The sequence below is a fragment of the Buttiauxella sp. AC142 genome (assembly GCF_979253435.1).
Window position 1 is genome coordinate 2,183,338 of the sequence record NZ_CEEDCH010000001.1, and the last position, 922,746, is coordinate 3,106,083.

864 protein-coding genes, 17 tRNA genes, 3 other RNA genes, 12 pseudogenes, 3 riboswitches and 2 other annotated features (2 of these 901 cut by a window edge) are annotated in these 922,746 nt (G+C 50.3%); of the genes and pseudogenes, 330 read left to right on the top strand and 566 right to left on the bottom strand.

Annotated features, from left to right (window positions below):
* The 3 genes in view from AC0IWZ_RS10005 to nfrB are tightly spaced (each overlapping or abutting the next) and all read right to left on the bottom strand, a layout consistent with a single transcriptional unit that may run on beyond the window.
* On the bottom strand, positions 1-701 hold the 5' portion of the coding sequence (locus AC0IWZ_RS10005) for a DUF4434 domain-containing protein (protein ID WP_471677423.1). The gene continues 166 nt to the left of window position 1, outside the view; only the first 701 of its 867 coding nucleotides appear in the window; its start codon is at positions 699-701; its stop codon lies off the left edge, out of view.
* Positions 701-3,238 (bottom strand): NfrA family protein, encoded by a 2,538-nt coding sequence (locus AC0IWZ_RS10010; protein WP_471677422.1) that lies wholly within the window; start codon positions 3,236-3,238, stop codon positions 701-703. The genes AC0IWZ_RS10005 and AC0IWZ_RS10010 overlap by 1 nt, the downstream gene beginning before the upstream one ends.
* Positions 3,235-5,460, bottom strand: a complete 2,226-nt coding sequence (gene nfrB, locus AC0IWZ_RS10015) for a cyclic di-3',5'-guanylate-activated glycosyltransferase NfrB (RefSeq protein ID WP_471677421.1) — start codon at positions 5,458-5,460, stop codon at positions 3,235-3,237. Before nfrB ends, AC0IWZ_RS10010 begins: the two co-directional genes overlap by 4 nt.
* A 326-nt stretch (positions 5,461-5,786) precedes the next feature.
* On the opposite strand from nfrB, the gene AC0IWZ_RS10020 reads away from it, so the two are divergent.
* Positions 5,787-6,116 carry an SMR family transporter gene (locus AC0IWZ_RS10020; RefSeq protein ID WP_115628531.1) on the top strand — a complete coding sequence of 110 codons (330 nt, stop codon included), beginning with the start codon at positions 5,787-5,789 and terminating at the stop codon, positions 6,114-6,116.
* A gap of 198 nt (positions 6,117-6,314) precedes the next feature.
* Positions 6,315-6,560 carry a DUF2554 family protein gene (locus AC0IWZ_RS10025; RefSeq protein WP_471677420.1) on the top strand — a complete coding sequence of 82 codons (246 nt, stop codon included), beginning with the start codon at positions 6,315-6,317 and terminating at the stop codon, positions 6,558-6,560.
* A gap of 14 nt (positions 6,561-6,574) precedes the next feature.
* On the opposite strand, the gene AC0IWZ_RS10030 is transcribed toward AC0IWZ_RS10025, so the two are convergent.
* The gene (locus AC0IWZ_RS10030; RefSeq protein ID WP_471677419.1) at positions 6,575-7,318 is read right to left on the bottom strand and encodes an SDR family oxidoreductase; all 744 of its coding nucleotides are present in this window, start codon (positions 7,316-7,318) and stop codon (positions 6,575-6,577) included.
* Positions 7,319-7,441: 123 nt separating this feature from the next.
* Between AC0IWZ_RS10030 and AC0IWZ_RS10035 the strand changes: the two genes are divergently transcribed.
* On the top strand, positions 7,442-7,792 hold the full coding sequence (locus AC0IWZ_RS10035) for a winged helix-turn-helix transcriptional regulator (RefSeq protein WP_471677418.1): 351 nt from the start codon (positions 7,442-7,444) through the stop codon (positions 7,790-7,792).
* Positions 7,793-7,844: 52 nt separating this feature from the next.
* Here AC0IWZ_RS10035 and AC0IWZ_RS10040 read toward each other — a convergent pair whose 3' ends face one another.
* Positions 7,845-8,963, bottom strand: a complete 1,119-nt coding sequence (locus AC0IWZ_RS10040; protein WP_034495521.1) for an S-(hydroxymethyl)glutathione dehydrogenase/class III alcohol dehydrogenase — start codon at positions 8,961-8,963, stop codon at positions 7,845-7,847.
* Between the two features lie 48 nt (positions 8,964-9,011).
* A complete protein-coding gene (locus AC0IWZ_RS10045; RefSeq protein ID WP_034495523.1) occupies positions 9,012-9,287 on the bottom strand; it encodes a metal/formaldehyde-sensitive transcriptional repressor in 276 nt (91 codons plus the stop codon).
* Between the two features lie 220 nt (positions 9,288-9,507).
* Between AC0IWZ_RS10045 and cho the strand changes: the two genes are divergently transcribed.
* Entirely contained in the window at positions 9,508-10,335 is an 828-nt protein-coding gene (gene cho, locus AC0IWZ_RS10050; RefSeq protein ID WP_259267069.1) for an excinuclease Cho, read from the top strand.
* Positions 10,336-10,343: 8 nt separating this feature from the next.
* On the opposite strand, the gene AC0IWZ_RS10055 is transcribed toward cho, so the two are convergent.
* A complete protein-coding gene (locus AC0IWZ_RS10055; protein ID WP_471677417.1) occupies positions 10,344-10,892 on the bottom strand; it encodes a helix-turn-helix domain-containing protein in 549 nt (182 codons plus the stop codon).
* A 100-nt stretch (positions 10,893-10,992) separates the two neighbouring features.
* On the opposite strand from AC0IWZ_RS10055, the gene AC0IWZ_RS10060 reads away from it, so the two are divergent.
* Positions 10,993-11,655 carry an AzlC family ABC transporter permease gene (locus AC0IWZ_RS10060; RefSeq protein ID WP_471677416.1) on the top strand — a complete coding sequence of 221 codons (663 nt, stop codon included), beginning with the start codon at positions 10,993-10,995 and terminating at the stop codon, positions 11,653-11,655.
* The gene (locus tag AC0IWZ_RS10065) at positions 11,655-11,978 is read left to right on the top strand and encodes an AzlD domain-containing protein (protein ID WP_471677415.1); all 324 of its coding nucleotides are present in this window, start codon (positions 11,655-11,657) and stop codon (positions 11,976-11,978) included. The genes AC0IWZ_RS10060 and AC0IWZ_RS10065 overlap by 1 nt, the downstream gene beginning before the upstream one ends.
* A gap of 2 nt (positions 11,979-11,980) precedes the next feature.
* On the opposite strand, the gene cybB is transcribed toward AC0IWZ_RS10065, so the two are convergent.
* A complete protein-coding gene (gene cybB, locus AC0IWZ_RS10070; protein WP_034495529.1) occupies positions 11,981-12,511 on the bottom strand; it encodes a cytochrome b561 in 531 nt (176 codons plus the stop codon).
* A 191-nt stretch (positions 12,512-12,702) separates the two neighbouring features.
* On the opposite strand from cybB, the gene gap reads away from it, so the two are divergent.
* On the top strand, positions 12,703-13,704 hold the full coding sequence (gene gap / locus AC0IWZ_RS10075) for a type I glyceraldehyde-3-phosphate dehydrogenase (protein WP_172894146.1): 1,002 nt from the start codon (positions 12,703-12,705) through the stop codon (positions 13,702-13,704).
* Between the two features lie 46 nt (positions 13,705-13,750).
* Here the strand turns inward: gap and dbpA are convergent, their stop codons facing one another.
* Complete coding sequence (gene dbpA, locus AC0IWZ_RS10080; RefSeq protein ID WP_034495531.1) at positions 13,751-15,124, bottom strand: ATP-dependent RNA helicase DbpA; 1,374 nt, start codon at positions 15,122-15,124, stop codon at positions 13,751-13,753.
* Between the two features lie 330 nt (positions 15,125-15,454).
* Here dbpA and AC0IWZ_RS10085 point away from each other — a divergent pair, with 330 nt between their 5' ends.
* The 3 genes from AC0IWZ_RS10085 (at position 15,455) to ttcA (ending at position 17,675) form a co-directional block, all read left to right on the top strand.
* Positions 15,455-15,745, top strand: a complete 291-nt coding sequence (locus AC0IWZ_RS10085; protein ID WP_034495534.1) for a Bor family protein — start codon at positions 15,455-15,457, stop codon at positions 15,743-15,745.
* A gap of 237 nt (positions 15,746-15,982) precedes the next feature.
* On the top strand, positions 15,983-16,351 hold the full coding sequence (locus AC0IWZ_RS10090) for a hypothetical protein (protein WP_232062578.1): 369 nt from the start codon (positions 15,983-15,985) through the stop codon (positions 16,349-16,351).
* 388 nt (positions 16,352-16,739) lie between these two features.
* Positions 16,740-17,675 (top strand): tRNA 2-thiocytidine(32) synthetase TtcA, encoded by a 936-nt coding sequence (ttcA, locus tag AC0IWZ_RS10095; protein WP_034495539.1) that lies wholly within the window; start codon positions 16,740-16,742, stop codon positions 17,673-17,675.
* A 37-nt stretch (positions 17,676-17,712) separates the two neighbouring features.
* On the opposite strand, the gene ynaL is transcribed toward ttcA, so the two are convergent.
* Positions 17,713-17,865 carry a proline-rich small protein YnaL gene (ynaL, locus tag AC0IWZ_RS10100; protein WP_156104874.1) on the bottom strand — a complete coding sequence of 51 codons (153 nt, stop codon included), beginning with the start codon at positions 17,863-17,865 and terminating at the stop codon, positions 17,713-17,715.
* A gap of 267 nt (positions 17,866-18,132) precedes the next feature.
* A complete protein-coding gene (gene zntB, locus AC0IWZ_RS10105; RefSeq protein WP_259267066.1) occupies positions 18,133-19,116 on the bottom strand; it encodes a zinc transporter ZntB in 984 nt (327 codons plus the stop codon).
* 217 nt (positions 19,117-19,333) lie between these two features.
* Between zntB and AC0IWZ_RS10110 the strand changes: the two genes are divergently transcribed.
* Positions 19,334-20,428: a GGDEF domain-containing protein gene (locus AC0IWZ_RS10110; RefSeq protein WP_471679066.1), complete on the top strand. Its 1,095-nt coding sequence runs from the start codon at positions 19,334-19,336 to the stop codon at positions 20,426-20,428.
* Positions 20,429-20,435: 7 nt separating this feature from the next.
* Positions 20,436-20,534, top strand: a complete 99-nt coding sequence (locus AC0IWZ_RS10115; protein ID WP_034495548.1) for a YoaK family small membrane protein — start codon at positions 20,436-20,438, stop codon at positions 20,532-20,534.
* A gap of 52 nt (positions 20,535-20,586) precedes the next feature.
* Here AC0IWZ_RS10115 and AC0IWZ_RS10120 read toward each other — a convergent pair whose 3' ends face one another.
* Entirely contained in the window at positions 20,587-22,206 is a 1,620-nt protein-coding gene (locus AC0IWZ_RS10120; protein ID WP_471677414.1) for a peptide ABC transporter substrate-binding protein, read from the bottom strand.
* 255 nt (positions 22,207-22,461) lie between these two features.
* On the opposite strand from AC0IWZ_RS10120, the gene mpaA reads away from it, so the two are divergent.
* The gene (gene mpaA / locus AC0IWZ_RS10125) at positions 22,462-23,169 is read left to right on the top strand and encodes a murein tripeptide amidase MpaA (RefSeq protein ID WP_410372861.1); all 708 of its coding nucleotides are present in this window, start codon (positions 22,462-22,464) and stop codon (positions 23,167-23,169) included.
* A 5-nt stretch (positions 23,170-23,174) separates the two neighbouring features.
* On the opposite strand, the gene ycjG is transcribed toward mpaA, so the two are convergent.
* Positions 23,175-24,140, bottom strand: a complete 966-nt coding sequence (gene ycjG, locus AC0IWZ_RS10130) for an L-Ala-D/L-Glu epimerase (protein WP_410372862.1) — start codon at positions 24,138-24,140, stop codon at positions 23,175-23,177.
* A 149-nt stretch (positions 24,141-24,289) separates the two neighbouring features.
* Between ycjG and tpx the strand changes: the two genes are divergently transcribed.
* Positions 24,290-24,796, top strand: coding sequence for a thiol peroxidase (gene tpx, locus AC0IWZ_RS10135; RefSeq protein ID WP_034495560.1), 507 nt, complete (start codon positions 24,290-24,292; stop codon positions 24,794-24,796).
* A 34-nt stretch (positions 24,797-24,830) separates the two neighbouring features.
* On the opposite strand, the gene tyrR is transcribed toward tpx, so the two are convergent.
* The 3 genes from tyrR to AC0IWZ_RS10150 all read right to left on the bottom strand — a co-directional run bounded on the left by tyrR (position 24,831) and on the right by AC0IWZ_RS10150 (position 29,010).
* Positions 24,831-26,393, bottom strand: a complete 1,563-nt coding sequence (tyrR, locus tag AC0IWZ_RS10140) for a transcriptional regulator TyrR (RefSeq protein ID WP_034495563.1) — start codon at positions 26,391-26,393, stop codon at positions 24,831-24,833.
* 158 nt (positions 26,394-26,551) lie between these two features.
* Positions 26,552-27,616, bottom strand: a complete 1,065-nt coding sequence (locus AC0IWZ_RS10145) for a TIGR01620 family protein (protein ID WP_471680498.1) — start codon at positions 27,614-27,616, stop codon at positions 26,552-26,554.
* Positions 27,613-29,010: a YcjX family GTP-binding protein gene (locus tag AC0IWZ_RS10150; RefSeq protein WP_471677412.1), complete on the bottom strand. Its 1,398-nt coding sequence runs from the start codon at positions 29,008-29,010 to the stop codon at positions 27,613-27,615. Before AC0IWZ_RS10150 ends, AC0IWZ_RS10145 begins: the two co-directional genes overlap by 4 nt.
* Before the next feature lie 181 nt (positions 29,011-29,191).
* On the opposite strand from AC0IWZ_RS10150, the gene AC0IWZ_RS10155 reads away from it, so the two are divergent.
* Positions 29,192-30,202 carry a LacI family DNA-binding transcriptional regulator gene (locus AC0IWZ_RS10155; RefSeq protein WP_471677411.1) on the top strand — a complete coding sequence of 337 codons (1,011 nt, stop codon included), beginning with the start codon at positions 29,192-29,194 and terminating at the stop codon, positions 30,200-30,202.
* A gap of 80 nt (positions 30,203-30,282) precedes the next feature.
* On the opposite strand, the gene AC0IWZ_RS10160 is transcribed toward AC0IWZ_RS10155, so the two are convergent.
* From AC0IWZ_RS10160 to pspA, 15 genes are all read right to left on the bottom strand, one after another.
* Entirely contained in the window at positions 30,283-31,194 is a 912-nt protein-coding gene (locus tag AC0IWZ_RS10160) for an OmpG family monomeric porin (RefSeq protein WP_471677410.1), read from the bottom strand.
* A gap of 68 nt (positions 31,195-31,262) precedes the next feature.
* Positions 31,263-32,342 carry an ABC transporter ATP-binding protein gene (locus AC0IWZ_RS10165; RefSeq protein WP_471677409.1) on the bottom strand — a complete coding sequence of 360 codons (1,080 nt, stop codon included), beginning with the start codon at positions 32,340-32,342 and terminating at the stop codon, positions 31,263-31,265.
* Positions 32,343-32,357: 15 nt separating this feature from the next.
* On the bottom strand, positions 32,358-33,035 hold the full coding sequence (gene pgmB / locus AC0IWZ_RS10170) for a beta-phosphoglucomutase (protein ID WP_471677408.1): 678 nt from the start codon (positions 33,033-33,035) through the stop codon (positions 32,358-32,360).
* Positions 33,032-35,314: a glycoside hydrolase family 65 protein gene (locus AC0IWZ_RS10175; protein WP_471677407.1), complete on the bottom strand. Its 2,283-nt coding sequence runs from the start codon at positions 35,312-35,314 to the stop codon at positions 33,032-33,034. The genes pgmB and AC0IWZ_RS10175 overlap by 4 nt, the downstream gene beginning before the upstream one ends.
* On the bottom strand, positions 35,311-36,351 hold the full coding sequence (locus tag AC0IWZ_RS10180; RefSeq protein WP_471677406.1) for a Gfo/Idh/MocA family protein: 1,041 nt from the start codon (positions 36,349-36,351) through the stop codon (positions 35,311-35,313). Before AC0IWZ_RS10180 ends, AC0IWZ_RS10175 begins: the two co-directional genes overlap by 4 nt.
* A gap of 13 nt (positions 36,352-36,364) precedes the next feature.
* Entirely contained in the window at positions 36,365-37,153 is a 789-nt protein-coding gene (locus tag AC0IWZ_RS10185) for a sugar phosphate isomerase/epimerase family protein (protein WP_471677405.1), read from the bottom strand.
* A gap of 18 nt (positions 37,154-37,171) precedes the next feature.
* Positions 37,172-38,221 carry a zinc-dependent alcohol dehydrogenase gene (locus AC0IWZ_RS10190; RefSeq protein WP_034495589.1) on the bottom strand — a complete coding sequence of 350 codons (1,050 nt, stop codon included), beginning with the start codon at positions 38,219-38,221 and terminating at the stop codon, positions 37,172-37,174.
* Between the two features lie 32 nt (positions 38,222-38,253).
* Positions 38,254-39,099: a carbohydrate ABC transporter permease gene (locus AC0IWZ_RS10195; protein WP_034495592.1), complete on the bottom strand. Its 846-nt coding sequence runs from the start codon at positions 39,097-39,099 to the stop codon at positions 38,254-38,256.
* Positions 39,096-39,968, bottom strand: coding sequence for a carbohydrate ABC transporter permease (locus AC0IWZ_RS10200; RefSeq protein ID WP_471677404.1), 873 nt, complete (start codon positions 39,966-39,968; stop codon positions 39,096-39,098). Before AC0IWZ_RS10200 ends, AC0IWZ_RS10195 begins: the two co-directional genes overlap by 4 nt.
* Positions 39,969-39,986: 18 nt before the next feature.
* Positions 39,987-41,279 carry an ABC transporter substrate-binding protein gene (locus AC0IWZ_RS10205; RefSeq protein ID WP_471677403.1) on the bottom strand — a complete coding sequence of 431 codons (1,293 nt, stop codon included), beginning with the start codon at positions 41,277-41,279 and terminating at the stop codon, positions 39,987-39,989.
* A 15-nt stretch (positions 41,280-41,294) separates the two neighbouring features.
* Positions 41,295-42,980, bottom strand: a complete 1,686-nt coding sequence (locus AC0IWZ_RS10210; protein ID WP_471677402.1) for a sugar phosphorylase — start codon at positions 42,978-42,980, stop codon at positions 41,295-41,297.
* A 190-nt stretch (positions 42,981-43,170) separates the two neighbouring features.
* Positions 43,171-43,434, bottom strand: coding sequence for a phage shock protein PspD (gene pspD / locus AC0IWZ_RS10215; RefSeq protein WP_471677401.1), 264 nt, complete (start codon positions 43,432-43,434; stop codon positions 43,171-43,173).
* A 57-nt stretch (positions 43,435-43,491) separates the two neighbouring features.
* Positions 43,492-43,851, bottom strand: coding sequence for an envelope stress response membrane protein PspC (gene pspC / locus AC0IWZ_RS10220; RefSeq protein WP_034495602.1), 360 nt, complete (start codon positions 43,849-43,851; stop codon positions 43,492-43,494).
* A complete protein-coding gene (pspB, locus tag AC0IWZ_RS10225) occupies positions 43,851-44,078 on the bottom strand; it encodes an envelope stress response membrane protein PspB (protein WP_034495605.1) in 228 nt (75 codons plus the stop codon). Before pspB ends, pspC begins: the two co-directional genes overlap by 1 nt.
* A 60-nt stretch (positions 44,079-44,138) precedes the next feature.
* On the bottom strand, positions 44,139-44,810 hold the full coding sequence (gene pspA, locus AC0IWZ_RS10230; RefSeq protein ID WP_115628474.1) for a phage shock protein PspA: 672 nt from the start codon (positions 44,808-44,810) through the stop codon (positions 44,139-44,141).
* Positions 44,811-44,968: 158 nt separating this feature from the next.
* Between pspA and pspF the strand changes: the two genes are divergently transcribed.
* The 6 genes from pspF (at position 44,969) to sapF (ending at position 51,422) form a co-directional block, all read left to right on the top strand.
* Complete coding sequence (gene pspF / locus AC0IWZ_RS10235) at positions 44,969-45,967, top strand: phage shock protein operon transcriptional activator (protein WP_410372872.1); 999 nt, start codon at positions 44,969-44,971, stop codon at positions 45,965-45,967.
* 177 nt (positions 45,968-46,144) lie between these two features.
* Complete coding sequence (sapA, locus tag AC0IWZ_RS10240; RefSeq protein WP_034495613.1) at positions 46,145-47,785, top strand: ABC transporter substrate-binding protein SapA; 1,641 nt, start codon at positions 46,145-46,147, stop codon at positions 47,783-47,785.
* Positions 47,782-48,747 (top strand): putrescine export ABC transporter permease SapB, encoded by a 966-nt coding sequence (gene sapB, locus AC0IWZ_RS10245; protein ID WP_034495615.1) that lies wholly within the window; start codon positions 47,782-47,784, stop codon positions 48,745-48,747. The genes sapA and sapB overlap by 4 nt, the downstream gene beginning before the upstream one ends.
* Positions 48,734-49,624: a putrescine export ABC transporter permease SapC gene (gene sapC, locus AC0IWZ_RS10250; RefSeq protein ID WP_471677400.1), complete on the top strand. Its 891-nt coding sequence runs from the start codon at positions 48,734-48,736 to the stop codon at positions 49,622-49,624. Before sapB ends, sapC begins: the two co-directional genes overlap by 14 nt.
* Entirely contained in the window at positions 49,624-50,616 is a 993-nt protein-coding gene (gene sapD, locus AC0IWZ_RS10255; RefSeq protein ID WP_034495620.1) for a putrescine export ABC transporter ATP-binding protein SapD, read from the top strand. Before sapC ends, sapD begins: the two co-directional genes overlap by 1 nt.
* Complete coding sequence (gene sapF / locus AC0IWZ_RS10260; protein WP_034495623.1) at positions 50,616-51,422, top strand: putrescine export ABC transporter ATP-binding protein SapF; 807 nt, start codon at positions 50,616-50,618, stop codon at positions 51,420-51,422. Before sapD ends, sapF begins: the two co-directional genes overlap by 1 nt.
* A gap of 55 nt (positions 51,423-51,477) precedes the next feature.
* On the opposite strand, the gene AC0IWZ_RS10265 is transcribed toward sapF, so the two are convergent.
* Entirely contained in the window at positions 51,478-51,885 is a 408-nt protein-coding gene (locus AC0IWZ_RS10265) for an SRPBCC domain-containing protein (protein WP_471677399.1), read from the bottom strand.
* Positions 51,886-52,144: 259 nt separating this feature from the next.
* On the opposite strand from AC0IWZ_RS10265, the gene fabI reads away from it, so the two are divergent.
* The 4 genes from fabI (at position 52,145) to pdeR (ending at position 58,610) form a co-directional block, all read left to right on the top strand.
* Entirely contained in the window at positions 52,145-52,936 is a 792-nt protein-coding gene (gene fabI, locus AC0IWZ_RS10270; protein ID WP_034495629.1) for an enoyl-ACP reductase FabI, read from the top strand.
* Between the two features lie 190 nt (positions 52,937-53,126).
* Positions 53,127-54,290, top strand: a complete 1,164-nt coding sequence (locus AC0IWZ_RS10275; protein WP_471677398.1) for a CMD domain-containing protein — start codon at positions 53,127-53,129, stop codon at positions 54,288-54,290.
* A 95-nt stretch (positions 54,291-54,385) separates the two neighbouring features.
* Entirely contained in the window at positions 54,386-56,320 is a 1,935-nt protein-coding gene (locus AC0IWZ_RS10280) for an exoribonuclease II (RefSeq protein ID WP_471677397.1), read from the top strand.
* A gap of 298 nt (positions 56,321-56,618) precedes the next feature.
* Positions 56,619-58,610 (top strand): cyclic di-GMP phosphodiesterase, encoded by a 1,992-nt coding sequence (gene pdeR / locus AC0IWZ_RS10285; RefSeq protein ID WP_471677396.1) that lies wholly within the window; start codon positions 56,619-56,621, stop codon positions 58,608-58,610.
* A gap of 24 nt (positions 58,611-58,634) precedes the next feature.
* Here the strand turns inward: pdeR and AC0IWZ_RS10290 are convergent, their stop codons facing one another.
* Positions 58,635-59,009 (bottom strand): carboxymuconolactone decarboxylase family protein, encoded by a 375-nt coding sequence (locus AC0IWZ_RS10290; protein WP_034495641.1) that lies wholly within the window; start codon positions 59,007-59,009, stop codon positions 58,635-58,637.
* A gap of 87 nt (positions 59,010-59,096) precedes the next feature.
* Between AC0IWZ_RS10290 and AC0IWZ_RS10295 the strand changes: the two genes are divergently transcribed.
* Positions 59,097-59,996, top strand: a complete 900-nt coding sequence (locus tag AC0IWZ_RS10295) for a LysR family transcriptional regulator (RefSeq protein WP_034495644.1) — start codon at positions 59,097-59,099, stop codon at positions 59,994-59,996.
* Between the two features lie 108 nt (positions 59,997-60,104).
* On the opposite strand, the gene AC0IWZ_RS10300 is transcribed toward AC0IWZ_RS10295, so the two are convergent.
* Complete coding sequence (locus tag AC0IWZ_RS10300) at positions 60,105-60,974, bottom strand: crotonase/enoyl-CoA hydratase family protein (protein WP_034495646.1); 870 nt, start codon at positions 60,972-60,974, stop codon at positions 60,105-60,107.
* A 219-nt stretch (positions 60,975-61,193) separates the two neighbouring features.
* Here AC0IWZ_RS10300 and yciZ point away from each other — a divergent pair, with 219 nt between their 5' ends.
* Positions 61,194-61,376 carry a protein YciZ/DeoL gene (gene yciZ / locus AC0IWZ_RS10305; RefSeq protein ID WP_471677395.1) on the top strand — a complete coding sequence of 61 codons (183 nt, stop codon included), beginning with the start codon at positions 61,194-61,196 and terminating at the stop codon, positions 61,374-61,376.
* Between the two features lie 48 nt (positions 61,377-61,424).
* Here the strand turns inward: yciZ and fsa are convergent, their stop codons facing one another.
* Positions 61,425-62,087 carry a fructose-6-phosphate aldolase gene (gene fsa, locus AC0IWZ_RS10310; protein WP_172894079.1) on the bottom strand — a complete coding sequence of 221 codons (663 nt, stop codon included), beginning with the start codon at positions 62,085-62,087 and terminating at the stop codon, positions 61,425-61,427.
* Between the two features lie 132 nt (positions 62,088-62,219).
* Here fsa and AC0IWZ_RS10315 point away from each other — a divergent pair, with 132 nt between their 5' ends.
* From AC0IWZ_RS10315 to osmB, 4 genes are all read left to right on the top strand, one after another.
* Positions 62,220-63,119: a glycyl-radical enzyme activating protein gene (locus AC0IWZ_RS10315; protein ID WP_471677394.1), complete on the top strand. Its 900-nt coding sequence runs from the start codon at positions 62,220-62,222 to the stop codon at positions 63,117-63,119.
* A gap of 4 nt (positions 63,120-63,123) precedes the next feature.
* On the top strand, positions 63,124-65,556 hold the full coding sequence (locus AC0IWZ_RS10320; protein WP_471677393.1) for a formate C-acetyltransferase/glycerol dehydratase family glycyl radical enzyme: 2,433 nt from the start codon (positions 63,124-63,126) through the stop codon (positions 65,554-65,556).
* 42 nt (positions 65,557-65,598) lie between these two features.
* Positions 65,599-66,357, top strand: coding sequence for a DNA-binding transcriptional regulator YciT (gene yciT, locus AC0IWZ_RS10325; RefSeq protein ID WP_034495654.1), 759 nt, complete (start codon positions 65,599-65,601; stop codon positions 66,355-66,357).
* Positions 66,358-66,623: 266 nt separating this feature from the next.
* The gene (osmB, locus tag AC0IWZ_RS10330) at positions 66,624-66,842 is read left to right on the top strand and encodes an osmotically-inducible lipoprotein OsmB (RefSeq protein WP_034495655.1); all 219 of its coding nucleotides are present in this window, start codon (positions 66,624-66,626) and stop codon (positions 66,840-66,842) included.
* A gap of 133 nt (positions 66,843-66,975) precedes the next feature.
* Here osmB and yciH read toward each other — a convergent pair whose 3' ends face one another.
* From yciH to pgpB, 5 genes are all read right to left on the bottom strand, one after another.
* Entirely contained in the window at positions 66,976-67,302 is a 327-nt protein-coding gene (yciH, locus tag AC0IWZ_RS10335) for a stress response translation initiation inhibitor YciH (RefSeq protein ID WP_034495657.1), read from the bottom strand.
* Positions 67,302-68,039 (bottom strand): orotidine-5'-phosphate decarboxylase, encoded by a 738-nt coding sequence (gene pyrF / locus AC0IWZ_RS10340; RefSeq protein ID WP_410372880.1) that lies wholly within the window; start codon positions 68,037-68,039, stop codon positions 67,302-67,304. Before pyrF ends, yciH begins: the two co-directional genes overlap by 1 nt.
* 205 nt (positions 68,040-68,244) lie before the next feature.
* Positions 68,245-69,414 (bottom strand): lipopolysaccharide assembly protein LapB, encoded by a 1,170-nt coding sequence (lapB, locus tag AC0IWZ_RS10345; protein ID WP_034495658.1) that lies wholly within the window; start codon positions 69,412-69,414, stop codon positions 68,245-68,247.
* 6 nt (positions 69,415-69,420) lie between these two features.
* The gene (locus AC0IWZ_RS10350; RefSeq protein ID WP_115628451.1) at positions 69,421-69,726 is read right to left on the bottom strand and encodes a LapA family protein; all 306 of its coding nucleotides are present in this window, start codon (positions 69,724-69,726) and stop codon (positions 69,421-69,423) included.
* A 140-nt stretch (positions 69,727-69,866) separates the two neighbouring features.
* The gene (pgpB, locus tag AC0IWZ_RS10355; protein ID WP_034495661.1) at positions 69,867-70,631 is read right to left on the bottom strand and encodes a phosphatidylglycerophosphatase B; all 765 of its coding nucleotides are present in this window, start codon (positions 70,629-70,631) and stop codon (positions 69,867-69,869) included.
* 223 nt (positions 70,632-70,854) lie between these two features.
* Here pgpB and ribA point away from each other — a divergent pair, with 223 nt between their 5' ends.
* A complete protein-coding gene (gene ribA, locus AC0IWZ_RS10360) occupies positions 70,855-71,448 on the top strand; it encodes a GTP cyclohydrolase II (protein ID WP_034495662.1) in 594 nt (197 codons plus the stop codon).
* A gap of 35 nt (positions 71,449-71,483) precedes the next feature.
* Here the strand turns inward: ribA and acnA are convergent, their stop codons facing one another.
* From acnA to topA, 6 genes are all read right to left on the bottom strand, one after another.
* Entirely contained in the window at positions 71,484-74,159 is a 2,676-nt protein-coding gene (acnA, locus tag AC0IWZ_RS10365; RefSeq protein ID WP_471677392.1) for an aconitate hydratase AcnA, read from the bottom strand.
* Between the two features lie 183 nt (positions 74,160-74,342).
* Complete coding sequence (ymiC, locus tag AC0IWZ_RS10370) at positions 74,343-74,441, bottom strand: small membrane protein YmiC (RefSeq protein WP_273693565.1); 99 nt, start codon at positions 74,439-74,441, stop codon at positions 74,343-74,345.
* 161 nt (positions 74,442-74,602) lie between these two features.
* On the bottom strand, positions 74,603-74,773 hold the full coding sequence (locus AC0IWZ_RS10375) for a hypothetical protein (protein WP_471677391.1): 171 nt from the start codon (positions 74,771-74,773) through the stop codon (positions 74,603-74,605).
* A 2-nt stretch (positions 74,774-74,775) separates the two neighbouring features.
* Positions 74,776-74,937, bottom strand: coding sequence for a YmiA family putative membrane protein (locus AC0IWZ_RS10380; protein WP_115628448.1), 162 nt, complete (start codon positions 74,935-74,937; stop codon positions 74,776-74,778).
* A 316-nt stretch (positions 74,938-75,253) separates the two neighbouring features.
* On the bottom strand, positions 75,254-76,228 hold the full coding sequence (gene cysB / locus AC0IWZ_RS10385) for an HTH-type transcriptional regulator CysB (RefSeq protein ID WP_034495664.1): 975 nt from the start codon (positions 76,226-76,228) through the stop codon (positions 75,254-75,256).
* A gap of 192 nt (positions 76,229-76,420) precedes the next feature.
* Positions 76,421-79,018 (bottom strand): type I DNA topoisomerase, encoded by a 2,598-nt coding sequence (gene topA, locus AC0IWZ_RS10390; RefSeq protein ID WP_034495665.1) that lies wholly within the window; start codon positions 79,016-79,018, stop codon positions 76,421-76,423.
* Between the two features lie 401 nt (positions 79,019-79,419).
* Between topA and AC0IWZ_RS10395 the strand changes: the two genes are divergently transcribed.
* Positions 79,420-79,671, top strand: coding sequence for a YciN family protein (locus tag AC0IWZ_RS10395; RefSeq protein ID WP_034495667.1), 252 nt, complete (start codon positions 79,420-79,422; stop codon positions 79,669-79,671).
* 51 nt (positions 79,672-79,722) lie between these two features.
* Here AC0IWZ_RS10395 and sohB read toward each other — a convergent pair whose 3' ends face one another.
* Positions 79,723-80,772, bottom strand: coding sequence for a protease SohB (gene sohB, locus AC0IWZ_RS10400; protein ID WP_034495668.1), 1,050 nt, complete (start codon positions 80,770-80,772; stop codon positions 79,723-79,725).
* 271 nt (positions 80,773-81,043) lie between these two features.
* Between sohB and AC0IWZ_RS10405 the strand changes: the two genes are divergently transcribed.
* Both AC0IWZ_RS10405 and cobO read left to right on the top strand, forming a co-directional pair.
* Positions 81,044-81,805: a YciK family oxidoreductase gene (locus AC0IWZ_RS10405; protein WP_034495669.1), complete on the top strand. Its 762-nt coding sequence runs from the start codon at positions 81,044-81,046 to the stop codon at positions 81,803-81,805.
* The gene (cobO, locus tag AC0IWZ_RS10410; protein WP_034495671.1) at positions 81,802-82,392 is read left to right on the top strand and encodes a cob(I)yrinic acid a,c-diamide adenosyltransferase; all 591 of its coding nucleotides are present in this window, start codon (positions 81,802-81,804) and stop codon (positions 82,390-82,392) included. Before AC0IWZ_RS10405 ends, cobO begins: the two co-directional genes overlap by 4 nt.
* Positions 82,393-82,427: 35 nt before the next feature.
* Here the strand turns inward: cobO and rluB are convergent, their stop codons facing one another.
* The 3 genes from rluB to rnm all read right to left on the bottom strand — a co-directional run bounded on the left by rluB (position 82,428) and on the right by rnm (position 84,924).
* Positions 82,428-83,309 (bottom strand): 23S rRNA pseudouridine(2605) synthase RluB, encoded by an 882-nt coding sequence (gene rluB / locus AC0IWZ_RS10415; RefSeq protein WP_034495672.1) that lies wholly within the window; start codon positions 83,307-83,309, stop codon positions 82,428-82,430.
* A gap of 95 nt (positions 83,310-83,404) precedes the next feature.
* A complete protein-coding gene (locus AC0IWZ_RS10420) occupies positions 83,405-84,025 on the bottom strand; it encodes an L-threonylcarbamoyladenylate synthase (RefSeq protein ID WP_034495673.1) in 621 nt (206 codons plus the stop codon).
* Positions 84,022-84,924, bottom strand: a complete 903-nt coding sequence (gene rnm, locus AC0IWZ_RS10425) for an RNase RNM (RefSeq protein ID WP_471679065.1) — start codon at positions 84,922-84,924, stop codon at positions 84,022-84,024. The genes AC0IWZ_RS10420 and rnm overlap by 4 nt, the downstream gene beginning before the upstream one ends.
* 138 nt (positions 84,925-85,062) lie before the next feature.
* Positions 85,063-85,158, top strand: a sequence feature (Trp leader region).
* A gap of 22 nt (positions 85,159-85,180) precedes the next feature.
* Here rnm and AC0IWZ_RS10430 point away from each other — a divergent pair.
* The 6 genes from AC0IWZ_RS10430 (at position 85,181) to AC0IWZ_RS10455 (ending at position 92,287) form a co-directional block, all read left to right on the top strand.
* Entirely contained in the window at positions 85,181-86,743 is a 1,563-nt protein-coding gene (locus AC0IWZ_RS10430; protein ID WP_471677390.1) for an anthranilate synthase component 1, read from the top strand.
* Complete coding sequence (trpD, locus tag AC0IWZ_RS10435) at positions 86,743-88,338, top strand: bifunctional anthranilate synthase glutamate amidotransferase component TrpG/anthranilate phosphoribosyltransferase TrpD (protein ID WP_471677389.1); 1,596 nt, start codon at positions 86,743-86,745, stop codon at positions 88,336-88,338. Before AC0IWZ_RS10430 ends, trpD begins: the two co-directional genes overlap by 1 nt.
* A gap of 3 nt (positions 88,339-88,341) precedes the next feature.
* Positions 88,342-89,703 carry a bifunctional indole-3-glycerol-phosphate synthase TrpC/phosphoribosylanthranilate isomerase TrpF gene (trpCF, locus tag AC0IWZ_RS10440; RefSeq protein WP_410372887.1) on the top strand — a complete coding sequence of 454 codons (1,362 nt, stop codon included), beginning with the start codon at positions 88,342-88,344 and terminating at the stop codon, positions 89,701-89,703.
* A gap of 7 nt (positions 89,704-89,710) precedes the next feature.
* Complete coding sequence (gene trpB / locus AC0IWZ_RS10445; RefSeq protein ID WP_034495717.1) at positions 89,711-90,904, top strand: tryptophan synthase subunit beta; 1,194 nt, start codon at positions 89,711-89,713, stop codon at positions 90,902-90,904.
* Positions 90,904-91,713 carry a tryptophan synthase subunit alpha gene (gene trpA / locus AC0IWZ_RS10450; protein ID WP_034495679.1) on the top strand — a complete coding sequence of 270 codons (810 nt, stop codon included), beginning with the start codon at positions 90,904-90,906 and terminating at the stop codon, positions 91,711-91,713. The genes trpB and trpA overlap by 1 nt, the downstream gene beginning before the upstream one ends.
* A 172-nt stretch (positions 91,714-91,885) precedes the next feature.
* On the top strand, positions 91,886-92,287 hold the full coding sequence (locus AC0IWZ_RS10455) for an Exc2 family lipoprotein (RefSeq protein WP_471677388.1): 402 nt from the start codon (positions 91,886-91,888) through the stop codon (positions 92,285-92,287).
* A gap of 99 nt (positions 92,288-92,386) precedes the next feature.
* Here the strand turns inward: AC0IWZ_RS10455 and ompW are convergent, their stop codons facing one another.
* Positions 92,387-93,019, bottom strand: a complete 633-nt coding sequence (gene ompW, locus AC0IWZ_RS10460) for an outer membrane protein OmpW (RefSeq protein ID WP_471677387.1) — start codon at positions 93,017-93,019, stop codon at positions 92,387-92,389.
* A 275-nt stretch (positions 93,020-93,294) separates the two neighbouring features.
* On the opposite strand from ompW, the gene AC0IWZ_RS10465 reads away from it, so the two are divergent.
* Together AC0IWZ_RS10465 and AC0IWZ_RS10470 are read left to right on the top strand one after the other, a co-directional pair.
* On the top strand, positions 93,295-94,038 hold the full coding sequence (locus AC0IWZ_RS10465; RefSeq protein ID WP_115628437.1) for a YciC family protein: 744 nt from the start codon (positions 93,295-93,297) through the stop codon (positions 94,036-94,038).
* Positions 94,039-94,096: 58 nt separating this feature from the next.
* Positions 94,097-94,633: a septation protein A gene (locus AC0IWZ_RS10470; protein ID WP_410372890.1), complete on the top strand. Its 537-nt coding sequence runs from the start codon at positions 94,097-94,099 to the stop codon at positions 94,631-94,633.
* Between the two features lie 60 nt (positions 94,634-94,693).
* Here the strand turns inward: AC0IWZ_RS10470 and AC0IWZ_RS10475 are convergent, their stop codons facing one another.
* Entirely contained in the window at positions 94,694-95,122 is a 429-nt protein-coding gene (locus AC0IWZ_RS10475; protein ID WP_410372891.1) for an outer membrane lipoprotein, read from the bottom strand.
* A gap of 147 nt (positions 95,123-95,269) precedes the next feature.
* Here AC0IWZ_RS10475 and yciA point away from each other — a divergent pair, with 147 nt between their 5' ends.
* Positions 95,270-95,662: an acyl-CoA thioester hydrolase YciA gene (yciA, locus tag AC0IWZ_RS10480; protein ID WP_115628435.1), complete on the top strand. Its 393-nt coding sequence runs from the start codon at positions 95,270-95,272 to the stop codon at positions 95,660-95,662.
* 50 nt (positions 95,663-95,712) lie between these two features.
* Here the strand turns inward: yciA and AC0IWZ_RS10485 are convergent, their stop codons facing one another.
* The 6 genes from AC0IWZ_RS10485 to AC0IWZ_RS10510 all read right to left on the bottom strand — a co-directional run bounded on the left by AC0IWZ_RS10485 (position 95,713) and on the right by AC0IWZ_RS10510 (position 101,753).
* Positions 95,713-96,339: a helix-turn-helix transcriptional regulator gene (locus AC0IWZ_RS10485; protein ID WP_471677386.1), complete on the bottom strand. Its 627-nt coding sequence runs from the start codon at positions 96,337-96,339 to the stop codon at positions 95,713-95,715.
* Between the two features lie 41 nt (positions 96,340-96,380).
* Positions 96,381-96,902, bottom strand: coding sequence for a fimbrial protein (locus AC0IWZ_RS10490; RefSeq protein ID WP_471677385.1), 522 nt, complete (start codon positions 96,900-96,902; stop codon positions 96,381-96,383).
* A 14-nt stretch (positions 96,903-96,916) separates the two neighbouring features.
* Positions 96,917-97,858 (bottom strand): fimbrial protein, encoded by a 942-nt coding sequence (locus tag AC0IWZ_RS10495; RefSeq protein ID WP_471677384.1) that lies wholly within the window; start codon positions 97,856-97,858, stop codon positions 96,917-96,919.
* 10 nt (positions 97,859-97,868) lie between these two features.
* The gene (locus tag AC0IWZ_RS10500; protein WP_471677383.1) at positions 97,869-100,403 is read right to left on the bottom strand and encodes a fimbria/pilus outer membrane usher protein; all 2,535 of its coding nucleotides are present in this window, start codon (positions 100,401-100,403) and stop codon (positions 97,869-97,871) included.
* Positions 100,404-100,484: 81 nt separating this feature from the next.
* Positions 100,485-101,162 carry a fimbrial biogenesis chaperone gene (locus AC0IWZ_RS10505; RefSeq protein ID WP_471677382.1) on the bottom strand — a complete coding sequence of 226 codons (678 nt, stop codon included), beginning with the start codon at positions 101,160-101,162 and terminating at the stop codon, positions 100,485-100,487.
* 60 nt (positions 101,163-101,222) lie between these two features.
* A complete protein-coding gene (locus AC0IWZ_RS10510) occupies positions 101,223-101,753 on the bottom strand; it encodes a fimbrial protein (RefSeq protein WP_471677381.1) in 531 nt (176 codons plus the stop codon).
* A 406-nt stretch (positions 101,754-102,159) separates the two neighbouring features.
* On the opposite strand from AC0IWZ_RS10510, the gene AC0IWZ_RS10515 reads away from it, so the two are divergent.
* Positions 102,160-102,825, top strand: a complete 666-nt coding sequence (locus AC0IWZ_RS10515; protein WP_410372898.1) for a winged helix-turn-helix transcriptional regulator — start codon at positions 102,160-102,162, stop codon at positions 102,823-102,825.
* 131 nt (positions 102,826-102,956) lie between these two features.
* Positions 102,957-103,598 carry a helix-turn-helix domain-containing protein gene (locus AC0IWZ_RS10520; protein ID WP_410372899.1) on the top strand — a complete coding sequence of 214 codons (642 nt, stop codon included), beginning with the start codon at positions 102,957-102,959 and terminating at the stop codon, positions 103,596-103,598.
* A gap of 7 nt (positions 103,599-103,605) precedes the next feature.
* Here the strand turns inward: AC0IWZ_RS10520 and dcp are convergent, their stop codons facing one another.
* The 5 genes from dcp to guaD all read right to left on the bottom strand — a co-directional run bounded on the left by dcp (position 103,606) and on the right by guaD (position 111,656).
* Positions 103,606-105,651, bottom strand: a complete 2,046-nt coding sequence (gene dcp, locus AC0IWZ_RS10525; protein ID WP_471677380.1) for a peptidyl-dipeptidase Dcp — start codon at positions 105,649-105,651, stop codon at positions 103,606-103,608.
* A gap of 138 nt (positions 105,652-105,789) precedes the next feature.
* Positions 105,790-106,560 (bottom strand): xanthine dehydrogenase accessory protein XdhC, encoded by a 771-nt coding sequence (gene xdhC / locus AC0IWZ_RS10530; RefSeq protein WP_410372901.1) that lies wholly within the window; start codon positions 106,558-106,560, stop codon positions 105,790-105,792.
* Complete coding sequence (xdhB, locus tag AC0IWZ_RS10535; RefSeq protein WP_471679064.1) at positions 106,557-108,842, bottom strand: xanthine dehydrogenase molybdopterin binding subunit; 2,286 nt, start codon at positions 108,840-108,842, stop codon at positions 106,557-106,559. The genes xdhC and xdhB overlap by 4 nt, the downstream gene beginning before the upstream one ends.
* A 49-nt stretch (positions 108,843-108,891) precedes the next feature.
* Positions 108,892-110,328: a xanthine dehydrogenase small subunit gene (gene xdhA / locus AC0IWZ_RS10540; RefSeq protein ID WP_471677379.1), complete on the bottom strand. Its 1,437-nt coding sequence runs from the start codon at positions 110,326-110,328 to the stop codon at positions 108,892-108,894.
* Entirely contained in the window at positions 110,325-111,656 is a 1,332-nt protein-coding gene (gene guaD / locus AC0IWZ_RS10545; protein WP_471677378.1) for a guanine deaminase, read from the bottom strand. Before guaD ends, xdhA begins: the two co-directional genes overlap by 4 nt.
* Positions 111,657-112,012: 356 nt before the next feature.
* On the opposite strand from guaD, the gene ydfG reads away from it, so the two are divergent.
* Both ydfG and AC0IWZ_RS10555 read left to right on the top strand, forming a co-directional pair.
* On the top strand, positions 112,013-112,762 hold the full coding sequence (gene ydfG, locus AC0IWZ_RS10550; protein WP_034495742.1) for a bifunctional NADP-dependent 3-hydroxy acid dehydrogenase/3-hydroxypropionate dehydrogenase YdfG: 750 nt from the start codon (positions 112,013-112,015) through the stop codon (positions 112,760-112,762).
* Positions 112,763-112,854: 92 nt separating this feature from the next.
* Positions 112,855-113,541, top strand: coding sequence for a GntR family transcriptional regulator (locus AC0IWZ_RS10555; RefSeq protein ID WP_034495743.1), 687 nt, complete (start codon positions 112,855-112,857; stop codon positions 113,539-113,541).
* 132 nt (positions 113,542-113,673) lie between these two features.
* Here the strand turns inward: AC0IWZ_RS10555 and AC0IWZ_RS10560 are convergent, their stop codons facing one another.
* From AC0IWZ_RS10560 to AC0IWZ_RS10580, 5 genes are all read right to left on the bottom strand, one after another.
* A complete protein-coding gene (locus tag AC0IWZ_RS10560) occupies positions 113,674-115,125 on the bottom strand; it encodes a mannitol dehydrogenase family protein (protein ID WP_471677377.1) in 1,452 nt (483 codons plus the stop codon).
* 157 nt (positions 115,126-115,282) lie between these two features.
* Entirely contained in the window at positions 115,283-116,827 is a 1,545-nt protein-coding gene (locus AC0IWZ_RS10565) for an MFS transporter (RefSeq protein ID WP_471677376.1), read from the bottom strand.
* A gap of 27 nt (positions 116,828-116,854) precedes the next feature.
* A complete protein-coding gene (gene uxaC / locus AC0IWZ_RS10570) occupies positions 116,855-118,261 on the bottom strand; it encodes a glucuronate isomerase (RefSeq protein ID WP_471677375.1) in 1,407 nt (468 codons plus the stop codon).
* 54 nt (positions 118,262-118,315) lie between these two features.
* Positions 118,316-119,530 carry a starvation-sensing protein RspA gene (rspA, locus tag AC0IWZ_RS10575; protein ID WP_471680499.1) on the bottom strand — a complete coding sequence of 405 codons (1,215 nt, stop codon included), beginning with the start codon at positions 119,528-119,530 and terminating at the stop codon, positions 118,316-118,318.
* 191 nt (positions 119,531-119,721) lie between these two features.
* Positions 119,722-120,048 (bottom strand): YnfA family protein, encoded by a 327-nt coding sequence (locus tag AC0IWZ_RS10580; RefSeq protein WP_115631825.1) that lies wholly within the window; start codon positions 120,046-120,048, stop codon positions 119,722-119,724.
* A 103-nt stretch (positions 120,049-120,151) separates the two neighbouring features.
* Between AC0IWZ_RS10580 and AC0IWZ_RS10585 the strand changes: the two genes are divergently transcribed.
* Together AC0IWZ_RS10585 and speG are read left to right on the top strand one after the other, a co-directional pair.
* Positions 120,152-120,499 (top strand): DUF1283 family protein, encoded by a 348-nt coding sequence (locus AC0IWZ_RS10585; protein ID WP_034495751.1) that lies wholly within the window; start codon positions 120,152-120,154, stop codon positions 120,497-120,499.
* A 62-nt stretch (positions 120,500-120,561) separates the two neighbouring features.
* Positions 120,562-121,119, top strand: a complete 558-nt coding sequence (gene speG / locus AC0IWZ_RS10590; protein WP_034495752.1) for a spermidine N1-acetyltransferase — start codon at positions 120,562-120,564, stop codon at positions 121,117-121,119.
* 51 nt (positions 121,120-121,170) lie between these two features.
* Here the strand turns inward: speG and AC0IWZ_RS10595 are convergent, their stop codons facing one another.
* The gene (locus AC0IWZ_RS10595; RefSeq protein WP_471677374.1) at positions 121,171-122,211 is read right to left on the bottom strand and encodes an oxidoreductase; all 1,041 of its coding nucleotides are present in this window, start codon (positions 122,209-122,211) and stop codon (positions 121,171-121,173) included.
* A gap of 280 nt (positions 122,212-122,491) precedes the next feature.
* Here AC0IWZ_RS10595 and ydgT point away from each other — a divergent pair, with 280 nt between their 5' ends.
* The 11 genes from ydgT (at position 122,492) to gstA (ending at position 132,296) form a co-directional block, all read left to right on the top strand.
* Positions 122,492-122,707 carry a transcription modulator YdgT gene (ydgT, locus tag AC0IWZ_RS10600; protein WP_034495755.1) on the top strand — a complete coding sequence of 72 codons (216 nt, stop codon included), beginning with the start codon at positions 122,492-122,494 and terminating at the stop codon, positions 122,705-122,707.
* 94 nt (positions 122,708-122,801) lie between these two features.
* Entirely contained in the window at positions 122,802-123,254 is a 453-nt protein-coding gene (locus AC0IWZ_RS10605) for a DUF2569 domain-containing protein (protein WP_471677373.1), read from the top strand.
* An 89-nt stretch (positions 123,255-123,343) separates the two neighbouring features.
* Positions 123,344-123,925, top strand: a complete 582-nt coding sequence (gene rsxA / locus AC0IWZ_RS10610) for an electron transport complex subunit RsxA (protein ID WP_034455395.1) — start codon at positions 123,344-123,346, stop codon at positions 123,923-123,925.
* Positions 123,925-124,503 (top strand): electron transport complex subunit RsxB, encoded by a 579-nt coding sequence (gene rsxB, locus AC0IWZ_RS10615; protein ID WP_471677372.1) that lies wholly within the window; start codon positions 123,925-123,927, stop codon positions 124,501-124,503. The genes rsxA and rsxB overlap by 1 nt, the downstream gene beginning before the upstream one ends.
* Positions 124,496-126,457: an electron transport complex subunit RsxC gene (gene rsxC, locus AC0IWZ_RS10620; protein ID WP_471677371.1), complete on the top strand. Its 1,962-nt coding sequence runs from the start codon at positions 124,496-124,498 to the stop codon at positions 126,455-126,457. Before rsxB ends, rsxC begins: the two co-directional genes overlap by 8 nt.
* The gene (gene rsxD, locus AC0IWZ_RS10625) at positions 126,458-127,507 is read left to right on the top strand and encodes an electron transport complex subunit RsxD (protein ID WP_471677370.1); all 1,050 of its coding nucleotides are present in this window, start codon (positions 126,458-126,460) and stop codon (positions 127,505-127,507) included.
* 9 nt (positions 127,508-127,516) lie between these two features.
* Positions 127,517-128,143, top strand: a complete 627-nt coding sequence (gene rsxG, locus AC0IWZ_RS10630; RefSeq protein WP_034495762.1) for an electron transport complex subunit RsxG — start codon at positions 127,517-127,519, stop codon at positions 128,141-128,143.
* Positions 128,140-128,826, top strand: coding sequence for an electron transport complex subunit E (locus AC0IWZ_RS10635; protein ID WP_410372910.1), 687 nt, complete (start codon positions 128,140-128,142; stop codon positions 128,824-128,826). The genes rsxG and AC0IWZ_RS10635 overlap by 4 nt, the downstream gene beginning before the upstream one ends.
* Positions 128,826-129,461, top strand: a complete 636-nt coding sequence (nth, locus tag AC0IWZ_RS10640) for an endonuclease III (protein ID WP_034495764.1) — start codon at positions 128,826-128,828, stop codon at positions 129,459-129,461. The genes AC0IWZ_RS10635 and nth overlap by 1 nt, the downstream gene beginning before the upstream one ends.
* Before the next feature lie 617 nt (positions 129,462-130,078).
* On the top strand, positions 130,079-131,584 hold the full coding sequence (gene dtpA, locus AC0IWZ_RS10645; RefSeq protein ID WP_034495765.1) for a dipeptide/tripeptide permease DtpA: 1,506 nt from the start codon (positions 130,079-130,081) through the stop codon (positions 131,582-131,584).
* 109 nt (positions 131,585-131,693) lie between these two features.
* Positions 131,694-132,296 (top strand): glutathione transferase GstA, encoded by a 603-nt coding sequence (gene gstA, locus AC0IWZ_RS10650; protein WP_410372912.1) that lies wholly within the window; start codon positions 131,694-131,696, stop codon positions 132,294-132,296.
* A 43-nt stretch (positions 132,297-132,339) separates the two neighbouring features.
* Here the strand turns inward: gstA and pdxY are convergent, their stop codons facing one another.
* From pdxY to anmK, 5 genes are all read right to left on the bottom strand, one after another.
* A complete protein-coding gene (pdxY, locus tag AC0IWZ_RS10655) occupies positions 132,340-133,200 on the bottom strand; it encodes a pyridoxal kinase PdxY (protein ID WP_471677369.1) in 861 nt (286 codons plus the stop codon).
* Between the two features lie 78 nt (positions 133,201-133,278).
* Entirely contained in the window at positions 133,279-134,553 is a 1,275-nt protein-coding gene (gene tyrS / locus AC0IWZ_RS10660; RefSeq protein WP_172894029.1) for a tyrosine--tRNA ligase, read from the bottom strand.
* A 142-nt stretch (positions 134,554-134,695) separates the two neighbouring features.
* Complete coding sequence (gene pdxH / locus AC0IWZ_RS10665; RefSeq protein WP_034495771.1) at positions 134,696-135,352, bottom strand: pyridoxamine 5'-phosphate oxidase; 657 nt, start codon at positions 135,350-135,352, stop codon at positions 134,696-134,698.
* A gap of 57 nt (positions 135,353-135,409) precedes the next feature.
* The gene (gene mliC, locus AC0IWZ_RS10670; RefSeq protein WP_471677368.1) at positions 135,410-135,733 is read right to left on the bottom strand and encodes a C-type lysozyme inhibitor; all 324 of its coding nucleotides are present in this window, start codon (positions 135,731-135,733) and stop codon (positions 135,410-135,412) included.
* A gap of 111 nt (positions 135,734-135,844) precedes the next feature.
* Positions 135,845-136,966 (bottom strand): anhydro-N-acetylmuramic acid kinase, encoded by a 1,122-nt coding sequence (gene anmK / locus AC0IWZ_RS10675; protein ID WP_034495774.1) that lies wholly within the window; start codon positions 136,964-136,966, stop codon positions 135,845-135,847.
* 264 nt (positions 136,967-137,230) lie between these two features.
* On the opposite strand from anmK, the gene slyB reads away from it, so the two are divergent.
* Positions 137,231-137,698 (top strand): outer membrane lipoprotein SlyB, encoded by a 468-nt coding sequence (gene slyB, locus AC0IWZ_RS10680; protein ID WP_034495775.1) that lies wholly within the window; start codon positions 137,231-137,233, stop codon positions 137,696-137,698.
* A 57-nt stretch (positions 137,699-137,755) separates the two neighbouring features.
* On the opposite strand, the gene slyA is transcribed toward slyB, so the two are convergent.
* Positions 137,756-138,190, bottom strand: a complete 435-nt coding sequence (gene slyA, locus AC0IWZ_RS10685; RefSeq protein ID WP_115631824.1) for a transcriptional regulator SlyA — start codon at positions 138,188-138,190, stop codon at positions 137,756-137,758.
* A 181-nt stretch (positions 138,191-138,371) separates the two neighbouring features.
* Between slyA and AC0IWZ_RS10690 the strand changes: the two genes are divergently transcribed.
* Genes AC0IWZ_RS10690 through AC0IWZ_RS10700 form a run of 3 tightly spaced genes read left to right on the top strand, consistent with a single transcriptional unit; the run spans position 138,372 to position 141,499 of the window.
* Positions 138,372-138,608, top strand: coding sequence for a DUF1656 domain-containing protein (locus AC0IWZ_RS10690; RefSeq protein ID WP_034495778.1), 237 nt, complete (start codon positions 138,372-138,374; stop codon positions 138,606-138,608).
* Between the two features lie 3 nt (positions 138,609-138,611).
* On the top strand, positions 138,612-139,469 hold the full coding sequence (locus AC0IWZ_RS10695) for an efflux RND transporter periplasmic adaptor subunit (RefSeq protein WP_471677367.1): 858 nt from the start codon (positions 138,612-138,614) through the stop codon (positions 139,467-139,469).
* Between the two features lie 8 nt (positions 139,470-139,477).
* Positions 139,478-141,499 (top strand): FUSC family protein, encoded by a 2,022-nt coding sequence (locus AC0IWZ_RS10700; protein WP_471677366.1) that lies wholly within the window; start codon positions 139,478-139,480, stop codon positions 141,497-141,499.
* A 2-nt stretch (positions 141,500-141,501) separates the two neighbouring features.
* On the opposite strand, the gene sodC is transcribed toward AC0IWZ_RS10700, so the two are convergent.
* The 3 genes from sodC to AC0IWZ_RS10715 form a co-directional block, all read right to left on the bottom strand.
* Positions 141,502-142,023, bottom strand: a complete 522-nt coding sequence (gene sodC / locus AC0IWZ_RS10705; protein ID WP_410372916.1) for a superoxide dismutase [Cu-Zn] SodC — start codon at positions 142,021-142,023, stop codon at positions 141,502-141,504.
* An 82-nt stretch (positions 142,024-142,105) separates the two neighbouring features.
* Entirely contained in the window at positions 142,106-143,002 is an 897-nt protein-coding gene (locus tag AC0IWZ_RS10710; protein ID WP_471677365.1) for an aldo/keto reductase, read from the bottom strand.
* Positions 143,003-143,059: 57 nt separating this feature from the next.
* Entirely contained in the window at positions 143,060-143,299 is a 240-nt protein-coding gene (locus AC0IWZ_RS10715; RefSeq protein WP_034495784.1) for a DUF1289 domain-containing protein, read from the bottom strand.
* Between the two features lie 135 nt (positions 143,300-143,434).
* On the opposite strand from AC0IWZ_RS10715, the gene AC0IWZ_RS10720 reads away from it, so the two are divergent.
* The 5 genes from AC0IWZ_RS10720 to rnt all read left to right on the top strand — a co-directional run bounded on the left by AC0IWZ_RS10720 (position 143,435) and on the right by rnt (position 147,058).
* Complete coding sequence (locus AC0IWZ_RS10720) at positions 143,435-144,007, top strand: phosphoethanolamine transferase domain-containing protein (protein WP_471677364.1); 573 nt, start codon at positions 143,435-143,437, stop codon at positions 144,005-144,007.
* A gap of 41 nt (positions 144,008-144,048) precedes the next feature.
* Positions 144,049-144,648, top strand: a complete 600-nt coding sequence (locus AC0IWZ_RS10725) for a TetR/AcrR family transcriptional regulator (RefSeq protein WP_471677363.1) — start codon at positions 144,049-144,051, stop codon at positions 144,646-144,648.
* Between the two features lie 68 nt (positions 144,649-144,716).
* On the top strand, positions 144,717-145,814 hold the full coding sequence (nemA, locus tag AC0IWZ_RS10730) for an alkene reductase (protein ID WP_172894022.1): 1,098 nt from the start codon (positions 144,717-144,719) through the stop codon (positions 145,812-145,814).
* 87 nt (positions 145,815-145,901) lie between these two features.
* On the top strand, positions 145,902-146,309 hold the full coding sequence (gene gloA, locus AC0IWZ_RS10735) for a lactoylglutathione lyase (RefSeq protein ID WP_115628383.1): 408 nt from the start codon (positions 145,902-145,904) through the stop codon (positions 146,307-146,309).
* 95 nt (positions 146,310-146,404) lie between these two features.
* A complete protein-coding gene (gene rnt / locus AC0IWZ_RS10740; protein WP_471677362.1) occupies positions 146,405-147,058 on the top strand; it encodes a ribonuclease T in 654 nt (217 codons plus the stop codon).
* 62 nt (positions 147,059-147,120) lie between these two features.
* Here the strand turns inward: rnt and AC0IWZ_RS10745 are convergent, their stop codons facing one another.
* Complete coding sequence (locus tag AC0IWZ_RS10745) at positions 147,121-147,465, bottom strand: Grx4 family monothiol glutaredoxin (RefSeq protein WP_115628382.1); 345 nt, start codon at positions 147,463-147,465, stop codon at positions 147,121-147,123.
* 362 nt (positions 147,466-147,827) lie between these two features.
* Between AC0IWZ_RS10745 and AC0IWZ_RS10750 the strand changes: the two genes are divergently transcribed.
* Together AC0IWZ_RS10750 and sodB are read left to right on the top strand one after the other, a co-directional pair.
* Entirely contained in the window at positions 147,828-148,679 is an 852-nt protein-coding gene (locus AC0IWZ_RS10750) for a C40 family peptidase (protein ID WP_471677361.1), read from the top strand.
* Between the two features lie 177 nt (positions 148,680-148,856).
* Positions 148,857-149,438 (top strand): superoxide dismutase [Fe], encoded by a 582-nt coding sequence (sodB, locus tag AC0IWZ_RS10755; protein ID WP_034495792.1) that lies wholly within the window; start codon positions 148,857-148,859, stop codon positions 149,436-149,438.
* A gap of 39 nt (positions 149,439-149,477) precedes the next feature.
* Here the strand turns inward: sodB and cydH are convergent, their stop codons facing one another.
* Positions 149,478-149,567 (bottom strand): cytochrome bd-I oxidase subunit CydH, encoded by a 90-nt coding sequence (gene cydH, locus AC0IWZ_RS10760; RefSeq protein ID WP_034495793.1) that lies wholly within the window; start codon positions 149,565-149,567, stop codon positions 149,478-149,480.
* A 296-nt stretch (positions 149,568-149,863) separates the two neighbouring features.
* Here cydH and purR point away from each other — a divergent pair, with 296 nt between their 5' ends.
* Positions 149,864-150,889, top strand: a complete 1,026-nt coding sequence (purR, locus tag AC0IWZ_RS10765; RefSeq protein WP_471677360.1) for an HTH-type transcriptional repressor PurR — start codon at positions 149,864-149,866, stop codon at positions 150,887-150,889.
* 76 nt (positions 150,890-150,965) lie between these two features.
* Here the strand turns inward: purR and punR are convergent, their stop codons facing one another.
* Complete coding sequence (gene punR / locus AC0IWZ_RS10770) at positions 150,966-151,898, bottom strand: DNA-binding transcriptional activator PunR (RefSeq protein WP_034496269.1); 933 nt, start codon at positions 151,896-151,898, stop codon at positions 150,966-150,968.
* Between the two features lie 115 nt (positions 151,899-152,013).
* On the opposite strand from punR, the gene punC reads away from it, so the two are divergent.
* The 5 genes from punC to AC0IWZ_RS10795 all read left to right on the top strand — a co-directional run bounded on the left by punC (position 152,014) and on the right by AC0IWZ_RS10795 (position 158,595).
* The gene (gene punC, locus AC0IWZ_RS10775; protein ID WP_034495795.1) at positions 152,014-153,207 is read left to right on the top strand and encodes a purine nucleoside transporter PunC; all 1,194 of its coding nucleotides are present in this window, start codon (positions 152,014-152,016) and stop codon (positions 153,205-153,207) included.
* A 286-nt stretch (positions 153,208-153,493) separates the two neighbouring features.
* Positions 153,494-154,642, top strand: a complete 1,149-nt coding sequence (gene cfa, locus AC0IWZ_RS10780) for a cyclopropane fatty acyl phospholipid synthase (protein ID WP_471677359.1) — start codon at positions 153,494-153,496, stop codon at positions 154,640-154,642.
* A gap of 207 nt (positions 154,643-154,849) precedes the next feature.
* A complete protein-coding gene (locus tag AC0IWZ_RS10785) occupies positions 154,850-156,169 on the top strand; it encodes a PTS sugar transporter subunit IIC (protein ID WP_034495798.1) in 1,320 nt (439 codons plus the stop codon).
* 54 nt (positions 156,170-156,223) lie between these two features.
* The gene (locus tag AC0IWZ_RS10790) at positions 156,224-157,615 is read left to right on the top strand and encodes a glycoside hydrolase family 1 protein (protein WP_471677358.1); all 1,392 of its coding nucleotides are present in this window, start codon (positions 156,224-156,226) and stop codon (positions 157,613-157,615) included.
* 56 nt (positions 157,616-157,671) lie between these two features.
* Complete coding sequence (locus AC0IWZ_RS10795; RefSeq protein ID WP_034495800.1) at positions 157,672-158,595, top strand: LacI family DNA-binding transcriptional regulator; 924 nt, start codon at positions 157,672-157,674, stop codon at positions 158,593-158,595.
* Positions 158,596-158,639: 44 nt separating this feature from the next.
* Here the strand turns inward: AC0IWZ_RS10795 and AC0IWZ_RS10800 are convergent, their stop codons facing one another.
* Complete coding sequence (locus tag AC0IWZ_RS10800) at positions 158,640-159,281, bottom strand: riboflavin synthase (RefSeq protein ID WP_034495801.1); 642 nt, start codon at positions 159,279-159,281, stop codon at positions 158,640-158,642.
* Positions 159,282-159,508: 227 nt separating this feature from the next.
* Between AC0IWZ_RS10800 and mdtK the strand changes: the two genes are divergently transcribed.
* The 4 genes from mdtK to AC0IWZ_RS10820 all read left to right on the top strand — a co-directional run bounded on the left by mdtK (position 159,509) and on the right by AC0IWZ_RS10820 (position 162,392).
* A complete protein-coding gene (mdtK, locus tag AC0IWZ_RS10805) occupies positions 159,509-160,882 on the top strand; it encodes an MdtK family multidrug efflux MATE transporter (RefSeq protein WP_471677357.1) in 1,374 nt (457 codons plus the stop codon).
* 153 nt (positions 160,883-161,035) lie between these two features.
* Positions 161,036-161,112, top strand: a tRNA-Val gene (locus AC0IWZ_RS10810).
* A gap of 41 nt (positions 161,113-161,153) precedes the next feature.
* Positions 161,154-161,230: transfer RNA gene (locus tag AC0IWZ_RS10815), tRNA-Val, on the top strand.
* 535 nt (positions 161,231-161,765) lie between these two features.
* On the top strand, positions 161,766-162,392 hold the full coding sequence (locus AC0IWZ_RS10820) for a helix-turn-helix domain-containing protein (protein WP_410372925.1): 627 nt from the start codon (positions 161,766-161,768) through the stop codon (positions 162,390-162,392).
* Positions 162,393-162,461: 69 nt separating this feature from the next.
* Here the strand turns inward: AC0IWZ_RS10820 and AC0IWZ_RS10825 are convergent, their stop codons facing one another.
* The 6 genes from AC0IWZ_RS10825 to AC0IWZ_RS10850 all read right to left on the bottom strand — a co-directional run bounded on the left by AC0IWZ_RS10825 (position 162,462) and on the right by AC0IWZ_RS10850 (position 168,753).
* Positions 162,462-163,112 carry a LuxR C-terminal-related transcriptional regulator gene (locus AC0IWZ_RS10825; protein ID WP_471677356.1) on the bottom strand — a complete coding sequence of 217 codons (651 nt, stop codon included), beginning with the start codon at positions 163,110-163,112 and terminating at the stop codon, positions 162,462-162,464.
* A 204-nt stretch (positions 163,113-163,316) separates the two neighbouring features.
* Positions 163,317-163,820, bottom strand: a complete 504-nt coding sequence (locus AC0IWZ_RS10830; RefSeq protein WP_410372927.1) for a fimbrial protein — start codon at positions 163,818-163,820, stop codon at positions 163,317-163,319.
* Between the two features lie 18 nt (positions 163,821-163,838).
* The gene (locus AC0IWZ_RS10835) at positions 163,839-164,789 is read right to left on the bottom strand and encodes a fimbrial protein (RefSeq protein ID WP_410372928.1); all 951 of its coding nucleotides are present in this window, start codon (positions 164,787-164,789) and stop codon (positions 163,839-163,841) included.
* Positions 164,790-164,927: 138 nt separating this feature from the next.
* Positions 164,928-167,450, bottom strand: a complete 2,523-nt coding sequence (locus tag AC0IWZ_RS10840) for a fimbria/pilus outer membrane usher protein (protein ID WP_471677355.1) — start codon at positions 167,448-167,450, stop codon at positions 164,928-164,930.
* Between the two features lie 37 nt (positions 167,451-167,487).
* A complete protein-coding gene (locus AC0IWZ_RS10845; RefSeq protein WP_471677354.1) occupies positions 167,488-168,165 on the bottom strand; it encodes a fimbrial biogenesis chaperone in 678 nt (225 codons plus the stop codon).
* Between the two features lie 57 nt (positions 168,166-168,222).
* Positions 168,223-168,753 carry a fimbrial protein gene (locus AC0IWZ_RS10850; protein WP_471677353.1) on the bottom strand — a complete coding sequence of 177 codons (531 nt, stop codon included), beginning with the start codon at positions 168,751-168,753 and terminating at the stop codon, positions 168,223-168,225.
* Between the two features lie 532 nt (positions 168,754-169,285).
* Between AC0IWZ_RS10850 and AC0IWZ_RS10855 the strand changes: the two genes are divergently transcribed.
* Positions 169,286-169,951, top strand: coding sequence for a helix-turn-helix domain-containing protein (locus tag AC0IWZ_RS10855; protein ID WP_410372932.1), 666 nt, complete (start codon positions 169,286-169,288; stop codon positions 169,949-169,951).
* Between the two features lie 109 nt (positions 169,952-170,060).
* Positions 170,061-170,702: a helix-turn-helix domain-containing protein gene (locus AC0IWZ_RS10860; RefSeq protein ID WP_115628365.1), complete on the top strand. Its 642-nt coding sequence runs from the start codon at positions 170,061-170,063 to the stop codon at positions 170,700-170,702.
* 271 nt (positions 170,703-170,973) lie between these two features.
* On the opposite strand, the gene AC0IWZ_RS10865 is transcribed toward AC0IWZ_RS10860, so the two are convergent.
* The gene (locus AC0IWZ_RS10865; RefSeq protein ID WP_471677352.1) at positions 170,974-172,938 is read right to left on the bottom strand and encodes a PhoX family protein; all 1,965 of its coding nucleotides are present in this window, start codon (positions 172,936-172,938) and stop codon (positions 170,974-170,976) included.
* Positions 172,939-173,040: 102 nt separating this feature from the next.
* Positions 173,041-173,952 carry a LysR family transcriptional regulator gene (locus AC0IWZ_RS10870; protein WP_410372934.1) on the bottom strand — a complete coding sequence of 304 codons (912 nt, stop codon included), beginning with the start codon at positions 173,950-173,952 and terminating at the stop codon, positions 173,041-173,043.
* Between the two features lie 102 nt (positions 173,953-174,054).
* Here AC0IWZ_RS10870 and AC0IWZ_RS10875 point away from each other — a divergent pair, with 102 nt between their 5' ends.
* Positions 174,055-175,161 (top strand): alkene reductase, encoded by a 1,107-nt coding sequence (locus AC0IWZ_RS10875; RefSeq protein ID WP_410372935.1) that lies wholly within the window; start codon positions 174,055-174,057, stop codon positions 175,159-175,161.
* Between the two features lie 65 nt (positions 175,162-175,226).
* Here AC0IWZ_RS10875 and AC0IWZ_RS10880 read toward each other — a convergent pair whose 3' ends face one another.
* On the bottom strand, positions 175,227-175,964 hold the full coding sequence (locus AC0IWZ_RS10880; RefSeq protein ID WP_034495809.1) for a MerR family transcriptional regulator: 738 nt from the start codon (positions 175,962-175,964) through the stop codon (positions 175,227-175,229).
* Positions 175,965-176,056: 92 nt separating this feature from the next.
* Positions 176,057-177,292, bottom strand: coding sequence for a diguanylate phosphodiesterase (locus AC0IWZ_RS10885; protein WP_410372936.1), 1,236 nt, complete (start codon positions 177,290-177,292; stop codon positions 176,057-176,059).
* Positions 177,293-177,637: 345 nt separating this feature from the next.
* On the opposite strand from AC0IWZ_RS10885, the gene ycgZ reads away from it, so the two are divergent.
* The 3 genes from ycgZ to AC0IWZ_RS10900 all read left to right on the top strand — a co-directional run bounded on the left by ycgZ (position 177,638) and on the right by AC0IWZ_RS10900 (position 178,690).
* Complete coding sequence (gene ycgZ, locus AC0IWZ_RS10890) at positions 177,638-177,877, top strand: regulatory protein YcgZ (RefSeq protein WP_034495812.1); 240 nt, start codon at positions 177,638-177,640, stop codon at positions 177,875-177,877.
* Between the two features lie 171 nt (positions 177,878-178,048).
* The gene (locus tag AC0IWZ_RS10895; RefSeq protein WP_034495813.1) at positions 178,049-178,372 is read left to right on the top strand and encodes a hypothetical protein; all 324 of its coding nucleotides are present in this window, start codon (positions 178,049-178,051) and stop codon (positions 178,370-178,372) included.
* Positions 178,373-178,411: 39 nt separating this feature from the next.
* The gene (locus AC0IWZ_RS10900; protein ID WP_471680500.1) at positions 178,412-178,690 is read left to right on the top strand and encodes a biofilm development regulator YmgB/AriR family protein; all 279 of its coding nucleotides are present in this window, start codon (positions 178,412-178,414) and stop codon (positions 178,688-178,690) included.
* A gap of 582 nt (positions 178,691-179,272) precedes the next feature.
* Here AC0IWZ_RS10900 and arsH read toward each other — a convergent pair.
* Positions 179,273-179,977, bottom strand: coding sequence for an arsenical resistance protein ArsH (gene arsH, locus AC0IWZ_RS10905; protein WP_471677351.1), 705 nt, complete (start codon positions 179,975-179,977; stop codon positions 179,273-179,275).
* 86 nt (positions 179,978-180,063) lie between these two features.
* On the opposite strand from arsH, the gene AC0IWZ_RS10910 reads away from it, so the two are divergent.
* From AC0IWZ_RS10910 to AC0IWZ_RS10925, 4 genes and pseudogenes are all read left to right on the top strand, one after another.
* Entirely contained in the window at positions 180,064-180,384 is a 321-nt protein-coding gene (locus AC0IWZ_RS10910) for a metalloregulator ArsR/SmtB family transcription factor (protein ID WP_034495816.1), read from the top strand.
* 46 nt (positions 180,385-180,430) lie between these two features.
* Positions 180,431-181,720: an arsenic transporter gene (locus AC0IWZ_RS10915; protein WP_471677350.1), complete on the top strand. Its 1,290-nt coding sequence runs from the start codon at positions 180,431-180,433 to the stop codon at positions 181,718-181,720.
* A 12-nt stretch (positions 181,721-181,732) separates the two neighbouring features.
* Positions 181,733-182,086: pseudogene (gene arsC / locus AC0IWZ_RS10920) on the top strand (arsenate reductase (glutaredoxin)); the annotation flags it as partial.
* 300 nt (positions 182,087-182,386) lie between these two features.
* A complete protein-coding gene (locus AC0IWZ_RS10925) occupies positions 182,387-183,940 on the top strand; it encodes a peptide MFS transporter (protein ID WP_471677349.1) in 1,554 nt (517 codons plus the stop codon).
* 123 nt (positions 183,941-184,063) lie between these two features.
* On the opposite strand, the gene arnF is transcribed toward AC0IWZ_RS10925, so the two are convergent.
* Genes arnF through arnB form a run of 7 tightly spaced genes read right to left on the bottom strand, consistent with a single transcriptional unit; the run spans position 184,064 to position 191,427 of the window.
* Positions 184,064-184,447, bottom strand: a complete 384-nt coding sequence (gene arnF / locus AC0IWZ_RS10930) for a 4-amino-4-deoxy-L-arabinose-phosphoundecaprenol flippase subunit ArnF (RefSeq protein ID WP_471679063.1) — start codon at positions 184,445-184,447, stop codon at positions 184,064-184,066.
* A complete protein-coding gene (gene arnE, locus AC0IWZ_RS10935) occupies positions 184,444-184,767 on the bottom strand; it encodes a 4-amino-4-deoxy-L-arabinose-phosphoundecaprenol flippase subunit ArnE (protein WP_034495821.1) in 324 nt (107 codons plus the stop codon). Before arnE ends, arnF begins: the two co-directional genes overlap by 4 nt.
* The gene (arnT, locus tag AC0IWZ_RS10940; protein WP_471677348.1) at positions 184,764-186,425 is read right to left on the bottom strand and encodes a lipid IV(A) 4-amino-4-deoxy-L-arabinosyltransferase; all 1,662 of its coding nucleotides are present in this window, start codon (positions 186,423-186,425) and stop codon (positions 184,764-184,766) included. The genes arnE and arnT overlap by 4 nt, the downstream gene beginning before the upstream one ends.
* Positions 186,425-187,327, bottom strand: a complete 903-nt coding sequence (gene arnD / locus AC0IWZ_RS10945; protein WP_471677347.1) for a 4-deoxy-4-formamido-L-arabinose-phosphoundecaprenol deformylase — start codon at positions 187,325-187,327, stop codon at positions 186,425-186,427. The genes arnT and arnD overlap by 1 nt, the downstream gene beginning before the upstream one ends.
* Positions 187,324-189,306, bottom strand: coding sequence for a bifunctional UDP-4-amino-4-deoxy-L-arabinose formyltransferase/UDP-glucuronic acid oxidase ArnA (arnA, locus tag AC0IWZ_RS10950; RefSeq protein ID WP_034495827.1), 1,983 nt, complete (start codon positions 189,304-189,306; stop codon positions 187,324-187,326). Before arnA ends, arnD begins: the two co-directional genes overlap by 4 nt.
* Entirely contained in the window at positions 189,303-190,286 is a 984-nt protein-coding gene (gene arnC / locus AC0IWZ_RS10955) for an undecaprenyl-phosphate 4-deoxy-4-formamido-L-arabinose transferase (RefSeq protein WP_471677346.1), read from the bottom strand. Before arnC ends, arnA begins: the two co-directional genes overlap by 4 nt.
* Position 190,287: 1 nt before the next feature.
* Complete coding sequence (gene arnB, locus AC0IWZ_RS10960; RefSeq protein ID WP_471677345.1) at positions 190,288-191,427, bottom strand: UDP-4-amino-4-deoxy-L-arabinose aminotransferase; 1,140 nt, start codon at positions 191,425-191,427, stop codon at positions 190,288-190,290.
* 320 nt (positions 191,428-191,747) lie between these two features.
* Between arnB and AC0IWZ_RS10965 the strand changes: the two genes are divergently transcribed.
* Positions 191,748-193,367: a phosphoethanolamine transferase gene (locus tag AC0IWZ_RS10965; RefSeq protein WP_471677344.1), complete on the top strand. Its 1,620-nt coding sequence runs from the start codon at positions 191,748-191,750 to the stop codon at positions 193,365-193,367.
* Between the two features lie 71 nt (positions 193,368-193,438).
* Positions 193,439-194,347, top strand: a complete 909-nt coding sequence (locus AC0IWZ_RS10970; protein WP_471677343.1) for a DMT family transporter — start codon at positions 193,439-193,441, stop codon at positions 194,345-194,347.
* A 69-nt stretch (positions 194,348-194,416) separates the two neighbouring features.
* Here AC0IWZ_RS10970 and AC0IWZ_RS10975 read toward each other — a convergent pair whose 3' ends face one another.
* The 4 genes from AC0IWZ_RS10975 to AC0IWZ_RS10990 form a co-directional block, all read right to left on the bottom strand.
* Positions 194,417-195,325 carry an SDR family oxidoreductase gene (locus AC0IWZ_RS10975; RefSeq protein WP_034495836.1) on the bottom strand — a complete coding sequence of 303 codons (909 nt, stop codon included), beginning with the start codon at positions 195,323-195,325 and terminating at the stop codon, positions 194,417-194,419.
* 129 nt (positions 195,326-195,454) lie between these two features.
* Positions 195,455-197,656 carry a TonB-dependent receptor gene (locus tag AC0IWZ_RS10980; RefSeq protein WP_471677342.1) on the bottom strand — a complete coding sequence of 734 codons (2,202 nt, stop codon included), beginning with the start codon at positions 197,654-197,656 and terminating at the stop codon, positions 195,455-195,457.
* A gap of 57 nt (positions 197,657-197,713) precedes the next feature.
* Positions 197,714-198,787, bottom strand: coding sequence for a YncE family protein (locus AC0IWZ_RS10985; protein WP_471677341.1), 1,074 nt, complete (start codon positions 198,785-198,787; stop codon positions 197,714-197,716).
* A 132-nt stretch (positions 198,788-198,919) separates the two neighbouring features.
* Positions 198,920-199,861 (bottom strand): LysR family transcriptional regulator, encoded by a 942-nt coding sequence (locus AC0IWZ_RS10990; RefSeq protein WP_471679062.1) that lies wholly within the window; start codon positions 199,859-199,861, stop codon positions 198,920-198,922.
* Positions 199,862-199,966: 105 nt separating this feature from the next.
* Here AC0IWZ_RS10990 and AC0IWZ_RS10995 point away from each other — a divergent pair, with 105 nt between their 5' ends.
* From AC0IWZ_RS10995 to AC0IWZ_RS11015, 5 genes are all read left to right on the top strand, one after another.
* Positions 199,967-201,175 carry an MFS transporter gene (locus AC0IWZ_RS10995; protein ID WP_471677340.1) on the top strand — a complete coding sequence of 403 codons (1,209 nt, stop codon included), beginning with the start codon at positions 199,967-199,969 and terminating at the stop codon, positions 201,173-201,175.
* Between the two features lie 97 nt (positions 201,176-201,272).
* Positions 201,273-201,974, top strand: a complete 702-nt coding sequence (gene paoA, locus AC0IWZ_RS11000; protein ID WP_471677339.1) for an aldehyde dehydrogenase iron-sulfur subunit PaoA — start codon at positions 201,273-201,275, stop codon at positions 201,972-201,974.
* The gene (locus AC0IWZ_RS11005; protein ID WP_471677338.1) at positions 201,971-202,921 is read left to right on the top strand and encodes an FAD binding domain-containing protein; all 951 of its coding nucleotides are present in this window, start codon (positions 201,971-201,973) and stop codon (positions 202,919-202,921) included. Before paoA ends, AC0IWZ_RS11005 begins: the two co-directional genes overlap by 4 nt.
* 4 nt (positions 202,922-202,925) lie before the next feature.
* Positions 202,926-205,124 (top strand): aldehyde oxidoreductase molybdenum-binding subunit PaoC, encoded by a 2,199-nt coding sequence (gene paoC / locus AC0IWZ_RS11010; RefSeq protein ID WP_471677337.1) that lies wholly within the window; start codon positions 202,926-202,928, stop codon positions 205,122-205,124.
* Positions 205,125-205,217: 93 nt separating this feature from the next.
* Entirely contained in the window at positions 205,218-205,466 is a 249-nt protein-coding gene (locus tag AC0IWZ_RS11015; RefSeq protein ID WP_034495843.1) for a DUF883 family protein, read from the top strand.
* Between the two features lie 107 nt (positions 205,467-205,573).
* Here AC0IWZ_RS11015 and AC0IWZ_RS11020 read toward each other — a convergent pair whose 3' ends face one another.
* Positions 205,574-206,434, bottom strand: a complete 861-nt coding sequence (locus AC0IWZ_RS11020; protein WP_471677336.1) for a LysR family transcriptional regulator — start codon at positions 206,432-206,434, stop codon at positions 205,574-205,576.
* Between the two features lie 20 nt (positions 206,435-206,454).
* The gene (locus AC0IWZ_RS11025) at positions 206,455-207,372 is read right to left on the bottom strand and encodes a LysR family transcriptional regulator (RefSeq protein ID WP_034495846.1); all 918 of its coding nucleotides are present in this window, start codon (positions 207,370-207,372) and stop codon (positions 206,455-206,457) included.
* A 456-nt stretch (positions 207,373-207,828) separates the two neighbouring features.
* Here AC0IWZ_RS11025 and AC0IWZ_RS11030 point away from each other — a divergent pair, with 456 nt between their 5' ends.
* The 8 genes from AC0IWZ_RS11030 to AC0IWZ_RS11065 all read left to right on the top strand — a co-directional run bounded on the left by AC0IWZ_RS11030 (position 207,829) and on the right by AC0IWZ_RS11065 (position 215,890).
* Positions 207,829-208,722, top strand: coding sequence for a LysR family transcriptional regulator (locus AC0IWZ_RS11030; protein ID WP_034496279.1), 894 nt, complete (start codon positions 207,829-207,831; stop codon positions 208,720-208,722).
* 448 nt (positions 208,723-209,170) lie between these two features.
* Entirely contained in the window at positions 209,171-209,707 is a 537-nt protein-coding gene (locus AC0IWZ_RS11035) for a fimbrial protein (RefSeq protein ID WP_034495847.1), read from the top strand.
* 44 nt (positions 209,708-209,751) lie between these two features.
* Positions 209,752-210,456: a fimbrial biogenesis chaperone gene (locus tag AC0IWZ_RS11040; protein ID WP_471677335.1), complete on the top strand. Its 705-nt coding sequence runs from the start codon at positions 209,752-209,754 to the stop codon at positions 210,454-210,456.
* A 49-nt stretch (positions 210,457-210,505) separates the two neighbouring features.
* On the top strand, positions 210,506-213,091 hold the full coding sequence (locus AC0IWZ_RS11045) for a fimbrial biogenesis usher protein (RefSeq protein WP_471677334.1): 2,586 nt from the start codon (positions 210,506-210,508) through the stop codon (positions 213,089-213,091).
* Complete coding sequence (locus tag AC0IWZ_RS11050) at positions 213,088-214,119, top strand: fimbrial protein (RefSeq protein ID WP_471677333.1); 1,032 nt, start codon at positions 213,088-213,090, stop codon at positions 214,117-214,119. Before AC0IWZ_RS11045 ends, AC0IWZ_RS11050 begins: the two co-directional genes overlap by 4 nt.
* 9 nt (positions 214,120-214,128) lie before the next feature.
* Positions 214,129-214,665, top strand: coding sequence for a fimbrial protein (locus tag AC0IWZ_RS11055; RefSeq protein ID WP_410372959.1), 537 nt, complete (start codon positions 214,129-214,131; stop codon positions 214,663-214,665).
* Between the two features lie 9 nt (positions 214,666-214,674).
* Positions 214,675-215,196 (top strand): fimbrial protein, encoded by a 522-nt coding sequence (locus AC0IWZ_RS11060; protein WP_410372960.1) that lies wholly within the window; start codon positions 214,675-214,677, stop codon positions 215,194-215,196.
* Positions 215,189-215,890: a fimbria/pilus periplasmic chaperone gene (locus AC0IWZ_RS11065; protein WP_410372961.1), complete on the top strand. Its 702-nt coding sequence runs from the start codon at positions 215,189-215,191 to the stop codon at positions 215,888-215,890. The genes AC0IWZ_RS11060 and AC0IWZ_RS11065 overlap by 8 nt, the downstream gene beginning before the upstream one ends.
* Positions 215,891-216,036: 146 nt before the next feature.
* On the opposite strand, the gene AC0IWZ_RS11070 is transcribed toward AC0IWZ_RS11065, so the two are convergent.
* From AC0IWZ_RS11070 to AC0IWZ_RS11085, 4 genes are read right to left on the bottom strand one after another with little or no spacing between them, the layout of a single operon-like run.
* Positions 216,037-217,215 (bottom strand): c-type cytochrome, encoded by a 1,179-nt coding sequence (locus AC0IWZ_RS11070; protein WP_471677332.1) that lies wholly within the window; start codon positions 217,213-217,215, stop codon positions 216,037-216,039.
* A 6-nt stretch (positions 217,216-217,221) separates the two neighbouring features.
* A complete protein-coding gene (locus AC0IWZ_RS11075) occupies positions 217,222-219,114 on the bottom strand; it encodes an NAD(P)/FAD-dependent oxidoreductase (RefSeq protein WP_471677331.1) in 1,893 nt (630 codons plus the stop codon).
* An 8-nt stretch (positions 219,115-219,122) separates the two neighbouring features.
* A complete protein-coding gene (locus AC0IWZ_RS11080) occupies positions 219,123-219,599 on the bottom strand; it encodes an ester cyclase (protein WP_034495856.1) in 477 nt (158 codons plus the stop codon).
* Between the two features lie 12 nt (positions 219,600-219,611).
* The gene (locus tag AC0IWZ_RS11085) at positions 219,612-221,039 is read right to left on the bottom strand and encodes a gamma-aminobutyraldehyde dehydrogenase (RefSeq protein ID WP_471677330.1); all 1,428 of its coding nucleotides are present in this window, start codon (positions 221,037-221,039) and stop codon (positions 219,612-219,614) included.
* Positions 221,040-221,282: 243 nt separating this feature from the next.
* On the opposite strand from AC0IWZ_RS11085, the gene AC0IWZ_RS11090 reads away from it, so the two are divergent.
* The gene (locus AC0IWZ_RS11090) at positions 221,283-222,008 is read left to right on the top strand and encodes a FadR/GntR family transcriptional regulator (protein WP_034495859.1); all 726 of its coding nucleotides are present in this window, start codon (positions 221,283-221,285) and stop codon (positions 222,006-222,008) included.
* Between the two features lie 142 nt (positions 222,009-222,150).
* Complete coding sequence (locus tag AC0IWZ_RS11095; protein WP_471677329.1) at positions 222,151-222,843, top strand: cache domain-containing protein; 693 nt, start codon at positions 222,151-222,153, stop codon at positions 222,841-222,843.
* Positions 222,844-222,871: 28 nt separating this feature from the next.
* Here AC0IWZ_RS11095 and AC0IWZ_RS11100 read toward each other — a convergent pair whose 3' ends face one another.
* The 3 genes from AC0IWZ_RS11100 to puuE all read right to left on the bottom strand — a co-directional run bounded on the left by AC0IWZ_RS11100 (position 222,872) and on the right by puuE (position 227,300).
* Positions 222,872-224,350 carry an APC family permease gene (locus tag AC0IWZ_RS11100; protein WP_471677328.1) on the bottom strand — a complete coding sequence of 493 codons (1,479 nt, stop codon included), beginning with the start codon at positions 224,348-224,350 and terminating at the stop codon, positions 222,872-222,874.
* Positions 224,351-224,574: 224 nt separating this feature from the next.
* The gene (locus AC0IWZ_RS11105) at positions 224,575-226,023 is read right to left on the bottom strand and encodes an NAD-dependent succinate-semialdehyde dehydrogenase (protein ID WP_471679061.1); all 1,449 of its coding nucleotides are present in this window, start codon (positions 226,021-226,023) and stop codon (positions 224,575-224,577) included.
* 11 nt (positions 226,024-226,034) lie between these two features.
* On the bottom strand, positions 226,035-227,300 hold the full coding sequence (gene puuE / locus AC0IWZ_RS11110) for a 4-aminobutyrate transaminase (RefSeq protein WP_471677327.1): 1,266 nt from the start codon (positions 227,298-227,300) through the stop codon (positions 226,035-226,037).
* 110 nt (positions 227,301-227,410) lie between these two features.
* Between puuE and pdxR the strand changes: the two genes are divergently transcribed.
* The 5 genes from pdxR (at position 227,411) to AC0IWZ_RS11135 (ending at position 232,580) form a co-directional block, all read left to right on the top strand.
* A complete protein-coding gene (gene pdxR / locus AC0IWZ_RS11115) occupies positions 227,411-228,886 on the top strand; it encodes a MocR-like pyridoxine biosynthesis transcription factor PdxR (RefSeq protein WP_471677326.1) in 1,476 nt (491 codons plus the stop codon).
* 305 nt (positions 228,887-229,191) lie between these two features.
* On the top strand, positions 229,192-229,833 hold the full coding sequence (locus AC0IWZ_RS11120) for a helix-turn-helix domain-containing protein (RefSeq protein ID WP_034495865.1): 642 nt from the start codon (positions 229,192-229,194) through the stop codon (positions 229,831-229,833).
* Between the two features lie 109 nt (positions 229,834-229,942).
* Positions 229,943-230,701: a helix-turn-helix domain-containing protein gene (locus tag AC0IWZ_RS11125; RefSeq protein ID WP_471677325.1), complete on the top strand. Its 759-nt coding sequence runs from the start codon at positions 229,943-229,945 to the stop codon at positions 230,699-230,701.
* A gap of 36 nt (positions 230,702-230,737) precedes the next feature.
* The gene (gene zinT, locus AC0IWZ_RS11130) at positions 230,738-231,385 is read left to right on the top strand and encodes a metal-binding protein ZinT (RefSeq protein WP_034495868.1); all 648 of its coding nucleotides are present in this window, start codon (positions 230,738-230,740) and stop codon (positions 231,383-231,385) included.
* A gap of 277 nt (positions 231,386-231,662) precedes the next feature.
* Positions 231,663-232,580, top strand: coding sequence for a dihydrodipicolinate synthase family protein (locus AC0IWZ_RS11135; protein WP_471677324.1), 918 nt, complete (start codon positions 231,663-231,665; stop codon positions 232,578-232,580).
* On the opposite strand, the gene AC0IWZ_RS11140 is transcribed toward AC0IWZ_RS11135, so the two are convergent.
* A complete protein-coding gene (locus tag AC0IWZ_RS11140) occupies positions 232,577-233,302 on the bottom strand; it encodes an exonuclease domain-containing protein (protein WP_471677323.1) in 726 nt (241 codons plus the stop codon). The two genes, AC0IWZ_RS11135 and AC0IWZ_RS11140, sit on opposite strands and share 4 nt — an antisense overlap.
* Positions 233,303-233,304: 2 nt before the next feature.
* A complete protein-coding gene (locus tag AC0IWZ_RS11145; protein ID WP_471677322.1) occupies positions 233,305-235,176 on the bottom strand; it encodes a putative nucleotidyltransferase substrate binding domain-containing protein in 1,872 nt (623 codons plus the stop codon).
* Between the two features lie 287 nt (positions 235,177-235,463).
* Here AC0IWZ_RS11145 and AC0IWZ_RS11150 point away from each other — a divergent pair, with 287 nt between their 5' ends.
* Genes AC0IWZ_RS11150 through AC0IWZ_RS11160 form a run of 3 tightly spaced genes read left to right on the top strand, consistent with a single transcriptional unit; the run spans position 235,464 to position 238,395 of the window.
* Positions 235,464-235,958: an SH3 domain-containing protein gene (locus AC0IWZ_RS11150; protein WP_410372974.1), complete on the top strand. Its 495-nt coding sequence runs from the start codon at positions 235,464-235,466 to the stop codon at positions 235,956-235,958.
* Between the two features lie 57 nt (positions 235,959-236,015).
* Positions 236,016-236,966, top strand: a complete 951-nt coding sequence (locus tag AC0IWZ_RS11155; protein ID WP_034495874.1) for a hypothetical protein — start codon at positions 236,016-236,018, stop codon at positions 236,964-236,966.
* Between the two features lie 40 nt (positions 236,967-237,006).
* Positions 237,007-238,395: a serine/threonine protein kinase gene (locus tag AC0IWZ_RS11160; RefSeq protein WP_471677321.1), complete on the top strand. Its 1,389-nt coding sequence runs from the start codon at positions 237,007-237,009 to the stop codon at positions 238,393-238,395.
* Here the strand turns inward: AC0IWZ_RS11160 and AC0IWZ_RS11165 are convergent.
* From AC0IWZ_RS11165 to AC0IWZ_RS11185, 5 genes are all read right to left on the bottom strand, one after another.
* Positions 238,379-239,497 carry an anaerobic sulfatase maturase gene (locus AC0IWZ_RS11165; protein WP_471677320.1) on the bottom strand — a complete coding sequence of 373 codons (1,119 nt, stop codon included), beginning with the start codon at positions 239,495-239,497 and terminating at the stop codon, positions 238,379-238,381. The genes AC0IWZ_RS11160 and AC0IWZ_RS11165 overlap by 17 nt on opposite strands.
* 17 nt (positions 239,498-239,514) lie before the next feature.
* Positions 239,515-239,874, bottom strand: a complete 360-nt coding sequence (locus AC0IWZ_RS11170) for a DUF202 domain-containing protein (protein WP_471677319.1) — start codon at positions 239,872-239,874, stop codon at positions 239,515-239,517.
* Entirely contained in the window at positions 239,864-240,211 is a 348-nt protein-coding gene (locus tag AC0IWZ_RS11175) for a YidH family protein (protein ID WP_471677318.1), read from the bottom strand. The genes AC0IWZ_RS11170 and AC0IWZ_RS11175 overlap by 11 nt, the downstream gene beginning before the upstream one ends.
* A gap of 67 nt (positions 240,212-240,278) precedes the next feature.
* Entirely contained in the window at positions 240,279-241,778 is a 1,500-nt protein-coding gene (locus AC0IWZ_RS11180) for a sulfatase-like hydrolase/transferase (protein ID WP_471677317.1), read from the bottom strand.
* Positions 241,778-243,490: a solute:sodium symporter family transporter gene (locus AC0IWZ_RS11185; RefSeq protein ID WP_471677316.1), complete on the bottom strand. Its 1,713-nt coding sequence runs from the start codon at positions 243,488-243,490 to the stop codon at positions 241,778-241,780. The genes AC0IWZ_RS11180 and AC0IWZ_RS11185 overlap by 1 nt, the downstream gene beginning before the upstream one ends.
* A gap of 165 nt (positions 243,491-243,655) precedes the next feature.
* Between AC0IWZ_RS11185 and AC0IWZ_RS11190 the strand changes: the two genes are divergently transcribed.
* Positions 243,656-244,513 (top strand): helix-turn-helix transcriptional regulator, encoded by an 858-nt coding sequence (locus tag AC0IWZ_RS11190; protein WP_471677315.1) that lies wholly within the window; start codon positions 243,656-243,658, stop codon positions 244,511-244,513.
* A gap of 170 nt (positions 244,514-244,683) precedes the next feature.
* On the top strand, positions 244,684-246,396 hold the full coding sequence (locus AC0IWZ_RS11195; RefSeq protein WP_471677314.1) for an alpha,alpha-trehalase: 1,713 nt from the start codon (positions 244,684-244,686) through the stop codon (positions 246,394-246,396).
* Between the two features lie 569 nt (positions 246,397-246,965).
* Here AC0IWZ_RS11195 and AC0IWZ_RS11200 read toward each other — a convergent pair.
* Positions 246,966-248,323 (bottom strand): IS3 family transposase gene (locus tag AC0IWZ_RS11200; RefSeq protein ID WP_471677313.1). Its coding sequence is split into 2 segments (ribosomal slippage): positions 246,966-247,873 and positions 247,873-248,323, totalling 1,359 coding nucleotides; the frame shifts between segments, so codons are not numbered across the junction.
* A gap of 337 nt (positions 248,324-248,660) precedes the next feature.
* Here AC0IWZ_RS11200 and AC0IWZ_RS11205 point away from each other — a divergent pair.
* Positions 248,661-250,838, top strand: a complete 2,178-nt coding sequence (locus AC0IWZ_RS11205) for a TonB-dependent siderophore receptor (RefSeq protein WP_471677312.1) — start codon at positions 248,661-248,663, stop codon at positions 250,836-250,838.
* A gap of 99 nt (positions 250,839-250,937) precedes the next feature.
* On the opposite strand, the gene AC0IWZ_RS11210 is transcribed toward AC0IWZ_RS11205, so the two are convergent.
* From AC0IWZ_RS11210 to ebgR, 4 genes are all read right to left on the bottom strand, one after another.
* A complete protein-coding gene (locus AC0IWZ_RS11210; protein ID WP_471677311.1) occupies positions 250,938-252,428 on the bottom strand; it encodes an amino acid permease in 1,491 nt (496 codons plus the stop codon).
* A gap of 93 nt (positions 252,429-252,521) precedes the next feature.
* Positions 252,522-252,974 (bottom strand): beta-galactosidase subunit beta, encoded by a 453-nt coding sequence (locus AC0IWZ_RS11215; RefSeq protein ID WP_471677310.1) that lies wholly within the window; start codon positions 252,972-252,974, stop codon positions 252,522-252,524.
* Between the two features lie 13 nt (positions 252,975-252,987).
* Positions 252,988-256,014, bottom strand: a complete 3,027-nt coding sequence (gene ebgA, locus AC0IWZ_RS11220; protein ID WP_471677309.1) for a beta-galactosidase subunit alpha — start codon at positions 256,012-256,014, stop codon at positions 252,988-252,990.
* A gap of 150 nt (positions 256,015-256,164) precedes the next feature.
* On the bottom strand, positions 256,165-257,151 hold the full coding sequence (ebgR, locus tag AC0IWZ_RS11225; protein WP_471677308.1) for a transcriptional regulator EbgR: 987 nt from the start codon (positions 257,149-257,151) through the stop codon (positions 256,165-256,167).
* Between the two features lie 333 nt (positions 257,152-257,484).
* On the opposite strand from ebgR, the gene ygjJ reads away from it, so the two are divergent.
* Together ygjJ and ygjK are read left to right on the top strand one after the other, a co-directional pair.
* Positions 257,485-258,552, top strand: a complete 1,068-nt coding sequence (ygjJ, locus tag AC0IWZ_RS11230; RefSeq protein ID WP_471677307.1) for a protein YgjJ — start codon at positions 257,485-257,487, stop codon at positions 258,550-258,552.
* 9 nt (positions 258,553-258,561) lie between these two features.
* Complete coding sequence (gene ygjK / locus AC0IWZ_RS11235) at positions 258,562-260,934, top strand: alpha-glucosidase (RefSeq protein WP_471680501.1); 2,373 nt, start codon at positions 258,562-258,564, stop codon at positions 260,932-260,934.
* 174 nt (positions 260,935-261,108) lie between these two features.
* On the opposite strand, the gene AC0IWZ_RS11240 is transcribed toward ygjK, so the two are convergent.
* Complete coding sequence (locus tag AC0IWZ_RS11240) at positions 261,109-261,360, bottom strand: GlsB/YeaQ/YmgE family stress response membrane protein (RefSeq protein ID WP_034495894.1); 252 nt, start codon at positions 261,358-261,360, stop codon at positions 261,109-261,111.
* Between the two features lie 231 nt (positions 261,361-261,591).
* Here AC0IWZ_RS11240 and ycgR point away from each other — a divergent pair, with 231 nt between their 5' ends.
* On the top strand, positions 261,592-262,323 hold the full coding sequence (gene ycgR, locus AC0IWZ_RS11245) for a flagellar brake protein YcgR (RefSeq protein WP_034496295.1): 732 nt from the start codon (positions 261,592-261,594) through the stop codon (positions 262,321-262,323).
* Here the strand turns inward: ycgR and emtA are convergent, their stop codons facing one another.
* On the bottom strand, positions 262,324-262,932 hold the full coding sequence (gene emtA / locus AC0IWZ_RS11250) for a membrane-bound lytic murein transglycosylase EmtA (protein WP_410372991.1): 609 nt from the start codon (positions 262,930-262,932) through the stop codon (positions 262,324-262,326).
* A 97-nt stretch (positions 262,933-263,029) separates the two neighbouring features.
* Here emtA and ldcA point away from each other — a divergent pair, with 97 nt between their 5' ends.
* Positions 263,030-263,941 carry a muramoyltetrapeptide carboxypeptidase gene (ldcA, locus tag AC0IWZ_RS11255; RefSeq protein WP_034495897.1) on the top strand — a complete coding sequence of 304 codons (912 nt, stop codon included), beginning with the start codon at positions 263,030-263,032 and terminating at the stop codon, positions 263,939-263,941.
* Between the two features lie 100 nt (positions 263,942-264,041).
* Positions 264,042-265,706, top strand: a pseudogene (locus tag AC0IWZ_RS11260) (potassium/proton antiporter); the annotation flags it as partial.
* Here the strand turns inward: AC0IWZ_RS11260 and AC0IWZ_RS11265 are convergent.
* The 3 genes from AC0IWZ_RS11265 to AC0IWZ_RS11275 are packed head-to-tail and all read right to left on the bottom strand — an operon-like array spanning position 265,647 to position 268,231.
* On the bottom strand, positions 265,647-265,805 hold the full coding sequence (locus AC0IWZ_RS11265) for a hypothetical protein (protein WP_425591300.1): 159 nt from the start codon (positions 265,803-265,805) through the stop codon (positions 265,647-265,649). The pseudogene AC0IWZ_RS11260 and the gene AC0IWZ_RS11265 overlap by 60 nt on opposite strands.
* A 32-nt stretch (positions 265,806-265,837) precedes the next feature.
* A complete protein-coding gene (gene dadX / locus AC0IWZ_RS11270; protein ID WP_471677305.1) occupies positions 265,838-266,911 on the bottom strand; it encodes a catabolic alanine racemase DadX in 1,074 nt (357 codons plus the stop codon).
* Positions 266,912-266,932: 21 nt separating this feature from the next.
* Positions 266,933-268,231 carry a D-amino acid dehydrogenase gene (locus AC0IWZ_RS11275; RefSeq protein WP_471677304.1) on the bottom strand — a complete coding sequence of 433 codons (1,299 nt, stop codon included), beginning with the start codon at positions 268,229-268,231 and terminating at the stop codon, positions 266,933-266,935.
* Positions 268,232-268,557: 326 nt separating this feature from the next.
* Here AC0IWZ_RS11275 and AC0IWZ_RS11280 point away from each other — a divergent pair, with 326 nt between their 5' ends.
* Positions 268,558-270,093, top strand: a complete 1,536-nt coding sequence (locus tag AC0IWZ_RS11280; RefSeq protein WP_471677303.1) for a SpoVR family protein — start codon at positions 268,558-268,560, stop codon at positions 270,091-270,093.
* A 64-nt stretch (positions 270,094-270,157) separates the two neighbouring features.
* On the opposite strand, the gene fadR is transcribed toward AC0IWZ_RS11280, so the two are convergent.
* Complete coding sequence (gene fadR, locus AC0IWZ_RS11285; protein WP_034495902.1) at positions 270,158-270,877, bottom strand: fatty acid metabolism transcriptional regulator FadR; 720 nt, start codon at positions 270,875-270,877, stop codon at positions 270,158-270,160.
* A 298-nt stretch (positions 270,878-271,175) separates the two neighbouring features.
* On the opposite strand from fadR, the gene nhaB reads away from it, so the two are divergent.
* Entirely contained in the window at positions 271,176-272,741 is a 1,566-nt protein-coding gene (gene nhaB, locus AC0IWZ_RS11290; RefSeq protein ID WP_471679059.1) for a Na(+)/H(+) antiporter NhaB, read from the top strand.
* A 143-nt stretch (positions 272,742-272,884) separates the two neighbouring features.
* On the top strand, positions 272,885-273,415 hold the full coding sequence (gene dsbB, locus AC0IWZ_RS11295) for a disulfide bond formation protein DsbB (protein ID WP_034495903.1): 531 nt from the start codon (positions 272,885-272,887) through the stop codon (positions 273,413-273,415).
* Positions 273,416-273,463: 48 nt separating this feature from the next.
* Here dsbB and AC0IWZ_RS11300 read toward each other — a convergent pair whose 3' ends face one another.
* The 7 genes from AC0IWZ_RS11300 to AC0IWZ_RS11330 all read right to left on the bottom strand — a co-directional run bounded on the left by AC0IWZ_RS11300 (position 273,464) and on the right by AC0IWZ_RS11330 (position 278,607).
* Complete coding sequence (locus AC0IWZ_RS11300; protein ID WP_115628293.1) at positions 273,464-273,700, bottom strand: putative hemolysin; 237 nt, start codon at positions 273,698-273,700, stop codon at positions 273,464-273,466.
* 71 nt (positions 273,701-273,771) lie between these two features.
* Positions 273,772-273,948: a cold shock small protein YmcF gene (gene ymcF, locus AC0IWZ_RS11305; RefSeq protein ID WP_404979380.1), complete on the bottom strand. Its 177-nt coding sequence runs from the start codon at positions 273,946-273,948 to the stop codon at positions 273,772-273,774.
* Between the two features lie 144 nt (positions 273,949-274,092).
* Positions 274,093-275,616, bottom strand: a complete 1,524-nt coding sequence (locus AC0IWZ_RS11310) for a sensor domain-containing diguanylate cyclase (protein WP_471680502.1) — start codon at positions 275,614-275,616, stop codon at positions 274,093-274,095.
* Between the two features lie 298 nt (positions 275,617-275,914).
* The gene (locus tag AC0IWZ_RS11315) at positions 275,915-276,361 is read right to left on the bottom strand and encodes a YcgN family cysteine cluster protein (RefSeq protein WP_034495906.1); all 447 of its coding nucleotides are present in this window, start codon (positions 276,359-276,361) and stop codon (positions 275,915-275,917) included.
* 90 nt (positions 276,362-276,451) lie between these two features.
* On the bottom strand, positions 276,452-277,111 hold the full coding sequence (locus tag AC0IWZ_RS11320) for a fumarylacetoacetate hydrolase family protein (protein ID WP_034495908.1): 660 nt from the start codon (positions 277,109-277,111) through the stop codon (positions 276,452-276,454).
* Between the two features lie 78 nt (positions 277,112-277,189).
* Positions 277,190-278,257: a lytic murein transglycosylase gene (locus tag AC0IWZ_RS11325; RefSeq protein WP_034495909.1), complete on the bottom strand. Its 1,068-nt coding sequence runs from the start codon at positions 278,255-278,257 to the stop codon at positions 277,190-277,192.
* Positions 278,258-278,331: 74 nt separating this feature from the next.
* Entirely contained in the window at positions 278,332-278,607 is a 276-nt protein-coding gene (locus AC0IWZ_RS11330) for a YcgL domain-containing protein (RefSeq protein ID WP_034495911.1), read from the bottom strand.
* Positions 278,608-278,733: 126 nt separating this feature from the next.
* On the opposite strand from AC0IWZ_RS11330, the gene minC reads away from it, so the two are divergent.
* From minC to minE, 3 genes are read left to right on the top strand one after another with little or no spacing between them, the layout of a single operon-like run.
* Positions 278,734-279,441: a septum site-determining protein MinC gene (gene minC, locus AC0IWZ_RS11335; RefSeq protein WP_172893926.1), complete on the top strand. Its 708-nt coding sequence runs from the start codon at positions 278,734-278,736 to the stop codon at positions 279,439-279,441.
* Positions 279,442-279,465: 24 nt separating this feature from the next.
* Positions 279,466-280,278 (top strand): septum site-determining protein MinD, encoded by an 813-nt coding sequence (minD, locus tag AC0IWZ_RS11340; protein ID WP_034495914.1) that lies wholly within the window; start codon positions 279,466-279,468, stop codon positions 280,276-280,278.
* A 3-nt stretch (positions 280,279-280,281) separates the two neighbouring features.
* The gene (gene minE / locus AC0IWZ_RS11345; RefSeq protein ID WP_034455225.1) at positions 280,282-280,560 is read left to right on the top strand and encodes a cell division topological specificity factor MinE; all 279 of its coding nucleotides are present in this window, start codon (positions 280,282-280,284) and stop codon (positions 280,558-280,560) included.
* 160 nt (positions 280,561-280,720) lie between these two features.
* Here the strand turns inward: minE and rnd are convergent, their stop codons facing one another.
* From rnd to AC0IWZ_RS11370, 5 genes are all read right to left on the bottom strand, one after another.
* Positions 280,721-281,842: a ribonuclease D gene (rnd, locus tag AC0IWZ_RS11350; RefSeq protein ID WP_471677301.1), complete on the bottom strand. Its 1,122-nt coding sequence runs from the start codon at positions 281,840-281,842 to the stop codon at positions 280,721-280,723.
* A gap of 70 nt (positions 281,843-281,912) precedes the next feature.
* Positions 281,913-283,598, bottom strand: a complete 1,686-nt coding sequence (gene fadD / locus AC0IWZ_RS11355; protein WP_156104878.1) for a long-chain-fatty-acid--CoA ligase FadD — start codon at positions 283,596-283,598, stop codon at positions 281,913-281,915.
* A gap of 203 nt (positions 283,599-283,801) precedes the next feature.
* Positions 283,802-284,404 (bottom strand): Slp family lipoprotein, encoded by a 603-nt coding sequence (locus AC0IWZ_RS11360; RefSeq protein WP_471677300.1) that lies wholly within the window; start codon positions 284,402-284,404, stop codon positions 283,802-283,804.
* Positions 284,405-284,448: 44 nt separating this feature from the next.
* Complete coding sequence (tsaB, locus tag AC0IWZ_RS11365; RefSeq protein WP_034495921.1) at positions 284,449-285,144, bottom strand: tRNA (adenosine(37)-N6)-threonylcarbamoyltransferase complex dimerization subunit type 1 TsaB; 696 nt, start codon at positions 285,142-285,144, stop codon at positions 284,449-284,451.
* A gap of 70 nt (positions 285,145-285,214) precedes the next feature.
* A complete protein-coding gene (locus tag AC0IWZ_RS11370) occupies positions 285,215-287,125 on the bottom strand; it encodes an ATP-dependent DNA helicase (RefSeq protein WP_471677299.1) in 1,911 nt (636 codons plus the stop codon).
* Between the two features lie 128 nt (positions 287,126-287,253).
* Here AC0IWZ_RS11370 and AC0IWZ_RS11375 point away from each other — a divergent pair, with 128 nt between their 5' ends.
* The gene (locus AC0IWZ_RS11375; protein WP_471677298.1) at positions 287,254-287,598 is read left to right on the top strand and encodes a RidA family protein; all 345 of its coding nucleotides are present in this window, start codon (positions 287,254-287,256) and stop codon (positions 287,596-287,598) included.
* Positions 287,599-287,714: 116 nt separating this feature from the next.
* Here AC0IWZ_RS11375 and AC0IWZ_RS11380 read toward each other — a convergent pair.
* Positions 287,715-287,888, bottom strand: a pseudogene (locus AC0IWZ_RS11380) (YoaH family protein); the annotation flags it as partial.
* A 109-nt stretch (positions 287,889-287,997) separates the two neighbouring features.
* Here AC0IWZ_RS11380 and pabB point away from each other — a divergent pair.
* The 3 genes from pabB to sdaA all read left to right on the top strand — a co-directional run bounded on the left by pabB (position 287,998) and on the right by sdaA (position 291,583).
* Complete coding sequence (gene pabB, locus AC0IWZ_RS11385; RefSeq protein WP_471677297.1) at positions 287,998-289,359, top strand: aminodeoxychorismate synthase component 1; 1,362 nt, start codon at positions 287,998-288,000, stop codon at positions 289,357-289,359.
* 4 nt (positions 289,360-289,363) lie between these two features.
* Positions 289,364-289,942, top strand: a complete 579-nt coding sequence (locus tag AC0IWZ_RS11390) for a CoA pyrophosphatase (protein ID WP_172893918.1) — start codon at positions 289,364-289,366, stop codon at positions 289,940-289,942.
* A gap of 276 nt (positions 289,943-290,218) precedes the next feature.
* Positions 290,219-291,583, top strand: coding sequence for an L-serine ammonia-lyase (gene sdaA, locus AC0IWZ_RS11395; RefSeq protein ID WP_471677296.1), 1,365 nt, complete (start codon positions 290,219-290,221; stop codon positions 291,581-291,583).
* Positions 291,584-291,639: 56 nt separating this feature from the next.
* On the opposite strand, the gene AC0IWZ_RS11400 is transcribed toward sdaA, so the two are convergent.
* A complete protein-coding gene (locus AC0IWZ_RS11400) occupies positions 291,640-292,548 on the bottom strand; it encodes a LysR substrate-binding domain-containing protein (protein WP_115628279.1) in 909 nt (302 codons plus the stop codon).
* A gap of 148 nt (positions 292,549-292,696) precedes the next feature.
* Here AC0IWZ_RS11400 and AC0IWZ_RS11405 point away from each other — a divergent pair, with 148 nt between their 5' ends.
* From AC0IWZ_RS11405 to AC0IWZ_RS11415, 3 genes are all read left to right on the top strand, one after another.
* The gene (locus tag AC0IWZ_RS11405) at positions 292,697-293,887 is read left to right on the top strand and encodes an MFS transporter (protein WP_471677295.1); all 1,191 of its coding nucleotides are present in this window, start codon (positions 292,697-292,699) and stop codon (positions 293,885-293,887) included.
* A gap of 10 nt (positions 293,888-293,897) precedes the next feature.
* The gene (locus AC0IWZ_RS11410; protein WP_471677294.1) at positions 293,898-295,076 is read left to right on the top strand and encodes an amidohydrolase; all 1,179 of its coding nucleotides are present in this window, start codon (positions 293,898-293,900) and stop codon (positions 295,074-295,076) included.
* Between the two features lie 140 nt (positions 295,077-295,216).
* Entirely contained in the window at positions 295,217-296,815 is a 1,599-nt protein-coding gene (locus tag AC0IWZ_RS11415) for an EAL domain-containing protein (RefSeq protein ID WP_471677293.1), read from the top strand.
* A 1-nt stretch (position 296,816) separates the two neighbouring features.
* On the opposite strand, the gene yoaE is transcribed toward AC0IWZ_RS11415, so the two are convergent.
* Entirely contained in the window at positions 296,817-298,382 is a 1,566-nt protein-coding gene (gene yoaE, locus AC0IWZ_RS11420; RefSeq protein WP_471677292.1) for a CNNM family cation transport protein YoaE, read from the bottom strand.
* Between the two features lie 476 nt (positions 298,383-298,858).
* On the opposite strand from yoaE, the gene manX reads away from it, so the two are divergent.
* The 5 genes from manX to mntP all read left to right on the top strand — a co-directional run bounded on the left by manX (position 298,859) and on the right by mntP (position 303,067).
* The gene (gene manX, locus AC0IWZ_RS11425) at positions 298,859-299,827 is read left to right on the top strand and encodes a PTS mannose transporter subunit IIAB (protein WP_034495940.1); all 969 of its coding nucleotides are present in this window, start codon (positions 298,859-298,861) and stop codon (positions 299,825-299,827) included.
* A gap of 74 nt (positions 299,828-299,901) precedes the next feature.
* A complete protein-coding gene (locus AC0IWZ_RS11430) occupies positions 299,902-300,702 on the top strand; it encodes a PTS mannose/fructose/sorbose transporter subunit IIC (protein WP_034455198.1) in 801 nt (266 codons plus the stop codon).
* Positions 300,703-300,714: 12 nt separating this feature from the next.
* Positions 300,715-301,569: a PTS mannose transporter subunit IID gene (locus AC0IWZ_RS11435; protein WP_034495941.1), complete on the top strand. Its 855-nt coding sequence runs from the start codon at positions 300,715-300,717 to the stop codon at positions 301,567-301,569.
* A 58-nt stretch (positions 301,570-301,627) separates the two neighbouring features.
* Positions 301,628-302,086 (top strand): DUF986 family protein, encoded by a 459-nt coding sequence (locus tag AC0IWZ_RS11440; RefSeq protein ID WP_034495942.1) that lies wholly within the window; start codon positions 301,628-301,630, stop codon positions 302,084-302,086.
* A gap of 198 nt (positions 302,087-302,284) precedes the next feature.
* Positions 302,285-302,492: riboswitch (yybP-ykoY riboswitch) on the top strand.
* Positions 302,493-302,494: 2 nt separating this feature from the next.
* The gene (gene mntP / locus AC0IWZ_RS11445; protein WP_115628271.1) at positions 302,495-303,067 is read left to right on the top strand and encodes a manganese efflux pump MntP; all 573 of its coding nucleotides are present in this window, start codon (positions 302,495-302,497) and stop codon (positions 303,065-303,067) included.
* Here mntP and rlmA read toward each other — a convergent pair.
* The 6 genes from rlmA to mgrB all read right to left on the bottom strand — a co-directional run bounded on the left by rlmA (position 303,046) and on the right by mgrB (position 307,516).
* Entirely contained in the window at positions 303,046-303,870 is an 825-nt protein-coding gene (gene rlmA, locus AC0IWZ_RS11450) for a 23S rRNA (guanine(745)-N(1))-methyltransferase (RefSeq protein WP_471677291.1), read from the bottom strand. The two genes, mntP and rlmA, sit on opposite strands and share 22 nt — an antisense overlap.
* Before the next feature lie 63 nt (positions 303,871-303,933).
* Positions 303,934-305,679, bottom strand: coding sequence for a peptidoglycan glycosyltransferase FtsI (gene ftsI / locus AC0IWZ_RS11455; RefSeq protein WP_471677290.1), 1,746 nt, complete (start codon positions 305,677-305,679; stop codon positions 303,934-303,936).
* Positions 305,680-305,912: 233 nt separating this feature from the next.
* Complete coding sequence (gene cspE, locus AC0IWZ_RS11460) at positions 305,913-306,122, bottom strand: transcription antiterminator/RNA stability regulator CspE (RefSeq protein ID WP_001062678.1); 210 nt, start codon at positions 306,120-306,122, stop codon at positions 305,913-305,915.
* A 13-nt stretch (positions 306,123-306,135) separates the two neighbouring features.
* Positions 306,136-306,279 carry a DUF2627 domain-containing protein gene (locus tag AC0IWZ_RS11465; protein ID WP_072011169.1) on the bottom strand — a complete coding sequence of 48 codons (144 nt, stop codon included), beginning with the start codon at positions 306,277-306,279 and terminating at the stop codon, positions 306,136-306,138.
* A 732-nt stretch (positions 306,280-307,011) separates the two neighbouring features.
* Positions 307,012-307,299, bottom strand: a complete 288-nt coding sequence (locus AC0IWZ_RS11470) for a YebO family protein (protein WP_034495949.1) — start codon at positions 307,297-307,299, stop codon at positions 307,012-307,014.
* Positions 307,300-307,372: 73 nt separating this feature from the next.
* Positions 307,373-307,516, bottom strand: a complete 144-nt coding sequence (gene mgrB / locus AC0IWZ_RS11475; protein ID WP_034495950.1) for a PhoP/PhoQ regulatory lipoprotein MgrB — start codon at positions 307,514-307,516, stop codon at positions 307,373-307,375.
* Positions 307,517-307,675: 159 nt separating this feature from the next.
* Between mgrB and AC0IWZ_RS11480 the strand changes: the two genes are divergently transcribed.
* Positions 307,676-307,918, top strand: coding sequence for a YobH family protein (locus AC0IWZ_RS11480; protein WP_172893908.1), 243 nt, complete (start codon positions 307,676-307,678; stop codon positions 307,916-307,918).
* A 47-nt stretch (positions 307,919-307,965) separates the two neighbouring features.
* Here the strand turns inward: AC0IWZ_RS11480 and kdgR are convergent, their stop codons facing one another.
* Positions 307,966-308,757 carry a DNA-binding transcriptional regulator KdgR gene (kdgR, locus tag AC0IWZ_RS11485; RefSeq protein WP_034495954.1) on the bottom strand — a complete coding sequence of 264 codons (792 nt, stop codon included), beginning with the start codon at positions 308,755-308,757 and terminating at the stop codon, positions 307,966-307,968.
* A gap of 177 nt (positions 308,758-308,934) precedes the next feature.
* Between kdgR and AC0IWZ_RS11490 the strand changes: the two genes are divergently transcribed.
* A complete protein-coding gene (locus AC0IWZ_RS11490; protein WP_471677289.1) occupies positions 308,935-310,305 on the top strand; it encodes an MFS transporter in 1,371 nt (456 codons plus the stop codon).
* 52 nt (positions 310,306-310,357) lie between these two features.
* On the opposite strand, the gene htpX is transcribed toward AC0IWZ_RS11490, so the two are convergent.
* The 4 genes from htpX to AC0IWZ_RS11510 form a co-directional block, all read right to left on the bottom strand.
* Positions 310,358-311,239, bottom strand: a complete 882-nt coding sequence (gene htpX, locus AC0IWZ_RS11495) for a protease HtpX (protein WP_034496301.1) — start codon at positions 311,237-311,239, stop codon at positions 310,358-310,360.
* Between the two features lie 191 nt (positions 311,240-311,430).
* Positions 311,431-313,479: a carboxy terminal-processing peptidase gene (gene prc / locus AC0IWZ_RS11500; RefSeq protein ID WP_471677288.1), complete on the bottom strand. Its 2,049-nt coding sequence runs from the start codon at positions 313,477-313,479 to the stop codon at positions 311,431-311,433.
* Between the two features lie 20 nt (positions 313,480-313,499).
* Positions 313,500-314,180 carry an RNA chaperone ProQ gene (proQ, locus tag AC0IWZ_RS11505; RefSeq protein WP_034495962.1) on the bottom strand — a complete coding sequence of 227 codons (681 nt, stop codon included), beginning with the start codon at positions 314,178-314,180 and terminating at the stop codon, positions 313,500-313,502.
* A 104-nt stretch (positions 314,181-314,284) separates the two neighbouring features.
* Entirely contained in the window at positions 314,285-314,773 is a 489-nt protein-coding gene (locus tag AC0IWZ_RS11510) for a GAF domain-containing protein (RefSeq protein ID WP_034495964.1), read from the bottom strand.
* Between the two features lie 171 nt (positions 314,774-314,944).
* Here AC0IWZ_RS11510 and yebS point away from each other — a divergent pair, with 171 nt between their 5' ends.
* The 5 genes from yebS to AC0IWZ_RS11535 all read left to right on the top strand — a co-directional run bounded on the left by yebS (position 314,945) and on the right by AC0IWZ_RS11535 (position 320,960).
* Positions 314,945-316,189 (top strand): membrane integrity lipid transport subunit YebS, encoded by a 1,245-nt coding sequence (gene yebS, locus AC0IWZ_RS11515; protein ID WP_410373010.1) that lies wholly within the window; start codon positions 314,945-314,947, stop codon positions 316,187-316,189.
* The gene (locus tag AC0IWZ_RS11520) at positions 316,158-318,794 is read left to right on the top strand and encodes a PqiB family protein (protein ID WP_471677287.1); all 2,637 of its coding nucleotides are present in this window, start codon (positions 316,158-316,160) and stop codon (positions 318,792-318,794) included. Before yebS ends, AC0IWZ_RS11520 begins: the two co-directional genes overlap by 32 nt.
* A gap of 72 nt (positions 318,795-318,866) precedes the next feature.
* Positions 318,867-320,309, top strand: a complete 1,443-nt coding sequence (rsmF, locus tag AC0IWZ_RS11525; RefSeq protein WP_410373011.1) for a 16S rRNA (cytosine(1407)-C(5))-methyltransferase RsmF — start codon at positions 318,867-318,869, stop codon at positions 320,307-320,309.
* A 113-nt stretch (positions 320,310-320,422) separates the two neighbouring features.
* Positions 320,423-320,662 (top strand): YebV family protein, encoded by a 240-nt coding sequence (locus AC0IWZ_RS11530; protein WP_034495973.1) that lies wholly within the window; start codon positions 320,423-320,425, stop codon positions 320,660-320,662.
* A gap of 106 nt (positions 320,663-320,768) precedes the next feature.
* Positions 320,769-320,960, top strand: coding sequence for a YdfD/YebW family protein (locus AC0IWZ_RS11535; RefSeq protein WP_034495974.1), 192 nt, complete (start codon positions 320,769-320,771; stop codon positions 320,958-320,960).
* A 32-nt stretch (positions 320,961-320,992) separates the two neighbouring features.
* On the opposite strand, the gene AC0IWZ_RS11540 is transcribed toward AC0IWZ_RS11535, so the two are convergent.
* The 3 genes from AC0IWZ_RS11540 to AC0IWZ_RS11550 all read right to left on the bottom strand — a co-directional run bounded on the left by AC0IWZ_RS11540 (position 320,993) and on the right by AC0IWZ_RS11550 (position 324,039).
* Entirely contained in the window at positions 320,993-321,637 is a 645-nt protein-coding gene (locus tag AC0IWZ_RS11540; protein WP_471677286.1) for a metallophosphoesterase, read from the bottom strand.
* 55 nt (positions 321,638-321,692) lie between these two features.
* Complete coding sequence (locus AC0IWZ_RS11545; RefSeq protein ID WP_471677285.1) at positions 321,693-322,220, bottom strand: GNAT family N-acetyltransferase; 528 nt, start codon at positions 322,218-322,220, stop codon at positions 321,693-321,695.
* A gap of 328 nt (positions 322,221-322,548) precedes the next feature.
* On the bottom strand, positions 322,549-324,039 hold the full coding sequence (locus AC0IWZ_RS11550; RefSeq protein WP_034495978.1) for a SulP family inorganic anion transporter: 1,491 nt from the start codon (positions 324,037-324,039) through the stop codon (positions 322,549-322,551).
* Between the two features lie 313 nt (positions 324,040-324,352).
* Here AC0IWZ_RS11550 and AC0IWZ_RS11555 point away from each other — a divergent pair, with 313 nt between their 5' ends.
* On the top strand, positions 324,353-325,267 hold the full coding sequence (locus tag AC0IWZ_RS11555; RefSeq protein WP_471677284.1) for a transporter substrate-binding domain-containing protein: 915 nt from the start codon (positions 324,353-324,355) through the stop codon (positions 325,265-325,267).
* A gap of 524 nt (positions 325,268-325,791) precedes the next feature.
* Here AC0IWZ_RS11555 and AC0IWZ_RS11560 read toward each other — a convergent pair.
* Genes AC0IWZ_RS11560 through yobA form a run of 3 tightly spaced genes read right to left on the bottom strand, consistent with a single transcriptional unit; the run spans position 325,792 to position 327,412 of the window.
* The gene (locus AC0IWZ_RS11560) at positions 325,792-326,133 is read right to left on the bottom strand and encodes a YebY family protein (protein ID WP_471679058.1); all 342 of its coding nucleotides are present in this window, start codon (positions 326,131-326,133) and stop codon (positions 325,792-325,794) included.
* A gap of 26 nt (positions 326,134-326,159) precedes the next feature.
* Positions 326,160-327,032: a copper homeostasis membrane protein CopD gene (gene copD, locus AC0IWZ_RS11565; RefSeq protein WP_471677283.1), complete on the bottom strand. Its 873-nt coding sequence runs from the start codon at positions 327,030-327,032 to the stop codon at positions 326,160-326,162.
* Between the two features lie 5 nt (positions 327,033-327,037).
* Positions 327,038-327,412: a CopC domain-containing protein YobA gene (gene yobA / locus AC0IWZ_RS11570; protein WP_471677282.1), complete on the bottom strand. Its 375-nt coding sequence runs from the start codon at positions 327,410-327,412 to the stop codon at positions 327,038-327,040.
* Between the two features lie 158 nt (positions 327,413-327,570).
* Here yobA and AC0IWZ_RS11575 point away from each other — a divergent pair, with 158 nt between their 5' ends.
* The 3 genes from AC0IWZ_RS11575 (at position 327,571) to exoX (ending at position 329,366) form a co-directional block, all read left to right on the top strand.
* Entirely contained in the window at positions 327,571-327,801 is a 231-nt protein-coding gene (locus AC0IWZ_RS11575) for a DNA polymerase III subunit theta (RefSeq protein ID WP_034495983.1), read from the top strand.
* A gap of 132 nt (positions 327,802-327,933) precedes the next feature.
* Positions 327,934-328,665: a carbon-nitrogen hydrolase family protein gene (locus tag AC0IWZ_RS11580; RefSeq protein WP_471677281.1), complete on the top strand. Its 732-nt coding sequence runs from the start codon at positions 327,934-327,936 to the stop codon at positions 328,663-328,665.
* A 38-nt stretch (positions 328,666-328,703) separates the two neighbouring features.
* Positions 328,704-329,366: an exodeoxyribonuclease X gene (gene exoX, locus AC0IWZ_RS11585; protein ID WP_034495986.1), complete on the top strand. Its 663-nt coding sequence runs from the start codon at positions 328,704-328,706 to the stop codon at positions 329,364-329,366.
* 6 nt (positions 329,367-329,372) lie between these two features.
* On the opposite strand, the gene ptrB is transcribed toward exoX, so the two are convergent.
* From ptrB to AC0IWZ_RS11600, 3 genes are all read right to left on the bottom strand, one after another.
* Complete coding sequence (gene ptrB / locus AC0IWZ_RS11590) at positions 329,373-331,421, bottom strand: oligopeptidase B (protein ID WP_471677280.1); 2,049 nt, start codon at positions 331,419-331,421, stop codon at positions 329,373-329,375.
* A 92-nt stretch (positions 331,422-331,513) separates the two neighbouring features.
* Positions 331,514-332,212, bottom strand: coding sequence for a tellurite resistance TerB family protein (locus AC0IWZ_RS11595; protein WP_471677279.1), 699 nt, complete (start codon positions 332,210-332,212; stop codon positions 331,514-331,516).
* 117 nt (positions 332,213-332,329) lie between these two features.
* The gene (locus AC0IWZ_RS11600; protein WP_034495991.1) at positions 332,330-332,680 is read right to left on the bottom strand and encodes a YebG family protein; all 351 of its coding nucleotides are present in this window, start codon (positions 332,678-332,680) and stop codon (positions 332,330-332,332) included.
* A 139-nt stretch (positions 332,681-332,819) separates the two neighbouring features.
* On the opposite strand from AC0IWZ_RS11600, the gene purT reads away from it, so the two are divergent.
* The gene (purT, locus tag AC0IWZ_RS11605) at positions 332,820-333,998 is read left to right on the top strand and encodes a formate-dependent phosphoribosylglycinamide formyltransferase (protein WP_471677278.1); all 1,179 of its coding nucleotides are present in this window, start codon (positions 332,820-332,822) and stop codon (positions 333,996-333,998) included.
* Positions 333,999-334,152: 154 nt separating this feature from the next.
* On the opposite strand, the gene AC0IWZ_RS11610 is transcribed toward purT, so the two are convergent.
* The 3 genes from AC0IWZ_RS11610 to zwf all read right to left on the bottom strand — a co-directional run bounded on the left by AC0IWZ_RS11610 (position 334,153) and on the right by zwf (position 338,520).
* Entirely contained in the window at positions 334,153-334,791 is a 639-nt protein-coding gene (locus AC0IWZ_RS11610; RefSeq protein WP_034455128.1) for a bifunctional 4-hydroxy-2-oxoglutarate aldolase/2-dehydro-3-deoxy-phosphogluconate aldolase, read from the bottom strand.
* 62 nt (positions 334,792-334,853) lie between these two features.
* A complete protein-coding gene (gene edd, locus AC0IWZ_RS11615; protein ID WP_471677277.1) occupies positions 334,854-336,665 on the bottom strand; it encodes a phosphogluconate dehydratase in 1,812 nt (603 codons plus the stop codon).
* A 379-nt stretch (positions 336,666-337,044) separates the two neighbouring features.
* Positions 337,045-338,520 (bottom strand): glucose-6-phosphate dehydrogenase, encoded by a 1,476-nt coding sequence (zwf, locus tag AC0IWZ_RS11620; RefSeq protein ID WP_471677276.1) that lies wholly within the window; start codon positions 338,518-338,520, stop codon positions 337,045-337,047.
* Between the two features lie 355 nt (positions 338,521-338,875).
* Between zwf and AC0IWZ_RS11625 the strand changes: the two genes are divergently transcribed.
* On the top strand, positions 338,876-339,745 hold the full coding sequence (locus AC0IWZ_RS11625) for a MurR/RpiR family transcriptional regulator (protein ID WP_034495998.1): 870 nt from the start codon (positions 338,876-338,878) through the stop codon (positions 339,743-339,745).
* Between the two features lie 130 nt (positions 339,746-339,875).
* Positions 339,876-341,318: a pyruvate kinase gene (pyk, locus tag AC0IWZ_RS11630; RefSeq protein ID WP_034496000.1), complete on the top strand. Its 1,443-nt coding sequence runs from the start codon at positions 339,876-339,878 to the stop codon at positions 341,316-341,318.
* Positions 341,319-341,376: 58 nt separating this feature from the next.
* On the opposite strand, the gene lpxM is transcribed toward pyk, so the two are convergent.
* From lpxM to znuA, 3 genes are all read right to left on the bottom strand, one after another.
* Entirely contained in the window at positions 341,377-342,351 is a 975-nt protein-coding gene (lpxM, locus tag AC0IWZ_RS11635) for a lauroyl-Kdo(2)-lipid IV(A) myristoyltransferase (protein WP_471677275.1), read from the bottom strand.
* Positions 342,352-342,474: 123 nt separating this feature from the next.
* The gene (mepM, locus tag AC0IWZ_RS11640) at positions 342,475-343,797 is read right to left on the bottom strand and encodes a murein DD-endopeptidase MepM (protein WP_072011171.1); all 1,323 of its coding nucleotides are present in this window, start codon (positions 343,795-343,797) and stop codon (positions 342,475-342,477) included.
* A 15-nt stretch (positions 343,798-343,812) separates the two neighbouring features.
* The gene (znuA, locus tag AC0IWZ_RS11645; protein WP_034496307.1) at positions 343,813-344,757 is read right to left on the bottom strand and encodes a zinc ABC transporter substrate-binding protein ZnuA; all 945 of its coding nucleotides are present in this window, start codon (positions 344,755-344,757) and stop codon (positions 343,813-343,815) included.
* A 79-nt stretch (positions 344,758-344,836) separates the two neighbouring features.
* Between znuA and znuC the strand changes: the two genes are divergently transcribed.
* Positions 344,837-345,592, top strand: a complete 756-nt coding sequence (znuC, locus tag AC0IWZ_RS11650; RefSeq protein WP_410373024.1) for a zinc ABC transporter ATP-binding protein ZnuC — start codon at positions 344,837-344,839, stop codon at positions 345,590-345,592.
* Positions 345,589-346,374, top strand: a complete 786-nt coding sequence (gene znuB / locus AC0IWZ_RS11655) for a zinc ABC transporter permease subunit ZnuB (protein ID WP_034496005.1) — start codon at positions 345,589-345,591, stop codon at positions 346,372-346,374. Before znuC ends, znuB begins: the two co-directional genes overlap by 4 nt.
* A 48-nt stretch (positions 346,375-346,422) precedes the next feature.
* Here the strand turns inward: znuB and ruvB are convergent, their stop codons facing one another.
* The 6 genes from ruvB to aspS all read right to left on the bottom strand — a co-directional run bounded on the left by ruvB (position 346,423) and on the right by aspS (position 351,652).
* Entirely contained in the window at positions 346,423-347,433 is a 1,011-nt protein-coding gene (gene ruvB / locus AC0IWZ_RS11660; RefSeq protein ID WP_034496006.1) for a Holliday junction branch migration DNA helicase RuvB, read from the bottom strand.
* A 21-nt stretch (positions 347,434-347,454) separates the two neighbouring features.
* Positions 347,455-348,066 (bottom strand): Holliday junction branch migration protein RuvA, encoded by a 612-nt coding sequence (gene ruvA, locus AC0IWZ_RS11665; protein WP_034496009.1) that lies wholly within the window; start codon positions 348,064-348,066, stop codon positions 347,455-347,457.
* A gap of 79 nt (positions 348,067-348,145) precedes the next feature.
* Positions 348,146-348,667 carry a crossover junction endodeoxyribonuclease RuvC gene (gene ruvC / locus AC0IWZ_RS11670; RefSeq protein WP_034496011.1) on the bottom strand — a complete coding sequence of 174 codons (522 nt, stop codon included), beginning with the start codon at positions 348,665-348,667 and terminating at the stop codon, positions 348,146-348,148.
* Positions 348,667-349,410, bottom strand: a complete 744-nt coding sequence (locus AC0IWZ_RS11675; RefSeq protein WP_034496310.1) for a YebC/PmpR family DNA-binding transcriptional regulator — start codon at positions 349,408-349,410, stop codon at positions 348,667-348,669. Before AC0IWZ_RS11675 ends, ruvC begins: the two co-directional genes overlap by 1 nt.
* A 19-nt stretch (positions 349,411-349,429) precedes the next feature.
* The gene (nudB, locus tag AC0IWZ_RS11680; RefSeq protein ID WP_034496013.1) at positions 349,430-349,879 is read right to left on the bottom strand and encodes a dihydroneopterin triphosphate diphosphatase; all 450 of its coding nucleotides are present in this window, start codon (positions 349,877-349,879) and stop codon (positions 349,430-349,432) included.
* Positions 349,880-351,652 (bottom strand): aspartate--tRNA ligase, encoded by a 1,773-nt coding sequence (aspS, locus tag AC0IWZ_RS11685; RefSeq protein ID WP_471677274.1) that lies wholly within the window; start codon positions 351,650-351,652, stop codon positions 349,880-349,882.
* Positions 351,653-351,900: 248 nt separating this feature from the next.
* Between aspS and AC0IWZ_RS11690 the strand changes: the two genes are divergently transcribed.
* The 6 genes and pseudogenes from AC0IWZ_RS11690 to AC0IWZ_RS11715 all read left to right on the top strand — a co-directional run bounded on the left by AC0IWZ_RS11690 (position 351,901) and on the right by AC0IWZ_RS11715 (position 355,743).
* On the top strand, positions 351,901-352,467 hold the full coding sequence (locus tag AC0IWZ_RS11690) for a hydrolase (protein WP_471677273.1): 567 nt from the start codon (positions 351,901-351,903) through the stop codon (positions 352,465-352,467).
* Positions 352,464-352,559, top strand: a pseudogene (locus AC0IWZ_RS11695) (hypothetical protein); the annotation flags it as partial. The gene AC0IWZ_RS11690 and the pseudogene AC0IWZ_RS11695, both read left to right, overlap by 4 nt.
* Positions 352,560-352,820: 261 nt before the next feature.
* A complete protein-coding gene (locus AC0IWZ_RS11700; RefSeq protein WP_471677272.1) occupies positions 352,821-353,060 on the top strand; it encodes a DinI-like family protein in 240 nt (79 codons plus the stop codon).
* Between the two features lie 369 nt (positions 353,061-353,429).
* Positions 353,430-353,723 (top strand): hypothetical protein, encoded by a 294-nt coding sequence (locus AC0IWZ_RS11705; RefSeq protein WP_471677271.1) that lies wholly within the window; start codon positions 353,430-353,432, stop codon positions 353,721-353,723.
* 2 nt (positions 353,724-353,725) lie between these two features.
* On the top strand, positions 353,726-354,298 hold the full coding sequence (locus AC0IWZ_RS11710; RefSeq protein WP_471677270.1) for a hypothetical protein: 573 nt from the start codon (positions 353,726-353,728) through the stop codon (positions 354,296-354,298).
* 854 nt (positions 354,299-355,152) lie between these two features.
* On the top strand, positions 355,153-355,743 hold the full coding sequence (locus AC0IWZ_RS11715; RefSeq protein WP_471677269.1) for a serine acetyltransferase: 591 nt from the start codon (positions 355,153-355,155) through the stop codon (positions 355,741-355,743).
* Between the two features lie 101 nt (positions 355,744-355,844).
* Here AC0IWZ_RS11715 and AC0IWZ_RS11720 read toward each other — a convergent pair whose 3' ends face one another.
* Genes AC0IWZ_RS11720 through AC0IWZ_RS11730 form a run of 3 tightly spaced genes read right to left on the bottom strand, consistent with a single transcriptional unit; the run spans position 355,845 to position 358,357 of the window.
* Complete coding sequence (locus AC0IWZ_RS11720) at positions 355,845-357,104, bottom strand: prophage tail fiber N-terminal domain-containing protein (protein WP_471677268.1); 1,260 nt, start codon at positions 357,102-357,104, stop codon at positions 355,845-355,847.
* Positions 357,104-358,147: a late control protein gene (locus AC0IWZ_RS11725; RefSeq protein WP_471677267.1), complete on the bottom strand. Its 1,044-nt coding sequence runs from the start codon at positions 358,145-358,147 to the stop codon at positions 357,104-357,106. The genes AC0IWZ_RS11720 and AC0IWZ_RS11725 overlap by 1 nt, the downstream gene beginning before the upstream one ends.
* 3 nt (positions 358,148-358,150) lie before the next feature.
* Positions 358,151-358,357 (bottom strand): tail protein X, encoded by a 207-nt coding sequence (locus tag AC0IWZ_RS11730; protein WP_471677266.1) that lies wholly within the window; start codon positions 358,355-358,357, stop codon positions 358,151-358,153.
* A 27-nt stretch (positions 358,358-358,384) separates the two neighbouring features.
* On the opposite strand from AC0IWZ_RS11730, the gene AC0IWZ_RS11735 reads away from it, so the two are divergent.
* Positions 358,385-358,711: a superinfection immunity protein gene (locus AC0IWZ_RS11735; RefSeq protein WP_471677265.1), complete on the top strand. Its 327-nt coding sequence runs from the start codon at positions 358,385-358,387 to the stop codon at positions 358,709-358,711.
* A 56-nt stretch (positions 358,712-358,767) separates the two neighbouring features.
* On the opposite strand, the gene AC0IWZ_RS11740 is transcribed toward AC0IWZ_RS11735, so the two are convergent.
* From AC0IWZ_RS11740 to AC0IWZ_RS11900, 33 genes are all read right to left on the bottom strand, one after another.
* Complete coding sequence (locus tag AC0IWZ_RS11740) at positions 358,768-360,456, bottom strand: hypothetical protein (RefSeq protein WP_471677264.1); 1,689 nt, start codon at positions 360,454-360,456, stop codon at positions 358,768-358,770.
* Between the two features lie 115 nt (positions 360,457-360,571).
* A complete protein-coding gene (locus tag AC0IWZ_RS11745) occupies positions 360,572-360,859 on the bottom strand; it encodes a phage tail assembly protein (protein WP_471677263.1) in 288 nt (95 codons plus the stop codon).
* Between the two features lie 72 nt (positions 360,860-360,931).
* Positions 360,932-361,444, bottom strand: coding sequence for a phage major tail tube protein (locus tag AC0IWZ_RS11750; RefSeq protein ID WP_471677262.1), 513 nt, complete (start codon positions 361,442-361,444; stop codon positions 360,932-360,934).
* Between the two features lie 12 nt (positions 361,445-361,456).
* The gene (locus tag AC0IWZ_RS11755) at positions 361,457-362,959 is read right to left on the bottom strand and encodes a phage tail sheath family protein (RefSeq protein ID WP_471677261.1); all 1,503 of its coding nucleotides are present in this window, start codon (positions 362,957-362,959) and stop codon (positions 361,457-361,459) included.
* 42 nt (positions 362,960-363,001) lie between these two features.
* Entirely contained in the window at positions 363,002-363,439 is a 438-nt protein-coding gene (locus AC0IWZ_RS11760) for a tail fiber assembly protein (RefSeq protein ID WP_115628060.1), read from the bottom strand.
* Positions 363,440-363,443: 4 nt separating this feature from the next.
* Positions 363,444-364,781, bottom strand: a complete 1,338-nt coding sequence (locus AC0IWZ_RS11765) for a phage tail protein (protein ID WP_471677260.1) — start codon at positions 364,779-364,781, stop codon at positions 363,444-363,446.
* The gene (locus tag AC0IWZ_RS11770; protein WP_471677259.1) at positions 364,778-365,314 is read right to left on the bottom strand and encodes a phage tail protein I; all 537 of its coding nucleotides are present in this window, start codon (positions 365,312-365,314) and stop codon (positions 364,778-364,780) included. The genes AC0IWZ_RS11765 and AC0IWZ_RS11770 overlap by 4 nt, the downstream gene beginning before the upstream one ends.
* Positions 365,311-366,231 (bottom strand): baseplate assembly protein, encoded by a 921-nt coding sequence (locus tag AC0IWZ_RS11775; protein ID WP_471677258.1) that lies wholly within the window; start codon positions 366,229-366,231, stop codon positions 365,311-365,313. The genes AC0IWZ_RS11770 and AC0IWZ_RS11775 overlap by 4 nt, the downstream gene beginning before the upstream one ends.
* Positions 366,228-366,554 carry a GPW/gp25 family protein gene (locus tag AC0IWZ_RS11780; protein WP_471677257.1) on the bottom strand — a complete coding sequence of 109 codons (327 nt, stop codon included), beginning with the start codon at positions 366,552-366,554 and terminating at the stop codon, positions 366,228-366,230. The genes AC0IWZ_RS11775 and AC0IWZ_RS11780 overlap by 4 nt, the downstream gene beginning before the upstream one ends.
* Positions 366,555-366,595: 41 nt before the next feature.
* Entirely contained in the window at positions 366,596-367,276 is a 681-nt protein-coding gene (locus AC0IWZ_RS11785; protein ID WP_471677256.1) for a phage baseplate assembly protein V, read from the bottom strand.
* Positions 367,266-367,889 (bottom strand): phage tail protein, encoded by a 624-nt coding sequence (locus tag AC0IWZ_RS11790; RefSeq protein ID WP_471677255.1) that lies wholly within the window; start codon positions 367,887-367,889, stop codon positions 367,266-367,268. Before AC0IWZ_RS11790 ends, AC0IWZ_RS11785 begins: the two co-directional genes overlap by 11 nt.
* Positions 367,886-368,392 (bottom strand): phage major tail tube protein, encoded by a 507-nt coding sequence (locus AC0IWZ_RS11795; protein WP_115628053.1) that lies wholly within the window; start codon positions 368,390-368,392, stop codon positions 367,886-367,888. The genes AC0IWZ_RS11790 and AC0IWZ_RS11795 overlap by 4 nt, the downstream gene beginning before the upstream one ends.
* A complete protein-coding gene (locus AC0IWZ_RS11800) occupies positions 368,392-368,958 on the bottom strand; it encodes a hypothetical protein (RefSeq protein WP_115628052.1) in 567 nt (188 codons plus the stop codon). Before AC0IWZ_RS11800 ends, AC0IWZ_RS11795 begins: the two co-directional genes overlap by 1 nt.
* A complete protein-coding gene (locus AC0IWZ_RS11805) occupies positions 368,955-369,590 on the bottom strand; it encodes a hypothetical protein (RefSeq protein WP_115628051.1) in 636 nt (211 codons plus the stop codon). Before AC0IWZ_RS11805 ends, AC0IWZ_RS11800 begins: the two co-directional genes overlap by 4 nt.
* Positions 369,587-369,940 (bottom strand): head-tail joining protein, encoded by a 354-nt coding sequence (locus tag AC0IWZ_RS11810; protein ID WP_172588665.1) that lies wholly within the window; start codon positions 369,938-369,940, stop codon positions 369,587-369,589. Before AC0IWZ_RS11810 ends, AC0IWZ_RS11805 begins: the two co-directional genes overlap by 4 nt.
* A gap of 1 nt (position 369,941) precedes the next feature.
* Positions 369,942-370,292, bottom strand: coding sequence for a DUF2190 family protein (locus AC0IWZ_RS11815; protein WP_115628049.1), 351 nt, complete (start codon positions 370,290-370,292; stop codon positions 369,942-369,944).
* A gap of 36 nt (positions 370,293-370,328) precedes the next feature.
* Positions 370,329-372,362 (bottom strand): ClpP-like prohead protease/major capsid protein fusion protein, encoded by a 2,034-nt coding sequence (locus AC0IWZ_RS11820; protein ID WP_256682652.1) that lies wholly within the window; start codon positions 372,360-372,362, stop codon positions 370,329-370,331.
* Positions 372,298-373,836 carry a phage portal protein gene (locus AC0IWZ_RS11825; RefSeq protein WP_471677254.1) on the bottom strand — a complete coding sequence of 513 codons (1,539 nt, stop codon included), beginning with the start codon at positions 373,834-373,836 and terminating at the stop codon, positions 372,298-372,300. Before AC0IWZ_RS11825 ends, AC0IWZ_RS11820 begins: the two co-directional genes overlap by 65 nt.
* The gene (locus tag AC0IWZ_RS11830) at positions 373,833-374,048 is read right to left on the bottom strand and encodes a hypothetical protein (RefSeq protein ID WP_115628046.1); all 216 of its coding nucleotides are present in this window, start codon (positions 374,046-374,048) and stop codon (positions 373,833-373,835) included. Before AC0IWZ_RS11830 ends, AC0IWZ_RS11825 begins: the two co-directional genes overlap by 4 nt.
* Positions 374,045-376,135 carry a phage terminase large subunit family protein gene (locus AC0IWZ_RS11835; protein ID WP_115628045.1) on the bottom strand — a complete coding sequence of 697 codons (2,091 nt, stop codon included), beginning with the start codon at positions 376,133-376,135 and terminating at the stop codon, positions 374,045-374,047. The genes AC0IWZ_RS11830 and AC0IWZ_RS11835 overlap by 4 nt, the downstream gene beginning before the upstream one ends.
* Positions 376,135-376,638: a DUF1441 family protein gene (locus AC0IWZ_RS11840; protein WP_115628044.1), complete on the bottom strand. Its 504-nt coding sequence runs from the start codon at positions 376,636-376,638 to the stop codon at positions 376,135-376,137. Before AC0IWZ_RS11840 ends, AC0IWZ_RS11835 begins: the two co-directional genes overlap by 1 nt.
* 331 nt (positions 376,639-376,969) lie before the next feature.
* Complete coding sequence (locus tag AC0IWZ_RS11845; RefSeq protein ID WP_471677253.1) at positions 376,970-377,257, bottom strand: hypothetical protein; 288 nt, start codon at positions 377,255-377,257, stop codon at positions 376,970-376,972.
* Between the two features lie 36 nt (positions 377,258-377,293).
* Complete coding sequence (locus AC0IWZ_RS11850) at positions 377,294-377,767, bottom strand: glycoside hydrolase family protein (protein WP_471677252.1); 474 nt, start codon at positions 377,765-377,767, stop codon at positions 377,294-377,296.
* Positions 377,751-378,101, bottom strand: a complete 351-nt coding sequence (locus tag AC0IWZ_RS11855) for a phage holin family protein (protein WP_471677251.1) — start codon at positions 378,099-378,101, stop codon at positions 377,751-377,753. Before AC0IWZ_RS11855 ends, AC0IWZ_RS11850 begins: the two co-directional genes overlap by 17 nt.
* Positions 378,102-378,508: 407 nt before the next feature.
* Positions 378,509-379,558 carry a DNA-methyltransferase gene (locus AC0IWZ_RS11860; RefSeq protein ID WP_471677250.1) on the bottom strand — a complete coding sequence of 350 codons (1,050 nt, stop codon included), beginning with the start codon at positions 379,556-379,558 and terminating at the stop codon, positions 378,509-378,511.
* Between the two features lie 149 nt (positions 379,559-379,707).
* Positions 379,708-379,899, bottom strand: coding sequence for a TrmB family transcriptional regulator (locus AC0IWZ_RS11865; RefSeq protein ID WP_471679057.1), 192 nt, complete (start codon positions 379,897-379,899; stop codon positions 379,708-379,710).
* Between the two features lie 432 nt (positions 379,900-380,331).
* Positions 380,332-380,405: transfer RNA gene (locus AC0IWZ_RS11870), tRNA-Thr, on the bottom strand.
* A 4-nt stretch (positions 380,406-380,409) separates the two neighbouring features.
* Positions 380,410-380,486, bottom strand: a tRNA-Ile gene (locus AC0IWZ_RS11875).
* A 211-nt stretch (positions 380,487-380,697) separates the two neighbouring features.
* Entirely contained in the window at positions 380,698-381,480 is a 783-nt protein-coding gene (locus AC0IWZ_RS11880; RefSeq protein WP_471677249.1) for an antitermination protein, read from the bottom strand.
* Positions 381,477-381,794 (bottom strand): hypothetical protein, encoded by a 318-nt coding sequence (locus AC0IWZ_RS11885; protein ID WP_471677248.1) that lies wholly within the window; start codon positions 381,792-381,794, stop codon positions 381,477-381,479. Before AC0IWZ_RS11885 ends, AC0IWZ_RS11880 begins: the two co-directional genes overlap by 4 nt.
* Before the next feature lie 2 nt (positions 381,795-381,796).
* Positions 381,797-383,671, bottom strand: coding sequence for a toprim domain-containing protein (locus AC0IWZ_RS11890; protein ID WP_471677247.1), 1,875 nt, complete (start codon positions 383,669-383,671; stop codon positions 381,797-381,799).
* A 103-nt stretch (positions 383,672-383,774) separates the two neighbouring features.
* Complete coding sequence (locus tag AC0IWZ_RS11895; RefSeq protein ID WP_471677246.1) at positions 383,775-384,746, bottom strand: hypothetical protein; 972 nt, start codon at positions 384,744-384,746, stop codon at positions 383,775-383,777.
* 14 nt (positions 384,747-384,760) lie between these two features.
* The gene (locus tag AC0IWZ_RS11900) at positions 384,761-385,009 is read right to left on the bottom strand and encodes a Cro/Cl family transcriptional regulator (RefSeq protein WP_471677245.1); all 249 of its coding nucleotides are present in this window, start codon (positions 385,007-385,009) and stop codon (positions 384,761-384,763) included.
* A gap of 107 nt (positions 385,010-385,116) precedes the next feature.
* On the opposite strand from AC0IWZ_RS11900, the gene AC0IWZ_RS11905 reads away from it, so the two are divergent.
* From AC0IWZ_RS11905 to cmoB, 16 genes are all read left to right on the top strand, one after another.
* Entirely contained in the window at positions 385,117-385,791 is a 675-nt protein-coding gene (locus AC0IWZ_RS11905) for a LexA family protein (protein WP_471679056.1), read from the top strand.
* 212 nt (positions 385,792-386,003) lie between these two features.
* On the top strand, positions 386,004-386,348 hold the full coding sequence (locus AC0IWZ_RS11910; RefSeq protein ID WP_471677244.1) for a hypothetical protein: 345 nt from the start codon (positions 386,004-386,006) through the stop codon (positions 386,346-386,348).
* Between the two features lie 62 nt (positions 386,349-386,410).
* Positions 386,411-386,788 (top strand): S24 family peptidase, encoded by a 378-nt coding sequence (locus tag AC0IWZ_RS11915; protein ID WP_471677243.1) that lies wholly within the window; start codon positions 386,411-386,413, stop codon positions 386,786-386,788.
* A 119-nt stretch (positions 386,789-386,907) separates the two neighbouring features.
* The gene (locus AC0IWZ_RS11920; RefSeq protein ID WP_471680503.1) at positions 386,908-387,264 is read left to right on the top strand and encodes a hypothetical protein; all 357 of its coding nucleotides are present in this window, start codon (positions 386,908-386,910) and stop codon (positions 387,262-387,264) included.
* Positions 387,264-387,485, top strand: a complete 222-nt coding sequence (locus tag AC0IWZ_RS11925; protein ID WP_471677241.1) for a ParE family toxin-like protein — start codon at positions 387,264-387,266, stop codon at positions 387,483-387,485. The genes AC0IWZ_RS11920 and AC0IWZ_RS11925 overlap by 1 nt, the downstream gene beginning before the upstream one ends.
* The gene (locus AC0IWZ_RS11930; protein WP_471677240.1) at positions 387,482-387,868 is read left to right on the top strand and encodes a hypothetical protein; all 387 of its coding nucleotides are present in this window, start codon (positions 387,482-387,484) and stop codon (positions 387,866-387,868) included. Before AC0IWZ_RS11925 ends, AC0IWZ_RS11930 begins: the two co-directional genes overlap by 4 nt.
* Positions 387,869-387,877: 9 nt before the next feature.
* On the top strand, positions 387,878-388,738 hold the full coding sequence (locus tag AC0IWZ_RS11935; protein ID WP_471677239.1) for an ORF6N domain-containing protein: 861 nt from the start codon (positions 387,878-387,880) through the stop codon (positions 388,736-388,738).
* Positions 388,738-389,313 (top strand): hypothetical protein, encoded by a 576-nt coding sequence (locus AC0IWZ_RS11940; protein ID WP_471677238.1) that lies wholly within the window; start codon positions 388,738-388,740, stop codon positions 389,311-389,313. The genes AC0IWZ_RS11935 and AC0IWZ_RS11940 overlap by 1 nt, the downstream gene beginning before the upstream one ends.
* Positions 389,303-389,527, top strand: coding sequence for a hypothetical protein (locus tag AC0IWZ_RS11945; RefSeq protein ID WP_471677237.1), 225 nt, complete (start codon positions 389,303-389,305; stop codon positions 389,525-389,527). Before AC0IWZ_RS11940 ends, AC0IWZ_RS11945 begins: the two co-directional genes overlap by 11 nt.
* Positions 389,524-389,928: a hypothetical protein gene (locus tag AC0IWZ_RS11950; RefSeq protein ID WP_471677236.1), complete on the top strand. Its 405-nt coding sequence runs from the start codon at positions 389,524-389,526 to the stop codon at positions 389,926-389,928. Before AC0IWZ_RS11945 ends, AC0IWZ_RS11950 begins: the two co-directional genes overlap by 4 nt.
* A gap of 236 nt (positions 389,929-390,164) precedes the next feature.
* Positions 390,165-390,401: an excisionase family protein gene (locus AC0IWZ_RS11955; RefSeq protein WP_471677235.1), complete on the top strand. Its 237-nt coding sequence runs from the start codon at positions 390,165-390,167 to the stop codon at positions 390,399-390,401.
* 55 nt (positions 390,402-390,456) lie between these two features.
* Complete coding sequence (locus tag AC0IWZ_RS11960; protein WP_471677234.1) at positions 390,457-391,770, top strand: tyrosine-type recombinase/integrase; 1,314 nt, start codon at positions 390,457-390,459, stop codon at positions 391,768-391,770.
* The gene (locus tag AC0IWZ_RS11965; protein ID WP_471679055.1) at positions 391,749-392,522 is read left to right on the top strand and encodes a DUF72 domain-containing protein; all 774 of its coding nucleotides are present in this window, start codon (positions 391,749-391,751) and stop codon (positions 392,520-392,522) included. The genes AC0IWZ_RS11960 and AC0IWZ_RS11965 overlap by 22 nt, the downstream gene beginning before the upstream one ends.
* A 69-nt stretch (positions 392,523-392,591) precedes the next feature.
* Positions 392,592-392,987, top strand: a complete 396-nt coding sequence (locus tag AC0IWZ_RS11970; protein WP_034496020.1) for an MAPEG family protein — start codon at positions 392,592-392,594, stop codon at positions 392,985-392,987.
* 47 nt (positions 392,988-393,034) lie between these two features.
* Positions 393,035-393,778, top strand: coding sequence for a carboxy-S-adenosyl-L-methionine synthase CmoA (gene cmoA / locus AC0IWZ_RS11975; RefSeq protein WP_034496021.1), 744 nt, complete (start codon positions 393,035-393,037; stop codon positions 393,776-393,778).
* Positions 393,775-394,746: a tRNA 5-methoxyuridine(34)/uridine 5-oxyacetic acid(34) synthase CmoB gene (cmoB, locus tag AC0IWZ_RS11980; RefSeq protein ID WP_034496023.1), complete on the top strand. Its 972-nt coding sequence runs from the start codon at positions 393,775-393,777 to the stop codon at positions 394,744-394,746. Before cmoA ends, cmoB begins: the two co-directional genes overlap by 4 nt.
* 31 nt (positions 394,747-394,777) lie before the next feature.
* Here cmoB and fumD read toward each other — a convergent pair whose 3' ends face one another.
* Together fumD and cutC are read right to left on the bottom strand one after the other, a co-directional pair.
* Positions 394,778-394,990 (bottom strand): fumarate hydratase FumD, encoded by a 213-nt coding sequence (fumD, locus tag AC0IWZ_RS11985; protein WP_172893881.1) that lies wholly within the window; start codon positions 394,988-394,990, stop codon positions 394,778-394,780.
* A 171-nt stretch (positions 394,991-395,161) separates the two neighbouring features.
* The gene (cutC, locus tag AC0IWZ_RS11990; protein WP_471677233.1) at positions 395,162-395,902 is read right to left on the bottom strand and encodes a copper homeostasis protein CutC; all 741 of its coding nucleotides are present in this window, start codon (positions 395,900-395,902) and stop codon (positions 395,162-395,164) included.
* Between the two features lie 91 nt (positions 395,903-395,993).
* Here cutC and AC0IWZ_RS11995 point away from each other — a divergent pair, with 91 nt between their 5' ends.
* Positions 395,994-397,136, top strand: coding sequence for a MalY/PatB family protein (locus tag AC0IWZ_RS11995; RefSeq protein WP_471679053.1), 1,143 nt, complete (start codon positions 395,994-395,996; stop codon positions 397,134-397,136).
* Here the strand turns inward: AC0IWZ_RS11995 and AC0IWZ_RS12000 are convergent.
* On the bottom strand, positions 397,125-397,691 hold the full coding sequence (locus tag AC0IWZ_RS12000; protein ID WP_471677232.1) for a VOC family protein: 567 nt from the start codon (positions 397,689-397,691) through the stop codon (positions 397,125-397,127). The two genes, AC0IWZ_RS11995 and AC0IWZ_RS12000, sit on opposite strands and share 12 nt — an antisense overlap.
* Before the next feature lie 248 nt (positions 397,692-397,939).
* Here AC0IWZ_RS12000 and argS point away from each other — a divergent pair, with 248 nt between their 5' ends.
* Complete coding sequence (argS, locus tag AC0IWZ_RS12005; RefSeq protein ID WP_471677231.1) at positions 397,940-399,673, top strand: arginine--tRNA ligase; 1,734 nt, start codon at positions 397,940-397,942, stop codon at positions 399,671-399,673.
* A gap of 57 nt (positions 399,674-399,730) precedes the next feature.
* Here argS and lpxA read toward each other — a convergent pair whose 3' ends face one another.
* From lpxA to AC0IWZ_RS12090, 17 genes are all read right to left on the bottom strand, one after another.
* Positions 399,731-400,522 carry an acyl-ACP--UDP-N-acetylglucosamine O-acyltransferase gene (gene lpxA, locus AC0IWZ_RS12010; protein WP_471677230.1) on the bottom strand — a complete coding sequence of 264 codons (792 nt, stop codon included), beginning with the start codon at positions 400,520-400,522 and terminating at the stop codon, positions 399,731-399,733.
* 148 nt (positions 400,523-400,670) lie between these two features.
* The gene (gene bglB, locus AC0IWZ_RS12015) at positions 400,671-401,810 is read right to left on the bottom strand and encodes a beta-galactosidase BglB (RefSeq protein WP_471677229.1); all 1,140 of its coding nucleotides are present in this window, start codon (positions 401,808-401,810) and stop codon (positions 400,671-400,673) included.
* On the bottom strand, positions 401,810-403,399 hold the full coding sequence (locus AC0IWZ_RS12020; RefSeq protein ID WP_259266896.1) for an MFS transporter: 1,590 nt from the start codon (positions 403,397-403,399) through the stop codon (positions 401,810-401,812). The genes bglB and AC0IWZ_RS12020 overlap by 1 nt, the downstream gene beginning before the upstream one ends.
* A gap of 269 nt (positions 403,400-403,668) precedes the next feature.
* Positions 403,669-404,061 (bottom strand): flagellar protein FlhE, encoded by a 393-nt coding sequence (flhE, locus tag AC0IWZ_RS12025; RefSeq protein ID WP_410373149.1) that lies wholly within the window; start codon positions 404,059-404,061, stop codon positions 403,669-403,671.
* Complete coding sequence (gene flhA / locus AC0IWZ_RS12030; protein WP_115628136.1) at positions 404,061-406,142, bottom strand: flagellar biosynthesis protein FlhA; 2,082 nt, start codon at positions 406,140-406,142, stop codon at positions 404,061-404,063. Before flhA ends, flhE begins: the two co-directional genes overlap by 1 nt.
* The gene (flhB, locus tag AC0IWZ_RS12035; RefSeq protein WP_034496053.1) at positions 406,135-407,286 is read right to left on the bottom strand and encodes a flagellar biosynthesis protein FlhB; all 1,152 of its coding nucleotides are present in this window, start codon (positions 407,284-407,286) and stop codon (positions 406,135-406,137) included. Before flhB ends, flhA begins: the two co-directional genes overlap by 8 nt.
* 166 nt (positions 407,287-407,452) lie before the next feature.
* Complete coding sequence (cheZ, locus tag AC0IWZ_RS12040; RefSeq protein WP_034496055.1) at positions 407,453-408,097, bottom strand: protein phosphatase CheZ; 645 nt, start codon at positions 408,095-408,097, stop codon at positions 407,453-407,455.
* Between the two features lie 10 nt (positions 408,098-408,107).
* On the bottom strand, positions 408,108-408,497 hold the full coding sequence (cheY, locus tag AC0IWZ_RS12045; protein ID WP_034496057.1) for a chemotaxis response regulator CheY: 390 nt from the start codon (positions 408,495-408,497) through the stop codon (positions 408,108-408,110).
* Between the two features lie 17 nt (positions 408,498-408,514).
* Positions 408,515-409,564: a protein-glutamate methylesterase/protein-glutamine glutaminase gene (locus AC0IWZ_RS12050; RefSeq protein ID WP_115628126.1), complete on the bottom strand. Its 1,050-nt coding sequence runs from the start codon at positions 409,562-409,564 to the stop codon at positions 408,515-408,517.
* The gene (cheR, locus tag AC0IWZ_RS12055) at positions 409,561-410,427 is read right to left on the bottom strand and encodes a protein-glutamate O-methyltransferase CheR (RefSeq protein ID WP_034496061.1); all 867 of its coding nucleotides are present in this window, start codon (positions 410,425-410,427) and stop codon (positions 409,561-409,563) included. The genes AC0IWZ_RS12050 and cheR overlap by 4 nt, the downstream gene beginning before the upstream one ends.
* Before the next feature lie 19 nt (positions 410,428-410,446).
* The gene (locus tag AC0IWZ_RS12060) at positions 410,447-412,051 is read right to left on the bottom strand and encodes a methyl-accepting chemotaxis protein (protein ID WP_034496063.1); all 1,605 of its coding nucleotides are present in this window, start codon (positions 412,049-412,051) and stop codon (positions 410,447-410,449) included.
* Positions 412,052-412,093: 42 nt separating this feature from the next.
* Positions 412,094-413,767: a methyl-accepting chemotaxis protein II gene (gene tar / locus AC0IWZ_RS12065; RefSeq protein WP_034496065.1), complete on the bottom strand. Its 1,674-nt coding sequence runs from the start codon at positions 413,765-413,767 to the stop codon at positions 412,094-412,096.
* A gap of 177 nt (positions 413,768-413,944) precedes the next feature.
* Complete coding sequence (locus AC0IWZ_RS12070; RefSeq protein WP_471677227.1) at positions 413,945-414,916, bottom strand: Csu type fimbrial protein; 972 nt, start codon at positions 414,914-414,916, stop codon at positions 413,945-413,947.
* Positions 414,913-417,273 (bottom strand): fimbria/pilus outer membrane usher protein, encoded by a 2,361-nt coding sequence (locus AC0IWZ_RS12075; RefSeq protein ID WP_471677225.1) that lies wholly within the window; start codon positions 417,271-417,273, stop codon positions 414,913-414,915. Before AC0IWZ_RS12075 ends, AC0IWZ_RS12070 begins: the two co-directional genes overlap by 4 nt.
* An 11-nt stretch (positions 417,274-417,284) precedes the next feature.
* On the bottom strand, positions 417,285-418,037 hold the full coding sequence (locus tag AC0IWZ_RS12080; RefSeq protein WP_471677223.1) for a fimbrial biogenesis chaperone: 753 nt from the start codon (positions 418,035-418,037) through the stop codon (positions 417,285-417,287).
* A 15-nt stretch (positions 418,038-418,052) separates the two neighbouring features.
* Complete coding sequence (locus AC0IWZ_RS12085; RefSeq protein WP_051873700.1) at positions 418,053-418,526, bottom strand: Csu type fimbrial protein; 474 nt, start codon at positions 418,524-418,526, stop codon at positions 418,053-418,055.
* Positions 418,527-418,611: 85 nt separating this feature from the next.
* Positions 418,612-419,160, bottom strand: coding sequence for a Csu type fimbrial protein (locus tag AC0IWZ_RS12090; RefSeq protein ID WP_232062593.1), 549 nt, complete (start codon positions 419,158-419,160; stop codon positions 418,612-418,614).
* Between the two features lie 427 nt (positions 419,161-419,587).
* On the opposite strand from AC0IWZ_RS12090, the gene AC0IWZ_RS12095 reads away from it, so the two are divergent.
* Positions 419,588-420,850, top strand: coding sequence for a dicarboxylate/amino acid:cation symporter (locus AC0IWZ_RS12095; RefSeq protein ID WP_115628120.1), 1,263 nt, complete (start codon positions 419,588-419,590; stop codon positions 420,848-420,850).
* A gap of 49 nt (positions 420,851-420,899) precedes the next feature.
* Here AC0IWZ_RS12095 and AC0IWZ_RS12100 read toward each other — a convergent pair whose 3' ends face one another.
* The 7 genes from AC0IWZ_RS12100 to flhD form a co-directional block, all read right to left on the bottom strand.
* Positions 420,900-422,192, bottom strand: a complete 1,293-nt coding sequence (locus tag AC0IWZ_RS12100; protein WP_471677221.1) for a Fic family protein — start codon at positions 422,190-422,192, stop codon at positions 420,900-420,902.
* A 143-nt stretch (positions 422,193-422,335) separates the two neighbouring features.
* On the bottom strand, positions 422,336-422,836 hold the full coding sequence (gene cheW / locus AC0IWZ_RS12105; RefSeq protein ID WP_034496076.1) for a chemotaxis protein CheW: 501 nt from the start codon (positions 422,834-422,836) through the stop codon (positions 422,336-422,338).
* Positions 422,837-422,863: 27 nt separating this feature from the next.
* Positions 422,864-424,852, bottom strand: coding sequence for a chemotaxis protein CheA (cheA, locus tag AC0IWZ_RS12110; RefSeq protein WP_471679052.1), 1,989 nt, complete (start codon positions 424,850-424,852; stop codon positions 422,864-422,866).
* 10 nt (positions 424,853-424,862) lie between these two features.
* On the bottom strand, positions 424,863-425,792 hold the full coding sequence (gene motB / locus AC0IWZ_RS12115; protein ID WP_410373042.1) for a flagellar motor protein MotB: 930 nt from the start codon (positions 425,790-425,792) through the stop codon (positions 424,863-424,865).
* Positions 425,789-426,685, bottom strand: a complete 897-nt coding sequence (gene motA / locus AC0IWZ_RS12120) for a flagellar motor stator protein MotA (protein ID WP_115628116.1) — start codon at positions 426,683-426,685, stop codon at positions 425,789-425,791. Before motA ends, motB begins: the two co-directional genes overlap by 4 nt.
* 127 nt (positions 426,686-426,812) lie before the next feature.
* A complete protein-coding gene (flhC, locus tag AC0IWZ_RS12125) occupies positions 426,813-427,391 on the bottom strand; it encodes a flagellar transcriptional regulator FlhC (RefSeq protein ID WP_115628115.1) in 579 nt (192 codons plus the stop codon).
* Between the two features lie 4 nt (positions 427,392-427,395).
* Positions 427,396-427,746 carry a flagellar transcriptional regulator FlhD gene (flhD, locus tag AC0IWZ_RS12130; RefSeq protein WP_034496082.1) on the bottom strand — a complete coding sequence of 117 codons (351 nt, stop codon included), beginning with the start codon at positions 427,744-427,746 and terminating at the stop codon, positions 427,396-427,398.
* An 806-nt stretch (positions 427,747-428,552) separates the two neighbouring features.
* On the opposite strand from flhD, the gene uspC reads away from it, so the two are divergent.
* Entirely contained in the window at positions 428,553-428,975 is a 423-nt protein-coding gene (gene uspC, locus AC0IWZ_RS12135) for a universal stress protein UspC (RefSeq protein ID WP_471677220.1), read from the top strand.
* Between the two features lie 129 nt (positions 428,976-429,104).
* On the opposite strand, the gene otsA is transcribed toward uspC, so the two are convergent.
* The 6 genes from otsA to AC0IWZ_RS12165 form a co-directional block, all read right to left on the bottom strand.
* Positions 429,105-430,529: an alpha,alpha-trehalose-phosphate synthase gene (otsA, locus tag AC0IWZ_RS12140; RefSeq protein ID WP_034496085.1), complete on the bottom strand. Its 1,425-nt coding sequence runs from the start codon at positions 430,527-430,529 to the stop codon at positions 429,105-429,107.
* Positions 430,504-431,307, bottom strand: coding sequence for a trehalose-phosphatase (otsB, locus tag AC0IWZ_RS12145; RefSeq protein WP_471677218.1), 804 nt, complete (start codon positions 431,305-431,307; stop codon positions 430,504-430,506). The genes otsA and otsB overlap by 26 nt, the downstream gene beginning before the upstream one ends.
* A gap of 164 nt (positions 431,308-431,471) precedes the next feature.
* Positions 431,472-432,506 (bottom strand): L-arabinose ABC transporter permease AraH, encoded by a 1,035-nt coding sequence (araH, locus tag AC0IWZ_RS12150; RefSeq protein WP_259266888.1) that lies wholly within the window; start codon positions 432,504-432,506, stop codon positions 431,472-431,474.
* A 14-nt stretch (positions 432,507-432,520) separates the two neighbouring features.
* Entirely contained in the window at positions 432,521-434,035 is a 1,515-nt protein-coding gene (araG, locus tag AC0IWZ_RS12155) for an L-arabinose ABC transporter ATP-binding protein AraG (protein WP_471677216.1), read from the bottom strand.
* Between the two features lie 95 nt (positions 434,036-434,130).
* Positions 434,131-435,120, bottom strand: a complete 990-nt coding sequence (locus AC0IWZ_RS12160; RefSeq protein ID WP_034496091.1) for an arabinose ABC transporter substrate-binding protein — start codon at positions 435,118-435,120, stop codon at positions 434,131-434,133.
* 995 nt (positions 435,121-436,115) lie between these two features.
* A complete protein-coding gene (locus AC0IWZ_RS12165) occupies positions 436,116-436,634 on the bottom strand; it encodes a DUF2778 domain-containing protein (RefSeq protein ID WP_471677214.1) in 519 nt (172 codons plus the stop codon).
* Positions 436,635-436,990: 356 nt separating this feature from the next.
* Between AC0IWZ_RS12165 and AC0IWZ_RS12170 the strand changes: the two genes are divergently transcribed.
* A complete protein-coding gene (locus tag AC0IWZ_RS12170; RefSeq protein ID WP_471677212.1) occupies positions 436,991-437,470 on the top strand; it encodes an Hcp family type VI secretion system effector in 480 nt (159 codons plus the stop codon).
* A 93-nt stretch (positions 437,471-437,563) separates the two neighbouring features.
* Here AC0IWZ_RS12170 and AC0IWZ_RS12175 read toward each other — a convergent pair whose 3' ends face one another.
* Genes AC0IWZ_RS12175 through AC0IWZ_RS12190 form a run of 4 tightly spaced genes read right to left on the bottom strand, consistent with a single transcriptional unit; the run spans position 437,564 to position 442,499 of the window.
* Positions 437,564-438,121 carry a DJ-1 family glyoxalase III gene (locus AC0IWZ_RS12175; protein ID WP_471677210.1) on the bottom strand — a complete coding sequence of 186 codons (558 nt, stop codon included), beginning with the start codon at positions 438,119-438,121 and terminating at the stop codon, positions 437,564-437,566.
* A gap of 45 nt (positions 438,122-438,166) precedes the next feature.
* A complete protein-coding gene (locus tag AC0IWZ_RS12180; RefSeq protein WP_471677208.1) occupies positions 438,167-439,372 on the bottom strand; it encodes a glycoside hydrolase family 88 protein in 1,206 nt (401 codons plus the stop codon).
* Between the two features lie 14 nt (positions 439,373-439,386).
* Positions 439,387-440,667, bottom strand: a complete 1,281-nt coding sequence (locus tag AC0IWZ_RS12185) for an oligosaccharide MFS transporter (protein WP_034496102.1) — start codon at positions 440,665-440,667, stop codon at positions 439,387-439,389.
* A complete protein-coding gene (locus AC0IWZ_RS12190) occupies positions 440,664-442,499 on the bottom strand; it encodes a DUF2264 domain-containing protein (RefSeq protein WP_471677206.1) in 1,836 nt (611 codons plus the stop codon). Before AC0IWZ_RS12190 ends, AC0IWZ_RS12185 begins: the two co-directional genes overlap by 4 nt.
* Before the next feature lie 228 nt (positions 442,500-442,727).
* Between AC0IWZ_RS12190 and AC0IWZ_RS12195 the strand changes: the two genes are divergently transcribed.
* Positions 442,728-443,597, top strand: a complete 870-nt coding sequence (locus AC0IWZ_RS12195) for an AraC family transcriptional regulator (RefSeq protein ID WP_471677205.1) — start codon at positions 442,728-442,730, stop codon at positions 443,595-443,597.
* 258 nt (positions 443,598-443,855) lie between these two features.
* Positions 443,856-444,359 carry a non-heme ferritin-like protein gene (locus AC0IWZ_RS12200; protein WP_034496110.1) on the top strand — a complete coding sequence of 168 codons (504 nt, stop codon included), beginning with the start codon at positions 443,856-443,858 and terminating at the stop codon, positions 444,357-444,359.
* 44 nt (positions 444,360-444,403) lie between these two features.
* Here the strand turns inward: AC0IWZ_RS12200 and AC0IWZ_RS12205 are convergent, their stop codons facing one another.
* The 5 genes from AC0IWZ_RS12205 to AC0IWZ_RS12225 form a co-directional block, all read right to left on the bottom strand.
* Positions 444,404-445,540 carry an alginate lyase family protein gene (locus tag AC0IWZ_RS12205; protein WP_172893847.1) on the bottom strand — a complete coding sequence of 379 codons (1,137 nt, stop codon included), beginning with the start codon at positions 445,538-445,540 and terminating at the stop codon, positions 444,404-444,406.
* Positions 445,541-445,553: 13 nt separating this feature from the next.
* Positions 445,554-446,642 carry an ABC transporter ATP-binding protein gene (locus AC0IWZ_RS12210; RefSeq protein ID WP_034496114.1) on the bottom strand — a complete coding sequence of 363 codons (1,089 nt, stop codon included), beginning with the start codon at positions 446,640-446,642 and terminating at the stop codon, positions 445,554-445,556.
* A 10-nt stretch (positions 446,643-446,652) separates the two neighbouring features.
* Complete coding sequence (locus AC0IWZ_RS12215) at positions 446,653-447,492, bottom strand: carbohydrate ABC transporter permease (protein ID WP_115628098.1); 840 nt, start codon at positions 447,490-447,492, stop codon at positions 446,653-446,655.
* A gap of 10 nt (positions 447,493-447,502) precedes the next feature.
* A complete protein-coding gene (locus AC0IWZ_RS12220) occupies positions 447,503-448,381 on the bottom strand; it encodes a carbohydrate ABC transporter permease (RefSeq protein ID WP_034496117.1) in 879 nt (292 codons plus the stop codon).
* 113 nt (positions 448,382-448,494) lie between these two features.
* Positions 448,495-449,790, bottom strand: coding sequence for an ABC transporter substrate-binding protein (locus AC0IWZ_RS12225; protein WP_471677204.1), 1,296 nt, complete (start codon positions 449,788-449,790; stop codon positions 448,495-448,497).
* A 496-nt stretch (positions 449,791-450,286) separates the two neighbouring features.
* On the opposite strand from AC0IWZ_RS12225, the gene AC0IWZ_RS12230 reads away from it, so the two are divergent.
* The 3 genes from AC0IWZ_RS12230 (at position 450,287) to AC0IWZ_RS12240 (ending at position 455,053) form a co-directional block, all read left to right on the top strand.
* Positions 450,287-451,525: an alginate lyase family protein gene (locus AC0IWZ_RS12230; protein ID WP_471677202.1), complete on the top strand. Its 1,239-nt coding sequence runs from the start codon at positions 450,287-450,289 to the stop codon at positions 451,523-451,525.
* Between the two features lie 20 nt (positions 451,526-451,545).
* Positions 451,546-453,564: a heparinase II/III domain-containing protein gene (locus tag AC0IWZ_RS12235; protein ID WP_471677201.1), complete on the top strand. Its 2,019-nt coding sequence runs from the start codon at positions 451,546-451,548 to the stop codon at positions 453,562-453,564.
* 145 nt (positions 453,565-453,709) lie between these two features.
* On the top strand, positions 453,710-455,053 hold the full coding sequence (locus tag AC0IWZ_RS12240) for an anaerobic C4-dicarboxylate transporter (RefSeq protein ID WP_471677200.1): 1,344 nt from the start codon (positions 453,710-453,712) through the stop codon (positions 455,051-455,053).
* 58 nt (positions 455,054-455,111) lie between these two features.
* On the opposite strand, the gene AC0IWZ_RS12245 is transcribed toward AC0IWZ_RS12240, so the two are convergent.
* The 7 genes from AC0IWZ_RS12245 to azuC form a co-directional block, all read right to left on the bottom strand.
* Positions 455,112-455,363: a DUF2766 family protein gene (locus tag AC0IWZ_RS12245; RefSeq protein ID WP_034496127.1), complete on the bottom strand. Its 252-nt coding sequence runs from the start codon at positions 455,361-455,363 to the stop codon at positions 455,112-455,114.
* Positions 455,364-455,433: 70 nt separating this feature from the next.
* Entirely contained in the window at positions 455,434-456,411 is a 978-nt protein-coding gene (locus AC0IWZ_RS12250; protein WP_471677199.1) for an ABC transporter ATP-binding protein, read from the bottom strand.
* Entirely contained in the window at positions 456,398-457,381 is a 984-nt protein-coding gene (locus AC0IWZ_RS12255; RefSeq protein ID WP_410373060.1) for an ABC transporter ATP-binding protein, read from the bottom strand. The genes AC0IWZ_RS12250 and AC0IWZ_RS12255 overlap by 14 nt, the downstream gene beginning before the upstream one ends.
* Positions 457,374-458,219 (bottom strand): ABC transporter permease, encoded by an 846-nt coding sequence (locus AC0IWZ_RS12260; protein WP_115628091.1) that lies wholly within the window; start codon positions 458,217-458,219, stop codon positions 457,374-457,376. The genes AC0IWZ_RS12255 and AC0IWZ_RS12260 overlap by 8 nt, the downstream gene beginning before the upstream one ends.
* Before the next feature lie 4 nt (positions 458,220-458,223).
* Positions 458,224-459,177 (bottom strand): ABC transporter permease, encoded by a 954-nt coding sequence (locus AC0IWZ_RS12265; protein ID WP_471677198.1) that lies wholly within the window; start codon positions 459,175-459,177, stop codon positions 458,224-458,226.
* 159 nt (positions 459,178-459,336) lie between these two features.
* Positions 459,337-460,929, bottom strand: a complete 1,593-nt coding sequence (locus AC0IWZ_RS12270; protein ID WP_471677197.1) for an ABC transporter substrate-binding protein — start codon at positions 460,927-460,929, stop codon at positions 459,337-459,339.
* Between the two features lie 201 nt (positions 460,930-461,130).
* Complete coding sequence (gene azuC / locus AC0IWZ_RS12275) at positions 461,131-461,214, bottom strand: stress response protein AzuC (protein ID WP_115628089.1); 84 nt, start codon at positions 461,212-461,214, stop codon at positions 461,131-461,133.
* Between the two features lie 216 nt (positions 461,215-461,430).
* Between azuC and AC0IWZ_RS12280 the strand changes: the two genes are divergently transcribed.
* Positions 461,431-462,849: an MFS transporter gene (locus AC0IWZ_RS12280; RefSeq protein ID WP_471677196.1), complete on the top strand. Its 1,419-nt coding sequence runs from the start codon at positions 461,431-461,433 to the stop codon at positions 462,847-462,849.
* Positions 462,850-462,907: 58 nt separating this feature from the next.
* Here the strand turns inward: AC0IWZ_RS12280 and AC0IWZ_RS12285 are convergent, their stop codons facing one another.
* Both AC0IWZ_RS12285 and AC0IWZ_RS12290 read right to left on the bottom strand, forming a co-directional pair.
* Positions 462,908-463,546, bottom strand: coding sequence for an RpiB/LacA/LacB family sugar-phosphate isomerase (locus AC0IWZ_RS12285; RefSeq protein ID WP_034496146.1), 639 nt, complete (start codon positions 463,544-463,546; stop codon positions 462,908-462,910).
* A gap of 161 nt (positions 463,547-463,707) precedes the next feature.
* The gene (locus tag AC0IWZ_RS12290) at positions 463,708-464,862 is read right to left on the bottom strand and encodes a methyl-accepting chemotaxis protein (protein WP_471677195.1); all 1,155 of its coding nucleotides are present in this window, start codon (positions 464,860-464,862) and stop codon (positions 463,708-463,710) included.
* Between the two features lie 338 nt (positions 464,863-465,200).
* Between AC0IWZ_RS12290 and yecR the strand changes: the two genes are divergently transcribed.
* The 4 genes from yecR (at position 465,201) to galE (AC0IWZ_RS12310) (ending at position 468,525) form a co-directional block, all read left to right on the top strand.
* Positions 465,201-465,545, top strand: coding sequence for a YecR family lipoprotein (gene yecR / locus AC0IWZ_RS12295; protein WP_034496151.1), 345 nt, complete (start codon positions 465,201-465,203; stop codon positions 465,543-465,545).
* A gap of 201 nt (positions 465,546-465,746) precedes the next feature.
* Positions 465,747-466,247, top strand: coding sequence for a non-heme ferritin (gene ftnA, locus AC0IWZ_RS12300; protein ID WP_034496153.1), 501 nt, complete (start codon positions 465,747-465,749; stop codon positions 466,245-466,247).
* Between the two features lie 249 nt (positions 466,248-466,496).
* A complete protein-coding gene (locus AC0IWZ_RS12305) occupies positions 466,497-467,420 on the top strand; it encodes a glucosamine inositolphosphorylceramide transferase family protein (RefSeq protein WP_471677194.1) in 924 nt (307 codons plus the stop codon).
* A gap of 88 nt (positions 467,421-467,508) precedes the next feature.
* Entirely contained in the window at positions 467,509-468,525 is a 1,017-nt protein-coding gene (galE, locus tag AC0IWZ_RS12310; RefSeq protein ID WP_471677193.1) for a UDP-glucose 4-epimerase GalE, read from the top strand.
* A gap of 56 nt (positions 468,526-468,581) precedes the next feature.
* Here the strand turns inward: galE (AC0IWZ_RS12310) and AC0IWZ_RS12315 are convergent, their stop codons facing one another.
* From AC0IWZ_RS12315 to uvrY, 20 genes are all read right to left on the bottom strand, one after another.
* Positions 468,582-469,976, bottom strand: a complete 1,395-nt coding sequence (locus AC0IWZ_RS12315) for a DUF4832 domain-containing protein (protein WP_471677192.1) — start codon at positions 469,974-469,976, stop codon at positions 468,582-468,584.
* 31 nt (positions 469,977-470,007) lie between these two features.
* The gene (locus tag AC0IWZ_RS12320) at positions 470,008-470,415 is read right to left on the bottom strand and encodes a hypothetical protein (protein ID WP_034496166.1); all 408 of its coding nucleotides are present in this window, start codon (positions 470,413-470,415) and stop codon (positions 470,008-470,010) included.
* 2 nt (positions 470,416-470,417) lie between these two features.
* A complete protein-coding gene (locus tag AC0IWZ_RS12325) occupies positions 470,418-471,530 on the bottom strand; it encodes a glycosyltransferase family 4 protein (protein ID WP_471677191.1) in 1,113 nt (370 codons plus the stop codon).
* A 1-nt stretch (position 471,531) separates the two neighbouring features.
* Positions 471,532-472,743, bottom strand: a complete 1,212-nt coding sequence (locus AC0IWZ_RS12330) for a glycosyltransferase family 4 protein (RefSeq protein WP_471677190.1) — start codon at positions 472,741-472,743, stop codon at positions 471,532-471,534.
* A gap of 9 nt (positions 472,744-472,752) precedes the next feature.
* Complete coding sequence (locus tag AC0IWZ_RS12335; RefSeq protein WP_471677189.1) at positions 472,753-473,742, bottom strand: glycosyltransferase family 2 protein; 990 nt, start codon at positions 473,740-473,742, stop codon at positions 472,753-472,755.
* Between the two features lies 1 nt (position 473,743).
* Positions 473,744-475,117, bottom strand: a complete 1,374-nt coding sequence (locus AC0IWZ_RS12340) for a capsular biosynthesis protein (RefSeq protein WP_471677188.1) — start codon at positions 475,115-475,117, stop codon at positions 473,744-473,746.
* A complete protein-coding gene (locus tag AC0IWZ_RS12345; RefSeq protein ID WP_034496176.1) occupies positions 475,114-476,325 on the bottom strand; it encodes a lipopolysaccharide biosynthesis protein in 1,212 nt (403 codons plus the stop codon). The genes AC0IWZ_RS12340 and AC0IWZ_RS12345 overlap by 4 nt, the downstream gene beginning before the upstream one ends.
* Positions 476,322-478,460: a GumC family protein gene (locus tag AC0IWZ_RS12350; RefSeq protein ID WP_471677187.1), complete on the bottom strand. Its 2,139-nt coding sequence runs from the start codon at positions 478,458-478,460 to the stop codon at positions 476,322-476,324. The genes AC0IWZ_RS12345 and AC0IWZ_RS12350 overlap by 4 nt, the downstream gene beginning before the upstream one ends.
* 2 nt (positions 478,461-478,462) lie before the next feature.
* Complete coding sequence (locus tag AC0IWZ_RS12355) at positions 478,463-479,020, bottom strand: polysaccharide biosynthesis/export family protein (RefSeq protein ID WP_471677186.1); 558 nt, start codon at positions 479,018-479,020, stop codon at positions 478,463-478,465.
* A 1-nt stretch (position 479,021) separates the two neighbouring features.
* Positions 479,022-480,308 carry an outer membrane beta-barrel protein gene (locus AC0IWZ_RS12360; RefSeq protein ID WP_471677185.1) on the bottom strand — a complete coding sequence of 429 codons (1,287 nt, stop codon included), beginning with the start codon at positions 480,306-480,308 and terminating at the stop codon, positions 479,022-479,024.
* Positions 480,298-481,713, bottom strand: coding sequence for an undecaprenyl-phosphate glucose phosphotransferase (locus AC0IWZ_RS12365; protein ID WP_471677184.1), 1,416 nt, complete (start codon positions 481,711-481,713; stop codon positions 480,298-480,300). Before AC0IWZ_RS12365 ends, AC0IWZ_RS12360 begins: the two co-directional genes overlap by 11 nt.
* A gap of 322 nt (positions 481,714-482,035) precedes the next feature.
* Positions 482,036-482,620 (bottom strand): UPF0149 family protein, encoded by a 585-nt coding sequence (locus AC0IWZ_RS12370; RefSeq protein ID WP_471677183.1) that lies wholly within the window; start codon positions 482,618-482,620, stop codon positions 482,036-482,038.
* Between the two features lie 163 nt (positions 482,621-482,783).
* On the bottom strand, positions 482,784-484,226 hold the full coding sequence (gene murP / locus AC0IWZ_RS12375) for a PTS N-acetylmuramic acid transporter subunit IIBC (protein WP_471677182.1): 1,443 nt from the start codon (positions 484,224-484,226) through the stop codon (positions 482,784-482,786).
* Positions 484,226-485,137: an N-acetylmuramic acid 6-phosphate etherase gene (gene murQ / locus AC0IWZ_RS12380; RefSeq protein WP_259266860.1), complete on the bottom strand. Its 912-nt coding sequence runs from the start codon at positions 485,135-485,137 to the stop codon at positions 484,226-484,228. The genes murP and murQ overlap by 1 nt, the downstream gene beginning before the upstream one ends.
* Positions 485,138-485,453: 316 nt before the next feature.
* Positions 485,454-485,540, bottom strand: a tRNA-Leu gene (locus AC0IWZ_RS12385).
* A 12-nt stretch (positions 485,541-485,552) separates the two neighbouring features.
* Positions 485,553-485,626 (bottom strand) — tRNA-Cys (locus AC0IWZ_RS12390).
* Positions 485,627-485,675: 49 nt separating this feature from the next.
* A tRNA-Gly gene (locus AC0IWZ_RS12395) sits at positions 485,676-485,751 on the bottom strand.
* 158 nt (positions 485,752-485,909) lie between these two features.
* A complete protein-coding gene (pgsA, locus tag AC0IWZ_RS12400; RefSeq protein WP_034496190.1) occupies positions 485,910-486,458 on the bottom strand; it encodes a CDP-diacylglycerol--glycerol-3-phosphate 3-phosphatidyltransferase in 549 nt (182 codons plus the stop codon).
* 57 nt (positions 486,459-486,515) lie between these two features.
* Positions 486,516-488,348 carry an excinuclease ABC subunit UvrC gene (uvrC, locus tag AC0IWZ_RS12405; protein ID WP_034496192.1) on the bottom strand — a complete coding sequence of 611 codons (1,833 nt, stop codon included), beginning with the start codon at positions 488,346-488,348 and terminating at the stop codon, positions 486,516-486,518.
* The gene (gene uvrY, locus AC0IWZ_RS12410) at positions 488,341-489,000 is read right to left on the bottom strand and encodes a UvrY/SirA/GacA family response regulator transcription factor (RefSeq protein ID WP_034496195.1); all 660 of its coding nucleotides are present in this window, start codon (positions 488,998-489,000) and stop codon (positions 488,341-488,343) included. Before uvrY ends, uvrC begins: the two co-directional genes overlap by 8 nt.
* A 421-nt stretch (positions 489,001-489,421) precedes the next feature.
* On the opposite strand from uvrY, the gene AC0IWZ_RS12415 reads away from it, so the two are divergent.
* Positions 489,422-489,646: a DUF2594 family protein gene (locus tag AC0IWZ_RS12415; protein ID WP_034496197.1), complete on the top strand. Its 225-nt coding sequence runs from the start codon at positions 489,422-489,424 to the stop codon at positions 489,644-489,646.
* Positions 489,647-489,719: 73 nt separating this feature from the next.
* Here the strand turns inward: AC0IWZ_RS12415 and sdiA are convergent, their stop codons facing one another.
* The 12 genes from sdiA to AC0IWZ_RS12475 all read right to left on the bottom strand — a co-directional run bounded on the left by sdiA (position 489,720) and on the right by AC0IWZ_RS12475 (position 502,930).
* Positions 489,720-490,442, bottom strand: a complete 723-nt coding sequence (sdiA, locus tag AC0IWZ_RS12420; protein WP_034496200.1) for a transcriptional regulator SdiA — start codon at positions 490,440-490,442, stop codon at positions 489,720-489,722.
* A 116-nt stretch (positions 490,443-490,558) separates the two neighbouring features.
* Positions 490,559-491,311, bottom strand: a complete 753-nt coding sequence (tcyN, locus tag AC0IWZ_RS12425) for an L-cystine ABC transporter ATP-binding protein TcyN (protein WP_034496202.1) — start codon at positions 491,309-491,311, stop codon at positions 490,559-490,561.
* Positions 491,308-491,976, bottom strand: coding sequence for a cystine ABC transporter permease (tcyL, locus tag AC0IWZ_RS12430; protein ID WP_034496204.1), 669 nt, complete (start codon positions 491,974-491,976; stop codon positions 491,308-491,310). Before tcyL ends, tcyN begins: the two co-directional genes overlap by 4 nt.
* A gap of 22 nt (positions 491,977-491,998) precedes the next feature.
* On the bottom strand, positions 491,999-492,985 hold the full coding sequence (gene dcyD, locus AC0IWZ_RS12435; protein ID WP_471677181.1) for a D-cysteine desulfhydrase: 987 nt from the start codon (positions 492,983-492,985) through the stop codon (positions 491,999-492,001).
* Between the two features lie 124 nt (positions 492,986-493,109).
* Positions 493,110-493,910: a cystine ABC transporter substrate-binding protein gene (gene tcyJ / locus AC0IWZ_RS12440; RefSeq protein WP_410373076.1), complete on the bottom strand. Its 801-nt coding sequence runs from the start codon at positions 493,908-493,910 to the stop codon at positions 493,110-493,112.
* 85 nt (positions 493,911-493,995) lie between these two features.
* Complete coding sequence (gene fliZ / locus AC0IWZ_RS12445; protein ID WP_471677180.1) at positions 493,996-494,547, bottom strand: flagella biosynthesis regulatory protein FliZ; 552 nt, start codon at positions 494,545-494,547, stop codon at positions 493,996-493,998.
* 37 nt (positions 494,548-494,584) lie between these two features.
* Positions 494,585-495,304, bottom strand: coding sequence for an RNA polymerase sigma factor FliA (locus tag AC0IWZ_RS12450; protein WP_471677179.1), 720 nt, complete (start codon positions 495,302-495,304; stop codon positions 494,585-494,587).
* 307 nt (positions 495,305-495,611) lie between these two features.
* On the bottom strand, positions 495,612-496,046 hold the full coding sequence (locus AC0IWZ_RS12455; RefSeq protein WP_471677178.1) for a MaoC family dehydratase: 435 nt from the start codon (positions 496,044-496,046) through the stop codon (positions 495,612-495,614).
* 1 nt (position 496,047) lies between these two features.
* Entirely contained in the window at positions 496,048-496,722 is a 675-nt protein-coding gene (locus AC0IWZ_RS12460) for a NeuD/PglB/VioB family sugar acetyltransferase (protein ID WP_410373079.1), read from the bottom strand.
* Positions 496,719-497,879, bottom strand: coding sequence for a DegT/DnrJ/EryC1/StrS family aminotransferase (locus AC0IWZ_RS12465; RefSeq protein WP_410373080.1), 1,161 nt, complete (start codon positions 497,877-497,879; stop codon positions 496,719-496,721). The genes AC0IWZ_RS12460 and AC0IWZ_RS12465 overlap by 4 nt, the downstream gene beginning before the upstream one ends.
* 146 nt (positions 497,880-498,025) lie before the next feature.
* On the bottom strand, positions 498,026-501,478 hold the full coding sequence (locus AC0IWZ_RS12470; RefSeq protein ID WP_471679493.1) for an O-linked N-acetylglucosamine transferase family protein: 3,453 nt from the start codon (positions 501,476-501,478) through the stop codon (positions 498,026-498,028).
* Between the two features lie 171 nt (positions 501,479-501,649).
* Positions 501,650-502,930: a FliC/FljB family flagellin gene (locus AC0IWZ_RS12475; protein ID WP_471677175.1), complete on the bottom strand. Its 1,281-nt coding sequence runs from the start codon at positions 502,928-502,930 to the stop codon at positions 501,650-501,652.
* A gap of 245 nt (positions 502,931-503,175) precedes the next feature.
* Between AC0IWZ_RS12475 and fliD the strand changes: the two genes are divergently transcribed.
* From fliD to amyA, 4 genes are all read left to right on the top strand, one after another.
* Positions 503,176-504,576, top strand: coding sequence for a flagellar filament capping protein FliD (gene fliD, locus AC0IWZ_RS12480; protein ID WP_410373083.1), 1,401 nt, complete (start codon positions 503,176-503,178; stop codon positions 504,574-504,576).
* Positions 504,577-504,591: 15 nt separating this feature from the next.
* The gene (gene fliS, locus AC0IWZ_RS12485; RefSeq protein ID WP_034496222.1) at positions 504,592-504,999 is read left to right on the top strand and encodes a flagellar export chaperone FliS; all 408 of its coding nucleotides are present in this window, start codon (positions 504,592-504,594) and stop codon (positions 504,997-504,999) included.
* Entirely contained in the window at positions 504,999-505,361 is a 363-nt protein-coding gene (fliT, locus tag AC0IWZ_RS12490) for a flagella biosynthesis regulatory protein FliT (protein WP_034496224.1), read from the top strand. The genes fliS and fliT overlap by 1 nt, the downstream gene beginning before the upstream one ends.
* 102 nt (positions 505,362-505,463) lie before the next feature.
* Positions 505,464-506,951, top strand: a complete 1,488-nt coding sequence (amyA, locus tag AC0IWZ_RS12495; RefSeq protein ID WP_471677174.1) for an alpha-amylase — start codon at positions 505,464-505,466, stop codon at positions 506,949-506,951.
* Between the two features lie 47 nt (positions 506,952-506,998).
* Here the strand turns inward: amyA and yedD are convergent, their stop codons facing one another.
* Together yedD and fliE are read right to left on the bottom strand one after the other, a co-directional pair.
* Positions 506,999-507,412, bottom strand: a complete 414-nt coding sequence (yedD, locus tag AC0IWZ_RS12500) for a lipoprotein YedD (RefSeq protein ID WP_471677173.1) — start codon at positions 507,410-507,412, stop codon at positions 506,999-507,001.
* Between the two features lie 250 nt (positions 507,413-507,662).
* Positions 507,663-507,974: a flagellar hook-basal body complex protein FliE gene (gene fliE, locus AC0IWZ_RS12505; protein WP_034496249.1), complete on the bottom strand. Its 312-nt coding sequence runs from the start codon at positions 507,972-507,974 to the stop codon at positions 507,663-507,665.
* Between the two features lie 230 nt (positions 507,975-508,204).
* On the opposite strand from fliE, the gene fliF reads away from it, so the two are divergent.
* The 4 genes from fliF to fliI are packed head-to-tail and all read left to right on the top strand — an operon-like array spanning position 508,205 to position 512,925.
* Positions 508,205-509,884 carry a flagellar basal-body MS-ring/collar protein FliF gene (gene fliF / locus AC0IWZ_RS12510; protein ID WP_471677172.1) on the top strand — a complete coding sequence of 560 codons (1,680 nt, stop codon included), beginning with the start codon at positions 508,205-508,207 and terminating at the stop codon, positions 509,882-509,884.
* Positions 509,881-510,873 (top strand): flagellar motor switch protein FliG, encoded by a 993-nt coding sequence (gene fliG, locus AC0IWZ_RS12515; RefSeq protein ID WP_172893808.1) that lies wholly within the window; start codon positions 509,881-509,883, stop codon positions 510,871-510,873. The genes fliF and fliG overlap by 4 nt, the downstream gene beginning before the upstream one ends.
* Positions 510,866-511,567, top strand: a complete 702-nt coding sequence (gene fliH / locus AC0IWZ_RS12520) for a flagellar assembly protein FliH (RefSeq protein WP_410373087.1) — start codon at positions 510,866-510,868, stop codon at positions 511,565-511,567. The genes fliG and fliH overlap by 8 nt, the downstream gene beginning before the upstream one ends.
* Positions 511,567-512,925 (top strand): flagellar protein export ATPase FliI, encoded by a 1,359-nt coding sequence (gene fliI / locus AC0IWZ_RS12525; protein ID WP_471677171.1) that lies wholly within the window; start codon positions 511,567-511,569, stop codon positions 512,923-512,925. Before fliH ends, fliI begins: the two co-directional genes overlap by 1 nt.
* A 42-nt stretch (positions 512,926-512,967) precedes the next feature.
* Here fliI and AC0IWZ_RS12530 read toward each other — a convergent pair whose 3' ends face one another.
* The 3 genes from AC0IWZ_RS12530 to AC0IWZ_RS12540 are packed head-to-tail and all read right to left on the bottom strand — an operon-like array spanning position 512,968 to position 514,493.
* A complete protein-coding gene (locus tag AC0IWZ_RS12530) occupies positions 512,968-513,294 on the bottom strand; it encodes a DUF2645 family protein (protein ID WP_156104881.1) in 327 nt (108 codons plus the stop codon).
* Between the two features lies 1 nt (position 513,295).
* A complete protein-coding gene (locus AC0IWZ_RS12535; RefSeq protein WP_471679050.1) occupies positions 513,296-514,012 on the bottom strand; it encodes a hypothetical protein in 717 nt (238 codons plus the stop codon).
* Position 514,013: 1 nt separating this feature from the next.
* Positions 514,014-514,493: an Hcp family type VI secretion system effector gene (locus AC0IWZ_RS12540; protein ID WP_471677170.1), complete on the bottom strand. Its 480-nt coding sequence runs from the start codon at positions 514,491-514,493 to the stop codon at positions 514,014-514,016.
* A gap of 247 nt (positions 514,494-514,740) precedes the next feature.
* On the opposite strand from AC0IWZ_RS12540, the gene fliJ reads away from it, so the two are divergent.
* The 10 genes from fliJ (at position 514,741) to rcsA (ending at position 521,581) form a co-directional block, all read left to right on the top strand.
* Positions 514,741-515,184: a flagellar export protein FliJ gene (fliJ, locus tag AC0IWZ_RS12545; protein WP_034496348.1), complete on the top strand. Its 444-nt coding sequence runs from the start codon at positions 514,741-514,743 to the stop codon at positions 515,182-515,184.
* Between the two features lie 14 nt (positions 515,185-515,198).
* Positions 515,199-516,398 carry a flagellar hook-length control protein FliK gene (locus AC0IWZ_RS12550; RefSeq protein ID WP_471679049.1) on the top strand — a complete coding sequence of 400 codons (1,200 nt, stop codon included), beginning with the start codon at positions 515,199-515,201 and terminating at the stop codon, positions 516,396-516,398.
* Positions 516,399-516,647: 249 nt separating this feature from the next.
* Complete coding sequence (fliL, locus tag AC0IWZ_RS12555) at positions 516,648-517,115, top strand: flagellar basal body-associated protein FliL (RefSeq protein WP_034496350.1); 468 nt, start codon at positions 516,648-516,650, stop codon at positions 517,113-517,115.
* A gap of 4 nt (positions 517,116-517,119) precedes the next feature.
* The gene (gene fliM / locus AC0IWZ_RS12560; protein WP_034496352.1) at positions 517,120-518,124 is read left to right on the top strand and encodes a flagellar motor switch protein FliM; all 1,005 of its coding nucleotides are present in this window, start codon (positions 517,120-517,122) and stop codon (positions 518,122-518,124) included.
* Positions 518,121-518,534 (top strand): flagellar motor switch protein FliN, encoded by a 414-nt coding sequence (fliN, locus tag AC0IWZ_RS12565; protein ID WP_034496354.1) that lies wholly within the window; start codon positions 518,121-518,123, stop codon positions 518,532-518,534. The genes fliM and fliN overlap by 4 nt, the downstream gene beginning before the upstream one ends.
* A 4-nt stretch (positions 518,535-518,538) precedes the next feature.
* The gene (gene fliO / locus AC0IWZ_RS12570; protein WP_471677169.1) at positions 518,539-518,943 is read left to right on the top strand and encodes a flagellar biosynthetic protein FliO; all 405 of its coding nucleotides are present in this window, start codon (positions 518,539-518,541) and stop codon (positions 518,941-518,943) included.
* Positions 518,943-519,680, top strand: coding sequence for a flagellar type III secretion system pore protein FliP (gene fliP, locus AC0IWZ_RS12575; RefSeq protein WP_471677168.1), 738 nt, complete (start codon positions 518,943-518,945; stop codon positions 519,678-519,680). The genes fliO and fliP overlap by 1 nt, the downstream gene beginning before the upstream one ends.
* A 10-nt stretch (positions 519,681-519,690) precedes the next feature.
* Positions 519,691-519,960: a flagellar biosynthesis protein FliQ gene (gene fliQ, locus AC0IWZ_RS12580; RefSeq protein WP_034458225.1), complete on the top strand. Its 270-nt coding sequence runs from the start codon at positions 519,691-519,693 to the stop codon at positions 519,958-519,960.
* Positions 519,957-520,742 carry a flagellar biosynthetic protein FliR gene (fliR, locus tag AC0IWZ_RS12585; protein ID WP_471677166.1) on the top strand — a complete coding sequence of 262 codons (786 nt, stop codon included), beginning with the start codon at positions 519,957-519,959 and terminating at the stop codon, positions 520,740-520,742. Before fliQ ends, fliR begins: the two co-directional genes overlap by 4 nt.
* Before the next feature lie 215 nt (positions 520,743-520,957).
* Positions 520,958-521,581 carry a transcriptional regulator RcsA gene (gene rcsA / locus AC0IWZ_RS12590; protein WP_034496363.1) on the top strand — a complete coding sequence of 208 codons (624 nt, stop codon included), beginning with the start codon at positions 520,958-520,960 and terminating at the stop codon, positions 521,579-521,581.
* 59 nt (positions 521,582-521,640) lie between these two features.
* On the opposite strand, the gene dsrB is transcribed toward rcsA, so the two are convergent.
* Positions 521,641-521,829 carry a protein DsrB gene (gene dsrB / locus AC0IWZ_RS12595; RefSeq protein WP_034496365.1) on the bottom strand — a complete coding sequence of 63 codons (189 nt, stop codon included), beginning with the start codon at positions 521,827-521,829 and terminating at the stop codon, positions 521,641-521,643.
* 143 nt (positions 521,830-521,972) lie between these two features.
* Between dsrB and yodD the strand changes: the two genes are divergently transcribed.
* On the top strand, positions 521,973-522,188 hold the full coding sequence (yodD, locus tag AC0IWZ_RS12600; protein WP_034496366.1) for a YodD family peroxide/acid resistance protein: 216 nt from the start codon (positions 521,973-521,975) through the stop codon (positions 522,186-522,188).
* A 325-nt stretch (positions 522,189-522,513) separates the two neighbouring features.
* Positions 522,514-523,329, top strand: coding sequence for a mannosyl-3-phosphoglycerate phosphatase-related protein (locus AC0IWZ_RS12605; RefSeq protein ID WP_471677165.1), 816 nt, complete (start codon positions 522,514-522,516; stop codon positions 523,327-523,329).
* A gap of 9 nt (positions 523,330-523,338) precedes the next feature.
* On the opposite strand, the gene dgcQ is transcribed toward AC0IWZ_RS12605, so the two are convergent.
* The 3 genes from dgcQ to AC0IWZ_RS12620 form a co-directional block, all read right to left on the bottom strand.
* Complete coding sequence (gene dgcQ, locus AC0IWZ_RS12610; RefSeq protein ID WP_034496370.1) at positions 523,339-525,018, bottom strand: cellulose biosynthesis regulator diguanylate cyclase DgcQ; 1,680 nt, start codon at positions 525,016-525,018, stop codon at positions 523,339-523,341.
* 213 nt (positions 525,019-525,231) lie between these two features.
* Positions 525,232-525,411, bottom strand: a complete 180-nt coding sequence (locus AC0IWZ_RS12615) for a YodC family protein (RefSeq protein ID WP_034496372.1) — start codon at positions 525,409-525,411, stop codon at positions 525,232-525,234.
* 91 nt (positions 525,412-525,502) lie between these two features.
* Positions 525,503-526,417: a DUF808 domain-containing protein gene (locus tag AC0IWZ_RS12620; RefSeq protein WP_034496373.1), complete on the bottom strand. Its 915-nt coding sequence runs from the start codon at positions 526,415-526,417 to the stop codon at positions 525,503-525,505.
* A 175-nt stretch (positions 526,418-526,592) separates the two neighbouring features.
* On the opposite strand from AC0IWZ_RS12620, the gene yedA reads away from it, so the two are divergent.
* Entirely contained in the window at positions 526,593-527,510 is a 918-nt protein-coding gene (gene yedA / locus AC0IWZ_RS12625; protein WP_471677164.1) for a drug/metabolite exporter YedA, read from the top strand.
* Here yedA and AC0IWZ_RS12630 read toward each other — a convergent pair whose 3' ends face one another.
* On the bottom strand, positions 527,511-528,011 hold the full coding sequence (locus AC0IWZ_RS12630) for a very short patch repair endonuclease (RefSeq protein ID WP_410373093.1): 501 nt from the start codon (positions 528,009-528,011) through the stop codon (positions 527,511-527,513).
* Positions 528,012-528,308: 297 nt separating this feature from the next.
* Here AC0IWZ_RS12630 and AC0IWZ_RS12635 point away from each other — a divergent pair, with 297 nt between their 5' ends.
* Positions 528,309-528,827, top strand: a complete 519-nt coding sequence (locus AC0IWZ_RS12635) for a hypothetical protein (RefSeq protein WP_471677163.1) — start codon at positions 528,309-528,311, stop codon at positions 528,825-528,827.
* 59 nt (positions 528,828-528,886) lie between these two features.
* On the opposite strand, the gene AC0IWZ_RS12640 is transcribed toward AC0IWZ_RS12635, so the two are convergent.
* From AC0IWZ_RS12640 to drpB, 3 genes are all read right to left on the bottom strand, one after another.
* Positions 528,887-530,296 (bottom strand): DNA cytosine methyltransferase, encoded by a 1,410-nt coding sequence (locus tag AC0IWZ_RS12640; protein ID WP_034496387.1) that lies wholly within the window; start codon positions 530,294-530,296, stop codon positions 528,887-528,889.
* Positions 530,297-530,408: 112 nt separating this feature from the next.
* Positions 530,409-531,113 carry a phosphohydrolase gene (locus tag AC0IWZ_RS12645; RefSeq protein ID WP_471677162.1) on the bottom strand — a complete coding sequence of 235 codons (705 nt, stop codon included), beginning with the start codon at positions 531,111-531,113 and terminating at the stop codon, positions 530,409-530,411.
* Between the two features lie 103 nt (positions 531,114-531,216).
* The gene (gene drpB, locus AC0IWZ_RS12650; RefSeq protein ID WP_034496388.1) at positions 531,217-531,453 is read right to left on the bottom strand and encodes a cell division protein DrpB; all 237 of its coding nucleotides are present in this window, start codon (positions 531,451-531,453) and stop codon (positions 531,217-531,219) included.
* Between the two features lie 578 nt (positions 531,454-532,031).
* On the opposite strand from drpB, the gene ompC reads away from it, so the two are divergent.
* From ompC to AC0IWZ_RS12665, 3 genes are all read left to right on the top strand, one after another.
* Positions 532,032-533,174 carry a porin OmpC gene (ompC, locus tag AC0IWZ_RS12655; RefSeq protein ID WP_471677161.1) on the top strand — a complete coding sequence of 381 codons (1,143 nt, stop codon included), beginning with the start codon at positions 532,032-532,034 and terminating at the stop codon, positions 533,172-533,174.
* Between the two features lie 340 nt (positions 533,175-533,514).
* The gene (mtfA, locus tag AC0IWZ_RS12660; RefSeq protein ID WP_034496384.1) at positions 533,515-534,312 is read left to right on the top strand and encodes a DgsA anti-repressor MtfA; all 798 of its coding nucleotides are present in this window, start codon (positions 533,515-533,517) and stop codon (positions 534,310-534,312) included.
* Positions 534,313-534,412: 100 nt separating this feature from the next.
* Positions 534,413-534,488, top strand: a tRNA-Asn gene (locus AC0IWZ_RS12665).
* Positions 534,489-534,533: 45 nt separating this feature from the next.
* Here AC0IWZ_RS12665 and ldtA read toward each other — a convergent pair.
* The 7 genes from ldtA to AC0IWZ_RS12700 all read right to left on the bottom strand — a co-directional run bounded on the left by ldtA (position 534,534) and on the right by AC0IWZ_RS12700 (position 541,101).
* Entirely contained in the window at positions 534,534-535,448 is a 915-nt protein-coding gene (ldtA, locus tag AC0IWZ_RS12670) for a L,D-transpeptidase (protein WP_471677159.1), read from the bottom strand.
* Positions 535,449-535,509: 61 nt separating this feature from the next.
* Positions 535,510-536,454, bottom strand: a complete 945-nt coding sequence (gene cbl, locus AC0IWZ_RS12675; RefSeq protein WP_410373097.1) for an HTH-type transcriptional regulator Cbl — start codon at positions 536,452-536,454, stop codon at positions 535,510-535,512.
* A gap of 105 nt (positions 536,455-536,559) precedes the next feature.
* On the bottom strand, positions 536,560-537,477 hold the full coding sequence (nac, locus tag AC0IWZ_RS12680) for a nitrogen assimilation transcriptional regulator NAC (RefSeq protein ID WP_471677158.1): 918 nt from the start codon (positions 537,475-537,477) through the stop codon (positions 536,560-536,562).
* A gap of 221 nt (positions 537,478-537,698) precedes the next feature.
* Positions 537,699-538,202 (bottom strand): protein disulfide oxidoreductase, encoded by a 504-nt coding sequence (locus AC0IWZ_RS12685; RefSeq protein ID WP_471677157.1) that lies wholly within the window; start codon positions 538,200-538,202, stop codon positions 537,699-537,701.
* Positions 538,192-538,803, bottom strand: coding sequence for a DsbA family protein (locus tag AC0IWZ_RS12690; protein WP_471677156.1), 612 nt, complete (start codon positions 538,801-538,803; stop codon positions 538,192-538,194). The genes AC0IWZ_RS12685 and AC0IWZ_RS12690 overlap by 11 nt, the downstream gene beginning before the upstream one ends.
* Entirely contained in the window at positions 538,803-540,686 is a 1,884-nt protein-coding gene (locus AC0IWZ_RS12695) for a protein-disulfide reductase DsbD family protein (protein ID WP_471677155.1), read from the bottom strand. Before AC0IWZ_RS12695 ends, AC0IWZ_RS12690 begins: the two co-directional genes overlap by 1 nt.
* Before the next feature lie 49 nt (positions 540,687-540,735).
* Positions 540,736-541,101 carry a copper resistance protein gene (locus tag AC0IWZ_RS12700; RefSeq protein WP_471677154.1) on the bottom strand — a complete coding sequence of 122 codons (366 nt, stop codon included), beginning with the start codon at positions 541,099-541,101 and terminating at the stop codon, positions 540,736-540,738.
* Between the two features lie 189 nt (positions 541,102-541,290).
* On the opposite strand from AC0IWZ_RS12700, the gene AC0IWZ_RS12705 reads away from it, so the two are divergent.
* From AC0IWZ_RS12705 to AC0IWZ_RS12740, 8 genes are all read left to right on the top strand, one after another.
* Positions 541,291-541,366: transfer RNA gene (locus tag AC0IWZ_RS12705), tRNA-Asn, on the top strand.
* Positions 541,367-541,649: 283 nt separating this feature from the next.
* Positions 541,650-542,627 carry a DUF1852 domain-containing protein gene (locus AC0IWZ_RS12710; RefSeq protein ID WP_471677153.1) on the top strand — a complete coding sequence of 326 codons (978 nt, stop codon included), beginning with the start codon at positions 541,650-541,652 and terminating at the stop codon, positions 542,625-542,627.
* 26 nt (positions 542,628-542,653) lie between these two features.
* The gene (locus tag AC0IWZ_RS12715) at positions 542,654-543,682 is read left to right on the top strand and encodes a methionine synthase (RefSeq protein WP_471677152.1); all 1,029 of its coding nucleotides are present in this window, start codon (positions 542,654-542,656) and stop codon (positions 543,680-543,682) included.
* 164 nt (positions 543,683-543,846) lie between these two features.
* Complete coding sequence (gene ydfZ / locus AC0IWZ_RS12720) at positions 543,847-544,050, top strand: putative selenium delivery protein YdfZ (protein WP_034496451.1); 204 nt, start codon at positions 543,847-543,849, stop codon at positions 544,048-544,050.
* Positions 544,051-544,293: 243 nt separating this feature from the next.
* Entirely contained in the window at positions 544,294-545,259 is a 966-nt protein-coding gene (locus AC0IWZ_RS12725) for a threonine/serine dehydratase (RefSeq protein WP_471677151.1), read from the top strand.
* Entirely contained in the window at positions 545,256-546,200 is a 945-nt protein-coding gene (locus AC0IWZ_RS12730) for an NAD(P)-binding domain-containing protein (protein ID WP_471677150.1), read from the top strand. Before AC0IWZ_RS12725 ends, AC0IWZ_RS12730 begins: the two co-directional genes overlap by 4 nt.
* Before the next feature lie 29 nt (positions 546,201-546,229).
* Positions 546,230-546,856 carry a helix-turn-helix transcriptional regulator gene (locus tag AC0IWZ_RS12735; RefSeq protein ID WP_246864876.1) on the top strand — a complete coding sequence of 209 codons (627 nt, stop codon included), beginning with the start codon at positions 546,230-546,232 and terminating at the stop codon, positions 546,854-546,856.
* Positions 546,857-546,945: 89 nt separating this feature from the next.
* Positions 546,946-547,329 (top strand): VOC family protein, encoded by a 384-nt coding sequence (locus AC0IWZ_RS12740; RefSeq protein WP_471677149.1) that lies wholly within the window; start codon positions 546,946-546,948, stop codon positions 547,327-547,329.
* A 66-nt stretch (positions 547,330-547,395) separates the two neighbouring features.
* On the opposite strand, the gene AC0IWZ_RS12745 is transcribed toward AC0IWZ_RS12740, so the two are convergent.
* Together AC0IWZ_RS12745 and AC0IWZ_RS12750 are read right to left on the bottom strand one after the other, a co-directional pair.
* Entirely contained in the window at positions 547,396-548,556 is a 1,161-nt protein-coding gene (locus tag AC0IWZ_RS12745; RefSeq protein WP_471677148.1) for an IS30 family transposase, read from the bottom strand.
* A gap of 161 nt (positions 548,557-548,717) precedes the next feature.
* A complete protein-coding gene (locus tag AC0IWZ_RS12750; RefSeq protein WP_471677147.1) occupies positions 548,718-549,506 on the bottom strand; it encodes a phosphotransferase family protein in 789 nt (262 codons plus the stop codon).
* A 228-nt stretch (positions 549,507-549,734) separates the two neighbouring features.
* Between AC0IWZ_RS12750 and AC0IWZ_RS12755 the strand changes: the two genes are divergently transcribed.
* The 6 genes from AC0IWZ_RS12755 (at position 549,735) to AC0IWZ_RS12780 (ending at position 556,917) form a co-directional block, all read left to right on the top strand.
* On the top strand, positions 549,735-551,195 hold the full coding sequence (locus AC0IWZ_RS12755; protein ID WP_034496411.1) for an AMP nucleosidase: 1,461 nt from the start codon (positions 549,735-549,737) through the stop codon (positions 551,193-551,195).
* 12 nt (positions 551,196-551,207) lie between these two features.
* Entirely contained in the window at positions 551,208-552,986 is a 1,779-nt protein-coding gene (locus AC0IWZ_RS12760) for an aminopeptidase P family protein (RefSeq protein ID WP_471677146.1), read from the top strand.
* 198 nt (positions 552,987-553,184) lie between these two features.
* Positions 553,185-553,260 (top strand) — tRNA-Asn (locus AC0IWZ_RS12765).
* 240 nt (positions 553,261-553,500) lie between these two features.
* Positions 553,501-554,538, top strand: coding sequence for an extracellular solute-binding protein (locus AC0IWZ_RS12770; RefSeq protein ID WP_034496415.1), 1,038 nt, complete (start codon positions 553,501-553,503; stop codon positions 554,536-554,538).
* Positions 554,522-556,210, top strand: a complete 1,689-nt coding sequence (locus AC0IWZ_RS12775) for an ABC transporter permease (protein ID WP_471677145.1) — start codon at positions 554,522-554,524, stop codon at positions 556,208-556,210. Before AC0IWZ_RS12770 ends, AC0IWZ_RS12775 begins: the two co-directional genes overlap by 17 nt.
* An 11-nt stretch (positions 556,211-556,221) precedes the next feature.
* Positions 556,222-556,917 (top strand): ABC transporter ATP-binding protein, encoded by a 696-nt coding sequence (locus AC0IWZ_RS12780; protein ID WP_471677144.1) that lies wholly within the window; start codon positions 556,222-556,224, stop codon positions 556,915-556,917.
* A gap of 8 nt (positions 556,918-556,925) precedes the next feature.
* Here the strand turns inward: AC0IWZ_RS12780 and AC0IWZ_RS12785 are convergent, their stop codons facing one another.
* Entirely contained in the window at positions 556,926-557,303 is a 378-nt protein-coding gene (locus AC0IWZ_RS12785) for a DUF4440 domain-containing protein (RefSeq protein ID WP_471677143.1), read from the bottom strand.
* Complete coding sequence (locus AC0IWZ_RS12790) at positions 557,300-558,682, bottom strand: MFS transporter (protein ID WP_471677142.1); 1,383 nt, start codon at positions 558,680-558,682, stop codon at positions 557,300-557,302. The genes AC0IWZ_RS12785 and AC0IWZ_RS12790 overlap by 4 nt, the downstream gene beginning before the upstream one ends.
* A gap of 107 nt (positions 558,683-558,789) precedes the next feature.
* On the opposite strand from AC0IWZ_RS12790, the gene AC0IWZ_RS12795 reads away from it, so the two are divergent.
* Complete coding sequence (locus tag AC0IWZ_RS12795; protein ID WP_471677141.1) at positions 558,790-559,689, top strand: LysR family transcriptional regulator; 900 nt, start codon at positions 558,790-558,792, stop codon at positions 559,687-559,689.
* A 71-nt stretch (positions 559,690-559,760) separates the two neighbouring features.
* Here the strand turns inward: AC0IWZ_RS12795 and AC0IWZ_RS12800 are convergent, their stop codons facing one another.
* Genes AC0IWZ_RS12800 through AC0IWZ_RS12810 form a run of 3 tightly spaced genes read right to left on the bottom strand, consistent with a single transcriptional unit; the run spans position 559,761 to position 561,754 of the window.
* On the bottom strand, positions 559,761-560,063 hold the full coding sequence (locus AC0IWZ_RS12800) for a putative quinol monooxygenase (RefSeq protein ID WP_410373121.1): 303 nt from the start codon (positions 560,061-560,063) through the stop codon (positions 559,761-559,763).
* Between the two features lie 2 nt (positions 560,064-560,065).
* Entirely contained in the window at positions 560,066-560,719 is a 654-nt protein-coding gene (nfsB, locus tag AC0IWZ_RS12805) for an oxygen-insensitive NAD(P)H nitroreductase (RefSeq protein ID WP_471677140.1), read from the bottom strand.
* A 27-nt stretch (positions 560,720-560,746) separates the two neighbouring features.
* Positions 560,747-561,754 carry a zinc-binding alcohol dehydrogenase family protein gene (locus tag AC0IWZ_RS12810; RefSeq protein ID WP_471677139.1) on the bottom strand — a complete coding sequence of 336 codons (1,008 nt, stop codon included), beginning with the start codon at positions 561,752-561,754 and terminating at the stop codon, positions 560,747-560,749.
* 111 nt (positions 561,755-561,865) lie between these two features.
* Here AC0IWZ_RS12810 and AC0IWZ_RS12815 point away from each other — a divergent pair, with 111 nt between their 5' ends.
* A complete protein-coding gene (locus AC0IWZ_RS12815; RefSeq protein WP_034496427.1) occupies positions 561,866-562,774 on the top strand; it encodes a LysR family transcriptional regulator in 909 nt (302 codons plus the stop codon).
* A gap of 83 nt (positions 562,775-562,857) precedes the next feature.
* On the opposite strand, the gene AC0IWZ_RS12820 is transcribed toward AC0IWZ_RS12815, so the two are convergent.
* The 7 genes from AC0IWZ_RS12820 to AC0IWZ_RS12850 form a co-directional block, all read right to left on the bottom strand.
* Positions 562,858-564,375, bottom strand: coding sequence for an AbgT family transporter (locus AC0IWZ_RS12820; protein ID WP_034496429.1), 1,518 nt, complete (start codon positions 564,373-564,375; stop codon positions 562,858-562,860).
* Between the two features lie 298 nt (positions 564,376-564,673).
* Positions 564,674-566,113 (bottom strand): EmmdR/YeeO family multidrug/toxin efflux MATE transporter, encoded by a 1,440-nt coding sequence (locus AC0IWZ_RS12825; protein ID WP_034496430.1) that lies wholly within the window; start codon positions 566,111-566,113, stop codon positions 564,674-564,676.
* Between the two features lie 172 nt (positions 566,114-566,285).
* Positions 566,286-567,005, bottom strand: coding sequence for an ABC transporter ATP-binding protein (locus tag AC0IWZ_RS12830; RefSeq protein WP_034496432.1), 720 nt, complete (start codon positions 567,003-567,005; stop codon positions 566,286-566,288).
* Positions 567,002-567,877, bottom strand: a complete 876-nt coding sequence (locus AC0IWZ_RS12835) for an ABC transporter ATP-binding protein (RefSeq protein ID WP_034496433.1) — start codon at positions 567,875-567,877, stop codon at positions 567,002-567,004. Before AC0IWZ_RS12835 ends, AC0IWZ_RS12830 begins: the two co-directional genes overlap by 4 nt.
* Positions 567,874-569,166 (bottom strand): high-affinity branched-chain amino acid ABC transporter permease LivM, encoded by a 1,293-nt coding sequence (gene livM, locus AC0IWZ_RS12840; protein WP_410373125.1) that lies wholly within the window; start codon positions 569,164-569,166, stop codon positions 567,874-567,876. The genes AC0IWZ_RS12835 and livM overlap by 4 nt, the downstream gene beginning before the upstream one ends.
* An 11-nt stretch (positions 569,167-569,177) precedes the next feature.
* Positions 569,178-570,092: an ABC transporter permease subunit gene (locus AC0IWZ_RS12845; RefSeq protein ID WP_034496437.1), complete on the bottom strand. Its 915-nt coding sequence runs from the start codon at positions 570,090-570,092 to the stop codon at positions 569,178-569,180.
* Between the two features lie 169 nt (positions 570,093-570,261).
* Positions 570,262-571,383 carry a branched-chain amino acid ABC transporter substrate-binding protein gene (locus AC0IWZ_RS12850; protein ID WP_034496440.1) on the bottom strand — a complete coding sequence of 374 codons (1,122 nt, stop codon included), beginning with the start codon at positions 571,381-571,383 and terminating at the stop codon, positions 570,262-570,264.
* 530 nt (positions 571,384-571,913) lie between these two features.
* Between AC0IWZ_RS12850 and AC0IWZ_RS12855 the strand changes: the two genes are divergently transcribed.
* The 3 genes from AC0IWZ_RS12855 (at position 571,914) to AC0IWZ_RS12865 (ending at position 574,025) form a co-directional block, all read left to right on the top strand.
* Positions 571,914-571,989 (top strand) — tRNA-Asn (locus AC0IWZ_RS12855).
* 137 nt (positions 571,990-572,126) lie between these two features.
* A complete protein-coding gene (locus AC0IWZ_RS12860) occupies positions 572,127-572,825 on the top strand; it encodes an RluA family pseudouridine synthase (RefSeq protein ID WP_471677138.1) in 699 nt (232 codons plus the stop codon).
* A 414-nt stretch (positions 572,826-573,239) separates the two neighbouring features.
* The gene (locus AC0IWZ_RS12865; protein WP_034496442.1) at positions 573,240-574,025 is read left to right on the top strand and encodes a hypothetical protein; all 786 of its coding nucleotides are present in this window, start codon (positions 573,240-573,242) and stop codon (positions 574,023-574,025) included.
* Between the two features lie 99 nt (positions 574,026-574,124).
* On the opposite strand, the gene AC0IWZ_RS12870 is transcribed toward AC0IWZ_RS12865, so the two are convergent.
* The gene (locus tag AC0IWZ_RS12870) at positions 574,125-574,607 is read right to left on the bottom strand and encodes a glutathione peroxidase (protein ID WP_471677137.1); all 483 of its coding nucleotides are present in this window, start codon (positions 574,605-574,607) and stop codon (positions 574,125-574,127) included.
* 309 nt (positions 574,608-574,916) lie between these two features.
* On the opposite strand from AC0IWZ_RS12870, the gene catA reads away from it, so the two are divergent.
* Positions 574,917-575,594, top strand: coding sequence for a type A chloramphenicol O-acetyltransferase (gene catA, locus AC0IWZ_RS12875; RefSeq protein ID WP_471677136.1), 678 nt, complete (start codon positions 574,917-574,919; stop codon positions 575,592-575,594).
* A 27-nt stretch (positions 575,595-575,621) separates the two neighbouring features.
* Here the strand turns inward: catA and AC0IWZ_RS12880 are convergent, their stop codons facing one another.
* On the bottom strand, positions 575,622-577,550 hold the full coding sequence (locus AC0IWZ_RS12880; RefSeq protein ID WP_034496444.1) for a putative bifunctional diguanylate cyclase/phosphodiesterase: 1,929 nt from the start codon (positions 577,548-577,550) through the stop codon (positions 575,622-575,624).
* Positions 577,551-577,567: 17 nt separating this feature from the next.
* Positions 577,568-578,062, bottom strand: coding sequence for a putative pterin-binding protein (locus tag AC0IWZ_RS12885; protein ID WP_034496445.1), 495 nt, complete (start codon positions 578,060-578,062; stop codon positions 577,568-577,570).
* Positions 578,063-579,434: 1,372 nt separating this feature from the next.
* On the opposite strand from AC0IWZ_RS12885, the gene AC0IWZ_RS12890 reads away from it, so the two are divergent.
* The gene (locus tag AC0IWZ_RS12890) at positions 579,435-579,839 is read left to right on the top strand and encodes a tautomerase family protein (protein WP_034496446.1); all 405 of its coding nucleotides are present in this window, start codon (positions 579,435-579,437) and stop codon (positions 579,837-579,839) included.
* A gap of 130 nt (positions 579,840-579,969) precedes the next feature.
* Here the strand turns inward: AC0IWZ_RS12890 and AC0IWZ_RS12895 are convergent, their stop codons facing one another.
* Positions 579,970-580,758, bottom strand: a complete 789-nt coding sequence (locus AC0IWZ_RS12895) for a helix-turn-helix transcriptional regulator (RefSeq protein ID WP_471677135.1) — start codon at positions 580,756-580,758, stop codon at positions 579,970-579,972.
* A 67-nt stretch (positions 580,759-580,825) separates the two neighbouring features.
* Between AC0IWZ_RS12895 and AC0IWZ_RS12900 the strand changes: the two genes are divergently transcribed.
* Both AC0IWZ_RS12900 and AC0IWZ_RS12905 read left to right on the top strand, forming a co-directional pair.
* Positions 580,826-581,554 (top strand): class I SAM-dependent methyltransferase, encoded by a 729-nt coding sequence (locus AC0IWZ_RS12900; RefSeq protein WP_471677134.1) that lies wholly within the window; start codon positions 580,826-580,828, stop codon positions 581,552-581,554.
* A gap of 142 nt (positions 581,555-581,696) precedes the next feature.
* Entirely contained in the window at positions 581,697-582,152 is a 456-nt protein-coding gene (locus AC0IWZ_RS12905; RefSeq protein ID WP_034496448.1) for a GNAT family N-acetyltransferase, read from the top strand.
* A gap of 322 nt (positions 582,153-582,474) precedes the next feature.
* On the opposite strand, the gene AC0IWZ_RS12910 is transcribed toward AC0IWZ_RS12905, so the two are convergent.
* The 7 genes and pseudogenes from AC0IWZ_RS12910 to AC0IWZ_RS12940 all read right to left on the bottom strand — a co-directional run bounded on the left by AC0IWZ_RS12910 (position 582,475) and on the right by AC0IWZ_RS12940 (position 587,455).
* Entirely contained in the window at positions 582,475-583,794 is a 1,320-nt protein-coding gene (locus tag AC0IWZ_RS12910) for an amidase family protein (protein ID WP_410373134.1), read from the bottom strand.
* A gap of 514 nt (positions 583,795-584,308) precedes the next feature.
* Positions 584,309-584,692 (bottom strand): NAD(P)-binding domain-containing protein, encoded by a 384-nt coding sequence (locus AC0IWZ_RS12915; protein ID WP_410373135.1) that lies wholly within the window; start codon positions 584,690-584,692, stop codon positions 584,309-584,311.
* 106 nt (positions 584,693-584,798) lie between these two features.
* The gene (locus AC0IWZ_RS12920) at positions 584,799-585,599 is read right to left on the bottom strand and encodes an NADPH-dependent F420 reductase (protein ID WP_471677132.1); all 801 of its coding nucleotides are present in this window, start codon (positions 585,597-585,599) and stop codon (positions 584,799-584,801) included.
* Positions 585,571-586,005 carry a MarR family winged helix-turn-helix transcriptional regulator gene (locus tag AC0IWZ_RS12925; protein ID WP_410373137.1) on the bottom strand — a complete coding sequence of 145 codons (435 nt, stop codon included), beginning with the start codon at positions 586,003-586,005 and terminating at the stop codon, positions 585,571-585,573. Before AC0IWZ_RS12925 ends, AC0IWZ_RS12920 begins: the two co-directional genes overlap by 29 nt.
* A 329-nt stretch (positions 586,006-586,334) precedes the next feature.
* Positions 586,335-586,674: pseudogene (locus AC0IWZ_RS12930) on the bottom strand (helix-turn-helix domain-containing protein).
* Between the two features lie 119 nt (positions 586,675-586,793).
* On the bottom strand, positions 586,794-587,096 hold the full coding sequence (locus AC0IWZ_RS12935; RefSeq protein WP_034496461.1) for a helix-turn-helix domain-containing protein: 303 nt from the start codon (positions 587,094-587,096) through the stop codon (positions 586,794-586,796).
* A gap of 5 nt (positions 587,097-587,101) precedes the next feature.
* Complete coding sequence (locus AC0IWZ_RS12940) at positions 587,102-587,455, bottom strand: type II toxin-antitoxin system RelE/ParE family toxin (protein ID WP_034496462.1); 354 nt, start codon at positions 587,453-587,455, stop codon at positions 587,102-587,104.
* A 249-nt stretch (positions 587,456-587,704) separates the two neighbouring features.
* Between AC0IWZ_RS12940 and cueP the strand changes: the two genes are divergently transcribed.
* Positions 587,705-588,247, top strand: a complete 543-nt coding sequence (gene cueP, locus AC0IWZ_RS12945) for a copper-binding periplasmic metallochaperone CueP (protein WP_034496463.1) — start codon at positions 587,705-587,707, stop codon at positions 588,245-588,247.
* Between the two features lie 57 nt (positions 588,248-588,304).
* Here cueP and AC0IWZ_RS12950 read toward each other — a convergent pair whose 3' ends face one another.
* The 4 genes from AC0IWZ_RS12950 to AC0IWZ_RS12965 are packed head-to-tail and all read right to left on the bottom strand — an operon-like array spanning position 588,305 to position 591,348.
* Complete coding sequence (locus AC0IWZ_RS12950) at positions 588,305-588,805, bottom strand: nucleoside deaminase (RefSeq protein ID WP_034496464.1); 501 nt, start codon at positions 588,803-588,805, stop codon at positions 588,305-588,307.
* Positions 588,806-588,817: 12 nt separating this feature from the next.
* Positions 588,818-589,576 carry an ABC transporter permease gene (locus tag AC0IWZ_RS12955; protein ID WP_172893763.1) on the bottom strand — a complete coding sequence of 253 codons (759 nt, stop codon included), beginning with the start codon at positions 589,574-589,576 and terminating at the stop codon, positions 588,818-588,820.
* Complete coding sequence (locus tag AC0IWZ_RS12960; protein ID WP_034496468.1) at positions 589,573-590,352, bottom strand: ABC transporter ATP-binding protein; 780 nt, start codon at positions 590,350-590,352, stop codon at positions 589,573-589,575. Before AC0IWZ_RS12960 ends, AC0IWZ_RS12955 begins: the two co-directional genes overlap by 4 nt.
* A gap of 9 nt (positions 590,353-590,361) precedes the next feature.
* The gene (locus AC0IWZ_RS12965) at positions 590,362-591,348 is read right to left on the bottom strand and encodes an ABC transporter substrate-binding protein (RefSeq protein ID WP_471677131.1); all 987 of its coding nucleotides are present in this window, start codon (positions 591,346-591,348) and stop codon (positions 590,362-590,364) included.
* 239 nt (positions 591,349-591,587) lie between these two features.
* Here AC0IWZ_RS12965 and acuI point away from each other — a divergent pair, with 239 nt between their 5' ends.
* Complete coding sequence (acuI, locus tag AC0IWZ_RS12970; RefSeq protein WP_471677130.1) at positions 591,588-592,562, top strand: acrylyl-CoA reductase (NADPH); 975 nt, start codon at positions 591,588-591,590, stop codon at positions 592,560-592,562.
* 550 nt (positions 592,563-593,112) lie between these two features.
* On the opposite strand, the gene cobT is transcribed toward acuI, so the two are convergent.
* The 20 genes from cobT to AC0IWZ_RS13070 form a co-directional block, all read right to left on the bottom strand.
* Complete coding sequence (gene cobT, locus AC0IWZ_RS12975; protein WP_471677129.1) at positions 593,113-594,165, bottom strand: nicotinate-nucleotide--dimethylbenzimidazole phosphoribosyltransferase; 1,053 nt, start codon at positions 594,163-594,165, stop codon at positions 593,113-593,115.
* A 91-nt stretch (positions 594,166-594,256) separates the two neighbouring features.
* A complete protein-coding gene (gene cobS, locus AC0IWZ_RS12980; protein WP_471679048.1) occupies positions 594,257-595,000 on the bottom strand; it encodes an adenosylcobinamide-GDP ribazoletransferase in 744 nt (247 codons plus the stop codon).
* The gene (gene cobU, locus AC0IWZ_RS12985) at positions 595,000-595,542 is read right to left on the bottom strand and encodes a bifunctional adenosylcobinamide kinase/adenosylcobinamide-phosphate guanylyltransferase (protein WP_471677128.1); all 543 of its coding nucleotides are present in this window, start codon (positions 595,540-595,542) and stop codon (positions 595,000-595,002) included. Before cobU ends, cobS begins: the two co-directional genes overlap by 1 nt.
* The gene (locus AC0IWZ_RS12990) at positions 595,539-597,074 is read right to left on the bottom strand and encodes a cobyric acid synthase (protein ID WP_471677127.1); all 1,536 of its coding nucleotides are present in this window, start codon (positions 597,072-597,074) and stop codon (positions 595,539-595,541) included. The genes cobU and AC0IWZ_RS12990 overlap by 4 nt, the downstream gene beginning before the upstream one ends.
* Positions 597,074-597,880, bottom strand: coding sequence for an ATP-binding cassette domain-containing protein (locus tag AC0IWZ_RS12995; protein WP_471679047.1), 807 nt, complete (start codon positions 597,878-597,880; stop codon positions 597,074-597,076). The genes AC0IWZ_RS12990 and AC0IWZ_RS12995 overlap by 1 nt, the downstream gene beginning before the upstream one ends.
* Positions 597,881-597,891: 11 nt before the next feature.
* Entirely contained in the window at positions 597,892-598,569 is a 678-nt protein-coding gene (locus AC0IWZ_RS13000; RefSeq protein ID WP_471677126.1) for an energy-coupling factor ABC transporter transmembrane protein, read from the bottom strand.
* Complete coding sequence (locus AC0IWZ_RS13005) at positions 598,556-598,837, bottom strand: energy-coupling factor ABC transporter substrate-binding protein (protein WP_034496484.1); 282 nt, start codon at positions 598,835-598,837, stop codon at positions 598,556-598,558. The genes AC0IWZ_RS13000 and AC0IWZ_RS13005 overlap by 14 nt, the downstream gene beginning before the upstream one ends.
* Before the next feature lies 1 nt (position 598,838).
* On the bottom strand, positions 598,839-599,570 hold the full coding sequence (gene cbiM / locus AC0IWZ_RS13010) for a cobalt ECF transporter S component CbiM (protein ID WP_471677125.1): 732 nt from the start codon (positions 599,568-599,570) through the stop codon (positions 598,839-598,841).
* A gap of 141 nt (positions 599,571-599,711) precedes the next feature.
* Complete coding sequence (locus AC0IWZ_RS13015; RefSeq protein WP_471677124.1) at positions 599,712-600,419, bottom strand: cobalt-factor II C(20)-methyltransferase; 708 nt, start codon at positions 600,417-600,419, stop codon at positions 599,712-599,714.
* Entirely contained in the window at positions 600,416-601,210 is a 795-nt protein-coding gene (gene cbiK / locus AC0IWZ_RS13020; protein WP_034496489.1) for a sirohydrochlorin cobaltochelatase, read from the bottom strand. Before cbiK ends, AC0IWZ_RS13015 begins: the two co-directional genes overlap by 4 nt.
* Entirely contained in the window at positions 601,210-601,998 is a 789-nt protein-coding gene (locus tag AC0IWZ_RS13025) for a cobalt-precorrin-6A reductase (protein ID WP_471679046.1), read from the bottom strand. The genes cbiK and AC0IWZ_RS13025 overlap by 1 nt, the downstream gene beginning before the upstream one ends.
* A gap of 50 nt (positions 601,999-602,048) precedes the next feature.
* Positions 602,049-602,774 carry a precorrin-3B C(17)-methyltransferase gene (locus tag AC0IWZ_RS13030; RefSeq protein WP_471677123.1) on the bottom strand — a complete coding sequence of 242 codons (726 nt, stop codon included), beginning with the start codon at positions 602,772-602,774 and terminating at the stop codon, positions 602,049-602,051.
* Entirely contained in the window at positions 602,768-603,829 is a 1,062-nt protein-coding gene (cbiG, locus tag AC0IWZ_RS13035; RefSeq protein WP_471677122.1) for a cobalt-precorrin 5A hydrolase, read from the bottom strand. The genes AC0IWZ_RS13030 and cbiG overlap by 7 nt, the downstream gene beginning before the upstream one ends.
* Complete coding sequence (locus tag AC0IWZ_RS13040; protein WP_410374125.1) at positions 603,810-604,583, bottom strand: cobalt-precorrin-4 methyltransferase; 774 nt, start codon at positions 604,581-604,583, stop codon at positions 603,810-603,812. Before AC0IWZ_RS13040 ends, cbiG begins: the two co-directional genes overlap by 20 nt.
* On the bottom strand, positions 604,576-605,145 hold the full coding sequence (locus tag AC0IWZ_RS13045; protein WP_471677121.1) for a decarboxylating cobalt-precorrin-6B (C(15))-methyltransferase: 570 nt from the start codon (positions 605,143-605,145) through the stop codon (positions 604,576-604,578). Before AC0IWZ_RS13045 ends, AC0IWZ_RS13040 begins: the two co-directional genes overlap by 8 nt.
* Positions 605,135-605,737: a cobalt-precorrin-7 (C(5))-methyltransferase gene (locus AC0IWZ_RS13050; protein ID WP_471677120.1), complete on the bottom strand. Its 603-nt coding sequence runs from the start codon at positions 605,735-605,737 to the stop codon at positions 605,135-605,137. The genes AC0IWZ_RS13045 and AC0IWZ_RS13050 overlap by 11 nt, the downstream gene beginning before the upstream one ends.
* Positions 605,731-606,879 (bottom strand): cobalt-precorrin-5B (C(1))-methyltransferase CbiD, encoded by a 1,149-nt coding sequence (gene cbiD, locus AC0IWZ_RS13055; RefSeq protein WP_471677119.1) that lies wholly within the window; start codon positions 606,877-606,879, stop codon positions 605,731-605,733. Before cbiD ends, AC0IWZ_RS13050 begins: the two co-directional genes overlap by 7 nt.
* Complete coding sequence (locus AC0IWZ_RS13060; protein ID WP_034496506.1) at positions 606,876-607,508, bottom strand: cobalt-precorrin-8 methylmutase; 633 nt, start codon at positions 607,506-607,508, stop codon at positions 606,876-606,878. Before AC0IWZ_RS13060 ends, cbiD begins: the two co-directional genes overlap by 4 nt.
* Before the next feature lie 9 nt (positions 607,509-607,517).
* Positions 607,518-608,477: an adenosylcobinamide-phosphate synthase CbiB gene (cbiB, locus tag AC0IWZ_RS13065; protein WP_471677118.1), complete on the bottom strand. Its 960-nt coding sequence runs from the start codon at positions 608,475-608,477 to the stop codon at positions 607,518-607,520.
* Complete coding sequence (locus AC0IWZ_RS13070) at positions 608,474-609,856, bottom strand: cobyrinate a,c-diamide synthase (RefSeq protein ID WP_471677117.1); 1,383 nt, start codon at positions 609,854-609,856, stop codon at positions 608,474-608,476. Before AC0IWZ_RS13070 ends, cbiB begins: the two co-directional genes overlap by 4 nt.
* 99 nt (positions 609,857-609,955) lie before the next feature.
* A riboswitch (cobalamin riboswitch) is annotated at positions 609,956-610,135 on the bottom strand.
* Positions 610,136-610,315: 180 nt separating this feature from the next.
* On the opposite strand from AC0IWZ_RS13070, the gene AC0IWZ_RS13075 reads away from it, so the two are divergent.
* A complete protein-coding gene (locus tag AC0IWZ_RS13075; RefSeq protein ID WP_471679045.1) occupies positions 610,316-611,176 on the top strand; it encodes a GHMP family kinase ATP-binding protein in 861 nt (286 codons plus the stop codon).
* Positions 611,177-611,309: 133 nt separating this feature from the next.
* Here the strand turns inward: AC0IWZ_RS13075 and AC0IWZ_RS13080 are convergent, their stop codons facing one another.
* The 4 genes from AC0IWZ_RS13080 to dacD all read right to left on the bottom strand — a co-directional run bounded on the left by AC0IWZ_RS13080 (position 611,310) and on the right by dacD (position 614,960).
* Positions 611,310-611,630, bottom strand: a complete 321-nt coding sequence (locus tag AC0IWZ_RS13080) for a DUF496 family protein (protein ID WP_034496514.1) — start codon at positions 611,628-611,630, stop codon at positions 611,310-611,312.
* Positions 611,631-611,854: 224 nt separating this feature from the next.
* Positions 611,855-612,913 carry an FUSC family protein gene (locus AC0IWZ_RS13085; RefSeq protein ID WP_034496515.1) on the bottom strand — a complete coding sequence of 353 codons (1,059 nt, stop codon included), beginning with the start codon at positions 612,911-612,913 and terminating at the stop codon, positions 611,855-611,857.
* 221 nt (positions 612,914-613,134) lie between these two features.
* The gene (gene sbmC / locus AC0IWZ_RS13090) at positions 613,135-613,599 is read right to left on the bottom strand and encodes a DNA gyrase inhibitor SbmC (RefSeq protein WP_034496516.1); all 465 of its coding nucleotides are present in this window, start codon (positions 613,597-613,599) and stop codon (positions 613,135-613,137) included.
* Between the two features lie 194 nt (positions 613,600-613,793).
* Entirely contained in the window at positions 613,794-614,960 is a 1,167-nt protein-coding gene (dacD, locus tag AC0IWZ_RS13095; protein ID WP_115627912.1) for a serine-type D-Ala-D-Ala carboxypeptidase DacD, read from the bottom strand.
* Between the two features lie 265 nt (positions 614,961-615,225).
* On the opposite strand from dacD, the gene sbcB reads away from it, so the two are divergent.
* Positions 615,226-616,653 carry an exodeoxyribonuclease I gene (sbcB, locus tag AC0IWZ_RS13100; RefSeq protein ID WP_034496518.1) on the top strand — a complete coding sequence of 476 codons (1,428 nt, stop codon included), beginning with the start codon at positions 615,226-615,228 and terminating at the stop codon, positions 616,651-616,653.
* A gap of 46 nt (positions 616,654-616,699) precedes the next feature.
* Here sbcB and AC0IWZ_RS13105 read toward each other — a convergent pair whose 3' ends face one another.
* From AC0IWZ_RS13105 to AC0IWZ_RS13125, 5 genes are all read right to left on the bottom strand, one after another.
* Entirely contained in the window at positions 616,700-618,064 is a 1,365-nt protein-coding gene (locus AC0IWZ_RS13105) for an APC family permease (RefSeq protein ID WP_034496566.1), read from the bottom strand.
* Positions 618,054-618,116, bottom strand: a complete 63-nt coding sequence (gene yoeI, locus AC0IWZ_RS13110; RefSeq protein WP_115631794.1) for a membrane protein YoeI — start codon at positions 618,114-618,116, stop codon at positions 618,054-618,056. Before yoeI ends, AC0IWZ_RS13105 begins: the two co-directional genes overlap by 11 nt.
* 153 nt (positions 618,117-618,269) lie before the next feature.
* Positions 618,270-619,568 (bottom strand): 4-aminobutyrate--2-oxoglutarate transaminase, encoded by a 1,299-nt coding sequence (gene gabT / locus AC0IWZ_RS13115; RefSeq protein ID WP_115627910.1) that lies wholly within the window; start codon positions 619,566-619,568, stop codon positions 618,270-618,272.
* 125 nt (positions 619,569-619,693) lie between these two features.
* A complete protein-coding gene (locus AC0IWZ_RS13120; RefSeq protein WP_034496523.1) occupies positions 619,694-620,620 on the bottom strand; it encodes a LysR substrate-binding domain-containing protein in 927 nt (308 codons plus the stop codon).
* Between the two features lie 38 nt (positions 620,621-620,658).
* On the bottom strand, positions 620,659-621,486 hold the full coding sequence (locus AC0IWZ_RS13125) for an SDR family oxidoreductase (protein WP_471677116.1): 828 nt from the start codon (positions 621,484-621,486) through the stop codon (positions 620,659-620,661).
* Between the two features lie 197 nt (positions 621,487-621,683).
* On the opposite strand from AC0IWZ_RS13125, the gene hisL reads away from it, so the two are divergent.
* The 9 genes from hisL to hisIE all read left to right on the top strand — a co-directional run bounded on the left by hisL (position 621,684) and on the right by hisIE (position 628,918).
* A complete protein-coding gene (hisL, locus tag AC0IWZ_RS13130) occupies positions 621,684-621,734 on the top strand; it encodes a his operon leader peptide (protein WP_197969191.1) in 51 nt (16 codons plus the stop codon).
* Positions 621,710-621,832, top strand: a sequence feature (His leader region). It overlaps the preceding gene by 25 nt.
* A gap of 35 nt (positions 621,833-621,867) precedes the next feature.
* A complete protein-coding gene (gene hisG, locus AC0IWZ_RS13135) occupies positions 621,868-622,767 on the top strand; it encodes an ATP phosphoribosyltransferase (RefSeq protein WP_115627908.1) in 900 nt (299 codons plus the stop codon).
* Positions 622,768-622,771: 4 nt separating this feature from the next.
* Positions 622,772-624,079, top strand: a complete 1,308-nt coding sequence (hisD, locus tag AC0IWZ_RS13140) for a histidinol dehydrogenase (protein WP_471677115.1) — start codon at positions 622,772-622,774, stop codon at positions 624,077-624,079.
* A complete protein-coding gene (hisC, locus tag AC0IWZ_RS13145; RefSeq protein WP_471677114.1) occupies positions 624,076-625,158 on the top strand; it encodes a histidinol-phosphate transaminase in 1,083 nt (360 codons plus the stop codon). The genes hisD and hisC overlap by 4 nt, the downstream gene beginning before the upstream one ends.
* Complete coding sequence (gene hisB / locus AC0IWZ_RS13150) at positions 625,155-626,222, top strand: bifunctional histidinol-phosphatase/imidazoleglycerol-phosphate dehydratase HisB (protein ID WP_471677113.1); 1,068 nt, start codon at positions 625,155-625,157, stop codon at positions 626,220-626,222. Before hisC ends, hisB begins: the two co-directional genes overlap by 4 nt.
* Positions 626,222-626,812, top strand: coding sequence for an imidazole glycerol phosphate synthase subunit HisH (gene hisH / locus AC0IWZ_RS13155; RefSeq protein ID WP_471677112.1), 591 nt, complete (start codon positions 626,222-626,224; stop codon positions 626,810-626,812). Before hisB ends, hisH begins: the two co-directional genes overlap by 1 nt.
* 5 nt (positions 626,813-626,817) lie before the next feature.
* Positions 626,818-627,555 carry a 1-(5-phosphoribosyl)-5-[(5-phosphoribosylamino)methylideneamino]imidazole-4-carboxamide isomerase gene (gene hisA / locus AC0IWZ_RS13160; protein WP_471677111.1) on the top strand — a complete coding sequence of 246 codons (738 nt, stop codon included), beginning with the start codon at positions 626,818-626,820 and terminating at the stop codon, positions 627,553-627,555.
* Positions 627,537-628,313, top strand: coding sequence for an imidazole glycerol phosphate synthase subunit HisF (gene hisF / locus AC0IWZ_RS13165; protein ID WP_034496545.1), 777 nt, complete (start codon positions 627,537-627,539; stop codon positions 628,311-628,313). Before hisA ends, hisF begins: the two co-directional genes overlap by 19 nt.
* On the top strand, positions 628,307-628,918 hold the full coding sequence (gene hisIE, locus AC0IWZ_RS13170) for a bifunctional phosphoribosyl-AMP cyclohydrolase/phosphoribosyl-ATP diphosphatase HisIE (protein WP_471677110.1): 612 nt from the start codon (positions 628,307-628,309) through the stop codon (positions 628,916-628,918). The genes hisF and hisIE overlap by 7 nt, the downstream gene beginning before the upstream one ends.
* A 58-nt stretch (positions 628,919-628,976) precedes the next feature.
* On the opposite strand, the gene wzzB is transcribed toward hisIE, so the two are convergent.
* From wzzB to AC0IWZ_RS13355, 37 genes are all read right to left on the bottom strand, one after another.
* Positions 628,977-629,963: an LPS O-antigen chain length determinant protein WzzB gene (gene wzzB, locus AC0IWZ_RS13175; protein WP_471677109.1), complete on the bottom strand. Its 987-nt coding sequence runs from the start codon at positions 629,961-629,963 to the stop codon at positions 628,977-628,979.
* A 465-nt stretch (positions 629,964-630,428) separates the two neighbouring features.
* Positions 630,429-631,841 carry an NADP-dependent phosphogluconate dehydrogenase gene (gene gndA / locus AC0IWZ_RS13180; protein ID WP_034496554.1) on the bottom strand — a complete coding sequence of 471 codons (1,413 nt, stop codon included), beginning with the start codon at positions 631,839-631,841 and terminating at the stop codon, positions 630,429-630,431.
* Between the two features lie 151 nt (positions 631,842-631,992).
* On the bottom strand, positions 631,993-633,543 hold the full coding sequence (locus AC0IWZ_RS13185) for an LTA synthase family protein (protein WP_471677108.1): 1,551 nt from the start codon (positions 633,541-633,543) through the stop codon (positions 631,993-631,995).
* Positions 633,544-633,832: 289 nt separating this feature from the next.
* Positions 633,833-635,203 carry a colanic acid biosynthesis phosphomannomutase CpsG gene (cpsG, locus tag AC0IWZ_RS13190; protein WP_471677107.1) on the bottom strand — a complete coding sequence of 457 codons (1,371 nt, stop codon included), beginning with the start codon at positions 635,201-635,203 and terminating at the stop codon, positions 633,833-633,835.
* Between the two features lie 51 nt (positions 635,204-635,254).
* Positions 635,255-636,688 carry a mannose-1-phosphate guanyltransferase gene (cpsB, locus tag AC0IWZ_RS13195; protein WP_471677106.1) on the bottom strand — a complete coding sequence of 478 codons (1,434 nt, stop codon included), beginning with the start codon at positions 636,686-636,688 and terminating at the stop codon, positions 635,255-635,257.
* A 2-nt stretch (positions 636,689-636,690) separates the two neighbouring features.
* The gene (locus tag AC0IWZ_RS13200) at positions 636,691-637,797 is read right to left on the bottom strand and encodes a glycosyltransferase (RefSeq protein ID WP_471677105.1); all 1,107 of its coding nucleotides are present in this window, start codon (positions 637,795-637,797) and stop codon (positions 636,691-636,693) included.
* Positions 637,798-637,996: 199 nt separating this feature from the next.
* A complete protein-coding gene (locus tag AC0IWZ_RS13205) occupies positions 637,997-638,755 on the bottom strand; it encodes a glycosyltransferase family 2 protein (protein ID WP_471677104.1) in 759 nt (252 codons plus the stop codon).
* A 23-nt stretch (positions 638,756-638,778) separates the two neighbouring features.
* Positions 638,779-639,816 (bottom strand): EpsG family protein, encoded by a 1,038-nt coding sequence (locus AC0IWZ_RS13210; RefSeq protein ID WP_471677103.1) that lies wholly within the window; start codon positions 639,814-639,816, stop codon positions 638,779-638,781.
* A gap of 90 nt (positions 639,817-639,906) precedes the next feature.
* Positions 639,907-640,824 (bottom strand): glycosyltransferase family 2 protein, encoded by a 918-nt coding sequence (locus tag AC0IWZ_RS13215; RefSeq protein WP_471677102.1) that lies wholly within the window; start codon positions 640,822-640,824, stop codon positions 639,907-639,909.
* 130 nt (positions 640,825-640,954) lie between these two features.
* Positions 640,955-642,022 (bottom strand): glycosyltransferase family protein, encoded by a 1,068-nt coding sequence (locus tag AC0IWZ_RS13220; RefSeq protein ID WP_471677101.1) that lies wholly within the window; start codon positions 642,020-642,022, stop codon positions 640,955-640,957.
* 137 nt (positions 642,023-642,159) lie between these two features.
* Positions 642,160-643,284, bottom strand: a complete 1,125-nt coding sequence (gene wecB / locus AC0IWZ_RS13225) for a non-hydrolyzing UDP-N-acetylglucosamine 2-epimerase (protein WP_471677100.1) — start codon at positions 643,282-643,284, stop codon at positions 642,160-642,162.
* Positions 643,285-643,288: 4 nt separating this feature from the next.
* Positions 643,289-644,545: an oligosaccharide flippase family protein gene (locus AC0IWZ_RS13230; RefSeq protein WP_471677099.1), complete on the bottom strand. Its 1,257-nt coding sequence runs from the start codon at positions 644,543-644,545 to the stop codon at positions 643,289-643,291.
* Between the two features lie 55 nt (positions 644,546-644,600).
* Positions 644,601-645,131 (bottom strand): dTDP-4-dehydrorhamnose 3,5-epimerase, encoded by a 531-nt coding sequence (rfbC, locus tag AC0IWZ_RS13235; RefSeq protein ID WP_471677098.1) that lies wholly within the window; start codon positions 645,129-645,131, stop codon positions 644,601-644,603.
* Positions 645,132-645,133: 2 nt separating this feature from the next.
* Positions 645,134-646,012, bottom strand: a complete 879-nt coding sequence (gene rfbA, locus AC0IWZ_RS13240; protein ID WP_471677097.1) for a glucose-1-phosphate thymidylyltransferase RfbA — start codon at positions 646,010-646,012, stop codon at positions 645,134-645,136.
* A gap of 55 nt (positions 646,013-646,067) precedes the next feature.
* Positions 646,068-646,967: a dTDP-4-dehydrorhamnose reductase gene (gene rfbD / locus AC0IWZ_RS13245; protein WP_471677096.1), complete on the bottom strand. Its 900-nt coding sequence runs from the start codon at positions 646,965-646,967 to the stop codon at positions 646,068-646,070.
* Positions 646,964-648,049, bottom strand: coding sequence for a dTDP-glucose 4,6-dehydratase (gene rfbB / locus AC0IWZ_RS13250; protein WP_471677095.1), 1,086 nt, complete (start codon positions 648,047-648,049; stop codon positions 646,964-646,966). Before rfbB ends, rfbD begins: the two co-directional genes overlap by 4 nt.
* Before the next feature lie 343 nt (positions 648,050-648,392).
* Positions 648,393-649,289 (bottom strand): UTP--glucose-1-phosphate uridylyltransferase GalF, encoded by an 897-nt coding sequence (galF, locus tag AC0IWZ_RS13255; RefSeq protein WP_471677094.1) that lies wholly within the window; start codon positions 649,287-649,289, stop codon positions 648,393-648,395.
* A gap of 176 nt (positions 649,290-649,465) precedes the next feature.
* Complete coding sequence (gene wcaM, locus AC0IWZ_RS13260; protein WP_471677093.1) at positions 649,466-650,893, bottom strand: colanic acid biosynthesis protein WcaM; 1,428 nt, start codon at positions 650,891-650,893, stop codon at positions 649,466-649,468.
* Positions 650,894-650,899: 6 nt separating this feature from the next.
* The gene (gene wcaL, locus AC0IWZ_RS13265) at positions 650,900-652,120 is read right to left on the bottom strand and encodes a colanic acid biosynthesis glycosyltransferase WcaL (protein WP_471677092.1); all 1,221 of its coding nucleotides are present in this window, start codon (positions 652,118-652,120) and stop codon (positions 650,900-650,902) included.
* On the bottom strand, positions 652,117-653,397 hold the full coding sequence (gene wcaK, locus AC0IWZ_RS13270) for a colanic acid biosynthesis pyruvyl transferase WcaK (RefSeq protein ID WP_471677091.1): 1,281 nt from the start codon (positions 653,395-653,397) through the stop codon (positions 652,117-652,119). The genes wcaL and wcaK overlap by 4 nt, the downstream gene beginning before the upstream one ends.
* Complete coding sequence (locus AC0IWZ_RS13275; RefSeq protein ID WP_034496607.1) at positions 653,394-654,869, bottom strand: MOP flippase family protein; 1,476 nt, start codon at positions 654,867-654,869, stop codon at positions 653,394-653,396. Before AC0IWZ_RS13275 ends, wcaK begins: the two co-directional genes overlap by 4 nt.
* A 53-nt stretch (positions 654,870-654,922) precedes the next feature.
* Positions 654,923-656,317, bottom strand: coding sequence for an undecaprenyl-phosphate glucose phosphotransferase (gene wcaJ / locus AC0IWZ_RS13280; protein ID WP_410374090.1), 1,395 nt, complete (start codon positions 656,315-656,317; stop codon positions 654,923-654,925).
* Positions 656,318-656,440: 123 nt separating this feature from the next.
* Positions 656,441-657,811, bottom strand: coding sequence for a colanic acid biosynthesis phosphomannomutase CpsG (gene cpsG, locus AC0IWZ_RS13285; protein WP_471677089.1), 1,371 nt, complete (start codon positions 657,809-657,811; stop codon positions 656,441-656,443).
* Positions 657,812-657,884: 73 nt separating this feature from the next.
* Positions 657,885-659,330: a mannose-1-phosphate guanyltransferase gene (gene cpsB / locus AC0IWZ_RS13290; protein WP_471677088.1), complete on the bottom strand. Its 1,446-nt coding sequence runs from the start codon at positions 659,328-659,330 to the stop codon at positions 657,885-657,887.
* 17 nt (positions 659,331-659,347) lie between these two features.
* Entirely contained in the window at positions 659,348-660,568 is a 1,221-nt protein-coding gene (gene wcaI / locus AC0IWZ_RS13295; protein ID WP_471677087.1) for a colanic acid biosynthesis fucosyltransferase WcaI, read from the bottom strand.
* The gene (locus AC0IWZ_RS13300; protein ID WP_172893711.1) at positions 660,565-661,044 is read right to left on the bottom strand and encodes a GDP-mannose mannosyl hydrolase; all 480 of its coding nucleotides are present in this window, start codon (positions 661,042-661,044) and stop codon (positions 660,565-660,567) included. The genes wcaI and AC0IWZ_RS13300 overlap by 4 nt, the downstream gene beginning before the upstream one ends.
* Positions 661,045-661,046: 2 nt before the next feature.
* The gene (gene fcl, locus AC0IWZ_RS13305; protein WP_471677086.1) at positions 661,047-662,012 is read right to left on the bottom strand and encodes a GDP-L-fucose synthase; all 966 of its coding nucleotides are present in this window, start codon (positions 662,010-662,012) and stop codon (positions 661,047-661,049) included.
* A 2-nt stretch (positions 662,013-662,014) separates the two neighbouring features.
* The gene (gene gmd / locus AC0IWZ_RS13310) at positions 662,015-663,136 is read right to left on the bottom strand and encodes a GDP-mannose 4,6-dehydratase (protein WP_034496631.1); all 1,122 of its coding nucleotides are present in this window, start codon (positions 663,134-663,136) and stop codon (positions 662,015-662,017) included.
* 110 nt (positions 663,137-663,246) lie between these two features.
* Positions 663,247-663,798 carry a colanic acid biosynthesis acetyltransferase WcaF gene (gene wcaF, locus AC0IWZ_RS13315; protein ID WP_471677085.1) on the bottom strand — a complete coding sequence of 184 codons (552 nt, stop codon included), beginning with the start codon at positions 663,796-663,798 and terminating at the stop codon, positions 663,247-663,249.
* 53 nt (positions 663,799-663,851) lie between these two features.
* Positions 663,852-664,604 (bottom strand): colanic acid biosynthesis glycosyltransferase WcaE, encoded by a 753-nt coding sequence (gene wcaE / locus AC0IWZ_RS13320; RefSeq protein WP_172893709.1) that lies wholly within the window; start codon positions 664,602-664,604, stop codon positions 663,852-663,854.
* A gap of 11 nt (positions 664,605-664,615) precedes the next feature.
* The gene (gene wcaD, locus AC0IWZ_RS13325) at positions 664,616-665,836 is read right to left on the bottom strand and encodes a colanic acid polymerase WcaD (protein WP_115627871.1); all 1,221 of its coding nucleotides are present in this window, start codon (positions 665,834-665,836) and stop codon (positions 664,616-664,618) included.
* Positions 665,811-667,028, bottom strand: coding sequence for a colanic acid biosynthesis glycosyltransferase WcaC (gene wcaC, locus AC0IWZ_RS13330; RefSeq protein WP_471677084.1), 1,218 nt, complete (start codon positions 667,026-667,028; stop codon positions 665,811-665,813). Before wcaC ends, wcaD begins: the two co-directional genes overlap by 26 nt.
* Complete coding sequence (wcaB, locus tag AC0IWZ_RS13335; protein WP_471677083.1) at positions 667,025-667,510, bottom strand: colanic acid biosynthesis acetyltransferase WcaB; 486 nt, start codon at positions 667,508-667,510, stop codon at positions 667,025-667,027. Before wcaB ends, wcaC begins: the two co-directional genes overlap by 4 nt.
* Positions 667,511-667,512: 2 nt before the next feature.
* Entirely contained in the window at positions 667,513-668,349 is an 837-nt protein-coding gene (wcaA, locus tag AC0IWZ_RS13340; RefSeq protein WP_034496648.1) for a colanic acid biosynthesis glycosyltransferase WcaA, read from the bottom strand.
* Between the two features lie 117 nt (positions 668,350-668,466).
* Positions 668,467-670,635 (bottom strand): tyrosine-protein kinase Wzc, encoded by a 2,169-nt coding sequence (gene wzc / locus AC0IWZ_RS13345; RefSeq protein WP_410374084.1) that lies wholly within the window; start codon positions 670,633-670,635, stop codon positions 668,467-668,469.
* A 2-nt stretch (positions 670,636-670,637) separates the two neighbouring features.
* A complete protein-coding gene (wzb, locus tag AC0IWZ_RS13350; RefSeq protein ID WP_034496653.1) occupies positions 670,638-671,081 on the bottom strand; it encodes a low molecular weight protein-tyrosine-phosphatase Wzb in 444 nt (147 codons plus the stop codon).
* 6 nt (positions 671,082-671,087) lie between these two features.
* Positions 671,088-672,221 (bottom strand): polysaccharide export protein, encoded by a 1,134-nt coding sequence (locus AC0IWZ_RS13355; RefSeq protein ID WP_034496656.1) that lies wholly within the window; start codon positions 672,219-672,221, stop codon positions 671,088-671,090.
* Between the two features lie 734 nt (positions 672,222-672,955).
* On the opposite strand from AC0IWZ_RS13355, the gene AC0IWZ_RS13360 reads away from it, so the two are divergent.
* A complete protein-coding gene (locus tag AC0IWZ_RS13360; protein WP_471677082.1) occupies positions 672,956-674,536 on the top strand; it encodes a TerC family protein in 1,581 nt (526 codons plus the stop codon).
* 139 nt (positions 674,537-674,675) lie between these two features.
* Here AC0IWZ_RS13360 and asmA read toward each other — a convergent pair whose 3' ends face one another.
* The 3 genes from asmA to udk all read right to left on the bottom strand — a co-directional run bounded on the left by asmA (position 674,676) and on the right by udk (position 677,912).
* Positions 674,676-676,520, bottom strand: a complete 1,845-nt coding sequence (asmA, locus tag AC0IWZ_RS13365; protein ID WP_471677081.1) for an outer membrane assembly protein AsmA — start codon at positions 676,518-676,520, stop codon at positions 674,676-674,678.
* A gap of 23 nt (positions 676,521-676,543) precedes the next feature.
* Positions 676,544-677,125, bottom strand: coding sequence for a dCTP deaminase (gene dcd, locus AC0IWZ_RS13370; RefSeq protein WP_034496664.1), 582 nt, complete (start codon positions 677,123-677,125; stop codon positions 676,544-676,546).
* A gap of 145 nt (positions 677,126-677,270) precedes the next feature.
* Complete coding sequence (gene udk, locus AC0IWZ_RS13375) at positions 677,271-677,912, bottom strand: uridine kinase (protein WP_034496665.1); 642 nt, start codon at positions 677,910-677,912, stop codon at positions 677,271-677,273.
* Positions 677,913-678,254: 342 nt separating this feature from the next.
* Here udk and AC0IWZ_RS13380 point away from each other — a divergent pair, with 342 nt between their 5' ends.
* A complete protein-coding gene (locus AC0IWZ_RS13380) occupies positions 678,255-681,590 on the top strand; it encodes a diguanylate cyclase (protein WP_471677080.1) in 3,336 nt (1,111 codons plus the stop codon).
* Here AC0IWZ_RS13380 and alkA read toward each other — a convergent pair.
* A complete protein-coding gene (gene alkA, locus AC0IWZ_RS13385; protein WP_471677079.1) occupies positions 681,583-682,428 on the bottom strand; it encodes a DNA-3-methyladenine glycosylase 2 in 846 nt (281 codons plus the stop codon). The two genes, AC0IWZ_RS13380 and alkA, sit on opposite strands and share 8 nt — an antisense overlap.
* Positions 682,429-682,561: 133 nt before the next feature.
* On the opposite strand from alkA, the gene yegD reads away from it, so the two are divergent.
* On the top strand, positions 682,562-683,920 hold the full coding sequence (yegD, locus tag AC0IWZ_RS13390; protein ID WP_034496673.1) for a molecular chaperone: 1,359 nt from the start codon (positions 682,562-682,564) through the stop codon (positions 683,918-683,920).
* A 30-nt stretch (positions 683,921-683,950) separates the two neighbouring features.
* On the opposite strand, the gene AC0IWZ_RS13395 is transcribed toward yegD, so the two are convergent.
* Both AC0IWZ_RS13395 and AC0IWZ_RS13400 read right to left on the bottom strand, forming a co-directional pair.
* Complete coding sequence (locus tag AC0IWZ_RS13395) at positions 683,951-684,247, bottom strand: helix-turn-helix domain-containing protein (protein ID WP_034496675.1); 297 nt, start codon at positions 684,245-684,247, stop codon at positions 683,951-683,953.
* Entirely contained in the window at positions 684,244-684,423 is a 180-nt protein-coding gene (locus tag AC0IWZ_RS13400) for a hypothetical protein (protein ID WP_471677078.1), read from the bottom strand. The genes AC0IWZ_RS13395 and AC0IWZ_RS13400 overlap by 4 nt, the downstream gene beginning before the upstream one ends.
* Before the next feature lie 234 nt (positions 684,424-684,657).
* On the opposite strand from AC0IWZ_RS13400, the gene AC0IWZ_RS13405 reads away from it, so the two are divergent.
* From AC0IWZ_RS13405 to yegS, 8 genes are all read left to right on the top strand, one after another.
* A complete protein-coding gene (locus AC0IWZ_RS13405; RefSeq protein ID WP_471679044.1) occupies positions 684,658-685,905 on the top strand; it encodes an MdtA/MuxA family multidrug efflux RND transporter periplasmic adaptor subunit in 1,248 nt (415 codons plus the stop codon).
* Positions 685,905-689,030, top strand: a complete 3,126-nt coding sequence (locus AC0IWZ_RS13410; protein WP_471677077.1) for an MdtB/MuxB family multidrug efflux RND transporter permease subunit — start codon at positions 685,905-685,907, stop codon at positions 689,028-689,030. Before AC0IWZ_RS13405 ends, AC0IWZ_RS13410 begins: the two co-directional genes overlap by 1 nt.
* Complete coding sequence (gene mdtC, locus AC0IWZ_RS13415) at positions 689,027-692,107, top strand: multidrug efflux RND transporter permease subunit MdtC (protein WP_471677076.1); 3,081 nt, start codon at positions 689,027-689,029, stop codon at positions 692,105-692,107. The genes AC0IWZ_RS13410 and mdtC overlap by 4 nt, the downstream gene beginning before the upstream one ends.
* Positions 692,108-693,523, top strand: a complete 1,416-nt coding sequence (gene mdtD / locus AC0IWZ_RS13420; RefSeq protein WP_471677075.1) for a multidrug transporter subunit MdtD — start codon at positions 692,108-692,110, stop codon at positions 693,521-693,523.
* On the top strand, positions 693,520-694,914 hold the full coding sequence (baeS, locus tag AC0IWZ_RS13425; protein WP_115627858.1) for an envelope stress sensor histidine kinase BaeS: 1,395 nt from the start codon (positions 693,520-693,522) through the stop codon (positions 694,912-694,914). Before mdtD ends, baeS begins: the two co-directional genes overlap by 4 nt.
* Positions 694,911-695,633: an envelope stress response regulator BaeR gene (gene baeR / locus AC0IWZ_RS13430; protein ID WP_034496689.1), complete on the top strand. Its 723-nt coding sequence runs from the start codon at positions 694,911-694,913 to the stop codon at positions 695,631-695,633. Before baeS ends, baeR begins: the two co-directional genes overlap by 4 nt.
* A 122-nt stretch (positions 695,634-695,755) precedes the next feature.
* Positions 695,756-697,117 carry a prephenate-dependent tRNA uridine(34) hydroxylase TrhP gene (gene trhP, locus AC0IWZ_RS13435; RefSeq protein ID WP_034496690.1) on the top strand — a complete coding sequence of 454 codons (1,362 nt, stop codon included), beginning with the start codon at positions 695,756-695,758 and terminating at the stop codon, positions 697,115-697,117.
* Between the two features lie 295 nt (positions 697,118-697,412).
* Positions 697,413-698,312: a lipid kinase YegS gene (yegS, locus tag AC0IWZ_RS13440; protein WP_034496790.1), complete on the top strand. Its 900-nt coding sequence runs from the start codon at positions 697,413-697,415 to the stop codon at positions 698,310-698,312.
* A gap of 4 nt (positions 698,313-698,316) precedes the next feature.
* Here the strand turns inward: yegS and AC0IWZ_RS13445 are convergent, their stop codons facing one another.
* The 14 genes from AC0IWZ_RS13445 to fbaB form a co-directional block, all read right to left on the bottom strand.
* On the bottom strand, positions 698,317-698,787 hold the full coding sequence (locus AC0IWZ_RS13445; protein WP_471677074.1) for a hypothetical protein: 471 nt from the start codon (positions 698,785-698,787) through the stop codon (positions 698,317-698,319).
* Entirely contained in the window at positions 698,777-699,565 is a 789-nt protein-coding gene (locus AC0IWZ_RS13450) for a winged helix-turn-helix domain-containing protein (protein WP_471677073.1), read from the bottom strand. The genes AC0IWZ_RS13445 and AC0IWZ_RS13450 overlap by 11 nt, the downstream gene beginning before the upstream one ends.
* 51 nt (positions 699,566-699,616) lie before the next feature.
* Positions 699,617-700,318 carry a fimbrial biogenesis chaperone gene (locus tag AC0IWZ_RS13455; RefSeq protein WP_471677072.1) on the bottom strand — a complete coding sequence of 234 codons (702 nt, stop codon included), beginning with the start codon at positions 700,316-700,318 and terminating at the stop codon, positions 699,617-699,619.
* Positions 700,290-701,636, bottom strand: coding sequence for a fimbrial protein (locus tag AC0IWZ_RS13460; RefSeq protein ID WP_471677071.1), 1,347 nt, complete (start codon positions 701,634-701,636; stop codon positions 700,290-700,292). Before AC0IWZ_RS13460 ends, AC0IWZ_RS13455 begins: the two co-directional genes overlap by 29 nt.
* A 12-nt stretch (positions 701,637-701,648) precedes the next feature.
* Positions 701,649-704,168, bottom strand: a complete 2,520-nt coding sequence (locus tag AC0IWZ_RS13465) for a fimbria/pilus outer membrane usher protein (protein WP_471677070.1) — start codon at positions 704,166-704,168, stop codon at positions 701,649-701,651.
* 23 nt (positions 704,169-704,191) lie between these two features.
* Positions 704,192-704,896 carry a fimbrial biogenesis chaperone gene (locus AC0IWZ_RS13470; RefSeq protein ID WP_471677069.1) on the bottom strand — a complete coding sequence of 235 codons (705 nt, stop codon included), beginning with the start codon at positions 704,894-704,896 and terminating at the stop codon, positions 704,192-704,194.
* 25 nt (positions 704,897-704,921) lie between these two features.
* Positions 704,922-705,458 (bottom strand): fimbrial protein, encoded by a 537-nt coding sequence (locus tag AC0IWZ_RS13475; protein WP_034496797.1) that lies wholly within the window; start codon positions 705,456-705,458, stop codon positions 704,922-704,924.
* A gap of 385 nt (positions 705,459-705,843) precedes the next feature.
* Positions 705,844-706,617 (bottom strand): ABC transporter ATP-binding protein, encoded by a 774-nt coding sequence (locus AC0IWZ_RS13480; RefSeq protein ID WP_034496816.1) that lies wholly within the window; start codon positions 706,615-706,617, stop codon positions 705,844-705,846.
* Between the two features lie 19 nt (positions 706,618-706,636).
* Positions 706,637-707,503: an ABC transporter ATP-binding protein gene (locus AC0IWZ_RS13485; protein ID WP_471677068.1), complete on the bottom strand. Its 867-nt coding sequence runs from the start codon at positions 707,501-707,503 to the stop codon at positions 706,637-706,639.
* Positions 707,475-708,380, bottom strand: coding sequence for an ABC transporter permease (locus AC0IWZ_RS13490; RefSeq protein WP_034496802.1), 906 nt, complete (start codon positions 708,378-708,380; stop codon positions 707,475-707,477). The genes AC0IWZ_RS13485 and AC0IWZ_RS13490 overlap by 29 nt, the downstream gene beginning before the upstream one ends.
* Complete coding sequence (locus AC0IWZ_RS13495) at positions 708,377-709,414, bottom strand: ABC transporter permease (RefSeq protein WP_410374070.1); 1,038 nt, start codon at positions 709,412-709,414, stop codon at positions 708,377-708,379. Before AC0IWZ_RS13495 ends, AC0IWZ_RS13490 begins: the two co-directional genes overlap by 4 nt.
* Positions 709,411-711,045 carry an ABC transporter substrate-binding protein gene (locus AC0IWZ_RS13500; RefSeq protein WP_471677067.1) on the bottom strand — a complete coding sequence of 545 codons (1,635 nt, stop codon included), beginning with the start codon at positions 711,043-711,045 and terminating at the stop codon, positions 709,411-709,413. The genes AC0IWZ_RS13495 and AC0IWZ_RS13500 overlap by 4 nt, the downstream gene beginning before the upstream one ends.
* Positions 711,046-711,116: 71 nt before the next feature.
* Positions 711,117-712,271 (bottom strand): mandelate racemase family protein, encoded by a 1,155-nt coding sequence (locus AC0IWZ_RS13505; protein ID WP_034496832.1) that lies wholly within the window; start codon positions 712,269-712,271, stop codon positions 711,117-711,119.
* A gap of 290 nt (positions 712,272-712,561) precedes the next feature.
* Positions 712,562-713,614: a class I fructose-bisphosphate aldolase gene (gene fbaB, locus AC0IWZ_RS13510; protein WP_034496834.1), complete on the bottom strand. Its 1,053-nt coding sequence runs from the start codon at positions 713,612-713,614 to the stop codon at positions 712,562-712,564.
* A 272-nt stretch (positions 713,615-713,886) separates the two neighbouring features.
* Between fbaB and AC0IWZ_RS13515 the strand changes: the two genes are divergently transcribed.
* The 3 genes from AC0IWZ_RS13515 to AC0IWZ_RS13525 are packed head-to-tail and all read left to right on the top strand — an operon-like array spanning position 713,887 to position 717,129.
* Positions 713,887-715,164: a nucleoside permease gene (locus AC0IWZ_RS13515; protein ID WP_471677066.1), complete on the top strand. Its 1,278-nt coding sequence runs from the start codon at positions 713,887-713,889 to the stop codon at positions 715,162-715,164.
* Positions 715,164-716,180, top strand: coding sequence for an ADP-ribosylglycohydrolase family protein (locus tag AC0IWZ_RS13520; RefSeq protein WP_471677065.1), 1,017 nt, complete (start codon positions 715,164-715,166; stop codon positions 716,178-716,180). Before AC0IWZ_RS13515 ends, AC0IWZ_RS13520 begins: the two co-directional genes overlap by 1 nt.
* On the top strand, positions 716,167-717,129 hold the full coding sequence (locus AC0IWZ_RS13525; protein WP_471677064.1) for a PfkB family carbohydrate kinase: 963 nt from the start codon (positions 716,167-716,169) through the stop codon (positions 717,127-717,129). Before AC0IWZ_RS13520 ends, AC0IWZ_RS13525 begins: the two co-directional genes overlap by 14 nt.
* 111 nt (positions 717,130-717,240) lie before the next feature.
* Here AC0IWZ_RS13525 and AC0IWZ_RS13530 read toward each other — a convergent pair whose 3' ends face one another.
* From AC0IWZ_RS13530 to AC0IWZ_RS13775, 50 genes and pseudogenes are all read right to left on the bottom strand, one after another.
* Positions 717,241-717,987 (bottom strand): GntR family transcriptional regulator, encoded by a 747-nt coding sequence (locus AC0IWZ_RS13530; protein WP_471677063.1) that lies wholly within the window; start codon positions 717,985-717,987, stop codon positions 717,241-717,243.
* Positions 717,988-718,057: 70 nt separating this feature from the next.
* Positions 718,058-718,867: a bifunctional hydroxymethylpyrimidine kinase/phosphomethylpyrimidine kinase gene (gene thiD / locus AC0IWZ_RS13535; RefSeq protein ID WP_471677062.1), complete on the bottom strand. Its 810-nt coding sequence runs from the start codon at positions 718,865-718,867 to the stop codon at positions 718,058-718,060.
* Positions 718,864-719,652, bottom strand: a complete 789-nt coding sequence (gene thiM / locus AC0IWZ_RS13540) for a hydroxyethylthiazole kinase (RefSeq protein WP_471677061.1) — start codon at positions 719,650-719,652, stop codon at positions 718,864-718,866. The genes thiD and thiM overlap by 4 nt, the downstream gene beginning before the upstream one ends.
* Positions 719,653-719,688: 36 nt before the next feature.
* A riboswitch (TPP riboswitch) is annotated at positions 719,689-719,785 on the bottom strand.
* A gap of 169 nt (positions 719,786-719,954) precedes the next feature.
* On the bottom strand, positions 719,955-721,316 hold the full coding sequence (locus AC0IWZ_RS13545; protein WP_471677060.1) for a VasL domain-containing protein: 1,362 nt from the start codon (positions 721,314-721,316) through the stop codon (positions 719,955-719,957).
* Between the two features lie 34 nt (positions 721,317-721,350).
* Complete coding sequence (gene tssE, locus AC0IWZ_RS13550) at positions 721,351-721,800, bottom strand: type VI secretion system baseplate subunit TssE (protein WP_115631965.1); 450 nt, start codon at positions 721,798-721,800, stop codon at positions 721,351-721,353.
* Entirely contained in the window at positions 721,793-722,176 is a 384-nt protein-coding gene (locus AC0IWZ_RS13555; RefSeq protein WP_471677059.1) for a hypothetical protein, read from the bottom strand. The genes tssE (AC0IWZ_RS13550) and AC0IWZ_RS13555 overlap by 8 nt, the downstream gene beginning before the upstream one ends.
* 24 nt (positions 722,177-722,200) lie before the next feature.
* Positions 722,201-722,260 (bottom strand): annotated as a pseudogene (locus AC0IWZ_RS13560) (bacteriocin immunity protein); the annotation flags it as partial.
* 22 nt (positions 722,261-722,282) lie between these two features.
* Positions 722,283-722,999, bottom strand: coding sequence for an Imm52 family immunity protein (locus AC0IWZ_RS13565; RefSeq protein ID WP_471677058.1), 717 nt, complete (start codon positions 722,997-722,999; stop codon positions 722,283-722,285).
* Positions 722,996-723,748: a Tox-REase-5 domain-containing protein gene (locus AC0IWZ_RS13570; protein WP_471677057.1), complete on the bottom strand. Its 753-nt coding sequence runs from the start codon at positions 723,746-723,748 to the stop codon at positions 722,996-722,998. The genes AC0IWZ_RS13565 and AC0IWZ_RS13570 overlap by 4 nt, the downstream gene beginning before the upstream one ends.
* Complete coding sequence (locus tag AC0IWZ_RS13575) at positions 723,748-724,092, bottom strand: hypothetical protein (RefSeq protein WP_151995269.1); 345 nt, start codon at positions 724,090-724,092, stop codon at positions 723,748-723,750. The genes AC0IWZ_RS13570 and AC0IWZ_RS13575 overlap by 1 nt, the downstream gene beginning before the upstream one ends.
* Positions 724,086-724,589 carry a DUF4123 domain-containing protein gene (locus AC0IWZ_RS13580; protein WP_471677056.1) on the bottom strand — a complete coding sequence of 168 codons (504 nt, stop codon included), beginning with the start codon at positions 724,587-724,589 and terminating at the stop codon, positions 724,086-724,088. The genes AC0IWZ_RS13575 and AC0IWZ_RS13580 overlap by 7 nt, the downstream gene beginning before the upstream one ends.
* On the bottom strand, positions 724,586-726,907 hold the full coding sequence (locus AC0IWZ_RS13585; protein ID WP_471677055.1) for a type VI secretion system Vgr family protein: 2,322 nt from the start codon (positions 726,905-726,907) through the stop codon (positions 724,586-724,588). Before AC0IWZ_RS13585 ends, AC0IWZ_RS13580 begins: the two co-directional genes overlap by 4 nt.
* Before the next feature lie 4 nt (positions 726,908-726,911).
* Positions 726,912-727,325: pseudogene (gene tssJ, locus AC0IWZ_RS13590) on the bottom strand (type VI secretion system lipoprotein TssJ); the annotation flags it as partial.
* A 30-nt stretch (positions 727,326-727,355) separates the two neighbouring features.
* Complete coding sequence (gene tssE / locus AC0IWZ_RS13595) at positions 727,356-727,805, bottom strand: type VI secretion system baseplate subunit TssE (RefSeq protein ID WP_471677054.1); 450 nt, start codon at positions 727,803-727,805, stop codon at positions 727,356-727,358.
* Positions 727,806-727,827: 22 nt separating this feature from the next.
* Positions 727,828-728,367, bottom strand: a complete 540-nt coding sequence (locus tag AC0IWZ_RS13600) for a hypothetical protein (protein WP_471677053.1) — start codon at positions 728,365-728,367, stop codon at positions 727,828-727,830.
* Positions 728,368-728,374: 7 nt separating this feature from the next.
* Positions 728,375-728,677, bottom strand: a complete 303-nt coding sequence (locus tag AC0IWZ_RS13605) for a bacteriocin immunity protein (protein WP_471677052.1) — start codon at positions 728,675-728,677, stop codon at positions 728,375-728,377.
* 21 nt (positions 728,678-728,698) lie between these two features.
* Positions 728,699-728,950: a DUF7683 domain-containing protein gene (locus AC0IWZ_RS13610; protein ID WP_471677050.1), complete on the bottom strand. Its 252-nt coding sequence runs from the start codon at positions 728,948-728,950 to the stop codon at positions 728,699-728,701.
* On the bottom strand, positions 728,950-730,143 hold the full coding sequence (locus AC0IWZ_RS13615) for an S-type pyocin domain-containing protein (RefSeq protein ID WP_471679518.1): 1,194 nt from the start codon (positions 730,141-730,143) through the stop codon (positions 728,950-728,952). Before AC0IWZ_RS13615 ends, AC0IWZ_RS13610 begins: the two co-directional genes overlap by 1 nt.
* Before the next feature lie 30 nt (positions 730,144-730,173).
* Positions 730,174-732,405, bottom strand: a pseudogene (locus AC0IWZ_RS13620) (type VI secretion system Vgr family protein); the annotation flags it as partial.
* A gap of 4 nt (positions 732,406-732,409) precedes the next feature.
* Complete coding sequence (gene tssJ / locus AC0IWZ_RS13625; RefSeq protein ID WP_471677049.1) at positions 732,410-732,934, bottom strand: type VI secretion system lipoprotein TssJ; 525 nt, start codon at positions 732,932-732,934, stop codon at positions 732,410-732,412.
* A gap of 44 nt (positions 732,935-732,978) precedes the next feature.
* Positions 732,979-734,061 carry a type VI secretion system baseplate subunit TssG gene (gene tssG, locus AC0IWZ_RS13630; protein ID WP_471677048.1) on the bottom strand — a complete coding sequence of 361 codons (1,083 nt, stop codon included), beginning with the start codon at positions 734,059-734,061 and terminating at the stop codon, positions 732,979-732,981.
* The gene (tssF, locus tag AC0IWZ_RS13635) at positions 734,025-735,794 is read right to left on the bottom strand and encodes a type VI secretion system baseplate subunit TssF (protein WP_471677047.1); all 1,770 of its coding nucleotides are present in this window, start codon (positions 735,792-735,794) and stop codon (positions 734,025-734,027) included. Before tssF ends, tssG begins: the two co-directional genes overlap by 37 nt.
* 156 nt (positions 735,795-735,950) lie before the next feature.
* Positions 735,951-737,558 carry a type VI secretion system protein TssA gene (gene tssA, locus AC0IWZ_RS13640; RefSeq protein ID WP_471677046.1) on the bottom strand — a complete coding sequence of 536 codons (1,608 nt, stop codon included), beginning with the start codon at positions 737,556-737,558 and terminating at the stop codon, positions 735,951-735,953.
* Positions 737,555-738,574 carry an AcrVA2 family anti-CRISPR protein gene (locus AC0IWZ_RS13645; protein WP_471677044.1) on the bottom strand — a complete coding sequence of 340 codons (1,020 nt, stop codon included), beginning with the start codon at positions 738,572-738,574 and terminating at the stop codon, positions 737,555-737,557. Before AC0IWZ_RS13645 ends, tssA begins: the two co-directional genes overlap by 4 nt.
* 2 nt (positions 738,575-738,576) lie before the next feature.
* Positions 738,577-741,948: an ImcF-related family protein gene (locus AC0IWZ_RS13650; RefSeq protein WP_471677043.1), complete on the bottom strand. Its 3,372-nt coding sequence runs from the start codon at positions 741,946-741,948 to the stop codon at positions 738,577-738,579.
* Positions 741,941-743,149, bottom strand: coding sequence for a hypothetical protein (locus AC0IWZ_RS13655; RefSeq protein ID WP_471677042.1), 1,209 nt, complete (start codon positions 743,147-743,149; stop codon positions 741,941-741,943). Before AC0IWZ_RS13655 ends, AC0IWZ_RS13650 begins: the two co-directional genes overlap by 8 nt.
* Positions 743,150-743,151: 2 nt before the next feature.
* The gene (locus AC0IWZ_RS13660; protein WP_471677041.1) at positions 743,152-743,415 is read right to left on the bottom strand and encodes a PAAR domain-containing protein; all 264 of its coding nucleotides are present in this window, start codon (positions 743,413-743,415) and stop codon (positions 743,152-743,154) included.
* A 75-nt stretch (positions 743,416-743,490) separates the two neighbouring features.
* Positions 743,491-743,892, bottom strand: a complete 402-nt coding sequence (locus AC0IWZ_RS13665) for a lysozyme inhibitor LprI family protein (protein WP_471677040.1) — start codon at positions 743,890-743,892, stop codon at positions 743,491-743,493.
* Between the two features lie 62 nt (positions 743,893-743,954).
* Positions 743,955-744,383, bottom strand: coding sequence for a hypothetical protein (locus AC0IWZ_RS13670; RefSeq protein WP_471677039.1), 429 nt, complete (start codon positions 744,381-744,383; stop codon positions 743,955-743,957).
* A 73-nt stretch (positions 744,384-744,456) separates the two neighbouring features.
* Complete coding sequence (locus AC0IWZ_RS13675) at positions 744,457-745,077, bottom strand: hypothetical protein (RefSeq protein ID WP_471677038.1); 621 nt, start codon at positions 745,075-745,077, stop codon at positions 744,457-744,459.
* A 119-nt stretch (positions 745,078-745,196) separates the two neighbouring features.
* Positions 745,197-745,634 carry a hypothetical protein gene (locus AC0IWZ_RS13680; protein ID WP_471677037.1) on the bottom strand — a complete coding sequence of 146 codons (438 nt, stop codon included), beginning with the start codon at positions 745,632-745,634 and terminating at the stop codon, positions 745,197-745,199.
* Positions 745,635-745,926: 292 nt separating this feature from the next.
* Entirely contained in the window at positions 745,927-746,370 is a 444-nt protein-coding gene (locus AC0IWZ_RS13685; protein ID WP_471677035.1) for a hypothetical protein, read from the bottom strand.
* Between the two features lie 93 nt (positions 746,371-746,463).
* Entirely contained in the window at positions 746,464-747,060 is a 597-nt protein-coding gene (locus AC0IWZ_RS13690) for a hypothetical protein (protein WP_471677034.1), read from the bottom strand.
* Positions 747,047-749,887, bottom strand: a complete 2,841-nt coding sequence (locus tag AC0IWZ_RS13695; protein ID WP_471677033.1) for a hypothetical protein — start codon at positions 749,885-749,887, stop codon at positions 747,047-747,049. The genes AC0IWZ_RS13690 and AC0IWZ_RS13695 overlap by 14 nt, the downstream gene beginning before the upstream one ends.
* Positions 749,888-750,358 (bottom strand): DUF3828 domain-containing protein, encoded by a 471-nt coding sequence (locus AC0IWZ_RS13700; protein ID WP_471677032.1) that lies wholly within the window; start codon positions 750,356-750,358, stop codon positions 749,888-749,890.
* Positions 750,359-750,439: 81 nt separating this feature from the next.
* Complete coding sequence (locus AC0IWZ_RS13705) at positions 750,440-750,925, bottom strand: DUF3828 domain-containing protein (protein WP_471677031.1); 486 nt, start codon at positions 750,923-750,925, stop codon at positions 750,440-750,442.
* A gap of 63 nt (positions 750,926-750,988) precedes the next feature.
* A pseudogene (locus tag AC0IWZ_RS13710) lies at positions 750,989-751,408 on the bottom strand (DUF2345 domain-containing protein); the annotation flags it as partial.
* The gene (locus tag AC0IWZ_RS13715; protein ID WP_471677030.1) at positions 751,375-751,527 is read right to left on the bottom strand and encodes a hypothetical protein; all 153 of its coding nucleotides are present in this window, start codon (positions 751,525-751,527) and stop codon (positions 751,375-751,377) included. The pseudogene AC0IWZ_RS13710 and the gene AC0IWZ_RS13715, both read right to left, overlap by 34 nt.
* A gap of 152 nt (positions 751,528-751,679) precedes the next feature.
* Positions 751,680-752,156 carry a hypothetical protein gene (locus tag AC0IWZ_RS13720; protein WP_471677029.1) on the bottom strand — a complete coding sequence of 159 codons (477 nt, stop codon included), beginning with the start codon at positions 752,154-752,156 and terminating at the stop codon, positions 751,680-751,682.
* A complete protein-coding gene (locus AC0IWZ_RS13725) occupies positions 752,153-754,801 on the bottom strand; it encodes a glycoside hydrolase family 19 protein (RefSeq protein ID WP_471677028.1) in 2,649 nt (882 codons plus the stop codon). Before AC0IWZ_RS13725 ends, AC0IWZ_RS13720 begins: the two co-directional genes overlap by 4 nt.
* Before the next feature lie 15 nt (positions 754,802-754,816).
* A complete protein-coding gene (locus AC0IWZ_RS13730) occupies positions 754,817-757,174 on the bottom strand; it encodes a type VI secretion system Vgr family protein (RefSeq protein ID WP_471677027.1) in 2,358 nt (785 codons plus the stop codon).
* A 158-nt stretch (positions 757,175-757,332) separates the two neighbouring features.
* Positions 757,333-758,154, bottom strand: coding sequence for a lysozyme inhibitor LprI family protein (locus tag AC0IWZ_RS13735; RefSeq protein ID WP_471677026.1), 822 nt, complete (start codon positions 758,152-758,154; stop codon positions 757,333-757,335).
* Between the two features lie 42 nt (positions 758,155-758,196).
* Positions 758,197-760,848, bottom strand: coding sequence for a type VI secretion system ATPase TssH (gene tssH / locus AC0IWZ_RS13740; protein ID WP_471677025.1), 2,652 nt, complete (start codon positions 760,846-760,848; stop codon positions 758,197-758,199).
* Between the two features lie 179 nt (positions 760,849-761,027).
* Positions 761,028-761,519 carry a type VI secretion system effector Hcp gene (gene hcp, locus AC0IWZ_RS13745; protein ID WP_471677024.1) on the bottom strand — a complete coding sequence of 164 codons (492 nt, stop codon included), beginning with the start codon at positions 761,517-761,519 and terminating at the stop codon, positions 761,028-761,030.
* Between the two features lie 3 nt (positions 761,520-761,522).
* Entirely contained in the window at positions 761,523-763,208 is a 1,686-nt protein-coding gene (locus AC0IWZ_RS13750) for an OmpA family protein (RefSeq protein WP_471677023.1), read from the bottom strand.
* Entirely contained in the window at positions 763,208-763,897 is a 690-nt protein-coding gene (gene tssL / locus AC0IWZ_RS13755) for a type VI secretion system protein TssL, short form (protein WP_471677022.1), read from the bottom strand. The genes AC0IWZ_RS13750 and tssL overlap by 1 nt, the downstream gene beginning before the upstream one ends.
* Positions 763,894-765,243: a type VI secretion system baseplate subunit TssK gene (gene tssK, locus AC0IWZ_RS13760; RefSeq protein WP_471677021.1), complete on the bottom strand. Its 1,350-nt coding sequence runs from the start codon at positions 765,241-765,243 to the stop codon at positions 763,894-763,896. Before tssK ends, tssL begins: the two co-directional genes overlap by 4 nt.
* Positions 765,244-765,256: 13 nt before the next feature.
* Positions 765,257-766,807: a type VI secretion system contractile sheath large subunit gene (tssC, locus tag AC0IWZ_RS13765; RefSeq protein WP_471677020.1), complete on the bottom strand. Its 1,551-nt coding sequence runs from the start codon at positions 766,805-766,807 to the stop codon at positions 765,257-765,259.
* 35 nt (positions 766,808-766,842) lie between these two features.
* Positions 766,843-767,337 carry a type VI secretion system contractile sheath small subunit gene (gene tssB, locus AC0IWZ_RS13770; RefSeq protein ID WP_115631987.1) on the bottom strand — a complete coding sequence of 165 codons (495 nt, stop codon included), beginning with the start codon at positions 767,335-767,337 and terminating at the stop codon, positions 766,843-766,845.
* Positions 767,338-768,064: 727 nt separating this feature from the next.
* Positions 768,065-769,252 (bottom strand): hypothetical protein, encoded by a 1,188-nt coding sequence (locus AC0IWZ_RS13775; RefSeq protein WP_471677019.1) that lies wholly within the window; start codon positions 769,250-769,252, stop codon positions 768,065-768,067.
* A gap of 209 nt (positions 769,253-769,461) precedes the next feature.
* Here AC0IWZ_RS13775 and AC0IWZ_RS13780 point away from each other — a divergent pair.
* Positions 769,462-770,639, top strand: a pseudogene (locus AC0IWZ_RS13780) (IS3 family transposase).
* Between the two features lie 8 nt (positions 770,640-770,647).
* Here AC0IWZ_RS13780 and AC0IWZ_RS13785 read toward each other — a convergent pair.
* Positions 770,648-770,740 (bottom strand): annotated as a pseudogene (locus tag AC0IWZ_RS13785) (DNA cytosine methyltransferase); the annotation flags it as partial.
* Positions 770,741-771,022: 282 nt separating this feature from the next.
* Here AC0IWZ_RS13785 and AC0IWZ_RS13790 point away from each other — a divergent pair.
* Positions 771,023-771,736 (top strand): hypothetical protein, encoded by a 714-nt coding sequence (locus AC0IWZ_RS13790; protein ID WP_471677018.1) that lies wholly within the window; start codon positions 771,023-771,025, stop codon positions 771,734-771,736.
* A 281-nt stretch (positions 771,737-772,017) separates the two neighbouring features.
* Here the strand turns inward: AC0IWZ_RS13790 and AC0IWZ_RS13795 are convergent, their stop codons facing one another.
* The gene (locus tag AC0IWZ_RS13795; RefSeq protein WP_034496848.1) at positions 772,018-772,569 is read right to left on the bottom strand and encodes a GNAT family N-acetyltransferase; all 552 of its coding nucleotides are present in this window, start codon (positions 772,567-772,569) and stop codon (positions 772,018-772,020) included.
* 410 nt (positions 772,570-772,979) lie between these two features.
* Here AC0IWZ_RS13795 and AC0IWZ_RS13800 point away from each other — a divergent pair, with 410 nt between their 5' ends.
* From AC0IWZ_RS13800 to fimZ, 4 genes are all read left to right on the top strand, one after another.
* Positions 772,980-775,163: a sensor domain-containing phosphodiesterase gene (locus AC0IWZ_RS13800; protein WP_471677017.1), complete on the top strand. Its 2,184-nt coding sequence runs from the start codon at positions 772,980-772,982 to the stop codon at positions 775,161-775,163.
* A 140-nt stretch (positions 775,164-775,303) separates the two neighbouring features.
* Positions 775,304-775,909, top strand: coding sequence for a fimbria biosynthesis transcriptional regulator FimW (locus tag AC0IWZ_RS13805; protein ID WP_471677016.1), 606 nt, complete (start codon positions 775,304-775,306; stop codon positions 775,907-775,909).
* A gap of 325 nt (positions 775,910-776,234) precedes the next feature.
* Entirely contained in the window at positions 776,235-776,897 is a 663-nt protein-coding gene (locus AC0IWZ_RS13810; RefSeq protein ID WP_034496856.1) for a helix-turn-helix transcriptional regulator, read from the top strand.
* A gap of 592 nt (positions 776,898-777,489) precedes the next feature.
* Positions 777,490-778,122: a fimbria biosynthesis transcriptional regulator FimZ gene (gene fimZ / locus AC0IWZ_RS13815; RefSeq protein ID WP_471677015.1), complete on the top strand. Its 633-nt coding sequence runs from the start codon at positions 777,490-777,492 to the stop codon at positions 778,120-778,122.
* Between the two features lie 86 nt (positions 778,123-778,208).
* Here fimZ and sfmF read toward each other — a convergent pair whose 3' ends face one another.
* From sfmF to fimA, 6 genes are all read right to left on the bottom strand, one after another.
* Complete coding sequence (gene sfmF / locus AC0IWZ_RS13820) at positions 778,209-778,742, bottom strand: fimbria assembly protein (protein WP_471677014.1); 534 nt, start codon at positions 778,740-778,742, stop codon at positions 778,209-778,211.
* The gene (gene fimH / locus AC0IWZ_RS13825; protein WP_410374058.1) at positions 778,735-779,739 is read right to left on the bottom strand and encodes a type 1 fimbria D-mannose specific adhesin FimH; all 1,005 of its coding nucleotides are present in this window, start codon (positions 779,737-779,739) and stop codon (positions 778,735-778,737) included. Before fimH ends, sfmF begins: the two co-directional genes overlap by 8 nt.
* 28 nt (positions 779,740-779,767) lie before the next feature.
* Positions 779,768-782,335, bottom strand: a complete 2,568-nt coding sequence (locus tag AC0IWZ_RS13830; protein WP_471677013.1) for a fimbrial biogenesis usher protein — start codon at positions 782,333-782,335, stop codon at positions 779,768-779,770.
* A 34-nt stretch (positions 782,336-782,369) separates the two neighbouring features.
* Positions 782,370-783,065 carry a type 1 fimbria chaperone FimC gene (fimC, locus tag AC0IWZ_RS13835; RefSeq protein WP_471677012.1) on the bottom strand — a complete coding sequence of 232 codons (696 nt, stop codon included), beginning with the start codon at positions 783,063-783,065 and terminating at the stop codon, positions 782,370-782,372.
* A gap of 41 nt (positions 783,066-783,106) precedes the next feature.
* Entirely contained in the window at positions 783,107-783,652 is a 546-nt protein-coding gene (gene fimI / locus AC0IWZ_RS13840; RefSeq protein WP_471677011.1) for a type 1 fimbrial protein subunit FimI, read from the bottom strand.
* A 70-nt stretch (positions 783,653-783,722) separates the two neighbouring features.
* Complete coding sequence (gene fimA, locus AC0IWZ_RS13845; RefSeq protein WP_034496905.1) at positions 783,723-784,274, bottom strand: type 1 fimbrial major subunit FimA; 552 nt, start codon at positions 784,272-784,274, stop codon at positions 783,723-783,725.
* 378 nt (positions 784,275-784,652) lie between these two features.
* Between fimA and AC0IWZ_RS13850 the strand changes: the two genes are divergently transcribed.
* On the top strand, positions 784,653-787,073 hold the full coding sequence (locus AC0IWZ_RS13850) for a DUF3772 domain-containing protein (protein ID WP_471679043.1): 2,421 nt from the start codon (positions 784,653-784,655) through the stop codon (positions 787,071-787,073).
* A gap of 201 nt (positions 787,074-787,274) precedes the next feature.
* Positions 787,275-787,655 (top strand): hypothetical protein, encoded by a 381-nt coding sequence (locus tag AC0IWZ_RS13855; protein WP_072011182.1) that lies wholly within the window; start codon positions 787,275-787,277, stop codon positions 787,653-787,655.
* A gap of 54 nt (positions 787,656-787,709) precedes the next feature.
* On the opposite strand, the gene AC0IWZ_RS13860 is transcribed toward AC0IWZ_RS13855, so the two are convergent.
* The 6 genes from AC0IWZ_RS13860 to AC0IWZ_RS13885 all read right to left on the bottom strand — a co-directional run bounded on the left by AC0IWZ_RS13860 (position 787,710) and on the right by AC0IWZ_RS13885 (position 795,633).
* Positions 787,710-788,093 carry a putative T6SS immunity periplasmic lipoprotein gene (locus AC0IWZ_RS13860; RefSeq protein ID WP_034496880.1) on the bottom strand — a complete coding sequence of 128 codons (384 nt, stop codon included), beginning with the start codon at positions 788,091-788,093 and terminating at the stop codon, positions 787,710-787,712.
* The gene (locus AC0IWZ_RS13865) at positions 788,090-788,251 is read right to left on the bottom strand and encodes a hypothetical protein (protein ID WP_156104888.1); all 162 of its coding nucleotides are present in this window, start codon (positions 788,249-788,251) and stop codon (positions 788,090-788,092) included. Before AC0IWZ_RS13865 ends, AC0IWZ_RS13860 begins: the two co-directional genes overlap by 4 nt.
* A 247-nt stretch (positions 788,252-788,498) precedes the next feature.
* Positions 788,499-790,298, bottom strand: a complete 1,800-nt coding sequence (locus AC0IWZ_RS13870) for a carbon starvation CstA family protein (RefSeq protein ID WP_471677010.1) — start codon at positions 790,296-790,298, stop codon at positions 788,499-788,501.
* A gap of 756 nt (positions 790,299-791,054) precedes the next feature.
* Positions 791,055-792,296 carry a cytochrome c gene (locus AC0IWZ_RS13875; protein WP_471677009.1) on the bottom strand — a complete coding sequence of 414 codons (1,242 nt, stop codon included), beginning with the start codon at positions 792,294-792,296 and terminating at the stop codon, positions 791,055-791,057.
* Positions 792,293-792,847: a (2Fe-2S)-binding protein gene (locus AC0IWZ_RS13880; protein ID WP_172893645.1), complete on the bottom strand. Its 555-nt coding sequence runs from the start codon at positions 792,845-792,847 to the stop codon at positions 792,293-792,295. Before AC0IWZ_RS13880 ends, AC0IWZ_RS13875 begins: the two co-directional genes overlap by 4 nt.
* Entirely contained in the window at positions 792,844-795,633 is a 2,790-nt protein-coding gene (locus AC0IWZ_RS13885) for a xanthine dehydrogenase family protein molybdopterin-binding subunit (protein ID WP_471677008.1), read from the bottom strand. Before AC0IWZ_RS13885 ends, AC0IWZ_RS13880 begins: the two co-directional genes overlap by 4 nt.
* Before the next feature lie 208 nt (positions 795,634-795,841).
* Between AC0IWZ_RS13885 and AC0IWZ_RS13890 the strand changes: the two genes are divergently transcribed.
* Both AC0IWZ_RS13890 and AC0IWZ_RS13895 read left to right on the top strand, forming a co-directional pair.
* Positions 795,842-796,432, top strand: coding sequence for a nucleotidyltransferase family protein (locus AC0IWZ_RS13890; RefSeq protein WP_471677007.1), 591 nt, complete (start codon positions 795,842-795,844; stop codon positions 796,430-796,432).
* On the top strand, positions 796,419-797,387 hold the full coding sequence (locus AC0IWZ_RS13895; RefSeq protein ID WP_471677005.1) for an XdhC family protein: 969 nt from the start codon (positions 796,419-796,421) through the stop codon (positions 797,385-797,387). The genes AC0IWZ_RS13890 and AC0IWZ_RS13895 overlap by 14 nt, the downstream gene beginning before the upstream one ends.
* A 59-nt stretch (positions 797,388-797,446) precedes the next feature.
* On the opposite strand, the gene AC0IWZ_RS13900 is transcribed toward AC0IWZ_RS13895, so the two are convergent.
* The 4 genes from AC0IWZ_RS13900 to apbC all read right to left on the bottom strand — a co-directional run bounded on the left by AC0IWZ_RS13900 (position 797,447) and on the right by apbC (position 801,743).
* On the bottom strand, positions 797,447-797,917 hold the full coding sequence (locus AC0IWZ_RS13900; protein ID WP_034496898.1) for a YehS family protein: 471 nt from the start codon (positions 797,915-797,917) through the stop codon (positions 797,447-797,449).
* 88 nt (positions 797,918-798,005) lie between these two features.
* Complete coding sequence (gene btsR / locus AC0IWZ_RS13905) at positions 798,006-798,734, bottom strand: two-component system response regulator BtsR (RefSeq protein ID WP_034496901.1); 729 nt, start codon at positions 798,732-798,734, stop codon at positions 798,006-798,008.
* The gene (locus AC0IWZ_RS13910; protein ID WP_034496903.1) at positions 798,728-800,416 is read right to left on the bottom strand and encodes a sensor histidine kinase; all 1,689 of its coding nucleotides are present in this window, start codon (positions 800,414-800,416) and stop codon (positions 798,728-798,730) included. Before AC0IWZ_RS13910 ends, btsR begins: the two co-directional genes overlap by 7 nt.
* A 214-nt stretch (positions 800,417-800,630) precedes the next feature.
* Complete coding sequence (gene apbC / locus AC0IWZ_RS13915; RefSeq protein WP_034496916.1) at positions 800,631-801,743, bottom strand: iron-sulfur cluster carrier protein ApbC; 1,113 nt, start codon at positions 801,741-801,743, stop codon at positions 800,631-800,633.
* Between the two features lie 163 nt (positions 801,744-801,906).
* On the opposite strand from apbC, the gene metG reads away from it, so the two are divergent.
* The gene (gene metG, locus AC0IWZ_RS13920; protein WP_034496917.1) at positions 801,907-803,940 is read left to right on the top strand and encodes a methionine--tRNA ligase; all 2,034 of its coding nucleotides are present in this window, start codon (positions 801,907-801,909) and stop codon (positions 803,938-803,940) included.
* A 107-nt stretch (positions 803,941-804,047) separates the two neighbouring features.
* Here metG and AC0IWZ_RS13925 read toward each other — a convergent pair whose 3' ends face one another.
* On the bottom strand, positions 804,048-805,268 hold the full coding sequence (locus tag AC0IWZ_RS13925) for an MdfA family multidrug efflux MFS transporter (RefSeq protein WP_471677004.1): 1,221 nt from the start codon (positions 805,266-805,268) through the stop codon (positions 804,048-804,050).
* A gap of 200 nt (positions 805,269-805,468) precedes the next feature.
* Between AC0IWZ_RS13925 and ybjG the strand changes: the two genes are divergently transcribed.
* A complete protein-coding gene (ybjG, locus tag AC0IWZ_RS13930; RefSeq protein ID WP_034496923.1) occupies positions 805,469-806,077 on the top strand; it encodes an undecaprenyl-diphosphate phosphatase in 609 nt (202 codons plus the stop codon).
* A gap of 90 nt (positions 806,078-806,167) precedes the next feature.
* Positions 806,168-806,932: a DNA-binding transcriptional repressor DeoR gene (gene deoR / locus AC0IWZ_RS13935; protein ID WP_410373354.1), complete on the top strand. Its 765-nt coding sequence runs from the start codon at positions 806,168-806,170 to the stop codon at positions 806,930-806,932.
* 135 nt (positions 806,933-807,067) lie between these two features.
* Here the strand turns inward: deoR and dacC are convergent, their stop codons facing one another.
* Positions 807,068-808,270: a serine-type D-Ala-D-Ala carboxypeptidase gene (gene dacC / locus AC0IWZ_RS13940; RefSeq protein ID WP_034496931.1), complete on the bottom strand. Its 1,203-nt coding sequence runs from the start codon at positions 808,268-808,270 to the stop codon at positions 807,068-807,070.
* 248 nt (positions 808,271-808,518) lie between these two features.
* On the opposite strand from dacC, the gene AC0IWZ_RS13945 reads away from it, so the two are divergent.
* Positions 808,519-809,145, top strand: coding sequence for a glutathione S-transferase family protein (locus AC0IWZ_RS13945; RefSeq protein ID WP_034496934.1), 627 nt, complete (start codon positions 808,519-808,521; stop codon positions 809,143-809,145).
* A gap of 109 nt (positions 809,146-809,254) precedes the next feature.
* Here AC0IWZ_RS13945 and AC0IWZ_RS13950 read toward each other — a convergent pair whose 3' ends face one another.
* The 8 genes from AC0IWZ_RS13950 to vgrG form a co-directional block, all read right to left on the bottom strand.
* Positions 809,255-810,391: a PQQ-dependent sugar dehydrogenase gene (locus AC0IWZ_RS13950; RefSeq protein ID WP_471677003.1), complete on the bottom strand. Its 1,137-nt coding sequence runs from the start codon at positions 810,389-810,391 to the stop codon at positions 809,255-809,257.
* Between the two features lie 103 nt (positions 810,392-810,494).
* Positions 810,495-810,878, bottom strand: a complete 384-nt coding sequence (locus AC0IWZ_RS13955) for a biofilm formation regulator BssR (RefSeq protein ID WP_034496936.1) — start codon at positions 810,876-810,878, stop codon at positions 810,495-810,497.
* A gap of 141 nt (positions 810,879-811,019) precedes the next feature.
* Positions 811,020-812,252 (bottom strand): serine hydrolase domain-containing protein, encoded by a 1,233-nt coding sequence (locus AC0IWZ_RS13960; protein WP_471677002.1) that lies wholly within the window; start codon positions 812,250-812,252, stop codon positions 811,020-811,022.
* Positions 812,253-812,254: 2 nt separating this feature from the next.
* Positions 812,255-812,560 (bottom strand): hypothetical protein, encoded by a 306-nt coding sequence (locus AC0IWZ_RS13965; protein WP_034496942.1) that lies wholly within the window; start codon positions 812,558-812,560, stop codon positions 812,255-812,257.
* A gap of 370 nt (positions 812,561-812,930) precedes the next feature.
* Positions 812,931-813,125 (bottom strand): CPCC family cysteine-rich protein, encoded by a 195-nt coding sequence (locus AC0IWZ_RS13970; RefSeq protein ID WP_471677001.1) that lies wholly within the window; start codon positions 813,123-813,125, stop codon positions 812,931-812,933.
* A 106-nt stretch (positions 813,126-813,231) separates the two neighbouring features.
* Positions 813,232-813,549, bottom strand: a complete 318-nt coding sequence (locus AC0IWZ_RS13975) for a hypothetical protein (protein WP_471677000.1) — start codon at positions 813,547-813,549, stop codon at positions 813,232-813,234.
* 184 nt (positions 813,550-813,733) lie between these two features.
* Entirely contained in the window at positions 813,734-814,012 is a 279-nt protein-coding gene (locus AC0IWZ_RS13980; RefSeq protein ID WP_471676999.1) for a bacteriocin immunity protein, read from the bottom strand.
* A complete protein-coding gene (vgrG, locus tag AC0IWZ_RS13985; RefSeq protein WP_471679497.1) occupies positions 814,009-817,581 on the bottom strand; it encodes a type VI secretion system tip protein VgrG in 3,573 nt (1,190 codons plus the stop codon). The genes AC0IWZ_RS13980 and vgrG overlap by 4 nt, the downstream gene beginning before the upstream one ends.
* Before the next feature lie 339 nt (positions 817,582-817,920).
* On the opposite strand from vgrG, the gene rimO reads away from it, so the two are divergent.
* Positions 817,921-819,234: a 30S ribosomal protein S12 methylthiotransferase RimO gene (gene rimO / locus AC0IWZ_RS13990; protein WP_034496944.1), complete on the top strand. Its 1,314-nt coding sequence runs from the start codon at positions 817,921-817,923 to the stop codon at positions 819,232-819,234.
* A gap of 96 nt (positions 819,235-819,330) precedes the next feature.
* Here the strand turns inward: rimO and gsiD are convergent, their stop codons facing one another.
* From gsiD to iaaA, 5 genes are all read right to left on the bottom strand, one after another.
* Positions 819,331-820,242: a glutathione ABC transporter permease GsiD gene (gsiD, locus tag AC0IWZ_RS13995; RefSeq protein ID WP_034496948.1), complete on the bottom strand. Its 912-nt coding sequence runs from the start codon at positions 820,240-820,242 to the stop codon at positions 819,331-819,333.
* Between the two features lie 2 nt (positions 820,243-820,244).
* A complete protein-coding gene (gene gsiC, locus AC0IWZ_RS14000) occupies positions 820,245-821,165 on the bottom strand; it encodes a glutathione ABC transporter permease GsiC (protein WP_410373361.1) in 921 nt (306 codons plus the stop codon).
* 125 nt (positions 821,166-821,290) lie between these two features.
* The gene (gene gsiB, locus AC0IWZ_RS14005) at positions 821,291-822,832 is read right to left on the bottom strand and encodes a glutathione ABC transporter substrate-binding protein GsiB (RefSeq protein WP_471676997.1); all 1,542 of its coding nucleotides are present in this window, start codon (positions 822,830-822,832) and stop codon (positions 821,291-821,293) included.
* A 39-nt stretch (positions 822,833-822,871) separates the two neighbouring features.
* Entirely contained in the window at positions 822,872-824,719 is a 1,848-nt protein-coding gene (gene gsiA, locus AC0IWZ_RS14010; protein ID WP_471676996.1) for a glutathione ABC transporter ATP-binding protein GsiA, read from the bottom strand.
* Complete coding sequence (gene iaaA, locus AC0IWZ_RS14015; RefSeq protein WP_471676995.1) at positions 824,719-825,672, bottom strand: beta-aspartyl-peptidase; 954 nt, start codon at positions 825,670-825,672, stop codon at positions 824,719-824,721. The genes gsiA and iaaA overlap by 1 nt, the downstream gene beginning before the upstream one ends.
* A gap of 266 nt (positions 825,673-825,938) precedes the next feature.
* On the opposite strand from iaaA, the gene moeA reads away from it, so the two are divergent.
* Positions 825,939-827,171, top strand: a complete 1,233-nt coding sequence (moeA, locus tag AC0IWZ_RS14020) for a molybdopterin molybdotransferase MoeA (RefSeq protein WP_471676994.1) — start codon at positions 825,939-825,941, stop codon at positions 827,169-827,171.
* 2 nt (positions 827,172-827,173) lie between these two features.
* Positions 827,174-827,935, top strand: a complete 762-nt coding sequence (gene moeB, locus AC0IWZ_RS14025; RefSeq protein ID WP_034496964.1) for a molybdopterin-synthase adenylyltransferase MoeB — start codon at positions 827,174-827,176, stop codon at positions 827,933-827,935.
* Here the strand turns inward: moeB and AC0IWZ_RS14030 are convergent.
* Positions 827,923-828,996 (bottom strand): LacI family DNA-binding transcriptional regulator, encoded by a 1,074-nt coding sequence (locus AC0IWZ_RS14030; protein ID WP_471676993.1) that lies wholly within the window; start codon positions 828,994-828,996, stop codon positions 827,923-827,925. The two genes, moeB and AC0IWZ_RS14030, sit on opposite strands and share 13 nt — an antisense overlap.
* Positions 828,997-829,291: 295 nt before the next feature.
* Here AC0IWZ_RS14030 and AC0IWZ_RS14035 point away from each other — a divergent pair, with 295 nt between their 5' ends.
* Both AC0IWZ_RS14035 and AC0IWZ_RS14040 read left to right on the top strand, forming a co-directional pair.
* Positions 829,292-830,593, top strand: a complete 1,302-nt coding sequence (locus AC0IWZ_RS14035) for an MFS transporter (RefSeq protein ID WP_471676991.1) — start codon at positions 829,292-829,294, stop codon at positions 830,591-830,593.
* A 15-nt stretch (positions 830,594-830,608) separates the two neighbouring features.
* The gene (locus AC0IWZ_RS14040; RefSeq protein WP_471676990.1) at positions 830,609-832,972 is read left to right on the top strand and encodes a glycoside hydrolase family 31 protein; all 2,364 of its coding nucleotides are present in this window, start codon (positions 830,609-830,611) and stop codon (positions 832,970-832,972) included.
* A gap of 103 nt (positions 832,973-833,075) precedes the next feature.
* On the opposite strand, the gene AC0IWZ_RS14045 is transcribed toward AC0IWZ_RS14040, so the two are convergent.
* The gene (locus AC0IWZ_RS14045; RefSeq protein WP_172893626.1) at positions 833,076-834,671 is read right to left on the bottom strand and encodes an ABC-F family ATPase; all 1,596 of its coding nucleotides are present in this window, start codon (positions 834,669-834,671) and stop codon (positions 833,076-833,078) included.
* Positions 834,672-834,899: 228 nt separating this feature from the next.
* On the opposite strand from AC0IWZ_RS14045, the gene ldtB reads away from it, so the two are divergent.
* The 5 genes from ldtB (at position 834,900) to sanA (ending at position 838,977) form a co-directional block, all read left to right on the top strand.
* Positions 834,900-835,820, top strand: a complete 921-nt coding sequence (gene ldtB / locus AC0IWZ_RS14050) for a L,D-transpeptidase (RefSeq protein ID WP_034496980.1) — start codon at positions 834,900-834,902, stop codon at positions 835,818-835,820.
* A gap of 197 nt (positions 835,821-836,017) precedes the next feature.
* On the top strand, positions 836,018-836,419 hold the full coding sequence (locus AC0IWZ_RS14055; protein WP_034496982.1) for a CidA/LrgA family protein: 402 nt from the start codon (positions 836,018-836,020) through the stop codon (positions 836,417-836,419).
* Positions 836,416-837,111: a CidB/LrgB family autolysis modulator gene (locus tag AC0IWZ_RS14060; protein WP_034496984.1), complete on the top strand. Its 696-nt coding sequence runs from the start codon at positions 836,416-836,418 to the stop codon at positions 837,109-837,111. The genes AC0IWZ_RS14055 and AC0IWZ_RS14060 overlap by 4 nt, the downstream gene beginning before the upstream one ends.
* 130 nt (positions 837,112-837,241) lie before the next feature.
* Positions 837,242-838,126: a cytidine deaminase gene (gene cdd / locus AC0IWZ_RS14065; RefSeq protein WP_471676989.1), complete on the top strand. Its 885-nt coding sequence runs from the start codon at positions 837,242-837,244 to the stop codon at positions 838,124-838,126.
* A 131-nt stretch (positions 838,127-838,257) separates the two neighbouring features.
* Entirely contained in the window at positions 838,258-838,977 is a 720-nt protein-coding gene (sanA, locus tag AC0IWZ_RS14070; RefSeq protein WP_034496990.1) for an outer membrane permeability protein SanA, read from the top strand.
* 57 nt (positions 838,978-839,034) lie between these two features.
* On the opposite strand, the gene mglC is transcribed toward sanA, so the two are convergent.
* The 7 genes from mglC to AC0IWZ_RS14105 form a co-directional block, all read right to left on the bottom strand.
* Positions 839,035-840,045, bottom strand: a complete 1,011-nt coding sequence (mglC, locus tag AC0IWZ_RS14075) for a galactose/methyl galactoside ABC transporter permease MglC (protein ID WP_034496992.1) — start codon at positions 840,043-840,045, stop codon at positions 839,035-839,037.
* 20 nt (positions 840,046-840,065) lie between these two features.
* Positions 840,066-841,586 carry a galactose/methyl galactoside ABC transporter ATP-binding protein MglA gene (mglA, locus tag AC0IWZ_RS14080; protein WP_034496994.1) on the bottom strand — a complete coding sequence of 507 codons (1,521 nt, stop codon included), beginning with the start codon at positions 841,584-841,586 and terminating at the stop codon, positions 840,066-840,068.
* A 92-nt stretch (positions 841,587-841,678) separates the two neighbouring features.
* A complete protein-coding gene (mglB, locus tag AC0IWZ_RS14085) occupies positions 841,679-842,677 on the bottom strand; it encodes a galactose/glucose ABC transporter substrate-binding protein MglB (RefSeq protein WP_034496996.1) in 999 nt (332 codons plus the stop codon).
* A gap of 289 nt (positions 842,678-842,966) precedes the next feature.
* Positions 842,967-843,989 (bottom strand): HTH-type transcriptional regulator GalS, encoded by a 1,023-nt coding sequence (gene galS / locus AC0IWZ_RS14090; RefSeq protein ID WP_471676988.1) that lies wholly within the window; start codon positions 843,987-843,989, stop codon positions 842,967-842,969.
* A gap of 156 nt (positions 843,990-844,145) precedes the next feature.
* Positions 844,146-845,303, bottom strand: coding sequence for a DUF418 domain-containing protein YeiB (gene yeiB, locus AC0IWZ_RS14095; protein WP_471676987.1), 1,158 nt, complete (start codon positions 845,301-845,303; stop codon positions 844,146-844,148).
* A gap of 20 nt (positions 845,304-845,323) precedes the next feature.
* Positions 845,324-845,989 carry a GTP cyclohydrolase I FolE gene (gene folE / locus AC0IWZ_RS14100; protein WP_034497002.1) on the bottom strand — a complete coding sequence of 222 codons (666 nt, stop codon included), beginning with the start codon at positions 845,987-845,989 and terminating at the stop codon, positions 845,324-845,326.
* A gap of 116 nt (positions 845,990-846,105) precedes the next feature.
* A complete protein-coding gene (locus AC0IWZ_RS14105) occupies positions 846,106-847,230 on the bottom strand; it encodes a YbfB/YjiJ family MFS transporter (RefSeq protein WP_034497115.1) in 1,125 nt (374 codons plus the stop codon).
* Positions 847,231-847,336: 106 nt separating this feature from the next.
* Between AC0IWZ_RS14105 and fghA the strand changes: the two genes are divergently transcribed.
* Positions 847,337-848,167 carry an S-formylglutathione hydrolase gene (gene fghA, locus AC0IWZ_RS14110; RefSeq protein WP_034497005.1) on the top strand — a complete coding sequence of 277 codons (831 nt, stop codon included), beginning with the start codon at positions 847,337-847,339 and terminating at the stop codon, positions 848,165-848,167.
* A 94-nt stretch (positions 848,168-848,261) separates the two neighbouring features.
* Here the strand turns inward: fghA and cirA are convergent, their stop codons facing one another.
* The 5 genes from cirA to yieE form a co-directional block, all read right to left on the bottom strand.
* On the bottom strand, positions 848,262-850,232 hold the full coding sequence (gene cirA / locus AC0IWZ_RS14115; protein ID WP_410373373.1) for a catecholate siderophore receptor CirA: 1,971 nt from the start codon (positions 850,230-850,232) through the stop codon (positions 848,262-848,264).
* 286 nt (positions 850,233-850,518) lie between these two features.
* The gene (locus AC0IWZ_RS14120) at positions 850,519-851,994 is read right to left on the bottom strand and encodes an amino acid permease (RefSeq protein ID WP_410373374.1); all 1,476 of its coding nucleotides are present in this window, start codon (positions 851,992-851,994) and stop codon (positions 850,519-850,521) included.
* Between the two features lie 199 nt (positions 851,995-852,193).
* A complete protein-coding gene (locus AC0IWZ_RS14125; RefSeq protein WP_471676986.1) occupies positions 852,194-853,303 on the bottom strand; it encodes an SDR family oxidoreductase in 1,110 nt (369 codons plus the stop codon).
* Between the two features lie 125 nt (positions 853,304-853,428).
* Complete coding sequence (locus AC0IWZ_RS14130; RefSeq protein WP_034497014.1) at positions 853,429-853,719, bottom strand: Bor family protein; 291 nt, start codon at positions 853,717-853,719, stop codon at positions 853,429-853,431.
* Positions 853,720-853,997: 278 nt separating this feature from the next.
* Entirely contained in the window at positions 853,998-854,864 is an 867-nt protein-coding gene (gene yieE / locus AC0IWZ_RS14135) for a DNA-binding transcriptional regulator YeiE (protein ID WP_259266719.1), read from the bottom strand.
* A gap of 229 nt (positions 854,865-855,093) precedes the next feature.
* Here yieE and AC0IWZ_RS14140 point away from each other — a divergent pair, with 229 nt between their 5' ends.
* The gene (locus tag AC0IWZ_RS14140) at positions 855,094-856,143 is read left to right on the top strand and encodes a YeiH family protein (RefSeq protein ID WP_034497019.1); all 1,050 of its coding nucleotides are present in this window, start codon (positions 855,094-855,096) and stop codon (positions 856,141-856,143) included.
* A gap of 66 nt (positions 856,144-856,209) precedes the next feature.
* On the top strand, positions 856,210-857,067 hold the full coding sequence (gene nfo, locus AC0IWZ_RS14145) for a deoxyribonuclease IV (protein ID WP_259267249.1): 858 nt from the start codon (positions 856,210-856,212) through the stop codon (positions 857,065-857,067).
* An 89-nt stretch (positions 857,068-857,156) separates the two neighbouring features.
* Here nfo and fruA read toward each other — a convergent pair whose 3' ends face one another.
* Genes fruA through fruB form a run of 3 tightly spaced genes read right to left on the bottom strand, consistent with a single transcriptional unit; the run spans position 857,157 to position 860,933 of the window.
* Positions 857,157-858,848, bottom strand: a complete 1,692-nt coding sequence (gene fruA, locus AC0IWZ_RS14150) for a PTS fructose transporter subunit IIBC (protein ID WP_172893614.1) — start codon at positions 858,846-858,848, stop codon at positions 857,157-857,159.
* Between the two features lie 16 nt (positions 858,849-858,864).
* Entirely contained in the window at positions 858,865-859,803 is a 939-nt protein-coding gene (gene fruK, locus AC0IWZ_RS14155; protein WP_034497025.1) for a 1-phosphofructokinase, read from the bottom strand.
* A complete protein-coding gene (gene fruB / locus AC0IWZ_RS14160) occupies positions 859,800-860,933 on the bottom strand; it encodes a fused PTS fructose transporter subunit IIA/HPr protein (protein ID WP_471676985.1) in 1,134 nt (377 codons plus the stop codon). Before fruB ends, fruK begins: the two co-directional genes overlap by 4 nt.
* A 370-nt stretch (positions 860,934-861,303) precedes the next feature.
* On the opposite strand from fruB, the gene setB reads away from it, so the two are divergent.
* Positions 861,304-862,485 (top strand): sugar efflux transporter SetB, encoded by a 1,182-nt coding sequence (gene setB, locus AC0IWZ_RS14165; protein WP_034497031.1) that lies wholly within the window; start codon positions 861,304-861,306, stop codon positions 862,483-862,485.
* Here setB and AC0IWZ_RS14170 read toward each other — a convergent pair.
* Entirely contained in the window at positions 862,482-862,736 is a 255-nt protein-coding gene (locus AC0IWZ_RS14170) for a YkgJ family cysteine cluster protein (RefSeq protein WP_115631783.1), read from the bottom strand. The genes setB and AC0IWZ_RS14170 overlap by 4 nt on opposite strands.
* 157 nt (positions 862,737-862,893) lie before the next feature.
* On the opposite strand from AC0IWZ_RS14170, the gene yeiP reads away from it, so the two are divergent.
* Positions 862,894-863,466 carry an elongation factor P-like protein YeiP gene (gene yeiP, locus AC0IWZ_RS14175; protein ID WP_034497033.1) on the top strand — a complete coding sequence of 191 codons (573 nt, stop codon included), beginning with the start codon at positions 862,894-862,896 and terminating at the stop codon, positions 863,464-863,466.
* Positions 863,467-863,532: 66 nt separating this feature from the next.
* On the opposite strand, the gene AC0IWZ_RS14180 is transcribed toward yeiP, so the two are convergent.
* Positions 863,533-864,006 (bottom strand): Lrp/AsnC family transcriptional regulator, encoded by a 474-nt coding sequence (locus tag AC0IWZ_RS14180; RefSeq protein WP_034497035.1) that lies wholly within the window; start codon positions 864,004-864,006, stop codon positions 863,533-863,535.
* A 164-nt stretch (positions 864,007-864,170) separates the two neighbouring features.
* Here AC0IWZ_RS14180 and AC0IWZ_RS14185 point away from each other — a divergent pair, with 164 nt between their 5' ends.
* On the top strand, positions 864,171-864,593 hold the full coding sequence (locus AC0IWZ_RS14185) for a DUF2000 domain-containing protein (protein ID WP_471676984.1): 423 nt from the start codon (positions 864,171-864,173) through the stop codon (positions 864,591-864,593).
* Between the two features lie 61 nt (positions 864,594-864,654).
* On the opposite strand, the gene uxuA is transcribed toward AC0IWZ_RS14185, so the two are convergent.
* A complete protein-coding gene (gene uxuA, locus AC0IWZ_RS14190) occupies positions 864,655-865,848 on the bottom strand; it encodes a mannonate dehydratase (protein WP_471676983.1) in 1,194 nt (397 codons plus the stop codon).
* A 210-nt stretch (positions 865,849-866,058) separates the two neighbouring features.
* On the opposite strand from uxuA, the gene AC0IWZ_RS14195 reads away from it, so the two are divergent.
* From AC0IWZ_RS14195 to yejF, 9 genes and pseudogenes are all read left to right on the top strand, one after another.
* Positions 866,059-867,522, top strand: a complete 1,464-nt coding sequence (locus tag AC0IWZ_RS14195; RefSeq protein WP_471676982.1) for a mannitol dehydrogenase family protein — start codon at positions 866,059-866,061, stop codon at positions 867,520-867,522.
* 112 nt (positions 867,523-867,634) lie between these two features.
* Positions 867,635-868,615: a CobW family GTP-binding protein gene (locus AC0IWZ_RS14200; RefSeq protein ID WP_410373378.1), complete on the top strand. Its 981-nt coding sequence runs from the start codon at positions 867,635-867,637 to the stop codon at positions 868,613-868,615.
* 40 nt (positions 868,616-868,655) lie between these two features.
* On the top strand, positions 868,656-869,354 hold the full coding sequence (locus AC0IWZ_RS14205; RefSeq protein WP_034497044.1) for a phosphatase PAP2 family protein: 699 nt from the start codon (positions 868,656-868,658) through the stop codon (positions 869,352-869,354).
* Positions 869,355-869,784: 430 nt separating this feature from the next.
* The gene (gene mepS, locus AC0IWZ_RS14210; protein ID WP_471676981.1) at positions 869,785-870,351 is read left to right on the top strand and encodes a bifunctional murein DD-endopeptidase/murein LD-carboxypeptidase; all 567 of its coding nucleotides are present in this window, start codon (positions 869,785-869,787) and stop codon (positions 870,349-870,351) included.
* Positions 870,352-870,604: 253 nt separating this feature from the next.
* Positions 870,605-872,200 carry a cyclic di-GMP phosphodiesterase gene (locus tag AC0IWZ_RS14215; protein ID WP_471676980.1) on the top strand — a complete coding sequence of 532 codons (1,596 nt, stop codon included), beginning with the start codon at positions 870,605-870,607 and terminating at the stop codon, positions 872,198-872,200.
* A gap of 89 nt (positions 872,201-872,289) precedes the next feature.
* Complete coding sequence (locus tag AC0IWZ_RS14220) at positions 872,290-874,098, top strand: extracellular solute-binding protein (protein WP_471676979.1); 1,809 nt, start codon at positions 872,290-872,292, stop codon at positions 874,096-874,098.
* An 8-nt stretch (positions 874,099-874,106) separates the two neighbouring features.
* Positions 874,107-875,204 carry a microcin C ABC transporter permease YejB gene (locus tag AC0IWZ_RS14225; RefSeq protein WP_471676978.1) on the top strand — a complete coding sequence of 366 codons (1,098 nt, stop codon included), beginning with the start codon at positions 874,107-874,109 and terminating at the stop codon, positions 875,202-875,204.
* Positions 875,201-876,225: pseudogene (locus tag AC0IWZ_RS14230) on the top strand (microcin C ABC transporter permease). Before AC0IWZ_RS14225 ends, AC0IWZ_RS14230 begins: the two are co-directional and overlap by 4 nt.
* Position 876,226: 1 nt before the next feature.
* Positions 876,227-877,816: a microcin C ABC transporter ATP-binding protein YejF gene (gene yejF / locus AC0IWZ_RS14235; RefSeq protein WP_471676977.1), complete on the top strand. Its 1,590-nt coding sequence runs from the start codon at positions 876,227-876,229 to the stop codon at positions 877,814-877,816.
* Between the two features lie 12 nt (positions 877,817-877,828).
* On the opposite strand, the gene AC0IWZ_RS14240 is transcribed toward yejF, so the two are convergent.
* The 3 genes from AC0IWZ_RS14240 to rsuA form a co-directional block, all read right to left on the bottom strand.
* Entirely contained in the window at positions 877,829-878,176 is a 348-nt protein-coding gene (locus tag AC0IWZ_RS14240) for a YejG family protein (RefSeq protein ID WP_034497123.1), read from the bottom strand.
* 346 nt (positions 878,177-878,522) lie between these two features.
* Positions 878,523-879,719, bottom strand: coding sequence for a Bcr/CflA family multidrug efflux MFS transporter (locus tag AC0IWZ_RS14245; protein WP_115627766.1), 1,197 nt, complete (start codon positions 879,717-879,719; stop codon positions 878,523-878,525).
* A gap of 15 nt (positions 879,720-879,734) precedes the next feature.
* Positions 879,735-880,442, bottom strand: a complete 708-nt coding sequence (rsuA, locus tag AC0IWZ_RS14250) for a 16S rRNA pseudouridine(516) synthase RsuA (RefSeq protein WP_034497065.1) — start codon at positions 880,440-880,442, stop codon at positions 879,735-879,737.
* A 186-nt stretch (positions 880,443-880,628) separates the two neighbouring features.
* Here rsuA and radD point away from each other — a divergent pair, with 186 nt between their 5' ends.
* Positions 880,629-882,389: a DNA repair helicase RadD gene (radD, locus tag AC0IWZ_RS14255; protein ID WP_471676976.1), complete on the top strand. Its 1,761-nt coding sequence runs from the start codon at positions 880,629-880,631 to the stop codon at positions 882,387-882,389.
* A 126-nt stretch (positions 882,390-882,515) separates the two neighbouring features.
* Complete coding sequence (gene rplY, locus AC0IWZ_RS14260; RefSeq protein WP_034497069.1) at positions 882,516-882,800, top strand: 50S ribosomal protein L25; 285 nt, start codon at positions 882,516-882,518, stop codon at positions 882,798-882,800.
* Between the two features lie 49 nt (positions 882,801-882,849).
* Here rplY and yejK read toward each other — a convergent pair whose 3' ends face one another.
* A complete protein-coding gene (gene yejK, locus AC0IWZ_RS14265; protein WP_115627764.1) occupies positions 882,850-883,857 on the bottom strand; it encodes a nucleoid-associated protein YejK in 1,008 nt (335 codons plus the stop codon).
* A 138-nt stretch (positions 883,858-883,995) separates the two neighbouring features.
* Here yejK and AC0IWZ_RS14270 point away from each other — a divergent pair, with 138 nt between their 5' ends.
* The 4 genes from AC0IWZ_RS14270 to AC0IWZ_RS14285 all read left to right on the top strand — a co-directional run bounded on the left by AC0IWZ_RS14270 (position 883,996) and on the right by AC0IWZ_RS14285 (position 888,787).
* Positions 883,996-884,223: a YejL family protein gene (locus tag AC0IWZ_RS14270; protein ID WP_034458713.1), complete on the top strand. Its 228-nt coding sequence runs from the start codon at positions 883,996-883,998 to the stop codon at positions 884,221-884,223.
* 19 nt (positions 884,224-884,242) lie between these two features.
* Positions 884,243-886,006 (top strand): LPS biosynthesis-modulating metalloenzyme YejM, encoded by a 1,764-nt coding sequence (gene yejM, locus AC0IWZ_RS14275; RefSeq protein ID WP_471676975.1) that lies wholly within the window; start codon positions 884,243-884,245, stop codon positions 886,004-886,006.
* A 77-nt stretch (positions 886,007-886,083) separates the two neighbouring features.
* A tRNA-Pro gene (locus AC0IWZ_RS14280) sits at positions 886,084-886,160 on the top strand.
* A gap of 518 nt (positions 886,161-886,678) precedes the next feature.
* Positions 886,679-888,787 carry an EAL domain-containing protein gene (locus AC0IWZ_RS14285; protein WP_034497076.1) on the top strand — a complete coding sequence of 703 codons (2,109 nt, stop codon included), beginning with the start codon at positions 886,679-886,681 and terminating at the stop codon, positions 888,785-888,787.
* Here the strand turns inward: AC0IWZ_RS14285 and AC0IWZ_RS14290 are convergent.
* Together AC0IWZ_RS14290 and umuD are read right to left on the bottom strand one after the other, a co-directional pair.
* A complete protein-coding gene (locus AC0IWZ_RS14290; protein WP_471676974.1) occupies positions 888,752-890,032 on the bottom strand; it encodes a Y-family DNA polymerase in 1,281 nt (426 codons plus the stop codon). The two genes, AC0IWZ_RS14285 and AC0IWZ_RS14290, sit on opposite strands and share 36 nt — an antisense overlap.
* 2 nt (positions 890,033-890,034) lie before the next feature.
* Positions 890,035-890,418 carry a translesion error-prone DNA polymerase V autoproteolytic subunit gene (gene umuD / locus AC0IWZ_RS14295; protein ID WP_471679042.1) on the bottom strand — a complete coding sequence of 128 codons (384 nt, stop codon included), beginning with the start codon at positions 890,416-890,418 and terminating at the stop codon, positions 890,035-890,037.
* Between the two features lie 216 nt (positions 890,419-890,634).
* Here umuD and AC0IWZ_RS14300 point away from each other — a divergent pair, with 216 nt between their 5' ends.
* Positions 890,635-891,915: a DUF445 domain-containing protein gene (locus tag AC0IWZ_RS14300; protein WP_410373386.1), complete on the top strand. Its 1,281-nt coding sequence runs from the start codon at positions 890,635-890,637 to the stop codon at positions 891,913-891,915.
* Positions 891,916-891,961: 46 nt separating this feature from the next.
* Here the strand turns inward: AC0IWZ_RS14300 and AC0IWZ_RS14305 are convergent, their stop codons facing one another.
* Positions 891,962-892,111, bottom strand: coding sequence for an AcrZ family multidrug efflux pump-associated protein (locus tag AC0IWZ_RS14305; RefSeq protein WP_034497082.1), 150 nt, complete (start codon positions 892,109-892,111; stop codon positions 891,962-891,964).
* A 128-nt stretch (positions 892,112-892,239) separates the two neighbouring features.
* On the opposite strand from AC0IWZ_RS14305, the gene modE reads away from it, so the two are divergent.
* The 7 genes from modE to gpmA all read left to right on the top strand — a co-directional run bounded on the left by modE (position 892,240) and on the right by gpmA (position 900,022).
* Positions 892,240-893,031 (top strand): molybdenum-dependent transcriptional regulator, encoded by a 792-nt coding sequence (gene modE, locus AC0IWZ_RS14310; protein WP_034497085.1) that lies wholly within the window; start codon positions 892,240-892,242, stop codon positions 893,029-893,031.
* 76 nt (positions 893,032-893,107) lie between these two features.
* Positions 893,108-894,589, top strand: coding sequence for a molybdate ABC transporter ATP-binding protein ModF (gene modF / locus AC0IWZ_RS14315; protein WP_471676973.1), 1,482 nt, complete (start codon positions 893,108-893,110; stop codon positions 894,587-894,589).
* Between the two features lie 212 nt (positions 894,590-894,801).
* Complete coding sequence (gene galE, locus AC0IWZ_RS14320) at positions 894,802-895,818, top strand: UDP-glucose 4-epimerase GalE (RefSeq protein WP_034497090.1); 1,017 nt, start codon at positions 894,802-894,804, stop codon at positions 895,816-895,818.
* Positions 895,819-895,827: 9 nt separating this feature from the next.
* Entirely contained in the window at positions 895,828-896,874 is a 1,047-nt protein-coding gene (galT, locus tag AC0IWZ_RS14325; RefSeq protein WP_471676972.1) for a galactose-1-phosphate uridylyltransferase, read from the top strand.
* A gap of 3 nt (positions 896,875-896,877) precedes the next feature.
* Positions 896,878-898,026 carry a galactokinase gene (gene galK / locus AC0IWZ_RS14330; protein WP_471676971.1) on the top strand — a complete coding sequence of 383 codons (1,149 nt, stop codon included), beginning with the start codon at positions 896,878-896,880 and terminating at the stop codon, positions 898,024-898,026.
* A complete protein-coding gene (gene galM / locus AC0IWZ_RS14335; protein ID WP_259266702.1) occupies positions 898,020-899,060 on the top strand; it encodes a galactose-1-epimerase in 1,041 nt (346 codons plus the stop codon). The genes galK and galM overlap by 7 nt, the downstream gene beginning before the upstream one ends.
* Positions 899,061-899,269: 209 nt before the next feature.
* Positions 899,270-900,022 (top strand): 2,3-diphosphoglycerate-dependent phosphoglycerate mutase, encoded by a 753-nt coding sequence (gpmA, locus tag AC0IWZ_RS14340; protein ID WP_034497101.1) that lies wholly within the window; start codon positions 899,270-899,272, stop codon positions 900,020-900,022.
* Positions 900,023-900,087: 65 nt separating this feature from the next.
* Here the strand turns inward: gpmA and aroG are convergent, their stop codons facing one another.
* On the bottom strand, positions 900,088-901,140 hold the full coding sequence (gene aroG, locus AC0IWZ_RS14345; RefSeq protein ID WP_471676970.1) for a 3-deoxy-7-phosphoheptulonate synthase AroG: 1,053 nt from the start codon (positions 901,138-901,140) through the stop codon (positions 900,088-900,090).
* 320 nt (positions 901,141-901,460) lie between these two features.
* Between aroG and AC0IWZ_RS14350 the strand changes: the two genes are divergently transcribed.
* Entirely contained in the window at positions 901,461-901,838 is a 378-nt protein-coding gene (locus AC0IWZ_RS14350; RefSeq protein ID WP_034497105.1) for a YbgS-like family protein, read from the top strand.
* Between the two features lie 123 nt (positions 901,839-901,961).
* A complete protein-coding gene (gene zitB, locus AC0IWZ_RS14355) occupies positions 901,962-902,894 on the top strand; it encodes a CDF family zinc transporter ZitB (protein ID WP_034497106.1) in 933 nt (310 codons plus the stop codon).
* Here zitB and pnuC read toward each other — a convergent pair whose 3' ends face one another.
* The 23 genes from pnuC to mngA all read right to left on the bottom strand — a co-directional run bounded on the left by pnuC (position 902,895) and on the right by mngA (position 920,149).
* Complete coding sequence (gene pnuC, locus AC0IWZ_RS14360; RefSeq protein ID WP_471676969.1) at positions 902,895-903,611, bottom strand: nicotinamide riboside transporter PnuC; 717 nt, start codon at positions 903,609-903,611, stop codon at positions 902,895-902,897.
* Positions 903,612-903,634: 23 nt separating this feature from the next.
* Entirely contained in the window at positions 903,635-904,696 is a 1,062-nt protein-coding gene (gene nadA / locus AC0IWZ_RS14365) for a quinolinate synthase NadA (protein ID WP_471676968.1), read from the bottom strand.
* Between the two features lie 185 nt (positions 904,697-904,881).
* A tRNA-Lys gene (locus tag AC0IWZ_RS14370) sits at positions 904,882-904,957 on the bottom strand.
* Positions 904,958-904,960: 3 nt separating this feature from the next.
* Positions 904,961-905,036 (bottom strand) — tRNA-Val (locus tag AC0IWZ_RS14375).
* Positions 905,037-905,060: 24 nt separating this feature from the next.
* A non-coding RNA gene (locus AC0IWZ_RS14380) (RtT sRNA) lies at positions 905,061-905,186 on the bottom strand.
* A 14-nt stretch (positions 905,187-905,200) separates the two neighbouring features.
* Positions 905,201-905,276 (bottom strand) — tRNA-Lys (locus AC0IWZ_RS14385).
* Between the two features lie 44 nt (positions 905,277-905,320).
* Positions 905,321-905,446: non-coding RNA, RtT sRNA (locus tag AC0IWZ_RS14390), on the bottom strand.
* A 15-nt stretch (positions 905,447-905,461) separates the two neighbouring features.
* A tRNA-Lys gene (locus tag AC0IWZ_RS14395) sits at positions 905,462-905,537 on the bottom strand.
* 44 nt (positions 905,538-905,581) lie between these two features.
* Positions 905,582-905,708, bottom strand: a non-coding RNA gene (locus AC0IWZ_RS14400) — RtT sRNA.
* 15 nt (positions 905,709-905,723) lie between these two features.
* Positions 905,724-905,799 (bottom strand) — tRNA-Lys (locus AC0IWZ_RS14405).
* Between the two features lie 164 nt (positions 905,800-905,963).
* A complete protein-coding gene (cpoB, locus tag AC0IWZ_RS14410; RefSeq protein ID WP_471676967.1) occupies positions 905,964-906,755 on the bottom strand; it encodes a cell division protein CpoB in 792 nt (263 codons plus the stop codon).
* A gap of 9 nt (positions 906,756-906,764) precedes the next feature.
* Positions 906,765-907,286, bottom strand: a complete 522-nt coding sequence (gene pal, locus AC0IWZ_RS14415) for a peptidoglycan-associated lipoprotein Pal (protein ID WP_034497134.1) — start codon at positions 907,284-907,286, stop codon at positions 906,765-906,767.
* Positions 907,287-907,312: 26 nt separating this feature from the next.
* Complete coding sequence (gene tolB / locus AC0IWZ_RS14420; RefSeq protein WP_034497136.1) at positions 907,313-908,605, bottom strand: Tol-Pal system beta propeller repeat protein TolB; 1,293 nt, start codon at positions 908,603-908,605, stop codon at positions 907,313-907,315.
* Between the two features lie 128 nt (positions 908,606-908,733).
* Positions 908,734-909,999 (bottom strand): cell envelope integrity protein TolA, encoded by a 1,266-nt coding sequence (gene tolA / locus AC0IWZ_RS14425; protein ID WP_471676966.1) that lies wholly within the window; start codon positions 909,997-909,999, stop codon positions 908,734-908,736.
* Between the two features lie 28 nt (positions 910,000-910,027).
* Complete coding sequence (tolR, locus tag AC0IWZ_RS14430; protein WP_064559844.1) at positions 910,028-910,459, bottom strand: colicin uptake protein TolR; 432 nt, start codon at positions 910,457-910,459, stop codon at positions 910,028-910,030.
* Positions 910,460-910,469: 10 nt separating this feature from the next.
* On the bottom strand, positions 910,470-911,156 hold the full coding sequence (gene tolQ, locus AC0IWZ_RS14435; RefSeq protein WP_072009447.1) for a Tol-Pal system protein TolQ: 687 nt from the start codon (positions 911,154-911,156) through the stop codon (positions 910,470-910,472).
* Positions 911,153-911,557 carry a tol-pal system-associated acyl-CoA thioesterase gene (gene ybgC, locus AC0IWZ_RS14440; RefSeq protein WP_034497145.1) on the bottom strand — a complete coding sequence of 135 codons (405 nt, stop codon included), beginning with the start codon at positions 911,555-911,557 and terminating at the stop codon, positions 911,153-911,155. The genes tolQ and ybgC overlap by 4 nt, the downstream gene beginning before the upstream one ends.
* A gap of 147 nt (positions 911,558-911,704) precedes the next feature.
* Complete coding sequence (ybgE, locus tag AC0IWZ_RS14445) at positions 911,705-911,998, bottom strand: cyd operon protein YbgE (protein WP_034497148.1); 294 nt, start codon at positions 911,996-911,998, stop codon at positions 911,705-911,707.
* Positions 911,998-912,111 (bottom strand): cytochrome bd-I oxidase subunit CydX, encoded by a 114-nt coding sequence (gene cydX / locus AC0IWZ_RS14450; protein ID WP_064512614.1) that lies wholly within the window; start codon positions 912,109-912,111, stop codon positions 911,998-912,000. Before cydX ends, ybgE begins: the two co-directional genes overlap by 1 nt.
* A 14-nt stretch (positions 912,112-912,125) precedes the next feature.
* On the bottom strand, positions 912,126-913,265 hold the full coding sequence (gene cydB / locus AC0IWZ_RS14455; RefSeq protein WP_034497152.1) for a cytochrome d ubiquinol oxidase subunit II: 1,140 nt from the start codon (positions 913,263-913,265) through the stop codon (positions 912,126-912,128).
* A gap of 15 nt (positions 913,266-913,280) precedes the next feature.
* Positions 913,281-914,849, bottom strand: coding sequence for a cytochrome ubiquinol oxidase subunit I (cydA, locus tag AC0IWZ_RS14460; protein ID WP_471676965.1), 1,569 nt, complete (start codon positions 914,847-914,849; stop codon positions 913,281-913,283).
* Positions 914,850-915,561: 712 nt separating this feature from the next.
* Positions 915,562-918,204 (bottom strand): mannosylglycerate hydrolase, encoded by a 2,643-nt coding sequence (mngB, locus tag AC0IWZ_RS14465; protein WP_471676964.1) that lies wholly within the window; start codon positions 918,202-918,204, stop codon positions 915,562-915,564.
* A 25-nt stretch (positions 918,205-918,229) separates the two neighbouring features.
* Entirely contained in the window at positions 918,230-920,149 is a 1,920-nt protein-coding gene (gene mngA / locus AC0IWZ_RS14470) for a PTS 2-O-a-mannosyl-D-glycerate transporter subunit IIABC (RefSeq protein ID WP_471679041.1), read from the bottom strand.
* Positions 920,150-920,333: 184 nt separating this feature from the next.
* Here mngA and AC0IWZ_RS14475 point away from each other — a divergent pair, with 184 nt between their 5' ends.
* Positions 920,334-921,050 (top strand): GntR family transcriptional regulator, encoded by a 717-nt coding sequence (locus AC0IWZ_RS14475; protein ID WP_471676963.1) that lies wholly within the window; start codon positions 920,334-920,336, stop codon positions 921,048-921,050.
* Between the two features lie 274 nt (positions 921,051-921,324).
* Positions 921,325-922,746, top strand: the 5' portion of a protein-coding gene (locus tag AC0IWZ_RS14480) for a type VI secretion system Vgr family protein (protein ID WP_471676962.1). Its footprint extends 696 nt past the window's final position; the window shows 1,422 of its 2,118 coding nt (coding positions 1-1,422); its start codon is at positions 921,325-921,327; its stop codon lies off the right edge, out of view.

Below are 922,746 nucleotides of genomic sequence, written 5' to 3' on the forward strand. Positions count from 1 at the left end.
ACCTTCCCGGCTGACGGCGCTTTCAGGTAAAGCGAGCGTTCGGCTTCATTCAGCATCTGCGTTCCTGCCCCATCTTGCACCCACACTTTTACGCCGCTCAGACTGAGTGTCGTCACCCATTTGCTGTAGGAATCAGGCGTCATATTTCCAGCAAAAAAGCTGCTTACCGCAACCGGTTTATCCGCAACTGCCGCCAAAGACAGCCGGGTTTTGTTCAGCCAGTCTTGTGCCGCTTGCTGCATTTGGGGTTCACGCCAACGCCGGTCATCGAGTTCGCTACTGATGTACCAGCCTGCAATCGCATTTTTGCCCAGCACTTCTACCCAACGTTTCGCCACCGATACGTCATCGGCACGTAAAAGGTTGAGATAGTTTTCCAGTGCCGGAAGCGGCTGCTGTTGGCGTTCGAAAAACTGCCCGTCCGCCGCGAGGCCGATGACCAGTTTCAGACCACTTGCGGTCGTGAGTTGCGCTTTATGCTCAAGCCAGGCGCGAGAATCTCCTTCGCGGAACGCATCGTCATAGCGCGTCCACTGCAACACTAAGGTGTCGATTCCCTGCCCTTTTAGTTTGTTTAACACGCTTTGCCATTGGGCGTCAGAAACCGTGGTATCACGCAACTGGGGTTGATACATCACCGCATTCATTGCATTTGCCAGCGGTGTGACGAGCAACAGCGTAGTTAACAGGATTTTCTTCATTACCAGCGTGCTCCTAACGTCAGGAAAAGACTGTTTTTGGAATCAGTGTCGCGATTGTGACCTGAGAACGCACGTTGATATTCCAGGCCCATGCTGACTTTGTGCGGGAAGGCACTGTAATGCGATTCACCAAACCAGGTATTCAGCCGCACCCCTACGCCGCCAAGGGTGTTATCACGATATGGCGTGTCGGTGCTGGCGTTGTACTGCGCGTGCCAGTAAGGCTCGAGCGTTTGTTTGTGGTTGATTTTCTGGTGCCAGCTCATGCGGTAATCCGCGGTGTAGATCTGATAATCTGCTTTAACGAAATGCGCCGCATCCAGATACAGATTTTGCGCCATCCAGCCATTGCCGGTGGGATGCCAGTCATCGCTGAATTTCCCGCCGTTAAAGAATGAAGCGCTGGCCCGTAACATCAGATCCGCTTCGCCATGGTGGTGGTCGAGCGGGATTTGCTGCTCGGCGGCCAGATAAATGACCTGGTCGCGCAGCGGTTTCCAGCGCACACCAATTCCAAGCATTGGCTCATCCACCGGCACAAAGTTATTGTTTTTGCTGCCTGCAAACACCCGGCTGTAAACAGAGAGCTGGTCGCCGTCGAGTATTTTGTTCTTACCGATGCGGTATTCCGCCTCAAATTGCTGGTAGCTGCGATAGCTTTTATTTTGCTGAACACCGTTATTACTGCCGCCGCTGTTTAGCGAGTCGGGCGTTAAACCAAATGAGCCGTCGTAGCTAAACGTCCAGCGGCGTTGGCTATCCTCGTGAATACGGCGGAAGGCAAAACGGTCTTCTTGCTGTTTGTCGCTCAGGGATTGCTGTGGCGTAAGGGTGTTATCTATGTCGTCCACCACGCGCTCGCTGTACTGCTTCGTCTTTGGTTTATCGTCGAGGTGTTCATTGAGAAACACCAGTTGACGCAGAATTTCTGGTGAGTCTGGCTGTGCCTTACGCGCTTTTTCCAGTGCGTCACGGGCTTCTTGATGTTTGCCTTGTGCGGCCAGGGCAAATCCACGGGAGGCGTCGTCGGGCTCTGCCGCACTAGCCTGTGGAGCGACGACCCCGTGCGCTTGCGCCAGCGGGTAATCTTCCGCGCTGTAGGCCAGATATCCCACCTGGCGCTGATAATATGGCGACGAGTCTCGCGCGGCGGCCTGCTGGGCGGCGTATAACGCAAGGCCTGGTTGCCACGGATAACACTGCGCCAGATGCGACCAGCTTTCGGCGTCATACTGCGGCGACAAATCGCCCAATAAATCACGCACAATGGTGCAATCTTCTTTGCCCTGGAACAGGCGCGCCTGCGCCATACGTTGCGCAGGTGTCGGCAAGGGTTTTGCCAGCCGGGCTTTGTTTTCGGCGTTCATCCATTCCGGGTGCGCCGCAAGCTGATAGCTTAAGGTGCCCAGTTCCTGGGCTGTTAATCCGCGCGTCTGGTTGATTTGATTGAGCAACCGCAGGCTGGATGGCGTATCTTTCTGCGCCAGACTTAACGCCAGGCGCTGATCGAGCACCTGGCTTTCAGGAAAGGTGTTGAGCAGTTGGTTCGCACCTTGCCAGTCGCCTTGTTGAATGCGAATAGGCACCAGGGTGGATAACACGTACTTTTTGTTTTCCGCGTACTTCACCGGCCAGTTAGCGACGGCATTGCCGGGTTGCTGGCTGTAAGTTGCCAGCAATCGCATCCAGTTGTGCTCTTCCGCGGGTGTCGAAAACTCCGGCTTACGGTTAGCCAAATAGCGGCGCAGCGGCCCCAGCGCCTGGCGTTCAGCCAGCGATTGCGCATACGCAAGCTGCATACCTGCCGTGTTCATCACGCCCTGACTTTGCAAGTCCAGAATCCGCTGGTCGCGCTGCATATGCAGCAAGATGGCGAACCACTGCTGATACTGCGAGTCAGTGAGCGTGGCCACGCCATCAAGCAGCGCAAAACCCTGATCCGCAGCGCTCCACTGTTGCTGGAATATCGCCCGCTGCGTGTAGTTGTCCGCCAGGACTAAACCTTCTTTGGTGTGGCGGAATTTCGCATCCGTTAGCTGCGCACGCGCAATGTCTAACTGGTTGAGCTTGATAGCATAATTGCCCACCTCACTGTGGCAACGCACCGTTGGCGTGACATCGCATTGCTTTTGTAGCGCCACCAACTGTTCTGTGGTGTGAATGTCTGGAGCCGGAACGGGAATGGCCTCCAGCGCACGCTGTAAGTCAGCATTTTGCGGGTGTTTTTTGAGTTCACTTTCCAGCAACGCTTGCGCTTTATCATTGTGACCAAAATGGCGATACGCTTCGGCGAGCCACAATGTCAGACGTAAACTTTCCGGTGCCATCTGGTGTGCATGTTCAAAACTGCGCAACGCCCGGGTTTCATCATTGGCTTTTAGGGCTTTCTGCGCCCGCTCGATGTGCGGATACACCTTGAAGTAGCGGTAATCGCTAAGGCCAAGATCCTGGCGAGATCCTTCTTGTGCCGCCATGGCTGGAGAAGCGAGTAACACACCACAAATCAGCGCCGTCAGCGGGTTTAAACGGATATTCATAACGCTTCCCCCGCCAGACGAGCCTGTTGCAATTCGCTAATACCGACACTTTGCAGCAGTGCGCTCATGCTCGGTTGCAGTTGCTGCTGTTGCTCAAGTGACTGGTCAACAATGTGCTGGCTAACCACCCCTTCCTGCACCAGATATTCGCCAAACATCACCTCGCTACGTTCATAGCGCAGCAGCACCGCGCGAAGCACCGCTTCATTCAGATGCGATTCGTTGGTCAGCACTTCGGCGAACATCAGTTGCCCGGAGACATATTTGTCCCAAAGCTCGTCAGCCTGCTCCTGAGTGAGAAGCTGTTCGCGCACCGCACCGTCCAGCAGTCGTTTTTCTTTGAGGGTTTTATCGTCACCGAACCAGTAGCGCAGGCCAACCACCACCTGCCCGCGCGGCACAATCACATAACGCACCGGGCGACCAATTTTGCGTGCCAGCGCGCCAAGCGAAACGGGATCGATGGTGTTTTCAGAAGCCAAAATCATGGTTTCGCCTTCCAGGCGAATCGGGAGCACCGCATGATGGTGCGCGACCTTCGCCGCAATACTTTGCACCAGCGACTGCTCCAGACTCAGCGGGTCAATCGACTCCATCGGAACTTCAGCCTGTTTGGCAAGCGCCACCGCCAGTTGCTTCGCGGTAATCAGCCCCTGATGCACCATGCTGCCGCCCAGTTTCAGGCCATGAACGCGTGTTTGTAATGCCTCTTCGAGTTGTGCCTGGGTAATCACACCGGAGTCGACAAGAATATAACCCAGCGGTTGGGACGAACGCTGTTCGCTAACAGTCGGGAAATCATGCGTGGTTTTATCCCACGCCACACGGCGCGGATCGCCATGTTGAATGACCTGTTTTATCGCCCGCCAGTTCGCCATGAAGTTAATCAGATTGCCCCAAAACAAACGCGGCAACACCAGCGTGCCCTGCGCCAGGCCGTAATAAGCCGTGACGAAAATCATGCGCTGAATGATGCGGTTAGCCATCAGGAAGAAATTAATCCATAGCAATGTCGTCAGCCACGCTCCGCCGACAAAAATAGACAGGAACTGCCAGGCACCTTCGACGCTGCGCTGATAAATCATGATGGCGACGAGCTGTAACATCACCAGCATCGCGGCAAAGCTCAGGAAGTTGGCAATCGCCCCTTTGCGGTCGCGCCACAGGAAATAGTTAAGGACAGGGCTGGTGCTCCAGCGGTGAGTTTTAAAGCCCTGGAAAACAATGCCGATAATCCAGCGCGATTTTTGTCGCACGGCGGTGGCAAAGGTGTCCGGGAAATATTCACGCACGCAGATAACATTGGCGGTGCGGGCGCGCTGTAAAAAGGGTTTGGAGGAGCGGTCGTTTTCGTCAACCACCGGGAAACGGCAGAAAATCTCTTCCATGCCTTTTTGACGCAAACGGAAACCGATGTCGTAGTCTTCGGTCAAACTTTGCACGTCAAACGCAATACCATCCCCATCGGCCAATAATGCAAGCACGGCGCGACGGCTAAAACAGGTGCCTACGCCCGCGCTGGGAACCTGCCCTGCCAACGCTTCGCGCACTGGAACATCTTTGCCGTGGAGTTCTGAAAACTCATCGAGATAACTGAGGCTGGTGAAGTGTGTCCATTTGCGTTCAAACGGATAAACCGGGATCTGAATTAAGTCTTTGCGATCGACCAGATAGTTGAACAGACGCAACTCGAGCGGAGAGATAACGTCTTCCGCGTCGTGGAGGATAAAGCCGGAGAAGTTAAACCGCGCGCTGCGCTCGAACTGCAAAATGGCATCAAGAATGTTGTTCAGACAATCGGCTTTGCTGGTGGGCCCTGGACGGGCGCAGACAACTTTATGAACGTTCGGAAAACGCGCGCAAACTTCGTCGACATCGCGTTGTGTATCCGGGTCGTTAGGATAAGTGCCGACAAAAATATGATAGTTCTCGTAGTCCAGCGAACTGGCGGCAAGGCTCGCCATGTTACCAATAACGCCGGTTTCATTCCAGGCGGGAACCATAATTGCCAACGCCTTTTCTTGCGGCTCATAAAGGGCTTTATAGTCCAGACGATCGTTGCTGCGGTATACCGTGATCGCGCGCCATACGCGGCGAACCCAATAGACGATATCAATAAATAAGTCATCAATTCCGCTGATTAACATCAGAATTGCCAGAGTAATAGCGATGACTTTCAAACCGTATAAATACGTCGAAAAGTAATCAACAAACCAGTCCATTCTTTACCCCAAAGGTCATGTGAAACCCAGTGCTGTCATCCACAGGAGGTCTGACGAATACACATTAGGGCCTCATATGTTACCGGTATCATAATGTAAGAATTTAAATACATAAAGAATATAAAACTAATATTTCGCTTATTTACAATCACAGAAATTGTATCATTAACAACAAAGCCAGTGTTTTCAACTGACATTTACAATTGTTACAGGACGTTTAGCACTCGTGATTTTAATGAGAATTATTGATGACTATGCGCCGCAATTATTGCCAGAAATCACTTTGATCTTTACATTGGCGGCCTGAACTCGAGGGAGAAACTGACATGACGTATATCTGGCTAATTGTGGCGATTGTCGCTGAAGTCATCGCGACGACTTCGCTAAAACTTTCTGAAGGCTTTACTCGTTTATGGCCAAGCGTTATCACGATTGTCTTTTATGGCGTGGCGTTTTATTGCCTGTCGGTAACGATGCGCACTATTCCGACTGGAGTGATTTATGCGATTTGGTCCGGGGCAGGAATTGTATTAATTGGGGCGGTGGGCTGGATATTTTTGGGGCAGAAACTCGACTGGCCAGCGATTGCGGGAATGGCGCTGATCATTATTGGCGTGTTAGTTATCAATCTTTTTTCAAAATCTGTCGCTCACTAATCCCCTCTTTTTACCGTCGATGCTCCCGGCAAAACGCGAGAGCATCGCATATCAATTATTAACCAGCCGTAAACCAAATCTTAACTATTGTGCCTTTTACATAACTGACAATTCTTTTGCTAAATTTCTAAAAGTTGAATAGTCACCAGTCGCAATTATCTATACATTTAGCCCGTCACGTTAATGAGGTGGGTTGGAATGGTTAAGCAATTGAGGTCAAAACTGGGGATGATTTTGCTGTTGGTCGGCGCGGCATTGTTTTCCGGCCAGACGACAGCGCAAACGCATGGACACCTGTACCTGGTGGTGAAAAGTGCCGATATGCTGTTGCGCCACCAGGCGGACAGCGATGAATTGCGCCAGGCAGCTGAAGATTCCGCCGCCGATTTCCGTGAATTTTATTATCACGTCAGCGAGCGGCGGCCTGGTATGCATCAACTGTAATTCGTTTTTCGCCGCTATAAGTTCTTCACGCCGCCATCAATGAGCAATTCGCTACCGACCATAAATGCCGACTCATCGGAGGCGAGAAAGACTGCGGCTTTGGCCAGTTCAAGAACCGTCCCTAAACGCCCAACCGGCACCAGCGCACGAATTTCATCACGTAGCGCCTCCTCAGAAGCACCGTTGCCTAATTTCCCCAATGCGGGTGTTTCCGTAGGGCCAGGACTTAATCCGTTGACCCGAATGCCGAGCGGATGCAGTTCGCCGGAAAGCGTGCGCGCAAGAGAAAGGATCGCCGCTTTACTGGCGGCATAAACGCTACTTTGCGCCAGGCCAATATGTGCACTCACCGAGCCGCAAACAATCACCGAGGACGGATTTGCCAGCAGCGGCAAGAGCGCCTGAATCAAAAAGAAAGGGCCTTTGAGATTGGTGTTCATCAGCGAGTCATAAGCCCGCTCGTCCCACTCCTGCAACGCACGATGCGTAACATCACCCGCGTTGATATATAGCACGTCGAGGCGCGGCCAGAGTTGTGAAACCTTCTCGGCCAGCAAACGTTGTTGAGCAATATCTCCTGCGTCACTGTGAAGAGTATGCACATTGCCCAACGCGGCTGTCGCCGCCGATATTCCCGCCTGGCTACGTCCGGTAATGGCAACGGTTGCGCCCTCGGCAATAAACTGCCGTGCAGTTTCAAGACCAATACCGCTGGTGCCACCCGTTATTAATGCGTATTTACCTTCAAGTCTGCCCATTTTCGTTACCTCGCGATTAACTGGTAACGGCATTATTTACGCTATAGTATCCTTTGGATAGTAGGCACCATTTGGATACTAAGGCACGCAATGGGATGCAATGACGCACCACAAGGGAAACTCATGAATAATAATTTTTCGACCTTGCCAGAAGCGGGCCAAAGCTGCCCGATGGTGAGTTTTGTGAATCTGATTTCCGGCAAATGGGCGATTCCCATTCTTTATCGCCTGATGGTGATTGATGCACCCGTTCGCTTTAGTGATTTGCAGCGCACGGTTCATCCCATTACGCAAAAAGAGCTGACGCGCCAGCTACGGCAATTCGAATCCAGAAAGCTGCTGACCCGGCAAGTGTTCGCCGAAGTGCCGCCGCGAGTGGAATATCAGATTACAGAGTTAGGAAAGTCATTGCGCCCGACGCTGGATTCTTTAGCACACTGGATGAGAGAAAATGGCGGGGAACTGGAGGGGTAAAAACCCTTACCGACTCGCTTTGCGGCGAAATCAGTAAGGGCCAGATGAGGGTTTATTTGTCGCCGAAATGAATCACAGTACGAATAGATTTCCCTTCGTGCATCAGGTCGAACGCCTCGTTGATTTGCTCAAGCGGCATACGGTGCGTGATAAACGGGTCGAGATTGATTCTGCCCGCCATCGCATCTTCTACCATACCCGGCAACTGCGTGCGCCCTTTGACGCCACCGAACGCTGAACCACGCCACACACGGCCTGTGACCAACTGGAATGGACGGGTTTTGATTTCCTGACCCGCACCCGCAACGCCAATGATGACGCTTTCGCCCCAGCCTTTGTGGCAGCATTCCAGCGCGGAACGCATAACATTCACGTTGCCAATACATTCAAAGCTGAAATCTACGCCGCCGTCGGTCAACTCGACAATCACGTCCTGAATAGGTTTTTCGTGATCTTTCGGGTTGATGCAGTCGGTCGCGCCCATTTCGGTCGCCAGTTTGAATTTCTCAGGATTAGTGTCGATAGCCAGAATACGTCCGGCTTTTGCCTGCACCGCGCCCTGAATAACCGCCAGACCTATGCCGCCCAGACCAAAGACGGCAACGGTATCGCCCTCTTTCACTTTTGCCGTGTTGTGCACCGCACCGATACCGGTGGTGACGCCGCAACCCAGCAGGCAAACTTTATCTAACGGGGCCTGCTCGTTGACTTTTGCCAGTGAAATTTCAGCAACCACAGTGTATTCGCTGAAGGTACTGGTGCCCATATAGTGATAAATCGGCTCGCCGTTGTAGGAGAAACGCGTAGTGCCGTCTGGCATTAAGCCTTTGCCCTGCGTAGCACGAACGGCCTGGCAAAGGTTAGTTTTGCCAGACTTGCAGAATTTACACTCGCGACATTCTGCGGTGTACAACGGAATGACATGGTCACCGGGTTTCAGGCTGGTGACGCCCTCGCCCACTTCAACCACAATCCCGCCGCCTTCGTGGCCTAATACCGCCGGGAATACGCCTTCAGGATCGTCGCCAGATAAAGTAAACGCATCGGTATGGCACACGCCGGTATGGGTAATTTTCACTAGCACTTCGCCTTTTTGTGGCGGCGCTACGTCAATTTCAACGATTTCAAGCGGTTTGCCTGGGCCAAATGCAACTGCAGCACGTGATTTCATATTCTTCTTCCGTCGTCAGGTGAGAGTGAATGTTGTTTTAGATAAGCGCTATTTTAGATAAGAGCGAATTAAATGGCCGACTTCTGCCATGCGCAGCGCACGCTGATCCTCGGAGGTTTCCCCCGCGACCAGTTCATCTTTAAGATGGATTTCCATCATTTCGGCCATCAGGCCATTCGCGGCCCCGCGTACGGCGGCGATTTGTTGCAAGATAGCGATACATGGCTCGCCGCTATCCAGCGCGCGCTCCAGCGCTTCTGTCTGGCCACGAATACGCCGCACGCGAGTCAGAATGCGTTTTTTGTCTTCAGGTGAATGGGGCATTTTGACCTCCTGATACTATAGGGGGGTATGGTACATTGTTTTATCGCGTTTCGCTAACAATCTGCTTATCTGCTAATAAAACCATAGACGACGCGGGTGTCCAGTGTTGCAAGTCCACAAAATGAGCATTACGATAACCTGGTTAAAACTCATGCAAAGACTGCGATATTGCAAGTGGATGCGCTATTTCCCGCTGTGAAGAGAATTATCTGACTCAAGCATGACCCTACAGTATCAATATCCTGAGCATCTCCGGCATACCCTTGAAACACTTCCGTCGCGTCCCGGCGTGTATATTTTTTATGGTTCGGATCAAACCTTCCCGCTCTATATCGGGAAGAGTATCAACATCCGCAGCCGTGTTCTGGCACATTTCAGAACGCAATCGGAAGCGAAATTGCTGCATATGACCACTGACATTGGTTTTCATGAAACCATCGGTGAAATTGGTGCCCTGCTGCTTGAATCGCAACTGATAAAAAACCAAAGCCCATTGTTTAATAAGAGATTACGGGTAGCTCGTAAACTGTGTTCCCTGCGCATTACCGAGAAAACCACGCAATTTGTTTTCAGCAACGAAACTGATTTCACGCATGCACCAGATTTGTTTGGCCTGTTTAAAACCCGGCATGCGGCTATCGATCAGATTAGAGAGTTAGCGGATCAGGAAAGGCTTTGCTATGGCGCACTGGGGCTGGAAAAATTAACAGCGGGTAGAGCGTGCTTTCGTTTCTCATTGAAGAAATGCGCAGGCGCATGTTGCGGGCAAGAGACGCTGGAAAACCATCAGCAACGACTCAGAGATTCGCTTGAGTCGTTACGAGTTCGCAGTTGGCCTTATCCCGGGCGCATCGCAATAGAAGAGAAATCAGGCGCGCTCACTGAATACCATATCCTGAATAACTGGTTATATCTGGGGACGGCTCAGTCTCTGGAATCAGGAAAATCAATGATCACGCCCACAACACATTTTGACCGCGACAGTTACAAGATCCTCTGCCGTTACGTATTTGGGCAAGACGGCCTGAATATTGTTGAACTGGATTGAGCGATTTTTTAGTTTTGCTCGGAAACCATCACCGCCATGGTATCGGCTTCCAGCGCCTTAAATAAATGTTCCTCATCAGCGGGATAACAAATGTAATCCCCCGCCTCAAGCTGATGCGCGTTGTCCAGTGTGCCGACCAGCGCTTTGCCTTGCGTGATAATAATATGTTCAACTGACCCTGCTGGATGCGGATGCGAACGCCGCTCTTCGCCCGGTTGCGCCATTAAAAGATACACATCGCGCCGTGCACCTGGTGGGCATGTCGCCAGCAAAATCGCCTGGTAATCTGCACGCTCAGACACTACTTTCGTCCCTTCCCCTTTACGAATAACCTGCGTGGTGTTTCCCTGCGGCTCCAGCAGTTTTGCGAAAGGAATATTGAGCGCGACGCACAGCGCCCATAAGGTTTCCAGGCTAGGATTTCCGTTACCCGCTTCCAGTTGTGACAGCGTGGATTTTGCAATATTTGCCCGCCTTGCCACTTCGGCGAGTGACAAATTAGCGCTTTCGCGCTCACGTACCAGACTCTTTGCAATGATGTCGATTGGTTGTGACATTTTCGCCCCTTCGTTCATTAAAACGAACGAATCGTTCGCTTGATCAATTCATTATGTTTGTTCATTATATTGTACATTACGTTCGTTATGAGATGACATCATGTTCTCCACACATTTTGCAGCTGTGTCCCGAGAGTCTAAAAAAGCGATATTTTTGGTCTGCCTCGCCGTAGGTGTGGTGGGCGTTTCCTATGGTTCACTATCCATCGCCTACGGCTTCCCGCTCTGGTTGCCGGTGCTCTCTTCGATTGTGGTGCTGGCCGGCGCGTCTGAATTTATGTTTGTCGCCATTATTGCCAGCGGAGGTAGTCCGATTGCCGCCGCCATAGCCGGTTTACTGGTGAATGCTCGCCATTTCCCATTCGGCATTGCTGTGCGTGACTTAGTCGGCACTCGCCTGTCGAGCTTCATCGGTTGCCACATCATGAATGATGAAAGCGTGGTGTTTGGTTTATCGCAGAAAACGCCCGAGGCGCGTAAGGCGGCATATTGGTTATGCGGGATTGGCGTGGCGCTCTTCTGGCCGCTTGGAACGCTGCTGGGCAGTGCGGTGGGTAAACTGTTACCCGCACCGGAAACCATCGGTCTGGATGCGGTATTCCCAACCATTTTATTGGCGTTAGTGATCCCAGCCTTTAAAAACCGCACTACCGCACTGCGTTCTTTAACCGGAGCCACTATTTCGCTGCTTGCCGTTCCCTTCACGCCAGTGGGGATGCCGGTTTTGTTGTCGCTGCTGGGTGTCTTTGCTAGGAAAAAATAATGACTGAAACGATGAAAATTTTAGCGGGCCTCGCGCTGCTTTCCGGCGGCACTTATTTAATGCGCCTGGCGGGGGCGAAATTAGGCAATCGATTAGTATTCTCTGAAACGGCGAAATCACTGCTTTCGGATGCGGCGACGGTACTGCTTTTTTCGGTCGCCATCGCCACTACTTTTTACGAGAACGATCACTTTTCTGGCATAGCCCGCGTTACGGGCGTGGCGATTGCCGCGTTTCTTGCCTGGCGCAAAGTCCCACTTATTACAGTGATCATTATTTCAGCGGCAATCACGGCTACTTTGCGCCAGTTCGGCGTGGCCTGAGATCACTCTTTTTTGCCAGGCATCATGCGAAGTAGCGTGTTGTCTTTCCAGACGTAATGATGAAACAACGCGGCGAAAGCATGAATGCCAATCACGAAGTAGCCGATGTTGGCGAGCAGTTCGTGGTAACTTTTGATGTTGAATTCCATGTCTTCATCCGGCTCAACGGCGTGTGGCATCGGGATCCCCAACACCGACCAGTCGCTGCCTTTGAAGTACACCGTCATGAATCCCAGAATCGGTAACACGATAAACATCAGATAGATAATCGTATGCACCAGGTGCGACATCCCGGTAATCGCGGGGTGTGGCTTGGGCGTGATGGCGGGAGCGCGATACTTAATTCGCACCAGCAGGCGCGAAATCATCAAAATAAAGACGCTGATCCCGCAGGTTACATGGGTCGCGTTAAAAATGGGCCGATACGAACGCGGCGCAAAACCTTTCAGTTCCATGGCGCAATAAGCCCCCACTATCAATAAAAATACCAGCCAATGAAGTGTTATCTGTAACGAGGTGTATTTGCTGCGCATTAAGGTGTCCTGCATAGTCACAATGATTTTTTCCAGGATAACGGCAAATACTTAGAAAATCATTAACATCTGGTTAATTACCGCAACATTTCCTCGCCGGGTATGGGTTTGCGGCTCCTTCATTTATGCGCTATCACTAGAGTTGATTAAGAATTCAGCTACTTTCCATGATTAAAAGTGAGGTCCGCGTCATGAAAAAGATCGGTATCAATGGCTTTGGTCGTATTGGTCGCCTGGTGTTACGCCGTGTTCTTGAAACCAAAAGTGAAGTTGAAATTGTTGCTATCAACGATCTCACCTCGCCTGAAGTGCTGGCTTATTTGTTAAAACACGACTCCAGTTACCGCAATTTCAACGGCTCGGTGGATTACACCGACGATGCGTTAATTGTGAACGGCAAGAAAATTGCGGTGTATGCCGAGAAAGACGCCAAAAACATTCCCTGGGGAAAAGTCGGCGTTGAGATAGTTATCGAATGCACCGGTTTCTATACCTCCGAAGAAAAAGCCAGCGCACATCTGGATGCCGGAGCGAAGAAAGTGCTGATCTCCGCCCCTGCTGGCAACATGAAAACCATCGTCTTTAACGTCAACTGCAATACGATTACCCCGGAAGATAAAATTCTTTCCGTCGCTTCCTGCACCACCAATTGCCTCGCGCCAATGGCAAAAGCGCTGCACGACAACTTTGGGATTAAAGTCGGCACCATGACCACTATTCATGCTTACACCGGCACGCAATCGCTGGTAGATGGCCCACGAGGTAAAGATCTGCGCGCTTCGCGTGCGGCAGCGCAAAATATCATTCCGCATACAACCGGCGCGGCAAAAGCCATTGGTCTGGTGATCCCTGAACTTCAGGGCAAACTCAAAGGCCACGCGCAACGTGTGCCAACGCTGACCGGTTCGGTCACTGAATTAGTGTCGATTCTTGATAAGAAGGTAACGGTCGAGGAGATTAATGCGGCGCTGAAAAAAGCGACCGACGGCAACGAATCGTTTGGCTACACCGACGAGGAAATTGTGTCGTCCGATATTGTCGGCACGAATTTTGGTTCGGTGTTTGATGCTACGCAGACGGAAGTGACTGAAGTGGGTGATTTGCAACTGGTTAAAACCGTGGCCTGGTACGATAACGAGTACGGTTTCGTCACGCAGTTGGTGCGGGTACTGGATGCGGTCGCGAAGGAATAGAATTAACCGCTCCCCGCATAAAACTGCAGGGAGCGGTGTTAAAAACTTACTTCAGCAAACGCACTTTAACCGATTTGCCTTTAATTTTACCGCTCTGCAATTGCTTCCACGCATGACGCGCTACAGACTCACGGATCGCGACATAAACGTGCATCGGGTGGACATCAATTTTGCCGATATCTGCGCCATCCAGCCCCAAATCACCGGTCAACGCACCGAGAATATCACCCGGACGCATTTTCGCTTTTTTGCCGCCGTCGATGCACAACGTCGCCATAGTCGCTTCCAGCGGTTTGATGCTTCCGGCCGTAGGCGCGGGCTGCCAGCTCAGAGACAAGTTCAACATCTCAGCTAACACGCTGGCACGCTGGGCTTCTTCCGGCGCACATAGGCTAATTGCCAGGCCACTTTCGCCAGCACGAGCGGTACGACCAATGCGGTGAACGTGAACTTCCGGGTCCCAGGAGAGTTCGTAGTTAATCACCATTTCCAGTGCTTTGATGTCCAGGCCACGCGCTGCAACATCCGTTGCGACCAGCACGCGACTACTGCCGTTGGCAAAACGCACCAGCGTTTGATCGCGATCGCGCTGTTCCATGTCGCCATGCAGCGCCAGCACGCTTTGGTTGCTTTCGGTTAGCGCATCACAAACGGCCTGGCAATCTTTCTTGGTGTTACAGAAGACGACGCAAGACGCAGGTTGATGCTTGCTGAGAAGTTTCTGCAACAGGCTAATTTTGCCACTGCGGGAGATTTCATAGAACTGCTGCTCTACAGAAGGCAATTCATCTACGGAATCAATTTCGATGGTTTCTGGCGAACGCTGCACGCGGGAGCTGATTGATGCAATAGCCGTCGGCCAGGTAGCAGAGAAAAGCAGGGTCTGGCGATCTTGCGGCGCATGGCTAATCACTTCGTCAATGGCGTCAGCAAATCCCATATCCAGCATGCGGTCTGCTTCGTCCAGCACCAGCGTTTGCAAGGCATCGAGCTTGACGGTCTCTTTTTTCAGGTGATCCAGCAAACGGCCTGGCGTTGCGACAATCACATGCGGAGCATGTTGCAGCGAATCGCGCTGAGCGCCAAACGGCTGACCGCCACAAAGCGTGAGCACTTTAATATTCGGCATGTAGCGCGCAAGGCGGCGTAATTCTTTTGCCACCTGATCAGCCAGTTCACGAGTCGGGCACAACACCAGCGACTGAGTAATAAACTGACTGGCATCAATGTGTTGCAGTAAACCCAGGCCAAATGCAGCGGTTTTACCACTGCCGGTTTTCGCCTGTGCGCGGACATCTTTCCCAGCCAGAATCGCGGGTAATGCAGCCGCCTGAACAGGCGTCATGGTGTGATAACCAAGTTCGGTGAGGTTGGCGAGTTGTTCTGCAGGCAGAACGTTTAGGGTAGAAAAAGATGTCACAGTTATACTCTCAATTAATGGGCTGTCAGACAGCGTCTGGCGCGCATATTAGCAGATTCGTCGCTGTAACGCGGCAGTTTCCAGCAAATTAGCACTGCCATTTCAAGCCGCACGCTGCGATAAGAGCTGATTTGCCCTGGTTGTCATTACTCCAGTATTAAATCTTTCAATTGATCGATAAAGGTTAATCCAAATCGTCTAATTTGATGCGATATAAACAAACCCAAAACAATGCCGAGATAATTCTCATACGAATAACTGGTCGGATTTCTTATTAATAATTACAATGCGATTCTGCGCGCGGTTACTACAAATAAAAAAGGGATTGTTATGAAAAAGTTAATGATAGCAGCTGTTGCTTCTCTGGTTTTATCTGGCTGCGCGCAGCAAACATTCACTATTAATAAAGAAATTGCTGAGAAACCACAGCAAACCACGACACATCACTTCTTTGTAAGCGGTATTGGCCAAACCAAAACTGTTGATGCGGCGGCGGTATGTGGCGGTGCGGATAAAGTGGTGCGTACAGAAGTTCAGCAGACGTTTGCTGACGGTTTCCTCGGCTTTATCACGTTTGGTATTTACACCCCACGTGATGCACGCGTTTATTGCTCTAAGTAAGTTAAATAGCCAGTGTTATGCACTGGCTTTAAATAATTTAATTTACTAAATTCTTACTCAAGTTAAACCCTCCCCGAATTAATACCCGCCTGCGAATATATCCCTCCTCGGTTTTGAGTTCCACGAACCTTCAATTTCATTAGATAAATCATCTAAACAATATGAATTGCGCAAATTTAAATTCTATGGCGATTCATGTTACCCTCCTGTTACCTACATTAGATGACAAGGTGTCTCATGAAATTTGTTCTTTTATTAAGCCTTTTAGGCCTCGTTCATTCTTCTGTATTTGCCGCCACAGCAACCCGACTATCATGCTCAATGCGTGAAAATATGGTGATTTCGCGTTTTGCTTACAGTCTCACGACGATGAAATGGGACGAACACTTTCAGGTTGCCTCCGGAGTCAGACAGAACAAAACCCAGAATGATGTCCCTTTCCGCGTCACACGGTTTCAAAATGGAGATGACCTGGTGTTCTTCCCGGGGAAACAGACCTACTTCATGTTTTATTCCGGCAATCCTGAGCCAGATCGTTGCGTCGTGCTGAGCACAAGTACCTATGAGATTACGCAGTTGCCGCGCTATGAAAAACCAGATGCATAACGGGATTGTGTGAAGCAAAGAGTGTCGCTAAAAGTGATTTTGTTTTGGTCCGCCACCGGAGCCTCGAACCCCGTACTACAACACTGAGGTTGCCGCTCTTCCCGATGAGCTAGTGGCGGTTTTTAACGCATGCCTGACCCTTCATTTCATAATCACATGAAGATTATAAAGATTGGCCGGCGGCGCATAATACATAAGTGAAATTATCCATGCAATAAATAAGGTTTTAATAGGGCAAACTTATTTTAATCTCTTTAAAACCACGCCATTGAGAAACGCTTTTTACTTCATTTCGTGCTGACTTTCGTCGCCGCAATCCGTACCATACACGCCATGTAGCATGGCTATGCCCCTGCGGTGCCCCTTTTCGAGTTAGAGCGTCAACTAAATGCAAGATAAACAAGAAGTTACTAAAAAAGAACAATACAACCTGAACAAATTACAGAAACGTCTGCGTCGTAACGTGGGCGAAGCTATCGCTGATTACAACATGATTGTAGAAGGCGATCGCATTATGGTTTGCCTGTCCGGTGGCAAAGACAGCTACACCATGCTGGAAATTCTGCGTAATTTGCAGCAGAGCGCGCCGATCAATTTCAGCCTGGTGGCAGTTAACCTCGACCAGAAGCAACCCGGTTTCCCTGAGCACATTCTGCCTGCGTACCTGGAAAGCATTGGTGTTGAGTACAAAATTGTCGAAGAAAACACTTACGGCATCGTAAAAGACAAGATTCCAGAAGGGAAAACCACCTGTTCGCTCTGCTCTCGTTTGCGCCGTGGCATTCTCTATCGCACCGCAACCGAGTTAGGGGCAACGAAAATTGCCCTTGGCCACCATCGCGATGACATTCTTCAGACGATGTTCCTGAATATGTTCTACGGCGGCAAAATGAAAGGCATGCCACCAAAACTGATGAGCGATGACGGCAAGCACATTGTGATTCGCCCGCTGGCCTACTGCCGCGAGAAAGACATTGAGCGTTTCGCCATCGCGCGTGAATACCCGATTATTCCGTGCAACCTGTGTGGTTCACAGCCAAACCTCCAGCGCCAGGTGATTGGCGAGATGCTGCGCGACTGGGATAAACGTTATCCTGGCCGTATCGAAACCATGTTCAGCGCGATGCAAAATGTGGTGCCTTCGCATATGTGCGATACCACGCTGTTTGATTTCAAAGGCCTGAAGCACGGTGCGGAAGTTGTAGACGGTGGCGATTTAGCGTTCGACCGCGAAGAGTTGCCTATGCAGCCTGTTGGCTGGCAGCCAGAAGACGAAGACAGTGATTCCCCTGTGCAACGCCTCGATATCCTCGAAATAAAATAGTCACATCATCCCTCTCCGGCAACGGAGAGGGAAACCTTCACATGTGCGGCGGCGGGTCGATAATCGGTTTTGGATCGGGATCAAGCGGCGGGTCGGGTATCGGCTGCGGCCTGGGAATTGGATCGGGCACAGGCGTGGGTTCGCTCGGGAATGTCGGGTCGCTCATGAATAAGCTTCGATAAAAAGTCATTATGGCCTCCAGTTTTGTACCTTCCCTTTAAGCATAGACAACAAATCGCAGACAAAAAAAAGCCGACTAATAGTCGGCTCGTACGAATCAATTGTGCTATGCAGTAATTCTAAAAAAGGAAGTAAGACAATATGGAGCGCAACGCCCATCGCTTGACGTTGCATTCACCTGCGAGAGAGATAGTGCCTTGAACCGTCGTTCCAGTTATTGACCTGGCTCAATTATCGCAGTCTTTTTTAGTAAGCGCTTTGTTAAAAATGTTAAATTTTACAGCCATTTACTGCGATGTAACCACCAGGCAACACCACCAATAAGAACCACCAACATGATGCAAAACAGGCTAAAACCAAAATGCCAGCCGCCGCCCGGAATGCCGCCTAAATTCACACCAAATAGCCCCGTCAAAAACGTGCTTGGCAAGAATACCATCGCCATTAATGACATGGTATAGGTGCGACGCCCCATCGCTTCTTGCATCACCTGGGCGATTTCATCTGCCATCACAGCTGTACGCGCAATACAGGCGTCGATTTCATCAAGCCCGCGCCCTAACCTGTCGGAAATATCCTGCATCCGACGACGGTGATCATCGGTCATCCACGGCAGTCGCTCACTCGAAAGACGTGCGTAGACATCCCGCTGCGGCGCCATATAACGGCGCATCACAATCAGCTGTTTACGCAGTAAAGCCAGAAAACCTCGTGGAGGGATTTGTTGATCGAGCAAGTTATCTTCGAGATCGATAATTTTGTCATGCAACTGTTCAATAAACTCGCTGGCATGGTCAGTCAGCGCGTCGCATACATCCACCAGCCAACCGCCGGTATCGACCGGTCCTGCGCCCTCTTTGAGGTCATTCACCACGTCATCGAGCGCCAGTACCCGGCGCTGACGCGTTGAGACAATAAGCCGTTCGTCGATGTATAACCGCATTGCGACGAGTTGGTCGGGGCGTTCATCAGTACTACCGTTGATACAGCGCAACGTGATGAGCGTCCCTTCGCCAATGCGCGTCACACGCGGGCGCAAACTTTCGCCGGCCAGCGCATCGCGGGCATAATTGGGCAGTAAAGGTGTGGTCGCCAGCCAGTTTGCGCTATCGGAATGGGTATAATTTAAATGCAGCCAACCAGGATGTGCAGCATCGATAGTGTCATTATCTTCGATGGTTTTGACGCCGCCATTGCCATCGAGTTGCCAGGCTAATACGGCGTCCGGCACTTTTAAATCGTGCCCTTTAATGGTTTCCAAAGCATTTCTCCACGTATTGCCACATTTCTGTTGTCAGTCTAGCCGTCTTCTTTTGTTATGTAACTCGGAAAAATAGGCAAACTTCCTGAATTTGCTCAATAAAAAATGTTACATTTCTGTTGTTTTTCAGATACAGCAATGCCACCAGGGCATACGGAGATGATGTTTGCTAGACGTACGCAGAACTTACACCAATTTAGATTTTCGCCTAAAGGTCATGCGGCAACGCGCAATCACAATCAGTGGTGTCTGGTTTTTGTGGATTAACTTATTGTTCTGCTTATTTATTTTAGGCCGACACTACTTTTCGCCGATAAAACAAATCGCCAGCATCACCCAATCATATCCCGTGCTAGAACTGCTTATGGGGTTGATACTCGCCATCTCGTCGTCGGTGATTTTCCTTTTGCGAATGGCCCCCGATCAACACGCCGAGTGGCTGAGTAAATGCCTGCACGGGGCATTACTGTGCATCAGCGCCCTTTGGGTGTGTTGTTTTTACATCTTCATTGCCAGCGGCGATTCGCGGATTGTGTTCCCCTTCGCCGCGTTGCTGATTTTCACCGCGCTGATTTCACTCTATTTTGATACCCGCGTTTTACTGAGTTTCACCCTGCCCATTTGGGTGGTGATTCTGATTTGTAATTTTGTTTATCCTTCCGACCTCACGGTGCTTAATGCGCTGTTGTATATCCTGCTGGCTGGCTTGTTTGAGTCGGGCCGCCGGATTTTGTGCGGTTGGTTTATTCTGGCCGTCCGCCGTGAGCATGAAAACAGAGATTTGATAACACAGTTACAAACGCTGGCTAACCGCGATCCGTTAACCGGGATTGCCAATCGACGGGTGTTCCATCTGTTGCTGGATAAAGCGCTGCAACGTGAGGAACAATGCAACTCGCCGCTGTCAGTGATTATGTTAGACGTCGATCACTTCAAAAAATATAACGACCATTACGGTCATCAGGCCGGTGATGAATGCCTGATAAAAGTCGCTAAATGCCTTGAAGATGCAGTTCGTTCGACACAAGATGTTGCGGCGCGGTTTGGAGGCGAGGAGTTTATTATGCTGCTTCCTGATACCCCTGCGCAGCAGGCGATTGAGGTGGCAGAACGCATCCAACAGAACTTAAAAGCACTGGCGATTCCCCATGCCGGGTCGCTTGTATTACCCTTCGTCACAATGAGTCTCGGTATCGCAATTTGGGAGCCGGGCATGTCTGCTACGCGACTGATTGCGCAAGCTGATGCGGCGCTGTATCAGGCCAAAGAACAAGGCCGGAACCAGTGGCAACTTTTCCATACTGAAGAATGAGAAGAAAATGAAAATTGGCGTTTTGTTCCCAATAGCCATCATCGTGGCCGCAATCGTGTTTATCACCTGGTTTATTGTCGGGGGTTACGCCACTTCTGTTTCGTGATGAAACAAAAAAGGCCCTGATGCAAGTCAGGGCCTTTAAGATCTAAGTTTAATTAATGCGCCACGATATACATGGTACGGCTGTAAGCAACATCTTCAGGGTTATTAATCGGATACCCTTTCAGCCATGGCTTGATTAAGCGACCATTGGTGTACTGGTAAATCGGTGCGATCGGGGCTTTTTCCTGGAGGATTTTTTCCGCCTGATTGTAATCTTTATTACGCGCGGCATCAGTTGTTTCCTGGCTTGCCTGCTCCAGAACTTTGTCATATTCCGGGGAGTTGAAGCGCGAAATATTACCGCTGTGCGTTGAAGTTAACAGCGACAGGAACGTCGAAGGCTCGTTGTAATCCCCCACCCACGAAGCACGAATTACATCGAAGTTACCGGTGTTGCGGCTATCAATGTACGTTTTCCATTCCTGGTTTTGTAGCTTCACATCCACACCAAGATTTTTCTTCCACATTGATGCCACCGCAATCGCAATCTTCTGATGGTTTTCAGACGTGTTATACAGCAGCGTTAATTTAAGCGGTTTGTTCGGGCCATAACCTGCCGCTTGCAGCAGTGTTTTAGCCTGAGCGTTGGCTTCTTCCTGGCTCATTTGCTCAAATGGTGAAGGCTCTGGCGTAAAGCCCGCCGTCACATCTGGCGTAAAGCGCCATGCCGGTTTCTCACCCGTACCCAATACCTTTTCAGCCATGATATGACGATCAATCGACATGCTCAGGGCAAGACGCACGCGCGCGTCAGCCGTCGGGCCTTTCTGGGTGTTAAAGGCGTAATAATAGGTGCCCAACTGTGGCGGGGTATAAACTTGCCCCGGAATATCTTTCAATAATTTTTGATAGAGGTTTTTCGGGAATGACTCAGTGATATCAATGTCTCCCGCCAGATAACGCTTGGTGGCCGAAGATTCCTGGTTGATAGGAATGAATGTCACCTCGGTGATGACCGTTTTGCTGTTATCCCAGTAATTTTTATTCTGCACCGCCACCAGTTTTTCATTCACGATGCGATCTTTCAGCGCATACGCCCCGTTGCCAACCAGGTTGCCAGGTTTGGTCCAGTCATTGCCGAATTTCTCAACCACTGCTTTTGGCACCGGATAGAGCGAAAAGTTAGCGGTCAGATTCGGGAAGTATGGTACGGGCTTATCGAGATTAATGCGCAGCGTTCTATCATCAACCGCCGTCACGCCCAGTTTATCCGCAGGCATTTTGCCATCAATAATGGCTTGCGCATTGTTGATGCCAGCAAGGGCGGCAAACCAGGCAAATAGTGAGGTGTTTTTCGGATCAACCAAACGCTGCCAGCTATAAACGAAATCTTGTGCGGTAACCGGTGAGCCATCAGACCAGCGCGCGTTGTCGCGCAGGGTAAATGTCCAGGTACGGTTGTCATTACTTTGCCATTTGGTGGCGACACCGGGTTCGAGCTGCCCTTTTTCGTTCTGGTTAACCAGGCCTTCAAACAAATCACGGATCACCTGAATTTCTGGCAACCCAACGGCTTTGGCGGGATCAAGAGAAGCCGGTTCATCTTTAATATGACGAACCAGAGTTTGGTCAGCCGCGAGTTTAGTACCAGCAGGGACATCCGCCGCCCAGGCATTAGAAAAGAGGCTGGCAATGGCTAATGCACAACAAGTAGTCAAAAAACGCTTTTTCATGTTTTACCCTTATGAATAATTTTGTTTGGGCCAGCACTACGCTCACGCCAGTGACAGACAAACAATGTAACGCAATCAACTGTTTTGCCAATAACAAAAATAAATAACGTGACGAAAATCGCCTCCCGGAGGGGTTTTTGTGAATATCGGCGCAAAGGATGAACTGGTCTGACAGGAGATTGTTTCAGATGAGTTTTTTTTAAATCACTGCTATTACTATCAGCATTAAAAATCTGAGTCGATTTAAGGAATGCTATGTCAGCCCACCGCCCTCGTTCACAACGCGGTCATTTGCCGAAAGGCTCCGAGCGTTATGGCAAATCTGTGTTTGGTGCGCCGCTTATCTGGTTCCCGGCCGCACCGAGTGAACAACGCAGCGGCTTAATCATTGCAGGCACGCATGGCGATGAAAATGCGGCCATGGTCACGTTGTCTTGCGCACTGCGCACCCTGGAACCCGAACACCGCCGTCATCACGTTGTGCTGGCGGTGAATCCTGACGGTTGCCAACTGGGTTTACGCGCTAATGCCAACGGTGTGGATTTAAATCGTAATTTCCCGGCGGCAAACTGGAAATCTGGCGAAACCGTTTATCGCTGGAACAGCAGTGCCGATGCACGCGACGTGGTGTTATCGACCGGTAACAAGCCCGGTTCTGAGCCAGAAACTGCTGCGTTATGTCAGCTGATTCATACGTTACAACCTGCATGGATTGTCTCTTTCCACGATCCGCTAGGCTGTATTGAAGATCCCGACAACTCCCCGCTTGGCGCATGGCTTGCGAAAGAGTTTGCGTTGCCGTTAGTGACCAGTGTGGGCTATGAAACTCCAGGGTCATTTGGCAGTTGGTGTGCCGATTTAGGCCTACCTTGTATTACCGCAGAATTCCCGCCCATCTCGGCTGACGAAGCGAGTGAGCGGTATCTGGATGCCATGATGGGCTTACTGCACTGGCAAAAATAAAATTCTTACGGATAAAGTTTCCCGGTTTCAAAGTGCAAACCGGGCTCAACGTCTACCGCAAGCCAGGTTGGGCCATCGAGATCGGCGAAACGGACTTTCGCCGCCAGCGGTAAAGCGGCGGCGATAGCTCTCGACGTACACAACATACAGCCCAACATCACATCAAATCCTGCTTCGCGAGCGGCCTGCGTTAAGGCCAACGCTTCGGTCAAACCACCGGTTTTATCCAGTTTCACGTTCACCATTTCGTAGCGCCCTTTCAGCCCGGCAAGGCTTTCACGAGTATGGCAACTCTCATCCGCGCAAATAGGCAATGGATGGATGAAATTCGCCAGCGCACTGTCCTGCCCGGCAGGCAGCGGCTGTTCAAGCATCGCCACATTCAGATCGGCCAGTAACTGGCAACGCGCCGCCAGGCCGTCACTTTTCCAGGCTTCGTTAGCATCAACGATAATCACTGCCTCTGGCACGGCGGCACGAATCGCCACCATGCGCTCGGTAATGAGTCGGTCGTCAATTTTAACCTTTAACAGACGCGCGCCTTTATCCCACAGCAGTTTCGCGGCGGCCGCCATTTGTTCAGGTTCGGCAATACCGACAGTTTGTGCCGTGGTCACCAGTTCCGGGAGTTCGACCCCAGCAATATGAGAAAGCGTCCGTTGTTTGCGTCGGGCTTCTAAATCCCACAATGCGCTATCAATGGCATTACGCGCAGCGCCCGCCGTGAGTGCATCTTGCAGTTGCGCACGCGTCATTCCTTTTTCCAACTGGGGAATCACCGTGGTGATTTGCGCCAGCACCGATTCCACACTCTCGCCATAGCGCGGATACGGGGTGCACTCACCCACCGCTTTAATGCCGTCTTCTTCCAATTCGACCACAACAACTACCGCTTCGCTGCGTGTACCACGTGAAATCACAAACGGTGTATGGAGGGGCCACGCTTCCTGGTAAACCTTGACTGTTCTCATTATTTTTTGCCTGTCGTCGTTGTTTTTATCGTTGCCAGAGTATAGCCAGAGAACACTTTTACTTGCAGTATCAGTTTTTTATATTCAGATGATGAATACTGACATACACTGTCGGCGGCGTTAATTATATGTAAAAAGGAAAATCAAACATGTCACAAATCGTTCATTTCCAGGGCAACCCTGTAGCGGTTGCAGGTCAGATCCCACAAGCTGGCAACAAAGCTGAAGCTTTCTCACTGGTAGCTAAAGATCTGTCTGACGTTACTCTGAGCCAGTTCGATGGAAAACGTAAAGTCCTGAACATTTTCCCAAGCATTGATACCGGCGTTTGTGCGGCTTCCGTGCGCAAATTCAACCAACTGGCGACAGAAATGGATAACACCGTTGTACTGTGTGTTTCCGCTGACCTGCCATTTGCACAATCTCGCTTCTGCGGCGCAGAAGGCCTGAGCAATGTTGTCACACTGTCTACTCTGCGTAACCCAGAGTTCCAGCAAGCGTACGGTGTTGGTATTTCTGAAGGCGCACTGAAAGGCCTGACGGCTCGTGCCGTAGTGGTTCTTAATGAGAAAGACGAAGTGGTATTCAGCGAGTTAGTGAACGAAATCACTAATGAGCCAGATTATGCCGCAGCACTGGAAGCTCTGAAGGCTTAAGTGTGAATGCCCCCGTGAACCGGGGGCATAATGATTACTCTTCTGTTTTACGCTGGCTCAGGCCGTATTCACGTAATTTGTTCGCAATCGCGGTGTGCGAAACGCCCAAACGTTTAGCCAACTTACGCGTACTTGGATAAGTACGATAAAGCTGTGTGAGCACCGAACGCTCAAAGCGGCTGGTAATATCATCCAGCGACCCTTCCATTGCTTCTTCCCCAACCACTAAACTCGCCGTATCAAAATCTGGCAGCAAAATGTCTTGCGGACGTAACTCGTACCCTTCCAGTTGGGTTAATGCGCGGTAGATAGCATTCTTTAACTGACGCACGTTGCCCGGCCAACCATAACGCGTTAACACGTTGCTTAAATCATTCGCCAGTTTCGGACGCGGAACGCCTTGCTCATCGGCAAAACGGGCCACAAACAGCTCGGTCAGCGGCATGATATCTTGCGGGCGGTCACGCAACGGCGGCAAATTTAGCGTGAGGACGTTCAGGCGATAATAGAGATCTTCACGGAATTCGCCTTTTTGCACCATTTCAATCAGGTTCTTTTGCGTCGCACAGATTACGCGCACATCAACATGAACTTCATGCTCCTCGCCCACGCGACGGAATGTCCCGTCGTTGAGGAAACGCAGCAGTTTTGTCTGCATACGCGGCGACATTTCGCCGATCTCATCCAGCAAAACTGAGCCACCGTTGGCCTGCTCGAAGAAGCCCTTTTTACCTTCGACAGCATTGGCGTATGCGCCTGGTGCATGGCCAAACAATTCGCTTTCAACCACGTCATCCGGCATCGAGCCGCAGTTGAGTGCCAGATACGGTTTCTGCGCTCGTGGGCTGCCAAGATGGCAAGCATGAGCCAGCAAATCTTTACCAGTTCCGGTATCACCCACAATCAGCAGCGGTGCATTCAGCAATGCCAGTTTATGTGCCTGATCAACCACATGGCGCATTTTCGGGCTGACCGCGACAATCTGGCTAAACGCGCCAACATCGGTATTAGAGAGGTTCTGGAGCTGGCGGCCCATGCGGACCGTTGAACGCAGCATCACCACCGCGCCGACTAACGTCGCGCCTTCGTTTTCGCTATCAAGATGAACCGGCGTGATTTCCATCAGGAAATTCTGCCCGTTAATCACCACGTGTTCGGTATGAGATTCCGTCGGCGCACTTTCCAGCCAACGCATAAAGTTAAAACCGTTCACCAGGCTCGCGGCGTTATGGTTACGCAACTTGTCTTCGTTTTGGCCGAACAGTGCACAGCTCGCCGGATTCGCCAGCTCCACTTTGCTTTTCATATCCAGCGACAGCACTGGTTCAGGCAGCGCTTCAAGCAAGGCGCTTAACGCACGATGTTCGCGCTCGGACGGCATCCACGGCACGGTACGCACGTCCGTCACTCCCGGGATGCGACGAATTTCAGCCATCAGACTGCTGAATGTATCGAAGTCGAGAGTAGAGAAATTCAGGTAGATTCGCCCAATGGGATCAATTTCGATACCGCGCAAATCAATACTGCGCAGCACCAGTAAATCAAGTAATTCACGGGTAAGACCAAGACGGTCCTGGCAAAAAACTTCCAGACGCATGGATGTGTCCTTCAATTGCAATAAGCTGAGTCATTGGGTGAAGTGATGATACTCCAGATAACGAATGGTCAGAAGAGATGTGTGAAGAAAAGTTGACAGATAAGTCGCTGAATAGGAGCAATGCCGTAAAGCAAAATGCTCACGGCACTGTTTGTGAGTTACTCGACAGGGCGGGTTTTGCTTTTACTCATTGTCTCTTTGAGCTGAACCAGCAACTGCTTACGGAAATCACCTAAACGCGGTTTATCATTCTCAATCCACGGTAATGGGCGGCAAAGTTCCATTGCTTTAATCCCTAAACGCGCAGTCAGTAAACCGGCTCCAATTCCTTGCGCCGCACGTGTTGAAAGCCTTGCGGCGAGGTCCTGGCCTATCCAGTCCATCCCCACTTCGCGCACCAGTTCGCTGGCCCCGGCAAAGGCTATATTCAGCAAAACCAGGCGGAACAGGCGAATCCGGCTGTAGTAGCCCAACTCAATGCCATACACCGTGGCAATACGGTTAATCAGACGCAAATTTCGCCAGGCAATAAATGCCATATCCACCATAGCCAATGGGCTGACGGCAATCATCAGCGTGGATTCAGCGGCAGAACGGCTGATCTCCCGACGCGCCTGGTTATCCAGCACCGGCTGAACTAATCGGGCATACAGCTCCACCACTTCGCGGTCGTTTTGTGTTTCGTGAATCGCGGCGTACCAGCGTTGCAACGCCGGATGACCCTGATCCAGCCCGGCCTGACGAGCCAGCTTTTCACAGAAGGATTTCCCCTTACCCATGCCGTGGCTGTGCATTAATTCACGGGCTTCATCTCGTTCTTCTGCACGCTGGCGCAAGCGCCATAAACGCCGCCACTCTGTTGCCACAGAACCGACCCCGGCGGCAATAATCAGCCCGCCAGCAATGCCACCGCCGAGGGCAATCCAGTCCTGCGTAACATAAGCGTTGTGCGTCCATTGGATGCCCTGCGCCACGACGCTTATCCCAAACAGCCCCAGACCAACCTGCACCATGCGCCGCCACAGGCTACGTTTCGGGCGCAACGCCGCTTCAATGACGGCTTCCGCCTGTCCATTGTCTTCAACGTCGTCTAAGGTACTGAGCACAGGCGTAAATTTTTCGGCCTCCGGCTCGCTAAAAGCGTGCGGCGCTTTGTAGGTATCTGCTTTTTCCACATCCAGCGGTTGTGCAAAATCAATACGCGGTTTTAATGGTTCGTTCATCGCAATTTATCCCCGATTAAAAACTCCAGCGCCGCATCCATGCGAATGTGCGGCATCGGCCTGTCCACATCCATCACCTGTGGGCGGAACTGTTCAAACTGAAAACCCTGTTTTTCCCAGAATGCGCTGCCCGGTAAACGCGCAGGCACTTCGCCGGGATAAACCGTTAACGGCTCGCCATCACTTAAACGATTGCCGCGTAACGCCGGGATTTGTTCTCCGCGCACATCGACCAGACCGCTTTGCGTCGCCTGCACCGAAGCAAGGCCCATGCAATCCATGTCGATACCTTCGAACGCGGCATTTTGCCAGGCGTCCTGCACCAGTTGTTGAAGCAGCGCGACCATGTTGGCGTGTTGGTCGACGGTGACATGATCGGCCTTGGTGGCGGCAAATAACAGCTTGTCGATAACCGGTGAAAACAGGCGGCGGAACAGCGTGCGCTGGCCGTAATGGAAACTTTGCATCAGTTGCGTGAGCGCCAGACGCATGTCGTTAAATGCTTGCGGGCCGCTGTTGAGCGGTTGCAGGCAATCCACCAGCACAATCTGGCGGTCAAATTTAAGGAAATGGTTCTTATAAAACCCTTTAACCACTTTGTCGCAGTAGTAATCAAAGCGCGTGCGCAGCATACCGATGTTGGTAGTTTTATCAGCCTGAGCAAGTTTTGACTCGCCGATGGCGTCCACAACCGGCCACGGGAAGAATTGCAGCGCGGGGGCTCCCGCCATATCACCGGGCAGCACAAAACGCCCCGGCTGGATAAAGTGCAAACCTTCACGCTTGCAACGCAGCAGGTAATCCGTCCAGGCTTCAGATATTTCTGCCAGTCGGTTTTCATCGGCAGGCGCGAGCGGGTCTAACCCTTCACACAATGTACGCCACTGTGCTGACCACTCGCCGCGATCGCCCGTCAGTAAACTGGTCATCTGACGCGACCAGGTGAGGTAATTTTGCACCAGCATCGGCAAGTCCAGCAGCCACTCACCAGGGTAATCAACAATTTCCAGGTACAACGTTGAGGTGTCTTTAAAGTGACGCAGCAGCGAATCGTTAGAGCGATAACGAAGCGCCAGGCGCATTTCGCTCACCCCACGCGTCGGCGTCGGCCAACTCGGCGGGGAGCCATAAAGCTGCGCCAGACCTTCATCATAGGTAAAACGCTGAATGCCTAAATCGCGCTGCGGCACACGCTTGACGCCCAGCAGACGCTCTTCGCGCACTGCGTTAAGTAACGGCAAACGTGCACCGTTATGCACGCTCAATAATTGATTCACCATCGCGGTGATAAAAGCCGTCTTACCACTGCGGCTTAAACCCGTTACGGCAAGGCGTAAATGCCGGTCTACGCCCCGGTTCATCAGGGCATTCAGTTCATTCTTGATTCTGTTCATATGCGTCCTGGCAGCACCCATCTGTGACTTTAATGAGAAAGGTTATGGGGGTAAATGGTGATAAATCAAAGGACATAGAATCATTTTACACCTATTTACACTGACGCATCGCCAATAGACAGCCCGTTACGTGTTCAGTAATATGCGTTATCTTTTGGCGCAGAACAGGACCGGTTCAGTCATGTCGCCCACCATTTATGATATTGCCCGCTTGGCGAATGTTTCCAAATCCACCGTATCGCGCGTGCTCAATAAGCAAACCAATATTTCACCGGAAGCGCTCGAACGTGTTTTAAAAGCGATTGAAGAGTTAAATTATCAGCCGAATAAATTAGCCCGAGGGCTAACGTCTTCTGGCTTTGATGCGATTATGGTGATCTCCACGCGCTCAACCAAAACCACGGCGGGAAATCCCTTTTTCTCTGAAGTGTTGCACGCAATTACCGCTCGCGCAGAACTGGAAGGTTTTGACGTCATTTTGCAAACATCCAAAAATAGTAAAGAAGATCTGCAAAAGTGCGTCAGTAAAATCAAACAGAAAATGATTAAGGGCATAATTATGCTCAGCTCACCGACCGATGAATCATTTTTTGAAGAGTTAGATCAGTACGCTATTCCGGTGGTTGTCATTGGTAAAGTCGACGGTGAATTCAAGCACGTATGTTCAGTCGATACCGATAATTACCACGACAGTATCGCGCTGACACAAACACTGCTCAATAAAGGGCATCGTAATATTGCCTGTCTGCACGCCCCGCTCGATTATCATGTTTCGGTCGACCGCCTTGCTGGCTTTAAAGATTGCCTGCGTCAGCAAGATATTAACCTGCCTGATGAATGGATCGTCGATGGTGGATATACCAATGAAACGGCACTTGAGGCAGCGCAAAAATTATTAAGCGGGGAGAATATCCCGAAAGCCATATTTGCCACAGATAGCCTGAAGCTAATGAGCATTTACCGTATCGCACAAGAAAAAGGAATCAAAATACCCGAGCAATTATCTGTTGTGGGTTATAGCAATGATATGCTCAGTTTTTTACTTTCCCCACCGCCAGGTGGAATCGAAGTGCCGACACTTGAATTAGGTACCGCAGGCAGTGCCTTGTTGTTTGATAAAATAACAGGGAAAGCAGCACCGGGCAGAACAATCATTCCGACAACAATATCTTTGACAGACTCTATTGCTTGATCTAAATAAGGCGGGTGAATTAGGTTTACCATGCTAGCGCAATTGGCGGGATTGCGCCCGCCAGTTGAATTGCATATAACTCAGAATGCGTAATTCACACCAATGCCTGCGTAATGGAACTTATCGTTCTCACCTTCGTCATGGTTTTCCCACTCGTAGGCATATTCCAGCGTCATTGACAGGCCGTTCTGGAAATCGTAAGCATAGAGCAGACCCAGGCGGTTATAGTCGTGGTCTTCGCGATAAATATCTTCAGACCAGTCCCAGTTTGTCCAGCGATCCAGCCCCAGTCGCGTATAAGGCGTTAAGGTGGTATTCCCTAAAGCAATCGGCAGGTAAGCGCGGATTTCCTGCGTTGAGAACTCACCGTTATTTTTATCGCTTTCGGTGTTAAATCCACGTTCCAAATAATAGTTAGTGCGCACAGAAACGGTTTCATTGATTTTCCAGGTAAATCCAGTTTCCGTTTCAATGCGGCTATCAGAGTACCCGGTTTGGTCAAGATCGTTATCAAAACGATAGTAGGCTAACCAACCGCTAAAGCTCCAGTCATTGTTGATATTCACATTCCAGTCAGGCTGGAATTTATAACGTTGGGTATTAGCTGTTCCATTATTAGATCCGTCATCATTTTTAAAGTGATAACCATAATTACGAAGGCCACCGGTGAAACCCAATGACCATGCATCATTATCAACAATCTGATAGCGAATATCTAATTCAGGACGATTAAAATAAGTGCCACGCGTAAAATTACTATAGTCAGCAGAACCTTCCTGATACATCGTCATCGAGATGGTCCACGCCCCGTAGCTGGCATTGAAATAGACCGATGGCTCATAAAGCCCGTCTTTATCGTCAGCCTGCCCTTCCACGTTTTCTATTTCGTACATGGCACCAATATTGTAATGCCATGCATCAACTTCTGCGGAATGAACATAGAGAGGCCCGGCACAGGCAATAAGCGCTGCGCATTGTATAATTTTTTTCATTTGATTTCCTTGTCAAAAACAACTATGAAGCCGGGAGTAACTTCCCGGCAGGGTACGGTATTAATTATTTAGTTAATGGTGCATTCGGTTTCAGCGTCAAAAAAATGACTTTTATTCATGTCAAAGGTGATTTTTATATTTTGCGCCGCCCGATAATCAACATCTGAATTGGCTCGTAGCGTTAATTCATGCCCGCCCACTGTGGCATATAACATAAATTCAGCTCCGGTGAGTTCGGCAACCGTAATATGTGCATCAATCCCCTCTTCTTTTGGTGATGGCAAAATATCTTCCGGCCGAATCCCCAATATCACTGGTTTATGCTGGTAGTCCGCGAGCTTTAATGCCGCATATTTATCTTCGGGTATCGCCAGTTTCAGCGTTTCGGTAACAAAATGGCCGTTATCCAACGTACCGCGAATGAAATTCATGGATGGCGAACCAATAAAACCGGCAACAAACATATTAGCGGGATGGTTATAAACGGTTTTAGGCGCCCCGACCTGCTGAATAATTCCGTCTTTCATAATCACGATACGCGTCGCCATAGTCATGGCTTCGGTTTGATCATGAGTGACGTAAATCATGGTGGTGTTGAGTTTTTGATGCAGCTTGCTGATTTCTGCACGCATTTGTACGCGCAACCTGGCATCCAGATTCGACAGCGGTTCGTCCATCAGGAACACGCCCGCTTCGCGCACAATGGAGCGCCCCAACGCGACACGCTGGCGTTGCCCGCCGGAAAGAGCCGCCGGTTTGCGATCCAGATAGGTTTTCAACCCCAGAATTGAAGCTGCCCACTGCACGCGTTCATCAATTATTTTGGCATCCAGTTTCTGCATTTTCAGGCCAAATGCCATGTTGTCGTAAACCGACATATGCGGGTATAGCGCGTAGTTTTGGAACACCATGGCGATACCGCGCGATTTTGCAGGAACATCGTTCATGCATACGCCGTCAATCAGCAGTTCGCCGCCGCTAATCTCCTCAAGCCCGGCAATCATGCGTAAAGTTGTGGATTTTCCGCAGCCAGAGGGGCCCACAAAGACGATAAATTCTTTGTCTTCGATTTCGAGGGTGAAATCTTTCACCACATGAACATGGTTATTATAAATTTTCTGAATGTGCTGCAACGAGAGTTGTGCCATCACGTGTTCCTTTTCTCACACAGCGTTCACGCTATGTTGGGTTAGCCAGAATGTTTGCAGAAGCGGCCAGTTCAGTTGCGCGGTATCTGGCAGCAATAAATCAGCGTTTAAGAGCTGCACTCCAATTCCTACCGAAAGCATACCGCTGGCGTTAATCGACTCGATTCCTGCCTGGGCATCCTCGATACCGATACAGTTAGCGGGTGCAACACTCAGCCCCGCACAGGCGGCGATGAATATTTCGGGATCGGGCTTTGAGCGCTGAATTCGGCTGGCATCAGCACAGAAATCAAATTGCTCGACTAAACCGAGCGCCTCAAGAATGCGTGGGGCATTTAACGAAACCGACGCCAGGCCAACGCGCACATCCTGCCGATGAAGTTCTTCGAGCAATGCCGCAATGCCAGGCAATACTGAACCGGGGTTCAATTGCTGAAGGGAGGCGACGTAGAAAGCATTTTTGCGCTCCGCCAGGCGATGTTTATCCTGCGCGCTATAGCGATGTTCTGCCCCGCCGCTACGCAAGATTCTCTCCAGAGAACCCATACGACTGATGCCTTTAAGCTGCTCGTTTATCTGCTCGTCAATCGCAATACCTATCTCATGAGCGATACGCTGCCAGGCCAAAAAATGCAGATGCGCGGTATCGGTCACCACGCCATCTAAATCAAAGATTACCGCCAGAGGTTTCATTGTTTCGTCCCTTTTGTGGTACCGCTCCCATTAACGGGCGCAAAAAACTCAGCCAGTAAAAAAGTTTGTGTACCAACAAATGAGACGTGCTTTCCACCCAGCCAAAGCGTTAGCGGTGTATTTTGTGCGCCAGAAATTGTGACGTGCTGGTGAGTTAACATCAGATGAATTTGTGTTCCTTGCCAGAAAAACGGCAGCGCGACAGATTGCCACTGCGCGGGCATTCGTGGGTTTAGGTGAAGTTCGCCCTGTTCGACGGTTAACCCAACAAACCCCTGTACCGCGCCCAGCCAGATTGCGCCCGTGGCGGCAGCATGAATGCCGTCGTCACAGCTATGTGGATCGTCGCCGAGGTCAATAAGGCCCGCCTGCTGCCAGAATTCGTAAGCTTGATTGACTCGGTGACAACGAGCGGCAATCACACCGTGAATTGCTTTGCTCAGTGACGAGTCGTGAATCGTCCTTGGTTCGTAGTACCCAAGATTCGCCTCCAACTGTTCAGCCGTAAAACGCCACGGCAACATGTAAGTGAGCATCACCACATCAGCCTGTTTGAGGATTTGCATCTCGTTGACTTCAGCGCGTGAATAATCGAGCAAAATCGCCTGCGTGCCCTGCTGCTGTTTGTAACGAGTGAGATCGATAGTCGGTTTACTAAAGAAGGTATCGTCTTGAGCAATCAGGTTCTGCTCATTGGCAGGTGGCAGCCAAAGGCGTTCCAGAAAATCATCCGCGGCACTGACAAATGCAGAGTCCTGAATGCCGAATTGCTGCACATAGTGCCTTGCCCGCTCTACGTTATGGAATGCCAGATAATTGGTGTACGCGTTGTTATCAACATGCTCGGTGTATTCATCCGGGCCGATAACATCGTGCAGTTCCAGCCTTCCGTTCACATTCACCGCCCGGCTTATCCAGAATCGTGCAGTTTCCAGAAGCAGGGTCACTCCGCGTTCGCGCATGAAAACTTCGTCGGCAGTTACCTGATAATACGCATCAACAGCCCAGGCAATATCAGCGACAAGATGGTGTTCCGCCAGCGCGGAAGCAACCTTCTGGCGCAAACCCGTGCGGATATTAATTGCGGCAAACTCAGGGGTTTCCTCTTCACCCGTCCACGCGCTTTCCCACGGGAATAGCGCACCCTGCCAGCCGTTTTCCCGTGCTTTTTTCTGCCCACCACGCAAGTTATGCCAACGGTAACTCAGTAACTGGCGGGCAATATGTGGCTGAGTCATTAAATGAAATGGCAGCAGGAAAACTTCAGTATCCCAGAAAACATGGCCTTTATAGCCCTCACCCGTCAGTCCTTTCGCGGCAATGCTACAGCGCTCGTTGTGAACGGGCGTCATGGCGTAAAGATGGTACAACGCGAAATCCAGCGCGATTTGATCTTCTTCATTCACGCTCTCGAGCTTCACGCGACTACGCTGCCAGTAACCATTCCAGACCTGAGCTGACTGCGCAAGAAGCTGTTCGTACCCGCACTCAACGCATTGCATCAGGTTTTGCAGTGCGAATTCCGCGCAGGTTTCAGCGCGATAGTTTTCATCAAGCGAGCTGGCAATCCAGCTAGTTTTCACCAGGCTGAAAGCTTCACCCTGGGCGACAAGGCCGCTACAGTGCTGTGTCAGACGGCGGTTTTTCGCATAAAAACTGCTGTGACTTTCAGATGGTAGCGCGCAATAACTGCTGATAATCACTTCGTTGCTACCATCGAGCGTGCGATAGCAGCCTTGCAAGTAACGCTGTTCAAAAACGCGAACGCTGGTTTCATCCAGGTGTTGACGGCCAGAGTTGGTTTGCGTGGCGTCGATTCCAGTGCTGATTGTGACTGTAGCTTCGCTATCCTGCGGTGTAATGGCGATGCGTGAACAAACCAGCGAGTGCTGCGCGGCAGATAAAAACCGCTGGCATTCGATTCGATAACGCTTGCCGTTTGGGGCCAGCCACAGCACGTTGCGGCGCAGCTCTCCGGTGGCAAAATCCAGCTCGCGCTGGTATTCCACGACTTGACCTGCCAACAGCGTGAAAATTTCACCATCCAGTTCGATGCGCATCTGCAGGACGTCTGGCAAGTTCACCAGTTCCGTCGTTTCAAGTGGCGAACTGCGATGGTAAAAGCCCGCCAGATACATGCCGCGAGTCTGATCGGTATACGCTTCTTCATGGCAGGCGCGTAGGCCAAGATAGCCGTTACCCGCCGTCATTAAAGTGGCAAATTTATTCAGCGTATGGGGGCTAAATTGCAGCTCCTGAAGCCTTGTGAGAGTGCTCATAACTCTATGCTCTCTCCTGATTCTGCCGCGCGATAAATAGCCGCAACCAGTTGCTGAATAAGGTAGCCCTGCTCTGCATCAGCGATGCTGACCGGTGCGCCAAGCACATGATCAACAAAGGCACGCATACTTTTGAAGTGGCGTTCAGTGTCTGCACTTTCACGTTGTGACAACGTCACTAATTTACCCGCTTCATCCTGATAGATATGTGCCGGGAACAGCGTTGCACCTGCATTCACGCCGCAGAACTCGACGTTCATCACCGAAACCGGTTCTATATTCAGTGCGAACGAGGTTTCCAGTCGCAAGATACCCCCGTTGCGGAACTCAACAGTGGCAAACAGCGCGTCTTCAACGGTGTAGGATTTCGGGTCCCACTCGCCAAATTGCCCGCTATGTTTGAGCGTGCCGAGTTTCTGGAATGAATGAGCATAAACGCGCTTCACCGCCGGGAATCCCAGCACGTACATGGCCGCATCAAGCATATGAATGCCGATATCAATTAACGGCCCGCCGCCCTGCAACTCTTTGTTGGTAAACACGCCCCAGCCGGGCACACCACAACGGCGCAGCGCTTTTGCGGTGGTGACATAAATTTCACCCAGCGTCCCGGCGACCACTTGTTCTCGTAAAAACTGCGTGTCGCTGGCAAAACGGTGGTGGAAATCGTAAGCCAGCACTTTCCCGGCTTTACGCGCGGCATCACGCATTTCAGCGGCCTCTTCCGGTGTCATCGCTGGTGGTTTTTCACACATCACATGGCAGCCGTTTTCCAGCGCCTGCATAACATGCTGATGGTGGAAACGGTTTGGTGTACACACACTAATGATATCCGGCTGGCACTGGCGATACATTTCATCCGCATCTGCGAATGCATGTGCAATCCCCAGTCGATTTGCCAGGGACTGCGCTCGCTCGATATTGCTGTCGACGACAGCCACCAGTTCCAGTTCGCTTCGGGTCAGGTAATACGACGCATGTACGGTTTCTGCGACCTGGCCGCCACCGATAATCGCCACCCTGAGTTTTCGACTCATCTCACGTTGCCTCTTAGCAGGTACGCAAAAATTGCAGCGATTGCTGATATGCCGCTGCCGGATCTTCCGCACGAATGCGGCCTTCGTAGACGATGTATCCGTCATAGCCATCAGCGCGAAGCTGTTCGAAGTGTTTTTTGAAATCAATGCTGCCGCTTCCCGGCTGGTAGCGGTGATTGTCTGCAATATGTACGTGGCCCAACAAATCGCGGTTTTTATGGAACGCCTGGCTGATATCGTCTTCTTCAATATTCATGTGATAGAAGTCGCCGATGATTTGCGTATGTTTTAGTTGGTTTTCTTCGATATATGAGCGCGCATCCGCCAGGGTATTGATCATATGATCCTGATAACGGTTGAGCGGTTCGAGGTACACCTTTGTGCCGGTACGCGCGGCAACTTCATCCAGATAACGCAGAGAATCACTCACGGCTTTACGGTCACCCGCCTGACTGCGCGGTGAGTTCATCGGCGGCAAACGATAGGTAAACATGCCCCACGCCGCAGGAACCACAATCCCCTTGCCGCCCACTTCTGCCAACGCTTCCAGAATGCGGGCGATCTGTTGCAGTCCGTTAAGGCGACGTTCTTCAATAAAATCGCCAATCCAGCCATCGTAGCCGCCACAAGCCGTGGTCACGGGTAGACCGGTTTCAGCAATTGCGGCTTTGACCGCCTGAACGTTTTCCACCAATAGCTTGCCGTCGATTTCAAAGCCGTCGAAGCCCATGGCTTTAATATATTTAAACTTTTCCAGAATATCTGGCGGGAAAAACGCCTGATTTTGAGTACCGATTTTCATGATTTAAGTCCTTTTAAATTAAAATAAAACGCCCATTTTGATGCTCAGGTCAGGGTGTTGATCGACGTACTTCATGTAGCTTTCCGCGCTGTCGTGGAAGGTGACGACCGGGTCAATCAGGTCTTCGCAATTGAGATAACCGTTCATCAGCAGTTCCCAGCAAGTTTCTTCGATACGTTTGCGATCCCAGCGCGGATAGTCCGGGTTTGGCTCGCTACTTCCGCGTGAGAAGACGATTTTTGCGTTGTTGAAATGCGCTTCGCGTCCGAGGTTGAAATCGTGGAAAGGTTTGGCGAAAGCGACGTAAGAGATGGTGCCGCCGTAGGCGATGCCGCGCAGAGCACCTTGCAGCGCCTGGTCATTACCGCTGGTTTCGATAATCACGTCAGCGCCAAGCTTGTTGGTGATTTTCTTGATTTCGAGTCCGACGTCGGTACCTATCGGGTTCAGGCAGAAATCTGCGCCGTGGCGGGTGGCGATTTCGCAGCGATGGGCAATAGGATCAACACCAATCACCACCGATGCACCCGCTTTCTTCGCCAACTGGACAGCAATCTGACCAATGGCGCCGAGGCCCACCACCACGACAAAATCCCCTACGCGCACATTACCGTCACGCACGCCGCTCATGGCGAACTGTGCCGGGTCGTAGCACACGGCATTTTTCCAGCTCGAACCGGCAGGCATTTTGCGCAATTTATAGTTGTTTACAGCATTCGCAATGACCGTTTCCTGCAATGGGCCATAAGTACAAACCTGGTCGCCGATTTGGTAGTCGGTGACATCAGAACCACGTTCTATGACCTCACCCACCACCATATTGCCGAGCTGAAATTTACCAAATTCTATGCCGCGAGCCGCCCCTTCAGCACGTGGGACAAACAGGTTCCACTCGCTGTTGAATTCCTCATCAATGAACGGGCTGGCGCCGCGGAAATCCACTACTTCGGTGCCGTGTTTTGGTGCGCCAAACGCGACTTTAATTTTGACTTCATGCGCCTGTACCGGGCGATCTTCATACTCGACTAACTGGGCTACGCGCGGTGCGCTTGCGATTAACTTCTTCATTGCTCAACTCCGATATTTAAATTATTGGGTGGTTAACCTTTTACGCCGCCTGCAGTCAGGCCGCTTTTGATAAACCGTTCCGATAACGCATACATCACCACCACCGGTAATGCGGTCACTAATGAGGCGGCCATCATTCTTCCCCACACATAATCAGGCGTACTGAACAGCGTGCTCAGGCCAACTGGCAATGTGAAGTTTTCAGAACTGGAGAGGAAAATAGAGGCAAACAGATAGTCGTTCCACGCCACCATAAAGCAGTAGACAAATACGGAAACCAGGCCGGATATCGCCAACGGCACCGTGATGTAAAAGATGATTTGCAGGCGGTTTAAGCCGTCCATCATTGCCGCTTCTTCAATTTCGTCCGGGATGGTGTCGAAGTAACTTTTCAACATAAACACGGCAGTCGGCAGCGTTTGCGTCACCATGGTGATGATCAACGCCAGTTCGGTGTCATAAATTCCCAGGGCGGTGATGATTTTAAATAGCGGCACCACCAGCAAAATTCCCGAAAACATATACACCGCATAGAAACTGGCATTGATGGTCATGCGCCCTTTAAAGCGCAGTTTGGAAAGTGCATACGCACCAAGAATGCCAATCAGCACCGCAATGGCGGAGGACGTTAACGAAACCACCAGACTGTTTTTGAAATAGGTCAAAAACGGGAAAATGAGCGGATTAAAAATGTCGATGTAATGCTGCAGCGTCCACGCCTGCGGGAAGATAGTCGGATGCAGGGAAATCGCTTCCTGCGAGCTTTTGAACGACGTCATCAACATGACAAAGAACGGGAACAGTGTGACCAGCAGGAACAGAGCCAGCCCGATGTAAAAGCCTACACGCCCGAGCAGTTTGCGGTTATTAGCAGTCATTTAAGATTTACCCGTTTTCTGGTCAGCAAGATGACGGCGAAGATGATGACGAACAACACCACAGAAATTGCAGCCGCCTTACCTAAGTCATTAAAGGCAAAGGCCGTTTTGTAGAGATAGACGCCCAGAATGTTTACTTTGGTGGTTAACAACCAGACATCGGCGAACATATAGAACATCCAGATGGTGCGCAGCGTGACCACGGTTGCCAGCACCGGCATAATCGCGGGCAGCGTAACGATTTTGAATTTCTGCCAGCCGTTAGCACCGTCCATTTCTGCTGCTTCATACAGCGATTTGTCGATAGTCTGCAAAATGGCAAGAAATGAGATAAAGGCATACGGGAAGTAGCGCCAGATGGCGAACAGCACCACCAGGAAGAAACTGCTACCGGGGTTATCGAACCACAGTGGCGCTTCGTTAAACAGGTGAAGCATGTCCACACCGAGGTAGTTCACAATGCCGTAGCCGCTGTTGAACATATATTTCCAGGCGAACACCAACGAAATAGACGGTGTGACGTAGGAAAGAATCACCAGCGAACGCGCCGTTTTGCGCAGACGAAATTCACGGTTGAAAAACAGCGCCACGCCAAGTCCCAGACCGGTGCTGCCGAGCACCACCAGTGCGGTGTACCAGAACGTGGTCCATAACGAGTGCCAGAAAGCGGAATCCGTCAGGATATTGATGTAGTTTTCTAATCCGATAAACCGGGCATTAATGTTCGGATTCAACGGTAAACGCAGAAAGCTTATTTCGATGTTCGACAGCATCGGCCAGGCGACCAGGCCACCCAGCAACAGCAAGCTGGGTGCGAGAAGCATCATGGCGAATGGCATGTCAGAGCGGCCAGAAAACCACTTCTTCATAATGACTTATCCTGTGGATCAGTGTTGTTTCATTAATTCAACGATGCGCTGCTGGCTTTTATCCAACGCTTGCGCCGTGGCCTGCTCGCCCACCGTCACCTGGTTCACCATCTCACTTAAAATGGCCGAACCGGTGATATCCCCCATGCGGGTAAAGTTCTTCTCACCCACCGAACCAAAGACCTGCACGTTAGCGAACTGCGCAATCAACTCATACGGGAGGGAACCAAAGGCTTTGATCACCTCGTTATTTTTGTAGCTATCGGTTTCGACCACCGCTTTGGTGACAGGCAGCGCCGCACCCGGTGACATCAATACCCAATCGGCAGAGTTCTGTGCTTTTTCCATGAAGGAGACGAATTTCTCGGCCGCTTCCGTCTCTTCTTTGCTTTGGCCTGAAGTGATGGTCAGAGAAGTGAGCATGCCGTACACCGCGGGTGATTTTTCCGTTGGCACGACAAAGCCCAAATCCTGCGGCGAGCCGTCTTTATAGAACGCAGGCAGGATGTAGGTGGAGTAGACGGCCATAGGCGCGGTGCCATTCATAAAGGCATCTTTAATTTCCATGACATCGTTGGAACCCGGCATGGTGTATTGCGCCAGATCCCGGTAGTAATTGAGTGATGCGAGCATTTCCGGGGAGTTAACCGTGACTTTCCCCGCAGCATCAAAGACGTTCGCCCCGTTGGAGAGCGCAAACTGTGAGAAGGTTTGTTCGGTCATCACGCTTTCAGCGGTAGGTAGCGCAATGCCATATTTTTTATTCGCCGTGTTGGTCATGCTGCGTGCGGCATTAAGCAATTCGGTCCAGTTTTTTGGCTCCGCGATTCCCGCTTTCGCCAGGGCAGATTTGCGATACCAGACACCACCTAACCACGCGCTAATTGGCACGCCAGTAAACGCCGCGGCATCTTCGGTGCGTACCACGCGCAGCACACCGTCATAGAAACTGTTTTCCCCGACACCTGCGATGACCATTTTCACCGCGTCCCTGTCAATAAGCTGTTCTTTATCCATGACTTTGGCGTAATCATGGCTCACTTCAATCACTTCCGGTAACGCCCCGGAGCGCGCAAGCGTGATGACCTTGGTGTTGTAAGCGTCTTCTTCAACCGGAACTTGCTTGACGATGATTTGTGGGTTTTCCTGGCTGAAACGCTCGATCAATTTGCTGATAACGGCCTGGCGTTCCTGCTCAACCGACGAATGCATAAATTCTATCGTGACCTGTTGAGGATCATCTTGTTTACATCCTGAGAGCAAAGCAGCGGCTATTAGTGCTGACAACAGCACCGTTTTAGACGTTTTCATGGTTATTTCCTTATATTAATAACTAAGCCATAACACCTGATAAGGTTGCATGTTGTAAGATTGCTTTCCGTTAATTTTTAGCCCGGTGATTAAGTCTTCGAAATTATTGTCCGGTAGCATGAAGGGCTGCGACACATGGCTTAAATTAAATAAGGCCAGGACGTTATCACCTTTATTTGAATGCCGTTTAATCACAAGCAAATTGTCATTAATACATTGCGTATTAAAAGAGCTGCCAGGATGAAATGCCGCCTGTTTTTTGCGAACATTAATCAGGTGCGATAATTTTTTATAGACCTGCTCACGCAATTCGTTTTCACCTGATAATTGGTTTTCAATTTCATGCAGTTCATATTTCTGGCGATTTATAGCCCGGTTGTAGCCCTGGCGTTCAACACCTGCATAATCGTTACGTGAACCAAGAATACTTTGAATGTATATTGCCGGGACGCCGGGGAATGCCAGCAAAATAGCATGTGCCAGGATAAATCTGGCCAGACGATCTTCGTCACTGCTATCTCGTCGATTTAACGCATCCATATACGTCACATTAACTTCATACGGACTACGTGTACCATCCGGATTATTCTTCCAGTTAACTAATGCGCCTTGCTCCTGCAGTTCGTTGACCAGGTGCAGAATATCTTCTTCAGGCAGAATTCCGCGTAACGGATTGAGGCCGATACCGTCGTGAGAAGCAAGGAAGTTAAACCAGGTGGTATTGTTGTTTTCTGCGGTTTCTAAAGACGCAGCCCATTGGCTTAACACCCTCGCAGAACCACTGTGTATAGCATGCAGAACCAACGGCGGCAGCGGGAATTGATACACCATATGCGCTTCGTCGTGACCGTTACCGAGGTAGGAAATATTGTCCTTGTGCGGAACGTTGGTTTCGGTAATCAGCACGGTGCCTGGTGCGACTTCATCAACAATAGCGCGGAAAAGTTTAACGAGTTGATGTGTTTTTTCCAGGTGAATACAACAGGTACCGGGTGTTTTCCACATATATCCCACCGCATCGAGGCGAATATAATCTGCCCCTGCGTTTAGGTAATGCAGCAAGACATCAACCATTGCCAGCAGTACTTGCGGATTGGCAAAGTTGAGGTCGATTTGGTCGTCGCTGAAAGTGGTCCAGATATGTTGTTTTGTGCCATCTGCCAGAATAAAGGGTGACAAGAGTGGCAATGCGCGAGGGCGTGTTACGGCTGACAAGTCAGATTCTGGATCCACTGATATAAAGAAATTCTTAAATTCAGGATTCCCTTCCAGATATTGCTGGAACCAACTGCTTTTCGCTGAAATATGATTGCACACAAAATCAAACATGAGCCTTGTTGATTTATTTAATTTTGCAATATCGTCCCAGTCGCCACATACAGGGTCAACCTGATGATAATCAATCACTGAAAAACCATCATCTGATGACCATGGATAAAATGGCAGCAGGTGTATATGTGAAAAACTCTTACTTAGCCATTGATTATAAAAGTCGCCCAATGTTTTTAAGGTTTTATCATTCAGATGATGAAATTGATCGGCATAGGTAATGAGCACCACATCACTTTCGTCCCAACCTTGCTTGCGGGTTTTCATCCTGACATGCTTGCCCTGCTCTACCCGTGAAATAAAAGTATCTGTAACTGATTTATTTAACGTGTTGTCATAAATTGATGACAGCAATTCTTTAATTTTCTGCATTTTTAGTTTTCTCATGGGAGCGGTACCACGAGAAGCGAGACTACTCCCGGTTTATTTTTCTGTCAACGCAGTGGGAAATGAAGATTAATATTTGTGAGGTAACGCAAATTAAAATGAAACGGCGGAGAATGGAAAGAGAGAGATGGGAATGTTCCGCTCAAAAACGAGCGGAACAGGCTGGTATGGAGTGTTACTTCACTGATGGGCTGTTGTAACGCGCTGAAACTTTGCGCAAAACTTTTGCCATCATGGGTTCAAGAATCAGTGCCAGCAGCATTTTCAGCGGGCGACGCGCTACCGATTTAACTGCCCAACCCGCGACGCTTGCAGGGCCATAACGTAGCGCCGTCAGCAACACTAATTTGCCAACGATTTTCAGGCCTGGCTTCGCTTTGTTCGCAGCCGTCTGGAATTTGGACATGTTATCTCCGGTGTAACGGTTAAGAATTTGCATGAGATCTGTTCGCCCTCACCCCGACCCTCTCCCCCAGGAGAGGGAGACAGTCTGAGGTTAAAGCTGGCGGAAGCGACTACGCAATGTGAAGGTATCAGAGGTGATGTAGCGCTCCATGGAGCGTAAACGCTGTTCACCGGCTGCTAATTCGGCATCTACTTCGTCCAGCAAATCACGGCTGGTCGGTTGTGGTGTTCCCTGCTCCGCACCCGCAGGCATGGGATCAAGGATAAAAGTCAGTGCGATGTAGGCGACCATAACAAAGAAAAACAGGCCAAAAATCATCGCTAAAACGGTAATCATTCGAACCAGTTTTACTGGCACATCAAGGTATTGCGCAATACCCGCACACACACCTTTCACCATGCCTTTTTCTGGAATGCGCCATAATTTACGACCGGAAATTGAATTCACCATTATTTGTCTCTCCAGTTCGGATGTTCTGCATCAAGAATCTGCTCCAGCGACTGAATGCGTTCACGCATACGGCGTGCCTCATCAGTCAATTGTGCCAAACGCTGTTGTTCGCCCTGGGATAACTGCCCACCATTTGCAGCGCGGTTGTTGTAGTGCAACCACAGCCAGATCGGGGCGACGAACAACACAAAAATCGTTAATGGAATGGCAAGAAAAAGCGCGCTCATGTGTACTCCTTTTACAAGTCAGGCAACGGCAGCATGATACCCATGCCGCCGTGTAATTAATTACCCACGATCCTGGTTGTTCATTTTAGCTTTCAGTGCAGCCAGTTGTTCGCTGATTTCATCATCTGCTTTCAGTTCAGCAAACTCTGTGTCGAGGCTTTTTTGCTTGCCAAAGCCGTGGCTTTCCGCTTCTGATTCCATCTGGTCGATGCGACGTTCAAACGATTCAAAACGCGCCATCGCTTCGTCGATTTTGCCGCTATCAAGCTGGCGACGAACATCACGTGAAGACGAAGCAGCCTGGTGACGCAGGGTCAGTGCCTGCTGGCGCGCGCGGGTTTCGCTGAGTTTATTCTCAAGCTCACCAATTTCTTTTTTCATGCGCGCCAGGGTTTCATCGACATGCGCCATTTCATCTTCCAGGGTGGCAATCATGTCAGTCATTTTTTGTTTTTCGATCAGTGCCGCACGCGCAAGATCTTCTTTATCTTTACGCAGCGCCAGTTCAGCTTTGTCCTGCCATTCGGCTTGCTGTGCGGTCGCTTGCTCTACACGACGAGAAAGCTGTTTCTTTTCTGCCAGCGCACGAGCCGAGGTGGAACGCACTTCAACCAGAGTGTCTTCCATTTCCTGAATCATCAGGCGCACCAACTTCTGTGGATCTTCTGCTTTCTCAAGCAGTGAGTTGATGTTGGCATTCACGATGTCGGCAAAACGAGAAAAAATACCCATAATTCAATCCTCTTTAGTCATTATTTCAGGTGCCCGGCACCTTGCTCGACAAAAATATTGCAATGGGTGTGCCAACTTTCTATTGCGTTGATTTTAAACGAAATGATTAAATTTGACTCATTACGCATAACGTTTATAGTGGTGATATTCACTAACTATTGGTTAATTTAATCATGGCAGATAGTAAAGATAACCTGATTGGCGAAGCGAACAGCTTTCTTGAAGTGCTGGAACAAGTCTCGCGGCTGGCACCACTTGAGAAACCCGTGTTGGTGATTGGTGAGCGCGGCACTGGCAAGGAATTGATTGCTAACCGTTTGCATTTTCTTTCACGTCGTTGGCAAGGGCCGTTTATCTCCCTGAACTGTGCGGCACTTAACGATAACCTGCTTGATTCAGAACTTTTCGGTCATGAAGCCGGGGCGTTTACCGGGGCGCAAAAACGCCATCCAGGCCGCTTTGAGCGGGCTGACGGCGGAACGCTTTTCCTTGATGAACTCGCCACCGCACCGATGATGGTGCAGGAAAAGCTGCTGCGTGTGGTGGAATATGGCGAGCTTGAGCGTGTGGGCGGCAGCCAGCCTTTGCAGGTCAATGTGCGCCTGGTGTGTGCGACAAACGCCGATCTGCCCCAACTGGCTGAAGAAGGCAAATTCCGTGCTGATCTCCTCGACCGCCTGGCTTTTGATGTCGTGAAACTGCCGCCGCTACGCGAGCGCCAGCCGGATATCATGTTAATGGCGGAGCATTTTGCGATCACCATGTGCCGCGAACTTGGCCTTCCCTTCTTCCCGGGCTTTACCGAAGAGGCGCAGTTAACCCTGCTGGATTACGCCTGGCCGGGAAATATCCGTGAGTTAAAAAACGTGGTGGAGCGTTCGGTTTATCGCCATGGTTCCAGTGACGAGCCGGTAGATGAAGTGATTCTCGACCCGTTTGCCCGAAAACCTGCGCCATTAAAGCAACAACAGGGAGAATTACCCCTGAGTCTGCCGATGGACCTTCGTGCCTGGCAAAACGAACAAGAAAAAATCCTGGTAGAACAAAGCCTGAAACAGGCGAAATATAACCAGCGTAAAGCGGCTGAATTGCTTGGGTTGACGTACCATCAATTGCGCGCATTGCTTAAAAAACATCAGATAGTTCAGGCCGAATAAACGTCCTTTGCGTTAACTTCAGAGTTGGGCAAATGCGGTAAACGCCGCAAAAAACAGCATTCCCCTGCTTTTTTTGCCGGCATTGTTGATAAAAAAAGCAAAATAGCCTGACATATTTTGGGAAGCCCTCCAGAGTGCGATACACTTTGGCTATCACCCGAGAAAACTCAAAAACTTATGCGCGGAATTGTATCCTCCCTGTTACTGGCGGTTAGCTGCCTGAGTGGCGCGGCATTTGCTGCCCCACCTGTTGAAAAGCCAGCAGATATCCGTAGCAGCGGATTTGTTTATTGTGTCAGCGGCCAGGTCAATACCTTTAATCCGCAAATGGCCAGCGGCGGCTTGATTGTCGACACCCTCGCCGCACAGTTGTATGACCGCTTACTGGATGTTGATCCCTACACCTATCGCCTGGTGCCTGAACTGGCTGAAAGCTGGGAAGTGCTGGATAACGGTGCCACTTACCGCTTCCATTTACGCTCAAATGTGCAATTCCAGACCACTCCGTGGTTTAAACCCACACGCGCATTGAATGCCGACGATGTGGTGTTCAGCTTCCAACGTGTTTTTGACCGCAAACACCCGTGGCATAACGTTAACGGCGGCAACTATCCCTATTTTGATAGTCTCCAGTTCCCGGACTCCGTGAAAAGTGTGCGTAAACTGGACAATAACACTGTCGAATTTCGTCTCGAAAAACCTGACGCCTCATTCCTGTGGCACATGGCAACGCACTATGCGTCCGTCATGTCAGCGGAATATGCCGCACAGCTGACTAAAGCCGATCGCCAGGAGTTGATGGACCGTCAGCCAGTAGGTACCGGGCCATTCCAGATTAGCGAGTATCGTGCCGGGCAGTACATTCGCCTGGCTCGCCACCAGAAATTCTGGCGCGGCGTGCCATTAATGCCGCAGGTCGTTCTGGACCTGGGGTCAGGCGGGACGGGCAGATTGTCTAAATTGCTGACGGGGGAATGTGATGTCTTGGCGTATCCTGCGGCCAGTCAGTTAACGATTTTGCGTGATGACCCGCGTCTACGGCTGACTTTGCGCCCAGGGATGAACATCGCGTATCTGGCGTTTAACACTAATAAAGCCCCGCTAAATAACCCGGCAGTGCGCCATGCGCTGGCGCTGGCTATCAATAACCAACGTCTGATGCAGTCGATTTATTACGGGACAGCCGAAACAGCCGCTTCTATTTTGCCCCGCGCTTCCTGGGCGTATGACAGTGATTCTAAAATTACCGAATACAATCCAGAAAAAGCCCGCCAGCAACTCAAAGCTCTCGGTCTGAATAACCTGGAATTACGCCTCTGGGTGCCGACCAGCTCTCAGGCGTGGAACCCAAGCCCGCTAAAAACGGCAGAGTTGATTCAGGCTGATATGGCGCAGATTGGGGTGAAGGTGATTATTGTGCCGGTCGAAGGTCGCTTCCAGGAAGCGCGTTTGATGGACATGAACCATGATTTGACGCTCGCCGGTTGGGCAACAGACAGTAACGATCCGGACAGTTTCTTCCGCCCGATGCTGAGCTGCGCCGCCATTCGTTCCCAGACCAACTATGCTCGCTGGTGTGATCCTAAGTTTGATCAAGTGCTACAGAAGGCACTGGCCTCTCAGCAACTGGCGTCACGCATTGAGGCTTATCGCGAAGCGCAGGATATTCTGGCAGCAGAATTGCCCGTGCTGCCACTGGCGTCATCGCTGCGTTTGCAAGCCTACCGCTATGACATTAAAGGCCTGGTGCTGAGTCCGTTTGGTAACGCATCGTTTGCGGGGGTTTCCCGTGAGAATGTTGAGGTGAAAAAACCATGATTATTTACACCTTGCGCCGCCTGCTATTGCTGCTGGTTACGCTGTTTTTTCTGACCTTTATTGGTTTTAGCCTCAACTACTTTACTCCCCACGCTCCGCTGCAGGGTGCATCGCTGTGGAACGCCTGGGTGTTCTGGTTTGAAAGTATCCTGCACTGGGATTTCGGCGTGTCCAGCATTAACGGCCAGTCGATAAACGAACAGTTACGCATGGTCTTCCCGGCCACTATGGAACTTTGCCTGCTGGCGTTTGGCCTCGCGCTACTGGTGGGTATTCCGGTAGGAATGTTGGCCGGAATCATGCGCAATAAATGGCAGGATAAACTGATCAGCGCCCTCGCTCTGTTAGGCTTCTCGATTCCGGTGTTCTGGTTTGCGCTCCTGCTGACGATGTTCTTCTCGTTAACGTTAGGTTGGCTACCGGTTTCCGGGCGTTTTGATTTGCTCTATGAAGTGAAGTCTGAGACAGGTTTTGCCCTGGTTGATGCCTGGCTGTCTGACTCGCCTTACCGCGAAGAGATGATCATGAGCGCCATTCGCCACATGATCTTGCCCGTGGTCGCACTGGCTGTCGCCCCGACCACCGAAGTGGTGCGTTTGATGCGTCTGAGCACCATTGAAGTGTTTGACCAAAACTATATAAAAGCAGCGGCAACGCGGGGTTTGTCACGCCTGACGATTTTGCATCGTCATGTCTTGCACAACGCCCTGCCGCCGGTCATTCCACGCCTCGGCCTGCAATTTTCAACCATGCTGACACTGGCAATGATCACCGAAGTGGTGTTCAGCTGGCCGGGTCTTGGACGCTGGCTTATCAACGCTATTCGCCAACAGGACTATACGGCCATTTCCGCAGGGGTCATGGTCATCGGTTCGTTGGTGATTATTGTGAACGTTATCTCCGATATTTTGGGTGCTATGGCAAACCCACTGACACATAAGGAATGGTATGCCTTACGATAGCGTCTATCGCGAGAAGCGACCGCCGAGCACGCTACGCCTGACATGGCGCAAGTTTTACGGCGACACCACGGCAATGATTGGCCTGTATGGTTGCGGGGCTTTGGTGCTGTTATGTGTATTTGGTGGCGTCTTTGCGCCGTATGGCATCGACCAGCAATTCCTCGGCTATCAATTGTTACCGCCTTCCTGGTCACGCTATGGCGATGTGTCGTTTTTCCTCGGCACCGATGATCTGGGCCGCGACGTTTTAAGCCGCTTATTAAATGGCGCCGCTCCTACCGTTGGTGGTGCGTTTGTGGTGACAATGGCTGCGGCCGTGTTCGGGATTATTCTCGGCGTTTTTGCGGGTTCAACACATGGCTTACGTTCTGCGGTGCTGAACCATATTCTCGACACGCTGCTGTCGATCCCTTCCCTGTTGCTGGCGATTATCGTGGTCGCGTTTGTCGGTCCGCACCTGGTTCACGCTATGTTTGCGGTGTGGCTGGCACTTTTGCCCCGCATGGTGCGCTCGGTTTACAGCGCGGTGCATGACGAACTGGAAAAGGATTATGTGGTTGCCGCCCGTCTGGATGGCGCATCGACGTTAAATATTCTTTGGTTTGCCGTGATGCCCAATACCGCCGCGATTCTGGTGACTGAAATTACCCGCGCGCTGTCGATGGCGATTCTTGATATTGCGGCCTTAGGTTTCCTGGATTTAGGCGCACAGCTCCCGTCCCCGGAATGGGGTTCCATGTTGGGTGACGCGCTGGAGCTGATTTATGTCGCTCCGTGGACGGTTATGCTGCCAGGAGTGGCTATCATGATCAGTGTGCTGCTGGTCAACCTGCTGGGCGATGGTTTACGCCGCGCAATCAATGCGGGGGTGCAATAATGCCATTACTTGATATTCGAAATCTGACCATCGAATTTATGACATCCGAAGGTTGGGTTAAAGCGGTAGACCGCGTCAGTATGACCCTGAACGAAGGGGAAATCCGCGGTTTAGTCGGCGAGTCTGGTTCAGGAAAAAGCCTGATTGCCAAAGCCATTTGCGGTGTCACCAAAGATAACTGGCGCGTCACCGCCGACCGTATGCGGTTTGACGACATCGACCTGCTACGCTTGAGTGGCCGCGAGCGTCGACGCCTGGTCGGCCATAACGTTTCGATGATTTTCCAGGAGCCGCAATCGTGTCTGGATCCTTCAGAGCGAGTGGGCCGCCAACTTACGCAGAATATTCCCGGCTGGACGTATAAAGGCCGCTGGTGGAAACGGTTTGGCTGGCGTAAACGCCGGGCGATAGAGCTGCTTCACCGTGTCGGGATTAAAGATCACAAAGATGCGATGCGCAGTTATCCGTACGAACTGACCGACGGCGAATGCCAGAAAGTGATGATTGCCATTGCGCTGGCGAATCAGCCACGTTTGTTGATTGCCGATGAGCCGACAAACGCCATGGAACCGACGACTCAACTCCAAATTTTCAAATTGCTGACCCGTCTGAACCAGTACAACAACACCACGATTTTATTGATCAGCCACGACTTGCAGATGTTGAGCCAGTGGGCCGATAAAATTAACGTGATGTACTGCGGGCAAACGGTGGAGAGTGCCACAAGCGAAGATCTTATTGCCACGCCGCACCACCCGTATACCCAGGCGCTAATCCGCGCCATCCCGGACTTTGGTAGCCCGATGCCGCCCAAAAGCCGACTGAATACCATGACGGGCGCGATCCCTTTACTGGAGCATTTACCGATGGGTTGCCGGCTCGGGCCGCGCTGCCCTTACGCACAACGTGAATGCATCGAAACGCCACGTCTGATGGGGGCAAAAAACCATCTTTATGCCTGCCACTTCCCGCTGAATATGGAGAGTCAGTAATGGTCGAAACGCTGCTCGAAGTCCGTAATTTAAGTAAAACGTTTCGTTACCGTACGGGGCTGTTCCATCGTCAGCATGTTGACGCCGTTAAACCGCTGAGTTTCACCCTGCGAGAAAAACAGACGCTGGCGATTATTGGTGAGAACGGCTCAGGCAAATCAACGCTGGCGAAAATGCTCGCAGGGATGATTGAACCCACGACCGGCGAGATGGTGATCGACGACCATTTACTGCATTACGGCGACTATACCTACCGTAGCCAGCATATTCGCATGATTTTCCAGGACCCAAGCACGTCGCTTAATCCGCGCCAGCGTATTTCGCAGATCCTCGATTTCCCGCTGCGACTGAATACAGACCTGGAGCCGGAAGCGCGAAATAAGCAGATTATCGAAACGCTACGCATGGTCGGTTTGCTGCCCGATCATGCCAGTTATTACCCGCACATGCTCGCGCCTGGTCAAAAACAGCGTCTGGGTCTGGCGCGTGCGTTAATTCTGCGCCCGAAAGTGATTATTGCCGATGAAGCGCTGGCTTCACTCGATATGTCGATGCGTTCGCAACTGATCAACCTGATGCTTGAACTTCAGGAAAAACAGGGCATTGCCTATATTTACGTGACTCAACATATCGGGATGATGAAACACATCAGCGACCAGGTGATGGTGATGCACCAGGGTGAAGTCGTTGAGCGTGGCAGCACGGCGGATGTTCTCGCCTCGCCACTGCATGATTTAACCAAACGCCTGATTACCAGCCACTTTGGTGAAGCACTGACGGCGGATGCATGGCGAAAAGATCGCTAGTTATCAGGGAAGTAAGTCGGATGGCGCTTCGCTTATCCGACCTACAAAACTCATCTCAACTTTTTGCCTCAACATACCGCGCAAAATTATCCAGAATCGCCTGCCAGCCGTTCTTCTGGTGTTCAACGGGGTATTGTTGATCCGGGTCGAAATCCAGACGCACATCTACGCCATCGGCGGTTTGAGTAAATTCCACTTTCGCTTCGCGATCTCCGAAGGTGTACTCAATGAGTTGTAGCGGCACGATGCGGGTATAAACTCCAGAAAAATCAAACCCCATGCTGCCGTCTTTAGCTTCCATGCGGAATGAAAACGCCCCGCCTTCTCTGAAATCAGCGGCTGCCGTTGGCGTGTGCCAGTCGGATGAAGCGGTGTTCCATTGCTTAACATCTTCCGGATTGATGTAGGCCTGCCAGACTTTTTCAACTGGCGCGTTAACGCGAGTTTCAACAGTAATTTTCATCAATACTCTCCGGTTTCTCTGTTTTGTAGGGTGAGGTTTAAGTTTACTGCGGCTTTTATATTTTGCTTTGGCGTGAACGTAACAGGAATGACCTCTGGCGACGTGATAACCAGTTAACCGGAGCCAGAAAAATAAGGTGACACAACAGGCGCTGAGTGGGATATAATTTCACTTTCGTGTTGAAAAATTGTGACGAATCAATCGTAAGCTTGTGATTGTTAAGTCATAAAATTAGCAGAAACTATAAGGATTCAAAGCTATGGGTTTTCTTACCGGTAAACGCATTCTGATCACTGGCGTCGCCAGTAAACTCTCCATTGCCTACGGTATCGCACAGGCTATGCACCGCGAAGGTGCTGAATTGGCTTTCACTTACCAGAATGAAAAACTGAAAGGCCGTGTGGAAGGTTTTGCTGCGGACCTGGGTTCAAGCCTGGTTCTGCCGTGCGACGTGGCAGAAGATGCAAGCATCGACGCGATGTTTGCTGAGCTTGCGAAAAGCTGGCCGAAGTTTGACGGTTTCGTTCACTCAATTGGCTTCGCACCAGGCGATCAGTTAGATGGCGACTACGTGAATGCAGTTACCCGCGAAGGCTTCAAAATTGCTCACGACATCAGCTCCTACAGCTTTGTAGCAATGGCTAAAGTTTGCCGTGAAATGCTGAACCCTGGTTCTGCACTGCTGACTCTGTCTTACCTGGGCGCTGAGCGTGCTATCCCTAACTACAACGTTATGGGTCTGGCTAAAGCGTCTCTGGAAGCTAACGTGCGCTATATGGCGAACGCGATGGGTCCAGAAGGCGTGCGTGTGAACGCAATTTCTGCGGGTCCAATCCGTACTCTGGCGGCATCTGGCATTAAAGATTTCCGTAAAATGCTGTCACATTGCGAAGCGGTAACGCCGATTCGTCGTACCGTGACCATTGAAGATGTAGGCAACTCAGCAGCATTCCTGTGCTCTGATCTGTCTGCCGGTGTTTCCGGTGAAGTCCTGCACGTTGACGGCGGCTTCAGCATCGCTGCAATGAACGAACTGGAACTGAAAGACTAATTCCGTTCGCAACGGGGCGGCGTTCGTCCGCCCTGTTCTTCTTTTCCCTCTCTGGCAGTTATTCTTTTCTGATATTTGTTATCTCCTATCATTCTTTTGTCGTGTTCCGTGGTTACGCCAGGATAAAGCAGCTAACCAGGCCGTCAGGTGTTTTACCCGGGCTTGTAAACTCTTTGACCAAGGAACGACCATGGAACAACGCCGAATCTCTGGCAAAGGCCACTGGTATCATGAAACTCAATCCAGCCGCAGCGACGCCGTATTACCGTTAGTTCCTGAGGCCGCATTCATTCAGGACCGCTTTTTGCTCGACCTGGCGCTCAGTATTGAGCAACGTACGACTGAAGCAGACTGGCTTTGCGTCGCGCGCAATGCCGCTGAATGTTTGCTGCCGGAAAGCACCCCTGTTACGCGCTTGAACACGCTAAGTTGCTATGACCGTCTGAGTACAGCTCTGACTGTCGCCCAGGTTTACGGCGTTCAGCGTCTGTGTAACCACTATGCCGCCCGCCTTGCCCCGCAACCGGGTCCTGACTCCTCCCGCGAGAGCAATCGTCGCCTGACGCAGATCACGCAGTACGCTCGCCAACTGGCCAGTCAGCCTACGTTAATTGATGACAATTCGCGCCAGCAGCTCGATGAAGTCGCGCTCTCAATAAATGACATCGTTACGTTTAATCAACTGATTGGCTTTATCGGTTTTCAGGCTCGCGTGATTGCTGTGTTTCAGGCGCTCCAGGGGCTTCCTGTACGCTGGTTGCCGGGTCTTGATATGCAACAGGACGCCAGTGCAGAGTTATTCCTCGAAGGTGATAAATCCTGGCAGCCCGCTTTGCCTGCGGTAGAACAGCGCTATGCCAATAGCCAACAATTAGAGGCAATCAATTTCAGTGAACCTCAGCAAGCGTTGCGAGACTTAAGCGGATTGTTGGCAAACGATGTGTCAGCGCTTCACGCATTGAGCCAGTTGACCCGATTATTTTGCCTGCCGACAGCTCAGGCTAATGACGATACGATTCTGGTTGGGCTGTTGACCGCACGCATTAATGGCAGCGTGAGTTGCTTTACAGATTTTGCACTTGCCTGGCGTGGTGAAAGTCATCTGCCAGAAACCATGCGCAATGGTGAAAGAGCGTTACAGGCGTGGTGCCATAACCACCCGCGTGAACGGGCAATCATCCAGGCAGTGCGTGTGTTAACGCGATCGCCTGGCAGCTTTAGCGCCGCCCAGCTTCAACCCTTGTACGAGCAGGGTTTTAATGAGCATGACATTGTAAAATTACTTGTCAGTTCAGGGCTATACGGCTGGTTGAATCGGCTAAAAATCGGGCTGGGTAATGCCAGTTCAGCATGAGCTAACACGTGCTTTTGCGGCAAACAGCGCTTGCCGCAAAGGGTGGTTTCGCGTAAAACTGTCAGCCGCTCTTTTGGCCACGAAAACTAAAAAACATGTTCCAGGATAATCCGCTGCTCGCGCAGCTTAAACAGCAACTGCATTCCCAAACTCCACGCGTTGAAGGCGTGGTTAAAGGCACGGAAAAAGGCTTTGGCTTCCTCGAAGTGGATTCCCAGAAAAGTTACTTTATTCCGCCACCGCAGATGAAAAAAGTGATGCACGGTGACCGCGTGAGCGCGGTGATTCATACCGAAAAGGACCGCGAAATCGCTGAGCCAGAAGAGCTTATCGAACCGTTCCTCAGCCGGTTTGTTGGCCGTGTGCAACGTAAAGACGACCGTCTGACAATTGTTCCGGACCACCCATTGCTGCGCGATGCGATTCAGTGTCGAGCTGACCGTAACGTCACCCATGATTTCCAGAATGGTGACTGGGCCGTCGCAGAGATGAAGCGCCATCCGTTGAAAGGGGATCGCGGTTTCTATGCTGATTTGACTCAATTCATCACTTCCGGTGACGATCACCTTGCACCATGGTGGGTGACACTGTCACGCCACAATCTTGAGCGTGAAGCGCCTAATGGCGTAGCGACTGAAATGCTCGACGAAGGCCTGGTGCGTGAAGATTTAACCGCCCTGGATTTTGTCACCATTGATAGCGCTAGCACCGAAGATATGGATGATGCGCTGTTTGTTGAAGAACTTGCCGACGGCAAACTGCAACTGACCGTCGCGATTGCCGATCCAACCGCCTGGATTGAAGAAGGCAGCAAGCTTGACGATATCGCGAAAGTTCGCGCCTTCACAAACTACTTGCCGGGCTTCAACATCCCGATGCTGCCACGCGAATTGTCGGACGATTTATGTTCGCTGCGCCCTAATGTCACGCGCCCTGTTGTGGCGTGCCGCATGGTTATCGCGCAGGACGGTAGCATCGAGAGCGAGATTAACTTCTTCGTCGCCACCATCGAATCAAAAGCCAAACTGGCATATGACGATGTGTCCGACTGGTTAGAAGAAAAAGGCGACTGGCAGCCACCATCTGAAGCCATAGCTAAACAAATTCGCCTGCTCGAGCGTGTTTGCCTGAGCCGTGCTGACTGGCGCCGCACTCACGCGTTGGTGTTTAAAGACCGCCCAGATTACCGCTTTGTATTAGGCGAGAAAGGCGAAGTGCTGGATATCGTTTCCGAGCCACGTCGTATCGCTAACCGCATCGTAGAAGAATCAATGATTGCGGCAAACGTCTGTGCGGCCATCGTGCTGCGTGAAAAGCTTGGTTTCGGCGTTTATAACGTCCACACCGGTTTTGACCCGGCAAACATCGAACAACTTGCCACGATGCTGCAAGGTCATGGCCTTGAAGTTAACGCGCAAGAAGTGCTGACGCTTAACGGTTTCTGCAAACTGCGCCGTGAACTCGATGCACAGCCAACCGGATTCCTTGATAGCCGTATTCGTCGTTATCAGTCGTTTGCTGAAATCAGCACCGAGCCGGGTCCGCATTACGGTTTGGGTCTTGAAGCTTACGCCACCTGGACTTCACCGATTCGTAAATACGGCGATATGATTAACCATCGCCTGCTAAAAGCGATTATCAAAGGTGAAACGGCATCACGTCCGCAAGATGAAATTACGGTACAAATGGCGGAACGCCGCCGTCTGAACCGCATGGCTGAACGTGATGTTGGCGACTGGCTGTATGCTCGTTTCCTGCAAGATAAAGCGGGAACGGATACCAAATTTGCCGCAGAGATTATTGATGTCAGCCGTGGCGGAATGCGTGTTCGCCTGATTGATAACGGTGCGGTTGCCTTTATCCCTGCCCCGTTTATTCACTCAGTGCGTGATGAAATGGTGTGCAGCCAGGAATTAGGCACTGTGCAAATCAAGGGCGAAGTGGCTTACAAAGTCACTGACGTGATTGATGTCACCATCGCGGAAGTTCGTATGGAAACCCGCAGCGTGATAGCTCGCCCCGCTGCCTGATATCAAGTTTGTGAACCATCGTTAAAAAGCTGAACTTTATGTTCGGCTTTTTTTTGATTTCTTTCACGGTTACTGATTTACAGTTAATAATCACAACTGGGAAATGATTAGCGTTATGACTCCTTTTTTCCGGTTTTAACTCACGGAAAGTCACCAATCTAAAGGCGAAGATTCAGATTTCTCACATCTTCTGCAAAAACAATGTCTTTTACTCACGGTTGTCACTTTAAGATCGGTTTTATATTGCTAATATAAATAAGAGACTGGCACGCTATGTCGGCCCCGTTCAGGAGAGAGCATGAAAGACGATTTGGAGCAGAATCTGCTCTACCGTTATTTAGGGACAACCAGCCCATACTGGCGTTTGCCGAACGATAGCAATGCGTTGCAATTAGCAGCAAGCGAAAGTTCAGACGTCAGCCAGGTCGTCGCTCTTGAGCCAGAGCAGGCAGACCAAATCCGCCAGATGACGGTTATCACCTCCAGCGTCACGCTCTCTATTTCACTGTTCGGCAGTGAGGTTTCTGTGCATTTGGTGGGGCGCAAAGTCTCGAAGAAAGAGTGGGCTGGCACGGCATCCGCCTGGAATGACACCCCTTCTGTCGCGCGCGATTTGGTTCAGGGACTCTCCTTTGCCGAGCAGGTCGTTTCCGAGGCAAATTCAGTCATCGTGATTCTTGACCGCCTGGGGAATATTCAGCGTTTTAATCGCTTGAGCGAAGAATATACCGGACTGAAAGAACAAGAAGTCATTGGCCAAAACGTCTTTAAACTTTTTATGAGCCGCAGCGAGGCTGCCGCTTCAAAACGAAATATCAGCGGCTTCTTCCGTAACGGGAATTCTTATGAGGTCGAGCGTTGGGTAAAAACCCGTAAAGGCCAGCGCCTGTTTTTGTTTCGCAATAAATTCGTCCACAGTGGCAGCGGCAAAAACGAAATCTATCTGATTTGCTCGGGTACTGACATTACCGAAGAACGCCGCGCTCAGGAGCGACTGCGTGTTCTGGCGAATACCGATACCATCACTGGCCTCCCCAATCGCAATGCCATCAACGATTTAATCACTGCTGCCATTGAGAATCACGCTGATACTCAAGTGGGCATTGTTTATCTTGATCTCGATAACTTTAAAAAAGTGAATGACGCCTACGGGCACATGTTCGGCGATCAGCTGTTACAGGCGGTGTCGCTGGCCATTCTCAGTTGCCTTGATGAAGGGCAGATTCTGGCGCGCCTCGGTGGCGATGAGTTTATCGTTCTGGCAACGGATACTTCTCAGGCGGCACTTGAAGCCATGTCGTCTCGTATTCTGACTCGCCTGAAACAGCCATTCCGCATTGGGCTGATTGAGGTTTACACCGGTTGTTCATTAGGGATTTCGCTGGCACCACAGCATGGTGAAGATAGAGAAAGTGTTATCCGGAATGCCGATACCGCGATGTACACCGCCAAAGAAGGCGGCCGCGGTAAATTCTGCGTGTTCTCGCCCGAGATGAACCAGCGCGTTTTTGAATATTTGTGGCTCGATACCAACCTGCGCAAAGCGCTGGAGAACGACCAACTGGTGATTCATTATCAGCCGAAAATGACCTGGCGTGGTGAAGTCCGAAGTCTGGAAGCGCTGGTGCGCTGGCAATCACCAGAGCGCGGGTTAATTCCGCCGCTGGATTTTATCTCTTACGCCGAAGAATCGGGTTTGATTGTCCCGCTTGGCCGTTGGGTGATGTTGAGTGTGGTTCAGCAAGTGGCGAAATGGCGCGATAAAGGCATTAATTTGCGCGTTGCGGTGAACGTTTCTGCACGCCAGTTAGCCGATCAAACTATCTTCAGCGACCTCAAGCAAGCGCTGAAAGATCTCAACTTTGAGTACTGCCCGATTGATGTGGAACTGACCGAAAGCTGTCTGATTGAAAATGAAGAACTCGCCCTTTCCGTTATCCAGCAATTCAGCCGTTTGGGTGCGCAGGTACATCTGGATGATTTTGGAACCGGTTATTCTTCACTGTCTCAGCTTGCGCGCTTTCCAATAGATGCGATTAAACTCGACCAAAGTTTTGTTCGCGACATTCACAAACAATCAGTATCGCAATCACTGGTGCGAGCCATCGTTGCCGTTGCGCAGGCACTGAATTTACAGGTGATTGCTGAAGGTGTTGAAAACCAAAAAGAAGACGCCTTTCTGACTAAGAATGGCGTCAACGAACGGCAGGGTTATTTATTTGCTAAACCGATGCCCGCTGCCGTATTCGAGCGTTGGTTAAAGCGATATCTCGCCAGAACAGCGCGATAGTTTGATCTAGCCAGGCAAGCCTGGCTATTTCCTTTTTGCAAAGACCTCTTTAGCAGCAAATATCCCATTCAGTGCGCAAGGAAACCCCGCGTAAACTGCCATCTGCATGATCACTTCAATGACTTCCTGCTCTGTACAGCCGACATTAAGCGCACCTTCGATATGCACTTTGAGTTGTGGCGTGGCGTTACCCAGTGCGGTAAGTGCGGCAACCACCGCAATTTCACGGGACTTTAAATCCAGCCCCGGCCTTGAATAGATATCGCCAAAAGGAAATTCAATCAGCAGGCGGGCAAAATCTGGCGCAATGTCGCTCAGGCTGTTGATGACGTGTTCCCCGGCGTGACCGTCCACTTCTTTTAATTTCGCAAGCCCACGTAAATAGCGTTCATTTTCCATTTTTCATTCCTTAACGTTGTGTGATGAACGCACTGTAAATTCTGCCGGGCTATGCATCCAATACCCTTTTTGTGATACCTTTTTGGTATGAATGAATCTATAGATTTACGCCAGTTTCGTTACTTTCTCGCGGTATGTGAAGAGCTCAACTTCAGCCGCGCCGCATTGCGTCTGCATATTTCGCAGCCACCGTTAAGCAGGCAGATTCATCAGCTCGAAGAGCAGCTCGGTGTTCAGTTGTTTAATCGCCATAAGAGTGGCGTAACGCTTACTGAGGCCGGCACGGCATTTTTACCCGAGGTTAAAAAGACGCTACTTCAGGCGGAAAAAGCCATTGCTGTCGCCAGATCGAAACGGAGCACTGATGCCGGTAAATTTATCATTGGCTACACCACCGTGTTCGAACGAAGCGCAATCCCTGATGTGACAAAAGAGATGCAGCAGCGTTTTGCAGACTGGCAAATTCTCTCAAAAGGAAATTATTCAGTTAATCTGGTTCGCGAAGTGAAGAACGGCACAATGGATGTAGCGTTTGTGGGTTTGCATACCGAAACGCAGGATCTGGCGGTTGAGAAAATTATCGACGATCCCCTCGTTGTGGCTTTACCTGCGGGTCATAAGCTTGCCGCCAGACGCAGTATTTCTTTTGATGACCTGCGCGAAGAGCCGATGTTTTGGTTTGAGCGGCGCATGAATCCCGGCTTTTATGATCATTGTCAGACGTTTTTCCAAAGCATCAATTTTAAGCTAAACGCGATTGCAGAGCCGCCAGATCACCACATCATGCTGGGGCTAATTGCCGAAGGCAAAGGCATCGCTTTGGTTCCATCCTCTTTGCAGTGCATCAAACGGCAAGGCGTGGTTTTTCGCAAGTTGAAGGAAGACACGAAGCGTTTGTCGATGGGAATTGCTGTCGCATGGTCGAAGGAAAACCTGTCCCCTGCGTTGCTCTTTTTCCTTGAGCTGGTTCGGGCACGGAAACAATAGGTTGAGTGAAAGAAGACGCCTTCTTTGCGAGAATGGCGTCAACAGATGGCTAAGTCAGAAGTTAACTAAACCATTGCCCGCGGCCATATTAGAGCGTAAGTGGCGCGGTTAGCTGGCTTTGCGCAACGTCGTCGCACTGTGACGATTTTGCAGTTGTACCAATCTTTCCATATACGCAATGTCCTTCGGTTCAAGGCAAAAAGCAGCATCAACCCAGTCCTCGGTGATATCCATTAATTCCGCTCGCGGCAACTGCAAAACACGCTGACGGGCACGCAGCATAGCGCGCACACCGTTCAGTTTGGGTTGCAGGGTATCAATAAACGTCCGGGTCGCGAGATAACCCTGGCCGGGTTCGAAAAGCTGATCCACCAAACCAAATTGCTCGTACCATTCGGCGGTGTGTGACTCCCCTTTATAAATCAGCTCTTCTGCCAGTTTCATACCTGAACGACGTGCAACCAGCGAATAAGCGCCCATTCCGGGGAACAGATTAAAGGCAATTTCAGGGAAGCCGAGGCGAGCATCTCGTTGCGCCAGAATAAAATGGTGCGCGAGTGCTGCTTCAAAACCGCCGCCTAATGCACTGCCTTCAACCATAGCCAGGCTAATTGCACCGCTATCGAAACCGCGAGAAGCCGCATGAACGCAATCGACGCAAGCCCGCGCATAAGCACGCAGTGCCTCACGCTGGCCTTGTTGAATGGATTCAACAAAGAATCCTAAATCGCCGCCTGTGTTATACATCCCCTGAACCAGTGAGCCCGTCACCCAAAAATCAACGACAAATCCCTCCTGTTGAACCAGGTAACGCAGGTTCATAATTTCTTCAATCAGCTTGTGATTAAAGCAAGGGCGTGGCTGTGCACCGAGCATCATCCACACGGTGCGGCGTTCAGCTTCGTAATATCCTGACAATTGCGTGAATCGAGAAGTATCCGTGAACAATTTGCAAGTCGGTTGGTTAATCACTGTCATTATCTTATCCTCATGTTATGAAAGCGCGTTACACGCAGGATCAGACTAATCCACTACCGCTTATGTATGAATGTGTGGGGGAATTTAATAATTATTACTTATATATTGTTCGATAATTGATTGATGAGTAAGGCTAAAAAAGCGCGTCTGCGCCTTCTCTTTTAGCGCCATTTTTTGCATTATGATGGCAACACTTTTCCAATAATTACAGGATGCACAATGCCTACAGTGGACCCTCTGCAACTCGCAAAACGCATTGATACTGTGCTGGATATTCTGGTGGGTGGCGATCATGCTTCCGCCATTAATAATCTGGAAATTTTAAAAGCGGAATTAATCGCTATTGCGCACGGCGAAGAAGAAAAAGAAAGCGACTTGAAAAAGTCACCCTGGGAGATTTGAGTCTAACGCCGGTATGAACCGGCGCTGCTTTTAAACGATCACTTCAATTTACAAACTCAGTGAACCGAATGCGCCCTGCCAGTCTTTTTCGAAAGTCGCGATGGCGGCATTCACGGCTGGCGTGGTTAACAGCTGTTCAGTCACATCAATCGGTAACGTAATGGCTTCGCAACCGGCCAACAGGCATGACATCGCCTGATGTGGTGTGCGGAAACTGGCGGCAAGCACTTTAGATTGCGGCGCGTGTAACGTCAGCAATTGCTGTAAATCCTGCACCATTTGAATGCCATCCCCGCCCTGCGCATCAAGACGATTCACATATGGCGCAACATATTCAGCGCCCGCCAGCGCGGCTAATAATCCTTGAGCGGCACCATAAACCGCCGTACCCAGCGTTGGGATCCCCAGAACCTTCAATTGTTTCATGGCCGCCAGGCCTTCTATCGTGGTCGGAACTTTGACAACAAGGCCCGGCACGCGCTTAACCAACAACTCGGCCTCTTTCACCATTTCATCAGCCTGTGCGGCAATAACCTGTGCAAACAGTTTACCGTCGCCGCCTAATGCCTCCTGCAACGCAGGCAGCACTTCCCATAGCGAAATACCCGCTTTTGCAACAATGGACGGGTTTGTGGTGACACCTTGCAAAGGCAAAACACGCGCCAGGCGTTTAACTGCGGCTACATCAGCAGTGTCTAAATACAGTTCCATAAGCTCTCCAGACTGGTCATCTATCTCATTGCCGACATCATAGCGTCACTGTCTGTTCTTTATCTGATCAAAATCAATAAAACTTTCATTCGAAAGTAATCTAATTTACGAAAGAAGATTAAGGGCAGGAATATGCTATTTAATATCCAACGTTACTCAACGCATGATGGTCCCGGAATCCGCACCGTGGTGTTCCTGAAAGGCTGCTCATTAGGTTGCCGCTGGTGCCAGAACCCTGAAAGCCGCGCACGTGAACATGATGTGTTGTTTGATGAGCGCCTGTGCCTCACCGGTTGCGAACTTTGTCCGCAGGCAGCACCTCATGCGATTAGCCGAATTGACGACGCGTTGGTTATCGCACGCGAAAAATTAATGGCTGACGATATGGTGACGTTGACGGATTGTTGCCCGACTCAGGCGTTAAGCGTATGCGGTGAAACGCAAAGCGTTGATGCCATTATGCAAAAAGTCCTGCGCGATAAACCCTTTTATGACCGCAGCGGCGGTGGGATTACGCTTTCCGGTGGCGAACCTTTTATGCAACCTGAAATCGCGGAACAACTTCTGAAGAGAAGCAAAGAAGCGGGCATCCATACTGCTGTCGAGTCTTGTCTTCACGTACCGTGGAAATACATCGAGCCGTCCATTGAACATCTCGATTTGTTGCTGGCCGACCTGAAACATGTCGATGCTAAACGCTTTAAACAATGGACCGATGGCAGTGCTGAACGCGTGATGGATAACTTCCGCAAACTGGCAGCCCGCAATGTGGAGATGACCATTCGTGTGCCGCTGATTCCTGATTTTAATGCTGATGAGCAATCTATTCGCGCCATCAGCGATTTTGCCGCCGATGAACTCGGCGTGAAAGCGATTCATTTTTTGCCTTACCACACCTTAGGTATCAACAAATATAAACTCCTGAATCTCCCTTATCTGGCCGCGCAGCAACCTCTTGATGCGCCGGAACTGCTGGAATTTGCCCAGCAGTACGCAAGCCAAAAAGGGATGACCGCCTGGATAAGAGGATAGACTGATGAGACAACTGAACCTGAACACCTTAAGCCAACGCATCAAAGACCATAAAGAAGCCTTGATTCACATTGTGAAGCCGCCGGTCTGTACCGAGCGCGCGCAGCATTACACCGCGATTTACCAGCAGCACCAGGACAAACCGTTGCCGGTGCGTCGCGCTCTTGCCCTCGCCCATCATCTGGCCGAACGCACCATCTGGATTAAGCACGATGAGCTGATTGTTGGTAACCAGGCCAGTCACGTTCGTGGTGCACCGTTCTTCCCGGAATATACCGTGGGCTGGATTGAAACTGAGATTGATGAATTAGGCGACCGCCCAGGCGCTGGCTTCTCTATTTCGGATGCCGATAAAGCAGTAATGCATGAGATTTGCCCGTGGTGGCGTGGCCAGACCGTCCAAGATCGTTGCTACGGCATGTTTACCGACGAGCAGAAAGAGTTACTCGCCAGCGGCATTATCAAAGCTGAAGGTAATATGACTTCGGGTGATGCGCATCTGGCAGTTAACTTCCCGCTCTTACTGGAACTAGGCATTGACGGATTGCGAGCCAAAGTCGCCGAGCGTCGTTCGCGCCTGCATCTGACCGACTGGGAAGATTTGCACAAAGAGCAGTTCCTGAAAGCGATTGATATTACTTTTGTGGCATTAAGTGACCACATTATGCGTTTCGCTGCCCTGGCTAAAGAAATGGCAGGCACTGAACAACGCGAGGCACGCCGTGATGAATTGCTGGCGATTGCTGAGAACTGCGAGCTTATCGCGCATCAAAAACCGGCCTCTTTCTGGCAGGCATTGCAGTTGAGCTACTTCGTGCAATTAGTCTTGCAGATTGAATCTAACGGCCACTCCGTGTCATTTGGCCGCCTCGACCAGTTCTTGTATCCGTGGTATCGCCGTGATGTTGAACTTGAGCAAACCCTGGGTCGCGAGCAGGCCATCGAGCTATTGCAAAGCTGCTGGTTAAAGTTGCTTGAGGTGAACAAGATTCGTTCTGGTTCGCACTCTAAAGCCTCGGCCGGTAGCCCGCTTTACCAGAACGTGACCATTGGTGGACAAAACCTGGTGAATGGTGAGGCTGTAGATGCGGTGAACCCACTCTCTTACGCCATTCTGGAATCTTGCGGACAGTTACGCTCCACACAACCGAACTTGAGCGTGCGCTACCATGCGGGCATGAGCAATGACTTCCTGGACGCCTGTGTTCAGGTCATTCGCTGCGGCTTCGGGATGCCAGCATTTAATAATGATGAAATCGTCATTGAGGAATTCATCAAACTCGGTGTTGCTCGCGAAGATGCCTACGACTACGCAGCCATCGGTTGTATCGAAACAGCAGTGGGAGGCAAATGGGGTTATCGTTGCACCGGCATGAGCTTCATTAATTTTGCCAGGGTGATGTTGGCGGCGATGGAACATGGCCGTGACGCAACCAGCGGTAAAATCTTCCTGCCACAAGAACATGCCCTTTCCGCAGGCAATTTCACCCAGTTTGAACAGGTTATGGATGCCTGGGATACGCAGATTCGTTACTACACGCAGAAATCTATCGAGATAGAATGTGTCGTTGATACGGTTCTTGAAGAGAACGCCCACGATATTCTGTGCTCCGCTCTGGTGGATGATTGCATCGAGCGCGGTAAAAGCATCAAGCAAGGCGGCGCTAAATATGACTGGGTTTCAGGTCTGCAAGTTGGTATCGCCAACCTCGGTAACAGCCTCGCCGCAGTCAAGAAACTGGTGTTTGAACAAGGTACTATTGGACAGCAGCAGTTAGCCGAAGCGCTGGCTAATGACTTTGACGGTTTGACCGGTGAGCAGTTACGGCAGCGTTTGATTAACGGCGCGCCAAAATATGGTAACGATGAAGATGAAGTCGATTTGCTGCTGGCTCGCGCATATCAGACGTACATTGATGAACTGAAGCAGTATCACAACACTCGCTTTGGCCGCGGCCCTATCGGCGGGACTTACTATGCTGGGACATCTTCAATTTCTGCTAACGTGCCGTTTGGTGCCGCAACCATGGCAACACCGGATGGTCGTAAAGCGACAACCCCGCTGGCAGAAGGCGCAAGCCCAGCGTCAGGTACCGACCGTCTGGGGCCAACCGCGGTAATCAGCTCTGTCGGCAAACTGCCAACCAGCAAAATTCTGGGGGGCGTTTTACTGAATCAAAAACTGAACCCAGCAACCCTGGATAACCCGCGTGACCGCGAGAAGTTGATGTTTATGCTGCGTACTTTCTTCGAGGCGCATAAAGGCTGGCATGTGCAATACAACATTGTTTCCCGCGAAACCCTGTTAGATGCCAAACAACATCCTGACAAATATCGTGATCTGGTCGTACGTGTAGCAGGTTACTCTGCTTTCTTTACTGCCTTATCTCCAGACGCTCAGGATGATATTATAGCCCGTACTGAACATACACTTTGATAATCCCGGCGGTGCATTAAGCACCGCCCATAATTGGCTGACATGAACTCCAGACAACAAATAATCTTACAAATGGTTATCGATCAAGGCCGCATGAGTGTGGCCTCACTCGCTAAAACAACCGGTGTCTCAGAAGTGACTATTCGCCAGGATCTTAATCTGCTGGAGAAAAAAAACTATCTGCGCCGTGCTCACGGTTATGCCGTACCGCTGGATAGCGAAGATGTCGAAACGCGGATGATGAACAATTATTCGCTGAAACGTCAACTTGCGGATTTTGCGGCGACACTGGTTAATGACGGTGAAACCATTTTTATCGAAAACGGTAGCTGTAACGCCCTTCTGGCACGCGCTTTAGCCGAGCAGAAAAAGATTACGCTGATTACCGTGAGTAGCTACATCGCCCATCTTTTGAAAGATACTGACTGTGAAGTTGTTTTGCTGGGCGGAATCTACCAGAAGAAAAGCGAAAGCATGGTTGGACCGCTGACGCGCCAGTTTATTCAGCAAGTGCACTTTAGTAAGGCGTTTATCGGCATCGATGGATTCTTGCCGGAAACCGGGTTTACCAGCCGCGATATGATGCGTGCTGATGTGGTGAATACGGTTCTGGAAAAAGGCAGCGAAACCATTGTTCTGACAGACAGTAGTAAGTTTGGAGCTATGCATCCCTACACGCTAGGCCCCATTTCACGCATCAACCGGGTGATTACCGATGATGGTCTTAGCGAAAACGCTACGCAGCAGATTCAGGACAGCGGCGTACAGGTCAATATCGTTAAACAATTCCCCCTCGAATAATGTCATTAAGACTGCCTGCATCGGTTGCGGGCAGTTCTCTTATCAGAATTATCCTGCGCACCCTTTAAGATTATTTACCTGTTGTTATTTACTGTAGAAATTAGAATGTTTATTAGCGATATAACAGGAAGTGATAATCACTGGCGTTATCTTTTAGGTCTTATATCGTCATGCAGTTTCGCGGAGACTTTCTATCAGTTGCCTGAGAACCACTATACTTTTAGAGAAACTTATTTCCGTGAATCAATAATTCAGGAGAAAGTAATATGACCTTAAATAACAAAAAAATTGCTGCCGTTGTGCTGGCCTTGACCGTTGCAATGTCCCTTAGCGCCTGCTCTAACTGGTCCAAACGTGACCGTAACACCGCGATTGGTGCTGGTGCTGGTGCCGTGGGTGGTGCTGTCTTAACTGACGGTAGCGCACTGGGTACATTAGGTGGTGCCGCAGTGGGTGGTATTATCGGCCATCAGGTGGGTAAATAAAGCCTGTTGCCTGTGAAAGCGCAAACGCTTTTAATTTATTATAAATAGCTTTGATATTCAGGTCTGACTTTCAGCAGTCATAATAAAAGGCCACGGTATATTTACCGTGGCCTGATTATTTTCAGCAACTAAATCAACCGCCTGCTAATTTTACTTTCATGCCTTTAGCTTCCAACAGCGATTTAATCAGGTCACGTTTATCGCCCTGAATTTCAATAACGCCATCTTTTAAAGAGCCACCACAACCGCACTTTTTCTTAAGTTCTGCGGCTAGCAGAGTGAGCGTAGCATCATCAGCATCAATTCCGGTGATAAGACATACTCCCTTGCCTTTACGACCTGAAGTCTGGCGCTGAATGCGTACAACCCCATCGCCTTTTTCACGAACCGGTGCCGCCTTAGGTTCGTCAATGCGGCCTGTTTCTGTGGAGTAAACTAAACGGCTGTTATCGTCTTTCATCATGCCCCCTGCTTCAAAGACTGACGGATATCATGCAGCGTCTGAGCTGGATTTGCAGATTGGGTGATCGGGCGTCCAATTACCATAAAATCGACACCTACACTTTGCGCCTGCTGTGGCGTCATGATGCGGCGCTGATCGCCTGCGTCACTTCCAGCCGGACGAATACCCGGAGTAATCAGTTTAAATGCCTGCCCCAGCTCACTTTTGAAACGCGCAGCTTCATGTGCAGAACAAACCACGCCATCTAATCCGCAATTCTGTGTTAAGCGTGCCAGACGCTCAGCATATTCCGCAGGCGTCGAGGTAATGCCGAGATCCGCCAGATCGCTTGCTTCCATGCTGGTCAGAACGGTCACAGCAATTAGAAGTGGTGCATCTTTGCCAAAGGACTGCAATGCTTCTCGCGCAGCACTCATCATGCGCGCCCCGCCGCTTGCATGAACATTCACCATCCACACGCCAAGATCTGCCGCTGCCGCAACCGCGTGAGCCGTTGTGTTCGGGATATCGTGAAATTTCAAATCGAGAAAGACGTCGAAACCACGCTGCTGGATATCACGCACCAGTTGCGGCCCAAACAGAGTGAACATCTCTTTGCCGACTTTCAGACGACAATCGCGCGGATCGATACGGTCAATGAAAGCTAAGGCTTTATCGCGATTATCGTAATCAAGTGCAACAACAATTGGGGAGTCGGTGGCAACACGGGAGGAGGAGGATGCAGTTGAATTCATGGCTAAACCTTCTGACTGTTGGGCACCAGCACGGCGCAAGAGATAAACGGCAAGCATTCTACTCGCGGCGGGAAGAAAATTACAGTTGCCATTGCACTCTGCAAGACACAAACGACTCGGTGCTGAGCTTTATTTCCTGATACTAATTATTAGTATGTTGTAACTAAAGTGCGCGTTTTTTTTATAACGCTACGCCTTCTATGCGTTATTGCCCGTCCAAACCGCGGATCGGTTTAATGGTCGACCATGCCCGGCAAGATGGACAATGCCAGTACATCGTGAAAGCGGTAAATCCACACTTCTGGCAACGATAACGTGGCTTGGTGCGCACTTGCTCACCCACCATGTTTCGCAACACCATCAGGCTTTCCTTCGCACGCCCTTCTTCCGCTTCCTGTAAGTGATAATCCATCAAACGATGGAACACACGCATGGTTGGGTGGCGCTGGAGCTGGCGGTTGATATATATTTGAGCGACTTCAGACCCTTCTTTGTGCTCAAGGATCTCTGCGAGCATCAGTTCTGCCCCTGCGCCGGTATTCTCTTCAACACAGCGTTTTAAGAAGGCTTCCCACTCTTGTGGCTTATCGAGTTGTTGATAGCAAGTCTGGAGCATCTCCAAGGTTTCACTGACTAATTCACTATCTTGATTGATGACGCGTTGTAATGACTCAACCGCTTTTGCATATTCATTTCGAGCCATGAAGATACGGCCCATCATGATAGAAACTCGCGCACAGTTTTTATCGGCCGCTGCCCCTTTTTTCAGCAGTGACATGGCGCGGTCGAGATCGTCGCTCCCCATCAACTGCAAGGCTTGTTCACAATAGAAGTGAGCGATTTCAGTACGCTGTTTATCTTTACCCAGTTTCACCAGACGCTCGGCAACGTCAATAGCCTTTTGCCAGTCGCTGGTCGCCTGATGAATCAGTAATAATTGCTGCAAGGCACCAATACGGAAATCTGTTTCATCGATCAGTTGCCCGAACATATCCTCTGCACGGTCATACAAACCGGCGGCCATGTAGTCACGACCCAATTGCTGAACCGCAAGCAGGCGCTGCTCGTAGGTTAGCGAGGCGCTTTCCATTAATGACTGATGGATTCGGATGGCGCGATCGACTTCACCGCGGGAACGGAACAAGTTACCCAGCGTGAGGTGAGCCTCAACGGTACTGGTGTCCTCTTTAAGCATATCGAGGAATAAATCTACGGCTTTATCTTGCTGGTTAGACAGCAAAAAGTTAACCCCCGCCACGTAATCACGCGACAGGCGGTTGGCTTCTTGTTGCTTGTCTTGATGCGCGCTTCTGCGGCCCATATACCAGCCGTAGAAGGCGGCAACAGGCAACAGCAGAAACAACAATTCCAACATGGCAGGTTATTCCTTCACAGCCGGTACAACCACTGTGGTGGTGTCAGAACCCGTGGTGATTTGCTGTTCCAGGCGTTTGATCTTGCGATCGGCGCGGGCAAGGGAAACACGCAAACGCAGCCAGAACAGACCACAAATCATCCAACCCAGTAAAAAACCCGCAGCAAAAAGAGTCGCCAGCAAGGTGGAGACGCGATACTCGCCTTGTGCCAACAGATAATTGAAATGTACAACCTGATCGTTTTGCGCGCCCAGAGTGACAGAAATCACAAAAATCGCTAGCACCAGTAAGAAAATGAATAAATATTTCACATTACTTCCCGTCATGTGGTCTTACGCGACTAAATTATGCCCTAATGCATTTCCAACGGTATAAACTACCATTTCCCGGTGTTCCGGGGAATCCATTAGCGACGTCCAATTCATAAGAAATGGGGATTAAATCAAGATTCTCAAGGTTCGCCGTCTCGTTCGGCTATTTCCTCATCTTCTTGCCTTGGTGGCGATAGTGGACCGCATAACTTTTGCGCAAGCCAGGTTGCCAGGGTAATTAATATCCAGGAGATTAATGTTGCGACTACCAAATCTCGCGGCCAGTGCATACCGAGCACTAACCGACTCCCCATCACCCCGACTGCCCATACCAGCAACAAAGCAATAGTCCACGTTCTCCTGCGCGGCCACAACAGGCCAACGCCCAGTAATGCCCAACTTGCGGCAAACATTGTGTGCCCGGAAGGGAAAGCAAATCCGGTCTCTTTTTGCCAGTGTTTACGTAGCCAACCAGGCACTTCCGCCTGAGACTCGAGCTGACTTTTAACCAGTTCGCTACGTTGCTTACGCTTTAAATTGTAGAACTCATCTGTTGGAATATGTTGTGTTTTTTCAAGCCATACCACAAAAGGACGAGGTTCTTGAACTTTGTCTTTGATGACGGATTTCACGCCTTGCCCAACAAGAATAGCCGCACCAAGGATGGCAAATAGCATGACTGCCGCTTTTAGGCGGAACCTCAGGCACCATAAAAACCAGGCGCATAAGCAAACATGAGTAATGATGCCCCACGGTTGCGTGACGGTTTCTGTCATCCAATACATCATTTTAAGCCAGGCGCCTTGCGCACCTGGAACCCACTGCCAACCTGAAATCCATACCGCTAGCGGCATGATTAATAGTATTCCGGCTCCAATTGTCGTTCGCTTCGCTATTGCCCGCATCACTTTTCCTTATGCAATTTGAGCATTAAGAATACCCGATAAAGCGCACCGATGGGAAAACGTGGCGTGACTTTAAGCGTAAAAATAGGAGTGAGCCCAGTCAATTAGGCGAAGTGCCCGGCGTTGTGGCAAAATAGCCAATAGGAATTTAACAAGCCAGAAAGCTGGCAGGTATCACGCGAGTCAATACTTCGTGAGCCAATAAGAGTACCTGGAGAATCACATGCAGCTTAAACGTGTGGCAGAAGCCAAACTGCCTACCCCATGGGGCGATTTCCTGATGGTGGGTTTTGAAGAACTGGCAACCGGGCAAGATCACGTTGCACTGGTTTTTGGTGACATTACTGGAAATGATTCTGTTCTGGCGCGTGTACATTCAGAGTGTCTGACGGGCGACGCCCTTTTCAGCCTGCGCTGCGACTGTGGTTTCCAGCTTGAAGCAGCTCTGGCTCAAATTGCTGAACAAGGTCGCGGTGTGTTGCTGTATCACCGCCAGGAAGGTCGCAACATCGGCCTGCTGAATAAAATTCGCGCCTACGCGTTGCAGGATAAAGGCTACGACACCGTTGAAGCGAACCACCAACTCGGTTTTGCTGCCGATGAACGCGACTTCACGCTGTGCGCGGACATGTTTAAATTATTGGGTATCGATGCGGTACGCTTGCTGACCAACAACCCACGCAAGGTTGAGATTCTTTCTGAGGCAGGAATTAACATCACTGAGCGAGTGCCACTTATTGTGGGTCGCAACCCGAAGAACGCGCATTATCTGGATACCAAAGCGGCTAAAATGGGCCATTTACTGTCCAAAGAATAAGCCGTTTTCTCCCCCATCGCTGGGGGAGAATTTTACTACTTCAGCATGTTACGAATCACGTAATGCAAAATCCCATCATTTTTGAAGTACGTCAGTTCATTACTGGTATCAATGCGGCAGCGACACTCAACCACCTCTTTTCTACCATCGGCAAAGGTTAATGACACCGGCACCGTAGTCCCTGGCACCAGTTCGTTCAGGCCAGTAATATCGATAAACTCCTCGCCCGTCAGCCCCAACGTTTTACGCGTCACGCCCTGCGGAAACTCCAGCGGAAGAATCCCCATACCAATCAGGTTGGAACGGTGAATTCGCTCGAAGGACTCGGCGATAACGACCCGCACACCCAGCAACCGTGGCCCTTTTGCCGCCCAGTCACGACTTGAACCGGAGCCATATTCTTTACCGGCAAACACGGCCAGTGGGATCCCTTTATCGCGGTATTTCATTGCCGCATCATAAATTGAGATCACCTCATCGCCCGGTAACAATCGCGTCATGCCCCCTTCAACTCCCGGCACCATTTCATTGCGAATGCGAATATTGGCAAACGTGCCGCGCATCATCACTTCATGGTTGCCGCGTCGTGAGCCATAAGAGTTAAAATCTTTACGCTCAACGCCATGGTTTTGCAGATAGCGCCCAGCCGGACTGTCTGGCTTGATGCTACCGGCAGGTGAAATATGGTCTGTGGTCACCGAGTCGCCGAGGATCGCCAAAACGCGCGCACCATGAATCTCCGGTACGGGTTTTGGTGTGGCTTCCATATCATCAAAGAATGGCGACAGGCGAATGTAGGTAGAATCGCTTTGCCAGCCGTAAGTATTTGAACGGTCCACCTCGATGCTTTGCCATTCAGGTGTCCCCAGGAAGACTTCGGCATATTCTTTGTGGAACATTTCCGTTGTCACCTGTGCGACCGCACGAGCTATTTCCTGGCTGGTCGGCCAAATATCTTTGAGATAAACCGGCTCGCCTTTGAGGTCATGACCAAGTGGGTCGGTGGTCAGATTAATATTCATGTTCCCAGCCAGAGCATAAGCCACCACCAGTGGAGGGGATGCGAGCCAGTTGGTTTTCACCAATGGATGAATTCGCCCTTCAAAGTTACGGTTCCCCGAAAGCACGGCCCCCACGGTCAAATCGCCCTTCTTGATTGCTTGTTCAATAGGGTCCGGTAATGGGCCAGAGTTCCCGATGCACGTGGTACAACCGTATCCCACCAGATTAAAACCTAATTCATCGAGATAAGGTGTCAATCGGGCCTTCGCCAGGTAATCCGAAACCACTTTTGAGCCAGGCGCCAGCGACGCTTTTACCCAAGGCTGGCGTTTTAAACCTAAAGTCACCGCTTTCTTAGCCAGCAACCCTGCCGCCATCAGAACACTGGGGTTTGAGGTGTTAGTGCAAGAAGTAATCGCAGAAATGACCACCGCGCCATCAGGCAACTGGTATTCGCGCCCACCCATGGTGTAATTCACCGGCGCACGGTCTTTGTGAGAGGAGTTGAGTTCGAGTTCATTGCTGGCGTTGAAGGCTTTCGGGACATCGCCCAACGCAACGCGATCCTGCGGACGTTTTGGCCCCGCCAGGCTTGCTTCAACTTCATTCATATCCAGCGCCAGAGTGCTGGTAAATACCGGTTCATCGCCGGTATTTCGCCACATCCCCTGGGCTTTGGAATACGCCTCAACCAATGCTATCTGCTCTTCGCTGCGTCCACTCAGACGCATATAATCCAGCGTCACAGCGTCAATCGGGAAGAAACCGCAGGTGGCACCATATTCAGGAGCCATGTTGGCAATTGTTGCGCGATCGGCCAGGGGTAAAGTGTCCAGCCCGTCGCCGTAGAATTCAACGAACTTGCCCACAACGCCGTGTTTGCGTAGCATTTGCGTAACGGTCAAAACCAGGTCTGTCGCGGTAATGCCTTCGCGCAATTTACCGTCAAGTTTAAAGCCGACCACATCCGGAATAAGCATTGAAACCGGCTGGCCGAGCATGGCCGCTTCGGCTTCAATCCCCCCTACGCCCCAGCCCAAAACTCCGAGACCGTTGATCATGGTGGTATGGGAGTCAGTCCCCACCAGCGTGTCAGGATAAGCCACCAGCTCATCCCCCTGCATTTCACTCCACACGGCTTTACCGAGATATTCCAGGTTAACCTGGTGACAAATACCGGTTCCCGGTGGCACAACGCTGAAGCGACTGAAAGCTTGCTGCCCCCAACGCAGGAAGACATAGCGCTCATGGTTGCGCTCCATTTCGAGGCGCACGTTCTCCTCAAATGCATCATCGTCGCCAAAGTGATCGACAGTCACCGAGTGGTCAATGACCAGGTCCACAGGGGAAAGCGGGTTAACTTTGGCCACATCGCCACCGAGGCGTTTAACCGCTTCACGCATGGCGGCTAAGTCAACCACCGCCGGGACACCGGTGAAATCTTGCATCAGTACGCGAGCTGGGCGATAAGCAATTTCACGGTCCGCATGAGCGTCTTTCAGCCAGGCGGCCAGCGCGTGAATGTCATCTTGAGTGACAGAATCTTCATCCTGCCAGCGCAGCAGGTTTTCAAGCAAAACTTTTAACGACTTGGGTAACCGGGTGATATCCCCAAGTTCTTTTGCGGCCAGCGGCAAGCTGTAATAGTGATAGGTTTTATTCAGCGCCTGTAAAGTGTCCTTACTGGCTTCTCGTAGGGTTAACGACATAGCTCCTCCATAAATTTCTTAGGATAGCGGTATCCCGGATGAAGATCAGGGACAGTATTAAAGATAACACAAAGATGTCGTAACGATTTGATAACAACCCAAATTGATAAATCGAGAAGTGTAAAGGGAGAGGAGGAGTGAATCAGCGCCCCGGCAGAGAACCAGGGCACAATCAAGAAAGTGTTACTGAGTCAGCATCCAAACCATTTGCGCCCAAAAGGCTAACGAAACAGTAAATGCGGTAAACCATGACCAGTACTTGACGCTACAGTGAGTATTCATAAGCCGCTCTCTTTATTTTAGTAAACACTGTGACTGAATAATTAATCAGTCGATTTGAATATTGCTGTGTGTAGTGATTACTTAAAGAGTGTGCTCTTAATCACGCTTAATTATAAAGTGTGACTGACAGCAAGTTAAATAAAGGTAAATGAGAATTATATTTATTGTTTAATATGTTCGTCTGTTGAAAACAGATCGATAAAGTCTTTTTGTTGTTGCGTCAGTTTCCATGACTCAGGCACCTGAACTTTTCCAGGTTTCGCTTCTTGTTGTGGTTTGTCATCTTTCTGACGCACCGTTTTCTGTGGTTGTGTTTGAGCAAAGGAAGTCATTGTTACCCCCAAAAATGCCAGGCTGCCACTGCAACGACAAGCCAGAACAGACCTGATACCAAAAACACCGCCATCCAGGCTTTACGTTTTAGCCCTGTTTCCCTCTGCGGTTCTTCACTTCCTGAAGGCATTGCTAACCTCATACAATCGGCACCACTTATCATAAAATCTTAAACAATCGGTATAATTAATCGCCTGATGGGATTAATCCTAAAGAAACTCTAGTACAAAAGCCAGCGAAATTGCTTCCCGAATGCAGGAAAAGATTTAATCTTTTGACCTGAAATAAATAATTGAAACAATAAATTTGCAGGGTAGTTAATTATTATCTACGTTTGTCTCTTAATTGAGACAGATTAACCACTTAAAAAGTATGGGTAATAAAGATTTGAGGGATATTTAAAACTGGAAGGGATGAATCATATTCTTTAATGCAAAGAGAAGAGGTATCTTTCCTGGGAGAAAAGATACCTTCAGATATTATTTAGCCGGTAATTTAATATCTTTAAACATGGCTTCAATATCTTCGTTTGAACGCAAAGCAACGGCGGTATCGACAACATCACGCGTCAGGTGCGGCGCAAAACGCTGAATAAAATCATACATGTAACTGCGCAAGAAAGTGCTGCGGCGGAAACCTATTTTCGTGGTGCTGTGGCTGAAAACGCCCTGCGCTTCAATACGCACCAGGTCCGGGTCAGAAACCGGATCAACCGCCATACTGGCAATAACCCCCACACCTAAGCCCAAACGCACGTAGGTTTTAATCACATCGGCGTCTGTTGCCGTGAAGACAATTCGCGGAGTTAAACCGGCACGGTTAAATGCAGTGTCTAATTCGGAACGCCCGGTGAAACCGAAGGTGTAGGTGACTAACGGATATTGAGCCAACTCTTCGATGGAAACCGACTCTTTCGATGCCAGCGGGTGATCCGGCGTCACCACAATCGAACGGTTCCAGTGGTAGCACGGCAGCATCACTAAATCATCGTAGAGATGCAGAGCTTCAGTCGCGATAGCAAAATCCGCATTACCCTTGGATACCGCTTCAGCAATCTGCGTAGGCGACCCCTGATGCATGTGAAGGGAAACGCGTGGATAGCGCTCGATAAACCCTTTAATCACATTTGGCAGCGCGTAACGCGCCTGCGTATGGGTCGTCGCAACATACAATGAACCTTTGTCCGGCCAGGTATGCTCACCCGCCACGGACTTAATGGCTTCAACTTTTGACAATACTTCGCGGGCAATACGGATAATCTCCTGCCCCGCAGGCGTTACCTGAGTCAGGTGTTTGCCGCTACGTGCAAAGATCTGAATCCCCAGTTCGTCTTCCAACATACGAACTTGTTTACTGATCCCCGGCTGAGAAGTGTAAAGCCCTTCGGCCGTCGACGAGACGTTGAGGTTGTGATTTACCACCTCTACGATATAACGAAGTTGCTGTAGTTTCATGGCGTTCCATCCGCAGTAAAAACAGCCCCGACACGTGCGGTGGCAGGGATTCAGACAAGGTGAAATTCTCTCGGATCACTATATCACTTATACTATCTATGTATAGTTAGAAAGAAAAAATAATAATCAGGTTATATAAAAGGATATAAAAAAGCCGGAGCATCGGCCCCGGCTTTTGCGTCAGAAGGCTAGTTACTTCTTACCTTCAACCCACTTACCATCAACAAAGAATGCTGACCAGCCAGTCGCTTTGCCTTCTTTTTCAGAAGAAACATACTGTTGCTTAGTCTTACGGCTAAAGCGAACGACCGCTTTGTTGCCGTCTGCATCTTGCTGTGGTGCGTCGGCCAGATAACGCAGCTTTTCTGGCAGGCGGTCGCGGAAGCGATAAAGCTCTTCGACCAGCGGCGCACGTGTTTCACGCGATTTAGGGAAAGTGTTTGCCGCAAGGAAAACACCCGCCGCGCCATCACGCAGAACAAAGTAAGCGTCGGACTTCTCGCAAGGCAACTCAGGCAATGGAACCGGATCTTCCTTCGGAGGTGCCACTTCGCCATTACGCAGGATCTTACGCGTATTTTTGCAATCGTCATTGGTACAAGCCATGTACTTACCGAAACGCCCCATTTTCAGGTGCATTTCAGAACCACATTTCTCACACTCAACGATTGGGCCGTCATAACCCTTGATGCGGAATTCGCCCTCTTCGATTTCGTAACCATCACACGTCGGGTTATTACCACAGACGTGAAGTTTACGTTTCGGATCGATGAGGTAGCTGTCCATCGCAGTGCCACACTTCACGCAACGACGCTTCGCACGCAGGGCGTTAGTTTCCGCGTCATCGCCTTCCAGCACGTTGAGAACTTCGTTTTCCGGCACCAGGTTGATGGTGGTTTTGCAGCGTTCTTTCGGCGGCAGTGCATAACCAGAACAACCCAGGAACACACCAGTGCTGGCAGTACGAATACCCATTTCACGACCACAGGTCGGGCAATCAATACTGGTCAGAACCATCTGGTTTGGACGCATACCGCCTTCTTCCGGATCCAGTTCAGCTTTACCAAGCTGTTCGCTGAAGTCGCTAAAGAAGTTATCCAGCACCCCTTTCCACTCGGCCTGATTATTGGCCACCTGGTCAAGGCTGCTTTCCATCTGCGCCGTGAAATCGTAGTTCATCAGCTCACGGAAGTTTTCTTCCAGGCGGTCAGTAACAATTTCACCCATCTTTTCAGCGTAGAAGCGGCGGTTCTCTACACGCACATAGCCACGATCCTGGATGGTGGAAATGATTGACGCGTAAGTAGACGGGCGGCCAATGCCACGCTTTTCCAACTCTTTAACCAACGAAGCTTCGCTAAAGCGAGCCGGTGGTTTTGTAAAGTGCTGCCCAGGAATAACTTCAACCAGCGCGAGCTCATCACCCTGTTCAACGGCGGGTAAAGTACGGTCTTCATCGCCTTTGCGCAGTGCAGGCATGACTTTAGTCCAGCCATCAAAACGCAGCGTACGGCCACGCGTTTTAAGGCGGAAGTCACCTGCTTGCACCGTCAAAGTGGTGGAATCGTATTGCGCTGGTGTCATCTGACACGCCACAAACTGGCGCCAGATCAACTGGTAAAGTTTCTGCGCGTCAGCTTCCATATCTTTAAGCGACTCAGCAACGACACTCACATCAGAAGGACGAATCGCTTCGTGCGCTTCCTGAGAGTTTTCTTTGCTGGAGTACTGATTCGCGGCTTCCGGGAGATATTTCTTACCGAAACTCTCTTCGATATACCCACGAACCATACTCACCGCATCCTGGCTCAAGTTGGTTGAGTCAGTACGCATGTAAGTGATATGACCCGCTTCATACAGACGCTGCGCCATCATCATGGTTTTCTTCACACCAAAACCAAGACGGGTGCTTGCAGCCTGTTGCAACGTGGAGGTGATAAACGGCGCACCAGGTTTGCTGCTGGTCGGTTTATCTTCACGCTCAAGCACGGTGTAACGCGCTTTTTCCAACTCGCTAACCGCAGACATTGTCTGCTCGCGGTTAACCGGGCGGAACGGCTTGTCTTTATGGTGGCTGACCTGAACCGGCAAACTATCGCCTTTCGGCGTTGTCAGGTTCGCGTCAACTTCCCAGTACTCTTCCGGTACGAACGCTTTAATTTCACGTTCACGGTCAACAACCAGACGCACAGCAACGGACTGTACGCGGCCAGCAGAAAGACCACGGGCAATTTTTTTCCACAGCAGCGGAGACACCATGTAACCCACAACGCGGTCCATAAAACGACGCGCCTGCTGTGCGTTAACACGGTCAATATTCAATTCGCCCGGCTTTTCGAAGGCCTGTTGAATTGCATTTTTTGTGATCTCGTTAAACACAACGCGGCTGTAACGCGTTTCATCCCCACCGATAACTTCCCGCAGGTGCCATGCAATGGCTTCCCCTTCGCGGTCAAGGTCGGTTGCGAGATAGATATGGTCTGCTTTTTCAGCCAGTGACTTCAGTTCTGAAACCACTTTTTCCTTACCAGGCAGCACTTCGTACTGTGCTTCCCAGTTGTGCCATGGATCGACACCCATACGATTTACGAGCGCGCCGCGTTCATCCTTTTTGACCTTTTTGGTCCCTTTGGTGGAGGCGGAGTCAGCGCTCTTCTTGGTGGTTGATCCACTGGTCGGCAAATCACGGATATGACCGACGCTGGACTTAACCACGTAGTCATTACCGAGATATTTGTTGATCGTTTTGGCTTTTGCCGGGGACTCAACGATGACGAGAGCTTTACCCATATTCACCTTTACCTAATGTAATTCTTCCAGGAGACGTCGCACACTAATCACACCTTCCACTGGCGACGCGCTTTTTTATATTGCGGCAGCGTCAATGGATATCAACTCTTTTTTCATCCACCGGCTGATTAGCGAACATTCGCAGGTGATTGAGATAACGAGTCTTTCGCACCGGTGACATAGCACGACGGAACTTTGGTTGAATGTCAAGCAATTCCGTTGCCAGATTTGCGAAAGCGTCACACTCTACCTGATAAAATGAGTTACGCAACTTTATTAGCATGCAACCCGGATTCCTGCCAGCACAGTAAACTGATTAAATCACCTTAGGTTTACAGGGAGATATTGCCCTTTGCAGTATAGCGGAAGTACACTAGCGCCAGTTTTTAAAGGAGGAAATCATGCTACCAACCACTCAACCTATCGATAAACAGTCGCTACTCGTTGAAGCCAATAAAGTGATCCGTGCTCATGAAGATTTCATGCATGGAATGGAAGCAACGGACGTTGAACAAAAAAACGGGGTGCTGGTATTCAAAGGTGAATACTTCCTTGATGAGCAAGGCTTACCTACCGGGAAAAGCACCGCAGTATTTAATATGTTCAAGCATCTTGCGCATGTGTTTGCAGAGAAATATCACCTGCAAGACTAAGTAAAAAAACGAGGCCAAATGGCCTCGTTTCTACTTTCACCTCAAATCTGATTACAACAGTGGTTTTTCACCACGCTGCCACCAGCGCAACAACAGATTATCTAAACTGTTAGCCGCGCTACCGGTGAAACGATCCATCATTTTTTTGCGGCGCGTGTAGTGCACATTAATCACATCGTGATTTTTCATCAGGCCAATCAGCAGGTCGTCGCTGGTGCTTACCGCATCAATCAAACCTTTTTCCAGTGCCTGCGTGCCGTACCAGTGCTCGCCCGTTGCAACAGAATCAATATCCAGTGATGGACGCATGTCATGCACAAACTGCTTAAATAGCAGATGTGTTTCATTCAGGTCTTCACGGAATTTTTCACGCCCCTGCTCGGTGTTCTCACCAAACAAAGTCAGGGTACGTTTGTACTGACCGGCCGTATGCAGTTCAACATCAATATCATTGCGTTTCAGCAAGCGGTGGAAGTTAGGCACCTGAGCCACCACGCCAATCGAACCAATAATAGAAAACGGAGCGGCAACGATTTTATCTGCCACGCACGCCATCATATAACCCCCGCTGGCCGCGACTTTATCGACAGCAACCGTCAGGCGCACTTTGCTCTCACGCAAACGCTGCAACTGCGACGCTGCCAGCCCATAACCATGCACCACACCGCCAGGGCTTTCCAGACGGAGTAAAACCTCATCTTCGGGTTTGACTACCGCCAGCACGGCTGTGATTTCTTCACGTAAAGAAGTGACTTCATGCGCATCCATACTTCCTTTAAAATCCAGAACATAAAGCGTCGGTTTGTCAGAAATAACCGTTTCGCCACGTTTAGCACGCGCTTTGGCTTGTTTAGCTTCCAGCTTATGTTTTTTCTTTTGGGTTTTATGCCAGAGTTTCTGCTGATGACCATCAAGTCTTGCGACCTGCATTTCTTCCTGCATTTCCTGGTATTGTTCACTTAAATTGGTGAGACGTAATTCCCCGCGTTGGTGTCTTTTACGCCCGGCAACATTCACGATTATTGTGACAAGAATGCCAATAGCCGCAACGACCGTGACGATTTTCGCCAAAAAAAGCCCATAGTTTGCAATCAAATCCACGCTTTCCGCCTTCCATTCAGGACATTAAATATCTTCTGCTCAGTGTAACCGAGCGGTGATTCCGCGTCTGCAAGCAACTATAAATGCTGCGAGCCTGCTTCCTGAACGTTTTTAATAAAATGAAATTTTTGCAAAATGTTAATCAAAGGTATTGTCTCCTGTTGCCTGATTGAAATAACAAGCCCTTTCAGGCATAAAGCGTAAAGCCCATGCATACCCAGGTATTTCTGAGAATCAAGACGTGAGCGACACATCACGCGAGGAGTTGAATGTGCACTATCAACCGAAGACCGACTTACTGCAAAACCGCATCATTTTAGTCACCGGGGCCAGCGATGGCATCGGTCGAGAAGCCGCACTAACTTACGCCAGATACGGTGCCAGCGTCATATTACTGGGTCGTAACGAAGAAAAACTGCGCAGCGTTGCCCATGAACTACAGACCCGCTACGGCAGCCTTCCCCACTGGTTTATTCTCGATTTTGCCACGGCGACACCTGATGACTGCCAGAGTCTGGCACACAAGCTTTCAGGGTTAATTCCTCGCCTGGATGGCGTCCTGCATAATGCCGGGATCCTCGGTGATATTCGGCCAATGGACGAGCAAGATCCGCAAACGTGGCAGGCTGTGATGCAGGTCAATGTGAATGTGACTTTCTTCCTGACACAGGCTTTGCTTCCTTTATTACTCAAATCAGACTCAGGCTCACTGGTGTTCACCAGTTCGAGTGTTGGTCGTCAGGGCCGCGCGGGCTGGGGTGCCTATGCGGTATCAAAATTCGCGACTGAGGGCATGATGCAGGTGCTCGCAGAAGAGTATAAGCAGCATAATTTACGCGTTAATTGTATTAACCCTGGCGGAACGCGAACTGCTATGCGCGCAAGTGCATTCCCGACCGAAGACCCCGAAAAACTGAAAACGCCACGAGATTTAATGCCGCTCTATCTTTGGCTAATGGGCGATGACAGCCGCCGCAAAACAGGCATGAGCTTTGATGCTCAACCCAATCGTAAACCAGGAATTTCCGAATGAGTGAAGATCGTTACCAGCAGCGCCAACAGCGCCAGAAAGAAAAAGTGGATGCCCGCGTCGCAGCAGCGCAAGAAGAACGCGGGATTGTGATTGTCTTTACCGGAAACGGTAAAGGTAAAACGACAGCCGCTTTCGGCACCGCCACACGCGCAGTCGGGCACGGCAAAAAAGTCGGTGTTATCCAATTCATCAAAGGCCAATGGCCGAACGGGGAACGCAATTTACTGGAGCCATTAGGCGTGGAATTTCAGGTGATGGCGACCGGTTTTACCTGGGATACACAAAACCGCGAAACGGATACCGCAGCCTGCGTGGAAGTGTGGGAGCATGCAAAGCGTATGTTGGCAGACAGCTCACTGGATATGGTTATTCTCGACGAAATCACCTACATGGTGGCCTATGACTATTTACCGCTGGAAGAGGTGCTGACGGCCCTGACACAGCGTCCAGAGAGCCAGACGGTGATTATTACCGGACGTGGATGTCATCGGGATATTCTTGAAATCGCAGATACCGTCAGCGAGTTACGGCCTGTGAAGCACGCGTTTGATGCGGGTGTTAAAGCGCAAATCGGCATTGATTATTAAGCATTAAAAAACCCCTCAACTGAGGGGTTTGTATTTTAGCTGCTGCGACCACCGCGACGACCGCCGCCACCCGTGGTTTGCGTATGGCGTTTAACCGCACGGCGAATCTGATTCGCTTTCATACGACGACGGTCTTTTTCAACCGCCACTTTGCTTTCTGTCTCTTCAGGCAGTTCTACCAATTTACGCAGGTAGTTAGTTTGCCCCAGATCGAGTTCAGTATAACCGCCACGCGGCAGGCCTTTCGGCAACTGGATGTCACCGTAACGCACACGAATCAGACGACTAACCTGCACACCAACCGCTTCCCACAGGCGACGCACTTCACGGTTGCGGCCTTCGGTCAGAGTCACGTTGTACCACTGGTTAATGCCTTCGCCACCGGTAAATTTGATGGTTTTGAATGCCGCTGGGCCATCTTCAAGCTGCACGCCACGACCCAACTGTTTCACTTTGTCGTCGTCAATTTCGCCAAATACACGCACCGCGTATTCACGCTCAACTTCACGGCTTGGGTGCATCAGGCGGTTTGCCAGCTCACCATCAGTGGTGAAAAGCAGTAAACCACAGGTATTCACATCCAGACGACCGACCGCAATCCAACGCGCACCGCGCAGTTTTGGTAAACGGTCAAATACGGTTGGACGCCCTTCAGGGTCATTACGCGTACATAATTCGCCTTCTGGCTTGTAGTAAGCCAACACGCGGCAAATTTGTTCAGCAGATTCTTTAATAGAAATCAGGTGACCATCAATACGGATTTTCAGCGCATGTGTCACTTCAACACGGTCGCCTAATTTGGCAATTTTGCCATCCACACTGACACGGCCTGCGGAGATAATTGTTTCAATCTCACGACGGGAACCATGACCAGCACGGGCTAAAACTTTTTGTAACTTTTCGCTCTTATCGCTCATTGAGCTTCCTCGGGTGTCGCCTTCACAGGCGTCGAATTGGGGTAATGGGGCCTGATAGCCCCATTTTAGGCCGGACAGTATAGCCGCAGACGAACTTATAAGAAAGGTTTTGCATCGCCCGCGCCTTCGCGGATAACAACCGGTGAATCGTCGGTCAAATCCACCACCGTTGTCGGTTGCTGGCCGAGGTAACCGCCGTGAATCACTAAATCGACAACTTTCTCGAGTCTGTCTTTAATCTCTTCCGGGTCAGACTCGGTAAATTCACTTCCTGGCAGCATCAGCGACGTCGATAGCATCGGCTCGTTCAGCACTTCGAGCAGTGCCAGCGCAATCGGGTTAGAAGGCACGCGCAGACCAATAGTTTTGCGCTTTTCCTGCAACAAACGGCGCGGGACTTCTTTCGTGCCTTTGAGAATAAACGTGTAATTGCCCGGCGTATTATTTTTGATTAAGCGAAACGCCACGTTATCGACAAATGCGTAGGTCGAAAGCTCCGACAGATCGCGACACATCAGGGTGAAATTGTGCCCGTCAGGTAACTGGCGAATACGGCAAATGCGCTCCATCGCCGACTTATCTTCCAGTTTACACCCCAGCGCATAACCCGAATCGGTGGGATAAACAATGACGCCGCCTTTGCGAACAATTTCTACCGCCTGGTTAATCAGGCGCTGTTGCGGGTTATCTGGATGAATATAGAAAAATTGACTCATACTGCCCTCTCTTTTTCGCTATAACTTTTCTCCCAATTCTGCCAGACCGGCTCGACGCCACCGGGCAGCCAGAGCTTGCGCCCAAGCTCAATCCACGCACACGGCATATGGAAATCTGAGCCTTGCGACGCCAGCAAATTAAACTGTTTTGCATAGCTGGCAAGCTGGGTACGCTCATTTGGGGCTTGCTGACACTGGGCGACTTCCATGGCATCGCCACCACTTTCGGCAAACTGCGCCAGCAATCTTTTTAGCCATTTAGCGGTCAGGTCATACCGGCCTGGATGCGCCAGAACCGCTTGCCCACCAGAATGATGAATGACATCAATAGCTTGTTCTATTGTACACCACTGTGGGGGAACGTAACCGGTTTTCCCTTTTGCAAGATATTTCTTAAACACATCGGCCATGGTGTTGGCTTTCCCGCACTCCACCAGATAACGCGCGAAATGACCACGGGTGACTTCTCCGCCGTTGGCATGGCGCATTGCGCCTTCCAGCGCACCAGGGATATGGGCTTTTTCAAGCCGTTCTGCGATCAAGGCCGCACGTTGAACACGGCGCTCGCTTTGCTGCGCTAAAAATTCTGTCAGAACGGGATGATGTTCATCAACACCCAATCCAACGATATGGATTTCATGATTTTCCCAGACGGTGGAAATCTCCACACCGCTGATCACGCGCAGGGGCAGTTGCAGGCGTGATACCGCTTCCCTTGCAGCGCCAATTCCGGCTACTGTGTCATGGTCAGTGATTGCCAGAATACCCACTCGCATTTCTACTGCACGCTTCACCAGCGCTTCGGGCGTTAACAAGCCATCTGACGCGGTGGTATGGCTATGTAAGTCGTAAATCACCGCTAGTGTGGGTTCGCTCAAAATGGCTCCGGGTGTGTTAATAAAAAGAAAACGCCGCTCATAATAACGATATTCGGCAATAACTAAAAATCGCTATTGACTTTGATTCATCGAACTAGTTAACTAGTACGCAAGTTCACACGAGAAAGGTATCTGAAAATGAAAGCGAACATCCTCATGCATAGCGGGTGGCGTACTTCCTGATAACGGGCAGTGTAATCGCTATGGCTGAAATTCAGCCCAGATACCAGGCCCGCCCAGAGCGGGCTTTTTTTTGAACAAAATATGAGAGCAGAAAATGCAAACACAAAAACCAGCGCTCGAATTACTCATCGGTGACGCGCCATATCGTGATAACCCAACAGCGGTTTTCCACCAGCTATGCGGCGCGCGCCCTGCGACCTTGTTGCTCGAATCAGCCGATATCGACAGCAAAGATGATTTAAAAAGCCTGCTGTTAGTTGACAGCGCGCTACGGATTACCGCTTTAGGTGACACCGTCACGATTCAAGCTCTATCTGAGAACGGTGCTTCATTACTCCCTTTGCTTGATGCAGCACTTCCTGCTGGAGTTGAGAACCAACATTCTCCGCAAGGCCGTGTCCTGCGCTTCCCGGCGGTGAGTTCCCTGCTGGATGAAGATGCGCGTCTGTGTTCGCTGTCGGTATTTGATGCCTTCCGCATCATGCAGGAACTGGTCACAGTGCCGGAAAACGAACGCGAGGCGATGTTCTTCGGCGGTTTGTTTGCCTACGACCTGGTCGCTGGATTTGAAGACTTGCCTGCTCTCAAGCAAGACAACAACTGCCCTGATTACTGTTTCTATTTAGCTGAAACGCTGCTGGTCATTGACCATCAGAAAAAACATACCCGTATCCAGGCGAGCCTGTTCACTCCGTCAGCTTCAGAAAAACAGCGTTTAATTCAGCGCACGGCGCAATTGAGCAAGCAAATGCAGCAAGAGCCTTCTGCGCTGCCGGTGCAAAAAGTGGAACGCATGACCTGCGAGTGCAACCAGAGCGATGAAGAATTTGGCGATGTGGTGCGCAAAATGCAAAAAGCGATCCGCATCGGTGAGATTTTCCAGGTCGTGCCATCGCGTCGCTTCTCACTCCCTTGCCCTTCTCCACTGGCTGCGTACCAGACGCTGAAAAAGAGCAACCCAAGCCCGTATATGTTCTTTATGCAGGACAATGATTTCACCTTATTTGGCGCATCCCCGGAAAGCTCGTTGAAATACGACGCGGATTCCCGCCAGATTGAAATCTACCCGATTGCCGGAACTCGCCCACGCGGTCGCCGCGCAGATGGAACGCTGGATCGTGACCTCGACAGCCGCATAGAGCTGGAAATGCGTACTGACCATAAAGAGATGTCCGAGCATTTAATGCTGGTAGATCTCGCCCGTAACGACCTGGCACGCATTTGCACTCCTGGCACCCGTTACGTTGCCGACCTGACGAAAGTCGACCGTTATTCGTTTGTGATGCACCTGGTTTCCCGTGTTGTAGGCGAGCTGCATAAAGATCTCGATGTGCTGCATGCTTACCGCGCCTGCATGAATATGGGCACGTTGAGCGGTGCGCCAAAAGTTCGTGCGATGCAGTTGATTGCCAAAGCCGAAGGCGTGCGCCGTGGCAGTTACGGCGGCGCGGTCGGTTACTTCACCGCGCACGGTGATTTAGACACCTGCATCGTTATCCGCTCTGCCTACGTTGAAAACGGTATTGCCACCGTTCAGGCAGGCGCTGGCGTGGTGCTGGACTCCGTCCCGCAGTCCGAAGCCGATGAAACCCGCAATAAAGCCCGCGCTGTACTGCGCGCCATTGCCACCGCGCATCACGCACAGGAGATTTTCTGATGGCTGACATTCTGCTGCTCGATAACATCGACTCGTTCACTTATAACCTGGCCGATCAGTTGCGTGCCAACGGACACAATGTCGTTATCTATCGCAACCATGTTCCGGCGCAAACGTTAATTGAACGTCTGGAAACCATGGATAACCCGGTGTTGATGCTTTCCCCAGGCCCTGGCGCGCCAAGTGAAGCAGGCTGTATGCCAGAGTTACTGACTCGCCTGCGCGGCAAATTGCCGATTATCGGTATCTGCCTCGGCCACCAGGCGATTGTTGAAGCCTACGGCGGGTACGTTGGCCAGGCGGGTGAAATCCTGCATGGCAAAGCCTCGATTATTTCTCATGATGGCGAAGCGATGTTTGCCGGTCTGCCAAATCCGCTGCCAGTTGCCCGTTATCATTCATTGGTTGGCAGCAACATTCCGGCAGGCTTGACGATTAACGCCCATTTCGATGGCATGGTGATGGCGGTTCGCCACGACGCTGACCGCGTATGTGGTTTCCAGTTCCACCCTGAATCCATCCTGACTACCCACGGCGCGCGTCTGCTCGAACAAACGCTCGACTGGGCGCTGTTGAAGTTAAAACAAGCCAACACGCTGCAACCGATTCTCGACAAACTGTATAAAGCGCAAACCCTGAGCCGGGAAGAGAGCCACCAGCTGTTCGCTGCGATTGTGCGCGGCGAGCTGAAGCCAGAACAACTGGCCGCTGCGCTGGTAAGTATGAAAGTGCGCGGTGAGCATCCAAACGAAATTGCCGGGGCGGCAACAGCGATGCTTGAAGCGGCAGCGCCATTCCCAAGCCCGGACTACCCGTTTGCCGATATCGTTGGCACTGGGGGTGACGGCAGTAACAGCATCAATATTTCAACCGCCAGTGCCTTTGTGGCAGCAGCAGTGGGCATGAAAGTTGCCAAACACGGCAACCGCAGCGTTTCCAGTAAATCAGGTTCGTCAGACTTACTGGCCGCTTTTGGTATTAACCTGGAAATGAGTGCTGACGCATCGCGCAAAGCGCTGGATGATTTAGGAGTCTGTTTCCTGTTCGCGCCGAAATACCACACCGGTTTCCGCCACGCGATGCCTGTGCGCCAGCAGTTAAAAACACGCACATTGTTTAACGTACTCGGGCCGCTGATTAACCCGGCTCACCCGCAAATGGCGCTGATTGGTGTTTATAGCGCGGAACTGGTGCTGCCAATTGCCGAAACCCTGCGCGTATTGGGATACAAACGTGCGGCGGTAGTACACAGCGGTGGAATGGACGAAGTTTCTCTGCATGCCACCACGCAAGTGGCAGAACTGAACGAAGGCGAGATTAAAAGTTACCAGCTTGAAGCCACCGATTTCGGCCTGCCCGCCTATCACCAGGACGAGCTTGCAGGCGGCACACCGGAAGAAAACCGTGACATTCTCACCCGCCTGTTACAAGGTAAAGGAGAGACGGCTCATGAGTCTGCGGTAGCGGCAAACGTCGCCATGTTAATGCGTCTTCACGGGCAAGAAGATCTCAAAGCAAACGCACAACGAGTGCTGGAAGTACTGCGCAGCGGTGCTGCGTATGACCGGGTAACAGCGCTGGCAGGAAGAGGATAAGTCATGCAGGAAACCGTATTAAAGAAGATCGTCATTGATAAGGCGATATGGGTTGAAGCACGCAAGCAACAACAACCCCTGGCAAGTTTCCAGAACAACATTGTACCGGCGACACGTAATTTTTATCACGCACTGCAAGGTGCCCGAACCGCTTTCATTCTGGAGTGCAAAAAAGCCTCTCCATCCAAAGGCGTGATTCGTGATGATTTTGACCCGGCGCGTATTGCAAACGTTTATAAACACTACGCTTCTGCGATTTCAGTCTTAACCGATGAAAAGTATTTTCAGGGCAGTTTTGATTTCCTGCCGATCGTAAGTGACATTGTCACGCAGCCAGTGCTGTGCAAAGACTTTATTATCGACTCGTATCAGATTCATCTGGCGCGTTTTTACCAGGCCGATGCCTGTCTGCTGATGCTTTCTGTGCTTGATGATGAGCAATATCGCCAGCTCGCGGCGGTCGCGCACAGCCTGAATATGGGCGTATTGACTGAAGTCAGTAACGAAGAAGAGCTGGAGCGAGCCATCGTTCTGGGTGCAAAAGTCGTCGGTATCAATAACCGCGACCTGCGTGATTTGTCGATTGATTTGAACCGTACGCGCCAGTTAGCGCCGCGTTTAGGTCACGGCGTGACGGTGATTAGTGAGTCAGGCATCAGCAACTACGGCCAGATTCGTGAACTGAGCCATTTTGCCAACGGCTTCCTGATTGGCTCCGCCTTAATGGGCGAAGACGATCTCAATGCTGCGGTTCGTCGCGTCACCTTAGGGAACAATAAAGTCTGTGGACTGACGCGGGCGCAAGATGCTCGCGCCGCCTATGAAGCCGGTGCCATTTATGGCGGTCTGATTTTTGTTCCTTCATCACCCCGCTTTGTCAGCGATGAAACCGCTGCAACGGTTATCGCCGCTGCACCGCTGAAATACGCAGGGGTTTTCCGCAATACGCCGCTCTCGGAAGTGCTGCAAAAAGTGGAGAAGTTCTCGCTCAATGCCGTTCAACTGCATGGCGATGAAGACCAGGCCTATATCGACGAACTGCGCGTTGCCCTTCCTGAAAATGTACAAATCTGGAAAGCGCTGAGCGTGAAAGACACTTTGCCAGCCCGTGATTTAAACCACGTTGATAACTACCTGTTCGACAACGGCCAGGGCGGTAGCGGGCAACGGTTTGATTGGTCACTCCTTGCAGGACAGAATCTGGACAACGTGATTCTGGCTGGCGGACTGGGTGCAGATAATTGCATTGAAGCAGCGAAAACGGGCTGCATCGGTTTAGATTTCAACTCAGGTGTCGAAAGCGCGCCGGGTATTAAAGATGCTAACAAGCTGGCTGCCGTCTTCCAGACGCTGCGGGCTTACTAAGGAAAATATCATGACTTTACTTAATCCCTATTTTGGTGAGTTCGGTGGCATGTACGTGCCGCAAATCCTGATGCCAGCACTGCGTCAACTGGAAGAAGCCTTTGTTGCTGCGCAAAGTGATGCAGATTTTCAGGCTGAATTTAACGATTTACTGAAGAACTACGCAGGCCGTCCAACGGCGCTGACTAAATGTCGCAACCTGACGGCTGGCACCAAAACCACACTGTATTTAAAGCGTGAAGATTTGCTGCACGGTGGCGCACACAAAACAAACCAGGTTCTCGGCCAGGCTCTGCTTGCTAAAAGAATGGGCAAGACCGAAATCATTGCGGAAACCGGGGCCGGGCAACACGGTGTGGCTTCTGCCTTAGCCAGCGCCCTGCTCGGCCTGAAATGCCGTATTTACATGGGTGCTAAAGACGTTGAGCGCCAGTCGCCGAACGTGTTCCGTATGCGTCTGATGGGTGCGGAAGTCATTCCGGTACACAGCGGTTCTGCGACGCTGAAAGATGCGTGTAACGAAGCGTTGCGCGACTGGTCTGGCAGCTACGACACCGCTCACTATATGCTCGGCACCGCAGCAGGCCCGCACCCGTTCCCGACTATCGTGCGTGAATTCCAGCGCATGATTGGCGAAGAGACAAAAGCACAAATTCTTGAAAAAGAAGGCCGTCTCCCTGATGCGGTTATCGCCTGTGTCGGCGGTGGTTCAAACGCCATTGGTATGTTTGCTGATTTCATCAATGACGCTAAAGTCGGTCTGATTGGCGTGGAGCCTGCCGGACATGGTATTGAAAGCGGTGAACACGGCGCGCCACTTAAGCATGGTCGTGTGGGCATCTATTTCGGTATGAAATCGCCGATGATGCAAACCGACGAAGGTCAGATTGAAGAATCTTATTCAATTTCTGCCGGTCTGGACTTCCCTTCTGTCGGGCCGCAACACGCGCACCTGAACAGTATCGGTCGTGCCGATTATGTTTCGATTACCGATGACGAAGCACTCGAAGCCTTCAAAACGCTGTGCCGTAGCGAAGGGATAATCCCGGCGCTGGAGTCTTCCCACGCGCTGGCTCACGCACTGAAAATGATCAAAGAGAATCCGGAAAAAGAACAACTGTTGGTGGTGAACCTCTCTGGCCGTGGTGACAAAGACATCTTCACCGTTCACGACATTTTGAAAGCACGAGGGGAAATCTAATGGAACGTTATCAACACGCTTTTGAGCAGTTACAGGCACGTAAAGAAGGCGCTTTTGTTCCCTTCGTCACGCTGGGCGATCCGTCACCTGAGCAGTCGCTGAAAATTATCGACACGCTGATTGAAGCCGGGGCCGATGCGCTGGAATTAGGCATCCCGTTCTCTGACCCGTTGGCCGATGGCCCAACCATTCAGAATGCGGCACTGCGTGCATTTGCCGCAGGGGTAACGCCAACGCAGTGTTTCGAAATGCTGGCCGTGATTCGCCAGAAGCACCCGACGATTCCAATCGGCCTGCTGATGTACGCCAACCTGGTTTATAACCGTGGCATTGATGAGTTCTACGCGCTGTGCGCCAAAGTCGGTGTGGATTCAGTGCTGATTGCTGATGTGCCAATTGAAGAGTCTGCGCCATTCCGCCAGGCGGCAATGCGCCACAACGTCGCGCCTATCTTCATTTGTCCGCCAAATGCTGATGATGCGCTGCTGCGTGAAATCGCCACCCATGGCCGTGGTTACACTTACCTGCTTTCTCGTGCCGGTGTCACGGGTGCAGAAACGCGTGCACAGTTGCCGCTTCATCATCTGGTCGAAAAGTTAGCGGAATTTGGTGCCGCACCTTCACTGCAAGGCTTTGGGATTTCCGAGCCTTCGCAGGTTAAGGATGCAATTGACGCCGGTGCTGCGGGCGCAATTTCTGGCTCTGCGATCGTGAAGATTATTGAGAAAAACCTGGATAAACCCGATGTGATGCTCAGTGAGCTAAAAGCGTTTGTGCAGAGTTTGAAAGCTGCGACTCTCTCCGCGTAAGTCACATAAGGCCGGAGCAATTCCGGCCTTTTCTTCACAATACATCCCGCCATGAAATAATTTCAAGAAGATACATTCATCGTACAAATGTAAAGTTAGATAGATTTAGATCAATTTTTGTAAGCGCACCTGAATCTAATCTGGGCATCTTTTCATTCCCTGGATTATTTTCATGCGTAATACTCTGATTTTGATAGCTATTGCAACCACACTTGTTGGGTGTGTTAAAACTGCCCCTATGCGTCATTCTTACCACTACGCCACACATCAATCCTCTGAGCTTAACGGCAACCTGGTCAGCAGACCTGATGCGACAGCTCGTCTGAATCTCCATGTTTTCGAAGAACTATATAATTCCGGCAAAGTCGATCGTGCCGCAGGCATCAGCGAAGAAACCGCATTGCAAAAGGCGGAACTGATCAAAACTGCGAACCTGGGAGCTAAGCAGAAAAAGTCCTTCTCTAATGCGCCACAGGCCGCCTCTAGCATCGAACCTGGCGAAGCAAAGGATGTCATGTTATGGGCAGAAGAGTTACGCGAAACCTATCTTGATGGATATCATGGTGTTCAGTGACACATGGGGCGGAGATCATTCATGAGGATTAATACGCAGGAATGATTCGCGAACAATAAAAAAGCTGGCCGAGTAATGACCAGCTTTTGTGAAGGACATTTAGAAGCGATAACCCGCTGAGAACATAAACACCCACGGATCGATACGCGTATTAATGTTCTGCTGCTCGCCAGCGGCTTTAAACTTCACTTCGGTGTCGATATCCATATACCAGACCGACATATTCAACAGCCAGTTTGGGTTAATCATATAATCCAGCCCCACCTGACCTGCCGCGCCCCATGAATCCTTCACGCTGAGATCGGTTAAACCTGCATTTTTGCCGGTCTGGTTAAAATCAGTATCGAAGAAAGTGGTGTAGTTAATCCCCACGCCAACATACGGGCGCACTTTGCTTTTCGAATTACCAAAGTACCACTGCGCCATTAATGTCGGTGGCAATTGGCTCACCGTTGCCAGGTTTCCTGTCGGGCCTAAACCTACGTGATGACGGAACGGTGTCGCAGCCAAAAGCTCGATACCGATGTTATCCGTCACCATATAATCGAATGTCAGTCCCAGTTGAGTATTGTTACTGATGTTAAAGCCGCCCATGCCAAGCACATTGTCAGAACCTTCCGTAGGTCGCACGGTGGCTGAACCCGCACGCATGAAGAACTCACCTTGTTGGTGCGCTAACACCTCGCCCGACAAACAGCTTAATGCAAGTAACGCCACAGATAATTTTTTCATAGCCCTCTCCTTGTTATGGTTTTATAAGCGGGCTGAATATACTCACTTTTGGGTACAAAGTGATCTAACCACGATCACACTTCGCTGGCTAATTTAACATTTAATGATCTGGATTAATTTTTCGGCATTTTGTGTAAATATCGACTTACCCACTCCAGATCAATTTTTCACATTGACAGTAACTTACTTTCACCACGCATCTTGTCGGTGCCAGCGTCCGTCATCCGGTGTACAATTCCCGCTGATTTTTAACCGAGCAACATCAAGGAGAGTGCATGTCTATCACGGCGGGTTCTGTGTACCGTGACACGGGGAATTTTCTACGCAATCAGTTCGTTACTGTTTTACTGATTGCCTTGCTTTGTGCCTTTATTTCGGTTGTTATCGGTCACGCTTTTTCACCTAGCGATGAGCAAATGTCTATCCTTAGTGAAGGGGATAATTTATCGAATAGCGTTGGGCTATTTGACCTTGTGCAAAACATGACACCTGAACAGCAGCAGATGCTACTTAAAGCCTCTGCGGCATCAACGTTTGCAGGCTTGATTGGTAACGCTATTCTCGCGGGTAGCATTTTGGTTCTCATCCAGATGGTGAGCGCCGGGCAACGCGTAAGCGCCCTTCGTGCCATTGGCACATCGGCTCCAGTGCTGCCTAAAATCTTTGTTCTGATGTTCCTGACCACTTTTGTCGTGCAAATCGGAATCATGTTGGTAGTGGTGCCGGGTGTGATATTTGCGATTCTGCTCTCTTTTGCACCGGTGATGGTTGTTCAGGATAAAATCGGGATTTTCCAGTCACTGCGCAGCAGTATGCGCCTGGCCTGGGGAAACATGCGTCTTGTCGCCCCGGCGGTTATTAGCTGGTTACTGGCGAAAACGGCCCTTTTGATGCTCGCATCTTCATTTGCGGCGCTCTCACCCGCGGTTGGCGGGGTGATTGCAAACACGATAAGCAACCTTATTTCTGCGGTGTTGCTCATCTATTTATTCCGCTTGTATATGCTGGTTCGCCAATAACATTCACCTGCTCCTGAGCGGCAAATAAACGCTCAGGAGTCATTTTACGGAACAGATTATGAAGCAGTTTCTCGACTTCCTGCCGCTGATTGTATTCTTCGCATTTTATAAAATGTACGACATCTATGTGGCGTCTGGGGCGCTTATCGTCGCCACTGGTTTTGCGCTGGTATACAGCTGGTACAAATTCCGCAAACTGGAAAAAATGGCGCTGATCACTTTCCTGATGGTTGCCGTATTTGGCGGCCTGACGTTGTTCTTCCATAACGATGAATTTATCAAATGGAAAGTCACCGTGATTTATGGCCTGTTCGCCGCTGCCTTGCTGATTAGCCAGTGGGTGATGAACAAACCATTAATTCAACGCATGCTTGGGAAAGAGATTTCACTGCCGCAAACGGTGTGGTCCCGTCTGAACATTGCCTGGGCGCTGTTCTTCATTGCCTGTGGCGCGTTGAATATTTACGTGGCGTTCTGGCTCCCGCAGAGCGTTTGGGTGAACTTTAAAGTGTTCGGTCTGACCGCTGCGACATTGGTCTTCACCCTGCTAAGCGGCCTCTACATCTATAAGCACATGCCGCAAGAAGAGAAGTAGTCCCCCTCCAGAAATGCAAAAACCCGCTCCGCGCGGGTTTTTTTATGTTCGAACATTTTATTACGAGGATTTATCCACGCTGGTGTTGTTGCCGGAGGTGAGAATGCGCACTTTATCTCCCTGATTAAACGTGATGCGTCCATCGTAACTCTGCGTAACCTGGATAATCTGCCCCGCATCGGTTTTGATCGTCAAATCCACCTGCTGGGCGTTTTGCTGTTGGCTCTGGCGGTTACGTGAAACCTGAGCGCCTGCAACGGCACCCGTCGCCGTCATGATGGTTTTCCCTGAACCGCCACCAAATTGGTTGCCAATGGCGGCCCCTGCAGCCCCTGCGGCGACGGTGCGCAGCGGATGGGAACGGGTTTGACTGGTGATGATTTGCGCTTGTTGCACCACACCATATTCCACCAGCGTTTTCGTCCCGGCAAAACTGGACTGGCTGGATAACGCAAGCAGGCTGACAAAGATAAGTAAGTATTTCTTCATATTGGTTACAGTGTCGATTCAAAGTGAGCATGATTCTGCCAGTCCCCGCCAAAACCCCTTTAGACATTAATGCTACTTAGTGACGCAAACGCCCTTGTCGTATTAAACTTAAGTTAAAGAATTTCAATTATTATTTCAGGAAGACAAATGACCCAGCAAGACGCTCCTGCCGGAGAACTGGTTTTACGCACCCTGGCCATGCCCGCCGACACCAACGCGAATGGCGATATTTTTGGCGGCTGGCTAATGGCGCAGATGGATATGGGCGGCGCGATAATGGCGAAAGAAATCGCCCAGGGTCGAGTGGTAACGGTTCGGGTCGATGGGATGACGTTTCTCAAACCTGTCGCCGTTGGGGATGTGGTGTGCTGCTACGCGAACTGTATAAAACGTGGGAACAGTTCCATTACAGTGAATATCGAAGTCTGGGTGAAAAAGGTTTCTTCTGAGCCGATTGGCCAGCGTTATAAAGCCACCGAGGCCGTATTTATCTATGTTGCAGTCGATGCAGAGGGCAAACCGCGCCCTATTCCTCGCTAATGCTATCAACCCCCAATGCGCCTGAACGCGCATTAGGGGAGTGATTAATATTAATCCATAAATAAATGTATCGGTGGACTATGCTTTTCCAGATTATTAAGAAAATGCAATAAATCGCAATCCGAACTAAGATTAAATTTACTCATCATCAAGCGCTTATGGGCACTGACTGTTTTGACATGAATCCCTAATAAATGTGCAATATCAATAATGTCATTACCTCGTAGCAAATATTTTGCGATCGTCATTTGCTGTGGGGTTAGCGTGCGATATTTGCATTTAAGGCATTTTCTACACGGCAACACTTCAGGGTTTTCAATATTATCTTTCCACCCTTGCACAACTTGTTTCCGCGCTGTATTTAAAGGTTCGGAACGGTTTACAAATACAATATTTTTAATACACAGCGGCAACTTTTCATGATAAGGAGACTTATCGCCGCTGTAGATGCCAATAATCATTCCGGGTTTGCTACGATACTTTAGCATAGGCTGGCAAATGTACTCCGCGCCAGCCACAAAGCTTTTCACAATAATATCAGCCTGAATAGCATTTGCTTTAGTGAGACAATTAAACTGCACCGACTCTTTTTGCTCTTCAAGAAATATCTCTTCGAGAAATATCTCCATTCCGTTCCGATACAGTGCGTCCTTGTCATCGATGGCAATATTTAACATCTTTTCCTTTCTCAGAATGCTATTTGACCAAAAATAAGATCTTACTGATATGTAAATACAACGCTTACCGCAGCACTAAACGTTCCACCCGTAGCATTCTCAGAAGGGCTGAATATTCTGGCAGAAAGCGGGAATATTGCCTGCCGAGTTGAATTATCAATTGCCACTGTCATTTGACTGGCATTCCCGTAAATAACGGAGTGGTCAGTATTTGTCATCTGCAAGGCGCTATTTCCTGCCGTTCCTTGATTCTTAAATGCTGTTGGGTCGGTACTGTCAACCACACCGGTAAATGTTGCCGTTGCTGATTGAGTGGTAGCCGGACACTGGGTTAATAACAGCTGGAAGTCTTTCCAGATGGGATTCCCGCCAGGCTGATTCAGGTTGTTTGCAATGGCTTGTCCTAAATCCACTTGTTTTGAGACAGTGTCGGTGTCCACCACACACGGTGAAGCCAACACACGCCCGGTGACGCTGATATTAACCGGGTCAGCAGCGCTGACTATCCCGGTATAACACAGTGCTGCTCCCGAGAATATCAAAGCAGTAATGGTCTTTTTCATGATAATTACCGCCCTTATTGATAAGTCAATTGCAGCGTGGCATTAGTACTTGCATCGCCAGCCGTTACGGTGGTTTTAGTCTGAATATAACGCGCTTTCAGAGGGAACGTTTCCACACCACCAAGAGAGTTATTCAGCACAATTGTGTCGTTCAGTACTAAAGGTACATCGTTATAAAGAAGCTGAATTCCTACGCCATTGGCGACATCACTCCCGCCCTGGTTATTAAGGGCTAATACGCTGGCATCTGAACTGTCCGGATTTTGCGTACCATTTAGAGAAACATTAATATTTGCGCCTGCATCACAGTCTAAACCCAGGTTTTGGGTGGTGCTCACATCAGGTATAAAACCGATGGTATTACCAAATTCTGAAATGGGAATATCACCCAATGGGAAGACTAAATTAGGCGTTCTTATTGAACATGCCACTTGAGTCACACTCCCCCCGGCTAAGTCAATTTGCCGGATTGTTCCGCCATCATCAGTAATTCGATGCGATATCGTTCCTGGCTGTAAATTACCTGAATGGATATTTCCAGTTTTAACAAAAACCAAATTATTGTCAGCACCAGTCCAGATATTAAGCCTTCCGACGAAGTCTGGATTTCCCATAGTGCCAGTAACTATTGGATTAATATAACTTCTGACATGTGTATCAGCACCTTCAAGGTAAACACCCACCCCCTCAATGTTCGTCTGATATAGCCCTGGAGAAATAGCAACAGCCCCCATGTAATCAAAAGATGATGTAACTGTCCCTGAAGGATAACAACTTGCCATTATAACCTGAATTTGTGTGGTCCTGAATGAACCAATAATTGTCCCCACAGGTGCATCGCGCTGAACAATCATATTACCCGCTGAAATGGTGGATATATTATTCGTCTCTGTTATGCAAGCCGCGCTGGTATAACCTGAAAATAGCAACACAATTAAAACCAAATAGTATTTCATTAATAAATCCTCAACGACACACTGCATCAAACTGAATAACGGATGCATCATTTTTTGACTGGGGCAAAGTAGCTTTAACCTGGCAAATTTGTGTTGCGTCCTCACCCCATTTCACTGTGAAATCGAGGTTGCTGCTCTGGCCGGTTAAATAAACCTGCCCGTTATCACCAACAATAAAACCATGGTTAGCAGTGTCTTTGTTATTCATTGATACAATGGCACCAAATGGGACTGGTTCGCCATTAGTGCGTTTAAGATTAATAAGCGCCCTTTGCCCAACGTCAGCTTGATAAACGGCACGCACCACCGCGCCACGAGTCGGTACCACGGTTTTTGTGGTCAATTCCAGCTCAACGTTATCCGGCATACTGCCGGTATCGAAACTGATGTCATTTTTACGGAATGGCGACATATTACTCACCACGGTGTAGCCGCGGTAATCCGTTTTCACCCCATTCTGGTTCAACACCCCAACACTGGCAGCACCCGGTGCTTTGACCAACGCGATGGTTTCACCGAATGGCTGCGCCAGCGTGATGCCGTCACTATGAGCAAGCACACCACCCGATATTCCATAGTTCACTCGCTGGGAATGCTGATCGTAGCTGTAGCCCGCGAGCGCTTCACCGTAAGTTCCCCGGTAATCGGCGTTCAAGTTTCCAGTGTAGCCAACGTCGTTCGTGCCGTAGCCCTGCTGCACGTTCCAGCTCAGTGCGTTTCCTGGTAACGCGATACCACTGACGCCGACATTATGGGTGGTATTGCCGCGCTTGCTGGTATTCATGTTGTAGTTAGCCCAGCTGTTTGGCAGGAAGTTTGACAACGGCACGCTGATATTCAGCGAGACCAGTTGGTCGTTAGTGTAAATTCTCCCGCTATTACTACCATTGGCCGTCGAGTTTTTACTCCACGTGTAACCCAGACTGTAACTGACACTATTCCAGGCGTTGTTATAGCTCGCGCCATACGACTCCATGGTTTTATTAATATTCCAGTAATCTTCACGGATGGCCGACAGCGTCATAGCCCCCATGTTTTTACCCAGCGCCTGACTCAGGGTCATTTCCGCACGATTGCGACGGCGGTCCTGGATAAAGTCTGAATCGCTGTAGGTATCGAGTATTTCCTGCATGCTATAGAAGCCTGAGGTGGAATAACGATAACCCGCAATCGCAAAGTTGGTTCCAGTATCGGAGAAGTTCTTGCTATAGCGAACACGCCATGACTGCCCGTCCGTTTTTAGCCCATCTTTTGGTCTTGACCAGCCTTGCGTCACATCGGTCGAAATCGCGCCAATATCGCCGAGGTTTTTACCCAATCCCAGCGCTAGTGACTGGTAGCGGCTCGATTCCTGCAAACCACCATAAATGGTAAAGCCATGCGGCAAACCATAGATTGCTGTGCCTTGCGCCAGCGGTGTTTTTTCCACGCTGCTGCTGTACGAGCGATACTGCCCACCCGTCAGGCTGTATTTCAGTCGGCCTTCACGCTGCAATACAGGTACGGATGCGAAAGGCACCACCAGGTATTGCTCGCTGCCATCGGCTTCTTTAATGGTGACATACAAATCACCGGAGCCGCCGGTCGGGTACATATCGGTAATCTCAAAGGCACCCGGAGCCACATAGCTTTGATAAATAACGTAACCGCTCTGGCGAATAATCACCTGCGCATTGGTACGCGCAATTCCGCGCACCACAGGGGCGTAGCCTTTCAGGCTGTCCGGTAACATATCGTCGTCAGAGGCGAGCTGACCACCACGGAACGGAATACTGTCGAACACATCCGCAGGTGTGGAGCTGTCGCCCAGCGTCATCTGGCTTTTCAGGGCAACCACATCACGCTGGGCGTAGGTGTAAACCGTGTCCCATTTGTCTTTGCCGTCACTGTCGCGATTCCACGTGGTGTAGTTACGCAGGCGCCATGCGCCGTAGTTAATGCCCGGACGCAGGTTGGCATACTGGCTGTTACTGTTCTCACCATTGCGCATGAATGTGTTATTACCGCTCACGCTGTAGTTCAGCAACAGCGCATTAATCCCTTCATCCCAGAGTTCGGGCGCAACATAGCCGCGCGCCTGCACGGAAAGTGCTGCCTGAGGAATACTCAGCAACAAACGTTGGGAAGAAAATAAAAACTCCGCTGATGCGAGGGGAATAGCAGCAAGATTGGCACATTCCGCATCGGCTTTTATTTCCGGGAACAGCGCTGTTTTCACGCCGTAACTTTGTAAAACACCGGCAGACAAACAAGGTTGAAGTTTTGCCTCTCCATTGCCTTCTTTGACTAATTTAAACGTAATATCCCTGGTATCGACGATTTGATTGTTAAGAACAATATCAACGCGATAAATTCCGGGAGCTTGTTCTCCCTCTTCAAAAGCAGCAAGATCGGCACCTTGTGAAGAAGGGTTATTCACCTCGAGCAATGCCGGGTTAAAATAATCGCGAGACTGCGCTGTTTCACTCATTCCTGAACAGGCCAGTGCGACACACCAGGCGAGATGGGTCGATCGTAATTGAAGACGATTGTTTGCTTTCATCATTAACTTCCTGCCTGTATATGTCAGGCTATATATTTCTGGTCCGTACTACCCTGTACGTCCGGGAAGTATTTATTCGGTTTATTAAATTGAGGCGTTATGAGCTTCGCCGGTGCCGCCATAATCACTGATTAATTTAAAACTTAACGCGCCAGATGAGACTCCAGCGGGTAAATTAAAACGGGCAGAACTGCCAGGCGCGACAAAAGTCACATCCGGTACAGTTTTACCGCTCACCGTAATCTGGTTGAAATTCATGTAATAATTGGTTGGGTTAGTCACCTGCACCTGGTTACCGACTTTCTGCCAGGTCAATTGTCCGGCTAATTTTTCCGGTATCTCTTTCTTTAACGCCTCTGGGCGATAAATTAATTTAATGCGCGTTTTCACCGCCACCTGGAGGGTGTTTTCCTTTTTAGGTGCAGAAGGAATAGATTTTATATTTAACCAGTACAGCGATTCTTTATTATCCGGTAAATTCCCGGCACGTACGATACGCAATATATTCTGTTGCCCATTATCTAAACGAAACAGCGGCGGCGTGATAATAAAGGGAGCTTTCTCAGCGCCACCTGATTGGGTGTCAATCCATGACTGAATAAGATATGGCACAGAATCCGGATTATTGACGCTCAGTGAAGCTTCCTTTTTTCCGCCGTCATAAATTACCCGGGTTCCACCAATTACCACGCCGGCATTGGCTGCAGAAATAGCCGTACTGGCTATCACCAGGGCAATAAAAGTTTTACTCACAAAATTCATTTGATACCTCTGTAAAAAAGGGCCGGGAAATCCGGCCCCCTTATCATGTCTGTGCGGATATTAGTTATAAACAACAGAGAAGCTGGCTACAGAGTTAGCCGGGCCAGCCGTCACTGATGTTGCAGTTGATTTATACTGAGCGTAGAAATCCAGAGTGTTGTCAACAGTACTAGACAGGGTGTAGCGATAGCTGTTTTCGCCATGCATTGGCAACTGAACTTTGTCAGCAGACATCAGATTGATGGCAACACCCGTTGCAGCGCCCGGCGTGGTGCTGTCGATAGCCAGCAGATTAGAATCGCTCACTTCTGGTTGACCGTCGAAACGCACGTGTGCCTGGTTTACTGATGAAGGGCAGTTTTTCAGTACGATAGAGAATTTCTTAGCCGCAGTTACAGCACCCTGACCAGTGAATTCAGACTTATTGTATGCACCCAGTGCAACAGTCTGGTTCAGAGAAGCCACATCAACAGTACAAGCGGCATCCAGAATTTCACCGGTGAAATTAACTGAGCCTGCAGTAGCCAGCGCATTAGAAGCGGATACAGCAGAGATAGCAGCAACAACAACAGCGATTAAATTCTTTTTCATTACGTTTTCCTTTATATATTTATTTGACGTTTTATTCAGGCAAAACAAGCCCTATTTATTATCGTGAGATAATAAAGAATATATCGTCAGGTTTTCCATGCATCATCATCATGTGATAGTTACAGAGAATAGTTTAGAATCGTATAAAGATGATTTTTGTCATTAATATTCACGTTGCTTCCGGAGTATAAAACAAGAAACCGTGCTTATATTAATAAATCATTCTTTGTACTATTCCCTCATTCCCTGCTTGAATCAATTTTCATCAAAACCCGGATTAAACTCAAGGTGTTTTTGGGTGTAATTTTACACCGTAACATTTATTCACTTAATAAAAGTTCTTAACCATAATGCAGCCATATATAGCCACCCAGGAATGTTCCTGGTCTTTATGAAGAGAATGTAAATGTCTGTATTTGAACAACAAAATCCATTTTTTACAGATGATTTAACCATCTTAAATAAAAAACCCATTGCCGATATTGAGATGTTAATCGCGCGTCTTAATATTAGTTCTAACAAAATGGAAACAAAACCACGTCAAATCATTAACTATATGGACAGTAACGAAAGGAAGTGTTTCATCTTACATAAAGGCAGTGTTTCACTTTATCGCAGTATAGATGGAATGGTGTTAAATACAGAGTCAGCACCTTTTGTATTTGGTATGAGTACACAATTAACTAACCCTGATTATCTTCATATCAGAACACACGATGAATCGGAGGTCAGTTGGATACCATTAGATGTAGCAAATGAGATTATTGCGCAAGAGAATCTGTGGAAGAATTTGTCGGCATTATTGATATACACCGTCACACGGGTTTACGACCATTGCACCAAAATATCATCATTATCTTCATACGATATCATTCGCTATCAGTTATATGAGTTAATGAGTGAGACGCAAGAAATTAGAACCAGCGTCAGTATCGCTAACTATATACAAAGCCGGACATTTTTATCACGCAGCAGTATTATGAAAATACTCGCGCAGTTGAAAACGGGTGGGTATATCACGACAGAACGAGGATGTTTGCTCGGCATCAATAACATTCCTTTGAAGTATTAAAGCCTTGCCTGGAGGACAGGGGTTTACATATCCGGTTGTTAATTAAGAAGTAATTGTTACAAAATCGATATTCACTTCATCTCTTTCTATGCTAGTTTTAATTAAACAGCTTTGATATGACATGTGCCGATATGAAAGATTCTTCCGACGATAGTTTCACCATGACGATTCAAATTCAGGCAACTTTCGATCTCATCAATGTGCTGAGCCCTTTTGTCACATTTGAAAAGATCCCTCCGCAGCGCAGGCTTTACTACACAGTCGATGGAGTAAAGATGTGCTACCTCATTCGCTCTGGGCTTATTAAAGTACGTCGTGATACGGATGAGTTTGTGATGACGACCCTACCCACACCGAATATCGCTGGCATCACTGATATGGTGCCTGATACCAGCGGTGTGTATCTGGAGTTGCAGACTGAAGGGGAAATCGCCACGCTCACCACTGCTCGCGCACAACAACTGATTGCTGAAACGAACTCGTGGGAACTGCTCGCCAAACATATCACCAAGGTGACGACCAACCTGTTTAACAACAATATTATTATGACGGCCCCCACCACCTATGAAGTGGTGAAGTTTCATTTAATTATGTTAACGCGTGAGCCTGATAGCGTGCGGGAGACGACTTCTGCGGTGAAATACATTCTTGAGCGAACACGACTGTCACGCAGTACGGTGATGAAAATGCTCGCACAGTTAAAACAAGGCGGGTATATCCAACTCGAGGACGGAATTCTGGTCACGTTGAATCATTTACCCGCCAGGTATTAACGCTTTTTTAGTCTGCTAAACCCCGATTTTCCAACATCGGTTCGCTGTACGGAGCATGTCCTCGCCATTCGTTATACAACGTTTTAAGATCCTGGCTATTTCCGCGAGACAAAATCGCCTCACGGAAACGCTGGCCATTATTTGCTGTTAGCCCGCCCTGCTCCACAAACCATTGATAGCCATCGTCGGCCAGCATTTGCGTCCAGATATAAGCGTAATAACCCGCGGCATAACCTCCACCAAAAATATGCGCGAAATAGCTGCTGCGATAGCGCGGTGGCACTGCTGCAAGTTTGATGTGCTCTTGCTCAAGCGCGCTCGCTTCAAACTTAGCCACGTCATCAACCGCACTTCTCGCAGGCAGGCTGTGCCAGTTCATATCCAGCAACGCGGCAGCGAGCAGCTCTGTCATGTCGTAGCCTTTATTAAACTGCGCTGCGCGGAATAACTTCTCTTTGAGCGCCTCTGGCATCGGTTCGCCAGTTTGATAATGGCGAGCATAATTAGCAAACACCTGCGGTTCTCGCGCCCAGTGTTCGTTGATTTGCGAAGGGAATTCGACGAAATCGCGCGGCGTATTCGTGCCGGATAAAGTTGCGTAATGTTGGGTAGCAAACAGGCCGTGAAGGGTATGGCCGAACTCATGGAACAGCGTGACGACATCATCCCAGGAAATGAGCGCGGCTTCGCCAGATGCCGGTTTGTTGTAATTGCAGACGTTGTAAATCACCGGCGCGTTAGCAAGCAATGTGGATTGCTCCACAAAATTGCCCATCCACGCCCCGCCGCCTTTGCTGTCACGGGCAAAGAAATCGCCGTAAAACAGCGCCATACCACGACCGTCTTTATCGAAGATCTCCCACACCCGTACATCATCGTGATAAACCGGAATATCGAAACGCTCAACGAAACTGAGACCGAAAAGCTGGCTGGCTGCCCAGAAAACACCGTTGGTGAGCACATTATTCAATGCAAAATAGGGTTTGATTTGCGCTTCATCGAGATCGTATTTCGCGCGTCGTACTTGCTCAGCATAAAACGCCCAGTCCCAGGCCTCGGCTTTAAATCCACCATTTTGTGCGTCGATAACGTGCTGGATATCGGCCAGTTCCCGCTGTGCCCGCGCCGTTGCCGCAGGCACGATACCACGCATAAATTGCAGTGCAGCCTGCGGTGTTTGGGCCATCTGGTCAGCAATTTTCCATGCCGCGTAGTTATCGAACCCGAGCAGTTGCGCCTGTTCTGCGCGCAGCGTGGCCAGGCGAGCGACAATAGCGCGCGTGTCGTTGCCATCATTTTGTTGTGTGCGATCCCAACCGGCTTTAAACAGTTCTTCACGCGTCTCACGGTGACTTAATGATTGCAGCGCTGGCTGCTGCGTGAAGTTAAGCAGCGCGATAACATATTTGCCGTCAAGCCCCTTCGCTTTCGCCTGTTGCGCCGCAGCGGCAATTTCCGCAGGCGTTAACCCGTCCAGTAGATTGACGTCGTCAATCACCAGCCCGGCGGCTTTATCAGCGGCATGCAGACGATTATTAAACTGGCTACTGAGCTGCGCGGCTTCTTTGTTGAGTACCTTCAGGCGTGCTTTCTTTTCTTCGCTTAACGTCGCACCAGCCAGGTTAAAACTCTGCCAGACGACTTCAACCAGGCGCTGCGATTCGTCATCAAGACTTAGCGTGTGACGACGCTGGTAAACGGTATCCAAACGCGCAAACAGCACGGCGTTGAGGCGCATTTCATCGGCCAGTTCGGCAAGTTCGGCGGCAAACTCTTCATCGAGTTGTTGCAGATAATCATTGGTATTCGCGGAAGTCATGGCGAAGAAAACATTCGTCACTCTTCCCAACATTTGCCCGGTTTGTTCCAGCGCCAGATAGGTGTTTTCGAAAGTCGGCTCGGCGGTGTCGTTGGCAATTGCGGCGATTTCTTCGCGCTTGATACGTTTGGCTTCGTCAAACGCCGGGCGATAGTGGCTGTCGTGAATGTCATCAAAATGTGGTGCCTGGTATGGCAATAAACTGATGCGGTAGAACGGGTTTTCCGTTTGCATGCTGCACTCCTGCTGGGGGCAAAGGATAATTTGAGACTGCATTTGGTGGATGACGCTGCGCTTATCCCCCCTACAACACCATTCCCGTAGGTCGGATAAGCGCAGCGTCATCCGACAACATTCGCCTAATTTTCCAGTCTAACCAGTCGCTTGATACACAGCAATAATCTCTGCGGCAATAGCCACGGCGATTTCTGCCGGGAGTTTCCCTTTCACATCTGGCAAACCCACCGGGCAGCGCAAGGTGCTGAGTTGCTGCTGCGTGATGCCTTTTCCCGCCAGGCGATACTCAAAACGCTGGCGTTTAGTCTGTGAGCCAATTAACCCCAGATAGCGGTAATCGCCACGTTTCAGTATCGCTTCGGTTAATTCCAGGTCGCGCGGGTGATGGTGCGTCATCACAATAAAATAGCTGTTCGCGGGTGCGGATTTCACCGCATCCAGCGGGTCTTCCGCCTGCCAGGTTTTTACCCCCGGCGGCACGGCAGCGAACATATCAGCACGTTCATCAACCCAGGTGATGTGACAAGGTAAGGTTGATAATAATGCCACCAGCGCCTGCCCGACGTGGCCTGCGCCAAAAACGATAATTTGCGGTTGCGGCTGAATCAGCGGTTCAAACAACACCGTGGTCATTCCACCGCAACACTGCCCTAGCCTGGCGCCGAGATTAAAATGTTCGGTATGCGGAGCGGTATTTTGCTTCTCCAGCATGTCACGGGCTGTGGCGATGCACTGGTATTCGAGATGCCCGCCGCCGATGGTGAGAAAAGTCTCTTCGCGCCCAACGATCATTTTGGTGCCGCAATTTCTCGGCACCGAGCCTTTGTCCGCCAGCAACGTCAGCAACACACACGGTTCACGGCGCTCATGCAACTGCATCAAGATGCGTATCCATTGATCGTTCATGGTGCCTCCTGACAACCCCAGAACACGCGTTCCGGGGTGGCGGGCGCGTCTAATAAAGGGTGTTTCTGGTAATTCGTCACACTCGCGACGGCATCCTGCAATGCACACCACACCGATATTCCCAGCATAAATGGCGGTTCGCCAACGGCTTTGGAACGATAAACGGTGTGCTGCGGGTTAGCGTGATTTTCCAGGAGATTCACCCGCAGATCGCATGGCACATCGCTAATCGCCGGGATTTTGTAGCTCATCGGGCTGTCGGTCAGCAGCCGCCCTTTTTCATCCCACACCAGCTCTTCGCAGGTCAGCCAGCCCGCGCCTTGCACAAAGCCGCCTTCGATTTGCCCGATATCCAGCGCCGGGTTTAGCGAACTCCCCACGTCATGCAGAATATCCGTGCGCAGCAGGCGATATTCCCCGGTCAGCGTGTCAATAATCACTTCCGAGCACGCCGCTCCGTATGAGAAGTAATAGAATGGCTGTCCGCGTCCGGCGGCGCGATCGTAATGAATACCCGGCACTTTGTAGAAACCCGTCGCCGAAAGCGGCACCTGGTTAAGCCACGCCAGGTTAGCAATTTCGTTGAATGTGAAATGTCGCCCTGCCGCTTTCACTACGCCGTTGCGAAATTCTACCTGTCCCGCTTCGCAATGGTGTAAACGGCAAAGCATCTCCACCAGCCGTTCTTTAATGGTGAGTGCCGCAATTTCCGCCGCTTTACCGTTAAGATCGGCACCGGATGACGCCGCGGTCGGCGAAGTATTAGGGACTTTGCCCGTATTCGTTGCCGTGACCTGAATCTGCTCGACAGGAATTTGCAGCACCTGCGCGACAACTTGCGCCACTTTGGTGTTCAGGCCTTGTCCCATCTCCGTACCGCCATGGTTAAGCTGCACGGTGCCATCGGTGTAAATCAGCAGTAACGCCCCCGCCTGATTCAGGAAACTGGAGGTAAACGAGATGCCGAACTTCACCGGGGTTAGCGCCAGCCCGCGTTTGAGTGCCGGGCTGCGGCGGTTAAACTCGCTGATTTGCGCACGACGGCTCTGGTAATCCGCGCTCACCTCAAGCTGACGGGTGATTTCCGGCATAATGTTGTGTTCAACAGTTTGGTGGTAGTGCGTCACGTTGCGTTCGGTGTCGCCGTAGTAATTGCGTTTGCGCACCTCCAGCGGGTCCAAACCCAGGTCGCGGGCAATGTGATCCATAATCTGTTCGATGGCGACCATGCCCTGCGGCCCGCCAAAACCCCGATACGCCGTATTCGACGCCAGATTTGTGCGGCAGCGATAACCCGTAACACGCGCATCCCCGAGGTAATAGGCGTTATCGGCGTGAAACATCGCCCGATCGCAGATCGATCCTGAGAGATCCAGCGAATAACCGCAGTTAGCCGCCAGATCGATGACTACGCCATTGAGCATCCCTTCACCCGTAAAACCAACATCGTAGCGGACAAAAAACGGATGCCGTTTACCGGTGATGCGCATATCGTCACGCCTGGATAAGCGCATTTTTGCCGGTTTTCCGGTCAATGCAGCCACCAGGGCAGCATGGCAGGCGATGCCCGCAGCCTGCGTTTCTTTGCCGCCGAATCCTCCGCCCATGCGGCGCATATCCACCGTGACTTTATTCATAGTGACGCCCAATACCGAGGCCACCAGCTTTTGCACTTCGGTTGGATGTTGAGTGGACGACCACACCGTCACGCTGCCGTCTTCACCGGGCTGTACGACAGCGATTTGCCCTTCGAGGTAAAAATGCTCCTGGCCGCCGATATGAAACTGCCCCTGAAGTCGATGCGCAGCCGCTGCCAGCGCAGAGTCTGCGTCACCGCGCTGATGAACATGCGGCTCTTGCACATACAGCTCGCGGCGCAATGCCTCTTCGACATCCAGCACGGGCTCAAGCACCTCATATTCAATTACCGCCTTGAGCGCCGCTGCGCGTGCGGCTTCCGGTGTTTGCGCCGCGACGGTTAATACAATCTGGCCGTGGTATTCCACCCGGTCGCGGGCAAACAGCGGGTCACCCGGTGCCAGCGGGCCGATATCCAGCTCTCCGGGGACATCCTTCCAGCTGAAAACTCGCTCAACACCCGGCACCGAATAACACGCGGACGTGTCGATGTTTAAAATTTTCGCATGAGCGTGTTGGCTGAGAACCGGGCACAGATGCAACATGCCCGGCAAGGTGAGTTTATCGTCGATATATTCCGCTTTGCCGCTGACGTGTTTATCCGCACTTTCATGTTTCAGGCTTTTGCCCGCGCCGCCGTTCATTTCACAGGTAAATTGTTCTATTAATGCCTGCTCAGACAAGCGCACCGGATTAGTTGACATAAGCGTTTACCTCCAGCGCATCGCTCGGTTCGTTATGTTGGAGAACCAGACGTGTTAAAAGATTCTGCGCAACTTTCAGACGGTAAATGCCTGAACCCCGGAAATCGGTTAACGGTTGGAAATCATTGGCCAGCGCTTCGCGGGCCAGCCCGACCGTCCGCTCATTTAAGGGTTGTCCGATAAACGCCAGCTCGGCACTTTTCGCCCGCGCCGGAACCGCCGCCATTCCCCCAAATGCCAGTTTTGCGGATTCCACAATTCCGTCTTTGACATGCAGATTAAACGCGCCAAATACCGTCGAAATATCGTCATCCATGCGTTTAGAAATCTTCCATGCGTTAAACGTCGGCGATATCGCTTCGCGTTCAATCACCACCGCGCTGATAAATTCACCTGGCTGCAAAGCAGTTTTACGATAGCTCAGGAAGAACTCATTGAGCGGCAGAACGCGGCTCGCCTCGCCACAGCGCAGTTCAAGCCTGGCTCCCAACGCCAGTAACATGGGCGCGCCATCGCCGATGGGCGAGGCATTCGCCAGGTTCCCGGCAAGCGTCGCGTGGTTGCGAATTTGCGGTGAGGCAAAACGTTCTAATACACGTGCAAACGCCGGGATCAGCGGCTGCAAGACCTGCTCACACCTCTGCAACGTCGCCATCGCCCCCAGCCGAATTTGATTTTCGCTGACGGTAATGGCTTTTAGTTCTTCGACCTGATTAAGGCCGATGATCAGCGGTAGCGTCTGGTATTGCTGGGTGATCGTCAGCGCCAGATCGGTGCCGCCCGCCAGCAGACGTGCCTGTGGGTTTTGCTGATAAAGCTCGGCCAGTTGCGCCTCGCTTTTCGGTAACAGGCAGCGGTTTAATTTGCGTAGCTCGCCCATCTGCGCTTGTTGCAGAGATTTCAGGCGTGCCACCGTTTGCGGTTCATCACGGCTGAACTGATCCTGCTCACATCCGGCACTCTTTTGCATCGCCTCGATAATCGGACGATAACCGGTGCAACGGCACAGATTCCCGGCGAGGTGTTTTTCAATCTCATGGCGCTGCGAGTGGCTCCTGGCTTTGTGCAGCGCGAAGCCGGACATCACAAAACCTGGGGTGCAAAAACCGCATTGCGATGCGTGGCAGTCCGCCATCGCCTGTTGAACCGGATGCAGTTTGTCGCCTTGCGCTAAATCTTCGACCGTCAGCAACTGCTTGCCATCCAACTGGCTGATGAGCGTGATGCAGCCGTTAGCCGTGTCATACCGCATTTTCTCGCCATCGACTTGCCCGAGCACCACGGAACACGCGCCACAATCCCCCGACGCGCACCCTTCTTTGCTACCGCAGCGATGTTCGCTCCCCCGCAGCCAGTTCAATACCGTGGTATTCGGATCAACATTGTCGAGCGTTTTTAAGGTTTGATTGAGCAAAAATTGAATCATGCCGCGACCTCCAGCGTGTCACGCGCCCACACGCATTTGCCGTTGACCCAGGTGTGCCAGACGTTGCGATCGTCGCCAAGCGTCATCAGCACGAACAGTTTTTCGAATATGTCGCGGCTATTGGCATGGCGCATTTTCTGTAGCGGCGATACCGCTAAGTCGAGCACCACGAAATCCGCTTCTTTGCCGGGTAAGAAATTGCCAATCTTATCGTCAAGATCTAACGCGTGAGCGCCGCCTAACGTGGCATGATAAAACGCTTCGCTTGCGCACAATCTGTAACCTTGCAACTGCGCGACTTTGTAAGCCTCCGCCAGGGTTTGCAGCATATTAAAGGTGGTGCCTGCGCCCACATCGGTGCCAATCCCCATGCGGATCCCACGCTCGTGGCACTGTTTTAAGTTAAACAGGCCGCTTCCCAGAAACAGGTTTGAAGTCGGGCAAAATGCAATGGCAGATTCGGTGCGGTGCAGGCAATCCCACTCGCAATCTTGCAGATGAATGGCGTGGGCAAAGACGCTACGTTTCCCGGTCAGTTTGTAGTGGTGATACACCCCAAGATAGCTTTCGGACTCGGGCCACAGGCTTTTCACCCATTCCACTTCCGCGCTGTTTTCACTCAGATGGGTATGCAGCCAGGTATCGGGGAATTCCTCGCGCAGCGTTTGCACGGCGGCGAGCAATTCAGGTGAAGAGGTAGGCGCAAAACGCGGGGTCAACGCATAGTTCAGACGCCCCTTTTTATGCCAGCGCTCAATGAGTTCGCGGGTCTGAAGATAGCTTTGCTCCGGTGTCTCAGTCAGATAGTCCGGCGCGTTGCGATCCATCATCACTTTCCCGGCAATCATGCGCATTGAGAGGTGCTCCGCCGCACTGAACAGAGCGTCTACCGATTGCGGATGCACAGTGCCAAACACTAATGCCGTGGTGGTGCCGTTGCTCAGAAGCTGGCTGAGGAAAAATGCCGACATTTTCGCGGCGTGCGAGCTGTCCTGGTACTGACTTTCCACCGGGAAGGTGTAGGTCTGGAGCCACTCAAGGAGCTGCTCGCCATAAGCGCCAATCATTTCGGTTTGCGGATAATGCAGATGCGTATCAACGAAACCTGGCAGGATCAGTTTGCCGCGATAATCGACATAGTCACTTTCGCCGCGCAGATGGAGACGCCCTTCTTCCCATGGCAACAGCGTGACGATAATGCCGTCGTTAAGAAATAACAGCCCATCTTCGTGATGACGAGCGTTTGCCAGTAATTCATCCGGGCGGGTTCCGGTTTGGGTGATGTCGAAAAACTGACCGCGCAATGCTTGCGTGTAATTAACTGTCATCGCCGTACCTGTAATGGGTTTGTGAAGAATGAGTTAACTATTGCAATGTTGATGCCATGTTGCCGTTTGGCTTTAATCGGTTTTATAACAGTAGCTTAGATTACATTTTGGGTTGTTGCGCAACATTCGCGCAACTTTAACACATGCAAACGGTTGCTATTTATCGCAATCGGTTGCCTTTCACCTTTGCGGACTGAGACCTCGAAAATGGCGAAAAAATCTGCGCGATGCTGGTGCAGCGCGAAACCCTTGCTGCACCAGCATTGCGCAAGGTCTGCCATACTAAAGTTCAATTATCGAAAATAGCGTTCGCGTGCTAAGGTATTACGACATAAAAAGCGTTGAGGAACAGTGAGATGATTATTCTGGTAACCGGCGCCACCGCCGGATTTGGTGAGAGCATTACCCGTCGTTTCGTCCAGCAAGGCCATAAAGTGATTGCTACCGGCCGCCGTCTGGAGCGCCTGCAAGAGCTGAAAGACGAACTGGGTGATAGCATCATTACGCTGCAACTTGATGTACGTAATCGCGCGGCTATCGAGCAAGCGATGGAACAACTGCCTGCCGAGTGGCGCAATATTGACGTGCTGGTGAATAACGCGGGCCTGGCGTTGGGTATGGAACCTGCTCATAAAGCTGACGCGGATGACTGGGAAACGATGATCGACACCAACAATAAAGGTCTGGTGTATATGACTCGCGCCGTGCTGCCAGGTATGGTGGAGCGTAATCGTGGTCACATTATCAATATCGGTTCGACTGCGGGAAGCTGGCCGTACGCAGGCGGTAACGTTTATGGCGCAACCAAGGCGTTTGTGCGCCAGTTCAGCCTGAATCTGCGTGCAGATCTGCATAAGACGGCTATTCGCGTAACGGATATTGAGCCGGGTCTGGTTGGCGGAACTGAGTTCTCAAATGTGCGTTTCAAAGGTGACGACGGCAAAGTCGAGAAAACCTACGAGAATGCCAATGCGCTGACGCCTGAAGATGTGACTGAAGCCGTTTGGTGGGTCGCGACATTACCGAAACACGTCAATATCAACACCCTTGAAATGATGCCTGTTAGCCAGTCGTTTGCGGGGCTTAGCGTTCACCGCGAAGGTTAATCGCTTTTCCTGATGCTTAGGGCTTTCAGTTATGGGCGACCGTGCAAATAAATGTTAAATTTGCACGGTTCTTCAACGATAAGAAAAAAACCATGTTACCGTCAACTTTGCTCAACCCCACTCAGCCTGTAAACCAACAAATCTACCGCATTTTGCGCCGTGATATTGTTCGTTGCCTGATTCCGCCTGGTACTCCGCTTTCTGAAAAAGAAGTGTCGATTCGCTTTGAAGTATCGCGCCAGCCGGTGCGTGAAGCCTTTATTAAACTGGCTGAAACGGGACTGGTGCAAATCCGCCCGCAGCGCGGTACGTATGTGAATAAGATTTCGGTCAGCCAGGTGAAGAACGGCTGTTTTGTGCGTGAAGCGATTGAACGTGCGGTGGCAAAACGTGCCGCGAGTATGGCGACGGATGAACACCTTTATATGCTCGAACAGTTGCTCAATCAGCAACGCACAGCCATTGACCGCAACCAACTGGATGATTTTTTCCAGTTAGATGACGAATTCCATGAGCAGTTAGCATTAGTAGCGGATTGCCGCCTGGCGTGGGAAACGGTCGAGAATATTAAAGCGACAATGGACAGGGTGCGCTATATGAGCCTTGAACACGTCTCTCCCCCGGAAATGTTACTCTCTCAGCATTACGATATTTTTGAAGCCCTGAAGCAGCATGATGAAAACGGCGTGGATCAGGCAATGCATCGCCATCTGCATGAGATAAGTCAGTCAATTTTGTTGATTCGTAACGAGAAGCGCGACTGGTTTACTGAAGAGTAAGTTTGAAATACTGCGCGTGAAGACTTGCATTCGTAGGTCGGATAAGCGCAGCGCCATCCGACATTTTCATCTGTAACAACAGCGTAAACGGTGGATGTCGCTCGCGCTAATCCACCCTACGAAACCACAAATTTAGAACTTAGCGACTGTCGCTTTCGCGCCGTTTTCACGCAGCGCCAGGTAAGATTCAATCACCTGATTAACGAATTTCGCGTTAGCAGGCAGGTCTTCACCAAAGATAGTTTTCAGCCCTAACAGAGCTTTAACGCGGGTTTCCCCTTCTTTGCTGGCAGCAACCGCTTGTTGGATAGCAGGCAATAATGGATCACTCACTTCGATAGCCGCGCCCTGCTCGTCCACACCACCGACATAACGCATCCAACCTGCAACGCCCAGCGCCAGCAGATTAAATTCGCTGCCGTTTGCCAGGTGCCAACGAATGGAGTCTAACCAACGCTGTGGCAATTTCTGGCTGCCGTCCATCGCGATTTGCCAGGTACGGTGACGCAGTGCCGGGTTGGTGTAACGCGCAATCAGTGAATCGGCATATTTTGCCAGGTCAACGCCCTGCACTTTCAAGGTTGGCGCTTGTTCCTGCAACATCAAAGCGTGTGCGGTACGACGGTAATTCTCATCCTGCATGCATTCAGAAATATGCTGATAACCTGCCAGGTAACCAAGGTATGCGAGGAATGAATGGCTACCGTTGAGCATACGCAATTTCATTTCTTCGTATGGCAGAACGTCGCTCACCAATTCCGCACCGGCTTTTTCCCACGCTGGGCGGCCCGCGACGAAGTTATCTTCGATAACCCACTGGCGGAACGGTTCACATGCCACAGCGGCAGGGTCAGCAACACCGGTCGCCTGAGCCACTTGTTCCAACGTTTCAGCCGTGACGGCTGGCACAATGCGGTCAACCATGGTGGATGGGAATGTCACATTCACCTTGATCCACTCCGCCAGTTCCGGGTTAATCGCCTGCGCGTACGCGGTAATAACATTGCGTGTGACGTGGCCGTTTTCCGGCATGTTGTCGCAGGACATCACGCTAAATGCTGGCAGACCAGCGGCTTTACGACGCGCCAGGGCTTCAACAATCACGCCCGGTGCAGATTTCGGCTGTTGCGGATTTGCGATGTCGTGCGCAATGAATGGGTGATCCAGCAAGATGGTGCCGGTTGCCGGAGTATGGCAATAGCCTTTTTCCGTCACGGTCAGGGAGACAATCGCCACTTCAGGTTGCGTCATGGCGGTGAACACGGCTTCCAGGCCATCGACCTGAGCGTGAATGGCGTTTTTCACCACACCCACCACCCGGCAATGCCATGCGTCGGCAGACATTTCAGCCACGCTATAAAGGTTGTCCTGCTGTTTTAAATCAGCAATTTGCTGCTCGCCACCAATCAGGTTAACTTCACAGTAACCCCAGTCGCTACCGTGATCGCTTGCCAGGATGTCAGCGTAAACTGCCTGATGAGCGCGATGGAAGGCGCCAAAACCGAGATGAACGATGCGTGATACCAGTTTGCTACGGTCATATTGAGGGACAATAGCTTTTGCAGATAAGAGCTTGTTTTCCATTTTGAAACTCGCTGTTTAGTAGCTGTGTAGTAACTTGGGGACCGCCACAGACTACCTGCTATGGTAGTCTGCATATTGATTTGCATTAAAGTTTTGTGCATTTGGTATGACACGAAATCAAAGGTGTATAACAACTCACATTTATGACATTGATGAGTTATCGCATCAGTGGCACAGGCATCGTTGTTTTAGTTGTGTCAACTTTTGACTCAAGCCATAACTTTTCGTAGCTATAACCCGTTAAGTCCTCAACAACTTTTCGTGTTTCAAGATCAACATCTTTCTTGGCACCATTTGCTTTAAGGCGTTCAACTTCATCAACAAAAATTTTGTGAGTGCGTTTATTCAAACGGAACGTAAGCGCCTGCCAAAAAGCCAATATAAGCAGTCCTGCTGTGCCAGCAAACAACAGCGTTGCAATCATGTTTACTGCCTGTTCAGGCTGGATCTGACTGCCCTTCACAAAACCGCCAAACTGCAACAACACACCGACAATAAAGGTTGCAATCGCAACGGTTGTTTTACGGGAAAACGTCATTACCGCTGCAAATAAACCTTCGCGACGTTGGCGAGTGATCATTTCGTCGATGTCAGGAATAAACGGGAACACATTCCAGGGAGTGAATTCCAGTACACAGCGCCCTACCTGGTAAACCGCAGCCAGTATGACCAACAGCGTAATTTTGTTTTCAGTCGGGAATTGATAGACCATAAACAAGCCAACCAGACACAACATCATGACGCTATACGCGAATACATAAAGCCGGGACGGGCCATATTTAATGATTGCCATCCCCGCAACTAATGTGACAGGCAAACCAACGATACTCATGGACAGCAATGTTCCAGCCAATGAAGAGGAAACATTCAGGCAATATACGCAGAAGAAAACAAATACTGTGTTATAAACATCTTTTGCTGTGAATGAGAGTAAATAAATAGCCAGGTGTTTTCTGAAGGCTCTGACTTTAAGTGTGCTGGCATATTCTTTGAATAAACGCCCTACAGCAATAACTCTGCCGGAGAAAGTCGTAACTTTTCTTGGTTGTTCAAGTTCGGCTAGCATTTCAGGTGTTAATTCACGTTCCCAGGTCACTTTCCAGGAGATGAATACGCATAACATAAACAAAACTGCGAACACCACACCATTAATCAAATAAGCATTTGCATCATGCTCACCATAGTGGCTAATTAACAACCCTGGAATAAATGTTGCCAGGAAAGTGCCTGATGCGGAAAAGAACATTCGACAGGTTGATAGTTTTGTACGAGAGTTAAAATCTTTAGTCATTTCTGACGGTAATGTTTCCCATGGTATAAGAACCATCGCCGCAATAATTTCAAAGGCTAGATAAACAGCCAAATAAAAACCAAAGTTCATACCATTTACCCACAGAAGTGAGTAAACCAGCATCAATGGCGCACCAATTAACAAGAAGAAACGTCTACGACCAAATTTCTTACCTAAATAATTCTTGTAAAAATGATCGGTAAAACTGCCCATAAACAAACTAACAATTGCATCGACAATCCTGGCGATAGCAACAATTGAAGCTGCTTCCACTGGAGACAGGCCAACAAATGTAGTATAGAAAAATAATAACCAGGCGCCTATAACGGTAAAAGCGCCGCCTCCCATGATATCAGTTACGCCGTAGCCAATACTGACAGGAATTGAAATTTTTTTATTAGTACGAGACATGTTCTATCCTCAATACGTAGGGAGTGATCAAAATCCAAAATAGTTTTTGGCATTATCGTGACAGACATTTCTTATAATTTTTGATAGCACTTTTTTATTGTCAGGAATCTCTCCATTCTCTACCCAACTACCAATAAGGTTGCAGAGTATGCGACGGAAATAATCATGGCGAGTATAGGAAATAAAACTTCGTGAATCGGTCAACATGCCAATAAAATTCATCAACAGCCCTTGGTCGGCTAGACAATTCAATTGGTTTTCCATACCTCGGCGAGTATCGTTGAACCACCAACCAGAACCAAACTGGATCGGTGATTTAATACCATCTTCACCTGACTGGAAGTTAGCTATCGCCGTTGCCACAACATCGTTGTAACTTGCGTTGAGGTTGTAGATGATAGTTTTAGATAACGAATCATTTTGAGCCATTGCGTCTAAGAGACCGTTCAACCCCTGAGCCAAGTGACACTGATCGCTAATTGAATCAAATCCTGTATTAATACCTAATGCATTTTTCATTCGGGTATTGTTACTTCGGATTGCCCCAAAATGAATTTGCATGGCCCAGTCATGTTTTTTGTAAAGTTTCGCTAGCATGATAAATATAGCACTGCTGAGAATAGTGCATTCTTTCTGATTAAGTTCCGCCCCTTTTATTTTACGTGTAAAAATAATATCAACTTCCGCTTCTGAGGCGAATAAGTACCGAATATCCATTGGGCCATAATCAGAAACTCGGCATCCCACTTCGTGAAACCACTCAACTCTTTTACCAATGGCTTTACTAAAACTTGAAAAATCACGAACATCAATTGATGTTAACTCGGTTAACTTATCAATGAAGTTTATAAATAGCTGTGAGTCTTCCTCAAAAATCTCATCTGGGCGAAATGTGGGTAATACTTTAGTGGTGAAGGTAGCGTCTTCTTGTAATCGCCTATGGTATTCCAACGAGTCCAGTGGTGAATCTGTAGTGCAAATAACTTCAACATTTGAGCGGCTAATTAATTGACGTGGTTTAAAATCATCCTGACAAAGTAGTTTATTGCAGGAGTCCATTATCTCATGCCAATTATGAGAATCTAAATTTTCTTCAACGCCAAAATAAAATTGGAGTTCGAGGTGCGTCCAATGATAGAGCGGATTACCATAACTGGATTCAACCGTTTCAGCCCATACCCGAAATTTCTCTTCTGGACTCGCGTTACCCGTGATTTTTTCTTCAGGAATACCATTAGCGCGCATTGCGCGCCATTTATAATGATCACCTGATAGCCAAAGTTGTGTGATATCAGAAAAAGATTTATTTTCGTAAATATCTTTAGCATCAAGGTGACAATGATAATCAATCACTGGCAGTAATTTCGCCACTTCAGAATATAATTCACACCCTACTTCATTATTAATCATGAAACGATCGTTGATGAAACTCATGATGCTTCTCCATTGTTCATCTTATGGCTATTCAAATTTAATTTAATGAGGGGATTACCAATTCCACAAAGTGCCATCTTCAAGGCGGGCCACCGGCAGATACGCAGGTTCGTAGGGATATTTCGCGGCCAGTTTTTCATCGAACTCAATACCAATACCGGGCTTATCACCGGGGTGCATGAATCCATTATCAAACGTCCAGTTATGCGGGAATACTTCCAGCATTTGTTCGGAATAGCCCATGTATTCTTGCACGCCAAAGTTCGGGACCCAGAGGTCAAAATGCAGCGCGGCGGCCATACAAACTGGAGACAGGTCGGACGGGCCGTGTGAGCCGGTTCGCACCTGGTATAACGAGGCGAAATCCGCAATGCGGCGCATGCCGGTGATGCCACCCGCGTGAGTAATCGTGGTGCGGATATAGTCGATTAGCTGCTCTTCGATAAGCTGTTTGCAATCCCAGATGCTATTAAAGACTTCGCCGACGGCAATCGGGGTTACGGTGTGCTGGCGAATCAGACGGAAGCATTCCTGGTTTTCGGCAGGCGTCGGGTCTTCCATCCAGAACAGGCGGTGATCCTCGATGCTTTTACCAAAACGCGCGGCTTCGATTGGCGTCAGACGATGGTGCATGTCGTGTAGCAAATGTTCGTCGAAGCCAAACTTGTTGCGCACGGCCTCGAATAATTTGGGGGTGAAATCGAGATATTTTTCCGTTGACCATAACTGCTCCTCGGGCCAGTCACCTTTGGTTGCGGGTTCGTACGCCAGCCCTTTGCCTTTTGCCATACCGTAGGTTGTTTTCATGCCCGGCACGCCGCACTGCACACGTATCGCTTTAAAACCCTGCTCTTTATGCCGGGCGTAGTCTTCCAGCACATCATCAATGGAATGACCGGTGGTGTGGCAGTAAACCATCACGCCTTCGCGGGAGGCTCCGCCCAACAATTGATACAGCGGCATGTTGGCGGCTTTCGCTTTAATGTCCCACAACGCGACGTCGACTGCAGAAATCGCCGACATCGTCACCGGCCCGCGACGCCAGTAAGCGCCTTTGTAGAAGAACTGCCAGATATCTTCAATACGATGCGCATCACGCCCCACCAGTTGCGGGCAAACGTGGTCTTTCAGATAGGACGCAACCGACAATTCGCGGCCATTTAAGGTGGCATCGCCCAGTCCGGTGATCCCATTGTCTGTCGTAATTTTCAGCGTGACAAAGTTCCGTCCAGGACACGTCACAAACACTTCTGCTTTTACAATTTTCATTCAGGTTCCCTTACTACACATCAGATAATGGGTGTTCAATGAGTGTGAAATTAAACTTCAAAATACTACCATACAAGTATGTAGATCGAATTTTGACGGACTGAGTCACAATTATTTTGTGACTCTTGCAAGGGGTTACATCAGAGGAGTTAAGGGAAATGAATGATTTTTAGAGAAAAAAGAGGAATTAATCAGGCCCGGCCCCAGCCAGCGACGATAATCAACATGCCGCAGAAGGCAACCGATGCCCCTATCCAGTCGTAGGCACTTAATTTGATGCCATCAACCACACGTAACCATAACAACGCGGTCACGACATAAACGCCACCGTAAGCGGCATACACACGCCCACTGGCTGCCGGATGGAGCGTCAACAACCAGACGAACATCGCCAGTGATAATGCTGCCGGGATCAGCAGGAATGCAGAGCCTTCGCGCTTTAACCACAGCCAGGGTAAAAAGCAGCCAATGATTTCGGCCAGAGCCGTTGCAAAAAATAACAAGGTTGTTTTGATCATATTGAACGTTGTCTGGGATAATGAGGTCAAATGTGCACCATCTGGTACGCATTGCGCACCGTGGTATATTTATAAGCTGCAAAATACTCTAAAGGAAACCGCAATGAACACAATCCTTCGCAAATATCTGTCGGTGGCTATGCCGCTGGCATTATTGCTGAGTGCGTTTGCGTTTGTCCAACCCGCGAATGCTCAGACCAATAAACTGATTATCGAGTCGGGTGACAATGCGCAAACTCGCCAGGATGCGGCGATGGACAAAGAGCAATGGAATGACACTCGCTCTCTGCGCCAGAAAGTTAACAAACGCGCCGAAAAAGAATGGGACAAAACCGACGTCGCTTTTGATGCCCAGGACAATTGCCAGAAAAGCGCTAACGTCAACGCTTATTGGGAACCCAATACCCTGCGTTGCCTTGACCGCCGCACCGGTCGCGTTGTCGCTCCGTAACTGCACGACGTTAATCAATAAGGCTTCTTAAGAGAAGCCTTATGTCTTTGAAAGGAATTCAAATGAGCCAGGAACTCCCCATTAAACTTCGCCCGCTTGAGCGTGAAGATCTGCGTTTCGTTCATCAGCTTGATAACAATGCCAGCGTGATGCGCTATTGGTTTGAAGAGCCTTACGAGGCATTTGTCGAGCTGTCGGATCTTTATGACAAACATATTCACGATCAGAGCGAGCGTCGTTTTGTCATCGAATGTAATGGCGAAAAAGCAGGCCTGGTGGAACTGGTCGAAATCAACCATGTTCATCGCCGTGCCGAATTCCAGATAATCATCTCGCCTGATTATCAGGGCAAAGGCCTGGCATCACGTGCCGCAAAGCTTGCGATGGATTACGGATTTATGGTGCTCAATCTGTACAAGCTGTATTTGATTGTTGATAAAGAGAATGAAAAAGCCGTGCACATCTATAAGAAGCTCGGCTTTATGGTGGAAGGTGAGTTAATCCACGAGTTCTTTATCAATGGAGAATATCGCAACACAATTCGGATGTGCATTTTCCAGCATCAATATCTGGCGGGGCACAAAACTGCGGGCAATATTTTAAAACCGACTGCGCAGTAACCGAAACCCTGGCCCCCTGAAAGTGAGCGTGGTGCCAGGGTCTGGCGGCGGTTACGCCAGGTTCAGTGTCGCGCGATGTTTCGCGGATTCCATGCCCAGCTCAATCATTTCCATTACCTGAATGGCCTGCGCGGCAGGAACCGGGTTCTCACCGTGGCCCGTGAGTGCATCACGAATCCCCGCGTAGTAAGCCGGATAATTACCCGGCACGGTCAGCAACGTTTGCTCCGCCATCACCTCACCCTGCGCTAGCGTTAACACACCGTCGCGCATATCGTAACCCCAGTCTTCCTGCGGTAAACGCTCGCCCGCTTTCAGGCGATCTTCCTGTGGGTCGAGGCCATATTTGATGTAACTGCCACGCGCGCCATGCACGATGTAGCGTGCTGTTTCTGCTGCTGCCAACAAAGTGCCGTGCAGCACAACGCGACGCTGCGGATACGCCAGCACGGCATGGAAGTAATCCGTCGCCTGAGCGCCTGGGCGCAGTTGGCCTAAATCCACCGTCAGGCTGACAGGCAGTCCAAAAAGATTCAATGCCTGGTCAATAAGATGTGGGCCTAAGTCATACCAAATCCCGCTCCCAACGCCCGCCTGCTCGCGCCAGCGGTTACGTACCTGTGGACGATAGCGGTCAAAATGAGATTCAAAATAGGCCACTTCACCCAACGTACCGTCAGCCAGCAGCGCTTTTACGGTTAAGAAATCACTGTCCCAACGGCGGTTGTGGAAGACAGAAAGCAATAAGCCACAGCTTTTCGCCAGTGCATCCAGTTCACGTGCTTGTGACAACGTCACGGTAAAGGGTTTATCGACAACGACATGTTTACCGGCTTCAAGCGCTGCTTTTGCCAGCGGGAAGTGGGTGTCGTTTGGGGTGGGAATGACGATTAAGTCGATATTTGGATCATTAAACAGATGATGAGGATCAGAGACTACCGGCATGTTTGGCCAGTCAGCATGAACTTTCGTGGCATCGCTGCTGGAAACACCGGCCAGAACCATGCCTGGTGTACCGACAATTAATGGCGCATGAAAAGTCTTACTGGCGTAACCGTAACCGATTAATCCGACACGAATGCTATCACTCATTTGCTTTCCTCATAATTTTGGACGACCTATTTGACACCACCCCTGTAATTGTAACAACAGGTAATTATATTGTTGCGAGCTAGTTGCACACTTACCAAACACCAGACAATTCGCGGGTGTCAGGAGGGTCAGGTGATGGCGTATGTGATGATGAAAACTCCTAAAAAGTCAATATCACGCTTTCTCCTGCAATAAAAACATGTATTTCCGTTTATTATTCATGCAAGTCAGAATCACCGCGTACCGCTTATTTTCTCTTTTGTATGGATAACCGCCTCTCATGACCGCTCTAGATTATTTAATGAAATTTCGCAAAATCAGCTCATCCGAAAGCCTGGAAAAACTCTTCGACCATCTTAATTACACTCTGACCGATAATAATGAATTGATGAATATGTATCGTGCTGCCGATCATCGTCGGGCTGAATTGGTTTCCGGTGGACGGCTGTTTGATTTAGGTTGTGTGCCAAAATCCGTCTGGCGATATGTGCTGTAACGCAGCTTGCGGTAGCAAAGCGTTAAAAAAACCTTATAATCCTCCCGCCTTATGAATCTCATAAGGAAAGTCTTATTCTTTTTCGGGAGGTAACATGACGACAACGCAATTTCCTGGGGGAGCCCCCCGCATTGCAGGCTGGCTTCTTGCCCCTCTCGCCTGGCTTCTGATGACCTTACTCAGCAGCAGTATTGCCCTCGCCATTTATCTTATGATGCTCATCTCCCCAGAAAGCCATCGACTTATGAGCGCGCAAGGCCCCAAAATGGTGATGTTTTGGTACACCTCGATTGCCTGCGCAATTGCCATGTGGGGTTATACCGTGTGGTTGACTATCGCCTTCTTTAAACGTCGTAAGAATGTGGTCCGTCATTATATTCTTTGGTTATTGCTGTCGGTGTTGTTAGCGGTTAAAGCCTTCGCGTTTTCCCCAGTGAGTGACGATCTGGCATTACGTCAGCTGATGTTCCCGCTGTTAGCTGCGGCTTTGTTGGTCCCGTACCTCAAGCGTTCGCAACGCGTGAAGCAGACATTTATCAACCCGTAGTTTCGCCGTAATAACCCTATAAACGCCCAGTTGTCGTCATCGGTCGGTTAGACGATAATAGGCGGCTTTTTTTGTTTCAGGTCTCATTCATGACAGATTATTTGCTGCTCTTTGTTGGTACGGTACTGGTTAATAACTTCGTATTAGTGAAGTTTCTTGGCCTGTGTCCGTTTATGGGAGTTTCCAAAAAATTGGAAACGGCCATCGGCATGGGGCTGGCGACCACTTTTGTCCTCACCCTGGCGTCTATTTGTGCTTGGCTGGTCAACGAGTTGATCCTTATTCCTCTTGACCTCGTCTATTTGCGTACGCTGGCGTTTATTCTGGTTATTGCCGTCGTTGTGCAATTTACCGAAATGGTGGTGCGCAAAACCAGCCCGGCGCTCTATCGCCTGCTGGGTATCTTTTTACCGCTGATCACCACTAACTGTGCGGTGCTGGGCGTCGCGTTGTTGAACATCAATCTCGGCCATAACTTCCTGCAATCAGCCCTTTATGGTTTTTCTGCCGCCGTGGGTTTCTCGCTGGTGATGGTGTTGTTTGCGGCTATTCGCGAACGTTTAGCCGTTGCCGACGTGCCCGCGCCATTTCGTGGCAATGCCATCGCGCTTATCACCGCCGGTTTGATGTCTCTGGCCTTTATGGGCTTTAGCGGGTTGGTGAAGTTCTGATGAGTACGATTTGGATTGCTGTTATTGCGCTGGGTCTGTTGGGTCTGGTCTTCGGGCTGATCCTCGGTTATGCGTCGCGTCGTTTTCGCGTCGAAGAAGACCCGATTGTCGATAAAATTGACGAACTGTTACCTCAGAGTCAATGCGGGCAATGCGGTTATCCTGGCTGCCGCCCTTATGCGGAAGCTGTGGGTAATCAGGTTGCAAAAATCAACTTGTGCGCACCTGGCGGTGAAGCCGTGATGCACAAAATTGCGACTTTGCTTAACGTGGATCCTCAGCCCATTGAAGGCGATGCTCAGGCATTGGAACCCGTTCGCATGTTAGCCGTTATCGACGAACCGAATTGTATTGGCTGCACCAAGTGCATTCAGGCCTGCCCGGTGGATGCCATTGTCGGTGCCACTCGTGCCATGCATACCGTAATTAGTGACCTTTGCACCGGATGCAATTTATGTGTCGACCCGTGCCCTACGCGTTGTATTGAGCTGCGCCCGGTCGAAACCACCACAGAAAGCTGGAAGTGGGATCTGCAAACCATCCCGGTTAGACTCATTCCGGTGGAGCAAAATGCTTAAGTTATTTACCCGTTTCAAAAAAGACAAAATCTGGGATTTCGATGGTGGCATTCATCCACCAGAAATGAAAACTCAGTCAAACGGCACGCCACTGCGCCAGGTTCCTTTGCCACAAAAGCTGGTTATTCCGTTGAAGCAGCACATTGGCGCTGAAGGTGAACTGTGCGTGAAAGCCGGCGATTATGTGCTGCGTGGTCAACCTTTGACTCGTGGGCGTGGTCGCATGTTACCCGTTCATGCTCCCACTTCCGGAACCATCACCGCTATTGCGCCCCACTCGACCGCCCATCCTTCTGCATTGGCTGAGCTGAGTGTGATTATTGAAGCCGATGGCGAAGATACCTGGATTGAACGTGACGGCTGGCATGATTATGCGTCGCATAGCCGTGAAGAATTAATTGCGCGTATTCATCAATTTGGTGTTGCCGGTCTGGGCGGAGCAGGCTTCCCGACCGGAAATAAATTGCTCGGTGGCGGCGATAAAATCGACACACTGATCATCAATGCCGCGGAATGCGAGCCTTACATTACCGCCGATGACCGCCTGATGCAGGATTGCGCGGCGCAAATCATCGACGGCGTACGTATTCTTGCGCATATTTTGCAGCCAAAGCGCGTGTTAATTGGCATTGAAGATAACAAGCCGCAGGCCATTTCTATGATGCGTGCGGTGCTTTGCAATACGCACGGTATCGAGTTGCGGGTGATCCCAACCAAATATCCGTCTGGTGGCGCAAAGCAACTCACTCAAATTCTTACCGGGAAACAAGTTCCACAAGGTGGCCGCTCGTCTGATATTGGCGTGCTGATGCAAAACGTCGGCACCGCTTTTGCCGTGAAACGCGCCGTTATGGATGGAGAACCGTTAACCGAGCGTGTGGTGACGTTAACCGGCGGGGCCGTTCAGCAACCGGGCAATGTCTGGGCGCGTCTGGGAACGCCAGTCCGCCATCTGTTGGATTTTGCCGGATTCCGTCCGGGTCATGATCAGCAAGTGATTATGGGCGGGCCGTTAATGGGCTTTAGCCTGCCGTGGCTGGATGTTCCTGTCGTCAAAATCACCAACTGTTTGCTGGCACCTTCCAGTCTCGAAATGGGTGAGCAACAAGAAGAACAGAGCTGCATTCGTTGCAGCGCCTGCGCTGATTCCTGCCCGGCAGATCTTTTGCCACAGCAACTCTACTGGTTTAGCCGTGGGCAACAGCACGATAAAGCGCAGGCCCATAATCTCAAAGATTGCATCGAATGCGGGGCTTGCGCCTACGTTTGCCCAAGCAATATTCCGCTGGTGCAATATTTCCGTCAGGAAAAAGCCGAGATACGTGAAATCGAGCTGGAAGCCAAACGCACCGCTGAAGCCAAAGAGCGCTTTGAAGCGCGCCAGGCGCGGCTCGAACGCGAAAAAGCCGCTCGCCTTGAGCGCCATAAACAAGCAGCCGTTCAACCTACAGCTAAAGATAATGATGCCATTCAGGCCGCTCTCGCCCGGGTGAAAAGCAAGAATACGCAAGGCAATGAGCCGATTGTTATCAAAGCCGGAACCTTGCCGGACAACCAGCAAGTGATTGCCGCCCGCGAAGCGCGTAAAGCGCAGGCGCGCGCTCGTCAGGTTGAGAAAGAAGCGCAAGAAATTCCAGCAGAAACCGGTGTTGTTGATCCGCGTAAAGCCGCGGTCGAAGCAGCGATTGCCCGAGCGAAAGCACGCAAAGCGGCACAGGCAAACGAAGCCGCAACAGCCCCGGTCGAAGTGGCTAAAGCCGAAACGGTTGATCCGCGCAAAGCGGCGGTCGAAGCCGCCATCGCCCGAGCGAAAGCCCGTAAAGCCGCGAAGGCCGAACAACAATCTGAAGAAACACCTGCCGAAGAACAAGATCCGCGTAAAGCCGCCGTTGCCGCGGCAATTGCTCGTGTCCAGGCACGAAAAGCAGCGCAACAAATGGCATCAGAGGAATAAATGGTTTTTAAGATAGCAAGCTCCCCTTATACCCATAACCAACGCAGCACATCGCGAATTATGCTGCTGGTGACTTATGCCACTTTGCCAGGAATGGCAATGCTGTGGTACTGGTTTGGCTGGGGCAGTCTGGTGCAAATCGCATTAGGTATTTTGACGGCTTTCGCCGCTGAACTGCTGGTGCTCAAACTGCGCAAACAGCCGCTACGGATCCTGGGCGATAATTCTGCTGCGCTCACCGGCCTGTTACTTGGCATCAGTATTCCACCGTTTGCTCCTTGGTGGATGGTGATCCTCGGCACGGTGTTCGCCGTGATTATCGCGAAACAATTATATGGCGGCCTGGGGCACAACCCGTTTAACCCGGCAATGGTCGGTTATGTGGTGTTGTTGATTGCCTTCCCGGTGCAAATGACATCCTGGTTGCCACCGCATACGCTTGCCGCAACGGTACCTGGTTTTGCCGACTCGCTGCACGTAATATTTTCTGGCACGACGGCGGCTGGCGATACCATGTCGCAGTTGCGGATGGGTATAGATGGTATAAGTCAGGCCACCCCGCTCGACACGTTTAAAACCGGATTACGCGCCGGGCATTCCGCCACCGACCTGTTGCAAGAGCCGATTTATACCGGCGTGCTGGCGGGAATTGGTTGGCAGTGGGTGAATCTCGCATTCCTTGTAGGCGGGCTGTTCTTACTGGTGAAAGGTGCCATTCGCTGGCATATTCCGGTCAGTTTTCTTCTGGCGCTGGCGGTGTGTTCCACCCTGGGCTGGATGTTTGCTCCGGAAAAATGTGCATCACCGCTGATCCATCTGTTCTCTGGCGCAACGATGCTGGGTGCATTCTTTATTCTCACCGACCCCGTTACCGCCTCGACAACCAATCGTGGGCGTCTGATTTTCGGCGCGCTGGCCGGTTTGCTGGTCTGGCTGATTCGCACCTACGGCGGTTATCCTGATGGCGTCGCGTTTGCTGTTCTGCTGGCTAACATCACCGTGCCGTTGATTGATTACTACACCCGCCCTCGTGCTTACGGGCATCGCTAAGGATTCGTCATGCTGAAAACAATGCAAAAACATGGCGTGACTCTGGCGCTGTTTGCCGCGCTGGCAACAGGACTTACCGCAGTCGTTAACGCGCTGACCAAAGGCACCATCGAACAACAAGCCGTTGCTCAACAGAAGGTGTTGTTCGATCAGGTGATTTCATCCGATAGTTACGACAACAATATTCAGGCCAGTTGCGTGGTGGTGAACAATTCGCCATTAGGCAAAGGCGATCGCGAAATCTATGTTGCGCGTAAAGGTTCGCAGCCGGTAGCCGTGGTCATGGAAGCGACTGCACCCGATGGCTATTCTGGCGCTATTCAGTTGCTGGTCGCTGCGGATTTTAACGGTAAAGTATTAGGCTCACGAGTGACCGAACACCATGAAACACCGGGCCTGGGTGATAAAATCGAAACGCGCCTGAGCGACTGGATTACCCATTTTGCGGGTAAAACCATTCAGGGTAATGATGACCCGAGCTGGGCGGTGAAGAAAGACGGCGGTCAGTTTGATCAGTTTACCGGCGCGACGATTACCCCGCGCGCAGTTGTCAATGCGGTTAAACGTGCGGGATTGTTCGCAAAAACATTACCCTCTCAAGTAGATAATTTACCTGTTTGTGGAGCACAACCATGAGCGAAGTAAAAGATATTGTCGTTCAGGGGCTATGGAAAAATAACTCCGCGCTGGTGCAGTTACTGGGCCTGTGCCCGCTGCTGGCGGTAACCTCCACAGCCACCAACGCCCTGGGACTTGGCCTTGCCACCACATTGGTATTAGTGCTAACCAACAGCGCGGTTTCAGCACTGCGGCGCTGGGTTCCTGCTGAAATTCGCATCCCGATTTACGTGATGATTATCGCGTCGGTGGTCAGTACCGTACAGATGTTGATCAATGCTTACGCCTACGGTTTGTATCAATCGCTGGGGATTTTTATTCCTTTGATTGTGACCAACTGCATTGTGATTGGCCGCGCCGAAGCTTTTGCCGCTAAAAGTAGCGTACCGCTTGCCGCTCTAGATGGATTAGCCATCGGCATGGGGGCTACCAGCGCGATGTTTGTTCTCGGCTCGCTGCGTGAAATTATTGGCAACGGTACGCTGTTTGATGGGGCTGATGCGCTGTTAGGCAACTGGGCAAAAGTGCTGCGTATTGAAGTGTTCCATACCGATACGCCGTTCCTGCTGGCCATGCTGCCGCCAGGGGCATTTATTGGTTTGGGTTTGATGCTTGCTGTTAAATATCTTATTGATGAAAGAATGAAAACGCGCCGCGCAGCGAAAGCTGTCGCCACGGAAGGACATCCAGAGAAAGCGTAATGAATAAGAGCAAACGGTTAGAGATCCTCACGCGCCTGCGTGACAACAATCCTCATCCTACGACAGAGCTGCAATTCAGTTCGCCGTTTGAGCTGCTGATAGCCGTGTTGTTGTCCGCGCAGGCGACAGATGTCAGCGTCAACAAAGCCACGGCAAAACTGTATCCGGTTGCAAATACACCGCAGGCGATGCTGGAGATGGGCGTGGATGGCATCAAGTCGTATATCAAAACCATCGGCCTGTTTAACAGCAAGGCTGAGAACGTGATTAAGACCTGTCGGATGCTAATTGAATTGCATAATGGCGAAGTCCCGGAAGACCGTGCCGCGCTGGAAGCGTTACCCGGTGTAGGCCGTAAGACAGCAAACGTGGTGCTTAACACCGCGTTTGGCTGGCCAACCATCGCGGTAGATACCCATATCTTCCGCGTTTGTAACCGCACGAACTTCGCGCCGGGTAAAAATGTTGAGCAGGTAGAGGAAAAACTGCTGAAAGTGGTTCCGGCAGAATTTAAAGTCGATTGCCATCACTGGCTTATCCTTCACGGTCGTTATACCTGTATCGCCCGTAAGCCGCGCTGTGGCTCGTGTATCATCGAAGATCTTTGCGAATACAAAGAGAAAGTCGATATCTGATTTCTTCCGCCTGCGGCATTCGTGGCAGGCCGGTTCAATGCTCAATTCCTCCTCTCTTCCTATTCGCCATATTCAGTTGCTTTGTTCTGCAAATCATTGCCACCTCGTTTACATCCTGCGGTGAATAATTACCCGAACAGGTTAATCGTTTTTTTACGATAAGAATTTTCCATAACTATGTGACGCAGATCACACTGATAACCTGATGTTAAATTTAAGTCATCAAAATGAAACAAATAACCTCTTATTCACCAGTGAATGCCCAACTTAGGCAGTACAATAGCCTGCACATATCTTTACACCCCGCCCATATCACTACACATTCGCCTTTAGAGCAGAACATATAACTAAATTGATTTAATTTTGATATTCCAGCAGAGAATAAATTGGTAAAGCGCATTTTGATAAAATTTAACGCTGAATAACAAATTGCTTTTCGGTGCTTTATTCCGCCTCGGATATATGTAACAGAGTATTACAAACCTCTTGCCTGATTGCGCAGGATAGTGAACATTACCCGCCGTTTCCCCTTCCTTATAACTAAAAAAGCGAATGCCCACCCGGCATGACGCTTAGAAAACTCCTGTTAAAGTGGGATGTAAAAAAAAGAGGTATATGTGTCGACTGCAAACCAAAAACCAACAGAAAGCGTAAGTCTGAACGCTTTCAAACAACCAAAATCGTTCTACCTGATTTTCTCTATCGAGTTGTGGGAGCGTTTTGGCTACTACGGCCTGCAAGGCATCATGGCCGTTTACCTGGTCAAAATGCTGGGTATGTCCGAAGCTGACTCCATCACCCTGTTCTCTTCCTTCAGCGCGCTGGTCTACGGAATGGTCGCTATTGGTGGTTGGTTGGGCGATAAAGTTCTCGGCACCAAGCGTGTCATTGTGCTCGGCACAATCGTTCTGGCTATCGGTTACGCGCTGGTAGCTTACTCCGGCCACGATGTTGCCGTTGTTTATATGGGTATGGCGACAATCGCTGTGGGTAATGGTCTATTTAAGGCTAACCCGTCTTCCCTGCTTTCTACATGCTATGAAAAAGACGACCCGCGTCTGGACGGTGCATTTACCATGTACTACATGTCCATCAACATCGGTTCATTCTTCTCTATGTTGGCTACACCATGGCTGGCAGCGAAGTATGGCTGGAGTGTTGCGTTCTCTCTGAGCTTCGTGGGTATGCTGATTACCCTCGTGAACTTCATGTTCTGTAAGAAGTGGGTGAAGAACCACGGTTCCAAACCTGACTTCCAGCCTGTTCACTTCGGTAAACTGGCCACGACTATTGTCGGCGTTCTGGTGCTGGTTACCGCAGCAACCTGGCTGCTGCACAACCAGGGTATCGCACGTATGGTTCTGGGCGTAGTCGCTCTGGGCATCGTGGTTATCTTTGCTAAAGAAACCTTCGCCATGAAAGGCACAGCGCGCCGTAAGATGATTGTTGCGTTCATCCTGATGGTTGAAGCGATCGTGTTCTTTGTGCTGTATAGCCAAATGCCAACCTCTCTGAACTTCTTTGCTATTCGTAACGTTGAGCACTCCATTCTGGGTATCGCGTTTGAACCAGAGCAGTTCCAGGCACTGAACCCATTCTGGATCATGATTGGTAGCCCGATTCTGGCTGCAATCTATAACAAAATGGGCGACCGCATCCCAATGCCGCACAAGTTCGCATTCGGTATGGTTCTGTGCTCCCTCGCGTTCCTGGTGCTGCCAGTCGGTGCTAAGTTTGCATCCGATGCGGGTATCGTTTCAGTAAGCTGGTTGATCCTGAGCTATGCGCTGCAAAGTATTGGCGAATTGATGATTTCTGGTCTGGGTCTGGCGATGGTTGCACAATTGGTGCCACAGCGTCTGATGGGCTTCATCATGGGTAGCTGGTTCCTGACGACTGCTGGTGCGGCAATCATTGCAGGTAAAGTTGCCAACCTGATGGCTGTACCGGAAAACGTGACAGATCCATTGCAGTCACTGGCAGTTTACGGTCACGTATTCATGCAAATCGGTATTGCTACCGCTGTTATCGCGGTTCTGATGATGATTACGGCACCGAAACTGAGCCGTATGGCGCAGAGTGACGAAAAAGCTGAAACCACCACGGAAACAGCCACCGCGTAATGTAGCGGGAAACATGATTTTTTCAGCCGTTAGCTTTTCGCTAACGGCTTTTTTTTTGCCCGTTTGCGCACTAACATAGGGTATCTTAGCGCCCTATAGGAGTTCAGTAATGAAACTGTATTATAAAGCTGGTGCCTGTTCCCTCTCCCCCCACATCATCCTGCGCGAAACCGGTGTAGATTTCTCCCTCGTCAAAGTCGATTTAGCGGCAAAGAAAACCGAAACGGGTGACGATTATCTTGAAGTGAATGCCAAAGGCCAGGTTCCGGCACTGGTACTTGATGACGGTTCGCTGCTGACTGAAGGGGTTGCGATTGTGCAGTTCCTCGCAGATAAAGTGCCTGACCGCCAGTTGCTCGCTCCCGCAGGCAGCATGACGCGCTACCATACGCTCGAGTGGCTTAACTACATTGCGACAGAGCTTCACAAAGGCTTCTCGCCATTATTTAATCCAGCAACGCCTGACGATTTCAAAACACTTACGCGTGCCGCACTTGAGAAAAAATTCAAATACGTCAACGAAGAGTTGAATGACAAACAGTGGCTGATGGGTCTGCGTTTTAGCGTGGCGGATGCGTATCTGTTTACCGTATTGCGCTGGGCGCAGGCATTGAAACTCAATATGGAAGGGTTGAGCAACATCGACGCGTTTATGGAACGTATGAAAGCGCGTCCGGCAGTGGCGGCGGCGTTAACAGCTGAAGGGATTTAATCTGCTTGACGTGAAAACGCCCTCTACTGAGGGCGTTTATGTTTTACAGTTTCACCGCAGTGAAATAGTGCTCAGGTTTCGCAATACCTTCTTGCGCCGCAACCAGTTGTAGTTCGTACTCTTCCATTTTCTTCGTCACGACCATTACGTCATAAACCGCAGCAGTAACGTGCTCGAGCGCTTCGCGAAGCGTGGCTCCCTGCAGCAACTTCACCAGCAACAGGCCACTTGTCACATCACCTACGCCAACTGGCTGGCGCTCACCAAAATCCACCAGTGGACGATGAATATGCCAGGCTTCATCGGCTGTCACCAACAACATCTCAAAGCGATCTTGCTGATAAGCGGCACGTGCCAGATGTTTCACCAGGACAATTTGCGGGCCTTTGGCGATGAGTTCACGCGCCGTGGCAACCGCTTCTTCAACGGTATTCACTGCATGGCCGCTGAGAATTTCAAGCTCAATCAGGTTTGGCGCAATAATATCGCTGGCTGGTAGCGCATAGCGTGTATGGAATTCGGCTACACCAGGTGCGACGATACAACCCTTTTCAGGGTGCCCCATAACCGGATCACAGAAATACTTTGCCTGCGGATTCGCTTCTTTCACTTTGTGCACGATAGAAAGAATGTGTTCACCCTGCTCCGCAGAGCCTAGATAACCACTCAGCACCGCGTCACAACGCTGCAACTGACCGATATCTGCAATTCCCTGCACAATCTCACTGAGATGGCTGGCAGGCATGACGTCGCCTGTCCATTTTCCGTATTGGGTGTGATTGGAGAACTGAACGGTGTTCAGCGACCACACATTGGCGCCCAGGCGGCGCATCGGGAATTCGGCAGCACTATTACCGGCATGACCAAAAACCACATGGGACTGGATGGCAAGAATGTTTTTCATTTCTCTACTCGGGCTACTCTGGGGATATATCGCAAAAATAAAGGGCGTGGTTTCCCACGCCCTTCTGGTCTTTCTTAATTACTTCCAGCAAACGAGGCAGTAATTTTTCTTACCCCGGCGCAGCAAGGTGTAGCGATTGAACAGAATATCGCTATCAGCAAAGGTATATTCCGGGTCGGACTGCTTCTCACCGTTAATGGTAATAGCATTTTGCGCGATAGTTTTACGCGCCTGACCACGAGAAGGTTGCAGTTCAGAATCGACCAATGCTTGTTGTAAATCAGCGCCGCGTTCCATTTCAACCATTGGCACGCCGTCCTGAGCCAGTTGCTCAAGGTCAGCTTCGGTCAAATCGCTCAGGTTGCCGTTAAACAGGCTGCTGGTAATACGTTTCGCCGCTTCCAGACCTTCTTCACCGTGAACCAGACGAGTCACCTGCTCTGCCAGCACATATTGCGCACGCGGAGCCGCGCCACTGTTTTTGTCTTCTTCTTCCAGCGCGTCGATTTCTTCCAGGCTCATGAAGGTGAAGAACTTCAGGAAGCGATAAACGTCGGAGTCTGCGGTGTTAATCCAGAATTGGTAGAATTTGTACGGGCTGGTTTTCTTCGGATCAAGCCATACCGCGCCGCCTTCGGTTTTACCGAATTTGGTGCCATCAGATTTGGTGATTAGCGGAACAGTCAGACCAAACGCTTGTTGCTGGTGCAGGCGACGGGTCAGGTCGATGCCAGAGGTGATGTTACCCCACTGATCGGAACCGCCAATTTGCAGAACTACGCCGTGCAGTTTGTTCAGGCAGGCGAAGTCGTAACCTTGCAGCAGGTTGTAGGAGAACTCTGTAAAGGAGATACCCACATCATCACGGTTCAGACGTTGCTTCACCGCTTCTTTGTTGATCATCTGGTTTACAGAAAAGTGCTTACCAATATCACGCAGGAAGGTCAGAACATTCATTCCGCCAAACCAGTCGTAGTTATTCGCCGCCACCGCTGAGTTTTCGCCACAGTCAAAATCGAGGAATGGTGCAACCTGGCGGCGAATTTTTTCAACCCACTCTTGCACGGTATCTTCGGTATTCAGTTTGCGCTCGGAGGCTTTAAAACTTGGATCGCCAATCAGACCTGTTGCACCACCCACCAGCGCAACCGGTTTGTGACCCGCTTCCTGGAAGCGTTTCAGGCACAGCAGTGGAACCAGATGGCCCAAATGCAAGCTGTCAGCGGTAGGATCAAAGCCGCAATACAGAGCAATTGGCCCTTGCGCCAGTCGCTGTGCTAACGCTTCTTCATCCGTTACCTGGGCGACTAAGCCCCGCTCTTGCAATTGTTTTATCAAATTGATGCTCGCCATCAAATTCTCCATCTATATACGACTGCACCTTTACCGGTACACGGTTTTTCGCCTGGTGGCGAAAGGAGTTAATTTCTTAGGGGACATATAATAGAGAGCTGGCACGTGGAGTACCAGCGCTTAACACAACAAATTCCCGATGCTACGGGGCCAGGCGGTCTATTTTCCAGGCACTGCCGTCACGCTGGTATAAAAAACGATCGTGCAGGCGATGTTCACCGCCCTGCCAGAATTCCATTTGGTCAATCGTTACGCGATATCCGCCCCAGAAACTCGGTAGAGGAATTTCGCCCTGCTGGAATTTTTGTTTTAGTTCGAGGAATTTACTTTCCAGAATACCGCGCGCGGAAATACGGCTGGATTGTTTTGAAACCCAGGCGCCGATTTGGCTATCACGCGGACGGCTGTGGAAATATTTCAGCACTTCAATCGTTGATAAGCGTTCCGCCGTTCCCTGCACCATGACCTGGCGGTCGAGCATATGCCACGGGAAGTGCAGACTGATTCGCGGATTCGTTTCGAGGTGATGGGCTTTGCGTGAACCAAGGTTGGTGTAAAACACGAGTCCTCGTTCATCAAAGTGTTTGAGCAAAACAATGCGCTGATATGGCTGGCCGTTTTCATCAACGGTTGCCACTACCATCGCGGTAGGATCGGCAAGTTTTGCATCACATGCCTGAGCTAACCAGCGCTCAAACAAAGGCAGTGGTTGTTCGGTAAGATCAGTGCGGCGCAACCCACCTTTGGTGTATTCGCGGCGCAAATGCGCAATTTGTTGCAAAGAGTCGTTATCAGACATGGCTTTACGTCAGGCAATTGTCAGGTGGAGCTATTGTGCGCTCCACCCTCAAAAATCTCAACGCTTAGGATTTTGTAACTGGCAGTTATCTAACACCACCGTGTCTTTACGATAAACCGTGGCGGTATCGCCTTTCGACCAGAATACATACACTCCGTCGGTATAACGCGAGCCCGAGGCAGACAGACCCTGAGTCAGCGACAGGTATTCGTTGTCGTAGACAAAGTTGACCATCTGTTTCTGATTATTGAGTTTGACGGTAAGGGGTTTTTCGTCGCACTGATATTGCAGGGTATCGGTCTGCATACGCTCAACAAAGGTGTTGTAATAGCTGCATCCGGCGAGCATGAAAGGAATAGTGGCAATAAGTAGTTTTTTCATCTGCATGTCCTGAAGTTCTTATAATTTCTTATAAAAGGGGGAGCTTAGCGTCCCCCATCACTTCAGTTTAGAGTTTTAGTGCTGTTGTGAATTTCAGTTAACTCCGATTCTTCAGGGAAGATGGAGCGGGTTTGCGGGAAATATGGCACCAATCACGCTAGCGGCTGTTGCACCAGTCACGGACGGCAGATTTCCCGGCAGGCCCGACATAGTGCGGTACGCAAGCCAGGCGAATGCCAGTGCTTCCATGTCATCGCCGCTAATGCCTGCATCATCAGTGGTTGTCACTTCGATTCCAGGCAGCAAACCACCTAAACGCGCCATCAGTAGCGGGTTACGGCTCCCGCCACCGCAGACCATCAGGCGTTCACAACCACCGCTTAATAAAACCTGCTCGGAAATAGTCACCGCGGTGAGTTCCGTGAGTGTGGCCTGAACATCTTCCCCGGCAAGCCCTGGGAATGCCGCCAACTGGCGTTCAAGCCAACCATAGTTGAAATACTCGCGACCGGTGCTTTTCGGCGCAGGCATGGCAAAGTACGGGTCACTAAGCATTTGCTGCAATAAAGGAATAATAACTTTACCGCTGCTCGCCCATTCGGCGTCTTTATCGTACGCCTTGCCGCGCTGACGCCAGATCCATGCATCAATCAGCATATTTCCGGGGCCGGTATCAAACCCACGTATGGGTTGTTCCGGTATCAGCAAAGAAAGGTTGGCAATCCCACCGATGTTGAGCACCATGCGGTGTTCGGTCGGATGGGCTAATAAAGCATGATGGAATGCCGGAACCAGGGGCGCGCCTTGTCCACCAAGCGCCATATCGCGGCGGCGAAAATCCCCTACGACTGTCACACCGGTGCGCGCAACAATTTGGTTGTTATCACCAATTTGCATCGTGTGCGGCGCATCACCTTGCGGTTCATGCCAGACGGTTTGCCCGTGGCACCCGATAGCCGTGATGTCGGTATAAGTCAGCCCCTGTTCATTCATCAACGTTTGCACCGCTTCGGCGAACAATTTCCCCAGGCGATTATCGAGCTGCCCAAGCTGAGAAAGCGTTAACTGCTGCCCCTGACAGATTGCCAGAATGGCATTTTTGATATCTAAAGGAATCGGGTGGCTGTAACTCGCCTGCTGCGCAACAAGATGCTCATCAATCGCTGCCAGAACGACATCAATACCGTCCAGACTGGTGCCCGACATCACACCGATATAACGCCCTGATTTCATCTGTTACTCCTGTAGATTCGCCATTTTAGGGGGTAAACTCCATCATAAATTAGCACTCAATTCGATGATTCATTAATACTTTTTAACAACAATGCCTGTCTCACAAAGAATATTGCGCTGGTTTAGGCACGGTTAAGTTAAGGTTTTTTAGTATCAATGCCATAATGCATCGGAACTAATTTTAATTTCAGCACCTAAATACCATATAATTTATCCATGAAGGATGCTCAGTTGGGCGTTTCAGGTGTTCAGGAGAGTCAAAAAATGATTTCACGTGTACTGGCAGTAACATTAGTTGGGTTAACTTTGGCTGGTTGCAGCAACACCAGTTCACTTTCCGGCGACGTGTACAGCGCCTCTGATGCCAAACAAGTGCAGAGCGTCACGTACGGTACGTTGGTTTCTGCTCGCCCTGTTCAGATTCAGGCAGGAAATGATTCAAACGTGATGGGTGCGATTGGCGGGGCTGTTCTGGGTGGCTTCCTGGGTAACACCGTCGGCGGCGGTACCGGTCGTTCACTGGCAACAGCTGCGGGTGCAGTAGCAGGTGGCGTGGCAGGTCAGAGTGTTCAGGGTGCGATGAACAAAACTCAGGGTGTTGAGCTGGAAATTCGTAAAGATGACGGCAACACTATTCTGGTCGTACAAAAACAAGGCGACACTAAATTCTCTGCGGGTCAACGTGTGAGAATCGCTAGTAACGGCAGCCAGACCACTGTTTCACCGAACTAATTAATGCTTCTATAAAGCAGAAAGCCTCGCTTTGCAGCGAGGCTTTCGATAAAAAAATCATTCTTTCGTCTGTAAATCAACGATGTTTTTTTCCAGCCGGTTTATCAGGTTAAGCAACAGTGTCTGCTCTTCGGGGCTGATACCCAACAGAATTTCATCGCGCGTCTTTTTGATAACCGTTTCCATCTCAGTGATGATGGGATCTGCCCGCTCAGTGAGTTTAATACGCTTCGCGCGACGGTCGTTCGCACAAGTCTGACGAGAAATAAGACCTTTCTCCTCAAGTTGATCAAGTGTTCTGACCAATGATGGTTGCTCAATGCCGATCGCTTTGGCCAGTTGAATCTGTGACTGCTCGGGCGGCAACTGATGAATATTGTGCAACGTAACCCAATGCGTTTGTGTCAATTCAAGTGGTTTCAGGCGATGGTCAATCAGAGCACGCCAAATGCGCACCAATCGTGCCAGATCTGATCCTAATGGCGATTCCAATTTCATCTCCTTATAATTAGCTTGCTAACATATTATACTGATTTTAAACTACTGTGCAGGCTTTAATTGAAAAAACAAAATCCTTATTTTTGCTGACGTTATGCAACCAGCTATACTTTTAGTTTACATCTAAGTCAGGGGAAACGGCAGTCGTCCCCGGAATTTTAAAGGATTATCTGACGTGAGCTTTAATTTACTGACCTCAGGCTTACCCATTCAGGACCTGATTTTGGGTGCTTCTATCTACTTTCCCCCTCTTTTTAAAGCGGTTCTTGTTGGTTTTTTTATCTGGCTCATCCTGCATCATTTGTTACGTGACTGGATGTATTCCGGCGAAATCTGGCATCCGACATTAATGGATTTGTCGTTATTCTCACTCTCTGTCAGTGCAGGCCTGGTCATTCTGGTGGTGTGGTAAAGCATGAATATGAAAACAATTAAGTATTTTTCCACGCTGCTGGTTTTTGCTGTAGCCATCGTTGTTGGCTGGATGTTATGGAATTATTACATGCAATCACCGTGGACGCGAGATGGGAAAGTTCGCGCAGAGCAAGTCAGCATTACGCCGCAAGTTTCAGGGACCATTACAAAGCTTAATATTGAAGATAATCAGTTCGTCAAAGCGGGTTCGATTTTGTTCACCATTGACGTCACGCCTTACCACATTGCCGAACTCAACGCGCAGGCGCAGTTAGCCCAGGCGCAGTCCGAACTGGGCAAAGCCAGCAACGAAGCCAAACGCCGTCGTAATTTGCCGCGCAACTATATTTCTGCCGAAGATATGGACACCGCCAACATCAATGTCAAAGCCGCTCAAGCCGCAGTAAAAGCGGCTGAAGCCACGCTTGAACAGGCAAGATGGCAGATTACGCAAACGACCGTGACCGCGCCCGTTGATGGCTGGGTGACGAATCTTTCAACACGAACCGGCAATTACGCCACCGCCGGGCAGCCGGTATTTGCGCTGGTCGATAGCCACTCTTTTTATGTTGTTGGTTATTTTGAAGAGACCAAACTTCGCCATATCCAACCCGGCAACGCCGCGCAAATCGTGTTGTATAGCGGCCATGTTCCTTTAAGCGGCAAAGTGCAAAGCATTGGCCGCGCCATCTACGATCAGAGTGTTGAAAGCAACAGCAATTTAGTGCCGGATATCAAACCCAACGTGCCCTGGGTGCGACTGGCCCAACGTGTTCCGGTGCGCATCAAGCTCGATGAGATTCCGCAAGGAGTCACATTAGTATCCGGCACCACCTGCACTGTATCCATTAAGCACTGACAGCGCTGATGAAACTCTCAGCGTTGGCATGGCGAAATACGCCCTGGGGCAAAGCAAACGCCGGGCAATGGCGCTACGCCCTGCGTAATGCGATTGCGATGTGTCTGGCATTGACTATCGCTTATTACCTGAATCTGGATGAACCCTACTGGGCAATGACTTCAGCGGCCGTCGTGAGCTTCCCTACCGTCGGCGGCGTGGTCAGTAAAAGTCTGGGGCGCGTGGCAGGCAGTTTGATTGGTGCTATGGCCTCGCTGATTATTGCCGGGAATACGCTTAACGACCCGTGGCTGTTTACTTTTGCTATGGCTGCGTGGCTGGCGCTATGTACGTGGAGCTCAAGCCATTTCCAGAATAACGTCGCGTATGCCTTTATGCTGGCGGGCTACACCGCCGCGATTATCGCTTTCCCGATGGTGAATACGGTTGAAACCACGCAGCTGTGGGATATTACTCAGGCACGTGTTTGCGAAGTTATCGTCGGGATTTTATGCGGTGGTTTTATGATGATGGTGCTGCCCAGCACCTCTGATGGCACCACGCTGCTGAGTGCGCTGCGAAATATGCATGCCCGTTTGCTGGAACACGCGTCGATGCTGTGGAAACCAGAAACCACCGATGCGATTCGCATGGCGCACGAAGGGGTTATCGGGCAGATTCTGACCATGAATCTTTTAAGGATTCAGGCGTTCTGGAGCCATTATCGTTTTCGCCGCCAGAATAATTTGCTCAATTATCTAATTCATCAACAACTCCGCCTCACCAGTGTTATCTCCGGCCTGCGTCGGATGTTGATGAACTGGCCTGACCCGCCAGAAAATTTATGGCCAGTCCTGGAAGCCTTAATTAAAGAGCTGGCGCGGGAGGATACTCATAAATATCACATCGCCCGCCTGTTACAGCAGATTGCCCCTGGGGTCGATGATGACTATCGGTATCAGGCGTTCTGGCATCGTCTGCGTTATTTCTGCTGGTTGTATCTGAACAGTTCGCGATGGTTGCGTGAACTGGAAAATGCGACGCCGGTATCAGAGCTAGAACCACCGAAAACTCCGCCACTGGCGCGGCATACCGATAACACCGAGGCCTTGTGGAGCGCAGTTCGCACCTTCTGCGTAATCACCGTGACCGGAGCCTGGTGTATCAGCACCCAATGGGATGGCGGGAGCGGTGCGCTATCGCTGGCGGCAATAAGCTGCGTGCTCTATTCGTCTGTCGCCTCGCCGCTTAATTCGCTCACCTTGCTGATGCGCACATTGCTGTGGCTATCGCTATTTAGCTTCCTGGTGAAATTCGGCCTGATGGTGCAAATCACCGACCTCTGGCAGTTCCTGATTTTCTTATTGCCGCTGCTGGCGACCATGCAGTTACTCAAGCTACAACAACCCAAGCTGGCGGGCTTATGGGGGCAACTGATCGTTTTCATGGGTTCGTTTATCGCAGTGACCAACCCGCCGGTTTATGACTTTGCAGATTTCCTGAATGATAATCTGGCAAAAGTGATAGGCGTGGGCCTTTCGTGGGTGGCGTTTTCCATTCTGCGACCGGGTTCAGACACGCGGAAGAGTCGCCGCCATATTCGGGCCTTGCGACGTGGTTTTGTCGATCAGTTAAGCCGCAAACCCGTCCACACGGAAAACCAATTTGAATCGCTCGCCTATCACCACATTAGCCAACTGAGTAACAGCAAAGATGAAACGGCGCGCCGCTGGCTGTTGCGTTGGGGAGTGGTGTTATTGAACTGCTCGCATGTAGTCTGGCAATTGCGGAGTTGGGAAACACGGTCCGACCCGCTTTCGCAGGTGCGTGATGTATGTATTCATACCTTGCGGGACGTGATGAGTGAACGTGGGGTTCAGCAACGATCGCTGGCAGCAACGTTGCAGGAATTACAGAAAATGTCGGACACGCTTGCGCATCACCATAATGCGGATGCCCGAGAGCTCGCCGGAATCATCTGGCGGCTTTATTGTTCGCTTTCCCAACTGGAACAAGCGCCACCTGCCGGAACGTTGGCAGGCAGCCACTAGTTTTACTGGATAACGCCGCAAGCGTAGCGCGCCCCACCACCGCCAAGTGGTTTCGGTTGATCGGACATATTATCGCCATCAACATGCACCATTAACGCCTTGCCTTTTACATCATCGAGTTTTTTCAGGCGCGGTGCGGTAACGGGCTGGGTCGCGCTGCCGTCGTTATCAACCACCAGCACGGGTAAATCACCCAGATGACCCACACCCATTGGACCCATATGTTTGCCAGTATGTTCAGGATCAAGATGCCCACCGGCCGCTTCAGCGGCTGAAGGTTTGCCATCTTTCATAGCAGCATCACAGCTGCCTTTGGCGTGGACATGGAACCCATGGTCGCCTGGGGGAAGTGTTCGCAGGTCCGGTGCAAAAACCAGTCCTTTATCGGTCTCGGTGATTTTGACATTGCCAAGAGAGTGACCAATCCCCTCAGCGGTGACGAGATTCATTTGAACGTCGGTGCTTGCAGCCTGAGCGGCTCCACAACTCAATAAGACCAGTAACGCCAGACTCATTCGCTTCATATTTATCTCCCGGATTCATGTTTACCCTGTTAAGCATAGGCCAGACAGGTGGAATCCTCCGGGAGATAACTAATTTTGCGGGTTATGGCACGTCGTAACCCAGAGCGGCTTTACGAATGCGGAACCATTGTTGACGGCTCATATCCAGGCTCAGAGAATGAATGGCTGAACGCACACGTTCAATTTTACCGGAGCCGATAATTGGCAACGGTTTAGACGGCAAACGCATCACCCATGCGTAAACCACTTGCTCGATAGTTTCAGCACCCATCTCATTTGCTACCGCTTGTAACTCATCACGCAGCGGCTGGAAGGCTTCGTCATTAAACAGGCTACCACCGCCCAGACATGACCATGCCATCGGATGAACGCGCAACTGCTGGCATTGATCCAGCGTGCCATCAAGAATAGTCGGCTGATGTACCGGAGAAATTTCCACCTGATTGGTCGCCAGCGTAAACGGCAGACGCGATTGCAACAATGAAAACTGAGCGGGTGTAAAGTTTGATACGCCAAAGTGACGCACTTTGCCGCTCTGATGCAGCATAGTGAACGCTTCCGCCACTTCGTCAGCATCCATTAAAGGATCAGGACGGTGAATTAACAGCAGGTCCAGATAGTCAGTGGCCAGGTTCTGAAGTGACTTTTCCGCGCTGCTGATGATGTGAGATTTGTCGGTGATGTAGTGCCCCAAAGCGTGATCGGGTTTTGCCGTGGTAGCAATCCCACACTTCGTAACGATTTCCATTTTTTGACGCAGATGCGGAGCCAGGCGCATTGCCTCGCCAAACGCGGCTTCACATTGATAACCACCATAGATATCAGCGTGGTCAGCAGTGGTAATACCCAGGTCGACATGCTCTTCAATAAAGCTGGCCAGTTGAGGGGCGGACATATTCCACTCCATCAAACGCCAATACCCCATCACCAGACGGGAAAGTTCTGGTCCCTGCGGGGAAATCGTAATGCGCTGTACCATAAAGCCTGTCCTCAGTGTTAAATGAATTCTGCGACTGAGTATAGAGGGATCAGGGAATTAAAAAAGTGAAGGTTGTTGCGGTTCTTCGGGGGATGCGCTCTTGTTTGCACGTAATTTACGCATTAAACGCTGGCGGCATAAACGTAGCACTTCTTGTTTTTGCCCATCGCTCAGTTGCTGCCACTGAAAGCGCTCGTCACGACTGCGCATACACCCACGGCAAAAGCCGCGCTCATCTGACTGGCAGATCCCGCGACACGGACTTTGTATCGGGAAAAACTCTAACTGTTCAGACACTCGCCAACCTCTTCAAGCACATTGCTTCAATTGAAGCCTGACACGCAGAATGTTGCAAGCGATGCGGTGAAATTAAGGTTCGCCTAATCTTATTAAATTAGTCTACGTCCATTATATTCGTGTCGTACGGGCGTTATGGAAATCAATAAAAGGTTACGGTGTAACGACTCCAGATTTAACCTGTGCTGTGCCCTTTTCTTTACTTTGATTAATTCACTGTTCATAAAACGCGCATGGGACATCATTGCCGCGGACTCATTTCACAGCTGGATATTCGCCATTTCCGTGCCCGTGGTTTTGTTCAGCGCCTGGTTATCCCTCTTCAATATGATTAATTTTCCGTGGATACGTAAGCCACTGCTGGTGATATTGGTGATGGGTTGTGCGGCGAACAATTACTTTATGTTTACCTGTGGTGCAGTCATTGACTCTCATATTGTAAGTAGCGTCTTTGAAACCGACTCCCATAACGCATCCGGGTTAATAACCCCGCCATTACTGCTCTGGATCGGGCTGGCTGGACTGGTATCCGCATTGTTTCTGTCAGCGATTAAAATCCAGGCTTCACGCTGGTGGTACACCCTACTCATCCGCCTGGTCGGGGTTCTGGCGGGACTGTTGATCATTATTCTGGTGGCTTCAGTTTTTTATAGCGATTACGCATCGCTGTTCATTAGTCACAAAAACATCGTAAAAATTTTCCCCTAAAAACTTGCGTTAGACCGACTGGTCTATTACAGTCTTTCCCCATGAACAGACATCCTGACCATGACACACGCGAACACCTCCTTGCGACCAGCGAGCAGCTTTGCCTGCAGCGCGGGTTTACTGGCATGGGGTTGAGCGAATTGTTAAGCACTGCCGAAGTCCCGAAAGGATCTTTCTACCATTACTTTCGCTCTAAAGAAGCGTTTGGCGTGGCGATGTTGGAGCGCTATTACACGGCTTATAACCTGCGATTGCAGCAGCACTTTTCCTGTGGCGCGGGAACGTACCGCGAAAGATTGTTGGCCTGGTATCAGGAAACTGTTAACTGGTTTTCCCAGCACGGTAGCCTGATCAGCTGTTTGACGGTCAAACTTTCGGCGGAGGTTTGCGACCTTTCAGAAGATATGCGTGCGGCGCTGAATCAAGGCTCGGCACAGATTGTTTCCCAGCTTGCAGATGCACTGGAAAAAGGTCACGCAGAGAAAAGCCTGAAATTGACCGATTCCGCGTTCAACCAGGCTCAGGTGATTTATGCCCTTTGGCTCGGAGCGAGCTTGCAGGCGAAGATTTCACGTAGCGCGATACCGCTGGAATGCGCCCTCGCTCACGTCACTCAATTATTAGCGGAGCCTGTCTCCTGACAGGCTTTTATTTCAGTACTTTTTATTTAATCAAACAGTAGACGACCGGTCTATTAGAGGCGTTTTATATGTCAGCAGATAAATTATTTACTCCACTGAAAGTTGGTGCTATTACCGCCCCGAACCGCATTTTTATGGCTCCACTGACCCGACTGCGCAGCATCGTGCCGGGTGATATCCCTACGCCTTTGATGGGTGAATATTACCGCCAGCGTGCCAGCTCAGGGCTTATCATCAGTGAAGCGACGCAGATTTCAGCGCAAGCGAAAGGTTATGAAGGCGCACCAGGTTTGCATAGCGATGAGCAAATTGCTGCCTGGAAGAAAATTACGGCGGGCGTTCACGCCGCAGATGGCCGTATTGCTGTGCAACTGTGGCATACCGGTCGTATTTCCCACACCAGTATTCAGCCTGGACAGCAAGCGCCGGTTGCTCCATCTGCACTTTCTGCCGGTACCCGCACTTCGCTTCGTGATGAAAACGGCCATGCCATTCGCGTCGATACATCCATGCCGCGCGCACTTGAGCTCAATGAAATTCCAGGCATCGTGAATGACTTCCGCCAGGCGGTAGGAAACGCACGTGACGCTGGTTTTGATATGGTTGAACTGCACTCTGCGCACGGTTATTTGTTGCACCAGTTCCTCTCACCATCTTCTAACCATCGCACCGATGAGTACGGCGGTAGCCGTGAAAACCGCGCGCGCCTGGTGCTGGAAGTGGTTGATGCTGTGAGCAAAGAATGGAGCGCTGACCGTATTGGTATTCGTGTCTCTCCAGTCGGTTCATTCCAGAATGTGGACAACGGCCCGGATGAAGAAGCCGATGCGTTGTATCTGATTGAAGAACTGAACAAACGTGGCATTGCTTATCTGCACATGTCTGAACCAGACTGGGCCGGCGGCAAGCCATACACCGAAGCATTCCGTCAGAAAGTACGCGAATGTTTCAACGGTGTGATCATTGGTGCAGGCGCTTATACCCCAGAAAAAGCAGAAGCATTAATCGAAAAAGGTTTGATAGACGCTGTCGCGTTTGGCCGTGATTACATCGCGAACCCTGATTTGGTTGAGCGCCTGCATCACAATGCAGAACTCAACGCCCAGCGCCCTGAAACCTTCTACGGCGGTGGCGCTGAAGGTTATACCGATTATCCGACCTTATAATCAGAGTCTTCCGTTGATAGCGGCGTTTATTCGCCGCTATACTTACCTCACATTTAGAAATTAACCTTCTAATTCTTCGAGGAATTTATGCGCTTACTTCATACCATGCTGCGTGTCGGCAACCTGCAACGCTCCATCGAGTTTTACACTAACGTACTGGGCATGACCCTGCTGCGTACCAGCGAAAACCCTGAATATAAATACTCTCTGGCCTTCGTGGGCTACGGTCCGGAAACGGAAGAAGCGGTTATTGAGCTGACTTATAACTGGGGCACCGAAAGCTATGATTTGGGCAATGCTTACGGTCACATCGCGCTGAGCGTTGATAATGCAGCCGAAGCTTGCGAACGTATTCGCCAAAACGGTGGCAATGTGACGCGTGAAGCTGGTCCGGTCAAAGGTGGCTCCACCGTTATCGCTTTCGTTGAAGATCCCGACGGCTACAAAATTGAGCTGATCGAAAGTAAAGACGCTGGCAAAGGTCTGGGTCACTAATACCCGAGTAGCGGGCATTTTTGCGCCCGCTACTGCAACCCTCCCTAAAATTTGCCATAATGCGCGCTGCTTTTTCCCCGTACTAAGAGATCCTGATGTCTGACAACACGCAACTGCATAGCCTGTGCGACCGTTTTCGTGGTTTTTATCCGGTAGTCATTGATGTAGAAACTGCCGGCTTTAACGCGAAAACCGATGCTTTACTGGAAGTCGCAGCCATCACTTTAAAGATGGATCAAGACGGCTGGTTATCGCCGGATGAAACCCTGCATTTCCATGTCGATCCGTTTGAGGGTGCAATCCTTCAGCCTGAAGCGCTGGCCTTTAATGGTATCGATCCGCACAACCCGTTGCGTGGTGCCGTCAGCGAATATGATGCGCTGCATGCGATTTTCAAAATGGTGCGTAAAGGCATCAAAGACAGCGGATGCAACCGTGCGATTATGGTCGCCCATAACGCCACATTCGATCACAGCTTTATGATGGCAGCGGCAGAACGCGCATCACTCAAACGTAACCCGTTCCATCCGTTTGTCACCTTTGATACCGCCGCGTTAAGCGGACTGGCATTAGGGCAAACGGTGTTGGCGAAAGCGTGCATCGCCGCGGGCATGCCGTTTGACAGTAGCCAGGCGCACTCTGCTCTGTATGACACCGAGCAAACAGCGCACCTGTTTTGCGAAATCGTCAATCGCTGGAAACGCTTAGGTGGCTGGCCTCTTCCGCTTCCGGCAGAGGCTGAATCTTAAGCATAAAAAAAGCGACCTAAGCCGGTCGCTTTTTTATTAGCACAAAACACATGAGCAAATAATTACTCTGCGTCTGGCTCTTCAGATTTATGCTTCGCTGCGGTCTCTTTAATCAGAGATTGCAACTCACCACGCTGATACATTTCGATGATGATGTCGCAGCCGCCAACCAGCTCGCCATCAACCCACAGCTGCGGGAAAGTCGGCCAGTTTGCGTATTTTGGCAGCTCAGCACGGATGTCTGGGTTCTGTAAAATATCAACGTATGCGAAACGCTCGCCACAGGCAGACAGCGCCTGCACAGCCTGGGCAGAGAAACCACAGCTAGGCAGTTTCGGAGAACCTTTCATATAAAGAAGAATTGGGTTCTCGGTGATCTGTTGTTGGATTTTTTCAATAGTGCTCATTGCTTGCTTCCTCAAACCAAGTACTGGCATTAGCCTGCCATTGTAGCGATTGACACCCTCTCCAGAAAACACCATTTTTTACAGGGTTTCTCTGTGCTGCGCGATGGAGGGACAACATGCATCAAGAATAACACTTTTCCCGCAGCGGGAAATCAGGAAATAACTATAAGCACGATCAATAAATAGCCTCACAACCATTAGTTTGGTCATTTTTTTTGCGTTCGGTAACGAAACAGGAAGAGGAATCGAAAAAGGTTATTAACTTTATTGCGCCTTATGGATTAGAATCGGCGGGTTTCGCAAAATCATACACGGGCATGATGGTATTTATCATGCATTTATTTTAACCAGGGGAATGTCGAGTGGCGCGGATAACAAAAACATCTATCACGCTCTGTGCTCTGCTATTTACCTTGCCGTATATACCATTGACGCAGGCGTCTGAACACGCTCGTCCCGTGGTCGCGCAAAAGGCGCACGTTGTGAAATCCACAACGAAGAGCACAGAAAAGAACAGTAAGAGTAAACAGAAAACCACTACCGCCAGCAAGAAAAGCACCACCACCAAGACTGCAAGCAAGAAAAAAGAAACCGCTGCCGCGAAAAGTAAAACCGTTAAAAATGCCAGCAGCACCAAAACCAAGAATCTTGCCAAAACCGACCGCAAAAAATCCTCTCAGCTCGCAAAAGTCCAGCCTGTTACTTTCACCGAAAAATGCAGTAAACCTCGCAAAGGTTACAAAACGCGTTGTGTGAAAGTTAAAGCAGAGCATCCAACGACTATTGCTCAGGCGCATAAAGTCCGCGTGCAAAAAGCACAAAAAACGGCAATGAATAAATTGATGGGCCAGATTGGCAAACCGTATCGCTGGGGAGGCACGTCGCCAAATACCGGTTTCGATTGCAGCGGTCTGGTTTACTACGCTTATAAAGACCTGGTGAAATTCCGCATTCCGCGCACCGCGAACGAGATGTACCATCTGCGTGATGCTTCTTCAGTAGACCGTGGCGAACTGGAAACAGGCGATCTGGTCTTCTTCCGCACCCGTGGTCGCGGCACCGCTGATCACGTTGGCGTGTATGTTGGCAATGGCAAATTCATCCAGTCACCTCGCACGGGTCGCGATATTCAAATCACGTCTTTAAGTGAAGATTACTGGCAGCGCCATTATGTGGGTGCCAAACGCGTTATGACCTCAAAAACCATTCGTTAATCCCTCTTCGTAAAAACTCGCACTTGCCCTTAAACGGGTAAGTGCGTTTCTCTTTTGCTTTTCCTTTCAATTTGTTAACCTAAACCCGCACTAAAAGTGTTTATTTAACAATAGATACCCTAACTCATTTGAGTCAACGATGCGGCTCGAAGAATGATGGGTAATAAGGAGTTTGCAATGTCGTTCGAATTACCTGCACTACCATATGCGAAAGATGCTTTAGCCCCGCACATCTCTGCCGAAACGCTGGAATACCATTACGGTAAACACCATCAAACCTACGTCACTAACCTGAACAATCTGGTTAAGGGCACCGCGTTTGAAGGTAAAACTCTGGAAGAGATCGTTCGTACTTCAGAAGGCGGCGTATTCAACAACGCAGCACAGGTGTGGAACCACACATTCTACTGGAACTGTCTGGCGCCAAACGCAGGTGGCGAACCAACAGGCGCACTGCTGGAAGCCATCAATAAATCTTTTGGTAGCTTTGCTGAATTCAAACAGCAGTTTACCGACGCGGCTATCAAAAACTTCGGCGCGGGTTGGACCTGGCTGGTTAAGCAAGAAGATGGCGCATTAGCTATCGTTTCAACGTCTAATGCCGGCACCCCGCTGACCACTGCGGCAAAACCGCTGTTGACAGTAGACGTATGGGAACATGCTTACTACATCGACTACCGTAATGCTCGCGCAGGCTACCTTGAGCATTTCTGGGCGCTGGTGAACTGGGAATTTGTTGCGAAGAATCTGGCAGCGTAAAACCTAAAAGATATGGGCCGCGATTGCGGCCCATTTTAATCAGTGCAGTACGGCAGTTAACGCGCCACAGACGATCAGTGCCAGAACAATGACCGTTGTGGTGATTGAAAATTTCAAATCTGTGCTCATCAATAAACTCCTTTTAATTACCTTACAATCGGTGTGTCAGAGTGATTTTCCCACAACCAGAAATAAAAATCCTCCTGGTTTTAACCTGATATCGCTTTTCCCTCTTCCACTTTTCTTCCGGATAGGCCAAAATCCCTCGCTAATTTATTGCGTACCATCAATTCTATGCCCTCCTTCCGTTTTATGTCGCAATCCCGGCATACCCGCAACCCAAACGTTGCCTCAGGAGTCAGTGTACGCAAACGTTTAACATATTAGTTATCAGGAGTTTACGATATGGCCTGGAGTGAAATTTAATGGCGACAATCAAGGACGTGGCGAAGCGCGCAAACGTTTCCACTACAACCGTATCACATGTGATTAACAAAACTCGCTTTGTGGCGGAAGAGACTCGCAATGCGGTCTGGGCGGCAATCAAAGAATTGCACTATTCACCTAGTGCCGTCGCACGCAGCCTTAAAGTTAATCACACCAAAACGATTGGTCTGCTTGCCACTTCCAGCGAAGCCCCTTATTTCGCCGAGATCATCGAAGCCGTGGAAAATAGCTGCTTTGAAAAAGGCTATACCCTGATTCTGGGCAATGCGCACAACAACTTTGAAAAACAGCGCGCTTATTTATCAATGATGGCGCAAAAGCGCGTCGATGGCCTGCTGGTGATGTGTTCTGAGTATCCGGAATCACTGCTGACAATGCTCGAAGAATATCGCCATATCCCCATGGTGGTGATGGACTGGGGCGAAGCTCGCGCAGACTTCACCGACTCTGTGGTCGATAACGCGTTCCACGGCGGTTATCTGGCCGGGCGTTATTTGATTGAACGCGGCCACCGTGAAATTGGCGCCATTCCTGGCCAAATGGAACGTAACACCGGCGGCGGTCGTCACGCAGGCTTTATGAAAGCGCTGGAAGAAGCCGGTATCGCCATTCCAGAAAACTGGATTGTTCAGGGCGACTTTGAGCCAGAGTCTGGGTACCGCGCGATGCAGCAGATTCTCGGCCAGTCTCATCGTCCAACGGCAGTCTTCTGTGGCGGGGATATTATGGCGATGGGCGCGATTTGTGCCGCTGATGAAATGGGTCTGCGTGTGCCGCAGGATCTTTCAATTATTGGCTACGATAACGTGCGTAACGCCCGCTTCTTCTCGCCAGCACTGACCACCATTCACCAGCCAAAAGATTCGCTGGGTGAAACGGCGTTTAACATGTTGCTGGACAGAATCGTCAACAAACGCGAAGAGTCGCAGTCCATTGAAGTGCATCCGCGCCTGATTGAACGCCGCTCCGTAGCCGACGGTCCGTTCCGCGATTACCGCCGCTAAAATAGCGTAGGTCGTACAGCAGCGTCATCCGACAGTTCTGACGTAAATGGTGGATGACGCCTGCGGCTTATCCACCCTACGAACTCTGTGAAGCAGCGCTGTCAGGCTCCTGCAACCACTCCTGATTCATCGTTTCGCTATCTCCCAGATAATCTAATAACCAGGCTAGCGCGGGTGACGCATCATTTTGCTTCCACGTCAGGCAACACGCGGCATCCGGGAATGGGTTATCCAGCGTCAGCTCGCACCATTTACCGGAATCTACCCACGGCCTTGCGATATGCAATGGCACCATACCGATACACAAACCTGCACTCAGGCAATCGGAACCCGACTCCCAATCTGGCACCACTACACGCCGCTGGTTATCCAGCAGCCAGGTAATACGCTTTGGCAAGGAACGCGAGGTATCTTCCAGAACCAGCGACGGCCAGGCACGTAAGTCGTCATCACTTAACGTACCGCCTTGTACCGCCAGGGGATGATTTGCAGCCACCACGCAACGCCAACTCAGTGTCCCCATGTCCCGGAAGGCAAAACGCCCACCGACAGGAATGGCCTGCGTTGCGCCAATCGCAACTTCAACGCGCCCATCCGCCAGCGCGTCCCACACACCGTTAAACACTTCCTGATAAATATGCAGCTCGATATCCGGGAAATGGCGGTAGAAATCCAACACCAGCTGGCGCGTGCGTTCGGGTTTTACAATATTATCGACCGCAATCGCCAGGTGTCCGCGCCATCCATTTGCGATCTGCTGGCACTGCTGCCGTGTCGTCATCATTTTTTTGATAACAGAGCGCCCTTCCTTCAAAAAAAAGACGCCCGCGGGGGTTAATTCGACATCACGATGACGGCGTTCAAACAGCGGAACAGCTAACCATTCTTCCAGTTGCCGTACCGTATAGCTGATGGCAGACGGAACGCGGTGCAACTCCTGTGCAGCACCGCTGAAGCTGCCATTGCGCGCCACCGCATCTATCACTTCCAGCGAATATTCAGACCACATTTTTCTGCTCACAAATTTTTTGAACGCAATAGACAAATATTAGCGTTTCACAAGCGTAATTGCACTCCGTACACTCTCGCGGCAATCAACCTGCAAGATAAATCAAGAGAAAAACATGCAACCATCAAAAGGATTTCTTATCTGGCTGGCCGGATTAAGTGTGCTGGGGTTCCTCGCCACAGACATGTATCTGCCAGCTTTCGCGGCTATTCAGCAAGATTTACAGACCGATGCTTCCGCGGTGAGCGCAAGCTTGAGTTTGTTCCTCGCCGGATTTGCGTTCGCTCAGTTAATGTGGGGGCCGCTGTCTGACCATTTCGGCCGCAAACCTGTGTTACTGGCCGGGTTGAGTCTGTTTGCCATCGGTTGTATCGGCATGTTGTGGGTCGAAAGCGCCACCGCGCTGCTGGTCCTGCGCTTTGTACAGGCCGTTGGCGTGTGTTCTGCGGCGGTGAGCTGGCAGGCGCTGGTAACGGATTACTACCCGGCAAACCGCGCAAATCGTATTTTCGCAACAATTATGCCGCTGGTTGGTTTGTCTCCGGCACTGGCACCGCTGCTCGGTAGCTGGATTTTGACGCACTTCGACTGGCAGGCGATTTTCGCCACCCTGTTTGCTATCACCCTGGTGTTGATGATCCCAACGCTGCGCCTGAAACCACGGACTCAGCATCACCCGCAAACTGAAGACAACAAAGTCAGCTTTATGTCGTTGCTGCGCAATCGCGTATATAGCGGCAACGTATTGATTTATGCCGCTTGTTCCGCAAGCTTCTTTGCCTGGTTGACCGGTTCCCCATTCATCCTGAACGATATGGGTTACAGCCCGGCGGCAATCGGCCTGAGCTACGTGCCACAAACCATTGCCTTCCTGATTGGCGGTTACGGTTGTCGCAGCGCGCTGCAAAAATGGAACGGCAAGCAAATGCTGCCCTGGCTGCTGGCTTTATATACGCTGAGTATTTTCGGCACCTGGGCGGTTTCGATAAGCGGTCACGCGACCCTGACGCTGCTGCTGATCCCATTCTGTATCATGGCAATAGCCAACGGCGCAATTTACCCTATCGTTGTCGCTTCAGCACTGCTGCCATTCCCGCAGGCCACGGGTAAAGCCGCTGCGCTGCAAAACACGCTGCAATTGGGCCTGTGCTTCCTGGCAAGTTTGATGGTTTCCTGGCTTGTGGCAACGCCGCTGCTGACGACCACCAGCGTGATGCTGGTGACCATTGCGCTGGCAATGTTAGGTTATCTGATGCAGCGCCGTAAAAATGCAGAGGTCTGGCAACCTGCTGAATCCGATGCGCATTAATGATGTTAGTGAATAACTTAGCGTGCTAACAATATTTCATTGAATCACTAAACAGGCGAGCCTATACTCATTAACGGCTCGGTTGTCAGCATAATTATAATGAAATCGTGACGGGAGCCTTTGTGCTCCCGTTTGTTGTTTTGAGAGCTTTTTTTGTGGGCACTCGCCCCTTTCTCTGTTCTACGTCGGATATCAGGCTCACGGTTTTTTCCGTGACATTTCTCACATGCCCAAAATAGCGTCTACGCTGTTTGAAGGTTCCTCACACAATGGTGATGGAGAAGCTATGAGTTCATCGTGTATAGAAGAAGTCAGCATAAGAAATAACCCGTGGTATCGAATTGTTAACGAAATGCTCGCTAAGGCTGGAGTGGAAATAAACGGCCCACGCCCTTTCGATATACAGGTTAAGCACCCCGATTTTTTTAAACGCGTCCTGCAAGAGGGTTCACTCGGGCTGGGTGAAAGCTATATGGACGGTTGGTGGGACTGCGAGCGTCTGGATATATTTTTCAATAATGCCATTCGTGCCGGACTCGAGGATCAACTTCCCCGCCATTTAAAAGACACGCTACGCATTGCCGCTGCCCGGATAATGAATCTGCAATCTAAAAAACGCGCCTGGATTGTTGGCAAAGAACATTACGATCTCGGCAACGATTTATTTAGCCGCATGCTTGATGAGCATATGCAATATTCCTGTGGTTACTGGAAAGAAGCCACCACGCTCAGCGATGCGCAGAACGCCAAACTAAAAATGATCTGCGATAAACTGCAACTGGAACCGGGAATGACGCTGCTGGATATTGGTTGCGGCTGGGGCGGTCTTGCGCAATATGCTGCCCGACATTACGGCGTCGCGGTACACGGTGTCACGATCTCTGCTGAACAACAAAAAATGGCGCAGGAACGGTGTGCGGGTCTTGATGTCACTATTTTGCTGCAAGACTATCGCGAACTGGATATGCAATTTGACCGCATTGTTTCCGTCGGCATGTTTGAACATGTCGGGCCAAAAAACTATGCCACCTATTTTAGGGTCGCCGACCGTAATCTGAAACCGGAAGGGATTTTCCTGCTGCACACCATTGGTTCCAATAAAACCAATAACAGCGTGGATCCGTGGATTGATAAATATATCTTCCCGAATGGCTGTCTGCCGTCGGTGTGCCAGATTGCACAAGCCAGTGAACAGCATTTCGTCATGGAAGACTGGCATAACTTTGGTGCCGATTACGATAAAACCTTAATGGCCTGGAATGAGCGTTTCTTGCAGCACTGGCCTGAAATCGCCGATAACTATTCCGAACGTTTTAAACGCATGTTTAGTTATTATCTGAATGCCTGTGCCGGAGCCTTCCGCGCCCGTGATATTCAGCTTTGGCAAATAGTCTTTAGTCGCGGCATTGAAGACGGCTTACGAGTTCCTCATTAATGAGTAATGGCCCCGGTATCTCCGGGGTCACTATTTACTGCAACTCTATAGCATTCTCTTAACAAAGCGTGACCCTCCTCACGTTTCCTGGTCTCCTTTCTTCCTGAGTTTGATCCCGTTAACACTTATTCGTTTCTCAGTTGGAAACCGGTTTCCGTTTTGTTTCACAATAACCGCACTTTCCGAAACAATAACAAGGATACCGCCATGAGCATCTACCAAAAAATGGTCAATGTGATTGAGCACAAAGTCACCCCCATGGCCGGAGCAATGGGTTCTCAGCGCCATGTCATCGCTATCCGCGATGGTTTTATCTCAGCTCTGCCGTTCATGATTATCGGTTCGTTCTTGTTAGTGTTTATTTTCCCGCCGTTCTCGCCTGACAGCACCTGGAGTTTTGCCCGCTCGTGGCTGAATTTCTCGCTCACTTATCGTGAACAACTCATGCTGCCGTTTAACCTCAGCATGGGCGTGATGACGTTCTTTATCTCCGTCGGTATCGGCGCAAGTCTTGGCAAGCACTACAAGCTCGACCCTATCATGACGGGTCTGTTGGCATTTATGGCCTTTTTGCTGGTTGCCGCCCCTTATAAAGACGGGCAGATTTCGACGCAGTATTTCTCGGGCCAGGGCATCTTTACCGCGCTGATTACCGCGATTTACGCCAGTGAAATGTACGCGTTCTTAAAACGCCACAACATCACTATTCGCCTGCCAAAAGAAGTGCCTACCGGCGTGGCGCGCTCCTTTGAAATCCTGATCCCGGTGGTGGTGATTGTCGCCACGCTGCACCCGCTGAACCTGTTCATCGAGTCCACCACCGGCATGATTATTCCTGAAGCCATTATGCACCTGTTGGCGCCACTGGTTTCAGCGTCAGACTCTTTGCCTGCGATTCTGATTTCAGTGTTTATCTGCCAAATCCTGTGGTTTGCCGGTATTCACGGCGCGTTAATCGTCACCGGGATTATGAACCCGTTCTGGATGGCTAACCTTTCCGCTAACCAGACGGCGCTGGCCGCGGGTAATGTTCTGCCGCACATCTATCTGCAAGGTTTTTGGGATCACTATCTGCTGATTGGCGGCGTAGGTTCAACGCTCCCGCTGGCCTTCTTATTGCTGCGTAGCCGTGCCATTCACCTGCGCACCATCGGCAAAATGGGTGTGGTTCCTAGCTTCTTTAATATCAACGAACCGATTCTGTTCGGTACGCCAATCATCATGAACCCGCTGTTCTTTCTGCCGTTTACGCTGGTGCCGATGATTAACGCAACACTGGCCTATATCGCAACCAAATTAGGTTGGGTTGCACAAGTGGTATCGCTCACTCCGTGGACAACGCCTGCGCCGATTGGGGCCTCGTGGGCCGCAAACTGGGCGGTAAGTCCCGTAATCATGTGTCTAATTTGTATGGTCATGTCGGCTGTGATGTATTACCCATTCCTGAAAGCTTACGAACGCACTCTGATCAAACAGGATGAAGAGCGTAGCGCACAGGAAAGTGAAAACCCGATTACCGTGAACTAATCAACTACTTTTGCCTGCCGGTCTGGCAGGCTCGTCCGTCACAAGAGGAACTGTATGAAATACGTATTTCCTGAAAATTTCTGGTGGGGCAGCGCAAGTTCAGCGCCACAAACCGAAGGCGAAACCCTCTCTTTTGGCAAGTCCGCCACTATCTGGGATCAATGGTATAAGGAACAACCCACCCGCTTCCACAACGGTGTGGGCCCAGCAGATACTTCCACATTCTACAAAAACTGGAAGCAAGATATCGCCCTGCTCAAAGAGCTGAATCACAACACCTTCCGCACCTCGATTTCCTGGGCACGTCTGATTCCTGAAGGCCGTGGCGCGGTTAACCAGGAAGCCGTCACCTTCTACAATCAGGTTATCGACGAACTGGTGGCGCAGGGCATTAAGCCGTTTATCAACCTGTTCCACTTTGATATGCCGATGGTTATGCAGCAGCAAGGCGGCTGGGAAAGTCGTGACGTTGTCACGGCCTACGCTGAATTTGCGAACGTTTGTTTCGAGCTGTTTGGCGACCGCGTGAAGCATTGGTTCACTTTCAACGAGCCGGTAGTGCCTGTTGAAGGCGGCTATCTGTATGATTTCCATTACCCGAACGTGGTGGATTTCAAACGTGCGGCAACCGTCGCCTACCACACCATGATTGCCCACTCCCTGGCGGTAAAGGCTTACCACCAGCGTAACGACGGCGGCGAAATTGGTATTATCCTCAACCTCACCCCTTCTTATCCGCGTTCGCAAAACCCTGCGGATGTGAAAGCGGCAAACATCGCTGACCTGATGTTCAACCGCAGCTTCCTCGACCCAGCTTTGCGTGGTGAATATCCGCAAGAACTGGTTGCACTGCTGAAAGAACATGGTCAACTGCCTGAGTGCCAGGCGGGTGACAAAGAGCTGCTTGCAGCGGGTGTCGTCGATTTACTGGGTATCAACTACTACCAGCCGCGCCGCATCAAGTGCCGCGACTCGCTGGTTAACCCGGACAGCCCGTTTATGCCGGAATGGTTCTTTGAAGCCTACGAAATGCCGGGCCGCAAAATGAACCCGTATCGTGGCTGGGAAATTTACGAGCAAGGGATTTACGATATTCTCACCAACCTGCGTGAAAATTATGGCAACCCAAATTGCTATATTTCTGAGAACGGCATGGGCGTTGAAAACGAACAGCGTTTCGACGAGAACGGCCAGATTCAGGATGACTACCGCATTGATTTCGTGCGCGACCACCTGAAATGGCTGCATAAAGGCATTAGTGAAGGCAGTAATTGCCTGGGTTATCACATGTGGACGTTTATTGATAACTGGTCCTGGTGCAATGCATACAAAAACCGTTATGGCTTTGTCTCGTTAAATCTTGAGACTCAGCAACGCACTATCAAGAAAAGCGGTGAGTGGTACAAAGCAACTTCCGCAGAAAATGGCTTTAACGATCGTACGTAATCTCAGCATTCGGGCCGCAAGGCCCGTTTCTGGCTGAGAAGCGGGAAACTCACACCATGTCGAATATTAATGATGTAGCACGCCTTGCACAGGTTTCTAAAGCCACCGTTTCGCGTGTTTTAAGCGGCAGTCGCGGCGTGAAAGAAGAGAGTCGCCAGGCCGTTTTGCGCGCGGCAGAAATACTTAACTACAAGCCCAATGCGATTGCTCAATCTTTGAGTTCCCAATCAACCAATTGCATTGGCGTAATCTGTGCCACCGAGCATATTCAGCAGTCCACAGGCTACCTGCAAGCGCTGGAGAAACAGCTTAACCAGCATCATAAACACCTGCTGTTACGCTTCGCCAATGACCACGACAGCGTGGCGCAGGCCGCTCAGGAACTTTCAAACGGGTTATGTGATGCGTTGCTGGTTGTGGGGGCGCGTTTCTCACTCCCTCCGCTCGACGACGATATTATGCTGATTGATTGCCTGAGCGGTTCGAATGCGCTGAGTATTCAATGCGATCACGTTTTCGCGGCAGAAACCGCCGTGCACTATTTGTGTAACCAGAAACGGCGGCAAATCGCCCTGATAAACTTTGCCAGCGGTGAAGCGGCAGCCCAAACCCTTGAGGGTTATCACCAGGCGCTGCACAACCACGTGGTGCCTTTTAACCGGCAGTTGGTGATTGAGGATGAATCCTCGGTGCGTATCGCGCTGCAACGGCTGATCAATCGCGGTGTGAAGTTTTCCGCATTGCTAGTGACCGATGACACTCAGGCGCAGGAAGCCATGATGATGCTCAATCAGTACCAGTTACACGTGCCTGAACAAGTGATGGTATTCAGTCTTGATGGTTCAACCCGAATGCCGGGGGCAAACGCCATTCCAGCGATTAAATATCCCCTGGAGAGTATTGCGCGTCGGGCGGTGGAATTACTGCTTGGGGATCGGCATACCAGTGATTTGGTGCGCGGAAGTTTGTTGATTGCATAAGAAAGTCGGATGTCGCGTAAACGGCATCCGACAAAACCCTGCAATCACGCCTTCGGTAGCAACGCATCCAGTGTCGCTTCACGTTGCGCAAGCACGCGCTCAACGGTGTCTACTATCGCCTGGGTTTGCGGGTCGATTTCGATATTAATACGATTCCCCAGTTTTTTACTGCCAAGTGTAGTGCGCTCAAGCGTTTCCGGAATTAAATGTACGCAGAAACGCGAAGCCGTGACTTCACCGACCGTCAGGCTAATACCATCAATGCCGATATATCCTTTATGCAGAATATATTTCATCAAGGTTTTATCGCGCATTTTAAACCAGATCTGGCGGTTATTTTCTGAGGTCAGAATCTTTGCTACTTCAGCGGTCGTCATAATATGACCGGACATAAGATGCCCGCCGATTTCATCATTAAATTTAGCCGCGCGTTCGACGTTCACACTATCACCCACAACTAACTCGCCGAGATTGGTAATACGCAGCGTCTCTTTCATTAAATCAAAGCTGACGTGGTTGCCATTGATTTCGGTGACGGTCAGGCAACAGCCGTTGTGTGCCACCGACGCGCCTGTTTCAAGGCCAGGTAACATCTCATCTGGCATTTCAATTACGTGGGTACGGAAATTGGGTTTCTCATCAATGGAGACCAGGGTCGCAGTACCCTGCACAATACCTGTAAACATCGTCAAACTCCTGGTAATTATTCGGCTGCTGATAATTCGTAATGCAGCACTTTAACAGTTGGAAAAACAGCTTGCCAGCTATCCGCACTACCCCACCATTATTTGGCTGGCGTATTCGTTTTCTGCCGCTACAATAGTCAGGCTAATTCCCCTGCAATTCCTATTTTTCTGCCATTTCTGGCGGTCTTGTTGTCTTTCTAATAACTAATAATAATCAGGTGTTAAAAATGCAGAAGTACATAGTTGAAGCCCGCCAGCTGCTCGCGCTGGCGATACCTGTCATCCTCGCGCAAATCGCACAAACCTCGATGGGCTTTGTCGATACCGTGATGGCCGGTGGCTACAGCGCAACCGATATGGCCGCTGTGGCAATCGGTACCTCCATCTGGCTACCTGCCATTCTGTTCGGCCATGGTTTGTTAATGGCGCTGACGCCTACCGTGGCACAACTCAACGGATCTGGTCGCCGTGAGCGTATCGCGCACCAGATTCGCCAGGGCTTCTGGCTGGCGGGCATTGTCTCGGCGCTCATCATGATTGTGCTGTGGAACGCGGGCTATATCATCCATGCGATGAAAAATATCGACCCACAACTGGCCGATAAAGCCGTCGGCTACCTGCGTGCATTGCTGTGGGGCGTCCCGGGGTATTTATTCTTCCAGGTAGCGCGTAACCAGTGTGAAGGCCTGGCGAAAACCAAACCCGGCATGGTGATGGGTTTTATCGGTTTACTGGTCAACATTCCGGTTAACTACATCTTTATTTACGGTCACTTTGGCATGCCCGAACTCGGCGGCGTAGGCTGCGGTGTCGCAACGGCTGCCGTATATTGGGTGATGTTCTTCTTCATGATTTCCTATGTGAAGAAATCCCGTTCGATGCGCGATTTGAAGCTGCCAAAAGGCTTCATCAAGCCCGACTGGAAAGTGATGTATCGCTTAACTCAACTGGGGCTGCCGATTGCGCTGGCGCTGTTCTTTGAAGTGACGCTATTCGCCGTAGTCGCGCTACTGGTTGCGCCTCTGGGGATTATCGATGTAGCTGGGCACCAGATTGCCCTTAACTTCAGCTCGCTGATGTTTGTTCTGCCGATGTCCCTTTCCGCGGCGGTCACGATACGCGTAGGCTTCCGTCTGGGCCAGGGTTCAACACTCGACGCGCAAACGGCGGCCTGGACCGGCATTTGCGTAGGGATGTGTATGGCGATGCTCACTGCGATTTTCACGGTAGTGATGCGCGAACACATCGCCCTGCTCTACAACAGCAATCCTGAAGTTGTCGCGCTGGCGGCGCACTTGATGCTACTGGCGGCGGTGTATCAGCTTTCTGATTCTGTGCAGGTGATCGGCAGCGGCGTGCTGCGTGGCTATAAAGATACGCGCTCGATTTTCTTTATCACGTTTATCGCCTATTGGGTGTTGGGATTGCCAAGCGGTTACATTCTGGCGCTGACAGACTGGGTGGTTGAACCGATGGGCCCGGCAGGTTTCTGGATTGGATTTATTATCGGCCTGACGTCTGCGGCCATCATGATGATGCTGCGGATGCGTTGGTTACAGCGCCAACCTTCAATCACGATTTTGCAACGCGCTGCACGGTAAATGTTCATAGCCGCCTTTTTGGCGGCTATTTTTACACCGAGTTGTGCAGATGCGCAGCAAACGAGTGAAATATGAAAGAAATTTGCTGTTTAGCGCTTGCAAGGCTCGGGTGCTGCCGCTAATATTCGTCCCCGTTGTCACAGGCAACACAGTGCGTCCGTAGCTCAGTTGGTTAGAGCACTACCTTGACATGGTAGGGGTCGGTGGTTCGAGTCCACTCGGACGCACCATTTAACGTTTTACCGCAATCAGCAGTACCGCAACAAACAGTGCGTCCGTAGCTCAGTTGGTTAGAGCACCACCTTGACATGGTGGGGGTCGGTGGTTCGAGTCCACTCGGACGCACCATTCTAAGAAATCTCTCCTGCATTAACTCCTCAATTTTTTTAAGAAAACCAATAGTAACTCTGGCTTTATGCCCGCAAACCGCTTCGTACCTGTACTTTCCTCATACCCGTCCCTATACGTATCGGTAACTTTGGCACTTCTCAATCCTGTAAATGTTAAACAGTGAACATGAAGTGATGAATGTTCCAGGCTAGCGATATAGCACTAAGAAAATATATGTAGGTATTGAACCCTATTACGCCTGAAGAACTTCAAATTCAGCAGGTTAATTATGTCAGTCTAATTGTAGACTAAATATATCTTGAACTAATTACATAATTTGTAGAAAATCACCTCTACCGGTTAAAAGCCAATTATATGGCGCTCATCTTAATATGCACCAACAAATCAGCCAATAAAGCGCTGCATTCATAGTGTATAAAATTACTTTCACCCTTAATATTTAATCTGGCAACTTTCTTTTTAATATCATTGCGGAGACTCCCCTTCTCTATTTAAAGATTAATATTTTATTGCCCATATTTTAAGGTCTACCATGTTAAATATTGCCATTGATGAATCAAATACACTCTTCAGGAAAGGGCTGGAATTATTTCTTGAGGAGGTTTTACAAAACGTTCATAACGAGTCGGTGCATTTTCACGATCTGACCAAAATAAATGCGATCCACGCTGATATTATCGTAAAAGATTTCATTGCCGGTTCGCAGTTTATCTGCCAGCCCATTCTCAAGTTCCGCAGTAAACCGGGGCTAATTATTGGTATTTATGAAGGGGGTGAAAATCTCCATCATGATGAGCTACCGCTTTGCATTAAGAATATTATCTTTATTGCACGCACTGAGCCAGTAGACAGTGCGCGCAATAAAGTGAGCCTTGCATGGCGAGATACTATTGCTCACCCCATGGGTTCTCATTGCAACAAATGTTTACAGTGCAAGTACCGCACTCTCACACCTCAACAGATTATGATTGCGAAATCATTACTGCATGGCAATGACATTCTTAAAATCTCTCAGCAGCTAGGCATCAATGTAAAAACGGTTAGTGCCCATAAACGACACCTGATGTCCAAATTTAATCTCAAAAATGATTGTGAGCTATTGCATTTTTTAAAAACTTTAAAAGATAACAATCAGCCTGCCTATTTGCTGAAAGATTAGAAACAAAAATTAAAAATCATCAGCTGATGAAATTATCATAAAGTTCTTATCTCTCCGCCATGCTCGCTCTTAAAGATGCTCTAGCCGCGAATTTAAAGTATTTTTAAATCGCTCTGACGCATAATTATTCTTTAAAAGAATATTAATAAAATTCAACAAGTCATAATCAGTCTCAAGATCGAATTTAGTCATTATCATGCGCTTATGCGCCCCAACTGTTTTATAGTTGATATTTAATATTTCAGCTGTTTTTTGCGGACTATAGCCACGATAAAAATGCGCGGCCACCAACACTTGTTGTGAAGTCAACGTTCGGTGTTTACATGAAACACACATTAAGTGATTATAGCTGCGAGGTCTTGAGCGACATTCTTCCCACCCCTGCATGATGATGTCTTTCGCCTTAACGACTGACTCTCTTCTATTTATAAAAACAATATTAGAGATGCAAAGCGGAAGGCCTGAATTAATATCATCCCTATCCCCTTCATAAACACCAATAATCAAACTGTTAGCTTTTCTTTTACGTATTAGCGGCTGGCAAATATACTTAATGCCGGCATCGTAACGCTTCACAATGATGTCCGCATTCAATAAATTGGTTGGGGTTAGCTTTTCAATTTCAATTGCTGCATTTCCCTGACTAGCAAAAATTTTCTTTAACAATTGTTCCATGCCATGACGATACAAAGCATCTGATTCTTCAATAACAATTTTCAATATACACCCTCCCATTACAATGCTATTTAATGGGTGCACGTAATGTGAAATTATCTGATGGTTTAAACAAACTGGTGGGACGGACGCAATGCCCTAACAAGCTACAATGGTTTTGAATGTTATTACCTGTGAGAGAATCCGATGCTGCATAATCTAAGAATATGCAGCATCAGATAGGGAAAGCATTTATTAAATTTCTAATAATTAATTATAAACAAAAGACGCGGTTACCGTTGCAGCAATTGTACCCGGTGTAGCACCGCCATTTTTGGTATATGCGCGAGCCTGTAACGGGAAGGTATATGCACCACTGCTAATGTTTCCGGTAATTGTTTTACCATCGCCTAATACCGTTCCACCTGTACTTTGCAACTGAACAGAAACGTTCTGTGCTGCACCGTTGTTCAAATACAAATCGGCTGGCTGTACTGGGTCTGCTGTACCATGCATGGTCATTATTACGGAAGATGTCCCTGCCGGGCAAGAAACCAGCTTGATATTAATCGGTTTCCATCCTGCTGCAGCGCCAGCGGTCTGCATATCTGAAGCCTGAATATTCTGGCCCAAATCAACCCCTATCGTCACGCTATCACTGCTTACCTGGCACGGCGTTGCCACGATATTACCGGTAATATTAAGAGTCACCGGGTCTGCTGCATATAATGATGCACTCGCTACTAAAAAACTCATTCCAATTAATTTTTTCATTTCGTGTATGTCCCCATTTTATTGATAGGTTAAATTAAGCGTGGCGTTTGCATTGGCCGTGCCTGTTGCTACTACTGTTTTGGTTTGGTAATAACGGGCAACCAATGGGAATGTTTCTATACCGCCCGTTGAGCGTTTTAAAACTATATTATTATTTAAAATTAGCGGCGATCCGTTATAGACAATCTGTACACCCACACCTTTTGCAACACCCGCACTCCCCTGGCCGGATAACGCTAATACGCTTGTTGTGCCAACATCCGGGTTTTGCGTACCTGAAAGAGAAACGTTTATATTAGCCTGAGGATCACAGTTTAAACCTAAGTTTTGTGTATTTTGCGCCACTGCTGGTGTAGCGCCCACCGACGAACCAAAAGCTGACGCCGGTATATCCCCAATAGGAAACGTCAGATTTTGCGTTGTAATTTGACAGGCTAATACTGTTATCTTTGGTCCATTCACAAAATATTGTAAGGCCCGGACAGAAGGTCCGTCATCATCTCCCCACATATAGCCCAACACGCCAGGTGTTATCGTACCTGAAGTTATTGGACCGGTTTTAATAAACTTTACCGTTTTTGCGGAAATCCATATTGCTTCACTAATATTAGTAGAAGCATAAATTGCAGGAACTTCAAAATTGGTTGTCGCTCCCCCTATTGAGACGCCGACACCATCTACATTCGTTTTATAAAAATGAGCAATACCACTAGGGGTGGTAAATAAACTCATTATTGAATACCATCCGCCTCCTCCGTTACAACTAAACGCAACATCAGACGCAACACTGTTAGCTGTAGCAATTATGGTCCCATTAGGCACATCTCTTTGTACACTAAAATCAGGTACTGTGATTGTTAGGGTTTGTTGAGTCGCTCCTCCCCTAGTTGAACTGCATCCTGCCCAAACCGATCCACTCGAGAGCAATGCGGTCATTAATAAAATATAATTTAATATTAATTTGTTCATATTAATTACCAGAAATTCGTGACTAAGTTAATGACACTGCGCATATATTTGCTGAACGCCCACTTCTGTTGTGTTTAGCAAATCATAGTGCGCAGCGCACTGTTAAACGGAGGTTTACACCACTATCTGAGACGTTATTTATTGACACTGCCTGGACAAGTTAACAATCCCTTTTTCAGTCTCAGGTAATTTATAGGCCACCTGGCATTTCTCATCAGATCCCTGCCCCCATTGCACCGTCAATGTCCCCTCAGGATTAACACCAGTTAAATAGACCTGGCCTGCATCCCCGACAATAAAGCTGCGCCCTTGCTGCCCGGAAATACTTACCATTGCGCCGAATGGAACAGATTTACCATTCTTCTGGGTTAACGTCATTAATACGCGCATCCCCAGGTTGGCAATATATTCAGCCCGGACTACAGCTCCACGTGTTGGAATGACCGTACTGGTGGTTAAGTCAAGCTCAGCATTGTTCGCCAGGGTTTGCGGGTCGAGCGTAATATCATTTTTACGGAATGGTGTTACGCTACTTGCCACCGTATAACCACGGAAGTCTGTTTTAACCCCGGTCTGGTTTTGTACGCTCACGCCCTTAGCGCCTGGCGCTTTTATCAGGACGTTGGTTTCGCCCAGCGGTTGTGAAAGCGTAATACCATCTGCGTGCGCAATGACCCCACCCTGCAGACCATAATTCAGGCGATCGCTGTTCTGGTCATAGCTATAACCCGCCGTCACTTCACCGTAAGTCCCTCGGTAATCAGCATTCGCAGTACCCGTATTACCGACATCATTGGTGCCATACCCTTCCTGCACGTTCCAGTTGAGGGAATTGTTTTCCATTGCGACACCGTTAAGACCCACCGTATGCGTAGTGCCGGTTTTTTGGCTGGCATTCATGGAGTAGTTAGCCCATGTGCTCGGTAGGAATCGGTCAAGCGGAATGCTGATATTCAGTGCAATCTGCTGGTCTTTGTCGTAGCGGGCGGCCTGGCTGTATCCGTCTGAAGTACCATTTTTGCTATAGGTATATGTAATGCCGTAGTTAATCGCGCGCCAGGAGTTGTTATACCCCGCGGAGATAGACTGCATCGTTTTACCGTTACTCCAGTAATCTTCCCGTACCGCGCCCAGCATCACAGAACCCAAATCGGCACCCAGCGACTGGTTCATGGTCACTTCCATACGGTTGCGGCGGCGCTCGGCAATAATATTGTTATTGCTGTAGGAATCGAGCACGTCCTGCATGCTGTAGTAACCACTGGTTGAATAGCGATAACCCGCAATAGCAAAGTTGGTTCCCGTTTCGACGAAGTTTTTACTGTAGCGTGCGCGCCATGACTGGCCGTTACTTTTCACTTCGTTCTTAGGTTGGGACCAGGCCTGAGTCACGTCTGCAGAAACAGCCCCGAAGTCCCCCATGTTTTTGCCAATACCGGACGCCAGTGACTGATACTTACTTGATTCCTGCAGCCCGCCATAAATAGTGAAACCTTTTGGCAGACCGTAAATAGCCGTCGCCTGGGCAAACGGGGTTTTCTCGACGCTGCTGTCATAAGAACGGTACTGGCCGCCCGTAACGGCATACTTCAGTCGCCCTTCACGTTGCAACAACGGTAAAGATGCAAATGGCACAGTGAAATGCTGTTCACTGCCATCCGCTTCCTTAACCGTGACATCTAAATCACCCGCGCCGCCGGTTGGGTACATATCCGTAATTTCAAATGCACCCGGTGCGACGTAACTCTGGTAAATCACGTAACCATTCTGGCGAATCATAATTTGCGCGTTGCTTCTGGCAATACCACGCACCACCGGCGCATAGCCCTTCATTGAATCGGGCAACATATCGTCATCCGAAGCCAGTTGCGCCCCACGGAACGGCATACTGTCGAAGACTTCTGAAGGTGCAGTGCTGTCCCCCGCCGTTAACTGTGCTTTTAATGGAATGATGTCGCGCTGGGCGTAGGTATAAACCGTATCCCACCTATCCTGCCCGTTGCTGTCACGGTTCCAGGTGGTGTAGTTACGCAAACGCCATGGGCCGATATTGAAACCTGGACGCAGGTTGGCATACTGGGAATTACCGTCAGACCCATTCTTATTTCGTGACCAGTTATTCGCCCCGCTCATGCTGTAGTTAAGCATTGCCGCAGTAATACCTTCGTCCCACTGCTCGGGTGGCACATAGCCGCGAGCTTGCGGAGACAAAGCCGCCTGCGGAATACTAATTAACAGTCGCTGGGTGCTAAATTGAAGTGTTGCCGATGCCTGTGGAATAGCGCCAAAATTGGCACATGTTCCATCTTTTGACAGTTCAGGGAATAACTCTGTTTTTACTCCCCAGCTTTTCAGGGTTTCAACGCTGATACATGGCTGTAAGTCGCTATCACCATTTTTATCTGTCACGGCTTTAAATTCAATATCACGTGTGTCAATCGTCTGATCATCTAGAACAATATCGACGTGATAAGTACCCGGGGCCTGCGAACCAGACTCAAAAGATGAAAGGTCGGTTTTACTTGCCCCTGGGTTACCTAACTCGAGTAATTCTGGGTTGAATACGTCCCGAGCACTTGCTGTATGGCTTAATGCACTCAACGCGACCGCGATATATATTGCCAGCCTGGCCGGTTTAAAAAGATTAGTTTCTTTTTGCATAATTAATTTTGTCCCGTTTTATTTCGCGGTCGGAGTGTTAAAGGCTTTTGCTGTGTACAGGACCTGGACCACCGTAATCATTAATTACGGTAAAGGTCATATTCCCACCGCTCACACCCTTTGGCAGAGTGAAGCGTGCAGTTGCGCCTGGCAGCACATAAGACACGTCGTCAAGTTTTTTTCCGCCAACTTTGATTTCATTAAAATTAATAACATACGAACTTGGGTTGGTGACCTGTAGTTGATTACCGGCAACAGACCAGGTCAGGGATTCAGCCTTCTCTTCAGGGGTCGTACCTTTTAGATCTGCCGGGCGGTAAATTAGTTTGATGCGTGTTTTCACTGCGATTTGTAATGTATTATCTTTTTTAGGTGCTGCTGGTATTGCTTTAATATTCAGCCAGTACAAACTTTCTTTATCTTGTGCAACAGAACCGGCCAGAATAATTCGTTCAACGTTTTGCTGATTGCTATCCAGACGATATAAAGGAGGTGTGATAACAAAAGGAGCTTTCTCAGCGCCACCATTTTGCGTCTCAATCCAGGACTGAATCAAATAAGGCGTTCCATCCGGGTTGTTAACACTAATAGATGCTTCCTTTTTATTACCGTCATAAATGACACGAGTGCCGCCAATAATAACACCCGCATTGGCCGCAGAAATACCCGTGCTGGCGATTGCCAGGGCAATTAAAGTTTTGCTAAAAAAGTTCATTTTATACCTCTATAAAAAAGGGCCGGGTTATCCGGCCCCTGTTATTACTGGTGCAGATTAGTTATAGATAACAGAGAAGTTAGCTACAGAATTTGCTGGACCTGCAGTTACTGTGTTTACGGTTGATTTATACTGAGCGTAGAAATTCAGAGTGTTGTCTGCAGAGCTGCTCAGGTTGTAACGGTATGGGTTTTCACCGTGCAGTGGCAATTGAACCATATCTGCAGACATCAGGTTAATTGCCACGCCAGTTGCTGCACCCGCAACAGTACTGTCAATTGCTAACAGGTCTGGGTTAGATGCTTCTGGTGTACCATCAAAACGTACGTGTGCAGCAGTTACTGTTGCCGGGCAGTCTTTCAGAACGATAGAGAATCGTTTAGCTGCTGTAACATCACCAGAAGTGGTGAATTCAGACTTGTTATATGCACCCAGTGCAACAGTCTGGTTCTGAGAAGCGACATCAACAGTACAAGCGGCGTCCAGAATTTCACCGGTGAAGTTAACGGTGCCAGAAATTGCAAATGCATTAGATGCAGAAACAGCGGCAACAGCAGCAAAAGCAACAGCGATCAGATTCTTTTTCATTTAAATTTTCCTTGAGAGTGTTGTGCCAGCAAATCGCATAACATTTATATGTTGCGATAGCAGGTTTCTATACTTCTTATTCAGAAGCGCAGACATCCATCTTTTTTGTACATATGTACCAAAATACCAATATCCAATTTTCGCCCTTGATTTAAATCTATAAACCAAATAGCAAACTGTTCTTACAGGTGATGTTGTCTTGCTGGAGATAAATTTAATCCAACTATTTTATTGTGACAATTTTATTCTTATCTAAATGTAGACCGCTTTATTAACAATTAATTAAAAACACATTCCCCGCAAGCGCAGCAACCATACATATCAATGAATTACGCGATACAATCCAAACAACATTAATTGTAAAAAACCTAAAAATGATCACCTCTTAAATTCTTTTAAACTGTAGTTATTAAATAATTGTTATATTCTCAGTCTATTTTTAGATCATATATTCATTTAATAAAGACATCATCGCAATGATAATCGAAACCCAATAACGCACACGTAGCTGAAAACTTATGGACTCTGATACATGAAGTCGAAAATCTCTGTCGAAAATATTACTCAATCTGTACCTGTTTCGACAGCAAAGCCTCTCGTGCATATTCAAAAATTGATGGATTGCATCAGCCCATACGCAGAGATATTTACCCCATCCAGAGGTGAGGCTCTGCGCTACATCTACAATAATAAGAGGGTGTGCTACTTATTACATGAAGGAAACGTCACGTTACATCGTCGTGGGGACGGGATGATTCTTAACTCGGAGAAAGGGCCATTCTTGCTTGGGGTGAGTAATTTACAGACGCAACACCCTCATCTATATGTGCGTGCATCTGAAGATGTGAAGATAAGCCGTATTTCAGCTGAGCGAATCAGCCTGGTTATTGAAAAGGAGCAGCTATGGGAAAGCCTCTGCCATCTGATTATTTACACAGCTTCAAGAATTTATGAGCATTGCACTGTCATATCGCAACTCTCTTCCTACGAGATAATCAGAATCCAGTTGCTGGAGTTAATGCAGGAGTCGGAGCGTTTTCGTATGAATGTGACCGCAGCCAATTACATTCAAGACAGAACCTATCTTTCACGTAGTGGCATTATGCGTATTCTTTCCCGACTGCGTGAAGATGGGCATATTGAATTACAGCGTGGAGTGCTGCTTGGCGTAAGTAATCTACCCGTAAAATGCTCTTGAATTGAGCAAGTTAGCCACTTTTGCGCCAATAATTTTTTGCTCTTAACATTGTAAGTGCCCCTATAATTGATATTAAAACCTCGGAATAGTTTTGATTAAGGGCACTGCAATGAGCGTTGAAAATGAACTTCCCACGCTACTTTCCGTTCCATCTCCCTATTCAGCCGAACTGGTCAATGCCCTTTTGCCCTTCGCCGTCGTCAAAACCTATCCCCCACGCCGAAAAATAAGTATTGCCAGCCAGGATGCTCCTTTGTGCTATCTGATTGCTAAAGGCAAGTTTGAGTTACACAGAAAAGAAGACGACATTGTGATGGTTTACGGAAAAACGCCTTCCGTTTTTGGCTTAGGAAACTTCACCAGTATGAATTTCGGTACCTATCTTAAAACCGTTTCAGCTTGTGAGATTGGGATTATGACGACCAGCGATGCGCTTGAGCAGATTGAAAAACACGATTTATGGAAAACTCTGGCTCAACATCTATTAGTCGTCACGACGAAACTTTATACCTTTGGGCAACAAATTTCGGCGCCCCGCACCTACGATATTATTCGAGCGCAAATATTAGAGTACATTTGCGAGGATGAGGATCTCAGAAACAACACAACGATTGAAAGCTATATCCGCAGCAAGTCCAATCTTTCACGTAGCGGGATTATGAAGATTCTTTTGTCGCTGCGAACCGGTGGCCATATAGAGTTGGATAGAGGGAAACTGTTGAAGATAAATTCCTTGCCAAAAAAATACTGACCCGAATTTTTCGGTCCAGGGCTGCCTGATTAATCCTCTACCTTCCGTTACAGATGGTATGGCCTTCCCGAAAAGGGCAATAAATTTTATTTTATTGCCCTTTTCGGCTCAGTCGAATTATTGATATGTCAAAACCAGCATTGCTGAGGCATCGGCCGTGCCCGGTGTAACCGAAGTTTTGGTCTGATAATAACGGGTCGTTAAAGGAAATGATTCCAGTATCACCTCATTGTTTCTGGAAATACGGCCTCTTCGCAGAGGCCATTACTGATTAGCTGCCGATGACTCCGCCATCTGCTTTCACAATCACTACCGTTGAAGAGCGCGGGCGACCGTTTTTGTCACCATCAGGCCAGGTGGAAACGGCAGTAGGATTCGCCGGGTCGCTGATATCATCGCCAGGTTCGCCCGGATGCTGAATATTAATAAACAGTGTGCGGTTGTCTGGGGTAAAGGCGATGCCGGTTATCTCGCAGCCGCGCGGGCCGGTGAGGAAACGGCGATATTCGTTGGAGCCAGGTACGGTGGCGAGCATCTGGTTATTGCCCATGCCCTCGTAGGCTTTTTTGTTGATGGTGCTGGACGAGACATCCGTCTGAATCCATAACACGCCGCGAGGGTCAAACGACAAACCATCCGCACTTCCAAATTCAGCCCCGGTCATTGAGCCTTTGGTTTTTTCATCCGCGCTATCGGGCTTGCCGCCCAACACCAGAATGTCCCACTTAAAGGTGGTTGATGCCGGGTCGCTGTTCTCCTCGCTCCAGTGCATGATGTGTCCGTAAACATTGTTCGCTCGCGGGTTAGCGGCATCTACCGCAGCTTTACCTTCTTTGCCGCGATCGCTGTTATTGGTCAACGTGCAGTACACACTCCCCGCGGTATGGGTATCGACCGCAATCCACTCCGGTCGGTCCATTTTCGTTGCGCCAACCACATCGGCGGCAAGGCGGGTTTTGATCAGCAACTCGCCCTGGCTTGCAAAACCGTTACTGTGATCAAGTCCTGATTGCCCATAAACCAGCGGCAACCAGACACCGCTGCCATCGTCATTAAATTTCGCCACATACAGCGTGCCTTCAGAAAGTAGGTCCATTGCCGATTCGCGATTGCTGGCATCGTAAATGCCTGTGGAAACAAATTTATAGATGTACTCGAATTTCTGGTCATCGCCCATATAGGCAACAACGCGGTTATCCGCAGCCAGCGTCACCGCCGCACCTTCATGCTTAAAACGCCCGAGCGCGGTATGTTTACGCGGAGTTGATGCCGGATTATACGGGTCGATTTCCACCACCCAGCCGAAGCGGTTGGGTTCATTCGGTGTGGCGTCCACGTTAAAACGCGAGTCAACTTCACTCCAGCGGTAGGAGTCATCGCTATCGCTGATGCCATAGCGTTTTTCGAGTGCATTCGGCGCGGCTTTCTTAACGAAAATATCCGACCAGTTCTCTTCACACGTCAGATAAGTTCCCCACGGTGTATGCCCGTTGGCGCAATTTTGCATGGTGCCCAGCACCGTTTCACCCTGCGGGTCGGCAGCGGTTTGCATCAGGGCATGATGTTTCGCAGGCCCGGTTAAAGTCATTGGAGTGTTCACGGTGATACGACGTGCCAACTCAGAGGGGCGAACCACTGCCCAGTTTTCTCCCTCTTTTTTCACCTCGATAACCGAAACCCCCATCGCATTCTGCCCTTTGCGGACTTTATCCAGGCTCCAGTTCGCCACACCATCTTTAAACAGCAAACCGTTGTCGATGTATTCATGGTTCATCGCCAGCAACCCGTGATGCGGGTCATCACTGCCCTGCGGCAGACCAAACCACGCCATCCCGTCATGGTGCATTCCCGCCTGAGCTGCCTGCTCATCAGTGGTGTTGCTGCCATCGGTTTTAAATTCCGGCAGATTGCCTTTTAAACCCACCGCATCGCCCCAGCGGTAAAACGGTCGCGCCACGTAGCCTTCAGGCACGTGAACGGTGTCGTCGGTCGAAACGCCGATACTGGTAAAACCGAGTGATGAAGGCCGCACCATGGCAGTCTCGACCGCCCATGCGGCAGGCGATTTCAGCAGTGCCGGGAATGTCACCGCCGTGCCGGCAAGCATACCCAGTTGCAGGAAGCGGCGGCGGCTGACAAAAGCACTGGCAACATCTGAGAAAACGGGGTTAGCGCTGCAATTGCTGATTTCGTTACTGTGTTCTTGTTTAAACAGCGGCTTAAGAGGTCTGCTCATCATGGCTTCCTTTCGATATTGTTATCAGAAGTGAGCAGTGTAAGAAGGATTTGTTACAGATTTATAACAACAGACGCCAGAATTACATCCATCATGGCCGCGTTATTCATTATCCAGCCAGTTGATGAAAAACTCGCTGAAAGCGGTCACCTGCAAAGGCTGGAAACGCCGTTGCGGGTAGACAAACTGGAGGCCGACCTGTTTTTTGTCATGGCGGCTGAAACCGATAAAACACTCCGCAAACAGAACCGCCAGCCGCCCCTGCTCCACATCGCGCTTAACGTCCCACCACGATTTACTGGCGATACCCGCCCCGGCCAGCACCCACTGGCGCAGTAGTGCGCCGTCATCACACACCATCGCTGGCGTGACCCGAACCACGGCTGATTCGCCCTTTTCTTCAAAGCGCCACTCGTTCATCAGCGTGCCGCGTTGCTCCATCACCAGGCAGCGATGCGCGTGCAGCTCATCGGGATGCTGGGGAATGCCGTGTGTTTCAAGGTAGCTTTTCGCCGCCACGAGCACACGGTGGTTGGGGCGAATAAATTTAGTTACCAGATTGCTGTCAGGAAGGTTGCCGAAACGCACGCTCATGTCCAGGCGGTTGGCAATCAAATCCACCACATTCTCGCTCAGATACACCGAGCTTCTGACTTCAGGGTGGAGACGGGAAAAATCGAGTAACGCGGGCGACAGATACTGGCGGCCAAAATCTGACGATGCTGAGATCCGCAGGCTGCCGCTCAGCACCCCCTCTTTTTGCGTCAGTTTCGATTCGGCCTGCGCCATTTCTTCCAGCACGCGCAGCGCGGCATGATAAAACTCCTCCCCGGCTCGAGTCAGGGCGATGGCGCGAGTGGAGCGGTTAAAAAACCGGGTCTGATATCGCTCCTCCAGCGCTTTCAGCCTGGCCGTCATGGTGGCAGGAGAAAGGTTCATCCTGCGTCCAGCGGCAGCCAGCCCCCCCGCCTCAACCACTTCCACCAGCAACGTAATATCTTCGAGCTTGCCCATTATTTTGTTTTCCTGAATAGAGAATCAGTTTTCGCTGCCATTATCAAAGCGATTCGCAGGGCGTAAAGTCAAGCCATAACTGACCTCCCTGGAGAATAAAACATGAAGCAACGTACCCTGTTTGAGAACACGCAAGTTGGCGCTGTCGAACTGAAAAGCCGAATCGTGATGGCCCCCATGACCCGCGCCCGCGCCGCACAACCGGGCAATATCCCCACGGCGTTGATGGCAGAGTATTACCAGCAGCGAGCCGGAGCTGGGCTTATCATCACCGAAGCCACGCAAATTTCTCCCCAGGGTCAGGGATATTCCTGGACGCCGGGTATTCATTCTGCGGAACAGGTTGCGGGTTGGCGGCTGGTGACGGACGCCGTCCATAAAGTCGATGGCAAAATATTCTCTCAGTTGTGGCACGTGGGGCGCATGTCTCACGAAAGTTTTCATCCCGACGGCAAGCCTGTTGCCCCTTCCGCGTTGTCGCCAGACGCACAGGTGTGGGTAGTGAACAGCAATGGCGTCGGAGAAATGGTCGCCTGCCCGGTGCCACGTGAACTGACTCATGATGATATTCAACAGGTGATTGCGGATTACCGTCAGGCGGCCATTAATGCCATGGCTGCCGGGTTTGACGGTGTGGAAATCCACGGTGGAAACGGTTATCTGATTGACCAGTTTTTACGACGTACCTCGAATAAGCGTACCGATGAATACGGCGGCAGTCTGGCAAACCGGGTGCGTTTTGCGCAGGAAGTGTTGGAAGCCATCAGCGATGCCATTGGCGCAGACCGCACCGGCATTCGCCTTGCACCGTTTATTACCCAGCGTGGGATGGACGACTCGCAGACCAGTGAAGCCATTCTGGCCCTGGCCGCCTGGTGTGAAACCAAAGGCATTGCCTTTATTCACCTTGCCGAAGCAGACTGGGATGATGCGCCGCAGGTGCCATATGAGTTCAGAGAAACTCTACGGGCGACGTTCAGCGGGGCGATCATTGTCGCGGGCAATTACACGCGTGAAAAAGCCGACAAACTGCTGGCTGCAGGAATGGTGGATCTGGTGGCTTTTGGTCGTCCGTTTATCGCCAACCCAGATTTCCCGCGTCGCCTGAAAGGCAATCTTCCTCTGGCAGGTATTGGCAATCCGGCAACCCTATTTGGTGGCACCGAAGTCGGTTATACCGATTATCCCTTGCTGGCGGCTGAGGTCTGAGACGAAACGGAGGTTAAGGATGGCGCTCTCAACTATTTCAAGATGAGGAGTCATCCAGGTCATCCTTAACCCGCGTGAAATTTGATGGCAAATCCTTGTTTTTGCCAGTGTTCCAGTTGTTCTTGTTGGCGCAGAGTTAATGCCTTTCCTGTCCAGACAAAAACATGTTGGCCTGGGAATAATTCCGGACGAGGTGAATCTAGCGGATCGGCCAGCACATCAGGACGCCAGCCATGTTGTGACAGACGCCAGGCCTCGAGCCACAGGCGGGTGCGGTCATCGCTTTCCCAGCCAATCATTAAGGTGTCTTGACCTTCAGTATTGCGTGATTCAGCAAGGCGCTGGACAACATAGTCAATCAGCAACCCATCAAGCAGGCTTATCATTGCTCTGGAGGTATATTTATCGAGGCTAAGGCATTGACGAACCGGGATGAAAACATGGTCAATCAGGGTATCAACCGGGATTTCACGCCCCATGGACGCGATTTTTGCACGCAGTTTTGCCGGTTGGACAAAACGCAAAACGGTCATCACCTCTTCTTGCTGTAACCGCCAGGCATCATGGTCATGAGCCGTAGTCTGGTTTGCTTCAAGCAAAGCTTTCACCTTGCCTACGGACACGCCGCTCTTAATCAGGCGTTTAATCTCTTCGATACGCAGGATATCTTCGTCATCAAACTGCCGATGCCCGCCCTCGCTCCTCTGCGGTTTGAGGAGACCGTAGCGACGCTGCCACGCGCGCAGCGTGACGGGGTTGATTGCACATCGTTCGGCAACTTCACCGATACTGTATAAGGTCATTCATTCCCTCGTTGTGAACTTGACACTTCCCTGTCGAAACTAACGACTCCGTGCGGGTTGTACAACTTATTTTTTTCATTGTACAACCTGATTCAGAGATCTGCTTTCCTTTCAGGCCAGGCCACGGCAGATATTCCGTTCAGACAAGCGCTGGCAAATAAGTTCCCCTGGAACTGCGTAATTCCAGCGGATTCCAGCCACATCCACTCCTCGACCTTCTCCACTCCCACCGCTGAAATGGAGATTTCCAGCGAAGCACAGCACTTAATAATCGCCTGAATAATGGCCTGACGTGGGCCACTTTTATGAACATTCTTAATCAGTTCGCTGTTGATTTTAATTCTGTCTGGCTGAAATTGAGCCAGTAACAAAAGACCGCCAAAACCCGCCCCAAAATGGTCTATTGCGACGCTAATGCCCGCGCCTTTCAGTTGCCTGATGGCACCGGTGAATTCATCAATGCGCGAAATCACCTCGCTTTCAGTGAACTCTACCGTTACCTGTTCCGGGACCAGTCCATTTAGCTGAATCTCCCTTAGCAAAAAATCAACTGCGTCGGGAACCATCACCAGCGTCATGGGGAACAGGTTAACCGAAACAGAGTGCTCGCCAAGGTTGAGCGCCCTCGCCATCGCAAAGGCCACTTTTTTGCTATTCAGGTCGGCTTCGTAAAGCGCGTTACCGCTAAGCCCGGCAAAATAGCTGGCCGGAGAATCGCCGCCGGGAGTGCGTAACAAAGCTTCAGTAGACAAAATTTTCTGGGCAAATGGGTCGACCATTGGCTGGAATGCAAAGCTACAATCTGCGGCGTTTTCAGGAACCACTGCCCCTGTATGAACGCTCGTGTGGCTGAGTTTTTTGGCGCCCGTAACAAAGACCCAGGAGTCCGCTGGCGGAATTTCAAAATAGTTTTCTTTTTCAGTCGACTCAACGAAGGTACGCAAAAACTTAAGCGCCCGATCGTTATAAATAAGCTGATACTTGGTTGTCCCTTTATCTAGCACCGCTTGCAGGACTTCATGTCCTTCATATTCTCTTAAATCAAAGAGTTCCATACCGGTTTTGCCAAACCGTCGCGCCGGAGCGTAGTCACACAGCAGCTCCACGATGTTGTGGTGACGCGCGTCCTGACAAATATGCTGGTAGACGTTTAAAACACTCGCTTCCGGGCCTTCAATCAGCTGAAAGAAGTGTGTGCCGTTAAACAGCAGTATGCCTGTCACATCGGCCTGTGCATTTTTAACATTGGCGACGGCAACCATATCCATGACCGAGGTAAAGGGTACGTTCTTACAGATATGACTGCGGTAAATGATGGTTGTGAGCATTCAGTGTCCAATTAGAGGCGATTTAAGTGTTTACAGTAGCAGATGAATAACCAAATCCCACATTAAAAATACATTAATATTAATAACTTATTAACAAAAAATGAACATACGTACAGCCATGCAAACAGATTTCTCGTCGTGACTATGTGCAAAAAACACTATATCTGTACATGATTTTTTAACTCCATAAAAAATTAGCAGTCTAAGCAACTGAAATTAAACATATAGCATTTAATGTATAAGAATTTAAGACAATTCTTTACGTTTTTCTATGTACAGCTTTTTAATATTTGTATAACTTTATTTGTACATTAACTGATGACTGCATGTTTACAGGAGTGACTAATGCAACAGAACAACTACGTTCCCGATGCGGCTAACGCCATCACACGCTATTTCTCAAAGGCATCTTTGCCTTCCCAACAAGAAACTCTAGGGCAAATAGTGGTTGAAATCCTGAGTGACGGGCGCAGTTTGAATCGCAAATCAATCTGTACAAAATTGTTGCGTCGAGTTGAACACGCGTCCGGTCCGGAAGAAGAGAGCCACTATCACACTTTAATTGGCCTGCTTTTTGATCGTTAGGTTCAAACGGTAAACAAGCACAAATTACGGGTTTATAAGTAAACATTTTCGGGAGTATTATTTCAGGCTATATCGGAAAGCCTGGCAACCTTCAGCTCACCTCCTGCATGAGAAAGCTGATTTCATGCCACGTTTCGGAAACGAACCACGCTGGCAAGCAGAGACGCAGTTATGAACAGAAGTAAAAGAGAGAAATTAATCGATCAGCTGATCGGAGAAGCAGTTTTATCAATCCTTTACGATAACGGAGCCATAAGCACCCGATCGTTGGTGGAAAGGCTGCAAATAATGGAAGCGACAGAAAGAGATGATCACCGACGTGATGTGATAGCCGATGTGATTGCAGATATTAGCAACCACCGCCTGGGCCTCTCGCGACGTGCTTTGATTCCTGCGCAAAACGATGGGGACAGGGACGGCCAGATTGAGAAAAGTAACAATGTCTATTCGTTGTTTGACGAAAGTCCGGTACCTGGTAGCAGTAAAAAACACTGACTGCCTCTATTAACTCATAACTTAATAATGGTGAAGTAAATGACCCAGATAACGCTTCATAAATCAGAAATTTATGCCACGCTGCCAAACACTGCACTGACTGCATATTTCCGTAATGCTGGCGACATGCTGGCTGATGAGGCTGTATTACTCGGAGCGGTAATACGCAGTATTCTTGCTACTGATGGACATCTTACTAATAAAGCCATTATTCAACGGTTAATTGAGGCCATTGAATCCACGGACAATGTCGTGACCATTGATATCGTACGTAAGACCCTGGAAATCGTTGTTGACCATACTACGGACAATATTTAACAGGGGATTATAATTTCGCATTATTTTTTCTCACAGCCTCGTTTTCTTTCAGCCAATTTTTTATTTTCTCAGGCTATGAATTAACGCTTCGCTTAAACAGTGAAGTGTTGATTCATAGCTATATAATTATTTAAAAGCGACACTCAGCATCATCCTCCCCCTTTTTTTTCAGATATTTTAACAGCGTAACTGGAAATATTTAAACACCTCACTTCATTCGCAGACTATTCTTAAGACTTACGGTGTGGTTATTTCAATGGTGGTTTATTACTGGCCATTATTGGTACCGCCATTGGTGCCAGCACTATCGATCCCCTTAAAGAACAAGACCCTCTGGAAGGTATTGCAACCGGTGCCACAATCTGGACTGGCCTGAGCATGCTTATCGCGATTGCTGCCGGGGGGTACGAAAGCGGTCATAGATCCAGTAAGGTAATTGAGTTGGGGTTTAATCCAAACCGCCTAAGGGCGGTTTGTTTCTTTTAGGTTAGTGGCGCCAAAAACTACTTCTTTACATTACAGTCCGCGCATCCATGTATCTTTACCATGAAATTGCCCGGTCATTTTAGTCCACACGTCCTGCTAAATTTTCGCCTGATTGACCCGTTGCGAAAGTGCCTCATGGCTTTCCTTTCTTTCACTATATCGGTCTGCGAGATAATCGGCATTTCCCTTGAGTATTAACGTAATTTTAAACAGCTCTTCAGCCACATCAACAATTCTGTCGTACCAGGCGGAAGGTTTCATTCGACCATCATCATTAAACTCCTGCCACGCCTTGGGGACTGAAGACTGATTGGGAATAGTGAACATCCGCATCCAGCGTCCCAGAATTCGCATCTGATTTACGGTGTTGAATGATTGCGAACCCCCACAGACCTGCATCACGGCCAGCGTTTTTCCCTGGGATGGGCGAACAGCGCCTTCACTTAAGGGTATCCAGTCAATCTGAGCCTTCATCACCGAACTCATCGCGCCATGTCTTTCCGGTGAACTCCAGACCATTCCGTCACACCACCTCACCAGCTCCCGCAATTCGAGAACTTTGGGGTGAGTAACCGGTGCGTCATCGGGTAACGGTAGGCCAGATGGGTTAAATATTTTCACGTCGGCCCCCATTTTTGTCAGTAACCGCCCTGCTTCCTCGGCGGCAAACCTACTGTATGAACGCTCTCGCACTGACCCATACAGGATCAGAATTCGCGGGGCCGCCCGGTCGCAGGCATCAAGTTTGCTGCTTATTGCATCATCAAAGTGCGCCTGTTCGAGGGCTGGTAAATGTGTCATGAATATTATCCTTTTCAATAGCTGTGCTTTAAAACTTATCACATATGAATTATCATATGTATATTCATTTTACATCGAGGTTAAAAATGCTACTGCCTGTTCAGCTTTTTAAACTACTTGCTGATGAAACTCGTTCATCCATTGTGATGTTGCTCAGGGAATCCGGTGAGCTGTGCGTTTGTGATATCTGCGGCGCAACGAAAGAGTCACAGCCTAAAATTTCCCGCCACATGGCTCTGTTGCGAGAAGCGGAGCTGGTTATTGATCGACGTGAAGGAAAGTGGGTGCATTATCGCCTGTCGCCACATATGCCTGCCTGGGCTGCAGCCATCATTGATGCGGCCTGGAATTGTGAACGTGACGTTGTTCGTAGCAAACTGAGCCACGCGTCAGCAACATCATGTTAAAAACAAGAATTCACATACACAAAAACAAATATGAAGGGAGTTTCTGATGCTATTGGCTGGGGCTATTTTCTTACTCACTCTCGTTCTCGTCATCTGGCAACCCAGAGGATTGGGTATTGGCTGGAGTGCGGCGCTGGGTGCAGGTCTGGCGTTACTCACAGGCGTCGTTCACCTGAGTGATATTCCGGTAGTCTGGCAGATAGTCTGGAATGCCACCGCCACTTTTATCGCCGTGATTATCATCAGTTTACTGCTCGATGAATCTGGCTTTTTTGAATGGGCTGCGCTGCATGTTGCCCGTTGGGGAAATGGACGGGGTCGGCTGCTGTTTACCTGGATAATCCTGTTAGGCGCGATGGTTGCGGCCCTCTTCGCCAATGACGGTGCCGCACTGATTCTGACGCCGATAGTCATTGCGATGCTTCTGGCACTGGGTTTCAGCCAGGGAGCCACCTTAGCGTTTGTGATGGCCGCGGGGTTTATCGCCGATACCGCCAGCCTGCCGCTTATCATCTCGAACCTGGTCAATATCGTCTCTGCGGATTTCTTTAAGCTCGGGTTCACAGAATACGCCGCCGTGATGGTGCCTGTTAACCTCGCCGCGATTGCCACCACGCTGGTGATGCTGCACCTGTTTTTCCGCAAAGATATTCCCGTCACTTACGATGTTTCGCTGTTAAAGGAACCAAAAGACGCGATCCGGGATGTGAATACCTTCAAAACCGGTTGGCTGGTTCTGATTCTGCTGCTGGTCGGTTTTTTCGCTCTGGAGCCACTCGGTGTCCCCGTCAGCCTGGTCGCGGCTGTTGGCGCGCTAATTTTGCTGGGTGTTGCCCGCAAAGGTCATGCCATTAATACGGGCAAAGTCTTGCGTGGCGCACCGTGGCAAATCGTCATCTTCTCGCTCGGTATGTATCTGGTGGTCTACGGGTTACGAAACGCCGGACTGACTCACTTTCTCTCTGCTGTGCTCAATCAACTGGCAGAACAAGGGCTGTGGATAGCGACACTGGGGACCGGGTTCCTGACGGCATTCCTTTCGTCGGTGATGAACAATATGCCGACCGTTCTGGTTGGAGCGCTGTCGATTGATGGCAGCATGGCGACAGGCGTTATCAAAGAAGCGATGATTTATGCCAACGTTATTGGCAGCGATCTCGGGCCGAAAATCACCCCGATTGGCAGTCTGGCAACGCTGCTTTGGCTACACGTTCTGTCGCAGAAAAATATCAAAATCACCTGGGGATATTACTTCCGCGTGGGGATTGTCATGACTCTTCCGGTCCTTTTCGTCACGCTGGTCGCCCTGGCACTGCGCCTGACTTTCACCCTCTAATGAGAATCTAAAATGAGCAATATCACTATCTATCACAACCCGGCCTGTGGAACCTCGCGCAACGTGCTGGAGTTCATTCGCAATACGGGCGCTGAACCTAACGTTATTTTGTATCTGGAAACACCTCCTTCGCGCGAAGAACTGGTGAAACTGATCGCGGATATGGGCATTACAGTGCAGGCGCTGCTACGCAAAAATGTAGAACCTTATGAGCAATTAAAACTGGCGGAAGGATCATTCACCGACGATCAGATCATTGACTTCATGTTGCAGCATCCGATTCTGATTAACCGCCCGATTGTTGTCACTCCCATAGCAACCCGGTTATGTCGCCCTTCTGAAACGGTCCTGGACATTTTGCCCAATTAGCAAAAAAGATCGCCTCTTCAGGCGATCTTTTTTATTTCTGGGGAATACAGAGACATCTTCCGCACTAAGATGATCTCGTCGCATTAATGTCAATTGTTGTGCGCTTCGTAACGCCAGAAAATCTGTAAAAGTAGACAATTGTCGACTTTTCATCTTAAAGTCCTGCACTTCGCACCAGACAACACTAGTATCCGGTGACCCAATATTGTTGATGAAATGTTAAAGAGCGGCCTGCCAGATAGCCGTCGCCATTTCGGTCTTCACAAGTACGTATTACAGACCTTTTCTGGAGATTTTATGCATTCCTCTGCAAACCAAAACGAGAGCCGAACGTTTTTCGGCCATCCTTATCCGCTAGGCTCATTATTCTTCACAGAAATGTGGGAACGCTTTTCGTTTTACGGCATCCGCCCGTTACTGATTTTGTTTATGGCGGCAACGGTTTATGACGGTGGCATGGGGCTGGCACGCGAAAACGCCTCGGCCATCGTCGGCATCTTTGCCGGTTGCATGTACCTCGCCGCATTGCCGGGGGGGTGGCTTGCGGATAACTGGCTTGGGCAGCAAAGAGCCGTCTGGTATGGCTCGATTCTCATCGCCCTCGGACATTTGTCGATAGCCTTGTCTGCATTTATGGGCAACAACCTGTTCTTCATCGGCCTGATGTTTATCGTGCTGGGTTCTGGCCTGTTTAAGACCTGTATCTCAGTGATGGTGGGCACGCTGTATAAGAAAGGCGATGCGCGTCGTGACGGTGGTTTTTCACTGTTTTACATGGGTATTAACATGGGTTCGTTTATCGCCCCGCTGATTTCCGGCTGGCTGATAAAAACACACGGCTGGCATTGGGGCTTTGGTATTGGCGGTATCGGTATGTTGGTGGCGCTGATTATTTTCCGCCTGTATGCCGTTCCGGCGATGAAACGTTACGACAGCGAAGTGGGCCTGGACTCAACCTGGAACAATCCGGTGGCGAAGAAAAACGGTGTCGGAGCCTGGTTGCTGGTGCTGGCGGTAGGTGTGGCGATTCTCGTTACGCTGATTGCACAGGGTGTTATCGTGATTAACCCTGTCGCGGTTGCCAGCATGCTGGTGTACGTGATTGCCGCTTCGGTTGCGCTCTACTTTATCTATCTTTTCGTCTTTGCAGGCCTGAACAGAAAAGAGCGTGCCCGACTGCTGGTTTGCTTTATTTTGCTGGTTTCCGCCGCCTTCTTCTGGTCAGCGTTTGAGCAAAAACCGACTTCGTTTAACCTCTTCGCAAATGACTATACCAACCGCATGATTGGCGACTTTGAAATACCCGCCGTGTGGTTCCAGTCAATCAACGCGTTGTTTATCATTATACTGGCACCGGTGTTTAGCTGGGCATGGCCCGCGCTGGCACGCAACAACGTGCGCCCGGGTAGCATCACCAAATTTGTTATCGGTATTCTGTGCGCGGCAGCGGGCTTCGGCATCATGATGTTAGCCGCGCAAGACGTGCTCAATAACGGCGGCGCAGGTGTATCACCTTTGTGGCTGGTGGGAAGCATTTTAATGCTGACACTGGGCGAGTTGTGCCTCAGCCCGATTGGCCTGGCAACCATGACGCTGCTGGCACCGGAAAGAATGCGTGGCCAAATGATGGGCCTTTGGTTCTGTGCCAGTGCGCTGGGCAACCTGGCTGCGGGTCTGATTGGCGGGCACGTTAAGGCCGACCAGTTGGATATGCTGCCGAACCTGTTCGCACGTTGTTCCATTGCGCTTCTGATTTGCGCCGCGGTGCTGTTCATTTTGATTATTCCGGTGCGCAGAATGCTGGCAAACGCTCAGGTTAAAACAGAGCAGAAACCCGCCACCAGTGCCTGATTAAACTCCCAGGCTGGGTGATTAAATTTGCCCATACGCAGAGGCCGGTCTTTCGACCGGCCTCTGCGTTTATCTTTAACCCTGCTGCTCTTAATAACGGGAGTGTGGTGGATAGCGATAAATTTAACGTTTCCTGTCGGGAATACACACCAACAACAAGCCAATAAAAATCACCCCCACTCCGGCCAATTTCCCGACGCTAAAACCTTCATGCAGCCACGGCAGCCAGATAGCGGCAGCCCACACAATAACGTAACTTAAACTCAGTAACGGATAGGCTTTACTCAGCGCAATTTTGCGCAGCGCCAAAAACCAGCATCCCATCGAACAGGCGTAAGCGCACAATCCTGTTAACAACGCCACGGCACCCGGGGTGAGCGACAAAACGGCTGTGACTAGCTCGTGCGGCTGGTTAACCAAAGGCAGTTCCACCATCGCCCATTTCATGATTAGTTGCGCGCTACTGACTAACAGCACACTCACCAATGCCCAGAAGTAGCCCATCAGGCGGCCCCCCCGAGGATAGAAATACCTGCAATAATCAGCACCACACCGAGCCAGTGGCGCAGTGAAACAGGCTCATGCCAGATGAAACGTGCAGCAAAGGTAATAAAGATAAAATTCAGGCTTAACATCGGGTAAGCCACGCTGACCGGAATGCGTTGTAACACTAACAACCACAGCAACATCGCGCAGCCGAGCAGTAAAACGCTCAATGCCAGCCAGCAGAGCAAGTGACGACGACCAGGCCGCCAGGTTGCCTGCTTCTGGCAAAGCTGGCCGCCACAACTCAATAAACTGGCCAATACGATTAGCAGATAACTCATAGCGTTTTTTCGTAGAAGAAGAGCACAAAGCGCCCTTTGCGATAAAGGTTATCCGGCGTGGGGACATCATGGTCTTCAGGCAATGTGTCTTTGGACATCAGCATCACCAGCGACACATTGCCTTCTTTGCGGTGAACCGCGAGCCAGTGCGCAAAATCTTCACGCGAGACAAAGTTATCTTTCGCATCAGCGAAATTCTTCAGGCCGTAATCCAGCTCGCCGGGTTTGGCATAAAGCGTAATATCATCGCGCTTTAACTCCCAGGCAACACCCGCGCCAACGCCTACACTGTCGGCAAGAATATAGCGGCTGCTCTCCAGTTGCGGGCGTACCACATTGATAAATGCCTGCGGGTGCTTGGAGTCGATAACCTTAGCGGGAATAACACCGCCGACTAACAACGCAATACCCAGCGGGCAAATTGCCGCCCACTGCCAGAGCCGGGCGTTATCGCGCGTGGTGATGAATCCCACCAGAGCCCACACCGCAAACGCCACCGTAGCCTGAACCACTTTCAGCACTTCCTGGCTGGCATACACGGGATGTTTTGCCACACCCCACGGAGCCAACACCACCAGCACGACAAGGCTACATAGGGTGCCAAAAATGACGTTAATCCAACCGTTAATTTTCAGCGTGCGTGATGTCGCCAGTAATTGCGTGGCATGACGGGCCAAAAGAATCGCCAACGGAGCAAAACACGGCAGAATGTAGGTCGGTAATTTGCCTTTTGCGATACTGAAAAACAGTAAAGGCATCACGACCCAGCCCAGCAAATAGAGCGAGCCGCTTTCAAGTTTTCGCGCCTGCCAACTGCGTTTTAAAGCGCCCGGTAATAACGCCACCCACGGCAAACATCCGGCAATCAGGAAGGGAATGTAATACCAGAATGGGGCTTTATGCTGGGCGTCTTTTTCAGCGAAACGCTGAATGTGCTCCACCCAAAAGAAGTAGTGCCAGAAAGTCGGCTCCGCTTTAGCGATAGCCAGCGCCCACGGCAACGTTATCAGCGTGGCGCTGATGATGGCCAGCGGCCCAAACAACAACACTTCTTTCCAGCGTTTTTGCGCAATTACCCACGGCAACACACCCAGCACCGGCACCGCCAGCGCCAGAAAACCTTTGGTCATGACGCCCATGCCGCAAGCAACACCCAGCAGCAGGTAACCGCCCAACTTGCCCGCCGTGGTTTGTGCATTGGCCGCCAGCCAGAAGCTGCACATGGCCGCCACCAGCCACAGGGTGATCATCGGGTCGAGAACGGCGTAAGTCCCTACCCCGTAAACCAGCAGGCAGGTCAGGAAAATCACACCTGAGAGCACCGCGACACGTGTATCAAGCCACAAGCGAAACGCCAGCCAGGAAACCAACAACGCGCTGAGCGTTATCGAAAACACCGAACCAAACCGCACCGCAAAGTTGGTATGGCCGAAGAAAATCTGGCTGAGGTTATTGATCCAGTACCCGGCGACCGGTTTTTCGAAATAACGCACATCCAGAAAATGCGGGACTATCCAGTTACCCGCCGCCAGCATTTCGCGGCTGATTTCCGCATAACGCGTTTCATCCGGTTGCCAGAGGGCGCGGAACTCGATGGGTAACAGGTAAAACAGAGCAAAAAACACCAGCAGAATAAATACAGGTTTTGCTGACTTCATCAGTTCATACCCAAAACAATTTGCTGGCACCCCAGCCATCCTTCTCGGCCGGGGATAACACCACGTACGATTTTACCCAACGGCAGCGAGGTTAAATCTTGCGGTAACAGCTCGCTCAATGGGCAAAATTCAATCCCTTCAAGCGCCGCCATGGTCAGCAATTCGTTAAAATCGTTTTGCATCACAATCCCTTCCACCTCGGCGTGGATGGTGTACACCGGCGTCCCGGCGTCTTGTTTGATACGGTCAAGAATAAAACGGTTATACCCTTCGCGACTGACGCCTTTACCAACCACTTCATCCCAGGTGGGGAGCGTCACCGGAATTTGTACCGTCCCGGTGCTGCCATCGGGTAACAGCGGACGAAACGGCGTGGTGCCACGGCAGTCGCTGTTATAGCTAAAACCGAAAGACTCTTTTGCCCGTACCACACGCTGATCGGCTCGCCAGCCCGCAACTGCTGAACAAGTCACCGGTTGTTCGATAATCTGGCTCAACGCCTCCCTCCCAAGACGAATTTGCTTCTCAAGATGATTGTTGTCCCAGACTCCCGCCCAGGTTTGCCAGGCGAAGTGATCCCACGCGTGCAGGCCGACTTCATGATGATCCGCCGCAGCGGAAATGATCTCCGCATTGCCTTCGCCGATTTTCCGGCCCGGCCAAGCGGTTCCCGCCAATAAAATATCCCAGCCATAGAGCGATGCCGCTTTGGAACGCAGCATCTTCCACAGGAATTGCGGTTTCACCAGTCGCCACAAATGGCGGCCCATGTTATCCGGCCCAACACTGAAGAAAAATGTGGCCTGAATACCGTGCAAACTTAAGATTTCGAGAAGATGAGGAACCCCTTGTTGGGTGCCCCGCCATGTATCTACATCAATGCGCAGGCCAACTTTTCTCATGCCTGAGGTTCCGTCAGTTCAACTGTTTTAAGGAAGAAATCCAGGGTTTCGTCGACGGTTTTTTCCATCTCAACCGTTGGCGTCCAGTTCAGTAAGCGATGCGCATTACGAATGCTCGGCTTGCGGTGCTCCACGTCCTGATAACCTTTACCATAATAGGTGCTGCTTTCTACTTCACGGAAACCGGCAAACGGCGGGAAATGGTTACGCAGCGGATGTTTTTCAAAACTCACCAGCAGCATTTCAGCCAATTCTTTAATACTCGCTTCGTTATCGGGGTTGCCGATATTAATAATTTGCCCGTCGCAGTTATTGTCTTTGTTCTCGATAATGCGGAACAACGCTTCGATACCGTCGCTAATATCGGTGAAACAACGTTTTTGACGCCCACCATCAATCAGCTTAATCGGCGAGCCTTCCACCAGGTTAAGGATCAATTGAGTAATCGCGCGCGAGCTGCCGATACGGGCGGCATTCAGGTTATCCAGGCGCGGCCCCATCCAGTTAAACGGACGGAACAGCGTGAAACGTAAACCTTCTTTCTCGCCATAAGCCCAGATCACACGGTCGAGCAATTGCTTGGATACCGAGTAAATCCAGCGCTGTTTGTTAATCGGGCCAACAATCAGGTTCGAGTTATCTTCATCAAACATTTTGTCGCTGCACATGCCATACACTTCTGAAGTGGACGGGAAAATAATGCGCTTCTGGTATTTCACACAGTCACGAATAATTTTCAGGTTCTCTTCAAAATCCAGCTCAAATACGCGCAATGGGTTACGGGTGTATTCAATCGGCGTGGCAATCGCCACCAGCGGCAGAACCACATCACATTTTTTAATGTGATATTCAATCCACTCGGAATGAATACTGATGTCACCTTCCACAAAGTGGAAACGCTCATTGCCGAGGAAGCGGCTAATAGCATCAGAGCCAATATCCAGGCCATACACTTCAAAGTTATCGTCCTGCAACAGACGCTCGGTCAGGTGGTTGCCGATAAAACCGTTCACCCCAAGAATCAACACGCGCGTGCGGCGTTTAATCGCCGACACCGGCTTGCTGCAAAGCAATGCCCCGGCGACTAAACCGAGACTTTGAGCCAGTTGCGAGCCCTGCATGTAGACGCCGTTTTCGGTTTGCCCGGTCACGATTTCCAGCGCCCCGCCGCCGGTGGCAATCACCAGCGGGTTGATGGACAAAACCGTTCCTGCTTTCGCTGCCTGCAAACCTTCCAGCACGCGCGATTTCCAGACGATAAACTTGCTGCCGCCCACATAGCCAAAAGCACCCGGCCATGGATCCGTCACCGCACGTACCAGGTTATTGATTTCGCGTGCGGTCGATTGCCAGTTAATGCAGCCGTCCTGTGGCGTGCGGCGGCCAAAAACCGTCGCTTTGCTGTGGTCTTGTTCAACCTGCGGGAAATGCCCGGTTTTGATAACCGGCAGCATATCGTCCAGCAAGTCAGACGCCGCTTCCGTCAATTTATGGTGCAGCGTTAACGCCGTATCCGTCGCGGCAATTGCTACGGGATGCTGCGCCACAATGGCACCCGCATCAGCGCGTTTGACCATACGATGCAGCGTGACGCCTGTTTCAGTTTCACCATTGACTAACGCCCAGTTCAACGGCGCGCGGCCACGGTACGCAGGTAACAATGAGCCGTGCAGGTTAAATGCGCCAACGGAGGCGCTATTTAAAATTTCATCGTTGAGCAAGTTGCGGTAATAGAAAGAGAAAATAACATCGGGCTGCGCCGACTTGATGCGATCCACCCACAGCGGGTGATTCACATCGTCAGGTGCGTAAACCGGAATACCGTGTTCCGCTGCCGTTCGCGCCACCGAGCCAAAGAAGTGATTTTCAGCAGGCGAGTCTGGATGGGTATAAATCGCCGTGATGTCATAACCGGCGGCAACCAGGGCATTAACACCGGCGCACCCCATATCGTGATAAGCAAATACGACAGCTTTCATTGCTGATTTTCCTCTGAAGTTGAAACTGAGCCGCGGCTAACGACGCGCTGAATAAAGTAACGGGGGCGTGCACGGACATCGGTATATATTCGGCCGATGTATTCCCCTAACAGGCCCATGCCGACAAACTGCGCACCGATAAACATAAACAGCACCGCAAACAGCATGAAGACTCCTTCCGCCGCCCATTGCGGCCCGAAGGCAAGACGTAACACCACCAGCAATACCGAAAGCGCAAAACCCAACACTGCAATAATGCTGCCGAACACGCTGAGCATGCGCAGCGGCGTGGTCGTCAGGCAGGTGACCAGGTCGTACATCAAATTAATCAGGCGCATAAAGCTGTATTTCGATTCACCAAATTCACGCTCGGCGTGATGCACAGGGATCTCAACCGCTTTACGCGCAAAGGTATTGGCGAGAATGGGAATAAAGGTGCTGCGTTCGTGGCAATGCAGCATGGCGTCGATAATGTGGCGGCGATAAGCACGCAACATGCAGCCATAATCACCCATCGCTTTACCGGTGGTACTCTGAATCAGGCGGTTAATCACACGCGATGCGCGCTTGCGAAACCAGGTATCCTGGCGGTTCTGGCGCACGGTACCGACCACGTCATACCCTTCATCGGCTTTGGCGACCAGGCGCGGGATCTCTTCCGGCGGGTTTTGCAGATCCGCATCAAGGGTGACAATCAAATCCCCGGTGACATGGCTAAAACCGGCCATAATGGCGTTGTGCTGGCCGTAATTTCGGTTGAGCAAAACCGCGACGATATGGCTGCCGGGTGCTTCGGCAGCATCGCTTAACATTTCTGCCGAGTTATCCGTGCTGCCGTCATCCACCAGCAAAATTTCGTAATCTTTACCCAGCGTTTCGCAGGCAGCCGTGGTTCGCCTGATCAGTTCAGGCAAACTTTCCTGCTCGTTATAAACCGGGATCACGACAGAAACTTTGTGGATTACTTCTGGTTTGGTCATATTATTTTCCTGCTACTTCACGTAAGGCGGTAATTACGCGAGTCACATCGTCATCGGTCATCGTTGGGAATAACGGAATGGAACAAATACGTTCGCTATTCCATTCGGTATCGGGCAACGAAAGAGTGGAATAACGCTCGCGGTAATATTTTTGTGTATGCGCGGCTCTGAAATGCAGCCCGGTGCCAATTCCTTTTGCTTTTAAAGCATCCATGAATTCATTACGGGAAATTCCACAGCGAGTTTCATCTATGCGCAGAATAAAAAGATGCCAGGCATGTTTATGTGCCCAACCTGGTTGAATAAGCGGTAAATAAGGCATATTCACTAATTCGTTTAAATAACGTTCAGCTATTTCAGTGCGGCGCGCGTTGTTTTGTTCGAGTTTTTTTAACTGCACCAGCGCAATGGCTGCATTAATATCCGCGAGGTTGTATTTATAGCCCGGCGAGATAACTTCCGCCTGCGGTGCACGCCCCAGCGTCTGGCGGTCGAACGCATCAACGCCCAGGCCGTGGAACTTCAGGCTGCGCATTCTATTCGCCAGTTGCTCATCATCGGTAACAATCAACCCGCCTTCGGCGCAGGTCATGTTTTTGATGGCGTGGAAGGAGAAAATCGCCGTTCCTTTGTCTCCAACATGTTTGCCTTTGTAGTGAGTTCCCGCCGCGTGCGCAGCATCCTCAATCACAGGGATCCCGTGGCGTTCGCCCACCGCACGGATGGCGTCAATATCCACCGGCGCTCCGGCGTAATGAACCGGAATAATGGCGCGGGTGCGGGGAGTAATCGCGGCTTCAATCGCCTGCGCCGTGACCATTAACGTATCGCAGTCGACGTCAATCATCACCGGTTCACCACCGAGTAATACAATCATATTCAGGGTGGAAACCCAGGTCAGCGACGGCGTGATCACTTCATCGCCCGCCCCAATGCCCAGCGCCATCAATGCGACATGCATACCCGCCGTTGCAGAGCTCACCGCAATCGCATGCTTATTGCCGGTTAACTCGCAAAATGCCTGTTCAAGTGCCTGATTTTTAGGGCCAGTTGTTATCCAACCAGACTGCAAAACTTCACTCACTGCGTTGATTTCTTCTGGTCCCATCGCAGGACGTGAGAAAGGCAGAAATTCACTCATTGGATATCCCTGTAATTATCTAAGTTGCTTTTTAAATCATGAGCCGGGTTAATTAAATGAAAGCACAACATGATTGCGTTACTGCGCTCCAAATTAAACCGGATTAAAACAAAACCATCATGGCAGAGATTCCTTAGCTCAATATTAAGATGGACGGAATCACAGTGAAAATTTAGAAGGGCAACATTAAGGTTAAATTAAGGTTCAGGGTAAATAATCCCTTTCGTAATTTGCAGGCGTAAATAGTCACGTCAAAAACTTGTTTGCAAATTTGTTAATCCCTTTTTTTAGCTAAAAAAACAATATCGTTGGAGATGTAAATGCCTGTACTTTTCAGGATGAAAGTTATCCCACTGGTTTTGCTGTTGGCGATGGTTTTTGCCTTCCTACTCAACTGGCCCGTGCTGCTGCATTTTTACGATATTTTGTCGCATCTTGAGCATGATAAAGCCGGCTTTGTTATCTCCATCCCGTTTGTCCTGGTGGCCGCGCTCAACTTCGTCTTTATGCCCTTCTCTGTCCGTTATCTGCTCAAACCGTTCTTTGCGTTGCTGCTGATTACCGGGTCGATGGTCAGTTATTCGACGCTTAAGTATAAAGTGATGTTTGATCAATCCATGATCCAGAACATCGTTGAAACCAACCCGCAAGAAGCCCATTCCTACCTGAACGGCTCGATCATTTTGTGGTTGTTACTGACGGGGGTTCTTCCGGCTGTCTTGCTGTTTTTAATAAAAATCGAGTACCCATCGAAATGGTATAAAGGTGTTGCCTGGCGCGCGCTGTCGATGCTGGCGTCCCTGGCGCTTATCGCCGGTGTGGCCGCAATCTATTACCAGGATTACGCTTCCGTGGGTCGTAATAACTCCACGTTAAACAAAGAAATCATCCCGACCAATTACGTTTACAGCACCTTTGGCTATGTGAAAGACACGTACTTTACGACCAAAGAACCGTTCCAGACGCTGGGTGATGACGCCAAACGTGTAGCCAGTGCAGATAAACCGACGCTGATGTTCCTGGTGATTGGGGAAACGGCGCGCAGCAAAAACTTCTCAATGAATGGCTATTCACGCGACACCAACGCCTGGACCCGCCAGATTGGCGGCGTTATTTCCTTTGCCAATGTGCATTCTTGTGGCACCGCCACCGCAGTCTCTGTGCCGTGTATGTTCTCTGATATGAATCGCACCGAGTACTCCCACAAAAGAGCCGCCAACAGCGAAGGTCTTCTCGATGTGGTGCGCAAAACGGGCGTTTCAATGCTCTGGAAGGACAATGACGGCGGTTGTAAAGGCGCTTGCACGCGCATCCCGACTATCGAGATTAAGCCGACCGCTGACCCAAAACTTTGTGATGGGCAAACCTGCTATGACGAAGTGCTGCTGGATAATATCGATCAGGATATTTCTAAAATGTCAGGCGATAAAATGTTGGCATTCCATTTAATTGGCAGCCACGGTCCAACCTACTTCCAGCGTTATCCTGCGGATCAACGCCATTACATGCCGGAGTGTGCGCGTAGCGATATTGAAAACTGCACCCAGGAACAGCTCGTCAATTCCTACGACAACACCATCCGTAATACCGACCGTGTGATGGCGCAAATGATTGAAAAACTCAAACAATACAGTGACCGTTATAACACCGTACTGATTTACGTTTCCGACCACGGCGAATCATTAGGCGAAAAAGGGTTATACCTGCACGGCACCCCGTACAAAATTGCGCCTGAGGAACAAACGCATATTCCGATGCAAGTGTGGATGTCACCCGGCTTTATTGCCGAGAAACACATGAATATGACGTGCCTGCAAAATAACGCGCTCAAGAACGCTTATTCCCACGACAATTTGTTCTCGTCGGTACTGGGGCTTTGGGATATTAGCACCAGCGTTTATAAACCCGACATGGATATATTCCACGGATGCCGCAGTTAATGCACAATCACTGAAAAGCTTTTTTATGACTCATGCTATGATTTCGGCAAAAAATAGCATGGGTAAATCAAGTGGGTTCGAGTAAAAGAGGTGCGCTGAACGTCTTAACGGCAGCGATTTTGTGGGGAAGTTCTGGGGTTTGCGCGCAATACATTATGGAGCAGAGCCAGATGTCATCGCAGTTTTTAACGATGACGCGCCTGTTGTTTGCCGGGTTAATTTTGCTGACGCTGTCCTTTATTCAGGGCGAGACAATTTTCCGCATTTTCAAAAACCGCCAGGATGCCATCAGCCTGCTGGTGTTCTCCCTGGTGGGTGCGCTGGCCGTGCAACTCACCTTCCTGATGACCATTGAAAAATCCAACGCTGCCACCGCCACCGTGCTCCAGTTTTTATCCCCTACCATTATCGTGGCCTGGTTCTCGCTGGTGCGTAAATCCCGCCCCGGTGTGTTGGTTTTTGCGGCAATTGGCACCTCATTGCTGGGCACCTTTTTATTAGTGACCCATGGCGACCCGACGTCGCTCACGATTTCCGGTAGCGCATTATTCTGGGGGATTGCCTCGGCTTTCGCCGCCGCGTTTTACACCACCTGGCCTTCGCGTTTAATCGCCCGGTACGGCACCCTGCCGATTGTCGGCTGGAGTATGTTAATAGGCGGCGCGATGCTTCTGCCATTTTATGCCGGCCAGGGAGGCGACTTTGTGATAACCGGAAATGTGCTGTTGGCCTTTTTCTATCTGGTGGTTATCGGAACGTCACTCACTTTCAGCCTCTATTTAAAAGGTGCGCAGCTTATTGGCGGGCCAAAAGCCAGTATTTTGAGTTGCACCGAACCGTTAAGCAGCACGTTCCTTTCGCTATTATTGCTGGGCATTACCTTTACGGTTTCCGACTGGCTGGGCACCCTGATGATTTTATCTTCAGTTATTCTGATTTCGCTGGACTCACGCCGTCGCGTCATCACCCATCAGGCGTAAAAAACGCACATATAAAAGAGGCACCCCATGGGGTGCCTCGAAACATTTAACGCTTTACTCATTCGTACATTACAGCGTCCCTGTCCCACCATCTGAACACCAGACCTGCCCTGAGGTAAAGCTGGACTCTGGCGAAGCAAAGGTCACGTACAGTGACGCAATTTCAGCCGGTTGCCCTGGGCGTCCAAGCGGTGCGGAAGCGCCAAACTTTTCAATTTTTTCCTGCGGCTGCCCGCCGCTGCACTGCAAAACCGTCCAATACGGGCCTGGCGCGACAGCATTGACCCGGATCCCCTCGGGTGCGAGCTGCTTCGCGAGAGATTTGGTGAATGCCACAATCGCGGCCTTGGTCTGAGAGTAATCAAGCAAATTATCACTGGGTAGGTAAGCCTGCACGGACGCGGTATTAATGATTGCCGCACCCCGTGGCAGATAGCTCAGCGCCGCTTTGGTTATCCAGAACATGGCGTACACATTGGTTTTGAAAGTGGCATCAAACGCTTCAGTCGTGAGGTCTTTGATTGATTCGCAGAACTGTTGACGCCCTGCGTTGTTAATCAGCAAATCTAATCCGCCCAGTTCCTGTGCGGCCTGCGTCACCAGTTGCTGGCAAAACGCTTCGTTGCGGATATCGCCCGGAATGGCGACGGCCTTACATCCCTCGGCACGAATCAGCGCAATCACTTCAACGGCATCTTCTTCTTCCTCGGGCAGATAATTAATCGCCACATCGGCCCCTTCACGAGCAAAGGCAATGGCCACGGCCCGCCCTATTCCTGAATCTCCGCCGGTAATTAACGCCTTACGCCCAATAAGTCTGTCGCTGCCTTTATAGGATGTTTCACCGTGATCGGGGACGGGGATCATGTTTTTGGCAAGCCCCGGAAATGGCTGCTTCTGATGTTCAAATGGTGGCGATGGATAAGCATCGGAGTGGGTTCTATTGCGTGAATCGGGGATCCCATTCTTGCTTTGCATATTCAGCTCCTGTGATTTTCATTCGCAGAACAGAAAGCATAGAACAAAAGGCCACCGAGGTGGCCTTAAAGCTGAGAACAAGATTCTTCCCAGGTCGGATAAGCGCAGCGCCACCCGACAACTCGCTAATCAGAAATCATAGGTCATTGACACTTTCAGCGTACGCGGCTCGCCCTGGAAGATATAGGTGCCTAAATCTTCTACGCCAGACCAGTATTTCTCGTTGGTGACGTTATCAACGCCCGCCCGCACCACCATTTCATTGCGATCGGCATTCAGGTTCATACGATAGCGGACACCGAGATCAAGCGTGGTGTAACTGTCGAGTTTTTTGGTATTCGCCGCATCGGCATATTGCGAACCGGTGTGGTTCACTTTCGCCGTCGCCGTCAGTCCGTTAACCGGCTTGATGTCGTATTCCGCGCCCACCACCATGTAGAAACGGGAGACACCAATGGCGTCTTTGCCGTCAGTTTTGCCGCCTGCGGTGTGGGTCTGCTCCGGATCCAGCCACATCGTGCTGCCGTTTAAGCGCAAGCCTAACATTGGCTCGCCAAACACGTTCAGCTCCACACCCCGGTTGCGCTGCTCGCCGTCGAGCGCGTAATAGTTACTGGCATTCAAAACGGCAGAGGGTTTTTTGATTTCGAAAAGCGCAAGCGAACCGCCGACACGCTCGTAATCAATTTTCACCCCGGCTTCATCTTGTTTAGAGTGCGCGATACCGGTGCTTTGCCCGTAGTTGGCCGCCCCTTTTGGCGCATTGCTTCCCGGCTGCAGCGCTTCGGTATGGTTCGCATAGAGAGAGATTTCATTCCATGGCTTGTACACCAGCCCGAAGGTCGGCATCCAGCGGCTTTGCGTATACCGCGAGGAAGTGTCTTCGAGGCCAGTTTTGTTGCTGTAGTTACGCACCACCACTTTTTGATGACGGGCAGCGGCGGTAAACAGCACGCTGTCATCCAGGATGCCAAACGTGTCACTCAGCAGCCAGCCCTGCGTGCGGTTACGCGCCGTGGTCAGCGGGTCAAAATAGTCGCCGCCAAAGTACGCATTCGTCGGTTCTGGTACTGCGTGATTATCATAAATATTGGTGGTTGGATTTTTGGCAGACATGCGCCACGCGGTAGCGTCGCGTTTGATTTGCGCGGAATAGCCAACGTTCACTTTATGAGAAATCGCGCCGGTATCGAAATCACCGCGCATCCCCGCCATGCCGCTGAAGGCGTCAATAATACGATTGGTATCCAGACGGCCGACGGTGGCATCGCCGTTTTCATTGAGCAGTTTAGGGGCGCTATAAGTGCCGGTTTCGTGAGCGTGTTGTGCGCCTAATGCCGCGTAGCTCGTCCAGCTATCGGTCAAATCAAACTCGGTTTTCGCCATGCCGAATTCGTTTTCGATATCGCTGTAGCCCCATTTCTGGCTGTAGTTTTTGGTGCTGCCCGGCACGTCAGGAATGAAATCAACGCCGCTGATATTGATGCCCATGGTGCCGCCATGGAACGTTTTCTTCTGATAGCCAAAATCCAGAGATGAACGCGAGCGATCGGTTTTATAATCGAGGCCAATGGAGGCAAGCGTGGTACGGCGTTTGTCATCATCGACCGCCGCTTCCCCTTCGCGATGCACCAGATTCACGCGCGCGCCAAACTGGTCGTTATCGCCGAAACGGCGTCCGACATCCAGCGAACCGCCTACCTGGGAATCTGATGTGTAATCGACGCCAATCTGGGTGGTCGGTAACGCCTCGGCACGTTTTGGCTCGAGGTTAATCATGCCGCCAACGCCGCTGCCCGCCGCGCCATTGAGCAAAGCATTCGCGCCTTTAAAAACTTCGACACGTTCGAGCATCTGAGTGTCCATTACCTGGCGCGGTACCACGCCCGACAGGCCACCCATCGTCATATCGTCGCCATCGAGTTTGAAGCCACGAATACGGTAGGTTTCGGAGAAGTTGCCGTAACCCTGCACCGCCTGCACGCCCGCATCATTGCTGACAACATCGCCAATGGTTTTGGCCTGCTGGTCCTGAACCAGTTTGGCGGTATAGCCGATCACGTTGAACGGCACGTCCATCGCTTTTTGCTCGCCTAACATGCCCAAACGCCCGCCGTGGGCGATTTGCCCGTCCATGTATGCCGGAACCAGTTCGTTGCCGCCGGGTTTAAATGCGCTATCGGCATTGCCCTGCACGACAATCGACTCCTCTTGATTCTGCTGTGTGGACGCGTCGTTGCTGGCTGCGTGAGTGGTTTGAGTGACCGCTCCCATTGCCATCGCAATCAGAGATTTACGTAATAAACGGGTTTTGCCCAGGGTGTTGTGCATAATTTTCTCGCCAAAAAATCCAAATAAAACAAAATGGCCCGCAACCGGGCCTGGTGCTTATTTTTTGAGGTCGATTCTCACGATGCTGTCCGGGCCATTCGTGGAATGATCTTTGTTAAAGGCTTGCTTGACGGTGACATAGAGAATTTGCCCGTCGTCAGAGAGCAGCAGGCTGTTTGGGTTGGGCTTTAAATCCCACGATTTCTTCAGCGCATAAGTGGTGCCATCGAGGCTCAGTAGCTTGCCGGACTCGCGCTGAGTGATGTAAATCTCATTGCGTTTGGCGTTGAATTTCACCGCCAGAGAATCGCCCACCGCCAACTGCTTAATCACTTCTCCGGTACGGATATTCAGCACCAGCGTGGTTTTCGCTTTCGAGTTATCCGTGACAAACAGACGCCCCGTCGCGCTGTCTTCTGCCATATTGAGCAGCAATGCCGGTTTATCGCCCAGCGGTTTCCAGCGTTTTTCGACGCGGTTTGTTTTCGGGTTAATGACCAGAATCTCACCGCTGCCATTGGCGGCGTAAATGCGGTCGGTGGTTTGGGAATAATGCAGGCCGGTCATCCATTTACCGGTATTTTTGATGCGCATTTTAAGCTTCATAGTTTCGGCATCCACCACCCAGATTTGCGCCGGGTCAGCAACCGCGCCGATGTAAAGCACGCCGTTATGCAGCAACACTTCACGAGCACCGTAAGGGAAACCCTCTTTGTTGCGCTCGCTAAATAAAATACGTGATTTCACTTTGCCATCTGCGGTGTTCACCGCACTCAGACCGCCATCCAGAGAGTTAGTCACATACACAATCTGCCCATCCGGGGAGAGAGCCATCCCGAAGTTTTTCAGGTCAGTGTGGCTCGAACCAACGGTTTTAAGCGTAGTGGCATCCAGCTTGTAAATTACCCCGCCCTGCACATCTTTAAATCCTTCAGCGCTGGCGACATACAGCACATCGCCCTTCGGGCCGAGCGCCATTTCGTAGAGTCCGGCGGCTAAATCGCGCTGAGTGGTATCGGTGGCGACGGCTTTTTGCGTGGCGGGAGGCGTGGTTTGCGAGGTTTGCTGCGTTGCGCAACCGCTCAGTGCCACTGTCAAAAACAGTGCAACGGCGGAGAATTTTATTTTCATCAGGAAAATCCCTGTCATATCCGTCAATAAAAAAGAGAATGAGAACTATACTCATTAGTATTTTGTAATCAAGCGTAAATGACTGAATCAATAAAAATCTCTGCGTCGGTAAGGGGTACTACATAGTCCATACTAGCCGGTCGGCACGACCGCGACACCGCTCACGCCGGGCATCACCTCTTTCATCATCTCGATAAACTTGCGCAGACGTGCCGGGTAATAACTTGCATAAGGATAAAGCAGATAAACAGGTAACGGCGCGGCCTGCCAGTCGGGCAAAACGTGCTGCAACGTTCCTTGTTCCAGGTCCTCCTTCACCACCCACGAAGAAACCATACCAACGCCTACCCCGCTGATAGCCGCATTGCGCACCGCATACAGGCTGTCGGTGCTCAGCCTTGGAGTAATAGTGAAGCGTAACTCCTCGCCGCGGATCACATGATTTAGCGTGACTTCGTTACGATAAAAACTGCTCAGCGCCACCCACGGTAATGCCGCTAAATCCCCCACGTCCGTCACCGGTTGATAGCCTGCCAAAAGCGACGGCGCAGCGACCACAATGCGCGGTACTTCTGCCAGTCGGATCGCCACCACCGAGGGGTCGGTAATCGCGCCAACGTGAATCGCGCAATCAATACCCTCGGGGATAAAATCCGGAGAATGGTCGTTAAGCACCCACTCAATATTGATATGCGGGTAACGCTGCAAGTAGTCGCCCAGAGGCTTAATAAGCTGATCCTGGCCGAAAGCGTGTGGCGCACGAACGCGCAGCACCCCAACCGGATCATCACTCACGCCGCTGACTTCATCTTCCAGCCTCTGCCAGGTTTCTATTAGTTTGCGCGCATGTTGATAACACCGCTCGCCATCATCCGTGAGTTTCATGCTGTGAGTGGTTCGCTGGATTAATTTTACGCCAAGCAGTTGCTCAAGGCTTTGCAGGCGGCGGCTAATGGTCGGCTGAGTAGTTTCGAGCTGCACCGCGGCCGCTGAAAGGCTACCGCTCTCAACGATACGAACGAAGGTTTGTAATATGGCTATACGGTCGCCACTGGGATTAAAGTTTTTGTTCATACGTAAAGTGTATAACAGTTTTACCCCGCCTGGGGCTACAACGGGCAGCGAATAACGATAAAAATGGCGACACATTCACTTCATGAGCACTTACAGGAGCGCGCCATGAGCCAGCTTTCCGCAGTCTCTTCATCCGTAACCGACAACCCGCTGTCGGGCAAAATTGTTTTTCTTCTGGCACTCGGCGCTGGCCTGAGCGTGGCTTCAATTTATTACAGCCAGCCGATGCTCGGAATTATCGCCAGCACTTTCCACGCTCGTGTCGGTGACGTTGGCCTGGTGCCGACGCTGACACAAATCGGTTATGCACTGGGCATTTTGTTGCTCGCGCCGCTGGGTGACCGCTTCGATCGCCGCCGTATCATTCTGGTTAAAGGCACCCTGCTCGCACTGACTTTGCTGTTATGCGGATTTGCATCTTCCTGGCACGTGTTACTACTCAGCAGCCTGGCAATTGGGCTGGTAGCAACGGTCGCACAGGATATTATTCCCGCTGCCGCAACGCTCGCTCACGAAAGTCGCCGGGGGAAAATTGTCGGTATGGTGATGACCGGGCTGCTGGCAGGGATTCTGCTTTCACGCGTATTTAGCGGCATCGTGGCGGAATTATTCGGCTGGCGCAGCGTTTATGGAATTGCCGCTGCGGGAGTATGGCTTGTCACGTTAACGCTGTGGCGTGTGCTGCCTGATTTCAAGCCGGAAACCACGCTGCGCTATCCGGCACTATTGCGCTCGCTGGGCAAGCTATGGATGGAATACTCCGCTTTACGCCGTGCCGCGCTGGCGCAGGGATTACTGTCGATTGCCTTTAGCGCGTTCTGGTCAACACTGGCAATAATGCTCGCCGAGCGCTTCCATCTTGGCAGTGCGGTAGCAGGGGCTTTTGGACTGGCTGGCGCTGCTGGGGCGCTTGCCGCGCCGCTGGCGGGAACTCTCGCGGACCGTCGTGGCCCGAACTTCGTCACCAAAATCGCCTCAGCGCTAGTGGTTATTTCATTTGCGTTAATGTTTGTGCTGCCGCTGCTGCCAGTCCCTGCGCAGCTGGCGGTTATCATCATCAGCGCTATCGGTTTTGACCTCGGTATTCAGGCTTCATTGGTGGCGCATCAGACCATTATTTATGCTCTTAACCCAGCCGCACGTAGCCGTCTGAACGCCATCATGTTTACGGTGGTATTTATCGGCATGGCGCTGGGTGCGGCATTAGGCAGCAAAGCACTGGAAACCTTCGGTTGGCCGGGGATGGTAGCGCTGGCAACCGGTGCGGCGTTATGCGGATTACTGATTCGTCTAACCACGCGTTCAGGCAAATAACGAATCGCCCCCTGCCCCCGTTTTGCGCTTTCAGGATTAATCCCATCGCTCATGGCGTCTATGCTTACTAGTTCAGTACGAAAACACTGGAGGCGGTATGAGCAACCCGAATACTGGCGCACATAATAATAACGCCGGGCGGCAGGACACCAACCCGATTGAATATTACAGCTTTCGTCTCACACGCCGCAGCCTGCTTAAAGCAGGAGCAGCATCGGCGGCAGTAGCCATCGCGCCCCGGCATGCTTTTGGCGCAAGCGACGCTACCGCAACACCCGCGCCTGAAATGGCAAACGTAACCCTAAAAATCAACGGCGAAACCCGGCAACTGGAGGTCGATACGCGTACCACGTTGCTGGATGCGCTGCGCGAAAACCTGCATCTTACCGGCACCAAAAAAGGCTGTGACCACGGCCAGTGCGGTGCATGTACAGTGTTGGTGGACGGGCGTCGGATAAACGCCTGCCTGACGCTCGCGGTAATGCAAGACGGTGCTGAAGTGACCACCATCGAAGGGATAGGCACACCAGAAAATCTCCACCCGATGCAGGCCGCATTCATCAAACATGATGGCTACCAGTGTGGTTACTGCACGCCAGGGCAAATCTGCTCATCGTTGGCGGTGCTCAAGGAAATCGAGCAGGGAATTCCCAGTCACGTGACCCTCGATTTAGTCTCAGCGCCTCAGGCCACCAGTGATGAAATTCGCGAGCGGATGAGCGGGAATATCTGCCGCTGCGGCGCTTATGCCAACATTCTTGCCGCCATTGAAGATGTGGTCGGAGGGCAGAAATCATGAAGGCTTTTACTTATGAACGCGTGAAAACCCCCGCTGAGGCTGCCACCAGCGCACAAAAAAAAACCGGTGCTAAATTTATTGCTGGCGGCACCAACCTGCTGGATTTAATGAAGCTTGAGATTGAAACGCCCACGCATCTGATTGATGTCAACGGCCTCGCGCTGGATAAAATAGAGCCGACGCCAGACGGCGGGCTGCGGATTGGCGCCCTGGTGCGTAACACCGATCTTGCCGCAGACGCGCGGGTACGACGGGATTACGCGGTGCTTTCCAGAGCGCTGCTTGCAGGCGCATCGGGCCAGCTTCGCAACCAGGCGACCACCGCCGGGAATTTGCTTCAGCGCACGCGATGCCCCTACTTTTACGATACCCATCAGCCTTGCAACAAGCGGCTTCCCGGTAGCGGTTGCGCAGCACTTAACGGTTTCAGCCGCCAGCATGCCGTGGTGGGCGGCAGTGAAAGCTGCATCGCCACCCATCCGAGCGATATGGCTGTGGCAATGCGCCTGCTGGATGCTGTCATTGAAACCGTGGACCCCAATGGCTTTGAGCGCAAAATCCCGGTTGCGGATTTCTGGCCCGCGCCCGGCAACACGCCCCATCAAGAAACCGTGTTAAATGCGGGAGAACTTATCACCGCCGTCACCCTCCCGGCACCGCTCGGCGGCACCCATATTTATCGTAAAGTCCGTGATCGCGCGTCCTACGCTTTTGCCCTGGTTTCCGTCGCTGCGGTTGTGCAAAAAGATGGATCGGGCCGCGTGGCGCTGGGTGGCGTGGCGCACAAACCCTGGCGGCTTGAAGAAGCGGACGCGCAACTGACCAACGGCAGTCAAAGCGTTTACGAGCGGTTATTCGCAAGCGCCCATCCGACGCCCGAAAACGAATTCAAGTTGCTGCTGGCGAAGCGCACCCTCGCCTCGGTACTGACGGAAGCGAGGGGATAAGCCGATGAAATTTGAAAATCCTGCCAAAGAGAACCCTATCGACCAGCTTAACGTGGTCGGCCAACCGCATGACCGTATCGACGGCCCGTTGAAAACCACCGGCACCGCGCATTATGCCTACGAGTGGCATGACGAACAGCCCGATGCGGCGTATGGCTATGTAGTAGGCGCGGCGATTGCTAAAGGCCGTATTCAATTGATTGATCTTTCCGCCGCCGAAAAAGCCGCAGGCGTTATTACGATTGTCACCGCCGAAAACGCCGGGCATTTGGGTAAAGGCGAGAAAAACCCGGCCAAACTGCTCGGTGGCCCGGAAATTGACCATTACCACCAGGCCATTGCCGTCGTGGTCGCACAAACTTTCGAGCAGGCGCGTGCGGCAGCCGAACTTATTAGCGTGGATTACCATCGCGAGCGCGGTCGTTACGATTTAGCCTGCGAAAAACCGTCTGTTTCCACGCCGCCCGAAGATGAACCGGACAAATCCGTCGGTGATTTTGCCAGTGCCTTTGCCGCTGCCGCCATACAGCTCGACGCCACCTACACCACGCCGGATCAAAGCCATATGGCGATGGAGCCTCATGCCTCAATGGCTGCGTGGAATGGCGATAAACTCACGGTCTGGACCTCTAATCAGATGGTGGACTGGTGTCGCAGCGATTTGAGCCTGACGCTGAAACTGCCGAAAGAAAACGTGCGAGTGATATCGCCTTATATCGGCGGTGGCTTTGGCGGCAAGTTATTCGTGCGTAGCGATGCGCTGCTGGCGGCACTCGGTGCTCGCGCGGCTAAACGTCCGGTCAAAATCGCGCTGCAAAGGCCGCTTATCCCTAACAACACCACGCACCGCCCGGCCACTATCCAGCATATTCAAATCGGCACCGATAACACCGGACGCATTAACGCCATCTCGCACGAAAGCTGGTCAGGTAATGTCGCGGGTGGCCCGCCGGAAACCGCCGTCCAGCAAAGTGAATTGCTTTATGCGGGAGCCCATCGCCACACCGGATTACGGCTGGCGGAACTCGATTTACCCGAAGGCAACGCCATGCGCGCGCCCGGAGAAGCGCCTGGATTAATGGCGCTGGAAATCGCTATCGACGAAATAGCCGAAAAAGCTGGCGTAGACCCCATCGAATTTCGCGTGATCAACGACACCCAGGTTGACCCGGCAAATCCTGAGCGCTTTTTCTCGCGCCGCCAGTTAGTGGAATGCCTGCGGACCGGGGCTGAACATTTTGGCTGGCAGCACCGCAACCCCAAACCGGCGCAAGTGCGTGACGGGCGCTGGCTGGTCGGTATCGGTGTGGCGGCAGGTTTTCGCAATAACATGGTGATGAAATCCGGCGCACGGGTTCACCTTGATGCGCAAGGCATCGTCACCGTTGAAACGGATATGACGGATATCGGGACGGGCAGTTACACCATCATCGCCCAGACGGCAGCAGAAATGCTGGGCGTGCCGCTGGAAAGCGTCGTGGTGCGCCTGGGGGATTCTGATTTCCCGGTGTCTGCGGGTTCAGGCGGGCAATGGGGAGCGAACAGTTCGACGGCGGGAGTCTATGCCGCCTGCGTGAAATTACGTGAGGCCATCGCCAACACGCTTGGGTTTGACGCGAACACGGCGGTATTTGCCGATGGGCAAATCAAATTCGGCGCCCGTACCGCTCAACTTAGCGATGCGGCCTCCGGCGGCAAATTGAGTGTCGAAGACAGTATTGAATTTGGCGACCTGGAAAAGACATTCCAGCAATCCACCTTCGCGGCGCATTTTGTCGAAGTCGGCGTCGACGTTGCCACGGGCGAAACCCGCGTGCGCCGTATGCTGGCCGTCTGCGCGGCGGGCCGGATCCTCAACCCTAAAACGGCGCGCAGCCAGGTGATCGGCGCGATGACCATGGGCGTGGGGGCCGCGTTAATGGAAGAATTAGCCGTCGATACGCGCCTGGGGTATTTCGTTAATCACGACCTTGCGGCATACGAAGTCCCGGTTCATGCGGATATTCCCGCCCAGGAGGTGATTTTCCTCGATGACACCGACCCGGTTTCATCCCCGATGAAAGCCAAAGGTGTGGGGGAATTGGGGCTATGCGGCGTGAGTGCGGCTATCGCCAATGCGGTTTATAACGCCACGGGCGTGCGGGTGCGCAACTACCCCATCACGCTGGATAAACTGCTCAAACACTTACCGGAGCTGATTTGATTCAGGCTGCGCGACTTCACATTATCCTAATTCCCCGGCGTTGCGCTCAGGCCAACTATACTTAACCATTCATTGTCCTTTAAGGAGTTCGGTATGTTTGATAAAGCCACAGACAAAATCAACGAAGCAGCAGGCACAGCGCGAGAATTATACGGTAAGCATGCGCATAACCCGGATGACCAGTTTAAAGGCGCGGCACGTAAATATGCGTCCCAGGCCAGTTACGCGGTAAGAGATGCGACCGATAACGTACGTGACCAGGTTTCAACCAACCCTATCGCCGGTTTAGCCATTGCCGCCGCAGTGGGCGTGGTGTTTGGTTTCCTGTTAGGCCGGAAATAAACCCTGCAAATTGAATTAATAAATAAGATATTGGGCTGTTTAACAGCCCTTAATAACAGACTTTAAACTCTCTGCTTTTAATGTTGTTATGAATAGCGGTGTGAATATTATCTTGGCTTCGGATCAAAAATATTATGCAGGTCTAGTGAATTAACTTTGTTTTCTAAAGCACGATGATAATGAATATAACACTCAAATTTCATGTCTAACGCTTCCGGCGATCGGAATGATTTCAACGGAAACATCCCTTTGAGCGATTCAACAAACACTTCAGGGATCATAATAATGTTATCGCTACTGGAGCATAAATAAGCCAGTGTGAGCAGGTTCGGGCTTTCCCATGAAATTTCCCGCTCGCGGAATAAAGGCGTTTGGAAATCCATGTTGTTGACCATGCTGGAGATACTGCCTGAATCTCGCTGCCAACGAAGGTGTTTGTTTGTTTGCCAATCATCCAGCGTAAACGTCTCATTTATGGTTGGATGGTTATTGCTGGCCATAATACACATTTTAGAATACAGATATCGCTTTGAGACTATTGATACATCTTTTGGTAATCTTCCGCCAATATCAATGTCCACTTCTCTGTGTTGTAGCTTGCGCAATCGTTCATTTTCGCAGGTGTCCATGGTGATAAAGTGGAGCAAGGTGCCATCAATCATTGAATTGATATAGTCAGCAAGATAAAACTCAATTAACGAATAAGTGGAAATAATAAATTTTTTGCGCGTAGTATTTAACGCCATTATCTCGCGATATTTTTCCTGCAACGCAAGAGCATGCTCATTAGGTTTTAATCCATTGTTTTTTCTGATGAATGGACTCACACCAAGTTGAGCCGTAAGCTGCTTTAAGGTGTAACTGATCGCTGAAGGCGATATCCCCAGCACTTTTGCCGCTTTCGCCGCACTACCACACTCAATCAGAGTATTAACAACTTTTAATTTTTTTAGGCTAATCTCTTTCATTGCTATTCCTGGATAAAATATCACGGACTCAAGCACAGATCTCTTACGTTGCTCATAACGTTATCGACAAATTTCATCGCCTGTTCATCTTCGGTGATTTGAGTATTAAAATGCATGTAGCAGTCATATTTCATATCGAATTCAGCGGGTAACTTATGACATTGCACCGGGAATTTTTTGGTGAGCATCGGCACAAACATTTTGGGGATAAGCATAATAGAGTCACTGTGCGCGCAGAATGTCACCATGTTAATAATGCTACTGGAAATCAGCCCCACATCTCTACTCTGAATGTATTTACCGACCTTTTCCGCGTTTCGTATGCTGTGACAATAATAGTCAATCATCACATTCCATATCGCATGTCTGGCGCGGTATAAATCATCAACCGACAATTGTGTTGGCAAAGCTTTATTTTGCACCCCTGATAGCGCCACTACATCGCACGATAAGATCTTAACTTTGCTAATAAGCTTATCGGCCGGGAGTTTCCCGCCAATATCCACATCGACAATACCGCTTTTTAGCTTCTCCGCTCTTTCATCAATACTCGCGGTGTAGGGTAAAAACACATAGCGATACAACGATGAGTCCGTGGGTAAATTAAATATGGATTCTGCCAGTAACATTTCCATCGGAGAAAATGTCATCACGGTCAGTTTTTCTCGGCTTACCTCTATACTGTCAGCGTTATTCTCCTGCGCTAATGAGCAAAATTTTTGGTAGCGCTGGCTGAGTTCAAGAGCGGTGGCATCAGGTTTCATGCCCGCTTTGGTTCTGATAAACAGATGTTCCCCGGTGAGGCTTCTGAGTTTTTTTAGTGAGTAGCTGACGGCTCCAGGGGTTAAGTTGAGCAACTGTGCAGCTTTAGTCACGCTCCCACTCACCACTAGCACATTAATTATCTTTAATAATTTTAGGTCGATTTTGCTCTGCATAAAAAAACATTCCGGAATATATTATCATGTCAATTCCTTTGACTTATTTATAACAGTTTAAAATTAACAGCAGATAAACTGAATTTCTTATGAATGAAGCTGGCGTTGGCTACTGAAAATATAATCTCAATTGCAGTGCATAACAATAAACATAGTCAGCTACAAAACGATTCATGCCCTATACATTCAATTCATCCAGATCCAACACCTTGTATTTATTGTTTTTTTAGTTTACTTTTAAATCCATTAAAAAGTTAAATATAAAGATTTAAAGCACGGTAGATAAGCGCAATTATATTTAACCCTTGCGGTTGGATTTACCCCGCGAAATATTGCCGTATCGGAACCACTGCGCTGGTCTATACTCCAGTGAATTTGGGATATTTCAACAAACGAGTCAGATGGGGAACGGGATGCTGCACTGTTCCTGACACCATAAAAGGAGTGATGTTGACCATGGATAATCAACTCGATATGAAAGTTCTTAGAGCCATTCATATCCTCAGCACCTCGGGAAGTGTGACTAAAGCGGCTGAAATCCTGCAAGTCACGCCCGGCGCCGTGAGTTATTTGATTAATAAGGCCAGAAAAAGCACCGGTTCTGCCCTGTTTTTCAGAACCCGCAGCGGGATGAAGCCCAATACGCTGGCACTCGAACTCAGTCAGCGCTATCAAAACATCAACCAGGACTACAATGTGGATGGTTCAGCTTTGTCGCCTGGCGGCCGCGCAATTGTGTTAAGCACCCCTTCAATACTGGAACTGTTGCTGACGATAACGTTGCTGAATAACGAAAATGAACAGACTCAACTGGCCTTTTGCAGACCGTCAGATACCGATTCAGAACGCCTGGCCCGCCTGCGCAATAAAGAAATTGATATTGATGTTGGCTCACGTCTGCCCGTAGACAACTCGATTATTCAACTCAAACTCTTCACCTGTGATGTTGGCATTCTGGTCAGAAAGGGGCATACCACGATTAAGCCCCCCTTCACTCTTGATGACTGGCATCAAAATCGCCATGCCATATGGTCTCGCGGGATGCACTTTATTAGTGATGATGTTGAACAAACCCAGCATTTCCGGGCATTGTTTGAGAAGCGGGATATTGCCTTTGTGGCAAGCAGTTCGCTAAATCTGATTACACTTTGCGCGTTCAGCAATTTGGTTATATTAGTCCCCACCACTATTGGGAAAAAGACGCTAAATATTCTTCCCGTACAGTTACTCGAAGCCCCGCCAGAGCTGCAAATGCGCTATGAATGTTATCTTCATTATCACCATTCATTTTCCAGCGATCATTATTTCCAGCAGCTTTTAATCAGATTGCAAACATTCCTACAAAATTAGCATTTCGAATTTGGTTTTTTAATGATTTGAAATCATAGATTTTACTAAATAAGTTCAACAAGTTACTGATGCGCTCGCTTGTACTAGCGGGCTGAATCGTACATTTTTTGATAGATGGATATTCTTATATTTGATGATTAGTTACGAGTTGGCAGCAATTAATGCTTTAAAATAGCTTATCAAAAGAGATATACCATCGTACCCTTACTTTTTTCAATCCTCCTGCGCTTGATTGTCAGCAATTCACCAAATCAATTGATTTAAATTCCATACATTCAGTATCGTTATTGACCAAAGGGAAACACAGAGAATTAATGGCTTGTTTTTCTGTTAAAGATAATAGAACACATTAAGGTTCTGTTTTCCCTTTGAGTAGGATTTTAATAATTAAGATAGTGAAGTTTTACGGCTTCATTCTAATCCAATATATTGATTAAAGGGTATTTCGATGAAATTCAATTCCGCTTTACTTTCCTTAGTGGCTGCTGGCCTTTTCTCTGTTGCTGCGCACGCAGATACGACGGTTGCAGGCGGCACAATTAAATTCGAAGGTCAGGTTGTTGATGCGGCTTGTTCTGTATTTGCTGATTCCATGGATCAAACCGTGACGCTCGATCAGGTGACCGCTTCTAAACTTGCGACCGCGGGTACAGCAGCAGGCCAGCAGAAGTCATTCAATATCAAACTCGAAGACTGCGACACCACAGCAAGCCAGAATGCATCGGTAACCTTTATTGGCCAATCCGATGCCGTTACTTCGGGCGCTCTGGCGAATACCGCCGGTGCGGGTGCGGCAACTAACGTTGCCCTGCAACTGTATGGCGCAGACGGTGCCGTGCTGCCACTGGGCACAACGTCATCCACAACCACGCTGATTGATGGCGAAAATATTCTGCCATTCAGTGTTGATTACATCGCAACAGGCGCTGCGGCAACAGCGGGTAATGTCTCCGCAGTTGCAACATTTAGCACAACCTTCTCCTGATTTGTTGTCTTCCCCCGCTTAATTGCGGGGGACTTTTTAAATTTATGTCAGAGCGCAAACTATCTATGCATATTCTACAAAAATCTCTTCTTGCCAGTTCTCTGATACTGACGTCGGTCACCTCGGCTTACGCCGGAGGAATTGCTCTGGGGGCCACACGGGTTATTTATCACACCAACGAAAAAAATACGGTTTTACCGATTCTGAATACATCAGAAACCACCCGTTTTTTAATTCAGTCGTGGGTGTCTGATGGCCGCAATAATAAAGTCGATAACTTTATTATTACTCCACCTTTATTTGCCCTTGGCCCCAAAAAAGAGAACCGACTGCGTATTATTTATAACGGCCCAATGCTGCCACAAGATCGCGAAAGCGTATTTTATATTAATAGTAAAGCGATTCCTTCAGTACCCAAAGAATCATTGAAAGGTAATACCTTGCAAATTGCGACCCAGAGTGTCATCAAACTATTTATGCGCCCACAAGGGTTGGAATCGAACCCTGCTGATGCCCCTAAATCTCTGATCTGCCATGTTTCAAACGGCCAGGTTATGGTTAAAAACCCGTCGCCCTATTACGTCACACTGGTGCAATTTCGCGTAGGAAACCAGAAGCTAAAAAATAACATGGTGGCACCAAAGTCGACCTTAACCGCGACTATTCCGGGTCATGCTTCGGGCAGTGTCTATTTCCAGTCCATAAATGATTTTGGCGCGAATAGCGCTGAGCAACACTGCACGGGTTAGCCGACGCGTTTATTAAGGATTTTTGAGTCGGTAAAGGAACAATAAGACAATGCCTCGTTTAAAATACAAATTAGCCCCGCTGGCGATATATATCGCTATGGGGTCAATACATTGCTACGCGGAAAATGTCTTTAACCCTGCATTTTTATCTGACGATCCTTCTGCTGTAGCCGATCTATCCCATTTTGATGAGGGGGGCCAGGCTCCAGGTATTTATCGTGTCGATGTCTGGGTAAATGAAGAATTCATCACCACAAAAGACATTCAGTTTATTAGTGCAAAGAACGATGAGCAAAGCAATGATGACACGGGACTTGAACCTTGCCTGACCGTCAAAACGTTAGGTGTGTTTGGCGTGAATACCACCGCGAAGCCCGATCTTGCTGCAACCGCACCCGACACCTGTGTCCATCTCGCCTCCGCCATTGAAGGGGCGATGACGCAGTTTGATTTCGACCAGCAACGCCTGGATCTCAGCGTGCCACAGGCCATGATGAGTACCACTGCACGTGGCTACATCCCTCCTGCACAATGGGATGAAGGCATTAATGCCTTGTTATTTAACTACAACTTTTCCGGTGCTAATAGCAGTGACCGCGAAAATGACAGTGCCAGTAATACCTACTTTTTAGGCCTTAACAGCGGTTTTAACCTTGGGCCATGGCGCTTGCGTGATTATTCGACCTGGAGCTATAGCAGCGGGCAGCGCCGTCAAAACAGCCAGTGGAACCACATCAATACCTATCTTGAGCGGGCCATTATTCCGCTGAAAAGCGAGCTGACCATTGGCGACAGCAGCACTCCTTCCGAAGTGTTCGACAGCATTAGTTTTCGCGGTATTCAGATTGCCTCTGATGACAATATGCTGCCGGACAGCCTGCGCGGTTTTGCCCCTACGGTGCGCGGTATTGCCAAAACCCACGCGCAGGTCACGGTCAGACAAAACGGTTACATCATCTATCAGACCTACGTTTCCCCCGGTGCGTTTGAAATTAAAGATCTGTTCCCTACTTCTTCGAGTGGCGACCTGGTTGTTGAAGTTAAAGAGTCCGATGGCAGCGTGAATATTTACCGCGAGCCGTATTCCACGGTGCCTATTTTACAGCGCGAAGGTCGCATTAAATACTCTGCCACCGCCGGGACTTTTCGCAGTAACAATGATCAGCAAGATAATCCTGGATTCGCGCAATCTACGGTTATCTGGGGTTTACCAAAGGGTTTAACGGCCTACGGCGGCGGGCAATTTGCTAACCGCTATAAAGCGGCGGTGCTCGGTTTAGGGTTAAATATCGGCCGGTTTGGTGCCGTTTCGATGGATGTCACCGGCGCTGATAGCGAGCTGGTTGATGGCACAAAGCATGTCGGTTCATCTCTACGCTTCCTGTATGCAAAATCCCTCGGCGCACTCGGAACCAACTTCCAACTGCTGGGCTATCGCTACTCCACGCAGGGCTTCTACACCCTGGAGGAGACCACCTGGAACAACATGTCCGGTTACGTTAGCGACGAAACGATTAACGATGGCACGGCAAAACCGGAATACATCAGTGCTTATAACCTTTACAACAACAAGCGCGATAAATTCCAGGTCAACATCTCTCAACAACTGGGTGCTGTCGGCTCGCTTTATCTCAGCGGCAGCCGCCAGAGCTACTGGAACACCAATAAAGCCAGCATGCTTTTACAGACCGGCTACAGCGGAAATGTTCTCGGCGTGTCGTGGAACCTGAACTACAGCTACAACAAGATGCCAGGTCTTGCGCACGCTGATAACCGCATCGCGATGAGTGTTTCTGTCCCACTCAGTCTGTGGTTTTCTCAGGGCAATGATGCCTTGCAACGAAACAACTCGGCCTACGCAAGCTACAGCGCCAGCAACGATATGCACGGGCACACCACGCAAAGTGCCGGGATAAATGGCACGTTGCTTGAAGACAACAACCTTAATTACAGCGTGCAGCAGGGTTATCAAAACCAAAACAGCAGCGCCAACGGTTCCGTTTCTGCGGATTACGCCAGTTCGTGGGGCAATGTTAACGGTGGGTACAACTACAGCGACAACGGCAATTACCAGCAGGTGAATTACGGGCTTAGTGGCGGTGTAGTGATACATGACCAGGGCATTACCCTCAGTCAGCCGCTCGGCCAGACCAACGTATTGATTGCCGCGCCCGGTGCGCGAAATGTGAAAGTTGAAGATGTATCGGGGTTAAAAACTGACTGGCGCGGTTACGCCGTGGTGCCATATGCCACCACTTATCGCCGCAACAAAATGGCACTGGATACCACCTCCATGCCTGATAACGTCGATATGGTCGACAGCGTGGTGAGCGTGGTACCCACCCGTGGCGCGCTGGTACGCGCAAGTTTCGATACTCAGGTCGGTGCCAGGGTGCTGATTAATCTGACCCACCAGGGGAAACCCGTTCCCTTTGGCGCCATGGTTTCAAGTGGTGATAACAGCAGTATCGTGGGTGATGACGGGCAAGTTTATCTTTCCGGCCTCAAACCCAAAGGCTCGCTGACGGTGAAATGGGGAGACGGTGCCATGCGTACCTGTAGCGTCGCTTACACCCTGCCGGACGATGCCGAAACAAAACCGATTAACACCCTGACAAGAGAATGTAAGTCATGAAAATCACGTTTGGAAAAACATTACTCCAGGTCATGTTGGTGTTTTGTGTGTCACTGAGTACCGCACACGCGTACACCTATACCTGCAAAGGGAAAAGTGGACATCCAACCAATATCTCCGGAAGCTTCGGGACGGTGACGATTTCTGACACCACCTTGAATGTGGTCGGGCAAGTCTTTGATCATGCGGCATCGTGGAACACCGGTGGGCGAATTCAAGTACGCTGCGATGAACCTTCCGGGACTCGTTACCGGCGCTTCACTGCAACTTCCCCCCTGGTTCCGACCACTCTGGAAGGCACCACACAATGGTTCAATGTGAACGAATACCTCGATACAACGATTAACGTTGCGGTTCAGGGCAACCGCTATGTCCCTTTCAAAAATATACGAGGAGGCGGTGCCAACGACTCAGCAGGCCAGACGAGCATGCCAGCAGGGACCACCGGCTTTCTGGACTTAAAAATCATTAAACCCTTCGTCGGCACCACCTCATTTGACAACATCCATGTGGCCGATATTTTCCTGTCTAAGCAAAGTGGCGTATATAGCCCGGAACCCATCGCGCAGGTGTTCCTCAATGGCGTTATTTCCGTCCCGCAAAATTGCAGTGTGAATGCCGGTGCGGTCATACATGTTGATTTTGGTACGATGTACAACACCGATTTTACCGCCGCTGGGCAAAAGGCTGATAACGTTACCCCGCAAACGTTCAGCGTGCCGGTTGAGTGCAACTACGGCGCGTCTCTGGCAAACCTCTCACTTTCGTTGAAAGGTACCGCTACCGCCAACGGCGATGCCATCCAGTCTGATAATCCGGACGTTGGCGTGGCGATAACTGACCAGAATAGCGCCCTGCTGCGCCCTAATGACGACTCCAGTTCCATTCGTCTGGCTCTCGACGAGATAGATACCGAAACTTTTTCGACCAATGTGATGCTTAGCGCTTATCCGGTAAGTACCACCGGCAACGCCCCTGCGGAGGGTACCTTTACCGCCCTCGCCGTCTTGCGCGTGGATTTTTCCTGAGGAGTGATGATGAAAATAAAACTGCCCCCTCTGAAGGAATTATCCACCGCACTCTTACTGCTGGTTGCCCCGTATGCCGCCGCGGATGCCTACAACTTACAAATCACCGGCACGATTTTGTCGCGCACTTGTGATGTCAGTAGTAGCCAGAGTCAGACGGTGAACATCGGCCAGTTTTCCGTAAGTCACTTTGCCGCCACAGGCGACACGACAACCGCCAAACGGTTCACCATTGATTTGGTAAACTGTGGCTCCGCCGCGACCGGAACTAAGCTGACATTTTCTGGCACGAACGACAGCGACAACCCGGCATTACTCGCGCTTTCAGATACGGGAAGCTCGGGGGCTATGGCAACCGGTGTTGGGATAGAAATCCTCGATGGCAACCAACAGCCGCTGGCGATTAATACCCTGTCATCCACCGTTTACGAACTCTCGCCGGGGAGCAATTCTCTGCCTTTTTATCTGCGCTATAAAGCCACGCAAAATGTGGTCACCGCCGGAAATGCCTCCTCCGTCATGTATTTTGATTTGCAGTATCAATAAGGTGGCCGCATGAAACTCCATTTTTTGCTCACGGCGGCGCTATCGGCAGGCAGTATATTCGCAGCGCTTGCCCACGACGGAACCATGAGTATTACCGGCACGATAACCGACAACACCTGCGTGGTTTCTGCCGATTCACAAAACCTGACGGTGGAGATGGGAAACGTCAGCAGCAAGCAGTTTTACCGGGCGGGTGCCGCCACGCGTTATGAACCGTTTACCATTCATCTGGAACGTTGCGATGCCGCCGCCAGTCGCGTCAGCATTACGTTTATTGGCACACCGAACTCCGTAAATTCGCAGCTACTCGCCGTAACAACGCAAGCGCAAAGCGCTCAGGGCGTAGGAATTGGGCTATACGATAGCGATAAAACGCTGGTTCCGGTCAACAATCTCAGCGGCGGAACCGCACTGACATCGCGCCAGGCAAATGTAACGCTGCCTTTTTTTGCCCGCTATGTGGCTGACGGCAGTAATGTCAGCCCTGGCGCGGCCAATGCCACCATCACTTTTACACTGACTTATGAATAAAACTTTTATTGCAGCAGCCATTATTGTGTTCTTTGGGCACGTCACACAAAGCATGGCGGGAGTCAGCATTGGCGGCACTCGGTTTATCTATCACGAGCAGGCCAAAGGGGTGAAAGTTGAGCTGCGCAATACCAGCCAGAGCGCCTGGCTTATCAATACCACCGTGAGTTCTGGCGGCACATGGTCAGGGGTGACACCTTCAACACAGCCTGCCCCGTTTATCGCAACACCGCCGCTTTTCTCCCTCAAACCAGGACGAGAAAACAGCATTCGCTTACTCAAAACTCACGCCAACATGCCCCCTGACCGCGAAAGTTTGTTTACCTTGAGTATCGCTGCAATCCCTTCGGGCCAGGCTCAAGCCAATAGCGTGCAAATTGCGGTGCGTTCCAGAATGAAGCTTTTTTACCGCCCGGCCAATTTAAAAGGAAACCCGCAGGAGGCTTATAAACAGCTCAGGTGGGAGAAAAACCATGGGCAGGCCCGCGTCAGTAACCCGACGCCGTTTTATGTGACGCTAGTGAATCTGGTGGTTAATGGTAAAAAAATTGATAACCCTGGGATGGTGGCCCCGTTTAGCACGCGAAGCATCAACGGGTGTGCGACGGTAAACACCTGCCATTTAAGCTGGCAAAGTATTAACGATTACGGGCGTATTCTTGAGAAAACCGAACGGGATATTTCCGGGAAATAAGTATTTAAAAAAGGGCCAATAAACCTCACGATATGAGCTTCATTGGCCAGAAGCGGTGTCAGAGTATTTTTTTGAGATCCCTCTCTTCCTGGACGTGCTCGTTATAGGCCAGGTGCGTTTTGATGACCTCTTCAACCCTGAACCCTTTATTTATCGGCTTGTTTACCCCATGTTCCGCGCACGTAATTCACCACGTTATTTCGCTCTTCCTCAGACATAACCTGTTTGTAAGCAGGCATTTTGAAAGAAATATTCCCCTGAGTCTGTGGTGTCTGGGTTCCGTCATTAATGACTGAAAGCAGTGACGCCGGGTCTTTCGCCGTAACGATGGAGTTATTCACCAGCGATGGTACGGTAAAATCTTTGCCTTTGCCGTCATCGCCGTGGCAGGTCGAGCAATACATTGAATAAAGCGTTTTACCGTCTTTCGGCGAATAGGTTATTGCCCCGCTTGTAGACACCGCACCCGCATCGGGATGGTTAAAATTGAGCAAATAATATGAAATCGCTTCCAGGTCACCGTCGGTCATATATTGCGTACTCTGCGTCACCACTTCGCTCATCGGCCCGGAGAGCGCGTCATGCTGGCTTTTGCCCGTCCGCAGCAAGCCTTTTAATTCCTCCCGCGACTTCGAGATGTTTCTGAGCGACGGGGCATTCCAGCCGTCAATCATCGCACCGCTCAAATAAACATCGCTGGAGGCGTCATAGCCTTTTTCCTGCATCGTGACGCCGCGTGGAGTATGGCAGGCGCCACAATGCCCCGGCCCTTCGACTAAATATGCGCCCCGGCTCAATAATACATTGTGCTGTTCATCGGGCTTATTGGCGTTATTAACCGATTGAGTGTCATCAACATAAAGCCAATTCCAGATATGCAGCGGCCAGCGAGCGGATAATAGCCGCGGGATATCATTATCTTTATTCTTTTGCGCCGACGGCGGAATTTCATTCATAAAGTAATCATACAAATCATGAATATCTTTGTCGGTCATTCTGGCGTAGGAAGGATATGGCATCGCCGGATAGAGCGCGTGCCCGTCTTTCGCAATCCCCTGCCTCACGGCTTTTTCGAAATCTTCGTAAGAGTAATTGCCGATCCCGGCGGTTTTATCCGGCGTAATATTGGTGGCGTAAATATCCCCAACCGGCGTTGAAAATTTCTTGCCGCCCGCCATCGGTTGCCCACCTTCGGAGGTATGGCATGCCACGCAATCTGACGCCCGCGCTATGTATTTACCGGGTGAAGAATTACCGGGTGAAGAATCAGCCGCCGCATTTCCGGCAACTATCAAACATCCGATAGCCAATAGAGTTTGTTTCATCTCAAATCACCCCATTGCCTTAAGTTCGTTGACCGCACGCCAGGCCTGGTCAATGGCCGTGTGCGCGTAGGCGTCCCAGTCTGAGTCAGAGTTGGCAATCGCAATTCGCCCAATCGGTTTGCGCGCGTTATCTTTAATGGCGTCCATTTTGTCCATATCATCGAACAACGCGCTGGCGTAATACGCATAGCCATGCGCCCAGCGGTTAACGGTAATCGCCGTGATATCGCGTTGATGGTCAAAGCCGGTATGCCCGAGCATTTCCTGAAGTTGCGAGCGAATCATTTGCTCGTGAGTATCAAACGTCGTGCCCAATAAATACGCTCGCCCCTGGCGGAACTGCTCGCGCGCGCTCAATTTGCTGCCCGGATAGGTCGGGACATAAACCATATGCAGGCACATCGGTTCATCCGGGTTTTGCGGATGCTGATAACTGCCGAGACTGACCGGGTAATCGAGCTTCACGCGGCTGTACGGAGCCGCCGGAGAATAAAATTCGTGAATACCCAGTTGCTTGAATGCCTGCCAGTTTTTGACCACCACATTGGTGTAAACCAGCGGCGCTTTGACATTCAGGCGCAGATCGGCTTTCTGCGCTTCGGGTGTTTCTGGCACCAGATACGGGATCATCATGTTGTAACCGGCCATGATCGCGTTGCGCCCTTTCACGCGGTACGCTTTGCCGTCGTTAACGTAGGTCACAACCACGCCGTCGTCGGTATTTTTAGCATTAATCACAATACTGTTAAGACGGATTCGGGTGGCGTTTTTCGGGTGGTCGAGCTTTTCGTAATTGAGCCGCGAAGTGACAGAATCCTCCATGGTATGTCCGGGTAACGCCTCAGGCACCAGGTGGCGAACAATCAAACGCGCCAGGCCCGCATTGCCATCCGGCAAATGATAAACGTACGGCTCTTCCAGGTCAGCGAGAGCTTCTTCATCCAGCGGCGGCAGCTCCATGGCATCCATCCCTGGCAGCGCACAGGTTCTGGCGTCGGAACAACTCACACCTTCGATGCCGATGGCGAAAAAGTCGTTGGTGCGCTGCTGGAAATACATCATCGCCATTTTGCTTAACCCCACTTTCTCAGTCAGGAAATCGTGATAGCTGTGGGTGTCCATCCATGCGGTTTTTTCGTCTACCGTCATCCCTTTCAGGTAATCAACTGGTTTCTCGTACAAGTCCAGAATGGCTTTACGGTCACTCTCGCTTAACGGGAAATCGTTGATAAACTCAGCCAGCGGGCGGCCATTGAGCCTATCGGGTGGAATGTCATCGGCCACCGCACGCCCAGGGTCGCCGCCAACAATTTTCGTTTCACCGAAGTTCTTTTTATCAAAGAACACGCCACGGCTGAGGTGTAAGTTGGGGTAGAAATTCACATCAAAACTTTGCTTCATGCGCGTGACGCTGACACCGACCGTGGACATCAGCCCGTTGACGACGTCGCTAAAATTTCGTGTCGGCGACTGAAAGGCTTCGCTGCCACCGTAACCGATGATTTTTTTGCCGCCGGAGTTAAACTCATTGCGTTTGGCGTGTCCGCCGAAATCATCGTGGTTGTCGAGAACCAGCACTTTGCTCTCTTTACCCATCACATCGCGCCAGAAGCTGGCGGCGGCTAAACCACTCAGCCCGCCACCGACGATTACCAGATCGTATTCTTCTTTAATGGGAAGATGGTCGGTACTGAATTTTTCATGGTCGCGCCCCACGGCGTGGGCCATTTCAAATGAACCGGGATGATTCCCACGCAGACCTGTTAACTGCGGCGGGTAATAATCATCGTCCATTATTGCGGTGGCTTTTCCGGCGGCTTTAGCAAGATCGAGCGGCGTCATCCCTGCGGCAATGGTAATTGCCACCCCATTGAGAAAATCACGTCTGGTAATCGACATATAAGACCTTATTTATTTTTTGGCTTTAATTCTTCATCGAGCTTTTTGGAGTCGTAATAATCGCCCTGCCAGGTAATTTTCCCGTTATTGACGGTGATGTAACTCACCCCTTCAAATTTAATCGGGTTATTGGTCGCCGGGCTTCCCGCCCATTCGCCGCTATTTTTGCCGCTGAATTCCCAGCGAAAGGCGATGGTGTCGTGGTCATAAACCGGTTTACTGGTCATTTTCCAGGTTAAATCTGGCACGGCTTTAATAAAGGCCCCAATCACCTCTTTTTCAGCATTGCTTTTGCCATTCACTGGCGTACCGCTTGCGGCGTCGTAATAAACCACGTCCGGCGCTAAATATTGCGCGGCTTTAGCAGCATCATGCGCATTCCACGCGGACATATAATCTTTAACGACGGTTAACGGAGAAACCTCGGCCAACGCTAAATTTGAGAATAGTACAAAAGATAACGCAGCGGCTTTTATTGCTTTCATTTCATCACCTTATTATTCAGAAACATCGCACATGATGTGTTTTACGCGGGTGTATTCATCCAGCGAGTACGAGGACAAATCCTTGCCGTAGCCGGATTTTTTAAAGCCACCGTGGGGCATTTCAGCGCACAGAGGAATGTGGTTGTTAATCCACACGGTGCCGAAATCCAGGCGAATACTGAAGCGCTGGGCGCGACCGTGGTTACTGGTCCAGACGCTCGACGCCAGGCCGTATTCCACGTCGTTGGCTTTTTCGAGCGCTTCGGCTTCTGAGGAGAATTTTTGCACCGTCATGACCGGGCCAAAAACTTCGTGCTGAATTGCTTCGTCGCGCTGTTCAAGGCCGGAAATAATCGTCGGTTCAAAGTAAAAACCTGGGCCTGCGCCAGGTTTGCCGCCGGTTTCAATTTTGGCATGAGCCGGGAGGCGGCTGATAAACCCTTTCACCTGTTCAAGCTGGCTGCGGCTGTTGAGCGCACCGTATAACGCATTTTTGTCTTCTGGCGTACCGAAGGTAATTTCGCGGGTTTTAGTCACAAGTTTTTCGACAAACGATGCGTAAATCGACTCTTCAATCAGGATGCGCGTGGCAGAAGTGCAATCTTGCCCGGCGTTGAAGAATCCGGCGGTGGTGATGGTATCGACGGCTTTATTAATGTCGGCGTCGGCAAAGACAATCACCGGCGCTTTGCCGCCCAGTTCGAGATGCGCTTTGGTGAGGTTTGCCGCCGCCGAGGCCGCAACTTGCAGACCGGCGCGGACCGAACCGGTAATCGACACCAGCGAGGCTTCCGGGCTGGAGACCACCAGCGAGCCGGTTTCCGCTTTACCGAGCACCACGTTAAAGGCGCCCTGCGGGAATAGCGGTGCGGCCAGTTCTGCCAGAATTAAGGTGCTGACTGGCGTGGTGTCACTCGGTTTGAGCACCACCGTGTTGCCCGCCGCCAGCGCCGGGGCAATTTTCCACACCGCCATCATAAACGGGTAATTCCACGGCGTGACCTGGCCTACAATTCCGAGTGGTTCGCGGCGAATAGTGGAGGTTAAACCGGCGGCATATTCGTACGACGCTTTACCTTCAAGGCAACGTGCGGCACCCGCAAAGAACCGCAGTGCGTCGCAAGAAGCCGCAATCTCTTCTTTCTCAATGAAGTGGCGCAGCTGCCCGGTTTCTTCACTTTGCGCGCTCACCAGTCGGTCAACATTGCGTTCGATTTCATCGGCCAGCTTCAGGAGCGCTAACTGGCGTTGCGCAGGCGTGGAAAGTTTCCAGACCGCAAACGCGCTTTTCGCCGCGCGGTACGCCTGCTCCACTTCTTCTCGCCCTGCACTCGGCGACAGCGCGTAAGTTTCGCCGTTGACCGGGCTGACCAGGTCAAAAAGATTATCCTGCGAACCTGCCTGGTATTGCCCATTGATAAAGTGCTTCAGTACTTTCATCGCGCTCTCCGCTCGTTAAAACATAAACTATATTATGTAATATGTTTTGAGCGAGATAAATTCAATAACAATTTACTAACAATTTGATATGCATCTCATTCCAAAACGATTTTTTGCGCTGCAATTGCGCAGCTCATCAAAGTGAAGTGCCTGAACACGAATACTTAAGGCTTCCTTCATTAACAAGGGGTTGTATGCTATGTTCAAAGGCTCTATTTAGGGATTATCTCACCAGGGAATATTATGATTACTCATGCGGTGATATTTGCGCCAATCGGTCAGGCCAGCCGTTCCGATCAAATCGTTCAGCGACTTTCCAATGCCATTATTACCGGCCTGCTTGAGGCTAATGAGCAACTTCCTAATGAAGCGGATCTGGCGAAAATGATGGGGGTTTCTCACATCACTATCCGCGAAGCGTTAAATACGCTGCGTGCCAATAATTTAATCCACACGGTGCGTGGGCGTAATGGTGGAAGCTTTGTTTGCGAACAAGCCTGGGAATTAAGTCAAACACTTAATCCTTTTAAATCATTAAGCACCGATTACCTTTCCGATCTCGGTGAAATGCACTGCGCCATTATTAGCCACAGTGCAAGATTAGCCTCGCGAAGAATGACCCAGGCAGATATTACGCGCCTGCGTGATTTTGTTTCGGTTCTCGACTCAGCCCAATCGCCTGAAGCACGCACTCAGGCGGATATGCGCTGTTTGTTAGCGATTGCGGCGTGTTCTCAATCAGCCCGCCTGGCGAACCAGGAATTGATTTTGCAATCAGAATGGTCATCGCTGGTGGCGATTTTGTTCCGTTCAGACAATATCCATCGCGAAATTGTTGAGCTGTATACCACGTTAATTGACACTCTGGCTTCACACCATGAAGCGGAGTCCGTTAACCTTGCCAAAAAGTTAATCGACACGTTTACTTTCTATCTGATAGAAAATAAATTGAAGCACAATATAAATTAATACCCAAGATAATTCGAATTGCATCGCGGCGGCAAGAGAACAAGTCCCGATGAGCTTACATAAGTAAGTGATTCGGGCGCGAGAACGCAGCCAACAAAGAGGCAACTTGAAGTATGAAGGGTATATAACAACAGGCATAAATATGCTAACAACATCACTCCGTACCCTAAGCGAAAAAATAGACAGCATCATCAATTCGATGATTGATTCCACCGGGATGCTGGCGAAAGATATTCAATCAACACTTGCTGAAATTGAAGGGGTCAATCTTGAACATCTGCTTGAACCTTCCATCAGAAAGACCATTCAGGAACATATAAAAAAGACATTAAACAACAATGTTTATTGTTCGGGCGCGGGGTTTGCCAGCCATATCGAAGCCACGGGAAACAATAAGGAATTCTGGCTATTGGAGTGGTGGTATAAGAAGGCCGACGGCGTAAAGCAGGTGAATCTTGACTTGGACCAGGCAACCCAACAGCGCCTGGATTTCAGAACCTTTGAGTGGTTCAAACAAGCGCCAGCTGTGGGTGACGCATTTATTCATGGTCCCTACGTTGATTATATCTGCAATACTTCGTACACCATTACCTCCGCCGTTCCGGTTTATTTCAACCAGCAATTCTTAGGCGTGGCGGCGATTGATTTATTGGTGAGTCGTGTTGAGGATGAGTTATTACCTTTCGCGACGAATGATAAAGTTTTTCTTACCAATAAAGAGCGCAGAATTGTATTTTCGAGCCATCCAAAATTCCGCGTGGGTGACTTGCTGGATGTCAGCCTGGCATCTGTGGTTTATGAAAATGATTACTTTAATTTATATCAGGCAAAGTAAAACGGGCGGGTAAACCCCGCCCTTATGTTTATGACTGTTCCGCATTCAGCTTGCGCGCATATTCAATCGCATCGTTTTCTGGTGCATTCGAACGGCCAAACGGTTTAGTGATAAACATGTAAAGCAGACCGGAAATGATCACAATCGACAGCCCGACTAATACCGTCCAGCGATCCACAAAACTCTCGCCTGCCGCCGGTTGCGCCAGTAACCAAATCCCGCACAAACCATAAGCCAGCGCCAGCACGTTGACGATAATTCCCCATGAACCGACCGTCCATTCCCCTGCTGGTTTCCAGCCTTTCAGGCGTTGACGCAATGCCGCCAGCACCACCATCTGGAATGAAATATAGATACCGATAACCGCAAAGGCTGTGATTCGCGCCAGGCTATCCGGCTGGAAGTAAACCCAGACACAAATAATCACCGGCAATAAGCAGCTCACCATCATCGCGTTATCCGGCACGCTGTGTTTGGAAATCTTCGACATCCACTCGCTGCCCGGCAGCATGTTATCGCGGGAGAAAGAGAAGATCAGGCGGCTCAATGCGGCTTGCAAAGAAAGAATACAAGACAGCATGGCGATAGCAGCGACAACGATAAATATTGTCGCCCCGGTTTCACCCAGCGCCTGGTTAAGTATGGTCGGGATCGGGTCTGCGATTTTGCCGTTAACAATATCCTGCAAGTCGGGTGAAGAGAGTAAATACCCCATGATTGAGATAACCGCTGAAATAGCCCCAAACACGATACTTAAAATCATCGCCACTGGAATCTTCTTGCCTGGGTTTTTAACTTCTTCCGCCACATTGCCGCAGGCTTCAAAGCCAAAGAACATAAACAAGCCCATTAACGATGCGGACATAAACGCGGTGGTGTAATTGCCGTCTGCGGAGAGCACGCCCATGGAATCAAATACCACGGAGAACGGCTGGGCGCGGTGGAAAATTAACAGGTAAATACCCAGCGCAATCACGCTGACAATTTCGCACCAGAAACCAATTTTAGCGACGCGGGCTAAGTTTTTGGTCCCGGACATATTGACCCCCATCATAATCAACAGCAGGACGACGGAAGTCAGCATCATGTTGCCCGCGCTGGTCGCGTAGTGAAACAGTGACGCAACGAAGGTGGCGGTATATTCGGCAATTGAGGTGATAGTGACCACCAATGCCCAGAGATAAATCCATGCGGCAATCCAGGCATATTTTTTACCCCACAATCTTCTCGCCCACGGATATAAACCGCCAGTAATCGGATATTGCGAAGCCACTTCGCCGAAGACTAATGCCACCAGCAATTGACCGCAGGCAACAATTAAAATCCACCAGATTGCCGGTGGCCCTGCCAGCGTCACCGCGAGGGCGAACAGCGAATACACCGCAGTCAGCGGCGAAAGATAAGTGAATCCCAATGCGAAGTTAGACATCAGCCCTATCGAGCGGTTGAATTGCTCGCCTTTAACTGGCTGATGTTGAAGATTTTCTTTGTCTGTCGTCTGTTCCATATCTTTTCTCTTTCTGTGGCATAAGGGCAGGCAGTGTGTGTATTTTATAAAACATAATATGTTATATGTATACGCTCAATGTCACATAATTGTTAAAGATTTTGGCGGGATTTTTAACAGGTGGGATTTTGTCGGATGACGCTTCGCTTATCCGACCTACGAAAGGCTATGGCGCGATGAATTGTAGGGTGGATAAGCGAAGCGTCATCCACCATTTTACAAAGTCAGAGTTTTACGCAGACATACTTCATCTCCAGATACTCATCTATGCCAAAACGTGAACCTTCTCGCCCCAGGCCGGACTGTTTAATCCCGCCAAACGGTGCAACTTCATTAGAAATCAGCCCGGTATTGACGCCAACCATGCCATATTCCAGCGCCTCTGGGATTAGCCATTGGCGTTTTGCATCCTGAGTGAAGATATAAGCGGCTAAACCAAATTCGGTGTCGTTGGCGTAATTAACCGCTTCGGCATCGGTTTCAAATTTAAATAGCGGCGCAACTGGCCCGAAGGTTTCTTCTTTCGCAAAGCGCATATTCTGCGTGACATTCGCCACCACCGTCGGCGCGAAAAAGTTTCCGCCTAACGCGTGTTTGTGGCCGCCGGTTAATACTGTTGCGCCCTTTTCTACCGCGTCGTGAATATGAAGCTCCACCTTCTCAATCGCTTTGGCATTGATTAGCGGCCCTTGATTAACGCCGTCATCCATGCCGTTGCCGACCTTCAGCGCTTCCACCGCTTTGACCAGTTCCGCGCTGAGCGCCTGATATATCCCGCTTTGCACATAAATTCGGTTCGCACACACGCACGTCTGCCCGCTATTGCGGAATTTCGACGCCATAATGCCTTTCACGGCCAGCTCAAGATCCGCATCATCGAAGACGATAACGGGCGCATTGCCCCCTAACTCCAGCGACAATTTTTTGATGGTCGGCGCGCATTGCGCCATTAACAGACGTCCGGTGTCCGTGGAGCCGGTAAAACTCAGTTTACGAACCGTCGCGTTGCGGCACAGTTCACCGCCAATTTCTTTGGCGTCCCCTGTGATTACCTGCAACAACCCTTGCGGCAAGCCCGCCAGCTCGGCCAGTTTTGCCAGCGCCAGCGCGGTCAGCGGTGTTTGCTCCGCGGGTTTTACGATAATCGCGCAGCCTGCGGCAAGTGCTGGCGCGACTTTGCGGGTGATCATCGCCGCCGGGAAATTCCACGGTGTAATTGCCGCGCAAACGCCGACCGGTTGTTTCGAGACGATAAAACGTTGATCCGCCGCGGTTGGCTGCAACAAAACGCCGTCCACCCTTTTGGCTTCTTCCGCAAACCAGGTAATAAACGAGGCGGCGTAGTTGATTTCACCTCGCGCCTCAGCCAGCGGTTTGCCGCCCTCCAGAGTCATCAGCCGCGCCAGATCTTCGCTGTTTTCCTGAATCAGGTTTACCCAACTGTGGAGAATTTTGGCGCGACTGGCCGCCGTTTGTGTCTTCCACTCTTTTTGCGCAGCTTCAGCAGCCTCAATGGCGCGTTGCGTTTCGACCTGCGCCATTAAAGGCACATCCGCTATTTTTTCCCCGGTGGCAGCATTCACTACCGGCATGGTTTTACCCGACTGCGCATGACTCCATTCCCCTGCAATCAGGCAGGCATCACGCAGCAAATCGTTATTTTTCAAATTGATCATTTTGAGTCTCACATCTGCGTCGCAGTTTTAATGATATCCAGCGCCTGATCGAACTGCGCATCGGGAATCGTCAGCGGGTACAAGAAGCGAATCACGTTGCCATTTTGCCCGCAGGTCAGCAGCAGCAAGCCTTGCTCTAACGCACGTTTTTGCACTTGCTGCGCGACGGCCGCAGACGGTTCTCCGGTTGCCGGGTCGTAAAACTCAGCCGCAACCATCGAACCCAGGCCACGGATTTCCACCAGCGCAGGACAGGTGGCGGTGATTTCACGCAGCCGTGAAGTCAGGCGTTCGCCCAGTGTTTGCGCGCGTAAACAGAGCTTTTCGTCCGCAATGACATCCAGCACCGCGTGAGCCGAAGCAACGGCAAGCGGGTTCCCGGCGTAGGTTCCCCCTAGTCCGCCCGGCGCTGGCGCATCCATGATTTCTGCTTTGCCGACCACGCCGGATAACGGCATCCCACCCGCCAGGCTTTTCGCCATCGTCATCAAATCGGGCTGATGGGAATAGTGGTTCATGGCAAACATTTTGCCGGTACGGGCAAAACCGCTTTGCACTTCGTCGGCAATCATCACGATGCCGTGGGTGTTACAAATCTCGCGAATAGCCGCCACAAATTCAGGCGGAGCCACATTAAAACCGCCTTCGCCCTGAACAGGCTCGAAGATAATCGCGGCAACTTGCGTCGCTTCAATGTCAGATTTGAACAGGCGCTCGATGGCTTTCACCGCATCTTCGGTGGAAATACCACTGAGCTCAGACGGATACGGCGCGTGAAATACGGAGCCGGGGAATGGGCCAAAGCCAATTTTATAGGGAGCCACTTTGCCCGTCAGCGCCATCGTCATATAGGTGCGGCCATGGAATCCGCCGCTAAAAGCAATCACGCCTGGGCGACCGGTATGGGCTCGAGCGATTTTCACGGCATTTTCAACGGCTTCAGCGCCGGTGGTGAAAAACGCCGTTTTCTTAGGGCCAACAATCGGGGCCACTGCGTTAATTTTTTCCGCCAGCGCGACATAACTTTCGTAAGGGACAATCTGATAAGCGGTGTGGGTAAACGCATGAAGCTGCTGTTCGATGGCCTGAACCAGGCGCGGGTGGCGATGGCCGGTATTGAGCACCGCAATGCCCGCAGCAAAATCGATATATTGCTTCCCTTCGACATCGGTAATGGTGCTGTTTTCAGCCGTTTGCGCAAAGAAATTACACATCACGCCCACGCCACGCGGAGTAGCGGCCAGACGACGTTGGTGGAGTTCGTTATTGCTCATTTCTTTATCCCTCACACGAAATTAAGATTTACAGGTTGATTGTCGAATATCATTTAGACAGTATCTGGTACCTGAATCGAGAGCCAAATCGTTTTATTCATAGGATCCAAATGCGTTCACTTACCGTAGATGTGATCAAGCAGGCATTTCTCCAGACGCCTACCGAGAAACTGCATAAGAAACTTTATGCCGCGATATGTAATTGTATTCTTGAGGGAAGTTTGCGCCCTGCGGCGCGAATGCCGCCAACCCGCGATTTGGCCAATGAGTTATCGCTTTCGCGTAACACCGTGCTACGGGTGTATGAGCAATTACAGGCCGAAGGGTATATTTCAACGCGCACCAGCAGCGGCACGTTTGTCACCGAAAGCGTGCTGGACAACCTGAATACGCAGGCCGCACGCACGGTGCCAGCCACGGTAACAGAAGACCGCGCCAGTCTTTCTCTGCGCTGCCTTGAATTGCTGGAAAACGCCAGCGCCAGCCCGGCGCAATGGGGCGATTTCATTCCCGGCGTGCCGGATGTCGAAAGCTTTCCGCATCGTACGTTTAAGAAAATCTACGACCGTGTCGCCAGACGCCCGAATCCTGAATATCTGACTTACGACGCCGCATCCGGGCTGGAGGAATTAAAATCTGCGCTCTCGGATTATCTGCGCACCGCGCGCGGCGTAAAATGCACCACCGATCAGATTCTCATTACCGAAGGGATCCACCAGGCACTGGATTTAGTCACCCGCACGCTGTGTAATCCTGGCGACAAGGCGTGGATTGAAGAACCCGGCTACTGGGGAATTAAAAATATTCTGCGCATGAATGCGGTGAATATTTCGGCGCTGGATGTCGACGATCAGGGATTAATGCCGCAGGCCAATGCCGATGAAAAGCCAAAATTAATCTTTGTTACGCCATCGCATCAGTATCCGCTGGGTTCTGTGATGAGCCTGCCGCGCCGCCAGTTATTACTTTCGCAGGCAAGGGAATTCCAGTGCTGGATTGTTGAAGATGATTACGACAGTGAATTTCGTTTTTCCGGCCAGCCGATTCCATCGCTTCAGGGGCTTGAAGAAAATAGTCCGGTCATTTACATCGGCACGTTTAGTAAAACGCTCTACCCTGCACTGCGCCTGGGTTATGTGGTATTGCCCAACGTGCTCGCCGCTCCGCTGAAAAAAGTTCACAACGAGTTATATCGCAGCGGTCATCAGGTGATTCAGGCGGCACTTGCGGAGTTTATCCGCGAAGGTTATTACGCCGCACATATCCGCAAAATGCGCCAGTTATATAGCAAACGACGCAACCAACTGGTCGAGTTAATTAAGCGGCATTTAGGGGAAGAATATCTCGGCTATTACAACAGCAATGCTGGGTTACATTTGATCATTCAGCTTCCATCCGCAGCAGACGATATCCACATTGCGAAACTCGCGAATGCCGAAGGTATTCTGGTCAGGCCACTATCGCGCTACTATTTTAATGCGCAGAAATCAAAAGGGTTATTAGTTGGATTTGCCAGCGTTCAGGATGACAACATGTTGCCCTCTTTTCTTCGCCTGGTAAAGACTATTAAGTACAAAGCATATTGACGAATGAAAATGAGAGATATTTGAGCGACAACAAAGCTTTAATAGAAAATTATATCAAATATATGTTTCAGGCCCGCAAAATAAATCTTCACGCACATTTTAGAACCGTACCTTTAATGTAATGCGCCACTGGTACCCATGCCTTTTATTGGATCAATAGTCCGATACTGGACTGAATGTCTGATAAAATACCTCAAGCCATTCCCCTTAGACTATAAAACCACTAGATATATCTCAAATTAAATATAAGCTATAGTTATTGACGAGAAGTTCACTGCCGAGACGGCTAACTTAGTGGGGACTCTATGGAAACAATATTCAAAAATTTAATGGATATAGAAACGGAATATACCACTGCGGTAGAAAGGCTTTTTACTGCGATGAAAGATATAGGTGAAAATCACACCTACAAAAAGAATGAAGCTTTTTTTGATTTCAAAAACAACGAACAAAATATATTGCTAATAGAATCAGGTGCCTTTGGCTTTTATCGGCAAAATGATCGCCTGTTAATGCAAGAGAGTTTAGCTCCTGCAATCTTTGGTCTGGTGATGGTTTCATATAATCCCGATGTCATCCTTTTTGCTCATAGCAAGCTAAGTGCCAAAGTTGTTCCCTGGGAATCTGCATTAAGAATTATTGAGCAGGAAGGATTGTGGCATGAAGTTGTGATTGTTCTTGGTAAGATAATTAAAGTTTATGTTGAAAGAGATATGAACCTGATTGGCCGTGATGCCTATCACATTATAAAACATCACTTGAATTTATTGATGTTGTTATCCGTTGAGGAACGTTACTCCACAACGGCTGTGAAATTCATTACTAACCGCAGCATGTTATCCCGTAGTCGGGTAATGGATATTCTAAAGAAACTAAATGATGGTGAGTACATTTCAATTAAGAATGGCATACTAAATAAAATTAACTCCTTGCCAGATAGATTTTAGTATTTCTTATTTTAAAATTAACATCATCTTTTGCATAGCCCTAAACATGCGCATTCATAACATCCCATTTTAGATAGTTAACAATTCGAACACCCCAAAGAGAAATGCAATGGCTTTTATCCTATTGAGCAATGATAGTTTTTTTGAATTCGGTATACGCAGTCTTTTTAATTCTGCAATCAGCGACTGTGTAAACCGCAGAACAATAATTATCGTTGACATAAAATATTTACCCAAAATAAACCTGGATATTAATCTTGATCAAGTAAGCACTATTATTTTTATGATGGAAAACATAGAAGACAGGAGGCTTTTTGACAAAAAATTAATAAATTACCTTTCGACAATTTGCACAATTCACTTCATCAGCAGAAATGCAACACCAAGTGTATGTAACGCACTCATCAATATGATTAATAAAGGGGATGTTAAAAATAGATCTCGGATTAACCAACCGATTAAAAGAGCGCTATTAACATCGATGGAAAGTCACGTTTTAAGCTTATTGCTCCAGGGTAATAGCTTGTGTTATATCGCGGAAATGTCGGCATTATCCGTTAAAACCATTAGCGCACATAAACGTTCGATAATGAAAAAAGTAAATGTTAAAAACATCCCCAAACTGGTTGAAAAAATTGTCTTCAAACAAAAGGCGGACAATCTGCTGCTTGAGTTATCACGCGCAAAGTTGGATTTAGTACAGTGCTATGACTTCATGTTGCCAGAGTTAGATTCTGTGTTCAGTTCTACCTTAGGTTCCGAGTATAGAAAGTCCCCTGAACTAACAAAACCGGTTTTACATGATGTTTCTACAGGTATTCCTGCTTATTTAACCACTCTATTGCACTCCAGAAATGTTATGTTATAACATAGTCACACATTCATGATTTTCTCTGGAGTTTTTATGACATCACGCTTCCCCACTGCCATTCTCGGCCTGGGCATTTTGCTCAGTAGTACCAGCGCTCTGGCACACGGGCATTCGCACGGAACGCCTCTTACAGACGCAGAAAAGAAAGCCAGCGAAGGCGTTTTTGAGAATCAACAGGTTAAAGATCGCGCCCTCACCGACTGGGATGGCATGTGGCAGTCAGTTAATCCGTACCTGTTAAACGGCGATTTAGATCCGGTGATGGAGAAAAAAGCGCAGAAAGATGGCAGCAAAACAGCGGCGCAGTACAAAGAGTATTATAAGAAAGGTTATGCGACGGATATTGATACCATTGGTATTGAAAACAATGTGATTGAATTTCATGTGGGTAAAACGGTTAATGCCTGCAAGTACGATTATTCGGGCTTTAAAATTCTGAATTATACCTCCGGGAAAAAAGGCGTGCGCTATTTGTTTGAGTGCAAAGACAGTCAGTCAAAAGCACCGAAATACGTGCAGTTTAGCGATCATATTATTGGCCCGCGTAAATCTGAACACTTCCATATTTTCATGGGCAATGACTCACAAGAGTCGCTATTGAAAGAGATGGACAACTGGCCGACTTTTTACGAGTACTCGTTAAGCAAAAATCAGGTTGTCCACGAGATGCTTGAACACTAATACCTGCAAATTGCGCCGGGCCATCACGACTTCCGGCGCACAATCGCGCACAATCGCGCACAATAATAATGAAAAGCTTAATAACCCGCCAATATTACCAACCGCATTAATCAGCGCAATCCGCTGTTCCCTTCTAAAGGCCCGGAAAAACCGCAAACTGAAACGACAGTCCGATAATGAGACATGGCAGGCGTACAGATTTTTTTGTTCCGCTACAATTGAAGGTATTCGCTAATTAAATCAACGAACAATTAATTTACCCCCAGAGGAGAAGTGAATGAATCAGCCTCGTTTTAGTGGTGTTATTCCCCCCGTTCCTACCTTATTTGATGAGCATGGTGAATTTGATGGCACCGCGCAGGCGTTACTTATTGAGCACCTTGTCGCCTCCCCGATTAACGGCCTGTTTTTTTTAGGCAGTGCCGGGGAATTTGCGCATATGTCTGAAGCGCAACGTGCTCAGGTAGCAGAATTTTGCGTGAAGAAAGTCGCTGGCAGAAAGCCGGTTTTGATTGGCATCGCCCACTGCGGCACGCAGCAAACCGTTGATGCCGGGCTGCATGCGCAAAAGGTTGGTGCCAGTGGCGTCGTGGTGGTCAACCCGTGGTACAACCCGCTGAGTGAAGCGAATCTGTTGCGCCATTATAAAACCATTGCCAGCGCACTCGAGTTGCCGATTCTTCTGTATAACTTCCCGGCGCTTACCGGCCAATCTATTCCGGTGAATGTCATCCGCGAACTGGCGTTAAGCTGCCCGAATATTGTCGGTCTGAAAGATACCGTCGATACCCTCTCGCATATTCGTGAAACCCTGCACGCGGTGAAGCCTGAGCGCCCCGACTTCGCTGTTTTTGCCGGTTATGATGAGTATTTGCTTGGGACGTTGATTCTCGGGGGCGATGGCTGCATTCCCGCCAGTGCCAACTTTGCGCCGCAACTGACCTGCGGGATTTTAGACGCCTGGCGTAAACAAGATCTCTCCCGCGCCATTGAATTACAGCAATCACTTTCATGGATCCCGTCGCTTTACAGTACGGATTTGCCGTTTTACAACGCGGTGAAATATGCCATTAAATTAACCGGAGTGAATATTCCGTTGCATTCGCTGGCACCCGCGACGCCGTTGACCGAAGAAATGAAAGTTGAGATTGGCAATATTCTGCGTCGTGCAGGCGTGATTAATTCAGCCTCTTAACCGCACAGACACGCGTTCAGCGGCAAACATTTCCCCTGAGCGCGAGCCTGTCGCTGCGGCTGGAGTTGCACCAGCGCAAGCTCGGCGGTCGCCACCGCGTCACACAGCGCATGGTGCGCCGGGTAATCGGGAAGCCGGTATTCGCGGCGAAGACTGGAAAGCCGCAAATCATTTTGCATTTGTCTCCTGGCCTGCTGATATCGCCGCTCAATCTCCAGCGTGTCTATCCACAGAATCGGCAGGTCTTCTGCACCGTAACGGGTTTGCAGCCAGGCATTGATAAACGCCCTTTCCACCATTTTCCCATGCACCACAGCCACGCGCCCGGCGAGGCGCAGGAATAACGTTTCCATCGCCTCATCAAGCGCTTCGCCATCACGCAGCATTTCCGGCGTGATGTGGTTGATGACCGCGCTGTGCGCATTGACCTGCGGATCACTGGAAATGTACTGGTGCTGCGCCCTCGCCAGCAAAATTTGGCCGCTTTGCACCATCACGCTGCCTATCGACAAGATCCGCTCTTGATTCGCATCAAGGCCGCTGGTTTCAAAATCAAAAGCCAGCCACGGGACGCTAAAAACGTCTGCGGTGAAGTTCGGCAGAGGTGTCGCCAATAGCTGTTGCAGTGCCGGACTCAGCCCTGGGATTTTGCGCCATCTCTTGTGTTGCGACTCAACTTGCTGAGTGAGTGATGGCGGGAAAATTCGTGACAAAAGGCCCATCGTTATCCCTTCACAAACAGCATGCGGGCCAGTTCTTGCTGGCGGGCAATAATGCGAAACGCGTCTTTTAGATGTTTACGCTCAAAGCTGCCGAACTCGCGCGGGTCGATGTGGTTGTCTGGTGCCAGCCCTTTGCGCAACTGCGAAAGCTGATGGTTAAAACGCTGACGGGTTAAAAAACGGAAGGCGTCAATGATGTCGGTGCAGCCTTCTGCGGACATCAGTCCTTTGTCTCTTGCAGCGTAAAAACGCGCTTCGGTATGGGTTTCACTGCATCCGGCTGCCAGCGCATAAATGCGTGACAGGTCAATAATCAGCGTTAAGGCGTAGCGTTTGATGTTCAGGGTTTTGCTGTCGTTTCCGCTTTTTTCCAGCACCAGATTATTAAAGATGCCCAACGGTGGCGAAGTACTGGTGGCATCGCGCGTTAGCGAGCGCAAGAAGCCTGGATGCGCGGCAATCTCGGTTAACAAAGCCTGCTGGAATGCATCATGTAGCCAGGTGTTGCCGTAGAAAGCACGCGTTTCCAGAAACACCGTGGCATTTAATAATTGGGTATATTCCGGGTTAGTCACCCATTTGCGAATGCAGGCCAGCCACACCGACAGCGGTTGGCACCAGCGTCTTTCTGACGCCATAAAATTCCCGGTACAGAGCGGATAACCGCATTGATCAAGCCCCAGGCAGACGCTTCTCGCAAAGCGCAAAAACCACATTTGCTCTTCAAGGCCGGTGCCGTCCGGCAAAATAATTGCGCTATCCTGGTCAGAATGAACGTGCACTTCGTTGCGGGCGTGCGACCCGGCGATGACCCAGGAGAATTCACAGGGTGGCTCGCCAAATTCCACGATCGCGAGTTCAATGAGCCGACGCGTGAAGGCGTCCATCAGCATCGACATCACCATTTCGACCACGCCGCTGCGCAAGTTGCCCTGCACCAGTGCTTCAAATATGGCCTGGCGCTCCACTTGCAGGGCCGCTAATTCGTCAACCGACTGGCAATGGCTAATGCGCTCAATCAGGAAAATGGCCTGCACGCGATGATGCTGTACCAGATGTGAGGCGGTCAGCAGACCGACAGGTTGATGATTATCGACCACCGGCAAACTGCTCACGCCATGGCTCATCATCAGCGACACGGCATGCATGACCAGGTCGCCAGAAGAAACCGTCACCGGGGCGGCAGTCATCACCTCTTTGACCGCGCGCGTAATATCAAACCCTTCGGCCACCACGCGCCGGGTCATGTCACGATCGCTGATGATGCCGATGATGTGGTCATTTTCCATTATCACTGCCGTGGAACAGCGATCGACACAGCGCATTTGTTTCGCCGTCTCCTGAATCGAGGTGGACGCTTCGACGACCGACACCGTTCCGCTCGCAAGGTCAGAAACTTTGCGCACAAACATGCCTTTGTCTTCGTCGCTCCAGACGACGTCCATCGCGGAATTCAGGCGGTCATGGGCGTTAATCGAAAAGTGCGTGGCGTACTGCGGATGTGCGTGCAGCACCTGTTTCAGAACGCGGTGGGGAATTTGGTACAGCAGCGTGTTTTCAATCGCCGTGACGTTGTAACAATCTTCAGGATTACCCGGAATGCCTTCAAGAAAAGTGAAGCCAAATAAATCTTCCGGCCCCAGACGGGCGCGCAGCACGCCATCGCTCCAGCGTTGTTCAAGCGAACCGGTACGAACGATGTAGAGGTAACGTTCACGCGCCGCAATATCAAAAGCCAGTGTTTCGCCCACCGCCAGATAACTGATGCTGATAGAGCGTGCGATATCGTTTTGCGCGTCCGCAGGGAGGGTATTGAGTGGCGAAACATGCGCGATAAAATCGCAGATATTGGGCAATAACGGTTCCATCGTCATTATTTATCCTAAAGTTGAAATCCTGTTTCATAATATAGGCTGGCAGGTGACCAAATAGCCATACTATTCAGCATGTCAATTAACCTGATACGCGCTGTTCTTGACCGGCTTAACATTTAATAATGTCAATCAGTTACATCACCATTGAATTGTGAATCAAGCGATGTAAAATTAACGTTACCATGTATAACTGTTGTGAATACTTCTTCAAATACCTGGCTTTCACTTTCGCCCTTTTCATCCCCGCCGGCGACCAGGTTTGAACCATTTTTTCAGGGAAAGTTACGATGAAATTGCGAAGCCTGTTGATCCTTGCTGTTGTGGCCACAGTCGTGGGTTGTAAAGCGCCACCGCCAAAAATGACGGACGATACAATCGTGACCAGTGAAATCAATGGCGTTACGCTGACTCACCGATACGCGGTGGCGGCTCCCACTGAATTTACCCCTGTAAACGCCAGCTATCGGGCGCTGTATCCAGGCTCGATTATGAGCAAACCGGACTTTGGCGGGAAAGTCATCAGCACCCTTGAGAACGGACAAAGTTATACCGTGTTAGGCCAGGTTGAACATAACTGGCTGGCGATTGCCGAGCTGGATAAAACCGAATTGCTGGGTTATGTGCCGATGCGTGCGCTGGTGAAAAGCGAGCTATATGCGCAAACGCTGAAAAAAGATCGCCCACGTCCACGCAAAGCGGCCAGGAAAACCACCTGTGTTGCGGTCGATGATGCCAGCAAAGCCTGCCAGAACGCCAATAGCGGCACGTGGATTATTGATTAATCGTTGACGTTTAACGTCATGACTTTTGTTTAAGTTGTTCGGCTAACAAGGATTTTTATGAAACTCTGGCTTTCGGGTCTGGCGCTGCTGCTGGCTTCCTCCACGGCGTGGGCGGGGAATTATCGTATCGTCCAGTCTCCCTCGCAAAAGCTGGATGTCTGGATTGATAATGTTGCTGATAACACCCCGCAAAGCTGGTGTGCCGCCGAGCTACCGCTGCGAATTGTGGCCAATGGCGATAAAAAACCTACGGTACTCAATACTTTTATGCCGCGCCTCGGCACGCTTCTTGAAAGCCAGTGCAGCACCGTTCAACTGGTGAGCTGGAAGCTGGAAAGTCCGCAGGGCGACACGCTGGCCGTCGGCACCGCGACCAAAAGCAGCGACTGGGCGGTGATTGTCGCCCCTGATATTTCGAGCGAACCCAACAGCACGCCGCGAACCGATGAAAACTCACCGCTGGCAGACCGCACCCCATGGCAGGAGTTTACGCTGCAAGATGGCTGCCATTTGCGCACCTTCTGGCAAGGCGATGCTAACGCGTCGGCAATGTTTATCCCCAACGGGAAATGTGAAAAAGGCGGCTGGCTCAACGGTCGCAGCGAAATCATTCAAAGCGGCGTGCATGGTGAAAAACGCCATGAAATGACATTCGTACACGGTTTCCCGGTGAGCGGATTAAGCAATGACGCAAGTTCAGACAGCCTGCTTATCACCAGCCTGAATAACGAACGCATGGTCGTGAGCAATGAACATGCGCCGCAAAGCTGGATGATTTTGCCTTATAACGCTGAGTTAAATGGCTGGCAAGCGACCGGCACCGTAGCGGTGGAAGTCTCTCGTGAAATGACGATAGACGAATCGAGCATTCAGGCGCGTTTGAATGAAGTGCGCAAAGTCTGGTCGGCATGGCTTGCCCCGGAGACCCCGATCACGCTGCTATTGATTGACTCCCTGCGTCCGCAATTGCGTGACCCGGCGGTTGGCGCATGGCGCGCCCAGAAGTAATTTGTGATTTTTCGTCGATTTCGTGCAGAGAAAGGCCATCATGACTGATAAAGATTACGACCCAGAACTTCCCGACGCTCTGCCGCCTGGTTTCCGCTTCGACGAATTTGAGATTGAGCAAGTCACCGAGTCCACCCACACTAACGTGGTGTATAAAGCGTGGGATCACCAGCTCGAGCGCCCGGTGACGATCCACGAGTTTATGCCGCGAGCGCTGACTGTTCGCAGCGATAACATGCAACTGGTGCTGCGCAGCAAGCAAGATAGCCAGGCGTTCAACAACGGCATGAGTCGTTTTGTGCAATCCGCGCGTCTGCTGGCGCAGTTTAACCACCCGAATCTGTTGCAGGTGTTGAGTTTCTGGACACAAAACGAAACCGCGTATGCGGCAACGACTTACTCCAGCGGAATGACGCTTGCCGAGTTGCATCAGCAGCAACCCGAAGTCATTAACGATGCGTGGATCCGCCGCATGTTACCGATGTTGTGCAGCGCGCTGGCAACGTTACATGACGAAGGGTTTGTGCACCGCGATTTGTCGCTGCGCAGCATTCAGATTCAGGACAACGGAGCGCCGCTGTTGCTCAATGCGGGAGCGCCACGCCGGACTCATCCTGAGAGCGGTGAAGAGATAAAAACGCCGCTGAACCCTGGTTTCGCGCCGCTTGAGCAATATGCCGACGACCTCGAAAACCAGCTCGGCCCGTGGACCGATATTTATGCGCTCGGTGCCATTTTGTATACCCTGATTACCGGCACCTGCCCTCCGGCCAGCGTGACGCGCACCATTCAGGACCCGTGCGTTAAACTTGCGAAAAACCGCCCGGAAGGTTATTCCCACAGCCTGTTACACGCCGTTGACTGCGCCCTGGCGCTGAAACCGGAAGACCGCCCGCAGTCGATTGCGGAATTTGCCGCCCTGGCTGAAATCCCCTTGACGAATATTCATGGCCTCGCGCCGCTCAAACAGCCGGGTACCATGTTGGTCGCCGTCGAAGATGCGGAGATAACGCCGCTCTCGCCGTTTAAAAAGCGCTATAAATTACCCCTGCTGACGGGCGCGAGTTTGCTGGCCGGTATTGCCATTGGTGCCGTGATTTTTGGCGGCCATTTTTCTGCGGGTTCGCGTCCTGAAAGCGCGAAAGTTGAACAGACTGCCTCCCAGGACAAAGCCGAGTCTGCCACGGCGAAAAGCGTAGTTCCTGCCGCCGACGGGATGATGGCGCGGGTTTATGTGCGCATGAACGATGGCGAAGCGCTGTCTGTGAATGGAAAAACACAAAAAGTGACACCGGGCGCGAACGGTTATGGCTTCCTGCAATTACCGATGGGGAACTACACCATTACGTTAAGTGATAGCAATCAAACGCGAAACATGACGTTATCGGTCGAAAAAGCGGGAACCTGGTTGATTAATCCGCAGGGGTAAGTTTACTGCGACCTAAAATTGGCATCAGTTCCGCGGGGGCACGCCGTTGAGCCAAAAGCTGGCTCATGATTTTCATGTACGGCGCACTGTGGGTGAAAAATGCATGATAACTGCTGCAAAGATAGCTTTTCCCTTCACTGAAGCGATGCTTTGGGCAGTCGCCGTGGCATAACGGTTTGACGGTACAGACCCGGCAGTCAGCAGGCAATAAATCGCGCTTGTTTTCACCAAAGCGAATGGCGGCATGTGAGTCATTGAGCGCCTGAAGCGGTGTGTCATGTAAATTTCCCAACTTGTCATCCGGGTAAACGTAATGGTCGCACTGATAGAGATCGCCATTGGATTCTAATGCGAAGGCGTGGCCGCAGGTTTCGCTCAGACTGCACATTTGCGAAGGATGGCCGCTCCATACGCCAAGTGTTGAATCGAACAACTGCACAAAAATATGACCAACATCTTCCCGTACCCAAATATCAAACACGCGTTTCAGGAAGGTGCCAAATTGCGCGGGTGAAACAGATTCCGGCGTGACTGCGCCCTTTTCACTTCGTTCGACCAACGGAATAAATTGTATAAATGCACTGCCGAGCGTTTTCAGGTAGCGATATAACCGCTCAGGTTGTTGGCTATTATGCTGGCTTATCACTGCCAGTAAATTGAAGTCAACACGGTGAGCTTTTAGCTTTTCGATGGCTGCGATAACGTGATGATGAGTCGGTTTTCCGCTGCGCGAACGTCGGTAATAGTCGTGAAGATCCGCCGGGCCATCAATTGAGATCCCAACCAACCAGCCGTTTTTTTTGAAGAATTGGCACCAGGCATCATTAAGCAAAATGCCATTGGTCTGGATAGTGTTTTGAATGCGCTTTCCCCCGCAGTAGCGCAATTGCCGCGCCATTACGCGTTGATAAAACGCGATTCCCGCAAGCGTCGGTTCCCCTCCTTGCCAGGCAAACTCCACCACATCACCCGGTTGCGCGGCGATATGCTGGCGAATAAACGTGTCGAGTGTGGCGTCATCCATTAAGGGTTGCTGTGGTTTATCGAGATAGAAACAGTACTGGCACTGAATATTGCACTGTGAGCTTGTCGGTTTAGCCATCACATGACATCCACGCATTACATTTTCTCCCATAACATCACAAGCTGACTAACATGTGCAGAAGCAAAGAGTAAAGCCAGGCTGCATACCGCAAGGGCGATAAGCAATTTAGCGCGCGTCGTGCGCGAGTCTGAAAAGTCGCACACGGCGATATCCATGAGATTGCGTTGCCGGGCGTAGCGATAAATGACTACCATCACCAGGGTAAGCACGATAAACGTCAGCCAGAAAAAGTTACCTGAGTGATGCCGGTGGTGACGCAGCGCAAGGATGAGTAATGCGCCGTATCCAAGAAGCGTGCGAAACCAGGCAAGCGACGTGCGTTCCGGCTGCAACCCTGGGTCAACAATGCGCCGTTGGCGGCGACTATCGGCCATAAATCACCATCACCATCACCGCCGCTGCAACAAAGGCCATCACCAGGCTGATGGCTTTCAGGCTGCGGGTATAGGGTAAATCTTGCTTCAGTCGCATCGCCTTTTCATTACGCAGCCAGCGCAGATAACCATAAACCGCCAACACTCCGGCAAACAGGCACAGCAATAAGGCGACTATTTCACGCACCAGTGGCGTGGCGAGATCGGGCGCGAGCTGATCGAGCCCAACGCCTGCGGCCAGAAACCCTAATGCGGTGCGAATCCATGCCAGAAAAGTGCGTTCATTTGCCAGTGAAAAGCGATAATCCGGTGCTTCACCCACTCTGCCTATTTTCATTTCTGTTCCCTGAAAAGGGCTGGCGGATAGCGTTGTGTTTATCCGCCTTCCGTAGCCCTATGTATGGTTAAAACTTCTGTTTCTTCTCTTCGACTTTCACGCCTTGCGTTGGCATTCCGGTATCGTAATCCCGCACGACCGGGGAGTAGTCGTCTTCCGGGCGCGGGCGGAATGCTCCCATCCAACGCGGCTTCGCCTGCTTACGCCACGGGCGGCACGACCATTGATAACTGCGGAATGGGTCGCGAATTTTATCCATGTAATCCATTAGTTGATCGTGTAGCTCATCGCGTTTAACTGCGTAGTCGGGGTGATCAATAAGGTTATGCAGTTCGTCCGGGTCATTTTGCCTGTCGTACAATTCATCGCTGGTAAACAGGTTCAGCACCAACTTGTGATGGTTCGTCACCCATCCACGTACGGGAATAAACCCGCCAAAACTATCGTGTTCAATCTCGTAGCGGTTGAACTCCACCATCACGCCGCGTGTGGTTTCGATATCGAGCATGTCCTCGCCTGGCAAAATATCCGGCTGATGAATACCTGCCAGTTTCATCAGCGTTGGCAGGATATCTACGTGGCTAACAGGTGTATCTATTTGCTCAGGTTCCCGCGTGCCAATGGGCGGACGCATGATGAGCGGGATACGGGTAATATCGTCGTACATCGCAGCGCCTTTACTGATCAGCTTGTGAGCGCCCATCATCTCGCCGTGATCGGAGGTATAAACCACCCACGTGTTTTCACGCTGGGCCGGTGACAGGGCTTCAACCACGCGGCCAATTTCATCATCGACAAAATCATTGCAGGCGAAATAAAGCGGATGGTGGTAATGCCCGTCAGCGCCAACTGGCGAAGGCATCGCCTCTGCCCACAAACGGTGATGATCCGGCTTGTTGGCTAAGTTATCGAACGCTTTCGCGCCAAGGTCGTAATAAAAATCTTCATATTTCTCAAGATATTCGACCGGACACGTAAACGGATGATGCGGCTCGTCATAGGAGACAACCATCAGGAACGGTTCTGCGTTGCGCTGCGGCTGCTCAAGGAAATCAATCGCCCGATTACTGATTCGATGCGCCCAGGTAAAGGTCTTATCTATACTGTTTTCAACCAAATCTGCCACGTTGTTTAAACCATTACGCCACAGGCCAATCTGTTTATCCGTCAGTTCCGCGAGATAATTTGCGCCGTCAAACCAATAGTCTTCATCCCACTCCGGCGGGCAGATCCCAGTGCCAAAGTAGTCATGTCCGTCGAGATGCCATTTGCCGATGTAACAAGTTTTGTAGCCTGCATCTTTAAAATAGTGGCCCATAGTGGAAATGTTTTTGCCTGGTGCGACATTGTTAGTCCACGGCCCCGACTGGTTTGAATAGATACCCGTGAACAGCCCGGCGCGCGCGGGAGTGCAAACCGGAGCGCAGGTGTATGCCGAATTAAAACGAATCCCCTCCTCGGCCAGGCTATCAATGTTATGGGTGTTTAGCGCTTTACCGCTGTAGCAGCCCACCATATTGGTGGCCTGGGTATCGGTCATGATCAATAAGATATTAGGGCGTTCCATTACTTATCCTCAGGTGCAGAAGAATAGACAACACGGGAGTCCTGACGCGACCGCCAGCCACTGTAAATCAGGTAAACCACCACCGCGGCGACAATCACATAACTGATGATTGTGATGAATTGTGTCTGGTAGCCGCCAAATTGTGCGAGCCCTGCGTAAACGCCGATCATGGCAAACAACACCCCCACCGAGGCAATTTTGGCGTTGCGCCATGGCACCATATCGACGGCGAAAGCATCCTGGAATTTAAATGGCGTTGCGCGAGGTTTGACGACCCCGATTGCCAGCATCAACATCGCGTTGATGCAGAAAGTGAAGAACAGTACGTACAGGAAGTGAATATCGAATGAAACCACATAGTTGATAATGATATAGCTACAAATACCAAACAATAGCGCGGCTTTCGCGGCGATAGCCGGAATACGGGGGAAGAAGAATCCCATGATGACAATCGTCACCAATGGCACGTTGTAGATACCGTTAAGCTGTTTCATCCAGCTATACAAACCTTCTGGCGCGTTAGCAATCCACGGCGCGACCAGCACCGAAACCAGGGCGATAGCGAGTCCAAATTTGCGGCCGACGCGCACCAACTGTTCTGATGTCGCACTCTGGTTAATGATGCGGTTGTAAATGCCGAGGCTAAACAAGGTACTCGCACTGTTCAAAAAGCCGTTGAAAGTACTGATGATTGCACCGAACAACACCGCGCCAAAGAAGCCGACCAGCGGAAGCGGCATAACTTTATTCACTAAGGCCGGATACGCCATGTCGTGCTTGGGTAAGTCCTGGAACAGATGGAAAGCAATAAGCCCTGGCAGCACAAGAATCAACGGGTCGAGCATTTTCAGCACCGCCGTTAACAGCGCGCCCTTTTGCCCTTCGGCAAGACTTTTAGACGCCAGAGTACGCTGCACAATGCCCTGATTAGTACACCAGTAAAATGTGTTTACCAGGATTAAACCTGTGAGTGCGGCACCGATGGGCACCGGATCATGGCTTCCTCCGATTGAGTTAAGTTTCTCGCTATGGACCGTGGTGAGCTGCTCGATACCACGCAGCACGCTCCCGTTACCCATCGCCATTAACCCGAAGAACGGTACCATCAAGCCGCCAATCACTAGCCCGATGCCGTTAATGACATCCGCAATAGCAATAGCACGCAACCCACCAACCACGGCATAGGCAATGCCTGCCAGCCCCAACAAGACCACCATCAGCCACATCGCGCTCCCTTGAGAAATACCCAGCGATTCGCCCACATGGAACAAGCTGTTTAGCGCCAGCGCGCCAGAGTAAAGGACTGTCGGCAGGAAGCAGACGCCTGTGGCAATCAGAAAACAGCAGTCCACGATGATGCGCGTGGTTTTGTCAAAACGCTCCTCAATGAAATCGGGGATTGTGGCTATCCCACGCTGCAAATACTTCGGTAAAAAAATGAGCGCCAGGAAGATAAGGGGGATAGCAGAGATAACCTCCCACGCCATAACCGACATGCCATTGCGATAGGCCTGTCCGCTCAACCCGACTAACTGTTCAGTTGAAAGATTGGTTAGCATCAGCGAGGCGGCAATCACCGGCGCTTTTAACGATCGCCCCGCGAGGAAATAACCTTGTTGCGATCTGGTGTCGGCTTTTCGCAGCTTCCACCATGTTATTAATGCCACCAGTAGGGTAAAAGCAAAAAAGGTGACAATTTGCTGAATATTCATCTTACTGCCCTTATTATCATTATGTCCCGGCGCGTGAAAGTCTGTAGGGAATTACGCTTGTGTCAGGTCATAGGCTGTTTAAGATATAGATTTTTCGCGGTGCAGTCAGAATCTGTTAAATTTCTGGCACGCGTTATCATCATGAAACCCTGGAGGGGAAGTTAAATGAATGGAAAAACACACCTCTGGGATGTAAAAAACGAAACAACTTACAATATCCCGTTGGTTATTGATGAAAATGTGATCTCAAGCGGGATATCACTTATCTCTCTATGGCACACACTGGCTGATGAGAATTACCAGGTTGTCTGGCCAAGAGACAAAAAGAAACCGTTGATTGAAAACTCATGGGTGGCGGTCTATACCCTTCAGGGCAGTGGAAGGATATTTCTGAAGGACAATTCACACATTACGTTGAATGGCAACTGCGTCATATTCCTAAAACCCACCGATATAAAGTCTTACCACTGCGAGGGGTTAATTTGGGAACAGTACTGGATGGAGTTTATCCCTACCGGCGCGATGGAAATTCCATTATCCCAGCAGGCCATTATTTATAATGGCGACATTTTTAATAAAGAATTAGTCGAAGTTACAGAATTAATCTGTAGCGAGATTTCATTAAATAAAAACCTCGCCGTGGCATTTATCACTAAATTAATTTATCAATGGGTTTGCCTGATAGTGCAAACGGGCACCAAAGATAAACAGCTGATTCAAATTGAAAAATTGCTCTCGCTCATTCACACCGATATCCAGCAGCGTTGGACGGTCACGCAAATGGCGGAGTGGATGCAGTGCAGTGAACAATACTTGCGGCGGTTATTCCTGAAATACACCGGAAAAGGGCCAAAAGAGTATTACCTCGATGCGCGCCTGGAATTGGCGCTTTCGCTGCTACGTCAGGGGAGTTACAGCGTGAACCAGGTCGCGGATCTGCTCAATTTCTTTGACTCATTCCATTTCAGTAAAGCGTTTAAGAAAAAATTTGGTTATGCGCCCTCTGCAACCAGGGCAAATTAGTCTTCTCCCCCTCACTGCGCATCACTAGCTGGCAAGCAGGCGTGTACAGGTAAATTATCTGCTTTGTTGCAAGTTGCGACTTCTCTCCTTCCACAGCCCGGAAAATCGTCTAAGGTTTTCATAGGGTTGATCGCGAAAATTTCACGCGAACCTGACAAGGAGAAAAATAAATGACGATTCCTGTTTTGCGCCGTCCTCGCACTTTATTTATTGCGATTCAAATAGCTATCGGTTGTGCCTTCGTGAGTTTTACCCTGCCAGCAACAGCCGATGAGAGTGTACAACCCCTGCCGCAACCGCCTGATGTTCTGCTTGGCCCATTGTTTACCGATGTCCAGACAGCAAAGCTGTTCCCTGACCAGAAGACCTTTGCCGATGCGGTGCCGAAAAACGATCCGCTGATGATCCTCGCCGATTACCGGATGCAACGAAACCAGTCGGGCTTCGATTTACGCCACTTTGTGAATGTGAATTTTGTGCTGCCGAAAGAAGGTGAAAAATATGTTCCGCCAGAAGGCCAGTCGTTGCGTGAACATATTGATAGCCTGTGGCCAGTGCTGACGCGCACCACAGATAGCGCAAGCAAATGGGATTCTTTGCTGCCGCTGCCGAAGCCGTATGTGGTTCCGGGTGGGCGTTTTCGTGAAGTCTATTATTGGGACAGCTACTTTACGATGCTTGGGCTTGCGGAAAGCGGCCACTGGGACAAAGTGCAGGATATGGTCGATAACTTCGCCCATGAAATTGACGCCTGGGGACATATTCCCAACGGCAACCGCAGCTATTATCTGAGCCGTTCGCAACCGCCGTTCTTCGCCTTTATGGTCAAACTGCTCGCCAGCCACAATGGCGATGACACGTACACCACTTACCTGCCGCAGTTGAAAAAAGAGTACGCCTACTGGATGCAGGGCAGCGATGCGCTGGAACCTGGTGCGCAGAACCTGCGAGTGGTGAAACTCAAAGATGGTTCGGTGCTAAACCGTTACTGGGATGACCGCGATACACCGCGTACTGAATCGTATCTCGACGATGTGACGACGGCGAAAAACAACCCGAATCGCCCGGCGACGGAAATCTACCGTGATTTGCGTGCTGCCGCCGCGTCCGGTTGGGATTTCAGCTCGCGCTGGATGGATAACCCGGAACAACTGGGCTCGATTCGCACCACCTCGATTGTGCCGGTCGATTTGAATGCGCTGTTATTCCAGATGGAAAAAACGCTTGCTCACGCCAGCAGTGTGGCGAAAGACGGCAATGCCGCAGCACAATATCAGCAACTGGCTGATGCTCGCCAGAAAGCCATGGAAAAGCATCTGTGGAATACGAAACAAGGCTGGTACGCGGATTATGACCTGAAAACTAACGCAGTTCGTTCACAGCTGACTGCCGCGTCGCTATTCCCGCTGTATGTACATTCAGCATCGAAAGAACACGCCGACAAAATGGCAACCATTACCCGGGCGCAGTTACTGAAAGCTGGCGGCCTTGCCACCACCAACCTGAAAACTGGCCAGCAATGGGATGCGCCAAATGGCTGGGCACCGCTGCAATGGGTAGCAACCGAAGGTTTGCAAAACTACGGGCACCAGGATTTAGCCATGGAAGTGAGCTGGCGGTTCCTGACAAACGTGCAGCATACCTACAACCGGGAGAAAAAACTGGTGGAGAAATATGATGTCTCTTCTACCGGTACGGGCGGCGGTGGCGGCGAATATCCGTTACAAGATGGTTTCGGCTGGACTAACGGTGTGACGCTAAAAATGCTCGATTTGCTATGCGGCACTGAAAAGCCGTGTGATTCGACGCCAGACAAATTGCCTTCGGCAACGCCTGGGCCGGTGACTGAGGCGACGAAGCCCGCTCCGGCAACCACGCAGTAGTTTTCCTCCTGCCCTCACCCTGGCAATTTTGTCAGGGTGAGATCTGGAAGTTGTGGTGTTTTTCCGTTCACCCGAACGTCTGGTTATCTCTGCATCCGTTGTTAACGGTGAACGTGCCAAGGAGAGAACGCCCTATCCTTGGCAATCCTGGCGCCCGGACATTAAATTGCCGCTCCGCGGTAAACCCCAGCTTATCCCCAACGTTCAGGGTCGTTCGCGACTCGCTCCCGGCGATCGCTCACTTTCGCTGCTCCCGGCAGCTCAACCCTACTTATGGGTAACGCCGGGGCAATTTATACCGGGGACAAGGTCAAAACCGATTCGGCTTTTGACCTTAGCTTTTGACGTTGACCTTTGAGTCCGGCATAAATCGCCTCCGTTTTGACTGGAAGGCCGGGTCGAGCCGTCGGGAACGGCGAGAGGTTGTGATCGCCGGGAGCGAGTCACAACCGACCCAGGGACTGAAAGGAAAAACGGAGGTTTACCGCAAAGCGGCGATTTAAACGCCGGGAGCCGGGATTGCTAAGGGTGCTGCGGTTGTACTGAACCCCAAAACCTGGACACGTAGTTTATTGCTGTATTTCCATCTGAGTCCGGTACTCTACCGGACTCACTCCACCCGTTTTCAGACTAATACGCTCATTGTTATAATAATTAATATAATCAATAACATCTCGTTTGAGCACTTCCACAGAGTCATATCGTTTCCTGTGGTACATCTCCGCTTTCAGATGACTGAAAAAGTTTTCCATTACGGCATTATCCAGGCAATTACCCTTCCTTGACATGCTTTGCGTTACCCCGCCATCTGCCAGCATCGCCCGCCACATCAGCGTTTTATAATGCCAGCCCTGATCACTGTGAAGTATGAGTCCTTTTTTCCGGTAGTTCACCTTCAGTGCATCATCCAGCATTTTGCATACCAGACGCTGAGACGGGCTGCGCGACGTATGCCAGGCCACGATTTCATGGCTATACAGATCCTGGACAACCGACAGATAAAGCTTATGCTCTCCGGCCCGGAACTCCGTGACATCTGTACACCATTTCATGCCGCTGCTTTCCGCTTTGAAGTTACGGGCCAGCAGATTATCTGAAGCTGGTCCGCCACCGGGCATGTACGAGCGATACTTTTTGCGGCGAATGTGGCAGGTCAGGCCGTGCTGCTTCATGAGTTTGCGGACTGTCTTATGGTTCAGCGTAAAACCTTCTTTTCTCAACGCCAGCGTCATACGCCGGTAACCGTAGCGCCCCATATGACGCACATTAATGGCCATGATAGCCCGCACAATACCAGCATATCTGTCGGTTTCCGCTGCAGGCTTCGTGGCATTGTAATAGTACGAACTCCGCGCCAGTCGGGCTGCACGGAGCAGAAAAACAAGCCGGTGCGCGGGTAACAGTGACTGCACTATTTTTGTTTTTTCTGCTGCTCCCTGAGGGCATTTTCCTCTCTCAGGGCTTTCAGCTTTTTTAGATAAGCGTTTTCCGCACGCAGATATTCGAGCTCTTCCTGCAGTTCAGCGTGGGTCATCTCACAGAAGGGTTTTGAGCCAGGAGGGGATTTTGCTTTGGGCACAGAGACTCCTTTTTTAACAGGATGAAGCGCCTCCGCCCCTCCTTCACGGTAACGCTTCAACCATTGCTGGATGAGCGTTTCATTAGGAATGGCGAAGTGCGCAGAAGCTTCGGCACTGCTGCATTTGTGTTTCATCATGTAGCGAATAACCCCGAGCCTGAAGTCCTGAGTATAAGTGCGGGAAAGTCGGTGCTCCAGCCCGGCTTCGCCTTGCTGCCTGAATGCACGGATCCATCGACCCAGGGGCGATTTTCCGACACCAAACAAAAGGGCTGTTTCATTGAGTGTCCCTTTTCGGGAAAGATAATACTGAACGGCAGACAGCCGGACTGAGACAGGATATTTCATGGTTTGAACCTCAAGATACTGGATACAAAGATCCAGGATCTGGGGTTCAGTACAGCGGTAGCACCCTTAGCACGTTCATCGGTTCGGTGAGTACAGATATCACTGAACGTTTAGTGAACGGAACTTTCTCCGTATCGGTAGGAACCTTCCCTCAACGTTACGTATAAGAGATAGGTCAAAGGAGTGAGGACTCTCCCCCCTCCCCATTCCCCTTTCTTTTCATGGTCTTTCATTTCCTCCCTGCCAATATCTGCACTTGAAACCGCAAACAATAACGATAATAATTCGCATTCCATTATTACAAGCAATTACATTTTGGCTTCAGGGATTACACTTCATGAAACTGGCATTTACCGTAAAGCGCTCCGCTTTACTCTGCGCGCTTGCTTTGTCTGCGCCGACTTACGTCGTGGCGGAAGATACCGTCGTCGTGACCGCAGCACCTGCGCCTACTTCCACCAGCGCGACGGAAGGCTATACCTCGCCGGTGAGCAAAGGTGCGACCAAAACTGATGAGCCAATCATCACCACCGCTCAGTCGGTTTCAGTGATTACGCGTCAGCAAATGGACGACCAGGGCGCGTTATCGGTTAACAGCGCACTGAATTACACGCCTGGCGTGTTCACCGGCTTTGCGGGTGGCGCAACACGTTATGACACCGTTGCCCTGCGCGGTTTCCACGGCGGTGATGTGAATAACATTTTCCTTGATGGCCTGCGCCTGATGAGCGACGCCGGCAGCTACAACGTGGTTCAGGTTGACCCGTGGTTCCTCGAACGCATTGATGTTATCAAAGGGCCTTCTTCTGCGCTTTACGGACAGACTATTCCTGGCGGCCTGGTGATGGAAACCTCGAAGCGACCGCAGTTTATCGAAGAAGGCCACGTTCGCGCGATGTACGGCAATAACAGCACCAACGGCACTGCGTTTGATTACACCAATGCGATCAACGACGAATGGGCGTATCGCATTATCGGGATGACCAAAAATACCGATACCCAATATGAAAATACCCGTGATGAACGCTACGCCATCTCCCCGTCCCTGCTCTGGCAGCCGGACGAAAATACTTCGCTGGTGATGCGTGCGTATCTGGAAAAAGATCCTTCAGGCGGTTTCCACGGTTCTGTTCCGGCAGACGGCAGTATTTATTCTTCGACAGGCCGCAAAATCAACACCGGCTTCTCTGACGTCGAGCCGGGTAATGACGAGTTCAAACGTCACCAGCAGATTTACAGCTATGAGTTTGCGCATAAATTCGATGAGGTGTGGGCATTCCGCTCAAACGCCAGTTACACCCATTCCAACGTTGGGCTGAAACAGGCTTATCAAATTGGCTGGGCTGATGCGCAGCATAACGAACTGATGCGTTACTACAGCGGCGAAACCTCATCTCTTGATGCTTATGCCATTGATAACCAGCTGGAAGCAGATTTCGCCACTGGCGAGCTGGATCATAAAGTGGTGCTCGGCGGTGAGTTCCATAAATACACCAATAACCTGTCTGATGATTCCGCTTATACCACCAATATCAACCCATGGACCGGCGAGTCCGGCGGCCCTGGCGGTTTCTACTATTACGACCCACGTGACCCGACTTATTCCACCATCAACCAGGGTTTGCTGACCAAAGCAGGCAAGCGTCAGTACGAACAGACCGGCGTTTATTTGCAGGATGATATGAAGTGGAATCAGTGGCATATGACGCTGTCTGGTCGTTACGACCATATCGTGACGAAGAGCCATATTGTGGCGCAAGCTATTGATAGCGACGTAACGGATAACCGTACCGATGACCATTTCAGTGGCCGGGCATCATTACTCTATGCCTTCACCAACGGTGTTTCGCCGTATATCAGTTACAGCCAGGCGATTACCCCGCAGGTTCTGCCGGGCGCCGATGGCAAATTGCTGAAACCTACCACTGCCGAGCAGTACGAAGCGGGGGTGAAATATCAGCCAGTGGGCACCGCGGATATGTATACCGTGGCGCTGTATGATCTGACGCAGAAAGATGTCGGCAACCGTGTCGTGCAGGGCAGCTACTACGAACCTGCGGGCAAAGTTCACTCGCAAGGTGTTGAACTGGAAGCGCATTCCCAGTGGACGCAGCGTTTCTCAACCATCGCCGGGTACACTTACAATAAAGTGCGCTTCAAAGATGCGATTGACGGTAACGATGGCAACACGCCATATGTGACGCCTGACCAGATGGCCAGCCTGTGGGGTATGTTCAAGGCAGATTTTGGTATTAGTGTCGGCGCGGGCGTGCGTTATATCGGCAAGCAATGGGCGGATAACGAAAACACCCTGCGCGTTCCTTCTGCCACATTGATGGATGCGATGGTTCGTGCAGATATGGGCGCGTGGACTCCTTCGCTGAAAGGGGCGTTCGTGCAGGTGAATGCCACCAACCTGACGGGCCGTGATTACGTTGCGGGCTGTTATGGAACGGGTTACTGCTACTGGGGGGCCGAGCGCTCTGTAATTGCGACCGTGGGATATGATTTTTAATCGGTAAATCGGGTGTCGGATGACGCTGCGCTTATCCGACCTACGGCACGGTGTTGTAGGGCGGATAAGCGCAGCGTCATCCGCCATTTATTTGACCTTCTACAAATTCACACTTCTGGCAATATTCACTTCCGTCTTTGCGCCGCCCTGCTGCTCCAGCGCAATCTTCGCCAGCGGTGTATCCGCTTCATAACGCCCGGCTTTATCCAGCGTCTTCTCGTATTTATTGTATTTCCACCACGCGTAGCCGAGGAAGATCACCAGCCCGCCCACGTTATAAAACACGATAGTCATGATGCTCGCCCCGGTTGGGAAGGTCGAAGCGATAAACCCGACGGTGAAAATGACAATCAGCACGCTGACAATGGCAATACCTTGCATCCGCGACCCCATGCGGAAGTCACGATTCACTTCGTCGTACTTCAGGCGCAAGTTCAGGTACGCCAGCATGATAAACAGCGGTGGCAACATGGAAGCCGCAGCGGTCATGTTAATCAACGTGTTCATCAATTCCTGCACGCTACCGGAGCCTACGGTTGGGATAAGCATCAATGGAATCACGATTAAGAACTGAATCCAGGCCGCGCGCGTTGGCACGCCATGCTGGTTCAGGCGCACGGTTTTCTCACCAAAAATACCTTTAGGGATTTCGGTAAAGAAGATTTTCACCGGCGCCGCCGTCCACATCAGCAACGAGCCAAACATCGCAGTAAAGGAAACAATCCCGACGAAGCGATTCATCACCGTGGTTGGCAAGCCGAAATGACGCGCCAGCCCCTCAAACACCTGCACCGTACCGCCGGTGTAGTGCAGATCAGCTTTATGCACAAAGACGTTAATCAGCAAGGAGGAAATGGTATACAGGCCGCCAATAAATAAGCCCGACAGGATAATGACTTTAACAAATGCCTTGCTGCCACCTTTGACGTCGTTAACGTAAACCGCCACGGATTCAGCACCACCCGCAGCCTGGAATATCCACGCGATAATCCCTAAGAATGCCCAGCTAAACTGCGGCGTAATCGCCTCAACGTTAATAGGGTCTGCCGGTTCCACTCCGCCGATAACTGCCGCACCCGCCAGAACGATGTAAGAGAAAGTTAGCAATAACATCAATGTGGAAGTGACTGATGTCATCGGCCCAAGCAATTTCGCGCCATGGTTAGAAATCCAGGTCGAGAAAGCAAACAGGCAGATAGAAATTATGGCCGTGGTTAATGGCGTGAAAATATAGTCATAACCGAGGAACGCATAGGACGCGTAAGCAATAACCCTTGGCAATAATGCCGTGAAGAAAAACAGGTTCACAAACCAGTAAGTGTAAGCGGTGATAAACGCCCAGCGTCCACCGAGTGCACTTTTTACCCATGCATAAACGCCTGCTTCTGAATTACGGTTGAGTGAGACAAATTCCGCAATAATTAAACAGAATGGAATAAAGTAAATCAGCGTTGCCACCAGGAAAACCGGCGCGGAGGCAATGCCGAGTTGGATATTATTATTAATAACGTTGTTGAAGCTAAATACCGCCGCAAACGTCATGGCTAATAATCCGAACTTGCCAATCGTGTTTCTGTTTGTTGAAGCCATGAGAACTCCACATTGTGTAGGATACTTTAATTAGTGCTTTTCGTAGGTCGGATTAGCGCAAGCGCCATCCGACATTTGTGTTACGTCCGCACCTTATTTGTTTAAGAAATACGTTTCCTCAACGGTGACTTTTAAGATCACTTTCTTGACGTCTTTACCCTGCGAGAACCGGTGTGCCTGGTGGTTTTCACAGATGATGACGTTGCCAGCCTTGAGTTCATGCCGCACGCCCTGCCCGCTGAAAAACTCGCGGTCACTTTCATCGCGATAAGCCATCTCAGGCGTCAAGGCGCTTTTATCCGCAACCTCAATGGACTCGTGCCCGCTAAGGTAATAATGCACATCGAAATAGCGGCGGTTGCCTTCAAATAATTCCCCGTTGTGTGCATTACCTTCGGCAAGGCGATAAACCAGCGAGTCACCAATCGAATAAAAAACATTTGGCTTAATGTTATTAAGGTTATTGATAGCCTCGATACAGCGTTGCCATTTTTTGCCCGCCCGATAAACGCTCTTAAATTCATCTAAGGTATTTAAAATAATCATGTTGCTTGCCTCATCAGGAATGTGCGCAATCGGTTTGTGATTTACGGAATGGCACCATAGTGAAACCGTATTCGAATGTTTTGAGATACACCCGGAACGAGTCCAGCACTTCGGAACCCCAGGAGTTGGAACCCAGGCCGAGGATTTGGTCGTCAAGGTTGAGCGTCAGGTAATCACTCGCTTCCAGTTCGTTGATGTGTTGCGCCTGTTGCAGCATTTCTGCGCTATACGGCCAGAGGCTGAAGTTAATCGGCCTGCGCGGCTGAATGAAAATTCCGTTGCCCTTTTCATCTTCCACGCTCAGCCAGCGCACGTCTTGTCGATTACCGTTGTCTTGCGGGAACGGGTAGTTTTCAAACAGGCTTTCAACGGGCTGGCGATAACGACCAATCAGGTTGCTCTGGCAGCTATCGGCATAGTTTTCACCCGGCCCGCGTCCGTAATATTCCACCTGCTTAAAGCGTTTGCTGATGCCAAAATCGAGACCTATTTTGGGAATAATGGCCTGATAGTTGCCATACGGCTGGCCGGATAAATTCAGCGTGACGTGGCCTGAAGGTGTAATTCGCCACTGATAAGTGCAGCGCATACCGAAATCAAACACCGGCGGTGCAATGGTGCTGTCAATTTCAATCACCTGATCATCACCCTGAGAGAAGTGGCGCATTTCGCGGAAGTTATGCTGCATCAGATGTACGTGATACGGCTGCCACAACCCTTCAAATTCCTGCTTATGGTTATCAATCGTCGGCTTAAAGAAAGTCAGATGCGGAGCACGCCCAACAATTTCTTCGCCGTCGACTAACCATGATGTCAGCTCGCCGCTCAGGCGGCAGAAAGTCAGAGAAAAGCCCTGGCCGCGAATCACCTGTTGATGTTGCAGGGTTTCACTTTGAAGTGCGTCGGATTTCTCCACCGGCAGCGGTTCACGTTCTGCCGCTGGCTGGCGTAAAACCTGGAAATGACCGAGCGGATGCATCGCTTCGCTGTAAGGTGTAGCGCTGCGTTTCACGATTTCAACGTTGATGAACACTTCACCCGCCGGCAATTCTGGCGGCGTGAGCGGTAACGCTTCGGACTCGCCCGGCAGCAAATGCGGCAGTGCCAGCGTTTGTTGCGCGAGGATTTTGCCGTCAACCTGATAAGCCACACGGAATTCAATATCACCCAGCGTGCTATACCAGTAGCGGTTTTCCACCTGCAAAACGTCGGCCTGCGCAGTCTCAAGAATGTTCACCGGGCAAAGCACTTGTTTGTATTCGCGCAAACCCGGCCCAGGACGCTGATCGGGGTAAATCAGACCATCCATGCAGAAGTTATAGTTGTTCGGGTAATCGCCATAATCGCCACCGTACTGGTAACGCTCGCGACCTTGTTCGTCATGCACCAGTAAACCGTGGTCGCACCACTCCCAGATGTAATGCCCTTGCAAAGATTTATGCTGGTTAAACACCGCCTGATATTGCGCCAGTCCGCCCGGCCCGTTGCCCATCGCATGGGCGTATTCGCAGATAATGCGCGGTTTTGGATGCGGATATTCACCGAAGGCATTCATCATAGAAACACGGGAATACATGGTGCTGATCACGTCCACCACTTCGGCATCGCGGTCTTCTTCGTAATGCACCAGACGCGTGGGGTCGAGTTGCTTGCAGCGCGCCGCCATGGCACGAATATTACAGCCGTAACCCGACTCGTTACCCAATGACCAGATGATGATCGACGGATGGTTTTTCTGCGCCTGAACGTGGCGTTCAATACGTTCGACATAAGCGTGCTCCCACGCAGGGTCGTCGGTAATCCGGCTGATGTTGCCGACGTTGGCAAAACCATGGCTTTCGAGGTCAGTTTCCGCCATCACAAATAGACCGTACTGGTCGCATAGCGCGTAAAAACGCGGGTCGTTCGGATAATGGGCGGTGCGAACGGAGTTAATGTTGTGCTGCTTCATCAGAATGATGTCGCGCTCAACACGCGCCATATCCACGGCGCGCCCTTTTTTGTGGTCGTGATCGTGGCGGTTTACGCCATGTAATTTCAGGTAGCGACCGTTTACATAAAACAGGCCATCGCGGACTTTAATATCGCGGAACCCAACCTGCTGCGGCACCACTTCGACAATGTCGCCCTGGGGATCGCGCAGGGTTAACAGCAACAAATAGAGATTGGGATGTTCGGCGTTCCACTGTTTTGGCTGTTGGACGGGCATGACAAACTGGCATGACGCTTCACGCTGCACGGTCAGCGCAGCGTGGTTTTGCTGCGCCACGCATTTCTCGCCGTCAAAAAGTTGCGCGTGAAGCTGATAGCCTGCCGCCGTCGCGGTATTGTTGTGTAGCACGCAAGAGATCTGAAGTTCGGCATCACAGTAGTTTTCATCAAACTCAGTGGCAACGGTGAAGTCTTGCAAGTGAACGAGTGGCTGACCTATCAGATAAACGTCGCGGAAGATTCCCGCCATCCACCACATATCCTGATCTTCGATATAGGTGGAATCGGCCCATTGCATCACCCGCACGCTCAGTAAATTTGCGCCTGCGTGGGCATAAGGGCTGAGGTCAAACTCGGCACTCAGGCGGCTACCTTTGCTGAACCCGACATAGTGACCATTCAGATAAACTTCAAAATAGGTTTCTACACCATCGAATTTGATGATGATTTGGCGTTGCAGCCAGTCGGCTGGCAGCGTGAATTCGCGCTGATATGCCCCGGTAGGGTTGTTGGTCGGGACGTGCGGGACATCAATCGGGAAGGGATATCCTTCGTCGGTATATTGCAGATTGCCGTGGCCTTCCATTTGCCACATCCCCGGAACGGTGATTTCGCCCCAGGTTTTCATCGGCTCACGGTAAAATTCAGCGGGGACTTTTTCAGGGTGATCGAAGTAGTTAAAGGCCCACTTGCCACTGAGCAACATAAACCCCTGGCTTGAAGCGCGGTTAAGTTCTTTGGCCTGTTCAACGCTTTTGTAGCTATGGAACCAGGCGCGAGCTGGCAGTCGGTTCTCAGATTGTTTATCTATGTTTTCCCAGTTCTTCACGCTTACATCCTCTTTACGTGTGTCTGGGCCAACAATAGTAAATATTTACTAAAACTAAAAATTAAAGTTTACTAAATGACGAGGGGATCACAATAAATCGCCCTGGTCGTTTTCACCAGGATCAGGACGATTTTCTGTTAGTTATTGATTTTATTCAGATGGAGTGGTGGTGTCGCGCAACTGTAACGAACTGGGAACGAAGACCGAAAGAGGAATGGTTCGTTCATCACGAATGCGCTCCATCAGCAGGTTAACCGCCTGCGCGCCGATGGTTTCAGAATGAATGCGCACAGTAGAAAGCGCCGGGTAAACAAAACGCGCGGTAGGAATATCGTTGACGCTAATCAGCGCCATTTGCTCGGGTACTTTCACACCGTGCTCATGTAGCGCACGTAAGACGCCAATCGCGATGGAATCGGTCGCTACAAACAGCGCCGGTGGGTAATCATCTGATGTAGAAAGCATTTTAAGCGCACACTGATAGCCGGCCTGGCTACTAAAATCGCCAAAATAGACATCTTCTGCCTTTACCACTTTCTTACGGCGACCATATTCCACAAACGCCTGCTCACGTTGATCGGCATAGTCAAGGTCATCGCGCCCGCCAATAAAACCGATACGCTGATAGCCCCGGGAAATAAAGTAGTCGATGACTTTCTGGCTGATTTTGGCTAAATCCACACTGACGCAGTCAAAGCGCGGGTCGCTGGTGATGCCATCAAGATAAACCAGCGGCAGTTCCTGCTGCTCGAGCAGCGCCTGAGCGGCTGGCTGAGGTTTACCAATTATCAGTAAACCATCCGCGGACGCCAACGCACGGTCGCCTTTAAAGTCATAGCAAGATACCAGGGTGATACCCAATTTTTCACATTGAGTTTCAATGCCATAGCGCATCGCCAGATAATAGGGATCGTTAATTTCTAACTCTTGCCCGTGCGTATAGAGGGCTGCGAACGTCAGGCGCTGACTGGCCTGGCGTTTTGCGCTCGGAACTTTATATTCCAGCCGTTCTGCGGCTTCGAGGATTTTCTGACGAGTCTGGCTTTTCACGCTCAACGTGGGATCGTCATTGAGCACGCGTGAAACCGTGGCGACAGACACCTGAGCCGCTTGCGCGATTTCCTTCAAAGTAGCCATAACATCCTAATAATCATGCGATGAAAACAATATACCCAGAATAATTCGAGTTGCATCGCGGCTGCAAGAGAGCGAGTCCCTGGGAGCTTAGTAAACTAAGTGACCTGGGTGTGCGAGCGTAGCCAACAATGATGCAGCTTGAAGTATGACGGGTATAGATTAATGTCATCGCGAGTCTCTGTATACCTCTGCGTTTAACCTGCGTAGTCGCAATTTGAAGTTGTGACGCAGTTATCGGTTTATCAATCTAAGTATATTTTTTAGTAAAATATTAACTAACATAACGACCATTCCGCTGACTGATAACAGCAAAAACGACAAGGAATGGCTTTCATGGCAAGGATTTTATCCGCAATACCGCTGGTGTTACTGCTGGCCCCGTTAGGGAGTTTACACGCCGCCGAAGCCGTTGTTCCGGCTGAACGGCAAACTCCACCCCCCCCTGCACTTGCGGAAGACAACGCTAAAACGACATTTCGCTTTTATGGTGAAATGGGTTTAGGGGGCAGCGTTTATCTCAATGGCGACGACAAGCACAAATACAGTGACGGCACCTACATCGAAGGCGGCCTTGAAGTCAAACACGGTAACTGGTTCGGGTTGTTGTATGGCGAAGGCTGGACGGTGCAAGCTGACCATCAAGGCAACGCGTGGGTTCCCGACCATAGCTGGGGCGGTTTTGAAGGCGGTATCAACCGTTTTTATGGCGGCTACCGCACCGACAAAGGCACCGAATTGATTTTAAGTGGGCGTAACGATTCGTCGCTGGACGATCTGCAATGGTGGGGCGACTTCACGCCGGAATACGGCTACGTCATCCCAAACACCCGCGATTTAACCTACGCCGCCAAGTTGCAAAACCTGACGGGTAAATTACGTTACAGTGTCACTGCTGCACCGGAAAGCCGTGTCGATGAAAGCAAGGCGTGGCTGCATTTTGGAAAATATGACCGCTATTCAGATAAATACACCTATCGGGCGATGATCAACGGCTATCTTCAATACGATATTCAGGAAGGTTTAACCCTGCTCAACGGGCTGGAAGTCACAGACGGTACCGGGCAACTTTATCTGATTGGCTTGCAGGGTAAACACCTTGCAGGACGCGCCTGGCATCACACCGGTAAAGGTGATGGTTATAACCCGGGGAGCGAAAGCGGCATGATGATGAGTGGCATGATTGAACCCGCTAAAGGCTTATACCTTTCTACCGCATACAGTTACGCCAAACACGAACTGGATAACGCCGATGACCAAACGACATCCTACGCACAGTTTGGTATCTGGTATGAGTATTTTGGCGGGAAACTCGCCACCGCACTGGACAGCCGTTTTTATCTTGATAACGACACCACCGAGGCCAGCAATTCGGTCTTCGTCATGCAATATTTTTACTGGTAAGGATACGACATGAACCCCCTCTTCCGTCTCGCTCCGATTGCCGCCCTGCTGGTTCTTGCCGGGTGCAAAGCTCCACATCACGATACCCAGGCGTTACAAGCCAGTCAGTTCCGCAATGTTATCGACCGCACCGGCGCACCGCAGGCGATGCTCGATTACGATTTTGATGAACATCAGCGCTTTAATCCGCTCTTTGATGACGGTGCCTGGCACGGGCATTTGCTGCCCGCCAACAGTGAAGGCATGGGGGGATTCCCCGGCCCGGCACTGCTGACCGAAGAATACATCAATTTTATGGCGAATAATTTTGACCGTATGAGCGTGTATAAAAACGGCCAAAAAGTGGCGTTTACCCTGCAGGCGTACAGCATTCCAGGCGCTCTGATTCAGACGCTGACCGCCCCTGGCGTCATGGTAAAAATGACGCTGCGGTTTGTCACATCGCGCACGTCATTGCTGGCAACAGAAATCACCACCGACGCACCGCTGGAGCTGGTTTGGGACGGTGAATTGCTCGAGAAATATCATCTTCAGGAGCAAAAACCAAAGTCCACTGAAACCATTACCCAGGCCTTCCCGGATTATAACCGTGTGCTGCATGCCACGCCGGATGGCCTGAATGTGACATTTGGCAAAGTGCGAGCGCCATCCAACCTGATGACTTCCGGCGAGTCGCAATATCAAATCCATAAAACCTTGCCAATGCGCACACAGATCGAGGGACATCGATTCGTGGCCAAAGCCAATATTGAAGGCTCAACCACCGTTTACACCACCTACTCTCACCTGTTAACGGCGGCGGAAGTGCAGAAAGAACAGGGCAAAATTCACGATATTCTCAATAATCCGCAAACGTATCTGACCGCATCGGAACAACGCTGGGAAGGCTATTTGAAAACGGGTTTGAATAACCCGGATGCCACGACGGCACAAACTCGCGTGGCGGTGAAGGCTATCGAAACGCTCAATGGAAACTGGCGTGGCGTGGCGGGTGCGATGAAATTTGATTCGGTGACGCCTTCAGTTACCGGGCGCTGGTTCTCAGGCAACCAGACCTGGCCGTGGGATACCTGGAAACAGGCGTACGCAATGGCGCATTTTAACCCGGACGTCGCCAAAGATAATATTCGCGCGGTGTTCGCCTGGCAAATCCCGAAGGATGACCCGATTCGCCCGTGGGACGCAGGTTTTGTGCCGGATTTAATTGCCTATAACACCAGCCCGGAGCGCGGCGGTGACGGTGGCAACTGGAACGAGCGCAACACCAAGCCAAGCCTTGCCGCCTGGTCGGTGATGGAGGTGTACAAAACCACCGGCGACAAAGGCTGGCTTGAAGAAATGTATCCGCATTTGGTGGCCTATCACGACTGGTGGCTGCGCAACCGTGACCACAACGGGAATGGGATTCCTGAATATGGTGCAACGCGCGACAAAGCCCATAACACCGCCAAAGGCGAGATGATCTTTACCGTCAAACGCGGCAATAAAGAACAAAAAATGGTGGGGCTGGATAATTACAACCGCGTCTTGCGCAGCGGGAAATATGACAGCATTGATATTCCTGCGCAGGTTGCCGCATCGTGGGAGTCCGGGCGCGATGACGCCGCCGTGTTCGGTTTTATCGACCCGGATCAGCTACAACGTTACCTGGATAAAGGCGGCAAACGCGAAGACTGGCAGGTTCTGTTTGCTGAAAACCACGCCCCCGATGGCACTCTGCTCGGCTATTCACTGCTGCAAGAGTCAGTGGACCAGGCAAGCTACATGTATAGCGACAGCAGCTATCTGGCAGAAATGGCGAAGATCCTCGGCAAGTCTGAAGATGAACAACGCTTTAGTCAGCACGCCAAAAAACTGGCTGATTACATCAACACCTGCATGTTTGACAATATCACCGGGTTCTATTACGACATTCGTATCGAAGATAAACCGCTGGCAAATGGTTGCGCAGGCAAACCGTTAGTCGCACGCGGCAAAGGGCCGGAGGGCTGGTCGCCGCTGTTTAACGGTGCGGCAACTCAGGCCCATGCCGATGCCGTGGTAAAAGTCATGAAAGACCCGAAAGAGTTTAATACCTACGTGCCATTGGGGACGGCTGCACTCACCAACCCGGCCTTTGGAGCAGATATTTACTGGCGAGGGCGCGTGTGGGTGGATCAGTTCTACTTTGGTCTGAAAGGGATGGAGCGTTACGGATATCGAGCGGACGCGGTGGAGATGGCAAACCGATTCTTTGCTCATGCCAATGGCCTGACGAGTGACGGCCCTATTCGCGAAAACTACAACCCGCTTAACGGCGAACAACAGGGCGCGCCGAACTTCTCATGGAGTGCTGCGCACCTTTATATGTTGTACAACGATTTCTTTACTCAAAAACAGTAAACGTAAAACGGCCCCAAAAGGGGCCGTTACACAATAGGTTAAGACCTATCCTCTAAATAATTGGAGTTGCATCAAGGCGGCAAACTCAGGAATCCCCAGGAGCTTACTCGAGTAAGTGACTGGGGTGAGTGAGTGCAGCCAACGCCGAGGCGGCTTCAAGTATGACGAGGATAGTTAGCGTCGTACCATGCGATAAATAATCAACACAATAATCGCCCCCGCCACTGCGACCAGGAAGCTTGGAAAATTAAAGCCCGTCACACTGCCGCCGATATGCAGGAATGTGGCAATCCATCCACCAACAACCGCACCGATGATCCCCAAAATACAGGTCACAATGAAACCGCCGCCATCTTTACCAGGCATAATCAGTTTTGCAATTACACCAGCAATCAAACCGAAAATAATCCAGGCCAGAATACCCATATTGAACGTCCTCTTCATTATTGTGTGTGGTAACAAGCCAGAATCCACATTGGTTTGGCAATGGGTTCTGTCTGTCGGTACGCTAAGTATAATCAAGTGTTAGAAAAATGTGACTGACCTCACTAACTTATTGAATTTACCCTATTAACTCTCTGAGATTTATCTTAAGTTTTTTTGCTTTATGCCGATAACTGCTTGCACAACTATCAAAAACACAACATGGACCTGGCCTTGAGTAACTATAACGAGCAGTTTCTGAAACAAAGTCCTCTGGCAGTATTAGGCGTGTTACGTGATCTTCATAAAAACCAGGTACCAATACGGTTGAGTTGGTCATCCGGGCAGTTTATTAGCAAGATTCTTGAGGTCACAGCTTCAGGTTTGATTGTGGATTTTGGTAGCCAGACGCAGGAAAACCAGGCGGCGCAAAAGGCAACGAATATTCAGTTCATCGCCGAAACCGAAGGTGCAAAGGTGGAATTTATTTTGCCTAAAATGCAGGCGGTGAATTACCTGAACTTACCCGCTTTCCACGCCCCACTCCCGCAGGCGTTATGGTTTGTGCAACGCCGGGAATATTTCCGTATCACCGCCCCGCTGCAACCGTATTACCACTGCACTGCGATGCTTCCGAACGGTTCGCCTTTCCAGTTCAGGCTGTGTGATTTGTCATTAGGTGGGATGGGCGCGCTACTTGACGGGCCATTACCGGAAGGATTAAGCGCGGGCATGCGTTTTTCGCAGGTGGAAATGGATTTAGTGCAGTGGGGGAAATTCCACTTTGATATGCAACTGATAACGCTTTCGGAACGAAAAGTGATCGGCAGTAAAAATGAAACTGTCAGCACGCCACGCCTGAGTTTCCGCTTTCTAAATGTTAACCCGGCCGTTGAACGCGAATTACAGCGCATTATCTTCGCACTGGAGCGTTCCGCTCGTGAGAAAGCAGGCCGGGTTAAGTAGTTACATCGCGTTCAATGCTTTGGAAACTTTATACAAATAACGCGGCGCCTGTGGTGCCGGGTGGTTCTTCGCTATGTATTCGTAAAATTCGTCCGGGCTGAGATCATTGATTTCGTCAATGGCATCTTTGCGATCGGAGGAAAACGTTCTCAGCAACGCGCCCGCACCATTGGCATAAGACGCCAGTAATGCGTATTGCATCGTTTGCGGATCTTCAATGCCAGCCAGAATACCGTGCTCAAGAATGCTTAAGTAGGCCGTCCCAATCGAGATATTACGTGCCGGGTCTTTTAGCTCGCTGGTTGATGGCTGCCCGCCCCACCCTAAATGACGATACACGTCTTTGCCTGCCGTTGAGGCTTTAATCTGCATCAGGCCAACCGCATTGGACTTACTGACCAGCGTAGGGTTGCCACCTGACTCCACCGCAATAATCGCAGTAATGACTCGTGGGCTAACGCCCCACTCTTTTGCTGCCTGATCGGTGATCGGCATCCATGTTAGTGCGCGTTGTACCGGTTTTGTCGGATCCCACTCGGGTTGTTTTGTGGAGTGGCTGGAACAGCCAGCTATAAACAGAACCAACACAATCAGCCATCTTATATTCACACGTATTATCCTTTACTAATATTCATCGCCGTCAGGCGGGTGACAACACCCGTTTCAAGCGGCATGATAACCAATTCACTTTCAGCAAGGAAATGCCATGTCGACGATTCGTTTAATTGCCCCTTCAGGTTTCTGTGTTAATCAGGCCGCCGCGGCTCGCGGTATCGAGCGCCTGAAAGCCTCGGGCCATCGGGTAGAAAACCAATCTGTGGTACCACGGCGTTTTCAGCGTTTTGCCGGAACGGACGAACAACGACTGGCAGATATTCAGGATTTATCTGCACTTCCTGAAGAATGCGACATCGTTCTGGCGGTGCGTGGAGGCTACGGTGCCACACGCCTGCTCGAACGTATCGACTATTCCCGGCTCGGACTTGCCTTCCGCCAACGCACGCCGATTATCTGCGGGCACAGCGATTTCACGGCTATTCAACTCGCGCTGCTGTCGCAGACCGGTACCGTCACGTTTAGTGGCCCTATGCTGGCCGGTAATTTTGGTGCAGATGAGCTCAATAGTTTTACCTGGCAGCATTTTTGGCAGGCGATTACTGAGCCGAAATTTACGCTGAACTGGCAAAGCCCGACGCCTGCGTGTTCCGCGAGCGGCACCCTTTGGGGCGGTAACCTGGCGATGCTGGTTTCGCTGATTGGCTCGCCGTGGCTGAGCGTGATTGATGGCGGTATTTTGGTGGTCGAAGATATCAACGAACATCCTTTCCGTGTGGAACGATTGTTGTTGCAACTTCATCACGCCGGGATTTTAGCGCGCCAGAAAGCGCTGATTTTGGGCAGCTTCAATGGCGCAACCTTAAGCGATTATGACGGCGACTATAATTTCGATGAGATGTGTCGAATGTTGCAGCAGCGGTTGTCTATTCCTGTGCTGCGTGGTTTACCGTTTGGACACGAACCAGAAACCGTTACCCTGCCATTAGGCGCTTATGGAGAACTGCAACACGACGGGCAGACTGCGAGTCTCACCATCAGCGGTCATCCAGTAATGAGATAAAATAAGTAGAATATGCCCCTCAGAAAGCACAATGAATCAATGCTTTCCGTGTTAAAATTTGCTTCACGAATAGAGTCACACGCAAAGGAGAAAGATAATTTTGGACGCAGGGGCGATAGTCAGTCTGTTTATTTTAGGTTCCGTTCTGGTAACTTGTAGCATCTTATTGAGTTCTTTTTCCTCGCGTCTTGGTATCCCCATTCTGGTTATCTTCCTCGCCATCGGCATGTTGGCAGGGATTGACGGAATCGGCGGCATCCCGTTTGATAATTATCCTTTCGCGTATTTAATCAGTAACCTGGCGCTGGCGGTAATTCTGCTTGATGGCGGAATGCGCACCCAGGCCAGTTCCTTTCGCGTCGCCCTCGGCCCCGCACTTTCGCTTGCCACCGTAGGCGTGCTGATCACGTCGGGTTTAACCGGCATGGCAGCGGCCTGGCTGTTTAACCTCAACCTGATTGAAGGCCTGCTGATTGGTGCCATAGTTGGCTCGACCGATGCGGCAGCGGTGTTCTCCTTGCTGGGCGGTAAAGGGCTGAACGAACGTGTTGGCGCAACGCTCGAAATTGAGTCCGGTAGTAACGATCCGATGGCGGTGTTTTTAACCATCACGCTCATCGAGATGATTCAGCATGGGCAAACTGGCCTGAGCTGGATGTTCCTCATGGATATCATTCAACAGTTTGGTCTGGGGATTGTGCTTGGCCTTGGCGGCGGTTATTTGCTGTTGCAAATGATCAACCGTATTACGCTGCCTCAGGGCTTGTATCCCCTGCTCGCATTAAGCGGCGGGATTATGGTGTTTGGCATCACCACCGCTTTAGACGGTAGCGGGATTCTGGCGGTTTATCTGTGCGGATTCTTGCTCGGCAACCGCCCTATTCGCAGCCGCTTTGGCATTCTGCAAAATTTTGACGGCCTGGCGTGGTTTGCACAAATCGGCATGTTCCTGGTGTTGGGGCTGCTGGTTAATCCCACCGATCTGTTGCCGATTGCCATTCCGGCGCTGTTATTGTCCATCTGGATGATTTTCTTTGCGCGCCCTCTTTCTGTGTTCCTCGGCCTGCTTCCGTTCCGTGGCTTTAATCTGCGCGAGCGGGTGTTTATCAGTTGGGTTGGGTTACGCGGCGCGGTGCCGATTATCCTCGCGGTATTCCCGATGATGGCAGGGCTTGAGAACGCGCGGCTGTTCTTTAATGTGGCGTTTTTCGTGGTGCTGGTGTCGCTGTTGCTGCAAGGCACATCGCTCGGGTGGGCGGCTAAAAAAGCCAAAGTTGTGGTGCCACCCGTCGGCTGGCCGGTTTCGCGCGTCGGCCTGGATATCCACCCGGAAAACCCGTGGGAGCAGTTTGTTTACCAGTTAAGTGAAGACAAGTGGTGTATTGGCGCGTCGCTTCGTGACCTGAAAATGCCGAAAGACACGCGAATTGCCGCGCTGTTCCGGGACAATACGCTGCTGCACCCGAATGACCGCACCCGTTTGCAAGTCGGCGATGTGCTGTGTGTGATTGGCCGCGAGCGTGATTTACCCGCCCTGGGTAAAATGTTTAGCCAGTCGCCGCCAGTGGCGCTCGATCAGCGCTTCTTTGGTGACTTTATTCTCGAAGCCAGTGCGCAGTTTGCCGATGTGGCAACGATTTACGGGCTGGAACTGGATGATAACGTCGATACCCAGCAAACGCTGGGCGAATTTGTGGTCGGCATGTTAGGTGGCGCGCCGGTTGTCGGTGACCAGGTGGAGTTTGCCGGGATGATTTGGACGGTCGCCGAGAAAGAAGATAACCAGGTGCGTAAAATCGGTGTGCGCGTAGAAAGCGAAGAAACGGAGTAAATTAGGTTTGTGCCGGATGACGCTTGCGCTTATCCGGCCTACAAATGCTGGACCAGGTTAAAAGATTAGGATGTTGTAACTACGGGCACGCGCGGGGCCAAAGCGCACATTAATTCATACCCTACCGTACCCGCCGCCTGCGCCACATCATCAATTTTCACCGCATTCCCCCACAATTCAACCGGACTGCCAATTCCCGCATTCGGGCAAGGGGTCAGGTCAACGGTCAACATATCCATGGAAATGGCGCCAACGATATGAGTGAGTACGCCGTCAACACGCACTGGCGTGCCTGTCGGCGCAATGCGCGGATAGCCGTCAGCATAACCGCAGGCGACGATACCAATCCGCTGTTCGGTGTCCGCCCGATAACGACTGCCATAACCTACCGTATCGCCCGCTTTCAGATTCTGGACACCGATAATTTCACTTTGCAAACTCATGACCGGTTGCAGACCGCTGGTGGCAACATCACACCACTGGCCGCTTGGCGATGCACCATACAGGATGATCCCCGGACGAACCCAGTCAAAATGCGCTTCCGGATGCCACAACGTGGCCGCCGAGTTAGAAACAGAACGCGGGCAATCCAGCCCTTCTGCTGCTTGCTCAATGCGTTTCATCGGCTCGACTATGCCGTCGGGTTGCTCTGCATCGGCAAAATGCGCCATCAGCGTGAGTTGCCCAACGTTAGCAATAACGCGTAACTGTTGCCAGATGGAATGAACACGGTCAGGGCTGAACCCCAGGCGGTTCATCCCACTGTTTATCTTCAGGTACACATCTAATGGCGCATTCAGTTTGGCCTTGGCTAAGGCTTTGACCTGCCAGTTGCTGTGCAAACTGGTGGTTAACCGATACTCATCAAACAACGGCAATTCATCGGCGTGAAAGAAACCTTCGAGCATGAGAATCGGCCCTTTCCATCCGCGCTCACGCAGTAAAATCGCCTCTTCAATATTTAACAATGCGAAGCCGTCGGTATCACTTAATGCAGACCAGACGCGCTCAATTCCATGACCATAAGCATTCGCTTTAACGACGGACCAGACACGCGAATGGGGAGCAGCCTGGCGGACAATGTTTAAATTGTTACGCAGCGCGCTGAGGTTCAGCGTCGCAACAACCGGACGGGACATGTGTCCTCTCCTTGTTTTAATTTAGTTATGAGCGTTGTGCAGACGCTGCGAGCCTGTCGGCCTGAAACCCGGTGAGTAACGCGCCACCGCAAGATCATCAAAGGGAATGGCGGGCGTTCTTCCAGAAATTAAGTCACTGAGCATCTGGCCTGAGCCACAGGCCATCGTCCAACCCAGCGTGCCATGGCCGGTATTGAGCCACAGATTCTTGAACGGAGTGCGCCCAACAATCGGTGTGCCATCTGGCGTCATCGGACGTAGACCGGTCCAGAATGTTGCCTGCTCCACATGCCCACCACGCGGATAAAGATCACGCACGACCATTTCCAGAGTTTCACGACGCGGTTGCAGCAACTCAGTGTTAAAGCCAACAATTTCTGCCATCCCGCCCACGCGGATGCGCTGGTCAAAACGCGTGATAGCAATTTTGTATGTTTCATCGAGAATAGTCGAAACCGGCGCGCCTTGCTCGTCGGCAATCGGGATGGTCAGCGAATAGCCTTTGAGTGGATAGACAGGAATATCAACGATATTTTTCAGTAAACCAGTCGAATAGGAGCCGAAAGCGACGACATAAGCATCCGCTTTGACGACCTCTTTACCACACTGCACGCCATAAATACTTTGCCCTTCATATAGCAAACGATCGACTGGCGTGTTGAAACGAAACTCAACGCCCGCCTCTGCCGCCATACGCGCCAGATTTTGGGTAAACAGTTGGCAATCACCCGTTTCATCATTGGGTAACCGCAATCCACCGGTCAGTTTATGGGCGACATCCGCCAGAGCGGGTTCGACTTCAGCTAAGCGGCTGGCCTCAAGCAACTGGTAAGGCACGCCTGCATCTTTGAGAACAGCGATATCTTTGGCAGCATTTTCGTACTGCTGCGCGGTGCGGAACAACTGGAGCGTGCCGCCCTGCCGTCCTTCGTATTGAATATTGGTGGCATGGCGCAATTCTTTCAGGCAGTCACGGCTGTATTCCGCAAGACGTACCATGCGACCTTTGTTTTCCATGTAATGGCGCATGTCGCAGTTACGCAGCATTTGCAGCATCCATTTGAGCTGGAACTGAGTACCATCGAGGCTGATTGCCAGCGGCGCATGGCGCTGGAACATCCATTTAATGGCTTTGAGCGGAACGCCAGGTGCAGCCCATGGCGCGGCATAACCCGGCGAAATTTGCCCGGCATTCGCCGCGCTGGTTTCCATTGCCGGCCCCGCTTCCCTGTCGATAACCGTGACATCATGCCCAGCCTGGCGCAAATACCAGGCACTGCTGACACCGACTACGCCACTTCCCAGCACCACAACACGCATAACCATTCCACCATTTAGCTAAAAGAATAATCTTCTGATTACAAATTGATAACTCAGATGAAAATGTTATTCAACATATGGCTTTGTTATAGTGACTGTCCTCACATCCTGGCCTGATATAGCCGCTTCGTGATTATTGGAATCTCCTGCTTGGTACAATATTTTCAACAAAATATTATGCTGCTTATTTGATTGGTAGCGGGGTATTGGAATACGTAAATCGCGTGAAAAAAATTTTGCTTGCAGCAGCTAAGTTTCAGGAGTTGTCTATTCTTGAAAGTGAGGCTTTCCATTCAGAGAGAGCCGCCAACAATGAGGGCGCGCTGATGGCTATTGTTACTGATTCCGCCACAAAGGATTCTAAACGTCTAAGTGATGGACCTGACTGGACGTTCGAGCTTCTTGATGTCTATCTCGCTGAGATAGACCGTGTTGCCAAACTCTATCGCCTGGAGACTTATCCTCATCAAATTGAAGTGATTACCTCCGAACAAATGATGGATGCGTATTCGAGTGTCGGGATGCCGATTAACTATCCTCATTGGTCGTTTGGTAAAAAGTTCATTGAAACGGAACGGCTGTATAAGCACGGGCAACAGGGTCTGGCCTACGAAATTGTCATCAACTCCAATCCGTGTATCGCCTATCTGATGGAAGAAAACACCATCACGATGCAGGCGCTGGTGATTGCTCATGCGTGCTACGGGCATAATTCGTTCTTCAAAAACAACTACTTATTCCGTAGCTGGACGGATGCCAGCTCGATTATCGATTACCTGATTTTCGCGCGTAAATATATTACCGAGTGTGAAGAACGCTACGGCGTGGACGAAGTTGAACGTCTGCTCGACTCTTGCCATGCGTTGATGAACTACGGCGTTGACCGTTACAAACGTCCGCAAAAAATATCCCTGCAAGAAGAGACCGCCCGACAAAAAAGCCGCGAGGAGTATCTGCAAAGCCAGGTGAACACATTGTGGCGCACGCTACCACGTCGTGAAGAAGAAAAGACGGTGGCCGAAGCGCGCCGTTATCCTTCTGAGCCACAGGAAAACTTACTCTATTTTATGGAGAAAAATGCGCCGTTGCTGGAGTCCTGGCAGCGTGAGATTTTACGTATCGTGCGTAAAGTCAGCCAGTATTTTTACCCGCAGAAACAGACTCAGGTGATGAACGAAGGCTGGGCAACGTTCTGGCACTACACCATTCTCAACCATCTGTATGATGAAGGAAAAGTGACCGACAGGTTTATGCTGGAGTTCTTGCATAGCCACACCAATGTGGTGTTTCAGCCGCCGTATAACAGCCCGTGGTACAACGGAATTAACCCGTATGCACTCGGCTTCGCGATGTTCCAGGACATCAAGCGGATTTGTCAGTCACCTACTGAAGAAGACCGTTATTGGTTCCCGGATATTGCGGGTAAAGATTGGCTGGAAACGCTGCATTTCGCGATGCGCGATTTCAAAGATGAAAGTTTTATCAGCCAGTTTTTGTCGCCAAAACTGATGCGTGATTTCCGCCTGTTTACTGTGCTGGACGATGACCGCAATAACTATCTTGAAATTGCCGCCATTCATAACGAAGAGGGTTATCGCAAGATTCGTTCCGAGCTTTCTGCTCAGTACAATCTGAGTAACCTTGAGCCTAACATTCAGGTCTGGAACGTTGATTTACGTGGCGACCGTTCGCTGACTTTGCGATACATCCCGCATAACCGCGCCCCGCTGGATAAAGGCCGTCGTGAAGTGCTGAAGCATGTTCATCGCCTTTGGGGCTTTGATGTCACTCTTGAGCAGCAAAATGAAGATGGCAGTGTTGAGCTACTTGAACGCTGCCCTCCAAGGCTCAATAGTCTGTAAGCATAAAAAAACGCTTCCTTCGGGAAGCGTTTTTCGTTTTGCTGTCGGCACGGGTAATGTTCGCCTATCGGCTGTGCATCGCCAAATCGCCCGGTAAATTTTTCTGCATTCGATGCCAGATATCACCACTTTCACGCCCATAGGTACGCACGGTATCAAACACTTGATCGTGCAAACCTTGTTGGCAAATTTCAGCCAGACGATGGTAGAAACCTAACGCCAGGCTGCGTGCTTCCGGACTTGAGAAATAATGACGCCCGATACGGGTATATAACCCTTTCATTCCATTGAGGATTAGACCGTAGATCGGGTTTCCTGAAGCAAATGCCAGGCCACGGAAAATGTTGTAATCAAGCTTTGCAAACGCATCAGCATGGTCTTCAACACTGTTCGCGGTCGCCAGAACTTCTTGCGCTTTATCCGGATGCTGACGAACAGCGGTACGAATAAAAATAGTCGCGATGTTCGTTCGCACTGACAACAGGTTATCGATCAACTGCGGCACGCTGTCGTGATCGAGACGCGCCAGAGTTTCCAGAATGTTTAAACCGGAGGTTTCCCAGAAGTTGTTCACTTTGGTCGGCTTACCATGCTGAATCGTTAACCAGCCATCACGCGCCAGACGCTGAAGCACCTCGCGCAATGTGGTACGGGTCACACCAATCAGTTCGGATAATTCGCGTTCTGCCGGAAGAATAGTTCCCGGCGCGAAGCGGTTATTCCAGATACTTTCGATGATGTATTCTTCCGCGAAACCCGCTGGGCTCTGCGCCTTAATGACCATAGTATGCTTTCCATTACACAGGTTTTGCTAAAGAGACTCATCATACCAGATGCCTTGCGGCGCAGGTAGCGGTGACAAGCGCCAATTCTGGAATCATGGTTTAATTTTGTGGGTCAATCACACAACTAAAGAATATTCCTATGCCTTGATTGATAACTTGTGCGCGAGTACCCTGAAACGACACAACTGAACGCAACTTTATATTTATCCGCACTATTTCGCTTTTAAGATCGGGGAGATGGCTTCACCTCACCCGGCTTCGAGGTAATACTGATAAATGGAGCATGAAAATTCTACGATGGAAATGTCTACCGGGCGCGCGCTATTCCGCAACTTCTTAGGTCAATCACCGAACTGGTACAAACTGACTTTACTGACTTTTTTAGTCATTAACCCGTTGGTCTTTTGGTTTGTCAGCCCATTTATTGCAGGCTGGCTGTTGGTTGCAGAGTTTATTTTCACCCTCGCAATGGCATTGAAATGCTATCCCCTTCTGCCTGGAGGCCTGCTGGCCATTGAAGCGGTGTTTGTTGGGATGACCAGCGCCGATCATGTGCGGGAAGAAATTGCCTCAAATCTTGAAGTGTTGCTGCTGCTGATATTTATGGTGGCGGGCATCTACTTTATGAAGCAGCTTTTACTTCTGGTCTTTACCAAGTTGCTGCTGGGTATCCGTTCAAAAATTCTGCTTTCACTCTCTTTTTGTATCGCTGCGGCATTTTTATCCGCATTCCTGGATGCCCTCACCGTGGTCGCGGTCGTCATCAGCGTCGCGGTTGGTTTTTATGATATCTACCACCGTGTCGCCTCTACCGGGTGTCTCGATGATGATATCCAGGATGACACTCTCCTTGATTCCGATAACCGCTCCACTCTCGAACAATTCCGCGCATTTTTACGCAGCCTGATGATGCATGCCGGTGTCGGCACTGCGCTAGGTGGCGTGATGACGATGGTCGGCGAGCCGCAGAACCTGATTATTGCGAAAAGTGCGGGTTGGCATTTTGGCGATTTCCTTCTGCGTATGGCACCAGTGACAATTCCTGTTCTGATCTGTGGTTTAGCGACCTGCGTACTACTGGAGATAACCAAGATCCTCGGTTATGGCGAAAAACTGCCGGAAAAAGTTCGCGGTATTTTGCAGGATTATGATACCCAAAGTGCGCAAAAACGTACCCGTCAGGACAAAGTGAAACTGGTGGTTCAGGCGTTAATTGGCGTCTGGCTGGTGATTGCTCTGGCACTGCATCTAGCCGAGGTTGGGTTAATCGGGTTGTCGGTGATTATCTTTGCTACCGCGCTGTGCGGCGTGACTGATGAACATCAGATAGGAAAAGCATTTACCGAAGCTTTACCCTTCACCGCCCTGCTTACGGTGTTTTTCGCTGTTGTGGCCGTGATAATCGACCAGCATTTGTTTACACCCGTTATCCATTTTGTATTGCAGGCTGAACCGCATTCTCAGCTGGCGTTGTTCTATCTGTTCAACGGCATTTTGTCGTCGATTTCCGATAATGTGTTCGTCGGCACCGTTTACATCAACGAAGCGAAAGCCGCTCTTACCCACGGTATTATCGATCTCAAACAGTTTGAGTTATTGGCGGTAGCGATTAACACCGGCACGAATTTACCTTCAGTCGCCACGCCAAACGGCCAGGCCGCATTCTTGTTCCTGCTGACTTCAGCGCTGGCTCCGCTCATTCGTCTTTCGTATGGGCGCATGGTGTTGATGGCATTGCCGTATACGCTGGTACTGACGCTGGTCGGTCTGTTGTGCGTTGAATTTACTTTGGTCCCGGCAACCGAGTGGATGGCACATGCCGGTTGGATTTCATCGCCAGTAATGGATGCTGTAACGCACTAAACAAAACTAACGGGTTGTCCACCGCCCGTTTAGTTTTTTGTCTGATAAACATTCAATTAGCGTGTTATTTTGATGTGCCTACTGGCACAGAAATCGAATTCGTTTACACTGCCGACTCAACGCATGTTGCAGGGATACTGATTATGTTGCGATATTTAAACCAATGCTCCCGCGGGCGCGGTGCATGGCTTCTTCTGGCCTTCACAGCATTCGCTCTGGAAATGGTGGCATTGTGGTTCCAGCACGTGATGATGCTGAAACCTTGTGTGATGTGTATTTACGAGCGTTGTGCGCTTTTTGGCATTATGGGGGCAGGGATTGTCGGCGCGATTGCGCCAAAAACACCGTTGCGCTATGTCGGGATTGCACTGTGGATTTACAGCGCCGGGAAAGGTCTGCAATTAGCATGGGAACACACCATGCTTCAGCTTCACCCTTCCCCGTTTGTGACTTGCGATTTTGCCGCACGTTTCCCAAGCTGGCTCCCACTCGATAAGTGGCTGCCGTCCGTGTTTGTGGCAACAGGTGATTGTTCCGTGCGCCAGTGGGAGTTCCTGACGCTGGATATGGTGCAGTGGTTAGTGGGTATTTTTGCTATCTTCCTGCTGATTGCGGTACTGGTGTTGATTGCTCAGCCTTTCAAGCCAAAGCGTCGTGATCTGTTCGGGCGCTAATATCATTATCCAGAAATACAAAAACCCGCCTTGGCGGGTTTTTTATTATTAGTGGTCGCGTCGATATAACTCCCACTGGTCCATCCGTTCTCCACTCGGCAGCAAGCAATCGCCGCGCTCACCCAAATCGGTTTTCACCGTCCGTAATTCCCCGCCTTTAGCCTGGCAGTAAACAGACGCTGGGTTCGGCATGCCGATAACCTGTGGTGGTTTGGGCGCTGTGGGTTCAGGTGATGAACAACCGCTGAGAATGATCGCCCCAAGCAGTATTGTTATTTTTTTCATTATTCCTCCGTTATGGAGGCCAAATGGTAACAGTGCAGGAGTGGGAAAAGCAAAACCAGCGGAATCAGCTCTTAGCGAGCCACTGCATTATGTTGATGAATCGCACTCATCGGACGATGAAGGAGGTGCATCCCTGATTTACAGAAGATACAAACAGCGCCAAAGGGATTTGTTTCTCGGACATCGTAGGGGGAAGTGCGATACTGTGAACCGCCACATGACGGACACTTAAATGATAGATATTGGATAAAAACCTACTTTTATTTGTTATTGAAAGGATACTGTATCAGGGAAAAACAGGTTTGTACGATTTATTTTCACAAGTCGGACAAACCTTAGCAGTTTAGTCTGCATCGCCCCATTTCACTGGGGCTAGCGAATAAATTTAGAGTTTATAGGGCTGCTACAATGCAATTCTTGCCGTTCTTTTTAGCCTGATATAGAAGTTTATCCGCCTGCTCTAACATTTTATCCAGACCGTGCTCAGAATCAGCTTCTACCATTCCACAGCTAAACGTCACTTTGAGCGATTCTTCACGCCAGATTCGTTCTGCAACTTCATTTCGCCATTCGTCCATCAATTCGTAAGATTGTTTAAACGTGATACCAGGGAAAATCACCACCAGTTCTTCGCCGCCAAAACGGTAAATCGAATAATCGTCCCCCATTATTCTTGTCCCAATGCGACAGACATTTTTCAGCACTGCGTCACCGACAGGATGCCCAAACGTGTCATTAATTTGCTTGAAGTTATCCAGGTCGATGATGGCGAGGTGGAATCTGATATTCTTGTTGTGTAAATCGGAAGCATCTTGCTCAAATTTACGACGCGTTCCTGCCTGAGTTAAGGTATCGGTTACAGACAGAGTTTCAACTTCTTTAAGATGCTTATGTTTTTGCACCATCCCTTCATACAGACTTTCAAAGTTTTCAACCTGGCTATTAACCTCAAGACCATTACTACTCATGTATAACAGGCTAATCAAACGCTTGAAATAGATTCTAAACAGTGCAATCACAACAAAATAAAAAACAGATGATATAAGAATAACCAAAGCCAGTAGTTTGTATTCAGATTCAAAAGTATTGGTATAGGTTGCTATATTTACAGATGTATAGGCTATCCAACCAGGATTGTTATATGCACGGTAATAAACGATCTTCCCAGTTTCCTCATCAACAAAAGAGCCATAGCGTTCGGTGGTTTTAACTAGCCATGACTTCGGTATTGTCCGCTTAAACACATCATCGGTATTTGAGTACATGACAACAACACCGCTTCGCGAGGCGATTTCAAACCTGCCATCATAAGGTATCGAGACCTCCTGAAGCATTCTGCTCATGTTCTTCATATCGAGATCGAACGCAACGTTCCCTACTTGTTGCGAATGCGCGTCGAATATATTCATACTGACAGTGACAGAAAGTTTGGACTGTTCTTTAGACCTATCCAGCTTCAATGTTTCATAGGGGTCAGAAAATATTATTTCATCTTTTATTCCTGCGTGTGGGTACCATGGCCTCGCACTTGGAGCAAATGGACTTATTTTAATTTCTGGGTAAATTTTGTAATTTTCAAACACATCAGAAACCAACGCAGAACTAAAAAACATTGTCGAGTCAACAATTGAAGGGATAACCATATTGAGATCGATGTATTCTGAAGACAAATACTTTTCAATTGCATCCCCTTTCATATTATCTGACAGTGAAAGCAATAATAACTTCATCTCGTCAACCGGGCGCTCCACGCAGGATTTTGCAGAGTTATCGGTAAACCTTCTCATTGTGTCTCTAAAATCGCTTTCTTTTTCGTATTTAATGTAGAAAAATGCACAAGTGCAAAGAAAGATAAAAGGAATCAACATGACAGACATGTTGATTATTATGGCTTTGTTTGTCGATAGTTTCTTCATTTCTAAAATCGCCATGAACACTAATAAAATCACATTCTCAATTGAGAAATAGTTCTACACTGTTTAAACGGGCGCTAATTATATACAAATTTGAGAAAGATACATTATTTATTAGAATACATTTTGTTTTACAAAAATTTATCAAGTCAAATACAAAAATAATGCGTGTCGTTAATATTTATAATATTAATAAAAGGAAACCTGAAGGGATTTTAAAGAATTAAATATTGTGAAATATGCGGTCTACAATACATTTTAGCGCTATACCCAAATGCTATAGCGCTATTCCCCCGTAGGGTCAATCAGCCCACTCAGGTTTGTTTAAAATATGGTCTTGCCAGTCGCGCACTTCCGACTCTTTCACAGCGATATGCCGCACAGAAATACGTTCCCCGTGCATGGCCGCTTTTGAACCAGTCAACAACGGGTGCCATGCAGGCAAGTCTTTGCCTTCAGCTAACAAGCGATAAGCGCAAGTATGCGGAAGCCATTCGAAAGTCGGCAAATTTTCACGGGTGAGTTTGATGCAATCGGGTTCGAACTCAAAACGACGCTCGTAGTTCTTGCACTGGCAGGTTTTGATGTTGAGTTGCTTGCAGGCGACGTTGGTGAAATAGATTTCGTCTGTGTCTTCATCCATCAATTTATTGAGACAGCATTGACCACAGCCGTCACAGAGAGACTCCCATTCTGAGTCACTCATTTCGTCCAGAGTTTTGCACTGCCAGAACGGTACTGTAGTCATAATGTTTATCCGGTAATAAAAAAACAAGCGCACCTTATAAACAGTCTGGGCTACAGATGCAAGTTTTGCCGCCCACAGGCGGCAAATTCATTATAGAACGCGGGTAGTCAAACTACGATCGGCAAAACTGACTTCCAGTTCATCGCCGCTATTAAGTGGCCCAACCCCTTCCGGGGTGCCGGTAAGGATCACATCGCCCGCTCGCAAAGTGAAGAACCGGCTCATGTAGGCAATGAGCGGCACGATCTTGTGGATCATGTCAGAAGTAGAGCCTTGTTGGCGCACTTCGCCATTGATCTTTAAGGCTATCGGAGAGTTTTGCGGGTCACCTTTAAATTCACTGGCAGGAATAAAACCTGAAATGGGGCAAGAGTTATCGAAGCCTTTTGCCTTTTCCCAAGGCTGCCCTGCTTTTTTCAGTTTGCCTTGCAAGTCACGCAACGTCAGGTCCAGCGCCACTCCATATCCTGCAATGGCCTTAGTAACGTGATCTTCAGTGGCCTGTCGCAGAGTAGAACCAATCAGAATCGCCAGTTCAACTTCGTGATGCACTGAACCAAAATCTTGCGGCAGTACCAGCGGCTGGCGAATATCACACAGCGCACTTTCAGGTTTAATAAACAATACGGGTTCATCGGGCGTTGCACTGCCCATCTCTTTGATATGTTTTGCGTAGTTACTGCCTACGCACACTACTTTGCTGACCGGAAAATCCAGCAGCGCGCCCTGCCAGTTATGATGCTGATACATGCCTTTCCTCTGCGTCGTTGTGTTAATTACATTTGATACTAGAGAAAAAAATCCCGACTGAATACTGATGAGTATCAGTTATTGTGCGATTGCATCGGCCATAGTCGCGATGCTTATCGCAAAGTAGTAAGAGCGGTTCCAGTGCATAATCGTGCGGAAGTTGTTGTAGACAAGGAATGAGCGCCCCAGATTATCATCAGGTGTGATTATCCAGGCTTTTTGCGAAGATGCTGGTTGTTTGACACCTTCTTCAAATTTGACGCCTAGTTTTTCCCACTGGCCAACCGTTTTGCTCTGCCCCGTTTTTGTGCCTGCTAATGTGCTATCAAAATCCACAGGCAAAATGACTGCCGTTCCCCAATCCCCTCCGGCTCTCCAGCCTTCGGTTTTCAGGTAATTCGCGGTTGAGGCGAAAACGTCGCTGGTGTTTGTCCAGATATCTATTTTTCCGTCGCCGTCTCCGTCTGCGCCATAACGCAGATACGAACTCGGCATAAACTGGTTCTGCCCCATCGCGCCCGCCCAGGAACCTTTTAGTTCATCAACCGTAATATGCCTCTGGTCGAGGATCTTTAATGATGACATTAATTCTTTGGTGAAGAACGCCTCACGCCGCCCCTCAAATGCCAGTGTGGCCAGCGCAGAAACGATGTCCTCCTTGCCCTGGATTTCACCGAAATGACTTTCCATTGCCCACAGAGCAACGATGTACTGGCTTTGTACGCCGGTACGGCTGCTTATCGCGCTTAATTCATTTTGATGTTGCTTGAATTGCTCGCGCGCCTGTTGAATTTTTTCCGGCGTGATCACTCGCGCCAGGTATTCATCAAGCATGATTTTCTTTTCGAGTTGGTTCTGGTCTGATTTTATGACCCGATCAACAAAATGTGCATTCGCGAACGCGCTGTTGATGGTGTTTTCGCTGATACCCTGAACTCTCGCCTGGGATTTGAGTGTTTCGAGATAGGCGGGAAACTCGTCGGGGTTACGCCCTTCTTGTGCAAGCGTTGGGGCCGCAGGCTTTGCCTCAGATTGCCCCACAACCGGTGCGTTTACAGGTGATTGCGTCTGCGCACTGACAGAAGTCGCGCAGAAAGAGGTGAGCATAAAGGTGATGACTGTTAAACAAATTGCTGGAGTCTTCATCATTTTCCCCGGGTTATTTGTTGTAAATATCATCTACCTTTATGTATAGAGAAGATTTGGCGCTAGTCCTAAAGTTATTTTTTAGGACTATTTTCCAGGTGAATTTTTAACAAACTTTCTGGCGGCGGCGGTAATTGTAAATAATAGCCATCATCTTTGAGTGCTTGTTTCACTTTTTCAAAATCAGCATTGGCCAGTTTTTTACTCCCATCAAGCGGTAATATCATCGCCAATTGAGGTACACCAAAACCTTTCATCAATTCTTCCGGCACGCGAGAGAAATCGTCTTTTTTTTCGACATAAAGATATGTCTGGTCACGTTTACTACTTCTGTAGATCACACAAAACATTTTTTTTACTCTATTTTCGCCAGATGGTGGCTTGCCTGAATATACCTGTGACTATAACATGCCAGATGTACTTCGGAATATCGTCCCACACCGGTGGGGATTAAAACTGAATTGAGTAAGGGCAGGATGTCAAACACGCCGATCGAGTTAAAAGGCAGCAGTTTTACCTTATCAGTGCTTCACTTACATGACGCACAACCCGAGGTGATTCTCCAGGCCCTTCAGGACAAAGTTTCTCAGGCTCCAGCCTTTCTGAAAAATGCACCGGTGGTGGTGAATGTTGCCGGCCTTGATGGTTCAGTAAACTGGAAGAAAATCCAGCAAGCCGTGGTTTCTTCGGGTTTACGTGTCGTAGGGATTAGTGGCTGTAAAGACGAAGCGTTGAAGAAAGAAATTGAACGCGCCGGCTTACCGCTTCTGACTGAAGGGAAAGAAAAAAATTCACGTACGAAGGCCGCGCCTGTTGAGGTTGCGCCCTCCGTCGAGCCAGTTGTTAACCCTGTCACAAAAACGCGTTTGATTGATACCCCGGTTCGTTCCGGTCAGCGCATTTATGCCCCAAACTGTGATTTGATTATCACCAATCACGTCAGTGCCGGTGCAGAACTTATCGCTGATGGTAATATTCATGTTTACGGCATGATGCGTGGCCGTGCTCTGGCGGGTGCCAGTGGCGATCGTGATGCACAAATATTCTGTACAAATCTTGCTGCTGAGTTGGTCTCAATAGCGGGTGAATACTGGCTGAGTGAGCAAATACCAGCCGATTATTATGGGAAAGCGGCGCGCCTGAGTCTGGCGAGTGGCGCTCTCTCCGTTCAACCTTTGAATTAAGCCCTTTTAACAAGGAATTCCTTTATGGCACGCATTATTGTTGTTACATCGGGTAAAGGGGGCGTCGGTAAGACCACGTCCAGCGCGGCCATCGCTACGGGTTTGGCCCAGAAGGGAAGAAAAACCGTCGTTATCGATTTTGATATTGGCCTGCGTAACCTGGATTTAATTATGGGCTGCGAGCGTCGCGTGGTTTATGACTTCGTGAACGTTATTCAAGGCGATGCCACATTAAACCAGGCGTTAATCAGAGATAAACGCACTGAGCAGCTTTATATTCTGCCCGCTTCTCAGACCCGCGATAAAGATGCCCTTACCCGCGAAGGCGTGGCGAAGGTGCTTGAAGACCTGAAAAATATGGACTTCGAATTTATCGTTTGCGATTCCCCTGCGGGCATCGAAACTGGCGCGCTAATGGCGCTCTACTTTGCTGATGAAGCGGTTATCACTACTAACCCTGAAGTTTCCTCAGTACGCGACTCTGACCGTATTCTTGGGATTCTTTCTTCTAAATCGCGCCGTGCCGAAAACGGTGAAGCACCGATTAAAGAACACCTTTTATTAACTCGCTACAACCCAGGCCGTGTAAACCGCGGTGACATGCTAAGCATGGAAGATGTGCTGGAAATCTTGCGCATTCCTCTGGTTGGCGTGATTCCTGAAGATCAATCTGTGCTGCGTGCTTCAAACCAGGGTGAGCCGGTCATTCTTGACCAGGAGGCTGACGCCGGTAAAGCGTATGCAGATACTGTTGAGCGCCTGCTTGGCGAAGATCGCCCTTTCCGCTTCATTGAAGAAGAGAAGAAAGGCTTCCTCAAACGCCTGTTCGGAGGATAAGTTATGGCATTACTAGACTTTTTTCTCTCACGGAAAAAGAACACCGCCAACATCGCAAAAGAACGCCTGCAAATCATTGTTGCAGAACGCCGCCGTGGTGATAGTGAACCGCACTATTTGCCGCAATTAAAACGCGATATTCTGGAAGTGATTTGCAAATATGTCAAAATCGATCCGGAGATGTTAACCGTCGTTCTCGATCAAAAAGATGATGATATTTCTGTTCTGGAACTTAACGTAACGTTACCAGAGACGCAGGAAGCAACAACAAAATCTGCGTAATGGTTGTTCGCATAATAAACCCCCAGGAAATATCCAGGGGGTTTATTTATTTTTACGCTAACACACTTCTTAATACAGACTATTCTTAAAGGTTAATTTCTCTATTCCATTATTACAGAAGCTAATACTGTAATTATTCCCAGTAACCTTTTAGTCAATATTAAAAATCAGCCAATAACGTTTTTAGCGACTCGCCCATAAGACAACCACGCCAGCCAACGATTAATTCTGGTTGCGTTGATTGCGTTTTTAATTTCCAGTGCCAGTTTAGCAACTGATTAATTTGTCTCCGCGACGCCAGTAATTCAGCACTTAAACCGCTGGTTTCACTCACCTGCTGCACCAGAGCTTTAATCGCTTTGAAAACACGACGATAGCCCGGCATATCAACAAGATTGCTTAGCGGCTCAGGTAATTCATCGTCCGACAAAGCCTGCGCTTCTGTCACCATTGCCAGTAGAGCTTTACCGTGGAAACGAATTTCACTGCCGCTCAGGCCAAGATGTTCAAGCTCACCCAATGAACCCGGCATATAACGTGCGACCTGCCAGAGATGTTCTTCGCGCACCACGAAATTAACCGCCATATCGCGCTCACGCGCTTTACGCAGACGCCAGGATGCCAGTTTCTTCAGGCACGCCAACTGACGCGTTCTAAGCTGCCAGGCATTGCCGATTTCGCGCCACGCTTCTTCTGGGTCCAGAACATCCTGACGACGTGCAGCCATCAAATTGCACTCGTCCAGCGCAGCATCCATCCAACCCGCCGCTTTTGTCTCTTCCATCAATTTATGCGCGATAGGCAGCAAATAGAGCACGTCTGCGGCAGCGTATTCACACTGGCGTTCAGTGAGCGGGCGTGCAATCCAGTCGGTACGAGATTCGCTTTTATCCAGCGCAATTCCGGTAAACGATTCGACGATGGTCGCAAAACCGCACGAAAGCGGACGCCCACTGAAAGCAGCCAGAATCTGCGTATCAATAAACGGATCGGGCAACATACCAAAAGCATTAAGGAACACTTCCAGATCTTCGCTGCCAGCATGCAGGAATTTAATCACCGCGGTGTCTTGCAACAACGCTTTGAACGGCGACCAGTCTGTGATTGTTAGCGGGTCGATAAGCGAAGCGGTTTCGCTATCGTAAAGCTGAATCAAGCCCAGTTGCGGGTAATAGGTGCGAGTGCGCACAAATTCGGTATCCAGCGCGACGGCTGGAAATTGACGAGCCGCTTCGCAAACGCGGACAAGGGCTTCATCGGTAGTAATCATTTGGTAAGTCAAATTCAGTTCTCATAGGTTTGCGCCCATAAAAAACGCCGGCGAACCGGCGTTAGGGCGACTGACTCGGAGCTCAGGCGTTATTGTTGCCTTTACTGACCGATTCGTCACGTAGTTCTCGTCGTAATATTTTACCTACGTTCGATTTTGGTAGTTCTTCGCGGAACTCAACCAGCTTCGGCACTTTGTAACCGGTGAGGTGGCGGCGACAAAATACCACCAGCGCTTCTTCGGTCAACGACGCATCTTTCTTCACAACAAAGATTTTTACCGCTTCACCGGATGCGCCGCTCGGCACGCCAACAGCCGCGACTTCTAATACACCGCTGTGCTGCATAACCACATCTTCGATTTCGTTCGGATAGACGTTAAAACCGGAAACCAGAATCATATCTTTCTTGCGGTCGACGATGCGCATAAAACCTTCTTCGTCCATCACCGCGATATCACCGGTGCGCAGCCAGCCATCTTGCAGAATTTCATCGGTCGCATCCGGGCGCTGCCAGTAACCCAGCATCACCTGTGGCCCTTTCACGCACAGCTCACCCGGTTCACCTGCAGGAACCTCTTCGCCTTCGTCATCAATCAGTTTCACTTCCGTGGATGGCACCGGCAAGCCAATGCTCCCGCTGTGGTAATCCATATCATGTGGATTGGCACTGACTAACGGTGCGCATTCAGTCAGGCCGTAGCCTTCCAGCAGGAAGCGCCCGGTGAGTTTTTCCCAGCGTTCCGCAACAGCATGCTGCACTGGCATTCCGCCACCCGCCGAAAGATGCAGGCTCGAGAAATCGAGCTGCTGGAATTCTTTATTATTGAGCAGCGCATTGAAGAGCGTGTTTACGCCCGTCATCGCGGTAAACGGATATTTCGCTAACTCTTTCACCAGGCCCGGGATATCACGCGGGTTAGTGATCAGCAGGTTCTGGCCACCAAGCTCAATAAACAGCAGACAGTTCATGGTCAGCGCGAAGATGTGATAGAGCGGTAATGCAGTGACCACCAGCTCTTTGCGTTCATACAGCAGCGGGCTATAGGCCGCTCTGACTTGTTCGAGGTTCGCCAGCATGTTGCGATGCGTCAGCATCGCCCCTTTTGCCACGCCAGTCGTACCGCCGGTATATTGCAAGAACGCGAGATCGGTATTAATAATCTCCGGCTTGATGTACTGCAGGCGATAGCCGTGTTGCAACGCGCTACGGAAGGAGATGGCATCCGGCAGATGGTATTTCGGCACCAGACGTTTTATGTATTTAACCACGAAGTTGACCAACGTCCCTTTCGCCGCAGAAAGCTGATCGCCCATGCGCGTCAAAATAACGTGCTTCACCTGGGTTTTATCAACGACTTTTTCCAGGGTATGCGCGAAGTTCGAAACAATCACAATCGCGCTGGCACCGCTGTCGTTGAGCTGATGCTCAAGCTCACGTGGTGTATACAGTGGGTTAACGTTCACCACCACCATTCCCGCACGCAAAATGCCAAACAACGCGACCGGATATTGCAATAAATTGGGCATCATTAACGCAACACGGTCGCCTTTTTGCAGGCCCAGACCCTGTTGCAAATAAGCAGCAAATGCGCGGCTCCGCTCTTCCAGTTTGCGGAACGTCATCACTTCGCCCATGTTCACGAACGCAGGCTGATCGGCGTAACGCGCCGTCGCTTGCTCAAACATATCTACCAGGGACTGATAACGGTCAGGATTTATCTCAGCCGCAACATCGGCTGGGTAGCGGTTAAGCCAAACCTTCTTCAAGGATCCACCTCTGAATTTATTATTCGTCGTCATCACAACCCCAATATAGAAACACGCCGTTAACATAATATTAACTCAGCGTACCAGTTTATTAATTAGACTGATTTAAGGTTGCGAAGCACATCACTAATTATTTTTATTCCATGACAAAATGAAGAGGCAGCGGACATGCCGCTGCCTCTTCATTTCGGTAAAACACGTTATTACTCAGTTACGATAGTCTGCACCTGCGCAGGGCCTGGATTATACCATCCGCCGCCCCACATACCACCGTGCCCATAGCGGCCTCGATAGGGATATGGCCCGCCCCAGAACCACGGGTCAATTGGTTGAGGTGGCATCACCACTTGCTGGGTGACACGCCAGCGTTTATAGCCGTTTACTTGCATCACCATAAATTTATACGGTGTTTCGCCTACTTTGCCTTCAACAGTGCCGGTAATTGGGCCGACCACTGTGACCAACTGCCCACGGAAATCGACCGGATCCAGGAAACCATTTACATCTGCGTAAATGCGCCCTTTCGATGGCTCACCCAATTGTGGACGAGCACCTTCGTCGAGGTTCACGGTCGCAATTTCCAGGCGCGTTATTCCTTTTCTGTTATCGATGTTGACCACTCGCCCGCCGAAACGCGCTTCCTGCCCGACGTAAAGCTGAGGTGCATTCATCACCCGCACTAAATCTTGTTGCGGTGTCGCACTCGTGCCTTTAATGGCATCGGGGACTGTGACACAACCGCTGAGCATCACGACGGCAGCCACTACAATTAAACGGGTAACAATCCTGACACGTAAACCAGACATATCCTTTCTCCTTAACGCCGTATCGGCCTCACGAGCGTTGTGAACTATTCTCTGCCTGGAAGTTTCTTCCATGTCACTTCGTTACGCAGATATACCGGTTCGGCATGTTCTACCGCCACCGTACAACCATCATTTAATGCCTGAATTGCCAGAGGCAACATATCTTCAGCCGCAGGAAGCGTCACTTCGCCATCACGGATGACCAGTTCACTTCCCTGCGCCATATCCGGCCAGGCTTGCCAACCTGTACCGACTGTAGCCCATTCCCCCTGAAGTTGTTTCAATCGCTCGGCAACCGCTTCAGGTTTTAAGACCGCTTCTGTTTCTTCACCGTGCCACACGCCGTTTTCATCGCGCTGGTATTCAGCCCAGTAGACTTCACCCATTCGCGCATCAATTGCGGCCAGTACACGGGTTGCACCTGTCATTCGCCAGGCACCTTGCGCCATGGTAGCCAGAGTCGAAATACCAATCATCGGTAATTCAGCACCCAGAGCCAGCCCTTGAGCAATGCCAATGCCAATGCGCACACCGGTAAAACTACCTGGGCCACGGCCATAAGCAAGCGCATTCAATGCGGTCAGACCAACGCCACCTTCATTGAGGATGTCACGCACCAGCGGAAGAATGCGTTGCGTGTGTTCGCGTGGGCAGAGTTCAAAATGGGCGCTAGACTTCCCTTCGTTATACAGGGCAACTGAACAAGCTTCTGTCGCAGTGTCGATGGCTAAAATTCGCATGGTATTGCCAACCTCTGGCGGGAAAATAGGGTCAAAAATCGGCGCGCATCATACCATAGTCTGGCACAAATTACTGCTCCGGTCGGAACTTAAGGAACTCAACTGCCCGATTAATATCGCGTGTGCGCGGCGTCGCAGGCAGGCTGTTAAGGAATACGGCGCCGTACGGACGCATCACCAGTCGATTATCGCAAATCACCAGCACGCCCCGGTCATCAACATCGCGGATTAAGCGCCCCACGCCCTGTTTCAGGGTGATCACGGCATCCGGAAGTTGCACGTCATCAAACGGTTCCCCGCCACGCAAACGACAATCTTCCATACGCGCTTTGAGTAAGGGATCCTCCGGCGAGGTAAACGGCAGTTTATCGATTATCACTAATGAAAGTGCATCACCACGCACGTCCACCCCTTCCCAGAAACTACTGGTCGCCACCAACAGAGCATTTCCCGCATCGACAAATTGCTGCAACAACTGGCCTTTGCTGGTTTCACCTTGCAGTAAAACCGGCAAGGTCATCGTGGCGCGAAACTGTTCGGCCAAATCGCGCATCATGGCGTGGGAAGTACACAGCATAAAGCAGCGGCCATTGTTGGCTTCAATCAACGGCTTAAGCAATTTTGCCAGGTGCTTACCTGCGGCGGGTTGGTTGGGTGTCGGTAAGCCGCGCGGCACACACAGCAACGCCTGAGTGGCGTAATCAAACGGGCTGGCTAGCAGCAGAGTCTCTGCATTATCAATACCGAGACGGTCGGTAAAGTGGCTGAGTTTGTCGTTAACCGAAAGTGTTGCGGAGGTGAAAATCCAGGTTCCTGCTTTTTCGTTAATCACTTCTTTGAATTTATCCGCGACGGATAACGGCGTTAACGCCAGCGTGAAATTGCGCGAATTGCATTCATACCAGTAGCTGTAGCCCGGCGTGTCGACTTCTTTCAGGCGTTTGATTCGCCCGCGTAAAATTACCGTCCGTTCGAAAGCAGCATCAAGCAAAGCGGAACGACCCAGCGACATTTTCGCCACGTCATAACAAAGCTCAAGCGCATCATCGAGCAATAACAATGCGCGTTGGATAGACGGTTCGGCTAACAGTTCGCGCAAATTGCCGCGATAACCCGGGTCACCAAGTTTTAGCCTGAAATCCTGAGTGCTTTGTGCCAGACGGTCGGCACTTTTCTGTAGTTGCTGGGCGTCACGGACTTCGGTGCGATAAGCAATCGAAATATCTTTGGCGATGTCGAGCAGTTGTCGGCTCGATACCGATTGCCCAAAATACTGGCTGGCGATATCCGGGATTTGATGCGCTTCATCGAAAATCATCACTTCCGCTTCGGGAATGAGTTCACCGAAACCGCCCTCTTTCACCACCATATCAGCCAAAAAGAGATGGTGATTGACCACGATGACGTCAGAGTCCATGGCTTTTTTACGCGCTTTTACTACAAAGCAGTCTTTATAAAGCGGGCAGTCTTGCCCCAGGCAGTTATCGTTGGTGCTGGTGACTAATGGCCAGACGTTAGAATCTTCCGCCACGCTGGTGCAGGTGCTGATATCACCATCTACGGTTTCAATCGCCCAACCGCGCAACTTAACGATCTCACTTAGCGTCTGGACCTGGAGATCACCGCCTGCCAACGCATTTTGCTCTAAACGCTCGAGACACAGATAGTTGGAACGTCCTTTGAGCAGAGCCAACCGTCCTTTGAAATCCAGTGCTTTGGCAACGGTGGGTAAATCACGCGAAAAAAGCTGATCCTGCAAAGCCTTTGAACCCGTTGAAATAATGACTTTTTTGCCTGAGCGCAGAGCCGGAGCCAGATACGCATAGGTTTTACCGGTCCCGGTACCCGCTTCTACCACCAGCTCACGCCCGGAAGCGATAGCTTTGGTGACGGCTTCTGCCATCTGGCGCTGCGGTTCACGCGGTTTAAAACCAGTTATCGCCGTGGCGAGTTGGCCGTCTGCTGCAAAATCGTCTGTCACAATACCCCCTGGGTTTATTGACAGTATTATGTCAGCCTGAGCGGTGTTAATCCAGCAAGCCGGTGGAAGCGCCCGGCGGATTGTGGCAGTCTGTTGCGCATTATGAATGAGCTGAAAAGGAAACAGTGATGAGTATTGTGCGTATAAAACCGGAAGCGCGTTGGTCTGATGCGGTCATCCATAACCACACCCTTTACTACACCGGCGTGCCAGAAAACTTGGATGCGGATGCTTACGAGCAAACCGCCAATACCCTGGCGCAAATCGACACGGTGCTTCTTGAGCAAGGCAGTGATAAAAGCAAAATCATTGATGCTACTATTTTCCTGCCAGAAGGCAGTGATTTTGCAGCCATGAATAAAGCCTGGGACGAATGGGTCGTCGCGGGTCATGCGCCGGTACGTTGTACCGTGCAGGCAAAATTGATGAACCCGCGTTACAAAGTAGAAATTAAGATTATCGCAGCAGTGTAAATTGGCGTGGGCTACTGCCCACGTCACTTATCGTCATCGTTCTCTTCATAATGATCGACGTAGTGTTCTTCTTCGTCGTCACTTTCGTTTTCTTCATCGCTTTCAGCGTCGCCAACATCGTCATCTTCAAAGCGAACCGCAACCATTTCACCGGTGTGACTGGCACGAATTTCTGCCGCGACAAGCGTAATAGCTTCCCCACTGCTCATTCCGTTGGCCATCAGTTCCTGAATTCTCTCGACTGCTTTCTGCTGCTGCTCATGGGATAATGAGGGTAATCCTGCAAACATTTTCGACTCCTGTTACATTGCCTGGGTTAATTATTTCACGCTGCTGTCGGGGTTTCCAGAGGGTTTCCTGGTTTGGCAGGGTTATCTGTCTATTTTCTAGTTGTGGTTTATGACGTTGCAAACTCTAACTTATCAAACTTTGCCGTGGCATCCGGATGCTGTTCAACAGACTTTCAAAGCATTGGCACATCAACCCTGGGCCATGCTGTTGCATTCTGGCTTCGCTGACCATCCGCATAATCGTTTTGATATTCTGGCAGCGGATCCTGTCGCAACGTTGGTCACACGCGGGGCGGAAACCACAATTTGCAAAGCAGGTGCGCAGTCAGCGCATCATGGTTGTCCGCTAAAATTGTTACAGCACACGCTGGACAGTTTCGGTTATCAGCCCGCAACACACGCGGACTTGCCCTTTTTAGGGGGAGCGCTGGGTTTGTTTGGTTATGACCTCGGACGTCATTTTGAAAAATTGCCTGAATATGCGCAGGCTGAACTCACTACACCCGATATGGCGGTGGGTATTTATGACTGGGCACTTATTGCTGACCATCATTTAAAAATACTCACGCTGGTTTGCTGGGGAGACAATTCAGCCCGACTCAACTGGCTTGAGTCCCAGGTTCCCGTCGCAAACATGCCGTTCCATCTGATCAGCGCATGGCAGTCCAATATGACCCGCGAGCAGTATGGACTTAAATTCCGTCAGGTACAGGAATATCTCAAAAGCGGCGACTGCTATCAGGTCAACCTCGCGCAACGTTTTCATGCCTGTTATGAAGGCGATGAGTGGCAAGCGTTCGAGCGCCTGAACGCGGCGAACCGAGCACCGTTCAGTGCCTTTATTCGTTTACCGGAAAGCGCCGTTTTGAGCCTGTCGCCAGAGCGGTTTATTCTGCTTGAAGATAAGATGATCCAGACGCGCCCGATAAAAGGCACGCTGCCGCGTCTTGAAGACCCGGTTGCCGATGCACAGCAGGCTGAAAAACTGGCAAATTCACCGAAAGATCGTGCTGAAAACCTGATGATTGTGGATTTGCTGCGCAATGATATTGGTCGCGTTGCCGTGCCCGGCAGCGTAAAAGTCCCGGAACTGTTTGTCGTCGAACCCTTCCCGGCGGTGCATCATCTGGTCAGCACGATCACCGCACAGTTGCCTGCGCATTTACAGGCGACAGATCTGCTGAGAGCGTGTTTCCCTGGCGGTTCGATTACCGGCGCGCCGAAAGTACGAGCGATGGAAGTGATTGAAGAACTGGAACCTCAGCGCCGCAACGCATGGTGTGGAAGCATTGGCTATCTGAGCTTCTGCGGCAATATGGACACCAGTATTACTATCCGAACGCTCACCGCTGAAGGGGGGAAATTATATTGCTCCGCAGGTGGCGGCATTGTGGCCGATAGTGTTGAATCTGCGGAATATCAGGAAACTTTTGATAAAGTTAATCGTATCTTGCCGCAACTAGAGAGTTGAAGTGATGTCTGGTTCGTCCCTGAGCATGAATGATTTTTTATCCCGTTTTCAGCTGCTGCAACCGCCTGTCACCCGCGTAAGCGGTAATAAACGCCAGGCCGCAGTGTTGATCCCTATCGTGCGTCGTCCACAGCCCGGGCTTTTGCTGACACAGCGCTCGGCGTTGATGCGCAAACATGCCGGGCAAGTTGCTTTCCCTGGCGGTGCGGTGGACGATACCGACGAGTCTTTGATTGCTGCGGCACTGCGCGAAGCCTGGGAAGAAGTCGCTATCTCGCCAGACAGCGTCGAAGTGATTGGCACACTCCCACCTGTGGATAGCGTCACGGGATTTCAGGTCACGCCCGTCGTGGGCATCATCCCTCCCAATTTGCCGTACCAAGCCAGTGAAGACGAAGTGGCCGCCGTGTTTGAAATGCCGTTAATGGAAGCATTAACTCTTGGGCGTTACCATCCGCTGGATATTCACCGCCGTGGCAATGCCCACCGCGTCTGGCTTTCCTGGTATCAACACTACTTTGTCTGGGGGATGACGGCCGGAATTATCCGTGAGTTAGCTTTACAGATAGGTGTGGAACCCTGATCACTCTTTAATCCTGCGAAACCAGCTATATTTAGCAGAGTGTCTCGTTGTGGTTTCATTCCCATATAGATGAAATGGGTAATGAATTGATGGATACCGCTGCCGCCGTTCTCCCTGGAAACGCACTCTACAGGCCGGATTAGTCAAGCTACGGTTAACCATTAGTTTAATTCATGTGAATAGTTTACCACGGTGACCAATAAATTTTTAAACTAGCCAGCTGCGATTTTGCAGCAGCAAATTTTATTTAGCCGGTGTCCTGAAAGGAGTTTTAGCGTGATTAGCATATTCGACATGTTCAAGGTAGGCATTGGGCCATCCAGTTCCCATACCGTCGGTCCAATGAAGGCCGGTAAGTTGTTTGTCGATGACCTGGTCGAAAAAGAATTACTGGAAATGACGACCCGTATCAGTGTCGACGTTTACGGTTCTCTCTCTCTGACAGGCAAAGGGCACCATACCGATATTGCTATTATCATGGGTCTTGCGGGTAACGAACCTGCTACCGTTGATATCGACTCTATCCCGGCATTTATTCGTGATGTAGAAACTCGTAACCGCTTGTGGCTTGCCCAGGGTCGTCATGAAGTCGATTTCCCAAAAGACTCCGGCATGTGTTTCCGCAATGACAACCTGTCTCTGCATGAAAACGGCATGACCATCCATGCCTTTAATGGCGAGCAAGAGATCTACAGAAAAACCTATTATTCCATCGGCGGCGGTTTTATCGTTGATGAAGAAAACTTCGGCAAAGATGCCGCTAACGAAATTGTCGTACCTTACTCATTCAATTCCGCCGAAGAGATGCTCAACCATTGTAAAGAGACAGGCATGTCCCTTTCTGGCGTGATTATGCAGAACGAGCTGGCTCTGCACAGCCGTAAAGAAATCGAAGAGTATTTTGCCAATGTCTGGCAAACCATGCGTGCCTGTATCGATCGCGGTGTGAATACCGAAGGCGTGCTACCAGGCCCATTGCGTGTGCCGCGCCGCGCCTCCGCGCTGCGTCGTATGCTGGTTTCCAGCGATAAACTGTCCAGCGATCCGATGAACGTGATTGACTGGGTAAACATGTTTGCTCTGGCGGTTAACGAAGAAAACGCTGCGGGCGGACGTGTTGTCACCGCCCCGACTAACGGCGCGTGCGGAATTGTTCCGGCTGTTCTGGCTTACTATGACCACTTTATCGAGTCGGTAAGCCCGGATACCTATATTCGTTACTTCCTCGCCTCCGGTGCGATTGGCGCGCTTTATAAAATGAACGCGTCAATTTCGGGTGCTGAAGTGGGCTGCCAGGGTGAAGTCGGCGTGGCCTGTTCTATGGCTGCCGCAGGGCTTGCTGAGATTCTCGGCGCGAGTCCGGAGCAAGTTTGTGTTGCAGCGGAAATCGGCATGGAACACAACCTTGGCTTGACCTGTGACCCGGTCGCAGGCCAGGTTCAGGTGCCATGTATCGAACGTAACGCCATCGCGTCGGTTAAAGCAATTAACGCCACCCGTATGGCAATGCGCCGCACCAGCGAGCCGCGTGTTTCTCTCGATAAAGTGATTGAAACCATGTACGAAACTGGCAAAGACATGAACTCCAAATACCGTGAAACGTCACGTGGCGGTTTGGCCATCAAGGTTCAGTGTGACTAACCGTCCAGTGTGACTCATCCCCTTCCGGCCCTCTGCTAAGAGGGCCGTTTTTATATCTACCACGGGTAATTCTGGCACTGCTGACGAAGCGCTAATAAAAACTGGCGCGCTGTTGCCGTCAAATCAGACTTCTGCGACCAGATGACACAATATTGCGCCGACGGAAGCGTGGTGATGGGCAACACAGTTAGCCGGTCCTGCAAAAATAGCGGCGTGCTCATCGCTCTGGCGACAATCGTCAGATAATCCGAATGCAACACCATATTCAGCCCGCAAATCACTGAATCGGTGCGGATGGGTGCCTCATGCATCTGACCATAAAATTCATTCAGCTCATCCTGAAGCTGTTGGTAATAGCCAATATTGGCTTCAGGCAATAACCATTTCGCCCTTCTCAATTGTGCAAGTGAAGTGGCGTCTGCCAGTGGATGATCCCGCCTTGCAATCACACAAAATGGCGCGCTAAAAAGCGGTTCGACCATCACATCTTCAGGCACTTTAGCCGGATTAATGGTACCTATCGCTAAATCCAGTTCCCCCTGTTGCAACAGAGGAAGTAAGGTCGCCAGTTGCCCTTCTTTGATATGCAAACTGGCCTGTGGCAATCGCGATTTAAAACTGTCTGCCACCGCGGGAAACACACTTAGCGCGATCAGTGAAGAAAAACCAATATTCAACTTGCCCTGGGAAAAGTGGTTAATTTGCTCCACTTCTTCTGCGGCACGTTGCAACTCCTCCAGAATCCACTCAGCACGACGGGCAAATGCCTCTCCAGCTTCCGTTAAGGTGATGCCTTCGTTACCGCGTAAAAAAAGTTGTGCAGATAAAACTTGCTCCAGCTCTCGTAACGTGCGGCTTACTGCGGGTTGAGACTGCCCCATGACCCTCGCTGCTCCGCGAATGCTGCGGCTGCGTACTACCTGCCTGAAGACATGTAGTTGCTGCATTTTCGGTAAATATTTCATTCGCCCCCCTATCAACAAAAAGCATCACCCCAAACAAAATTGCATCTTTTGCCGGATTACCCGCACTGCTTATATAGATATCAACGTTTGTTGTCTGAACCGGGGCAACTCGCCCACTGGGACGGAATTCCGCATAAGGGTCCGCATAATGAAAAAGAATCACTCCTTGATGATTTTCCTGTTATTTCTGGGCTATGTCATTGTCTATATAGATAAAACGGTGATGGGCTTCGCATTATTGCCCATCGAAAAAGAGTTTGGTGTTTCAACTCAACAACTGGGTTACATCACTGGCATTTTCTTTCTGTCTTATTCGCTGTTTCAAATTCCCGCAGGCTGGCTGAATGACCGCATCGGTTTTCGTACCATGCTGGTTGCTTCACTTTGCTTGCTAGGCGGGTTTGCCTTGTGCTTTGGTGTGTTGGGATTAAGTTTTGGCATGTTGATCGTGTTCCGCTTTCTCTCCGGGATTGGCCATTCAGGCTATCCGTGCTCATGCGCCAAAGCCGTCGTGACTAATTTCAGCATTGAGAAAAGGACTTTTGCACAATCAATTCTGCTGTCATCGGCAGGACTTGCGATGACAATCGGCCCGATGGTGGCAGTCAGTGCCTTGACGCATATCGGCTGGCGAGGTTCGTTCGCGGGTTTAGGTTTGCTGGCGTGCGCCGTCGCGATTGTTATTTTTATGCTGGTACAAAAACCGCCTGTTGCAGCCAAAACGGCATATACCGTCAGTTACCGCACGCTGCTCAAAAACCCAACCGTGGTTCTGCTGTTTGTCTCTATTTTCTGCATCAATATTCCAAGCTATGGCCTGATGGCGTGGCTGCCTAAGTTTTTAGTCCAGCAACGCCATATGCCACTTGAAACCTCTGGTCTGGTTATTGCGGCAGGTGGTTTAGGTATTTGGATTTCCTCCCTGGGAACCGGTTGGTTGGTCGGCAAGTATTTCCAGGGCCGCGAACCGTTGGTGATTGTTGCCTGCGCCATTGCCAGCGCACTGTGCATCTTCACGATTTACCACATGGCTTCCCCGATAGCGGCCAGCGTGTTCCTGTTTTTAGGTCAGGTCTTTTTAATGGGCAGCTTTGTTACCGCCTTCACCCTGCCAATGAAACGGCTGCCGGTTGAAACCATGGGAGCGGCGATTGGCCTGATTAACACGGGCGGTACGCTGGGCGGATTCGTCTCACCGATTGTGATGGGTTATCTGATTGGCATCAGCCAGGACTACTACACCACCTTTATCTTCTTATCTTTGTCGATGATTTGTGCCGCACTTGCCGTCATACCGCTGATGGCAAAGAAAACCGCGCTAAACACAGTGACCGAATAACGGAGCCATTATGACTTTCAATATTGATATTCTGACCGAAGAAGTTGCCCATGATGTGTCTCGCTGGCGCCAGCATATTCATGCGAATCCTGATCTGTCTTTCCAGGAAAAGGCCACCGCAGATTACATTGCCGCTGAGCTTGCAAGCTTTGGTCCTCTTGAATTACGCCGCTTAACCCCTAACAGCGTGGTCGCCGAATTACGCGGAAAACATCCTGGCCCGGTGTGGGCGCTACGGGCCGATATTGACGCGCTTCCTCTTCAGGAAGAGAGCGGGGAAACCTTCTCCTCGTGCAAGCCTGGCGTGATGCACGCCTGTGGACATGACGCGCATAGCGCCATGTTAATGGGAGCGGCAAAAGTGCTTTGCCATTTCCAGGACCAGCTCAAAGGATCGGTGCGCTTTATTTTTCAGCATGCCGAAGAAGTGCCGCCGGGTGGCGCGCAGGAACTGGTGAATCTGGGCGTATTAGAAAATGTGGAATACATTTTCGGTCTGCATGTCATGCCCGATAAACTCACGCAAACCCTGTCATTGAAAGAAGGCGTGTTCAGCGCGTCGAGTGATAATTTCGATATTGTTATCACCGGGAAAGGCGGGCACGGATCAATGCCCCATTTGTGCGTTGATCCGATTGTTATCGGGGCCGAAATCGTCAGCGCTTTGCAGCAAATCGTCGCACGCAAACTGGACCCGCTGCACTCGCCAGTTCTAACCATCGCCACCTTCCAGTCGGGCGAAAGTTACAACGTTATCCCCAATAGTGCCCGCCTTGCAGGCACGTTGCGTACGCACAATCAGCAGGTTCGTGAGTTAGTTCCTCAGCTGATGCAGCAAGTGATTGCCGGAATCGTTGCCGCTCATGGCGCCAGCTTTGAAATTGAGTGGCAATCGGGTTATGCGGTCGGTAATAACCATCCCCAGGCATGTGAAATTGCGCGCAACGTGATTCAACAACATTTCCCGGAACAGACGCTGCAAACGGTGACAACGCCGCTATTTGGCAGCGAAGATTTCTCGTCTTATCAGCAACATGTTCCCGGCTGTTTTATTTTTGTAGGATGCCGAAACCCGGAAAAAGGTGCCGTGTGGAATGTCCATAATCCTCATTTCCTGTTAGATGAAGATGCGATGAAAGTGGGCGTTAAAACGCATCTCAGTCTGATTAGCCCGCTTATCGTGAGTTAATGTACCGGGCAACACGTATTAATCGGTGCTGCCCGGTCACGATAAAGCATGATTTTCACAACGTAAGTCTAATCCCCCACTACACTTTGTATGTTCTGCGTGCCGATTTCGGTCGCGGTTACATACAAGGTGCAAACAGAATGCAGACGGCTCAACGCATTTTAAGAGGTTATCGCCGCAGGCGTTTAATTGTCTGTGTTGCGTTAGCTGTTCTGGCACTCTTCCTGACTCTCAGCGCCCGCTACGTTTCCGAACGCAACGTAAATGAACAGCGGAGGCAGGCGTTTAATCAACGTGTCATTAGCACGCTGGAAAGTATTCTTGTCCCACTCGAGCAGGCCAATAAAGATGTCATGCCGTTAGTGGGAATGTCCTGCCAGGTCGCGCAGTTAAAAATGCGCGAGCATGCCGCGCGCTTGCAAACGGTGCGATCTATCGGACTGATTAAGGACGACATTCTTTATTGCTCAAGCATTTTTGGTGCACGGGCCGTGCCGGTTCACCTGCTGCAACCCCGACTTCCCTCCGCGCAGCCGCTGTTATTTCTTACAATCGACCATTCATTATTGAAAGGAACGCCGATTTTATTATCCTGGATCCCGCTGGCAAACAGTCGCCACGATGGTGTGATGCAGATAATCAATATTGAGTTGCTGACCGGATTAATTCTTGAACCTGAGCGCCCGTGGGTATCACGCGCAATACTGAATGTTTCAGATTCGCATCTTGAATATGGCAAAGGATTATTGCAGAGAATTAGCGTGGATGAAGGACAGGTTAGCCATGAAATGGCTTCTGAAAAATTCGCGTTTTCCGTCACCACTATTGGCCCCGCAGCAGGCGCTATGGCATTAGGCAACTTGCCGACACAACTCCCACTGGCGCTGATCCTCAGTATGCTAATCGGTTACATCGCCTGGCTTGCGACAGCCAATCGCATGAGTTTTTCATGGGAAATTAATGTTGGATTGGCCTCACATGAATTTGAGGTATTTTGTCAGCCACTAATGAGCGCACGTAATTTGCAGTGTGTCGGGGTAGAGCTGCTGCTGCGATGGCATAATCCGCGTCAGGGATGGATCTCGCCAGATGTCTTTATTCCCCTTGCTGAACAGCAAAATTTAATCGCCCCGTTGACCCGTTTTGTCCTTGAGGAAACGATTCGTCAAATCGATATATTCCCCAAATCACGTGACTTCCACATTGGTATTAACGTCGCCGCCAGCCATTTTCATGAAGGTGAAATTATCAACGATCTTCGCCGCCATTGGTTTCCGTCTCAACCCATTCAAAAGCTGACATTAGAGTTAACCGAGCGCGACGCTTTACCGGATGTCGATCACCGCGTAGTCCGTGACTTGCACAGGATGGGGGTGGATTTAGCCATTGATGATTTCGGCACCGGGCAGAGTTCCCTCGCGTATCTGGAAACGCTAAATCCTAATGTGTTGAAAATTGATAAGTCGTTTACGGCGGCGATTGGCACAGATGCGGTTAACTCAACGGTCACTGACATCATCATCGCGCTGGCACAACGACTGGGAATTGATTTGGTGGCGGAGGGAGTAGAAACGCAGCAGCAGGCAGAATATCTGCGCCGCCGCGGCGTGAATGTTTTACAGGGTTATTTATTTGCGCGACCAATGCCATTGAGCGAGTTTCCGCGTTGGCTGAGGGGGAATAACACTCCCCCTCAGCGACGTAAGGGACACCCGGTGCCGATTATCCCGCTACGCTAAATCACTCTTCTTCGTCTTCATGTTCAGAGCGTTCTTTTTCCACGCGGACCAGATCCACACGGTAATCATTGGCTTCAACTATCTGGATTCGAAGCGGAGCAATTTCAATGATGTCGCCCACTTTCGGGATTTGACCATTTACCGCAATAACAAGTCCCGCAATCGATGCGATATTTTCGTCATCGTCAACCAGGGTATTGATATCCAGGTGCTGCTGAATCGCATGCAGGTCAGTTGAACCTTTCACCAGCCAACCGTCGCCATCGCGGACGATTTCTGGCGTTTCGTCAGCATCAGGGAACTCACCGGCAATCGCTTCGAGAACATCCAGCGGCGTGACCAGACCCTGCACCACACCAAACTCGTTGTTCACTATAACAAAGCTGCCGCGAGCACGACGCAATACACCTAACAGGTTGATAGGGTCAAGCGTTTCAGGCACCACAATCGCTGGTGATTGTGCCGCAATGGCGGCCACATCACCGTTATTTTCCAGCGCCACCAGCAACTCTTTAGCACGCACGATACCGATGATTTCATCAAGTTCGCCTCGGCAAACCGGGAACAAACTGTGTGGTGATTCCAGTAATTGCTCACGGATTTCAGCCTTCGATTTATCGGCATCAACCCAGGAGATCTCACCGCGTGGCGTCATGATGCTGCGCAGCGAACGAGAAGCCAGCGTCAGCACGCCGTTAATCATATAACGTTCTTCTTCAGCAAAAGATTCTGCTTCAATTGGCGTTATCGTCTTATGGTCTTCATTTTGATTTTGCGGACGCGCCTGCCGTTTGCCGTTCATCAGGCGCAAAATCGCATCAGCCGTACGAGCGCGCAGCGGCACATTCGACTGATGGCGGATAAAGTTGCGACGCGCAATCTGGTTGAAGAACTCGATGATTATCGAGAAACCAATCGCAGCGTACAAATAGCCCTTAGGAATATGGAAACCGAAGCCTTCTGCTACCAGACTCAGACCAATCATCAATAAGAAGCTCAGGCACAGCACCACTACCGTCGGGTGTTGGTTAACAAAGTTCGTTAACGGTTTCGATGCCAACAGCATCACACCCATTGCGATAACCACCGCCGCCATCATCACTGGCAGATGGTTGACCATTCCCACCGCGGTTATGACCGCATCCAGTGAGAACACCGCATCCAATACCACAATCTGCAATACCACGACCCAGAAACTGGCGTAGCCCTTACCGTGACCGTCATCGTGCTGGCGATTTTCCAGCCGTTCGTGCAGCTCTGTTGTCGCTTTAAACAGCAAGAACAGGCCACCAAAGAGCATGATGAGGTCGCGACCGGAGAAGGTCAGATTTGCAACGGTAAACAGCGGCTGCGTGAGCGTCACCATCCATGAGATTAATGACAGCAAACCAAGTCGCATTATCAAAGCAAGGGATAAACCAATAAGTCTGGCTTTATCACGTTGTTTTGGCGGCAGTTTATCCGCGAGAATGGCAATGAATACCAGGTTATCAATACCCAGCACAATTTCCAGCACAATCAGCGTCAGTAAACCCACCCAAATCTGGGGATCCATTAAGAGTTCCATCACAAGCTCCTGCTTTGGGAATAACTAAGCAGCATCACGCTTAACGCGGACGCAGAGAGTAGTGTTGAGATATTTATAAGGCGTGAAACGCCATTGTGATGGGCTGAATATTCAGACCTGAGATTGAAAAGACGTCGGTGACGGTCCATACGGTGGGCTACTGCCCCTTACTCCTTAGTAATTAAACGAGAAGCAAACAATATCAGAGCAAAATACCCTTTTGCAAAGATTTACCTGATTTTGCAATTTTTCTGTCATTGACCACGTTCATTATTTATCCGGCGAATCATTAAGTTGTTAGCAAAGCTAAATTACGGATCTTCATCACATAAAATATTTTTTTCACTGACTAAAATAAATCCGTCTTAAGTTACACATCTTTACTCATACCGTTATCTGAATCGATTCGCTTGAGAAACGGATAATCTACAAAACACCTTTTAAGGGTGTGGCTATACCAACACAGGAGGTAGCAAGTGACTATTGCTATTGTCATAGGCACGCATGGCTGGGCAGCAGAACAATTGCTGAAAACCGCAGAAATGCTATTGGGCGAACAAGAAAACGTTGGCTGGATAGATTTCGTTCCCGGTGAAAACGCCGAAACTCTAATCGAGAAGTACAACGCTCAACTGGCAAACCTGAACACCGACAAAGGTGTGCTGTTTCTCGTCGATACCTGGGGCGGAAGCCCGTTCAATGCGGCGAGCCGTATTGTCGTCGATAAAGAGCATTACGAGGTCGTCGCCGGGGTCAATATTCCGATGCTAGTTGAAACCTTGATGGCCCGTGATGATAACCCTTCGTTTGATGAGTTAGTGGCACTCGCTGTTGAAACAGGCCGTGAAGGAGTAAAAGCCCTGAAAGCTAAACCTGTTGAAAAGGCTGAACCCGTTGCGCCAGTTGCTGCACCTAAAGCCGCAGCACCGCTCAAGCCAATGGGTCCAAATGACTATATGAATATCGGTCTGGCGCGTATCGATGACCGTTTAATTCATGGGCAGGTCGCAACCCGCTGGACCAAAGAAACCAACGTAACACGCATTATTGTCGTCAGTGATGAAGTGGCAGCCGATACCGTGCGTAAAACACTGTTGACGCAAGTAGCTCCTCCAGGCGTCACGGCTCACGTCGTTGACGTCGCTAAAATGATCCGCGTGTGGAATAACCCGAAATATGCAGGCGACCGTGTGATGCTGCTGTTCACCAACCCAACCGACGTCGAACGCGTCGTAGAAGGTGGTGTGAATATCAAGTCAGTGAACATCGGTGGTATGGCGTTCCGTCAGGGTAAAACCCAGGTCAACAACGCGATTTCTGTCGATGAAAAAGATATCGAAGCCTTTAAGAAACTGAACGAGCGCGGCATTGAGCTGGAAGCGCGTAAAGTTTCTACCGATCAAAAATTGAAAATGATGGATCTGATCGCGAAGGTGAAAAGCTAATTACGCAGGTAATTTGCTCAATCTACGTTTTGCTCAGTTTTCACACATAAGTCACACGTTTAAGGAGAAGTACAATGGAGATTACCACTCTTCAGATTGTGCTGGTGTTTGTCGTAGCCTGTATTGCCGGTATGGAGTCGGTGCTCGATGAATTTCAGTTCCACCGTCCGCTGGTCGCCTGTACCTTAATTGGTCTGGTACTGGGTGATATGAAAACCGGTATTATTATCGGTGGTACATTAGAAATGATTGCTCTGGGTTGGATGAACATCGGTGCAGCGGTTGCTCCCGATGCGGCTCTGGCGTCGATTATCTCAACCATTCTGGTTATAGCCGGACACCAGGGCATCGGTTCTGGTATCGCTCTGGCCATTCCACTGGCAGCAGCAGGCCAGGTTCTGACCATTATCGTTCGAACCATCACTGTGGGCTTCCAGCACGCAGCAGATAAAGCCGCCGAAAATGGCAACTTATCGGCCCTGTCCTGGATTCACGTTTCCTCCCTGTTCTTGCAAGCAATGCGTATCGCAATCCCTGCTGTCATCGTCGCGGTTTCCGTCGGTACAAGCGAAGTACAGAACATGTTGAACGCCATTCCTGAAGTGGTGACAAGTGGTCTGAATATCGCTGGCGGCATGATTGTTGTTGTGGGTTATGCGATGGTCATCAACATGATGCGCGCAGGCTACCTGATGCCATTCTTCTATCTGGGCTTCGTTACCGCGGCTTTCACCAACTTCAACCTGGTTGCACTGGGTGTGATTGGTGCTGTGATGGCAATTCTGTACATCCAGTTAAGCCCGAAATATAACCGTTCCGCCGGTGCACCAGCGCCAGCAGCCGGTGCTAACGATCTCGATAACGAATTAGATTAATAGGTGAGCGAAATGGTTGATACCACCAAAACAACGACTACCGAGAAAAAACTCACCCCAGGTGATATTCGTGGCGTATTCCTGCGTTCAAACCTGTTCCAGGGTTCATGGAACTTCGAACGTATGCAGGCGCTGGGCTTCTGCTTCTCAATGATTCCGGCCATCAAACGCCTGTACCCTGAGAATAACGATGCGCGTAAACAAGCGATTAAACGCCACCTGGAATTCTTTAACACCCATCCATATGTAGCGGCTCCCGTTCTGGGCGTTACCCTTGCGATGGAAGAACAACGTGCAAATGGTGCAGAAATTGACGATGGTGCCATCAACGGTATCAAAGTTGGTTTGATGGGGCCGCTGGCCGGTGTCGGTGACCCAATCTTCTGGGGTACTGTACGTCCAGTATTCGCAGCGCTGGGTGCCGGTATCGCGATGAGCGGTAGCCTGCTTGGGCCACTGCTGTTCTTCATCCTGTTCAATGCCGTTCGTTTGCTGACCCGTTACTATGGTGTGGCTTACGGCTACCGTAAAGGTATTGATATCGTTAAAGATATGGGCGGCGGCTTCCTGCAAAAACTGACAGAGGGGGCGTCAATTCTCGGCCTCTTTGTCATGGGGGCGTTGGTTAACAAGTGGACGCACGTTAATATACCGCTGGTTGTGTCGAAGATAACCGACCAGACTGGCGCAGTTAAAGTGACCACCGTTCAAACCATTCTTGATCAGTTGATGCCTGGCCTTGTGCCGTTGCTGTTAACGTTTGCTTGTATGTGGCTGCTGCGTAAGAAAGTCAATGCGCTGTGGATCATCATGGGCTTCTTCGTTATCGGTATCGTCGGTTATGCCATCGGCCTGCTGGGTCTGTAATTTGAGTATTTGAGTACAACCGGGGGCCTGCCCCCGGTTTTTTATTTTGGGAGGTGTCATGACGTTAACAGATGTCGTTCTACTGGTATTTATCGTGCTGTTGCTTGGCTGGGCCATTTATGATGAATTCATTATGGATAAGCTCAAGGGAAAAACCCTGTTAAAAATCACCCTACTACGCCGTAATCGTATCGACAGCAGCATCTTCGTTGGCCTGGTCGTAATCCTCATCTACAACAACGTCACCACCAATGGCACTGCGCTCACCACCTGGTTATTATCTGCTCTGGCTTTATTAGCTATTTATATTTCATGGATTCGCCAGCCTAAACTGCTATTCAAATCAGAAGGTTTCTTCTTTGCAAACGTGTGGATTTTATACTCCCGTATTAAAGAAATGAATTTATCTGAAGATGGTGTACTGGTGATGCAATTGGAACAACGCCGTTTGCTTATTCGGGTCAAAGATATTGATGACCTGGAAAGAATTTATAAATTAATGGTTAATAATCAGTAAATTATAGAAATAGCAAAGACTATATTCCTATATTTTTTGTACAGCACATAAATATAGCCGATGCTATTTCGCACAGTTAGTGTGCTTTTATTTTAACGCTTTGATTACCTGACGAGGCAAATGAAAATCGTTATCATTTAAAAGTCAACAATAATAGCTTTCAATAATTGTTTTATCTTTGAAAAATATGTTAAGGTTGCGCCCGTCGTTGGGGAGTAGCCGATTTTCGCGATTGCGAAAATGTACATGTCAACATACTCGTTACTGGTTTAAATAGATTTTTTAATCAGAAATATAACGTGGCATGTACGACTCAGATGCTGAGTAGGCGAGACCATAGGCACGTAGCCATCGTTTTAGTTGGGGATGGATTGCGTGTATATGGATATTCCCAACTGAGGCGTTTTAATGAATCTCTCCGCAACAATTATTCTCGCTTTCGGCATGTCGATGGATGCATTTGCTGCATCAATCGGGAAAGGTGCCTCACTCCATAAACCTAAGTTTTCAGAAGCATTACGCACTGGCCTTATCTTTGGCGTCATCGAAACAATCACCCCACTTATTGGCTGGTGTTTGGGGCTTTTGGCAAGCCAGGTGGTGCTGGAATGGAATCATTGGGTTGCTTTCATCTTGCTGGTGTTTCTTGGCATTCGAATGATTTATGAAGGGGTGCGCGGCAACGATGATGAAGAAGCACCTAAGCTTCAACGTCATGGATTCTGGTTATTAGTCACCACCGCAATCGCCACCAGTCTGGATGCCATGGCAGTCGGCGTGGGTCTGGCTTTTCTGCAGGTCAATATTATCGAAACTGCGCTAGCGATTGGCTGCGCGACCATGATCATGTCCACGCTGGGTATGATGCTGGGCCGTTTTATCGGCCCGCTGCTGGGCAAACGCGCCGAGATCCTCGGCGGTGTCGTGCTAATCGGAATTGGCTGCCAGATTCTTTACGGTCATTTCAGCGCGTTGAGCTGATCTTCGCGACGCCAGACACGAATCACAAAATCTGTCTCACAATTAAATGCCGTTTCAGCGGTTAGTGCTTGCCAGACTTCAGGGCGAGCACGCCAGGCAAACGGCGTCATCTGCAACAAAGCCACCGCCTCATCTCCCTTTAACGTCATCGGCCAACCAATTTGTTGCGTTTGCTCGGCAATGAACCCCGGTAAAGACTCGGACTCCGCGCTGTGTAACATCACGTTGTCATAGATTAGGCCTTTAAGCTGCATCAGGTGTCGCGGCCCTGGGGTTGCCGTAATCACAACGCCACCAGGTTTAACCACTCGCGCTAACTCTTCAGCTTTACACGGGGCAAAAATACGCACCACGGCATCAAGGCTATTATCGTCGAAGGGCAAACGGTGGCTTGAAGCCACGCAAAAATGTACTTGCGGATAGCGTTTTGCCGCATAGCGGATTGCTACTTTTGCGACGTCTAATCCCCAGGTAGTCCCATTTTGTTTTGCGGCGATCTCCGCAAACCCGGCGGTGTAATACCCTTCCCCACAACCGATATCCAGCAATGTTGCAGGCGCGGCCTGTTCTAAAATCTGACAAATGGTATCGCGCAGCGGCTGATAGTGCCCGGCATCAAGAAAAGCTCTGCGCGCCTGCATCATTTCACTGCTATCACCCGGATCTTTAGAACGCTTATGCTGAACGGGCAGCAAATTCACATATCCCTCTTTTGCCTTATCGAATTGATGACCTTGCGGGCAAACAAAGCTCCGCCCTTCAGGAACAAGGGGCGCGTGACATAGCGGGCAAAGATAAGACATAGAAACTCCGGGCAATCGTAAAGGGCGCAAGTGTAACGCTAAACGCCCCGTTTCGAAAAGCCACTAACCTGCGGAGTTATCTCCAGAGGACTTGTTTAACACTGTGACATTTTCGTTCCCAGCGGGTAAACCATCAGGCTCGATATTTTCCAGTCGCAGCACATCGCTCATTATCTGGCTGAATACGGGGGCTGATACCGCCCCACCGTAATACGCGCCGTTTTCAGGATCGTTAATCACCACCACCAGCGCAAAGCGTGGGTTACTTGCAGGCGCAACGCCTGCGGTGTAAGCAATGTATTTATTGATATATTTTCCGTCGTCGCCAATTTTCTTCGCCGTCCCTGTTTTAATCGCCACACGATAGCCACGCACGGCTGCTTTTACACCGCCGCCGCCTGGCAGAGCAACGCTTTCCATCATATGTTCAACCTGGTGAGCAATAGCTTCCGACATGACTCGTTGCCCGACAACGGGCGGATCAACACGCGTGATTGAAAGCGGCCGGGAAATGCCGTAGCTGCCAATAGTGGCGTAAACGTGGGCCAGTTGCAGTGGCGTGACCATTAAACCGTAGCCGAAAGAAAACGTGGCGCGATCCAGTTCACCCCAAAATCTGCGATGCGGCAGCAGGCCGCTACTTTCCCCGGTCAGACCCAACCCCGTCGGCATGCCAAAGCCGAAGTTTTTGTAAGTATCCAGTAGTTTCTGAATAGGCATAGCCAGAGAAAGGCGTGACACACCCGTGTCGCTCGATTTTTGCAAAATACCGGTTAGCGTCAGTTGTGGGTAGTAACCCACGTCGCGAATACGATGCCCATCAATAATATAAGGGTGAGTATCTATTACGCTGTCAGGTTGAACGATCCCCTGCTGCAAAGCCGTCATAACAACCATCGGTTTAACCGTTGAACCCGGTTCAAAAGTGTCACTAATGGCGCGATTGCGAAATTCGTTAAGCGTGGCGCCTTCGCGATTGTTCGGGTTAAACGTTGGGCAGCTCGCCATTGCCAGTACTTCACCGGTATTAACATCCAGAATAACGGCAGCGGCAGATTCAGCTTTGTTCCATGAAACGGCATTGCTTAGCGCATCTTCGGTAACAGCTTGCAAACGCTCATCAATGCTGAGCATCAGGTTATGGGCAGGAGTAGCTGCAGTTTCCGTTATATTCTCAATAACGTGGCCGTGCCGGTCTTTGCGGACTAATCTTTCACCCGCCTTACCGGTCAACTGGCGATTAAAACTCTTCTCAACCCCTTCAATTCCCTGGTCGTCGATGTTTGTAAATCCGAGCAAATTCGCAGCGACGTGACCTGCTGGATAAAAACGGCGGGATTCATCACGCAGGAAAATTCCAGGCAGTTTCAAACTCTCGATATATTGCGCTTGCTGTGGGTCGAGTTGGCGTGCGAGATAGATAAATCGATCGGCGGGATTACGACGAATACGGGCGGCGATGTCATTAAGTGGCATGTTTAGCGTTGTCGCCAGCGCTTGCCAGCGGCTGCTTATCTGAACGCCACCTTTTTCCATTACCGTTTTCGGATCGGCCCAAATAGCTTTAACTGGAACGCTTACTGCTAATGGACGTCCGCTACGATCTTCAATCATCCCACGCGGTACAACCACGGCTTCTTCGCGTAGGGAACGCATGTCTTCTTGCTTGACCAGATTGTCTGGCGAGATGATTTGTAACCACGCGACTCTTCCAAGCAAAAACACCAGACACATGAAGATAGCGATGCAAAGCAGAGCAAAACGCCACTGAATAAAATTCCCCACGATTCCAGGAGCGATTTTTCTCACATCCAATCCTTAACGACAACTAAGCGATTGAAAATTTAAACATAATGAGGAAAGTAACCAGACAGGAACAGTGCTACAAGATGCGCTGCTTTGCTACAAGACATAACTGGCGAGATGATTCAGAAACACTTAGAAAAACAATGATTAAGTATCAAACATGAAAAAGCCCCGCTACAAGAGCGGGGCTTTTATCAGAATTTGGCGTTATTCGCGCCAGGTCTAATTCAACGGAATTAGATAGCAGTTACGTTAACCGCTGCAGGGCCTTTCTGGCCGTCCTGGATTTCGAACTCAACGTTCTGGCCTTCAGCCAGAGTTTTGAAGCCGTTACCCTGGATTGCAGAGAAGTGTACGAACACGTCTTTGCTGCCGTCAGCAGGAGTAATGAAGCCAAAACCTTTAGACTCGTTGAACCACTTAACTTGACCTTTAATCTTTGCCATTTTGCAAAATTCCTTAGATTGTTTTCTTCGCCCGCAGGCATAACTTAGCTAAAACAGAGACATTACTGCATGAGGCACTAATATAAGGCTCGGCAGAGAAGCGGTATTCAACGACAACGTGTTTACTCAGGTCTTCTTTACTGAAAATGCCACACATAAACAGAACTGTACCTCGTTTAACCCAAAGTGTTATCACATACTACGCAATCAATGGCAAGCCATTTTTCGGTATGTATCGATCTGTCGCACAAATTCCGAAACCCTTATTGTTAATGAAAATGAAATGCACAATAAATGCATAGAATTAACATTGAACAATGATGATTCCGGACATTAGTTTGAAGAACGTAAACAACGTTTTTACCATAGCCCAAAGAGATCTATTCGTCCAGGCGAAGTGTCAAAAATTCGATGATGTGACATTATCTTTATGATTTTTTTAGCATAGCTATTCAAAAAATGAACAATGTTGTCGTACCAAAAAATCAACAAGTCTGGATAGTTAAATAGGAGAAATGACTGGGTGAATAAAGCTTGAGCGATTAATTGTTTATATTGCACCAAAATAATGAAAGTTTAATGACACGCTGCTTCACAATGAAGCAATAAAAACGTTTCGCTATATTCATCAACTAATATAAACGTCTTAGCGTTGCGCTAAATATCGCTTTAGGATTTTTAGGCTGTTTTAAACATTGATTCCGATAAGTCTAGAAATTGAACAACATCCTGCAGCGTTAGCTTCATGAAATGTATCCGGGGAATCTTAGCGTTCTTTTAGCCCAGGCTCACATCACCCGGTTTTCGCGAAATGGAGTTCCAGATGTCGAAAACCGTCGAATTGGTGATGAGATTTTAAGGGATCAAAGCAGGGGTGCGAGTACCTGGATTAGCGCTCAGCGACCAGACGAATAAAATCATCTTCTTCGTCGTCTTCTTTCTTAACAGCTTCAACTTCTTCCTTCACAACTTCCGGCTCGTTCGCTTCGCACAAACGGCGTAACAGCGCATTCTGGCGCTTTTGTTGATCCAACAGCTCTTCCAGCAGCTCAATCTGCTCATTAGTACGGCTGCTCGCTCGGTTAACAAAAAACCAAATCACGAGACCGATGATCAGAACAACCAGAGACACTGTCAAAGACGCGATATTTAACGCGCCAACACTTAATTCGTTCATCTTACCACCTCAGCAAAACCCGTATTCTACACTTGCCACGGCACAAGGTAAGCCTCCTGCTGATAAAAAGACACTACCAGGGGATAAATTTATTAATCGTGCAAATGCCGCTGAAGAATTGTACATCTTGATCGCACATCACATTGACCATTTGGGTCCACAGCAGCAGGCAGATGAACAAAACCGCAGCCAAAATGAACCATCTGTACTTTCTCACTACTCTCTCCACCTCGTAACAATTTAAAGATAAGTTTGGCATAGGCATCTTAAACATTGCGTAACATCAGCGCATATATTATTTAAGAATCATCATATTGCTACAGTAACCTCATCCGTTACGCTTAGCAGTCTATTAACCTATTAATAAGAGGCATATATGCGTAGGGTGATTCGCGCGATAATCATAATAGCGCTTCTGTGGATAGGCTTGCTGCTCTCAGGATACGGCGTTCTGATTGGAAGCCAGGAAAATGTTGCGGGTCTGGGTTTGCAGTGCAAATATCTTACTGCACGAAATATAACCACAGCCCAGTTTATACATAGCAATAGCGGGATTATAGGGCTTACTGATTGCCCGATATTGCGCAAAAGTGCCGAAGTTATCGACAACGGTCAGTAAAGAAGCTGAATGAAAAACGCCGCTATTACGCGGCGTTGATTATTTCATCAGAATGGATATTCGTGATAACCCATTTGTTCAGAAATAGTACGAGCGGCATCATGAAGCATCGCCACATATTCATGAAGTCTGTCTTCAGAGAAACGTAATGTCGGGAATGAAATACTCAACCCTGCAATGACAACACCGAAACGGTCGAATACCGGTACGCCGATACAGCGCAGACCTTCTTCTTGTTCCTGATTATCTTCGCCATAGCCCTGCTCGCGAACGGTATCCAGCACTTTCAGCAATTCATCAGTGCTGGTAATTGTGCGTTCAGTGCTACGTGTGTATTCCACATCAGCAAGAATTTCACGCACTTCTTCGCGGTCACGCCAGGCCAGCAGAACTTTACCAATCGCAGTACTATAGAGCGGATTACGACGACCAATGCGCGAATACATGCGCAGGTTGTACATGGAATCAATTTTGTGGATATAGACAATACTGTCTTCATCCAACGCACCCAGGTGGATGGTTTCTTTAGTCAGACGCGACAACTCGCGCATCTGAATGTCCGCACTACGAATCAAATCAACGTTTTGCAACGCACGTGCGCCCAACTCAAATAGCTTCAGCGTCAGCGAGTACTTTTCGGATTCGCCTTCCTGTGCCACATAACCCAGGGATTTCATTGTCTGCAAAAAGCGATAGACGGTGCTTTTTGACATCATTACGCGTTGCGATAATTCAGTGATACCAATTTCGCGTTCTTCGCCAAGAGCCTGTAAGATGCCAAAAACTTTCAGGACAGAAGAGACAGAATCAGGTTGTTTATCCAGATCTGCGATTGCCATTAAATCACCTCGATCGCATTTGTTTTATAAAAATCAGAACCGGTTTTTAGTATAAGTTGACTACCATGTCATCGCAATGAATCTATTCTATTTCGTTACAAATCTGCGACATATCCCGTAAATTTAGTGCTATTATTATTTCTCTTCGAATATCGCCTCGTGAAGTCAAACATTCCTATGGATAAAACCCTTGCTGATGGGCTGCCATTGCCGCAGCGCTATGGTGCTATTTTAGCCATTGCGTTAGGTATAACCATGGCCGTACTTGATGGCGTAATCGCAAACGTCGCCCTTCCCACCATTGCCCGAGAACTTAATGCCAGCCCGGCAGAATCCATCTGGATTGTGAACAGTTACCAAATTGCGATAATTGTTTCGTTACTTTCTATGTCGTTCCTGGGGGATATATTTGGTTATCGCCGGGTATATCAGTGCGGATTAATTCTGTTCTGCATGACTTCCCTTTTTTGCGCGTTATCAAATTCGTTACCCATGCTGACATTTGCACGTGTACTCCAGGGGTTTGGCGGTGCGGCATTAATGAGCGTTAATACCGCACTCATTCGGCTTATTTATCCGCAAAAGTACCTTGGCCGTGGTATGGGAATTAACTCGTTTATTGTTGCCGTTTCATCTGCTGCCGGGCCAACTATTGCCGCCGCTATTTTGTCGGTTGCATCATGGAAATGGTTGTTTTTGATTAACGTTCCGATCGGCATCGTTGCTCTCATCCTGGCCATGCGTTTTCTGCCATCAAACCAACAAAAATCACAGGGCCAGCGCTTCGACATACCCAGCGCCATTATGAATGCTCTAACGTTTGGTTTGCTCATCTCAGCGATAAGTGGTTTTGCCCAAGGGCAATCGGGTTGGCTGATTCTCGGAGAGCTGGCTGCGCTAGCCGTGATCGGGTTCTTCTTTGTCCGCCGACAACTGTCTCTTCCCTTCCCTTTATTGCCAGTCGATTTACTGCGTATTCCGATATTTTCGCTGTCTATTGGGACGTCAGTCTGTTCCTTTGCGGCGCAGATGCTCGCCATGGTTTCGCTCCCCTTCTTCCTACAATCGACGCTAGGACGCAGTGAAGTGGAAACCGGCCTGCTACTCACTCCCTGGCCGATTGCGACGATGATCATGGCTCCCATTGCGGGACATTTAATTGAACGAGTGCATGCGGGGCTGCTTGGTGGGATTGGTTTAGCCGTGATGGCCAGCGGTTTGTTTGCGCTGGCAATGTTGCCTCATAACCCGTCGGATATTGAAATCATCTGGCGCATGGTTTTGTGTGGTGCCGGTTTTGGTTTGTTCCAGTCACCAAACAATCACACCATTATCTCTTCCGCTCCGCGTCACCGCAGCGGTGGTGCCAGCGGCATGTTAGGCACCGCTCGGTTACTCGGCCAGAGTTGTGGCGCGGCCTTGGTAGCTCTGATGTTTAATCTGTTCACCACTCACGGAACGCACGCCTCGTTATTGCTGGCTGGCAGTTTTGCCACTGTCGCCGCCATTGTCAGTAGCTTACGGATGTCTCAGTCTCGACTCCCATAGGCATAAAAAAAGGCGTGCCAGCGATGGCACGCCTTTTTAACTCAATTTATTCCTACTTCAGGTATTCACCATTACGCAGCGCTTCAATACGCTTATCCAACGGCGGGTGGGTCATGAACAATTCGCTCATTGACTTAGCCTTACCATTGATGCAAAACGCCATCATGCTGCTGGCTTCTTGCGGTTCATAGCTGGTTTTCAGGCGCTGCAAAGCGGCAATCATTTTTTCACGACCAACCAATTTTGCAGAACCGGCATCAGCATGGAATTCACGGTGGCGCGAGAACCACATCGTGATAATGCTCGCCAGGATACCGAATACCAGCTCCAGTACTGTCGCAATCGCAAAATAAACGAACGGGTTGCCATTGTTGCTTTCACCTTCATCTCTGTTTCCGGACAAGAAGCCAGAGGCAACCTGCGCGATGATACGAGAAATGAAGATGACGAAGGTGTTCACCACGCCCTGAATAAGGGTCATCGTGACCATGTCACCGTTCGCGATATGGCTAATTTCGTGAGCGATAACCGCTTCCGCTTCATCACGGCTCATGTTCTGCAACAGGCCTGTACTTACCGCAACCAGTGATGCATTACGACGTGCGCCGGTTGCGAACGCGTTGATGTCTGGCGCATGGTAAACAGCCACCTGTGGCATGGCGATACCCGCCTGCTGTGACTGCTGGCGAACCGTTTCCATCAGCCAGCGCTCAGTTTCGTTACGTGGTTGCTCAATCACTTCCCCACCGACTGAACGAAGCGCCATCCATTTGGACATCAGCAATGAGATGATTGAACCGCCAAAGCCAAACAACACCGCCATGATCATCAGACCCTGTACGCTGCTCGACTGGATCCCCGTCAGGCTTAGCACTAGCCCGAAAACGACCATGACCGCAAGGTTGGTCAACAGGAAAAGCCCGATACGCATCATAATTTTCTTTTTACCTCGGTTAAAAATACGCATTCTGCGTTACCCCACATCGTAGGGGCAAGCCTGCCATTTTCAAGCATTCATCGTGTCCAAGTGGTTAATAATACATAACTTTACATTTAAGGAGAGGTAGGTTTACGCGGCTTGATAGAGGTAAAAAAACGGGCACAAAATTTTGTGCCCGTTGGGGGTTACTTAGCAGGAGCCGGTTGCTCGGCTGGTTTATCTTGCTGCATTTTCGCAAGGTCCAGCGCAATGTGTACCGTTTCATCAAGATACGGATCAGGTTCTTGATAATCCTTCGGCAAATCGTCCAGTTTCTTCAACGGCGCTTTGCCTTCTCGCTTGTAGCGATCGTTAACACGTGCCAGTCGCGTGGCATCATCTTCCTGGTTTTCTTTCTCACGTTGAGCAAGATTCAGAGAGACGATATTGCGCTTCTCTTTCAGGGCATTGAAGCGAGCAATGTCCTTCATGATGTACTGGAACTCTGGATCGGCTGCAATTCTGTCCTGATGGAGTTTCAGCAACTGCGGCTCAAACGAAGACAAGTCGCCGGACTTAACGTAAGTCGCCGCGTTAATGCTATCCCACGGGAGTGCATTATCTTCAAACTTCTCGCCGGTTTCTGTCTCTTCAGTACCTGTTGGCATCATGACGTCTGGCGTCACACCTTTACGCTGAGTACTGCCGCCATTAATACGGTAGAACTTCTGGATGGTGTATTGCACAGAGCCTAATGCTGGCCATTCCGGGCGCAACATCTGATCGTAGATACGGTTCAATGAACGGTATTGCTGAACAGTACCTTTACCAAAGGTAGGTTCGCCGACAATCAGCGCGCGGCCATAATCCTGCATTGCTGCAGCGAAGATCTCAGAGGCAGAAGCACTGAAACGGTCAACCATCACCACCAGCGGGCCTTTGTAATACACCACACCGTCAGTATCGCTGTCTTCGCGCACTTTGCCGTTGTTATCACGAACCTGAACAACAGGGCCACCTGGAATGAACAAACCAGAAAGTGAAACAGCTTCGGTTAATGCCCCGCCGCCGTTAGAGCGTAAATCAATAATCACACTCTTAACGTTCTGTTTTTCCATTTTCTGCAGCTGAACTTTGACGTCATCCGTCAGGCCAACGTAGAAACCAGGAATATCCAGCACGCCCACTTTGTCTTTGCCGACCGTTTTAATCGTCAGTTTAACTGCGCGGTCTTCAAGACGGATACGTTCACGCGTTAATGTTACGATGCGCGCTTTGGTGCCTTTGCCAGCAGGCAAGATTTCCAGGCGAACTTTGCTGCCTTTCGGCCCTTTGATCAACGCAACAACGTCATCAAGACGCCAGCCAATGACATCGATCATCGCTTTACCGGTTTGGCCTACGCCGACAATGCGATCACCGACGGTAATCGCTTTGCTTTTCGCAGCCGGGCCACCCGCAACCATCGAGTTAATTACCGTATAGTCATCGTCCATCTGCAACACGGCACCAATACCTTCCAGAGATAAACTCATTTCGGTATTGAATTGTTCCGTATTACGCGGCGACAAATAGTTGGTGTGCGGGTCGATTTCGTGGGCAAAGGCAGTCATCGCCAGCGAGAAAACATCTTCGCTGTTGGATTGAGCCAAACGGCGAATCGCGAACTGATAACGCTTGGTCAGCGTTTCACGAATTTCCTGATCGGTTTTTCCGGTCAGCTTCAGGCTCAGTTCATCAAACTTAACTTTGCTATCCCACAGGGTATTTAACTCTGCAACGCTGGTCGGCCACGGCGATTTGCTGCGATCAACGTTGAAAGTGTCATTCCCTGTGAAATCCATCGGCTTTTCCAGCACCTTCAACGCGTATTGATAACGTTCAAAACGACGTTTTTGGGCCAGATTGTAGAGATCGTAAAAGACGTCCAGTTTGCCGGTGCGCAATTCATCGCCTATCAGCTTCTTGCGCGACACAAACTGCTCAACGTCGCTGGCAAGCAGTACGTTGTGGCTATAGTCGAGAAGGTTTAGATAGCGATCGAAAATTTTTGCGGAAAAATTTTCATCCAGATCAAACTGACGGTAATGCGAGCGAGTAAAGCGTGATGTGACACGCTCACTCACTGTAGCGTGCTGAGTCTCTTCCTTTAGCTGCGGGATTTGATCGGCACGCGTGATATTTTCGACGGCCAGTGCGCTACCTGCAAGAAACAACAGACTAGCGACCGCCGTACGCTTAAAGAGTTTGTTCATGCCAGGGTCTGGCCTCCGTTTCAGAACTGCAAGTGTTCTGCGCGTACGATCATTGCCATACCAGAAGTCAGCTGTACACGGACGCCATCTTTGGTAATTTCCAGTACGGTGGCATCCATCGCGTTATTACCCGCTTTGACTTTGATTGCCTGACCCACCTGCAAAGCAGAAATGTCCGTAACCGGAGTGCGTTTTTCTTCGACCGGAGCCTGAGGAGCCGGTTTTTCTGCACGTGGTTTACGTTCTGCAGCTTCAGGGCGACGCGGTGCAGGACGAGGTTTGCGCTCACGGCGAGGTTTATCAGCAACGGTTTCACCGTTAGCGATAGCCGCTTCGCGTTTTTTCGCTGCCTGTTCTGCGCGCTGTGCTTGAACACGAGCTTTTGCTTCTTCAAGCTGCTTGCGAGCATGCTCAACATGTTGCTCATCGAGTTCACCGCAAGGGTTGCCGTCGAGATCCACACGAGTTGCGCCGACTTTGATACCGTACAGGTAACGCCAGCTTGAAGTGTAAAGACGTAACGCGGAACGAAGTTGAGTTTTACTGAGGCTCATCTCCCCTTCAACGCGCGCGACTAAATCCTGGAAGATACCAATCTTCAGGGGGCGGGCTTCACCTTCAGCACTAAAGCACTGTGGGAAACGCTCTGCCAAAAAGGCGATGACTTCTTTGCTACTATTCAACTTGGGTTGATTTTCCATGAAATTTCCTGATTACAACGGAGTTGCCAACAATCCGCAGGCATGAACAGGCGACATTATAATGACGCTATCAGCAAATGCCACGTTATCCGTTGTTTATCATGCTATCGAGTGAAGAATTTTTTAAAATCCGTGTCGGTAAGCATCAGCGAAAGCTGCGTTACCAGTTGAGATAAGCCGATTTGGTCTTCAGGTGTGAAGCGCCCAAACTCAGTGCTATCAATATCCAGAACCCCAATCACCTCACCACCTACCGTCAATGGAAGTACAATTTCGGAGTTGCTGGCAGCGTCACAGGCGATGTGACCATCAAAAGCATGCACGTCTTCTACACGTTGAATGCTATTGGTGGATACCGCTGTACCGCAAACACCTTTTCCAACAGGAATACGCACACAGGCGATTTTCCCCTGGAATGGACCGAGTACCAGAGTGTCGCCTTCTAATAGATAGAAGCCCGCCCAGTTTACTCCTTCAAGCCGTTCAAATAGCAATGCACTGGTATTTGCCAGCGTCGCCAGAAAACTTGTTTCACCTGCCATTAACGCACTGAAATCGCGGTTTAAGTCCGCGTAAAATTGTTCTTTGTTCATTGATTAACCATAGTATGTTGTCTTACTCAACTGCATAGCATAGTAAAATAAGCATTAAATGCGTTATGCCACAAGGTGTATCATTCCGTGAATTACTATACGCTTAACGAATATTTCATAATCCATTGAGATGCCCCATGCGCCAACGGTATTCCCAGCTTACGATGACACATGAAAATACACGCCATTAGCCATGCTGTACCGCAGGCACGTTATCAGCGTTGCCCCCAATGCGATACACTTTTCTCGTTACCGTTGGTTAAATCATCGCAGAGCGCCTACTGCCCGCGCTGTGACGCCAAAGTTTACCATGGACGCGACTGGTCATTAACTCGCCTGGCGGCCATGGCGGTGGCCATGCTGCTACTCATGCCCGTTGCTTTCTCCGAGCCTTTGGTGCGCATCTATTTATTAGGCACGCGCATTGACGCTAACCTTTTTCAGGGCATCTGGCAGATGACCAGCCAGGGCGATCCGCTCACCGCGGCAATGGTCATGTTCTGCGCGGTGGGTGCACCTGCGACTCTGGTTGCCGGTATCGCCTATCTCTATTTCGGTCATATTCTGGGCATGAACCTGCGCCCGGTGTTGCTGATGCTTGAGAAGCTCAAAGAATGGGTGATGCTGGATATTTATCTCGTCGCCATCGGTGTGGCCTGCATAAAGGTACGCGAATTTGCGTTTATCCAGCCGGGTGTCGGCCTGGTGGCGTTTATTGCGCTGGTAATATTGAGCCTGTTAACCCTGATTCATCTCAACATGGAACAGCTGTGGTCACGTTTCTACCCGCAACGACCACCCCGTGCATGGAACCCGCAACTTCGCGTGTGTCTGGGCTGCCATTTCACGGGGGTACCGGATAATCGTGGACGTTGCCCACGCTGCCATGTGCCTTTGCGAGTGCGTCGTCGCCATAGTCTACAAAAATCCTGGGCAGCTTTAATCGGTTCGTTAGTGTTCCTGCTGCCTGCGAACCTGCTTCCAATATCAATACTTTACGTAAATGGCTCGCGCCAGGAAGACACCATTCTTTCCGGTATTCTGTCCCTCGCCAGTAGTAATGTGGCGGTCGCAGCAGTGGTTTTCATCGCCAGTATTCTGGTGCCATTTACTAAAGTTATCGTGCTGATTTCATTGCTGGTGAGCATACATTTTAAATGTGAGAAAGGGCTTAAGACGCGGATAACACTGCTACGCTTTATTACCTGGATTGGCCGTTGGTCCATTCTCGACCTCTTTGTTATTTCGCTTACGATGTCGCTGGTTAATCGCGATCAGTTATTGGCATTTACTATGGGACCGGCTGCGTTTTATTTTGGCGCAGCGGTTATTTTAACTATTCTTGCTGTCGAATGGCTGGATAGCCGACTACTTTGGGACGCACATGAGTCAGGAAATGCCCGCTTCACCGACTGAAGCGCGAATTAAAACAAAACGCCGTATTTCGCCCTTCTGGTTGCTGCCAATTATCGCTTTGATGATTGCCAGTTGGCTGATGTGGACAACCTGGGAAGAACGCGGCACCACAGCGACCATTGATTTCATTTCCGCAGACGGCATTGTTGCCGGACGCACGCCTGTCCGTTATCAGGGTGTCGAAGTCGGCACCGTGCAGAGCGTGAGCCTGAGCAAAGACCTGCGCAAAATAGAAGTGAAAGTCAGTATTAAAAGCGATATGAAAGACGCGCTGCGCGAGGACACCCAATTCTGGCTGGTCACGCCGAAAGCCTCACTGGCCGGGGTTTCTGGGCTGGATGCGTTGGTTGGCGGGAACTATATCGGCATGATGCCCGGTAAAGGTGAACCGCAAGAGCACTTTAGCGCACTCGATACGCAGCCCAAATATCGCCTGAATAACGGCGAGCTGATGATTCACCTCCATGCGCCAGATTTAGGTTCTCTCAATAGCGGATCGCTGGTCTATTACCGCAAAATTCCGGTCGGCCGTGTCTACGACTACACCATTAATAACAATAAACAGGGTGTCACTATTGATGTGCTGGTCGATCGCCGCTTCGCCAGGCTGGTGAAAAAAGGCAGTCGTTTCTGGAATGTCTCTGGCGTGAAAGCGAACGTCAGCCTTTCCGGCGCGCAGGTGCAACTGGAAAGCCTCGCAGCGTTAGTTAACGGTGCCATTGCCTTTGACTCGCCGGAAAACTCCGCTGAAGCCAAAGCTGAAGACGAGTTCGGCCTGTATGAAGACCTGGCGCACAGCCAGCGCGGCGTGATCATCGATCTCGATCTGCCAAGCGGCAAAGGTTTAACCGCTGGCTCCACAGCGTTAATGTACCAGGGCCTCGAAGTGGGTACGTTGACCAAGCTTAATCTCAATCCAGGCAGCACAGTCACCGGGCAAATGACCGTCGACCCAAGTGTTGTCAATTTGATGCGCAGCGGCACGCGTATTGAGCTTCGTGATCCGAAAATTTCGCTCAGTAACCCGAATCTCAGCAGTCTGCTCACCGGAAGCACGTTTGAACTCGTCCCTGGCGAAGGCGAACCACAGAATCACTTTGTGGTTTTCCCAAGTGATAAAACGCTGCTGCAACAACCTGATGTTATGACCCTCAAACTGACGGCTCCGGAAAGTTACGGCATTGATGCTGGTCAGCCGATCATTTTGCACGGCGTTCAGGTAGGCCAAATTCTGGAGCGCACATTGTCTGCCAAAGGCGTCACCTTCTCCGCCGCCATCGATCCTGAATATCGGCATTTGATTCAGGGCGACAGCAAATTCGTGGTGAATAGCCGTATTGACGTGAAAATGGGTATTGATGGTATCGAGCTTTTAGGTGCCAGTGCCAACGAGTGGATCAACGGCGGTGTGCGTATTATTCCAGGCAGCAAAAAAGGGGCGATGAATGAAAGCTATCCGCTTTACGCTAACCTGGAAAAAGCGGTTGAAAACAGCCTGAGTGATCTGCCAACGACGACGTTGACGTTAACGGCGTCCACCCTTCCCGACATTCAAACGGGTTCAGTGGTGCTGTATCGTAAATTCCAGGTCGGGGAGATTATCAGCGTCCGTCCTCGTGCCAATAGTTTTGATATCGATGTGAATATCAAGCCGGAATATCGCAACCTGCTGACTGCCAATAGCGTGTTCTGGGCTGAAGGCGGTGCGCGCGTGCAACTCAATGGCAGCGGGCTGACCGTTCAAGCCTCTCCGCTTTCACGTGCCTTAAAAGGTGCGATCAGTTTTGATAACTTATCCGGTGCCAGCGTCGGCCTTAAAAAAGGTGACAAACGGATGTTATACGCTTCTGAAACCGCCGCTCGCGCCGTGGGTAGCCAGATTACCCTGCACACCTTTGATGCTGGCAAACTCTCAGCAGGGATGCCAATTCGCTATCTGGGCATCGATATTGGGCAGCTGGAATCGCTCAATCTCACGGCATCTCGTAGCGAGGTCGAAGCCAAAGCGGTGCTTTATCCGGAATTTGTTCAGACATTTGCTCGTGGTGGCACACGCTTCTCGGTGGTAACACCGAAAATCTCAGCCTCCGGTGTTGATAATCTCGATACCATTCTCCAGCCATACATCAACGTGGAACCAGGACGCGGCCCAGCCCGCCGTGATTTCGAATTGCAGGAAACGTCTATCACCGACTCTCGTTATTCGGATGGCTTGAGCATCGTGCTGGAAGTCCCGGAAGCCGGATCATTGAGCATTGGGACACCGGTCCTGTTCCGTGGCGTAGAAGTGGGGACGGTAACAGGCTTAACGTTGGGCAATCTCTCAGACCGCGTGATGATTGGTTTGCGTATCAGCAAACGCTTCCAACACCTGGTACGTGATAGCTCGGTGTTCTGGCTGGCGTCTGGCTACAGTCTTGATTTCGGTCTGACGGGTGGCGTGGTGAAAACCGGTACCTTTAGCCAGTTCATTCGGGGAGGCATTGCCTTTGCAACACCGCCAGGTACTCCGCTGGCACCGAAAGCCGAAACCGGTAAGCACTTCTTGTTAGAGGAAAGTGAGCCGAAAGAATGGCGCCAATGGGGCACAGCCCTGCCGCGTTAATGCCCGCGCCCCGGTGCTTCACCGGGGCGCTTGTGCTACACTTGGGCCTTCATTTTTTCCTGGACTTCCTTCGTGGCTCACTCTCATACCGCCTTTCTCCCGCAAGCCTTTCTTGATGTTATTCGTGATGCGCTCCCGGCAGGACAAACTCTCGATAGTTTTATTGAATACTGCCAACGCCCACTTCGCCGTAGCTTGCGCGTGAATACCCTCAAGATTTCAGTCAGCGACTTTCTTACGCTTGTTGCGCCTTACGACTGGCATCTGACCCCGGTTCCGTGGTGTGCGGAAGGTTTCTGGATTGAGCGAGAAGACGAAGATAGCCTGCCATTGGGTAGCACTGCAGAACATCTAAGCGGTCTGTTTTATATTCAGGAAGCCAGTTCCATGCTGCCGGTTGCCGCGCTGTTCGCTGACGGTAATCAACCCGACCGCATTATGGATGTCGCCGCCGCACCGGGGTCAAAAACCACTCAAATTGCCGCGTGTATGGGCAACCGTGGCGCCATTCTGGCGAATGAATACTCCGCCAGTCGTGTAAAAGTGCTGCATGCCAACATCAGCCGCTGTGGTATTAGCAACGTGGCGCTCACGCATTTTGATGGCCGGGTATTTGGCGCAGCGTTACCTGAATGTTTCGATGCGATTTTGCTTGATGCCCCCTGTTCCGGTGAAGGTGTGGTGCGTAAAGACCCCGACGCTCTGCGCAACTGGACGCCTGAAAGCACCACCGGCATTGCCGATACCCAGCGAGAGCTTATCGCCAGTGCGTTTCATGCCCTGCGTCCAGGCGGCACATTGATTTATTCGACCTGCACATTAAACCGTGAAGAGAATCAGCAGATTTGCCAGTGGTTACTCGACGAGTGGCCCGATGCAGTTGAAATCGCGCCGCTCAATGATTTATTCCCTGAAGCCAGTAAAGCGATTACGGCGGAAGGTTATTTGCATGTGTTCCCACAGATTTATGATTGCGAAGGCTTTTTTGTCGCACGCTTGCGCAAAACGGCATCAGTTGAAGCGCTCCCGGCACCGGGTTACAAAGTGGGTAAATTCCCCTTCATCCCTCTGCATGGCAAACAGGCAGCAGAAGTGAAAGCAGCCGCAAAACAATCAGGGATTGCCTGGCAAGATGACCAACAGCTTTGGCTGCGCGATAAAGAAATTTGGTTATTCCCAAAAGAAATTATTCCGCTATTCGGCCAGGTGCGCTTTTCACGCATTGGTTTACGCCTTGCCGAGCAATACAACAAAGGCTACCGCTGGCAGCATGAAGCCGTAATTGCGCTGGTGAAGGGAGACTCCCCACTTGCGTTTGCGCTCACCGAATTTGAAGCGGATGAATGGTATCACGGGCGCGATATTTACCCTGATGAGTCCCCTTCTCTCAACGAAGTGATTGTCACTTATCAAGGGCAACCTCTTGGACTGGCGAGAAAAGTCGGCTCACGCCTGAAAAATAGCTATCCGCGTGACCTGGTTCGTGATGGGAAATTGTTCGCTCACAAAGGCTGAGCGCAATAAAAAATAATCGCCATGTCATTTGCAGTTTTCACACGGTTGTCTACGCTCTAAATTGGGTGATCTCACTGGTCATACCACATGTATCCGGACCCAAGGAGAGCGAGATGACGAAAACAAACGTACGAATAGGCATCTTCGAAATTGATGATGCTGAATTACATGGCGAGCAACAGGGGGATCGAACGTTAAGCATCCCTTGTAAATCAGACCCGGACCTGTGCATGCAACTTGATGCCTGGGATGATGAAACCAGCATACCCGCCGTCTTAGATGGCGAACATTCCGTGCTTTACCGTCAACATTACGACCAGAAATCTGATGCCTGGATCATGCGCCTTGCCTGATCCAAAATGAACCCGTCGCTCAGGCGGGTTAATTAAGTGGTCTGATTACCCCTCTTCCCGTGACTTCTCCTACAATTAAGCCAAACGGTGCAACTCAGAGGCACGAATGTTTGCGTTGGTTTTGTTTGTTTGCTACCTGGACGGTGGCTGTGAAGATATTGTGGTGGACGTTTTTAACACAGAACATCAATGTCTGTTCGCTATGGATGAGCAACGGATCCGCTATGGTGGATGTTTCCCGGTCGAAGACTTTATTGATGGCTTCTGGCGACCGGCTCACGAGTTTAGTACGTTGTAGCGCACTGGGTTTATCGTGAAAGGAATGACTGTTTACTGAACCTGCACCATCGTCAGTTTGTTACCAAAGACAGCGCCCGTATCAATATAAAATTGATTGTGGAAATGACTGACTTCTTTCAGCGGCGTATGTCCAAAATAGAACTCATCGGCCCCGTCAATATCTGCCCCTCCCCCACGTAAATTTTCATTTAGCCGTGAGCGGCTCCAGACTAGCAAATGCTCGTCTACCGGTTGGTTCCAGCGGTACTGCGAAGCGGGATAATCTGCGTGAGCAATAACCAACAACTTCCCCTGGGTGTAGAGTTCAATCACCAATGGTAGCTCACGACAATGTAATAAGGCTTGCTGCACCTTTTGCTGAACCTGTTCAGGCAATTCCTGATACCAGTTCCCGCCATTTATTTGCAAGAGCATCCCTTCACCTTCGTCGAGTGCTTCAAGGGCCATCGCTTCATGATTGCCTTTTACCGCTCTGAACCATTTGCTATCAAGCAATGCCAGACAGCCAGGGCTGTTAGCCCCCCTGTCGATAAGATCCCCCACCGAGATGACCAGATCCTGATGGTAATCAAACTGTTGGTGTTTAAGTTGGCTGATGAACTCGGAAAGACAGCCGTGCAAATCACCGACAATAAATACATGCCGCCAGTTCTCACCGTCAATTCGCTGATACATTCCGCCTCCGCACTGGTTGTTTATTGCTCAATTATAAACCAGTGCGCGGCGATGGCTAGCGTGTCGGGCGAATGAACATTTTGATTTGCTTGCCGTGGTATTCGACGTTGTGTTGAAACTGGAAACCAAATCGTTCCGCAAGATGGATGGAACGCAGATTATCGTTATCTACAATACAGCAAACTGGCGTGGTAAATTCACGGTCTGCCCAGTGTAAAATCGTGGCTAAGGCTTCTGTCGCATAGCCTTTCCCGTGTACGGAGGGAATTAAAGTCCAGCCCGCTTCCGGAAACTCAAGTTCTGGAGTCAATTCGCGATGCGCATTCTGAAAACCAAATGCACCGACGTAACGCTCGTTATCTTTTTCAAATACCCCCCAATAACCATACCCAAGAGCCTGCCAGTGGCCGATATAGCGTAATAACCGACTCCATGTCATTTCCGGCCCTTGCGGCTGGCCGCCTCCGATAAATTTAACCATTTCCGGGTCAGCCCAGCAGGCGGCTAAATCAGGGAAATCATCCAACGTAAAATGACGTAAAACCAAGCGCTCAGTTTCCAAACGAGGTGCTGCGATAACCATGCTCACGACCTTAACTTTATGACTGATTAAACATTTTCATTATTCTGCCAACATAAAATAAAAAAAGGCTGCATTCAATGCAGCCTTTATAGGATGTGATACGAGTTATCTGGCAAATTTTTCCGCTTCTTCAAGCGTTTCAATATGGCTTACACCTAAGAGTACGGTGGTAATAAAACCCACGATGTACCCCACCAGTTTACTATTGAGGATCAGTTTCAAACTTTCTGGCACCTCCGTTTCACTCTGGGACTAACACTAATCTAGCAGTCCCTTGATGATAAAAGTAACGGCAGATTCACACTTTTGTCATCTAATACTCATAGCGTCAGATTTTTCCGCTCAATCGTGCGTGGAAATCGCTACTGCGTAAGTCCAGACCAACAATATCCACTTTGCTTTCATAGCGTTGATAGCGCGTTTCGATTGCATCCAGTACCGCGACGGTAGATACATCCCAAATTTGCGCCTGAGATAAATCAATAATCACTTTTTGTGGGTCGTCTGCATAACGAAAATGTTCAAACAAATCGTTGCTGCTGGCAAAAAACAGCGGGCCGGTCACTGTATAACGGACAGACTGTCCGTCATCTGACAACGTTCTATCTGCACGCACCACATGAGCGATACGGCGAGCAAACAGAATCATGGCAAAAATAACACCACCCACCACACCCAAAGCCAGGTTTCCTGTCGCAACTGTCACCGCAACCGTCGTTACCATCACCAGCGTTTCCGGGAGCGGTATTCTTTTTAATGTGGCAGGTTTAACGCTGTGCCAGTTAAGTGTTTTGACGGCAACAATCACCATGATGCCAGCCAAAACCACCATCGGGATCTTCGCCATCAGCTCACTTAGCCCTGTGACCAACAACAGCAAGACCAGTCCGGCTGCCAGGGTTGAAACTCTTGTGCGCCCTTTCCCCAGTTCCACGTTAACCATGGTCTGACCAATCATCGCGCAACCCGCAATGCCACCATAGAAGCCTGCAAAAATATTCGATACACCTAATCCCCAGCATTCACGACGCTTGCTCGAAGGGGTATCGGTCAGTTCATCGACCAGTTTGGCCGTCAGCAAAGACTCCATTAAGCCGACAAAAGCGATGCTCAAGGCGCACGGCCAGATAATCCGTAAAGTGTCGAGATTGAGCGGTACTAAAAGCTCGGTTAAGCCAGGCAAGCCTGCAGCCATCGGCCCGGATTCCCCCACCGTTGGCACGGAGAACCCCATCCCGATACACAAGGCGGTAATGACCAGAATCGCCACCAGCGGAGAAGGAACCATTTTAAACACGCGCGGGAGGAACAGCACGATGATCAGTGTGAGCGCAAACAGCCCCCAGACAAGCGGATTATCCCCCCAAATGTGCGGCATCTGAGCGAAGAAAATCAGAATACCGAGGGCATTCACAAAGCCTGTCATCACTGAAAGCGGGATATAACGCATCATGCGTGCAAGGCCAGTGACACCGAACAAAATCTGTATTAGGCCGGCCATCAGCACGGCAGGAAAAATATATTCGACCCCATGCTGATGCACCATTGGCCCGATCACTAACGCGACTGAACCCGCAGCGGCTGTCACCATCGCGGGGCGGCCTCCGAGGAATGACATCGAAATACACAATACGATGGAGGCGACCAGGCTAACTTTTGGGTCAACACCGGCAATCACCGAAAATGAAATGATCTCTGGCACCAGTGCCAGCGCGGTGACTATCCCCGCGAGGGATTCACGCGCCAGGAGCCGTGGACTGCGCAGTACATAGGCGAGAGAATTTTCCCGGCGATGTGTTTCTGTTTGAGTTGTGGTCATAGTTTCGTCTTTGCAGGTTTATTTTTAATAGTGGTTCATTTTGAACCGACGTGATTGTACAGAGAGGATAGTAAGGATGCTAATTAATGTGATCTATATCTCTTTGCGAGCGCTACCGCTGCGCACAGAATTGCGATGGATTAAAAGCGTTGATGACAGTCCAGAAAATTACACGGCAAATAGTAAAAATGGATAATACCTGTACGACTATTATTAGGAATCAAACATCAAAAACATTATAGTATCGACGGCCATTTCTAATTCTCTATAAAATCATTCATTTTTAGCCATTTTAATTAATGGGGGTTTTCTTTTGTTTAGTCATTTGACTTATTGTAAATCGATTGGTGCTTTTTTGTTGGCAGGCATAGTGCTATTTAGTGAAAATGCTATTGCCGACCCGGTGCTGGATAAAATACTTAACACTCATAATATCAGGCTCGCATGGGTTGATAACACTAAACCTATTTCATGGCTGTCAAATGGTAAACCCGCTGGCATGGCGATAGATATCTGCCTGGATGTAGTCGATAACCTAAAGCAGCGTTACAAAACGAATATAAATGTCACGTGGGTGAAAGTCGCTACTGCCGCCCGTTTTCAGGTTATAGCGAACAACCAGGCAGATATCCTTTGTGCCGTAGCCGCTAACACCGGGCAACGTGACAAATTAGTGAGTTTTTCTACCCCCTGGCTTTATACCAAAATGAATTACCTGACTAAGAAAGAAAATAACATCAGCAATAAAGAGATGCTGGCCGGACATACTGTAGGTGTCATTAGTGGTGGGACATCAGCAATCATGCTGGCAAAAATGAACCAACAATTTAATTACTCTATATCCGTTAAATTAGTCAGAGACTTTAGCGAAGGATTTAGTTTACTTGCCGATGACCATATTACGGCATTTGTTACTGATGATATTATCATTCGTGGAAAACTGGTTGATATTCCAGACAGAGAAAAGTATCAAATGAGTCCTGAAGGTTTTGGTGAAACATTATCCTACGGACTGGTTGTCGCAAAAGATTCATATAATATGAAAGATATTATCAATGAAGATATAAAAGCGATATTTACTTCCGGGCGATTCGATAAATTATATAATAAGTGGTTTATGTCTCCAGTCTCTCCTTCTGGTGAAAGCGTCCAGCAACCCATGTCTGAAAAACTCCTCGAGCTAGAAAATCGCTTACTGAGTACACAAGATAACTCAGCTCAACAGTAACGCTGACGCCGTAGTAAACTTTCCAGGCCAGTTCCATATGTTAAAGAATAATATTGGCTAGAATATTAGATATTTGGAAAATATCGAGAAGGCTTTCACCTGAAAATCTCCGGTTATCACCCAAAAAAATGACCGAAAAGTGTTTGGATTCGCGGGAAAAGCAGTTTATGTTGTTATGGGTCTGTTACGAAAAACCCACGAGACTGAAAGTGCAGTTTTGGTCTTTCTTGGGCAAGCACCGCTAAGCGGTTGTTTTAAATGACAGATAAAAAAAGACCGAATACGATTCCTATATTCGGTCCAGGGAAATGGCTCTTGGGAGAGAGCCGTGCGCTAAAAGTTGGCATTAATGCAGGCAGACTTCGCCTTGCCTTCTAAGAATAGATTACCGGCGCAGCTTTTCCAGTCCGGCGCAAAAGTGTTCGGAAAAAAACTGTGTTACAGGTGACGTATTAGAATAAAACCGCAATAGCCGGGTACCGGATATTGCGGTTTTTTATTATAGATGAAGATGTTAGGCAGGCTTAGTTACACAATTTTTCGGCGCGTTCAATAAATGGTGCAAGACTCTTTTTTTGCCCTGGTTGTTTAGGATCGTCAATTTGAATCACTGAAATCGGCTGGCCGGTGGTTTTACCACTGGTAACTTGCTGTTGTGCAATGTCATTTAGCGGGTATTGCATTAATGTGCTTGGGTTGATTGCAAACAAGGCATGCCTGGGACGGCAACTTAGCATCACCTCTTCACGGTTAAACGCCCAGTTATCTTTACCCATTTCAAAACGGCTAACGGTGATAATTTGTGGTGCTGCAAAAGCACTGCTGGTGCAAGCCAGCATCAGCAAAGTCAAAATACTTTTTTTCATGATTCTCTCTTGAGCTAATAACGCCATCAGTACGGTTCCCAGGTTGCGAAAATGCTAACCGCAAGGATCACCGCCACGGATAAAATGACTTCCAGCCAGGTTAATTGAATAAACTGTTTTGTTGCCGCCTGAGCGCGATTAAAGCGCGGCACCAAAAAATAGCGGTTATATAGCGCGATGATAACCATCACGGCAACAAAGACAACTTTCATCAGCAAGAAGCGCACGTAGTCGCTATCCAGTGGCAACGACCAACCTAAAATCATCAGGCTGTTGACGACACCACTGAGCAATACCGCTGCGACCGCTAAATGCCCGTAACGAGAAAAACGCATCATTGCGGTGATCGCCGCACCTCGCCAGCGCGGCTTTTTCGCCATACGCATACACATCAGCAGCGGCAGTAAACCGCCAGCCCACCAGCCCGCGCTCAGTAAGTGCACCGCATGATTCAGGCGTTGCAGGCCGCCGACGAAACCTTCGCGCATCGCCGCATGGCCGACGCCCGCCAGTAAAATAAGTTGCGCTGCCGCCAGAATAAGTAACATGGGCTGCAAAGTGCGCGGTTTGAGTAACAGCACCGCAACCGTCACCACGCCGAGCAGGATCTGCCATAGCCAGACAGAGCCAAAGCGCGTGCCCAGAACCGCCAGCCAGACTTGCGGATTAATCGCATCTCGCCAACCACTTCCCATCATTCCCGCCTGCGCACATAACAACATTACGGCGCTCAGCATTGTCATCCATACAGCGGATTGCCACAGCCATGTCAGCCTGCGAATGAGAACCGGTTTGAATGCCTGAGGGGCCAATAAAGAGCATGAGATGGTACTGCCCAGCAGTACCATTAAGGCGGTGAAATGAATGAATCGCAGCGCGATATAAAGAGAGGGCAACATCCGGTTTATTTCACCGAGAAGTGGTAATTCCCTTTTGTCTTATGCCCATCGACCGACACGACATGCCAGTCGACCTGATAGTCACCCGGCTTCAGCGCTTCTTCAACTGGAACAATCAGTTGCTTGTCATCTTTTTCATTGCGCTTCGCAGTACCCGTTTTTACCGCAGCTTGCTGTGGCCCGGTCAACGTGAGTCCGCTAAAATTCGCCTCAACACCTTCAGAGAAATTAAGGGTAATTGCCTGTGGTGAAGCCGTTACCGCAGCATCTGCCGCAGGATATTGATGTTTTAAATGCGCGTGCGCTAAGGCAGAGCCGGAAGCTGTGAGGGCGGTAAAAAATGTAGCGATGGTTAAGAGACGAGTTCGAGTGAAAGCCATATCAACTATTCCTTTTTCTTATTCGAGACGGCAAAAGGATAACCTTGAGTGCTGGCTAAGTCGAGATGAGAACAGCTATCAATGATCGAATATTGCCGTAAAGGGTTGTCATCCACGGCAGCAACCAGTACCTTTGCGGCACAAAACAGGAGGCCTATATGAACCACAATCTTGCTGAATTACCCCAGGATGAAATGGATAAGATCAATGTTGATCTTGCTGCTGCAGGCGTTGCATTTAAAGAGCGTTACAACATGCCAGTTATTGCCGAAGTTGTTGAGCGCGAACAGCCTGCACATTTGCGAGATTGGTTCCGGGAACGTTTGATTGCGCACCGTCTGGCTTCCGTTAATCTGTCACGACTTCCATACGAACCTAAAGTGAAATAAAAATCCGCTGCCTTAAACTTCCTGACAAAAATGGTGTTAAGATTTTTCTCGGTAAAAGACTGAGAAACACAGGAATTACCTGTTTAGGCCATAGGATGATGGCCGTTGGGTAGATTGATTAAGGAAGAACGTATGCCTGTCTGGAATGTTGCAGCGGCGCAGTATGGCGCCACCCTCGATGACCTCGACTCGAATATTTCACATCATTTAGAATTTATCCGGTGTGCTGTACGCGAACACATTGACCTTCTGATTTTCCCTGAGCTTTCTCTCACCGGATTCAATATAGAAAATCACCACGCTTACTCCCTTCCCTTTACTGACGAGCGCCTCAACCCCTTGCAAAACGCAGCCGTAGAACACCAAATGACCATTGTGGTGGGTTTACCTTTGCGGTGCGAAAATGGCGTTACGCCTGGTTCGGTTGGTTTTTTGCCCGATGGTTCCCGCGTTGCTTGTTGTAAACCTACCAGCAACGATATGGACCTTCCCGGACAACACACACCCTTAGTCGGCTTACATAACCGTAGTGTGGCGATGGGCTTTAGCACCGGCAGTGATGAAGAAACCTGGCCGCGCAGTGCGGCTGAAATGGGGGCGAGTCTCTATGCCACCGGAAAATTTATCAACGAAATCAGCTACCAACAAGACGAAATGTATTTGCAGCGTTGGGCGCATAAGTACAACTTGCCGGTATTACTGGCAAATCATGCCTGGTCGGATGGGAAATATCGTTCAGCCGGGCGTAGCGCATGTTGGGACGATCGTGGCGAATTAGTGGTTCGTGCCGACCATGGCGAATTGTTAGCTGTCGGTCGTCGTGACGCAAAAGGTTGGCATGGAGAAATCATTCCATTACGCTAGCGTATTAATGAAATCAGCAAAGATGTGATGGAGTCAGTATGCTGCGCATTATTGATACGGAAACCTGTGGCTTGCAGGGCGGCGTGGTAGAAGTAGCATCCGTCGATATCGTCAACGGCGAGATAGTGAATCCGATGAGCGATCTGGTGCGTCCGGATCGCCCGATCAGCCATCAGGCTATGGCAATCCATAGAATTACTGAAGAGATGGTGGCGGATAAACCGTGGATTGAAGATGTGATCCCCCGTTACTACGGCAGCCCCTATTACGTTGCGCATAACGCCAGTTTCGACCAGCGAATGTTACCTGAATTGCCCAATAGCGAGTGGATTTGTACCGTGAAACTCGCGCGCCGTTTATGGCCGGGAATTAAATACAGCAATATGGGTTTATACAAATCACTCAAACTTGAAGTGGAAACCCCGGCCGGACTTTATCATCACCGGGCGCTGTTCGATTGCTACATAACCGCCGCGTTGCTGCTGCGGATTATGGATGAATCAGGCTGGGAGCCTGAGCAGATGGTGACGATTACGGGCCGCCCGGCATTGGTTTCCACCATGGCGTTTGGCAAGTATCGTGGCAAACCGATTTCCGAAATCGCCGAGCAAGATCCGGGCTATTTACGCTGGATGTTAAATAACATCAAAGAATTAGCCCCGGACCTCAGAATGACGCTCAAACATTATCTCGGAAGTTAAAGACCGTTACCCTGGCAGCGTCCCCTGCGCCAGGGCAATCAGGAACGCATATTCCAACGCAACACCTTCGTAAGATTTAAATCGCCCCGATTTCCCGCCATGCCCCGAGTCCATATCGGTACACAACAGCAGCAAATTATCATCAGTGCGCATTTCGCGCAGCTTTGCCACCCACTTTGCAGGCTCCCAATATTGCACTTGCGAATCATGCAGGCCGGTGGTGACTAACATATGCGGATAGGCTTGAGCGGTGATTTGATCGTACGGGCTGTATTGTTTGATGTAGTGATAATATTCCTCATCCTGAGGATTCCCCCACTCTTCAAACTCCCCGGTAGTCAAAGGAATCGACTCGTCTGACATGGTGGTGAGCACATCAACAAATGGCACCTGCGCCACAACGCCATGGAACAACTCAGGCCGCATATTGATTGCCGCGCCGACTAACAGGCCACCTGCGCTTCCTCCCATCGAATAGAGCAAGTTTTCATCGCCATATCCCAACTTCAATAACGCATCGCAGACGTCGAGATAATCGTTAAAGGTGTTCATTTTTTTCAGGTACTTGCCATCTTCGTACCACTGTTGACCCAGCTCACCGCCACCACGCACATGAGCGATCGCAAACACAAAACCGCGATCTAACAGGCTCAGACGACTGCTACTGAAATCAGCGTCCATACTGCTGCCGTACGAACCATAGCCGTAAACCAGTAACGGGTTTTTACCGCGCTGGAAATGTTCGCGATGGTAAACCAGGGAGACCGGCACCTGCACGCCATCACGCACCGTTACCCACAAATGTTCGCTTTTGTAATGGCTGGACTCAAATCCGGCGACGTCGGTCTGTTTTATTACCCGCCGTTCGCCCGTATCCATATCGAGTTCAAACAGGGTATCAGGCGTTGTCATCGACGAATAACCGTAGCGTAGCCGTGAAGATTCCGGCTCGGGATTATGTCCAAGCCAGGTCACGTAAGCTGGGTCGTCAAAAGCAATACCGGTTACTTCACGCGTTTTGCGATTGATTTGCCGCAGGCTTGTCAGTCCTTGTTGGCGCTCCTCAACCACCAGCCAGTCGGTAAATAATGTGAACCCTTCCAGCATGACGTTTTCACGCGGCGGGATCAGAACTTCCCACTGGCTTTCATCACGCACTTTACTGCGATACAAACCAAAGTTTTTACCCTCACGATTGGAGCGCAAATAGAAGTTATGTTGGAAGTGATCAAGCGTGTACTCATGATCTTTACGGCGCGGGGCAAAACTCAGAGGCTGCGCATCCACCAGTTCGGCATCCAACAGCAGCACTTCACTGGTCGTAGCGCTTCCCAGATAAATGAGGATGAAATGCTTCGAGGTGGTTTTGTGAACGCTGACATAAAACATCTCGTCTTTTTCTTCATAGACCAATTGATCCTCAGAAGACGGATGCCCCACGGTGTGCCGCCAGACCTGATACGGCAACAGCGTTTTGGGATGTTTTCGCACGTAGTAAAGCGTTGCGGAGTCATTAGCCCAGACAAAGCTGCTGGAGACGTTTTCCAGCACCTCCGGGTACCAGTTCCCGGTTTCAAGATTGCGGAAACGCAATCCATACTGGCGGCGGGACAGGAAATCTTCCGCCAGCGCCATCACCGTATTGTCAGGTGTAATGCTCATTCCACCCATGGTGTAAAATTCGCTGTGGGCAGCGCGGCGATTGCCATCAACCAGCGTACTCCACTCATCCCATTCGGCAGAAATCGCAGACTGGCGCTGATAAATGGCGTATTCATTCCCGGTTTCAAAAATCTGACGATAACGATAACCATTTTGCGTATAGGGCGCGGAGACATCTCGCTGCGGGATACGGTCGATCATCTCTTTGAGCAGGCGTTCCTGTAACGCCTGTTGGGTGCTCATCACCTGATGACCGTAATCATTTTCCTGATGAAGGTAATCAAGTACCTGCGCATCAGCACGCTCGTCGTCGCGCAACCAGTAATAGTTATCGACGCGGGTATCACCGTGCATGGACAAGGTGTGGGGAATTTTTTTTGCTTTTGGTGGCATGTCATTTTTCTTTTTGAGTTAACACCCTGTAAGGGTGGCAAATTCAGACAGCCTTGCAAGCGTAACGTGGGATTTTGCGGAAAATGCCGGGATTATCCCGGCAGGTTGAGTTTCTGTTGCTTAATATCTTGTTCGATACCTTCGCGTACATCTTGCGGGATTTTTAACGCATCGCCTAAAGCATTCAGATAACTGCGCTCCATAAAGTGGTCGATGTCGATTGCCGCGCAGCTAAGGAAGTAAAGTTCTAATGCTTCTTCTTCGTTATTAACACTTTGCACCAGCTGCTGAGGATCAAGCGGTTGATCGATAGCCTGTTGAATCAGGTTGCGGCCCTGGCCTTCAATGCCTGCATCACGCAGTTGCTGATCGATAATCTGACGTTCTTTATCGTCGATGTGCCCGTCACTTTTAGCGGCAAATACCAGCGCCATGACCAGGCGCTGCGTGCGCACATCAACCGGAGATTGTTGCTGTCCGAATTGTGGTTCACCCTGATGGGCTTCACGAACGCGGTCTTTGTATTTATTCCACAACACGCTTCCGGCAACCGCACCACCACCTGCCAGTAAGGCGCTGGTGCCGTATTTAGTCAGTAACTTACGCGATGATTTGCTCGCCAGTAATAAACCCGCCAAACCACCCAGAGCGCCAGGTACCAGTAATTTACTTAGCCCCTGCGAACCATTTCCCTGAGGATGACCAGAGGATTGATTCTGGCCTGTATGATTTTGTACGGATTGTGTAGCTTGCCCCAGCATTGACTGAAGCTGCTGTAACCAGTTGCTCATAAGAAACACCCTTTATTAGGAACTTAACATCTGAGGTTAAGCGAAAGGCTGTCAAGAAGTGTCTGATGAGGCTAAAGATGAGAAAAGAACCGCGCCGGTAGCCCGACGCGTGCGAACTCAGGCAGCTTTGGTGCGCTTGCGAGGATGCTCAGCCACCTTATCGTCAGGAGCTGCTTCCTCAGAAATCACTTCGTCGCCAGATGTTTCGTCATCCGCATTCGTCGTTTCAAGCTCTGGCAATTTGCCGCTTCTCAACACCGTAGAGAGCACATCTTTATTTTCTGCCATCCACATCGCCAACACATCGCCTTGCCCTTCTTCAAGTGCAACCGGGCTATGTGTGAGCCATTCACCCAGGACTTCAGCAAGATCGAGCATTTTGTCATAGGCATCTGCATCTTTTTTACTGGCAAAAGACATTTTTTCTTGCCCCTCTCGTACCACAACGTATTTGATTTCAACCGCCATTTTGCAGCTCCGTTTAACTGTTTATTTAAACAGTGTAATGATATTAACCCTGTATCGCAAGCGGGGAAAAAAACTGCGTACGCAAACGTTTTCGTTTATAATCCGCCGGTCTATTTTTCTCCGTTCGGGTATACAGATTATGTCAATGTTGGGAACAGCGCTTCGTCCTTCAGCTACTCGTGTGATGTTGTTAGGATCAGGTGAATTAGGAAAAGAAGTGGCGATTGAGTGTCAGCGCCTGGGGCTGGAAGTGATTGCCGTAGACCGCTACGCCGATGCGCCTGCGATGCATGTCGCGCACCGCAGCCATGTCATTAATATGCTGGATGGTACAGAGCTTAAAAAGCTGGTCGCCAGTGAAATGCCTGATTTCATCGTTCCCGAAATTGAAGCGATTGCCACCGATATGCTGGTTGAGCTTGAGCAGCAAGGCCAGCGTGTGGTGCCTTGCGCCAGAGCCACACAACTGACGATGAATCGCGAAGGTATTCGTCGCCTGGCCGCGGAGGATTTAACTCTTTCCACCTCCAGCTACCGTTTTGCCGATAGCGAAGCGGCGTTCTTACAAGCCGTCGAAGAAATCGGCCTGCCTTGCATCGTTAAACCAGTAATGAGTTCTTCCGGCAAAGGGCAAAGTTTTATCCGCACAGCCGATCAGTTAGCCAAAGCCTGGGCCTACGCGCAAGAAGGCGGTCGAGCTGGCAAAGGAAAAGTGATTGTCGAAGGCGTGGTGAATTTTGATTTCGAAATCACTCTGTTGACCATCAGTGCTGTCGATGGCGTGCATTTCTGCGCTCCGGTTGGCCATCGTCAGGAAGATGGCGATTATCGCGAATCCTGGCAGCCACAAAAAATGAGCGACCTTGCTTTGACTCGTGCTCAGGAAGTCGCTGAGAAAGTCGTGAAAGCATTGGGCGGCTACGGGCTGTTTGGCGTTGAGTTGTTCGTTTGCGGTGATGAAGTTATTTTCAGCGAAGTCTCCCCTCGCCCACACGATACCGGCATGGTGACGCTGATTTCCCAGGACTTGTCAGAATTTGCATTGCATGTCCGCGCTTTCCTCGGCTTGCCAATTGGTGACATTCGCCAGTATGGCCCGGCAGCCTCTGCGGTAATTCTCCCGGAATTAACCAGCGACAACGTGCAGTACGGCAATGTGGGTGCTGCGGTAGGCGCAGGTTTGCAGGTACGTCTGTTTGGTAAACCGGAGATTAATGGCAAGCGTAGGATGGGTGTTGCACTGGCAACGGGTTCCAGCGTGGAAGATGCCATTGCACGTGCTATTGCAGCAACCAAAGCGGTGATCGTTAAAGGATAAAAAAATCCCCGCTCAAATGAGCAGGGATTTTAATAACACAAATCATTCGAGTCGTAGGAAGGCGGCAAGAGAACGAATCCCCGGGAGCATAGATAACTATGTGACCGGGGTGAGTGAACGTAGACAACGCATCTACGGCTCGAAGGATGACGTGTTATTTCGCGCCTTCGACAGCTTCACGAGCCAGAGTAGTAATGCGATCGTAATCGCCAGCTTCCAGCGCGTCAGCTGGAACCAACCAAGAACCACCGATACACAGAACGCTTTTCAGCGCCAGGTAGTCACGGTAGTTTGCCGGTGTGATCCCGCCAGTTGGGCAGAAACGAACCTGAGAGAATGGGCCTGCGATAGCTTGCAGCGCTTTGGTGCCGCCATTTGCTTCAGCAGGGAAGAATTTGAATTCTTTCAAGCCGTAGTCCAGGCCCAGCATCAGTTCAGAAACAGTGCTGATACCCGGGATCAATGGAATGGAACCTTCGGTGGCTGCTTTCAGCAATGGCTCGGTCAGACCTGGGCTGATGGCGAACTGCGCGCCAGCTTCGGTCACTTCAGCCAGTTGCTCTGGGTTCAGAACGGTACCCGCACCAATAATCGCTTCTGGTACTTCTTTAGCAATAGCGCGAATTGCGTCCATTGCACATGGAGTACGCAGAGTCACTTCCAGAACGCGCACGCCGCCAGCAACTAATGCTTTAGCCATCGGTACTGCGTGTTCCAGTTTGTTAATTACGATAACCGGGACAACCGGTCCTGTTTTCAGGATCTGTTCCGCAGTAGTTTTCCAGTTTTTCATCTCAAGCCTCTTCAACCAACTTTATAATTCGTTTCCAGCGCAGCAAATGCTACATCCGGTCCTTAAAATTTAATGCAGGTCGCGCCCTGTTCCGCGCCAGATAACTGTTCGCGTAACGCGCTAAATAGTTCACGGCCGGTACCAACACGATCCGCGCTGAGATCCGGGTGATATGCAGTGCGTTTTTCAAGCTCGGCATCATCGACCAGCAATGTCAGTTCACCCGTTTGCCCGTTGACGCGAATCATATCGCCATCACGGACTTTTGCCAGCAGCCCACCATCATAAGCTTCTGGGGTAACATGGATTGCAGAGGGCACCTTACCTGAAGCACCCGACAGCCTTCCATCAGTGACTAACGCTATTTTGAAACAGCGGTCCAATAATACCCCAAGTGGCGGCATAAGTTTATGTAATTCTGGCATGCCGTTCGCTTTTGGCCCTTGATGACGGACAACTACCACGCAATCACGGTCAAGTAGGCCTGCTTCGAAGGCCGGTAATACATCATGCTGGCTTTCAAAAATCACCGCTGGCGCTTCGATAACCTGGTTTTCTACAGGTACAGCAGAAGTTTTCATCACGGCTCGACCCAGGTTGCCGCTAAGTACTTTTGTACCACCATGTTTTGAGAAAGGCTTATCGAAGGTGGCGATAACATCAGTATCGAGTGCGGTAGTTGCACCTTCACGCCAGGCCAGTTGGCCGTTATCCAGCCATGGCTCCATGGTGTAATGATGCAGACCGAAGCCCGCGACAGTGTTCACGTCTTCGTGCAACAAACCGCCTTTGAGCAATTCGCGCATCAGCACAGGAACACCACCGGCAGCCTGGAAGTGGTTAATGTCAGCCGGGCCGTTTGGATACAACTTCGCCAGCAACGGCACCACATCTGAAAGGTCGGAGAAATCATCCCAGTTGATGATAATGCCCGCTGCACGCGCCATCGCCACCAGGTGCATTGTGTGGTTGGTTGAGCCGCCCGTCGCCAGCAACGCAACAATGCCGTTGACCACGACTTTTTCATCAATCATTTTGCCGATGGGCATCCACTCGTTGCCGTTTCCGGTCAGACGAGTGACCTGGCGTGCCGCTGCGGCGGTTAATTCATGGCGCAGTGGCGCATCCGGGTGAACAAACGAAGAGCCTGGCAATTGCATCCCCATAAACTCAACCACCATCTGGTTGGTATTGGCGGTGCCATAAAATGTACAGGTGCCAGGCGCGTGATAAGACGCCGCTTCTGATTCCAGCAATGCGAGACGGTCAACTTTGCCTTCGGCATACAGCTGGCGAATACGCACTTTTTCTTTATTGGGTAAACCACTGGCCATTGGGCCTGATGGCACAAATACCGCAGGAAGATGGCCAAATGACAATGCCGCCATGGTTAAACCTGGGACGATTTTATCGCAAACGCCGAGGTACAACGCGCCATCGAACATATTATGAGACAGGCCGATTGCCGTAGACATCGCGATAATTTCGCGACTCAGCAGTGACAGCTCCATGCCATCCTGGCCTTGCGTCACGCCGTCGCACATGGCAGGAACACCGCCTGCAACTTGCCCTACAGCGCCAACAGAATGCAGCGCATTACGAATTTGATCGGGATAGGATTCATACGGCTGGTGCGCGGAAAGCATGTCGTTATAGGACGTGATGATCGCAATGTTGTTACGCAGCATACTTTTCAGCGCAGCTTTATCTTCTGGCTGACAGGCCGCAAAGCCGTGGGCTAAATTTCCGCAGGCAAGCTCTGAGCGATGTACGGTTTTACTCTTCGCTTTTTCAATTCTTGCCAGATAAGTTTCACGCGTCTCGCGAGAGCGTTCAACGATGCGTCTTGTTACGCGTAACAAATTAGGATTCATAACAGGTCCTCAAAAAGTGGCTGCCGTCGCTGTGGGCAGGTGGTCGACGTTACCGGCTCTGTTTTCTTCTCGTGAGGCGGCAATCCGTACCATCAGGGCAAAATCGCTTCAGCTAGTGTAAATAAAAAAGCCCTGCTGGTGAATCCAGTCAGGGCTTTTAAATTAAAAAATTTGCACCACTTTGGTGTTAGATCATGTTACCGGTAAAATATGAATCAGTTGTTACACGATTTTTGCAAAATCCGAGGAGTTTAATCTCCTAAATCATTCGAGTTGCATTGAGGCGGCGACGCAGCGAATCCCCAGGAGCTTACACAAGTAAGTGACTGGGGTGAGCGAGGAAAGCCAACGAAGAGGCAACTCGAAGGATGACGGAGATTTATTCGAACTCGTTCCACGAACGCCCATCACGGGTGATCATCGCCACTGAGGCAACTGGCCCCCAGGTACCGGCCTGGTACGGCTTCGGTGCATCGTTATCGGCAGCCCATGCTTCAGTGATGGAGTCGACCCATTTCCACGCTTCTTCTACTTCATCACGACGCACGAACAGTGCCTGAATCCCACGCATGGTTTCCAGCAACAGGCGCTCGTAAGCATCTGCCAGATGTGATTCGTTGAAGGTTTCGGAGTAGCTCAAATCAAGCTTAGTGGTTTGCAGGTTGTGCTTGTGCTCAAGCCCTGGAACCTTGTTAAGCACCTGAATATCCACGCCTTCATCCGGTTGCAGACGAATAGTGAGCTTGTTCTGCGGCAGATCCTGCCAGGAATCTTTAAACAGGTTTAAAGATGGGCTTTTGAAATAGACCACGACTTCAGAACATTTAGTCGGCAAACGCTTACCGGTACGCAGGTAGAATGGCACGCCAGCCCAACGCCAGTTGTCGATATCTACGCGGATAGCGACAAAAGTTTCAGTACTGCTGCTTTTGTTCGCCCCTTCTTCTTCCAGATAACCCGGGACTTTTTTACCTTGCGCAAAACCTGCGGAGTATTGGCCGCGTACGGTTTTCTCACGCACATTACTGCGATCGATACGACGCAGAGATTGCAGGACTTTTACTTTCTCATCGCGGATGTGGTCAGCAGTCAGATCTGACGGCGGAGACATGGCAATCATGCACAGAATTTGCAGCAGGTGGTTTTGAATCATGTCGCGCATCTGCCCGGCTTGATCAAAGTAACCCCAACGCCCTTCAATCCCCACTTCTTCGGCGACAGTGATTTCCACGTGATCGATAGTTTTGTTATCCCAGTTATTCGCAAACAATGAATTAGCAAAACGCAGCGCCAATAGGTTGAGAACCGTTTCTTTACCTAAGTAATGGTCGATACGGTAAACCTGGCATTCCTCAAAATACTCACCAACCTGGTTGTTGATTTCCTGAGAAGTCGCAAGCGAAGTGCCCAGTGGTTTTTCCATCACGACACGCGCAGGTTTAGCATTCAGCTTCGCCTTGCCCAGACCTTTACAGATTGCGCCAAAGGTATTCGGCGGCATCGCAAAGTAGTTAATGGTGACGCGATTTTGCTGATCGAGCATCTTACCGAGTTTGGTAAAAGCGGCAGTGTCGTTGACATCCAGATTGCAAAAATCCAGACGGCTGCTCAACTTGTCCCACAGGCTTTCGTCGATCTTTTCCTTCATGAAGGTTTCAATCGCTTCGCGCACAACTTTGGTATAAGCCTCTTTATCCCACTCAGCGCGGCCCACACCCAGGATGCATGTATCCGGGTGGATTTGCCCCGCTTTTTCTAGCTGATACAGGGATGGCAGCAGTTTCCGACGCGCAAGGTCGCCTTTTGCACCGAAAATCACCAGGTCACATGCCTGAGCTGTCTGCGTTACCGCCATGTCTATTCTCCTCGTTTCAGGTATCTAGTACCGAGTCGCTCTTGTAATTTTATTACAGAACAATGTACTGCTTTTGATGAATCCAGGTAAGTCTTCAGGCATTATTTGATCGCATTCATGAGCAAGATTTGGCCACCAGTGCCATTTCACGGCGATGTATCGTGAATTTTCTGACGACTTGTTGTTGATATCTATCGTGCCTAAAGTTAGACACTGATCATGTAATGAAAAAAAACAACATCATTACCCTGATTAACCTGCCCCTTCACGGAGTGGCAAGAGTATATTCTTGCTAAATCGTGCTGCGATTTCTCCAATTGGTGAAATCGACAAAATCCATGAGTGCCGGACGCCTATGAATATGCTGGACAAAATCCAGTCCCAACTGGAACACCTTAGCAAATCAGAACGTAAAGTCGCAGAAGTGATTCTTACCGCACCACAAGATGCCATTCACTCAAGCATTGCCACCCTCGCCCGCAGTGCTGAAGTCAGTGAACCGACCGTCAACCGCTTCTGCCGCCGTCTGGAAACTAAGGGCTTCCCGGATTTTAAATTACATTTAGCCCAAAGTCTGGCGAATGGCACACCTTATGTAAACCGGAATGTTGACGAAGACGATAGCGTTGAAGCCTATACCGGCAAAATATTCGAATCTGCCATGGCGAGTCTTGACCAGGTCAGGCAATCATTGGATATGGCAGCGGTCAATCGCGCTGTAGATTTACTCACCCAGGCAAAGAAAATCGCCTTTTTTGGTTTGGGTTCCTCTGCCGCCGTAGCACATGACGCCATGAACAAATTCTTCCGTTTCAATGTCCCCGTCATCTATTCCGACGATGTCGTTTTGCAGCGCATGAGCTGCATGAATTGCAGCGAAGAAGATGTCGTTGTCCTTATCTCGCACACCGGTCGGACAAAAAACCTGGTAGAACTTGCGCAATTGGCGCGGGAAAACGACGCCATTGTACTGGCGATAACGTCCGAAGGTTCGCCACTGGCTCGCGAGGCCACGCTTTCTTTATTACTCGACGTTCCTGAAGATACCGATATCTATATGCCAATGGTGTCACGACTGGCGCAGCTAACCGTGATAGATGTGCTGGCAACCGGTTTTACATTACGTCGTGGCGCAAAATTCAGAGATAACTTGAAGCGAGTCAAAGAAGCGCTCAAGGAATCGCGTTTTGATAAGGGTATGTTCGTCTCTGGCGAAAACACCTAAGTTTTTATAACAAAGCTGTAACTTTTTAGGTCATTCGGTTAAGTTGTTGTTTTGAAATTTTCAAGCACCCTGACTCACCGAATTTTTTGTTAACGCAACACCAAAGTTGTTTCAGTCAACGGAGTAATACATGTCCAGACGGCTACGTAGAACCAAAATCGTTACCACTCTAGGCCCAGCTACCGACCGCGACAATAATCTGGAAAAGATTATTGCTGCTGGCGCAAACGTGGTGCGTATGAACTTTTCACATGGCACCGCAGAAGATCATCAGATCCGTGCTGATAAAGTTCGTGAAATTGCCGCGAAACTGGGTCGTCATGTCGCTATTCTGGGCGATTTGCAAGGACCAAAAATTCGTGTATCCACTTTTAAAGAAGGCAAAGTCTTCCTTAATATTGGTGATAAATTCCTGCTTGATGCCAACCTGGGCAAAGGCGAAGGCGACAAAGAAAAAGTCGGTATCGACTACAAAGGTTTGCCTGCTGACGTCGTGACCGGCGATATCCTGCTGCTTGATGATGGTCGCGTTCAGTTAAAAGTCCTTGAAGTTCAGGGTATGAAAGTGTTCACAGAAGTCACCGTGGGTGGCCCGCTGTCGAACAATAAAGGTATCAACAAGCTGGGTGGCGGCCTGTCCGCTGAAGCGCTGACCGACAAAGACAAAGCAGACATTCTGACTGCGGCAAAAATCGGCGTTGATTATCTGGCGGTTTCTTTCCCTCGCTGTGGTGAAGACATTAACTACGCTCGCCGTCTGGCGCGTGATGCAGGTTGTGACGCGAAGATTGTTGCTAAAGTCGAACGTGCAGAAGCCGTTTGCAGCGAAGCCGCGATGGACGATGTTATCCTGGCCTCCGACGTAGTCATGGTTGCTCGTGGCGACCTGGGTGTTGAAATCGGTGATCCTGAGCTGGTCGGTATTCAAAAGACCCTGATTCGCCGCGCGCGTAAGCTGAACCGTGCGGTTATCACTGCGACTCAAATGATGGAGTCGATGATTACCAACCCAATGCCAACTCGTGCAGAAGTTATGGACGTAGCGAACGCCGTTCTGGATGGTACAGATGCGGTAATGCTGTCTGCTGAAACGGCGGCAGGTCAATATCCGGCTGAAACCGTTGCTGCGATGGCGCGTGTTTGCCTGGGCGCTGAGAAAATCCCAAGCATCAACGTTTCTAAGCACCGCCTGGACGTTCAGTTCGACAATACAGAAGAAGCCATTGCGATGTCTGCAATGTATGCAGCAAACCACCTGAAAGGTGTGACTGCCATCATCACCATGACCGAGTCTGGCCGCACCGCATTGATGACTTCACGTATCAGCTCCGGTTTGCCAATCTTCGCTATGTCTCGCCATGAGCGCACACTGAACCTCACCTCTTTGTACCGCGGTGTTACGCCTGTGTATTTCGACAGCACCAGCGACGGCGTTATTGCCGCAACCGATGCGGTGAATCTGCTGCGCGACAAAGGCTACCTGGTTTCTGGCGATCTGGTTATCGTTACCCAGGGTGATGTGATGAGTACCATTGGTACGACCAACACCACGCGTATTCTGTGTGTTGAGTAATTCATCCACAGCATAAAAGTAAAAGGGGCCAATCGGCCCCTTTGTTATTTCTGATTCTTTATTTCCTCGGATACAACTCTTTACGCTGGTAGGGTTCGGTCTCCCCCTCTTTGCGCGTTTTAAGCAGTTTTAAAATCCAGGTGTACTGCTCAAGATTTGGCCCCACTAAATTTTCGACTTCTTCGTTCATGCGCCGGGCAATGGTGTTGTCATCGGCTTCCAGTAAATCGTCCATCGGCGGGCGAATATAAATATCCAGACGATGCGTTTTACCGTTATACACAGGGAAAAGAGGCACAACCCGCGCGCGCGACACTTTCATTAAACGCCCAATGGCTGGCAGTGTGGCTTTATAAGTCCCGAAGAAATCCACAAATTCGCTGTGCTCCGCGCCATGATCCTGATCGGGGAGATAATATCCCCAGTACCCCTGACGCACCGAGCTAACAAACGGCTTAATCCCATCGTTACGCGCGTGCAAACGTCCACCAAAACGGCGGCGCACGGTATTCCACATATAGTCAAAAAGCGGGTTGCCCTGGTTATGGAACATCGCCGCCATTTTTTGGCCCTGGGACGCCAATAACATCGCGGGGATGTCTACGGCCCAACCATGCGGAACGAGGAAAATAACGTTCTCTTCCCTCTGTTTTATCTCTTCGATAATCTCTAAACCGTGCCAGTCAACACGCGGCATGATTTTTTGCGGGCCTTTAATCGCCAGCTCCGCCATCATCACCATCGCCTGCGGGGCGGTGGCAAACATCTCGTCGATGACCGCTTCACGCTCTGCTTCAGGCATATCAGGGAAGCAATACAATAAATTAATTTGCGCGCGACGGCGGGCACTTTTCCCAAAGCGTCCGGCAAGACGCCCTACTTTACCCAGCAGAGGATCGCGTAACGAAGGCGGTAACATTGCCAGTCCAGCGAACGCGCCAACGCCTAACCAGGCGCCCCAAAATTTCGGATGCAAGAAGGCTTTTTGAAATTCTGGAATGAACTCACTGTGACTTTTTTTTGCTTTTTCCATGCATATTCTCAGTACAGCATCAAATCATTGATGACATGAATTTGTAAGTATATTAGCGGGGTAATGCCCATCAGACAAAGAAAAAGCCGGTCACTGAGTACCGGCTTTTTTCACACAGCTTAATTAATTGAATCTAAGCTGCGGTGTAACTTCACGAACCTGCGCCAGATAATCACTACGATCTGAACCGGTTAGCCCTTCGGTACGCGGTAGTTTCGCGGTTAATGGATTGACCGCCTGCTGGTTAACCCACACTTCGTAGTGCAAATGCGGCCCGGTTGAACGCCCGGTATTTCCGGAAAGCGCGATACGATCACCACGTTTAACTTTCTGACCAGGCTGAACCAGCAGTTTCTTCAGGTGCATGTAACGCGTGGTATAAGTGCGACCGTGACGGATAGCAACAAAATAACCGGCAGCGCCGCTGCGTTTTGCCATCACCACTTCACCATCACCCACTGACAGCACTGGCGTACCCTGAGGCATCGCAAAATCGACACCCTTGTGCGGAGCCACACGGCCCGTTACCGGGTTGAGGCGACGCGGGTTAAAGTTTGACGAGATACGGAACTGCTTGGCCGTTGGGAAACGCATAAAGCCTTTGGCCAGTCCGGAACCATTACGGTCATAGAATTTACCGTCTTCCGCACGAATGGCGTAATAATCTTTACCACTGCTACGCAAACGCACACCAACCAGTTGGCTTTGCTCACGCTTTCCATCAAGCATTTCACGAGACATGAGGACAGAGAATTCATCGCCTTTTTTCAGTTTGCGAAAGTCCATCTGCCATTGCATAGCTTTGATAACCGCGCTGATTTCAGCACTGGTTAAACCGGCGTTTTTCGCACTGCTGACAAAACTGCCGCCAACCGTGCCTTTGAGCACATTGTTAACCCACTCGCCTTGCTGCATTTCGCTGCTGAGTTTGAAAGTGCTGCCTGAACGGTCGTAAGTACGGGTTTCACGACGCGACATTTCCCACGTCATGCGCTGTAATTCGCCGTTATCGTTGAGCGTCCAGGAAATTTGTTGGCCAATTTTCAGATTACGCAGGTCTTTATCCACTGCGGCAAGCTGGCCGATATCGCCCATATCAATGCCGTACTGGTTAAGAATGCTGCTGAGCGTATCCCCTGTGGAGACGACATACTCATGAACACCGGTTTCACCCGCTGTTTTATCATCGAGTTCATCTTGAGGGATGGTGTCATCTTCGGCGTCCGGGGACTGATCAAGCGGTTCACTGGCTTCAGGAAGTAACGAGCGAATCTCGTTTTTCTCAAGCTCAATGGTTTTGATAACGGGGCTGGCTTCAGGGTGATAGACGTACGGTCGCCAGACAGCGACCGCAAGTGTAAGAACTGTAAGAGACCCCAGCATAACGCGATGGGGCCGGGACAAATTGTCGAATGCCAGGGCGACAGAGCGGGCTATCTGTTGCACGTATTCACTTCCTCACTATTCTCCTTTCAGGCAGCTCGCATACTGATTCGCAAGCCCGTTCAAAAACTGCATATAGCTGTCTTTGCCGAGCTTAACCTCAATCCCCAGCGGGTCCAGCGTTCCGGAACGAACGTTAGTGCCACGGGCAACGGCATTGATGACGGCTGGCCTGAATTGCGGTTCAGCAAAAACGCATACGGCTTTTTGCTCAACCAACTGTGTTCTGATGTCATGTAAACGCTGCGCACCGGGCTGAATTTCAGGGTTTACGGTAAAATGGCCAAGCGGCGTTAGACCGTAATGTTTTTCAAAGTAGCCATAAGCGTCGTGAAAAACGAAATACCCTTTTCCTTTGAGCGGTGCGAGCACGCTACCAACTTGCTTATCGATGTTGGCTAATCCTAACTCGAAAGTCTGCAAGTTGGCGTCTAGTTTGGCTCTATTTTGGGGCATAAGTTCCACTAATTTATCGTGGATTGCAACCGCCGACAGCCGCGCTACCTCTGGGGAAAGCCAAATATGCATGTTGTATTCACCGTGATGGTGATCTTCGTCACTATTTTCGGCTGAATGGTCATGGCCTTCATGGCCGTGGTCATCATCGTCGTCGCCTTTCATGAGCAACGGTTTCACGCCTGGCAAAGCCGCCAGTTGCACTTGTTTTTGTTCAGCTAATTGGCTGACTGACTTCTGCATGAAGGCTTCCATTTCTGGGCCGACCCACACCACTAAGTCCGCGCTTTGTAAGCGTTTTACATCAGATGGACGAAGTGCATAATCATGCTCAGAAGCACCGTCTGGCAGCAAAACTTCAGTTGGCGTGACGCCGTCTGCGATTGCCGCAGCAATAAATCCTAATGGCTTGATGGAGGCAACAACGGCGGCCTGCGCCGGGACGGCTGCGGCACCCAAAAATGCAGTTGTTAAAGCTGCGCAAAGAAATGAGTTTTTATGTAACATAATGCGACTTTTCATCGTTATGAATGTGAGATGTGTGATATTATAACATCCGCTAACTTCTGCAACCCCTGAAATTGTCATGACAAATCTGGTATCACTGGAAAATATCTCTGTTTCATTCGGACAACGCCGCGTGCTGTCTGATATTTCGCTCGATCTCAAACCTGGCAGAATTTTAACGCTGCTGGGGCCAAATGGTGCAGGAAAATCGACGCTGGTTCGCGTGGTGCTTGGTCTGGTAGCACCGGATGAAGGTGTTATCAAGCGAGACCGCGATTTGCGCATTGGTTATGTGCCGCAAAAACTGCATCTCGATACCACGCTGCCGCTAACGGTGAGTCGATTTATGCGTTTACGCCCTGGCGTAAAAAAAGCAGATATTTTGCCCGCGCTTAAACGCGTTCAGGCAGCTCACCTGATTGAAGCCCCAATGCAAAAGCTTTCCGGTGGTGAGAACCAACGCGTTCTGCTGGCCCGTGCATTGTTAAATCAGCCGCAGTTACTGGTGCTGGATGAACCCACCCAGGGTGTTGATGTTAACGGCCAACTGGCACTGTACAACCTGATTGATCAGCTGCGTCAGGAGCTGAATTGCGCAGTGATGATGGTTTCCCACGACCTGCATTTAGTAATGGCAAAAACGGATGATGTGTTGTGTCTCAACCACCACATTTGCTGCTCTGGCACTCCGGAAGTGGTGTCGATGCATCCAGAATTTATTTCGATGTTTGGTGCGCGCGGTGCTGAGCAATTAGGGATTTACCGTCACCACCACAATCATCGTCACGATCTTACAGGACGTATTGTTTTGCGCAGAGGAAATGGCCAGCCATGATTGAATTGTTGTTGCCCGGCTGGCTTGCCGGGATTTTGCTGGCGTGTGCCGCGGGGCCATTAGGCTCGTTTGTTGTCTGGCGCAGGATGTCCTACTTTGGCGATACCCTCGCCCACGCTTCGTTGTTAGGCGTGGCATTTGGTCTGCTACTCAATATCAATCCGTTTTATGCGGTAATTGCCGTGACCTTAATGTTGGCTCTGGGTTTAGTGTGGCTTGAGAAGCGCCCGCATCTGGCACTGGATACGTTGCTGGGCATTATGGCGCACAGTGCCCTTTCTCTTGGCCTGGTGGTTGTCAGTTTAATGTCAAACGTGCGCGTCGATTTGATGGCGTATCTGTTTGGCGATCTGCTCTCCGTGACAATGCCCGATATTATTTCTATTGCTTTGGGCGTCGCCGTGGTCGTTGGCGTGCTTCTCTGGCAGTGGCGTAATCTATTGTCGATGACCATCAGCCCGGATCTGGCCCATGTTGATGGGGTTAATCTGCAACGCGTGAAGATGCTGTTAATGCTGGTAACAGCGCTAACTATCGGTGTGGCGATGAAATTTGTCGGTGCGCTGATCATCACTTCCCTGCTGATTATTCCGGCGGCAACCGCACGTCGCTTTGCGCGTACACCAGAGCAAATGGCAGGTTTTGCCGTGATTATCGGTATGCTCTCAGTCACGGGCGGACTGACGTTTTCAGCATTTTATGACACGCCCGCCGGGCCTTCAGTCGTGCTGAGTTCGGCGGTGTTGTTTGTGTTGAGTATGGCAAAGAAGCAAGCGGCTTAAAACAACCCTCATCCCAACCTTCTCCCTGAGGGAGAAGGAGATGGGGATTCATGGTAACGCGGGCGGTACAATCCCGAAGTGAGTCCATGCTCTTGGTGTTGCCATTCGGCCACGAGGAGTGCGTTGCAGAAAGCCCTGCTGAATCAAAAATGGCTCCAGTACATCTTCGATGGTTTCCCGTTCTTCCCCAATTGCAGCCGCAAGGTTATCCAGCCCAACCGGGCCACCGAGGAACTTGTCTATTACCGCCAGCAATAACTTGCGGTCCATATAGTCAAACCCTTCGGTATCCACGTTCAGCATATCTAACGCTTGTGAAGCAATCTCACCATTAATGGTGCCATCGTGTCTGACTTCCGAAAAATCACGTACGCGGCGCAATAAGCGGTTAGCAATACGCGGTGTACCACGCGCTCGTTTCGCCACTTCGAATGCGCCCTCTTCGCTCATCTCAAGCCCCAGTACACTCGCGCTGCGGCCTACAATGTGCTGCAAATCAGCGACCTGGTAAAACTCCAGACGCTGCACAATGCCGAAACGGTCACGCAGTGGCGAAGTCAGAGAACCAGCGCGCGTCGTTGCGCCAATCAGGGTAAAGGGCGGCAAATCAATTTTAATAGAACGCGCCGCCGGGCCTTCACCAATCATGATATCGAGCTGATAATCTTCCATTGCTGGATACAGCACTTCTTCAACAACGGGCGATAAACGGTGGATTTCATCGATAAAGAGAACGTCATGGGGTTCAAGATTGGTCAGCATGGCTGCCAAATCCCCTGCTTTTTCCAGCACCGGGCCGGAAGTGGTGCGCAGATTCACACCCATTTCGTTGGCGACAATATTCGCCAGCGTGGTTTTACCCAACCCTGGCGGGCCGAAAATTAACAGATGATCGAGCGCATCCCCACGCAGTTTCGCCGCCTGGATGAAAATCTCCATTTGCGATGTGACCTGCGACTGGCCGACATAATCCGCCAGGAAACGCGGGCGAATTGCGCGGTCAATTAACTCATCAGGGGTGATGGTGTCTGGCGATACCAGACGGTCTGCTTCAATCATCCTTCATCTACCTCAGGGGCTTCAAAGTGCGGCACGGAGCGCTTCGCGGATCAGGGTTTCACAATCGGCACCCGCTTTGCCAACTTTGCTCACCATACGACTCGCTTCTTGTGGTTTATAGCCCAGCGATACCAGTGCGGCAACTGCTTCCTGTTCAGCGTCGTCAGTGACTCCACTTTCCGGCGCAGTCAATACCAGATCTGATGCCGGGGTAAACAGATCGCCATGCATGCCTTTGAAGCGGTCTTTCATCTCAACAATTAAGCGCTCGGCGGTCTTCTTACCCACACCAGGCAGCTTAACCAGCGAGCCAATCTCTTCACGCTCGACGGCGTTCACAAACTGTTGTGCCGACATACCAGAAAGAATAGCGAGTGCCAGTTTCGGGCCGACGCCATTGACTTTAATCAGCTCGCGGAACAGCGTGCGTTCTTGTTTGTTATTGAAACCGTAGAGCAACTGCGCATCTTCACGCACCACAAACTGGGTAAACACCACCGCTTCTTTACCGATTTCCGGTAGTTCATAGAAGCAGGTCATCGGCATATGGACTTCGTACCCCACGCCACCGACTTCCATAAGTACCAGCGGCGGCTGTTTTTCAAGGATGATGCCTCTGAGTCGACCAATCACAATATGCTCCTGTGTTTAGCGGTTATGCCAAAAATTTTGCTTATCATATAAAAAAGGCTGGATGAATATCCAGCCATATTTATTTTAATCGTCCCCGCGACAAATTAAGCCGCGTATCGCTCATCTGCATCGAGTTTTGCGTCACGTGGCAATGCGTGATAGCAATTGCCAGCGCATCTGCCGCATCCGCTTGCGGGTTGGCGGAGAGTTTTAGCAAGGTGCGCACCATATGTTGCACCTGGCTTTTCTCCGCACTACCGATGCCCACCACCGTCTGTTTTACCTGACGGGCGGCATACTCAAACACCGGCAAATCATGGTTTACGGCGGCGACAATCGCGGCCCCACGAGCCTGACCGAGTTTCAAAGCAGAATCTGCATTTTTCGCCATAAATACCGATTCGATGGCGAAATACTCGGGCTGGAACTGGGTAATAATTTCGCTCACCCCCGCGTAGATAAGCTTCAAACGCGAGGGTAAGTCGGTCACCTGAGTACGGATACAGCCGCTACCCAAATAGGTTAGCTGCCGCCCGGTCTGGCGAATAACGCCATAACCGGTGACGCGCGATCCCGGGTCAATACCGAGAATGATCGCCATTACAGAGTTGCCGCAACCTCGTCAGAGATCTCGCCGTTGTGATAAACCTCTTGCACGTCATCACAGTCTTCCAACATGTCGATAAGGCGCATCAGTTTCGGTGCAGTTTCTGCATCCATATCCGCTTTGGTAGATGGGATCATAGAAATTTCTGCTTCGTCGGCTTTCAGGCCTGCGGCTTCAAGCGCGTCACGTACCGCACCCATTTCTTCCCACGCGGTGAACACGTCAATTGCGCCGTCGTCATAAGAGACAACATCTTCAGCACCCGCTTCCAGCGCCGCTTCCATCACGGTGTCTTCATCTTTGCCTGGGGCATAAGAGATAACGCCTTTTTTGGTGAACAGATAAGCCACAGAACCGTCAGTTCCCAGGTTGCCGCCACATTTATTGAACGCATGGCGCACTTCCGCCACGGTACGGTTACGGTTGTCACTCAGACATTCAACCATGACCGCAGAACCACCCGGACCGTAACCTTCATAGATGATGGTTTCCATGTTGGTATCTTCATCGCCACCCACACCACGTGCGATCGCACGGTTTAAGGTGTCACGCGTCATGTTGTTGGATAACGCTTTATCAATCGCTGCACGCAGACGCGGGTTAGAACCCGGATCACCACCGCCCAGACGGGCTGCTGTTACCAGCTCACGGATAATTTTGGTGAAAATTTTACCGCGTTTGGAATCCTGCGCAGCTTTGCGGTGCTTTGTGTTGGCCCACTTACTATGACCTGCCATAAAAATATCTCCAAAATGGCTACCTGGCGGCAGCATTAATTACAAACTCTTCAATCGCCTGCCGGTTGCTCCACGACTTAGTCATAGCCGCCGCAGCTGGTGCGTCAGTCCATTCCCAGGCCAGATGTTCCGAAATGGTTATCTGGCGTTCGTTTGGCAGCGCAAGACAGAACCAATATTCTGTGTTGCGCGTAATGCCCGGTGCATAGCGATGACGCAAATGTGTAAAAATCTCGAATTCCACGCAGCGTTGGCAGTCATTCAAGGTCAGATGCTCTGACTCAACGTCGATATCGACCTCTTCCTTTACTTCACGCTGCGCGGCATACAGCGCGGTTTCACCCTCTTCTATGCTGCCGGTAACCGACTGCCAGAATTCAGGATCGTCGCGCCGCTGTAACATGAGCACCCGTCCGGTGTCTTGAGCATAAATGACCACTAACACCGAAACGGGAGGCTTAAAGGCCATTTATTCTTTCTCAGCCTTTTTAATCACTGCCACACCCAGTTCAGCCAGCGCTGTTGGGTTGGCGAAGCTTGGTGCTTCGGTCATCAGACACGCTGCTGCTGTAGTTTTAGGGAACGCGATAACATCACGGATGTTGTCGGTGCCGGTCAACAGCATAGTCAGACGATCCAGACCAAACGCCAGGCCCGCGTGTGGCGGTGTACCGTATTTCAGGGCGTCGAGCAGGAAGCCAAACTTCTCGCGCTGGTCTTCTTCCGTGATACCCAGAATGCCGAACACAGTCTGTTGCATCTGGCCGTTGTGAATACGCACGGAACCGCCGCCAACTTCGTAACCGTTGATAACCATATCGTAGGCGTTTGCCACAGCCGCTTCTGGATCTGCCGCCAATTCTTCCGGAGACATATCTTTCGGGGCGGTGAACGGGTGGTGCATTGCGGTCAGGCCGCCTTCGCCGTTGTCTTCAAACATAGGGAAGTCGATAACCCACAGTGGTGCCCATGCTTTTTCATCGGTGATGCTCAGATCTTTACCGATTTTCAGGCGTAACGCGCCAAGTGCATCTGCAACTACTTTTTTGTTGTCTGCGCCAAAGAAGATCATGTCGCCATCTTGCGCACCAGTACGCTCCAGAATAGCTTCAACGATTTCAGCATTCAGGAACTTAGCCACAGGGCTAGTGATACCTTCGATGCTTTTCGCACGCTCGTTCACTTTGATGTAAGCCAGCCCTTTCGCGCCGTAAATCTCAATGAACTTGCCGTAGTCGTCAATCTGTTTACGGCTTAACTGTGCGCCACCTGGCACTCGCAGCGCTGCAACGCGGCCTTTAGCATCATTTGCCGGGCCCGCGAAGACTTTAAACTCAACGTCTTTGAGCAGGTCAGCAACGTCCACCAGCTCCATTGGGTTACGCAAATCTGGTTTGTCTGAACCGTAACGACGCTCCGCTTCTGCGAAAGTCATGATTGGGAAATCGCCCAGATCGACGTTTTTCACATCCAGCCACAGATCGCGCACCAGTTTTTCCATCACTTCACGCACTTGTGGCGCGGTCATGAAGGAAGTTTCGACGTCGATTTGAGTAAATTCAGGCTGACGGTCAGCACGTAAGTCTTCATCGCGGAAGCACTTAACAATCTGATAGTAACGGTCAAAACCGGACATCATCAGCAGCTGTTTGAACAGCTGAGGGGATTGCGGCAACGCGTAGAATTTGCCTTTATGCACACGGCTCGGCACCAGATAGTCACGCGCACCTTCCGGCGTGGCTTTGGTCAGCATTGGGGTTTCGATATCCAGGAAACCGTGGTCATCCATAAAGCGGCGCACGAAGCTGGTGATTTTCGCACGGGTCTTCAGGCGGTTCGCCATTTCAGGGCGACGCAGATCCAGATAACGGAATTTCAAACGCGCTTCTTCAGTGTTGACGTGGTTAGAGTCCAGCGGCAGCGCTTCGGAACGGTTGATGATGGTCAAATCGGTGGCGAAGACTTCTACCGCACCCGTTGCCATATCTTTATTGATGTTTTTTTCATCACGCGGGCGAACGGTACCGGTGATTTGGATGCAGAACTCATTACGCAGTTCGGAAGCAAGCTGGAACGCATCCTGACGATCCGGGTCGAAAAACACCTGCACGATGCCTTCGCGATCGCGCATATCAATAAAGATAAGGCTACCGAGGTCACGACGACGATTGACCCAACCACACAGTGTTACTTGTTGTCCCACATGGGATTGATTGAGCTGCCCGCAATATACTGTACGCATGAGATATCCCTTAAATTAGCCGCTCACTGTCCAATACCTGCAACGGTGGCCACTATATTTGTCTGTCATCTATTGATAAAAAAGGGGGTTATTATACTGGAAATAATGGCCCAAGATAAGGACTGACGCGTTTCAATGCGCCTCGTTTAGCTTATTCTCACAAAAATTAACAAAATTTGTAAACTATCGCGCTCCTGTTCCGTCGTAAGGTATTACGCGATAACCTTATTTTGACCCGGAGTCACCTCATGTTAGAACTGAATACTTCCAAAACCGCACTCGTCGTTATTGATTTGCAGGAAGGCATCCTGCCATTTGCGGGCGGTCCGCACAGTGCACAGGACGTGGTGGCTCGTTCAGCCAAACTGGCAGAGAAATTCCGCGCAAATGGTGCGCCGGTGATTATGGTACGCGTGGGCTGGTCTAAAGATTTTGCCGAAGCGCTCAAGCAGCCGGTTGATGCGCAGGCTGGCGCGCATGCGCTGCCTGACAACTGGTGGGTTTATCCGCAGGCTTTAGGTAAAAAAGACAGTGATATTGAAGTGACTAAACGCCAGTGGGGCGCGTTTTACGGCACCGACCTGGAACTCCAACTGCGCCGCCGTGGTATCGACACCATCGTGCTATGTGGGATTTCGACTAACATCGGTGTGGAGTCCACCGCGCGTAACGCGTGGGAACTGGGCTTTAACCTGGTCATTGCCGAAGATGCGTGCAGTGCCGCAAGTAGCGAACAACACCAGGGCAGCATGATGAATATCTTCCCGCGTATTGGTCGCGTTCGTAGCACCGAAGAGGTCATTGCAGCCCTGTGATCTACGTTGGCCTTCCACAATGGTCGCATCCAAAATGGGTGCGATTAGGCATAACTTCTCTTGAAGATTACGCTCGCCATTTTAATTGCGTGACGCGGGAATTTTAAAAATCACTAAAGAACGCCCAAGAGCATGTGTATTCTTTAGCTTAATCAGTAGGTTAAATAAATGCATATATGAAATCCGGTAAAGTTCATATGTGCAGCAATGCCCCATCCATGCCCCAAAACAGTTTTTTTTGCCCCACCCATGCCCCAAAATCCCTTCTGAAACAATGCACGTCCAACCGTTGACACTGTATAAAAAAACAGTATAAATACTGTCTATAATCACAGTAATTATTGGAGGCTGTTATGTTCGTTGAACTCGTTTATGACAAACGCAATGTGGAAGGTTTACCGGGTGCTAAAGACATCATACTTGCCGAACTGACAAAGCGTGTGCATGGGATTTTCCCTGCTGCTGATGTTCGAGTTAAACCGATGCAAGCTAATGCCGTTAACAGCGACTGCACGAAGACTGAGAAAGAAAAGATAAATCGTTTGGTCGAGGAAATGTTTGAAGAGGCCGAATTCTGGCTCGTTAGCGAGTAGCGTCTATGGACAACATGATCATTGGCGGGGTGAGGATTTACTTCCCCCGCCCAGGTGAAAAGCTTCCGGTTCCATCGGCTGATATGCGTACCTTTGCCATTAAAGGAACTACTGGAGATCGCTGTTGTGTAATTGGTTTCTGGGATGGGAAATGGCGAGTTCTTTCGCTACCTGAGTACGAAAGCCTGGGTAAAGCCATCATGGCAACAGTGAGGGAGGGAAAGCGTAATTGGCGATGAGGAGGCAGTAAGTAAGATACCCCTGATAAATAACCAGGTTATGTCACGTATCAATGTGCTTTAAGATGAAGCGATGTGTGATGGAATCTGACTCTATCTATTTGAATAATAATTTAAATCAGGTGTATAAATGACTGCTATCCTTAAAGGCAAAGACCATATCGACAGTTTTGCTGACGTTTTCGTGACCACTGCAATCAAAGTTGGGGAGAATGAATATTGTAAAATTACTTTTTGCCGCCATATTATTGATAACACCAGCGTTCCCGATGAGCTTAACCCCGAAGCGGGCATGAATTTTTACCTTGAAGCAACTCAAAGTGTTACTTTGCCTATGTCTATGGCTAAAAATATGGCTCAAGCCATCCTGAATGCCCCTCCAGCGGAGCCAACTACATTCAAGCCATTTGAACGTAAGATATAACGATGGATAAGTCTTCTCATTCTCGATCTAGCATGGGGGGTTATGATGGAAATCCAAAGACGATTATCATGCCTGCTTATCGTGAGACGGCAATAGTAACGAAAATCCCGGCTGCTTACAGTACCGAAACAAAAGTCGAATATGTTAGAACCAACGGTCCAGTAGATAGTCAAAAAGATGAACAACCTAAGCACAGTGAGGCAAATGTCATGTCAGTTTCCAGAGAGGAATTAGACGCAAAACTTGCACAAAACAAAGCTGAGGTTGGTGCCGTTGCGACTGAAATGCGCAGGGAGATGTCAGAGTGGCGAGCTCAGCAGACTGAAATAATGATGAAGCTTCAATCTGAAGTTAGTGCCATTAATGTCAAACTGGATGAAAGATTTGAAGCTCAGAAACGATCATCATCTCTAATTCAGTGGCTAGTTGGCATTATTCTGGCGTTTGTTGCATTAATACCTGTGTTTCAAAGCATGTTTGATAACAGCAGAAAAAGTGATTCAAATGCACCAATTGTCATTCAAGTCCCTCAGCAACAAACCCAAGCACCTCTGACTCCTCAGACTAAACAATAAACCCGGCCATCGAGCCGGGTTTCCTCTCGAAGCTACCATATTCTTAATAGTCCCCATCTGATTGCCGAACGCTGCGTTAACCCTATAGAATATCCACAGTTATCTCTGGCATGAACACCGGGTTAACCAGCCACAGCCCGCTCTTGCATACGGCGGTGCTGTGGCGCAACTCAAATTATTCCTTTACCTTGCCCCGAGTCATTAGTTCTTCAAACCTCATACCCTCAAGTAACTCGTGTACAAGTTTATCCTTCTCCGCAACGCCCATACCTAATGAATATGAGTAACGATGCGCACTTAGCTCATTCTTCGGTAAGTCATTTGTCTGGATATACTCCAGGAACCCTCGTCGACGCTCGTTTTTTTTCATGGTCTGCCGAGCGACCTCCGCAGGGTCACGCCGTTTTCTAGGGCTCATTATCTTCACTCACGATAGTTAAGGAGTTGAGGTTATAACAACACAGACATTAATCCCCGTAAGGATCTTGTGCTACCAGCGCAACAAAATCCCCAGACTGTCACAACAACTATCGAGCCGTCACATGGGCGTCTTGCTGTAGTCAACGGCCAGAAATGCACCGCTCATTATACCTGTTTGCCAATGGGTGCCAGACGACCGCACAAGGTACGTGGCACTCGGCACTCGGCACTCGGCACTCGGCACTCGGCACTCGGCACTCGGCACTCGGCACTCGGCACTCGGCACTGAAATGTATTAGCGTCAAGACTGGCACGTTATTCTTTACGTGCTTTTGGAGTCACGGCAATAAGCGTAAACATGTCGTATATCAATACTCTAACAATCTTCAACTATAAAATACGGCGCAAAATTGTTAAGTTTTCCAGAGGATTACATGCTTTACTTACATTCATTATTGTTTGTTTTTTTCGGAAAAAATGAAAAACTTTGGTACTACTGGCAGATGGAAATAATAAGACGACCTTATTTTTCCGTCGTTCGACTTTTGCGGGAGAAAAAATTACGCCATAGAAACTTCCTTTTCTGGTGGCGACTTGCAAATGAAATGTACATAAACGGTAATAAATTACAAAGAAAAGCGGCAGAGAAACTAAATAATAAACTTTTAGAAAGGTTTGGGTGTGAAATTGGTCTTGGCGCCAATATAGGAAAAGGGCTTATGATCCCACACCATTCTGGAATTGTAATTCACAGCCTGGTGGATATCGGAGAAAACTTCGTTATCAGACAGAATACCGTCATAGGTCAAATAGATACAGACAGCAAATCTTTGCGCATATCGATTGGTAACAATGTGGACATTGGTGCGAACACATGCATTATAGGATTGTCAGTTAAGATTGGTGACAATGTAAAAATTGGGGCCATGTCATTTATAAAATCTAACATTCCATCAAACTGCACCTATATAACAGACAAACCCTCCAGAATAATCATCAAAGAAAATATCTCAGACAATATTTGATTTAAATATCTGATGCAGAGCCCTCGAACTACAACTCTGCATCAGAAAACATAAACCCCATTTATTTCCCAAACACTCTGCAGGTGTTACTCATGACTATTCTATGCCGCAGGATCAGAACAAGCCGCGACCTCTCCGTAATATCCCGCTACAGCATTAGCATAAATCTCACGCCCCCATGTAGTGCTGTCATTCGGACTGGCCGTAAATGGACACCAGGTGTCATTTTGTTGTACCTCGCAATCAATCGTCGAATTATTTGCGGAACTGTAGCGACAATTTCTCGCTATCGCATTGCTCGATGCTGAGCGCATATGACGCAATTGGACATTATCAATTCGAGTCCATAAAGTTGCGCCAAACCCGTTAGGGGCATAACCCGCGCAGGCCCAAGTCCCGCTTAAATCTTTAAACTCAGGCGAAATTTTAGCCCAACTGGTCACTCCAGATGGATCTTGTAACAGGCAACAGACATTAATTTCAGACCCGCTGACCGTCTCCCCTATATGTTTATAAACCCCCCCGCTTCCCCCGGTAACGCTTAATGATGCAATTACGGTGCTCCCTGGATCTCCCGGTAATGGGATGAATTGAGGAGGGGGATTATCGGACGTATACGCACCCAGAGAGATATTCCCCACTGAGTCTGGTTTCAGACTATCAACCGATTTGACCTCGCCCGTAGCATCCTTCCCGCTCACGCCTTGTGGTATCCCAAATGTGAGGGTCTGATTAGGCGAGTTACCCATTATCTCAACTGTGGCCGCACTGCCTGCCGGAAGCGTATTCACTGTGCCAATTTCTAATATATTGGCCGGTCCGACATCCCCTTTTTCGACATAAATCTCCCACGGCGCGTCGGGCGGCGGCGTTCCCAGAGAATCGGATAGCGCCTTGTATTCGCTTCCATCCTGATACACGACATCATTTTTCTTGTAAGCGGTCGCTGAATCATAGGGCCCCAGAAAATTCAGCACATAACTCGCTGCCCGATCTGCCGCCTCGACCGCGGCTTTCGCTGCTGCCACCGATGCCAGCAATATCGCCTGCATCTCAGCCAAGACAAGCGGTGTCACATCATCAGGGTTAAATGCCGCCAGGTATTGATTCAGGGAAGCATCCGGGCTATCGGCGTAAACCTGAATGACTCCGAGATAGTCGGGGGTTCCTTTTATTTTGGCGGTGACTGCGTATACACCAGGTAGTACAACCATCGAATAACTACCGTCTGCAGATGTAACGGCAGCGGCGTTCGTCCCGGTGAAAGTTACTGAGGTTGTCGTTCTGGCAGTCAGTTGAATAACCACATTAGTCAGTGGCTGACCGAATGGATCATTAAAAATTCCTGATATCGTCGCCATCACTCGAGCTCCAGCTTAAATGTAAAACCCTGCTCAGCCAGGGTCATGTCTAGCTTACTGATATGCCACTCCTGGTCCTCTACTGAACCGAACCCAGATGTTTCTATCAGGCATTGCGCCGTTAGCCCCATTAATTCGGGCGCAGCGGGTAGGCTTAAACTCATCCCCTTTAGCTTCTTTTTGCTTTTTGTCGTCGTACTACCTGCAACTTCCTGCGCTGAAGCAAGAGATGGCATCGGAAACTCGTTATGTGTGACCGGCTCTCCGCTCCCGACCGTAATAGTCTTTATCTTCCCACCGTCGGTAACATCAACATATGAGATAACATTGGTCCCACTGTTGGCGCTCGATGCGTCAGGATGATCGCTATTGTTGTGATAGCTTGCTGTCGAAACCATGTCTGGCGTGATGACCAGCTTCTGCAGTTCGTTTCCGTTGACTGTTGTCGTCCCTTCGCGGGGCGTCAAAATCCAGTAATCATGGGAAACTTTACTCACCGCACTATATCGGTCCGCCAGCCGTGTCAGCAGGTTCATGTCGGATTCACCTAACTGATCAACATGGGGGATCTGAATGCTGGCCAGACTCGCAGGAACTCGCGGCGTGAGACCGTGTTCGGTTGCGACTTTGTTTACCAGGTCTCCGAGAGTTACACCCGAGAACGAGCGCGTTTTTTGCGACTGCAGCGTACTATGGCCCCTCTCGTTACTTTTCGAAAATGCTCGAGCGGTAACTTCAATAATTCGCGGAGACGAGGTTGAGAACCCGGACGTCGTAGAGTCGACTATATACGTCCCCTTGTCTGTCAGTTCCTGCCCAAACCCCAGCCCGATTGATATTTTCACGCCCTTCGCTGGCAGTTTCATATCCGGAGAGACAACGGCAAACGAAATCTGATCGCTCTTCTTCTCACTGCCACCATAGTCGGTCAGGGTGAGATTTATGAGGTTAGCTCTTACAATTTCCGTTATATCTTCCCCTTCAACCGTGAGGGAAAAATTCGGTTGCCACGGCATTGAGCCAGATTTGATATATTGAGTCATGAATCATTCCCACAATGAATATTCTTGTTTTTTCTCATCCGGTTTGATGACGGGAAGGTCAATTTCAGTTCCTGCTGAAAAGACTTCGCTTGTCGTGAGGTCGTAGTTCGCTGGCTCGTAAAGTGCCTGTTCAACAGCGTTATTCACAAACCCATATTTTTTGAAACAAATCACGTCGAGTTTTTCGCCATTTTTGGTTGTATATTTCACGTTTTTACTACCTCGTAAGGATAGAAAATGACAGGCGCTGATATCGTGGCTGGTGTAATAGCTTGCTATATTTGGTTATTCGCAAACCCAATATTAAGTTTGGTTTTATATTTCCTGCCTATTGTCATTGCGGCATGCAGAAAACATAAAAAAATTGCAGCAATAAGTATTTTTAGCATTCTATTTGGTTGGGTGTTTTTCATTTGGATAGTATTTGTTTTATGGGCAGCATTAGGGGAACGAAAATCAAAAACAACTTCAACACCAAATACAGACAATGAAAATAAAGAAACATTAATCACGCAGAAACCTGAAAATAAAACCAAAAACCGCGCCATTCATATTTACAAATAAAATATTGCCGCTAAATTTACGGCGGCAACAATAAGTTTAATTTATTTCTCTCATTATCACCCTGGCATATCAAACGTCGGAGAAAACGTCGGCGTATTGCCAATCAGAGTTTTAAACTCGTCATGCAGTGACTGAGCCTGCTCTTCAGGTGTTCCCGCAGCTATCGTTACATTGAAATTGAACTGATTGCTGTTTGTCTGGCTTACTTTGTTTGTTGATGATTCCGCGCCTGGTACGACGGGGATTTGGCCACCGAACGTACTGTCGTCAAATCCGACATAATCTGGAACATAAGCCTGGCTACGAGCGGCTCTCCATTCCTTTTCACCCTCATTAGCAACGTTAATTGATTCCTGGTAACCCAAAGTATTAACGCCTTGTTTTTCCATTTCCATCTGAATAGCTTTCTGCCTGGCTTCCTGAGCTGTATCCATATCAGCTACGCCACGATCATCAGGCAAAAGCCATTTTAGCTTAGCTGCAACAGCGAATATCTCATCAGCGACCATTTCCACGCCAGCTCCGAACTTAACAACACCATCCCAGAGCCGCTGCGGCCCTGTCTTATTGTTTCCATCAGGTTTCAGCCAATCAGTAACCGCATCAGTGATTTTCGGCTGCATCCCCTTCATCCAGTCTGCGAGTTCTAGCGCAGCTTTATCTACAGTCGGAGCCAGCTGGCCGGTTATTTTCCCGATAGTATCTTCCATACCTGAAACAGCCACGCCCCAGAGATTACCGACAGCCGTGTTCGCTTTCATCGCGCCGTCTGCGCCTTCCTGCGTGAGCAAATTATAGCGCTGTGCGTTAGCCATCGCCTGCTCGAACGACTTGCCGGTCGAGTGGATATAGGTGAGAAACTTATTCGCCTCGCCGCCCATAAGCTGATCTGCGAGCGATGCCGCTGCGCCAGTGTCTTTCATCCGGGACAGCCTGGACATAACTTCGTTAAACGCATCCTCGCGGCTTTTGCCATTCAGAGAGCTTTTAGTTAAACCGAGCTGTCCGAGCATAGGGTTCAGCATTTTCTCGTTCCCCTGCTCTTTGAGTTTATTCACAAACTCTTCAGCCAGGTCGCCCCCGTTCTCCGCATTCAGACCTGCCTGTCTGGCGATTATCCCCATGCCCTGAAACTGCTTGATGCTCATCCCATACGATTTAGCCAAACCCGCACTCTCTGCCGTCTCAGAATTAAGCGCAATAGGGCTGGCAATTGCAGCCGCCGCCCCACCCAATAAACCCGCTCCAGCCCATCGGGTCGCGGTCATCATACTGCGACCAATGCCCCCGGCCCCTTTGCCTAATCCATGCCCAATAGATGACATACCAGAACGGAAGCGAGCGCCACGCTCTGCCCGCTTCTGCTCTTTGGCCTGCTCTTTGCTGAGTTGCTCCATTTCATCAGTTGCGCGCTTGATGGCCACACCCACTTTTTTATAATCCTCAACGAGCGCAGCTGTCCCACCCTTGCCGCTTTTGGTGCTTTCCCTAATCTCTTTTTCGAGTGCCTCCTGCTTTTTCAGCAAGGCGGACGTCGCCTGCTCCATCGTTTTCATCTTGCTGGCTGTACTGGCAGAACCAGACTGCAGGTCACGCATCCACTTTGTCTGGATGCCCATCGTTTTCAGGGATACGCTGCCAATATCTTCGATGCCACCCGTCAGCCGATTCAGCGTTTTACCGACGGAACCATCGACAGTCGCCCCAAAATTAACCGAGGCGTTAAACTGCTGCGTCTTAGCCATCAGGCCTTACTCCTTTTCAGCGCCATCTCGCGATAACGCTTATAGACGCTGAGCGGCAATTCCAGCTGCTCACTCAGCGTAACGTGACAATATTTCGTTATGTAAGGCTGGTCGTTCAGGAACTCTGACTCTCGCGTTCTTCGGGCGGGAGCAAAAAACGATTCACCGCATCCGTTAACTGTTCGTAGTCATACGCCGGGAGGTTGTGAATATCACTGGCATTCAGACCACATAACGTTGCAATCATGGTCGATTCTTTCACCAGTGGACCGCCCGCCGTTTTTTCGTAAGTGAGCTTATCGACGACACGCGGTTCACGCATGGTCAGTTCGGTGACTTCTTCGCCGTTGAGTTTGAATGGACGAGACAGGGTGATGACAGTGGTATTTGCCGGGTAATTCATGGTGCTAATCCTTATATAGAAAAATAGCGCCTGCACGGCGCTATGAAGTGTTTTTAGAGAGAAGTGACGTAATTACATCAACATGGCGTCTTTCTCGTCCTGGAGAGTGTTTGTGCCGTTGACAGAGCGGATCATGTTTTGCGGGTCAATCTCGTAAATTTCTTTACCGTCGACCGTCAATTTGTAGTAACTCAGGTTCATCGTCACCGAAAGCCCGACGCCCTCTTTACTGTCAGTACCGCTTTCATCCGGGGTGATAGTGCCAATCAGCCCTTCCATCTCATCGATAAAGGTATGCAACCCGCCGTTACCATCACGATAAGTCCGGCGTGCCTGGACTCGCGTCGTCCTGCCAGGCATAAAGCCAAACAGCCCGAGAACATCGATATCAGCATCGGTTTTAAATTCACAGGTCATCGGCTCCAGACCGTTATCGACCGGGATGGCCATATCCATCCAGGTCGTTTTTTTATTGCCGATGGTCGCTGTGATTGCAGGCGCAGTGAAAGCGTTCAGGCCCGCGATTCGGACGCTGTCCTGCGTCCATAACGCGGATTTACTGTATACGTAGGTTAAATCAGACATGTCGTCTCCCTATCAGGCAGCGGTGCTAAGCCCCAACGCCTGGACGGTGTAAGTGTTATCGATGGAATACGTGATAATGATTTCTTCAGCTGGCGATTTAGGTCCGAACGCAACGTTCACATACACTTTCCCGGCTGCAAGCGTCTCTGCGGTGTTCATATCAGGGTCAAGCCAGGATCGCCCGCCGTTAATAACACCTGAAGCGGTTAACTGGCGTAGATAGCTGTTAATAGAGCCGAGAAGCGACGTCGAAAAGGCTTTATCTATTGGGCGGTCGACATAATTTTTCGTGACCATAATCTGAATAGAGTCTTCAATCGCGTCTGCTGTGCGGCGAACGGCTTCAAAGCGCCACTGCGGGTCACTGGAGCAGAGCCTGTTTCCCCAGTGGCGGTAAGAGTCCAGCATGATGATCGTGCTGACGTTGGCCTGATTGAGCTGGTTAGCGACACACGTCTCATCGCCAATGACGAACGAATCGACCTGCTCAAGCCCGGAGAAGCCGTAAACCTCTTTATTCGATTTTGACCACCAGTAGCCGAAGTCATTATCGATGCGCATGCGATGACCTGCTGCAGCGGCTGAGTAAGGGCGAGCATTGATTTTTCCGATGACATCATCCGTCACCATGATACGCGGTCGGAGAATTTCGACCCGCGCCCCGTACATCTGCGCACGTCGTGCAGCATCTTCGCCGGTGGCCATACCCGGCATATCGAGATAAGTGATTGCCCGGAGCTGGTTCGCGGTACTTTCCAGCGCTTTACCGACGCCGTCATCAGTGCTCCATTCCGGCGCGATAAGAATACGCGGTTGATAATTCAACGTACCCTGCGCGAGCGCCATCGCCTCGATACCCTGGATAATATTGGCGCGCTGCTGCTCTTCTTCGTCGTCCTCATCAACACGGATAACAATAACCAGTGCGCCAATCTGCGCGAGGATATCAACCATATCAGCGTAAAGCGTCCCGCTGTAACCGAGCTGCTTCGCCTTGCTCCGGCTCCCGGAAATAATCGCAGGCTTATAGAGCGGAAATGGCTCATCGGCACCGCTGGCCAGCTTCGTCGCACCGAACGGGTCGACAACACCCGCGCCGGTGATACCGGGATACAGCGCCGCTGTAATGCCCGAGTCAGCAACAGCCTCGACGGCTGTCATGACATCAGAAGCCGTGGCGGTGATCTTCCCTGTCTCATCCGTACCCAGAGTGATTGTTAGAAGCTCGCCGGCATAGACTGCGGAAGTGACTGCAGCGACAGGGTTTTCCGGGTCAGTGGTATCAGGTACGCCGGATACAGCCATAACCTGCAGCTGATTTCCGTCTGCCCCAACCTCAGCCGCAGTATAGACCAGCGCATTATCGAGAATCGTACTGCCGACTGTCACTGTCGCCGCCGTACCTGTCAGCGCATCAGGTGCCGTTCCGACAAGACCGATGACGCTCATATTTACCGTCGTGATAGCCTTCGTCTGATTGTCCGTTTCTTGTGTGCGGACGCCATGAAGATCCATAAGTTACTCCCATAAAAAAGCCCGCTCATTTGGCGGGCTGTATCAGCTGATAAAATTCGGTAAGGGTGGCCATTCAATTTCAGGCGGTTTTGTTGTATCAATCCGACTCAATAAAACACGATATTTTTTCCATTCAGCAAGAGCCTTTAATTCCGATTCTGTCGCTATGATTAAATCTGCGGCGTCCTGAAGCGGCGCAATCATGTTATTGGCTGATTTCATGAGTGTGGATTTTTTTGACTCTGCCATAAAAGCAGCTTCTTCCGGCGTTGGGACCGGGGCGTCTACCCATGAGGGCATCCCGTCTTCTCCGGCCTCGCGGATTTTTCCGGGGGGTGAGACTTTGGCGGCATATTCGATATAAATTTCATCGGCAACTTCTTTTCCGTCGGTTGGCCATGTTCCGCTTAACTTGTAGGCGCGACTTAATTTCACAGGGTAAAACGCATTCTGTGACGGAGAGTAAATGTATTTAGACATGCTTTTAATATCCTGTTGCTACCCAAAATAAGCTGAATGGCTGGTTTGCAGTCAATGTCGCCGCGGTGTTTGAATATGCTGAGCAACCTGTCTCCATCGTTCCCGCCACACCATTTGTAAATGCAGTGACTTGAATGCCTACGCACACTGAAGGAAATGCAATGGGAAAATTTATGGGCTGGCTTGCGGAGACGGATGTTGTCATCCCCCATTGTGTTATGACACCTGTCGATGAATCTTTAAACCATCCATTGGTAGCATTCCCCGACGCGTTTTTAAGTTGATATTTCCCGTCTGATTCTTCTTTGGTATATGAACCCACCGCACTTGCAGAAATGGTGATGTCCACTGTGCCATCAAATGGCACGCCGTTTATATTTCGGGCAGTTGCCAGTTTTGTTGCGGCTGCTGCTGTGCCGTCAACAGGCAGCGCACCAGTATCGGCGGCTGTGGGCTTGTTACCTGTGGTGTAAAAACTGTGCCAAACATTCCATGTATCGTTATCCCCATTCTTAGCCCGGAATTTTATCAATCCCGGTGTTGAATAGCTGGCGGCTAACTGTGTGTTATAAGTTCCGTCTAGCCCTCCAAAATCCAACACTGACGCTTCAAAATCAGGTGAATTGGTTGCAGATGAATAAACAAAACTTACTGAGTTTGCAGGAAGGTTGTTTGCGTCAGTCGTATCACCTCCCGCATCCCCTGAAGCACGAAATGACCGCACAGCAATAGCGCTACCATTAACCAAGACTCGCCCTGGCGTTACATCGTCCTTTGATGTTTGCGCGTCAAGAGTTGCTGCTGAACCCAAATCAATATTATCCCGCGCCGCCTGCTGAGCTGCTGCACCTGCTGCCGCTATTTCTGACAGGTTATTGCCGATTTGCAGATAAATCGTGTCGGCCTGTTCCCGCGTCAGATAATCGTCGCCGTCGAACTGGAGCGTCACGACTGACGTATCACTGACCTGCAGGTAATAATCCGTGTCCATTTTCACTGCGTACCCACTGGACGGTAGCGGCTTCTCCTGTGCCGGGAAATTACAGAGACTGAACAATGTTCCGTCATCCGTATACAACCCGAACCCCTGGACGGTGTACCCCCCGGAGTCCTTCGGGATAACCAGCTGCGCTTTAATCGTATTGCCGGTCGCTGAAAGGCTGCTGATATCGCCCCTGTAAACCTCATTAACCAGGACCGTCTGTGCCGGGTCAGGCGTAATGACGGCACCATTTCCGTCATCGACCCCAAACTGAGACAGAGCAACCGGCGCACCTCCCGCTGTCGCTGCGGCCATCAGCGCTTGTCCGGCATCCGTCAAAATCACATAAAAATCGCTCATTCACTCGTCCCTATTTCTGCCTTTAGCGTAGCCACAACCGCGCCGCCCACGTAGCAGACGCCGGTAATGTCGTTTGGCCCGATATCGATGGAAGACAGCAAGCTCCGACAGTTTTTTGTATCGATGATCTGGCTGTAAATTTTGTCGATAATGTCTTTCGTTATGCTGTTGCCGATGACTTCGACACGGAAGGTGTAAGGGTCAGCCTGCGGGGTTTCGTTGAACCACTCGATAACATTGATGCTGTAACCCACTGACGCAAGGGATTGTTTAACTGCTCCCAGTGTCCCGCGCGTTTTGTTCACTGCAGCGGCGTTTTTGATGTTGCTGCGCTTCTGCTCTTCGGTCCACTGGTTGTCCCACCACGTAACACCGAACTCCCATGCCAGCCAGGGCAGAACATCGGGCGGGCAGGCATCCGGGTTTTTCACGTCACGGACATCGAAAAGTACGTCGCCGACATGGCTATGCACCATCTCCTGTGCGAGCTCATCCTGAGTGGCATTGGGTGGGAGCAGGCTCTGAAATGTCATGGAGCCTCCCTGAGCCCTGGCAGATCCGTTCCGAGGGTGATTCCGGTGCAATAACTCGCCTCACCCTTCCCGACCGCTATCGTTGCTGTTGGGTCGCTCAGCACGACGTCCGTCACGCCAGGCTGCTTCAGCGCCCGGTAAACACCGGCTAACGACATTGGAACACCGATGCGGTGAACGCTATCCGCATAACGCTGCATCGCTTCCTGTGCTGCCTGAGTAACCGTCGTAGCATCCGGCCCCGCCCCAATGACAAGCGTCGCTGTAACAGCGTAATCTTTGAGGGTTGCCGCTTTAACCTCGACGTAATCCGTCAAAGGGCGCGTAAAATCAGCGCTTAATACCCCGTTTACCGTATCGAGTAGCGCCTGTGATGGCATGCCGCTGCCGTCGCTGCTGAGGATGTAAACCTCAACGTGACCAGGTAAAACAGAACTATCATCATTCGGCCCGTAGGCTTTTGCATCGAGGACTGTTCCGTCAGCTGACAGCGAAAAATACTCGTAAGCCTGTGTCGAACCGGCTGTATTGCGTGCATACCAGCTGAGGCGAATACGCAGACGAAAAGCATCGTCACCCTCCATCACAGCCGGCGTCGGCGGGATTGTTGTATCATCCTCTGGCGTAATGGTCAGACGGTAGACATCAAAGTTCGCGGCCAGTTGGTCGAGGTCTGCACCTTTGGCATATGCCAGCATGACAGCCCAGACCCCGGAGTTCGTCCGGGCAACGTTCACCATCTCTCGATAACAAACAATTTCCAGCAGTTTTATCGCCGGGTCACTTTCCAGCAGAGCGTTAAACGTCGGATCTAATCCCTGCAGTTCTGCCAGCCGCTGCGCCTTCAGGTCTTTAAACGCGGGCGTTTCGATAACAGCCGGTGGCGGTAGCTGACTCAGGTCGATAACTTCACTCATATCTCTATATCCTCAAGCAGCAGTCCCTGCCCGGATTCAATATCCGTCGCCGCAATTGTTACCGATATTTTCCCCGCGCTCACCTCCACCGCATTGATTGAATCAACACGAATACGCGGTTCCCATCTGGCCAGCGCGACGGCGGTTGCCATAATGACCCGGATGTCGGTTGAACGGTCGGAGGTGTAATCAACAAGATTCGGGAGATTGCTCCCGTATTCCGGCAGCATCCGGCGTGAAAGCAGCGGCGTACTGAGGATATCGGTCACTGATTGCCGAATATGGTCTGTGCTGCTGAGCGGTTTTCCGCTCGTTCTGCTCATTCCCTGCATAATTCCCCCAATAAAAAACCCGCCGGAGCGGGTCAGTTCATTTTCTGGTTTGGTGGGCTTGTCGTGCCTCCACCGTCGCCATTTTCTGGATGTTCGTGTTCGTTGAAGGTTTCGCGGATTTGCTGCACCGAGCCAGACGCGCCGCCTTTGTCCTTGATATCACCACCCGCGATAATGTCGCCGTCGACGTCCGACTTTCCATCGACCTTAGAATTACCATCGACCTTCGAATCACCAGTGACTGTAAAGTTGCCGTCGACCGTCGTATCGCCCTGCAGCAGTATGCCACCCGCGGCTACGACCGTTACTTTTCCGCCATCGGGGAGCGTTACTGTCGCCTGATGTGCGCTGCTGTCATACATCACCGTTGCGCCATCACTATATTTAGTAACGTGTTGGTTTGGATTGTCTGACGGCGGCGTCTGGTCGTCAGTCAGCAGGCCGGAGAATACTATCCCGCCGGTAGTCTCTCCCCCCACGCTCAGCACCAGCGCGGGCGCGCCCACGGCAGGCATACTCCAGTCCTGTCTTTCGCTATCTGCATGCGCGAACCAGAGCAGCCAGTCTGTTTTATGCTCGTCCCCGCTTAATGGGTCGGTGCCGAACGAAACACGGCAGCGCGGCGGCGTTGCCTGCACACTGTGAATGGTTCCACGCCTCAGCATCTGAGAGACGCGGCGGGATAAGTCCGCGAGGGTATAATCAGCCGACACCGTGTTCCTCCAGGAAGTCGTTCATCTGTTTCATGGCGTCCTGCATCTTGCTCTCTTTGCTCGTAAAGCCGAGCGAGGAAAACTCAGGAACGGCATCACTTTCGTTAAGGCGAGGGCCATAAAACTGCATGGAAAGACTGATTGTCTGGTGTTTAGCGTGACTGTTCGGTTTGAACTCATCAATCGTCTGATCCAGACCCGTGAGGACCCAAAAGCCCATCACTTTTCCCGCGCCAGTAACGAGCATGCAGGGCGCTTTCAAGTCGCCCTGCAGCCGAAGATGCTCGACAGGGTCGACAGTCACGTCCTGCAGCAATCCGTAACGCTGCAAGCCGCGAGTCAACAAAGAAGAGTTAACGAGCTCAGAATAGAGCTCACAATCGAATTTAATGGTCGGCGATTTTTTGCCGGTGTACTGGAGCTTCTCTCGCTTGCCGAACCGCCCTTGCGCCACCCAGTTCCAGGAGTCCTGAACCGTCAGTTTGCTGTAAGCCAGCGTGCTCAGCTGGAAAATGAAGTCACCCCACATCATGAGCGGCGGGAGCTGATCGAGATAATTCTCCGTCTGCTCGCGAATATTCGCGCCTATCAGCGCCAGCGGATCAATATTCATAAGATGAGGCTCATAAAGTTGGCTGGTATGCCCAGGACATTTATCCCGCAAACCTTGCGCAGACCGAGGATCGGGTTAATTTCCAGCAGGGGAATAATCCCGTTTGCCGAGATTTTGTAGTAGTTGACCGATAGCGTCATCGTATGGCCAACATCGATTTTATTGTCGTTTCCATGCTCGTCGGCGTGGATGGTATCGATAAACCCTTCGATTTCTTCTTCCAGATAATCGACACCTTCAATCCCACGGTAGGCACGACGAACGGTCAGACGTGCAGTCACGCCGGGGATGATGCCCAAAAACAGAAACGACGCGGCAGTCGGACCCTGAACTTTATAAGACGCCGTCATCGCCTTCGTCCCCCGGTCGATGGGGATGGGTGCATTCATTCCGCCAGCTTTGAACCAGGCCCGCTCGATAGATATTTCGGGCGGGGAATACGTCACTGAATCGGCAATTTCGAAGCTGTTCATAAACAGCCGGCAACCACGATAAACAGCCATTAACTCTCCTCCGATTTTGCAACGAGGATATAGTCGTCGGCGTGTTCTGGTCCCACATCAGGGAAGATCCCCAGCCAGAACTCTTTCAGCACAGGTGCGTCAGGCTCCTCAAACGGGTCGGCACCCACAGGCAACCTCTGGGTGAAAGTGACACCCCAGATGGCATGCTCCGGCGCCGATTCACCTTTTTCCCACACCATGGGTTCAGCAGATACCAGAGCAGCAGGCGCGCTCCCGTTACCGAACTGACGACCATGGATCCAGTCGGACATCTTTAGAGCTGCGTTGCGGACCTGTGTTTCAGTTACGCCACGCTCTTCCTCATCCTGTCCACCCGCTGACACAAAACTACGAAGAATATAAAGATTGCAGGTAAGCTCGAGCGTGACATTGCCCCCTATCTCACTGCCAGAACGCTCCCAGCCGGACACATCAAAGAAGACTGCCGGAGTGGGAAAACCGTCTGGCAATTCCGGATAAATGCCTGTCGTTTTGGCCCAGGGAATTTTTTTGAGCTCTGCAAATACAGCATCCTGATACTCATCCAGCCAGAAAATGCCATTCATGCCCGTTTTCCTTTACTATTCAGATGAACATTCCCCGCCACGCGCCCATTAATATCTTTGGTAAAATAGTCCAGCAACATCTCGCCGGCTTGCGGAAAAATATCCCCGCCTATAGCACCAACCATCGGGTCGTAAACTGGCTCCCGCGCCTCTGTCAAAAATCCATTTGCCTGGCGAATATAAATCGACCTCTTGCCCTTCACGGTGGCGACAAACGAGTTGGGGAAAGAAGATGGTGAAAGTGATGAGGACTTAGGGATAAACGTCGCCCCACGCGCACCCTTTGATTTTACAAAACGACCTTTTTCGTCACGACGGCGTTTAACTTTACGAGGATTACGCATTGAACCCTTCAGGGTACTTACGGGCATGTCGTTCAGGCCAAACCAGATTTTGCCACCACCCGGCTTATCCCGTGACACCTTTGAAACAAAAGCCCGCACGCGACGTTGCGTTATCTGCTTTCCTTTTGCGCCCACGGTGTTGATCATCAGCGCGGTGGATGCTTTATATAACCGGGCCGTAGTTTGTTTCAGCGCCTTATGGTAAGCAGCAATAAACTGTGACTCTGTTGCCCCAACCGCTGCCTGCACCGCGCGCAGCTGAGCAATATCGATAGTGAATCCACTCACAGGCGACTCCCGGGTCTATCAAAAGAGGATTTTTGATACTTTGAAAGGAATACGCGCGTGATCCCGGTACCGTCCGGTTGTGGCTCTTTCGCATACCAGAGGCTGCCCGATATCAACAAAGCATCGTTTTTTTTCAGACCGATGATGTCTCTGTCATGCGCGGTGAAAGAGGGATCGCTACCCATAATTTTCCCGCCGTCCGGTATGTCCGTTCGGGCGAAATCATTATCAAAAATCGCCTCTATCTGCACTTCCCGTGGCTCACCCGGCCAGAGGGTTACTCCACCCTCAATATTGAAGGTGGAGATCAGGACATCATCCGCCGAAGCCATCAGCGAATTAAAATCCATATCAGTATTCCAGACGAACCCGGCACTCAGTATCGGCAGGATTGATTGAAACCCAGGCAATACCCGCAACCGGGTACGGATCACCACCAGCACCATCATCAGATGCGTTTGTTACCAGACCTGATGCGGGAATTAGGTACAGCTTCTCGCCACGATCCCATGTATCTGCACCGTTTTTCGGTAGCACCCAGACGCCACACATGTGCAGGACGCCGTCCGATCCATCAGGAATATCGTCGTGCGCCACCCCCGTCACCGCCCCCACGGGAACCGGATCGCCCGATTTATAATTCGTGCCGGTACTGTTGGACCAGTCCATTGTCTTGCCGTCTTCGTAATAGTTTTTAGCCATGATTGTTCTCACAAAAGGGGGCCGAAGCCCCGCTGGTTATTTGCCCGTTGATTTCAGCAGACCGCGATAATCCATCGGTGCCACACCCGCATCGATGCGCACTTTCATGGTCACTCCATCAACAGTGAATCCGGAGGTGCTTTCAACTGTTGGCGCGGCGTTACCGTCAAGGTAAGCCACCTCAATGGTGTCTCGCCCTTTGGCAGCAGTCAGATACCAGGCATCTTCGTCTGCATCATCAAGGCGCGGCTCCGCAACAATCGTAGCCATGTTCAGTACTGGGTTTTTAATGCCAGAGTTAGCATCCGCACCCGGTACTGATGTCGAGTGGATAATCTGATCGGCATAAGCCTCCTGGAGCGTTGGCACCAGTAAGAACGCGGGGGAGATATTGAGCGTGCGCGTGCCAGATTTCTGACGTTTCATCTGTGAGCGGGCATCAGCCAGGGTGTCGACAGATAACTCACCGTCCACCAGGTTGTCACGTTCGGCACTGAAAAGTGACGACCCGTTAAATTCAGGATTCCCGGTTAACACCGCATAAACCAGATCCCCGACCGTTGCCTTTGCCGCGCGCCCCATAGACTGCGGGATGCGGGTAATAAAGCTCATGTCATCATTAATAATGGCCTGGCGATCGATGCTGAACAGTTCCCCGTAAGTGGCCAGCGCGATCGATGCGCCAGTATCACTCAGCGTGGCATATTTATATTCCGCACCAGCACGCACCTGGCGCAGACTCGGGAAGGCTTCCATCCCTACGCGATGCCCTGGCTTAAAGTCGGGAAGTTCACCCGTGCGTGTCCAGATATCAAACGTTTCATCGGCATCATCCCAGCCCGCCAGCGCTGACTTGTTCGCCACATCCATCAGAATATAAGCAAAATCGCTGCTGCTGTGGGTAAAGGCCATGCCCACGATGCCCATACGATCGAGGCTGGCAACACCAATATTTCGGTGAGAAAGCGATGCACGAGCCAGCTCCATAAGAGACATGCCATTGAACTGGTTGTCCGTCTGGCGTTCGCCGTAGCCAGCACGCGTCATAATCACGTTACGGACAGAATCCCCAACAATATTGCCGTTGCCTGCATGGATATGCGCATAACTGCCTGAAATGGACGTCGTATCCTCTGCAAGCTTCGCCAGCAGCTTTTGCTGCGCAGCGCCAGCGTCGCAGAACTGATCGGTAATACATGCAGCCTGAAGTTCTGAAATGCCGGGATGATTAGCAAATGCAGAAAATACCCCTGATATTGCAGTGCGACGCTCTGTCTCGCGCGCCTGCATTTGCTGCTGCATCTGCTGGGCCAGTGCAGTCATATCAATCTGCGCAGGAGTCGTCGGCGTCTGAGGTTGCTGTTGTTGCTGACTACCCGTTGCGCGTGGTGCGAACCATGTTTGTGCTGCCTTTGGCATTTTTGAAAACTCCTTTGTCACGTTATCGTTGATACATGCCGCCATCGCCATTTCTGGTAGCAACACATCGGCGAAACCCTTTTCAACAGCTTCGGCACCCGTCATCCAGGTTTCCTCGCTCATCATGGTCTCCAGTTCCTCGCGCGGCAGGCCTGTTTTTTCGGCATACGCGTCGAGCATGTTTTTGGCGTTCTTATCCAGAAGATCTGCATAATCCCGCAGGTCTGACGCCTCCCCCATCGCTCCGCCCCATGGGTTATGGATCATAATGAAGGCGTTTGATGGGATGTGGACCGTCGCACCGGGCAGCATGGCGATGACCGACGCCATGGATGCCGCGATGCCGTCGACGTATACGCTCACCGAACCGGACAAGCGCTTTAAAGTGTTGAAAATGGCAAAGCCATCCAGGGTGCTGCCACCCGGTGAATGAATACGGATATCCACCTGCGAGGCATTAAAAAGGCCAGCTTCGCTGACCTCTCTGAGAAAACGGCTGGCTGAGATACCCCAACCGCCAATCTGATCGTAAATGTGAATTTCACCCGGAGAACTGTTAGCCGCCGCCCGGATTTCGTACCAGTGATTATTCATCGCCTGGATCTGGCCGCTGGCTTGCGGTGCCACCAGCATTGTTTGTCGCTTGCTCATTCGGAGTGCTTCCTTTGTCATTAGCGGGGTCGGTGTCGAACACCAGATCGTGATCGCGGTTGAAATCAATCTCCCGCATACGTTGTGATTTAACCTGTCGCGGGCTAAGTCCACGCGCCCTGACCCACTCGGCCTCGGTGGCTGCGCCGCCGCGGATCTGGGTTTTCCAGGCGTCGCCTTCTTTTACCGGATCAATCCATGGCATAACCGGAGCCATATAGGTCGCGTTGTAGAGCGAATCAGGATCAATATCGGACGGGATTTCAACGCCGCTGAGCAGGAACATTTTCAGCCATTCGCGGTACAGAGGGCGGGCTGTTCGTGAAACAAACCACTCCTGCAGGACGCCATACCCCTCGAAGCTTTCCACCAGCTCTTGTCGCTGGGCGCTGTAGGTGCCGTTGTAATCACGAGCAATCGATGAATAACCCGTACGCGTTCCTGCTGCAGCTGCACGTAGCTGACCGCTTCGAAACCCAAGCATGTTGGTGTTCGGTCGGTTTGACTCCAGCATTTCAAGCTCTTCGCCTGGGGCCAGCCCGTCATAAATCATGCCCGCTGACATTTCAAAATCGCGATTTTCTTTGTCGGGTTTCTGCCAGTCGCTGGCATCATCCGCATAAACCGAACCATCACCACGCTTAATAAAAAACCCGAGCGAAGCCGCTATCCGCGCAGCGATACGCTCCGAATCTTCGTACTCTTTCACATCGGAAAGACGCTGCAGAACTCCCGCAAAAATGGACATTCCGCGCACCTGGTGCAGGCGCTTTCGCATGGCGAGATGCAGCATGCGTTCAGCCGGGATGATTTTGGTCTGACTCGCGCCCAGACCGCTCTGAGGATGAAACTTATAAACGTTGTAGGACAGCGCCCGACCCCAGGCATTTACATTAACGCCCTGGATGGTGTTAAAGCCTTCGTTGGCACCCGTTAGATTGAGAGGGACGAAATCAGCTTCGAGCATTTCAAAAGAAAACTGCACATTGCTGTTGTAACTGACGCCTTTCACCGGGCCGCGGATCAGCTGCGTGAACACCTCGCCATCCCGGACAGCAGAACGCAGCATTAGGCGCTCCGCTTCTGCCAGGCTGAAGCTTCCAGTGACTTCAGGTGATTCCGCCCACCGCTCCCAGGCAGCAGATATTAGCGCGGCGAATTGCTCGTGAATCTTCCCGTCAGCACTCAGTGGCTGCGGCTCTATCTGAATCCCGCGCGCACCAACAACCCGCTCTTCCAGCTTGTCGAGGATCCCGATGGCTATATCGTGGTTTTCATCCAGCCATCGCGCCTGCTCGCGGATAGATGCGCCGGCAGCAAAGATGGCGGTATTAGCACTTCGGCTCTCACGTCGTGCAGCGTGCGTCCGTGTTGGCCTCGCGGCTTCATACGCCTGAACCTGTATCTCGGCGCGCAACCTGCGTGCGGCCCAGCCCGGAGAAAAAAGGGATACTGCTTTGGTGATCAGGTTCATTTGCGCCCCGTAAAATTAACCAGCGAATAAGGCTTCGCTTTTCCGAGAGCCTGTCGATATTTACGATCCCAGTATTCGTACTGGGTTTTTAGCGAATCCAGGCTCTGGCGCGTCAGGTTACGACCGTTCATCCCCATGCTTTCAGCATCAAGAGCGTCGGTATAGGCCTTAAGCACCTTGTCACGCATGGCTTTTACTTCTGCAATGTTCACTTAGTCACCTGCATCCTTTTTCCTTTCTTTAATTGGCCGCTCGAAACCTGATTCACCGGCTGCCGTCCGGCTTTTTCTGGCGGCTTCGTTTTTGCGGGGCCGCCAGGAGCAGCGGATAAATGCTGAGACATTGCCCAGGATGGCGGTTTACTCCAGTCTTTGATTCGCTCATATCCCCGCAGAACCGCCAGCGCATGACCGTAGCAAAACAGATCCAGCGCCTCATTCGCGCCGTTGCCGGGCTTACGCCATTTGCCGTCGGTTGCTCGCACCTCGTAGGTCAGCTCGTCATAAAACCACTCCCCGATCCAGTCGGGAAAATGGATGAATCCCGGCCCGGCGGTCTCTCGCTTCAGGTTGTTGTGAATGCTGTCTTTGAGCTTGTCCGTCTGTAACAGATAAAGAGGCACATCGCCGCGCGCACCCGCTTTGCGGTCGCTTCGGTTGGTGTTGTCCGGGTAGGTGCGGGTGATGAGTTTTGCCCGGGTTGAGCTGTCGCCCTTAAAGAGATACACACGCTTTCCATCACCGTTACGCCTGCAGCGGCGCCAGAACTTGTAGGCGTTATCCGTCACGCCATCTTCGCCGCCACTATCCACCGCCATGCATAACACCGGCAAGGTGCGGCTTGGATCGGTTTCCAGCGCGTACTCTTTCTCAAGAACATCGGAGATAAGCAGATCCCAGTCTTCGGGATAGCCACCCGGATCTACGGGCAACGCCTCGCCATGGGCATCACATCGCAGCGACGTTTTAATGTTGTAACGGTCAATCAGCCAGCGCTCACCGTGCTGGCCATAACCAATCATCTGCACAACGAAACGTCGCTTTTTCCCGCCCTGCACATCCACGGTGGCCACGATAAAGCGCACTTCTGGCGGTACCAGGCGCTTGCCATAATCTTCGGCGCGCGCCATCAGTTCATCGCTTTGCCGCTGGTCCATTGCCGAACGTGGCAGGTAGGGTTGCCCCCAGTCGGTATTAATGACGGTTTTCAGGGTTTCTTCGCTGCCTGTCGCCTCGTAATCCTGCTCTGCGGTCAGGCGTTTATAGACAAGCTGGGAGAGGGTCTGATAGGCCGCTGCGGGTCCTTCCATCCAGAATGATGCAATTCGAGAGCGTCGCGGCTCTCCACCACGCTTGCCACCCGCATCGATAGTCTCGCCATCACGTAACCAGACGCCAAGACCGTTGAGCTCACGCTTTTGCTCCGGGTTGATCTTCCCGGCACAGTACGGACACTGGACATATGCAGCCTCGCTCGCCAGCACCGGATCATGGAGATCATGATAGCCAGCAACGGTATCGCCAATGGGCTGGAAGTATTCATCGCAGTGCGGGCATGGCCAGTACCAGCGTCGGCGGTCACCACGGTTGTACAGTGAAAGGATCCCGGTAGCAGGCGGGGCTTCATGCGGCGTGCGACGTCGCCATTTGACATCAACAACATCACGTCCGGGAGAGCTCTCCACCAGCGTCATACCGGACGACATAAAAGTTGTTGTACGCTTTGAAGCCAGAGAAAATGCATCGCCCTCTCCGTCAATATTCTCGGGGAAGCGATCATAATCAGTCAGCGCCACGCACTTATAATCTGACGACGACATGATGTTGACGGACGGCCAACCAATTTTCAGGTAGTTGCCCGCGAGGAAGGTCCGGTCGTATACGTTGTTGTCGTTACGGTTAGGGCTGAGTCGCTTAACCACCTCGGGACTTGATCGAAACGTTCGGGCCAGGCGTTTCTTCGAGTGTTCACGCGCTTTCTCTTCCGTCATCTGGATAATCAGCATGTCGGCCGGGTCACAGATAATGTTGTAAACCACCCATCCGTCAATTAACCCGATAGTTTTACCCGTACGCGCTGGCCCTATAAAAATCACCGCGTCATATTCTCGGGAGGTCAGACAATTCATCGGCTCGATGACGTAGGGCGCCACCAGCGGATCCCATGGGACTGAGTTGCCCGCGCCCATGGGCACACGCATGAACTGTGCGACCGCATCAGCAACCGGCATACGCCGGGGTGCCCGGATAATGCCGGCGATATTTTTCCTCGCCCTGCTGGCCGTTGCCTGATTCAGCATTATACCTCCTGTGGATCATCCTCCTCATCAGCTATGTCAGCATCAAAGACCCGCTGCGCTACCTGATCCCGCAGGTCATCGATAACAGACTGAACGCGGGATACTGCGGAAGGTTGTAAACCACAGTCGCGCTCCAGAATATCGGGCAGCGTTTCCAGCACCTGGACCATGGCCTTTGCCATGGATGAAAATTCCCGCATTACCTCACTGGCAGGGATAAGCTGCGACGTCTCCTGCTCGAACTTGAGCCGCTCGCGCTCAGACTGAAACCACGCTTTGCGATCGGGTGGCAACATTTCATCAACTTTTATCTGTGCCGGGTCAGCAGTACGGCTCAGCAGCACGACCAGAAGATCGAGAACCGAATAGAGTTTTAATTTCGGATTACTGCCTGGCGCCAGAGGAACGTTTGACAACCTACTGGCGATGGTCTGTCGGTGCAGATCCGTCATAGCCGCAAGCTGGTTGATGTTGAGGCGGAAATTCTTTAGTTCGTTATCCATGATGATGAACACAAAATAATCATTTCGACATCCTTAAAATATAATAACAAGCAAAATCAATACATTAACTACATGATGATGAAGCCAATAAAATGCAAAAAACTAGCCGTTCCCCGCGGTCAGTCGCCCCCGTGGAGCAGCCACCCCGCCGGGAGTACCTTGGGAAAATCAGACCGCTACCGGGCTGGTGGCCCTGCCGGCGCGCCTGTACAGGTCGGAGTAGCTTCGCTTCCTCACGGTTTGCGGGCAGGGGGTTGGCTCTTTACGGCTCATCGCATAACACTCCACAATAGTCACTCTCGGGCGCCATCGTAATGACACCCTGTAGTGATTATTGAGCCGGTGCTGGATCCGATTCAGGGCAGATTAATTGCTGAAGGTCTGCATCGGCTTGCTTCTGCTCTTGTTTCTTAGCAGCCAGATTTGCAGCGGCTGCTGCCGTTGTTGCAGTAGATGTTGCCAACGCGACTTCGGCGTGCTCTGCCTTGCGATCAGCGGTTTGTTTAGCGCTCATGGCTTCACGTTCGGCTTTTTGTTCCGATTTGAGCTGGTCACTGGTGCACGCGGATAACAAGCACGCCAATGTCACGCCAGTTAAGACGATAATTACTTTTTTCATTTAGATTTCCTGAAGATGCGTGGACGAATGCCCGGATTAGAAATTGTAGGTTGGCTGCCACTGTCCGGAACGCATCACAGCAGCATGACGCTGAGCACGGTCGGGGGTTTGCTTCGCCCAGGTGCTGTCGAGCATCTGGTTTACTGCCTCATCCCAGTCTTCGGCAACAATTGCGCTGAGCATGTTGTGGAAACCACTTAGGCCACTGGAGCCCATCTGATACGCCATTGATGTCAGGATATCGATGCGCGGTTGGTTGCAATGCACCGTGGCATCATTGATGTCGTCATACGAATACATCGATTCACGAGTAGCATCAACGTAGCTGTAAAGCCATGCGTCGATCGTGTCGTCATCGAGTGTGAACGTATAGTGACTAACTGGCGCGCCCTGAGGGCCGAGCTTGAAGCCCACACCAGTTGTTGGATAACCAAGGCTGTCGAGGTAAGGCGTATATCGAACGCCTTCTTCCTGCCTCAGTAATGGAATGATTTCACTTTTCTGATTCATCTTTTCTCACCAGGTTGTTTTTACGAGAATCCCAGGCACCGAGAACAGCAGCACGGATCCGGTCAGCACCAATAAATCCGACCAACATTCCGACCAGTGGCATCCACTCTTCGTGTAAGCCAGTCTTACGCATGACAGCCAGAACGCTTAATGTGATTGCGATTGCCAGCACTCCAGCGAATGTTGATGCACACCAGCCTTTACCGTCTTTCAAGGCGGACCATAACGCAGCGAGGAAAGCCGTCAGACTTCCCCAACTGGCATAGGGGTGGTTAAGCAACCAACCGCCAGTCGCTGTTAACCAGCCAAGCAAGCCGGGCTCTTTTTCGATCATATTGTTACCTTGTCCGGCTTACGGGCATAAAAAAGCCCCGGCGGATGCCAGGGCTAATAATGCAAGTGTGGAATTTCAACATTCCGCAATAAAAAGACAGGAAAAAAATCAAAGGTAGATGTCCGCACACCACGACTGTATGAGCGCCGACCTATCAAGGAAAAGCTGCAGCAGATTCTTGATAGCACTCATAATCCGCGGACTGACCCGCAAGGTGGTTCCAATCCACCATTCATCAATGAGCGCGGAATCAGTGGCGCGGAGAATATACAGTGCGATTACGTGGCTATTAGCTATGCGTGCTGAAAATGAACGAAAACCACCACAAAGACAGCGAATTAAGTAGTTAGACTTAGGTTTTAAATGCAAAAACTCGCCTTGCCAGTTAACAATTAGTCGGCAGAAAACTACTTAGCGCGTTGTTCGATTTCGTCCTTCGTTTGTTCGAACCTTTCTGGATCCAGTTCAATACCGATAGCTCTACGACCAAGCGTAAGAGCTGCCTTAACAGTCGAACCTGAACCCATAAAGAAGTCTGCCACCACATCACCTGGCCTGCTGCTGGCGTTGATGATGTCACGCAACATGTCGGCAGGTTTCTCACATGGGTGCTTACCCGGATAGAATTGCACCGGCTTATAACACCATACGTCCGTATACGGCACGGCTGCACTTACAGTGAACGGTCGACGCAGTCGTTTAAACTCGTCAGCCAGATCGAGATATTGCCTGTTTAATGCCTGATAGTTCTCGCTGAGTTGCTGGCGATTTATGCCCAGGCCGGACTGTTGCCGTCTTTCCCAGGCAATATCATCAAACAGCTTCTGCAACTTTGCATAGTCTACTTCGCTGGGCAACTGCCACTGGCTGGCACCGAACCAATGCGACACCATATTTTTCTTGCCCGTGGCTTCAGCTATTTGTTGAGCCGTTACCCCGAGTTCGGCGCGCGCATTGCGAAAATAATCGATAAGCGGCGTCATAATATGGCGACGCAGGTCATCGCAACTCGCGCTGTAACCGTCACTCTTCCCGCGATAAGGGCCAGGGTAATGCTCAGCAAACAGCACGCGCTCGGTCGCCGGGAAATAGCTGCGCAGATCCTCTTTATGACACCCATTCCAGCGGCCACTGGGTTTAGCCCAGATGATGTGGTTGAGGATGTTAAAACGGTTGCGAACGAGTAGTTCAATATCAGCAGCCAGCCGGTGACCGCTAAACATATACAACGAACCGGCGGGCTTGAGAACGCGGCAGAACTCAACCAGGTAACTATCAAGCCAGAGCAGATAATCTTCATCGCCCCGCCACTGGTTGTCCCAACCATGAGGCTTCACCTTAAAGTAGGGAGGATCAGTGCATATCAGATCGATGCTGTTATCAGGAAGGGTTTTGATGTACTTGAGTGAGTCGGAATTCACCAGTGTAATACTGGATTTATTTACAGTAAAAGCCATAGACCTTTAAGCGTCCGTTTGTTAGGCTCAACTTGCTTTAGCGCTAAAGCTGTGGGCCCTGGGTTCGCTTGTGACCTCTAGACATGAGCGAATGGCTGGTGAGTGCTACAACATCCACCAGCCGCCCATTTCACAGCAGAAGCCTCCTGTTACTGGAGGCGCTTATAACATCCAAACTGGTAATCTGATAAACCCGCCATCACCAACTGCGTCAGTATTAACTGGCAGCGTTCGCGCGTCAGGTGCGTATTCTGCGCAATCTCCCCAGCCGTAGTTGGCTTCTCGCTTAATTCATTGAAAACAACTTTTGCGACTTCTGTCATATCTTGCTGTTTTAACATGGCTTTTACCCCTTCCATTTCTGATGGCATACAGATAACTCTGGTTGGGCAGCACAGCAAGATGAACGACAGTATTTCCGTCTGACAGCGCAGTAAATGCGCTGGTATTGGGTTTCTATGTTTAGTGAGGAGGGCGTATATATTCGATAAACAAAAACCCGCACTTGACGGGTTTGGCGTTGCATTCGGCTGGGTACTAACTTCGCATTTTGAACAGCCCGCACAAAATGCATTGAAGCCAATACCCATGCGAATGTGCTTTCCAGTCACTCCGGGTTAACCCATCTTCGCAGACTGAAAAGCTTTTTCTGGAACGCGGTGCCGGGTGCCTCCCGGTGAGCTTTTGGACAGCCTCCATAGCTCGCGTACTTTTAAGCAACATCTCTACTGTTTACGCCCCTCCGCACAGGGGGATTCACCGCTTAATGTGTTTGGTGCCGATTACCGGAATCGAACTGGTGACCTACTGATTACAAGTCAGTTGCTCTACCTACTGAGCTAATGGCGGTTTGGTGGCCCTTGCTGGACTTGAACCAGCGACCGAGCGATTATGAGTCGCGCGCTCTAACCAACTGAGCTAAAGGGCCGAAGCAGGGATAATAGGCAGACCAATCAACCATGTAAATTATGTTAGTTTTGCTAGATGTTTCTTTGTATCAGGAAAAACAAAACCCCGCCGAAGCGAGGTTTCATATAAGTGGCGGGTATTAACAACTTCCCACTATTCGAAGCATACACGACAACTTCGGACAAAATCAATATTTTCAGCATTAAAATTCAAAATAATGCCGCCATCTTTCAAAAATTAGTCGCTCTTTCGAATGCTATTTCTGCCTTTCCCTCTCCCCAGTGGCATTCCTGCACCAGACCGTCATAGAAGGGTTTCCAGTTACGGGTCCATGTTCTGACATGCAGATCCGGAACAAGACTCAGAATCGCTTTATGGACGTTTGTTGAGGGTATGCTTGCAAACCCCTTTCCCGAACAGCGTTCACATTCTTTAAATACCGGAGCACCCTGCTCACTGGTGGATTTGCGGTCGAGCACACGTCCGATCCCTTTGCATCGGCAGCGGGCCGATAACGTCCCTTTTCCGTCACAGTGCTGGCATTGCTTTTTAACCGTCTGCGGTTCTACCCAAGGGGCGATTTTCTCTTCACCATCTGCACCGATATAGCCAGGGTAACGAACCACCTGTTCCTGAACATCCACCAGCCCTTTACCTTTGCAATGTGGGCAGTCTGAAGAACTGGCCGCCGAGCGCGAATATTCAGTAAAGGCAAATCGGGCCAGAATGAGCATGCACTTGCCAAACTGATCACCCGCAGCCTTACGCACATTTTTTGGCGCATCGTCCATCGCCATACGTGCCAGCTCCTGTACGGCTTTCTGCTCATCTCCTGCGCTGATGCCATTCTTACCGAGGAACGCCCAAAGACCAAACCTCGCTTTCGCAGCTGTGGTGCCGAGCGCAGCCATAACATCAGTACCGGTGATCCTGTCCGGTGAAGTGGATTTGGATGAATCGGTGATAGCCAAACCTTGAGGGCTGAAATGCTTCAATGATGATTCAAGTTTCATGCTGTCCCCTCGCTATCAATATTCCCCAGCATTTCAGGATTACCGCCCAGCCGACGAACCTCATTTTTCAGCACCATGTTTTCCATAATCAGCGCGCCGATCTCGTTTGAGAGATGTTTGGCTTTTTCTTTGAGGCTGAAATATTCGTCAGGTGAGATACACTGCCGCACCTGCTCTTTTGCAAAACTAAGCGCCTCAATCAGCTTGTCGTCCACGCCGCCGAAATCATCAATGCCAATATTTTCCTGCTGACGAACCTCTTCCTTGAGGGCTAAATAACGCTCTGTGGCTTCTTTCATTGTTTCGTTAATCATTGTTAGACCCTCGTCACGTTATTAGCTTCCCACTCCAGATCCACTTCACTCTGAAGCTTTCCGGCGAGATAGTTGAATGGAGTGTTTTTCCCTTCAAGGAACTGGTGCGATCGGGAATCAAACGTCGCCCCGATATCACCAATCCACCCTTCTCCCTCACGCTGCTTGAGGAGCCGGATCATTGATGACGGGAGTTGAATAGCCGCTTGCTGGTCTTTATCGAGACTTTCATAACCATGCTGGTCTGCTTTTCTCTGAGCCAGTTCGCGCGGAATGTTGCGCCATACCGACATAACGTTATCTGGCATATCGGTCAGCGCGCCCGTGCCTTTGACGTCCATTTTTCCTGTTGGCGCCCCCTCGTTGTTGGTTTTACGGGCATGAGTAACGAGGATCACATGGCAGTTGTGTTCGTTTTTGAAGTCACAGAGAGTGTCGATGAAGTTTTTTTGCCCGGTAAAATCTTCTTCATCCAGTCCACATTTAGCCAGGTTATCGATAACGAATAATTCGATGCCATAACGCCGACGCGCATAAGCGAATATCTCCAGAAGGCGTCCTGCCTTTGCCGTTCCGGTTAACTTGAATACCCACAGACGGTCTGAAAACCATTCATTGGTCATGACGATCTCGGTATGAGCTGGCGAGGCTGTGCAGATAGTCTGACGGGTAAGTCTGGCAAGCATTTTCCCGGGCTTTAGCTCGAGCGAAGCAATGCAGGTTCTGATTCCCTGATTCATGGCTTCAATGGCGATGTGCCCTACCAGCTCTGTTTTTCCGTGACCGTTCACCCCATTTACGAGCGTCAACTCTCCGGCGCGGAACTTAAAGTTATGGTTAAGCGATTTCCACGGCGAGCTGAAAAGACCAACATCACGATGGGCAAAGGCTTCAATGGTTTCCTGAAGCAGATCGCCAGCTGAGCAGAGTTCGTCAGGGTCAAAGAACTTAGCCCGCTCCAGGCACTCAAACACCCGGTCTTCGTTCATACCTGCTCCCAGGCATTCGTTAATGTCTTTGTGCGGAAGCTCTACAAGTCTGCACCGATGTTCACCCAGGCGGCGGGCAATCTCTTTTGCTGCCTCACGACCCACATCATCATTGTCCAGGCTGAGCCAGATTTCATCGAACCGGTCCAGATTGTGATACTCGTACTCGATCCACTGCTGTTTAGCCCCTTTCCCGCCGCCGAACGGCACTGACAGCGAATTGATGCCAAGCTGGGTATAAGTCATGCAGTCGATTTCACCTTCGCAAATCACAACCGATCGGACTTTAGCATCCAGTGCCTGCCAGCCGAAAAGGCATGGTTCGCAGTCAGCTTCAGCCATGATCAATTTTTTGCCGTTTGGCCGCGCAATGCCAATTCGCTTTACCTGGAGCAGTTCATTGTTGCGGATGTACGGGTAAGCAATGGCAGGTAATTCCTGTTTCCCGTCCGGATCCCAGATCACTGCATCCGATACACGGAAAAGGTCCGCAGTCTCTTTGGTAATGCCACGGGTTAACAAATACTCGTAACACTGACTCGCTTTTTTAACGCCTTTCCGCGTTGGTTTCGAAAAGGTTTTTTTCTTTGCCTGAAAGTGATGATCGTCATCCTTGAGACCTAAAAGCTCCTTCGCTTCCCTCATGGCGTCGTGTAACTGGCAGTTGCGGACAAGCACCCAGAGGTCCAGCAAATCACCCGTTTCGCCACTCGCAAAATCAGACCAGACCTTTTTTCCAGCCAGATTCACCTTGAGGCTCTTCCCGGCTTCGCCGTTTACACTGCCTACAACCCACTCACGGCTCTCAAGATGGCCTTTTGGTAGCAGATACTTAACCACACGCTCGGCGCTCTCCCAGAGCTTCTCAGACAACTCAGATGGGGTCATTACAAACTCCGTAAATCAAATTTCAAAAAACACCATGTCACGAACTCCTCACGCACAATGCCGTGGTTATATCCGGACACCAGCAAACGCTTGAGGAATGGTTTCATGAGCGATAACCACCGTTATGTGCTCGTGACAGTGCCGCTGTGTTTATGAATACTTCAGCTGAACCATCAGTTGCAGGGGTGCACCAGGTAGATCCCTGTGGTGCAGATTGCGATGACGTGACCGTTGCCTTTGGAGCGATTCTTTCGTCGTTCCAGCGCTCACCGTTGAGATACGAAGTCGGGAGAAGCTTATCCACGCCCAGTTCATTTGCCTGCACTCGTTCACGGATATCGGCAGCCAGAATCGATGCGAACTCTTCCGGTGTACCGTGCTTAAGTTTTTTCCATTCCCGGTATTTAGCCCGAAATGCCGAACGGGCTTTAACCTTTGCGTCTTTGCGTAAGCCTGCAATCCAGAAAATATCTTCGAAAACCGTATCGACTGGATCTGACTTATCACCTCCGTCATCGGCTTCTTCCGGACCCTCACACGCAACCTGCGCAGGCATATTTTCTGGTTCTGAAAAAACATCGTCGCCAGTCCGATTCGAATCGGACAAAGTGTTTAGTTCCTTCCTTTCCTTTCCCTTCCCTTCCTTCCTTTCCCCTTGGTTCGCGTGGTCGTCGCGTTCGCCACGCGTGAACGTCGCGCCAGAGTCCGCGCCATTGCTGGATTTAACAATTTCACAGTCTGAAACAGCCGGAAGATCTGATTTTGACTCCTTGTTGTTAATTACCTGGTGGTTTTTGAACGAAGGAATCACGCCATATTCACCCGTTTCATTCGCGTATTTAACGAGAAAGCCACGCGTGTTTAACGCGTTAAGTACGCGTGACATATCAACGGAATCATAAGGAAGTATCGCGGCCTTAAGGCGTAATGGACGCCATTTGAATCTCCCTTCTCTGTCACACTGAGTCCATAGCCCGATGAAAGCTAAACGGACAGGCAATCCCGTCTCCTGTTCCAGTTCGAATAGTTCATCATGTAAGAAAAATTCAGGTTTAATGGTTCTGATTCGGGCCATAGCCATTACTCCTGTTAGTTAGTCGCAGCAGTGACTGAGCACTTCAATTCCGGCCAAATACGTTCCCAGGTCTCAGGATGCAGAGATTTTCGTGTAACAACACCGCCACTATGAATCTCAAGTTGCACACATATCTCTGGACCAATCACTGAACCAGTGCTCATCACCTTTCGTAGATAGTTAATGGTTGTGCCACAACGCTCCGCGAAGGCTTTTTTTTCATTCGGAGAAAGCCCTGCCATGAATAGCTTTAAGGTTTCCATGCTATACCTCTGTTTAAATTAACAGGATTGATATTACCCGCAGGTAACAGGATAATCAATACCCACAGGTTATTTACCAACAGGTAACAACTGATAGAATGAAAAACATGGACAAATATGAAAAACGCCGTTTACGGCTCATCCAATTACGGGATGATTACTGCAGTGGTAACGCTTCTGAGCTCGCAAGAAAAATCGAGCGTGAACCTTCCTACGTTTCTCGGATGCTATGGCCTGAAGAAAAGGCGGGGAGAAAGAGAATCGCCGACGATATGATGGAAATTATTGAAAAGGCGTTCGGTCTTCCACGTGGTTGGATGGATGGCATAGTGCATGACCAAGCGCATGGAAATGTATCAAACCCAAAGGCATACACACCCGGCAATAAATATCCCGTACTAAGTAAGGTTCAAGCTGGTGCTTGGGCAGAGGCTTGCGAGCCCTACACCCTGAAAGATATTGATCTGTGGCTTGAGTCTGACGCCCATATTCAGGGTGATGCGTTTTGGCTGGAGGTCGAAGGCGATTCAATGACCGCGCCGATGGGGCTAAGCATTCCGGAAGGAACGTTCGTGTTGTTTGATACCGGCAGAGAGGCGGCAAACGGCAATCTGGTAATCGCAAAACTGGATGATCATAACGAGGCGACGTTTAAGAAACTCGTGATCGATGGTAGCCACAGATACTTGAAAGGGCTTAATCCACAATGGCCAATGACGCCTATCAATGGTAACTGCCGGATTATCGGCGTAGCTATCGAAACAAAGATGCGGCTGCTCTAAGTGTAAACTCTTCGCTTTTATAAAACCCGGTTTTCCGGGTTTTTTTATACCCATTGTTAACCTATTCCTTCTGAAAAGTCTGATAAAATAAATTAATATCATTAATTATCAATCGGTTAAATAATTTATAATGTTTTATTACCCCTGGGTATTGATTAAACGTGTTACCCAGGGGTATAGTTCACTCATCGGCAAACAACGGAGCCAATGAGATGACTCACCAAGAACGCAGCAAGCTATTGCCAGGACAAGACAAAGGCCTTCCGCAATTTGATATTCATGACAAGTTGAAGATGGAAATTAAAAATTCCGGCAAGAGCCATTCTTATATGATGGCAGCCCAACCCCATCAAGGTGATGCGAATATTGAGTTCATTACCAGTTTATTTCCTGAACTTCTTTTTCTTATTTACAAACGAATTGATGAATACTTTGTACTCGTAGATTTCTTCAAAACATACGAAGAAGCTTGCGATGAAGCAAAAGCTATTATTGATGCTCGCCCGAGACTTAAAGCAAGTTTGAATTCATGGATTGAACACTCAAAAAGCAATTAATCAAATTCCGACTTAATTGACAGCCTAACGGCTGGGGTCAAACTCAGCCAGAGGAAATAAAAATGAATATTACCGCCGACATGAAACTTAGTAAAAAATTAGAAACCTGCCAAGTTGCAATTATCCCATTTAATTTCCAGCCTTACGGCACTGAGCAGCAATTTATTATCAACATGCCTGATGATTCCATGTCTGGCACCATTGAGGCCGGAGAGCAATGTCTCGTAAAAAAACATGAGGGTAACTTGTGGGATGCGGTCTATTTATATGAATTAGGCGGCCAGCATTTTATTAAACGCCTTCAGACGGTAAAAAATAAATTACTAATAATTTCTGATAATAAGTTTTATGAAACATGGGCAGCGAGCGAGGAAATTAAAAAGCAGATGAATATTATCGGAATGGTAACAGCTTACCTTCAGATACATCGTATTGGTTAAGGTGTGATCATGACATTCATTAAAGACCTCACAGCATATAAAACAGCATTGCTTTACATGGCGAATGGGCAAGAGGTTGTTGCTCACATCTATCTAAAAAAAGCATATGGATATTCATCATGAGAAACATGATTGAACGCAACAGAAAAAGAATTCTTAATGCAGCGTTAAATAGGCTTCATCGTAAAACAGGTGGCAATCTCCTGATGGTTAACTTACCAGATGGAAAAATCGAAACCGTAGAAGTCACTGAAAATTTCATGAATCAATTATTGCTACGTTTCGAGTTATTGGTTTATGGCGAATATGGAAGAAAGGACGGTGAAGGCGTTATTAAATCAAGCTATGAAAATTCCATTGAAATTAACCGTGATACCGAATACCTGACCGATTCCGGAAAATTAATAATTGATGGCTTATTACAGGAAGTTGTCGATTACGCGAAAAAGAATCACCTGAACGGGAGCGACAAATAATGGCGCTTACAGCAATCCGCGTTCCCGAGTGGGTGCATACCCAGGCGGTTAACACACTCAGCAGGTACAGAAAACGGCGGGTGAATCCCTGCCGTATGCACGGCTCAGGGAATCTGAGCCTGAAAGTTAACAGGCGCTGGCGACTTCTCTCAAAAGATGGCGGCCAGAACTGGGAAGTGATGTCACACGAACGGTATTCGAAACTGAAGGACAGAAAATGATGACTACGAGCAAAGTTAAATCAGGTATCGATGCAGCATTCAGCCGCCCTCTCCGCCCGGTGTATATCGTGACACGTCACGGATACCGCAAGCGCTGTCTGAGCCGTAGCGCCGCGCTGAATAACCTGGCGCATTACATGACTACTCATGTTTTCCGCCTGATTGGTATCAGGACCCATCACCCTGATATGCCAGTACAGCGCGATGGCGTGATCGTCCACCAGCTCGGCCAGCCAACTGAAGTTTACCTATCTGCTCATGCCCGCTGCATTCGCCGTATTCGTCGCCTTCAGGCAAGGAAACGTGAGATCCAGCAGTGGCAGGACAAGCACGACGCCCTGACCGAACAGTACCGCGAGTTCATGAAAACGAAGCCGTTTTAAGGGGAAGGCATGGCAATGAAAACTGAACTTGCGCCGGTGGCAGCTCGTGACTTGCATGTGATCGAGTATCGCGGTCAGCGTGTGGTGACCACTGAGCAGATGGCGGCGGGCTATGGCACTGATGCCGCCAACATCAAAATGAACTATTCACGCAACGCCGATCGCTTTGTGGAAGGAAAACACTTCTTCAAAGTTACCGGCGAAGAGTTGGCAAGTTTGCGAGTGACTTTTAGTTACCTGCAAATTTCCAGCAAAACCCGATCTCTTATGTTGTGGACGGAACGCGGAGCTGCGAACCACGCAAAGATGCTGGAAACCGATCAGGCATGGGGCTATCACGAAGACCTAGTGGATTTCTACTTTACCCAGCGCGAGGCGATTAATGCGCCAGTAACGCAGACCACAATCAGCCGAAAAGAACTCGCACTGATGGTGATCGAGGCAGAAGAGCGCGCTGAAGCTACCGCACTCGAAAATAAAACCCTGAACGTGACGGTTGAGAATCTGGAGAAGCACTTTACCAAAGGAATGACTCTGCCGGCGTTCGGCAAAGCGCTCAATGGTGTTAACACCAGCAAAATCACCTGGTGGGCATATCAGCGTGGCTGGATTTACAACGAACAGTCAGATCCCGAAAAGGAACCACGCTGGCGTGTTAAATCGTATGCCAGGGACAAATATCTGACTGAGCAGGACGTGCAGATTAAAGACGTCGGCAAAGAACCGTTCACCAAAAAGAAAATAGTGCTGCTGCAGAAAGGCACCCATCGCATTTACCAGTTGTATCTCAAAGGTGCTTTACCGATGAAAACGACCTGGAACGGCGAGTTTAGCCACGATAAAGCCATTTATACGCCGGAGACAAAATAATGCTGATGCCAACTGATATTCTCCGCGCCGCTCTTTGCTGCGTGGCCGATGAAAAAGAAGAGCGCACTTACCTGCAAGGGGTATACATCACCCCGACCCACATCTTTGCTACTGATGGACGGGCAGCCGTGCGTATGGAACATGGCGCAGACACAGATATTGATGCGGTGTTCTTGTTCAAAGGCGATATACCTGCCAGCGCGGAAGGAACCCTGATTCATCTTTACAACGATGGCTGGATGGCTATTCACGTAGACGAATACGATCAAGCCGTGGGGAGCTGTGAGCTGACCAAAGTTGAATGTCGCTACCCTGATTTTGAAAAATTGCTGCCTGCATCACCAGAGCCAGTGGAAGAGCTTCCGATGTTTACGTCCCGACTTCTTGCATTGCCACAAATGATGTTTACCAGTGGGTTCGGTCCAGTGAAGTTCAAGCCATATGGCAAAGATGCACCATGTCAGCTGATTCTCGATCCAGTGACCAATCATCTTTATGGCAATCCATTCCTGGTGATTATGCCACTTCACGATAACGCCTTTGAACTGTGCGCGGAGGTGCTGAATGCGGATTGATCATCATCAAGGCGAAGTTATCTCATCGGTAACAATCACCAGCACTGTATTGGAGTTTCGCAAACACAACCGAGTGGTTGATGTCGCCCTGTTCTTGACGCTAGGAATAGTTGTAAAGCGTAGTGGAATGTTCTTTATGAAGTCGATTATCACCGGAAAATCTCGCGATGTACTGCGGGCGTACCGGGTAGCGGTAAGGGAGGCAGCACGATGAGCAATCTTCAACTGGAAAACGGGCGTATCAATCTGGAAGGTTTGAATGGGATTGCGGACCACCTTAAGGCGCTGGCTATCACGAACAGAACTCTTGATAGGCTTAAAGATGATTTGAACAGCAATAAAAGCAGCGACAGCGACTGGCATCATCGGGCAACAGCAGCCCACAAAGGTTGGTTCTGGATGCGCAGCCGAATTTGCGAACGTCTGTCTGTTCTTCGCAGAGAAGAGAAAGAAATGAACGTTATGCGCGCTCGATTTGAAGATGAAGAGCTTCTTTCCCTTCTGAGAAAGCAGGTAACAAAAGCGGATTTAGCCTCATTACGTCTGGTCGCTCGGGCTATTGCAGAAGAACGTTTGCAGGAAGCACTCAGCAAGTCAGAGGATAATTATGCCTGAGCATGCTGACCTTAACGACACGCTGGTGAAAGCCAGCGTCCAGATTGACGACGGATGCGACCATACAAAACAGCTGGTTTGGAAGATGAACGCCAGGCGGGATATGCGGAATGGCGTCAGTGTGCCAATGCCACCAGCTCCGAAGGTAGCAGCGTCGAAGATTGAACCGAAGAGGAAGCCCCGGAAACGGGGTTATCGAGTTGTGCACAAAGCAATTGGCGCGGTGTGAGGTGGAAATGAGCAATATAATTCAATTGGCCCCTAACGAGTGGGTTTGCGAAAGTGTTCTTATCGCTGTTACCGGGTTAAAGCCCGGAACCATCCTCCGGGCCAGGAAAGAGTGCTGGATGGTTGGGCGAGAATATATTCACGTCTCACCGGACGGAAATCCGAAGCCATCCAGCGAGTGCATGTACAACCGTAAGGCTGTAGACGCATGGGTTGCTTCACTCAAAAATAAACAACCAGAGTGATTTGATGCCATGAAAAAGGTAATCTCATATCGCTCTTGGGCGTCTGGAGGAATCAATGGATAAATTCACATATCCGACAGGCGTTGAAAATCACGGTGGCACATTGCGCATCTGGTTTAGCTATAAAGGTAAGCGTGTCAGGGAAAACCTTGGTGTCCCTGACACCGCTAAGAACAGGAAGATCGCCGGGGAACTGCGGACATCAGTATGTTTTGCCATCCGAACGGGAACCTTTGACTACGCAGTACAGTTTCCTGACTCACCTAACCTCAAGATTTTTGGGGTAGGTAAAAAAGAAATTACAGTGAAAGAGCTTGAAGAAAAGTGGCTGGATCTGAAAAAGATGGAAATATGTTCGAACGCGCTCAATCGCTATGAGTCGGTCGCAAGGAATGTAGTGCCAAGGATCGGGGGAGATAGACTGGTAACCTCAGTGACTAAAGAGGAATTACTGTACATCAGGAAAGATTTGCTGACCGGTCATCAAACACGATTGAAAATGAAATCCCCGGCCAAGGGACGAAGTGTTGTTACTGTGAATTATTACATGACAACAATTGCCGGAATGTTTCAGTTTGCTGCTGATCACGGCTACTTAGCTGCGAACCCATTTGATGGAATTAAACCGCTAAAAAAAGCCAGGGTAGAACCAGATCCGCTAACTCGTGATGAATTTATCCGCCTGATAGATGCATGCCGGCATCAGCAGACGAAAAACCTGTGGTCATTAGCAGTGTACACAGGAATACGTCACGGGGAGTTGGTCTCCCTGGCCTGGGAGGATATCGATCTTAAAGCGGGAACAATTACCATCAGGCGCAATTATACAAAACTTGGTGAACTCACACTACCGAAAACAGAAGCAAGCACCAACCGGGTTGTGCACCTTATCCAGCCAGCAATCAGCATACTGAAAAATCAGGCAGAAATGACAAGGCTAGGTAAGCAGCATCCCATCGACGTCCAGCTCCGTGAGTATGGCCGAACGGAGCGCCATGACTGTACATTTGTCTTTAACCCACAGTTTGTCAGACGGTGTAAGCAGGTTGGGTTTATCTATAAGGTTGATTCGGTAGGCGACTCATGGGACGCGGCGTTGAAACGCGCAGGTATCAGGCACAGGAAGGCGTACCAGTCACGGCATACTTATGCGTGCTGGTCTTTGTCTGCTGGAGCAAACCCGAGCTTCATTGCCAATCAAATGGGACATGCAAGCGCACAGATGGTTTTCAATGTGTACGGGGCATGGATGGCTGACAGCAGCGCAGAGCAGATCGCAATGCTTAATCAGAAGCTTTCCGATTTTGCCCCACAGATGCCCCATAGCCCACACAACAGCATGAGAGCATCATTAAAATCAGTAAGTTAAATACGGTTACCCGACATGTTAATTGTGTGGAAGGCAACACCACGCTTTATGCACTACCTAAAGCAGAGATTGTGTCGCGCTGGCGCGAGATGACCTCCGATGATTTCCGCTTCTGCTTTAAATTTCCGGCGACGATTTCCCACAATGCAGCCTTGCGCCAGTGTGGAGATTTAACGGCGGAATTTCTCGACCGCATGTCGCCCCTGGCCAATCGCATCGGGCAATACTGGTTGCAGCTTCCGGCTACCTTCGGGCCTTCTGACTTAACCGCGTTGTGGAATTTCCTCGATTCGTTGCCAAAAGATTTCACCTATGGCGTTGAAGTTCGCCACCCTTCTTTCTTCGATAAAAGTGCTGATGAGCAAGCGCTTAATCGTGGCCTGCATGAACGTGGTGTAAACCGAGTCATTCTTGATAGTCGCCCGGTTCACAGTGCAAAGCCTCACAATGAAGCCATTCGTGAAGCGCAACGCAAAAAGCCTATAGTTCCGGTTCACGCACTCGTGACGGCCAAAAATCCCATGGTGCGATTCATCGGCAGCAACGATATGGAGCAGAATCTGACGTTCTTTAACGCCTGGATTAAAACCTTGCCAAAGTGGGAACAGACCACCACGCCATACCTCTTTTTACACACGCCAGATATCGGGCTGGTGCAGGACCTGGTTCATACATTATGGCCAGGGCTGCAACACGCCTTCCCTGAACTGGGTAACGAACCGGCAATTCCAAAACAAAACTCCCTATTTTAGGGGTAGCGACAGCATATGGTTCGCGCTGCTATCATAGGCGTGCTGGAACTATCTCTATAGGATGTGAGTATGGTAAGCGCGCTCTATGCCGTTTTGGGTGCTTTGTTGCTGATTAAGTTCTCGTTTGATGTTGTTCGTATGCGTTTGCAGTACCGCGTCTCATATGGCGATGGCGGTTTTAGCGAACTTCAGAGCGCGATTCGAATTCATGGTAATGCCGTGGAATATATCCCGGTGGCATTGCTACTTTTATTGCTGATGGAAATGAACGGTGCCGAAACCTGGATGGTGCATATTTGCGGGCTTATGCTGATTGCCGGGCGCCTGATGCATGCTTATGGTTTTCATCATCGTTTAATAGCCTGGCGTCGTTCTGGCATGAGTGCCACCTGGTGTTCTTTGCTGCTGATGGTGTTGGCTAACCTGTGGTATATGCCATGGGAGTTGGTTTTCTCGCTGCATTAACGCAAAATATGCCCCTTTCGAAATTTCGAATTTCCGGATTTAACATTATGTCTGACCGCGATACGCTGTTTTCCGCCCCCATTGCCAAATTAGGTGACTGGACTTTTGATGAACGTGTAGCAGAAGTTTTCCCCGATATGATTCAACGTTCGGTGCCCGGCTATTCCAACATTATTTCGATGATTGGCATGCTGGCGGAGCGCTTTGTGGCACCGGGTAGCCAGGTCTATGATCTCGGCTGTTCCCTTGGCGCGGCAACCTTGTCGGTGCGTCGCAACATTCATCATGACAACTGCAAAATTATCGCGGTAGACAACTCACCGGCTATGGTTGAACGCTGCCGTCGTCATCTCGACGCGTTTAAAGCGCAAACGCCGGTGGACGTTATCGAAGGTGATATCCGCGATATCGTTATCGAAAATGCGTCAATGGTAGTGCTGAACTTTACCCTGCAATTCCTTGAACCAGACGACCGTAAACTGCTGCTGGAAAAAATCTATCAAGGCCTGAATCCGGGTGGCGCGCTAGTGCTGTCTGAGAAATTCAGCTTTGAAGATGGTGAAGTCGGTGATCTGCTGTTCAATATGCACCACGATTTTAAACGCGCGAACGGTTATAGCGAGCTGGAAATCAGCCAAAAACGCAGCATGCTGGAAAACGTCATGCTCACCGACTCCGTCGAAACTCATAAACAACGCCTCAAACAAGCCGGATTTGACCACGCAGAATTATGGTTCCAGTGCTTTAACTTTGGCTCTTTGGTTGCACTGAAATCAGGAACGTCTGCATGATCGACTTTGGTAATTTTTATCAGCTTATCGCTAAAAGCCCGCTGGCTCCTTGGCTGGAAACGCTTCCTGCGCAAATTGCCACCTGGCAGCGCGAGAATCTGCACGGCCAGTTTAAACATTGGTACAACACCGTTGAATACCTGCCTGAACTTGCGCCGTATCGTCTGGATTTATTGCATAGCGTGACGGCGGAATCAGAAGCCCCACTGAGCGAAGGTCAACGCCTGGGCATCGAAAAACTGCTGCGCAACCTGATGCCCTGGCGTAAAGGGCCGTATTCGCTCTACGGTGTGGATATCGACACGGAATGGCGTTCTGACCTGAAATGGGACCGCGTTCTGCCGCATATTTCCCCGCTCGCCGGGCGTACCATTCTGGATGTTGGCTGCGGTAGCGGTTATCACCTTTGGCGCATGATTGGTGCGGGTGCGCATCTGGCGGTGGGTATCGACCCGATGCAGTTGTTTGTTTGCCAGTTTGAAGCCGTGCGTAAACTGCTGGGTAACGACCAACGTGCGCATGTTTTGCCGCTGGGCATTGAGCAACTTCCTGAGCTGAATATCTTTGATACGGTGTTCTCGATGGGCGTGCTCTACCACCGCCGTTCTCCGCTTGATCATCTTTATCAGTTGAAAAACCAACTGGTGAAAGATGGCGAACTGGTACTGGAAACGTTGGTTGTCGAAGGCGACGAAAATACTGTGCTGGTGCCGGGTGACCGTTATGCGCAAATGCGCAATGTGTATTACATTCCGTCGGCGTTAGCGTTGAAAAACTGGCTGGAAAAGTGCGGCTTCGTTGATGTGAGAATTGTGGATCATTGCTATACCACAAGCGAAGAGCAGCGCCGCACAAGCTGGTTGACGACGGAATCATTGGCCGATTTCCTCGACCCGAATGATCCACGCAAAACCGTCGAAGGCTACCCTGCCCCGCTACGTGCTGTGTTGGTAGCACGTAAGCCGTAAGAGTCAGAAAGGCCACATTTTGTGGCCTTAATTATTTTGAGGCGAACCCGAGTGCACGAATCACTTCGCTCATCGCTGCACTTGTCAGCGGCGAACGTTGAATTTTGCTATTGGCAGACATTGCTCTGACCACACCTGCAATCACAACGTGTTTCGGTTCCTGGCCTAAGTCACGCATTTCAAGCACAACCTTTCCAACAACCCTACACATCTCATCATAGAGTTCTTTGTCTTTGGTACTCATGTTGCCCTCCGTCATTTAGAGGGAGCCTAACACGTTTAATTCATTAACTAACATGTTAAGTTTTTAATAAATATCGCCATAAAAAAAGCCCCGATAAAACATCGGGGCCTGGTACGAGCAGCATCACATGGGCGACATGATGCGCGGGCAAAAATCTAAGTGTCGGGTTGCTCAGTGGCTGGCAACTAACACCGTTTTCATTGCTGCTACTACATCGCCATCAACGCAGTAACGGTTAAACTCATCGGCTTCGGCATCCGCACTCATTGACACGCCAGCCTTGCGGTATCGCATCAGTGAAGGCACTGACTGCCCTGCGGAGCTGTGCATCTCGTCAATACCCGCTTCGACGAACTTTTTCAAGTTGCTCAGCCTGACTCCTGCACCCGCCATAATGATTGGAGCACGGGAATGTTGTTTTAGTTCCCTAAGTAATGAAAGTCCTGTCTCTGCATTCTGTTGTTGCCCAGAAGTCAGGATACGCGCCACGCCTAAATCGGTTAATTGCTCCAGCGCCTGATGCGGGTTGTGACACATATCGAACGCCCGATGGAACGTTACCGCCATTCCCTGCGCCTGCTCCATCACCCGTTTCATACGCGGCATATCGATATGACCTTCACCATCTAACATGCCGATGACCAGACCCGGATATCCGAGTTCACGCACGAAAGCGATATCTTCCAGCATGGTGTCGAATTCAGCATCGGTGTAACAAAAATCACCGCCCCGCGGGCGAATAATCGGATGCACAGGAATCGAAACCCGCTCTTTAACTTTACGCAGTACGCCCGCTGAAGGGGTTAATCCGCCCTCTTTCGGCGCTGCACATAATTCGATTCTATCCGCTCCGGCTTGTTGCGCAGTAACTGCACAGTCTATTCCATAACAACATATCTCAAGCAAAGGCATTGATTACTCCTTAAAAATCTTTAGCCTGGCGGTTGTGCCAACGGTCCAGAATGATAATCTCAAACGACAGTCACAAAAAAGGTAATCAATGATGGCATTCAATTTTGATGATGGCATCGACCGCCGTCACAGCGACAGTTCGAAGTGGAATAAATTTGGTCATGATGTTTTGCCAATGTGGGTCGCCGATATGGATTTTCGCTCCCCGCCTTGTATTCTCGATGCCCTTCATCAGCGTGTCGAACACGGCGTTTTTGGCTACGGTGCCCGGCCCCAGGAGTTAGTCGATGTTGTCGTTGAGCGAATGGCCAGCCGTTACCAGTGGCAAATCAAACCTGAATGGATTGTCTTTTTACCAGGTGTTGTCGCCGGGTTGAATTTAAGCGTTCGCGCATTTACCGCAGCCGATGAAACCACGATTGCTCCCAGCCCGATTTATCCCCCTTTCCGAAAATCATCCGCTTTTGCCCAACGCCCGCAAGTCAATGCCCCTCTGCGCCTTGAGAAAAGCCGCTGGGTAATGGATTTAGACGCCCTTGAATCTCAGTGCACCGGCAAAGAAAAATTACTGATGCTCTGCAATCCGCAAAATCCTGGTGGCACGATTTACTCCCGGGAAGAATTAGAGCAACAGTTGGCTTTCGCGCAACGCCATGACCTGATTGTTTGTTCAGATGAAATCCACTGCGATTTACTGCTCGATCCGGGCGCGAAACATATTCCCTTCGCCACTCTCAGCGCCGATGCCGAGCAACGATCCGTCACCCTGCTTTCACCGTCTAAAACGTTTAACATCGCCGGGCTTGGCGCCTCACTGGCGATTATTCCCGACCCGGAATTGCGCAAACGTTTTAACACAGTGCGTGATGGAATTGTGCCGAGCGTCGATGTGCTCGCCCTGACGGCGGCCACCGCGGCCTGGCGTGACGGCGAGCCGTGGCTGCAAGAGTTACTGCCGTATTTGCGCCGCAATCGCGACCGTCTGGTCAGCGCGGTGAACGAGATGCCTGGCCTGACGACGGTTTCGCCGCAAGCGACGTATCTGGGCTGGGTCGATGCCACCGCTTTGCCCGTAGAAAACCCGACTCTGTTCTTCCAGAAAGCGGGCCTGGGTTTCTCGCCAGGGGCAGATTTTGGCGAGAAAAAATTCGTGCGGATTAACTTTGGCTGCACATCCGCAACGCTTGAAGAAGCGATTAAACGGATGAAAAACGCTGTAAAATCAATCAGATAACTCACTGGCGACAATCTCTTCAATACTCCAGGGATGGAATTTGATCGTCACTTTGCCGTCGGTGACGGCGAGCGTTGGATTTGGCAGGCGCTCACGTTCGCCTTTTGGCGAACTGGTTTTCACTGAAATTCCCGTCTGGCGCAATCCCGCGTCAGACATTAAGTCCAGCGCCCGCGCGTTCAGCGTTTCAGTCTCACCCGGCAAGACAATTTCTACATGCTCCCAGCCTTCGTGCGGGTAACGTTTTTCACCCGGCCACGGCAGTTCCACCACGCTAAATTCCCAGTGCGCAACGCGTACCGGTTCGTCGAGTTTGAACAGGCAGATGGGGCGATCGTTAATAATATTTTCTGAAAGCAACGTACCGCACTTTTCTAAACCCGCACGCCAGCGTTCAGCCGTCGTATTCTGGTGGCAGCGCAGGGAAATATGATCGGCGTCGAGCGGGGCAATCTCGAGATCCAGACGTGCAGCCAGTTGGGTTAACGCTTGTATAAAACGCGGGAGATCCTCTGAAATATCACTCAGTTCTGCAATTGTCTGCCAGTTGGCCATCACCTTATCCTCGAAATCACGAATGCGCGTAATCTACCTTTTTCGGCCAGCATCACCAACACCCATGGAGCCGCGAACGCTCTGAATGGTTAATCACTATACCGTTAAGGTTAGTACAGGGCCGGGCGACCACGGCTTTTGCTGACTCCGGAGATTAAAAACAGTTATACTTACGCCCTAATTTTATCCCCAACGATACGGCTGCTGTATCAGTCACAGCAGTCTTAAGCAAAATGTAAGGTATCCCGGTGAATATTCAGGCACTTCTCTCAGATAAAGTCAGTCAGGCACTGATTGCCGCAGGTGCTCCTGCGGATTGCGAACCACAGGTTCGTCAGTCAGCAAAAGTTCAGTTCGGCGACTATCAGGCCAATGGCGTGATGTCAGTTGCGAAATCACTGGGCAAGCCACCACGACAAGTCGCCGAGTTGGTGATTGCTAATCTGGATTTGACCGGAATTGCCAGCAAAGTCGAAATCGCCGGTCCTGGTTTTATCAACATTTTCCTCGACGCGGCGTTTCTGGCGAAGAGTGTCGATGAAGCTGTCGCCTCCGATCGCGTCGGTGTCACCGTTTCCGAACCGAAAACAGTGGTAGTGGATTACTCCGCGCCAAACGTTGCGAAAGAAATGCACGTCGGGCATGTGCGCTCAACCATCATTGGTGATGCCGCTGTTCGCACCCTCGAATTCCTTGGCCATAAAGTTATCCGCGCCAACCACGTCGGTGACTGGGGCACGCAGTTCGGGATGCTGATTGCGTATCTTGAAAAACAGCAACAGGAAAACGCAGGTGAAATGGCGCTGGCTGACCTCGAAGAGTTCTACCGCGCGGCGAAGAAACATTATGACGAAGATGCAGAATTTGCCGAGCGTGCTCGCGCATACGTGGTGAAACTGCAAGGCGGCGACGAATACTGCCGCAACATGTGGCGCAAACTGGTCGATGTGACCATGACGCAAAACCAAATCACCTATAAGCGTCTGAACGTCACATTAACCCGTAACGACGTGATGGGTGAAAGCCTCTATAACCCAATGCTTCCGGGTATTGTGGCTGACCTGAAAGCAAAAGGTCTGGCGGTTGAAAGCGAAGGTGCTACGGTAGTATTCCTCGACGAATACAAGAATAAAGACGGTGAGCCGATGGGCGTTATCATCCAGAAAAAGGATGGCGGCTACCTGTACACCACCACCGATATCGCTTGTGCGAAATATCGCTTTGAAACCCTGCATGCTGACCGCGTGCTGTACTTCATCGATTCCCGCCAGCACCAGCATCTGATGCAAGCCTGGACTATCGTGCGTAAAGCCGGTTATGTGCCAGATTCTGTGCCATTAGAGCACCACATGTTCGGCATGATGTTGGGCAAAGACGGTAAGCCATTCAAAACCCGTTCTGGCGGGACCGTAAAACTGACTGACCTGCTGGATGAAGCCCTTGAACGCGCTCGTCGTCTGGTTACAGAGAAGAACCCGGACATGCCTGCTGATGAGTTAGAAGCGCTGGCAAACGCCGTCGGTATTGGCGCGGTGAAATACGCGGATCTGTCCAAGAACCGTACCACTGACTACATCTTCGACTGGGACAACATGCTGGCCTTTGAAGGCAACACGGCACCGTATATGCAATATGCTTATACCCGTGTGCTGTCAGTGTTCCGTAAAGCCAATATTGATGAAGCCGAGTTGCTGAAAGCGCCTGTGGTGATTACCGAAGATCGCGAAGCGCAGCTCGCGGCTCGCCTGATGCAATTTGAAGAAACGCTGAACGTGGTTGCGCGTGACGGTACGCCACATGTGATGTGTACTTATCTGTACGACGTAGCGGGTCTGTTCTCAGGCTTCTACGAGCATTGCCCGATTCTGGCCGCTGACAGCACTGAAGCGCGTAACAGCCGCCTGAAACTGGCTCTGTTAACGGCGAAAACGCTGAAACTGGGTCTGGATACGCTGGGGATTGAAACCGTAGAACGTATGTAATTTTTGGCTTTCATGAACAAAAGGCTCGCCGTAAATGGCGAGCCTTTTTTAATTTGTTTAACGTACGATGCCCCGTGCCGACCGCGCAAAAAAGCGGTCAAAAAAGCCAATCACCGGAAAATCGCTTTCCATCACTTTTAAAGACCTTTTCACTTCATCGATCGACAGCGCCTGATGGTAAAAACGCTCATAAAGCGTATGAACCAAATCCTGCTGTTCCTGATTGAGTGCCAGAAACGCCCGGGATTCCACGTTCACGCCCAGCGGCTGCGCGTGGTTCCCACCCGCCATCACAAACGGTGGCACATCCTGAACGACTCCGGATTGGTCGAGGATCTTCACCCCATTCCCCAGCATGCAAAACTGATGAATCGCGCACATATAACCAATTTGCGCATCATCATCCAGCTCCACGTGCCCGGCCAGGCCGCTGTTATCGCCAATCTGCGTGTGATCTCCCACGACGCAATCGTGTCCAATATGCACGCCATTACTAATCCGGTTGTCGTTACCCATCAGAGTCACGCCGGAACCCTGAATCGTGCCGCGATGAACCGTAGCGTGGTGGCCGAAATGGTTGCGATCGCCAATGACTAATGTCGTCGGTTCACCGGCATATTTAAGATCCTGATTCACTTCACCAATAGATGAATACGAACCAAAATTATTGTCACAACCCAGGGTTGTCAGGCCGGTGATCACTGAGTGAGAGCCAATAATCGACCCCTCGCCTATCACGACACCTGCGGAAATAACACAAAATGGGCCAATGGTGACATTGGCGCCAATAACGGCTCCCGCTTCCACCAAACTATTGGCGGCAATACGAGCAAAAGGAGAAATGGACAAAAGGTGATCCTGGTGGGGGACAAGCAACAGCGCGGAGCATAATGAATTGTGCCGCTGAATACTCCTTATTTAATTTCTTATTTTTGGGGAACCATTCAGAAAAAAGAGGCCTGTCTGATTAGACAGGCCTTTTGTGATGAAAATGTGCTTAGAGATAAATACGTAAATACTCACCCAGGCACAGAATTGCCATCGCCTGACCGTACGGCATCGACGTCAGCGGGATCTGGCGATAGAAGTCGAGATTACTGCCCATTCCAGTCCCAAACGAAACTTGCAGCAGCTCGCCCTCAGGCGAGATATTTTTCACAATCCCTTTCATCGCCTTCTCAGCCACTTCGGCGTATTGCTTGCCGATATAGCGTTTACGAATGCCTTTCAGTATCCCGTAAGCAAAACCGGCGGTGGCCGACGCTTCGAGATAAGAATGGGGATCGTCCAGCAAAGTGTGCCACAAACCGCTGTCATCCTGACATTTCGCCAGCGCAGCGACCTGGCTTTCCAGCACCTGGACCAGGTAACGGCGCACCGCATTGTTTTCGGGTAAATCCACCAGCTCAAGGAAATCAGGAATAACGATCGTCAACCAGCTGTTACCACGCGCCCAACGCGCCTGCGCAAAGTTATGATTGCCTTCATAATTCCAGCCGTGGAACCACAGCCCGGTTTCTCTGTCCATCAGGTTTTGTACATGAAGCAGGAACTGATACGTTGCTTCCTCTACATATTCCGGGCGATTCAATAGTTTGCCGATTTTCGCCAGCGGCAACACCGTCATCATCAACGTGTCATCCCACATTTGCTGATGATTTTCTTCGGCAAGCGTCACATGCTGCATGCCACCGTGTTCGGTGCGTGGCATTTCGTACATCGCCCACTCCGCCCAGCTTTCAAGCCAAGGCAAATACGATGGGTCGCGCGTTTCCTCAAAACGATAAGCCAGCGTCAGGAACGGCGCCATGGTATTCACGTTTTTGGTGGTTGCCCCTTCGGCAAAACGATCGGCAAACCAGCTATCAATAATCTCACACATCTTCTTATCGCCGGTCTGGCGATAATACTGATACATACCGTACAAACCGACGCCGTGCGTCCACTCCCAGCCCGCCCAACCTTTGGTATCAATGACTCGTCCGTCATCCAGTCGCAGCAAAAATTGCCCCGTTTCATCCTTAATATTAATCAGGTTGTCCGTCACCTTGTGGATCAGGGATTTCAGTTCATCCCGGGCAATAAAATGCTCCGGCTGGCACAGTAAAGGGCTGTGTTTGACGGGATAAATAATCATTAGCTTAACCTCTGTGATGTATTCGAATTCATTGCAGCCGCCTCTTTTAACGATGGGGCGGCCGGCTTATTACGATTGAGATAACCAATATTGTTGTTGCCCCACAGTGTGTCGTACGGCATACCCGCCAGCATTTCGACCGTCGCGCGAGCTTCTGGTGTGGTCGCTTCAGGAACCGGACGCCCTGCCTCGCGCATCTTCGCGGTCTCTTCACGCAAGACACTGTGCGTTTGCAAATTGAGTTTAAAGCGCAGGGAAACCAGGAAACCGCAGGCCAGCACCGCAACCGTACCGAAACTTAAAATCATCAAAATGGTGTGGCTGACCGCTGGCGGTTGCGTGGTCTGGCCGGAAACGAAACCAGAAAGCTGCATCACGATACCGACTAGCATCACCGCTCCCGCCTGCGACGCTTTACGTGTCAGCGTCATGATCCCGGCAAAGATACCTTCGCGGCGCTGCCCGGTAATCACTTCATCTACGTCAGCAATATAGGTGTAGGTATTCCACGGCACATAGTTGATGCCCCCACGACCCAGACCCGCGACGGCTGAAACCAGCATCAGCAGCGAGAATACATCGCTCAAACCCGCGTAATAAAGCACCGCATAGGAGACCGAACTGAGGCCAAACAGTACAACGACCATACGATAAGATGGTGCCGGGCCGTATTTAATACACAGTGGAATCATGCCGATCACCGCAATAAATTGCAGAATCGCCATAGTGCCAAGCAGGCTCGATGCCATGCTCGCGCTTTGCATCAGAACAAACACCACATAATAGGTAAACACGGCGTTGAACACGTCCTGCGCAATATAGCCTCCCAGGTACATACCCAGATGCTGGCGGAAAATCTTCACGCGGAGTGTTGAAGTCAGCTCAACGTTCAGGCGTTTCATGCTCTGAGCGAAGGTCAGCGTTTTCTTCTCTTCTTCTGCACGCAATGCCGCTTCAGTCCATTCGGAACGCGGACGCTCCCAGGTAAAGAACCAGACAAAGGTCAGCACGATGGCGCATAACGTGGCGAACACCAGGCTTGAATAGAAGAAGGAAACCGCGTTGTCTTTACCGAAGTGATTTAACAAAATGCCCGGCAGGAATGCGGCGAGAATCGCCGAGAGTTGCGCCATAGAAATACGCGCACCCGAGAACTTGGTTTTCTGTTTGAAGTCATCGGTCATTTCTGGAACCAGCGTTTCGTATGGCACCAGAATCATGGTGTAAACCACGTCAAAGATCAGGTACGTCACCAGGTAATACCAGTAACTCATCTCTCCAACCCACATAAAGCTGTAGCTGAAGACCAACGGAATACCGAGCAGAATAAAGAACTTACGGCGGCCAAAGCGCTTGCCAAGCCAGGTTGAACCGAAGTTATCAGTGAGGAAGCCCATCAACGGGCTAACGACAGCATCCAGCACCCTTGCCATGGCAAAAATGAAGGTCGCTTCAATCGGTGTGAGTCCACAGAAGGTGGTATAAAAATAGAGTAGCCAGGCGGCAGTTAATGCCGTGGTTCCCGCTCCGAGGAAATCCCCTGAGCCGTAGGCAAGATAATTTGCCAGTCCAATCTTACGTGTTTTCATTGCCGTCAAACCCCGTTGCTTTTGTTATTGGAGACTGCACGTCCCGTGCGTATCGGGCCTGCGAGGAACCTTACAACGTTAAGGTAGAAGGACGGGGCTGATGTTACCTTTCCATTTTTGCCACGGACGGGCGAATGTTGGCAAAATTACAAAGAGTCCCGGTACGGGTGTCACTGATTTATAAAACAAGGGTTTGTTTTTATCAAAAGCAGGGATTGAAAATGAGATCTGGAAGGAAAAAAGCCGCATCAGTCATGCGGCTGTTAGGGCTATTTGTAATTAACAATGACCTGATTGCTTTGCACTTTCAGCACCGGGAAAAGCGCTCCGCCACCGGGGACTTGCCAGACAAACCGCAGCGGCTCGTTTGCCGCAACGTTCGTTAGCCCACGCGTCGTCCCGCTCTGCCCTTCTATCTCGACACAACGTGTTGACGAGCAAAGCCTGACATTCAGACCCGCAGGCGTCGGCCCAATCAGTTCATAGCGCCACGCGACCATCGTCATCACGCCTGTGACGGGCTGAGACGGTGCCAGAGCGCGTGACGAAGCTGCCACCCCGCGATGACTGAGCGTCGCGCCCACACCGCTCGCCTGCCACGCTCCTTCGCCACTGGCGTGCGTCATAAAAGGCAATAACATCAGCATCAACAGTCGGTTCATCATTTTGCTCCGATGGTCGCAGTCATACGGATATTGCGGTTTTCAGAGAGTTCGAGACTTGAAAGCACCATTAACTGCGGCAAACTGCGGCGTAAAAAACGAGCCAGAAGTGGACGCAACGCGTGGTTAACCAGTAACACAGGCGGCGCACCCAGCATTTCCTGGCGCTTAAGTGCTTCCTGTGCCTGTTCCAGCAGACGGTCAGCAAGCCCGGGTTCCAGCCCCCCTCCACCCTGCAATGCCTGTAATAGCAGGCGTTCAAGCGCCGCATCCAGGCCAATCACCTGCACTTCGCCGTTGCCAGGGAACCATTGCTGCGTAATGGCACGCCCCAGCGCGACACGAACCACGGCGGTTAATTCATGAGGATCGTTTTGAATCGGCGCATGTTCTGCCAGCGTTTCGAGAATGGTGCGCATATCGCGGATCGGCACTTTCTCGGCGAGCAGGTTTTGCAGCACTTTATGCAGCGTGGTCAGCGTCACTACGCCCGGCACCAGATCTTCAGTCAGCTTCGGCATCTCTTGCGTCACGCGATCAAGCAATTGTTGCGCTTCCTGGCGCCCAAACAGTTCCGGGGCAAACTGACCAATCAAATGGTTAAGATGGGTTGCCACCACGGTACTGGCTTCAACCACTGTAAAGCCCTGAATCTGCGCCTGTTCTTTTAATGCGCTTTCAATCCAGGTCGCGGCCAGACCAAATGCTGGATCGGTGGTCGCTTCGCCCGGAAGCGTGCCAGCGGCAGTGCCTGGGTTAATCGCCAGCCAGCGCCCTGGGTAGGCGTCGCCGCTGCCAATTTCCACCCCTTTCATCAGAATGCGATAACGCGCAGGCGGCAAGTCCATGTTGTCGCGGATGTGAACCACCGGCGGCAAGAACCCCATATCCTGGGCGAATTTTTTACGGATACTGCGTATCCGCCCCAGAAGCTCGCCGTCTTGCTGGAAATCGACCATCGGAATCAGGCGATAACCCACTTCCATGCCGAGCGAGTCCTCGAGTTGAACATCATTCCAGGTGGCTTCAACCGCCTGCGGGTTTTCCTGTGGTTTTGCGGGTGCCGCCGGAGCAGCCGGAGCCTCCATTTCGCGCCCGCGCATCCACCAGGCCAGCGCCAGCAATGCAGCAGTAAACAGCAGGAACACAAAGTTTGGCATTCCCGGCACCATACCGAGCAAACCCAGTACGGCCGCACTGAGCATCATCACGCGCGGGTTATTGAACAGTTGGGTCACCATCTGCTCGCCGACGTCCTGATCGGTTGCCACGCGGGTAACAATCACACCCGCCGCCGTGGAAATAACCAGTGCCGGGATCTGCGCGACCAGACCATCACCGATGGTCAACAGCGTGTAAGTTTCAGCCGCCGCCCCCACGGCCATATCATGCTGGAGCACACCGACTAACAGCCCGCCGATCACGTTAATCACCATGATCATTAATCCGGCGACGGCATCACCGCGCACGAACTTACTGGCACCGTCCATCGAACCGTAAAAGTCCGCTTCCTGCGTCACTTCCGAGCGGCGTTTTTTCGCTTCTTCTTCACCAATCAACCCGGCGTTAAGATCCGCATCAATCGCCATCTGTTTGCCCGGCATCCCGTCCAGCACAAAGCGCGCGCCCACTTCGGCAATACGCCCGGCACCTTTGGTGATAACCATAAAGTTGATGATGACGAGGATGATAAACACCACGATACCGATGGCGAAGTTGCCACCAACGAGGAAGTGGCCGAAGGCTTCAACCACTTTACCCGCCGCCGCGCCGCCGGTATGGCCTTCCATTAAAATAATACGAGTGGAAGCCACGTTCAGCGCCAGGCGCAGCAAGGTGGTAAACAGCAAAATGGTTGGGAAGGCGGCGAACTCAAGCGTGCGCTGGGTGAACATCGCCACCAGCAGCACCATAATCGACAGCGCAATGTTAAAAGTGAACAGCAAATCCAGTACAAACGCCGGCAGTGGTAGCACCATCATCGACAAAATAAGCAAGATGAGTACCGGCCCGGCAAGAATCTGCCATTGTCCGGCTTTCATGGTGCTCGGTAGGCGCAGTTGCGCCAACAGGTTAGCCATCGGAGTCCTTCTCGTTTGCAAAGTCCAGCGCTTCTGGCACTGGTAGATTTTCAGGTTTTTTCGGAATCAGGCCGCCAGCCACTCGCCAGCGGCGCAGTTGCCAGACCCACGCCAGCACTTCGGCCACCGCGGAATAAAGTTGCCCAGGAATTTGCTGACCAATTTCAGCATGACGATATAACGCACGCGCCAGCGGTGGCGCTTCCAGCATTGGAATACGATGTTCGTTGCCAATCTCACGAATTCGCAGCGCCACCAGCCCCGCACCTTTCGCCACAACCTTGGGCGCATTCATTTTGTTTTCGTCATACTGCAACGCCACGGAATAGTGCGTCGGGTTGGTGACAATCACATCAGCTTTGGGCACATCGCTCATCATGCGACGGCGGGCGGCGGCACGTTGTTGCTGGCGAATACGGCCTTTAACGTGCGGGTCGCCTTCTTGTTGCTTAAATTCGTCGCGAATATCCTGGCGGCTCATGCGCAGCTTTTTGAGGTTGCTGAATATCTGGAAGAAAACGTCAAAGCCGACCATTGGCGTCAACCCTAGCACTATCAATAACCCGCATACCGCAACCATATTCAGCGCATGCCCGAGCGCCGCCAGCGGCGGTTCGCTGATCAGTCGCATCATTTCCGGCCATTTATGCAGCAAGTACCAGACGGTCACGCTGCCCACCAGAATCGCTTTCAGGAAGGCTTTGAGTAACTCGGCACCGGCCTGTGCTGAGAACATCCGCCCTAATCCCGCAATCGGATTAAGTTTGCTGAATTTGAACTGTATCGATTTGCCGCTAAACAGCAGGCCGCCAAGCAGCATGGGCGCGGCAATCGCCACAATCACCAGCCCCATGATCAACGGCAGCAACGCCCAGACCGCCTGTTTTATCAGCAGGCTAATTTGGCTAACAATCAGATTTGGGTCGTTAATGATGCTGTGATCAAAATGCAAACCGGCAGAAAGCATGGCAGCAAGTTGCCGCCCCAGAGGTTCGCCACCCATCCAGATGATGCTTATCCCCACCAGTAACATCAGCAGTGAGGTCAACTCACGGGATCGGGGAATCTGCCCATCTTCTCGTGCTTTTTCAAGCCGGTGGGCTGTGGGGGCTTCTGTTTTATCGTCGTCGCTTTCTTCTGACACCGCAACAATCTCGTGGCCGCAATTACCAACACAGCATGCCAGAGAGGGATAAAGCTAATGGCGGGAAAACGGGGGGATTTGTGGGTTTGTTTGTGGCGTTAAGGCGCGCTCGCCCCAGTCTTCCCCCTCAAGCGAAGAAGATGACCGGGGCGTTTTTCTACGAAACTTAAAACCCTAAACTATCCAGCAAATCGTCAACCTGATCCTGGCTTGCCACCACACCAGCCGCGCTGGCGTTCATTTGCGGGCCGTTGAGCAGGCTGTCGGCCGGGCGCTTCGCACGGGCGTCGAGTTCCGGCATGTTTTCCATCAACACCATCAACAACTGGCGTTCAATTTCCTGGATAACATCCATCATGCGCTTGATAACCTGGCCGGTTAAATCCTGGAAGTCCTGCGCCATCATGATTTCCAGCAGCTGGGCGTTGGTGAAACTGGTGTGCGACGGTACGCCGGACAAATAGCTGCGCGTATCGGTCACCAGTTCACGAGCATCACCCAGCTCGATGGGATTTTCAAACCAGGCATCCCAGCGGCCATTCAGCGCTTTGGCTTCTGATTCCAGTTTATTCTGGTGCGGTTGCGCCAGCTCCACGCAGTTGAGCGCACGCTCGGCGGCCTGCGCGGTCATCTGCACCACGTAATCCAGGCGATCACGCGCATCGGGAATGGCTTCCGCGGCTTCGGCAATCGCTTGATCCAGGCCCAACTCACGCAAGCTGTCACGCAGCATACGGGTCAGGCTGCCTATCCGGACGATAATATCGCCGGTTGAATGTAACTCTGACGCGGGATTAGTCGATGAGTGCATGAGCCTCTCCTTACATGCCGAGCTTTTCGAAGATTTTGTTTAACTTCTCTTCAAGTGTTGCGGCAGTAAACGGTTTAACCACATAACCACTCGCCCCCGCCTGCGCTGCGGCAATAATGTTTTCTTTCTTCGCTTCTGCCGTCACCATCAGCACCGGCATCGCCGCCATACCACCATCGGCACGAATGGTTTTCAGCAATTCCAGGCCATCCATGTTCGGCATGTTCCAGTCGGAAATCACAAAACCAAAGCCACCACCGTTGAGTTTGTTCAGCGCATCAACGCCATCTTCAGCCTCTTCAACGTTATTGAAACCCAGCTCTTTTAGCAGGTTACGGACAATGCGACGCATGGTAGAGAAATCATCCACCACCAAAAATTTGAGTTCTTTATCTGCCATTTATAGAGTTCCTTCGGTTAAATACGTATTGCCTGTCCGGCACTAATCTTCATCAGCATCTGCTGACTAATCTGACTTAAATCGACCACTTCGCTAACGCCACCACTGTTAATGGCCTCGCGCGGCATGCCGAACACCACACAACTTGCTTCGTTTTGGGCGATAGTCCATGCCCCGGCTTTGTGCATTGCCAGCATCCCGGCGGCACCGTCATTCCCCATTCCGGTGAGAATCACGCCCACGGCATTTCGCCCGGCGAATTTCGCGACGGAATGGAACAGCACATCCACAGCCGGGCGATGCCGGTTCACGGGCGGGCCATCATGAATCTTGATTTGGTAGTTCGCCCCGCTGCGGGCAAGCTCCATGTGTTTATCTCCGGGTGCAATGTACGCATGCCCCGGCAAGACGCGTTCGCCGTCTTCGGCTTCTTTCACCGCTATCTGGCACAATTTATTGAGCCTGTCGGCAAACGATCGCGTAAACCCTGGCGGCATATGCTGGGTGATGAGCACCGCCGGGCTTGAAAGCGGCAGCGGTTGCAGCACATGGCGAATCGCCTCGGTGCCGCCGGTTGACGCTCCAATAGCTATCAATTTTTCTGAACTGAGCAGTGGCCCGGCTTTCAGTGCCATGGGGGCTGCAACTGGTGCACGCGCCGCCAGTTTCGCCTTCGCGGCAGTCCGCACTTTCTCCGCAATGGTTTCGCTGTACGCCAGCATCCCTTCGCGGATCCCCAACTGCGGCTTGGTGACAAAATCAATCGCGCCCAATTCCAGCGCGCGCAATGTCACCTCCGACCCTTTTCCGGTGAGCGATGACACCATCACCACGGGCATCGGGCGCAGTCGCATCAGTTTTTCGAGGAAATCCAGCCCGTCCATGCGCGGCATTTCCACGTCGAGTGTCAGCACATCCGGGTTAAATTTCTTAATCAAATCACGCGCCACCAGCGGATCAGGCGCGGTTGCGACCATTTCCATGTCGTCGTGACTGTTAACGATCTCTGTCATGATCTGGCGCATCAGGGCGGAATCATCGACACAAAGCACGGTTATTTTTGTCATGACCTTTCCTTACTCAGTCCGTACACGGTCTGCCCACGCAGCAAAAATTCCCGGCTGAGGTTACTGAAGTTTTCCGAGTGCCCGGCAAACAGCAGTCCACCCGGTTTAAGCAGCGGCACAAAGCGCTGCAAAATTTGCTGCTGCGTCGCTTTATCAAAATAAATCATCACATTGCGACAAAATATGGCGTCAAACGGGCCGGGGATCGGTGCTTGTTTGTCCAGCAGATTTATCGGCGCAAAATCCATGTGGCTCATCACATCGCTGCGCACCCGCACCAGCCCATCGTGTGGCCCGGTGCCGCGCATGAAATAGCGCTGCATTTGCAGCGGTGCCAGCGTTTTCAGCTCATCCTGGCGGTAAATCCCGCTCTGGGCTTTTTCCAGCACCTGGGTGTCGATATCGCTGGCGAACACTTTCCAGCGCCCAGGCGCCATGCCTAACACATCAGCCAATGTGATCGCGATGGAATACGGCTCTTCCCCGGTCGATGCCGCCGCACTCCAGACTTTGTATTCGCCACTTCGTTTACGCGCATGTTCTGCGAGGATCGGAAAGTGATGACCTTCGCGAAAAAACGCCGTCAGGTTAGTGGTCAGGGAATTAATGAACGCCTGCCATTCGGCATTGCTGCCGTTAGCTTCCAGCATGCTCAGATAATGCCCAAAATCCTCCAGTCCTAGCGTGCGCAAACGACGCACCAGGCGGTTGTAAACCATGTCGCGCTTGTGATCGGCCAGCACAATTCCTGCGCGCTGGTAAATCAACTGGCATATCCGACGAAAATGCGTGTCGGACAGCGGTAGACGCTGTGTCATCTGTAACATTAATGACGTTTGCCCGTTGGGCAGCGGTGATGTCATAGCGTCTTCTCAATTACTTTCAGGAGGTGACCAGCACCCCATTGGTGACTAAATCTCTGGTGACGTCTTCACTGTCGACACTTTCCAGATTAAATACCGCGACCACGCCGCTCAGATGTTCGGCCTGGTTTGCCAACGCATCCGTCGCAGCGGCCGCTTCTTCGACCAGCGCGGCATTCTGTTGTGTGACCTGATCCATTTGGCTGACGGCTTGCGCGACTTGTTCGATACCACGACGCTGTTCGTCAGACGCAGAAGCAATTTCACCCATAATGTCGTTAACCTGCGTCACCGAACGGACGATTTCCGCCATAGTGGTAGCCGCGGTATCAACCAGTTGCGAGCCTTGCTGCACGCGACTTACCGACTCTTCGATAAGCACTTTGATCTCTTTTGCCGCCTGCGCACTGCGTTGAGCCAGGTTACGCACTTCACCTGCCACCACCGCAAAACCGCGCCCTTGTTCACCGGCACGAGCCGCTTCAACCGCCGCGTTCAGCGCCAGGATGTTGGTCTGGAAAGCGATGCCGTCAATCACGCTGGTGATATCGCCGATTTTCTTCGAGCTTCCGGCGATGTCGTGCATGGTGCGGGCGACGTTTGCCGCCTGTTGTCCACCCTGCTGCGCGGTGTCTGCTGCGGTGCGTGAAAGCTGTGCAGCCTGACGGGCGTTGTCGGCGTTCTGGCTGACGGTTGCGGTTAACTGCTCCATGCTGGCGGCAGTTTCAGCAAGCGATGCGGCCTGTTGCTCGGTGCGCGAAGACAGATCGTTGTTGCCCGCGGCAATTTCGGCGATGCCGGTGTGCATCGCGCCACTGCCCTGACGGACTTGCGCAACGGTCTGTTTGAGTTCCTGCTGCATGTTTTTCAGGCTGCGGAAAATCTCGGAGATTTCGTTGCGGCCATACACGCTAATCGGACGGGCTAAATCCCCTGCGGCGATGTGCTCAAAGTGGCTGCGCACGATTTCCAGCGGCTGTACCAGCATTCTGCGCGACCAGAGAATCGAACCTATTAGCATCAGAATGGCGATTACCGTCACGCTGGCGAAAATAATCGCCGAGATTTGGTAGTTCAGTTTGCTGTCAGCACTCGATGCCGCCACGGTGTCATTAATACTCTGCTGCCAGGCGTTAAAATAGGCGTCAAAAATATCCTGTGATTTCTGAATCGGCGCACTGAGAAAATCAGAAAGCTGATTGCTTTCAAGCCAGGTCGCCTGATGCTGTAAGTCATCCCGATAAGCGGCGTAACTCTGCTTCGTCGAGGCCACCATATCCTCACCTTCTTTATTTAAAGGTGGGATTTCCAGAAACTGGTTAAACAGCATGTCCGCTTGTTTCAGGCTGCCACGGGCATTCGCCATCAGACGTTTGATATCTTCTGGCGGATAACTGAGCGCGGTTAGCGTTCCAGCCCGGCTTAGAGCGGTGCTGGCCTGCAACAATGCCGCGCGACTTTGCGTCAAGGTGTCGCGCTGTTGGTTTCCGACTTCAACCATTTTTAGATTCTGAAAATCATCCCTAAATGCCCAGAAGGACAGTCCATTACTACCAATCTGCAAAACGCCGCAGACGATCAAGATTAACAAAAGCGTGGTCGAAATTCGGATACGGTTGAACATCACAGCCCCTCTGCCGGCACGTCTGCCGGCCATTAAAGATTCTTAGAAAGTTTCCCAGTTATCGTCTTGCCCGTTCGTCGTTGCACGGCTCGGCTTCAGTGTTGGCTTGAGCGTCGGTGCAGGCGTTGAGGGGGTATTGACTACAGGCGTCGCGGCAGATTCCGGGGTTAAACGGAAGGCTGCCACCAGTTGACTTAACATGCTGGCTTGTTCTTCAAGTGCGGCGGCGGCAGAGGCAGACTCTTCCACCAGTGAGGCGTTTTGCTGGGTGACACGGTCCATTTCTGAAACGGCCAGCGCCACCTGGTCGATACCCCGGCTTTGCTCGTCAGAAGCGGAAGCGATTTCGCCCATAATGTCGGTCACGCGCGTGACCGCATTGACGATATCGCTCATGGTTTCCCCAGCGCTTTCTACCAGCACTGAACCGGTATCGACGCGGGAAACAGAATCTTCAATCAGCGATTTAATCTCTTTGGCGGCTTGCGCGCTGCGTTGCGCCAGGTTACGAACTTCACCCGCGACGACCGCAAACCCACGCCCCTGTTCACCCGCACGAGCGGCTTCTACCGCAGCGTTCAGCGCCAGGATGTTGGTCTGGAAAGCGATACCGTCAATCACGCCGGTGATATCAGCGATTTTCTTCGAGGAACCCGCAATGTCGTGCATGGTTTTCACCACGCCATCCACCACTTTGCCACCGCGCTGGGCGGTTTCGGAGGCGCTTAAGGCCAGCTGCGAAGCCTGACGGGCGTTTTCCGCATTCTGCTTCACCGTGGCGGTGAGCTGTTCCATGCTGGCGGCCGTTTCTTCAAGCGATGCGGCCTGCTGTTCGGTGCGGGAAGAGAGATCGTTGTTTCCGGCGGCGATTTCGGTGGCACCGCTGTAAATCGCGTCCGAACCGTCACGCACGCTACCCACGGTAATAATCAGTTCTTGCTGCATGTGGCGCACACTGGAGGTCAGCTCGCTGATCTCGTTGCGCCCGGTTGAGACGATATTTGCTGTCAGATTGCCGTTGGCGATTTCGCGAATATGACCAATAACCACCGCCAGCGGTTGCAGCAGAATGCGGCGCATTCCAAACCACACCAGCACTATTACTGCGAACAGCGCCAGTGCGAGACAGGCAATCTGCCACTTGGCAAAGTTATAGTCGTTAGCGCTGGCAATATAGGATTGCTCGTACATGCGGTCATTGAGCGCAATGTAGTCGCTATATTCTTTCTGGAGAGCGTTTTGAAGACTTTGCGTGGACTGCGCAAAATAGGCGTCCATGTTGCCGCTTTCCAGATACCCCACCAGCTCGCTCAGTGCCTGGTTGTAGTTCTTGTAGTCGTCATCAATACCTTGCACCAGGGCTTCCAGCTCCGGATTAATGGCGGGGATTTGTTTGAACGCGGCGTAATGTTTTTGCGCTTCAACGAGGGATTTTTTGGCGTTATTGAGCAATTCCGTTTTTGCTGCACTTTGCCCGTTGCTGGCATCCATCATCATGCGGGCCGCAGAGCGGCTCAGGTTAATGCGCGTTTGCAGCATCAACTCCCAGGTGTTTGCCAGTTCTGACTGCTGAACGCGTAACTCCCTGGAAACTTTAAAACTGTCGTTATTTTGTTTAAGTGAGTTAAAAAACATTCCGCCAGAGATGAGCTGGAGCAGCGCGAACACCACCAGCACCATCATTAGCATGGTGACAACGCGAATACGGTTCAACATATAACACCCTTTTAATGATTTCTTATCGGTGTTATCGGCATGTTGTGACGGAACTTTACGTGAAACTTTGGCGCAATTTCGTGTCGGGGGCGCTGCGCTTGCCCGACCTACCCCCCGTTGGCATTGGGTTTTCGTAGGTCGGATAAGCGCAGCGTCATCCGACATTTGGCACGTTATTTAAAACGCCACATCGACAACCAACGTATCGGTATACGCGCCAGCGGGAGGCGTTGTTTGGCTGGTGAGCACTTTTGCCACGTAGTTAAAGTTGCGCAGTAAACCGTCGCTACTCAACCCTGACGATGCCGCGCTCGCCCAACGTTCTGTACCGAGGCTTCCCCAGCGGTCGATGCCGTTAGATTTGTAGATTTCATAGCTCATGTAATTGTTGCCGCTTTTCATGCGCCGAAGGTTGCCGCTGGCATTTGAACCATTGCTGACGCCAACGGTATAAGTGCTGCCTTTGGTACAGGTAATCGCGATGCTTTGCGAAACGCTTTTAAAGTTCTGCACCAGCGGCGCGCTGTCGAAATTTACCGCCGGAGCGGTAATGGTGCTGCAATCGTTGGTGACGGTGAGCGTCACCGTCATATCCGCGCTGCCGTTTCCCGTCTGGTAGGCGAGACACACCGCCACGCCAAGGCTGCAAATATTCCAGTCGAGGCGAAAGTTGAGCACCACGCGATACGGCCCGGCGCTGACGTTTTGCCCGGCGACGGTCCGCAGGTAAATCGGCAACGTATAGCGCTTGCTGGCCAGCAGATTCAGCAGCGTGCTGCCGCTCCAGGTGTAAGTTCCTCCCGCCTGCACTTCACTGCTTCCGGCACAGCCCGACTGCACGCAAACCACCACCGGGACGTTATCCGGATTAGCGGGTTCATCCGTGCGGCGTAACAATCCGCGGATCCCCGTCACCGCAGGCGTGGCCCCCAGATAAGTGAGTTTTATGGAGTCGGAAGTCAGCAGGTTAAGAACAGTGTCACAATCGAGCGTTAGTGTGGCGCTGGTATTCTGCACCGTGGTATTCACCACAAACGAACTCTGGCTACCAAACGACGCCGGTTGTGAGCCTTGAGTGCAGGCCGACCAGGCAGGCATGGCGATCGCCAGCAGCAGTGCCTCCAGTAGCCACGCGCCGGGCCATTTCATTTTGCTCCCTCAACACACACCAGCGGGCCGTAGGTTTTCAGTTTGCGATCGGGGTTACCTTCAAGTTTAAGCGTGGCGCGACAACGCTTGCCGTCCGGCGTGGTCACTGTCAGGGGATTCACATCGCTGAGGTTTTCGAGATACACAATCCCGTCGTATCCCACAGGAACTGGCGACTGTAACGGGCGATAAACCTGGCTTGCCACCGGCAGCACTTTCCCCTGGCTGTCTTGCAGAATAACGCTGGCCACACGCTGTTGTTCCATAGGGAAATCAAGTAAATAACCAGAGTGACGGCGTAACGCTACCCGCCGTTCGGTGTCTTTTATGCGCGTGTCGGCAGGCAGATTCAGCGTGTTGATGCTGTAGTTTGCCGGGTAATAAGAGGACACGCCGCTAATTAACAAGTAACCGTCGTCATCGGTGGTGCCAATCGGCTGGTTTTCAAAATTCACCGTGACATCACGATAACCATGGGTGCTGACTACCATAAAGGCGTCGTTGATACGGTTGGCTGCCAGAAACGTGTTATCCATCATCACCAGCGAGCCGGACATTTCTCCCCACTGGGTGTAGTTTTTGCGCTGCCCGTAAACGCCGCCCTGCAATTCCACTTTATTATTGCGCCAGCCCAACGTTGCCTGCTGATAATCGTCGCTATCACTTTGGTGCGCGTAGGCCATATTCCAGCTAAAACCGCCGTTGACCGGCATCGCGTGGTTGTAGTTAACCCGTTGCGAACTCCCGGCATCCGGCGTGCTTTCAACGCTGAATGCGGCGGAGTCTGACGCGCCGAACGGCACCTGGAGTGAAAGCGCCACGCTCCAGCCGTTTTGCGCAGGATCGTGGCTGGCGGCGAGATAAAAACTGCTGTCTCCCCAGAGGTTTTTGCTCCATGACACGTTGAGCAGTTGCGTTTTTTCGTCGTCAAAACTGCGCACGTCAATCCACGCCGCGCCGACGTTGCCGTAGCTTCCAAGGTTAAAAGAGAGCGAGTATTGATCGGTGCTGCGACTGAGGCTGGCGATGGGCTGATTATTTTCGTCGTACATGTCGGGCGAATCATAGAGTGCCAGATTACCAAAACCACGATCGCGATGGCTGTGCTGGGTGCCGATGTTAAAACTGTTGGTGCTGTACTGATAACCCCAGTTAATTTGCTGCCCGCCTTCGCCACGCATTTCGCTGCGCGAATACGCGCCGTTGATCACCCCAAAACGGCCAAGTTTTAACAAGGAACCGACGCCGCCCAGCGCAAGAGATTGTGCGCCCTCGGCATGGCTTTCCAGCGTCCAGTATTCGTTGACACCATAGCGGTACGAACCGCTGGCCGCCGCAGGCCCATAGGAAAAGTTATCAATGCCGTAATCACGCCGCATGGCGCCGAGGGTTAACGCCCCGTCGCTCAGGCCAGGCTTGAGCAATTCACTGGCGACATAAAAAGGCAGCGTGGTCGAAACCTGACGGCCAAGCGCATCGGTCGTCACCAGAACTGCATCACCGGAGCCATTGATGTAGGGCAGATTCGTCAGCGTGAACGGGCCAGGTTGCAGCTCGGTACTGCCGCTGCGATAGCCGTTGATAAACACATCAACCGTGGAAGGCACCGCCGCTTCGCCGGAAAACGCGGGCAACGGATAGGTAATGAGATCCGGGCGCAACGAGAAATCACGGCCAATGGACACGCCGCCCATGCGCACGCTGTTGCTCCAGCTTAATGAATCGCTGACCACATCCCCCGCCGACCAGCTGATAATGTCGTCTTCATCAGTGCCGGTGAGCGTGGTGTCGTAACGGATATAACCCTCGCCGTTCCCTGAGTCGTAACCAGAAAAACCCTCGCGCACGGTGCCGGTAGACGAAAGACTGAGATTGCCGCTGAACAGGCGTAACTCATGCCAGAGCGAAGCCTGGCCGCCGCTGTTATCGGCATGGCTGGTATAGAAATCGTAATTGAGTAGCGCCCCGCTACCGCTCAACGGTTTAAAGCTGGCGTCATTTGTGCCAAGCGTAATCGCCTGGCGAGGGAGCCATTCGTTAGGGACTTGCATCAGCAGCCGTTGCCCGGCGCTGTCGTACTCAGTTTTGACGTCTTTGAGCGCCGAGACATTCACTTCGTCATCGCGGAATTTATCGCCCGGTAAACCGGCGCGTTGTAAATCGGCCCGGCTGACAAAAAATTGCCCCCCACGCTGGGTCACAGGCACCACCTGGCCGCTGTCCCACTGGTTAAAAACCAGTGATAAATGAAACTGAGCGGTCTGGTTCAGCGCCTGCGCATCCGGCGGCGGAGGCAAAGCATCGTCTTCTTGCGCGGCATGGCTGCATATCGGCAAAGACAGAAGAAGCATCGCCATCGGTAATCGGCTCAATTGACCGGAGAGGTTTGCCATTGTTCGGAACGAGCGTTGATCGTTGCAGATAATTGGTCAGGCCGTGAAAGTGATGCGGGTAACGGCCATTCTCGCTGGCTACCGGGTAGCACGTAGCCCATCAGCCCGTCGGCTAACACTCGTTGTTGGCTGCCCTGGCGCAGAGTGACTTTACTCAGTCGGGCATGAACGTTTCCGCGATTGGTGACTTGCAACGTCGGCTTGCCACTTTCATCAACCACACGCCACGACAACTTCGCCGGTTCGGTATTGGCGTGATTGCCTGCGGCCTCTTCAGTGACCATGCCCGCACCATAGGCAAACAGCGGGATGGAATAACGCATCTGCAATTTCAAACCCATTTGTGGTTTGTTGTTATCCCGCGGCTGGGGAATTTCATCCACCACAATGCGGTAAGCCTGCTCCTGGTTTGGTGGCACAACATTTTGTTTGATCAGGCGTATCAGCTGTTTGCCCCCGCCCGCAATTTGCACAATAGGCGGGCTGGCGACCACATCTTGTTGCGGCTGGTATTTTTCATGCCCATCCTGCTGCTGCCAGCCGACCACTCGCACCTGCATGGTCGTGGCCTCGCTACTTTGATTTTGTATCCATAATTCTGCGGCTTTGGCGTCGGGAGCCAAATAGGGATCAATAGGCCAAATCAGGATATTCCCGGCAGCCAGAGCCTGAGCGCTGGCGAGACAACCTGCCGCGAATAACAGTTTATGCGTGAGCCATGGCGTCATTATTTTCTCCCTTTTTTACCATGACAGCGTCACGGTGAGTTGGTCGGTATAAGTTCCTGCCGGGCTAAAACCCGTTAACTGCGCCGCACCATAAATCGGCAACGTGATGTTGTTACTGTTGCTGTAGGTTATCGCTACTGCCTGATTCACCAGAATTTCCGTGTTGGCGGTTAATGCCCCGCTGGTGTAGAGGCGGTAAGGCACCGCTTCGCTGCCGCCGGTGCGCACCATATTGCGCACCGAGGTGTAATGTTTGCCGCCATCAATGGTCATGCTTAACGCCACTCCGGGCGTGCAGGCCAGTGCCAGCGAGGTGTTGGGAATAAACGCGTTACTGGCGGTACCGCTTTCCACCCCGCTGTGGCTGCCGAAATTCAACGTGCCAAATAAACCGCCACTGCCGCTGGCAACCGAACAGCCCGGGGTTATCGTCGCGCCCACCTGGAATGATTGTTGGGTGACAGCACTTGCCGGAAGCGCCACCATCATTCCCAAAAGCCAGGCGTGAATTTTATGCAAAGCGCGGCCCTCAGCAGGGGCAAACGCCTGCTGTTATGTTTATAAAAACGATGAGTTAATACGTTACGCTGACGTTAATAACATCCGTATACGTTCCCGGTTTCACCGTAACGCTTTCTCCCCCGCCCTGTATGCGCCCGTAAACAATGTAGTTATCTACGCCATCGGTGGTGGATGCTTTCGGAATAGCCGTATTGTTGGCGATCACATTATTGAAGGCACTGTCGCTGTAGATGCTGTAGGCCACACCTTGCGTTGCATCTGTGGTGTTCACCAGATAACGCGCGGGCGTGCCTGGCGTGCCGACTGTTGTGCCCGGTGCGCCGTTGGTGCTGCCGGTCACTTGCACGGTGTAAGTCGCGCCGTTAGTGCATTGAATACCAAAACTGTTGCCGCCCGCAGCGCCAGCCAGTTCAGTCGTCAGGGTTGAGAATGTTGCCGGGTGAGAACCGAAATCCAGCGTACCGAAGTTAATGCCGTTTTGAGCAGGCGACCCGTTTATCAGGCAGCCGTTGGTTAAGGTGAGTGTCGCATTGATTGTGCCATTGCTGGTCACCGCTTGCGCCCCGCTTATGCCACAAAGTAAACCACTTCCACAAAGCATTAAGAGTGCGTGTGCTTTCATCGTTAAGCCCTCATTTTGCACATCCAATCCCCAATGACTGCCTGGGCGCTGCATACGCTAACTTATTGAAATTTAGTTTAGGTATTGAGAAATGACCAGAAACTGAACGGCAAATCACCCTGTCGTCGTATTGCAAAATATTACGCTTTTTTATCAGAGGGTTAATCGCCAGGTGGCGAGGTTGTCACGGAAGATAGAGGGAGATATTAATATTATTTTCGTGATTGTTGTCACAGTGTTACATAAGAGATTCTGCATTAACAAATACGACAAAAAGTAAAAAATAGTTGAATCCTTCCGCGCTTTCATTCAATTTATGGGCCGAATATAAATTGGGCAAACATAAAAATTATATATGGCTCAATAAGTTAATTAAATGTTACTAATCGACGGGGTTATTACGTAATTGTCTAGTTCAAACAAACTCACGCTATTTATTCTTCTATTCATGTTTGCCGGAATTCTCTCCGGGGCGGCCATCCATGAATACGCCGCGGCTGAAAACATCAAAAGCTATGCCGAAAATATCACGCTGTTTACGGACATCTTTTTACGTCTGATCAAAATGGTTATCGCTCCGTTGGTGTTCAGCACCCTGACGGTAGGTATCATGAAGATGGGCGAAACCTCGACCATTGGCCGCGTCGGCGGCAAAGCGATGGTGTGGTTTGTGTCCTCCTCCATCCTGTCGATTCTGGTGGGTTTGTTTATCGTGACTCTCCAGCAACCCGGTGCGGGGATGAACTTGCAAGTGCCTGCGGGCGACGTTCAGACCGGCCTTGCGGTGAGCGGTATGAACCTGAAAGCGTTTATCTCGCATACCATTCCCACCAGTATCGCGGGCGCGATGTCGAATAACGAAATTCTGCAAATTGTGGTGTTCTCACTGTTCTTCGGTATTGCTGGCGCATCGCTTGGCGAGAAATTTAATACGCCATTAGTTGCCGCGCTGGATGTGGTTTCCCATATCATGCTGAAAGTGACGGGCTATGTGATGTATGTGGCACCACTGGCTATTTTCGCGGCTATCTCTTCGGTTGTTGCGACCGAAGGCCTGGGTATTTTGCTGAATTACGCCTCGTTTATTGGCGGCTACTATCTGGCGATTATCCTGACCTGCATGGTGCTGATTGGTGTCGGTTATATGGTGCTCAAGCGTGATGTGTTCCGCCTGATTGCCATGCTCAAAGATCCGGTTCTGGTGGCGTTCACCACCAGCAGTTCTGAAGCGGCTTACCCTAAAACGCTCGACCAGTTGACCCGCTTTGGTTGCTCGCGCAACATCGCATCTTTCGTGCTGCCGATTGGTTATTCGTTCAACCTGGTCGGTTCGATGGTGTACTGCTCTTTCGCCTCGATGTTTATCGCCCAGGCTTACAACATTCACCTGACCTTCTCTGAAATTGTGGTGTTGATGTTGACGCTGATGCTGGCCTCTAAAGGGATTGCAGGCGTGCCACGCTCCGCACTGGTGGTGCTGGCGGCGACGATTCCGAGCTTCAATATTCCGGTAGCCGGTATTTTGCTGCTGATGGGTATCGACCACTTCCTCGACATGGGTCGTTCAGCGATTAACGTGCTGGGGAATGGTGTTGCGACGGCGATGCTGTCGAAGAATGAAGGTGAGATGGAAGAGTCGATTGAAGTTGGCGAAGAGATCGAGGCGTAGGCCCGACGAGATAACGGTAAAGGGGCGACAAGCCCCTTTATTTTTGCCATCAACTTTCGAATTTTGCCCGATACAGCGTTTGCTGATCGTTAACCCGCACTTGCTCCGCAACCCCTTCTTTCACCAGCGCCCGGATTGACGCTCGCGCGGTATTGTCCGAAATCCCTAACGAACCTGCGATCTCAGCGGCAGCAAACAGCTTTCCAGGAGTTGCGGTCATAATATTTAGCACAGTGACCTGGCGTGAGGTCAGCCGCCCCAATGCCCCGGATTCAAACAACACGCGGTCTATCGCTGACCTGCGACTTATCAGTTCGTCGATATGCGCCAGGTATTCGTGCACTGCGCGAACCAGCAGGCTTGCCTGGTAATCCAGAAAATAGGTCAGATCCATGCCGTCCCCTTCCGTGTATTGATAGCTGTGGGCGTATTTCACCGGAGCGGCATGCAGAAACGCGCTGATGGAAATGTACCTGAATGCCTCGTAGCCATTTTTGAGCATGAACCAGTAAAAAAGCGCACGGCTTGTGCGGCCGTTGCCGTCACGAAATGGGTGTTCGTGAGCAATCATTAAGTGAAGAATGCAGGCGCGTAACAGCGGGTGAATATACCGACCACGGGTATTATTAACCACGTCGCAAACTGCCTGAAGACGCTCCAGTATCAGGTTTGCCGGGGGCGGCTGATGAATAATATTTCCGTCATAATCGGCAATCACAACATCATCGGTTTGCCGAAATGTCCCTGGGGCATATTTATCGTCATCAATACCGCTCATGCCAACCGCATGAAAATGCCGAATAAGATCGAGGGTCAAAGGTTCGCTGAGATGGTTCGGGATTTCAGCCATCAACCGGGCGTTACCGACGATCATCTGCTCGTCTTCGTTGCGCGCATTGCGCCCACTTTCTAACAGGTTACGTGCGACAAGCGTTGTGGTGTTCGCCCCTTCAAGTTGCGAGCTGGTAATCGGCTCTTCAAGTACCAGCGCCGATAGTTCAGCCCCTGCTCCCCGTAGAGACGCGGCCTGTTTTTGCATCGCTGCCTGGCTGGCAAAAATATCCACCAGCGCGCAAACCTCGACGATGGAAGGCGTGAAATTAAACCCCGCCTGTTCACCTTCTTCGTTAAAGTAATCAATACGTTGAATAGCTGCATCACGTGCACGACGCGTCAGCGTCCAGGCAAGCTGGAGGTCATCCCCGCGTTTTAGGCGATGGCGAAATTCTTCAAAAGGAAGATAGCGACCTTTGTCATCCAGCATTCGGTTATACCGCTGGTGGGATTCTATCTGTTCCCCACTCAACGAGGAGAATGGGATTAACGCCGGGGGTTGCTTCATCAAACTATCTCAATTTATGTAATTATTGAGATAGAGTACTCTAGTTTGCGATAACAGGGTGATTCTTTTTCAACCAGTGTTTAATAAAAACAAAAAAGGCCTGAGATTGCGCTCAGGCCTTTTTTTATTGAGTGTTTAAGCGATTACGCCACGCGTGCCGCGCTATCCACCAGCGCCATCTCTTCGCTATTGAGCAGCTTTTCAATATTCACCAGAATCAGCATTCGCTCGCCCAACGCGCCAAGGCCGGTGAGGTATTCCGTAGACAGCGTCACGGCAAACTCCGGTGCCGGGCGGATTTGTTCTGCGGTCAGAGACAGCACGTCGGATACGCCGTCCACGACAATCCCTACCACGCGTTGCCCTAAATTCAGCACAATCACGACCGTGTTATCGTTATATTCCACGCCATCCTGCTCAAACTTAATGCGCAGGTCGAGAATCGGGACAATCACACCGCGCAGGTTGGTCACCCCTTTGATAAACGCAGGCGTGTTGGCGATGCGAGTCACCTGGTCGTAGCCACGAATTTCCTGCACTTTCAAAATGTCGATGCCGTACTCTTCGTCGCCGAGCGTAAAGACGAGGAATTCTTGCCCTACCGTTTCCCCGGTCAGTTTTGTTACATTGGTCAATCCAGTCATTTTCTTATCCTTCCTCAGTACCCGGGATCAGGCGGCGTGGCCTGCCATACGTTGTTCACGATTCAAACCTTGCAGCGCGGAAACATCAACAATCAGCGCCACGCTGCCATCACCAAGAATGGTTGCGGCAGAAATACCCGGCACTTTGCGATAGTTGCTCTCAAGGTTTTTCACCACCACCTGATGCTGACCAATGAGTTGATCAACCAGCAGCGCATAACGGCGTCCGGCGCTTTGCAGGATCACCACAATGCCCTGCGTGGCTTCGGTTTTTGCGCCGCTTACATCGAACACTTTCCACAATTCAACCAGCGGCAGGTATTCACCGCGCACCTCCAGCACGCGTTCACCACCCGCCAATGGGTGCAAATCATCTTCTTTCGGTTGCAATGATTCCATTACCGCATTGAGCGGCAAAATGAACACTTCGTCGCACACTTTGACTGACATGCCGTCGAGGATCGCAAGGGTGAGCGGCAGCATAATGCGGATAGTGGTGCCGACATTCGCCTGAGATTTGATCTCAACGTGGCCCCCCATTTCCTGGATGTTACGCTTCACTACATCCATACCCACGCCGCGCCCGGACACGTCCGTCACCTGCTCTGCCGTCGAGAATCCAGGGGCGAAAATCAGCATGCCCACTTCGTCGTCAGACATGTTTTCATGCACCGGCATGCCTTGCGACAGCGCTTTGGCAAGGATACGTTCGCGGTTAAGGCCAGCACCGTCGTCGGACACTTCAATGCAGATGTTCCCGCCCTGGTGTTCAGCGGAAAGAATCAAATTGCCGACCGCCGATTTCCCAGCGGCGAGGCGTTTTTCCGGCGTTTCGATACCGTGATCCAGGCTGTTACGCACCAGGTGAGTCAACGGATCGATAATGCGTTCGATTAAACTTTTATCCAGTTCGGTGGAGCTGCCTTGCAGGGTCAACTCCACTTGTTTATCCAGTTTTCCGGCCAAATCACGCACCAGACGCGGGAAGCGGCTGAAGACATATTCCATTGGCATCATACGGATAGACATGACTGACTCTTGCAAATCACGGGCGTTACGTTGTAACTGACCCATGCTGGTGATCAGTTCGCCGTGTTCAACCGGGTCAAGTTCGTTAGAACGTTGCGCCAACATCGACTGGGTAATCACCAGCTCACCCACCAGGTTTATCAGTTGATCAACCTTTTCAACCGCCACACGAATACTGCTCGATTCGTTGACACGCGTAGGTTTTGGTTCACGTTCAACGCGAGGTGCAGCAGGCATTGCCACCGGTTGAGGCGCGTTAACGGCTAACGCCACCGGTTCTTCAATGACGTCAATTTCTTCAACGGCAGACGCAGCGGGCAGCGGCAGAAACTCAATTTGCTCGGGCTCGATAACAAAGCAGAGCACAGCGCTGATGTCATCAGCACTGACGGTGGTTTCCATAGTGGCGGTGACAGAATTCGCCCCCTTCTCCACATCGCTTAATGTGCCAAGATTACCCAGTTCTTCGAGCAGCAAATCGAGTTCGCTTGCTTTCAACCCCGTAATGGCAATACGCAGTTTCCCGTCACTTGCAGGCGGCGCTTCAAGAGTATCTTTCTCTACGACCGTCAGTTTTGCAGGCGGCGCAGGCGTTTCACCTTTGGCTTCCAGAGCCAGTTGGCGTAACGCTTTGCAGATATAATCGAAACTCTCAGCATCCGGTTCCTGTGAGTTTTTATACGCGTCCAACTGTTCCTGCATAATATCTTTGGTTTCCAAAAACAGGTTGATGATATCGGTGCTGAGTTGCATCTCTCCACGCCGTGCGTCGTCGAGCAGGTTTTCCATTAAATGCGTGGTTTCCTGCAAAACGGAGAAGCCAAACGTCCCCGCGCCCCCTTTAATCGAGTGCGCGGCGCGAAAAATGGCGTTCAGCAGTTCTGAGTCCGGCGCTTCTGGCAGCAGATTCAGCAGGTGCTGTTCCATATCGGCCAGCAGCTCGTCGGCCTCGTCAAAAAATGTCTGGTAAAAATCGCTGATATCCATACTCACGCTATCACCTCGTACCGGATTGTGGCGGTAATGTGTTCTGCGCCGGTTCCACGGCGGCAGGTTGTTGGAGAATGCTGAGAGGCCGGTTATCGCTTTCTGCGTTTTCGTGCACGATGGCCTCTTCAGCTTGTTTGTTCAGTACCAGCAAACTAATACGACGGTTGATGGCGTCACCCGGCCCGCGATTGGTCAGGCGCATCGTTGAGGACATACCCACAACGCGCAGCACTTTGCCGTCGATAAGCCCGCCCGACATCAATTCGCGCCGCGAGGCATTCGCCCGGTCAGCGGAAAGTTCCCAGTTGCTGTATCCGCGCTCACCCATGGCGTAAGGCAAATCGTCGGTGTGGCCTGATAAGCTAATTTTGTTCGGAAAATCATTTAGTAACGGCGCAATACTGCGCAAAATATCGCGCATGTAAGGTTCCACTTCAGCGCTGCCGTTTTTAAACATCGGGCGGTTCTGGCTGTCGATGATTTGTATTCGCAGCCCTTCTTGCACCAGATCGATTTGCAGATGCGGACGGAGCGCGCGCAGTTTAGGATCGGCATCAATGAGCTGATCTAACTTGTCGCCCAGGCGTTTAAGACGACTGGTTTCCATCTTCTTTCTCAGATCTTCAATGTTCGGCTGTCGTTTCACTTCGCCCTGCTGCTGGGTGACATCATCACCGCCGCCAGGAATGGGGCTGGAGCTATCCGCAATTCGCTGGCCGCCGGTAATCGCGGCGGAAAGCGGTGTACGGAAGTAGTCGGCAATTTGCGCCAATTCTTTAGGGCTGGAGATGGAAATCAGCCACATCACCAGAAAAAAGGCCATCATTGCGGTCATGAAGTCGGCATAAGCAATTTTCCACGAGCCGTGCGCGCCGCCGCCGTGGCCCTTATGCTTGCGGCGTTTTACGACAACAATGGGGCGCGCGTTGTTCTTCATACTTCTTCTTCCGTTGCACGCTGCGGCTGCCCATTTGGCGAGCGAACAGCGCGAACATGTTCTTCCAGTTCGATAAACGATGGACGTTCGCTGGAATACAACGTTTTACGGCCAAATTCGACGGCAATTGGCGGAGCATAACCATTAAGACTCGAGAGCAGCGTCACTTTTACGCACTGCATCATCTTGGTGGTTTCCGCGCTTTTTTGGCGTAAAACGGTCGCCAGCGGGGAAATAAAACCGTATGCCAGCAAAATACCGAGGAATGTGCCGACCATCGCGTGCGCAATTAAAGAACCGAGTTCAGCAGCGGGTCTGTCAGCGGATGCCAGCGCGTGTACTACGCCCATTACCGCCGCCACGATACCGAATGCCGGAAGTGAATCCCCCATTATTGCCAGACTGTTAGCCGGTATTTCCGCCTCACTTTCGTGGGTTTCAATTTCTTCATCCATCAGCGCTTCAATTTCGAACGAATTCATATTCCCGCTAATAATTAAGCGCAGGTAATCAATAATAAATTCCAGCATCAGGGTGTCGGCTAAAATACGCGGGTAACTGGCGAAGATTTCACTTTCTTTTGGATTTTCGATATCACGCTCAAGGGAAAACATCCCTTGTTGGCGCGACTTCGCCATCAAGCGATAAAGCAGCGCCATCAAATCCATATACATGCTTTTGGTGTATTTCGAGCGGCGAAACAGTAATGGCAACGCTTTTATCGTCGCCTTTATGGCTTTACCGTTATTACCCACGATAAAGGCCCCGATCCCCGCTCCGCCAATGATGACAAATTCAGCTGGTTGATAGAGTGCGCCAAGATGACCCCCGGTCATCATATAGCCGCCGAATACTGTCGCAATTACGACCAGATAACCTATTACAATCAGCACGAGTACATCCTTCTGCTGTTAAATGTGACGAGGAATCACAAATCAAAGGGAAAAACAGTCAGATGCGGGGCAAAAAAAAGCAGCGATAATGGCTTATCGCTGCTGGAGTGTTTACCACACCGAACTGTTAAACGGCCTGTTTGACCTGTTCATCCAGCAGTTGTGGAATAATATCGGCAGTATTCGTAGAAAGTTTACGTCTTTTTACCGCTCTTGATGGAGGCTGGCACAAACTACAAGCAAAGCTGCCTGCGGGTTGGTGTGCGTGAGTAATAAAATTGCCGTCGCAGCAGTTGCAACGGCTCAGTTCCAGCATGTTGCTTTCGACAAAACGCACTAGCGTCCAGGCGCGAGTCAGCGCCAGTAGCGGGCCGCCCTCTTGCGCAGGGCACTGTTCAAGGTATAAACGATAAGCCTTGATGACCGCGTCAACACCGGTACATAAACCCGTGCGTAGTAAGAACTGCCAGGCGTTGCAAAACATAGAAGCGTGAATATTTTGCTCCCACGTCATAAACCAATCGGTAGAAAAAGGCAGCATTCCTTTTGGCGGCGGGCTACCACGTAGCTCTTTATACAGTTTGATCAGTCTGCCGCGGCTTAATTGTGTTTCACTTTCAAGCATCTGCAATCTTGCACCCAGCGTGATTAACTCCATCGCGAGCTGAATATCACGGGCTTCCTGAACAATACTTTTCTCGCTCATTTTGTTATGCCCTTTTTTTGCGCGGTGCCTCGTCTGTCGCGGACACCTCATTTAATAAGCGGGTGGATAACAAAATGCCAGTATGAATTTGCTGTAAATCATCCACACGAGAGTCTTGTGTTAAACGGGTAATTGTTTGCTCATCATTAAAGCGGAACTGACAAATCAATTGATTCGTTTCCGCTAATTTAACCATTTGTGGCAAGGTTAATTCGCTCAGGGAATTGGCCATATCCTCAGTCACGCCCAGACGAAACATTGCTGAGGGTTTATCACTGCTAATAAGGCGTTGAGCAAGCAGTAAGTACGATAAATTAATATCGTAGATATGTTTTAACAACTCGGATGTATGCATTTGGTTCATCCTGAAAAACTAACTTTTTTACATGCGGCGATGCCGCACCCCGTGAGTCGCCGGAAAATTCCGGTTAAAATTAAAACAAGCAAAAAGCCAATATCAATTGACTGATAACACGCACTGAATCCACCGACACAAAAATGTGGTGGAGACTTCCTTGTTGGTGCGTTCTTATCCGAGAGTAAATTCTTATGGTGAAATTAAGATTTTTCTTAATTCCGGGCAAACTCTACTCGTAGCCCTGTAGACATACAATGCGGTTGCCGTTGAATTTTGGGATTTATGTGACAGAGATCACATATATTTACTTTATACATCCCCTTAAAACATCAGTAAGACTTTTCAATTGAGTGCTTTGCAACCAAAATCGGAATATCCGTTACGTTTATCTGGAAAAACCTTTTCTTCTGACTAACAATCTCATGACCTGCTATCAATATCGCTTCCGTAAGCTCACTTAGCTATGTGATTTATATCGTATTTTTATTATCACCATCAAATACACTGAATTACTCGCCTTTTTCAGTACATAACACCTTGTAAAATTACCTTTTGTTGATGGGAAAGAATAAATTCTTACTTAACAGGGTCAGCGATTAAATCTTATTAAAATAATACGAAAGTTTGATGGAAATTTAAGCGTTGCCTGCATCTCAATTCCGTTACAAGTTCATTACATTAGCGTTGTTAATCTTTTTTCATGAGCAGGCTCACATTTTCTACGGTTACTATCCTTGCGCTCTTTGGCAGATTGTTGTAGGAAAAATGTTAAGCGTCTGATTTTCAGTCAACAGGAGGTTGTAATGAGTTACCAACATATATTGGTTGCTGTCGCCGTCAGTCCGGAAAGCCAGTTACTGGTGGAAAAGGCCGTTTCAATCGCCCGACCAGCAAATGCAAAAATCACTCTGATTTCACTCGCATCAGATCCTGAACTTTATAATCAATTTGCCGCACCGATGATGGAGAACCTACGGGAATTAATGCTTGAAGAGACTCAGCTTTTTATGGATGAGCTTATTGCGAAGGCCAATTATCCTATTGTCGAAACAGTTATTACAACCGGTGAATTAAGTGAGCATATTCTGGCGATATGTAATAAAGGTTCGGTGGATTTGGTGATCTGCGGCAACCATAATCAAAGCTTTTTCAGCAAGATAATTTGCTCCGCGAAGGCCGTGGTGGCATCGAGTCAGGTTGATGTGTTGTTGGTGCCGCTCGGATAAAAACTGAAAATGAAATTTTTAAGTAAGTAGGTCGGATTAGCATTAGCGCCCATCCGACATTTTTATCCGTTACGACAGATGTAAATGGTGGATGGCGCTCGCGCTTATCCACCCTACAAAAAAATGCCCCTAAGCTAATTTCGGAAATGTCGCCACCTTCTTATCTAAATGCGACTCATCGCTTCGCGGCTCAGCCTTCTTTAGGTCTTCAATAAACCTCTTCTGCCAGTGGTGAATATCGTTCTTCTCAATCACCGCCATCATTTCACTGTGGCGCGAAATCCGTTCGGCGAGTGGCATGGTTAATGCCCGATCAAGCGCTGCGGCTACGTCATCACGATCATACGGATTGACGATAAGCGCTGAAGACAATTCATTAGCCGCACCAGCAAATTTCGATAGCACCAGCACACCCGGGTTAGCGGGGTCCTGCGCGGCAACATACTCTTTCGCCACCAGGTTCATGCCATCGCGCAGCGGTGTCACAAGCCCGACGTCGGCGTGGCGGAACACTTTCATCACTAATTTGCGATCAAAATGCTGGTTGAGATAATAGAGCGGTGTCCACCCCAATTGCCCATACTTGCCATTGATGCGCCCTGCTTCTGTTTCCAGCTGATGACGGATGTCCTGATACGCCTGAACATCTCCCCGCGAGGTGGGCGCAATCTGCGTATAGCGTATTTTGCCGTGGTGTTGCGGGTAATTCTCCAGCAACGCCTCGAATGCCAGAAATCGCTCAGGTAAGCCTTTGGAATAGTCCAGACGCTCAACGGAGAAGATATTTTTAATGCTGCCCAGTTCCGCCTTGAGTTGCGCCAGTTTCGGCGGTAGCGGACCTTGCGCACTCTTTTTGATCTCCTCAGGCTCAATGCCTATCGGATAAACCTCGGTGCGGAAGGTGTTGCCGTATGCCTGGTGCTGGTTTTTGCCCAGATGGTCAAGGCGTGTCTGGCTGGCAATACCGTCAAGGAACGCCAGGCGATCGCTCTCGGTCTGGAACCCCAGTAAATCGTATTCGCTCAACGCCTCGAGTAACTCTTCGTGTGGCGGCAGCGCATTGAAAACTTCCGGCGTCGGGAAAGGAATATGTAAGAAGAAACCGATGCGATGATTAAGCCCCTGTTTGCGGCATTCGGCGGCAAATGGCAGCAGATGGTAGTCATGCACCCATAAGATGTCGTCCTCTTCCAGCAGCGGTTTTAGCTTATTTGCCAGCAGCGTATTGACGCGGCTGTAACCATCCCACGCTTCACGTTGGTAATCGACCAGGTCAAGACGATAGTGAAAGGCGGGCCACAGCACCGCATTCGAAAATTGCAGATAATAGCTTTCGTAATCTTCCTGGCTCAGGTTGAAAGATGCCCAGGTAATGTTGCCGCGTTTGGTCTTTTTTAAGGGTGCATCGGGGCAACCGACCTCACCGCTCCAGCCAAACCACAATCCTCCAGCCGTTTTTAATGCCCCCAAAATGCCCACTGCCAGGCCACCAGCACTACTTTTCTTATCATCTGGTGGTGCAATGCGATTAGAGACTACCACTAAGCGACTCATAATTTTCTCCCCGTAAAATATCTGGCTTTTGTTGTTCTATGTGTTGCGTTAATTTGCCAAGCCAGTGATACACCATGCGAACATTTGCCAGGCGATAATTGGCAATGGTGTCGCCGCTCCCAACTTTGATGGTCAAGCCACCCAGAGCATTAACCTGTTTAAACCCTGCTTCATCGGTTAAATCATCACCGATAAATACCGGTTTGCGCCCCGCAAAAGGGGCTTCTTGCATAAACGCGCGAATGGCTGCTCCTTTGTCGATTCCTAATGGTTTCAGCTCCACAACACATTTTCCCGGCTGTAACGCCAGTTCCGGATACCGCTGAATCATCGCCTGAGCCAATTCAAATATGGCTTCTTTTGCCTCAGGGGCCTGGCGGTAATGCAGCGCGAAAGCCATTCCTTTCGCTTCCAGTTCGGTGCCCGGATGATATTCCAATGCCTCACTCAATTGCTGATGCAAAGCCGCAACCATGGGTTCAGGAAGGGTAACGATGTGGGTTTTGTCATTGATATCGCGGCGCTCAGCCCCGTGCACTCCAGCCAGCGGGAAATGAAAAGGAGTTGCGAGCTTATCCAGCTCTGACATTGAGCGCCCTGAAATCAATGCCAGAGCCCCGTCACTCATGACAGACATTTTTTGCAGCAGCGTACGCACGGCGGCCGGAATGTAGACTTGATCCGGGTGCGGTTTGATTTCTGCCAGCGTGCCATCGAGGTCAAAGAAAAAGGCAAGATTGCCTGAAATTAGAGGCGGTACAGATGATACTTCAGCCACCAGCGGCTCCTCCTTACACAGTTAAATGCGCCACCGTGACGGTAACGATAAATTATGATTAGCCATGTAAGTATAGACAGGGTGACGGGTGTCGCAATTTTCCAGGATAAATCGCCAGGCCGCGAATGGCCTAGCGTTTCGGTGTGGCAGGGTTGAGAAGAAGCTTAAACGGTACGTTTTGCTTTCTGTTTGTAGCGGTCGAAAATGACCGCAGCCAGCAGAATCAAACCGCGCACCACATATTGCGAGAACGGAGAAATATTCAACAGGTTCATGGCGTTTTCCACGGTGCCGAGAATTAAAATCCCGGCAATGACGTAAGAAATTTTACCGATCCCCCCTTTGAGCGAAACGCCGCCCAATACGCAAGCCGAAATCACAATCAACTCGTAGCCGATAGAGGTCATCGGCTGGCCGCTGGTCATACGCGATGCCAGAATAATCCCCGCTGCCGCCGAGACTAAACCTGAAAGAACAAAGATGATGATTTTGGTGCGCACCACCGGGACACCCGCCAGGCGTGCGGCTTCTTCATTGCCACCAATCGCCAGCGTGTTACGGCCAAACGTGGTTTTGTTAAGCAGCAAACCGAAGATGATCAGGCAGCCGACCGTTAACCAGATTGGCGCAGGCAGCCCCAGCCAGTTGGCGTAACCCAGGGCAAAGAAGCGCTCGTCCTCGATACCCACCGCTTTACCATCAGAAATGATGTACGCCAGGCCGCGCACAATCTGCATGGTGGCCAATGTGGTAATCAGGGCGTTGATTTTAAGTCTGGCGATAACAAAACCATTCACCAGACCGCTTAACATACCGAGCAATAAACCCGCCGCCACGCCAATCCACAGGCTTTCGGTCATGTTGATGACTACCGCCGTGGTGACACCCGCGCAGGCAATCACTGACGCAACTGACAAATCGAAATCACCGGATGCCAGGCAGAACAACATGCCGCACGCCACCATTCCCGACATCGAAATGGCCAGTCCCAACCCCTTCATGTTCACAAAAGAAGAGAAATTCGGCACAAAAATGGCGCAGGCGAGGAACAGCACCGCGAACACCACTAACATGCCGTAGTTGTCCCAGATGCGTCCGAGACTCAGCGACGACGTTTTCTTGCTGCCGCCAGATGAGGTATTGGTTGATGATGCTTTCGTTGATGAGGCTTTCGTTGATGATGGAGTTAATGCAGACATTTTTCTCTCCCTGGTCATGCGGCAGACGCGCTGGTTTTTGGCATTGCCAGACTTAATGCTTGCTGCTCGTTGGTTTCACCATGCAGCAGTTCACCGGCTATTTCCCCTTCGCGCATCACAATAATGCGGTCAGCAAGGCCGAGCACTTCGGGTAAATCACTTGAGGCAAACAACACCGCCACGCCTTGCGCCGCAAGGGCATAAATCACGTTATAGATTTCGTGTTTTGCGCCAACATCAATGCCGCGCGTTGGCTCATCCAGCAAAATCACTTTCATCTCTTCTGACAACCAGCGCCCAAGAATGGCCTTCTGCTGGTTGCCGCCGGAGAGATTCATAATGAGCTGATCGGCTGACGGGGTTTTGATATTCAGCGAGCGAATATGTGAGGCGGCGTTCTCGGCTTCCCAACGGTTATCAATGAGGCAACCGGCGCTGATATGCTTGCGCCGCGCGCTGATATTGATGTTGTCACGCACCGAGTGCACCGGAATAATACCGTCGGCTTTACGATCTTCCGGGCAGAGCATCATGCCAGCACGAATCGCATCGGCGGGCTTGTTGATGTTGATAACTTTGCTATCAATCAACACTTTACCTTCTGTGATGCGCGTGCCGCCAAACATCCCTTTCATTAATTCGCTGCGCCCGGCACCCACCAGGCCAAACAGCCCGACGATTTCACCGCTTCGTACCGTCAGGGAAACCGGTGTGCGCACGCCCGGAGCTTTTACGCCATCAAGACGTAAGCGCTCGGCGCCGTGTTCGCGCGGTTTCCAGCCGTAAATATCGCCCAAATTGCGCCCGACCATCGCCTGCACCAGCGAATCGTGATTCACCTGCTGCATATCGTCGAAAGTGCGCACGTAACGCCCGTCTTTAAATACGGTGATCGCGTCACTTAAAGCGAAAATCTCTTCCATGCGGTGGGAAACATAAAGAATGACGCGCCCTTCAGCCCGCAACTCACGGATCACGCGGAATAAATTGTCAATTTCACGGCGGGATAGCGAACTGGTTGGCTCATCAAAAGCGATAACTTTTGCGTTACGCGCCAGTGCCTTGGCAATCTCCACCATTTGCCACTGGCCGATAGATAAATACTTGAGTGGCGTACTCGGGTCGATATCCAAACCGAGGTGCTCAAGTTGCAATTTCGCTTCGTAATTCAATAAAGAACGGTTCACGAAGCCCGCTTTGTGCGGAAGTTGCCCGAGGTAAATATTCTCGGCAACCGACATTTCCGGCACCAGGTGGAGTTCCTGATAAATAATGGCGACCCCGGCATTCAGGGCCGCAGGCGTGTCGGCAAAAGTGACTTCTTCGCCGCGCAGAACAATGCTGCCTTCGCTCGGCGCGTAGTTACCGCTAAGAATTTTCAGGAGTGTGGATTTCCCGGCGCCATTCTCCCCCATTAGTGCGTGAACTTGCCCGGCATAGCAGTCGAAACTGATGTCCTGTAAGGCTTTCACGCCAGGGAAAGTTTTGCCTATACCACGAAAAGAGAGATACGGTGTCTGATGCTGCATGACAGACCTCAATGTCGGATGACGCTTGCGCTTATCCGACCTACAGTTTGGGTTGGGTGGATGAAGCTTGCGCTTATCCACCGTGTATTCGCAGATTACTTACCGCCGAGGCCTTTTTTCGCCAGCTCTTCTTTAAAGTTATCGCGAGTAATCAGCACCACATCAGTCACTTCGGTGAATTTTGGTGGCTCCGCACCTTTACTCACCCAGTTGTAGAGCATTTCGCTGCTCTTATAACCGTGTACGTCCGGGCTTGGCAGCAAGGAACCGTAGAAGCCTGTCGCCTGCGCTTTCGACAGTTCGCTGATCGCATCCACGCCATTGATACCCACACCAATCACATCCGGCGCTTTGAAGCCCTGACCTTCCGTAGCACGCACGCCACCCAGCACCGTGTTGTCATTCATGCCAACAATCAGCCAGTGTTTCACTTCCGGATGCTGAACCAGCATGGAGTTTGCGGCGTCGAATGCGCCTGGGATGTCGTTAGATTTGGTTGGGACTTTGTAGATTTGTTTTTCCGGGAATCCGGCGGCTTTCAGGGCTTCCATTGAACCCGAAGTACGACGGCGAGCGGTATCGAGTTCGTCAGCGGTAATCGCCATCACGGCAGAATCTTTCACATCCCAACCACGTTTTTGCATCTCTTTATAAAGCTCTTGCCCCTGACGTTCGCCAATTTTGGTCGCCGCCATCATCACTAATGGCACCGTATCCATTGGCTTACCTTTGGCAGTAACAAACTGGTCATCAACAGCAATCACCTTCATGTCGTAGCTTTTTGCTTTGGCAACGATCGCTGAACCGAGTTTTGGATCAGGCGTACAAATCACAAAGCCTTTCGCGCCGCTAGCCGCCAGGCTGTCGATGGCATTCAGCGTTTTTTCGCCGTCCGGAACCGCAATTTTGATCACTTCAAAACCAAGATCTTTCCCGGCTTTATCGGCAAATTTCCATTCAGTCTGGAACCATGGCTCTTCTGGTTGTTTGACCAGAAAGCCGAGTTTCATCGTTTCTGCGATAGCGGATTGTGACATAACGGCAGCGATACCAATGGCCGCCAACGCTTTAGTAAATTTGTGCATGGAATACTCCCGCTCGATTTTATTTTATGTAGGGTAAGATTTAGTTAAAACAAGCCATTAGCACTGCTGGCTTTTAGCTTTTTAGGCTTGGGATAGTTGTAGCGGGAAATTAATAATCCATAGGAGAGCGCAATCACACAGCAGAAATACAGTAAAACCGTGCATGTATTTAGCAATTAAAGACATAAAAATAGAGGCATATGTCAGACAAATGAATAAGCGTATAGCTTATTTGTCCATAAGTTCAGCCAGCGCCTCCCTGCGGCTAGTTCGCTACCAGACTTTAATGATCCCTCCCTGCTCTCCCAGGATGGGATCGGTTTTGGGTTTATCGACTTTTGCGATATTGCCCTGCACTTTTTCAAGCTGCCCCGGCTTATCAACAAACTTGTCCGGCCCGTAGCTGAAATGAGTATCGAATCACCCTAGGCATGGCCACTATTGCTGGGATAAATGAGTTGTAATGTTTCCAGTTCGATCGCCATTATTTAGTTTTGGGTAAGGTAGTAAGTATAGGAAATAGCTTTAAAAATCTGAGGAGAAAAACAACAGCACTTGAAATTATAGTGTCAATTAAGAAAAAACTAGTCAGTAAAATAAAATCTCTTAGACCTCTCTGCCTTTCAAAAAATTCCAGATTTGTATCAACTGAATAGTGACCCATATTATTTAAAAAACATTCAACCATCTCTTTAGTAATGATTATCGCATCTGACAAGATAAATCCCACAAGTATGAAGTAGAACGAAACAAAATAAATAAAACCATACTTTAAGGTTTTTCCTGCAGATTTGACGACAAACTTCACAAGTAGCCAAAAAATCAATAATAAGCAAAAAACTGATACAACGAAGTCAGCGCACCGACTAACGATCACATTTAGCCCTGGCAATAACTTTAAAAAGCTGACATTCAACTCAAACATCAACAGATTGATAAACAACCCCAGAGGAGATAATATAACCCAAAGAAAATTATGAAAAAAATAAAGTCTGTTACGCACGAGGGATTCCTATCACATTAATTTCGCCATATGCCACTATTCCTGAATTATCAATTATTTTTCGCGTCGTTTTTAATAAAGCGTCCCTAAGCGTATTGAAATCCGCTTGATTATAAAATGTAATACAACCATCAGATACTCCCGTCCCATCAGGTCTTAGTGGATGCAATCTAAAATTCCCTCGTTGGAAAAGGTCAACAAAGGTATAGTCATCCATTACGCTATCTTGTTTAAATAATGCAAACCATTTATCGTAATCATTCCCGGTTCTGATTTCTTTTTCAATCTGCTTCAACCTTGAATACATTCCACCTTTAGGTCTGTCGACTATCCAATATTTTCCTAAAGGAATAGGTCCATTTTTCCCACGAGAAAATTCAAGAACATCTTTAAATGCACCCAAGCCTGAAAAAACATGAAATATACCAACTCCAGAACACTGCAATCTTAGTGTTCCATTTGACGTTCGATCATTATAATTTAACTCACAAGTTATCATATTGTCATCCAACCCTTCCCTGTAAATTGTTCATAAAACCCACTAGAACAACATCACTTAAACACTTTGTTACTGAAACTGAAACTGAAACTGAAACTGAAACTGATGTAACCACCCACTCCAATATTATGAAACACATCACCTACAAAATCGCTCCATATTATATAATAACATGTCATATAAAAAGTACGTTATCAGCTTTAAATGAAACAAGCAATAATAGACCCTATGATAAAATAGACGTAATATAAATATGAACAATTACCCTTCAAGAAGAAACCCCCTTAAAATTACAAAAATGCATTAGCCAAGCAGCATTACAAATTAAGCATCACTTAAATTAACAGCAGAAATAAAAGGATAACTTTATGGCGAACACAACTTACCTCACGCTAAATGGAAAAACACAAGGGTTAATATCTGCCGGTTGTTGTTCTCTTGATTCCATTGGGAACAAAGCACAAATCGCACATTTAGATCAAATTATGATCCTAGAAATCAATCATCGAATAACCCGTATCAATAATGTAAACCATCAAATGCTGACGATTAAAAAACCAATTGATAAGTCTTCACCGCTATTGAATAAAGCCATCACCGAAAACGAAACATTAGCATGTGAGTTTCCAATGTACAGAATCAATCGCTTTGGTGTTAACGAGCTATATTACATTATAAAACTCACGGAGGCTCGTATTTGTGAAATACAACTTACTATCCCTCATGTAATTAATGACAACGGAGGACAAGCTGAAGAGACGGTGTCATTTGTTTATGAAGCAATAAGCTGGGAGCATTGCTCTGCAGGAACGAGTAGTTATAGTTTGTGGATGGATCGTATTTTTTAAATGTTGTGCAGAAGTTTTTTTTCTACTTCTGCACATTTTATAATATCTCTCCGCAATTGTCTTACGGACCTAATTTCGCATGCTGATAATTCCTCACCACGGATAATAAATATGCTCCGCATGATCGTGGGCGGCAGCTTCATCACCTTCGAGGCGAGCCGCTACGGTGAGGGCAAAATCAAACACTTTCCCCAATCCTCTTCCGCATATCAGGTTGCCGTCTTCGACGACATCGGCATCAACATAAACGCCGTCGCCAACCTGCTGCCATAAATCACCGGAACAAACATAGCGGCGTCCTTTTAGTAAACCGTTCCCGCCCAACACGCGGGCGGCTGCGGAACAAATCGGGCAGATAAATTTTCCGAGTTCATCGTGACGGCGGACGAAGGCAATCACGCTGGCGCTTTTCGCGAGGAATACGCTGCCTTCCGGGCCTCCGGGCAGAACAACGGCATCAAATGTGTCGTCGAAACATTCACTCAAGGTGGCATCGGCGACCATCGGTATATCGTGGTAACTCACAACGGCGCGCGAATCAATACAAGAAAGTGTACGCACATTTATTTTAAGACGACGCAGAATATCAATGGTAACAATGGCTTCTGCTTCTTCAAATCCAGGAGCCAGTAAGACTGCAACGGTTTTCATCACGACTCTCCATGTTGCCCCCGCAACATTACGGGGGCGATAAAATTACCAGTAGAGACTCCACACCTGGCGCACGCGTGCCAGTGCTTCAAGGTAGAAATAGTCTCCCCAACTACAGCATTCATCCACACCTTTGCCGCTTGCCATGTGATAAACCGAATGTTTCAGCAAGCCTTCGCATGGCTCATCGTCCCGCGCCAGGTAGTTATCGGTCAGCGACTGAATTATGCGCAGCGCCATCTCTTCGTAGTGGGCGCGATGTTCATCCAGAACCGGCAGCACTTTCACCAGTTCCAGCAGCCCGCAAGCGGTAATCGCCGCGGCCGAGCTGTCGCGCACCGCATCAGTACCCAGCAGCGCCAGATCCCAGTGGCAAACGTCATCTTCCGGCAAACGGTTGATAAAGTAATGCGCCAGACTGCGCGTGAGATCCACCATACCTTTATCGCCGGTATACAGATACGTGAGCAAGAACCCGTATATGCCCCATGCCTGCCCTCGCGACCAGCACGAAGAGTCGCTGTAACCCTGGTGCGTATTTCCAAAACGCGGCTCGCCAGTTTCCACATTCATGTAGTAGGTATGGAATGTGGAGGCATCCGGGCGAACAATGTACTTTGCCGCCTGCTCCGCGTGCGCTGTTGCCGCCTCGGCGTAACGAGCATCACCGGTTTGTTGGCTTGCCCAATAAAGCAGCGGAAGGTTCATATTACAGTCAATAATCATCCGCCCCTGTTGTTCTGGATCATTCAAATCGCCCCATGCCTGAATGATCTTCGCCACCGGGTTAAAACGCTCCATCAGGATATCTGCCGCTTGCAGCGCAGTCTGGCGGGCAGTTTCATTGCCGGTTAAGCGCCAGGCATTGACGCACGAGAGCGTATAAAGGAAACCCAAATCGTGAGTCGCGGTTTCAATACGCTGGTCTAAACGCTCCGCAAAAGAGGGCAAATAACGCTCTGCCGCCTGGCGATATTTATCCTCGCCGGTCATCTCCCACGCCAGCCACAGTTGCCCAGGCCAGAAACTGGTGGTCCACTCGTTGTTCTCAGCAGGTTTCCACTTGCCCCCTTCGCAGGCTTCGTTAGGGAATTTATCCCCTACCAGAACAATCGTCTTATCCAGCTTTTTAGTGACGCTTTGCAACGCCTTATCCAGCTTATGTTTGAGGGCCAGGCGGTCTACTTGATGCAATTCAATAGGGCGCAGTGGCTCGGTCACAACTTTTTCAGTGACTACAGAACGGGTCATAACGTCTCCTTTAATTAATGTTTTACCGGCTCGACCGGTGAAGTGTCTAAAGCGGGTGAGAAGGTTTGAGACTCCGCGCGTGTTGACTGGCAGCGCGAGAGTGTGAAAGCGGAAATCAGGGTGAAGACCAGCGCGCAGCAGCCCATCATTAAGTAGGTATGTGCGAAGCCGATTTTGTCGTACAGATAACCGGCTGGCGGTGCGACGACCACCGAACCAACATAAATCATCGCCTGATAACCCAGTAAGTACATGGTGGCGTTAACCTTTTTGTGGAAATGCTCGGCAATGTATTTAAAGACGGAGATCAGCAACAGTGCGATTTCCACGCCGTAGAACGGCTTGATGATTGAAATCACCAGCGGATCGGATGTCAGGCCTGAGGCAATCAGGCGCAAACCCACCACACAGCCGCACAGCAGCAAACCCTTTTTCGCACCGAAATGATTAACCAGCACCGGAATGAACATCATCATCACGAATTCCATGCCGGACTGAACGGTGCTCAAATAGCCGTACCAGGCGTTGCCCTGCTCTTTGGTGTCAAAGAACGAAACGAAGTAGCGCGGGAACTGCTGTTCGGCGACAAACATCATCCATGCCACACCAGCCACATACAGGCTGAACATCCAGAATTTGCGGTTTTTCAGCAACATGATGACATCGGAAAACACAATTTTATTCGCTGAAATCACGTTGTTATTGCGTAGCTGTTCATCGCCAATTTTGAGGCTGACCAACACCACCAACATCAAGACGGAAGTGGTGCTGCTGACCAAAAAGTTTGCCAGCGGCGTGTAGTTGAACAGCAAACCGGATACCGATGCGGCCATCGCCCAGCCGAGCGATCCCCACATACGGATGCGCCCAAACTCCAGGCCATACAAACGGCTGAATCTATCCGCGTACGACTCGGACGCCGCAACCCCTGCGTACCAGCCGAGGCTCAGATAAAACGCGCCAATGACGATGCCAATAGTGGTGTGCGTGAGCAGTAGCGGTTGATAAACCGTGACGAAAAACGGCGCCATTAACGCGGAGATAGCACAGACAAAATAGAGCAGCCATTTGCTCATCCCGATTTTGTCCATGATGTAGCCGTAGACCGGTTTCATCACCACCGCAAAGACGCCGTTGATGGCGAAAACGCTGCCGATGGTAATGCTGTCCAGCCCTACTTTCTGGCTCAACCACAGGGCATACAGCCCGAAGCTTGAAGACCAGGTGAAAAAGTAGAGGAAGATAAAAGTGCTCATTTTTATTTGAGCAGTACGCGTTGGTGTTGAACTATTCATTGAGGGTTCTCCAGAAACAATACGTGCTTTTGGTGGTGGCTCATCACCAGGCGTACAGCGCCCTCGCTGATAATGGCTTGCGGGCAAGATTGTTCGTTAAAGTCTTCAGTATCCCCTGCCCAAACGGCACTGATTAACAGATGTGTACCCACGTTTAATTCACCGCGCAGCAGCGGGACAGCTGCTCGTTCGGCGAACAGTAAGTTGCTGTTTGGCGGCGTTAAAACCTGCTCTCCGGTACGCGGTTGCGGGCTTAAACAGTAGATAGCACTGGTATCGCTCGCTGTCCGCAGAACACTTTTCGACGCCGCCATTTCGGTTTGCGGCAAGGGGCGATTGGCCAGGCTAAAACCGCCTTCGGCACAATCGAGTTCACGTTCGGTTTTGAGGTAATGCACCCGCACTTGCCAGTCGCCAAGCGGCACCAGCCAGGTGTCGATAGTCACGTCATTCCACGGCTGCCAGCGGCTATAAATCATGCCGTCGGCAGTGGTGACTTGCTGACATGCCCTGCGTCCGCGCCAATAATCGTCTTTCTCAGAAAGCAGCAGCATTGAATCGGGGGCGGCGTGATTCAGGCCGTAACGTCCGCGCTCGATGGTGAAACCGTAGCGAGTGGAATAAGCGAATTTGCAGTATTTGGCTTCGGTATTAACGAAGTTATTCAGCTCCAGCTGGCCTGACGTCACCATCCATAAATGGTTGTCCTGATGAACCAGAATTTGAGCGGCGTGAGGAATGCTGTGTTCCGCTTCCCGTGCAGGTAACGGTAATTCCTGGGCCTGCCAGAATTTATCGTTTTCACCCAGCGCCAGCACCAGCATGGTTTTCAGTCCCCAATAAGGCGAACCGGGCGCGTTGTAATCTTCCGCCATAATTAAGTTCGGGTAGCTATAACCCACGCTCAACACGCCATCGCGGTCAAACAGCGGCTGTTGCAGCCACCAGCGCAAATGGCGCAGCACGATACCTTTCACCACGCCAGGCTCGTAAACCTCAAGATCTGCAAAGGCCGCAGCGCTCCAGAACGCAGCCTGCGCGAAGCGATAAGTCAGGCTGCGGCCAAAAGGAATCGCCGCGCCATCATCGGCGAAGAAATGGATAAAATCGGCGGCAAACAGTGTGGCGCGCTGGCGCAATGTCCGGCAGCGTTGCGGGTCAACCTCGGCCATTAATTTAGCGTAGATAAGCCCATAGAAATGGAATCCCATCGAAATGTAGTAATCACGCGGGCGACCTGGACCATCTGAATACCAGCCGTCGCCGAGGTAGTAGTGCTCCATCGCCGCGAAATGCTTTTCGAGCGCTTCGGCATTATTCGGCATGCCGCAATGGTGGAAACCGACCTGCACCAGAATCGGAAAGAAATGCCAGTTATTATCCGGGATATCCTGGTTTTCACTCTGCTTGAGCCATTGCCAAAGGTGGTGTTTTTCTTGCTCGCTAAAGTGCGCCAGCAGCGGTTTATGCGCCACCGCCAGCATTAATCCGTAGGCCGCCATTTCCACAATACGCTGATCGTAAGGTGCGACTTCCCCCCAGTAATCTGCATGTTCAGGGTTGGTGCCGTTTTTTATTGCCTGAATATAAAAAGAGAATTGTTCCGGTTCATGCCCTCCCGCCAAAAGTGGGGTGACGCCCCACAGCAAACGCGAGAATGTTTCCATATTTGCAATTTGCTGCCCGTAATGAGCGGTGAAGTTAGCAAGATCGACGCGACTGGCATCTTTTTTAAAGAATGGCGAAACGGCATTCAATAATTGATTAACCAATTTACGAAGATCGTCCCTGTTTTTCAGAGGGTTATTTAGAGTAATGTTTTCAGGTTGCAAGATTTCCTCCCGTCAGACACGAGAATATTGTAAGTTGTTGTTATTCATATTTTCTGTGCGCTCAGTTTGCGCGTTGATGCAAAGAGTAGTCGCTTTTATTCCTGAGTCAGAGTGAGCCGCATCACAAAACTAAACCGTTATTTCACTTTCACTGGCTTTTTCTAAATCCAGGGGCAATAAATTACAAATCATGGCGTAAAAACTTAAATTTATTGTCCTGGAGGGGAAATGAGCGAACAACAATTTATGGAGCGGATCACCCTCGATAGCCAGGTTATCTCATTTCATCGCCTACGAGCCTCCAGTGCGCAGTATTATCACTGGCATCAATGTGCTGAGTTTCTCTATATTTCAAAAGGATATGGAATAGTCGTGGTCGATAACCAGCATTACACGGCCAGGCCTGGGCGGTTATTTATCTTCCCTCCCTTTCGCCTGCACAAGGTTCACGTCGATGCCAGCGATACTAATCACTACCACCGCACCACTATGCATATTGAGCACACGTCAATAATGAGCACCCTGCACGCTTTCCCGCGCCAGCTGGCACAATTTTCGGCCCTTGCGGCCAGCAATGCCCCGGCGCAGGTTTACGATTTAAGTGAACAGGGAGAGTTTATGGAGGTCATCCTCGAGCAGTTCGACAAACTTTGCCTTAATGGGCATTCGACCGCCAGCGATGTGGCGCTGTTGGTGATGCAAATCATGGCTTTCCTGCCCGAGCAGCCGCAGAAATTTATTCAGCCTCAACAGACAGTTGCGTCACGCATCATGCAATGGGTGGAAAGCAATTACAGCGGCAAGTTTTCGCTGGATGAGCTGGCGCAGTCCATCGGTTTATCTCGCAGCTATACCTCGCGTATTTTTCGCCAGCAAACCGGGGGCAGCATTCATGAATACTTGCTGACGCGACGTATCAAGAAAAGTTGCGATTTATTGCGCACTTCGCCGTTAAGCATTGATGCCATCGCGCAGGAAGTCGGTTTTATCGAGGTGACTTATTTTATTACCTGTTTCAAAAAAATGATGAGCCAGACGCCGCTGCAATACCGAAAACAATCGCGGGCAAAATTAGCGAGTGAACAAAATGTGATCTAAAACAAAAAGACGCCAGATCAGATATTCATTTTTCGATGGTGAATCACAACATTGATCATGGAATTTTAATTACCAAAGATAAACCTCAAGCCTAATAATTATTTCATTTTTTGTTTTTAATATTTCGTAGTGAAGCATGTTGTAAATAAGGGTAAAACGGCAGAATTAAACGTATTGAAAATAACCCAAAAGAGGTATTATTTTAAAAGCTTCTCCCCCGACCTTTACCCGATGTTCCGCTTCAATAAGGAAATGATTATGGCAACCTCCGGCATGGTTCAAAGACTCAACTTGCAGATTAACCGCGATTTTTACTCTTCCAATCTCTATTTACGATTAAGCAGCTGGTGTTCTGAAAAAAGCCTGACGGGTACCGCGACATTTTTAAGAAACCAGGCGCAGTGCAATGTCACGCAGATGATGCGTATATTTAACTTTATGAAGCAAGCGGGCGGCACTCCCATTGTGGGGGCGATTGAATCACCACAAAGCGAATGCGACTCTCTGGAAATGCTGTTTGAAAAAACGGTAGAAGATTACCAACAGCGTTGTGCCACTTTAAATAAATTGACCGCTGAAGCGACGGAGTTAAAGGATTACCCGACGCTGAATTTCCTGAAGACCATGGATCGCGAACAAGAAGAAGAAGGCGTTTTACTCAATACGATTCTCGACGAAGTGCGAAATGCACGCAAAGCCGGGTTATGTATGAGCCAGACTGACGTGCATCTGACCAATTTAGTAAACCATCAGCAGCACTGATTATTGACATGTCGGGTGATCAACACCCGACAAACCTACACATTTCAGGCGCACCACATCAGTTGCTCACGCAAACTCAGCGTATCTTCCGGGAAACTCGCCAGTACCGTTTTGTAGCGCGTCGCGTCTTTTGGATAACCGCGCATGGATTGCAACAACAGGCGCAATGCGCTATCCCAGACAATGCCGTCTAAATCACGATATGGCCACAAATCCGGGTCAGCGATAAACGGCATCAAATAATCAATCCCGAGCTTCACGCTTCGGCCATCTTGCACCGCATTCCAGCGGTCGAATTCGACATGTTCGGCATAGCGATTGAGTAGCAAATGGGCTTCGAGATTGAACAAGGAATAGTGGAACGGCACCGGGCGCTCGAGTTCCATGGTCTGTTTGCCTTCCTGGTCAATTTGCGCCGCCATGCGTTGCGTGATTCCCTGCTGGATAATGCGCGCCACCAGCCCTTTATCCCCGTAGAACAGCGCATTGACCGCGCGTTGCGCGTCATACCAGGTGCCGTGGTTGTTGTGCCAGACGTATTCCGAATGGCCAACATCGCTAAAGAACATCCAGTGGTTAAAGTCCCGGAACCACTGATGCAAGCCGATAATATCGTCGGTGTCCAGTACGCCTGCATCGCTTATCAACCCGATGGTGTCGATAACCATCCACAATAAGCGGGTGTCGATAAGCCCGGTGCCTCGCCCGGACACTATTCCAGGGATCGCCTGGCCGTAATTCAAATGCGGGTTCATGCGCGTCTGTTCATCAAGGAACCAGCACTTGATTTGCTCTGCCGCCGCAAGCGCGTATTTGCGATGCCCCGTAAAATACCATGCCAGCCCAAGCGTCAGGCTACGTTCACACATGCGAATAATGCGCGTGGTGTCAGTGTCATTGTTCTGGCATTGCGGGTTGGTGTGCCCGTCGCGGCGGATATACGGCAGGCCATTCGGCCTGCGTGGATTGGGCCACCAGTAAGTCCCCAGGCTGTAGTAGTCGTGCGGGTCGCCACTCACCGGGCGCAGCTTTTTATGCACTACGCTTTCAGGGGGTTGCCCGCGGAGTTTATCCGCCTCGCTAACCAGTCTCCCCAGCGCCAGTTGCAGCGGCGAAAAAGGTTGCTGCAAACCACGGCGAGCATTCTCCAGGCACGTAACATCCAGGGTGTATAACTTCATCAATCGCTCCTTCTTAATGACACGCTACGCGCTGCCCACTGTCGGCATCAAAAATGTGGATACCCGTCACTCTGGGCTGCAACCATACCGTTTCACCTTCCCGTACATTTAATCGCTGCTTAAACACCGAGGTAAAGGCTCCCCCGCCAGTGTTGCAGAACAACTGCATATCGGAACCGGTGTTTTCAATGGCGGTGATGGTCGCCTTCAGCGCCCCGCTTTGCTCGCTTTCATCCACCACATTGACCTGTTCAGGGCGTATCGCGTACACCACTTTTTGCTGCGGCTTCACCTGCACGCCCGGCGGCAAGCTTAACAAAGAGCCATCGGCAAGACGTAACATCATCTCTCCGTTTTGTAGTACCACTTCACCTTTTAACTGATTGATTTCAGGCGAGCCGATGAAACCGGCAACAAATAGATTTGCCGGGCGGTCGTATAATTCCAGTGGGCTGCCGACCTGTTCGATTCGCCCTTCGCGTAGCACCACAATCATCTGCCCCATGGTCATGGCTTCAATCTGGTCATGAGTGACGTAGACCGAGGTCGTTTTAAGGCGGCGATGCAGTTCACGAATTTCGCCCCGCACCTGAGTGCGCAGCTTGGCGTCGAGATTCGAGAGCGGTTCATCAAATAAAAACACCTGCGGATTACGCACGATGGCGCGCCCCATTGCCACACGCTGGCGCTGGCCGCCGGATAAATCTTTTGGCAGACGATCGAGCAACACGCCCAGGCCGAGAAGGTCTGCCGCCGCTTCCACTTTCCGGCTGATTTCCGCTTTTGGCAGTTTTGCCATTTTGAGAGCAAAGCCCATATTTTCGCGCACGGTCATTTGCGGATATAACGCGTAACTCTGGAACACCATCGCAATATCGCGCAGCTTCGGCTCAACGTCAGTGACGTCTTTTTCGTTAATCGCCACCTCGCCGCCGGTAATCTCTTCAAGCCCCGCAATCATGCGCAGCAAGGTAGACTTTCCGCAGCCGCTCGGGCCAACCAACACACAGAACTCACCGTCTGGAATGGTCAACGAGACATCTTTAATAACATGTGCGTCGCCATATGATTTACAGACATTTTTAAGCACTACAGACCCCATGTGTCGCTCCTTATCCTTTGACCGCGCCGGACATAATCCCGCGATTGAAATGTTTTTGCAGACCGAGATACACAATGATGCTCGGCAACATCGCCAGTAAGGTGATGGCAATAAAGATGTTCGGTGTGATGCTTTCATCGGTACGCAAGCGGCCAAGGATCACCGGAATGGTGTTCAGGCTGTCGCTGTTCACCACAATCAGCGGCAGCAGGTACTGGTCCCAAATCATGATGAAGCCGAACGTCACCACGGTGCCGAGCGCCGGTTTCACCAGAGGCAAGATAACGTGGAAGAAAATCTGCCATTCATTCGCGCCATCTATACGCGCAGCTTCTTCTAATTCTTTGGGGATCGCCGCCATAAATTCGCTGAGGACGAAGATGGAGAACGCCCAGCCCACCACCGGCATGATCATGCCCAGATAGGTGTTATAGAGTGACGAGTCAATCAGCGGCAATTGCCAGTTGATAATCATGTACAGCGGAATGGCGATCACCTCTTCCGGCAGCATCATGGTGGAAAGAATGATCAAACTGACCAACGAGACGCCAACGAACTTTTTGCGCGCTAAGGCGTAGGCCGCCAGCGCACTGACTGAGACCTGCAAAATGGTGCCGAAGAACACCACCACCATCGAGTTCAACAGGTATTGCCAGACGCCAATGTCCTGCCAGGCAAAGATAAAGTTCTCCATTGAAAACTCATTCGGCCAGGCCAACAGTTCACCAGGCTTCACGGGCGCACCGCTGAATGCGGTGGCAACAATGCCCCAGAACGGCCCGACAAATACAATTAACAGCAGGCCATAAATCATCCAGCGGCCTACGGTATCCCAACGTTTACCTAACATGGGCAGCTCCTTAATAGCGGGCAATGCGCTTTTTCAGCGTGAGATGACAAATCGTCAGCACCACGGTGAAGGCGAATAACAGGAACGACACCGCCGAAGCATAGCCGTAGTCAAATTGCTCAAAACCAAGTTTATAGATGTGGGTCATGATCATCTCTGTCGCACCGGACGGCCCGCCGCCGGTGGTGGCGTACACTTCGGCAAACACGCGGAAGCCACGGATAAACGAGAGCATCAACACCACGGAAATAGCCGGGATCATGCCAGGCAGCGTGACGTAGCGCAGGCGGTTCCACCAGTTCGCGCCATCAACGTTTGAGGCGTCATATAAATCACGGCTGATACCCGCCAGGCCGGCGATAAATATCACCATGTTGTACGGCACCGCTTTCCAGATATGCAGCAGCATGATCACCCACAGCGCCTGATCGGAGCTGGCGAGGAACCCCTGGTCGGCCACGCCAAACCAACTCAGAATATGGTTCACCACCCCGTTCGGCGTTGGGTTAAACAGGATGCGCCACATTTCAGCGACGATAGCCGCACTCGTTACCGCAGGCAGGAAAATCGCAGTACGGATGAAGCGCAAATGGCGGGCGGGACCTTCAAGCAACATCGCCAGGAAGAATGCCAGCACCGCCCCAACCACCATCGTCACCACGACATAAAGAAAGGTGTTGAACACGGCTGAATGCAGTTCGATATCGGCAAAAGCGCGGGCGAAGTTGGCAAACCCAACCCATTCATCTGGTTGATTGAAGTTCACCTTGTAAAAACTCATCACCAACCCTTGCAGCATGGGGATGAATTTAAACCAGGTAAAAATGACCAGTGCCGGAGCCAAAAATATCCACGGCACCAGGTTTCGTTTCTGGCGAGAAGTTAACATCGTTTTTTTGCTCTTTTTTGAAGTTAAGTGGCTGATGGCGCTGCGTTTATCCGCCCTACGCCTGGTTTTGTAGGGGGGATAAGCACAGCGTCATCCACCGTTTGGCACCAAACCTACTTCGCCAGCACCTGCTGTTTGGCAAGTTCAGCGTTGACTTTCTCGTTAGTGGCTTTCAGCTCCGCACTGATATCGCTATTGCAGTCAGCCAGAACACGGTTAAAACCATCGGCGGTGATCTGGCGGATTGGCGTCCAGTTCGGCACTTGCGGCACATAGCGCCCTTGTTCGGCGTAGAGTCTGGCGAAAGTCGCCCAGCGTGCGTCGTCATACACCGCTTGCGTGTCCACCTGTTTGTTCACCGGTAAACGCACCACCGGCATATGTTTGCTGCCTTTACCCATGCCGATTTCTTGCCCTTCCTGGGAAATCATAAATTCGATGAACTTGCGGGCTGCATCTTTGTTCTTGCTGCTTTTCATCATGAAGACCGTGGTGCCTTCAGCCAGCGTGGCGCTGTTTTTCGGGCCTTCGAGCGTCACCACTTCAAACTTGTCTTTGCCGGGGTCTTTATCAAATAACGCGATGTGATACGGCCCGGTGAAGAACATGCCGGTTTGGCTGGAGCGGAACGAAGGGATGATATCGGCCGTCGTGGCATTGATAGCGCCTGGCTGGACTACCTTTTCGCACAACATGCCGCGCATAAACTGCAAGGTTTCCGTCGCAGCGGGTTCATCGAGCGAGGCTTTGAATGTGCCTTTTGTCGCCCCTTCACGGATAAAATCCCCCCCGGCTTGCCACAGAAAGGCACTCATAAACCAGCTGGCATAACCGCGAGTGGTAGAGCCTGGCAACAGAAAGCCGTAGGTATCGTTTTTACCATTGCCGTCAGGGTCTTGCGTGGTGAAGGCTTTTGCCAGTTTCTCGACATCGCTCCAGGTTTTTGGTGCAGGCATTCCCAGCTTTTCACGCCAGTCTTTGCGCACAAACAGGGCGAAGGTTTGAGCGGATGTCGGCACGCCATAGTATTTCCCGTCGGTGTAGCGGGTACTTTCCCAGGCGGTTGGGTAAATATTGTCGCCCCCGGCGATGGTTTTCGGGTCGATTTCTTCGGCGATGCCAAGCTGAATGAATTGCCCAATGGCGACCGCATCATTGAAGATAAGATCCGGCAGCGCATTCCCCGCCGCCGCACGCGCCAGGCGCTGCTCGAAATCAGTCGTGGCATTAAAATATTCGATTTTAATGCCGGTCTTTTTTTCAAAGGTTTCCGCTTCTTGCTTGTAGATATTTTTTGAGTCGTTGCTGGCACGAATCCAGACATTAAGCGTTTGGGCTGCAAATGCTTGCGAAGCACTTAACCCCAGTGCGGATATCAGAAATACGGATTTTAATTTTGTAGAGAACATTTATTTTCACATCCTTATTTTAAGAGGTTTGATAATTGAATAAATGGAGTGAAGCAGATTATTTTCGATAAAAGAAAAGCTGCCCGATAATTAAATAGAATGGTTGTGTTAAACACAACGGTCAAAAACAGAAATACCGTTTCACAATGCAGAAGTGTGTCATTAGTCACATTTAAAAATGCGACACAAAACACACAATAAAAAATATTCAATAAAAACATGACAATATAAATTTAAACAAATTTAGCAACTTATAAAAATAGATTTAAAAGTGCTGTTTATCGTGATCTATAACTCGCTTTCAGGGGTTATTTAGCATCATAAACAAGAATTTGAAGTAAATCACATAAAAATTAATTCCGCCTCTTACACTGCGCAGGCAACTTCAATAATATTATTTCCACTCTCACAATTGATGAATACGAATAACACCGACAATTAATAAGGTGATGGCTTTTATCACCCTAAATTCATTCTGCCGATGGACGGAGAAAATATGTGCCCGAGCAAACCCACTTTATTGTCCTGCCTGTCATTAATTTCACTGGCGGTTGCAGGAGTATTAACGACTTCACCGTTGTATGCCGCCGATGCGCATCCGCTGCAAATAAAACTGGATGATTTACGCTACAGCCAACAACAAGTAAAAGCACAAAATCCGCAGTTTATCGGCGCATATCAAAAACTGATTGCCGGAGCGGATAAAGCGCTAACCAAGCCGCTGTACTCCGTGATGGATAAAACCCTCACCGCCGCCAGCGGGGATAAGCATGATTACTACAGTTTCCCGCCTTACTGGTGGCCGGACCCAACGACCAAAGATGGGCTGCCGTATATTCGCAAAGATGGCCAGACAAACCCTGATGCCAACAGTGATGCCACAGACAAAAAACGCCTGGTCAACATGAGCAATGATGTCTGGACGCTGGCGCTGGCGTGGCAATTTACTCAAAACCCGGCCTATGCCGAAAAAGCCCGCAATCAGCTTTTGAACTGGTTTGTGAAGCCCGAAACACGCATGAACCCGAATCTGCAACATGCGCAGGCTATTCCAGGCATCAACGATGGTCGAGGAATCGGCCTGATTGATAGCCGCGCCCTGGTGGAAGTGATTGATGCCATTGAATTGTTACGCCCGGCAAATGTTCTGAGTGACGATGACTACCGGCAGATAAAACAATGGTATGGCGATTTTTATCACTGGATGACCACCAGCCAGAACGGTTTTGAAGAGGACAACTGGCACAACAACCACGGCACTTATTTTGATTTACAGGCTGCGTCATTTGCCCTGTTTAGTGGTGATACGCAGGCGGCTAAAAAGCGGCTGCAAATCACGCAACTGCGCCGCATCCCCTCCCATTTTGATAAAGAAGGCCGCCAGATGGCGGAAATTGAGCGCACTCGTCCCTGGCATTACAGCAATTTCCACCTCGAGGCTTACAACAAGCTGGGGCGTTTAGGGGAAGTGACCGGGGTTGATGTGTGGAATTTCAACCTTGACGATCACAGCCTGCGCAAGGGTTATACCTACGTCGCGCACTTCGTGAATAGCAATGAAACCTGGCCATGGAAGGATATTGATAAAATGGATGATAAAAAAGCGTTGGTGAATATGGTGAGCGCCGCTCGCGCGTGGCCTGACGACAAGCTGTTTACTGAAAAAGCGGAGTGGTTAATGGCGAAATATCCGGACGATATTTCTCATCTTATTACCCCGTTAAAACAACACTGAATGAGAATAAGGATCGAGCGATGAAGCAGTTCACCACGCAACAACTTATTCTTCTTCGGCAACGGATTAAACAGCAGCCAGCAATTATTGAACAATTGATTACCGATAATTCGGTGGTACTCAACAACCCGTTGCACGTGCCTGAAACGGCGCTGGCAACGTGGAATCTCTATTATTACTGCCCCGACCACGGGGTCAGGCTGATGTGGGACAGACACTCCCCAGCCTCTCATCGCTGCCCGGTAGACGGGCGGCAGTTTAGCGGTGAGCCTTACGACGGCGCATGGTGGCGCGAGCTGAACGGGCTGAATGCCAAAGCCTGTCACCAGCTTGGTGTGTTATGGCAATTAACCGGCGAGCAGATTTATTTCGAGAAAGTCCGTGATTTGCTAATGCGCTATGCGGAGTTTTATCCGGGCTATGCCATTCACGGTGATATTCCTTATAACGGGCCGGGGAAAATGAACGCCCAGACGCTGTGCGAAGCCAACTGCCTGCTGGATTTCACCCTCGGGTTTGATTGCATCGCGCAAGCACTGACCGCAGAGCAACGTGAATACATCATCACGCGCCTGCTGCGAGAAGGTGCGCAATTTTTGATGGCTCACCGCACTGCGCAATTACATAACCATGAGGTCAAAATCGGCTGCGCAGTGGGTGTGATGGGCCTGGTTCTGGAAGATGATTCGCTGCTGGAGTTTGCGGTAAACCAGCCTTACGGGCTGCGTTATCAACTCGAACACGGTCTGTTTGAAGAAGGGTTGTGGTTTGAAGGCTCGGTTCATTACCATTTCTACGCTCTGCAAGGTTTTCTGGCGTTTGAAAAGCTGGCGATGGGCACACGCTGGAGCCTGCTCGATGAACCCTATTATAAAAAGATGCTCAGTTTCCCACTGACGTTGTTGATGCCAGACGGCACCTTCCCGCGCATCAATGATTGTATCTACGGCCAGGAAAAACTCGATCACGGCCATCTTTATGAATTTGCGTGGTATTACTACCAGGATAGCCAATATGCCGCCGCGTTAAAGGCGATTAATCAGCATCATCCGCGCCTGAATCTGGATGCATTTCTCTACACAAGGCCACTGCCAGAACAGGTTCCGGAGTTGATCCCCACCGGGCATTTACATGCCCCGGATTGCGGCCTGACCCTCTGGCGCAACGCAGCAAAGCAGCGTGCTCTGCTGGTGAAACATACGCCTTACGGTGGCGAACATGACCACTACGATCGCCTGAATCTTGTGCTGTTTAATGGTGCGGAAGAAATCTTACCCGACCTGGGAACGACCGGTTACGGCGCGCCAATGCATTACGCGTATTACAAAAACAGCGCCACGCACAATACGATTACCGTTAACCAGACGAACCAACCGCCTGCGATTCCCGTGGTGCGCCAGTACCATGAAAGCGAGGCGTTTTGCTGGCTCGATACGGAAGTGGACTGGCGGCAAACCCCACCGGAACTGGATAGCCATACGCGCGTGCAGTGGGACAGCGATGCCTGGCGCGATGTGCGTTTCCGTCGCCGTTTGCTGTGGCTGGACAACGCCCTGATTGACATCAGTAACGTGCAAAATCCGCATCGCCAACAGATTGACTGGACGCTTCATCTTCATGGCAAAGCGCTTGATGTCGAAGGTGAACTGGCGACATTCAGCCACACCGGGCCGCTTGCGATCATGCAGGATGCGCATTGCGCTCAACTGACTAATAGCCAGCCGCGCAATTTTGGTACGGCACTGAATGGACAGGCGTTGTGGCTCCACGGGCAGGCCGAACTCTGGCAAGGCAAGGCTCCTGATAATCCGGCTATTGAGGATCTAAGTTATCTGGTATTGCGCAGCGCTGAAAAAAGCCCTGAATTTGTCTGCGCGTGGGATTTTGACAATCAGCAGCCGATCACCGATATGCAGGTCATGCCGGATGGTGAAGGCATGCGCATCGCACTTAAGCGGGGTGAAAATGTGCTGGTGATTGATATTGCTGACGACGACACAAAACTTCCTCGCCTCCAACGTTCACACTGCCCGCTATAAACCGCCACTCCGCCTCCGGGCGGGGTGTTAATAAAATGTTATTAAGCACCTGTTTTCATTGAATTTTAACAAACAAGATCTATGTCTCAATGGTAATCCTTACATTCTGTAATGCTAATTGCATGTAAAACTCCAAGGGATTGCCATGATTACCATTGAATTTATTGTCATCATTTTATGCTTGCTGGTAGGGACGCGTTTTGGCGGGATGGGCCTGGGTTTAATCAGCGGTATCGGACTGTTTATCCTCACGTTTATCTTCGGCCTTGAACCTGGCAAACCGCCGGTTGATGTCATGCTCACCATTCTGGCGGTGATTGGTTGCGCAGCGACATTACAAACGGCTGGCGGATTGAACGTCATGATGCAGTTCGCCGAACGGTTGCTGCGTAAACACCCGCAGCACATTACTCTGCTCGCTCCGTTCACCACCTGGATGCTGACGTTCCTGTGCGGAACCGGGCATGTGGTGTACACCATGTTCCCGATTATCGCCGATATCGCACTCAAAAAAGGTATTCGCCCGGAGCGCCCAATGGCGGTCGCGTCGATTGCTTCGCAAATGGCGATTACGGCCTCTCCGGTTTCGGTGGCGGTGGTTTCGCTGATTTCTATTCTGGCAGCTAATCACGGCATCGGGCGCGCGTGGGGCATTCTCGATATTCTTTGTATTTCAGTGCCCGCCTCTTTATTTGGCGTGTTGATTGCCGCGCTGTGGAGTTTACGCCGCGGTAATGATTTGAAAGACGACAAAGAGTTCCAGGAAAAGCTCAAAGATCCCAAACAGCGTGAGTTTATCTACGGCAGCAGCGAAACGCTGATGAATCAGGTGTTCCCAAAACAGGCCTACTGGTCAACGTGGATTTTCTTCGCCGGGATTTTAGTGGTGGTGTTACTAGGGGCAATTCCCGCCCTGCGCCCGGCGTTTGAGATCAAAGGTGCGCTCAAGCCGTTATCCATGAATCTGGTTATCCAGATGATGATGTTGATTGCCGGTGCCGTGATGCTAATGGTGTGCAAAGTGAATGCTTCGGCAATCTCTAACGGCGCGGTGTTTAAAGCCGGGATGGTGGCGATTTTCTCGGTATTCGGCGTGGCATGGATGAGCGATACTTTCTTCCAGGCGCATCTGGAAGAGTTGAAAATGGCGCTGGAAGGCGTGGTGAAAAGTCACCCGTGGACGTATGCCATCGTGCTGTTTTTGGTCTCGAAACTGGTGAATAGCCAGGCCGCAGCATTAACCGCTGTCGCACCAATGGGGTTGATGTTAGGCGTTGAACCGAAAATGCTGATTGCCTTCTTCCCGGCGTCGTACGGTTATTTTGTTCTGCCGACTTACCCGAGCGATTTGGCGTGTATTGGTTTTGACCGTTCAGGCACCACGAAAATAGGTAAATTCATCATTAATCATAGTTTCATTTTGCCAGGTTTGATTGGCGTGAGCTGTGCGTGTGCGGCAAGTTATTTGTTGGTGATGACGTTCTTCTAAGCCAATGATGTAAATGGTGGATGGCGCTAAACGCTTATCCACCCTACAACTTCGGAAATTAATGCGCTTCGTTTTGCGGCGTGAATTTCAGCTCAATCAAAGAAATGGCTTTTTGAATCGCGCGGCGGGTCACTGGATCTGCCGCTGCCGGGTGGGTAGCGAAATCAATCGTTTTTAACTGGTTCGCCATTTTTTCACGTACTTCTACCGGCGCAATCACATCAATCACATCCAGAATTTGCTTAATCACTAACTGGCATGCCACGACATCGGAAACCAGTTCCTGATCGGCAGATAATTGTTCAGACATTATTTCTCTCCTGTTTCGTAATGGGCGTCATAGTACTCGCGGCGAGGCGTACGAGGCAATAATCCATTGCTTAGGGTTTCTCAAACAGCCAACATGCCACCCGATGCCCAGGTGAAATTTCCTGCATGACCGGCGCCTGGCTCTGGCATTTCTCTATCGCCCGTGGGCAGCGGTTGCAAAACTTGCAGCCCGGCCAGTCGTTCATCGCACCAGGTAATTCGCCTTTAATGCCACCCTGGTCGAGCATTTGTACATGCGGATCGGCTACCGGAATAGAAGCCAGCAACGCCCGGGTATACGGGTGCGCCGGCGCGGTGTAAAGCGTTTCAGCGGGCGCTTCTTCAACCAGTGAACCGAGATACATCACGCCGATACGGTCAGAAATATGGCGCACCATGGATAAGTCGTGCGCGATAAACAGATAAGTCAGCCCAAATGCCTGCTGCAAATCCTGCAAAATATTCACGACTTGTGCCTGCACCGAAACATCCAGCGCCGAGAGCGGTTCATCGCACAACACAAATTCCGGGTTAACCGAAAGCGCACGCGCAATGCTAATACGCTGGCGCTGACCACCGCTGAATTCATGCGGGAAGCGGTTCAAATGCTCCCGTTTCAGCCCGACTTTTTCCAGTAGCTCGAGCGTGCGTTCTGCGCGCTGTTCTTTGCCATAACCGTGGATTTTCATCGGCTCGGCAATTAACTGCGCGACGGTCATCCCTGGGTTCAGCGACGAATAAGGGTCCTGAAAAATAGCCTGCATGCGGCGGCGCAACGGCTTGAGTTGTTTGTCGCTCATGTGGGCGATGTCCTGCCCGGCAAAATCTATTTCACCGTCGGTGATATCAAACAGGCGTAACACGCTGCGGCCAAGTGTTGATTTCCCACAACCCGATTCGCCCACCAGCCCGTAGGTTTCGCCGGGATAAATGTCAAAACTCACGCCATCCACCGCTTTAACCGGGGGCGTTTTGTTAAACCATCCCTGCTGGCTATGGAAGTATTTGCGCAGTCCTTTCACACGGACCAATGGCTTAACGTCCTGCATGCTTCACCTCCGAATCCCATAACCAACACATCGCCTGATGATCTTCTTTGATTTGATACATCGGCGGCAGGCTGCTGCAACGTTCCATTCGCTGCGGGCAGCGCTCGGCAAACGGGCAGCCTGGCGGCGGGTTGAGTAAGCCAGGAGGCGAGCCTTCGATAGGCGACAAACGTGCGCCCGCATCTCCCTGCCGTGGCAACGAAGCGAGTAATCCGCGAGTGTAAGGATGCGCCGGGCGATAGAAAATATCTTCCACACTGCCCTGCTCCATCACCAATCCGCCGTACATCACCACCACACGGGAACAGACCTGCGCGACGACGCCGAGATCGTGCGTGATCAACATGATGGCGGTGTCGGTTTGCTGTTGAAGCTGTTTAAGCAGCCGTAAAATTTGCGCCTGAATGGTCACATCCAGTGCGGTGGTCGGTTCATCAGCAATCAGTAGCTTCGGGTGGCAGGACAGCGCGATGGCGATCATCACGCGTTGACGCATACCGCCGCTAAACTCGTGGGGATATTGGTGATAACGCTGCTCTGCGTTGCCAATTCCGACCTGTTGCAGCATGGCAATAGATTTCTCTTTTGCCGCTTTTTTGCCCAGATTCTGATTACGAATCAGAATTTCGCTCATCTGTTTGCCAATCGTCAGCACCGGATTGAGCGCGGTCATCGGGTCCTGGAAAATCATCGCGATATCATTCCCGCGAATATGGCGCATTTGCTCCGGTGTTTTCCGGGCCAGATCTTCGCCCATAAAATGCACGTGCCCGCCAACCACTTTGCCGTTGCTTCCCAGCAATTTGAGCACTGATTTACAGGTGACGCTTTTGCCACAGCCCGATTCACCGACGATGCCCACCACTTCGCCGCGTTTTACCGCAAAGCTGACGCCGCGCACCGCTTTAACTTCACCTTCGCGGGTGAAGAATGAGGTTTGCAGATTGTCGAGTTCCAGTAAGTTATTCATCGCGGTTCGCTCCTGGCTCGAAAGCGGTACGTAACACATCGCCCAGCACGTTAAAGCTCAATACCGTCAGCAAAATCAGCACGCCTGGGAACATCGCCAGCCACGTCGCTTCGCCAATAAAAGATTGTGCATTGTTGAGCATACTGCCCCATGATGCATTCGGCTGCTGAACGCCAAGGCCGAGGAAACTCAACGTCGATTCCATCAGGATTGCCGAGGCAATATTCAGCGTCGCCGCCACCATAATGGTCGGCAAAATATTCGGGATAATATGGCGGGCAATGATAATTAACGGGTGTTCACCGCAGGCGCGGGCATACACCACGTATTCACGCTCTTTCACAGATAAGGTTTCTGCGCGCACAAGACGCGACATACTCATCCACGTCAATGCGCTGATAATCATGATGATATTCGCGATCCCCGGCTTCAAATAAGCATTCAAAACCAGCAGCAGGAAGAAGGCGGGAATCGACATCAGCACATCGACTACACGCATCATAATGTTGTCGATTCGCCCGCCAAAATAGCCGCTCACGGTGCCGACCAGCGTACCAATCAGCGTTGAAAATACCATCGACAGGAATCCGACCATCAAGGAGATCTGGCCGCCGTACAGGGCGCGAGTAAAATAGTCGCGCCCGTAGTCATCCGTACCGAACCAGTGCGTCGCATCCGGCGCTAACAACCTTGCGGTAAGCGACATCTGATTGGGGTCAAAAGGACTGAGTGCGGCCAGCAATGCCGCAATGCTGAAAACGATCAGAACCAGTAATGAGAATTGAGCTGGACGATTACGTTTCAGGCCGTGTTTAACTTGTTGCCAACGTCTACTCATCGTCTTACCTCAAGGCCTTAATGCGCGGATCGGCCACGCGATATAACAAATCTGCCACTAAATTACCGACGATAATCATCGTCGAAGAAAGCATGATCATCGCCATGATCAGTGGGTAATCCAGCGAGGTTATCGACTGAATCCCTAACAGACCCATCCCCGGCCATGAGAAGACGCTTTCTGTTACGTAAGCCCCAACCACCAGCTCGCCAAACGAAATACCAAACAACGTAATAACCGGCAGGAGGACGTTTTTCAGCACGTGGCGGAACAAGATTGAGCGTCGCGTGGCGCCATACGCCAACTGGGTTTGCACGTAATCAGCCGATAATTGAGTGATGGTGTTGGAGCGGATGTAACGCACATAAGTGGAGAGGTTATAAAAACTCAGGGCGATACACGGCAAAATGGCGTGGCGCACCACATCCAACCAGGAGTCTTCCGCACCGATGGTGCGCATTCCCATGCTGGGCAGCCAGTTCAACTGAACGGAAAATACGGTAATCAGCAAAATGCCAAACCAGAAAATTGGCACCGAAATACCAATGTAGGCAAACATATTCAGGAAGTGATCGAGCCAGCGGTGCTTGTACGCTCCCGCCAGTAACCCCAATGGGATCGCCAGTATCATCGCAATAATCAGCGATGCGCCCATTAAACCAAGCGTGGCCGGAATGCGCTCGGCAATCATGGTTAATACCGGACGATGGTAAATCAGCGAATAGCCTAAATCCCCATGCAGGACATTTTTGAGCCATAGCAGATATTGCATAAATAGCGGTTTATCAAGCCCGAGGCTCTGGCGGATACGCTCGATATCCTCCGGGTTCATACGCGGCGTGATATAGGCCTGAACCGGGTCTCCAGGTGCTAGTTTAACCAGCAAAAACGACACCAGCGAAATGAAGAACAACATCGGCACTAATTGCGCCAGGCGTCGAACTAAAACATTATTCATACTGCCTCAAAATTGACTCAAGCAATGTCGGATGACGCTACGCTTATCCGACCTACAAAAAGTGAATTGCCCTTGTAGGGGGGATAAGCGCAGCGTCATCCACCATTATGCCTTCATCAAAAAGGGTCTCTCAGGAGAAACCCTTAAAGATAAAGTTAATTATTGTTGATAGATTTTTGACAGGTCCTGGAACATGTAAACAGGCTTAGGTTCTGCCTCTTTGGTTCCGGCAAAACGCTTATCTACTGCAACAACCGCGTTGGTATAAGCAATCGGATACCATGCCATGTCGTTAGCAACGGTCTGCTGGATTTGTTTATAAATCTCAGCGCGTTTCGTTTTGTCGGTTTCGGTCGCACCCTGGTTCCACAACGCATCGAACTCCGGGTTCTTATAATGCGCGTAGTTATAGGCTTCGTTGCTCATATACAGAGATTTATAACCGTCAGGTTCCATCCCCATAATGTAGCCACCCAAACTCAGCTCGTAGTCGGTGTTTTTCATATCCAGGCTGCGTTGGGACATCGCGTTAGCATCGAGTGGCATCAGCTCAACCGCGATACCGACGTTTTTCAGCTGCTGTTGAATATACAGCCCCATGCTTTCCTGGGTTTTATTGCTGTTGATATAAGCCAGACGCAATTTCAGATTAGCAGGCGCGCCCGCTTCTTTAAGCAACGCTTTGGCTTTTTCAGCATCGAACTTATAGGGTTCAACATCGTTGGTTTGATACAGCGTATCTGGCGTCAGAATAGAAGCAGCCGGTTGCGCGTAGTCGAGCGAAGAAAATGCCGCCTGCACCAGTTCGTCTTTATTGATGGCATAAGCAATGGCCTGACGTAGCGCCTTGTTCTTCATGCTGTCGATGTTCTGGTTAAACGTCATGTACGCCAGACGCCCTTCCGGATAAATCACGAAATCAAATTTCCCGGTGGTTTTCAGGCGAGTGACATCCTGCGGATCAATCATCTTCATGTTGATTTCGCCATTTTGCAGCGCAAGATTGGCGGAGTTGCTGTCTTTAGCGAAACGGTAAGTCACGGCATCTAGTTTTGGTTTACCGTTCCAGTAATCGTCAAAACGCGTCAGCGCGTAATATTGCCCGGCGCGATATTCTTTGAATTTAAAGGGACCTGAACCGACGGGAGCATCGTTTTTAGCGCTCTTTTCCAGGTCGCCATTTTCGCTGGCAAATACATGCTGCGGGATCGGGTAAATTTGAACCAGGGTGCCGACAAACGCCGCGCTCACCTGTGGCAGCGTGAATTTAACGGTCTGGTCATCAATTTTGCTGACCTGAATAGGTTTGCCACCATAAACAAACATGCTGCGGAAGAAACTGTGCTGCTTCTCATCCAGCAATTTGTTGAAGGTAAAGACGACGTCATCAGCTGTAATGGCTTTGCCATCCTGCCACTTCAGATTCGGTTTGAGTTTTAAAACGTATGAGAGGTTGTCTTCTGAAGGTGTCAGGCTTTCAGCCAGGCCCCATTCAATTTTGTCACCGTTGAAGCTATAAAGCGGCGCATACAGCGCTTGCATAATCGTCAGCGTAGTGCGGTCGCTGGCGTACAACGGGTTCATGGCTAACGGGTCACCGGTGGTTACGCCAACAATTAAATTGCCGCCATCCTGGGCTGCTTGTTTTGCTGGGGCAGGACTCGCCGCAGTTTCGGTTTTCGCATCGTCACAGCCAGAAAGGGCCAGGGCCAAAGAGGCAAACAGCGCAGATAACAACAGGGGTTTACGCATTTATTCACGGACTCCGTCTCAATTAGAGACCGCATAGTGCACCAGCCATACCCACAATGTAAATAAGTGTAAAAAGCATAACGTTATGCGAAAAAGTGCTAAAGCAACAAATGTGGATATAACGCGAGCAACTGACAATTAAAAGCCAGATTTCAGGCATAAAAAAACCTGCCGCAGCAGGTTTTTCTTCAGGCTGACAAATCAGAACATGCCAGCTGGCGGTACATCTTTAAAGGTCTTGCAGTATTGTTCAAACATGCTTTTCAGGATTTTGCGCATTTTCATTGTGTGCTCCAGTTTTTTTGTTTTGCAGATGTTGCTCGTTATGGGGCTAATAATATGACATCCGTCACACAAATCAATAGTTTTGTGATGCACATCACACATTTTTCTTGTGGATTTTACAACTCCGTCACATGAAATGGCTTGCAAATCCAACACTTAACTGATTAATTGGCTCAATTAATTTTTAAAACATTATTTTAATTTTGAGTTTTACTCATGACTAACTCCCCTTCTCCGGCACCTAAACGTGGCATTTCAGGTATGGCACTGTTGGTTGCTGGCGCATTTTTCATGGAATTTCTCGACGGAACCGTCATTGCTACCGCGCTGCCCGAAATGGCAAAAACATTTGGGGTGGATGCCGTCGATCTCAACATCGGCATGAGCGCCTATTTGCTGACGCTGGCGGTGTTGATTCCAGCCAGCGGCTGGATTGCTGACCGGTTCGGCGCACGCAAAATATTCACGCTCGCGCTGGGTATTTTCACCTTTGCCTCGGTGCTGTGTGGCATCGCCAATACGCTCGAGCAGTTTGTTGCCATGCGTATTTTACAGGGCGTTGGCGGCGCGTTGATGGTGCCTGTCGGGCGACTTGCCGTATTGCGCACAACTCCCAAGCATTTGTTGATAACCGCGATTGCCACATTAACGTGGCCCGCGCTGGTGGCTCCGATCATTGGCCCGCCGCTCGGGGGGTTCATCACCAGTTATGCGTCGTGGCGCTGGATTTTCTATATCAACCTGCCGTTGGGATTAATCGCGATGGCACTGGCATGGCGGTTGATTCCTGATATCCATGATGACTCCCGCCGTCCGTTTGACAGCATTGGTTTTGCCAGTACCGCCATTGCCATGATTAGCCTGGTGTACGGGCTGGAAATGCTCGGACAATCGCAAGTCAATGTGCTGCCAACAGTGAGTATTCTCATGGTGGGTGCGGCGGCACTTTGGTTCTCGCTCAGGCATTTTAAACGCGCAGAACACCCGATGATTCGCCTGGAAGCATTAAAGGTACAAACTTTTGGCGTGACGATGTACGGCGGTTCACTGTTCCGAACCTCCATCAGTGCTGTGCCGTTTTTGCTGCCGCTGCTGTTTCAGGTTGGCTTTGGGATGGACGCGTTCCATTCAGGTTTACTGGTTTTAGCGGTATTTGCCGGGAACCTCGCGATGAAACCGGCAACCACACCGTTGATACGCGCGTTAGGCTTTAAAAAGCTGCTGATAATTAATGGATTGCTGAACGTCGCTTCTTTGCTGGCTTGTACATTTCTCACCCCTGACACCGCCGCATGGCTGACGATGGCGATACTGTTTTTTGGCGGTATGTTCCGCTCAATGCAATTTACCGGAATCAGCACCCTCGCCTTTTCCGATGTGCCATCCGCGCAAATGAGTTATGCCAATACGTTATTCAGCACGGCAACGCAGCTTTCTGTGGGGTTGGGAATTACGCTTGGCGCAATTGGAATTCGGTTAGGGGAAAAAGTCAGTCAGTGGCTGGATATTACCCATATTCCTGGGTTTTCAATCAAGATTTCGTTTGTGATGATCACGTTAATTTGCCTGCTTGGGCTGGTTGATTTGCTGCGTTTACCCCGTGATGCAGGAAGTAGCGTGTCTAAAAAGCAGTGAGTGAAAGTACAAAAAATTAAGGCCAGCAGAAGCTGGCCTTACGTATTTTCAGAAATGATTAAGCAAGGATTTCGCGAACGAATGCTTCAATTTCTTTGTTCTGGCAATTCTCGAAGAAACACTGCTGGAAACGCTCACCAGACACAGCGGTTTTCACCAGTTCTGGGTCGATAGCACGCAGCGTATCCAGATAGTTTTCTTTCACAACAGCGGCTTTAACCTGGTTCAGGATACCGGCGTTACGAACCTGCGGCTCTTTACGCTCAATTGGGTAGCCTTCGCCTTTACGGCCTGTGAACGCTTTTTCGAACATATAGCGTACGTTCAGTTCTGCACCCCAGCCAAACCCTTTCGCGAATGCCAGAGACAGCGCATTACCGTTGTTGATTTGAGAGAACAGGAACGCATCGGCTGGATCCAGGCAGTAGCCACACACCACACCTGGGTGGATGTTCAGTGACATCATTGCGCCCTGGCCAGTGCCACAACCGGTTACGACAAAATCAACCGCTTTAGAGTTCAACAGAATGCTGGCCATAATACCGAGGTGGATGTAAGTCAGGTGGTGATCCTGCTCATCGCTCATGCCTACGTTGTAAACCGGGTACTCTTTTTCAGCAGCAACCGCATTCAACTCATTAAGAATGATGGCGTTTTTTCCAGCCTGACTGTTTTCCATCATCAGTGCTATTTTCATTTCCGTCTCCTGATTGGGTCACGGGATTTCCCGCGGTGAATAGCTTGGTATGCAGTAACGATACTATCTAGCAAACATACTTTCAAATTTAATGAAATTTTGTTTCAAAAAATAAAGGTGTGCTCACACTTCTGCATTTTGATGATAGCTCAGTCTCCAGATCAGGCCGATTTGGCGATGCGGAACATCGCCACAATGTCGTTTAGCTGGTGCGCCTGTTGCTCCAGATCAACCGACGACAACGCAGATTGGTGCACCAGACTCACGTTTTGCTGTGTCACCGCATCCATCTGTCGAACGGCAATCCCCACTTGCCCTATGCCTTTGCTCTGTTCCCCCGAGGCATTGGCAATATCGCCCATAATATTGTTCACTTGCATTACAGCATCGAGGATTTCGCCCATTGCTTCGCCGGCCTTTTTCACCTGCTCTGAACCGGTGTAAATGTTATCGACGGACTCTTTAAGTAACGTTTCAATTTCTTTTGCCGCCAGAGCACTGCGCTGTGCGAGATTTCGAACCTCACTGGCCACCACCGCAAATCCCCGTCCTTGCTCACCCGCTCGCGCCGCTTCTACGGCGGCGTTGAGCGCCAGAATATTGGTCTGGAAGGAAATACTATTAATGACCGTGGTGATATCGACAATTTTGTGTGAACTACTGGTGATGGTTTCCATGGTCGTCATGACTTTTTTCACCGACTCTCCGCCATTGCGTGCGGTTTGAGTGGCGTTTTTTGCAAGATGACTCGCATGGTTGGCATTTTCAGCATTGAGTGTAACGGTGCTGCTTAATTGCTCCATGCTGGCCGTCGTCTCTTCCAGAGCCGCGGCGAGCTGTTCTGAACGAGTGGATAGTTCGCCGTTTACACCAGCAACTTCAGTGGCATTCCCTCGAATGGTATTTGCACTGGTGCGAATATTGGAAACGGCTTTTCCCCAGTTGGATTGCATTTTTTGAATCGGCGAGACCATCAGACCGATACAGTTACTGCCTAAATCCGGTAATTCTGTTTCCAGCTCGCCGCGCGCCAGAATATGCATATGCTCGCGAATGCTCTCGACGGGTTTCACCAGGCAGTGATAAAGGTAACGTTCTGTCACCAGCGTAATAATCACGCTTGCCACGACAGAAGCCCCGAGTAAGAACTGAATAATATCTATCCATCTTGCTTGTGCGGCATTCAGGGCAATGTTTTGCTCAAGATCATTTAAAAACCACAATGCCAGGCCGGAAATAGCCAGCCAGGCAACCGTCGAGAAGATGAGTATCAGTACCACCATGACGCGGATTTTGATATTGCGAATAAAATTCATGTGATGTATTTCCCCGGTGAAAAAATGAAATTAACTTCCTGCATCAGCTGAGATCGCTTCATCGTCGTCTATTCGGTTTTTGTATGACAAACTGAAGTTAAACCATGCATTATCTGTATTGTCGGCACGATTCAGCCAAACTTGATGCCCGCCATGATCAATTTTTAATCAAATCATTAATGTTACTGTTGATTACTATTAATTAGCCTTCTCGCTTTAATTTGCGTTAGGTCTTATTTAATGACGCACCTTAAATGAAATTACCTCGCTTTATACTGATGCTCATTTTCTATTTTTCTGCGTGCTAAAATAATAAAAAATACTCGGGTATCAGCGTGATGAAAATTGTCTATTTAGTTTTAGCCACCGTGTTATTAACCGGTTGCACCATCAATAAAACACCGCAACCGGTCAAAGGCAGCGAAGTCGCTGGCGTGGTCCGTCTGGGCTTCGATCTTGCTCCCTTACAAAACGGAAAAGTAGATACTTACATTGCTCAATCAGCGGCCAGCCATCAGTGTCAACAATGGGGCTATGTTTCAGCTTTCCCTTATGGCGAGCCAATCAAAACCTGTAGCGTGCGCAGCGGGGCGCTGTGCCTGAATCAAAAGGTAACGCTTGAATACCAGTGTCACGGAACGGGAATGGAAACGTTCCTCAGAGATGAAATGATTGTTCAGTAATGCATATAAAAACTTGTCGATAATTATCGACAAGTTTTAAATAGCAATCATTCTTATTCCATTTCAGAATTGGTATTTAAAAAAGAATAATATTGGCAACCATTCTCATTACGATAATTTAATTAACATTCTCTTTGCATTATTGAAATAATAAAATTAAAGTAGCGCTATTATTGAGAAGCGAATTCCACGGAGCGTGTCATGTTAAAAGCTGAAATGATCGAAAAACTGAATGAACAAATGAATCTTGAGCTTTACTCTTCCCTGCTTTATCAGCAAATGAGCGCCTGGTGCAGCTATCACAGCTTTGAAGGTGCAGCCGCTTTCTTGCGTCGCCATGCTCAGGAAGAAATGGAGCATATGCAGCGTTTGTTCGCTTATTTAACAGATACCGGAAGCCTGCCGCGTATTAATGCGATTCCAGCACCGGAACACGACTATTCGTCTCTGGATAATCTGTTTAACGCCACATACGAACACGAACAGTTAATTACGCGTAAAATTAACGAACTGGCTCACGCCGCGATGACCTCTCAGGATTATCCAACCTTTAATTTCCTGCAATGGTATGTTTCCGAGCAACACGAAGAAGAGAAGCTGTTTAAATCTGTACTGGATAAATTAAGTCTGGTCGGTAAAAGCGGCGAAGGTCTGTATTTCGTTGATAAAGAACTCTCAACGCTGGATTCTCAGGCTCAGTAAATTGTCATCGGCAGGCCGCCTGGCTTGCCGATTTTTCTGCCCCAACCTCATCAATTCCTTCCTGTCTGCCCAACGTTTCGTCTACGACTTTTGGTTGATGGCACATCACGTTTGTGCGTCTATACTGCTTTAGCATGGTGGTTATCATTTTCATCTGCCGCCAGGTAAGTGTTTGTTTCTTATTATTATAAATAAAAATCCCGCTGTTTTTCTTAATAATAGTGTTAACTAACATGGACACGAAGATAAATGTTAAACACATACAGCATGTTAATTAAGAAGTTATTTTTCCATGAATCATGGGACATCATGATCATTAAAAATAACTCGCATTTGTTCCCTGAAAATACCCTGGATATTTTAAATAATTCTAAAGCACAGCTATTACGTAAAAAGTACACCTTCCAGGCTGACCCTTTTATCATTGAAAAAGAGGACAAGCTGTATGTGTTCTATGAAGCGTTCAGCTTTCTTAATTCCAGAGGCATGCTGAAATGCCGTGTTCTGGACAGCAATCTGGGTGAAGTAGAGGATATTAAACTTGAAGGTTTTGACGGATTAAAGTGCCACCTCTCATTTCCCTTCTTGTTTTATCATGAGGGTGAGTTATTTATGATCCCTGAGTCATCGGAACGAAAGGAAGTGATGTTATTCCGATGTACTGAATTCCCTGGGCGCTGGGAGATGATAAAGGTATTAATTTCTGATGCAGAATTCACCGACAATATTTACTTTACGTCAGGTGATAAGAGTTATCTCATTTCTACAACGATGAAAAATGAGATGGTCATTCATACTGCTTGTAGCCTGTTTGGCAAATGGGAGAAAATAACCCCTACTCTTAAATTAAGTAATTATCATCATCGCGGCGCGGGAAAACCGTACTTCGTCAATAACAAAAATTATATCCTGACACAAGAGTGCCATCCCGGATGTTATGGTAAATCCATTTACATCAAAGAGTTAATTGGCATCAACCCTTTAAATTTTGAAGAAAAACTTGTTGCAAACATCTCCCCTCTTATTAATCAGAGCGCAGGTGTTCATACCCTAAACTTCACCGATAGTTATATCGTTTATGATACTAAAAATTTAATCTTCAGCTTATTATCTCCTCTTAAAAAGATTTCCTATAAATTCCAGGTCAAATTCCGCAAACAGTTTTTTGCCTGAAACTCAAGATGAACAACCTGTTCGTTGCTGGTACACTGGCTCAACTTTAGTGGAGTAACATCGGTAGAAAATCTTATCTGGAGAGACTATGGCTATTCTTGTAACGGGTGGTGCTGGCTATATTGGCTCGCATACTGTTCTGGCATTACTGGAGCGCGGGGACGACGTCATTGTCATCGATAATCTCTCTAACTCCTCTAAAGAATCTTTAGACCGAGTTGCAGAACTTGCCGGGAAAAAACCGACGTTATACGTTGCTGATATTTTAGACAAGAACGTTCTGAAAGAGATTTTTTCTACGCATTCGATAACCGATGTTATCCATTTCGCAGGTTTGAAATCTGTGGGTGAGTCGGTTAAAAAACCACTGGAATATTATGAGAACAATGTCGTTGGGTCGATGGTATTGCTCAATGAGATGTTACTCGCAGGCGTTAATAGCCTGATCTTTAGTTCATCCGCAACCGTTTATGGCAATCCAGAAAGAGTTCCATTGAGCGAAGAATGCCAGACCGGGGGAACCACCAACCCGTACGGTACCTCTAAATTAATGGTTGAGCAGATTTTACGTGATTTCTCTCACGCGCAACCTGATTTCCGCATCACCTGCTTGCGCTATTTCAATCCGGTTGGTGCTCATCCTTCAGGGCGAATTGGCGAAGATCCCAACGGTATTCCTAATAACCTGGTGCCATATATTTCCCAGGTCGCCATTGGCAAACTTAATTGCCTTTCCGTGTTTGGTGATGATTACGCCACTCCAGATGGCACTGGCGTGCGCGATTATATCCATGTACAGGATCTTGCAAGTGGCCATCTCGCGGCGCTGGACAATAAATCGCAAGGAGCCGCTTTCAAAGCCATCAACCTGGGAACGGGCGTGGGTTATTCCGTCATTGACCTGATTAAGGCATTTGAAAAAGCCGCTGAAACGACAATTAATTATCAAATCGTTGAGCGTAGAGCGGGCGATGTTGCTGAGTGCTGGTCAGATTCATCTTTAGCGAAGAAAGAGCTGGGATGGCAGGCCAGTCATACTCTGGACGAAATGATGCGTGATACCTGGAACTGGCAGAAGAATAACCCTAACGGTTTCAACTCTTAATTTATCTCATAATTGTCTCCCACCATGAGCCAGAAAACTGGCTCATGGTGTATTAACTACTGAATGTTTATCTTTGATACCCGATACCAGCCGTTACTCTGCTGGCCTTCATTAGCCAGATTAATTCTCGGCTTGCCCTGCCCGTCCAACATTGCCACTTCAATATAATATTGCCCGCTTGCTGAGTTTGCTGGAATGGTCAGTTGATAATTTGTGGAATACTCGCCCGGCAACCATGTGCGAATATCATCTGCCGTTTGAACCTGCACAACCACTTTATTCGAGGCATCCACAACACGGTAATTCACGGCATATTTCAGGTAGATTGGCGCCACGCCTTCATTAATCCAGCGGCTATTAAGCGTCAGGCTATTTCCCTTGGCCAATACCGATTCATGGCTCAGTGAGGCTAAGCGGAATCTATAGCCCAGTTTCATCAGCGCGTTATCAACAATATCGCGATAAACTTCCGGCACTGCACGCGACTTTAAATTGATAATGCTGGCGTGGTTTTCCAGCGCCCAGTCGAATGTGCGTTTTACTTCATCACGCGAGTAATGCTGCTCAGTTTTCCATTCCGGCATATAACCACAAATTTCTAAGCTAACCGGTGCCTTTTTCCAGGCATCGTTAAAACCTGAAAATGCTGCCTGTGCGGCTTCTAAACGCTGGGGATAATCATCTTCCATATGATTCCAGGTGGTTGAGAAATTACGCCAGTCGCCCCAACAATCCGCGCGCCAACCCGCCCCCTGGCGAACCGCACTGGCAAGCGTATCGCCGCCGCTTATTAACATAATTTTGGGTGTTTTCGGAAATGCAGCAAAATGCATTTTGACGTATTTATCTAACTGCGCTGGCGCGTAGCGCTTTAACAACGGCGTCATGGAGGGGAAATTACTGTTGTGCCACTCCCCCCATGAACCCACCATGCCGATATCCACAAACGCCAGGTTTTCATTTCCGTCGTAACGTTTGCCAAGGGCATTCAGCAATTTCTGGCTATAGGCCAGAAATATTGGGTCATCTAGATTTGGGGCAAAGGTTTTGTGATCGGAAGTCCATTCCCCTTTCACTCCTTTTTGGATAAGCCAGTCTGGAATTTTTGAGCCACTTTCAGGGCCATCGAGCGCCATAAAGCGCAGACCTACGTTCATAGCTGGCTGATGCATCGCCGCAAACTTAAAAGCTTCATCAATGAGCGCAAAATTATACTGCCCTTCCACCGGTTCCAGATCACGCCAATAAAAACGCTCATACTCAAATCCGGTATTGGGATACTGCGCCTGGCTCAACTTCTCACCGTAGCCCTCATGAAAGCTGGCAACACCTGTTCCGGGATTGGTTATAGGAACGGTCAGCGCTTTTGGCGTTACGACCGTCATCGGCGCGGCCAAAACAACGCCCGGAAATGCCATGCACATCAACGCAACTAAAGTTTTAATCGTCATAGGGTTTCCGTTTGATTCCAGGCGTTGAAATTTAGTGATTTCTCAGACTGAGCCACCAGTCCCAGATGCCGACGTGAAAATTACGAATAAGATCGATACCCGCCGCAGATTTCAGCATATAGAGCGTCAATAACACGCATAAGGTGGCGAACAATATGCCGAACAGAATCAGGATGGTCACAATAATGCGCACCAAAGTCGATTCTTTACGCGGCCGTTTACGCAAATCTCTGCCCAGTAAAAATACCAGGTAATACCGCGCCCCAAAAAAGGGGAAGCTTTTACGAACATCAATACGGTGACGGGACGCCAGAGTGATGGAAACTATCGCGTCCTCAATTTCTTGCTTTTGTTCCGGCGTCAGTTGTGCCTGGGTTTGCTCATCAAGAACATCATAAAAACGGTCAATAACGAGCGGGCGTCGGGTTGAATTGGTCAAATTTAACCTATTGATTTATCTATTGTATGGTAGACGCTTATGGTTTTTCTGGCAATTTCACACCAGTCATAAGTTTTCAAAAAATCACTGTAGTCGGCGGTATCGAGAGCTGCCCGGGTGTTAATTTTTTCGGCTAAATCCGCCACATTACCCACGTTAAAATAGGCGTCGCCCGGCAAGGCTACTTCCAGATTAGCAGGGATATCGCTGACTATTGCCGGAAGTGAATAAGACATGGCTTCCAGGAGCGCTATCGGCAAGCCTTCATGATACGACGGCATGATAAACATTCGGGCCTGTGAAAATACCGCCGCGAGTGCATCACCTTTTAAAAAACCGGTCAAAATAACATTGGGAGTTTTTAGTGCTAATTCCTTCAGGCGCAGACTGTAATCCGAAGGATGATCGGCATCGCCTATTAATACCAACGGAATTGAAACGCCTGATTGATGATAAGCGGTAATTAAATCATGCAGGCCTTTTTCTTCGACAAAACGCCCCACAGCGACAAGATAGTTCTTAGGCTGAAGGTTATAACGCCCTAAAGTCTTGCTGATGGTTTCATCGGATAAAGGCAGCGGTTTATTCACGCCGTTGTAAATCAAATGTGCATCCATCCTGCCATGTTTTTTCTGGATCAATTGGTTGATCACCTCAGAAATGACGATAACTTCACTGGCATATTTAACCGCAAACTTTTCGCCCAGCAGTAAAGCCTGTTTGGCAAGCCTTCCCCATTTCTGGCGTTCATAATCCGGGCCATGATGAGTAAAGACTACTTTTTTACCCAGTAAACGCAATAAAGGGACGACAAGGCCAGGGCCAATGGCGTGAACATGGACAATATCAGATTTATCAAAACAGGTCTTAAACGCGGCTAAAACTGAATGGGCTATCGCTTCGAGCGAACGTTTTTTCGGTGCCCACAAAGCCCGTGTTTCAATATTTTTATAGCTCGATTGGGTATATCCAACGTACGGAGAGCGGGCAATGACACAAATATCAACATCACACTGTTGCTTGATAGCGGGATAAAGATTTTGGCAATGCGTTTCCACGCCACCTAATACATCAGGAATGCCACGCGTACCGATAACGGTTATTTTTTGAGTCATATTATGGCTTGCTCAGTAGTTCTTGATACAGATTGAGAAGCGTGTCCATGTGTTTGCGCAGCGCGTATTTTTCACATAAACGTTCGCGAGCATTTCGTCCCATGAGATGAGCCTTTTCGGGACGTTGCGCAAAATCATCAAGCACACTGGCTAGCTCCTCGACATTTCCTGGCTCAAATAAAACACCATCCACGCCATCACGTATTTGTTCAGGAATGCCGCCAATTCGCGCACCTATAACCGGGCGAGCAAATGACATCGCCTCAAGTACCGACATGGAGCAATTCTCATAACACTCCGAAGGCACAATAACGGCGCGGGCATGTTTAATCAGATGGTCTAAACCTTCACCTTGTTGTACATAGCCAAGGAATTCCGCATTGGGATATTGCTCAATAAGCTGGTTATACAGTGGGCCGTGACCCACTATTTTAAGGGGGATTTTGCTGGCCATTTGCTGATGCGCGCGCAACAAAGATTCCGCACCTTTCTCACGACTTAAACGGCCCACAAACAGCAAGTAGCCTTTATCTGCAATATCATCCACAGGCAGGCTGTCATCAATACCATTCACGATGACGTCGATACGTGAGTCGGGCAACGTTCGTTTAATAACCCCACGTAAAAACTCACTGGGGGAAACAATCACATCCAGAGCCTGATAATTTTTGGCAATGTATTGCCACGTCGCCTCTAAAGAAAGTAATAAACTCTTCGATGCTGAACCGTCCTGGCAGCGATATCTGAAGGCATTAAATACTGTGCCAGTAATACAGGAATCACAGACTTTTCCATCACGCAGCATCGAATAAGACGGGCAGACAATTTTATAATCGTGAGCCGTTAATACGGTTTTACAGCCAAAATCGCGGGCTACTTTTATTATGGCAGGCGTTAACTGGTGATAAATGTTGTGGAAGTGAACAATATCCGGGCGCTCTTTCTCTAGTAGCGCCTGCATTTTTTTGCAGGCTTCAGCGTTATGAACAAAGTTGACCGCCGTTTTAATTCCGCCCAGTAAGTTATTACCTTTATGATAATCCACATTGCTGACAAAATAGTCTGCGTAATCAGACGGGAAGTTATTCTCGTGCTGCATTGAAAAATCAATGACCTCAACACCGGCTTGCTTGAGCATATTACGTTCTTGAAAATAAACCGTTTCTGCACCACCTTTGATGTAGAAAAATTTATTCACCAGTAGAATTTTCATTATGCCTGCCTATTCATGAATAACTTTGCTATCCGGTGGTGTCATCGGGTCACGCACCGGATGACTTAATCCTTTCAATAGCCCAACAGAAAGCACTGATAAATTGATCACACTGTGAATCCCGCTTTTTAACGATCGATTCTTAAGCGTTTTCAAAATAATAAAGGCTATCAGGGGGAGTAATGCCAGGCCAATAACGTCCAAATCAAACGTCAGGATGGCAATGAATAAAAACAGAAGATAAAGCAGAAATACCACTTCATTTTTGACCATTTTTAACGCATTACGCAGGTAAGGTTTTCCCCACGCACTGCGCAATAATTCACCGGGCGCCTGATGATAACCGCTGCGCCAGCGGTACTTCAGCAGTTTAAAGGTCGGCATGTTGTGCGAGGTGTGGCTGAAATAAGGGATATCCAGACGATGTAGCTTGTATCCGGCATCAAGCAAACGCATACCGAGTTCCGCCTCTTCATAGGCGTGGAGGTTACGATTTGTCAGATAACCAATTTTTTCAATGGCGGAGCGGCGATATAAGCCGCCGCCACCCAGATGATCGCTATCCCCAACCGGATATATTTTATGCAACCGCTGCTTACGCGATTTAAATTCATAATTTGTCGCATCATCCATTTCAACCGTACCCGCAACACCCGCATATTCTGGATGCTCAGTCAGGAAGGCAACGGCGTTATCAATAAAACCCTTTTCCAGTTCCATATCACCGTCCATCAGCAATAGAAACTCACCTTCGCTGTACAGATAACCTAATTGATGACCCACACCACAGCAACGGTCGGAAGGCTGAGTCAGTGAGACAACGGTAACGCCTTTGTCACTGGCAAGTTGTTGGGTGTTATCGGTCGATAAGCTATCGGCAACAATGATTTTATGCGGGTAATCAGTAAGTTGCTGCCGAATGCTATCAATAGTTTTTTCGATACATCCCGCTTCGTTGAGCGTTTTGATGCTGACGGAGATAAAGGGTTTATTAATCATACTATTGCTCTGCATAACGATGAACGGACCGACGAATAACCAGACTTGCGCCTAGTGACAAATAGAAGAGGAATTGTAACATCGGAATGATCATCAGTATCTGGCTATATGGCAGACTCAGTAAGCAACTGATAGCAAAGGCATTAAAGGCAGGTGCAAAACTTAATAACTGGAGATCTTGCGGGTCTAATTGCTCGCGTTCCAGTAAGGGTTGAGGCCGTGCAATTTTCAAAATATAGATAATTAAACCAATGAAGATCAGTGTTCCAATGACACCCACTTCCCAGAGCAGCATACTCAGCGAAGTTGAGTCGAGAATCAAATTGTAGGTTAGATTCAAAAAGCCCGGTGAAACCGAGCTCCCACTGTTGGTCGCATTCAGGCCGTAGCCAAATAAAGTGCCTGATAATCCCCAAAGATCATTATTTTTTGACCAAAATATCAACGTCGTAAAGCGCCCGACTTCACCATTTGGCATGATGTAATTGGGATCGAAAATATAACTTAGCGAGTCTAAGAAGATGCTGAATGAGCTTTGCGTCGGGTCACTGCCGAAAGCAGATGAATAACCAGAAGCTAAAATGACAACCGCCAGGGCAATTAATAGCGCCATACCCGCGAATATCAGCAGCAGCGCTTTGATATTCACTTTGCTTACCCCTTTCACATAGCTGGGCATAATCCATACCCATGCCAGTAAAAGCGGTGAAAGCAGGATAACAAACTTCACTTCACCCACAATGCACAGCGCAAAACCGAGAATGACATGCAGCGCCATTGATTTAAATGTGGTCAGCCCATGCTTAAATTCGGAAACCTTTAACAGCATAATGAGCAGGCAGAACAATCCCATGGCTGCGGTGTTCCCTCCTCCCATCGGATCGCCGCCAAACGTTCCAACTACGGAATCCCACTTCTCGTCTTCACCACGCATGGCTACACGTTGTGGAACCACGAACAATAACTGATAAATGACTATCGGGAATTGCGCGTAAAAAACCCAATACAAGGTTTTGGTCACGCGATAAATTTGTGATTCCCGGCAGAAACCCAGCAATAAACACAGCATCACCAGTGAAATCGCAATTTCATTTTTAAAACCGACGATGGCAACCGTTAAACCTCCCTGCAATAGCGTCGAAACACCCGCCATCGCAAGGAAGATGAAATACAGCGCCAGAACAACAATCTCTTGTTTATCAAGCTGCAATGCTTCATAGCGCGTTTGCATCACCAGCAACCCAAGCATCAGCAAAGTCAGGAAGAATGGCAGCCACAGCACCGCAAGCACACCGGTGAAATATTGCACCAGTCCGCAAAACACCAACGCAACGAACGTGTAAGTCTGTAAGTAATGCCCAGTATTTAGATTCATAAAACAGCCGGCCTGTCTTTCAACAAATTAGCGCGTTTATTAACCTTCAGGTAAATAAACGCATAGCGCACGAAAGTTAAAATGGAGAACAAGATAATCGATGTTGCATAGTCATTATAAAAATAAGGGACAACAATAAAGGCAATCAACACGATAGCCAGTTGTTCAAACTGGATACGTAAGAAGTATCGGTGGGAGCCAAAAATCAGCTCGATAACTGTGAGCGGACAAACGGCCAGCGCCGGGAATAAGTAAGGCAGCATATAGCGCGAAGTAGGAATGGAGTTTATCCAGTCCTCACTAAAACCGAGATGCATAACGATGGGATAGAAAATAAACACCCCCAGCGTGCAGACGATGCCTAACACTAATAGCAGCAGGCGTACTTTTTTATACTCATGGAAATTAAACGTGTTATGTCTGAAATCAATCGACCATTTCGAGAAGATGGCATTACGCACTGCATTCCCGACGATGACGACGGGTGCCAGGCAGAATCGGCTGACTATAGAAAAATAGCCCGCAGTCAGTGCCGAGAACCAGAAGTTAATTAACATGATCGGCAGGTTGCTGTTCGCCATCGCCAGCACTTCTGCACTGCCCACTTTAGTTATGTGATGAACGTGTTTATTAAAGAATTCCAGATTATTTTTCGGACTCAAATGCTGCATCGTGACCGTGCGGATATCAAACGCACGAAGGATGCAGCCAATGGTCAGAAGCATCATGGAGCCCGCCCACGCCCAATAAAATGCCTGAATGCTTGAAGTGAGCAACACAGAAAGCACAACGACAACCGAGACAGAAATACGTTGAAAGACCAGAAAACTGAAATTAGCCGTACGTAGCGATAAGTTTTCCGAAATCAAAACCCACGTATTTGAAAGCGTAAGCAGATAAAGGAAAAAGATATTTTGATCGAATAACCATGCCGTGAATAAGGCGTAAGGCACCGCGATACTCACGCTTTGTAATAAGCAAAACACCACATTTTGCGCTAAATCTTCGTCATGCTGTTTGGGAATTAATAGCTGTGATGCAAAGGTACAAACCTGAGCACCTATCAACGCGATACTATAATTGAGCGCGTAAAGCCCCACTTCCGCCAGATGATACTTGTGCGAAATCAACCAAATAGACAGTGCACCAATCAACTGCGAAATGACTGATGAACCGGCTATAGTGGATGCGCTCCTGAGTAAACTCATAACTGACCTGTACCGTGCATCAGTTCGTTCGTCTGGAGGTTAAGTGAGCGTAATCCCTCTTTCGTTTCCAGATTTTTATCCATCACCTGATTGATGACAGCGCCAATAATAACCGACTGGTTTGATTCGATTTTATCCAGCGTCTGGCTAATGTTTTCCGCTGGCGCCGTCCCGGCTTTGAGCACGAAAATCAGGCCATCCGTTACGCGGCTAATCAGTTGAACATCCTGGCTTTGGTTGAGCGCAGCGACATCAATGATAATGCGTTGATAGCGGCTTCTTAACTCACGCATCAAATGCTCAAGATTTTCTGATGACAGCATCAGCAACGATGAAACTTTTGCATTGCCACGCGCCAGGAAATCAAGATTCTCATTCACCTTAACGCTCAGATTTTCAAGCGTCGCTTCACCACGAAGCAGCTCGGCAGCACCGGGGGCCGCAGGTTTCGCCAGCTCGCTTGATAGTCCATCTTTGTTGAAAAAATCTAAATCAATCAACAGCGTTTTTTGATCAAAGCTAAAGGAGTTAGCCAGCAAATTCGCCAGCAACGTGCGCCCTTCGCCGTGTTCTGAGGAAGTAATTGCTATGGTTTGAAGCTGCCGATTATCCAGCATAATACGCGTGCGAATGCTGTGAATAATGTCGGCGTTCAATGGGTTATTGGCAATAACGTCGCGGATTTGCGCCCGACTCCCGACACCCGGATAACGGCGAATCTCACCTAAAGGTTCGAGTTTCAAACGTTTTCGCATTTGGCTGAGATTATTAATGGTGCTGTCCATCGCGGTTTTCACAATGATGTACATGATGAAGAACGCCAGCGCCAACATCACAACCATGATCAGCAGCAGAGACTTATTCGGCTTCGCTGGACGATCGGCTGGCACCGCCGGGTCATATAAAACTGCATCGGCGTCGGCGTAACTGCCGGATAAAGACTGCTCCTGGGTACGCTGATAAAGCGCTTTGTACATGTCTTCGGTTTTATCAAGCGCCAGTTTCAGGCCATTATAGCCATCGCGCTTCGATGCAATTTTCTGGAAGATTTCTTTTTGCTGATCCAATTGCTGCTGATAGCTATTTTCGTCAGTCAACGCGGCCTGATACTGCTGACGTAACCCCGATTCCAGCTCGCCCAGGACGAGTGAGGTTTGATCCTGAATCGCCTGAACTTGAGCCTGCGCTTCCAGAATTTTAGCGTGTTTCGGGCCATACGATTTTCGTAGTTCGTAAAGCGAACGTTTCGCCTGAATGAGCGCGATACGCAAGTCCTGAATTTGTGCGTGACTAGAAATGGCGGGCAGTGAGATCACATCTTCCAATGATTTTCCGGCATTCTGGCGTACTTCGTTATATAGCGAAGCCGCCGCAATACGACGCTGCGTCGCATCGGCTAAACGATTGGTGACGATGCCCAACTGTTCCGTTTCAAAACCATCGACGCCACGAAATGTCAGCAGGCCTTCTTTTTTCAGATAGTCATTAATCGCCAGTTTTTGCTCGGTTATCTGCTTTTGCAACTCATCCATTCGCTGCTGATTACTCTCACGAGCTTTCAGCGTATTCGTCCGTTTTTGTTCAACGGTGTAGTCAATAAACGCCTGTGCCACTCCGTTTGCGATTTCTGCTGCAAGCAGTGGCGAGGCTGATTCGTAAGAAATAGTCGCCAGATGAGTGGTGCGAACCGGGTTGAACGTCAGGTTTTTGAGCATCGTTTTCAAAGCACGATCGACGCGCTGTTGTTGATTCTCAGGGGTGTTAGCCTGTTTGCTCCCTGCTTTAACGCCGTTGAAATCGGGATTTTCATCCAGTTTCAAATTCTTGACTGCCTGCTCCAACACAATTCTCGACTGCATTAACGCATACTGTGTTTCGTAGTAGCCATTGCGTGTCGAGTCATAGCCATCAACTTGAGGGAATGGCGAAATATTATCGGGCTGCGCTTTCACCAGCACCGTTGCCGTTGAGACATATTTCGACGTCATCATGCTGATAAGCGGATAAGCGATTGCCCCTGCAACCACACCCGCGAGCAGGATTTTCCAACTGTTCTTTTTCAATTCTTTGGCAAATCTTGAGAAGTCGATTGAGCTTTCCCGGTTCTTGCCATTTTCCACTATTGATAGTTTCATAGTTAGAAGAACCCCATGCCAATGATCACGACGTCGCCTGGGTGAACGGAGTGTCTTACGTCCACGTTTTCAAGTAATTGGTTAGTGCCAGATAAACGGATGTTGATATCTTTGCGGTCAGCCCGGTCAGTGAAACCGCCCGCCAGTGCAATGGTTTTCTCAACGGTCAAACCCGGTTCGTAAGCGTACCCATTAGGGTTTGCCACCTCACCTGAGATATAGAATTTACGGAATTCGGTGATGCTCACCGTCACCATTGGATTTTGCAGATAATCACCGCGCAAACGATTTGTTAGCTCTTCGCTAACCTGTTCAGGCGTTTTACCCTTCAGAACTAACTCACCAATATAAGGGAAAGTAATCGTTCCACTTTTATCGATTAAAAATTTCATTGTCATATCGGGTTCGCCGTAAACGGTAATATTCACAGCATCACCCGCATCAAGTTGGTACCCTTTTGAGCCAGCATCCGGGCTATCCATTAATGGTGGCGTCGAGGTGCTACATCCGGCCAAAAGTGTACTGAGTAATAAAAATGCCCACAGTTTAATTATTTTCATTTTAAATCTGCACCTTAGCTGTAAACATTATCAGCGAGTTGTCATAACCCAACGTTCTCAGGACTTCCCGGTTGTCGTCAGGACCGATGTAGAACGAATCGGTATCTTTATTTGAACGCAATGTATCTATCTGATATTTAAGTTCAAAATTAATAGAAGGTCTGAAGTCATAACTCATGGTGACGGTGAATACGCCGTCTTTATCGTTCCTGTCCTTGTCCTGTTTTTTATAGTCTTCCGTGGTGTACGAGTAATCTAACAAGGCAGAGAAGCGATCATCTAACCAATAATGCTGGTAAGAAATACCGTACTGAGAAACCAGAATATAACCCCCCACTTCCGAAGGGTCTTTAATGCGCTGCGAGGTATGTGCTGTAAAAATAGACTGTTTGAGTGGTTTCCACTCAGCCTGAATATCCCAGTTTAGTCCATTAAAATCTTGCGAGTTGGGATTGTTTTCAAATGTTTTATACAGCCATGCAAGATTCATATCGATGTTGGTTTTACCCGTCAGCTGAGATTTCACGCCATAACGCAAATAATATTCGTTACTGTCTTTTTCTGACGCATTATCGTAATGCCGCTGGTTGGTAATAAAGCTATAACGGAAGCGTGTTTGTGATGTGTATTGATCAAAAATTTCTGCAATCAGGCTATTTTCGTGCCATTCCTGCTCGCGAATATAATTGTAAAAATCCTCATCAGTATTTTGCGTATCCTGAGTATTTCCAAATCGTAATTTCTTATACAGCAGCGCGACTTCTGCTTTTCCACGCCCTTCTGGCGCCCCGTAACTGTAACGTAATTCGCTATTAAGCAAGTTAGTGCTTAGGGGGGAATTAACACCAAACTCTTGAAATTGCTCAGGTATAAAACCTTCAGTCACTCCGCGCCCACGTTCTTCATGGCCTAAAGAGTCTTCAATGTTAAACATCAGGCCATGCATTTGCCCATATCGCCAGACACCATTAAAACGGAAGAAATGGTCAGCGTAATTATCAGCAGAGTCACTGTTATAACTGCGATAATCACCCGAGTACATTAGTAGATATTTATCCTGGTAGCGCTCGCCGATCATGCTCAACATCGGCGTTACGCTCACAAAATCTGAGCTAATCGCGTCGTTATCATAGGGCTGATAAGTCACATTGCTTTCACGACCGTAATTCACCCCAACATTGCTTTGAAAATCAATACCTGCAATGCCGATATGCGATTTCGGTGTTAAGTCCGCTATGGCCGGTTGTGATATAACCATTCCGGCAGCAACAATATATTTAATATGCATTTTTGCCGACAAATCCTTTAAAAATAGTTTTAATTATGATTTTTATATCCAACCATAATGACCAGTTTTGAATATATTCGATATCGTATTCGACACGTTTTTCCATTTTATATAATGCGTCGATTTCGCCTCTGTAGCCGTTAATTTGCGCTAAACCTGTGATCCCCGGCTTAACTTTATGGCGAATCATGTAGTTCTCTACTTGCTTACGATATTGCTCATTATGTGTCACCGCGTGCGGACGCGGACCGACAATCGACATACTGCCTTGTATTACATTGAAAAATTGAGGTAGTTCATCAAGCGATGTGCGGCGTAAAAATGCGCCAAACGGCGTAACGCGTGGGTCATCTTTGGTTGCCTGAATGACCGTGTCCGAATTCTCCATCACGCGCATGGTTCGAAACTTCCAGACCTTAATTTTTTGCCCGCTCAAACCATAACGGTCTTGTTTGAAAAATACCGGGCCGCGCGATGTGAGTTTGATGCCGATGCCTATCACCAGCAACAACGAAGAGATCATGACCAGGATAATACTGCCAAGCACTAAATCTTCGGCTCGTTTTATAAAGGAACCCACCCCCTCAAACGGCGAGCTGAAAATGCTGATCGTTTGCAAGTTATCTATCGAACGCAACTGCGACATGTGCGTACTGTAGGAGTTGAAGTCCGGCACAATGTAGGTATCAACCGTGGTGTCTGACATCATGGCCAGAAAATGGCGTATGCGCTCCAGCGCAACCATCGGTAAGGCGATATAGATTTCATCTACCCTCCCCGCCTGTGCGTCTTCCACCAGGCCGCTAACCGAGCCTTTGAATGGACTTTTTATTTGTGCAAACAGATCGCTAAACCGTGATGCATCTCGTTCGTCGTAAAAAGCCAAATCCAGATGCATATTGGAATATTCTTTCAGTAATGCTGTTTCCGCAGCCAGACCATTCGCCGTTACCCCAACGATGGCCACGCGAATATTTTTCCTGATGGAATACTTAAATACAAAAAGTCGGATCAAATAGAGCGGAATCAGTGAGATGAGATACCAAAGCAATACAGCGGGTATAAATGGGTTTTCGAGCGCACTCAAATATCCCAGAGAGGGCAACCCACCGGTCAAGATGCGAATAATTTCCACAAAGCAGATAGAGAGAAATGTGCACAAAAACAAGCGAAGTTGACTGCGCAATCTCATATTTTTGAGATTGCGAATGTAAAGCTCAGTGTACTCCCCGAATAATAAAAAAGAGGTAGCAAAAAGTAAGCTGTACATTATAACAATGCTCATAGGCGCTATCGCTAATAACCATGCGCTGATTATTAAAACCGTGGTAATAGCGACAAAGTCTGCCAGCTTGATAAATACCGGGTACCCTCCATGGGTAATTTTCAGTGAATTGCTCAGCATCGTTAGACTCATTATTCATTGAATTATCGTTATTGATACATTCCTTTCTCACCTGATTATATCATATTGTAAATTTTCCGCGGCTTCGGTGTTAGGAATTGTAAAAGGCAATGTTACTGACATGAGGTGATTTTCAACCGGTGTGACTTTCCGGGCTATGCGATGCGGGGGTTTGTTTTGCAGGGGATAGCGAGAGCAACATTTAGCCCTGCTTTTTTAATTTATGTCGCAAGAGAAGGAAGGTTCGGAAGATATGTAGGCAAACCAGGCAACGCACTAAATCGCTGCCTGATTGTTCAGAACAAATATTTTGCAGTTGTGATTAATGTAACGTTTTGGACTCAGCGCCACGCTGTTCTTGCCAGTAATGGTAAAGCTGTAATGCCGCAGGCCCAATTTCTGCCTGACTGGCTTCATATTCTTCTTCGGTCATTTTTTCCAGCGTGGTAATGCTCTCTTCATTGCCGTGAAGTGCAATGACATCTAGCATTTTTTGTTGTGCTGCTGGCAACGCTGTACGCTCAACTAGCGTTAATCCGCGCATATAACCAAAACACCACTCTTCCACGATGGTGTAGTCTTTGCCGTCCATTTCGCGATAACCGAAAAGGGGTTCAAACTGGTCTGGAGCATCCCGTAAACGCTCTGCAATATCATTCATATGTTGCAGGGCGAGTGAATTAAAACGATTCATTTCTTCTTCAGACTCCCAGTTCGGGAGTTGATCTTCCCCACCCCAGAGCGTTAATTGCCACTGAGCTGCCGGAAGCACGGTTGGAGCAGAAAGTATCGCGGTGAGCATACCGTCCAGTTCAGAGACATCCAGCACAGAATCATCGTTGCCGTATTGGGTCAGCGTGTCATCCAGCCATTCCAGTTCTTCTTCGTTTAGAGGCCCGTGATTCATAATATTTACTCCTGAGATTATTCGATTTTCTGGCCGGGTTAGCGGAATGGGTGAATGATGTCAGTAAAGAGGATTTTCAGGCAATATAAATCCGGCTTACTCCGGTAATAAAAGTGGGCAAACGGCAATATGAGTTGAAGGGGGAAGCCGCCTGCCCATGATCTTAAGCTAGATCAACATCTTTATGGCCAAAGAACCAGGTCAGAATAAAACCGCTGGCGTACGAGATAACTATTCCGACGGCATACACGCCCATACCGGCATAAATTCCCTCATGCGATGTCATCAACGGCAGTGAGACCAGTCCTGATGGGCCAAACACGGTATTTAAACCGACTGGCAGACCCAACCATGCCACCAGACCAATGAAGAAACCGCCGCAAGCACCACCGAGACAGGCGGTCACAAAAGGCTTCACACGAGGCAGTGTAACCGCATAAATCAAGGGTTCACCTACCCCCAATAGACCCGGAATAATGGCACCTTTGACCTGAATACGCGTGGCAGAATCTTTCGCCGAGCGGAAGTAAAGAGCGAGTGCCGCACCGACTTGCCCGCCACCTGCCATAGCCAGAATGGGGAACAAAGAGTTGAAGCCCTGAACATCCATTAACGCGAAATAGACCGGGATAAATCCCTGATGAACCCCAAACACCACGGCAATCAAGAACAATCCAGCCAGAATAGCGCAACCAAACGGGTTACCGTTCAGGTGTAAAAATAACCATGACATCCCTTTAAACAGCTCGCCACCGAACGGCATGATGACAGTAAATGTCAGCGCGCCGGTGATGAGCAGCGTCAACAATGAAGTGAGGATCATATCGAGGTTATCAGGAATAATTTTGCGCACCTGGCGTTCAATCCACGCGCCCAAAATGGCGGCAATCAACACGCCAATAATATTCCCGCGCGGGTCGATGCCCATACCGAAGAAATTATCGATGCCGGAAAAGTACCCGACTGTCGCGTTCGGGGAATAGCCCAACAGGAATAAAGAAGCAATTATCGCCCCGTTGACCCCAGAGCCACCAAATGCTTTCTGTGCGTTGTAACCAATCAATATAGGTAAGAAGGTGAATAACCCTTTACCGAATATTTTCATATAACCAACGATATGAACGATTGTCGCATTCTTTTCAGCTGCACCTGCCAGCAAGCTTTGTTCGATTAATGTGGCGAACCCAAGCAACATGCCCGCCGCGATAAAACCCGGAATGAGCGGCGTAAAAATGGTGGCAAACTTAGCGAGAAACTGATGCACCACGCTGGTTTGTTTCGCCTTCATTTTTTGTTTGTTGTCACTGGTTACCGAACGCAGATCCGCGGGCTCTGCAGAGTCATCAGCCTGCGAATTAAGCATCAGGTTCATCATTTCTGCGGCGGTTTGCGCTTTCCCTGGACCCAGAATAATTTGCAGTTGGTCGTCGGTATTAACCACGCCCAAAACTCCGGGGAGCGCTTTCAATTTGTCATGTTCAATTAACTGGTCGTTGTTCAGCGTCAAGCGCAACCGCGTCATACAGTTTCCGCAGTTCTGAACATTATTTTTATTGCCGACCAGTTGCAGAATTGATGCAATCAGCTGTTCCGTGATTTTGGCCATTATTCACTCGTCCTGTTGGCTAATGCTTTGCGAATAAATCCATTGCTCTCATTGAGAAGTTGATTTGCTTCTGTCGCGCTGAGATTTCCCAGGACCATAACAATCGCTGTTTTGCAGTGCCCGTTGCAGCTGCGTAGCGCATCGGAAGCGGTTGGTTGGTCGCAATCCGTCGCCTGCATCACGATATTAATCTGGCGTTGAACCAGCTTCTGGTTTGTGGCCTCGACATCAACCATCAGGTTTCCGTAAACCTTACCGCTGCGAATCATTGCGCCAGTGGTCAGCATATTGAGCACCAGTTTTTGAGCTGTGCCTGCTTTCATACGAGACGATCCTGTCACCACTTCAGCCCCGACTACTGGCGTAATGGCGATATCCGCTATTTGTGTGATTTCGCTGCCAGCGTTGCAGGTCAATGCCACGGTTGTTGCGCCAAGACTTTTGGCATAATTCAGCGCCGCGACCACATATGGCGTGCGCCCACTTGCCGCAATGCCCACCAGCACGTCAGAGGCATTGAACTGAATGTTTTTGAGGTCATCTACGCCCATCGCCAGGTTGTCTTCCGCATTTTCAACGGCCTGCAAAATGGCCTGATGCCCACCGGCTATCAGCGCGACAACCTGCTCTCGTGGAGTGCCATAAGTCGGAGGGCATTCACTGGCATCAAGGATACCCAGGCGACCAGACGTCCCCGCGCCACTATAAATTAAGCGCCCCCCTTTCTGGAAAGCCCCAACAATCGCGTCAACGGCTTGAGTAATGGCCGGGATGGTCTTTTCTACAGCCAGAGCGACCTTTTGATCTTCTTTATTGATGACTCTCAACATCTCCTCGGTCGAAAGCATGTCGATGTTTTCACTATCAGTGTTGCGGCCTTCGGTAGTCAGGGCAGATAAATCAATTTTCATCAGTATCTCGCAGTGGATTGTTAACATGGCTTGCTGTGGCGTAAAGGTTAAATGAAGAGAACCTCACAGAGGAAGGAATAATTAATTATTACAAATAATTTTAAAAGGAATAATTTATTCTTTCATGATGGAATGTGACGGTAGTCATATTCTTGAGGATCAGCGGAGCGGGAGGTAGCCAAAACGGATGAAGAAAAGGTGTATGGAGTCGATTTGAGGAGAAATGACAGAAAGGCGAATTTCAGGCAATAAAAAACCACCCGAAGGTGGTTTTCACGACACTGCTTTATCATTGATTTTATAGCTTTTATTCCCATGGTGCCCGGGGCGGGACTTGAACCCGCACAGCGCGAACGCCGAGGGATTTTAAATCCCTTGTGTCTACCGATTTCACCACCCGGGCTCGGGAAGAAAGTGGAGGCGCGTTCCGGAGTCGAACCGGACTAGACGGATTTGCAATCCGCTACATAACCGCTTTGCTAACGCGCCAAAACTTTTTACCTTTGCAGGCTGTAACAGAATTTCTGCTACATAAATTTGGAGCGGGAAACGAGACTCGAACTCGCGACCCCGACCTTGGCAAGGTCGTGCTCTACCAACTGAGCTATTCCCGCAAAATCTTTTAATGAAGCTTTACGCTAATCATTTGATTTTACTATCTTCTGGCAAGCTGTGCTGCCGTTCGATGCGTTGCATTCTACTTAGATGGCGCGGTGAGTCAATGAAATTTTCCACCACCGCGTTCCGTTTGCTGAAATTTGCACCGGACCGATCACGGTTCGAGCAAATCGCCCCTTGCGGCGGCCAAATATTGGAACATTGACCAGAAAGTTAATACCGCAGCAATGAAGAACAAACCGATGCCGGTGTACTCGATCCACATATTTGGACGCCAGAGCATTCCTATCAGCGCCAGCATTTGTGCCATGGTCTTGGCTTTGCCAATCCAGGAAACCGCCACACTGCTGCGTTTGCCGATTTCCGCCATCCATTCACGTAACGCAGAAATAATGATTTCACGAGCGATCATGGTCGCCGCAGGCAGCGTGACCCACCATGCGTGATAGTGCTGAACCACCAGCACCAGCGCGACCACGACCATGACTTTATCTGCTACCGGGTCCAGGAAGGCCCCAAAACGCGTGCTTTGGTTCCAGCGGCGGGCCAGAAAACCATCGAACCAATCAGTGATAGCGGCAAACCAGAAGATAAACGCGCATAGGAATGGCGCCCAACTAAACGGCAGATAAAATGCCAGCACAAAGAATGGGATAAGGACGATACGAAACAGAGTAAGCAATGTTGGGATATTAAATTGCATAGTGCTGGTTAACTGTCTGTCGTAAGTGGAAATTGTCTCTATGTTGCTACAGAGGCCTTAATGTTTCAACGAGTAGAAGATCTTTTCTGCTAACGCTTGCGAGATACCTGGCACTTTTGCAATTTCTTCTACGGATGCATTCTTTAATGGTTGCAATCCCCCCATATATTTCAACAACATCTGGCGACGTTTCGGACCAACGCCTTCGATAGTCTCCAGAGCACTGGTATTTTTTACTTTCGCGCGTTTTTTACGATGCCCAGAAATCGCGTGGTCATGGGATTCATCACGGATATGCTGGATGACATGAAGCGCCGGGGAATCTGGCGGCAGCGAGAAGCCCTCGCCTTCCGGTTCAAAGAACAATGTCTCAAGGCCAGCTTTACGGTCAACGCCCTTCGCCACGCCCAGCAGCAGAGGATGATTTTTATCCCACGGCACATCCAGCTCCGCGAATACCTTTTTCGCCTGCCCTAATTGCCCTTTACCGCCATCAATAAGAATGACGTCTGGCACTTTGCTTTCGTCAATGGCCTTACCATAACGGCGGCGCAGAACTTGATTCATCGCGGCGTAATCATCGCCAGGCGTGATCCCTTCAATGTTGTAGCGACGATATTCAGCCCGTAATGGACCATTGGCATCAAAAACCACGCAGGAAGCGATGGTCTGCTCACCCATCGTGTGGCTGATATCAAAACACTCCATTCTTTTAATGGCCGGTAATTCCAGCACGCTGGCTAAGGCCGCCAGACGTTGATGTATCGTAGACTGCTGCGCCAGTCGGGTCACCAAAGCCGTTGCGGCGTTGGTACGGGCGAGTTTCAGGTAACGTGCACGATCGCCCCGAGGCTTGGTTTGCACGTTAATTCGCCGCCCGGCTAACTCAGTCAGGGAGTCAGAAAGCAATGTTTTATCCGGCAAGTTGAAATCGAGCAGAATTTCAGAAGGCAATGTGCGCATCGCGCTGCCTTGCAAATAGAACTGCCCCACAAACGTTTCAACGACTTCCGCAAGCTCCGTGCCATTTGGCACCTTTGGGAAGTAACTGCGGCTACCCAACACTTTCCCCTGACGGATAAAGAGAACATGTACGCACGCCATGCCCGCATCGAAGGAGACGCCAATCACATCCAGGTCGTCGCCGGTATTTGAAACAAACTGTTTTTCCGTGACGCGACGTACAGCCTGAATCTGGTCACGAATTCTCGCGGCTTCTTCAAACTCAAGATTTTTGCTCGCCTGCTCCATTCGCTCAATCAGTTGATTCAGAACCTGGTCGTCCTTTCCGGAAAGGAATAAACGCACATATTCAACTTGTTGAGCGTAATCCTCTTCGCTGACCAAACCTGCCACACACGGGCCCAGGCAACGCCCAATCTGGTATTGCAGGCAAGGACGCGAGCGGTTGCGATAGACGTTGTTCTCGCACTGGCGAATGGGGAAGATTTTTTGTAGCAACGCCAGCGTTTCACGCACGGCATAGCCATTCGGGAAAGGCCCGAAATATTCGCCTTTCGCGTGTTTCGCTCCACGGTGCATAGCAAGCCGCGGATGTGTATCACCGCTGAGGAAAATAAAAGGATAGGATTTGTCATCACGCAGCAGCACGTTATAACGTGGCTGATAAAGCTTGATGTAGTTGTGTTCCAGCAGCAGCGCTTCTGTTTCGGTATGAGTCACCGTCACATCAATATGCTGGATTAATGCCACCAGAGCTTCGGTTTTACGGCTGGCAAGGTTGCTCCTGAAATAGCTCGACAGGCGCTTTTTTAGATCTTTGGCTTTACCAACATAAATGACCGTTTCGCTGGCGTCATACATGCGATAGACGCCAGGTTGGCTGGTGACAGTTTTGAGAAAAGCGCGTGGGTCAAAAATTTCACTCACTACTGATTAACGTCTCCGCACTAAATAAACCATGACGAATTGCAAGGTGTGTCAGCTCAACATCGCCACTGATATTCAGTTTACTAAACATGCGGTAACGGTAACTGTTGACCGTTTTCGGGCTGAGATTAAGCTGCTCTGAGATTTCATTGACCTTCTGGCCTTTGGTAATCATCAGCATAATCTGTAATTCGCGCTCAGACAAACTGGCAAACGGGGTATCCGTTTTTTCCGGTTCAATCTGGCTTAATGCCATCTGCTGAGCAATGTCGGATGCGATGTAACGCTGACCGGCGTTAACCGAACGAATCGCGTTCACAACATCCTGCGGCGCGGCACCTTTACTTAAATAACCGGAGGCACCTGCTTGCATGACTTTTGCTGGCAGCGGGTTTTCGGTGTGAATCGTCAACATAATTACTTTGATATCATTTGAATATCGCGCGATTTTACGTGTTGCTTCAAGACCACCCATTCCCGGCATATTCATGTCCATCAGGACAACATCAACCGGATGACTACGGCACCACTTAACGGCATCCTCACCGCAATTTGCTTCACCTGATATCTTGATCCCTTTGATATCTTCAAGAATGCGTCGTATCCCTGCGCGCACCAGTTCGTGGTCATCAACAAGAAGTACGTTGATCAAAGGGGAACTCTCCAGAAAAGGGATTACGCTGCTAAAATTACCGGGACATATTAACGGGTTTTTCGGCAACTTTAAAATCTAAAAGCAGATTTTAAGAATTCAAACTGCTTTTGGAAATTTAATTGTACAGTGGAAACTGTACACTCCTGCTGTTTAATTCATGCAGCCAAAAATAAAAATGCTTTTCACATTAAAAAAAACGATGACCCATAATAATTTAAAGTATTTTTAATGTTGATAAATGCACTGCTTTTTAACTATTAATAAACATCTTTAAAACAATTCAACTGCATCGTACAGATAGCAATCTACGCTATACGCTTAAGCACTAATAAAATGGTTTACGAGTGTGCTATACTCCGCCGCCTTACGAAGCCGTTACACTAAATGACGGTGTACCAACCGAGACCGAGGAACACAAATGAGCACTCCTGATTTTTCCACTGCAGATAACAGTAGTGAACTGGCTATTGAAGTCACCTGCCTGAAAGCCATGCTGACTCAGATGCTTAAAGCCATGGGCCAAGCCGATGCAGGCAAGGTTATCATCAAAATGGAAAAGCAAATTGCTCAAATGGAAGACTCGTCCCATGCAGAGGTGTTTGGTAACACTGTTAAGCAAATTAAACAGGCTTACCGTCAGTAATCTCTGCAAAACGGCTGGATGAGTTCTTATTCTCCAGCCGTTTTGTTAGCACTACCCTCTCAATTCCTTTACTTCAAATTATCCCAATCGCTGCGGCGTAACAGGCAATTTGCGTTTTATTAGGCGCATTAAACTTCTTCTGCATATTTTTCTGGTGAAAATTCACGGTATTTTCTGATATCGACAAAATAATCGCGATCTCAGCAGATGTTTTCCCTTCGCCCGTCCACTGCAATATTTCCCGCTCACGCTTACTGAGTTTCAATGTTACGGCGTCCATTGTTGAATCATTAAGACGCGTTAATGTCATCAGGCTTAATTCACCCAAATATTGCAGACGCATTTGCAGGAGATCATCGGCTAATATTTTGCCTTTATTAGCGGTGCGTGAAACAGACAAAAATCCCAACGCACGATTCGGCGACATCACGCACTGACTGATGCCGCGCCGCAGACCATGATCCCTCGCCGCATCCCAGAATTCCTGCGTATCGCCAAAAAGCGCATCGTCCCAGGGCAGATTACCGCGCATGAAATTTTCAGGGCGCAACACCGGGTCAATCGCGAAATAATTAGCAGCATGATAGTGATCAAGCCAGCTTTGTGGATACGACGACCTGAGCGACGTTTTAGGGCGGGTAAAAGGTACCGGGTGGCGAATACACAGAGAGAAATAATCAAATTCCATCAATTCTGTTTGCTGACGAAGAATTTTTGTTATTTCATCCGCCTCGGTAACCGACTGGAAGATATTAAGTACATCCTGTCGCCAGCGAAAAAAGTTGTGATCATCCATTATGTCTGGCGTTTCTCCTGACACTTAAATCATTCTCGAAAGTTATGTTTAACGCTATCACATTTATCAAAATTATTAATGTATTTTCATGTTGGCCCCGAACAGAGCCAACATACTTACTGCGTAAGGAATTTTTCGAGAAATTGCTGAGTGCGCGGCTGCTTAGGATTAGCAAACAGTTCGCGGGCTGGCCCCTGCTCGACAATGCGCCCTTGATCCATAAAAATTGCGCGGTCTGCCACATCACGCGCAAAGCTCATTTCGTGGGTCACAATCACCATCGTGCGTTTTTCTTCGGCCAACTGGCGAATGGTACTTAACACTTCGCCCACCAGCTCAGGATCAAGCGCTGAAGTCGGTTCATCAAACAGAATCACTTCCGGACGCATCGCCAGCGCACGAGCTATCGCCACTCGCTGCTGTTGACCGCCAGACAAGCGGCGCGGGTAGCTAGTTTCTTTACCGCTCAACCCGACTTTTGCCAACAATTCACGCGCTCGCGCAATCGCCTCTTCTTTCGGCTCACCTTTTACAATCACTGGCCCTTCAATAATATTTTCAATCACCGTCCGATGAGGGAAAAGATTAAAACTCTGGAACACAAAACCGACATGCTGGCGTAATTCGCGCACGCGATTTTTCTGTTTACTAAGCGATTGTGCGGCATCAATCGTAATCTCGCCGACTTTAATGGTTCCGGACTCCGGCTGTTCCAGCAAATTAATACAGCGCAGCAGTGTGGTTTTACCCGAACCGCTCGGCCCGATAATTGCCACCACTTCCCCGGCTTTTACTTCCAGATCGATACCGTGCAGCACCGTCTGCCCATGGAATTTTTTGACCAGTTGTTTTACGTCGATGGCGCTCATTTTGGATCCCTGTCCTGGCGATTAAGTTGATTTTCAAAGTAGTTTTGCAACGTGGAAAGCACCGTTGCCATCACCCAGTAAATCAATGAAGCCGCGAGATACATGGTAAATACCTCAAGCGTACGCGAAGTGATCAGCTGCGCCTGGCGGAACAGTTCAGGAACCTGAATAGTCGCTGCCAGCGAAGTATCTTTCACCAGGCTAATAAAGCTATTGCTCAGCGGAGGCAATGCCACCCGCGCCGCCTGCGGTAAAATGGCCCGGCGCAGCGTTTGCCAGGGCGTCATACCGATACTCGCCGCCGCTTCCCACTGCCCTTTTTCGATTGACGAAATCGCCGCACGCAAGGTTTCAGAAGCATAAGCCGCCGTATTCAGAGACAAACCAATCATGGCCGCCGGGATGGGATCCAGTTCGATACCAAACTGCGGCAAGCCGTAATAAATCATAAACAGCTGGGCGATTAATGGCGTACCGCGGAAAATCGACACGTAAAAACGCGATAACCACGAAAACGGCCAGAATGGCGACAGACGCATTAGCGCCAGTAAAAAGCCGAGAATCAGCCCAAAGAACATACCGCCGATGCTCAGTTGTAGCGTAAATACCGCGCCTTTGAGCAGGAATGGCGCTGAGTCCAGCACCAGTTGAATACTTTCTTGCATAGATACCCTGTTTTCTTATGACTTAGACATGCGGGTGGTACGCGAACAACGCGGGCGCCCCACCGGTATGAATAAAGATGATTGGACCGTCGTTTTTAAAACGCTCTCGCGCCACACCATCAATCAAACCCGCCATGGCTTTGCCGGTATAGACCGGGTCAAGCAAAATCCCTTCCAGACGAGCCAATAATTTGATGGCCTCAAGTCCTTCTTCGTTAGGGATGCCGTAGCCCGGCGCGAAATAATCATCCCAAAGCACGATCGGGTTATTTGCGCTGACACTCAGAGACTGCGCAACGGCATGCTGTAACGCTTCCACTTTCGGCAACTGTTGGGCGATAGAGCGTGAAACGGTAACGCCGATTAAATCAACGTCAGGCATCACTTGCTCAAGCCCTACAGCCAACCCGGCATGCGTACCCGCGCTACCTGATGCGACCACAACAGACGACACATTCACCGCACCTTCACACTGCTGAGCAATTTCCAGCGCGCTTTCGACATAACCCAAAGCACCCAGCGCGTTTGAACCGCCTACCGGAATCACATACGGGCGAAAACCCTGCGCTTCAAGGCGCACGGCGATCTCTTCCAGTTGGCTATCCGGTGAATGCAGTGCATCACACATTTCGATTTCTGCATCAAACAAATCAAGCATCAAACGGTTGCCATTGGTGAGGTAGTTTTCAGCCTTAGTGCCAATCGGGTTTTCCAGCAGGGCGACACATTTCAAGCCGAGTTTTGCGGCAACGGCCGCAGTCTGGCGAACGTGGTTCGACTGAATAGCTCCAGCGGTTACCAGGGTGTCTGCACCTTCACGCAGCGCGTCTGCCGCCAGGAACTCAAGCTTACGCAGCTTATTACCGCCCATCGCCATTGGCGTGGTGTCGTCACGTTTAATATAGATTTCTCGCCCGAGGTAATCGGAAAAACGCGGCAGATATTCGAGAGGCGTCGGTGCGCCGATAAATTCCAGACGCGGAAAGCGCGTCAGATTGTGCAGTGACATGAGCAACTCCATTACACTTATAAAAAATTTCACATCTCTTCATTATGCACGAGCCTCGCCGAATGCCCGCAAATACAAATAAAAAAGGTGCTGAAATCAGCACCTTTTTTCAGGTTTTGAGAAATTATTTAGTCACGTCAGCGCCAAACCATTTTTCGGACAGTTTTGCCAGGGAGCCATCTTTCTGCATCTCGGCAATACCTTTATTGATCGCTTCAACCAGGTCTTCGTTGCCTTTACGCACGGCGACACCCGCTTCCTGACGCGAGAACGCATCACCCGCTACTGCCAGGGTGTCTTTGGTTTTCTTCACCAGATCCAGCGCTGCCAGGCGGTCAACCAGAATGGCATCAATACGACCTACGCGCAGATCCTGATATTTAGTCGGGTCATCATCATATGTGCGGATATCAACGCCCTGCACATTGGCACGCAACCACTCTTCGTAGTTAGTCCCAAGGCCCACGCCGACTTTTTTGCCTTTCAGCGAATCCGGCCCGGTAATGCTGCCTTCATTGCCCTTTTTCACCAGCGCCTGAATACCGGAAACGGTGTACGGCGTGGAGAAATCATATTTTTTCTTACGTTCGTCAGAAATGGTGACCTGGTTAATCACCACGTCGATGCGTTTGGAGTCCAGCGACGCCAGCATACCGTCCCATTTGGTCGGTTTGAGCGCGGCTTTCACGCCCAGGTGTTGTGCCAGTTGCTCGGCAAACTCCACTTCAAAGCCGGTCAGCTTGCCATCGTCACCCTGGAAGCTAAACGGAGGATAAGTTCCTTCCAGCCCAACCAACAGCGTGCCGCGCTCTTTCACTTTATTAAGTAAATTTTCTGCCGCAAAAGTTTTTACGCTCGCACCCGCGACCATTGCCACTGCCAGTACGCCCATCAGCGCCTGACGCCCTACCATTGCAAATTTCATAGTCACCCCGAAGATTGATAATTTGGTTGTATTGTAGCGACTTAATATAATCAATCAAAAACACTACGCTACAACTTATGCCATTTTAATATATATCAGAAGTTGATTTATTTTCCTGGTATTGGGCAGTGGTATTTTGGTTCAGGGTTTGAAACTGCCCGTATTTGCGCAGCGCAATGCGGTAGTTATTGGTGCTGGTTGTCGGCAACCACGGTTCAAGCGAGTCGTCGAAATAACCTTTTGCGGAGGAAGGAGCGGGAATATTCTGCGAGTCCAGATGGTTTCCGAGACGGCGCAGGCGCACCACATATTCGCGGATAGTGCCGTGGCTCATCTCAGTCTGGTCAAAAAGATACTCTTTAAAGCCGATGATATCGAAATAGTGCTGCTGCTCTTTGCAGTACAAATCACCACAAAAACGGCACAACGCCGCCCATGACTGACGCTCAACCTGCCAGCCATTTTCATCAATTAAGGTATCCAATTGTGCGATTGCCGTTTTGCTGACAATTTCACCACGGTGAGTCAGCGTAATTCGGTCGAGCAATTTTGCGCACTGCGCACAATGTGTTTGCGTGTGTTTAAAGTCTTTTAAGAAGCGGCTTAATGGCCGTTTTTTTAATTGCTGCACCGTCATGATGTGATCCCGGTCGTCTTATAATATGCGGCACTCCCTACAGCTTTCCGAGCTTAGTGCGTAAGCGTTTAATCGCCTGGCTGTGCAACTGACTGACGCGCGACTCCCCCACTTCCAGCACCGCGCCGATCTCTTTGAGATTCAGCTCTTCCTGGTAGTAAAGGGTCAGCACCATTTTTTCACGATCGGGCAGCGCCTCAATGGCGTCCATCACGCGTTGGCGTAAATTCCCCTCCAACAATTGTTGCAGCGGGTTCACCTGCTGATGCTCTTCAGTAATCAGTTCGATACTATCGCCATGCTCTTCACGCCACTCGTCATAAGAGAAGAGTTGGCTGTTGTTGGTGTCGAGCAACATCTGACGGTACTCGTTGAGCGGGATATCCAACCGTTCTGCCACTTCTGTTTCCGTCGCATTACGGCCCAGCTCTTGCTCCAGTTGACCAATTGCCTGCGCAACGCCGCGAGCGTTACGCCTGACGCTGCGTGGCACCCAGTCACGGCTGCGCAACTCATCAAGCATCGCCCCACGGATGCGCTGCACCGCGTAGGTAGTAAATGCCGTTCCTTGCAGGGCATCATAACGGTCCACTGCGTTTAACAACCCGATGCCGCCCGCCTGTAGCAGGTCGTCAAGCTCCACACTCGCGGGCAGGCGTACCTGCAGGCGCAATGCTTCGTGACGCACCAATGGTACATAACGCTGCCACAGCGAGTGTTTATCCATCACACCTTCAGCGGTATACAGTGAATTCACGATAAACAGCCCTGCGTTAGTTGAGTTATCGGCATGATTATCCGTTTCTGGAGGGTTTTTAATCGCAAGAATAGTGGGTGAAATAAGGGGTTATTTAGGGGTTATGGGTCAGAATATGCCGAGATTCCTAATTATAAGCCGCAGGGACGCGGTGCTGGTTAATTCATGCAGGTACTTTCAAACAGGTTTACGCACAAAAATTTATTGTCTTATAGATACCAACAACTAGGTCAACGTCTTGCGGTAATGACTAGTTTCAATGTGGTGTAACTGTATTATGAACCCATAAAAACAATAAAGGATTCAGCTACGTCTCATTATTTATCGGGATATAGATTTCAGCTTCACCTGTTATCACTTTTTTTCGTCCAACAGTACAGACTGTGTCAAATAAAAGCTTTCTCTTCTCTGTGTCAATATGCTTAACGGTTACAGTTGCTGTTACTGTATCTCCAATATAAACAGGATACTTAAACTGCAAAGTTTGTGATGCATAAACACACCCATGCCCTGGAATTCTGGTACCAAATAGTGCAGAAAAGAAACTAGAGGAGATCATTCCATGCGCTATTCTTTTACCGAATCTTGATTTCTCAGCAAATGCATCGTTTAAATGAATAGGGTTGTGATCACCAGATATTCCAGCATACAACATGATGTCAGCATCAGTTATAGTTTGCGAGTAACTTGCACTCATGCCTACTTCTATTTCGCATAAGGGAATACTGTCTAAATTTCTCATTCTAAGATTTCATACCACTTTTCGTTAATGGCTTTGCGGGATTACCAAAAACTGTAACACCTGGAGTGACGCTCCGAGTTACAACTGCCCCCATTCCTATAACCGCACCTTTCCCAATGACCATTGGCCTTTTTGGTGTCCCTTGCTTAATTATTGCTCCCGTCCCCACATAAACATGATCCTCTATTACAACATTTCCATTACACTTTACTCCTGGTGCAAACGTAACATAATTACCGATTACGCAATCATGTGCCACATAGGAATAAAGATTCGCATGAAAAAACCTCCCGATTTTAGCGTCAGCAGTTACACAAGTAAAAGGGCTAAATATTGACCCCAAATTTATATCGCTACTTTCATAAACTACACTATTGGGATGCTTTATCGTAAAAGGTATGGCTCCACGCTCAATTAATAATTCTGCTAACCTTTCACGCACATTGCTATCACCAATGGCAACATTGAAGTATTTGCAGTCATATTCAGAATTAGCAAAATCCTCAACAGACATCACATCATGTCCATCAATATTTCTTTCCAGAACATTTTCTACTACAAAAACAATTTTATACTCTTGCTGTGCTTGCAGAGTTTCAATCATTTCACGAACAATGGGAATCACCTCTCTGCCATACCCACCGGCACCTACAACTCCATAAATCACGTGCTTCATGCGACCTCCCCAGTCACATCACTCAATATTATGTAATTTGCTGGTTGAACACTGTATTGACGAACAATTGCCACAACGCGCTCCAGATCCGTCATACTGAGATCTGGAAAAATAGGTAGACAAAGAATTTGCTGTGCAATTTTTTCTGCCACAGGCAGATTTTTGGGATCGGCCGATGGCAAATGGCGATACATTGAGAACGAGCTAATCAGTGGATAGAAGTAGCGACGTGTATAAATATTCTGTTGTTTAAGAACTTCATAAAGTTGGTCACGGCTAAGTGGATAAGCCTCATTTACCAGTATAGGGAAGTAGGCATGGTTCCACTCCACATTATCTGGTGCATGAAAATAACTGATGCCAATAATATCGTTTAACTGCTCACAATAGTGTTGATATATCCTGGCTCGAGCTGCCAATGCCGTATCGATGTGCTGTAACTGAACCAAGCCAAATGCCGCCTGCACTTCATTCATTTTGCCATTAATTCCCGGCGCGACGACCGTAGTTTCACCGGCAAAACCGAAATTCTTCAAATAATCGACGCGCTGTTTCATTTTGGCATCTGAACAGATGATCGCCCCACCCTCAATGGTATTAAAGACTTTAGTAGCATGAAAACTTAATACGGATAGATCACCACATTTCAAAATACTGTGATTTTGTTTCTTTACACCGAACGCATGTGCAGCATCGTAAATGACTTTCAAACCCCATTTATCGGCGATATTTTGAATAGCGTCCACGTCACAAGGAATACCATAACAGTGAACGACCAGAATTGCAGAGGTCGCAGGAGTAATCAACTGCTCTATTTTGCCGGGGTCGATATTGCATGTAAGCGGATCAATATCGGCAAATACTGGGGTCAGACCATTCCATAACAAGCTATGGGATGTTGCCACAAATGAGTAAGGAGTAGTGATAACCTCACCAGTAATGCGTAGCGCCTGAAATGCAGTTAGCAACGCCAGCGTGCCGTTGGCAAACAAACATAAGTGATCAACACCGAGATATTCCGCTAATGCTAGTTCCAGTTGCTGGTGAAAAGGGCCTGCGTTCGTGAGTTGTTTGTTCTGCCAAATCTGTTCCAGATAAGGAATAAACTCTTCAAGAGGAGGTAGTAATGGGCTGGTTACATAAATATTGTCTTTCACGCTAATCCCCTTGAAGGTTTCCATCTGACTACATCAGTGTGCCAATAATAATTGGTTTAGCATTGGCTAATGAGCTAAACACAGCCATTTTTCTACGCTAATTAGCGTAACCATCTACGGTACGGGTTGCGCTAATTAGAGCGACATCAATTTTCCTGGACAACAAAACCTTCGGCCCTACCGGTTTCACAATATACCGCCCAAGCTTTTCGCAGCATCAGTTCTAAATACCAGGCAGGGGAAGTCGTGGAGTTTTCCTGTAATCGTATTTTGGATCGTAGATTCATACGTAATTCATTAAGTGCATGATTGTCAGTACTAAATGCCAAAGCTTTATCTATGTACTCCTCAATAGACTCTGCTACAAACTCATTCAAACCATATTGGCACATATTAACTACGCCCTGTCGTGACGCCATGGTTTCCCCAGCAAAGCTTAATGTAGGCACCCCCATCCACAATGCGTGGTTGGTTGTTGTGCCTCCGGTATAAGGGAAACAATCGAGTAGTAAATCTACCTCGTTATGCATTTCCAGATAGGCTGTCATCGAGGTTCTTTCACGGAATATTAGCTGCTCGTGCTTAACTCCCCAACCCACCATCTTCTGACTAATTTCATCAATTAAGTTAGATCCAAGCATAAAACCAATCAGCAATTTTGCTGTCGGCTGTGCAATAAGAATTTTTGACCAGGTCTCAAGCACACGATCGTTTAATTTGCTCGGGCGGTTAAAGCTCGCATAGGTGAAATAACCGTTGCTGAGCGCCGGCAGTGGTTTGATGTCAGGTGCGTTATCCACTGGCTCAAACTGCTTACTAAACGGCATGTAGATCAGTTCTTCGGTGAACTGTTTCTCCAACAGCCCCGGCTGTGCGAATTTGTTATGGACAATGACATAATCCATCTCGCTAAGCCCCGTGGTACCTGGGTAGCCGATAAACGACATAGAAACAGGTGCTGGTTTCAGGGCAAAGGCAGGCAAACGGTTATGGTCGGTGTGCCCAGAAAGATCGATCAGAATATCAATTTCAGCCGCATGGATTTCTTTTGCCAGTTCGATATTGCTGATGCTTTTGGCATCGGACCATGCGGTAGCGGTGCGTTTGAGTTGTAGGGTTATCACATCATTCAGCGGAGACGTCTGCCAGGCATAAAGCGCAAATTTATCCTGATCTAGTGCATCCCACATTGGGCGAATAAAGTTGGTCACTGGATGATTACCGAAGTCACCAGAAACAAACCCGACACGTAATTTACGGGCTGGGTCTTTTTCATTGTGATGAGAAAAAGTCACGTTCTGCTGTTTCGCCCAGCGACTGGCCAGACGACCATATTTTTTATGTTCGTTAAAGAGATTCTCAGGGGTCACGTCCGGGCAATGAGAAAGGCCAAACAGGTAGTTGGTGAAATAGGTAAAATCCTGCGGAGCGCTTTCGCACGCTTTACGCATCCATGTCACAGCTTCAACCACTTTCGATTGCGTACTGAGCAAAGTGGCAAGGGTAGAAAGCGCATTACTGTTCGAAGGTTCGATTGCTAACGCTTTACGAACACACGACTCTGCCATTTCTGGATTTTTATTTTCCAGGAATAAATCGCAAAGTTGTATCCAAATCAAAGGTTGTCTGTGATTGAATCTCAAACAATAACGACTCAGCTTTTCCGCATACCAGTGATACTTCATCTTGCCAAGCAACAAGGTGTAGTCGTAATAAATAGCCCAGGTATTTGATTCAAGCGACAGCGATATAGCAAATGCACGTAAAGCGTCGTCAAATAGTGCAAGTTTGAAGTAGGTCTGCCCCAGGCGATGCCATAAATGGGGATTCCCAGTTTGCTCCTGCGAAAGGCTAACAAGATATTCACAGGCCTCGTTGAATTGCCCTTGATGTAAAAACTGAGCCACACGTTTTTCAGAGCGGTTATCAAGCGCTGGAAAAGCTGAATAGCTCGGATGTTTCTGACGAGTCGAGCTGTTAAGCAATGTCATACTGGTTATCTGAAAACGAGTTTCCACACCATAGTGGGTATACAGCATCAGGCTGTTCACATAGGCAAGGATATTATTTGCATCCTGTAACCCAATGACCGTCTGCATATATTTCTGCCAGGCATAGGGTGAACCAGTCAATAACCCTTTGCGCCGCAATGCATCCAATATAGGCAATGTTTCAGCATCAATTTCCAGCGTTCCACAGTTCAGTAGTTGATATTCATGATTTTCCAGTGGAATATTTTGATACCAGAAATTAAAGCTAATGGGGTAATTCTCATCCGTGTGATTTAAACCTGACAGACCCGGCAGCGGCCTTAAGACGTTATTTTTGCTCAAGCTGTACGGGCAAGGACCGTAGCAATAAAACAGGCTATCGGCCCCCTTGCGTAACAAAGAATAAAGAACGTTCAAAACTCGGTCGGAATGACTGGCATCGGTACTTTCTGGCTTAGTGGTATGAAACACCAGTTGTTCAAAACTCAAACTTAGCGGCCAGGCATCTCCGAGTAGATCGAGCACTTGAAGAGTCAGCTCGTCCTGGGTGCGCAGCAAATCACCCTGCGGTGTAAAATGAGCCTTTTCAACACCGTTAATTTCACTGAACAGACGTTGAAAATTCCCCGCCCAATTCATTTCTTTAAGTTTTTGTTTTTCAGGTGCTGCAAGAATTTCTCCTTGCCGACTGGCATCCGTCAGCAAACTAAAGCGCTCACAACGGTTGGTCGCAAAGTCCAGGTACTGTTGTTGCACTACTTTGTTGGCAACAGGGCAAATTGTTGTATGCAACTGCGCCACATCGGAGCCGTAAAAATCCGCTATTTCTGTCCACGGATGCGCATCGCCCACATAGGCCAAACCGTTTCGCTCAACCATGGCGTTAAAGTCCACCAGATAGTTTGCTTCATTCAGGCCAGAGAGATACTTAAGTGCCAGTTCACTGTCGCTATTTTGATTAACTTCATCAATCAAGGGAGCGAGGCTTAGACGCTGCGGGTTTTGTTTGCTCATTCCCAGCTCAAGCCAGGTTGCCACTGCGCGTGCACTGGCGGTTATTTCTTGCTGAGTTGTTGCAAGGCTGCTGTGCAATAACATCGCATCGCGGAGAGTTTCGCTGGTTTTAGCTCCCGGATAGGTTGGCCATTTAATCGCGATAATACCGTCATGGCTCAAATGCTGGCGGCAATATGCCAGCAGTGTTTCACGTGTTGGGTTGTCCAGCAGAGTAAAAATACCCTGCAAAATAATGTAATCCTGCTCGCCAGGTGAACTGGCTAAGAGTTCATTGAGTTGCAGGCAATATAATTCCAGGTTGCCGATTCCCGCCGAAGAAATACAATGCTGTCCGCGGCTGATAGCATCAGCATCTATATCAATACCGATAACCGAAGCACCCTGCCAGGCACTCGCAAAGGGAATTAAATTCATTCCGCTTTCGCAACCTAGCACCAGAACCCGGGCATTTTTCAGATCGGGGGCCCTAATGCCGTATAAGTGGGCAACGGCGCGAAGATGCTGAGGTGCGGCATAGTTATCAAGTTGAGGTGAACCATGTTGGGTCGTTGTCGACAGAGCGACAGCTTCGGTATCAGCGATATGAGCCACGGGAATATCCTGTTGAGAGAAACGGCAAATCAGCCTTACGTTAACAATATTTCTTTCAGACAATTCGCAGAAAACAGCCAGTGCAAGGGGGTTATTCAAGCTATCCCCGAACTTTTATCAGTCAAAAAAAAAGCCAACCCCGAAGGATTGGCTTTGCATATCGAAAATAGATTAACGCAGCAGAGACAGAACGTTCTGTGGAACCTGGTTTGCCTGTGCCAGAACAGAAGTACCTGCTTGTTGCAGAATCTGTGCACGTGACATGTTAGAAACTTCGGTCGCGTAGTCAGCATCCTGAATACGCGACTGTGCAGAAGACAGGTTACCGCTGGTGTTGCTCAGGTTGGTGATAGCAGAGTCCAGACGGTTCTGCACCGCACCCAGCGAGCTACGGAATTTATCAACTTTCGCGATTGCGGCGTCGATAGTGGCTAATGGGTCAACAGAAGCCGCACCTGCGAAGGCTTTTGCATTTGTTGCGCTAGCAATATCACCAACAGCACTCGCTGAAGAAGTTGTTGCTGTGCTCCCGCCGTTGCTGATTGCGCCTGTGCTGGATGTGTAGTTTTTACCCTGAACAGTAACAAAACCAACAGCATTACCAGAGGTGTCAGTACCTACTTTGACCAGTTGTGACGCCATTGAACCGGCAGTTACACCATTTTTGGTATCTGAATAAGATACATCAGAGGTGTTCAGTGCAACTTTACCTGTTGCATCGTCAACAGAAACTGCATAGTTGTCGCTGCCAGAAGTTACAACGTAAGTGCCAGTGCCTGCACCGTTCTTGTCTTGAACGTTTTTCAGTTGCAGTGTGCTTGCATCAACATTCAGTTTGGTAGCAACAGCGCTCAGATCAACATCTTTCAGGTTACCGGCAGAACCAACCTGAGTGATCGGTGCGCTGGTTTTCAGTGCGTTGCCAGAAACAGAGAAACCGTTCAGACCCAGTGTAGAAGAGTCGATTTTCTGCAGGTCGATTTGGATGGTTTCGCCATCGTTAGCGCCAACCTGAATCTTCATGGAGGTGTCGTTAGCCAGTACTTTCACGCCGTTGAACTGAGTCTGACCAGATACACGGTCGATTTCAGCCAGACGGGAAGTGATTTCGTCCTGGATGGAGCTCAGGTCAGTACCGGAGTTAGAACCGTTAGAAGCCTGAACAGATAGCTCACGAATACGTTGTAAGTTGTTGTTGATTTCGCTCAGTGAGCCTTCAGTTGTTTGCGCAACAGAAATACCGTCGTTGGCGTTACGAGAAGCCTGAGTCAGACCTTTGATGTTAGAAGTGAAGCGGTTAGCAATTGCCTGACCTGCTGCATCATCTTTTGCGCTGTTGATACGCAGACCAGAAGACAGACGCTCAATAGCAGTGCCCAGAGAAGACTGAGATTTGTTCAGATTGTTTTGGGTCAACAGCGACAGGCTGTTAGTGTTGATAACTTGTGCCATGATTTTTTATCCTTATCAATTCACATTTTGTGGTTGGGCTGTTGCCCACGGTTTCTCACCGTCTACCCATGTATCGGCACACTAATTTCGAACTTTAGAATAATTTCACTTTTTCTCTAGCCGCCGAAATAACCCGCAACGCCTTCATTATTCCCGCCATTAAGTTCATACAAATATCATTAAACTTTGCCGCTAAAGTGCCGATACCAACGTGAATAATTGTTAGTAACGAAAAGGGAATAATAATGGCTAGCGTTTCTTCATTAGGGATTGGCTCTAACCTGCCACTGGATACATTGTTAACTAATTTAACTACGGCAGAAAAAGGACGATTAACTCCAATTAGTGCGCAGCAATCTAGCTATAGCGCAAAACTGACTGCTTACGGCACGCTCAAGAGCGCGATTGAAAAATTCCAGACGGCGAATACCGCACTCAATGACGCAAAACTGTTTAAAAGCAGTAACGCCACCAGCAGTACGCCAGATTTAGCCGTTTCCACCGCTGCGGGCGCCGCAGCAGGGAAATACACGATTAGCGTGACACAGCTCGCTCAGGCCCAGTCATTAGCAACAGCAGGCTCGACCAGCGCCACAGACAAACAAAGCACGGTGTCTGCCACAGACCGCACGCTGGTCATCAACCAACCAGGTCGTGAAAAGCCGCTGGAAATCAAACTCAGCGACGATCAAACCTCACTTAATGGAATTCGCGATGCTATCAACACCGCCGACAGTGGCGTGTCTGCAAGCGTCATTAAAAATAAAGCAGGCGAATACCAGTTGGTTATTTCATCTGCAGAAACCGGTGTTGATAATGCGCTGAGCATCAGCGTCACGGGCGATACCCAACTTAACGATTTGATTAGTTATGATTCTGCAACAGCTACAGGGGGACTGAAAGAGACGATCCCGGCCAAAAATGCCCTGCTGACTATCAATAATATCGAAGTAGAAAGTGCCAGTAATACCGTTAAAGATACCCCTGAGGGGGTGACTTTATCCTTGAGTAAAGAAGTCACTAATGCGACTGTGACCGTCACGAAAAGTAACGACAAAGCGACCTCGGCAATAAAATCATGGGTCGATGCTTATAACTCAATGCTGGATACCTTCGACACGCTGACTAAGTACACTGCTGTTGACGCAGGTGCCGACCAAAGTTCCGGTAACGGCGTACTGCTGGGTGACAGTAATATTCGTACTATTCAGGCAGGTATTCGTTCACAGTTCTCCACCACTTCTACTGGTTCGACTTTCAGCACATTATCGCAAATTGGCATCACCCAGGACTCTAAAACGGGCAAGTTAACCATTGATAACGACAAGTTGGGCAAAGCGTTAACCAGCAATTCTGTGGCAACTCAACAGTTGTTGGTCGGCGATGGGAAAACCACAGGCATCACCACCACCACCGCGACGTTAGTGAAAGGCTATCTTGCCGATGGCGGCATGATTAACAGTGCCACCACCAGCATTAACAGCACGCTGAAAAGCCTGACCAAACAATATCTGGCAGTCAGCTCCAGTATTGATGACACCATCGCCCGTTATAAAGCTCAGTTTACCCAACTTGATACCTTAATGAGCAAGCTGAACAACACCAGCAATTATCTGACGCAACAATTCTCATCCAGCAGTTCCTGATAACAAGGGGTAATTATGTACAGCGCGCGGGGTACACAAGCATATGCTCAGATTGGTGTGGAAAGCGCCGTCATGAGCGCGAGTCCTCATCAACTGATTGTTTTGCTTTTTGATGGAGCATTAAGCGCCCTGGTCAGAGCTCGCTTGTTTATGCAGCAAGGAGAGCTGGCCGCGAAAGGGGAAGCACTGAGCAAGGCTATCAACATTATCGATAACGGCCTGAAAGCGGGTCTGGATAACGAACAAGGTGGCGAAATCGCAGAGAATTTATCGTCTCTGTATGACTATATGATTCGCCGTCTGATGCTGGCTAACCTACGTAATGATGTTGAATTAATAGAGGAAGTCGAAGGGCTATTAACCAACATTGCAGATGCCTGGAAACAGATTTCACCTCTGAATGCTGCGCGGGAGCCTGCCTAATGTCTCCGTATGTAGAACTGATCAGTCGCTGGCAGAACGTGGTTCTGCTTAGTCAGTCGTTGCTGGAGTTGGCTGAGCGCGGCGAGTGGGATTTATTGCTGGAGCAAGAAGTCGCCTATCTGCAAGGCATCGAAATACTGAATGCAAATCCTATCCCTCCGGGGACGGCGAAAAGCGTGCAGGATATGTTGCAGCAGAACCTCGAGCAAATTCTGGCAAATGAGCAGGCGCTAAAAAGCCTTTTACAGCAGCGTCTGGACGAACTGAGTTCGCTTATCGGCCAGTCATCGCGCCAGCAAACGCTGAATCACACTTACGGACATTTATCTGGCCAGTTGCTGGTGCCGGATGCACCACAATAATTTTGCTTCATACCGCAAAGCCTTCAGTAAGTAATTCCGCGTCCCGCTTAAAATCTTCCATACTCCAGAAGTCAGCTAAATGACTCCTGGAGCGTGGACTCGATGAAAAACCCAACCCTTTTGCAATTTTTCCATTGGTATTACCCCGGTGGCGGCAAGCTGTGGGCGGAAGTTGCCGAACGTGCAGCAACGCTCAACGACATCGGCGTCAATATGGTCTGGCTCCCACCCGCCTATAAAGGTAGCTCTGGCGGCTACTCGGTCGGCTACGATGTTTACGATTTATTTGACCTGGGCGAGTTTGACCAAAAAGGATCGGTTGCCACCAAGTACGGCGACAAAGCGCAATTGCAGGCCGCAATAAAAGCCTTAAAAGAAAATGATATCGCCGTGGTACTTGATGTGGTGCTCAACCACAAAATGGGGGCCGACGAAAAAGAGCAGGTTCGCGTTAACCGCGTCAATGAAGAAAACCGTAATGAAATCGACGCCGAGGTTATCGAATGCGAAGCCTGGACGCGCTACACCTTCCCCGTTCGCGCCGGGAAATATTCGCAATTTATCTGGGATTACAAATGCTTTAGCGGCGTTGACCATATCGAAAACCCTCACGAAGACGGCATTTTCAAAATCATTAATGACTACACCGGCGACGGCTGGAATGACCAGGTGGATGACGAACTGGGGAATTTCGACTATTTGATGGGCGAGAATATCGACTTCCGCAACCACGCCGTGACGGAAGAGCTAAAATACTGGGCGCGCTGGGTGATGGAACAAACCGGCTGCAATGGTTTCCGCCTGGATGCGGTCAAACACATTCCGGCCTGGTTCTACAAAGAGTGGATCGAGCATGTTCAGGAAGTGGCTGAACAGCCACTGTTTATCGTGGCTGAATACTGGTCCCACGAAGTGGATAAACTTCAGGAGTACATCGCTCAGGTCGAGGGCAAAACGATGCTGTTTGACGCCCCGCTGCAAATGAAATTCCACCAGGCGTCTAAACAAGGCCGTGAATACGACATGAGCCAAATATTCACCGGCACACTGGTCGAAGCCGACCCGTTCCATGCAGTGACACTGGTCGCCAACCACGATACGCAACCGTTGCAATCCCTCGAAGCCCCGGTCGAACCATGGTTCAAACCGCTGGCTTATGCACTGATTTTATTGCGTGAAAACGGTGTGCCCAGCGTGTTTTACCCGGATTTATTTGGCGCCAGTTACGACGATGAAGGTGGCGATGGCGAAACGTATCACATCGACATGCCAGTTATCGAACAACTCGACGACCTGATTCATGCCCGTGAACGCTTCGCTCACGGCGTGCAAACGCTCTATTTTGATCACCCTAATTGTATCGCATTCAGCCGCAGCGGCACGGAAGAGTATCCGGGTTGCGTGGTGGTGTTATCGAATGGCGACGATGGCGAAAAAGTCATCACTCTTGGTGATAACTACGGCGGAAAAAACTGGCGGGATTATTTAGGCAACCGCGAAGAAACTGTCACTACCGATGAAAACGGCAGCGCAACGTTTGCCTGTAACGGCGGCAGTGTGAGTGTTTGGGTGATAGAAGAAGCGTTGTAGAGTTGCCGATTAACCCCTCTCCGATTCACGGAGAGGGAATTTATCGCTTACGGTAACTTGCTTTCGAGTGGATTCTTTTGCAAATAATCGGCGCATTCCTGCGTTGGGCGATCAACACGTTTCAGCGTCATGCCCGCATATTCCAACGTGTCGCCTTCGCGCTGAACGCTGTAAACTTCGCGTTTATTCGTCACGTTATAAAAATCGTCTGAACGTTGAGTCAGTTTGCCCGGCAAAGCGATGACTCGCTGCCATTGGCGGCAATCCAGCGTGTCGCCATCTTTGGTGACAACCAGAGTCGCTATCGCCTCTGGGCTGATCATCTCACTTTGCGGCCCTTCGGACTGCCAGTAACCCGCAAGCCCGGCAGGCGCTGGGGTTTTCACCACTTCGCGGTAATCATCAACTTGCACACAGCCGCTTAACGCCAGCAACATTGTCAATAATGCAATCTTCTTCATCATCTATCCCGACTGCGGAGAAAAAATAATTTTCGCATTAAAGCACTTAGCCCGCCAGTGTTTCAGTGGCTTGCTGTTATTTGAGGCGATTTCAAATTTTAGTTATTGCAGAAAATAAGCACCACAATTCCCAAAATAATTGGAGCTGCATCAAGGCGGCAAGAGAGTAAATCTCAATGAGCTTACTAAGTAAGTGATTTGGGTGCGCGAGCGCAGCCAACACAGACGCAGCTTCAAGTATGAAGGGAATTTACACCTGCATATTCATCACTTCCTGATACGCCGATACCAGCTTATTACGCACCTGAATGCCCATCTGCAATGAAACTGAAGATTTTTGCAGATCGACCATCACATCATTGAGCGCAACACCGGGTTTGCCGATGGCAAAGTTTTCAGCCTGGGTACGGGCAGCGGATTGTGTCTCGCTGATTCGGCCAAGCGCTGCCTGTAATTCACCGGCAAAGCTCACTTTTGGCTCGACATTTTGAACCGGATTCCCCGCCGACAGTGCAGTGGCCTGCAACTGCTGAAGTACGCCTTCGATACCCTGAATTGCCATTTCCCCTGCCCCAGTAATTTTTAACGCGGCAAGATTAACACCTTGTCAATAGGATAAAGGCGGTAAATAGCAGCAATAAATAGAGCTAATTCAGCCATCGAAATTTTTGTAAAAGAAAATAATGACGTTGCCATCTATGTGGAACTTTTGTTGTGGTTGTCGAACCGGGAGCTCGTTTTGTTCACTCTTTATATTAAAAATGATGTCTACGCTTGCTCGCGAGGTGCTCAATGACCGCAGCTGGCCTGGCACAAACGCCACAAAACAAAACCCAGGAGTGGCTGACCCGCATTCGTGCAAATCCTAAAATCCCACTGATGGTTGCGGGTGCCGCGACTATCGCCATTATTATGGCCCTCGTACTCTGGGCAAAAGCGCCTGATTATAAGGTGCTTTATAGCAATCTGGCGGATCAGGACGGTGGTGCCATCGTCACGCAATTGACTCAAATGAACGTGCCTTATCGCTTCTCGGATAATGGCAGTGCGATTGAAGTCCCCGCCGATAAAGTCTATGACTTGCGTCTGCGCCTCGCCCAGCAAGGGTTGCCAAAAGGCGGAGCGGTAGGCTTTGAATTGCTGGACCAGGAAAAATTCGGCATCAGCCAGTTCAGTGAGCAAGTGAACTACCAGCGTGCGCTGGAAGGTGAACTGGCCCGCACCATCGAAACCCTCGGCCCGGTTAAAACGGCGCGTGTGCATCTTGCGATGCCAAAACCTTCTTTATTCGTCCGCGAACAAAAATCCCCTTCTGCTTCCGTCACGCTGAGCCTCGAACCTGGCCGCGCATTGGATGAAGGGCAAATCAGCGCGGTCGTGCATATGGTTTCCAGCGCGGTTGCCGGTTTACCGCCTGGCAATGTCACGCTCGTGGATCAAGGCGGTCATCTGCTCACGCAGTCCAATACTGCCGGGCGTGACCTGAACGACGCACAGCTGAAATATGCGATGGATGTCGAAAACCGCTTCCAGCGCCGCATTGAAACTATTCTTGCCCCCATTGTTGGCAGCGGGAATGTTCACGCGCAGGTCACCGCACAGATTGATTTCTCCAATAAAGAACAGACTGAAGAGCAGTATCGCCCGAACAGCGACCCGTCTCAGTCGGCGGTGCGTTCACGCCAGTTAAACCAAAGCGAGCAAGTGAATGGCCGTAACCCAGGCGGCGTGCCGGGTGCGCTGTCCAACCAACCTGCACCGCCAAATAACGCACCGATTTCTACGCCACCGCAAAATAATGCGGCGAATGCGCAGCCGCAGAACCAATCGACTTCGACTTCAGCTCAAACCGGCTCGAGCAACACTCAGCGTGATGAAACCACCAACTACGAAGTGGACCGCACCATTCGCCACACCAAGTTGAACACTGGCGATGTGCAACGCCTTTCTGTGGCTGTGGTGGTGAATTACCGCCAGTTGTCGGATGGCAAACCCTTGCCATTGACCGCTGACCAGATGAAGCAAATTGAGAACCTGACGCGCGAAGCGATGGGCTACTCCGATAAGCGCGGCGACACGCTTAACGTGGTGAATTCACCGTTTAGCGCAACCGAAGAAACCAGCAACGAACTGCCGTTCTGGAAGCAACAAGCCTTCTTCGAAATGTTGATGTCGGCGGGCCGTTGGTTGGTAGTGCTGATTGTCGCCTGGCTGCTGTGGCGCAAAGTGGTTCGTCCGCTCGTCCAGCGCAAAGATGCAGTGCAGCAGGCGCAAGTGGAAGCCAAACGCCAGCAAGTTGAAGAAGAAGATGCTGTTTCAGTCCGCCTGACGAAAGATGAGCAACAGCAGCAACGTAAAATGAATCAAAAACTTAGCGCTGAAGTGATGAGCCAACGCATTCGCGAGATGTCTGATAACGATCCGCGCGTAGTTGCGCTGGTGATACGCCAATGGATGAGTAACGAACTATGAGTATTAGCGGAACAGAGAAAAGCGCAATTCTGTTGATGACCATTGGTGAAGACCGTGCGGCAGAGGTGTTTAAGCACCTGAGCCCGCGTGAAGTCCAGCATCTCAGTGCGGCAATGGCCAGCATTCGCCAGATTTCCAATAAACAGTTAACCGAAGTCCTGGCCGAATTCGAGCAAGAAGCCGAACAGTTTGCGGCGCTGTCGATTAACGCCAACGACTACCTGCGTTCGGTGCTGATCAAAGCGCTGGGCGAAGAGCGTGCATCGAGCTTGCTGGAAGACATACTGGAAACTCGCGAAACGACCTCTGGCATGGAAACGCTCAACTTTATGGAGCCGCAAAGTGCTGCGGACCTTATTCGCGACGAGCACCCGCAGATTATCGCCACGATTTTGGTACACCTCAAACGTGGCCAGGCGGCCGATATTCTGGCGCTGTTCGACGAGCGTTTGCGCCACGACGTAATGCTGCGTATCGCCACCTTCGGCGGTGTTCAACCGGCAGCGTTGGCCGAATTGACCGAAGTGCTCAACAACCTGCTTGACGGCCAGAACCTCAAGCGCAGCAAAATGGGCGGCGTAAGAACCGCAGCCGAAATTATCAACCTGATGAAAACCCAGCAGGAAGAAGCGGTTATCTCCGCAGTGCGCGACTTCGACGGCGAACTGGCACAGAAAATTATCGACGAGATGTTCCTGTTCGAAAACCTGGTGGAAGTCGACGACCGCAGCATCCAGCGCCTGCTTCAGGAAGTGGAGTCCGAGTCGCTGCTTATCGCCCTCAAAGGTGCCGAACAACCGCTGCGCGAGAAGTTCCTGCGCAATATGTCGCAACGTGCGGCAGATATTCTGCGCGACGATCTATCCAACCGTGGCCCGGTTCGCTTGTCTCAGGTGGAAAACGAACAGAAAGCCATTCTGCTTATTGTTCGTCGTCTGGCAGAAACCGGCGAGATGGTGATTGGCACCAGCGAGGATACGTATGTCTAACGGGCTGCCATGGAAAATCTGGACGCCAGACGACCTGGCTCCGCCTTCGCAAAGCTTCGAGCCACTGTTTCCGTCTGACGCTGAACCAGAAGAAGGTGAACATCCGCAGGAAAGTGTCCCCGACTTGCAGCAACAGCTTGCGCAAATGCAAATGCAGGCTCATGAACAAGGTTATCAGGCGGGCTACGCCGAAGGTCAAAAAGCTGGCGTGGAAGAAGGCCGCAAAATCGGCTTGCAGCAAGGCCTGGAGCAAGGGCTTGCTGAGGCCAAACAGCAACAAGCCCCGGTGCATGCGCGAATGCAGCAACTGGTTAGCGAATTCCAGTACACGCTCGATGCCCTCGATAGCGTGATCGCGTCGCGTTTGATGCAAATGGCGCTGGAAGCGGCACGCCAGGTGATTGGCGAAACCAAAGGCATTGATAACAACGCGTTGATTAAACAGATTCAGACCTTGCTGCAACAAGAACCCCTGTTCAGCGGCAAACCGCAACTGCGGGTGCACCCGGATGATTTAGGCCGCGTAGAAGAGATGTTGGGCGCCACACTGAGCCTGCATGGCTGGCGCTTACGCGGTGACCCGAGTCTGCATCAGGGCGGCTGCAAAGTTTCTGCCGACGAAGGCGATCTCGACGCCAGTGTCGCCACGCGCTGGCAGGAACTCTGCCGCCTCGCAGCCCCTGGAGTGTTGTGATGACTGCCCGGTTAACACGCTGGCTCACCTCTCTCGACACTTTCGAAGCGAAGATATCGCAGTTACCGACGGTGCGCCGTTATGGTCGATTGACCCGTGCAACCGGCCTGGTGCTGGAAGCCACCGGCCTGCAATTGCCGCTGGGCGCGACCTGCATTATCGAACAGCATTCCCGCGATATTGAATGTGAAGTGGTCGGTTTTAACGGCCAAAGATTGTTCCTGATGCCACTTGAAGAAGTTGAAGGCATTTTACCTGGCGCACGCGTTTATGCCCGTGCCACCAGCGAGGGCGGTTTACACAGCGGCAAACAGTTACCCCTCGGCCCAGCCTTACTGGGCCGCGTGCTCGACGGCAGCGGGCGTCCGCTCGATAGCCTACCCGCGCCCGAAACCATCACCATGGGTGCGCTGGGTGCGGCACCGTTCAACCCGCTGCAACGAACCCCCATCGAACATGTTCTGGACGTCGGCGTGCGCCCGATCAACGCGCTGCTGACTGTGGGGCGTGGGCAGCGTATGGGCCTGTTCGCCGGTTCCGGCGTCGGGAAAAGCGTGTTGTTGGGCATGATGGCGCGCTATACCCAGGCCGATGTCATTGTGGTGGGTTTGATTGGCGAACGTGGCCGCGAAGTTAAAGATTTTATCGAGAACATTCTTGGCCCTGAAGGCCGTGCTCGCTCGGTAGTCATTGCCGCGCCTGCGGATGTTTCACCGTTATTACGTATGCAGGGTGCAGCCTACGCCACCCGTATTGCGGAAGATTTCCGCGATCGCGGTCAGCACGTGTTGCTGATTATGGACTCCCTCACCCGCTACGCGATGGCGCAGCGCGAAATCGCTCTCGCTATTGGTGAGCCTCCGGCAACCAAAGGTTATCCGCCTTCCGTGTTTGCCAAACTTCCGGCGCTGGTCGAGCGCGCGGGTAACGGCATTTCTGGCGGCGGTTCGATTACCGCGTTTTATACCGTTCTGACGGAAGGCGACGATCAGCAAGACCCGATTGCCGACTCGGCGCGTGCGATTCTCGATGGCCATATCGTTTTATCACGCCGTCTGGCGGAAGCAGGTCACTACCCGGCAATCGACATTGAAGCGTCAATCAGTCGCGCCATGACGTCATTGATTACCGATCAGCATTACGCGCGAGTCCGCCATTTCAAACAGTTGTTATCCAGTTTCCAGCGCAACCGCGATTTAGTCAGCGTTGGGGCGTATGCCAAAGGCAGCGATCCGCAGCTTGATAAAGCAATTGTGTTATGGCCGCAACTGGAAGCGTTTTTGCAGCAAGGGATTTTTGAGCGCAGCGGCTGGGAAGAGGCTTGTCAGTCATTAGAGATTATTTTCCCGACGGTTTGATGTGCAAAGGGTGGCGTAAAATATTCCACCCTTAAGTTAAGGTCAGCACCAATAATAGCGTCCAAAATACAGCCAGCCTGTATATAACATTAATAGTATCAGCGTAAAAATGGTAAAGGATAACTTAGTGTACTCATGAAAGATGATATTCTTTACCAATCGAATAAATAACGGAAGCGATAATATACAAAATGAAACTATTGCGTACGTCACTCTTGCCTCAAAAGAATAATAAGGGACGCTGCAAATAGATTCTCCAGGCCGCAATAAACCCTCATACTTACTCGAAGCGGTAAACCCTAAGAAAATAGCACTTATCGCCACGTATAGCAGCGAGGTAATCAATTCGATTATAATATCTTTTTTCATATTACAACCCTAAAAGCCATTTGATATGTGGCCATATTTGCAGCAATCTTAATCCATAAGAAATTAATTTATATTCATCTGACGGATATGTGGGGTTATCTGTTCTGGCCTTAATGAAGTCTTTGAGTTTTCTCTCCGTCCCACGGTTATATCTAACCCCAGCCATTAAATACTGCTCATCAGTTAGATACATCGTTGCACAATCTGGGTAGTCAAATAAGATCAAGTTCTGTAGATGCGTAGCCACTAAATTCAAATTAAAATCATCTTCCAGCAAACAATTTGATAATTCCAACTGGTCCCTTACAGTTAAGGTTTCAGGATCAAGACCCAAGGTATTGATTGCTACTCCTAGCTGCATTGCTACTGAACCAAAAGACGTCTTGAGTGGATGTTTACTCACATGGAAAGGGGACATCATCCTGCGAGTTTCAAACGTATATATTTTATATGACTCAGGTTTTCCACCGACCTCAATCCATGCGATACCGCCTAATAAATCTGGTGGAATTCCTTTCGCATCAGCGTGATTTATTATTTTGGTTCGATTATATTGAACATACGCATCTTTATACGCGTTTGAATAGTACTCACCATTTTTAGACCGCGCATCGTTGCGTCGCAGTTTCCAATACAAAACATCAATCTCATCCCATTTTCTGAACTTCACTTTTGTGATATCACAGAATCTATTTTTGGCTATTATATTATCATTCATCTTAATAAGCCCTTTCATCCCAAATACTATAACCACAAGTACCCGCTGCATGATGTTTCCATGTAATATCCCGATATAGTACAGAGATCATTTCTTCAGGTTGTCTATCTGAATGATCAATAGAATGAGGATACACAATCGCTATTTTACTGAGTGTAGCTCGCCTGGCTTCAACGGTATAAAACAGTTCCTGCGTTCCAAAACGTGAAGTCCGATACATATCAAAAATAAGCTCTAATCTTTCATCAGAATCAAGTGCCATCGCTAATAATGGGGAAGCTTTGTCTATTGGTTTAAAAAAGTTAATTGCATGATGATTGACTCTTTGTTCCCTGGTGATCAAATGATCCAGCTGTAACACGAGGATCTGGTCTCTATGGTTTGACTGGTATTTATTCCCCAATGAATTATAAGTTCCACATCCGGCAGAAATAGCCCCTTGGGACAAACCGGTAACCTTTACGTATATATTGTTCGCCATATCATTCACTCCGTGAATATCAATCAATTCAATGACATATAGACCACTATCCTACACCGATTAAATTCTGCACATAACTTATTGGAGACAAATTTTCCGATTCTGAACATGATATTCCAGCCTCCAGCCCAGTAGCTAAAGCGACAATTAGCCCTATTAAACTGACCTATTTCGCCCATCAAAACCCCCTCCCCCCTTCACAATAGAGGAGCTAGCGATTACGCGTCAGTAGCGTCTGGAGATCACTATGAACCAAAGCACAGCACTGAACACCCTTCATGATCTCGCCGAAAAAGAGGTCGAAGATGCGGCAGTACGCTTAGGGGAAATGCGCCGCGGCTGCCAGCAGGCAGAAGAACAGCTCAACATGCTGATTAACTATCAGTTTGAGTACAGTTCCAGTCTCAATGACAGCATGAGCCAGGGGATCGCCAGTAACCGTTGGCAGAATTATCAGCAGTTTATTCAAACCCTGGAAAAAGCTATCGACCAGCACCGCCAGCAGTTGATGCAGTGGAATAACAAGGTCAATCAGGCGTTGAACTTGTGGCAAGAGAAACAGAAAAGATTGCAGGCCTGGCGCACGTTGCAGGAGCGAAAAGCCGCTCAGGTGTTATTGGCTGAAAACAAACTCGACCAAAAACTGATGGATGAATATGCCCAGCGGGCAACACTGAGGAAACCAGAATAATGATGCAGCCCCTGATGATCACTTCTCCAGATGTCGCCACCTCTACAACGGCTCCGGGCGGCGTTACGGCAGGCGATAAAGGTTTCAGCGAAGATTTCCTGACTCTGCTCGGCAAAGCCCTGCCTGGCGAACTTTCACTGGCAGACGGTAAAACCGTGTCCCTCGAGGCCGCACTCAATAAAGCCACCGGCAAAGGCGCTGCTGCTGCCAATGAAAAAGCCACGCTCGCCTCGCTGTTAGATAACCTGGATACGCCTGAAGCATTATCGGCCCTGCTCGCCAACGTTAAGAAAACAGGTGTGGAAGATAAAACGGCGCATGTCGATGCGCAAAGTGAACAGACGCACACGTTGAGCACTGCCGATATGCAGGCGTTGAGCGCCCTGTTCGCCATGCTCCCACAGCAAACACCCACCGCGAGCACACTGAATGTTCAGCCTGATGCGGATAGCGATGCCTCCGTTAGCCTGAATACGTTACTCGGCTCAAGTGGCATAAAAAATACCTTAACCAGTGATGCCCGCACGCCAGCCACCCCTGCCGATAAAGCTGTGACGCTTGATACCCCGGTGAGCACGAAAAGCGCTCCGTCGACCAACGAGCCACTTGTCGATGCGAAATCATTCACCCTGAATAACGCGGAAAATAGCAGCCGCGACGCCGCTGCGAATAACACCAGCCCGGCCTCATCGACACTCGCAACGCCTGCGTTTAGCACTGCAACCATAGCGACGCCTTCCAGCACACAAATCGCAGTGCCTGTCGCGCCACAAATTAGCGCCCAACTCGGTAGCCAGGAGTGGCAGCAGGCCGTGAGCCAGCACATCACATTGTTTACCCGTCAGGGCCAGCAAAGTGCCGAATTACGTCTGCATCCTGAGGACTTAGGCCAGATTCAAATCAGCATGAAACTGGATGATAACCAGGCACAGTTGCAGATGGTTTCAGCGCACAGCCATGTGCGTGCGGCGCTGGAAGCCACACTGCCTAACTTGCGTATTGCGCTGGCAGAAAGCGGGATTGAGCTTGGGCAGAGCAATATCAGCAGCGAGAGTTTTGCCGGGCAGCAGCAACAGCAATCGGGCCAGCAAAACCCTCAGACTCAACGCTCAGGAAACGCATTCCCGTCAATGGGTGATGCCGAATCACTGGCCGTTCCTGCCAGCGTGCAGCGTTTAGCCTCGGGAAATAACGCGGTGGATATTTTCGCCTGAGTTGCGTTCCCTAAGCTAAACGTCAGAGGTAGCAACAAAAATCCCCTGTTATCGGGCCTTTGAACGCCCGTCGACACAGGATAATCAACCGATACCCAAGCTACTTCAAGATGCAGGTAGGCGGCAATCGAATGAATCCCGATGAGCTTACTTGAGTAAGTGATTCGGGTGAATAAGAGCAGCCAACACCCCTGCAACTTGAAGGGCGATGGGTATATATGCAGTACCGATACAGGAAAGATTCATTTTATGACTGACAACGCTTTGCCAAAAGGCCGCAAGCGCTCCATCTGGATGCCGTTACTGGTCCTGATTACCCTTGCCGCGTGTGCAACCGCCGGTTACAGCTACTGGCGTATGCAGCAACAGCCCGCGTCTGCTCAGGTGAAAGCGCCTGAACCCCCACCCGCTCCGGTGTTCTATGCGTTGGATACCTTCACCGTTAATCTCGGTGATGCTGACCGCGTGTTGTACATCGGCGTCACGTTGCGTCTGAAAGATGACGCGACGCGCCAACGTCTGAGCGAATTCCTGCCAGAAGTCCGCAGCCGTTTGCTGCTGCTGTTTTCCCGTCAGGATGGTGCTGCTCTGGCAACCGACGAAGGCAAACAGAAGCTGGTTGAAGCTATCAAAAATACGCTCGCTCCACCGCTCGTCGCCGGGCAACCTCAGCAGGTAGTCAGCGACGTGCTGTATACCGCTTTCATTTTGCGATAATCCTATGGGCGATAGCATTCTTTCTCAGGCAGAAATTGACGCGCTATTAAATGGCGACAGTGATACTTCCGACGAACCCAAGACCAGTGTCGTTAACGAAACCGACATTCGTCCTTATGACCCTAATACCCAGCGTCGTGTGGTGCGTGAACGTCTTCAGGCGCTGGAAATTATCAACGAGCGTTTTGCCCGTCAGTTCCGTATGGGGTTGTTTAACTTATTGCGACGTAGCCCGGATATTACCGTCGGAGCGATCCGCATTCAGCCATACCACGAGTTTGCCCGTAACCTGCCGGTTCCTACCAACCTCAACCTGATGCACCTGAAACCGCTGCGCGGCACTGGCCTGTTCGTGTTTTCGCCAAGCCTGGTGTTTATCGCGGTGGACAACCTGTTTGGTGGCGACGGCCGATTCCCGACCAAAGTGGAAGGCCGGGAATTTACCCACACCGAGCAGCGCGTGATTAATCGCATGTTGAAACTGGCGCTGGAATCTTACAGCGATGCCTGGAAAGCCATTTATCCACTGGAAGTGGAATATGTGCGTTCCGAAATGCAGGTCAAATTTACCAACATCACCACGTCGCCGAACGACATCGTGGTGAACACGCCGTTCCATGTGGAAATCGGCAACCTGACCGGCGAGTTTAATATCTGCCTGCCGTTTAGCATGATTGAACCGCTGCGTGAGCTGTTGGTGAACCCGCCGCTGGAAAACTCGCGTCAGGAAGACCAAAGCTGGCGCGATACGCTGGTGCGCCAGGTTCAGCATTCTGAGCTGGAGCTGATAGCCAACTTTGCCGACATTCCGCTGCGTCTGTCGCAAATTTTAAAATTGAAACCTGGTGACGTGCTGCCGATTGATAAACCGGACCGGATTCTGGCGCATGTAGACGGTGTTCCGGTGCTGACCAGTCAGTACGGTACGCTTAACGGCCAGTACGCTTTGCGCGTCGAACATTTGATCAACCCGATACTGAATTCGCTGAACGAGGAACAGCCCAAATGAGTGATATTAATCAACCGTCCGACGACAATGCAGGCTCCGTGGACGATCTGTGGGCTGATGCGCTAAACGAACAAAAAGTCTCAACCAACAAGAGCACCGCAGACAGCGTCTTCCGTGCACTTGAAGGCAATGACATTGCAGGCGCGATGCAGGACATCGACCTGATTATGGATATTCCCGTCAAGCTGACGGTTGAGCTGGGCCGCACGCGTATGACCATTAAAGAGCTGCTGCGTTTATCGCAAGGTTCAGTGGTGGCGCTTGACGGTTTAGCGGGCGAGCCGCTGGATATTCTGATCAACGGTTATCTGATTGCTCAGGGTGAAGTCGTGGTAGTGGCGGATAAATACGGTGTGCGTATCACCGATATCATTACGCCATCAGAACGTATGCGTCGTCTGAGCCGTTAATTCGATGAAAACCCAGGCATCAGTTCAACAAAACGTACAGCCGCAGACCGCTGCCAGCAACAGCTCTCCGCTGGTGCAAGTCAGCGGCGCGTTAACGGCAATTATCGTTTTTATTCTGCTCGCAGCCTGGATAGCGAAACGTTTTGGTTTTGCGCCGAAAACCGGCTCCAGCAAAGAGATGAAAGTGAGCGCCAGTTGCAGCGTGGGTGCGCGTGAGCGTGTGGTGATTGTCGATGTGCAGGATGCTCGCCTGGTGCTTGGGGTGACTGCCGGGCAAATCACCCATCTGCATACGCTACCCGCCGCAACGGTGAGCGAAACTGTCTCGCCTGCCCAATCTGCTGATTTCCGCGAATTGATGAAAAACAGTCTGATGAAAAGCATGCTCAAACGTAAAGGGAAAGATTGATGAAACGTTGGCTTCCCTTCTCGTTGCTTGGCTTACTGTTCTTGATGCCTGCCGCTTATGCTCAACTTCCGGGTCTTATCAGCCAGCCGATGTCTAATGGCGGCCAGAGCTGGACGCTGCCGGTTCAGACCTTAGTCTTTATTACTTCGCTGACGTTTTTACCGGCTATCCTGCTGATGATGACAAGCTTTACGCGCATCATTATCGTGTTTGGCCTCTTGCGCAGTGCGCTGGGTACGCCGTCCGCACCGCCAAACCAGGTGTTGCTTGGCCTTGCGCTGTTTTTGACCTTTTTCATTATGGCTCCGGTATTCGACAAAATTTATACCGATGCCTATCAGCCCTTTAGCGAAAATAAAATCCAGATGGATGAAGCCATTGAAAAAGGCTCTCAACCGCTGCGCGAATTCATGTTGCGTCAAACCCGTGAAGCGGATCTGGCGTTGTTTGCCCGTCTCGCCAATACGCCGCCGCTGGAAGGGCCAGAAGTTGTGCCGATGCGCATTTTGCTTCCGGCATACGTCACCAGCGAGTTGAAGACCGCTTTCCAGATTGGCTTTACAGTATTCATTCCGTTTTTGATCATCGACCTGGTCATTGCCAGCGTGCTGATGGCACTGGGGATGATGATGGTGCCACCGGCAACCATTGCCCTGCCCTTTAAATTAATGCTGTTTGTGTTGGTGGATGGCTGGCAGTTGCTGGTTGGGTCACTGGCGCAAAGTTTCTACAGTTAGAGGGGAAAAGATGACTCCTGAGTCGGTCATGATGATGGGCACCGAAGCCATGAAAGTGGCTCTGGCGCTCGCTGCTCCGCTGTTGATGGTGGCATTGGTGACGGGTTTGGTCATCAGTATGTTGCAGGCTGCCACGCAGATAAACGAAATGACGCTGTCGTTTATCCCAAAAATTCTGGCGGTGTTTGTCACTATTATCGTTGCAGGGCCGTGGATGCTTAATCTGCTGCTGGATTATATGCGCACACTGCTAACGAATATTCCGATGAACATTGGATGATTCATATTGATAGCAACCAGTGGCTCACTCTAGTGAGCATGGGCTTCTGGCCATTCCTGCGTATTCTGGCTTTAATTTCTACCGCCCCAATTTTAAGCGAGCGGGCTATCTCTAAAAAAGTCAAAATTGGCCTCGCGCTGATGATTACCTGGCTTGTGGCTCCCACGCTTCCCGCAACAGACGTGACGATTTTCTCGGCAGCAGGCTTTTGGCTCGCCGCGCAGCAAATCCTGATTGGCATCGCGCTGGGCTTCACCATGCAGTTTGCTTTTGCTGCGGTACGTACCGCCGGTGAAATTATTGGTTTGCAAATGGGGTTGTCTTTCGCCACCTTCTTCGACCCCGGTAGTCGCCTGAATATGCCGGTACTCGCCCGCTTTATGGATATGCTGGCGATGCTGCTGTTTCTGGTGTTTAACGGCCATTTATGGCTGATTTCAATGCTGGTCGATACTTTTCACACCCTGCCGATTGGCGGCAATCCGATAAACAGCAATGCGTTTATGGCGCTGACGCGTGCTGGCGGTTTAATCTTCCTCAATGGGTTAATGCTGGCATTACCGCTGATTACTTTGCTGCTGACGCTCAACATTGCGCTCGGTTTGCTCAACCGCATGTCACCCCAGCTTTCGGTATTTGTGATCGGTTTCCCGCTGACGCTCGCCGTCGGTATGTTGGTGATGACAGCATTAATTCCTTTAATGGCTCCCTTCACCGAACACTTATTTAGCGAAGTCTTTAATTTACTCGCCGATATTGTGAGTGAAATTCCTGCAAATTAATCCCATACAGTTTGTGTCGCTTATTGAGGATATTCCTAAAAGCTTTGTTGTGCGACATCCACCAGGATATATCCGGCGCGGCTTATATGCATTTACTTATCTCACATAATCTAACATTCACTTTACTTTGAGAAGTTTCTTAGCAAATTATACATAACTTTACTGGATAGTTGTTATGCCTAAAAATACTTCGCGGGTAAAAAGGGGGGGATGTTATGTCAACGATCATTATGGATTTATGCAGTTATACCCGGCTGGGATTAACGGGATATTTAACCAGCCGTGGCATCCGAAAACGACAGATGACCAACGTGGAGACTATTGATGAGCTGGCGCTGGCCTGCGAGTCTCAGACACCCAATGTGGTGTTTATTAATGAAGACTGTTTTATTCATGATGCTCAGAGCAGTGAACGAATTAAGCAGATCATTAATCAGCATCCCAGCACTTTATTTTTAGTCTTTATGGCAATTGCAAATATTCATTTCGATGAATATCTCTTAGTACGTAGCAATTTACTGATCAGTTCTAAATCGATAAAACCAGAATCACTGGACGAAATACTTTCTGAATATTTAGCAAAAAATGCGCATTGCATCGGCCATATTAATTTACCCACGTTATCATTGAGTCGTACTGAGTCCAGTATGTTGAAAATGTGGATGTCCGGGCAAGGCACTATTCAAATATCTGACCAGATGAATATTAAAGCTAAAACGGTGTCTTCGCATAAAGGGAATATAAAACGAAAGATAAAGACGCATAACAAACAGGTGATTTATCACGTGGTGCGTCTGACTGATAATGTGACCAATGGTATTTTTGTGAACTTACGTTAAGCATTAAATTTAAGTCCCCTCACCCTCGCCCATATCTGGCGTAGGATGAGGGAGAATCATCAGGCCGTTTTTTCTACAAAAATGCCGTCCGGATGCCCTAATTCATTAAAGAACCAGATCCCCAGCGGATACTCTTCGAGCGAGACCAGGTACATCGTCCCTTCGCTAAATTGCTCGACAGCTAACACCACGCCTGGCCGACGCGGACCACCATCGGTTTTTACTGTGACGCGATCGTTGATATTCATAACAAAAGTCCTCCGGTTTCTTTGCTGCCAGTTTAGAACAAAAACGACTCATTCGCATCGGATGATGTGCCGCCTTGAGCATTTTGTTAAACGACTATACTTGATAACGGGACTTACACTGGGTACTCCCTGGAGGACTAGGCATGAAGACCGCGAAAGATCTCAATGAAACCACGCGTATTGATGTTGATGCGCTATTAGCGGCCATCAATGAGATAAGCGAAAGCGAAGTGACACGTTCTGGCGATGACCCACAACGGGCAAGTATCGATGGACGCACATGGCACACCTACTCTGAACTGGCGGAAGCCTTTGAGTTGGATATTCATGATTTTAGTGTCAATGAAGTGAATCGTTAGAATTACCCAAAGTATGAAGGGTAAAAGAATCCCGGCAGTATTAATGCCGGGATGAAACTTGCGTTCGCAAGAAGCACTTGAAAAATTCGTTACACCAGGAAATCTGATGTGCGTTCACCTTACCTCAGATTTATTTCAAAACAATTAAATATTCACTCTATGAATATAAAGATTTTGAATAAGTGAAGACAAAAATCCCCGCGACGCCTTATGGTTCGTGGCTTGTCAGGGACTGGCTGCATACCCATTAATGATTATGAAATTATTTAATTGAGAGCATTCCTAACCGCAGGGATCTTAATTTTTGAATTTTAGGAGAAACGCTATGCCGCATTTGCATGATCCACTGTTAGTGATTTCAGATCTTGATGGGACATTGCTGGAACATCACTCCCACCGTTGGGAAGCAGCGAGTCAGTGGATCAGTGTATTGCGTCAACACGATATCCCGCTGGTTTTGTGCAGCACTAAAACTGCGGCTGAGATTATGGCCTGGCAGGACGAACTTTCTTTGACAGGACAAGCCTTTATTGCCGAGAACGGCGCCGTTATTCAACTGGATTCCCGCTGGAGCGATAACGATGACTACCCTCGCCTGCTCACCGGAATTAGCCACGAAGAACTGCTATCCGTCCTGGATAAACTACGCCAGAAATATGGCTTTAAATTTACCTGCTTCGCTGATGTTGATGAAAACACGCTTTGCGAACTAACAGGGCTGACGCGCAAACAGGCGAGCCTGGCGAAACTCAGCGAAGCCTCGGAGACATTAATCTGGCGTGATACCGAGGAAATGATGACGGCGTTTAGTGACCAACTCGCCACACTCGGTTTAATGCTGCTGCAAGGTGGGCGGTTCTGGCACGTGCTGGATATGCAAGCGGGCAAAGATAAAGCGATACATTGGCTGCAACAACAATTTCAGCAGCGCGAAGGTAGAGCACGCATCACCATCGGGCTTGGCGACAGCCCGAGCGATGCATTATTGCTCGATGCTGTCGATTACGCGGTGATTGTCAAAGGCTATAGCCGCCAGGCCGTGACGTTGCAAAAGGATAATCCCCAGCGGGTTTACCGCAGCCAGCATTATGGCCCTGAAGGCTGGAAAGAAGGCCTGGACCACTTTATTTCCGCTAAATAATCGTGAAGATTAATCGGTATTACAGACCCGATTGCGCCCGTCTTGTTTAGCTTTATACAGACGATGATCGGCGTAAGATTGCAGGCGCTCAAAATCGTAATCATTAAATTCAAATGCGCTGCTGACGCCAAATGAAGCGCTGATCCGGACCGTGCTGCCTTGTTTTAACAGTAGCTCTTTGCTGTTGATGCGCACCCTGATGCGCTCGGCGACCTTTGTGGCCTCTTCAAGCGACGTGTCCGGCAGGACGATGCAGAACTCTTCCCCACCCACTCGTCCGGCGACATCGTCATGCCTGAAAGCGTCGCTCAACATGGCCGCCGCGTGCGCCAGAACTTTGTCACCACTACTGTGCCCGTAGCGGTCATTGATGCTTTTAAACAGGTCGAGATCCATCTGAATAACAGAGAACGGCTGCCCCTGTTGCTGACACTCTTGCGACAATTTACTTGCCACCTCGAAGAAAGCGCCACGGTTATATAAGCGCGTTAAGGTGTCGTAATTTGCCCGCCAGGTCAGGGTTTGTTGCAGGCTAAACATGTTGCTGACCAGGTGACGAATCACTACCCATGAAACGAACAGCATCAGTGTGGAAAGCAGCCACAACACACTCAGCACCACGCTGATGCGGCCAAACTCGCCCTGAACGCCCTCTTCCAGCGTGTGAACTTTTATCAACAGACCATCGTAATTGTTAAGTTTCGCCCAGGTGATAAAACGGCTATCCATACGCAATTCACCCTGCGCCCCCTGCTTTGCCGCCGTCACTACGCTGGCAATGCGTGCCAGTTGCGGCGCGGTAAACAATGGGTGTTTGGGCAAACTTTTTGCCGAAGTGGCGATAGGGTTTAGCTCGTTATCGTACAGAAGAACCGTGCCTTCATGTTGTTCATTATTGTGGGCCTGCCGCAGGAAGGTATGGAGCGAATCAATCGGGTAATCGAGTGCCAGTACACCATACCAACGGCCATTGTAATCCAGTGGAATGGCTGCCGTGATAATTTGCCCGGAAGACATATTAGGGTTGAAGGTGTGCGTCCATTTCAATTCACGCCTGGGGTTGTTTTCCGGGGATTGCGAGGAAAAATACGGCTGCGCGACCAGGCGATAGTACAACGCGACAATTTGCGGATCGTTCGACGGCGGCGTGCTGGTCAGGAAAAACCCACTGCGCGAAGCATAGAACATTCGCTGCGGGAGCGTTTGCGTCTGGTGTGACAGGCGCATGATGTAGCTCAGTTCCAGAGCCGAGCTTAATTCCGTGTGAATCGTCTGCTCGTCACGATCAAGCAATGGACTATTATTCACAAATTCATCGGAAACACCGTTCATCGGCAGGCTACGGTTTAAATCGAGGCGCAATTGCCAGTAGGGCTGAGTGCGTAACGAATCAAAATCGGCGAGAGTTTTGCGGGTTTTATCAGTAGAAATGGGCGATTGCAGCGCGTAAAGCATACTGTTGCGATAAAACAGGAGATTGTCGATATTGTGCTGCAACTGTCTGTCAAGCAACGTGGCGACGCTATCAAGGCTGTTGCGCTGATTGGCAACGTACGCCCCCTCAAGCACGACGGCTTCACGCCAGGTCAGTACCGTTGAAAATATAAACACCACGATAAAACAAAGGTTAACGACCTTCTGCGGATTTTTAAAGCGGCTTATCACGCGTTGAATTGCATTGCCAAACACTGACACACTCCCTGAAACCGCTATCACCCAGAAGCCATTTACCCCAGCCCAATCCCTGATTTAGCCGACATGGACGGTTATTCAATCCAGAAATAATACATTAACACTCAGGATTATCGCTAAGGGTAAATATATTCATGGGAACTATATTACTATCAAAATGCACGGCCATCTGAAATAAAATCGCCCGGTCATTGACCGGGCGATTCAGGGTTATCCTTGCGGGCTGCCCCCTGTTACCAGTGGGGCAAGATCATCCTCTCGGAAAGCCTCACGCTGAACACCGTATCCATCATACCAACGACACTCCACCATACCGCTGGAAAACCCGGTAACAATCATCCTTGGGCCACCATTCTTAGGTTGGACTTCATCGCTGACCACAAAGACCATAACCGCCTCCTGTATCAGGGTGAAAACTTCTACAGTTATAGACAAGGTCCTGGGGTTTTGCCTGGCGAAACAAGCAAATTTACGCAAATAGTTAGTGAACTGTGCTGCCGCGCAGACGCCCGATACCATTAACCACTGCCAGCACTATCGCGCCGATGATAAAACCAATCACCAGATTCGCCACGGTTGGTCCCAGTAAATGAACCGCGCCGCCCATCTGCCCGGTCCAGTTTTCAATGGCATGATGGAGAGCCGGAATACCGTGAACCAGAATGCCACCGCCGACTAAAAACATCGCCAGCGTGCCCACCACTGACAGGAATTTCATCAGCCAGGGCGCGAGCACTAATAATCCTTTACCGATTCCACGCGCGATAACCGAGGTTTTCTCTACCAGCCAGAAGCCCAGATCATCGAGTTTCACGATAATCCCCACGATGCCATACACGCCGACCGTGACCACAATCGCTATCCCGGACAACACCAGCACCTGATTGAGCAGCGGAGCCTGCGCCACGATGCCTAACGTGATGGCGATAATCTCAGCCGAAAGAATAAAGTCGGTGCGAATCGCGCCTTTTACTTTATCGCCTTCATAAACCATTGGGTCCTGAGCGGCTATCTCATCCAGGCGTTTCTGCCGTTCTTCAGGCGTTTCTTTATGTTTGCGCGCATGCAGAGTGTGCATCACCTTTTCAACGCCTTCATAACAAAGGAATGCGCCACCAATCATTAATAAAGGCGTGATAGCCCATGGCGCAAAGGCACTGATAATCAGAGCCAGAGGCACAAGGATCAGTTTGTTGAGAAACGACCCTTTCGCCACTCGCCAGACCACCGGGAGTTCCCGATTGGCTCTCACACCTGAAACTTGTTGCGCATTGAGCGATAAATCATCGCCCAATACCCCGGCGGTTTTCTTTGCCGCCAGTTTCCCCATCATTGAAATATCGTCCAGCAAGGTTGCGATATCATCCAGCAACGTCAATAAGCTACTTCCAGCCATTTAATGAACATCCTTTTTTGTTTGTCTGCCTGACAGTATGGAACAAAAATCGGCCTGGGAAAAACGATGCCATATGTCAATAAAAATTAACATTCCAGAAACAAGTAAAATGCTCGCCAGAAAGATAGTTTTGACGTTAACTATTAGCATTATTGCTAATAGATTGAGAGGAAACATGCGCGTTCGCTCGGGTCAGCTATTGCCGCTGGTTGCTGCATTATTTGCATTGTATATCATCTGGGGTTCCACCTATTTTGCCATCGCCATCGGCGTGAAAAGCTGGCCGCCGTTTATGATGGCGGGGGTGCGATTTATGGTCGCCGGTGTGTTGCTGATGAGCGTTTTGTTATTACGTGGACACAAATTACCTGCCCTGCGCCCCATGCTTAACGCCGCATTGATTGGCGTGTTGCTGCTGGCAGTCGGGAATGGTTTTGTGACCGTCGCAGAGCACCAGCATGTACCTTCCGGCATTGCGGCCGTGATGGTCGCCACCGTTCCCCTCTTCACCTTGTGCTTTAGTCGTCTGTTCGGCATTCAAACCCGTAAACTGGAATGGCTGGGCATCGCCATTGGCCTGGGTGGTATCGTGCTGCTCAACAGCGGCGGAAACCTGAGCGGCAATCCGTGGGGTGCGCTGTTGATTCTGATTGGCTCACTGAGCTGGGCGTTCGGTTCGGTATACGGTTCGCGCATTGAATTGCCAACGGGTTTGATGGCCGGTGCGGTGGAAATGCTCGCTGCTGGCATTGTGCTGCTGGCTGCTTCTGCGCTAACCGGGGAACGACTGACCGCCATGCCGACACCGGCTGGTTTTATGGCCGTGGCTTATCTCTCTTTATTCGGTTCGATCATTGCCATCAGCGCTTATATGTATCTGATTCGTAATGTGGCACCTGCGGTGGCAACCAGTTACGCTTACGTCAACCCGGTGGTTGCGGTATTGCTGGGAACCGGATTTGCCGGGGAAAGTTTGTCACCTGTCGAATGGCTGGCGCTTGGGGTGATTATTTTTGCCGTTGTGCTGGTCACGCTGGGGAAATATCTGTTGCCCCCAAAGCCGGTAGTGACGCCGTGTGAGGCAGAGAAGTAATCAGTTTTCGGGTGGCGCTTGCCACCCGTTTTCATTTATCGACCGGATCCCCTGACTATCAATTTGCGCATAATTTCCGCCGCCGCAAATCCACTCTTCTAAGCGTTCAGCCAAAGCGCTATCGCTGAGTTTTTCTCGCCCACGCAGGCCGCATTCCCACACCAGCAAGACTCGCCAGCCTTCACTTAATAAACGCTGGAGATCGCGTTTATCACGCTCGACATTTTTGCCGATTTTTTCCAGCCAGAACTCGGTACGCGTGGCGGGAACCTTGAAGAGATAACAGTGATGATGGTGCCAGAAACAGCCGTGAGCGAAGATAACGCAGTGGTGTTCATCAATGACAAAATCGGGCCGCCCTGCCAGGGTTGCATCCTGGACACGAAAGGAAAACCCGCACTCCGTTAATAAGCCCGCGAGTCGCTTTTCAATGGCCGTGTCGCGAGTCGCAATGGCACGCATATTTTTGCTGCGCACTGCCTTACTGTGTACATCGACCATTAACTTCCTCCAATAAAATATCGATCAGTCGCAGGAAAACTAATTATGTATTTTTTTGGCTATTAGTCAAAACTACTGTTTCTTCTAACATACTGTATCAATTAGTAATGCCTTATTAATTAGTCATTGCGCATTTGCACTTGTAATAATTTCAACTTTTCTCAGCGAATGTAAAATGGCACTCTATATTCAGAAAGCTTTATTATGCAGCAGATAAATTTCAATTGTTAACATCAATGACATTAATTTGTGAACATGTAAAAACCCCGTCACCATTGATGCCTGTTTAAGAAAAAAATGAAAAAACATCAAATATTATTTATTCCAGCATTACTGCTGAGTGGCATATTCAATAGTTACGCCGTTAAAGCGGAAAATAATATCACCCAGAATTACGTCTCAAGTTGGAAGGCGGTATCGAAGGGTGAATCTGTGACGTCTTTGCAAAGCTCGAATCTCGGTTCCGAGGTGGTTAAAAGTTGCAATACCGTTGCACCAAAGCAGTTTCGGGGCGAAATCCTCCGTCATTGGTCACATATGACCGGGACGAAAGTCACCGAAACAGCCTTTCTGTCTGAGGATTTGCAACTATTTGACCGACTGGCTGCCATCTCCTGCCTCGAAGGCGCTGACTATGAGCGCAAAGGTAATAGCGACCAGTTAGTTAAGGCACTGAGTGCACAATTATTGGACATGGACGCGAAAGACGATAGTGACGCTTATGCGCAAATCAAAACGATGGAATTCCAGACCGGAATTATGACTGCGCGTTATGGTATCAGCATTGAGAAAAATAGTTTAAAGCGTGGAAATTGAGATTAATGGGTCGAGTTGGCGTTAGCCCTACACGCCCCATTAATTAATCACAAAACTGGTTAACGCTTTTTAGCGGCAAGTTTAATTGTGGGCTCCAGTAATTTGGCAACGGCCGCAAATGCAGGCACCACCACTGAATTACCAAACTGCCGATAAGCCTGCGTATCGGATACCGGTATACGGAAGGCATTCCCCTGCACCGCTTCAAAACCCATTAAGCGCGCGCATTCACGCGGCGTTAAACGGCGCGGACGACGCAATTGGTTATCGGCATTATCAAAATCTTCTTCCCCGAGTGATTTATCCCAGCCACGGTCGATGAGAATTTCAGCGCCGTCTTTATAATATCGGGCGGACAAAGTGCGCGCGACACTCGCCGGATTAGTCGGGTCTACCAGACCGTAGCCAAAACCATTACCCTTCGCCTGGTGTTTTTTGGCGTAATAATAAAGATACTTCCACAGAGTCGGGGTCAGAATGTATTTTGCGTCAACGGTCGGGTCCAGTAATTCACCAAACGTCGGGCGGCGTTGCGGATACAATTCATTGATCTTCGTGAGTGTGAATTCTTTATGCAGATTGAGATCGCGACGGAAGCCCACCAGCACAATGCGCTCACGATGCTGCGGCAGGAAATTTTTACCGTCGATTATCTTTGGATCACCCGCGCCCATTATCGCGGAATCGGAGACCTCATAACCGAGGCTGTCGAGCGTTTCCATAATGATGCGGAAGGTATTGCCTTTGTCGTGGCTTTTTAAATTTTTAACGTTCTCCAGGACAAAAATAGCCGGGCGTTTTGCATCAATAATGCGAGCGACATCGAAAAACAAAGTACCTTGCGTTTCACAGGCAAAACCATGTGCGCGGCCTAAAGCATTTTTCTTAGACACCCCGGCCAGTGAAAATGGCTGGCATGGGAATCCTGCCAGCAGGACATCGTGGTCCGGCATGGTTGACTGAATATGCGCGGCGGCTTGTTCATCGCTGACATCGTCACGATTGCTAAGTGTGACATCGCGGATATCCTGGTTAAATTGATGGCTTTCCGGGTTGCAATACCAGTTAGCTTTATAGGTACGCACCGCATGTTTGTTCCATTCGCTGGTAAACACGCATTGCCCGCCAATCGCTTCAAAACCGCTGCGAATCCCGCCAATTCCGGCAAACAAATCCACGAATTTAAACGCATATTTCCCGTGATGAGCGGGCGGCGGCGGCAACATATTTTGCAGCATTTGATTTTCAGCGGCGGTCAGCACACGCGGCGATGATTTTCGGTTAACCCAGCGATTGAGCGATTCACGAGTCCAGTCACCGCTGACCTGTCGCAAATGATGCGCCACGGTTTTCTGGTCATAAATTTCAAGAATGCGGGACACTAACGCGGAGTCTTCTTCCAGTTGCTGTTGTTGCTGGCGCAGAGATTGTTGTGAGAGTTGTTCGGCAATCGCGTCGAAGTCGTTCATCATGAACCATGTTCGGGAAAAGAGAGTGTCACTCTATCACTGATTTGACCCAGAGAGAATGAGAGCGGCCCGCCAGTATCGCGGGCATCCCTTTTGTTTTAATTCGACGCTTTTATGAGGAATGTTTTTGGGATGAAAATTGCTGCATGACTTCTTGCTCTATACCGCAGTAATCACCTTTCAGTTCGGCACACAACTTAGCCATGTAACTCACTAAAAAATCGGCGTTATAACGGGCAAGCTCTCGCCCAGCTTCGGTTTGCATAGTCTCTGGTAATTTCAGGAGCTTTTTCTGGAAATGATCCAGGGCGTATGTGGCATCATCAAGCTCACGCCGATTAGCCAGCGGGTCTTCGCTATCAAACAGAGGCCGCCCGAGTGCGCCAGAGGTGTAGAAAACGCGTGCCAGGCCAATCGCCCCTAATGACTCAAGTCGGTCTGCATCCTGCACGATTTTTGCTTCAAGTGTTTGAGGGGCAATTCCGGCGCTGAAACTATGTGCACGCACAGCGTGGGCTACCGCATCATATAAATGGTGTGGGAAATCGGGAAATGTGGTGTCCAGAATGCGTAGTGTCTCTTGCGCAGCCTGGGTAGAAGCAAGATGTCGTTCCGGATGATTCTTTGGCAAATTGACGATGTCATGGAAATAGCAGGCGGTTAGTACAACTAATCGATCCGCTTCTGTCGTAGCCATGATCTGTTGTGACGTTTTCCATACGCGGCGAAAATGAGCCACGTCATGGGCTTTATCGTCCTGCAACCAGTTGTGTTGCAAATACTCTTCAAAACGCGCTTGCCAGTGGGCTATCGGCATACGTACTCCTTACTTCGCAGCTGGACCCGGTACTTAATATGAGTACAGGATCACAAAATTAGCAAGTTCCACGCCGACAACAATCCACTTTGGCACGATTTATTTACCGGGCGCGCGTATACCAGGCAAGCCAGCCTAATAGCGCCGCCACCGAACCAAGAACCAAAAGTCCCATCAAAGCACCGAGTAGTTTTCCGCCGAGCGAGCCCATATCGCCGTCGGTGACATCACTGACTATCCAAAAATATCGTAACACTGACCAAACCGTATACAGGCAGAACCCATAGAACAACCACAGCGCCAATTTACCACCCGGTGTACGGGTTGGTTTCGCATCCATAACGTCTGACATAACTCTCCCAATTGTTGAGCTTTTATTCTTCGATGGGGTCCCATCTTCCTGATGTGATTTTTATCACATTTTTGCCGTTTCTTGACAGTCCCGGGCCCTCTTTTTTATTAGGAATTATCTCAAAACATGTAACATATAATGTTGATTATCATGAAGTTAACAATAAAACCACATCTAGTTATTATTCAGGCGCCAATTTAATTAATATTTAATAGATAATAAATAAACCATAAAGCATCACTTAAATATTAAAATGAAAAACAAATCCCTGATAAAAAATAAATCACCTACGCAACGATGTAACTTTTAAAATAAATAATATTTTTATATTCATACCACCGAACCCATGCATAAAAAATATCAGACGCATCTTAAAATAATATTTAATTGGTATATTTCAATAACATAAACAAAACCAACTAGGAAACATTTTGTCTTATTTCAAATAACACAGTTACATGTTTAATTTTAAATAAATGGAACTATCTGTAATAAGATTATTGCGGTTATTGAGGGCGTTAAATAACTCATCATTCATAATAATTATGATTTAAAGGAATAGATAAATGAAAAGAACAGCACTGGCATTAGTGATCCCCGCTTTATTGGCAATGGGCGCTGCAAACGCTGCAGAAATGTATAATAAAAATGGTAATAAAGTAGATTTTTACGGCAAGGTTGATGCTCGTCATACTTTCTCTGACAATGCAGGAGATGACGGCGACGGCACCTATACCCAAATCGGCTTTAAAGGTGAAACACAGATTACGTCCGAACTGACAGGTTATGGTCAGTGGGAATACAAAATGTATGCTAACAACACCGAAGGTGGCGACAATAGTAATAGCGCTTTCACCCGTTTGGCGTTTGCTGGTTTGAAATATGGCGATTACGGCTCGTTTGATTATGGCCGCAACTATGGCGTGGTATACGACATTGAAGCCTGGACAGATATGCTGCCAGTATTCGGTGGCGACTCATACACGTGGACTGACAACTTTATGACCGGCCGTGCAAACGGCGTTGCCACTTACCGTAACAGCGACTTCTTCGGCCAGGTTGATGGCTTGAGTTTTGCTGTGCAGTATCAGGGCAATAACGAAAGTACTAATGAAAGCGAAGACCAGGAAGGCACCAACAACGGCCGCAATGTTCGCTTCCAGAATGGCGATGGTTGGGGTCTTTCAACAGTTTATGATTTCGGCATGGGCTTCAGTGCAGGCGCTGCATATGCTTCGTCAGACCGTACCAATGAGCAAACTCGTAGCGCTGGCGCGCTGATGGCGGGTGGTGATACTGCTGATGTATGGACTGTAGGTTTGAAGTATGACGCCAACGATATTTATCTGGCTGCTATGTATGCTGAAACTCGCAACATGACACCATTTGGCGATTACGGTATTGCTAACAAAACCCAGAACTTTGAAGTGACTGCGCAATACCAGTTCGACTTCGGCCTGCGTCCAGAAATCTCTTACCTGCAATCTAAAGGTAAGGACTTGATGGGTGATGTTTCTAATAACAGCGACTGGAATGACGAAGACCTGGTTAAATACGTTTCTGTTGGCTCTTACTTCTACTTCAACAAAAACTTCTCTACCTACGTTGATTACAAAATCAACCTGCTGGATAACGATGACTCCTTCTACACAGCTAACGGTATCTCTACCGATGACGTGGTTGGCGTAGGCATGGTTTACCAGTTCTAATCTCGATCAATACGGTTGCTTGTTAATTCCTAAGCCTGCGTAAGCAGGCTTTTTTGCTTTCAGCCCACCACATAAACACCGATTTATCTCATAACAAAAACATATATTCCCCCTCAAACTATTCTCAAATGAAATAATTTACCTCTCTCGCATCAACCTGTGACTCGCGTCGTTGAACGAAAAACCAGTAAGTGGTTGAATAATGTCACAGAGAAAGCGCGATAATCCGCTTCTCAGGCGGTCCTGTTCTGGTCGCTGCCATGTGCCACATTAGTGCGGCACTTTCACAGTCACGGTATAGTAGTTTTCCGTTCAAGAGATGACTTTGCGAGCGAGTAACATGATTAAGTGGCCCTGGAAATCAAGTGATTCATCCGCTGTCACGGCATTGCCGTGGGAGCAGGCATTAGCTATTCCAGTTCTGGCAACGCTCACCCATGCCGAGCAAGAAAAGCTGGTTCGTCTGGCCGATCGTTTTTTGCAGCAAAAACGCCTGGTGCCTTTGCAGGGTTTTGAGCTTGATGAACTGAAAAGCGCGCGTATCGCACTTCTGTTCTGTCTGCCCATACTTGAACTGGGTATTGAGTGGTTGGACGGTTTTCACGAAATCCTCATCTACCCTGCCCCATTTGTTGTCGACGATGAATGGGAAGATGACATTGGCCTGGTGCATAACCAGCGCGTTGTGCAATCCGGGCAAAGCTGGCAGCAAGGCCCGATTGTCCTGAACTGGCTGGATGTTCAGGACTCTTTTGACGCCTCTGGTTTTAACCTGGTGTTCCATGAAGTGGCTCATAAACTGGATATGCGCAATGGCGACCGCGCCAGCGGTATTCCGTTGATAGCGTTACGCGAGGTCGCAGGCTGGGAACACGATCTCCATGCTGCCATGAGCAATATTCAGGATGAGATTGACATGGTGGGTGAAAACGCCGCCAGCATTGATGCCTATGCGGCGTCTGAACCGGCTGAGTGTTTTGCCGTGCTTTCAGAGTATTTTTTCAGTGCGCCTGAGCTATTCGCACCACGCTTCCCAGCGCTTTATCAACGGTTTTGCCAGTTTTATGGTCAGAACCCGTTGTTACGCTTGCGTGAGAGTGAAAATGCAGCAGCATCCAGTGGAAATACGGTGCATTAATTCGACAATCTGGATTTAATTTAATCATTTGAATCAATGCGTTATTTTTGTCGTTGACTCTTTTTGAACGTCACGATACTATTTGCCTCGTTCAAACGATTCCTCTGTAGTTCAGTCGGTAGAACGGCGGACTGTTAATCCGTATGTCACTGGTTCGAGTCCAGTCAGAGGAGCCAAATTTAAGAAGCCCGCTTAGGAAACTAAGCGGGCTTTTTGCTTTCTCATTCAGAACTGATCAGCACCGGCATTCCGGAACGACGGGTCAGTGCAGCACTCACCACGCTGGCATCCACGCCAGAACCCTGCGTGACATTGTTGAGTGCCGAAGTCATTGGCAGCGGGACTTTTTTGTCAGATTCAAACTCCGCACGGTTACGTGACAAAGGCTCGTGCACTTCCAGCCAACTCCGCCCGTCTGGCTCGACGGTTGTTTTCACCGGCCGGTCAATCAGCTGCACGCGCGTCCCTACCGGGACATTATCGAACAGATATTTAATGTCGTCTTTACGCAGGCGAATGCAGCCCTGACTGACTCGCAGGCCGATACCAAAGTTAGCGTTAGTGCCGTGAATGGCGTACAGCTTGCCGATATAAATCGCATATAGCCCCATCGGGTTATCTTCGCCCGGCGGCACGAATGCTGGCAGTGTTTTACCCTCTTTTGCGTACTCGCGACGAGTATTCGCTGTTGGTGTCCAGGCGGGAGCTTCCTGTTTACGTTCCACTCTCGTCACCCAGTTACGCGGAGTTTCGCGCCCGGCCTGACCAATACCAATCGGCAAAATCTCCACCGTGTTGCTATCTACCGGGTAGTAGTAAAGCCGCATTTCAGCGACGTTAATCACTATGCCCTGGCGTACGGTATCCGGCAGAATCATTTGCTGCGGAATGGTCAACTGAGTTCCGACTTTTGGCAGGAAGGGATCAACACCTGGGTTAGCCTCCAGCATATTGCTAAAGCCCTGTCCGTAAAGCGCTGCAAAATACTCCAGCGGCTGAGTATTCCCTTCCGGAACGGAGATGGTTAACGGTGCCCCGATCAGGCGGCTCCCCTCTGGCGGAAGCATATAGGTCACCGCCAGTGCGCTATGAGTAACGGCAGCAAGCACCAGGGCAAGCGAGGACAAACGGATCATAATTTCCCTATTATTTGACGTGATGTAGATAGGTTAAATATAACCCTCCGTTAAGCTTTCGTCAGATTTCATAATCCAGCACCGTTTCTTCTGGCTCCAGCGCCAGGCGTTTGATATCGGCGACGGAAAGCTCCGGGTTACATAACTCGATAAAACGCCAGACGTAATTGCGCTGCAACTGCCCGCGCTTGAGGCCCAGCCATACGGTGTTGGCATCAAATAAATGGCGAGTGTCGAGCCTGACTAACTCCCCATCATCGCCGCTTGCCTGAAACGCCACCAGACCGATGCCCAATCCCAGCTCAACGTAAGTTTTCACCACGTCGGAATCCTGCGCGCTCAAAACAATATCCGGCGTTAAACCTCGGCGATTAAAAGCTTCGTCTATGCGCGCACGTCCGGTGATCCCCTGGCGATAGGTAATAATCGGCCAGCGGCTGATATCGTCAAGCGTAAGGGGATTAGCATGAATCAGTGGATGGCCGTGCGGCACCAGCAACGTGTGATACCAACGAAACCAGGGATAAGCGACAACTAAAGGATCGGTACTCAGGCGCTCACTGGCAATGCCAATATCTGCCGTACCGTTATGCAAAAGCGTTTCTATTTCCTGCGGCGTTCCCTGAATCAGCTCAAGCCGCACTTCTGGAAACAGCGCTCTGAAAGATTTAATCACCGACGGCAAGCTGTAACGCGCCTGGGTATGGGTAGTCGCAATCGTGAGTACGCCGCTGGCGTCATTAGTAAAGACATCGGCCAGACGGCGCACGTTACTGGCTTCATTGAGGATGCGTTCCGCAATCACCAGCAGCGCTTTGCCCGGTTCCGTCATACCTAATAAACGCTTGCCACGACGGATGAAAATCTCGATACCGAGTTCTTCTTCCAGCTCACGAATATGACGGCTGACGCCCGATTGCGAAGTGAAAAGCATGTTAGCGACTTCGGTGAGATTGTAGTCCCGCCGTGCCGCCTCGCGGATAATTTTAAGTTGCTGGAAGTTCACATTGCCCCCGGGGCATGACCGTTCTTTACACTATTGTTAAAGTGGCAACCCGGATCTAACAAATAATAAAAACCAGCAACTTATTCGATTTAGACATAAGCCTAATTAGCCGACCAGTAACAACTCGCGGCTTTCCTGCGTCGGGCGAACCACCAGCGACATTAAAATGTCTTTAACGGCCTGGGCTTGCGGCGATAACGTCGTACGGGCCGACAAATTAACCGAAAGCGGCAAATTCAGTGACGGACTGGTGATCCGTGCCATCCAGCCATTTGCGGAACTCACCAGCGATCGCGCGGCAGATTCTGGCAACACGGTCACGCCCATGCCACTGGCAATCGCGGCGGTCAGCGTCGAAATAGAATCAATCTCACCGGTAATTTTTGCCGTCAGGCGGCGCAGCGAAAACGCTTCGTCAACCCGTTTACGCACAGCGCTGTAGTCACGCGGCAGGAATAGGTTCATTTCGGCCACCGCAGCGAGATCGACTGTCTGACCTGGACAGTCGCGGGTGCCGACAAGAAACAACTCCTCTTTGAGTAACGGTTGGCTGGTAATGCCCGCCGTTGGAGAACGGTCATACAAGACCGCCATGTCAAGCTGGCCGCTTAACAGCTTGTCATTCAGGACAGAACTACTGTTCTCATGCAGATAGACCAGCACGTCGGGTAATTCCGCACGTACTGCCTGTAATAGAGGCATGGTAATAGATGAAGCTGCAGTGCCAGGCGCAAGTCCGATAGAAACCTGCCCACCTAAAGTTTGGCCCACATTGCAAACGGCAAGCTGTGCCTGCTCGCACTGGCGCAGAATGGTCCGCGCGTGGGTATAGAGGATTTTCCCTGCTTCTGTTGGCGTTACGCCGCGTTTGGTGCGAATTAACAGCTGCTGATCCATTTCACCTTCAAGGGTAGCGACCTGTTGACTCAGAGCGGGCTGCGCAATATGCAGCACTTCTGCGGCCTGAGTCAGGCTACCAATATCGACGATTTTTACGAAGTACTTCAGTCGTCTTAAATTCATTTTGCCTCCTACACGGAATGCCAACGCCAGTCTCGGCAGTGATGTCTCTCTAAGAATTGCAATATGCTTGCCACTTTTGAGAAACATCCGACCAGATGCGCTAACAAGCTGGATAATAAGCAAAAGTGATTAAATAACGCGAAGAATAGGATTGAAACAGCGGTTCTCTTATGCCCCATAAGAGGTATTTGCGCACCATTACGGTGCGCAAATTCACAGGATTATAAGGCCGCCCACCATAGCCGCGCCTTCATTCCCCAATACGTTGTCCAGCCGGTAGTCGAAGAAACCACTTCACCTTTATATAGCACCACCAATGTCGGTGTGACGCCAATCTGCCAGTTGCGGGATAGCTCGCCAGAGGCGTCATTCACCACCGGCAGCTGAACTTTTTTCTGCTCAAGCCAGCGTGAAACATCGACGGCCGCACCAGATCGCAGTGCGATAGTCATGACGTTTTCGCCCTCCTCCGCCAACTGCGCGACCGAAGGGGTTGTGTAACGACAAACGCCGCACCAACTGGCCCAAAAATAGAGCAACAGCGGGCGTTCTTCACTTAATGTACTTAACGTCACGGAATTGCCATCCAGCGTATGAAGCGGCGTGCTGTCAAAGGTTGCGGGCATCTTTGGCGCGCGCCACAAATCCATCAGCACCACGATGGTGATAAAAATCACCACCATCACCAGCGCTTCTTTCCCCCAACGCCTGAGCTTACTTTTCATTGGCCTGTTCCCGTTTTTCTTTCACCAGCTCCTCAAGTGAGTCCCACGACACAGCGCCTGCCAGCAGCGTATCGCCAACCAGAGTTGCCGGCGTGCCCTGAACCCCAACCACCCGCGCCAGTTGCAGATTGAGATTCAGCGTCTCCCGGCTCAGTTCATCAGGCTTGACCGCTGTTACACCGCTTTTAGCCACCGCCGCATCAATGGTGGCGGCGGTGTGATTCCCGGTTTTCGACATCAAACTGTGGTGCAAAGCCAGGAACTGCTGCGGATGCTCACGCCAGGTGGTCAACGCCACGCGGGATGCCAGAGAAGATGATTCACCACGAAACGGCAACAGCTTGAAAATGACGGCAACATCAGGGTATTTCTCAACAATTTTCTCCAGCATCGGGTCAAACTTTTTGCAATATGGGCAGTTGTAATCCGTGAATGAAATAATAGTGAGTTTCGGGGATGCAGCACCAATCCGTGGGCTGGCAGGATCGTGAAACAACGCCTGATAAATCATTTGTTGCACTTGCTCTTCATTCGTTGGCTCTGCGGCATTCGCGCCAAAAGTCGCTGCCACTAACAACAGCATCGTCATGATCATTTTCATTATTTCATTCCTTTCGCATCGTTTAACGTATTGAGCACAGCGTCACGCGTCAGCAGTGTTGATAGCGGTATTCCTTCGGGGAAATTCGGGCCATAAACCTGGTTATACGGCACCCCGGCCTGCCCGCGCTGTTTGAGAAATGCAGTGATATCTTTTGAAGGGAGCGTCCAGTCACCGCGCAGCGCAACTACATCAGGTTGCTGCAATGCCGCCTGCACGTCGTCACGGGAAAGTACGTTTAACTTATTAATTTTGCAGGTAATGCACCAGTCGGCGGTGACATCAATAAACACGCGTTTATTTTGCGCCAGCGCGTCCGTAATCGCCTGTTCAGTGAGCGGCTGCCAGGGGATATTTTCTTGCGCTGCGGGTTTTGACGATGAGCCAAAATGCACAGATAACAGACTCACTAGCCACAACGCCGAGCCAAGCATCATCACTGCCAGTATCCGGCGCAGCCAGTTCATCCAGCGTCCAGGTTTAGGCAGGCGTAATGCAAGCGATGGGCGGGCGGCAATTAATAGCCACGGCAAGCTCATGCCTACGCCAAGCGCTAGGAAGATCCCCCAAAGCGTGGGTAGCGATGCCCCCAGCGCAACGGCGACGGCAGTGCCAAGGAACGGGGCGCTACACGGTGTCGCCAGTAACGTCGCCAGTGCGCCCTGCCAGAAGTGACCGCTAATACCCTTTCCGCCGTGAGTAGCAAGTTTAGTGGTGACATTAGATGAAAGTCGAAACTCGAACAGCCCAAACAGGTTGGCGCTAAAGATCAGCATCACGGCGGCCATAAAGCCGATAAACCAGACGTTCTGGAACTGAATACCCCAGCCGACAGCCTGATTCGTCAAACGCAGTACCGTCATTAACAATGCCAGCGCCATAAACGAAACCATAATCCCGGCAAACGAGGCGAGGAATTGCTTGCGGATCACACGTTGGTCCTGCTTATCCGCCAGCAATACCGAACCGAGTTTCATCCCCAAAACCGGCAGAACGCAAGGCATCAGGTTGAGAATAAAACCGCCCAGCAACGCCAACAGCAAAACCTGCCACAACACAAAATCGCCACTGGCAGGTGGCGTAACTGGCGCATCGGCTATCGTAACCTGGCTTTGCTGTGCAACACCGTTATCAGCGATAACCAGTGAAAGATGACGCCCGCGCAGATCTGGCCCGGCGCCATCCCAGCCATCGCTCACCGGTATCGTTGCCCACAGCTTTTCGCCATCAACGCGATATTTTGGCTTACCGAAACTGGCATCGTCCGGCATATCGAGAAACAGTTCGGGTTTCTGCCAGCCAGCCACGCGAGTGGCTTGCACCACCAGTTCAGCATTGTGATATCCGGCAATCAGATTGTCCGTCAGCCCGTCGGCAAGCGGGACTTTACCCATCGCTTGTGCGTAGTCATGTGTAAATGTCGCATCATCTTGAGTGGGGGTGATTTCAAAAGGGTAATCCGTCAGCAAGCAAACATCTTTGCAGGTCGAGAGCGTCAACACGCCAGCAATTTTCGCCGGGATTTCGCCGTCTAGCCGCATCGGAATGCTCACTTCATTGTGATAACCCTGGGTGGTGATTCCGCCCACATCAAAACGCTGTGGAACAGGCCAAAACCACTGGGCCGACTTTACCGGCTCGTGCCAGCTAATCGTCGGCGCAACGCCGCCGTCGCCGGGTGAACGCCAGTATGTTTTCCAGCCCTCTTCGAGTTTTACATCCAGTAAAAACTGGGTTTTCCCAGCCCCGGTGGTATCCGCACGTAACCTGACGCTGGCATGATCATTCTCAGCAGACTGAAGCCAGCCTGCCTGCGCCGCCCATGAAAATGGGTGCCATAGCAATAAAAGACAGAGCAACGTCTGCCTGAAAAGACTCAACATATTTTTCCTCCGTTAATGAATTATCGAACTGTGTTAAACAGCCGACGTTTCATTCACGGAAGACGCAGAATCGCAGATGTACCCGGAGCGTGGGCGAGGAAAACTCCCGAACCGGTGTGACGGAGGAAGATGCCGCCAGCAGTGGCGCAAGAAGTGTGAGGAGCAGACTGAAAACAAACAGCGCGCCTTCGAACAAAACAGGAGGTGCGGCAAGCAATGATTTTGCGCTTAATTCGCACGGCGTCACTGGCGCGGCTTCATCAATTTCAGAGGCACTATTTTGCGAGAGCATGACGTTTTCGGCAACTTTCATCTGCAAGGCGTGCATTCCCGCCATGCGCTGGGCCGTGCAGACAAGCACCACCAGACATGCCAGAAATAAAAACCACTTTGCCAAATTCTGCCGTTTAAGCATGAAACCCTCGCGTCATTGAACCGCATATCTTAGCCAGTCGTGCCGGTTTGGCAACACATGAGCTGTAAAGAACTGTCTGTACGCCCGAAACGCCGCGTTTGTCTGTTTTATCAGCAAACGAACCAGCGGAGTGATGACAGGCTTTGACAAGCCCTGATGGCATCGCTAATATGCGCCCCGTTAACCGATTCCTCTGTAGTTCAGTCGGTAGAACGGCGGACTGTTAATCCGTATGTCACTGGTTCGAGTCCAGTCAGAGGAGCCAATTTAAGAAGCCCGCTTAGGAAACTAAGCGGGCTTTTTCGTTTTTGTCGCCAGCGGTCGGCCTTCTGCCAACATGCCCCCTCACCTGAACATGAAATTCTCTCATGTTCTCTGAAATTTAATCACTTTTACTCAATCAATGACTCTGGCATAAATATCCTACTGCAATCAGTTACAGACAATATGAAGACTACTGGTTAAGCAACCTGAAAAGAAAATTGGGTCGTGCTGCAAAAGCAAAAAATAAATTCAGGTCTTATCAGAAATTAGGATACCCAATCGCGATGAATAAAGAATTTAAATTTACTATTAAAAGCATTTCTTTCGATGAGAATTACAATCCATCCGAAAATACGCGCATCACGACCAACTTTGCTAATTTAGCCAGAGGTCATAAGCGCCAGGAGAATTTGCGCAATACCTTAAAAATGATTGACGACCGTTTCAATTCCCTGGTGCATTGGGATAATCCACAAGGCGATCGTTATGGCGTCGAACTTGAAATTATCTCCGTGGAGATGGATGTTGAAGGTAAAGGCGACACCTTCCCAGTGATTGAAATATTGAAAACGAATATTGTCGATCAGAAAACTAACGAGCGTATTGAAGGCATTGTTGGGAACAATTTTTCCTCTTACGTCCGGGATTATGACTTTAGCGTCTTGCTGTTAGAGCACAACAAGAACAATGCCGGGTTTAGCACGCCAGATAATTTTGGTGATTTGCATGGAAATCTATTCAAATGCTTTATTAACTCAAGCGCTTACAAAGAACGCTTTAATAAATCACCGGTGATATGCCTGAGCGTGTCCAGTAAAAACACTTATCATCGCACTGAAAATCATCATCCGGTATTGGGTGTGGAATATCAGCAAGATGAGTCGTCCATGACCGATCACTATTTCAATAAAATGGGGTTGCAGGCACGCTATTTTATGCCGCCAAATAGCGTTGCGCCCTTAGCCTTTTATTTTGCAGGTGATTTGACGAGCGACTATACGGATCTTGAGCTGATCGGGACTATTAGTACGATGGAGACTTTCCAAAAAATTTATCGGCCTGAGATTTACAATGCTAATTCTACCGCCGGTAAAATCTATCAACCGAGCCTGAATCAACAGGATTATTCATTAACTGAAATTGTTTATGACCGAGAAGAACGTAGCCAGTTAGCTATTGAGCAGGGAAAGTTTACAGAAGAGAACTTCATCAAACCATACCAAACTATTCTTGAAAAATGGTCTGCTAATTACGCTCACTGATTATTAAAAAATTAAGGCTATTTATTATGAAAATATTGTTACCCACTTCGACTGCGGGCAGTTTGCCTAAACCTTCCTGGCTTGCACAACCTGAAACGCTTTGGTCTCCATGGAAACTGCAAGGTGATGAATTAGTTGAGGGCAAACAAGATGCTCTCCGTTTGTGCCTGGAAGATCAGCTGCATGCCGGGATTGATATCGTCAGCGACGGCGAGCAAACGCGTCAGCATTTTGTCACGACATTTATTGAACACCTCAGCGGCGTTGATTTTGAGAAGCGTGAGATTGTTAAAATTCGCAATCGCTATGATGCGAGTGTACCCACTGTTGTCGGGCCTGTTTCTCGCCAAAAGCCTGTTTTTGTTGAAGATGCCAGGTTTTTACGTCAGCAAACTAAACAACCCATTAAATGGGCGCTGCCAGGCCCAATGACAATGATCGATACGCTATATGATAGCCATTATAAAAGCCGCGAAAAACTCGCCTGGGAATTTGCCAAAATTCTTAATCAAGAAGCCAGAGAATTAGAGGCGGCGGGTGTTGATATTATCCAGTTTGATGAACCTGCATTTAATGTGTTTTTTGACGAGGTGAATGACTGGGGAATTGCTGCGTTAGAAAGAGCAGTTGAAGGGCTTAAATGTGAAACGGCAGTACATATTTGCTACGGTTACGGCATCAAAGCTAATACAGACTGGAAAAAGACGCTGGGTTCAGAATGGCGGCAATATGAGGAGTTTTTCCCCAAATTGCAGGCGTCTGCCATCAATATAATTTCACTGGAATGTCAGAACTCTCGCGTACCAATGGATCTCATTGAACTCATTCGAGGGAAAAAAGTCATGGTCGGTGCCATTGATGTGGCAACCAATATTATTGAGACACCAGAAGAAGTCGCGAATACTTTACGCAAAGCACTTCAGTTTGTAGACGCCGACAAGCTCTACCCTAGCACCAACTGCGGCATGACCCCATTACCTCGCCAGGTAGCACGAGGCAAGTTGAGTGCTTTAAGTGCAGGCGCAGAAATCGTCCGCAGAGAACTCTCGGCTTAATAACGTCGCCAAATATAGTTGATTGAAAAAATAGACTTCGGTCTTTTCCTGAGCATCTGAAACTTATAAAATTTTGACTTAGCTCAAAACATTTTGACCGATTCAGAGCTATTTATTTGCCGTTAAATCATCTCATCTTGATACAACATAAAGGAGGAATGATGATGTTGACCTATGATTGCTACCGTAACGCTATCTCAACTGGCAGCCGTGTTATGGTTTTCAATAAGGGTCTGACTGGTGTTATTAAGGCCATTCACGGCGAAGGTAAATCAGCCGAACAAATTCGTCGTTCTCAGTGTGTTGAAATCGAAGGTTGCGAAGGTGTGTTCTGCCCGATGGAGTTGGTTAGACTTGAACTTCACTGATAGGGCATATCGATTTAGCATATTGTTTTACAAATAAAATAACCCTGAAAACTCATTATTTAAGGTCACCGAATAGGTGGCCTTTTTTTATGGACTATATAGCCACGCTGACCTCCTCCCCAACAATGAATACAGGGCGGACTTAACAACGCTTTACGATGTTCTTCAATGCACAAATTGTGCGATAGACAAAGTGTACTAAAAGTCTATATTAGACAATAAATACATACAGAGAAGATCACTATGTCGCAGCTACTCAAACTTTTTACCGCCAGCCAGGAAGCGCATACCGCACTTCGCCCACAAGTCAGAAAAACGCCGCTCGACCGCAGCCACATGCTTTCGACGCTGTACGGGTGCGATCTGTTTCTTAAGGGTGAGCATCTGCAACACACCGGTTCGTTTAAATTCCGCGGTGCCAGCAACAAGATTCGCCTGCTGACCCCGGAACAAAAGGCGCAGGGAGTGATCACGGCTTCTTCGGGTAATCACGGGCAAGGTATGGCACTGGCGGGGGCAATGGCAGGCGTTCCGGTGACTGTTTTTGTGCCAGCCACCGCTTCGCCTTTGAAGATTGACGCTATTCGTGCCTACGGCGCAACGGTGAATATGATCGAAAAGGACGCCCTTAGCGTCGAACTGGAAGCGGCAGAAACCGCGGCCCGTGAAGGGATAACCTTTGTTTCACCCTATAACGATGGAGATGTGATCGCCGGGCAAGGCACCATCGCGTTTGAAATGTTTGAAACAGAGCCGAAACTTGATGCCGTTTTTGTGGCTGTGGGCGGTGGCGGTTTGATTTCCGGCATCGGTGCGGTAATGAAACATCTGTCACCGGAAACCCGCATCGTGGCTTGTTGGCCTGAAGCGTCTGTGGCGATGTACGCCTCACTTCAGGCGGGTGAAATTGTGGAGCCGGAAGAGCACGATACGCTTTCAGACGGCACGGCGGGCGGGCTGGAACCCGGCACAATCACCTTCCCACTCTGCCAGGCGGTTGTCGATGACTGTGTGCTGGTCAGCGAAGAAGAAATCAAAGCGGCGATGAAAACCCTGGCCCGTTATGAACGCTGGATGGTGGAAGGCGCGGCGGGTGTGGCAATGGCAGCCTTTATGCAGCAGGCCGAGCAATGGCGAGGCAAGCGTGTCGCGGTGGTGCTGTGCGGTAAAAATATCACCCTCGAAAAATTCACCGGAGCGGTGAAATGAAGGTTATCGGCCTTGAAGAAATCAAAACGCTATTTAACCAGACCGACGCGCTGACCCGACTAAAAGCCGGTTTCGAAGCGTTTTCCGCAGGTCGGGTGCAGCTTCCGCCAGCCCAGCAATTTGCCTTCTCGCAAGCCGAAGGCGACTGCTGTATCAAGTCCGCCTGGATTGAGGGCAGCGATAGTTTTTGTGTAAAAATCTCAACGGGCTTTTATAACAATCCTTCCCTGGGATTGCCCAGCAATGACGGGCTCAGTATGGTTTTCTCGGCACAAACGGGACAACCCCTGGTGCTGCTGGACGATCATGGTTGGTTGACTGGCGTACGCACCGCGCTGGCAGGACGCATTGCCGCGGAAATGCTGCTTCCTGAGCGTATAGAGCGAATTGCTATCTTCGGCACCGGATTACAGGCAGAGCTTCAGCTGCGACAGTTACTTGAGCTAACCCCTTGCCGTGACGTGATTGTCTGGGGACGTAGCGAGGCATCGTTGGCCCGTTTCCGCGAGCAAGTTTCCGATATTGATATTCAGCTTATTACCACGACCAGCGAGCAGCAGGCTGCAAGCGGCGCTACGGTTATCGTCACCGCCACGCCATCAACCGTTCCGTTGGTGCTTGCCGAGTGGGTTCAGCCCGGAACACATATCACCGCCGTGGGTGCCGATAGCCCAGGCAAGCAGGAGCTTGACGCAAAACTGGTAGCGAAAGCGGATTGTATTGTGGCTGATTCGCTCAAGCAGTGCGGGGCTTACGGTGAGTTAAGCCGCTTATCGGCTGACCTTCGTGAGAGCAAAAAGGTGATTGAGCTGGGGTGTTTACTGGCAGACCGTTCGCAATATGTGCGTAGCGAAACTGATATTACCCTTGTCGATCTAACCGGGCTGGGCGTGCAGGATGCGCAGATTTCGGCCAGTATTCTGGCGCAGTTAAAAGTGTAAAACGGTTACCAGGCGGAAGGAATCAAAGTTTGAACGAAAATATAAGCCTTAAAGATGAGCAGTTTGCCACGCTAAAAGCGATGGCAGAAGGAATCGCAGCGCTGTTTTTCCCGGTGGTAGAAGTCGCTATACACAACGTTAAAAGCGGCAAAATTGCCTGGCTTGCTAATAATATCTCTAAACGCAGCATCGGGGATGATGCCGGGCTTGAGGAGCTGTCGCTTCACGACCTTGAAAGCATGACCGGGCCTTACGAAAAACTGAACTGGGATGGTAAAAAAGTCCGCTCAGTCAGTATTCGCGCAAACGTAGAAGGTGAAACCGAATATATTTTTTGCATCAACTTCAGCACTTCGCTGTTAGAGGATGCCAAAAATGCCCTCGAGATGTTCCTTTCTGTTAACCGTTTGCAGCCACAGCCCGTCCAGCTTTTTAAACATGACTGGCAGGAAAAAATTAATACTTTTCTTCATCAGTGGCTGAATGAAAATAATACTTCGCTTTCCACACTCTCCCGCCAGCAGAAAAAGGAACTGGTGACGGAGCTGTATCGCCAGGGTGCATTCACCGTCAGAAACTCAGCAGACTACATTGCTAACGTGCTCTCTATGGGGCGCGCCACTGTTTATAAGCACCTCAAGGAAATCAAAAACTGAAAATGTCCTTTGAACTATCGTAGGCGTGGTGACTCAGTGAGTCGTAGTATCAATTTAGTATTCAATTTCAGACCATAAAGGAAGCAGGCATGTCGCAGAATACTGAATCCAGCGCTGAGTTTTATGTGCAGACATTCGGTCTGCCGCTAAAGCCAATGGAGGGGAACTGCGATTACCTGCTGTCGGAAAAAGACCTGCTGAAGGACGTGAAGCATTTTGCCGTCTGGCCACTATCACAGGCAGCAAATTCATGTTTTGGTGTTGGGCAGTGGCCAACTGAACACCCGATACCACAGGGATGGATTGAATACGAGGTAGAGGATCTCGATTCTGCTACCCGCATATTGAGTGAGAAGAGTTATCGCCTGTTGGTGGCTAACCGCATAGAGCCGTGGGGGCAAACCGTCACGCGCCTGCTCACCCCCGAAGGGTTGCTTACCGGACTGACAATTACCCCCTGGCTTCGTGGGTAAATAATGTCCGCTCCTGCACGAAGCGGTCAGGTTGAAGGGTCTTATTGTCTGCTTTGAGCTGTGAGTTCAACTGATGGATGCAACACACTGATTGAACCGCTCTGCGGGTGATTCATAGTCTAGCGTTTTTCTCGGTCTTTCATTTAGCTGTCTGGCAACACTGTTAAGTCTTTGCTGACTGTGAACCGATAAGTCAGTTCCTTTTGGAAAATATTGTCTGAGCAACCTGTTCGTATTTTCATTTGAGCCACGTTGCCAGGGAGATTGAGGATCACAAAAATAAATCTGAATGTCTGTCGCTACAGTAAATCGGGTGTGGCTGGTCATTTCAGCGCCCCGATCCCAGGTTAATGTTTTATAAAGCTCAACAGGTAATTCCCGGGCTTGTCTGATGAGTGCAGATATAACCGTTATGGTCTTGTTGTCCCTGACTTTGGCCAGCATAACAAAACGGGAATGACGTTCTACAAGAGTGACGATATAGGAGTTTTTCGAACCCTGTATCAGGTCACCTTCCCAGTGACCTGGTATGGCTCTGTCCGTGGCTTCAGGTGGCCTTTCACTGATAGGTATCGCATTCGGGATTGACCCTAATCCTTTCCCTTTAAGCGATGAGGTTCTGGATCTACGCACTGCTCTTCCACTTCGGAGGCATTGCTGCAGCTCTTTTTTTAATGCTCCCCGGGTTTGTATAAAAAGTGTTTTATAAATCGTTTCATGTGACACATGCATTTCCTGATTATCCGGATAACAGCGTTTCAGCCAACCGGCGATTTGTTCCGGCGACCAGTCCTGATGCATCTTCTCTGCAATGATTTTACACAATGTGGGGCTTTCAATTAGCTTGCAGGATTTTGGTCTCAGGGCACTTTCCCACGCAACTGTATCGGCTTTTGCTGCACGGTATTGTTTTGCACCTCCATGCCTCCTGATCTCACGGCTAATCGTTGAAGGAGCTCTTGATAATTTGGCCGCGATGTCCCTGATGCTGCGTTTTGCTACCAGTCCTCTGGATATCTCCTCTCTTTCATCAAGCGAAAGCGCTAACCGGTGCCGCCTTCGCACGGGAGGACGGTAGCCACCTGTCTGGTGGATTGTAGGCATAATAGAAGAGTGAAATCTGTCGAACATTCTGGCGATGTCATGCAGGGAATCACCTTGCTTATATCTGTCCCAGATAATCGCTTTCTGTTCCGGTGTGTAGTAAATGCGCGTTCTTCGTTTCATGGCAACGTCCCCCTTGATTAAGGATAGCGTTGCATCGACCCCTTGAACTCACAGCACATAGCGGACTGGTTGGGTGGTCATCAGGTCCGCTATGAGCGTGAAGCGAACATGCTATTCATAGTGGAATCCGCATCGGTAATAGCTCAATGGTTTTGAAAACCTCAAAGCATTTTTACAGTGTTATCTAGCCAGGCAGGAAGATTTTCTCTGTACCAGTTGAGATAGAATTGAAAATCACTTTTCTGCCGTTCATTAAGCAATACGACAACCTCGGTAACAATCCATGCTTTAGCAATCGCAATTTCTTTAGCTAAGTCACCTGGATTATATTGACGAGATATACAGTGATAGCGTTCAGCAAACTCAATAAATTTTTGTTTAGAACCCATTCCCTTTATCAGTGGAGCAAGATCAATAGCTGGGCTACCCATGCTGAATCTCTCCCAGTCAAAAAGCACTAAATCACCGTTATCCCTTTTCCCCCAATTACCCGCATTACTATCGCCTGAAATTAAGCACTGCCCCCTAAAAAGAGCATTACTTTCCTGCTGAAAATACCGTAACTGTTTTGCTGCTCTATCCGGTAATGCCAATAGTATGAGAGATTTTTCGAGGGCTGTTTCTGACCAGGTGTGATTATGATAAACCCATGAAGGGTCAGGCCGATGGGAATGTAAGCGAGACAGAATTGACAACACTTCATCTCGTCCAACTTCGTCCTGATCAACCTGGTGCGGGATATATTCCAGTCTTAACTTGCGTGAGGATGGTTCGGCTAACAACAACTTTGGGGTGAAAATGTCTGCCTGAGCGAGATCCCTGGCTGCATGTTGATAAAAGTTGTACTCCACATCACTGACAGGAAACTTCTCGATTACCTGATGATTTGTTTCATCCACAAAAAGTGTCACTTTAGCGGAACCCATGCAGGATAAATTATCAACAGACATGCATATTTCCTTTAGCTTTGATCGGTTGGTTAATTCGGAGGCGTTTGAGTTTAGCGTAGACTGAAATCCTTACGATAAGACGCTCTCCCTATCGCTTAGCCGAACTGGGAAGAGGTTTATTAGCAGGCTTCTTGTTTTCTCCTCCTGCCCCTTCCGTTGACGCCCGCCGATGACATACTATCGAAGCTGCAAACAGCCCTGTACAAATCAGCAGGATGAGGAGAGAAGATGACGCATCAGACAGCCGCCACGGCCCTTACCCCGAACCAGGCCCTCGATAAATTAGAGGAGCTGTACGATGCCTCGGTCAACGCACTGCGCGATGCCATTGGCCAGTATGTTGAAAACGGCGCACTACCTGAATTTGAAAAACGCGCCGCAGGATTATTTGTTTACCCGGAACTGCGTGTCAGTTGGGATGGCACCGTTAAGCATCCGAATAAAACTCGCGCTTATGCTCGTTTCACCCATTCCGGCAGTTACACCACCACCATCACCCGCCCGGCACTTTTCCGCCACTATCTCGCCGAACAATTAACGCTACTTTACGAAGATTACGGCGCGCAGATTGAAGTGGGTTTATCGCAACATGAAATCCCTTATCCGTATGTGATTGATGGCTCCAGTTTGTCGCTGGACCGTTCAATGAGTGCCGGTTTACCACGCCATTTCCCGACGACCGAACTGGCGCAAATTGGGGATGAAACGGCGGACGGCCTGTTCCATCCCACCGAGTTTTACCCGCTTTCACACTTCGACGCCCGTCGCGTTGATTTCTCGCTCGCCCGCCTGCGCCACTACACCGGCACGCCGGTTGAGCACTTCCAGTCTTTTGTCCTGTTCACCAACTACACCCGTTATGTGGACGAGTTTGTGCGCTGGGGTTGCCAGCAGATCCTTGACCCGGAAAGCCCATACGTTGCGCTTTCCTGCGCAGGCGGCGTGTGGCTAACCGCCGACAGCCAGGCTCCCGAAGAAGCTATTTCCGATCTCGCCTGGAAGAAACACCAGATGCCCGCCTGGCACTTGATTGATGCCAACGGTAACGGCATCACGCTGATTAACATTGGCGTTGGCCCATCGAATGCGAAAACCATTTGCGACCATCTGGCGGTGTTGCGCCCTGCGGCCTGGCTGATGATTGGCCACTGTGGCGGCCTGCGCGAAAGCCAGTCGATTGGCGATTACGTGCTGGCGCATGCGTACCTGCGCGACGACCATGTGCTTGATGCGGTTCTACCGCCAGATATCCCCATCCCAAGCATCGCCGAAGTGCAGCGCGCTTTGTACGACGCCACTAAACTGGTGAGCGGCATGCCGGGCGAAGAAGTGAAACAGCGGTTGCGTACCGGAACCGTCGTCACCACCGATGACCGTAACTGGGAATTGCGCTATTCCGCGTCAGCCCTGCGCTTTAACCTGAGCCGCGCCGTTGCGATTGATATGGAAAGCGCCACCATTGCCGCGCAGGGTTATCGCTTCCGCGTGCCATACGGCACCTTGCTTTGTGTTTCCGACAAACCGCTGCACGGTGAGATCAAACTCCCTGGCCAGGCAAATCGCTTCTATGAAGGTGCTATTTCTGAGCATTTGCAAATCGGCATCTGCGCCATTGATTTGCTGCGAGCGGAAGGTGAACGCCTGCATTCACGTAAACTCCGTACCTTTAACGAACCCCCATTCCGATAAGAGAACATAAGAATGCAACCAACATCATCTCTGCATGCCCTACGCAAACTGCTCAAAGAACGCGACCTCGATGGTATGATCATTCCGCGAGCGGATGCGCATCAAAGTGAAGACTGCTCACCAAATGACAACAAACTGGAATTTATCAGCAACTTTGACGGTTCAGCAGGTCTGGCGCTGATTCTGGCTGACCGCGCGCTGCTGTTCGTTGACGGGCGTTATCAGGTTCAGGCGCGTCAGCAAGTGAACCTTGAAGAGTTTGAAATCCATCATTTGCACGACGAACCACTTCATCTGTGGCTGCGTGACAACTTACCCGCCGGTAAACGCATCGCGTTTGAGCCGCTGCTGATGGTAAACAGCCAGTATGAAAGCCTACGCACCAGCGGTTGCGACCTGGTTGCCGTCAATGACGACCCGCTCAATACCATCTGGGCCGATCGCCCGGCAGCACCTCGCGGCGTTGTGACCCAAATGCCAGATGAGATCAGTGGTGAACCAAGCGCTGCTAAACGTGCACGCATGGCGGCTTTGCTCAAAGAAAAAGGCGTCGACTATCTTGCCATCACCCTGCTGGACAATATTGCCTGGCTGCTCAACGTGCGCGGTTCCGACGTTGCCATGAACCCGGTTGCACAGTCTTTTGCTCTGCTGAAAAACGACGGTGAAATCGAATGGTTTGTCGACGATGCAAAACTGCATCAGCTTGACAGCACCCTGCTGAACTCGGTCAGCCTACAACATCATGATTCTTTCCTGGCCCGTTGCCAGCAACTTGCCGCAGGTAAGCGTTTCTCGCTTGACGGTGACACTGCGCCTGTCGCAGTGCGCATTGCCGTAGAAGCGGGCGGCGGTGAGATAGTCTGGCAACCCGATCCTATTACGCTGGTAAAAGCGAATAAAAACAGCGTCGAACTGGAAGGTTACCGCGCGTGTCATATTGAAGATGGCGTGGCATGGGTGAACTTCCTGGCCTGGCTCAGCCACGAAGTGCCACTGCGTGAAGCGGCGGGCAACCCGGTCACTGAACTCGAAGCGCAGGAAAAACAACTCGCCTTCCGCCAGCAGTGCGACAACTTCCGCGAGCAAAGCTTCAGCACTATTTCTGCTGCGGCCCACAACGCCGCCATGTGTCACTACCATTCCTCGCCAGAAACCAACATGGCAATAACCACCAAAGCGTTCTACCTGAACGATTCTGGCGGCCAGTATTTCAACGGCACCACCGATGCCACACGCACCCTGAACTTTGGGCAAGTCGATGCGCAGCGCCGCCTGCATTACACCGCGGTATTGAGAGGCTTCCTGGCGCTGATCTCCCTGCAATTCCCGCAAGGTACACAAGGCCACCAGTTGGACGCGTTCGCACGCCGTCCATTGTGGGAAATGGGTCTGGACTACGACCACGGCACTGGCCATGGCGTAGGTCATTGCCTGTTTATCCATGAAGCCCCGCACCGTCTGGCGAAGAAAGTGAACCCGTGGCCGTTGTTGCCGGGCGTTATCCAGACCATCGAACCGGGTTACTATCTGGAAGGCAGCCACGGTATGCGAGTTGAAAACCAGGTTGAAATCGTTGCCTCGCAGCCAGGCTTCTGCAAATTTGCTTCTCTGACGTTGATCCCAATCGATCTGAGCGCGGTTGAAATATCGCTGTTGAGCGAACAAGACATCGCCTGGCTTGATGATTACCACCAGCAAGTACGTGAAATCTTATCGCCGCTGGTTTCCGGTGATGCCCGTCCGTGGCTGATTGAAGCGACTGCGCCGGTCAGAACTCAACGTGCATAAACCCGACTGATCAACGGGTTTTGTCGGATGACGCTACCGCTTCTCCAACCTACGGAGAGGTTTGTCACCCGTATAAAGAGCCGCACATTGCGGCTCTTTTCTTCTATTTGTTGATTAAACCAGCAATCAAACAATTTTCCTCTAAACAGCCTTTGACAACCTGACGAGCGCTCGTTACTATGCGCCCCGCTAACCGATTCCTCTGTAGTTCAGTCGGTAGAACGGCGGACTGTTAATCCGTATGTCACTGGTTCGAGTCCAGTCAGAGGAGCCAAATTTAAGAAGCCCGCTTAGGAAACTAAGCGGGCTTTTTGCTTTTTATTTCCCCGCCAACCCTCTATTTTCCCTCACCGCGTTCGGCATCACATCGTTGGTTAAAGTTATGTAAATGTGAATTATTTGCACTTAGCGATTATTGTAAATGCTAGTAGTTATCATTTATCGTGCGCCTGCCCGTAAGAACTCTTCCTGACGGGACACCAACGACGTTCCAACCACTCTGGGATATAAAACGATGAATGCTCTGCCTCGCACCGGACTGCGCCGTATCACGCTTGCATCGGCTGTGGTTTTATCCGTCAGCCTGCCGGCTTTCGCACAAGATCCTCTGACTGTTTACACCACTCGTGAACCGGGCCTGATTCAGCCATTGCTGGACACCTGGACGCAAACCAGTGGCGTCAAAGTGAACACGGTTTACATCAAGGATGGCATGCTCGAGCGTGTAAAAGCGGAAGGCAAAAACTCCCCTGCCGACCTGCTGATGACCGTAGATGCAGGCAATCTTATTGATTTAGTTGAAGCGGGCGTTACACAACCCGTGCAGTCGGAAATACTGACAAAAGCTATCCCGGCCAACCTGCGTGGCGAAGATAACCAGTGGTTTGCACTTTCTATGCGTGCCCGCGTGCTGTACGCCGAAAAATCGCTGCCGATTGATAACTGGCATTACGAACAACTTTCCAGCCCGGAATACAAAGGGAAAGTGTGTATCCGTTCCGGTCAGCATCCGTATAACACCGCGCTGATTGCCGCGATGATTGCACACCACGGCGAAGCAAAAACCGAAGAATGGTTGCGTGGCGTCAAAGCCAACCTGGCACGTAAAGCCACCGGCGGCGACCGTGATGTTGCACGCGATATCCTCGGCGGCATTTGTGATATTGGCCTGGCGAATTCCTACTACATCGGCCATATGAAAAATGCCAAAGAAGGCACCGATGCGCGTAAATGGGGCGATGCCATTAAAGTCGTGAAACCGACCTTCGAACAAGGCGGCACGCACGTCAACATCAGCGGTGCCGCAGTGGCGAAGTTTGCCCCTAACAAAGCAGATGCCGTGAAGTTAATGGAATACCTGGTCTCCGAACCCGCTCAGCAACAATATGCCAAAGCGAACTATGAATATCCGGTTCTGAAAGGTGTCGCGCTTGACCCGGTCATCAGCAATGTCATTGGCGAAATCGACGTTGATAAAATTCCATTAACCGAGATTGTTAAACACCGTAAACAAGCGAGTCTGCTGGTAGATAAAGTTGGATTCGATCAATAAATCACTTCGTCTTCCGACGTTACGCGGCCTGTTTTCCGGGCCGCAGTCTTTATTAACCCCGCTGCATCTTGGTGCGTTATGCGTTGCGCTTGGCGTACTCACGCCTGTTGTAGCGCTTATCTGGCAAGCAACGCTGGCTGATTTCTCGCACTGGGACAATCTCATCACTTTTGTTCTGCCTTCGGTGCTGAAAAATACCGTGCTGTTGCTGGCCGGTGTCGCCGTCATCGTGGGAGTGATCGGTGTTGGCAGCGCGTGGGCCGTCACCGCGTGGGATTTCCCCGGACGCAAAATTCTCAGTTGGGCACTGCTGCTTCCGCTGGCAATGCCCACTTACATTGTGGCATTCGCGTGGCTCGATCTCTTACACCCGATAGGCCCGCTGCAAACCTTCATTCGCTTTGTGCTGGGGTTCGACAGCCCGCGCCAGTTCCGTCTTCCTGATTTACGCTCGCTGCCAGGCGCGATTATTTTGCTGGGGCTGGTGCTCTATCCTTACGTCTACCTCACGACCCGCGCCATGTTCATCAGCCAGCCTGCGCATTTGCTGGAAGCCGCACGAACATTGGGTTGTAGCGCGGCGGGCACGTTCTTTCGCGTGGCACTTCCCATGGCCCGCCCGGCGCTGGCTGTGGGCATTAGCCTTGCGCTTCTGGAAACCCTTAACGATATTGGCGCATCTGAGTTTCTCGGTGTACAAACCCTCACCGTCACGGTCTACACCACCTGGATTTCGCGCTCAGATCTCGCTTCTGCAGCCCAAATCGCCTGCATGATGCTGATGTTTATCTTCTGCATCCTGACGCTGGAATTTTATGGGCGTAAAAAACAAGGTTTCAGCAGCCGCAGCCTGCGTGAAATTCAGCCCACACGCGTACACGGCTGGCGTGGCTGGCTGCTTGGCGGCGTTATCGCGCTGCCGGTAATCCTGGGATTTTTGGCCCCGGTGATATTTTTAGCATGGGAAAGTGCAAAACGTTTGGGTGAAGAAAATGCGCTCTCACCTGCGTTGCTATCGGCCTTACAAAACACGTTATCGCTGGCTGCGGGAACCACGCTGGTGGTGGTTTGTGTCAGTTTGCTGGTGGCGTGGAGTGCGCGCCACAGCGCCGCCGATAACTCGATGTCCGGGTTTCGCCGCGGTGTGATGCGCCTTGCCTCTTTAGGCTACGCCGTGCCTGGCACCATCCTCGCGATTGGTTTTCTGACTCCCGCTATGGCTGTAGACAGATGGCTGGCCGATTTACTGGAGATTCGCGGTCTGCCGCTGATGTCTGCCGGGATCTTGCTAGTTATCTGCTGCGCGATGCGGTTCCAGGCCATCGCCATCGGCGCACTGGATTCCGGCCTGAGCCGTATTCCCCCTTCCCTTGAGCAGGCCTCGCGTTTGTTGGGCGAAAATGGCACTGGCACCTTCGCCCGTATTCACCTGCCGTTATTGCGTCCGGCGCTGGTCAGCAGTGCGCTGTTAGTCTTCGCCGATGCGATGAAAGAGCTGCCAACGACCCTGCTTTTGCGTCCGGTAAATTTTGAGACGCTGGCGACGCTGCTGTACGCCGAAGCCGCGCGCGGCACCTACGAAGAAGGGGCTATCGCCGCCTTGATGATTGTTCTCGCGGGCACATTGCCGGTTATTTTGCTGGTGCGCCACCAGATGACACGCCACGGTTAGAGGAGAGATTTATGTCAGAAATTGCCTTACGTCTGCAGGATGTTCACGTTGCTTACAGCAACAGTCAGCACCCCGTGTTGAAAGGGTTTTCGATGTCGGTGCGCAAGGGTGAACTTGCCTGCTTATTGGGCGCATCAGGCTGCGGGAAAACCACGGTATTGCGGGCGGTTGCCGGTTTTGAACGGCTGCAAAGCGGTGAGATTTATGTGTCACAAAAACGTGTCGCCGGGCCGGAGGTTCATCTGCCCCCGGAAAAGCGTCACGTCGGCATGGTATTTCAGGAATATGCCTTATTCCCGCATCTGACTGCCCAGCAAAATGTGGCGTTTGGCCTGCGTCGGCTCCCGCGTGAACAGCAAAACGCGAGGGTGACGGAACTGCTGCGAATGGTGGAGTTACATAGCCATGCCAGCCGTTATCCCCATGAGCTTTCCGGCGGGCAACAGCAGCGTATCGCGCTGGCGCGAGCACTGGCACCTCATCCCGAAATTCTGCTGCTGGATGAACCGTTTTCAAGCCTTGATAAGCAAACGCGTGAACGCCTCGGCGGTGAGGTGCGTGATATTCTGCGGGACGCGGGGCAAACCGCGCTGCTGGTCACGCACAGCGAACACGAAGCCCAGCTAATGGCCGACCATATCGGTTATGTGCAACAAGGTGAGTATTGCGCGAGCCACTCACCTCGCGCTGAACACATTGAAAGTTAACTTAAACTTCAGGCTGCTGCGGTTTCATGCAGGCGTAACCAGAGCAGGTCAGCACCCGCATTGCTGAATATCACGGTGGAATGGCGCAGCGTGTTTTCTTGCCCCGGTAAACTTTGCCCCTCGCTATAGCTGACCACCGCACCGGCAGGCCACTCGGCAATCACCGTTATCTCATCCAGCGAAATTTTCAATCCAGGTTTTGCGGCTGGCTGGGCCTGAAAGAATGCACTCAGTGAGTCAAAAGTCAGTGTTTTGCCGCCGGGCGTGACCATGGTAAATACCGGCGAAAAGCGAGCCAGCAGCGCCTGCACGTCCCCTTCTCCTTTGCCAAGCCAGTTTTCGATTGCGACGTGAGCCTCGATCACTTCCTGAATGTAGCGATTCATGTTGTCTCCTTTTGAGCCTTGAGTTGACGCAAAATAGCGCCGTTAGCGATGCGCAGGCAAAGCAGCGCAGGAATTACTGTGCTGGCCGCCGCCAGATAAAAACACCATTGATAAGCCGTAGCGGTAGCAAGCGTTTCCAGCAAAGTATTAAGCAGCAGACTCAATACCGATATGCCCATACAAAAGCTCAGTTGGCGGTTGATGTTCCACAATGCGCTGGCCTGGCCGAGTTGCTCATCTGCCACCTGTAAAAAGGCGCAACTTTGCGCGGTGCTGCTGCACAGGCTGCCACCAAACCCCATCACGGCAAATGCCGAAAGCAAAAGGGGATATTGTTCCGCACTGTGAACCTGGGTCAATGCCAGAATACCCAGTCCTTGCAGCAGACAACCCGTTATCAGCATCGGGCGCGGGCCAAAACGGTTGAAATGTTTTCCGGTGAACGTTATCGCCAGTAATGAAGCCATCGACCACGGCACCATCAGGCTGCCGACTCGTGTCGCAGTCAGGTTAAGTTGGGTTTGCAGCCAGAGTGTCGCTATCAGGCTAACGCCGATAAACATCCCCGGAATACACTGATAAATCATCATCGCGCTGCGTAATAACGGCTCCTTCACCAGACGCAGATTAATCAGCGGTTGCGGATGACGTAGGCTATGGCGCACAAACCCCGCGAACAGCGTTATCGCGCATAACAGCAGCAAGATGCCCTTCAACATCTGGCCGTTTTCAGCCAGCATCGTGAAACCCAGTAAAGTACACATCAGCGCACCGCAGCCGCTAATCAGGCCGATAAAATCAAGCGCTGTGAACGGTCTAGCGCGGGGTTCTTTTTGTAGCCAGACCGCCGCCAGCAGCAGCGCGATGAAAGCAAGCGGCAGATTAGCGAAGAAAACCCAGCGCCAGCTGAGTGAATCGACAATCACACCGCCCATCGCAGGTGATAGCGCCGGAGCTAACAGGCCCACTAACATGATCGCCGCAGATAATGCGGCGCGTTCATGGCTGCGATAAAGCTGGTAGGTTAGCGTCTGCCCAACCGGGATCAGCAGCCCGCCGCCCAGACCCTGCAAAAGCCGCCAGCCAATCAGTTGCTCGATAGAGTGCGCCATACCCGCGCCGAGTGTCGCCAGCAAGAATGAACTCAGCGAAAGCAGCAAAACGTTGCGCCCACCGAGGCGCTGCGCGAGCCAGGCGCTCAGCGGAATCACCAGCGTCAGCCCTAAAATATAGGCGTTACTAACCCAGGAAAGCTCGCTGACAGATGCCCCAAGCCCGCGCCCGATAGCCGGGTACGCGACGTTGGCGATAAACATGTTGATCAAATCAACGAAAAAGCCCAGCAGATAAACCATGGCAACTTTGGTGCGATAAAGCATAAAACCTCCGGTTAGAGGCGACGGAGTGTAGCGGTAGGGAAGAGGGGGATAAATCGTCTGGCAGGCGTTACACTGTCAAAATATTTTTGACAGTGACGAGGATTATTGTGCTGAATCTGCAACGGTTAACCATATTTGTCGCCGTGGTGAAGGCCGGGAGTTTTACCGCAGCGGCTACCGCGCTGGGCCAGACCAAAGCGGTAGTGAGTTTTAACATCAAACAGCTTGAGGCGGAATCAGGCGTATCGCTGTTGGTGCGCAGTACCCGGCGGCTCTCGCTGACGGATGCGGGAGAGCGTTTTTATCCCCGTTGCCAGCATCTGCTTGAGGAAGCTCAAAATCTGCTGGACGATGTGCAGCGCGATCACCAGGGATTGAGCGGCGTTTTGCGTATTACCAGCACACCGGAATATGGCTCGCAAGTCGTGGTGCCTGCACTTGCGGCCTTTTCGCGTGAACATCCGCAACTGCGAATCCAGCACGTTTCTTCTTCGTATCATGCGGATTTGATAGCGGAACGATTCGATGTGGCTATCCGCCTGGGCCAGCTTGCGGATTCAAATCATCGCGCCGCACCTGTCGATAGCTTCGCGATCTTACCCGTTGCGGCCCCTGCTTATCTGGCCGGACACCCCATAGAAAACCTGGCTCAGTTGGCGCAGGCCACATGGCTGGCACACAGCCGCCTGGCTTCGCCCCTTAGCTGGCAAGTCACAACCCCGCAGCGGCAGGCGATACTATTTGATGTGAAAAAACCGCCAACTGTCGTCGCAGATAGCGCATCCGCGCTGCTGGCCTTTGCCGTTGCAGGTGCAGGTGTCGCCCTCTTACCGGAGTGGCTGGTGCGCCCGGCTATCGCCTCAGGTCAGTTACAGGCGGTACTGAATCACCACCAGTTTCCTCGCCAGAGCATCTATGCGCTTTACCCCAATACTCGCCATGTGCCTGAGAAAGTCCGCGTGTTTATTGATTTCTTTCAGGCGTGGGTGGCTCGCACGAAAAACTAGAAAAAAGGCCGTCACAGATACTGTGGCGGCCTCGGTTTGGTGGCTCAAATTACAGAGAAAACGCTCAGGGCTTATGGCTCAACCGCAGTCAAACGAATGAGCTGTAAGGGTTCGGCCAGCAGGGAATCCATCTGCTCCACAAACGCCTGAAAATGCGGTAATGCGATATGCACATCCAGCGCTTCCTGCCCTTTCCAGGACTCGCGCACGTAAAACACATCCGGCGTTTCCTGTAACTGGAACAAAGCGTAATCCAGACAACCGTCTTCTTTGCGCGTCGGAACTATCAGCGCCTGTAAAGCAGATTTCAGATTGTCGCGTTGCCCGGTTTTGGCTTTCAGCACTGCAATAATCGACAGCGTGTTATCACTCATTTTTAGCACTCCGTTAAAATTTCGCTGAACTCAAGACGCGATTTTGGCAGTGACGCGTTAAAGTCTTCCACGCTGCGATAGCCAATTGGCACGATAACCAGGCTGGTGAAGCCTTTTTCGCGCAGGCCAAATTCTTCATCCAGAATACGCGCGTCGAAGCCTTCGATTGGCACGGCGTCAATATTCAGCGTGGAAACACCCAGCAAGAAGTTGCCAACGTTCAGGTAAACCTGCTTTTCCATCCAGTGCTGCGCGTCTTTGTAATCAAAGCGGTGCATATTCACAAAGTAAGAACGGCCTTTGTGCTGCCCTTCCATCGCCTGCTGGCTGGCAAAACGGCCATCGGCATTTTCCTGGTCCAACAATTTAGACAGGTGCGTTTCATCAATAGCCGTTTTCGCGCAGAACACCACCACATGTGAAGCATCAAGCACTTTGCGCTCATTGAAAACATAAAAACCGGACGTCGCTTTGGCAATACGCGCTTTCGCTTCCGGCGTGCTTGCCAGAATAAAATGCCACGGCTGCGAGTTAGTGCTGGATGGGCTGAGACGCAGCAAATCTTTCACTTTCTCAATGTTTTCTTCGCTAATTTTTTTGTCGGCATCAAACGCTTTAGTCGAGTAACGGGATGCTGCTGCCTTAATAATATCCATGATTATTTCTCTATGATTTTTATGTAATTAGAAGCCTTCGAGGACGATTTTACCGACCGCACGATTGGTTTCAATTAATTCATGGGCGCGGCGCAAGTTGGCGGCATTAATCGTGCCGAAATGCTCGCCAAGCGTCGTCTGCAACACATTCTTGTCAATCAGGTCAGCCACACGGGTCAACAGACGGTGCTGCTCAATCATGTCGCTGGTTTCAAACATGGAGCGGGTAAACATAAATTCCCAGTGCAGTGAAATGCTTTTCACTTTCAACGGGCCCGCATCCAGGGTTTCCGGGTCATCAATCAGTGCCAGTTTGCCTTGCGGAGCCAGGGCTTCTATCAGCTGCGCGTAATGTTTATCGGTCTGGTTCAGGCTGGCAACGTGAGTCACGTGCTTCACGCCAATCCGCGCCAGTTCTTCCGTCAGCGGTTTGCTGTGGTCGATAACATGATGCGCCCCCAAATCGGACACCCATTTCTGGCTTTGCGGACGTGATGCGGTGCCGATAACCGTAATATTGGTGAGCTTGCGAGCCAGCTGCGTGAGAATAGAACCCACGCCACCCGCCGCGCCAACAATCAGCAACACGTCGTTTTCGTTGCCCTGCTCTTTCACACCCAGGCGGTCAAACAGCATTTCCCAGGCGGTGATCGCCGTTAACGGCATTGCCGCAGCGGAAGCGTTATCAATGGATTTTGGTTTCAGCGCGGCGATGCGTTCATCCACCAGTTGGAATTCGCTGTTGCTCCCGGGGCGAGTCAGCGAACCTGCATACCAGATTTCATCACCCGGCTTAAACAGCGAGACTTTTTCGCCGGTTGCCACCACCACGCCGACCGCATCCCAGCCTAAAATACGTGGCTGGTCAGCTTTAAAACCGGCGCGGACTTTGGTATCAACCGGGTTTACGGAAATTGCTTTCACTTCCACCAGCAAATCGTGGCCTGTGGCGACAGGTGTCGGTAAAGTGATCTCAGCCAGAAATTCCAGATTAGTGCCCGCCTGCGCGGCTTGAGTAATAGCAATAGCTTTCATGGTGTGCTCCAGAGAATTAAGAGTTCAGCGAGTGAATGAACTCATGGTACAAGGTGTGCCGCAGGTGAAAAATAGCCCTTTGAAAACAACACTTATACTCGGAGAGTTAAAATGCTCAGGTTGGAAGACCTCACTTTGTTTGTCAGGGCCGCCGCTTTAAACAGTTTTAGCGACACCGCGCGTGAGGCAGGATTGCAACCCGCACAGGTCAGCACTGCCATAAAGCGCCTCGAGCAAACGCTGAATATCCGTTTATTTGCCCGTTCGACCCGCAGCCTGCGGCTCACACCCGAAGGCGAAACCTGGTTGCCATATGCCATTAGCGCGCTGCAAACCCTGGAAAGCGGACTTGAGCAAATCCAACCGGCAAGCGATGAAGTGCGTGGCGTGCTGCAAATAGCGGTGCCATCTGACCTCGGGCGCAACATGTTACTGAGCGTTTTTCAGGCGTTTCGTCGCGAACACCCGGCACTGCATCTGAAAATACTGTTCTCCGATCAAATCACCGATGTGTTTAAAGACCCGGTGGATGTCGCCTTCCGTTATGGCAACAACGATGACGCGTCGTACGTGTCACTCCCCCTGGCACCGCATAATCAGCGGGTTGTTGTCGCCTCACCGGCCTATATTGCCCGCTGTGGCGAACCCAAAACCATCAGCGAACTGTCCCATCACGATGCGCTAACCTATGCACTTCGCGGACGAGTATATGACAAATGGACGTTAAGTCTGGATGGCGATACGCATCATGTAGCCGTGAAAAGCGCCATGATGAGCGACGATGCCGAAGTGATTCGCCGCCTGGCGGTCGCGGGTGAAGGTATTGCTTATAAATCCTGGCTGGATGTCAGTGAGGATGTCAGCGAAGGTCGCCTGAAGATTATTCTGCCGCAGTACCAGGGTGATAGCGTGCCGCTGAATATGATTTGCCCGCATCGCAAACAGCTTTCCACCACGGTGCGGTTGTTGCATCAGGCGGTTAAACAGCGGTGTGACATATTACAGAGTCTTAAAATTTAGCAAATTTGTCGGGGGACGCTGCGCTTGCCCGACCTACAAAACGTCAATTGTAGGGTGGATAAGCACAGCGTCATCCACCGGTGCTACGAAATCGGGTAGGTATACGGCGCGTTCACACCCAGCGGCAGACCCACAGCCCACCACACCAGCAGGAAGATGCTCCAGCAGATAAAGAAGATGACCGAGTAAGGCATCATCATCGACACCAGCGTACCCACACCGGTTGATTTCACATAGCGCTGGCAATACACCACCACCAGCGGGAAGAACACCATCAGCGGCGTAATAATGTTGGTGGTGGAATCACCGATACGGAACGCAGCCTGCGTCAGTTCAGGAGAGATACCCACTGCCATCAGCATTGGCACCATGATTGGCGACAACAGCGCCCATTTAGCCGAAGCCGAGCCAATCAGAATATTCACCACCGCCGTCAACAGAATCATACCGATAATGGTCGCTTCGCCCGGCAGCGCCATGGTTTTCAGCACGTCCGCACCCGCCAGAGCAATCAGCGTACCGATGTTGGAATCACCAAACGCTTTGATAAACATAGCGCAGAAGAAAGCCATCACCATGTACGAACCCATTTTGCTCATGGATTGGTTCATCGCGTCGATGACATCTTTGCCGCGGCTAAAGGTTCCGGCGACAAAGCCGTAAACAATGCCAGGGATAATAAAGATCAGGAAAATCAATGGCACGATGGATTTCATGATTGGCGCGCCATAGCTGGTCAGCGAGCCATCCGTCGGGCTACGCAGCAAGGACGTTTCAGGCCATGCCAGCGCCGCAAGACCTGCCAGCCCCAGAAGCATCACCAGGCCTGCCACTTTAAAACCACGGCTTTCCGCAGCGGTGTAGCTGCTCATATCTTCGTTATGTTGATAATCGCCGTCGATCTCCAGTTTCGACACGCGCGGCTCAACAATTCGTTCAGTCACCCACCAGCCAACCAGGGTAATCATCACCGTCGAACCGATGCCGAAGAACAGGTTACACAACGTGTTGACGGTATAAGTCCCGTCCAACAACTGCGCGGCTGTTTGGGTAAAACCTTGCAGCAATGCATCGTTACCGGTTGGCACCATGTTGGCCGCAAAGCCGCCAGAAACCCCGGCAAACGCCGCCGCAATACCCGCTAACGGGTGGCGACCGGCAGACATAAAGATAATTGCACCCAATGGAATAACCAGCACGTAGCCTGCATCCGCTGCAACGTGGCTGAACATCGCGACGAAAATAATCATTGGAGTTAACAGTTTCTTCGGCGTGACACGCAGCATTTTTTTCAGGCCGGTATTAATAAAGCCTGAACTCTCTGCCACGCCCACACCTAACATCGCCACCAGCACGATCCCCAGCGGAGCAAAGGTGGTAAATGTGGTCACCATTGAGGAAAGAGTGACGGTTAACGCCTGTGCCGAAAGCAGGTTATTAATTCTGACCGCTTCATTGGTCACAGGATTGACGACATCAAAATCAACGGTGGAAAGCACCGCCGACATCGCCATGACGACCAGTAAAAAATAGAAAAAGATTAATGCGGGTTCGGGTAATTTGTTCCCTGCTTTCTCAACAGCGTTGAGAAATCCTGTCATCAGACGACCTTCCGTGTTCCTTGTCGTTGTACTCATCACTACCTCGTCTTCCTGTTATATTCACCAAAGTAATTTCTCGCGGTAATTAATAACATTTTAGAATATTTCACTGCTAGTAACTTTACGTTACTAGTCAAAACGAGACGTAGCAGAGTGATAGATATCAAGTTTCCGAAGAATAGCCAGATATTAAGTTGGTTAATAATCAGTCACGCAGAAGAAAAGTCGGATGTCGCTGGCGCTAATCCGACCTACAGCAGCCGATTGTAGGGTGGATTAGCGCAGCGTCATCCACCATTTAGGTTTTAGTCAAAGGTTCTTTTTTGAGACGCGGGTATTTTTTCAGCCAGCGGCCGCTGACCATTCGCCAGTAGAACAGCACGCCGCGCACGGTCCAGTCGAAGAACATCCCCATCCACACCCCGACCACGCCCATTCCCAGCACGATACCGAGCGTGTAGCCCGCCACCACGCGGCAACCCCACATGCTCGCCATCGAAACCCACATCGCAAAACGGGCGTCGCGCGCGCCTTTCAGACCGGCAGGCAAAACCCAGGACGCGGCCCAAATCGGCATAAACGCGGCATTGAGCCAAATGAGGATTTTGACCACCTCTTTTACGTCATCTTCATGCGTGTAAAACGAGGCCATCAATCCGGCGAATGGTGCCGTTCCCCAGGCGATGATCGTCAGGCCCAGAGTGGATAGCCAGAACACATGGCGCAGCTGCCTTTCGGCCTGGCCAATTTGCCCTTTCCCCAGACGCTTGCCAACAATAATGGTCGATGCCGAACCCAGGGCGTTGCCGGGTAAGTTAATTAATGCGGCAATCGAGAACGCGATAAAGTTACCGGCAATCACGTTGGTGCCCATCCCGGCAACAAACATTTGCGTGAGTAATTTCCCGGCATTAAACAGCACCGACTCAATGCTGGCCGGAATACCAATCCCCAGCACTTCCCACAAAATGCCGACTTTAAGTGGCCGGAAATAACTTTTCAGCGAAATGCGCAGCGACGGCGCAAAGCCCGCCACTAACACATAAACAAAAGCGAGCGCACCGATATAGCGCGAAATAGTTAAGCCCAGTCCAGCGCCAAAAAAGCCCAGCCCGTTCCAGCCCATCGCGCCGTAAATCAGGATGCTACTGATAATAATGTTGAGAATGTTCATCCCGCCGTTAATCAATAACGGGATTTTGGTATTCCCTGCCCCACGCAACGCGCCGCTGCTGATAAGCGCAATCGCCGCCGCCGGGTAACTCCATACCGTGGTTTGAAGGTAGGAAAGTGCCAGCGCCTTAACTTCTGGCGTTGCCGCTCCGGCAATAACATTCACGACATGTTCACCCGCCAGGTGAATACCCGCTGCCAGACCAATGGCGATAATCGTCATTAATATCAGTGACTGACGTGCCGCATCACGCGCCCGTTTCGGGTCACGCTTGCCAAGACTGAAGGCAACCACCACCGTCGTGCCGAGATCGACTGCGGCGAAGAACGCCATGATCACCATGTTGAAGCTATCGGCCAGCCCGACGCCTGCCATCGCCTCTTTTCCCAGCCAACTCACCAGGAAGGTGCTTAAAACCCCCATCAATAAAACGCAGGTGTTTTCCAGGAAGATAGGCACCGCAAGGGGTGTAATTTCGCGCCAGAACAGGACTCGATAGCTTTTGCGTTTGGCGTACCAGCGTGTTTTAGCCACGCGCTGGCGAAGTGCTGCTTGTAAGTTCAAGATTGACCTTGGGGGGAGAAGTGAAACCACATTTCAAATAATGATTTACAAATCGTTATCCTGCAAAGAGTTTTTTAAATATTCGTTGAAATCACGGTGGATGACGCTACGCTTATCCACCCTACAAAACCAAACCGTAGGTCGGATAAGCGCAGCGTCATCCGGCAAAATCTCAACCGTGACCGCCTAAATACGCCTTGCGCACTTCCTCATTCCCCAACAACTCCTCACCGCTGCCGCTCAACCTAATCTGCCCGTTCGCCATCACGTAGCCCCGGTCAGACAGTTTCAGCGCGTGGTGCGCGTTTTGTTCCACCAGAAAAATAGTCATGCCGTTACGCGCCAGTTCACGCAACGTCTGGAAGATTTGTTTCACCACAATCGGCGCTAAACCCAGGCTCGGTTCATCCAGCAGTAACAATTTCGGGCGACTCATCAGTGCGCGGGCAATCGCCAGCATTTGCTGCTCGCCACCGGACATCGTCATCGCCCGCTGTTTGCGGCGCTCTTTCAAACGTGGGAACAGATCAAACATGGTTTGCAGATCCTGCGCGGCGTATCGGTCCCCGATGGGGATCGTGCCCATCAGCAAGTTTTCTTCAACCGTCATATCCGGGAAAATGCGTCGCCCTTCCGGTGCCTGCGCAATGCCGCCGGATGCCACGAAATGGGTCGATTTATGGCTGATGTCGTCGCCGCGAAACAGGATTTGCCCGCCACGAATGCGCGGCTGGCCAAAGATCGACATCAACAACGTCGATTTCCCCGCCCCGTTTGCACCAATCAGCGCCACGGTTTCCCCTTCGTTAACCTGCAACGAAACCTGTTTTAGCGCCTGAATGGCACCGTAAAACACGTCCACATTGCGAAACTCCAGCATCGCCTCACTCATACACTGACCTCGTCTTCGTCGGTGCCCAGATAGGCGGCAATCACTTTTTCGTCGTGTTGGATTTGCTCAGGTTTACCCTCGGCAATCACATCCCCGTGGTCGAGCACGATAATGTGGTCGGAAATTTCCATCACCATGCCCATATCGTGTTCAATCAGTAAAACGGTGATGTCGTGATGGTCACGCAGGAAACGGATAATTTTACTCAGCGTACGCGTTTCCACCGGGTTCAGACCCGCCGCCGGTTCATCCAGGCAGATCATCTCCGGCGCTGTGCACATGGCGCGGGCGATTTCTAATCTGCGCTGTTGCCCGTAAGACATCTCCCCAGCAAGGCGATTTGCGCAATCCACCAGCTCAACCACTTCAAGCCAGTAAAATGCACGATCCAGCGCGCGGCTTTCGGCGCGTCGATAGGCGGGCGTGTTCAGCACCCCGGCGAGTAAATTGCGGTTTACCTGCATGTGCTGCGCCACCAGCAGGTTTTCCACCACCGACATTTCCCGGAATAAACGGATATTCTGAAAGGTTCGCGCAAGACCTGCGCGGTTCACCAGATGCGTGCCGCCGAACATTTTGTAGAACAGACGCGAGCCCAATTGCGCCGGGTTTATCCAGTCGCCGGGCTGGAATTTCTGCCCGAGTATCTGAATCACATTGGTGGTTTTGTCGCGCGTATTGAACAAAATATTGCCGCCGGAGGCCTTGTAAAACCCCGTCAGACAGTTAAAAACCGTGGTTTTGCCCGCACCGTTAGGGCCGATTAGCGCGGTAATTGACCCACGCCGCACTTCAAGATTCACATCATTCAGCGCCTTTATGCCGCCAAAATGCATCATTAAATGTTCAACGCTTAAAATCATTTCGCTCATGGCGCCACTCCCTTTCGCACCACATAGCCGCTGCGGTTGATGCGAATCAGGCCGCGTGGCCGCCAGATCATCATCACCACCATCAACATGCCAAACAGCAGCACGCGATACTCTGCGAAACTGCGCAGCAATTCTGGCGTCACCGTCAGCACAAACGCCGCCAGCACCACGCCAATGGTCGAGCCCATTCCGCCGAGGACGACAATGGCGAGAATCAATGCCGATTCAAAGAAAGTGAACGATGTCGGGTTAACAAAGCCCTGATAAGTGGCGAAGAAAACGCCGGCAATCCCTGCGGTGGAAGCGCCGAGGGTGAAAGCAGAGAGCTTCACCAGCACGTGGTTCAGCCCCATAGATCGACAGGCAATTTCATCTTCACGCAGCGCTTCCCAGGCACGACCAATCGGCATGCGCGTCAGGCGGTGTTTGATGTACAGCACCAGCAACACCACCAGCACCAGAATGGCGTAGATAAAGATAAACTTCAGATTGGGGTTATAGGTGAGATGGAAGAATTCGTGGAACGGCACGCCACCTTCTTCTTTTGCCCGCCGCCCAAATTCCAGGCCAAACAGCGTGGGAGGCGGTGCGGAAATCCCGTTCGGGCCACCGGTAAACGTCAGCCAGTTATTGAGCACCAGGCGGATAATTTCCCCGAAGCCGAGGGTCACAATCGCCAGGTAATCGCCATGCATACGCAACACCGGGAAACCGAGCAGCGCGCCTGCCGCCGCCGCCATCAGTGCCGAAAGCGGCAGCATCGACCAGAAACCCAAACCGAGGTACTGGTAGCCGAGCGCCAGGCCATACGCGCCTATCGCGTAAAAAGCGACGTACCCTAAGTCCAGCAATCCGGCGAGGCCAACGACAATATTTAAACCTAAACCGAGCAGAACATAGATCAGCCCGAGAATCGCCACGGTCAGCACATATTTGGTGGCAACAAACGGGAAGCAAACCGCCAGCACCAACACCAGCGGGATTATCCAGCGCAGACGACTTTTATAGTCCGGCGGGCGCACATACACGCCTGAGTTATCGGTTTCAAAGCGGCTGAGAAAGCGGGTTCCCACTCCGGTTGTCAAGAAAGCGCTCAACAGAAAACGCCCGGCCATCACCGCCGCGATAATCATCACCAGGCGCTGGCCGTCGAAGTTAAAACTGTAACCATCCAGCACCACACCGACAATCGGGCCAAAAATGATTAACGCCACCAGACCGGCGAAAACCGCATCCAGCAAGCAGCGTTTGAGGGAAAAACCTTCATGCAATACCGTTTCTGCTGTCATTTTTTGCTCCCTCACACTTTGGCAACGATCGGGCGACCAAGCAGCCCTTGCGGCCGGAAAATGAGGATCACCACCAGCAACCCAAACGAGAAGACATCTTTATAATCAGAATTCACCATGCCGGAGAATTGCGCCTCGGCAATTCCCAGAATCAGGCCGCCTAACATCGCGCCGGGTAACGAGCCAATCCCCCCGAGCACCGCCGCCGTGAACGCTTTAATGCCGATGATAAACCCGGCGTAGAAATCAAAAGTGCCGTAGTTCATGGTGATTAACACGCCCGCCAGCCCGGCCATGGACGCGCCAATCACAAATACAATCGAGATAATTCGGTCGGTGTTAATCCCCAGAATCGAGGCCATTTTGCGGTCTTGCTGCACCGCGCGGCACATGCGCCCCAGACGTGTGTTACCGATGATCCAGGTGAGCAGCAACATGCCAGCAAACGAGGCAATCAAAATAAACACTTTGGTGTAGGTGATTTGCACAAAACCTTCGCCAATATGGAAGCGGAACACGCCGTCAAGCATGGTGGGAATGCCCTGCTGGCGCGGCCCCTGGCTGATTTGCGCGTAGTTTTGCAGGATGAGCGACATGCCGATTGCGGAAATCAGCGGCGCTAAACGTGTGGAGTTGCGCAGCGGTTTGTAGGCGATGCGCTCAATCGTCCAGCCATATACGCCCGTCACCACAATGGTGAATACCAGCGTGCCGAGGATTAATAACGGGAACGAGTGAATGCCGAAGAACGACAGCAGCGCCAGGCCGATGGCGCACAGATACGCGGAGATCATATACACTTCGCCGTGCGCGAAGTTAATCATGCCAATAATGCCGTAAACCATGGTGTAGCCGATGGCTATCAACCCGTAAACGGACCCTAGCGTTAAGCCATTTATCAATTGTTGCAGGAAGAAGGCATCCATAGTTTGGCAGTCTCTTTTGGTGGCTGCGTCTGGACGACGCAGCCAGAATTAATAAGGCGTCATTGTTGCAGCCAGTTTGGATACGGCCAGCGCGGAAGAACCGGAGCGTACATGAAGTACGTGAGGATTCTGAGCACTGCCCGGATTCAAAATGGCAAATAAAATAGCCTTATTGGACTTCTTTGTATTTACCCTGCGCATCCCACTGATAAACCACATAATCTGAGACTTTTAAGTCGCCCTTCTCATCCCAGGCTTTTTTACCCATCACGGTATCCACCGGATTGGCTTTTAACCAGGCGCTGGCTTTGGCGGAATCGGTGCCGCCTGTGGCTTTGAAGGCCGCAGCAATTGCCTGAACGGATGCGTAGGAATAGAGGGTGTAGCCTTCTGGCTCGAATTTGCTGGAGCGGAATTTATCAATAACGGCTTTGCCGTCCGGGATCAAACGCGGATCTTTCCCGAAGGTCATGTAGATACCGTTGGTGTATTGTGGGCCGCCTGCGGCTGTGACCATCTCTTCGTTTACGATACAGTCGCCGGAGAAGAATTTGGCCTGCACGCCCTGTTCACGCATCTGGCGCACCAGCGGCCCGGCTTCCGGATGGCAACCGCCGAAGAACACCACGTCGGGTTTTTGCGCACTGATTTTTGTCACCAGCGCGTTAAAGTCTTTTTCGCCGCGCGACAAACCTTCATACATCACGTCATTGACGCCACGTTTGGCGAGCGCGGCTTTGGTCGCATCGGCCAGCCCCTGCCCGTAAGTGTCTTTATCGTGAATGATCACCACGCGTTTAGCTTTGAGCTTATCAATAATGAAATCGCTGGCGACCTTTCCTTGCTGGTCATCACGCCCGCACATGCGGAACATATCGTTCATCTTGCGCTCGGTGATAAGCGGGTTCGTTGACCCTGGAGTGATAGCCAGGATCCCCGCGTCGTTATACACCTCGGACGCAGGCATAGTGGAAGATGAGCAGAAATGGCCAACCACAGCTTTCACTTTATCCTGATCCACCAGACGGTTAGCGACGGACACCGCCTGTTTCGGCTCACAAGCATCATCACCCTGCACCAGTTTGATTTTTTCGCCGTTAATCCCGCCTGCGGCGTTGATGTCTTCAGCGGCCTGCGTCGCGCCATGCCAGTATTGATCGCCATAAGTGGCGTTCGGCCCGGTGAATGGCCCGGCAACACCAATCACAATATCGGCCTGGGCGGAGAACGCCGTCACCAGACAACCTGCCAACACAAGAGAAAGAGGACTTCTGATTAATTTCAGCGACATTTGTATGTTCCTTAGCAAAGAAGCAAAGAGGTTTATGCACAACGGTTTAAGACCATTCACAAGCAAAAACACGAACGAGTACAAATTGGACTATCCAGACAAAATCCTGTGATTTACGGCGGGGTTTCCTTACGGGGTATCCTTACGATTTTCACGGCCCTGAACATTAAGCAAAATGGTTGCCAATGTTGTTAACCGAATGTCATTGTTTCGACATATGTCAGTATAGAGCGCGGTTGAAAGCGGCCCGGTATCACAGATTGAAATTACAGCGGGGATCACATCTGCTTAACAATAAAGCAGAAAAGTTGAGAATTACGCCGCTTTGCACCAATAAAGAGCTTACTGATGAAGTGGTTAATCATGCTTAAGGAGTTGAGTTTGCGTGAAATGAGCAATGGATGATTAAGACAAGGACAATTCGCCTTAATACTCAACAAGTTGACTATAAAAAGAGCAAACAAAATTCTTTTTCGCGAACCCTTTGACATGCCCCCTGCTTCTCGTTAATATGCGCCCCGTTACACAATTCCTCTGTAGTTCAGTCGGTAGAACGGCGGACTGTTAATCCGTATGTCACTGGTTCGAGTCCAGTCAGAGGAGCCAAATTCGAAAAGCCTGCTTAGGAAACTAAGCAGGCTTTTTTTGTGTCTGATGATTGGGGCTAAAAGCCGAATAACCCAATTCGCCTGTCGGTTTAAAGTTCGCTATCATCCGCTTCCACTCTCCGTCCAGGCAGTCTGATGTCTACCATTATCGATAATTTTATTGCCCCGCCGTGCCATGAGCAGATTGAGACGCTCTATCAGGACGAACATCTGGTATTGATCAATAAACCTACCGGGTTACTCAGCCTCTCGGGGAAAAACCCGCAGAATCTCGATTCAGTGCATCATCGTCTGGTACAAGAATTCCCCGGCTGCACCCTGGTGCATCGCCTGGATTTCGGGACTTCCGGGCTGATGGTGATTGCGCGCAATAAAGCTATCAACGCCGCTCTATGCCAACAATTCAGCCAGCGCGCAGTCACCAAAGCCTACAGTGCGCTGCTCTGTGGGCATGTGAGCGACAACAACGGGGTGATAGACGCAGCGATTGCCAAAGATCCGGCGCTGTTCCCGCTGATGTCGATTTGCGCCATCAACGGCAAGCCTGCACGTTCTGGCTATCGGGTCGTTGAACGCTTTTACCGTGAGCGGGAAGACGGGGCGTTACTGCCATTGACGCGGGTAGAACTTACCCCGGAAACCGGGCGTACTCATCAACTTCGCATTCACTGCCAGCAATTGGGCCACCCTATTTTGGGCTGCGACCTATACGGCGGCCTTCTGTTGCCAGGAACTGAACACACCCCGCGGCTAATGCTGCACGCCAGTGAGCTGGATTTTGTTCATCCGGTCAGTGGTGAGTTGATTAAAGCACGCAATGCGAGTCCGTTTTGAGTAAGGACAAAAACTTTCACGCCACGCTCCGCCGCTTTATCCAACGCGGCAACAATCTTCGGTGCTTTGAACTCATAAGCCATCATTTCAATCGTTTTCCACAACCCGCCTTCAAATCATGATCTTCCACGCAAGTAAATTTTCTGATTCCTGATGTAAAAACTTTTGGAAAAAAACTGAAATTCAAGCGACATATGCAGAACTTGCTACGCTTTGGTTGAAGTTAAGCTTTCTGATATCTCAATTTAAAAGGTCATCCCATAATTTTGGGGGGACTGCGGTTATCAAACGCTGCTATGCGTAACCTGTTGTTTATTGAGGTACGTATTCCATCCCTGAACCTGTAGCGGTGAAGTGGCCTTGCCGAAGCCAGGAATTTGAATGTTTAAATGACTATTACTTAGGGCAAAGTGGATGACACTAAAAAATACAGTGCTGGTGATGGCGGGAACATTGGCGGTAATGACGGGCTATGCTAAAACGCCCACACCTGATGCTTCACAAGCCAACAATCCGCTCGCCAATATGACAGCCTTTAATATGCAGAATTATTATATTGGTGATGTCAGTGGCTCTGATAAAGATGCAAATCAGTTCTGGTTTCGCTACGCCAAGCCCTTCTCCCTCGGGGAGAGTCAATGGCTGCTGCGTGCGTCTTTACCCATAAATACTTACCCTTCCCCTCCTACAGGGGGGCATCAGACAGGATTAGGCGATCTTAACCTGTTTACGGCCTACCTGATTGATACAGGAAATCCTGCAATCAGTTTCGGCATTGGCCCTCAGCTTACCGCGCCAACAGCAACTGAAAACGCTCTTGGAACGCAGAAGTGGTCTGGTGGGCTCGTGAACGTGTTATTCAATGCCAGCTCACCCGTTTTCCAGTATGGCTATCTGGCTTCCTGGCAGCATAGCTTTGCAGGAGAAGGTGACAGAGCCGATGTGAACATAGGTGCATTCCAGCCCTTCGCCTTTTATCAATTAGGGGGAGGCACCTATCTTCGTGCCGCACCGATCTGGAATTATAATTTCCAGAATGACAGTTATGGCGTTCCGTTGGGTGTCGGTATAGGTCAGGTTATTAAGCAGAAAAAAACGGTTTATAACTTTTTTGTCGAGCCTCAATTTTCTGCCGCAGATCATGGCCCTGGGCAGCCACAGTGGCAGGTTTTCGCTGGGTTGAATTTACAATTTCTATAGCATAAATAAGCGGCTGATGACGTCCCGGCGCAAGGTTCGACATCAGAGATGAGATATCTGACGCGCTCTACAATTGAAGGGTTCGAATGACCGAAACAGTTAGATTGCAAGTGCTGCAAGGATTGCGGCTTCCATTTTCTCCGGGGTGGTGAACGGTGCGAAACGTTTGAGCGGTTTACCATCGCGTCCGACCAGGAACTTAGTGAAGTTCCACTTGATCCGTCTACCCAGCACGCCGGGCAATTCGTTTTTCAGATAACGGAACACCGGGTGCGCTGCGGTTCCGTTGACCTCTACTTTATCGAACATCGGGAAGCTCACACCGTAGTTAATGTGACAGGTCTGCGCGATTTCGTCGGCGCCGCCGGGTTCCTGTTTACCGAACTGGTTGCAGGGAAAACCAAGCACCACCAAACCATGGGTGGCGTACTTTTTGTAGAGTGCTTCAAGGCCAACGTATTGTTTCGTGAAGCCGCAATGGCTGGCGGTATTCACGACCAGAACCACCTTACCTGCGTAGTCGTCAAAAGAGATAAGCTGGCCGCCCAGACTGGTGGCTGTAAGTTGATGAAAGGGGGTCATATCGGAATCCTCAAAGCAGAACCTGTTGCTGAATACGCGGCAGTTCTGGTGCTCGGTGAATCGGATCTTACGCATACTAATGTGCCGTTACTTCATACTTATTTGCCGATAGGCAAACACCTGTAGATTGCACATTCTACATTTATTATCTGATATATTAAATGTTTTACCCCCTTCCCTGCTGTATAAGAATGCTCTACTCACAAAAATGCGTTCACTACCAAAATAGTTTGGTTCTATGGGCTTGCATAATTCATAATAAAACTTAGACTAACATCTGATATATAATTTATAATAAAAGGTTAAAAAATGGAAAAAACAACCCTGGAATATACACCTGTTGACTTGTCTCGTTGGGCAAGGAAGGAGCATTTTGAGGTATTCCAGTCATTTGCTCAAAGTACAATTAACCAAACTGTCCTGATAGATATTACCGAACTGCTAAAACATATAAGGGAAGCTGGCTGGAAATTTTACCCTACTATTATTTTCCTCCTTTCTAAAATCGTAAATAGTCATGCAGAGTTCCGTATGGCTATAAAGAACAATGAGCTGGTCATATGGAATGAAATTCATCCAAGCTATACTATTTTCCATAATGAAACGGAGACCTTTTCATCATTATGGAGTCACTACGATGGCAATATTCATCACTTCCAGGACGTTTATTCAGAAGACGTTGCACGTTATGGTAATAACCTTTCTTATTGGCCGAAGGGGGAGTCTCGAGAAAATATCTTTTTCGTATCGGCTATTCCTTGGGTAAGTTTCACCAGTTTTAATATTAATGTTGCTAACATGCAGAACTTTTTTGCCCCCATGTTCACTCTTGGAAAATACTACAAACAAGATGGAAAAGTATTGTTGCCGCTCGCAGTTCAGGTACATCATTCCGTGTGCGATGGGTTCCATGTGGCAAGACTAATCAACGAGTTACAAGAGATGAGTGATGGCATCAAGCACCTTTCAGAGGAACTCAATGCTTGATGCGCCAGAAGTCTTGAAGACCTCCATTTATCCGTATCTGATTTTCCCATCTATATAAGGCTGAGGTTTACCAAACAGATAGCCTTGTATGAAATCACAGCCCAGCAACTGAAGGCTTTCCAGTTGCTCCTGTGTTTCAACACCTTCCGCAACGGACTTCATATTGAGGGATTTCGCCATGCCGGTGATGAGCCTGATAATATTAAGGGCGTCTTCCTGTGTCGATATCGAATGCACAAAGGATTTGTCTATTTTGATTTTATCGAAGGCAAGCCTGCTGAGGCGCGAAATAGAAGAATAACCGGTACCAAAATCATCGAGGGAGATTTTAACCCCCAGAGCCCGCAGCCTGTTAAGCGTATTCATCGGCGTATTGCTCTCAGTAAAGAGAGAGGATTCTGTCACTTCCAGTTCAAGACGCTCAGCGGGAAGTCCCGTTTCGTTCAGAATGGACAACACCATTGTGGCAAAGGTTTTACTGCTTAGCTGGACAGGAGAGACATTGACTGAAATTTTAGTCGGAATCACCCAGGAAGCGGCTTCGCGGCAGGCCATCTCAAGCACCGATTTCCCCATCTCGTTAATCATTCCTGTTTTTTCAGCCACAGGAATAAAGCTGTCCGGCGACAGGAGTCCCTTCTGAGGATGAATCCAACGAATAAGGGCTTCATAACTATAAATTTCCTGGCTGAAAGAATCGACAATAGGCTGATAGTAAACCACGAATTCTTTATTCACTAACGCCAGTGCCATATCATGCTCAAGGGTTCGGCTTTCTTGCAGCTTATCTAACATCCATTGCCGGAAGACTTTTATCTTACCAGCGCCTTCCTTTTTGGCTTCATAAAGGGCCAGATCGGCAAATTTATAAAGATAGTCGGAGCGGCGTTCAGTGTCTGAGACGACAATACCGACACTGGTGGTTATATTGATAATCGTATTATTAATAGTGTAGGGCTGGCTGATTATATTGCATATTTTTTGGGCTTGTGAAACGGCACTGCTCTCCGTCAGGCCACTGGAGAGAAACGCAAACTCATCCCCGCCTAAACGATAAAGCGTATCGGAAGTCAGGCCCATTGAAATAAGACGGTGTGATATCTGGCGTAATAACATATCGCCGACATCATGACCATACGTATCATTGACCTCCTTGAATCGATCTAAATCAAACAACATCACATTCACAGAATTATTGGTTTTTACTGCGATCTCGATGGTTTCATTTAAATTCCCCCAGAAAAAATGGCGGTTATTCATTTCTGTCAAAGAGTCATGGTAGACGTCATACTCCAACTTTGTATTCTGGATTTGCAATTTTTCTTTAGATTCCTGCAGTGCTTCAGCAAGACTCTTTACCTGAAGATGCGCCTTCAGAATATTTCTGTTTTGATAAAATATCAGCACGCCGAGTATCGCACTCATTATGATCAGCAATACAGACGTCGCTGAGTAAATATAGTACAGGGTTTTAATTTTGAGGTTGGCGTCATTAATTGAATTAATGTCTTTGTCTAAAGCGCCGGACGACAGACGAGCCAGTTGTGGGTCAAGCGTCTGCATTCTTTTCAGGTATGCCTGGAGTTCTGAGCGGTTCATTTTCTCAAGATGAATATCCAGATACTCAAGTGTCTTTTCAAGCTGTAGAGCCAGTGCATGATGGGCTTTATTACTTTCTATGTAATCCCTCAGATCACCTTCTTTCATTAAATCACTCTGGCTGAGCATAATGTCGAGACGCATGCGCACATCATCCAGCGTCATCGTTTCATCAATAGTGTAAAGACCAAGCAACGACTCGAACCGGTAATACTCTGATACCATCTGTGCAGCAGACCACGAAGCGGCGTAGTGAGTCAGTTTCTGTAACTCTTGTTGCCTTTCATGCACAAGGAAAGAGATATACCCGGTAGATATAAAAAGGAAACAAATGATGCCAGCCAGAATTCTGTTCATGTTGGTCTTTAGACCCCTTACTCAATATTCATTCTGCTGACCTGCCAGGCTGACCTTGAATAATAAATCTGATTATTCAGCTCCGGCAGGCTGTCATAGGGGTAAACAACAAACAGCGGGCCTTTATCACGGATACGCATATATTCTCCGTTGATTTTTAAAGCAAGGATAACGTTGTATTTCTTAAAATCATTGAGGGGGATTTCAGTGGTGTAGTCATTGAGCGCAGTGACCTTTACAACAGAACCTTTCGCCCCGACATAATCCATGAGCTTTTGCAGTGGAATACCCGTAAATGTTGTGCGGCCATCATACCAGGGAGAAGTGGTCTGAAAGCTGACCATCCCCAGTTTCTCAAGGCTGGCGAGATCAAAAACGGCTTTTCCACCTTCATTTGTATTTTCGATATTACCTGAGAGCGTTAAAAGGATTTTACCGGCAGGCCTGGAAAATTCACCCGCCCAGACCGGTGTGGAGAGCGCAAAGCTTAACAGCATGACAATTAACCGCATTTTGACCTCGTATATCAACCGGATGTTAAAGAATTATAATTTAGATACTGTGCTATTTATATATGCTCTGGAACTATTGTTGATACAATCATTTCAACAATATTTTAATTCATTAAAATCAACAGGTTAAAAACAATTTCCTTTTTAAATTGATTAAGAAATGTCGATGCCGTTATTTGATATACATAAAACAGCGTTGCACCTGTGCAAAAAAAAACCACCTCTTTACTCAGCACAAATAAACACACAGCAATATAAAGGTTTATTTATTTGTGAGCCGACAGGAATTTCACGCAAGCAATTGTCAGCTGATGGTACATAGAGGAGTTCGAAGCGAAGCAATGATCCAAAAGCGCCTGGAAAGACCATCGCCTTATTCATACCGGAGTGGCCGACAAAAATTGGCCACGGCATGAGAGCATTTCTGGAACTATTGAGGAAACATATCAATGGGGAGAAGATCACAGCGTGAGTACCTTGATTAAGCGCAGCCAAACCGATAAGGCACCGAGGGCTCATCTGGGGAAATTATCAAGGTTAGTTTTATTAATGATTTATTGGGAGAACTTACAATTCAAAGGAGGGAGTAATCTTAAAAGCCCTGACCATTGCAGCCAGGGCTTTTAAGGTACTTCAGACTTCAGATTTAACATTAATGGACTTAATAAAATGATACTGCTATTTATACTGCTTTCAAATGTACCCGTTTACTACAGATAATATTGGGCATTAATACTAAAAATCCTCCCTCTATTTATCTCGTCATACACCTGCCTGCGCTTTCAGAACCTAAGCGTGGCAACCTAAACAAGCACATCACCCATCGCGACATATACTCTTTCATGCGTTGCCCGTTGCTCATACGGTTACCATAAACAAACGAAACCGTCAGCATCAACTAAAAAAAACAAGGCCTTACATCGTCGCGCTAACACTACCATTTTGCGAACCAGCACAATCACTACAAGGCCTGAATGCAACTACATCCCAAACAACAAACTTCGTGGCCTGTATAGCAAAATGGCTTTCCCAGAACTTCTTTCTATTCACTAACTTACTAACCACTTTCATTGTGCTGCTGAGTACTAATTTACTCATTTGAAAATGGAGGTCAATACTGTTTTTTAAAACATGTTTTTATTTACAGCGACAGTGATATATCCCGCCACTCATTGTACCGACCTACTAGCAAAGTCCGCTAGTGGCACGGAACGGACACGTTAACTGGGCTTAAAGTCCGCTGTGAGCGAGAAGGGGACGAAAGTTGCCCTCATGTTTTCGATTATGCCATCTTAGTCATCTCGTATCGTTCAAAAAATGCGGCAACACTTTTAATAATCAAGCTAAGTAATGACACATATAAGGAATCATTATGCCTGGAATAACGCTCACATTGTCTGGTTGCAAGGATCAAAAATTAACCAAAGAGTGTGTACTTTTAGCTACTCAAATCACATGCGAGATATTGAAGAAAAACAGCTTCGAAACCATGGTAATAGTAAGACATGTGGATGATGATGACTGGTTTATTGATGGCAAGAGTCTGGCTGAATGGGGGAAAAATTCGTTTAGACTTGAAGTTACTGTCGTGGATGAAACGTGTAGCAAAGATCAGAAAGCAGCGTATCAAAAAGCAATTTACAACGCTATGGACCAAGCTATTGGTAACCTACATCCTCAGTCAAATGTGCATGTTATTGATTGTAAAGCTGCTTCATATGGATACACAGGGATAACGCAAGAATACAGATATCAGCATAAAGATGAGTTTTACTAACCAAAATTTCTTTTCTATTATCGTTAATGAGGCGCATTTTGATTGTGGACTTAAGACGCCAACGTCCGCTTCTGGCACGAAGCCGCTCTTAGGGTTGCATCCTAACGGCTAAAAGAGAGCAGCGTTAAACTCAGGCTCTGTGCGATTTAATCTCGCCAGGCGAGTGGCCGAATTTACGCAAAAATGCGCGAGAAAATGCTGCGGCGCTTCCGAATCCAACCATGGCGGCAGCAGCTTTTACGCTATGCCCTGATCGCAGTTTTGCCCTCCCCAAGGCTAAACGCCAGCTGGTTAAATATGCGCCCGGCGATTGTCCGACGGTTTTCTTGAAGATTTCAATAAATTGCGCCCGTGACATTCCCGCGATGGCTGACAAATCGAGAATATTCCAGTTCGCCGCGGGTTTATCGTGCATGGCGATGAGACTCTTATGAAGTTTTGGGTGTGCAAGTCCCGCTAACAATCCGGCATCAACCGTGCCAATCGCGATTGCCCGACGGATTGCCAACACAACGACTACCTCACACAGGCGGGTTCGGACTGAGCCTCCACCGCAACGAGCCACGTCGATCTCAGCCGCGATCAGCTCTACCAGACCCAGTAATTGCGGCATCTCAGTCATGGAAAAACACAGCTCGTCTGGTAATGCACCGACCAATGGATTATCACTGCCGCCAAAATCTACCCTGGCAGCAGCGCACAACCTTGCCCCGGCGGGTAGGCCAAACGACTCCCTGACACGATAAAGTAAATGGGTCGGACCGCCTGAGTTATTTATGTCGATGATGAGAAGATTCGCGGACTCCGCGCAATCGCAATGCGTAGCACGGAGTTGAAAGGCTTGCAGAAAGGCCGTCAGGCGATCATGACTTAGTGAAGTTTCCAGATTTTCAATCATGTTTTTCTCAAACTTTATCATCAACAATCTTTTATCCTACTTCAAAGTGCTGAGATGACCCAAACCGAAACGATTGACAGGAGACGCCATGACCCAAGATTCTGCCGCTAAATTCGACGCTGTGCGTGCAGGGGAGTATGCACGACAAAGCCGGATCGCCCTCGCCGGATATGATGCCTGCCACGAGCTATCCGCCTGCATGCTGTCAGCCGTCCTGGGCGAAGGAAAGTCTGCGCGCGTGCTGGTAGTTGGCGCGGGCGGAACGGCAGGTGAAATCATTGCCTCAGCGAGACTGGAGCCATACTGGTCATTCGTCGCCGTCGATCCATCTCAACCGATGCTGGACCTTGCCCGCGTGAATATGACCGAAGCAGGAATGGCAGACCGAGTAAAAGCCGTTCAGGGCGTGGTCTCCGATTTGGATGCTGCCCCATTATTCGATGCAGCACTCATGATTGGCGTGTTGCACCACCTCCCTGACGATAAGGTAAAGCAAGAAGTTTTGGCAGGGGTGGCAATGCGCCTTAAACCGGGCTCCCCCTTGATTGTTGCGGGTAACTATCGCGCTTACGCTTCCCAGCCCTTGCTAATGGCTGGGTGGTCAAATCGTTGGCGAATGAACGGAGTGGGTCCGGAAGAGATTCAGGCCAAAATGAACAAAATTCTGCAGGGCGCAGAGCCTCCTCAATCGGAAGAAGCCGTCTTTGCCCTACTCAACGGAGCAGGCTTTGAGGAACCCATTCGTTTTTTTGCCAGTTTATTCTGGGGTGCCTGGTTGGCCCGACGCATGCCAGCATCAATGCCAGCATCAAATTGATCGAACAGTGGGTCATATTAAAGAAAATATCAGTAATAGGGGGTCTGTTGAAATCCGGCGATTCAGCATCTCTACTTGAAGAATTATGCATTTATCATCAGCATCTCCTATCCTGAAGAAGAACTATATAAAGGCTATCGCCATGATAACAGTAGATAAAGCAGATCCACTTTCTTCAGATTCTCATTCTTTAATAGAAAAATTGTCAGCAGAGCTTGCCGCTATTACTGGTGATAGTGGCAAAAGTAATTTCACCATAGACTCAGTGGATGGGGACAGGTCGCTCTGGGTACTGGCAAGAAACAAAAAAGGCGATGCGATAGGTTGCGGAGCTATCCGACCGTTAACAGAAAATATCGCCGAACTTAAAAGAATGTTTTCAGACCGGAGCTCCCCCGGAGTGGGAAAAGCTTTACTCACTTTTCTTGAAACATCCGCAAAAAATATGGGATATACAGAGCTCTGGCTTGAAACCCGATATGTTAACCATAAGGCTGTAAATTTTTATATGAACAATGGATACGTATCCATTGAAAATTACGGCCCCTATATCGGCCGGGAAGAGGCTGTATGTTTCTCGAAAGTATTACGGGACTGATACAAAGACTATTTAGCATAAGCGTAATTCTCCTCATACTTTTGTTTGTGCCGCGTGTTTATGACCGCTGTTGGCACAGGGCTACCAGCAGCAACGCTTTCTGACTGAGCAGGTTAGCTACGCGTTAGAGCAGTCGCAGACCATTTACTTGCCATATTTGTTGCGATTGAAAATCAACTGACGATACCATGATAGCGCCATCCGCCTCACCAACGACCAACATATATTCATGGCACAGGATCGCCTTTTAATCACGGTGCCAATGAACAGATAACAGCTACGGACCACATTACTTCTAACGTGATGTCTGTTTTGTACAAACCTATATGTCATTGCTCAGGAGAACGCATTCACACCCCAACGCCAGAGAGAGCAAAGAAAATTCATTCGACTCTTTCCCCAGAATTTCCATTCCTACCGGCAGCCCCTTTTGCGTCCTGCCACACGGCATTGTTATGGCGGGCAAACCGCTGATGGCTGCCAGTTCAGACGCACAGCCAGGGGGCATTTTATTGAGACTTTCGGGCAGTCGGCGAACCGTGGGATAAAGAAAACCCTCGATACGATTCTGTTCTGCAGCCAGCCCGAGTGCATGGGCTAATCGTCGCTGAAAGCGGCGTCCACTCAACCACAAAGGTTTGTTCAGGCTTTGATAATCCAGCATTTTTTCAAGCAGTGGGATGAACTCAGGCAGACATTCACCGGAATCCACAATTCCCCGCAGCGTTGTCGGCACAGCTGTTTGTGCCGCCAGCCAGCTGTTTATGGCGATCGGGAATTCATACATGCTCAGGCAAGACTGTGATTCAACCTCCGCCAGAATGGGCAGAGCGATCTCTACGATGACTGCGCCCGCCTGGCGTAATCTCTCCAGCGCCTTGTTCCAGACCGTTCGCTCATCGCTATTTTCTGCCTCCAGCGCGCGAATCACGCCTAATCGCACGCCTTTCAGCGATGTTGGCGATAATTCTGCAGCCTCTTCGCCGTGGAGAATGCAATGTAACAGCGCTGCATCCCGGACACTGTGGACCATAGGGCCAACGGTATCCTTACTCACGGACAGCGGCGCAACGCCCGCGAGCTGCTGTCGTCGGAAAGCAGGACGCAGTCCGACCAACCCGGTGTAGCTGCATGGAATGCGAATCGAACCACCGGTATCGGTTCCCAGCGCACCATCTGCCATTCCGGCAATCACAGATGCAGCACTGCCCCCGCTGGATCCGCCTGCGGTTAACGCCGGGCACAGTGGGTTACGGACATCGCCCCCCAGAGAACTCCGGGAGCGAACATCAAAAGCAAACTCTGACATATTCGCCCTTGCCAGAATAATCGCCCCTGCTTTCCGCAGACGCTGGATCACTAACGCATCCTTAGCCGCGATGACCGATTCCAGCGCCTTACACCCCAGCGTTAGCGGCAAAGACGCACAGGCAATATTATCTTTTACAATGAGGGGGATGCCATGCAGCGGCCCGAGGATTTTCTTTTCGCGGCGTAATTGCTGACACTTTTCTGCTTGAGAAATGGCCTCCGGGTTTACCCCGAGAATCGCGTTAAGGTGCTGGTTCTGCTCGACTATCTCCAGTCGTCGGGCTATCTCTTCCCGGCAGTCGGACGGTGGTACAAGACGCATAGTTCGCATTGAGTGATTTCCTATTTCAACTTAAACCTGCGGGCAAATTTCATTGTTGCTCTACACCTAGCCTAATCCCGCAGGATATCTGTTCTTTCCATCCCCTCATGCTTGCATACGTATGCAATTTAAAAAGTCATCCACCTCACAAAAACAAAACAATTGCCTTACAACTAAAACACCAACTATTAACTTATAAGCTGATATCATGACAGCACAGTACGTTGCCATATTACGCTGAACAGTCCCGGAGATTAGTACATTACGATGTTAGCAACGTCCGCCCCTGGCGCCCGAAGCGCTGCTCGCTGGCAGCTATGAGCAAATAGCGGAAGTTGGCTACCTAGTTAAAGCGATTCACACTGTGACGACTTTGAAGTTTTCCTGCCTCTCGTTTAAAGCTCGGGCCAGAAGAATGTTGCAGTCATTTTACGGGTTCGGTGTGACCATTACAGTGCCATAGATTAAGCGTTAAGGCCTGATATCCATCAGGCTTTAGTACCCATAAACTATCTTTAAGCGCTTACATAAAGATTATACGAGATACTTTCACACCAAAATCAGCATCCGGATTTGTCCTGCTGTCACCGGCCCGTTCCTGAAATACGGCGGCTGCAAGATCCCTTCTTGCGGCCAGACGGGATGCTTCAGCCGATGCCAGCGCGTCGGGTATTTCATCATAATGCAGATCTGTGCAATAAACCGGAGAGCCCGGCTGTTGACGCCACGATTCTGCCAGAACACCGGCATCATAGGCATCAAAGCCTGTATCACTGACCAGTTTCATAATCAGTTCACGATGCTCCTTATTATCACCGGCCACAGGGATAGCGATCCGGCTATCTGCACCTGCGGGCTTGCCTTTGGCTGCAAAAGATCCGGAGCCAAAGACAATGAGCGGTTTCATAGTTAAATCACCGCATCTCTAAAATGGAAATATGTGTCAGCTTAGCAACGACATACATTGCGCGCGGCCTGTCATTGTTTACCCATAAAATCTGAGGCTGATTACGTTATGCGGTTTCGGTACGGTTACGCGCAATAATTTCTTCATGCGTAAAAGTTGCACCGGGTGCCATAAATATCTTTAACAACTCATCTCGGTTTTTTGGGGCGCGAGTCGCATCTGCTGCTAAAAGTGCTTCTCTGACTTTATCCATATCCAGTTCAGTACAGTATGCAGGCGTACCGGGCTGCTGGCGCCATGACTCATTTAGGGGACCTGCATCCAGTGCATCAAAACCGGTTTCGCTGACCAGCTTGAGCACAATGGTTTTTGCCAGGGTATTATCTCCGGCCACAGGCAGTGCAATGCGTCCAGGCGTACCAGGCGGAAGACCTTTTTCCGAAAGCGTGGCGGCTAATGCAGCATTCCAGGCTTTAATTAGTGGCCGGCCGGTTTGCTCACTCGCCCATACCGACTCCGGTTTGCCATTTTCAACTTCGGTAATGGTGTTATCCCGGAAGGGATAATAGTTAGAGGTGTCGATAAGCACGACGCTGTCCGGCACCTGACTGAGCAGAACTTTCAGAGTGCGATGCCCTTCAAAAGGAAGGGCAAGAATAATCGCGTCAATATCTTTTACCGCCTCTTCCCGTGTGACGGCGGTTGCGCAGACTTCACGAGCCAGGTCACGGATACTGTCCGGTCCACGGGAGTTGGCGAGCTTTATCTCATGGCCGTTAGCGGAGAGTTTTCGGGCCAGGGTTGCGCCGATGTTTCCTGCACCAATGATGCCAATCTTCATAATAATTACCTCGCTTATAGAGGGTATGGGATACCGCTTATTCCGATGCGGGATGAGACAGATCATTCAGTGTGTCGCGTAGCTGAGACAGTCCTTCTTCGCTGAGCCGACAGGCAGTTTTAATTTTGTCGGTGATACTCCATAGTGGCTCCCGCAGGGCATCTCCGGCTTCAGTCAGGGTAATAAGTACCCGACGTTCATCAGAAGGGTCACGCGTGCGCTTTACCCTACCGGCAGCTTCCAGACGCTTCAGCAGAGGCGTAATGGTTCCCGTATCCATATCGAGTTTGTTCCCTAATTCACCCACTGCCCGCGGTGTGCCACAGAACAGTTCAAGCATCACCAGATACTGGGGAAACGTCAGGCCCAGCGGATCGAGAAATGGTTTATGGAGTCTGTTCATGCGGTTTGCGGCTCCGTAGAGGGCAAATGAGAGCTGCTTCCCGATTTCCATATTTGCTTTAGATTTCATTTTTTAGATACTCTGTTGCTTTATTATCTAGTGTACTAGATAAAAGCATATAGCATCCTTTTTGTCAGTTAAAGAGTTATGAATGAGTAATTCGTGCGGTATGACAATGACAACAAATCAGGTTGGCCCAGACCTACTGGATGCTATTGCTCTGGGCTATTTGAACAGGTCCGCTCCTGGCACAAAAAGGCTCCTAAAAACCAGCAGAATCCAATAGGAAAGCCCGCACGGGAATCCCCAGCGCGGGCTTTATTGTTTCTTATACCCAGCCAGACAATCTGGTTCTGGTTTCGGAGCAGCAAAGAAGTTAAATGGGTTTCAAAACCGCTTCATGTCCATGAATGATTACCACACCTCTCGCCACTTTTACTTTCCGCGATTTTTTTTGGGCGCATACGCATTGGTCTGGTAATCGGTTTGCGTGTATTTGGGTCAAAGTAACGACTCGGCCAGATATCCTCAGCAGGAACACCAATCGCTTTGCTGATTAGCATTTCCCCTTTTGCCCAGGGGCGGGAAAGCGCATTTGCAATGCGTTGATGAACTCAATCCTGACTGACGGGATAAAGCAGCCAGTGAAGTGCCTTTTTTGCGAAGTGCCGCAATGATATCGGCTGGATGGCAGTCGTTCTGGAAAGGAAGAAAAGTGGGGCTACGGGGTAACGTCATAAATAATCTCCGCAGATAATCATTAGATATGTGTTCCCGATGCGATATTCAGGCTGCGTAACCCTATTGGCTGGAGGAACTTTATGCCTCAGAAAGCGCTTATCAAGTTTCGGAAGGGGCTAAACCTTAAACCCGTAATGGCTGCCATCCGGTAACTCAATTTCAACACGCAGCTTACTTCCCGTCGCCTCGACATAGCGTTTCAGCGTCGATAATTTCAGGTCTTGCCCCTGCCTTTCCATACCCGCAATAGTCGGCTGCTTAACACCGAGTGAATGCGCGATTTCAGTCTGGGTTTTACTCAAGCGTTCACGTAATTCAGCAAGATGAATGTCGAGTAAGATTTCCGCTGCTTTTGCCTTGGCTTTAGCGACAACTTCAGGTTTTTCAGCCGCCAGGATTTGCTCGAGCGTTCTGCCCATGTTAGTCATTCCTTCTTGTTTAGTTCATTCAAATACCGCGTGAATTCAGCATCAGCAAGCGGAATCATCACGTCATAAAACCGTTTCTCGTTACCTACTTTATTACCCGCGCAAAGCAAAATCCCTTCACGCTTTGGGTCGAAAGCAAAAAATGCCCTGATGGGATGACCTTTACTCTGAATGCGCAATTCTTTCATATTTCGATGGCGCGAACCGTATACAGTATCTGCATAAGGCCTTGGGAGACCAGGTCCTCTTGCTCGCAAAATAATCAATGATGCCAGCACATTTGCACGGTCAACATCCTCTAGTGCCACCAACCACTCATCAAAAGTTTCAGTTGTTTTAATCACCCACACAGTCACTCCTTATTTATTATAGGTTAAAACCTATATAGGTCAAACACTATAAAAGAAGGAAGCTGTCACAGCGGAATTGAATGCTCAACGGGCAAATCTGAAAAGCGGAAGGAAGGTTCCAATGATGAAAAAGACTGACTACAAATAACCCTATAAAACGTAAAGTTTTGCATATCCTTTTGACCCTCCCCTTACAGGAAGGTTTAGAGTTTGCCGTAGCTTAACTCTCTCTTTAGAAAGGAATCATTGATGAAACGAAATATACTGTTCGCATTGCTGGCACTAAGCATCAGCGGCTCTGCAATCGCCGCTCAATCTGATGCAGAATTTCTCGCAGCACACGGTTTAGCGGGAAAAACCACCGAGCAAATGGTGGAAGCGATCGACGGATCGACTCAGGCGCGTCCGCTGCCATATAACGCAGGTATCACCAGCACCGAGTTGAAATTATCCGATGGCACGCAGCAGTTCAGCTACCCGTTGGGCGATAAGTTTTATCTGTCATTCGCACCGTATCTGACGCAAACCCACCCGTGCTTTAACCACAGCCTGTCGGGCTGTCGTGGAGAGTTGGCGAATACACCATTTGAGGTAAAAGTGACGGATAAAAGCGGCAAAATCCTGGTTCAGAAAAGCATGACCAGCCACGCCAACGGGTTTGTCGGCGTGTGGCTACCTCGTGATATCGAAGGCACAATTGAAGTGAACTATCAGGGCAAAACGGCCAGCGCGCCGATTGCGACACATAAAGACAGCCAGACCTGTTTAACCACGCTGCCATTGCAGGGTTAAGCGTTTTAATATCGAATTAATGTCGGGTGACGCTAACGCTTACCCGACCCGCCCCCCCTACCGCGTCGACCAAAACGCCTGCTGCATCGCCCTCGTCTCTTCGATGATTTCCGGCACCGGGCCGATCAACTCCACCGGTTTCTGGCAATGCTCAAAAACATATTTCGATGACACGCTCATCGTCGGGTTTTCTTCGTGGCTGCCTGTCGCCTCCAGCAATTGGCTTTCGTACATGCCGAAAACCACCCGCCCGATGTTCGCCCAGTACGCGGTTCCCGCGCACATACAACATGGCTCGACGGCGGTATACAGCGTGCATTGCCACAAATATTCGGCGGTGTAATTGGTGGCGGCGACTCGCGCAAGCGTCGATTCCGCATGGTTTACAGTGTCGATGTTGCACTGCTCGAGCAGCACAGTTTCGTTATCCGGCGCGACTAACAGCGCGCCAAACGGATGATGCCCGAGGGCAATCGCTCGCTGCGCCACGGCATTAGAGCGGCGCAGGTGGCGTAAAATTTGTTCTTGGTTCGGCCCAGGCCCACGTTTTAGTGACATATTTTTCCATCCTTATTTTGCATCAAGGCTCCACGGGAACAGGCGTTTTTGCAACCAGCTCACCAGGCCATAAAGGGTCAAACTACACACCACCAGCAGGAACAGACTGGCGAAGGCCAGGGGGATTTTGAATGATGAGGTGCTGAACAAAATCAAATAACCCAGCCCCTGATCGGCGGCGACAAACTCCGCGACTACCGCACCGATGATCGACAGCGTAATCGCCACTTTCAGCGCACTGAAAATATATGGCACAGCATAGGGCATACGGATTTGCCAGTATTCACGGTTACGCGGTGCACGCAGGGTTTTCGAGAGTTCGAGCAATTCAGCAGGCACTGAAGTCATACCGGTGGCGGTGGAAATCACCAGTGGGAAAAAGGAAATCAGCGTGGTGATCACCACCCGCGGCAACATGCCGGAACCGAGCGTGACGACAATAATGGGCGCAATTGCCACAACCGGCGTGGACTGAATCACAATCAGCCATGGTAACACCAGGCGGGCGAGCAATTTAGAGCTGACAATAGCAATGGCAAGCGGCAGCGCAATCACAATCGCCAGCAGGAAACCGCTTAATGCCACGCTTAACGTCGCCAGAATATGCGTCAACCAACGCCCGGCATCCAGCGTGCTTACTGAAGCAAAAATGGCCGACGGCGACGGCAGGATAAACACCGGAATGGCGAATAATTTACACGCGCCCTCCCAAATCAAAATCGCCACCACCAGCGCCAGCAGCGCGATGTACTTTTCCAGAAACGCTCTCATACAGGCTCCTTGCGACGGCTAAACACTTTGTGGCGGATCTGCGCCGTTAACTCGTGGAACAGCGGATGGTTCAGCGTCTCTTCATTTCTTGGGCGCTCCAGCGGCACATCAATAATCTCACTGACCCGACCGGGGCGCGCACTCATCACCACAATTCGGTCGGAAAGCAGCAGCGCCTCCTGAATCGAGTGGGTAACGAACAGCACCGTTTTCGGGCGTTCGTTCCAGATGCGCATTAATTCAAAGCTCATTTCATCGCGCGTCAGGGAATCGAGAGCGGAAAACGGTTCATCCATCAGCAAAATATCCGGGTCATGCAGCAGCGAACGAGCAATGGAAACGCGTTGTTGCATGCCGCCAGACAGCTCCGCCGGGCGTTTGCCTGCAAACTGCGTCAAGCCGGTCATTTCCAGCAGTTCATGCCCACGCGCAATATCTTTGGCATCGACGCGACCATATTTGTGCTTCATCGGAAAGGTGATGTTATCGAGCACGTTAAGCCACGGCAGCAGCGTCGGTTTCTGGAACACAAAACCCATTTCGTCACGCGGTTCGGTCACAGGTTTGCCATACACCGAAATCGTGCCGCTGCTCGGTTTGAGCAGCCCGGCAATCAAACGCAAGATGGTCGATTTCCCGCAGCCTGACGGGCCAATAAACGAGACAAATTCATGGCGGCGCAGCGTCAGATTCACTTTATCAAGCGCGGTAACCTGGGTGCCATCGGCGGATATAAACGTTTGATTAACATCACTCAACTCTATAACAGGCTGCATGGCATTCCCTTACTTAGCGAGGTATCGACGGTCAACCAGCGTTTCCGGGGTCACTTTATCAAGCGGATATTTCATTGATTTTGCGACCCATTCCCAGGTGTGTTTTAACAGCACCGGATCGAATTGCCCCAGCCCATCCTTCTGGCTGATTTCATTATTAATCAGCGGTTTTGTGACATTGAAATCGGCTTCCAGCATCGCGACGTCTGCTTCTGGCACCATGGCTTTTTGGTCCGCAGCGGCTTTATCCGGGTGCGCGAGGCTAAACTCGATAGACTTTTTCGCCGCCCGCAGGAAGCGCGCCACCACATCGGGTTTCTCATTAATTAACTTATCCGAAGCGAAAAACGACAGGCCATAACCATCGAGGCCGTAATCGGTCCACGCCAGTTCCAGCGGTTTTTTGCCGACCTGGGTCAGCGTGGCTTCAATACTCGGGCGGTTGGTTGACCACACCACCACGCCGTCAACACGCCCCTGCGCCAGCATCGGCACCAGCGTGCCAGGATCGGCTTTGATCTGTTTTACGCTGTCAGGATCAACGCCGTTGTTTTGCAGCATGATGGGCAAGAGCGCGTTCGAGGCTGAGAACGTCGGGATACCCAACGTTTTGCCTTTCAGGCTTTTCATGTCAGTCACGCCGCTACCCTGCCAGGAGTAAATCGCATCAGGCTGTTTCGAGTAGATACTCATAATGGCTTTCACCGGAATACCGCCTTCGGCCTGCGCCATCATTAATGACGCAATCCCGCCAGTACCGATATCCGCCGCACCCGAAGCGATTTTGGTCAGCGTGTCGCTGCTGCCACGCCCCGGCAGAATGGTCACATCCAGTCCTTCTTCGGCGTAAAACCCTTCCTGAACACCCACAAAAACGAACGCTTTATCGCCACCGTTTGGCATCCAGTCGAGCTGCAATTTGAGCTTATCCAGCGCGCTCGCATGCGCACTTACCAGTGCCAGGGCTACTGCGGTCGTCAGTCGTAAAATACGCATGCTTATCTCCTCAAAGGCTGATGTGAAACGTTTGTCACAACAGTTAGAAACTTTTGTTTCAAACATACGAGGAGCAGGGTGAAAAGTTAAAATAGGAAAATCTTATAACCTGCTAAAAAGCAGGCGTTTACGCAAGTAATGGGGTCTGTGTTCTTTATTCTCAGGCGCGACGGGTATACCGTGTTGGGCATCAGATACATCTCAACCGGAACACCCGGTTCATAGAATGAGGATTCACCATGAAAGCAGTCGTACTTGAACAAGTTGAAGGCCAGACTCAGGCAGAAGTAAAACAAATTGCCGTTCCGGCTGAAGAGTTGGGAAATGTGCTGGTCAACGTTGAATGGTCAAGTCTGAACTATAAAGATGCGCTGGCGATCACCGGCAAAGGCAAAATCATCCGCAACTTCCCGATGGTGCCGGGCATTGATTTCGCAGGCCGCGTGGCAGCGAGCAGCGACTCTGCTTTTAGCGCGGGCCAGGAAGTGGTACTGACCGGCTGGGGCGTGGGCGAAAATCATTGGGGCGGCCTGGCAGAACAAGCACGCGTGAAATCCGAATGGCTGGTGCCACTGCCTGCGGGCTTAACCGCACGCAAAGCGATGATTGTCGGTACAGCGGGCTTCACCGCCATGTTGTGCGTGATGGCACTGGAAGAAGCAGGCGTAACCCCTGCAAGTGGCGAAGTGGTGGTCACGGGCGCCAGCGGCGGCGTGGGCAGCACCGCCATCGCCCTGCTCCATGCGTTGGGTTATCAAGTGGTGGCAGTTTCTGGTCGTGAATCCACTCACGACTATCTGCGCCAGTTGGGTGCCAGCCGCATTCTGCCGCGCAGTGAATTTGCTGAAACTCGCCCGCTGGAAAAACAAGTGTGGGCCGGTGCAGTCGATACCGTCGGCGGCAATGTGCTGGCGAAACTGCTGGCACAGATGAACTATTCCGGTTGTGTCGCGGCCTGTGGTCTGGCGGGTGGTTTCTCGCTGCCAACAACCGTGATGCCATTTATTCTGCGTAACGTGCGCCTGCAAGGTGTGGATTCGGTGAGTGCGCCGATTGAGCGCCGAGTTGCCGCGTGGGAGCGTCTGGCCGAATTGCTGCCGGAGAGTTTCTATGAAACGGCGACGACGGAGATTCGTCTGGAGCAGGCACCGAAATTTGCCGATGACATTATGAATAATGCGGTTCAGGGGCGGACGCTGGTTAAGGTGAGCTAAGCTAATCCAATTTGGCCTTTATGGGATCGGAATTATTCCGTTCACTAAGCGTTCAGTGTTCCCTGTAATTACCGGAAAGGTGAACGAGCCAAGGGTGCTACCGTGTACTGAACCGCAGCACCCTTGGCAATCCCGGCTCCCGGCCTCTAAATCGCCGCTTCGCGGTAAACCCCAGCTTCTCCCCAACGTTCAGGGTCGTTCGCGATTCGTTCCAGACGATCGCTCTCTTTCACGGCGGACGGCAGCTCAACCCTGACTTATGGTGAACACTGGGGCAATTTATACCGGGGGCAAAGTCAAAACCGCTTCGGCTTTTGCCGTTGACCTTTGAGTCCAGCATAAATCGCCTCCGTTTTGACCGGAAGTCCGGGTCGAGCCGCCAGGAACGGCGAGAGGTTGTGATCGACAAACGCCGATCTCAGGGCGTAATTGTTGCAGCTAGTTTGGACTCGGACAGCGCGGAAAAACCGGAGCGTACACGTAGTACGTGAGGATTTTGAGCACTGCCCGGGTTCAAAATAGCAAATAAAATAGCCCGATCAATTTGAACTCACCCCGGCAACACAATATTGCTGTCTGCCAGTGACCCCATCTCGTTATGCATCGCGCACGCAGCATCCACTAAATGCATCGCCAGTGCCGCACCGCTGCCTTCACCTAAACGCATGCCCATCTGCAAATACGGCTCCAGCCCTAACTTGCTCATCGCAATCACCGCGCCTTTTTCAGCCGATAAATGCGAAGGAATCAGATATTCACGCACACCCGGTGCAATCTGGCATGCCGCGAGGGCTGAGGCATACGACAAGAAGCCATCAAGCACCACCGGAAGCCCTGCTGCTGCTGCACCCAGCATCACGCCGGTCATGCCGACGAGATCAAAACCGCCCACTTTCGCCAGCACATCAATACCGTCCGCGGCATCTGGCTGATTCGTTTCAATCGCCCGGCGTACCACAGCGATTTTATGGTGCAATTTGTCACTCGGGAAATTCGCGCCCATGCCAACCACATCATCAGGCGAGCTATCGGTCAACACGCTAACCATCGCCGCCGCAGGCGTGGTGTTTGCCATACCCAGTTCCCCTACGCCAAACAGCGTGACGCCTTCTGCGGCCTTAGCCATGGTCAATTGCATGGTTGCCAGCAGCAAGTCTTCGGCTTGCTCACGACTCATCGCCGGGCCTTGGGCGATGTTGCCGCTGCCGCGTGCCACTTTCATATCCAGCACACCAGGCAGAGCATCGCTGTCGATACCGACATCTACCACATGAATATCCGCACCCACGGTCGCGCCTAAAACGCATACGCCTGTGTTATGGCGAGTCATGTTCATCGCCTGAATAGCGGTCACAATTTGCGGGGAAATCGCCACGCCTTCAGCATAAACGCCGTGGTCGGCGCACATCACGAAGATTGATTTGCGTTTTGTGTTCAGGCCGTTTTTCATGCCTGGCATTCCTGCCAGTTGCACTGCTAATGCCTCCAGTCGCCCAAGGCTACCGAAAGGCTTTAACAGGCCATCAATGTGCTGTTGTGCACGAGCCATTGCATCGCTATCAAGCGGGGAAATCATTGCCAAAAGGGAGTTTAGTGTTTGCATTTTATTCTCTTTAGAGCCTTACAAAATGGTGGATGACGCTGCGCTTATCCACCATTTTGTAGGTCGGATAAGCGCAGCGTCATCCGACAAATCAACGCAGCAGTGCCAACAAAAACACCAGCTCGCCTAATTCAATCGCCGCACCCAGCGTGTCGCCGGTTTGCCCGCCGAGCGTGCGCTTCAACATCAGGCCGAGGCCATACATCGCTAGTATTGTGATAGCCAGCGCCAGCAGCCCGGAAGTCGGCAACAGAACCGTGCACAACACCGCACCGCCAACCAGCGTCAGCAGCGCCTGTGTGCCCGTCACTTTGCCGATAAACAGATTGCCTAGCCCTTTCTCACGCGCATACTTGTGGTTGTACATCAGCAGCACACAGGCACTGCGCCCGGCAACCGAAGCCGCCGCTAACACCGCCAGCATGTTGCCATCGCGTAGGGCCAGCTCGCTCACCACCAGCACTTTGGTCACTACTACAAAGATCAGCGCCAGCCCGCCATGGGTGCCAAGACGGCTGTCGCGCATGATTTCCAGCATGCGGTCTCGAGTTCGTGCCGAGAAAATGCCATCGCAAGTATCAGCAAGGCCATCAAGATGGAAACCACCAGTCAATAATGCGAGCGCCAGCACGTAACCCATTGCAGCCAAAGGTAAACCTGCCCAAGGTTGCAACAGCGTAAACACGACGCCAGCAATTGCACCAAGCAGCAGGCCGACAAACGGGAACGTCACAATGCCACGCACGTATTGGTGAGTTTCGATACCATCCGCCCAGCGCGCACGCACCGGAATGCGGCTCATAAACTGCAAAGTGGCGAAAAACAGGCGAACTATCATTTAATTTTCACTCCAATCCCTGAAACGACCAGCCAGACTTCATCGGCACATTGCGCCAGACGTTGATTTACGCGCCCGGCAATATCACGGAAATGCCGCGCCAGGCGGTTTTCCGGCACAATCCCCATCCCGACTTCGTTCGTCACCAGAATCACTTCTGCCGGGCTGGCTTCGCAGGCGGCGAGCAAAATGTCGATCTGCTGATTCACCACCTGCTCCATCGTTTCAAAATCCCAGTCGTCCTCGGGTGTTGCGCCCGCCGCGTCATACATCACGTTGGTAATCAGCGTGGTAATGCACTCCAGCAGCACGGCTTCTTGCGCCGAGTTATGCTCGTTAATCACGCTGTTTAAATCGCGATATTGTTCAACGGTGCGCCAGTGCGCCGGGCGGCTGTCGCGGTGATGCTGGATGCGCTGTTCCATTTCGCTGTCGAAGATTTTCGAGGTGGCGATGTACAGGACACGCGCAAAATTTGCCGCCAGTTGTTCCGCGTGGCGGCTTTTTCCGCTGCGTGCACCGCCGGTAACGAGTTTCATACAGCTTGCTCCTGATGCTCGCGCATAATCTGGTAAATCTTTTCGATATCAATATGTTCCCGCATGGCATCGGCCAGAATATTAAACTGGGTTTCTTTATGCTGTTGGTAATCGAAGACATCACCTTGCCAGGCATTCAGCCCTTTGCGCAGGCGCAGGCTGTCGAGCAGGCTGCGGGTAAACTCGCCGCTATCGAACACGCCATGCAGATACGTGCCCAGCACGCGTCCATCGTCGCTGATTGCGCCATCAAGATTATGATAAGGCTGAGTATTGCACTCCGTGAAGGTGGCAAAGGGTGCGGTATTTTCGCCGCGCTGTGTTTCGCCCATATGGATTTCGTAGCCCTGAAGTGCCGAACCTGCGCTGGCAGCAAACACGCCCGGTAAATCGGCCTGAACCTGCCCGGCAACGCGAGTGGTGGTTTTTTCACTGGCAAAACGCGTGACGACATCGAGCAGCCCGATGCCTGCCATCTCGCCAAGCCCGGATTCCACGGCGTCGTAAATGTGTTGCCCGAGCATCTGATAACCGCCGCAAATCCCCAGCACCGCGCCGTTGTTGTGGTGATGCGAGAGCAGGGCTTGTTCGAGGCCGTTTTCACGCAGCCAGCGCAGATCGCCGAGCGTGTTTTTGCTGCCCGGTACAATCACCAGATCGCTGTTTAGCAGTTCATCAGGCCTGGCTACATAACGCAGGCGCACGTCCGGCTGTGCGGCCAGCGCGTTAAAGTCAGTGAAGTTCGACATATACGGCAGTTGTAGCACCGCGATATCCAGATCTTTCTCCGTCACCGCGTCATATTTGCCGCGTTCCAGCACCAAGCTGTCTTCATCTTCGAGATCGACATTCAGCCACGGCATCACGCCTAAAACCGGCACGCCAGTTAGCGCTTCAATCTGTTCAATGCCGGAATAAAGCAGCGCCACATCGCCGCGAAATTTATTGATAATCACACCTTTGACGCGCCACTTTTCATGTTCGAGCAGCAGTGCGATGGTGCCGTAAATCGCCGCAAACACGCCGCCGCGATCGATATCTGCCACCAGAATCACCGGGCATTGCGCCAGTTCTGCCATACCCATGTTGACGATATCGCGGTCGCGTAAATTGATTTCCGCCGGGCTGCCCGCACCTTCGAGCACCATCACGTCGTGCTCTGCCGCCAGGCTTTGATAAACTTCGCGGATTTGCGATTTGAGCTGCGGTTTGTAGTTGTGATAGGTCACGGCGTCCATGTTGGTGGCGACTTTGCCCATCAATACCACCTGCGCTTTGCAATCGCTGGTCGGCTTGAGCAATACCGGATTCATGCGCACATCAGGGGCGATGCCTGCTGCTTCGGCCTGGAATATCTGCGCCCTGCCCATCTCTTTACCATCGGGAGTGATGCCCGAATTGAGCGCCATATTTTGCGATTTAAACGGTGCCGTACGATGGCCATCCTGGGCGAAAATGCGGCAAAAACCTGCCACCAGCATACTTTTTCCCACGTCCGAGGCGGTACCCTGCACCATTATTGCGAGGCTCATCATGCTTCCTTTGCAACGCGTAAGGCGTTGAATAATTGGGTTTCTGTCTTGCACAGCGGGAAGCCGAGTTCACTGTGTAATTTGACCAGCCACGGCTGGACTAAACCGGCTTCGCGTAACATTTCAGCCTGGCTAAACACCACGCCAGGCTCACCCTGGGCGATAATTTTACCGCCGTTCATCACGTACACGCCGCCGCAGACTTCATAAATCAGGTCAATGTCATGGCTTGAGATGACCACATGTTTCCCCTGCGCGGCGATTCGGGCGATGATCTCGATCATCTGCTGGCGACCTGAGGGATCAAGCCCGGCGGTCGGTTCGTCGAGCAGTAAGTAGTCAGCTTCCATCACCAGCGCCCCGGCAATCGCCACGCGTTTCTTCTGCCCGTGGCTTAAATATTGAATCGGTTTGTGGCGGAAATTCTGCGCGTCAACCAGTTGAATGGCACGCTCTACGCGACGGGAAATTTCACTTTCATCGACGCCCAGATTGCGCAGGCTAAATGCGATATCGCTGTCGACATCGGTATAAAAGATTTGCTGTTCCGGGTCCTGAAACACAGTAGTGACGCGCTGACGATGCTCGATTAGCCCGGTTTTACTGTAATTTAAAGGTTTGCCCTGCCACAACACCGCCCCCTGCTGCGGGCGCAAAACGCCATTGAGGTTCATAAACAAGGTGGATTTACCGCAGCCGTTTTCGCCCACAATCCCCGTCACCGCGAACGCGCCAAAGTCGAAAGTCAGGTCGTGCAGAACGGGTTCATCTTGATAGTGAAAAGATAAATTATGGGTTGCGAGCATCGGTGCGGTTCTCACAGGTGGAAATCACCCTGGTAAAGTTTGACATCCAGCGTCGTGATTATTTGCTGGTAGCGCAGCAGCACGCGTGAAAACAGCATGCTGATTAACATGGCAAGCGATCGGTATCCGCCGGGCAAGGTACGATAACCGAAACGCAAAGACTGAGCACGGTGAATGGCCTGCGCTTCGTCTAACAGGATAAAAATAAAACGCCAGGTGAGCAGGATTTGCTCAGTGAGCAGGCGCGGAACCCGTAAGCGTTGCAGCAGGATGATCAATTGCGGAAACGGCAGATTCAACACCAGCCAGTAAGTGGCGGCGAGCGCGGCAAGGCTGCGCCAGAACGTCTGGTTTGCGACCCCAATTCCTTGCGCATCAATGCCGATATGCAAGGTGCCAAGCGGCACGCTCCATAAAAGCGCCTGCGCCTGGTGTGAAGCGCTGAAAATAATCGTCATCACACCGAACAGCAAAAAGCCCAGCGGCACCGCGAGCCAGCGTAAATAACGCACTGGCCCGACGCGCAGCAGCCAACAGGTAAAAGCGGCAATCACCAGCAATAAAACCGCCTGGCCGACCGGCGGGAGCGCAAACGCCAGCACCATCATCAGCAGATACAGCGCAAATTTACGCAGCGGCGAGACGCGGCACCAGCGGCTTTGATAGCTGAGTTTATCAATCCCCAGCATGGTCTTCGCGGCGGCCCCGGTAATAACCCAGAATGTAGAAAATCACCGCCGTACCGATTGAACCTTGCAGAGTAAACAGCAGGCTTTCTATTTCGCTACTGGCCGGTTCATAAAGCGGCTTAAACCAGGGTTTGTAGTGCGGTGCGACGACTAAAATCTGGCCTTCGGCCTGGTCGTCTGACCCACCGTATTCGCCGCCATGAGAAACAAAAAACGGCACAATCATTAATCCCACCACCAGGGCGAGCAAAATCAGGGTCTTTTTCATGTTATTGGCTCCGGGCTGGAAGCAGTTGTCGTTTGGTCAACTGGTCGTAAATCATGACCGTGAGCAAACCTTCGGCAATGGCAATCGGGATTTGCGTCAGGCAGAAGATGCCCATGAATTTCAACGAGGAACCGGTGATGCCAAAGTGCGGGTCGGGGAATGCGACACCAAGCTGAATGGAGGTCACAAAGTAGGTGGTTAAGTCGGCAATCATCGCACACAAGAACACGGCTACGTCGCGGCGAAAGCCCGCTTTACACGCCATTTTCCACACCAGATAACCGACGACCGGGCCGATAACCGCCATCGACATGCCGTTTGCGCCAAGCGTGGTCAGGCCGCCGTGAGCCAGCAACAGCGCCTGGAACAGCAGCACAATCACGCCCAAAACCGCCACTACGCCTGGGCCAAATAAAATCACCGCAAGGCCAACGCCCGTTGGGTGCGAGCAGCTTCCGGTGACCGAGGGGATTTTCAGCGCCGAGAGCACGAAAATAAACGCGCCGCAGAGTGCCAGCAACACCTTTTGGTTGCTGTCATGGGCCACAATCTGGCGCAAACGCACCAGCCCGACGTACAGGCACGGCAGGAACAAAATCCACCAGGCCAGCGCCCACATGGGCGGCAAGAAACCTTCCATAATGTGCATGGCGTACGCTTCTTGCGGCACGATGAGCAATAGCATCCCCATGCCAAGGCCGCTTAGCGACAGTTTTTTAAGTAACGATTCCATGATGTTCCTTTGCGTATTCATGTCGGATGACGCTTGTGCTTATCCGACCTACGGGCTTCATGTCGGATGACGCTGCGCTTATCCGACCTACGGGTTCGGTGTTGTAGGGTGGATAAGCGTTAGCGTCATCCACCAGAATTTTCATCCACGCCACTGCTTATTCACCAAAATGGTCGAGAAATACGGCAGCTTTTGATCGTCCGGCACCTCTTCCAGATTCCGCCAGCATTGCTCGCCCGGCAGTGTCGCTTCCGCCATTAACACCGCACGCTGGATAATTCCAAGGTGTTGCAGCAGCGCTTTGATTTGCGCAAAACGGCCATACACTTTCATCAGCACCACGCAGTCATGAGCGCGTAATGCTTCGCTCAACGCCTGATGTGATGCGGTGCACGACATCACCGCCAGGGATTGCTGCTCCATCGCCAGCGGCAGTTGCGCACGCGAAGCAATCGCGGCAAACGAGGTCACACCGGGGACGATTTCCAGCCATTCCGGGTTACCTATGCGTGCCAGCAAAAACACCCAGGTGCTGAACAGCATGGAATCACCGAGCGTGATAAACCCGACCTGCTTGCCCTGCTCCACTTCATGCACCAGAGCGGCGGCGGTTTCATCCCACACCACCGCTTTTTCGTCGTTATCCGCGCTCATCGGGAAGTGACAGGTGCGTATTTCGGTAGTTTCACTGAGGTATTCACGCACGATGGACAGCGCCAGGCTGTCGCCGCCTTTGCGCCCTGCCGGGGCATACAGCACATCGAGTTTGCCAATGATGCGCGCCGCACGAACGGTGATCAGGTCGCTGGCACCAGGGCCAGTACCGAGGGCATATAAACGGCCACTCATGCCGCCACCTCTGGTGTTTTTTCCAGCGCACGCTGCAAATGGTTGACGAACATCGCGCGAATTTGTGGGTTTTCTCCCAGACCTTGCAACCACGGCTGCGCTTCAATACCCGCTTCCTGCAACTGCGTCTTCCAGGAGTCTTCTTCGTCTGACGCCATGTCATTAATCGCGTGATCGCCTGCGACTAACATCAGCGGCATCAGGTGGACTTTGCGCACGTTTTCTTGCTGCAAGCCGCGCACGATAAGGTCGATTTCCGGGTAGCTTTCCACTGCACCCACTCGCGCGGGAATCTGGCGTGCCGCCATTAAATGATCGAGGCAGGCATAAGCAGAAAACGCATGGTGGCTGGCACCGTGGCCCATAAACACCACGCGTTCGTCCGCTGCAAGCGCAGGCATCTGACTTTGCAGCGCGTTAAGCAACAGGTCGTAATCGTTGAAATCACTTAGCAACGCCGTGCCTAACGCCAGGCGCTGGAACAAGTGACTGTGGGCCTGCACTTCGCGGGAGATTTTTTCGTACTCGTCGCCATTAATCACATGCAGAGATTGCACGGCGACGTCCTGATAACCCATTGCCGCGAGGCGCTGTAACGCCTGCGCCGGAGAGTCAATTTCCAGGTTATCGCGGTTTTTCAACTTGCGAATAATCATGCCGGAGGTGAAAGCGCGGAAGCGGTCACGGTCGGCAAACGCGCGGCTGAGTTCCTCTTCACAGGCAACAATATTTTTGGCACAGGTGTCGTGGTAACTGGTGCCAAAACTGATCACTAACAGGGCTTTTTTCATTATTTTCTCTCTTGCAGCCAGCGCGTTACGCGGCGGCTCACATCTTCACGGCTTTCAAGTAATTCAGGGCCACTCACCAGCGGTTGCGGGCGCGTCACCACTACGCAAGGAATGCCTCGTGCCAGCGCGGGATTGACCTTGTCGAGATAGCCACCTTCTGCCCCGGACTCTTTGGTTATCACCACATCTGGCGAGCAAAAGTCATAGGTGGCGGCGTTGAACTCGGCACTAAACGGGCCGCGTAGCGCGATGATATTGTCCACTCCCAGCCCCAGCGCCTCGCATTCTGCCATCACTTCACTTGTGGGCAGCACGCGCGCCAGCAGCGTTTTACCCGGCAGACCTTGCTGATACGCTGCAAGCTCTTTGCTGCCGGTGGTCAGCAATACGCGTGGGCCAAATTTCTGCGCCACGGTGCAGGCGGCTTGCAGGTTCGCCACTTTGTGCAGCAGCGGATGCTCCAGGTCATGAAGTTCGCTGCGGCGCTGGTAGCGGCTGAGCGTTACACCCACGGCTTCGCAGGCGCGGCTAATATTTTGGCTAAGCAATTCCGCATAGGGATGCGAGGCATCAATCACCCAGTTCACGGCATTGCTCACCAGCCAGTCTGCGATTCCATCGGTATCAATACGCCCGACGCGAATCTGCCCGCCGATCTTTCCCGCCAGTGCTTCCCCCACCGCCGTTGCCACCGAAAGCGTGTACGAAATGCGGTGTTCATCGAGGATCTGGCAGATAAACCGCGCATCGCTGGTGCCGCCGAAGACCAGAATCGCTCCGGAGGACATCGTGTCGGATGACACTTCGCTTATCCGACCTACGGGAGCGAGAAGTTCACTCACAGCTCATAGCCTCGCGGCGTGATCATTAATCCATCGCGCACAAAAGTGGTCTTGTTGCCGACAATCACCAGGCTGGTCATATCGACCGGCTCAAAGTCCATCTCGCCAAAGGTGGTCAGCCATTTCTGCTCTTTCTTGCGCCCGGCGGCTTTCACCACACCGACCGGCGTCTGCGGGCTGGTAAATTCGCGCATCAATTCGAATGCGCGTGCCAGATGGCCTTCGCGGCCACGGCTACGCGGGTTGTAGAAGCAGATAACAAAATCGGCCGAGGCCGCAGCGATAATGCGTTTTTCAATCACCGGCCATGGCGTCAGCAAATCACTGAGGCTGATATGACAGAAATCATGCATCAGTGGCGCACCGAGCAGTGAAGCGGCGGCAATACTGGCAGTAATGCCCGCCACCAGCCGCACTTCGATGTCGAGTTGTTGCGAAGTCACCAGCTCCAGCACCAGGCCTGCCATGCCGTAAATGCCTGCATCGCCGCTGCTAATGAGCGCCACTTTGTGCCCGGCCTGCGCCAGTTCGATGGCGGTCTGGCAGCGTTCAATCTCTTTGCACATTCCGGTTTTGATGACCTGCTTATCGCCCGTTAACGGCTTGACCAGGTGGGTATAGGTTTTATAGCCGACGACAATTTCGGCCTCTTGCAGGGCGGCAATCGCCTCCTGCGTCATCATGGCAAAACTTCCTGGGCCAATGCCGATTACCGTTAACATCTGTCTGAAACTCCTAAAGTTATGGTGACACCCTGCTGTTTCAGGGTGCTACCCACCAGCTTGCCGTCGCTCATCAGCCACGCAGCCGGTTGTGAGACGCTACCAACGCCAATGGTGTCGCGCACGAATTCCGATACCGGAAAGCGCTGTTCGTGTTCGCTCAGTTGGTCAACGCTAAAAATTTTGAAGGGAACCTGATGCTTTTCCGCCAGTGCTAGCAGCGCCGTTTCATCCTGTTTAAGGGTGACGCTGCCGATAGCGCACAAGGCCAGTGGGTCAAAATGGTTGTCTGCCAGTTGCTGATTTAACAGTTCGCTGACGATTTGCGGCGGGGTATCACGGCGACAACCCATCCCCGCCATCACGCGCTTTGGCACCAGCTTAAACAGCGGAATATTAAGCTCTGCCAGTTCGGCGCGCAGCGTGACGCACACCAGCGCATCCAGCTCTGGCAGCGCATCAAGGCTATTGACCGGGATAAAACCGCGAGTGTCGTAAAGCGCGGCAGTCTTCGCAAAATTGGCATCCCACCAAAGGCCAACGCGCTGCTTGCTCACCAGCATTTGATTAACGGTTTTCACCGCGAGACGGAAATCTTTCATAGTGGCATCAAGATTTGCCGCCAGCGTATCGAGTGCCGCCAGTTGGTTAACATCAGTTGCGGTGGTGATCACCGGGTCGGCATCTAAAATGCCCGCTAGCTGACGAGTGAGTTCGTTCGCCCCACCGAGATGCCCGGAAAGCAAGCTGATGACGTGCTCGCCGCGCTCGTCCATCACCACCACCGCTGGGTCGTGTAATTTGTCGTTTACCCATGGCGCAATCACGCGCACCACGATCCCCGTCGCGGCGATAAAAACCAGCGCGGAATATTGGCTAAATGCCTGTTCTACCGTTTGCGCAAAGCTTTCCCCAAACGGGATAAACCCCGGTTGCAGCAGTTTTTCACTGGTAAAACAGGTGAGCGGCAGCGCCGTTTGCAGGCGCTGAGCCAGCGCCACGCCGCCGGGCGTCAGGCAAAATAGGGCAATCGACTCAGGCTTTGCGGTATTCATGGCTGAATCCTGCGTCGTAGAGTTTTGAGTAGTGATACTCCTCGCCAAGAAACGCGCCGACCATAATCAGCGCGGTTTTGCGGATCCCCGCTTCGCGCACTTTGTCGGCGATGTCAGTCAGGGTGCCGCGTAATTCCTGGCAGTCCGGCCACGTGGCTTTGTAAACCACAGCAACCGGCGTATCGGCGGGATAACCGCCTTCAATCAGCCGTTCCGCCACGCGGTTAATGCGCTGCACGGAGAGGAAAATCGCCATAGAAGTCTGGTGACGGGCGAAAGATTCAAGTTGTTCGAGCGGCGGCATCGGCGTGCGGCCTTCGATGCGCGTGATAATCAGGCTTTGTGAGACTTCCGGGACGGTATATTCCACCCCCAGTTGCGCGGCAGCGCCCAAAAAGGCACTGACGCCCGGCACTGAAACGTAGCCGATTCCGAGCCTGGTGAGCATTTCGCCCTGTTCACGAATCGAGCCATAAAGGGAGAGATCGCCCGTTTGCAGACGCACCACCAGCTTCCCGGCTTTCACGCCGTTTTCCATCAGTTCGATAATTTGCTCAAGGTTGAGCGCGGCGCTGTCATGGCATTCGGTGCCCGCCTGGCAATAATCGAGCAGCTCAGGATTAATCAGCGATCCGGCGTAGATAACCACTTGTGCCTGTTGCAGCACGCGGTAGCCTTTGAGGGTGATAAGCTCTTTATCGCCCGGCCCTGCCCCCACAAACCAGACTTTGCGGGTATCAAATAAATCAGTCATGGCGTTGTTCCTTCAGGCACGAAATCAGATAAGTGGGATTGTTCGGTTTGAAATAGTGGCCGCTGCCAAGCTTTGCCAGCGTGGAAACTTGCAGTTGCAGGCAATCGAAATCGCCAATTGCGCACTGTTCAAGGTGAGTTAGCGCGCAGGTTAAATTTTCGAGCAGGATAAAGGTCATCACCAGCCGTCCGCCGGGGTGCAAATGCGCCAGCGACCAGTCGATAAGTTCGGTGAGTTGCCCGCCGCTGCCGCCGATGAACACCGCGTCAGCTATGACATCCAGATCCACTGGCGCGTACGCGCTGATAATGTCCACGTTCGGGCAGGCAAAAATTTCGCGGTTTTCTGCCATTAAGGCCAGCGCGTCGGGGTTACGTTCAATCGCCGTGACGCGCAGTTGTGGGTAGCGTATCGCCGCCTCAAGCGAAACGCTGCCCGTTCCTGCGCCGATGTCGATAAAGTGTCGAGCATTCTGAAGCTGCAAACGATCCAGCACCTGAGTGCGCACTACTTCTTTGGTCATCGGCACGCGTGCGCCGCGTAAAAACAGATCATCTTTCATTGAGAATAAGCACCACGTTCATCGCATAAGAGTGCGCCACATCAGCGGCTCGCAGGCGGTGGATTCGTTCATCTGCTGACGATAAGTTCTCGCCAATAATGAAAACAGGATTAAGGCCACGCGTCAGCAAGGCCTGGGCGATGGCATAGGGATTGATGATTTGGTCCGTCACCATCGCCACTTTTTGATGTGCCGCGATGGCATTAAAATCAGGCTCGCGCCCGTGACTGCTGGTTATCCATAAGTCATTCATATCTACCGCCGCTTTGGCGCACAGATATTGAATCGAGCTAATGCCGGGGATGATGTGCAGTTCTGCGGGTGAGAAATTCGCCGCCAAAAGTTTACCGATGCCGTAAATCAGCGGGTCGCCCGAGGCCAATACCACCACTCGTTCAGTGATGCGCTCGCGCAACCAGCCGATTAAGCCGTCGAGGTCGCTATCCAACAGCCGCGTTTGTGCGTTACCGTGCGCAAACAATGCCAGTTGGCGTGCGCCACCGACCAGAATCTGCGCGTCGTTAATTGCGGCTTGCGCCTGAAGCGTCAGCATGTGCGCAGCGCCTGGGCCAATTCCAACGACGGTCAGCATCGCTTTTCTCCAGCAAAATCCTGAGCAATTTCTGCCAACGGACGGCTGCTGCCCAACACCTGGTTATCAAAAGAGAACATAATGGCGTCGCATTTTGGTGGCGATTGCGTAAAGCGCAGCATCTCTTCCACGCGCTCACAAATTCGGGTTGCCAGACGTTCAAACACGCCCATCCAGCCTTGCTCAGCGATGATTTCAAGTGCCGCTTCAGTGGTGTCGCACTGGCTTACGGCTTCCAGCAACGAAAACGGCGCGCCTATTAATGCCAGGTGCGCGACCAGCGTTTCCATGCGCCCATCGGCAATATGGCTATGGGTGTGGAAAATCCCGGCTGCGACTTTCACCAGTTTGCCGGGGTGGCCAATCAACACGATGTGGCGATATTCGAGACGCACCGCTTCCTGAATCATGTAGCCGACGAAGTTGCTCATCGTCACCACGCATTCACTGTCCAAATCGAGTTGCTCGCGGACAAAACGTTCACCGTGGTTGCCAGGCACCAGGATAACTTTATCCAGCCCGGCGGCGCGTTTCATTTCCAGCTCCAGCGCCAGCGAGCGCTTCCAACTCTCTTCGGACATCGGCATCACAATGCCGGTGGTGCCGATAATCGAAATGCCGCCCAAAATACCGAGCCGATGGTTGTAGGTTTTCTTTGCCCGCTCTTCACCTTCCGGGGCAAAGATTTCGATATCCGCGCCCCGTTCCGCGCCGATCACTTCACGCACCGCCGCTTCGATGGTTTGACGGGGCGTGCGGTTAATCGCCGAGTCGCCAATAGGCAAACCGATACCTTTGCGCGTCACTTTGCCCACGCCGATGCCGCCGCGCAGCGTGATAGCGCCGCTGTCATTAAGCTGCACACGGGCAAAAATCAGCATCCCGTGGGTGGCGTCCACGTCATCGCCACCGTCTTTGCGAATCGCGGCGGTTGCCTGCTGGCCTTCAATCATCGGCATTTCGACATTGAGATGCAGCGTGACACCGGAAGGCGTAATGATCGAAACCTGGTCGATAACGTGCTGGCGCAGCACCATCAACGCCGCGACTTTTGCCGCCGCGGTGGCACACGATCCGGTGGTGTAACCTTTGCGATACGCCTTGCCTTTATGCCAGACGCAATCGGCTTGCGGCTCGCTCACGCCGACTCCTTCAGGCGGTAAAGCAATGCGTTAACAATGGCGGCGGCAACGTTGCTGCCCCCTTTGCGTCCGCGCGCCGCAATGGCTGGCAGGCCGCTTTCAACTAACGCTTCTTTAGATTCTTCGGCACCGACAAACCCGACCGGCACACCGATCACGGCAGCAGGTTTCGCCCCTTTTTCCAGCAGGCGGAATAGCGCAGTGGGGGCGTTACCGAAAACAAAAATCTTTTCACCTTCTTCCTGCAAGGCGACATCCACCGCCGCCATCGAACGGGTCACACCCTGCTCTTTGGCAAGCGCCACGACGCGCGGGTCGCTGATATAGCAGCGATAACTGCATCCAAATTGCTCCAATACAGTTTTGTTGATTCCGGACAACGCCATCGTCGTGTCGGTGTACAACGTGCAACCGCGCTGCAAACTTTTGCTAAGTTGTTCAATGACATCAGGCGAGAACCACAGAATATCCAGCCACTCGAAATCGGCCGTGGTGTGAATAACGCGCTTGATCATCGCCTCCTGAATAGCGTCGTTGAAACGATAGTCCGGGTGCTCGGCGGCAATAATGTCGCTGATGATTTCAAAACTATGCTGTTCAATAAGCTGCGGTTGTTGCAGGTAATTCATCGTGAGTCCTTAAGCTATGCCCAGTGCGAGAGTTCGCAGTGCGGCAAACAGCAGCAAAGCGAGCAGTGAAGCCAGCATCATGAGCGAAATGGTGCGGGGAATGTCTTCAAGCGCGATGCCGCGCTGCTCATCGCCAATCCAGGGTTTCTCTACCCGTTCGCCAAAATAGGTATTGGGACCGCCGAGCCGGATGCCTAACGCGCCCGCGACCGTGGCCTCAGGCCAGGCGCAATTCGGGCTGCTGTGCTGATAGCGGTCACGCCAGCCGATACGTAACGCCTGGCGATGATTCGCGCGTAAGCAAAAGGCCGCGATGGCGAGAAGCAGCCAGCTCAGGCGGGCGGGAATAAAGTTGGCGGCATCGTCGAGTTTCGCGCTGACAAAACCGATGGCGCGGTATTTTTGCGTTTTGTAGCCCACCATCGAATCCAGGGTGTTGATCGCTTTGTAGGCCATGGCTAACGGTGCGCCGCCAATCATCAGGAAAAACAATGGCGCGATGACGCCATCGACGCTGTTTTCCGCCACGGTTTCCACTACAGCTCGGGTGATTTGCGGGCGTTCCAGTTGCGAGGTATCGCGCCCGACAATCCACGAGAGTTTTTCGCGACTCTGCTCAAGCGTGCCATTTTTCAGGGCGCGGTAGACCTCAAGCGCGGCATCGCTCAGGCAACGCGCAGCCAGCACGGTGTAAATCATCCACACTTCGACCAGCCAGCCCAGCCACGGATGCACGAGATTTGCGAGGTGCAATACCCCCCAACTCACGCCCCAGGTGATGCCAACCACCAACAACCACAACACGCCGCCGCCGATTTTCAGTGCGCGGTCGCTTTTACAGAATCGGCGGATGACACGCTGTAAACCGTTAATCAGATTGCCCATCCAGCGCACCGGATGCGGCCAGTTCTGTGGGTCGCCGAGCCAGTAATCCAGTAACCACGCAATACCCCATGCCAGTATCGTCATTGAGAGCGCCTCGCCAGTTTCAACCAGCGATTGAGCATTTCCGGGCGTTGCGCGAAATGCACATGCAGGTAGCTGGCGAAAGTGGCCTCGTGTTGGAAACCACCCTGCCAGCGCGAAATCGCCACGCCATCGCGCCATTTGCAGCAGTCGAGGGCCGCCGGTAATGGGCCGCTGAAATCGGAGTAGTGAAATTCGTGGCCGCGCAGGGTTTCGCCTTTGCTTGCCAGCAAGGTGTCTTGTCGCGCGGTGGCTTCGCAGTAGCCAAACCGGGTCAGGCGTTTACCCATCTGACTGTGGCCAGGCAATACGCCGCACATAGCGTGAGTTTCCCCCTCGCCATCGGTCAACGATTCGCCCAGATACATCAACCCGCCGCATTCGGCGTACAGCGGAATGCGGCGTTGATGGGCTTGTTTGAGGGATTCATGCATTTTGAAATTTGCGGCGAGCGTGGCGGCATGCACTTCGGGATAACCGCCACCCAACCAGATCATCTGGCAATCGGGAACGGCGTTGTCATGAAGCGGGCTGAAACGCTGGATTTTCACTCCGGCCTGCTCGAGCATGTCGAGGTTATCCGGGTAATAAAAGTTAAAGGCTTCGTCTTCGGCCAGCGCGAGGGTTAATCCATCGGCTAAAGCCGCATCCGGTAAGGTCGGCGCTTTGCCCTCTGGCATTGAGTGAAGGCGCGATAACGCCAGCAGATGGTCGATGTTAACGGTTTCTTCGAGCTGTTTTGCGAGCTGTTGCCAGCGTTCGTCCTGAGGAAGGTTTTCTTGTGCCGGAACCAGGCCAAGATGGCGTGATGGCAATGCCACATCGGCCATGACCGGCACTCGCCCCAGCACGGGCAGACCGCAGTAACGGGTAATCGCCTCGGCCAGCAACTGATAATGGCTATCGCTATTGACGCGATTAAGGATGACGCCCGCGATGTTTAACGACGGGTCAAACCGCTGGAACCCCATAACCGTGGCGGCGATAGAGGTGGAGACTGCTTTGCCATCCACCAGCAAAATAACCGGGCAGCCGAGCTGTTTTGCCATTGCGGCGCTGCTGCAATAGTTCGGGTCTGTGCCGTAGCCGTCATAAAGCCCCATCACGCCTTCGATAACCGCCACGTCAGCCTGCTGCATTTGTTGGTTAAACAAACCATTAAGCGTGGAAGTAGGCAACATAAACGCATCGAGATTGCGCGAGGTCACGCCTGACACTGCACTGTGCCAGCCGCTATCGAGATAATCGGGGCCGATTTTGAAAGGTTGGACGCGCAGATGACGCGCCATTAAGGCGCGGAGCAGCCCAAGCGTGACGGTGGTTTTGCCACAGCCGCTGCTGGTGCCTGCAATGACGAATGCGTGTTTCGCTGCCCCTGCCATAGTTGCCTTATTACTTTCGGCAAAAAGCGGATGTCAGCACGTGCGTGCAGCCGGAAGCCGCACGCAACTGATGACAACTGGCTTCCCACCGAAGGAGTTGTTTAAATTAAATGATTCGTCGGTCTTCTGGCTTAGCGTCACTCTCGCCCGCCCTTCCCAATCGTGAGATCAGTGGTTTCGCGGGTTCGTCGGCATCACAGCAGCGGGGGCTGCGGAGGAATTACACCTCCTTCCCAGCCATGTTCACCCCAAATAAGAACGGGTAAAGACATGGCATAAACGAGTCAGTTGTATCGTGCATGACACTCAAACTATCATGCACGTGAATATATAAAAGCTCGAACAGTGTAAAAGCTAATAGATAGCGAGTGTTGCGCTATAACAATTTTTGTTGATTTTTTAAGGCTTATGGCGAAGAAAACAAAATGAGATCCACGATGAAAGAAAGTGGCCACCGTTATGGCTGAAGCGCGCTGCCCGGCGTCCTGCGGCGAATTCATTCAGGGTTGGATTGGCGGCAGCGAAAAGCTGGTTTCATGCCCTATCGACTGGTTTAGCACCGTTGAAGTCCGCGAAGGCGTGCAGTCTGGCGAAGAGCGGCCACGTATGCGCCAGATGCTGGAACAGGTGGTGGCATATTTCGGCTATCCCGCAGCATTAGCAAATAACCTGAGCACGGCTCTGCAGTCCACCATTCCAGTGGGTAAAGGTCTGGCGAGCAGCACCGCAGATATTGCCGCAACAGCCTTAGCAACCGCCCGGCATTTGGGTGAAACACTCAGCGAATCTACCCTTGCCGCTTTATGCGTAAACATTGAACCGACCGACAGCACGATTTTTGTCTTGCCGACGCTGTTTTCCCATCTGAATGCACAGACTCAGTTTAGCTGCCAGCCCGCGCCAGCAATGGATATCCTGTTACTTGAAAGTGATACGACGATTCTGACTGAGGAATATCGGCGTCATCAGCGCGAATCTACATTAATCAGCAATGCCGCAGCGCTCGATGATGCGTGGCTTCGCTTGCAACAAAGTTGCGGGATGCAAGATCCTCGCTTACTGGGAGAAGCTGCCACGCAAAGCGCGATCGCCAGCCAGGCGTTGCTGGCAAAGCCGATGTTTTCGCAGCTGTTGGCGCTGGTCGAAGAGTTTGATTTATTCGGCGTGAACGTGGCGCACAGCGGAAGCGCTGTGGGGCTGATGCTGGATGTTCGCAAACATGATGCTGAGAAATTACGCTGGCAGATTAATCAGTTGGCTATTGATGTGTATTACCCGCGGCAACATCTGGTGAAGATGGTAGCAGGCGGCGTGCGTTGAACTCAGGCGAAAAAAACCGCCATGAATGGCGGTTTCTAAAATTAACACTATTTACCCTAAATAATTCGAATTGCATCAAGGCGGTAAGTGAACGCAGCCAACGCAGAGGCAACCCGAAGTACGACGGGTAAATTTAATCGGCCTTGATTTCGCCCATCACTTTCAATTTTTTGGAAATTTCACGACGCTCTTTAGACAGCTCAGCGTTTTTGATGATGTAGTCATCAACGCGGTCTTCGTAGTCGGTTTTCATGCTGGCGATGATGCCCTGAATAGCTTCGATGCTCATACCTGGCTTGATGTAATCGCTCAGGTTGTCCAGCAGCAGAACGCGTTTTGAGTTATCACGGATCTTTTTCTGCACGTCCTGGATTTCACGTTGCAGTTTGTTTTTACGACGGAACAGACGCACAAACTCAAGCACGTCCTGGAAAGATGGTTTGGTTGGTTCCATTTTTATACCCCTGCTAATTTCATACTTGGATTCGTTAAAACAACGATTCATTAAGTTAACGGTCATACGCTTACCTTAAAGGTAGCGACGGCCGCTGACAATGTCATTCTTCAAGCTGCATGGTGATTAGCTGCAACCCGAACATACAGGCGATGGGTCTCTTTCGCTATCTTAACCTCAAATAGTGCTGAATCGAAACCAGCAATTCATATCAGACTAAGCAATTATTTGCGTAACGCGCGGCAGATCAACTGTGAGAGCAATTCCAGTTGACGGGCAAGCTCAAGGCTCAACCAAACGTAGCCATGAATTGGGGTTTCCTGAAGTTTCCCGTTCGGCCCCTCTTGCATCAGTTGGCGCAACTCACTAACGATTTCGGTTAGTTTTTCGTTATTGGCAGAAATCGGCGATGGGTTTCCGTCATGCAATGCCAGGGCAATTGCCGCGAGTGTACGTTGCGTCATCTGCTGTGTGTCACGCAGTGTGCGTGCGTTAATCATCAGGAAGTGGCTTTCACGGGACGCCCAGTAAGCGTTAATTTGCAGCTCGAGCGTGCACACCATGTTACGGCTGACGGTTTGAATCGCTTCTAAGATGGTTTTTTGAATGTGGGTTTCTTTGCTGCTCGGGCCAATCAAAGCACGCATTCTGACCACATCACTTAATACCTGGCGCAGATGCTTTTCCAGGTGCGGGCGTTCCACCAGGTTTGGAGAAAAACCAGCGTTGTAGACCCGACCAAAGGCCGTGACGAAATTCGCCATTTGAATACGCCAGTGGATAAACGCGCGCTGCGGGTAAATGCTGGTGAAGAGCATCGCCAGTAATGAACCGAAGATAACATCACCGCTGCGCCACATCGCGATTTCCATGTCGCCTGCGGGCGCTCCCACCACCACGGCAAGTGTGATACCAATCAGCAAAGCCTGATAGGGCCTTTTACCCAGGGCCAGATAGCCGCAGATAAACATCGCCAGCGCACACCATACCAACATCAAAGGCAGCGAAAAAAGCTCTAGCCTGAGCGCAACCAGGCCCATCGTTGCACCACAAATGGTGCCACCAATACGCTCAAACGCACGCGGGACAACGTTTCCCCAAAAGGAAATGGGCCCCATCACCACCACGAGGGTGATTAATGGCCATGTCCCTTCTGGCACTTTCAGAAGATGGACAATAAGAAAGGTGAGCACAAATGCCAGCGCGATACGGATACCGTGCACGACTCGGTAGTGGCGATAAACGCGGAGCTCAAACGGGCTTAATGATTTGTCGGGGCGCACACCCGGGTCTCCTGAAAAATAAAAACGGGATTGTACCTGTTTTTATTGAGGGGGCATCACAAAGTTAGGGGGCTTGCGCCCCCTTTAGCATCAGACTTGATCTGCCACGGGAATTTACCCGTTAGCATTTGAGTTGCAGGTAGGCGGCCAGGGAACTTATCCCGATGAGCTTACTCAAGTAAGTGATTCGGGTAAGTGAGTGCAGCCAACACCCCTGCAACTTAAAGGATGACGGGTATATACATATCTATTTCCCAGACTCCGCTCTCCGAACCATCGTTAAGATAGTGTTCAAAGCAGGGTTTCGATGCCATTTGATAGCGGTTGTCAGCCAGCAGGCTGTCGAAGAACAAGTTCCACGGCTTGGCAAAATCACCGTCATCGACTCGGGCGCGCGCCACCGCATACTGCCCGGCTTCTATTTTGGTGGTGATAACGCCTTCACTGTTTTCAGGTACGGTGAAGTTTTCAGCCACCGATACTACGGTATCGCAGCGCAGCTTTTCCGCAGGCACGACATCTGGGTTATCGTAATAAACCGCCAGCCACTCTTCGCCGACAATTTTGTGTGTTTTCACCCACAGTGAAAGCTGTTCAAACCCTTGATGAACCGTTTTTTCCCACGGCCCTACCATATGAAAACCAGCTACTTTCCGCTCATGCACTTGTTGTACGTTAAATTCCATATGACCTCCTGACTCGTTTAAAAACACTGTATGTTTATACACCACTAAATTGCAGGGAAACAATCCTTTGTCAGGGTGATGTGGTTACTTTGCGAGCATGATCGCTTTTCGCGAATCTTTCGCCTGTAGATCTTAGTACAGGCCAAAAAAAGGGCCGGCATAACTGCCGACCCCGTTTGCATCCTTCAATTAATTTACAGCTTGTGGCTCAGATAATCGCTGAAGCGCGACCATGCGCTGCCCTTTTTGACATCAGCCAGCGTCACCAGCGGCCAGTGCGCAATAAGTTTATCGCGGTCAAACAGTTCAATTTCACCGACATGCTGGTTAGCTGCGATAGGGGCTTCAAGCTCAGGCTTATCGAGGACATATTTAGCTTTAATATTAGGCACTTCAGATTTTGGCAGCGCCAGATAGACATCCTGATTGGTTCCGACTTCGACTTTCTTTTGATCACCGTACCAGATTGTCTCGGTGCCAATTTTCTTACCTTTATGCAGAACCTGAACGGTATCGAAATTATCCTGACCCCAGTGCAGTAATTTGCGCGCCTGATCTTCACGCCCTTTCGGGCTTTCAGCCCCCATCACCACAGCAATTAAACGGCGCTCGCCATCAACACTCGACGCAATAAGATTGAACCCGGCACTCGCGGTGTGACCGGTTTTCAGGCCATCGACGTTCAAGCCTTTATCCCATAACAGCCCATTACGGTTCTGTTGTGTGATGCCATTCCAGGTCAGGCTGCGCTCGCTATACATATGATAAAAATCAGGTTCGCCATGAATAATGGCGCGGGATAGCACGGCGAGATCGTAAGCGGAACTGTGCTGGCCCGGTGCATCCAGGCCGTGTACCGTTTCAAAATGGGTATCGCGCAGGCGTAATTGCTGCACGTATTTATTCATCATCGCCACAAATTGCGGTTGCCCGCCAGCAACGTAATCGGCTAGCGCGACACAAGCATCGTTCCCGGAGTCGATAATCAGCCCGCGACTCAGGTCATGAACGGTGAGTCGGTCGCCTTGTTTCAAAAACATCAGCGATGAACCGTCGAAAACCGGATTGCCTTTTGCCCAGGCATCTCTGCCCACTGTCACGATATCGTCAGCCTTGATGCGCCCGCTATCAATGGCGCGGTCCACCACATAGCCCGTCATCAATTTAGTCAAACTTGCCGGGTTGCGTCGCACATGTTCGTTTTCCGCAGCCAGAATTTGCCCGGTGGTGTAATCCATCAGCACCCAGGAACCCGCCTGAATTTGTGGAGGGGATGGCGGGTTAACAAAGATATCGTCGGCAAAAGCGGAGTGAGCAGATAATGACAGCAGAGAACAAACAGCAAACAGACGGATCTTCAACGATATACCCTCGGTAACAATAAATTCAGCCGCTTCTTTTACTGGAGTTTGCGATAATTTTCGCAATTAAATTGCAAAAATATATGAATAGATAGCATTGCGTACTCATCTTGAATATCTTGCGCAGTGGTGCAGGAGGCCTGTTAATGGTTTAACATGCACTGATGCAGTGACTGACCAACAAGTTTGAAACATGGAGCGAGTTTTAGTAGGATTTCAGTTTAATAACAATATGTTAAACAACACTCAAGGGCGGGAGTAAACCGTGGATAATACAACGCAACAACCGACCTTTCTCTTCCATGATTATGAGACTTTCGGCAAAAGTCCTTCGCTTGACCGCCCCGCGCAATTTGCAGCGATTCGGACAGATTCCGAGTTTAATGTCATTGGCGAGCCGGAAGTATTTTACTGCCAACCCGCTGATGACTATCTGCCTCAACCCGAAGCGGTGATGATTACCGGAATTACTCCGCAGCACGCGCTGGCTCAGGGAGTCAACGAAGCCGATTTTGCCAAACGCATCCACAGTATTTTTACGCAGCCCAAGACCTGTGTGGTGGGCTACAACAATGTGCGCTTCGATGATGAAGTGACGCGTAATATTTTCTATCGTAATTTTTACGACCCGTATGGCTGGAGCTGGCAGAACGATAACTCCCGCTGGGATCTGCTTGATGTGATGCGCGCCTGTTATGCGTTGCGTCCTGAAGGGATTGTCTGGCCGGAAAACGACGATGGGCTGCCGAGTTTTCGTCTGGAGCATTTAACCAAAGCCAACGGAATTGAACATGCCAACGCGCACGACGCGATGTCCGATGTTTACGCCACTATCGCCATGGCGCAATTGGTTAAAACACGCCAGCCACGTCTGTTCGAGTATCTCTATACTTATCGCTCCAAACACAAGCTCACCACGCTAATTGATATTCCGCAGATGAAACCGCTGGTGCATGTTTCGGGAATGTTCGGTGCATGGCGCGGCAATACCAGTTGGATTGCGCCGCTGGCCTGGCATCCTGATAACCGTAATGCGGTGATCATGGTCGATTTGGCTGGAGATATTTCTCCGCTGCTGGAGCTGGATGCCGATGCATTGCGTGAGCGATTGTATACGCCGAAAGCCGCGCTGGGTGATGCTGCCGCCGTGCCAATCAAACTGGTACATCTGAATAAATGCCCGGTGCTGGCGGTGGCGAATACCCTGCGTCCGGAAGATGCCGAGCGGTTAGGCATCGACCGTAAACGTTGCCTGGATAACCTGAAATTACTGCGGGAACACCCTGCCGTACGTGAAAAAGCGGTGGCTATTTTTGCTGAGGCCGAGCCTTTTGTGCCGTCAGATAATGTCGATGCTCAATTGTATAATGGCTTCTTCAGTGATGCCGATCGCGCGGCGATGCGCATTGTGTTGGAGACAGAGCCGCAAAATTTACCGGCGCTGGATATTACCTTTGCCGATAAACGCATCGAGAAATTGCTGTTTAACTATCGTGCCCGCAACTTCCCCGGCACGCTGGATGAAACTGAGCAGCAGCGCTGGTTAGAACATCGCCGTGAAGTGTTGTCGCAAGAAGCGTTGCAGGCTTACGCTCAAGAACTGGAAGCGCTGTACAACCTGCATGAAAGCGATAAAGAAAAGACGGCGTTGCTGAAAGCGTTGTTTGAGTATGCGCAGTTTTTGGTGGGATAACAAAAAGCAAAAAGGCCGCTTTCGCGGCCTTTTTTGTCTTCCGCTTTTACGCTAAATCTTCGTTGAATTGCGGAACCGGGTTACGGAAGCGACGTGTCACGAAGGCCAGATAGGTCAGGCCGATAGCCGCCCAAATCAGCCCCAGAATCATCGAGCTTTCTTCCAGGTTAATCCACAATGCACCCACTGTCAGCGCGCCGCAGATTGGCAGCACCAGATAGTTGATGTGATCTTTGATGGACTTGTTACGGCCTTCGCGGATCCAGAACTGGGAAATGACTGACAGGTTGACGAAGGTAAACGCCACCAGCGCACCGAAGTTAATCAGCGCCGTTGCTGTAACCAGGTCAAATTTCACCGCGAACAGAGCAATGATTCCCACCAGCACAACGTTCAACGCCGGGGTACGCCATTTCGGATGAATGTAACCGAAGAAACGCTCCGGGAACACGCCGTCACGACCCATCACATACATCAGGCGAGAAACGCCCGCATGTGCCGCCATACCAGAAGCCAGAACCGTCACACAGGAGAAAATCAGGATGCCGAACTGGAAGGCTTTGCCTGCCACGAAGAGCATGATTTCTGGCTGTGATGCGTCCGGGTCATGGAAGCGAGAGATGTCCGGGAAGTACAGTTGCAGGAAGTAAGACACCACCACGAAGATCACGCCGCCAATCAGGGCAGTCAGGAAAATCGCTTTCGGAATGACTCGGCCTGCATCTTTCGTTTCTTCGGACAACGAGCTAATGCCGTCAAAGCCGAGGAACGAGAAGCACAGTATCGTCGCACCGGTGATCATCGGCACCACGTTTGCGTGTTCAGACCAGAATGGACGCGTGCTGGTTAACGTGCCGGCACCTTCGCCATTGGCTACGCCATAAATCACCAGACCCGTGATTACCACCATCACAACCATTTGCAGCACAACGATGAGGCTATTGAAGTTAGCCACGGTTTTGATGCCACGCAGGTTAGAGATGGTCATAAAGCCCACCAGCAGCACGACGAATATCCACGATGGGATCGACGGCACCAGGGCTTCAAAATAGATTTTTGCCAGCAGGATGTTGATCATCGGCATGAAGAGATAATCAAGCAGCGCCGACCAGCCCACCATAAAGCCGACCACCGGGTGGATAGCTTTTTGAGCGTAGGTATAGGCGGAACCCGCTGATGGGAAGCGGCGTACTAGCTTTCCATAACTTAACGCGGTAAACAAAATTGCCACAAGGGCAAACGCGTAAGCCGTAGCGACATGTCCGTCGGTAAGGCCAGATACAATCCCAAATGTATCGAACAAGGTCATAGGCTGCATATAAGCAAGGCCCATCATAACAACCGGAATGAGCGTTAGGCTCTTACGGAGTTCAACACGAGATTTTGCACCTGCGGTGACGTTAAGCGACATGGTCATTCCCCCAAACGGCGAATACCTGCGCAAAAGCAAAAAGCTGCCCCATCTGAATTTCCTCGGCGACACGACTGTCGTTTTTTAAAAGCTAGTATCTATCCGGTACGAAGCCCGGCCTCTTGGATTTTGGCGGATGCCTGTTTGACTACTGGAACTCAATGCAAAAAAATAACCGACGCGTTTAACGTCGGTTTTTTTGTTCTCATTTAGTGAGGCGCGTATTTTGCACTAATTCGAGGCATGATGACAAGATGTTGAGACCTTCATTAACAATTTCTTTTTCAGCAGTTAACGGAACGAGAAAACGAATCACATTGGCTCGCACTCCGCAAGAAAGCAGCACCAGTCCTTTTTTACCGGCTTCTTTGACAAGTTCTTGTGTTAACTCTTTATTTGGACGATGGCTGTCACGCTCTTCCACCAGTTCCATGGCAATCATTGCGCCATAACCACGGACATCGCCAATACAGTCAAATTGCTCGGCCATTTCGTGTAAACGACGGGTGATTTGCTCGCCAATTTCTTGCGCGCGGGCATTGAGATTTTCCGTCTCAATGATATCAGTCACCGCCAGCGCGGCAGCAATCGCCACGGGTGAACCCGCATAAGTGCCGCCAAGCCCGCCCGGCATGGCTTTATCAAACAACGATTTCTTACCCACCAGCGCCGAAAGTGGGAAACCGCCCGCCAGGCTTTTCGCCATCGTGACTAAATCGGGTTCCACTTCACTGTGTTCAATCGCGAAGGTTTTACCGGTACGGCAAAAACCGCTCTGGATTTCGTCGGCAATCAACACGATGCCGTGTTTATCGCACAGCGCGCGCAGTTGTTTCATAAAGGAAGGCGATGCGGCGTAGAAGCCCCCTTCCCCTTGTACCGGTTCAATAATAATGGCGGCGACTTCATCGGGTGACACGTCTGCGGCAAAAATACCCGCCAGCGAGGCCAGCGCCTGAGTGTCGCTCACGCCAAGATATGCCGCTGGATAAGGCGCGTGATAAATACCTGCCGGGAAGGGACCGTAACCTTTTTTATACGGCTGAACTTTACCCGTTAACGCCATTCCCAGAAGCGTTCGGCCATGGAACGCACCACGAAACGCGATAATAGCCGAGCGCCCGGTGGCGATTCGCGCCACTTTAATGGCATTTTCAACGGCTTCAGCGCCAGTGGTGAGAAACAGGGTCTGGCACGGTTCGCTTATCGGCACCAGTGTATTCAGCCGTTCGGCAAGCTCGATATAATTGCCGTAAGGCGTGACCTGGAAACAAGGATGGGTAAATTTTTCAAGCTGTTGACGCACCGCATCAATCACTGCCGGATGGTTATGCCCGGTATTGAGCACCGCAATACCAGAAGCAAAATCAATATAGCGTTTGCCTTCAACATCCCAAATTTCGGCATTTTTCGCTTTTTCGATGTATACCGGCAACGCATTGCCGACTCCCTGAGGAACCGCCTGCTCACGCCGTGACTGCCATTGCTGATTGGTTTGCTTCATACAGACTCCTTGCGCACAAAAAAACTCTGCAAAACAACGCAGAGAAGAAAAATAAACGCGAAGACACTTTCAGAAGAAATAACGATCCACTATTAACCATAGATGTGACGACAGCGCCCTGCCACTCACCCATTTGTATTATTTTCCGTGGTGCCGTAGACCACAGCAATCTCCGGACTGCTGACTATCTGCTCGCGCCACCATTCGCTGGCAAGCCCGGCGGTTTGCTCGTTCCAGCCAATCCATACCGGAACAAACGGCACATGGGAAACCACCCGTTTTTCTACCAATACGCCACTTTCAATAAAGCGTTGCGCCATGTAACGCGGAACATAACCGCAGCCGATGCCGCTGATTTGCAGCTCGAGTTTAGTTTTGAAATCAAAAACAGTGATCGCATCCTGATCTTCGAGTAAATGCATCGAACGTGACGGTTCAAGACGGGAAGTATCGCCGACGATCACCGCACGACTGCGTTTCACCACACGCCGCGTTAGAGGTTCTTCAATCTCAGCCAGGGGATGATGTGGTGCGACGACAAACACGCTTTCGAGTTGCCCGAGCAAGGTAAAACCAAAACCGCTCAGTGACGGCGGGTCACTCATTGCGCCAACGATAATATCTGCCCGCCCTTCGGTGAGCGCTTCCCAGGAACCGCCGAGCACGCCATTGATAAATTTCAGGCGCGTCACGCTGTAGCTTTTGTAGAACGCTTCAATTAACGGCGTCAGCAGCGAAAACGGAAAAGAGTCATCCACACCAATCACCAGTTCGTTTTCCCAGCCCTGATGTAGCTTGATAGCCTGCTGTTCGAGTTCACGTACGGAATGCAGCACTTCGCGGCCTTTTTCCAGCAGAAGCTGACCCGTTCGCGTAAAACGCGCGCGGTGACCGGAACGGTCGAGGATTTGAATGTTGAGATCGTTTTCGAGTTTTTGAACGGTGTAACTGAGCGCGGAAGGCGTTTTGAAGAGCTTTGTTGCCGCCGCAGCAAAGCTCCCTTCTTTATCGAGGGTATCGAGAATTATCAATACATCCAGCAGTGGTTTCATACTCGTCCCCTTCGGTCACGAGCAATGCCCCACAGCGGTTACTGCATGGGCATTACCAGCGGGTTTGGATACTGATATTCAAACCCAAGTTCATTGCAAATACGGCTGCCATCCACCAGCTTACCGTGGCCATTTTGCCCTTCCGTTCTGAACACTGGCGCATCAAGGTTCATCTGGCGCGCCATTTGAGTGTAGAACTCAGCACGCGATGGGTGATCTGGCGCACATAAATTATAGATGTGTCCGCCCTTTGGAGCCTGCAACAACAGCGTAATAGCTGAAATAACATCTTCGAGATGCACCAGGTTGACGCCATGCGTGCCGTTTTGCACATCCACTTTTCCTGCCAGGAAGCGCCCAGGATGGCGCTCCGGCCCAACTAAGCCTGCCAGTCGCAGAATATCGACCGAGGTTCCCGGCAAATCATGCAGCCAGGTTTCAAGTTCTTTAAGCACACGGCCACTGGCGGTCACCGGTTCAAGTGGCGAGGTTTCTTTCACGGTGCTTTCGGTCTCACCGTAAACTGACGTGGAGCTGGTAAAAATGATGCGCGGAATATCATGTGCTAACGCGCTATCAACAATTTCCTGAACCGCTTGCAGATAAAAATCGTCGCCCTCACCGGTGCGGCGAGCAGGCAGCGTTATGACCAAAGCATCCGCATCAAGCAACACGTCGAGATCGTCGCTATCGCAAATCAGTTCGGGCGTGAGTTGCAATTGATAACTGTCAATTCCGCACATTCTTGCGGCTTCGACACCATCAAGGGTGGTTTTACTTCCTGTCACTTGCCAGCCCCGCGCTGACAATGACATCGCCAGCGGCATTCCCAACCAGCCTAACCCGACAATCGCAACCTTTTTCATTTCCTGTCTCCTGGAATGCAGCATATTTCTCTGCGGTTCTTTTTCGCCCTGCTTTTAGGCTACGCCACGTTAGCGGAACTGACAATTACTGCGGCTAAACAGAATATTAATCCCGGATGAAAAAAGCCCTTGCGCTCAACGCTGCATCTGGTTTACGTTAAAAGCACATCATGAATAAACATTCATACGAGAATTTTATGACACGCGTTCAAAATACTACCCACCATCATCACCATCATCCTGACTAGTCTTTCAGGCGATGTGTGCTGGAAGATGAAAAAATCTTCCACTGGTGCATGAACGAGTCAATAAGCCCCCGGAAGATTTCTTCCGGGGGCTTTTTTTGGACGTCAGACAAGAATTTATCAGGAGAGATTGCACATGTTAGACAACAACCGTTTACGCATAGCTATTCAGAAATCAGGCCGTTTAAGTGATGATTCACGCGAATTACTGGCTCGCTGCGGGATAAAAATCAACCTGCACACTCAGCGCCTGATTGCGCTGGCAGAAAATATGCCAATCGACATTTTGCGTGTCCGTGATGACGATATCCCTGGGCTGATTATGGACGGCGTGGTGGATTTGGGCATTATTGGCGAGAACGTGCTGGAAGAAGAGTTGCTGACTCGCCGCGCTCAGGGTGAAGATCCTCGTTATTACACGCTGCGTCGTTTAGATTTCGGCGGTTGCCGTTTCTCGCTGGCGATTTCTGTTGATGAGCCGTGGGATGGCCCGGCATGCCTCAACAACAAACGTATCGCCACCTCTTACCCTCACCTGTTAAAGCGCTACCTTGATGGCAAAGGTGTGCAGTTCAAATCTTGCTTGTTGAACGGTTCCGTTGAAGTTGCCCCGCGTGCGGGTCTGGCTGATGCAATTTGTGACCTGGTTTCTACCGGTGCAACACTTGAAGCCAACGGCCTGCGTGAAGTTGAAGTGATTTACCGTTCCAAAGCGTGCCTGATTCAGCGCGATGGCGAAATGCCAGAAGCTAAACAACAGCTTATCGACAAACTGATGACTCGTATTCAGGGCGTGATTCAGGCGCGTGAATCGAAATACATCATGTTGCATGCGCCAAGCGAGCGTCTGGACGAGATTATCTCTCTGCTGCCAGGCGCTGAACGCCCAACTATTCTGCCGCTCGCAGGCGATCAACAGCGTGTAGCGATGCATATGGTGAGCAGTGAAACGCTGTTCTGGGAAACCATGGAAAAACTGAAAGCGCTGGGTGCCAGTTCGATTCTGGTGTTACCAATTGAGAAAATGATGGAGTAACACCATGGCAAACTTCAATACGTTGATTGACTGGAATGAATGCGATGCGGCGGCACAAAATGCACTGCTGACGCGCCCGGCAATTTCGGCATCCGAGAGCATTACCCGCACGGTCGCGGACATCATGAATAATGTGAAAACCAACGGTGATGCGGCTCTGCGTGAGTACAGCGCAAAGTTTGATAAAACTGAAGTGCAGCAACTCAGAGTCAGCGAGCAGGAAATTTCCGCAGCGGTAGCGCGTCTGGGTTCAGAGATTAAAGACGCGATGGCCGTGGCCGTGGCGAATATCGAGAAATTCCACGTCGCGCAACAGCTCCCGCCGGTGGATATCGAAACCATGCCAGGCGTGCGGTGCCAGCAGGTGACTCGCCCGGTGGCATCGGTTGGCTTATATATTCCTGGCGGTTCAGCACCGCTATTTTCAACCGTATTGATGCTTGCCACTCCCGCACGGATTGCGGGTTGTAAAAAAGTGGTGTTGTGTTCACCGCCGCCAATTGCCGATGAAATTTTGTATGCCGCGCAACTTTGTGGCGTGCAGGAAGTGTTTCAGGTTGGCGGTGCGCAGGCAATCGCTGCGCTGGCGCTGGGTACTGAAAGCATCCCGAAAGTGGATAAAATTTTTGGGCCAGGCAACGCTTTTGTAACCGAAGCGAAACGCCAGGTCAGCCAGCGTCTTGATGGCGCGGCAATTGACATGCCTGCTGGCCCGTCTGAAGTCTTAGTCATCGCCGACAGCGGCGCGACGCCTGACTTCGTGGCATCCGACCTGCTTTCTCAAGCTGAACACGGCCCGGACTCACAGGTGATTTTGCTGACGCCAGATGCGCAGATGGCGCAAGCCGTTGCCGAAGCCGTTGAACGCCAGCTTGCCGCACTTCCGCGTGCTGAAACCGCTCGCAAAGCGCTGGAAAGCAGCCGCCTGATTGTGGCCCGTGATTTAGAGCAATGCATTGAGATTTCCAACCAGTACGGCCCGGAGCACCTGATTATTCAGACGCGTAACGCCCGCGACCTGGTCGATAGCATCACCAGTGCCGGTTCAGTGTTCCTCGGTGACTGGTCACCGGAGTCAGCTGGCGACTACGCTTCGGGTACTAACCATGTGCTGCCAACGTACGGTTATACATCGACCTGTTCGAGCCTTGGACTGGCTGATTTCCAGAAACGCATGACGGTCCAGGAACTCTCGCCGCAAGGTTTCGCAAGCCTTGCTAAAACCATTGAAACGCTGGCCGCCGCCGAGCTGCTGGATGCCCACAAAAACGCCGTTACCCTGCGCGTTGCAGCGCTGAAGGAGATGCAATGAGCATTGAAGAGTTAGCCCGTGAGAACGTTCGCGCCCTGACCCCTTACCAGTCGGCTCGCCGCCTGGGTGGCAATGGTGATGTGTGGCTGAACGCCAACGAATACCCGATCGCAGTTGAATTTGAATTAACGCAGCAGACGCTGAACCGTTACCCGGAATGCCAGCCAAAACTGGTCATCGAACGTTACGCCGAATACGCCGGGGTTAAACCGGAACAAGTTCTGGTGAGCCGTGGCGCAGACGAAGGTATCGAATTGTTGATTCGTGCATTCTGCGAGCCGGGTAAAGATGCGGTTCTCTACTGCCCACCAACTTACGGGATGTATAGCGTAAGCAGCGAAGCCTTCAACGTGGAATGCCGTGTCGTACCAACACTGGCAGACTGGCAGCTCGATTTACCGGCCATTGCCGAGAATCTTGAAGGCGTAAAAGTCATTTATGTTTGCAGCCCGAATAACCCGACGGGGCAGTTAATCAATCCGCAAGATTTCCGCGTGCTGCTGGAAATGGCTCGCGGTAAAGCCTTAGTGGTTGCGGACGAAGCCTATATCGAGTTTTGCCCGCAGGCGACGCTCGCTGGCTGGTTGAATGAGTATCCGCACCTTGTGGTGCTGCGCACGCTTTCCAAAGCCTTTGCGCTGGCTGGCCTGCGTTGTGGTTTTACTCTGGCCAATGAAGAAGTGATTAACTTGCTGATGAAAGTCATCGCCCCTTACCCTCTTTCAACGCCAGTTGCGGATATCGCCGCTCAGGCACTAAGCCCGCAGGGTATCAATGCGATGCGCAAGCGGGTGGCCGAAATTTTAGTCAATCGCCAATATCTGATCGCGGCATTGCAGGATGTGGCCTGCGTTGAGCAAGTTTTCGATTCTGAAACCAACTATGTGCTGGCGCGCATCACCGCTTCCAGTGCGGTATTTAAATCTCTGTGGGATCAGGGCATTATCCTACGTGACCAAAATAAACAACCATCGTTAAGCGGCTGCTTGCGGATTACCGTCGGCACCCGTCTTGAATGCGAGCGCACCATTGCTGCGCTGCGTGAACAACCCGGCCTGACGGCCACGGAGGGCGTGTGAGCCAGAAAATTCTTTTTATCGACCGTGACGGCACTTTAATTTCCGAGCCTCCTTCAGATTTCCAGGTGGATCGCATGGACAAACTGGCGTTTGAGCCTGCGGTGATCCCCGCCCTGCTGCAATTGCAAAAAGCAGGCTACAAGCTGGTGATGATCACCAATCAGGACGGCTTAGGGACGGATAGCTTCCCGCAGGCGGATTTCGACGGCCCGCACAACCTGATGATGCAGGTGTTTAGCTCGCAGGGTGTGAGCTTTGATGACGTGCTGATTTGCCCGCATCTTCCTGCCGACAACTGCGAGTGCCGCAAACCAAAATTGGCGATGGTGAAAGGCTACCTGGAAGAAGGTGTTCTGGATAAACCTAACAGCTACGTGATTGGCGACCGTGCAACGGACATTGAACTGGCCGAGAACATGGGCATTCAGGGGCTGCGTTACCACGGTGAAACGCTGAACTGGTCTGCCATCAGCGAGCAACTGACCAAACGTGACCGTTACGCGCACGTGGAACGCGCCACGAAAGAAACGCAAATCGACGTGCAGGTCTGGCTTGACCGCGAAGGCGGCAGCAAAATTAACACCGGCGTCGGTTTCTTCGACCACATGCTGGACCAGATTGCCACCCACGGCGGCTTCCGTATGGATATCAGCGTAAAAGGCGATCTTTATATCGACGATCACCACACCGTAGAAGACACCGGCCTGGCACTGGGCGAAGCGCTGAAAATCGCCCTGGGCGATAAACGCGGCATTACGCGCTTTGGCTTTACATTGCCGATGGACGAATGCCTGGCCCGCTGCGCGCTGGATATTTCTGGCCGCCCGCACCTTGAATATAAGGCCGAGTACAACTTCCAGCGCGTCGGCGATTTAAGCACTGAAATGGTCGAACACTTCTTCCGTTCGCTCTCTTACACCATGGGCGTGACGCTGCACCTGAAAACCAAAGGCAAAAACGACCACCACCGTGTCGAAAGCCTGTTTAAAGTCTTTGGTCGCACACTGCGCCAGGCGATTCGCGTCGAAGGTGACACGCTGCCCTCCTCGAAAGGAGTGTTGTAATGAACGTGGTGATTCTGGACACAGGATGCGCCAACCTGCACTCGGTAAAAGCGGCGATTCAGCGCCATGGCTATGAGCCGTTGGTGAGCCGCGACCCGGATGTGGTGTTGCGTGCCGACAAACTGTTTTTGCCCGGCGTGGGAACCGCGCAGGCGGCGATGGATCAGATTCGTGAGCGCGAGCTTATCGAGCTGATTAAAGCGTGCACTCAACCGGTGCTCGGCATTTGCCTCGGGATGCAACTTTTGGCCTCTCGCAGTGATGAAAGCAATGGCATCGACATGCTCGGCATTATCGACGAACCGGTGTTGAAAATGACCGACCACGGTTTGCCTTTGCCACATATGGGCTGGAACCGCGTCTATCCCAAAGCGGGCGACCGCCTGTTCCGTGGCATTGACGACGGCGATTATTTTTACTTTGTGCACAGCTACGCGATGCCCGTTTGCGCGAACACTATCGCGCAGGCCAGCTACGGTGAAGCGTTCACCGCCGCCGTGCAAAAAGATAACTTCTTCGGCGTGCAGTTCCACCCGGAGCGCTCGGGTGCCGCAGGCGCAAAATTACTGAAAAACTTCCTGGAGATGTAAGCACCATGATTATTCCGGCTCTCGATTTAATTGATGGCACAGTGGTGCGCCTCCACCAGGGGGATTACGGCCAGCAGCGTGATTACGGCAATGACCCGCTCCCACGTCTGCAAGATTACGAAGCGCAAGGTGCGCAAGTGCTGCACCTTGTGGATTTAACCGGCGCGAAAGACCCGGCAAAACGCCAGATCCCACTGATTAAAACGCTGGTAGCCGGGGTGAATGTTCCCGTGCAAGTGGGCGGTGGTGTGCGTACAGAAGAAGACGTTGCGGCATTGCTTGAAGCAGGCGTGGCCCGCGTTGTGGTTGGCTCAACGGCGGTGAAATCACCCGAGATTGTGAAAGGCTGGTTTACCCGTTTTGGTGCCGATGCGTTAGTGCTGGCGCTCGATGTACGCATCGACGAACAAGGCAATAAACAGGTCGCGGTGAGCGGATGGCAAGAGAACTCTGGCGTATCGCTCGAAGAACTGGTGGAAATGTATCTCCCCGTCGGCCTCAAACACGTGCTGTGCACCGATATTTCGCGCGACGGCACGCTGGCGGGTTCAAACGTTTCACTTTATGAAGAAGTTTGCGCGCGTTACCCGCAAGTGGCATTCCAGTCTTCCGGGGGCATTGGTGGGCTTGATGATATCGCGGCGCTGCGTGGAACGGGCGTTCAGGGCGTGATTGTCGGGCGGGCATTACTGGAAGGGAAATTCAACGTAACGGAGGCGATTTCATGCTGGCAAAACGGATAATTCCTTGCCTGGACGTACGCGACGGGCAAGTCGTCAAAGGTGTGCAATTCCGCAACCATGAAATCATCGGCGATATCGTGCCACTGGCGCAACGTTACGCTGCCGAAGGTGCCGACGAACTAGTGTTTTACGATATCACCGCATCCAGCGATGGCCGCGTGGTTGATAAAAGCTGGGTGTCGCGCGTGGCGGAAGTCATCGATATTCCGTTCTGCGTGGCGGGCGGCATTAAGTCGATTGAAGATGCGGCGCAGATTCTTTCCTTCGGCGCAGACAAAATCTCTATCAACTCCCCAGCTCTGGCCGACCCTGAACTCATCACTCGCCTGGCGGAACGTTTTGGCGTGCAATGTATTGTGGTGGGTATTGATACCTGGTTTGACAGCGAAACCGGGAAATATCACGTCAATCAATATACCGGCGATGAAAGTCGCACGCGCGTAACGCAGTGGGAAACCGTTGACTGGGTGCAGGAAGTGCAAAAACGCGGTGCCGGGGAAATCGTACTTAACATGATGAACCAGGACGGTGTGCGTAATGGCTACGACCTGGAACAGTTAAAGAAAGTACGAGAAGTATGCCACGTTCCGCTAATTGCTTCTGGTGGCGCGGGAACCATGGAACACTTCCTCGAAGCCTTCCGCGATGCAGACGTCGACGGCGCGCTGGCGGCATCCGTATTCCATAAACAAATTATTAATATTGGCGAGCTGAAGTTATACCTGGCTCAGCAAGGCGTGGAGATAAGAGTGTGCTAACACAAGAGCAGCAAAACCAACTGGACTGGGAAAAAACCGACGGATTGATGCCGGTGATTGTTCAACACGCGAAATCTGGCGAAGTGCTGATGTTGGGATATATGAATCCTGAAGCTCTGGCACAAACGATTGAAAGCGGCAAAGTCACTTTCTTCTCGCGCACTAAACAACGTTTGTGGACCAAAGGCGAAACCTCCGGCAACTTCCTCAATGTCGTGAAAATCGCACCAGATTGCGATAACGACACGCTGCTGATTCTCGCAAACCCAATCGGCCCAACCTGCCACCTCGGCACCTCAAGCTGCTTCGGTGAAACCCATCACGACTGGCACTTCTTGTATCAGCTGGAGGAACTGCTGGCCTCGCGCAAAACGGCCGATCCGGAGAGCTCATATACCGCCAAGTTGTATGCGAGTGGCACTAAGCGCATTGCACAGAAAGTCGGCGAGGAAGGCGTTGAAACTGCGCTGGCGGCGACAGTGAACGACCGCTTTGAGCTGAAGAATGAAGCATCGGATTTGGTTTATCACTTGCTGGTGCTGTTGCAGGATCAGGAGCTGGATTTAAGTGCGGTGATTGAGAATTTGAGGGAAAGGCATAGGTAGTTTTTCGGAATTAAAAAAGGCCGCGATTGCGGCCTTTTCTTTTGATATCGCGACAACGCTATACAACAGGTTTGTAATTGCGTAACGCGTTACGACCAAGAACGACACCTGAGCCAAGAATCAGCCCGACTAACGCTCCGAGGACTAACGTCAGACCCTTTTTAGGACTGTCACGGCGAATCGGTAAACTTGGTTTCATCACATAGCGGAAGGCATACGTTGTTTCTGGTTTAGATTTCAATGCGTTAATAGCTAACAAGGTTTGGCGCGCATTGAAATAAGACTCATCCAACGGCAATGGACGCGTCGCTTCATTCTTAATGGTAGCTGAAAGCGCATCGCTACCCAGAACGAACAAAGTATCTTCAGACAAAGTTTCCGCCTGCTGAACCAGGGTATTCTTGATATTGGATTGCTGCGCAACGATCAATGCCTGATTCAAAATCTCCAGACGCTTGTCTTTCTTCTCTTGAGCGATTTTCTCTTTAGTCGCCAAATCTACATTCAGATCCTCGACTTTAGAGTTGATGCTTGTTTTCAAGTCATCGTCCAGTTCAGTGACAACCCGTTTATTGATCTGCTGAATATAAGTAGTGAGTGTTTTTTGCGCTTCTGCCGCACTCGTAGAGACATAACTTACTTTCAGTGGCACTGGTTGACCTTTAACTGACTCTTCGATAGTCAGTTTTTCAGGTTTTTCCTGATTGTCTAACTGCTCAGATAAAGCTGAAATGGCAGAGTTGAAGCGGCCAAAGAAACGATTTTGTATGTCAACAATCGTTGGAGCGCCAGGGCCATACAAAACATTCATGCCATTATTGTAGTTCGCTATCTGCCCTGAATCAGGAAGCGTAACGATAGCTTCAGAGGTCCATTTCTCTTTAGCGACGAATAGATAGATAACAGCAAGAATGATAGCAAGAACAGCAAAAGCGATGATGGTGACTTTACCTTTCCACAACTGAACAATAACATCAATTAAATCAATAGATTCCTGAGTGCTGCCCGTGTGGTTTTTCACCATGTTATGGTTATCTGGATTCATGTTTACCCTAGGAGAATTAGTTCACAAAATGCGATAGCCCCGCCAGGTAAGTATAATCGGATAAATGGGAAATTACCTGAGGGTAAAGGAAAATTTTTGTCAGATTAACCCGAAAATAACATTTTAAAATACATTATTTAATACCACTAACGGTTTTCAAACTTAACTGTTCAATAAACAACCAGAAAATTTTCCAACAAATTTAATTTAAGCGATTTTTCTAATAAATACTTTATATGACTTGATGAAGAATAGTTTATTAAAACTCATGAATTAAAACGCTCAGCGCTTTGGAGTCGGTCCTCTCTCGTATTGGTGTAAATAATGCCTTCGACAAGTTCGGTATGAAAAATGAGCGAATCAGCAGGAGACGAAATTATGAAAATTCATACTACGATTAAAAGTAAAGCCAGTGGGGAATACACTCCACTGGCTTTAAGCTATATTTAACTTAGAGAACAGTAATTACTTTTCCATCCACTCAGTATGGAACACGCCTTCTTTATCAGTACGCTTATAGGTATGCGCACCAAAGTAGTCGCGCTGCGCCTGGATCAGGTTAGCAGGCAAAACTGCTGAACGGTAGCTGTCGTAGTAAGAGATAGCAGCAGAGAAGGTTGGCGTTGGGATACCATTCTGCACAGCATAAGAAACCACATCACGCAGAGCTTGTTGGTATTCGTCAGCAATTTTCTTGAAGTATGGTGCCAGCAGCAAGTTTGCAATAGCAGGGTTCTCTGCATACGCATCCGTGATTTTCTGCAGGAACTGAGCGCGGATAATGCAACCTGCGCGGAAAATTTTAGCAATCTCACCGTAGTTGAGATCCCAATTATTCTCTTCAGATGCTGCACGCAGCTGGGAGAAACCTTGTGCGTAAGAAACAATCTTGCCCAGATACAATGCACGACGCACTTTTTCGGCAAAATCAGTTTTATTGCCAGCAAATGGTTTAGCCTGCGGGCCACTCAGCACTTTAGAAGCCGCTACACGTTGTTCTTTCAAAGAAGAGATATAACGTGCGAATACAGATTCGGTGATCAGAGACAGTGGTTCACCCAGATCCAGCGAGCTTTGACTAGTCCACTTGCCTGTACCTTTGTTTGCTGCTTCATCAAGAATCACATCAACCAGATAGTGACCATCTTCATCTTTTTTGGTGAAGATGTCTTTGGTGATATCGATCAGGTAGCTGCTTAACTCACCTTTGTTCCAGTCGGTGAAGGTTGTTGCCAACTCTTCGTTCGACAGGTTCAGGCCATTTTTGAGCAGTGAATAGGCTTCAGCGATTAGCTGCATGTCGCCATATTCGATACCGTTGTGAACCATTTTCACATAGTGACCAGCACCATCAGCACCAATATAGGTAACGCATGGTTCGCCATCTTCAGCAACAGCAGCGATTTGCTTCAGAATTGGGGCAACCAGTTCGTAAGCTTCTTTCTGACCGCCAGGCATGATAGAAGGACCTTTCAATGCGCCCTCTTCACCACCAGAAACACCGGTACCGATAAAGTTGAAACCTTCCGCAGAAAGTTCACGGTTACGACGGATGGTATCGTGGTAGAAGGTATTGCCACCATCGATAAGAATGTCACCCTTATCAAGATAAGGCTTCAAAGAATCAATGGTTTTGTCCGTGGCTTCGCCTGCCTTAACCATTAATAAAATGCGACGAGGAGTTTCCAGAGATTCGACGAACTCTTGCACCGTATAGTAAGGAACCAGCTTCTTGCCCGGGTTCTCTGCGATGACTTCTTCAGTTTTATCGCCAGAACGGTTGAACACGGAAACGGTATAGCCACGGCTTTCGATGTTCAGCGCCAGGTTGCGCCCCATCACTGCCATACCAACGACGCCGATTTGTTGTTTGGACATTACAAACTCCTGTCTTTTGGAAGGTTACTACGACTTCAACGCCGTACTAATGTTGTCTTGATGTTAACTCAGGTTCTTTCATGAAGGTAGAGTTTGATTACAAATCACAGAACTTATATGCTTGTTGGCATATTAAAATGTCATTTATTAATCAACCACTAATGTTATAGAATTCTTTAATATAAAGATTCTCCGGTAGCTCTTTGACATTATACTCAGGATATTTCCCTGAAGATGTTTGATAATAGGAATCACCTACTGCAGACATATTAGAAAATTGACTGCTACAATATTTATCTAATAGTGAGCATCCTAAAAAATAGTTTGGCTCATTATTAACACCTAGCAATTGTAATATTGTCGGTGTTAATGACAAACTGTTATAAGCATGTGCATCAATTTTTTGATGAGTAATATTTGCACCATGAAGAATCAAAGGAATTTGATCTACGAAGTAATCCGCATTAATTCCAAAGGATTTTTTAAACTCAGGCGTTGGGAAAGTTGAATGATCTGAAGTAATTATTAACAACGTGTTTTTATAAAAACCACTCTTATCAAAAAAATTAATGAAATTACCAAGCTGAGCATCATAATTAAAAAATTTATTATAATATGGATTTTTCCCATCATTATACTTCAGGTCAGGACTATCTCTACCGTGATGAGTTCCAGAAGGATAGACTCCGATGAAAAAAGGTTGTTGTTTCTGGTCCAACAAAAGTTTTCTCAATGCTGCAAATGTCTGCTTATCAGTCATGCGATCATCTTGATATCCATCGAAATCACCCATCCCATACACCTGCGTGAAAGACATGCTTTTAAGCATGGTATTTAGAGTGCTATGTTTTTCCGTTGAGGCTAAAAAGTATGTTCGATAACCATACCTATTAAGTATTTCAGGAAGTGATACAAGTCGCTTTTGGTAGATAGAAGTTACTTTTTCGTTTGAAATTTGTGCAAACCCGTCTTGTTGGGAATTATTACCATCTTTGTATTGATATGCAGAAGTTAGCTGGCCTCTCAAACCCCTAAAAGTTGCGGCAGTGTGATTATAATAGTTTTCAAAAACTATAGAAGAATCATAAAGAGCATCTATATTTGGTGTAATATTCAGTTGTTGATTATTAACCTTATCAATAATTGATGATGACATTCCTTCAGTAAATATCACAATGACATTTTTAGTGTCCTTATTAAGGAGGGAGGTAATCGGCCCTTCATTCCAGACACTTGCTTTTAAGTATTTTTTCGCGTATTCCGGGTAATTGTAATCAGGTTTGTACGTGATTTGTGAATAATAGGAAGAGATTGTATTGGCAATTGCATGCAATGGCACCGGCAACATAATTATTATAACGGCAGTTATTGATGCACCCAATATTTTAATTGATTTTTTTCTAGGTTTTGATTTAACCATGCGGATAAACAAAGAAGAAAAAACAAACGCAAATACTATAAATGATAATTTAGCTATAGCATTGATACCTAATGCTGAATACTCACTAGCATTGGATAATGTCAGCGGGAGAATATAATAACCACTAGAATATACTGATGCGACTTGCACACCTAACAAAGCGTTATAAGTAAACCAAATAACACCTTTGAATTTCAGATTAGATGACAGGATGAAAAAATATATTATTGAGCTTTCCAAATAAATCCAAAACAGAAGATCCAATCTTCCACTTAAGGACACTAAGACTCCCGACAGAATAAAAACTATAACAAGCGGAAATAAATTAGAAAAATATCTCATATTCATGCCAGGATAACCAAATTGAATTTCAATACAAATGCCTTAAGCAAATATTTACTTATACTCTGCGTTTTCATCTATTACTCATCCACTGGACTTACACATATACATCAAAAACATTATGCTGTTCTTTATATTTCTTGCACTAGAGAGATAGAACATCTTATGACACTCTCAATGCTGAAGTGATATACAATATATCAATATTGCACAGAACATTGATTTGAGTTTATTGACGTAAAATTCGCAGAATAATCTCTGTTTGATGTTCCATCAAATTTACGTCACCATGCGATTCCACATTCAGGCGCACCACCGGCTCGGTGTTCGAGCTGCGCAGGTTAAAGCGCCAGTCGGCGAACGCCATGCTGATACCGTCGGTGTTATCAACTTCCTCTGCGTGCGGCGCAAAGTGCTGCTGTACGCGTTCAATGGCGACTGTCGGGTCCGCCAGCTTGCTGTTGATTTCCCCGCTCGCCGGCCACGCCGCCATGCGGTCACACACCAGTTCGCCCAGGGTTTTGCCTTTCAGGCACAGCAGTTCCGTCACCAGCAGCCACGGGATCATCCCGCTGTCGCAGTAGGCAAAATCACGGAAATAGTGGTGGGCGCTCATTTCCCCGCCGTAAATCGCATCTTCCTGGCGCATGCGTTCTTTGATGAATGCATGCCCGGTTTTCGACATCACCGGCGTGCCACCTGCCCGCTCGACGATATCCACCGTGTTCCACGACAGGCGCGGGTCGTGAATAATCTTTGCCCCCGGCTGTTTTTCGAGGAAGGCCGCCGCCAGCAGGCCGACGATGTAATAACCCTCGATAAACTGCCCTTTCTCATCGAACAGGAAGCAGCGGTCGAAATCGCCGTCAAAGGCAATCCCCATATCCGCGCCGTGTTCAATCACCGCATTGCGGGTGTCGTCGCGGCACTCTGGCAGCAGCGGGTTCGGGATACCGTTCGGGAAGTTGCCGTCAGGCTGGTTGTGCACTTTGATAAACGTCAGCGGCACATTGAGTGATTTAAAGCGGGCTTCGATGGCATCGACAATCGGGCCAGCCGCGCCGTTACCGGAGTTAATCACCAGCTTCAGCGGTTTGATGTTAGCCACGTTGATGTAGGTGAACAGATGGTCGATATACGCCTCCACCACCGAAATCTTCTGGTAGCTGCCGCGTTTTGCAGCATCAACCGGCGGGAAGTCGTTGGCTTCCGCCAGGCGCTGCACGTCGCGCAGGCCGGTGTCGCCGCTGATTGGGCGAGCGCCTTCGCGCACCAGTTTCATGCCGTTGTAGTCCATCGGATTGTGGCTGGCGGTCACTTCAATGCCGCCGTCCACGTTCAGATGCCAGGTGGCGAAATAGATTTCTTCGGTGCCGGACAGGCCGATATCCAACACGTCCACGCCCGCATCCTGCAACCCTTTTGCCAGCGCAAGCTTAAGCGCTTCGCTGGTCAGGCGCACATCACCACCCAGCACGATAGTTTTCGGTTTCAGGTACTCGCCATAAGCGCGGCCAATGCGTTCTGCGATATCTTCGTTCAGCTCATCACCGAGCTTTCCACGGATGTCATAGGCTTTAAAACAGGTCAGTGCGTTCATAATCATCCTGAATGTTGTAGGTCGGATAAGCGCAGCGTCATCCGACAAAAGTTAAAGGCGCCCATACCGGTCTTCGAAACGGACAATGTCGTCTTCTTCGAGGTAAGTGCCGGAACGCACTTCAATCAGGTCGAGCGGGATTTTGCCGGGGTTTTCCAGGCAGTGGGTCACGCCCAGCGGAATGTAGATGGACTCGTTTTCACCGAGCAGTTTTGTCTCTTCGCCCAGCGTCACTTTCGCGGTACCCGCCACGATGATCCAGTGTTCGGCGCGGTGATGGTGCATTTGAAGAGACAAGCCTTCGCCCGGTTTCACGGTGATGCGTTTCACCTGGTAACGCTCACCTTCGTCAATAGAGTCGTACTTACCCCACGGGCGGTACACTTCGCGGTGGTTATGGTGTTCGTGGCGGCCACTTGCTTTAAGTTCTTCGACTATCTTTTTAACATCCTGAACACAATTTCTGTTCGCAACCAACACCGCATCTTTGGTTTGCACCACGATCAAATCTTTCACGCCAACCGTGGTGACCAGTCCAGATTCCGCATAGATATAGCTATTTTCGGTATCGTGGCTTATCACGTCACCGTGGTGCACATTACCCTGCTGATTCTTGGCGCTGATATCCCACAATGATGACCACGATCCCACGTCGCTCCAGCCTGCATCCATCGGCACGACCACCGCATCGGCAGTTTTTTCCATCACGGCGTAGTCGATAGATTCATCCGGGCAGGCCATGAACGCCGCTTCGTCAATGCGCACAAAATCGAGATCAGGGTCGATATTCGCCATCGCTTTTTCGCAGGCGTCGAGGATATCCGGGCGGAATTTTTTCAGCTCTTCGAGATAGCGCCCGGCGCGGAACAGGAACATGCCGCTGTTCCAGTAATATTCGCCGCTGGCGACATAAGCCTGCGCGGTGTCAAGATCCGGTTTCTCCACGAACTGTGCAACATCGAAACAATTGAAATTATTAACTGGTTTTAACGGTTTTCCACGACGGATATAACCATAGCCAGTTTCAGGCGATTGAGGCACGATACCAAAAGTAACTAGTTTTCCCATATTAGCATAAGGACTCGCTTTAACTACGGCATCCCGGAAGACTTCTTCATTTTGAATAAAATGATCTGCTGCAAGTACAAGCATCAGAGGATCTGTATTTTTCTCATCACGAGTAGCAGCCAATGCAGCGAGAGCTATAGCTGGTGCAGTATTTCTACCGACTGGTTCCAGAATGATATTTTTCGTGAGCTTATTAAGTTGCCGTAATTGCTCAGCTACGATAAAACGGTGCTCTTCATTGCAAATCACCACCGGGCTTTCACATTCAACACCGTTTAATCGGGCAATGGTAGTTTGTAACATCGTCAGTTTCCCTGTCAGGCAAAGAAACTGCTTCGGGTACAGAACACGGGATAACGGCCATAAACGGCTCCCTGCTCCACCTGCTAGGACAACTGGTGTAATCTGAAAATTCATAATTATTCAAACTCCGAATATAAATGATTGAGGGACTCAACCATTTTATTTTTAGTGAACTCCGCTTGAAATCTTAAATAGGCATTTTCAGAAAGAACATCAACATTCTCGAGTACAGAAATAATACCCTTAGCTAGAGCTAGAGAATCTCGAGGCTCGACCACTACACCAGAAAAACCATTTTTATTCACCCATGGAACTCCACTATTAGCTATATTGGTCGAGACTATTGGTTTTTTAAAGCTCATGGCCTCAAGTTGAACTACACCGAAAGCTTCAGACTCATGAATAGATGGTAAACAGAAGATATCACAAAATTTATAATAAGAAGAAAGTTGATCATATGGTATGCCACCTAATAAAAAAACTTTATTAATCAAACCAAGTTCATTAATCAAAGTAGCTAATTGATCATGAAGATCTCCTTCACCGCCGATAAGTATAACTATGTCTTCAGGCAATTCTTTAGCAGCTTTAATAAGGAATTCAAATCCTTTATAATAAACAAGTCTTCCTAAAGAAAAGACAATTTTTTTACCAGCGTATCTCTTATGTAATTCATTCTCAAATAATACATTACTTGGCATTTTGTTTTCATCAATGCCAATTGGTATACAAGCTAATTTTTTCTGATATGGTAGTAATGCAATTGATGCTTTCCCGTAAATAGGAGAAGTAACGATTACACTTGTTGCTTGCTTTAAAATCCATGTCTGAAGGGGCTTAAATAGAAATAAAAGTTTTTTCTGTTTAACAATATCACTATGCCAATGTATAACAATTTTACTTTTAGTGGGAAAAAGAAATAAAGCAACAACAGCTAATGGATTGGGCAAATGTAAATGAATCACATCATAATCATTACGTATTTCACGCCACTTTTGAATGAATGAAAATGAAATAGGCGTGGAAAATATTACACCCAAGATCCCACACCTATAAATTTTATAAGCATGCTCTTCTTCTGAATTTTCTTTTTTATTATCTACACATAAAACATCAATGGCTCGAGAGTATAATGTACGAAACCCGTCACTTATGTCATAAGCGACTTGCTCGATACCACCAAATACAGGCGGAAAAAACTTACAAACTTGTAAAACTTTCATATCATGCACCGTAATAGCTTTATAAGCATGGTATAGATGAAAAGAAAAAACCATGTATGCTTTTAAATATTTAATAACCCCATGAGAAAACAACCCCATAAAATGGTTATTCATAAGTTATTAATGAATATATGAGCACGCAATAAAAGCATCTATAACCACAAAATTTAGTATGGAAAATCTCCATAAAAAACTAAAATCAAATACCAGACAAGACCTTTCTGAGTACTTCCGAAAGAAGATATGCACGGTATTTTATTTTAAATAGAAGAGTAGTATTACTTACAGCACCAGAAGTTGATACTGCCATATCGTGTCGTCGATATAAAACTAAGGGTTCCTCAACAAAGATAACCTTTCCAAAAATCTTGCCAATCAAACCTATCCATAAATCATGCCCAATACTTTTCCTTGGAAAAGGGAATGATTTTTTTAACAATTCTTTATTAAAACACATGCAGCAACCTAAATATGGGTTTTTATAGAAGGTATTAAAAAAAGAATCTTTCGCTTTAATACAACTGAAATATGATCCATTGATAACATTTTTATCATCATCAATGATCGTACAATCACAAACAACAACTTTAGCAATATCATCTTCGCTATCAAAATAAGGTAACGTTTTTGATATACGCCCAGCCTTCCAAATATCATCTTGATCAGCAAGATAAATGATATCGCCTTGCGCATATTTCAATGCATTTTGCAAGTTATTAGAAACAAGCCCAACATTAACCTCCGTTTTGTTCCCTCTCACTTCGATCTTTTCATGAGTTACTATTTTAATTCTCGGATCATAAATCGCATTAATGATGGCTAGCGTATTATCATTTGAACAGTCATCAGATATAATAATTTCATCATTATGAGATAACTGCATTAAGATGCTATCCAATTGTTCTTTAATATACTTTTCACCATTATATGTTGGGATGCATACCGAAATTTTTTTCATTATCAAAGCTCATTAATATAAATCTAGAATGAATAGTTATTTAATATACCCACGTGAAATATATTAATATAGAACATGCAGGTTGCAACTGCGATCACGAATAATTTAGAAATCATTTTTTGCTTAGTCAATGCGACCAAGGTAGGTAACAGTACTATTTCCGCAACAGAAAACAATTCACTTATACGTAGTGAAAAAACAGGAATAAATGAAAAAAGTACTAAAGCCAGCGGAGCTAAAGTATATAACTTCGTAATCAATATAATTTCTGAAGATACATGTATTTTACGAAATGCTAAAAATGAGTAAAAAACAATAGCTAGGTGAATAAATTGAAGAACTGAGTAAACATTAATCGGAACAAAATCAACGCTGGCATTTTGCGCACTGTAATCCGAATATTTTGTTTGAATATAAGGTATATTAATATAACCTAAAAGAGTTAATACATTAAACCCAAAAAAATAGGCAGCATAAACTGTAATAAGCATTAAGGAATAAATAATAATATAATTAGCATTTATCCTACGCGAATTAAATAAAAGAGCAACACTAAATAAAATTGCAGTATAATGGAATGAACAAGCAATTAATAAAAAAATAAAAAACTTTGACTTATTTTTTTTAATAAGATATTTCAAAGAAAAAAAAGCTATTGCGCTTGCAGCTCCAACTCTTATTTGCGTCATATCATGTAGAAAATAAGTATTTGAATAATACACAAGTAAGGATAGCAATATAAATGGTGAATTTCTTTGTATAAATTTATTTTTAAAATAAACTATAATTGCTGCGTAAATAACAAACAGCACATTTTCATATCGGAATAAATTCATAGCAAACCAACTAATTATTTTAAAAGTTGGTTCTATTGGATAAAATATATCTTCTGCTGAGTAATGTATAAGAGATAAATAATTTTGATAGTCCCTATCAACATCCCCGCCCCTAAATGCACAGATAATAAACAGCAAGAATAAAATAGATTTGTAATATAAACCTTGCTCTTTTTGGAAAGTCAACAATACAATTAGAACAAATATTGCTACATAAATGAACATATTAACCTTACGATCTTATATACGAGCTGCAATGGTTATATACATAACTCTATGAATAATTATAAATCGTTTATGGATACACTTGTATTATTAATTGAAATAGCCACGACCCATTTTTCCAATCAAACCATCTCTAATAGCAACAAGGAAAACCTGAATTTTTCTTGCTTTATTTTTTGCCACAAAAGAATGAATAATAATGAATAATGGTAAACGTAAAAAAATAAAAATCTTATGAGGGAAACTTAACCTATTCTTAAATAAGAGATAAATAGAATTCCTGACGACAAAGTAATGACGAAAATCATTATGAATGATAACGTTCTTTCCCATCACATTGGTGCATTCGCTACCTATATTATGTTCCATCACGAGATCTGGAGCAACATAAGAAGAGTATCCTTTTCTATTACACCGCTCACTCCATTCAATATCCACTAAGTCGATGAAAAGTGACTCGTCCATTAACCCTACTTTTTCTAAAACACCCATGCTTATTAATGAACCTGAAGCAATCAGGTAATCAGTCCTTTCAGCATGATGATAATTCACAGGAACAATTTTCTTATAAAATGGTCTAATAATAATTGCACCACTTACTTTCTGTGTTTTTACATCACAGAATGCTGGTCCCACAGCAGCCACATTAATCCCATTTATTTTTAATTTATTCTCTGTATCAAATAATTTATCTACCATATGTACTGGCAATCGACTATCCTGGTCGAGTAGTAATATATGTGTAGCCGATATAAGTTTTGCACGCTGTATACCGATATTTTGTGCTGCAGCAATTCCTATATTTCCCCCAGCGCTTATAAATTCAATAGCACCACTATACTCTTCAATAACATCAGAATAATATTCTTTTTCAACGCTTTCCGTATTATCAATTAAAATTATTTTACTGAGCTGTGTAGACGCACTTTCAAGTATATGTCGTAGTGCTTGTACATCGGGGTTATACAAAACTATAATTCCTACAATTTTTATTTTATTTTCATGCATATACAAAACTCATTATTTTTAATTACAATCCAATAACGGCACAATATATGTTCGTGCAGCATTTTCATGTTTCATGAATGCAACAATTCATTCATCGATAAAAATTTTTATAGATGATGAACCGAGATTATTATCTATGAAAAAGTTTTTGGACTTCTATTTTAGATTCATTTGCCATATTATGAAATTTACTTAAAACCTCATAATTATTATTGCTTTTTGCTCGTAGCATATTCAAATTTTGATCTTTACATAAATCAGCAGCTCCAACATAATCATATCCAAATAAATTAAAATCGCCAATTTCTGGAGACTTGATAATAGGCACAAGTCCACATTCTAAATACTCAATTAACTTGGTTGGGCAAGCGACTTTATTTACTACAATTGAATCACGTAGAACAAATCCCATGTGACAGCCTGCGAGGAAATTTATTATTTCTTCTTTTGGTAGCGTCCCAACGGATACATTATCATAGTGGATTATGTGGCTATATCTATTCTTAAATATTTCGACTTGATTTGTTGGGAAAAACAAATGAAATGAGAATTTAATTGCTAAATGTTGTTGCTGGTTAATTTCATTAATTAGCACAATCATCAAATCAATATTTTGCCATGTTTGCATTCCACCAACATATGCAACTTTAATAAACTCTGAACCCCATTTTTCATTAATGACATTAACATTGTTCGATTCAAATATTGGTAGGATTATTGACCTACTTGTTAGTTTAATATCATACTTAATTTCGTAATGGTGCAGCATTGAATGTGTGACATGTATTAATTTATAACATTTTTCTATTCCTTTGCGCTCAACAATATTATATATTTTTTCATGTCTATACTTACCCATTAGAGCCAATTCTTCAGGCACAACTCCATGGATATCCAAAACTGTTTTACATGCATCGTACCAAAAATGAACTTTTAACAAATTATAAATAGAATGAACATATATTAATTTCGCTTCATTTAAATATTTTCTAATGCACGCTGCATGCAAAAAGAAATTAACATGCTCAATGATACAATTATCGACGAGTACGGTTTTTCTTCTAAGATTTCGTTTAAAAGAAATATCCAAGTACACACGCTGACTTCCTTCAACCAAAGTATCTATTGCAGCAACGCGCTGCATCATCCCATCACGTAGGTTTTCTTCAGTTGGATAATCAACAATAAAAACTATCATCACATCACCATTTGTTATTGAATTTTCTCACAAGGAGTGGTTGTAAAGAACATCATTACTGAACATGTTAATGTCTAGCTAATTCAAATCTAATAATTAGTCAAATCACAATTAGTATAAGTAATAATGTAATTACACTAGCGATAGGAGGCTAGTATATTTAATATTTTAGATGAGGTATTTCCATCCCCATAAGGGTTTGAAGCTTCTGACATTTTTTGATATGCCTCGTCATTAGTTAGTAACATTTTCATTTCGCTGTAAATGCTCACCGAATCCGTACCGACAAGCTTCACTGTACCTGCACTTACTGCCTCAGGTCTTTCTGTTGTCTCGCGAGTTACTAAAACAGGCTTTCCTAATGAAGGTGCTTCCTCTTGAATACCTCCAGAGTCTGTCAAAATTAAATATGATTTATCCATTAAATATACAAAAGGTAGATACTCTAATGGTTCTATCAACAATACATTTTCCAACCCGCTTAGCATTTTCTTAACCGGTTTCTGAACCTGTGGATTCAAATGTACTGGATAAACAAACAAAACATCTTTAAATTCAGAGGCGATATTCTTTATTGCTTGACATATATTTTCAAAACCCAAACCGAAATTTTCCCGGCGGTGGCCCGTAATCAACACAATTTTTTTCCCAGATACGGTAAAAGGTAATTTCCCTTCCAATTCACTTACTAAATCACCATTATTATCTATTATACTTTTCGCCATTAGCAGTGCATCAATAACGGTATTACCAACGATGTGAACGCAGTCACTGTTAATATTTTCTTTGGTTAAATTTTGGGCCGATATTTCTGTTGGCGAAAAATGTATATTAGCTATACATCCAGTTAACTTTCTATTACCTTCTTCAGGCCAAGGTGAATAGATATTACCTGTTCTTAAGCCAGCTTCAACATGCCCGACGAGGATTTGATTATAATAGGCAGCAAGCGACGTAGCCAGTGTAGTGGTCGTATCACCATGAACTAACACAATATCAGGCCTATAAACTTTAAATATCTCATTGAGGCCGGTCAAAATTGAATTAGTCAACGTGATAAGATTCTGATCTGGTCGCATTACATTGAGATCAAAATCTGGAGAAATTTTAAATAAATTCAATACCTGATCTAACATTTCCCGATGTTGACCCGTTACGCAGACTTTATATTCGAATCTGGTGTCATTCTTTAGCTGATCAACTATTGGCGCCATTTTTATGGCTTCAGGCCGAGTACCAAAAACTACAAGTATTTTTTTCATAACTTTAATCTTTTATCATTAATAATAGAATTCGTAATTTGTTCACTTTTATAAGAAGCATAAAGAATAATATGATCTCCCCTATTGTCATCGAAATGGCAGCACCAAAACTTGTCATATTTTGCACTAACACAAATAACAAAAACAAAGTCAACAACGCGGATAATAGAAATGCTCTACTATATAATTTTGCATATCCTGACGCACTCAATATCTGAATGCCTAGAATATTATTAATAACACTGAAGAATAGCCATACAACCAATATACAAGCAATATAGTAACTTCCATGAGGTAATTTCAACCAATTAGCAACCATTTCCCAACCGAGTAATAAGAAAACAGAGACAAATATAGCTAATATAACCAGAGGCTTCCCAGTCTTTTTTACTGAGGACAAACCATCAGAGAAAGATACACTGAATTTTTTACAATTATAAGGATATAATGACTGCGTTAGTGGACCAAATAGAGACACTACAGCTTTAACTATACGTTCTACTGCAGCGTAAAATCCAACTACTGCTGGAGTGGTATAAACCCCAAGTATGAACACTGCACTGTTAGTAAGAATAGTCGATGCAAGAGTGGCTACGAATATCTCCCAACCCTCTATAAAACTTTTACTAATATCTTTAACTGTAGGTCTGGTAAAAAAAATATACTTCTTGTATAAAATATTAAAATTAGCAATCACACCACCTATAATTACAGGAAATGCCTGCAAGAATAATGAAAGAGCAACATCATCGATATTTTTAACCATTAGAATGACCAACACGCATGAAGTTAGTCGTGAAAGTAAATTTAAAATCGCGATAATTTTTAGTTTTTCAATACCTTGGTAAAACCATACAGGGAAAATTGTATTACCTAAAGTTAAAAAATATGTTGCAAGTAAAGCTTTTGACATCCCTTCGTCTACAATAAATATATTTATAGCATATAAATACAAAGGAAGTATAATTAAAAAAATAGTAATTTTAATTATGATTGTTGCCCAATAAACTCTCGATATATATTTTTTATCATTCCTATTTTGAGAAATTTGACGACTTGCACTGAAGGCGAAACCATAATCTACAATCACTTGTAAATAAGCAGCAATAGATAAGCATAAAGCATATAACCCAAACCCCTCAATACCTAGGGTTTTAATTAAATGCCCTAATATTAACAATGGGGCTATATATGCAACACCTTGCGTTATGAACAAGTATGTGGAATTATGTATTACATTTTTTATTTCTTTACTTGCCACGAAACTGTAATTCCCAAAAAGTAAGAAGATTTGCATCCAACAGTTTCTATACTTATCACTTTAATAGTGGCTGCATAGCATCTTTTTGTGAAAGAATAGGTTCTCCTGTATACGGCCATTTTACTCCAATCGTGGAGTCGTTCCATAGAAGTCCCCTATCAGAACCTGGGTCATAATAATTTGTCGTTTTATATACAAACTCAGCTATTTCACTCAGCACAAGAAAGCCATGAGCAAAACCCTCAGGAATCCACAACTGACGTTTATTTTCAGCAGAAAGATTAACACCTACCCAACATCCAAAAGTCGGAGATTTTTCGCGAATATCTACTGCAACATCGAAAACCTCACCTACAACACACCTCACCAATTTTGCTTGTGCAAACGGTGGAAGTTGGTAATGAAGACCTCTCAAAACACCCTTGGTCGACTTTGAATGATTATCTTGTACAAAATCCACCTTACGCCCAACGGCCTCTTCAAATACTTTTTGGTTAAAACTTTCCATAAAGAAGCCGCGATCATCACCAAAGACTTTAGGCTCGAAAATTAATACATCTGGAATTTCCGTTTTAATAATATTCATTTTTAATAGCCTTTAATCATCTTAAGTAAATACTGACCATAATCATTCTTCACTAACGGTGCTGCAAGTTTCTTAACCTGCTCCGCATCTATAAACCCTTTACGAAATGCTATCTCTTCAGGGCAAGCCACTTTAAGTCCCTGACGCAATTCTATAGTCTGAATAAAATTACTTGCTTCAATTAAACTCTGATGAGTTCCAGTATCTAACCATGCATACCCGCGTCCCATCATAGCGACAGACATGCGCCCCTGCTCCATATATATGCGGTTAATATCCGTAATTTCTAATTCACCACGAGGAGACGGTTTCAGGCTTTTAGCCATTTCTACAACGCTATTATCGTAGAAGTAAAGTCCTGTTACGGCATAATTACTTTTCGGTTCAAGAGGCTTTTCTTCAAGAGAAATAGCCTTACCTTCTTTATCAAACTCAACCACACCATAGCGTTCAGGATCGTGAACGTGGTATGCGAATACTGTTGCACCTGACTCTTTAGCTACTGCATTTTCAAGTTGCTTCTGCAAATCATGACCGTAGAAAATGTTATCACCGAGAACCAGCGCGCAATCATCCTTGCCAATAAATTCTTCACCGATAATGAATGCCTGAGCAAGGCCATCTGGGCTTGCCTGAACTTTATATTCCAGATTCAAGCCCCATTGTGAACCGTCGCCGAGTAGTTGTTCGAAGCGAGGTGTATCCTGCGGCGTACTGATAATCAAAATATCGCGAATACCGGCAAGCATTAAGGTGCTCAATGGGTAATAAATCATTGGCTTGTCATAGATTGGCAGAAGTTGCTTACTCACCGCCATAGTCACCGGGTATAAACGAGTACCAGAACCACCAGCAAGAATAATACCTTTACGTGAAGTCATTTTAATTTTCCATTTTTCAAAGTGGCCTGTGATCAAACCACTTATTAACCTATTGCTACGCTTTCGCCGCTGCAAAAATTTCAGCTAACATGCGCTTAACACCTACATCCCATTCCGGGAGTGTCAACCCAAATGCATTTTTGAATTTCTGTGTATTCAGACGTGAATTCTGAGGGCGACTAGCAGGTGTTGGGTAAGCACTAGTAGGAACTGGATTTGTTTTGTTCACTGCCAGTTCAAGACCAGCTTTTTTCGCTTCTGCGAACACGAGGTTGGCATAATCAAACCAGGTGGTCGTTCCGGACGCAACGAGGTGATATAAACCGGCAACTTCAGGTTTGTCCAAAGCAGTTTTTATTGCGTGAGCCGTACAATCTGCGAGAAGTTCAGCACCCGTAGGCGCACCGAATTGATCGTTAATTATGGAAAGCTCTTCACGATCTTTTGCAAGACGCAGCATAGTTTTAGCAAAGTTATTGCCTTTGCCTGCAAAAACCCAGCTTGTGCGGAAAATGAGATGACGTGTGCAGTATTGCTGCACCGCAATTTCTCCGGCAAGTTTGGTTTCCCCATAAGTATTTAACGGTGCTGTTGCATCGGTCTCCACCCAAGGTTTTGTACCATCACCAGGAAAAACATAGTCGGTTGAATAATGAATAAGCCATGCATTGATTTTTTCGGCTTCTTTGGCGATCGCTTCAACACTCGTTGCATTAAGCAGCTGAGCAAACTCTCGCTCACTTTCAGCTTTATCTACAGCAGTGTGGGCTGCAGCATTGACAATAATATCAGGCTTCACGCGACGGACAGTTTCTGCCACACCTTCAGGGTTACTGAAATCGCCGCAATATTCCGTTGATTGGACATCGACTGCGATTACATTTCCGAGTGGTGCAAGTGAACGTTGTAATTCCCAACCAACCTGCCCTGTTTTACCAAATAATAAAATATTCATTTGCGCTCACCGTAATTCTGTTCAATCCATGATTTATAGGCACCGCTTTTAATATTATCGACCCAAGGTTGGTTGGTTAAATACCATTCAACCGTTTTACGAATCCCACTTTCGAAGGTCTCTTGTGGTTTCCAGTTCAACTCGTGGCTAATTTTGCTGGCATCTATCGCATAACGACGGTCATGACCAGGACGGTCCGCAACATAGGTAATTTGTTCACGGTATGAAGTGTTCTTAGGAACCATTTCATCCAGCAGGTCGCAAATAGTCAGTACCACATCGAGATTTTTCTTCTCATTGTGGCCACCGATATTATAAGTCTCACCAAGCACACCTTGAGTAACAACCGTGTACAACGCACGTGCATGATCTTCTACATATAGCCAGTCACGAATCTGATCGCCTTTGCCGTATACCGGTAAGTTCTTCCCTTCAAGCGCGTTGAGAATAACTAATGGGATCAGTTTTTCTGGGAAGTGATATGGGCCGTAGTTGTTCGAGCAGTTAGTGACAATGCACGGAAGCCCATAGGTACGTTGCCACGCACGGACTAAATGGTCGCTTGATGCTTTGGATGCGGAATATGGACTGCTTGGTGCATAAGAAGTAGTTTCGGTAAACAACGGAAGTACTTCCCCTACCTCACATTCATCAGGATGCGGAAGATCCCCATACACTTCATCAGTAGAAATATGGTGGACGCGAAAACCTGCTTTGCGTTCATTACTCATTTGCGACCAATACGCACGAGCAGCTTCGAGCAAAGTGTAAGTGCCCACAATATTGGTTTCGATAAATTCCGCGGGGCCCGTGATGGAACGGTCAACATGGCTTTCCGCTGCCAAATGCATCACTGCATCGGGTTGATGAGTCGCAAAAATGTCATCCATCGCCGCTCTGTCACAAATATCTGCCTGAGCAAAAGCATAGCGCTCATTGCCTGAGACCTCTGCCAATGATTCAAGGTTACCTGCATAGGTTAATTTATCGACGTTAACGACGCTGTCTTGAGTGTTATTTATGATATGACGAACGACCGCAGAACCAATAAAACCGGCACCACCAGTGACAAGAATTTTCACAGGAACAATCTCTCTATAATCTCGTATTGATTTTCTTCGATAAAGAATATCGAACGTTTAAACGTAAGTGAGGTAATGACAATGCTACCGCCCCTGGCTCAACAGCTACCAGTGGACTGAACTTCTTCTCGCACTACCCTGTTCGGCGGGCAGATAACTAAGTTTTGCAACACATTCGGATATTTTGAGGGATGAATATTCGAATATGCAGCGAAGAACCGTTATACCGGTTTACCCAATAAAAACGGCAGCCCGCTGCAGAAAGTTACAAAATTGTAACCTCCCACCAACTATGACTGCCGTTCTTCTCATCAGACTTTGATCATCATCGATTACAAAAAAATCAACGAGCCAATAATTTCTGAATGCTATCCCTGAACTTCTGCCCTTCTTTGTGGTTACGCAAGCCATACTGAACAAATGCCTGCATATACCCCATTTTCTTCCCGCAGTCGTAGCTTTCGCCTGTCATCAGTGCGGCTTCAACTGCTTGCTTTTTGTTCAGCTCAGCGATGGCATCAGTAAGCTGGATACGGCCCCAGGCACCTGGTTCGGTTTTCTCAAGCTCTACCCAGATATCAGCGGACAACACATAACGACCAACAGCAGCAACGTCAGAATCCAGAGTCTGTGGTTGATCTGGTTTTTCCACAAAATCAACGATACGGCCAATTTGCCCGTCATTTTGCAGTGGCTCTTCGGTCGTAATCACTGAGTACTCAGACAAATCTACGTTCGGCATACGTTTTGCCAGAACCTGGCTGCGGCCCGTCTCTTTAAAACGTTCAACAATTGCAGCTAAATTATAGCGCAATGGATCTGCACTAGCGCCATCAAGGATAACGTCAGGTAATACCACCACGAATGGGTTGTCACCCACTACCGGGCGAGCGCACAAGATTGAATGGCCTAAACCTAACGGCTGGGCCTGACGGACGTTCATAATGGTCACGCCCGGAGGGCAGATAGACTGGACTTCCGCGAGCAACTGGCGCTTAACGCGCTGCTCAAGCAAGGCTTCCAGTTCATAAGATGTGTCGAAATGGTTCTCTACAGCATTCTTTGAAGAGTGCGTTACCAGCACGATTTCTTTGATACCGGCAGCTACGATTTCGTCAACAATGTATTGAATCATCGGCTTGTCAACGATCGGCAGCATCTCCTTCGGAATTGCTTTTGTTGCAGGCAACATATGCATGCCCAAACCTGCGACCGGAATCACTGCTTTCAAATTAATCATATTTAGACCCACCTCGAAACGGTTTGAGGATTATAAACTTTTCGTGCTGTGATACCAGCATGAATTGATCCCCTGAATTAGTACTGCATTTTAACGTTCTCAACAAAGCAAGCAAAACCAACTCTTTGTTTTAAACGATTAAACTGTTCGGAAAATTCGCAATCTGATTTGACATTCTATTTCGTTGCAACTGGCAAAGAAAAATTCAACCTATCAGCATTCACATACCGCTGATCCACCCTGTCAATGTCCACCGAACTGTGCCCTTTCTCGTTCACAGCGCGCACATTGGCGAGCGACAGCAGCGTCTCGTCTTTTGCCATAAAACGCCCACGCACATCTTTGCGCAGGTCGAAGTTCAGCTTCAGCGCAGGCCCGACGTTAGCGTACTGCATCACATCGATGTTTCTCAGAAACAAGTGTTGCGGTTTGTTATGCAACTCAAGCGTAGCGCGCTTCATGGTGACGTTCGTGATAGCCACAAAGGAGGTCGCATTACCGGAAGATATCTGAATTCCCCGGCTTTTATACTTCATGTGACTATTATCAAGCGAAATATCGTTTAGTTTAAAATTTTGTGGAATAGATAAATATTTACCTTTGATCACACCATAGCCAATTAAAAACCCCGCGCTATCTGTCATATGGATATTATCAAGCACGAAATTATCACAACCATAAATAGCTACCGTAGCATTATCAATCCCCGCTTTCTGGCTGAAAGTGTGATTAATATTGTGTGCCTTTATATTACGAATAATGAAGTGTTTGCCGTTTTCAACGTGCACCAATTGGCGGCAGTTGCTACCGGTGATATTCGCCACCACAAAATTCTTTACTGCCTGGTCTTCAGGGTAGTCGTTGTCATAAGTGCTGCCCGCAAGCCCGATGCCGATGCCCCAGTTTATCTTGCCATTGGTGCAGTCAATGTTCTCAATAACATGGTCGGAGATCAGCAAGTCGTGGTCGTTGATCGCCACGTTCCATTCGATAGCATCGCCCTGTAAATGGCTAAAGTGCCCGTTAGTGATCTTCACGTTTTCCATGCGGTTATGGAACCCTTGCCGCAAAATGGCGTAGTTCGCATCGTGCACCGTGATGTGGTCTATGACCAGGTTACGCATGGTGCGCTTCTCTTTACCGCCGATGTAGATTTGCGTCACTGGCACAAATCCGCTCATATCAATCCCTTTGATGGTGCAGTCTGACCCACGCACATCAAGGGTAATATTGTTAAATCTCCCGCCTTTCTCACCCAAAATCTGGCAGCCGTCCTGCATCACAAAGCGCCCTTTACCGTTGCCTTTTAAGCCGCCCGCAACATGCAAAGTTTTACCTTCGGGCATAAAGATCGCCGTATTGATGTTGTCGCAGACTAAATCGGCGGGAACGGTCACGGTATCAGCGGTTGAGAAAGCCTGTTTGAAGGCGGCAATCCAGTCACCACGATAGAACTTTTGGACGCTGACCTCGTTTTTGCCAGCGGCAGCTAATACATAGCGAGGGGATATGAATGGCACCGCGGCCAGCACGGAGCTGGCTTTTAGTAATTTGCGGCGGGAGGGAGAGAAGGAGGTGTGGGGAGTTTTAAATGTTTTGCGCATACGTCCTCATAACATCTGTAACTGGCGAGCGAGTTGCTGGTAGATAACCTTCTGGTTGAATTCAGTTTCAACCTTTTCGCGAGCCAGGCTCAGCATCGGTCTCAGCTCGCTGGCCTCGATATTGCCGAAGGCTTGTAAGCAATCTGCGAGCGCTGTCGCATCTTTCTCTGGCACCAGCCAGCCTGAACGCCCGGCATCAATCAGTTCCGGAATACCGCTATGAACCGTAGAAATCACCGGAATGCCAACCGCCATTGCTTCCATCAATGCCACGGGAATGCCTTCCATATCACCATCTTCACCCGTGACAGAAGGCAGCAGAAATACATCCGCTTCATCCAGCATCGCTTTTACTTCGTGGTTAGGTTTAAAACCCGGCATAAACACCACATCGTCGAGCTGAAATTGCTCAATCAGCGTGCGGAGGCGTTTTTCCCATGGGCCAATCCCCAGGATGTTGTAGCGGAATTTCACGCCGCGCTCTTTGAGCAACAGACAGGCGTCGATAGCGACGTGCAGCCCTTTTTTCTCAGTCAACCGGGCCACCGAGATAATCTCCAGGGTTTTGGCGGGAGCCTTCACCGGGCGTTGTGAAAAGCGTTCCATGTCGACACCCATGCGCGACACGCTGATTTTCGCCGTCGGGCAGCCCATGTTTTGCAAGCGCCCCGCCCATAATTGACTGATGGGCAGCATTAAATCGCCACGGGTAAACAGCTTCTGATATTCAGGTGTGTAATGATTCAGGGCTTCACGGCCTGAAATATCAATGCCGTGGAATACGGTGGCGATTTTGCCCTTCAGCAAACCAAGTTCACGTAGCTTTGCCGCCGTCACACCCGCCGGGCCAAAGTGGGCAATAAATACATCCGCGCACACGGTTTGCGGATGGCTGCCGCAAATAGACGACAAAATCAGATTGCGAGCTTCCTCGCCGTAACGTTTTGCATTCAGCGCACGCCAGGTGCGCGGGCGTAACGAGCCACGCAGCGTGTTCAACGCGCGGGATTGCAGTTTTGCGACCTTTCCCGCAGGTTCATCCATCAGCCAGGTGGTTTTCTCCGCAAGCCCGTACTCCTTGAATGCCGAATGCGTATGGGTCAAATCGCCTTTTTGAATCGCGACAATTTCCACCTCGTACCCCATGTCGATAAACGCGGTTATCTGATTGAGCACGAAGGTTTCGGATGCCACCGGGAATTTGAGCAGGAAGAAACCGACTTTCATTTTCCCTCCTTAATTCGCGTTAATACCGACTCCACCATGCGCAGGCCGTCCTGACGTTCGGCGCGCACCGCATGAGCCAGGCGCTCATTAATGGCAGGCAATTGCCCTAATACGTCCGCCACCACACTCTGGAGCGAACCGTTAAGTAGCTGGCGGATTTCTATCGCCATTTCTGGTAAACCCAACTGCTGCATGATGCCCGCGGATTTGTGTTCGTAATTGATAGCAATCGCAGGCGTGCCGAAATTCATAGAGATAATCGCCGAATGCAGACGTGTGCCCACGGTCAGCTCACACTCGCCCAGAATCTTGCCCATTTCCAGGTCGTTGAGTTCATCCATCACCACATGATATTGCTCCGGGTCATTCACGTACTGCCGCAGATTGAGCGCCACCATGCGGTCATCTTTGTTGTAGCTATCGATTCCCGTACAGGTTGAGAGCGCCAACACCTGATAGCCCTCTTCAATCACGCGATTAACCACCGCTGCGAACGCTTGCTCGTAGGCCTGTTGCGTGGTGCCGAGGCGCTTGTCGAACGGAGCCAGTTCACGCAGCGTAATCGCGACGGTTTTCTTACGCTTGATGGTGTTAAGCCAATGATTCACCGCATAATTCGGTACAAAATTGTCGTTATGATGGTCCACAAGCCACGCGGTATCAACGCCCTGCTCAACCTTGCTGCTGTCGATATTGCTTTGGTTCATCAATTTAAGGCTGACGGTTTCACGCAAAATCAACGACTCCACATTGCCGAAGACATAACTCGCCAGATGATTAAACTGCGGGTCCTGGAATGGCCCCACGCTGTGCCCAATCATGTAAACCGGCTTTTTCGCCATAAAACTGCACAGTGCATGCTCGAACTGCGAAACACCGTATAAATCGACAAAAAACGATCCGCCGACCTGAATAATCGCGTCATATTTTTGCAGCGATTTCACGAAATCAATAAAGCCCTGCGGGATAGAGATATTGCGCAAACGCCCGTTGTCAGTGGCCTTTGCCAGCAAAACCTGGTGTTGATATTTACGGCGCAGCACTTTCTTCACTCGCCCCATCAACCCAACGGCATTGTTGTGCTGCTTCATTTGTTTATACAGGCCGTCGCCCATCACCGGGCGGCCCAGCAGCCAGGCAGAGCTCACCGGGTAGCGGCTCATCACGTCTACTTCTACCGATTCATCAATAGTGGTAATCGCATCAATAAGCCCACGCAAAATGGCGCTATCACCACGGTTGCCGCAGGTGTGGTTGCCAAGAATTAATAATTTCATACAGACCTCTTTTTCAAATGGGGTTCTCTTCTTATGAACTGACGTTTCATCTCGACCACCAGCGCGTTACGCGAAAGCAACAGCATGACGATAAAGGCCAGTGCGCCCGCCGCAATTTGCGTCGCCAGTAACAGGCCGAGGGAGATATGCCCTTTCAGGGCGATCCCCAGCGCAGCACTCACCACAATGGTTGGAATGGAAAGGTAAAACGGCAGCCAGATACTCTGAATGTACTGACGATAACTGGATCCAAGCACCGGTTTGATCATCACGAAATAGCTCAGAACCGTGTTCACCACCTGCACAAACAGGAACCCGAGCGTCACGCCCAACGCGCCCGCAAGATGCCCGCCGACAATAATCGCCGGGATAAACAGGCAGGTTTTGAAGACGTTGAATTTAAAGCTGATATCGACCCGCGCTTTCGCCATTAGCAGCGAACCAATCGGGTTGCCGATAGATCGCAGCAGCCCCACCACGCACAGCAATTGCAGAATTGGGGTAATGAATTGCCACTTTTCACCAAATACCAACGGCACAAAATTGTTCGAAACCACTAAAAGACCAAGCAGCGCCGGGAAGTTGATGATTCCGACAATCGACAACAGTTTGTAGAAGTTGATACGTAACTTGTCGGTATCGTCCTGGATTTTGGCAAATGCCGGGAACAGCACACGGGTGATAATTGGGTTCAGTTTCATCGGCGGCACGACCGCCACGTTATAAGCGAGGTTGTAACCCCCGGCGATGCTGGCCCCTAAAATACGCGCCAGCACCAGGGTAGAAAGATTGGTATTCACGTAATTGATAATGCTGTCAGCCGTCAACCACGCGCCAAATTTCAGGTTAGAGCCGACGGACTTCAGCGAGAAATGCAGGCCAGGGCGATAAATTTTGCGGCCAAAGAAACCGAACAACGACGTGCGCACCACGGTGTTGACCAGATAACCGATAATCGCGGTCATGGCGAACGGGTAAAACATCGCAGCCCCCACGGTGACCGTAAAGCCCGCCATCACTGAAACCGTTTCAATCGAGCCAATCTTTGAAAACTCCAGCTCTTTTTGCATCAACGCGCGGAACTGCTGGCCGTGAGGAATGACGATAAACGCAAACGACAGTGTTTTAATCAGCGGCGAAAGCTTCGGCGCATGCAGCACCGAGGCGATAACATCGCTGAGCAAAAATACGGCGGCAAAGACCACGATCCCGAGGCCCACATTCAGCCAGTACAGCGTGGTGAGTTCGAGGTGGCTGATTTCCTTACGCTGGATGATCGAGTTAGCAATGCCAAAATCCGACAGCGTATCGGCCAGCGCGATAATCACCAGCGAGATAGTCAGCAGGCCAAACTCGTGATTGTCGACAATCCGCGCCAGCACGGTCATTTGCACCAGGCCAAGGCTGATAATAATCACCGTGGCGATAGCCGACCATTTCGCGCCGCTGATGGTTTTTTCTCTCAGGCTCATTGGGTTATCCGTTAATTTGTCGGATGACGCGGTACTTATCCGACCTACAAATTTTAATACGCAGCTTTATTCACAAAGCCTTTGAAAATGGTGAGGAAGACAATTTTGATGTCAAACCACAGGCTCCATTCGCGGATGTACTCCAGGTCAAACTCAACGCGTTTTTCCATTTTCTCGAGCGTATCGGTCTCACCGCGCCAGCCGTTGATTTGCGCCCAACCGGTGATCCCCGGCTTCACTTTATGACGCAACATGTAGCCTTCAATCAGCGAGCGATACTGCTCGTTGTGCGCCACTGCGTGAGGGCGCGGGCCAACAATCGACATCTCGCCCATCAGCACATTGATAAACTGCGGCAGTTCATCCAGTGAGGTACGGCGCAGGAAATTCCCCACTGGCGTCACACGCTTATCGCCTTTGGTGGCTTGGGTGACGACCGTGTCGTTTTCCATCACTTTCATGGAACGGAATTTCCACACCTTGATAGGCTTGCCGTCCATGCCATAGCGCGTCTGGCGGAAGATAACCGGGCCGGGAGACGTCAATTTCACCGCCGCACTGATACACAGCAACACCGGGGAAATAAACAGCAGGATCATCGCCGAAAGCACAATGTCTTCGAGGCGTTTCAGGATGCGGTTGATACCGTTGAGCGGCGTATCAAACAGTGGCACAACAGGCACACCGTTCACTTCTTCGGTGCGGGAGTTCAGAATATTGAAGGTAAAAACATCCGGGATCAGCATCACCGAACAGGTGGTATCCGTCAGTTCGCGAACCAGCGTTTTGATGCGTGCTTCTTCGCTCATCGCCATCGCAATGTAGACATTATCAATGCGTCCGGCGCGCGCCTGCTCCACTAAATCTGCAAAACAGCCCGCATAATCACCGTGTTTTGATTCTGGCTGTTCGTCGTCGTAAACGCCCATCACATCAAAACCTAACCACGGCTCATTGCGGAAGCTTTCGGCGAGCGTGTAACCGACCGGCATAGAACCCGCGATAGCAATGCGGCGTGTGTTGTAGCCCATATTGCGCAGCCAACCGGCACCGAAACGAATAAACGAGCGGCACATCACCATGCCGAAACTGGTTAACACATACCAGGCCAGATACACCCAGAATGAACCGTCGAAATCTGGGTTAAATGCCAGCAGTCCGGCGCTGAAAATCAGGCTCAGCGTCCAGTTTTGCAGCAGCAGCATCAGTTCACTGGAAATTCGCACACCGCGCCAGGAACGATAAAAATCGGTTATTCCACCAATCATTTGAAAGACGACGAGGGCCAGCAACGCCATCAGCAAATGCATGTACAAAAACGGTAACGCGTTGACCTGACACACTACCCATAAGCCAACAAACATAATGGTTATGTCGGAAAAACGTTGCACCATAGAGATCAACGATGCGTTCGTTTTTGGCAGCTCGCGCTTTTTTAGGTTTGTCATCGTTTTACCTTTATTAAGATTACCCCTCACCCCGCCCCTCTCCCTCAAGGAGAGGGAGAAAACCGTTCAGTCCCCTCTCCTTGGGGAGAGGGTTAGGGTGAGGGCGACCTATGCCTGGTCAAATCACTGATTCAACAGTTCCATAATTTCCTGCGTTCGCGCCTGCATCAGCTTTTCATCGCTGCGAGATTCCACATTCAGGCGCACCACCGGCTCGGTGTTCGAGCTGCGCAGGTTAAAGCGCCAGTCGGCGAACGCCATGCTGATACCGTCGGTGTTATCAACTTCCTCAGCGTGCGGTGCAAAGTGCTGCTGTACGCGTTCAATGGCGACTTTCGGATCCGCCAGCTTGCTGTTGATTTCCCCGCTCGCCGGCCACGCCGCCATGCGGTCACACACCAGTTCGCCCAGGGTTTTGCCTTTCAGGCACAGCAGTTCCGTCACCAGCAGCCACGGGATCATCCCGCTGTCGCAGTAGGCAAAATCACGGAAATAGTGGTGGGCGCTCATTTCCCCACCGTAAATCGCATCTTCCTGGCGCATGCGTTCTTTGATAAACGCATGACCGGTTTTCGACATCACCGGCGTGCCACCTGCGCGTTCGACGATATCCACCGTGTTCCACGACAGGCGCGGGTCGTGAATAATCTTCGCGCCCGGCTGTTTTTCGAGGAAGGCCGCCGCCAGCAGGCCGACGATGTAATAACCCTCGATAAACTGCCCTTTCTCATCGAACAGGAAGCAGCGGTCGAAATCGCCGTCAAAGGCAATCCCCATATCCGCGCCGTGTTCAATCACCGCATTGCGGGTGTCGTCGCGGCACTCCGGCAGCAGCGGGTTCGGGATACCGTTCGGGAAGTTGCCGTCAGGCTGGTTGTGCACTTTGATAAACGTCAGCGGCACGTTGAGTGATTTAAAGCGGGCTTCGATGGCATCGACAATCGGGCCTGCCGCGCCGTTACCGGAGTTAATCACCATCTTCAGCGGTTTGATGTTAGCCACGTTGATGTAGGTGAACAGATGGTCGATATACGCCTCGACCACTGAAATCTTCTGGTAGCTGCCGCGTTTTGCAGCGTCGACCGGCGGGAAGTCGTTGGCTTCCGCCAGGCGCTGCACGTCGCGCAGGCCGGTGTCGCCGCTGATTGGGCGAGCGCCTTCGCGCACCAGTTTCATGCCGTTGTAGTCCATCGGGTTGTGGCTGGCGGTGACTTCAATCCCGCCGTCCACATTCAGATGCCAGGTGGCGAAATAGATTTCTTCGGTGCCGGACAGGCCGATATCCAGCACGTCCACACCCGCATCCTGCAACCCTTTTGCCAGCGCCAGCTTAAGCGCTTCGCTGGTCAGGCGCACATCGCCACCCAGCACGATAGTTTTCGGTTTCAGGTACTCGCCATAAGCGCGGCCAATACGTTCAGCAATATCTTCGTTCAACTCTTCGCCGAGCTTTCCACGGATGTCGTAGGCTTTAAAACAGGTCAGTTTTTGCACTTTTCAGTCTCCTTCGGGCAACAGTTACCCAACCCGCAGAGTGGTCTGCGGGGACTCATCAAATTTTTATTGGCTAGATACGCCCGTAACGGTCTTCGAAACGGACAATGTCGTCTTCTTCGAGGTAAGTGCCGGAACGCACTTCAATCAGGTCGAGCGGGATTTTTCCGGGGTTTTCCAGGCAGTGCGTCACGCCAAGCGGGATGTAGATGGACTCGTTTTCACCCAGCAATTTTGTCTCTTCACCCAGTGTGACTTTCGCGGTACCCGCCACCACAATCCAGTGCTCGGCGCGGTGGTGGTGCATTTGCAAAGACAAGCCTTCGCCCGGTTTCACGGTGATGCGTTTCACCTGGTAACGCTCACCTTCGTCGATAGAGTCGTATTTGCCCCACGGGCGGTATACTTCGCGGTGGTTATGGTGTTCGTGGCGGCCATCGAATTTGATTTGCTCAACCACTTTCTTCACGCTCTGAACGTGGTCACGGTCGGCAATCAGCACGGCGTCTTTAGTCTGCACAACAATCAGATCTTTCACGCCAACGGTGGTGACCAGGCCGGATTCGGCATAAATGTAACTGTTCTCGGTATTGTGGCTTATCACATCGCCGTGATGCACGTTGCCCTGCTGATTTTTGGTGCTGATTTCCCAAAGAGAAGACCATGAACCCACGTCGCTCCAGCCCGCATCCATTGGCACCACCACCGCATCGGCGGTTTTTTCCATCACGGCGTAGTCGATAGACTCATCCGGGCAGGCCAGGAACGCTGCTTCGTCAACGCGCACAAAATCCAGATCCGGGTCGATGTTCGCCATTGCTTTTTCACAGGCGACGAGAATATCCGGGCGGAATTTTTTCAGCTCTTCGAGATAGCGCCCGGCGCGGAACAGGAACATGCCGCTGTTCCAGTAATATTCACCGCTGGCAACATAAGCCTGCGCGGTGTCGAGATCCGGTTTTTCGACAAACTGCGCCACGCTAAAGGCCACAGCGTCAACATCTGGGGTATTCGGGTTCTCCAGTTCGCCACGGCGAATGTAGCCATAACCGGTTTCTGGCAGATCGGGCACGATCCCAAACGTGACCAGTTTCCCGGCTTCGGCGAACGGCAGCGCGTTACGCACCGCTTCACGAAATGCCTCTTCGTTCTGAATCACATGGTCTGCTGCAAGAATCAGCATCAGCGGGTCGTTTTCCGGCTGATTGCGCACCGCCGCCAGGGCTGCAAGGGCGATGGCCGGAGCGGTGTTACGCCCGGCAGGTTCCAGCACGATATTTTCCGTCAACTTGTTCAGCTCACGCAGTTGTTCAGCAACGATAAAACGGTGTTCTTCATTGCAAATCACCACCGGGCTTTCGCATTCAACGCCATTCAGGCGGCTGATGGTGGTTTGCAACATCGTCAGTTCGCCTTTCAGGCACAGGAACTGTTTCGGGTAAAGTACGCGGGACAACGGCCACAACCGGCTACCGTTTCCGCCAGCCATAATGACTGGGTAGAGTTGACTGTGACTCATGATTTAACCCCGATATCTTATGCAGATATGTCTGCGATAAATTGGTTCAGCACGCTGTCTTTCTCGAGCGTGCGCTCGGCATATTCACATGCCACCGTGTTGTGTACCGGCAATTGCAGACAGCGCTCGATACCTTCGGCTAACGCGTCAACCGACTCAGGCTCTACACACACGGCAATACCGGAATACGCGTCGCAAAGTTGGCCGAGTTCGGTATCCGGTTCTGCGGTAATTACCGCATTTCCGCCCACGGCAAGAATATTGGTCAGTTTCGATGGCAATACGGCATCGGCGGCACCCCGGCGTTGAATCACCAGGTGGCAATCCGCAAGACGCAACAGCGCAGGTAGCGCGTTGTAAGGCTGAAGCGGATGGAACACCACGTTGTGCAGCCCTTTGTCCTGCGCCAGTTTTTGCAGGCGGGCTTTACCGCCGCCCTGGCCGACAATCACAAACAGGTATGGCTGATGAGCAAAACGCTCCGCCACTTCAATCACCGTTTCCAGCCCCTGCTTTTCCCCGATGTTGCCGGAATAGAGAATGATTTTTTTATCCGCAGGCAGTTCCAGGCTGTTGCGCACGGCGAGGATCTCTTCGTGAGAGATAGCGCGAAAACGCTCCACTTCTGACCAGTTCGGGAAGAAGATCACTTTGCCGGGATCAACGCCCTTTTCCGCCGCTTTGTTCATCATTGAGCGCGAAATGGTCGAAACATGGTCGACGTTGTGCAGTCCACTTTGTTCAAAGCGCTGCGCCAGTTTCGCCACTTTGCCCTGTTTTTTACCCGCCATTCCCAGGCCGAGCATGGCGTCGACTTCGTAATCCTGAATATGCAGCAGCGTGCGCGCACCGCTCAATTTTGCGAGCAGGCGCATGCCCGGCACGCAAAAGAGGGTCGGCACGACGCCGATAATGCGATCCGGCTTCCAGCGACGTTGAGCAATCAGCGGGAAGAACGAGCTAAGCGCAAAGCTGCCTAAATGAATCAGACGCTTTAACGTTGATGGCTGTTTTGGCACATACAGCGGGCAGCGCCAGACGGTCGCGGCACCCACTTCTTTCTTGTATTTCCACGATGAATAATCGGGATGTACTTCCCACACCGGGTAATAAGGTGGTGCGGTAATGACCCGCACCTCATGGCCCTGGCTCGTCATCCACTCAACCATCTCACCGGTGTATTTGCCGATACCGGTTAATTCCGGTGAGTAGTTAATGCCGTAGACCAAAATCTTCATAATCCGATGACCTTATCTGCCTTATCGGTCAGAAAGTAAGCGCGGCTGTTGTCGTGGACGTTCTGAGTCGCCAGCAGTGCTTCCTGCGTTAACCAGCAATAGTCGTTATGCTGCGCAGTCGGCAGTTGCAGCGCATCAGCATCCACGCGCAGACGGAACCCCAGCACCACATAGTGGGTGGAGAAATCCGGCCCGGAGAAATTGTCGTCGTAGAAGTGCTGCCACACGCCGTAAAACTCACCGTCAGAAAGAGTAAACCGCTGGCCTAATTCGGCTTCGGTTAAGCGCGCAAAAGCACGCTCCAGCGTTTCGTCTTTTTGTACCCGGCCACCCGGCACGAACCAAAAGTTCTGCGCCGGGCGCTGAGTGCGTAAGCCCAGCAGGAATTCTCCTGCCTGATTTTCAACAATCAAATCGATGGAAATCAGCGGTGTGGAGCGGACAACGGTTGCGAAGTCTTCAGCACTCAAAAACATACTTACCCCCGGAACCGTTGCTGGTTTTCGAGGAACCACTGGTAGGTGCTGGCAAGGCCAGGCTCCAGGGTGATTTCCGGATACCAGCCCAGACGGCGCAGGCGCGTCACGTCGAGCAGTTTGCGCGGCGTGCCATCAGGTTTGGTGGCATCAAACACCACGCGGCCACGGTAACCGGTCACTTTGGCGATGGTTTGCGCCAGTTCGCGGATAGTGCAATCCACACCGGTGCCGACGTTAATATGGGAAAGCATCGGCTGGGTATTTTCCTGCCACACCTCGCTTGCCAGCTCCATAATATGAATGCTGGCTGCCGCCATATCGTCAACGTGCAGGAACTCACGCATTGGCGTACCGCTGCCCCACACCACCACATCAGGCGAGTTTTGCGCAGTCGCTTCGTGGAAACGACGCAGCAATGCCGGAATCACGTGCGAGTTGCTCGGGTGGAAGTTATCGTGCGGGCCATACAAATTGGTTGGCATCACCGAGCGATAATCACGGCCGAACTGGCGGTTGTAAGACTCGCACAGTTTGATACCCGCGATTTTGGCAATCGCGTACGGCTCGTTGGTCGCTTCAAGCGTGCCTTGCAGAAGCTCGCTTTCCGCCATTGGCTGGTTCGCCATTTTCGGATAGATGCACGAGGAACCGAGGAACAACAGCTTATTCACGTTGTGCGTGTGCGCAGAGTGAATAATGTTGGCTTCGATCATCATATTTTCATAGATGAAGTCCGCCGGATACGTGTTGTTAGCTACAATTCCGCCCACTTTCGCCGCCGCCAGGTAAACCTGATCAATGCGCTGCTCGGCAAAGAAAGCATTCACCGCTGCGGCATCAAGCAGGTTCAGCTCGTCGCGGTTACGCAGCACCAGTTCAACGTCTGCACGTTGCTCAAGCTGGCGCACGATGGCGGAACCGACCATCCCGCGATGGCCGGCAACAAAGATACGTTGTTTATTCATGCTCAGGACTCCAGCGCGATGGCAACCTCGTAGCCGTGTGACTTCAGCAACGAATGCTTTTTCGCCGCTTCAAGGTCTTTAGCGACCATTTCGCCAACCATTTCACGCAGCGTAATTTCTGGTTTCCAGCCCAGTTTTTCGTGTGCTTTGGTTGGGTCGCCCAGCAGGGTTTCCACTTCAGCAGGACGGAAATAACGCGGGTCAACGGAGATAATGACATCGCCTGGTTTCACACCCGGTGCGTCATGGCCGGTCACGGAAACAACGATGCCCTTCTCGTCCACACCGGTGCCTTCAAAGCGCAGTTTGATGCCCAGTTGTGCCGCCGCCATTTCCACGAATTCGCGCACGGAATACTGCACGCCGGTCGCAATCACGAAGTCTTCCGGGTTGTCTTGCTGCAACATCATCCACTGCATTTTCACGTAGTCTTTGGCATGGCCCCAGTCACGCAGGGAATCCATGTTGCCCAGATACAGGCATTTTTCCAGGCCCTGAGCGATGTTGGCGATAGCGCGAGTGATTTTACGGGTCACGAAGGTTTCGCCACGGCGTGGGGATTCGTGGTTGAACAGAATGCCGTTACAGGCAAACATGCCGTACGATTCGCGGTAGTTGACGGTGATCCAGTAGGCGTAAAGTTTGGCTACGGCATACGGAGAGCGCGGGTAGAAAGGTGTGGTTTCTTTCTGCGGGGTTTCCTGCACCAGGCCATACAGCTCAGACGTCGATGCCTGATAGAAACGGGTTTTCTTCTCAAGACCTAAGAAGCGAATCGCTTCCAGCAGACGCAAGGTTCCCATCGCATCCACATCAGCGGTGTATTCCGGGGACTCGAAAGAAACCGCTACGTGGCTCATTGCGCCGAGGTTATACACTTCATCCGGCTGCACTTCGGAAAGAATACGGGTCAGGTTAGAGCTGTCCGTCAGATCACCGTAGTGCAGATGGAATTTAGGATTACCGGAATGCGGATCCTGATAAATATGATCAACACGTTCGGTGTTGAAAGAAGATGCGCGACGTTTAATACCGTGAACTTCATAACCTTTTTCCAGCAGCAGTTCCGCCAGATAAGAGCCGTCTTGTCCGGTAACACCCGTGATGAGAGCTACTTTAGTCATAATGTATTTTCCTCTTTAAACATTTGTGTATCACCCTCACCCCAGCCCTCTCCCTGAGGGAGAGGGGGAATAACGGGACTCGATCCAATTCCCTCTCCTGGGGGAGAGGGTTAGGGTGAGGGCATAATGCGTTGCCGAATAACCACTGCCGGATTTCCCCGGCAAACGGCATTTGTCGGTAATGATTTATAAATACTGCTGCGAGCACCGACGACGGTGCCATTTCCAATCGTGACGCCAGGTGAAACAAAGACATCCGTGGCAAGCCAACATTTCTCACCAATAACAATGGGTGTGGCAGTAATATCAAAATGCTTGCTCATATAATCGTGGCTGCCGGTACATAAATAACACTTTTGTGAAACGACCGAATTTGCACCAATCGTAATTTCACCCAGCGTATATAACACGGCGTCATCGCCGACCCAGGCATAATCCCCGAGGGTTAATTTCCATGGGTAAGTAATTTTCACTGACGGACGAATCACAACACCTTTACCGATTCGTGCGCCAAACAAGCGTAATAAAAATGCCCGCCAGCGATATAAAACTTGTGGTGACCAGGCAAATAATGTTGCCTGTACTGCCCACCACAGTTGAACCTTAATAGAGTTTGCACCCCGAAAACCTTTCGGCACCGAGAAGCCATTCAATTCCTGCATAATATTTCCTACTTTTTCGTCGGATGTCGCTGACGCTAATCCGACCTACAGAATCAGGCTTTGTTATATAATGCTTTTGATTTTCCGGTGGTGCGTAAACGGAGCTTATAAGACAATTCCGCAATAAAGCCTGGGACGTGTAATATTCTGCGCTGCACGCTTCTCGCATCACGGCACAACTCAATATTATTGGTGGTAGAAACGCCGCCCATTGAAAATTCGGAGACAATCCCCTTGACGCGTTTAAATGCATAACCGCTTTTATACATTTTGGCTGCCAGGGCGTAATCCGAAGATACTTTATATTGCAGGTCATACGGGTATTTAAGCAGACCATCCATAGGGAAAAATATCGCCTGATGGCTGGCGGGCAAACTGTGGTAAATATACCAACCCTGCTTTGCCCGACGCTCTATTTTTGTGCCGTCGCCAAAGTCTAATAATGCATCGCCAATGATCATGGCATTTTCTGTCAACGGCCTTTCAGCAAGCTGGCGGGAGACATTTACGATATCCTGATGGAAAACATCACCTGAGTTAAGGAACAACGCATAACGGCCCTGAGCCATATCAATGCCTTTGTTCATCGCATCATAAATGCCGTTATCTTTCTCACTTACGAAACGTAAGTTGTACTGCCCATTCAGGTTTTCCAGAAACTCGGCGGTACCATCTTGCGAGCCACCATCAACCACAATCCACTCAAATGTGATACCAGGCGCCTTCGCTAAATGGGCCAGCGACTGCCAGGTTTTTTCTATTCCGGCAAGATTTTTATAAGCAACCGTGATGACACTTAGCAGCATTGTTATTGACCTCAGGTGTTCGTAATATTGAGTGCTTTACGTAAAATAAACGGGCAAACAATTAAGAACGCATATTCAGGGCTAAAAATTGAACCGGTAAAAAACAGTGATACAGGGGTAAAGAGCCATAATTGCACACGGTAATTTTCATTATTACCAAATGCCGTACGCATCATTTTAATGACTTTCCACATATACCAAATTGTTAGTAATACCGCGAACCATGAAAAATAAATAATTAGCAGATACAAACCATTGTCTACTGTTTTACCGACATCCGCACCGTTAAAGATTCCGAATGATGCGACATATTCATATAAAGATCCGAACCGCACTACCCCATCAATATTGGTCAATGAATGCCCGACCATCGCCAGAGGGCCAATAATACGATAATACGATGACGAACCTTCCGTTCCCAAATCACCGAGGCGTGTGGCGATATAAGGGAATGCGAATATTAACCCTACTAAAAACACGGAGAGAGAAATTATCGCTAATGGTAACTTCTTCTTTATTGCATTTTTATTAAGGTATTGAAATGCCCACTCAAGCAAATAGAACAGGATAAAAGTCATTACCCCTGAAAACGATCCGGAAAGCACTATCCCCAAAAGAATCATACCATCAGTTTTTGGTGTTTTGATACCGAACTGTTTGATACTGAGCCAAATTGAGATTAACGCCAGAGCGAAGAACGCCGGTTCAAAATAAAGAGCCGTGGTACGCTTACCGCCGAAGCTAATAAAGTTCAGAACATAGCTGTTACTGTATATAAGAAACTTCGAAATTTTCTCAATCAGGCTACTGCCACCAGTAAGGATAATCTGAGCCATTTCTGCTGCTGCCAACATCACAATAATGCCGACGACACCATAAAATAACCTTAATAACTTACGGTGATTACGTTGGGAAATAGTTTTGAAGCGGCAGCTCCACGTCATCGCCATGATCAGCACGATATAAACAAACAATAATGTCGAGGTGACATATTTGCTGGCATCCAGCGATTGACCAAAGATGTAGTTAAATGCGGTGAGTCCCGCACCGATGCCCAAAGCAATCATCAATTTTTTGACGCTAATGCGTTCAATGTACAAAAAGAGAATGGCGGGCAAGAAGGTGACTATCGTTATCGGGAAACTTTCTCCGAGTGAGGCCAACTTGACGTTGACCACCAGATAGATGAACGGCAGCAGCAGATAACTACAGATTCTGATAGAACGAGACATATTCCTCCAGCATCTGTTGTCCACTGAACGCCTGGCGACTCGCAGTTTTGAAACTCTGCAAATCCTTGCCAAACACCTGCTGGGCGAGCGCTTCTTTTGGCATTTTCACCAGTTCCAGCACGCGCATATCGCTAAAGGTTTTACCGTCGACTTTGCGCAGCACTTCATCGGCGGCGTCACTTTGTGTGGCGATAACCGGCACGCCAATCGACAGCGCTTCGCACAAAATCAGCGGGTAGTTATCCACCTGCGAACTGAACACCAGCGAGTCCATTTCATTAAGCTCACTCATCAGCGCTTTTTTGTCGGTCATGTAGCCGTGATTCACCACGTTCGGGCCATTAAACGGCGAGAATTTCCCGAAGGTATGCAGTTCAATTTCATCCCCCAGCGCCATAATCGCCTGCACCAGCTGCTGGTTGGTTTTACCGTCATAACGTAAATCGTGTGCCACCACGGCCACTTTGGGCTTGTCACCCGCCGCATTCGTCAGCGGCAGTTCAGCCAGAATCGCTTCAGTTGCGACGTCGATTCCGTTATTGATAATTTTGCAGCGCCCTGCACCGTAGATACGATTAAAAGCATCAGCCACATGCTGGCTCGGGGAGATAAACTGGCAGCCCAGCGCTAACATTTCGCGGAACAACTGGCGTTTGGTGTCCACCAGCAAATGGGCGCGATCGGTTTTCACCGGCGGATAGTTATTGAGCGTCGGGCATTTCTGACAGCCGGTTTTCCAGCCATCGCATCCATCGAGGAACGCACAGCGCCCGGTAATGCTCCAGTGGTCGTGTAGCGTCCAGACAAAAGTGACATCTGCTTTATGGGCTTTCACGCGCTGGCAAAACGTCACCATCTCTTCCAGATTCAGCCAGTAGCTGTGGACCACATGGAAATGCAGAACCACCGGGCCGATGCTTCGGGTCACTTTGCGATACAGGTTATTGAGGTTGCCAAACGGGTCGCGGTTGAAAAAGCGGAACAGAATAATGTTGGCAATCGATGTGAGTCGCGGCGTGTGTTTTACTACGCCCGGGAATTTATCGTGGCTGGCGCTTTTCTTTCCGCCTTTGCCGTAACCATAGATAAAACGGGAGCTAAAACCGGCGGCGTTGGCGCGCTGATGAAGATCCAGCGCGACACCTGCCGCCCCGCCTTCAGCCAGGCGCACGTTGAATTGTAAGATATTCATTTTATAACCTTTACTTGCGCTTTCTGGCCGACGACCAGCGCATTGTCCGGCACGTTGTCCAGCACCACACTTCCTGCACCGACCACCACGTTATTACCCACCGTGATATCACCAATCATCACCACATTCGCGCCGAGTTCGACACCATTGCCAATCACCGGACAATCATTGCTTTTGCTGCGATTGCCAATGGTGACGCCGTGACGAATAGTGAAATCGTCTCCGGCAACCACGAACTTATTGATGACCACGGCATAACCGTGGTGAATGGTAAAACGACGCCCGATGGTGGCGCCTGCCTGGATTTCATAGCCAAACAGGCATTCAGTGATAAAGCGATAAAGCAGGATGACCGGTGCCGCCCAGAGATTGTTGATGACGCTTTTTTTGCGCCACACCGAGCAAAAATGCGCGATGCGATAAGCCATCACCATGCAGCACGGGCGCAGGCTCCAGGAATTTGCGCGCAGATCTTCAAGCACGGTTATTTCCCCCGTAGTCCGTCGGCAAGACGTTTGGTGTTACGCACGCTCAACAGCGCTAATAACGTGCGTAAAGACATGCGTTTATTGCGGATTTGGTAGAGGGTAAACAGCTGGTATTTCTTGCTGGCCCGATCGAATTTATCTTTGTGTTTTCGGTAGAAGTGGAAGTACCCAGCGAATTTTTTCGGCGATTTGGTGATCTGCATTTCACCGTGGTTAACATGCAAAATTTGCGTGGCTTCTTCCACTTTCCAGGGTTGACCGTACTCGACCACCATTCGCAGGAAAATGTCGTAGTCCTGAGCCGCAGCCAGTGTGGTATCAAACAGGCAAGCCTTGAAGCGACTGGCGTAGGTAAATACCTGATTACCAATAATATTTCGCTTATAAAACAGCTTTAATGAAAACGGTGATTTTGGGTACAACGGCAGACTGGCGGGCTGGGAATAAACCTGCCCTTCGCAGACGTAGTCGTTGGCGTATAAAAAGGCGTGTGTCACCAGTTGGTGTTTGTGTTCCAGAAAAACGGACAGGCGATTAGGCGTCCATTCGTCATCATCATCAATACCCGTGATCAATTCGCCCGTCGCCTGGCTGATGGCCTGGTTACGCACTGAACACGCGCCGGAGTTGAAATCATTGCGGGTGTAACGCACGCGCGCGTCACCGAGTTCTTCCACAAAGCGTTGGAGCTGTTCGTAGGATGAAGAGCAGTCGTCAACGATTAACATTTCCCAGTGTTCATAATCCTGGCGCAACACGGATTTAATGGCGCGGATTGCCAGCTGCTGACGATTCCATGTCGGCATATAAATAGAGATAAGTGGGTTATTCATGGCGCTCCCCCGAAAATCGTTTTTATTTATTGGTGGATGACGCTATCGCTTATCCACCCTACAGGGCGTGAAATGTAGGGCGGATAAGCAAAGCGTCATCCGCCAGCTGATGCCTGACTATTTCGCATCGGACTTATATTCGTATTCGTAGTAACCGTAATCTTCATATCCCGCCGCACGGCGGAAGATGGAGTTCAGGATCACGCCGCGGACGTTGATACCGTTTTGTTCAAAGCGGCTAAGGCTGGTTTCGACTTCTTTGAGCGTGTTCACCGCATAACGCGCCACCATCAACGTGGTGCCTGCGTGGCGGCCCACAACGGCAGCATCGGTCACCGCGAGAATTGGCGGGGTATCGATCAACACCAGGTCATAGTTCTTGCTTGCCCACGCAATCAGCTCGGCAAAGCGTTCGCTCATCAGCAGTTCAGAAGGGTTTGAAGGCACCACACCGCGCGGGATGAGGTCGAAATTAGGCACTGACGTTTTTTGCGCACAGCGGGTGATTTCCGCCTGCCCGGTCAGCACTTCGGCCAGGCCATTGGTGTTGGTGGTTCCGAGCAGTTCGTGGGTGTAGCCTTTGCGCATATCGCAGTCGATAAGCAACACGCGTTTGTTGGTCTGGCTAATCACGGCGGCCAGGTTGGCGCAGACAAAGGTTTTACCAATCGACGGGCTGACACCTGTGAGCATCAGAACATTGTTCGATGCCTGCATCATGGCGAAGTGCAGACTGGTGCGCAGGCTGCGAATGGCTTCGATGGCGAGATCCGTGGGATTGCCCACCGCCAGCAGTTGGCTTTGTTTATTGCGCTTCGCCGCTTTCACACCGCGAACCGTGGCGTTATCACGAGATTTCTGCCATTCGGAAAGTGGAATGCTGGCGTAAACACCAATCCCCGCCTCTTCCAGCACCGCCGGGCTTTCGATGCCACGGTTGAACAGCGAGCGTAGCAGCACGCCCATAATAGAAAGCATCAGGCCAAGAATAATGCTGCCGAGAATAATCAACGCCCGTTGCGGTTTAACCATTCCAGGCTGCGCAATCGCCGCATCAACAATGCGTACATCGCCCACGGTGCTGGCTTCGGTGATTTTCAGCTCTTGCTGTTTGTTCAGCAATTGCATGTAAACCTGCTGGCCGGATTCCACATCACGCGTCAAACGCACGATTTCTTGTTGGGTTTTCGGCATGGCCGTCACACGACCATTCAGACGCGCTTTCTCATCTTCCAGCGTTTTACGTTTTTCCAGCAGCGTGCGGTACGCCGGGTGAACTTTGGTATATAGCTTGGAAATTTCAGCTTCTTTGAAGGTCAACTCGTTAAGCTGCGCGTCAATGTTCACCATGGTGTCGAGCACAGATTTCGCTTCAAGCGACAAATCAACCGAATCTTGCTGTTGGCGATAGGCGTTGAGCTTGTTTTCAGCGGCATCCAGACGCGTGCGCACTTCTGGCAATTGTTCGGCAAGGAACTTCAGGCTTTTCGCCGCTTCTTCCGATTTGCGTTGTACGTTCTGCTCAAGATAATTGCGCGTGATGCTGTCGAGGATATCGCGAATTTTATCCCGGTCTTCACCGGTGTAAGAAAGGCTTAATACCCCGGTATCTTTACCGTTTTCAGCGACCACCAGGTTGCCCTGTAACTGGTTGATCATGCCAAGCGTGGAATATTTGGTGACGGTAAAGGTATCGCCCACTTGCGCTTTAATCGCACTCACGTTCATGGTGATGCCATCTTTGCTGAGGGTTTGCCCGACCTGCCCTTTGGCGCTAAATCCGTTATCACTGGTGAGCTGATATTGCGTTGGGCTAGTGACTTCGACGGTGAAGATATTTTTGCCCTGCCCCGCTGGGAGGTTAAAAGTATCGACCACAACGGTGTCATTTTGGCGACCCTGCAAACGGTCCCAACCCGCGCCCAATAACCAGAAGCTGTTTTTCTCCACCGCAATATCAAGGTTGAGATCGTCAACCGTTTTGCCTAAAACCAGGCGCGATTGAATCAGCTGCATTTCCGCAGCAGATGCTGGCGGTTTGTTTGAGAGCGCGGAGCTAATGTCGTTGACCAGCGAGTTACCGGCGTTTTGTTCAATTTGCACCAGCGCATCGGCTTTATAGATGGGTGTGGCAAACATCGCGTAGACGGTGGCAAGAATGGCGAACACGGCGGTGATCCCCAAAACCCACCAGCGGGCTTCGAGAACCGTGCCAAACAATCGGCCAATATCAATTTCGTCATTGCCCTCAGTCGGGGCGCTCGGACGGCGTGATTTTTCTGTCATTGTTATCCCTGATGAGCGTTGAGTGCGTTAGCCCATTTCTGAGCGCTCTGGTCCAGAAGACCGTAAACCGCTTCAAAAGCGTCGTGGCTTTTGCGATACGGATCGGGAATTTCCCGTTCCGCATCCCAGTGACCGAACAGCATCACTTTGCCGCGCATCTCTGGAGCCATTTCGCAAATTGCGGAGATATGGCGTTTTTCCATAGCGAGAATCAGGTCGTATTCGCGGCACATTTTTCCGGAGACCTGCTTCGCACAATGCCCCTCAAGCGAGAGGTTGTGCTGCTCGGCCACGCGGATAGCGCCCACATCCGCCCCTTTCCCCACCAGCGCCCCAAGCCCTGCGGAAGTCACAGTAAGCTGCGGATGGTAATTTTTTAATAACCGCTCAGCGGTTGGGGAACGGCAAATATTCCCCACACAAACAACCAAAATTTTGTTGAACATAGCGCGTTACCAGGTATGGATATCTTTGGCGGTATCCGTCATATAACGAACGCCACTGATGGTTGGCAGCAGTTGGTTGATCAGGCGATTCCAACGCGTGACTGGTGCGGTGGTCACATACACCACGTCGTAAGGTTGCAGCTGGAATTCGGTGCCCATCACCAGCGAGGTCGCATCGGACATATCAAGCTGATAAATGTTGGCGATTTTGCCGCCCTGCTTCTCTTTGATTGGGCGAATAACGAAGATGCCGCTGGCATTAGATGAGGTCATATCCAGACCTTCGGCCTGGCCGAGCGCTTCGGTCAGCGTCATGCCGCTGAAGTCCATTTTGAGGGTGGTTTGTTTCTTCACTTCACCCATCACGAACACTTTCAGGTCGTCATTGCGCGGCACGAATAAAATGTCGCCAGGATACAGAAGATGGTTCTGGCTCAGGTCGCCGTTTTGCATCAGGGCTTGCAGAGAAATGCGCTTTTCCTGGCCGTTGTGCGTCAGCACCACGTTGCGCCAGTCGGCGGCATCCGTCAGGCCACCTGCGGCATTGATCGCATCCAGAACGGTAAGCGGAACGTTGGTAATCGCCTGTTGCCCTGATTTGTTGACCTGGCCCGAGACGTACGCTTTTTGAGATCTGAACCCAGCGATATTAACGTCCACCTGCGGGTCTGCGATGTACGTCGCAAGGCGGCTGGTAATATCACTACGAATTTCAGAAAGGGTTTTACCCGTGACTTTTACTTTGCCGACATACGGATAGAACATCGTGCCGTCAGACTGCACCCAGTTACCGGCATCGCTTGAGCTACGATATTGGCCCGCAGGTGTGGTGAGTTCCGGGTGATCCCAGACGGTGACGTTCAGGACATCCCCTGGGCCAACACGATATTGGTAAGCTGCAATCTCCTGGTCCAGAGACATATTTGGCTGTGCCACCGCAGGGCGTACGCGTAATTGTTCAACCAGACGCGGCGTTAACGGATAAACGTTAACCATGCGATCCAGATTGAAGTCTGAATCCTGTTGCTTGATAACATCTTTCCCCATCGTAGACATATTGCTACCGGGGAGCACTGTGCAACCACTCATAAGGGTTACTGACACCAATAAAGGCATCAATTTAAGTTTGTATTTTATCATTGAGTATTTATCACTATGGCAGAGTAATTATCCTGAGCGAATAAAATAAGTGACTCGTTAGGTATTTGAATGAGGTCTGAATTTAAACCTGGTTGCCGCAGAAATATCTGGCATCAATCCTAAAAAAACTCTTATTTCCCGACATCCTATTGACAGAATAATTGAGGCTTATTCTCTGGCCTTCGGGCATGCTACCGCCCCTGGCTTACAGTCACCAACCTACTGAAAAAAGACAAGTTATAATGGGCAATCGTTACAGAAATTAAATTCAAAGAATTATCTTAGAAAATAAAACCTGCGGTGCCAGGTTAAATATCATGGCTTCAGCGAATATAAAAAATACATCTAATATCAGACACCGATATCGATTGTTACAGCTAACCCTATATCAGGCAAGGTTCCGCAGAAGGAGAACCTGACTTTTAAGATTAGTATTAACAGCACATTTACACGCGTTTAGGATTTTCTTTATATTGACAGAAAATTAATAAGTGATAAGCCACAAGGGAATATACAGAACTATCTCATGTAATTTTTAATATAAGAAAAGGCAATTACCCTTTATTTAGCAAAATATTAATTATTTACCCTGGTGATTAAGTGGAATTAAGCGAGACAGGCATAAGAATTCAGCATGAATGGATTATTCCCGCATCTGGCATTGCAATTTCCCCGGTGAGTATCCATCATTTCATTGTGACATTTGTCATCTTTAATGAGGTACTGACCGGCGTATGGAATGGATTGTCGACCCCTCAATCTGGGCAGGACTGGTGACTCTGGTCGTTATTGAATTGGTTCTGGGTATCGATAACCTGGTGTTTATCGCAATACTTGCCGAAAAACTTCCCCCGGCTCAGCGCGACCGTGCTCGTGTCACGGGGTTGATACTGGCGATGTTAATGCGTTTGCTGTTGCTGGCTTCTATTTCCTGGCTGGTAACGCTGACCCGTCCGCTGTTTCATCTCGGCGAACTGGCATTCAGCGCCAGGGATTTAATCATGCTGTTTGGCGGCCTGTTCTTGTTATTTAAAGCTACCGTCGAGCTAAACGAACGCCTTGAAGGTAAAGACAGCGAATCCCACACGCAGCGACGGGGGGCGCGCTTCTGGCCAGTGGTCGCGCAAATCGTCGTTCTTGATGCGGTGTTTTCTCTCGACTCAGTGATTACCGCCGTGGGGATGGTCGACCATTTGCCCGTCATGATGGCTGCGGTGATCATCGCCATTTGTCTGATGCTGCTTGCCAGCAAAGCCCTGACGCGCTTTGTGAACAATCACCCAACCATCGTGATTTTGTGCCTGAGTTTTCTGTTAATGATTGGCTTTAGTCTGGTGGCCGACGGTTTTGGTTACCATATTCCGAAGGGCTATCTGTACGCCGCCATTGGTTTCTCGGTGATGATTGAGAGCCTGAATCAGCTCGCCATTTTCAATCGTCGTCGCTTCTTATCAGCCGACCAGTCATTGCGCCAGCGCACCGCCGAGGCTGTTTTAAGGCTCCTTAACGGTAAAAAGGAAGAAGCGGAGCTGGATGCGCAAACGGCATCGTTGATTGCTGACCACTCGCAACAGGATGAAATTTTTGAGCCTCAGGAACGATTGATGATTGAACGAGTGCTCAATCTGAACCGGCGTACCGTCAGCAGCATCATGACGTCACGCCATGATGTCGAGCACGTCAAACTTGGCGATTCAGAGGAACAAACGCGCGCGTTGCTGGACAAAAATCAGCATACCCGCGTGGTCATTACTGGTGAAGGCGATGAAATTTTAGGTGTGGTGCACGTCATTGATTTGCTCCAGCAGTCGCTGAAGGGCGAGCCGCTTGATCTTGAGGCATTGATTCGCCAGCCACTGATATTCCCGGAAACGCTGCCGCTGTTGGCCGCGCTGGAACAGTTTCGCAATGGGCGCACGCACTTTGCCTTTGTGGTCGATGAATTTGGTTCCGTCGAAGGTGTGGTGACATTAAGTGACGTGATGGAGACCATCGCCGGTAACTTGCCCAACGAAATCGAAGAGATTGATGCGCGCCATGATATCCAGAAAAACCCGGACGGCACCTGGACAGCCAACGGGCATATGCCGCTCGAGGATTTAATCCAGTATGTGCCGCTGCCGCTTGATGAGAAACGTAACTATCACACCATCGCCGGTTTGCTGATGGAGTTACTGCAACATATTCCGGTTAGCGGGGAAGCAGTCCAGGTGGGGGATTTTCTGTTGCGCACGCTGCAAGTGGAAAGCCACCGGGTGCAGAAGGTGCAAATTGTGCCGCTCGAGGATGATGAAGAGATGGATTACGAAGTGTAAAACAAAAGAGAGAGCCTTTCGGTTCTCTCTGAGGGTGATGACAAACTCGTCGTAGGTCGGATAAGCGCCAGCGTCATCCGACAAAAGCCGACATACATGGTGAATGACGTCTACGACTTATCCACCCTACAAAACAACGCTACAGATTATTTAGCAACTCTTTCACGTCTTTCGAATTTTTGCTGTCTTTGTGCTTATCCAGCCAGTCATTCAACCGACGTTTCGCTTCGCCCTGCAACTGCTTGCGCAGTGCCTGATCCACTTGCAGAGAGTAATTTAGCTTCTGCCACGGGCCGTAAACCCGAAGCGGAATAGGCGTGGTTTTCAGCACTTCAATCAGCTTGCTGTCCCCTTCCCAGCCTCCCAGCACCGTGACGTTAAACCGCGTGTCGCACTGCTGCTGAACCAGGTCCAGCGTCCCTTTGCCAGTGAGTTCCAGCATTGAAGACTTGCCCGACATGTTGCCGAGCGTGAGTTGACCGTTATCAAGGCTCGCCTGCGCTGCAAAACTTTCAAGCGTGGTGACGTTGTCATAGTTTTGCTGGGCCTGCACATCGCCATTACTGCGGGCAACGGCCTGCTGAATCATTTGCTGGAAGTTCATCCCCTGCATTGTGGTATTCGACATGGTGATGTTCGCATCGCCCTGCCAGCTGCGGCGGAATGCATCAGCATTGAGCTTGTCACCGCTAAAGTCGCCCTCCATCGACAGCAATCCTGTCAAAGCAATCGGATAATCGAAGGCAGTGAGGATCGGCCCAATTTCGATGTCAGTGACTTTCGGATTGAAGTTTAAACTCGGCTCGTTTTTACGCGCATCCAGAACGCCGGGGAATGACATGCTGCCTTTACCAAACTTGCCTGCCAGCTCTGAAACTTTCAGCAAACCATATTGGTTAGTCATCGCCGACTGAACATCGGTGAAGTCCAGCCCGCGCCAACGCACATTTCCCGCAGCAATTTTCACTTGTGCGCTGAAACCGCGCAGGCTCTGATAAGTGTTATCGTCTACGCCGGAGGCAATCACCGGGCGTGGCAAACTGCTTTGCTGTTGCGCCTGCTGTACGACTTTTGTGCTGGTCACGGCATTTTCAGCAACCAGAGCATCAAGATTCAGTTTACTGGAGCGCAGATCGAGCTGCCATTGAGGCTTATCTTCGAGCACTACACGCCCGTTACCTTGCAGGTCGCTATCGTTTGCCGTCAGTTGCAGCTGGTTAAATTCAAGAAGATGTTGCGGATCAGACCAACTGGCTGCGAAGGTCGCATTCCCGGCAATGCCACTGACCGGAAGGTCGGCACCGCGTAACTGGTAATCCAGCTTCGAGATATTCGCCGTGAGCTGTTGAGGGTAATTACTGGCGTCGAGGTCAGCCACCATAGAAAAATTCAGGTCGCGCTGATCGCGGTTAATGCGGCTGCTCAGCTCAATGTGCGCCAGCTTTCTGTCATTTTGTTCCATTTGCAGATTGATATTGCGCACGGTGATTTGTTCATCGCCGTCATGCTGAAACACCAGCACACTATCGGCAACTTTTAGCTTCGCAATATCAAACGACCAGCCACGGTCTTCAGCTGGCGGGGTAATGCCGGTTGATGGCCCAACGGGCGCATCTTTCGGACGACGCTCTTCAGTTTGCGGAGTGAGTTGAATCACCGCACCTTTTAGCATCACCTGCTGGACTTTCAACTGATGGGATAACAGCGGAACTAAAGCCACGTCGAGGCGCATGTTATCGGCACTGACCAACGGCTGGCTTGCCCCTGGAGCCGTCAGCGACATACGCCCTGATAAAATACTGAGCTGCGGCCAGACATGCCAACGCAGCGGGCCATCCAGATGAAGCTGATAGCCACTACGGGTTTCAACCTGGCGCACCATATATGCACGAAAATCATTGGGATTAACCAACAATACCAACGCAGAAAGGCCGGCCACCAGCACGACCAGCAATATCATCAGCGTGGTTATAAATCGTTTCATACAGCCCTCATACAGATGGGAACTCAGTCCTTATCAATACGGCTTGCAACCGCACCTTGCTGATCGCGATACTTTGCATCCTGGCGGCTGTTGTAAGGACGTGCAGCCGGGCCAGAAAGGGGTTCAAAGCTTAGCGCGCCAATCATCATACCAGGACGTAAAGCCAAAGGCAGTTTACCGGAATTAAAGAACTCAAGTACGATGCAACCATGCCAGCCTGGGTCGATGCGGTGAGCCGTAACGTGAACCATCAAGCCTAAACGCGCTAAAGATGAACGGCCATCTAACCAACCGACTAAATCAGCAGGAATGGTCACGGACTCAAGCGTTACCGCTAAAGCCAGTTCGCCTGGATGCAGATAGAAAGCATCGCCTTCGCGGAGAACAATTTCGTCACTCATCACGCGCTCTAATGCTTCGCTCACTTCATCTTTAGGTCCGCTTAAGTCGATAAACGGAGCAGTATGGCCGCTGAAAGTACGGAATTTATTCCCCAGGCGCACATCAACGGTAGCACCGCTAATGCGTTCAACTGGCGGACGAGGGGTAATCGTTAAGCGCCCGTCATCAAGCCAGGCCTCTATATCGCGGTCACACAAACGCATTTCAGATGCTCCTTATCTCAAGCTCAGTTTTGTTTACCCTGCCACAGCGCGGCGCAGATAGCCACGCAACGACGGGTAAATAGCGGAATTTCATGATACCCGTCGTCTTTCACATTGCAGGTGCGGTGGTTTTTACGCCTGGAGATTACTCAAAGAACTGACTGATTTTCGCCTTAAGAATATCAATGGCAATACGGTTTTTACCCCCGCGCGGCACGATGATATCGGCGTACTGCTTAGAAGGTTCAATGAATTGCAAGAACATCGGGCGAACGGTTTTCTGATATTGAGCCATAACGGAGTCCATGGAGCGGCCACGTTCGTTAACATCACGCTTCATGCGGCGCATCAGGCAAATATCCAGCGGCGTATCAACAAAAATGGAGAAGTTCATCTCTTCGCGCAGACGGGCATCCGTCAGCAACAAAATCCCTTCCAGAATGATGACTTTCTTCGGCATTAAATGAACAGTGTTACCCGTGCGGGTGTGTTCCACGTAGCTGTAAACCGGGAGTTCAATTGGGTTTCCGGCTTTAAGCATTTGCAGGTGTTGGAACAACAAATTGTGATCCATCGCGTTAGGATGGTCATAGTTGGTCTTAACTCGTTCTTCCATCGAAAGATGGCTTTGGTCTTTGTAGTAACTGTCTTCTGGAATGACACCAATGTGTTCATCACCAACCTGATCGCGCAGTTCGCGATACAGTGTGCTGGCAATAAGACTTTTTCCTGAAGCCGACGCACCGGCTATCCCGATGATGACGCATTGATGGGACTTGTCAGTCATGTTGTAACGAGCCTTGTTGACTTAAATGTTGAGGAAGGGGGACGCAGATGCGTCAAACGCGGCAATTATAGGGAGATCCGCCCGCTGATACCAGAGCAATGCACGTTGGCGGGTGATTTTAGCTTTCAGGGTTAATCCAGCAATGCCCTTCCAATAACAGGGACAATTATCAAGAGATGAAAATAAGTATGTCTAATATCACTTTTTATTACCTCTTAATGTTAAATTATGACCAACCGACATAGGAAATGTAAATTGTTTGTACTAGCATAAACCGAAACTTATCTTTTTATTTGCATCCGGGCATGGCACCTGGCGGCACGCCTTAACGGATTTGCGGTAATGATCAAACAAAACACAAAAGAATTAATCGCAATGCCTTCCTTCATACTGCCAGTGGGATTAGGGTTTCTCAGCTTTATATTTACCCTGTATTCACTCGAATTATCCCTGGTTGGAACTGTTTTAGCGCCGCTTTGGTTCCCGACATCTCTCATGATGGTGGCTTTATTCCGCAATTCACTCCGTCAGTGGCCCATGGTTATTGGGGTTTGCGCTGTGGGGAGTTTATGCGCCACAGCAGTATTATTTCCCCTAAACGAAATTAATTTGGGCTATACCGCTATCAATATTATTGAAGCGGTGCTTGGTGCAACATTAATGCGCCGCCTGCTGCCACAGCATAATCCTCTCCAAAATTTGCATAATTGGGTTCGGCTGGTGATGTGCAGTGCCGTCATCCCGCCGATTGTCGGCGGTATACTGGCGGTATGGTTAGCCGGACCTGATGGCGGAAGCGTTGCCAAAACTTTTTTCGTCTGGATGCTATCCGAAATGATCGGTAGCCTGGCGCTGGTGCCCACCGCTTTATTGTTTAAACCCAGCACCCTTTTACGCCATAAAAATCCAAAATTATTATTAGAAACAATATTCACTTTTGTCATTACCCTGACGTTAAGTTATCTCGCCCTGCGTTATATGCCGTGGCCATTTACCTTTATTATTGTTTTCCTGATGTGGAGCGCTATTCGCCTGCCCCGCCTCGAAGCCTTTATTGTTTTCCTCGGCACGCTGATGGTGGTCTCATTAATGATGGCTACCAACGGTCACATCGCGATGCAACAACCCCACACAGCCGTCATGGATAATGCACCGTGGCTGCCGTTCCTGATGATTCTATTGCCTGCCAATGTGATGACCATGGTGATGTATTCATTTCGTGAAGAACGAAAACACATCACCGAAAGCGAAGCACGTTTTCGTAATGCCATGGAATATTCCGCTATCGGTATGGCGCTGGTTTCGACCGACGGGCAATGGTTGCAGGTGAATAAATCGCTGAGTAAATTCCTCGGTTACACCTCAGAGCAACTCCGTTCGCTCACCTTCCAGCAAATTACGCACCCGGAAGATTTACACGCCGACTTGCACCAGCTCAATATGTTGGTCAGCGGCAGTATCAATAGTTATTCAATGGAAAAACGTTACTACACCAGCAAAGGTGATGTGGTGTGGGCGCTGCTGGCGGTTTCCATTGTGCGAGATATTGACGGCACGCCACTCTATTTAATCGCCCAAATCGAAGACATTAACGATCTCAAGCACACCGAATGGGTGAACAAACGCCTGATGGAGCGCATCACGCTTGCCAATGAGGCCGGCGGTATCGGTATCTGGGAATGGGATCTTGGGACTGATGTGATCAGTTGGGACAAACGTATGTTTGATCTCTATGAGGTTCCGGCGCACCTGAAACCTACCTACGCATTGTGGCTGGAGCGTATTGTCGCTGATGATGCGCCTGCGGCTGAGAAAACGGTGCGCGATGCCTTGCAGGCTCGCGTGCCATTTAAGATGGAATATCGCATTCATGTCAAAGAAGGCATTCGCCATATTCGCTCTCTCGCCAACCGCGTACTGAATAAAAATGGTGACGTCGAGCGTTTGCTGGGCATCAACATGGATATGACCGAAGTGAAACAGCTGAACGAAGCGCTGTATCAGGAAAAAGAGCGTCTGCACATTACGCTGGACTCGATTGGCGAAGCGGTGATTTGTACCGATGTGGATATGAATATCACCTTTATGAATCCGATCGCCGAAAAGTTGAGCGGCTGGCCGCAGCAGCAAGCGATTGGTCAGCATATTCTGGCAATCCTACACATTACCTTTGGTGACAACGGCCCGGTAATGGAAAACATTCATAGCGGTGATTATTCCCGCGCGACGATTGAACACGATGTGGTTCTGCATTGCCGCAACGGTGGCAGCTACGACATTCACTACAGCATCACACCGCTGACCACACTTGATGGGCAAAGTATTGGCTCGGTGTTGGTTATTCAGGACGTTACCGAATCGCGTAAAATGCTCAAACAGCTGAGCTACAGCGCCTCACACGATGGGCTGACTCATCTGGCAAACCGCGTCAGCTTTGAAAACCACCTTAAACGCCTGCTGCAAAGTGCCGGAGAAAATCGTCAGCGCCACGCGTTAGTGTTTATCGATCTCGATCGCTTTAAAGCGGTGAACGATTCCGCGGGTCACGCGGCGGGCGATGCGCTGTTGCGTGAGCTTTCTTCTTTAATGCTCAGTATGTTACGCACTGGCGATTTCCTCGCGCGCCTGGGCGGCGATGAGTTTGGATTGCTGCTGCCGGATTGTTCGTCTGACAATGCGCGCCATATTTCGGAACGGATTATCCAAAGCATCAATGATTACCACTTTACGTGGAACGGGCGTTTGCATCGCATTGGTGCCAGCGCCGGGATCACGCAAATTGATGCCGATAATCGCCTGGCATCTGAGGTGCTTTCCCAGGCAGATATCGCCTGTTATGCCTCAAAAAATGGTGGCCGTGGCCGGGTAACAGTCTTTGAATCTTCCCAGCATGACATCCGCAAAGATGGCCAAAACATCACCCTTGCCGAGCAAAAATCTATCATTAATGATAACCCGATATTGATGATTGCCCTTGGCGTAGCACCTCCGCGCATCCCGGAGACAACCAGCTTCTATCTGCTTTCGCTGCGCTTCTGGGGCAACGACGGCGTGGTCATTGACGAGAAAACGTTCCGCACAGCCGTCACCGATGCTGAGTTGCACTGCGCGCTCGATCTGCGGATCTTCAACGAATTCTTCAGCAAGTTTTCTCAGTCCGTAACCAACAAAGGCTTTGGCGTCGCCCTTGCCCTCTCCTCTCACAGCCTGGCGTGTGACAAGGTCGTTGACGAATTGCTGGTGCTGTTCACACGAAGCGCGCTCCCAACCCGCTTGTTGCATCTGATGGTGCATTGCGAAGCGCTACAGAACGACGATGAAAAAATCGAAAGAAACCTGAAAAGGCTGCATGACAGCGGCTGTCAGTTGATTCTTAGCCATGTGGGGCGTGACCTGGATATCTTTAAACGTGTTGCGCGCCAATACTTCAGTTACATCATTGTCGATGAAGAACTGATTCAGAACGTGCATTGCAACCTGATGGACGAAATGATGGTGACGATTATTCAGGGTCACGCGCAGCGCCAGACGCTGCAAACTATCGCAGGCCCGGCGGATATCCCGATGGTGATGGATACGCTGTCAGGAATTGGCGTCGATCTGATATTTGGCGAAGCAGTCACTCAACCGTTACCGCTGGAGATGCTGCTCAACTCCAGTTATTTCGCCATCAATTGACGGGAACCCAGCCGTCGCTATACCAGATATGCAACAGCGCGTATGAGCGCCAGGGTTTCCAGCGCTCCGCATAACGGCGGATTTGCGCGGGCGTCATACCAGGGAAGCGTTGTTTAATCAGGTAATCATCGGGCAAGAAAACATCTGTGGCTTGCCAGCCCCGTAGCGCAATGTAGTTTGCCGTCCAGCGCCCAATCCCCGGATACGTGGTTAACACTTTAACGCCCCTCTCAACATCCACAGGGCTGTTAAGCGGAAACTCACCATTCACCATGAGTTGCGCAAGATGAATAATGGCTTCGCCGCGTTTTAACGGCATTCCGAGCTGTTTTAGCTGCTCAGGTTGTAACGCGGCCAGCTTTTGGGGCGTGGGAAAAACAAACCACTCAGGATTTTCCACCAGCGGTTCGCCAAAAGCCTGCGCCAGTTTACTGGTAAGTTTCGCCGCCATCGCCACACTGACGAGCTGCCCTAAAATCGCGCGAATAGATTGCTCGAAAGTGTCCATACAACCCGGTAAGCGCAAACCGGGACGTGCCGCCGACAATTCCCCCAGGCTTTCCAGAATGGTGTGTGGCTGGCAATCGAGATCAAGCAGTTGCCTGATGCGTTGCAAAACTTCCTGCGCCACCGGCTGCAACCCTTCGCTTAATGTCACGTTCAGCTGGCAGCGTGCTTCATCAGGTTCCAGCGTGAGCAGACCCTGATGATCCCCCAAAGCAAAGCTGCGGCAATACTGCTCTTCGGTAACAATCTCTATGCCGTTAACCGCACGCCCGGCAAGAAAACCAAACATCCACTTCCAGTCGTACGGCGGGTTGTAGTTCAGTTGATACATTCTGTGTTCCTGTTGCGTAGGGTTGGCATAGCATAGGCTGAGCGGTTGAATAATGCCTTGCTTTGATATTCGGTTGCCGGATGCGTCACATTCCGCTAAAGTCGCCCCCCTTCTTCACCGGCATGGGGATTTTATGCAATTTATAGGCTTCGATTATGGTACTGCAAACTGCTCTGTGGCAGTGATGCGCGATGGTGTTCCGCAAGCACTGGAGATGGAAAACGGCTCGACGCTGCTTCCTTCAATGTTGTGCGCCCCGACGCGTGAGTCAGTCAGTGAATGGCTATATCGCCATCATGAAGTCCCGGCTACCGGCACTGAAACTCAGGCGTTGTTACGCCGTGCAGTCTCCTTTAACCGCGATGAAGACATCGACGTTTTGCCAGGCAGTGTGCAATTCGGGCTGAGTTCCCTGCGTCAGTACATGGAAGATCCTGAAGAAGTTTACTTCGTTAAATCACCTAAATCTTTCCTCGGTGCTACCGGTTTAAAACCGCAGCAGGTCGCCGTGTTTGAAGATTTGGTTTGCGCCATGATGCTACACATTCGCAAACAGGCACAAAGCCAGGTTGCCGAGCCAATTACCCAGGCCGTGATCGGCCGCCCGATAAACTTCCAGGGCTTAGGTGGCGATGAAGCAAACCAGCAGGCGCAAGGTATCCTTGAACGCGCTGCACATCGCGCAGGTTTTAAAGACGTGGTGTTCCAGTTCGAGCCCGTCGCCGCAGGGCTTGATTTTGAAGCGACGTTAACCGAAGAAAAACAGGTACTGGTCGTCGATATCGGCGGCGGGACAACCGACTGTTCAGTGTTATTGATGGGGCCGCAATGGCGCGCTCGTCGCGACCGCGAACAGAGTTTACTCGGCCACAGCGGTTGCCGCGTTGGCGGTAACGATCTCGACATTATGCTGGCGTTTAAGCAGCTTTCTCCGTTGTTGGGAATGGGTGGCCAAACCGAAAAAGGTATCGCGCTGCCGGTATTGCCGTGGTGGAATGCGGTGGCAATCAACGACGTGCCTGCGCAAAACGATTTCTACAGCAGCGCCAACGGTCGCATGCTAAACGAGTTGGTACGCGATTCGCGTGAACCCGAGAAAGTGGCATTCCTGCAAAAAGTGTGGCGTCAGCGACTCAGTTATCGCCTGGTGCGTGCTGCTGAAGAGAGCAAAATTGCGCTGTCCGACAGCAAACAAGTCGCCACTATGTTGCCGTTTATCAGCAAAGAGCTGGGTTGCGAAATTACCCAACCAGAACTGGAAATGGCGATTAGCCAGCCGCTGCAACGCATCATGGAGCAAGTCACGCTTGCGTTGGAAAACAGCGCCGTGAAGCCGGATGTCATTTATCTGACCGGGGGAAGTGCGCGTTCGCCGCTGCTTAAACACGCTCTGGCACAGCAGTTACCGGGCATTCCATTAGCCGGGGGCGATGATTTCGGCTCCGTAACCGCAGGCCTCGCCCGCTGGGCTGATGTGGTGTTCCGCGATTAATCAATGCGCCGTGGGGAAACTCACGGCGTTTTAAATCTTGAAGACTTTATTGCCTTCCGGCAGTTGTACCAGCAAGGAAAGTTTCCCCCCCATAGCCTCGATATAACGTTTCAGAGTTAATACTTTTAGGTCATTGCCGCGTTGTTCAATGGCAGTGATCGCAGGCTGACTCACCCCCATTTTTTCCGCTACCTGTTTTTGAGAAAGTGAAAGCTCTTCACGCATCAATTGCAAGCCTGTTTCCAGAACCAGTACCTGGGCCATGTGCCAGATATCAGCCTGGTCTTCAGCTGAAAATTCGGATATCACGTCCTGTAATGTCTTCATTTATTTTTCTCCAGTTCAGCTAAATGCCGGGAAAACTGTTCATCCGCTTTCCTGATCAAGTCAAAATAAAAATACTTACGTCCGGATTTATCAGTGCCGCAGTCAACCTTTTCTTCAAACTGGCAGGCTGCTCGTGATACCAAAGATAAAAATCCTGAGTAAAGATTACCGTCCATGTCATACATTCACCTCATAAACTATAGTTTATATTTAAAGTATAAACCACAGTTTATTAGCGAAGATTAAAACAAGATATCATTCAGCCACATTCCTTCGAGGATGTACGCAAAAAACCGCCATCTAAGACTTATCCATACAGTACTTCATATTTCCTCCATTTTTCCGCCGCTCTCACTCTCTACACTAGTATCATTAGGCCGAATGGTTTCAGGATGAGAACAAATACAATTATGAAAGGCACTTTCACCACACGTGGGTTTGCGATTGCAGCCGCCGTCATTGTCGTTATCGCCGCCATTTTTTACTGGCGTCATTCGAGCACGGACAACGAAACCGCTGGTTCGCAGTCAACACAACAGCGCCCTGCTGGTTCACGGCAGGGAATGCGTGGTGCATTAGCGCCTGTCCAGGCCGCAACCGCGACCAGCGAATCCGTTCCTCGCTATCTCACCGGTCTTGGCACCATCACCGCCGCCAATACGGTCACGGTGCGTAGTCGTGTGGATGGGCAACTGCTGGCGATTCACTTCCAGGAAGGCCAACAAGTTAAAGCGGGCGATTTACTTGCAGAAATCGACCCAAGCCAGTTCAAAATTGCCTTAGCCCAGGCTCAGGGACAACTGGCAAAAGATCAGGCCACGCTTGCAAATGCGCGCCGCGATTTGGCTCGTTTTCAGCAGTTAGTGAAAACTAACCTGGTTTCACGCCAGGAAATGGACGCACAACAGGCGCTGGTCAACGAATCAATGGGCACCATTAAAGCCGACGAAGCCGCCGTCGCCAGCGCGCAGTTGCAGCTCGACTGGAGCCGGATTACCGCGCCCATTGATGGCCGCGTGGGCCTGAAACAGGTGGATGTCGGCAACCAGATTTCGAGCAGCGATACCGCAGGAATTGTCGTATTGACGCAAACACACCCTATCGATTTGATTTTCACCCTGCCGGAAGGCGATATTGCCACCGTGGTGAAAGCGCAGAAAGCGGGAGCAACACTGGCTGTTGAGGCCTGGGATCGCACCAACAAGTTGAAATTAAGCAGCGGTTCACTGCTGAGTCTTGATAACCAGATAGACGCCACTACTGGCACCATTAAACTCAAAGCGCGGTTTAACAATGAAGACGACGCCCTGTTCCCTAACCAGTTCGTCAACGCACGCATGCTGGTCGATACCCAGCAAAATGCGGTTGTCATTCCAACCGCTGCGCTGCAAATGGGCAACGAAGGCAACTTTGTCTGGGTGCTTAACAGCGAAGATAAAGTCAGTAAACACCTGGTGACAACCGGTATTCAGGACAGCCAAAAAGTGGTGATTACCGCTGGGCTTTCCGCCGGGGATCGTGTGGTGACTGACGGTATCGACCGTCTGACAGAAGGTGCAAAAGTTGAGGTGGTCGAAGCGCAATCAGCGACCGCCGCTTCCCCATCGAATGAAGCTGAACACCCGCAAAAACACAAACGTAACGGAGCGACTTCCTGATGCAGGTGCTACCACCAAGCGCCACGGGAGGCCCATCACGCCTGTTTATTCTGCGCCCCGTGGCGACCACATTATTAATGGTGGCTATCTTACTTGCCGGGATCATCGGCTATCGTTTCCTGCCCGTTTCTGCGCTGCCGGAAGTGGATTACCCGACGATTCAGGTCGTCACTCTGTATCCAGGTGCTAGCCCGGATGTGGTGACATCGGCGATTACCGCACCGCTCGAGCGCCAGTTTGGGCAGATGTCCGGCCTGAAACAAATGTCGTCGCAAAGTGCTGGCGGCGCATCGGTGGTGACGCTGCAATTCCAGCTCTCGTTACCGCTGGATGTCGCCGAGCAGGAAGTGCAGGCGGCGATTAACGCCGCAACCAATTTACTGCCGACCGATCTGCCCAACCCCCCGGTTTATAGCAAAGTGAACCCGGCCGACCCGCCGATTATGACGCTCGCCGTGACCTCCTCCGCCATGCCGATGACGCAAGTTGAAGACATGGTAGAAACGCGTGTGGCGCAGAAAATTTCCCAGGTTTCCGGCGTCGGGCTGGTCACGCTTTCCGGCGGCCAGCGCCCGGCGGTACGCGTGAAGCTGAATGCGCCCGCTATTGCCGCACTTGGCTTAACCAGCGAAACCGTGCGCACCGCAATCACCAGCGCCAACGTCAACTCGGCGAAAGGCAGCCTGGATGGCCCCGAACGCGCCGTCACGCTGTCCGCCAACGACCAGATGCAGTCGGCCGATGAATATCGCAACCTGATTATCGCCTATCAGAACGGTGCACCGATTCGCCTTGGTGATGTGGCAACCGTTGAGCAAGGCGCTGAAAACGCGTGGCTCGGGGCCTGGGCAAACAAACAGCCCGCGATTGTAATGAACGTGCAACGCCAGCCGGGTGCCAATATCATCGACACCGCCGATGCCATTCGCGCGATGTTGCCCGCATTAACCAAAAGTTTGCCGAAGTCGGTCGAAGTAAAATTACTCAGCGACCGCACCACCAATATCCGCGCCTCGGTCAGTGACACGCAGCATGAGCTGATGCTCGCCATCGCCCTGGTGGTGATGATTATTTACCTGTTCCTGCGCAACGTTCCGGCGACCATTATCCCTGCTGTCGCGGTGCCGCTGTCACTGATTGGTACGTTTGCAGTGATGGTGTTCCTCGACTTTTCGATAAACAACCTGACGCTAATGGCATTAACCATCGCCACCGGTTTTGTGGTCGACGATGCGATTGTGGTTATCGAGAACATCTCGCGTTATATCGAGAAAGGTGAGAAACCGCTCGCCGCCTCGCTCAAAGGGGCCGGAGAAATTGGCTTCACGATTATCTCGCTGACCTTCTCGCTCATAGCGGTACTGATTCCGCTGCTGTTTATGGGCGATATCGTCGGCCGCCTGTTCCGCGAATTTGCCGTCACGCTGGCCATCGCGATTCTGATTTCAGCAGTGGTGTCACTGACGCTGACACCGATGATGTGCGCGCGCATGTTAAGCCACGAATCGCTACGCAAACAGAACCGTTTTTCCCGTGCAAGCGAGCGCTTCTTTGACCGCGTCATTGCCGGTTACGGGCGTATGTTAACCCGCGTATTAAACCACCCATGGCTCACGTTGGGTGTGGCTTTTGGCACCCTGGCACTCACCGTTGTGCTGTGGATTTTCATCCCGAAAGGCTTCTTCCCGATTCAGGATAACGGCATTATTCAGGGTACGCTGCAAGCGCCGCAGTCGGTTTCCTTTGCCAATATGGCGCAGCGCCAGCAGCAGGTTGCCGACGTCATATTGAAAGATCCGGCGGTAGAAAGTCTGACTTCGTTTGTCGGCGTTGACGGTACTAACCCTTCGCTTAATAGCGCACGTTTGCAAATCAACCTCAAACCGTTAAGCGATCGTGACGACCGCATTCCGGTGGTGATTGAACGCCTGCAAAATGGTGTGGCGAAAGTCCCTGGCGTCGAGCTATATCTGCAACCGGTTCAGGACTTAACTATTGATACCACGGTCAGCCGGACGCAGTACCAGTTCACGTTGCAGGCCACATCGCTCGATGAACTCAGCACCTGGGTGCCGCAGTTAACGGAAAAACTGCGTACCTTGCCGCAACTGGCAGATGTCAGCAGCGACTGGCAAGATAGAGGCCTGGTGGCCTATGTGAATGTTGACAGAGCCAGCGCCAGCCGCCTTGGCATCTCGATGTCAGATGTCGACAACGCCCTGTATAACGCCTTTGGTCAGCGCCTGATTTCCACCATTTACACCCAGGCCAACCAGTACCGAGTGGTGCTTGAACACGATACCAGCACCACACCGGGCCTGAGCGGGCTGGATAATATCCGCCTCGCCAGTACAGAGGGCGGCAGCGTGCCGTTAAGTGCGATTGCCAAAATCGAGCAGCGTTTTGCGCCGCTGACTATCAACCATCTTGACCAGTTCCCGTCGACCACATTCTCGTTTAACGTCACAAGCGATCACTCGCTCGAAGATGCGGTTAAAGCGATCACGGCGGCGGAAAAAGATCTGGCGATGCCTGCGGATATCACCACCCAATTCCAGGGTAGCACCCTCGCCTTCCAGAATGCGCTGGGCAGCACTATCTGGCTTATCGTGGCGTCCGTGGTGGCGATGTATATCGTGCTCGGCGTGTTGTATGAAAGTTTTATTCACCCGATAACCATTCTTTCCACGCTGCCCACCGCAGGCGTCGGCGCACTCATGGCATTAATGCTGGCGGGAGCGGAACTGGACGTGATTGCCATCATCGGCATCATTTTGCTTATCGGTATCGTGAAGAAAAACGCCATCATGATGATCGACTTCGCGCTGGCGGCTGAACGTGAGCAAGGCATGAAACCGTATGAGGCCATTTACCAGGCCTGTTTGCTGCGTTTCCGCCCTATTCTTATGACCACGCTTGCCGCCCTTTTGGGTGCGCTGCCGCTGATGCTTTCAACCGGTGTCGGTGCTGAACTGCGCCGCCCGCTGGGCATCGGCATGGTCGGTGGTCTGCTGGTGAGCCAGGTATTAACGCTGTTTACCACGCCGGTTATCTATCTGCTGTTTGATAACCTGTCGCATGCGGTGCGCCGCCGTTTCGGTCGTCGCGATGAGGAAGTGCTGTGAAATTCTTCGCACTGTTCATCTACCGGCCCGTCGCCACCATTTTATTGACCGTCGCCATCACTTTGTGCGGTGTGCTGGGCTTCCGCCTACTGCCTGTTGCCCCGCTGCCGCAGGTGGATTTCCCGGTGATCATGGTCAGTGCGTCACTCCCTGGTGCATCGCCTGAAACCATGGCGTCATCGGTGGCTACACCGCTGGAACGCGCACTCGGGCGCATTGCTGGCGTGAACGAGATGACCTCGTCGAGTTCACTCGGCAGCACGCGCATCATTCTGGAATTTACCTTTGACCGCGATATCAACGGAGCCGCGCGTGACGTGCAGGCGGCTATCAACGCCGCGCAAAGTCTGCTGCCCAGCGGCATGCCAAGCCGCCCAACGTATCGCAAAGCCAACCCGTCCGATGCGCCCATTATTATTCTGACGCTCACCTCTGACACGTTTTCTCAGGGGCAACTTTATGATTTCGCCTCGACGCAACTGGCGCAGACTGTGGCGCAAATTGATGGCGTCGGTGATGTGGATGTCGGCGGAAGCTCGCTTCCGGCGGTACGTGTGGCACTAAACCCGCAGGCGCTGTTTAACCAGGGGGTTTCACTGGACGCGGTTCGCAAGTCCATTAGTGATGCCAACGTGCGCCGCCCGCAAGGCGCGCTGGAGGATGGCACCCAGCGCTGGCAGTTGCAGACCAATGACGAACTTAAAACCGCCGCCGAATACCAGCCGCTGATCATTCACTACAACAACGGTGGCGCGGTGCATTTGAGTGATGTCGCCACCGTAACCGATTCCGTGCAGGACGTGCGCAACGCCGGGATGACCAACGCCAAGCCCGCGATTTTGCTGATGATTCGTAAATCCCAGGAAGCGAATATCATTGAAACGGTTGACCGCATTCGGGCGAAAATCCCCGAGCTGCGTGAAACCATTCCGGCATCAATTGATTTGCAAATAGCCCAGGATCGCTCGCCGACGATTCGCGCCTCGCTTGAAGAAGTCGAACAATCGCTGATTATCTCCGTCGCGCTGGTCATTCTGGTGGTGTTCTTGTTCCTGCGTTCCGGGCGCGCCACGCTGATCCCCGCCGTTGCCGTTCCGGTGTCGCTGATTGGCACGTTTATCGCCATGTATTTGTGCGGTTTTAGCCTGAATAACTTGTCATTAATGGCGCTGACCATCGCCACCGGTTTTGTAGTGGATGACGCCATCGTGGTGCTGGAGAATATTTCCCGCCATCTCGAGGCGGGCGTTAAACCCTTACAGGCCGCGTTACAGGGCGTGCGTGAAGTCGGTTTTACGGTGCTGTCGATGAGCCTGTCTTTGGTGGCGGTCTTCCTGCCATTGCTGCTAATGGGCGGTTTGCCAGGGCGACTATTCAAAGAGTTTGCCGTCACGCTTTCCGTCGCTATCGGTATCTCGCTGGTGGTGTCGATTACGCTCACGCCGATGATGTGCGGCTGGTTGCTCAAGAACAAACCGCAGCATACGCCAACGCGCCAGCGTGGTTTTGGCCGCTTGCTGATTGCGATGCAGCAAGGTTATGGGCGTTCGCTGAAATGGGTGCTGAACCATACAAAACTGGTGGGCATAGTGCTGCTGGCAACCATTGCGCTGAACGTCTGGCTCTATATTGCCATTCCAAAAACCTTCTTCCCGGAACAAGACACCGGGCGGTTAATGGGCAATATCCAGGCTGACCAGAGCATTTCATTCCAGGCGATGCGCGGCAAACTTCAGGACTTTATGAAGATCATTCGTGAAGATCCGGCGGTGGAAAACGTGACCGGGTTTACAGGTGGCTCGCGGGTGAACAGCGGCATGATGTTTATCTCGCTAAAACCGCTTTCCGAGCGCAAAGAGACCGCGCAGCAAGTGATTGACCGTCTGCGTAAAGCTCTGGCAAAAGAACCGGGAGCCAGCCTGTTTTTGATGGCGGTGCAGGATATTCGTGTCGGTGGTCGCCAGGCCAACGCCAGTTATCAATACACTTTGCTTTCCGATAACCTGGCCGATTTACGCACCTGGGAGCCAAAAATTCGCCAGGCGCTGGCCAAACTGCCGCAGCTCGCGGACGTGAACTCCGACAGCCAGAACAACGGCGCAGAAATGGATCTGATTTATGATCGCGAATCCATGGCGCGGCTGGGCATTAGCGTGGAAGATGCCAACGCCCTGCTCAATAACGCCTTTGGCCAGCGGCAGATTTCCACGATTTACCAGCCGCTTAACCAGTACAAAGTGGTGATGGAAGTTGACTCGCGTTATACGCAAGACATCAGCGCGCTGGATCAAATGTTTGTTATCAATAAAGAAGGCAAGGCGATCCCGCTTTCCTGGTTTGCGAAATGGCAGCCCGCAAATGCGCCGCTTTCGGTCAACCATCAGGGGCTTTCAGCCGCGTCTACCGTGTCGTTTAACCTGCCGACTGGCGTGTCGCTTTCCGAAGCCAGCGACGCCATCGACCGCACCATGACCGCGCTCGGCGTGCCTTCAACGGTACGCGGCATGTACGCCGGAACCGCGCAGGTGTTCCAGGACACCATGAAATCCCAGGTGCTGCTGATCATCGCGGCTATTGCCACGGTGTATATCGTGTTGGGGATTCTTTACGAGAGCTACGTTCACCCGCTGACGATCCTCTCCACGCTGCCTTCTGCAGGGGTGGGCGCATTGTTAGCCCTGGAAATATTTGGTGCGCCGTTTAGCTTAATCGCGCTCATTGGCATCATGCTCTTAATTGGCATCGTGAAGAAAAACGCCATTATGATGGTGGACTTCGCCATCGACGCGCAGCGCAACGGCAACCTGCAACCCGAAGAAGCCATTTTCCAGGCCTGCTTGTTGCGTTTCCGCCCAATCATGATGACCACGCTGGCGGCGCTGTTTGGCGCACTGCCGCTGGTGCTGACCAGCGGTGACGGCGCGGAGCTACGCCAACCGCTGGGGATCACCATCGTTGGCGGGCTGGTCGTCAGCCAGTTATTGACGCTGTACACCACACCGGTGGTGTACTTGTTCTTTGACCGTTTGCGGATGCGGTTTGCGCGTAAAGCTCGTAAAGATGAGGTATTGAGTTAAATGACCGAATTGCCTTCAAGTGTACGGTGGCAGTTATGGATAGTCGCCTTTGGCTTCTTCATGCAATCGCTCGACACCACCATCGTCAACACCGCCCTGCCCTCTATGGCGGCGAGCCTGGGGGAAAGCCCGCTGCATATGCACTCGGTTATCGTGTCGTATGTATTGACGGTGGCGGTGATGTTACCCGCGAGCGGCTGGCTGGCGGACCGCGTCGGCGTGCGCAATATCTTCTTCACCGCCATTGTGCTGTTTACCCTCGGTTCACTGTTGTGCGCCCACGCGTCCACGCTGAACGAACTGGTTATGGCGCGAGTGGTGCAAGGGATCGGCGGAGCGATGATGGTGCCTGTCGGGCGCTTAACGGTGATGAAAATCGTCCCGCGCGAACAATATATGGCGGCGATGACCTTCGTCACATTGCCGGGGCAAATCGGCCCGCTGCTTGGCCCGGCGCTCGGCGGCGTGCTGGTTGAATATGCATCCTGGCACTGGATCTTCCTGATTAACCTGCCGGTTGGCATTATCGGCGCCATCGCCACGCTATGGCTGATGCCGAATTACACCATGCAGACGCGCAAATTCGACATGATGGGCTTTGTCTATCTGGCGTTTGGCATGGCAGCATTGACCATTGCCCTTGATGGCGCAAAAGGTTTAGGCGTTAGCCCTTCCACCGTGTGGCTGTTGGTAGGCGGCGGTGCGGCGGCAATGGCGCTCTATTTATGGCACGCCAAAGCCAACGATAATGCCCTGTTTAACCTCAATCTTTTTAAGACGCAGACGTTCTCTCTCGGGCTGTTGGGTAGTTTTTGTGGCCGTATCGGCAGCGGCATGATCCCGTTTATGACGCCGGTATTCCTGCAAATCGGCCTCGGTTTTTCGCCCTTCCACGCGGGCCTGATGATGGTGCCGATGGTGCTCGGCAGTATGGGCATGAAACGCATTGTGGTGCAGGTGGTTAACCGCTTTGGCTATCGCAACGTACTGGTTGCCACCACGCTCGGTTTAGCGGTGGTTATCCTGCTGTTTATGGCCACCGCGCTTCTAGGCTGGTATTACGCGCTGCCGGTGGTGCTGTTCTTGCTCGGCATGGTGAACTCCACACGCTTCTCGTCAATGAACACGCTGACGCTCAAAGACTTGCCAGACGACCTCGCAAGCTCTGGCAACAGCATGCTCTCCATGGTCATGCAGCTTTCCATGAGTATCGGCGTCACCATCGCCGGGCTACTGCTGGGCATGTACGGCCATCACCACCTGGCGGTCGATCCGGCGGTTATTCACCACGTGTTTATGTACACATATTTGAGTATCGCGCTGGTTATCGCCCTTCCCGCGCTGATTTTTGCTCGCGTCCCGAAAGACACCACCAAAAATGTCGTGATTGCGCGACGCAAAAGGAGGAGCTCATGAAGCTCTGGCGGCCTGGTATTACCGGCAAACTATTTCTCGCAATTTTCTCGACCTGCCTGCTGGTGCTGGCAATCATGCATTGGGGTGTACGGCTCAGTTTCGAACATGGGTTTATTGATTACATCAAGCGCGGCAATGAACAGCGGCTGGAAATGTTGAGCGACGCGCTGGGCGAACAGTACGAGCAGCACGGCAACTGGCAGTTTCTGCGTAATAACGATCGCTTTATGTTCAAGCTGTTGCGTTCATTCGAACATGGCGATGTAGAAAACAACAATCTGCCGCCGCACGGCTGGCGCACCCAATTCTGGGTCGTCGATCAGGATTACAAAGTGCTGGTCGGCCCACGCGGCCCGGTGCCGACCGATGGCATGCGCCGGGCGATTAACGTCAACGGGCGTGACGCGGGCTGGGTTGTCGCCTCCCCGGTCGAGCGCCTGACGCGCAACACGGATATTAATTTCGACCGCCAACAACGGCGCACCAGCTGGATAATCGTCGGCCTGGCGACGCTGCTTGCCGCGGCCGCCACCTTCCTGCTGGCGCGTGGCCTGCTGGCTCCGGTCAAACGGCTGGTCGACGGCACGCACAAACTGGCCGCCGGGGACTTCTCCACTCGCGTTGACTCCACCAGCCAGGATGAACTCGGCAAACTGGCGCAGGACTTTAACCAACTCGCCAGCACGCTTGAGAAAAATCACAATATGCGCCGCGCCTATATGGCAGATATCTCCCATGAATTGCGCACCCCGCTGGCGATTTTACGCGGCGAGCTGGAGGCGATTCAGGATGGTGTACGCAAATTCACGCCGGAATCTGTTGCATCTTTGCAGATGGAAGTGGCGACGCTCACCAAACTGGTTGATGACCTGCATCAGTTGTCGATGTCCGACGAAGGCGCGCTGGCCTATCAGAAACAGTCTTTGGATATCATCAACCTGCTGGAAATTGTCGCCGGGGCTTTCCGCGAGCGTTTCAATTCGCGCGGCTTGAAAATCAGCCTGGCGCTGCCAGATAGTGTGACTATTTTCGGTGACAGCGACCGTTTAATGCAGTTATTCAATAACCTGCTGGAAAATAGCCTGCGTTACACCGACACAGGCGGCCAGTTGGTGATTTCCGGCGAAGTGGTCAATCAACGCTTTATCATGCACTTTGCCGATAGCACGCCGGGCGTGAGCGACGAGCAATTAACCATGCTGTTTGAGCGTTTTTATCGCGCTGAAGGTTCGCGCAACCGGGCCAGCGGCGGTTCTGGCCTCGGTTTGTCCATCTGCCAGAATATCGTTGCCGCCCATAACGGCAAGCTTTACGCCACGCATTCGCCTTTCGGCGGGGTTAGCATTACAGTAGAGTTACCGCTGGAGCCAGAATCGTTGAGACCCGTATGACCGAATTACCCATTGACGAAAACACACCGCGCATCTTAATTGTTGAAGACGAGCCGAAGCTCGGGCAACTGTTGATTGATTACTTACGTGCTGCGGGTTACGCCCCGGAATTGATTACCCACGGCGACAAAGTGCTGCCGTTTGTGCGCCAGACGCCGCCGGATTTAATCCTGCTTGATTTAATGCTGCCAGGCACCGACGGCCTGACGCTGTGCCGCGAAATCCGCCGCTTCTCGGAAATTCCGATTGTGATGGTGACGGCCAAAATTGAAGAGATCGACCGTCTTTTAGGGCTGGAAATTGGTGCCGATGATTACATCTGCAAACCCTACAGCCCGCGAGAAGTGGTGGCGCGCGTGAAAACGATTTTGCGCCGCTGCAAACGCCAGCGTGACCCGGTGGCGGCAGACGACATCAGCCCGTTAATCATTGACGAAGGCCGCTTCCAGGCAAGCTGGCGTGACAAGCTGCTGGATTTAACGCCTGCGGAGTTCCGTTTGTTGAAAACGCTGTCCCATGAACCGGGCAAAGTGTTCTCTCGCGAACAGTTATTGAACCAGCTTTATGATGATTACCGCGTCGTCACAGACCGCACCATCGACAGCCATATCAAAAACCTGCGCCGCAAGCTCGAAGCGCTCGATGAAGAACAGTCGTTTATCCGCGCCGTTTATGGTGTGGGTTATCGCTGGGAAGCAGACGCCTGCCGCATTGCGTAAAGGTAGTTTCTGGAACTAATAAGCGCTACAATTCCCGCCCTAAAATTGTGCCTTATGCACGCGCTTTTAAACCACCGCAGCCTATGCGGTGGTTTCTGACCTGAAATCAGACGAGAATCCCCATGTTTAAACCAGAACTTCTATCTCCAGCCGGAACGCTGAAAAATATGCGTTACGCTTTTGCCTATGGTGCCGATGCGGTTTACGCGGGCCAACCGCGTTACAGCCTGCGCGTGCGTAATAACGAATTCAACCACGAGAATCTCCAGCTCGGCATCAACGAAGCCCATGAGCTGGGTAAAAAATTCTACGTGGTGGTGAACATTGCTCCGCACAACGCCAAGCTGAAAACCTTTATCCGTGACCTGAAGCCGGTTATTGATATGGGGCCAGATGCGCTGATTATGTCCGATCCTGGCCTTATCATGATGGTACGCGAAGCGTTCCCGGAAATGGACGTTCACCTGTCTGTACAGGCGAACGCCGTGAACTGGGCGACGGTGAAGTTCTGGAAACAAATGGGGCTGACGCGCGTGATTTTGTCCCGCGAGTTGTCTCTGGAAGAGATTGCTGAAGTCCGTGAGCAAGTACCGGATATGGAACTGGAAATCTTCGTGCACGGCGCATTGTGCATGGCTTATTCTGGCCGCTGCCTGCTTTCTGGCTACATCAACAAGCGTGACCCGAACCAGGGCACCTGCACCAACGCCTGCCGTTGGGAATACAAAGTTGAAGAAGGCAAAGAAGATGATGTCGGTAATATCGTGCATCTTCATGAGCCAATTCCGGTGCAAAACATTGAACCAACTTTGGGCGCAGGCGCACCCACTGACCAGGTGTTTATGCTGGAAGAAGCCAAGCGTCCTGGCGAATACATGACGGCGTTCGAAGACGAGCACGGCACGTACATCATGAACTCCAAAGACTTGCGCGCCATTGAACACGTTGAGCGCCTGACCAAAATGGGCGTCCACTCGCTGAAAATCGAAGGCCGCACCAAGTCTTACTATTACTGTGCGCGTACCGCTCAGGTCTATCGCCGCGCGATTGACGATGCCGCCGCAGGCAAACCGTTCGACCCTACTCTTTTAACCACGCTTGAAGGCCTGGCACACCGGGGTTACACCGAAGGTTTCTTGCGTCGCCATAATCATGATTCTTATCAGAATTACGATTACGGTCACTCCGTTTCGGAAACTCAGCAGTTTGTTGGCGAATTTACCGGTGAACGCCGTGGCGACCTGGCAGCGGTAAAAGTCAAAAACAAATTCTTGTTGGGTGACAGCCTGGAGATGATGACGCCGCAAGGTAATGTGACTTTCACGCTTGAAGTGCTGGAAAACACCAAGGCGCAACCGATTGACGTTGCACCGGGCGACGGTCACACCGTATGGATGCCTGTGCCGGAAGATGTCTCGCTGGATTATGCGCTGCTGATGCGCAATTTAGCCGGTCAGACCTCACGCGATCCGCATGCTAACTAGTTAATTTGGGGTATTTTTTCACGCCAGGACATTTCTTAGAAACCGATCACATACCGCTTCGCTTGTTGCGGTTATTATCGCCGGGCTGAAAAACATAACCCATAAATGCTAGCTATATCCTGATTATTCAATTTGAAGCATCATGATATATACCAAGAACCACCTCATTGGCCTGTGGAATCTCCCTTCCGCAGGCCTTCTTTTTTGCTAAACTCCGCAGACTCAGCCTGTTCTTACCCGCAAATCCCACACATACGATACACTCAGAATTCAATTACATTTCCTGAGGTCCGCCATGGAGCAGTTTCCCGTATCACTCGTCATTCTGAACGGCAAAGGTGCCAACAATGACATCTTGCGAAGCGCCGTAAAAGTCATGCGTGACGAGGGTTACACGTTACACATCCGCGTTACCTGGGAACAAGGCGACGCGATTCGTTACGTAAAAGAAGCATCCAGTTTGGGTGTCAATACCGTCATTGCTGGCGGCGGCGACGGCACAATAAACGAAGTAGCAACCGCGCTGGCGCAACTTGCTCCTGAAAACCGCCCGGTGTTGGGGATTCTCCCGCTAGGCACCGCGAATGATTTTGCCACCAGCATCGGCATTCCCCAGGAACTGGATAAAGCATTGCAACTGGCGATAGTCGGCAAAGGCGTGCCTATTGACCTGGTACAAGTGAACGAATCCGCCTTCTTTATCAATATGGCAACCGGTGGTTTTGGCACACGTATCACTACCGAAACACCTGAAAAACTGAAAGCTGCACTCGGTGGAATTGCCTATTTTGTTCACGGACTGATTCGCCTCGACACGCTCAAACCTGACCGCTGCGAAATTCGTGGTGAAGATTTTGAGTGGCAAGGCGATGCGCTGGTGATTGGTATCGGCAATGGCCGCCAGGCGGGTGGTGGGCAGGAACTTTGCCCGCAGGCATTGATTAATGATGGTTTATTAGAGTTGCGTATTTTTACTGGCGAAGAGTTGCTGCCAGCAATTTTTAAAACGCTGACGCAACCAGACGACAACCCAAATATTATTGATGGGCGTTCATCCTGGTTCGAGATAACCGCCCCGCACGACATTACCTTTAACCTTGATGGCGAGCCGCTGACCAGCCAGAAATTCCGCATTGATATCCATCCCAATGCGTTGAGCTGCCGCCTGCCGCCAAACTGCCCGCTGTTAGGTTAACGGGTTATTTACTGCTGCAAAGCAAAGAAGGCGATCGGCTGGTGGTAAAAAGCCAGCTGGAGCCAGTTAATTGTTTGATATTAAGAAAAAACTTCGCATCGGGTTCTAAATAGAAGTGCGGGAATGTTCTCTTTAATAATGGGAGGTCCGTTGGGCTTCCAGTTGAATCCGTCACTGACTTTGAAATGAGAAAATAATCATTTCCCTTACGCTGAAAATCAAAAAATACATTCTGGCTTACTTGTTCAACCCGAGTATTATTCGATATAACCTCACCCCGTAGCATCACCGTCCCGGTATCACCATTAAAAACATATTGCATCGTAACATTTGCAACATTATCTTTACGATGAAGGGTTAATTCCCCAGCACAGCTAAAATGCGTATTTTTCCAATACAGATAAACCTTAACCGTCGCGATACAGGATGCGATGATCAGCAAGCCTACTAATAACCATGCAGTATTATTTTTCAAACGCATTTCCATTATCCGTTATAACATAATGTGTGACACAGTGATTCTTTCGCCAGGCACTAAATGGACGTTCACAGGCCACAGCAGAAAAACGGGCAAAATTGTTATAAGCTGTTAAATAGACATAATGAAAATCTTCACAATTCAATTTAAAATCACGCGCAAATAAGCGATGTTTTTTATAGTCAGTGGTATCGGAATTCACAAAATAACTGCAGTTACTTTGAGTTATTAGCGGTTTAAATTCTGTGAAGCGGTTATCCATGCTGGCTTGCCAAGCCAAAAACGTGCCACCTAAACAGAGCACTAGCACCATTGTACCTAAACCAAATCGCCCCTTACTGAACGAAGAAGACAAACGGCGCGCAATCTTACGCGGCGGTGTTGGCTCAGGCGTAGAAGGTTGTGATAGCTCCGTAGCAATGATTTCAACTTCTTCACTGCGGGTTATTTTCAAGGTATTTTCAAGTTTGACCCCGACCTTTGGGACCGTGACGATATAGTCCTCATTAAGGCCAAACTCTTTAAATGCCCGCCGCAAAAGGGAAATATTTTGATAGAAGGTATTATTGGTTACCTGGGCTCCATTACTCACCCAGACTTCATGGAAAAAGTGTTCCCGAAGCACCACTTCCCCTTGATAATTAACCAACAATGCCAGGCATCTACTCGCAGGTATACTCAGTGATAAGGGTGGTCGGTCGCTATTAATAGCGATAATCCTGTGTTTTTCAGGTAGAAAGGCCGCCACGCCATTCAAGATAATTTGTTTATTCACGCTGTTCCTTACGTATTCAGATCTGGGGGTGTAAAGGCTTATTAGATCTGTTTATTTAATCGACAAAGCATAACCCCACTGATTTCCCTCATCGTTTATTATGACAAATTTAACTACACCGTCCTGTAAATCTACCTTATTAAACGTAAAGAGCGGCTGCTGCGAAAAAGGACTTAAGGTCATTCCCGAAGCAGAATACCCGGCTATTTCTACCGCAGCCAAAGAGATATTCCAGGGCGTAGGGTTGGATACTGTCACTCCCTCACCCGAGCGCGTAAAACGTAATTGATTTCCCACATCTTCAGTCAGCTTCCCCACTCCAGCTGGACGCCAAAACACTTTCAGCTGCGTACGAAATGCCAGCAGGATTTTTTCATTTTGTACCGCTGGCTGATTAGGTGGGATCTCATAAATATTCAGCCAAAACAATGATTCACGGTCATCTGGCAAACCTTTAGCGCTGGTTAGCAGCCTGACAGAACGCTGCTCAAGCGGCGCCAGACGAAAAATGGGTGGCAGTACGACAAACGGCGATTCGGCAGTTTGCGGAATACCGTGAGGGTCGCCATCGTCAATCCATGCCTGCACCATCACCGGATAATCAGCACTGTTAGCAAGCGTAATAGATTGGGTCGCCGCTCCCTTCTCAAAGACCACCCGCGTGGCACTCAGGTTGACCACCGCTTGAGCGGGCAAGGCTAAACATAGCCAAAAAAACAGCAATCTACTGAAGACGCATAAGGATTTGGGCATGAGCCTGATACCTCCCTGCTTCCAGTTGATCACTTGAGAAACGTTCAAGACGCGCTTCAAATGTTTCGTGGTAGCTATCAACACCACTCTGGGTTGCGGTTTTTACCTGCGCGCCCCCCAACACAGGCACCCAACCAGCGCCTGCGCCTGTTCCAGCGACGTCGGTGGTCAAGAAGTTCATCGGGAAACCATTGCGTAATATCCTGACGCCAACACCCCGCGCATGACCCGGTGCGCCGTAAGCATCATCAAGTAAGTGAGTCACCGCATTCCCGCTAATCAGGCCGTATTTTTGCGCTGCCAGGACATTCGCTTCCGGAGCCAGAAACCCGAGTGCGACGTTCTGCTTGTTGGTGACAACCCCTGAAACCACATTGGATTCGCAAGCAAACTCCAGCGAGAAAGGTGCACTGACGCTGCGTCCAGCTCTGATATCCGTGGCACTGACTCTTGGTAATTGCACAAAAGGTGTGAAATGGGTTACCTGGCAAATCGCCCCTCGCCGCACGGTAATCCCATTATTGTAAAGGCTAATGACCGATGGCCATTCGTGATACCAGCCAGCCCAGTTACCGCCACGATGCGCCTGGCCCACTTTGATGCCGTTCGAATCAAGTCCTGGCCCGCGAAACACAACATAAGCATTAGGGTTTACCCCTGCAAAAGTGTACGTCGCAGCCGAGCTAATAAAATATCGCGTATCCGCTGTTTTCATCAGCTCCACACGAATCGGCGAAAAGTTTTTGGCTTTAATTAAAAAGTTGCCGTCTTTATCCGTATCAAGGTTAGTCATGGCGATCTGCTGCCAGATATCCGTGAATACCTGTCCGGTCGCTTCCAGCGTAATGCGCATCGCCACATTTCTGGCAAGCGTCAGATAAGCCCCCGGCACATCTTGCGCTTCATACCAACCGGCATAGGCGTCATCCCCGTTGGTGGAAAACGCCTGGTAAAGCTGGCCTGCGGTATCGGGCGTACAGCGGAAAAACACCAGTTCAGGGTCCCACCCGCCTTTGTGCGCATATTGGGTAAAAGGAATGCCCCCAGCTGCCGCAAGCACCGTGCCAGGCGGTTGGAAAATATTATTGCTGCTGACATCAATAGATTTACTCACGCCGGTCAACTGCCCGTTCTTGGCATCGGCCCCACTGTGACCCCACCATGAATCAGCTTTGCCATCGCTGGCCGAACTCAGGCGATGTGAACCGAATTGACTGTTCGCACCGGTATACGGGTAAATAATGTATTCACATGCCGCCTGTGCCGTAGCGCTTAACATCATCAGAATGACGATCGCGAGTTTTGTCCTGGTTTTCACTTAATGGTTTCCTTAGGCATCCGAACACTGAGCAGTAAGCGCGATCATCGCCCGCTGAGGTTGGTCATCTGTTAGCTGATATTGAAAAGCGCATCTTTCATCAGGGCCCTCGCCCCAACGCACCGTCAACTGTCCTTTCGTTGTCGGTAAACGGGCATACACCTGGTTTGCCTGCCCCACCATCCCGACAATCTGATTGTGTTCATCAAAGACTTCTGCTCCTGCAGGGAGCGAGCCACGGCGTGTAGTGACATCAATCAGTGCTGCGGTTCCTTTTATCGTTGAGAACGATAATTTCACTGCGGCTCCGGCATACGGTGCAACGCGTTGTTGGTTATCCTCAAGCTCAATGTCGGCCGCCATATTACGGGTGTCTAACTGAACATTATTAAAACGATAGGGAGTTAGCGATGGCACAAGCGCGAAGCCTTGAGCGTTGATGGCTGCGCCCTGGCCATTACTGACGCGTGCCCCTTCGGCGCCCTTGGCTTCCACCAGCGCAAAGGTGTCGCCTAGCCATGGCCCAAGCGTAACGCCTCCGCGATGCACAACTGCGGCACCCCGCATTCCACCTGACCATTGCTTATAGTTTTCTGCCTGCGAATAGCTGCCGTTGAGGGTGCCAAACGAAGTCATTTTTTGCAGCGAGGCGCTCCAGTTCTTTTGTGCCGCCTCGCCCGATGCGTTCTGGTAACCCGCAGAAACGGCATAACTTGCGCTATCGTCTTCAGTGATGGAGCCTGCCAGCGATGCCTGATAATTCGTGCCACTGCTTTTACTATGGCTAGTTGAAAGCGAGAGATAATCTTCACGCTCACCAAACTTCAGCGGCACGGAGAATGTCAGCGTGACAATATTTTCCGTCTGGCCGTGTCTGGCATTCTGCGCTGGCTGCCCATCTGCCCGTCGTGTGGTATCACGCCAGAATGTTTGCTGGCGGCTCGCGGCCAGGTTATAGCTAATTTGTCGCCACTGATTGGCATAACCAAACTGGAGCTGTGTATTGCGTCCCCTCTCGCCGTAGTAATCGCTCACCGAGCCGGAAAGCCATATCGAGCCATAGTCACCCAATTGCTGGTTAACGGTGGCGGTAAACTGGTTGCGCTGCGAAAGCGTATCCGAACGCCAGATATCACTGTTTTTAGCCGCATTTCGTTCACCCAGCACATCACTGAAATCACGATATCCGGCAGTGGAATAGCGGTAGCCCGCCAGTGCCACGTTGGTACCGGTTGCGTTAAATGAACGGCTCCAGGAAAGCTGTGAACGCCAGCCCGTTTGTTTGCCATCCGGGAGTTGAGCGGACGACGCCGTCACATCCGCACCAATCGCCCCAAGCTCTGAAGCCCAGACGCCACCCAGTACCGTGGAGGCGTACTCTTTCCCCAGACGAACGCCACCGTTAGCCGTCAGGCTATTGGCGATACCGCGTTCAAGGGTGAAATCACCGAACCAGTTGTCATCCGTATCGTAATCACGCGCACGGCCAATAACCGCGTTATAGCGCCAGACACCCGGGCGCAATGAAAGCGGCAGCGCAGAAAACGGCACAGTGAACTGGCTGCGGCTACCATCGGCTTCAATCACATCAACCTGTAAATCGCCCTGCCAGGCGGTGCTGGCAAGGTCGTTAATCACAAACGGCCCTTGCGCCACATTGGTTTGGTACAACGTGCGCCCGTTCTGGCTGACGACCACACGTGCGGCACTTGCTGCCGTGCCGCGAATTTCTGGTGCGTATCCTTGTCGGGATTGAGGCCACATCCGTTGGTCGGTTTCCAGTTTGACGCCAGTAAACGCCATGCTGCTAAACAGGTTGCCACCACTGTAACTTTGCCCTGCACTGAGTGTGCTTTGCAGCGCTGCAACCGGGCGTTGTAGCCAGGTTTGTAAGTTATCCCACTGATAACGTTTCTTATCCCCATAACGGCTATAGCTTGCTGAGGATTGCTGGCGCAGTTGCCATAAACCAAAGTTAATGCCCGCTGTGAGCCCCAACCAGCCGTATTCGCTCTGGCTTCCACCCGCATCACTGTAATAAAAGTTACTGTTGTAGTTGGTAAACAACAGGCTTTCCCCCGCCTGCCATTGCTCGGGGGCGACATAATCGTGCGGCACCTGCACCATTTCAGCCTGGGGAATGGCAATATCCAGCCGTAATAGCGCGTTATCAAATACATAACTTGCCCCTGCGACGCGTTTCGCAGGGCTTAAACAGCTTTCGCTGCCGGGTGTGTTTAATGCCAGCACACCATTTTGTTCATAAAATACCACCGGCAAACAAGGCGTAACATCCTCGCCTTCACCACGAAACATCACTCCTTCACGGGCGATAAACCGCCCGTTTAGCCAGATATCCACCAGATACTGCCCCGGAGCCACCGAAGCCTCTCTGTTGAAGCGAGCAAGCCCCTGCCCGTAATCGCTCCCCAACAATAACGCTTCATCGAAGGTGTAGTTTTCGGCCTGCGAGAGGAACGGCAACGCCCATCCACCCAGCAAGCAAAGGCTCAGCCAGTGATGTTTTTCCATAATTTTGCTTCCCTGCAAAGCCGCTAATGCTTCAGTGGAAGTGTTCCGCTCAGATAAGCGCCTTGATCGTTAATCCATGTCATCTGCACGCTGTCACCCGAAGGTGTGCCAGCTAAGGGCCATGATTTTGTCGCACCGGGGGCAATCATCTCACCACTCAACGTCACGGGTTTATTGGCAACCGTCACCACCACATGGGCAATCGATGCGAAATAGCCGCTGTTGTTGGTGAGGCTCAGTTGGCGGCCTGAAACCGAAGCGGTTGTCGTTTTGTTCATCGTGTCCGGCGAACCCTGTAATCCAGCGGGACGCCAGAACACTTTCATACGACTGCGCAGCATCACGATCATCTGATTGGATGCTTCACTCCCTTTAGCCACCGGCGGGATTTGCAAGGTATTGAGCCAGAACACCGACTCTTTATCCTTTGGCAAATCCGCACCGGTATATTGCAAGCGCAGGGTTTGGCCGCTGCGTGCGGCCATGCGAAACATAGGAGGGGTCAGAATAAAAGGTGCGCGCGCGGTTTGCGGTGTTGACTGCTCATCGCCGCTGTCCAGCCAGGCCTGCATGACATTCGGAAAGTCATCCCGGTTGGTTAACTGCACGCTGACTTGCTTTGCATCCGCTGGATACACCACACGATTGCCCGTCATCACAACACTTGCCTGGCTGCTCAAACAGGTACCGATGAGTGCAAACGTAAGCAAACTTCTCCCTAAACTCATGTTTCATCCCCTACGCCGTGCACTATTAAAGATAAGAAATCGCGTACTGCACTGCGGCGACAACATCACCCGCGGTAGCATTGCCGGTTGGCGAGAAGTAGCGCACGGCGTAGTCGTGTTCACCGGACTGTTCTCCTGCCGGGATAGATATCCCTGCAACAGCCATTGGGTTACTTAGATCGATAACCGTGCTGCCCGATGCATCTGTTAGCAATTGCAGCTCAACGTTAGTAGCCGAACCGCTGGTTGCAAGGTTTCCGCTACTGGTAACGTTAGTGCCGATAAATAAGGTTTTAATCTCTAATGTGGCGCTGTCTACGCTGCATCCACTGACGCCCATAGTGAACGTGGTCAGCCCTGCCGAAGAAGCAGCGTCCTTAAGTTCACTTTTAGAGATGGTTGGCAACAGTACGACAGGGTGAGCATCTGAACCGTTAACGGTCACCGAGCAGGTTTGTTCAGTGATCTCACCTTTAAAGGTAATGGTGTTTGTTGATTCCGCGAAAGCCGCGCCACTTAATAAAGCTGCCGTGCCGAATACTACAGGTAATAAAGTTTTCATCTTGTTATCCTTGTTGTGTTGCTTCGTCCTTATCGTGCAATGCGGAATCCCAGAGCAAATAAGCCTGTTACTGATAAATAAACAGATAAGGTTAAGCAATTGAGAATGAGATATATAACCCTAAGCAGAAACATTGCAGAAGGTATGGTCATGTTATTGCTTATTAGGAAATTTCCTAGATTTGTTTTCTGAATAATCTTTGGTGTCTTTCTTATATAAGAAAAATACCTTATATAAGAACAAATTATTTCATATAATTTATATAGTTATGAAAAATTCAGGGGAGTGAGAACGGAAGTTGAAAGGAGCAGAATTATTAATCTTAACCATATAAAAATGCGCCAGGGTTTGCCTGACGCACGGTATTACTGAAAGCAATCATTAATTAAAACTGAGCCACCTGACTTGCCATCTCCCGGCTATATTGCCGACTGGCATTCACCAGCATTTGGGTATAAGGATTTTGCGCCGCACCGCTAATTAAATTATCGGTGCTGAGTGACTCAAGAATCTTCCCGTGTTGCATTACACCGACGCGATGGCATAAATGCGCAATGACGCCTAAATCGTGCGTCACCATTAAATAGGTGAGTTTCGATTCTTGCTGTAAATCCGAAAGTAAATTGAGAATTTCCGCCTGCACCGAAACATCCAATGCTGAAGTAGGTTCATCAAGCAGCAGTACTTCCGGTTCAAGTATCAGCGCACGTGCAATCGCCACACGCTGGCGCTGCCCGCCAGAAAGCTGATGCGGATAACGGCTGCGAAACGCCCGGTTCAGGCCGACTTTATCGAGCATCATGTTGATGCGGCGGTCGCGGTCGGTGAAACCATGTATTTGCAGCGGCTCCTCCAGAATATCACCGATGGTATGGCGCGGATGGAGCGAACCGTAGGGATCCTGAAATACCATTTGCACCATGCGGCACCGTTCGCGGCTGATTTTGTGCTCGAGTTCCGTCCCATCAATTACCAGTTTTCCCTGCCAGTGGGTAAACAACCCCGCCAGGCATTTCAGCACCGTCGTTTTCCCGGATCCCGACTCCCCCACCAGGCCAAAAATCTCGCCGTGCCCAACGTTAAAATTCACATCGAATAGCACCTGGTTGGTTTTCGCCCCTTCGCCAAAGGTTAAATTGAGCTGGCTGACTTCAATCATGGATGACATTCGTTGCTCCTTATTGGGTTAGCCAACTGGTCTGGCGTTGCAGAACCGGCAGATGCGCACGCCGTTTGTCCATATCCGGCAAGGCGCTGATAAGCCCCTGCGTGTACGGATGCTGCGCATTATCCAAATCTTTTGCGGCGATAGATTCCACTACCCGCCCGGCGTACATAACCAGCACGCGGTCGCAGAAACTGCGCACCAGGTTGATGTCGTGGCTGATGAAAATCAGCCCCAGCCCACGCGATTGCACTAAATCATCCAGCAGCGCCAGCACCTGTAAACGCACAGACACATCGAGCGCGGAAGTCGGTTCATCGGCAATCACCATTTCCGGGTCGGTAATCAGCATCATGGCAATCATGATGCGCTGCCCCTGGCCGCCAGAAACTTCGTGCGGATAGAGGTTATAGACGCGTTCCGGCTGACGAATGCGCACCACTTCGAGCATTTCCAGCACCTTTTGCTTCGCTTCTTTATACCCGACGCGATGGTGCGTCAGCCACGCTTCCGCAATTTGATCCCCGACGCACATCACTGGGTTTAGCGAGTATTTCGGGTCCTGCATAATCATAGAAATACGTTTGCCACGCACATTACGCATTTGTGCGTCAGTGGCATTGAGCAGATCAACATCGCCAAATTGCATACGATCGGCGGTGATCTGCGCTTTTTTAGGGTGAAGCTGCAACAGCGCACGCCCGACGGTGGATTTCCCGGAGCCGGACTCGCCGACAATCGCCAGCTTTTCGCGCCCGAGCTGGAATGAAACGCCACGCACCGCGTGGGTTTGCTGGCGACCGTTCACAAACGTCACATTGAGGTCGCGTACATCAAGCAGTTGCGGCGAATTATTCGCTGCGAGGATCGAGGATGTCACGTAGGCCGTCTCCCAAGAAGTTGAATGCCAGACTGTTGATTAAAATCGCCAGCCCCGGAATCGTTACTACCCACCAGCACTCCATCATGTAAGTGCGCCCGCTGGAAATCATCGCGCCCCACTCTGGCTCTGGCGGCTGTGCGCCAAGGCCCAGGAAGCCAAGCCCGGCAGCCGTCAGAATAATGCCCGCCATATTCATGGTGATACGGATAATGACCGACGGCATGCACAACGGCACAATGTGACGCCACAGCACACGCACCGGCGAAGCCCCTTGTAAACGCACCGCAGAGATAAAATCAGCCTGCCGTAACGAGAGCGTTTCCGCACGCGCCAGGCGGGCAATCGGCGGCCACGCGGTGAGCGTAATCGCGATCACCACATGCTCAAGGCCGGGGCCGAGTGCGGCCACAAACGCCAGCGCCAGCACCAGGCTTGGGAACGAGATAAAGATATCGGTAATACGCATCAGCACCATATCGACTTTGCCGCCAAAATATCCGGCGGTCACACCGAGCAGTAAACCCAGCGGGCCAACGGTGACTGACACCAGCAGCACGATGTAAAGCGTAATGCGCGAGCCATAAACCAGGCGGCTGAAGATATCGCGACCAAACTCGTCGGTGCCAAACCAGTGCGTCGCGTTGGGTGCCGTTAGCGCGCGATTCAAATCTTGTACCAGCGGGTTATACGGCGCTATCCATGGCGCGAAAATCGCCACCATCAGCAGCAAGAAGACAATCCCCCCACCAATGGCAGTCAGCGGATTTCGCGCCATTTTGCCGATAAACCCAACCGCGCGAAGACCTGCACGTTTAACGCGCAGCGAGCGCTCATCCGCCGCCGTCAGTTGTGGTGTTCCAAAGGAAACCGTCATGATTTTGTCCTCGGATCAAAGAGTTGGTAGAGCATGTCGGACAGCAGATTGAGCAACACGAAGATCACCCCGACCACCAGCACACAGCCCATCACCGCATTCATGTCGCCGAGCAGCAAACTGCCCGTTAAATAAGAACCAAAGCCCGGCCACGAGAACACGGTTTCAATTAACACCGCGCCTTCGAGCAGTGAGCCGTACGCCAACGCCACCACGGTTAGCAACTGCACCAGAATGTTTCGGAACGCGTGGTTCCAGATAACCTGGCGTTCGGTCAGCCCTTTTACCCTTGCGGTAATAATGAATTCCTGCGACAGCTGCGCCAGCATAAAGCTGCGCGTCATTCGGCTGATGTAGGCCATTGAGTGAAAACCGAGCAGTGAGGCAGGCAGAATCAGGTGATTGAGCGCGTTGAAAAACACCGCGCTGTTTCCAGCCAGTAGCGCATCCACCAGCAGCAAACCGCTGCGGCGCGGCACAACGCCATCCAGCCCTAAATCAATGCGCCCTGCACCGCCTACCCAACCCAGCCAGGCGTAAAACAGCAGCAATCCCATCATCCCGACCCAGAAGATCGGCGTCGAATAACCGGCGAGGCTGATAATTCGCACTGCGTAATCCACCACGCTGTTGCGACGCGCCGCCGCCCAAACGCCTAGTGGAATACCAAGGCCCGCACCGACGATAATCGCCACCGTCGCCAGTTCAAGCGTTGCCGGGAAGACACGCAGAATGTCATCCACCACCGGTTTCCCGGTCAGCAGCGCGTTGCCTAAATCGCCATGCAGCAGGCCGCCGAGATAAATCCAGAACTGCGTTGCCAGCGATTGATCAAAACCGAGCTGGTGATAAACCTGCTGATAGGTGCTTTGGTCGGCATCCGGGCCGACAATCGCCAGCACCGGGTCGATAGGCATCACGCGGCCAATGAAAAAGGTCAGCAACAGCAGCCCAAACAAGGTGATCAACACCTGGCTTAAGCGCTTTGAAAAACGCCGGGCGCGGCCGCCCGGTGCCAGCAAAATCATGCTCATCCTTTGTTCTCCCCATGCTCTGCGGTTTGCGTTTTATAAACATCGCGCAGGAAAGTGGTGGCCGACGGGTGCGGCTGGTAGTTCTGCACTTCTTTACGCACCACCACCGAGTCCACCATTTGCGAAAGCGGCAGCAACGCCGGGATCAGCTCGTCATAACGCGTCTGAATGGCCTGATATTCCTCGAGCTGTTTTGCCGGGTCGCGCTCGACCAGCGCCTGGTCAATTTGCTGATTAATTTGTTTGTCGTAGAAGCTGGTGCGCCAGCCCTGGAAGTTAGTCAAACGCGCCGCGTCGCTGTTATCCGGGTTGTAGACCAGCGATCGCAGGCTGGAATGGGGATGCGGTTCTACGCCGCTGCCGCCACGCCCAACCAACATGTCGAACTTACGTTCACGCATCGCGCCGTAAATCTGGTTGCCGGTTCCGGTGACAATTTTGGCGTTAATGCCCGCCTGCATCAGCGTGGACTGCACCGCAATGGCGATGTTCAGGAACGGCTGATCCGCCAGCACGCGCAAAGTGGTGTCGAATCCATCCGGATAACCCGCTTCGGCCAGCAGTTTTTTCGCACGGGTAATATCCAGCGCGTAACCAGGATTGGGCAAGGTGGCAGGCATTCCAGACTGGATTGGGCGCTGGTGCAGCACGCCATAGCCCGGCATCAGCGCTTTGTTGATGCCCTGATAATCAATCAGATAGCGCACCGCTTCGCGCACTTTCGGGTTGGCGAAATGCGGCTCTTTCATGCTCATGGCAACGTAATAAATGGTGCCTTTTTTTACTGCATCGACCGTCAATTCCGGGTCTTTACGCAGGGCGTTAACGTCCGAAACCGCCATGTTACTGGCAATATCCAGGTCGCCTTTGGCAATCATCAGGCGCAGGGTTTGCGATTCCTGGAAGTGGCGGAACACCACGCGTGCCAGTTTCGGTTCGCCGCGCCAGTAATCCGGGTTGCGCTTCATGCGCAGCACGTCCTTCGCCTGCCACACTTCGAGGCTGAACGGGCCGGAACCGGCCTCGTTGGTCGTCAGCCAGCGATTGCCCCAGTCGTCGTTTTGCACATGCTGCTCGACCGTTTTGCTGTCCAGTACCACCACGCTACCGAGGGCGGCCAGCGAGTAAATCACCAGTTGCGGGTCGTTGGCTTTCGGCAGCGTGATTTCCACCGCTGAAGAATCCAGGGCTTTCACATGTTCATCGACGTTCTTTTTGCTAAAGCCGTAGGATTTCCACACCGATGCCTGCGCCAGGTTCAGGTGCAGCACGCGGCGCATCGACCACACCACGTCGTCTGCGGTGAGTACGTTTCCAGAGTGGAATTTCACGCCATCGCGCAGGTGAAAGGTCAGGCGATTACCGTCTGGTGAAATCTCCCAGGATTTCGCCAGTGCCGGGCGCACGTTAGTGAGTTTTGCCGGATCTAATTCCACCAGCGAGTCATAGAGGTTTACCACCAGCCCCACCACTTCATTGCCGGTCATCGCGGCCGGATCAAGCGTGAGCAGGTTATTCATATTCATGCCGATAATCAGCTGGTCAGGCGGCGTTTTGGCCACCACCGAACTGCTGCCGAACATGAACAGGAGCGTGAGTAGCCACGCCCCCAGCCGGGAGCTTCGATTCATGATAGATACCGTTTTTGTAGGGTCAGTATTCCCCGGCGTCTTTCGCGCCGGGATTATTATTTTTGCGCGGGTTAATCGCGGCTAACGGTGTTCATCTCGATATATTCAAAATTGATGTCTTCACCCAGGCCCGGACGCTGTGGCAAATGCACAAAACCGTCGGCGTCCATCGGGTCTACGATGCTGTTGAGGTAGGCTGCGGGTTCATCGTATTCGAGGAACGGATGCAGTAAACCACGCTCGTACCAGCGGCAGTTGCGAATCGCGCCCACCACGGCGAGGCTTGCCGCACCGTTGCCGTGAACTTCGCAGTCCATACCGAAGGATTCCGCAAGTGCCGCCACTTTCATAGTTGGCGCAATCCCGCCGACGCCGTTCGCCCCGGCGCGCAGAATATCGCAGGCACCCGCCTTCACCCAATCGGCGCGGCTGTGGTGCTTGCCACCGAGACTTTCTGGCCCGACAACATCAATCGACAGGTTCTCAGAAAGCCAGACGTAAGACGCCATGCTCTCTTCTTCCATCGGCTCTTCAAACCACGCGAAGTTGAGTTTTTCCAGTGCCTTGCCGATGTACAGCGCCTGGCTGCGGCTATACCAGTGGTAGCCGTCGAGCATTAAATCGATATCCGGGCCAACGGCTTCGCGCACGGCGGCGCAGGCTTTGACATCCATTTTTGGGTCTGGCGCGAACGCAACAGGCGGCATCCAGGTGTGGAGTTTTATGGCTTTGTAGCCACGAGCGACCAGTTTTTCAGCGAACTGGCCAAATTCGTCTGGCGTAGATAACCCGCCTTCCAGTTCGTCCCCGCACATGGTGCTGCCGTAGGCCGGGACTTTGTCACGGAATCCACCGAGCAATTTGTAGACCGGGACTTTCAGTTTGCGGCCAATCAAATCCCACAGCGCCTGTTCGACAAACGACAGCGCACGTTCGGTGAGTTGATGGGCGCTGCCACGCTGCCAGTGCACCAGATCTTGCCAGATGCGCTCGCGGTTAAACGGGTCTTGCCCGACTAACACTTTGCGGAAAAACGCATTGACCACATAAGGGCGCACCACTTCTGGCGGCGCGAACGAATACCCGCAATCCCCTTCGTCAGTAGTGATCGTGAGCATCGCCATTTTTGCGAGGCTCTCAGGGCCTGGGTGGGAGTGACCTGCGCTGTCAGAAACACGGCGGGTTGGGTAAGTAAAAACGGTGACGTTTACAGATTCAATTTTCACGGCTGTTAGTGTCCTTTTGTGATTTTAAAACAGCGTTTCACCATCTACTGTATGCGTAAAAAAGCACCTTCGCCTCGTTCAAAGGTGCCTAAATAGGGGTGATTTTTTGGACATCTGCACAGGGGAAAGTGATGTTTTTCACAAAGTGTTATGGAAATGTGACGGAGATAACGGAGGGGGATGCCTATGGCGGAGCGGTGTTTTCCGTTCACCCGAACGTTATTCGATCCCATAAATATCAATGAACGGTGAACGGAAAACAGCCAGGCTTGCAGACTCAAGCCCCCTCATCACGCTATCCCCACCTTCCCATCCAGATAAACATCCTGAACCGCATTAATTAACTTCACGCCCTCAGACATGGATTTCTTAAAGGCTTTGCGCCCCAGAATCAACCCCATGCCGCCTGCGCGTTTGTTAATGACCGCCGTGCGGACCGCGTCCGTCAGGTCAGTCTCACCACCCGCAGCACCGCCGGAGTTTATCAGCCCGGCGCGGCCCATATAGCAGTTCGCCAGTTGGTAACGCACCAGATCGATTGGGTTATCGCTGCTCAGTTTGGTGTACACGCGGTCGTCGGTGTAACCAAAGTTCACCGCCTTGTAACCGCCGTTATTTTCGGCCATTTTCTGCTTCACGATATCCGCGCCAATGGTCGCTGCCAGATGGTTTGCCTGCCCGGTAAGATCAGCACTAACGTGGTAATCCACGCCATCTTTTTTGAAATCGGGATTACGCAGATACGCCCAGAGCACCGTCACCAGGCCGAGTTCGTGCGCCCGCTCAAACGCAACCGAGATCTCTTCAATCTGGCGGCGTGATTCTGGCGAACCGAAATAAATGGTCGCGCCAACCGCCACCGCGCCCATATTGAACGCCTGCTCAACGCTTGCGTATAGCGTCTGGTCGAAGGTATTCGGATAGCTCAGCGTTTCGTTATGGTTGAGTTTGACGAGGAAAGGAATGCGGTGCGCGTAACGGCGCGACACCGAGGCCAGCACGCCATAGGTTGAAGCGACACAGTTACAGCCCGCTTCAATCGCCAGCTCGACAATATTCTTCGGGTCAAAATAGAGTGGGTTTGCGGCAAACGATGCACCCGCGGAATGTTCCACACCTTGATCGACAGGTAAAATGGAAAGATAACCGGTGCCTGCCAGCCGCCCGGTGTTGTACAGCGTTTGCATATTCCGTAGCACCGCTGGCGGGCGGTTGTTGTCCACCATCACGCGGTCTACATAATCCGAGCCTGGCAGATACAACTGGTCTGCCGGAATAGTCATACAACGATGCTGTAACAAGCTGTCGGCGTCTTTGCCTAGCAACTGCGCAATATCAGTCATAATGCACTCCCGTTATTTCAGCGAGCACCCTGCCCGCTGACGATGGTTATTCCTGCCTGCCTTCGAATAAAACAGGCAGCCCTAATCCTGGTCGTGACTGGCAACCTTCGCCACCCAGGGCAGCACTTTAGGTGGGTTTTGGCTTGTAACGGTTTGTCTCCAGGCGGTGTATTTTTGCAACGGCGGTCAAAGAAACAACACAAAGGTATTTAAAAGGTATTATTGATTGGTATTGTTGTGGCGTACCCAACACAATCATGAAGGTTCTAAATATGAAACGTACAACAATTAGCCTTTCATTCATGATGTTTATTGAATGGTTTATCTGGGGCGCCTGGTTCGTCCCTCTTTGGCTGTTCCTGAGTAAAAGTGGCTTTAGCCCGACTGAAATTGGTTGGTCTTATGCCTGTACCGCTATCGCGGCAATTCTTTCGCCGATTCTGGTCGGCTCGCTGACTGACCGTTTTTTTGCCGCACAAAAGGTGCTCGCCCTGCTGATGTTTGTTGGCGCAGTGCTGATGTATCTGGCGGCGCAGCAAACCGAGTTTGTCTATTTCTTCCCGCTGCTGCTGGCCTATTCCCTGACCTACATGCCAACTATCGCGCTGACAAACAGCATCGCATTTTCCAATGTTGATGATGTGGAGCGGGACTTCCCGCGCATTCGGGTGATGGGCACTATCGGCTGGATTGCATCTGGGTTAGTGTGCGGTTTCCTGCCGCAAATGCTGGGCTTTAGCGATGTTTCGCCGACCAACATCCCATTGCTTATCACCGCAGGCAGTTCTGCGCTGCTCGGGGTATTCGCCCTGGCGCTGCCGAATACGCCACCGAAAAGTACCGGCAAAATGAGCGTGAAAGTGATGCTCGGGCTGGATGCCATCGTGCTGCTGAAAGACAAAAACTTCCTGGTGTTTTTCTTCTGCTCTTTCTTGTTTGCCATGCCACTGGCTTTCTATTACATCTTTGCCAATGGTTATCTGACCGAAGTGGGTATGCATAACGCCACTGGATGGATGACGCTCGGCCAGTTCTCCGAAATCTTCTTTATGCTGGCGCTGCCGTTCTTCATTAAGCGCTTTGGCATTAAAAAGGTATTACTGCTTGGTCTTATCACCGCCGCCATTCGCTACGGATTCTTCGTGTACGGTGGAGCCGACCATATCTTTACTTACGGTCTGCTGTTCCTCGGTATTTTGCTGCACGGCGTGAGTTACGATTTCTACTACGTCACTGCCTATATCTACGTCGATAAAAAAGCGCCGGTGCATATGCGCACTGCGGCACAAGGGCTTATCACGCTGTGCTGCCAGGGCTTTGGTAGCTTGCTTGGTTATCGTATCGGCGCACAACTGATGGAAAAAATGTTCGCCTACCCAACACCTGTCAACGGTCAGACCTTCAACTGGGCGGGAATGTGGGGCTTTGGTGCTGTGATGATTGCGGTCATTACCGTGTTGTTCATGGTGTTTTTCCGCGAGTCCGACAAAGAAATCACGACTATTGCCGTTGCTGGCAGCCAATCTGACAAAGATTTAAAGGAAGCATAATGATGGAAAATCGTATTCTGGGTGCCTTTTACGGCCAAGCTTTAGGTGATGCGATGGGAATGCCATCGGAGTTGTGGCCGCGTTCGCGGGTAAAAGCGCACTTTGGCTGGATTGACCGCTTCCTGCCGGGGCCAGCAGAAAACAACGCCGCCTGTTATTTCAACCGCGCCGAGTTTACCGACGACACCTCGATGGCGCTGGCGCTGGCCGATGCGATTATCGAGCATCACGGTGCAGTCAACCCGGACACCATCGGGCGCAATATTCTGCGCTGGGCGGAAGGCTTCGATGCTTTCAACAAAAATGTGCTTGGGCCAACGTCCAAAATCGCGCTGAATGCGATTAAGCAAGGCACGCCGGTCAGCGAGCTGGAAAACAATGGCGTCACTAACGGGGCGGCCATGCGTGCCTCGCCGTTGGGTTGCCTGTTGCCGACGCATAATCTCGACGCGTTCATTGATGAAGTCGCACTGGCCTCCAGCCCGACTCATAAATCCGATCTGGCGATTTCCGGCGCGGTGGTGATAGCCTGGGCGATTTCAAAAGCGATTGAAGGCCGGAACTGGGAAACCATTTGCGATGAACTGCCTTCTGTGGCTCGCCACGCGCAGGAAAAGCGAGTCACTACTTTTAATGCATCCCTTGGGGCGCGTATTGAGCTGGCGTTAAACGTTGCCAGAACCGCGCGCGGCACCGAGTCTGGCATGGAGCAGGTTTACCACCTGGTCGGCACCGGCACCAGCACCATTGAATCTGTCGCCGCAGCGATTGCGATGGTGGAACTGGCACAAACCAACCCTAATCGTTGCGCGATTTTATGCGCCAACCTGGGCGGGGATACCGACACCATTGGTGCGATGGCGACGGCGATTTGTGGCGCACTACACGGCGTAGAAAGCATTGATAGCGAACTTAAACGCGAGCTTGATGACGTTAACCAGCTTGATTTTACGCGCTACAGCCGCCTGTTTATGGGCTATCGCCAGCAAAGGGAGGCGCAAAATGAACGCCAGTGAATTGCATTCCCGCCTGCCGACACTTACGGCGAAACGCCCGGTTTGCGTGCTCGGCTCGGCAGTTATTGACGTCATAGCCGACGCTTACGCCCTGCCGTGGCGCGGATGTGATATCGAACTGCAACAGCAAAGCGTGAACATCGGCGGCTGCGCGCTGAACATCGCGCTCACGCTGTCACGCCTGGGCATTACCTCTAAAAATGCGCTACCGATTGGCCAGGGAACCTGGGCGGATATCATTCGCTCAAGCCTGGAAAAGCAGGGAATCAACAGCGAAATCCATACCACCAGCGGCGATAACGGCTGGTGTCTGGCGCTGGTGGAGCCGGATGGCGAAAGAACGTTTATGTCGTTTCGTGGCGTCGAGCACCAGTGGAATCAGCAGTGGCTGGATAAATTGCAGCTTGCGCCCGGTACCCTGCTTTCGCTGTCTGGATATCAACTTGCCGGGCCGTGTGCCGAATTACTGGTTAACTGGCTGGAATCGCTGCATGACGTGAGCGCATTTATTGATTTTGGCCCGCGGATTGCCGATATTCCTGAGCCACTGCTGGCGCGAATAATGGCCTGCAAACCGATGGTTTCCCTTAACCGCCAGGAAGCAGCAATTGCCGCGCAGTGGTTGAATGTAGCGGGCGATGATATTGCAGGAATTTGCGAGAAATGGCTTGAGCGCTACGATTCGCCGTTAATAGTGCGGCTCGACAAAGAAGGTGCCTGGTTTGCTTCAGCGGAGAGTATTGGTCTGGCAGCGCCGTTCCCGGCCGTGGTTGTGGATACGATTGGCGCAGGCGACAGCCATGCGGGTGGTACTCTGGCTGGGCTGGCGGCGGGCTGGAACCTCGGCGATGCGGTAAGTCTGGGTAATGCCGTGGCTTCTTATGTCGTTAGCCACCGCGGTGGCGATTGCGCCCCCTTTATTGAACAACTCTGCCAATACCCAAAATAATTCGAGCGGCATCGCGGCGGCAAGAGAGCGAGTCCCGATGAGCTTAGTCAACTAAGCGATTCGGGCAAGTGAACGCAGCCAACAAAGATGCCGTTTGAAGTATGATGGGTATTATTCTTCGCAGACAAACACATATAGATCGCTGCGACAATAACTAATGCTGTATTCGATAGGCCGGTTTTGCGGGTCAAACGCCACCTGTTTGATCACCAGAACCGGCACCGGCGTATCCAGCTTAATATGCGACTGGAACTCGCTGTCGGGCATTCTGGCGCTGACGCGGCTACGCGTTCGTTGCGGGATAATATTCTGGCTGCGAAAATAGTCATACAGCGAAACGCCGATGTCATCAGCATTGGCGATTAATTCCGTTGGCACGTAAGACTCTTCCACCGAAACCGCATCTTCATCGACATAACGAATACGTTTCAGCAGGAAAACATCGCTATCGGCGATAATCGCCAGTTGCTCGGCCACATCTGCCGGGCATTTCACCACGCGTTTGTTGACCCACAGTGTGTCAGGCTTTTTACCGCGCAACACAACTTGCTGCGAAAAGCCACGCGCCTCTTTCAGCGAATACTCAAACGTGTTGTTAATCTGCGTGCCGTAGCCTCGGGAACGCGTCACCACCCCTTCATCTTCCAGCGTCTGCATTGCTTTGCGCACCGTTATGCGCGAAACGCCGGTCAACTGACTGAGATCTCGCTCCCCCGGCAGAATATTCCCTTGCGGCAACACACCGCTGCGTACCGCCGATTTCACCGTTTCGGCGAATTTCAAATACAGCGGCGTGTTGTCGGCCTGCGAAAACCGCTGGATGAGTTGTTCAATGAGCTGCAGGTGAACCTGTTCCATTTCGCGCAAATGTCCGGAAGATAAGGTGAAACCAGTATAACTCAATGGTCTTATACAGGTATTACCTCGATTACCACCATTGGTGAAAATGATGCACAGGTCCAATTCCGTGGCCCACTTCCAGCGAATCCGCCTGCTCTAACGCCTGAGATAGCCACGCTTTAGCCGCCGAAATAGTCTTCGGCCAGTCAAGATAGCGCGGATAAAGTGCGGCAAGGGCCGCAGAAAGCGTACATCCCGTGCCGTGAGTGTGGCGAGTCTGGACACGCGGAGCGGTAAAACGTTGCGCACCGTCGCGGGTGAACAACCAGTCCGGGCTTTCGACGTCATCAAGATGGCCGCCTTTCATCAACACCGCTTTGCACCCCATTCCCAGCAGTGCATCGCCCTGCTCCTTCATTTCTCGCTCACTGTGTGCATGTGGTGCGTCCAGCAATGCGGCGGCTTCAGGCAGATTCGGGGTGATCAACGTCACTTGTGGCAACAGCCGACGACGCAGACTCTCTACCGCAGAGGGCGCAAGCAAGGGGTCGCCACTTTTCGCCAGCATGACCGTATCGAGCACCACGTTGCGTGCATTGTAAAAAGCCAACCGTTCAGCCACCGCTTCAACGATATCAGTTTCAGCCAGCATGCCAATTTTAATGGTGTCGATGCGCACATCGCTGAGCACAGAATCAAGCTGGGCGGCGACAAACGCCGGTTCAATGCGATAAACAGATTGCACACCGCGGGTGTTTTGCGCCACCAGCGCGGTGATCACGCTGGTGCCATACGCCCCCAGTGCCGAGAATGTTTTCAGGTCAGCCTGAATGCCCGCGCCACCGCTGGGGTCAGTGCCAGCAATCGTTAATGCGTTAATGCGTTTTTGCCCTCTCATGCCAGAGCCTCCGCATTAAGTCCGTAAAGTGCGTCAAGAAACGCCGGGACAAAACTGCCAGGGCCGCGACTCACGGCAATCGCCTGTTCACCGGCGAATTTCATAAACTGGCAGGCGGCAGCCACGTTATCCAGCCGCGACCCTGGCAGCGAGCAACAAGCGGCAACCACGGCGGAAAGCACGCAACCGGTACCGACCACGCGCGTCATCAACACGCCGCCGCCCGCAACGCTCCAGGCGTGTTCGCCATCGGTGACGTAATCTTCCTCGCCGGTAACTGCCACCACCGCGCCAGTCAGCTGTGCCAGTTTAAGGGCTGCGGGTAATGCAGAAAGTGCGTCGTCAGCGCTATCTACGCCACGACCTGCGGAATGCTCCCCTGCTAAGGCTAAGATTTCTGAAGCATTACCCCGGATTGCAGCAGGTTTTAGCGCGAGAAGTTCATGGGCAAATCGCGTACGAAACGCCAGAGCGCCGACGGCAACCGGATCGAGTACCCATGGCGTGGAGGATTGATTCGCGGCGTGAATGGCGGCCAGCATTGCGCGACTGCTATCAGCGGTGAGTGTTCCGATATTAATCAGCAATGCACTGGCAATGGGGGCAAATTGCGCAGCCTCTTCTGGCTCAATGACCATAGCGGGAGCCGCGCCAATGGCGAGCAGCACGTTGGCGGTAAAACCCTGCACCACATCATTGGTCATGCAATGGACTAAAGGGGGTGTGCTGCGTAAGTTATGTAAAACCGAGGCGGCGCAGTGGCCGGGTAACAGGTCAGGTTGCATCTTGTAAGCTCCTGCCTGGCGTGAAGAAGAGATGACCAGGCAGGCATCTGACTTCCCTACGCTGGCATTATCCAGATCAGGTGGTACGGGTATTTCTCAGCCTTCACAAAGAAGGGCACCCCGAGTCATGAGAGTTAAACAATTTCGTTTAATATTAATAGCGTAGGGGAAGAAGTTCGCAATTGCAAGCACTTGCACACGGCCTGTCAGCATCTCTTCTTCACGCAGACAGGAGCTTAAAACCTGTATGTAAAATGAACATACATCACGTTAACCATTCAGATCCTGAATAGTACTAACACCTATCCCTTTCCTTCTGATGTGATCAACATATAGGAATTATTTAGCTGCCTGAGCTGTAAATCCGCCCGGTTTTGTAAGTCTCTGGACACTGGCTGGTTTACAGGGGATGTTTGCAATTGCCTTATCAGCTCTTCGGCCGGAATGCTGTCATTGAATGACTTTGATATAGAGAACACCGCTGTTTTGAGCTCACTCACCGTCATGTACTTACCCTTCTTTTCATCTAGTTGGTTCAATCTGTCCTGGAGTTTCTGAAGTTCAGTCATTCCCTGATACCACCCGCTGATGTTGGCAGCAGGCAAAGAATTCGTCGCTAACTTTGACTGCCAGTCTGTTGAAACCGTTTTTGACAGTTCTGTATCGGGGTAAAGATGACGGGTTTGCTCGACCAGTTGAGAGCCATATTGTAAAGGCCAGTAAGGAGGCATGGTGATGAGTTCATCCAGTCGGGTTCTTAATGTCTTCGCATAGCTATCACTGTTTGCTAACCATGCAGGTGAATCATGTCGTAGTTGGTCAGAAACCGGAAGAGGCAGGCTGGCTGGTAAAGCTTTGAGAGATGACATCACCGCCTCTTCATCGGGATGGCTAAACAATGTCGGTATGAATTTAAACGCAACCAGGCTCAATACTCCCGCCGTAAGCAACCCACTGAGAAATGCCAGACCGGGTGCGATTCGGGGTGTTGGTTTCTGCCTGACTTCGCCATCAACCGTTGGCTGAGTATCTACGACATATACCCAACGTGGACTGTTGTTCACTTCTGGCACAAGATCCTCTGCCCGTACTGGCAGCGTGACGTCAGTATGATGGCTTTCTAACTGGTCTGAGGAAGCATCGCTATTTTCGAGCCTGACTACGGCATTTTTCAATATTTGCCGTATCACGTCCGTCCCGGCTGCGTTGTGAAGCTCCAGACGTTGTAAGGCTTCACCTGTTGAGCTCAGTAATTTTTCGCTCTGGTACAGGGCTGGTAAATCGACTCTGTGAAATGATAGTGTCCGGAATATCTGCTGGAGACGTTTACTCAGGCTGCTGAGTATTTCAATACGGGCATGTGCCGATGCAGGCCACATCGCTGACCACTGATAACGTATCAGGGCATCAAGAATCGCCATGCCTTCATTGAAACCCTGTATACCTGCCAGGTTTGTTCTTGCCAGGGTAAACCATGCCGCCGTCTGGAGTTCGACACCATTGGTATCGAACAGATTTAATGCCAGTTTTTCAACATACTGCCAGTTCACGTCTGGACGAGCGGGATGGGATAGTTTTGCTAGTTCATCACGTAATGCGGAGAAATCTGGCAGTGTGCGGGGATCGCTTCCGGTTTTAAGGTGGCGTTCGGCTGAATGGAACATTGTGAAGTCCGTATCGAAAGAGGGTGTGGGGGAGTTAAATAAACTGGTGTTTTTCCAGATACTGTTGCTGTTTCAGATGCCTGAGCATCACTTTGCCCTCAGGCATGAATTCAGTGCCGTACCGCACGAGCCCAATACCTTTCAGTTCGGCATCAATGGCGTAACGCAGCTCTCCGGGCACTTCCTGTTCAAGCAGTGTGACATTGAGCGTCTGCAAACGAGGCTCATACTTCAGTAAAACGCCGGAAAGTGTATCTATCAGTTCATGGGCGGTTCCAGGCATGCCTTGCAGGATTTTAGTCATATCCGGTAAACCGAAATCTGGTAAATGAGAGATAGCTCCGGCCCGAGAGTTTAGTATCCTTTGGATGTTATCCAGTACGGATAAAATAACCTGGTCCTCTTCATTTGCCAGTTCAAGGGGAAGGTCACCCGTAAAATTGCCAGTAAGAATCTCATATAAAGATGGGGATTTTCTATCCACGACCTGTATCTCTTCTAAGAATATATTTTTTCATTATAATTTCAAAAATAAAACCTATTAAAAAGCCCCCCCCCATAAGTACAACACGTAGAGGGTGGACTGAAAACCATTCAATAAATAGGTACATAAATCCCAGTACAAATGCAGCAAACCCATATTTGAAGGGTGCGAATGCTGCAAATAATAAAATGGGTGATGCTATGAGTAAAAAGAAGAAAGAAATAAATATCATCCCCACATTATTATGTGAGGAGGCTACAAATGCGCTCTTATATATACATGATACTAAATAATACGAGCCAATCATAAAAACGATTGCAAAAAAGCAAGCAAGCATCTTCCATGTTGATTTATTTTTTCCAAATACCATATTCATGCAACTCCTCTTCCATTACGTGTGCTACGAGTCTTTAAAAAGAGGTAATCCTTGAGATTTTCTCCATTCTTTCACTACCTGAAGTTATTTCGTGTCGCAAGTAGGTTCAAAGCTCTGTCATTAATGGCAATAATCCAAGATCCAGAAGTTTTATTTCTATGTCATTAGCTTTACCGATGTGTACTTTATTTCTTCCATCAAATATATCTTCTGTTGTGACGATAATTGTTCCTTTCTGTTTTTGTGCAACACTTACAGGTACTATATTGGCTGCCTCAGGAATCAACTCCGGCAGTATTACCATAGGGACATATATCATCCATCCTGCTATAATTCGATCAGGGAATACATTTTCATTATTATTCCAATATCCATTGGTATTTATAGTTGCAAACCCATGATGTTTATTGCCGATTAAGGATTTCATAAATTCAATAACTTTTTCCGTGCTTACCTCAGTCTCGTTACAAGTGATACCAATATCCAAGCTAACTTTTTTTGGGTTTTCGAGATGTTTTTTTATGTAGTTTATTGAGCATATTTTATTATCTATCTCACCATCCCATACACCCTCTATAATTAGTGGGTAGTCTTTTTGTATTTGATTATGCCATTTTTCAACAACCTCAGCCTCAGCTTTTTTATGATTAAATACTATATGTTCAAGTGCTTTTTTTCTTGAAAATCCCTTTTCATACCAGCATTTTTTAGTTTCCAATAGCTCATCAATCAATGTAGATACATTAAATAACTCTTCAAGGCAAGATTCTACACTTGGAGTTTCTATGTCTTCATAGTACACATTTACTGATATTCTTATCACGGAACCCACCTTGTCATTATATCTTTAAAATCTTTAAACATTTTTGAGAAATACCGATAACTCACTGGCTGCATAAAAATCCAGACTACTTTTAGTGGTTGATTGACTGTTGCAACCGCCTGATGGCGGGATGCCTGGCTTAAACCACTTTTATAGCCTTTCCACCAACCTTTGGGGTCTCCAAACGCATCAAAAAACTGATCATACCGCGCCTTGGCCTCCCAGAACTGACACAGCTTATCTTTCCAGCCATCAAACGACACATTACAATACTTATATTCCTCAATTTGTTTTGTTTCTGGATTATAGAACGTGTCGCAGATACGCGTCTGGTAATTAATCGTCACCGTACTCCAGCGCGAACAGCGCCTGAGCATTGGTAAAACCTTCCCTTCCGGTGGGCAGTTTTCACAGGTCTTTTCATCCGTTTTTGCCTGTGCTCCGGTTTTGGTATCAACGCCCTCGTAACTCACCGTTTCTGAGTAATCTATGTCATCCTCCCAGAAATCCGCATGGGTTTCGGCACTCACAACCATCGGTTCGTTCAGGATTGGATCATAAGGCTTTCCCTGATAGTCAAATCCACCGTTACTCCGGGACTGAGCATTTCCTGAGTCGGGAAAAGACATATCATCATCTTCCCAGCCTCCGTGACTTTGCGTCCCGGGATATGTCGATGAACCAACACCACCACCTGCGGCCCCGACGCTTCCTGTCGCAGCTCCGGTACCAATACCAATCCAGACCATCAGAGTCCTCTCCTTTCCCTGTTTATCACCACGTGCTTAAAATCTTCCAAGCGCTGATCCGCTGAATAGCCATTAGGCGTTTTCAGCCATTTATCTATTTCCGGCTTAAGGTAAAATCCCGGATAGAATGTCTCCAGTCGCAAAAAATCCCGCCTCACGTTTTTTTCTTTAAGTGGTAAGGTGTTTGCATAGTCCAGCGCTTTCCTCAGTCGTGCGAGGAAGGTGTCATCCGGTTCGTTTATGACCGGATATTTCTTCTTCAGTTTTTGCACGGTATCACGGACAAAATCATCGTCTTCCATCTGACCTGCGCTGGCACACTGTTCTTCAGACAGCTTCAACATATGAACTCCCTGTGTTTAATTGACCAGGCTTTTCCGTCAAAAGTTGTGACCCACTCTTGCGTAGGATGGGTCAACTTCTGGTGTTGCAGGCTATCCAGCATTGCCCCAAGGCGAACCTGTACGCGTGGGTCCTGAAGACGCAATAAAGCCGCCCGACCGTCAGGAAGTCCGATATTGATGTTTTTCTGAAAATGCTCAACCAGATCTGCTGGCGTAGCAGAAGATAAAATCCATGATACAGAGGGTAATGTGGCCTCCAGTTCGCACAATTTTTCTCGAATACCCATCGCTTCGTTTATGCCAATAATCCAGGGGCCAGCAAAAGCAATACGTGAATCCGGCCAGGTATTGAACAGAGGCAAAACTTCTTCCCGTTTAAATACCAGTTCCTCCCCCGTAAAGCGTTCATATTGCAGACCATCGACGAGAGCAAATAAAGTGACTTCTGTCGTGTGTATCAGGCTCTGCACCGCATGGCTGAAGCTGAGACTGCTCATGACTCTCCCCTTACGACAAAAGTGTCACCATTAATCGCCGCTTTCATCAGGCAACTGAGGCAAATTCCGCTCCCGGTCACAGCCTGGATGGGTATGTTTGCCGCCCCTGCAAACATCGTCCGTTTCACTTTGCGTATATACGACGCTGTTGTGCCGTACTCCACCTTACCTGCTTCCAGCTTCAGGTAACTGCCACCACCAATCAGCGTGATGCGCTTTTTCCCGGCAAACGAGATGTCACTTTCTGAGGTCAGGGTCAGTTTCTTCTCTGCAAACAGCCGCATGCTGGCGTTCTGCGCCTGCATGTCTATCGGGCCTTCCCCTGCTTTCAGGCTCAGCTGCCCGGTGCGGGCAAACAGCCCCAGCTTTTCCCCGGCCAGTGCGGTCATATTGCCCATCACTCCGGCACTGATATCGCCCCCGGCATTGATGGCAACGTTTTTCGTGGCCGTCAGTTGCAGGTGTTCGCCACTGGTGAAGGCTATCCCTTCAGGGGCTGAGAAAAGAATGGCTTCGTTAAGGGGTTTCAGTCGCTGCTCAAACATCTGTATCTGGCTGTCGATATCCGCCTTCAGCGCCAGTGCCTGCTCTGCGGCCATCTCCAGCTGTTGCAGTTGCTGGTTCAGCTGGTCGATTTCTTTCAGGGCCGCGTCCGTATCCAGCACCTCGCCCTGGGCTTTACCCTGCCCGTCCGCACTGATAAACATCCCTTTACCGGCGCGGATTGTGCCGCGTTCATCGGTGCGTAATTCCGTACCTTTGCCACGGGGCTGCGCCTTCTCATCCACCAGGTGGCCGGTGTTCAGCTGGGTTTTTCCGTATTCCGTCGCGAGCTTGATATGCTCTTCGCCACGCTGGTCCTCCATCCGCAGCTTGTTATTCGCAGGCGTTCTGAGGATATTGCGGGTGTGGTTGTCGCGGTTAACGTGGTCCGGGTGTTCAGAGTCGTGCATGGCGTGGGAAATATACGGCAGGTCGATATCACCATTACTGTACGCAATCGCCACTTCCGTTCCGTCGATAAGCGGCGTGTGCCAGCCGAGAGTGTCACCCGAATACGGCTTCGCCATCCGCAGCCACAGATAGCCGTACCCTTGCTCCGTCCCTTCCCGGTCAAAGTCCAGCTTTACGCGGTAGCGGCCCTGTTCATCCAGGTGCGCATAAATATCATTCTTCTCCCGGCTTTCAATTCTCGCAGGCAGAGTGCCGTGGATTTCCGGGCGCGGGATTTCCACCGGGCGGAAACTGTAGCGCTCGCTGTAGGGCATTCCTTCGACAGACACATGCAGGCGGGTATCACGGGCTGCACGGTAAGTGACCAGGGTGATAATCACGCCTTCACTCAGGGCAGCGATGACGTTGCCCTGCGGCTCCAGCACCTGCCCGGGTGTCAGGCCCGAGGCGTTACTGTCGAGATGAATCAGGGCTGATTTATTCAGTTCGCGCTCGTGATGAATGCGGGCGTAAAACGCCCCGCTCTCGGTTTCCGGCTCAGGGTCCGTGTCATCCCCGGCTTCGCGGTAAGGGGCGGCGTAGCGGTAATGTTCGCCTGTCATACTGGCGTCCTGCCGCACACTCACTGCTGTATCCAGTGGGGTACTGGCGGTCCGGTAGTTGTAATCACGCGTGGCGACGGTGCCGGTGACCACATGGTTTTTAGTGCGCACATCCCACACCGACTCCGCCGCACCATCGTACAGACCCGATGGCTCGCTGTACGGCAGGCGCACATCAAACTGATAGTTAAGCTGGCTGTCGGCAAAGAGGTAAACATCCATTTCCCGGGTGCTGTCCATCTCTGTGCGCCAGTAAATCCCCACTTCCGACAGAATGCGCTGCACGAACTCCAGGTCGGTTTCCCGCCACTGGGTGATGAGTTCACGCGCCGGATAGCTCCGCTCCAGCCGAAACTCAAAATCCGGCCCTTCCAGTCCGTGCTGACGCAAGACCTGCTCCACCACTTCCGGTACTGACTGGTCCCGGAACACCGCACACTGGCGGGTGAAGGAGAGCAACGCCAGGCGTGAGCTCAGCGTCACTTTGTAATGCGACTGGTCCTGGGTGGTGGACAACCATTCCAGACGAGTGATGATGCCATGAACGTTTTTACCACTGCGCATCCGCAGGGAGGCATATTTCATCAGCACCTGCTCCGGGGCAATGTTTGCCTGCGGTGTGGTGAATTCAATCTCCCAGCTAAACGGCTCGCTTAACGCTTCCCGCCCGGTGAAATTCAGTACATCCGGCAGTACGGTGCTGTCGTTAATCTCCAGACAATAGCGTGTCTGCCCGTCAAAAAGAGCTAACCAGTTATCCATCACTTCACTCCTTTACCGGCACGAGGTTGATCCAGCCATCACCGAGCTCTAGGGTGCGCGGTTTATCCGGGTCGAGGTCATCGCGGGTTAATACCTTCCGCCAGCGGTTGTCTTTCATATCCGGTCGGTTGAACAGGGCAACCACCGCCACGAACTGCGCATTTTCATCCATAGGCATATTGAGCGACACGCTGCCGTTGGGCATCACCAGCAGCTCTTTTGACGCCAGTACATCCTCTTTGAGTACCGTATCGGCGTTACGCAGCAACGTCTGATAATCAGCAGCATCCACACCTTTACGGTCTTTGAGCTGATAGACCCGGACCATTGTCGCCAGTGGCGTCTGTGCGCCATCGGCATTGACGGCAGTACGCGGCGTGAAGTCCAGATGAAGGGTTTTAATGTGTTTATAGACGATTAGCTGAAAATTTGGGTTTTGATACGAGGATTAAATAAACTGGTTTGTTTCCAGATACTGCTGTTGTTTCAGATGCCTGAGCATCACTTTGCCCTCAGGCATGAATTCAGTGCCGTACCGCACAAGCCCAATACCTTTCAGTTCGGCATCAATGGCGTAACGCAGCTCTCCGGGCACTTCCTGTTCAAGCAGTGTGACATTGAGCGTCTGCAAACGAGGCTCATACTTCAGTAAAACGCCGGAAAGTGTATCTATCAGTTCGTGGGCGGTTCCGGGCATGCCTTGCAGGATTTTAGTCATATCCGGTAAACCGAAATCGGGTAAATGAGATATGGCTCCGGCCCGAGAGTTTAGTATCCGTTGGATGTTATCCAGTACGGATAAAATAACCTGGTCCTCTTCATTTGCCAGTTCAAGGGGAAGGTCACCTGTGAAATTTCCAGTGAGAATTTCGTATAGCGAGGGTGATTTCCTGTCCATAGTAAATTATATTCCTAACTGTTCATTTTACTGATAAAGGATATGACAATTTGATTTCAGGTGCGCCTGTTAAAACGCGATTTGATTTTTTCATTAAATAACCTAACATTTCATCACTCGTCAAATCCACATCAAACATTGAATCATCATCAAACCAATGGTCTGGGTGGTAAATAAGATCTGATGCATTTGAATTTGGAAAGTTAAGTTCTAAAGAATCAAGTGCATAATCATGCTGGGCTTCATCCCCTTCCGCATTATATACAAACTCAATGATTGCCTTTGCTTCATTGTATGATAAGTCATCACAATATTGTGCTTTATAAAAAGCAGTCTTAACAAATTCCTCAGTACCAATCCATGAATGATAATCACGGAAATCACTAAATTCAAAAAGCTTAACAGAAATAAGATTCCACTGTCCTATTAATACATCCACTTCATTTGAGTCTTCATCGTAACCGGAGTCGATCAAACTAGTTAGCTCATTAGCTATGTTGGTCATTGCCTCCATTTCTGAACCTGGAATGTCTAGTGGTATCATTTTTATTGGTAATGGCATATTGGCCTCAATACCTGGGATTAGAGTCTTTGAAAAGAGGCAATCCTTGAGATTTCCTCCAATTCAATACTGTCTGGAGCAAACCTTCAGGAGTACATTGAGAATTATCCTCAGGATAAAAAATCAAATCACTTTTTTCCGGATGTTCTGTGACTTTGTCAAAGTGATTAGATAGGGTTGTTAAATAATCACTAAGAGCTTCACCTTTCAAGATCTCCTGTCGTGAGTCATTGAAAAATTCTTTCAAAAAAAGTAAAAACTCTTGTTGAGTGTAATCTTGAAGTCTATTTTTTAAATCCACGGTTCTCATGTATTCACCACTATTAATAAATCAAATCTCTCCAGCAGACAGTTGTAATGTTATCTCATCAGAATAAAATTCTTTGCCAATCAACTGCTCCAGAAGTTTTGCTTGTTTTTTATTGATGTTAAATACACCTATCCCATATGAGAATTCATTTTCATCCTCTTCACTCCACTCCATTATTCGAGCTAACTCTTTGATTTTTTCTTTTGGTATTTCAAGTTCAAAAAGCAAGTCTTCATTTTTTTTACTATATGCATCAATAGAGTATATAACCATTATTTTTCTACCTTTCTAGTGGGGTCTGCTGGCTTTGTCTGCTCACCAGTAACATGGTCGAATTCACCTAAATGGTTACGCCCTGAGCGGTCATAGACTTCTACAGTACCATGTTGGGAATCCCATTCATAAATCTTACCGTTTGAGTCCTTCCACCGGTTACGCAATTTCCCTCCACCTTTGATAGGTGTTTTGGCCTGAGCTTTCTTAGCATCCGGAAATGCTGGCAATGGAGGATTTCCTTTCGGCGGAGTATGGTACTTATGGTCAGAATTTAAATATACATAAATCGGCTTAATGCCTGATTCCGCAGGGAACACCAGAATGTAATCGTTAAGATCACGTTCTTCCGGCACCGGGAATGGCGGGGTCGTGTATTCGTCTTCACCATCCGGGATCGGGGTGACCAGTATTGTCGTCTGGTCTATTGGCTTGATGTCGCTGCCAGTATGCGATGGAAGGTCGCTTCCTTCCGGTTTTTCTGGCGTCCAGGTGATCAGTGGGCCATCCACACCATGAGCGGGTGTGAACTCATAACGGTTGTTTGCTTCCACCCACTTCATGTCGGCCGTTCGCACACCTTCATACGGCGTACCTTCACCTGTGTGGACGCCGTAAACACGCATATTGCCCTGGTCATCGGCATGCCAGAAAAAGCGTACCCGGGTTGTGGCTTTAGCACCCGTTAGCGCTTTTTGTCGCAACTCTTCTTCGTACCAGTATTCGTCCCGACCAGGAACTTTGTCGCTTCCTGCCCCCGCTGATGGGATATACAGCGCGGACATCATCGCCCCCACGTATGGAATTCCACGGGCGGCACCCAACACGCCAGTAAGAGACCACTCCCCCCATACCTGAGTCATAACGCCAGCAGTTGTTCTGGCAGCCAGCGCTCCCCCTCCTAAAGCAAGCGGTGCGGCAGAAGCTTCAGCCGGTGCTACTGCACTCTCACTTCCGGGTTTTCGCCGTTTGGCAGACTGTGCATGTTGAACGACTTCATCATCATGCTCATGTTGATGACCATAACCGCAGCAGTCGTCCTCAACAGGCTGGGCAAAAATCGTCATCTCACCAAAGTTATCGGCAGACTCTTCGTTTGTCCCGCCGTCAGTACACCCTTTCTCTTTCAGGCATGATTTGGCATAAACCGGCGTCACCCATGGTGCCAGCGTTTCAGGATTGAATTCCCGCATTGTTGCCGGAGGCGGCAGATTGACTGTTTCCAGCGGTAACGCATTTGGTGCAGCAAACATCGTCCTTTTCACTTTGCGAATGTATGAAGCCGTGGTGCCGTACTCCACCTTCCCTGCTTCCAGCTTCAGATAACTGCCACCACCCATCAGCGTGATGCGCTTCTTCCCGGCAAACGAGATGTCACTTTCTGAAGTCAACGTCAGTTTCTTCTCTGCAAACAGCCGCATGCTGGCGTTCTGGGCCTGCATGTCTATCGGGCCTTCCCCTGCCTTCAGACTCAGTTGCCCGGTGCGGGCAAAGAGCCCCAGCTTCTCCCCGGCAAGCGCGGTCATATTGCCCATTACACCGGCACTGATATCGCCCCCGGCATTGATGGCGACGTTTTTCGTGGCCGTCAGTTGCAGGTGTTCGCCACTGGTGAACGCTATCCCTTCCGGTGCCGAGAACAATAACGCTTCATTGAGCGGTTTCAGCCGCTGCTCAAACATCTGTATCTGGCTGTCGATATCCGCCTTCAGCGCCAGTGCCTGCTCTGCGGCCATCTCCAGCTGTTGCAGTTGCTGGTTCAGCTGGTCGATTTCTTTCAGGGCGGCATCCATATCCAGCACCTTTCCCTGGGCTTTGGACTGTGCATCCGCACTGATAAACAGCCCTTTCCCGGCGCGGATTGTGCCGTACTCATCAGTGCGTAACTCTGTGCCTTTGCCACGGGGCTGCGCCTTCTCATCCACCAGGTGGCCGGTGTTCAGCTGGGTTTTGCCGTATTCCGTCGCGAGCTTGATATGCTCTTCGCCGCGCTTATCCTCCATCCGCAGCTTATTATTTGCCGGGGTCCTGAGGACATTGCGGGTGTGGTTGTCGCGGTTAACGTGGTCCGGGTGTTCAGAGTCGTGCATGGCGTGGGAAATATACGGCAGGTCGATATCACCATTACTGTACGCAATCGCCACTTCCGTTCCGTCGATAAGCGGCGTGTGCCAGCCGAGGGTGTCACCCGAATACGGCTTCGCCATCCGCAACCACAGATAGCCGTAGCCCTGCTCTGTCCCTTCGCGGTCAAAATCCAGCTTCACCCGGTAGCGACCTTGTTCATCAAGGTACGCGTAGGTATCGTTCTTCTCCCGGCTCTCGATTCTGGCTGGCAGGGTGCCGTGGATTTCCGGGCGCGGGATTTCCACCGGGCGGAAGCTGTAGCGCTCGCTGTAGGGCATTCCTTCGACAGACACATGCAGACGGGTATCACGGGCGGCACGGTAAGTGACCAGGGTGATAATCACACCTTCACTCAGGGCAGCGATGACGTTGCCCTGCGGCTCCAGCACCTGGCCGGGTGTCAGGCCGGAGGCGTTACTGTCCAGACTGACACGGGCAGATTTATTCAGTTCGCGCTCGTGATGAATGCGGGCATAAAACGCCCCGCTTTCGGTTTCCGGCTCCGGGTCGGTGTCATCACCGGCTTCGCGGTACGGAGCTGCGTAGCGGTAATGTTCCCCGGTCATGCTGGCGTCCTGCCGCACACTCACTGCTGTATCCAGGGGTGTACTGGCGGTGCGGTAGTTGTAATCACGCGTGGCAACCATGCCGGTGACCACGTTGTTCCGGGTTCGCACATCCCACACCGACTCCGCCGCACCATCGTACAGACCAGACGGCTCGCTGTACGGCAGGCGCACATCAAACTGATAGTTGAGCTGGCTGTCGGCAAAGAGGTAAACATCCATTTCCCGGGTGCTGTCCATCTCTGTACGCCAGTAAATCCCCACTTCCGACAGAATGCGCTGCACAAACTCCAGGTCGGTTTCCCGCCACTGGGTGATGAGTTCACGCGGTGGATAGGTCCGCTCCAGCCGAAACTCAAAATCCGGCCCTTCCAGCCCGTGCTGACGCAAGACCTGCTCCACCACTTCCGGCACGGACTGGTCCCGGAACACCGCACACTGGCGGGTAAAGGAGAGCAACGCCAGGCGTGAGCTTAGCGTCACTGTGTAATGCGACTGGTCCTGGGTGGTGGACAACCATTCGAGACGGGTGATGATGCCATGAACGTTTTTACCGCTGCGCATCCGCAGGGAGGCATATTTCATCAGCACCTGCTCCGGGGCAATATTTGCCTGCGGTGTGGTAAATTCAATGTCCCAGCTAAACGGCTCGCTTAACGCTTCCCGCCCGGTGAAATTCAGTACATCCGGCAGCACGGTGCTGTCGTTAATCTCAAGAGAATAGCGTGTCTGTCCGTCAAAAAGAGCTAACCAGTTATCCATCATTTCACTCCTTTACCGGCACGAGGTTGAGCCAGCCATCACCGAGCTCAATAGTGCGCGGTTTGTCCGGGTCGAGGTCATCACGGGTCAATACCTTCCGCCAGCGGTTGTCTTTCATATCCGGTCGGTTGAACAGCGCAACCACCGCCACGAACTGCGCATTTTCATCCATCGGCATATTGAGCGACACGCTGCCGTTGGGCATCACCAGCAGCTCTTTTGACGCCAGTACATCCTCTTTGAGTACCGTATCGGCGTTACGCAGCAACGTCTGATAATCAGCAGCATCCACACCTTTACGGTCCTTGAGCTGATAGACCCGGACCATTGTCGCCAGTGGCGTCTGTGCGCCATCGGCATTGACGGCGGTACGCGGCGTGAAGTCCAGATGAAGGGTTTTAATGTGTTTATAGAAGATGGATTTCGTCAGACTGACTGTGCCATCCGTGACGGTCTGGGTCAGACCGCAGCCTGAAAGCAGACCGCAGGCGACAAGCGTCAGCGCCCACCAGCGGGTAACTGTTGCCATTCAGAAGTTCCTTAATTGAGAAGAGGGGAAGCGGGATGACATGCTTAATCGAAACGGTAGTGACCGTCTTCAGCCGGTGCCAGCACCTGGCATTGCAGCCCTTCATAGCAACCCAGACTGACGGTCAGGGTTTCACGGTTATCGCTGAGTTTGCCGTCTCTCAGTCCGAGCAGACCGGTGCGCCCCAGTTGAATACGCCGACCTTTGCCCAGACGGGGCTCTGGCAGGAGTCGCACCGGTACGGTCAGGCGTAACCGTGCATCACTGCGGTAGCCCAGATACACACGCATCAGCACCAGCAGGTCGGTATGGATGTGACCGCCAGGTAACCAGCCTTCGGCTTCCTCCGGATCGTCCGTGACCAGTGTCACCAGTACCCGGCTACAGGCTTCTTTGGCGGTTTTGCCCAGAGTCGCTCGCTGCGAAAGTTGAACACGGTTTCCAGCCCCTAACCCACTGCGGTTATTGATATGCACTTTGACCGGATCAGGTTCGGTGATCGTCGCCCGGGTATGCGGGGCCAGCAGGCTGACCAGTGCCCGGATACCTTCCGCATTGCGGGTGGGTAAGCGCATGGTGCCCAGCAGCGCAAGGAATCGGGAAACCGGGGTTGCCACATGTTCAGCCGTACCCGGAATGCCGAGCCCCACCAGCCCCAGCAGGCACTGGGAAGTGGCGTCACAGCCCCCGGCTTCAAACGTGGCCGGGTAGGCGTACTTGCGCCAGATACGGTAATACTGCGTGGTGATACGGTGGCTGAAGATATCCAGAAACGAGGTGACCGCTTCATGCCCTTCCCGGCGCTGCGCAATATCATCCAGATACATGCCCGGGAGGGGCGAGTCCACGCCGTACATTCCCAGAAAAGTCGTGCGAACGGTCGGGGGACGTTCGGGATGATCTTCATCAGTCTCAACCGCTTTCAGGGTGCTGACGGGGAATCCCATCCCCGGCCAGGGGCGAAAACGCACCGGATCGTTTGCGGGGTGGCTGGTGGCCCCGAGCTTCGGTGAGTCAGGACTTTCCTGCTCCAGCAGCTGGCAGAAACGGTAAAAATTGGCTCGCCAGATGTCTTTGTTGAGGGCGAATGTCAGCCCGGTACGTGCTGGCTGTGGAATTCTTTCCATCTCAGTCGTTTCCCTGTCGGTTGCAACACCAGCGTGAGCTGGTTAAAGAGGTGAATATCCGCATACAGCGCGAAGAAGCGATGCAGCATTTCGCCAAAGAGGTTCACATCCCCCTCACCTGCAAAATTATCCATGTTCAGCGTGACCTCGATATCCACGCCCCGCAGCATAAAGCCCTTCTCGAAGCGTCGGATAAGCGTATGCTTCACCGCAACAATGGCCTCAAGGCGACGGCGGTTCATCTCATCGTCGGTCCAGTCATACAGGGCCAGCGTTCCTCGCAGCACTTCAGGGTTATCCATCATGCTAAGAAAGTTTGAGCCCAGATGACTCATGACCCGCCAGTGGAAACGGTCATTCGCCGGGGGATACAGCGGCATTGTCGGTGCGGAAACGTTCAGCACCCGGACCGGAACTTTGCCTGCTTTGACCACCCTGTCTAACAGGGTGCTTTCCAGTGCTTTACGCGGTAGCTGGCCGTTAGTGCCAGTGATCCGCATCGAGAGTGATTCGGGTTTCTCAGACAGCTGATCCAGTTCAAACGAGCGGCCACCGAGAATAAGCCAGGTGTCATAAAGGCCCGATGCCCCGCGTTTGACGCGGGTATGGAAATAGCGCTCGGGTGCATCGTGACGCATCATGCCGCCCCGGTGCCGGAAACTGGTGAACGGAACATACTGATGTTTGCCGAGTTTCACCGCACCGTGGATGTTATCAACGCTGTAAATCTCAGTATGACCGTCCTGAAGACGCAGTGGCCGCAGCAGGTATTCATTGTCCAGTGGGTTAAGCGTCAGCGGGTCTGCTTCGAGCGTGAAGAGGTTGATAACCGGCGCACAATGCAGGCGGAAGTTCTCGGTCTCAAACGGCAGATCGGATGACCAGGCTTCACTGAGGACAATGTCAATTTCAAACCAGGTGCTGGCCGCATTAAGCCCGATGGTTTCAATACCCCGCAGCTCAACAAACATAAATTTCGGACGGAAGCTGAAGTATTCCAGCAACAGCTGATAACCACTGAAGGCAGAATCCGCTTTCTTCCACAGGCCATCATGGTCATCAAAGCCCATCGGCTTGCACCAGCCATCAAACTGATGGCGTTCGGTGCGGGTTCCGGCGTGACGGGCATACATGGCATGAACGCGACGGGTCATCGCCAGATGCAGGGCGGAGCTGATGGGGCTTTCGGCATTGAGAAAAATGGCAACTTTGTCGATCCCGGCCTTGCTCCAGTCCACTTTCTCCGGGCATTCAAAGCGCAGACGAATAGCGGAACGTCCATCGGTTTCGGTATGAAGACGCGCATCTGCAAGGTGCAGTGGTTGTAAAGGCACATCCCGCGTAGTCCGGTACTGGCAGGCGGTTTTGTGTGGCCCCACCGGACGCGAGAGAACCGAGAAACCTTCAGCCAGCGTTTCCGCCTGGCGAAGACTTTGCCACGCGGGTGAAAACTCAACGATAGCCAGGGATGGAATGGTCCTCATGTAGTGCGGCCACAACAGGCTGACCAGCCCTTCGGTCAGCTCCGGCAGGTCGTCATCGAGCTTTTCACGCAGACGCCCCATCAGGAAAGCAAAGCCTTCAAACAGACGTTCTACGTAAGGATCACGTGCGCCGGGTTTATCCAGATTAAGCATTGCAGCCCGGTCCGGGTGCGCCCGGGCAAATTCTTTACCGGCCTCACGCAGGTAGCGCATTTCGGCTTCGTAATAACGCAGGGTTAAATCATCCATGCACGGATATCCTGAAAGTTATATACCCTAAATGACTGGAGTTGCATCAAGGCGGCAAGAGAGTGCATCCCGATGAGCTTACTGAAGTAAGTGATTCGGGTAAGCGAACGGAGCCAACACAGAGGCAACTTCAGGTATGACGGGTAAGACAAAAAGTTAGCCACAGAGCACCATGGCACGGGCAGGATCGATAGCAATCAGACCTGCCAGTAACGTATCCATCTCAGGCATCAGTCGGGCTTTATCACTTTCACTGCGACCGGCTTTCATACGCAGAAGCTTCAGACGGCGAGCTTGCACCTCAAATAACAGGCCCGGCTCCCAGTCGCCCAGCGTCAGTTGTGGGGCGCTGGCGGTCAGTTCACCCAGCAAATGCAGCGCCATTTCATTACGGCCGTACTGCTCAGCAACCCGGGCCATCAGCAGACGCATCAGCCAGCGCTGCCGGGGAGTGTCCAGCCCCGGTCGGGACTGAAGCCAGGCCAGTGCCGACTCGGGCCCTTCACTGTCTCCCTTCTCCATCGCTTCGGATTCGAGTAACAGCACATCGTCACCTTGTCCGTTGGTCACCGTTGCCGGTTCATCTCCAAACATCCGCGTTTCTTCATTCACCTTTTCGGCTATCCAGCCTGTGGTGACCTCATCGGCAAACGGAGTACCATCATTCCAGGCCAGTCCCCCCAGCCCAGGCATACGCTTCAGGAACAGGCGCAGATCCAACAGCACGGAATCAGACCAGCTCTCCCACGGTTGCCCAGCATGACTGAGCCCCTGCCAGAGATACCACTGAAGGTCGAGCCAGAAATGGTTTACCCCTTCGCAGTACATCTGACTGGCCTGCTCCACCAGTTCGGCCCAGTTTTTTTGCAGGTACAGCCGTTTCAGCTGTGCCCGGTACTCTGGTTTCGGCGGAACCAGGCGGGAACGGCCACTGCTGTCCAGCGGGGGGATTTGATCGACGGTATCCCAGCGTACGGTTTTCATCAGCCGGTGGGAGGCCAGCCAGCCCTGTGGTTGCTCACCCAGCCAGCGGGAAAGTAACTTTGCCTGGTCGAGTAAATCGCGTCCGGACTTGACGGTTGTGAGTTGTGGCGACTGAGAAAGGACTGATTCATGACCGGATTCATGGGCGCTGCTGTTCTGAGGGATCAATGCATCCATCCCACCGGAACGTGCCAGACGATTTTCAAGCGCCGAGCAGAGTCCGGCAAAAGACGGCTTTTCATTTTCAGGCCAGTCAGCGACGGCCGCAGCCAGCAGGCTGATGGCTCCAGCAATGAGCGCGGCATCGTCCCGGTCTACTTCCGGCCAGAGTGAGAGCGTATCCAGCATTTTTGTACTGCTGAGCCACTCCAGCGCGGCTTTCCGGGCAACAGGGCGCTGAGGATGGCAACGTTTGCCGTAGCGTGACAACATCGCCACCATCAGCAGCAAACCTTCCGCCAGTCCTTTCTCTCCGTCGCGGCTCAGTCGGGCCTGGATGTACCAGGTCACCACGCGGATATCTTTGGCACTTTCGCAAAGACACTTTTCCGCCAGCGCACACAGTTGTTCAGGATCTGTGCCGGAGAGCTTATTAATCTCTTCGCGCATCAGCTGGAAGTTGTCGTCATACGCCGGATCGTCTCCGGTCTCCTGCTCAGGACTGAGTGGCAACAACCAGTTATCCCAGAGAGGGAGAGCATCGGATGCCCGGGCAATGAGGTTTTGCTGATCTTGCTGATGGGTCGTGCATGCGTATAACAGGGCTTCCGGTGAACTCATTCTTTTTCCCGTTTGTTATTCTCTTTGATAAATCTCACGACTGCTTCCAGTTCGTCCTCGTTCTGGCCGTTCACTATCTGGGGTGGTTTCCATTTCAGTAACATGCTTTTCTCTTCCCCCTGTGTGGGTTTCCCCTTCCAGTAGGTTTGCCAGTGGGCTTTTCTGACGTGGGGGCGCAGGCGGCGGTTCGACATGCCGCCAGGCTCCTTCAGTGGACTGTCACGTTCCGGGCGAGATGGCTGACGGAGTGCAGCCCCTGCACGAGCCCCGGCGTAGATTTGCACGGGCTTCTTTGGTGGAATGAATCTCTGATGTTTTCCTACTCGCCTTGGTGGTGGCCGAACAGGTTTACCTTGTGCGCCCCACTCACTGTTTTCTGAACATAACCAGAACAGTACAGGCAATACGGCCTGCCAGAATCCCCGCACTCCTTCATCCTGTAGGCTGATCGCGGTAGAGACCGGCGCGGTCAACGGGAGGTATTCCATTCCCAGCGGCAGGTTCCCGTCCACCAACGGCTCCTGGGCAAGCGTCAGGGCCAGCAGCGCATCAGTCCCGTTGTCATGATCGGTGAGCGTGAAAAAGGCTCCCAGCAAAGGCCCCTGACCTTCCGCATAGACCGTGTCTGCGGGGAAATCGAGCCAGAACCCCCAGAATGGCAGGCGGCGAAGCATGTCACCCGGGAGTGCATCAGACTGATTTGTTTCACCCAGCATCCGGAAAAGTGACTCGTCGCAATGGAGTAGCGCCTTACCGGTGCGCCATGCTGCCAGTGACATATAAACGATATGTGGCGGGAAATACTTCATGATCGGAGGACTCAGAAACCCCTCCTGAGGCGTCGGGTTGTGCTTCAGCCAGTCAGCAAGCCAGGCTTTGCACTGGCGAAACGTCATAAACCGCCAGGGAGCAAGCGAGTCGGTCTCCCGCCACTTATCAACCTTGTTGAATATCCCTGGCGACCAGCCGTCCACCTGCCTGGCAAACGCCAGTGCAGGATGAATATTCCCGCCCATCGCTACTGGGTCCCCTCAGCAACGGGGGCAACATTAAAAATGGACACCGGCAGTTTGAAACCCTGAAGCTTCAGTAATGCCAGCGGACCGTCGCCAAGCTCGCTGCGCATCACAAACTTCAGCGGGTTGCCATCCTGACTTATCCACACCAGCTGGGTACGACTGCCATCCAGTGGGGTGATCAGTGCCTGATCCAGTAATCGAATGAATCCCCAGTTGCCCTGGTTGTTAGTATATAGCTGCATACCACTGTTCACACTTCGCCAACTGAGGCTCACCCCCGGGTAGTAAGTATTCCCCGGCCAGGTGAAGCTTTGCCAGCTTTCCATCTGGTTGAAAAAGTCCAGTTTCTGCTCATCGAGAGAGAGCTGGATACGCGCCACATCCCGGGAAGGACGGGCCATCAGTTCAAAGTGAACACTCGCATCGCCCTGGGCAAACACAATGTCTGACAGTTCGGCCAGCTGGTTAATCGCCCGAAGGAAATCAGGATTCACTTCCATCCCCTGGCTCGCGGCAGGGTCAACCACCCAGCGATTGCCCTCCTGGTGGAGGATGCCGCCAAGGTTAGTTTTCAGGAATGTGGTAATACGACCGGAGTCACTTCGCAGGAACTGTGCCAGCAGCGGCAGTGAGGCATCACTCCCCGTTGCTTTGAATGGATAGCGACCGGCAAACGCTTTGTTCCACTGATCCACAATCGTTGTCTGCCAGCGGGTATTCAGGCTTCCCGCAGCCGGTGCCAGCACCTTCCGCCAGGCCAGATCCAGCGGTTGCACAAATAAAGACTGACCAAAGCCGCTCCACTCCTGCCCCAGGCTTGCCGCCACCAGACTGCCGTAATCACGTGTATCGGTCAGATCGATGGCTTTGCCCTGAAACACGGTCTGGGCCAGCATCTGGGACATCGCCTGCGGATCGGGGGCGCTCGTGACTTGTTGCAACTTCAGACGGACCTGTGTGACACGGGCAAGCCAGGACTGGAAGCTCAGGTTACCGTTACTGCCGGTCCCCTCTTTTCCTTCCATCAGTCCCATCAGTGGACCAAATACGCCCTCAAGTGGGCCTTTGGGTCCCTGAGCCTGTTCGATAAACTGTTTTGCATTCTTCTTTTTGCCGATCAGTTTCTTCGCGGAGTCCACAATCGAATCGGCCAGTGCTTCGCCTTGCTGCCCGGTTTTTCCCTGCCAGGCCAGCGTGTTCATCAGCGCCACCAGAGGAGACTGACGGACATCGCCAATCAGGTTTAATTGTGCAATAGCTTCTGACAGCGAACCCGCCTCCTGCCACTGAATGCTGTTGACCATATTGAGCCAGGCATTCCCGAAATCAGTAAAGTAGCGTTCGGTCAGACGGGCTTTCAGTGCTTCCGGGGCAATGTCGCTTCCCGGCTGGTGAGTTTTATCCGTCAGTACCCAGTCAATTTCATCTCGGCGGGTTTTGACCACCTCATCAATCGCATCCTGTACCTGTTCTTCCCAGGCCTGGCGGGTGAACATCCCCGGCACCACTTCTTCGGTACTGAACACCGTCGAGGCATCGGTATCACCGGTCAGGTCGGCCAGCGTTAAATCAGGCCAGTTGCTGGCAATGCGTTTGAGCATGTCCTGATACAGCCCTGATTCGGCGTTACGCTGCCCTATCTGTTTGAGCAGGATCTGGCGTACGGTACTGATTAATTCAGCGTCAGGCTTAATTTTCCACTCCGGGTGTGCCGGAAGGTTTTGCGCATAAAAGCCCAGCAATTTCGGCGCCAGCGCCTGCCAGGTGCCGTCCGCCACGCCCTGACGCGTCGGCCAGACCGCCAGGACATTTTTCGCCAGCCACCCCGCATCCGCTTTCTCCGGTCGGGTCATCATCAGATAACTTTTCAACACATCGTAGGCGCGTTGTGTGCCCTGCGCCCTGGCATCACTGGCCGGGGGGAGCTGCACAAAAGCGTTCAGTTGCTGCTTCAGATGGTCTGCTGTGGCATCACGCATTAACAGCGTGTTGTTACGGGCATACAACGGCCAGAGTGCCGCCAGCGTGTCATGGTCCTGATTGAGACCGAAGCGGGTGTACCACGGCGCACCGGTCGCTTCACGGTTTTGCAGACGGGCAATAGCCTGCTGAAGCACGAGCTGGTTACGCAGTCGTTCAGTCAGCGGCAGTGTTGTATCGGCGGCAAGACGCGCGGTGTTCTGCGCCTGGTAAATCTGCGCACGATTGACGGTAAGAGACAGCAATGTACCGGCCCCCCAAAGCACAATCAGGGCAAGTAGCAGTAACCGCAGACCTTTAAGCCAGTCGAAGGAGAGCTTTCTGGAACGCACGGCGGCACAGTCATCAAGGACGGCAGTCCAGGTCGGCGTGTCGATTCGGGTGTTTGGCACTGTACCGGCGACTGCCAGTTCCGGGCTGAACATCGCCCCCCGAAGGCGATACGCGGCGGAGCCCTGCATCAGTCCGGTAAACAAAACATTCAGGCTCGCTTTCAGTTCGCTCTGCAAACGGGAAGAGAGTTGCAGGAACCAGTCATGTTGCGGGTTTTTCAGGATCTGAGACATCCCGGCCAGACGTAAACCTGGAACCAGTGTATCCAGGGTAGAAACCGCATCCTGCGGCGTGGCACCCGGACCGAATATCGCGCCGGTTGCCACGGACTCTCGCCCTTCCTGATCACCAGATTCTTTGTCCGTCAGCCATAACCAGACTGGAGCCTGCCAGCCCAGCAGGTGATCGGCTTTCTGGCGGCAACGTAAAAACGCATCACGCTCAATATCCGTTGGCAACGCGGCGGTATTCATCACCTGCACAATGCCATCAATGGGATGACCGGAACGCAGGCGTTTTAATTTTGACAGGAAAACGTCATCCGGAAGAGACTGTGCGTCACCGCCATAGACCAGCACATTGCCATCTCCTTCCTGCCAGAGGTCATGACACAGACCCGGAGCCACCTTCTGGAGCTCGTCCTGATTGCCCATGACCAGCAGGATACGAACCTTACGCTGCCAGCGACGTCCGTATCGTAGCTGGAGATGCTCAGCTATCGGCTCTTCATTGAAATCAGGCTCATCGTCGTCTTCTTCACCGGCAATCACTTGTTTAGCCGGGGGGACAACCTGATTCTTGTTTTGACCCCAGTGAAGGTATAAGCCAGATTTACCCGCATAATCGAATGCCTTTTCAACCAGCCAGCCCAGGAGAAACAACGTAGCGACGATGACGGCACACACTGAAAGAATTCGCTGTCCATCATACGGCCCGAACCCGATGGATGAAGCCACCTTCTCCGGGAACGCGAAAAACAGAAATGCAATGATGGCTGTCAGAAAAAAGACGACAGTGACGGCGGAGCCGATGAGTGTTTTGACCTTGACCTTAGACATTCTTAGGCGTTCCCTTGCGAACTTCTTCTTTAGTGATAACGGTGACCCAGATGTCATCTTTGTCAGCGGAGGGTTGTGCGGCAATCACCTGTACGCCGCGCTGTTCTAAGGCTGAGTCAGCAAGCGCAATGGCAAGCCACGGTGCGGCATGGCCGGTGTAACCCAGTACCGGATCGATGCTCAAATTGTCTTTTGACAGACTGAATTTGACAGCGTTTTGTTCGCAGGCATTATTCCAGCCACTGCCCTGTGTGAGTGCGGGGCCAGAAAACCAGCTGCCCTGAAGCTTTTCAGGCTGTACGTTGGCCCATAGCAGGGCCCGAGTGAGTGTTTTAGTCAGCGTGCTCTCGGTGCCTCTTTCAGGGCGATGAAGCCGCAGTGCATTCGGGTAAGAGAGTGCTCTACGGTTGCTGAGGACCAGCATCGCGATAGCATCAGCGTCTCCTTCAGTGGGTTCGGCTGGGAGCGACAGCGCCATCGCGACCAGAATGCCCGGGTTGTCCCAGCGCTTATCCAGCCAGGCATCCAGTGCTGCCAACCCTTTACTCGACATCAGGCGGAAAACGCGGCCTGTTTTCTGTGAAAGTTCAGCCTTAATCTGATCTTCTATCAGCGGTGAAAGGTCACTGTCACAGTCCAGCATCAGCCAGCATGGGAGATCTGCCGGAAGAGGTTGAACAATTCCTCTAACACGAGTAGTTAGTTTGGTTACTGCCGCTTTCAGCTCAGAGGCCAGGTTTGTCTGGAAAGCCGTCAGAGCGGCGTATCTGACTGGCTTCTCACACCCCCTTGGTTGGGAAAAATCGACTACAGGTGCCGAACGAGTCATGGCGGTCAGCAGTTCACTGACTTTGTTTCCGGAAGGCGTCTGAACAAGGGTACCCAGAATCCAGGCACAACGCTGACCGCGCTTAATTTCACGTTCGATGAGTTTTTCACGTTCTACGTTTCGGGACTCAGCCCCCACCTGCTCGGCTTTATAAGCAAACCGGCGCAAGCCAAAAATCAGGCCCCATGTGCAAAACGGCAGACCCAGAGCCGTAAACCAGAACACAAATCCAGTGCGCTCCTTTGTCCATCCCCAGAGTGTGAGGGCAATGCCACCCAGCATGACAAACGCGAGGAACAACAGCCAGAGGCGCGAACTGGGCCGGGCTATCCTGGATGTTTTTTCGGGGATGGCATCAAGCAGAACGGGCATGATCAGGCAACCCTGGCCGGAGCAAAGGAACTGATCAGGGTGCAACCACAACCGCATTTATGCCCGTGAAATGCTACCGGGATACCATGGTCGAGGTAGTCAGGATTGCCTTCAACGATGGTAGTGGGGCCATGGCCCGGGATCGGGCAGGAAACCATGTCGCCTTTACGAGCCACACCAATACCGCCGAATTTCATTGTTTCAGACGCGGTCATTACCGAACCACCATGGGATGTTTTATCGCCTTTACGGATAATCTGGAGCATTTTTTGTACCTGATTTAATTGCCTGATTATTTGTCATTAAGACTGAAGCCAAAATTAAATGAACACTTTGAGTAATTAATCCTGTATTTGCTCAAGCAGTTCATTAAGCTCATGCACTCTGGCAATATTCATATCCATTCGGCATACGCTGTACATCGGTGAGCCAATCATAAAACCCTGAACATCACACCAGTTCTCACGCGATACCAGCCAGCCTTTTTGTGCCACTTCAAAGTTTTTAGTAATATCCGGCATATCCCGAGATTCAATGATTTTGTATATTTTCTGGTAAGTTATATTCATATCTTTTTTTGCAGCGGATGATGCTAAATCAGCGCACCCCATAACGATGGAGTTATTTATGTCAGGGTTTTCTTTGCGGCAATCTGATTCAATTCGCGAATAGTCTTTCGGAGCTGCATGGGAAAACAATGGCAACATCAAGAGTGAAGCTATAATTATTTTATATAAATGCATTTTAGAATATCTTCCACGTAGAAGGTTAGCACCTCCTGAATAGAAGGTGCTAATAGTACTAGTTAATCAGTATCATAATCTTCACCATTCCAGCGAAGTATATACTTAGGACCGCATAATATATCTTTCATTCCATGGTGAATGTTTTTTATCACACCCAAGGATGTACACATATACGAACCGTCGATAGCCTTGCCATCATGCATTTTTATCTGGAATGTTAGAATTGGAGAGTTGTCCAAACTTGACACGCAGTCTGATTGGTCGCATGTCCCTGGCGGTGTTGTACTCGCAAAGGTGTATTCAATGACGTCCTGGTTTCCATCGCCATTTAAATCAGTATTTACACTACCTGTCTGTCCATCTATAAAACCCGAACTCTTGAGTTTATTAGCGTTGACTAATTCATCCTTAATTTGGATGCAATATGCTGGGGTGGACATAACTAAGAAACAAAGTAATGCCGTAAAATATTTTAATGACGATTCCATATTACCCCACTTCATTGGTCGTGATTAGTTCTAAACACATTTAAATTCGAGGCGAAAATAGTTGCAATCAATTTTATTTTGATGATGCGGGTTCTAATGAACGGAATTCATCACTCGCATGACCTTGGTTCGAGTAAACTTCCAATGTATTTCTTTTAACCAGAATGGTAAATGGGAGTACATCATTGTTTATACATTCTTTACCGTTGGCCCTTGAAACAACTGTAGTGTAATACTTCTCATCCTTATCGTTTAGGTTAAACTTTAGACACTTATTCGGAAGTGAAGTTAACTTATTTTTGGCTATAATCTCCGGTAACATGTTAAACACCATTTGTTCTTCACCAGATGGTCCATTAGATAAGCCTGTATTTTTTAGTTGAGATGTTTCTAGCCAACCATCAACTGAGTCACCATTCTCTTTAAAATATGCAACAGACGTGAAACCATTATATTCTGAGTAACCAATTACTTTGTCGCCAGGAACTAAAAACAAGCTCTTAACTTTACATTCATTACTTGGTGCATTATTAAAATACAACCGTCCTTTCGACACAACCTCAAATATGTTTTTGGATTTGTCTAAATATGCTTGTTCTTTCTCTGATTTATTTTTAAGTGTTTCACACTGCGTGTTCGCGCTCGCATTTGCACATATAATCAACGCAACGAAAGTTAGGGATATCTTTATCATTTTAAACCTCTGCTTTTCATATAACTACCTTTCATTATTGCAATTAGGTTTTTTGCGTAGTCAGGGTTGGTTGCATATCGTTTTTTTGTAGGCCTTTTGTACGCAACCCATTCAGCTGATTAGAAATCACATCTTTTCATTTCAACATTTACATTCCCACCGGATGCAACAATAAAATCCGGCTCTACCTTCCAAATATAGGCTTTCTTTTTGACATCAAAGAATCCTTTCCATGCCATATGTATGATGCTATCCTCAATTGAAAGCTCAGCAATAGGTTTATTCTTGGAAATTTCCTCCCAATTAATTTTATCGTTCGTTGATTCAATGACATTACGATAAAATACTTGTGATTTACTGTTAGAATCTTTAACTAAACCTGCGGAAATATATAGATTATTATCATTGATGTTTATTTTCGCCTCATTTGAAGCGCTTATTTCAATGGAGCCGCCAAACCCACCGCATTTCACAGCCCAGTAACCAACACTTTCTCCAGTATTCGCCAAAGCCAAGGCAGGGAAAAAACATACCAACATTGTGATGATTTTTGTCATTTTAGAAATCATTTAAAAACCCATTTTTTATTAATGATTTATTGGTAGGCCAAAACTGTTAGTCAGACCATACTCTGGCTAAAGTGACAGAAACACAAACAAAACTTAAGCTTCTGTTGGTACCTGACCCAATGTCAGAATCCCCGTCTGGGTCATCACCTTCATGTTCTTTTGAAGGTACCTGTAGCAACATCTTTATTGAGATGAACAAAAACACAGGCCCCTCAATTGTAATTATTATAATGAACGTTAGGATGCGGAATGGTAAAGCACAGGATAAAACTTAATGAAGCTATTTCAACCTAGTTAGTTTATTATCTTTAAATATCCATTTTTCAGTGTTTTTAGTATCCACGTCATCGCGAATTTGTATCTCAACCTGATTGCTATCATTATTAACAATCACTTTCCCTGCGCAAAAATCTATCGGATTGTGAGCCTCAATTTTGTTATCAGCATCTATAGATATTATTCTAATTGCACCAGCCTGACATGAATTCCCCATTGGGGCATCCTGAAATACCCACACCCCAGTCCAAGTGTCTGGAAGAAGCGAGTAAGATGTTAGATAGGAAGGAGATTCATACTCACAATCATGTTTCGAAACAACTTTACTATCAAAGGAGATTTCACATTGACTTCCATTTTTTATTGAATGAACTACTGGTAGGTCAAAACTGTTAGCCAAGGCATACTCTGAAAAAAGTGATAGCAATACAAAAAAATACTTGCGCATGTTAACCTCGATGTTATTTAACATTCCATCATTAGGTCACCAGCTAAACCCACAAGTGCTCCCTAATATTTTAAAATACAAAAGATCATCTAGTTAAGGTAGATAAGGGTCAGCATTCGAATCACCACCTACATCAACCTCACAGCGAGATGAAACTAACTTAATAAATTCGTTATCTTTGAAGTTATAAGCCGTGTTAGCGCATTTTGCTTCTCCTTTTTTGCCTTTTGCAGGAGTATTTTGACCTGAAATCCATATCATACTGCTATTAGAATGATGCTCTACGTCAAATGAATCAGGAGAAGGGGTTCCATTATCAATAGTAGAATAATATTTAGTATTCCCATTGAATTCAGGTAACTCGGAAATAACCTTTCCGGTTAATTTATCTACTATCCACCCGCACACCCAACCATCATTGCCACAATCTTGTGGCAACTCACCATTTCTACTCATGATTATTCGATAATGGCCCGAAAAATTCACAGGTTTAAGTAGTTCTGTTTGGATATATTGTTTCCATTTGTCAGTGTGATTTTCTTGCTCGTCACTGACATCAATTTCACTTACAAAATGTCCTGTGCTAACAGTAACTGGATAATTGGAAAATTGTGGGTTATTGTTAACGCCTGCATAAGCAGTGAATATCATCATTGAAAACAAACAAATTAATAGATTAATTCCTTTCATTCTTTGACTCCTCAAGAACCTTAACCATTTCACTTGGACTGATATGCGCTTTATTTATACCATCACCAGAATAATATGAAACGCCTTCGCTTTCCGCCCAGCGCCTTATGCCAATTTTTTTATTATTTTTGTCTCTTTTATAATCCCCGTTTTCGTCCTTTTCAAACTCAGTTTTAGACCTACTTATTTCTTTACCTTTTCGAACACCAACTGAAGCAAATTCTTTAGCCCAATCATATATGGCATCTTCAACACTACCATCCCCTTCAAGGAATTCAATTATTGCTGGGCGTTTTATCTTAATAAGGTACTCTTCAAATATTTTGTCTTGCATTGTCTCATCTAACAAAGCATTACCATCAAGATTTAATTTGAGAATTGCGGCTTTTAAAGTATCCGGTATAATTTGGAATCTACCAGTAGCAAACATTCCATTCGATGAATTATCACTCTGAGATTGCCTGACTTGATTAATAGTCATTTTAGTCAAGTTAGTTTTATAATGTGCTGCGTAGGTAACATGTACATTATACGCACTATAGTCATTTTTAGACTCCACCTCACCAAGAAAATATCCAAACTTGCTATGTGCCCATCCTTGTTTTTTCACTTGAAGCATCGCTCCCAAAAACATCACCGGGTGCATATGCCATAGAGAAGGCCCCAGTTTCTCAGTCGTCACATCCTGCATCCAGGCCATCTTGTCGAGAAACGTTTCGCTGTATTTCTTCCATTCAGGTGCTTCTTTCTTGAGGGCATTCAGGAATGGTTGCCAGATGGCATCATCTTTTTTGAAATACCAGTCACTCGGATGTTTGACTATCGTTTTCAGAGTGACATCACGATAGTCGGCATTGTGAAACGCACTTGCGTATTCCAGGGTTGAATAATCTGGGGTTCCGCTGTCAATTTTATCCAGAAGTCGCTGATAATTGTACTTCACCAGTGCATGACTGGCGCGGGTGTCATCCTTTGCCGCGCTGTACAGGGAATCTATAACACTGCGGAAAAAACCAGTCGGCTGGGTTTTGCCATCCAGATAATCAAAACTCGACGGCTCTGCGGTTTCCGTTCTGAATCCCAGTTTTGCCAGATCGTACTGAGACAACAGCTGAGGTTCTGCCTGTCCTTTTGACGCATAGGCATTCTCTGGTCGCAACTGCCAGTATTCCTGTTTCGTCGTTTTGTCAGCTTCTGTTGTCACCTGACTTAACGTCAAAATACCCGTCCGTTCAGTCATTTTCCCCTTCATGAAGGTTCCGGCCGCGACATCCTTTATAAACAAGGCAAGCCCGGGAGAATACTTCAGATAGAGAGGATTTTTCTCGCCAACCTTTTCAGGATTCGTCAGGAAGGTCTCCAGATTATCATCCATGCTCATGCACTCGATATGAACCTGATAACGGGGCTCATAGCCGCCATCTTTCGCCGCCTGATAGTAACCCATATGCCCTACAGGATCACCGGCACTGATAGCATAGGGCGCTGGACACACTACCTGATCAAACTTCATAGTCTCTTTAGCTGGCGGTAACAACTGCTGCCACCACGAAGGCTGGGCGACACCGTCAGTACCTGGCGAAATGTTATTTTTATCCACCAACATCCAGTACTGCTGGCCTGGTTTCAGTGTTGTTTTTTTGCCTCTCTGTTGGGCATCCTCAGTGAGGCCAACATAGGTGACAAGACCATATTCCCGCTTGTTGAAGGCAACGGTATGGAGGCTGCTGTCCGATTTGTCCCATTCAACAATGGCACCTTTGGGCATGGTCCCTTTTTTATAGCTTTCGCTGGTGCCTTTGTTATTTGTGCTGGCCGTCATCACCCATTCTGGATCGTAAGCCGAAAGTGTATCTTTTACGGTCCATTTGTTTTCTGCGGGATTGACTGTGTAGGCCGAGTAGGGAGCCAGGTGCATGTACAGCGTGTAGAAATGCAAACCACTGGTTTCTTTCTCACCAGGCTGAATATAGTGCTTCACCAGTACGAACGAGCCTGAAATACTAAGAGGACCGGTTTCCCATTTAATCTGCATGTAATCTTTGCAGACTCGGTAGGCGACAACTTCCCCATCAGCCATGCACCGCACGGCTTGCTCACCTTTAAAGGGCACAGGGAAATCTATTATCTCGGAAGCCGCCTTACCGCTTAGGCCACACCATGGCGTGGTGGCGCTGGTGATATGGATTCCGCCGTGCCACATACCATTGCGACCAATCATATATAAACCGGTAGATTCTCCTCCTATATGAGAAAGGATCTCTTCCTGGTGAGCAAATTCTCTTCCCCGATTGTTGGACGGGATCGGCCAGACTATTTTAATTTTCCCTTTTTTCGCAACAGACGAGCTCTGCTCCGAATTGCTATTATCGGAATAACGATAAAGTGCATAGGGAATATTTTGATCACGATAAATCTGCGCGGGATAAAACCCTTTTTCCTGTATAAAATCAGATACCCAATGAGTACCATTAAACATCGCCATATGACCATGTACATGATTTGGAGCTGCTTGAATGACGACTACATCACCGGTCTGTTGACCTGAAATTGAAAAAACATTGCCGCTGTGTATTGTTGTTACGCCATCAACGGCCTTCAGATTATTTTCACCCAGCCATGGACCATAGTTTTTAGCTGATTCAATCCCTGAGTTTTTTACAGAAGCCCCACCAGCAATCAATGCCTTCTTAACATACCGAGCACATTTTGACTCGCCATATTTAAGCTTTTTATCAATACCCTTTTTAAAAGTATCAGCATTAATTTTCGCTCTGGCTAATGCTTGAGAATTTAGAACTCCTATAGCGATGTCCTTATCAATCATTTACTCTTCTCCATTAGCTTGTTTGGGGCAATAAATACTACTTCTGGAGGTGGGTTTAACGGAATCTATTAACCATGCACCCTTATTTTTTACTAAGCTAATAATATAAAGGGACACTCCCTTCCCATAGCCTAATTTAAGATTGACTTGCGCGTCATGGTTACTCTCAGAAATAGAATTTGTATGCATGCTATTTTTCCATTCCTCACAAACATCCTGAGCGTCCACAAAATAATCCGCACCTGAATCATCATTATCTCGCTGCGTTCTGAGATGTTCAGTCGTATATTTTAAAATTGCCTTCACAGTTAATTCATTGGCTGCTTCCATGTCAGACACCTCAGCCGCGACTAAATAATCATGGTAAAATGTGCTAACAACCTCCTCTGGCGATAAATCTTTTTCGCCAGAGGCCAGAGCTATATAAGGCACGCAAAACAAGCACCAAAGGAGAATTATTCTTTTTAACATAAATACCTCTTTAATGACCTGTGGATTGAACATTGCTATAAAAACTAACTAAAACATTGCTGCTCCACGTAAATTTGCCTTTCATTCCGTTACGCTGCTGATTTTCCAGTCATCGCCATCTTTCTTCAGCGTGACCTGGAGCGAGTTCGCGGTCTCCTTACCCTCCCCCAAAACGACATCAATCACAGCTTGCTGGGCATCTTGTCGAACGGTGCTGGTTTTAATACTGGATTTCCATGAAGGGTAGACATCTTGTGATTTGGTAAAATAATTGACGTCTGATTCCCCCCAGACGCCGTACCAGTCGCAAAGATAATTTCCTTTATATGCCTTGCATTCATGTTTCTTCGCGCACAATTTCTCTAAATCGGTGGCTGAAACAGAATCGTCAGAATCATAATTACACATGGTTGAATCGTTAATGCTTTTCATGAGTTCATCAGAAACATATTTACTGACTATGTAGCTGTCATTTGCAGAGTCATCACTCAGGTATGCTTTATAAAAATTAAGTACGGTATTTTCAATAACAGTATTTCCAGTTGCAAAAGCCAACTGTGAAAACATAAAGACGACAATAAATATGATGGAGTTTCGAATATTAGATACCAAGGAGCACATGTCGTCATTTCAGTCGTTAAAGGATTTGCTGGTCACCAGACTGGCCTGGGTAATATCAGTCACATTAAATTTGGGGGCTTCAGCAGGCATGTTAGCCCCGGCACCCGGGACCAGATAGTTCGCTGTTTTCATAATGAAATCCCCGCTTGAACCATGCTCTATCCCGTTCGGACTCAGCTTCACATAGGTGCCACCGCCATTGAGCGTCAGTGTTTTCGGGGTGGTGATAATGATTTCGTCATCACTACTGGTGACCGTGAGCTGCTTTTGCGAGAACAACGCCATAGTGTTGTGCTGGGCCTGAATTTCAATATCGCCCTGGTTGGCGACAAGCTTTGCCCCTTCTTTATGCACAAACAGTCCCAGCGCCTTTTCGACCGTCACTGACAGGTTTTTCATGGCCCCCATATCGAGGTGCTGACCAGTGCTATCTGTCCCTGCGCATTCTTGATAAACAGCAGTGCACCTTCCGGGTATTTCAGAAAAGCGGCTTTATCGCCGACATCCACATTACCCGGATTGGTGAGGAATTTCTCCAAATCACCCATGCTCAGACACTCGATATGCACCTGATAACGTGACCATTTGCCATTCTCTTCCTGCAGCTGGAAAAAGCCCGCTTATGCGGAACGTCAAACTCTTTAACTCAAATAGTTATCAAATAAAATTGGCAATTAGAACTATCTATTTTTCAGCATAACTACGGAAAAATGAATTCATCGTTATCGACATAAGGAATGTCAGTTATAAATTTATTTTTGATATTATCACTTCTAAAAGATGACGGCAGGCAATCGTCAGATTGTATAACCTTGTTGTTTTTTTTGACATCAAAGGACATTGTATATTCTTCTTTTTCCGCCCCGTTAATCACATCAACAACATAACTATATTGCCCTCGTTTAAATCCGTAATATGTAACGCCCATTTTACTATCCACTAGTCGCTTTAATTTACCCTTTTCATTAAACAAAAGATTTAATTCAGTTTCGCCATTTTTTTTAAATTCATAACTAATTTCCTGGGAATCATTATTTACTGAAAACAAAATCTCTCGAGATATCTTTCCGGGTAACGAACATGAAATGATTTCAGTCTTATTTGACTCGGATGCCATAGTTTTTACTGACAATAAAAGAAGGCACAACCCTATTGGTAAAACGCCAGTCATTCTCATAAAAACACCTCTTCACACAACTTATACGCTGTTTGTCGCTCAGCCAAACCCATACTTCCGCCATTAACTCTTTTGGTTACATTTTCTACATCATCATAACCATGGCCCTGGTCTCGAGAATATACTTCATAGTGCAACCAGAACCATATAGCGCTTCGTATTGCATAGGGCATTATATTAATCCCTTCTGGCTCTGAAACAGTATCAGGAGGATTACCTTGCCAATAATCATTATATTCCTCCATAAAACCATGATATTTTTCATACCCAGTTACCTGAATTAGACCTCGCCCTCTAAAATTATAACCATCATCTGGATTACTTTGCCTATTACCATTCAATCTTAAATAATGCTTTCGCCCAATAGCTTGCTCGTCAGCCCTGCGAATAATACGGCCTCTCGCATCCTTTTCATAGCCATCGGTTTCAGATTCGTCTCGGTGCTCACGATAATATTGACTGAATGTTCTCAATATGCTAGGAGAAAACTGGAACCCCTCTGTTTTACCTTTCATTTGCGGCCCAACTTCTCCTTTGATTTGTGAGAAAAAGTGTCTCAGTCTGGTTGGGGTATTTAACTTAAACGTTTCAAGTTTTCCCCTTAACTCATCAACCACTGTATTCAGATCTGCATCTGAAGCTTGCGGGAAAATTCTTTTCAGCTGTTCGTATGTAACACCATCTTCAGTGGGTTTCATCGCCCCCAAAAACACCACCGGATGCATATGCCACGGCTCCGGCCCCATGCCTTCCACCTGCTTCATCCACGCCATCTTCTCAATAAACGCTTCCGTATAGGTTTTCCATTCCGGTGCATCCCGGGTCAGCGTATCCAGATAGGTCTTCCACAGCGGGTCGTCCTTGCCGTAATACCACTCACTGGCGTGTTTTGCGATAATGCGGTTCAGGTGGTCGCGGTAGGACACATTGTGTATCGCCTGGAGATATTCGGCTTCTGAATAGTAGCCGTCTTTATTACTGTCTATCTGGTCCAACAGCCGTTTGTAGTTGTATTCATTCAGCGCATGACTGGTCCGTGTTTCATCCTGTGCGGCTTTATACATCTGGTCCAGAATGCCCTTCACCACATTGTCCGGGTGTGTCAGGCCATCTATCAGGTCGAAACTTTCCGGCGCTTTATCCAGCGTCACAAAACCCAGTTCCCTCAGGTCATACTGCGACACCTTCTGAACATTCGCGGCGGCAAGCCAGCCATGCTCCTGATTTATCGGGTAATACACTGGCGCTGTCCCGGCAGCTACCGGTTGCCCGTCTGCCCCCACCTCCGCCACTTTTGACCGGGTCGCGATCCCCTGGTTCTTCGTCTTCAGCGTGCTCCCGGCTATCTGTCCCTGGGCATTTTTAATAAACAGCGGTGCGCCTTCCGGATATTTCAGGAAGGCTGCCTTATCTTCCACTGCCACGCTTTCCGGGTTGGTCAGAAAAACCGGCAACCTGCTGTCCATGCTCAGGCATTCAATGTGCACCTGGTAGCGCGAACGCTTGCCGTTGTCTTCCGGCAACTGATAAAAACCCATGTGCCCGATGTTGTCGCCCGATTTTATTTTTATCGGGCTGCCCGGAATGACCACGTCTTTAAATATCGGCGCTGCTGAGGCATCGCCCCCTGCCGCAACCAGATTATTATTATCCGATAACACCCACACCCGGTCCCCGCGCAACCTTTTTGGCCTGCCCGCATCCGTGGTCAGGGTCACCAGACTGAATTTCCGCATGGCCTCACCGCTGCCTTTTGTCATCTGGTGCAGAGCGTTCTGTTGCTCCACTGTCACTACCGTACCCGTCGGCAGGGATACAGATTCGGTACCCGCCAGAACATCTTCCTGGCTCAGGTAACTGCGCAGGCTATCGGTGGTTTTCATCACCGTCAGTGAAGCTGGCGTGGTGCTGTAAGCCGGGGAACACTCATTCCACCAGACCGGAGTCGCAGCGCCGTCAGCGGCCGTGACCGGGCTAAGGAAACCCTGGTCAGATGCCGTCCATGCCTGTGTACCATCGGCCAGCGTCACCTCGCTGAACTGATGTTTGTCGCTGGCGCGGGTCATTGTTTTGTCGCCCAGCGTCACCCGTGTACCGGCAGCCAGCGTGCCGCCCTGCGTGCCGGAAATGACGGCCTCTTGTGTCGGGTAGTGCTTCTGTCCTTTTGCCTTGCGGATGCGTTCATTACCCTGCGTGGCATACGCAGATAAAGGGGCCAGATTCATGTACAGTGTGTGGAAGGTCAGGCCACTGGCGTCGGTCGGTCCCGGCTGGATATAGTGTTTTACCAGCACAAATGACGTCGAAAAATACAATTTGTCATCGCCCCATTCGATGAACTCGTAATCCTTACAGACCCGATAAGCCACGATTTCGCCATCCGCCATACAACGAATAAACTGCTCGCCTTTATAAGGCTCACGCACATATTCCTGTTCTGCTGCGCTGTCAGAACTGAGCGCGCACCAGGGAACCGTTGCATCCGTGATATGAATGCCGCCATGCCACATTCCCTGACTCCCCACCAGATACTGCCCGGAACTCTCACCCCCAGTCAGCGTAAAAAGCGCTTCGCTGTCGGAAAAAGCCTGCCCGTGCTTATTCGACGGGAACGGATAACTGATTTTTAAGAGTTGTGCTGGCATTGGTTATCGTCCCTGTTATTCACTGGCCCATTTGGCGGAGTTTTTGGTAGTGACCGTGATATCGGTCTTTTTGAAGTCCGGAGTTTCAACAGGAAGATCAGCCCCGGATCCCGGCACAAGATAGTTCGCTGTTTTCATAATGAAATCCCCGGTTGAACCATGCTCTATCCCGTTCGCACTCAGCTTCACATAGGTGCCACCGCCATTGAGCGTCAGTGTTTTCGGGGTGGTGATAATGATTTCGTCATCGCTACTGGTGACCGTGAGCTGCTTTTGCGAGATCAACGACATGGTGTTTTTTTGGGCCTGAATTTCGATATCCCCCTGGTTGGCGACAAGCTTTGCCCCTTCTTTATGCACAAACAACCCCAGCGCTTTTTCGACCGTCACTGACAGGTTTTTCATGGCACCGACATCGAGGTGCTGGCCTGCGTTAATCATGGTGTTCTTCGTGCTGCTCATCTGGAGATGTTCACCCGAGGTAAAAGCCACGCCCTGGGGAGCGGTTGCCAGTATTACGGCAGACTGGAGCTCTTTGAGCTTGTCTGTTACCAGGCTAATCTGGGTGCTGATATCAGACACCAGTGCCCCGGCCGCATCAGCGGCACTGTTCAGCGACTGCATCTGGCTGTTGGCCTGGTTTATCTGGTTAACCGCAGGCGTCATTTCCAGCACCGGGCCCTGGGCTTTTGACTGCCCGTCTGCCGTCAGGTAAATGCCTTTGGCGGCACGGACCGCGCCGAATTCGTCCGTTCGCAGCTCAAAGCCGGTGCCGCGTTGTTCACGCTGGCCGTTCACCAGATGGCCCATATTGAGCTGGGTTTTGCCGTATTCGGTCCCGAGCTTGATATGCTCCTCGCCCCGCTTATCCTCCATCCGCAGCTTGTTGTTCGCCGGAGTGCGCCAGATATTGCGTGTGTGGTTGTCGCTGGTGACGTGGTCAGGGTGTTCAGAATCATGCTGAGCGTAAGCGATGTACGGCCTGTCCGGGTCGCCACTGTCAAACACCACCGACACTTCGGTGCCATCGAGCAAAGGTGCATGCCAGCCATAGGTATCACCGGCATAGGGTTTTGCCATCCGCAGCCACAGATAGGCATAGCCCTGTTCTGCGCTGTTGCGGTCAAAGTCCAGTTTTACCCGGTAGCGCCCCTGCTCATCCAGCCAGGCGTAAGTGTCACCTTTCTGGGTACTCTCAACACGTGCGGGCAGCGAACCGGAAATCACCGGCCGCTTAAGCAGTACCGGTCGATAGCAGACGGTTTCACTGTACGGGATACCCTCAAACGTCATCCGGAAACTGTCCTGGCGTGAGCCGCTGGCGCGTACCGTGGTGATAACAATGCCCTCTTTCACCACATCCGGCAGACTGGCATCTGTTTCCAGTACCTGTCCCGGGGCCAGATGAGGGCTGGAGGTACACCCACTGACGGTGTACTGGGCATTCAGGATGCGTTCATGCCGCAGACGGGCAAAGTAAGCGCCGGTCTCTGTGCTTTCGGTATCACCCTCAGTCAGGAACGGTTCCGCATAGTGGTAGGTTTCCCCTGTCGTGATGCCTTCTTTGCCACTGATGCTCTCTGTGCTGTCTTTAGGTGTCAGTGCATCACGGTAGTTGTAATCCCGTGTCGCCACGCCGCCACTGACAACATGATAAGCCGTGTGAATATCCCAGATACTTTCCTGCCCGCTGTCGCTCATGCCAGCCTGGTTTCGTAACGGCAGGGTCACACCAAACTGATACTGCTCCTGGGTGTCCTGGAAAATCACCACATCCTGTTCAAGACGGGCATCCATTTCAAAGCGCCAGAAAATACCCACTTCAGCCAGCAGACGCTGAATAAATTCCAGGTCAGTCTCCCGCCACTGGGTAATCAGCTCCCGGGCCAGGTATTCACGAGACAGACGGAATTCAAAGTTCGCCCCTTCCAGCCCGTGCTTACGCAATACCTGTTCAACGACTTCGGTAACAGACTGATTGAGGAAAATCTCGCAGCCCTTTGTATACGCTAACTGGGCAATTCGCGGGACCAGTGCCAGGGCGTAAACGGTATCCTCTTTTGAGGTGGAGATCCGTTCAAACGACTCCACCACACCATAAACGGTACGCACCGGAATAGCGGGAGCACCGGTAAACATCGGCGTCTGAAGGGTGAAGGATGCAGGTTTTAGCAATACCGCATCACTGCCGATATCCGGTGTTACGCAGGTCACGGAGATATCATAACGCCAGGGCTGGCTCAGTGACTCGACCGAACTGAAGTTCAGCACATCAAGAAATTCACTACAGCCATGCACGTCCATTCTGTAGCGTGACTGGCCCAGCAGTTGTTGCACCAGACTGGTAGTCGTGTTTGTCAGAGAGCTATCCATCCTGAAACTCCTTTAGCTATTCATATCCTTTGGAGAGGATAAGCCACTCCAACATTTATTAATAATGACCTCGGTTATTTATTATTTGATGGGGAGTAATTAGATAATAAACAACCGAGAAAACATATTTACAGGTTTACAAATTTATAACCTTACGATCATTCCGACTCATTACCACCTAAGTAAGTAATGCGATCTTGTGTAAGCTTTGTTTGACACTGATATATTTTAATTCTCTGTTCAATAGCCGTTGTTGAAATCTCTGCATCGGATAGTTTCCCACACTTAGCCGCTTTATCATTCGCCCATGCCCCCTGAGCTTTACGCATTGAATTCCTGGCTGACTCAGGAAGATCTTTCCAAATCTGGTTTAATACTGCATCTGATTGATCATAACTACTTTTGGCACTTAATATCCGACTTTGACCATTACCCTGAATAATGGTTTCTTTATCAATACCCATCAATGATGATTGGTAGAGGGAAACGGTAATATCATTATAATTACTAAAGTTATCCACTTGAATATCTTTGCCATTATCAGCTAGATTCAAATTGTAACTGACATTCTTCCAGACCACACTTCCATTATTAAACTTGCCACCGCCCTGGGTAATACGGTAAAGTCGTGATGGATCATCACCAATGACAGCCAGTGTTTCTGGTGAGACTTTAATTGAAATCGTTGCGTTACAAGTCAACTCATCATCATTATTGCTTTTAGTTGAAATATTAGAGGTACTGATATTTATTAAATTCAACTCCCCCTGATAAGCACTTAACGGTTTGCTATACTTATCCTTCCCTGCTGCAAGATAGTTGCTCTGTAATACGCCTGACGCTTCATCTTTTATGTATTTTTGAACGGCAGCATTCGCATCGTCCCTACCACATTTAAAGTTATTCGAATCAAATAGCCCTGCAATAGCACCATGGGAGCATAGTGAAATAATTGAAACCGCCAAAATCCTCTTATACATACTTACTACTCCTTAATTTCATTTAATCATCAAAAATATTTATTACGCTTGTACATTAAACTCCAGCACGATGCCTTCTTCTTCGTCCCAGTTGAGCGACAGGGAAGACGGCTTACGTTTTGCAGCCATATGACTCAGTAACTGCTGACTCAGCACCGGCAGAATTTGTTGATTCAGCAGGCTGTCAACGTTACGGGCCCCCGTATCCGGCAACAGGCAGGCAGACGTCAGCATATCGCTGAGGCTGTCATCAATATGCGTGGTAATTCCGTAGTGCCGTTGCAGGCGGCGGCTGACCTGATTGAGTTTCATGCCGACGATGGTACGCATCGCATCCTGAGCCAGCGGACGGAATATCACCGTCTGGAAACGGGCCAGCAGTGCAGGCTGGAAATGATCGCGCAGGATCGGGCGCAGCAGTTCTTGCAGGTCGCTTTCCGTTACGTCCGATTGTTCGTCAACCAGCTGCATCAGCGGGTCACTACCAAGATTGGAGGTCATCAGAATGACGGTATTACGGAAGTCTATTTCACGCCCTTCGCCGTCCCGCATAAAGCCACGGTCAAATACCTGGTAAAACAGGTTCATCACATCCCGGTGGGCCTTTTCCACCTCATCAAGCAGCACCACGCTGTACGGACGTTTACGCACCGCCTCGGTAAGAATGCCACCCTGACCATAACCCACGTAGCCCGGAGGCGAGCCTTTTAACTGGCTGACGGTATGAGGCTCCTGGTATTCGGACAGGTTGATGGTGATGAGGGATTTTTCACCGCCATACATCACGTCAGCCAGCGCCAGCGCGGTTTCGGTTTTACCTACACCGCTTGGTCCCACCAGTAAGAAGACACCCTGCGGCCCATTCTCAGGCGTGAGACCCGTTTTCGAGGCACGAAGACGCTGGGCAATGGCATTCAGTGCCGCGCCCTGGCCGACTACACGGGTCGCCAGTTGCTCTTCCAGCGTCAGCAGTTCGGTCTGCTCATCCTTCATCAGCGATGAAAGCGGGACACCCGTCCAGTCAGCTATCACTGTCGCCACGGTGCGGACATCCACATCTAATCCCAGCAACGGGCTGTTGTTTTGCGCCGTAGACAATTCAGACTGGAGTGCGGCGAGTTCTTCCTGACGGCTGATATCACCGCGACATTCCTTCAGTTGTTCAGTCAGCCGCTTTTCGGTTTCGAACTGAGCCTCCAGGGATGCCTGTCGCAGATTGAGATCGGACGTAAGCTGTTCAATCTGCGGCAGACGGGAGGAATCAACGGTGTTGCCCAGCGCAATATCTTCCAGCAGCTCCTGTTGTTCCATTGCAAGCGAGGTGAGTTCAGCCTGCAAACGGGTAAGCTGTTCCGGCAGCGTGTCGAGGCTCATCCGCACACGGGCTGCTGCTGTATCCAGCAAATCCACCGCTTTATCGGGCAACTGCCGCCCTGTCAGATAACGGCGGGACAGTGTTACTGCCGCACGAACGGCCTCGCCGGTAATATGCACACCATGGTGTTCGGCGTAGCGGGATTTGAGACCACGCAACATCAGGCAGGCGGTATCATCATCAGGCTCATCGACCTTGACCATCTGGAAACGGCGTTCGAGTGCGGCATCACGCTCAAAATACTGCTTGTACTCGCTCCAGGTGGTGGCGGCGATGGTGCGCAGTTCGCCCCGGGCCAGTGCAGGCTTCAGCAGGTTAGCCGCATCCGCGCCCCCCGCCTGATTCCCGGCTCCGATAATGGTGTGGGCCTCATCAATAAACACCAGCACCGGCACCGGAGAATGTTGCACCGCGTCGATAATGTTTTTTAGCCGTTGTTCGAATTCCCCTTTTACGCCAGCACCCGCCTGCAATAAGCCCAGGTCGAGGGTTCTGACAATGACCGGCTTCAGACTTTCCGGCACATTCCCCTCAGCAATACGCAGCGCCAGCCCTTCAACCAGGGCAGTTTTACCCACGCCGGGTTCACCGACCAGAATCGGGTTGTTCTTACGGCGGCGGGACAGAATATCCACCATCTGACGAATTTCATTATCGCGGCCAAAAACCGGATCAATTTTGCCTTCACGCGCCCGGGCCGTGACATCCACCGTAAACCGGTTAAGCACTGCTTCTTCCTGGCTTAAATCGGTTTGCTTCCCTGACGCCTGACCTTGTGCTCCTTCTACCGTATCGATTGCCCTGCCGATGAATTTCACATTACCGGCAGGCTCCTGTATCAGCGCTTCCGGTCGTTCATCCGACTGCGATTCCAGAATAGGACGCAACCGCTCCAGCTGGCTGGTGGTCAGGGTCATTAACGGCCACAGCCCTTCGCAACGAGCAAGCCCTGGCGTTTCAATCATGGCGGTCAGCAGATGCACACTGCGGATCTGTTCATCACCGGCAAGTGTTGCGGCAAGCCATGATTGCTTCAGCAACGACTGAAGGGAGGCTGACAGTTCCGGACGGCTGCGTACCGAGCGGGTTTGTGCGTCAAGGTGCGTCAGCAGGCTCTGCCAGACAGCATCCATATCCCACTCATAGCGACGGGCGAGCACGGTCAGATCCCCCTCTCCCTGCTCCAGCAACTTTAACAGCCAGTGCTCAGGGGTGATTTCCGCATGTGCGCGTGTCTGACACAGCGAAGCCGCGCCTTCAAGCGCACGGGCACAGTACGGGTTGAGGCGGCGGAGCAAAACGGCGGACTGACTTTCCATATCTCTATCTCTCTTTTCTGATCGTTCAGGACACGCTACCGCCCATCGCTTTTCCTTTTGATAAGGAGACCAAAGCGCACGAGGTCAAAGGGCAGGATTAAAAGTAACTTTTGTGGTCACCCGGGCAGATGACGGCAAAAGCCACCTCACGGGCTGGCTTTCGCCAGCCCGGTCGGGCGTTACGCGGTGGTGCGTTCGTTCCAGGAATCGGAATGAATGATGTTGCCGTCTTTGTAGGTCCAGGTGATTTTTTCGTAGCGCAGTTCAATGCGCTCCAGATGGTTGTGCTTCTCTTTTGCCGGATCTTTGATGTCGTACATTTCCGGGTTCACTTTCACCAGCTTGACGTTTTCCAGTTTGGTGTTGAAATATTCAACTTCCTGGCCTGCGTCATTGATTTTGTACCACTTGAATTCAGCCGATTTCAGGGTCTGGCCGGTGGTCACCGCCTTGTACAGATACGGGCTGGATGAGTCGATCTCTTTGGTAAACAGGAACGGGGTATGGATACGGGTGCCCGTCAGTTTGCCGGTGTTGTTGTCGGTCGGGATATACAGGTTGTGTTCCTGAGCAACCACTTCGATGCTGCCTTCACGGTCTTTAACGTCAACAGAACCTTTAATGTCCGCACCGCCGTCATCTTTCAGCCACAGATAGACTGGAATTGCCATGTTTTACTTCTCCATTTCTTGAGTTGAAACGTCACGTACATCCGGTGACGCTGGTTTTTCGCCCGGTATGCGACAGGCATCGGCCTGTGGCACCAGACTGATCTCGACACGCCGGTTATGCGCACGGCCATCAGGCGTATCGTTTGAAGCAATCGGACGGCTGTCACCGTAGCCCTGCACCGCAAAACAACTTTCCGGTACATCACCTGTGTCCCGCATCCAGTTGCGAACGGACTCAGCTCTTTGCAGTGACAGGCTCTGGTTAAGCGACACGCTGCCGGTGTTGTCCGTGTGGCCGCTAACGACAATCAGCCAGCCAGGTTTGGCTTTGATGCCCACCAGCGCATTGACGAGGATTTTGGTCGAGCCGTCTTTAAGTAAGGCTTTGCCGGAATCAAACAGCGACATGCTGTCAAGACGGACAATTTTCGGAACAGGCTTCGGTTTCGGGGCCGGGGGAGGAACATACGTATCAATCGCCTGTTGCAGCGCAAGCCACAGGCGTTGCCCCGGGTAATAGCCCAGACTGTAACGCAGCGGTTCACCCTGGCGCTGCCAGCGTTCAAGCAGGAGTGCATCCTGTTTCAGCGCCGCCAGCGACTGTGCTTTAGGGACGTAATGGTTCATCGGAATGGCAGACCAGCGTTGTAAATCGGTACTCACCAGGTGGATCAGATCCCGGTTATTCGTCACAGAAAAGCCCAGTGCGGCAAGTGAACACAGCCACATCACCATGACAACACGGCGGGTACGCTGGCCTCCCTGTATCGGGGAAGCAAACGGAGCCAGCAACGGCAGAACCGCATCGGGAAAGCGGCTGGCAGGATCACTGGCTGCGGAAACACCCGTGAACTGCAAACAGGTGCGGCGAAACAGCCAGTTTGACCAGACAGACTGGGGCGCAGGGTCGGTATTTGTGGCACCGAGGCGCAACGCCACAGCAAAAGCGCGCACTGGTGGGATTAATCTGTCCGCTTTCTCCAGTTCATCCAGCAAGGTTTCCCGGATAAACGCGAATGCCTGGCTGAGAACCGGCAGTACCACCAGATTATTTTCCGTCTGCTGCCAGTCAACCAGAGCCTGAGGGGATTCATCAGGCGGACACACGACCGGACTGTCTCCGCGAACGATCACCCAGGGTATGGATGGTCCTGAAAAGTCACAACACACCACCACCGGCAGCGAAAATCCGGTCAGCGCTTTCATCTGCCTGACTTGCTGACGGAGTGTTTTCAGTGCCGAGCGTAAGACGGCCTCATCCTGATGCTGGTCCGGCAGACAGGTATACATCACGGAAAGCTGTCCGGCCTGACGGGGTTGCTGGACCAGAATGCTGCGCACAATATCCGTTAACCGACTGACCTCTCCTGCCCGATACCACCAGCCCTGAGCAGTTTTCCGGAGTTGTTGCCCCTGGAATATCGCTTCAAGTCCATCACCGCATACCAGAACAACCGGCCCCTGTGTATCAAGTAACGGCAATTCGACTGATGCTTCTGAACCATCAGCCTGCGTTGCGCGATATCGGCAGTTTTTCCAGACAGTCCAGCCAGCAACAATGATAAGTATCACCGTAGCCAGGCTTTTAGAGACGTGACTGACGGGAATGAAATACCAGAGCAGCCACAGCAACGCCGCAGCTCCTGCCAGGGTATGTAACACAACCGAAACGATGACTGATTTACGCATTAACGTGGCAGCTCCGGAATTTGCGCTGACAACAGCGCCTGAAGCCACAGATGCCCACCCCACCAGACCACGCCAGTCAATATGACCGCCAGCACAATCCAGAACCAGACAGAGCGCATCAGACTGTAGCGATGTTTACCGGTCCGGTGAACCACCAGAGACAAACCCGCATCAGGCTGAGGAACACGATCAGTCAGGGCTTTAATCACTTCATCACGCTGCGTCTGGCTCACTGCCTTCAGGCTGTACAGCCCCTGAAAACCCAGGGCAATAACCCGGTGATAACAGATCAGAACCGCGCTATTGGGTGCTGGCTGGCGCAGAACTTCCGCAATACGGTCCCACAATGCTTCCCCGGCATGCAGGGAGCCAAAGAACCGGGCCTGTAGCGGTGCTTTACGCCAGGCTATCTGACCGGCATCAAGGGAGGTTTCATCTATCTCTTCAGTCTTCACTGGTTTTCGCGCCATAACAGCTTCATCCAGCAGAGCACACTGTGCATAAGAGATATGGTCAATGCTCGCCTCGTCATACCCCGCTCGTTCCAGGGCTTCACGGACGCCTTCCACCTGCCGGATGCACTTTTCGTACAGCGCTGTGCCATCCGGAGTGACCGCGCCCTTCTTCAGCATGGTGACGGTCAGCCAGGTTTCCGCCATCAGCTGGTCGATATCGATGTCCTGTCTCATGAGCGCAGCACCGCAAAGAGTTCAAGCTCCAGTTTCCCGAGCAATGCAGGCACATAGAACATGCATACACCCTGCTCCTGCATCTCACGGGCAGCAGCACTTTCCATGTCGAGGGCGAAATACTGGTTTTCCATCCGCACCGGTAACGCGGCAGGCACTCGGCTCACAGGAATGAGTGGAATACCTTTCAGAGCGGCACTGTAAATTTCATTCACGTCATCAGGTGATCCTGCCTGGCAAAGTGCCGGGAAGCGATCAGCAATCTGCCACGCGGGAATATCGGAACGGACAGACAGATACAGGTCGGCTTCTTCACGTAAACGAATATCATGCAGGCTGGCTTTCCAGGTCTGGTCATCAGGCCGGGACATTTCAAGCGCGATAACTCTTGAAGGAAGACTGGCTTCCAGCAGGCCGGTGATGAGCTCAAACAGAGGCGGGAAGGCGTTGACCGGCTCCGCGTGGTCATAACCTGGAATGGCATCCAGATCGTGATCCAGAGAAAAGGTCAGCATGCTACCAGCCAGTCGAGCAAGCTCAGCCCAGACCTGCTCGGGATGACGGGCCGGGAAACGTTCATACTCTGTCAGCACCCGGGCATGGGAATTCAGGGCATTCAGGAGCCAGAACAACGAAACGTCAGCGACCGCAAAATCAGCCAGGCGCTCGTTGCTCTCACGGCGCATTGACATCAGACGCTGGCGGCGGGAGCGAAGCTGGCGATTGAGTAATACCAGGCGTTCACGAAGTGTCGGGCTGGCGGAGAACAACGCCAGCGGCGGGATAAACGCCGGGTCCTGACGCCATCCACCCTGCCCGTCCCGGATAAGTCGGGCGACCGGACAGGTTTTCCAGGATTCATTACTCTCATGGGCAAACCGGATGGAATAATTGAAACGGGCCACGGCCATCGACTCTTCTTCAGCACCGAAGGCGTCCTGAACCGTCACCCATTCTTCACGATAGCGAAGCGGTCTGTCTGAAAGTACGCCTTCCTGCTGAACATTGGTCATACCTGACTGCATCAACGGCAGCGCAATGACGACCGTGACCACATCAAGACCCGCAAGTTGCGCGGGGTCGAGTTCACGAGGTACGGGGGGTAACTCACTGCATTGAGTGTCGATAAGAGAACCATCTTCCAGCCACAACCGCAGTTGTGAAATCTGGATCAGTCCCGATGAAAGCAGGTTGTCATCAAACTCGACCTTTTCCACTCCCCACGGGAAGGGAGACGCCAGAGCCGATACCCCAGCACTGCGAAACGATTCCCATTCTGCCTGCTGCTGGAACTGCTGAGGGGACAGCAATGCCCCCTCGTTCCACAGTGGACGATAAATTTTCATCCCTGCGACCACCTTAGGCTTTTGCTTTTGGCATCTGGGAAACCAGCGACAAATTGATGTCCATGCCTTCCACCTGGAAATGCGGCACCGCAAAGAGTTTCACGCGGAAGAAGCCCGGGTTGTCTTCGATATCTTCCACCGTCACTTTCGCGTCACGCAACGGGTGTGATGCCTGAAGGTCATCGCCAGGGTCCGTCATTTCAGTCACCAGGCCGCGCACCCAGGTATTGAGCTCCAGCTCAAGCAGTCGACGATCTTTAGTGGTGCCGATATTTTCACGCTGGATAAGCTTCAGATAGTGGGCGATGCGTGACAGCAGGAAGATGTATGGCAGACGGGCATTGATACGACTGTTGGCCGTCGCGTCAGCTGTATCAAACAACGCCGGTTTCTGCGATGAGTTGGCCGAGAAGAAGCAGGCGTAGTCGCGGTTTTTGTAGTACGACAATGGGATGAAGCCCAGATTCGCGAATTCAAATTCACGGGTCTCGGGGATCATCACCTCAGACGGAATTTTCACCTGATTGCCGGTGCCCAGGTCGTACAGATGGATAGGCAAATCCTGCACCGCACCACCCGCCTGTGGCCCACGGATCTGGACGCACCAGCCGTTATTGATAAAGCTTTTTACCATGTTGGCAGCAAACGCAAATGACGCGTTGGTCCACAGGTATTTTTCGTGGTCTGGTCCCTTCACTTCTTCAACATAGTTGAAGCTGCGCACTGGCACGGTGTCCGGGCCGTACGGCAGACGGCCCAGCACACGCGGCATGGTCAGGCCGATATAGCGGGAGTCTTCTGAATCACGGAAGGATTTCCATTTGATGTATTCAGCACGGTCGAAGTAGTTACCGATGTCTTTAATCGCGGCCACTTCCTCCATCGAATTTTTATGGAAGAACTTAGGCCCGACCGAACCGATAAACGGCATGTGAGCAGCGGCGGAGACTTTCGAGATATTACGCAGCAGCGCAACATCCTGTGATGATGAATCGAATTCATACGAAGAAATGATAGCGGCAATCGGCTCGCCACCAGGCTGATCGTATTCCATCGTATATGTGTGATAGTAAAGACCGCTCTGAATAATTTCCGGGGCATCCTCAAAATCCTGGCGGAGGTCTTCTTTCGAGACGTCCAGAATTTCCACCTTCACATTTTGACGGAAATCAGTGCGATTTATAGTGTGCTGGAGTCCCCGCCATAATCCCTCTACGCGCTGGAAGTCCGGGTGGTGCATCACTTCATCAAGCTGGCGGCTGATCTGGCGGTCCAGTTCAGCAATGTGCTGGTCGAGTAAATTTTTATCGAGCTTTTCGACTTTCTGGCCTGACTGAGTAATCACCTGCATGAAAACCTGAATTCCTGCTGTCACTCGCTCATCAGCAGTCGCTTCAGCCATGATGCTGGTGTCCTGATAATCGGTGATATCACCCAGGTTTTTAACAGGCGTCAGATTGATTTTTTCAAACAATGAAGCGTAAACGCTATTATGTGGAGTTTTTTCCAGTACAGTCGTTTGCCCTTGTACTGAATGTGTTTCGGTATTTACGGACATCAGCATTCTCTCTGTTAATCCATTAAAAGACTCACCCTGTTTTATTCAGGAGCAAGGGCACTTAATTCGTCGCGTAATTCCTGCGTCAGAGCCGGGTCGATAAGAATTTTCTCAAGCTCTTTTCGGAAGGTAATATTGTCGAGAAGATTAGATTTCAGATCGCGAAGTAAATTACGCATGGCAAGCATGGCGCGTAGCTGCGGTATCTGTCGGGCAACCTGTTCAGGCTCAAAGTCTTTCATTTCCTGGAAGCTAAGACTGATATTTTCTTCCGAGCCATCATCAGAAAGTGTATTTGGGACTGAATATTTTAATTCGGGATTTAACTCAGAGAGGACGCTGTTGAAGTTGTTTTTGTTAACATTTAATTTACTTCTCTCTGAGAGAGGGAGATCTTCTTTACCATTACTAAAATCTCCGACAGCCAGCAGTTTCAGGGGGAGCTCAATTTTCTTCTGAGCTGAGCCTGTATGCAGGTCCAGCCGGATGTTTACACGTGCTTTCGGTATCTCACTTTGAAAGGTCGACTCAGCCATATCATTCCCTTTGTTCTTGAACTGTAGTGATGTAATCCACGGATTTCTTTACAAAGCGATGATAGAGCAAACATCTAACTTAGATCAACTTTACAGATCAAAGATCTGCTATTGGAAAGTTCCTAAGAATTTTCCTCTATATGCAAACAAGAAAGAACTCTGCATATGCTGTTAAAGTGGGATTTGTTGACTGCTTTTAACATGCAGGGTAGCGAAATCCACCATATGTAAATAAAATAGTGGTGGTATGTTGTATGGATGATCTTTTGTTGATCTAAATCAATGTTTTTAAGCGAATGGCTTGGGGTGGGGTTTAAAGGTTTTAATATTATCTCATTACAGTTTTTTAATTATTAAAATTTGTATGTTTTTGCTCTTGGATAAGTACTTTTAACATATTTAGTTTTATTATTTTTAGCTAAAAAATGTTTCACATATTCAGAAAATGTATGATTTCACCCCCATACATAAAGCTTACCTCTATTAACCTCTATACTCCTGCGACCGGGCGTTAACATTACTTTTCGCAGAAGGAAAACTCAAAGTCTGAATGTCACAGGCCTACACTCACAATAAGTTGATTTTCATTCACCAAAATAATAGTATTTTCATGAATTATAATTTATAAAAATGAAAGTATTTAATTAAAATTCAGACTTCGTTCGAATAGCGAGAATTCCATAAACTGGAAGGATGGAATCTGGAAAACTATAGTTATAAATTAGGTTCAATGCTTTTGTTGTAGGTCAAGATAGGAATGCTGCCATTCAAGTGGAGCACTACTCACCAGCCCATCATGCTCAATCGATCCACAGACATCGGGGTTTGCCAATATCGTCTCATACACAGCCTTACTTTCGATCCCCTGAATCATATGAGACAAGACCCGGCGCCTGACACCCGCTGTAATCTTGTCTGGTTTTATCAGGTAGGTTTGACGAACGGCGTTGCGAATAGCCAGTCCTCTTCCCGGACAGTTAATACCCCCAGCGATATAACATTCCACCAACCGTTTGAGCGCCTTTTTCACTGGCCGCACAAACACAGACCATTCATCGGCCTTAACGACTGCCAACTCATAACCGTATAAATCGCACAGCGAATGGAACGCCCTACTGTCCTTATGTTTCCTGAACTCGCCCAGCGAATAAATCAGCGTGTAGATAAGCAGTTTTGCTGTCTTCTCATCAACATTGAACCTTCTCGCGACCTTCTTCTTGGTTATCAACTTTAGCTGCTTACACCCTATACCATAACTATCCAATTCGTACTTGAGGATAGTCAATTGGCTGCTTTTGATATCGTAGTTGTATCCTTCAAATATGTTCCACTTAATCGCCGATTTTAACGCCTGAAAACCACCATTTTTCTCAAAGGAACGGGTTCCACGCTCCGCCAGTTTGTACTCAGGAAAATACTCAACAACGAGGGGAAAACTAGAAACCATACGACATCCCCGTTCTGCCAGATGTTGCAGGAAATGAATCTTTTGCAAAGCTTCCCGCTCGCTAACAGGTTCATATGCCTGTAACTTATCAAGGTTAATGCGCAGTCCTCCCAAGCAGGAGTATACGCGGCGCATATAATCATGTGTTTCCCGTGAAGCATGCCATGTTTCATGTCGGGGCATATCACCGTGTGATAGAGCTTTCTGTATTAGTTGTTCTTCCGTTAGAAGCTTACTACTTCGCTGACGTTTTCCTGTTGAAAGATAGATGTAACGATCCTCCTGCTTTTTATATTCCTCAGGTAACATACCGAACCAGCAATTCAGATATTTTTTAGATAATGCGAATTTACGGCATTTACGCTTCTCGAAAGAATAATTTTTGATATTGATTATCCCAGCATCGCTGAGCAACTCCAGAGCACGATCGCAACATAAATTTCTGGTTTGTTCAAAGACGAATCGCAATTTCTCTTTCCCTAGTTCACTCGGTAAGGGAGAATAGGTAGTCCAGAGGTCATCTTCTGAATCTTTAGCATAGAGAAAATTATTGCAGATTAGATGTTGTAAAAAACTCTGGATATCCAGATAAAATGAAGGTGACTGTAGTGGAATACTAAATCTGGCCACCTGAATAGAGGTGATATCATCGCCTCATAGTCAAAACAGGTGACATTATGACCGGACGTAACAGACGTAATTTTAGCCCCGAGTTTCGCCTCGAAGCTGCCCAGCTTGTACTCGATCAGCACTACACCGTTGCCGCCGCTGCAACGGCAATGAATGTCGGTAAATCCACGATGGATAAATGGGTTCGCCAGCTTAAAGAAGAACGCGCAGGGAAATCCCCAAAGGCCTCTCCGATGACGCCTGAGCAACTTCGCATTCATGAATTAGAAAAACGACTGCAACGTGTTGAAATGGAAAACGATATATTAAAAAAGGCTACCGCGCTCTTGATGTCAGACTCCCTGAACAATTCTCGTTAGTTGAGAAACTCAGGACGCGGTTTCCTGTTGCCTTTATTTGCAATGTGTTCGGGATCCATCGCAGTAGCTATCGGTACTGGCTAAGCCGACCGCAGAAACCTGATGCAAAACACATCATTATACTAAGCCTGGTTCGTGAAGTTTATCATGCCAGTAATGGCTCTGCGGGGGCCCGGAGCATTGCCGATATGGTCAGCGCAAAAGGTGTTCCGTTGAGTCGCTGGCGGGCCAGTAAGATAATGAAAGAGCTGAATATTGTTAGTTGCCAGCAACCGGATCATCGCTACAAAAAAGCCACAAAAGAGCATGTGGATATCCCTAATCATCTGGATCGCCAGTTTGCAGTAACGGAACCTAATCAGACCTGGTGCGGCGACGTGACCTACATCTGGACGGGCAAACGCTGGGCTTATCTGGCGGTTGTTCTGGATTTATTTTCCCGCAAGCCAATAGGCTGGGCGATGTCGTTTTCTCCGGACTCAGGTCTGACAGGAAAAGCATTAACGATGGCCTGGGAAGCCAGGGGGAAACCGGCTGACGTTATGTATCATTCTGACCAGGGAAGTCACTATACCAGCAGGGAATTCAGACGGTTACTGTGGCGTTATCGTATAAAGCAAAGCATGAGTCGCCGTGGAAACTGCTGGGACAACAGCCCAATGGAACGATTTTTTCGCAGCCTGAAATCAGAATGAGTACCGAACTGTGGATACGCTAATTTTAGCGAAGCAAATAGATCAATAACAAATTACATCATTGGTTATTACAGCCAGCTCAGACCCCACCAATATAACGGTGGCTTAACACCCAATGAGTCAGAGCGATTGTTCTGGAAAAACTCTAAAACTGTGGCCAGTTTTTGTTGACCACTTCAATCGAGTTCAATTGCCGCTTGAACATCAATGCCAACCTCAAAAGCTGCTAGCGAAAAACCTCCCGCACCAGCAAACAAATCAATAGCTTTCAATTTAATCTTACTCAGACTTTTCAAGTTTTGATGCCAGCATTATACGCAACATTTGTATCAGATACCCCCGGTTAATGTTACTAGTGGAAAATCGTGTGATCCGTGTTATCTATATGATATCAAAAGCACAAAACACTCTTTACTGCGACTAACCACAGAATTGATACATAGTTTCTATGTAGATGGGATGGCTGGTTGATGCATCAGTAACTTTTTAATCGTTGAAACTGCGTGGCTTACAGAACCAAAAAGCAACAGCCATATGACATTTAGAGAGGATGTATGGAAGAAATAGAGCATTTTACCGATGATCGGCACAAAGCCTGGTGTATCCATTGCGGTTCACCCATTATTGACCGTCATACCAACAGAGATCACGTCCCGACAAAAGGGTTACTAGAAAGACCTCTGCCACCCCATGTACCACAAGTCGAAGTATGCAAGGAATGTAATACTGGCTTCTCATTGGATGAAGGGTACTTCGTTACATTTCTGAGTTGTGTGAAGGCAGGAAGCACAGACCCTTCAGCGCAGAGAAATCCAAAAATCGGGAGGGCACTTACACGTAACCCATCCCTGGCTGCTCGACTTCAGGCAGCTAAGCAGATTACAGTAGATGAATATGGCAGGCAGCAGATTCTTTGGCTACCGGAGATAGAACGCATACATCGGGTTATTTTGAAAAACGCCAGAGGCCATGCTTTCTACGAGTACGGAGAGCCAATGTTGGACGATCCAGTCTCTGTAAGTGCCGTTCCACTGATATCTATGAATCAAAACCAACGTAACGACTTCGAGGAAGCCGGTGGACCCTTTGCTGGCTGGCCAGAAGTTGGTAGCAGAATGATGACTCGTGTCATGACAGGTCAAGACTTAGATGATGGCTGGGTTAATGTTCAAGATGACATCTATCGATACATGGTATTTCAACAAGGCATAATGACCGTCCGCTCAGTCATACACAACTATCTCGCAACTGAGGTAATTTGGGAATAGAAGCTGGAAATGATCAGCCCTGTCATTTCCAGCTTGAGTAGCTCCCGAACCAGCAATACAAACCTCGCTTCCCCAGAAATTAATTTGTTTGGGTACGCAGGATGGTACGCAGTCACTACAATGCTTATGTATACTGGTATAAGCATTATCCAGATCAGGTGGTACGGGTATTTCTCAGCCTTCACAAAGAAGGGCACCCCGAGTCATTGATAAATCATATTTTTGCGTTCACAAGAATAATGCGCGCGACAGTGACTGTAAACCGGCTGTGCTGCCAGATGTTAAGCCAGCGACGCTAACTTTTTGAATTGCCGCCATTCATCGCGGGTTATTTCCCAAAGCTCCGAGTCCATTTCTCCACTCACATATTGCGATTTTTCGGTGCGGATAAGCCGCATGCCGTGACGGATGGAAAGGTTTTTGGAACGGTCATTGGCGACGGCCTTTGGCGCGCGTAACACGTCTTTCTCAAGTGTTTCAAACCAGAAATCATTGACTCCACCGCAGGCTTCACTCATCAGGCCCTGTCCTTGCCATTCCGGGACTAACCAGAAACCACGGTTGTTATCTGGAGTATCCATCAGACAAATTAGCCCAATTAATTCCTGCGGATTTTCTTTACGCCGAATGGACCAGAACCAGCCCTTTCCTTCTTTTACCGCAGGCAGCGCAACATTATCGACATAATGTTTTGCCGCGCCAGGTGGATAAGGCCACGGAACAGTAGAAACCAGGTAACGCACAATCTCCCAGCGCGGAAATACGTTTTGAATTTGCTCGGCATCTTCCGAACGAAGTGGCCGGAGGATCAATCTCGGTGTGATTATTTCCATACTGTTGCCCTTTCTTCACGCTGTATTGTTTAGAGTAATTTATACATAGAATTAATAGCGGGCATCAACAAGTAATTAACATTTTTAGCAGGGAGTACCTTCATGCGTAACAGAGTTAACTTTGTGAATATAACAGGAGAATGTCATCATGGAATTATATTATTATAATGGCAATCACATATTCACAAGTATTAAAAACATCTAACCAAGAAAAACAACATTCATAGCAAAGAAACAACAAATAATTTTCGCGTAGGACTATATTCCAATTGACTCGCACAAAGTTCCATATGAAATCAATAACCACAAAACTGTTAAGTGTTCGTTTAATAAAAACATGATACTCTAAAATATCTTATATCAGGCTGTGCGCGTTTATTAATCAAAATTAGGATTTTACGCTAAAAAATATGGTTTTCTCAGCAAGCATTCAACAGCACATTAAAATATGTGTCACATTTTTCTTTTTATATTCGCTTGCTGCGAAGTTGAGCCATAGCGTTGAAATAGTTGGGATACCGCTACGGTTTTATGATCTGACCTTACCCATCGTTACAGCATTGCTGATTTTATACCATCGCAGGGCACTCCCGACGTTAGCCCTGTTTGCCCTTTACAGTTTTTACCACTATCCACTGTTTGATTTCCTGAGTACCGCTGCACAGTTAAACAGTGCTTTAATCTGTGTCACGCTCTATTTTTGCGCAACGGGCAAACGAGGCATGGTAAGTTTTGGGCGCAGCCGCCTCTCTGCGCAACGCATATGTTGGCTTATTTTCCTTAATAGTTTTACGTTTACCGTGCTCTACCAGTGGTTACTGCTCAAATTTCATTTTATCTCAGCCTCTGATGAAAATATTTTTAGTGTTATTACGCTTATCAATATTCAGTGGATGTTGACATCCTGTATTACAGGTGTCCCATTTTGTTATTTACTTTTCCGCGCCTGCTACAAACCCTCATGGTTTTTAAGCTATTTGCGCCAGTTAAAAGATTTGATTGTTAATGGGCCACATGCAATAAGTCAGCTGGTATGGGCAATGCTTTTGATTGCTATTATGTACTGCATGATTACAACAAGAAATGACATTTTAATATTCACTGATTATTCCATAGTATTACTATTACCCCTAATGCTTTGGGGCTCAATCCGATTGGGCCATGCACTGATAAACCCATTATGGGTTTTCATGCTCATTTTGTTAGGCTATTACACTGATAATTATATATCGATAAAAAATGAATTTACGGTAGAGCACTATATCGGCCATCTGGCGCTTGCATCATCAATGATTGCCATATTTTCCCTGACTATTGTCCTTGTTGGTGTACTGGCAACACGCATTCTTAACTACATCAAACATCTTAAGCGCGTCTCTTTATCTGAACCTCATACCGGCCTGCCCAATTTACAAGCGCTTAAAAAAGATCTCATACAATATCCGAACGCAGGGTTGTGTACCGTACAGTGCCCGGAATTAAACTCTTTAACACAAGCTCATGGTATTGCTTTCCGCTTTGAATTTGTTAAAGCCGTGGTTGCATACTTAACACCGCTGCTTAAGGGGTATGACAATATTTATTACAGTCCTGGATATGGCATTTTCCTGCGTCTGGACAACATGAATGAAAGTCTTATCGACTCCTATTATAAAGCCATGACTTCGTTTCGTTTTTCCTGGGGAGAGATGGAGTTAGGGTTAAACTTTGGCTTATCCTGGATGCGTTACGATAACAACATCCCCAATCTTTCGTATATTGTCGGGCAACTCAATGCCAGCACTTTTGTATCGCTGCAAAATGGCAAACCTGAAAACCTGAATATGAATGAAGCTGGTGATAGCGCTGTCAATCCAGCGGTGATACGCCACCTGTTGCAGCAGTCGATAGACCAAAAATCATTTGTATTGCTGGCACAGCCTATCGTCTCCACGAGCAGTTCCGACAGATATCAAGAAATCCTGATACGGATTAACGCGGGGAATAATAATTTGCTTTTCCCGAATACGTTTTTGCCCCTGGCAGAAGAAGCCGGCCTGCTCGCAGAAGTGGATATGACGGTCATAGAGCAGACGTTTCGTTTTATGCACTCTCTGGGTCAATCTCAGGCGGACAGTCGTTTCTCGATAAATCTAACCCCGCAGTCGTTGATCAAATCGGATTTCCTCGACAGGCTTTTCACTTTATTTAACACCTGGTCAATTCGCCCGGAACGCATCATCTTCGAAATTATTGAATCAGATATTATAGATAACTTGAATGCTGTAAATGTATTGCGAGAGCTGCGTAACTTGGGTTGTAAGATCGCAATTGATGATTTTGGAACGGGAGCTTCCAGTTATTCTCGTCTGAAAAACCTTGAAGCAGATATTCTTAAAATAGATGGTTCATTTGTCCGAAATATCGTTTCTGAAAAGTTCGACCATTTTATCGTGATGTCTTTTTGCGAAGCCGCAAAATTCAAAAATCTGGAAGTTGTCGCGGAATTTGTTGAAAGCGAAGAGATCAAACAAATGCTCATCACCATGGGTGTGGGTTGGCTTCAGGGCTATCATACCGGCAAACCTGTTGCTATCGAATCCCTTCGCAAATGATTTTCCTGCATTTTTCATACCAGGAAACCCCCTGGTATTGAGTCATCCTCAGCGACTTGTCGATTAAGTCTCAAGTTATTCAGTTTGCCTGTTAACTTCATTACCATCGCCATTCGATCTATTTCTCAATGAGAGATCTTATGCTTACAATTGCGATACGCGAAAAAAATAGCCATTTCACTCACGGTATAAAAATTATCGTTGCAAATGTGTGCCATCACCTTAAACAAGATTTTTGTTTTTTATCTCCCGAACACCATAAGTGCGCCGATATTGTATTTCTGTCTTTGGATGATAATTGGGTGACTGCTGAGTGCTATCAAATGCCTAAGGCAACAAAGTCTCAACGAATTATTCTCATTTGCCGCCAAAAAGAACATCAGAATCTGATGTTTCGCCCATGTTTGTATATGTTGCCGGTTATCTTCAGAGAAGATGAAATTGATGAAATAACCCGCAAAATAGCCTGGTGGATTGAACCGTCCAGACATGGAAAAAACACCGTTGCGATTCCTGCCGGGATTTGCCAATACTGCACCACACGCAGCTTCACCGTTGTCGAACGCCAGTTGCTTTCACATATCGCTAAGGGGCATTCGTTAAAAGATTCAGCCTGTTTGATGAAACTGGATGAAAATATCGCAAAATTACATCGTAAGGCAATCATGAGGAAATTGGGTATTCGCGATCAATATGAATTGCATAAATTTCTTAAAACCAACCTCCTTTTTTTAATCCTTAACTGACATGTTATTTAAGAAACAGCTTATATGTACTTAAGCCAAACCTAATATCTAACACTTTTAATCCCTGTCAGTATCCATTCCAACGATATAATCAGAAGCTGTGAACATTCAGCTTCTGAGAAACCTAAGCGACCCCCTTTCAGTCGTCATTGTGCTATCAACAAAAATATGGAAATAACGTCTCATTCAGCATTGATTCCCTGCCGTAGCAAAGCGAATGTCCCCTTTATTCGCACACTAGAAGACTGAGCATTTGTACATAGCCGCACGTAAACGCAGATATCGCCGCATCAGAAATAGTGGCATTGCCAATCTCCATGCCAGAATGCCACCGATTGTCTTCGACCGTCTGGAATACCTGCAACATCAGATTCATAAACAGTCTCTGGCGGAACCGCTCGATATCATCCTTATGACCGGCGACAACTACTTATCTCTCGCACTCACTGAGTCTGTTTTTAAGCACCAGCGCACTCACGTTTGCGCAACCCTGGACGAGGCTGAAACATTACTTAGCCGAAACCCGCAGCCGCGTATGTTGATAGATCTGGATGGCGTGAGCGAGGCAGCTATTGATGTGCTGGATACAACGCGGAGATGGCATAAGACCTGGCCCGAACTCAATATCATGCAATTTGCTACCTGCCGCTGCCAAAACATCGCCAGACTGATTGATGCAGCTTCCCGCTTCCCGGTCGTCGAAAGGCGGCAGACCATTTCGGAGTTGCTCAAAATACTGAACCTGAATCGGAACGAGCAAGAGCTTGTTTTCTCACCCCCTGCTCCGCTATCTCATCGTGAATGGAACATTCTGCTGGCGGTGGCAAAAGGTGATTCATTGAAAACGATAGCCCTGTCATTCAACAAACCCTACCACTTTGTTGTGTATACGCTTGGGCGCATTGCCACCCGTCTTGGCCTCAAGAACAACAAGGCACTCATACACCTTTTAAATAAATTATCCTCTCCGTTGTCAGGAAAAGAATAGCTGCACTAAATAACAACCTTACGGATGAAGGCTAGGAAATTGCCTATTTTCAATGTTGTATTTATGTTAAATCAGATCAAATATTTCACAATTATAACTATTCCTGGAAAATCGGTTTTCCGCTTGCTATGCCACGTCAACGCGATAAATCATGTAATGATTCCATGTTACACATAACAAATATTAAACATTTAAGATTTCGCACTATTCTTTATATTCAAAACAAGCTTTTTTGCCATTCATTTAACTTAACACAGGCGCATTATCCAAATAACAAATAATTAACCAATTTAATTAGAATTTGATCGCAGCATAATTGCATCAAGATAACACTAGCCTTTCTCTGAAATAATATGGCTGTATAATCCAATCATTCATTTAGCTAATATGAATACATTCTTTTTACTAATGAAATAACTCCTTTTATTACGTTCAAAACCACTATGGAATAGTAAATTTGAAGGACTGTTTTAAGTTCAAGGAAGCATCTTGCATACAAAATAAAATACTCATCAGTGAAACGTTTCACCACTTTCACCGTCAGTGACTCTGCGTCAATGCGATGTGTTTCTCAAAAAACCGAGGCAAGAATATGAAACCTGCATCCGTAATTATTATGGACGAACATCCTATAGTCAGAATGTCGATAGAAGTTCTGTTACAAAAAAATAAAAATATCGATGTTGTCATGAAAACAGACGATAGCCGTGAGGTGATTAACTATATGCGCACCCACACTGTCGATTTAGTGATTCTGGATATCGAACTTCCTTCCATTGATGGCTTTACTTTATTAAAGAGAATCAAAAGCATACAGGCTGACACGCGTATACTATTCCTCTCATCGAAATCTGAGCGATTTTATGCCGGGCGGGCAATTCAGGCCGGGGCAAATGGTTTTGTCAGTAAAAGAAAGGATCAGGACGATATCTATCATGCCGTGGAGATGTTGCTTTCGGGGTATTCTTTCTTCCCCTCTGAAACACTGGAATTAATCAGCAACCCGACCTCGCGCAAAGGCGTAACCGATGATATGCCATTGTCCAATCGGGAGATAACTGTATTACGTTATCTGGCTAATGGTTTATCAAATAAAGAAATCGCCGAGCAACTGCTGTTGAGCAACAAAACCATCAGTGCGCACAAATCAAATATATTTTCAAAACTGCATGTCACTTCTATTGTCGAACTTATCGATTATGCCCGTGTGAAAGAATTATTATAGCCGCGCGACACACATCACAGTAAAGCATAAAAAAACCGGGATACGCTGCCGGTTTTTTTTATGTCACTAAGATACATCCCGATCGGTTAATAATAATTAATCATAAAAGTCGCATCCGCATTGGCCTGCCCCGCCTGGGGGTTATCAGCCAGTGCGATGTAATTAGCAAAAAAAGTCAGCACGGCATTGCCGTTGATATCTACGGCCACATCCTGGCTTGCCTGGTCCAGCGGCAACTGAGTTTTGTCTTTATCACGCAATTCGACAGCCACATTTGTCGCTCCGCTACTCTCGTTCAGCCCCAGTAATCCCGGATTACCGGTGGCTTGTTTGCCCGAAAATGTTATTGATGCAGCGCCGGGCGGGCAGCCGTTCAGCTTCAATGTGAAAGGCATACTTTGCGTCGTACTGCCTGCGGTACGCAGTTGTTTTGTCGGCCAGCGTCCCAACTGAACCGTTTTATTCTCATCCCCCATCTCGACGTAACAGCTGAAATCCACCACGTTTCCACGCAGTTCGATATTCACTTCGCCAAGTGGCGTGTCGGCGTGCGCATGACTCACCACACTGCCGACCAACAATAAAACGCGTAAAAATGTGCCGCTGGCGATTTTAGTCATAATCCACCCGCAAATAGCCCCGCGCGCTAAACGGCCCTTCCGCAGGTTTGTTCCCTGTTACGCTCACCGGCCACGCGCGAATGCCTACTTGCGCCGCGGCGGCATCATCAAGGCGGAAATGGATTTTGCTACTGAGATCGTTTGGCGTCAGTGGCTGCCCGCTGCTATCGGCGACGATAAATCCGAGATCGTTATTGTTCGATACCATCATTTTGCCCGAGGCTTTTTCCGCTTCCAGGCGCAGGGAGAGATAGGCCTGTGCCGCTACATTGGTGCATTTTATGGCCACCGTTTTACTTTGCGGCGTCACACCCTGCGGGCGATTCCCCGCCCCCGCCTGGCTAAACAACGACGCTCCGATATCCCCAAAATCAAATTCGACGATTTGCCCGGCGTTGATTTCGCAGTTTTGCGGCACTTCGATTTTCCCACTGTAGCTGATGGTATAAACCGGGGTGGTCAGCGGGTCGGTGTTTCGCGTGGTGACATACACCGTAAACATGGTCTGCCTTGGGATGGGCACCATATTGATAAATTTCCGTGTCACTTTGAGCTTAAAAATCAGCTGCGAGTCCTGAACCCCAAAAGGCTTTTGCTTGGGCACATTGGGGTGGTGTCCCATCTGAATATAATTTTTCGGCGGGAAAAACTGCCCAGAATAACTGTCCGTGATGCTCATGGCCCCTTCCAGATAGTCATTGAGTTTCATGTATTGATACCCGCCGATGGTTTCTTGCACCGGCAAATTACTCACATAACTGCGCATGGTGGTGTCGCCCTGAGTTCCCGCCGGGCAGGTCGCATTGACCCCCACCCAACCTGATTTCGCCGCCAGCGTGATAATTTGCCCGACATTATTGTTTGCGCTGGTGAACACATCAGACAGATCGTAAAAAATATCCGTCGGCACGCCGTTGGAATTGTGGCAGACCGTCGCAAATGTGGGGAGTGCGCAAGTTAATAGCAGCGTTCCCGCTAGTGATGTCATCAATTTCATAAACAGATCCCTGAATTGCTCAACCATTCTATGAGCAGGTAGCATTCGCCACGACAACCGCCTGAGACAGACTTTCCGGCGGTAATGTATACGGTGCGAAACACTGTGAACCTTTGCCATCGCCCCACTGAACAAGAAGTTTTCCCTGAAGCGGCAAACCGCTGAGATAAATTTGGCCTTCATCCCCAACCATGCTGGTGACACCGCTGGTTTCTTCACGCACCACGGAGCCGAACGGCACGGCTTTTCCGCTTCGCGTCACGGTGATAATCGCCCGCACACCAATGCGCGCATTAAATTCAGCACGAACCACTGCGCCTTCAGTCGGCACCACATTGCTGACGTTATTTTCAATATCGGTGTGGTTATCCATGGTGTTGGTATCCAGCGCGATGCGGTTGTAGCGATAAACCGTGGCATACGGCATCACCGCGTAACCTCGCCAGTCAGTTTTCACCCCGGTCTGATTTTCAACGCCAACCCCGCTGGCTCCCGGCGCTTTGATGAGCACATTGGTGTCGCCTAGCGGCTGGCTAAAGGTGACGCCATCGGCGTGCCCGACCACACCGCCCGATGCCTGCCAGTTAAAGTCGTGCTGATCCCGGTCGTAGTTGTAACCCAGCCCCAGAGTGCCGTACGTCGCCTGCCAGTTAGCATTCGCACTACCGCTGTATCCGTTGGTATCGCTATGGCCCTGAGTCACGCTGTAGTTCAGGTTTCGCCCTTCCAGTAGCGTGCCGCCAATGCCGGTTTGTACCGTGGCATCGCCATCAGAATTATTGCTGGCAGCAAAAGTGGCATAAGCGCGGTCGAGGGTGCTGGTCCGCGAATATCCATGCCCCAGCAAGGTGCTGAACGGCACAGAAAGGTTGAAGGCCATGATGCGATCGTTCCCGGAAATCCCGACTGATTTGCTCCATGACATCGAAAGTGAATAGCTAATCCCGCGCCAGCCGCTGGCATACCCGGTCTGGTACCAGGTGTTGTTTTGATTGGTTTCCCAGTAAGTTTGCTGACTGCCTGAAACATATAGCGACCCGTAATCGCCCAGAGACTGAGAAACGTTAATTTGAAAACGCCCGCGCTTGCTGTAGCGCAAGTTGTGGTAGCTCTGCACAACCGGTTCCGTTTTATTCCCACCGGCGTCATCCGTGGCGTATTCATAGCCTTCAATATTTTTGTAGGCCACTTCGTCGAGCGTATAGAACCCACGCGTCGAATAGCGGTAGCCCAATAACTGGAAGTTGGTGCCGTAACCGCTGAGTGATTTGGCGTACAGGAAGCGTAATGACTGCCCCTGATGCTCGCTGTCATCCGCAAGTCGGCTGCGCGCATGGGTAACATCCATCGAAATGGCGCCCCATTCGCCGAGGTTTTTGCCTGCCCCCAGCGCCATTGCGGTGTAATCCTCGGCAAGCTGCGTGCCGCCGTAAACGGTATAGCCGTCAGATAGCCCGGCGACGAGCGTGGCCTGGGTAAATAATGGCGTGTTTTGTTGGTCGCTCCCGCTGCGGAAATCCCCGGCAACCACATCGAATTTCAATCGTCCTTCACGCTGCAACAGCGGAACGGTGGAGTAAGGCACGGTGTATTTTTGCTGGGTTCCGTCTTTTTCTTCCAGGGTAACGTCGAGATCGCCACTCGAAGAAGTTGGGTTCAGGTCACTGATAGCGAACGCGCCCGGCGAGACGTAGCTTTGGTAAATGACAAATCCGTTCTGGCGGATGGTAATTTTGGCGTTAGTCCGCGCGATGCCGCGCACCGTTGGCGCGTAACCTTGCAGACTATCGGGGTACATGCTGTCCGCCGAATAGAGCCGTGCGCCGCGAAAGCCGAGACTGTCGAACACGTCGCTACCGGTGTTGCTGTCTCCCATCACCAGTTCGCTTTTGAGCGGAATTATCGTCCGTTGCGCGTAGGTGCTGATGTTATTCCAGTGGCTGGAACGATAGTCATCGCCGCGGGTGTAGCTCCAGGCTCCGCTGTTACGTAGCCGCCACGGGCCATAATTCAGGCCACTTTGCAGGCTTAAATAATAGTTATCGTCGGAACTGCCGTGGTTGCCGGTAAAGCTGTAGTTCAGCAGAGCGGCGGGGATACCTTCATCCCACTCCTGGGCAGGAATATAACCCCTGGCGCTATTGAGCAGCGATGCCTGCGGCAAGCTGATATCGAGGCGTAATTTGGCAAAATCAAAGTGCGTTTCGGAACCCGGAATCAGCTCGGCCATCGGCACACATTCACCGGTTTTCAACCTGGCAAGCGCTGGATAAGCGAGCATGTTTAAACCGAGGCGCTTGAGCCAGTCAGTATCCAGGCACGGCACCAGACCGCCTGATTTTACTTTTCCGCTTTTGGCGTCGCTGGCAATGAAACGAATATCCTGGGTGGCGATAAATTCATCGTTACGCCAGATATCCACGCGATATTCACCCGGAGCCTGGTCGCTGCCTTTTTCAAAACGCGACAAATCCGCAACGGCGGCGTCTTCTGCCGATAAAAACCCAGGGTTAAAGTAGCTTTCACCTGAACTCGTTCCGGGCCAGAGCGCTGCCATTATCATCCCCGCCAGCGGAGCGAGTGACTTATTGTTCATCTGCCAGGTATCCTTATTGTGCAGATTACCTGCATTACAGCATTACGCCTGCTTGCACAGGCGTGACCGCACCGTAGTCATTCACCGTCTGGAACGAGATAGCGCCTTTTATGCCTGCGGGAATAATCACCTGCGCCACGCTTTTTGGCGCGACCATGGTATTGGCTAGTTTCTCGTTGCCGACTTTCAGATTGACCGTGCTGATGTAATAAGGAGAGGGATTGTGAACACGCAGGTGTTCGCCGCTACGGCTAAAGCGCAGCTGTTTTACCGCCTCTTCTGGCTGCATTTGCAGGTTTTTAGGGCGCACAAACAGCTTGATGCGTGAGAGGATCGCCAGTTGCAGCACATTGCTGCCTTCGAGAGTATTTTTATCGACTGACGGAATGGCTTTCACATTCATCCAGAAAACGGATTCACGGTCAGCAGGCAATGGCGGCCCTGCGTAAATAATACGCAGCGTGTTTTCGCTTGAGGGTTCACTGACAAAAAGAGGAGGCGTCACAATAAACGTCTTATCTTTAACGCCCAGGTTATTTTCGACCCACGAATTCACAAGGTAGCGCTCTTTGTTGTCGCTATTATTAATCGAGAGCGAAGTTTGTTTAGCATCAGCAGGATAAATAACACGTGTCGCGCCTAGCGCAATACCCCCCGCGGCTTGTACGTTAAAGCAAAAAATTAACAGACACAGCATTGCGGCCGAGCCTTGTTTAAATAAATTATTCATCACACGGCACCATCATTATGACTATTATTAAATTCTATGATTCAGGGATAAACGAGCGTAAACCAGACATCGGAATGGATATTTCCAGGTGTCATTTGTTGTGTCACCGAACGATAGCGAGCGGTAAAATGCAGCGTCGTTTCTTGCTCTTTAATTGACACAAAATATCCTGGTGTGGCATTAGGAATAATGAGCTTTTGTTCACTATCAAATAACGCCAGACCAATTCCCGAGCTGGAATCAATCTCACCGATACGGGTCGAGGCCAGAAATACCTGCGGGTCTTGCTCAGGCGTTACGCCCTGAAAGGAGATTCCCACTAAATCAGAGGTTTCGGTATCGCAATCGGTCAGATGTATCGCAAAGGGAATACTGACAGGCGCGTAGTTACCCACCTCTTTAAAGAAGGAGCTTTTGTATTGTCCCATTTGCACGGTAAATTCCTGGCTTTCCGATGCCACAGAGCAGCCGCCGTTCACCAGTGAGCCCTGCATTTTTACCTTCCCGCCGTCTACCACCACAACGCGGTTTGCCTGCACCGACACGCTGCTTGCGAATAGCAGGAACAACAGGATTATCCTTATCATTGTCGCCTTCCAAAGAGTTGCATTGCATCAGCCCCATCCATGAGGCTTTCGTCATCCTTGTTCAGACTTATTATTCGTATTTCATCACGAAAGTCGCGTCAGCATTGGCCTGGCCTGCTGTTGCAGTGGCGGCAGTTGCTTTGTAACGCGCGGTGAATGGCAGGGTGTTTGTGCCATCAATCAGGGTCTGCGCGGTAGAGAAGGTAGAGCCATCCGGGGTCAGCACTTTTGATTTGCTGTCCAGAATCTGAATACCTACGCCGCCTGCCGTGGTGCTGTTATCACCGGAGTTGATGGCGAGCAGTGTAGGGTCAGTTCCGTCTGCCTGGCCGGAGAATGCCACGGACGCCAGGGTTGACACAGTGGTGTCACAGTCGTTCAGAACGATAGTGAATGGGATCTGAGCGGAGGTATCGCCAACTTTAGTAAATGCCGCAGTACGGTATTGACCCAATTTCACCGTTTGATCGGAAGACTGAGTACTTACTGCACATGCCGCATTCACCAGCTCACCTTTAAAGTGGACTGTGCCGCCATTAACACTCACCGCATCGGCCTGAGCCGCACCGCTGACTAATGCAATTCCGGCAACCAATGAGGATGCAATTTTGCTGAATTTCATGGAGATTCCTTTAATTATTAAAATACCCTGTTCGAATAATGCATCCTTCATTATCCCGGTTAAATAACTCGGGCCATAGATAGCCTATTCCCTCTCCGCAATCCTTGTGGAGATATTTATTTATCGTCATCAGTGATATTTAAATAGAAATTTAAAACACCATCTCTTCGACGCTGCATAATTTAAGTTAAATACACATTTAATAACATGTACCAAACCTTTATTATCCCTAAGGTATGTCTTATAAAGCCCTAAGAAATAGCGGAGGGAAATGGCTGAATTAGCCTCCCGGAACTACCCATTTACACCAATACAAGATATTCTTAGCAAATTGTTTTTAAGCCGTTAATTTATTGATTCACTGGATCGATCCTGATGATGCAAAAAATGTTCAAAATGCCGTTACTGTTGGCATTACTGTCCTGCCTGATATTGACTCCTTTCCTATCTCATGCGGATGATTCCACAGGACAAACTGCCACTGAAGAGCCGGCTAAGATCAATGCCAGCACCGCGCTGCCTGCATTGCAAAAGCGCCTTGATGCGCTAAAACAGCGAGTCTCAACCGCAAAAACGGACAAGCAGTTCACCAGCCTTAACGACGATTCACAAAAGCTGGCAAGCGAGGCCGATAAACTCGCCGTAGCGTTGGCTCCGCAATTAACTCAAATTCAGGCGCAGCTCGATGTTCTCGGGCCGCCACCCGCACCGGGTACGCTTGCAGAAACGCCGCAGGTGGTCAGCCAACGCAAGCAGCTCAACAGCAGCAAAACTTTGCTCACCACCCAAATTGAGCAAACCAAAGCGATTTCCGTTGGCGCGCAAAACCTGTCGTCACAAATTTCCGGCCTGCGCCGTGACGCGCTGAAAACCCAAATCGCGCTAAATACCGGCAGTATTCTCGGCGAGAAATTCTGGTCGCCAGTCATTGAACCCAGCGATAAAGACGCCGTTCGGTTTGGCGATTTTGGCACACAAGTTGGCGAGGCCTGGGATCAAGCCTGGAGCGAGGAATGGCGCCTGGGCACCGGCATCTATTTGCTGTTAGCGCTGGGAATCGGGCTGTTTGGCCGCAGAGTCCTGGATAGTCCCATGAACTGGGTTTTACCCCGCTGGCTGCCGCAAGGGCGTTTTCGTCGCAGCTTCCTTGCGTGTTTCACCACGTTAAGCACCATGCTGACGCTGGGTATCAGCATGCAACTGCTGTGTTATATCTTCACTCGCTTGCCTGATACTTCCGCGTGGATCAACGAGTTCGCCGAGCAGTTAGTTGAGCTAACCTATTTTTCAGCGGTGATTGCCGGTCTGGGGATTGCGCTGTTATCAAACAGTCACCCTTCCTGGCGTCTGCCGGGCATTGCCGATCCGCTGGCTAAAACGCTGTCTTCGTTCCCGATTTTGCTGGCCACTTTTATCTTTATCTTCGGCATTATTGAACAGCTGAATGCTCTGGTCGGCGCGAGCATTGCCGCCACACTCTTTGGTAATGGCCTTTCCGCATTACTGGTGGCGCTCAATTGCCTGGTCGCACCGATTCGCGTCAATCGCATACGCCGCAAAATGCGCGCCGACGGCGAGCAAACCGAAGCCCGCTCAACGGTGGCAGGCTTAATTCACCTCGTCATCAGTCTCACCGCGTTCGTTATCCTGCTGGCTCTGCTGATTGGTTACATCCCGCTGGCTCGCTTCGTCACCTTTGAATTGCTGTGGATTGGCCTGGTGGTTTCCAGCCTGTATCTGCTGATTCATTTCGTGGTTGACCTCTGTGAAGCAGTATTCTCGCCCTCGACCCAGAGCGGGAAAATCCTCAAAAGCACGCTGAGCCTCAATGACCGCCACCTGTCACTCGCGGCAACGCTGTTTTCCGCATTAGGGAAAACGTCACTGTTAGTGATGGCCGCAGTGGCGCTACTGAATGGCACCTTTGGCACAACGACGCCGATGGAGTTGCTCACAAAAATCGCCGATATGTGGGGCGGAAAAGGCCTCGAAGGGATGAATATTATCCCGGCGCATGCGTTAAATGCGGTGCTGTGTCTGGTGATTGGCTGGTACGTGCTGCGCTCCACACGCCGCTGGCTGGATAACGACTTCCTGCCAAAAACCAATATGGATCGCGGCCTGCGCGCATCGCTGGTGACGCTGTTTACCAACGTCGGTTACGTGCTGATTATCATGCTCACGCTCTCAATGCTCGGCATTGAATGGAACAAACTGGCCTGGATTGTGAGCGCCTTATCGGTAGGTATCGGTTTTGGTTTACAGGAAATCGTGAAGAACTTTATCTCCGGCCTGATTCTGTTAACCGAGCGCCCGGTGAAAGTGGGCGATTTAGTCAGTATCAGCGGCGTAGAGGGCGATATTCGCCGCATCAACGTCCGCGCCACCGAGATTCAGTTAGGCGACAAATCCACGGTAATTGTACCGAACTCGCAGCTTATTTCGCAGAACGTGCGTAATGCCACCATGGGAAATGCCCAGGGCGTGGCAACCATCGCCCTCACATTCCCGCTGGATATCGACCCGGAGCAAGTGCGTAATTTGTTACTTGAGGCCTATAACCTGCATGAATCCATTCTGGAAAACCCGAAACCGTCTGTCAGCTTTAAAGAACTGGGGCCAACCGGCATCGTGCTGAGTGTGACGGGCTATGTGAACAGCCCGCGTATGGTGAGTTCCACGCGCAGTGATTTGCTGTATGAGATCCTCAAAATGCTACGTGCGGCGGGCGTTAGCCTGAGCCAGACGCAAACCATGGTGCTTGAGCAACCCACCAGCAAAGTCGTGACAGCAGAGTAAACCTTGCGCCACAACCTTTTAAAACGGGTTGTGGCGTGAATCATCATTATTAAGAATAATCGCCATCAAACCCATTCAGCAATTTGATACAAATCAATAAAGGCACCGGCGTCCCGCAGCATTATCTCGCTCCGGTAATATTCCACTACTCATATTCACCAATGTGAACGTTGAGAACAAATACTGATAAGAGAGTTAATGATGAGCAAGCTGAAAACGTTAGTGATGGTTCTGGGTTTTGTCGCCTTCTCTGCAAGCGCTGCGCTGCCGCTGTTTAATGGTAAAGGCCAACCAGGCGAAGTGCATATCGACCAGGGCGGTCCGGTTTACCTGAACGGTAAAGAAATGAAGCTGAAGAAAGTGAACGACAATTACTACGAAGCGACAGGCCAGGGCGTTGTGCTGTCTATCTCTACGACTCCTGATGGCACAGCTGATGTTAGCTGGACGGGCAAACATCGCGCTCACGGTGTGATTGTCTCTGCAGAGCAAGCCGCCATTGACGCTAAAGGCGTATCCGGTCGTCCGCTGGATTGCAGCCGTAGTGACCTGACCAAAGCAGAAGTGAAAGCCTGCCAGTAAAAAAACCGGTCACGGAGGACCGGCTTTTAGCATCAATACAACGAGCATTAAGCGTCATTTGAGCATCAATCTTTTTCCATTAATCCATACAATAAAACTTGTCTGATAGTTATTAAGTGGCGTCTGTATATTTATGTCATAGGAATAACCGGGTTCATAATTGAAATCTGAAACCCCTGCAATACATTCACCCGCTTTTAAAGTCACATTCAGTACCGGAGAGTAAAATTGTTTCTCATAACTATTTTTGTCATCACCTGCTTTCATGACAGAGATCCTGAGAATCTTTTCCTCTGAAACTAATTTTTCAGATTTAATATAAACACAGATTTTATCATTCACAACGACAGCATCTGCTTGTGCGTATTCTGGCGCTCTATCACCCATGGGGCAACCCGTTAACAACAACACAGCCAAAACAACAATGATGTTTTTCATTTTGGAAATCCGGTTCCCTGCAATAATTTCTCGTATTTTAACACTGTCGACTCATCAACAATCCCTTTGAATTCGCGACTATTCAAATAAATAAACTCCTGCCGTCCATAACGGCGCAGGAAGAAAAAGTCAGCGATAATCGAAGCTTGTTGCTCCATGTTGTAATCAATAAGGTTATTATAACCCTCAAATGAATATGAATAGTCAATCATATAAGTTAAAAATGAACACTTGGTTTTAAAGCAACTCATATTAATCACCAAATGAGATGACAATCACATTAGATAAATGTTTTTGCGGCTTATATTCGGACAGAAACTGGAAAAGAGGAAACAGGAAGGAATGCAGTAAACAATAATGCAGAGCACGATTAAACATCGCCACTCTGCATTTGAACAACTCTTATCAAGACAACAATTCAATCGGCTCTGAATTCCCGCGAGCACGCCACAGCACGAACCAACGTTGAATCGACGCCACCATAATCACCAGGCCCAGTGCGACCATGACAATGGAAATCGTACCGTTGAAGATGTTGAAACCTTTCGCCGCACTGTTGAAGTAGACGTTTTTCACCATCCAGTATGCCGCGTAGTTCACCGTCACATACAGATATGACAACGGCACCAGGCACGTCAGCACGTACCAGCGTTTTTCCGACATGCGCAGGATAATGGTCGCGCCAATCATCAGGCCGATAGAAGCCATTAACTGGTTGGATACGCCAAACAATGCCCACACAGAGTTGATATCACCCGAGTTCAGCAAGTAGCCCCACAACACACAGGCCACGATGCTGCAACCAATCGCACCCGGCATCCAGTTAGTGCGTTTGAGCGGTGCCCAGATGTCGCCGAGGAAATCTTGCAGCAGATAACGCGCAACACGCGTCCCGGAGTCCACCGCCGTCAGAATAAAGACCGCCTCAAACATCACCACGAACTGGAAGAAGTAAGAAGCCAGATGACTGAACCACGGAATGCGGGTGAAAATATCAGCCATGCCGACGGCAAGCGTCACCGCCCCGCCGGTACGACCGTATAAATCCAGGCCGATAGATTCGCTCAACTGCGGCAAATTCACCACGTTCATGCCTAAACCTGCAAACACCTCAGGCGCGGAGTTAATCGCAAAGTAATCCGCAGGATGGAGTGCGGTTGCCGCAATCAGCGCCATCACGCCAACCACGCATTCCGCCAACATGGCGCCAAAAGCGACTGGCAAAATGTCGTTCCATTTGTCGATTTGTTTTGGTGTAGTGCCTGAACCGATAAACGCGTGGAAACCAGAAATCGCGCCGCAAGCGATGGTAATAGAGATAAACAGCCAAACAGGACCGGCCAGAACCGGGCCATTACCGTGGATAAACTGCGTCACCGCAGGGAATTGAATTTCCGGGTTAATGAACACCACACCAACGACCAGCGCGCCAAACACGCCGATTTTCATAAAGCTTGAGAGATAACCACGTGGTGTCAGCAGCATCCAAACCGGCAGCGCGGTAGCAAAGAACGCATAGAATGGCAGTACCAGGCTCACCGTTGAAGTGCGCAGACTCAGCCATTCACCGAAAGACGATTCCTGAATGTACGGCCCGATAATAACGCAGGCGAAGATAACGATAATCCCAACCCAAGTCGCACCGCGCATACTGCCGGTATAGCGCTCCCACAGGCCAACGCAAATCGCCACCGGAATCGTCATGAACACCGCAAACGTTCCCCACGGGTTACGTTCCAGCGCGTGAACCACCACCATCGACAAACCTGCCATGGTGATAGTGATGATGAATAACATTGCCAAACCGGTACACCACCCTGCGACCGGGCCAAGTTCCGCTTTTGCCACTTCTGAGAGCGACTTACCGCGGTGTTTCATGGAGGCGAAAAGCACCACGGTGTCATGCACCGCCCCGCCTACCACACAGCCAATCAGCAACCATAAGAAACTTGGCAGATAGCCATATTGTGCAGCCAGAACCGGTCCAACTAACGGGCCAGCGGCGGCAATCGCAGCAAAATGACTGCCGAAGTTAACCCATTTTTTAGTCGGGACGTAGTCTTTGCCGTCCTCAAGAATATGTGACGGTGTGATTTCAGAGTCATCAGCATTCAGAACTTTACGGACGAAAAACACCCCGTAAAGGCGATAGCAGATAGCCAGAATACACAGGGTCGCGATAACAAACGTTAATGCGTGTTGCATAACCCACTCCAGAGCCATAGATAAAAAGTTCAGCGCTATGCTGGCATGGGTTGGGAGTGCAATAAGCGGGAGTTTTAGTGAGCGGTTATATTGGCGCGTGAGCGGTTAGAAAGGGGGAGTGAGTGGTTTTTCGTTCATCCGAGGGGGATGTCTATGGTAGAGCGGTGATTTTCCGTTCACCCGAACGTTATTCGATCCCTCATTTATCGATGAACGGTGAACGTGCCAAGGAGAGAACGCCCTCTCCTTGGCAATCCTGGCGCCCGGCAAGTCAATCGCCGCTTCGCGGTGAACACCGTTTTTTACCCAACATTCGCGGTCGTTCGCGACTCGCTCCAGGCGATCGCTCTCTCACGTGGTTCCCGACCACGTGACCACGACTGAAGGGTAAAAATCGGCGCGATTGAAGCCGGGGATGAAGGTCAATGTCAAAACCTAAAATCAAAAGCGAAACGGGTTTGGGTTTTGACCTTGTTCCCGGTATAAATTGCCCCAGTGTTCCCCATAAGTCAGGGTGGCGCCGTCGGGAACGGCGCCAGTGAGCGATCGTCTGGAACGAATCGCGAACGACCCTGAACGTTGGGGATAAGCTGGGGTTTACCGCGCAGCGGCAATTTAATCACCGGGCGCCGGGGTCGCCAGGGGGCTGGCGTGAGCCACCTGGCACGTTCACCGTTCACTAACCTATGTGGGATCAGTGAACTTTCGGGTGAACGGAACATTCACCCTTCAGGCATAAACGCCAAACGCCCCAGTTTACTTCTCCACCCGCAGCGCTTTCACCTGCTCCGCCGTCACATCCCCCGGTAAACCACCCCACGTCACACGCAGGTAATTCACCAGCTCCGCAATCTGCGCATCATCCAGACGCTCACCAAAGCCCGGCATACTTTGCATACTTTCCCCGTTCGGGAAATTCTGCGCAGGCAGACCGTCCATCACCGAGACAATCAGGTTTTTCGCATCAGGCTGGCGCAGGGTTGCATTATTAAGCATTGAAACGGCAACGTGTGGTTTGCCTTCGCCTTCACGAGCGTGGCAACCGGCACACTGATCGAGATATGTCATCCGCCCGGCTTCGTTACCGTTACCGAGTGCTGCAGACACCGCGGCTGGCGGCGCTTCACCCATCAAATACGTTGCCATCGCTTTCTGATCGGCAGGCGTCAGATGCTGCGTGCTCAGGTCAACCACCATGTGCATTTCGCTAAACGCGCTGCCCTGTGGCGCAATGCCGGTCGTGAGGAATTGCTTCACATCCTGCGGCGTCCAGCCACGCTGCGCTAAGGCTTTTGGCGTAATATCCGGTGCCATAAAGCGCCCTAACTCCCCGCCCTGCATGGCTTTATCGAGTTTCATCTGGCCGAGTAAACCGCGCTCGGTATGGCATTCGCCACAGTGCCCCAGCACATCGGCCAGATAACGGCCGCGATGCCAGTCGGCTGAATCACCGGTGGAAATAGCAGGAAGCGGATCTTTGTCATGGAATAAAATATTCCAGCCAATCAGCGCGATACGCTGGTTGAACGGGAAAGTCATTTCGTTATCCGGCGTCTTAACGTCCACCGCCGGACGCGTCATCAGATAAGCATAAATGTCGTCAGAATCCTGGCGCGAAATGTTTTTGTACGAGGTATAAGGCATAGCCGGGAACAGATGACGCCCGGTTGGGCCAACGCCCTCGGTCAGCGCTTTGTAGAAATCATCTTTCGTCCAGCGGCCAATCCCGTAATCAGCAGATGGCGTCAGGTTGCTGCCATAAATCGTGCCATAAGGGGATTCCAGCGGATAGCCACCCGCCAGCGGTGCGCCGCCAGATGCCGTGTGGCAAGCCGCACAGTCAGCCACTTTCGCCAGGTAACTGCCACGTTCGATTTGCTCTTTACTGGCAGTGACTTTCTGCACCGGGCCGTCATACGTGCGGTATTCCCGCCAGTACAAAATCGCCACAATAATGACGACTATTGCCAGCACAATGAGCGCGAGACGTTTTTTCATTTCACCGCCTCCTTCAGAAGCCCCGGAGTTTTCAGCACCACATCGCGCACCGCTTCGTAGTAACGCACATAACCGGTACAGCGGCAGATGTGGTTTTCCAGCGCAGTAGAAATCGCCCCTTCCAGGTCTTCACGAGCAATCGGTTCACGTTTCAGCTTCTCGACGAAAATCGTTGCGGCGTTCACAAAACCTGGCGTGCAGTAGCCGCACTGGAAGCTGTAATGATCGAGGAAGGATTGTTGAATCGGCGAGAGTTCGACGACTTCGCCCTGCTCATCAACTTTGGCGTGGCCTTCTACGGTACGGACTTTTTTGCCGTTAAAGAAATGCGCGCCAGTGATACAGGTGCGCACTTCTTCGCTGGTGCCGCTTGGGTTATCGACAATCGCCACGCAGGCGTGGCAAATGCCCTGCCCGCAGCCAAGACGCGAACCGGTCAGATAAACGTATTCGTGGAGGAAATCAATCATCATCAATCCTTCCGGCACGTCAATCGGGCCGTACGGTTTGTTGTTGATGGTCAGGGTCATTGGTTTAGTTTTGATGCTCATGGTAATACCTCACGAATATTTTCAGCACGGACGGGCAAATCACGGAAACGGTGGCCGGTGGCATCGGCAATCGCATTCACAATCGCGGCAACAACCGGGATCATCACGACTTCAGCCATACCTTTTGGCGGGTCAGTTTCCGAAAGCGCGGGGAGGATATCGCCAGTCTGTTTCCAGACCGCAACATCACTGGCACGCGGCAGGTGATAACGGTTGAAGTTCCATGTTCCGTTACCGGGTCCGTCTTCATAGAGAGGTAAATATTCGTGGAGTGCGTGGCCGATACCCATCGCCAGGCCGCCCTGCAACTGCCCGGAAACCAGTTCCGGCACGATCAAGTTTCCGCATTCCATAATTGAATGGTGATTGAGCAGCTCGACTTCGCCTGTTGCGAGACTGACCGCAACTTCCGCCAGCGTGCCGACGGCGCTGTAGTATGTCACCGCCGCGTTGTTACGCTGCGTTGGCGGGTAGTAGACATGCTCACGGGCAAGCGTGGTAAATTCGCCATTGCCGTTGCGCACAGACAGGCCGTCGATAGGCAGGCGTCTGCTCTGCTCACCCAATTTGAAATCAGCTTCTGCCCATTGCCAGCGGTTAAACACGTGCACTGCCGCGCCGGTCATTAAGTTCATCTCATGGGCTTTTTTCGCCAGCAATTCGAGGCTTAAAATTTCCATTCCGGCGGCGGTTAAACCGCCTTCCACCCAGCGGGCGTCTTCAATGCGCACCACTAATGGAGCCGCCTGGCCGCCACCAATACCGGTTGACCAGATTGCCATCGCCGCAGGCCACAAGCCGTGTTCAAACACTAAACGTGCCGCTTCCCGCGTGCTGTGCGAGAAGTAATAGGCTGAGTTACTGGCGCTCGATGGTGAACAGTAAGACGGCGACCACGCCGGGTTCGCCGCCAGTTTGTCCTGCTCTTCCTGGGACATAATGTACGGGTCGCCGCTGGTGACAATCGGCAGCGTTGACCAGTCTGTCACAGAGAAATTGGCTTCGTCGGCAGGTTTGCCCAGCCACTGCGCGCACAGCACGGATTGCGAAGTCGACATACCCGTGCCCATTTCCGCGCCGCTGTGATGCAAGGAAATGCGCCCGTCAGCACTCACTTCAACACGGGCAAACGAGGTTTCCGCTCCGGTGCCAAAGTCTTTTTGCACGCACCCAAAGCCCACGCCGTAGCGCTTACCTGGATTTTTCATTTCAAATTCGGCTTTGCGTTCCGCACGCTTGAGCCAGATTTCATTTTTCGCCGCTTTCGCCAGCACTTCATCCACGCGAATCGCCCCGGCAGGAATGGCACCCTGGGTGTTTTTCATGCCGGATTTCAGCGCGTTGCGCATGCGAAATTCAATCGGGTCAATATTCAGTTGCGCCGCGATTTCATCCACCATCATTTCGGTGGCGGCCATACTTTGCAGCGTGCCGTAGCCACGAGCGGAACCGGCGTCGATGGCGCGTGAGGCCACGCCCACCGCCGACAAATCACTTTTCGGGAAGTAATAAATAGACTGCGCGGCAGTCGCGCCCACCATCGACACCGACGGCGTAAAGTTACTGCGCCCGCCGCCGTTGGCGGTCATATCACCGAGAAACGATTGCAGAATGCCGGTCTTCTTATCCACCGCGATGGTGTAATTCATATCAAATGCGTGGCGTTTTAACGCGCTCTGGAACTGCTCGTAACGATCGTTGGCCAGGCGCACCGGATGCCCGTCGCCATACATTGCCGCTACCGCCCCGTAATACGGGAAGTTGTAGTGATCTTTAGAACCATAACCCACGGTGTAACACGGGTGCAGAATCAGCTGTTTTACCGGCGTGGTGCCTTTTGCCAGCATACGTGGCATTTCATCGGCCACTTCTTGCGGGGATTGCGTCGGCACCACCATGTGCAAGGTCTGCGTCGCTTCGTCGAACCAGCCGTTGGCGTTATCCGGCTCAAGGGCGGCGGTGTCGATGGATTGCGTTGTGTAGCGGCGTTGCATCACCAGCCAGTCATCCGGCGGGTTCTTAAGTTCATCGGCAATCATGCCTGCGTAATACATGCCTTCCTGATCCAGCTTGCCGCCTTCACGCCCTTCAGGCCAGACCGGCAAATGTTTTTTCATCGACACCGGGAAAATCGGCATGTCTTTCAGGCTGGAGAAATGATCGTCGTCCTGTGAGGTGGCACCGCCGACGCGCACAAAGCGGAATGTGCCCCATGGGTCACGTTCGAGCGGGCCAGTTTCGGCTCCGTACTGGATCACTTCATCTTTGAATTTCAGTTTGTCTTTGGCAAAGCGGAAACGGGCAAAATCGTGATAAATCAAAATCGCCACGGCCTGGCCTAAATACGCTGGCGTTTTGCCCGTCGGCAGCAGCATGTCTTCGCCGTAAAACGCCGGGAATGCCAGACCGTCGCGCGCCAGATCATCGGCGGTGACGAGGCGATCGGGTTTCAGGTCATCGCCCAGTAAAGACAGGTCGATGCCGCTAAACAGACGGTCGGCTTTTGTGGTGCGCAAAATAAAGGCGTGCGCCTGTTTCTGCGGCCAGTGCGGCATATCAACAGCGCGAATATCACGGGCAAAAACTTTGTGCCCCATGACTTTCGATTGGCCATCAATACGGAAACGAATGCGTTTATTTTTGGCATCCCACTCGGGGGAATTGAGGATCTTTTCTTCAAACAGCGCGGCGTAAGCGCGGCTGTAGAGAGGGGCAAGATAAACTGCGACTCCTGCGACTACGGCACTTTTAATAAAGCGGCGCCGCGATGGATTAAAATTGCTCATAAAACGTCCCATTAAAATTATAATTGTCTTTTTATTGAACTGCTTGTGAAGGCCAGACATTCATTTCCGTAGTTATTATAAGTATATGCATTTGCCTTAAAGCATGTAAGAATTAACATCTCATTTTCATAAAAAAAACATAGTTGCGCAAACTATTGCGCAACAAATTTACGTGACGAGTGTGTCAAAAAGTGCCGAGGAATCAGTCTTGAGCAGGAATGTGGGCATTATCATCGCCGCAGCCGGGTTCGCTAAACGCTTCAGAGAAGCGGGTGGAAATGGCAATAAACTCAATGCGCGCCTTAACAATTGCAGCGTGTTTGCGCAAACGCTACGCCATGCCTGCGCAACGCATCTTGCGGTTCACGTCGTGACGCGTCCGGAAAATATTCATATTCAGGCACTGTGTCGTGCACAACAAATCCCTTTCACGCTTATCGAAAGCGCAGGTCTGGGAGAATCTATTGCCGCAGGCGTTAGCGCGACCCCTCACTGGAATGGCTGGCTGATTCATCTGGCCGATATGCCCTTTGTTCCCCCCGCCATGTTTGTCCAGGTTGCGGATGCGCTGGCGCTTCACGAACTGGTTCGCCCTCGCGTGAATGCGCAACCCGGCCACCCGGTGGGTTTCGCTCATTGCTGGTACGACAAACTGAGTCGCCTGACGGGTGATAACGGCGCGCGCGAGTTGCTGCGTGCAGAAGCGGTGCATTTTATCGAGATTGAAGATGGCGATTCGCAATGCGATATCGACCTTCCATCGCACCTGGACCAGGAGAATAAACATGCAGCATCTTGATATGAATGTGATTCGCCAGGCGCGTGACTGGCTTGCCGGGCAGCCTGTCTGGCTGTGTACGGTACTCAATACTTACGGTTCATCGCCGCGCTCGCCAGGTGCGCTGATGGCAGCAACCAACGATGGTCGCTTCTGCGGCTCGCTTTCCGGTGGCTGTGTGGAAGAGGATTTTTTACAACGTATTGCGCAAGGTGAATATCAGCAAGCCAGCCAGATTGTGCGCTACGGCGAAGGCGGGCTGGAACCGGGTATTGCGCTGCCTTGCGGCGGGGTGCTGGATATTCTGGTCGAGTATTTACCGGCCAGCGCGGGGAATATTGCCTACCTTGAGAAAATGGGCGATGCGTTAAGCGGCCATTTCGCCCTGCAAAAATGCCTGACACTGCCTGGACCTTGCTGCCATCTGGAAGTGACTGGCTTTGCCGATATCACCCAGGTCGAGCGCAACGGGCAACACGTAACGTTGCATATTGCCGCCGCCCCACGTTTGCTGATTGCCGGGCTGTCGAGCGTTGCGCTGTATTGCGCAGATTTTGCCAGTTCACTCGGGTTTGAAGTGTTAGTTTGCGAGAATCGCCCGGACGCGCTGGAAAACTTTTCCGCCCTTCTGAAATCTGAAATCACGTTAATTAAACAATTCCCGGCGAACTATCTCGAGCAAAATTCCTGCCACGCCAACACGGCGATCGTCGCGCTAACGCACGATCCACGTATGGATGATTTAACGATGATGGAAGCGGTGAATACGCCTGCGTTTTACATTGGCGCGATGGGTTCACAGAAGAACAGCGCCCGCCGTCTGGAGCGATTACACAATCTGGCAGAGTTAAGCCCGGAGGAATTACAACGTATTCACGCGCCGATTGGCTTGCCGCTGGGTAGCAAAACGCCCGCAGAAATTGCGCTGGCGGTGATGGCAGATATTGTGAAGCGGAAAAACGAAGCGCGGGGATAAACAGGAGTTGCCGTAGCAGTACGGTGGATAAGCGTCAGCGCCATCCACCGCGATAAATATTACTTCTTCGCGACGTGTACGCGAGAAGTTAAACCACGCAGGAAGTAGCGCAGGAACTGGTCGCCACATTCGCGGAAATTCTTGTTTTCAGGGGCACGCATCATCGCAGTGATTTCTGGCATAGAGATGCGGAATTCCTGGCTGGTTAAAATTTCCAGCACATCATCAGTTTTCAAATCAAACGCAATACGCAGTTTTTTCAGGATGATGTTATTAGTCATCTTGCGTTCAATTTTTGGTGCAGGCTTGCTTTCGTCTTTGCCGCGCTTGAAGTAAATCAAACCGTTAAGGAAGTTTGCCATCAGAATATCCGGGCAAAGTTTGAAGTTCTCTTCGTCTTCTTTTTTGGTCCAGGTAACAATTTGCTCTGCAGTAACGGCCGTGTCGGTCAGGGCGAAAATTTTCACCATGTCGTCATTGCCCAAATTCAGCATGTAGCGCACGCTGCGTAATACGTCGTTATTCATCATAGTGGTGGTTCTCTCGTTCCAAATCTTGAAAGCGGGGAGTATATCGGCATGACCGCATATACCCTACATAAAACTAACTCGTTTTAAACTAGACCGCTTTCAACCCCAGCGCCTCTTTCAAGCTTTTTAAATAGCGGCGACTCACCGGGACAGAGTTCCCGTCACGTAGCATTAATTCTGCCTGGCCGCCGTCTTCGAAGCGGATCTCTTTAAGATGCGCCATGTTGACCAGGTATTGCCGATGGCAGCGCACCAGCGGCGTTCGGCTTTCGAGCGTTCGCAGCGTGAGTTCGGTAAAACCTTCGCTCCCCTGCGCGTTGGTGACGTAAACCCCGCTCATTCGGCTGCTCGCGAACATCACCTCTTCCATTTGCAGCAAATAAATGCGGCTCTGCCCGGTACACGGAATGAATTTGAGATCTTCCTGATTGGGTGCGAGTAGCGTGATGTCCTGATCCACTCGCTCGTGGCGCAGACGATGCAGCGTTTTCTCAAGGCGTTTGCTATCAATTGGCTTGAGCAAATAGTCGAAGGCGTGTTCTTCAAATGCCTGCACCGCATATTCGTCAAAGGCGGTGAGAAACACGATCCAGGGCCGCTGTTCAGGGTCCAGCATGCTTGCCATTTCCAGGCCGCTGATGCGCGGCATCTGGATATCAAGAAACACCACGTCCGGGTGCAAACGGTGCACGGCACCAATCGCTTCCACCGCGTTTCCGCACTCCCCTACAATCTCCAGATCGGTCTCGTTTTGCAGCATGACTCGCAGATTCTCACGCGCCAGCGGCTCGTCATCGACAATCAGCACTTTTAACATGGGGTTTCCTCCAGAGGTAAACGTAGGGTAATACGGGTAAATCGGTCTGATTCGAAGTCCACTTTTATGCCACAGTCATCGCCATAACGAGCGCGCAAGCGCTTGTCGACCAGACTCATCCCCAGCCCGCTCGCCGTGGGGTTGTCGTGATATAGACCGGCGTTATCTTCTACGGACAAGTGCAAATGCTCGCCTGTCTGGCAGGCATTTATGGTGATTTCACCGACGCCAAGCAGTTGCGAAGTGCCATGCTTTATGGCGTTTTCGACTATCGGCTGTAATGAGAACGCCGGTAAACGCACCTGCGCCAACGCCTGCGGGATATTCAGCTGCACGCGCAAACGTGATTGAAACCGTGCCTGCTCGATTTGCAGATACGCATTCACATGCTCGATTTCGTCGGCCAGGGTCACAATCTCGCTTGGGCGCTTTAGGTTTTTACGGAAAAACGTCGAGAGATATTGCACCAGCTGGCAGGCTTGTTCGTTGTCGCGGCGAATCACTGCAACCAGCGTGTTCAGTGCGTTAAATAAGAAATGTGGGTTTACCTGCGCATGCAGCAGCTTAATTTCGGACTGCGTGAGCATCTGTTTTTGCCGCTCGTACTGCCCGGCAAGAATCTGCGCCGATAACAGTTGCGCAATCCCTTCGCCCAGCGTGCGGTTAATGGAGCTGAACAGGCGGTTTTTCGCTTCGTACAGTTTGATAGTGCCAATCACGCGGCTATTTTCGCCGTACAACGGGATCACCAGCGTCGAGCCTAATTTGCAGTTGGGATGCAGCGAGCAGCGGTACGGTATTTCGTTACCATCGGCATACACCACTTCACCGCGTTCAATCGCCTGCCAGGTGTAATCAGACGAGATGGGGCGACCCGGTAAATGGTGGTCAGCGCCAATGCCGGTAAAGGCCAGCAGCTTTTCATTATCGGTGATGGCTACTGCGCCGATATCCAGCTCCTGATGCAGCACCTGCGCCACTTTCATGCTGTTTTCCTGGTTAAAACCCTGGCGCAAAATCCCTTCGGTCGAGGCTGCCACTTTTAGCGCGGTGGCCGAAAATGCCGAGGTGTATTTCTCAAGCATCGCGCGTTTATCGAGCAGGATGCGCATGAATAGCGCGGCACCAACGGTGTTAGTCACCATCATCGGTGCGGCAATGCTTTTCACCAGATTGAGCGCATCGGCAAACGGGCGGGCAATCAGCAGAATGATGCCCATCTGGAAGAATTCGGCCAGCAGCGTAATGCCGCCTGCGGTCAGCGGGTTAAACAGCAAATCGCTACGCCCACGGCGAATCAGAAAACGGTGTAGCAACCCGCCCAGCAATCCTTCAACGATGGTTGAAAACATGCAGCTTAATGCCGTCATGCCACCCATCGAATAACGGTGCAAGCCTCCGGTTAAGCCCACCAGCCCGCCCACTAACGGGCCGCCGAGCAACCCGCCCATCACCGCACCAATCGCCCGCGTGTTAGCGATGGAGTCGTCGATGTGCAGGCCAAAATAGGTGCCCATGATGCAGAAGATGGAAAACGTGACGTAGCAAAGTAATTTGTGTGGTAAACGTACTGTGACCTGCATCAGCGGGATAAACAGCCGCGTTTTACTCATCAACCAGGCGATAACCAGGTAGACGCACATCTGCTGAAGTAGCAGTAATACCAGGTTAAATTCGTACATTGCGTCCGCCAGGGAGGGTTAAAAGCGGCGGAGGATACTATGCGCGGGAAAAACTTTCTTTGAAGGGTTTCAATAATTTTTGATTTGGTGCCGGGGATAGCACTATTTCGGATTCAGTTCCAGGCGCCCTCACCCTGGCCCTCTCCCACGGGAGAGGGGACTCGGTTTTCTCCTTCTCCCTCAGGGAGAAGGTTAGGATGAGGGGGGTTTTAAATTACACCGCTCTAAACGCGATATCTGCAGGGATCACTTCCCCACCCCAGTAAAGCTGGGCTGCAACGCTTCCAGCCAACTGGCGATATATCGCCGTAAACTCGCTTTCCGGGCGGCTAATCACCGTCGGTTTACCGGCATCGAGATCTTCACGCAGCGTAATGTGCAGCGGCATCTGACCCAGCAGTTTGGTGTGGTACTGATCCGCCAGTTTCTGCGCACCGCCAGTGCCGAAAATCGGCTCGTGGTGCCCGCAATTGCTGCAAATGTGCATGCTCATGTTTTCAACGATACCCAATACTGGCACATCGACTTTCTCAAACATCACAATGCCTTTGCGGGCGTCAATCAGCGCAATATCCTGCGGCGTTGTCACCACTACCGCCCCCGTTACAGGGATATTTTGCGCCAGCGTGAGCTGGATATCGCCCGTTCCCGGCGGCATATCCAGCACCAGATAATCGAGGTCCGGCCACATAGTTTCTTGCAGCATTTGCATCAGCGCTTTGCTGGCCATCGGGCCACGCCACACCATCGCGTTTTCATCCGTCACCAGATAACCAATGGAGTTTGTTGCCAGGCCGTGCGCCACGATTGGCGTCATGTGCGTGCCATCAGGCGACGTTGGGCGCTCGTGTTCCGCGCCCAGCATGGTTGGGATCGACGGGCCGTAAATATCCGCATCCAGAATCCCGACCTTTGCCCCTTCGGCAATCAGCGCCAGCGCCAGGTTGACCGCCGTGCTGGATTTCCCCACACCGCCTTTGCCTGAACTCACCGCAATAATGTTTTTCACACCGCTAATGCCGGGGTGATTTTTCACACGTTTTAGCGTGGCGATGTTGTGGCTCAGTTTCCAGTCCACCGCTTTCGCGCCGGTAATACGCAATAAATCTGAGCTGCACTGTTCTTGCAGTTCTTCAAACGCGCTGCGCCAGACAAACGGCATAAGCAGTTCGACATGCAGCGTGTCATCCAGCATAGCGACGTGATGCAGCGCTTTAAGCGCAGTCAGATTATGTTTGAGGGTTGGGTGCTGAAAATTAGCCAGCGTCCCGGCGACCATAGCGCGTAGCTGCTCGGGGGAACGACTTGACGGGGATTGCGAATTCATCCCGGCTCCTTATGTTTTTATTGTCGGACATTGCAGTTTGTTAAGCATACCAGAAGCCACCAGGCACGATAAAATTTCCTTGTTCACCTTGTGTGGTTTACCGCAAGGCGGCTCTCAGTTAACATCTAAGGCCCTTTTCTCTTTAGAAGATGCAATTTCTACTATGGCTCATACCGCGAAAAAATTATTGGTAACGTGCGCACTCCCGTACGCTAACGGCTCAATCCACCTTGGTCACATGCTGGAGCACATCCAGGCTGACGTCTGGGTCCGTTACCAACGAATGCGCGGAAACATGGTCAACTTCATCTGCGCAGACGATGCACACGGTACGCCTATCATGCTGAAAGCACAGCAATTAGGGATTACCCCAGAACAGATGATTGCCGAGATGAGTCAGGAGCATCAGACTGATTTTGCTGGCTTTAACATCAGCTATGATAACTATCATTCCACGCACAGCGACGAAAACCGCGAGCTGGCGTCGCTGATTTATGGCCGTTTGAAAGAGAACGGTTTCATTAAAAACCGTACCATTTCTCAACTTTTCGACCCGGAAAAAGGCATGTTCCTGCCTGACCGTTTCGTGAAAGGCACCTGCCCGAAATGTAAAGCACCGGACCAATACGGCGATAACTGCGAAGTGTGTGGCGCAACATATAGCCCAACCGAGTTGATTAACCCGCAATCCGTGGTTTCCGGCGCAACGCCTGTGATGCGTGATTCCGAGCACTTCTTCTTTGATTTGCCATCATTTAGCGAAATGCTGCAAGCCTGGACTCGTTCTGGAGCGCTGCAAGAGCAAGTGGCGAACAAAATGCAGGAGTGGTTCGAGTCTGGTCTGCAACAGTGGGATATTTCCCGCGATGCGCCATACTTCGGCTTCGAGATTCCTGATGCGCCGGGCAAATATTTCTACGTCTGGCTGGACGCGCCAATCGGTTACATGGGCTCCTTCAAAAACCTGTGCGACAAACGCGGCGATACCGAAAGCTTTGACGAATACTGGAAGCAAGATTCTACGACCGAGCTGTACCACTTCATCGGTAAAGACATCGTGTATTTCCACAGCCTGTTCTGGCCTGCGATGTTGGAAGGCAGCGGTTTCCGTAAGCCAACCAACCTGTTCGTTCACGGCTACGTGACGGTGAACGGCGCGAAGATGTCCAAATCTCGCGGCACGTTCATTAAAGCCAGCACCTGGTTGAACCATTTCGACGCCGATAGCCTGCGTTATTACTACACCGCGAAACTCTCTTCGCGCATCGACGATATCGACCTGAACCTGGAAGATTTCGTGCAGCGCGTGAACAGCGACATCGTGAATAAAGTGGTGAACCTGGCATCGCGTAACGCCGGCTTTATCGCCAAGCGTTTTGATGGCCAGCTGTCTGCTGAGATCGCTGACCCGGCACTGTACAAAACCTTTACCGACGCGGCACAGACCATCGGTGAAGCGTGGGAAAGTCGCGAATTTGGTAAAGCCGTGCGTGAAATTATGGCGCTTGCAGACGTGGCAAACCGCTACGTTGACGAACAAGCGCCGTGGGTTGTGGCGAAGCAAGAAGGCCGCGATGCTGACCTGCAAGCCATCTGCACCATGGGTATCAACCTGTTCCGCGTGCTGATGACCTGGCTGAAACCGGTTCTGCCTACGCTTGCGGAGCGCACTGAAGCCTTCCTGAACTGTGAATTAACCTGGGATAGCATCAATACCCCGCTGCTGAATCACAAAGTAAATAACTTCAAAGCGCTGTATAACCGCATTGAAATGAAACAGGTTGAATCGCTGGTTGAAGCCTCCAAAGAAGAAGTGAAAGCCGCTGCCGCTCCGGTCACTGGCCCACTGGCTGACGACCCAATCGGCGAAACCATTGCCTTTGATGATTTTGCGAAAGTGGATCTGCGTGTGGCGCTGATTGAGAAAGCAGAATTTGTTGAAGGTTCTGACAAGCTGCTGCGCCTGACGCTGGATCTTGGCGGTGAGAAACGCAACGTGTTCTCCGGCATTCGTTCTGCTTACCCGGACCCGGCAGCACTTGAAGGCCGTTTGACCATTATGGTGGCAAACCTGGCTCCGCGTAAAATGCGCTTCGGCATCTCAGAAGGGATGGTGATGGCGGCTGGTCCTGGCGGGAAAGATATCTTCCTGTTAAGCCCTGACAGCGGTGCGCAAGCCGGTATGGCAGTTAAGTAATACGAACGCTACAAACAAAATACCCCGGCATGCCGGGGTATTTTTTTGCTTGTTGTGGGGGGATAAGTTGTAGGTTGGATAAGCGAAGCGTCATCCAACAGATAAAGCTACGCGTCCGTCCGATTACCCACGCTTTTATCTTTCAAAAACACAAACATCAAACCTAACCAAATCACACCGCCAAACAAATTCAGCAGGCTGAACAAACCATTGCCGCCAAACAGATAAGCATGTTTGCTCAACTCGATACCGACGGTGAAAATCAGCATCTGCAACATGCCCATTGCCGCCGAAACTGTGCCTTTACTCATGTCGCTGGCAAATAGCGTCAGGCGCACCAGGCCTGCGTTGGCAAGGCCAATACCGAAGGCGTAAATGCTCAACCCGGCAGTCATCCACAAATAAGCATGTGTTGATGCCACGGTTGCAACAGCGGCCACCACCAGCCCCGGCACAATCCACCAGCCGCCCATAATAATCAGCGAGCGCACGCTGCGGCGTGACGTTAAACGCGCCAGCACCAGATTGCCGAGAATCAGAGCGCCGAAGATAGGCACCTGCAATAAACCATATTCGTACGTCGACAGCTTTTCACCGCTGATGATGATAATCGGCGACTGCGCAATCCACGCCAGCAACGGCAGGCTGACAAAACCAATCGCCAGCGCCCCGGCCACAAAGCGCCCGTTCTTTAGCACCAGCTTGTAGTCGTGGCCTAAATCACGCAGCGAGAGTTTTTCACCCAGACGCGTCGCGGTTTCCGGCATCGCGCGGTGTAAGCCGTAGAAAGAGAACGCCGCCAGTGCTGCAAATAGCACAAACATGGTTTCCCACGGCGCGTAGTGGATCCACGCGGCCCCAACCAAAGGGCCGAGTAGCGGCGCAATGAGCGCCACATTCGCCATCAGCGCCGTGATTTTGATACACACCGCCTCCTCGAACGATTCCTGAATTGCCGCATAACCGACCGCGCCAATAAAGCACAAGCTGACCCCTTGCAGGAATCGCAGGAAAGTAAATTGCTCGATGTTTTGCGCCAGCAAAGTCGCCAGGCAAGTGACGATAAACCACACCACGCCGGTCAACATCACCGGGCGACGGCCAATACGATCCGAAAGCGGCCCTAACAGCCACTGTAAAAACATGCCGCCAGCCAAATACGCAGTCATGGAGGTCGGCACCCATTCGATTCCCGCGTTGTATTGTTCGACAACCGCCAGCATGCCGGGCTGGATCATGTCATTGCCGATATACGTAGAAAATTCATAGAGCACCAGGCACAGCGGGAATAGCAGTGCCTGGCGACCCAGTCGCTTATTATTTTGCATGAAAAACTCGAAGGAGAAGAAAAACGAACGAAGTGTAATAAATTGGCTTCTCGGTAGATAGTGAATTGTTATTTAACAAGCACAATCGTTCAGTCGTTTAAGGATTTCTTAAGAAGCTCAAAGTAGGCTGTCGTCCTATGGTCACGATGCAGGGTGTACGGCATCATCTTCATTTGAAGGGTTAAGGAACTCATAACGTTATGATTGAACAATTGAATCAGTCTCTTTTTTTGCTGATGAATGCCACACCTGAATCGCCCGAATGGTTGATTAAATTTGCCATTTTTATTGCCAAAGATTTGATTAACATCGTGCCACTGTTGATTGCCATTCTGTGGTTGTGGGGGCAACGCCGCCAGATGACTGCACAACGTGTCGTCGTGATTAAGACCGCGCTGGCCATTATCGTTAGCGTGTCGCTATCGTGGATTATCGGCCATGCTTTCCCGCACGACAGGCCGTTTGTCAGCGGATTTGGCTATAACTTCCTGCATCACGCGCCAGATGATTCTTTCCCAAGCGACCACGGCACGGTGATTTTCACCTTCGCGCTGGCGTTTTTGTTCTGGCATCGGGTTTGGTCTGGCGTGGTGCTTTTTGCTATCGCCTGCGCGATTGCCTGGTCACGCGTTTATCTTGGCGTGCACTGGCCGTTGGATATGCTCGGCGGTTTGCTGGTGGGCTTGTGTTCTTGCCTGTTGGCGCAAATGGTCTGGAACCTGCTTGGCGAGTCGATTTATGCGCGCTTGCATCAGGCCTATCGTTTCTGCTTTGCCCTGCCCATCCGCAAAGGTTGGGTGCGTGACTAACCCTTTGAGCAAAGGTAAGATGCGTTAATTAACGCCCTCACCCCAACCCTCTCCTTCTGGAGAGGGAATTAAAAGGTTTAGTTGCTCATTATGGAAACCCGGCGCGACGAACGCATCAATCGCCTGATTCAGGCGCTTAAACGCAGCGACAAAATTCACCTTAAAGAAGCGTCCGCTTTGTTGGGCGTTTCTGAAATGACGATTCGACGGGACCTTAATAGCGAACCTGGGCCGGTGGTTTTGCTGGGGGGATATGTGGTTCTCGAACCCCGCAGCGTCACGGCTAACCACTATCTGTTAAGTGACCAGAAAACCCGTCGTATTGAAGAAAAACGCCATGCGGCGCGTATCGCTGCGGCATTAGTTCGCCCGCACCAGACGGTATTCTTTGATTGCGGCACCACCACGCCTTACATCATTGAAGCGCTGGACGATGAGCTGGAATTTACCGGAGTGTGTTACTCGTTAAACACATTTCTGGCGTTGCAGGATAAACCCGGCTGTCGGGTTATTTTGAGCGGCGGCGAATTTCACTCCAGCAATGCGATTTTCAAACCGATTAATTTCCAGGAATGTCTGAATAACTTTTGCCCGGATATCGCCTTTTTCTCGGCGGCGGGAATTCACACTCGTCACGGCGCGACCTGTTTTAATCTTGATGAGTTGCCAGTAAAACATTGGGCGTTAGCGATGGCGCAGCAGCGGGTATTGGTGGTGGACAGCAGCAAGTTCGGCAAAGTGCGTTCAGCCTGTATGGGGCCGCTTGCTAGTTTTGATTTGATTATCAGTGATGAAAAACCCGACGCGGCATTTGTTGAATTTGCCGCGTCGGAGAATATTCAGATTGAGTGGTAATAAATAAGCTATACCCAAAATATTTTGAGATTGCAGGTAGGCGGCAAGGACGTGAATCCCCAGGAGCTTACATAAGTAAGTGACTGGGGTGAATGGCCGTAGCCAACACCCCTGCAACTCAAAATATGAAGGGTATTAGAACCAGGAGCCGAACCAGGAATGGAACTTCATTAATACGAAGTCCCACATCCGGCTAAAGAAACCGCCCTCTTCTACTGCTTCCATCACCATCAGCGGGCGCTGTTCGATAGATTTGCCGTTAAGCTGGAAGTCGATTGTGCCGACAACCTGGCCTTTTTTCAGCGGCGCGGTTAGCTGAGGTTCGGTCAGCGAGAAGCTCGCTTTCAGGTTCTTCAACTGGCCGCGAGGAATAGTGACCGAACCCCCTTCGCCCGCCCCGAGATTCACTTCGCTCTTGTCACCAAACCACACGCGCTGGGTCACAAACGTGGCGTCTGGTTTAATTGGCGTCACGGTTTCGAAGAAGCGGAAGCCCCACGTCAGCAATTTTTCACTTTCGTTAAAACGAATACGGTCAGTTTTGGTTCCCAGAACCACGGAAATCAAACGCATGTCGCCGGAGGTGGCCGATGCAACCAAGTTGTAGCCTGCCCCGGTGGTCGTGCCGGTTTTCATACCGTCAACGTTAAGATTGCTGCTCCACAACAAGCGGTTACGGTTCGGCTGCTTGATGTTGTTGAAGGTGAACTCTTTCTCTTTATGGATAGCGTACTCTTCAGGCACATCATGAATTAACGCTTTGCCCAGCAGCGCCATATCACGCGCGGTACTGAACTGCCCCGGTGCATCCAGGCCATGTACGGTTTTGAAGGTGGTGTTGGTGAGGTTCAGCTTTTGCGCATAGTTGTTCATCAGGCTGACGAACGAGTCCTGGCTGCCTGCAACGTAATCGGCAATCGCAATACTTGCATCGTTACCAGACTGAATGATCACGCCTTTGTTCAGATCTTCAACCGAGACTAAATCGCCCGGCTTGAGGAACATCAGCGACGAACCACGCAGCGCCGGGTTGCCCGTTGCCCACGCATCTTTGCCGATAGTGACCATATCGGTCAGCTTGATTTTATCTGCTTTAATAGCCTGCCCGACGACATAGCTGGTCATTAGTTTGGTCAGGCTCGCCGGATCAAGCTGCAAATCGGCGTTCCCTTCGGCCAATACTTTGCCACTGGCATAATCCATTAAGATCCAGGCTTTAGCATCAACTTGCGGTGCATCAGCAGTTTGTTCTGCACTAACCGCTGGCGCGGCTACCAACAGCAGGGTCGACCCTGCCAGTAATGCTCGAAGCGAAGCAGGGATTTGCAAAGTTTTCATAACACCACCCAGTATCCATTCTATAAAAGTCACGACACACGCCGTTACTCAATCGTTCAAGTTGCCAGTAAGCTAACTTGTGAAACCACATAATGAAACATAGTGTTGGTAAAGTTTTTTAAGTTTATTCGATAACTGCCTGACTTGCCGCCACGTTGATGAGTTTTTTACCTGCCGTTGAGTTTCGCTGCTGTTTTCTTCATCAGCCCGCGGCATACTGGGATGAAAACCAACATAGAGGAAACAAAATGATTACTGTTTGGGGCAGAGACAATTCAACAAACGTGAAGAAAGTGTTGTGGTGCCTGGAAGAGTTAGGCGTGGCGTATCACTCGGTTCCTGCTGGCGGGAAGTTTGGTAAAACCCACGATGCCGAATATCTGGCCATGAACCCTAACGCGTTAGTGCCCTGTATTCATGATGACGCTACCGACCTGACGTTATGGGAGTCCAATACTATCGTGCGTTATCTGGCCGCGCAGTATGGCAAAGAGTCGTTGTGGATTGCAGATCCCGCGACGCGTGCGCGTGGCGAAAAATGGATGGACTGGGCAGGAACAACGTTAGCAGGCCCACACCGTGGCGTATTTTTCAGCCTGGTGCGAATTGCGCCGGAAGATCGCAGTCAAAAACTTATCGACGAGAGTATCGAGCAATGTAACGCGCTGTTTGCCATCATTGAAGCCGAACTGGCGAAGCAAAAATGGCTGGGCGGCGATGCGTTCAGCGTGGCGGATATCGCCCTTGCGCCGAGCGTTTACAACCTGCTCAATCTCGACGTGCAATGGCATGATTTTCCGAACCTGCAACGCTGGTATCAACAACTGACCCAGCGCCCGGCATTTAAGAAAATCGTTATGATTCCACTGAGTTAGAAACTCATTCCGTAGGTCGGATAAGCGCAGCGTCATCCGACACTTTCACCTGCAATGACAACCGCAAATGGTGGATGACGCTATCGCTTATCCACCCTACAAAACCCGTTTATTTCGCTTTGTCATCATTCTCGGATGGGCTGATTTTCAGCAATTGCCCATCTGATTCGTCGGTCAGGACATACAGAAAACCGTCCGGGCCGACGCGCACATCACGGATCCGCTCGCCGTGGTCATCAAGCAAACGGGTTTGTTCGGTCACTTTGTCGCCACTGAGCGTCAGCTCAATCAGGTTTTTCTCTTTTAGCGCGCCAATAAACAGCTTCCCTTTCCACTGTGGGAATTTATCGGCGTTATAGAACGCCATGCCGCTCACCGCAGGGGAAACCTTCCAGTAATAAATCGGTTGTTCAGTACCCGCCACAATTTCGCCTTTCGCTTCCGGGATCGGCAGCCCGCTGTAATTAATGCCCCAGGTCGCCAGCGGCCAGCCGTAGTTTTTACCTGCCTTTGCTACGTTGATTTCATCGCCACCACGCGGGCCGTGTTCGTTGAGCCACAGCTCGCCATTGGCCGGATTCAATGCCATGCCCTGCGGGTTACGGTGCCCATAAGACCAGATTTCGCTGCGCGCGCCCTGCTTGCCGACAAACGGATTATCCGGCGGCACTTTGCCGTCTTGCGTCAGGCGCACCAGTTTGCCCTGAAGTTTATCCATGTCCTGGGCAGTCGAACGCTGGTTGTTTTCACCCAGAGCGATAAACAAATAACCCTTGCCGTCAAACACCATGCGTCCGCCAAAATGATTGCCGGTCGAGAGTTTCGGCGTCTGGCGGAACACCACTTTGAAGTTTTCCAGGCGTTCCATATTGCGGCTTAAGGTACCGTAGCCGACGGCGGTTCCGGCTTTATCATCGCTATTTCCTTCGGCAAAACTGAGCCAGACGCGGCGACTTTTTTCAAAATCCGGTGCCAGCACCACGTCCAGTAAACCTCCCTGCCCATGCGACCAGACTTTTGGCACACCGACAATCGGATCGCTTAAGCCCTCTCCCGGTTGCCAGCGGCGTAATTGCCCGTCACGCAATGTAATCAGCATGCCCTGATTTTCAGGTAAAAAAGCCAGTGACCAGGGGTGATCAAGTTTGCTTTGCAGCACTTCAACTTTTACCCCGGCGGCATAAGTCATGCTGGCTGAAAGTAAGAGTGAAGCGGCGATGAGTGTGCGAAACGGCAGCCGTGGCATGGACTTCTCCTTATCGGTTTATCCGATAAGGTTAGTCTTCCAGGCCTGGAGGGCGCGGAATTTTACAAAAACTTAAACAGGGGGAGTCAACTCCCCCTGATTGTCACGTTTCTACCGCCAGTTGGTGGCCCATAATCTCTTTCAGGCTGTCGGACAAATCAGACAGGCAACTTTCCAGTTTTCCTGCATCAATGGCAATGTATTGCGGGCAATCGTGACGCCCGGTCATCAGGCAAACTGCGGCAGAACACACCGCGCTCATTCCTTGATTCAGGCTGGCTATTTCTTGCAACGCAAGATGAGATTTGAGGCGTAAAGACTTCTCGCGATATTCATTCGACAAATCGAACAAGTTATCGCGCAGATGCTCAGTTTCAGCGACAGACATATACCCTTTCGCTTTTCTCATGCGCAGATAAGCGGCAATGTCTATTTTTGCGATGATCATCTTTTTCAAGAGATCGCGTTTGAGTGGCTCCCCAGTCATACATTTATCCTCCGTGTGGTTCAAATCAATAACACACACTTATAGTATGGATAAATTTTAACCGGACCTGGTTTTTTTGCCGAGTTTTTTGATCCATGGCAATAAGCTTTACAAAGCTAACAATCGCAGCGAAACAAAGGATTACGCAGCGGCAGGAGCCCGACAAGTGGCCGCCTGCTGCTTCTCTTCAAGCATTTGCCGTAACACACTGTGCCCAAGGTTATTTTGCCAGGTGAAGCTGTTTTGCAGAACCACCACAGCGAAGTGATTCACGCGGTCAATACCGATATAGCTGGAGTAGCCCCCGATATATCCCACCTGATAAGTGATCGCTTGCTCACCATAAGTGTCCGTGACCCAGGCGATATTGGCGGCTTCTTTGTCACGCCGCTCGTTGTTACGCGGATAGTAGATTTGCATCGTATCGTTAATCGCTTTATCCAGCGTTTGATCGCCCGTGCTATCCAGATGGGCTGCGGCAAACGTCAGTAAATCAGCGGTGTCGGTGTACAAACCGCCTGCGCCCAGCATATTGCCGTGGAATTGCCAGTCCGGCACCACTTGCCCACGCGGAACAAACTTTGGCTGGCTACCCGCATGACCAATCGCCCGCTGGGGGTAACTTCTTAATTTCTGAGGGGTAAAGCTGCTGTTACGAAGATTCAGTGGTTCAAAGATCAGCGACTGAACCAGTTGGTCGGCGCGCTGCCCGGTTTGATAACGCAGAACATAATCCAGCACCGCGTAGCCAAGGTTGGAATAACGTGGCTCGTCATTGTGCGGTTTTGAGAAATCAGCCAGGTCATTCACCACATCGTCGCTATCAAGATGGGCATAGAAATTCTCACCGTTGCCCAGATAGCGAATAAACGCGGTCAGCATCGGCAAGTCCATATTTTGCCGTGGCAAACCAGAAGTGTGCGTCACCAATTGCAGCAGGGTGATTTTTTTCGCGTCATCGCTTAACGGCACCGATGGCGGCAGCAAAGTTTCAAGAGTATCTGACCAATGCAGACGCCCCTGCGCCACCAGCACCGCCGTTGCTTCGGCGGTCATGCCTTTACTGAGCGAGCCAACCGCAAACAGCGTGTGCTCATCGACCGGATACTGATGTTCGCTACCGGTGACACCAAAATGCCAGTAATGGCGTTGGCCATTTGCATCAATCACCCCCACCACCATCGCGGGCGATTGCTGTTCAACCATGCTGGGAAGCCACTGGTTGATATCACGCGCTTGTGAAGCGCCACAAACACGCTGCGCCTTTTGCGGCGCTTCGGCCTCAGGGGCGACGTTAGACAGCGTTCCACACCCCGCCAGCGTAAAACCGAGCAGCAGCGTACTCAGGCCCGCCAGGCGACAGTGTGGCTGCATCGTTAATTCGCCGCAACACAAGGTTTGGCATCAAGGCCAATCAGCATCGTTCGGTTTTCACCGACTTTCTTCAGGCCGAAGTTACTGCTGTGGTAACGGTAAAACGCCTGCCCACCGGACATATTTTGATAGGAATAACGGTCGCCGTTATACCAGGCGTAGTCGCCATCTATTGCCAGTTTTTCACCGCCACAAACAAACTTTTGCGCGGTTGCAGGAGGCGTGTTGAGCGGGGTTGGAATCACGTTACAAGCCGACAGCAACAAGGCACCCGTCAGCATCCCGGAAAGGGCTAAAATCTTACGCATAGTGCGGTTCTCTCTTTGAGCGGGAGGTTTCAATATAAACTTCAAGCAAACGAAGCGGGGAGATAATAGAGCCAGCTTACCCACTAAGCAAAAATAAGCCTTATCCAATCGTCTGAAATTGTTTGCGCGGCAGTTTAAAAACAACCAGTAGAGCCTTGCCCAAAACCCGTGTAGAATCGCCCGGCTTTTATTTTCTGTTTACTTTGTGAGCGTAACCCGTATGCAACAACCCCGTATTGGCTTTGTATCCCTCGGCTGCCCGAATAATCAAGTTACCTATTGCGGTCAATAAATAAACCACTCCGAGTCCAGTAGTATCCGAGCAGCTATACAAGCGTTTGCGCATAACCAATCACTTTTATTATCTGTTCTAGTGAACCTTATGGCCTCTGTTATAAGCTTTCTTTGCCTCATTCAAACTCATCACGTTGGCCCCTCCACCATAATCGGGTACAGCATTCTGAATAGGGTCATCCTCCCAGCTACACACTGGGCAAATTTCATAACTACCCTCTTCAGAAAATTCTGACTGTTCACAACATGGACATAAATGTTCAGAACTCATTGTTGCTTCTCCCAATATTTGATTCCACCATTAGGCTTGAAAATAGTTTTCGGTAGCTGCCAGCATCCGTACCACTTTCTTCTTTCAGGCAGAATTTGAACGCGAATTAGTCACCTAATGCAGCATCCAATTTTTTAATCAGTTCAATTTTATCCCATTCAGAAAAATACTTCACAGTTGGGTTATCCCAATCACCATCAGAAATCACCTGAATAACAAATTGCCCACCTTCTTCAAAAGAAGGGAACCAACCAATGTCAACGACAGTTCCATCACTGAACATCAGTTGAAACAAATCCTCATCAAGCCGATTGACTTGCTCAGAAATGGTTTTGTTGAAGTCCATGCTCGATATTTCATCGTAAATACTATCAATATTTTCAAGATGGTATTCTTTATCTAAAATATGATGGCTACTTTTCACTTTGTTAGTTTCTTGACTTCTTGTACACCTATTGGATGAGAATGAAGTGTTCCCTGAGACTCTTTGGTAACAACCCATGTCGATAAGTGCTTTACATCGGTTGGCAGATAAACTGGGTCTTGGACAACATATTGATTGAATATAGAAAAAAATGAGTGCCAGTCAACACTGGCACTCGCTGATATCATTTCGAGTCTTTAAATAAAGGTAGCCCCTGGGATTTACGCCACCGAACAACTTCCCCAGTGATGCCATGTGGGCTGCATTCTATTTCATCAGGTGTGTTAAATATTAGACCATTGCCATTCGGATGCATGGTCACCTTTACAAAATGTTTCTGTAACCTATCAATGTATTCACTTAATTCCTTTCCTTTTAATCCGTTAGGATTCTCAAAAAAAGCTCTTACAAACTGAATAAACTCAGACTCAGTATATTGTTCAAATTTATCATTCATATTCATTTTTTATGTAACCCTATATGTAACCGTGGCGTTGTTACGCGGATATTATCGCAATCGTAAACAGCACCTCCATTCTGTATTTGATCAATATGGTGTAGTTCAAATGTTGTTCTACCACCAACTTGCTCTGCCGGAATTGGGTATGGGGCGGAGCCTCCAGCAATCAGGATTTTATTCGTCGGCTTAAACTGCGATAACAACTCAGAATCTTCACTTACAGCCTCCCAAAATTCAGCCCTGAAATGGTCAAAATTTCTGAAATGTCTGCCACGTAATTTGTCTGCAATTTGTGCCGGGATCGGTGCCCCCATACCCGTACTGGCTTCTTCCAGCCACTTGCCCGTCCCCGATAATACCTCACCTTTTCCTGTCGCCGTACCGGGTTCATCCCTGGCTGACTTGAGGTAAACATAGATCGGCTTAACACCTGAATCCGCCGGGAACACCAGAATATAATCGTTGAAATCCTTTTCGTCCGGTACCGGGAACGGTGGTGTGGTACTTTCGCCCTGGTTTTCCGGTATCGGATTTACCAGAATGGTCGGCTGGTCGATTGTCGGCGCTGCCGTTCCGGTATGTGCCGGGAGATCGGTGCCTTCCGGCTTACCTGGCGTCCAGGTGATTAACGGGCCATCCGCACCTTTTGCGGGGGTGAACTCAAAACGATTGGTTTTATCGTTCCACAGCATGTTCGCCACGCGCACACCTTCATACTGCGTACCTTCTCCGGTATGGACACCGTACACCTGCATTTTGCCATGGATATCCGGTTGCCAGAAGAAGCGTACCCGCGTGGTGGCTTTTGCACCACTGATGGCTTTACCGCGCAGTTCTTCTTCATACCAGTATTCATCACGCCCCGGCACTTTATCGCTGCCCGCCCCCGCAGACGGCACATACAATGCGGAATACAACACACCCGCCCAGACAACTACCGGATTCGCTGCCAGTACACCTTCAGCCGCAGCACTGCCCCCAATACGTGTCATTACACCGACAGCCGCCTCGGTTGCCGCTGCACGGGATACGCCCACCGTGGCGACCATTCCCGCCTGAGCATACGATGATGTACCCGAATCTGTTGCAGGTTTACGTCGCGCAGCCTGGGCGTGTTGTTCCGGCTCTTCGGTAGCGTGATTATCGGTGTGCGCGTGGATGTAACCACAACAATCATCCTGTTGAGCAAACAGTGCCATTTCACCGAAGTTATCCGCAGGCTCGGTTCCCGTGCCCGCATCCGTACAGCCTTCTTCTTTCAGGCAGGATTTAGCAAACACCGGCGTTACCCACAGCTTTGCGGTTTCCGGGTTCACTTCACGCATCACTGCCGGAGCAGGCATTTTCACCACAGGCAAGGTTTGTGCCTGACTTGCCGCAAACATCGTCCGCTTCACCTTGCGCATATACGACGCTGTAGTGCCATATTCAACTTTGCCTGCTTCCAGTTTCAGGTAGCTGCCGCCGCCAATCAGCGTGATGCGTTTCTTGCCCGCAAACGTAATGTCGCTTTCTGAGGTCAGCGTGAGTTTCTTCTCCGCAAACAGGCGCATATTGCCGTTCTGCGCCTGCATCTCAATCAGGCCTTCACCCGCTTTCAGGCTCATCTGCCCGGTGCGGGCAAACATGCCAATTTTGTCACCTGCCAGTGCTGTCATATTGCCCATCACACCCACGCTGATATCACCACCCGCGTTAATGGCGACATTTTTACTCGCGGCAAGCTGCATATGCTCACCGCTGGTCAACACTATCCCTTCCGGGGCTGAAAAATGCAGTGCCTCGTTGAGTGGTTTCAGGCGTTGTTCAAACATGCGTATCTGTGCATCAACATCGGCTTTCAGCGCCTGCGCCTGTTCTGCTGCCATCTCCAGTTGTTGTATCTGTTGCAGACAAATATCAATTTCTTTCAGCGCGGTATCCATATCCAGCACTTCGCCTGCGGCTTTGGGTTGCCCGTCAGCGCTGATGAATAACCCTTTCGCCACTCGCATCACACCGCGTTCATCTGTGCGCAGTTCAAACCCCTTTCCGCGAGGTTTCTCCTGCGTATCGACGATATGCCCGCTATTAAGCTGGGTCTTGGCGAATTCAGTTGAAAGCTGGATATGCTCTTCACCGCGCTTGTCTTCCAGGCGAAGTTCATTGTGGGCAGCGGTGCGCAGGATGTTCTGGCTGTGGTTGTCGCGGTTCACAATGTCGGCGTGTTCAGAATCGTGCATCGCATGGGATATATACGGCAGGTCTATATCACCGTTGCTGTAAGCAATCGCCACTTCTGTCCCGTCGATAAGCGGCGTGTGCCAGCCGTATTGCTCTCCGGTGTAAGGTTTTGCCATCCGCAACCATAGATAACCGTAACCCTGCTCGCGGTAGTCACGGTCAAAGTCGAGCCTCACACGATAGCGCCCGTGTTCATCGAGGTGCGCGTAGATGTCGTGTTTTTCGCGGCTTTCAATACGGGCGGGCAATGTGCCGTGAATTTCCGGGCGTTCAGGGCAGACCGGACGGAAACAATAGCGTTCGGTATAGGGCTGCCCCCAGACTGACACATGCAGACGTGAATCACGCGAACCGGTAAAGGTCACCAGCGTCATCAGTACGCCTTCTTTTAGGGCGCTGATGATATTGCCCTGCGGCTCCAGTACCTGACCTGGCGAAAGGTGTGACGCGTTACTGAAAAGATGCAGCCGCGCGGATTTGTTCAGTTCACGTTCATGATGCAACCGCGCATAGAACGCCCCGCTTTCGGTGGCGGGTTCCGGGTCGGTATCGTCACCGTCTTCACGATACGGTTCACCGTAGCGGTAATACTCACCTGTCGTTACCGCGTCATTGCGTACCGACGCATGCGCATTCATCGGTGTGGTGGCGGCGCGGTAGTTGTAACTCTTCGCCTGTACCCCGCCAGACACCACATTGTTCCGGGTACGCACATCCCAGACACATTCTTCCGCAGACAGACCCGAGGGTTCGCGATAAGGCAGTTTTATATCAAACACGTACTGAAGCTGGCTGTCACCAAAAATGACGATATCCAGCTCCGTCGCGGCATTCATTTCATAACGGAACCAGATACCGACTTCCGCCAGAATACGCTGGATAAATTCCAGGTCGGTTTCGCGCCACTGAGTGATGACCTCACGCACCGGATATTCACGCGACAGACGAAATTCAAAATCTGGCCCTTCCAGACCGTGCGCACGTAACACCTGCTCCACCACTTCCGTTACGGACTGGTCGAGAAAAACCGCGCTGCGGCGGGTACGGGAAAAGAGTGCAAGGCGGGATTCAAGAGTCACGCTGTAATGAGACTGGTCAGCCGTGGTCGACAGCCATTCCATTCCCGTAACGATGCCGTGAACCACCTTGCCACCCAACATTCTGAAACTGGCAAATATCATCAGTACCTGTTCGGGCCTGACGCTGCCGGGTGGCGAGGTGAACTCAATTGTCCATGAAAAGGGTTCGCTTAACGCTTCACGCCCACGAAAGCGTAGTACATCAGCCGGAAAGTCGGCATTCAGGATATCCAGCGAATAGCCGGACTGTGATTCAATGCGGGTAGTCAATGTTCCTTCCTTGGCCATCAGACAAAAATTCATGATGAAAATCATGGGCGTTCAAAACCTGAACGAATGGTGGCACGATTTTAACCACTGCTCCAGTGTGGTTATGAGAGAAAGAGTAAAAATTTAGAGCTATGATCAAATGAAAAAAAAAGAATTAACAACTAGTCACACTGTTCTCTCAGGTACAAACAGTTGCACCAGACGATAAACCTTGTATGGCTCGTTGGATGGAGAATAAATTCATGCATTAATTTGTCGCAGCATAAGTAGAGCCTTGCCCAAAACCCGTGTAGAATCGCCCGGCTTTTATTTTCTGTTTACTTTGTGAGCGTAACCCGTATGCAACAACCCCGTATTGGCTTTGTATCCCTCGGCTGCCCAAAAAACCTCGTTGATTCTGAACGGATTCTGACTGAGCTGCGCACCGAAGGTTACGATGTAGTGCCTAGCTATGATGATGCCGATATGGTTATCGTTAACACCTGTGGCTTTATCGACAGTGCCGTACAAGAGTCGCTCGAAGCGATCGGCGAAGCGCTGAACGAAAATGGCAAAGTGATTGTGACCGGCTGTTTAGGGGCCAAAGAAGATCAAATCCGCGAAGTGCACCCTAAAGTTCTGGAAATCACCGGCCCACATAGCTACGAGCAAGTTTTGCAGCACGTTCACCACTATGTGCCTAAACCAAAACATAACCCGTTCCTGAGCCTGGTACCGGAACAAGGCGTGAAACTGACCCCACGTCACTACGCCTACCTGAAAATTTCCGAAGGCTGCAACCACCGTTGCACCTTCTGCATCATCCCTTCCATGCGTGGCGATCTCGACAGCCGTCCGATTGGCGATGTGCTGTCCGAAGCGAAACGTCTGGTAGATGCAGGCGTGAAAGAGCTGCTGGTTATCTCTCAGGATACTTCAGCTTACGGCGTGGACGTTAAGCACCGCACCGGTTTCTACAACGGTGAGCCGGTGAAAACCAGCATGGTTAGCTTGTGTGAACAACTGGCTAAACTCGGCGTCTGGACACGTCTGCACTACGTTTACCCGTATCCGCACGTGGATGATGTGATCCCATTGATGGCGGAAGGCAAGATCCTGCCATATCTGGATATCCCATTGCAGCACGCCAGCCCGCGTATTCTTAAGCTGATGAAGCGCCCAGGCAGCGTTGATCGCCAGTTGCAGCGCATTAAGCAATGGCGAGAGATCTGCCCGGATCTGACGCTGCGTTCCACCTTTATTGTTGGCTTCCCAGGCGAAACCGAAGAAGACTTCCAGATGCTGCTCGACTTCCTGAAAGAAGCGCGTCTGGATCGTGTTGGTTGCTTCAAGTTCAGCCCGGTAGAAGGTGCGACCGCCAACGAACTGGCCGATCCTGTGCCAGAAGAAGTAAAAGAAGAGCGCTGGAACCGCTTCATGCAGCTGCAACAGCAGATTTCTGCTGAACGTCTGCAAGAAAAAGTGGGCCGCGAAATTCTGGTTATCGTTGATGAAGTTGACGAAGAAGGCGCGATTGGCCGCAGCATGGCTGACGCTCCAGAAATCGACGGCGCGGTTTACCTGAACGGCGAAACCAAACTGAAACCAGGTGATGTGGTGCGCGTGAAAGTTGAAAACGCGGACGAATATGACTTGTGGGGTTCAGTGGTTTAAGTTCTGAATGTCGGATGACGCTTACGCTTATCCGACCTACGAAATAGAGTTGTAGGGCGGATAAGCGTAAGCGTCATCCGCCTTTTTTCTTTGAAATTACCCTTTTATCTTCGGGTCCAACGCATCCCGCAACCCATCCCCCAGCAAATTAAACGCCAGCACCGTCAAGAAGATCGCCAGGCTCGGAAAGAGCGCGACGTGAGGTGCTATCACCATATCGGCCCGCGCTTCGTTGAGCATTGCGCCCCATTCCGGCGTGGGGGGCTGAGCACCTAAACCCAAAAACGACAAACTCGCCGCCGAAATAATCGACGTCCCGATACGCATGGTGAAATAGACCACAATCGACGAAACCGTACCCGGCAGAATATGGCGGAAAATAATCGTCGCATCAGATGCGCCAATGCTCCGTGCCGATTCGATAAAGGTTTGGTGTTTCAGTACCAGCGTATTGCCGCGCACCAGGCGGGCAAAGGCCGGAATGCTGAAAATGGCCACCGCGATAATCACGTTCGACATGCCGCTGCCCATTACCGCAACCACGGCTATTGCCAGCAAAATCCCAGGGAAGGCGAACAGCACGTCGCAAATGCGCATAATCACCCGGTCCCACCAGCCTTCGTAATATCCCGCCAGCAACCCGAAGAACGTGCCAATCAGCGCCCCGATTAAGACCGAAAATACCCCCGCCGCCAGCGAGATTTGCGCCCCGACCAAAACCCGACTGAAAATATCGCGCCCGAGAGAATCCACGCCAAACCAGTGCAGCATCGACGGGCCATCGTTTAGCCGGTCATAATCGAAATAGTTTTCCGCATCGAACGGCGAAATCCACGGGGCAACCAGCGCCACCACAATCAGAAACAGCACGAACAACCCGGCAAGCATCGCCACCGGCTGTTTGCGTAAGCGGCGCAGAAATTCGTGCCACGGCGTGCGCACCTGGTTTGGCCGAACAATCGGCATCGCGTTCAGTACCGCCTGGCGTCGCCAGTTAAAGAGTCGCATCCTTACTTGTACCTGATGGCCGGGTTAATGGCGGCGTACAGCAAATCCACCACTAAGTTGATAACAATAAATTCCAGCGAAAACAGCAACACTTCCGCCTGAATCACCGGGTAGTCACGCATTTCGACTGAATCCACCAGCAAGCGCCCAAGCCCTGGCCAGTTAAAGACTTTTTCGACAACAATCGAACCGCCGAGCAGGAAACCGAACTGCAATCCCATCATGGTGACGACCGGAATCATCGCGTTGCGCAGACCGTGTTTAATCACAATCAGCGTTTCGCTCACCCCTTTGGCGCGTGCGGTGCGCATGTAATCTTCTTGCAGCACATCCACGAACGAAGCACGCGTAAAACGCGCCATCACCGCAGCGACCGCCGCCCCCAGCGTGACAGACGGCAAAATGTAGTGCTGCCAGCTATCGGCACCGACCGTCGGCAGCCAGCCCAGTTCGACGGAAAAAACCTGCATCAGCAACATGCCGAGTGCAAACGCGGGAAATGAAATACCGGAAACCGCGATCGTCATGCTGAGTCTGTCCGGCCAGCGGTTACGCCACACGGCAGCAATAATGCCGGTGAATAGACCAAAAATAACCGCCCAAATCATGCTGGTGATAGTGAGCCAGAAAGTGGGCATAAAGCGGCTGGCTATCTCTTCGGAAACCGGACGGCGCGAAACCATCGAGGTGCCGAAATCCCCCTGCACAATGTTGCCGATGTAGTGCAAAAATTGCTGCCACAGCGGTAAATCCAGCCCCAACTGTTTGCGCACCATTTCAATCACGGTGGCATCCGCTTCCGGCCCGGCGATTAAACGCGCCGGGTCGCCGGGGAGCAGATGGACGAACAGAAACACCAGCACCGCCACGATAAGCAGTGTGGGGATCAGGCCCAGCAGGCGTTTGAGGAAATAGTTAAACATTGGCCTGTCTCATTGTTTTATCGCCCTCACCCCGGCCCTCTCCCCTGGGAGAGGGGGAAAACCGGATTGTTCCCTCTCCTGGGGGAGAGGGTTAGGGTGAGGGCGTAAACGCACATCAAAAATCATCACTCTTTCAAATCCGCATCATCAAAACTAAACCCGGTATCTGGCATCACATAAAAACCGGTGAGGGTTTTGCTGTGTGCGGAAACCAGTTTTTCGACCACCAGCGGCACCCATGGATTCTCTTTCCAGATGGTGTCCTGCGCGTCTTTATACAGCTTCGCTTTCTCGTCACGATTGGTGGTTTTCAGCGCCTCGCTCAGGTCTTTATCCACCTGCGGATTGCTGTAGAACGCGGTATTAAACAGCGTTGGCGGCCAGTTAGATGAGGCAAACAACGGCGACAGCGCCCAGTCCGCTTCACCTGTCGAGGCCGACCAACCGGTGTAGAACATTCTCACGCCGCTCTCTTTCTGGCCTTTAGCTTCCACTTCCGCGGCACGCTGCCCGGCATCCATCGCTGTGACTTTCACTTTAATGCCGACCTGAGCCAGTTGCTGCTGAGTGAACTGCAACACTTTCTGCGCGGTGCTGTGGTTGTGGGATGACCACAGCGTGGTTTCGAAGCCGTTCGGATAGCCCGCTTCTTTCAACAGTTCGCGCGCTTTTGCCGGGTCATACGGCCACGCTTTGTAAATTTGTGCGAAGTCGATAGACGGCGGTACTACGCCTTCGGCTGGGGTCGCATAACCGGCAAACGCCACTTTCACCAGCGCCTGGCGGTTAATCGCATAGTTAATGGCTTCACGCACTTTCGGGTTATCAAACGGCTTTTGCGTCACGTTCATGCTGAGATAACGCTGCATGATGGAAGGCGAAGCCACCAGCTCCAGCTTGTCGTTTTTCTCCAGCACGCCAGCCTGCTCGTAAGGGATGGGGAAGGCAAACTGCGCTTCGCCGGTCTGGAGCATGGCCGCTCGGGTGTTGTTATCAACCACCGGACGCCAGGTGATGGTGTCGAGCTTAGGCAGCCCCTGTTTCCAGTAACCGTCGAATTTCTTCACCTTCACAAAATCAGTCTGGTTCCAGGTATCAAGCTGATACGGGCCAGTGCCGACCGGATGGAAACCAATCTCTTTGCCGTATTTTTTCAGCGCGGTCGGGGAAATCATCGCCGTTGCCGGGTGGGCGAGAATATTAATAAACGCCGAGAACGGCTGTTTAAGGGTGATTTTTACCGTGCTGGCGTCAACCGCTTCGGTTTTGGCAATGGCTTTATACAGGTTGTAGCGTTTGAGATGGTTTTCAGGATTGCTGGCGCGATCGAGGTTAATCTTCACCGCTTCGGCGTTGAAATCAGTCCCATCCTGGAATTTAACGCCAGGGTGTAATTTGATGGTGTAAACCAGTCCGTCGTCAGAAACGGTGTAACTTTCGGCCAACACGTTTTGCAGTTTCATCTCTTTATCAAGGCCAAATAGCCCCTGATAAAACGACTTCGCTACTGCCTGCGACAGCGTATCGTTAGCATCATACGGGTCGAGCGTGGTGAAGTTGGACGCAACAGCAACAACGACATCTTTCGCCGCGAATGCCGGTGCGGCAATCACACTGGTCGCCAGCCCTGCGGCCAACAGCCACTTTTTATTCTCAAACATGGTCATTGTGTTCTCCTGATTATCCTTGCCGGACTCAATTTTTTATTATGGGCGAGCGACAAAATGCCCTGGCCCAACATTCACAAGCGTTGCAACATGCGGTTCGCTCCCCAGCTTATGCGTGGAACTGGGGATATCATCGGAAAGCAAAACGGGTTTGGGACGGCGGTGCGTAGGGTCAGCCACCGGAACGGCGGCCATTAATTTTCGGGTATACGGATGCTGCGGGTTTTCAAACACGGCGCGTCGCGGGCCAATTTCAACAATTTGCCCTAAATACATCACCGCCACGCGATGGCAAATACGTTCCACCACCGCCATATCGTGAGAAATAAACAGAAAAGCGATGCCGAACTCGCGCTGGAGATCCATCATCAGGTTGATGATTTGCGCCCGAATCGATACATCGAGCGCCGAGACAGACTCATCGGCAATCACCACTTTTGGATTGAGCGCCAATGCCCGGGCGATGCAAATGCGCTGGCGCTGCCCGCCAGAAAACTCGTGCGGATAACGCCACGCATGCTCCGCCTGCAACCCGACGCGCTCCAGTAACCAGGCCACGCGTTCTTGCGCCTGCTCTTTGGGCATCACGTTATGAACCAGCAGCGGTTCCATGATGGAATACCCCACCGTCAGGCGCGGGTCGAGAGAGGCGTACGGATCCTGGAAGATAAACTGAATGTCTTTGCGCACATGCTGCATGTCGGCATTGGAAAGCGTGTCGATGCGCTGGCCGTTGAAGTGAATGCTGCCGCCCTGGGTTTCCACCAGCCGCAACAGCGCACGCCCGGTGGTGGATTTGCCGCTCCCCGACTCCCCCACCAGCCCCAGCGTTTCGCCGGGCCACAAATCAAAACTCACTTTTTCGACCGCATGCACCCGGCTGGTGGCACGGTTAAAAATGCCGCTGCGAATATCAAAGCGCGTCACTAAATCGCTGACTTGCAAAATGGGAACGGAACCGGGGGCAATGGTGTTTTGTTCGGTTTCTGCTTCGGGTTTATCGGGGTGTTGCGGATCAACCAGCGGAAATTTACGTGGCAAATCACGGCCATTCATCGCGCCAAGGCGCGGAACCGCTGCCAGCAACGTTTTGGTATAAGGATGAACCGGTGCGCTAAAAATTTGCTCTACGGTGCCGGTTTCCACCGCCTGGCCGCGATACATCACCAGCACGCGGTCGGCGATATCCGCTACCACGCCCATATCGTGAGTGATGAATATCACGCCCATTTGCATTTCATCTTGTAGAACGCGAATGAGCTGGAGGATTTGCGCCTGAATGGTCACATCCAGGGCGGTAGTCGGTTCGTCGGCAATCAGCACCGCAGGACGGCACGAGAGCGCCATGGCAATCATCACCCTCTGGCGCATCCCGCCTGAAAGCTGGTGCGGATAACGGCCAAGAATCGCTTTCGCTTCCGGAATGCGCACCCGTTCGAGCATGCGCCTGGCCTCTTCCATCGCCGCGTGTTTATCCAACCCCTGATGCAGACGGATAGATTCCGCAATTTGTTCTCCTACCGGAAACACCGGATTGAGCGAGGTCATCGGCTCCTGGAAAATCATTGCGATATCGGCACCGCGCACATGGCGCATTTGCGATGAACTTAATTCGGCAGGCGCGATCACCTCGCCGTTGCGACGGCGCAGTAGGATGTTATCGCTTTCAACGCGGCTTGCGGATTTTTCCAGCAGGCGCATTAACGCCAGCGCCGTCACTGATTTTCCCGAGCCAGACTCCCCGACAATGGCCAGCGTTTCACCCCGTTTTAGCGTAAACGACAGGTCTGACACCGCCTGAATGTCGGCATTTTCCTGGCGAAAACTCACGTTGAGTCGGCTTACAGACAGCACTTCGTCCTCGGGAAGTTCATGACTTCTGGGCATCAGCCCTCCTGGCTTTGATAGATTCCAACGCTCGGGGCATCACCGACAAAACCGTAGCCGCGGTACATCCCTTCGCTATTAAATGGCAATGCCACATTGCCTTCGCTATCAATGGCAATCACTCCCCCGCTACCTTGCAGCGCCGGAAGTTTTTCCATGACGACGCGCTCGGTCGCCTGATGCAGACTTAGCCCGCCATATTCCATCAGGGCTGCGATGTCGTAAGCCGCGAGGGTTTTCATAAACACTTCACCCGTGCCGGTGCAAGATACTGCAACGTTGGCGTTATTGGCGTAGCAACCCGCGCCGATTATCGGTGAATCGCCTACACGACCCGGTAATTTGTTGGTCATGCCGCCGGTGGAGGTCGCGGCAGCCAGGTTGCCGTATTTATCGAGAGCGACAGCGCCGACGGTGCCAAATTTGGTGCCCGGATCGATAGGGTCGCCGCCGTCGTGATCCAACACTGTTTGTTGGTTTGCACGAGCGCTTTGCAATTGATCCCAACGCTGTTGGGTGAAAAAGAGATCGGGCGAAACGGGCTCAAGGCCATGCTGCTCGGCGAAGTTTTCAGCGCCTTTGCCAATCAGCAAAACATGCGGGCTGTGTTCCAGAACCTGGCGCGCGGCAAGAATAGGGTTACGAATATGACTGACACCCGCCACCGCACCCGCTTCTAGCGTGTTGCCGTCCATGATGCAGGCATCCAGTTCATGCGTGCCGTCGTGGGTAAAAACCGCGCCAATTCCGGCGTTAAACAGCGGGCATTCTTCGAGCATATGAACCGCTTCGGTCACGGCATCCAGCGCAGTACCGCCCGCCTCGAGCAACGCCTGGCCTGCCTCAACGATTTCCGAGAGCGCCTTAATATACAGCAGCTCTTTTTCGGGGCTAAGTTGTGCACGAGTGATGGCTCCCGCGCCACCGTGGATCGCGATTACTGCTTTGCTCATTTCGACATTGCCTTGTCAGAGTGCGTTGTATTGTCGGAGTCCGTTGTGTTGTCAGATGGCGCTTCGCTTATCCGACCTACAAAAACTACGAAAGCTATAAATATCAGAATAGTGACTGTTAACTAATACGATTTTTGAATATAGAAAGATGTAAATGTGATGTAAAGGAAAACGGTATACCGGATTACCCATAATGGGACATTCAGCCAGCACCGTTTCTCTGCCATAATGTCCGACATATTTTTCCCCGCGTAGCAGGAGCTTTCATGGAATTTACCGCCGGGCTTATCCCCCTTGAAACCGCAATGGAACAGATGCTCTCGCGTATTGTTCCTGTCACCGAATCTGAGTCCATCCCTTTGCTGAAGGCTTGTGGACGCATTACCTCGCACCCTGTCACGTCTCCCATTGATGTGCCTGGCTTTGATAACTCAGCCATGGACGGGTACGCGGTACGCCTGCAAGATTTGGCGTCAGGAACAGCTCTGCCCGTGGCGGGAAAAGCCTTTGCCGGGCAGCCGTTTGACGGCGAGTGGCCTGCGGGAACCTGCATTCGCATTATGACTGGCGCACCAGTTCCGCGGGGAACGGATGCCGTCGTGATGCAAGAAGAAGCGACCGTGACCGAAAGCGGCGTGCGCTTTAATGAAGAAGTTAAAAACGGGCAAAACGTTCGCCTGCGTGGGGAAGATATTCGCCAGGGCGGCAGCGTGTTACCTGCGGGTAAAAAACTGACGGCGGCGGAATTACCGCTGATTGCCTCGTTAGGTATTCCAGAGGTCGCCGTGCTGCGTAAAGTGCGTGCGGCGGTATTCTCAACGGGTGATGAGTTGCAACTGCCAGGAACACCCCTTGGCGACGGTCAAATCTACGATACCAACCGCCTTGCGGTGCATATCATGCTCGAACAACTGGGCTGTGAAGTTATTGATTTAGGCATCATCCGTGATGATCCTGAAGCGCTGCGCACCGCATTTATTGAAGCCGACAGCCAGGCCGATGTGGTCATCAGCAGCGGCGGCGTTTCTGTGGGTGAAGCGGATTACACCAAACAATTGCTCGAAGAGTTGGGTGAGGTCGGTTTCTGGAAACTGGCGATTAAGCCGGGCAAACCTTTTGCTTTCGGTCGTCTGACAAATAGCTGGTTCTGCGGCCTGCCGGGCAACCCGGTTTCCGCGGCACTGACGTTTTATCAGCTGGTTCAGCCGCTGCTTGCCAGACTCAGCGGCGAGCAAAGCAATGCCCTGCCGCCGCGCCAGCGCGCGCGTACCGTCGGGCGTTTGAAAAAATCGCCGGGCCGCCTCGATTTCCAGCGCGGCATCATGCGCAGGGGCGAAGACGGGCAACTAGAAGTATTGAGTACCGGCCACCAGGGTTCGCATATTTTTAGCTCCTTTAGCCAGGCCAACTGTTTTATCGTGCTAGAACGTGAGCGCGGCCATGTTGAAGCGGGCGATTGGGTTGAGATTGAGCCGTTCAATCATCTGTTTGGAGGCTAACGATGGGCGCTGAACTGAGCGATCAGGAGATGCTGCGCTACAACCGCCAGATTATTCTGCGCGGCTTTGATTTTGACGGCCAGGAAGCGTTGAAAGCCGCGCGAGTATTGGTTGTCGGGCTTGGCGGCCTCGGTTGTGCCAGCGCGCCGTATCTGGCAGCGACAGGCGTCGGCCAACTGACATTGCTGGATTTTGACACCGTGGCACTGTCCAATTTGCAGCGCCAGACGCTGCATCGCGATGCCACGATCGGGCAGCCCAAAGTCGATTCTGCCCGCGATGTGCTGGCAGCAATTAATCCACATATTCAGATTGAAACGGTCAACGCGCTGTTAGACGAAACGCAGTTGCTGGAATTGATTGCGGAGCATGACCTGGTGATGGATTGCACTGACAACGTAGCCATTCGTAATCAGCTAAATCAGTGCTGTTTTACGCTTAAAAAGCCCTTAGTTTCGGGCGCGGCAATTCGAATGGAAGGGCAAATCAGCGTCTTTACTTATCAGGATGGCGAGCCGTGCTACCGCTGCCTGAGCCGTTTGTTTGGCGACAACGCACTGACTTGTGTTGAAGCAGGTGTGATGGCTCCGCTGGTCGGCGTCATCGGCTCATTGCAGGCGATGGAAGCCATCAAACTGCTGGCGCATTACGGCACACCCGCAAGCGGAAAAATCGTGATGTACGATGCGATGACCTGCCAGTTCCGCGAAATGAAATTGCCGCGTAACCCGCAATGCGAAGTGTGTGGCTCTCATTCATCATAAAGCCCCACGCTGCTGACCGCCGTATGACTCTTGTTCGGACGAATACGGCGCACCGAATCCCGCACCGCCAACGTTCCGTTAAGCAGTAAATTCCCAATCGGCGCATCCGGGCGGATTAAACGCTGCTGAAGAATATGCACCGCTTCCTCACCTAACTGATCGCGCGGAACATGCACCGAGGTCAGCGGCACATCGTGAATCGCTGCCAGATTAAAGCCGTCGATGCTCATGACCGAAATGTCATGCGGCACGCGTAATCCGGCATTTTGCAGCGCACTGACCGCCCCTGCCGCCATAAAATCACCGCCAACTAAAAATGCCGTCGGGAGCTGATGCCGCGGTGTTTTTTCCAGAAATTCGCTAATCAGTTTTTCACTCTCTTTGGCGCTAAAACTCTGGGCGGTAATCAGATGGCGTGCGTCGTCAAAATGCAGATTGTTGGCATCCCATGCGTCGCGAACCCCCGCCAGACGCAACTCCATGGTGTAGCGGCGCAGGCACAGTAATGTGACCACCGATTTGTGCCCCTGTTCGAACAAGTAACTTGCCGCAAAATCGCCAATCAACTGGTGATCCGGCGCAACGCCGGGTAGACGCATTTTGCGATCGCGACAGTTGATCAACACGCAAGGCTTGCCGATATCCACCGCCAGATCGTGAATATGCGGATCGTCAATGCCGAGCAAGATCGCCGCTTCTGTTTCCACCTCGTTCATTTTGCTCAGAAACAGGTTGGCATCGCTGTCGTTTTCTTCCAGCGCACAGTAACGCAGCCGCACTTCATGTGGGGAAAGCGCCTGACTTAACCCTTGCGTGACACGATAATAAAAGACGTCAGACCGTTCATCAAAAGCACGCTGAGGCGCGAAAACGACCAAACTATTAAGTAGCATGCGCCCCGCTGCCATCCCCGCAAGCACGCCTTTTTGACCGGCACAGTTCAAAACCCGTTGCCGAGCCTGTTCGCTGGTGTTGGACTTGCCCGCCAGCACACGCGAAACGGTGCTAATTGAAAGCCCGGTTTCAGCGGCGATTTCGGTGATTTTTAGCTTTTTACTCATTTTGTGATCTGCGCCCATTTCGGCAATGAAAAAATTTTCATGCTGAAGTGTATGGCTTTGTCACAGGTATTTTCGTTAGCAAACGCACGTATTCCGCTTTCATATGAAAATATTTGCACAAAAGCCGCTATTGGACATTTTCTAACTGTTTTACGCTCTCTCTACTGCCGCAACTGAGCCTGCCTGCTTGCGGCAAGAAGCACATAAAATAATTATTAATCAAATAGATACAATTTTCACAATTTCAAATTGTGGCAAACATTCCGATAGACACTGCTTCTACGTGGAGAACGACATGAGTCATGGCATAAATCCAGGGGTTACCGCCGTTAAGGCCAAACGCACTATTAAAAACCTGCGCTGGTGGGTTCTGGTGCTGTTCCTGTTAGGCGTTACCGTTAACTACATTACCCGCAACTCATTGGGCATTTTGGCACCTGAGCTGAAATCTTCTCTTGGGATTACCACTCAGCAATATTCTTATATCGTCGGTGCGTTCCAACTGGCTTATACCGTATTCCAGCCAATCTGCGGCTGGTTGATTGATGTTATCGGCCTCAAACTCGGCTTCTTAGTTTGTGCAGGGATTTGGGCCGTCGTTTGTATGATGCACGCGGGTGCCGGAAGTTGGTTGCAACTGGCCATTTTGCGCTTCTTTATGGGTGGAGCTGAAGCCGCCGCAACTCCCGCTAACGCCAAAACGATTGGCGAATGGTTCCCGAAAAAAGAACGCCCAATTGCCGCAGGCTGGGCAGGCGTTGGCTTCTCAATTGGGGCAATGCTGGCACCGCCAATCATCTATTTTGCTCATGCCTCTTTCGGCTGGCAGGGCGCGTTTATGTTTACCGGCGTGCTGGCAATGTTATGGGTCATTTTGTGGTGGCTGTTCTATCACAACCCGGAGCAGCACCCGAATCTGAGCAAAGAAGAACTGGAATTCATCAAGCAGGATAACGAACCTGACGCGGTGAAAATGCCGTTCCTGACCGCACTGAAAACCGTCGGCAAAAACAAACGTTTTTACGGTATCGCCATCCCAGCATTTATGGCTGAACCGGCCTGGGCCGTGCTGAGCTTCTGGGTTCCGCTCTACCTTGCTTCCGAACGTGGAATGGATCTCAAACAGATAGCGATGTTTGCCTGGCTGCCGTTCCTTGCCGCAGACCTCGGCAGTATCGCAAGCGGCTATCTGACGAAAATCTATACCCGCTGGTTTGGTTGCTCACGCACTAATTCCATTGTGGCAAGTTCGGTGACCGGCGCGTTCCTGATGATTTCGCTGGCGCTGGTTGCCCTCACCAAAGACCCGTACGTCACCATCGCGTTGATTTCCGTCGGCGGCTTCGGGCACCAGATTATCTCCTGCATGTTGAGTGCGCTGGTTGTTGACTCCTTTGATAAAGGCCAGATGGCGACGGTAAACGGTATGCGTGGTTCTGCCGCCTGGATTGCCAGCTTCCTGTTCTCGCTGCTGATTGGCGTTACCGCTGACAAGATTGGCTACAACCCTCTATTTATCGCCATGGGTTTCTTTGACCTGATTGGCGCTGTATTCCTGGTTTCTTTTATTGCTGAACGCCGCACCAAGTGTGCATGAAATGGATTGTGAACGATGAAAACTTTGAAGAACTGGACACTGCTGAAGTCTGACGCCAATCACGTTGAGTTAAGCGTGGACGGCAAACATCGCCTGAACCTGTTTGTGCTGGAGCAAGGCATGTTCCGCGTGCTGATTAAACGCGAAAACAAGCTGGCATTGAACCGCACCTGGAGCATCGCGCCAGAGAATGATGTGCCGTGGGAAGGCCGTGACCGTGAAAGCCTGCAAGGGTTTGCGTTACCCGGTTTCACGGTGGAAGAGCGCGGTGAAACATTGTGTATCAGCACCGATAAATTGCGGGTGACCGTCCACCAGCCTTTATGGCTGGAGTGGGAATATAAGAACGAGAACGGCGAGTGGCAAATGCTCGCCAGCGACCGCCCGACCAGCGCATATCTGCTGAACGCCCACGGCGACGGTGTGGCGCACTATCAGCGTCGCTTTAAAGAAGAACGTTATTACGGTCTGGGCGAGAAAGCCGGTCCGTTGCAGCGCACCGGGAAACGCTACGAAATGCGTAACCTGGATGCGATGGGCTATAACGCAGAGTCCACTGACCCGCTCTACAAACATATTCCGTTTACCATCACGCGCCGCCCGGATGTCAGCTTCGGGATGTTTTACGACAACCTGAGCAGCTGCTGGCTGGATTTGGGCAACGAAATTGACAACTACCACCTGCCGTACCGCCGCTGGCAGGCAGAATCGGGCGATGTCGATTATTACCTGTTTCTCGGCCCGCAGGTTTTAGATGTCACCAAAGCGTTTGTGCGCCTGACCGGTAAAACGCTGTTTGGCCCGAAATGGAGCCTCGGCTACAGCGGCTCAACCATGCATTACACCGATGCACCAGACGCGCAAAACCAGCTGATGAGCTTTATCAAACTGTGTGAAGAGCACGCAATTCCTTGCGATTCATTCCAGTTGTCATCGGGCTATACCTCAATCAATAACAAGCGCTATGTCTTTAACTGGAACTACGACAAGGTGCCGCAGCCGAAAGTGATGTCCCAGGCGTTCCATACCGCAGGGATCAAACTGGCAGCTAACATCAAACCATGTCTGTTGCAGGATCATCCGCGTTACCAGGAAGTGGTTGAACAAGGTCTGTTTATTAAGGATTCGGAGCAAGATAGCCCGGAGCGTTCGATCTTCTGGGACGACGAAGGTTCGCATCTTGATTTCACTAATCCGGCAACGGTGAAATGGTGGCAAAACGGCGTCACCACGCAACTGCTGGAAATGGGTATCGACTCCACCTGGAATGATAATAACGAATACGAAGTGTGGGACGGCGAAGCCCGCTGTTACGGCTTTGGCGAAGAAATTGCCATCAAAAATATCCGCCCGGTGATGCCACTGCTGATGATGCGTGCCTCGCTCGAAGCGCAGCAGGCTTTTGCGCCGGAAAAACGCCCATATCTGATTTCCCGTTCCGGCTGCGCCGGGATGCAACGTTACGTGCAAACCTGGAGCGGTGATAACCGCACCAACTGGAATACGCTGCGTTACAACACCCGCATGGGTGTGGGCATGAGCCTTTCTGGTTTGTATAACGTTGGGCACGATGTCGGCGGCTTTTCTGGCGACAAACCTGATGCGGAGCTGTTTGTACGCTGGGTACAAAATGGTGTGATGCACCCGCGTTTCACTATTCACTCGTGGAATGACGACCAAACCGTCAACGAACCGTGGATGTATTCGTCAGTGACGCCAGCCATTCGCAGCGCTATCGAAACGCGTTATCGTCTGCTGCCGTACTTCTACACCCTGCTGTGGCAGGCGCATGCCGACGACGAACCGATGCTGCGTTCAACGTTCCTTGACCACGAGCACGACGCCAAAACCTTCGAAGAGTGTGACGATTTCATGCTTGGCCGCGATCTATTAGTGGCAAGCGTGGTGGAAGAAGGCCAGCGCGAGCGTGAAGTCTGGCTGCCGGAAAACGGTGCAGGTTGGTACGACTACTACACGGGCCAGTGGTATAGCGGCGGTCAAAATATTGTGGTTGATGCACCTCTGGAACGCTTGCCGTTGCTGGTGCGCGCGGGTGCTGCCCTGCCTCATTCGGCACGTATTACTCACGTGGATGCCAAAGCTGACACGATGCGCGAACTGAAAGTGTATCCGCTACAAGGCACTGGCGTTTCTCACGGCAGCCTGTTTGAAGATGACGGCGAGACGTGGGGGTATCAGCAAGGCAACGCGCTGTGGCTGAACTGGGAAATTCACTGCACCGCAGATGAAATTCATGTGAACTTCACTCGTAAAGGTGATTATCAGCCGGCCTGGAAAGAGATGACGTTAACGCTACCGGCGGGTGAAAAACGCCGTTTGGTTGTAGACGGGAAAGTACAGGATTTCTGGAAGATTTAAGTTGTAACCCTCACCCCGGCCCTCTCCCTCATGGAGAGGGTGAAAACCGTCAGTTCCCTCTCCTGGAGGAGAGGGCTAGGGTGAGGGCGTTCTAAGCTAAAACTTAGTTATCAATACCTTTACTGCGCAGGTAATCTTCATAGCCGCCGGTAAAGTCAACCACGCGCTCTGGCGTAATTTCAATCACACGGGTGGCCAGCGAGCTCACAAATTCACGGTCGTGAGAGACAAAGATCAGCGTGCCCGGGTACATTTCCAGCGCCATGTTCAGCGATTCAATGGATTCCATATCCAGGTGGTTGGTTGGTTCGTCCATGACCAGAACGTTCGGACGTTCCATCATCAATTTACCAAACAACATACGGCCTTTCTCACCACCGGACAGCACCTTCGCAGGCTTTTTGATATCGTCCTGGCTGAACAACAGACGGCCCAGAATGCTGCGCACCGCTTGCTCGTCGTCACCTTCTTGCATCCACTGGCTCATCCAGTCGAACACGGTCAGGTCATTTTCAAACTCGTATTCGTGATCCTGTGCGTAATAGCCGATTTGCACATTCTCAGACCATTTAACTGTACCTGCGTCTGGAGCCAGTTCGGCAACCAGCGTTTTAAGCAGAGTGGTTTTACCCACGCCGTTGGTACCCAGAATGGCGAGTTTCTCACCCACTTCCAGCAGCATGTTAACGCCTTTGAACAGCGGGCCGTTGTCAAAACCTTTTGCCAGTGATTCCACTTCAAGCGCATTACGGAACAGTTTCTTGTCCTGCTCGAAGCGAATGAACGGGTTCTGACGGCTGGAGGCTTTAACTTCGTCGAGTTTGATTTTATCAATCTGACGCGCACGAGAGGTCGCCTGGCGAGATTTCGAGGCGTTGGCACTAAAGCGGCTAACGAAGGATTGCAGGTCAGCAATCTGCGCTTTTTTCTTCGCGTTATCAGACAGCAGACGTTCACGAACTTGTGTTGCCGCCGTCATGTATTCGTCGTAGTTGCCTGGATAAACGCGCAGTTCGCCGTAGTCCAGATCAGCCATGTGCGTACAAACCATGTTCAGGAAGTGACGGTCGTGCGAAATGATGACCATGGTGCTGTTACGTTCGTTGAGCACCGTTTCCAGCCAACGAATGGTGTCGATGTCGAGGTTGTTCGTCGGTTCATCGAGCAGCAGGATATCCGGGTTTGAGAACAGCGCCTGCGCCAGAAGCACACGCAGTTTCCAGCCTGGAGCGACTTCGCTCATCGGGCCGTAATGCTGTTCAACAGGGATCCCTACGCCAAGCAGTAATTCACCGGCACGCGCTTCGGCGGTGTAACCGTCCATTTCGCCGTAGAGAACTTCCAGATCGGCAACTTTATAGCCGTCTTCTTCGCTCATCTCTGGCAGCGCATAAATGCGGTCGCGCTCTTCTTTTACAGCCCACAGTTCGGCATGGCCCATGATGACCGTATCGAGAACGGTGAACTTTTCAAAGGCGAACTGATCCTGACGCAATTTACCGATGCGCTCGTTAGGATCGAGTGAAACGTTACCCAGCGTTGGCTCTAAATCGCCACCGAGGATCTTCATAAAGGTAGACTTGCCGCTACCGTTGGCGCCGATCAAGCCGTAACGGTTGCCGCCGCCAAATTTGACAGAAATATTTTCAAACAACGGCTTACTGCCGAACTGCATTGTGACGTTACTGGAAACTAGCACAGAGATGTCCTGATAAAATTGTAATATGTGAGATCGGGCACATTATGCCATAACTCAACGTGTAGATCGCTCTGCTTGTGCGCTGGTGATTAAATAATCAATATGCAAAAAAGTGTGATTTAATCCACATCTGATTTCCCTGTCTGACAGAATGCACATATAATGCGCGCTTAAATCGCTCCGTCTCTTCACTAACTAGCCTGCATGGCCATAAATACTTCGCATAAAATGAATATGAAACTACGCACAATTTTACTGGCATTTGTGGCTGTCGTGGCTTTTAGCAAAACAGCTTCTGCCGTGACTTATCCTCTGCCAACCGATGGCAGTCGTCTGATTGGTCAAAACCAGGTTGTTACTATCCCTGAAGGTAGCACTGCACCGCTGGAAGAATATGCGGCGCGTTACCAGATGGGCCTTTCCAACATGCTGGAAGCTAACCCAGGTGTAGACCCGTATCTGCCAAAGCCTGGCACCATCCTGAACATTCCTCAGCAGTTAATTCTGCCGGATACCGTTCATGAAGGTATCGTGATTAACAGTGCTGAAATGCGCCTTTACTACTACCCGGCTGGCACCAACACCGTTATCGTGTTGCCAATCGGTATCGGCCAGTTGGGTAAAGATACTCCGCTGAACTGGACCACTAAGGTAGAACGTAAGAAAGCAGGCCCGACCTGGACACCAACGGCAAAAATGCACGCAGAATATATTGCTGCCGGTACGCCGCTGCCAGCCGTTGTTCCAGCCGGTCCGGATAACCCAATGGGTCTGTACGCGCTGTACATTGGCCGTCTGTATGCGATTCACGGCACCAACGCCAACTTTGGTATCGGCCTGCGTGTGAGCCACGGTTGTGTGCGTCTGCGTAACGAAGACATCAAATTCCTGTTCGAGAAAGTGCCAGTCGGTACGCGCGTTCAGTTCATCAACGAACCGGTGAAAGCCACCGTTGAGCCAGATGGTACGCGCTATGTAGAAGTGCATAACCCACTGTCCACGACTGAAGAGCAGTTCAACTCAACTGAGATCGTGCCAATCGCGCTGAAAAGCAACGTGACTGCCATTACCGCTCAGCCAGACGTTGACAGCACCGTGCTGGATCAGGCGATTCTGAACCGTTCCGGTATGCCGGTACGTTTGAACTAATCGAACCTTTCGAGCATAACTAAGCGACCTACGGGTCGCTTTTTTTATGCCTGCAAAATGGGATTTGGCAGATTGCCCAAAACATTCTGGAACGTTCCAATTTGGAATATTTGGTATGCTCATAATTCATGATGTGATCGGTAGCACATTTTCAGCTTTAATTGTATGATGAATGCGTTTCTTAAAGGGTCATCACCATGCGTAATTCGCTCACCGTAATTTGGCAGTACCTGCGTTCATTTGTATTAATTTACATATGCTTATATGTGGGCATTGCTATTGCATCGCTGTTGCCGATCACCATTCCCGGCAGCATTATTGGCATGTTAATTCTGTTTGTTTTGCTCTCTCTGCAAATCCTGCCAGCGAAATGGGTTAAACCAAGTTGCCACCTGCTGATTCGTTATATGGCGTTGCTCTTTGTACCGATTGGTGTGGGCGTCATGCAGTATGTTGATGTGATTAAACAGCAATTTGGCCCGGTGGTTGTCTCCTGCTTTATCAGTACCTTAGTGGTATTAGTTATCGTGAGCTGGAGTTCTCATTTGGTTCACGGCGAACGTAAAGTCGTGGGTGAAAGCGAGGGTGAAACAAAATGATGCATCATATCTGGTGGTCTTTACCTTTAACACTGGTGACCTTCTTTCTCGCCCGCCAAATCGGAATGCGCTATAAGTCACCGCTGCTGAACCCGTTACTGGTTTCGATGATTGTTATCATCCCTATTCTGGTGTTTACCGGAACGCCCTATGATCACTATTTCGCTGGCAGTAAAGTGCTGAACGATTTGCTACAACCGGCGGTAGTTGCCCTCGCATTCCCACTGTATGAACAGCTTCACCAGATTCGTGCACGCTGGAAATCCATTATCACTATCTGTTTTATTGGCAGCATGGTCGCGATGATTACCGGTACATCGGTTGCATTATTAATGGGTGCCACACCGCAAATCGCCGCGTCAATCTTGCCTAAGTCTGTCACCACACCGATTGCCATGGCTGTGGGCGGCAGTATAGGCGGCATCCCGGCAATTAGCGCCGTCTGCGTGATTTTCGTGGGGATTCTGGGCGCGGTATTTGGCCATAGCATTCTGAATCTAATGGGTATTAAAACCAAAGCGTCGCGCGGCCTGTCGATGGGTGCTGCCTCTCACGCCCTTGGGACTGCGCGTTGTGCTGAACTGGATTTCCAGGAAGGCGCATTCAGCTCACTGGCGCTGGTGATTTGCGGCATTATTACGTCGCTGGTTGCCCCATTCTTATTCCCGGTGATTTTGGCTGTATTTGGTTAAAACTTGCGAGAGATCGCGCAATTTCATTCTTTATTTCATAAGTTGCATTTGTAATTAGAGAAAGATCACATATAAAGCCCATACAGAACCGTAAACTACGGTTCAATTACTTGTTATGAGGCTACGATCCATGCGCTCACGTTTTCAGGCTGCTCTCGCACAACTCCCGGCTTCACTGCAAGCCGCTTTGCAACCCTTGATTGCTGATGCCCACTTCCCGGCGATGTTTAGCGCTACTGAAGTGGAATCATTGAAAACCCAGACAGGGTTTGATGATGACGCGCTGGCATTTGCTTTGCTGCCGCTTGCAGCAGCCTGTGCCCGCGCGGATTTGTCGCAGTTCTATGTGGGTGCGGTAGCGCGTGGCGTCAGCGGAAATCTCTATTTCGGCGGCAATATGGAGTTTCTTGGCTCCACCATGCAGCAAACCGTTCATGCCGAGCAAAGTGCAATTACCCATGCGTGGATGCGTGGCGAAAAAGCCCTCGCCGCGATTACCGTCAACTATACGCCGTGTGGCCATTGCCGCCAGTTTATGAATGAACTGAACAGCGGCGTGGCATTGCGCATTAATTTGCCGGGCCGCAAGCCTGCAACTCTTGGCGACTATCTGCCAGACGCATTTGGTCCGCGTGATTTAGAAATCAAAACGTTGCTGCTGGATGAAATGGATCATGGTTTTACGCTGCAAGGCGATGAACTCAGCCATGCCGCCATCACGGCTGCAAACCGCAGCCATGCGCCTTACAGTAATGCGCCTTCGGGTGTCGCGCTGGAAATGCGCGATGGGACAATTTTCACCGGTAGTTATGCGGAAAACGCCGCATTCAACCCTTCCCTACCCCCGCTGCAAGCTGCGCTGAATCTGTTGAGCCTTTCCGGCTACGATTACAATGATATCCAGCGTGCGATTCTGGCTGAAAAAGCCGAAGCGCCATTGACACAATGGGACGCGACAGTCGCCACGTTAAAAGCGTTGGGCTGTATGAATATCGACCGCGCACTGTTGAATTGATGAGAACGATGCGGGCGCAAGAGCGCTCGCATTGGCGATTTTTAGTCCAACCAATTCCGCGAATCTTGCTCTTCACCACCAGGTAAAGTAGCCTTGGATAAAATTCCATCCCTTTATTGAGCCGCAAGTCCATGTTGAAGCGCTTGTTTTATAGCCTGTTGGTGATAATCGGCTTGGCTGTGGTGGCTGCGCTTTGTCTTGACCGCTGGATAAGCTGGAAAACTGCACCTTACGTTTACGACGAACTGCAAGATTTGCCCTATCGCCAGGTTGGTGTGGTGTTGGGCACCGCCAAGTATTACCGCACCGGTGTGATTAATCAGTATTATCAATTCCGAATTCAGGGTGCGTTAAATGCCTATAACAGCGGCAAGGTAAACTACCTGCTGTTGAGCGGCGATAATGCGCTGCAAAGCTACAACGAACCCATGACCATGCGTAAAGACCTGATTGCCGGTGGTGTCGATCCAGCCGATATCGTGCTCGATTACGCTGGTTTCCGTACGCTGGACTCTATCGTTCGTACGCGAAAAGTCTTTGATACCAATGATTTTATTATTATCACTCAGCGTTTTCACTGCGAACGCGCCCTCTTTATTGCCCTGCATATGGGCATTCAGGCGCAGTGTTACGCCGTCCCTTCGCCAAAAAATATGATGACAGTGCGTATCAGGGAGTTTGGTGCGCGTTTAGGTGCGCTGGCAGATTTGTATATCTTCAAACGTGAGCCGCGCTTCCTGGGGCCGCTAGTCCCTATTCCTGCCATGCATGAAGTGCCTGAAGATGCGCAAGCTTATCCGGCAGTCACACCAGAACAGTTGCTGGAATTGCAGAAGAAAGAGAAGAAATAGAGTGCATAAAAAAACCCGCACATATCGTCCTGTGCGGGTCTTGGTAAACCGTAGAGATTACTTCTTACGAGCGTATTTCAGTGAATCCAGCGCGACCGCGAAGATAATAATCGCGCCCTTGATAATGTACTGCCAGTAAGGGTTCACGCCGATATACGTCAGGCCGTAGTTGATCACCGTAAAGATGATAACACCAGTTACGACACCTACCACCGTTCCCACACCGCCGCTGAATGACACACCGCCAACCACGCACGCCGCAATCGCATCCAGTTCGTACATAAAGCCGAGGTTGTTGGTTGCAGAACCGATACGGCCCGCTTCTAACATCCCGCCGAACGCGTAGAACACACCAGACAGCGCGTAAATCATGATCAGGTTCAGGGCAACGTTTACACCAGAAACTTTAGCCGCTTCAGGATTACCACCGATGGCGAAGATGTTCTTACCAAAGCGCGTTTTGTTCCACAGTACCCAGACAAAGCCAATCGCAATCAACGCATAGAATGTGATGTACGAGAGCTTAAAGTTACCCATCTTGATAAAGCCCTGGGTAAAGGTCGAGAATCCGCTGTCGAACCCGGCAATTGGCGACGCGCCAACAAAGTCGTAATACAGGGAGTTGATACCATAAACGATAATCATGGTGCCCAATGTGGTGATAAACGGCGTCACATTCAGGTAAGCGATGATAATACCGTTAACCAGACCAATGATGGCGCCAATCGCACAGACGATCAGGATAACCACCGGAATAGGCATGGTGCTCATTTCAGGGAAAACTTTGTTCACGTTTTCCATGGACTGCAAAAGCGTTGCTGCAACGACCGCCGCCAGGCCAACCTGACGACCCGCCGAAAGGTCAGTACCCTGGGTCACAATCAGCCCCGCCACACCCAGTGCAATAATAATACGCACTGATGATTGGGTCAGAATGTTACTTAAGTTCATCAAGCTTAAAAACGTGGGATCCTGGAAAATAATAATTGCCAGCAAGACCAGCAAAACGACATAAATGCCGCCTTCTTTCAGATAAGTTAGAAAACTTTTCTTATTTAACGCACTCATTTTTAATAGCCCCTAAATTATCAAAGGTGCACAGACGCAAGACGTAATATTTCGTTCTGCGTGGTTGTTTTAGTGTCTACAATTCCGGCAACAAGACCATTGCTCATGACCAGAATACGATCTGTAATCCCTAACAACTCCGGCATTTCGGACGAAATAATGATGATTCCTTTCCCTTTCTTGGCAAGCTCAGCGATTAACTGATAAATTTCAAATTTAGCGCCGACATCAATCCCACGGGTTGGCTCATCCAGCATTAAAATTTCTGGCTGTGTTAATAACCAACGACCAATAATAACTTTCTGTTGATTACCACCGGACAGCGAACCAATAGAAGTACGATGACCAGGTGTTTTTACACGCATTGAGTCGATTACCCATTGGGTATCGCTTTTCATGCGCGAATTATCTAATAAACCAACTTTGTTTTTATAATTACGAATATTAGAAATCAGCGAGTTAAAGCCGATATCCAGGTACGCATAAATACCGGTTGAACGACGCTCTTCTGTGACCAACGCAAAACCGTGGTTAATCGCTTCATTCGCCGAATGGTTATTAATTTTTTTGCCGTGCAACATAATGGTGCCGTCAGACTTCTCACGGATACCAAATAACGTTTCGACAATATCAGTACGTTTTGCACCGACCAGACCGGCAATGCCGAGAATTTCCCCTTTATGCAAATCAAAGGAGACATCACGAATCGAAGGCTGGCGCAAAGAAGTGAGGTTGCGCACTTCCAAAATCACTTCACCCGGCACGTTTTCTTTTGTCGGGAAACGTTGGTTCAGGGAACGGCCAACCATCATGGAGATAATTTTATCCATGTCCAACCCTTCTAAAGGTTGGGTGGCAATCCACTGTCCGTCACGCAAGATGGTGATTTCATCACACAACTGGAAGATCTCTTCCATTTTGTGAGATATATAAACAATGCCGCAGCCGCGCTCTTTTAACTTACGAATGATTTTGAAAAGGTGATTAACTTCCTTTTCTGTCAGTGAGGATGTTGGCTCATCCATAATGACGATTTTGGCATTGTAAGAAAACGCTTTAGCGATTTCGATCATCTGCATTTGCGATACTGACAAAGTGCCCACGCGAGCTTTAGGGTCAATATCAATATCCAGTTCATCGAAGATGTGTTTGGTATCGCGGTACATTTTGTCTTGATCGACAAATACACCTTTGGTTGGGTAACGCCCCAGCCACATGTTATCCATTACGGTGCGTTGTAAAACCAGGTTTAATTCCTGATGCACCATGGAGATACCATTTTCCAGCGCCTCTTTAGTGCTGGAAAAGTTAACTTCTTGTCCCTGAAAAAGAATGCTGCCGGAATCTTTGCTGTAGATCCCAAAAAGACATTTTAATAATGTTGATTTGCCTGCGCCGTTCTCACCCATTAATGCGTGAATGGAATGAGGACGAACTTTTAAATTAACATTATCCAGTGCCTTAACGCCGGGGAATGATTTATTAATGTTGGTCATTTCCAACAAATATTCCGACGACTGATTTGTATTTGTGTCAACCATAGTTATACCTGTGTGGCTGATTATCTGGCCTGATACCGGGCGAAAATTCGCCCGGATTCGACACACTTAAAGCCATATCCTGAACGGGATACTTATTTACCGACGAATTGAGCCAGGTTGTCTTTATCAACACCAACGTAAGGAATACGGACAATTTTGTCTTCGATTTTCCAGTTAGTGCCTTCTGCTGCTGGTTTGCCAGCGGCCAGGTTTTTCACCAGATCGAAGGTTGCTTTAGCCTGGTTGTTCGCATCGTTCAGAACAGTACCGGCCATTGCGCCAGATTTAACCATTGCCAACGCTTCTGGCAGGGCATCCACACCGAAGACTGGAATAGAAGATTTGTTATGTGCTTTCAACGCTTCTACAGCACCCATTGCCATTGCATCGTTGTTGGCGATAACCACTTCGATTTTGTTAGCATTCGGGCCAGACAACCATGCGTCCATCTTATCTTTCGCCTGAGCGGTGTCCCACATTGCGGTATCTAACTGCAGTTGTTGGGTTTTCAGACCTTTGTTGTTCAGCTCTTTGATAACGTAAGTGGTACGAGCTTCAGCATCCGGGTGGCCTGGCTCGCCTTTGAGCAGAACGAATTGAACCTGACCATCTTTGTTCAGATCCCACGCTGGGTTTGCTGCCCAATGTTTAGCAATCAGGTCGCCCTGAATCACACCGGATTCTTTAGAGTCGGTACCTACGTAGTAAGCTTTGTCGTAGCTATCCAGCGCTTTACGAGAAGGCTCTTTGTTGTAAAACACGATTGGTACGTTCTGACCACGGGCTTTTTCGATAACAGTGCCAGCAGCAGCAGGGTCAACCAGGTTGATTGCCAGACCTTTCACGCCTTTTGCCAACAGCACGTCAATCTGATCGTTCTGCTTGGATTGGTCGTTCTGGGAGTCGTTCATCAGCAGTTCTACATCTGGAGATGCTTTTGCGTCTTTTTCGATTGCCTTGCGCACGACCGACATAAAGTTATCGTCGTATTTATAAATGGTCACACCAATACGGGTATCAGCTGCATGAGCGGCTGCGCCAAACAACATGCAGGACATAATGGCGGACAGGGTCAAAACCTTCTTATTCATGGTATCTCCGGTTTTTTTGCAGGGTAGTTCAGTGGTATTCAGGCAGGCAGCATTGTTAAGAAAACGTTACTGAGTGCCGAAAATTTTTCTCTGTTAAAAAAACTCTTCCGTGTTTCGTAACGATCCATAACTGCTTTTTTGATAGTTTTGGCTTAATACCTATACGTAAACTGATTAATCACCGTTACATATAGTTTCAGCTTATAAAACGCTGACATCATAGTCATCGCAATGTTAATTAACTGTGAATTTACTCACAAATTGAAACCGGTTACATAAAAGACTTTATTCAGAGAGTGATCGGTGCCGCAATTTGGCGAGGAGCCACTGAATGACGGCGGACTAATGTCGGCATAAAACAGTGTGTTGCACCATTATCGAGCGTCCCTGCGGCGCCCTGTAACGCCAGTTCAGTCGCCAGACGTGCCATTGAAACAATGGGGTAACGCACCGTTGTGAGTTGCGGATCGGTGTAACGCGCGATAGGAATATCATCAAAGCCAATGATGGATACATGGTGCGGCACGACAATCCCGTTATCTTTCAAGGCAGTTAACGCACCTGCGGCCATGCTGTCGTTGTAGGCAAACACCGCACTGAGTTGCAAATTGCGCCCAAGCAGCTCCACCATCGCCGCTTCGCCACCTTGCATATCCGGCGAACCGACGCCAACCCAGCTTTCCGGCGGGGTGATCCCCTGCTCGGTCATGCCCCGCATCCACCCTTCCCGGCGTTGGGCGTTATCTTCAATTGCGTGACTTGAGGCCAGATAACCAATGCGCTGATGGCCCTGATTAAACAGCATTCGTGTTGCCATTAAGGCACCGCTGACGTTATCCAGCCCCACGCAGCGATGCTCATAACCTGGCACAATGCGATTGACCAAAACCATGCCCGGAATTTGCTCAAGGAATTCACCCAGCTCTTGATCGCTGAGTGCTTTAGCATGAACAATCAATGCGTTACAGCGCTGACGAATCAACACTTCAATGGCATGACGTTCTTTTTCTTCCTGGTGGTAGCTATTGCCAATCAGAACGTATTTGTTGTGCTGCTGCGCCACAACATCCACGGCTTTGACCAACGCACCAAAGAACGGATCGGAAACATCCATGACCACCACGCCGATGGTGTCGCTCACCTGCGTGGCTAACGCCTGGGCGTTGGCATTCGGGCGATATCCCAGTTGCGCCACCGCCTGCATTACAGTTTCACGCGTGTCGGCGCTGACTAATGCGCTGTTATTGAGTACGCGGGATACTGTCGCCACGGAGACGCCGGCGATTCGGGCAACGTCACGAATGGTGATCATAGGTATCGACCTGACGCTGGAGGAATAAGTCTCATGGATGCACCCTGTATTTGGCAAGGTGGCTATTTTGGCAGTGAGTTGTGAATGACTACGTGAGGATGATCACATCAATGAAAACGGTTACATACATATCGTTAACGTTTGTGATGTATATCATTATCTTGCTGGATGTTTCAGTGATACCCCTGCGGCCCGTGCGGTGAGTTGCCGCCACAGCCATTCAACAGGCCCCTGGCGGAAGAAACGCAGCCAGAGCATAGAGAAGAGAATGTTAATAACCCACACGGCAGGCACCACGGCCAGCAGGGATAAACGATCAAACTTCATGAACCAGCCCATGCGGAAGAAGAGCGTGGTGCAAATCACCGTTTGCAGTAAATAGTTTGATAGCGCCATGCGCCCAACATGCGCCACGGCATTCACCAGCCACAAACGTGAAAGCTGTGGCCAGTAGCCAAATGCCAGCGCTGCATAACCTACGGTCTGGAACGGAGCGCTCAACTCTCGCGGGGCTTGCAACAAGAAAGCACACCAGCGATACATCCAGCCCACATGCCACTGGGCGTAAATCGCCGGAATGTTAATTAACATGCCCATCACAATCAGCCACAAACCTATGCGGCGATAATGATGCAGACTAAATTCGCCACGCAACCAACCGCTGCGCATTAATGCCGCGCCCATCAGCATCATGCCCGCGAGCTGCCAGCCATACTGTGCGCCTAGCGCCACTAAATTCGAGGAGAGAAGATCAATGCGATTACTGATTGCCTCGGTGCCACCGTTTAGCTTCCACCACTGCTCATATTGCAAGTTGGCCGCATCTGGTATCCACGAACGGTTTGGCGCGTCGCCGGAAATAAAGCCCAGCAACAACAGTACGCCCACCCCGGTGAGATAAAGCATCACGCCGGTATTAAACAGGGAACGAATCCCCGGAGCGTCGCGGATCAGCCGCCAGCACACCAGCCCAACCAAGCCGTAAGCCAGCAGAATATCCCCATCCCACAGCAAAATGCCGTGCATAAAGCCGAGCAGAACGAGTAGCGTCAGGCGTGACTGGATCCAGCGTTTGCCGCGATGTAACAACATCTGCAAGCCCGCACCGAATAGCAGCGCAAACAACGTGAGGAATTTGACCTGAGCGAAAAGGTCGAGAATCGCCCATGTCCAGGCGTCGCTGTCGGTGACAGAGCCGGACCAGGCTGGATTGAGATACGCCGCCTTCGGTAAACCGAAGGCCACGATATTAAGCAGCAGGATGCCGAGAATAGCGACGCCACGGACAAAATCCAGCGTGATATTTCTCTCCATACACCCAGCTCACTTAATGATTAGTTATGACGCACAGCGCGCAGAAATTCCTGGCGAGTGTTTTGGCTGGATTTAAACAATCCACCCAACGACGTGGTCGTGGTCGCACTTGTCGCATCCTGCACTCCACGCGCTTTCACACAATAATGGACTGCATCAATAGATACCGCCACATTGTTGGTGCCAAGCAGGGTTTGCAGAGCAATCAGGATTTGCTGAGTTAAGCGTTCCTGAACCTGCGGGCGCTGGGCAAAGAACTGCACAATGCGGTTAATTTTCGACAAACCAATCACCGTATCTTTCGGGAGATACGAAACGGTCGCTTTCCCGTCGATAGTCACGAAGTGGTGTTCGCAGGTGCTGGTCAACGTAATGTTGCGCACCGTGACCATTTCATCAACCTTCATCTTATTTTCGATGACGGTGATTTTCGGGAAATTGGCGTAATCGAGACCGGAGAAAATCTCATCGACATACATTTTTGCGATGCGATGCGGGGTTTCCATCAAGCTATCGTCGCTCAAATCGAGATTGAGCAACTGCATGATTTCCGTCATATGTTCGGCAATCTCGCGCTTGCGGGTTTCGTTATCCAGCTCACGCACAGGTGGGCGCAGCGGGGTTTCTAAACCGCGAGCAACCAATGCTTCGTGAACCAGTGCGGCTTCTGGACTGAGTGATGACATGTTGTTTTCTCCTGCAGGTGTGGCTGACCCCTGCCCTCATAGGGGCAAAGTGTGCGCTCATTGTGCGTGAGCGCGGTCGCATAATCCAGTAGTGCGAACGATAATTATTGAAATCGTCAATACCTTCGCCACACGAGGCCACCGCTAATCAATAACGCAAAACCGGCGACATATAATGCAGGCTCAAGCTGCCCGGTCAGTGACGTCGATAATGCCGAGAGCATCGGCCCAACTAACTGCCCCATCGCATAACCGGTGGTCAGTAATCCTGCCATATAGCGGGTATGTTTTGGTGCCAGCTCGCGCCCGCAGAGTAGCGATAATTGCACTGCACACAAGAAGCCCCCGCCCACCAGCAACGAACCTAACACCAGCCCGAACATACCGGGAATCATATCTGAGGCGAATACCCCAAGGGCTTGTAGCCACAGAACCAGCGCCAGGCGTTGGTGACTTTGCAACAAATGACGCGCAGCAATACCGAGCAAAATACCGCACACTGCCGCGCCACCGAATATCGGCCAGACGAACTGCGCAAACGCGCTGCCAGGGAAGCGTGCGCTGGCCATTTGCGATAAAAATGTCGCGGGAAGAATATAGCCAAATCCCGCCAGGCTATAACTCCAGACCAGGCGTTTAAGCGGCGGCGTTAAAACCAACGGCTCTGGTGCGGTTTCCGGGCGATGTAGTTCGCCTTTGCGCGGCAAGTTGCGGGCGATTAACACAATAAATAGTAGTGCTAAAACGCCATAAACCAACCACGCATGGCTGGCCGATAACCCGTAGCTGTGAATTGCAACCGCCAGCAAACCGCTGATAAATATCCCGGCCCCCGGCCCTGCAAATACCGCAGCGCTTAATCCGGGTTTACCTAAATGCGCCAGTTGTTCGTTCGTCCAGGCCGCAATTAATACCATCGCCCAGCCGCTGGCACACCCAATCAGAAAACGAATTAACGCGTGCCACAGTGCGGAATCTACGGTGGCTGAAAGCAGTGTTAAAATTACCGCCCCCCAGACGCCAGCCATTAATCGCAGCTCGACACGCCGGTGCGCCCGCATGGCATCCCACGCGCCAACCAGATAACCGAGGTAGTTAATCGCTGCTACCAAACCCGCGCTGGTTAGGGTAAGTTGCCCTTCTGCTATCATCAACGGGACTTGCGGCGTGAATGCAAAGCGGCCAATGCCCATTGCAACGACTAACACTAAAAATCCCGTCAACGCGATACGTGCCGCCACACAACCCCCGATTGTTACGATTTCGTTGCCAGCATGATGCAGCATGACTAGACTGGGGAGAAGTGAAAGTTATTCATCGATCTTGAATATAAATAAGGACCTCTGGATGGAACTACTAGAAGAACACCGATGTTTTGAAGGCTGGCAGCAGCGCTGGCGCCATGATTCCACAGTATTGAAATGCCAGATGACGTTCAGTATTTTTCTACCAACGCCGCGCACCACTCCTCCACCGGTTCTCTATTGGTTGTCTGGTTTAACCTGTAACGACGAAAACTTCACCACCAAAGCCGGCGCGCAGCGTGTCGCTTCTGAATTGGGAATTGTGCTGGTGATGCCAGATACCAGCCCACGCGGTGAAAACGTGCCTAATAGCGAAAGTTACGATCTCGGCCAGGGCGCAGGGTTTTACCTGAATGCCACTGAAGAACCGTGGGCCGGGCATTTCCGTATGTACGACTACATTAATGAAGAACTGCCCGCGTTGATCGCTGATAACTTCAGTATTAGCGACAAAGCATCTATTTTCGGGCATTCGATGGGGGGCCATGGTGCATTGAGCATCGCGTTGAAAAACCCAGGCCGCTACTGTTCCGTTTCTGCCTTCGCACCGATTGTGAACCCAACGCGTGTGCCATGGGGGCAAAAAGCCTTTGCGGCCTATTTAGGTGCTGACGAAGCGAAATGGCGTGAATGGGATAGCTGCTGCTTGCTGATGCAGGCTGACGAGAGCAAGTCTATTCCGGTGCTTATCGATCAGGGGGATGCCGATCAGTTCCTGGCCGATCAATTGCAACCGGCACAGTTTGCGGAAGTGGCGCGGCAGAAGAACTGGCCGTTAACGCTCCGCGTCCAGCCGGGTTACGATCACAGTTATTATTTCATTGCGTCGTTCGTTGAAGACCATCTGCGTTTTCATGCGGAGCATTTGGCTTAATATTTTTGCCCTCACCCCGGCCCTCTCCCAAAGGAGAGGGAGAAAACCGGATGTCCCCTCTCCTTTGGGAGAGGGTTAGGGTGAGGGCAAAAACTTAGAACGTGTAATCCACCGCCATAAAGTAACGACGACCATCTTCATTGTAACTGTAATCGTCACGACTCAGATCTTTGTCACCCAGGTTCAGCACGCCCGCACGCAGTTTAACGTTTTTCGTCGCCTTCCACGCTGCACCGGTATTCCACACTACGTAACCGCCAGGCGTGGGTTCGCTGCTGGTTGTCGCACGCTGCTCGCCGGTATAGTTGGCAGAAACGTAGAACGACCAGTCATCCTGTGGTACCCAGTCCAGCGTACCGTTTGCGGTATGGAATGGCAGAGAAGACAACGGCTTGTTACCACCATTACTTAAATCACGACCATCGTTATAGGTGTAGTTCAACGTCAATTTCCATTGATCGTTAAACGGTACTTTCACCTCGGTTTCCACGCCGCGAATACGCGCTTTATTGACATTGTAGTATTTGAAGATAGGGTTCCCCGCACTGTCAAAACCCACAAAATTCGAATAGGACGGTGCCAGCGCACGATTAGCGGTACGGTTGATATCAATCATATCTTCCAGATCGTTCTGGAAGGTGGTGATACTCCCGCTTACGCCATCCAGCAGGCCTTCATCACCGGCGTAATACAGGCCAAGTTCGAAGCTTTCGCTGGTTTCAGGTTTCAAATCGGAGCTGCCGACAATCTTACAAGAGCCACGGCAAGAGTTGCTGGTCCAGTCCGGGCTTAACTGTAATAAAGAAGGCGCTTTAAATGCGGTCGCCCAACCACCTTTTACTGTGACGGTGTCCGTCGCGCTATAAACGAGATAGGCTCGCGGGCTCCAGTGGTCGCCGTATGTTTCGTGGTCATCCATACGGATGCCGGTAGTCAACGCCAGCGGCTCGAAAATCCGCCATTCGTCTTCCAGGAACAGTGCGTACTGGCTGGCGGATGTTTCGGAACTGCTGCCACCAGTCAGGTTTACCGGGTCACTTAACTTATCGTGACGCCATTCACCGCCAAAGGTCAGCAACTGGTTGATCTCGCCTAATGGCAGCACCAGTTTGCCGTCGAGGCTATTATTGCGTGAGGTGATTGGCGAGCTATTGCCCGGATTGAGGTTATCAATTTTGTCGCCATAAAAACGCAGCTCGGTATTGCCATAATCCCAACGGCCATTGTGGGATATGGAGTAATCCTGGCGTTCCATGCGGTTTTTATTCAGCGAGTCAGAATCCCTGTCCTGGCGGTCAAACCCGTAACCGAAAGTCATATCCTGGTTTTCGGTTGGGGTCAGCGCAAATTCGGCGCTGCCGCTACGCGACGTGAAGCCTTCGATGCGTGGCGTTTCACCCGTGGCGCTGGTATTGGAAGATTCTTGTTTGTCTTTCTCGCGCTTGCCGAGGTTGCCGTAAACTTTCACCCCGAGCAGGTCGTCAACGATGGGGCCGCTGACGAAGAAATTACTGTTATAAGAATCACCCCGATCGCGTTTTTCCTGAATCGTGGTGTCCGCTGTGATGGTGCCGTGCCAGGCTTTGCCGACTTTACGCGTGATAATGTTGACCACGCCGCCCAACGCATCGGAACCATAGAGCGAGGACATCGGCCCGCGCACCACTTCGATACGTTCAATCGCATCGACTGGGATCCAGTTAAGGTCGAAATCATTGTGACGGAATACGGCATTGCGCGAATTCACTCGTTTACCATCCACCAGAATCAGCGTGTAGCTGCTACTCAGGCCACGAATACTGACGCCCTGGCGGTTATCCCCTTCGTTGGTGAGCTGCACACCGGGAACTTCCTGCAAGACATCTTTCAGGTTCTGGATCGGTTTCTTTTTCAGATCTTCTTGAGTGATAACGCTAATACTGGCAGGCGCATCTTTGAGGCTTTGCTCGCTAGCAGACGCAGTCACAACCACGGTGTCTTCGTATTCAGTAGCAATAACTGGAAACGCAGCACTGATTATTGACGCGCAAAGTCCTCCCCGGACGATGGGATTCAACCTTAACATTCCTTTCTCCATGAGGTGAATGGCAAACAATATTTAACAAATAGATTGCGCTCACATTCCTAATGCGACGCTTGCTACATTGGCAAGCGACTGCAAGCTTTACTCACCAACATCCAGCCGGGGTAAAGTGTGGCGACACCATAAAATAAACGAGAATAGTTATCAATCAAATTGTTAAAATTTGTAATGTTTGGCTACTGCATTCAGGGGAAGGGAATGAAATGTTATTGACTGCCAAAAGCAAAAAGGGCGCGATAATCGCGCCCTTTCCGTTTTACTTTGACTGTTACTGCTCGTTTTTAAACGTTTTTGGGAAAGTCATTTCGCTGTATTTCACGAAACGCGTTCCTTTAGTAATTTTGTAGCCCCACCAGATCGCCAGGAACAGCGGAATACCGATGTAAGTGGCAGTCACGCCAGCCCAGTCGATTTTATCGGCCAGGAATGCTTCGTAGTTCTGACCCAAAGTAATGATAAGGCACAGGACGAAGGCAAAGATTGGTCCCAGCGGGAAGAATCCAGAAACATACGGCAGGTCTTTAAGATCAAGCCCTTGCTTCACATAGCCACGGCGGAAACGGTAGTGGCTAATGGCAATCCCCAACCAGGCGATAAAGCCCGTCATACCGGAAGTATTCAGCAGCCACAGGTAAACGGTCTGGTTCCCGAACATAGATGTCAGGAAGCACAGGCCCGCGACAACAGTTGTTGCGTACAGCGCATTACGCGGCACACCGCCACGGGAAAGCTTAGAGAAAATGCGTGGCGCTTTGCCGTCGCACGCCAGGGTGTAAAGCATACGCGTTGATGCGTACATCCCGGAGTTACCCGCAGACAGTACCGCCGTCAGAATAACCGCATTCATGACAGCCGCCGCAGACAACAGACCCGCGTGCTCGAAGACCAGCGTGAATGGGCTAACGCCGATGTCTTTCACATCATTACGCAGCAGGCTTGGATCGGTGTAAGGAATGATCAGGCTGATAATCAGAATCGCGAACACATAGAACAGCAGGATACGCCAGAATACCTGACGAACCGCGCGTGGAATATTTTTACCTGGATCTTCAGATTCACCCGCCGCAACACCGATAAGCTCAGTACCCTGGAAGGAGAAACCGACTATCATCGCCACGCCTATCATCGCCGAGAAACCACCCGCAAATGGCGCATCGCCAATTGTCCAGTTGCTCCAGCCCGCAGGTTGCGCACCTTTAAAGATGCCCAAAATCATCATCACGCCAACGGCGATAAACACCACCACGGTGACGACTTTAATCAGTGAGAACCAATATTCTGCTTCGCCAAAACCTTTAACGGAAATGTAGTTGAGCAAGAACATGATGCCGAGGAACAGCGCACTCCAGATCCAGCCTGGGGTGTCAGGGAACCAGTAGTTCATCACCAGTTGTGATGCCACCAGATCAACCGCGATGGTTACTGCCCAGTTGTACCAGTAGTTCCAGCCCAGTGCGAAGCCGAAGCCTTCTTCAACGTATTGCTGCCCATAGGTGGCGAAAGAGCCAGAAACCGGCATATAAGCCGCAAGCTCGCCCAGGCTTGTCATCAGGAAGTACACCATCAGACCAATCAGCATATAGGAGAGCAGCGCGCCGCCTGGGCCCGCTTGAGAAATGGTTGCACCAGAGGCAACAAATAGCCCGGTACCGATGGAACCGCCGATGGCGATCATCGTTAAGTGGCGCGCTTTTAGCTCACGACGTAAGCCAGGCGCTTGTGTTGTTTTATCTTGAGAAACCATAGAAAATTGCGGTCCTTCCAAAAAATGAGGCGAGATTGTAGCAAACCAGTCTCATACATATAGAAGAAATACGCTGTTATAAGAGAGCTTCATGATCCGGGCCGGATTATAAGTAACGCACTTATGATACAGGCCAGAGAAAGGGTTATTGGGCGGGTTACGATGTGAGGGAATCCCTTCCCCACTGAGTTCGAAAGGGTTACTTAAAATCGACCTTCATCAACTCCGGAATACTAAAGTCGCGGGTGGTTTCCACGCAGCGGTTAATATAGTCAACAAAACGAGGCGGCGGTGACATCCCCAAATCCAGCAGTTTTTTATTCGAGAAACGCACATTCAGCATTGAGAATTCACCGTATAAACGCATCGCTCTGAGCATGAGACGTTCATTACACGGGCCATAAATAGTCTTGAATTCGCGGCGACCTTTAACCAGCTCGCTGTAATCCACTTGTTGGTAGTGGGAAGAAATAGGTTGCTGATTCAATGCTGCGGCCATGGCTTTGTCGATTTCGATAAACTGCGTGCTGCCGGTATCGCCTGCGGAAATATGGTAAACCGTTTCACTCAGTACCGCGCTTTTGGTTAATAACAGCAAGGCTTCGGCGCAATAATCGACGGGGATAACGTCAATCTTATCTTCCAGAGAGCACATGAATTTCCCGAGCATCAGCGCCATGCGGAATACCCAAAAAATACTGCTCGATGGACGACAGCCTTCTTCACTGTGACCGACGACAATAGACGGACGGGCAATCACTAAAGGAAGCTGTGGGCACTGTTCAATCATCAATTGTTCAATGGTAGATTTTGACCAGGTGTACTGGACCAGATGCTCTTCCTCAGGCTTGCGAGTCATGCTTTCAGTGACCAGCGTTCCGGCTTCAGGAACACATGACATTGCGGTTCCGACGTGCACAAAACGAACTAAGCCCGCCACATCGGCCATGCGTTTAACGAACTTCAACGTGCCTTCGACATTCACCTTCCAAATCAGTGCGTTATCGCCAAAGGAGGCGACTGCCGCAGAGTTAATAACATGAGTCACGCCAGAAAGTCGGTCGTCATTCAAAAAGTCTTCTGAATAAGCTAAATCGCCGAGTAAAATATTTCGTTCGTTTATTTTTGTGAGTAAGGTTTCACTGCAACCAAATTTAGCGAGGTTATTTCTGATTCTTTCTACGCCCTCTTTTGGAGAGTTTGCCCGAACCAGTAACAAAATGGATTCAATAGATATATCGGAAAGTGCGCGTGCTAATACAGCTCCGCCCAAAAAACCGGTGGCACCGGTAATAAACAGACTCTTCATGATGAAAACCCTTGAGTTTAAAAACGCCATCCTAAAGGTCGATATATAAACAATGAGTCAATCAAATTGCTAATAAAAAACTTAATGAGATAATTAAAGCCAGTATTAATCACTGGCTTTATATTTTATTTAGAGCAATATACGCGGGCTTCACGCGGGGTATAAATCCCGAGCGTGACAACACGCAACAGCACATCCATTCCGGATTCCTGAACTTCAGTACGAACCACTTTATCCGCGCCACCACAGACCTGAGCGGCATCAATCGTCTGCGTTTGCCCTAAACCCTGAACAAAGAATGCCTGTTTAACTTCCTGAGTCGGCTTTTCAGCAATATCATGTTTGATGGTAAAGGTTTGTTGCGCACAACCGGCTAACGCCATAGAAGCAACGACTGCAATAAGTAACTTTTTCATAACAACCCTATATATTATAATTGAATTCCGGCACAGCTTCGCATTGCACTTTTATATATGCAATACGAATAATAGCGACTTATCTGTTATTTAAATACCGTTTGAAATTCGTTTATATATGAGCAGCCATAAACAATAATTCCGTTATACCGGAGTGACGATAATGATACTAACAAGTTAAATATCAATCATTAAATAATAAAGTTAAAAAATGAATAAACCTGCCAACCAGGCCAGGCTTATTCTTATGATTCCAGATATTAATCTGTTAAAAATAACTATTCATCGCAATACTTCAAAAAACGCAGCAATGCATTAGAAATGTGTTTCTGGCGATGGTGAATGCGATATAACGTGCGCACCAGGCGCGGTAGCGGCACCGGAACTTCCACCAGCGAACCGCTTTCCAGCTGTTCGGCAATCACTCTGCGCGATAAGCAACTAATCCCTAAGCCATGGCGCACCGCGTGTTTAATCGCTTCTGAATTTCCCAGCTCCATGCCGAGATGAAACTGTGGTAAATGCGAAAGCAGCAGATAGTCCACGATTTCGCGGGTGCCAGAACCTTTTTCGCGCAGGATCCACGGCTGTTTTGCCAGCGTGTCTAGCGTGACGGGTTGTTGTAATAACGGCGCATCTGGTGGCGCAAATACCACTAACTCGTCTTCCAGCCACGGCTCTGTCACCAGTTCGGTCATGTGGCTTGGGCCTTCAATCAGGCCGATATCAACCCGGAAATCCGCCACGGCGTTAATCACGTCCTGGCTATTGCCGACGCTCATTTCGAGGGGGAGCGAGGGAAAATCACGGCGATAATGGGCAATCATTTCCGGCAGTATATAGTTGCCGATAGTGCTACTGGCAAAAACACGAATCGCGCCGTTGTCTTCTTTAAATAGCTGTTCGACTTCAATTGCCTGCTCCAGCAAACCCACCACGCGCGGATACAACAAGCGGCCATGTTCGTTGACCACCAGCCGCTTACCGACCCGGTCAAATAATTGTACGCCCAACTGCCCTTCAAGATCCGACAACGCCGCACTCACCGCTGACTGCGACAGCGCCAGCATTTGCGAAGCCTGAGTAGTGGAACCGCTTTTGAGCACTTCGGCGAACACTTCAAGTTGCCGTAGGGTGATATGCATATTAAGCACGCCTTAACACTTATTCAGATTGATTATAAATATATAATCAATTTTATTTTTAAACCAGCAGGACTTATTCTTTTGCCAATAGAGCCAAAATAATTCGAGTTGCAGGAAGGCGGCAAGCGCGAGAAACCCGATGAGCTTACGCCGGTAAGTGATTCGGGTGAGCGCGTGCAGCCAACGCACCTGCGGCTTGAAGTATGACGGCTATACAAAGGAGAAGGTTATGGCTACGTTATCAATTCCCACTCATCGACATACATTGTGGCACTTTCTGCCAGGGCTTGCGCTGGCAGGGGCAATTACAGCGTTGGCGCTGTGGCTGGGCAATATTCCGTCCGTTGCGGCACTTGGCCTGGGAGCACTGACGCTCGCTATTTTGTGCGGGATGGTGATTGGCAACACGCTTTACCCGAAAATCTGGCAGCACTGTGATGGTGGCGTGCTGTTTGCCAAGCAGCATTTATTGCGCCTGGGGATCATTCTGTATGGTTTTCGACTGACGTTTTCACAAATTGCCGACGTCGGTGCCAGCGGCGTGATCATTGATGTTCTGACATTAACCAGCACTTTTGCCCTCGCCTGCTGGCTGGGTCAAAAAGTGTTCGGGCTGGATAAACAAACCAGTTGGTTAATTGGTGCAGGTAGTAGCATTTGCGGTGCGGCAGCGATTCTGGCCACTGAACCGGTGGTTAAAGCCGAAGCCAGTAAAGTGACGGTAGCCGTCGCAACGGTGGTGATTTTCGGTACGCTCGCTATCTTCATTTATCCAATGATCTATCCGTATGTCACACAGTGGTTCACACCGGAAACCTTTGGGATTTACACCGGTTCGACCATGCATGAAGTGGCGCAAGTGGTGGCGGCGGGCCATGCTATCAGCCCTGAAACTGAAAACGCAGCCGTGATTGCTAAAATGCTGCGCGTAATGATGCTGGCTCCGTTCTTGATTTTCCTGGCAGCGCGCGTTAAACAGCTCGCTCCAGCCGGTCAGGCACAGAAAAGCAAAATCACCATCCCATGGTTTGCAGTGCTGTTTATTGTGGTGGCAATGTTTAACTCGCTGCACTTGTTGCCAGCATGGGCAGTTAATGCCCTGATTACACTGGATACATTCTTGCTGGCGATGGCGATGGCGGCGTTAGGTTTGACCACGCACTTCAGCGCGCTGAAAAAGGCCGGTGTGCGCCCGCTGCTGATGGCACTGGTGCTGTTTGTCTGGCTGATTGTCGGTGGCGGCGCGATTAACCTCGGCATCCACCATTTAATGGCCTGATATTTCCTCCTGAACCCGCTATCATTGTTCGTTTCCCGGTAGCGGGTTTTGACAGGAGAAAGAATGATGAAGTTTATTGGCGCACATGTTAGTGCCGCAGGTGGTCTGGAAAATGCCGCAATTCGCGCACACGAGCTGGAAGCCACTGCTTTTGCCCTGTTCACCAAAAACCAACGTCAGTGGCGTGCAGCACCGTTGACCGAAGAAGTTATCACCCAATTCAAACGCGCCTGTGAAAAGTACAATTACGGTCCAGGCCAAATCCTCCCCCACGACAGTTATCTGATTAACCTCGGCCACCCGGTTGAAGAAGCGCTGGAAAAATCTCGCGAAGCTTTTATTGATGAGATGGAACGCTGCATGCAGTTGGGTTTGACGCTGCTTAACTTCCATCCCGGCAGCCATTTGATGCAAATCCCTGAAGAAGAGTGCCTCGCGCGTATTGCGCAGTCGATCAACATCGCGCTGGATAAAACAGAAGGCGTGACGGCGGTGATTGAAAACACAGCAGGCCAGGGCAGCAATCTTGGGTTCCGGTTTGAGCATCTGGCCGCCATCATTGATGGAGTGGAAGACAAATCCCGCGTCGGGGTTTGTATTGATACTTGCCACGCTTTTGCGGCGGGTTATGACTTGCGGACGGAAGCTGATTGCGAAAATACTTTCGCTGAGTTCGACAAAATTGTTGGCTTCCAGTATCTACGCGGTATGCACCTTAACGACGCTAAAAGTGCTTTTGGTAGCCGTGTTGACCGCCATAACAGCCTGGGTGAAGGGAACATCGGCCATACGCCGTTTGCCTGGATCATGCGCGATAACCGTTTCGACGGTATTCCGTTAATTCTGGAAACCACGAATCCGGATATCTGGGCTGAAGAGATTGCCTGGTTGAAAGCTCAGCAGCACGAAACCGCTGCCGCGTAGGCATAAAAAAAGCTCCCTGTGGATGCCGGGAGCTTGCTATTTTTGTCGGATGACGCTGCGCTTATCCGACCTACGGAACTATGCCGGAACTATGCCGCTTTAACTGCTAACTCTGTTTCAGAACGCTTCAGGAAGGCATAAGACAGACCCGCCAGCAGTGTTCCCGCCACAATCGCAATCAGATAACCCACAACCGGGGTAATTGCGCCTGGAATTAACAGCACAAACAATCCGCCATGTGGCGCCATCAGCTTAGCACCCACCGCCATAGAGATTGCGCCAGTCACCGCTCCGCCAATGATACAGCACGGTAATACACGCATTGGGTCACGCGCGGCGAACGGGATTGCCCCTTCGGTGATAAAGCACAGACCGAGAACCATCGCTGCTTTGCCGCCCTCTTGCTGCGCTTTGTCGAATTTACGACGCGCAACCAGCGTTGCCAGACCCATTGCCAGCGGTGGAACCATACCTGCGGCCATAATAGCGGCCATCGGAGCGTAAGTTTGGGTACTCAGCAAACCGACACCAAACGCATAAGCAGCTTTGTTTACCGGCCCGCCCATGTCAGTACACATCATGCCACCGAGGATTGCGCCCAGCAGAACCGCATTCGCCGTGCCCATGGTTTGCAGCCAGTGAGTCAAGCCTTCGAGGATTTTCGCAACTGGCGTACCAATCAGGTAAATCATCGCCAGACCGACAATCAGGCTGGAGAACAAAGGAATAATCAGAATTGGCTTCAGTGCTTCCATGCTGGAAGGCAGTTTCAGCTTAGTGCTGATCAACTTCGCAATATAACCTGCGAGGAAGCCCGCAATAATCCCGCCGATAAAGCCAGAACCGGTGCTCACCGCTAACATACCGCCGATAAGACCTGGCGTCAGACCTGGGCGGTCAGCGATGGAGAACGCGATGTAACCAGCCAGAACCGGAACCATCAGTGCAAAGGCTGAACCCCCACCGATTTGCATCAAAGCGGCTGCTAATGTGCCTGGTTCTTTAAACGCTTCGATACCAAATGCAAACGACAGTGCGATACACAGGCCACCCGCGACAACCATCGGCAGCATGAACGAAACGCCTGTCAGCAAGTGGCGATAAGCGCCCGCGGACTCTTTCTTCCCTTCTGTAGCGCTGGCAGCACTCTGCCCTTTCGCTTCGAAAGGTTTAGCTTCAACAACGGCTTTATCCAGCTCTTGTGCCGTTTTCTTCAGCGCCAGACCCGTTGAAGTGCGATACATCGGTTTCCCGGCAAATTTTGCCAGGTCCACTTCGATATCCGCCGCAACAATCACTAAATCTGCTGCTGCCACTTCTTCTGGAGTGATCGCATTACCCGCGCCTACGGAGCCGCGCGTTTCGACTTTTACCCACCAGCCACGTTTTTTAGCTTCAGTTTCAATGGCCTCTGCCGCCATAAAGGTATGCGCGACACCCGTAGGGCAAGCCGTCACAGCGACAATACGCTTCGGCCCTTTCGCCAGTTCAACCGGGGCTGCATTAGCTGGAGCGGTGTAAGGCTTCGCTTTGTCTTTTGCTTCACCTAAAAACAGTTCCGGGTGCTGGACTGCACGGTCGATATCACCCAGGAAGACCTTTTTGCCATTCAGCGCGCTATCGGCAGGAATGGCGGTCCCTACAACGATGGCCATTTCAGCATCGTTTGGATTGTCGATAATCTGCAAGCGTGCTTTAGCCGCAGCGCTTCCGAGCAGCGTTTTCGCGAGATAGGCGCGAGCTTGCCCAAGACCTGGTTCGATAATCAGCAGCGTTTTCATTGTTCCTCTCCTGCTGTCAGTTAAAAGGTTTCAGATCAACACGGGCCATCATGGCCGCCAGTTGAGGACGGTCGGTGATACCGACATTGCTCTGGCTTACTGCCAAAGCGGCGACGGCGGTCGCAAGGCGTAAGGTATGTTCGCTGGACTCGCGCATTAACAGGCCATAGATAAGTCCGCCCACCATGGAATCCCCGGCACCTACAGTGCTGACGACTTCACAAGCTGGCGGTTTTGCAATCCATTCGCCGGAGGCGTTAACCCACAGCGCACCTTCGGCACCCAGAGAGATCACCACGTGTGCAATCCCCTGTTCACGCAGGGCGTGAGCGGCTTCAATCACATCTTTCATTTCTGGCAGTTTACGACCCGCCCAGATTTCCAGCTCGCGGCGGTTAGGTTTCACTAACCACGGAGCGGCTTTCAGGCCAGCGACTAATGCTTCGCGGCTGCTGTCGAAAATGATGCATGGGCACTGGCTGCGCAGACGCTTCATCCAGTCGGTGAACGCTTCCGGAGAAACGCCTGCCGGCAAGCTGCCGCTGACACAAACCATGTCAAACTGGCCGAGCCAGCTCAGGGAATCTGCAACAAAGCGCTCCCAATCTGACGGGGTGACTTCAAAACCAGAGAAGTTAAAGTCGGTGACTTCGCCGTCTTTTTCCGTCAGTTTTACGTTGATACGGGTGCGACCCTGTACCACCTGGAAACGGTTGGCAATGCCCAGTTCACTGAACAACTGCTGGAATCCGTCCTGGTTATCTTTACCGAGGAAACCACCCACGGTGACGTCGATGCCTAAATCTTTCAGTACCTTAGCAACGTTAATACCTTTACCGGCGGCATGCAGGCCGGTAGTACGCACCAGGTTCACTTCCCCGCGTTCAACTTCCGGGGTGTAACCCACTAAATCGTAAGCCGGGTTCAGAGTAATTGTTGCGACGCGACGACTCATACAGCCCCCTCACCAAGACCGGCGGCAACCGCTTCACCGATAGCCTTCAGCGCAAGTTCAGCATCATCACCCTGAGCGGTGAAACGCAGGTGGTGGCCTTTTTTCACGCCCAGCGCGACGACTTTCATCAGGCTACGACCATTGGCCGGTTTCCCGCTGCCATCAAGGTTTGTCACGGTAATCTCACTATTAAATTGTTTGATGGTATTCACCAGCACCGTACCTGGACGGGCGTGTAAACCATGCTCATTACGAATCTGGAACTCGGCGCTCAGACTGTTTTGAGTCACGGCTTCATCACTGGTCAGCAGCGTCAGCAACTCTGGCGCATCTGCGTTCAGCAACCGTTCAGCCGTGTTGTTGATCAGCATGTCGCTCAAGCGATTAAGAACTTGCAAAGGTTGGTCGTCGGCCACTGCAACCGTCATCAATAGCGATACCGGTTGGCCTTCAGCTTCAAAAACAGAAGCAGGACGGCTGATAGCCACCGCACTGGCGAGATTGCCTTCGGTGCTGTCGTTCAGCCAGATACCCTGCCCCAGATACAGCGGTTTGCTAGAAACAACATCACTGACGAATGCAGCACTTGCAGCACCCGCCTGTTTAATACGCCCGGCATTCAATGCTTGCAGCGTCATCAGGTCGGTTGCGGTCACATCCAACGCCAGTAAGGAGTTATCAAACAGTAAAGATGCAGACTGTTTTTCGCCCATCAGCAACGCACGCAGCTCTTCTGCTGAAGTTGCCGTTTTGAGTTGTTCAGCAACTTCGTCATCACTCAGCACATGCGTCAGCTGACGCAGTAAACCAAGGTGCTCGTCGGAACTCGCGGCGATACCAATAGCAACATAGGCAGTTTGGCCTTCGCCCCACTCGATTCCTTGCGGAAACTGGAACACTTGCACGCCAGTTTTCAACACCAGATCGCGGGTATCGGTAGTGCCATGTGGGATGGCAATACCGTTGCCAAGGTAGGTCGAAGTTTGCAGCTCACGGGCCAGCATACCTTCAACGTAGCCAATGCTGACGTTCCCGGCCTGCGCAAGCGCAGCGGCAACCTGACGTATGGCTTCTTCTTTATTCCCGGCGCTTGCGCCTGGGTGGATGTCTTGTACAGATAACTGGAACATGGTTCTCCTCTCCTGCTGAATTGAAACGATTCAGCTGCAATGAGAAAAAATGCGCCATCCCACTCCTGATACAAAATAAGACGACGCTGAAACGTTTCAAGGAGTGTGATGATTCCCCGCGAATCAGGCAAGAGTTGTTGTGATTTCGTTACCGAAATTTAGAGGTTACGCACATTTTCGCCGCGTCTAACGCCGCAAAAGTGAGCGACATCACAGTGCCTTAAGCACGCCTTTATTAAGCGTCAGCTTTTGCTGAACACAACAAGGAATGGCGTTTTATCTATTCGTGTCGCTTTTGATTTGAACAACTGTTTATTTACTGACAAGGCGCGTAAACTCCGCGCGTTCATTGATAAGCGACTCCGAGAGAATGCAAAACTCCCCCATAGCGGCAACCCGTAAGCCCCTTGATATCACTTCTTCTGCCTTTTTGATTGTAGCTTTTTTAACCGGAATTGCGGGCGCATTACAAACCCCGACTCTGAGTTTGTTTCTGACTGAAGAAGTGCATGTCCGTCCAGCGATGGTCGGTTTCTTTTTCACCGGTAGCGCCGTCATCGGTATTTTAGTCAGTCAGTTTTTGGCTGGCCGTTCTGACCGTAAAGGCGACCGCAAATCGCTGATTTTTGTCTGCTGCTTATTGGGCGCTCTCGCCTGCGTGCTGTTTGCCTGGAACCGCAACTATTTCGTGTTGCTGTTTGTCGGTGTATTCCTGAGTAGCTTTGGCTCGACCGCCAACCCGCAAATGTTTGCCCTTGCGCGTGAACACGCCGATCACACGGGTCGCGAAGCGGTGATGTTCAGCTCTATTTTGCGTGCGCAGGTTTCGCTGGCATGGGTGATTGGCCCGCCTATCGCTTACGCGCTGGCGCTCGGTTTTGGCTTTACCACCATGTATTTGTGTGCGGCTTTCGCGTTTGTGGTGTGCAGCGTGATGGTACGGATGTTATTACCGTCGATGCGTAAAGAGGGAGTGGCGAAAACCACCAAACTTGAAGCGCCACGCCGTAACCGTCGCGATGCCCTGCTGCTGTTTGTCGCCTGCACCATGATGTGGGGCTGTAACAGTCTCTACATCATTAATATGCCGCTCTATATCATTAATGAATTACATCTGCCGGAGAAACTGGCGGGCGTGATGATGGGAACCGCTGCCGGGCTTGAAATCCCAACGATGCTGATCGCCGGATATTACGCTAAACGCTTTGGAAAACGCTTCCTGATGCGTATTGCGGGCGTCGCTGGCCTGCTGTTTTACATTGGGATGCTGACGATCCACAACGAATATATGCTGCTCGGCCTGCAACTGCTGAATGCGATTTTCATCGGTATTCTGGCCGGTATCGGCATGCTCTATTTTCAGGATTTAATGCCTGGCCAGGCCGGTGCCGCAACGACGCTTTATACTAATACCACGCGTGTCGGCTGGATTATCGCAGGCTCTATGGCAGGTGTGGTAGCAGAGATCTGGAATTACCACACTGTGTTTTATATCGCGCTGGGCATGATAGCTATCACCGCGTATTGCATGGTGAGAATAAAGGACATTTAAGGTGCGGTCGCCGCTTCGAGATAAATCAGGTAATCCATTGCCTGCTGACGGGTGGTACCACACATTTCGCGGGACGCTTGCAGGCTGGCGCATACCTTTGGCCGCAACGGCGAAGTAAAAATTTTACAGCGCATGTCCGCGCCGAGCTGAACGCAAATTGTATTGGCAGGTTTGCCATTGGGCATGCCCGGAATCGGGCTTGATACAGAAGGCGCGGTACAACACGCGCCGCAATCGGGACGGCAGTCCATCATTAATGCTCCGGTGGGCTGACAAGAGCCTGGACTGTAGCAGTAGTGACGCAGCTTTACTATGTCGATTTATCCATTAAATCCGCTTGCCTGAAATGCGCCTCGCGAGTAATTTGACGCAATATTTTCGCTCCTCAATTTTTTACAGGAAACTTCGATGCCAAGAGCTAACGAAATCAAAAAGGGTATGGTACTGAATTACAACGGCAAGCTGCTGATTGTTAAAGATATCGATATCCAGGCACCTAGCGCCCGTGGCGCAGCAACGCTTTATAAAATGCGTTTTTCTGATGTCCGCACTGGCCAGAAAGTTGAAGAGCGCTTCAAAGGCGATGACATTGTCGACACCATCACTCTGACCCGCCGTTACGTTGACTTCTCTTACATTGATGGCAACGAATACGTGTTCATGGATAAAGAAGATTACACCCCGTATATCTTCACTAAAGATCAGATTGAAGAAGAGCTGCAATTCATTCCTGAAGGCGGCATGCCAGACATGCAGGTTCTGACCTGGGATGGCCAACTGCTCGCACTTGAACTGCCGCAGACTGTGGACCTGGAGATTGTTGAAACGGCCCCTGGAATCAAAGGTGCGTCAGCAAGCTCCCGCACCAAGCCTGCAACGATGTCTACTGGGCTGGTGATTCAGGTTCCAGAATATATGGTGACGGGTGAGAAGATCCGTATTCATATCGCTGAAAAGCGCTCTATGGGTCGCGCAGACTAATCAGTGTTTTGCGGTTTAACCTACAGATATCAAACCCGCTGCGGCGGGTTTTTATTTTGGGCAAAATTATTTCTGCTGTTTCTTAATCGGATAGCTAACCAGCGGTTTGATCTCCTTGAGCACAAACATACTCTGCATCTCTTTAATCCCCGGTAAACGACGTACTACTGACATGGCAAAATCCGCGTAAGAATCCAGGTCGCGCGCCACGACCTGCAATAAGAAATCGGCATCGCCACCGATGCTGTAGCACGCAACCACATCCTCAAGTGCGGCGACTTCTTCTTCAAACTTCTTCGCTTCTGATTCACTGTGGCTGTCTATGGTCACACGAACGAACACCATGACTGCCAGGCCGATTTTGCGACGGTTAATTACTGCGCGGTAACCCTGAATCACTTCGTCTTCTTCAAGCTTGCGTATTTTTCGCCAGCAAGGTGAAGCGGATAACCCAATGGAATCGGCCACAGACTGGTTCGTCATACGCGCATCGCTTTGTAACAGAGCCAGAATCTTTACATCTGTAGTGCTTAAGGCCATTAGGTCAGATCCTTTTAATTTTAGGTATTAATTGGGTCAATCCTGCCTTATTACGTGCATTTTTCAAGCTATTTAGACAGCAATTTCCCGCGAGCTTCCTGCATTATATTGACCACAAAGAGCGACTCCATGAGCCATTCCAGATTCCCCTGCGAGGATAAAATATGAAGTTCGACGCCAGCCAACATCGAAGCACAATTATTATTGATAAAGACCTAAGCCCTGGGCTCGCCATCAACGCCGCCAGCGTTATTGGTATGAGTTTCGGCCATACGGTGGAAAATCTGGTGGGTCCTGATATGCAAAGTGCAGATGCCGTCAATTATCCTGGCGTTATTTATGCCCCTTTGCCGATTCTGCTGGCACCCGGAGCTTATATACAGGAGTTGCTCAACATTGCTGAAGCTGACGAAGAGATTTATACGATACCCTTCAGCGCTCTGGCGCAGTCATGTAAGACATATGATGAATATGGGGAACGTATTGCTGCTGTGTCGAGCAATAACATTGAACTGGTCGCAATCGGGTTAATTGGGCCGAAGAAAAAAATCACCAGGCTCACGGGTAACCTGGGTCTGTATAAATAGGTCGATATTGCAGCCATAAAAAAACGCGCCAGAAGGCGCGTTTTTTATCAGGCTTTACAACTTACTTCAGCAGATCCGGGAACATCGTCTGTTTCAGAGCCAGTTCCACACCACGCACTTCAGCCAGACCTTTCAGGCGGCCAATCGCTGAGTAACCAGGGTTGGTTTTCTTGTGCAGATCGTCAAGCATCTGATGGCCGTGATCCGGACGCATTGGGATCGGACGCACGTCACCGGCGTTTTTACGACGCTGTTCTTCAGTCAAAATCGCTTTCACTACCGCAACCATGTTCACATCACCTTGCAGGTGTGCGCCTTCATGGAAGGTTTTCGGGTTATCTTCACGGCACGTTGCGCGCAGGTGAGTAAAGTGAATGCGATCGCCGAAGGTTTCAATCATCCGCACCAGATCGTTATCAGCGCGAACACCGTAAGAACCCGTACACATGGTGAAGCCGTTATAAATGCTGTCGACGGTTTCTTTCAGCCACTGCATATCTTCAATGGTTGAAACGATACGCGGCAGACCCAGAATCGGACGCGGTGGATCATCCGGGTGAACCGCCAGACGCACGCCAACTTCTTCTGCTACGGCAACAATCGCTCGCAGGAAGTACGCCATGTTTTCGCGCAGTTGATCTTTGCTGATGCCGTCGTATTCCGACAGGCGTGCACGGAATTGGTCAAGGGTGTAACCCTCTTCCGCACCAGGTAACCCGGCAATGATATTGCGGGTCAATTTTTCTTTTTCGGCATCGGACATATTGTTGAAGTAGTCCAACGCCTGACGCTGCTCTTCTTCGCTGTAATCCGCTTCAGCACCTTTGCGCTTGAGGATGTGCAGCTCAAACGCCGCAAAAGCAATCTGGTCAAAACGCAGGGCTTTTGAACCGTCTGGCAATTGGTATTCCAGGTCGGTACGCGTCCAGTCCAGAATCGGCATGAAGTTGTAGCATACGGTGTCGATGCCGCATTCAGCCAGGTTACGAATGCTCTGCTGGTAGTTGGCGATATGCTTATCGTAGTCACCGGAATGCGTTTTGATTTCTTCATGCACCGGAATACTTTCTACCACGGACCAGGTTAGCCCTTTCGCTGCCAGCACAGCCTGACGCTCTTTGATGTCGGCAACCGGCCAGACTTCACCATTTGGGATGTGATGCAGAGCAGTAACGACACCGGTCGCGCCCGCTTGACGCACATCATCCAGAGATACCGGGTCTTTTGGGCCGTACCAACGCCATGTTTGTTCCATCGACAGTTCCTCAGTTAAGTTGTCATACCAATTCTTGAATGCTGTATTGCCGACTACCATACCGGATTCTTCTATCCGGTCAAATTTTGCGGTGATATTGGTTGATCCAGCTCACATTAAAGGGATAAAGGCAGCACACCAATTTAATTTGTTGTCATATAACTTTAGACTGAGCCATGTTACTAATTGGTTAATCAGGATTTGCATTTTATGAACACAATTGCTTCAGTCACGTTACCTGCCGACATTCAACAGCCTGGTTATGACCGCCAGGCTTTAAAAACCCGTATTGTCCATTTTGGTTTTGGTGCGTTTCACCGCGCACACCAGGCGCTGTTGACTGACCGGGTGCTCAATAAGTTAGGCGGTGACTGGGGCATTTGCGAAATAAGCCTGTTTAGCGGCGATAAGTTAATGAGTGCACTGCGCGCGCAAGATCATTTATATACCGTGCTGGAAAAGGGTCGCGACGGCAATCAGGCGATTATTGTCGGTGCGGTTAACGAGTGCCTAAATGCAAAACTTGATGGGCTGGATGCGATTATTGAGAAGTTCTGCGAACCCCAGGTCGCGATTGTGTCTCTTACCGTGACAGAAAAGGGATATTGCATCGACCCGGCAACCGGCAAGCTTGATAGCAATAACGAACGCATTATTCACGATTTACAAAATCCCACCGAGCCCCATTCCGCACCGGGTATTCTGGTTGAAGCCCTGAATCGCCGTCGTGAACGCGGCCTGCGTCCGTTTACCGTGCTGTCCTGTGACAACATTCCCGATAACGGCCATGTGGTGCGTAACGCAGTCATTGGTATGGCGGAAACTCGCAGCCAGGAATTAGCCGACTGGGTCCGCGAACATGTGACCTTCCCAAGTACCATGGTCGACAGAATCGTGCCTGCGGCAACGCCCGAGTCGCTACAAGAAATTACAGATGTGTTAGGCGTTGAAGACCCATGTGCAATTTCTGGCGAGCCGTTTATCCAATGGGTGATTGAAGATAATTTTGTGGCAGGCCGCCCGGCGTGGGAAGAAGTCGGCGTAGAAATGGTCGATGACGTGATGCCGTGGGAGCAAATGAAACTTCGTATGCTCAACGGCAGCCACTCCTTCCTGGCTTATCTTGGCTACCTCGCGGGATACCAGCATATTAATGACTGTATGGCCGACCAGAATTTCCGCCAGGCTGCACACCGCTTAATGATGCAAGAACAAGCACCGACTTTACGTGTCACCGGCGTGAGTTTGCCGCAGTATGCGCATAACTTGCTTGAGCGCTTTGATAACCCGGCGCTGAAACACCGCACCTGGCAAATCGCGATGGACGGCAGCCAGAAGCTGCCCCAACGCATGCTGGAGAGTGTCCGCTGGCATCTGCAACAGGGCGACGAGTGGCCATGCCTGGCGCTGGGAATTGCCGGATGGATGCGCTATGTCAGCGGCAGCGATGATGCCGGGAACGAGATTGATATTCGCGACCCGCTGGCGGTGAAAATCAAATCGCTGGTCGAAAACAGCACCGATGATGAACGCGTCAACGCCCTACTCGGCCTGCACGAAATCTTTGGCAGTGACTTGCCATTGAATGAGGAATTTGTAACACACGTCACTTCCGCATGGAATGAATTATCAGCCAACGGCGCGCGCGCAGCTGTAGCAAAACTAGTCGATTAATATCATCAAAATGTCTTCATAAGGACATGAAGACCGTTCACGCTTCAATTTTTGGTCAATGTCGTTCAGGATAGGGAAACTTAAAGATTCAGTTAACCTGTCCGGAGCGCCTGTGACTAAAACCAACTTAATTACCGGGTTCCTCGGTAGCGGAAAAACCACCACGATTTTGCATTTGCTGGCCAATAAACCAGAACATGAAAAATGGGCGGTGCTGGTCAACGAATTTGGGGAAGTCGGTATCGACGGCGCGTTGTTAGCCGACAGCGGCGCATTATTAAAAGAAATCCCCGGCGGTTGCATGTGTTGTGTGAACGGGCTGCCGATGCAGGTCGGTCTGAATACGTTGCTGCGCCAGGGCAAACCTGACCGCCTTCTTATCGAACCCACCGGCCTCGGTCATCCGAAACAAATTCTCGATATGCTCACCGCCGAAGTTTACCAACCGTGGATTGAGCTCCACGCGACACTGTGTTTGCTGGACCCACGCCAGTTGCTGGACGAACGCGCAGTAAATAATGACAACTTCCGCGACCAGCTCGCCGCCGCCGATATCATCATTGCTAATAAAGAAGACCACGCAAGCGAAGTGAGCCGGAGCGCCCTGAGCGAATGGCTACAACGTGAAGGCGGTGAACGTGAAGTTATCCATGCGCAGAACGGCAACATTGATATCAGCCTGCTCGACAAACCGCGGCTGAACCTGCGGGAACTGCCATCCAGCCCGGAACATAGCCATAGCCATGCTGCGGCGCGTGGGCTTGCCGCCCTCAGTTTACCTGAGCATCAACGCTGGAGACGCAGCATTAATAGCGGCCAGGGCTATACAGGCTGCGGCTGGATTTTTGATGCAGACACACTTTTTGACACAGTGGGTATTCTGGAATGGGCTAGACTTGCTCCCGTTGAACGCGTGAAAGGAGTCCTGCGCATCACTGAAGGCTTAGTGCGCATTAATCGCCAGGGACAGGATTTTCATATCGAGACGCAGAACGTTGCTCCGCCAGATAGCCGTATAGAGTTGATTCATAGCGGTGAAGTGGACTGGAACGCGTTACAAAACTCGTTGTTGAAGCTACGTTTAAGTTTGTAAGTCTACCCTTTCACCTTTGTTAATGATTTTGTGGTTTTGCATGAATAATATTCGACTCCCCTCGATTCTGGTGCTAAACGCCCTGGGTTTAGCATTATTTTTTAGTTGGTATCTGCCCGCGGGCCATGGTTCATGGTTCGTACTTGATTCCACAATCTTCCATTTCTTCAACCAGGCACTGGTTAAAAGCCGCGCCTTTCTGGAACTGGTGGCAATAACCAATAACCGGGTGTTCGATGGTATTTCACTCTTAGCCATGGGTTCATTGTTTTTCTGGTACTGGCGCAAAGAGTCCGCAATCGGTCGTCGTCGCATGGTTATCATGGGAATTGTGATGCTATTTTGCGCAATTATCATTAATCAGCTCGGCCATTTAATTCCGGAATCTCACGTCAGCCCGACGCTTTATTTCACCGATATTTATCGCGTCAGCGAATTGCTGCATTTCCCCACTAAGGATGCTTCATCAGACAGTTTCCCTGGCGATCATGGATTAATGCTTCTGATTTTCACTGGTTTCATGCTGCGATATTTCGGCAAAAAAGCGTTTGCTATTGCGGTGATAATTTTCCTGATCTTCATGTTGCCGCGCGTGATGATTGGTGCGCATTGGTTCACCGATATCTTCGTTGGCTCGTTATCTGTGGCGCTTGTCTGTTTACCCTGGGCATTATTAACCCCACTAAGCGACTGGTTAATTAGCCTGCTGGATCGTTATTTGCCGGGCAGAAAGAAATAAGCAAGCAACATCATATAAACATCATTTCCCGTTAAACATCAGGGTTCGGAAACGTTCACTGATGTTTTTTTATCCAACACTGCAATAGGCTAATATTTAACCTTTCACCTTCTCCAGGCAAATGAATCACCTGCATATATAAACACCAGCAATGGTTAACAATTGTGCAATATTTCTTGTTGTCTTTTAACATCACAATTTCTTATAAAAAAACCTTCAAAAGCTCTCGCCACGCCAGTGTTGATAGGGTAACCTCGGATACGTTTTGTGCTTTTAAGCCAATACATTCGCAGTGTGAATAAATTTGTGCGTCATGCCACAGTTTTGCTCTTAAGCAATTGTTTCATGGAGCCCAGATAATTAGTCTCGTCACGTTGGCATTTTGTATAACGATATTTATCGTTAAGGACACCAAGGGATAACAAACATAATGGTCAAATCTCAGCCTATTTTGAGATATATCTTGCGGGTAATTCCCGCCGTTGCTGTGGCAGTAATGCTGTCAGCATGTAGTTCGACAAACACCGCAAATATGCATTCTGAGACGCATGCAGTCAGCAATAAAGATGGTTTTTTACTGCAAGCCTCTCAGGATGAATTCGAAGAGATGGTCCGTAATGTAGATGTGAAATCACGTCTCATGGATCAATATGCAAGCTGGAAAGGCGTTCGTTATCGTCTTGGTGGCAGCAACAGAAGTGGAATTGATTGTTCTGCATTCGTGCAGCGTACATTCCGCGAACAATTTGGTTTAGAATTGCCTCGTTCAACGTCTGAACAGCAGGATTCAGGTAAATCAATTTCACGTAGTAAATTACGTACGGGTGATTTAGTTCTGTTCCGCGCAGGTTCAACGGGTCGACATGTTGGTATCTACATCGGTAATAATCAGTTTGTACATGCTTCCACCAGCAGTGGTGTGACGATTTCAAGCATGGACGAACCGTATTGGAAAAAGCGTTATAACGAAGCGCGCCGTGTATTGAGCCGCAGTTAATGCACTGACTGCAGACAGTTACTCCCTTGGCTGTGCTGCAAAAAAAAAGCAAAACAACGAGACGATAAAATAACGCTGCCCAGGCAGCGTTTTTTGTTGCCTAAATTTTGGCTTAGAATTCATTCGCTTATCCGTTTTAACAATATTTATAATTTACGTTCGAAACTTTATGACGCAGTTGCAACTTTTGCGTTATAGTCGGAAAAAATACTTATAAACATAAGTCTCTTGCTCATGCAGGAACCATTTATCCATGTTTTCGAAAATACTTTTTTCACGATACTTCACCTCAGTCCGGCAAATCGCCGCCTTCAGTATTTTGGCTGGTGTACTTACCGCGCTGCTCATCGGTGGAATAACCAGTCTGACGCTACACAGTAAGCGGGAGGCAAGCTATGACACGCTTTCCACAGATATCCGCGATTATCTGAGTAACTTTTTTCAAGATCTTCAATCCACGACCAGCGGTATTCAGCCATTAACTCTTTCTGATTGCCACCAGGTTTCGGGCGAGCTGACCTCAAGCGCTGCTTTTAACGCTAACGTTCGCGCTTTTGTTTTAGTTCGTGATGGTTTTGCTTACTGCTCTTCTGCAACGGGCGGCATGATGCTCGATATGCACGAGCTTGTCCCTGATATAGACATCAACGCCGATATCGATATTGATATCTTACATGGCACTCCCATGATGCCGGGCAAACCCACGATTGCCGCATGGTTTAAAAACCCGGTGATTCAAGGGAAAGGTGTTTTCGCGACGCTGAATGTGAACCTCACACCTTATTTACTGTTCTCCACCCGCCAAAGTGATGTGCTATCAATGGCGATAATCGCTGGTGACAAAGCGCTGACCACCCTTTCCAGCAATGTGATGAATGTATCTGAGCTGCCGCGGCATCCCACTCGCGTGGTCTCCATCAAAGGCTATCCCATCAGGATAGCGTTGTACGGTAAAACCTGGCCCGTCGAAGATATTCAAATCTCGATCCTGACCGGGCTTGTCTTCGGTATTCTTGGTGCAGCGTTATGCGCCTGGTTATTGACGATACGATTACGCTCAGGTAAAGAAATTCTCACAGGGATTAAACGCGGGCAGTTTTATGTCGTTTATCAACCGGTTGTGAATGCCAAAAATTTGAAAATGTCCGGCGTTGAAGTCTTGATGCGCTGGAACCACCCTATTGCAGGGTCTATCCCCCCCGATGCATTTATTGCTTTTGCAGAAGCACAGCAACTGATTGTTCCCCTCACACGCCATTTATTTGAGTTAATTGCGCGTGATGCCAGAAGGCTGCAACAAGTTTTACCCGCAGGGGCGCGACTCGGTGTCAATCTGGCTCCCAGCCATCTGCACTCTCCCACTTTCAAAGAAGATATTCAGGCTTTTGCTGCCTCATTACCCCCTCATCATTTTCAGCTAATTTTTGAAATCACGGAACGCGATATGGTTAAGGAAAACGAAGCCAGCTGCCTGTTCCACTGGATGCACGAGCAAGGGTATGAAATTGCGGTTGATGATTTTGGAACCGGACACAGTGCACTGATTTATCTTGAGCGTTTCAAACTTGATTATCTCAAGATAGACAGAGGCTTTGTGAATTCTATTGGCCTTGAAACAGTCACTTCTCCGGTGCTTGATGCGGTGTTAACGCTTGCCCGAAAACTGAGCATGACCACCGTTGCCGAAGGTGTTGAAACGCCAGAGCAAGCCAGATGGCTAATGGAACAGGGTGTTAATTACTTGCAGGGCTTCTACTTCGCACGCCCTCTCACCTTCGAGCAATTGAAGGAATGGGAAGAGGAAACAAAAACGTACGATGAGCTTAAAGGTGCGGGTTTTTCAGAGTAACTCCTGACGTCTGACAAAGATGCGGCTTGAAGTATCGTGGGTATAACTTATGATTCATCATCATGACGTTACAAGGATTGGCCCATACGATGTTAGCTCGCGCCTTCGCTCTGCTAAGCCTTTGCCTGATGACTTTCCAAAGCCAGGCCGAAAACATCAAGGAAAGTTATTCATTTGCCGTTTTAGGTGAGCCTAAATACGCCATCAATTTCACCCATTTCGATTACGTCAATCCTGCGGCCCCAAAGGGCGGAAACATCACGCTCTCGGCGATAGGGACCTTTGATAATTTCAACCGTTATGCTTTGCGTGGCAATGCGGGTGTGCGCACTGAAACTCTTTATGACACGCTGTTTACCACTTCCGATGATGAACCCGGCAGCTACTACCCGTTAATTGGTGAAATGGCGCGTTACCCTGACAACTTTGCCTGGGCTGAAATCGAAATTAATCCTCGGGCGCGTTTTCATGATGGCACCCCGATTAAAGCCAGCGATGTTGCCTTCACTTTTAATAAATTCATGACCGAAGGTGTACCGCAGTTTCGGCTGATTTATAAAGGTGCGAAGGTCAAAGCTATCGCGCCTTTAACGGTGCGCATCGAGCTTGCAGAACCGAGCAAAGAACGAATGCTGGGGCTGTTCTCTCTGCCAGTGTTCCCTGAGCAATTCTGGAAAGACCATAAGCTCAGCGACCCCCTTTCTAAGCCACCTCCAGCCAGCGGCCCTTATAAAATTACCGCGTGGCGTATGGGGCAGTACATCACCTATTCACGCGTCAGAGATTACTGGGCCGCCAATTTGCCCGTCAACCGTGGGCGCTGGAATTTTGACTCCATCCGTTATGATTATTATCTTGACGATAATGTCGCCTTCGAGGCCTTCAAAGCCGGTGCGTTTGATTTTCGCAACGAAGCATCGGCCAAGAACTGGGCAACCCGTTACATCGGTAAAAACTTCGCTAATCATTTCATCGTCAAAGAAGAACAACCTAACGAAGCGGCGCAAGATACGCGCTGGCTGGCTTTTAATGTCCAACGCCCGATCTTTGCAGACCGAAAAGTCCGCGAAGCCGTTGGCCTGGCATTTGATTTTGAATGGATGAACAAGGCGCTTTTTTATAACGCCTACAGCCGTGCCAACAGCTATTTCCAGAACACCGAGTATGCCGCTCGTGATTACCCTGATGCCGATGAGCTGACTTTACTGGCCCCGATGAAAAAAGACTTACCGCCAGAAATCTTCACGACTGTCTACAACCCGCCAAAATCCAGCGGAAATGGTTTTGATCGTGACAATCTACTCAAAGCTCTGGCGTTATTCAAAGAGGCTGGATGGGAACTTAAAGACCAAAAACTTATCAATGTTAAAACGGGGAAACCCTTCACCTTTGAATTACTGACGGCCACTACCGGTAATACACAATGGATTTTACCCTTCCAGCACAACCTGCAACGACTGGGGGTCACGATGGAAATTCGCCAGGTCGATAACTCGCAACTGACCAACCGCCTGCGCACCCGCGATTATGACATGATGCCAACACTCTACAGCGCAATGCCTTACCCCAGCGCGGATGTACAAATCGCGTGGGCATCCGAATATGTCGATTCCACCTACAATGCCCCTGGCGTAAAAAACCCGGTCATCGACAAACTGGCTTCTCAGATTGTGGCTAATCAAGGTAATAAACAAAAACTGCTGCCGTTAGGCCGTGCGCTGGATCGTGTTCTGACGTGGAATTATTACATGATTCCCATGTGGTACATGGCCGCAGACCGCTTTGCCTGGTGGAGTAAATTCTCAAAACCTGCGATTCATCCGTTATACACCACCGGGTTTGATACCTGGTGGTATGACGTCAACAAAGCCGCTCAACTACCAGAAAACCGACGTTAAGGGCACACATGGGAAGTTATCTGTTACGTCGCATGCTGCTAATCATCCCCACGTTATGGGCGATCATCACCATCAATTTTTTCATTGTTCAGATAGCGCCTGGCGGCCCTGTTGATCAGGCTATCGCCGCCATTCAGTTAGGTCACGGCGTCGGTGTTCCTGGTATGGCAACAGACACCATGGGCAGCGGCCATGCCCGTGTTGGCGTAGCTAACGCAACTGACAGCCAGTATCGCGGTGCTCGCGGCCTCGACCCGGAAGTGATTGCCGAAATCACCCATCGCTACGGCTTTGATAAACCCATTCATGAACGCTACTTCAAAATGCTGGGCGATTACCTGCGTTTTGATTTTGGCAACAGCCTGTTTCGCAGCGCATCGGTTTTAAACCTCATCAAAGAAAGCCTGCCGGTTTCTATCTCGATTGGTCTGTGGAGCACCTTAATTATCTACCTGGTGTCGATTCCGCTCGGCATACGAAAGGCGGTCAGCAATGGCAGCAGTTTTGATATCTGGAGCAGCACTTTTATTATTATTGGCTATGCGATCCCAGCCTTCCTGTTCGCTATTTTGCTGATTGTTTTGTTTGCCGGCGGCAGTTATCTGGACTGGTTCCCGCTGCGTGGTCTGGTTTCTACCAATTTCGATACCCTGCCGTGGTACGGGAAAATCATTGATTATCTTTGGCACATCACGCTGCCAGTATTAGCTACCGTGGTTGGCGGTTTTGCGACGTTAACGATGCTGACGAAAAACTCATTTCTCGACGAAATCCGCAAGCAATACGTCGTTACGGCTCGAGCCAAGGGGCTGGATGAAAATAAGATTCTCTACCGGCATGTGTTTCGCAACGCCATGCTTTTAGTGATTGCCGGTTTTCCTGCCACGTTCATCAGTATGTTTTTTACCGGGTCGCTGCTGATCGAAGTAATGTTTTCACTTAACGGACTGGGATTGCTCGGCTATGACTCGACTATTTCTCGCGACTATCCGGTGATGTTTGGCACACTTTACATTTTTACCCTGATTGGTCTGCTGCTTAATATTCTGAGCGACATTACTTACACGCTGGTTGATCCGCGTATTGATTTCGAGGGGCGAGGATGAGCCGTTTAAGTCCCGTTAATCAGGCCCGCTGGGCGCGTTTACGCCAAAACAAACGTGGCTATTGGTCGCTATGGATGTTCGGCGTTCTGTTCTTGCTCAGTCTTGGATCTGAGTTGATAGCCAACGATCGTCCGCTCATCGTGCATTATCAGGAACGTCTCTATTTTCCTTTCCTCACCAATTACAGTGAAAGCGATTTCGGCGGCCCGCTGGCAACCCCTGCTGATTATCAGGATCCGTGGCTTGCGCAACGCCTGAACCAAAATGGTTGGGTGCTGTGGGCGCCGATCCGCTTTGGTTCTAATGCGATTAACTTTGCCACCACGGTTCCTTTTCCTTCCCCCCGAGCAGCCAGAACTGGCTTGGAACAGACGCTAATGGCGGCGATGTGCTGGCGCGTATTCTTTACGGCACGCGTATTTCAATCCTCTTCGGCCTGATGCTGACGCTATTTTCCAGCGTTATTGGCATTCTTGCAGGCGCGGTACAAGGCTATTACGGCGGGCGGGTGGATTTATGGGGGCAGCGTTTTATCGAAGTATGGTCAGGAATGCCGACGTTATTCCTGATAATCCTGCTTTCAAGCGTCATTCAGCCGAATTTTTGGTGGCTGCTGGGTATTACCGTTTTGTTTGGCTGGATGAGTCTGGTGGGCGTGGTACGTGCTGAGTTTCTCCGTACGCGAAACTTCGACTATATTCGCGCCGCGCAGGCTATGGGCGTGAGTGACAGGTCAATCATCCTGCGTCATATGCTGCCCAACGCCATGGTGGCTACGCTGACATTTTTGCCGTTTATCCTTTGTGGTTCCATTACCACTCTCACCTCGCTGGATTTCTTAGGCTTCGGACTACCGCTTGGTTCTCCGTCCCTCGGTGAATTACTGTTACAAGGGAAAAATAACCTTCAGGCTCCGTGGCTTGGGATTACCGCATTTTTCTCTCTGGCCATTTTGCTGACGTTACTTATTTTTATTGGCGAAGCAGTGCGCGACGCCTTTGACCCGAGCAAGGCGCACTGATATGACGACTCCACTGCTGTCCATTAAGAATTTATCCGTAGCTTTTCGCAGCGGCGATACCATCAGGCAAGTGGTGGATGATTTATCACTTGAGGTGAATGCGGGCGAAACGCTGGCGCTGGTTGGCGAGTCCGGTTCCGGAAAAAGCGTTACGGCGTTATCGGTTTTGCGCTTATTGCCGGCACCACCGGTGCTTTATCCCGCTGGTGAAATCTTCTTTAAAGGCCAGGAATTGTTACACGCGCCTGAACGATTGCTTCGTACCGTGCGCGGAAATAAAATCGCCATGATTTTCCAGGAGCCAATGGTTTCGCTCAATCCGTTACACAATATTGAAAAGCAGCTTTATGAAGTGTTATCCCTGCACCGTGGCATGCGCCGTGAAGCGGCACGTGCAGAAATGCTGACTTGCCTCGATAGAGTCGGGATTCGCAACGCGGCAAATCGTTTAAGTGACTTTCCGCACCAGCTTTCTGGTGGCGAGCGCCAGCGTGTAATGATTGCAATGGCGCTGCTCACCCGCCCGGAACTGCTGATTGCCGATGAACCGACGACCGCGCTGGACGTCACCGTGCAGGCGCAAATTCTGCAACTGCTCAAAGAACTCAAACAAGAGCTAAATATGGGGCTGTTGTTTATCACTCATAATCTCAGCATCGTTAAAAAGCTTGCAGATAATGTGGCGGTCATGCGCTACGGCAAATGTGTTGAGCAAAACTCGGCGGTGAAATTGTTATCTGCGCCGCAACATACCTACACTCAGCAACTGCTGGCGGCAGAACCTTCTGGCAGCCCGCGTCCGGTTGACGAGTCGAATCCTCCCCTACTCAAAGTTCATGATTTACAAGTCGCCTTCCCCATTCGTCGGGGCCTGCTCAAGAAAACCATCGGCTACAACTATGGGATTAAAGATCTGAGTTTTTCGCTTCGTGCCGGTGAAAGCATCGGCCTGGTTGGGGAGTCGGGTTCGGGGAAAAGTACCACTGGCCTTGCGCTGTTACGGCTCATTCATTCCAGCGGTGAGATTTGGTTCGATGGGGTGGCGTTACATGAACTTAATCGCAAAAAGCTGCTGCCTTTGCGCCGTCGTATTCAGGTCGTTTTTCAGGATCCGAATTCATCGTTAAATCCGCGACTGGATGTTTTACAGATTATTGAAGAGGGTTTGCGCGTCCATCAACCTGCGTTAAGTGCTGCGCAACGCGAGCAGAAAGTGATCGTTGCCATGCAGGAAGTGGGATTAGATCCGGAAACAATGCACCGCTATCCAGCGGAGTTTTCAGGCGGGCAGCGACAGCGCATTGCGATTGCCAGGGCGCTCATTTTGCAGCCAGAGTTGATGATTCTTGATGAACCGACCTCTTCGCTCGATCGCTCCGTCCAGGCGCAAATTCTTGCACTGCTGAAGTCATTGCAGGAAAAACATCAGCTGGCCTACATTTTTATCAGCCATGATTTGCGAGTGGTGAAGTCTTTGTGCCATCAGGTTGTGGTGTTGCGGCAGGGTGAAGTGGTGGAACAAGGGGCATGTCAGCAAATTTTTGCCGCGCCTCAGGCGGAATATACACGTCAGTTACTCGCACTTGCCTGATGAATGTGAGCGTTAAAATGGATTAGCGCTGGAGAAAGACTCTGCAATCGCGACGCCAAAGTTTTTCAGGCGGCAGGTTGCGGTTTGTTCATCCTGGCGATTAACAAACAGACAAGGCTGGCCTTCACACTCGACAACCGCAGAATCCACTTCAATATCTCGTAACGCGAGGCTTAATTTTTGCATCGTCGGCCAGGCTGAATCACTGTTACTGTCGCTCAGCAATTTAAGGCCAATCAGACAATTTTCAGCGCCCTGCCCATTTTGCGGAATCGGTTCAACTCTGGAACCTGCAAAACCTGCCAGCCAACGATAGCTATGTGGTAAGCGATGAACGATGGAAAGCTGTAACGTATTCACTGTGGTATCCCCAAAAAAATCCAAAATTATTTCACAAACGGTTTACATAAAGGTTAACACAATGTTGGTTAATTGTGTGTGAACAACCTGGAAACCGCTTACATCCGTTGTAATTATTTGTCTACCATTTCACATTTAACGTTTTATTTTTGTGGAGCTGCACACGTTTCGGCGCTATATGTAACGCTTTCTGCGATGTAACTCAACCTTTTTAACTACAAGAATGTGACTTTTTGTTGTTGATGCGTTTACATTTGAGAAACAAATTGTAGGCTTTTGTGTGAGATTTTCGTTGATTTGGATTAAAGAACGGGCATCTGGCGATACCCGTTTTATGACTTTAGGATTATTTCGTCGCTAAGCGAGGACGACTGGCATAGACATAGAAAACGATTGAACACGTAGCGCATACCGCAATCGACCAAATCATAGGCCACGCGGTGTTAAAGGTCGCAATCGAGAGCAATGCGCCCGTTAATGCGCCGATGCCAAAGCGGAATGTCCCTGCCAATGAAGAGGCGGTTCCCGCCATATGGGGAAATTCATCAAGAATAACCGCCATCGCATTCGAAGAAACCATCGACACGCAGCCGACAAATACCGCAATCCCCAGCACCATCGACCAAAAGCCGAGATCCAGCCCAGTGCTCACCACCAGCCAGATTGCCATAGCAAACTGCACAAACAGCCCGAAGCGGAACATTGCCAGTGGGCCAAAATGGCGCACAAAGCGACTGTTAATCAGCGTCATGATGATCAAGAAGACAATGTTAAGCGCGAAGTAGTAGCCGAAATGCTGCGGCGCGACATGATTCAGCTCGATGTAAACAAACGGCCCAGCGCTCAAAAATGAGAACATTGCCGCAAAGCTGAAACCGCTCGCCAGCATATAACTCAACACACGTTTGTGGCGGAACAATGTGGCGAAGTTACCGATCGTCGTACGCAAATGAAACTTCTGGCGACGCTCAACCGGTAGCGTTTCGTGGATCAGGAAGAAAATCATCCCTGAAGCCAGCAGGGCTGCCAGCGCCAGAATCCAGAAGATGGCGTGCCAGCTAAACCACACCAGCACCGCGCCCCCAACCATTGGCGCAACCAGCGGCGCAATGGTTGTTATCAGCATGACGAACGACATCATGCGTGAGAACTCTTCTTTCGGATAAATATCGCGCATCAGGGCATTGATCACGACACTTGCAGCGGCAGCCGACAGGCCATGAAGAAAACGCATCGCAATCAGGTGATCAATTGTCTGTGAAAGCGCACAAGCAATTGCCGCCGCGGCAAAGATGAGCGTCCCCCCGAGCACCACAGGCTTACGACCAATGCTGTCAGCCATCGGTCCATAAAATAGCTGGCCGATAGCGAAACCGAGAATATAGGTGCTTAGCGTCATTTGCGCGCTGCCAGCCGGCACGCCAAATTCCGAGGCAATAACCGGCAAAGCCGGTAAATACATATCGATGGACAGCGGCATTAACATGGCCAACAGGCCAAGTATCACCACAATACCAATTGACGAGTTTTGCTTACTACTCAACACATCCTCCGGGGATTAACGTGGCGGCATGCCAAAGCTTGCAATTTCTTCTTCGGTTAAGCGGCGATATTCACCTGGTGCGAGACTGGCGTCCATTGCAACAGCGCCAATACGCTCACGATGCAGGCCTACAACATGGTTCCCCACTGCGGCGAACATGCGTTTTACCTGGTGATAACGCCCTTCTTTAATGGTCAAACGCACCTCAAGCGGCGTGATGACTTCCATAACCGCCGGTAACGTCAGATCTTTTTCATTATGCAATTGAACGCCTGCGGCGAATTGTTCTGCCGTGTCATCGGAGACAGGATTTTCCAGCGTCACCAGATAGGTTTTTTCACAATGATGACGCGGAGAAGTAATGCGATGCGACCATTGCCCATCATCGGTCATCAGCACCAGCCCTGTGGTATCAATATCCAGGCGCCCTGCAGCATGCAGTTTGTGCGCCATCGGCTCATCCAGGAAATAGAGCACGGTCGGGTGATCCGGATCTTCGGTGGAACAGACATAACCCTGCGGCTTATTAAGCATAAAGTAGCGAGGGCCATTTTCCTGAGTCAACGAACGGCCATCAAACTCAACCTGATGTTCCGGGTTCAGTTTAAAAGAGGCGTCACGCACTACTTCACCATCAATGGTGACACGGCTGGCACGGATTTCACGGCCAGAAATAGCGCGGCTCACGCCAAGTTGCTGAGAGATAAATTTATCGAGTCGCATTAAAATATTGCCTGTTTCAAAGAGGAGCCAGCACCAAATGGCCAGCAGGGCATTCGCCCATTTTATAAGGAAAAATTGATTTGCCTGTTAATTAGTTTGCCAGTATAGCGGGATAGAAAACTCTCTCAAGCTAAAACCCTGTTTCATGGCATAATCGACGCTGATGTTTCATAGACCTGATCAATAATGTCCTTTATCTTACGCCCCTACCAACAAGAAGCCGTGGACGCCACGCTCGCCCATTTCCGCAAGCACATCACGCCAGCCGTCATTGTGTTGCCAACGGGTGCGGGGAAAAGCCTGGTGATTGCCGAACTTGCCCGAGTTGCTCGCGGACGGGTGCTGGTGCTGGCGCACGTCAAAGAACTCGTGGCGCAAAACCATGCAAAATATTGTGCGCTAGGGCTGGAAGCCGATATTTTTGCCGCCGGGCTGCAACGTAAAGAGAGCAACGGCAAAGTGGTTTTTGGCAGCGTGCAGTCTGTTGCACGTAATCTTGAGCAATTCCAGGGCGCGTTTTCATTACTGATAGTCGATGAGTGCCACCGTATCGGCGATTCCGACGACAGCCAATATCAGCAAATCCTTGCCCATCTACGCTCTGCGAATCCGAAGCTGCGCCTGTTAGGTCTGACCGCCACGCCTTATCGTTTAGGAAAAGGCTGGATTTACCATTTTCACTATCACGGCATGGTGCGCGGCAACGAAAACGCCCTGTTCCGGGACTGTATTTACGAATTACCGCTGCGGTACATGATTAAGCATGGCTATTTAACACCGCCAGAACGGCTGGACATGCCGGTAGTGCAGTACGATTTCAGCCGCTTGCAGGCGCAATCCAATGGCCTGTTTAGCGAAGCGGATCTTAATCGCGAGCTGAAACAGCAAAAACGCATTACCCCGCATATCATCAGCCAGATTGTTGAGTTTGCCGCCGACCGGCGCGGCGTAATGATTTTTGCCGCCACTGTCGAACACGCTAAAGAAGTCACCGCGCTGCTACCCTCTAACGATGCCGCGTTGATTACGGCTGATACCCCAGGACCAGCGCGCGATACATTAATTGAAGCCTTCAAAAATCAGCAATTCCGTTTCCTGGTGAATGTTTCGGTGCTCACCACGGGCTTTGACGCGCCACACGTCGATCTGATTGCCATTTTACGCCCGACGGAATCCGTCAGCCTTTACCAGCAAATTGTGGGTCGTGGTTTGCGCCTGTCGCCTGGCAAAAAAGATTGTTTAATCCTCGATTATGCAGGCAATCCCCATGACTTGTTCACGCCGGAAGCCGGCGCTGCAAAAGGCAAAAGTGACAACGTGCCCGTGCAAGTCTTTTGCCCTTCCTGTGGTTTTGCCAATACTTTTTGGGGCAAGACCACCAGCGACGGCACATTGATTGAACACTTTGGCCGCCGCTGTCAGGGATGGTTTGAAGATGACGATGGCTCCAGGGAGCAGTGCGATTACCGTTTCCGCTTCAAAAATTGCCCGCAATGTCATGCTGAAAACGATATCGCTGCACGTCGCTGCCACCAGTGCGATCACGTTCTGGTCGATCCTGACGATATGTTAAAAGCCGCGCTGAAATTAAAAGACGCGCTGGTTCTACGCTGCGGGGGCATGACGCTTCAACACGGGGGCGACGATAAAGGTGACTGGCTGAAGATCACCTATTTTGATGAAGATGGCGCAGATGTCAGCGAACGGTTCCGCTTACAAACGCCAGCCCAACGCATGGCATTTGAACAGCTGTTTATTCGACCACACAGCCGTGCGCCAGGCGTGCCGCTGCGCTGGATAAACGCCGCCGATGTCGTCGCCCAGCAATCGGCACTGCGCCATCCGGATTTTGTCGTTGCCCGCAAAAATGGCAACTTCTGGAACGTGCGGGAAAAGGTATTTGATTACGAAGGCCGCTTCCGCCGCGCGAATGAATTGCGTGGTTAAAGGTTCTTTTCATTGAAGCCGAGGCCAGATATGGCTATAATCCCGCCCGCTTTTGCATCCGCAAAGCAGATCACTTACCTGTTGCTGGGTCGCCTGTAACAGGATTATTTAAGAGAGAAACAGTTAATGTTTACTATCAATGCAGTAGAACGCAAAGAGCAGGGCAAGGGTGCGAGCCGCCGCCTGCGTGCAGCTAACAAATTCCCGGCAATCATCTATGGTGGTTCCGAAGCTGCGATCTCTATCGAACTGGATCACGACAACGTAATGAACCTGCAAGCTAAACCAGGTTTCTACGAAGAAGTTCTGACTCTGGTTGTAGACGGTAAAGAAGTTAAGGTTAAAGTTCAGGCTGTTCAGCGTCACCCGTTCAAGCCAAAACTGAGCCACATCGACTTCGTTCGCGCTTAATCGCGAATTTAGCTCGAAAAAAAACCCGCTTCGGCGGGTTTTTTTATGGCTATTTTCCAGAACTGCGGCGTTGTAACTGGTCGCGCAGATTCGGTGGCGTGCCCTTAATGGTCAGCGTGTCAGTCGCTGGATCCCAGTAAATACGCTCGCCTAATAACATGGCGTCAAAGCTAATCGTTAACCCACCACCGCTACCGGCGAATTTGGTTAACTGGCGCAATGTGCCACGGTCAGCCGGGAAGCTCTCTTCCAGTTCATAGCCTTTATCAGCGGTGAACTGCTGGAAGTTTTTGTCGTCAACCGCCCACGGTAGCTCATCAGCCAGCGAAGAAAGCTCAATCTCTTCCCCAGACTGGAGTTGCTCGTTGCAGTATGCATAAACCTGCTGACGCGCGGCCTGACGCTCATTTTTATCCAGTTGCGCTTCGTTGGTGAAGTCGTCCAACGCTTGCAACAAGCCTTTGTTCTGCGCTTTGGCGTTCAAACCTTCGCTGGCACCGAGGAAATCCATAAAGAAGTCAGAAACTTTGCGCCCTACTCGTCCTTTCAGGAACGTCAGGTACCGCGTGGATTCTGGATTGGTTTCCCATTCGGTCAGATCAATTCGCGCCACGATATCGGCGTGGTTGATATCCAGGTGATGCGTTGAACTGATATCCAGCTCTTCGTTGACGCGCATACTGCTTAAATTATTCAGTACCGCCACCAGCAAATATTCCACAGCCAGGTAACGATATTGGCAAAACAGCACGATGCCGCCATCCGCAAATGGATATTTCGCCAGTTCATCACGCAGTCGGCCAGTGGCTGCGCGGCTGAATGCGAGGAAATCCTCATCGCCTTTACGCTGCGAGCGTAACGCTTGCGCCAATTCACTCTCTTCGCTGAACAGACCATAGGCTTTATTTTTTGCGCTGTAGACGCGATGCAATTCAGCCATCATCTCTTCTACGGCGCCGTTCGTTGCCAACAGAGAATCGCGCAACACAACTTCAAGTGTCTGCTCGCCGCGCTTGATTAACTGGTGTAAGGCAATCTGGTCGATATCCAGACTCATGATAAACTCTCCTTTTAGACTCGGCGGTATTCAACCATTGCCTGAAGCCATGTGCAACATCACCTAAATAATTCAAGAAAAATAGGTCCTGCTACGGTAAGATAACGCCCTTTCCTGAATCTAATTGATTGTTAATTTATGCCACAAATATCCCGTTATAGTGACGAACGCGTCGAAGAACTGTTGAGTGAACTGGCAAGCGTGCTGGAAAAGCACCAAACGCCAACCGATCTTTCCCTGATGGTACTGGGAAACATGGTCACCAACTTAATTAATACCAGCGTAGCTTCTGCTCAACGCCGCTCGTTGGCTCGCTCTTTCGCTGAGGCGTTGCAAGCCTCCGTGAGCGAAGACAAAGCTCATTAAGGGATCGTAGTTACACGTTATGGTGACTAACCGTCAGCGCTACCGCGAAAAAGTTTCCCAGATGGTCAGCTGGGGACATTGGTTCGCCTTGTTCAATATCCTGCTGGCAACACTGCTGGGTAGCCGCTATTTGTTTGTCGCCGACTGGCCGACAACGCTCACGGGTCGTATTTATTCCTGGCTGAGTGTTATCGGTCATTTTAGCTTTGTGGTGTTCGCCGCCTACTTGCTGATTCTCTTCCCGCTAACGTTCGTTGTGATGTCACAACGCCTGATGCGCTTTGTCTCGGCAGCGCTCGCTACCGCAGGCATGACGCTGTTGCTTATCGACAGCGAAGTCTTTACTCGCTTCCATCTCCACCTTAATCCGATTGTCTGGGAACTGGTGATTAACCCCGACCAGAGTGAGATGGCGCGCGACTGGCAACTGATGTTTATCAGCGTGCCGGTGATTTTATTAATTGAAATGCTGTTTGCGACCTGGAGCTGGCAGAAACTGCGCAGCCTGGGGCGGCGCAAACACTATGCAAAACCTGTGGTCGTGCTGTTCTTCGTCGCCTTCTTCAGTAGCCATATTATGTATATCTGGGCCGATGCGAATTTCTATCGCCCGATAACCATGCAGCGCGCCAACCTACCGCTGTCTTACCCGATGACGGCCCGCCGCTTCCTCGAAAAACATGGCCTGTTGGATGCAAAAGAGTACCAACGCCGCCTCGTGGAGCAAGGTAGTCCTGAAGCGGTATCGGTGCAGTATCCACTGAGCGACCTCCAATTCCGTGATATGGGCACCGGGCACAACGTATTGCTGATTACAGTCGACGGCCTGAATGCTGAACATACGCAGAAAGATTTGCCGAACCTGAGCGAGTTTGCGGCGGGCAATATCAACTTTACGCAACATATGAGTGCGGGCAACGGGACCGATAACGGTATCTTTGGCCTGTTCTACGGTATTTCGCCAGCCTACATGGATGGCGTGTTATCCGCCCGAATTCCTGCGGCTTTAATTACGGCATTGAACCAGCAAGGCTATCAACTGGGGCTGTTCGCCTCCGATGGTTTTGACTCGTCAATGTATCGCCAGGCCCTGCTCTCAGACTTCTCTTTGCCTTCAGCAAAAAGCCAGTCTGACGAGCAAACAGCGACGCAATGGGTTAACTGGCTAAACCAATACGCGTCCGAAGATAACCGCTGGTTCTCCTGGGTTGCTTTTAATGGCACCAATATTACAGCAGACACCAATCAGCAGGCCTTTGCTCGTCGTTATGCTCGCGCAGCGGTTAGTGTTGATGAGCAAATCAAACGTGTACTTGATGCGCTGGAAGCCTCCGGGAAGCTCCAGAATACGGTGGTAATTATTACCGCAGGTCATGGCGTGCCGCTGGGTAAAGAGCAGGAATCCTTTGCATGGTCACGCTCACGTATTGAGGTGCCATTAGTTATCCATTGGCCTGGCACACCAGCGCAAACCATCACCAAGCTCACTGACCATCAAGATGTCATGACAACCCTGATGCAGCGCCTGTTGCACGTTAAAAATCCAGCCAACGAGTATTCACAAGGTGAAGACTTGTTTGCCGCGACACGTCGCAATAACTGGGTTGTGGGTGCGGATAACAACAGCCTCGCGGTCACTCTTCCTGACATGACGTTAGTGCTTGATAATAACGGTAACTATCGGATGTATGATTTGCAGGGTGAACGCATCAAAGAAACCAAGCCTCAACTTGGGTTGTTGCTCCAGGTGCTAACCGACGAGAAGCGTTTCATTGCTAACTGATTGTTTATTTATTAACCAGTTAGCAAAAAGCTGTCTTGCAAACGATCGCGAAAAAGGTAGTATTATTTGCACGATCTCGGCACGTAGCGCAGCCTGGTAGCGCATCGTCATGGGGTGGCGAGGGTCGAGAGTTCAAATCTCTCCGTGCCGACCAACATCTCCTTCGAAAGCAGCCTGTTATGGCTGCTTTTTTATTGCCTGTAATTTAACTTATATCAGGTGTACAGATAATCACACCTGAATGCGTAATTTTGAACATTTACCAGAGTTACTTAGCAGTACAAATATTGTTACCCTAGATTAAATATACCCCCAGGACTGTGGGTGTTTAATATTTTTGGCTGGGGTTAGCAGGTTATTAACGATGTTATCAAACTATTGTAAGGCATTTGTTATTTTTCTTGTGCTGGGGTCTGTCTTCTTTATCACTGGATTAGTATCGAAGGTACTGGCTACCTTTGTTATTGGTACCATTCTCGTCGTTGCTTTTATGAGAGGGTGTAATAGTTAAACCACAGATGTCTCTTTGTTATCGAAGTGTATTTAAAAAATAAATTGAAAAGGTATTTAATAATTTAATTATGAAGTAAATATCATTTATTCCATTTTTTAGTCATGCAATTGTCCATTTAAATACAATTATCAATAAGCATACATATTTCAGGTAACTTTGTGAGAAAACTGTGGCTGTACAACAATCTGCTGCATCGTCTGCATAACAGTCAAAGTCGTTTATTAAACAATCGATTTGCTCATGCCATTATTGCCAGTACCATGGCAATTGTCCCTTTATCAATCGTCCGGGGACTCGTCATTACTGCATCAGTCATCTGTGATACCACCGGATTTAATAATGCTGCCATCTGGTTCATGCAGCTCCAGGTTGGTTTTTTAGCGCTGGCACCGTTGGTAATGAACATCTATGTCGCGGTTCACTGGGCTGTCAGAAACCGTCTCTCACAGATTTACTGTATTGCACTAAGCATCAGCACCTTGATGATCTTCCGCCGAATCCTTGATGATAATGCACAGTTCTTCTTAGACATCAGTATCCCCCTGGCGCTGGCTTCTGGAGTCTTCGGCAATTACCTACAAGAAGTGGTGAGCGAGAATCTGCTAAAACTCCGCTTATGGAAAGACAATAGCTATACGAATATCATCTCTTTTTTTGCCACGCTGGGTATTATTGCGCTCTTTAGTTGTGCCATTAAACTGGGTGCTGCCATTTGGCTGAAAAGCGGGATGGATTTTCTCAATAACTTGTCCATGTATTTTTATCCAAAAGATTTTTTACATGGCATTTCATATGTTCTCTTGCGTACGGTGCCATGGTTCTTTGGCCTTCACGGTTATTACCTATTTTTGGATATTGATGTTGCTTTTACTGCGGCACAAAAAATAAATATCAATGACTGGCATACTCTTCATCACCCGCTGAATATCCTTAGCCCTGTATTCTACGATATGTGGTGCAATGCTGGCGGAACGGGTAATACCGTGAGTTTGATAATTTGTATTTTCATGGAAGCCAAAAGCCCCCATCGCCGCTTGTTAGGCGTAGCGGCTCCCATGGCAATTTTTAATATCAATGAGCCTCTCATTTTTGGTTATCCGATTGTCCTCAACCCCGTCATGATTATCCCGTTTGTCCTTGTTCCCTTAATGTCTTACCTGGTCGCATACGGCGCAACTTATCTGGACATGGTTCCGCGGATTTCCGAAATCGTCAGTTGGTCAACGCCTTCTCCAGTCAAAGTCTGGCTCGCCAGCGGCCACTCTGTGAGCGCTGTGTTTTTGTATCTTCTGATTATTAGCCTTGGGGTCGTTATTTATCGCCCCTTCGTTACCACTTCACTTAAACAATCGGTTCCCGACAATTCCGACCTGGATTTACTCACGGGTGAGATGAATATGACTCAACCGACAGATTTTGAGATGGTGCCGAATTACAGCCATATTGTTGAAGGGAACAGCTACATTGAAGCCCAAAGACAAATTGAGAAGCTGCAAAACAGCGGCCAGTTCATTCTCTATTTTCAGCCACAGGTGCGTTTATCCGATCATATAATCGTTGCCCTTGAGGTTCTGATTCGCCATCAAAGCGATAGCGGAAAAATAACACCGCCTGTTTTCCTCAAATATTATGAAAGAACAGGGTTGATGCCGGAGATGGACTTCTGGGTAATGGAACATGCATTAGATTATGTTCGGGAGAATATGTCTGATGCAGAAAATATGACGCTGTCCGTCAATATTTCACCTCAGACACTGGTCGATTACAGATTGCTGAATGTGGTTCGCAAAGTGTTAGCAAAGCCACTCCCCACTGGATGGCAGCTGGAATTTGAGATTACTGAATCACAAAAGGTGCAGGAGCCGGTGCGTGTCGCAGAGGTTCTGGAAAAGATGCGAAGTTTGGGTATTAAAATCGCACTGGATGATTTTGGCTCTGGCTATTCAACCCTGCATTATCTGACTCGTTATCCTCTGGATAAAATAAAATTAGATAGATCAATGGTGTTGGGCCTCGCCAAACCCGATGGATTTAACTTCCTGCGACAAGTGGTGAAGTTATGTATGGTAGTTAAATGTGAAGTTCTTATTGAAGGCGTTGAAACGCAAGACGAATTAGCTCAAGTACAAATGGCGGGTATTGAGTTTTGCCAGGGTTATTTTTTCCATCGCCCATTACCTGGCAATGTGGTGTGCCAGCTGTTAACGGAACAGCATAAGAAAATGAGCCTCTCACATGCTCCCCGATTTAACCCTCAACAAATCTGAAAGCCGGGTCGTATAACGCGGTGACAACATCGCTCTTTTCATCTGCCACGGCTGCTCAATCCCCTGCCCCACAAAATAAATCGTCCCTTTGCCTTTCTTCTTATTAATGTCGTCTATCACCTGCATCAGCATTTCGCTGTTGGCTCGCGGCGGGTTTTCATCAAAGAGATTGAGCTGTGCGATACCCTGGCTGAAAAAGTCACAAAGCATCACCCCTGCTTTTTGATAGTGGTGCCCACCTCTCCAGATGCTATTCAGGCAGCGTGTCGCCGCATCAATAATATCTCTGGTGTCCTGCGTTGGGGTAAGGAGTTTCACCATCGCCTGGTTGCCGTAGTAAGGTTCATTCACCGTGAAAGGGGATGTTTTAACAAAAGCAGAAATATGACGACAATACTGGTGTTCGCCCCTGAGCTTTTCTGCGGCACGTGCCGCATAGCTGCAAATAGCCTGACGCATATGTTCATACTCAGTCAGCCGCTCCCCAAATGAGCGCGAGCAGATGATTTCCTGTTTCGTGGGAGCAAACTCTTCAAATCCCAGGCAAGATTCCCCACGCAGTTCACGAACCGTGCGCTCGAGCACGACACTGAAATGTTTACGTATAAAACGGATATCCGCATCAGCCAGTTGCAGGGTCGTTTTAATCCCCATCGCTTCAAGCTTTTTACTGATTCGACGACCAATTCCCCACACTTCGCCAACCGGGAACGCTGCCATTAATTGGCGTTGCCGCTCCCGGCCAGACAGGTCGACAACACCACCCGATTCCAGCGGCCACTGTTTTGCTGCGTGATTAGCGAGTTTGGCTAAGGTTTTTGTCTGGGCAATCCCCACGCCTACCGTTAAATGCGTGCGCTGCGAAAGAGTGGAACGGATTTCCCGGCCAAGATCTTTCAGATTTCGGCAATGACTCACGCCAGAAAAATCACAAAAAGCCTCATCGATTGAATAGATCTCAACCCGGGGGCAAATTTCCTCCAGCGTCATCATGACGCGATGTGACATATCAGCATATAACTCGTAATTACTGCTAAAAGCGGTCACGCCTTGTTGGCGGAAGAGATCTTTCTGCTTGAAATACGGGCCGCCCATTTGCACACCACAGTTCTTTGCCTCGGCGTTTCGCGCAATCACGCAACCATCATTGTTACTTAAAACCACCACCGGTTTGCCTTTCAGATCAGGCCTGAATATGGTTTCGCAACTTGCGTAAAAACTGTTTACATCAACCAGGGCAAACATAATTACCTCGTTGATTTCACGATATAAGTCACCACGCCAAACACCTCAAGCGCCTCATCTGAACCGAGATGAATAGGTTTGCAGGCGCGATTAAGCGGCATGAGCTGAATAACGGGTCTGAGTTGCAATTGTCTGACGACGAATTCGCCATTCACCGCCGCAATCACAATATCGTTATGGACCGCCGTTTTGGCGCTATTAACCACCAGCAAATCGCCATTGCTGATACCCCCTTCAATCATCGAATCGTCCGATGCCCGCATGTAGTATGTGGCAGTCGGATGTTCATCCACTAATTGACGAATATCGATGCTCTTTTCTGCATAATCCTGCGCTGGTGATGGAAATGCGCCCATAGTTACGCTCCGTAACCTGTTGATGAACAGAAAATAAAAAGAGTTAGCGGTGCCATAAAATCCTCACAAAGAATAACTGTATATATATACAGTATCGTTAAATGTGCGTTCCAGGCAAGTCGATTACAGGAAGATTCTTATAACGATTTGAAGGTGTGGAAAATTTAGTTAATCGAAATAGAGCGAGATTAATCGCAACGCAAATTTGTTCTACCGATCCGCTGCGTGCCGTTCTATGCTTAGTTAATGGAGAAAATAGCTGAACTAAAACGCACCAAGCGCCTTGCGCTGTCCCTACTGCTGGTTGCCGCTGTAACGTTTGTGACTACCCTCTTTTTACCACCGGGTTTCTGGGTGAGCGGCTTAAAAGCTATCGCCGAAGCCGCAATGGTGGGTGCGCTCGCTGACTGGTTTGCCGTGGCAGCGCTGTTTCATCGCGTACCGATTCCCTTCATCTCTCGTCATACGGCGATTATTCCGCGCAATAAAGACCGCATTGGTGAAAACCTGGGCATTTTTGTGCAGGAGAAGTTTCTTGATACCCAGTCCCTGATTGCCTTAATTCGCCGCCACGAACCGGCGCACATGATTGGCCAGTGGTTCAGCAAGCCCGACAATGCGCAGCGCGTCGGGCAACATCTGTTGCAGGTGATGAGCGCATTTTTAGACTTAACTGACGATACACGCATCCAACGCTTAATCCGCCAGGCGGTTCATAAGGCCATCGATAAGGTCGACTTGACCCATTCCAGTGCTCTGCTGCTGGAAAGCCTGACTAAAAATAACCGCCATCAGGAGTTACTCGACTCCGTTATTGCCCAGATGCTGGCGCTGATAAAACGTGAAAGCACGCGGGCCTTTATTGCCCGTCAGATTGTCCGCTGGCTGGAAACAGAGCACCCACGCAAGGCCAAAGTATTACCCACCGAATGGCTGGGGGAGCACAGCGCCGATTTGGTTTCCAGTGCGGTCAATTCGTTTCTGGATGACGTCAGCCACGATCAGGGGCACCAGATCCGTCAGGCTTTTGATCGCGCGACGTTAAAGCTCATCGACAATCTTAAAAACTCGCCGCAAATGGCTGAAAAAGCCGACAGCATAAAAAGTTATTTGAAAGAGGATGAGGCTTTTAACCGCTATCTGGGCGAACTGTGGGGCGATTTGCGCGAATGGTTGAAAGTGGATGTTAATTCTGAAAATTCGCGCATGAAAAAGCGCATTGCAGAGGCTGGGCAGTGGTTGGGAGAGACGCTGGTTGCCGATAGTGCACTGCGCGCATCACTCAATGAGCATCTGGAGCTAGCGGTGCAGAAAATGGCACCTGAGTTTGCCACTTTCCTGACTCGCCATATTAGCGATACGGTCAAAAGCTGGGATGCACAGGATATGTCGCGGCAAATCGAGCTGAATATAGGCAAAGATTTACAGTTTATCCGCATAAACGGCACGCTGGTTGGTGGCTCTATCGGACTGGTGCTGTACCTGCTTTCACAGATCCCGGCAGTATTGCCGTTGCTGAATTTCTGAAGGGAAGAGAAGAAATGCAACGCCCGCTGATGCGGGCGTTAGGAAATCAATGGTTTTTTTTCGGTTGGTCGTTGTGACCGACTTTTGAGAAGACGTTAAAGACTTCACCCAATCCATAGATAAGACCGAGAATCACCGCCATTACGATTGGCACCATGACCACGGCAAACACCAAGCTTTTCAATAACTCTAACATGGATGCCTCCAACAAAAGTGAGAGCGGCTATTCTAACGACCTGACAGAAAAACGCACTCTCCTTTTGTGCGATTTGCCCAACCCCACGCAATAGAGGAAAATGGCGTTTTCTTTATTGCGGAGAGGTTATGCAAGCTGAAATTCTACTGACGCTGAAACTCCAGCAGCGGCTGTTCGCCGATCCACGTCGTATCGCGCTACTTAAACAAATACAACATACCGGCTCAATTAGCCAGGGCGCAAAACTTGCGGGCATTAGCTACAAAAGTGCCTGGGACGCCATCAATGAGATGAATCAACTGAGCGATGAGACGTTAGTTGATAGAGCAACAGGCGGCAAAGGCGGCGGCGGCGCGGTTCTTACGCATTACGGTGAACGTCTGATTCAGCTTTATGAATTGCTCGCGCAAATCCAACAAAAAGCCTTCGATGTGCTGCGTGATGACGCGCTACCACTCGATAGTTTGCTCGCTGCAATTTCTCGTTTTTCTCTGCAAACCAGCGCTCGCAACCAGCTTTTTGGCACCGTTTTACGGCGTGATAGCGAACAAGTGCAGCAACACGTTGATATTTTATTGGCTGATGGCTCAACGCGTTTGCAGGCAGCCATTACGCGCCAGAGCGCAGAGCGCCTGGGTTTAAGCGAAGGCAAAGAAGTTCTGGTACTGATTAAAGCGCCGTGGGTGGAAATTACCACTGATGCCAAACGTGCCAGCGGTGCAGACAACCAGCTCCCCGGTATTATCAGCAATATTCAGCAAGGGGCTGAGCAAAGCGAAGTGCTGGTGCAATTGCCTGACGGGCAAACGCTGTGCGCCACCATGCCGAACACTGTAGTGGAAATCCAGAAACTGGTAGAAGGTGCTGAAGTCATAGCATTTTTTAATGCCGATCGCGTGATTATCGCCACTCTGTGCTAAAACCGCGCAGCGAATTGACAACACCGCAGGCAATCCGTAAATCTGGGCTTAATCACTGCAAAAAATGGGATGGTTTATGTCGACGTTGCAAATTTCGCAAGGAGTCTTTCACCTTAGCGACACCCGAACTCTTGCCCTCAATGATTTAGCCATTAACGCCGGTGAAAGCTGGGCGTTTGTGGGTGCCAACGGCAGCGGTAAATCAGCCCTTGCCCGGGCATTAGCCGGTTCACTCCCCCTGCAAAAGGGCGAGCGCCAGTGCACATTCACCCGGATTGCCCACCTTTCTTTTGAGCAACTGCAAAAGTTAGTCAGCGATGAATGGCAGCGCAATAACACCGATTTATTGAGTCCTGATGAAGACGATACCGGTCGCACCACGGCGGAAATTATTCAGGATGAAATCAAAGATGAAGCCCGCTGCCAAAAGTTAGCGGAGCTTTTCGGCATCACATTGTTATTAACTCGCCGTTTTAAATACCTTTCCACAGGTGAAACGCGCAAGGCACTGCTCTGCCAGGCGCTGATGCCGCAGCCTGATTTGCTTATTTTTGATGAGCCATTTGACGGGCTGGATGTGAAATCCCGCGAGCAACTCGCCGCATTATTAGGTGAGTTGAGTACGCAGGGCTACACCGTCGTATTAGTGCTTAACCGCTTTGATGAGATCCCTGATTTTATACAAAACGCTGGTGTGCTGGCAGATTGTGCGCTGATTGAAGTCGGTGAAAAACAAAAGCTACTGGAACAGGCGCTGATTGCACAACTGGCTCACAGCGAAAAACTGGCAGGCGTGGCGCTGCCGGAGGCTGACGATCCGAGTGCACGCTATACGTTGCCTGAAAACCAGCCACGTATTGTGCTGCGCGATGGTGTGGTGGAATACAATGACCGGCCTATCCTGCACAAACTTTCCTGGACGGTAAACCCTGGGGAACACTGGCAAATCGTCGGCCCGAACGGTGCAGGGAAATCGACGTTATTAAGTCTGGTCACGGGCGATCATCCCCAGGGATACAGCAACGATCTGACGCTGTTTGGTCGTCGTCGTGGCAGCGGCGAAACCATCTGGGATATCAAAAAGCATATTGGCTACGTCAGCAGTAATTTTCATCTGGATTACCGCGTCAGTACAACGGTGCGAAACGTGGTGCTTTCAGGCTATTTTGATTCGATTGGCATCTATCAGGCAGTTTCCGATCGCCAACAAAAACTTGCCCGTGAATGGCTGAACATGCTCGGCATGGACAACGCGATTGCAGATGCGCCCTTCCACAGTCTTTCATGGGGCCAACAGCGTCTTGCATTGATTGCGCGTGCACTGGTGAAACACCCAACACTGCTGATTCTCGATGAACCACTGCAAGGGCTTGATCCACTGAATCGTCAGCTGGTGCGCCGTTTCATTGATATCTTGATTGGCGAAGGAGAAACCCAGTTGCTGTTTGTTTCTCATCATGCGGAAGACGCACCGGAATGCATCACCAGACGGTTAACGTTCGTGGCAGACGGCGACGCTTATCGTTACCAGTTTGAATATTTAGCTGCCGCGCGTTAAACACTTCATCGGTAGGGTGGATTTTATCCACCCTACTTTCAGACAACCCGCAACATCCCTACGACACCTATTTGTTTTATAATCACTTTTCTGGCTTTTGAGTGCGTCTGAAACATTAGTGTAAACGATTCCACTAATTTAGCCCGTGTCACACTTTTCGCATCTCTGTTATGCTATGTTTATTACATACCATACGCGCAATGGAGCGAAAAATGAGAGTGTTGGTAACAGGTGGTAGCGGTTACATTGGCAGTCACACTTGTGTGCAACTGCTGCAAAATGGCCACGATGTCGTCATTCTGGATAACCTCTGCAACAGTAAACGCAGCGTGCTGCCGGTGATTGAACGTCTTGGCGGGAAACACCCGCTGTTTATTGACGGCGATATTCGTGATGAAGCCTTACTGGCTGAAATTTTCCACGATCATCAAATTGATGCTGTTATCCATTTTGCCGGGCTTAAAGCCGTAGGCGAGTCGGTTAACAAGCCGCTGGAATATTACGACAACAACGTCACCGGTACTTTGCGCCTGATTTCTGCGATGCGTGCCGCCAACGTCACCAACTTCATCTTCAGCTCTTCCGCCACCGTTTATGGCGATCAGCCACAAATCCCTTACGTTGAAAGCTTCCCGACCGGTACGCCTGCAAGTCCATATGGTCGTAGCAAGCTGATGGTTGAACAGATTCTGGCTGATTTACAAAAAGCCCAGCCAAGCTGGAGCGTGGCTTTACTGCGTTACTTCAACCCGGTCGGCGCGCATCCGTCAGGAGATATGGGCGAAGATCCGCAAGGTATTCCAAACAACCTGATGCCGTATATCGCGCAGGTTGCCGTCGGGCGTCGCGATTCGCTGGCGGTGTTTGGTAATGATTACCCAACCGAAGATGGCACAGGTGTCCGCGACTATATTCATGTGATGGATTTAGCCGACGGTCACGTTGCTGCTATGCAAACGCTACAAGGCAAGCCTGGCGTGCATATCTATAACCTCGGTGCAGGCGTTGGTAGCAGCGTGCTGGATGTGATCAACGCTTTCAGTACCGCTTGCGGCAAGCCGGTGAATTATCACTTCGCCCCGCGCCGTGAAGGCGATCTCCCCGCTTATTGGGCAGATGCCACCAAAGCCGACCAAGAACTTAACTGGCGTGTCAGCCGGACTCTGCAAGAAATGGCAGATGATACCTGGCGCTGGCAATCTCGCCATCCTCAAGGTTATCCAGACTAAGGAAATGTGATGGAGCAGTTTAACCCGGTGGATCATCCACATCGTCGTTACAACCCATTGACCGGACAATGGATCCTGGTTTCCCCGCATCGGGCTAAACGCCCATGGCAAGGGGCGCAGGAAACACCGTCCCAAGAAACCTTACCGACGCACGATCCGGATTGTTTCTTGTGTCCTGGTAATACGCGCGTAACGGGCGATAAAAATCCGCAATATACCGGCACGTTTGTTTTTACTAACGACTTTGCCGCGCTGATGACAGACACCCCGGATGCACCTGAAAGCAGCGATCCTCTGTTACGTTGTGAAAGCGCACGCGGTACCAGCCGGGTTATCTGTTTTTCACCCGACCACAGTAAAACGCTGCCGCAGCTTTCTGTCGCCGCGTTGGAAGAAGTGGTGAAAACCTGGCAAGAACAGACTGCGGACTTAGGCCAAACCTACCCGTGGGTGCAGGTTTTTGAAAATAAAGGCGCGGCGATGGGTTGTTCCAACCCGCATCCGCACGGCCAGGTTTGGGCAAATAGTTTCCTGCCCAATGAAGTGGCGCGTGAAGATGTATTGCAGCGCGAATACTTTGCTGAAAATGGCTCGCCAATGCTGGTCGATTACGCACAGCGCGAGCTTAAAGATGGCAGCCGCACGGTTGTTGAAACCGAACACTGGATTGCGGTGGTGCCTTACTGGGCGGCCTGGCCGTTCGAAACGCTGCTGCTACCAAAAACGCATATCCTGCGCATCACCGATTTAACGGCAGAACAAAGCAGTGATTTAGCCGTCGCGCTGAAAAATCTGACCAGCCGTTATGACAACCTGTTCCAGTGCTCATTCCCCTATTCTATGGGCTGGCACGGCGCACCGTTTACTGGTGAAGAAAACAGTCACTGGCAACTGCATGCCCACTTCTATCCTCCATTGCTGCGAAGTGCGACGGTGCGTAAATTTATGGTCGGTTATGAAATGCTGGCTGAAACTCAACGTGATTTAACCGCAGAGCAAGCCGCAGAACGCTTGCGTGCAGTGTCCGATATCCACTTTCGCCAATCCGGAGAATAAAAAATGAGTCTGAAAGATAATACCCAACACATCTTTGCCGAGAAATTTGGCTATCCGGCGACCCACACCATTCAGGCTCCGGGGCGCGTAAACCTGATTGGCGAACATACCGATTACAACGACGGTTTCGTGCTGCCTTGCGCAATCGACTACCAGACAGTAATCAGCTGCGCGAAACGTGACGACCGCATGGTTCGTGTCATCGCTGCGGATTATGACAATCAAGTGGATGAATTTTCACTGGATAAACCCATTCTGAGCCACGATACACAGCAATGGTCTAACTACGTGCGCGGTGTTGTTAAGCATCTGCAAAAACGTGACAAGAACTTTGGTGGCGCTGATTTAGTGATCAGCGGCAACGTACCCCAGGGCGCGGGTTTGAGTTCATCAGCCTCTCTGGAAGTGGCGGTCGGTACGGTGTTCCAGAAGCTTTATCATCTGTCCCTTGATGGTTCACAAATTGCGTTGAATGGCCAGGAAGCAGAGAACCAGTTCGTCGGCTGTAACTGTGGAATTATGGATCAGCTGATTTCAGCGTTAGGCAAGAAAGATCACGCATTACTGATCGACTGCCGCACGCTGGGCACCAAAGCTGTTTCGATGCCAAAAGGCGTGGCAGTTGTCATCATCAACAGTAATTTCAAACGCACGCTGGTCGGTAGCGAATACAACACCCGCCGCGAGCAATGCGAAACGGGCGCACGTTTCTTCAGCCAGAAGGCGCTGCGTGACGTGCAACTGTCCAAATTCAATGAAGTGGCTCATGAGCTTGACCCGGTTGTGGCTAAACGCGTGCGCCATGTCCTGACTGAAAACATCCGTACCGTTGAAGCCGCTGACGCGCTGGCAAAAGGTGACTTGCTGCGAATGGGTGTGCTGATGGCTGAATCTCACGTATCAATGCGCGACGATTTTGAAATCACCGTACCGCAAATCGATACGCTGGTTGAAATCGTGAAAGCGACTATCGGCGATAAAGGCGGTGTACGTATGACGGGTGGCGGCTTCGGCGGTTGCATCGTGGCGCTTATCCCGGAAGATTTGGTTCCAGCGGTTAAACAAGCGGTCGAAAAACAGTACGAATCGAAAACCGGTATCAAAGAAACCTTCTACGTTTGCAAACCTTCGGAGGGCGCTGGCCAATGCTAAAAGAGACTCCACAGCTCGCACCAGACGGGCAACCTTTCCGCATCTCCACCCTGCGCAATAGCGCGGGGCTGGTTGTCACCGTGATGGACTGGGGCGCAACTTTGCTGTCATGCCGCGTACCGATGAAAGATGGCAGCGTGCGTGAAACGCTGCTCGGCTGCGAAACGCCGGAAGATTATCTGAATCAGTCGGCTTATCTGGGCGCAACCGTAGGACGTTATGCCAACCGCATTGCTAACAGCCAGTTTGAGCGTGACGGTGTTACCGTAAACGTCACTGCGAATCAGGGCGCACACCAGTTGCATGGTGGCCCGGACGGGTTTGATACCCGCCGCTGGCGCATTGTGCGTCAGAACGAGCATGAAGTGCTATACACGCTTGATTCGCACGATGGCGACCAGGGCTTCCCAGGCGAGTTACGCGCTACGGCGCGTTATGCGTTAACCGAAGATAACTGCATTACTGTTGAGTTCCGGGCAAAAACCAGCAAGCCGTGCCCGGTGAATCTGACCAATCATGCGTATTTCAACCTTGATGGACAGCAGAATGATATTCGCCAGCATCGTCTGCAATTGTTGGCTGACAGCTATTTGCCCGTCGACAGCAGCGGTATTCCGCAAGCCGGGCTTAAAGATGTGGATGGCACCAGCTTTGATTTCCGCACACCAAAAACTATCGCTGATGATTTCTTGAGTGATGACGATCAGGTACTGGTGAAAGGCTACGATCATGCTTTCTTACTACAGGCGCAAGGCGATGCCAGCCTGCCCGCAGCACACGTCTGGTCGAGCGACAATAAACTGCAAATGACGGTCTACACCACGGCACCAGCGCTGCAATTTTACAGTGGTAATTACCTTGATGGCACGCCTGCACGGGAACAAGGTACTTACAGCGCATACCAGGGCCTGGCACTGGAAAGCGAGTTCCTGCCAGATAGCCCAAACCACCCTGAATGGCCGCAGCCCGATTGCTGGTTACAGCCCGATGATGAATATCTGAGCATTACAGAGTACGAATTTACTCCACTCTAAGTTTTTCGCCCTCCTTCACGGAGGGCGATTATTATTCAGATCGCTGGATTTCCCGCCATTTAGCGACAAAAATATAACAACCGTTCACATCCACCTTACACTCCACACTCTTTTTCGCTATGTTAAACGTTTAGCATTGCCGCTGGCCCCTTTGCGGCAATATAATGATAATCGTTATCATTAATCGCAGGCTTATTAAGGAGTAAACTATGGCTGTTACTAAGCTGGTTCTGGTTCGTCACGGTGAAAGCCAGTGGAACAACGAAAACCGCTTCACTGGTTGGTATGACGTTGATCTGTCTGAGAAAGGTCAAACTGAAGCGAAAGCTGCAGGTAAACTGCTGAAAGACGAAGGCTACTCCTTCGACTTTGCTTACACTTCGGTGCTGAAACGTGCCATCCATACCCTATGGAACATTCTGGATGAACTGGATCAAGCCTGGCTGCCAGTTGAGAAGTCCTGGAAGCTGAACGAACGTCACTACGGTGCGTTGCAGGGTCTGAACAAAGCTGAAACCGCAGAGAAATATGGTGACGAGCAAGTTAAACAATGGCGTCGCGGTTTTGCTGTGACTCCACCAGAATTAACTCGCGATGATGAACGTTTCCCAGGCCATGACCCGCGTTATGCAAGTCTGACCGACAAAGAACTGCCAACGACTGAAAGCCTGGCACTGACCATCGATCGTGTTATTCCTTACTGGAACGAAACCATTCTGCCACGCATGAAAAGCGGCGAGCGCGTCATTGTTGCCGCTCACGGTAACTCCCTGCGTGCACTGGTTAAATTCCTTGATAACCTGAGCGAAGAAGAAATTCTTGAGCTGAATATCCCAACTGGCGTGCCATTGGTATATGAGTTTGACGAGAACTTCAAACCTCTGAAACGCTACTATTTGGGTAATGCTGACGAAATCGCAGCAAAAGCCGCAGCGGTAGCAAATCAGGGTAAAGCGAAGTAATTCGCAACAGATGTGAAAAAGGCGCGGTGAAAACCACGCCTTTTTTTATGCAACTGTACTGCTAATTAACCGCGGCGGACTTTAACCGCATCAGCCAACTGACGTAGAACAGTTTCAGTATCTTCCCAGCCAATACACGCATCGGTAACGCTTTTGCCGTAAACCAGCGGTTCGCCACTCTCGAGGCTCTGATTGCCTTCTACCAGGTGACTTTCAATCATCACGCCGGTAACGGCTTTATCACCGCCTGAAATTTGCTGGCAAACATCGGCACAAACTTCAATCTGCTTCCTGAATTGCTTGCTGCTATTCGCATGGCTGAAATCGATCATCACCTGCGCTGGCAGACCTGCTTTTTGCAAGTCAGTCTTAACCTGCGCAACATGAGCAGCGCTGTAATTTGGCTCTTTACCGCCACGCAGAATGATATGGCAATCGCCATTCCCACTGGTGGTGACGATAGCTGAGTGACCCCATTTGGTCACAGACAGGAAGCTGTGAGGCGCGCCAGCCGCATTGATCGCATCAATGGCAACCTTCATGGTGCCGTCAGTGCCATTTTTGAAACCCACCGGGCAAGACAGGCCAGAGGCGAGTTCACGGTGAACCTGAGATTCTGTAGTACGTGCACCGATAGCACCCCAGCTCATCAAGTCCGCCAGGTACTGCGGGGTAATCATATCTAAAAACTCACCCGCAGCAGGCAGGCCGGAGTCGTTGATGTCTAACAACAACTTACGAGCAATGCGCAGGCCATCGTTGATTTTATAGCTGTTATCCATTTCTGGATCGTTGATCAAACCTTTCCAGCCAACCGTGGTGCGCGGTTTTTCGAAGTAAACGCGCATAACGATCTCTAACTCACCTTGCAGCTCTTCACGCAACTCAAGCAAGCGTGCGCCATATTCTTTCGCCGCTTTAACGTCGTGAATGGAGCAAGGGCCAATAACCACCAGCAGACGATCGTCATTTCCTTTCAGGATTTTATGAATCGCTTTGCGCGCGCCAGAAACTGTGGCGGCGGCTTTTTCTGTGGCAGGGAATTTTTCGAGCAGCGCTACTGGCGGTAACAGTTCGTTGATTTCTTTGATGCGTAAGTCGTCGTTCTGATAATTCATGATATGTCCGGGAATGGCCTTGAGATTTAGCTTAGTTGCAATCCCTTCAATCTATCGCTTCAAGCATGAAGTGTAAACGGGCTTTTACACTTCAGGCGGAATATTCCTGGAAACGACCTAAAAAGCGTCAAAAAATGGTAAAACCCCGGTTTACCGCTACAATTTTTAATTGTTAACACTAAAAAGTAGTCCTTTAGCAAAATTGTATTCTGACGTGATGTTAATCGGTGACATATTTAGTCGATAAATGGCGCAAGCTCAGAATAAAGCAAGTGCACTGTTGGAAGAAGTTATCCAGCAATAACAACCAGAACAGGAGCATGATGATGAAAAAATTAACCGCACTTTTCCTGACAGCAACCCTTTCAGTCGCCAGTGGTCTGGCAATGGCCGCAGATACTAGCGGTGACAATAATGGCCAGGCAAACGCCGCTGCGTCAGCAGGCCAGGTCGCACCGGATGCGAATCAGAACCTTGCGCCTAAAGGCGTTGATAATAGCAATATCAATAATGGCGGCACTATGCTTCATCCAAATGGCTCAACCAGCAGTAGTGGTATGACCAGCGACGGGATGAGCAAAGATGAAATCCATAAAAATTCGATGTGTAAAGACGGTAAATGCCCGGATACCAACCAAAAGGTTGAAACCGGTAGCGGTGATGACGTGAACACGAAAGTGGACGGCACTTCACAGTAAAAGAAACACCGCTAAACCAGGGGGGAGCTAAGGCTCTCCTTTTTTATGAGTTTTATTCAATAAGTTAATCAGCGTTAGTGGTTATAATTAGCGCATCGTTGTTTTGCGAAAATAGAAGAAACCATGGCGCATACACATCAACATTCCTCCGGTGATACCAATTCCAGACGCCTGCTTTGGGCGTTTGCCATCACGGCCCTCTTTATGGTGGCAGAAGTCATCGGCGGGATTATTTCCGGGTCGCTTGCTTTGCTTGCCGACGCAGGCCACATGCTCACTGATGCCGCAGCATTGTTAGTCGCGTTGCTGGCTGTGCGGTTTGCCAGGCGTCCACCCAATGCCCGTCATACTTTCGGCTGGTTAAGGCTGACCACGCTTGCTGCGTTTGTGAATGCTATTGCTCTGGTGGTCATTACCGTATTGATTGTCTGGGAAGCGATAAGCCGTTTTTATCATCCGCAACCGATCGCAGGCTGGACAATGCTGATTATTGCGTTTGCAGGATTGCTGGCGAATTTGTTTTCTTTCTGGATTTTGCATCGCGGAAATGAAGAAAAGAATATTAATGTGCGCGCTGCGGCACTGCATGTTCTGGGGGATTTACTGGGTTCTGTAGGCGCGATTGCTGCGGCACTGATCATTCTGTGGACGGGATGGACGCCCATTGACCCGATCCTTTCTATTTTGGTTTCGTGCCTGGTGCTGCGCAGTGCGTGGAATTTACTTAAAGAGAGTGTCAACGAGCTGCTCGAAGGCGCACCTCACTCCATTGATATCACTGTTTTGAAGCGGAAATTAGCCAGAACAATCCCAGAAGTTCGTAATGTTCACCACGTACACATCTGGCTGGTTGGCGAAAAGCCATTAATGACAATGCATGTGCAAGTGGTACCACCACACGACCACGACGCCCTGTTAGAGCGCATCCATCATTTTCTAAAAGATGAGTATCGGATTGAACATGCGACGGTGCAGATGGAGTATCAACTTTGCCATGGGCAAGATTGTGATTTAAATGAGCATGGTCAGCACGACCATGCTCATCATCATCATTGATTAAGACAAGGCGCGTGAGCCACGTTCACGCGCACTTTTGATCCACATGCGGCTGCCATTGAGCGCGATAAACGTCAGAATCATATATTCGAGCGACATCGCATAGACGCCTTGCAGGGCGAAAATCACCACGCTAATCACGTTAATGATCACCCATAGCAGCCAGTTTTCGACGTACTTACGGGTCATCAGAATCATCGCCACAATCGACAACACCATCATGCAAGAGTCCCAGAACGGGAAGGCATCAGGCTGAAGCACTGGCATTGTCACATTCAGCCCCAGCCCCTGCATGATAGAAACCGCTATTCGGGTCAGGAATGCAAATACCGGATCGATAAACACGGTCATTAAACCAATCGCCCCAACGCACACCGCAATCCAGGCGAGGGCTTTGGGCAAAGGTAACCAGCGAATCTGGAGAGCGGCCTGATTATCGTTTGTCTGCCGTGACCATGCATACCAACCATAAATATTGGCCGCAAAGAAGAACAGCTGAAGCAACAGGCTCGCATAAAGTTGAATCTGAAAGAAAATAACCGCAAAGAGCGTGACGTTAATTAAGCCGAATGCGTAATTGCTGATCTTTTCAAGGCTCGCCAACCAGATGCACAGTAAGCCCGCCACGGTTCCAATAGCTTCTATCCATGATAAATCATACCCACCAGCGCCGATGGGGATGTGAACCAAAATGTTCTGCGTGCTAAAAAAATCCATATTCGCTCCTGAGCATAAGATCCTTATGCGTTGCCTTTAATATTCCGTCGTAATTCAGCGGCAAAAGCTAACATTCGATTTAAAGGCACCAGAGCGCCCTCACGGAGTGCAGCGTCGACATGAATCTCATGCGCCGCTCCGCCCTGCTCCAATCCCTCAGCGATAGCTTTAAGGCCGTTCATCGCCATCCAGGGGCAATGAGCACAGGTACGACACGTTGCCCCTTCACCTGCTGTCGGTGCTTCGAACAACTCTTTATCCGGGCATGCCTGCTGCATTTTGTAAAAAATCCCGCGGTCGGTCGCCACGATCAGTTTCTTGTGGGGCAACGTTTTTGCCGCAGCAATAAGCTGACTGGTTGAGCCTACTGCATCGGCCAAATCAACGATGGCCTGTGGCGATTCCGGGTGAACTAATACCGCAGCATCCGGATAAAGCGCTTTCATGCGCGTTAATGCCTGAGTTTTGAACTCGTCATGGACGATACATGCACCCTGCCAGCACAGCACATCAGCGCCGGTTTGCTTTTGTACATAATTCCCGAGATGACGATCCGGCGCCCAGATGATTTTCTCGCCCAGACTATCGAGATGTTCAATCAATTCAACGGCGATACTGGATGTCACAACCCAATCCGCACGGGCTTTAACCGCAGCGGAAGTATTAGCATAGACCACCACGGTGCGATCGGGATGCTTATCGCAAAAGGCGTTAAACTCCTCGATTGGGCAGCCGAGATCCAGAGAACATTCTGCATTAAGCGTAGGCATCAGAACGGTTTTTTCCGGACTCAGGATCTTCGATGTTTCACCCATAAAGCGTACGCCTGCCACCAGGAGCGTAGTGGCTGGATGATTTGCCCCAAAACGAGCCATCTCGAGAGAATCAGAGATACAGCCGCCAGTCTCCTCCGCCAGAGCCTGAATTTCGGGGTCGGTGTAGTAGTGAGCCACCATGACAGCATTCCGCTCTTTCAGCAGACGCTTGATTTTCTCGCGGTAAAACAGCTTTTCGTCCGCGCTCAAAGGCTGTGGCTTAGGTGGGAAAGGATAAATCGCTGCTTCTGGATCGAACATTACGCTCATAGTGCTTTCTCGTTTGACTGACTTAACCAAATTAGCAATTTTCTGATGAAGACCGACCAGAAATGGCTAAGGTTGTTTTGTATGCTAAACAAGATAGCGAATTATGTCGGGATTGTCGTGGGGAATTTAATTTCAACCAGGAATTGCAGATAGCAAAAAGGCGCCTTTAGGGCGCCTTTCTACATTGGTGGGGCGTGCAGGATTCGAACCTGCGACCAATTGATTAAAAGTCAACTGCTCTACCAACTGAGCTAACGCCCCGAATGGTGGGTGATGACGGGCTCGAACCGCCGACCCCCTCCGTGTAAAGGAGGTGCTCTACCAACTGAGCTAATCACCCAAACTTCGGTACTACTTTAAAAAATGGTGGGGCGTGCAGGATGATTCAGCCTTTGGCCTCACCCTTCGGGTCGTTGCTACGCAACGCTGTTTCGCTTACGCTCAACTCGAACCTGCAGCAGGTTCAAACCCTTCACGACTCACTTGCACAGAATACTCAAATATTGGTGGGGCGTGCAGGATTCGAACCTGCGACCAATTGATTAAAAGTCAACTGCTCTACCAACTGAGCTAACGCCCCGCGGTGCGGTTACTGCTGTATCGAAGATGCTTTCACTCGAGGAGTGATGGGGCGTGCAGGATGATTCGGCCTTTGGCCTCACCCTTCGGGTCGTTGCTACGCAACGCTGTTTTGCTTTCGCTCAACTCGAACCTGCTGCAGGTTCAAACCCTTCACGACTCACTTAATTCGCACTACATCATAATTGGTGGGGCGTGCAGGATTCGAACCTGCGACCAATTGATTAAAAGTCAACTGCTCTACCAACTGAGCTAACGCCCCGCAATGCGGTTTACTGCTTCTTCAAATACTGACTGCTTCGAAATTGGTGGGTCGTGCAGGATGATTCGGCCTTTGGCCTCACCCTTCGGGTCGTTGCTAAAGCAACGCTGTTTCGTTAACGCTCAACTCGAACCTGCTACAGGTTCGAACCCTTCACAATTCACTTACTTCGTACTGCTTCGAAATTGGTGGGTCGTGCAGGATTCGAACCTGCGACCAATTGATTAAAAGTCAACTGCTCTACCAACTGAGCTAACGACCCAATTTCGAGTCACTTCGGGTTTGTTTGATATCCCTTGGCAACGGCGGCATATATTACTGATTTAAGATTTTGACGCAACAAGAATTTCGATCAAGATCACCTAATGGCTCGCGTTTCGTTCGGCTTGACCAGAAAAACAGCAATATCTGGTCAGGCCGCACTCACTACATCGCATTCAGACGTTTTTGTGCCTGCTTTGCGCCGTCGGTATTTGGAAATTGTTTGATCACTTGTTGATACACAGCTTTCGCTTTTGCGGTATCGCCTTTGTCTTGCATGATCACACCGACTTTAAACATTGCGTCCGGGGCTTTTGGAGATTTCGGGTAATTTTTCACCACAGAGGCAAAATAAAACGCCGCATCATCCTTTTTCCCTTTGTTGTAATTCAGCTGCCCCAGCCAGTAATTAGCATTTGGCTGGTAAGTTGAATCTGGGTACTTCTTGATAAAACTCTGAAATGCAGCAATGGCTTCGTCCTGACGGGACTTATCCTGCACCATGGCAATAGCGGCATTGTAGTCGCTGTTGGCATCGCCACCCTGCACTGGAGCCGCCTGAGTGCTGGCTGACGCACCAGCATCAGGTGCTGCTGTCGCAGCAGCGCCCTGATCGGTTGCACCAGCAGCTTGCCCTGCAGCAGCGCCGCTACCGAGGCTGTCTATCTGCAATAAAATTTGCTTCTGACGCTCAACAACCTGATTCAACTGATATTGACTTTCCTGGATTTGACCACGAAGGGAATCAATATCATTTTGGTTATCAGAGAGTTGTTGTTGAAGTTGGGTTAAGAGTTGACTGTGAGCGTTAGAAATACGCTCGAGTTGAGTGACACGGTCTTCGACCGAGCCTGAGCCGACACTACTGATTGGCGCCTGAGCAGTAGCGGCCCAGGGGGCCGCTATGCCAACCAGTAACGACAGACTCAACAAGTGATGTCTGAGGTTACTGTTCATACTGTTCTCTTAGTAAACCAGAACGGCACGACGGTTTTTAGCGTAAGCCGCTTCGTCATGACCCAGAACTGCTGGTTTTTCTTTACCGTAAGAAACGATGGAGATCTGGTCTGCAGAAACGCCTTTACCCTGCAGGTACATCTTAACAGCGCTAGCACGTCGCTCACCCAGGGAAATGTTGTATTCCGGAGTACCACGTTCGTCCGCATGACCTTCTACAGTCACTTTGTAAGATGGGTTGCTACGCAGGAAGTTAGCGTGCGCATCCAGCATTGCAGCGAATTCAGAAGAAACATCATATTTGTCCAGACCGAAGTATACGATGTTGTTCTGTTGCAGCTGTTGCATCTGTAGACGAGCCTGTTCTTCAGATGACATGTTGCCATTGCTACCGTTAGCGTCCATACCAGTGCCGGCGCCCAGCATACCTTCGCCGCTCTCGTTGTTGGCGCTCTTGTTAGAACTACACGCAGCAATTGCCATAACAGGCAATACCAGCATCAGCCCTTTCAGCACTTTGTTCAGTTGCATTTCTTTGATCCTTTAATATTTTATTATCACAGATACGGCGACCAGGCAGGGAATTTAACCTGACCATCGGTTGCCGGAAGACGCGCTTTGAAACGCCCATCTGTTGAGACCAGATTCAGCACAGATCCCATCCCCTGAGAAGAGCTGTAGATTACCATCGTGCCGTTAGGTGCCAGACTTGGCGTTTCATCCAGGAACGTTGACGATAAAGTTTGTACGCCACCCGCTACCAGATCCTGTTTGGCGATATGTTGTTGCCCACCGTTCGAGCTAACCATCACCATAAACTTACCGTCGGAACTCACATCGGAATCCTGGTTCTGAGAACCTTCCCAGGAAATACGTTGTGGAGCACCGCCATTCACATTCACTTTATAAATCTGTGGACGACCAGCCTGATCGGAGGTGTACGCCAGGTTCTGGCTATCCGGGAACCAGGTTGGTTCAGTGTTGTTGCTGCGACCATCAGTCACCTGACGAATCTGACCCGAGCCAATATCCATCACATACAGGTTCAGGCTACCGGTTTTCGACAATGCGAAGGCCAGCTTGCTGCCGTCTGGAGAGAAGGTAGGCGCGCCGTTGTGACGAGGGAAAGAAGCCACCTGCTGCACCGCACCATTCGCCAGAGTCTGGATAACCAGCGCTGAACGACCGCTTTCAAACGTTACGTAAGCCAGTTTGCTACCATCTGGAGACCAGGCTGGTGACATCAACGGCTGCGGAGAACGGTGAACCACAAACTGGTTGTAGCCATCGTAATCAGAAACGCGCAGTTCATACGGGAACTGACCGCCATTGGTCTGCACGACGTAAGCAATACGTGTACGGAACGCACCTTTGATACCTGTCAGCTTCTCAAACACTTCGTCGCTGGCGGTATGACCGGCATAGCGAAGCCACTGTTTGTTCACTTTGTAGGAATTTTGCGCCAGTACAGTACCCGGTGCGCCAGAGGTATCAACCAACTGGTAAGCCACGGTATAGCTGCCATCACCATTCGGTGTGACCTGGCCAACAACAACAGCATCAATACCCAGAGCGGTCCACGCGGCCGGTTGCACTTCCTGAGCGGAGCCAGGTTGCTGCGGTAAACGTGAACGATCGAGTGGATTGAATTTGCCACTGTTACGTAAATCAGCGGCAACAATGCCACCAATATCTTCCGGTGCCGCACCTGGGCCTGCCCATTTAAACGGCGCCACACCAATTGGACGCGCTGAGTCCACCCCTTGGGTGATCTCAATACGAACTTCTGCGTGCAGCACGGCTGCCCACAGCATTAAAAAACTTAATGCAACTCGAAATGCCTGCTTCATCATATCTCCCTTATCTGGACCCAAAGCCCACGATAATTTAGCAGAATGTTAACAAACTCAAATACACAAAACTACCAAAACCCTGTGACTCAGCCTGGTTAGTTTTCCTCACTTTCGCGAGGAAAATTTCACTGTGGCTTAAAGTCGATAGGCGCGTTTTTGAAAACTTCATAAACGTCCTGGCTTGGCGGTTTCGGAATCTTCGCCAGACGCGCTGCCGCGATGGCAGCCTGGCAAAGAGCCGGATCGCCACCCTCTGATTTGATATCAAGTAGTAAGCCGTCAGGAGCCAGTTTTATGCGCAATGAGCAGGTCTTGCCGCTGAAGGCAGGGTCCTGGTAAAACTTGCTCTCAATTGCTGCTTTTATCTGACCTGCGTAACCATTGATCTCAGCACCAGAAGCGCCATTATTTTTAGTATTCCCTTTTCCAGCAGCAGCTGCGCTATTACCTTTCGCTCCCGCACCCGTTTTCGGCGCATTCTTACCAGAGCTCAGGTCGCCAAATAGATCGTCAACGCCCGCAGCGGCGGCCTTATCGGCAGCAGCTTTATCAGCAGCAGCCTTTTTCTTAGCATCTGCTGCGGCTTTTTTATCAGCAGCAGCTTTTGCAGCAGCAGCCTTATCGGCCGCCGCTTTTTCAGAAGCCGCTTTTTCTGCCGCAGCAGTCTCAGCAGCTTCTTTTGCAGCAGCTTTTTTGGCAGCTTCAGCCGTAGCTTTCTTCTCAGCATCGGCAGCTTTCTTTTCGGCTTCCTGCTGAGCTTTTTTCGCCGCAGCGGCAGCTTCGGCAGCCGCCTTTTTCTCTGCATCAGCTGCTTTTTTAGCTGCTTCTTCAGTCGCTTTCTTTTGTGCATCCGCAGCAGCTTTCTTCGCCGCTTCTTCTGCAGCCTTCGCCTGAGCGTCAGCCTGAGATTTTGCCTGAGCATCAGCTTGCGCTTTAGCATCTGCTTTAGCTTTCGCCGCGGCTGCTTCAGCTTGCTTTTGTTGCTCTTGCGCTTCTTTAGCAGCTTCTTGCGCCTGTTTCTGCTGGTCTGCTTGCTGCTTCGCTTGTTCCTGCGCGTCGAGGCGTTCTTTCTCCAGAGCTTTCAGACGCTGTTGCTCAGCAGCCTGTTTTTCCTGAAGTTCTTCAGCCTGTTGTTGCGCTTGTTTCTCGCGTTGCTCGGCAGCACGTTTACTACTCGCCTGCTGCTGTTGCTGACGATTGTACTGCTGAACAACAGCACCAGGGTCGACCATGACCGCGTCAATAGCCGAACCTCCACCGCCGCCAGCACTGGCGTCGATGTGCTCGTCAAACGAACTCCAAATCAGGACTGCAATCAAAATGATATGCAGGATCACTGAGACGATTATCGCGCGCTTGAGCTTATCGTTTTCTATGGTTGCCTTTGACACTATCGGTTCCCAAATATCGCGAGATGGATCAGATTGGCTGCGTCATCAAACCGACGGATTTCACACCTGCGCTATGCAGCATGTTAAGTGCTTTGATGATTTCCTCGTAAGGAACATCTTTCGCACCACCGATCAAAAAGACCGTTTTCGGGTTTGCCTGCAAACGACGTTGTGCTTCCGCAACAACCTGTTCAGATGGCAACTGGTCCATACGGTCTTTCTCAACCACCACGCTGTACTGCCCTACCCCGGAAACTTCAATAATAACCGGTGGTTCATCGTTACTACTCACCGTCTGCGAATCTGTCGCATCCGGCAAATCTACCTCAACGCTTTGTGTAATGATTGGAGCTGTTGCCATAAAAATAAGCAGCAACACCAACAGTACGTCCAGCAGAGGAACGATGTTAATTTCGGACTTTAATTCCCGACGACCACGCCCACGTCCACGTCTGGCCATGACTTACCCCTTACTGCTTATCGCTGCTGGTAAAAGCCTGACGGTGCAGGATAGCCGTGAACTCTTCCATGAAGTTGTCGTAATTCAATTCCAGTTTGTTCACACGTTGATTCAGGCGGTTATACGCCATAACCGCAGGGATTGCAGCGAACAGACCGATTGCAGTTGCAATCAGTGCTTCTGCGATACCGGGTGCAACCATCTGCAATGTCGCTTGTTTGACCGCACCGAGTGCGATAAAGGCGTGCATAATCCCCCAAACCGTACCAAACAGACCGATATACGGACTGATTGAACCCACGGTTCCGAGGAAAGGAATATGAGTTTCCAGCGTTTCCAGCTCACGGCTCATGGAAATACGCATGGCGCGAGATGCCCCTTCAACAACTGCTTCAGGTGCGTGCGTGTTAGCACGATGCAGTCGGGCAAACTCTTTAAAGCCTGAATAGAAAATTTGTTCAGAGCCAGCAAGATTGTCACGGCGGCCCTGGCTTTCCTGATAGAGACGGGACAATTCAATGCCCGACCAGAACTTATCTTCAAATGCTTCTGCTTCACGAGTAGCAGCATTGAGGATGCGCGTACGCTGAATAATGATTGCCCATGATGCAATGGAAAAACCAATCAAAATCAACATGATAAATTTGACCAGAAGGCTTGCCTTCAGGAACAAATCAAGGATATTCATGTCAGTCACTGCTTGAACTCCGCGACAATAGACTTGGGAAGCGCACGAGGCTTCATTAGGTGTGGATCAACACAGACGATCAGGACCTCAGCTTCGTTGAGCACCTGGTTATCGGCATTGACGATTCGCTGTGTAAATACCATAGAGGTACCACGCATCGATGTAATTTCACTTTGGATTTCGAGTAAATCGTCGAGTCTGGCCGGCGCCAGATAATCCACTGTCATTCTGCGAACAACAAAGGCGACGCGCTCCGCCAACAAATCTTGCTGGTTGAAGTTGTGATGGCGCAGCATCTCGGTGCGTGCTCTTTCATAAAAAGCAACATAACTGGCATGGTATACCACACCACCGGCATCGGTATCTTCGTAGTAGACACGAACCGGCCATCGAAACAGCGTTGTACTCACTTTACATCCCGGTAATGCAATTAAACGTTGCTACTATACGCAAGAGGATGGGGGTTGGGAATGGGTTGCATTAAACGTTAGGTAAATATTTATGGGCTTGTTAAAGCCCATAAAATGTGTGTAAAAATCTTCAAGCTTAAAGAAGCATCAGAAGAAGAAAATAGCCAGCCCTGCCAGCAGGACTAATAGCGCAGGCAACGGACTAAAAACGCCCTGCCACAGCACTTTACGTGGACGAAAACCCACACCATGTATCACACCGGTGCAAACAGCCCACATCAACAAAAAACCGTGCCAGATTGCCAGGTCACTGGTTTTTGCCGCAAAGCGGGACGGGTCCCAAAACATACATCCGGCCAGGATAAGTGCCATGATCAAGGAAAGAGCCCTTAAAGGGCTCTTATCCATTACCGCATACAGCTTTGCGATAATTCCTTCCATTAAATTTCTTCTTTACCCGCTTTAGCAGCTTCTACGTGCTCAAGTGCCAGGGCGGTAATGATGCCAAAAGCACAGGCAAGAAGCGTCCCCAGAATCCATGCAAAGTACCACATAATCAGCTCCTTACTTAGTACAGAGAGTGGGTGTTGCTTTCGATATGCTCTTTGGTGATTCGACCGAACATTTTCCAGTAACACCAGATGGTGTAGATGAGAACGATCGGCACAAATACCGCAGCAACAAAGGTCATCACGTTCAGCGTCAGCTGGCTGGATGTTGCATCCCACATGGTCAGACTCGCGTTCAGCATGGTGCTTGAAGGCATGACGAACGGGAACATCGCCACACCAGCAGTCAGAATCACACAAGCCAGAGTCAATGAAGAGAACAGGAATGCCATGGCACCTTTCTCCAGACGCGACATCAACACAGTCAGCAGCGGCAGAACCACGCCCAGTGCAGGGATGAGCCACAGGATAGGCATATTATTGAAGTTCACCATCCAGGCACCTGCCTGACGAGCGACTTCTTTAGTCAGCGGGTTAGAAGCTGCATGGTGATTCAATTCTGAAGTCACAACATAGCCGTCAATCCCGTAGATAACCCAAACACCAGCCAATGCGAAGCACACCATCATCACCAGCGCTGAAATTTGCGCAGCGGCTTTGGCACGCAGATGCAGTTCACCCACAGTACGCATTTGCAGGTAAGTAGCACCTTGAGCAAGGATCATGGATACGCTCACGACACCAGCCAGCAGGCCAAACGGGTTCAGCAACTGGAAGAAGTTACCGGTGTAGTACAGGCGCAGATACTCATCAACGTGGAACGGCACGCCTTGCAGCAGGTTACCGAACGCCACACCAATGACTAACGGTGGCACGAAGCTACCGATGAAAATGCCCCAGTCCCACATGTTGCGCCAGCGCATGTCTTCAATCTTCGAACGGTAATCAAAACCTACCGGACGGAAGAACAAAGAAGCCAGTACCAGAATCATCGCTACATAGAAGCCGGAGAACGCAGCAGCGTAAACCATCGGCCAGGCAGCAAACAGCGCACCACCAGCAGTGATGAGCCACACCTGGTTACCATCCCAGTGCGGGGCGATGGAGTTCACCATAATGCGGCGTTCAACGTCAGATTTGCCAATGATGCGAGACAACATGCCCACGCCCATGTCAAAGCCGTCGGTGACTGCAAAACCAATCAGCAAAATGCCAACCAGCAGCCACCAGATAAAACGCAATACTTCATAATCGATCATTTGACGACTCCTGTCTTAGCGTGCCGGCTGAGAAGCCACATTGGACTGCTCAAAGTGATAGCGACCTGTTTTCAGACTGCTCGGCCCAAGGCGAGCAAATTTGAACATCAGGAACAATTCCGCCACCATAAACAGCGTGTAAAGGCCGCAAATCAGTACCATGGAGAAGATCAGATCGCCCACAGTCAGCGAGGAGTTAGCAACCGCGGTTGGCAATACCTCACCCACAGCCCATGGTTGACGACCGTATTCAGCAACAAACCAGCCAGATTCAATCGCAATCCATGGCAGCGGGATGCCATAGAGCGCCGCACGCAACAGCCATTTTTTCGAGCCGATTGCATTACGTGTTACGGTCCAGAACGAAGTCGCGATGATAAACAGCATCAGGAAGCCACAACCGACCATGATACGGAATGCAAAGTACAGCGGAGCAACGCGTGGGATAGAGTCTTTGGTTGCTTTCTGAATTTGCTCTTCCGTCGCGTCGGCGACGTTCGGCGTATAGCGTTTCAGCAACAGACCGTAACCCAGGTCTTTCTTAACCGATTCAAAGTTATCGCGAACCGCCTGATCTTTCGAACCGGCACGTAACTGTTCCAGCAGGCTATAAGCCTTCATGCCGTTACGAATACGTTCTTCGTGCTGCACCATCAGATCTTTCAAACCAATCACTTGCTTATCCACAGAGCGGGTGGCGATGATGCCAAGCGCGTATGGGATTTGAATCGCATAGCTATTTTCTTGCTTATCCTGGTCCGGGATACCAAACAGCGTAAATGCTGCTGGAGCTGGTTGAGTTTCCCACTCAGCTTCAATAGCGGCCAGTTTGGTTTTCTGCACGTCACCCATTTCGTAACCGGATTCATCACCCAGCACGATGACAGACAGGATAGCCGCCATACCAAAGCTTGCAGCGATGGCAAATGAACGTTTCGCGAATGCAACGTCACGGCCTTTAAGCAAGTAGTAAGAACTCACACCGAGGATGAACATCGCACCGCACACGTAGCCAGAAGCCACTGTGTGAACGAATTTCACCTGTGCAACAGGGTTCAACACCAATTCGGAGAAGCTGACCATCTCCATACGCATGGTTTCGAAGTTAAAGTCGGAGGCAATTGGGTTCTGCATCCAGCCGTTCGCCACCAGAATCCACAGCGCGGAAAGGTTGGAGCCAAGTGCCACCAGCCAGGTTACCGCCATGTGTTGGACTTTGCCGAGGCGATCCCAACCGAAGAAGAACAGACCCACGAATGTGGATTCAAGGAAGAATGCCATCAGGCCTTCGATGGCCAGAGGGGCACCAAAGATATCACCCACGTAATGCGAGTAATAAGACCAGTTTGTGCCGAACTGGAACTCCATGGTTAAACCGGTGGCCACGCCCAAAGCAAAGTTGATACCAAACAACTTGCCCCAGAACTTGGTCATATCTTTATAAATTTGCTTACCTGACAGAACGTACACCGTTTCCATGATGGCCAACAAGAACGCCATACCGAGCGTTAGTGGCACAAAAAGAAAGTGGTACATCGCGGTCAAGGCAAACTGTAAGCGCGACAGTTCGACAATATCAAACATCTTGACTCCTTGCTCTTCGCATGAAGACTCCGACCGTGGTTCACCCGATGGTTCACCACAACGCATGCCCTAATACAAAAACATTGGCTTCCAAACTCCACCCTCTCATTATTTGTATGCAATGAAGAAGATGAAAGGTTACAAACACGTTAATAAAAACCCAAAAATAATCCGCAAATATATTACCCTGCAAATCCCTTACGATAAATAGGTAATTGCTAAGGCTTATTTACGTTTCTAGACAGTGATCAATTTATAGCGAAAATGTCCACTAACCGCCATCTTGATCTGCAACAATTTACGCGCTTTTGCACCCTACTTGCTAGTTTTAGATATTGATCTAGCGCAATTTATTCCCTGTTTGTTAATTTAGTTCCTCATAACAATGAATGGTGAACTTGTTGTTAATGATATGTTTTGCAAAAGTCATTTTCGTTAATGCATGAATGATATCTATAAACAAAAGTTATTTATTTGAAGCCAGGCCCGGAAATTAAATCCTCCGCATTAATGAAGCACAGCATTAATCACCTCACGGTATTTTCTGCTGTTCATTTCTTTTTTTGCTCATAATTAACAAATAATTTACTTTTAATGATGAAATGTTTAACAAGTCATTATTTTTGATATGGTTAGCAAAATGTTGCTGTGGACTGAAAAACAGAAAGGCCACGTAAAAACGTGGCCTGAGAAAAAGACAGAAACAGTAACGCTATCTGGAACAGTCTATCGCAAGGCTAAATGTCCGCGACTGGCAAGGCTTAACCACAGCAAACTGCCCCACCCTTTCTGATTGTTGTAGCAACGGTTTTTCATCCATTCCCGTCTCCTGCCAGTCAGTAATTGGCAGTGTGCTAGTCACCATTCCCTCTCCATGGTGTTGTTCGTCGGGGTTAAAGATGCGAATAATCAATTCATCACGGTCTTCCGCCTTTTTAAGGGCACTGAGCATACATCCTACCGAAGGCATCGTAAGCAAGCTAAATGTACCCGGCGTTTCAAAATCTGCCCGATTGAGTTTCATCGCATCAAATGGAATTTTGTTGTAGCACTGCACCGGTGTCAGCCATGCGCGGGCATGTTGTGCAATTCCCGCCGCCGTCGGCGAACCGCTAAATGCCATCAGGCTAAAACGACAACTCAACTTTCCGCGTAGTTGAGAATCAGGGGTTGGCAATTTGATGCCGGATGGTCGTCCCGGACGTAACACCAATTCTTCTTTGCCCAAAACACCAATCGAACGGAAAAGCGTCAGCGCAAAAGTGTCTTTTTTCTCACCGATGATTTCAAACTCACGCAATCCGTCGGTAAACAGCGCCAGACCTTGTTTACCATCATGCAATGCGGCGTAATTGAGTAAATTCCATACCGGAATCGGGGCTTCTTTCCAGCCTTCCTTCTGCCAGTTTTCCATCGCCGTATCTTCGACGGGGCGTGTAATGGTCCCAAACTGGTTATCTGCCAACACCGCTGTCGATGCGAATGGCGTCGGTATCAACACCCTCACCCGGTGATCGTAAGCCTGGTTATCGAGTTGTATTTCGATATCAATACGACGGCTATTGCGTGCAAGCGTGACATGACATTCAGCATCCAGATAACCACTCGTCTCGCGCACTGCCCGCTGTTGTAAATTCTCAGGTAACGCCATGCGCAGCTTCAATGTCGCCATGCTTTGCCATGCTTCGTGTTTCACTTCACAAACATGCGCGCTCGAAGTTGAGTAAATCAACCATTCGGCTTTAGCTGGGGAATAATCATATTCATCGCCGTCATCGGAACCGTCTTCCAGTTGCAAAACCTGGTCATAACTCAGGCCAGTGTATTTATCAGTAATACGTAGCGTGCCGTTCTGGTTGAGGGCGATATGATAGAAATTGTTTTCCAACAGAGCTTGCGTCGGCACCGGTACACTACGTTGCAGGCCAGGCTTCTTCCCTTCGACATACAGCGTGCAATAACCCATCGCGGGCAGAACCTGACTGAGCTGAATATCGTATTCCATGAACGGGTCATAATTGCCGTAATGCACAATTTGCCGGTCAACCAAACCTGGGTCGATTTCCCGCGCCTCACGAATGAAATACTCCACTTCGTGGCCCTGTCCATCTTTAAGCGTGAACTGGCTGGCACGGATGCGAATAGTCGTGTTGATTACCTCTTCACGCGGATAGGGCATCATATTGAAAAACGTCAGTTTGTCGGCTTGTGTAGCAGGCATATTGTCGACAATTTTACGCATGTAAAAACGAATCAGATTTTCAGCCATATCGTCTGCAAGTACAAAACGGGTCATGATCTCCTTGTGAACTTTGTCGCTACAACAGCAACCGATACTGTCATGCGCATGGTTTTTCAGGATCTCTTTCCACATCTTTTCCAGCAGGCCGTGGTGATATTCAAAACCTAGCGACCACGCGATAGACGCCAGCGGCTCCAGAATATTGACGATTTTGTTTTCAATCTGCGCATGAGCGATTTTAATGTCCATGCGTGTCGAGCTGATGGTGCGGTGCACTCGCATGTACTTGCCGTCGATAAACTCCCCTTTTAGCGTGGCAAGCTTCTCGCGCAATGCTTCAATTTTCTCGAATACTTCCTCAAAACGGCTCATCACAAACTCACGCTGAGGGTAAATCTCGCGCAATTTATCAATGACCGTGAAAATATTTTGTTGTAGCGGCATTTGATCATGCCCGTTTGGTAGCAAAATCTCCTGCGTTGCAGAAGCCTTTTCCAATACTTCAAAATAAGTGTCGAGGCGCTTACGCAGCCCAACTTCATCATCCGGCAAATATTTGCCAATGGCGTAACCCAACGGCAGCACCTGGGCGACAACTTCACTACCATCGTTGCTGTGCCACAAAAATTCGGTTCTGTCCGTGCCGTGGCGTTCTGAACAACCGCGCCAGAACATTGCGCGCTTGATTCCAAAACCGTTAAAGATATGCGGCAATTGTGCTGACATCCCAAACGAGTCCGGCAGATAACCAATTTTCATCGGCTCCCCAAATGCCAGGCAATCCCGCATCCCGTACATCAGGTTGCGCACGATGGACTCCCCGGAAACAATAGTGGTGTCTGTTTGCGTATACCACGGTCCGATGATCAGCTTGCCCGCTTCGACCAGCGCTTTCACACGAGATTTATTTTCCGGTTTAATCGCAAAGTAATCTTCCAGTACCGCCGTCTGCCCGTCGAGTACGTAGTATTTATATTCAGGATCACACTCAAGGCGAGTCAGTATCTCCTCCATATTATTTATCAATAGGATACGAGACTCTTCGGTCGTGAAATACCATTCACGGTCCCAATGCATATGGGGAGTTATATGAACACGAGATACAGCTTTCATTCTTGTTTGCCTTACTTCTGAGTGATTACGATAAAACGCTTTCAGTGGAATATTTGCCCTGCTTAACCGCGCGTTTACGCCACAAAATCAGTATCAGGGTTGAAATAATGGTGCCGACCAGCGCTGCACCAAACCACCCTGCCGCCGCAGCCATGCCGCTATGACCGCCAGGATGAAGTAAAAATAAAGAGAAAATACCTGCCCCCGGTGTCGATAAACCGATATTCATTGCACCCACCATCGCCCCCGTAACAACCGATCCCACGAGGAATGAACCAATCACACGAATAGGATCTTCAATCGCCATCGGGATCGCTCCTTCCGTGATCCCGGCAAGACCGAGCAACCAGGTCGATTTACCCGTTTCAATTTCAAAATCTTTGAACAGTTTTGGAGCGATCAATGTGGAAGCCGTAACCGTAAAAGCTGAAACCATTTTGACGGAGGCGAAGATGGCGTATGGGCCATACACGCCGTTCGCCATCGCCCCGAGGCAAAATGCGTAAGAGGCTTTATTCACTGGGCCTCCCAGATCAAACGAACACATAAAGCCCAGAATCCCGCCCAGCAACAATGCGTTGCTGCCGGATAAACCATTAAGCCAATGAGTTAAAGAGGCATTGATCCACGCGACGGGTTCGCCAATCACAAACAGCATTAGACTGCCGGCGACAAGCGTGCCAATCACTGGATAAAGGTAGAACGTAAGAAAACCATTGAAGTTAGGGCTGAGGCGTATGTGCTTTTTCACCCAACGCATTAAATAGCCCGCGATTAAACCGGCCACCACCCCACCGAGAAAACCCGAGCCAATCATGTTTGCCGCAAGCCCTGCAGCAAAACCAGGACCAAGTGCAGGCTTATCGGCCAGGGAATAAGCCGTATATGCCGCCAGAACCGGCACCATCAGCGTGCCGAGCATTCCACCGCCAAGTTTGCGGTACATCCACAACCATGAATTTTCAAGATCGAACAAATGCTGCAAACCAAAAATCTGCGCCAGCAAAACGGCTACAGCTAACACTGTTCCGCCCGCGACAATCAGCGGAACGGCAAAGGAAATTCCGCTCAGTAACGCCTGTTTTAATTCAGTTTTAAAACCAGGTGCAGATTGCGCCGAATCTTGCTGCTCCAGGCGTTCATCAAATGACGCTCTCAATGCCAGCGCCTGCTGCAAAATACGCTCGGCATGTTTGATGGGTTCAGCAACCGGTGTCGTAATTGACGGGATACCTTTGAAGCGCTCGACATCCTTGATAGCGACTTCGGCGGCAAATATACAAGCATGCGCCTGATTGATTTGCCGCGCAGTTAAACGCCCCTCAATACCATTCGCCCCCTGCTTTTCGACATAGACATTAATACCTAGTTTGCGCCCGGCTTTTTCCAGATATTCCGCCGCCATATAAGTGTGCGCGATGCCAGCCGGGCATGCCGTGACACAAACGATCGTCGGGCGAGAAGCATCTTCTTCAACCACGACACTTTGTGGCTCGTTGTTTAACAGCGCCAGAAACTCGTCGACCGATGTTGCATGCATCACTTTTTCGCGTACTTCATCATCAACCAGTACGGTAGTCAGAGAAGTCAAAAGCTGCATATGAGTTGAACCGGCTTCGCCTTCAGGAATGGCCAGCAAGAAGATCATCCGCACCGCTTCCGGCCCGTCTACACCTTCCCACTCAACAGGCGTTTTAAGCGTCGCGGCCGCAAATGCCGCTTCTTTTACCGCATTTGTTTTACCATGCGGCACTGCCAACCCTTCACCGAGAGCAGTTGGCCCCTGCGCTTCACGTGAAAAAACTTCAGTCAGAAATTGTTCCAGACTATGTAGTTTTCCAACCGCAGCCAGTTGTTTCGCCATTGTATGTATCGCTTCATCACGACTGGCAAATGTTGTTTGCAGTGTGACCAAATCGGGGTGAGTCAACGCCGTCAGGTTCATCATTCCCTCGTAAGGAGTCGGTTCCAGTTGCCGTAAGCTTACACAGCAAAACAATACCTTTATGTGATCAATTTCACTGCAAAGAATATTTGTATTAAATTTGTATTAATACTTATCAGTTAACAGTCGTGATGAATGGCGCTATGATTCGCCATGATTTTTAATGTTCTCAGGGGAGTACGTGGTGGCTAAGAAACCGATGTACCGTCAGATCGCCGATGCTATCCGCCAGCAGGTTGAAAACGGTGAACTGAAACCTGGTGATGCGCTGCCGACTGAATCAGCGTTGCAGGCTCAGTTTGCGGTCAGTCGTGTCACCGTACGCCAGGCGCTAAAACAGCTTACCGAGCAGCAAATCATTGAGAGCATTCAGGGCAGCGGTTCATACGTTAAGGAAGAAAAGGTCAATTACGATATTTATCAGCTGACCAGCTTCTACGAAAAACTGGCTGACCGGAACGTCGAAACCCACAGCGAAGTGCAAATTTTTGAAGTGACCAAAGCCGATGAGCTTTTAGCCGCCCGTTTACAACTCACCACGGATGAAAAAGTCTGGCATGTAAAACGCGTGCGTTTTATCAAGCAAAAGCCCGTCACTCTGGAAGAAACCTGGATGCCGCTCTCACTGTTCCCTGACCTGACCTGGGAAGTTATGGAAAACTCGAAATATCACTTTATTGAGAACGTGAAGAAAATGGTCATCGACCGCAGCGAACAAGAAATCATTCCGGTGATGCCGTCAGAAGAGGTCGTTAAAGCGTTAGGAATTGATGCCAGCAAACCGATTATTGAGAAGGTTTCATGCGGCTATCTTAAGGATGGGCGGGTGTTTGAGTTCAGCCGCAATATCTTTAAAAGCGACGATTACAAATTTACGTTGGTGGCGCGGCGTAAGCATTAAATCTGTCATAAATCCCTCCCCTTACTGCACTCATAGCATCATTGAAGTTACCAACCAGAATGGTGCTATGAACATCAATCTCTAAGATCTTAAGCATTGATCTGTCCGTTTTCTTATTTTCTATATTGTGATCAACATCACAGCCAACATTCTTGGCTCGCTTTATCTTCCAGCCCTCCTACTTTATTGATTTTATTATATTTATCAGGGTTATGGTTCAGTTGCGACTATGTACTCTGGTCAATAATTCCACGGACAGGAAAGGACTTCCCTCATGGCCTCAGACGGCACCCGCTTTACCTTCACCGCCGGGCGTACACCTGCGGACACCTTTGCGGTGGTGAACTTTACGCTAAAGCAGTCCCTCTCCTCCCTGTTCAGCCTGGAGATCACCGTCGCCTGTCACGACCCGGCGATTGACTTTAAAGCCATTCTTGATGAAACAGCCACCCTGCTTATCTGGCAGGGGGATGTGATTAAGCGCCGGGTGCGTGGCCTGGTCACCTTCTGCGAGCAGGGCGATTCCGGAAAACACCAGACGCTCTACCGCATGACGGTGCGCCCGGAGTTCTGGCGCAGTTCACAACGGCAGAACTGCCGCAGTTTTCAGAACTACGACATCCAGTACATCTTCGCAAAGCTGCTGAAAGAGATGCGTATCCGCACGCATGACGCCCTGTTCCGTCGTCCGCATCCGGCGCGTGAATTCTGCGTGCAGTTTATGGAGTCGGATTACGATTTCATCGCCCGTCTCGCCGCCGAAGAGGGCATTTTCTTTTTTGAGGATGAATATCTCGACGACCGTGACCAGAAACTGACCTTCACCGATGACCGCTGCAACCTGCGCGGCCTCGGGGCTTTCCCCTATAACCCGAATGCCGCCTCTGAATCGTCCGCATACTGCATCAACACCTTTTGCCGCAGCGCGCAAATCCGCCCGGCAAAAGTCACCACTCAGGACTACACCTTCACCGCCCCCGGCTGGCAGGCGCAGTACCAGGAAGAAGGCACAGACCTGTCGTATCAGCGCCCGGACTATGAAATCTTTGACTATCCGGGGCGTTTTAAAGACGAACAGCACGGTGCCGATTTTGCGAAATATCAGATGGACGGCTGGCGCAATAACGTCGATTTTGCCAGTGGCACCAGTAATTGCCCCCAGCTCCAGCCGGGGCGCTGGTTCACCCTCACCGACCATCCGCGTGAAGATTTAAACAGCCCGTGGCAGGTGGTGTCGAGCGAGATGACCGGCAGCCAGCCGCAGGCGCATATCGGCAGTTCAGGCCAGGGCACCACACTCACCAACAGTTTTCATGTCATCCCGGCCACGCAAACCTGGCGCCCGGCGCCGCTACCGAAACCGCGGGTGGACGGCCCGCAAATCGGCATTGTCACCGGTCCGGCCGGGGAAGAAATCTACTGCGACGAACACGGACGTGTGACGGTGAAATTTGCCTGGGACCGCTACAACAAAACCAACGAAGAAAGCTCGTGCTGGGTGCGTGTCTCCAAGGCGTGGGCAGGCACCGGATTCGGCAACATCGCCATTCCGCGTGTCGGCCAGGAAGTGATTGTCGATTTCCTCAATGGCGACCCGGACCAGCCGATTATCACCGGGCGCACCTATCACGCCGCCAACCGTGCACCGGGCGACCTGCCGGGGACTAAAACCCAGATGGCGATACGCTCGCAGACG

Coding starts and splice junctions, on each gene's coding strand:
- AC0IWZ_RS10010 (WP_471677422.1), bottom strand. CDS start 3,238: ATGAATATCCGTTTAAACCCGCTGACGGCGCTGATTTGTGGTGTGTTA.
- nfrB (WP_471677421.1), bottom strand. CDS start 5,460: ATGGACTGGTTTGTTGATTACTTTTCGACGTATTTATACGGTTTGAAA.
- AC0IWZ_RS10020 (WP_115628531.1), top strand. CDS start 5,787: ATGACGTATATCTGGCTAATTGTGGCGATTGTCGCTGAAGTCATCGCG.
- AC0IWZ_RS10025 (WP_471677420.1), top strand. CDS start 6,315: ATGGTTAAGCAATTGAGGTCAAAACTGGGGATGATTTTGCTGTTGGTC.
- AC0IWZ_RS10030 (WP_471677419.1), bottom strand. CDS start 7,318: ATGGGCAGACTTGAAGGTAAATACGCATTAATAACGGGTGGCACCAGC.
- AC0IWZ_RS10035 (WP_471677418.1), top strand. CDS start 7,442: ATGAATAATAATTTTTCGACCTTGCCAGAAGCGGGCCAAAGCTGCCCG.
- AC0IWZ_RS10040 (WP_034495521.1), bottom strand. CDS start 8,963: ATGAAATCACGTGCTGCAGTTGCATTTGGCCCAGGCAAACCGCTTGAA.
- AC0IWZ_RS10045 (WP_034495523.1), bottom strand. CDS start 9,287: ATGCCCCATTCACCTGAAGACAAAAAACGCATTCTGACTCGCGTGCGG.
- cho (WP_259267069.1), top strand. CDS start 9,508: ATGACCCTACAGTATCAATATCCTGAGCATCTCCGGCATACCCTTGAA.
- AC0IWZ_RS10055 (WP_471677417.1), bottom strand. CDS start 10,892: ATGTCACAACCAATCGACATCATTGCAAAGAGTCTGGTACGTGAGCGC.
- AC0IWZ_RS10060 (WP_471677416.1), top strand. CDS start 10,993: ATGTTCTCCACACATTTTGCAGCTGTGTCCCGAGAGTCTAAAAAAGCG.
- AC0IWZ_RS10065 (WP_471677415.1), top strand. CDS start 11,655: ATGACTGAAACGATGAAAATTTTAGCGGGCCTCGCGCTGCTTTCCGGC.
- cybB (WP_034495529.1), bottom strand. CDS start 12,511: ATGCGCAGCAAATACACCTCGTTACAGATAACACTTCATTGGCTGGTA.
- gap (WP_172894146.1), top strand. CDS start 12,703: ATGAAAAAGATCGGTATCAATGGCTTTGGTCGTATTGGTCGCCTGGTG.
- AC0IWZ_RS10085 (WP_034495534.1), top strand. CDS start 15,455: ATGAAAAAGTTAATGATAGCAGCTGTTGCTTCTCTGGTTTTATCTGGC.
- AC0IWZ_RS10090 (WP_232062578.1), top strand. CDS start 15,983: ATGAAATTTGTTCTTTTATTAAGCCTTTTAGGCCTCGTTCATTCTTCT.
- ttcA (WP_034495539.1), top strand. CDS start 16,740: ATGCAAGATAAACAAGAAGTTACTAAAAAAGAACAATACAACCTGAAC.
- ynaL (WP_156104874.1), bottom strand. CDS start 17,865: ATGACTTTTTATCGAAGCTTATTCATGAGCGACCCGACATTCCCGAGC.
- AC0IWZ_RS10110 (WP_471679066.1), top strand. CDS start 19,334: ATGCGGCAACGCGCAATCACAATCAGTGGTGTCTGGTTTTTGTGGATT.
- AC0IWZ_RS10115 (WP_034495548.1), top strand. CDS start 20,436: ATGAAAATTGGCGTTTTGTTCCCAATAGCCATCATCGTGGCCGCAATC.
- AC0IWZ_RS10120 (WP_471677414.1), bottom strand. CDS start 22,206: ATGAAAAAGCGTTTTTTGACTACTTGTTGTGCATTAGCCATTGCCAGC.
- mpaA (WP_410372861.1), top strand. CDS start 22,462: ATGTCAGCCCACCGCCCTCGTTCACAACGCGGTCATTTGCCGAAAGGC.
- ycjG (WP_410372862.1), bottom strand. CDS start 24,140: ATGAGAACAGTCAAGGTTTACCAGGAAGCGTGGCCCCTCCATACACCG.
- tpx (WP_034495560.1), top strand. CDS start 24,290: ATGTCACAAATCGTTCATTTCCAGGGCAACCCTGTAGCGGTTGCAGGT.
- tyrR (WP_034495563.1), bottom strand. CDS start 26,393: ATGCGTCTGGAAGTTTTTTGCCAGGACCGTCTTGGTCTTACCCGTGAA.
- AC0IWZ_RS10145 (WP_471680498.1), bottom strand. CDS start 27,616: ATGAACGAACCATTAAAACCGCGTATTGATTTTGCACAACCGCTGGAT.
- AC0IWZ_RS10150 (WP_471677412.1), bottom strand. CDS start 29,010: ATGAACAGAATCAAGAATGAACTGAATGCCCTGATGAACCGGGGCGTA.
- AC0IWZ_RS10155 (WP_471677411.1), top strand. CDS start 29,192: ATGTCGCCCACCATTTATGATATTGCCCGCTTGGCGAATGTTTCCAAA.
- AC0IWZ_RS10160 (WP_471677410.1), bottom strand. CDS start 31,194: ATGAAAAAAATTATACAATGCGCAGCGCTTATTGCCTGTGCCGGGCCT.
- AC0IWZ_RS10165 (WP_471677409.1), bottom strand. CDS start 32,342: ATGGCACAACTCTCGTTGCAGCACATTCAGAAAATTTATAATAACCAT.
- pgmB (WP_471677408.1), bottom strand. CDS start 33,035: ATGAAACCTCTGGCGGTAATCTTTGATTTAGATGGCGTGGTGACCGAT.
- AC0IWZ_RS10175 (WP_471677407.1), bottom strand. CDS start 35,314: ATGAGCACTCTCACAAGGCTTCAGGAGCTGCAATTTAGCCCCCATACG.
- AC0IWZ_RS10180 (WP_471677406.1), bottom strand. CDS start 36,351: ATGAGTCGAAAACTCAGGGTGGCGATTATCGGTGGCGGCCAGGTCGCA.
- AC0IWZ_RS10185 (WP_471677405.1), bottom strand. CDS start 37,153: ATGAAAATCGGTACTCAAAATCAGGCGTTTTTCCCGCCAGATATTCTG.
- AC0IWZ_RS10190 (WP_034495589.1), bottom strand. CDS start 38,221: ATGAAGAAGTTAATCGCAAGCGCACCGCGCGTAGCCCAGTTAGTCGAG.
- AC0IWZ_RS10195 (WP_034495592.1), bottom strand. CDS start 39,099: ATGACTGCTAATAACCGCAAACTGCTCGGGCGTGTAGGCTTTTACATC.
- AC0IWZ_RS10200 (WP_471677404.1), bottom strand. CDS start 39,968: ATGAAGAAGTGGTTTTCTGGCCGCTCTGACATGCCATTCGCCATGATG.
- AC0IWZ_RS10205 (WP_471677403.1), bottom strand. CDS start 41,279: ATGAAAACGTCTAAAACGGTGCTGTTGTCAGCACTAATAGCCGCTGCT.
- AC0IWZ_RS10210 (WP_471677402.1), bottom strand. CDS start 42,980: ATGCAGAAAATTAAAGAATTGCTGTCATCAATTTATGACAACACGTTA.
- pspD (WP_471677401.1), bottom strand. CDS start 43,434: ATGCAAATTCTTAACCGTTACACCGGAGATAACATGTCCAAATTCCAG.
- pspC (WP_034495602.1), bottom strand. CDS start 43,851: ATGGTGAATTCAATTTCCGGTCGTAAATTATGGCGCATTCCAGAAAAA.
- pspB (WP_034495605.1), bottom strand. CDS start 44,078: ATGAGCGCGCTTTTTCTTGCCATTCCATTAACGATTTTTGTGTTGTTC.
- pspA (WP_115628474.1), bottom strand. CDS start 44,810: ATGGGTATTTTTTCTCGTTTTGCCGACATCGTGAATGCCAACATCAAC.
- sapA (WP_034495613.1), top strand. CDS start 46,145: ATGCGCGGAATTGTATCCTCCCTGTTACTGGCGGTTAGCTGCCTGAGT.
- sapB (WP_034495615.1), top strand. CDS start 47,782: ATGATTATTTACACCTTGCGCCGCCTGCTATTGCTGCTGGTTACGCTG.
- sapC (WP_471677400.1), top strand. CDS start 48,734: ATGCCTTACGATAGCGTCTATCGCGAGAAGCGACCGCCGAGCACGCTA.
- sapD (WP_034495620.1), top strand. CDS start 49,624: ATGCCATTACTTGATATTCGAAATCTGACCATCGAATTTATGACATCC.
- sapF (WP_034495623.1), top strand. CDS start 50,616: ATGGTCGAAACGCTGCTCGAAGTCCGTAATTTAAGTAAAACGTTTCGT.
- AC0IWZ_RS10265 (WP_471677399.1), bottom strand. CDS start 51,885: ATGAAAATTACTGTTGAAACTCGCGTTAACGCGCCAGTTGAAAAAGTC.
- fabI (WP_034495629.1), top strand. CDS start 52,145: ATGGGTTTTCTTACCGGTAAACGCATTCTGATCACTGGCGTCGCCAGT.
- AC0IWZ_RS10275 (WP_471677398.1), top strand. CDS start 53,127: ATGGAACAACGCCGAATCTCTGGCAAAGGCCACTGGTATCATGAAACT.
- AC0IWZ_RS10280 (WP_471677397.1), top strand. CDS start 54,386: ATGTTCCAGGATAATCCGCTGCTCGCGCAGCTTAAACAGCAACTGCAT.
- pdeR (WP_471677396.1), top strand. CDS start 56,619: ATGAAAGACGATTTGGAGCAGAATCTGCTCTACCGTTATTTAGGGACA.
- AC0IWZ_RS10290 (WP_034495641.1), bottom strand. CDS start 59,009: ATGGAAAATGAACGCTATTTACGTGGGCTTGCGAAATTAAAAGAAGTG.
- AC0IWZ_RS10295 (WP_034495644.1), top strand. CDS start 59,097: ATGAATGAATCTATAGATTTACGCCAGTTTCGTTACTTTCTCGCGGTA.
- AC0IWZ_RS10300 (WP_034495646.1), bottom strand. CDS start 60,974: ATGACAGTGATTAACCAACCGACTTGCAAATTGTTCACGGATACTTCT.
- yciZ (WP_471677395.1), top strand. CDS start 61,194: ATGCCTACAGTGGACCCTCTGCAACTCGCAAAACGCATTGATACTGTG.
- fsa (WP_172894079.1), bottom strand. CDS start 62,087: ATGGAACTGTATTTAGACACTGCTGATGTAGCCGCAGTTAAACGCCTG.
- AC0IWZ_RS10315 (WP_471677394.1), top strand. CDS start 62,220: ATGCTATTTAATATCCAACGTTACTCAACGCATGATGGTCCCGGAATC.
- AC0IWZ_RS10320 (WP_471677393.1), top strand. CDS start 63,124: ATGAGACAACTGAACCTGAACACCTTAAGCCAACGCATCAAAGACCAT.
- yciT (WP_034495654.1), top strand. CDS start 65,599: ATGAACTCCAGACAACAAATAATCTTACAAATGGTTATCGATCAAGGC.
- osmB (WP_034495655.1), top strand. CDS start 66,624: ATGACCTTAAATAACAAAAAAATTGCTGCCGTTGTGCTGGCCTTGACC.
- yciH (WP_034495657.1), bottom strand. CDS start 67,302: ATGAAAGACGATAACAGCCGTTTAGTTTACTCCACAGAAACAGGCCGC.
- pyrF (WP_410372880.1), bottom strand. CDS start 68,039: ATGAATTCAACTGCATCCTCCTCCTCCCGTGTTGCCACCGACTCCCCA.
- lapB (WP_034495658.1), bottom strand. CDS start 69,414: ATGTTGGAATTGTTGTTTCTGCTGTTGCCTGTTGCCGCCTTCTACGGC.
- pgpB (WP_034495661.1), bottom strand. CDS start 70,631: ATGCGGGCAATAGCGAAGCGAACGACAATTGGAGCCGGAATACTATTA.
- ribA (WP_034495662.1), top strand. CDS start 70,855: ATGCAGCTTAAACGTGTGGCAGAAGCCAAACTGCCTACCCCATGGGGC.
- acnA (WP_471677392.1), bottom strand. CDS start 74,159: ATGTCGTTAACCCTACGAGAAGCCAGTAAGGACACTTTACAGGCGCTG.
- ymiC (WP_273693565.1), bottom strand. CDS start 74,441: ATGAATACTCACTGTAGCGTCAAGTACTGGTCATGGTTTACCGCATTT.
- AC0IWZ_RS10375 (WP_471677391.1), bottom strand. CDS start 74,773: ATGACTTCCTTTGCTCAAACACAACCACAGAAAACGGTGCGTCAGAAA.
- AC0IWZ_RS10380 (WP_115628448.1), bottom strand. CDS start 74,937: ATGATAAGTGGTGCCGATTGTATGAGGTTAGCAATGCCTTCAGGAAGT.
- cysB (WP_034495664.1), bottom strand. CDS start 76,228: ATGAAACTACAGCAACTTCGTTATATCGTAGAGGTGGTAAATCACAAC.
- topA (WP_034495665.1), bottom strand. CDS start 79,018: ATGGGTAAAGCTCTCGTCATCGTTGAGTCCCCGGCAAAAGCCAAAACG.
- AC0IWZ_RS10395 (WP_034495667.1), top strand. CDS start 79,420: ATGCTACCAACCACTCAACCTATCGATAAACAGTCGCTACTCGTTGAA.
- cobO (WP_034495671.1), top strand. CDS start 81,802: ATGAGTGAAGATCGTTACCAGCAGCGCCAACAGCGCCAGAAAGAAAAA.
- rluB (WP_034495672.1), bottom strand. CDS start 83,309: ATGAGCGATAAGAGCGAAAAGTTACAAAAAGTTTTAGCCCGTGCTGGT.
- AC0IWZ_RS10420 (WP_034495673.1), bottom strand. CDS start 84,025: ATGAGTCAATTTTTCTATATTCATCCAGATAACCCGCAACAGCGCCTG.
- AC0IWZ_RS10430 (WP_471677390.1), top strand. CDS start 85,181: ATGCAAACACAAAAACCAGCGCTCGAATTACTCATCGGTGACGCGCCA.
- trpD (WP_471677389.1), top strand. CDS start 86,743: ATGGCTGACATTCTGCTGCTCGATAACATCGACTCGTTCACTTATAAC.
- trpCF (WP_410372887.1), top strand. CDS start 88,342: ATGCAGGAAACCGTATTAAAGAAGATCGTCATTGATAAGGCGATATGG.
- trpA (WP_034495679.1), top strand. CDS start 90,904: ATGGAACGTTATCAACACGCTTTTGAGCAGTTACAGGCACGTAAAGAA.
- AC0IWZ_RS10455 (WP_471677388.1), top strand. CDS start 91,886: ATGCGTAATACTCTGATTTTGATAGCTATTGCAACCACACTTGTTGGG.
- ompW (WP_471677387.1), bottom strand. CDS start 93,019: ATGAAAAAATTATCTGTGGCGTTACTTGCATTAAGCTGTTTGTCGGGC.
- AC0IWZ_RS10465 (WP_115628437.1), top strand. CDS start 93,295: ATGTCTATCACGGCGGGTTCTGTGTACCGTGACACGGGGAATTTTCTA.
- AC0IWZ_RS10470 (WP_410372890.1), top strand. CDS start 94,097: ATGAAGCAGTTTCTCGACTTCCTGCCGCTGATTGTATTCTTCGCATTT.
- AC0IWZ_RS10475 (WP_410372891.1), bottom strand. CDS start 95,122: ATGAAGAAATACTTACTTATCTTTGTCAGCCTGCTTGCGTTATCCAGC.
- yciA (WP_115628435.1), top strand. CDS start 95,270: ATGACCCAGCAAGACGCTCCTGCCGGAGAACTGGTTTTACGCACCCTG.
- AC0IWZ_RS10485 (WP_471677386.1), bottom strand. CDS start 96,339: ATGTTAAATATTGCCATCGATGACAAGGACGCACTGTATCGGAACGGA.
- AC0IWZ_RS10490 (WP_471677385.1), bottom strand. CDS start 96,902: ATGAAAAAGACCATTACTGCTTTGATATTCTCGGGAGCAGCACTGTGT.
- AC0IWZ_RS10495 (WP_471677384.1), bottom strand. CDS start 97,858: ATGAAATACTATTTGGTTTTAATTGTGTTGCTATTTTCAGGTTATACC.
- AC0IWZ_RS10500 (WP_471677383.1), bottom strand. CDS start 100,403: ATGATGAAAGCAAACAATCGTCTTCAATTACGATCGACCCATCTCGCC.
- AC0IWZ_RS10505 (WP_471677382.1), bottom strand. CDS start 101,162: ATGAATTTTGTGAGTAAAACTTTTATTGCCCTGGTGATAGCCAGTACG.
- AC0IWZ_RS10510 (WP_471677381.1), bottom strand. CDS start 101,753: ATGAAAAAGAATTTAATCGCTGTTGTTGTTGCTGCTATCTCTGCTGTA.
- AC0IWZ_RS10515 (WP_410372898.1), top strand. CDS start 102,160: ATGTCTGTATTTGAACAACAAAATCCATTTTTTACAGATGATTTAACC.
- AC0IWZ_RS10520 (WP_410372899.1), top strand. CDS start 102,957: ATGAAAGATTCTTCCGACGATAGTTTCACCATGACGATTCAAATTCAG.
- dcp (WP_471677380.1), bottom strand. CDS start 105,651: ATGCAAACGGAAAACCCGTTCTACCGCATCAGTTTATTGCCATACCAG.
- xdhC (WP_410372901.1), bottom strand. CDS start 106,560: ATGAACGATCAATGGATACGCATCTTGATGCAGTTGCATGAGCGCCGT.
- xdhB (WP_471679064.1), bottom strand. CDS start 108,842: ATGAACGGCGGCGCGGGCAAAAGCCTGAAACATGAAAGTGCGGATAAA.
- xdhA (WP_471677379.1), bottom strand. CDS start 110,328: ATGATTCAATTTTTGCTCAATCAAACCTTAAAAACGCTCGACAATGTT.
- guaD (WP_471677378.1), bottom strand. CDS start 111,656: ATGACAGTTAATTACACGCAAGCATTGCGCGGTCAGTTTTTCGACATC.
- ydfG (WP_034495742.1), top strand. CDS start 112,013: ATGATTATTCTGGTAACCGGCGCCACCGCCGGATTTGGTGAGAGCATT.
- AC0IWZ_RS10555 (WP_034495743.1), top strand. CDS start 112,855: ATGTTACCGTCAACTTTGCTCAACCCCACTCAGCCTGTAAACCAACAA.
- AC0IWZ_RS10560 (WP_471677377.1), bottom strand. CDS start 115,125: ATGGAAAACAAGCTCTTATCTGCAAAAGCTATTGTCCCTCAATATGAC.
- AC0IWZ_RS10565 (WP_471677376.1), bottom strand. CDS start 116,827: ATGTCTCGTACTAATAAAAAAATTTCAATTCCTGTCAGTATTGGCTAC.
- uxaC (WP_471677375.1), bottom strand. CDS start 118,261: ATGAGTTTCATCAACGATCGTTTCATGATTAATAATGAAGTAGGGTGT.
- rspA (WP_471680499.1), bottom strand. CDS start 119,530: ATGAAAATTGTAAAAGCAGAAGTGTTTGTGACGTGTCCTGGACGGAAC.
- AC0IWZ_RS10580 (WP_115631825.1), bottom strand. CDS start 120,048: ATGATCAAAACAACCTTGTTATTTTTTGCAACGGCTCTGGCCGAAATC.
- AC0IWZ_RS10585 (WP_034495751.1), top strand. CDS start 120,152: ATGAACACAATCCTTCGCAAATATCTGTCGGTGGCTATGCCGCTGGCA.
- speG (WP_034495752.1), top strand. CDS start 120,562: ATGAGCCAGGAACTCCCCATTAAACTTCGCCCGCTTGAGCGTGAAGAT.
- AC0IWZ_RS10595 (WP_471677374.1), bottom strand. CDS start 122,211: ATGAGTGATAGCATTCGTGTCGGATTAATCGGTTACGGTTACGCCAGT.
- ydgT (WP_034495755.1), top strand. CDS start 122,492: ATGACCGCTCTAGATTATTTAATGAAATTTCGCAAAATCAGCTCATCC.
- AC0IWZ_RS10605 (WP_471677373.1), top strand. CDS start 122,802: ATGACGACAACGCAATTTCCTGGGGGAGCCCCCCGCATTGCAGGCTGG.
- rsxA (WP_034455395.1), top strand. CDS start 123,344: ATGACAGATTATTTGCTGCTCTTTGTTGGTACGGTACTGGTTAATAAC.
- rsxB (WP_471677372.1), top strand. CDS start 123,925: ATGAGTACGATTTGGATTGCTGTTATTGCGCTGGGTCTGTTGGGTCTG.
- rsxC (WP_471677371.1), top strand. CDS start 124,496: ATGCTTAAGTTATTTACCCGTTTCAAAAAAGACAAAATCTGGGATTTC.
- rsxD (WP_471677370.1), top strand. CDS start 126,458: ATGGTTTTTAAGATAGCAAGCTCCCCTTATACCCATAACCAACGCAGC.
- rsxG (WP_034495762.1), top strand. CDS start 127,517: ATGCTGAAAACAATGCAAAAACATGGCGTGACTCTGGCGCTGTTTGCC.
- AC0IWZ_RS10635 (WP_410372910.1), top strand. CDS start 128,140: ATGAGCGAAGTAAAAGATATTGTCGTTCAGGGGCTATGGAAAAATAAC.
- nth (WP_034495764.1), top strand. CDS start 128,826: ATGAATAAGAGCAAACGGTTAGAGATCCTCACGCGCCTGCGTGACAAC.
- gstA (WP_410372912.1), top strand. CDS start 131,694: ATGAAACTGTATTATAAAGCTGGTGCCTGTTCCCTCTCCCCCCACATC.
- pdxY (WP_471677369.1), bottom strand. CDS start 133,200: ATGAAAAACATTCTTGCCATCCAGTCCCATGTGGTTTTTGGTCATGCC.
- tyrS (WP_172894029.1), bottom strand. CDS start 134,553: ATGGCGAGCATCAATTTGATAAAACAATTGCAAGAGCGGGGCTTAGTC.
- pdxH (WP_034495771.1), bottom strand. CDS start 135,352: ATGTCTGATAACGACTCTTTGCAACAAATTGCGCATTTGCGCCGCGAA.
- mliC (WP_471677368.1), bottom strand. CDS start 135,733: ATGAAAAAACTACTTATTGCCACTATTCCTTTCATGCTCGCCGGATGC.
- anmK (WP_034495774.1), bottom strand. CDS start 136,966: ATGAAATCAGGGCGTTATATCGGTGTGATGTCGGGCACCAGTCTGGAC.
- slyB (WP_034495775.1), top strand. CDS start 137,231: ATGATTTCACGTGTACTGGCAGTAACATTAGTTGGGTTAACTTTGGCT.
- AC0IWZ_RS10695 (WP_471677367.1), top strand. CDS start 138,612: ATGAATATGAAAACAATTAAGTATTTTTCCACGCTGCTGGTTTTTGCT.
- AC0IWZ_RS10700 (WP_471677366.1), top strand. CDS start 139,478: ATGAAACTCTCAGCGTTGGCATGGCGAAATACGCCCTGGGGCAAAGCA.
- sodC (WP_410372916.1), bottom strand. CDS start 142,023: ATGAAGCGAATGAGTCTGGCGTTACTGGTCTTATTGAGTTGTGGAGCC.
- AC0IWZ_RS10710 (WP_471677365.1), bottom strand. CDS start 143,002: ATGGTACAGCGCATTACGATTTCCCCGCAGGGACCAGAACTTTCCCGT.
- AC0IWZ_RS10720 (WP_471677364.1), top strand. CDS start 143,435: ATGGAAATCAATAAAAGGTTACGGTGTAACGACTCCAGATTTAACCTG.
- AC0IWZ_RS10725 (WP_471677363.1), top strand. CDS start 144,049: ATGAACAGACATCCTGACCATGACACACGCGAACACCTCCTTGCGACC.
- nemA (WP_172894022.1), top strand. CDS start 144,717: ATGTCAGCAGATAAATTATTTACTCCACTGAAAGTTGGTGCTATTACC.
- gloA (WP_115628383.1), top strand. CDS start 145,902: ATGCGCTTACTTCATACCATGCTGCGTGTCGGCAACCTGCAACGCTCC.
- rnt (WP_471677362.1), top strand. CDS start 146,405: ATGTCTGACAACACGCAACTGCATAGCCTGTGCGACCGTTTTCGTGGT.
- AC0IWZ_RS10745 (WP_115628382.1), bottom strand. CDS start 147,465: ATGAGCACTATTGAAAAAATCCAACAACAGATCACCGAGAACCCAATT.
- sodB (WP_034495792.1), top strand. CDS start 148,857: ATGTCGTTCGAATTACCTGCACTACCATATGCGAAAGATGCTTTAGCC.
- cydH (WP_034495793.1), bottom strand. CDS start 149,567: ATGAGCACAGATTTGAAATTTTCAATCACCACAACGGTCATTGTTCTG.
- purR (WP_471677360.1), top strand. CDS start 149,864: ATGGCGACAATCAAGGACGTGGCGAAGCGCGCAAACGTTTCCACTACA.
- punR (WP_034496269.1), bottom strand. CDS start 151,898: ATGTGGTCTGAATATTCGCTGGAAGTGATAGATGCGGTGGCGCGCAAT.
- punC (WP_034495795.1), top strand. CDS start 152,014: ATGCAACCATCAAAAGGATTTCTTATCTGGCTGGCCGGATTAAGTGTG.
- cfa (WP_471677359.1), top strand. CDS start 153,494: ATGAGTTCATCGTGTATAGAAGAAGTCAGCATAAGAAATAACCCGTGG.
- AC0IWZ_RS10785 (WP_034495798.1), top strand. CDS start 154,850: ATGAGCATCTACCAAAAAATGGTCAATGTGATTGAGCACAAAGTCACC.
- AC0IWZ_RS10790 (WP_471677358.1), top strand. CDS start 156,224: ATGAAATACGTATTTCCTGAAAATTTCTGGTGGGGCAGCGCAAGTTCA.
- AC0IWZ_RS10795 (WP_034495800.1), top strand. CDS start 157,672: ATGTCGAATATTAATGATGTAGCACGCCTTGCACAGGTTTCTAAAGCC.
- AC0IWZ_RS10800 (WP_034495801.1), bottom strand. CDS start 159,281: ATGTTTACAGGTATTGTGCAGGGTACTGCGACCCTGGTCTCCATTGAT.
- mdtK (WP_471677357.1), top strand. CDS start 159,509: ATGCAGAAGTACATAGTTGAAGCCCGCCAGCTGCTCGCGCTGGCGATA.
- AC0IWZ_RS10820 (WP_410372925.1), top strand. CDS start 161,766: ATGTTAAATATTGCCATTGATGAATCAAATACACTCTTCAGGAAAGGG.
- AC0IWZ_RS10830 (WP_410372927.1), bottom strand. CDS start 163,820: ATGAAAAAATTAATTGGAATGAGTTTTTTAGTAGCGAGTGCATCATTA.
- AC0IWZ_RS10835 (WP_410372928.1), bottom strand. CDS start 164,789: ATGAACAAATTAATATTAAATTATATTTTATTAATGACCGCATTGCTC.
- AC0IWZ_RS10840 (WP_471677355.1), bottom strand. CDS start 167,450: ATGCAAAAAGAAACTAATCTTTTTAAACCGGCCAGGCTGGCAATATAT.
- AC0IWZ_RS10845 (WP_471677354.1), bottom strand. CDS start 168,165: ATGAACTTTTTTAGCAAAACTTTAATTGCCCTGGCAATCGCCAGCACG.
- AC0IWZ_RS10850 (WP_471677353.1), bottom strand. CDS start 168,753: ATGAAAAAGAATCTGATCGCTGTTGCTTTTGCTGCTGTTGCCGCTGTT.
- AC0IWZ_RS10855 (WP_410372932.1), top strand. CDS start 169,286: ATGAAGTCGAAAATCTCTGTCGAAAATATTACTCAATCTGTACCTGTT.
- AC0IWZ_RS10860 (WP_115628365.1), top strand. CDS start 170,061: ATGAGCGTTGAAAATGAACTTCCCACGCTACTTTCCGTTCCATCTCCC.
- AC0IWZ_RS10865 (WP_471677352.1), bottom strand. CDS start 172,938: ATGAGCAGACCTCTTAAGCCGCTGTTTAAACAAGAACACAGTAACGAA.
- AC0IWZ_RS10870 (WP_410372934.1), bottom strand. CDS start 173,952: ATGGGCAAGCTCGAAGATATTACGTTGCTGGTGGAAGTGGTTGAGGCG.
- AC0IWZ_RS10875 (WP_410372935.1), top strand. CDS start 174,055: ATGAAGCAACGTACCCTGTTTGAGAACACGCAAGTTGGCGCTGTCGAA.
- AC0IWZ_RS10880 (WP_034495809.1), bottom strand. CDS start 175,964: ATGACCTTATACAGTATCGGTGAAGTTGCCGAACGATGTGCAATCAAC.
- AC0IWZ_RS10885 (WP_410372936.1), bottom strand. CDS start 177,292: ATGCTCACAACCATCATTTACCGCAGTCATATCTGTAAGAACGTACCC.
- ycgZ (WP_034495812.1), top strand. CDS start 177,638: ATGCAACAGAACAACTACGTTCCCGATGCGGCTAACGCCATCACACGC.
- AC0IWZ_RS10895 (WP_034495813.1), top strand. CDS start 178,049: ATGAACAGAAGTAAAAGAGAGAAATTAATCGATCAGCTGATCGGAGAA.
- AC0IWZ_RS10900 (WP_471680500.1), top strand. CDS start 178,412: ATGACCCAGATAACGCTTCATAAATCAGAAATTTATGCCACGCTGCCA.
- arsH (WP_471677351.1), bottom strand. CDS start 179,977: ATGACACATTTACCAGCCCTCGAACAGGCGCACTTTGATGATGCAATA.
- AC0IWZ_RS10910 (WP_034495816.1), top strand. CDS start 180,064: ATGCTACTGCCTGTTCAGCTTTTTAAACTACTTGCTGATGAAACTCGT.
- AC0IWZ_RS10915 (WP_471677350.1), top strand. CDS start 180,431: ATGCTATTGGCTGGGGCTATTTTCTTACTCACTCTCGTTCTCGTCATC.
- AC0IWZ_RS10925 (WP_471677349.1), top strand. CDS start 182,387: ATGCATTCCTCTGCAAACCAAAACGAGAGCCGAACGTTTTTCGGCCAT.
- arnE (WP_034495821.1), bottom strand. CDS start 184,767: ATGAGTTATCTGCTAATCGTATTGGCCAGTTTATTGAGTTGTGGCGGC.
- arnT (WP_471677348.1), bottom strand. CDS start 186,425: ATGAAGTCAGCAAAACCTGTATTTATTCTGCTGGTGTTTTTTGCTCTG.
- arnD (WP_471677347.1), bottom strand. CDS start 187,327: ATGAGAAAAGTTGGCCTGCGCATTGATGTAGATACATGGCGGGGCACC.
- arnA (WP_034495827.1), bottom strand. CDS start 189,306: ATGAAAGCTGTCGTATTTGCTTATCACGATATGGGGTGCGCCGGTGTT.
- arnC (WP_471677346.1), bottom strand. CDS start 190,286: ATGACCAAACCAGAAGTAATCCACAAAGTTTCTGTCGTGATCCCGGTT.
- arnB (WP_471677345.1), bottom strand. CDS start 191,427: ATGAGTGAATTTCTGCCTTTCTCACGTCCTGCGATGGGACCAGAAGAA.
- AC0IWZ_RS10965 (WP_471677344.1), top strand. CDS start 191,748: ATGCCTGTACTTTTCAGGATGAAAGTTATCCCACTGGTTTTGCTGTTG.
- AC0IWZ_RS10975 (WP_034495836.1), bottom strand. CDS start 195,325: ATGCAAAGCAAGAATGGGATCCCCGATTCACGCAATAGAACCCACTCC.
- AC0IWZ_RS10980 (WP_471677342.1), bottom strand. CDS start 197,656: ATGCACAACACCCTGGGCAAAACCCGTTTATTACGTAAATCTCTGATT.
- AC0IWZ_RS10985 (WP_471677341.1), bottom strand. CDS start 198,787: ATGAAAATAAAATTCTCCGCCGTTGCACTGTTTTTGACAGTGGCACTG.
- AC0IWZ_RS10990 (WP_471679062.1), bottom strand. CDS start 199,861: ATGAACAAAAACTTTAATCCCAGTGGCGACCGTATAGCCATATTACAA.
- AC0IWZ_RS10995 (WP_471677340.1), top strand. CDS start 199,967: ATGAGCCAGCTTTCCGCAGTCTCTTCATCCGTAACCGACAACCCGCTG.
- paoA (WP_471677339.1), top strand. CDS start 201,273: ATGAGCAACCCGAATACTGGCGCACATAATAATAACGCCGGGCGGCAG.
- AC0IWZ_RS11005 (WP_471677338.1), top strand. CDS start 201,971: ATGAAGGCTTTTACTTATGAACGCGTGAAAACCCCCGCTGAGGCTGCC.
- paoC (WP_471677337.1), top strand. CDS start 202,926: ATGAAATTTGAAAATCCTGCCAAAGAGAACCCTATCGACCAGCTTAAC.
- AC0IWZ_RS11015 (WP_034495843.1), top strand. CDS start 205,218: ATGTTTGATAAAGCCACAGACAAAATCAACGAAGCAGCAGGCACAGCG.
- AC0IWZ_RS11020 (WP_471677336.1), bottom strand. CDS start 206,434: ATGAAAGAGATTAGCCTAAAAAAATTAAAAGTTGTTAATACTCTGATT.
- AC0IWZ_RS11025 (WP_034495846.1), bottom strand. CDS start 207,372: ATGCAGAGCAAAATCGACCTAAAATTATTAAAGATAATTAATGTGCTA.
- AC0IWZ_RS11030 (WP_034496279.1), top strand. CDS start 207,829: ATGGATAATCAACTCGATATGAAAGTTCTTAGAGCCATTCATATCCTC.
- AC0IWZ_RS11035 (WP_034495847.1), top strand. CDS start 209,171: ATGAAATTCAATTCCGCTTTACTTTCCTTAGTGGCTGCTGGCCTTTTC.
- AC0IWZ_RS11040 (WP_471677335.1), top strand. CDS start 209,752: ATGTCAGAGCGCAAACTATCTATGCATATTCTACAAAAATCTCTTCTT.
- AC0IWZ_RS11045 (WP_471677334.1), top strand. CDS start 210,506: ATGCCTCGTTTAAAATACAAATTAGCCCCGCTGGCGATATATATCGCT.
- AC0IWZ_RS11050 (WP_471677333.1), top strand. CDS start 213,088: ATGAAAATCACGTTTGGAAAAACATTACTCCAGGTCATGTTGGTGTTT.
- AC0IWZ_RS11055 (WP_410372959.1), top strand. CDS start 214,129: ATGAAAATAAAACTGCCCCCTCTGAAGGAATTATCCACCGCACTCTTA.
- AC0IWZ_RS11060 (WP_410372960.1), top strand. CDS start 214,675: ATGAAACTCCATTTTTTGCTCACGGCGGCGCTATCGGCAGGCAGTATA.
- AC0IWZ_RS11065 (WP_410372961.1), top strand. CDS start 215,189: ATGAATAAAACTTTTATTGCAGCAGCCATTATTGTGTTCTTTGGGCAC.
- AC0IWZ_RS11070 (WP_471677332.1), bottom strand. CDS start 217,215: ATGAAACAAACTCTATTGGCTATCGGATGTTTGATAGTTGCCGGAAAT.
- AC0IWZ_RS11075 (WP_471677331.1), bottom strand. CDS start 219,114: ATGTCGATTACCAGACGTGATTTTCTCAATGGGGTGGCAATTACCATT.
- AC0IWZ_RS11080 (WP_034495856.1), bottom strand. CDS start 219,599: ATGAAAGCAATAAAAGCCGCTGCGTTATCTTTTGTACTATTCTCAAAT.
- AC0IWZ_RS11085 (WP_471677330.1), bottom strand. CDS start 221,039: ATGAAAGTACTGAAGCACTTTATCAATGGGCAATACCAGGCAGGTTCG.
- AC0IWZ_RS11090 (WP_034495859.1), top strand. CDS start 221,283: ATGATTACTCATGCGGTGATATTTGCGCCAATCGGTCAGGCCAGCCGT.
- AC0IWZ_RS11095 (WP_471677329.1), top strand. CDS start 222,151: ATGCTAACAACATCACTCCGTACCCTAAGCGAAAAAATAGACAGCATC.
- AC0IWZ_RS11100 (WP_471677328.1), bottom strand. CDS start 224,350: ATGGAACAGACGACAGACAAAGAAAATCTTCAACATCAGCCAGTTAAA.
- puuE (WP_471677327.1), bottom strand. CDS start 227,300: ATGAGCAATAACGAACTCCACCAACGTCGTCTGGCCGCTACTCCGCGT.
- pdxR (WP_471677326.1), top strand. CDS start 227,411: ATGCGTTCACTTACCGTAGATGTGATCAAGCAGGCATTTCTCCAGACG.
- AC0IWZ_RS11120 (WP_034495865.1), top strand. CDS start 229,192: ATGGAAACAATATTCAAAAATTTAATGGATATAGAAACGGAATATACC.
- AC0IWZ_RS11125 (WP_471677325.1), top strand. CDS start 229,943: ATGGCTTTTATCCTATTGAGCAATGATAGTTTTTTTGAATTCGGTATA.
- zinT (WP_034495868.1), top strand. CDS start 230,738: ATGACATCACGCTTCCCCACTGCCATTCTCGGCCTGGGCATTTTGCTC.
- AC0IWZ_RS11135 (WP_471677324.1), top strand. CDS start 231,663: ATGAATCAGCCTCGTTTTAGTGGTGTTATTCCCCCCGTTCCTACCTTA.
- AC0IWZ_RS11140 (WP_471677323.1), bottom strand. CDS start 233,302: ATGGGCCTTTTGTCACGAATTTTCCCGCCATCACTCACTCAGCAAGTT.
- AC0IWZ_RS11145 (WP_471677322.1), bottom strand. CDS start 235,176: ATGACGATGGAACCGTTATTGCCCAATATCTGCGATTTTATCGCGCAT.
- AC0IWZ_RS11150 (WP_410372974.1), top strand. CDS start 235,464: ATGAAATTGCGAAGCCTGTTGATCCTTGCTGTTGTGGCCACAGTCGTG.
- AC0IWZ_RS11155 (WP_034495874.1), top strand. CDS start 236,016: ATGAAACTCTGGCTTTCGGGTCTGGCGCTGCTGCTGGCTTCCTCCACG.
- AC0IWZ_RS11160 (WP_471677321.1), top strand. CDS start 237,007: ATGACTGATAAAGATTACGACCCAGAACTTCCCGACGCTCTGCCGCCT.
- AC0IWZ_RS11165 (WP_471677320.1), bottom strand. CDS start 239,497: ATGGCTAAACCGACAAGCTCACAGTGCAATATTCAGTGCCAGTACTGT.
- AC0IWZ_RS11170 (WP_471677319.1), bottom strand. CDS start 239,874: ATGGCCGATAGTCGCCGCCAACGGCGCATTGTTGACCCAGGGTTGCAG.
- AC0IWZ_RS11175 (WP_471677318.1), bottom strand. CDS start 240,211: ATGAAAATAGGCAGAGTGGGTGAAGCACCGGATTATCGCTTTTCACTG.
- AC0IWZ_RS11180 (WP_471677317.1), bottom strand. CDS start 241,778: ATGGAACGCCCTAATATCTTATTGATCATGACCGATACCCAGGCCACC.
- AC0IWZ_RS11185 (WP_471677316.1), bottom strand. CDS start 243,490: ATGAATATTCAGCAAATTGTCACCTTTTTTGCTTTTACCCTACTGGTG.
- AC0IWZ_RS11190 (WP_471677315.1), top strand. CDS start 243,656: ATGAATGGAAAAACACACCTCTGGGATGTAAAAAACGAAACAACTTAC.
- AC0IWZ_RS11195 (WP_471677314.1), top strand. CDS start 244,684: ATGACGATTCCTGTTTTGCGCCGTCCTCGCACTTTATTTATTGCGATT.
- AC0IWZ_RS11205 (WP_471677312.1), top strand. CDS start 248,661: ATGAAACTGGCATTTACCGTAAAGCGCTCCGCTTTACTCTGCGCGCTT.
- AC0IWZ_RS11210 (WP_471677311.1), bottom strand. CDS start 252,428: ATGGCTTCAACAAACAGAAACACGATTGGCAAGTTCGGATTATTAGCC.
- AC0IWZ_RS11215 (WP_471677310.1), bottom strand. CDS start 252,974: ATGATTATTTTAAATACCTTAGATGAATTTAAGAGCGTTTATCGGGCG.
- ebgR (WP_471677308.1), bottom strand. CDS start 257,151: ATGGCTACTTTGAAGGAAATCGCGCAAGCGGCTCAGGTGTCTGTCGCC.
- ygjJ (WP_471677307.1), top strand. CDS start 257,485: ATGGCAAGGATTTTATCCGCAATACCGCTGGTGTTACTGCTGGCCCCG.
- ygjK (WP_471680501.1), top strand. CDS start 258,562: ATGAACCCCCTCTTCCGTCTCGCTCCGATTGCCGCCCTGCTGGTTCTT.
- AC0IWZ_RS11240 (WP_034495894.1), bottom strand. CDS start 261,360: ATGGGTATTCTGGCCTGGATTATTTTCGGTTTGATTGCTGGTGTAATT.
- ldcA (WP_034495897.1), top strand. CDS start 263,030: ATGTCGACGATTCGTTTAATTGCCCCTTCAGGTTTCTGTGTTAATCAG.
- dadX (WP_471677305.1), bottom strand. CDS start 266,911: ATGTCCCGTCCGGTTGTTGCGACGCTGAACCTCAGCGCGCTGCGTAAC.
- AC0IWZ_RS11275 (WP_471677304.1), bottom strand. CDS start 268,231: ATGCGTGTTGTGGTGCTGGGAAGTGGCGTAGTCGGTGTCAGCAGTGCC.
- AC0IWZ_RS11280 (WP_471677303.1), top strand. CDS start 268,558: ATGGCTATTGTTACTGATTCCGCCACAAAGGATTCTAAACGTCTAAGT.
- fadR (WP_034495902.1), bottom strand. CDS start 270,877: ATGGTCATTAAGGCGCAGAGCCCAGCGGGTTTCGCGGAAGAATACATC.
- nhaB (WP_471679059.1), top strand. CDS start 271,176: ATGGAAATGTCTACCGGGCGCGCGCTATTCCGCAACTTCTTAGGTCAA.
- dsbB (WP_034495903.1), top strand. CDS start 272,885: ATGTTGCGATATTTAAACCAATGCTCCCGCGGGCGCGGTGCATGGCTT.
- AC0IWZ_RS11300 (WP_115628293.1), bottom strand. CDS start 273,700: ATGAAAAAAATAACAATACTGCTTGGGGCGATCATTCTCAGCGGTTGT.
- AC0IWZ_RS11310 (WP_471680502.1), bottom strand. CDS start 275,616: ATGAAGAAACTATCGACAAACAAAGCCATAATAATCAACATGTCTGTC.
- AC0IWZ_RS11315 (WP_034495906.1), bottom strand. CDS start 276,361: ATGACTACAGTACCGTTCTGGCAGTGCAAAACTCTGGACGAAATGAGT.
- AC0IWZ_RS11320 (WP_034495908.1), bottom strand. CDS start 277,111: ATGTATCAGCATCATAACTGGCAGGGCGCGCTGCTGGATTTTCCGGTC.
- AC0IWZ_RS11325 (WP_034495909.1), bottom strand. CDS start 278,257: ATGAAGACTCCAGCAATTTGTTTAACAGTCATCACCTTTATGCTCACC.
- AC0IWZ_RS11330 (WP_034495911.1), bottom strand. CDS start 278,607: ATGTTTTGTGTGATCTACAGAAGTAGTAAACGTGACCAGACATATCTT.
- minC (WP_172893926.1), top strand. CDS start 278,734: ATGTCAAACACGCCGATCGAGTTAAAAGGCAGCAGTTTTACCTTATCA.
- minD (WP_034495914.1), top strand. CDS start 279,466: ATGGCACGCATTATTGTTGTTACATCGGGTAAAGGGGGCGTCGGTAAG.
- minE (WP_034455225.1), top strand. CDS start 280,282: ATGGCATTACTAGACTTTTTTCTCTCACGGAAAAAGAACACCGCCAAC.
- AC0IWZ_RS11360 (WP_471677300.1), bottom strand. CDS start 284,404: ATGTCTGGTTTACGTGTCAGGATTGTTACCCGTTTAATTGTAGTGGCT.
- tsaB (WP_034495921.1), bottom strand. CDS start 285,144: ATGCGAATTTTAGCCATCGACACTGCGACAGAAGCTTGTTCAGTTGCC.
- AC0IWZ_RS11375 (WP_471677298.1), top strand. CDS start 287,254: ATGAGTATTGTGCGTATAAAACCGGAAGCGCGTTGGTCTGATGCGGTC.
- pabB (WP_471677297.1), top strand. CDS start 287,998: ATGACGTTGCAAACTCTAACTTATCAAACTTTGCCGTGGCATCCGGAT.
- AC0IWZ_RS11390 (WP_172893918.1), top strand. CDS start 289,364: ATGTCTGGTTCGTCCCTGAGCATGAATGATTTTTTATCCCGTTTTCAG.
- AC0IWZ_RS11400 (WP_115628279.1), bottom strand. CDS start 292,548: ATGAAATATTTACCGAAAATGCAGCAACTACATGTCTTCAGGCAGGTA.
- AC0IWZ_RS11405 (WP_471677295.1), top strand. CDS start 292,697: ATGAAAAAGAATCACTCCTTGATGATTTTCCTGTTATTTCTGGGCTAT.
- AC0IWZ_RS11410 (WP_471677294.1), top strand. CDS start 293,898: ATGACTTTCAATATTGATATTCTGACCGAAGAAGTTGCCCATGATGTG.
- AC0IWZ_RS11415 (WP_471677293.1), top strand. CDS start 295,217: ATGCAGACGGCTCAACGCATTTTAAGAGGTTATCGCCGCAGGCGTTTA.
- yoaE (WP_471677292.1), bottom strand. CDS start 298,382: ATGGAACTCTTAATGGATCCCCAGATTTGGGTGGGTTTACTGACGCTG.
- AC0IWZ_RS11430 (WP_034455198.1), top strand. CDS start 299,902: ATGGAGATTACCACTCTTCAGATTGTGCTGGTGTTTGTCGTAGCCTGT.
- AC0IWZ_RS11435 (WP_034495941.1), top strand. CDS start 300,715: ATGGTTGATACCACCAAAACAACGACTACCGAGAAAAAACTCACCCCA.
- AC0IWZ_RS11440 (WP_034495942.1), top strand. CDS start 301,628: ATGACGTTAACAGATGTCGTTCTACTGGTATTTATCGTGCTGTTGCTT.
- mntP (WP_115628271.1), top strand. CDS start 302,495: ATGAATCTCTCCGCAACAATTATTCTCGCTTTCGGCATGTCGATGGAT.
- rlmA (WP_471677291.1), bottom strand. CDS start 303,870: ATGTCTTATCTTTGCCCGCTATGTCACGCGCCCCTTGTTCCTGAAGGG.
- cspE (WP_001062678.1), bottom strand. CDS start 306,122: ATGGCAAAGATTAAAGGTCAAGTTAAGTGGTTCAACGAGTCTAAAGGT.
- AC0IWZ_RS11465 (WP_072011169.1), bottom strand. CDS start 306,279: ATGTGTGGCATTTTCAGTAAAGAAGACCTGAGTAAACACGTTGTCGTT.
- AC0IWZ_RS11470 (WP_034495949.1), bottom strand. CDS start 307,299: ATGAACGAATTAAGTGTTGGCGCGTTAAATATCGCGTCTTTGACAGTG.
- AC0IWZ_RS11480 (WP_172893908.1), top strand. CDS start 307,676: ATGCGTAGGGTGATTCGCGCGATAATCATAATAGCGCTTCTGTGGATA.
- kdgR (WP_034495954.1), bottom strand. CDS start 308,757: ATGGCAATCGCAGATCTGGATAAACAACCTGATTCTGTCTCTTCTGTC.
- AC0IWZ_RS11490 (WP_471677289.1), top strand. CDS start 308,935: ATGGATAAAACCCTTGCTGATGGGCTGCCATTGCCGCAGCGCTATGGT.
- htpX (WP_034496301.1), bottom strand. CDS start 311,239: ATGATGCGTATCGGGCTTTTCCTGTTGACCAACCTTGCGGTCATGGTC.
- prc (WP_471677288.1), bottom strand. CDS start 313,479: ATGAACAAACTCTTTAAGCGTACGGCGGTCGCTAGTCTGTTGTTTCTT.
- proQ (WP_034495962.1), bottom strand. CDS start 314,180: ATGGAAAATCAACCCAAGTTGAATAGTAGCAAAGAAGTCATCGCCTTT.
- AC0IWZ_RS11510 (WP_034495964.1), bottom strand. CDS start 314,773: ATGAACAAAGAACAATTTTACGCGGACTTAAACCGCGATTTCAGTGCG.
- yebS (WP_410373010.1), top strand. CDS start 314,945: ATGAAAATACACGCCATTAGCCATGCTGTACCGCAGGCACGTTATCAG.
- AC0IWZ_RS11520 (WP_471677287.1), top strand. CDS start 316,158: ATGAGTCAGGAAATGCCCGCTTCACCGACTGAAGCGCGAATTAAAACA.
- AC0IWZ_RS11530 (WP_034495973.1), top strand. CDS start 320,423: ATGACGAAAACAAACGTACGAATAGGCATCTTCGAAATTGATGATGCT.
- AC0IWZ_RS11535 (WP_034495974.1), top strand. CDS start 320,769: ATGTTTGCGTTGGTTTTGTTTGTTTGCTACCTGGACGGTGGCTGTGAA.
- AC0IWZ_RS11540 (WP_471677286.1), bottom strand. CDS start 321,637: ATGTATCAGCGAATTGACGGTGAGAACTGGCGGCATGTATTTATTGTC.
- AC0IWZ_RS11545 (WP_471677285.1), bottom strand. CDS start 322,220: ATGGTTATCGCAGCACCTCGTTTGGAAACTGAGCGCTTGGTTTTACGT.
- AC0IWZ_RS11550 (WP_034495978.1), bottom strand. CDS start 324,039: ATGACCACAACTCAAACAGAAACACATCGCCGGGAAAATTCTCTCGCC.
- AC0IWZ_RS11560 (WP_471679058.1), bottom strand. CDS start 326,133: ATGAAAAAAAGTATTTTGACTTTGCTGATGCTGGCTTGCACCAGCAGT.
- copD (WP_471677283.1), bottom strand. CDS start 327,032: ATGTTGCCCTCTCTTTATATCGCGCTGCGATTCATTCATTTCACCGCC.
- yobA (WP_471677282.1), bottom strand. CDS start 327,412: ATGGCTTTCACTCGAACTCGTCTCTTAACCATCGCTACATTTTTTACC.
- AC0IWZ_RS11575 (WP_034495983.1), top strand. CDS start 327,571: ATGAACCACAATCTTGCTGAATTACCCCAGGATGAAATGGATAAGATC.
- AC0IWZ_RS11580 (WP_471677281.1), top strand. CDS start 327,934: ATGCCTGTCTGGAATGTTGCAGCGGCGCAGTATGGCGCCACCCTCGAT.
- exoX (WP_034495986.1), top strand. CDS start 328,704: ATGCTGCGCATTATTGATACGGAAACCTGTGGCTTGCAGGGCGGCGTG.
- ptrB (WP_471677280.1), bottom strand. CDS start 331,421: ATGCCACCAAAAGCAAAAAAAATTCCCCACACCTTGTCCATGCACGGT.
- AC0IWZ_RS11595 (WP_471677279.1), bottom strand. CDS start 332,212: ATGAGCAACTGGTTACAGCAGCTTCAGTCAATGCTGGGGCAAGCTACA.
- AC0IWZ_RS11600 (WP_034495991.1), bottom strand. CDS start 332,680: ATGGCGGTTGAAATCAAATACGTTGTGGTACGAGAGGGGCAAGAAAAA.
- purT (WP_471677278.1), top strand. CDS start 332,820: ATGTCAATGTTGGGAACAGCGCTTCGTCCTTCAGCTACTCGTGTGATG.
- AC0IWZ_RS11610 (WP_034455128.1), bottom strand. CDS start 334,791: ATGAAAAACTGGAAAACTACTGCGGAACAGATCCTGAAAACAGGACCG.
- edd (WP_471677277.1), bottom strand. CDS start 336,665: ATGAATCCTAATTTGTTACGCGTAACAAGACGCATCGTTGAACGCTCT.
- zwf (WP_471677276.1), bottom strand. CDS start 338,520: ATGGCGGTAACGCAGACAGCTCAGGCATGTGACCTGGTGATTTTCGGT.
- AC0IWZ_RS11625 (WP_034495998.1), top strand. CDS start 338,876: ATGAATATGCTGGACAAAATCCAGTCCCAACTGGAACACCTTAGCAAA.
- pyk (WP_034496000.1), top strand. CDS start 339,876: ATGTCCAGACGGCTACGTAGAACCAAAATCGTTACCACTCTAGGCCCA.
- lpxM (WP_471677275.1), bottom strand. CDS start 342,351: ATGGAAAAAGCAAAAAAAAGTCACAGTGAGTTCATTCCAGAATTTCAA.
- znuA (WP_034496307.1), bottom strand. CDS start 344,757: ATGTTACATAAAAACTCATTTCTTTGCGCAGCTTTAACAACTGCATTT.
- znuC (WP_410373024.1), top strand. CDS start 344,837: ATGACAAATCTGGTATCACTGGAAAATATCTCTGTTTCATTCGGACAA.
- znuB (WP_034496005.1), top strand. CDS start 345,589: ATGATTGAATTGTTGTTGCCCGGCTGGCTTGCCGGGATTTTGCTGGCG.
- ruvB (WP_034496006.1), bottom strand. CDS start 347,433: ATGATTGAAGCAGACCGTCTGGTATCGCCAGACACCATCACCCCTGAT.
- ruvC (WP_034496011.1), bottom strand. CDS start 348,667: ATGGCGATCATTCTCGGTATTGACCCGGGATCGCGCGTCACCGGTTAT.
- AC0IWZ_RS11675 (WP_034496310.1), bottom strand. CDS start 349,410: ATGGCAGGTCATAGTAAGTGGGCCAACACAAAGCACCGCAAAGCTGCG.
- nudB (WP_034496013.1), bottom strand. CDS start 349,879: ATGGCCTTTAAGCCTCCCGTTTCGGTGTTAGTGGTCATTTATGCTCAA.
- aspS (WP_471677274.1), bottom strand. CDS start 351,652: ATGCGTACAGTATATTGCGGGCAGCTCAATCAATCCCATGTGGGACAA.
- AC0IWZ_RS11690 (WP_471677273.1), top strand. CDS start 351,901: ATGTTAGAACTGAATACTTCCAAAACCGCACTCGTCGTTATTGATTTG.
- AC0IWZ_RS11700 (WP_471677272.1), top strand. CDS start 352,821: ATGTTCGTTGAACTCGTTTATGACAAACGCAATGTGGAAGGTTTACCG.
- AC0IWZ_RS11705 (WP_471677271.1), top strand. CDS start 353,430: ATGACTGCTATCCTTAAAGGCAAAGACCATATCGACAGTTTTGCTGAC.
- AC0IWZ_RS11710 (WP_471677270.1), top strand. CDS start 353,726: ATGGATAAGTCTTCTCATTCTCGATCTAGCATGGGGGGTTATGATGGA.
- AC0IWZ_RS11715 (WP_471677269.1), top strand. CDS start 355,153: ATGCTTTACTTACATTCATTATTGTTTGTTTTTTTCGGAAAAAATGAA.
- AC0IWZ_RS11720 (WP_471677268.1), bottom strand. CDS start 357,104: ATGGCGACGATATCAGGAATTTTTAATGATCCATTCGGTCAGCCACTG.
- AC0IWZ_RS11725 (WP_471677267.1), bottom strand. CDS start 358,147: ATGACTCAATATATCAAATCTGGCTCAATGCCGTGGCAACCGAATTTT.
- AC0IWZ_RS11735 (WP_471677265.1), top strand. CDS start 358,385: ATGACAGGCGCTGATATCGTGGCTGGTGTAATAGCTTGCTATATTTGG.
- AC0IWZ_RS11740 (WP_471677264.1), bottom strand. CDS start 360,456: ATGGCTAAGACGCAGCAGTTTAACGCCTCGGTTAATTTTGGGGCGACT.
- AC0IWZ_RS11745 (WP_471677263.1), bottom strand. CDS start 360,859: ATGAATTACCCGGCAAATACCACTGTCATCACCCTGTCTCGTCCATTC.
- AC0IWZ_RS11750 (WP_471677262.1), bottom strand. CDS start 361,444: ATGTCTGATTTAACCTACGTATACAGTAAATCCGCGTTATGGACGCAG.
- AC0IWZ_RS11755 (WP_471677261.1), bottom strand. CDS start 362,959: ATGGATCTTCATGGCGTCCGCACACAAGAAACGGACAATCAGACGAAG.
- AC0IWZ_RS11760 (WP_115628060.1), bottom strand. CDS start 363,439: ATGTCTAAATACATTTACTCTCCGTCACAGAATGCGTTTTACCCTGTG.
- AC0IWZ_RS11765 (WP_471677260.1), bottom strand. CDS start 364,781: ATGAGCGATTTTTATGTGATTTTGACGGATGCCGGACAAGCGCTGATG.
- AC0IWZ_RS11770 (WP_471677259.1), bottom strand. CDS start 365,314: ATGACATTTCAGAGCCTGCTCCCACCCAATGCCACTCAGGATGAGCTC.
- AC0IWZ_RS11775 (WP_471677258.1), bottom strand. CDS start 366,231: ATGAGTGAAGTTATCGACCTGAGTCAGCTACCGCCACCGGCTGTTATC.
- AC0IWZ_RS11780 (WP_471677257.1), bottom strand. CDS start 366,554: ATGAGCAGAACGAGCGGAAAACCGCTCAGCAGCACAGACCATATTCGG.
- AC0IWZ_RS11790 (WP_471677255.1), bottom strand. CDS start 367,889: ATGAATATTGATCCGCTGGCGCTGATAGGCGCGAATATTCGCGAGCAG.
- AC0IWZ_RS11795 (WP_115628053.1), bottom strand. CDS start 368,392: ATGGCTGTTTATCGTGGTTGCCGGCTGTTTATGAACAGCTTCGAAATT.
- AC0IWZ_RS11800 (WP_115628052.1), bottom strand. CDS start 368,958: ATGAATGGCATTTTCTGGCTGGATGAGTATCAGGATGCTGTATTTGCA.
- AC0IWZ_RS11810 (WP_172588665.1), bottom strand. CDS start 369,940: ATGGATTTTAATTCGCTGATGGCTTCGGCGGATGATGTCCTGATCTCC.
- AC0IWZ_RS11815 (WP_115628049.1), bottom strand. CDS start 370,292: ATGGCTAAAAACTATTACGAAGACGGCAAGACAATGGACTGGTCCAAC.
- AC0IWZ_RS11820 (WP_256682652.1), bottom strand. CDS start 372,362: ATGAGCAAGCGACAAACAATGCTGGTGGCACCGCAAGCCAGCGGCCAG.
- AC0IWZ_RS11825 (WP_471677254.1), bottom strand. CDS start 373,836: ATGAACCTGATCACCAAAGCAGTATCCCTTTTTTCTCCGGGCTGGGCC.
- AC0IWZ_RS11835 (WP_115628045.1), bottom strand. CDS start 376,135: ATGCTGAATCAGGCAACGGCCAGCAGGGCGAGGAAAAATATCGCCGGC.
- AC0IWZ_RS11840 (WP_115628044.1), bottom strand. CDS start 376,638: ATGGATAACGAACTAAAGAATTTCCGCCTCAACATCAACCAGCTTGCG.
- AC0IWZ_RS11845 (WP_471677253.1), bottom strand. CDS start 377,257: ATGAAAAAAGTAATTATCGTCTTAACTGGCGTGACATTGGCGTGCTTG.
- AC0IWZ_RS11850 (WP_471677252.1), bottom strand. CDS start 377,767: ATGAATCAGAAAAGTGAAATCATTCCATTACTGAGGCAGGAAGAAGGC.
- AC0IWZ_RS11855 (WP_471677251.1), bottom strand. CDS start 378,101: ATGATCGAAAAAGAGCCCGGCTTGCTTGGCTGGTTAACAGCGACTGGC.
- AC0IWZ_RS11860 (WP_471677250.1), bottom strand. CDS start 379,558: ATGGCTTTTACTGTAAATAAATCCAGTATTACACTGGTGAATTCCGAC.
- AC0IWZ_RS11865 (WP_471679057.1), bottom strand. CDS start 379,899: ATGTTAAAACAGCAAGATATGACAGAAGTCGCAAAAGTTGTTTTCAAT.
- AC0IWZ_RS11880 (WP_471677249.1), bottom strand. CDS start 381,480: ATGAAACTTGAATCATCATTGAAGCATTTCAGCCCTCAAGGTTTGGCT.
- AC0IWZ_RS11885 (WP_471677248.1), bottom strand. CDS start 381,794: ATGATTAACGAAACAATGAAAGAAGCCACAGAGCGTTATTTAGCCCTC.
- AC0IWZ_RS11890 (WP_471677247.1), bottom strand. CDS start 383,671: ATGACCCCATCTGAGTTGTCTGAGAAGCTCTGGGAGAGCGCCGAGCGT.
- AC0IWZ_RS11895 (WP_471677246.1), bottom strand. CDS start 384,746: ATGGCCCGAATCAGAACCATTAAACCTGAATTTTTCTTACATGATGAA.
- AC0IWZ_RS11900 (WP_471677245.1), bottom strand. CDS start 385,009: ATGGAAACCTTAAAGCTATTCATGGCAGGGCTTTCTCCGAATGAAAAA.
- AC0IWZ_RS11905 (WP_471679056.1), top strand. CDS start 385,117: ATGGACAAATATGAAAAACGCCGTTTACGGCTCATCCAATTACGGGAT.
- AC0IWZ_RS11910 (WP_471677244.1), top strand. CDS start 386,004: ATGACTCACCAAGAACGCAGCAAGCTATTGCCAGGACAAGACAAAGGC.
- AC0IWZ_RS11915 (WP_471677243.1), top strand. CDS start 386,411: ATGAATATTACCGCCGACATGAAACTTAGTAAAAAATTAGAAACCTGC.
- AC0IWZ_RS11920 (WP_471680503.1), top strand. CDS start 386,908: ATGAGAAACATGATTGAACGCAACAGAAAAAGAATTCTTAATGCAGCG.
- AC0IWZ_RS11925 (WP_471677241.1), top strand. CDS start 387,264: ATGGCGCTTACAGCAATCCGCGTTCCCGAGTGGGTGCATACCCAGGCG.
- AC0IWZ_RS11930 (WP_471677240.1), top strand. CDS start 387,482: ATGATGACTACGAGCAAAGTTAAATCAGGTATCGATGCAGCATTCAGC.
- AC0IWZ_RS11935 (WP_471677239.1), top strand. CDS start 387,878: ATGGCAATGAAAACTGAACTTGCGCCGGTGGCAGCTCGTGACTTGCAT.
- AC0IWZ_RS11940 (WP_471677238.1), top strand. CDS start 388,738: ATGCTGATGCCAACTGATATTCTCCGCGCCGCTCTTTGCTGCGTGGCC.
- AC0IWZ_RS11945 (WP_471677237.1), top strand. CDS start 389,303: ATGCGGATTGATCATCATCAAGGCGAAGTTATCTCATCGGTAACAATC.
- AC0IWZ_RS11950 (WP_471677236.1), top strand. CDS start 389,524: ATGAGCAATCTTCAACTGGAAAACGGGCGTATCAATCTGGAAGGTTTG.
- AC0IWZ_RS11955 (WP_471677235.1), top strand. CDS start 390,165: ATGAGCAATATAATTCAATTGGCCCCTAACGAGTGGGTTTGCGAAAGT.
- AC0IWZ_RS11960 (WP_471677234.1), top strand. CDS start 390,457: ATGGATAAATTCACATATCCGACAGGCGTTGAAAATCACGGTGGCACA.
- AC0IWZ_RS11970 (WP_034496020.1), top strand. CDS start 392,592: ATGGTAAGCGCGCTCTATGCCGTTTTGGGTGCTTTGTTGCTGATTAAG.
- cmoA (WP_034496021.1), top strand. CDS start 393,035: ATGTCTGACCGCGATACGCTGTTTTCCGCCCCCATTGCCAAATTAGGT.
- cmoB (WP_034496023.1), top strand. CDS start 393,775: ATGATCGACTTTGGTAATTTTTATCAGCTTATCGCTAAAAGCCCGCTG.
- fumD (WP_172893881.1), bottom strand. CDS start 394,990: ATGAGTACCAAAGACAAAGAACTCTATGATGAGATGTGTAGGGTTGTT.
- cutC (WP_471677233.1), bottom strand. CDS start 395,902: ATGCCTTTGCTTGAGATATGTTGTTATGGAATAGACTGTGCAGTTACT.
- AC0IWZ_RS11995 (WP_471679053.1), top strand. CDS start 395,994: ATGGCATTCAATTTTGATGATGGCATCGACCGCCGTCACAGCGACAGT.
- AC0IWZ_RS12000 (WP_471677232.1), bottom strand. CDS start 397,691: ATGGCCAACTGGCAGACAATTGCAGAACTGAGTGATATTTCAGAGGAT.
- bglB (WP_471677229.1), bottom strand. CDS start 401,810: ATGATTATTTATCCCGTCAAACACAGCCCTTTACTGTGCCAGCCGGAG.
- AC0IWZ_RS12020 (WP_259266896.1), bottom strand. CDS start 403,399: ATGAAAACACGTAAGATTGGACTGGCAAATTATCTTGCCTACGGCTCA.
- flhE (WP_410373149.1), bottom strand. CDS start 404,061: ATGAACCGACTGTTGATGCTGATGTTATTGCCTTTTATGACGCACGCC.
- flhA (WP_115628136.1), bottom strand. CDS start 406,142: ATGGCTAACCTGTTGGCGCAACTGCGCCTACCGAGCACCATGAAAGCC.
- cheZ (WP_034496055.1), bottom strand. CDS start 408,097: ATGCACTCATCGACTAATCCCGCGTCAGAGTTACATTCAACCGGCGAT.
- cheY (WP_034496057.1), bottom strand. CDS start 408,497: ATGGCAGATAAAGAACTCAAATTTTTGGTGGTGGATGATTTCTCTACC.
- AC0IWZ_RS12050 (WP_115628126.1), bottom strand. CDS start 409,564: ATGACAAAAATAACCGTGCTTTGTGTCGATGATTCCGCCCTGATGCGC.
- cheR (WP_034496061.1), bottom strand. CDS start 410,427: ATGACATCACCGCTGCCCAACGGGCAAACGTCATTAATGTTACAGATG.
- AC0IWZ_RS12060 (WP_034496063.1), bottom strand. CDS start 412,051: ATGTTCAACCGTATCCGAATTTCGACCACGCTTTTGTTAATCTTGATC.
- tar (WP_034496065.1), bottom strand. CDS start 413,767: ATGTTGAACCGTATTCGCGTTGTCACCATGCTAATGATGGTGCTGGTG.
- AC0IWZ_RS12070 (WP_471677227.1), bottom strand. CDS start 414,916: ATGAAATGGCCCGGCGCGTGGCTACTGGAGGCACTGCTGCTGGCGATC.
- AC0IWZ_RS12075 (WP_471677225.1), bottom strand. CDS start 417,273: ATGGCGATGCTTCTTCTGTCTTTGCCGATATGCAGCCATGCCGCGCAA.
- AC0IWZ_RS12080 (WP_471677223.1), bottom strand. CDS start 418,037: ATGACGCCATGGCTCACGCATAAACTGTTATTCGCGGCAGGTTGTCTC.
- AC0IWZ_RS12085 (WP_051873700.1), bottom strand. CDS start 418,526: ATGATGGTGGCGCTTCCGGCAAGTGCTGTCACCCAACAATCATTCCAG.
- AC0IWZ_RS12090 (WP_232062593.1), bottom strand. CDS start 419,160: ATGCTTTGTGGAAGTGGTTTACTTTGTGGCATAAGCGGGGCGCAAGCG.
- AC0IWZ_RS12100 (WP_471677221.1), bottom strand. CDS start 422,192: ATGAAGCAACCCCCGGCGTTAATCCCATTCTCCTCGTTGAGTGGGGAA.
- cheW (WP_034496076.1), bottom strand. CDS start 422,836: ATGACTGGATTGACCAATGTAACAAAACTGACCGGGGAAACGGTAGGG.
- cheA (WP_471679052.1), bottom strand. CDS start 424,852: ATGGATATCAGCGATTTTTACCAGACATTTTTTGACGAGGCCGACGAG.
- motB (WP_410373042.1), bottom strand. CDS start 425,792: ATGAAGAACAACGCGCGCCCCATTGTTGTCGTAAAACGCCGCAAGCAT.
- flhC (WP_115628115.1), bottom strand. CDS start 427,391: ATGAGCGAGAAAAGTATTGTTCAGGAAGCCCGTGATATTCAGCTCGCG.
- flhD (WP_034496082.1), bottom strand. CDS start 427,746: ATGCATACATCCGAGTTGTTAAAACATATCTACGATATTAATTTATCG.
- uspC (WP_471677220.1), top strand. CDS start 428,553: ATGAGTTACCAACATATATTGGTTGCTGTCGCCGTCAGTCCGGAAAGC.
- otsA (WP_034496085.1), bottom strand. CDS start 430,529: ATGAGTCGCTTAGTGGTAGTCTCTAATCGCATTGCACCACCAGATGAT.
- araH (WP_259266888.1), bottom strand. CDS start 432,506: ATGTCTGCATTAACTCCATCATCAACGAAAGCCTCATCAACGAAAGCA.
- araG (WP_471677216.1), bottom strand. CDS start 434,035: ATGCAGCATCAGACACCGTATCTCTCTTTTCGTGGTATAGGCAAAACT.
- AC0IWZ_RS12160 (WP_034496091.1), bottom strand. CDS start 435,120: ATGCACAAATTTACTAAAGCGTTGGCGGCCATTGGTATCGCTGCCGTT.
- AC0IWZ_RS12170 (WP_471677212.1), top strand. CDS start 436,991: ATGGCGAACACAACTTACCTCACGCTAAATGGAAAAACACAAGGGTTA.
- AC0IWZ_RS12175 (WP_471677210.1), bottom strand. CDS start 438,121: ATGAAAACCGTTGCAGTCTTACTGGCTCCTGGATTTGAAGAAGCAGAA.
- AC0IWZ_RS12180 (WP_471677208.1), bottom strand. CDS start 439,372: ATGACCCGTTCTGTAGTCACTGAAAAAGTTGTGACCGAGCCACTGCGC.
- AC0IWZ_RS12185 (WP_034496102.1), bottom strand. CDS start 440,667: ATGAATAGTTCAACACCAACGCGTACTGCTCAAATAAAAATGAGCACT.
- AC0IWZ_RS12195 (WP_471677205.1), top strand. CDS start 442,728: ATGAGCGAACAACAATTTATGGAGCGGATCACCCTCGATAGCCAGGTT.
- AC0IWZ_RS12200 (WP_034496110.1), top strand. CDS start 443,856: ATGGCAACCTCCGGCATGGTTCAAAGACTCAACTTGCAGATTAACCGC.
- AC0IWZ_RS12205 (WP_172893847.1), bottom strand. CDS start 445,540: ATGAAGTTATACACCCTGGATGTTACGTGCCTGGAGAATGCTCGCCGT.
- AC0IWZ_RS12210 (WP_034496114.1), bottom strand. CDS start 446,642: ATGGGGTCTGTAGTGCTTAAAAATGTCTGTAAATCATATGGCGACGCA.
- AC0IWZ_RS12215 (WP_115628098.1), bottom strand. CDS start 447,492: ATGTTAGGTAAACGTTGGGATACCGTAGGCCGCTGGATGATTTATGGC.
- AC0IWZ_RS12220 (WP_034496117.1), bottom strand. CDS start 448,381: ATGTTAACTTCTCGCCAGAAACGAAACCTGGTGCCGTGGATATTTTTG.
- AC0IWZ_RS12225 (WP_471677204.1), bottom strand. CDS start 449,790: ATGTTCTCTACAAAATTAAAATCCGTATTTCTGATATCCGCACTGGGG.
- AC0IWZ_RS12230 (WP_471677202.1), top strand. CDS start 450,287: ATGTGCCCGAGCAAACCCACTTTATTGTCCTGCCTGTCATTAATTTCA.
- AC0IWZ_RS12235 (WP_471677201.1), top strand. CDS start 451,546: ATGAAGCAGTTCACCACGCAACAACTTATTCTTCTTCGGCAACGGATT.
- AC0IWZ_RS12240 (WP_471677200.1), top strand. CDS start 453,710: ATGATTACCATTGAATTTATTGTCATCATTTTATGCTTGCTGGTAGGG.
- AC0IWZ_RS12245 (WP_034496127.1), bottom strand. CDS start 455,363: ATGTCTGAACAATTATCTGCCGATCAGGAACTGGTTTCCGATGTCGTG.
- AC0IWZ_RS12250 (WP_471677199.1), bottom strand. CDS start 456,411: ATGCAGGACGTTAAGCCATTGGTCCGTGTGAAAGGACTGCGCAAATAC.
- AC0IWZ_RS12255 (WP_410373060.1), bottom strand. CDS start 457,381: ATGAATAACTTACTGGAACTCGACAATCTGCAAACCTCATTCTTCACC.
- AC0IWZ_RS12260 (WP_115628091.1), bottom strand. CDS start 458,219: ATGAGTAGACGTTGGCAACAAGTTAAACACGGCCTGAAACGTAATCGT.
- AC0IWZ_RS12265 (WP_471677198.1), bottom strand. CDS start 459,177: ATGAATAATGTTTTAGTTCGACGCCTGGCGCAATTAGTGCCGATGTTG.
- AC0IWZ_RS12270 (WP_471677197.1), bottom strand. CDS start 460,929: ATGCGTAAACCCCTGTTGTTATCTGCGCTGTTTGCCTCTTTGGCCCTG.
- azuC (WP_115628089.1), bottom strand. CDS start 461,214: ATGAAAATGCGCAAAATCCTGAAAAGCATGTTTGAACAATACTGCAAG.
- AC0IWZ_RS12280 (WP_471677196.1), top strand. CDS start 461,431: ATGACTAACTCCCCTTCTCCGGCACCTAAACGTGGCATTTCAGGTATG.
- AC0IWZ_RS12285 (WP_034496146.1), bottom strand. CDS start 463,546: ATGAAAATAGCACTGATGATGGAAAACAGTCAGGCTGGAAAAAACGCC.
- AC0IWZ_RS12290 (WP_471677195.1), bottom strand. CDS start 464,862: ATGAATTTTATTCGCAATATCAAAATCCGCGTCATGGTGGTACTGATA.
- yecR (WP_034496151.1), top strand. CDS start 465,201: ATGAAAATTGTCTATTTAGTTTTAGCCACCGTGTTATTAACCGGTTGC.
- ftnA (WP_034496153.1), top strand. CDS start 465,747: ATGTTAAAAGCTGAAATGATCGAAAAACTGAATGAACAAATGAATCTT.
- AC0IWZ_RS12305 (WP_471677194.1), top strand. CDS start 466,497: ATGTTAAACACATACAGCATGTTAATTAAGAAGTTATTTTTCCATGAA.
- galE (WP_471677193.1), top strand. CDS start 467,509: ATGGCTATTCTTGTAACGGGTGGTGCTGGCTATATTGGCTCGCATACT.
- AC0IWZ_RS12315 (WP_471677192.1), bottom strand. CDS start 469,976: ATGACGATTAAAACTTTAGTTGCGTTGATGTGCATGGCATTTCCGGGC.
- AC0IWZ_RS12325 (WP_471677191.1), bottom strand. CDS start 471,530: ATGACTCAAAAAATAACCGTTATCGGTACGCGTGGCATTCCTGATGTA.
- AC0IWZ_RS12330 (WP_471677190.1), bottom strand. CDS start 472,743: ATGAAAATTCTACTGGTGAATAAATTTTTCTACATCAAAGGTGGTGCA.
- AC0IWZ_RS12335 (WP_471677189.1), bottom strand. CDS start 473,742: ATGATTAATAAACCCTTTATCTCCGTCAGCATCAAAACGCTCAACGAA.
- AC0IWZ_RS12340 (WP_471677188.1), bottom strand. CDS start 475,117: ATGAATCTAAATACTGGGCATTACTTACAGACTTACACGTTCGTTGCG.
- AC0IWZ_RS12345 (WP_034496176.1), bottom strand. CDS start 476,325: ATGAGTTTACTCAGGAGCGCATCCACTATAGCCGGTTCATCAGTCATT.
- AC0IWZ_RS12350 (WP_471677187.1), bottom strand. CDS start 478,460: ATGAAACTATCAATAGTGGAAAATGGCAAGAACCGGGAAAGCTCAATC.
- AC0IWZ_RS12355 (WP_471677186.1), bottom strand. CDS start 479,020: ATGAAAATAATTAAACTGTGGGCATTTTTATTACTCAGTACACTTTTG.
- AC0IWZ_RS12360 (WP_471677185.1), bottom strand. CDS start 480,308: ATGCATATTAAATATATTGTTGCTGCCGGAATGGTTATATCACAACCG.
- AC0IWZ_RS12365 (WP_471677184.1), bottom strand. CDS start 481,713: ATGCTGAGCAATTCACTGAAAATTACCCATGGAGGGTACCCGGTATTT.
- AC0IWZ_RS12370 (WP_471677183.1), bottom strand. CDS start 482,620: ATGAATCACGGGCCTCTAAACGAAGAAGAACTGGAATGGCTGGATGAC.
- murP (WP_471677182.1), bottom strand. CDS start 484,226: ATGGCCAAAATCACGGAACAGCTGATTGCATCAATTCTGCAACTGGTC.
- murQ (WP_259266860.1), bottom strand. CDS start 485,137: ATGAAAATTGATTTATCTGCCCTGACTACCGAAGGCCGCAACACTGAT.
- pgsA (WP_034496190.1), bottom strand. CDS start 486,458: ATGCAATTTAATATCCCAACATTGCTTACTCTGTTTCGTATCGTCCTT.
- AC0IWZ_RS12415 (WP_034496197.1), top strand. CDS start 489,422: ATGAGCACTCCTGATTTTTCCACTGCAGATAACAGTAGTGAACTGGCT.
- sdiA (WP_034496200.1), bottom strand. CDS start 490,442: ATGGATGATCACAACTTTTTTCGCTGGCGACAGGATGTACTTAATATC.
- tcyN (WP_034496202.1), bottom strand. CDS start 491,311: ATGAGCGCCATCGACGTAAAACAACTGGTCAAAAAATTCCATGGGCAG.
- tcyL (WP_034496204.1), bottom strand. CDS start 491,976: ATGCAAGAAAGTATTCAACTGGTGCTGGACTCAGCGCCATTCCTGCTC.
- dcyD (WP_471677181.1), bottom strand. CDS start 492,985: ATGTCACTGCACAATCTGACGCGCTTTCCGCGTCTGGAATTTATCGGC.
- tcyJ (WP_410373076.1), bottom strand. CDS start 493,910: ATGAAATTTGCAATGGTAGGGCGTCAGGCGCTGATGGGCGTACTGGCA.
- fliZ (WP_471677180.1), bottom strand. CDS start 494,547: ATGACGGTGCAGCAATTAAAAAAACGGCCATTAAGCCGCTTCTTAAAA.
- AC0IWZ_RS12455 (WP_471677178.1), bottom strand. CDS start 496,046: ATGAGAAATTTAGACAGTATTCCCTTATGCGAAATAGAAGTAGGCATG.
- AC0IWZ_RS12460 (WP_410373079.1), bottom strand. CDS start 496,722: ATGAAGCACGTGATTTATGGAGTTGTAGGTGCCGGTGGGTATGGCAGA.
- AC0IWZ_RS12475 (WP_471677175.1), bottom strand. CDS start 502,930: ATGGCACAAGTTATCAACACTAACAGCCTGTCGCTGTTGACCCAAAAC.
- fliD (WP_410373083.1), top strand. CDS start 503,176: ATGGCTAGCGTTTCTTCATTAGGGATTGGCTCTAACCTGCCACTGGAT.
- fliS (WP_034496222.1), top strand. CDS start 504,592: ATGTACAGCGCGCGGGGTACACAAGCATATGCTCAGATTGGTGTGGAA.
- fliT (WP_034496224.1), top strand. CDS start 504,999: ATGTCTCCGTATGTAGAACTGATCAGTCGCTGGCAGAACGTGGTTCTG.
- amyA (WP_471677174.1), top strand. CDS start 505,464: ATGAAAAACCCAACCCTTTTGCAATTTTTCCATTGGTATTACCCCGGT.
- yedD (WP_471677173.1), bottom strand. CDS start 507,412: ATGAAGAAGATTGCATTATTGACAATGTTGCTGGCGTTAAGCGGCTGT.
- fliE (WP_034496249.1), bottom strand. CDS start 507,974: ATGGCAATTCAGGGTATCGAAGGCGTACTTCAGCAGTTGCAGGCCACT.
- fliF (WP_471677172.1), top strand. CDS start 508,205: ATGACCGCAGCTGGCCTGGCACAAACGCCACAAAACAAAACCCAGGAG.
- fliG (WP_172893808.1), top strand. CDS start 509,881: ATGAGTATTAGCGGAACAGAGAAAAGCGCAATTCTGTTGATGACCATT.
- fliH (WP_410373087.1), top strand. CDS start 510,866: ATGTCTAACGGGCTGCCATGGAAAATCTGGACGCCAGACGACCTGGCT.
- fliI (WP_471677171.1), top strand. CDS start 511,567: ATGACTGCCCGGTTAACACGCTGGCTCACCTCTCTCGACACTTTCGAA.
- AC0IWZ_RS12530 (WP_156104881.1), bottom strand. CDS start 513,294: ATGAAAAAAGATATTATAATCGAATTGATTACCTCGCTGCTATACGTG.
- AC0IWZ_RS12535 (WP_471679050.1), bottom strand. CDS start 514,012: ATGAATGATAATATAATAGCCAAAAATAGATTCTGTGATATCACAAAA.
- AC0IWZ_RS12540 (WP_471677170.1), bottom strand. CDS start 514,493: ATGGCGAACAATATATACGTAAAGGTTACCGGTTTGTCCCAAGGGGCT.
- fliJ (WP_034496348.1), top strand. CDS start 514,741: ATGAACCAAAGCACAGCACTGAACACCCTTCATGATCTCGCCGAAAAA.
- AC0IWZ_RS12550 (WP_471679049.1), top strand. CDS start 515,199: ATGATCACTTCTCCAGATGTCGCCACCTCTACAACGGCTCCGGGCGGC.
- fliL (WP_034496350.1), top strand. CDS start 516,648: ATGACTGACAACGCTTTGCCAAAAGGCCGCAAGCGCTCCATCTGGATG.
- fliM (WP_034496352.1), top strand. CDS start 517,120: ATGGGCGATAGCATTCTTTCTCAGGCAGAAATTGACGCGCTATTAAAT.
- fliN (WP_034496354.1), top strand. CDS start 518,121: ATGAGTGATATTAATCAACCGTCCGACGACAATGCAGGCTCCGTGGAC.
- fliO (WP_471677169.1), top strand. CDS start 518,539: ATGAAAACCCAGGCATCAGTTCAACAAAACGTACAGCCGCAGACCGCT.
- fliP (WP_471677168.1), top strand. CDS start 518,943: ATGAAACGTTGGCTTCCCTTCTCGTTGCTTGGCTTACTGTTCTTGATG.
- fliQ (WP_034458225.1), top strand. CDS start 519,691: ATGACTCCTGAGTCGGTCATGATGATGGGCACCGAAGCCATGAAAGTG.
- fliR (WP_471677166.1), top strand. CDS start 519,957: ATGATTCATATTGATAGCAACCAGTGGCTCACTCTAGTGAGCATGGGC.
- rcsA (WP_034496363.1), top strand. CDS start 520,958: ATGTCAACGATCATTATGGATTTATGCAGTTATACCCGGCTGGGATTA.
- dsrB (WP_034496365.1), bottom strand. CDS start 521,829: ATGAATATCAACGATCGCGTCACAGTAAAAACCGATGGTGGTCCGCGT.
- yodD (WP_034496366.1), top strand. CDS start 521,973: ATGAAGACCGCGAAAGATCTCAATGAAACCACGCGTATTGATGTTGAT.
- AC0IWZ_RS12605 (WP_471677165.1), top strand. CDS start 522,514: ATGCCGCATTTGCATGATCCACTGTTAGTGATTTCAGATCTTGATGGG.
- AC0IWZ_RS12615 (WP_034496372.1), bottom strand. CDS start 525,411: ATGGTCTTTGTGGTCAGCGATGAAGTCCAACCTAAGAATGGTGGCCCA.
- AC0IWZ_RS12620 (WP_034496373.1), bottom strand. CDS start 526,417: ATGGCTGGAAGTAGCTTATTGACGTTGCTGGATGATATCGCAACCTTG.
- yedA (WP_471677164.1), top strand. CDS start 526,593: ATGCGCGTTCGCTCGGGTCAGCTATTGCCGCTGGTTGCTGCATTATTT.
- AC0IWZ_RS12630 (WP_410373093.1), bottom strand. CDS start 528,011: ATGGTCGATGTACACAGTAAGGCAGTGCGCAGCAAAAATATGCGTGCC.
- AC0IWZ_RS12635 (WP_471677163.1), top strand. CDS start 528,309: ATGAAAAAACATCAAATATTATTTATTCCAGCATTACTGCTGAGTGGC.
- AC0IWZ_RS12640 (WP_034496387.1), bottom strand. CDS start 530,296: ATGAACGACTTCGACGCGATTGCCGAACAACTCTCACAACAATCTCTG.
- AC0IWZ_RS12645 (WP_471677162.1), bottom strand. CDS start 531,113: ATGCCGATAGCCCACTGGCAAGCGCGTTTTGAAGAGTATTTGCAACAC.
- drpB (WP_034496388.1), bottom strand. CDS start 531,453: ATGGATGCGAAACCAACCCGTACACCGGGTGGTAAATTGGCGCTGTGG.
- ompC (WP_471677161.1), top strand. CDS start 532,032: ATGAAAAGAACAGCACTGGCATTAGTGATCCCCGCTTTATTGGCAATG.
- mtfA (WP_034496384.1), top strand. CDS start 533,515: ATGATTAAGTGGCCCTGGAAATCAAGTGATTCATCCGCTGTCACGGCA.
- ldtA (WP_471677159.1), bottom strand. CDS start 535,448: ATGATCCGTTTGTCCTCGCTTGCCCTGGTGCTTGCTGCCGTTACTCAT.
- nac (WP_471677158.1), bottom strand. CDS start 537,477: ATGAATTTAAGACGACTGAAGTACTTCGTAAAAATCGTCGATATTGGT.
- AC0IWZ_RS12685 (WP_471677157.1), bottom strand. CDS start 538,202: ATGAAAAGTAAGCTCAGGCGTTGGGGGAAAGAAGCGCTGGTGATGGTG.
- AC0IWZ_RS12690 (WP_471677156.1), bottom strand. CDS start 538,803: ATGAAAATGATCATGACGATGCTGTTGTTAGTGGCAGCGACTTTTGGC.
- AC0IWZ_RS12695 (WP_471677155.1), bottom strand. CDS start 540,686: ATGTTGAGTCTTTTCAGGCAGACGTTGCTCTGTCTTTTATTGCTATGG.
- AC0IWZ_RS12700 (WP_471677154.1), bottom strand. CDS start 541,101: ATGCTTAAACGGCAGAATTTGGCAAAGTGGTTTTTATTTCTGGCATGT.
- AC0IWZ_RS12710 (WP_471677153.1), top strand. CDS start 541,650: ATGAATAAAGAATTTAAATTTACTATTAAAAGCATTTCTTTCGATGAG.
- AC0IWZ_RS12715 (WP_471677152.1), top strand. CDS start 542,654: ATGAAAATATTGTTACCCACTTCGACTGCGGGCAGTTTGCCTAAACCT.
- ydfZ (WP_034496451.1), top strand. CDS start 543,847: ATGTTGACCTATGATTGCTACCGTAACGCTATCTCAACTGGCAGCCGT.
- AC0IWZ_RS12725 (WP_471677151.1), top strand. CDS start 544,294: ATGTCGCAGCTACTCAAACTTTTTACCGCCAGCCAGGAAGCGCATACC.
- AC0IWZ_RS12730 (WP_471677150.1), top strand. CDS start 545,256: ATGAAGGTTATCGGCCTTGAAGAAATCAAAACGCTATTTAACCAGACC.
- AC0IWZ_RS12740 (WP_471677149.1), top strand. CDS start 546,946: ATGTCGCAGAATACTGAATCCAGCGCTGAGTTTTATGTGCAGACATTC.
- AC0IWZ_RS12745 (WP_471677148.1), bottom strand. CDS start 548,556: ATGAAACGAAGAACGCGCATTTACTACACACCGGAACAGAAAGCGATT.
- AC0IWZ_RS12750 (WP_471677147.1), bottom strand. CDS start 549,506: ATGTCTGTTGATAATTTATCCTGCATGGGTTCCGCTAAAGTGACACTT.
- AC0IWZ_RS12755 (WP_034496411.1), top strand. CDS start 549,735: ATGACGCATCAGACAGCCGCCACGGCCCTTACCCCGAACCAGGCCCTC.
- AC0IWZ_RS12760 (WP_471677146.1), top strand. CDS start 551,208: ATGCAACCAACATCATCTCTGCATGCCCTACGCAAACTGCTCAAAGAA.
- AC0IWZ_RS12770 (WP_034496415.1), top strand. CDS start 553,501: ATGAATGCTCTGCCTCGCACCGGACTGCGCCGTATCACGCTTGCATCG.
- AC0IWZ_RS12780 (WP_471677144.1), top strand. CDS start 556,222: ATGTCAGAAATTGCCTTACGTCTGCAGGATGTTCACGTTGCTTACAGC.
- AC0IWZ_RS12785 (WP_471677143.1), bottom strand. CDS start 557,303: ATGAATCGCTACATTCAGGAAGTGATCGAGGCTCACGTCGCAATCGAA.
- AC0IWZ_RS12790 (WP_471677142.1), bottom strand. CDS start 558,682: ATGCTTTATCGCACCAAAGTTGCCATGGTTTATCTGCTGGGCTTTTTC.
- AC0IWZ_RS12800 (WP_410373121.1), bottom strand. CDS start 560,063: ATGAGTGATAACACGCTGTCGATTATTGCAGTGCTGAAAGCCAAAACC.
- nfsB (WP_471677140.1), bottom strand. CDS start 560,719: ATGGATATTATTAAGGCAGCAGCATCCCGTTACTCGACTAAAGCGTTT.
- AC0IWZ_RS12810 (WP_471677139.1), bottom strand. CDS start 561,754: ATGAAAGCTATTGCTATTACTCAAGCCGCGCAGGCGGGCACTAATCTG.
- AC0IWZ_RS12815 (WP_034496427.1), top strand. CDS start 561,866: ATGCTCAGGTTGGAAGACCTCACTTTGTTTGTCAGGGCCGCCGCTTTA.
- AC0IWZ_RS12820 (WP_034496429.1), bottom strand. CDS start 564,375: ATGACAGGATTTCTCAACGCTGTTGAGAAAGCAGGGAACAAATTACCC.
- AC0IWZ_RS12830 (WP_034496432.1), bottom strand. CDS start 567,005: ATGAGTGAGGCGATGCTGGAGTTTCGCAATGTGGACGTGTTTTACGGT.
- AC0IWZ_RS12835 (WP_034496433.1), bottom strand. CDS start 567,877: ATGAGCGAAATGATTTTAAGCGTTGAACATTTAATGATGCATTTTGGC.
- livM (WP_410373125.1), bottom strand. CDS start 569,166: ATGACAGCAGAAACGGTATTGCATGAAGGTTTTTCCCTCAAACGCTGC.
- AC0IWZ_RS12845 (WP_034496437.1), bottom strand. CDS start 570,092: ATGGATGCCTTCTTCCTGCAACAATTGATAAATGGCTTAACGCTAGGG.
- AC0IWZ_RS12850 (WP_034496440.1), bottom strand. CDS start 571,383: ATGTCGCTGAAATTAATCAGAAGTCCTCTTTCTCTTGTGTTGGCAGGT.
- AC0IWZ_RS12860 (WP_471677138.1), top strand. CDS start 572,127: ATGTCTACCATTATCGATAATTTTATTGCCCCGCCGTGCCATGAGCAG.
- AC0IWZ_RS12865 (WP_034496442.1), top strand. CDS start 573,240: ATGACACTAAAAAATACAGTGCTGGTGATGGCGGGAACATTGGCGGTA.
- AC0IWZ_RS12870 (WP_471677137.1), bottom strand. CDS start 574,607: ATGACCCCCTTTCATCAACTTACAGCCACCAGTCTGGGCGGCCAGCTT.
- catA (WP_471677136.1), top strand. CDS start 574,917: ATGGAAAAAACAACCCTGGAATATACACCTGTTGACTTGTCTCGTTGG.
- AC0IWZ_RS12880 (WP_034496444.1), bottom strand. CDS start 577,550: ATGAACAGAATTCTGGCTGGCATCATTTGTTTCCTTTTTATATCTACC.
- AC0IWZ_RS12885 (WP_034496445.1), bottom strand. CDS start 578,062: ATGCGGTTAATTGTCATGCTGTTAAGCTTTGCGCTCTCCACACCGGTC.
- AC0IWZ_RS12890 (WP_034496446.1), top strand. CDS start 579,435: ATGCCTGGAATAACGCTCACATTGTCTGGTTGCAAGGATCAAAAATTA.
- AC0IWZ_RS12895 (WP_471677135.1), bottom strand. CDS start 580,758: ATGATAAAGTTTGAGAAAAACATGATTGAAAATCTGGAAACTTCACTA.
- AC0IWZ_RS12900 (WP_471677134.1), top strand. CDS start 580,826: ATGACCCAAGATTCTGCCGCTAAATTCGACGCTGTGCGTGCAGGGGAG.
- AC0IWZ_RS12905 (WP_034496448.1), top strand. CDS start 581,697: ATGATAACAGTAGATAAAGCAGATCCACTTTCTTCAGATTCTCATTCT.
- AC0IWZ_RS12910 (WP_410373134.1), bottom strand. CDS start 583,794: ATGCGAACTATGCGTCTTGTACCACCGTCCGACTGCCGGGAAGAGATA.
- AC0IWZ_RS12915 (WP_410373135.1), bottom strand. CDS start 584,692: ATGAAACCGCTCATTGTCTTTGGCTCCGGATCTTTTGCAGCCAAAGGC.
- AC0IWZ_RS12920 (WP_471677132.1), bottom strand. CDS start 585,599: ATGATCTGTCTCATCCCGCATCGGAATAAGCGGTATCCCATACCCTCT.
- AC0IWZ_RS12925 (WP_410373137.1), bottom strand. CDS start 586,005: ATGAAATCTAAAGCAAATATGGAAATCGGGAAGCAGCTCTCATTTGCC.
- AC0IWZ_RS12935 (WP_034496461.1), bottom strand. CDS start 587,096: ATGGGCAGAACGCTCGAGCAAATCCTGGCGGCTGAAAAACCTGAAGTT.
- cueP (WP_034496463.1), top strand. CDS start 587,705: ATGAAACGAAATATACTGTTCGCATTGCTGGCACTAAGCATCAGCGGC.
- AC0IWZ_RS12950 (WP_034496464.1), bottom strand. CDS start 588,805: ATGTCACTAAAACGTGGGCCTGGGCCGAACCAAGAACAAATTTTACGC.
- AC0IWZ_RS12955 (WP_172893763.1), bottom strand. CDS start 589,576: ATGAGAGCGTTTCTGGAAAAGTACATCGCGCTGCTGGCGCTGGTGGTG.
- AC0IWZ_RS12960 (WP_034496468.1), bottom strand. CDS start 590,352: ATGCAGCCTGTTATAGAGTTGAGTGATGTTAATCAAACGTTTATATCC.
- AC0IWZ_RS12965 (WP_471677131.1), bottom strand. CDS start 591,348: ATGCGTATTTTACGACTGACGACCGCAGTAGCCCTGGCACTGGTAAGT.
- acuI (WP_471677130.1), top strand. CDS start 591,588: ATGAAAGCAGTCGTACTTGAACAAGTTGAAGGCCAGACTCAGGCAGAA.
- cobT (WP_471677129.1), bottom strand. CDS start 594,165: ATGCAAACACTAAACTCCCTTTTGGCAATGATTTCCCCGCTTGATAGC.
- cobU (WP_471677128.1), bottom strand. CDS start 595,542: ATGAAACTCGTTACCGGCGGTGCACGCAGCGGAAAAAGCCGCCACGCG.
- AC0IWZ_RS12990 (WP_471677127.1), bottom strand. CDS start 597,074: ATGAGCCTCGCAATAATGGTGCAGGGTACCGCCTCGGACGTGGGAAAA.
- AC0IWZ_RS12995 (WP_471679047.1), bottom strand. CDS start 597,880: ATGCTCGCAACCCATAATTTATCTTTTCACTATCAAGATGAACCCGTT.
- AC0IWZ_RS13000 (WP_471677126.1), bottom strand. CDS start 598,569: ATGCTGGGGATTGATAAACTCAGCTATCAAAGCCGCTGGTGCCGCGTC.
- AC0IWZ_RS13005 (WP_034496484.1), bottom strand. CDS start 598,837: ATGAAAAAGACCCTGATTTTGCTCGCCCTGGTGGTGGGATTAATGATT.
- cbiM (WP_471677125.1), bottom strand. CDS start 599,570: ATGGAATCGTTACTTAAAAAACTGTCGCTAAGCGGCCTTGGCATGGGG.
- AC0IWZ_RS13015 (WP_471677124.1), bottom strand. CDS start 600,419: ATGAGTGGCCGTTTATATGCCCTCGGTACTGGCCCTGGTGCCAGCGAC.
- cbiK (WP_034496489.1), bottom strand. CDS start 601,210: ATGAAAAAAGCCCTGTTAGTGATCAGTTTTGGCACCAGTTACCACGAC.
- AC0IWZ_RS13025 (WP_471679046.1), bottom strand. CDS start 601,998: ATGTCCTCCGGAGCGATTCTGGTCTTCGGCGGCACCAGCGATGCGCGG.
- AC0IWZ_RS13030 (WP_471677123.1), bottom strand. CDS start 602,774: ATGTTAACGGTAATCGGCATTGGCCCAGGAAGTTTTGCCATGATGACG.
- cbiG (WP_471677122.1), bottom strand. CDS start 603,829: ATGAATACCGCAAAGCCTGAGTCGATTGCCCTATTTTGCCTGACGCCC.
- AC0IWZ_RS13040 (WP_410374125.1), bottom strand. CDS start 604,583: ATGACTGATTTATTTGATACCCGCAAAGTCTGGTTTGTGGGGGCAGGG.
- AC0IWZ_RS13045 (WP_471677121.1), bottom strand. CDS start 605,145: ATGAAAGATGATCTGTTTTTACGCGGCGCACGCGTGCCGATGACCAAA.
- AC0IWZ_RS13050 (WP_471677120.1), bottom strand. CDS start 605,737: ATGCTGACCGTCGTTGGAATTGGCCCAGGCGCTGCGCACATGCTGACG.
- AC0IWZ_RS13060 (WP_034496506.1), bottom strand. CDS start 607,508: ATGAATTACCTGCAACAACCGCAGCTTATTGAACAGCATAGTTTTGAA.
- cbiB (WP_471677118.1), bottom strand. CDS start 608,477: ATGACGATACTGGCATGGGGTATTGCGTGGTTACTGGATTACTGGCTC.
- AC0IWZ_RS13070 (WP_471677117.1), bottom strand. CDS start 609,856: ATGGCAGGGGCAGCGAAACACGCATTCGTCATTGCAGGCACCAGCAGC.
- AC0IWZ_RS13075 (WP_471679045.1), top strand. CDS start 610,316: ATGGCTGAAGCGCGCTGCCCGGCGTCCTGCGGCGAATTCATTCAGGGT.
- AC0IWZ_RS13080 (WP_034496514.1), bottom strand. CDS start 611,630: ATGGAACCAACCAAACCATCTTTCCAGGACGTGCTTGAGTTTGTGCGT.
- sbmC (WP_034496516.1), bottom strand. CDS start 613,599: ATGGAATTTAACGTACAACAAGTGCATGAGCGGAAAGTAGCTGGTTTT.
- AC0IWZ_RS13105 (WP_034496566.1), bottom strand. CDS start 618,064: ATGTCGCTTAACGTCACCGCAGGTGCAAAATCTCGTGTTGAACTCCGT.
- gabT (WP_115627910.1), bottom strand. CDS start 619,568: ATGAAGCAAACCAATCAGCAATGGCAGTCACGGCGTGAGCAGGCGGTT.
- AC0IWZ_RS13120 (WP_034496523.1), bottom strand. CDS start 620,620: ATGAAACCACTGCTGGATGTATTGATAATTCTCGATACCCTCGATAAA.
- AC0IWZ_RS13125 (WP_471677116.1), bottom strand. CDS start 621,486: ATGAAAAAGGTTGCGATTGTCGGGTTAGGCTGGTTGGGAATGCCGCTG.
- hisG (WP_115627908.1), top strand. CDS start 621,868: ATGTTAGACAACAACCGTTTACGCATAGCTATTCAGAAATCAGGCCGT.
- hisD (WP_471677115.1), top strand. CDS start 622,772: ATGGCAAACTTCAATACGTTGATTGACTGGAATGAATGCGATGCGGCG.
- hisC (WP_471677114.1), top strand. CDS start 624,076: ATGAGCATTGAAGAGTTAGCCCGTGAGAACGTTCGCGCCCTGACCCCT.
- hisH (WP_471677112.1), top strand. CDS start 626,222: ATGAACGTGGTGATTCTGGACACAGGATGCGCCAACCTGCACTCGGTA.
- hisA (WP_471677111.1), top strand. CDS start 626,818: ATGATTATTCCGGCTCTCGATTTAATTGATGGCACAGTGGTGCGCCTC.
- hisF (WP_034496545.1), top strand. CDS start 627,537: ATGCTGGCAAAACGGATAATTCCTTGCCTGGACGTACGCGACGGGCAA.
- wzzB (WP_471677109.1), bottom strand. CDS start 629,963: ATGAATCCAGATAACCATAACATGGTGAAAAACCACACGGGCAGCACT.
- gndA (WP_034496554.1), bottom strand. CDS start 631,841: ATGTCCAAACAACAAATCGGCGTCGTTGGTATGGCAGTGATGGGGCGC.
- cpsG (WP_471677107.1), bottom strand. CDS start 635,203: ATGAACGCACTGACCTGTTTTAAAGCCTATGACATCCGTGGAAAGCTC.
- cpsB (WP_471677106.1), bottom strand. CDS start 636,688: ATGAATTTTCAGATTACACCAGTTGTCCTAGCAGGTGGAGCAGGGAGC.
- AC0IWZ_RS13200 (WP_471677105.1), bottom strand. CDS start 637,797: ATGAAAGTTTTACAAGTTTGTAAGTTTTTTCCGCCTGTATTTGGTGGT.
- AC0IWZ_RS13205 (WP_471677104.1), bottom strand. CDS start 638,755: ATGAAAAAAATTTCGGTATGCATCCCAACATATAATGGTGAAAAGTAT.
- AC0IWZ_RS13210 (WP_471677103.1), bottom strand. CDS start 639,816: ATGTTCATTTATGTAGCAATATTTGTTCTAATTGTATTGTTGACTTTC.
- AC0IWZ_RS13215 (WP_471677102.1), bottom strand. CDS start 640,824: ATGCATGAAAATAAAATAAAAATTGTAGGAATTATAGTTTTGTATAAC.
- AC0IWZ_RS13220 (WP_471677101.1), bottom strand. CDS start 642,022: ATGATAGTTTTTATTGTTGATTATCCAACTGAAGAAAACCTACGTGAT.
- wecB (WP_471677100.1), bottom strand. CDS start 643,284: ATGAAAAAAATACTTGTAGTTTTTGGTACTCGGCCTGAAGCCATAAAA.
- rfbC (WP_471677098.1), bottom strand. CDS start 645,131: ATGAATATTATTAAAACGGAAATTCCAGATGTATTAATTTTCGAGCCT.
- rfbA (WP_471677097.1), bottom strand. CDS start 646,012: ATGACTTCACGTAAAGGTATTATTCTTGCTGGTGGTTCTGGTACTCGT.
- rfbD (WP_471677096.1), bottom strand. CDS start 646,967: ATGAATATTTTATTATTTGGTAAAACAGGGCAGGTTGGTTGGGAATTA.
- galF (WP_471677094.1), bottom strand. CDS start 649,289: ATGATTAATTTGAAAGCAGTGATTCCGGTCGCAGGTTTGGGCATGCAT.
- wcaM (WP_471677093.1), bottom strand. CDS start 650,893: ATGCGCAAAACATTTAAAACTCCCCACACCTCCTTCTCTCCCTCCCGC.
- wcaL (WP_471677092.1), bottom strand. CDS start 652,120: ATGAAAGTCGGTTTCTTCCTGCTCAAATTCCCGGTGGCATCCGAAACC.
- wcaK (WP_471677091.1), bottom strand. CDS start 653,397: ATGAAATTATTAATTCTTGGCAACCACACCTGCGGCAACCGTGGTGAT.
- AC0IWZ_RS13275 (WP_034496607.1), bottom strand. CDS start 654,869: ATGAGCCTGAGAGAAAAAACCATCAGCGGCGCGAAATGGTCGGCTATC.
- wcaJ (WP_410374090.1), bottom strand. CDS start 656,317: ATGACAAACCTAAAAAAGCGCGAGCTGCCAAAAACGAACGCATCGTTG.
- cpsB (WP_471677088.1), bottom strand. CDS start 659,330: ATGAGTCACAGTCAACTCTACCCAGTCATTATGGCTGGCGGAAACGGT.
- wcaI (WP_471677087.1), bottom strand. CDS start 660,568: ATGAAGATTTTGGTCTACGGCATTAACTACTCACCGGAATTAACCGGT.
- AC0IWZ_RS13300 (WP_172893711.1), bottom strand. CDS start 661,044: ATGTTTTTGAGTGCTGAAGACTTCGCAACCGTTGTCCGCTCCACACCG.
- fcl (WP_471677086.1), bottom strand. CDS start 662,012: ATGAATAAACAACGTATCTTTGTTGCCGGCCATCGCGGGATGGTCGGT.
- gmd (WP_034496631.1), bottom strand. CDS start 663,136: ATGACTAAAGTAGCTCTCATCACGGGTGTTACCGGACAAGACGGCTCT.
- wcaF (WP_471677085.1), bottom strand. CDS start 663,798: ATGCAGGAATTGAATGGCTTCTCGGTGCCGAAAGGTTTTCGGGGTGCA.
- wcaE (WP_172893709.1), bottom strand. CDS start 664,604: ATGCTGCTAAGTGTCATCACGGTTGCTTATAAAAATCTTGCCGGAATA.
- wcaD (WP_115627871.1), bottom strand. CDS start 665,836: ATGTCTCGTTCTATCAGAATCTGTAGTTATCTGCTGCTGCCGTTCATC.
- wcaC (WP_471677084.1), bottom strand. CDS start 667,028: ATGAATATCTTACAATTCAACGTGCGCCTGGCTGAAGGCGGGGCGGCA.
- wcaA (WP_034496648.1), bottom strand. CDS start 668,349: ATGAATAACCCACTTATCTCTATTTATATGCCGACATGGAATCGTCAG.
- wzc (WP_410374084.1), bottom strand. CDS start 670,635: ATGACAGAAAAATCACGCCGTCCGAGCGCCCCGACTGAGGGCAATGAC.
- wzb (WP_034496653.1), bottom strand. CDS start 671,081: ATGTTCAACAAAATTTTGGTTGTTTGTGTGGGGAATATTTGCCGTTCC.
- AC0IWZ_RS13355 (WP_034496656.1), bottom strand. CDS start 672,221: ATGATAAAATACAAACTTAAATTGATGCCTTTATTGGTGTCAGTAACC.
- AC0IWZ_RS13360 (WP_471677082.1), top strand. CDS start 672,956: ATGGAATGGATTGTCGACCCCTCAATCTGGGCAGGACTGGTGACTCTG.
- asmA (WP_471677081.1), bottom strand. CDS start 676,520: ATGAAACGATTTATAACCACGCTGATGATATTGCTGGTCGTGCTGGTG.
- dcd (WP_034496664.1), bottom strand. CDS start 677,125: ATGCGTTTGTGTGACCGCGATATAGAGGCCTGGCTTGATGACGGGCGC.
- udk (WP_034496665.1), bottom strand. CDS start 677,912: ATGACTGACAAGTCCCATCAATGCGTCATCATCGGGATAGCCGGTGCG.
- AC0IWZ_RS13380 (WP_471677080.1), top strand. CDS start 678,255: ATGATCAAACAAAACACAAAAGAATTAATCGCAATGCCTTCCTTCATA.
- alkA (WP_471677079.1), bottom strand. CDS start 682,428: ATGTATCAACTGAACTACAACCCGCCGTACGACTGGAAGTGGATGTTT.
- yegD (WP_034496673.1), top strand. CDS start 682,562: ATGCAATTTATAGGCTTCGATTATGGTACTGCAAACTGCTCTGTGGCA.
- AC0IWZ_RS13395 (WP_034496675.1), bottom strand. CDS start 684,247: ATGAAGACATTACAGGACGTGATATCCGAATTTTCAGCTGAAGACCAG.
- AC0IWZ_RS13400 (WP_471677078.1), bottom strand. CDS start 684,423: ATGGACGGTAATCTTTACTCAGGATTTTTATCTTTGGTATCACGAGCA.
- AC0IWZ_RS13405 (WP_471679044.1), top strand. CDS start 684,658: ATGAAAGGCACTTTCACCACACGTGGGTTTGCGATTGCAGCCGCCGTC.
- AC0IWZ_RS13410 (WP_471677077.1), top strand. CDS start 685,905: ATGCAGGTGCTACCACCAAGCGCCACGGGAGGCCCATCACGCCTGTTT.
- mdtD (WP_471677075.1), top strand. CDS start 692,108: ATGACCGAATTGCCTTCAAGTGTACGGTGGCAGTTATGGATAGTCGCC.
- baeS (WP_115627858.1), top strand. CDS start 693,520: ATGAAGCTCTGGCGGCCTGGTATTACCGGCAAACTATTTCTCGCAATT.
- baeR (WP_034496689.1), top strand. CDS start 694,911: ATGACCGAATTACCCATTGACGAAAACACACCGCGCATCTTAATTGTT.
- trhP (WP_034496690.1), top strand. CDS start 695,756: ATGTTTAAACCAGAACTTCTATCTCCAGCCGGAACGCTGAAAAATATG.
- yegS (WP_034496790.1), top strand. CDS start 697,413: ATGGAGCAGTTTCCCGTATCACTCGTCATTCTGAACGGCAAAGGTGCC.
- AC0IWZ_RS13455 (WP_471677072.1), bottom strand. CDS start 700,318: ATGCCCAAATCCTTATGCGTCTTCAGTAGATTGCTGTTTTTTTGGCTA.
- AC0IWZ_RS13465 (WP_471677070.1), bottom strand. CDS start 704,168: ATGGAAAAACATCACTGGCTGAGCCTTTGCTTGCTGGGTGGATGGGCG.
- AC0IWZ_RS13470 (WP_471677069.1), bottom strand. CDS start 704,896: ATGAGTTTAGGGAGAAGTTTGCTTACGTTTGCACTCATCGGTACCTGT.
- AC0IWZ_RS13475 (WP_034496797.1), bottom strand. CDS start 705,458: ATGAAAACTTTATTACCTGTAGTATTCGGCACGGCAGCTTTATTAAGT.
- AC0IWZ_RS13480 (WP_034496816.1), bottom strand. CDS start 706,617: ATGATTGAAGTCAGCCAGCTCAATTTAACCTTTGGCGAAGGGGCGAAA.
- AC0IWZ_RS13490 (WP_034496802.1), bottom strand. CDS start 708,380: ATGACGGTTTCCTTTGGAACACCACAACTGACGGCGGCGGATGAGCGC.
- AC0IWZ_RS13495 (WP_410374070.1), bottom strand. CDS start 709,414: ATGAGCATGATTTTGCTGGCACCGGGCGGCCGCGCCCGGCGTTTTTCA.
- AC0IWZ_RS13500 (WP_471677067.1), bottom strand. CDS start 711,045: ATGAATCGAAGCTCCCGGCTGGGGGCGTGGCTACTCACGCTCCTGTTC.
- fbaB (WP_034496834.1), bottom strand. CDS start 713,614: ATGACTGATATTGCGCAGTTGCTAGGCAAAGACGCCGACAGCTTGTTA.
- AC0IWZ_RS13515 (WP_471677066.1), top strand. CDS start 713,887: ATGAAACGTACAACAATTAGCCTTTCATTCATGATGTTTATTGAATGG.
- AC0IWZ_RS13520 (WP_471677065.1), top strand. CDS start 715,164: ATGATGGAAAATCGTATTCTGGGTGCCTTTTACGGCCAAGCTTTAGGT.
- AC0IWZ_RS13525 (WP_471677064.1), top strand. CDS start 716,167: ATGAACGCCAGTGAATTGCATTCCCGCCTGCCGACACTTACGGCGAAA.
- AC0IWZ_RS13530 (WP_471677063.1), bottom strand. CDS start 717,987: ATGGAACAGGTTCACCTGCAGCTCATTGAACAACTCATCCAGCGGTTT.
- thiD (WP_471677062.1), bottom strand. CDS start 718,867: ATGAGAGGGCAAAAACGCATTAACGCATTAACGATTGCTGGCACTGAC.
- thiM (WP_471677061.1), bottom strand. CDS start 719,652: ATGCAACCTGACCTGTTACCCGGCCACTGCGCCGCCTCGGTTTTACAT.
- AC0IWZ_RS13545 (WP_471677060.1), bottom strand. CDS start 721,316: ATGTTCCATTCAGCCGAACGCCACCTTAAAACCGGAAGCGATCCCCGC.
- AC0IWZ_RS13555 (WP_471677059.1), bottom strand. CDS start 722,176: ATGAATATGGTATTTGGAAAAAATAAATCAACATGGAAGATGCTTGCT.
- AC0IWZ_RS13570 (WP_471677057.1), bottom strand. CDS start 723,748: ATGGTCTGGATTGGTATTGGTACCGGAGCTGCGACAGGAAGCGTCGGG.
- AC0IWZ_RS13575 (WP_151995269.1), bottom strand. CDS start 724,092: ATGTTGAAGCTGTCTGAAGAACAGTGTGCCAGCGCAGGTCAGATGGAA.
- AC0IWZ_RS13580 (WP_471677056.1), bottom strand. CDS start 724,589: ATGAGCAGTCTCAGCTTCAGCCATGCGGTGCAGAGCCTGATACACACG.
- AC0IWZ_RS13585 (WP_471677055.1), bottom strand. CDS start 726,907: ATGGATAACTGGTTAGCTCTTTTTGACGGGCAGACACGCTATTGTCTG.
- tssE (WP_471677054.1), bottom strand. CDS start 727,805: ATGGACAGGAAATCACCCTCGCTATACGAAATTCTCACTGGAAATTTC.
- AC0IWZ_RS13600 (WP_471677053.1), bottom strand. CDS start 728,367: ATGCCATTACCAATAAAAATGATACCACTAGACATTCCAGGTTCAGAA.
- AC0IWZ_RS13605 (WP_471677052.1), bottom strand. CDS start 728,677: ATGAGAACCGTGGATTTAAAAAATAGACTTCAAGATTACACTCAACAA.
- AC0IWZ_RS13610 (WP_471677050.1), bottom strand. CDS start 728,950: ATGGTTATATACTCTATTGATGCATATAGTAAAAAAAATGAAGACTTG.
- AC0IWZ_RS13615 (WP_471679518.1), bottom strand. CDS start 730,143: ATGCGGGAATTCAATCCTGAAACGCTGGCACCATGGGTGACGCCGGTT.
- tssJ (WP_471677049.1), bottom strand. CDS start 732,934: ATGGCAACAGTTACCCGCTGGTGGGCGCTGACGCTTGTCGCCTGCGGT.
- tssG (WP_471677048.1), bottom strand. CDS start 734,061: ATGGAAAGAATTCCACAGCCAGCACGTACCGGGCTGACATTCGCCCTC.
- tssF (WP_471677047.1), bottom strand. CDS start 735,794: ATGGATGATTTAACCCTGCGTTATTACGAAGCCGAAATGCGCTACCTG.
- tssA (WP_471677046.1), bottom strand. CDS start 737,558: ATGAGTTCACCGGAAGCCCTGTTATACGCATGCACGACCCATCAGCAA.
- AC0IWZ_RS13645 (WP_471677044.1), bottom strand. CDS start 738,574: ATGGGCGGGAATATTCATCCTGCACTGGCGTTTGCCAGGCAGGTGGAC.
- AC0IWZ_RS13650 (WP_471677043.1), bottom strand. CDS start 741,948: ATGTCTAAGGTCAAGGTCAAAACACTCATCGGCTCCGCCGTCACTGTC.
- AC0IWZ_RS13655 (WP_471677042.1), bottom strand. CDS start 743,149: ATGCCCGTTCTGCTTGATGCCATCCCCGAAAAAACATCCAGGATAGCC.
- AC0IWZ_RS13660 (WP_471677041.1), bottom strand. CDS start 743,415: ATGCTCCAGATTATCCGTAAAGGCGATAAAACATCCCATGGTGGTTCG.
- AC0IWZ_RS13665 (WP_471677040.1), bottom strand. CDS start 743,892: ATGCATTTATATAAAATAATTATAGCTTCACTCTTGATGTTGCCATTG.
- AC0IWZ_RS13670 (WP_471677039.1), bottom strand. CDS start 744,383: ATGGAATCGTCATTAAAATATTTTACGGCATTACTTTGTTTCTTAGTT.
- AC0IWZ_RS13675 (WP_471677038.1), bottom strand. CDS start 745,077: ATGATAAAGATATCCCTAACTTTCGTTGCGTTGATTATATGTGCAAAT.
- AC0IWZ_RS13680 (WP_471677037.1), bottom strand. CDS start 745,634: ATGACAAAAATCATCACAATGTTGGTATGTTTTTTCCCTGCCTTGGCT.
- AC0IWZ_RS13685 (WP_471677035.1), bottom strand. CDS start 746,370: ATGCGCAAGTATTTTTTTGTATTGCTATCACTTTTTTCAGAGTATGCC.
- AC0IWZ_RS13690 (WP_471677034.1), bottom strand. CDS start 747,060: ATGAAAGGAATTAATCTATTAATTTGTTTGTTTTCAATGATGATATTC.
- AC0IWZ_RS13695 (WP_471677033.1), bottom strand. CDS start 749,887: ATGATTGATAAGGACATCGCTATAGGAGTTCTAAATTCTCAAGCATTA.
- AC0IWZ_RS13700 (WP_471677032.1), bottom strand. CDS start 750,358: ATGTTAAAAAGAATAATTCTCCTTTGGTGCTTGTTTTGCGTGCCTTAT.
- AC0IWZ_RS13705 (WP_471677031.1), bottom strand. CDS start 750,925: ATGTTTTCACAGTTGGCTTTTGCAACTGGAAATACTGTTATTGAAAAT.
- AC0IWZ_RS13715 (WP_471677030.1), bottom strand. CDS start 751,527: ATGGGTGATTTGGAGAAATTCCTCACCAATCCGGGTAATGTGGATGTC.
- AC0IWZ_RS13720 (WP_471677029.1), bottom strand. CDS start 752,156: ATGAGAATGACTGGCGTTTTACCAATAGGGTTGTGCCTTCTTTTATTG.
- AC0IWZ_RS13725 (WP_471677028.1), bottom strand. CDS start 754,801: ATGCCAGCACAACTCTTAAAAATCAGTTATCCGTTCCCGTCGAATAAG.
- AC0IWZ_RS13730 (WP_471677027.1), bottom strand. CDS start 757,174: ATGGATAGCTCTCTGACAAACACGACTACCAGTCTGGTGCAACAACTG.
- AC0IWZ_RS13735 (WP_471677026.1), bottom strand. CDS start 758,154: ATGTATAAGAGGATTTTGGCGGTTTCAATTATTTCACTATGCTCCCAT.
- tssH (WP_471677025.1), bottom strand. CDS start 760,848: ATGGAAAGTCAGTCCGCCGTTTTGCTCCGCCGCCTCAACCCGTACTGT.
- hcp (WP_471677024.1), bottom strand. CDS start 761,519: ATGGCAATTCCAGTCTATCTGTGGCTGAAAGATGACGGCGGTGCGGAC.
- AC0IWZ_RS13750 (WP_471677023.1), bottom strand. CDS start 763,208: ATGCGTAAATCAGTCATCGTTTCGGTTGTGTTACATACCCTGGCAGGA.
- tssL (WP_471677022.1), bottom strand. CDS start 763,897: ATGAGACAGGACATCGATATCGACCAGCTGATGGCGGAAACCTGGCTG.
- tssK (WP_471677021.1), bottom strand. CDS start 765,243: ATGAAAATTTATCGTCCACTGTGGAACGAGGGGGCATTGCTGTCCCCT.
- tssC (WP_471677020.1), bottom strand. CDS start 766,807: ATGCTGATGTCCGTAAATACCGAAACACATTCAGTACAAGGGCAAACG.
- tssB (WP_115631987.1), bottom strand. CDS start 767,337: ATGGCTGAGTCGACCTTTCAAAGTGAGATACCGAAAGCACGTGTAAAC.
- AC0IWZ_RS13790 (WP_471677018.1), top strand. CDS start 771,023: ATGGAAGAAATAGAGCATTTTACCGATGATCGGCACAAAGCCTGGTGT.
- AC0IWZ_RS13795 (WP_034496848.1), bottom strand. CDS start 772,569: ATGGAAATAATCACACCGAGATTGATCCTCCGGCCACTTCGTTCGGAA.
- AC0IWZ_RS13800 (WP_471677017.1), top strand. CDS start 772,980: ATGGTTTTCTCAGCAAGCATTCAACAGCACATTAAAATATGTGTCACA.
- AC0IWZ_RS13805 (WP_471677016.1), top strand. CDS start 775,304: ATGCTTACAATTGCGATACGCGAAAAAAATAGCCATTTCACTCACGGT.
- AC0IWZ_RS13810 (WP_034496856.1), top strand. CDS start 776,235: ATGCCACCGATTGTCTTCGACCGTCTGGAATACCTGCAACATCAGATT.
- fimZ (WP_471677015.1), top strand. CDS start 777,490: ATGAAACCTGCATCCGTAATTATTATGGACGAACATCCTATAGTCAGA.
- sfmF (WP_471677014.1), bottom strand. CDS start 778,742: ATGACTAAAATCGCCAGCGGCACATTTTTACGCGTTTTATTGTTGGTC.
- fimH (WP_410374058.1), bottom strand. CDS start 779,739: ATGAAATTGATGACATCACTAGCGGGAACGCTGCTATTAACTTGCGCA.
- AC0IWZ_RS13830 (WP_471677013.1), bottom strand. CDS start 782,335: ATGAACAATAAGTCACTCGCTCCGCTGGCGGGGATGATAATGGCAGCG.
- fimC (WP_471677012.1), bottom strand. CDS start 783,065: ATGAATAATTTATTTAAACAAGGCTCGGCCGCAATGCTGTGTCTGTTA.
- fimI (WP_471677011.1), bottom strand. CDS start 783,652: ATGATAAGGATAATCCTGTTGTTCCTGCTATTCGCAAGCAGCGTGTCG.
- fimA (WP_034496905.1), bottom strand. CDS start 784,274: ATGAAATTCAGCAAAATTGCATCCTCATTGGTTGCCGGAATTGCATTA.
- AC0IWZ_RS13850 (WP_471679043.1), top strand. CDS start 784,653: ATGCAAAAAATGTTCAAAATGCCGTTACTGTTGGCATTACTGTCCTGC.
- AC0IWZ_RS13855 (WP_072011182.1), top strand. CDS start 787,275: ATGAGCAAGCTGAAAACGTTAGTGATGGTTCTGGGTTTTGTCGCCTTC.
- AC0IWZ_RS13860 (WP_034496880.1), bottom strand. CDS start 788,093: ATGAAAAACATCATTGTTGTTTTGGCTGTGTTGTTGTTAACGGGTTGC.
- AC0IWZ_RS13865 (WP_156104888.1), bottom strand. CDS start 788,251: ATGGAGCAACAAGCTTCGATTATCGCTGACTTTTTCTTCCTGCGCCGT.
- AC0IWZ_RS13870 (WP_471677010.1), bottom strand. CDS start 790,298: ATGCAACACGCATTAACGTTTGTTATCGCGACCCTGTGTATTCTGGCT.
- AC0IWZ_RS13875 (WP_471677009.1), bottom strand. CDS start 792,296: ATGAAAAAACGTCTCGCGCTCATTGTGCTGGCAATAGTCGTCATTATT.
- AC0IWZ_RS13880 (WP_172893645.1), bottom strand. CDS start 792,847: ATGAGCATCAAAACTAAACCAATGACCCTGACCATCAACAACAAACCG.
- AC0IWZ_RS13885 (WP_471677008.1), bottom strand. CDS start 795,633: ATGAGCAATTTTAATCCATCGCGGCGCCGCTTTATTAAAAGTGCCGTA.
- AC0IWZ_RS13895 (WP_471677005.1), top strand. CDS start 796,419: ATGCAGCATCTTGATATGAATGTGATTCGCCAGGCGCGTGACTGGCTT.
- AC0IWZ_RS13900 (WP_034496898.1), bottom strand. CDS start 797,917: ATGATGAATAACGACGTATTACGCAGCGTGCGCTACATGCTGAATTTG.
- btsR (WP_034496901.1), bottom strand. CDS start 798,734: ATGTTAAAAGTGCTGATTGTCGATGACGAGCCGCTGGCGCGTGAGAAT.
- AC0IWZ_RS13910 (WP_034496903.1), bottom strand. CDS start 800,416: ATGTACGAATTTAACCTGGTATTACTGCTACTTCAGCAGATGTGCGTC.
- apbC (WP_034496916.1), bottom strand. CDS start 801,743: ATGAATTCGCAATCCCCGTCAAGTCGTTCCCCCGAGCAGCTACGCGCT.
- metG (WP_034496917.1), top strand. CDS start 801,907: ATGGCTCATACCGCGAAAAAATTATTGGTAACGTGCGCACTCCCGTAC.
- AC0IWZ_RS13925 (WP_471677004.1), bottom strand. CDS start 805,268: ATGCAAAATAATAAGCGACTGGGTCGCCAGGCACTGCTATTCCCGCTG.
- ybjG (WP_034496923.1), top strand. CDS start 805,469: ATGATTGAACAATTGAATCAGTCTCTTTTTTTGCTGATGAATGCCACA.
- deoR (WP_410373354.1), top strand. CDS start 806,168: ATGGAAACCCGGCGCGACGAACGCATCAATCGCCTGATTCAGGCGCTT.
- dacC (WP_034496931.1), bottom strand. CDS start 808,270: ATGAAAACTTTGCAAATCCCTGCTTCGCTTCGAGCATTACTGGCAGGG.
- AC0IWZ_RS13945 (WP_034496934.1), top strand. CDS start 808,519: ATGATTACTGTTTGGGGCAGAGACAATTCAACAAACGTGAAGAAAGTG.
- AC0IWZ_RS13950 (WP_471677003.1), bottom strand. CDS start 810,391: ATGCCACGGCTGCCGTTTCGCACACTCATCGCCGCTTCACTCTTACTT.
- AC0IWZ_RS13955 (WP_034496936.1), bottom strand. CDS start 810,878: ATGACTGGGGAGCCACTCAAACGCGATCTCTTGAAAAAGATGATCATC.
- AC0IWZ_RS13960 (WP_471677002.1), bottom strand. CDS start 812,252: ATGCAGCCACACTGTCGCCTGGCGGGCCTGAGTACGCTGCTGCTCGGT.
- AC0IWZ_RS13965 (WP_034496942.1), bottom strand. CDS start 812,560: ATGCGTAAGATTTTAGCCCTTTCCGGGATGCTGACGGGTGCCTTGTTG.
- AC0IWZ_RS13970 (WP_471677001.1), bottom strand. CDS start 813,125: ATGAGTTCTGAACATTTATGTCCATGTTGTGAACAGTCAGAATTTTCT.
- AC0IWZ_RS13980 (WP_471676999.1), bottom strand. CDS start 814,012: ATGAATATGAATGATAAATTTGAACAATATACTGAGTCTGAGTTTATT.
- rimO (WP_034496944.1), top strand. CDS start 817,921: ATGCAACAACCCCGTATTGGCTTTGTATCCCTCGGCTGCCCAAAAAAC.
- gsiD (WP_034496948.1), bottom strand. CDS start 820,242: ATGCGACTCTTTAACTGGCGACGCCAGGCGGTACTGAACGCGATGCCG.
- gsiC (WP_410373361.1), bottom strand. CDS start 821,165: ATGTTTAACTATTTCCTCAAACGCCTGCTGGGCCTGATCCCCACACTG.
- gsiB (WP_471676997.1), bottom strand. CDS start 822,832: ATGACCATGTTTGAGAATAAAAAGTGGCTGTTGGCCGCAGGGCTGGCG.
- gsiA (WP_471676996.1), bottom strand. CDS start 824,719: ATGCCCAGAAGTCATGAACTTCCCGAGGACGAAGTGCTGTCTGTAAGC.
- iaaA (WP_471676995.1), bottom strand. CDS start 825,672: ATGAGCAAAGCAGTAATCGCGATCCACGGTGGCGCGGGAGCCATCACT.
- moeA (WP_471676994.1), top strand. CDS start 825,939: ATGGAATTTACCGCCGGGCTTATCCCCCTTGAAACCGCAATGGAACAG.
- moeB (WP_034496964.1), top strand. CDS start 827,174: ATGGGCGCTGAACTGAGCGATCAGGAGATGCTGCGCTACAACCGCCAG.
- AC0IWZ_RS14030 (WP_471676993.1), bottom strand. CDS start 828,996: ATGAGTAAAAAGCTAAAAATCACCGAAATCGCCGCTGAAACCGGGCTT.
- AC0IWZ_RS14035 (WP_471676991.1), top strand. CDS start 829,292: ATGAGTCATGGCATAAATCCAGGGGTTACCGCCGTTAAGGCCAAACGC.
- AC0IWZ_RS14040 (WP_471676990.1), top strand. CDS start 830,609: ATGAAAACTTTGAAGAACTGGACACTGCTGAAGTCTGACGCCAATCAC.
- ldtB (WP_034496980.1), top strand. CDS start 834,900: ATGAATATGAAACTACGCACAATTTTACTGGCATTTGTGGCTGTCGTG.
- AC0IWZ_RS14055 (WP_034496982.1), top strand. CDS start 836,018: ATGCGTAATTCGCTCACCGTAATTTGGCAGTACCTGCGTTCATTTGTA.
- AC0IWZ_RS14060 (WP_034496984.1), top strand. CDS start 836,416: ATGATGCATCATATCTGGTGGTCTTTACCTTTAACACTGGTGACCTTC.
- cdd (WP_471676989.1), top strand. CDS start 837,242: ATGCGCTCACGTTTTCAGGCTGCTCTCGCACAACTCCCGGCTTCACTG.
- sanA (WP_034496990.1), top strand. CDS start 838,258: ATGTTGAAGCGCTTGTTTTATAGCCTGTTGGTGATAATCGGCTTGGCT.
- mglC (WP_034496992.1), bottom strand. CDS start 840,045: ATGAGTGCGTTAAATAAGAAAAGTTTTCTAACTTATCTGAAAGAAGGC.
- mglA (WP_034496994.1), bottom strand. CDS start 841,586: ATGGTTGACACAAATACAAATCAGTCGTCGGAATATTTGTTGGAAATG.
- mglB (WP_034496996.1), bottom strand. CDS start 842,677: ATGAATAAGAAGGTTTTGACCCTGTCCGCCATTATGTCCTGCATGTTG.
- galS (WP_471676988.1), bottom strand. CDS start 843,989: ATGATCACCATTCGTGACGTTGCCCGAATCGCCGGCGTCTCCGTGGCG.
- yeiB (WP_471676987.1), bottom strand. CDS start 845,303: ATGGAGAGAAATATCACGCTGGATTTTGTCCGTGGCGTCGCTATTCTC.
- folE (WP_034497002.1), bottom strand. CDS start 845,989: ATGTCATCACTCAGTCCAGAAGCCGCACTGGTTCACGAAGCATTGGTT.
- fghA (WP_034497005.1), top strand. CDS start 847,337: ATGGAACTACTAGAAGAACACCGATGTTTTGAAGGCTGGCAGCAGCGC.
- cirA (WP_410373373.1), bottom strand. CDS start 850,232: ATGTTAAGGTTGAATCCCATCGTCCGGGGAGGACTTTGCGCGTCAATA.
- AC0IWZ_RS14120 (WP_410373374.1), bottom strand. CDS start 851,994: ATGGTTTCTCAAGATAAAACAACACAAGCGCCTGGCTTACGTCGTGAG.
- AC0IWZ_RS14125 (WP_471676986.1), bottom strand. CDS start 853,303: ATGAAGAGTCTGTTTATTACCGGTGCCACCGGTTTTTTGGGCGGAGCT.
- AC0IWZ_RS14130 (WP_034497014.1), bottom strand. CDS start 853,719: ATGAAAAAGTTACTTATTGCAGTCGTTGCTTCTATGGCGTTAGCCGGT.
- yieE (WP_259266719.1), bottom strand. CDS start 854,864: ATGCATATCACCCTACGGCAACTTGAAGTGTTCGCCGAAGTGCTCAAA.
- AC0IWZ_RS14140 (WP_034497019.1), top strand. CDS start 855,094: ATGGCTACGTTATCAATTCCCACTCATCGACATACATTGTGGCACTTT.
- nfo (WP_259267249.1), top strand. CDS start 856,210: ATGAAGTTTATTGGCGCACATGTTAGTGCCGCAGGTGGTCTGGAAAAT.
- fruA (WP_172893614.1), bottom strand. CDS start 858,848: ATGAAAACGCTGCTGATTATCGAACCAGGTCTTGGGCAAGCTCGCGCC.
- fruK (WP_034497025.1), bottom strand. CDS start 859,803: ATGAGTCGTCGCGTCGCAACAATTACTCTGAACCCGGCTTACGATTTA.
- fruB (WP_471676985.1), bottom strand. CDS start 860,933: ATGTTCCAGTTATCTGTACAAGACATCCACCCAGGCGCAAGCGCCGGG.
- setB (WP_034497031.1), top strand. CDS start 861,304: ATGCAAAACTCCCCCATAGCGGCAACCCGTAAGCCCCTTGATATCACT.
- AC0IWZ_RS14170 (WP_115631783.1), bottom strand. CDS start 862,736: ATGGACTGCCGTCCCGATTGCGGCGCGTGTTGTACCGCGCCTTCTGTA.
- yeiP (WP_034497033.1), top strand. CDS start 862,894: ATGCCAAGAGCTAACGAAATCAAAAAGGGTATGGTACTGAATTACAAC.
- AC0IWZ_RS14180 (WP_034497035.1), bottom strand. CDS start 864,006: ATGGCCTTAAGCACTACAGATGTAAAGATTCTGGCTCTGTTACAAAGC.
- AC0IWZ_RS14185 (WP_471676984.1), top strand. CDS start 864,171: ATGAAGTTCGACGCCAGCCAACATCGAAGCACAATTATTATTGATAAA.
- uxuA (WP_471676983.1), bottom strand. CDS start 865,848: ATGGAACAAACATGGCGTTGGTACGGCCCAAAAGACCCGGTATCTCTG.
- AC0IWZ_RS14195 (WP_471676982.1), top strand. CDS start 866,059: ATGAACACAATTGCTTCAGTCACGTTACCTGCCGACATTCAACAGCCT.
- AC0IWZ_RS14205 (WP_034497044.1), top strand. CDS start 868,656: ATGAATAATATTCGACTCCCCTCGATTCTGGTGCTAAACGCCCTGGGT.
- mepS (WP_471676981.1), top strand. CDS start 869,785: ATGGTCAAATCTCAGCCTATTTTGAGATATATCTTGCGGGTAATTCCC.
- AC0IWZ_RS14215 (WP_471676980.1), top strand. CDS start 870,605: ATGTTTTCGAAAATACTTTTTTCACGATACTTCACCTCAGTCCGGCAA.
- AC0IWZ_RS14220 (WP_471676979.1), top strand. CDS start 872,290: ATGTTAGCTCGCGCCTTCGCTCTGCTAAGCCTTTGCCTGATGACTTTC.
- AC0IWZ_RS14225 (WP_471676978.1), top strand. CDS start 874,107: ATGGGAAGTTATCTGTTACGTCGCATGCTGCTAATCATCCCCACGTTA.
- yejF (WP_471676977.1), top strand. CDS start 876,227: ATGACGACTCCACTGCTGTCCATTAAGAATTTATCCGTAGCTTTTCGC.
- rsuA (WP_034497065.1), bottom strand. CDS start 880,442: ATGCGACTCGATAAATTTATCTCTCAGCAACTTGGCGTGAGCCGCGCT.
- radD (WP_471676976.1), top strand. CDS start 880,629: ATGTCCTTTATCTTACGCCCCTACCAACAAGAAGCCGTGGACGCCACG.
- rplY (WP_034497069.1), top strand. CDS start 882,516: ATGTTTACTATCAATGCAGTAGAACGCAAAGAGCAGGGCAAGGGTGCG.
- yejK (WP_115627764.1), bottom strand. CDS start 883,857: ATGAGTCTGGATATCGACCAGATTGCCTTACACCAGTTAATCAAGCGC.
- AC0IWZ_RS14270 (WP_034458713.1), top strand. CDS start 883,996: ATGCCACAAATATCCCGTTATAGTGACGAACGCGTCGAAGAACTGTTG.
- yejM (WP_471676975.1), top strand. CDS start 884,243: ATGGTGACTAACCGTCAGCGCTACCGCGAAAAAGTTTCCCAGATGGTC.
- AC0IWZ_RS14290 (WP_471676974.1), bottom strand. CDS start 890,032: ATGTTTGCCCTGGTTGATGTAAACAGTTTTTACGCAAGTTGCGAAACC.
- AC0IWZ_RS14300 (WP_410373386.1), top strand. CDS start 890,635: ATGGAGAAAATAGCTGAACTAAAACGCACCAAGCGCCTTGCGCTGTCC.
- AC0IWZ_RS14305 (WP_034497082.1), bottom strand. CDS start 892,111: ATGTTAGAGTTATTGAAAAGCTTGGTGTTTGCCGTGGTCATGGTGCCA.
- modE (WP_034497085.1), top strand. CDS start 892,240: ATGCAAGCTGAAATTCTACTGACGCTGAAACTCCAGCAGCGGCTGTTC.
- modF (WP_471676973.1), top strand. CDS start 893,108: ATGTCGACGTTGCAAATTTCGCAAGGAGTCTTTCACCTTAGCGACACC.
- galE (WP_034497090.1), top strand. CDS start 894,802: ATGAGAGTGTTGGTAACAGGTGGTAGCGGTTACATTGGCAGTCACACT.
- galT (WP_471676972.1), top strand. CDS start 895,828: ATGGAGCAGTTTAACCCGGTGGATCATCCACATCGTCGTTACAACCCA.
- galK (WP_471676971.1), top strand. CDS start 896,878: ATGAGTCTGAAAGATAATACCCAACACATCTTTGCCGAGAAATTTGGC.
- galM (WP_259266702.1), top strand. CDS start 898,020: ATGCTAAAAGAGACTCCACAGCTCGCACCAGACGGGCAACCTTTCCGC.
- gpmA (WP_034497101.1), top strand. CDS start 899,270: ATGGCTGTTACTAAGCTGGTTCTGGTTCGTCACGGTGAAAGCCAGTGG.
- aroG (WP_471676970.1), bottom strand. CDS start 901,140: ATGAATTATCAGAACGACGACTTACGCATCAAAGAAATCAACGAACTG.
- AC0IWZ_RS14350 (WP_034497105.1), top strand. CDS start 901,461: ATGATGATGAAAAAATTAACCGCACTTTTCCTGACAGCAACCCTTTCA.
- zitB (WP_034497106.1), top strand. CDS start 901,962: ATGGCGCATACACATCAACATTCCTCCGGTGATACCAATTCCAGACGC.
- pnuC (WP_471676969.1), bottom strand. CDS start 903,611: ATGGATTTTTTTAGCACGCAGAACATTTTGGTTCACATCCCCATCGGC.
- nadA (WP_471676968.1), bottom strand. CDS start 904,696: ATGAGCGTAATGTTCGATCCAGAAGCAGCGATTTATCCTTTCCCACCT.
- cpoB (WP_471676967.1), bottom strand. CDS start 906,755: ATGAACAGTAACCTCAGACATCACTTGTTGAGTCTGTCGTTACTGGTT.
- pal (WP_034497134.1), bottom strand. CDS start 907,286: ATGCAACTGAACAAAGTGCTGAAAGGGCTGATGCTGGTATTGCCTGTT.
- tolB (WP_034497136.1), bottom strand. CDS start 908,605: ATGAAGCAGGCATTTCGAGTTGCATTAAGTTTTTTAATGCTGTGGGCA.
- tolR (WP_064559844.1), bottom strand. CDS start 910,459: ATGGCCAGACGTGGACGTGGGCGTGGTCGTCGGGAATTAAAGTCCGAA.
- ybgE (WP_034497148.1), bottom strand. CDS start 911,998: ATGGAAGGAATTATCGCAAAGCTGTATGCGGTAATGGATAAGAGCCCT.
- cydX (WP_064512614.1), bottom strand. CDS start 912,111: ATGTGGTACTTTGCATGGATTCTGGGGACGCTTCTTGCCTGTGCTTTT.
- cydB (WP_034497152.1), bottom strand. CDS start 913,265: ATGATCGATTATGAAGTATTGCGTTTTATCTGGTGGCTGCTGGTTGGC.
- cydA (WP_471676965.1), bottom strand. CDS start 914,849: ATGTTTGATATTGTCGAACTGTCGCGCTTACAGTTTGCCTTGACCGCG.
- mngB (WP_471676964.1), bottom strand. CDS start 918,204: ATGAAAGCTGTATCTCGTGTTCATATAACTCCCCATATGCATTGGGAC.
- mngA (WP_471679041.1), bottom strand. CDS start 920,149: ATGAACCTGACGGCGTTGACTCACCCCGATTTGGTCACACTGCAAACA.